The sequence below is a fragment of the Psychrobacillus sp. FSL K6-2365 genome, from assembly GCF_038003165.1.
In the GTDB taxonomy this organism is placed as follows: Bacteria; Bacillota; Bacilli; order Bacillales_A; family Planococcaceae; genus Psychrobacillus; species Psychrobacillus psychrodurans.
Genome location: NZ_JBBOOO010000001.1, coordinates 403,700 through 1,326,445, shown reverse-complemented (window position 1 = coordinate 1,326,445; position 922,746 = coordinate 403,700). Strand labels below are relative to the sequence as shown.

Sequence of the window (922,746 nt, the reverse complement as noted above, 5' to 3'; positions counted from 1 at the left end):
TATCCCTAGCAAAAAGCTGCGCTAAATTTAGATTGATTACTACACATTATTTTGATTGTAGTGAAAGGTGCGACTCCAGTGGGACCACCACTAGCTGAAAGCCCCGGAGGAATGCAGTGACGAAGAGATTGAAGCCGCGCCCGCGGAAAGCATCCAACTGAAACGGAAAACTGTAGTATTTTACTTGCTTTAAAGTCACATGAACCCCGTGTTCACCGGATATTTTTATATACTTATTCTAAAATAAAAGGCTGTCAGACAGGAATGTCTAACAGCCTTTGCTTATTGGTTATTCTTTATCCATCACGATTAGCAAATCACCAGTTGCAATTGCCTCTCCAGCAATAACATGAATCTCTTTTACAACTCCATTAAACGGGGCTTGTACGGTAGTTTCCATTTTCATAGCTTCCGTAATAAGGAGATGTTGACCTCTTTTCACTTTGCTGCCTGTAGAAATTGCCACCTTTAGAACAGTACCTGGCATAGTTGCCCCAATATGACCTTCTTTTGTCAAATCTGCCTTTGGTTTAGATAGATGGCTCACTTCTACATTCAAATCCTGAATAGAGATTTCACGTGGTTGACCGTTTAATTCGAAATAAATAATACGGTTTCCATCATGGGTTGGCTCGCTTATAGAAACAAGCTTGATAATTAAAGTTTTTCCTACCTCGATTTCCACTTCAATTTCTTCCCCTAATCTCAATCCGTATAAAAATGTTGGTGTATCTAATACCGAAACATCACCAAAGTTTTTATCCATTTCACTATATTCTTCAAAAACCTTAGGATATAGAGTGTAAGCAAGAATCTCTTGACTCGTAACAGGTCGTTCTAATTTATGGAATAATATTTCTTTTATTTCTTCAAAGTCCACCGGCTCGAGTAATTCACCTGGACGAACTGTTATCGGTTGGCGACTCTTTAGAATCACTTTTTGTAATTCTTGTGGGAAACCTCCGTAAGGCTGTCCGATATAGCCTTCAAAAAACTCTATAACAGAATCCGGAAAATCGATTGTCTTCCCTCTCGTAATGACAGAAACTTCATCTAAATTATTTTGTACCATGAATAAAGCCATATCCCCTACCACTTTAGAGGATGGGGTAACTTTCACCACATCACCAAATAATAGATTTACACGAGAATACATTTCCTTTACTTCTTCCCAGCGCTCTCCTAGTCCAACTGCTTTAGCTTGTTGTTGAAGATTACTATATTGTCCCCCTGGCATCTCATGTACATAGATTTCAGTATGAGGACTCATCATACCGCTCTCAAAATCTTGATAGTATTTGCGAACATCTTCCCAATAATAAGAGATTTTTTCAAATGCCTCAATATTTCCAATAACCTCTCTATTAGAGCCTTTTAGCGCATAACTTAAACTGCTTGCACTCGGTTGTGAAGTTAGACCAGCCATTGCACCTAATGCCGTATCCACTATGTCCACTCCTGCTTCTATAGCTTTTGCATACGTATATACTCCGTTACCACTAGTATCATGTGTATGAAGATGAATAGGGATATCAACTGTGCTTTTTAACTCACTTACTAAACGATAAGCAGCTTCTGGTTTTAAAAGTCCAGCCATATCTTTAATCGCTAAAATATGTGCCCCTGCGTTTTCTAATTCTTTTGCCATGTCTTTGTAGTATTGCACCGTATATTTGTCTCTAGAATCATCTAAAATGTCTCCAGTGTAACATAGTGCCGCTTCTGCAATTTTCCCTGATTGTCTAGTTGCATCTATAGCAACTTCCATCCCTTTTATCCAGTTTAGGCTATCAAAGATACGGAATACATCGATACCAGCTTCTGCAGACTTTTGTATAAACTCTTTTATCACATTATCCGGATAATTTTTGTAACCTACTGCATTTGCTCCACGGAATAACATTTGGAATAATACGTTTGGAATCATTTGTCTCATTTTTATCAAACGATCCCAAGGATTTTCTTTTAGGAAACGATATGCAACGTCAAAAGTTGCCCCTCCCCACATTTCGTAGGAGAATAAATCATGCATCCCTTGTGCAGATTCCTTTGCTATTCCAAACATATCGTGAGATCGAACTCGTGTTGCTAATAGTGATTGATGAGCATCACGGAAAGTAGTATCCGTTAACAATACACCTTGTTGTTGCTTAACCCAATTAATCACACCATCGGCACCATGTTCATCTAAAATTTGCTTTGTGCCGATTGGAGGAGCAGTACTCAGATCAAAACTTGGTGTTCTGATAGCACCAAAAATAGGTTTAGACTTTTTCTCGATACCTGGGAAACCATTAATCGTAACATTCCCTATATAATTTAATAATTTAGTTCCACGGTCTTTGCGATTTGGGAATAAAAATAATTCAGGAGTTGAATCGATGAAACTTGTATTAAACTGACCAGAAATAAAGCTTGGGTGTTTTACGACATTTTCCAAAAAAGGAATATTTGTTTTAATCCCTCGAATTCGGAACTCCTGCAAATTTCTGTCCATTTTAGCTGCTGCTTCTTTAAAGGACATTCCCCAAGTAGAAACCTTCACTAATAATGAGTCGTAATATGGTGATATTACAGCACCTTGGAACCCATTTCCTGCATCTAAGCGTACTCCAAATCCACCACCTGAGCGATAAACCATTAACTTACCTGTGTCTGGCATAAAGTTATTTAATGGATCCTCTGTTGTTACACGCGATTGAATAGCAAATCCAAATAACGGCATGTTTTCCTGGCTTGGAATTCCCATTTCCTCACTATTAAGCGCTGTGCCATCCGCTATTTTAATCTGTGCATGAACAATATCCACACCGGTGATCATTTCTGTAATCGTATGCTCCACTTGAATTCGAGGATTTACTTCTATAAAAAAGAATTCATCTTCCGTCACTAAAAATTCTACTGTTCCAGCATTTATGTAAGAAACATTTGTCATTAATTGGACAGCCGCTTTACAAATTTTGTCGCGCAATTCTGAATTTAAAGAATTTGAAGGTGCTATTTCCACAACTTTTTGATGTCTTCTTTGAATTGAACAATCGCGTTCATATAAATGAATTAAATTACCCTGAGTATCACCGAGAATTTGTACTTCAATATGTTTAGGCTGGAAAATACAGCGTTCAACATAGACTTCATCAGAGCCAAAAGCAGCTTTAGCCTCTGATTTAGCACGTTCATATGCACTTTCAAGCTCATCTTCAGATTGAACTACGCGCATTCCACGACCGCCGCCACCTAAAGATGCTTTAATCATTAAAGGATATCCGTGAGCTTTACCGAATGCCCGTACCTCTTCAACAGTATCTAAAGGTCCATCACTTCCTGGAATAACGGGTATACCTGCTAATACTGCTTGTTCACGAGCTTTCACTTTATCTCCAAACATATCTAAATGTCTAGAGGTAGGTCCGATAAAGATAATCCCTTCCTCTTCACATCTTTTCGCAAAATCTACATTTTCCGAAAGAAAGCCATACCCTGGATGGATTGCATCAGCTTTACTTTCTTTTGCAATACGAATTATATCTTCAATGTCTAAATATGCATCGATTGGTTTTTTACCTTCCCCGACTAAATAGGACTCATCAGATTTAAATCGGTGAAACGAACCACTATCCTCTCTTGAGTAGATAGCTACTGTTCGAAGATTTAACTCTGTACATGCTCGAAAAATACGTATTGCAATTTCCCCTCTATTTGCAACTACAATCTTTTTAATCTTTTTCATCCCATACACCCCTTATTGTCTATTTTTTTCATGCTTCACGAACATAGATACGTTCATCAATATCCCAAGTGCTGCCGATAAAATAATAATAGAAGTACCCCCATAACTTATAAATGGAAGTGGTACCCCGGTCAGCGGGATAATTCCAAGCATTCCTCCTAAGTTTATAAAAGTTTGAAAACCTATAATACTACCAATACCCGCAGCAATCATACGAGCTTGAGAATCCTTTGTAGATAAGGCAATGCTAATCGCTTTGAATACAATAAAGAACAGACCACATAAAACAATTAATACCCCAATTAGTCCAAGTTCTTCTGCTATGATAGCCATGATAAAATCAGTATGTGGTTCCGGTAAATATCCATATTTCTGATTGGAATTCCCTAAACCTAAGCCGGTTAAACCACCTGATCCAATGGCAATATAACCATTTACAATTTGATAGCCAAACCCTTGCTCGTAATCAAAGGGATTGAAAAATGCTTCTAATCTTCCTCTACGACGATCTGTCAACAATGCATCTTTCATCATATAGATGGCAAATAGACCCGCTACGATAACTATACCAATTAATCCGATTATTTTGGAAAATGATTTAAATTTAATTCCACTAGCTGCAATTACTGAAATAGCTACGAAACTAATAATCATTGTATTCCCAACGTCTGTCTCCATCATAATTGACACGAAAACAAAAAATAACACGATTAATGGTGGTCCCACGGATTCATTTAATTTATCTAATGTACCATTTTCTGATTTTTTTGCAAATATTCCAGCAAAATATAAAACTATTACTAGTTTTGCAATTTCGGAGGGTTGGATATTAAAACCTAAGTCGATCCAGCTCTGAGAACCACTTTCTCCACCAACTCCGATAATATGCACTAAAAATAAAAGAGTAAACATAACAAGAAGCATTAGTTGCATCATTACTTTATTTTTATAATGCTTATAAGGAAAAAAAGCAGTTATAAAAAATACTGGTATACAAAGCAGTAAATTTGATTTTTGCTTATTGAAAAAATGGTCAGGATCCCAACCGTAATTGAGTACTGCCCAGCCCATACTAGCGCTATAAATCATTACCAACCCAAATAAGCATAAAGCTAAGTAGACAAAAAATAATGGGTAGTCGAAATTTCTTGCATAACGTTTTAAATATGAAATCATGTATTATACCTCTATTTCTTTATATAGAAAAAAAACTCAAACAGTTAGTTTGTTTGAGTTTTATAATTATCTTTCTGTATGAATCTCATGTAAAACAGACAATTCTTTTTCAAGAGAAGCGATAATCTCTTTCCCTTCGCTTTTCTCTAAAAGGCCAAGTTTTACCGCAAAATCTATTTCACGTGATAATCCAAACATTTGTGTGTCTAAAACCTCTTCATAAAGAGGGCATTGAGGCATCGTTAAGTTATCCATCTGCACTTTTATAAGCTGTGCAATCTTTTCTGCATCTTTTTTCAAAAGCTCTAAAGCCTTATCTTGATACGAAATTTGTATATTAGTATCCATGAGGACGCCCCCATTTTTATAATTTCTAATTATTTATCTCCTAAAGTGTATCTTTTGAACAGAAAAATTGCAAGTGTTCTCTCATTTAACTTATAGAAATAGTTAAATATTCTTTAGAACTTTTCAATTTAAAGGTATACTAATTATGATTAGATAGTTTAGAGGAGGCAATTTTGTTGGAACTTATCATACCAGTTAAAGGTGCAGTTAAATTTAATATTACGTTAGACCCTACCGTTTGGATTTTCGATGATCGTAAAATCGATTTGGATGAGTTTTTTTCTGGTGAGTATGAGTACAAAGATGAACTAGAAGAGTATACTAAGGTCACATCAGCTCATTGGTCCCGTGAAATCATTGAAGGATCTACAAATCCACCAACTTTACAAACTGAGAAAAAATTTGACCGTACGAAAGCACTAACAAGTACTTTCGGAATTGATATGAAACCATTTATCCTAAATTCTGAGCCATTGCCAAATGCAACAAAAGTTGTGGTCGAAACGACAGAGGATGAACATATATTTTCTTTTGAAGATTTAGATACGTTATTATTAAAATTTAGCCATAAGGGGAAACCACTTCGTGAGGACGGCCCTGTCCATATATTAAAAAAAGATGGATCAAATATTAATACTCCGATAAAATCTGTCACAGCGTTTCGTGTAGAATAGGAGATGTATAGATGAAAGTACAATGTGCCATTTGCGATCGAATTGATGAACTTCCAAATGATTTACCACTGGCTAAGAAGCTGAGAAATCGCCCAATTCACACGTATATGTGTCCAGATTGTCATGACCGTATTGAAGAAAGAACTAACCGTCGTCTTGCAACCGGAAAGTTCATTTTTTACAAGAGTTCACGACTAATTGAAAACGAGTTTTAATATTAATTATACGAAAAGCTGGCTTTAAACACTCAGTCTTTTCAGGCCAAAACCTGTTTTTATTATTTCGGAAGTGCTTTAGGTAGCTGTTTTGTTATATTATTACCGAATTAATTTTTAGGGATGCTGGTTGGTTGTGATGTCAGTCACAATCAACCAGCATCCTTTTTTCGGTAATCTTATTTGACAACTAGAGAAAAGATGCTTTCTTATTCATAGATGAAGCTCTCGAAGATACAATTTCGGGAGCACTATCACAAACATTTTCTTATCATTTACGAATGATTTGAGCCTATTTTATCTTTACTTTCTCTCATCGATTGTTTACTTGCTTCAATCACTGGCTTACTTGCGGCCATATATTATTTACTTGCTCTTAGTCTATGTTTACTTGCCATCTAATACCTTTTACTTGCGAAGTGGATAATATATCCAATTTTTTTCCTTCAAAACCTTAATGTGTAGAATTGAAATACTTAGTTGTTTTCTACTCCGGGGTCGACTGCAATGGATAGTTCCTTTAGATTATCCTTCATCCCATAAATAATAGCTAATTACTTAATTGATTGTAGTGTAAGCCAGGAACTCCAGAGGGATTAGCGAAAAAGTCGAGACCCAGCAAAAGCTTTTATTTGAACAAAGGCAAGTAACTCAAATTTTTGTGTCGAAAATTCGATTATAGTGTCCTTCTGCGCCGAGGGAGCTTGGCCTCGCCTGCAGAAAACGTCCGCCTGAAACGAAAATCAGCGGTCAATGCTTTCACATATTTTGCTCATTTAAAAAAAAAAAGAAAAAGCTCAACTACATTTAAGTAGTCGAGCTTTGTTTTTTCTCAAGTCGTAAGCGTATTTTGTAAATAATTAAAATCAATGCTGCCACGATTAACCCTTCCACAACAGGAAGGAAAAACGCGAGGAACGTCAACATTAAGCATCCTAATAACAAGAATACGTAAATTACAACATTTTGACTAAAACGCAATTTCTTTGCAAATCCAAGCTTGTACACAAGCACAGAAAGCAAGAAAATTAAAACAAATAGCACATAACCAGCTATATCGAAATTTGGCATAACCTCATAAATATATCTCGCTATACTAGACATTCTACCAAATACGAATTGCTTTTCCTCCAAGGTTATTCACCCTTTCAGTTTCTATTCAAGTTCTGCATTTTTCTTTTTCTTCGTAACACGTTCACGTTCATTCTTCTCTAGAATTTGTTTACGTAGACGAATAGACTCAGGTGTAATTTCTAGATACTCATCATCACCTAAATACTCAATAGCTTCCTCAAGTGTCAAAATACGAGGTCTTTTAATAACATTAGTTTGGTCTTTATTAGCTGAACGAATGTTAGTTTTTTGTTTCATTTTCGTTATATTTACAGTGATATCAGCATCACGAGTATTTTCCCCAACGATCATACCTTCATAAATCTCAGTACCTGGTTCAAGGAATAATGTCCCGCGATCTTCCACTTGCATCATACCATAAGTTGTTGCTTTACCAGTTTCCATTGATACAAGAACACCTTGGTGACGTCCTCCAACACGACCGGAAACTACTGGTTGATAGCTATCAAACGTATGGTTAATGATACCGAAACCTTTAGTTAAGGACATGAATTCTGTTGTATATCCAATTAATCCACGAGCTGGCACCATAAAAATTAGACGAACTTGGCCATTACCATTGTTGACCATGTCAATCATTTCACCTTTACGTGTACCCATCGATTCAATAATAGAGCCTACAGCGTCTTCTGGCACATCAATTTGTACTCTTTCGATTGGCTCACATTTTTTACCGTCAATTTCACGTATAATAACTTTTGGTTTAGAAACCTGTAGCTCGTAACCTTCACGACGCATGTTTTCGATTAAAATCGACAAATGAAGCTCTCCACGACCAGAAACAGTCCATGCATCTGGAGATTCTGTATCTTCAACACGTAGTGAAACGTCTGTTTCTAGTTGAGAACGTAGGCGCTCTTCAATTTTACGTGAAGTAACCCATTTACCTTCGCGACCAGCAAAAGGTGAGTTATTTACTAAGAATGTCATTTGTAAAGTTGGCTCATCAATACGTAACGGAGTTAACGCATCAGGGTGATCTGTAGGGCATACTGTTTCACCAACATTAATTTGTTCCATACCTGACACCGCGATCAAATCTCCAGCTTTAGCTGACTGAATTTCTTCACGTTTTAAACCGAAGAAACCGAATAATTTTGTAACACGATAGTTCTTAACGGAACCGTCTAATTTCATTAATGAAATTTGTTGCCCAACCTCGATTGTCCCACGGAATACACGACCAATACCAATACGTCCAACATAGTCATTGTAGTCCAATAGTGCTACTTGGAATTGTAATGGCTCATCAGAGTTATCAATTGGTGCTGGAATCGCTGAGATAATCATTTCGAATAGACATTTCATATCTTCTTCTTGTTTAGAAGGATCATCATTTAAAGAAGCAGTCCCGTTTACACCTGAAGCATAAACAACTGGGAATTCTAGTTGATCTTCATCTGCACCTAATTCAATAAACAATTCTAAAACTTCATCTACTACCTCTAGTGGACGAGCTGAATCTTTATCTACTTTGTTTACTACTACGATTGGTGTTAATTTTTGTTCTAACGCTTTTTTCAATACAAAACGTGTTTGAGGCATACAGCCTTCATATGCATCGACAACAAGTAAAACGCCATCTACCATTTTTAAAATACGTTCTACTTCTCCACCGAAGTCAGCATGTCCAGGCGTATCAAGGATGTTAATACGCGTTCCATTATAATTGACCGCAGTGTTTTTTGCTAAAATTGTAATACCGCGTTCACGCTCTATATCATTCGAGTCCATGGCTCTTTCATCAACATGTTCATTTGTACGAAAAGTACCTGACTGTTTTAATAATTGGTCGACTAATGTCGTTTTCCCATGGTCAACGTGTGCTATAATTGCAATGTTTCTTAAATCTTGACGTATATTTGTCATATTTCCACTCCATATTCTTTTTTCGAGTCCATAACTGTGTTATTATATCACAAGTGAAACTAAAGTAATATTATTTTTTATCATTTATTTTGGAGGTAATTATTTTGGGTCATATTAAATGGATTTTCGTACTATATTCTTTAGGTGCAATTTTATCAATGGCACTTGTCGGAATTGCTATTGCACTGCGGAATATTCCACTTATTTTTGTATTCCTTATTTTATTGTTCGTCATTATGGGATTTGGTTTCAAAACAAAGAAAAAAATGCGCGACGCAGGCTTACTTTAAATGCCTATTCCTTTCCAGCAGGATTTAATCTGCTGGATTTTGTTTTATTTGAATATAATCTGTCAATAATTGTTCATGTAATCCTGGTTTGGATACGATAAAGCTATCAGCATCTAGTAAATCTAGATGCTCAAATGCTAAATTAGTAGCAATTGCCCCTACTTCTTTTGCTATGACCATTCCTCCGGCTATATCCCAAGGTGATAATCGCATAGATATATAAGCATCTAACTTTCCAGTCACTACATAAGATATTTCGATTGCTGCTGATCCAAGTGACCTAGTACCTCTGACGGTTTTAAGTAAGCTCACCATCCCTTCATGATGTACATATCTATTTGGCACTACCCATCTTGCATTTATACCAACAACTGCCTCCTCAACCGAAGAAGCACCTAACCTTGGCAAACGCAAATCATCCAGATATGCGCCACCGTTTAAGGACCCACTAAGTAATGTATCTTCCATAACATTATATATATATCCTAGGATTCCTACTCCATCCTTATATATTCCCAATGATATAGCAAAATTTTGTTTTTGATGAATGAAATTTGTTGTTCCATCTATTGGATCAAGTAACCATACAAAACCACTTAAATCCTTTATGTCATCTCCAAATCCTTCTTCTCCAAATATTCGGTGCTCTGCAAAATCTGCTTTAATATGCTTTATAAAAAATTTTTCTGTCTCTTTATCTATATTAGTGACTAGATCATTTGCCTCTGACTTCGATTCAATGATGAGTTCGGAAGTCAGAGAAGTTTTAATGTTATATGCCGCTTCCTTTATTAACGACTTTGCATATGTATCAAGCTTGTGTATATCCAATCGTTCCACCCCTTCTTAACACCTATACTTTTAGTATAAAGAAAAAAACACCGGCTGTCTTTTCATTAGCAGGTGTTTTTTAAGGTACTCCTATGATGGAAACATTAATCGAGAGCATTTAGTTCCTCCAAAAGCTGGTGAATTTCAGCTAATCGATTTTTAGAAGCACTTATCTCTTTTTCATTTTTATTTGTCATTGCGTCAAATAAGGTCGCTAACTCATAATCTAACTCCATTTTTAGTGTTTGAATTTTCTCTTTTTCCATGTCTTCCTTACGAATAATATGCACTACCTGTCTCATCACAACCACCCCTTCTTATTTTATATCGTAATATTCAGAAGATTCTTTATAATAAAATATGCTACCATATAAATAATGTCTACTGAAAAATACTACTTACAAGATTTTTACCCAAATTTCCTATAAAATAAACATAGAAGTTGAAAGGAGTTTACATATGAGCAAAACATTTTGGACAGTTGAAGATTTTGATGTCTTTCAAATAGATGGACTTGAAAACAGAATGGCTGGATTAATCGAAAAAATTAGACCGAAATTCGAGGAGTTAGGCGGTCATTATAGTCATTATTTTTCTACAATACTTGGACAAGAATATTATCCCCATGTAGCTAAGCATGCAAGACGTTCGGTTAATCCTCCAAAAGATAGTTGGGTCGCATTTGCACCTTATAAGAGAGGATATAAAGCTCTACCACACTTCCAAATAGGACTGTGGGGTAGCCACGCTTTCATCATATTAGCTGTTATTTATGAGGCACCCGATAAAGTAGCTATTGCTGAACGGTTATTAAAGAAAAAAGGATTATTTAACAAATTGCCCGCAGATTTTATTGTTTCTGGAGATCATATGAAGCCTGAAGCCTCTTTGCTAAAAAAAGAAAAGAAAGATGGCCTTGAACAACTACTGGTTCGTTTAAAAGATGTAAAAAAGGCAGAATTTTTAGTTGGCCGTCATATTAGTAGAGAAGAAGCTGTAAAACTTACTGAAGAAGAGTTCTTGGAACTTGCAGAAGAAACATTTGATCATTTATTGCCAATATATAAAACGATGGTCCACATGAAATAATATGCACCTCCTATACTTTTCAGTATAGGAGGTATTTTTTAACCCTTGATGATGGTGCCGTCTGATTGCTCCTTCATCTTTTTAATAATAGGAAAGCTTACATAACCACTTTCTTTTTCAAATTCACGAAAATACGTTTTTTCTTCCGCAATAGAAGGTACTATTTCTTTAAATCTTCGGTATCTTTTCATTAGTTCTTCACGTTTGATTCCATTTTCATATGCTTTTTCTATTGATTCAAAAAATTGTACTACATCCACGATTTCTTCTGTCGACCAATCCAATGAAAAAGGGTATGTGTATTCCATGTATTACTACCTCCTTCTATTTCCACTTATTTCGAATGTCCATTGCTTGCATTTCCATACGATCGAATAATTCTTGTACGGAAGGTATATCTTTGATGAATCCTACCGACTGGCCAGCCCAACCGAATCCCTTCTCTTCATCACCTTCGTAAATGAATCGCTTATTCGCTTCTCCACTAATGTAATCCTTAAGAGCATCATATGTTACATTTTCACTTTCAATACTTAAAATAGAATCTGTCCAACTACTTTTTATGGCCCTTGCAGGTGCACCAAGCGATTTTTTAATAATTACAGTGTCCATTTCTTCGCTCTTTATTAATGAATTTTTATAAGCAGATGAAGCATGCACACATTCTTTTGTGGCGATGAATCTAGTACCCATTTCAATACCTTCGGCTCCAAGTGCATGAGCAGCCATCCATCCTCTGCCATCTGCGATACCACCAGAAGCGATGACGGGTATCGACACAGCATCCACCACTTGAGGGATTAATACGATAGATCCGATATCATCTCTTCCAAGATGCCCTCCACCTTCATGCCCTACTACCATAACTGCATCCGCACCAAGTTGCTCGGCTTTTTGAGCTTGTCGTTTAGCAGCAACTAAGACTAGTTTTTTAATCGAAGTATTAGCGAGTTTTTCTAAAATAGGAGCTGGATTTCCCCCTGTCATCGATATTACTGGAACCTCTTCCTCAATAGCTACTTGCAACATATGCTCATAAGGTCTCCCAGTTTGGCCAATTGCAAAATTCACACCAAATGGTTTTTCAGTCAGCTTTCGTACTTTTAGTATTTCTTCTCGCAACTCTTGTGGCGTTTTTAAACTCATGGCAGTTACTTGTCCTAATCCTCCAGCGTTTGAAACAGCTGCACACAAATCAGAATACGCTAGATAAGCAAGTCCTCCTTGAACGATTGGAAGCTTTGTACTTAATAATTCTGTAACCCTTGTTTGAAAAGCCATTCTTCCCCCTCCTTATATTAATAGTCTAATGAAATTACTCTATTGATACAAATTACAATGATTTTGATAGTATTACAGCTATTGAAGTGCTATAATTTCTTTTGTTTTATAAATTCTAACTAGAGGTGGTATGAACGTTGTCACAATTAGAAACTCCATTATTCGATGCATTACTAAAGCATCGAAATCGTCATCCAATCCAGTTTCACATTCCTGGGCATAAAAAAGGGAAAGGGATGGACCCTGCATTTCGAGAGTTCGTTGGAGATAATGTACTTTCTATAGATTTGATCAATATTGCTCCTTTGGATGATTTACACTCACCTAAAGGTGTAATAAAAAAAGCACAACATTTGGCAGCAGAAGCATTTGGTGCTGATGAAACATTTTTCTCTGTACAAGGGACAAGTGGTGCAATAATGACTATGATACTTACTATTTGTGGACCTGGAGATAAGATTCTTGTTCCACGAAATGTTCATAAATCGATAATGTCGGCAATTGTATTTGCTGGTGCGATTCCAGTTTTTATCCATCCAGAAGTAGATAAAGAATTAGGAATCTCTCATGGTATATCAGTAGAATCGGTAGAAAAAGCATTAGATGCACATCCAGATGCAAAAGGATTACTAGTTATTAATCCTACCTATTTTGGTTTAGCTGCGGATCTTAAAAGAATCGTAGAGCTTTCGCATAAGAAAGGGATTCCTGTTGTAGTAGACGAGGCACATGGAGTTCATATTCATTTTCACGATTCACTTCCCGTTTCTGCAATGCAAGCTGGAGCTGATATGGCTGCAACATCTGTTCATAAATTAGGTGGATCCATGACTCAAAGTTCTATTCTCAATGTAAAAGAGGGCTTAGTATCTACTAAACGTGTGCAGTCTATTTTGTCTATGTTAACAACAACTTCTACGTCCTATCCATTACTTGCATCATTAGATACTGCAAGGCGACAACTAGCTATTCATGGCGAGGATTTAATAGGGGATGCTATCCGACTTGCAAAAGATACACGTAAACGAATTAATGCAATTCCCCATATTCGTTGTGTGGGGGAAGAAATATTACAAACATCTGCTACGTATGATATGGACCCAACAAAACTATTAATAAGTGTTAAAGACTTAGGTATGACAGGGTATGATGCGGAAATCTGGTTAAGAGAAAAAGCAAATATAGAAGTAGAGCTTTCAGACTTGTATAATATTCTATGTTTAATCACTCTTGGAGATACAAAAAAAGAAGTTAATTTACTTGTTAACGCTCTTTCAAGAATGGTGGCTGCCCACGAATCTGATGCAGTCGTCGTAGAACCATCTGTTACTCTGCCAGATATACCAGGACTGGCTATGTCACCTAGAGATGCTTTTTACGCAGCTACAGAATCTATTCCTCTAAAACACGCAAGTGGTCGTATCTCTGCAGAGTTCGTAATGGTTTATCCACCAGGTATTCCAATTTTTATTCCCGGGGAAATAATTACCCAAGGTAATATAGATTATATAACGATGAACATTGAAGCAGGGCTACCTGTCCAAGGTCCTGAAGACGATACACTTGAGATGATTCAAGTCATTAAAGAACATCAAGCAATATTTTAAAAATTTAATAGGAACTCATTTTGATGAGTTCCTCAGACTGTAGACAAACTCGAGAAATTTAGAGTTTATCTACAGTCTTTTTTCTTTTAAAATAGAATTAGTATTTTTCGTATTAGGGTTAGTTGATTTTCGTTTCGGCGGACGCTTTCCGCGGGCCCGGCTCAAGTCTCCTCGTCGCAAGCTCCTGCGGGGTCTCGAGACTCGGGCTGTTCCCGCAGGAGTCGCCGCCTACACTACAATCAACTACCTACTAAATAAACATTGAGGTGAATGGATATGATGACTAAAAATCAAAACGTTGAACGCGATCAAATAGAGATGATTACTATTGATGAACTTATACCACAAGAATCATCTTGTACGAAAGCTTGAAGCTACCATAGATTTTTCATTCATATATCCATTAGTTGAACCTCTGTGTTCTACCTTCGGTAGACCAAGTATTGACCCGGTTGTTCTATTTAAAATGACTTTTGTTCAGTACTTATTTGGAATTCTTTCAATGCGTCAAACCATAAAGGAAATTGAGACGAATGTGGCATATCGTTGGTTTTTAGGGTTTGGTTTCCATACAGAAGTATCACACTTTTCAACTTTCGGTAAAAACTATGTTCGCCGTTTCCAAGACTCAGATATCTTTGAACTGATTTTCTATCAAATTCTCAAGGAAATTGCTGATAAGGGATTGTTGAGTGCTGATCATGTTTTCATTGATTCTACTCACGTCTAAGCGTGTGCGAATAAACGCAAATTCGAAAAGAAAATCGTCCATAAAGAGACTCGTGCATATGAGGCAAAGTTACAAGAAGAATTAAATTTAGATCGTATCGACCACGGAAAAAAACCTTTTCCTCCAGAGAAATTTGAGAAAGAGGAAACGAAGGAAATCAAAGAAAGTACAACAGATTCAGAGAGTGGTTACTACGTAAAAGATGAACGAACAAAGCAGTTTGCTTACTCATTTCATGCTGCAGCTGATCGCTATGGATTTATTCTCGGAACGATTGTAACACCTGGTAATGTTCATGATAGTCATATGCTTCAACCGCTCGTCGAAAAGGTAATGAAAAAAGTGAAAAAGCCTCTTGCTGTTGCTGCGGATGCTGCGTATAAAACACCTGCGATTACGAAATTCTTGTTTGAAAATGATATTAAATCGGCACTTCCATATACACGTCCGAAAACAAAAGAAGGATTAATGCGTAAAAATGAATACGTGTATGATGAGTACTACGATTGCTATCTTTGTCCGCTAGGGCAAACTTTATCTTATGCAACAACTACTAAGGAAGGGAAACGTCAATATAAGTCTGATCCAACTCAGTGTGCAAAGTGTCTTTTATTAGCACAATGTACGAGTAGTAAAGACCAACGAAAGATAATAGAACGGCATATTTGGGCAGAGTATGTTGAGGAAGCGGACCACCTTCGTCATCAGAACGAAATCAAACAAATATATGCGAGACGTAAAGAAACGATTGAACGTGTCTTTGCCGATGCGAAAGAAAAGAATGGTATGCGATGGACAACCCTACGTGGGATTAAAAAATTGTCCATGCAGGCGATGCTAACTTTTACTGCCATGAATTTAAAGAAACTTGCCAATTGGACTTGGCAAAGTCCACAAATGGCATAAAAGAAGATACTCGGATAGTATTTTGCCTATCAAATTAGGCTTTAAATAACCAAAAATCAATAAAATTTGAAAAAAGCATTCAGAATGTGGCCATTCTGAATGCCTTTTGTCTACAATCTGAGGAACTCATTTTGATGAGTTCCTTTTTTATATTGCACAAAAATATTAAGCTATTTGGGATGATGTTTTTAAATTAGATTAATAGAGTAAATAACGGGCAAACAAATGACCCTAATATTGCACTTAAAGTCATAGAAACAGAGCCCATTGTTAATGTTTCCTCCCCATACTCCCCTAGTTTTGAAACACCAATACCGTGAGAGGCACTTCCCATTGATATCCCTCTACTTATCGCATTATCGATGCGAAAAACCCTCAAGATAGTGGGGCCAAGTATAGCTCCAACTAAGCCTGCAAAAATAACGAAAACAGCTGTTAATGTTGGGATACCTCCTATTGCCTCACTAATTGGAATAGCAACCGGAGAGGTAATCGATTTCGGTAATAATGACAATAGAACATGTTCATCAAATGACAATAGCTTAGATAAAATAGTAATACTGATTAAACCTGAAAACAAAGCAATCAATACACTCAGGAGTATTGGAACTTTATAGTTGTAAATTTTCTCTCGGTGAATATATAGGGGATAGGCCATACTGACAACAGCTGGTCCTAATAATTCATTTATCCACTTTCCCCCCGACATATATGTATCATAGGGTATTTTACTTACTAATAAAATTATCACAATCAGTACTGTTGTAGAAAAAATAGGGATCAATAGCGGGTATGTAAATCTCTTATAAACGATAGACATTACATAAAAAAGCACAATTGTTCCGATTACCATCATAATTGCAATCATTCAATCTGCTCCTTTTTTATTGACTTCCCTTCAACATACTGACAAAAAACTCCGGTTATTATGATGGTTATTATTGTACTAATGACAATTGATACAACCATTCCTAAACCAGCCCAAGATAAGAACTCTGGATAATCCATAATTCCAATAGTAGCTGGTATAAAAAATAGCGCCAAAAAGGTTAATAAAAAACCTGCTCCATCCTTTATAAGATCAACCGGTATTATTTTAAAATATAAACAACTAAAAAGTAAGAACAGTCCAATAATACTTCCAGGAAATTGAAGGGAGAGACTTTGTACAATCCAAGATCCGATAAGCGAAAAAAGATACAAAATAATTACCTGAAGCACAATCCGAATAATTTTAACCATATATGCACTTTAAAGAATCTACCATAAAGCTATCACCTCCGAAAAAATGGTATGTAAAAAAAATATATTCTTTATACCATGTCCTGTAGAAATACTAAGTTGATAATAGGATGTTTTTTATTACAGTAAGTTCAACTAATTGTAGTACTATTGAAGACTATCGATTTAATGATTTTCATTAAACAGAATACAAGATACAAAATTGTACACTCTCTTTAAAAACACCTTTGGAATATCCAAAGGTGTTTAAATTATTGTATTCCTTTAATTGTTTTTGGATCAATCAGATCATAACCTTTTGCACGCAGCCCCTCTACAATACCCTGCAAAGCCTCTGCAGTCCATTCACGATCATGCATTAATAAATTTGCGCCATCTGTTAAATATTCAGTGTTCACCATAATATCAGTCAAACTTTCAGCAGTACGATATTGTTTTTCCCAATCATATCCATATGTCCAATTCATTAAAAGCATACCTTCTTGTAGGACAAGAGATCTACTAAAGTCTGTATTAACTCCAAAAGGTGCACGGAAGAACTTAGGCTTTTCACCAATTACTGCTTCTACGGTTTCATTTACTTTTATAATTTCTTCCTTTTGTTGGTCCTCAGAACTCTCTTTTAAATTAGCATGGGTTTGTGTGTGATTTCCGATTGAAAAACCCATATCATAAATAGCTTTTAAATTGGCTTTTTCTTCATCTGTATCTATAAAATGTCCATTTACGAAAAAGATAGCAGGTGCATTTAACTCTTTCAAAGTTTTTGCCATTTCTACTGCATATTTTTCAGGAGCATCATCAATTGTAAGCAAAACCGCTTTTGGATTCGCAGCTCCAATTGGCTGGAATGTCCAGTTTGCCTCGTTTAATTCGTATAGCGATTCGGGTTCCTTAATAGCAACTTCCTCCTCTACTACCTCATCCTCATTCATTTCTTCTACAACAGGCTCCTGAGATACTGGGGTTGTCTCTTCCGTTTCCTTTCCTACTTCAAGCTTTTCATCTGCAATACCACAAGCAGAAAGTCCAAGTAACATAATTGCTGGTATTATCCAAGTTGTAAGTTTCAATATAATCACCCTGTCCCTTCCTCTTTATTTTAACAGGCAGAAGAGATAGTTAGTAGGGTATATTTCTATGCCTAAAGGCTAATCTTGCAATTAGTTCTTCAAAAATCGCAACGAGAGAATAGTTAATCCTTATTCGACCAGAACTAAGATCGCCCATAAGCACAAGTAAATTTAAGTACATCACTTCACAATCTTCACTTTCTTATAAACTACTGAAATATTAGTACTAACTCCGACTTTCTAAAAACTCTTGACGAAATGTAAAAAAAACAATAACAAATTCTTAATAATCATCACAGATACTCAAATATTTCTCGTAGCTTTTGAAGCATTAATAACTTATTTGTCAATTCTACAGATGACAAACTCTCATGATATTTATCAGAAACTTATTAATGAAATGCTTCCATTTCTTTTTTATAAAGCAACCCTTTTGCCCAATTCAATTGAAAATGTACGCTTGTCCTCTACATGTTGTTTTCTAGTTATATAGTCTTCCTTTTCAAGTTTTGCTAACTGTTGACTGACCGCACTTTTCGTAACGCCCATTTTTTCAGCCAGTTCTGTAGGTGAAGTAAATGGCCGTCTAATAATTAAATTTAACAATACATATTGTTGGTCATTTATTTTTAAAATAAAATAATCTTTTTCTCTTTTCTCGAGTATAATCCATAAGTCTTCAATCGTTTGATTGATCTAATTTGCTATATTTTTCACATCTTTGTAACTCACTTTTTTTCCGCCATTTTTTTGGATTTAAGTAGCTTTTAAATTTTGCAGCTACTTCTTTTCCAACAAGTAAAGCACCTATCCAAAACATAACTTCAGCTATTATTATGCTAATTGTTATGGTAACAGCTTTTACTTTAGTTGGAAGTGAAGTAAATGGCGTGATAATCGGAATTAGCCACATTGAAAGTGAGAGGATCAAAAGTCCTATTCCAAGTTTATACAAACTTGATTTTTCTTTTTTCATTTCTGTAGAAACTTTTTCTTTTTCCACTTATAAATCCCCTAGTTCTTTAGTTTACTTAACTAAATCATATGATAAAGGAAAATTGATTACAAAAATATTTGAAGATACATTTAAGAAAATACTTCTTCCAATTCTGTTTTGTTATGTAAATTGTAAAAATTTTGAGCGTTTTATATTTTCATTTGAATTCAATAAGAAAAGATCTGACTATCTCATGTATTGTAAAACCAATCTATATAGAATTGTCTTAAAATTTCTATTACCTCCGAAACTAGGAATGACACCAAAGTAAGTCGTCCATGGTTAAATAACTACATACTTTTCTAATGATAGTTTTCATTTAGAGTTTTCTACTTTTTGAGACCACAACTATAAAAATCGTAATCAAAATTAGGCTGTAAATAAAGATCCAGGCAAACTGAGCGTAAACCAATAAAGGGACAAAGGTAATCTTATCTCCCACACTCATAATTTCCAGGGAATAACGTAGTGGTGGTAGAAGCCAGGTTAGTATTTTTACTTTTAGAATATCTGCTTTCGCCACTGCAAGAGCCAAGGAAACAACCAATATACTAATAACACCCCACCAAGAATTTACATTGCTTTTTACAAGTTCCCTCGTGAAAAATAAGGACAGCGCAATCGAAAGAATGGCTAAACTAAAATGCGCCAAAAACCCGATGACAATATGGATGGTAAGGAGTCCAGGCTTAAAGACATGAAAAACGATAGGATACACCACTGCTACAATGCTTAGTATCAGACCGACAAATGCACAATTAATCACGAGAGCTAGATAATATCCACTTTTATTTTTTGCATGTAAGATAGTAAGTTGTTGTAGACCTTGATCCTCTGCATGCAAAATCGTGATTGTGACCCAACCCATAATAAAAAACAACACTAATGACGTAAATGAATAGCTATCTAATATAGGATTAGGTATGAAAGTATAATTGATGATGAGAATCATGATAAAAACTGATACGGGGGGAACGTATTTGTGTGTTCGTATATAATTAGCAAATTGGTAGTGTAACAAGCCCTTCATTATTGTATTTCGACCCCTTTTTTAAAACTGTCATAAAAATCATTTTCCCCTTCTAAAGGCGCTAAAAGCTGGATTGTGGCCCCTCGATCCAGAAATTCTCTTACAATTTTATTCGTTTGTTCTTTACTTACACTCAGTTCTATCAACCTATGTCCTGAGCTGGTTTCTTTCTCTTTCTCGATGGTTACTTTCTCTCTTAACAGATTGAGTGATACGGTGTTTGACAGTTCAAAGACTATCCTGTTCATGGGCTCATCTTGTATATGTTGATTTCTAGTATAGGTGATTTGGCATTGGTGGATGACTAGGATGCGGTCTACTACCTTTTCAAGCAACCTTGTCTCATGACAGGTTAAAATAACACTAATATCCCTTTCCTTTAATGAGATTAACAGTCTCTCGAATTCTATTTGTGCCTTTAAATCGAGACCAGAAAGCGGCTCATCCATAATCAGTAGATCAGTTTCTTCGAGCATTGCCTGCATAATAATTACCTTTTGTTTCATCCCCTTAGAAAAATGCTCTATTCGGGTGTTTTGGTTTTCTTCCATATGAAATATTTCCAACAAGCTGTTAATCTGTTTTTGCAGCCACTCTATCGGCAGACCTCTAATTTTCCCCATGTATGTCAGATACTCTCTCGGAGTAAATGGAATAACCACAGGAGTCACCTCTGGTACGTAACCAATGCGGACCGGCTCTCCATTTTGAAAAATGATTTGGCCACTATCTGGCTTCGTTAACCCTCCAATCATTTTCAATAACGTACTCTTTCCTGACCCGTTTTTTCCAACAATAGCCGTAATCTCCCTGGAAGGAATAGAAAGGGACACCCCCTCCAGTACTGAAATGTTTTTGAATTTCTTGGTTACATTCTTTAATTCTATGAAAACATCCACTTACACTCATCCTTTAACTCTAGTTAATAGTATTTGTACGTAAATCTATTTAGTAAGTTTCAATTAATTGCAATAAATTTACACTCATTTCTCTCCCCGCTAAACGCTTATAAAAAAGGTTCTTTGTCAAATAACGCTGGTGAACATTGAATTATATTAAGGCTGATTAGAATGTCAGAGAAACTGGCTTTCTAATCAGTCTTTTTTTATAGTGAATCGAATACCCTGTTTCTTTCCGTTCCAGATGGCGCTTTCCGCGGGCACGGATTCAGCCTCCTCGTCGCGAAAACCGCGCTCCTGTGGGGTCTTCAGCTCGCGCTGTTCCCGCAGGAGTCGACATCTTTTACTCCAAGAAACCTAAATTGTACTTTAAATCGGGTGAAAACTTATAACCTAAAAAGGCAGACTAGGCTACTTCTAAGTGTAGTTGTCTTAAATCAGATTCAACTGGCTTGAATTTAAAGTGATTTAGCATTCTAATATCATTAGTACTTGACAAGTGGGTTCCTTCCAAGATGATGGTTTTCGACGACTTTAATTCTACGGGGAGCTTCACTTGTTTTCTATTTAAAATAGTTAGTGCAGTTCCATCACCTTCACCAATAATCTGGTGAAGGTGATTTTTTTCACTAACGTTATAAATTATAGAACCAAAAAATAGACTTGTCGCAAAAGCGAACAAGTCTATTTTTAACCTAAATGGTAAATTATTTAGAAAGAATATGAATTGGATGACCCATAACGACTTCTGCCGCTTCCATAGCAATTTCACCTAATGTTGGGTGAGCATGAATAGTCATTGCAATATCTTCTACAGTCATTCCTGCTTCGATAGCTAAACCAAGTTCAGCAATCATATCTGAAGCTCCTTGACCAACGATTTGAGCTCCAAGTAATAAACCATCTTCTTTACGAGAAACTAGTTTAACGAAACCTTCAGTAGCATTCAATGCTAGTGCACGACCGTTAGCTCCGAATGGGAATTTTCCAGCAGCAACGTCATACCCTTGCTCTTTTGCTTGTGCTTCATTAAGACCAACAGTAGCCATCTCTGGATCAGTAAAGCAAACAGCAGGAATTGCTAAGTAATCCACAACAGATGTTTGACCAGCGATTGCTTCTGCAGCTACTTTCCCTTCGTAAGATGCTTTATGAGCAAGTTGAGGACCAGCAACAATGTCACCAATAGCATAGATATTAGAAATGTTTGTACGACACTGTTTGTCTACTTCTAATAATCCACGCTCAGCGAATTTAAGACCAATTTCTTCAAGACCCATCTCATCCGTATTAGGACGACGACCTACAGTAACTAAAACATAGTCAGCTTCGACTTTTTTCTCTTCTCCACCAACTTCATAAGTTACTACTACGCCATTATCCGACTCTTCTACACCTTTAGCAGATGCTTTAACTGCTATCTCAACGCCTTTTTTCTTCAATCCTTTTTTAACAATTGTTGTCATTTGTTTTTCGAAGCCAGCTAGAATATCATCGCCACCTTCAACAATTGTAACTTTTGAACCTAAGTTAGCAAAAGCAGAACCAAGTTCAGTACCGATATATCCACCACCAATTACAACTAAGTTCTCTGGAATCTCAGGTAGACTTAATGCACTAGTAGAGTTCAATACACGTTTAGAGTATTTAAAAGTTGGAATTTCCACAGGGCGTGACCCTGTTGCGATAATTGCATTTTTAAATGTATATGTTTGCGCCGATTTTTCATCCATTACGCGAACAGTGTTAGCATCAACGAAATACGCTTCACCCATAACTACTTCTACGTTGTTTCCTTTTAACAATCCAGAAACACCGCTAGTTAATTTTTTCACTACACTGTCTTTGAAAGCTTGTGATTTAGAAAAATCGATTTTTACATCTGTAGCTGTAATTCCCATATCATCAGCGTGTTTTGCTTGTTCAAAACGGTGACCAACAGAGATTAACGCTTTAGAAGGAATACATCCTACGTTTAAGCAAACTCCTCCGATATGTTCTTTTTCCACAACTACAACTTTTTGTCCTGTTTGTGCTGCGCGAATAGCTGCAACATATCCCCCAGGGCCTGAACCTATTACAAGTGTATCTGTTTCGATTGGGAAATCTCCTACTACCATTTTTTACGCCTCCATTAATAATAGTTCTGGACTGCTAAGCAAACGTTTCATATGATTCAAAGCGTGCTGTGCAGTCGCACCATCGATCATTCGATGGTCAAAGCTCAATGATAATGCTAACACAGGTGCAGCCACAATTTCACTATTTTTTATTACAGGTTTCTCCGAAATTCGACCAATTCCCAAAATAGCAACCTCTGGATGATTTATAACTGGAGTAAACCATTGTCCGCCCGCTGATCCAATATTAGTAATAGAACAAGATGCACCTTTCATTTCAGCTGCAGCAAGTTTACCATCACGTGCTTTTCCAGCAAGTGCATTAATTTCATCTGATATTGCAAAAACAGATTTACGATCCGCATTTTTGATAACTGGAACTAATAAACCTTTATCAGTATCTGCTGCGATACCAATATTGAAGTAATGTTTTTGGATAACCTCGTTTGTATCGTCATCATAAGATGTGTTTAACGCTGGGAATTCTCTTAGTGTACTTACAAGTGCTTTCACTACATATGGTAAATATGTTAACTTGATATTTTTTTCAGCTGCAATTTCTTTGAACTTTTTACGGTGTGCAACAAGTTCAGTTACATCTACTTCATCCATCAATGTAACATGTGGAGCAGTATGTTTGGAATGTACCATTGCTTTTGCTATTGCTTTACGCATTGGTGAAAGCTTTTCTCTAGTTTCAGGGAATTCTCCTTCAAATGAAACTGGAGCTGAAGTTTGAGCTGTTTGTTTAACTTCTGCATCCGTAGATGTCTCAGCTTTTTCTTCCACTGCTGAAGGCTGATCTCCGGATAAGTAGGCTTCAATATCTTCTTTTAAGACACGACCATTTTTACCTGAACCAGTCACTTCCGAAATGCTAACATCTTTTTCACGCGCAAACTTGCGAACAGAAGGCATAGCAATTACACGTGTATCGCCTTTTGGTTGCTCCTTAGGTGCTGTGTTAGTGTTTTCTGTAGAAGCTTCTTTTTTGTTCGGAGTCTCTACTTTTTCTTTGTCTACTACTTGACCATCTTCTGCAGTTGCTTGAACTTGTGCTTCAGTTTTTTCTTCTGCTTTGTCCTCATCACTATGATCGCCTTTAAATTTAAGGTCTTCATAACCAGGTGCATCAAGCTTAACTAGTATATCTCCAACAATAGATACTGTCCCTTCACTTACCAAAACTTCCGTAACTTTCCCTTTTACAGGAGAAGGAATCTCAACAACTGCCTTATCATTTTGTACTTCACATAAAATATCGTCTTCTTGTACCTCATCGCCTGCTTTTACAAACCACTTAACAATTTCACCTTCATGTATACCTTCACCTATATCTGGTAATCGAAATTCAAATGACAATGTATTCACCCTTTCTATAACAGATTTTGTATTAGAATGTTAAAACTTTTTTAGCTGTTTCTACTATATCCTTAGAACTTGGTAACCAAACCGTTTCTGCTTGAGAGAACGGGAAAACAGTATCAGGAGCAGTTACACGTAATACAGGTGCTTCTAAGCTTAAAATTGCACGTTCTGTAATTTCTGCTACAACGTTAGCTGCAATACCAGCTTGCTTTTGCGCTTCTTGAACAACCATTGCGCGACTTGTTTTTTCTACAGAAGCAATAATTGTTTCAATATCTAATGGCTGCACAGTACGTAAATCGATTACTTCTACAGAATGTCCTTCTTTTTCAAGTTCTTCTGCAGCTTTTAAGCTTTCATGTACCATCGCACCATATGCAATAATAGTTAAATCTGATCCTTCACGTTTTACATCAGCTTTCCCAAGAGGAATTGTATATTCTTCTTCAGGAACTTCGCCACGGAAAGAACGATATAATTTCATATGCTCCAAATAAATTACTGGATCATTATCGCGAATTGCTGAGATTAGCAATCCTTTTGCATCGTATGGAGTGGAAGGAATAACAACTTTCACACCAGGTGTCGAAGTCATAAGAAGTTCTAAGCTATCTGCGTGCATTTCCGGTGTATGTACACCACCACCGAATGGAGAACGGATAGTTACTGGTGCATTAAAAGCTCCTCCAGTACGGAAACGCATGCGAGCTAGCTGACCAGCTATAGAATCCATGACCTCAAAAACAAAGCCAAAAAATTGGATTTCTGGAACAGAACGGTACCCTTGTAGTGAAAGACCTACTGCAAGACCACCAATACCTGATTCTGCAAGAGGTGTATCAAACACACGATCTTCTCCAAATTCTTTTTGTAATCCTTCTGTTGCGCGGAAAACTCCACCGTTAACGCCTACGTCTTCACCGAAGACTAAAACGTTTTCATCATTTTTAAGCTCAGTACGGAGTGCGTCCGTAATTGCTTGAATCATCGTCATTTGTGCCATCGGTTACTTCGACTCCTTCTCTGTGTAGTAAGCTAATTGCTCATCTAAGTTATATGGATTTTCTTCATACATAATATTAATCAAATCAGTTACCTTTTGTTTAGGTGCTGCATCTGCTTTTTTAACTGCTTCTTTAATTTCTTCTTTAGCTTTTTCAATTACTTCTGCTTCTTTTTCTTCACTCCAAATACCTTTTGTTTCTAAGTATTTACGGAAACGAACTAATGGATCTTTCTTTTCCCACTCAGAATCAGTTTCTGAAGTACGATAACGAGTCGGATCATCTCCTGCCATCGTGTGAGGACCGTAACGGTAACACATAGTTTCAATTAGTGTTGGTCCTTCTCCATTAATTGCACGTTCTCTAGCGTCTTTTGTTACCGCATAAACAGCTAAAGGATCCATACCATCAACAAGTACACTAGGAATACCAGCAGCAATACCTTTTTGAGCTATTGTTTTTGCCGATGTTTGTAGTTCACGAGGTGTAGAAATCGCGTATTGATTGTTCTGTACGATAAACACTGCTGGTACTCGGAAAGCTCCAGCAAAGTTAATACCTTCATAGAAATCACCTTGCGATGATCCACCATCACCAGTATAAGTAATCGTAATCGCTTTTTTACCACGTTTTTGCATACCAAGCGCTACACCTGCTGCTTGAATAAATTGTGCACCAATAATGATTTGAGGTGGGAAAACATTTACACCTTCAGGAATTTGGTTCCCCATAAAATGCCCACGCGAGAATAGAAATGCTTGCCATAATGGTAAGCCATGCCAAACAATTTGAGGTACATCACGGTAACCTGGTAGAATAAAATCCTCTTTTTCAAGCGCATACTGAGATGCTAGTTGAGAAGCTTCTTGACCTGCCGTTGGAGCGTAAAAGCCTAAACGTCCTTGTCTGTTTAAAGAAATAGAACGCTGATCTAAAATACGTGTATAAACCATACGGCTCATCAACTCTACTAATTCCTCATCTGATAAGTTAGGATTTGCTTGTTCGTTCACAATTTCCCCGTCTTCATTTAAAATTTGAAACATTTCAAACTTATCTTCAATTTCATGAAGCGTTTTCATAGGGTCTAACTGCGCTTGTTTGTTTGCAGCCATTATTACATCTCTCCTTTTCTTCTGTATTAAAATTTTCATCTAAATATAGTAGTACAACAATATTTCATTATTAGTATACTCAAGAATAAATCTTGGGTCAATCATATGAAATAAACGAATTTAATTGTCGGAACATTGTAATATTAACAATCTGTATCACTCTCGAATTATGTCTGTACTATATCAGATTACTATAATTATATAAAAAAGCAGCTCTACGTAGAGCTGCTTTTTTATTTTGCATCTTTCTGTAACGAAGTTAACACTTCTTCTTTAACCTCATTTACCCTGATAGTTGCATCATTAAACTTCTGGACAGATTGTTGAACTAATTCGTTATGCAAATTTACTTCCTTAACTTGTTCTTGTATTGTAGTTACATCCGCAGATTCATCAACTAACATTTTGTATAATTCCTGCTGCATATTAGCCAGTTCATTATAGTTAGTCGTAACTTCTTCATACGCTTTAATACGCTCATTCAAAGAAGTCTCTATTTCTTTTAGACTTTCTTTTTCGGAAGCTTCTTTCGTTTCAGAAACAAGTGAACTTATTTGTTTGATACTTTCAGAAGTTGATTTTATTGAGACAGCTTCCTTTTCAACTAAAGCTAATCTAGTTTTTAATAGAGTTGCAGTATCTTCTACCATTGTCGTAAGTTCTTCTTTTTGATCTTTTGTCAGTTCCATCATCTGTTGAAAGTTTGCTTGTTCTTTTGACTCTGTATCCGCTAATTCTTCTTGTACATCTCTATAATCGGCTTCCAGATCATAAATTTCTGATAAGATGGTTGATAGCTTTTGTTCTGTCGAATCACCAAAATTACAGCCAGCAAGAAGTAATATAATGCTGCAGATGAGTATATATTTGCTTATTTTCATCAATGAACCCCCTATACCCATTCAACTATAATTGTAATAACTATTAATTTCAACTGACAAAAAGGCTGTTTTTGTTTAGTATATGGTCAAATTTCGCTATAATAGATATATGAACATTGAAAGGACGATTAAAATGATTTTAATGAATAATATTGTCAGAGATGGTCATCCATCTTTACGAAAAAAAACTGAGGAAATAACTTTCCCATTATCAGAAGAAGATTTAACTCTAGCAAATGAGCTATTGGAATATGTTATTAACAGTCAAGATGATGAAATGGTAGAGAAATATAAAATACGACCAGGAATTGGTATTGCAGCTCCACAGGTAAATGCTAACAAAAGAATGTTTGCTCTTCATTTAGAAGATGAAAACAATGAAGAGGTTAGTTTTGTGGCAGTAAATCCTAAAATAATTAGTCATTCTGTTGAAAAAACGTATATTTCTGCTGGAGAGGGTTGCTTGTCTGTTGATGAAGTAATTGAAGGATATGTCCCAAGATATGCGCGCATTACTGCAACAGGATTTTACCCAGACGGGACTCCTTTCAAAAAACGTTTAAAAGGACTAGCAGCTATAGCTTTTCAGCATGAACTAGATCATTTAAATGGCATCATGTTTTATGATCATATAAATAAAGAGAATCCATACGCTCCTATTCCGGATTCTGTTCCATATGAACGAAAATAAACCAATACATAAAACGCCAGTCCTATAAGTGTAGAACTGGCGTTTTTGTATTGAATTGGAGTTTCTAGTCGCGGTTTATATTTTTTATATTGCGATTCTTCACTCTGACCTTGCGATTTCCATTGATAAACTCATTTTTCCAAATCAATCAGTCTCGGCATGGCAGATAATGCACCAGATTTAGTTGCACAGATCCCACCTAATTTATTGCCAAACGAAACATACTTGACCCAGTCATCTATTGATGATGGGTACCCTTCCAAATAAATCTTAGAGAGAATACCTGCGACAAAAGCATCTCCAGCTCCGGTTGTATCTATGGGAATTACTTTTTCTACTGAAACATGCTCGACTTCCCCATTAATCACTGCATAGGTTCCTTCAGCACCGATCGTAATCAATACTGCGTCAATATTATAAGGCTTTAACTGTGCGATTCCATCTTCTATTGTTGTCGTATTAGTTAAAAAGAATAGTTCTTCCTCGGTTAACTTTAATATATTTACAAAATCAAAAAAAGAACAAATAGTTTCTTTACAAATCTCTTCACTCTTCCAACGTAACGGTCTAATATTAGCATCGAAGGAGATAAGAACATTCGATTTGTTCATACTCTCAACAATTTTTCTCGTGGTCATAAGAGCAGTTGGATGAAATAGAGTTCCTGAACAGAAATGAAATACTGATGTCTGATCAATTGCCTCGCTTTTAATAGAGGAAAAGTCCACTTGGATATCAGGTGTCTCATCTACATAACGTTCGAAATGACGTTCATTATTTTCCAACAGGTGAACATAAACTCCACTTACCTCTTTTTCCGGAACAATTTGTGAAAAAGATAAATCTACACCTTCAGCCATTAATTCATTTCTTACAAATTCAGAGGTTTCATTTTCCCCAGTAACGGTTATAAACGAGGAAGCTGCTCCGAGACGAGCAACACCTGCAGCAACATTAACAGTAGCTCCACCTAAAAACTTTGAAAATCGACTATTACTCTGGTCTTCTGCAATATAGTCGACAAATGCATCCCCAAATATGAGGACAAACTTCTTGGACATCAAACAAACTCCTTTAGATTAAACTTAATTTTTTCATTGCATTAGTTAGTCCGCTCTCTGATACATGATCCGTAACAAAAGTGGCGTGTTCTTTTAACTCTTCTACACAGTTCCCCATAGCGACACTTGTCCCAGCAAATTGAAGCATTTCAATATCATTTAAGCCGTCTCCAAATGCAACTGCATCTTCCGGTCCTCTTCCAATATGCTTTAGTAAAAGATCCATCCCTTTTGCTTTTGAAACACCCTTAGGAAGAACATCACAAGAAACACGATGCCACCGGACGAATTTCAAATTAGGAAAAGCTTCTTCATATTCTTTTTGCTCTTCAAAACTGCAAAAGATTAGTGCCTGATGAATATCATTGGTTAAAAAGAAATCTTCTGCATAACGTGGCAAGTCTACCTTCAATGTAAAAATACTATCAAATACATCGGGATGGTCTTTGAAGTTAGAAACCATCTCATCACTATCCATATAAACCAATGGTTGATTCCTAGCATTTGCAAAGTCCGTCAAACGCGTCAGCTCTTCCTTTGCAAGAATTCCTTTATGTAGCACCTTTCCTCTAAACTGAACAATTTGTCCATTATAGCAAACAAATGAATCTATTTTTAATCGATCTAATACAGTTTTAGCAGTAAAAGGGGAACGTCCAGTGGAAATAACAATTTCATGTCCGTTATCTCTGGCTTTTTGAAGGGCTTCTTCCACACCATTTGGAATATTTTTGTCGTGATCTAAAATAGTTCCATCAATATCAAAAAATAAAATTTTGTTTTTCATAATAATTTCTCCATTCTCAAATACAAATTATTTGACTTTTCCGTCTAAATCCTTTACACATCTATTCCTACAGTATATAATACTCTATAAGGAGTGAATAGCCATGTTGAAACGCCTGAAAAGGAAATTGTTGAGACGGCTCGGTGGAATGCTCAGAAACAAAACGATTGCATAAAAATGAAACTTCAATCTGTCGGGTGGCATCCCCGCTGATTGTTAGTTGAATCATTCGGGCGTTTACGGGTAGTTAATCTCTCAATTACGCTTCAGTCCATGGACAAAGCGCAAAAGGGGAAGTTATACTGCCCGTTAACGCGGGATAAATACTTTTGCCCTCTAAATTGGAGGGCTTTTCTTTATTTTAAATAAGTGTCGTGATAATATAAAGAGAATTGATTTATTTTGAACGTGAAAAAGGAGAGTATAAAATGATTTTTAAAGTTTATTATCAAGAGAATGCACTAGAAGTACCAGTTCGCGAAAACACACAATGTTTATATGTAGAGGCAGAAAATGAGCGCGAAGTTCGTGCACTTTTAATAGACCGCAAATACAATATCGAATTAATTCAGTTGCTTGAAGGTAATCATTTAGAGTACGAACAAGCAAGCGAGAATTACAAAGTAGAGAAGATTTAATATATGAAATTTGTAAAAAATGACCAAACTGCGGTTTTCGCCCTCGGCGGACTAGGCGAAATCGGCAAAAACACATATGGCGTTCAATTTCAAGATGAAATTATTTTAATCGATGCTGGTATTAAGTTTCCAGAGGATGACTTACTAGGCATAGATTATGTAATTCCTGATTACACTTATTTAGTGAAAAATGTCGATAAGATTAAAGGTTTATTTATTACACATGGTCATGAAGATCATATTGGTGGTATTCCTTATCTTTTAAAACAACTTAATGTACCAGTTTACGGAGGAAAGCTAGCGCTTGGTTTATTACGAAATAAATTAGAAGAGCACGGCTTACTACGTCAAACAAAAATGATTGTTATTCAAGAAGAAGATATTATTAAATTTAGAAAAACTTCAGTAAGTTTCTATCGTACAACACATAGTATTCCTGATGCTTTTGGGATTGTTGTCAAAACTCCACCAGGTAATATTGTACATACTGGTGACTTTAAGTTTGACTTTACACCTGTAGGTGAACCTGCGAACTTGACAAAAATGGCAGAAATTGGTCGCGATGGTGTTTTATGCTTACTATCGGATAGTACAAATGCCGAAATTCCGAACTTTACAATGTCTGAACGTAAAGTTGGAGAAAGCATGGATTCTATCTTCCGAAAAGTAGATGGTCGTATAATCTTCGCTACTTTTGCTTCTAATATTCATAGACTTCAACAAGTAACAGATGCAGCAGTTCTTCATGGTCGTAAAATTGCTGTATTTGGTCGAAGCATGGATAATGCTATGACAATCGGTCGTGAACTTGGCTATATTACTGCTCCAAAAGAAACTTTTGTGGATGCGAGTGCATTGAATCGATTACCGGCGAATGAAGTATTGATCCTTTGTACAGGTAGTCAAGGGGAACCGATGGCTGCATTATCACGTATTGCCAATGGTACACACCGACAAATTCAGATTCAACCTGGAGATACAGTAGTATTTTCTTCTTCTCCAATCCCAGGAAATAGAGCGAGTGTCAATCGTACGATTAACTTGCTATTCCGCGCAGGAGCTGAAGTAATCCACGGATCATTAAACAATATTCATACTTCCGGTCATGGTTCGCAAGAAGAGAATAAACTTATGCTTCGCCTTATGAAGCCAAAGTTCTTTATGCCGATCCACGGAGAATATCGTATGTTGAAAATTCATACTGAGTTAGCCGTAGACTGTGATGTAGATCCGGATAATACATTCATTATGGAAAACGGCGAAGTACTAGCCTTAAGTGCCAATGAAGCACATGTTGCTGGACGCATCCCTTCTGGTGATATATATATTGATGGAAGTGGTATTGGTGATATAGGTAATATTGTTCTACGTGATCGCCGTGTCTTGTCAGAAGAAGGATTAGTTATTGTTGTCGTAAGTGCTGATATGGAAAAGAAAAAAATTGTATCCGGTCCTGATATTATTTCTCGTGGATTCGTTTATATGCGTGAATCAGGAACAATGATCAATGAGGCTCAACAAATGTTGAACAAGCATTTACGATATACTATTCAAAGTAAAGATACAGAGTGGTCCGAATTGAAAAATGAAATTACGGATGTACTAAGTCCGTATTTATATGAGAAGACGAAACGACGTCCAATGATACTTCCAATCATTATGGAAGTGTAAAATAATCCCCTCAGAATCCATGGATTCTGAGGGGATTTTATTAAGAATATAAAAATGAGCGCTTACTCTCTTTAATTAAGATAGAAAAGTATATAAAAATGTCACATGAACTCTTGGTTGGTGCAAAACATGAGGTCGAAGCCATGTCCACAGAAAGTGTCCACTCTTCACCCAATCAACGACATAGCTCGGTTTCTGATCAGAGAGGACCGGGCGTTTTTAGCCCTGTTTTTCTTATGACAAAATATAAAGAGATTTCTTTTACTTTGCTTAGTTGTACAATCCCGTCTTCCTGAATATCATACAAAGATATCATTACTTTGGGGGACTCAATTATGAATTCTATCTTTGCTTATGTTTTTTTAGGTTTTTCCTTAGCAGCTCCAGTAGGACCAGTCAATGCTGCACAATTAAATACAGGTATTAAAAACGGTTTTTTCCACGCATGGATTTTTGGATTTGGGGCGTTATTAGCAGATATTTTGTATATGGTATTGGTCTATTTCGGTGTTGGTCAATTTATTGATTCTCCATATATCAAAATATTGCTTTGGTCTTTTGGCTGTTTTGTACTAACTTATACTGGAATAGAAAGTATATTCTCTCTACATAAAATAAAGTTAAACTTTCGCAAAGAGAAAAAGATTAGACTAAGACAAACATTATCGTCTGGATTCCTTCTATCTCTGTTAAATCCATTAACAATCCTTTTTTGGTTAGGTATATTTGGTTCTGTTCTAGCAGAAGCTTCTCAAAAACTTACGGAAAGTCAACTTTTTTTATACAGCTTTGCAATTATTGCAGGAATAATATTATGGGATACTTTTATGGCCTTCCTATCAAGTGGGGCACGTAAATTCCTATCTAATAAGTTTTTAATCATAATCTCCATCATATCATCTCTTTCAATGCTTGGTTTTGGGATATACTTTGGAATCCAAGCTTACCAGTTACTTTTTTAAGTCTCATCTTCTTTCCATCTCTTGCGTAAAAATAACACTATGATGGCAATAACTGATAGAAATCCTAGACTGATAAAAAAACCTGGTCTACTAGTTGTATGGAAGAGTGCACCACTAACAGCTGCTGATACAAGGATAATTCCTATTATTCTTTTTATCTTATCTGCTTTTGTTGCTTCAACTAGCCTTTGGTACATAGATAAGATAAACAGCCAATTATAAAGCAACATCAAGGCGGCGGCTGTAGTTATATACTGATAGACTTTTTCTGGTAATAATAAAGAAGTTACTATTGAAAGAATTAGACCTACTGAAGTTAGTGCTATTGCTGGTAACGGCATCTTAAATTTTTTTTTCGTTTGCTTGCTAAATATTGCAGGTGCATCACCCTCTTCAGATAAGGTTGTAAGAATAGTCGTAACTGAAAAAAGGGATGCAGACATAGTTGAAAAACCGGCAATGATAATTGCAGCTGTAAACACATGAGGGAAAAAGTCTAGGTTAAAACCAGATAAAGCTGTAACAAATGGACTCTTGTCTTCCTTAAACTTTGTATAAGGCATTAATAATAATGCCAAAGTAAGAGATGTAATATATATTATACCAAGTAAGCCTAGCATGACTTTACCAGACTTCGGAGCATCTTCTTTCTTTTTCAAATGAATTGCCATAACTCCCATTACTTCAATTCCACCATGGGCATAAAAAGCAAATAAAAGTGCACTCCAAAAGCCTAAAATTCCTTTCGGGAAAAAAACCTCTAAATTACTAGGAACATCTCCCTTTGGACTGCCGTCTAGTACCCCTGTTAATGCCAAAATGGCAATGACGATAAACATAAAAATAGCAGCAATTTTCATTACTGCGAAAACACTTTCCAATTTCCCAAACGCTTTTGCTCCAATAAATAGTACAAGTAATCCACAAATTGCGTAAATTAAAGCAAATATCCATAAAGCTACCTTCGGAAACCAAAGCTTAGTCAAAAGAGAAATTGCTGTCAATTGACTGCCAATGATTAAAATTTCAGAACACCAGTAAACCCACCCACTACTAAAGCCCGCCCATCGCCCATAAGCTTTTTAGCATATGTCCTAAATGATCCTTTTTGTGGATCATTTGCAGACATTTTAGCAAGTGCTTCGAACACTATATAAGTAGCACAGGCGGCCATAATAAAAGCCAATATTACGGAGGGGCCAGTCATTTGAATCGCTATGCTAGATGCTAAGAAAAATCCTGTCCCTATTATACATCCTACCCCAATAAGAGATAACTGCCACCAGGTTAGATGGGCCTCTTCTTTATTGTTAACTTGTTTTTTGGGCATGTTGCACCTCCTCGTAAACTTAGTCTTTCACGAGGAATTATAATTATGTGTCCAGATAACTGTAAAAGTATGGTTACTATTAGTTTAGATTTCTTTCCACTTAGCCATCCATGCAGCATAAAATAGTGCTGAACGACAGAGAATTTAAATGGTTAGAAGAGTCAATACTGGTTGTTCAATGAAAAGAGGCTATTCATGACCATAGTCACAAACAACCTCTTAAGAATACTGTTTTTTATGATAATACTTTTTTTTCAAAACGAATAATATCTACATCTGCTCCAATAATGATTAAAATATCATTAAGTATTAGTTTTTCATCCGCCTGTGGAGAAACAATGATATTTTTCCCACGTTTGACTGCCACAATATTGATACCATATCTTGCTCGGATATCTAAATCAATAAGCGATTTACTCGCTATTTTCTCATTCACGATTATTTCCATAATAGAATGTTCATCGGAAAGCTCCAAGTAATCCAACACATTATTGGACAAGATATTATTAGCAATACGAATACCCATATCTCTCTCAGGATGTACTACTTGGTCTGCACCGATTTTCCGTAGCACTTTTTCATGATAGTCATTTTGTGCTTTAGCAGTGATTTTTTTAACACCAATCTCTTTTAGCATTAAAGTAGTGAGAATACTCGATTGAATATCATCACCAATTGCAACTATAACATGCTCGAAGTTTCGGATTCCAAGTGATTTAAGCACAGCTTCATCTGTTGTATCAGCTACTACTGCTTGCGTAGCGATAGTCGCATACTCATCTACTCGCTCGGATGCTATATCAATTGCCATAACATCCGCTCCTTGATCAATAAGTTCTCTAACAATACTACCGCCGAATCTCCCTAAACCGACTACAACAAATTCTTTGTGCATTTTAATGCCCCCTACATATCTAATACAGTAAGTTTACCACATCCAATCAGTTTATAGATACGAAATCTATTAGTCATTATTTGTTCTCATTCATCAGCATAAGTAATCTTTTTTCTAACATCATCATACCTGTTTCTCCCGATTGTATATGACGTAATAATCCCTTTTTATCAAACAAATAAAAAGAAGGAACAATTCGATTTTGAAATTGTTTAGTTACAATCAGCTCGTGGTCAAGATAAATGTAATCTTCCATCTGTCCTTTTTTTATTGCCTCTTTTATACGCTTCTCCTGTAAGTCCTCTTTAGATCTTGGCATATGAATACCTACAAGTTGAAAAGTCTCCCCATATTTTCCTTTCCACTGTTTAATGTAATTATATGCTCCTCCACATAAAGAGCAGCTTACTGACCAAAAGTAAACGACAACAGGCTTTTCCCCTATTAACTTTTCATTGTTTATATGCCCATTTATCCATCTCGAATCAGTCGGAAATGATGGTATTTTGGTACGTAGCTTCACTGCAAATATCCCTTCTTTCTTTAAGCATTCATTTATTATATGCGTACACCAAAAATAGCGTTTATCCCGATTTACAAGCTGAAATACCGTTAACTCAATTTTGGGGAGAAAATCGAGAATAATAATTAAGAACAAACAGCTGCTAAGCTCAACGTAAAACATAGACGAAAAACTCTACGTCATGTGGCTTCATCTATGTGATTCACATCCCGTGTGCCTTAGTCCAACAGGATATGTGTCACTCGGGCATCGCCTCACGATGCGGTGTTATTTGTCTGAGTTCTAATTTCCATCAGAAAACCCCACTGTTAGAAGTTTCACTTTATCTAGCTTAAAAAAACTTTGAAATTCGTCAAATAAATTGTTAAAGTAAACTTTAAGTTGTGTTAAAATAAACTTTGTTTGAAAATAATGCTGTTTTATTTCCGAAGGAGCCTAAAAAATATGCAAATTGGGAAAAAAATAAAAAGGTTACGCTTAAAAAAAGGTCTTACTCAAGAAGAATTAGGCGAAAGAACAGACTTAAGCAAGGGATTTATCTCTCAATTAGAAAGAGATATAAACTCTCCTTCTATAGAAACACTATTTTCGATTTTAAATGTTCTTGGCTCCAAGCCAAAAGATTTTTTTGATGACGAGCAATCACGCACGAAAGTGGTATACCCAACAGAAGAACAGACCGTTTACTTGGACGAAGAAAAAAAGTACAAGCTCCACTGGCTGATTTCAGAATCAAATGAAAATGAAATGGAACCGGTGTTAATTTCACTGGATCCGGGTGGACAATTTAAACAATTTGAGCCTTCTCTTTCCGAGACTTTCATCTATGTTCTACAAGGTAAGGTGACCCTAACTTTAGGTAAGCAAACCTATATTGCATCTGCTGGTGAATCTCTTTATTTTGAAGCAGCTGACAATCATCTCCTACAAAATGCAGATGAGGAAATCGCTAAGGTAATCTACGTCGTAACTAATTCTTATTTGTAAGGAACTTATTTATATAACAATGGAGGTATATTATGTCTGATAATACTATTATTCGTTTTGAGAATGTGACAAAATCATATGACGCAGAAACGACCGTATTAAATAACATCAACTTAGAACTAGAGCGTGGGAAGTTTTACACATTGCTTGGTCCGTCTGGTTGTGGAAAAACAACTATTTTACGATTAATTGCTGGATTTATGCAGCCTACGAGTGGCAGTATTTACTTTAATGGAAAACTCATCAATAACGTGCCTGCTAATGAACGCCAAGTAAATACAGTATTCCAGGACTATGCTTTGTTTCCACATTTAAATGTATTTGAAAATGTCGCATTCGGTCTTCGAATTAAAAAACTGGGCAAAAAAGAAATTGAACAAAAAGTTATAGAAGCACTAAAATTCGTTAACTTAGTAGGTTACGAAAAAAGAGAAATAGCGGAAATGTCAGGTGGACAAAGACAACGTGTGGCAATTGCAAGGGCAATTGTAAATGATCCTGAAATTATTCTATTGGATGAGCCTCTTTCTGCATTGGATTTAAAATTACGCTCAGAAATGCAATATGAACTTCGTGAACTTCAGCAAAGACTTGGTAAAACATTTATATTTGTAACACATGACCAGGAAGAAGCATTGGCAATGTCTGATGAAATCTTCGTTTTAAATGAAGGTGAAATTGAGCAAAGTGGTACGCCAATGGATATTTACGATGAGCCGATTAATCGTTATGTGGCTGACTTTATCGGAGAGTCGAATATTGTTTCGGGTACAATGGTCGCCGATTTCCGCGTAAAAATTGGTGGGAATGAGTTTGAATGTGTGGACCAAGGACTTAATCCAAATGAAAAAGTCGATATCGTCATACGTCCAGAGGATTTAGAAATAACAGCTGTTGAAAAAGGGAAAATGAAGGTAAAAGTAGATACGCAATTATTCAGAGGAGTTCATTATGAACTTTCTACTTACGATGACGAAGGAAATGAGTGGCTTGTACACTCAACCAAAAAGGCAGACGTTGGAGAGTTTATAGGCTTAGATTTCGATCCGGAGGCTATTCACGTTATGCGTTTAAATGAAACAGAAGAAGAATTTGATAAACGTCTCGAGTCTTATGGAGAAGACGCATATGCAAACTAAAACCACAAAAACGTTTTATTTAATACCATATTATGTATGGATTGTATTATTTGTTGTTGCACCAATCGCGTTAATCGCCTATTACTCCTTCTTCGATTTAAGTGGAAATTTCACTTTAGACAATTACCTAAACTTTTTTACATCTGTTTACTTAAAACTAACCCTTAGTTCGTTTTGGTATGCTTTCTTAATAACATTTTTCACTTTAGTTATTGCTTATCCAACAGCCTATTTGCTCACAAAAACGAGACATAAGCAATTATGGCTACTGTTAATCATTATTCCTTCTTGGATCAATTTACTATTAAAAACATACGCATTTATCGGTATTTTTGGTTTATATGGTCCAGTGAACGCATTTTTAAATGTATTTGGATTTGGCGAAACACAAATTTTATTCACAGATTTTAGTTTCGTCTTTGTAGCGGTCTATATATTTATTCCATTTATGATTTTACCTATTTTTAACTCTCTGGATAAATTAAATCCATCCTTAATAGATGCCAGTCGAGATTTAGGAGCATCCAGTTGGACTACTTTTTCAAAAGTTATACTACCGTTAACAATTAATGGCGTTAAAGCAGGGATTCAAGCTGTATTCATCCCTTCCCTCTCATTGTTCATGATTACTCGCTTAATCGCGGGAAATAAAGTTATTACTTTAGGTACAGCTATTGAACAGCAATTTTTGGTTACACAAAACTGGGGAATGGGATCCACTATCGCAGTTTTCTTAATTATATTTATGGTAATTATTATGATCATTACTGGTCAACGTGATAAGGGGGCTAATTCAAATGGAAAAAACAAGTAATACAGCAAAATTTTACTTAGCCCTTGTGTTTATCGTATTATATACACCAATCCTCTATTTGATTTTTTATTCTTTTAATAGTGGTGGTAGCATGAATGGCTTTGAATCATTCACTTGGGAACATTACGCTGCTGTTTTTTCAGATACCCGTCTAATTATGATTCTTCTAAACACAGTAATTGTCGCATTACTTTCGGCGTTAATTGCAACTATTATTGGTGTTTTCGGTTCAATCGGTATTGTATTTATGAGAAATAAATCACTGCGGAAATCTATCCTTTCTTTAAATAATGTTCTAATCGTTAGTCCAGATGTTGTAATTGGGGCATCTTTCCTAATCCTCTTTACTGCTATTGGAGTAAAACTTGGATTTGCATCTGTATTAATCTCACATATTGCATTTAGTATTCCGATAGTAGTATTGATGGTATTACCTAAGCTACAAGAGATGAATAGCACGCTTATAGATGCAGCGGCAGATCTTGGAGCAACTAAACGTGATATTTTGACTCGTGTTATTATTCCTTTTATTAAACCTGGAATTTTCGCAGGATTTTTTATGGCTTTAACATATTCTTTAGACGATTTTGCAGTAACATTCTTTGTAACTGGAAATGGCTTTAGCACACTTTCTGTCGAAATTTATTCGATGGCTAGAACCGGTATTACTTTAACTATTAATGCATTATCTGGAATCGTCTTTATCGTGACACTTCTTCTCGTTGTTGGCTATTACTTTGTTAGCCAACGTGGGAAAAACCCTGTCGGAATGGGGGTTCGAAAATGAAAGAAATAATAAGAGCATCCATAGCTATTGTTGCTGTTTGTATCATTTTGTTTGGTGTTAACAAATATTTAAATCAAAGCTCGGGTAATGCAGGTAGTGATACATTGACAATCTTTAACTGGGGTGAATATATTGATCCCGATTTAATCACTCAATTTGAGGAGGAATCCGGCTACCGCGTTGTTTATGAAACTTTCGATTCCAACGAAGCAATGATGACGAAAATTGAACAAGGTGGAACTTCATATGATATCGCGGTACCATCCGAGTATGCGATTGATAAGATGAAAGAAAATGATTTATTGCTTGAAATTGATCATTCTAAAATTCCGAACTTAAGTAACATTGATCCATATTTTTTAGATTTAGCATTTGACCCAAAAAATAAATATTCCATCCCTTATTTTTGGGGTACAGTTGGAGTAGTATTCAATCCTACTCTACTAGATGGACAAACCTTTGAGAGTTGGGAAACGCTTTGGGATCCTTCCTTAAAAGGAGAAATTTTACTTGTAGATGGTGCACGAGAAATCATTGGAATGGGTTTAAACAGCCTAGGTTATTCCCTTAACTCCACGGATGAAAAAGAATTAAAGGAAGCTACAGCGAAACTAAAGGAATTGACCCCAAATGTAAAAGCAATCATCGGGGATGAAGTAACACCTTTAATGATAAACGAAGAAGCTTCAATAGCTATAACTTTCTCTGGCCAAGCAGCAGACATGATGTGGGAAAACGAAGATTTAAATTATGCAGTTCCTCAAGAGGGATCTAATTTATGGTTTGATAATATGGTTATTCCTAAAACAGCAGCCAATGTTGAAGGAGCTCATGAGTTTATCAACTTTATGTTAGATGCCGAGGTTTCTGCACAAAATGCAGATTATGTTGGATATTCGATACCAAACTCTGCAGCAGTTGAGCTAATGGATGAAGAAGTAACTTCTGATGAAAGATTTTATCCTCCAGAAGAGGCACGAGAAAACTTGGAAGTTTATAAAAACTTAGGTCTGGAAATGCTCGGTAAATATAACGAGCTATTTTTAGAATTTAAAATGAGTACTAACTAAATTGGAGAGCCGTCGCTAAGACGGCTCTTTTTATTGCGCATATAAAAATGTAGATGGACTTTAAAGAAAGAGTGATTGAATAATCCTAATGATTTCCCTTTCAGGTGGACTCATACAGTGGGCTTTTGGCGTTGTCCTCTTCGCTCGGAAAACCTAAGCTCCTGCGATTACACGTCGCAAAGACAATATCCAAACAAAGTTTGGCCAATGCCTTCGCTCGGGGGCTTCGAAAATCTTTTTTCGACGAGCTTGCGCAGGAGCAAGGGAAGCGGCTGAAGACGTGCCAATGGAAAGCGTCCACTCGGAACGGATCAACAGCATATATACCTTCCCAAAGAGGAACAGCCTCTTCTCACTCGGTTTTTCTTATGTCAAAAATCATATAATTCGTTACACGAAAGTTTTTATTCTTTGAGGAATATGGTAGAATCGATAGACGTGTAGAAAGTATTTACAGAAAGCAGGAATTTTATGACAAAGAAAACAAACAACTCTGCATTATATATATTAATGTTTAATATGTTTATAGCAATGTCTGGGATAGGATTAGTAATACCAGTAATGCCTCAATATCTAGAAACATTTGGAGTCGCTGGTCAGGCATTAGGCTTTATTATTGCTTCCTTTGCTTTTGGTCAGTTTTTATTTTCACCATTAGCTGGTGATCTATCTGATACATTAGGACGAAAAAAACTAATCATTGTGGGACTAATCATTTTCTCTGCCTCTCAATTATGGTTTGGACTAGCTACTCACGAATGGATGTTATACTCTGCACGGTTTATAAGTGGTATTGGAGGTGCTTTTTTAGTTCCAGCGACTATGGCATTTGTAGCAGATATAACCACTTTAGAAGAACGTGGAAAAGGAATGGGTTTTTTAGGGGCATCAATGTCTTTAGGATTTATGATTGGGCCAGCGCTAGGAGGATTTTTAGCAAAAGTCAGTTTAACATTCCCGTTTTATATGGCTTCTATTGCAGCTGTAATTGCAGCTGTTGTTTCAGTTATTATTCTACCTGATATTAAAAATGCTATTTCGGAGACTCCACCAGAGCCTAAAAAACGTGAAAATATATTAACACAAATGAAAAATTCATTGAAAACTCCTTACTTTATGATGTTAGTTATCATATTTGTTTTCACTTTCGGTATAGCAAATTTCCAAACGACATTTTCATTATATGTAGATCATAAGTATAATTACACTCCTCAAGATATAGCTGTTGTTTTAACTGTAGGTGGATTTATAGGTGTTATCGTACAAACCTTAGTAGTTGAGAAACTATTTAAACGTTTTGGTGAATTAAATGTTATCCTAGTCAATCTAGTAGTTGCTGCTATAGCTTTTCTACTGTTCTTCGTGGTAGATGGTTTTGCCCTTGTATTAGTTGTTGCATCGATATTTTCGACTGCTACTACACTCATTCGTCCAGCAGTTAATACTGTTATATCTAAATTGGCAGGGAATGAGCAAGGTTTTGCTGCAGGTATGAATAATGCTTATATGAGTTTAGGAAGTATGATTGGTCCAGCTCTTGCAGGAATGTTTTTTGATATTAATATTAATTACCCATTCATCGTAGGATCCGTTATTTTATTAGCTTCTTGGGCAATCACACTTGTGTGGATTAAAAGAAAGAAACCAGTAGTTTAATAGTAAAAGCAGACTATTGAATGCTATATACTGACTGTTTTTAAAGGGGGTAGTCGTGACTGATGTCAGGACTACCCCCCTCTTTTTTTCTTTAGGCATTACCAAGTGAAGATCCCATTTAATAAAAGTAGGACTCCTCGCGGTGATCTAATTTTCATTTACTTCAATGACTTCATTTAATTCGAACGGTTAATTTTATGCTACTTATCTTTTTTTCTTTTCTCTAACTAACTTTCCTACATTCGTTGTAGTAGTCGAATTTACTGGCTCTAACTTTTTCCTAGATCTTTTGAACGGAACAAATAATAGATTGAATCCGAATCTTCTAATCGTGATATCAATAAAGAACAATATGATAGCTACCAATAAAAGAAAGTGTTGGATAGATTGTTTCTCTGAGCTAGATAGTTCCATTTCACGGAATACTTCAGAAGGTTCCGTTAGTAGCTTTCCATTCGTTCTGTTAGTAATCATCTCTAGAGTTTCTGTACTCGGCTTTTGTATTTTGTATTCCTCACTATAAGGAATGGAAATACCTGCTTGATATACAGCATCTTGTTCATTTGAAATACGGAAGAACACAAGTCCGGGATCACTATCTACCGTTACTCTTGCTTTACCAGGCGCAAGTGCTTCGCTTGTAACTGAAAGCTCTTCTCCTTTTTCATTGACAGCAGCTACCTCCAAAAATGACGACTTGCCAGATGGATCTGTAACGGTAAATGATTCGTCTGCTGATTTTTGGATGGAGAAGGGCACCTCACTATAGGCTGGTAACAACCTTGATACAGCCGTATTCCAAAAGTCTCCCCAATTCTTCCATCTTGCAAAGTCACCGCTCCACTCACCTGTTGAATCCGATGTAAATGCTATAGTCCGACCGAGTCCATACATCCATTCAGCTAATACTGGATCCTCTTTTTCACTTTCAGCAATAATGGATGCTGTTTGTTTCGGTGTAGTTGCAATATAAGCATTCAATTGCGGCACTCCTTCTGAAAATAAGCTCGTCCATGCTGCGTCCCCATAAATAGTTGGGTAGAACGGATTATCTTCAATATAAGTCCTCGAAATCATTGCTGTCTCGGTGGACATTATCGCTGGAATGGTGGATTCATCCTGGACATCATAAAACGTTCCCCCTCCCATTTCTGCTAAACTTTCCAATAATGCCCTATCCGCATCTTGGCCAACAGCAACGGTGGAAACAGTTATTAACTCCTTTGTCCCATTCTCTATTAACGTTTGATAATCATTACTTGTAGCTGATTGTCCATCCGTCAATAATATAATATGCTTTCGCTGAAGTTTGAGAGGAGATAGTTTTTCGTATGCTGCAGCTAGACTCGTATAAATTTCTGTTCCCCCACCTGGCCCTACTGATAGTATACTTTCAACCGCAGACTCTTGATCATTTAATGGAGCGGCTTCAATAATTTCCCACGGTCGATCATCGAATGCGATAAAACCAAGTGTATCTCCTTCTCGAAGCATTTCCACAGAACGTGCCGCTGCTTCCTTCGCATATTCTAATTTTGTTCCACTCATACTACCAGATCGGTCCATCACGATGATTAACCCAAGTGAAGGAAGTTGCTGCTTTCCTTTTATCTCCATCTCAACGGGTAATAAACGTTCAATCGGACTCTTAAAATAGCCTCCTAAACCAAAGCTATTTTTCCCTCCAACCATCATAAAACCGACACCAAAATTTTTCACCGCCTGTTCAATTACTGTCATCTTTTGTTCACCAACGACGTGACCTGGTACATTATCAAATATAATCGCATCATATGCTAAATAATTCGATAGATCGAAAGGCAACACGCTAGCATCAATAACGTCTGTTGAAATTGCCTGTTGGTCAATCACAGCTGCGATATTAGAAGAATTACCATCATGAGTGACTACTAACAGTCGAGGAGAGCTCTCTACATTTGTAACACTTGTCAGCTTGTTATTCTCAATCAGCCCATCTTCTGCAAGAACTACTTGAGCTTCATATTTAAGTAGTCCTTCCCCCTTAGATGCATTTCGAAATGTATACGTATTAGTTCCTGGTTCTATTTTAATTTGTTCTCTTGTTATTAGCTGATCATTTTGATATAGAAGTAACTCAGCAGCTGAATCACTTGTCGCTTCTAGTGTGACATTCAGTTGTTGTTGCTCACCTTCAAATGCTACCGGCGGTGTCTCAAAAGAAGTAATTGCGACATCTTCCGACGACAATCTTGCCCTTTGAACAACGTCTATCGTGACATTTCCTCCAGCAATTTTCACAATTTCATCTTTGACAGAACCAACCGTTTCTAACCCATCCGTAAAGAGAACAATTCGTGTTGCCTTGTTAGGCTCTACAATGCCTGTTGAAAGCTGTAGGGCTTTTGCTAGATCAGTATTTCCTGCTTCTGCCATGGGGCTAAAAACAGGTAAATTTATTTCTTCATCGGTTAAGGCAATTTCTGTTTGAAAGTTCTCTGCAAACGTATATACACCTACTAAATGAGAAGACTTTTTAGATTGTAAGCTTTCGTCTATCCATTCTGTTATTTGCTGATCAGTCCCTTGTAAGGAAGCAGAACGATCTATCAAAAATAGAACCTGTTCTTCCTTAATAGGTAATAATAAATACGGATTAGTAATACCTAATATCAGACAGAGAATTGCTATAATTCTTATACAAAATACTATTTTCCCTTCTTTTTTTAATGACTTTTTATCTTTTTTCCAAGTCCAAATAAAATAAATACCAATAGGAATTAGTAGCAATAGCCACAGTGGTTGGTCAACTCGTAAATCCACGTCGTCTTTGCACCTCCCACTCTATAACGAATAATATTACTAATAAGATTAATAGATAAGGAACAAAGGAATGAGCTTGGTAGTCATCCTCCCCATTTGTCTGCTGGTTGTTTACTTTATATGAAGTTCCTTTATCAATCACTTTTTCTTCTTGTGGCAATATAACAGAAAGGTTTTTCACGATATCGTTCGAACGCAGTGCATATAAACCTGGTTCACTTGGTGCAAGGAATTTCCCACCATTTTCAATGGTATATTCATACTCATCACCCATCGTATAAATTTCCCACTCCTCTGTAGCTCCAAGTGATAGAGGCTTTCGCTCGTTTGGAGTGAATGTTCCTATGTAATCACTTCCCACTGAAAGATACTCCTTCACACTCCACATGAAAAGGGGGAACGTAGGACTTAATGGCCAATCCGTCATTTGAATATCTGCAAGGATAATAATATCTCCGGTTTCAGAGGTCTGGATAAAAGGATTGTCCCCAACAGTAGCAATAGTAGTATAACCGTCTACAGGAGGATATAATGAGCTTACATATATATCTGATAAATCAGCAAACGCAAACAAAGGAGAGTCGTTTGTCTTCACTATTCCATTTACTTCTTTTGGTGATACATCATTCCTCCCTATATACAAAGTCGGTTTCTCGTTTTCATCATCTATTCCAAATTGATTGGTAACAATTATACCTTTTTCCTTTAACAACTCTACTTGTTCTGAGGGTACACTGCTCACATTAATATCTAATGATTGGAAGGCAGTTCGTACTAGCGTATGAATGGAGCTGTCTATGAAAACATTAGTCAATTGATCTTGCATAAAAACGATCGTCTCATTATCTAATAGGTAAGAATCCTTGATGTCTATACTTGCTTTCAAATAACTTGAGGTACTAAGCTGTTCAAATGACAACGTAATTGTTTCCTTTGGTGGTAATATAACTTCTTCAGTCATTAATCTCTTCTCTTCATTTGATATTGTAAGCTCAGTTGTGAACTCCTTATTTGACTGATTCTCCAATTGAACTAGCGTAGAGATTCCATTTTTAGTTTCTGTTGCACCAAAACGTTTAATAGATACATTCGTAATATCTGTCGTTAAAGCTTCGACATTCCAGCTTACATTTTCATGCTGCAAAGGAAGTGATTGTCTGTCTAATTCATCAGTAAAAATATATACAGAGGTCGCTTTGTTTTGGAAAAAAGATTGGGCAAAATCCAATGATTTTGACATATTTTCTGCTTCATAGCTTATTTCTTGATTCTTAATTTCATTTACCATTTGATTTGTATTTGTTTCTTGACGTAATAGGACAGTTGGTTCATTTCCAGTTGTGATTAAAGTAAGTGGTTTGCCTGATAATTGCTCGACTAGTTCAAGCATTTTCTTTCTATGTTGTTCAAAAAGAGAAGTAGAATTATTCGCATTTACTTTCATTGTTGCAGAAGTATCTACGATAAATACAATCTGTTCTCCAGCAATAGCTTTCGTTTTCCAATATGGTTGAAGTAGTGCTAGAACAAGTAAAATCATTGCAACCATTTGTAGATAAAACAAAGCATTACGCTGCAGATGTTGCAAATAAGGAGAAGCTTTTGTTTCCTTCATTGCCTCCTGCCAAAATAAAGTAGAAGAAACAGATTGTTTTACATACTTTTTTCGGAAAAAATAATAAAGAAGTACAGCGATTGGGAAAATTGCTGTCCAAGCATATATTAATTGATTAATACCCAAACCTTATCACCTCATTGCACCCAATTTGCTCGTAGTAACTGATGAAACATCGTATGCGAAATGCCTTCATCTGCATTAACTTGAAGTAATTTAATACCAAACCTATGACAAAGTAGTTCTATTCGCTGTTGGTGCTCTTTTCTTTCCTGATGATATGCTTCTAGTACTCCAGAAGATATCGATACATTTACTTGTTCAGAAGTTTCAATATCCTCCAATTGCACATCTCCACCATAAGATGGATCTAACTCTTCACCAGTAACAACTTGTAAAACTCGAATATCGCCAGCAAATTTTGGTAGCTTTTGAAGGAATTTTTCCCATGACTCAATACTTTCCAGGCAATCCGTTACGACAAATAAAACTGTACTATCCTTTGGTAGAAATGGAAGTGCATGATCGGTAAAAGAAGAACTCATAGCTGGCTCGTCTATATCAGAAATAGTTTGGATGAAGGCTTTCCGGTAGGTTGCTCCCTTTCTTCTGAAAGGGGACTTCTTACCTTCACTAACAGCTGAAAAGGATAATCGATCGTCCCTCTGAAGTACAAGAATTCCCAAAGATGCTGCTAATTGTTTAGCAAAGTTCCATTTAATAGGTTGCCCCATTGACTTTGTAGTATCAAGTAAAATATGCACTCGCATTTCTTGTTCGTCTAAAAACCGTTTGATAAAATACTTATCTGTACGTGCATACACATTCCAATCTATTTGCCGTACATCATCACCAGGTGAGTATTCCCTAAAGTCTGAAAAGTCTAACGAAGCACCAAAACGTTGTGAGCGATGAGAACCTTTATGCTGACCTCTTAGTTTCGATTTAGTTGTTATCGATAATCTACTTAGTTTCCCAGCCCAATCCTTTGGAACTAATTGTTCATCAATCATATAGCTTGTCCTTGCTTAACAGTTTGTAGGATAAGGTCAATCAGTTCATCTGCTGTTTTCCCTTCTGCTTCCCCTTCATAATTAAGTAATAAACGATGTCTCAATACAGGCTTAGCAACTGTTTTAATATCTGCAATTGATACATGATAACGCCCAGCAACTAGCGCTCTGGCTTTAGCAAGCTTGATCAAACTTTGTAATCCGCGTGGACCACTTCCATATTGAACATACTGAGCAATTTCAGGAATGTTAGCTTCTTCGGGATGTGTCGCTGCAATGATATCCACTGCGTATTCCAACATATCATCTGCTATAAGTACTTCCTTTACCATCTGCTGGGCATGTACTATTTCCTCTGCATTCATTATTTTATTCAATAGAATCGTTTGCCCACCCGTCGTACGTTTAGTTATTTCCATTAATTCGGCTTTGGAAGGATACGATACAAGTATTTTACATAAGAAACGGTCCATTTGAGCTTCTGGTAATGGATAGGTTCCTTCCATTTCAATTGGATTTTGAGTAGCAAGAACGAAAAAAGGTCTATCCATTTGTTTGGTTTCCCCAAGCACGGTGACTGTTTTTTCTCCCATTGCTTCTAGAAGTGCACTTTGTGTTTTAGGTGTTGCTCGATTTATCTCATCTGCTAATACCATTTGGCTAAAAATTGGTCCTTTTTGAAAGGTAAATTGTTGTTTTCCATTTTCTAATCTTTCAATCATACTCGTACCAGTGATATCCGATGGCATTAAATCCGGAGTAAATTGAATACGAGAAAAGGATAAATCTAAAACTTCCGAAACTGTTCGTATGAGCATCGTTTTACCTAACCCAGGTAAACCTTCTAGTAAAGCATGCCCATCTGCTAACACACAGTAAATAGAAAACTCGACTGCCTCCTTTTGACCAACGATAAATTGACCTATTTCAGTTCGAACATCGCCTAAACGATTACTCATATTCATATAGTCTTCTGTTGTAAAAGTCATATTTCCCTCCGTTATTCATTATTTTCAACTGACGAAAAGTAATCTTGAACAATCCTTTGTAAATCTGATGGTAACTGCATACGTTCAGAGGTTTTTATATAGGACTCCGAGTATTCATTGACCACTTCTTCATATGGTCTTGCGGAGCCACGAGTTATGGGGGTATCGGCAGGTTGTTCACTAGCGGAATCTCCGTCTCCAAGTTCACCTGGATCGACTGATGTTTCTCCAGTTCCTCCAAGCCTTGAGGGAATAGAGAGTAAATCTCTACTTCCGGAACCTAAACCTGCACCAGACCCAGCTCCAGTACCTTGACCTTGTCCCTGCCCTTGTCCCTGGCCTTGACCCTGGCCTTGACCTTGACCTTGACCTTGACCTTGTCCTTGTCCTTGTCCTTGGCCTTGTCCTTGTCCTTGTCCTTGTCCTTGGCCTTGGCCTTGTCCTTGGCCTTGACCCTGGCCTTGACCTTGTCCTTGTCCTTGACCCTGGCCTTGACCCTGGCCTTGTCCTTGACCTTGGCCTTGACCTTGGCCTGTTTGATTAGTCCCCTGTTTAGCTTTAGTTTTACTGGAAGATTGACTATTTTTACTTCCTTTAGCGATCTCACTTGAACTGAACGGTAAAGATTTACCCATCTTACTTAACGTAGTTTGAGAATTAGATGCACTTTTAGCTAGTGAATTATTAGTATCTCTTAGAGATGCTAACTCTTTTTGCTCCTCGACTGTTAAAGAAGAGTCAGATGTACCTTCCATCTCAGCAAGCTCTTTCTTTTGCTCTAGCTTCTGTTCCTTAAGTGCTAATTCCTTTTGTTTTTTCACTACTTCACGTAGAGCTTCTTCTGCTGTATCTACTTCCTTTAGTTTTTCTTTCAGATTTTTTAGTTCTTTTTTTACTGGCTTTGACAACTCTTTTTTCTCAAGCTTACTAACCTCTTTCTTTAGTTCCTTAACAATCTTCTGCTCTTGTTCCAAATCCTTTGCCTCTAATTGTGTAGTAGCTGGGAATGCATACAAGAAGAGAACTGCCGCAAATGCCAAAACAAAACCCAAAATCCACTTTGGCTGAAAATACTTTTTGTCGCGTTTCCTAAATAGCTGGAATGCAACTTCACTGTTTTGTACCGCTTTATCTATTAACCCTTTGGAGAGCAAAGACTTTTCCTCGAGGAAAGCTAAAGCACTTACTAATAAATTATCTAGATAGAAGGAATCTAACTTTTGTACTGCTTCACTTTTTGTTGGTCTTTTCCAAAAAGCATACAAAAACGTTCCTATAAAAACAGAACTTCCAACAAGAATGGAAGTTCTTAAATAATACGGAAGGACAAACAAACGGGATACTAAAAGAATTAACGCAGTAGCACTAAAACCGTAAAATATAGCAGCTTGGAACATTCTAATATAATGCTCTGCTGCAAGGCTATTTTTAGCTTTAAGAATGTACCGGATTAACTTTTTTGGACTATTCATCTATCGTCCTCCTCATTTTGTCCGCTTCATATTTACTCGTAACTTTTTCACCGATATAAAAATAGCTAATGCTGTAATACAAATATAAAAGATTGCATATCCTGCCCAAATGGGAAAATCTACTTTAGTTGTATCCGTTATAAAAGTATCTGATCCTGGTGATACAAGCGTTAGCACTAACACAACTGGGTTAATACTCGCAAAGAAATGACCTACCGGTGAAGATGATAGAGAACCTGATACCATCGTATTCATTCCTGTTATAACTAAGTAAATAAAACCAGTTACCGCACTTAAGAAAATCATTGTCCCATATGTTGCTATCATTGAAACAATTGTTTTACGAATGATGGTCGAATACATAATTCCAATACTTCCGATGGCAAGCATCGTTAAAAAGAAATATAAGAAAATAATCCCTAGTTGACCTGGTGATACCCCACCAAATAAGAAAACCATACTATAAATCGGTAAGCCTGCTATTAATAGCAATAGTAAAAATGCAATGGATGAAGTTAATTTCCCAAAAATTATTTGAAATGAAGTCTGTGCTGTCGTTAATAATATGTTTAATGTTTGCTTTTCTCGCTCTGAGCTAATAGCACCTGCGGTTAACCCTGGAGTGATGAAAAGTATTAATCCTAATTGTATATACGTGAGCATTGTGAACATAAAAAAGCTTTCTTCTGGGCGGAAATATCCAGTACCTGAGAATTGAGTTGTTAGTAAAATAAATCCAAAAACAAAAATGCACATGGCGATTAAATAAAATAGAATTCCTATAAAACTTTTTGGGGAACGAAAGCGCAACTTTATTTCTTTTACCAATACTGGATTAGAAAACACCTGCTTCATATTATTTCGCTCCTTTCGTTATTTCCATAAAGACATCTTCAAGATCTGTTTCTGTCTCGGAAAAGGAAATAATTTTTATTGAATGATCCATCGCTTTTTTCAATAAATTGATTTGATCGTCCTCGGTACCTCTATAATTGAAGGTAACCGAATTTTTCTCTGTGTGTAATTCCACTGAAGATACAAAAGGATCCTCTTCAAAAAAGGTCGCAACATTTTCTAATAACCCCTTTGCCTTCACCGTAATATGTCTTTCTCCTGCAAGTTGTGCTTGGATGTCAGTGACAGAGCCGTGCGCGATAAGCCTTCCCCCGTCAATCACACCTATTTCATCACACATTTCAGCTAACTCTGGCAATATATGTGAGGAAATGAGTATCGTTTTCCCCATCCCTTTTAACTGCTTTAGTATATCTCTCATTTCTACACGCGCTCGCGGATCAAGTCCTGAAGCCGGTTCATCTAATATAAGAACCTTTGGATCATGTATTAGTGAACGGGCCAAACATAAGCGTTGCTTCATCCCTCGTGAAAGTAAATCGACATATTCATAACGTTTATGGGAAAGATTGACTAGCTCAAGCAACTGTGGTATTAGTACCTTTCGTTCCACTTCTGAAATTCCATAACTTGCTCCATAAAAATCTAAATATTCATTTGCTTTTAATTGATCATACACTCCAAAAAAGTCAGGCATATAACCAATTTGTTTGCGTACATCACTTGGATCTGTCCTTACACTTTTTCCGTTAACAAAAGCATCTCCAGAGGTCGGCTGAAGTAATGTTGCAAGTATTGAAAAAGTTGTGGACTTACCTGCTCCATTCGCACCTACGAAACCAAATACAGTACCTTCTTGTAGTGTTAAATTTATATCATTTAGTGCATAAAACGAACCGTATTTTTTTGTTAATCCTTTGATTTCTATCATTACTTCACCTCCCCCTTCACACGTACTTCTGGAAGTCGTGTATATGGATCCCCTTGCACCGATTTTTTGATTAGTTTGTAATGTATTATGCCTGTTTCATTGATATACGTATCAATATTTTCAGTTAAAGTAAATCGGCTTTCAGTGATTTCTTCAAAAGACTCTGTTTTTAAGTTCCAAATTTCAATTGTATGGGAATTGCGATCTGTATTTGCAATTTGTAGCTGTGTCCAATTGACCTTATCTACAGGTAGTGTTTCTGGTACTGTCCAAAATACATTGTATTCACCATCATCTAAATACCACTCGAGATTACTATTTTGAACTGGTTCCATATATTTACCATATTCTTCGGTATTTACATTGACTGTAAACATATTAGCAGGAAGCGTAAACTCTCCAGAGAAAATAGTAGTAGCCGTGAAAGGTTGAATAACTAAATGCAACGCGGAAAGCTCTACTTTATTGTCCTTCAATTCAATCGGAAGAATATTGTCCTCAGCAAAGCCCGTAATTGCTGGAGCTGAGTTAGAATTTTTAAACATAATACTCGATGAATATAGAGCTTGTTTTCGTTGGGTCAATAAATCCATTTGGTTGTTCGCAAAAGCTCCGTAATTTGTATTAACATATGGGTTAGAAATTGGCATTAGCATGACCGTGCCAAGATCCTTATCAACCTCTAGCTTTTCTCCAACAGCTAGATCACCTAATTTATACAATTTACTACCTGACCAAATTGCGACATCTTTTAAGCCAAAAGGAAAGTTATTTTGAACTGTTCCGAGAATCTTACTTGAATCGACTCTTAAATCTACCTCGAAATTACCAACATCTTGAACTTGTGTCTCCCCAAACAATGAAGATACAGACCAATAACCAACATCACGGAATGTAAGTTCACTATTCGTTGCATGTTTTTCCATAATTGCATTTTCATGCACATTAGCAGTTTGTCCCGTGAACGAATTTGTACCTCTTTGTGCAACCATCGTAGTGGAAACCGGTGCTTCAAAAGTAAAATCTCCACCTTTATTACTTAAAATCGATTCTGCGTAATATCCATGTAAGCTCTTATCTTCATTTACTTGAAGAAAGGAGGATTGCTGGACTTGAGGTCTTGCTATTCTATCCTTTGCACCATAGCCAAAAATCGCAAGTGAAGCGATTATCGCAGTAAGTGGAATGATTCCCCAAGCATATTCTCGTTTGTCTTTTCTCTTCAAAATAATATATAACAATGGAACTATAATAATCATATATACAATGACAATACCAATCATTAGTGGTGTAGATACCTTAAAGGAACTAAATAACGAGTTTGTTCCACCTAAGTTATATACAAGCTCATCTTGGGTATTATAACCGTACATACTTTGTGTATTTTTCACTTGTACTGACTGCAATATGCTGGACATTAAATCACTATAAACAGGATCAGCCGCCAAAGGAGCATCTCCAAGTGAAAAAGTGGTTTGAATGATTGTTCCGCTGCCGACGTGTTTGGTAGCAGCTAGTAATGTCCCATCTAGTTGTATCGATGGTGTCGATCCACTCGTCAAAGATGCATCATATATCTTCAAATCATTGGACAGTAAGTTATTCGCTGTTAATGCACTTGCTTGTTGAGCAGTGATACTTTGCGTTGTTGTATGTAAATTTAATGGTAAATACCCACTTATGCTTCCAAGCTCTGCTGCTACATTATCGGAGGCACCAACTACCATTATTCCACCATATGAGACATAATCGATAAGTGCTTGCTGTTGCTGTTCAGTTAAATCAGCAATTACGAACTCATCTATAATAATGTAATCTGCCATTTCCCAGGCAACTGCTTCTTCCGGTAACACAAAGTCACTCTGCTGCGCTACATGAATAATTTCATCGTTCATTTGATTTGGTTGCTTAAGCTGATTGAGAACTTTTAGACGATCTGCACTTTCCGTTAATGTTAAATAGTAAATGGTTGCTGGATCTTGAAAGCTTGTTTTGAACGTTTTATTTCCTTTGAAGGTGATGGACTTCCCTTTTTCCCATCCTCCCTCAAAAAAGTGAATCATTTGAACATTATTTCCTTGATACATATAATCTTCCGCTAACCCACTTGCTCCTACCTGAATTGTCTTTGTTTCTCCTGCTCCAATCTCAAACGGAATGGACTGTGCATTTCCTAAATTATAGGACTCAGCTAAGTCGAGGACGATGTCACCTGAAAATGCATCCCCTTTATTTTCCACTGTTAGTGATATTGGCAAGCCTTCGCCATATTTTGCTTTTCCATTAAATCCAGTCGTCACTTTTACATTCAGTTCAGGCGCTGCTAATGCTTCAATTGATGGCAATAAAATAAAATAAATCATAAATGCTGAAATAACCATCACAAACTTTTTTATATGCATCTTTTTCCCCCCTTTGTCTATATATGTATTAGTACGATAATGGCGTAGTTAGGTTCCTTCATTGAAAGTTTTTTGCGTGTTTTTTGACAATTTCGACAAAAGCACCAACCTGAGGTAGTTCAAATGCCGCATCATAACCAATAAGCCATGTATCTCTAGTCAATTCAAACTGCTCTTCATCATTTGTTAAAGGTATTTTGTTCACATTCTCATGTCCCGTTAATGTGATGGAAGGTAGAATTGCATACCCTATTCCATTTAGTGCCATTTGTTTACATGTTTCAATTTGATCGACGATAATTTGTCTTTTAGGATTAATTGCAAAATGCTTCTGCCACCATTGTTGAATTTCCTGATAATAGTTAGAATCACTTTTGAATTGGATAAAAGGTTTTTCCGTTGTCAACACTTCATCAATGGACGTCATCTCCTTGTCCACCAAATATAAAGTATCTCTAAACAAATGAATTTTGTTCCCCTTCCAATCAGATTGACCACGCACTATTCCAATCTGAGCCTCACCATCATATATTGATTTGACAATTTCTGAACTCCATCCAGTTAAAAGAGAAATCTTAGCTTCTGGATATGTTTGTACAAAGTCTTTCAATACTTTTGGTAACCAATTTTGCCCTACAATTGAAGCACATGCAATTTTCAAGGTACCATGTACTTTTGATGATAATGATTGAATCGTTTCAAATACTTCCTCTCTTTGCTGAAGTATCTGCTTAGCAAAATCAATGACGAGCTCCCCTTCTGGCGTTGCAGTTAAACCTTTTTGAGATCTCAAAAAAAGCTTTGCATTCCATTCTTTTTCAATTGTTTGGAGTCTTAGAGATAATGCTGGCTGAGATAGGAACAATCTTTCCGCAGCTTTTCGCATATTTTGTTCCTCTGCTAATGTTCTAATAATAAGAAAATCTGTTACCATAGTCCTTCCTCTTTTCAAATGGGATTGTAGTGACATTCATACGCATTCTAAAAGGATATGCACATAAATGATTTTATAAGGAAAACCGAGCAAAAGACGCCCGGATCTTTTAGGTCAATACCTGTTTCTATCGTTTTCGAAGAACTTTAAACAGCCTTTTTACTATATGATTCCCAAGTGAATTTTTAGGGATGCTGGTTGGTTGACGTCCGTCACAACCAACCAGCATCCCTTTTTTTCGGTAATCTTATGGCATTTGTCTGTCCGCCGCTCTTCTACAACTCTTAGAAACAGGTAAGTGCGTTTTTGTTAACTAGAGAAAAGCTACTTTCCTATTCAAAGACGAGACCCCGCAGGGAGCATTTCAAAGGAACAAAGGCTAAGAGCGCCACCTCGTGTGACAACGCCTTCGTGACCAACATGCTGTTGGCATGAGGAGGCTCGGCCTCTCCCGCGGAAAGCGTCCAGCTGAAACGGAAATCACAGTAGTATTATTCATTTTTAAAGTCTTATGAATCCAGTGTTCACGGCACATCTTTTTATACTTTCTTTTCTTTTGAAAAAAAGAAGGCCATCTTAGATTGGCCTTCCTTGCTAAAAAAATATCTAAAGTTTTATTGTGCTTGATATAGGTACTTCTTCATTTGCTTCAATATGACTCTTCTAGTTAAAATCCCTAAAAAGGTTCTCTCGTCGTCTACTACACAGATATAAGGATTATTTACTAATAAATCTAACCCTTTTTGAAATTTCTCATCTACATGAATGACAGCAATGTCTTTTTTCATAATATCGTCTACTTTTAAATCTGGTAAACGTTCATATTCAATATGTTCTAATCCTAAAATTTCGTCTGTAATTTGTTGAGAACTGATTAACCCTTGAAGTCTATATTTTACATCTAATACTGGAATAGAAGAATACCCAGTTTTTGTGAGTACAAGTAAAGCGTGTTCTGCGTTATTTCCTAATTGTACATGTGCAACCTTTTCTGCAGAAATAATGTACTCCAAAATCGGAATTTGTAAAAAATCTTTGCTGCTCACAGTTATCATTGCATCCTACTCCTTTGTTTGCTTTCATCATAAGAAAACACCCTATGTAACTATCATAGCATATTAAAGGAATAAAAAAACCATGAAATCGCTTACTTATATGTTAGAAAGGGTTTGGATTTAACCATTGACCACCGTCTAACGTTACAATTTCACCATTCATATAAGAAGCTTTGTCGGATAATATAAATGTCGCAAGTTCTGCAATTTCTTCTGGTTTTCCTAGGCGTCCAAGTGGAACAGATTTAAGTGTTCGTTTTGCTGCTTCTTCTGATTCCCACAGTTTTCCTGCTCCTCCAGTACGCTCAATTGGGCCTGGTGCGATTCCGTTTACTCGAATCCCATATTTACTCCCCCATTCAACTGCTAATGTTCTAGTTAATGACATAACACCAGCTTTTGCAGCAGCTGAATGGACTACTCCTGCCCCTGCTCCCCATGCATATGTGGCAAGCATATTTAAAATAGCCCCCTTACTCCCTTTGCTAATCCAGTATTTCCCAATAGCACTTGAACAATAAAAAGAACCATTTAGAACGATATCAATTACAGCTTTCCACCCGTTAGGTGAAAGTTTTTCTGCTTCTACTATAAAATTACCCGCCGCATTATTAACTAAACCATCAATTTGACCATATGTTTTATCTGCAAATTGAATCATTGCCTCTACATGCTCTGGATTTCGAACATCCATTTGAAAGTACGATATGGTATTACCATATGCTTCAATTTCTTTTTTAGCGCTCTCTAGTCTTTCTAAATCACGCCCGGTTATGACTACATTTGCACCTTCTGATACAAACTTCATAGCCATGTATTTTCCCATTCCGTTTGAACCGCCTGTAACAATTATCGTTTTCTGTTTTAACATAATCAAACACCCCTTTTAAATTGAATGAACATTCACTCAATATTTTATCATATATAATCAAATAAAACCGTAAATTCTTTGTCCAGTGAAAGATCACTTAAAGTTAATAACTGTTACTATTTTGTCCAAGGTTTTCTTGCGTACTTCTCCCTATGCTATTTCCCATTACTAGAGAAAGGAATACCAATAACGCAAAAAGCTTCCATCTGAAACAATAAACAGCATTGTCAATAAATAAATCATACTCTTCATAACACCTATCTCGCTCTTAAGACATAAAGCTTTATACTTTCATTCATTAAAAAAGCCGTAAATTCTTTAAGAATTTACGGCTTTTTAGGTTGCATATATGATTCATTGATATTTTCAATAGGAACAGGTTTACTGAACAAATAACCCTGAGCTTTTTGGCAATTAGCTGATTTAAGTATTTCTACTTGTCGATCCTTTTCCACGCCTTCTGCAATAACTTCCATGCCTAAGCTATGAGCAAGTTGGATAATTGTTGTAGCAATAGCTGCATTTTTATCATCTAATTCCATATCTTTTATAAATGATTGATCTATCTTAATAATATCTATAGGATATTTCTTTAAATAGCTTAAAGAAGAATACCCAGTTCCGAAATCATCAATCGAGATTACAACGCCTATATCCTTCAGTTCTTTTAAAGTAGTAAAAGTATCCTGCATATCGGTCATAGCACTCTCCGTGATTTCCACTTCTAATGAACTAGGTTTGATATCGTACTTCTGGATTTTCTCGTGTATCTTCACAGCAAAATTGTCTTGTACAAATTGTTTTGGTGATATATTTACTGCGATTCTAACTGGGCGGTACCCTTTTTCTTGCCAATATTTTAACTGTTTACAGACCTCTTCTAACACCCAATCTCCTATTTGCATGATCATTCCCGATTCTTCGGCAAGAGGTATAAAATTCAGTGGTGAAACATATCCAAACTTTCTATTGTTCCATCGAAGTAATGCTTCAAATGAATTTATTTCACCTGTTACTAGATTAACTTGTGGCTGATAATGTATAGAAAACTCTTCTTTCTCAATTGCTCTTCGTAAATGTGACTCCATTAAGGCATCATTTGGAAAGGCTAAATTCATTTGTTCTTGGTAATAACGATAATGTGCTCTCCCTCTATCTTTAGCTATATATAATGCCTGGTCTGCTTTTATAAGTAATTCATCCATCTTTTTTCCATCGTACGGAAACATAGAAATACCTATCGATGCTGTAACGAAATATTCTTGATGATCTAAGTATAGTGGCTTAGATAGTTCTATTAAAATATTTTCTGCAAACTCACTAGTCTCATCTCTTGTTTTCCCTATCACTATAAAAACAAATTCGTCCCCACTTTGACGATATAAATTATTCGATTTATCTATGTACAACCCAAGTCGATCTGCAATTTTTTTCAGTAACTCGTCTCCATAATTATAGCCAAGTGATTCATTTATCATTTTGAATCGATCTAAATCAATCCGTACTACTGATATTTCAGTACCCGGTTCTGCATTCACTAAAGTATCCCGCAAATGTTCTTTTAAAGCACGCCTGTTCCAAAGACCAGTAAGATGATCATGGTAAGCAAGATAATATAATTGTTCTTGTTCATCCGATTCTGTTGCTGTATCTCGAAGAACCAAATGCAATCCACTTACATTATTATTTATTTCTATCGGTAAGGCTTTTATATACATAGGTAAATAATGCCCATTATCATGACGTATTAAGCAATTTTGCATTTCAGTAGCATAGCCAGTGAGTGTTTGCTTCACCATCAATTGAAAATTTCTCATTGAGTTTTCCTCAATAAGCTGTTCAATTGGCTGTCCTACTAAGATTTTAGGATCATACCCTAAAATCTTTGAAGTTATAACGTTTAAGTCGAGAACGTTTCCATTCTCACAAACTGAAATTATGGGATCTAAATTATTGTTAAATAGGGACAGATATTTGTCTTTATATCTTTTTAATATACTTTTTTCTAGCTCATCCTTCGTCCTATCATACATTGTTACACCATAAACCATCTCTATTCCATTTTCTAACAACATAATAGCAACATCATACTTATACTGTAGTTTTTGTATGTTAAAAGGAATATTTTGATGGAACTTATATTTTTCATTGCTAACAAGTAGTGATTGTAGTTGATTTGACAATTCTTCTAATGAGCTTTGTTCAAATGGTCGTAAAATAGATGTAGCAGCATCATTTACATAAATAATAGCAAATCCATTTTGTCCATCTTTTTTAAGTAAAAATGTTGGGATATTGGGATCTTCCTTAATGACTTTGATTAAATAATCACTGATTGCTATGTTTTTATTTGTTGAATTATGCATATAGGCCTCCAATGATTACGATAAAAGAACTTAATATATATATAATTCTACTTCATTTTATCAGTTTATACACTACTTTCTTTAGAAATATTATCCAAATATATTTATTTTCTATATTTATTTGATTTGTGTACACAATTTGTAATGGAATTGGTATGATATAATTATGGAGCAGCTTTCGAAGGGGGATTATATGTCAGTTTTATTAGATGAAAAAAACATAGCAACAGCAATCTATACAGTAAACCGTCATGCGAAAACAGCAATAGATAACAAGCCTCTTTATGAATTAAAAAAGTTAACAATTGATAAACTATTAGCTGAAAACAAAGCAAAAAAAGTTGGTCTTCATTTCGTCCGAAACCCTAAACATAGTCAACAACAATCCTCAGTCTTGATCCAGTATGCCGACTATTACTTTCATATGATTCCGGTAAAAGAAGATTTTAAGAACCTCCCACATCTTGGACAATTAGACGATTCCTATCGAAACCCAATCCGAAAGATGAATTTAAAGATGGCTAAGCAGTTACTTACCGATTATATTGGTCCTCAACTTATTATGAAAAAGTCCTCAAAACAACCTGTTGTTTGTACTAAATCATACATGAAAGAGAACCGAAATAATCGTAAGATGAAATCCTATTTAGATAGGTAAGAAATTTTATAAACGAATAGAAAACTAGCAGGAAGAAACCACTCTTTCTGCTAGTTTTTTTATATAAAGTATATGGTTAATTATGCTAAGAACGAAGTATCCGTAGTACTTTGAAGAATGAATAATACTACTGATTTCCGTTTCAGATGGACGCTTTATGCGGCGCGAGCTGAAGGACCTGGACTGAGCATGAGCGAAGGAAGCGACTGAAGCCGTACCCATGGAAAGTGTCCGCACGTAGCGGAAATCAACGGCATTTCTACGTTTCTGTTTTTAAAGGACCAGACGTCTTTTTACTTGGTTTCTCTTATCCCGCTCTCCATTTCAAACTAGACACACTTATAATATAAATTTATCGATTTTAAGAACTAGTTCTGCTATTTCTGGTTTACTTATTTGGTCCTCTGCTCCGACTTGATCTCCTTTATGTCGAAGATCATCGGTAATTAAACTAGAGAATATTAGCACAGGTAACTTCGATAAGTTTTTATGCTCTTTTATCTTTTTAGTTAGTGCATGACCATCCATTTGAGGCATTTCTATATCTGTTACAACAATTTGTACATGCTCTGAAATGTCACTTGTTACTGATGTTAGTTGTTCTAAATAATTTATAGCATCTAACCCATTCTCAAAAAACTCCAAGTTTGCGTATCCAGCTTCCATCAGAGTGTCATGTAACAGTTTACGAAGTAATGGCGAATCCTCTGCTATGACAATTTTTTTGTCTGAACGCTCACGTTTTCCTAGCTTTTTCACAGACTCCACACTGATACCTGATTCTGGATTAATATCGACAATAATTTTTTCAAAATCTATTAATAGAATCATTTCTTCTAGTCTTTTAATAACCCCAATAACATGCGAAGAACCACCTTGATAAATATCGGATGGTTTTTCAATTTGATCCCATGAGATACGATGAATTTGAGTAACATTATCCACATGGAACACGACACGTTGTTTGTTGAACTCTGCTACGATAAACTTTTCTTGGTCACTTTTGTTTTGGACAGGAATTCCTAAAACTCTATTCATGCTTACTACAGGCAATACCTCACCACGAAGTTGCACAATACCCTCAACGTGTGGATGTGCATGTGGGATAAACGTTATTTCAATAGGTTGAATTATTTCCTTTACTTTGATTACATTTATACCAAATTTATTTTGTCCAACTTGAAATTCTACAATTTCTAATTCGTTCGTGCCACTTTCAAGTAATATTCCTTTATGGTCGTTCATGATGAATCGCCTACCTTCATAATATGTATTACAGCTATTATAACATGCGCTAGTAAATAATTACTATATTATAAATAGATATTGATTAAGGCTTGTGTACCATTTTCTGCGTAACCTTCATTTATTAAGTCCTCATACAATGATTTTGCTAGTGTCAAACCAGGTAATTGTAAATCCATCTTAGCTGCCTCTTCCAAAGCAATCTTCATGTCTTTCACAAAATGCTTTATATAAAAGCCTGGCTCATTGTTTCCTGCTATCATTCTCGGTGCTAAATTACTAAGTGACCATGAACCTGCTGCTCCTGTTGAAATGGAACATAAAACTTGATCTAAATCCAAGCCAGCTTTTCTTCCATAAGCTAATGCCTCACAAACACCTATCATGCCAGTAGCTATAGTTATTTGGTTACACATTTTAGTATGCTGCCCTGCACCAGCAGTCCCTTGGTATAAAATAGTTTCCCCAAAGAGATTTAATATTGGAAGTGCTTGGTCAAATGTCGACTTGTCTCCACCACACATAATAGAAAGCTTTCCTAACTGTGCACCAACATCTCCCCCAGATACAGGGGCATCTAGCGACAGCATCCCCTTTTCTTTTGCTTTTTCATCAATTTTCTTTGCTAAAGTTGGTGTAGAAGTTGTCATATCTATAACCACTAAATTAGTATTTTCTATTTGAAAAATACCATTGTCACCAAAATACACTTCTTCCACATCATGAGGATAACCGACCATTGTAAACAAGATTTCAACCGTTTGTGCAACTTCGCTTGGAGATAAGGCCATTTTTGCTCCTTCTTTTACAAGATCAGCTGCCTTATCTTTCGTTCTAGTATAAATTGTTACTTCATGTTTAGCGTTTAATAAATGCTTCACCAAGCTTTTCCCCATCACGCCAGTACCGATAAATCCAATCTTAAATTGTTTTGACATAGTTAGACCTCCGTTTATATTTTCTAATACATTTAGTGTACCAAAAAAAAGAGGACCACCCATATAACTTTTGGGTGATCCTTAAAAAGGGGGAAATGAGAATGTTGCTGTGTTCTTTATTATTATGCCCCGCTCAGACATTTTTAAACATCTTTTTTTAAAAAATATTTTGTTTTTATTTTTTCCAAGTTAGATAGGAAAAATTCAGCCTTCTCAGATTGAATTGCTCGACCGCCATATCTTACTTCCTCATAAACTTGGAAGAACTCATCTATCACTACCCACTCCATCCGTCCGAACCATTCACGTACAGTTTCACTTTTTGTTCGATCATATTCATACATGGAAGCCTCTATTTCAAATTCTTTATACTTCTCTCTTAATAGTGACGTATCCACTTGATACAGGGATAGCTGACCATTCAACCGTTTCCTTTCCTTATCCTCCTCTAACTCTTTATTTATATAATGAATAACACTAGAATCTGCCGATAAAGTATCAGGTTTATTTTTCAATAAAAATCGGATGAAAAATATAATTATAATAACTACTATCGCAATGAAGATTAGTTCAAATGGAAAGCCATTACCTATACTTTCCGAAACTATTTCGTTTGGCTCCATTTTCGTTTGCTCTTCTGACTGGATCCGTTCACTTTCTTTCGGTACTTTAATTTCTAAACGACTTAACAACTTGTCTAGATACTCTAACAAAGGCATAAATGGAATGATGGCGATACTCATAACCTTCCCGAACAGAACATCAAGTCCTTTTCTTATAAAAGGAAAAATAAAATAAAGCACAGTGGATAAGCTCACTATAGAAAACAATCCTAGGAGAAATCCACCTATTACCTGAGACATTGAAGCTGAATTTTGTTTATTAGTACTCACCCAAACGGCATACAATCTCATAGCGATAGGTAATATTATTCCTGAAATGACTACGCTATATAATGGAAAAATATAGTTCTCCACACCAATAATAAAACAGACAAAATGGACAGCTAAAAATATTAAAAAGAAATTCAAATTATAGTTACTTTCAACTGTTTGTTCATCCTGTATTTTGTTAAATCGTACTTGTATACGCCAAATAGAAAACCCAACACCTATAATAAATAACCAAAGGGGACAATTAAACAAAAATAATAATAGTAGAATAACAGTAGGAAGTATAAATGGAATAATTGGATTTGGTCCAATTCTACTCATTAATATTTGCGTGCAAATAGCTATGATAATTTGAAGTATGATCCATAAAAAAGGTAATTCGAAGGTTGTCTCATGATGAAAAATAACCAAAAGTAACGCAATGATCCATACATCTTGAATGTATTTTCCTATTGATTGTGCTTGAACATTTAGCTTGTTTTTATCCATGAGAGATGCCTCCTGCCTTTGCAGAAGACTTATATATTACATTCGTTCTCTGCTCCCACCGATGTAAAAACGGTGTAAACGTATCTTCTCTATTCGTAATCACATAGGTTGCAACTGGTAGCTCTTCATGTATATCTAAGTATGCTAGTAGTTTATCAAAAGGAACAAGACTATTAGCAATTGATAGGATGGAGAGTAATTCCATTGCTTGTATACGATGAGAATCTCCACTACCTAATGGGAGATACACAAAAGGTACTTTTCCTGATGCTCTAATATTTAACGCAAATGAAAATGGAATATCTTGCTTGTAGCAAGCATCAGCGTAGGAAGCAAGCCACTCTAATTTGTCTTCAAAATCAGAAAGAACATTATATTTTTCTCCTACATTGATAACAAACAAAACCGACACATTTGCAACACGTGTAAAAATCTTTGTCTGTAACTGCTGAGTCTTCGCACTAGCCTTCCAATGTATATGATGGAACTGGTCACCAGGTTCATATTCCCTTGTCCCAACAGGGAAGAAAGGATCATCGAACAAAGAGGAATTTAACGCTAATTCTCCTTGTTTCAATTTTGACGGCGCAAAGTCCTCATTTATATCGTATATAGTTGGAAAAACAATGGCATCTAAAAGTATATAAGGTTTGAATTCCAATAATATAGATCCTTCTGTTAATGGATGAGGAATTTCAACTTGGAGATGTTTAATACGAGCAAGGCCTCTACTCACCCCTTTAATAGGAACCTTTAATGAGACACTTTTATTATAACCAATGGAAAAAGGAATTTTAACTTCATGAAAATCACCCACTGCTGTATTAAATATTCTATCTGGCTCAATATTTTTCTGAAAAGAAATTATTAAATTAGCGTTCCAGATTGGAAGCCCTTTATTATTGAAATTTAATGTGAAGTGTGAGGAAGTATCTTTTATCAACCGTATTCTATTTTTATCATTCACAAAGTCAAACTTTTGGCCTACTCTATGAAAATATATTATTTGTATTAAAGCAATTAACAATAAAAATGAAATAACCGCAACAAAAATGAATTGTTTAAATAGAAAACTGAGTATTAAAGCAAAAACGAGAAGATCTAAATACATTTTAGTATTTCTCATACCGGAACCATGACGATTCCAATTCATCGTACATTAGCCTCAACAGGTACTTCCACCTCTTCAACTATTGTTTTCAAAATCTCTGCTAGATTGTGAATAAGCATTCCTTGCGAAGATAACTTCATCCGATGAAGACATACTGGTTCAATAATCTTTTTCACGTCATCTGGTGTCACGAAGGTTCTATTGTTAACAAAAGCATATGCCTTCGCAGCTTGTAGAACCGCCAAAGAAGCACGACTACTAAGCCCTAGTTCTATGTATGGGTGGTTTCTAGTATGATGTACAATTTGAATGATATACGTCATGATATCATCATGAACAGTTACTTCTTTCACTTGCTCTGTCCACTTTTCAATCTGATCCAAAGTAACGATTTTATTAATATTAACTTTTCCTGGAGAGTGACCAAATTGCTGCAGTATACTTTTTTCCTCTTCCTGAGAGGGGTAATCAATCGTTAATTTAAATAAAAATCGGTCTAATTGCGCTGCTGGCAAAGGAAAAGTACCTTGTTGCGATTCTACTGGGTTTTGAGTGGCAATAACCATAAACGGCTTTAAAAGTGGTATGGTTTCCCCGTCTATGGAAACTTGTTTTTCTTCCATTGCTTCCAACAAACTAGACTGGGTTCGTGGAGTTGCACGATTGATCTCATCTGCAAGTAATATATTACTCATTACTGGACCCATTCGAAGAACGAACTCTTGTTTTTGTGGATGAAAATAACTAATACCTGTAACATCTGAAGGCAATACATCCGGTGTAAATTGTAAACGTTTAAATTCACCATGAATTACTTCTGCAAATGCCTTTGCCATCATTGTTTTCCCGGAACCAGGAACACTTTCCAATAGGACATGACCTTGTACTAATAACCCCATAAGCATAAAGTCAATTTCTTCTTTTCTCCCAATAATGGCCTTATTCAGTTCTTGCTGTAATAATGATATACTAGTCAATTTACTCTCTCCCCCTTGTTATCGCTCTTTTTGGTCTTATCCTCATCCCTAACTTTATGTTGAAAGTCATTTAATAATTGATCTAATTCTTCACTTAACTTTATCGTATTATGATTTAAGACACCTTTTTCTAGGGCTGATCGAATCATTTTCTCTCTAGTATCCTCTATTTTTTTTAACCTTGTCTCTGACATACTGATCGCTCCCCTTAACAATGTAACTTCCCTCCAGTATACCTTTTGACGAGCATGACTAAACCAATAGATGTACGACAATTTATGACATTCTTAGCTTCTTGGAGTATTTAAATAGGTATATACTACCCGTCCCCCTTGTTCTGCATTACCAGAAAAATGTTTAAAATCTTCTCTATGGACTAATACTTCTCTAAAAGCTATAAATTCATTTTTTTCTACGACTATATTTTGAATATCCCCATTCTGTAGCATATTAAGTTTTTCTTCATATGATTCTTGCATATGGATCAATCCTTTCGTTGATTTTTTATATTTTTTTTAAGAAGTTTAGTGAAAATACTTTACGTAGTCCTTATTTTAAGGCAAACTGTATTATATTATGTTCTTAAGGGGATGGGACACTCTATGAAAATAGCTGAAGTTGGGAATATTATTGAATTCAAAGATGGTCTTCAAGGTATTGTAGAGAAAGTTAATGAGAACTCGGTGATCGTTAACTTAACTTATATGGAAAACTTTAACGAACTCGAAACAGAAGAGAAAACAGTTATCAATCATAAGCGTTATAAAATATTATATAGTAATGAAGATTAAACGTCATGCCGTTCCTCTCAAAAGAAGGACGGTTTTTTAAATATTAGAAGGATGTGTATTATGTTTCGTCAATCACCCATTTATCAACTTGTACTTTCATTAATTCTTGCTTATTTTCTATCATGGATCACTTTTTCAAACGAGAAGGTTTTTTGGTACTTTTATACTTTCTCAGTATTTTTTCTAATGGCAGCCTTCTTCTACTTTTCCAAAATAGAAGAAGACAACAATTCAATCCACTCAATTATCATTGGGTTTATGTTTGGAGCACTTTCCTATGCTGGCATGCTAGGAGCTTATCTTTTAATGGACATGGGTCCATCCTATTGGACAAACAGTATTGATAAATTTTTAAGCCATTATGGTCCATCAGCCATCTGGCATTACCTTTTGCTAATATTCATTATTGCTCCTGGAGAAGAGGTTTTTTGGAGAGGATTAATCCAACAACATTTGAAAAAATATATGCAACCTAAATTTGCCGTTATTTTGAGCTCCCTGCTTTTTGGGTTGTCGTTCATTTTCACTGGTTTTTGGATAGGTATATTAGGAGGATTTTTCGTCGGTGTCATCTTTGGTATACTATATGAGTGGAAAAGAAGTATCACTGCCATAGTTCTTGCACATATTACACTGCTAGTTTTATTGTTTTTAGTATTGCCTTTCACTTGAAACAAATAAAAACCCTTTTCGTCTATATAAGAAAGGCGCAAGCGCCTATATCAACCCCAACAAGCGCTTGAAGAATTGCATTTGGGGATAGACGCTGGAGCTAGACAAATGCTGACTAAAGGAAGCACTTGGTTATTTAAAAAAGGAGCTGAAAACGGATGAAAAAAATTTATACATTGTTTTCTATTTTAGTACTAACAGTTCTACTCACAGCATGTGGGACAAGCACAACAACTGAAGAACAGGATAATTCCAAAGAAACAGTAAGTGGCACTACCGAACAAACAACTTCCCCGGAAGAGACGGAAAATATTGAAACAGATACAGCACAATCCACTACTTCTCCTGAACAGACATTGGAAGGAAGCACTATAGAAAGTGATAGTCAAAATTATTCCATCACTGTTGTAGAAGGCTACGAGTTAACTGGTGAAGAACCTAACAAAGACTTGTTGTTTAATAAAAACAATGATTTACAGTCAATGCGTATTGAGACTTTCTCTGCAGATGAAATAACAATCGAGGAAATCCAAGAAAATTTAGTTTCAACTTTACAAGCATCGAATGAATCTGCAACTGTTACAAATCTTAAAGAAGAAAATCTAGTTCCTACTAATGATTCCATAGATAATACTTCCGCTCATCAGATTGAAACACCTGAAGGTAAGGTTACAGGTTTTGCATTTGAACGAGAAGGAATGATTGTTAAACTAACAATATTTGACACAACTGATTCACCATCACTAGAAACATTTGTACAGATGGCAGAAACAATTAAAGCAAAATAAGCTAATCTTAAGTACACTTTCAAACCAAAATCTATTTCTATCATTTTGGAAAGACTTTAGGCAGACTTGTTGCTATTCTATTGCCCAGTGATTTATAAGTATGTTGGTTGGTTGTGACGGGCGTCACAACTAACCAACATACTTTTTTTAGTATAATCCGTCGCTCTCCTATTCTTAGAGCCTTTGAGATAAGTGAGATATATAATCCATCACATCGACGCGTGAGCTACGGTGATAGATTATTGCTTCCCCCGCGGATCGCATTCACCTGTAATTATTCCTTCTTTTAAGGTCAATGAACCTTTTAATCACAGGATATTTTTATATACTTTGAATCAATTTCATAAAGAATATTATATAGTTAAATCCGAACAACGCTGATTTCCGCTCTAGGCGGGCGCTTTCCGCGGGCACGGCTTCAATCTCCTCGTCACTACGAAAACATATGCTCCTGCGGTTACTCGTCGCTAAGACATCGGTCAAACAAAGTTTGGCCTTTCCAGCGGGGCTTTCAGCTCGCGCTGTTCCCGCTGGAGTCGCCGCCTGCCACTCCAATCAACGAGATCGCTTTAAAAAAATGAATAATATATTACGATATTAAGTAAACATTCGTATTTTTAAATAAAACAAGTAATTATGAAAATGACTCACTTTCTCTAATAAAAAAACTTCGTCCCATACTGAGGGTCGAAGTTTTTTTGGTTAGTAAGATAAGTTTTTAATAGATAGACCTAATTTTTTTATGATTTCAATTACTTCCTGCTTTTCATCCTCAGTTAAAGCATCCATGAGGCCAACTAATTGTTCCTCATGACGTGGAAATAATTCATCCATAAACTTGGTACCATCTGCAGATATTTCAGCATATGTCACACGTCTATCAGTTGGACTTGATACTCTTTTAACATAGCCTCGTCCCTCTAGTTTATCAACGACATACGTGATTGACCCACTTGCCAATAAAATCTTATTACCAATTTGCTGAAGTGGTTGCTTACCTTTATGATATAAAAGCTCTAACACAGCAAATTCTGTTGGATTTAAACCATTTTCCTGGAAAAACTGATTGGTGCACTCATGAATTACTTTATGAGCACGTGACAATACTATAAATAGTTTTAGCGCACTGTTTGATTGTTCTGCTGTCATAATACGTCATCCTCACCTATATAAAATACATTACCCACTATTATATAGGTCCTTGGTTTGTATTGTCAAAAAGCTTTATAAACTATTTTGACATGGAAGGATGAAATCGAAAGTAGTTCCTTCCCCAACTAAACTTTTAATCTCTATATTTCCACCATGTTCTTCAATAACTTTGTAAACATGTGATAGCCCAAGACCTGTCCCAGTTGATTTTGTAGTAAAAAAAGGTTGGAAAATTTTATTGATATGTTCATCTTCAATCCCATGCCCTTGATCACTCACAGAAATACTAACAGAATTACCAAGCTTATATGAAATATTAACATGAATATTTCCACCATTAGGCATTGCTTCTATGCCATTTTTAATAGCATTTATAAATACCTGCTTCAACAATAAACTATCACCATAAACTCGACATTCTTTTTTAATCAGACTAGAAACATTAAGGTTAATTGATTTTAATAATGCTTGAGGAGCCATAAAATTCACAACTTCTAAGATTGTATCTTCTACATTTATGACAGTAAACTTGGATTTACTCGGTTTAGAGAGTTCTAAAAATTGAGTGAGGATTTCTTCCATTTTATTGATTTCGTCATTTATTACAGTTAAGTACCGCTTTGCATCTTCTGTTGCATTTTGATTTAATAATTGTGTAAACCCTTTTAATGATGTCATAGGATTTCGAATTTCATGTGCTATACCTGCTGCCAGTTGTCCTAATGTACGAAGAGATTCTGACTGATCCAGTCTTTTTTTCATATACATTTTTTCCGATTCATCAGTTATCTCAGCCAAATAATGCCCACTATCGTTTTGCTTGGAAATTACTATATGGACATATTTATATTCACCAACAAAAGTTTGTAATTCCCCATGAATCTCCGAATACCCTTCGTTTAGAAGCTTGTCTAAGAAGCTACTTTTTGCTTCAATGGGATTTTTAAACAAACTATACAGTTGATGTGCATTCATTCCAATTACTTCACTTTTATTCGTTTGTAAAATTTTTTCTGCATAAGAATTTACATCTAATATTATTCCTTTGTCGTTTATAAATATAAGTCCACTTGAAAAAAGCTGAAATATATGTTCAAACTTTTCCTTATACTCGTATTTTGTTAACAAGAAATACACCAGCCCTTTCTGAATTTACAAACTACATTCTTATGATGGATAACAAATATTTATTTATATATTCTGATTATTCCATAACCTTGGACAGATTGACATAATTCATATGACCTATATTGTCGACAGGATTATAGGCTGATACAATAGAAATGAGAAAAAAGGAGTTTATGAAAAATGAATATAATATTAACCACCTTGAATGCGAAGTTTATTCACACTAATTTAGCACTACGCTGTTTAAAAGCCTATGCAGAACCCGAGTATCACCCCTCAATAATAGAATACACAATAAAAGATCCAACTTTCAATATTGTTTCAGATCTTTATCAAAAGAAGCCTAATGTTGTTGGTTTTAGCTGTTATATTTGGAACATTGAAGAAACGATAAAAGTTATTAAAATGTTAAAAACTGTTGACCCATCGGTAGTTGTCGTTTTAGGGGGACCTGAAGTTTCCTATGATACAAATCTCTGGTTACGACAAATAAAAGAAATCGATTATATTGTCGTAGGAGAAGGAGAACAGTCATTTAAAGACTTACTAGATTTTTTATCTCAGAAACGGATGATAAATGAAGTTCCTGGTTTAGCTTATGTACAAGATGACAAATTTATACTTAATCCGCTACCACCAAAACTCGACTTAAGATTATCCCCCTCTCCCTACCGTTTTGACGAAGATATCCCCGATCTACCAAAACGAATAGTCTACGTGGAAACAAGTAGGGGCTGCCCATTTTCATGTCAATTTTGCTTATCTTCTATAGAAGTTGGCGTAAGATATTTTAATCGGGATAAAGTAAAAGAGGATATTCGTTTCTTGATGAACAATGGCTCTAAAATTATTAAATTTGTGGATCGAACATTCAATATTAGTAGAAGTTACGCCATGGAAATGTTTCAATTTTTAATAGATGAACACCAACCAGGAGTAGTTTTTCAATTTGAAATCACAGCAGATATTATGCGCCCTGAAGTTATTCAATTTCTAAACGAGAATGCTCCAGCGGGATTATTCCGGTTTGAAATAGGTGTACAATCTACAAACGATTTAACAAATGAACTTGTTCAACGTCGTCAAAACTTTGAAAAACTAAAACGAACTGTAACTATGGTTAAAAGTGGTGGGAAGATTGACCAACATTTAGATTTAATAGCCGGTCTTCCAGAAGAGGATTATTCTTCTTTTAGAAATACATTTAATGAAGTATTCGAGATGCGTCCTGAGGAACTTCAATTAGGATTTTTAAAATTACTTCGTGGAACTGGTCTACGCGTTGAAGCTGAAAAATATGGCTATGTCTATGTAGACCAAGCTCCATACGAAATATTCTCAAATAATGTATTAAACTTTGATGACATTTTACGCATTAAACAAGTGGAGGATGTTTTAGAGAAATATTGGAATGCACATCGAATGGATAGTACACTCGAATATTTATTCGAACATGTATTTGAAACACCTTTCGATTTTTTCCAACAGTTCGGTACATTCTGGGAAGAGAGGAACTGGTCAAAAATCGGCCATCAACTAGAGGACTTGTATACTAGACTTTATGCGTTCTTAGAAGGACTAGAGAATATTTCATTACCTACTATTCGAAGTGTAATGAAAATAGATTATTTATCTAAACAAAAGTTCCAACCTCGCAAGCCTTGGTGGAATAATGATCTCAATAAGGAAGAACAATCTAAAATGTATAAATTATTAGTAGAGGATCCGACTCTAGCCGGAGAATCATTTTCTACATTACAGTTGAATGAACGAGAATTATATAAACAAACATTTATCACACCAATTTCTATTAATGTAGATGCATTTATGCAAGGATTTATTGAGGAAAAAGAAGGTTATTTATTAACTACCTTTGGAAAGACAGAGACACCTCATTTATCTTTTGTTGATGGTATAACAGCATCACAAATTTAGTATTATTAAAATATTGCTCAAGAAAAGTGCAGGAAACTCATTAAGCTCAAAACCTGATTCTATATTTTCCGAAGTGCTTTGACGGATACTTTTTGTTATATTTTCGAAAAACTGGTCGTGACCTGCTGTCACGACCAGCCTTTATTTTTTCAGTAATCTTAACAGATGAAACATCACAACGTATCGAAGGGGCGGGGATGGTTCATCGCTCACCCTGCGGAACATGTCCACCAGAAACGAAAATTAGTAGCATTATTCATTTTTATAGGGTACTGCAAACACAGTGTTCCCAGGTCATTTATAAATACTTTCCTATTTCTTAAAATGAGGTGGGACAGAGCCAAAACAGCATTTTTCTCTGTGAGAAAAATGCTGTTTTTTTGCTGTGCATAAAATTGGTTTCCATTCCAGGGACGCTTTCCACGGGCGTGGCCTGAGCCTGTAGTCTCAGGCGTCACGCTATTCCCGTAGGAGTCGCCCCTCCATTCCAATAAATTTTATTAAATATCCATCATTTAATATAGCTTTCTCCTAATCCAATAAATTTCTACTTCTGTCCCAACCTCTTTAATATTATCCAATAATTACGCGTTCTTTTGGATAATGATATTTTGTTTTGTTATGCTTTCCTCCTAGTGTAAACAAGAAAGAAATTAAACCTACTCTTCCTATAAACATCAGAACCATTATAGTTATTTTCCCTATATTCGACAAATCCTCCGTAATACCAAGACTCATACCGCATGTTCCAAAAGCAGATGTTATTTCAAATATTAGAGAGGAAATTGGTACATCAGGCTCCGTAACGGAAAGTAACAATGTAGCTGTGAAAACCATGACTAAAGCCAGAATAATAACAGCATATGATCGATAGACATCTATTAAGTGTACTTCTCGATTAAATACTTGAATATTATCTTTTCCTCTTGAAAAATGGATTAGAAAAAGAAGCGCAATAGCAAAAGTTGTAGTACGAATTCCACCCCCGACAGAACTTGGTGAAGCCCCTATAAACATTAAAACACTCATTAAAAAATTGGTACCTTCACTAAATAGTGTAACATCCATAGTCGTCAAACCGGCTGATCGTGTAGATACTGAATGGAAAAATGCAGTAAAAAACTTCTCATGCCATGGCATATCCTTAAAGGAATTAAAAAGTTCTAATAAAAATATCATAACTGCTCCAAAAAGCAGAAGCGCTCCATATGTGATTGTCGTTAGCTTTGTAAATAAAGAAAAACGAAAGTTCTTGTTTTTGTTCGATAAAAATTCTTTTACTTCAATTAAAACAGGAAAACCTATTGCTCCAAATACGATCAATATACTTGTTATCGTTTGCACAAAATAATCATTATGGTATGCAAATAATGATTGCCCAGTAATGTCAAATCCTGCATTAGTTGTTGCGGACACAGATGTGAAAATTCCATGCATCGCTGCTTGTTTTAACGTATCAAAATACTGTGTAAAATATAAAGTTAATAATATCGCACCGATAATTTGAATAAGTAGAAGGATCTTAACTATTTCTTTAATCAGATGAACAACACCTGATAAATTGGATTGATTATGATCGACCATTATTAATTGTCTTTCACGTAGTCCAATCTTCTTACCTGCAATTAACCAAATAAATGTTCCTAATGACATAATCCCAATTCCGCCAAGTTGTAGAATAAGAATAAGCATAAAGTAGCCAAATACACTGTATGTATCTAAAATACTAACAGCAGTTAAACCAGTAACGGAAACAGCGCTTACTGCTGTGAACAAACTATCGATAAACGCTACTTCAACCCCTGGTTTATGTACACCTGGTAAACGTAGAAGAATAACAGAAATAGCAATTGCAATGAAATAATAAGTGACAATTACTTGAGCTGGTGTAAATTTTAATTTCTTTTTTATTTGTGGTTGCTTCATAATTTTATTTCCTTTCGGCATTCCAAGTAATCATTATCTCATTGTAAAAAAAAAAAGCGTAAAAAGATAGTTAAAACTAACTTTTTACACTCCCTAATTTAATTAGCCTCTTTTTTCTGTTTCGCAACACCTAGTAGGTAACCACCAATTGCTATCCCAAGTAATATAATCCAGAATGTCATCTTCCAAGGAGTAGAGTGAGGGAAATGCTCATCTAACACTCCAACATTCGGATGTGCTAATGTCATAACCGCAAGTTTAACCCCAACCCATCCTACTATTAAGAATGCCGCTGTTTCTAATGTAGGCATTTTTTCCAGTAACTGAACGAATTTATGTGCTGCAAATCGCATAATTATCAAACCGATAACTCCACCAATGAACATTACTGCAAACTGCCCACCATTTATACCACCGATTTCAAATTCTCCCCAATGTGGTAATGTTACCGCGATTGCAACTGCAGCTAACATAGAGTCTATTGCAAATGCTATATCTGCCAGCTCTACTTTTAATACAGTCATCCAGAATCCAGAGCCTTTTTTAGGTTCCATACCTTCCACGTCTAAATGTGGTCCTGGAGTTTTCCGCTGATCATAGATATGTTTGATCGAAATAAATAATAAGTATGCTGCTCCTATTGCTTGAACTTGCCAAATATTCACTAAGAAAGTGATCATAAATAACGCTAAAAATCTAAATACAAACGCACCTAATAATCCATAAAATAACGCTTTTTTCTGTTGATCTTTTGGTAAATGTTTCACCATTACCGCCATTACTACCGCATTGTCAGCAGCTAGTAACCCTTCTAAACCAACTAATACTAATATTACCCATCCGTACTCTAACAATAATGACGCGTCCATCAAAGTCCTCCTTTTTGCATATAAAAAGACCCCTGCCTTTAAAAAAGGCAAAGGTCTTGCTAAGCAAAATTTAAAAAAATTGCTATCATAACCGGTGGCAAAAACCACGTAATGACGACTATGAAATAGGTTTCCCTATAGCTACTCCCCTTTGACGTTAGTCAAGAGTCTATTTAATTATGTTATTAATTATAACATATTCCAAACTTTTGTAAACTAATTATTACTTTAAAGGAATATGATATGTTGAATCGTCTTTATGGGCATTATAAAATGTAATCATTGCTGGGATAGATAGTATAAAATCTGGGCAAGTTATTTTCCCTTTTTTTAAAATGGATTCGGCATTTGTCGTGTCAAATGTTGCGTTCCAAGTTAAATAATCTAACGTTTCTTTTTCTACCTGTAAAAATTTTCGCACTGGAAATAGGGCAACAAAGGATCTTGCTATTAATAATGGTAACCTTCCTCTTGGATACTTTCCAGTGATTTCTTTTACAAATGCTTTATAAACCACTTCTGCTGGATATGGTCTGGGATCGGTCAAATGTATGGTTTGTCCTAATGCTTCATCACTAAATGAACAATAGATGGATGCCTTTGTAATATAATCAATAGGTACAACATTAATAGATGCGCTTGATTTACCTAAGTATGGTAGGAAAGGAAGCTTCCTCAAGTTTGAAATCATGTTAACAAAGAAATACGGGCCATCAAACTTAATTGTTTCTCCGGTTTCTGAGTGTCCCCTTACAATACCTGGTCGAATAATTGTAACAGGTATTATTTCCTTTAACTTTTCAACAAGTAATTCTGCCTCATATTTTGTTTCCTCATAATAATTTTTAAAACCCTCTGGTCTAATTAATTCCGTTTCTAATAATTTGCCTTCTCGCAAACCTGCTATATATGCTGTACTAAAATAGATATATCGCTTTAGTTTGGAGAATTGTGTTACTAATTTATTAAACATTTCTGTACCATGAACATTCACTTTCCATGCAATTTCTTTCGATACAGCTAAATCATAAATAGCGGCAAGATGCCAAACATATTCAACTTCTTTTCTTAACTCTCTAAGAATATCTTGATGTATCCCCGCATTAGGAACTGTAATATCTCCCTCTACTATTTCTATAAAGGAAGTATATAATTGATCTTGATAAATTTCCCCAATCATACTTTCCGCTACTCCCTTTTGAGAAGGAAGAACTAGGACATAAATCTTCGTATAAACCTGTTGCTCGTGTAATTCTTTTATAATATTTTTTGCTAAAAAACCTGGAAATCCAGTTATTAATGCTTTCGTCATACGATACACCCCTTTTCTCATTATACGTAAAAAGAGCCTTCAAATGAAGACTCTTCCACTTTTTTTCTGAATATTATGATACTTTATTATATCTAGTTTCTTTATCAAAAAAACTATATATAACTGGAACTACGTATAGAGTAAGAAAAGTAGAACTTATTAATCCTCCAATAACAGTAACCGCCATAGGTTGATTAATCTCAGTACCTTCCCCAATTCCTAAAGCTAAAGGTACGAGTCCTAATATTGTCGTCAACGCAGTCATCAATATCGGTCGGACTCTATCGCGGACAGATGTAATAATTGCCTCGTATGAAGACATTCCATCTATTTTGCGTTGATTTATATAATCGACTAATACGATACCATTATTTACAACAATTCCAACCAATATTAAAACTCCAATTATGGCTGAAATACTGATTGGTAAATTAGTAGTAAAGAGTCCTATAAAGATACCTATGACTACAAGTGGTACAGTAAACATAACGACAAAAGGGTATTTGTATGATTCAAACTGTGCTGCCATAACAATAAATACTAATACCACTGCAAGTAATACTGCCAGTATCATATCATTCTTGGAGTTATCCAATAATTCTCGATCACCGCCATAAGATACTGCAATATCCTCTGAAAATTTCTGATCTTGTATAATCTCATCAACTAAATCAGACATTTCACCTAACGAATACATGGACTCATATTTTACTGAAAATGATACCGCACTAGCTTGGTCAACACTTCGAATTACGACAGGTCCTTCTGCTATTTCTACATTTGCCACATCCTGTAGGGCAATATACTGGCCCGATGGAGTTCGTAACTGCAATTGCTTTAATTGTTCCAAGTTACTTCGATATAACTCATCATATTTCACATAAACACCTAATACTTGGTCATTTTCATCAATAATTTGAGAAGTTAGTACCCCTCTTGTAATATTATTAACGGTCTGCGCAATTTGAGCTGGTGCTATTCCATACTCCGTAGCCTTGTCTCGAATGACATTAATCTGGATTTCTTCCATTTTTGTGCTTAAATCATTTGTAACTTCTACAACTCCCTCTAAGCTTTCCAAATCTTGTTGTAATTTGTTTACTGCTGTGTCCAACGTGGTCTTATTATTAGATGAAACAGTAAATGACACTACATTTGGAGAAGATCCAGAAGCAGTCTGCACATTGAAATTAATTTCTGCGGTACCTCCTACAGCTTTTACTACCTTTGGCTGTACTTCATCTACAAAGGTAAAAACAGAACGGTTTCTATCCTCTAATGCTTTTAATTTCACTGAAATTTCAGCTGTATTAGAGCTTGAACTCCCTCTCGACTGCCCTTCTTGACTGCCACCGACAAAACTCACATAAACCTCTATATCCTTCTCTTTTTGTAGGACATCTTCCACTTTATTTACAACATTATCTGTAGCCTTAAAAGAAGAGCCCTTTTCAAGAGTTGCGGAAATAGTTACAAATCCTTCATCAGTTGCTGGCAAAAACTCTGTTCCAACTCGGAATAAACCGATTCCTGAAACAACTAAAAGAATAACAGTGATTATTAATATCATTGCACGATGACCTAAAGTCCATTTAATCGAACGCTCAAAATTATTATATGCTTTTGACCTTCTTCTTTTAGCTTCAAGGTTTCCTTTAGGTTTTTTCAGTAATTTACTTGCCATCATTGGAATAACAGTAAGAGCTACTACCAATGACGCAAACAAACTAAATGAAATCGTAAGTGCAAATTCAGTAAATATTTGTCCAATTAAACCGGATAAAAACAGAACAGGCACAAAAACAGCTATAGTTGTTAAAGTAGAGGCAGTAATAGCACCCGCTACCTCCTTTGTGCCAATACTGGCGGCTTCTTTTGGTGTCTTTCCTAATCCTAAATGCCGCTCGATATTTTCAATAACTACAATGGAGTTATCTACAAGCATCCCAATACCAAGCGCGAGTGCACCTAACGTCATAATATTAAGTGAAAACCCAGCAAAATACATAAGAACAAAGGTTACAATTACTGAATATGGAATTGCTACACCTACAATAATCGGACTTCTAATGCCTTTTAGGAATAAAAACAAGATAATCATTGCCAATATTCCACCCGTTATTAGGGTGGTTCCAATATTACTAATAGCAATTTTCACATAATCCCCTTGATCAAAAAGTATATTTGCTTTTACATCCTGAAACTCATTTTTTTCCAGTTGCTTTTCTAATGCTTCTTGAAAAGCTGTGGAGACATTAGCTGTATTAGCACTAGATTCTTGGAAAACAGATAGTAAAACAGCAGGTTCATCATTTGCTCTAGTTTCGGAAAATTGATCTTGCTTCGTTAATTCGACAGCAGCTACGTCAGCAATAGTGACACTCGATCCATCCAATGGGTTAACTGTTACTACCAAACTTTGTATATCCTCGACAGATGTTAACGTACTAATTATCCTAGTAGTCAATGATTTATTCTCGTCTGTTTCAATGGGGTTACCTGGAAGTGAAATATTATTAGCTTGAATGACTTGTACAATATCCGTTTGTGTAAGTCCTTTGCTTTTTAATTTCTCTTGGTCCAATAAAATCTGCACTTCTTCAATCAAAGAACCAGATACATTAACACTAGCAACTCCTTCAGTTCTTAACAATTCTTTCTCTAATTGCTCCGCTATAAACTGAATATCTGTTTTAGAATCCTTCGTATTCAATGACAGTTGGATGACTGGAAATTGTGCAGGATCAAACTTCAAGAATCTTGGTTTATCTGCACCTTCAGGAAGAGGTGTAATATCAATACGTTGCATGACATCTAGCTGAATTGCATCCATATCCGTAGACCAATCGAATTCTAATAGGATGAAATTAGCTCCTTCTTGGGATGTACTATTAACAGATTCAATACCTGGTAAAGTGCTAAGTGAAGATTCTAAAGGCTTCGTAATTTTCTCGTCTACCTCAACAGGACTTGCCCCTTGATAATTCGTGACAACTACTGCGATTGGCGGATTTAAATCTGGTATTAAGGTAACAGGTATTTTTAAAAATGAAACCCCACCCAGAATAATGATTAAGAACATAATAACAGTTGTAAATACGGGTCTTTTTATGGAAAAGTCACTAATTTTCATTTTCAGGGGCCCACCTTCTTATTTGCTCTTTCTATCATATGCTCTACTCAAGAAGAGTTCAAATTTTTATCAAGTTTAAAGATAAGTCTAGATGATTTGACATAATCTATATATTTATTTTGTAATATTCTGCTCAGATATGCGCAATTCAACTTTACTATTAGATAAATATTCCATTTCACAAGTAAATCAACATCGAGTGCAAGTAATGCAACATTACCCACAAGTAAACCTATACAGGAGCGCAAGTATAGTCAAAATTATCGCAAGTAAATGGTATCGAAGATGGAGATATCTCCATCTAAATAGTCTCTATACGGATGTGGGCTTGCCGCACACTACGCATGAGCCTTCAGACATGATTGCTATTGCTCCTGCGTAAAGCTCTTCACAGCAAAAGCGGCTCGCTCATACAACCTTTTGAAGTCCCATTCTTCGCACTCATGCGGCTTGAAAGGCGCACATCCTAAAGATTGCTACAGCTAAGGAAATCACTATTAAATAAATTGTTTTCCTGTAAATATGCTTTTCAAAATCATCATTTTTGTAATAAGCGTTCTGCTAAATTTTCTTATAATAATCTTCTCACATTTCATTGAAGTGGAAGGTGGCGACTCCAGCGGGAATAGCGTGGTCAGGTGAGCCCCCGCAAGGAGCGCAGCGACCGAGGAGGCTCACGACCCGCCCGCGGAAAGCGTCCACTTGAAACGTAAATCATATTATTGCTACAACTTGAACTGTTCAATATGAAAAACTAGAACAAGTATGTATGCTCTTCAAATACTATAAGAATTAGAAAGAGGTCACCTTATAGGCAACCTCTTGGATATTAGAGTAAATTATAAAGTTTAATATGCTCGTATTTATCTTGGAACCAACGAGTGGCAAACTCATTTTCAAATAAGAAGACATAATTGTCATAACGATCTCTTACAAGCATTGAACGCGGACCTGTCATAGATTCCTTAACATCTTCCTCGTTCTCAATCCATCGTGCTACCTTCGAGCCGATTGGTTCCATTCGTACCTCCACATTATATTCGCTGCTCATACGATGCTCAAACACTTCAAATTGTAGTTGTCCAACAGCACCTAAAATAACTTCCTCTGTGTGAAGTGTTTTATAGTACTGGATGGCCCCTTCCTGCACAAGTTGTAAAATCCCTTTATGGAAATGCTTAGACTTCAGTACGTTTTTAGCAGTTACTTTAACAAATAGCTCCGGTGTAAATTGAGGTAGTTTTTCGTAAGTAAAAGCTTTTTTGCCACCAACAACCGTGTCTCCTATTTGATAATTCCCCACATCGTAAAGTCCGATAATATCACCTGCAACCGCCGTTTCAACTGTTTCACGATCATCAGCTAAAAATTGAGTCGATTGCGTCACTTTGAAGGTTTTTCCTGTCCGAGCCAAAGTAACGGTCATACCACGTTCAAATTTACCAGATACAATTCGTACAAAAGCAATTCGGTCGCGATGCGCTGGATTCATATTTGCTTGGATTTTGAAGATAAAACCAGAGAAATCCTCGTTTAACGGATTTACTTCTTCTTCATGTTCTGTCATGCGTGGCTGAGGAGTCGGTGCAAACTGTAAATAAGTCTCTAAAAATGTTTGAACCCCAAAATTAGTTAATGCACTGCCAAAAAATACTGGTGTTAAGTCACCAGCTAATATTTTTTTCTCATCAAAATCATTACCGGCTTCATTTAATAGCATAATATCTTCCAAAGCCTGAGTGTAGTATGAAGTTTCTTTCATCGAATGATCAACTGCAAGCTCTCCCTCATCATCTAAAGGAAGGAATCTCTCAGATTCTTCTGTACGGAATTGCTCAATTCGCCCGTTATAACGATCGTAGATGCCTAAAAACTCTTTCCCCATACCAATGGGCCAGTTCATTGCATAAGATTGAATGCCAAGAACCTCTTCTAGTTCTTCCATTAGTTCAAGTGGTTCTTTACCTTGACGATCAAGTTTGTTTATAAAAGTAAATATTGGAATTCCTCTCATACGACAAACTTTAAATAGTTTTAACGTTTGAGCTTCAATACCTTTTGCAGCATCGACAATCATAACTGCGCTATCAACTGCCATTAGTGTACGATACGTATCCTCACTGAAGTCCTGATGTCCAGGTGTATCTAATATATTTATACGACAATTATTATAGTCAAATTGCATAACAGATGATGTAACCGAAATTCCACGTTGCTTTTCGATTTCCATCCAGTCAGATGTTGCAAATTTCCCAGTTTTTTTCCCTTTTACAGTACCTGCATCACGAATTGCTCCGCCAAAGTAAAGTAGCTTTTCTGTAATAGTTGTTTTACCAGCATCTGGATGGGAAATAATTGCAAAAGTTCTTCTTTTCAATATTTCATCTTGTAATTTTATATCCATTCTGTTATATCTCCTTCTTATTCACTTACTAATCATATGGATTTAGGGAGCAAAAAACAAGTAAAAAAAAGCGCAAGCGCCTATTTTAGACTCGAAAATCGTTCATATGCCTTTAACCTGCATAAAACGACTCAAGCAAACTTAGACGCTGGAGCTAGATTAAAAAGAATTGGTATTACCCGATTCTTAATAAATTTGTGTGTTTACATAACTGTATAAAAGTTTAGCTGTATTTTCTAATGAATCAATATGTGTACGTTCATATGCGTGAGAGGCCTCTATACCAGGACCCAATAATGCGTGCTTCACGTCATACCCAGCTCTAATAGCAGCCGATGCATCTGACCCATAATAAGGATAAATGTCTAATTTATAATCAATATTTTCTTTTTTAGCCAACTCTACTAATTGACGGGTGAATTCATAATGGTATGGTCCTGAAGAATCTTTTGCACAAATAGATACTGTAAACTCATCCGACAATTGTCCATCTCCAATAGCACCCATATCAACAGCCAAATATTCTACTGTTTCTTCCGGTACATTAGAATTACCACCATAACCAATCTCTTCATTATTCGAAATATAGAAATGTGTTGTATGGGGTAAAGACACGTTTGTATTTTGAATTGTTTTGATTAATTGAAGTAGTAATGCTGTGCTTGCTTTGTCGTCTAGATGACGAGATTTAATAAAACCTGCCTCAGTTTCTTCAAATCGAGGGTCGAATGAAACAAAGTCACCCACCTCTACACCTAACTTGCGTGTATCTTCTGCAGTTAATACTTTTTCATCAATACGGACTTCAATATTTTGTTCATCACGAGGTAAACTACTAGCGTTTTTATATACATGTACAGTAGTTTGATGCATTAAAATAGTACCTCGAACCTTTTTACCATCTGCTGTATGAATGGTACAATATTCACCTTCAACAGCATTCCAATTAAAGCCACCAACCATAGTAAGCTTTAATCTACCGCTACCTTTAACTTCTTTTACCATAGCACCTAATGTATCTGTATGCGCAGTTAGAAGTCGATGCTTGGTTTCATCTTTTCCTTTTATGGTAGCGATTAACGCACCTTTATTTGTACGTATATAATCCACCTGGAGTTGTTTTAATATATTCTCCATAAAGTCCATAATCTCTTTAGTAAAACCAGACGGACTTGGAATTTCTACCAGCTGCTTTAATAATGAAACCGTATCTTTTACATGAAATGTAAATGTCATTTATTTATCCTCCTTCAATTCCTTACTATTATCTTACCAAAAATTATATACTTTTTAATACAAAACTTGGTACTTCATGTGCTTCTATTGGTCTTGAATAATAATATCCTTGTATAGTATGACAGTCATGATCCTTTAAAAACTCCACGACTTCTATGGTTTCTACTCCCTCTGCAACTACCTCAATTCCCAAACTATGACCTATTCTAATTATGGAGGATACAATTACTTCATCTCTGCCTAGGAATACTCTATCCATGAGACTACGGTCAATTTTTAAAGTATGAATCGGCAGCTCACTTAAGTATCGGAAATTAGAGAAACCTGAACCAAAATCATCCATTGCTAGCTTAATTCCAAGTATCTCTAGTTCGTTCAGTAGCTTCACGAGTCTATCCATATTTTTCATCAAAATGTTTTCTGTCATTTCTATTTCCAAATACTTCGGAGGTAATCCTGTTTTCTCTAAAATTGCATGCAGGTTTGATAGAAAATCATATTGCTCTAGCTCTACAGGACTTATATTAACGGAAATAGTTTGAAAGGGAACCCCTTGTTTAATCCACAAAACACCTTGTTTACATGCTTCTTCTAAAACGTATTTTCCAATTGAAATAATTAGACCTGTTTCTTCTGCGAAAGGTATAAAATCATTTGGAGGTATAATTTCTTTACCTTTTTTATTCCAACGGATCAAGGCTTCATAGCCATCAACAGTTTCCCTTTTCAAATTGACTTTAGGCTGATAGACAAGGTAAAACTCATTATTATCTATCCCTGATCTGATGTCACTTTCTAAACCTACCTTGTTAACATAGCCTTCCATATGTTTTAGATCGAATAGCACCGCATTACGTTTACCATACTCCTTGGAAATATTTAATGCTAAGTCGGCTGCTCGATGTATTTCCTTATAATTGGAACCGTGTAGTGGAAAACAAGCGATACCAATAGAACACGATATATGTATTTCCATACCTTCTATACAAAATGGTTCTTCAATCTTTTGGATTACTTCTTTTGCATTTTCTAGCGTTTTAATATCTTGTTGCTTTTTCCCTATCAGCACGACAAATTCATCGCCACCAATACGATATATTTCTCCTACATTTCTGTAGAATTTCATTAATCTTTCAGCAACTAACTTTAATAACGAGTCACCGGTAACATGACCTAAGGAATCATTAATGTTCTTAAATCGGTCCAAGTCAATATACACAAAACTAAATGGCAAGTGATTGTTAATCTTTTGTATAATATCTCTTTCTAAGGCAGCTGTATTATAAGTATTTGTCAAATGGTCTCGGTAAGCAAGCTCAGAGAGTTTGGTTCTTGCGGATTCGAGTTCTGTTATATCATTGCCAATTCCAATCCCGCCACTTATTATTCCATTTTGTTCAATAGGGGAGATTGTAATATGTACACATCTATTACCTAACCATTCCTTATAGGAGACTTCCTCACCATTATTTACTTTTTCAAGATAAAATAATAATCGGTCTGTCATCTCTTCTGAAAAATATGTATTTAAACGATGGATTGGAGTTATTATTTTTTTCTTAATAGAATCACTGTTAGGTTGAATAGTTTGAAGTCCTTTATTTACTAGATAGTCTGAAGCCACTTTCCCAGTTAATAATGAAAAACCATAGTTATTATCACTATCTTTTTCCACTTTGAACACTAAATTGTTAATGTGGTGCACTACTGTTTCAAAAGATGATAAAAGTCTTGACTGTAATAACATTTCCTTCTCTTTTTCGAGTGTAATATCAGTACGGATACTTAGAAAATAAGTTTCATTACCGTATGTTTCAACAGGTATAATATAAGTTTTTACCCAATATAATTCACCGTTCTTGCGTCTATTGCATATTTCCCCCGTCCAAGTGTTCCCTTTTAGAATAGTAGACCACATTTCTTTAAAGAAAGGTTCAGGATGAGTTTTCGAATTTATTATTCTATGTGTGTTTCCTATTAATTCTTCTTTTGAATACCCCGTAATATCGCTAAAGCGATCATTCACGAATAATATTTGTCCTGACTTATTTGTTACAGCAATAATCATTGTTTCATTTACTGCATAATCCATAAGTTCCATCTTAAAAAAGGCATCTTCTAGCTTTTCTTGAAGTGCTATATCGCTCGCCAATGACTCATTGAAAATTGCATTTTTAACTCTATATAATAGTTCATCGGTATTCGTATTAAATACAGACTTCATCTTGCTTCCCCCGCCTAAATATGATTAATTAGTATCAATATTACCTACAATATTAGTAAAATAGTCTCTATTTGTCAATGTAGTTATAATATTTAAATATGTATAATTTAAGTCCTTTTATTAAGAGTTAATCAGTTTTTAAGGCATTCCTAAAGCTTTTGAACTTTTAGATTCATACTTTGTTAGTTTTATACAAAAACCATCATAATTCATAGAATTATGATGGCTAAGTCTGCATTTATATTACTTTAGTAACCCTCTAACTAGCTTTACTTTATTTTTGTAAGGTGGGAAAACAATATTGATTGGTAAATTAGTGTTTTTCTTCACTATGGATTTTTGATGGGTAAATAGAGTAAAACTTGCTTCTCCATGATAAGATTGAACGCCTGAGTTTCCTACTCCACCAAATGGAAGATGGGCACTACCAGCATGTGTGATTGTATCATTTATACACCCTCCACCAAATGGAAGCTCTTGAAGAAAGAATGCCTGTGCTCTTTCGTTTTCGCTAAACATGTAAGCCGCCAAAGGTTTAGGTAATTGACGTATTCGATGAATTACGCTCCGCAAATCTTTGTAACCAATTATCGGTAACAATGGTCCAAATAATTCATCAGCCATAGAGGGACTATTAAAATCAACCCCATTTAACAACGTGGGTTCGATAAATAAATCATCTCGATCCGTTTTACCTCCAAAAATAATATGATCACTTTCCGCTTCTAAAATCTGCATAAGTCGATCAAAATGATTACCATTCACTATTCTTCCGAGGTCAGGACTTTGTTGCAAATCTTTTCCATAAAACTGAGTTATAGCTTTCTTCATTTGTTCGATAAACTTATCTTTTACATCTTCTTCGACTAATACATAATCGGGTGCTATGCATGTTTGGCCCGCATTAACGAATTTTCCCCAGACAATACGTTTAGCTGCAATAGCTAAGTTTGCTGTATGATCAACAATTGCTGGACTTTTTCCACCTAGTTCTAAAGCAATTGGAGTCAATCTTTCAGCAGCTGCTTTCATCACTATCTTTCCTACCTGGACGCTTCCCGTAAAGAAAATAAAATCAAAAGGAGCATGAATTAACAAAGAAGTTTCTTCCTTTTCACCCTCTACAACACGAATGTATCTAGGATCGAATGCTTCCGAAATAATTTTTTTCACTATTTTAGATGTATGTGGTGTAGCTTCAGATGGTTTAATAATAGCGCAATTACCTCCAACAATAGCTCCTATTAGCGGTTCCATAATAAGTTGGAATGGATAATTGAATGGTGCAATGATCAAAACAGTACCATAAGGATCATTTACGATAAAACTTTTAGAAGGCATTAAAGCAACTGGAGTTTTTACATACTTTGGTTCCATCCACCGCTCAATATTTTTAACCATATAAGAAATATTGTCATAAACTAATCCGATTTCTGTTACATATGATTCAAATTCACTTTTTCTTAAGTCTTTGTATAATGCATCTATAACTTCTTCTTCATACTTTTTAATCGTATTCTTGAGTATTTCCAACTGTTCTATTCGAAATGCAACTGGTCTAGTTATTCCAGTATAAAAATATGATTGATGCTCACATAACATATGATTTAGTTGTTGTTCTGTGAATTTCATTAATATTCACTCCTTTTAATCTTTTTCTTATGGGAATCATACTATTTATTTCTAATAGAAGAAAGAACAAACATTTATTTTGAAATACATGAAGAGTGTCTTTCGTGGAATACTATTTTCATGAAGTCTTTTATAACTTATTCGACTGCAACTATAAGTCTATAAGATTTCAGAATGCCTATGCTAAATGATTCATTATTTAATTAATCGGTTTATGAATGAAACTTAGCAGGGTATAGAATTGATATATAAAAACAAACAGTTTAAAGGGAGGAAATAACAATGACAGAAACAGAAACTTGGTGGGAGCCCATTTTCACCGGAGCTTTTGCATTAGGACTCAATAAAGAACGTATGAATGAAATTGAAGAAGAATCATTTTTATATTTTAAAGAAGAACTGGATGAAATGGAGACAACTAATTGAATAAATTCTATAGGATTTCAGCTTTTCCCTGCATATGATAAAAGGAAAAGCTGATTTTTCATTCTATATTTCTCCAAAGATATAAGGCAGCATAGCTATTATAAGGTGACCAAGAATCTAAGTGAGGTGCTATTTCACTTTTCATAGGCTTTCTGTCTAAATTCCATAGTTGCTTAAGTGAATTTTGGAGCCCTACATCTGCTAAAGGAAATAAATTCTCTCTTCCTAGACCAAATAACAAAAAACTTTCCGCAGTCCAAGGACCAATTCCTCTGTATTTTATCAGTTCTGAGAGGATGAAATCGTCTGATTGAGATACAAGTGCTTCTAGGTTCAAATTACCCTCAGCAATGGCTTTAGATATCCCAATCACATACTCAGCCTTTCTTGTACTAAATTGCATTTCGCGTAACGTCGAAACCTCAAGATTGGCAATAATCTCAGGAGCTGGATACAACCAGATACCCTCTTTACTACTACCAAATGTATGTACAAATCGCTCTGTTAATGTTTTTGCAAAAGAAAGATTTAGTTGTTGATGAATTATACTTTTAATAATATTCCCATACAACGAAAAGTCAGTAATAATTGGAGTGCCCTCAAATTTTAAAAATAACGAATGTAAATTCGTTCCTAAAAAGTGTTGGTGAATAGGCTCTAAACTTCTATTGAAATGAAATATGGACAGGACCCGTTCATATTGTTGATCTGTCTCTAATCCGTTTATCATAAATTTTGGTTCATGCAATGTTCCGATACTTTGAATTGTTATAATTGTTTCATCTATCGGGATTTTGACTGTTTGATTGGAGAGATCAACGCAGTTTAATGGATCTAAAGCTAGTCTACTTAATACATCCTCCATACTATATTTGAATGCTAATTCCAAGGCTTGTGCCATAATTTTATCCCCTTTCCGATTATATGTTAAACTGCTATGGGTGATATAAATGAAAAAGTCTATTTTATGTTTAGGACTACTTTTTTGCTCCCTGTATGGCTGTGATGAAAATGGAGTCAACCAAAATATAGGGAATACAGAACAAATTCCAGTAGAAGTTGTTGAGGTTATTGACGGTGATACTATTAAAGTTAAGTATAATGGAAACACAGAAAAAGTACGATACTTGTTAATAGACACTCCAGAAACAAACTATGACCCATTAAAAAAACAACCATTTGGTGAAGAAGCAACACAACGGAACAAGGAATTATTAAGTAGTGGAGATGTGACAATTGAGTTTGATGTAGGAAATCGAATAGACGACTACGGCAGATTGCTTGCGTATATTTATGTTGATGGTGAAAGCATTCAAGAAAAGTTACTGGAAGAGGGGCTAGCACGTGTGGCTTATATTTTCCCGCCGAACACTAAGTACTTAAATAATTTCGAGGAAGCTTCCGAAATAGCTAAAGAGAAAACTACTGGTATATGGGAGAGAAAAAATTACGTGACTGATCGAGGTTTCGATGCTTCTGTAATCACTAGTAACACCACTGAGCAAGAAATTGAAACATTTAGAAAATGTAACATCAAGGGTAATATTAATCGACAAGGCAAAAAAATTTATCATATACCTAGCGGTAAATATTATGTAGAAACAAATCCTGAAGAATGGTTCTGTACCGAGCAGGAAGCTATAAAAGCCGGGTTTAAAAAGTCTGGGGAGTAAAAAACAAACTGTGTAGCCTCTTAAGAGGCTGCACAGTTTTAGGTTCTAGCACCTTTTACTTTAGCTTCTGGTACTGTTTCTTCTGGTGGAATATCTGCAAAAGTTTCATTTTCCTCTTCTAAATCTCTTGTACGATGTGCTAATCGTGAAGCTGCACTTGAAGCGATGCTTGCTACTAAGTCATCTAGAAATGTGTGAACAGCTCCGCCGACTTTTGTGTCTAATTTCGAAATAAGTCCAATTTTATTTTTATCTAAATGACCAAACGTAGTTACTGCAATACTTCCATAAGTAAATACTGCTCCGAGCGCGATTGTTTCGTCTACCCCAAACAAACCTTCATCCGCTTCAACTATTTGTTGCAATGGTGCAGATAACATCTTTTTCTCAGCTAACTCGTCAAGTTCAATACCAACTAATATAGCATGTTGCATTTCTCTTTTTTTTAGCACGCTTTTTACGGATTCTACACAATGCTCCATAGTAAGCCCTTTGTTGTATGGAAACTGCATTTCGTATACAATTTTTGCAATTTCTTCAATTGTAACTCCACGTCTTTTTAACGCATCTTTTGTAGCCTGCTCCACTTCACGTGAATGAACTCTAGATGTCTGTCTATCCATTTTATTATCCCCTTTGTTGTTTCATCATTTCGTTTATTATACCTCTTTGCTAGTATATGATACAATTTCTGTACTACAACATGAATGACTTAGGAGGAACTTATGAATAAAGGTACGATACAAGATATTACACTTTTTAGCGAGTCTTTACAGGAAGAAATGCAACTACTTATTTATTTGCCAGCAAACTTTTCACCCCTATATAAATATTCTGTTCTCATCGCGTCCGATGGAAAAGACTATTTTCAGTTAGGTAGGATTTCTCGAATTGCAGATGAATTATATGAAGAAGAGGCAATTGAGAACTTAATCATTGTTGGAGTGCCTTATAAAAACGTAAAAGATCGTAGAGACAAATATCATCCAGACGGTTCTCAGCATGCCGCATATAAACGATTTTTAGCACAAGAATTAGTCCCATATATAGATGAAAAATATCCTACATATCAGGTTGGTATGGGAAGATCACTTATAGGAGACTCCTTAGCTGCGACTGTTTCACTTATGACAGCTTTAGCCTATCCAAATACGTTTGGAAGAGTAATAATGCACTCCCCATTAGTAAATGAAGAAGTTCTAGAAAAAGTGAAAAAACACGAGGACGTTCATGCATTTTCTCTTTACCATGTGATTGGAACCGAAGAAAAAGCGGTGAAAACAGGTGATGGTTTATTAACCGATTTCATCACTCCAAATAGAGAGTTAAACAATTTAATAAAAAATAAAGGGTTTTTGACCTTTTATGACGAATTAAGAGGAGACCATACTTGGAAGCTATGGCAACCAGATATTAAAAGATCACTGTTGCAAAATTTTAGCCTATAGAAAAATATTTGTTATAATAGTAATGTGATTTATGTAAAAATTCGAGGAGGTAATGAAAATGAAATACGGAATTGTTGCTTTTCCATCTAAAAAGGTACAGGACTTCGCCAACTCCTATAGAAAGCGTTATGACCCTCACTATGCTCTAATCACTCCACATATGACAGTTAAAGGAGTATTTGAAGCAGACGAAAATGAGATAAAGTCAATTGCTGAAAAGGTTTCAGAAGTGGTAAAAAATCATAAACCATTTACATTAAAAACAGAGAAGGTTAGTTCATTTGCCCCTGTTACCAATGCAATATACTTTAATGTGCAGCCAACAGCTGAACTAGTTAAACTTCATAATGACCTAAATGCAATTCAATATAATGATGAGGAAAGTTATTCGTTTGTTCCTCATATTACAATTGCTCAAAAATTGAGTGCAAGTGAACATGATGATATTCTTCCTCAGTTAAAAATGATTGGGGCAGAATTTGAAGAGGAAATTGACCGTCTTCATCTTTTATACCAACTAGAAGATGGATCATGGACAGTTTACGAAACATTTAGATTATCTGGAGCTGAGTAGGTATTGGTGTACGCAAAGAAAGTTGAAACTGAAAAAGAATATGAAGATGCAGTTAGAATTAGAAGAAAAGTTTTCGTAGAGGAACAGGATGTCCCACTTCACCTTGAACTCGATGAATATGATGCGAATGCTGTGCATTTTGTAGCATACGATGGTGACATCCCTTTTGGTGCAGGTCGAATAAGAGAAATTGAGCCAGGCATTGGAAAAGTCGAACGCGTCTGTATTCTTCCTGATTATCGTGGTAGAAAGTTAGGAAATCTAATGATGCAATGCATGGAGGACTACTCTATTTCCGCCGAAATTACCAAGTTAAAACTAAATGCGCAAAGTCAGGCTATTCTTTTTTATGAAAAAAGAAATTATACAATTACTTCACCTGAATTTTTAGAGGCTGGCATTCCTCACAGAGCAATGGAGAAACAAATTTAAATTAATTCTATTAAGTGGTATGATTTCATTGGAAATCATACCACTTTTTTAAGAAAAACCGGGTAAAAGACATATTTGAGCTTTTGTTAATATTTGATAAATACAAAAAATCGCCTATCAGTTTGAAACCGATAGGCGATTTTAGAATTACACATACAAGTTAACACTGTTTCCTTTGCCACTTATTTCAGCAATTATCGGAGATAGGTTTACTGGATTCGGATGAATAAAGCCTTTAAATAAAGGTTGGATTGATGGTCTTTCTAGTTCCGATAACTGCTGTTCCTCTTCTTCAAGAAGTTGCTCCTGCTTTTCTAAATGATCCTCAAAATCTGATTTAAATTTTACGTTTTGTACATCATCTATATAAGCAAAATTATAATCATTTGATATCATACGATTTGCATAAACCTGTGATTGAATCGGTTGCATTGGAAGAATGTATCCCATTAACTCCACCTCCACTTTATTGTCTTTACTTTCTATTACCCCATCCTCTTCTTGTATAAACCTAGTAATCTAAATATTTTATAATAATTTTTCAATATCTTTTAAACTTAAAGAACTTCCACTTTGTATAATAGAACGAGTTAGCTCATCTTCTAATTGTTGAGAAACAGGTTTATTTGCTAGCTTGCCAACTTTACGTACAATTTTACGGACCTGTTTTTCATCTGTAAAATCAGCATATGAGATGGCATTGGCAAGCGTAAATAGTTCATCCATTGATACACCAGTTTTATTTTCAATTGATTTAAAAAATGAATTTTGCATAGTTTTTCCCCCTCACATCTTTATTTTTTATTAATAAGGGAGAAAGCTTCTACCAACAATGATTAATAATATAAATAATACTACGATTAGTACAAATGTAGAACTCTTGTTACCTCCGTTCTCATATCCTCCTTGATACCCTGGATAACCTCCGCCACAGTAACCATACATACTCTTTCCCTCCTCTCCTCTTCAACTTATTGTATGCAAGAGGAGATTGGAAAAAAGGGCGATTCAACTAGTATGTTGTTTTCCGTTTTTGAAAAATGAATGCACCAATTACGCCAAACAAAATTGCAGCACTAATACCCGAGCTTGTGACTTCAAACATTCCGGTTAAAACACCTATCAAACCGTGCTTCTCTGCTTCTGCTAATGCACCATGTGTTAATGAGTTACCAAAGGAAGTTATTGGAACCGTAGCTCCCGCTCCAGCAAAGTCAATCAACGGCTCATATAGACCAAAACCATCTAAAATCGAACCTAGCACAACTAATGTACTTAATGTATGTGCAGGTGTTAGTTTAAATACATCCATGAAAATTTGTCCAATGACACATATTAATCCGCCAACTACAAATGCGGTTACTAATGAAGAAATCATCCTAACCCCTCTTTTCCATACGGCATTCAATGGCATGTGCAATACAAGGGATTGTTTCCCCTTGCTGAAATGTTAATGGAGACAATAGCGCCCCCGTTGCTACTAGTAAAACTCTTTTATAAAAACCTTTTTTTAACTGTTCGTATACTTGACCAAAGAACACTGTTGCCGAGCATCCTGCTCCACTGCCACCTGCATTGAAAAACTTATCCTTTCCATAGAACTGAGCTCCCGCGTCTTGAAGTACGACCCCAGTATTCTCATCCTGAAACATTTCTTTCAATATCGAAATTCCTATATTCCCTAAATCACCTGTCATAATAACATCGAAGTCTGCTATCTTACTGTTCGTATTAGTTAAATGCCGCTCAATTGTATCTCTAGCAGCAGATGCCATTGCAGCTCCCATATGTAATGGGTTAGTCTGATAACTGTCAACTACTTTGCCAATTGTTGCATGAGTCACAACTGGAGCATTTTTTATATCTTTTTCTAATAGCGAAAAACCTGCTCCTGTTACCGTCCATTGGGATGTTTTAGGTTTTTGAGTGCCATATTCAAGTGGATATCTAAACTGTCGCTCCACTGCTTGATGATGACTAGAAGCTCCAGCAAGTACTGTCCGCGCATTTCCTGACTCCAACAAAAGACAGCCGAGAATAACCGATTCCATCGAACTGGCACATGCAGAAAAAACACCAAGGAATGGTATGGCCAAATTTCGTGCCGCAAAATTTGTCGGTGATAGTTGATTGATAAGATCTCCTCCTATCAAAACATCTACCTTATCTACCTGGGTATGACTCTTTTTAGCTGCCCACTGACATGCTTTTTCAATCATTCTAGAATGTGCCTGCTCATTCGTTTCATCTTTTTCCGTCTCTAATGAAAGAACCTCATCAAAGGAGTCGGCATAAGTACTATCCTTTTCTACTGGTCCCACAACTATTCCCGTATTGGCTATGCAAACTTTAGCTGTAAACTGGAGAGTACCAAACGTATTTACCATGAGACTACACCTATATTCACTAATATGGTTTTAATAAGTGCGACAACAAAGGCAGAGAGCACACCGAATAATATAACAGAGCCTGCAAGCTTGAACATATTGCCTCCAACCCCTAATACATAACCTTCCGATTTATGTTCTATAGCGGCTGAGATAACTGCATTTCCAAATCCTGTAACTGGCACTGCTGATCCAGCCCCACCAATTTGAGCAATCTTTTTATACAATCCCGTTCCAGTTAAAACCATCGCGATAAATACTAAAGTAGCAACCGTTGGATTAGCAGCAGTTCCTTCTGTAAAAGGAAAGAATCGCATATAAAAAAAAGTGATTAGTTGTCCAATTGTACAAATTATTCCCCCTACTATGAATGCTTTAAGAATATTCATAAAATATGGCACTTTAGGGTTTTTTTCATCAATTATTTTTTGAAATTGTTTTTGGTCCATTATGTCTCTTCCTTTGATAATGATTTTATTTTTTCAATCGACTTTCTAAGTTCTTCCTCCTTCAACTTCTTATCAATAATGGATTCAACTTCCCATATTATTTTTTGATCTCCTGTGACAAGTACTTTTTTTTCTGGGAATTTTTTTTCAATTTGTTTTGATATTTTTTCTTCTATTTTCGTTTTATTAAAACGGTCAAAACGGTTTATATAAATTGCCACTAATATATCTTCCTCGTTTATCACACCTTTATACCCATGAATCGAATCCTGTTTTTGCATGATCGGTTTTAGTGAAGTTGAATTATCTGTAGGGAATAAGACTTTTTCCTTTTCGCCTGAACAAGCGCACAATAAGAAAACCAATAGAAAAACAATTACGCTTTTTTTCATAAGATTTACTTGCTCCTTTTTTGTGTTAGTATGCACGTCGCTTGTTGAAATATGTAAATGGGTTACGAGATATTTGCCCTTATCAAGATGAACTTCCTACATACGTTAGTAAGAGATGAAGAGGAGGTGAATTTAATGGGTTGTGGAAATTTAGGTGATGTAACTGACGTAACGCGATCTGGAAATTGTGTTTGTGATGTTGTCCGTGCGATTAAAGATATTCAAGATCAAGCGACTAACACAGATTGTCCTCCATGTCCGACAAATTGTTTTTTAGAACCGCTAGGAGGACTTGTAAGTCCTACTCGTCATCAAGCTGACACACGTGTATTTATGTTATTAACAAAGGATGGAGATCCTTTTAAAGCGTTCTACCGTGATAATGATAGATTTGATTGTGACTGTATTTCCGTTTACTTCCGTGTTGAAGATATCTTTGACGGTTGTTGTGCAACTTTAAGAGTATTAGAACCACTTGATAGAGAACGTCATGAAGTAGATTTATTGAACGACTGTGGCACAAAAATCGATTTAAGAAAACTATGTAAAGTTCGTAACTTTAGACTTACTGGTAGCTGTATTACTGTTGACTTGAATTGTTTCTGTGCAATTGAATGTATCGCCGATGTATTTTTAGATGTATGTGACTGATCGTTTCATCATTGTAGTGTCTATTCCGTTCGGGCCGAACCCGAGCGGTTTTTTTATAGCGAGGGTATAAATCTAGAGTTGAGCCAGAATATTACTATTTATTCTTAATCTACTCAATAAAATGTCTGCTTTTGAAGTACCTACAAATTTATCTTTTTTTATGGAAATAACAGATTGACCAGAAACAGTCCACTAAGCACCATTAGTAGATAATTAATTCATAATTCCAACAAAAAAAGCTATCCTATAATAGGATAGCTCACATTCAATTCAATATACTTCCTCGCCATACAATTCTTTCAATTTCCTCTACAGGATACGTCAATAATTCTTCTGCACCTACAAGTAAAATAACTGTATCTTCCTCAACTTTCTCAACCTCACCCTGCACCGATACTCCATCCTTTAGATGAAATATTAATGGACGGTAAACTTTTCGTTGAAATGGTTTTGCTAAAAACTTCAATTTATCTATAATTGCTAGTGTCTTTGTCGAGTAACTTTTTTGTATTTCATAAATCGATGTACTTTCATCTAGCAATTCATATGGTGCTTCAAATCGTTCTTTTGGTGGTAGATGAAAGACAGGAGGACCTTTTATAAAGATTAAAGGATCATTAAACGCGTTCATTAGCACATCCTTTTTCCTTTACTTTATGCAACTTTAAAAAATATGATACAAACTACAAGGATGAGATAAATAACGTGGCCAGTCCAAGGTATATTAAGATACTTACTACGTCATTGACCGTTGTGATAAATGGTCCTGATGCAACTGCTGGATCTATTTTCATACGATGAATTAATAAAGGTATAAAAGACCCTCCTAATGTAGCGATAAAAATAGATCCAAAAATAGATGAACCTACCAATATGCCAATTAGTAAATCATGTTTCCAAAAATATACTACACCGACTACTAATAAACCACAAATGAGACCGGTAATAAGCCCAGTACCTGCTTCTCTAAAAAGTAATTTAGTCTTGCTTTGTTCTTCAATATCACCAGTTGCGATACCACGAACAGCTACCGCTAGTGCTTGCGTACCACTATTACCAGCCATACCAGCTATTAATGGAATAAAAACAGCAAGTAATGCAACCTTATCTAGAGTTTGCTCAAAAATACTCATTAAATTAGCAGTAAACATTCCAAGGAACAATAAAATGATTAACCACGGCAATCTTTTTCTAGCAGCTTGTAGTGGTCCCTTATCGAAGGTATCCATGTTGGAAACCCCAGCAAGTTTAGAATAATCATCTGATGCTTCTTCTTCTAAAACATCTAAAATATCATCGACCGTTACAATCCCAAGTAAATGATTTTTAAAATCTACTACTGGAACAGCTAGAAAATCATAGTCTTTGATCATTCGAGCAACTTCCTCTTGATCAACACTTACTAAAACACTAACAACCCGATCATTCATTACATCTTTTATGAGCGTATCCTCATCTGCAATTATTAAGTCACGAAGAGAAATTACACCAGATAGTTTATGATCATCATCCACTACAAATAAATAATAGATTGTCTCTGCTTCTGGTGCAGCACTACGTAAAATAGTCATTGCAGAACGACATGTTGAATTCTCAGGAATTGCTACATATTCAGTCGTCATAATGGAACCAGCAGTATATTCTTCATAATGTAGGAGATCCTTAATTTCTTGTGCAGATTCTCTATCCATTATGTTTAAATAACTTGCAACTTGATCTTTACCTAATTCATTTAATACATCTACCGCATTATCTGTATACATAAAGGAAAGCATATCGGCAGCATAAGTAATATCCATTTCCTGCAAAAATAGATCATATTGTTCATCATCAAACTTTGTCGCTTCAAATAGCTCAGCTATTTCTTTAGGAGAAAGATAATGATAGATTTTCTTCCTTAAATCAGGCTCCACCTTTTCAAAAAATATAGATTGATCATATGGATGAAGTTGCATAAATTCTTCTCTAAAATTATCCATTGAATCATTTAATAAAAAATCAATTAAAACGGATTCTTCTAAAGGTTGTTGAGTCATTTCATCTTTCATCTTTCTCCCTCCTCTCAGCATTTGTCTCGCAGTATAAAGTCACCACATCCTGTGGCAACATCGGCACTAGTTCTTGTACCTTGTATGTCTTCCACTTCAAGTATTGGCTCAAGTAAAAAAGCATAAGTGGAAGATAATTGCCCATAAAAGCCCGAATGGTTCGACTTACTATCGGTGAAGGATGAACAATCCCCCCGGATTGATGTTTCACTTTGTCCTTACTTATTGTATGGAGTAAGCATTAAATAAGCAATAAAAATATTCCCTAGGAAATAATCAACAAAATGCCCTATAAATATGAATTCCCACCATTCCTCCTATAAATTAGGAAGAAATAGTGGGAATAAGCTCTTTCAGGTCTTCTGGGAAAGGAGCAATTAAATGAACTTTCTCTTTTGTAAAGGGATGAACCAAGGTCAGTTCTCTCGCATGAAGCGCTTGTCTATTTATTAACCTTAGATTGCCACCATATAAATCATCGCCTAGTAAGGGATGACCTATGGACATCATATGCACTCGAATCTGATGTGTCCGACCAGTATGTAACTGTAATCGCACATGCGTAAGCTTTTCTCCAATATTTTCAAATCGGGACAATACTTGAACAGAGGTTTTGGCTTGTTTACCTTCAGAATCGATAACTCTTTCAATAATGCTTCCATTCTTTCTACCAATGGGAGCATCTATAAGAAATTCATCTTGTTGAATATGGCCATGAACAATTGCCTCATATGTTCGTGAGATTTGTCCAGACTTTTGCATTTCACTTAATAAATGATGAGCATGTCGATGCTTTGCGACACAAATGATACCGGATGTGTCCTTATCCAGCCTAGTTACAATATGTACAGTAGAGGATAACCCACTCTCCTCCAAATATCCAGCTAGAAAATTCGCCATTGTACCAGTAGGATGCTCTCTAGACGGAATTGTACTAATCCCAGCAGCCTTTGTGAGAATGAGAAGATGATTATCCTCCATCAAAATAGGAAACCGTACTTGCTGTGGAATTAGTCCGTCACTTTTTTTCTCTGGTGGAAATGTAATCTGTACCATATCACCTGAATCTAATTTATGCCTTACCGTCTTCTCTACTCCATTAACGGTAATTTTACCACCCTCGTATTTAATACTAGTCAATGCTTTTTTTGAAATACCATATTTGCGAATTGCATCTCGAAGTAATTGTTGCGGTTCATCTATTCGAAATGTTAATTGGATTAATTCTTCCTTCATATTTCCAAATCACTATCAATAAAGGAGGAATGTACTCTGTGCCAAAATGGAAATGCTCTAAACCGAGCGAAGCGTACTTTTTCATCTGCTACTCGATACTTAATAGATAGAACATCTTTATGTAATAGCTGAAGATGATCCACCGTTACCATGAAATCTGGTCCTTTTACAGGTTTTAGTAAACATGAGTGATGTTTTGGCAAGACAAGCGATGAACCTACGGTACGAAACACTCTGTTATTAATAGATGCGATTTCAGCAAGTTGAATTGCCTCTAGGGAAGGATGAACAATGGCACCTCCAAGTGCTTTGTTATACGCTGTACTTCCCGATGGAGTAGACATACATAATCCATCTCCTCTAAAACGTTCAAAATGATCACCGTTCAACTCCACATCCATTACCAAAGTAACGTCTGGGGATTTTACAGTCGACTCATTTAACGCCAAATAGACTGAACTATCTTCACCATGTCTATAATTAATCGTCACCTCAAGTAATGGGTATTCTATTACTTCAAATTCTTTCTTCGCAATACTAATAACTAGCTTTTCAATTTCTTCTGGTTTCCAGTCCGCATAAAAACCTAGATGCCCAGTGTGTAGCCCCACAAACGCCACAGAGGTGGTTAAATGCTTGTATTTATGAAAGGCATGTAGTAATGTGCCATCGCCACCAATTGATAAGACAATATCTGGATTTTCTTCATCTATTACCAATCCAAAATCTACTAGATACGTTTTAGCGCTTTCCATTAATTCATTGGATAAATCATCATTTCGAGACAATATGAAAAACTTCATTCACGTGACCTCTCTTTCGTATCGGTTTCATGGAGACTTGGATGAGAAAGTTCCTTATTTTCACTAAAGTATTTTTGTGCTTCTTGGATTTCTCCTCGAATTAAAGACATTTCTTCATCTAATCGAAATGCCGCTTCAGCTGCATATTGAAGCCTCTTTTTTATTTCTTCTGGAAAGATTCCTTTATACTTATAATTCAAGGAATGCTCGATGGATGCCCAAAAATTCATTGCTAATGTTCGTATTTGAATTTCAGCAAGAATATTTATCTCCCCATGAATTGTTTGAACAGGATATTCAATAATTACATGGTAGGATCTATACCCACTTTGCTTTTTGTGAGAAATGTAATCGCGCTCCTCAATAATTCTTATATCATTTCTAGTACGCAGTAAACTTACGACTGTTTCTATATCATCTACAAATTGACACATCATTCGTAAGCCTGCAATATCTGGAATTTCCTGCGCCAACGTATCGGAAGGCTCAAATACTATTCCTTTTTCTAATGATTTATCATAAATACTAGCAAGTGGTTTGACACGACCTGTTACAAATTCTATCGGTGAATTTGTATTATCTCTCTCAAACTGAGCTCGCATTCCTTTTAATTTTACTTTTAACTCTGAAACTGCCTGCTTGTACGGCTCTAAAAAGCGATCCCACTGCCCCATAAGCTTGACCTCCACTTCCCTTGAACTAAGTACTATGCTTTTAAAATTTCGCTAAATGCTTCTTCCACAGCTCGGGAAAAATCAGCACCGTAATTGTCGTTACCTTCAATATTGAAAATAAGCATATTTAGTTCTTCTTTAAAGCCAAGTAGAGTCAGCTCTTTTTCACCGATTTGCAACGAAGGATCTTCTACTGCTTTTAAGGTATTTACGAGCAATGGCCAAACTTCCTGACCAAACTTTAAATAATGATACTCAGTCTCATCTTCTAATAGGTAGATAAAAGCATTTGAATCCGAATCAGTAATCATTTGACCAGCCGCTTTTATATTAGGATTATTAGGAAACACCTCTAGTGTAAATCGTATATCATTTTCTAATTGAATACCACTATGCACATTATAAGTAATAGGCAAAATAATCGTTCCTTTCTGTCCATTCTTCCACTATTTTAACATATTGAAACTAGTTGAAAAGCGCATATAATAGAAATAATAGGAAAGGTCGTGTATTATGCAAACCGAAAAAGAAATAGAATTTAAAAATTTATTAACAAAACAAGAATTTGAGCTATTTATATCGTATTTTCAGGTAGACGATAAGGACTTTCGTTCACAAACGAATTATTATTTTGATACGCAAGATAACTTTTTTAAGAACAATAGGATGGGTTTTCGCTTGCGTGTTTTAAGTAACCAAAATGAGCTTACACTTAAACGACCGATAGAAGAACATGTAATGGAAGAGAATACAGTACATATATCTGACCAAGAAAGAGATGCAATCATTACCAAAACCTCTTTTCCTTCTATTCCCTTTTTGGAGCAGTTTAATCTTGATTCTCCATTAATATGTATTGGAACCTTGCAAACAAATCGTGTCCAAGTACCTTTTGAAAATGGAATTCTTTTTTTAGATCATTCCATTTATAGTCAAACAGAGGATTTTGAGGTAGAATATGAGAGTAGTGATGTAAAATATGGAGAAAAAGTGTTTCTTGATTTGCTAGATTCACACAATATCCCCATTCGACACACTGACAAAAAAATTGCTCGCCTTGTGAAATATAACAACAAGTTGAAAGGTTGATCCCTTTGGATATTCAATCCCTAAAAGTTTTAATGGAGATAAATGCAATGCAATCACTAGGAAGTGTACAGAGTTCACAAAATAACACTTCCACTTCATCCATGTTCTCAGATATGTTAGGACAAGTGCTACAATCTAATACAGGAGATCAGTCAACTGAAGATTTAACTTCTTTACTATATAGTGGTGACTCCCCTGTATTTGTACCATCTAATATATATTCTGGGCAGAGTAGTTTAGCAGATGTCATTTCTTCTTATTCATCCACTTCTACAAATAATAGGACAGATTATGATGAAATAATTAAGAAAGCCGCAGCAACTTACAATGTTCCAGAAAAACTTATTTCATCCATCATTAAACAAGAGTCTAATTTTAACCCAGCAGCTACTAGTTCTGCTGGAGCTTCAGGGCTAATGCAATTAATGCCAGGTACCGCTAAGTATTTAGGTGTTACTAATACGTTAGATCCTGAACAAAACATAATGGGTGGAGCCAAATATATCAGCCAAATGCTCTCTCAATTTGACGGAAATATCGAAACGGCCCTAGCAGCATATAATGCAGGACCGGGAGCCGTAAAAAAATACGATGGTATCCCACCATATAAAGAAACACAAAATTACGTTCAAAAAGTAATGAATCACTTCCAAGCATAGCCCGAGTAACAACAACCTATTAAATTTAATAGGTTGTTTTTTTAAAAGATTAGAAAGTATATAAAAATGTCCTGCGATCAATGGGGTCGCGGAATTTTAAAAACGAAAAAAACTATAATTTCCGTTTCAACGCACTTCATGATTCGAAACTAGCGTAGAGATTTAGAAACAGGTGGACCCTTTCCGCGGGAGTTGCCACCTCTAAAAGATGAAAAAAGTAGTTCATGTTTTCTACTATCGGAAATAAAGTAAAATAGTAAGTTATTTGCCTGTAAAGAAAAGAAGTAGCTTAGGCAAACAAATGCCATTAGAGTGCCCCAAAAAGATGCTTTTGCTTTTCTTGTAGGTATACTCGTTTTTTTTATCTTAAAAAGCTATTTACTTGCGCTGGTAGGTGTATTACTTGCTCTGTCATAGGATTTACTTGCGTTACTTTTTAACATAATTGCGCTCATAACTTGCTTACTTGCTTTTAAGTACAATTTACTTGCGGAACGCGTAATTTATCCATTTTTTACTACATTCCATCTTTTGCTTTTCTATGAGATAATCTAATTGTTTGAGATATTTGGGTTTCGTTGATAGAATAAGTATAGTGCTAGAGCAAAGGAGTAAGAAAATGACACAGAAGCCAATACTTCCTTACGATGAAATCGGAGCAGAGAAATTACATCAGCTTGTCGATACGTTTTATGGCAATGTAGCAAAGCATCCGCTGCTTATACCGATTTTTCCAGACGATTTATCGGAAACAGCTAGAAAACAAAAACAATTTTTAACTCAATATTTAGGTGGACCTAATTTATATACAGAAGAACACGGACATCCGATGATGAAGATGCGCCATAATCCATTTCCTATTACGCCAAAACGCGCGCAAGCTTGGCTCTCCTGCATGAGAGATGCAATGGATAAAGTAGGTTTAGAAGGCAAGGTTCGCGATACATTTTATAGACGTCTAGAGCTTACAGCTAACCACATGGTCAATCAAATGAGTCATGAGGAGGAAGAAATGTGACAAGAATACAAATTCCGTCCGAGACGTTCACATCCCCATTAGTAAACAAGCCGCTTGAAATGTATGTGTTTTTGGACCCGTTATGTCCGACTTGTTGGGATATGCAACCTACCCTTCGGAAATTGCAAGTAGAGTATGGACAGTATTTTACTGTACGCACTGTTCTTAGTACTCAATTAAATAAGTTAAATATAATGTGTAACTTCCCAAGTTCCAATTTGGGTAATGATTCTTATAATATTTCCCAAATTGAACACTCTGTTTTTCCTTCAATAGCTGTGAAAGCTGCAGAATTTCAAGGAAAGAAAGCTGCTTTACGATTTTTCATAAAAATACAAGAGTATCTGTTTTTGAACACTAAAAACGTCACATCCTTTTCTGTATTACAGGAGATAGCAAAAGAAGTTAATCTTGATGTAGATGAATTTACTCGTGACTTTCTTTCCAATGAATGTGCTAGGTCCTTTCAAAGCGACCTATCCATTACATGTGAAATGGAAGTGGACTCTTTTCCAAGTATTGTATTCTTTAATGAAAATATCGAAGATGAAGGTATAAAAGTAGCTGGAAATTATCCTTATGAGATATATGTACAAATCCTGCAAGAAATGCTATATGAAAAGCCAGAAATTCAAGATCCTCCATCACTGGAAAAACTTTTTGATCGATTCCATTCTTTAACCACAAATGAAATTGCAAGCTATTATAATATTTCCGATCAATTAGCTGACCGTGAACTTAAAAAACTACTATTATTACAAAAAGTTGAAAGACTTCTCTTACCAAACACAACCGTGTTATGGCGATTAAAATAAATAAACAACAGCCTATCTGATTGAAAGATAGGCTGTTGTTTTATATTAGTCTCAATTTATATTACAAATAATTTATAACTCTCTAAAACTCGACCAATCTTATCATCTAAGCGATTAGCTCTGCTACCTCTTATAGGAAGTACTACACACTAATGAATTGTAGTGGAAGGTGACAACTCTAGCAGGATCAGTGAGACAAATGAAACATCACAACGTACCCGAAGTGGCGGTGATGGTTCATCGCTCACCCTGCGGAACGCGTCCACCTGAAACGGAAATCAGCTATACTATCCCTTTAATAAAGTCCCACGAACCCAGTGTTTACGGAACATTTTTATATTCTTTGCTACCTTTTATGAAAAACCGGACTAAAAGTAAAATGTACCTTCTAAGATAGACACTTTGAAAAAAGTCCTTCTTATAGGGTATATTTGTCTTCTACCAAAAGCTAGTCCAAAAAAAGAAAATTCGCTACGACTGTTTGATCCACATTATACAGATCTCTGGACATTCAATTTAAAGACCTCCGGCTAAGGACTTTTATTGTGCATAGTCGCCAGTATAGTTAACTAAAGAGCATGATTCTATTCCCTTTATGTTATCAATTGTTTTCATAAATGCAGTATTGTCGTCACGTAAGCTAATTTCTACAGTTAATTCCGTGAAGCTATTTCTGATTGACTTCGATTTAAGTTTTGTATCAAGTTTTCTTAATTGCACTCTTAGGTCATCAGTTGCCTCTTCTGTATGTCTGATAACCAATAAATAGGCTTGGTGTTTACTTTTCTTTTTAGAAAGCCATGCTAGCGTCAAGCCAAAAGCCAATGAACCTATCATTGCTAATGGATACATTTTGGCACCCGTTGCGATTCCTGCCGCTATTGCCCAAAACATGTATACGATATCTAATGGGTCTTTTACCGCAGTTCTAAATCGGACAATACTCAGTGCTCCGACCATCCCTAGTGATAAAATAATATTTGTACTTATCGTCATGATGATTAATGTTGTGATCATCGTCATTAATACGAAAGAAACATTGTAATTGTAACTGTAAACAACTCCACGAAAATATCTTTTATAGACAAAATAAATGAACATGCCAATTGCAAATGAACATGCTAACCCTAAAAATATATCAATATAGGAGACGCTTCGAAATGCTTCCAGATGAAGTACACTTTTTTTTATCACATCTTGAAAGTTAATTGTATCATTCATATTTATTCCCCTTAAAAGAACCTATTATTTAAAATGTTTTATATTCTCTTCTCTGCATATAACGTACTTAGATATAGCAGAGCGAACAAATCTTTCTGGTTGCACTAATTGACGTATATTATCTGGAAGGAATTGATCGAATTTGACTTCTAAAATCGTCTGCTCTGGTAAGAGAGGCTCTTCTAGCATCAAGTTTGGATCAAATAAATCAATCGTATTAACTCCTGCTGACATTTTTTTATCAAACGTAATACGTACATTTCCCAGTTCATATACATAAGCTTCCCGGACATAGTCTACAATTACGGTAGGAAGAAAATTTCGATACTTTAAAGCTGCATAAAACTCTTTTATTAAAGGCTGATCCTTACCAGATAAAACATCTATATTTCCTTTTAAAATAGCATCGTATTCAGCACGTGTCACTGGCGCTGATTCCTTCGAAATAAAATCTCCAAACTTACTTTTTCTCTCTAAACTAATTTTTTGATCGCTTCCATTATAAATTCGTATACGGTACTTTTCCCTATTAAACACACCATTGTTTTTATCATAGAGAGAGTGATTATGTATTCCGTCAAAATACAAGCTACGTATGCCATATCCTTCATGCGTTTGTGAATTCTTATCTATTGTTAGAACAGATGAAACCTTTTGTCGAAGTGAAAGGTAGTCAAATATATGCAAATAATATTTCAACTCATGTCTAAATCTTTTATCGTGTAAATTCATATTATTCCACCTTAAAATCCCTTATTCCAAAGTACTCATTTCCTTCCTCATCAATATGCATATCAAAGGATGTTTGTTCGTTTCCTTCACTGTCTACTACAGTGACTTTCCAGTAATATTGACCATTCTCCGGCTTTTTCATTTTAAATTCATTTTCGCGGAAATCTTTTTTTACTTCTAAGATTTCTGTGAATAATGGATCACGAGCGACAGTCACGGTGTAAAAAAGATCTTCTTGTTGAAGATCAAAAGAAATTTGCCAAGAGAATAATAACTCCGTATCCGTAACGACGACATCGTCTGTGTAAAATGGTTTCGGCTTTTCAATATCTTCATAAAACCTTTGTTTTGCTCTTTCAGGTGTATCTTTCAACAACTGTAAGTCCGCTTCAAAATTAGTATTCAAATCTGGTAGGTATTGAATATCTGGCTCCCTATACAGGAAAGGTTTTACTAAATCAGCATATTGATTTAACTGTGCTTCGACTGTTTTCGAATTGATTGTTTTAGATAGTTCCTCCACTTTGTCGATTAGTTGTTGAACATTTTTTTCATTTCGGAAATAACGATTATGCAACGTGTTTCCCCAAAAGTTACTTAAACCAGCTTGGTATGGCCTTATAGAATTCTCATTTCTCTGTAATTCCCATGCTCCATCATAATCCCATGGTAGGATGAACCATTTATCGGAGTTTAACGGTGAATATAGATAGAAGTTGTTGGCGTCTGTATCCATATTGTCCATTAGAATATTCGTTGCGGTCCATGTTAAAAAGTTATCCAAATCAAAATGCTTTTCCATTACTTCCTCAATCGGCATTGCCATATTGTTGACGTCATCCAACATTGAGATTAGCTTGTCATGCTCTTCTCTTCCCTTTATCTCTAGAATCGTTTCAAATATTTTTTTATCGTATGTTGGGTCTGTTTGCGATTTAATTTCATTTGGATATCTTTGAAACTCAAAAAAAGTGACTTTGTATAAGTTACCACTTGGATCTAACCAGTGATTTTTTAAAAACATTTCGTTCGGTTGTTCTACTTGGGTATACAAACCATAATCTTGAAATGCTTCAGTTTTCCCATCAGATAAGTCTTTCACATATAAATGTACAAATTGCGTTCGCAGGCTTGTCATATTAGACATATTCTCCATCAAATCAAAACTTAGCTTATTTCGAACTCGGCTTAAATCACCAATATGTTTATTTAGATTAATAGTCCGCTGATTTTGCCACAAACCAGCTGTATCAAACAACTTAATCTTGTATGACTTTTGAGCAGCATAACGGGAAGTGTTACCTCTTAGACTAATTTTCGCATTAGCATCCACAGCACCATTGCCAAACATACCTTCGTTTGACCCTTTACCATCCTCTGTACCTTCCGCAAAAATAATATCCATTTTTTCTTCACTATATCGGTCCGTTATACGATTTAAAGAATACCAATCTAGTTGTTCCTTATCATCAGGTAAAACTGTAATATATAATGACTTGATAGAACCATCTTCATCACGTTCATACAATCTTTTATCTTCCACTAATTTTTCATTGTTTTCTTCCTGTACTTCCGCCTTCTCCTCCACTTTTTCGGTATACTCTATGCTTTCTTTTGTCGGTGAACAACCAACCAAAATGAAGCTTGAGGTGACAATAATAGCTAGCGTCGTGACAATTTTAGAGAATGAGAAATATGTTTTTCTCTGTTTCTTATGTGTGCTTAATGGTTGCGAACAGAACGTATAGTAATCAATATTAGATAGGACGTATATTAATCTCCCAATTGTTAGTATTAAAACTATGAAAGACGCCACGAACATTCCAAGTCCGTTTATTCCTATCTTCATGCTGGTATAAGTTAAAATACCATTTAAACAAAAAAATAATGCACTAATAACTAACACGCCTTTCTGGTCATCAAAATACATTAGCGCATGTAGTATGACAAACATAATAATAAAGAAAAAATACGCAAGACATAATAAAATAAACAAATCTAATTGTTCCATCGAAAATCCGAATTTTGGTAGAAAAACAATACCAATTGCTATAGATAAAGCTGTAAAAAGAAGCTGTACTTCTACTAAAAAACCGATGCGATGCAACAATACATCTTGCATTTTTTTCTTTGCGATATTCATACTTTTATATGTGCCACCATCTATTACGTTTTTATAATAGTTTAAGAAACGTTCATAGAAATCTGTTTCTACTATTACGACAAACATGACAAGAGAAGGGACCACTGAAATATACGCATAAAAGACCGGTAAATCATAAAAGGGCATCAGTTTAAATTTCTCTGAAACTATTAAATGATCATCTGAGAAAAACCAGTAAACAAAGTTATGGACATATACGCCTGCATAGACAAACAAACCGCTAAAAAAGATAGTAGGATATTTTTGAAAGTAACGCATAAATGAAAAGTAGTTCCTTTGTTCATTTGGTGGGAATACTTGTTCAAAATGATACATTGCTGAACCTACAATAATTGCAAATCCAATATCCATTCCAACTAAAGAGATTGTTGTTGCGCTAAATGTTGTAAATTGGAATAAGATATAGCTTACAATAATAGTGGCCAATACCCCGATTGCAAAACCCCGGACGATCCGCTTATAATCTTTAAGTGCTGATAAATACACTCCTTGAATCCAAATAATGATTAGTTCTATAAAAAACAAATACGCAGCTATTTTATATCCTATACTTTCTTCCACTCCATATAGAAAAATACCAGTAATAATTCCTCCAATAGGCAAAATGGTAATCAACGCTCCATAAAAAGAGGAGATAATTTCTTCATATTTTTTTTGATAAATCATATCTGCGATGAATCTAGTTAAAACCATTGAAAGACCTGAAGTCAAAACGATTGAAAAAATGAAACAATACGTCATTGTGGAGATGAATAATTCATTTTCTATAAATCTACTGCCATTTGCTAACATCATATTTTGTTGGACAAACACTAAAATTATACATAAGATCATTGGACCAATCGTTGTCAAGGAAGAATATGCATAAGCTTTCATATTTTGAAGAATTCCTTCTTCTCTATATAATTTTCGTAGTTCAAAACCTATACCAGCCATTCTATTTACCCTCCTACCGATTGATACAAATTCCTGTAAGCTGCAATAAATTCGCTTCGTTTGTATTTATTTTTTACACGATTAAACCCGTTTACGCCCATTTTTTCTCTTAAGTTTGCATCCTGGCATAATTTGATGACGTAATTTGCAATCTCCTCATAGTGCATAACCGGTGCTATGAAACCAGCCTTACCAAAATCATCGTCCCCACTACCATTGATCAATTCTCTACAACCACCAACATTTGTACATACAAAAGGTTTGGAGCTTGCCAAGCCCTCTAAGATTGCTAATGGTTGTCCTTCACTAATACTTGTCAACATCAGAATATCCATTTGACCGACATATTCTTTCACCTGTACCATTCCAGTAAAAGTAACCTTACTTACACCTAAAGCATCCACCAATTGTATGCACTCTTCATAGTAAGCATCATCTTCATCGGCTGGCCCCATAATGAATAATTCAACATTTGGTACTTCTCTTTCCACTAGCGCAAAGCTTTGAATCATCGTTTTAATGTCCTTAATCGGCACCACTCGAACGATGGCTCCTATTCGGATGATCCCATCGTCAGGAGCTTTCAATAGATTACTATAATTTATGACATCCACACCATTTGGAATAATGAGGATTTTGTCTTCTGGACACCCTAATTCTATTTCTATTTCTTTATTTCTATTGAACAATGTTATTACTTTGTCAGAAGTCTCATAAATAGAATTGGATAATGTATAGAAGTAGTTGATCCATAAATCTTTGAAATATCCTTTGACCCAATCCGCCTTTATAATTTCTTCTTCTCTTTCGCGCGAATATATACCATGTTCCGTTAATAGGAGTGGCTTATCGTATAAACACTTTGCAAGTGCCCCTACTACTCCTGCATACCCAGTAGATACAGAATGATATATATCCGCTTTTGGAACTTCATGGCGAATGGTTAAAAATAGGGGTAAGATCATAGAATTTACTGTCCAGAATAGTTCTGTAAAAGGAACTTGACTGTATTCATTTTTCCCTAAATACTCCACTAGGTCAAAATAGTCTTTACTAGACAAAAATTCTCCGACATTTTCGAACTTATTACTTTTTATTAAATCAAATAGTTCTTTCCAATTAACCTCGTTACTCCCGTTCACAAGTGAAACGAGATTATTCCGTTCACTTGTAGATAGGTTATACCGTTTTCCCCATCGTTTCTCTTCGAATAAATATTCATCCAAAAAGATTTCTTTAACCTCTACTAAGTTCGGGGGCAATTCGTACCGGAATTTCCCTTTTTGTTTTGTTTCTGCTCCAATGGCATACACGATAAATTCATGTTCTTGCATTTCTGTGATTAGACTATGAATCCAGCTAGATACCCCACCTGTAACATAAGGATATGAGCCTTCTGCTATCAAACAGATTCTCATTCTAGTTCCCCCCCAATTCTATTTTGAATTTAGAGTCGTTCGCAGTTACTAAGTAAGTACTATCATCTATTTTCTTAACCGTACAATTGTGTAATCGTCCAATTTTTCTTTCTGATCTTAAGATATAGGATGTTTTTGATTTATAGTTAGATATCTTTCCTTCAATACTGTTTTCATTATTTTTCCAGCTTACTTGAGTATGAAGATTTGTAGCCATATCTAGCGATGCTTCCGTAGCAGGCAAAGCACGAACCCAAGGATATGTCTTATGCACACGGGACATGTATTTGTCGTATAGCTTATAGTTTTCTTCCCACCCCATATTATTACTTCTGTCACTGCTTATGACATCATCAGGGTGAACAAAGTGGGAAAACACACCAACTCCAGTCATCGTATTTGCTTCAGCCCAGCGATTATATTCTGTTTCAAAATAACCAGAGGTAACTCGAGGCATTTCAATAATCCCATCTTCTGCAATTTCAAATTCTTGAACATAAGCTAGTCCAGTTTCATCCTCTCCATACAATGAGGAAATCACCGTTAAGTCCGACCATGCCTTCTTCATCGCTTCCCTTCCTTCAGGAGAAAGAACATTAGAAGGTGGTACATAAGAAGTAACTGTATAACCAGGAAATGCGTCCTTCGTATAAATAAGAAGTTCCTCTATAGACTTAGACATATCCTCTTTTTTATCCCATTCTTTATATCCAAATTCGGCTGCAACATTTTTATCAAGTACGAGAGATTGATGGTTATATCCATGAAAACCCAGTTCTCCTCCACTTTTAATAAGCTCACGACCAAAGGAAATAAGGTAATGGCTATCTTTATCTTCTGTATTATTAAATGGGGGTTGCACTCGATCATTGTATGATTCGATAATCGCACCTGTATATCTCAGGTCGTGTTTTTTGGAAGTTTCCAGCATATTCGGCCACCATATTTCTTGGTAAAAAGAAGCAATGTCTCTTCTATATTCTTCGTAAATAACTGGGATAGTCCCTTTTGCTATCGGAGAAGGAAAATCATCGATGTAAAATACTTTCAAATTGAAAATAGAGTATATAAAGTTTGGTTCCAGTAAACTTAATGCCCCTGCAAAAAATCCGCGGTTTATCTTTTCTTGCAGCATTTCTCCGTTGAACGTCATAAAAGCTCCTTTTCCATATTCACTTTTCCATAATAGTGGTATGTTATTGGCACTTTCCGCTAATAACTCTGTTTCAACGTCTAGATCCACACTTATAGCAGAGTTATGGATAAAGTCCTCGTCTATAAAAAGTTCCTTTTCTCCTATTAGTACATTGGAAGTTAAATGCATTCCTTTAGCATCAACAATACTATCAAAAGAAGAGATACCAAATTTGCGATATAAAATTTGATAATCTGTCTCTATATCTAAGACGGACATAAAAAAGATATGTCCCCCTTCGAATACAAATTGCTCAATTTCCTCAGCCTTGCCAATATCTTTTAGCTTGTCCGTTGCCAGTATAACTACTTGGCAGTTCGATAAATTGACCATTTCTTGCGTTATATCCACTTCGTTTGATTTCTTTTTCATATATTGCAGTGAGTGGTACGCATTATCTTTCAACTTTGCGCTATATTCATCCGATGAATTATATAAAATACAGTAGTTTTCTCCACTTTTCTCTACGATATTGTCATGGGAAATGTCTGCTAGAATTTTATCTCTTTGTTCAACCAAGTTTTGATTTTGTTGAAACTTCAAGACGAATTGCGATCGTGAAATCTGTAATAACACACCAAACAGCAATATAAATAAAATAATGATGTATATTTTTTTAGAGAAGTTCCCTTTGTCTCTCATGTCCCATTCCCCCCGACCAATACCTAACAATAGTAAGTGCTCGATTGGAAAGCTTAATGGTCGATTTCTTCAGTTCATCCAATGTACCTTGCATTTTTATTGTAGATTTAGTTGTATAATATAATTTCAATAAACAAATATAAGGATCTTCCGAATTAGAATATTTACGTAAATACTCATAGCAAGTAGTTTCTGCGGCAGAATATTCATTCATTTCCATTTCAGTTTCTATTTTTTCTTGAAACGTTTCCTCGTTCTCGTTACCATTTCGAATAAGTTGACTTAACACATGTATATAAATATATTTATATTTTTTAATGGTCTGCTCATCTAGAAAGCCACTTTTCATATACGCCTTTAACACTAGTGCATATGCAAGTGATAAATGAGCATCTTCCTTATCTTGGTCAAACTTTACCGAAAGCTCTTGCATAGATATAGATAGTTTTCTCTTTATCTCCATCACCGCAGTAACAGCATAATGAGAAGTCTCCGTATCTTCATTCAGCACTGCAGTTTTTAATATGTCCATGTATTGCAATGTGTCTTCTTTTAATACATCAATCATTACTTTCCTTCTAGTAGAGTAGTTACTTACTACTAAAGCATCTTCAATTGGAACAATATCTAGTTCTCTTTCTTTATCTATTTTTTCTTGAATTGCTAGTATCTCTAATGATATGTCCTCGTCTTGTTGACTAATATAACTGCCAAATAATTCTCCTTTACTTTTTATGAATTTATTTGCAATTACAATTGGTAATGTCCACCCAATTACCGGTAAAAACGTTACAATCATCATTTTTAATAGCCACTCTTTAAAATTCTTGTTGGATATCAGTAATAGTAAAAACCCTGATAAAACGATATAAGTCATGTAAAAGTACATCATTTTATATCTCTCCCTCTACCAGTTTCAATCTTAACCCTTTTTTCTCAAATCGTGATAATACAGTTTGCCCGTCATGTTTGGTCGTGTTAGATAGAAGGACAAGTATATTATTGTGTTTACTATGACCGATATAATCCGTTTCTCTGAGTAGACTCGTGATTTCTCTAGAGTATTCGCTAATCGACTTCTCATCGTATACCCCCTCTAATAATAGGAAAGGAGTGTTGTGCTTTTCTTTCGCTTCTTTTTTGCTAATTAAGATTTCCTCGAATATGTTATTCTTCAAAATAGTAGTGTTAGGTACGTAGCGGTCCCTTTCCGTTGCTTCTATATAGCTAAATGCCCTTCCTAAAGCAGATTCCACTAATTCTGAAACTACTTTAAATAAATTTTCATGATAAAGAGAAAAACTCTCAAAGTCGAGATCATTTATCGTAATAATTGCTGCAATTCTATCACGATGATAAATAGGCGCTGCCATTAAAGGTATATTCGGATTAAGTTCTTTATTAACAAAAACTTTTCCATTACTTAAAATACCGCCGACGTATTTTGTCTCCTCCACTTTTATGGAATTGACTCGGTTTATTTCAGAATCATTAGAATGCGCTATTAATCTTAGGAATGTATTATTTTGATTTAAAATATAAATCGAGACATTTTTTACATTCATAATTGTTTGCACAACGTTAACCGTTTTAGTAAATACTTTTTCTGGCTCAAGACCGTCTAATTCTTTTAATATAGAATGGATTTTCCCAAAACTATCTCCACTTTTGAGCATACGTAATTGCAATTCTTCTTTTACTTCTCTCATTTCCGTATAAATTCCGTTTAAAAACTCATATCGGTTCTCTAATTCTTCCCTTTTCGCCTTCTGCTCCCTAAGCATATTGTTTTTTCGTTGAGTAGAGTAGCCTACTACCAATCCAACGAATAGAAATAACGCTAATTGAAAAAAGAATGAAGTATCATACAATAAGGAAACCATTTCCCTACCCTCCATTAATTTTTCAACAATAAGTAACCATACAGATAGTCCTACTGCAATAATTGATTGTCTATTTCCGTATATAACGCCGATCACCATAATGTAAAAAATTCCTATACCCATCATATCTAAAATACTTACCTGGTTCGTTAAGGTGAGCCAAGAAATAATTGAAAAAACTAACAAATTCTCAATATAGGGTTGAACTTTTTTATAGATAGTCGGAATTTTTTTCTTTGTTTGAACAGTAGTTACCGCGCTTTCTTTTTCACCTTGTTTCGTTTGAGCCCAGCTATACGTGCGTTCCAAACCTGCTTCCATGTCATACATTGGACTCCAATCAAGTGCGTCCATCACTTTTTGGTTACTTAAAACAGATTTATAAATATCTCCTTCTCTTGCTAATAAGTTATTTGTTCGTATATCCCCATGAATGTTCTTTAACTTATCAATTATGTTATTTATACTATTTTCCGTGTTTGTAGAAAGATTGTAGATTCCTGCTATAGTAGAATGAGAAGCTCTAAAAATAGCATCTGAGACATCTTCTACATAGATAAAATCTCTTGTCTGCTCCCCATCTCCATACAGATCTAGTGCTTGGTTATTAATAATTCTATCCAAGTAGATGGATATGACTCCTCCTTCTCCAACATTACTTTGTCTTGGTCCATATACATTAGAAAATCGAAAACAAACGCTCTCGAAGTCATGTAATTCTCTCCACTTTTGGCAGTACTCTTCTCCCATCCACTTACTAATTCCATAGGGGGAAATTGGTTTACTAATTTCTTCTTCTTTTAGTGGAAGATGATCATTAAAACCATAAACAGCAGCGGAGGAAGCAAAAATGAATTTTTTCACTTTATATCTTTGGGAAAGTGTTAAAATATTTACTAGTCCGACTACATTTGTTTCTATATCTTCTCGAGGATTTAATAACGAAATTGCGACACTTACCTGAGCGGCTAAATGAACAACTACATCAAATTGGTAAGACTTAAATATTTCCTCACATTTTGGATCTTTAACTGAAAGTATATAACCTTTGTGTTTAAATGTTATATTTTCTCTATTTCCTGTTGATAAATCATCGATTATGAAAACTTCATAACCTTCTTTGTAGTACCTGTCCGCCACATGAGAACCAATAAAACCATATCCACCAGTAATTAATACTCTCATCTCATAACCTTCCCATCATATATTACTAGATTCCAATTATTGATTATTTCATCGAATTTTCTTTAACTTGTTTATAATTATTTTTGTCAAGGAAGGTTGTTTTTCAAATGAATAAATATGATTACCTATAAATAAATTACTAATCTCTTCCTTATCATTTTGTTGTATTGTTTTGTTTTTATTTTTACTGTAAATTGTATTATTGATAAATTGATTCTTAGATGCATTCGCTTGAATTGTTATTTCACCAAAGCCTGCATTTAATTGATCATTAAAACTAAGAATATTATTAATTATGATATTTTTATAAGCTCCTCCGTTACTCTTACTTGACCCACCAATGATTATTCCAGCGCCATTGTTATTGTAAATAATATTATCTTTTACAGTTACATAGGCTGTATTTTTCCCATAATTTTCACTAGCAAGTTCTATTCCAAAATCATTGTTATAAATTAAATTCTTTTCAATCACAATATCTGTTGAGCCATCCGCATATATCCCCCCTGCAGAGTGGCTCCCATTATACGCAGGATTTTTACCAGAACTGTTGTTATATACTTTATTATTTGATATAGTTCCATTTCTTACTTGATCTACACAATTGGATATCGTACATGCTTCATAAAACCCTGCTACATCAATACCAATATTATTGTTGTGATGTATCGTATTTTCAGTAATAGTGAAACCATCCAAGTTTCCACTGAGTGTAAGTGCCTCACTATTCCCAAGAGTTAAATGGTGAATATCATTGTTTTTTATTACAATATTGGACATGGAGTAAGCTGAATTAGCGTAAAATAAAATACCATGTGCATTTCCTTTTGATGATTTATTCTGTATATGATGTACATTATTATTAACGAGTTGAATGTTGCTGCTACCTTCTTTAACGAGTACCCCTGCAGGATATCTATCGGAATTCGAAGTACTTAAATTTCTGATTTCAAAACCATCTATTAGAATGTAACTAGCATTTTCAATAAAAAATAATGCACGGTTTTCGCTTGTTAATACTAAATTTTTTCCATCTAGCACTGGTTGTTCTCCTGGAAATGCTTTGAAAGAGATAAATCCTTCCTCTTTAGAACCAGAGTTTGTAATGTGAATAAACTCTGAATATGTTCCCCCCCGAACATATACAGTTTCTCCATTGTTCAGTGTATCTGCTGCTTTTTGAATTGTTTTCCATGGTGCATCTATTGTCCCATCATTGGAATCATTTCCATTTTCAGATACATAAAAAGTGTCTTTTTCTAAACTTATTGCATTGGCTGGTATAGTAAATGCAATAAACGAATATGCACTAATTAGAACTAATATAATAGCCACATTTATAGCTAGATAGGAAAATATACTTCTTTTTATATCCATTTATTTTTTCCACCCTCAACATACATTACTTTTGTATTAATTTGGTTATCATAATTATAAATAAAAGCTCTTACATTTCTCTTAAATTTAATAAACAGCCATAGTTCATCTAATTTACAGGACTTCAGGCTTATTTTACTAAGAGCATTATACGAATAGCCTCTCTGCTTAATACCGGACTAGCCTCCTCTGTTCATCAATTCATCCTTTTCCCGTCATATTTTAAAATTACAACAATTCAATCTGTAGTTTTAAAATTGTATAGAAAAAAAAGAATTCATTTTGATTATGGTAATCAAAATGAATTCTTTTCTTACAGTAATTAAATTAGATAAAACAGAAAATGCCCATTTCCTCCTACCGAGGAAAGGGCATTTTCAATTACAAAGGGGATGGGAGAAATGTTCACGTTCAAACAAAGGGGTGTATGTTATCTTGTGATTTATTTCACACTCTTACTTTACCACGTCGGTTTATATAATACAATATATTAGCGCCGCTTTTCACAAATTCGCCATACATCATAGGACGTCCTACCTTTAAATTTTTGAATATGATTGGAACTCAACTTCGAACATAGTATTAATAACTCCAAATTAATAAAAGCCTAACTTAGCGTCAGGCTTTTATCATTTATTTCGTTAAAAGTAATTGTTCTAACTCATTTAGTTTTTCTTCAAATACGCGACATGCTTCCTCAATAGGATCGGCAGTATTCATATCTACTCCTGCTTTTTTCAATACTTCGATTGGGTAATCTGAACAACCTGCTTTTAGGAACTCATTAATATAACGGTCAACAGCCGGCTTACCTTCTGTTAGTATTTGATTGCTAAGGGCAGTTGCTGCACTTAAACCAGTTGCATATTGGTATACATAGTAGTTGTAATAGAAATGAGGAATTCTTGCCCATTCCAATCCAATTTGCTCATCGATAATAATTTCATCACCAAAGTACTTTTGATTTAACTTATAATATTCTTCTGTTAGCTTGTCAGCAGTTAAAGCTTCACCATTTTGATCTAACTGATGAATAATATGTTCAAATTCCGCAAACATGGTTTGACGGAAAACAGTTCCACGGAATCCTTCCAACCAATGATTTAACAGGTAAATACGTTTCTTAGGATCGTCAATTGTTTTCAATAGATAATCGTTCAATAATGCTTCATTGCAAGTAGAGGCAACCTCTGCCACAAAGATGGAATAATCTCCATAAACATAAGGCTGATTTGCTCTTGTATAATAACTATGAATACTATGTCCAAATTCATGTGCTAGCGTAAATAGGTTGTTTACGTTATTTTGCCAGTTCATTAGAATATACGGATTGGTACCATATGTCCCTGAAGAATAAGCTCCAGATCTTTTACCTTTCGTTTCCACTACATCAACCCAACGACTTTCAAGTCCCTTCTTGACGATAGAAACATACTCTTCACCTAGAGGTTCAAAGCTCTTAATCATCGCATCGCAAGCCTCTTCGTATGTGTATTCCATATTCAGTTCTTTTACTAATGGTGTATAAAGATCCCACATATGCAATTCATCTAAGCCTAACACTTTTTTACGTAGACTTACATATCGATGAAGTAAATGGACGTTTTTATTGATTGTATTAACTAAGTTATCATATACACTCTCGGGAATATGATTGTTAGACATCGCTGCCTCACGCGCTGAAGCATAGTTTCGAATTTTTGCGTTGACATTGTCTCCTTTAATATTCCCTGTTAGGGTAGAAGCGAATGTGTTACGGAATTTACCATACGTATCATACATTGCTTTAAATGCATCCTCACGCACACGTGGATCCTCACTTTCCAAGAAACGTGAATACCTGCCATGTGTTAGTTGTACTTCATTGCCATCTTCATCTTTAATAGATGGGAACTCTAAATCAGCATTATTTAATTTGCCGAATGTATCAGATGATGCCCCAGCTACCTCCGAGAATTGTGCAAGTAATGCTTCTTGTTCTTTTGGGAGAACATGTGGGCGTTCTTTATTGATTTCTTCAAGTAGTTGACTGTATATTTGTAAATCATTACTCTCTTCTAGATAATTTGCAATAACAGACTCATCTACTGAAAGAATTTCTGGCACTAAAAAGGATAACTCTGTTGAAACTTTTACATACAATGATTTAATCCTGCTGTCCATAGCCTGATAAGTGCTATTAGCTGTATCTTGGTCTGTACGCATATGTGCAAATGTATATAGTTTACGTAATCTCGAAGTAATTTCATCACGATAAGTCAACACTTCCAATAAAGCGTTTGCTCCTTTATCGATCGTCCCTTGATAGGAAGATGCTTTCTCCGACAATTTTGCAACCTCTTTGTATTCCCTTTCCCATTCATCATTAGAGGCAAAAATATCTTCTAATTTCCATGTTAAATTTTCTGCTACTTCATCACGGGTCAAGATTTTATTCTTTGTATCTGTAGTCAAGTTAGTATCCCCCTCATATTGTTTCGAATTTCGAATCACTTACTATTTTCTCAATTTTCTAATCAATTTGCAAGGAATTCACTGTATAACAACTGCGTCATCGATGAGTAATTTATTTTACTAGTATATATGACATTATCTGATGAAATAAGACAGCGTTGCAATAGATAGAGATAAGATTCTACCGCCTTTATATGTTGAGCTAAAGGTTTGGAAGTTAGTTTGTTTCTATAAAACAGAAATGATTCGCAATGTCGGGTATCTGCTTGCTGAAGTGATAAGTCGAGTTTATACAAATAGTCGATAAATTGAATTTGCCACTCGACAGCATGCTCTGAAAAAATAGATGCATGCTTTGTAGGTATACCTATAAACATAGGAAGGTTTTTAGGATGGATTCTCCATCTATAGCATATTTGTAGAAAAGGAGATTGTATTCCTTTTCTATTAAAAAAGAACAGATTGTCTATCTGTTTAGATCGATGATGCATATATACGTTGAAGTACTTTTGAAATTCCTCCCATGAGTTTCTTTTTATAATGGCGAATGGCCAAGACTGCTTTTCCAAAGAAAGTTTCTTTACTTTTACAATATAATTATTTGCCTTTATATGCATTAAATTTGAAATATAATGAAAGTTTTTAGATTGAGGACAATAGGTGATTATTATTTTCCCATTAGGGGTTGAGTAAAAAAACTGCTGTCGATATGCGGAGAGTTGCATAGTCCCTATTTCTTGAAGTGGGAATTCAGACATTGTAGGTGTTCTTAATATCCATATGGGGATTATTTGCTTAGCAATATAGCCTTCTGTTCGCTGCTGAATTGCATTAATTGGGATTTGGCTACACTGAAATTCTATTGCAAAAGGGTAAGGTTCACTTTGAACATATAGATCAGGTCTTTGATGAAGGGAAGGAAGATAGGCTTCTAGTTGAACTGGTGAAGAGTGCTTTTGAAAGAACTCATATAAATGTAATTTACCATTTAAATGGTCCTCGCTTTCCCCTTCTGAAAAAGCGGTAGTGCAAGAAATATTACGAATATGGGCAAAGTGCGGTATTTTTATTAAACCATTTTTTAATATGACTTGTTCATTACATTGTATACAAGAGAATTTCTTGCTTGTCTTCAATTTGTCTAAAAAAATTCTTGGATACTGTGCTGGTATGATAATTTCTCCATTTGCTGTTACTGCTGATAATATTAGTATCACCTCCATATATAAATATACAAATTTTCAGTCAATAATGCAACCTCCTTTAAAATGCCTTATAAGAAAATAGTAGATCATAAAGCATTTCGAAGTACTTTGAACAGAACCGTTGCTATACTATTACTCTTTTATTTTTTTGAAAGGCTTTGCTAGATTTTTATTGATTGAAAGGTAATGATACCAGAAGAATATGGCTAAGGGAGATCTTACTGTGAAGCGAGGAGACTGAGGCAACACCCGAATGAAGCATCCAGCTGAAACAGAAGTCAGGAGTATTATTCACTCTAAAGGTGTCGAGAACCCATTGGTTACTGGACACTTTCGTTCTAAAAAAAAACCTTCTATAAATAGAAGGTTTTAAAAATGCTTATTTAATTCATCTAGAACTCCGTTGGCAATTATCTGTTTTCCATACTCTTGAATAATATGAATAGTCGTTTTTGAATTATTTGCAAACTCTGAAACAACACTCAATATATTAAGTACTGATTCAAATTCTGTTATTTCAAAATCAAAAATGATATGCAAATAGTATTTTTCTTCATAAAAATACAAAGAGGTCTGTAAGTCTGCTTCATCTAACTTTTTGGCAAGACCAATTACATCCTCGAAGCTTTCAAAAACAAATGTATAATCCATTGGTATTTCTTCTAATTCATCCATATAACTTGAAAAATCATCAAATTCATGTGTGCCAATTGAACTTGATACCCCATTTTTAAATATTTTACTGGATATATCATCTACATCCGAATTGCTCCCTATACGCTCATCTTGTTTTGTTATTTCCGTTCTTGTGACAATCACTTCCAAACCCTTTTCCATCGCATGAACTTGAATCCATAAGGGACCATCTAATTCCTCAAAATGATCATCATCATGAACCTCATCCATCATTTCCCAAAAAAGCTGCTCGCTCTTATCCTTATTGAACCAGATTTCATCTCGGCTGAAGCCTCTTTCTTCAATGTCGATGTATGAAATGTATACTTTGAAAGTGTTATCATTGATACGCTCGATATCCATTTAACACATCTCCTTTCGCTTCTTACCGTCTCAATTGTGTAGTGTCTATTACTATTGTATGTCGTTTGTGAAAAAAAGAAAAGGATTCCTGCTTCACTTTTAAAATTATTAACCAAACTATATGCATTGTAGAAAATTTTCGCAATGAATGCAAGTAGAAGGAAAAAAGAAAAGCCAATTATTTTTCAAAACGAACTTTGAAAAACAATTAGCTTAGTATAATACTAGTTAACTAGACGCTGCGCTTCAAGTAATTGATAAGCACGTACTTTTCTAGGTAAGAATCTACGAATTTCATCTTCGTTGTAACCAACTTGTAGACGCTTTTCATCTAAAATAATTGGTCTACGTAACAATCCAGGATGTTCCTGAATTAATTCGTATAGACGTTGTAACGGAAGACTTTCTAAATCCACATTAAGCTTTTGAAATATTTTCGAACGTGTTGAAATAATTTCATCTGTTCCGTCTTCGGTCATTCTTAAGATTTCTTTTATTTCACTTATACTAAGTGGTTCAGAAAAAATATTACGTTCTTTATATGCTATCTCATGTTCCTCTAACCAAGCTTTTGCTTTTCTACAAGAAGTACAACTAGGTGAAGTGAATAAGGTTACCATCATTTTAAAAAAACACTTCCTTTCAAATGTCTGTGTTATATAAGGTAGATTATAATTAATTTAATGTAGTAATATACTTTCTAAGTATACACCACTTTTAATTCATTTTAAATACGTTTTACTGAAAATTTTACCTTGTAAAAATTACTGTCACAATTTCGTGTTACTTATTAAGAATTCCTTATATTTAATAAATCCAATTTAGGTACATATTAATTAATACCCATCATTTAAAGAACTTAAACATTTCTATTATAAAAAATAGCATTCTCAATTAGTGATACTTAATGAAAATATCTGTTATACTTAATAGTACGTTCAGAATGTAAAAAGGTTTCAAAAAAGAAAAAAAAGTAGGATTAAATTTCATCCTACTTCTTGAATCATTTTAGTTTTACCTTATCATTAAGGCGTATAATTTACCCCTTTAGAATATTTGTTGCCTGCATTCCATAACAAATACTCTTTTATACCAGCTTCACTTAACGCTTTAATCTGCGCCTCTACTTCATCTTTACCATATTGTTGATAATTACCTGCCCCCAAATAGGAAGCTGTAAAATCTTGTAGCCATGGTCTAGAAACTGGAGGATTTTCAAGCTCTGCTAGTTTTGCATTTTCAACTTTTGCATATTCCTGCACTAATCTATATGGTTCTAAATCTGGTTTAGCAATTCCGAAATAAGAAGTCCAATGACTTGGGTAAATCATAGAGGAAATAACATCTACATTTTCAGAAATTTTGTTGAAATTTTGACCAATTCCTGGGGCTTCTGGTAAAGTGGCTGAATAACCGAAAATATCAACTGATAATTGCGCACCATATGGTTTAAGCTTTTCTTTTGCATAAGCTACAAAATCTGTAACCGCTGAAACTCTACGTTGAACCAAATCTAATTCGGAAGTTTCATACTCCCCCATAGAGTATTTCAAAGTATTTTCTCTTTTTTCAAATCCTTCAGGAAAACGAACATAGTCAAATTGAATTTCTTTAAAGCCCATTTTAGCAGCTTCGATTGCAATTTCTACATTATAATCCCATACTTCTTTCATAAATGGATTAACGAATGCTTCACCCCGCCCATTTTTCCAAACTGATGAACCTTCTACAAATGACCATTCAGGTTTGCTCTCTGCAAGCTCAGTATCCTTGAAGATAACGACACGAGCAATAGGGTAGATTTCTTTTTCTTCCATTTTCTTCAACATTGTCTCTGGATCTTTTATGTATGGTTTACCTATATCGTATTTGGTCAGAGGGGAATCCTCTTTTGGAACGTATGTAAGATTACCGAAATCATCTTTAATGTCTATAACCATGGCATTAAGATCTGTAGTATCCATTAAATTCAATAAATCATTAAAACGTTCTCCTCCTGCGGAATGTCCGGTAACATATACGCCTCTTACAGCATCTGGATAATTGAACGTCAATCCAGAATCATAAACAAATAATTTAGAAGAGGAAATAAGAGATTCGTCTATTGCTTGAAAGCTATACTCCTTAGTTGAAAAATCTTTTGAAAACAAACTAGTTTCTGCGCTAACTGCTCCAGGCAATAATACGGTCATTGCAATCGATGCAGAGGCTATTATTCTTAGATGTTTTTTCATATATTTAAAAATCCCTTTCCTATAAGTCACTCTATTCTAACAAGTTGAATCTATGAAAGAAAGTGCCATTAGTCCAAAAGTAAGATAAATTACTAGAGTTTATTAAGTTTACTCTGTCTGTACCCATAAATACCTGTTTTAAACTTTTTCAGTATATAATTTTTTAGTCACATTTTAATAAATCATTATCCAGCGGGATAAGTTAGATAGTACCTAGAGCAGAGATTAATGTTTACGGTTCCACTATAAATTAGTTAGAGAAATCTTATATTTTCTTCAATAAATAACGACCATTCTGGGTGAATGGTCGTTATTTATTATACTTATCAATTTGAAATAGCTTGTAAAGTTGCAAACTCTTTTTCTGAACAATATACAAAATGCCCAGGTGTTACTTCTCGCATCGCTATCTCTTCTCCATCTTGATAATTATGAGAGGCAGGATCATATGATTTACGTACACGAGTACGCTCATAATTTGGATCAGGAAGTGGTATTGCTGACAACAATGATTGTGTGTATGGATGCATTGGATTATTGTATAGGTCCTCAGCAGGAGCTAGTTCTACTAGCTTTCCAAAATACATTACACCAATACGATCGGAAATGTATTTAACCATAGATAAATCATGTGCAATGAACAAATAAGTTAAGCCTTTTTCTTCTTGTAATTCTTTTAGTAAATTTACTACTTGCGCTTGAATAGAAACATCTAGTGCAGAGATTGGCTCATCAGCAATGATGAATTCTGGGTTAACTGCTAATGCTCTCGCAATACCTAGACGTTGACGTTGACCACCAGAAAATTCATGTGCATAACGATCTGCATGCTCACGATTCAGACCAACTGTTTCTAATAATTCAACCACACGTTCTTTGCGTTCTTTTGCATTTTTAACAAGTCCATGAATATCTAGACCTTCTGCAATAATATCCAGTACTTTCATACGAGGATTCAAAGATGCATACGGATCTTGGAAAATCATTTGCATTTTACGGTTAAATGACTTTAAATCTTTTTTTGATTTTTTATCATGTACATTTATACCATCATAAATTACTTGTCCATCTGTTGCATCGTAAAGACGGATAATTGTACGACCTGTTGTGGATTTACCACAACCAGATTCTCCAACTAGTCCAAGTGTTTCCCCTTTGTAAATATCAAAACTGATATCATCTACAGCGCGAACTTCATTAGGCTTACCTTGATTGAAATACTGCTTAAGATTTTTAATTTCTAGTAATTTTTCAGCCATCAGTAAGTACCTCCTTCCGTTCCTTCATAATAGCGACTGCCTGGAAACTTTTTCATACGTTCTACAATTGCTAGTGGTGGTTCTACTTCTGGTGCATCTGGATGTAACAACCATGTTGCTGCTGAATGCGTATCACTTACCTTAAAGAACGGCGGTGCTTCTTCTAAATCTATTTTTAATGCATAATCACTACGTAGAGCAAATGCATCGCCTTTTGGAGGATACAATAAATCAGGAGGAGTTCCCGGAATTGCATATAATTTTGCTTCTGCTGTATCCAGTGATGGCATCGAACTCAGTAAGCCCCAAGTATACGGATGCTGAGGGTTGTAGAATATTTCATCGACAGTTCCAATTTCTACAATTTTTCCCCCATACATTACTGCGACTCTATCTGCTACATTAGCAACAACCCCAAGGTCATGTGTAATGAAAATGATAGATGTATCTATTTTCTTTTGTAGATCCTTCATTAATTCTAAAATTTGTGCTTGTATTGTTACATCTAAAGCAGTTGTAGGCTCATCCGCTATAAGAATCTGTGGATTACATGCTAAAGCAATAGCGATTACAATACGTTGACGTTGCCCACCTGAGAATTGGTGAGGATATTGTTTAATACGAGCTTCTGGTTTAGGCATACCTACTAAGCGTAAAAGATCAATTGCCACTTTACGTGCTTCTGTTTTACTAACCTTCTGGTGCTTTAAAATTGGTTCCATGATTTGGTTACCAATTGTCATCGTTGGATTTAAAGAAGTCATTGGATCTTGGAAGATCATCGAAATATCTTTCCCTCGAATCTTTTGCATCTCTTTATCCGATAGCTTAGTCAAATCTTTTCCATTGAATAAAATTTGACCATTTTTAAATTCTGAACTTGATTCAGGCAATAAACGCATAATTGCCTTCGTTGTAACTGACTTACCAGAACCAGACTCTCCTACAATTGCAAGTGTTTCTCCTTTTTTCAAGTCGAAGTTAACACCACGGATGGCTTTAACTTCACCAGCAAATGTATGGAAGGAAAGCTCTAGGTCATTAACTTCTAATATCTTTTCCATTATGCTTTCCTCCTATTAGTCTTTCATTTTTGGATCAAGTGCGTCACGTAATCCATCACCAAGTAAGTTAAATGCAATCATTAGTAAACTAATAATAATAGCTGGGAACAGTAAAATATGTGGTTGGAATTGAATCAATTTGTAACCATCATTAATAAGAGTACCCAACGATGCAGCCGGTGGTTGCAGACCTAATCCAATGAAGCTTAAAAATGCTTCAAAGAAAATCGCACTTGGAATAGTAAACATTGTATTGATAATGATAATACCTAATATATTAGGTAGAATATGTTTGGTAATAATACGACCATTTGTTGCACCTAATGTACGGGATGCTAATACAAACTCTTGGTTTTTGAATTTTAATACTTGCCCGCGTACTATACGAGACATACCAATCCATCCGGTGATGGTGATCGCAATAATAATCGCTGTTATACCTGGCTCCATAAATGTCAGCATGAGGATAACAATTACAAGTGTAGGAATACCATATAGTATTTCTACTATACGTTGTAAAATGTCATCTACACGTCCACCGTAATAACCAGAAATACCACCGTACGCAACTCCAATTACCATATCTATTACAGCTGCCACAAAAGCGATAAATAAAGAGATTTGAGTACCTTCCCAAACACGTGAGAACATATCTCTACCTAAACCGTCCGTACCAAACCAATAGTACGTATCTACTTTTTTCATTTCATATAAGTCTACTTCGTTTCCTGCAAGAGTGCCAACGCCATCCATTATTCCAAGTTTTTCAATTCCTGGAACTTTTGGAGGTAAATTAGCGTGAGTAATAGTTTGTGTTTCCGCATCATGAGGACTAATCATTGGTCCAACAAAAGCCATGATGATAATGATAGCCAGAATGAACATACTAACTATCGCAGCTTTATTTTTGCGAATTCGTAGCCATGCATCTTGCCAGAAACTTAAACTCGGTTTTGTAATGCGCTCCGCTTGACTAGCGTCAATTTGAATTCTCTCAAAGGAATCAGCAGGTGGTTTTTGTAAGTCGTGTTTCATTAATCTTTACCTCCTGACAAACGAATACGTGGATCGATGATGCCATATAGTACATCTACTAAGAATATTACGACAATTAAGAACGCAGAGAAGAATAATGTTGTTCCCATAATGATAGAGAAGTCATTCGACATAATAGATTTAACAAATTGCTCTCCGATACCAGGTATTGCAAAGATTTGTTCAATAACAAGGGATCCTGTTAATAATCCTGCTGCTAATGGCCCTAGAACAGTAACTAACGGGATCAAAGCATTTCGGAAAGCATGCTTAAATGCTATTTCGAAACCATTGGCACCCTTAGATTTTGCTAGAGTAATATAATCCGAGCTTAAAACCTCAATCATTTCCGTTCTTATAAATCGAGACGCAGTTGCAAGTGGTCCCATTGCTAAAGCAATAGATGGGAGTACGCTGGACATCCAGCCATCCTTCCATAAACCGACAGGGAATAGTTGCCATTTAACAGCTAACCAATATTGAAGAAAAGTTGCAAAAACGAAAGATGGAATAGATATACCGATGATAGCCACAAATGTGCTACCATAATCCCAAATAGTATTTTGTCTTAATGCTGCAATCATACCTAATAGTATACCTATTGCCACACCAAGCACTAAACCTTGAGTTCCAAGTAACATAGATGGTCCTAAACGATCTACTATTAAATCTGTTACGCTAGCATTCTTAAATTGAAATGAGTTACCTAAGTCGCCTTGCGCCAAATTCAACATATATTTTGCATATTGTACTGGAATCGGTTGATCTAACCCATATTTCGCTTCAACTACCGCAAGTTGCGTAGGGGATAGTTTTGAAGCAGAGCTAATCGGGGATCCTGGAAGCGTCTTCATTAAAAAGAATGTTGCAGTCGCTATAAGGAAAAACGTTATAAACATATAAAAAACACGACGAGTAATATATTTTGCCATCTTTGCACCTCCTAGAAAAATAATTTTAGTTTAATATGCTACTAATATATATAAACAGAAAACACGGGTAATTGTCAAAATCAATTATTATTATTAAATATTTGGTGAATTCAGATTCATTTAAAAAGAGAGTACATGATCCATTAGGAACCATATACTCTCTAACTATGAGATTTTAAAACTTAATTTGCTTCTTTACCTTCTACATATGCCCATTTGTAGCTATAATCTCCACCGAAAGGATGAGTTATTATACCTTTAACATACGGTTTTTGTAGAATCATATTTCCGCGTTGGTAAATCGGTCCAACTGCAAAATCTTGGTCTACGATAATTTTTTCAGCTTTAGCCATTGCTTCCCAACGTGCTGGGAAATCTAGAGCTAACGAACCATTAATATCTTGTAATAATTGATCGTACTCTGGATTTGAGTATGACATTTGGTTGTTACCGCCGTCAGTTTCCCATAGGCTTAAGAATGTGAACGGATCTTGGTAATCTGGTCCCCATCCTGCAACTTGAATGTCATAATCTTGGTTTGTATCAAGATCTAAACGAACATTAAATGGAACTTCTTTAAGAGTAATAGTTAAACCTGGTAAGTTCCCTTCTAATTGAGCTTTGAAGTACTCATCCATTTTTTTAGAAAGTTCAGTGTCTCCACCAAGAATTTCTAAAGTAAGTTCAGTAACACCTAGTTCTTTTAAACCTTTGTCCCATGCAGCTTTTGCTTCGTCTACATTAAATACAGCCATGTCTCCATTAACTTCACGGAAATCATTTCCATCTTCATCGAATGCAAATTCACTTGGTACGAAAGAGTATGCTGCTTTAGAACCATTTGCTAATACTACAGCGGCCAAATCTTCTTTGTTAAACGCTTTAGAAATTGCTTCACGAATATTTACGTTAGCAAGTGGAGATTTTTCACCAAGACGTTCTTGGTTGTATTTGAAGTAGAAAGTTGTTGCTTCACCTTCTAATAATAGTTCTGGATCAGCAGCATATTGCATTGCATACTCACCATCTAGTGTAGTACGATCTTTTTCTCCATTTGTATATAGATTAACTCGAGTAGCAGTTTCTTTCACTACATCATAATTAATTTCAGTAAGTTTTACAGTTTCTTTATCCCAGTACTGCTCGTTTTTAAGCAGCTGCCAAGATAAACCTGTTCCGTCCCATTTTGCTAAAGTAAATGGTCCATTGTATAAAAGTGCATCAGAATTTTTCGCATAGTTTTCACCTTGCGCTGTAACGAATTCTTCATTTTGTGGTAAGAATGTTCCAAATGACATAAGTGATAAGAAGTAAGGAATTGGTTTTTCAAGCGTTACTTCTAATGTTTTTTCGTCAAGCGCTTTAACACCTAACTCAGTGTATTCAGCTTCTCCATTAGAAATAGCAGTAGCGTTTTTAATAACGCCAGACATCATGTATGGACCGTATTCAGATGCAGTATCTGGGTTCATAGCACGTTTCCATGCAAATTCAAAGTCATTTGCAGTTAACGGAGTACCGTCAGACCAGTTAGAGTCACGTAATGTGAATGTATAAACTAATCCATCTTCAGAAACTGTTGGTTCTCCATCAGAAAGTGCTGGTATAGCAACATTTTCTTGACTTAAACGGTATAAACCTTCGTTTACGTTGTTAAGTAGGTCAAAACCAACTGCATCAGTTACTAGAGCTGAGTCCATTGTTGGAATTTCAGCAGTTTGTATCAAGTTTAAAACTTGTTCCTCATCTGCTGCTACTTCTGGTTCTTCAGTTGTTGCATCTTTATCGTCTGTGTCTGTAGTTGTATCTTTAGCATCATCGTCGCCACCACAAGCAGCTAGGAATAGACCAACAACTAACAGTAGGCTTAAAAGCCATACTAGCTTGCTATTCTTCAAAAAAATAACCTCCTTAAATATTCAGAAAAATTCATTACAATATTTATTATACATTTTCTTTTGAGCTTGTACAGGTTTTTTTTAAATATTTTTACAATAGTGTAACAAAATCATTACATTGTCCTAACAATTGTGAATGTTTGGAAAAGAAATTGTTTATTTTTGTTAATTTAAATAATCAATTTTTTGCATATTTTCTGAGTCTATTTTATAATTTAAAATTGATAGAGGTGAAATATGAAAAAAAAATTGATATACTTTCTTGGCTGTCAGGTAATTATTTTTGCGCTAATGCTTTTAGTTTATAAAAATATTCAACTCGTCCCTTACATAAACATCTCCTTTTTTGTTGGTGGATCAATTACTTTTGTTGGTTTAATGACATATGTCGTATCAGGTGGCTTTTTTGACTTTTTTACTGAAAGTACACGTAAAGTCTTTACCCCTAAACATATGAAAAAAGAGGCAGAACAGATGCGGTTACCGTCTCAGATATTTTCTTTTCCACATAAGCCAATTATTGCATTAGGTCTCTCTAGCTTATTTTGTATGTGTATCGCTTTATTCATTTATTATAGTTACTAGGAGTACTTGATTTTTGAGTTTCTTCTATATATAATAATCAAAACAAAATAATGAGCTTTGAGGAAGAAAAGTACATTTACCTACGTATGCAAAGAGAGTCTGTGGTTGCTGTAAACAGATCATACTTTAAATGGAATGGGCTTCTGAGCAGTATATGTGAAAGTAAGTAGCATATACCGTCCCCTTCACGTTACGAAGAAGAGTGGCTAATTATTTTAGCAAGCTGGGTGGTACCACGGATTTAACATCATTCGTCCCTTTTATAGGGATGCATGATGTTTTTTTATTTTCTAAACAAAGAAAAGGAGATTCGAAAAATGAAGAAAATCTTTTCAGGCGTACAGCCAACTGGTATTATTACTCTCGGGAATTACATCGGTGCGTTTAGGCAGTTCACTGCATTACAGAATGATTTTGACTGCGTGTTTTGTATTGTAGATCAACATGCCATTACAATTGCACAGGACCCAAAAGAATTGAGCGATCATATCCGATCCTTAGCAGCGTTATATATTGCTGTCGGTATTGATCCGAAAAAGTCTACATTATTTATACAATCTGAAGTTCCTGCGCATGCACAGGCAGGATGGATTATGCAATGTATCTCTTATATAGGAGAATTAGAAAGAATGACTCAATTTAAAGATAAGTCTACTGGTAAAGATGCTGTTTCTGCTGCATTGTTAACTTATCCTCCATTAATGGCAGCAGATATACTTTTGTACCAAACAGATATCGTACCGGTTGGAGATGATCAAACCCAACATGTTGAATTGACACGTGACTTAGCTGAAAGGTTCAACAAACGTTACGGAGAGGTATTTACAATTCCTGAAATACAGTTACCTAAAAATGGGGCTCGTATCAAATCCTTACAAGACCCACTAAAGAAAATGAGTAAATCAGATCCAAATCAAAAAGCTACGATACGCCTTTTAGATAGTCCAAAGGAAATTGAAAAGAAAATTAAAAGCTCTGTTACAGATTCTGAAGGTATCGTTGCATTCGACCCTGTAAACAAACCCGGAGTTTCCAATCTATTAACCATTGAATCCGCTCTAACGGACATTTCAATTTCTACACTTGTACAGAAATATGAAGGAAAAGGATATGGAGACTTTAAAGCTTCAGTAGCTGGTGTTATAATCGATCATCTTACTCCTATTCAACAGAGATATGAGCAGTTGCTAAACTCTTCTGAACTAGATGAAATTCTAGACTTAGGAGCTACAAAAGCACAGTCTATTGCAAATGATACATTGACTAAGATGGAAGCCGCAATGGGCCTCGGAAGAAGACTACACCGGTAATAGATAGTAAGGCTAGGCATAAAAATAAAAAGTCTGTTGACTCTATCATGTACATTAGTACAGATCTCCATGAGTATCCTAGTGATAAGAAGTTTAAATAGAGTACTAAGTGAGAGCAGCTAATTACTGCTATTCCATAACTGATTAAAAATATTAATAGTCTTATTAGTATCACATCCTTATAAGACTATATGAAAAACCGCTGCTAAACTTTCATTTAGCAGCGGTTTTTTTATATACTATTTTACTGGAGTATCAGCAAGTAACTCGATCTCGTAAGGATCGATTTCTGTTTCATGACCGAAGTCATAGTTTTTCACACGATTATTAATTGGACGTAACTCGTAACGGAATTGTAATGGAATAACAGCAGAAACATCTGCCATATATTCTTGCCATTCACGGAACTTATCAGAACGGAACTTAGGATCAAGTGCGTCCTTAGAATCGATATCAGTTAATAGACCTTCTAAAGCATCTGATGAATAACGGCTGAAGTTATAAACTGCTGTTTTAGAGTATAGTCCAGCTGGAGATGGGTTTGTACCCGTACCCCATGCGCCCATAAAGACGTCAATTTCTGGATCATCTGCTTGGACTTTATCGTAGAATGTATTGAATTCGATTAGACGACCTGTAGCTAATTGTACATCTAAACCAACTTCACCCCAATTTTGTAAGTAATAAGAGATTACTTGTTCTTGAGTTTCATCACCAGCCATTGCAGCAAGTTTGATTGATAATTTTTCCCCTTTAGGGTTTTCACGAAGACCATCGCCATCTGTATCCTTATAACCAGCGTCGTCTAAAAGTTTAATAGCTTTTTCAGCGTCATAGTTATATCCTTCTAATGAACCATCATAGAAAGATTTGAAAACAGGTGGGATTAGAGAATTAGCACGTTCACGTAAATCGAAGTAGAATACTTCATTAACTTGCTCAACGTCTAAAGCATAACCCATTGCTTGACGTAATACTTTGTCACCCATTTTTGCTTCTGCTTCATTTGTAATTGCAAGACTTGCGTCATAATCATATTTACCAAGTTTGAATCCTAAATAAGAGTAGTATAATTCTTGACGACCAAGGAGTGTAATATTTTCAAGATCTTTTATATTTTCATATGCGCTCGTTGGGAATGAAAGCGCCATGTCGTACTCACCAGTCTCAATAGCTTTAGCAGCTGATGAACTTGGAACAGTCTTAACAATTACCCCATCAAGTTTTGATTGACCTTTCCAGTAGTGCTCATTGCGTACAAATTGTACAGACTCACCTGGAACGATTTTTTCGAATTTGAATGCCCCTAAAGTAACTGGGTTTTTACGTATTGCGTCATGTTCAAGTAGTTCTGCAACAGGAATATCTTTTAAAATATGACTTGGTTCAGCATAGCCCCATAGTCCATCTCCACCCGAGTAAATTGCAGGCGATACTTTGTTAAACGAAATTTCTAACGTAGTTTCATCCACTTTTTTCAAACCAGAAATTGTATCTGCTTTTCCATCATGGTATTCTACAGCACCAACGATATTTTGGAAATCAGAATCATAACGAACTCCAGCATAATCAGGGTGACCGATAATAAGGTATGGTTGGATTAAGTCTTCAACTTTAAGGGGTTCTCCATCGGACCATTTTACCCCTTCTCTAATTTTAATTGTTGCTTTATTATTATCTCCATCTACTGTTAATGAAGCAATACCAGTATCAGTTAAAAGGAAATCTCCATCAGTATCAAAAAGTGAGTTACTAGCAAATTGCATAATCTCATCATCATAAGCATCTTCATATAGTACATAAGCGAAAATACCTTGGAATGGAGAATCGTTTACTAATGCAACTTGTAAAGTTCCACCTTCAATAGCTTCTCCTTCATTATCCAATACTACTGGAAATAAATCATCTGAAGCAGGTTGTTCAGCATCTTCTTCTGCACCTTCTTCTGGATCTTCTTTAACTGCATCCTCTTCTGTTTTGTCCGGCTCATCAGCAGGTTTTGCTGAATCATCATCTGAATTACAAGCGGCAAGAACTAACATAAGAGTTAACAGCAGTGCCAATAGAGCTATAAGCTTTTTATTCATTCTTTTTCCTCCTTTTTTTATCTCTTTATATATATCAAACGCACTTGCGTCTAATAACAACTTTTAACCAAGACGTTGACGTGCATCAGCAGATCGTCGAATGGCCTGACCAACGTAATTGATCGCTAACATAAGTAATAAGATTAGTAATGCTGCCGGTAACCAGTTCCACCATGCATTTTCCATAATGAATGGATCGAACGCATAGCTTACAAGTGACCCCAAACTTGGTGTAGAGGGTGGTAAACCAAAACCTAAAAAAGATAGTCCAGTTTCTAATCCTACATTTCCTGCAAAGTTCAAGGTCATTTCTACGATTAATATAGAGCTTAAATTTGGCATCATTTCTTTGAAAATAATGACGAAATTATTTGTACCTAACGTTTTCGAAGCACTAATATAATCTCTCCTACTTTCAGTTAGTGCCTTGCTTCGAATAAGCCTCGCAGTACTAACCCATAAAAATACACTCATGATCAAAATAAACGTGAAAATAGTATATTTTGGAACCATAGTTACAAATACGATAATGATCATTAATGTCGGAATAGTGATGAAGAAATCGATAATGCGCATGAAGATATTATCAATCCATCCTCCAAAATAGCCTGTCACTAAACCAATTACAACACCTATAAAACCAGTTATGAGCGTAACTGCAATTGCAATTGTCAAAGAGTTTCGTGCACCTACTATTAATTGTCCAAGGATATCACGTCCACCTTTATCTGCTCCTAACCAGAATTTTTCTCCTGGTTCTGCTAGCTTGTCTCGTAAACTTATTCGCATCAATTGTGTTTGGTCTATTTGGGCGGCCCAATAATAGATTCCTCCAATCACAATAATTAACGATATAAGCGAGAACATAGCTAGTTTATCTTTCATAAACTCCCGCGCTATAACTTGAAAACCTGTCGTGGGAGAGCTTGCTTTCATCTCTTTGGTTGGTTCAATAGCTTCAGTATTTTTCATGTTCTGGACTCTCCTTATCCATTATTTTTGTTAGTCAATCCTAATTCGAGGGTCAACAATGCTCATGATGATATCGGATAATAGACTTCCTAATAATGTTAAGAATCCAAAAAGCATAACAAGTGCTGTAATTACACTATAATCACGCCCACTTATTGCCTCAATGAACAATTTACCCATACCTGGATACCCAAAAATGGTTTCAATAAAGATAGATCCGGTTAAAAGTCCAGTGATCGTGAAACCTAAGAATGCTGCAATCGGTAACAATGAGTTACGGAATATGTGACGTGAGTATACTTTGTTGATAGGAATACCTTTACTTCTTGCGGTACGAACATAATCCATCGTTTTCGAATCGATAATTTCCGTACGTAAATACTGAATGATTGCTGTAGTAGCAAGTAAAGCATAGGTAATGGCTGGTAATAATATATGGTAGAACTTACTCCATAAGTAGCCGAGCGTACCTGAGTCGTATTTGATATCTACCGTCCCACTTGTTGGGAACCAACCTAGTTCATAACCGAAGAAGAACAGATTGATCAACCCCAAAATGAATGTTGGTATTGCATATACGATAAAACTATAGAAAACAATCGATTTGTCTAGGAATGAATCGTGGTATCTACCAGATAATACACCTAAAGGAATAGCGATTAAATATAGTAAAAAGACACTAAGTAAAGATAACCATAATGTATGCATTGCACGGTCTCCGATTAAATTAGCTACCGGCACGTTAAATGTGTAACTTCGTCCGAAGTCTCCTTGGAATGCATTTCCAATCCAATTCACATATTGGACATACCATGGATCATAGAAACCAGCTTTAATCCGAAGCTCCTCGAGCCTAGCAGGATCAGTTTGTGGAGTGATTAGTCCAGTGAAAGGGTCACCAGGCATAAACTTTGCCATAATAAATATTAAAAGACTAAGTACAAATAATTGTGGAATCATGATAAGAATTCGTCTAATTATTGTTTTCCACATACTACATGCCCCCTTTATTCTGAGCATTTGTTGCTACTAGATGTGTTTCGGAAATAGTTTGTAAATCAAATACTCTTCCATTTTCATCATAATAATCATGATGATTCGCTAAATAGTCTACTTCTACCGCTCTTCGAATTTTCTTTCGCTCTTCGCGGTTTGTTGGATTTACCTCCGGAATTGCCGAAAGTAATCTCTTTGTATATATATGTTGAGGATTTGTATAAATGTCTTTCCTATTACCGGACTCTACAAAACGCCCTTTGTACATAATCGAGATATTATCACACATATGTTTGACTACTCCAAGATCGTGGGATATAAATAAGAAACTTAACCCAAACTCCTCTTGGATATCTTTTAAGAAGTTTAAAACCTGTGCTTGAACTGATAAGTCAAGTGCCGATACTGGTTCATCTGCAATAATAAGTTTAGGATTACTGGCAATCGCTCTAGCAATACCGATACGCTGCTTTTGTCCACCTGAAAATTCATGTGGATATTTAAGTCTTGCTTCCTCGTTCATACCTACAATTGCTAGTAATTCATTAATTCTTTTTCTTTCTTCACCAGGAGAAAGCTTTAAAAAGTTCCGAATAGGTTCTGCGATGATATCCTGTACTCGTTTACGGGGATTCAAACTAGAATGCGCATCTTGGAAAATCATTTGGATGTCTCGGTTATAAGCTGAATTTCTGCCTCTAGCTTTGTTTGTAACATTTTCACCTTCATAAATAATACTTCCAGATGTAATTTTCTCTAATCCTATAATAGATTTTCCTGTTGTAGATTTCCCACAGCCTGATTCACCTACTAATCCGTACGCTTTCCCTTTTTCAAATTCTAGACTTATTCCATCTACCGCGTACACATTGTCCACTATTGTATTGAAAAATCCTCCACGGATAGGGTAATGCACTTTTAAGTCCTTAATTTGCATGAAACTCATAGAGAATTACCTCCTTTTTCACTCTCAAAGTGAAAGTGTTGCCAGCATGTACATCTAACAAGATGACCTGGAGATACTTCATGCATAGTTGGATTTTCCTCATGTGCCTCTGCAGGAATCCACGGAATACGATCTGCGAATCTACATCCTACTCTCGGTAATTTTACTAATGATGGGACCATCCCTTGTATTACTTGGAGCTTTTCATTCTCACTATTCATTTGAGGGATAGAATTTAGTAGAGAACGTGTGTAAGGATGTCTAGGATTTGCAAATAACTCTTCCACAGGAGCCTCTTCAATAACCTGACCTGCATACATAACCGCAACACGGTCTGCTGTTTCTGCTACTACACCTAAATCATGTGTGATTAATATGATACCTGCTCCAGTTTCCTTTTGAAGCTCTTTCAACAGATCCAAAATCTGAGCTTGAATAGTAACATCAAGTGCAGTTGTTGGTTCATCAGCAATAATGATATTCGGTTTACAAGAAATAGCGATCGCAATAATAACACGTTGTCTCATCCCACCCGAAAGTTGGTGGGGAAATTGTCTAGAAATTCGCTCTGGGTTGGGTATTCCTACTTGTTTTAACAGCTCTAAAACTCGGTTATTTCGCTCTTGTTTTGACATTTTAGTATGATACACAAGTCCTTCTTCTATCTGCTCTCCAATTCTCATTAATGGGTTTAAAGCAGATAGCGGGTCTTGGAAAATCATTCCTATTTCTTCCCCACGAACTTCGTTTAACTTTTCCTCTTCCAATAGCGCAAGGTTTTTCCCCTTATAAAGAATTTCTCCTTGGACTCTTGTCTTGTTATGATCATACAATCCAATGATAGAAGTTGCTAAAGTAGATTTCCCACAACCTGATTCACCAACTACTGCAAGTATTTCATTTTTTCTTAAGGTGATGGATACACCATCAACCGCATCGTAATATGTATCTTTTATGCGAAAACCAGTATGTAGGTCTTGTATCATTAAAAGCTGATCTAAGTTGTTCACCTTATTACTCCTTTCAATCATCGCTTGTCTAAACTATTAATTTAGCTAGATATTTACTTATTAAATTTTTACATTTTTCTATTTATTTAATTCTTAAGATAAAGTCTATTACAGTTTTATTACAATCGCAATATTATTTTTTTATTATTTACTCAATTTTGTCTTTTTTGAATATTTAGTCATGCTATAAATCTAGTAAAATCAATACATTTGGATCTCTTTTAATAGTTAAAATTATTTTTTTGAGATATTAACCATTCGTCATGTTTCAACAAATTATATTAATAAGATGTTATTCTCCCCTCTAAAACACTAGTGTTCCAGCGCTTTAAAGCAATGAAATATCAATATATAAAAAAGCATTTCCAAATTTTACTTGGAAATGCTTTTTCAGAAGAATTTATATTTTTTTAAATAAAATACTTGCATTATGTCCACCAAAACCTAATGAATTACTCATAGCGAACTCAATATCCGCTTTTCTAGCGGCATTTGGCACATAATCTAAATCACATTCTGGATCTGGAGTTTCTAGATTCATCGTCGGTGGTAAAATTCCTTCTTTTAATGCTAAAACAGTGAAGATTGCTTCCACTCCACCAGCGGCTCCTAGAAGATGACCCGTCATTGACTTTGTAGAACTCATCGCAAGTTTATATGCATGTTCTCCAAAAACAGTTTTCACTGCCATTGTTTCAAAATGATCATTATAAGGAGTGCTCGTTCCATGTGCATTTATATAACCGACTTGCTCCGGTGTAATTGTGGCATCCTCTAATGCTTGTTTCATCGCACGTGCTGCACCTTCTCCACCCGGAGCTGGAGCAGTAATATGATGAGCATCACCTGTGGAACCATATCCGATAATTTCTGCATAAATTTTAGCACCACGAGCTACGGCATGTTCATATTCCTCTAAAATAATAATTCCTGCACCTTCTCCAATTACAAATCCATCACGATCGGCATCGAATGGACGAGAAGCTTTTTCGGGATTAGTATTTAACGTAAGTGCAGTATTCGATACAAATCCTGCTACCGACATGTGAGTAATTGGAGATTCTGCACCACCTGTAATCATTATGTCTGCATCTCCACGTTCAATCACCTTAAATGCATCCCCAATAGAATTGGTGCCGGATGCACAAGCAGTTACCGAGCATGAATTAATAGCTTTCGCGCCAAAATGAATTGACACTTGACCTGCTGCCATATCTGGAATCATCATTGGAACAAAAAATGGGCTAACTCGGCGTGCTCCTTTTTCTAAGAAAACACGAAATTGAGCCTCATAAGTTTCCATTCCACCAATCCCAGAGCCAATCCACACTCCTGTACGAAGACCCACTTCTTCTGTAATGGTAAGATTTGCGTCTTCCACCGCCATGATAGATGCAGCTAATGCATAATGGGTAAAACGATCCATTTTTCGTGCTTCTTTTCTTTCGATATACTTTTCAATATCAAAATCTTTCACTTCAGCTGCAACCTTAGCTGCAAATTGTGAAGCATCTAGCCTTGTTAGCATACCTACACCAGATTTACCTTCTTTTATACCCGACCACGTTGTTTCAATATCATTACCTAGTGGTGTAACAGCGCCTAAACCAGTTACTACTACCCTGCGTTTCGTCATGAATTATTCATCCTTCCAAATTGTAAGTTTATTTTCCCCATTTTAGTGCAATTGCGCCCCAAGTTAAACCGCCACCAAAACCAACCATTACAATGACGTCATCGTCTTTTACTTTACCATTTTTCACTTCTTCATCTAAAGATAGAGGTATGGAAGCCGAAGATGTATTACCATACTTATGAATCGTTTTAGACATTTTTTCAATAGGTAACCCTAGTCTTTCTCTAGAAGATTCCATTATACGGATATTAGCTTGATGTGGGATTAACATGTCAATTTCTTCTTTATTTAACCCAGCTTTTTCTATTACATTTACAGCAGATTCACCCATTTGTCTTACAGCAAATTTAAAAACTTCTCGTCCGTTCATTTGAAGATGCGGACCTTCTTGCGATAAATGCTTGCCTCCACTACCATCAGCACCAAGTTCGAAGGATAAAATACCACGACCTTCAGAAACTTTACCTATTATCGCAGCGCCAGCACCATCTCCAAACAAAACTGCTGTGTTTCTATCTTCCCAATTAGTAATTTTAGATAGTTTTTCTACTCCGACTACAAGGACGTGTGAGTAAGTATTAGACTCAACAAATTGCTTCGCTGTTACTATCCCATATATAAATCCTGCACATGCTGCCGACAAGTCCATTGCAGCGGCATTTGTTGCACCAAGTTGTTCTTGTAGCATAGTTGAAACACTTGGAAATGGTCGATCTGGAGTTACCGTTGCTACAATTATTAAGCCAATTTGATCTGCAGTAATTCCTGCATCTTTTATTGCCTCTTTTGCAGCTTTCACCGCCATATGAGAAGTGTTTTCTTCTGAGTCTGCAATTCTACGTTCTTCTATACCAGTCATCGTTCTTATCCATTCATCAGATGTATCCATTCTTTTCTCAAGGTCTTCATTTGTCAAAATATGTTCAGGTGCATATGTACCTAAACCAATTATTCCTGCATTCATGAATGTTCCTCTTTTCTTATAATCTATTATTAGTACCTGGTATTAATAATAACGAATTTATGTATATTTTTCAACAACAGAGTTTCTTTTACCAAATATTCTTTTGTAATATGCTATGCTATGGTATGATACATATATAAAATTAGCGCCTGAGGTGAAATTACATGCAATATATAATGACATTTGTCTGGTCAGTACTTTTAGTTTCTATGTTAAATTACGTAGTAAGTTCCGTTCAAAACGTTGAGTTTGTATTCATGAATGGTATTATCATGTCCATTCCAGTTGCAATTATGGTTTTAATCATTGCTGCAATCATTCCAAACGAACCAGTAGCTAAAGCACATCACTAAAAAACAGCCTTCCTTCTTGGGAGGCTGTTTTTATATTCCTAAAATTTCTGTGGATTTTGTAGGTCCCATTTTATATGAGAGCGATTATAAGCTATTCAAGAAAGAAACGCTCATATACACGAGAGGGATTGTCGGCTATACGAGAAAGCTTGGTGCTAAAGCATATTTTCTTTTCATCAAAAAACCATAGATAAACCACAATTTATTTATAGGTGAGTTATCTATGGTATATTTTCCAATTAGCTCTCAATCGATATTTTTAGTTTATCTTCTTCCATTTTAGCCACTATTTTGCTGCCGGGAAGGACGGTACCTCCAATTAGAAGTTTGGCCACTGCTGTTTCTAAATAACGTTGGATGTAACGCTTTAATGGTCTCGCTCCAAATGCAGCATCTGTTCCTTCTTCAACAATCCACTGTGTCACTGAGCTATCCACCTGTAACTCAATTTCTTGTTGCTGTAATCGTTTTTGAAGTTGTTTCACGTATTTTTCCGTAATTTGAATAAAGTGGTGAGTTGTCAATGTGTGGAACATAATGATGTCATCTAATCGATTTAATAATTCCGGTTTAAAATGCTCACGTAATGCACTCATAACAAGGTTTTCTTCTTGTTCAGAGACTTCCCCAGTTGTATTCGCTAAATATACTGAACCAATATTGGAAGTCAAAATAACAATGGTATTCGTAAAGTTAACAATTCTTCCTTGGCTATCTGTAATTCTTCCATCGTCCATCAATTGCAATAAAATATTAGCAACATCTGGATGCGCTTTTTCTATTTCATCTAGCAACACTACTGAGTATGGATTTCTTCGTACAGCTTCGGTTAATTGGCCACCTTCCTCATAACCTATATATCCTGGCGGTGCGCCAACTAAACGGGAAACACTATGTTTTTCCATGTATTCAGACATATCAATACGGATAAAGTGCTCCTCAGAATCAAACAAGTTAGCTGCTAGTGATTTAGCAAGTTCCGTTTTTCCAACACCAGTAGGTCCTAAGAATAGAAAAGAGCCAATTGGTTTATTTGGATCCTTAATACCCGCTCTTGCACGCCACACAGCTTCTGTAACTAATTGAACTGCTTGGTCTTGTCCCACTACGCGCTCTCCTAGTGTTTCTTTCAGCCTTAAAAGTTTTTCTCTTTCGCCCTCAACAAGTTTCGTAACAGGAATTCCCGTCCATCTGGATACGATTGAGGCAATTTCTTCTGCCGTTACTTCTTCGCGCAGTAACCGTGTTTCTGAATCTTCATTGATTTGATTTTCATATACTTGAAGTTCTTTTTCTAATGTAGGAATTTTCCCGTGACGAAGCTCAGCAGCTTTGTTTAAGTCGTATTGGTTTTCAGCTTCTTCTAATTCTCGACGATAGCGATCCAGTACTTCTCGTTTTTGCTGTATTACTTGAATGGCTTCTTTTTCTAATTGCCATTTATTTCGCATTTCACTAGTCGAAGCCTCTAGTTCTTTCAAATCTTTACGCAGTTGTTCTAGTCTTTTCTTACTTGCATCATCTTTTTCTTTCATTAATGCTTGTTCTTCAATTTGAAGCTGCATCATTTTTCTTGTAACTTCATCGAGCTCCTGTGGCATTGAATCGATTTCTGTTCGAATCATTGCACATGCCTCATCGACTAAGTCGATTGCTTTATCAGGTAAAAACCTTTCTGTAATATAGCGATTAGAAAGCTCGGCTGCTGCAACGATTGCTCGATCATGTATACGCACACCATGATGTAGCTCAAAGCGTTCTTTAAGTCCACGTAAAATAGATACTGTATCTTCTATTGAAGGTTCTCTTACCATTACTTGCTGAAAGCGTCTTTCTAAAGCTGGATCTTTTTCAATATACATTCGATATTCATCAAGTGTCGTAGCTCCAATACAATGTAGCTCACCTCGTGCTAGCATTGGTTTAAGCATATTCCCAGCATCCATTGCACCATCAGATTTTCCAGCACCAACTATTGTGTGAATTTCATCGATAAACAAAATAATTTGTCCTTCACTATCTTTCACTTGCTTTAATACCGCTTGAAGACGTTCTTCAAATTCCCCTCGATATTTTGCACCGGCGATTAAGGAACTCATATCAAGCTCAAAGATTTCCTTCTCTTTCAATCCTTCTGGTACATCTTTACGCACAATTCGCTGTGCCAAACCTTCTACAATAGCTGTTTTCCCTACCCCTGGTTCTCCAATTAGTACAGGATTATTTTTCGTTTTTCTTGAAAGGATACGAATAACATCTCTAATTTCTTGATCGCGACCAATAACAGGATCCATTTTCCCCTCTTTAACTGCAGTTACTAGATTTCTACCGTACGTTTCTAAAGGACTTTTTTCATCTTGTTGTTTCATTTGCATATGCAAACCTCTCCTTATGAAATTAGTTTGACCTTCTTTGACTATTATAAGTATAAGTCCTTAATAATAACTTTGTAAAGAAATATGGCTAATAGTATTTCTCTAATATATATTCTAAATATGCTATTATATAAGAAAGTGCACATGAAAACGAATGTGAATGAAGGAAAGGAAGTAATAATTATGAATGAACATAGCTCCAATTCACAGGGTATACATGCACTGTTCGAACAATTTGGAACCAACTTAAAAGTAGATAAGGATCGTCCTGTTTTCTTAGAAGGTGAAAGTGCAGAAGATGTCTACCTCATCAAAACAGGTACAGTACGCATTAGTAAGGATACTGAAAGCGGTAAGATGTTGACTTTACGAATTACAGGAAATAATACATTTATCGGAGAAACATCTATTTTCTGCGAAACTATTTATCATTCTGTCTCAGCTAATGCAATAGAAACAACTCAATTATTAGTATTACCACGCACAACGTTGGAAAAATATTTATCAGATTGTTCGTCTCTCATGATGGAATGGATTCAAGTAATGCAAATGCATAGTTTGAAAAACGAGACTCGCTTTAGAGACTTGTTGCTTCATGGGAAAAAGGGTGCGTTATTATCCACATTAATACGATTAACAAATACTTATGGGATCAAACGGGAGGATGGAAGCATTCTCATTGACTATGCTATGACCAATCAGGAGCTAGCCAACTTCTGTGCGACAAGTAGAGAGGTCGTAAACCGAATTTTAAATGATCTAAAGAAAAAAGATGTACTTTCTTTAGACAAGGGAATGATTACGATTCATGATTTACAGTTTTTACGAACGGAAGTAGAATGTGATAACTGCCCACTTCATATTTGTCGGATTGACTAGTATATGAAGCTGCTGAAATATTTCAGTGGCTTTTTTTATTGGTAAGTATTTTATTTGGTTGAGTTCGGAATGGGTTGGGTTTACTTCAAGTTGCTGTGGGAGGTAATCAGTTTAGATTTAGTTGAACTCCATATTAAAAGTCGAATCTTGGATGATTCGACTTTTAATATATACTGTATATTTTATTACCTTACCCCAAGAGCTATTTTAGCGTAGCGGGACATATTGTCTTTTGACCATGGTGGGTTGAAGACAATATTTACATCTGTATCTTTTACTTCAGGTAGTTCACCAAGTGCAGTTTTTACTTGATCGACAATCTGTGGACCCATTGGGCATCCGATGGATGTTAATGTCATTGTAACTTTTGCAATATCTTCATCTGCTAATTGTACATCATATACTAAACCTAAATTGACAATATCAATACCTAGTTCAGGGTCGATAACATTCTCAAGAGCGGCCATCATACTATCCTTCATATCTTGCTCTGTATCTTGACTCATTTTGAAAACCTCCTCTATTCTATTCCGGTTTAACAGGCGGAAATACTACCACCTCAACTTTTCAAAAGAAAATCAGAGGAAATGGTGATAATAAACAGCCTGTAATTCGCCGATTGGTTCGGACCAACAAGATGTTGGTCACTCAGGAATTGCCTGAGTTCTTTTTTCCATTACTTGGGATGAAAAAATTCCCAATAATAGAAGTTTCACTTTATATCTTAATCATAACAAACTCGTCAGTTTATGCCAAACTGTTTGCTAGCCACTGCATAGAAGTTAGCATTCCTTTTCGTGATACTGCATGTCCTGCGGATTTTTCATTCATTAGGACTATATTCTGTTTATCATATTGTTTTCTGAGAGCGGCAATGAATTGGGCAGTTGGTTCATATGGTACAACAGGATCCTTTTCTCCATGCCAGAAAAATAGTGGTGTTTCAATAAGGTTATCCGAATGAATTGATGCATCAAAATTCGATAAGGTGTCGAACATATTCTTCTTCTCTTCTGCATTTAATGGTACTTTGAATCCTTTTTGCTCTACCGAAGCAATTTGCGCTTTGGCAAGTTCTACATAACCAGGTGTTCCCATCATAATAGCAGCAGCATCAATCCAAGGATATGCCGTTAAACAACCTAAAGTAGTAATCCCACCCATAGAAGTTCCACCGATACCAATTTTTTGTCCGTTGAAATAGCCACGCTTTTCTAATTCATGCTTAATATGTCCAACTTCTTCAATGGAAGTTAAAACAATTTCCCAAAAACGTAAGCTGATTTCTACATCATCTAATTTCTCGTCTCGTTCTCCATGCAAATGTGCATCTGGTAGAATGACACGACAACCTTGTTGAACAAGCTGATATGCATAGTGTAGGTTATGCTCTTTTCCACTTTCAAATCCGTGTAAAAAGATGACAATTGAAGCATCTTTTTTTGTATCTTCTTTATAAATATGTAATAAAGGAATGTTTCCCCATGCCTCGGTTGTTACTATCATTTATATCCCACCTTTCTTCTATTATTATTCTACCAAAGTAATCTAGAGAGTACAAAGAGGCTGATTTTACATTTTGACGTTATTCGTTGAAAACGATACACTTTAACATAAGATAGAAGGGAGTTTTTTTAATGAAACAGCATTTAATCGTGTTAGATTTAGATGGAACTTTATTGACCGATGAAAAAGTAATTTCAGCAAAAACTAAAAACATACTTCAACAGGCAAAAAATGAGGGACATGAAGTTATGATTGCCACTGGTAGACCATATAGATCCAGTGAAATGTATTATAAAGAACTTGGTTTAAGTACACCAATTGTTAACTTTAATGGTGCATTTGTTCATCATCCTAGAAATTCTTCATGGAAAACTTTACATACTCCGATTGATTTAAAAGTTGTAAAGCAAGTAGTAGAGGCTGTAGAAAGTTATTCCATCAAAAATATGCTAGCTGAGGTACTTGATGATGTGTATTTACATTATCACGATGAAAAAATACTTTCTGCATTTTCATTAGGAAATCCACAGGTTACAACTGGAGACTTAAAGTCTCTTTTGAAAACTGACCCTACAAGTTTACTAATCCATGCCGAAGAAGATTCAGTTGATTTAGTTCGTCAGCATTTAAGAGATGTACATGCGGAAGTAATTGACCATCGTCGTTGGGGTGCCCCATGGGATGTCATTGAGATTGTAAAGCATGGTTTAAATAAAGCCGTTGGATTATCACATGTATCCGAGTATTTGAATATTCCACAAGAACGTATTATTGCATTTGGTGATGAAGATAATGATTTAGAAATGATTGAGTATGCTGGTGTTGGGGTAGCAATGGGAAATGCTATAAGTCCTCTTAAAACTATCGCCAACGAAGTTACTTTATCAAATAACGAAGATGGTATTGCAGAATTATTAATAGAAAGATTAAACTTAACTAAATAATAGAGATACAGGAGGATGGGAAATGAGAATATTTGCTGATAGCGCTACAGATTTACCAAGAGAATTTTTTGAAGATAACAACGTTCTATTAGCTCCACTTAGAGTTCATATTGATGAAGATGAGTATGAAGACATTATTGGTATTGATTCATCTGAAGTTTACGCAGCAATACGGGCAGGAAAGCATCCAAAAACTTCACAAGTTTCACCAGAATTATTTTTACGACTATTTGAGGATCTTGCTAAATCTGGAGAAGAAGGATTATATATAGCCTTTTCGTCGGCTCTATCCGGAACCTATAGTACGGCTATGATGATGCGCGAACAATTATTAGAAACGTACCCAGATCTGAAACTAACGATCATCGATTCACAATGTGCATCACTCGGATATGGTTTAGTATTAAAAGAAGCAGTTAAATTACGTGATGCAGGAATGGACAATGCTCAAATTATTGAAAAAGTACGTTTCCATGCAGAGCATATGGAGCATTTATTCACCGTAGAAGATTTAGATTACCTAGCACGCGGTGGGAGAGTTTCTAAAGCAAGTGCATTTGTTGGTGGATTACTTAATATTAAACCACTTCTTCATGTGGAGGACGGCAAGCTAGTCCCTCTAGAAAAAATTCGCGGACGCAAAAAAGTTTTGAAGCGAATGATTGATATGATGGACGAACGTGGTGATACGATTAGTGAACAGTCAATCGCCCTTTGCCATAGTGATGATGAACCTACAGCACTAGATTTAAAACAAATGATCGAGGATAGATTTCATCCGAAGAGTATTGAAATACATTCCATTGGTTCAACTGTAGGAGCACATGTCGGTCCCGGAACAATGGGTTTATTCTTTTTAAATAAATTATCATAAGAAATGCGAAAGCGCATATGGTTATTTATAAATTGAGGTCTATATTATATGTAGATCCTCTTTTTTTATTGAATGAATACTTTCTCATATGCTCCACATACTACCATTTACATGGATAATTTCTGTGAAAATGAAAGCAAGGAGTGAAATAATGGGTATCTTAAGTGGAAATCCTAAGGAAGAACCTCTGCATTATGGTGAAGTATTTGCTATTTGGACAAATTTAATAATGAATAACGGGCTAATTGCTGCATACCAGACCTTTTATAATCATGCTGGTGATGACGAGTTGAAAGGGTTAATTGAAGAGTGCGTTAAATCTATGGAAGAAGAAAATAAACAAATTGAGAAAATACTTAAGGTAAATGCTGTTGGATTACCACCCGCCCCTCCTGCTCGACCAGATGCTCGTCTTGAAGATATTCCGGTTGGAGCACGATTTAATGATCCAGAAATTGGCGCAGCATTGGCTAAAGATTCAGCAGCTGGTTTAGTAGCTTGTAGTAAAGTCATGGGTGAAAGTATACGTGAAGATATCGCTATGCTGTATGGCCAGTTCCATACTGCTAAAGTACAGATTGGTGCCAAAATACTTCGCTTAAACAAAAGTAAGGGCTGGTTAGTACCACCTCCTCTTCATCATTTCCCTGGTAAAGGATAGGAATATATGTATTGCTCGTTAGCTAAAAATTAGTTTGAGTTCCGAGTAATAATTCCAGTAGTGCTTTACTGCATAATTTACAAGAAATATATAAAGGCGGGTAATGATTTTTATCACCACCCGCCACTCTATTTTCAATAATCTTGGGTTGTCTAGTAGGACAATTCCGATTACCATCTGTTGCTCCCATTCATCAGCGTTTATGACAGAATGGTATTATCTATAATACTAACTTAAGCTACATACCTCTATCCTCTTGTTTTTTTCCACAAATATTGCTATATGAAAGCATAGAATAGTTTTTAAACTTGTGATTTATGGTGGAATGGACATTTGCCTTGAATCGGTACAATATCATCACCAATAAAGGATTGCTTCCATTCGTTATGCGTTGGGTCGCCGAAATGGCCGATATCTGGATGCTTAGGTAGCTGATCCCATGCTTCTACACGTTTACGAACTTTTTCACGTGACATAATACCACCTTTTTCAGTACCTTCTAATCCTTCAAATATTTTCCGTGGTTGAAATCCAAGAACCATCGCATTTCCTAGATGACGTGTCTTTCGCTTCTTATATGCTGGAGCATTTCCAAATACAAAAATCGGCTCTCCATTGAATCGGAAATCCCACAAATAGTGATCAGGGTCACGAGGACTGTCTTCTGGCCATTCTACTTCATCGACTTCATGTAAGTATTGAAGGATATCCCAAAATTGCTTTCGGTAATCTTCGATAGAACCTTCTGACTCAAAAGGTTCTACAAATACAAAAAGACCGTGTCTCTTGTAGTTTGGTAATTTAAATAAATCTAGAAATCCTTCTACCGCAGAAGGTAAATTACTCCAGTCGTCTTGATTGATAAAAGCGTAGCGGAGTTCACCTTTCAACTCACCATTCATTCCAAAAAAACATGGAAACGTTTTATCCGTTACCGTGTTATGAAAAGTTTCGTATTCTTTATAGAGCCAACTCGGTAAGTCTTTTCTAGAGTGAAAATCTTCTTTTGTCAATAAAGCTTGTTCCTTTGTAATCATACAATCTCCTCCACTATCTATATCTACATATTCTTATACCTAGCCTTTACCCCATGTTAAATTTTCTGAAACAACATTGTTCAAATGAAAATAAATTTCACAAATAGGTTATGAAATGAAAAATCAAGGGAATAGAAAAGGAATGAACCAAGAAAGTGGAGGTAGCCTAATGGTAAAAATATTCAAAGATCAATCTCAAATACAATGTCAAAGTGAATATGGTGAACTTCAAAAAGTCATCCTATGTGAACCTCAGTACATGGAAATTAAAGAAGTGATTAATGACGTTCAGAAAAAATATATAAATAGCAGTATTGATCGTTCACTTGCGATTTCACAGCATCAGATATTTGAACAAACTTTACGAAATGCGGGTGTGGAAGTGATTAAACTACCACCAAGTAAAGATCATCCAGAACAAGTCTTTACTAGAGATATTGGTTTTACTTTAGGTAATTGCTTGTTTATTTCCGAAATGGCAAATCCGATTCGCCAAGGTGAAGAAAAGGTATTAGCAGAGTGGATGAATGAACATGATATTTCTTATAAAAAACTCTCCACACATTCCATCGAAGGTGGCGATGTAATCGTTGACGGCCACCGTGTATTTGTTGGAATTAGCCATCGGACAAGTAAGAAAGCCATTCAAGATTTACAAGAAGAATTACCAGACTTTGAAATTTTCCCTATTCCTTTTAACCCAAAATATTTACATCTTGACTGTGTGTTCAATATCCTCTCTTCCAAGGATGCCTTGATTTACCCTGATGCAATCGATCCGGAAATCGTCGACAATTTGTCCAGTATGTATAATTTAATCGAGGTGAGTGAAAGTGAGCAGTTCTCAATGGGGACGAATGTATTGTCTATCGGGAATAATCGAGTACTTAGTTTACCATTAAATTCTGACGTCAATCATCAGCTTAGAAAGCACGGATATCAAGTAATTGAGGTTGATTTCTCGGAAATCATTAAATCAGGCGGATCATTCCGATGCTGTTCAATGCCAATTGTACGTCAATAATAAAGGATAACATTTTAATTCGGGAAGAATCCGCCCGAAGCAGAAATCATAGCGCTGCTAGTTCACGGAACATTTTTCTTTCTGCTTAATCTAAAAAAACTGTCCACCTTATTTTGTGTGGGGGACAGTTTTTTGCATTTATTTATTCTCTTCATCCATTCTTCTTTGCTTTCCTTTTTTCCAAACTATAATGAGAAATAACATAAACAATAAGTAAGCGATGATCATTGCTGCGATGTAGGCGCTATTTAGACCTTTATCTTCTTTAACTTGATACACTTCGGCTATTTCTCTATCCAGTACTAAACGATAGGAACCATCATCGGAAGCACGTACTGTATCCAACTCAAATAACCCACGTAGTTCTTTATTTTCGCCTATTTCCTCACTCGAAATGTCAATTCTTTTTGTCTCACTAGTGTTATTGATGACAACGATAAATGTTTCTTCATCAGAATATCGTTTGTACACAGCATACCCATCTTTATTTTCTAACAGTTCCATTTTACCTGTTCGCATCGTTTCTGATTTTGTACGAATGGATGCCATGTCTTTTAAATATTCAATTAGCTCTTCATCTACACGGAAATTCATGATTTGATGGCTATCTTGTGCATTTTGACCATTCATCGCTATTTCCGTTCCGTATGTCATATAAGGTACACCTGGTAAGGTAAGAATAGTGCCGATTGCCATTTTAATACGAGTAGGTGGGAACATATTCTCCAAGGCACTATGATACGTAATTCTTTCAGCCAACAAATGATCCACCATTAATAGATTATTTTCATTAGCTAAAGAAATAGTTTCTGAAGGTCGATCTGTATTTTTGAAAGTATCCCGGAAACCTAGCATTAGCTTTTCCGAATACTCTAAGTCAAAATTAGCTTCTGACTCCTCGAGAGCAATGACATACATTGGATCGCGAATTTCTTTTACTGCCGCAATTAAATCATTTATAAATGAAGTTGGTGCACCATCTAGCTCAGACAATTTAATACCATCAATTTTGTAGGCTTCTGCAAAATTTACAATTGTCTCAGTAAGAGCCTGTTGTACTTCAGGGTTAGTCAAGTCAAGAAGCATTTGACCATTTTCTTTTGATAGTATCCAATTACTTTTCTTGTTATCAGTAGCCCAAATATGGTTCTCACTATAATTATTTAGAGGAAATTCAACCATAATCTTTAAATCTTGTTCGTGCGACTTGTCTAATAGCTCGTTAAATTCTTCTGGTGTCCCGAATTGTTTTTCTAATTCATCGAAATTTAAAATTCGCTTTCCATCATAAGATTCTGTTGCAAAAACTGGACCTATGGAGATAGTAGTGAATCCCATATCTTTAATGTGCGCCATTTTTTCCATAACACCAAGAAAATCCCCACCAGCGAATGCATTTGGATCTTTTGGATTGACATTATAATCGTTTGTTCCTAATTTATTGAAGTATCGATCTACATATAGATCGTAAATACTTTCGTTATGTATAGAGTTATTCGTTTCTGCATTACTCACTTGAGATGTAGTTAAGCATAGGCTACTCATCAGCAATCCAGTTATAATCCATTTTGTTAACTTCAAGGTAAATCCTCCTTTGACGCATATACATATTATTTTAACAAAGCAATGTTTTAATCGCTATCGTTTAGCAATTAAAGCAATAAATATCTATAATATTTAGTCCAAACTGTGACAGGTTGCAAAGTAATCATAAATCTACTATTTAGAAGGTTACTTGCTTTATACGAGATTAAAATTGCTCTTAAATGTTTACAAATAGCCCATAAATCGTCAATAGAAGCTTATAAACTTCGGTATAGCCCTTAAATTCTCCCCTTCAGCCCAAAAGTGTAACGAAATATCCCATAACATCTAACATATAGCTCATAACACCACTATTCTTTTGGCATAACAAAAACCACCGATCATTTCGGTGGCTTTTGTGTTTTATGAAATTCTTGAAGGATATGTGATTGGAGTTCAACTTGAGAATCTGATTTGTTTTTTTGTAGATTGGCAATGACAAATGATGCGCCTACAAATGCAATCATAAGAACAATGAGTAATATTAGCAATGTTATTCCCACTTGCCACTCCTCCTCTCTTCTTACCTATCAAAATAGCATAATATCAATAAATTGAAAAGAAGCTTCCAATATGTGAAAGCTTCCCAAAACTTAAGCTAAGAAGTTGATACCCATTGGTAATTTGAAACCAAGGAAAAGTACGATAAAGAAGAAAACAAACATTAACACTAAGAAAGTTGTAAACGGTTTTCCTTTTGCCTTTTTCACTAAAGTCATTTCCATCATACCAATTACTAATATGCCTGCTAGGAATTTTAATCCGTAAAGCATTCCTTCACCGAAGTCCATACCTTTGATGAACAAAGCAACTCCAGTAATGATAATTAGGATGTAGAACAAACGTAAAATCATGTGAACTACTTTCGGTTTTGCAATCGCTAATGCTACAAAAAATAGGATTAGTGCGACTACCCAAGTGGTAATGTGTAAATGTGTTGATGCTAAGAAATCCATTTTTTCCACCTCAATTATACTTGTAGTTTACTACTATCCTATTTAGTGTACCATGTTACTCGAATTTGTTCACTAATGTACCTATTCCTTCAATAGAAATTTTGACTATATCTCCTGACTTTAGGAAGCGTGGTGGATTAAACCCTTTACCTACACCTGCAGGAGTTCCTGTTAATATAACATCTCCTGGTTCTAGGATAACCGACTTTGAAATTTCAGCAATAATTCGTTCAACCGAAAATACCATGTCAGAAGTTTTTCCGTTTTGACGAATTTCATCATTTACTTTAGTGACAACTGCAAGTTCCTGTGGATTTGGTAACTCATCCTTTGTTACTAGATATGGTCCCATAGGGCAAGACCCTTCAAGACTTTTGCCTAAGAAGTATTGCTGATGCTTCGTTTGTAGGTCACGCGCAGTTAAATCATTGGCAATTGTGTATCCAAAAATATAATCATAAGCTAACTTTTCCGGAATATTTTTTCCTTGTTTACCAATAACGATGGCTAGCTCTCCTTCGTAATCGTAGGAGTTTGTTACATCTGCATGTAGTGAAAGAGTTTGTTCATCAGCTGCAATGGAAGTTGGAGACTTCGTAAAGACAACAAAACTACTTGCAACGCCACCCATTTCTTTCGCATGATCAGCATAGTTTTTACCTACAGCCATAATATTTTTGGGAGTACGCGGAATTGGTGACAGCCATTCGATTTCAGCGAAAGAGCGTTTAAACTCATTTGGATTCTCTGCCTTCAATGCTGCTTCTACTAATTTACGAATTTGTTCGACAAAATCCATCCCTAAATGAACACCTTCTACGATTGTAGTAGGAAATTGGGGTAATACTTGGAGCGTCTCTTGAATTTGTAAAACATCCCATACTGCCTCTTCTTTTTTGACTTTAGGTCCGAAGTAAATTTTGTCATGTAAACGGTAGGATAACAGTTTCATCTTTTGGACACTCCTTTAATAGTTTTGAATCTATCTATTAGTCTATTACAAATTAGTTTCTTTTTCACCTATTTTAGATAAACTATTCGAATAAGTCAGTTTTCTCCACAATAACTCTACAGGACCTTGCTTAAATTTCATAAACCAAAATTCTGCAAACACTATTTGCAACGCGAAAATGCCTACCGCCATCCATGTACCAGTACTTATATCGATTTTTCCATATAACCCGAATCCGTAGGAATAAAAAATAGTCGTTGCAATAATCGATTGCATTAAATATATTGTCATGGACATCCTACCAGCCTTCGAAATTGGAGATAGTATTTTTGCACCGATTGGAATGGAACAAACCATGGCAATTACGCCTGCGTATGCAATTGCTTGTAGTGGTCCTCCAAAAGTATCTTGAACGCTCATAGTGAACAAGTTCGCTTCTGTTAAGTAAGGAAGCCATTTGATAGCTGTACCTGCTATTAAAGTTACTAACACCGTAATAATCCAAAACACCTTTAACTCTCTTGCCCTCTCAATAAGCTTCCACTTTGCTGCTGCTGCACCTAATAAAAGAAATGGAACGATTGTAAACAGCATGCTTATGATGATTAGACCATTTCCACTCATATATAACCAATCAGCTAATCGTTGAGAGAAAATATCGCCCCATGATCCTTGGCCGTATGCAACAATAGATGCTTCAATTGCCTGTATTCCAGTATAAATAACCATGGCATCTGGCTCTATTAGAGAGCCCAAGTAGACTAAACCATTTAGTAAACCATTTGGTATTAAGAATAAGAAAATACTTATGAGAAGCAACCAAATTGGCTTTAATCTAATGATGAGTATTAAAACAAATCCCGCTAATGCATAGGTTATCAAGATGTCTCCTGCCCATATAAGAAATGCATGAATACATCCAATTATTAGTAAAACAGACAATCGTCGTACTGCAAATTTGGAAAATGGACTACCATTTGCTTCAGACTTCATATACTGCATTGCCAAACCATATCCAAATAACATGGAGAATAATGGATACACACTTCCTTGTACAAAAATGTCAATCATTTTAAATGTCTCATAATCACTTGGGTTTTGATACCAAGTATATGGATTTATATAAATATATGGAGTATGAAAAAATAGCATATTCACGACAAATATCCCTAGTAAGGCGAACCCTCTCATTACATCTATCGAGATGATGCGCTCATTTACTCCTGTTGGTTTGATTAGCAAGCTTTTTCCCCCTAAAATGACACTGTTCTATTTATGTCAAACAAGTATAATACTTTCTCTTTAATCTCTACTTGTAAAATTGCTTCAATTGCCTGTGTATAAAGTGACAATTGAAGTTGATAACGTTTTTGCATTTCTTGCTGTAATAAAGACTCGTTATTAACTAAATGTTTAACTTTATCCGTTTTATAATCCAATAAAACCCAACGCCCATCATCCTCTAAAAATAAGCAATCGACGACTCCTTGGATAATTTGTTTGTCGCCATCATTATCCTCTAGTGCATACGTAAAAGGAAATTCTCTCATCACTTCTTTTGCATTTCGTAAACGTTTTGCTATTTCTGAGCTGAAGAAAGGTACCATTTTGTTTGGATTAATCGCAGCTTGTTCAGCTTTCGTTAAAATTTCCCTTTCAGCCAGTCTTTCTGCAAATAGCAGAACCTGCTCCTCATTTTTTTCTTCGTGAAGATCTACGTTTTGCATAAAAGCATGTACCGCAGTACCTGCTTCTGCCCCTGTCAATTTTGCTTCTTGCTGAAGGAAAAATGGACGCTTCGCAATCTTTTTCAGACTAGTAGGACTAGACATTTGAAAATAGTCATCATCTGATTGGTCCATTAGTTGCTGTATTCTTTTCATCTCACTTACCGTTTGCTTTGATCGTTTATGAGTAGTTATTTCATGCACGTATGGTGTATCAAAACGTTCCTGAATCTTCTTTAAATATATATTTTGTGTTGGATCAATCAACTGGTCCAATTTAACAGCCTCTTTTTCTTCCTCTTGTACAATATGCTTTAAATCATTTACACATTTAGCGACAATTCTCCAATTCGATTCACTATCCACTATATTCGCTTCATTTACATCCGATAACTGGCGGAAATTTGTATGTCTTGATAAGGCTGGACCAATCCAATCTAAATATCCTTTTGCTTTTGCACGCATATAGTCCGGCAGCATTTCATCACTTAATACGTTTTGGGCATCTTGCCATTTTGCCAATGTTTTTGCTAAATCTTTTATAGATCCAATGAGGTATAAATTCTCTTTTGCACGCGTCATGGCCACATATAAAACCCGCATTTCCTCCGCCTTCAACTCCATCTGCTTTTTTTCTTTCATAGATAAAAATGGCAATGAAGTAAATGAAATACGCTTTTCCGGATCAATTGCTTTAACAGCAAGACCAAACGATTGGTCAAACAAGTAGGACTCATTAAAATCCATTTGGTTAAAAGGTCTACCCATTCCAGCTAAAAAAACAACTGGAAATTCTAGCCCTTTGGATGAGTGAATAGTCATTAAACGAACAACATTCTCCTTTTCACCAATAGCTCGTGCAGCACCTAAATCATCCCCTCTTTTACGCATACGATCGATAAAACGTAAAAAACGGAACAGTCCTCGGAAGGAAGTTTTCTCATAATCGATTGCACGGTCATGAAGAATACGAAGGTTTGCTTGTCTTTGTTTACCATTTGGCATAGCACCTACTATTTCGTAGTAATGTGTATCCAAGTATATTTGCCATATTAAATCCGCAAGTGAACCTCTTCTACTTAAATCGCGCCAATCCTCATATTGAAGTAAGAACCTTTGTAGTTTCTCAGCAGTATCTGCAGACAGTCCCGGCCCTCCGGTAGATACAAAAGTTTTTAATGCATCGTAGAAAGGCTCTTTTGGAGCAGATAAACGGATAAGTGCGAGCTCTGACTCTGTTAGTCCTACAAATGGCGACCTGAGAACGGATGCAAGTGATATATCCTGATAGGGATTATCTATTGCACGAAGCGTATGAAGCATTATAAGAACTTCAATTGCTTCAAAATATCCCTTCGAAAGTTCGGCGTACAAAGGAATACCAGCTTCTTTAAATTGCTCTGTAACCTCTCCTGACCAAGTCATCGAGCGCATCAATATAACGATGTCACTGTACTCGACGGGACGATGAGCTTTTTTCCATGGATCATAGACAGTTTGTTTAGAGTGAATCATCTCGTTTATTTTTGAAATAATATAACGTGCTTCGGCTTGCGATTTTTTTAACTCTTCTTCAGCAATTGCTTCTATCGTTTCTTCCTCTTCCTCTAACGGTTCTGCACTGCCATCTTCTACTTCATATAATAGAGCAAGCTCAACAGGTGTTTCAGTTTCTTCATAGGGTGCTCCTGGCTTTAACGATGCTGCTTCATCATACACAATTTCTCCTACTGACTCACCCATAATTTGACTGAAAATATAGTTGGTTGCATGTAACACTTCCTTTCTACTGCGGAAGTTAGCATTTAAATCTATTTTGATGCCTGAATCAATCGGAAGATCATTGAATGCAAGATATTTCCCTAAAAATAGCATTGGTTCTGCTAAACGGAATCGATAGATGGACTGCTTCACGTCCCCTACCATGAACATATTCCCTGTATTTTCATCGCCACTTTTCACAAACTGTAAAATGGTTTCTTGTAGTAGATTAGTATCCTGATATTCATCTACTAGTACTTCTTTAAAACGAGACTTATATTCCTTCGCAATATCTGATGGTATAAGTTCACCATTTTCATCCTGCTCGGATAGAATATCTAATGCATAATGCTCCAAATCTGAAAAGTCGACGAGACCCTTTTCATTTTTAGCTGCAGTATACCTTTCTCCATAAACTATAGTCAGTTCTACTAGTTTTTGTAGCTGAGGTGCCATTAAACGCATTTCCTCCAAGAGCCGTTCTGGAGTTCGTGTAAAATAATTATCCTTTAAGTCATTAACAATTTTCTTCACTTTAGTCCGTTTGTCTGTCGCTTGATTTTTCATTCCTTCATCACAGGAATCTTTTTTTATGGCTGCTGCTCTTCCCCATTTAATGCCTTGGAAGTAATGAAAAACACTTTGCCACGAGCTATTCTTCATCAAAACTACTGCCTCTTGAATCATTTGCTGATCGATCATAGCAGTTTCTGCAAGAGGTGCCGGGCCATTTGGTTCATTTGCAAGTCTACGAATCTCCTCGGTTACAGCGATCGCTTCTTCTAAATGATGGATGATTGCAAGCTTCAATGGACCCATAAACGATAGTTCGTCTATAGTCATATCTACTGGAAGATTATAAGCTTCTGGAATTGCCAACAACCATTTTTGGGGCTCTGGATGAACGCGCGAATAGGAATATAGTTTTTCAATCATCACTTCAATTGATTGATCGTCACGATCGGAGGTGAAACTATCAGACAATCGGTACATCGCCTCCGGATTGTCAACATGATAAGCTTCTTCTAATACTTCTGCTAACATATCGTCACGCATGATTGCTGCTTCTGTTTCATTTGCAATACGGAAACCTGGGTCTATCGTTAGCATATATGCATATTGCCGTACAATGTTTAAACAAAATGAATGCAGTGTAGAAATTTGTGCTTTATTTAACAAACTTAGTTGTTTTCGTAAATGATTTGATGATGGATCGTTTGCTATAGCCTTTTCTAGCGCCTCTGCCATTCGGTGACGCATTTCTGCAGCGGAAGCATTGGTAAATGTAACAACTAATAACTCGTCAACATTGATAGGTTGTTCTTTCGCAATAACCTTTTGAATGAGGCGGTCGATGAGGACAGCTGTTTTTCCAGATCCTGCAGCTGCGGAAACGAGCACATCTGAACCCGTAGCCCAAATTGCCTTCCATTGTGCAGCTGTCCATGTTAGCTCTGCTGGCATATTAGGAATGTTCATTTGAACCCACCTCCTCTCGTATTTTTTCTGCTACTATTTCTGGTTGCTCCACTTTCAATACACGTACTTGTTGAGCTGGATCCCCGGGATCGAATTGGCAAACACTACGATAAGAGCAATAGTTACAAGGCATTTTATCTTTTATTCGATAAGGTAGAACGCGAGTATCCCCGGCATTCATGCCATTTCCTGCTTGCTCATGCTTTTTACGAACAAAGGACTGTAGTAATCTCATTTGCTCTGGCTCAACTACCTTGGAAGATGATTTCGACAAGTTTCCGTCTTTGTTCATACGTACTGGAATCACTTTCGAAAATCCTGAAATCTGCTCGTCCATTTCCATAATTACTTCTGGATCATCGAGTAGTAGACCATTCATTTTGTATGATTTATAAATCGCATCCTCTAATTCTGCATCTTCCATTTCTTTTTGGGACTGAATAAATGGATTATGCATATGCACATATAAGACTCCTGCTGGATCAGCATCCTCATGTAGCCATATATCCGCATTTTCAACAGCAACATCTAAATAAGTTAACATTTGAAGAGAAATACCATGATAAACCTCGTTCAAATCTATCCCTTTTTTAGATGATTTATAATCGACAATCCGTACAAACATATTGCCGTTAATATTAGCTGCATCCACTCGGTCGATTCGACCACGCAATTGCATTTTACGATTACGCTTCAGTGGAATTTCCAAGGCAGGCAGCGCCTCACCAGGACCGAAACCAGCTTCTATAGCGATTGGAACAAAGCTGGACCCTTTAGAATGCTGGCTTAAGGCGATCAATGTATTGGCAACGATTTGCTCCAATTTTCGTTGGATATATCGATATCGATTTGTACTTAATAATAATTGGTGTACAAAGACTGGTACAATATAATCGACTGCTTGTCTAGCAAGTTGGTAGCATTGTGGTCGAGTTAACTGAGACCACTGTAAATCTACACGCTTTGTTTCATCCGCAATCCATTTTAACGCCGCATGGAATAAGTCTCCCATTTGTGGTGCTTCTAATCTATATTCTGCACGTTCTTCTAGCTTCAGGCCATAAGATGCGTAGTGTGCAAACGGGCAGCTATAATATTTTTCTACACGAGATACACTGGAAATAATCGTTTCCCCATATAGAGCTTCAGTCATCTCTTCATTTAATTTCTCTGTTTTATTGCCATGTATTAAGGGCTTTGTAATTCTTTTTACTAGCTTCGACCAATAAGGATCCATTAAATAATACTGATAAACCGACTGCCACACTTCTGGTAATTCCCCTGTTTCTAGAGCACTTCGAAGCTGCATAATAACATAAGGCAAAGTAGGTCGTGGGTGACTAATAGAAGTCAGATCTAATTTATCTGTTAGCATATCGCTCGGATCGACTACAGCTACTTCAACAGGCAAATCACTTACCATTTGATGTAGCTTTTTAATATACATGGAAGGTAATAGTGCTTTCCCTTCGGTGTCTGCCATTGGATAAGATACGTATAAGAAATGTGAAGCTGTTACAAATGCTTTATAGATTAAATAATTTTCATCCATCAAGCGCACTTTCGACGTTGGTGCAAGTTCAAATCCAATTTGCATGAACCATTCACGCTCTGTATCAGTTAGTATCCCTTCATGATCCATCCGCTTTGGATAAGCTCCATCATTAACCCCTAGTACAAATGCCGCTTTAATATTCGTTAGACGAATAATATCAACATTACCAACAATCACTTGATCAATAGTAGGTGGAATGCTAGAAAAATCAAGCTGATCATATCCCTCATCTAAAATTTTGGCTACTTCTTCCAAGGACATTTCCTTCTCGCCAAACATCAATACAAATTGGTCGATTACATTTACCCACTCATTCCATACTTGCTCATGTTCGGAAGCGAGGAGTAATTGGCCGTTTTCCTCTTCAGTTTGCTTCAAGCTTTGCAGTTTTTCATATACGTTTAGTGCTTCTATAAATGTATAGATAGCTATTGCATAATCTTTTCCTGTTTTACTTTGTTTCAACTGATTTGACAGGGCTTTGATTGGTTCAACGATCAAATCTCTTATTGTATGGATATCTGCTTGAATACTTTTTTCTTCATCGGTTTGCACTTTGGAATAAAATTCTAAACCACGATATTTTTTATAGACCCAACGTCTTTCATCCCACCATCTATCTCCATAGATTCCGAATGCCAGCACAAAATTCTCTAAACGATCCGCACGCTCTCTCCACGTTTTTTTAGGGGCATCTAACGGAAAAAACAAATCCGTCTTCACCGCGCGAAACACTGGTTCATACTTCCAGTCTGTTCGAATTATTTCTAAAATGGTCCGACTAAGTTCGATTAGCGGGTGATGTAACATCGGTTTCTTTTTACTAATGAAAACTGGAATATCGTACTGCGGGAAAATAGTCTCGATCAACCCTTCATACGTATCTGCATCTCTATGCAAGATAGCCATTTCGTTATAACGAACACTTTTTTGTTGCATCAATTCTCGTATTTGCCTTGCTACTGCATGCATTTCCGCACGACGATTGGCAGCTTCTGTTATTCGAATATTCCCTTCTGAATTTGTTTGCAAGGGAGGAAGCTGATCCAGATTTGCCTCAATATGAGCAATTTCTTTTGACATAAAGCGTTTCTGTTCATGCAGATGTACTGCTTTTTCGATTTCAACTTGTTCGGTTTGTGCTATTTCTAATAACCTAGCACATGTATTTGCTGGTTGATAGAATAGCGATTGTTCATCTACAGCATCCTGCAATGATTCCATTGGAAGAGCAATTGTAATACGCTTTACCTGTTTCATTAATTCCGCGATAATCTCTAATTCTCTTGTTGTGAATGAAGTGAAACCATCGATGTATATATCTGTTTTTGCAAGGAGTGTAGAGTCTTTTATTTTGGTTGCTAGTAATGTTAAGTAACCTTCACCGTCAATATAGCTAACTCCTAGTTTTTGTTCCATCTTTTCAAGCATCAGCATTATATCGGAGGATTTATCTATAAGCGTTTTTGGGGCATTAACATTTTCTAAATTGTTTAGGGCATTTGTCATGGTAGAGTAATCCATGCAGTATCTACTAAACTCTTTAAGTAATACTTCGATTTGATCGGTGAATCCTCTTTTTGTTGCTGCTCGCTTAAATAGCGTAAATTCGTCTTTGTGATTTTCAAGCAGACTCCGAATAAGCATACGGTAACCAAAGCCACTTATTTCTTCTTTGGCAATTCCACCTGTTTCTTGAAGAACACGCCACGCTAATCGTTTAAATGTCGTTACCTGTGCTCGAATTAGTCCTGGAAGTCCCGATTCTGCTGCAAGGTCATACTCACTGGAAAATGACATTTGGTCGGGAACTATGTAGAATATTGGGTCTCCTATAGGAGCTCTTTGTAGTTCAGTGATTATTTCTTGGTGGATAAAGGTTGTTTTTCCATAGCCTGATCGGCCACTAACTATTCGTAGCGACAATATTTTCAATCTCCTTTCGGAAGAAATTTTCTTTTCGTTATATGTAAAATAATAATAGGCTGTGATTTTGTTTCAGGTTGACGCATTCCGCGGGCGTTGCCACAGTCTCTTCGCTGGAAAACATATGCTCATGTGGTTACTCGGCGCAAAGACATTGCCCAAACAAAGTTTGGCCAATGTCTTCGCTGCGGGATCTTCACCTAACGAAGTTACTCCATTCAATTAGAGAGTAGTTATAAACTATAAGATTGAGCAGAATAAATTTTATAATAACGATAATTGAAAAGGTTAAATAGAGAGAGACATCAAAACCTAAACTTTCACATGTTACTTGCGATGTCATGTTGATTACTTGCGTTTCTAAGGATTTTACTTGCTTTACTATATTAGTTACTTGCGCTTACTGTCTGTTTACTTGCTCTCGATGCTAATTTACTTGCGGAACGGGAAATTTTTCCAAAATTTGATATAGTAATAAAAAAAACCGAATAATCTCCTATCTCTATTGTACAAAACATACTACAGAGAGGGAAATTATTCGGTAGTGAATTGAGTCGTTGACTGCGAAATCGGCCAGTAACGTGCTTGCACCTCACCAACAATTTTTTCAGTATCTACAAAGTGAAAATATCGACTATCCATGCTAGAAATACGATTATCTCCTAAAACAAACAATTTATCAGGTGGAACCCGGTTACTTCCGGTCATTTCCTCTAATTCAAAATTTCCTGTGAAGTTATCATTTGGATTTTTATAAGCACTATACGATTCTAGAAAAGGCTCTTCTACTTTTTTATTGTTAATAAACAACTCATCGTTCTCATAGCTAATCTTATCACCTGGTAGACCAATGACACGCTTTACATAATCTTCACCCTGATCTCCATGGAAAATCACAATATCCATATGCTCGATTTTGGAAAGTTTTGTCACAATCACTTTATCTTTATTATGCAATGTTGGCATCATCGACTGACCCACTACCTCATAATTTGTCACAATGAACATTCTGACGAACATCACGATTAAGATACCTATTACTAATGCCATTAACCATTCCAGCATTTCTTTTTTTACATTATTCAAGACTTTCTCCTCTTTTGTTTTTTCTTTCGCCGCTGATTAAACGAAAATCAGCTTCTACTTTTTTATTTATTCTTTTTTCAATTGCTTTACCAACAAACCATAGAATAGCAATTAGCAAAATGACAATAGCTGTTCTAATAGGTTGAGTGATCAATGCCTTAATGTCTGAACCAATAAAACTGACAACAAAAATCATAATGAGTTTACCTAATGCCAGCGTCCAGAAATACGTATTTTTTTTCATATCTGAAAGTCCCGCAACAATATTGACTAAAGCAGAAGGTGTGAACGGGAAGCAAACGAGTAAAAAGAGTGGTCCAAATCCATTTCTCTCTACCCATTTTATAAGTTTTTGAATTCTCACATGCCTCGTTATAAAACCTAGGACACGAGCTCGTCCATATTTTCGAATCACTAAGAATACTGCATAGGAACCGGCAACTGATCCTATCCAGGATATAAGAAAACCAATCAGTAGACCATATGCATTGACGTTAGCAACTATAAAAACGACTAATGGTAAAAATGGAAGAAAGGCCTCCAAAAACGGCAAGAGGATACCAATTAGTGGTCCTAGTGCTCGATAATCATGTGTTAAATCTGTTAATGTCTCTATTGAAAACCAGTCCGGCATTTGGCTCTCCTCCAAATATGTATATTTATACTATTCCCAATATTACTGTACATAAAACTCACTTCTTATAGTATAATTTGTTGATTATGTATTCAGGTGGTGAACGTTTTGTGAATAATAGATCATTTCTTTCAGGATTAAAGGCTGGAATCAGTATTGCAATTGGTTATTTTCCAGTTGCCCTAACATTTGGCTTGCTTGCTAAAACGACTGGTCTTTCAATTTGGGAAGCCACAGCTATGAGTATCTTCGTTTATGCAGGAGCAGCGCAATATATGTCCCTCACACTCATTTCAAAAGGTGTTGACCCTATTTTAATCGTTTTAAATACGTTTGTCGTTAATATTCGTCACTTCTTAATGACGGCTGCACTGAACGAAAAGATGCAAGGTGAAAAAAGGTGGATCAAAGGTATTTATGCTTTTGGAATCACAGATGAAAGTTTTTCTGTACTAGCTACACAAAAGGATAAGAAAATAGCTACACCTTTTGCATTTGGGGTAGCATTAATAGCTTATAGTAGCTGGGTTGTTTTTACCGCAGTTGGTCATGTCATCGGCGCAAATCTCCCAGCGTTTTTACAAGCAGCTATGTCCATTGCTTTGTATGCCATGTTTGTCGGACTACTTGTACCCTCTATGAGAGGAAATAGAAAAGTAGTAATGCTTGCTCTTTTAGCAGCTATGATTAATGGGTTCTTTTACTGGACTCAGCTATTATCCACTGGTTGGTCCATATTAGTTGCTACACTGGCTTCTTCTATTTTTATTGAAATAATTTATGCAAAACGTGGAAAAAATTTACCGAAGGGGGTATAACAAATGGGTATGTGGTATTGGTGGACATTGCTTGGAATGGCTCTTGTTACATATATTCCGCGAGCGTTTCCTCTCACCTTTTTAGAGGGAAAAGAATTGCCTCCAGTCGTATCAGGTGTATTACGTAATATTCCTTTTGCGGTCTTAGGTGCTTTAATCTTTCCAGCTATTTTATATGTACAACAGGATAATCTATTATTTGGTTTAATAGGAACGGTTGTGGCATTTGGCTTAGCTTTTCTATTTTCAAATGTGATGGTTGTTGTACTTGGTACAATCGGAGTTTTAGCTGTATATAGTTTGATATTTTAATCGTACATAAAATTTATGCCTTTGATTTCCGCTCCGAGCGGACGCTTTCCGTGGGCACGGCTTCAGCCGCTTCCTTTGCTCCTGCGCAAGCTCGTCGCAAAAAAGATTTTCGCTACGCTAAGTCCAGCGTCTTCAGCTCGTGCTATTCCCACTGGAGTCGCCGCTCTGCGCTCCAATCAACTAGGTCCACTTTATATAAACGGATAAATGGATATAAAACCACATAAATATAGTTTTTTTATCTTATAAGAGTAATGATCAAGTTGACTCTTATAAATAAACTTACCTTCTTCTTTTATTATAAAATAGTATTCCTAATAGGGCAGACAGGTTTTATCCCTATAAAATTTTTATTGATGACTCTTAATATCTCAGCGATATACTTTGCTAATTCTTATAGTTTAGTACTACACATTATATTGATTGGAGTGTAAGGTGGCGACTCCAGCGGGATAGCTTGAGCTGAAGACCCCACAGGGAGCGTAGCGAACGAGGAGGCTAAAGCCAAGCCCGCGGAAAGCGTCCACCTGGAGCATAAATCAACTTTGTTTGACTTTTACCATTAATTACCACTTGTGAAATTGACTAATTTTAATATTTTAATCGCACATAATTTTTAGAACAAAAAATCCGCTCTCGTCAAAGAGGCGGATTTTTTTTATTTTTACTAGTTTTCATATGAGTACTATACCAGAAGCCGATTGTAAGTGATGCAGCGTCGATCATATAAATCCACCATCGATGTGTGTAGCCTGCATAGACTGATGCGGCGAATAATGCAACGGTTAATATTAACGCAACATAATGATTGAATGTTATGCGTGTAAATAATACAACGAGTGCTGCAGGAGCAAAAATAGCCAATATTATTTGAGTTGTGAGTGATAGTGATTCCATAGTTTCTCCTATCTAACTAAGATTAGACCTAGTCGATAATGATCATGTCTAAATAATATGTGCTGACGAAGACGTAATTCTCCATTTGAATCTAATACTTCAAGCCGACAATGCGCGGCATTTATTTGAACTGCTTCATATAATTCCTGTTCGTTTTCAACTTTTTGTCCGTTCACTTTTACAATACGTTCTCCTATTAATAGCCCCATTTTCTCTGCTGGAGAACCGGACAGGACACCCGCAATCATAACACCATTCGATTGTGGTGAGACAGCATAATTCCCTGTTTTTTCTTGTTGATACTTTATGATTGTTATAAGCAATCTTGCAATTACTCCAACTAGTAGAGCAATTGCACTAACTAATGGCTCAAAATAACCGAAAGCCGCGATTATTGTTATAACAATCCCTAATTGCCAAACAATTTTTCCGTATCCTGCGAAAAAATGAATGGGTAGAGAATGTTGAGATTTTTGTTGGAAGCCAATTACAAATGGAAATAAAACCAAAGAAAAGGTCGTTTCACCAAGCGAAAACTGCGGCCAATAAGGTAAATAAGTCGGAATGACATCTCCAGGAATTATAAGTAATATAGGCAATAGCCATAATCTTTTTACATGATAAACGATTGCTTCTACACCTCTAGCAGTCATCACTAGTTTTGGAGAAGCTTGTGAAGCACCATGTTTTTGAATAAGAACACCTTCAACAATAAGTAGAAGACCCGCTATTATAGCTATTGGAACAATCCCATTTTGTAAAATATCCAAACCAGAAATAGTCCATGAAAATAAGTCTAATGACCAGCCATATGTATACATGGCATAGATTGTTGCCGTACCTAATGCAATTGCGTATACCGCAGAACCAAACTGATACGTAAATAATAATATAAATAATATCATCCACGCGCTATATACCCATAGCCAAGAATTAGGAATAACTAATCCCACAACTACACTGACAACAGAAATAATTAACGCCCAAATTAATCCATCCAACAAGAATTTCTTAGTTTCTGTCCATCCCCATAGTAATCTTGTGCGAAACTGCCTTCTTTCTCTTTTTACTCGAACATATCCGATCAATATCGAGAAGAGAAGCGTAATATATACTGAAGGATGAATGAAAAAACGTCCAATTCCTTTAACCAATTCGATTAAAATTTCTTGCACCATACGCATCCCCCTCACTTGCAACTATACTTCCTATTATTGTAACAAACAGTGAGGGCTTTGCGTATAGGATTTTCGTAATTACTTTGTTATTTTATATCATGAAGTAAATAACTAATGCCCATTTGGAACTGCTTATCATTTTCTCTACTAGTTTTATAATCCAGAATAGTTTTTGTTAATGACTGAAAAAGGGCATCATCTATCTCATTGAATTTATCCAAGCTTCTCTCCTCTCGATATTTTTCAACTGCTGCTCCCGTATCTTCATCAAAGTATCCATCTTGGCGACTAATATTATAACCAAGTGCGCCTAATACTTGTTGAACATACTTTACCTCTTCCCCAAAGTCACCTACACGAAAATTACCTTGATAATATTTTGTATCCATTGTATATAATTCATCAGGTTCGACTTGTAAGTCTGCTTGAATGCCTTTATGATGAATCCACTCTTGTTTTGGAGTAAGCCATTTATGAGTAGAGATTTTAAGCTTTCCACCATTCTTCAGTGGACGTGTTTCCTGAACAGTCCCTTTACCAAAACTTGTTTCTCCGACAATCATCGCACGCTGGTTATCCTTCAATGCTCCAGCTAGCACTTCACTTGCGGAAGCACTTCCACCATTTTGTAATAGCACTACTGGAAGCTTGTTTAGATACTGATTATCCTGTGTTTCAGTATTAAGCATTTCCAAAACACCTTTTGCATCTTGCATATAGGCGAAAGTGGAGCCATTCGGCAATAAAGTACCTATAATAGTAGATACACTAAATAAATAGCCGCCAGGGTTCCCTCTTACATCAATTACAAGCCCATCTATCCCTCGTTCCACTAATGCCTTCGTTTGTTTCTCCCACTCTTCTCCAGTCTTCTCACCAAATAAAGTGATATTCACAATACCAATTGAATAGTCTTCTACTTCATAAATATCACTGGAAACCGTATGCATCGCAATCGTATCACGTTTCATATGTAATTCTACATGGCGATTCTCACTAGCTCGATACACCGTCATTTTCAAGTTAGATCCTTTTTTACCACTTAACAGCTGTATTAACTCTGCCATTGACTTGCCTTCTACTCTTTCTTCGTTCACACGAACAATTTCATCCTGAGATTTTAAGCCAGCTTTAAAAGCAGGCGAATCCTTTAAAGGTGCCACCACGACAAATTTCCCTGCCGAGAGCATAATCTCCGCTCCAATTCCAACTCTTTCTTCTGCAAGTGAAGCCTCTTGATTCGCAGCTTCTTCCTTAGTTAAATACGTACTATGTGGATCTTCTAACGCATCTGCCATTCCACGAATTGCACCTTCAACGAGCAGATTTTCATTTTTAGAGAATACCGCCTCTTTTTTTATTAATTTGAACGCTTCATCAATGACTTGACTATTACTCACACTTTTTTGTTCTGTAGCTGAAGGTTTCATCAACCACATATACCCGATACCTAAAATAACAACGACTAACAAACCATATAGAAAAAACCGACTTTTGCGCAAGTTCAACCTCCTACTTTTCCACTAATATATGTGTGAAAACAGGAGTTTAATACTTGCTCAAAAATCGGTTGTTATTTTAAATTACTTACATAGTCTGTCAGCATTTGCTCGTCCATCGGTCCAACAATCTTATTTTGAATGGTTCCCGTAGTATCTATCATATAAGTAGTTGGTATTGTAATCGCTTGATATGTTTCCCCAACTACACCTTCCTCATCTAGAGGTATAGGAAAGCTAAGTGCATAATCTTCTTGAAACGCTTTGACTTTGTCCAGACCAGTATCAGTACTTGTCAAATTGACCGCTAAAATTTCCACATTTTCTTTCTCTGCCTTATCTTCATAATAGTTTTGCATATGTGGCATCTCTGCTTTACAAGGAGGACACCAAGTTGCCCAAAAATTTAATACAACTTTCTTTCCTTTATAATCTGCGAGTGTGACTTCCTCGCCCGCTAGTGTAGTCAGAGTAAAATTAGGTGCTGCATTTCCTTTTCCTAAACCTTCGTTTGCAGCATTGTTCGCTAAATCTGTACCCATTTGCTCGCCCGCAAATGCTTCTTGTTCATCAATATTATCTCTTACAAAGGATATTGTTGCGATTGCTACTAATGCAGCTATAACTACTAGTCCAATAACTTTTTTCTTCATATTATACCTCCTACTGGTACGATAATATTTCACTGCCCTTATTATATGTTATCTGTTGCGTTAAATACGAATTAAATGAGCTCAAATGTGACTATGTAGTGACTTGAATCTTCCATATAGAAACCTTCTAAACTTACGTGCGCTGCCGCACACTACGCATGAGCCTTCAAGGATGGTCGCTTACGCTCCTTCATCCTTTTTGAAGTCTCATTCTTCGCGCTCATGCGGCTTGGAAGGCACACATCCTATTTTTCACCGATGAAATAGAATGGATTTCTAAAAGACGAATTGTCACATTAGTAGTAGAAAGATTTCCATCAATAAAAGGATAATTATTCCTTTTCGCAAGTAAATTTGGATTTAGAACAAGTAAACAATCCATATATGCAAGTATTATCTACATGACCGCAAGTATTCAAACTACCAAAGCAAGTAACTAATCATTAGGTAGAAATTTTATCGTTAAGAAACTTTCTATCCGGTTGTGTGCTTGCCGCACGCTACGCATGAGCCTTCAGGAATGGTCGCTTACGCTCCTTCATCCTTTTTGAAGTCTCATTCTTCGCGCTCATGCGGCTTGGAAGGCACACATCCTATTTTTCACCGATGAAATAGAGTTGAATTTCTAAAGGAACGAATTATCACATTAGTAGTATAAAGATTTCCATCAATAAAAGGATAATTATTCCTTTTCGCAAGTAAAACGCATTTAGAACAAGTAAACGATCCATATATCCAAGTATTATTCACATGGCCTCAAGTATTATTCATTCGAACGCAAGTATTCAACCTACCTAAGCAAGTAACTAATCATCAGGTATAAATTTTATCATTAAGAAAATTTCTATCCGGATGTGTGCTTGCCGCACGCTACGCATGAGCCTTCAGGGATGGTCGCTTACGCTCCTTCACCCTTTCTGAAGTCTCATTCTTCGCGCTCATGCGGCTTGGAAGGCACATATCCTATTTTCCGCCGATGAAATAGAGTTGAATTTCTAAAGGAACGAATTATCACATTAGTAGTATAAAAATTTCCATCAATAAAAGGATAATTATTCCTTTTCGCAAGTAAAACGCATTTAGAGCAAGTAAATTATCCATATATGCAAGTATTATTCATTCGAACGCAAGTATTCAACCTACAACCAAAGCAAGTAACTAATCATCAGGTATAAATTTTATCATTAAGAAAATTTCTATACGGATGTGTGCTTGCCGCACGCTACGCATGAGCCTTCAGGGATGGTCGCTTACGCTCCTTCATCCTTTTTGAAGTCTCATTCTTCGCGCTCACGCGGCTTGGAAGGCACACATCCTATTTTTCACTGATGATATAAAGTTGAATTTCTAAAGGAAAGAATTAATAAAAGATAACAAATAAATGGATAAAATCCCTATCACTTAAGTGAATCTACATCGAGTGCAAGTAAACAATCAATATACACAAGTATCTTGAAGTATAATGCAAGTATTATTCACATGAGAGCAAGTATCCAAATTACCAAAGCAAGTAACAGAGATTTCTCCATGTAATAGTAAAAATCCTAACTATACTAATGAGCACTGCTGTTCTCTCTTTTATCAACTTAATCTAATTATTGTTTTATAGTACTAATTTGGTTCAATTATAAAGTAATAGCTACTCACTTATTGATTGGAGTGTAACGTGGAGACTCCAGAGGGGATTGCGTGTCCAGGCGAGACTCCATAGGAGGCTCACGGACCGCCCGCGGAAAGCGTCCGCGTGAAACGGAAATCATAGTATTCCCTGTTTACCGTTATCTAGAACTTTTATGAGAATTGTAGTAGAAATACTCTATTAAATTCTAAGACTTTTTAATTCTAAAAAAACAACGCCTCTCCATGAATGGAGAAGCGTTGTTTAAATATTATAAGGAAATATATCTTAATGGGTTAACAGAGTTTTTCGCCATACCTTCCCAGTTTCCTAAATGAATTTCAAAATGCAAATGAGGTCCAGTAGAGTTACCAGTAGTACCAATTCCACCGATAATCTGTCCTTTCGACACAACTTGTCCTTTACTTACTTTAATACTGCTTAAATGCGCATATAGCGAAGTAAAAATTTGACCGTCAATGGAATGAGTTACCATAATTACATTTCCATATGTGCTGAGCGGAGAAGCATAAGAAACAACTCCATCTGCAGCCGATACTACTGGAGTACCAGTACTGTTTGCAATATCAATACCATAGTGAGTTTTTACTACACCATGTATCGGGTGTGTTCGACTACCATATCCAGAAGTGAAGCGTCCAGATGCAGGTCTAGTCCAAGAACCAGCAGAGACATTTGGAATGGCTGAAGAAGAACCGCCACTCGCTGCTTGCTGACGTTTTCTTTCTTCAGCTTCTTTACGTTTCTTTTCTTCAGCTGCTTTTCTTGCAATTTCTGCTATTCTTTTTTGTTCAGCAACAATTTTATTTTGCGTTTCTTGGCTTAAGTTTAGAATCTCATCATATTCTGTTTCTAATACTTCTTTTTCTTCATGTAATTTAGCCTGTTCTACTTCTAACTGATCTACTAAATTACCTTTTGAAGCCTTTTGATTGTCTAGAGATGCCTTTAAACTTACAAGCTCATTTTTACTATCTTCCTGTTGTTGTAGCTTTTTCTCTAGGCTTGCCTGTTGCTCTTCTAATTGTGCTTTATCATCTGCCTGTTCTTTTAAGATGGTACGGTCTGCATCCATCAACGTATTGACTGCAGAAAAGCGGTCAATAAAATCGATGAAACTATTTGCTCCTAGCAATACATCTAGGTAACTAACAGACCCTCCACTTACTTGAACTGCACGGATTCGCTCTTTTAATAGTTCATCACGCTCTTCAATTTTTCTTTCAAGCTCTTTAATTGAAGCATGTAATTTTTCAATCTCAGTTGTCGTTAATTTAATTTGGTTTAGCACTTCAGCAATCTGAGATTCCGTACTAATAATCTTAGTATCCAACTCTTTTATTTGAGCCAAAATTTGATCTATTTTTGATACGTTTTGGTCAATCTTGCCTTCTGTATCTTTAATATTTGAGTCAATACTATTTTTCTTTTGTTCTAATTGTTTTTGTTCGTTTTTTAAATCATCTAGAGTATTAGCTAAAGCACTTGGTGTTGTTATTAAAAGTGCACCTGTAGTAGCTATCGCCATAATTCTTAGCATCCATTTAGACTGTTTTCTCAACACTTCTTGCTCCCTTCAATTTACAAACTACACACGTAGAAACTTACGGACTGACATAAAACTTCCCCAAACACCTATGAGTACGCCCATTAATAAGATCAAGCCGTTTACTTGATAAATAAATGGCGAGAAATCTAGCAGTTCAAATAATTTTCCTTGTTTCAATTTTGGTGCTAGCAAGTTAGAAATATTATAGTAGAGTACTGTTACTAACGTGATAGGAACAATAGACCCTAAAATTCCAAGCCACATACCTTCTAAGATGAATGGAATACGTATAAACCAATTCGTTGCTCCAACCAATTTCATAATTTCAATATCTCTTCTTCTTGCAACGATAGTAATACGAATCGTGTTAGAAATTAGGAACATTGCTGTAAATAGCAATGCTAGAATTAGTACTAACCCAACGTTTCTACCCGTGTTCAAGAACGAGAATAAATTTTCTATCTTTCCTTCTCCATACTTCACCTCAAACGTATTATCGAGACGATCTAATTTCTTTGCGACTGCTTCGGTTTCTTGAGGATTTGTAGCTTTAGCATAAAATACATTATGTAATGGATTCTGTTGGTCATATAATCGTAAATCTTCTCCAAAATCTACTACTAATTTACTTAATTCATCACCTTTTGGAGAATATTTTACTTCTGCTACTCCAGCTGTCTCTTTAATCTCTTGCTCTAGTTTTGTTATAGAAGCTTCATCTGCTGTTAACTCAACATAGACTTTAATCTCTACGTCTTTCTCCAAATCATCTGCTATTTTGTTTAAGTTCATCATGATCATGACGAACACTCCAACAAGTAACAATGTAACTGTTACTGCACTTACGGAAGCAAATGTCATCCACCCGTTGCGACTGATGCTCTTTAAACTTTCTCTGAAGTGTCTTCCTAATGTTCTACCCTTCATAACCGTATTCTCCTCCGTATTCGTCTCGAGTGATTAATCCACCCTCAACTGCTATAACACGGTGTCTAATAGTATTAACAATTTCTCTATTATGAGTTGCCATAATAATCGTTGTTCCTCGAGCATTTATTTCTTCAAATATATTCATAATTTCCCATGAAGTTTCTGGATCTAAATTTCCTGTCGGTTCATCTGCAATTACTAGCTGTGGAGTATTCACAATTGAACGAGCAATCGACACACGTTGCTGTTCTCCTCCTGAAAGCTCTGTAGGGAACATTCTTGCTTTATGTTTCAAACCTACTAACTCTAATACATCCATAACTTTTTTGCGTATTACTTTTGGTGTTTCTTCAATAACTTCTAATGCAAACGCCACATTTTCATAAACATTCAAACGGGGTAATAACTTAAAGTCTTGGAATACTACACCAATTTGACGTCTTAAATATGGTACTTTACTGTTTTTGAGACTTGCTAAATTTGTACCATTGATCAAAATATCTCCAGAGGTCGGGCGTTCTTCTCTATACATCATTTTGATGAATGTCGATTTTCCTGCTCCACTTGGTCCTACTACATAGACAAAATCACCTTGTTCAATCTTTACATCAATACCGTTAGCGGCAACAATACCATTTGGGTATTTTTTGTAGACATTTATCATTTCTATCATTATAAACCACCTAATTAGATTCGTCATAAAATGCAACACGCCTATTATAACATTAGAAGAGCTTTTGTTTGTTACAAATAGATTTCAATTTGTAGGTAAATATAGGTAGTTTTTTTGAAAACAAACCTACGTTTTAGCCTAAAAAGTAAATTTCTCTTACCTACTTTATACCCTTCTTCAACATACATTCTACACCAATCGTGGAGATTCCTTCTTTTATAGCAATAAAAAAATCAGCTACTCAATAAGAGCAGCTGATTCCATATTTAGGTTTGATTTTCACTATAATTACTTCTTAGCAGCTAACCACTCTGCTACTGCTTGAGCGTCATCACCAGAAATAATTCCACCAGGCATAGCACCTCTACCGTTTTCAATAACGTTCAAAATTTCATCTTCTGATAAGCGTGAACCTACATTATTTAGAGCTGGGAAGTTACCTTGCCCTTCTAGATTTTGGCCATGACAGCTAATACATTTTGCACTAACTATCTTTTCTGCATCTACAGAGGCTGTTTCAGTTGTTGTACCTGAGTCTGTTGATTTATCCGTATCTTTATCGGCATTATCATCACCGCCACCACATGCTGCTAGTACTAACCCTGCTCCTAATATTAAAGCTAAAAGTTTCTTGTTCATGTTACTACCTCCCTAAATCGAATTTAGTTTGCATAAATATTATACCTTAGTTAAGATCTTTTGAAACCTTCTCCCAGTACCTCATAGGCGTCCGAAACTATGACAAAAGCAGCAGGGTCAATAGTTTTAATGACATGTTTCAACTTTGTGAACTCTGTCTGATATGCCACAACCATTAAAATTGGTCTTTCTATATTCGTGTACCCACCATAAGCTGGAAGTTTTGTTACACCGCGATCTATCTCGGTATATATAGCATCTCTAATTTCATCTTGTTTATTCGTAATAATATAAATCATTTTGGATTGACTAAACCCTAATTGAACAAGATCAATCGTTTTTGTCGTAACAAACAATGCTATTAGCGCATAAAGAGCCTTCTCAATGTCGAAAACGACTGCTGCACTAAGTACTATTAATCCATCTAATAAGAGGACACTTGTCCCAAGAGAAAATCCTGTATATTTTGTAATTATTTGAGCAGCTAAATCGGTTCCACCTGTTGACGCACCGCCTCTAAAAACTAGGCCTAAACCAAGGCCCACAGTAATTCCGCCAAATAACGCGCCAAGTAATGGATTCATCGTCCATGGTTCCCAATTAGCAGACACTAACACCACTGCTGGCAGCACTAATGTTCCAACTAAGGATTTAATACCAAATTTTGCTCCCAAAAAGATAAGTCCTGATATAAACAAAGGAATATTAAAAGCATATTGCACAAGTCCTGGCTCCCAACCAAAAACTCCTTTTAAAATTGTACTGATCCCACTAACTCCACCTGAAGCGATTTGGTTTGGTAATAAAAAGACGTTAAATGCTAAAGCAATAATAGCTGCGCCAACAATTACATAAACATAATCTTTTGAATTTTTTATGAGGGGATGTGGTTCTTTATATTGTCTACGATTATAATTAGTTTCCATTTCTTATCCTCTTTCACTTAAATACTTGTATTTGCCTGCACTAGTATAACAAGTGAGAAGTAATTTGTGAACTTCAACAAGATAGCGTGTTGACTAGGTAAAGTGAATGAAGTAGAGGATTTTGGATTATATATATGTTATCTCTCAACATTAGTAATTTATACATGAGCAATAATGTATCTCTACATGCTTTTAAGAGGAGCTATATTTTATTAATGCTCTGTGCTTCTTTGTAGGTTTGATCGATATATTTGGCATTTGCCTGTTGATCTTCGGTTATCTGAACAAGTGTTGCGTTGAACTCTTCTACAGTGGCTGTGCTTTCTTCTATAATTGCGGCGAACTCATTGGTACTAATATTAATGGATTCTGTATTATTTGAAATGACATCCACATCGTGTAAGAATTTAGCTAACTCGTTTTGTAAATTCTTCATTGTTTCATGAAGTATGTTAAATGACTTATTCGATTTATCAGCTGTTGCTACTTGAGCGTAAATCTGGTTCACTCCATTTTCTAGCTTATTAAGAGCTTCTTGATTGAATTTATTTAATTGATTCAAATTATCATCTATTTTTTCCAGTGATTGATCGGTTACTCCTGCAAGTTTTCGGATTTCTTCTGCAACGACAGCAAATCCTTTGCCTAGTTCTCCGGCTCTTGCAGCTTCTATTGAGGCGTTTAGGGCTAGAAGATTAGTTTGTGAAGTAATTTGGCGAATATCACTTGCAAAATTATTTGTTTCATTAATTTTTTCAGAAAGTCCGTTAAACGTTTTATTTAATTCTACAAAAAAGACTGTAAATTGATCAATTTCATATTTCATCTTCTCCATCACTGCAGAGCCATCCGAAGCATTCTGTTCTGCTAATTCTGCTTGTTTAACAATTTCATGCAAATGTCCGGCCATTTCTTTAACAGAATCAGAAGTTGCCTCTGTATTTTTTACAATTTCAACTACGTGGTCTGCTTGTTTTTGAGAACCAATACTAACTTCTCCAACAGCAACAAGCATTTCTGCCTGCGCATTATTGGTATTAAATGTATTAGTGCGAATTTGCTCTAAATTAGTCGTAATAACAGATACAGCGGTTTCTAATTTTTGATGTAAGGAAGCATCTTCAACTGACTTCACCTTAGCATCTTCTATTAGCTTTTCGACATTAGAGAATAACTTTTTACTTTGTCTTACTTGTAGGAAAATCCCAAGTGCCATAACGAACTGTATAAGAAAAATATTGACGATTCTACCTTCAAATATACCTGAGTTGTCCATTATTACATTATTAATCATAGCTATTACCGACAAAATATAACCGAATATAAAAATACTCTGTTTAGAATGCAAACTACTTAAAATTAGGATAAATAAAGCTAATACAATTGTGGCAACACTCACGACATTAAAAAAACTTATACTTAATGCTGTAATTGCTCCTGCGAGGATAACAAAATAGGGAAAAATAAGTGCAATAGCTGATGCTTTCCTTGCAAATAAATACATGATGACTGATATTATAAATGGAATTGCAAGTGATACAATAATCACGGTTTTCTCTTGAATAATAATTTGTACTAATAAAGCTAACCCAGAAGCCAATCCATAGGCTAAAAATAAAATGAAGTTTTTTCTCCTTAAATCTTCGTTTTTCAACTCATTAATATTCATTTCTACTTCCCCTATCCTTAATATTCTGAAAAATAAAAAAACCGATATTATATAATTATAACATCGGTGTTAAAAACGTCTATTAATTTATTTTTGAACGTAGGTAAGCGTGAATAAACGGATCAATTTCACCATCTACAACTGCATGAACATTACCACTTTCTTCATTTGTACGGTGATCTTTTACCATCGAATATGGATGGAATACGTAAGAACGTATTTGACTTCCCCAGCCGATTTCTTTTTGTTCTCCACGGATTTCTAGTAATTGCGCTTCTTGTTCTTCGATTTTCAGCTGATAAAGTTTAGATTTTAATAATTTCATCGCATGCTCACGGTTTTTAATCTGTGAACGCTCTGATTGACAAGTAACAACTGTATTTGTAGGTAAATGTGTAATACGAACTGCTGAGTCAGTCGTATTAATATGCTGACCACCAGCACCAGTTGCACGATACGTGTCAATTTTCAAATCTTCAGTACGAATATCAATTTCGATTTCATCTGTGAACTCAGGCATTACTTCACATGAAACAAACGAAGTATGACGACGTCCTGATGAGTCAAAAGGAGAAATACGAACAAGACGATGAACGCCTTTTTCCGCTTTTAAATAGCCATATGCATTATGCCCTTTGATGAGTAAAGTTACCGACTTAATACCAGCTTCATCTCCAGGTAAATAATCGATTGTTTCTACTTTAAAGCCACGTTTATCTGCCCATCGTTGGTACATACGTAACAATATAGATCCCCAGTCTTGAGACTCCGTACCACCAGCACCAGGGTGCAATTCTAAAATTGCATTATGTTTATCGTATTCCTCGCTAAGTAACATTTGCAATTCAAAATCACTAAGCTTGTTTGTAAAATCTTTTAATTCGTTACCAAGGTCTTCCTGCAGCTCTTCATCAGGCATTTCCTTTATTAATTCCAAAGTCATCTCTAAGTCTTCTTGAGTGGATTCAAGATTACGATACTCTTCTACAATAGCTTTTAATGAATTTGTCTCATTAATCACTTTTTGAGCTCCCTGTGCATCGTCCCAGAAATCAGGAAATGTCATCAGCTCTTCTAATTCTTGAATTCGGACCTCTTTGTTTTCTAAGTCAAAGAGACCCCCTAAAGTCTTTTAACTTGCCTGAAGTTCTATCTAACTCATTACGTACTGTTGCAATTTCTATCATTTGTTGTTCCTCCGACTTTCTTGATTTCATACCAATATTGTACTGTAGCATTAGCATGAGTGTTCGTGTTTATGCAGTGAGACTACTTTATGACTAATGCCATACTATATAAACTAAAATATGACATTAGCTGCATCCCTTTCCAATCTTAACGAAGACCCACATTATGTGGGTCTTTCAGAGGTTGTGACAGGATGTCACGAACTTAGACTGTATCGTTTAGCATAGACGCTTCACTTTACTTTATTATTGAACTGCTCCATGACAGTTTTTGAATTTTTCACCGCTTCCACATGGACATGGATCGTTACGTCCGACAGAAACTTGTTTGCGTACTGGTTTTTTCTTCACAGGACCGCTTTCTTCTTTCGGATTTACAGCTTGCCCTTTTGCTACTTCTTCGCGTTCTAGGTTATTGCGAATTTCAGCTTTCATCGCATATTTTGCAACGTCTTCCTGGATGGAATCGACCATAGCTTCGAACATAGCAAATCCTTCACTCTGATATTCACGAAGTGGGTCTGTTTGCCCGTATGCACGCAAGTGGATTCCTTGGCGAAGTTGATCCATTGCATCGATATGGTCGATCCATTTGGAGTCAATAGAACGAAGTAATACTACTTTTTCAAACTCACGCATACGTTCAGCAGTCATTTCTTCTTCTTTCGCATCGTAGAATCGAATTACTTCTTCTTTGATTTTTTCGATCATTTCTTCTGAAGATAAATTTTGTAGTACCGATTGTGTTATTACACCTTCAGGCAATAGGTTCGCTTGAATGTGATCTTCAATTCCTTTCAAACTCCAATCAGCCTTATTCTCAGAGCTTGTATGAGAAGAAACTAAACGCTCAATTGCACCGAATAACATTGACTCAACAAGTGCACGCATATTTTCTGTTTCTAATACTTCATTACGTTCTTTATAAATAATTTCACGTTGTTGACGTAGTACATCATCATATTGTAATAAACGCTTACGTGAATCGAAGTTATTTCCTTCTACCCGTTTTTGCGCTGATTCTACTGCACGGGATACCATCTTCGATTGAATTGGTTGAGTGTCATCCATACCTAGCTTCGACATCATAGCACGCATGTTATCAGAGCCAAACCTGCGCATTAATTCATCTTCCATTGATAAATAGAATTGAGTAACCCCAGGATCTCCTTGACGACCAGAACGTCCACGTAGTTGGTTATCTATACGACGAGATTCATGTCGTTCCGTCCCAATTACTGCTAAACCACCAACTTCAACTACTCCATCGCCTAGTTTAATATCTGTCCCCCGACCAGCCATATTTGTTGCAATCGTAACTGATCCTAGATGACCAGCAGTTGCAATAATTTCCGCTTCATGTTCATGATTTTTGGCATTTAATACATTATGCTTAATACCATGTTTGGTTAATAAATTAGAAATAATTTCAGAGGTTTCAATAGCAACTGTACCAATTAGAACTGGTTGACCGCTTTTATTGCGCTCTGCAATATCAGCAGCTGCTGCTTCGTATTTACCATTCATGGATGCATAGATTAAATCTGCGCGGTCATCCCTTGCAATTGGACGATTTGTTGGAATCGCAATAACATTCATGTTGTATATATTGCGGAACTCCTCTTCTTCCGTTTTTGCTGTACCAGTCATTCCCGACAGTTTATCGTACATACGGAAAAAGTTTTGGAAAGTAATAGTAGCCATTGTCATCGATTCGTTTTGGATTTCTAAGCCTTCTTTTGCTTCAATCGCTTGATGAAGACCATCACTATATCGACGACCTTTCATTAGACGACCAGTGAATGAATCGACTATTACAACATCGCCCTCTTGAACGACATAGTCGACATCCAAATGCATGGAAGCATGGGCTTTTAATGATTGATTGACAGCATGATTTAAACGAACATGAGTCAAATCAAACAAATTATCTATATTGAAAGCTTTTTCTACTTTTTCTACACCAGTATCAGTTAGTGTTACACCTTTTGTGGCTTCTTCATAAGAAAAATCTACTTCTTTTGTTAAAGTACGTACAAATGCATTTGCTTGTTTATATAGAAGTGCAGCTTTGTTGGCTTGTCCTGAAATGATTAAAGGTGTTCTCGCTTCATCTATTAAGATGGAGTCAACTTCATCGATTACTGCATAGTGAAGAGGACGTTGAACTTTATCTTCTTTATACAACACCATATTATCTCGTAAATAATCGAACCCAAGCTCATTGTTTGTCGAATATGTAACATCCGCCGCATAAGCTTCACGCTTTTCTTCTTTAGACAATGAATTTAAGTTCAATCCAACACTTAATCCTAGGAAATTATATAATTGTCCCATCTCAGCAGCATCACGGCTAGATAAGTATTCATTGACCGTCACCACATGCGCACCGAGACCAGTAATCGCATTTAAATAAATAGACATAGTTGAAGTTAGTGTTTTACCTTCCCCTGTTTTCATCTCCGCAATATTACCCTCGTGAAGAGCAGCCGCCCCCATAATTTGAACACGGAAAGGGAACATTCCAAGAACACGTTTAGATCCTTCGCGTGCTACTGCAAATGCCTCTGGCAATAAACTATCTAAGCTTTCTCCTTTTGAATGGCGACCACGGAACTCTTCTGTTTTCGCTCGTAACTCTTCATCAGACAATGCTTCCATTATACTTTCTAATGCTTCTACTTTATCCGCAATTTTCTCTAGGCGTTTTAGTTCACGTTTATTTAAATCGAACACTTTATTTAATACTCCAAGCATCTATTTTCACTTCCCATTTAGTCTTACTCTCCATTTTACCATTCGTTCTAAAGGCACGCAAATAAGCTACACTATTATTTTGAATGTACTTGGAGACTTATATGCATAATGCATAAGTAAAAAGTGATTCTGATTATTTAGGCCACCCATCATTTTACTCGCTATTATCCCATATAAACGATAAAAACTCTCCTCGTAATGAGGAGAGTTCGGTATTTAGATTTAGACGCTTAGTTTGTTTCGATTAAACCATATTTTCCATCGCTACGTTTATAAACAATATGTGTCCCATTAGATTCTGCATCTGTAAAGATGAAGAAATTATGACCAAGCATGTTCATTTGAAGTACTGCTTCTTCCTGATCCATCGGTTTTAGGTCAAACTGTTTAGTACGAACGATATTATACTCATCTTCTTCAGTATGATCTGTTACAGCATCTGGTGGATCAATTGTCGCAAAAAATGTTGCTACACCTTCACGTTCACGGAACTTACGATTTACTTTTGTTTTATATTTTCTAATTTGACGCTCTAATTTATCAACGATTAAATCGACAGCAGCGTACATGTCTGCATTGCGTTCTTCTGCTCGCAGTGTTAAATTTTTCATAGGAATTGTTACTTCTACCTTTGTTTGCTTGTCGTTATACACTTTTAAGTTAACGTTTGCAGTTGCTTGAATTTCTTCGTTGAAGTAACGGTCTACTTTCTCAATCTTCCCTTCAACGTATTCACGTATTGCAGGAGTCACCTCAATGTTTTCTCCACGAATGTTAAAGTTTAGCATGTAAACTCCTCCTTTAATTTAACTCTATATATATATTTCAACACCACCTTTAAAATATCCTTCTTATTTTAAAGTTTTTATTTATTTTTTGTCGAAACTTGTAATAATTTTCACTTACCTAAGTTCCATCTCTTTGCGTCTACGGTTTTTTAGCTCTCCAATAATCATTTTTTCACTCTCGCTATCCCCAACTAACTTTATGCCATATTCATGACCATCTGCTTTTCGGTGGGACCAAACAAATTCTCCTACCATTGAAATAGGATTTGTATCTAATGTGAAATGTAATTCAACATGATGTAATTGATCTATGGAAATAAATAATTCACTAAACATCTTCAAGCCATTTGGACTGATATCTATAATTTTGCAAATACCTTTGTTTGATAATTCCACTCCATTACTGCCTTCATTTTGTTTTATTAAACGAAATGTTGCATCGCAAGGTTCTTCAAATGTATAACGAAAATACTCGTTACGGTTATACTTCAAATTCCTTCCTCCTTCCGATGGATACTTATAATATATTTTTCATTATGCAGAATTAACAAGGAATTATCAAACGATAAGAAGATGTTGGGAATACAAAAAAAGTTCTACCGTAGATTATACGATAGAACAGATATGCATATGTTTTATTTGTTTACCGCTACTGTTACATCAGCAATTCGCTTAGCTCCCACGTAACGATCTCCCCAATAATATGGATCACTTAATTTATCGATTTTCACACCTTTTGAAGTGGATGAATGGATAAATTTGCCGTCTCCGATATAAATACCAACATGTGAGACGCCTCTACCAGAAGTATTGAAGAATACTAAGTCACCAGAAGATAAATCACTTTTATCTATTTTAGATCCTGAAGCGTACATTCCTGAAGAAGTTCTTGGAAGACTTACTCCTAAATCATTGTACACATAGCTTACAAATCCTGAACAATCAAATCCTGCTTTTGTTGTACCGCCACCACGATATTTTGTTCCAATTAAATCCTTAGCTGTTGCTACTAATTCAGATGAATTAACAGAACTTGCTGCTTCCGTATTTCCTGCGAATGTTGATATAACTAAGAGAACGGATAATGCTAATATAGCCATGACTTTTTGCGACATAGATTTTAAATTCATCGTGTTCCCCCAAGGTTTAAAGTTTTCTGATTATTTCTCTAAACTCATCTTACCACTCTTTAAACCTTTTTAATTTTACAGTTATGTAACAATTGTGTTACAAGAAAAACTGAGTGTTTTCAACGGATTACACAAAAAAAACCTAACAAGTATAGAAATAATTACTTGTTAGGACTAATTTATATGACAAATCTAGTGCTTGATTTCTCCAAAATAATTGCCTGTTCACTTACATTATTTATCAATTTAGAAAGCATTTCGATTGTCTGAACATTAGATAAAAGCATGTCCTCAGTGTGCTCCATTTGCGCTGTGTTAGATTCGATTGATTCTATTAATGCAAATATGAGTTTCTCAGAAGTATTCTTTTCTTCTTCAATCGTTAGAATAGAATCTTTCATATAATCATTTTGATTTTTGGAATCTCGTATATAGGAAACTATTTTATCCATTTTATGATGCAGCATCTCAAACGTTGCCGCGTTATTTTTTGATGTAGCCAATCCATCAGCAAAAACGCTTGCCATCTGAGTCCCTTGTTGAGTAATAGAATTAGATATCTGATGAATTGTGGAAGCTGTACCAGACACTTCATCTGCAAGTTTTTTTACTTCTTCCGCTACAACTGCGAATCCTTTACCATGTACACCCGACTTGGCAGCCTCTATTCCAGCGTTCAATGCCAATAAGTTAGTTTGCTTGGAAATCGTTTGGACGATTGTAGTCATTCGTGCTATTTCTTCAGTCCGATCTTGCAGTATTTTTCTCTCTGCATCAGCTTCTTTAAATAATGTTCGTAATTTTGCCGATTCACCAGCAGCATTTTTCAATGCCGATGCACTTTCATCAGCCATTTGTACAGCAATTGTGGAATACTCGGTCAGTTCAATTACTTTTTCTGTTACTTCGCCAAAAGTCTGGGAAAACTCCTCTAAAAAGGAACGGATACTTATAGAACTTTCCTTTTGCTTTAGCATACTTCCACTCGTTTCATGAATAGCTAATTTGACAATATTTGTGCTATCTACTGTATTAGTGGAGTATACTTTTAACTCTACGCTATTTCCACTCAATTTCTCTGCAGTATATTTAATAGTTTTTACGATATCTATAAGGTTACCTCGCATCTCATTCATCGCTTTTGATACTTCACCAATTTCATCGTTCGCTAAAACTTGTAATGGTTCGCTATTTAAATTTCCTTCAGATATATCTTTTGCAGATAAAACTACTTGTGCTAGCTGGGTTTTAATTTGTCTATTTGTTATTAAAACTAAAGCAAGTGATAGTAAACCTGCTATAAGAAAAGCAGTAACTACAATAACAATGGTATTTTTCTGACTTTTGGACATTTCCTCTATTGAAAGCTGTCTTTTGTCAGATTCATGTTGTCTAGTTTCTTCTAATATTAAAGTCAGGCTAGTGTATTTTTCATTGATAGACTGAAGTTGTCTCCGTTTTGCAACATTTTCTTTATTGACAACCGATTCCTTTAAATTATTCTCGTATGTAGTTTGAATTGATTGTAATGTTTCTAAAAAAGCCTTCCAATCTACATTAGGCATTTGCTTACTAGCTACATTTAGTTGACTTGCTAAACTCTCTTTTGTCAAATTATAATCTTGATCGAACTCTTCCAATGGATCTCCTGCGAAATTGGATATAGCAATGTATAAACTCGCAACCTCCGATCGCATAATATCTATACTTTCCACACTATGTGACGAAGTTTCCATATCGTCAGCTAAGTCTTGATTGTGAACTACTTGGATGATTAATAAAACAGCCATCACCCCGAATAAGATAAAGGAACTAAAAATCGCAATTAAATACTTCATTCGCAGTGGAATAACAGACCATTTTTTCATAGGTATTCCGACCTCCCCAGTTGAAATATAGCATAATCCATTAAAGAAATGATTGTGTTTTCTGAAACTTAACATGAACTTTACAAAGTTGATTTTTAAAACTTGATGTACGTTTAGAGCGATTTTCTGAAATACTTCAATATTTCTCACCATTCACAGGCAGTCTAATTCTGTCGAATCTATTCCGACTAGGGATGGTCACTTGTCGAATGTGCGCGCAAGAAACTACATAATAATCAATAAAGCTGGTCTAAGTCGAATTCAAGCAAATCGTGTCAGAGAGTTAGAACAAAAAGTAGCAGACAAAAGAGAAGAACCTATAGAGGAAGAAGAGAAAGATTAGAGCAAATAATTTCGATTGAATATATTGCGAAGCGGCTTTAATTTCGATAAATTATCACATTTCTCAAATAAACACATAGAGTTTAATAATCGGTGGCGGTATGCTGAAGATATTATAAATGAGGGAGAAGACATAAAATGACTCCGATAGCTCGGAGTCATTGTTTTATTTTAAAATTAATTTAATTTTATTTTGGGAAGGATCTTGCACAACAAACACACCATTTTCTTCCACAATATCTGAACCAATTTCTATGATATTAGTAATTGCAGCTTGTAGCTCTTCGTTTGTTGGAAAAACTACTGAGAATGTCTTTAGACCAACTACGTTCTCTGGTGTAGGAGGTGCGCCAACCCCAGCCCAAGTATTTAAACCAATATGGTGATGATATTTGCCTGATCCCATAAATAATGCTCCAGGATAATTAGGTGTCATAACATCAAAGCCTAATGCGTTATAAAATTTCTTTGTTGCATCCAGTTCAGAAACATGCAAATGAATATGTCCCATTACAGTTCCTTGAGGTAGCCCATTCCATTCTGTGTTTGCACCTTCCGCTAAGATACTTTGCGCATTAATTTGTAGTGTAGCCATCTCTACGTATTCATTCTCCCATTTCCAGTCAGAATCTGGACGATCACTGTAAATCTCAATTCCATTTCCGTCTGGATCATTCAAGTAAAGTGCTTCACTAACTAAGTGGTCTCCCGCTCCAATGCGAATATTACTCTCTGCAAAGTGTCTTAAAACTGCACCTAGATCTGCACGTGTCGGTAACAATAGAGCGAAGTGATATAACCCAGTTGTTTTTTGCTGTGTTGGCATTATACCCGAAGGTTGTTCAATAGAAAGCAGTGCATTCTTCCCATCAGCAGTAAGTAAAATTTTGTCGGCGTGTTGCTCAAGAACTTTAAAGCCTATAATATTTTCATAAAATTCTAGTGAACGTTGAAGATCCACTACTTTTAGTTCTACTAAATCTACAAATGTGTGCGGTTTATTATGGTATTTCATTTGAAATCCTCCAGTTAATTTGTTAGTTTTTTAGTTACTTTTCGTAAGTAATTATATTTTAGTTACCTAGTGAAGTCAAGTGATGAGTTTAGGTTAAGTCGATGGAAGAGTGAATCACTAGTTCATGGGGCAGAATCGCAAAATCTGCGCACCAAATTGCAAATTAACAGGATAGAATCGAAATATAGGGCATGCAAATCGCAAGTTCGGTCTAATGGGGATTGACTTTTGTTTTGCTGTCGAATATTTTAGTTATTCCCTATATGGATTTGGTTAATCTATAGTATTAAAACACCACTAGCTCAATGGCTAGTGGTGTTCGAGAGTCGTTATTTAGCTAAAGGCATATTCGTACATAGTTGCTGGCATTCGACTAGTTTAGTAACATCGATGTTGCCACCGCTGACGATTATGCCGACATTTTGGGAGGATTCTGGAATGCGGTTATTCAATACTGCCGCTACAGCTGCAGCTGAAGCACCTTCGATGAGCGTTTTTTCACGTTCAAGCGTGAAGAGAATGGCAGATGCTATTTCTTGTTCGCTCACGGTGATTACATCGTCCACGAGTGCTTGAATAATGTTCATAGTCAAATTGCCTGGTGTTTTCACGTTAATACCTTCAGCGATTGATTTTCCTAAAAATGGTAGCAGACCGTTTCCTTTATAAGCAAAGGCGATTGCAGAAGCGTTTCTGGATTGGACTCCGATAACTCGGATATCAGGACGGATGGATTTCACTGCAAGAAGGGTACCAGCTAGTAAGCCTCCTCCGCCTGCTGGCACAACAATCGTATCTAGCTCTGGACGCTGCTGAAGCATTTCCATCGCTACGGTTGCTTGCCCCTCGATAACTGCCATATCGTCAAAAGGATGGATGAATGTTGCTCCTGTTCGAAGTTGTTCCTCACGAGCAGCAATATACGCTTCATCAAAATTTTGACCGATTAGTTTGACTGTTGCTCCATACCCTTTCGTAGCATTTACTTTCGAAACGGGTGTTCCAAGCGGCATGAAAATCGTGACTGGCACATTTCGTGCTTTACCAGAGAAGGCGACACCTTGTGCGTGGTTACCAGCAGAGGCTGCGATTAATCCTTTGGCACACTCTGCTTCGCTTAGCTGCGTTACTTTATTCATAGCGCCTCTAATTTTAAATGACCCAGTTTTTTGCAGGTTTTCTAATTTCAAAAACACATTTTTCTCGGTAATTTTATTGAATGTGGTCGATTTTTTACACGGTGTGCGATGCGCAAACTCCGCTACTTTCTCAGATGCTAGATATAAACCTACAGTGTCGTATGAATTCCCAACAAAACCATCTCCTAATTAGCTATTTTTTTATCTTCGTAAGCTTTTATTTTATCTTCATATTGGAAGGTTAACGAAATTTCATCCCATCCATTTAGAAGCATTTTCTTTTGGTATGGATCAATGTCAAATGAATACACAATACCGTCCGCACCTGTTACCGTTTGCTCTTCTAAATTTACTACTACGTTATACACTTCTTTACTTAACAATGCTTCCACTTCATCCACCGATAACTTTATCGGTAAAATCCCGTTTTTCATGCAGTTATTATAGAAGATATCCGCAAAGCTTGGTGCAATGACTACTCGAAAGCCATAATCCAAAATAGACCATGGTGCATGCTCACGGGAGGAGCCACAACCAAAATTGTCATGTGCTATTAATATAGTAGAATCTTTATATCGTTCATCGTTTAATACGAAGTCTTTAATTGGCTCATCATTTGCATCGAATCGCCAGTGATAAAATAGGTATTTACCGAAACCAGTACGTTCAATGCGTTTTAGAAATTCTTTCGAAATTATTTGGTCAGTGTCTACATTTTTTTGATTCAAAGGTGTTATGACACTTATTATTTCATTGATATGCTCCATTGGTTTTCCTCCTTATGCATTTACTAGATCAATTTCGCCTTGGAGTAATTGCTTCCAGATCAAGAATTGAAGTTAACATAAATTGGTAGCATCCTTGCGACAACGGTTAACTGACCTGCATCACTCAGGCCCCACCTTGATCAATTTACTCCTTTAAAAAATCTGTGACATCCGCCGGAGACTTAAGCCAGCAGGGTGTTGGTCACACAGGCGTTGCTGCAGGACGCGGCGCGGCGATCTTAGCCAGAGTTCCTTTAATACAGTAAGGGTTAAACCCCTACTGTATCAAGTTGAAATTTGCGAATATCTACAATATGTCCTTCGATTGCTGCTGCTGCTGCCATTGCTGGACTCATCAGATGCGTTCTGGAACCAGCTCCTTGACGACCTTCAAAGTTGCGGTTAGAAGTAGAGGCGCAGTGTTCCCCTGCTGGCACTACATCTTCATTCATCGCAAGGCACATACTGCAGCCTGACTCACGCCATTCGAATCCTGCATCAAGGAATACTTGATGGATGCCTTCTTGCTCTGCTTGTTTTTTAACCGTTTGGGATCCCGGAACAACAATGGCTGTTACGTTTGGATGCACTTTACGACCAGCAATTACGTTGGCTGCTGTACGAAGATCACTTAAACGTGCATTTGTACAGGACCCGATAAATACATTCGAAATAGCTATATCCTCTAGAGGCATCCCCTGTTCTAGACCCATGTAAGCTAGTGCTTTTTCATGTGCTTGTTGATCACTTGTCTCCAAGAAATCAGATGTGAACGGAATATTTTGCGATACACCAGAACCCATAGAAGGATTCGTACCCCATGTTACAAATGGTTCAATTTCATCTGTAGAAATTTCTACAGTTTTATCGTAAATAGCACCCTCATCAGTTGCTAAAGCTAACCAACGAGCAGCTTCTTTCTCAAATGCTTCACCTGAAGGAACATGCTCACGACCTCTAAGGAATTCAACTGTTGTTTCATCTGGGCTAATCAAACCAGCTCGTGCTCCTGCTTCAATGGACATATTACAAATGGTCATGCGCTCTTCCATTGATAGCTTACGAATCGCTTCACCAGTATATTCCACGATGTAACCTGTTCCCATATCAATTCCAAACTTTGAAATAATCGCTAAAATAATATCTTTTGCAGCAACACCATACCCAAGGTCACCCGTTACTTTAATTTGCATCGTTTTTGGTTTAGCTTGCCATAGTGTTTGAGTAGAAAGAACATGCTCTACTTCACTAGTGCCTATACCAAAAGCAATTGCCCCGAATGCACCATGTGTAGATGTATGACTGTCTCCACAAACAATTGTTTTACCAGGCTGTGTTAAACCAAGCTCTGGTCCAATAATGTGCACAATCCCTTGGTCAGGATGATCCATATTGGCAAGTGGAACCCCAAATTCTTCACAGTTTTGTTGAAGAGTAGTGATTTGTTTACGAGCGATAACGTCTTTGATCTGTTCTCTATTCCGAGTAGGTACGTTATGATCCATTGTTGCATAGCATAGATCTGGCCGACGAACCTTACGTTTATTTAGTCGTAACCCTTCAAAAGCCTGCGGAGATGTCACCTCATGGAGTAAGTGTAAATCGATATAGAGAAGGTCTGGTTTACCTTCTTCCTCATACACAATATGTTCATCCCAAATTTTCTCAATAATCGTTTTTACCATTTAGTTCCTCTCCTTTTGGTTAGACATAAGAAAACATAATACTATCTGATACAAATTCTGAGTCTAATTCTTCTATAACCTTTAAGGTCCATTCCGTTGTAGACAGCACTCGTTTCCCTTTTATTTGAAGGTCACTTGTGAAATTACCGTCATTCAATACATTAAATACCGCCTCTTCAATAGCCGCTGCTTCCGTTTCCATTTGGAATGCTTCACGTAGCATCATTGCAGTTGAAAGAATTGTTGCTGCTGGGTTTGCTTTATTTTGCCCCGCAATATCAGGCGCAGAGCCATGGACTGGTTCATATAAACCAAAACCATCCTCACGCGTACTTGCTGACGGTAACATGCCTAAGGAACCGGTGATTACGGAAGCCTCATCACTTAAAATATCACCAAACATATTTTCCGTAACAATTACGTCAAATGAATCTGGCTTCGTGATCAACTTCATCGCAGTTGAGTCCACAAGCATATGCTCTACTTCTACATCAGGATAGCCTTGTTTTTTCTCTTCGACGATTTCACGCCATAATTTACTAGAATCTAATACATTTGCTTTATCTACAGATGCAAGCTTGCCACGACGGCTCCTTGCTAATTGGAAAGCAGTATCCACAATTCGTTCAATTTCACTGCGTGTATAAACTAAAGTGTCGACTGCGTAATCATTAGTTTTCTTACGTGGCTCTGCAAAATATAAACCACCTGTCAATTCACGTACAATTACTAGATCTACCGCCTCTGCAACTTCCTTTTTAAGAGGAGAGGCTTCAAGTAATGCGGGAATCGCTTTTACAGGACGAATATTCGCATACAATCCAAAATGCTTCCGAATAGCTAGCAGTCCTTTTTCCGGGCGTAAATGAGATGGATTTTGATCCCACTTTGGCCCACCTACTGCGCCTAAAAGGATGGCATCACTTTTACTGCATACGTTTATCGTTTCTTGTGGTAGGGGATTTTCACAAGCATCAATTGCTGCCCCACCGATCAATCCGTATTGCAAGTTAAACGTATGGTTAAAACGTTTTGCAATTGCTTGAAGCACCTTTACTGCTGCTTCTGTCACTTCTGGACCGATTCCATCTCCCGGTAATACCGTTATCGTTTTTTCCATCCCATTCACTCCCATTTTTAGATTTAAGTCAAATTCATATGAAAACACGAATATCTATGTGATCTTATCCAATTAGCTTAAGGATTTCGTTGATTGTAGCGCAAGGCGGCGACTCCAGCGGGAACAGCGCGAGCTGAAAGCACCGCAGGAACGCAGTGACGAGGAGATTGAAGCCGTGCCCGCGGAAAGCGTCCGCCTGGAGCGGGTATCAACTATTGTCCTACCGCGGCTTGCTCTTTTATTTGAACGTTTACTAATTGACGATTAATAGCATTGATGTATGCTCTAGCAGATGCTTTCAATACATCCTGAGAAGCATTTCGACCAGTTGTCGTTAAGCCGTTATATGTTAAATTAACAACTGCCTCTCCAAGTGCATCCCGCCCTTTGGAGACAGAAGATACACGATAGTCTAAAATACGAACCTCGCCTTTTACAAGTTTTTCAAGTGTATTGAAAATTGCTTCCACCGCACCTGATCCTGGACAAGTTTCCATTACACTTTCACCAGACGGAACTTTTACTGTAATCGTAGAGGTTGGAACATTGTTCTCATATTGAATGATGAGTTCCTCTAATTCATACACTTCCACTTCTCCACTTTTCACCTGCTGGTCAGTCAATAAAACAAATAAATCTTCTTCACTTATTTCTTTTTTACGATCCGCTAATTTCTTAAATGCTACAAATGCTGCATTTAGCTTCTCTTCACTTAATTGGAAGCCCATTTCCACTGCTCTGCTAAAGAATGCATGACGTCCTGAGTGTTTTCCAAGCACAAGCTCAGTTGCTACATCCCCAATCAAATCTGGTGTAATAATTTCATACGTTTCCGGATTTTTAAGCATGCCATCTTGGTGAATACCAGATTCATGGGCAAATGCATTTTTTCCGACAACCGCTTTATTTGGTTGAATAACAACACCTGTCAGCTGGCTAACTAGTTGACTAGTACGTTTCGTTTCTTTCAATAAAATCCCAGAATCGGCTTGGTAATAATTATTGCGGATATGTAATGCAACAGCTACTTCCTCCAGTGCCGCATTACCCGCACGTTCACCGATACCGTTAATAGTACCTTCTACTTGAGTCGCCCCATTTTCAATAGCTGCTAAAGTATTGGCAACAGCCATTCCTAAATCATCATGACAATGAGCGGATAATTTCACTTTTTCGATACCTGTCACGTTTTCACTTAAGTATTTGAATAAAGCACCGTATTCAATAGGAGTTGAATAGCCTACTGTATCTGGAATATTAATCGTTGTTGCGCCTGCTTTAATCACTTCATTCATAATCCGTACAAGGAAATCCTTGTCTGAGCGCGTTGCATCCTCTGCCGACCATTGTACAAGTGGAAAATATTTTTTCGCTAGCTTCACAGATTCAACAGCAATCTCAATTACTTGCTCAGGTGTTTTATTTAGCTTATATTGCATATGGATTGGGGAAGTTGCGATAAATGTATGCAGATGTGGTTGCACGCCACCTTTTAGCGCTTCCCAGGATGTCTCGATATCACTCTTAATCGAACGTGCCAAACCAGTAACAACTGAATTTTTCACTGTATCCGCAATTAGTTTAACTGCTTCGCAGTCCCCAGGTGATGAAGCAGGAAACCCTGCTTCAATAATGGAAACACCGTACTTTTCAAGCTGACGAGCAATTTCTAACTTCTCTTTTGTATTTAGATTAATACCAGCTGATTGTTCGCCATCACGTAGAGTTGTGTCAAAGAATTCAATTTTGCGCACTGGTCACCACTTCTTTCTTGACTTTTTTCCCTTCATTGATGAAAGGCATCATTTCGCGAAGTTTTGCTCCAACTACTTCGATTTGGTGCTCAGATTCTGCTTGTTTGATAGCATTATATTTTGGACGATCTGTTTCGTTTTCTTTAATCCATTCTCTTGCAAAAGTACCGTCTTGAATGTCTGTTAGGACGTCCTTCATACGATCTTTTACAGATGAGTCAATGATACGGGGACCTGACACGAAATCTCCCCACTCCGCAGTGTCTGAAATAGAAGAACGCATTGTAGCCATTCCTCCTTCATACATTAGGTCAACGATAAGTTTTAGTTCGTGTAATGTTTCAAAGTAAGCAAGCTCTGGTTGATAACCTGCTTCTACCAATGTTTCGAAACCAGCTTTTACGATAGCTGTTGTACTACCACAAAGTACTGCTTGCTCTCCAAATAGATCTGTCTCTGTTTCTTCTTTGAATGTTGTTTCTAAAACGCCTGCACGAGCAGCTCCGATGCCTTTAGCATAAGCAAGTGCTAGGTCTTTTGCCACGCCAGTTGCATCTTGATAAACTGCGAATAATCCAGGTACTCCTGCTCCTGCTTCGAATGTTCTACGTACTAGATGACCAGGACCTTTTGGTGCTACTAAGAATACATCCACATCTGATGGAGGAACGATTTGACCGAAATGTACATTGAAGCCATGCGCGAATACTAGTGTTTTGCCAGCTTTTAATGAAGGTTGAATTTCAGCTTCATAGACAGCTTTTTGTCTTTCATCTGGTAATAAAATCATGATAACATCCGCTTTTTCAGCCGCTTCTTTTACGGAATATACTTCTAGACCATCCTCTTTTGCTTGATCGAATGATTTACCTTCACGAATACCTACAACTACATCAAATCCTGAATCCTTTAAGTTTTGTGCGTGTGCATGACCTTGTGATCCGTACCCAATGATTGCGATTTTTTTGTCCTGTAAAAGTCCTTCGTTGATATCTCCGTTATAATACATTTTAGCCATTGTTATTTCCTCCTCGAATTTGGGTTTTTTATATTATTTTGACTCATTAATCACATCTGCTGATTTACGCGGTCCGTGAGCCCTCCCACTGGAGTCACCGCCTATAAATTTTCTAAATACCAAAACTAAAATATTCCAAAGTCATTATTTTAAAATAGATAACTTTGGTGCATTTACTTTCTGTGTCTCTCGAACAAAAGCAGTTACGCCTGTTCTTGTCAGCTCTTTTATGCCATAAGGCTTTAGCAAGTCAATAAATGCATCAATTTTCTCAGGGCTACCTGTGACTTGGAATGTGACAACATTTTTTCCAGTATCAATAATAGAAGCTCGGAAAGGTTCAATGATACTATTAATCTCTGCTCTTACAGCTGGTGGCGATACGACTTTCAAGAGTGCCAACTCTCTTACAACAATTTGTTTTTCAGTAATATCATTCACTTTTAGCACATCTACTTGTTTTTGCAGCTGTTTTAATAGTTGCTCAAGCTTTTGTTCGTCCTCCACATTTACGACAAATGTCATTTTGGATATTTCAGGATTTTCTGTATGCCCAACAGTGATGCTTTCTATATTGAACTGCCGCTTCATGAGTAGACCTGTAACACGATTGAGAACTCCGCTTTGATTGATCACGGTTACTGTTATGATTCGTTTCATTCTGGCTTCACTCCAATCATTTCATGTAACCCTTTACCTGGAGCAACCATTGGATAGACACTTTCTTTTTGTACTACTCGACAATCAATTAATACTGGCTCATCGGATTCTAGCGCTTCTTTTAATAGCACCTTCGCATCTTCAAACGTTTCAATTTTATAACCTTTAATATCATAGGCCTCCGCTAACTTCACGAAATCTGGTTGAACCGGAATAAGTGATTGCGAAAATCTTTCCCCATGGAATGTCTCTTGCCATTGGCGAACCATTCCAAGAGCTTGGTTGTTTAAAATAATAACTTTTACTGGAATTCTTAGCTCCTGTAAAAGTGATAGCTCCTGTAACGTCATTTGAAAACCTGCATCACCAACGATTGAAACTACTTTCGCGTTCGGTTTAGCTAGCTGTGCTCCAATTGCTGCTGGGAAACCAAAACCCATTGTTCCAAGTCCACCAGATGTTACCCAGTTATGCGGATGAGTGAATTTATAGTACTGCGCTGTCCACATTTGATGCTGCCCAACGTCTGTTGTGACAACAGCATCTCCGTTTGTATACTCATGGACTAGCTCTAAAACTTGCTGTGGAAGTAATCCACGTTCCTCACTCGCTTGATAATGAAATGGGTATTGCTCTTTGGAAATATTCAAGCTTTCTAGCCATGCCGCTGTGTTCCCGTTCGGTGAACCTTGCGCAAGTAATGCTTCTAAAACTTCTTTTGCATCCGCTACGATTGGAATTTCTGTAGGAACATTTTTACCGATTTCCGCTGGATCTATGTCTATATGAACTACTTTTGCGTTTGGTGCAAAGTAGTTTAAATTTCCTGTTAGACGGTCATCGAATCTTGCACCAACATTTATGAGTAAATCACAGGTTTGGATTGCCATATTAGCTGTATACGTTCCATGCATTCCCGCCATTCCTAGGAAAAGTGGATGATTTCCTTCGATACCACCTAACCCTAAAAGCGTGTTCGTTATCGGTATTTGATATTTTTCTGCAAATACAGCTAGTTCATCGGTTGCTTTTGCGAATAATACGCCTGCACCCGCAAGAATTAACGGCTGCTTTGCAGTAGAAATAGCTTGCGCTGCTTTTTGAATTTGTAAAAAATTTGGTTTTGTCGTTGGCTGGTATCCTGGAAGATTCACTTCCTGTGAGTTTTCCTCCAGCGTTACGAACAAACTCGTAGCCATATTCTTAGGTATATCTACGACAACTGGTCCTGGACGACCTGTAGAAGCAATATGAAAAGCTTCGTTAATGATTCTTGGAAAATCTGCTACATCTTTAACTTGGTAATTATGTTTGGTAATAGGCTGTGTTATACCGATAATATCTGCCTCTTGGAAAGCATCTGTACCAATCACGGTTGTAGCAACCTGCCCTGTAAACACAACCAGTGGAATTGAATCCATCATCGCATCGGCAATACCAGTTACTAAATTCGTTGCACCAGGTCCAGAAGTGGCAATCACTACTCCAACTTTTCCTGAAACTCTTGCATACCCTTCTGCTGCATGAATAGCTCCCTGTTCATGTCTGGCAAGAATGTGCTTAATCGGATTTTTGTACAATGCATCATAAATAGGTAAAACCGCTCCACCTGGATAACCGAATATTACTTCTACCTGATGCTTCTTTAACGTTTCAATAAAAACATCCGCACCATTCAATTGTCTAGGAGCCTTTGTGGTTATCGGCTCATCATAAACTTGCTCAGCTTCCTCAACGGTCAACTTCATCATTAATTCCTCCTTTTTATCAAATCGTCCAGTTTACTTAGAAAAGCTTTTCGACTTTGTGCTTTAAATTGCTGAAGTCTAATTTATAAAAAAGAAAAGAATTTCACCCCACACAAATAAACCTTCGTTTTTTGTATAGGGATGAAATTCTTTTCATGGTACCACCCTAGTTCGTAGCGCAACCGCTACCTCGCAGATAGCAGACAAACGCCCACCATCCATTTATAACGAGAGTAGCTAAACTACACCCGGAAGTATCTATTAGGTTTCCCATTCAACACTTCACTCCGAGGGGATGTCGCTAAAGGTTGTACTGTCGGTTCCCACCACACCGACTCTCTGTAAATACAAGATTCCTTTAACTTTTGCCTCATCAATGATTTAAATATTAGATTTAATCAAATTCGCCTTAGCTTATTTGCGTTCTCGAATAAGTTCGATAAAAATTCTTTAATGCAGAACTAAATTAATTCATCAAACCAATTATTTGCTTAACTAAATTAGATTTTCATTACTCCACCAGTGCTTGCTGATGTTACTAATTTTGAATATCTTGCTAAATAACCTTTTTTAATCTTTGGTTCAAATGGTTGTAAGTTTGCTTGTCTGGTAGCTAATTCCACATCGCTAACTTTCAAATCTATTGTTCTATTTGTTAAATCAATAGCGATCACATCATCATTTTGCACTAAAGCAATCGGACCCCCATCTGCAGCTTCAGGAGAAATATGTCCAATGGAAATTCCTCGAGATGCTCCGGAAAAACGACCGTCTGTTATAAGTGCTACCTGAGTTCCTAATCCACGTCCTTGAATGGCGGAGGTCGGAGCAAGCATTTCTGGCATCCCTGGTCCACCTTTTGGACCTTCATAGCGGATAACCACTACATGACCTGCCTGAACGATACCGTCATCAATAGCTTCTTGTGCAGCTTCCTGTGAATCAAATACAATTGCTTTACCAGTAAACTCTTTAATAGAAGGGTCCACTGCACCTACTTTAATAACTCCGCCTTCAGGAGCGATATTTCCGAATAATACGGATAAGCCACCTACAGGACTATATGGATTTTCTTTTCGGCGTATGACTTGATCATTCGTAATTTCTGCTTCTTTCACATTTTCATAGAGTGACTTACCAGTAATCGTTAGCCGATCTGGATGAACCGCTCCAGGAATTTCGCAAAGCTCTTTTATAATGGCACTAACCCCTCCTGCAAGATGAACATCATGCATGGAGTAATCAGATGCTGGCATAATTTTCGATAAATAAGGAATACGCTTAGCAACTTCGTTGATTTCTCTCACGTCGTATTCGATTTCAGCTTCATGTGCAATTGCCAATGTGTGAAGGACAGTGTTTGTAGAACCTCCCATTGCCATATCGAGTGCAAATGCATCATCGATTGTTTCTTTTGTTATCAAATCTCTTGGTTTTACATCTTCTTTAACCATACGTACAAGATGATGTGCCGCTTCTTTTATGAGGCGATGACGTTCATCCGATGTTGCAATAATCGTTCCATTACCCGGTGGTGTCATTCCTAACATTTCCATTAAAGAGTTCATGGAGTTAGCTGTGAACATCCCTGAACATGAACCACATGTTGGACATGCATTTTGTTCAATATCAAGTAGTTGTTCCGCTGTCATGCCACCTGATTTATAAGACCCTACCCCTTCAAACACAGATGTGAGTGAAAGCTGTTTCCCATCAGCTGAAGTACCAGCTTCCATCGGTCCACCTGAAACAAATACAGATGGGACATTCGTTCTTACCGCTGCCATAAGCATTCCCGGCGTAATTTTGTCACAATTTGGAATGTAGAACACTCCGTCGAACCAGTGCGCATTAATCACTGTTTCAGCTGAATCTGCAATAAGTTCACGGCTCGGAAGTGAATATCTCATCCCGATGTGACCCATTGCAATCCCATCGTCTACACCAATCGTGTTGAACTCAAATGGAATTCCTCCAGCTTCTCGAATTGCTTCTTTAACGACCTCTGCAAATTTGTTTAAATGCATATGTCCTGGAATAATATCAATATAGGAGTTACAAACACCGATAAACGGTTTATCTAAATCTTTCGTTTTGACCCCAGTAGCGTAAAGTAAACTTCTATGTGGGGCGCGATCGACGCCTTTTTTTATCATGTCACTTCTCAATTCAATCGCTCCTATACTTTCCGCTTATGTAGCGTTTAGCTTTGCAGCTCTGAATATTAAGTCATTGTGAATTTTCTCACAATATTTAATATATTGTTGATATCATATCGCCTTTGAAATGCCGCGTCAACACCCTTTTTTATAATTGTCAGTTATTTTTGAATATTCTTTTTGTTTGTAATCGCTTACATCTGCGATATATCGCATTTCGCAGGATTTAAAAATAATTGTGAATTTTTTAAAAAATGACGGGAGTATGGAAGATTTTATTGTTGTCGATGAGCGTGGACGAATGAATTATATTTTGAAGTTGATATTATATGGTGATCTTGTATCTGTAGATGGCGAATCGCAAGTTGTATGGAGCAAATCGCAAATCAAACGGGATGAATCGCAAGTTCGGCTTTGTGAATCGCAATTTGCGAGAGGATTTACGGGCAGCGGTTGGAGAATCGCAAGTTGCGAGAGGATTTACGGAATGCGGACGGAGAATCACAAGTTGTATAGGGTAAATCGCAAATCAAACGGGGCAAATCGCAAGTTCGGCTCTGCAAATCGCAAATAAGAAAAAACCCTTTCTCAACAAAGAGAAAGGGTTTTCAGTTACCATAAATTAGGTTTTGCAACCATGAACCATAGCATGATTAATAATAATAAAATATATTTCCACACGTTAGAGTTTAATTTTTTTATGAGTGTATCAAGATCAATCGTTCCTGCTTGGAATTCACGAATATTTGGCTTAAATGCTTTAGCCAGAAATAGTATGGAACTTGCCATAACTAGAATTGTCATAATAACCCATGATGTCGTCCACGGCCAATTTCCCTGCCAGACAAGTAGAATGCCTGAACCAACAAGCACATGACCAGCGTGTTTCACTAGACGAATCGCCGCTTGAAACACCTCTAAGGATGTATCTAACATTTCTTTATTTTTACCTTTCATCCTATTTAATAAAGGAAATAGAACAAAAAATGGCCCAATTGATAAAACTGCACTAATCACATGTATGAATATAATAAATGTATACATTTCTAAACAACTCCCTACTGCAAGTATACTTTATTTTCATCGAATCTTTTGTGACGAGTTCAAGAATATTAAAAGATAATTTAGACATAAATAGGGGTGCTCCCTAGTTTTAATATATATTCGATATGGTGTTCCCTAAAAAAGAATGAATGGTAAGAACAATTTGTGATTATCTTTTGCGTAAATTTGTAGGGATTTTTTTGGTAATGTTTTCATTTTGGCACAACGATTTATGGCATTTTCCCAACATACAAAGCCCTTCTCGCAACATTCCTCTTCCTTTATGCAAAAAACGACACCTATTGCTATTACAAATAGGTGTCGTTTCTTGTTTTATATTCTAAAATGACTTACTTCATTTTGTAGTTTCTCTGCTAAATCTGCTAAAGACTGTGCACTTGAAGAAATTTCTTCGTTTGCTGCTAGTTGTTGTTCGGTTGCAGCGCTTGTGTCGCTTGCTCCGTCCGCAGCGTGTGTTGCTAGTGTTTGAACTTGTTGGACACTGTCTGTTACGAAACTTGCTAGTTCTGAAATGTGACTTATTGCCGTTGTAACGGATTCTACTTTTTGGACTACATCATCTACACTTGTTTCAATTTGTTGGAAGACATTTAATGATTCTGTTGTTTTCGTTATACCTTCTTCAATTTTATCTCCCCCAGTAGTAATTGCTTTTACTGCGGACCCAGATGCTGATTGGATTAATTGTACCATTGATTCTATTTCAGAAGCAGAGTTTTTGGATTGCTCAGCTAATTTACGTACCTCTTCTGCAACTACTGCAAAGCCTTTTCCGTATTCTCCAGCACGAGCAGCTTCAATTGCCGCATTTAATGCAAGTAGATTCGTTTGATCTGAAATGTCTGTTATAAGTGATGTGATATTTTGAATTTCATTGGAATGTTTAGCCATGTTTTTCATAATTTCTGTTGTTTCATTGAAAGTCTCATGAATGGTATTCATTTGGCTAGCCACATTTGTTACTACAGAAGACCCTTGTGTTACGAGTGATCGTACACCATCCGTGGCTTTTAACATGTCTTCATTACTAGTAGCAATTTGGGAAACTCCTTCTTGTAAGTCTGTCATGGAATGCATAGAGGCATTCATTTGCCCTACTTGTTCTTCACTTGCGACCATTTGCGCTTCGGCAGATTTTGCAACCATTTGGGAGGAAGCTAAACTTTCTTCAGAGCTTGCTGATAGTTCTTCCGCATTTGCTGCTAGCTGCATCGAAGAATCGCGCACACCAGATACAATTCGTTGTAGATCATCCGACATTTTATTGAACGTTGATGCCATCTCGCCTACTTCATCCCTATTCTTAATAACAATAGGCTCAACCGTTAAATTCCCATCTGCTATTTCGGCAAGACCAATTGTTACTTTCTTAATAGGTCTAGCAATACTTCTACTGATGAAGTGGGATACAAGGATTCCAATTACCACACTAAGAATAGTAAGTAATAAAGTAATAATATTTGACATTGTCACATATGTATCCAATTCTTCTCTTGTTTGACTCGCACTTTTTTCCTCAATAGTTTTTAATTCAACTAATGCTTCACTAATTTCTAGGTTAAGCTGAGTAGATTGAGATGCTGCCTTTTGATACATACCGTTGACCTTTTTCAGCTCAATCATTTCAGTGTTTGCTTCAAATAACTGTGTGGATTGCTCCTGTAACTTTTCTACTATTTCTAATGCATCTTTATTATCAAGATCTTTAGATAAAGAAGTTATAATCTCCATAACTTGTTTATAATCCGCTTCTAGTTTCTCTACAGACGCTAGTTTACTAAACATTAGATATTCCAGCACGGACGTGGACATTTCCTTTTGAATTACTTCCACTTTTTCGACAAGAGACACACGTTCCAATTCTTCATCGATTAATGAATCATATCTAGTCGACACATCATTTGTTGTCCACATAGACATAACACTCGCTATTATTAATAAAACCAATACTGCTGAAAATCCACCCCATAATTTCTTAGAAATTGTTAACTTCATTATTATCCCCTTTTCTTCCAAACGATTTATATTATTTATTAAGCTATAAAAGACTCTAAAACTAACTGGTGATTTAGAGTCATTGAAAATTATAGTTTAAAATGACTTACTTCATTTTGTAGTTTCTCTGCTAAATCTGCTAAAGATTGTGCATTGGAAGATATTTCTTCGTTTGCAGCTAATTGTTGCTCAGTCGCAGCACTTGTATCACTAGCTCCATCCGCAGCCTGTGTAGCAAGTGTTTGTACTTTATCGGCACTCACTGTAACAGAATTAGCCATTTCCTGAATTTGGCCAATTGCAGTCGACACTAATTCTACTTTTTGAACTACAACCCCTACACTAGTTTCAATTTCATTGAATACATTTAGAGATTCTGTAGTTTTTGCAAGGCCTTGCTCTACCTTATCCCCACCAGTCGTTATTGCTTTAACGGCAGATCCAGAGGCAGTGTGAATTAACTGTACCATCGACTCAATTTCAGACGCAGAGTTTTTCGATTGCTCTGCAAGTTTGCGAACTTCTTCTGCTACAACAGCAAAGCCTTGACCGTATTCTCCAGCACGAGCTGCTTCAATTGCAGCATTTAATGCAAGAAGGTTCGTTTGTTCGGAAATATCGGTAATCAGTGATGTAATGTTTTGTATTTCGTCTGAGTGTTTAGCCATGTTTTTCATGATTTCAGTTGTTTCAGTGAACGTAGTATGAATTGTTTCCATTTGATCAGCTACTTCAGAGACAACAGAGGAACCTTTTGTTACTAGTATTTTCACGCCATCTGTCGCTTGTAGCATTTCATCATTACTATATGCGATTTCTGATACGCCTTGTTGGAGTGCTCCCATTGAACTCATGGATGACTCCATATGATTTACCTGTTGTTCACTTGCAATCATTTGCTCTTCAGCAGATTTCGCTACCATTTGAGAGGACGCAAGACTCTCTTCAGAGCTTGCAGAAAGTTCTTCTGCATTCGCCGCTAATTGCATAGAAGAATCGCGAACACTTGATACAATTTGTTGTAAATCGTTCGACATTTTGTTAAAGGTTGTCGCCATTACACCGACTTCATCTCTGTTTTTAATAATGATTGGCTCAATCGCTAAGTTGCCCTTTGCAATTTCCTCAAGACCAGCTGTAACCTTTTGAATTGGTTTAGAAATGGATCTACCTATAAAGTATGATATTAAAATACCCACGACAATAGCTAATACAGTTATTATATTTAGTGCTATCGTTGTTTTATCTTCATAATCCTCTAACTCTGCTCTTGTATCTGCCATATTGTCTTCTTGAATTTTTTTTATTTCAGCTAAAATACCGAGTACACCTGTATTAAGTTCAGAAGATTTTTCTGCATATTCTTCAAATGGTTTATTTGCAGTTTTTAGCTCAATAATCTTATTGTTGTTTTCAAACAACTTCTCCGTTTCTGTTTGAAGATCTTTCATCAACTTAACCGATTCTGCATCTGTAGATTTTTCAATCAAAGCTCTAGCTGCAGTCATACCTTTTTCTATCTCAGCATCAAACTTATCTACAGCATCCCTCTTACCGAACATAACAAACTCTAATACAGCTGTTGACATGTCTTTTTGTATAACTATAATTTCCTCTACTAGATTAATTTTAGTTATATCATCATCGAGTAAATCCTTATATCTATCTGTTAATTTTGTTGTTCCACTTTGAGTAAGAATACTAGTTATTACTAATAATACTAAAACCGCACAAAAACCAAACCACATTTTCCTTGAAATCGTTAACTTCATATATATCCCCTTTTTCCTATACAACTACATCATATAAATCCAAGTAACTATAATATTATACATAAATTAAGGGTATTTGGACATATACATTTTGAATCATTTCAGTAAAATATCCTATGCCGTATTAGTCGACATAGGATATAAAAACTTAAGCTATATTTTAAAGTGACTAACATTATTTTGTAACGCTTCTGCTAGATCTGCTAGTGCCTGCGCATTGGACGAAATTTCTTCATTTGCAGCAATTTGTTGCTCCGTTGCGGCGCTAGTATCATTAGCGCCATCTGCTGCAAGTGTTGCGAGTCGCTGAACTTCTATAGCTCCCTGAGAAACTGACTCTGCCATTGCCTGAATTTGTTCAATAGCTGCAGAAACAGATCCAACTTTATAACCAACCTCTCCTACTGAATCTTCAATATTTTGGAATACTGTTAAAGATTCCGTTGTTTTAGCGATGCCGGCTTCCACTTTCTTGCCGCCATCAATAATAGCATGTACAGCATTACCAGAAGCACTTTGAATCAGTTGAACCATTGAAGCTATTTCCGTCGCAGAGTTTTTAGATTGCTCTGCAAGTTTACGTACTTCATCCGCTACAACAGCAAAGCCTTTGCCATATTCACCAGCCCTAGCTGCTTCAATAGCTGCGTTTAAGGCAAGGAGATTGGTCTGCTCTGAAATATCCGTTATTAAAGCTGTGACGGTTTGTATATCATTGGAATGCTTCTCCATATTTTGCATGATAGTCGTCGTATCATTAAATGTAGAGTGAATTGTATCCATTTGTTTAGCAACTTCTGATACAACATCAGAACCTTTTTGGACTAGATTTTGTACATCATTTGCTGCATGTAACATTTCTTCGTTACTAACACTAATTTGACCGATCCCTTGGGATAGCTCTTTTAACGACTGGACCGAAATATCCATATGGTGTACTTGCTCATCACTCGATACCATTTGAGCTTCGGCAGATTTCGCAACCATTTGTGAGGATGCCAAACTTTCTTCAGAGCTCGCCGAAAGTTCCTCTGCATTAGCAGCAAGCTGCATAGAAGAATCCCGAACTCCAGAAACTATTTGGCGCAGGTCCTTAGACATCATATTGAAGGCTGTCGCCATTTCGCCTACTTCATCTTTATTTTTAATCACTATAGACTCTACGGTTAAGTTACCAGTTGCAATTTCAGTAAGACCTGCAGTAACACGTTTCACCGGTTTTGAAATACTTCTGCTGATGAAATACGCTAAAAGAATTCCTAGTATAACACCCAATATAGCTAGAGAACTGACAAATATTTTAGCTCCAAACTCATAACTAGTTAGCTCGTCTCTTGTTTTATCCATATCAGCCTGTAAAAACTGCTCAATTTCACCCAAAATGGATAGCGCATCTGTATTCAGCGTTTTCGATGTTCCAGTAAGTTTATTAACTGCTGATGTATCTTTATTTGTTTGTGCTGTTATTACGTCTACATTTATAGCGGCAAACATATCATTTTTTTTATCAAATTCTGTCATCATTTCTAACGCCTCAGGAGAAAACAAATTGTTTCGCAGCTCAGCAGTCAATTCAGTTGTTCTTTGCTGATGTACGTCGACGTTTTGTCTTGCTGCATCAGTATTAGATACTAAATAATCCAATACTGCACTAGCAGTGTCTTTTTGCGAAATCTCAATTTCTTTCACTAGATTCACTTTAAGCGCTCGATCATCTAGTAAAAATTGATATTTATTACTAGTTTCCATAATTGCCATAATTGATAAAACAGAAACGGCGATTAATAATACTAAAATAGCAACAAAACCAAGCCACATTTTCCTGCCAATGGTCCACTTCATATAAATCCCCCTATATCCCTATTTTACAGTTAATGAATTGAAACGATTGAATGAGACAAAATGCTCTTTCCAATAAGAGGATTCTAAACTCGCTACTTCTACACCTTTTGACCCCGCATGGATAAACTTATTTTCTCCAAGATAAACCCCCATATGAGAGATTCCCTGCTTATATGTATTTTCGAAAAACACCAAATCACCTACAACTGGGACCGCCACATTAGCAGTTTGTGTATAGTAACTCTCACTACTTTGCCTCGTAATATCTAACCCTGCTTGAGAATGAAGGAAATATATAAATCCGCTGCAATCAAATCCAGCAACTGTATTGCCAGCATATAAATATGGAATGCCTTCTAAATGTTTTGCAAAATCAACTATAAAAGAGTACATAGCTTGTCCTTCAGTCGATAAATTCATTGCTTGCACAGCAATCGGAGCAATAGTTAGTTGTTCATCTTTCACTTGAACTGGCGGAACTACTGTTTCCTGTTTTGGCTTAGTATTCTCTATTATTTTGGGGCTAGTAGAAACTACATTTGTTGTTTTAGATGCAACTGTTGGTTTTTTCACTACCAATTTCTGTTTAAGGTAAATATTATCTTTTTTTAGTTTATTCCACGCTCGAATGTCATTAACCGCTACTTTATTTATCTTAGCTATTTTTGTTAATGTGTCTCCTTTTTTAACTTCATATAAGGTATTGGCACTAGCAGATGATGCAAATGTCACTAATAAAACCGTTACTATCAGCACTTTCTTGAACATAAAGACCCTCCTTCTATTTAACTATTACCTTCATCATACCATTTCTATTAAACAATCACATTATAATTTTTAATTAATTGAGTCAATTTCATAGCGAAGTAATTAGTAGTAAAATCTAAAAAAAGTTGATTTCCACTCCAGGCGGACGCTTTCCGCGGGCACGGCTTCAATCTCCTCGTCACTATGTTCCTGCGGGGCTTTCAGCTCGCGCTGTTCCCGCTGGAGTCGCCACCTTACGCTCCAATCAGCGAAGTACACATAAAATAAGCGGATGGATAATTGAATATAATATCACTTTAATATTCTTGAAATTAGTAATTATGTAGTCGACCAATTTCCCAGGAAATATTAGCTCGTAAATAAGATGAAACTATGCGAAAATAAATACATGAATGAATACTCACTCATAAACGGCGAGGATGAGAACTAATGAATGAAATATGGCAATTAATTGAATCTACTATGAATGAAAACTCGGCACCATTTCAAAATGAAAATGTACGTTTTGAATTTAATTTAACAGGGGATAATCCAGGTGTGAAACAGCTAATCTTAGAAAATGGAACTGCGGAGGTTACAGATGATACTTCAACAAAAGCAGATTGCAAGTTAACATTGAGCTCGAAAGACTTTATGAAACTACTAGTGGGTGATTTGAATAGCACTACTGCATTTATGTTTGGGAAGTTGAAAGTCGATGGAAGTATTGGATTGGCTTTGAAGTTGGAGGGGTTGTTGAAGGAGTATCGGTTTTAAGAATAGTGAGAATTTAACTTTACATTACCGATTATAAATAACTAAAAGGCTTGTGAATAAGGAGGTCTCCCTTCTTACAAGCCTTTTAGTTATATCAACATCTTGTGTGACCATTAAACTTTGTACCATTGACGTACTTTTGTATCGTCTGCTCGTTATTTGCAAGATGATCATTTGTATATTCCATCCAAGGAATACTCTTCGCTCGTAAAACAAAATTAGATACAAATCTACCTGCCGGTTTGGATGGACGTTCTAATGGTAAATAAGCCTACAAAAAAACATGGTAAGGATTAGTTCCCTACCATGTTCACCTATTGTTTCGTATCGTAAAAAGTTCCGTCTCTCATTACATTACTATATGGTGTTACGTAACTTTTCATATTGCTTTTTTTGGATTTTGTTTCGAAAATATCCAACTGAATTTGCTTTGTAAATAAGGTAAGTTTTTCCTTAATACTGCTTTCCAAAGTTAAGAGCTCTTTACCTAAAACCTCTTCTTCTGCAGTAAATGGAGCAGTTATTTGGGATTGCATTTTTTCACGGACACCTAGACATTTTTCAATACTTGCTATTGTTTCGTCTCGTTCGGATTCATTCGTGTTCTGTGTTAGTTTCAGAAGTGTTTCGGTCACTTCATGCCAGACCTTCATTGCGGGGCGAATCATATTTCATTCACGTCGCCGTATTGTTTTTGACGATTAATCTGAATAACTTGCTTCCACGTATCACGAAATTCTGTAATAATAGTGGTTGCTTCCTCGAACATTTTAGCATCTTTATTTATGTTACCATCGATTAGTCGACTATTTACAAATTCATATAGGACAAGCATGTTTTGTGATACAGGGTATGATGTATCCAACGTCACCATCAATTCTGATATAATCGCCTGTGCTTTTTGAGAAGATGTATTTAATTCTTGCAAATTCTCGTTGTTTAGTGCATTTTTAGCCTGTTGGATGAATTTCAGGCAACCATTGTACAGCATAAGCGTTAGTTCACCAGGCGTCGACGTATTTATCGAGTTATTCTTATAAGCCGCATAGGGGTTATTTATAGCCATAAAATTATCTCCTTTTGTGTTACTAACTTATTAAGCTCCTCCGCCAAGAGCATTCATTAAGTTAGCCGATTGTGCATTTGCACGTTGAATTGCATTCTCCATAGCAGAAAACTGTTTCCAATAACGATTTTCTACCAATTTTAGACGTGTTTGGAACTTGTCCATTTGTTCATTGATCGCTTTCAAATTGCGGCCTAATGTAAATGAAGCTTCCGTAGAACCCGCTTTTCCAGCTCTTTTATTAATTACTGAATAACTACTATCAGCAATTTCTTTTAGTCGATATGCAAATCCTTGTTCGCCTGTCGTACTACCAGGAGTTGCTGCAGCTCCAGTTTGCGCAAACATTTTATGAACTTTAGCTGGATCAGCATTAATGGCAGCTTTTAACTTTTCCTCGTCGACAACAAGTTTACCATCCTCTTTCCAGGCGTTCGGACCGCCAGGTGTAGCAATTCCAATATCTTTCAGTGAACCTTGATCTTTAACAGAACCCATAAGTGCAGAACGCATGTTTGTTATCATACTTGAAATGGCAGAATCATTTCTAAGTAATCCCTTTTTTGCTTTCTCTTCCCATAATTCGACTTCTTTATCCGACATTGCTTCTTTTTCTTCTGATGAAAGTGGTTTAAAGTCGCGGTTTGGTTTTTCTCTGACTAAACTATTCAACTCATCTACAAGTTTATTATAATCATCAACAAACTTTACTATATTATCAAAAACGGCATCTGTGTCTGGCTTCGTACTAAAATTTATATCTGTATTATTTGCTGCTTTAAGTGTAAATTCGAACCCATTGACCTCGACCGTATTTTTTGAACTTTCCATTCTAAGACCATTTACAGTATATATCGCATTTTGGCCCTTATTTGCAGCATCAACCGTTTTACCTGCCAGTCCTAAATCGGCTGCGACATCACCTGTAACAACGATTTCACTACTGCCATCTCCATTCGCACCACCATTTTTAGTAGACAATGCAATTTGTCCTGACTTCGCATCGTAAAAAGCGTTTACTCCAGTTTGTTTCGTAATTTTATCCATTACGCTTTGAATCGTGTCGGTTGAAGCAATAGTCACATCTGTATCTTTCATTACTCCGTTTTCATCTATTGCATTGATTTTAAGCGAAGTTCCTGTAATTCCTAAATCCGCCATAGTAGTTGTTGCCGGTTTTCCAGCCCCTGCTGCTATTACATCACTCTGCATTGTTGAATTTTTTGCTAACTGTTCTATTTTAATCGTCCCGGAAAAATCACTCATTGAATTTTTGTTTTTTATCGTTACATCATTAGGCGCGGAACTCTCAGTAATTTTCGCATTAAACTTCGTTGAAAGAATCATATTATTAAATATATTCTTGCTAAACTCTTCCACTTTTCTATTTACGGCACGGTAACTATCTAATTGCCATTGCAATGTCTGTTTCTTTTGTGTAATTTTAGTAAGTGGGATTCGTTCCGCCTTCATTAAATCATTAATAAGAGTCTCCGTATCCATTCCAGATGCTATTCCACCAATTCTCATAATTAGTCACACCTTCCTTATATTTTGTGATTGACAAACAAACCATTGAACTCACGCATAGCAGCATGGGCGTCCATCAATTTTTTTGAAGGAATTTCTTTAATCACTTCATGCGTTTTAGGATCGACGATTGTAACGTAATACTCATTCAATTTTTCATGGAATTCAAACCGTAGTTCTGAATTTGAACCTTCCAAAAACTTATTCATACTTTCCGTCATTTCCTTTGCTTGATTCGCGGGTAACTGTTCCCCTTCCTCAGCCTTCTGCACAGCATTATTTACAATTTTTTGGAACTGTTCAACCATAACATCCTTGTCTGGTCCGCTCCGCTCCAATTGAGAACTTCCTTGAGTTGATACCCCATTCCCTTCAATACGACTTACCATTTCCCATACCTCCTTGTAATTGAAAGCACTCACATATAAATTATATCGGCAAGTTAAAAAAGAAGTTAAGGTAATTGGTAATAAAAAGAAGTAAACCTAAAAATTTAACAAATTTATAGTATACCTATCGGCAATTTAGTATTTATTTTAAGATAACTAGGAAACTAACTTCATAACATTTTCCAATAATTAAATTCTTCGCATCAACCACTCGCACCATAAAAAATCATCTTCCGTATCAATATCATGCGACCGATTATTTGGCATAATGAACACAACCGTATCGGATGTTAAAAAGGATTTACTTTGTTTTAGCCAGTTTACTTCAGCAACATATACCGCACCATTCAAAGCATAAACGTCTGGCAAATCTTGTCGTCTTTTTGTAAGACTATCTTGCTCGATAAGGGGCACCATTTTTTCCTCACTGTTCAATGTATACATCCAATAAGGTGAATTCATCGGTTCTTTCACACTTACACAGGCAGGTGATTTTGTTTCGATAAGATTTTCTAAACAACCATCAATGTCTTCCACTATACGCAAAGGGGAAGTTGGTTGAAGAAGAACTACATAGTCATACCCCTCTATTTCCCTCAATGCATGAAGAACAGGTTCAATTCCAGAAGTTGTATCTTTTGCTAAATGAACTGGCCGAACAAATGGAATATCACAACCGTAATCTTTTGCGGTTTCAATAATTTCATTGTCCTCCGATGACAATATTAGTCTATCTATATACATTGATTTTTTTGCTTCTTCAATTGTCCAAGCAATTAACGGCTTCCCCGCAAGATTTCTGATATTTTTCCGTGGAACTCCTTTAGATCCACCACGTGCTGGAATGATTGCAAGAACCTTTTTATTGTCAATCATTGAAAGTCTCCTTATAATCTCCTTTTGCCTTCTCATAGTCATCCAATCGACCTATATCTAACCAGTATTCTCGCAATGGAAATGCCGAAACTTTCTTTTGATCATTCATCAACTTCTTATATAACTCAGGCATATCGTAAAAATCACCATCTGGGACATGTTCTAGTACAGAAGGATCTAAAACATAAATACCAGCATTCACAAAGTTTTTATGAACCGGCTTCTCTATAATTGATAGCAATTTATGATTTTCTGTTTCAATGACTCCATATGGAATCTGGTATTCGTACTCACGAACACACATTGTTGCAGTGGAATTCGTTTCATAGTGAAAATCTAGTAGCTGTTCAAAATTAATCTTTGTTAATAAATCACCGTTCATCACAAAAAAAGGTTCCGATGGTTTTTCAGACAACAGCGACAATGCACCCGCTGTCCCCAATCTTTTGGTTTCTTCTATGTATTCGATATTCACACCAAGATGAGCACCGTCTTGAAAATAATCCATAATCATTTCTTTTTTATAGTTAACTGATAAGACAAAATTCGTAAAGCCATAGTTTTTAAAGCTCTCAATAATCGTCTCTACTATTGGTTTACTTCCAACGTTTAACATTGGTTTTGGTATTGTATCTGTTAGCGGGCGAAGTCTTGTCCCAAGTCCACCAACCATTAATACCACTTTATTAACTTTTTTAGTTGTTAACTCTAGCTCATCAGAAAACACTATACGTTGTAATAGATTATTATTTGATATGAGGGGCAACTGCTTTAGCTTTCTTTCTCTCATTCTCTTTTTATAGTAAACGGACTTTTTGCCCTCTTTTTCACAAATAGGTGAAGTATTCATCACTTCACTGATAGCGGTATCCAGTGAAAGTCCTTTTAAAATTCCACGCCTAATATCGCCATCTGTTACTGTTCCTAACAAAAACATATTATCGTCTACTACAGCAGCAAATTGCATTGTCGTTGCATCGATTAATCTCATTGCCTCTAAAATCGTTGTTTGAGGCTGAATAAGAACATTCTTCCAACTTTTCATCAGTTACACTTCCCTTGCTGGAACTCCATAGGCGGTTTTCCTGTTTCCAATATTTTTTACAACAACTGAACCTGCCCCGACTAGTGTTTCGTCACCAATCGTAATTCCTTGAATAATTGTTGTTCCTACACCGATAAGACTGCTCTCGCCAATTCTAACTCCACCTGATAGAGTTGTACCAGGGGCTAGATGGGTATGACTACCGATAATGCCATCATGGTCGATAATGGAGCCTGTATTGATGATTGTGTTATTTCCAATAGTTACATTAGTTTGAACAATAGCTCCTGCCATTATTTGAACTCCTTGTCCAATTTGTGCTGAAGGCGAGACAATGGCAGTCGTATGAATGACATTTGCAAAAAAATAACCTTTTTCACTAAATTGATCAAAGAACGATTTGCGTATAGGTGAAATATTAATCGTTCCTAGTCCTAATACTAGCTCTACCTCATCGGTGTGATAATTAATAATAACATCATCCGTACCCAAATATGGTAAATTGAAAAAGCTTTTTTTCTCGTTTGGTGCCGTATACCCTATTATTATTCTTTGTTGTGCAATTAATATCTCTACTAATACAGCTGCATGACCACCATTTCCAATTATGATTAATGGCTTATTCATCGATTAAGTCATCCACTCTATAAGAACGCTTTGCTGCTTTCCCAATTAAAGACCAATACGAAGTTGGAGGCATCCCATTTCCAGGACGTTTAATAGCTAAATGGCCTTCCGTAATTATTTCGCCAATTGCTATCTCTTCTTTAGCTACAATACTCTTTCTAGCCGCTTGCCGATTCTCAAGTTCAATTTTGGTTGGAATTTTATGCCCCGTTCCAAGAGATTGTTCAATTGTTCTAATCCCAACTACCATTTCTTTTAACTCTGTTGGTTCTAACGAAGCAAGATGATCTGGACCAGGTAAATTGCGATTTAATGTAAAGTGCTTCTCTATTACAACTGCACCTAATGTGACTGCCGCAAGGGTTACCGCGATACCTTCTGAGTGATCAGAAAAGCCGATTGGTAATCTTAATTCTTGTTTCATCTTTTGCATTGCTTTTAAATTTATAGTTTCCGTTGGTGCAGGATATTCCGTTGTGCAGTGTAAAACTGTCACATATTCATCTAAAAGAGACTTTGCTTCTCTCGTTTGATAAAATGTTCTAACTTGATTCAGATCAACTAATTGTTCTGGATATGCTAAACCATAAGCTATGAAAGACAATGCGTCATGAATATCATCCATTGTCGCCATTCCTGTTGATAGAATCATTGGTTTTTTCTTCGTAGCAATATAGTGAATAAAAGGACTATTCGTAAGCTCACCTGAAGGGATTTTAAAAGTCTTCATACCGATTTCATTTAACAAAAAATCGACACTTTCCATATCAAAAGGTGTCGACAAAAATTCAATCTGATTGGCATCACAGTAAATTTTAAGTTCAACAAATTCCTCATAAGTTAATTCTAGTTTTTTCAACATCTTGAATTGAGAAGTCGCTTCACCTAGATTAGTCACTTGATAATTAGCTTGTTGTGCAGAACGCGTTACTAAATTCTCTGCTTTAAATGTTTGAAACTTCACCGCATTCGCACCTGCTTGCTTTGCGACATTAACTAATTGTTTTGCCATTTCAAGTGAACCATTATGATTAACACCAGCTTCGGCAATTATATAAGTTTGATTGCTCATAAGTCATAAAACTCCTTTTGAATCGACTGAAGAGGAAACTTTTTAATTTGCTTTACAATCTTTTTGGATACTTCCCCATCTCCAAATATTTGTTCATATGAACCTTGAAATTTCATCGCTGTTTTAATCGCTTCATAAATAGAATTCTCATCAAGAGAAGCTTGTATAACTGAAGATGGACATTCTCTACCCAATTGGCGATTTCCACAATTAACCGTTGGAGTCCGTAAATAAGGTACTTCAATCAGCCCACTAGATGAGTTACCTATAACAATTTCTGCGTGTTTCACTGCACTTAAGTAACGTAACTGTCCTAACGATTCGAAAAGATATGCATTAGGGTTTTTCAAAACAAATTGCTTAATCTCTGCATTAATAACCCTTCCACCGTTATCTGCATTTGCTTTTGTGAAAATAAGATTAACATCCGGGTAGTGATTTAAAGCAGATAGCAGCGGATATATACCATTTGCATTACCATTTGTTTCAGGATGATAGGTAATTAAAAAGAACGGTTTACTGTCGTCAAGCTTTAGATCTGTACATAATTCAGCTTTAGAGAGCAATGGTATTTTTAAAATATTCTCGATACCAAGAGCTCCTAAATTCCATACACGTTTGGGATGTTCCCCTAATTGGATAACTCGCTTACGATGCGATTCCGTACTTACAAAATGCCAGCTTGCCATTTTAGTAATCGAATGACGGATGGAATCATCATATGCTCCAAAGGTCAATTCGCCTCCGTGCAAATGAACAATTGGCAACTGCATAATAAGTGCTGTTTGGGCAACAGCCAACATCTCAAATCGATCTCCAAGAATAATTAGTAAGTCTGGTTTTAGTCGTTCAAATGCATCTGCAAAACCAATTGTTGCAAGCCCTATCGACTTGGCTACTCCTACTGTAGTATCAGACGATAACAGTACTTCAACTTTTTCATCTAGCATAAATCCATCTTGCTCAATCTGTTTAAAAGTCAGGCCAAATTCTGGTGATAGATGCATTCCCGTTGCAATTATTTGTAGTTCTAGTGCTTCATCCTGTTGAATTTCCTTCATAAGCCAGTAAAGCAGTCCATATTCAGCTCTTGTGCCAGTGACAACACATATTTTTCGTCGCAAAGATCTCACTTCACTTTCAACGGTGTACTTGGAATGTTAATTAACGTATTTTTTAATTGTTTTGTTATATTCAAGTCAGCTTTTGGCATATGTTTGTATGGACTTAACTCATCCATCGGTGTCCAAATCGGTCGGGACATTACACCATGTTCATTCAAAAACTCCAAGACATCATCGCGATTAAAATGTTGTTCTAATATCAAAGATTGCAACCAATAGTTTCCTTTTGTATTAGTTGGTTCTTTAAATAAAGTTACTCCATCTATACACTTAACTAGCTTCTCATAAACCTGAGTAAGCTGTCTCTTTTGTTCGATAAAAGTTGGCACTTTTTGCAACTGTGCACAACCAAGCGCTGCATTAATGTTTGGCATTCTATAATTGAAACCAACCTCATCATGCTCATACTCCCAACGATGCGGAACTTTAGCAGTTGTGGTTATATGTTTGGCGTAGTCAGCGAGCTTGTCGTCATTTGTTAAAATGGCGCCACCTCCACCTGTAGTAATGATCTTATTGCCATTAAAGCTCAATGCACTAATACGACCAAATCCACCAGTATGTTTTCCTTTATAATATGAACCAAGTGATTCAGCCGCATCTTCTACAAGTACCAAGTTATAGCGTTCACAAAGTTCAATTAACGGATCAATATCGACTGAATGACCAAATGTATGCATAGGTACAACTGCACGAATTACTCTACCTGTTTGCTTATTCATTAATTGTCCATTCTTCATCTCACCGATATTTTTAATATGCTCTTCCAATATGAACGGATCTAGTCCTAGCGTTTCTTCGCTAACATCGACAAAATGTGGTATTGCTTGTAAGTACGATGTTGCATTTGCTGTTGCGATAAAAGTCAGTGAAGGCATGAATACCTCTTCGTTCGCTTGTACTCCTGCTACTTTCAATGCTATATGAAGGGCTGCTGTGCCATTGACTACTGCAACAGCTCTTTTTACACCAGTAAACTCAGCCAATTCCTTTTCAAAACGATCGACATACTTTCCGACTGATGAAACCCATCCTGATTGAATGCAATCGGTGACATAATCCAATTCTAATTCATTAAATTTTGGTTCATGAAGTGGAACAAATTCTTTTTGATATAGTTCCTTTATGGCAGTAGCAAATGTAATCCACTGTCGATTCATATATTATACACATCCGTTTTATATGATGCTAAATTTTTGGGACTTGTAAACCACTCAATAGTCTCTTCTAATCCCCTTCTTAAACCATCTTTTCCACCGTAGTTAGGTTTCCACCCCAGGATGTCTTTTGCTTTCTGATTATCTGCCCACAAACGCTCCACTTCGCTTTTATCAGGACGAATACGTTGCTCGTCCGTTTCAATCGTCAGACTTACATTCATTATATCCGCAATCATTTCTGCTGTTTCTCCAATAGAAACTTCGTAATTTGACCCTATATTAATAACTTCCCCGTTCGATTTGTCACTATTCATAACAGATATGAATCCATTTACAGTATCTCTCACAAAGTTAAAGTCACGAGTAGGACTAATTGCTCCAAGTTTTATGTTTGAGTTTCCTGCTGCTAGTTGTCCAATAATTGTCGGAATAACCGCACGTGCTGATTGACGTGGACCATATGTATTAAATGGACGAATAATTGAAACCGGTGTATCGAATGATTTGTAGAAGGATAAAGCCATCTGATCTGCTCCGATTTTAGAAGCGGAATAAGGAGATTGTCCCTGAAGAGGATGATTTTCATCAATCGGAACATACTGAGCCGTTCCATATACTTCACTTGTAGATGTATGGACAACTTTTTCGACATTCAACTCACGTGCTGCTTGCACAACATTTAACGTTCCTTTTATATTCGTATCAACATAGGTATCTGGTGAGTGATAAGAATATGGAATGGCAATCAAAGCAGCGAGATTAAGGACATGCGTACAGCCTTTCATAGCTTCTTTAACACCATAAGGATCACGAATATCTCCAGAGAATACGTCAAGATTTTTATTAATCTCATGAAAAGATTGATCTAACCACCCCCATGAATTAAATGAATTATAATAAACAAATGCACGAACATCGTACCCTTGTCGGATAAGTTCTTCAGTTAAATGCGACCCAATGAAACCATCCGCACCTGTAACTAATACCTTTTTCACAGTCAATTTAGGTCCCTCCTATTACTATTGATGTATTTTTTAATTCGGCTAAAGTACCTATATTTTAGACTTTAGTTCTAAATTACTGATTTTCACTTCATGATATAAAATACCTAAAATAAACTTCCATTTTGCCGATATTAGAATAGAAATATTATAGATTAGAAAGGAATGGATTACATGAAGTTTTTTAAAAGTTTAAAACTCTTTTTAATAGCTATCCTTATTATCGGCATAGCTATACCACTTTCAACAGAAGCTGCAACAGTTAATAGTGGCGATTTAATGAAAATTAACAAAACAGTAAGTAACAACACCCTCGTTAATGGGGAGACAACTGACGTAACACTTACTGTAAAAGGTACTCCACAAGATTCTACCTTTGTAAAACCTAATGATGTGGTTTTAATCATTGATAAGTCTGGGAGTATGCAAGCAGATAATAGACTGAATGCTGCAAAAGACGCAGCTAAAGAATTTATCGACTTGATGGATTTAACGAAGCATGAACTCGGAATAGTAGACTATAGTGATCGTGCATCTTCTTTTCCATTAACTACTGACAAAACTGCTGCAAAAGCATACGTTGATACAATTCAACTAGGTGGAGGAACAAACACAAGTGATGCGATTAGAACAGCAACAACAATGCTAGCAAATAAACGCGCTACAGCACAACCGACAATTGTCATTATGACAGATGGAGCTGCAAATAGTGCACCTGACGCTCTTACTGCCGCTAAAGCTGCTAAAGATGCTGGTATCACATTCTATTCAATCGCTTTATTGGGACCAAATGAAAATCCTAATACTAGTGCACCTAACAATTTATTGAAAGAAATGGCTTCATCATTTGATCATCACCATTTCGTACTAGGTTCCGTAGGACTATCGGATGTCTACAAAGCAATTGTTGAAGAAATTGGTCTTGCAAGTGCTTATAACGTAACAATCACTGATACGATTTCACCAGAATTCGAATTGGTTCCAGGTTCTTATGATCATCATATCCCTAAACCAACTGTTACAGGCAACAAGATTGAATGGTTCATCTCTGAATTGAAGACAAATGAACTAATTTTTACTTACCAAGTACGTGCGAAAGCTGATGCTACTGCTGGTAAATACGCTGTAGCACAAACATCTTCAACATTTGAAATTGGCGATGGTTCTACATATTCATTGAACACTACAAACCCAATTGTTGAAATTAAAAATCACGCACCAATTATTACAAGCATCATAGAAGATAAAGGTCTTACGACAGGTGGAGAAACAGTAACGATTACTGGTCAACATTTCCAACCTGGTGTAAAAGTTTATTTTGGCACTAAACTTGCAACAATCATATCTGAGAAGGATACGGAAATTGTTGTGACAACACCAACTGGCAGTCAAGGTTCAGTAGTTGTCAAAGTAGAAAACCCGGATAGACAAACAGCAACCGGTAATTTTCTTTACTATGCTTATCCAACAATTACATCTGTGACACCGGCTGAAGGTCCTCTAAAGGGTGGAAATTCAATTGCTATTAACGGAACAGATTTTCTATATGGTGCTACAGTCTATATAAACAATGTTGAAGCTAATACTTCATTCGTTAAAAATAGTACGCTGCGTGCAACTGTTCCTGCTGCTATACTAGAGGGTAGTGTAACGGTTAAAGTCGTTAACCCAGACCTGACAAGTGTAGAACTTGTGGATGGATACACATACCTGGCACCACCACCAAACCCAGCTGTTGAACTAATCAGTTTAAGTGCGATTTCCGGTAAAATTGATGGTGGAAATTCTATCCTATTAAACGGAAAGAACTTCGATCGTAATGTTAAAGCTTATTTTGGTAGTCAAGAAGCAGTCATTACATCATATGTATCATCTTTATCTATTCGAGTAACAGTACCTGCAGGAGCTACAGCTGGATTAGTTTCAGTAAAAGTAGTCAATCCAGATAATTCAACTGCTGAATTAGTAGATGCGTATGAGTATGTAACACCTCCACCGCTACCAGCACCTGAGATCGATGCACTATCAGAAAACACCGGTCAGACAGGACAAACAAAATTAATTTCAATTACTGGGAAAAACTTTGCTCCGTCAACAAAAGTATTCTTTGGAAACCAAGAAGTAGTTACAGCTTATCGAAGTAAAACTGCACTAAATGTTCGATACCCAGTTAGTGATGTTGCTGGAGCTGTTGATATACTCGTTCGTAACGAAGATGGGCAAGATGCTGTGCTTACAAACGGATTTACGTATATTGCATCTGCAGTGGTTCCGTCGCCAATCATTACGTCTCTATCTAGTAATGTAGGTTCAATCACTGGTAACGAAACTATTACAATTACAGGACAGAACTTCCAGCCTAGTGCGACTGTCTATTTCAATAATAAAGGAGCAAGAGTTCTATCTATCTCCGACACTGAAATTAAAGTGGTAACACCAGTTTCAACTGTAACAGGCTTAGTTTCAGTAAAAGTAGTGAACCCAGATCTACAGGAAGTCGTTCTCCTAGACTCTTTCCTATACGAAGGTTTGAAACCAACAATTACTTCCTTATCACAAGTCTCAGGTGCAGCAAAAGGTAATTATCTCGTTAATATAATCGGAACTAACTTTACTAGAGACATGACTATAACAGTTGACGGTAAAACTATTCCGTTCACTTTCTTCACAAATATTAAAGTACAAATTAGAATGCCGGCCGGCACACCTGGTGTAGTAGATATTATATTAAACAATAATGGTGCAACTGCTACTACACAATTCACTTATTACTAAGAGTATGCAGAAGAAAGTCCCTGTCAGATTAATTGACAGGGACTTTTTTCAATTATCACTTGAATATTTTAAATAGTATTCTTGTAACGAGATATGTTTCCAATGATGAATATATGCCCCGCCCTCCGTACAATTGTAAAGGGCAAGCTCTGTATGTGTTTCTTGATACTTTTCAAACCATTTTCGATAAATCGTAAAATTTCTTGCTGTATGTACTTCTGCAGTTTGATAATAGTTTATCACTTTTTTTGCACCTTGTACCTCTTTCACTTTCTGTTGTGCATGTGCCGCATTCGCATGACTTTTACCATCCGTAAATGCCAAATCTTGCCCAACTAAAGCAACTGACTTTCCGCCTAATCTGACCATTATATCTAATAAGGCGGTTGCGACAGATCCGCCCGTTTGAATTACTGGTTCGTATTTTTCAATTGCCCGTTTTTCTGCAGCAGCATAACCTTCTTGGTAAACAATACGTCGGGGTCCTTTATGCAATAGAATCGTTTCATGATAAGCCGTACTAAGATAAAACAATGGAGTTTCTGGTAATACAATTTCAGTCATTTGAGTAAAGGTCGCAGGATTTGGATCAATAATTGCAAAAAAATCAGGTATAATTTTAGCCTTTAATAATGGTTTTATAGCAGTTCCAACTGCTCCAATGACAAATTCATTTTGATCGCGAATTTTTTTTAGTAATGGCAGTTGCTTATCGAGTGATGGGCCAGCTGATACCAAAATCATCGGCTTCCCTGCATATTTACTGCTCAAATTCCCAATTCCTTGATCATCTAACATGCTATTCTTTTCAAAATTTGTCTTCAAATTTCCAACTTGATGTTGAAATGAGTTTTGTTGAAATTGAAGATCTTCCAAGGCTTCCTTAATACCTTTGTATTCATCTGGTATGATATCTAACCCACTTTTATGAATGAGTAAATTCCTAGAGTTGACGGATGTAAAAATTGTTTCCTTCTCCAAACTTGAAAGCCCGTTAAATCGCTTTAACACAACATTTTTATAACTAGAAAGGTCCCTATGGAAAATGCTGTTGTGAAACCATGAGAAATACGAATCATTAAATTCTATGACGACAATTTTCTGTCCTGGAATTGTCTCAGCTAGTTGTTGAATATGATAGCCTGCTCCTAACCCAACAACAATTATAGCCTCTATCTCATTAATCTCTCTCAACCCTTTTTTTAACCAAGCTTCTGCCTCGTTTAAAGGGTCATACTTACTATGAAAAATAATTTTTTTCCCATTAAACTCTACTTTAACCGTAGGAACGGTTCTTGTTTCAGCTATGGACAGCTTCATATTTATCCCTCCTGCTACTAGTATAATACAAATAAGATATGGCGTGAACGCGGAAAAATACTCTATTCATTTGAATTATGTCGATTTATGACGATATAATATAGAGAACAATTCACTACACAAACCTTTTGGAGGAACAATCAATGAAAATCCTATTGCAAGAAAAATCAATTGAATTTGCACAAACTCCCTCTATAGCAGAGATTATCGAAAATATGAATGAATTACTTCAAGATAACTTTTATTATAGTCACATAATTGTAGATGGAGAAGATATAGTAGAAGATCCCGAAATATTTCTCGAAAAAAATATTGGAGAGATTACTATGATTGAAATCATCGCGATAACTGCTAAGGATTTTATCAACAACCTTTTATTATCTTCCGAGGAGTACACCAAACGTGCGATTTCGCATATGACATTACTTACGGATAACTTTTACAACAATCCTTCTGCAACAAATTGGAGGGACCTCGGTGAGCTATTAGAAGGAATCGATTGGATGCTTTCTATGATTAAAACTATTGATCAATCAATTATGCGTCCCGCCAATTGGAATGAAGTACTAACAAAGACTGCTGCATTACAACAAGAATTCAAACAGTTCGAAGAAGCAATTGAAAATAATGATACGGTTCTTATTGCCGACATCCTAAAATATGAGATACAACCAACTTTCAAATCGTTTGCAGTTATTATTACAACGGCAATTGATTCCAAAGGAAAACGCCATGATCTCAGTTGATAACCGCATAATTCTTCGTAGAAAAAACCGTGAATTACTGGATCGATTATTACGATTAGAGAATCGGGAGAAAACTGGTAATGTCGTTGTGGAGTTAGCCAAGACAGGTGTACCTACTTTGAAATTAATGCTAGAAGATAGTGTTCAATATGTTCATAGCAAGTATAACCCCATAAATGAGTCAGAACGTTTCATCAGTCAATTTCACGTCGAAGAAGCTAATCATGTTTTATTCATAGGTGCTGGGCTTGGTTATCACATTCAAGCATTTATTTTGGCACATCCTGGTACAACATTTTCCATTTATGAGCCCAATGAGGAAGTACTACTCGAGTATTTAACCCATATCACATTTGATCACTTTGGAGAGCAAAACTTGTCCCTTACTTTCACTGGACATCATTCTGAAAACATAGCTTTTGTAGTTCAACAACTTATCGAACTGTCAAAAGGGAAGCTTAAAATTATTACATTACCTATATACGAAAAGGTCTATGGTGACAAAATTGTTAGGCTTACCGAGAAAATTGTTGATGCTCTCAAGCAAAGAAGCAATGCACTATCGGTAAATATTGCATTTCAAAAAAGGTGGATAATCAATGCTATTAATAACTTTTCAAGCGTTCTAAAAACACCTAATATTCTTCATGATATTAATAAAAGTATGTTTGCCGGAAAACCTGTTATTATTGTAGCAGCAGGCCCTTCGTTAAATGAAGAAATTGAAAATTTAAGGTACATAAAGGAAAATGGTTTAGCATATCTATTCTCCGTCGGGTCTGCCATTAACGCATTAATCGAGCATGGAATCTATCCGGATGCAGCTTGTACATATGATCCGCATGAGATGAACTATAAAGTCATACAAAAAATTAAGAATAAGAAGCTTAACACAATTCCATTAATTTTTGGAAGTACTGTTGGTTTCGAAACACTTGAAGATTATCCCGGTAAGCTACTTCATATGATTACTAGTCAAGATACGATTGCCCCGCTGCTATTGAAACATAGAACAGCCAATATTGACTTTATATATGACGCACCATCAATTTCCATAATCATGTTTCAAACTTTATGCAAACTAGGAGTTGGTCAAATCATTTTAGTCGGCCAAAACCTTGCATATATGTCGGACAAGTACTATGCAGAAGGGATAGATTCCACTAGTTTATCACAAGAAATACAAGAACAGTCATTAGCAAATGCAATTGTGGTGAAAGACGTACATGGAAAAGAAGGAAAAACAACAGAAGGTTATCAAAATATGCGAAAACAGTTTGAAATGTACATCGCTCGAAGTAAACATACTAATGTTATTAATACAACCAGGGGTGGAGCTGCTATTGAAGGAACAGTATACAAGCCATTGTCCGAATTATTGGAGCAACAATTAATAAAAAAAGTAGTTTGTCGGCAGTGGTTCGAGTCAGAAAATAACTACAATCATGATTATTTAAATTCCCAACTGAGAAGTCTGACAGCAAACCAACGAAAACTGAACAAAATGTTAAAATCTACAATAAGCACATTGGAGATTATTCAACAAAAAGTGATTTGCGAAGAATTCTCAACCATTGAGAATGAATACAACAAACTAAATATACAATTTGAGCGTATAACGCACAATCCATTTTATAGTAGCTTTATGGCTCCAATGTTCCGCGTTCAATATGAACAATTCACGGACAACATTTCTTCTCTTCAAAAAGAAACCAATATCGTTAAAAAGGCAGAAAAATTAGTTCGAGAATATCAATATATAGTGACTACACATTCCGAGTATTATGATTTAACCGTAGAACTCTTCGAAAAGATGAGAGAGCAAATATATTCATTACAAGAAATATAAATGTAAAAAAGGACATTCCACAAGTTAAGGATCAACTTGTGGAATATCCTTTTTTTAGCAAGAATCTTATATCTGAATAAAAATTCAAAAACACGTTCGATTGCCCGAAACGTGTTTTTGAACTAATCTATACGATTAACGTAGAAGTTGAAGAACGCCTTGTGGCTGTTGGTTAGCTTGTGCAAGCATCGCTTGTGAAGCTTGTGTTAAGATGTTGTTCTTCGTGAATGACATCATTTCTTTTGCCATATCAACGTCACGGATACGTGATTCCGCAGCTGTTAAGTTTTCAGAAGAAGTACCAAGGTTGTTAATAGTGTGCTCAAGACGGTTTTGAATAGCTCCAAGTGAAGAACGCTCTGTAGATACTTGCTCAATTGCTGCATTAATAGTATCAACCGCAGCAGTAGAAGTAGCATGATCTGTAGCAAGATCAATAGTACCTACACCTAAAGAACCTGAACCCATGTTTGAAATTGTGAATTGCATAGATTGACCAGAGTTTGCGCCAACTTGCAGATTAACGTTACCAATAGTACCATCTAGTAATTTTTTAGTGTTAAATTCAGTTGTTCCAGAAATACGATCAATTTCAGCAGTCAATGAAGTTACTTCCGCTTGCATTGCCTCACGGTCTGCAGTTGTATTTGTGTCGTTTGAAGATTGAACTGCAAGTTCACGCATACGTTGTAGGATAGAATGTGTTTCGTTCAATGCACCTTCAGCAGTTTGGATCATTGAGATACCATCTTGCGCATTTTTAGCAGCCATATCAAGACCACGGATTTGTCCACGCATTTTTTCAGAAATTGCAAGACCGGCAGCGTCATCGCCCGCACGGTTGATGCGAAGACCTGATGATAATTTTTCAATGTTTTTTGAAGCTGAACCGTTGTTAGTTGTAAGTTGACGGTGCGTGTTAAGTGCAGCAATGTTGTGATTAATTCTCATTATAAATTTCCTCCTTGAGTGTGTGTTTAGTTCACATCCATGTGAACTAGAATTTTTTTGTTTACAACTTTCAGGAATCGGCCGGTATTCCTTACTTGCTGCTTACAATATTAATATCGGATTTGCTTTATATATGTTTAGTTAATTTTTTAAAAAAGTTTACTATTATTTTGAGAGTTTGTTAAATAGGTCTTGGTTTAGTTCAGTTGATTCAGTATTTGTTTCGGAAACAGTAATAATTAGTTCGCCTCGCAAAATTTCCATAGACTTTGGTGCATCAATTCCTAAACGAACAGAGTCCCCTTTTACTTCTAGTACTCTTAGTTCGATGTCATCCCCAATTTTGATTGTTTCATTTATCTTTCGGGATAGAACAAGCATCGGTCACGCCTCCTCTTTATTTGGTACTGGTTTTGAACCAATTACGTGACGTACTGCAAATTTATTGTCATTGATGATCATTTGCTTCGCTATTTTTTTTGTTGTATGAAATATTATAGGAGCTTGTAAATTGATTGTTGACATTTCTAATGGATCTTTTAATGACAAAACTCCTAGAACAAAAATATCGTCCTCTTGTTTAATATCAAGTAATTCAATTGTCGGTTCATCGATATCAAAGGAATATTCATCCACTAATACATATGGATTTGCTACAATTAGTGCAATATCTCTTTTTTTAGTTGATTGCAATACTTGTAAAAGTGAGTTCCCTTCAATTGGAAGTAGAACAAATTCTTTTTCGTCTTCGAAACCTGGGACACCCTTTGGAAAACGCCAAAGTTGTTCTGAATTTAGTTTTATTTCACCAAAGAACTTTGTTTGGATTAGCATAAGATTCACTCCTTTATTTTTTACTTTCGGATTAATACTACCATTTAACATCAATTTGAATGGACGGCCATTGTTCCATTTGAGCTGTCAATTTACTTGGAGTGTACCGATAGACCGGTTTCTGAATTTTAACCTCATTAATCGGCTTTTGTGGCTCTACGTTAATATCGAGCGATCCTGGTTGGATCGACATTTGTAGCTTTAATGGATTTGGAATAAACTTGATGCCTAATGATTTCATATGGCGGCTTCCATTTTCAATGGCATGTTCTTTGATAACATTTTTTCCATTGCCAATATCCATCAGTTCTCTTCCCTGTTCCGCCCGGCGTGCAATCCCTTCCATACCTTCTTGAAAACCAAGTTCGGCAAACTCCTCAGTTCTTTTAAAAACGCTTTTCAAATCTAAATCGGCACGTACTTCTGTCGTATCAAGTAAAAGCTCGGGACTGGTCGTTGAGATTTCTAAAATGGCAGCAGGTTGTTGTTGCGTAAGGATTGCACGTGGTTGTTCTATTTCTTGTATTCCTGGTGTAGTTCGAAGACCTAGAACACCGCGAGTTGAAGTAATTTGAAGTTGTGGGATTTCCAATAATGTCACCTTCTAAAGAAAGACGTTTGGATTTATATCCAAACGCCTTCTTAAATTTTGATAATAATAAATCATTAATACTGAACTTTTAGCGTAGAAAATCAACTAGCGATGGTTGGATAATTCGAGATCCGACGGCCAATCCAGCACGATGAATCGATTCCTGAGTAATCAAGTCTGTAATAGCTTCTTCATATTCAACATCTTCGTTGTCAGACATTTGTTTCGTAACGATTAAATTTTGTGAAGAAAGACGATTTTCCATCATCTCGACACGATTTTGTCGAGCCCCTATATTTGATCGAGCTGTAAGTACTGTGTCCATGTTTTTATCTGTTAATTCAAGTAGTGCATCATAATTACCTTTTACTCCAGTGTTTTTTTCGGTTTCCAATGCATTCTGAAGTTGGTTCATCATATCATCAATTTCGTTAAATATTCCGATTCCGTTTGTATTTACATTTATTTCTACACCTGCATTAATCTCGATGTTGACATCTTCTGTAACTCCCGGATGGTTTGCATTTAAAAATCCGTTTGCATCATAGAGCGGAGGAATACCATTCGGATCGTACAAAGGAGATAACGTTTTTGTACCAGAATATATAAACTTATCTCCAACTTTCGCATTTCCTAAATCACGGATTTGTAATTTAATTTGCTCAATTTCTTTTGCGATTTTGTCGCGATCTTCCGGTGTTTTAGTATCGTTTTTTGCATCTATGATTAGCTCTCTAACACGTTGTAGCGCTTGCCCTACATTGTCTAGTCCATCATCCGATGAGTCTAGCCAGTTGTTTACTTCACCTAAGTTACGTTCAAACTGTTCAACTCTATTTAAATCGGATCTATATCCAATTCCCTTCATCGCAATTACAGGGTCCTGTGATGGACGAGATATCTTTTTACCGGTATTAAGTTGTTCTTGAAGCACTCCCATCTTTGAGTAACTGCTTGATAAATTACGAAGCATATTGCTCGATAGCATTGATTGCGTTACGCGCATATTGTATACCCCCTATTATAATCCTACTCGGCCCATTCCATTTATAATTTTATCTAAAGTTTCATCTACTACTGTAATCATACGAGCAGATGCATTGTATGCCTGCTGAAATATGATCATGTTCGTCATTTCTTCATCCAGTGATACAGAACTTACTGACGCTCGGTTATTAGCGATTGTAAGTTGCTTAACTGCTGTAGTTTCAGCAAGACGATTAGCTTGCTCACCATCTACCCCTAGCTTTCCGATTAAAGATTGATAGAAGGATTGAACAGTTGCATTGCCTAATCCCAATATTGAAGTTGTTTTAACTGCTGCGAGTAAAACGGCATTTTTTCCATTACCTTCTTGATCAGGTTCAGTAGAAGCAGACAGTTTACTAGGATCATCTTTTATGACTTTATTTACTGCAATGTTTCCAGCAGTAATTGCGCCACCATTCGGATTTACGAAGAAATCGAGACCTGTTTCGTTATCTGGTGGTAGACCATACCCAGCCCTATGTACTGCATTAAATGCATTTGCAAATTCTTGCGCCATTTTATCAAGTTGGGCAAGCATTTCTGGATATACGCCTTCTTTATTGGCTCCATACCCATATGAATTAATAAGGGAAAGCATTTTACCTTGGTTTGGTAATAGTTCCGTATGATTAATCGTTGCACCATTTGCCGGAACCCCGATAATCGTAAATCCTTGGAACGGATCTTTGGTATCTCCTACAGGAAGATTATGTTCAAATTGCGATGCTTCTTTGCCTTCGACAATTTTAATAGTATCGTTAGGTACTGGTTTACCTGTTCTAATACTTATCGTCATGTTGCCTTCTGCAATTGCAAGTGAATTACCCCCATTTTTGGCGTATTCTATTTTTATAGGGAAGTACTGAGATAATTCATCAACTAAGGTATCACGAGCATCATATAAGTCATTTGGCAAATATCCATTTGGCTCGACTTTAGCGATGTTCTCATTCAGTGCTGCGATTTGTTTTAGAATAGAATTTACATTTTTTGTTGTAACATCAATTTCGTTTTTTAAGTTACCTTGTACTTCTACAAGTTGTTTATAAATATAATTGAATGATTCCGCTGCTGTAACTCCACGCTCAGTAACCACTCTTCGTGTACCAGCATTTTCAGGTGATGTACTCAACTCTTCTAGTGATTTCCAAAATAAATCTAATGATTCATTTAGACCATAATCGGATGGTTCTGCCATGATATCTTCCATTTGTGTAATTGCTTTTGATTTGGTTTCCCAATAACCAAGTTCGTTCGTCTCTTGTCTATATTGACGATCGATAAATTGGTCACGAATTCGTTGGATAGAATGTGCCTCTACACCTGTTCCGATAAAGCCAGGAACTTTTGGTGCATTTAATCCAATCCCTGGATATGGAAGTGTTGGTTGCATATTAACACGTTGACGAGAATACCCGAGAGTGTTCGCATTTGAAATATTATGTCCAACTGTATAAAGAGCTGTTTGTTGTGTGAACATACCACGTTTACTAGTTTCTAATCCCATAAATGTAGAGCGCATGGGTTCGCCTCCTTAGACTTGTGAGTTGAAGTAGGTTTTGTCATTTGATGGACCTTTTACTTCAGTTTGTGAGTAGTTTATTTGGTCTGGCTTTGGACGCAACATATCGAGTGTCATGTTGACAAATTGCAGTGATTGATATGTTAACTGTTGATTTAAATCATTTTGTTTTTTTAATGTTTCTAATGTTAATAATAGATTATTGCGTGCTTTTATTAGTTGAGCTTTTTCTGTGTCTGTGGTGGTATTTTCTATGACAAGTGCAACAGTAGGGTTGTCAGTAGGAGCAATTCCTTTTGCTCGAAGGTAATCCGTTACCTCTAACTGACGCTGTTGTTCTAGTTGTGAAATGCCCGCTACATGCGCCTGCTCGTCCTTGAGCAGTTGGTTTAGACTGTCCATGTCACCAATTTTGATAGTTTCTGTTTTTTTGTATGCAACCTCTAGCAAACTTTTGTGAAGCATATCTAGTTTTGTTAAAGATTGCAAAATGTTATCGATGGACATGATTGTAAGCTCCTTTTACTAGATGCGGTAATAATTTAAGATGTTCGATGCTAATTTTTTCGCATCTACTTTGTATTTTCCTGCATCGATATCTGCTTTGATGGCTGCAACTCGTTCAGCTTGTTCTACTTCAATTGGAGATTTCGTTTGCATGCTTTTAGCAGCGGATGAAATTTCCAATTGATCCGCCGTTGTTTTAGTTGTCTGCTGTGCTTTTTCAGCTTGTTGTTGATTGCGTTTGTATGGATTTACTTGGTTTAAACCAACGTTTGTTATTTTCATCTAAGTTCATCCTCCCCTCTTCTTGCTTAGTGTCTATATAGTATTTCGGCATTAAATATGAAGTGTTTAGAGTAATTTGAACGATTTATAAGGAATAGGTCTTGTGAATTAAAGCTGTTAGTGGAATTGAAGGGTCTTTTGGTGGAACTAGTGCTTGGTTAAGTGATAAAGGTTTTTGATTGAGTTAAACTCGTGTGCATTTCGATGGAACTTGGGTAGCTTTTAGCGCCTTCATGCGTTGTGTGTTGAATTTGTATGCTTTTGGGGTAGTTATTTTATATTAAAGTTTTCACCTAAGTAAAAACTCCCACACAAAGTGAGAGTTTATTTTCTTTTGGTATCTGCATGGTAAGTTCCATGATCCTGGTTTGCTACTTTGTCTCTGAATTCTTTTGCTGCATCAAATTGACGGAGTCCTGATTTTAAATCTTCCGTACATGTTTTACAAAGTTTGCCTTGGTTCGTGATTTTTCCACAGCTATCACATGGATAACCTAAATTTGGGAACATTGCTGGTTGCAGACGGTTTTTGCGTACCCACTTGTGTAATAGTGATTCCTCAACGCCGGTTGCTTCTACAATTCGCTCGACTGTTGCTGCACGGTTTTCGCGCTTGCGGAGGAAGCGATATACTATTTCGTATAGTTTTTCTTCGTTCATTGCACAGTTGTTACATACTTCTCTCATTCCTGTATAGTTAAAAAACTCGCCGCATGAAGGACAATTTTTTAGTTCTCCCATGTTGTTACCTCCAGATAATATTCTTTTATCTTTTATCGGCAAGTTAGCCTTTTATTAAAGTGATTGCATCCACTCTTTTCGCCCCGGAGTCCTTTAAAATCTTCGCAGCCTGATGAATGGTAGCACCAGTTGTATAAATATCGTCGAATAAAATATAATTTGTTTCTTCTATGTTACTCATTGATTCGAACAATTTTGTGGTTATTAAGCGTTCCTTTTTTGTTTTCTTTCCTTGTGTTTCAGATTTTGTTTTAACGAGTAATTGTTGATAGGAAACTTGTGCTGCATTTAACAGCTCGTCAACTTGAGCAAATGTACGTAATACTAATTTTTCTGGATGCATGGGAATGGGGACGACAATGCCTTCTTTTCTCTGAAATACTTGTTGCAGACTCCCGGCAAAGACTTTAGCTAATGCTATGTCTTGTAGGAATTTGTATTGGTGCAGAAATTCTTTCATGGGTTCATTATAAGTGTATAAACAAAAGACTGAGTCGACTGCTCCTTCATAAGGTGTTCCTAGAAAATCGGTAAAATCTATGGTCGACTCTGATATATCAAACTTTTCGAAGCATCTAGTGCAAGTAGAAGAGTCCAATTGGTTTAAAAAGAGCTTAGACCACGTTGGGATAGATCGATAAGGGGGACCGCAAATTAAACAAGTCATGAACGATTCCATCCTTCTATCGCTTCTTGAGCTTTATCCATTTCTCTACTTATCCCATGGTGAAAGAAAGTGATGTCTCCGCCTGGATACTGCGCTGACCTACCTACTCGCCCACTTATTTGAATGAGTGCGCTGGAAGTGAAAATCGGTTGCTCTGCTCCCACTACGGCTACGTGTACATTTTCAATCGTTACACCACGTTCTAATATGGTCGTTGTTAGTAAACCAGGTATTTGCTTTTCTCTTAATTGCATAACTAGTTCCTTTCTATCTGGGTGTTCGGCGTGTACTCTTGGTAATTCTCTTGGGAAGTCTTCAAGCATTTCGATAGTAGGTAGGAAGATTAGAAAAGGTGTTTTGGTTTCTATTTTTTCATTTATCCACTTTTGTAGTTTGTGTGGAATTTTACCTGTCTTCAATTGTCTGGAGTAACCCCAGAGACTATCGAATTTAGGTACTGGAAGGTCGTGGCCGTGATACCTTCTTGTGAGAATGGATTGGTTAGTTGTTTTTAAAGATTTGGTAGGAGTGGCTGTTACATAGTGAATAGCTGCATGTTGTTTAGCCGCTTTAGTAACTGCTGCTTGGAGTGTTTCGTCCGCATAATAGGGAAAGGCGTCTGCCTCGTCGACAAATACGACGTCGAAGGCATGTTCAAATCGGTAAAGTTGATGGGTAGTGGCAAGCACTAATTCAGCAAAACCTGATTGGTCTGGTGCACCTCCGTAGAGTGCATGAATTGTTGTATTTGGGAAGACTTTCCGAAAGCGAGGGAATAACTCTAAAATAACATCCGTTCTTGGAGCAGCAACACAAACTCTTTTGCCTGCTTGTAAACTTGCATAAATGGCGGGAAATAGGAGCTCTGTTTTTCCTGCTCCACATATTGCGTTTAGTAGATGGGATTGGTTTTGTTCGACACTAGCAAGTAGTTCTTCACTTGCCTTTTGCTGAAGTGGGGTAAGTTCCCCGCTCCATGTAAACACATGAGCTTTCGCGCCGCGAGCATGCTGCTTGGCCCACTGGAGTAATTCTGAGCAGCTACTCACCCGTCCCATTCGGATACAGTGGCGGCAATAGGTACAAATTTTGTTACAGCGTGCACAGTTGAATGAGTGAAAAAAAGAATGGTTTGTGTTGTGGCATCTGTTGCAGACGCTCTTCTTTGATTGCCAAAAAAGGACAGATTCTGTTTTTGTGATGATGCCGGGCTTTAGGTGGATGTAGCCGGAGTTAATGTGGGCGTCGATGACTTCGCGGGGAAATGGGGTATGTTCGCGAAGCCATATGCGACCGGTGAGAAATTGCTGCAATTGTTCATTCATAGGCGTTCTCCTGTTTAGTTATTTTTATACCAACCGAGACCCATTGACCCTTCCCCAAGATGTGTACCAATTACGGGACCGAAATAGCTGATCGTGAATTCTACGTTTGGCATTGTTGCTTGGAGTTCGTTTTTCCATGCGATTGCTTCGTTTTCGTTGTTAGCATGGATGATCGTTGCTTTTATGTTGAATTTGTTTGAGTCAGCCTGGAGCATGTCCGAGATACGTTTCATCGCTTTTTTTCTCGTTCGGACTTTTTCGAACGGAACAATAACTTTGTTTTCGAAGTGCAGAATCGGTTTTACTTGAAGTACAGATCCAATGACGCGCTCGAAGCCGTTTAGTCTTCCTCCACGATGGAGATGGTCTAGATTGTCGACCATGAAGTATGCTCTCATTGTTTGTTTCATGCTGTCTAGTTCTGCAATGATTGCGTCAGGTGTAGCACCTTCTCTGGCCATTTCAGCGGCTTTAAGTACGTAGAAGCCTTGAACCATGCAAGAAATTTCTGTGTCGAATGTGCGTACGTCGATGTCGTTTACCATTTCTCCCGCTTGTTCTGCTCCAGCAAGTGTTCCGCTGATACCACTTGAGAGATGGATGGAGATCACCGCATCGTATTCTTTTGCCAACTGTTCATATGTTTCGATAAACTTTCCAAGTGCAGGCTGGGATGTCTTTGGTAGGGCTCCACCCTGACGGATTTTATCGTAGAATTCTGTGGTGTTAATGTCTATTTCTTCTTGGTAGGTGTCATTTCCGATGACAACGCTTAGCGGCACCATATGAATATTCAGTTGGTCACGAATTTCTTTCGGGATATATGCGGTGCTGTCGGTTACGATTGCTGTCTTCATTTTATAAATCACACTCCTAACTTTAAGTTTACTGAAGTTTTGTTAGAAATGAAAGGATAAAAAAGCCCAAAACATGATATTTGTCATATATGTTTTGGGGAAGTGTGATTATTCAGTTGATTCGCCTATATAGTAAACGCTGGAAACTAGCCATTCACTGTTTTCTTTGACGAACACAGTTACTTGGCGACCATTTTGGTCTAGCTTAGCGCCGGTGTCCATTTGCTCTAGTGATGTATGGATATTAGAGAATACTTGTGCTTGTGATTTGTCATATTTAATGATGGTGATATTTTCAGCCGTCCGAATCGTATCGAAGTCGTGGAAGGTTTCTTCGACTTTCACTTTTTCAGCATCGTAGTTGAAGCCTTCTGGATTTTTCGAAATTGTGTTCATATAGCGCTCAGTATCTTCTTCATTGAATGATTCCATATATTCAGTAAAGGAGTCAATTATAGCCGCTTTTTCTTTATCTGGTACATTCGTCGCTTCTTCAATATTTCCACCTGACAATTCGAACCCTACATTTGTTTCACTTTTGTCTTCCGCACCATGGTCTGTTGTGGCTTGAGTGTTCGTTGGAGCAATGTCTCCTGCGGAATTGGTGTTTTGGTTTTGGACTGTTTCATCATTGCTATTGCAAGCTGCCAAAGTTAGCGCAAAGGCTGCGAGTGTAATTGTTTGGATTATTTTCATTTATGTCTCCTCCTGCTGAAGGTTATTTTGTCATAATTAGGACGAAAACTCAATTAATATGTTCCTTTTATTAATAGGTAGAATATTCCGCTATTGGAATGTAAAATATAGGTAGAAAGGAGGTAAAGTATTGAATGGACATTTTGCTTTGTTAAACAGGTTGCGTGATGGATCTGGTATGGCTGATTTTATTCGGGAAGAGATTCGAAAACAGGAGGCTGGAGTGCGTGGTGAGGACCGACTTGTTGCTCGGCTGAAGGAGTTGCGTTTGCCAAGGGAGTTTCGGGTTTTTTCGGATGTTTGTTTGGTGCTTGATGATTGGAAAGTACAAATCGACTGTCTTGTTGTAACCGACCGGTGCTGCATCGTACTTGAGTCGAAAAACATAAGTGGACACTTGTATTTTAATGAAGAGCTTGATGAATTTTATAAAGAAGAAAATGGAGTAGAATGCCCCATTTCTAATCCATATTTCCAATTGATGCGACATGTTCGCTTTATGAAAGAATTTCTACGTAAGACCCATCCACTAATGAAAGTGACTGGTGCTGTCATCATGACTGCTAAGTCCCACCGCATTATGCAAAAGCCTACCCATTATCCCATTTATAAGTTAGAGAGCATGGTTGAGAGAGTGACTCAGATGTACAATAGTTCCGGTAGTGTTAGTTTTACTAGTGCTGATTTACTGGTTGTTGAGAAGTTGATTTTGGAGAATAGGTCTGCTTATGTCTATCCGCCACTTTGCGAACATTATCGGATTCCTCCGAGTGAAATACGGCCGGGGGTTGAGTGTCCGAGTTGTGGTGTGTTGGGGATGAGGCGTGTACATACTACATGGAAATGTATGGCATGCAGAAAAACTGATCGGTACGCACATATATCAGCGATAAGGGATTATTTTTGGATAATCGACGAAAAAATTACTAATAAAGAGTTTCGTAGATTTTGTATGATAGACTCTAAGTATGCTGCGTCGCGCATGTTGAATAGTATGGATTTGATAGCACAGGGGTCTGGTCCAAGTCGATACTTTGTAGAGAATCGAATGAAGTGATGGATTGATGAGTGACGATTCTGGAATGCGCAACGTTTGAGCGTGTTTGCGCAACTTCGGAGTGGGTTCTCGCAACATTGGTGGGCGTTTGCGCAACATTCACTTCGTTTTGCACAACTTTTATGGGATGCGCAACGTTCGAGGACGCTTGCGCAACTTCGGAGTGAGTTCTCGCAACATTGGTGGGCGTTTGCGCAACATTCACTTCGTTTTGCACAACTTTTATGGGATGCGCAACGTTCGAGGATGTTTGCGCAACTTCGGAGAGAGTTCTCGCAACATTGGTGGGCGTTTGCGCAACATTCACTTCGTTTTGCGCAACTTTTATGGGATGCTCTTTATGGGTGTTATTTCTTCAAGCAAAATCCCACTCCAAAAGCTGGAGTGGGATTTATTATGTGTGTTATCGAACTTCAACCCAACCGTTTTTGATGCCGGTTACTACGGCTTGAGTACGGTCGTTTACGTTCATTTTTTGAAGTATGCTTGATACGTGATTTTTCACGGTTTTTTCGGAGATGAATAGTGTTTCTCCGATTGTGCGGTTGCTTTGGCCATCTGTTAGTAATTGTAGTACTTCGCATTCACGTTTAGTTAGTAAATGGAATGGACGACGAATTTCTGTTTGATGGAAGTTCCCTTTGTTTTCACGTTCGCTTAGGCGACGGAATTCTGCAACTAGGTTACGTGTTACTTTTGGATGTAAGTATGACCCGCCTTTTGCTACTACTTTGATGGCTGAGACGATTGCATTGGCATCCATTTCTTTTAGCATGTATCCAAGTGCACCTGTTTTAAGCGCGTGTGATACATAAGACTCATCGTCATGGATAGATAGGATGATTACTTTAGCTTCTGGGTATTTTTCTAGTAATTCTCCTGTTGCTTCTACTCCATTTTTAGTAGGCATATTGATGTCCATTAGTACTACGTCTGGTTGATGCTTATCATAAAGGCCAAGAACGTCATTGCCGTCGTCACCCTCTGCTATTACTTCGAAAGAGTCTTCAAAATCTAAAATACGTTTTACTCCCTCGCGAAATAGTTGGTGATCATCTATGATTATTATTTTTGTCATGTTCATTTCCTCCTATAATTAAAACGCCGTATTTACTATTCCTCATTTAATGGAATGCTAAACAATATCGTAGTACCTTTGCCTGGAGATGAAATAATTTTCATCGTTCCCTCTAACAAATCCACTCGTTCTTTCATACCGATTAAACCAAAGGATTTTTCTTTAGCAACCTCCGGATCAAATCCAGCCCCATTATCTTTGACGATAATATTTATTTTTTGTTTCAACCATTCTACTTTCACCGTTGCTTCTGTAAATTTTCCATGTTTAGTTCCATTTGTTAAACACTCTTGGACTATGCGGAAAATGGCTACTTCAAAATTGGTTTCTAGTCGTTTCTCTTCTCCAAAAGTTTGGAAATCAATCTTTCCTTTTGGATTGTATTCTTCGATTGTTGTTATATACTTTCGAAGCGTTGGTATTAATCCTAAATCGTCTAATGCCATTGGTCGTAGGTCGTAAATGATACGACGTACTTCTGATAGGGCATTACGAACCATTGTTTTTAGGTCAATAATTTCTTTCATCGCTTCGTCTCCGCCACGCTGCTGATATGTAAGATTGATTAAATCTGTTCTTAGTAGTACATTCGCTAGCATTTGAGCGGGGCCATCGTGAATTTCCCTTGAAAGTCTTTTGCGTTCTTCTTCTTGTGCTTCGATAATTTTCAAGGTGAAATCTTGTTTAATTTTTGCATTTTCAAGTGCTGCACCTACATTTTTCAAATCGGATGTTAAGTAATTCATGACTATATTCACTTGATTGACTAGATGATCTGCACGTTCAATCATCTCTAACAAGCCCTGTAACCTGCGTTCTAATTCGTCTCTTCGAAGTCTTAGCTGTCGTTCTTCACTACGTTTGATAAGAAGATTTATTTGAATTTCATTTGCAGTTTCGTAGGCTTGGCGAACTTGTGGTTCATCGTATGAGTCAAAATTTTTAGAGACTTCTGCTAAGCGGTTTCTGGAAAGCTTCGATTTCGCTTCAAGCATGTCCCCTTCAATAATAACCGTCTCGATATTTCCACGAATAATTTCTAACTCTACTTTCATTTCTTCAAAGCTTTGTCGACTTTGTTCGCTTATAATGAATATATCCTTTTTCGAATGATCCATCACTTCGACCATTCGATCGAAAATAACATCTAACGATTGTAATTCACTATGCTTATTCGTCATCTGTTTTTTCTCCTTTATGTGCCCAAATGAGTCTTCATTCACTAATGATGACAAGTCCTATTATAGCACTAAGTGACTAAAAATAAATTAAAATTACTTTACAACTATGTTTCAATAGAATCAGGAGGAGAAATATATCTATGAGAAAAGATTACCATACTATTCAAGGCTACGGAGAAAGCGAGATCGTTATTCAAAAATCACGTTTTATTACATACGTGAATCGAGCTGAAACTGAAGAACAAGCACAAAAATTTATTAATAATATTAAAGAAAAGCATAAAAGTGCTAATCATAACTGCTCTGCATACATAATTGGGGAGCATGACAATATACAAAAGGCTAACGATGACGGCGAACCAAGTGGCACTGCGGGAGTCCCAATGCTTGAGGTGCTCAAAAAACAAGGACTCCAGGATACAGTTGTTGTCGTAACTCGTTATTTTGGAGGTATCAAACTCGGTGGCGGTGGACTTATCCGTGCATACGGGAAAGCAACTACGGAAGGAATCGATGTAGCAAAAGTGGTGGAACGTAAGCTGCATCACCTCATGAAAGTCTCTATCGACTATACTTGGCTAGGAAAAGTGGAAAATGAAGTACGTAATTCTGACTACCCCCTAAAAGAAATTATCTATGCAGATCAAGTCGAAGTCTTAGTATTTACAAAAGCAAATGAAGAAACAGACTTTATAAACTGGATCGCAGAAATTACTAATGGACAAGCGAAAATTGAGATTGTCGAAAAAGAGTTTTTGGAATTTACGGTGAATTGATTTATACTTTTACTATGAGGAGATGAATCTATGAAAAAACTATCTATTGTAGTATTATTACTTTTCGCTTTAATCTCAGTTCCAACGATCTCTCAAGCAGCAGATTGTCCTTCCATTGTTTCCTGGGATGGAGTACAACTAAAGTCCGGGCAAATCGGCCGAGTTTTGATACAAAAACCAACGACTGTTTATAAAAATATCAATGGAAAATTTGTGGCTTCTAGAGCTGTAAAACCTGGTGAGAATTACAGAGTATACGCCAACAAGTCGACATACTATCATCTTGGTGGCGGGTTATTTATTCTAGACAATAAAGATATTTTGTATCAGACACCATCTAAAAGTAAACTAAGTCAGTTAAACTGTGTGAAAACCACTCCAACTTCTCTTTCAATTGGAGATAACAAAACAACTGCAATAGCAAAACTAGATCCGCAAAAAGTAGCTGTTGTAAATGAATTTGGTGCGCCAACTTCCGTTTATCACGATAATTACAATGACTTTTATGCAATAAGCTATTTAAAAAATAAAGTAGCATCTATTTATACGAAAGATAAAAGTTATCAAGTAAGTGGGGTTTCAGTAACTAATACTATTGAACAGTTAGAAAATAAACTGGGCACAAACTATGAAACTACGGGAAATACTTATCCAATAGAAATTATTACTTATGATCTACCTAAATATGAAGCAAACTTTTTCATAGATGTGCATAATGATAATAAAATTTCTGCTATCTATTTAATTGACCACGAGATGATTGATAATAATCCTAATTTATATCCAAAAAAATCTACGACTTTAGAATCAAGCTATGAAACCCTTTTATTCGAATTAACGAATGCCGAACGTAAAGCGCAGGGAGTGACTGTTCTTCAAAACTCTTCGAAGGTTGCTAATGTTGCACGAGGTCATAGTGTAGACATGGGTTTAAATGATTATTTTAACCATGATAATTTAAAGGGTGAATCACCATTTGACCGTCTTTCGAACGGCAGCATACAATATAGAAATGCTGGAGAGAATATTGCAATGGGCTATACGAGTCCCTATTTTGCTCATGAAGCTTTGATGAATTCCTTAGGTCATCGTAAAAACATCATTAGCACGGCTTACACACAATTGGGTGTAGGTGTTTACTTTGCAAAATGGGTCTATGGCTCAATTCCATATTATACTGAGAACTTTATAAAACCTTGATAGATAAGTAGCAGCTCCGAATTGATATGAAATTCTGGGCTGTCTTTTTCATTAATTTAAACGTAGCAATTTAATAATTGAGCTTTTAGTAGTTTATTTCCGCTCCAGGCAGACGCTTTCCGTGGGCACGGCTTCAGCCGCTTCCTTCGCTTAGCTCAGTCCAGGGTCTTCAGCTCGCGCTGTTCCCACTGGAGTCGCCGCCCTACGCTACAATAAACTATGTCTACTTTTCAAAAACAGACAATTGAAATCATTATTAGCTAAATAAACAAGGTTTATATGGTAAAACGTCCAGATGAAATTAACGATAGTAATTAGAAAAATTTTAGCATCTAAGCGATTCTCTAAAAAGCTAATACAAAAAGGCAACCACAAATGCGGTTGCCTTTTTGCATTAGAACTTCTCGATTGTTGTTCCTTGGTAATAATGTTTCAGAATACGATCGTATGTCCAGCCAGCTTCAGCACGTGCTTTTGCACCATATTGACTCATGCCGATTCGGTGGCCATAGCCTTTTCCGTTAACTGTTACTGTTTGGATCCCTGTACTTGTTACTCCTGTTGTTGAGATAATGCCTTCGTTCGTTTGTACATTCACTGAACCATTTGGAACTGTTAGTACTCCCGAAGCTGTTTGAACTGACATTCCGTTAAGTGATGTCACCTCTGAAGAACCTTTAGCACCTTGGATAGCTAAGTTCGTTCCACCTGTTGGTTTAGTGAAGGAAATGTCAAACCAGCTTGATTTTAATGATGCATTTTTAGCGTCTAAAAATACGTTTCTCATAACAGATTCATTGCCAGAAATGGTTTTCTCTCCAGATGAAGTAATTGCAGTTACTGCGGTTACTTCCCCATTGGATCCACCTTTTGTTAGCTTGATATCTAGTAAAGTATCAGTTGATGCAAACCCGAACTTCTTTAAAATATTTGCCACTGGTATACTAACCGTCCAGTTTTTATAAGGTGATTGTTCAATAGAATCGTCTACAGATACAAAATGTGGAACCTGTGTACTATTCCATACCTCACCAATATTGGCGGTTTTACCACCACTTGTCGAGTAGAAATAGGCTTGAACAAGTTTGCCATTTGCTTTTACTACTAATCCATTAGTAGCTTCTACCGCAGCATTTGTATTTTTATGTTCTGATGAGTAACCTTTGTACATTTGGTCCTTCGTCGTACTGCTTAGAATACCAGCTTTACTTAATGTATAGCTTCTTGCAGCAACTGTCTGTGCTTTTAACGCTTCAATATGCCATGAGGCTGGCGATTCATTCGGAATTACACCTTTTAAGTAGTTTTCCAAATCGAGTCTATTAACGATTTGAACTGTTGCACCTGATTTAACAACATTAAAACTACCACGATATGAACTGCCATTTGATGCCTTTCCTATAGGTAATGAGGGTACATTTGCGACTCTTCCACTGGTAGCTGGAATCCAAGATGAAACACCTTGATCATCCGTAATAGAGTACCATGTTTCCCCACTGGCATTCGTAAATTCATCCACGAAGTTTGCCCCTTGGAAAGCTGTGTATGATTTAACAGTCTCATAATCAGCTGAAGCACCTTTTTTACCATCTACGCTTTTATTGAATACAACTATTTTTTCATTTCCAGTAATTGCATGTAAAGCATATCCATTTGCTGAATACATAGCTGCTCCTGTTTGATAGATGGATACTTCCCCATTTACCTGAGAAAATGTGACTGGTGTATCTGGTAAAGCATAAAACATTTCATTTGTCGTTAAGTTTTGGAGCTTGTAAACTCCTGATAGGTTAAGAGAAGTTGTAGAGGCGTTATGTACCTCAACTTGTACCTGTTTGGAATAAGTCTCTTGTTTATATGCCAAGGCGCTATTTGTTGAAACAAGGCTAAGCACTGCTACTGATAAGATGGCGATTACTTTTTTCTTCAATTATTTCACCTCAGTCAGCGTACTTAGCACCCAACCTTTAGTACCCTTAGGAGTTTGAACATTATACCAAGTTTCCCCATTTGCATTTTTAAATGATCCTAAATAGGATAATGTTGATCCTTTAGCTACTGTTTCAAGCGATTTATAGTTAGTAGTTGCCCCTTTGCGAACATTTGTAGCTTGTTTTGTTACAACCTTTGAAGGTATGAACTCACTTGGTTTTGTTGTAGAAACATCGTTTGAGAAGATCCAACCTTTTACAGTTGATGAAACTTCTACACGATACCATACTCCATCTGCCCCTTTATGCTGGCCGATAACAGTTAGTCCTTTGTTTGCTGCAATTGTTGATAGAACTTTATAGTTTCGCGTTGCTCCACTATGCACTTTTGCGCTTGTAGTTGTATAAACTACGGCTGGTGTTTCAGTTGAGGGTTCAGTTGTTGGCGGTGTTACTACAACATTGCCACCCTCTGCCACAGCTTTTTGTAATTGTTTAATAGTCGCATCTTGTGCTGCAAGTTGTTTTTCTAAAGATGTTACTTTTGTTTGTAGTGGGCTTAGTTGTGCTTGTACCCATTCAACGGATGCTAATAGTAAGTTTGAATTTGCTTTTGTTGAAGTTGGCGCATTGATCGTTAATAACAAACTTAGTCCTAGGACTGCACCAACCGTTGCTAATAATTTCTTTTTCATTGGTTTATCTTCCTTCCATTATTGATTGAAATAGTTTTCTAATCCTTTACGAATTCCAGCTGCCGCTTTTTTACGGAAAGAAGTAGAAGCCAATTGAGCTTCTTCCGTCGGGTTAGATATAAATGCCAGTTCCACTAGCACAGACGGAATTTTATTCATACGATTTACATAGAAGTTTTGTTGCTTAACTCCACGATTATAAGTTCCAACTGCTTTTACTAAATCAGCTTGAATACTCTTCGCAAGTGCCAAACTCTTTGGTCCATTAAAGTTAACTGTCGAATTATAATATGTTGTTGTTCCTTTTGAAGTAGAACTAAATGAATCTGCATGTATACTAATAAAAGCATCATAATCAGAACTATTTGAGATATTTGTACGCTCAACCAACTCCAAGAAAACATCACTATTACGTGTTAGCGTTACTGTTGCACCCGCAGCTTCAAGTTCAGCCTTAAGGAATTGAGCAGTTGCAAGATTGACGTCTTTTTCCTTTGTTCCATTTTTACCTACAGCTCCAGGATCCTTAGCACCATGACCAGCATCTATTACTATTTTCTTACCTGCTAAACCTTTTGGAACTACTTTAATCGTTAATTCGTTATTATAATCACGAATGGTGTATGTGTAATTAGGATCGAAAGTGATTAATAATACCGATGTACCACCGGAAACCTTCTCAACTTTCATACTCTTCACACCAGTAACCTTCGATTTAATCTCGTTAATATTTGAGAGATTACCATAAATACGAAGCACGTTTGTTGATGGTATTGAATAAGTAATGTCGAACTTGGTTGGTTTAGACCAAACCATATAATTTTGGCCATTTCTAACTTCTGTTCTACCGTTCGTCAATGAAACTGGTGAAATCGGCGCAACATCTGTAAGTACAGAGGCTTGAATCCAGCCCCGTTTTTCAGTTGGTGTTTCGATATTTACCCATCCGTTAAGTGTACGTAATACTCGTACCGGTGAACTTAAATAAATTGTATCTACTTTTTTCGCGTTAGCACTTGCTCCATTATATACTGTAGATGTCTTTGTCCCATATTTAATAGGGAGGTTTGCATTTACTTCGAAGTCTGGAATCCAACCTTGCTTTCCACTTGCCTGGATGTTTAACCAAGTTGTCCCATCGGTTGAAACTAATTTGCTCAATACAGTGAATTTTGTATTCTTTGGCAAGCCTACTAAAACCGCTGAGTTATAGTTGCTATTTGCATACAGTAATGCATTAGCACGTAGTATCGTCCCTGTTTCCCCATTACCTGGAGTGACTACTGGAGTCTCGTCGACTTTGTCTACTACTGAAACAACTGATTGATGTAACCATGCATCTCCATTAGTCGAAGTTACTTTATACCATTTTTCATTCTTACTATCTGTTGCATATTGTACTGAAACGAATTGATCATTTAACTTCGATTGAGTTACAACATCATAAGTGATTCCAGGACCTGAACGCATATTTGCTACGGAAACGGAAACCTTCAAATTTGTTTCCTCTACAACGATATTTTCTTCTGGTTTTGGCGTTTCAGTCGATGGATTTTCGGGTACAGTAGAAACACTTTCAAATGCGGAAGCGGGAATCCAGCCTTTTTTCCCAACAGCATAAGTTACTTGATACCATTTTTCTTTTGAAGCGTTTGTAAACTCTTGATGGATTGCTAGTTTTACTCCCATTTGAATCGTTGCCACAGTTTTATAGTTTTTAGTAGCTCCAGAATGAACTGTCGAGGTTTTACTTACAACTTTATTGGCAATGGAGTTATCTTCAAAAGCAGTTGCAAGAATCCAGCCTTTTTTCCCAGTGGCATATGTAACTTGAACCCATTTTTCATTGTAACCATTTGTAAATTCTTGATGAACTACTAATGTCGTACCCACTTTTGCTGTAGAAACAACTGTGTAGTTTTTTGTAGCGCCTTTATGAATTGTTGTTTGATTGATTACTTTCATCGATGTTGCTGTTTCACCAGCAGTACCGTTCAATACGAATAAGTCAGAAGATACCCAGCCTTTTTTTCCTTTGTATTCAACGTTGAACCATATTTCGTTAGAGGTATTTGTAAATGCCCCTAGTATTTTAAGTGAAGTGCCAACTGGAATAGTAGCTACTACTTTATATGCAGTTGTTGCTCCACTTCTCATTTTAGAAGCACTAGTTCCTATTTTTTGCGTTGTACCTACATATGAATCTCCAGATTTAGTCGTAGACGCTTTAACTGCTGCAGTAGCTGCTGTTAAAAAATCACTAATAATCCAACCTTCCGTCGAATTCAAGGAGACTTTGTACCATACTTCTCCTTTACTATTTTTCTCATTGGCAAGTACAGATACCATTTGACCGGCTTGTACAGATGTTATTTTATCGAATTCTGTACCAGCACCCTCTCTGACGTTGACATTATTTTCAGTAAGCAGCGCTTTGTTACCAACCAATTGTTGAATGTCGTCTAATATTGCAGAAGTTGAGGCTGCATATACGGATGGTGCTTCACTAGCAAGAAGGTTAAGCGGCAAAAGGACAGAAGTTGCTAAAACTGATGATGCGATTACTTTTTTCATTTGTTCCTCCTAGAACGTTTATTTCTTCCATTTTAAAACACAGAATTTCATAAAACAATCCAACGAATGTAATTAAAACCTATGTATTATAAATTTAACATATATCATAATTTTATGGCATAAGCTAAAAATACCCATTTGTATAACAATAAGGTTACAATTTTCGAGTATTCTTGTAATTAAATTGTAATAAGAGAATTTTGTTGTTATGGGGAAAATTGTAAGATTCTAAATTATACTGTCTAATTTGTGAAACGTGCCTTGGCTAATCAATAGAATAAATCTAAGGGCTTTGGACTGATGTTTTGCTATATTATTACCAAATGATTTTTTAGTGATATTGTTTGTGACTTCCCACAAACCAATATCACTTTTTTCGTTAATCTTATAGTGTTAGTCTGTCTTGCCCCCCTACAACTCTTAGAAACAGGTAAGTGCGTTTTCGGATAGCTTGTAAAAGATACTTTCCAATTTATAGAATAAGCGCACGAATATATAATTTCGTGCGCTATTTCGGTTATTTATTTAACATACATATCCTTATACTTATTGAATGGTTTGATCTTAATTTGTCTTTACTTGCTCTCACTTATTGTTTACTCACTCCCGTCTTTGAGTTACTTGCTATCGTAAAGGATTTACTTGCTCTAAGCCTATATTTACTTGCGGACTATTATCAATTACTTGCGGAAAGGATAACTTTACCAAATCACTTTGCTAATTCACAGCCTAAGTGTGTAAAATCGAATTACTAAAAGTTGTTTTCTACTCAATAGATCGACTGAATTGGATAGTATCTTTAGATAATCTTTCAAACTCATCGTGTTTTCATAATGGGCTTGATACTAATTTATGTACTAAATTGATTGTAGTGAAAGGTGGCGACTCCAGCGGGAACAGCGTTAGGCGAAGACATTGGTCAAACTGTTTGGGTAATGTCTTTGCGACGAGTAATCGTAGAGGCTTATGTTTTCCGAGTGAGGAGGCTGAGGCAACGCTGGCGAAAATCAGCCCTATTCGGATTAGGTACATATCCTGATATTTAATGAATAATTTTGATCTTAATTTATCTTTACTTGCTCTCACTTATTGTTTACTCACTCCCATCCGTGGCTTACTTGCTGTCGTAAAGGATTTACTTGCTCTAAGCCTATATTTACTTGCGGACTATTATCTTTTACTTGCGGAAAGGATAAATTTATCAAATAACTTTGCTAATTCACAGCCTAAATGTTTAAAATGGAATTACTAGAATTTGTTTTCTACTCAATATACCGACTAAATTGGATAGTATCGCTAGATGATCTTGCAAACTCATCGTGTTTTCCATAATAGCTTGATATTAATTTTTGAACAGTAACTACCTACTAGGCGAAGGCAACACTCGCGGAAAGTGTCCACCTGAAACGAAAATCAGCTGTCATGGTACATACAAAAAAAAGAGTAAGACGAAACGCCCCGTAGGACGCTCATCTTACTCTCCCAATGTTAAATTATTTACATTCTTCGTTTTATTTAGGTCACTTTGAGCATTTTGTCCAAAGTCATCTAGATTCAACTTCAGTTGCTGTTGAATTTCTTCAATAGATTCCTCTTCAGGTATGAAGTAATAGATCCCTCTAATTGTTGCATCATCTCCAGAGATTTGTAGCTGTTCAATTGGAGAAGATTTTAAGTTCTGATACATTTTTATCAGTCCTAAATATTGAGAGGTAGGTATATTTGTTTTCACATTATTTCCGACATCAGCAATCATATCATCGATTTTGGTAATATTACTTAGGCTTGTGCCTTTATTGATGATTTCTTGAATCACATCTTTTTGACGTAAGTTACGCCCCATATCCCCTTGAGGATCAGTTTTACGCATACGTACATAAGCAAGCGCTTCGTTTCCATTTAGATCCATTGTTCCTTCAGTGAACGTCTTCCATTTTAAACTGTCAGTTAACTGAGCTTTAAATGTAAATGGTACATCTACTTCAATACCGCCAACCGTATCAACAATATCCTCGAATCCTTGGAAGTCAGTAGAAACGTAATAGTCTATTTTTAAATCTAATAATTCTTCTACAGCATTGATCGTGTAGTTAATACCACCGTTTGCGTAAGAGTGATTTATTTTGTCTTCATACCCTAGATCAGGTATATATACTTTTGAATCTCGGGGTATACTAACCATTGAGATTTTTTCTGTTTTAGGATTGATGGTCGCTACAATAATAACGTCAGATCTACCGTAAGTAGCGCCTTCTTGGTTTTCGATACCAGCAAGTAAAAATGTGAAAGCTGAATCTTCCGCTATCGCACTTTCAAACTTACTTTTTGTTTCCTCTACTTTATCTCGTTCAAGTGGTTCATACATATTTGCTGTAGCGTTTTTTGTCTGTAAAGATAGGTTAGTAGCAAAAACTATCACACCAGACAATAAAAGCATCGAAATAACTAGAACTGTATATAAAATTTTTCTTCTCGTCTTCTTTTTTCGTTTTGTGTGACGTGAAGTAGCCATAATTCTTCCCTACTTTACTGTTAAAATATAATCTAACCAATTATACAAAAATTTTTGTCAAATGTATATCGAAAATACACTTACTTCTTCGTAAGGTTAGACAACAGGTCTTTGACAATGGATACCCAACTGTATTCATTCAATGCCAATTTCCGACCACATTCTTTCATTTCTGAACGAACTGTCTCGTCCATTTCTACAAATGAAAACATTGTTTCTACTATAGAATCGACATTTTCTGGCTTAGCAACAAGTCCAATATTATTTTTTGTCACGATTTCGGCACTTTCCCCTTTACCGCAATATAATACAGGAACTCCTGATGAAGCCGCAGGGAAAATTTTAGATGGACGTGCTCCTTCAAATAACTGTATATCTCGCAATGGGACAATACTTACATCCGTAACAGAAAATAATTTAGGCATTTCTATCAAAGGTAAATGACCTAAAAAAGAAATGTTGGTAAGGCCTAATTCTTCCGCTAATTGATGTAGCTTTTCTTCCTCGGGACCTGCCCCAGCAATTAAGAAAAAGGCATTTGGTACCATTTCTTGCATATTCTTTGCTGCATGCAAAATATACTCTAGACCTTGCGCATATCCTAGATTACCACCATAAGAAAAGACAAACTTGTTTTGTAGATTAAACTTTTCTACATATTCAGCATCTTTTTCTCGTGGTTGGAAGAAATTCGTATTTACTCCATTGGGAAGTACAAACACTTTATCTTCTGGCTGGGAGTGGTTAATGATATATGAACGAATACCGTCTGTTGCAGTAGCTATTTTCCATGAATGTTTATATAAAAATGACTCTAGAATTTCTGCAAGCTTTATGAAAAACTTATTTTTTACAAGTCCTAATTTCACTGCGGACTCTGGCCAAACATCAGCAACGTTAAAGACAAACTTTGCTCCTTTTAGTTTCGCACTTATCAAGCCCGTTAGTCCTAAAAATATTGGTGGTGAGTTAACTATAATAACATCTACTTTTCCAGATTTCAATAATCCATAAAATGAACTGAATGTAAATGAAAAATACGAAACTAAACGTTTATAAAAAGTCCCTTTTTTGGAAGGATATATCCAAGTACGATGGACAGGAATTCCATCCCACTTTTCAAATTCATATTTTTTCCCTTTATACTCCTCCGGAATAATTCCGTGTGGATGATGAGGAAAAGCCGTAACCACTTGAATATCATGGCCTTGAGCTAAAAGTTCCTTACTTACCTCATATACCCGAATTTGCGGGGCACCCGTTTCAGGTGGGAAATGTTGACACAAATATACAATACGCATTTAAATCACCGTTTTAATCTTTCAATTTATTCTTTAAATAGGCTATTAATGGCTCTTTTAAATCGTCACGTTTTAATGCAAAGTCAAAGGTCGCTTGTAAAAAACCTAATTTATCACCTACATCGTAACGTTTACCTTCAAACATATAAGAGTAGATAGATTCTTTAGCCAACAAGGAATCAATGGCATCCGTTAATTGGATTTCTCCTTTTGCATCTGGTTGCACTTTTTCCAGTTCTTCAAATATACCAGGTGTCAAAATATAACGACCAACAATTGCTTGGTTGGATGGTGCGTCCTGAATAGCAGGCTTTTCCACTAATCTTTTTACTGTATATAAATTATTATCTACTTCGCTATAGTCAACTATACCGTATTTATTTACATCTTCGGTCGGTACTTCATTGACACCTAAAATACTACTTTGAGTTGACTCATACATATTAATCATTTGTTTTAATGCAGGTACTTCTGCGTCTATAATATCATCGGGTAACAAAACAGCAAAAGGTTCGTTGCCAATAAATTTTTTCGTACAAAGAATTGCATGACCTAAACCAAGAGGCTCCTTCTGACGCATATAATGTATGTCCACCAGATTAGAAATGTTCTCCACTGTTTCTAACAACTCAGTTTTTCCAGTTTTCTTTAATAGTAGTTCTAATTCGATGGATTTATCGAAATGATCTTCCATCGATTTTTTATTGCGCCCAGTTACAATAATAATATCTTCTATGCCAGAAGCAATTGCCTCTTCAATAATGTATTGTAAGTTTGGTTTATCTACAATTGGCAGCATTTCTTTAGGTAATGCTTTCGTTGCAGGTAGAAAACGAGTCCCAAACCCTGCCGCAGGAATAACAGCCTTCTTAATCATATCCAATCACCTTTCTCTTTCTAACGATTATAGATACTTTTTATATAACTCTAACATGTAATGTGCGTTATCAACCCAACTATAGTGCTCTGCTACATGTGATACTCCAGCTTGTCCCATAGCCTCTCTTAAGTCACTATTTTTAGCAAGTTTTTTGAATGCGCTTGCTAATTGTTCCGGACTTTCTTTATCCGTTACAATGCCAGTTACACCGTCTACCACTACTTCTGGAAGACCGCCTACATTAGATACGACTACCGGAACACCACAGGCCATTCCTTCTACTGCTGCCACTCCAAAGCTTTCACTATTTTCTGTAGATGGGACCGCGAAAATAGACATCTTACGGATAACATTAGGGACCTCAGTATTCGGTACTTTTCCAGTAAAGGTTGTAACTGCATCAATACCTAAATCCTTAGTTAGTTGCTCATATTCTGCTCTTTGTGGGCCATCACCTGTAATAAGGAGTTCAGAGTTTGGAAATTCTTTATAGAATAATGCAAAGCCCTTCACTAAATCAGCTATCCCGTATTTATCTTCTAACGCTTTTACAGTTCCAATAATAATTTTGTCACTTGTTTGTTCTTTAGCTGCTTCCGGATAAAAAATATTAATATCTACACCAAAAGGAGTTACTTCTACAAAACGATTCGTATATAAATTTGTTTCTTTAGCCATCACATGACTTGTAGAGAAAATAGCGGTAGCTTTACTTAACGTGAACTCTATCAATTTTTTATTAAGTTTACTCTTTTTAGGGAAATCAAAAATATCTTTTCCCCATACTGAAACAAAATACTTTTTATAATTGACCATCGCACCTAACAAACCGTAGCTAGAAACAAAATGCGAATGAAGCACATCTGGTTGCCATTCTTTCAACATTTTTTTCAATGCTGGAGCTGCCGCTAAATAAGAAGCTTTGCCAGGTAATGACTTTGGCAATACAATAGTCGGAACCAGCTTTGCGTTGTCCTCTGAATAATGATCTTTAAACGTGTACACTTTCACATCGATTCCTTGAGATTGGTAGAATAACGCCCATTTTTGTGTATGAATCGATCTGCTTGGTGCTAATAACGCAATTTTCATTGGTTACCTCCTATTAGTGCATGCGCCGCTTGTTCGGCACGTTCATTCCATGCATGCTTTTGTAAGAAAGTTTGCTGTATATTTTGTTTGTATTCAGCAAACTTTGGTTGTATCGCTTGCATTCCTTCTACAAGACTCCCTGCATCATCACCTGTTAGAATCCCGTAAGGTCCTGATCCTATGAAGTCCTCTTGTGCAGAACAATTGGTAGCAATGATTGGTAGGCCTGCTGTTAAATATTCAACAAGCTTAATTGGCACTGCAAAGTCATTGTAAACAGAACGTTTTCGAGGAATAAATGCAAAATCTACTTCTTCGTATAGTTTTTGTAGTTCTGTCCCGCTGACATGTTTCACTTCAATATACGATTTGTTTAGCTTTTCCTTTTCTAAACTAGTTAAGTCGTTATATTCATCTTCGCGACAAACAATCACTAAATTTCCTAAAACATCGTCTTTGTTTAACAAAGCATAAGCATCTACCAGAGTAGGCAGTCCATAATCATCATTATTAATACCACCTACATAGATACCTTTGAACGGCTTTTTAATGTTGTCTGAATTAGTTTTAATATCTGCAAAACGTCCACCTGGTGGAAGAGCCATTTTGGAAGCATTTATATTCACGTATTTCCCCATAGCATCACTAGGTAAGAAAACAGTATGAACGTATTTCCCGTAAAATTTTTCTTCCATTTTATAAATAGATTGCATGATGAATTTTTTTATACCTCTTAAAGAATATAATTCATCAAACTTCCAGTATACATCTCTGTAAAATACTCCAGTCGGTACTTCATGTTTCTTAAGCATCTGAAATACTTGTTTATCTATTTTCCAATCTTTCGGAATATGTCCAGCATCCGTAAGCCATAATGGAATCGTTTGATTTTCTGAATAACAAAACAATGTGTGTTCTAGTTTTTTATCCTGTAAGAATTTATTCCAAAGTAGACGACGTTCATTTGTACTACCAGAAATAACGACTAATTCAACACCATGCTTTTGCGCATAAGCTTCAAATGCTTTTATCATTTCTACAGGACGAATAGCAGATCCACTTTTGGGATTCGTTGCTATCGTAAATGGATAATATATAAGAATATTTTTCATGCTTTCACCTTTTTCCTCTTCACCTTACTCATAAGGAATGTCCAAATAACGTGAAAATACTGCTCTAATATAAATAATCCGGCAAGAACGACTGTCATCATTATCCAAATTGGATTGAAGAAAAAGTCTGCTGCTCCACCAACAAGTGTTCTTGGGATATTAATGGTAAAGTAAACTGTTAAAGCAATAACGACTGGAGTTTTTGGTAGTCTTAAGAAAGCGATATATAACAGCTGGACAACTGCAGCTACATAAATAATACAAACTATAACTCCAACATATCCAAATGATCCAAAAGCTTCTCCAATGAAAATCGTATTCAATACGCCGCCTGTCCCTTTATCTACATTTTCAGGGAACACATTTTCCATGACCATTCTTGCTGTACGCACCTGTTCAATATCGAATATACCAGCGATAAACGAAGGTAATCCTTTCATCTCCAGTAAAGCGATAGAATGTGAGTACGTATCTAAATGTAAAAAGAAAGGAGATATTTGCGCTAGAATAATTCTTCCAATTGGACCAGAATTATAGGACAAAAAGCTCTCAACTTCTGTTACTCCTTGGATAGCTACATACATGATTACTAATAATACTGTCCCTGAAATAACAAAGGCACTGATTTTCTTCCAATTTAACTTTAGTGTTTGTGTGAATACACCTGCTAACAACAACATGATGACATAAAAGAAAACGGGTGATTTTGCCAAATCGTATGTAGTTATTACTAAAGATGACATAAACAACAAAAAGAATACGATCTTCCAATATAATGCTCTAGATTGTGTTGTATATATAAAAGCAATTATTGAAAGAACCGGAGTTAAGGCGATTGCAAATATATTTCGTATATATACATCAATTCCACTAATTCCTCGTGACGCATCAATACGCATCTTCGCCAGTTCAGATGTGTTTCCTTTTAACAATTCAAATAAAGGTACAGTAGAGGTCTTCAGCATTGTATAAGCTACTGCTAGCACAGATATAGCAGTAAGTGCACCAAAGGCTAATCTAAACAAGCGTCTATTCTTATCTACACTTGTACGAACGGGTTCGTGTAGGTAGCGGTCAAACTCTATTTCCGAATTAAAACCTAATATTCTTCCTACAACCAATTGCGTTAGTGGGAATAAAATCATTAATAACGTCAACAAAATAAATCCAATGATTCGATACTCCTCATGGTCCATTCGTTTAATCATATAATAATCATCAATCCCTAATGCTATCAATAATCCGCCAATATAACTGGAGATAAGGAAAGAATAATAATATATTATTGTAATCATATTTGGCTTTACAAGAGAAAGGCTTCCAGAGACCTTTTTAAAAAGGTATGTGGAAGCCACCACAGTAAAGAGCCATATGCTAAAAATTAACAATGCTCACACCTACTTTATATTCATCAATAACGCCCAGATTTGTATAGAAATCTGTGGCATCTGCTAGATTTTTCTTAATTTGAATCAATTTCATAAATGCAATTTTTCAGGTGGACGCTTTCCGCGGGCACGGCTTCAATCTCCTCGTCTCTACGAAAACATATGCTCCTGCGGTTACTCCTTGGCCAATCAAAGTACGACCAATGTCTTTCCTACGGGGCTTTCAGCTCGTGCTGTTCCCGCTGGAGTCGCCACCTTGCACTCCAATCAATAAACTCGACTTATTGAAACAGGAAATTATAAATTGACTAACTTACCAAGAATCCAAATATTAAGCTAAATATTCCTTCAGTAACGCTAACACTTTTTCGGAAGTTTTTCCATCTCCAAATACAGGTGTATAAGATGGTGTTACTTTTTTGTTTACTGCAGCTACTATTTTGTCCGTATCTGTACCAGTTAGAATATTTGCATCCTCTATTAATGTTTCTACCCATTCAGTTTGATCACGAACTGTTATACATGGGACTTCTGCGAAATATGCTTCTTTTTGAACGCCACCAGAATCTGTAACGATTTTTTTCGCATTAGTTTCTAACGAAAGCATATCTAAGTAACCAACTGGTTCGATTACATGTAAGTTTGGAATTTGGTCTAATTTAAATCCATAATCCTCTAACTTATGCTTCGTACGTGGATGAATTGGCCATACCTTTTTATCTGGGATTTGACTAAATGCATCTAATATAGATTTCATACGATCTACATCATCCGTATTTTCTGCACGATGGATCGTGATTAATAAATAATCTTTTGCAGTTAGTTTTTCACGTTCTAAAATAGTCGTTGATGAAGCTGCTAATTCTTTATTATACAATACTGCATCATACATTACGTCTCCTACATTATAAACGCCTTCCGATATATGTTCGTTTGTTAAATTTTGTATTGCTGTATCAGTTGGACATAGAAGTAATGTAGAAATATGATCTGTTAGTATGCGGTTTACTTCTTCTGGCATTTTCTTGTTAAAACTACGTAGCCCCGCTTCTATATGTACAATAGGTACATGAAGCTTTGCAGCTGCAAGTGCACCGGCAAGTGTTGAGTTAGTATCTCCATATACAAGTACAAAATCCGGAGTTTCAGTTAAAATTATTTCTTCAATTTTAGCTAACATTTCTCCAGTTTGTTTCCCGTGGTTTCCAGAACCAATTCCTAAATGATAATCTGGTTTTGGAATATTTAACTCTTCAAAAAAGATGTCGGACATATTTGCATCATAATGCTGTCCAGTATGAACTATTAGTTCTGTTACTTCTTCACGGATGACACGTGATACTGCAGCAGCTTTAATAAATTGGGGTCTTGCTCCTAAAATTGTAAGAACTTTCATTTTGTAATCTCCTTCATCATTTCAATCATGTCTTTTACGATAAATGAATTAATATTATATGGATGTTCATACTTCTTACCATTTCGTGTGAATTTTAACGATTTTACATATTGCTTATAAGTTGGGTAGATACCGAACCATTCCATTGGCTCATCAAAGTATTTTCGATAAAGGTTTTTCTTCCTATATAGCTTGCGCAAAATAGGATAGAGCATGCCATATTTATTTTTCAACGAATTTTCTGGACCTGGTTTTTGAGGCATTGAATAATAATCTGGATGCATTTTATGCAATGTATAATCGTATAAATATTTTTTATATTTTAAGTCTGCTGGAAGCTTACTGAAGAAATGGATTAACCGATCATCCCATAACGGAAGGGACCAGCCTTGACCAAAATACTCATAAACTCGAACAGAGTTAATGATGAACTTGGATTGTCTTTCTCTCCAGTTCCATTCATCTATTAGTGAAGACACTCGCTCATTAGTGTAATTGGAATACACTTCTATGTCTTCGATTAAACCTCTTCCTATATTCGTGTTTGCATAAGTTTTTTCTCCATTAAGTTCCCATAACCGGAAATGCTTGTTCATGATGAAGGTTTGAATTTCACTCACTTCAAATTCTTTATCAATAATCGATTCATAGGGTAAATGGCCACCCGCTAGGTAATCTAGGGAATGACCTGGTAGAAACACAGCATCCTTTAAATTTTCTTCTTGTACTAAAAGCTTGGTACTCGGGAAATCTTGTAAATGTGCAACAGAGACACCATTGCTAGAATACACAACATAGTCTTTCCAGTCCTCCGACTTGTACATGTCTTCCCACATTTTCTTGTCATAAGCAAAGTACTTCCACTTAAGCCCTAACTGATCAGCTATTTGCTTACTAACAGTAGATTCCCCATTACCTGGTCTTCCATATGTAAAAGCAGTAATATTATCTTTTAATCCTCGTTCCACCAGATTTAAAGCGATTAACCTAGAATCATAGCCACCACTAAGTGGGATAACTATTTGACGTCCTTGCAAACGTGTAGCTAAATCATCAAATAATTCATGGAAAACCTGCTCCAATTCTGCAGCAAATGTATCTATAGCAGCTGATTCTTTTTCCAAAACATATGTGTAATAATAAGTTTGTTTTGCATCCTTAGCTAGTTCCACATAAGAAACAGCTGGCACTTGAAGCCAGTCAGCAAAAAGTGTTTTATCTCTAAATACAAACCCCGTTACAAGAAACTCATCTTCTGCCTCTGGCACCATTTTCATGCCTTTATAAGGTGTGATATAGTCTTGAACAATCCAATTGGATACAGAGTCTTGGGAATAGAATAATGGGATAGATCGTTTCATATCCGTCACTAAAGTAGTATTATGTTCATTTGTGAAAACTAAAGCGTACTCCCCATTCCAAGTGGAATATTCCATCGAGGAAAGCTGAGCTGCACTAAATATGCTACCAAAGTTTTCATGGGTGACATATTGATTTTCATAGTAGAAATAACCTCTAAAAAACCCTTCGTACCCTTCGCCTGTAATAGGATAAAAATCTTTATGCCTAAGGTTAATCTTACAATTTCTCGCCATGCCATATCCCCCATTACTTTCTAAAATATTTATCCATTCTAACTACTAATACTAGTACTAAAAATACAATCCATACTCCAGCTATCAACCAGTCATTTAACTCTGTTAATTGAATATACACGATACTCAATGTGGCAGCTATTAACCAAAAAATTGTCCATGCCATCTTAAATCCAGAGAAAGGCACATAGTAAAGCTTCTGACTTTTACGGAACACGATGAACAGAGCCAAACAGTATGACAATACATAAGAAATAACAGTACCCCAAATCAAGAAAATTGGGACGAATATAAAATTCAATATAACTGAAACAACTGCCGCTATTCCAAATGCTATGGAAATATGTTTTGTCTGTTTAGAGTAAAATATCCCCGTAGAAACAATCATATAATAAAAACTTAAAAATGTTGCTATGGAAATTGGCGCTACGTATTGAAATGCTGTTCTAAAATCCTCGGGCATCACCAAAATTATCCATGGCATAAAAGTGGCTAATGCTAAAACTCCTAAACTACCTATCAATAAAAATGCTGCATATAAAGTAGAAAATAGTTTCGGACTACTTTCCTTATCTTTTAATGACATGGAAAAAGGTCTCCAAGCAAGTTGTATCCCACTAGTCAATAAAGTGATAAATGTAGCGAATTTAATAGCAGTACCATAGAGCCCAACATCACCAATAGTTCCAAACCCTCTAATGAAGTAGTTATTTGCATTAGCAATAATCCAAAACGCTAAAGAAGCAGGTACCAAAGGAGTTGCATAAACAAGTATTTTCTTTAGAATACTCCAATCAAACAAAGGTTTTAAATATATTCTTACTGGCTTTATTAATACTAAGACTATAATAGCTACACTTAATAATCGAGCCAATAGAATCCCTTCAAGTGACGTCCACACGAAAATCAAGAAAAGCAATGACACAACAGCGATTAAAAGCATTTTTGCAACAGTTGTTGCGACAACTCTTTTCGTATGAAAATCATATCTCAATATAGTTAATACGAGTGTGACTATAGTATCCAAACAAAGTGTTCCAAGTGCAATATAAAATAATTGAGATTGACCAGGAACTTCTAATAGTAATACAGAAAGCCACTCTCCACCGATTAAAAATACAACGAATAATAAAATAACTATGGATATCCTAAAGGTCATAACGGATCGAACATACTTTTCACGTGTCTCTTTGTCTTTATACTCAAAGTAGTAATAGGCCAGAGCCGAATCTGTGCCAAAAATCACTAAGAAAGTAAGCATCGACACATTTGTATCGACGAGTTGAAGCAAACCTACTAGCGATGTATCCACTAAATAATGAGCGTATAAAGGAAAGAGGATGAAAGCTATTAGTTTCGTCCCTACATTCATAAATGCGTAAAGGAGCGAATCCGCTCCTAAACGTTTTAACTGAGAGAACACTTAGAGAAGCTCCTCTTCAGGTACATTTTTTAAGAATTTTGCCGGGAATCCTTTGATCACCGTTTTTTCTTCTGTATCTTTTGTAACAATTGCTCCTGCTGCTACAAAAGTTTCTTCTGCAATTGTGATTCCTGGAAGAATTATAGATGCTCCACCTACACGTGCACCTTTTTTCACAATTGCTCCTTTGATTTTATCAAAACGAGCTTCAGTTCTACCCATAAAGTTATCATTCGTCGTAGTTACACATGGTGCGATAAAAACATGATCTTCTAAAGTAGAATGTGCTGTTATATATGAATTCGATTGAATTTTAGTACGTTCTCCGATGGTTACAAAGTTTTCTACCGTGACATTGCGTCCGATAATAACGAATGCACCAATCTTAACATCTTCACGTACGGTCGCTAAATCAGCGATTAATGTACTCTCACCGATAATAGCTCCTCTATAAATAATCGTATTTGCTCCAACTGTACATTCTTTTCCTAATTCAAGGGGTGGGATTACTTTCGTGATTTGCATCGTGCTTGTCTTAGCTGGTTTTGGCTGCTTACCAACAACAGCACCATCATCAATTGTTGTACCATCCCCGATAATCGTATTCGCATGAATCGTCACACGATTACCGATACGAACGTTATTGCCTATTTTGGCACCTTCTTCAATTACAGAAAAATGACCAACTGTTGTTTGTTCACCTAGTTCGGCAGTTTCATGTATAAAGTTCATATTCATGTCCCCCTTATAGTTTAATGTAACGGTTTGGAGTTTCGATTCCTTTGAATGCATTACGTGTATCAAAAATAACTTTCGATCTCTTCGCAATGTTTTCATAATCAAATCCAGTATGGTCAGTAGCTAGTACAACGATATCTGCATTATCAAGCATCTCATCAGTTAACTCTGAAGTATGAAGAACTTCACCATTTACACGATAAGATTCGACATGTGGATCTACTGTTTTGAAATCAGCACCATGATGTAATAATAACTCAACTAATTTTAGTGATGGAGATTCACGCATATCATCGATATCTTTTTTGTAAGCTACCCCTAAAAGAAGAACTTTAGCATTACGTAATGCTTTACCTTCATCATTTAAGATTTGCATAGCACGTGTAATAACGTAATCTGGCATAGAGTTATTAATTTCTCCTGCAAGTTCGATTAATCTAGTGTGGTAGTTATACTCACGAGCTTTCCAAGTTAAATAGAATGGATCGATTGGAATGCAGTGTCCGCCTAGACCAGGACCTGGATAGAATGCCATAAAACCATATGGTTTCGTTTTTGCTGCATCAATTACTTCCCAAACATCAATTCCCATTTTCTCACAAAGGATAGCCATTTCGTTCGCAAGAGCGATATTAATATGACGGAATGTATTTTCAAAGATTTTTTCCATTTCAGCGATAGCTGGGCTAGAAACTTTGTGTACATCACCTTCTAATACGCTACTATATAGTGCAGCTGCAACATTGGTACATTTTTCTGTAATACCACCAACTACTTTTGGTGTATTTTTTGTATTAAAGTCTTTATTACCTGGATCTATACGTTCTGGCGAATAAGCGATAAAGATGTCTTCACCTACAGTAAATCCTTGGTCTTCTAAAGCAGTACGAATAATTTCTTCTGTAGTACCTGGGTAAGTTGTTGACTCTAAAACAACTAATGTTCCTTTTTTCGCATATTTAGCAATTTCATTTACCGAACTCTCCACATATGAAGTATCTGGTTGTTGGTAAATATCAAGTGGTGTTGGTACACAAATAGCAACAGCATCCACTGCACTAATAGAACCATAATCAGATGAAGCTGTTAAATGACCAGAGTCTACCATCTCTTTCAAGTCGTTATCTACAACGTCACCAATATAGTTAATACCTTGATTTACTTGTTCTACTTTAGATTCTTGTACATCGAATCCGATAACTGTATATCCAGCTTTTGCTTTTTCTACTGAAAGGGGTAGTCCCACATAACCTAAACCTACAACACCGATAACTGCTGTATGATTTTCGATTTTCGCTAATAATTCTTCATAGTAATTTGACATATATGTCTCTCCTTTAAATTAACTGAATATAATACGTTTTCCTGTCTCTGATGATTCGATAATCGCCTCAATTAGACGGACAGGGTTATAACCATCAATTCCGCCAACTTCTGGTTCACGATCTTCATTGATAGCTGCAACCATATCTTCAATAATACAGTCATGTCCTTTTTTGCCCCAAGGATCATTTTGTATTTTCGTTTTCAATGCTTTTACTTCATCTTCTGAATAACCTTCTACATCCCATGTATCAATGAACACTGCATTTTTTCCGCTAACTTTCACGCTTGCAGATTCACCGAAAATGGATAGGGATTCTTCCAGGTTTTGTGGGTACACTGTAGTTGCAGCTTCCACCACTCCTAAAGCCCCGCTTTCAAACTCAATTAAAGCAGTAGCTACATCCTCTGTTTCGATGTCGCGGAAACGTGTTGCTACCATACCTTGAACTGATTTAACTGGGCCCATAAACCATAATAACAAGTCTAGATTATGTATGGCTTGATTCATTAGCACTCCACCATCGAATTGTTTCGTACCTCTCCATGGAGCTTGGTCGTAATACTCTTGCCCTCTATTCCAACGGACAGTTGCATTAGCGTGGCTCAGCTTTCCAAATTTACCTGCATCCATTAACTCACGAACTTCCATAATTGCTGGACGGTATCGATTCGGATGTACGATGGAAAGTTTAACTCCCGCTTCTTTTGCAATCTCCATCATTTCTTTTGCATCAGCCGAGTTAAGTGCCATTGGCTTTTCAGTCACTATATGTTTGTTATACTTTGCTACAACCTTTGTTAAAGTTGCATGTAAACCAGAAGGAACACAAATATTCACTACATCAATTTGTGGATTTTCAGTCAACATTTTTTCTAAATCTGTATATTTTAATACATTTTCATCATCTAACACTAATCTATCGGGATTTGTATCACAGATAGCAAAAAGGTTAGCCCCTTCTGCATTTTGAATAGCAGCTATATGTTTATCTGCGATGAAACCCATACCTACAATTGCAAATTGAATCATACTCTTTTACTCCCTCTAGCTTCTAATATATATTTCCATAAAGATAAAATAAGGATAGCAGCTAATATCCCAAGAATGAATCCTGCGATTGCTCCTTCTAAACCGTACGATTTTGTTTTTGCTACATAGGTAGTTGTTGCAAGTGCAGGCTTCTCAAAAGTTATAATGTCGTTTCTAACACGTTGCTCTGTAGCCAATGCATTTGTTAAGTCCATCTCTGCAGTGCTTAATAATGTTGAAAAGTTGTTTATTACCGTTACGTTGTCAGTATCAGTTATAACTTCTTTATAAGACTCAATAGCCGTTTTCAAGGTTGCAATTCGCTCTGCTTGAGCCTTTGCATAAGCCTCTGTTCCTTGAATTACCTTATCATATTGAACCATTAGTCCTTCTAGTAATTGATCATTGAATTGAGTCAATTCTTCTGTGACTTGTTCTTCATTTTCCCCATAAGTTTCTAACTTGATATAACTTCTTGTCGGTACAAATACTTCTGTTTTTCCAGTAAAGTGTTGCCCGTATTTTGTTTGGATATGTTCAGGATTTGTTAAAGCTTCTAATTTTACTGATCCAGTAAATACAGTGCTTTTCCCAACATAATCTCCGCCATTAGGAATTAGCATCGAACCAAGATATCCCAACAAAGCTACTATTACAGGAATAATGATAAACCATACTTTTTTCTTCCAAAAAAATTCTAATGAATCGTACAAACGATATGTTCTATTTTCAGCCATTTCACTTCTCCTTTAAATCTCTTTAACAGGCAGTTAGAGGGAAACGTAAATAACGTCTCCCTCTACTTTTATCCATTCATTATTTACTAGCAAAAAACTCAGCGATTTTCTCTACCACATATTGTTGTTGTTCTTCTTTTAACTCTGGGAACATTGGTAAAGAAAGTGCTTCATTTGCAGCTTTTTCAGCTTTAGGGAAATCACCTTTTTTATAACCTAGGTTTTCAAAAACTGGTTGAATATGCAATGGTAGTGGGTAATAAATCATTGTAGAAACTCCATTTTCATTTAAGAAGGCTTGTAATTCATCACGACGTTCAGTCAGAATCGTATATTGATGGAATACGTGATGGAATCCTTCAACGATAACAGGCGTTTTTACATGATCTGCTACTTTTTCGTTTAGTAAATTTGTGTAGAAGTCTGCATGTTTTCTACGTTGCTCACCCCAAGTATCTAAATGTGGAAATTTCACATTTAATACAGCTGCTTGCAATTCATCTAAGCGACTGTTGTAACCAAGTACATGGTGGTAATATTTCGGTTTACTTCCGTGCACACGAATTACACGACTTTTTTCTGCAATATCATCATTATTTGTAACGACCATACCTCCGTCACCATATGCACCAAGGTTTTTCGTAGGGAAGAAGCTATAAGTTGCTGCATCTCCAAGTTCACCAACTGTAAATTCACCTTGTTTAGCACCAATTGCCTGTGCAGCATCTTCTACAACAAATAGATTATGCTTGTCCGCGATTTTACGAATACTTACCATATCTGCCATTTGTCCATATAAATGAACTGGAATAATAGCTTTTGTTTTATCTGTAATATGTTTTTCAATCTCATTAGGATCTAAGTTAAAAGAAATTGGGTCAATATCTGCATATACCGGTGTTGCACCAGTTCTAGCAATCGCTCCACCAGTCGCAAAGAATGTAAATGGAGTTGTAATAACTTCATCTCCAGGTCCAACCCCCGCAGCTTGTAACGCTATATGAATTGCATCACTACCATTCCCACAACCAATACCATGAGCAACATGACTATACGCAGCAATGTCAGCCTCAAGCTTTTTAACATTACTACCAAGAATGAATTGTGAGCTACTCATAACACCATCTAAGGCTTCTAATACTTCACTTTTTAATGATGCATATTGTTCCGATAAATCTAACATAGGTACTTTCATTTTATCAACACCAACCTATCCATGAATTAAAATCTAATATAAGTTTTAAAGCAATATGTGAAAAGCACAATTATTAATCGCGCTTATACCCAACAACCTTTTGGAATACAGAAATAATAGGTCTGTATTCTTCACTAACGAGTCCAATCTTTTCAGCAATAATTTCAAACGCAATTAATATAAACAATAAGATAAATATCGCCCATCTTAATGTTAATGTTTCAAATGTAATTGCGGCTATACTAAATATTAAACCAAAACCATATATCACCAAAACAGTATCCCGGTGCGTTAACCCTAGGGCTAATAAACGGTGATGTAAATGTGACTTATCTGCAACGGATATAGGTTTCCTATTTACTACTCTTCTTATAATCGCGAATGATGTATCGAAAATTGGTACACCTAAAATCATAATTGGTACAACAAAGCTAAATAAAGTTACACTTTTGTATAAACCAAGTAATGAAAGTATCGAAATCGCATATCCTAAAAACATTGATCCTGTATCACCCATGAAAATTTTTGCTGGGTAGAAATTATGGAACAAAAATCCAAGTGTACTCCCCAATAATATTAGGGAAAGGGTAAGAATTAACATCTTATCTGCTGAGAAAGCTAGGAAAGCAATACTTGCAAACACTATTGAAGAGATACCTGCTGACAAACCATCCAATCCATCAATTAAATTGATGGCATTCGTAATAGCTAATATCCAAAACAATGTAACTACGTATGAGAAGATACCAAGTTCAAATACACCAATGAACGGAATATTTAATACATCAATCGTTAATCCACTACCCATTACTGCACAAGCCGCCAAAATCTGACCTAATAGTTTAATTTTAGCTGATATCTCATATTTATCATCTATTATTCCCAAAACGATTATGATCAATGCACCGACCATAATACCTGTAATTTTTGCTTCATACAATCCTGCCACAAAATAACCAGCAATTACTGCTATAAAAATAGCAAGACCTCCCAAACGAGGCATTACATTTTGATGTACTTTTCTTTCAGAGGGTTTATCAACCGCTCCTATTTTATGTGCTAGTTTAATAACAAGCGGGGTTACCGCTATTGCTGTCGCCATAGATATGATAAAAGCAAGAAGTAATTTTATATCCAAATATATCATCCTTGTTTTATTATTTTCAAAAATTAAAGTACAACATTCATTTAGACGTATACGCTATATGAAAGTTTCTTCAATTACTGATTATACTATAAAAATACGCTTATAACCAAATTTAGTATAAAGAAAGAAAAGACTGATTTTTCGTTTATAAATACATAGGAAATCAGTCTTAGTTTATGGAATTTATAATCCCCACCCTAATGACCTCTTTAATAACAAACCCCTTCTATTATAACAAGTTATATTTTCTAGTCAGTTACCAAGATAATAAAATTAATCCTAAGGTAATTCCTATAAGGATGTGCACGACCTTACGCTACGTATGGGCCTTTAAGGACCTGTCGCTAGCTCTCCTTCACCCTTTTTGAAGTCTCATTCTTCGCATTCTTGCGGCTTGGAAGTCGCACATCCTTGGAACCAGTGTTAATAAGTAATTCATTTTCTAAGAAACATAAACTAGAGGTGTTATGTGCATACGTATTGCGGTTTTGATCTAATTACTTCATTATGAAATCGACAAAAACTTGGAAATCGTGACGTCATCCTTAGAAGGCATCCACCTGAAATGTATAGACCTGATTGTTCAAAATACTTGGATATCCGAGTTGAAGTATATAATTTAATACTTTCTTAGAACAAAAAAATCCTGCAAAACTCACAGGATTTACATCATAGATTATCTACTAAAAAACAAAGGAGTGCGACAGTAGTCACACTCCTTTAACGAAAAGAATAGTTATATAGAACTCACATTTCAACTATTTCTTAAGAGAATTCAGGCCAATTAACTTGATACTGATCTCCATCAATTTTTTCTAGAGTTCTATATTTGAATGGTATTAACTCATCCAACTTAAACTCTTCTAACGCTCTTTCCAAGGGAAGTAATTGAAAACTTTCCTCTTCTTCAAGAATCAAATATGCTCCTACAACTTTACCGTTTTCTTCCGTATTAATACGAATAAAAGCTGGGAAGAACAGATCATTATTAGATTGAATGACAGAAGAAGCTAGTATTACATTTTTACCATCTTCGACAATGTTATCTTGTTCTATTTTATCAAATACCTTTAACGCCCACGCTTGACGCTTATAATACCCTATTATCTTTTGAACATTAGCTTCTACCGATGCGTTAAAATTCTTAGTTTCTTTTTCTTCCGAATCCATGTACTTCCCTCCACAATTAGCAAAAATCCATACAAATTACGTTATCACACATCAATGTAGTTCGCAACTTCTAATACTATTTCCTTACTTTTAATCTTTATAAATAGATTGAATGTCATCTATTATGATTTCACCATTCGTTTTGTTAGCATTTTCTGTTTCCATATAACGAACAGGTAATGCCATCTTCAATGGATATGTTAGTCCAGCTGGTACTTCTGTAGAAACAAATTGCCAATCTGTCCAGTTCACATTTTTACTAAAGTCTAATTGAACTGTTTTCCCAGAGGCATCAGTTATTTGAGAGCGTAACCAATGGCCTTTGCCATCTCCTTTTACCCACATACCTATTTTCTTAGCTGGTGTGCTGATTGTTAAACTTGTTTTTGCATCAACATATGCGCCTGATGTTCCAGTAGTACCTGTAAAATCATAAGCTAGTTTAAGAGCTTTTGATCCATCGCGATCATTCGTTACTGATTGCACAGAAACAGTTTTCACTCGATCACCTGAAGCTTCATAGTTGGAGATACCTTTATTGAAAGATTCTAAAATAGTTGGTGCCACATCTCCTACAACTACTGGAATAGTTGTAGACTTAGAACCGTATGTTACAGTAATCGTTCCAATACCATCTTTGTTTGGAGCAGTAAATTTACCATTGCTTATTGTTCCAATAGTAGTCGTCCACTTGAATGCAGCAGGTGCAGTAATTACTGCTTGTCCATTATTCATTCCACTCGCTGTAAGTTGTGCTGTTTTTGCTTTAGCTACCTGTAAAGAGTTTACACTTGTTTTTATACTATCCAATGTATTTGTAACTTTAATATTGATATTTGTTGTTTTTCCATCATAAGTCACAACTCCTGCGTATGTTCCTGGCCCAGCAGTAACTGTTTGTTTACCGTTTGAACTTTTTATAATAGAAGACGTTACTGTACCATTACCAGATACTGCCACAGGATTCATATACTGATCAATACCTTTTACAGGTACAGAAAGATTAGTATAAGTTGCTCCTTGGAAAAGGTTTAAAACATCGGACGCAGGTGCTATTGTTGCAAGTGCACTTGTCTTATATTTACTTATAAATAGTAGTGTATTAGATACAGAGCGTTCTCCACCATCTGAAGGCTTATTGGCTACTGATACTTTATTGGCACCTAGCTCTCTAGCAACTAGAGTAGATGATCCACCACCATCAAATGTCATTGCATATTGTGCACCTAAATCTTTCATGAGTTTAGCAGTATTTTGAAGAGATAAACCTTTACTTGCAGTACTACGACCATCTACTACAATCGTGAAAATACTACCGTCTTTTTTAATACCAACAGCAGTACGTGGTGCGACACCTGCAACTTTAATCGTTTGTAGTGTACCATTTTTCACTAAATGATAACGTCCACTTACGGATTCACGAACATCATTCCATTCAGCTGGAGTAAATGCAGTCGTAATTTCTATTTTGTCACCCACTTGTACTTTTTCTAAAAACTGACTAGCAAAATGGTGACCAGATAGTATAATTTCACCGCTATTTAGTTTTGCATTTCCAACGTTTGTAACATTCTCTGTTACTGTACCTACTAATTTTTCAGATCCATTTAATTTACCAGATTCTACTTTTACTCTAACTTCAGTCCCTAACTCATTAGTTCCAGTAGTTGCTGAAAAGTCTTTTGTGTAGATTACTAGGTGATTTGCGGCTCTTGATCTATTAACTGAATTGATAGCGTATGATTGTCCACCATTTACCGTTACATTCATCGCAACCTTTGGAGCACCGATAATTGCTTTACCATTTGACTTAATCCCTAAAACAGCTAAATCACTCAACGCAGTTTGAGGCGTTGACACGATAGAACCGTCCATCATCATTAAATCAATCGGTTGACCATACTTATCGAAATAATCTCCATTTACTCCACCTACAACATGATAGGAATCATTTTGTACCACACTATTTGCTTGTGATGAAGTAGTTTCAAATCCTTTAATTTGATCTTTTGCTAGTTCTGTTTTCAGCTCAATATTAGACGTAACTCCATCATATTCCAGCATGAATAGTTTCTGTGAACCATTTGAGGAATCGATATCAAAGAACTTTTTACGTACGCCAGGTGCTATCTGAGTAACAGATTGGCTAGAAACCTTACCTATTGTCAAAGAAGGTGTCTTTTCCACAGGAAATAGATTAGAAGCTGTATTCCCTGGTGCCGGTGATGTACCTTGTGCATTTGCTAGTTCTTTTAATTTTGCTTTTGATGGTGTTTTGTATTCTACATAACCAGCCATTTTAGTAATGTACATACCACCACCAAGACCGTATTGTCCACCGTATAAATTATCATAACGGTAAACACGATATTGTTCGCCAGGTTTTAATATTCTTTGAAATACCAAACCATCTGAAGTGCGTTTCCAAAGGTTAATTGGTTTTACAACTTTAATTTTACCTGCTTGTCCTGGAACCATTAAAATTCCATCCCAATAAACTTTAGTTGTTTGTGCTTCTACACGTTCTGTTTGGAATAATCCGCCCATGGCTACAGCAAAAATAATAAAAAGGTATAGCAATTTTTGTTTCATTAAGTTACATTCTCCTTCGCTTCGTTGAGTTTCTCTTACTGCTCAGTTTGTTTTATCGCACGATTTTGCTCAATTGTATATCTCCATAAATTACTTCCATCGTAGAAATATAAATTACCATTTAAGTCTTTTTCTAGGCCGTAAACACCTTTATCTTTCAACCACTCTACTTCTAATGTATCTTTTGTAACTTTAAATAGTTTTCCTTCTACACTTCCATAGATATAGCCGTCTACATTTTCAATAATTTGAGCATTACGGAATCTACCAGATATTAATGGTAATAACTCAACCGTTTTAATATCAGTCCATTCATCTGTATAGACAAATAACTTTCCATCCGCCATACCCCATACTTTATTATCTTTATCTACTATTAGACTAGTAATCATACTTGCACTAAATGGTAGATGGATATACTTTTTGTCCTCCGGGGTACTTCTATTAAAATAGAATAATCTTGCTCCCCTTGGATTTACTTGTTGATTTGCATGGATAGAAGTACCACCAAATATTTGCGTTCCTCTACTAACTAAAGAAACGATACTTTGGTTATAAATATAATTCTCGTAGATTTCCATTTTTTCTGTTTCAGTATCGTAGAATGCTAAAGCACCGCCACCAACACTAGTATCTGGTAAAGTACCAAAAACGATTTCTTTACCTTTATTATAAGGTGCAACAGCAGTTGTACGTTCTTGTCCATATTGGTTCATACGAATAACTTCTTTTGGATTCCCAGTAGCCCATTCTTGTTCACGATCATAAACTAGGAGTCTTGCAAGTGGATATGCCCCAATATATAGTTTGTTATTGATATCAAACATCGATTCAATTTGACTAATGTTACGGTACAATTCTTTGTTACCTGTTTGTACATCATAAACTCCGAGTCCACCAGACATATATCCATTAGCGAAAATTTTAGTACCATCTGAGCTAGAAGCAAGTGTGTACAATTCCACAGGTTGTTCTGGTAATTCAAATTGGTGATAAGTCATTTCACCTGTTTGAGGATTATATTCAAAAATCTGACCTAAATTATCAACCATACCAGAAAGAACAAATTCTTTTGGTTCTTCAATTGGCTCTTCTACTATTAAATCTTCGTCATTTGGAACTTCTTCCTTAACCTCTTCATCGATTGGTTCTACAATAACTGGAAGAGTCTCAACAATTTGAACATCTTTTACTAATTCATTTTTCACTTGTGGAGCAATAACATCTTCTACCGATGGGTCAGTTGGAGTTGCTTCCCCCTTAGAATCATCTCCACCTTCAGTGATTCCTTCTTTACCATTCTCTTCATCAACCATTGGAGATTCTTTTAAAATAAAGTCTAAATTAATAGCTTCCGTACCTTTCGGCAAATATACACCTAATTCTGTATGCTCTTTTGTTTCAAAATCATATTTTATTAGCTGTTGCGCTTTTGTATAATATAGCGCTTCTTCATTCGGCGAAATAGTTGAAACTGTTTTAGACTTCAATTCAAACTCATCGACAATTTTTAATGTTTTACGGTCAAATACTACCGCTAGATTCGACGGATGTAATCTTGCAACGATATAGTCTTCCGTTAGAACTAAATCCTGTGCATATTTTTCAGACATATATTTTGATGGTAAGAATGAAGTGAAATTTTTCGTATTAGGTTTTTTCACTAATAAGTCCATTGGAGAACCAATCGAAACATAAATTTCATCTTTCTCTTCATCTGCTACAATTGCTTTTACAAATTCTCTTCTTTTACGAATTTGACCAAACTCTTCTATTTCTTCTGTTTCTGTATCAAAGGCAACTAGACTTCCTCCGTACGCAGAACCAGCATATACTTTCTTCCCAGAAACGATTAAATCTTGGATTGACGTATCGCTTTTGTTTGAAAAAATAGCACCGTGTTTTTCAAATTCTTCTGTGTTTGGATCATAGCTATATAGAGTGCTAGATACAGAACCACCAACCCATAACTTCCCATTTTCATCTACATCAAGTCCCCATGCACTTTTTGAGTCTTCAAGAGTAAACGTATGTAAGATTTTTTTTGTTTCATAATTGACAACAACTAAAGCTGCGGGAGAACCATGCATGATGTAATAAATGAAATACTCTCCCTTTTCATTTGCTGCAATTTTAGAAGATACAGCTGATGACTTGTAAATCATGGAACCCAAATTCTCATAGCCTTCTAATACCACATCTTCTTGTGGTTGTTCAACTTCAATAGTATCTTCCAACCATTCCTCAGAATCACCATCTACTTCAATGACCTCTTCAACATTCTCTATTTGGTCTTCCGTGGCTTGTGATTCCTCTGCATAAACTGTCGAACTAATTGGTGCAACTAACATAAAGCAAATCATAGATGTGTAAATCTTTCTCATTTTATAACCCCTCTCCCTACTATTCTAACATTAACATCTATTGGTAACATTTAAAACTTATTGTTGTAATATAATTGAAATATTAGTACATTATCTTACAACTGCTCGCTTATACAATTCATGATATAATGGAGTTTGGAATTTAAAAGTAGGGAGAATGAATATTATGTTACATTCTATTAAAAAGATGATATCTGGTGAAACAATTGAATTAAAGCAGCTGAATAAAATTGTTTCTAAAATAAATGCCTTAGAAGAATCGTTTTCACTTAAAACTGATAAGGAGCTCCAAGCATATACAGAAATTTTCCGTGACCAATTAAATAACGGAATTTCTCCAGAAGAATTAATCATTGAAGCTTTTGCTGTCGTTCGAGAGGCGTCCAAACGAGTTCTTGGCTTACGTCATTATGATTCTCAGTTAATGGGTGGAGCCGTACTTACTCAGTCACAAATTGCTCAAATGCAGACTGGGGAAGGTAAAACGTTAGTAGTGACGTTGCCTGCATATGTGTTTGGCGCACACGGAAAAGGAACACATATTATTACAGCAAACGAATATTTGGCAACAAGAGACTTCCAACAAATGAAACCCTTGTTTGAATTTTTAGGTTTGACTGTCGGATTGAATATTTCCGGATTGGAAACCGATGAAAAACAAGAAGCATATAATTGTGATATTACATATGGAACGGGTACCGAATTCGGGTTTGATTACTTGCGTGATCATATGATTCAAGGTTCTGATCAGTTAGTTCAACGTCCACTATTTTATGCACTAATCGATGAAGTGGATAGCATATTGATAGATGAAGCAAGAACTCCTTTGATCATTGCTGGGAAATCAAATGCTAGCCTAAACTTATTCCCAATTATGCATATGGTAATTGAGTCCTTTGAGGATAAAGTGGAATATGATTATTATCCAGAAACCAAGCAAATCGTTTTATTAGACGAGGGTGCTGACCGTTTAGAAGAAGCGTTCGGAATTGACAATGTATATGACAGTGAACATCGGGAATTTATGCATATCGCTATGCAAAGTCTTCGTGCTAAAGTAGTAATGCGAAAAGACGTAGATTATATCGTAAAAGACGATAAAATTATGATTGTAGACCCTTATACAGGACGTGTAATGGAAGGTAGGACATTTAGTGATGGACTACATCAGGCGATCGAGGCGAAAGAAAAAGTTTCATTAAAAGAAGAAAATAACACGCAAGCATCGGTAATGATTCAGCATTACTTCCGTTTATACAAACATGTTTCCGGAATGACAGGAAGTGCTGTTCCTTCTAAAGATGAATTTTGGGAAACATACTATTTACGCGTTACAGAAATTCCTACAAACAAACCAAATCAGCGAAAAGATTTGGAGACACTTGTCTATTTAACAAGTGATGATAAAATAAAAAAAATTATAGAAGAAACAAAGAAATACCATGATATTGGTCGTCCAGTATTAATCGGAACTACTTCTATTCAACAATCTGAAAAGCTATCTATTGCTCTAAAAGAGTTGGATTTAAAACATTCTATATTGAATGCCAAAACAGAAGAAGATGAAGCAGAAATCATTTCTAATGCAGGGCAGTTGCATAAAATTATGCTTGCCACTAACATGGCTGGTCGTGGGACTGACATTATTCTTGGTGAAGGAGTACCCGAATTAGGGGGACTTCATATTATAGGCACTGAGCTACATAGCAGTGCTCGTATTGATATGCAGTTACGTGGCCGTGGAGGTCGCCAAGGAGATCCTGGCAGCACACAATTTATCATTTCTTTGGAAGATGAACTTTTCTACTATTATGACGAAGACGAATTTGAGAAATATAAAAATAAAGTAAAAACCGATCAAACTGGTTTGATACTTGCTCCAAACCCTTCTAAATTTGTTTATAATGTGCAAAAAGTTATTGAAGGCACTCATTTCTCTAGTCGCTCTCACTTATTGAAACTAGATGATATTAATAATGATCAGCAATCAGTTATGTATAATTATCGAGAGAAAGCGTTATATGTTGAAAATATGCAATCACTAATAATCGATGCTATGCATGAACGCAAGGAAAATCTTATCCAAGAACTTAATGAAATTAATTTGGATAATAGCGAACATGCAGCCATGTGGAATGAAATTATTGATGAGATTAAGATTCTATCAACATTAACTGCTGATACGGAAAACATCATGGATTCTACCGACAAGGAAAGTAAAATCGAATTAGATTCATCATTGAAAAAGGTGTATAGCCAAGCTATGGATATTGCGAGTACCGTTTCCCTTGAAGAAGACATATGGGAGAATATACAGTCCATATACTTAGAAGCATTAGACAGATCTTGGATAACACACTTAGATAATCTGCATCATTTAAGAGAAGGTATTAATATCCGTGGGTATGGTCAGGAAGACCCGTATAGACTATATGCATTTGATGCTCTTCACACATTCAATGAAATGTTACAGGCTTTCTTCCGAGATATAATCCGGTATTTCTTACAGCTTAATGCTACAAAAATAGAAGATTAAATATAGGTTATTGAATTTATATAGAGGTCCATAGAACGTCATGGACCTCCTTCAATACTAAAGGCTAACACGACAGAGTAAATTTCATCTCCGTAATGTTAGCCTTATTTAAATTCTCCTTTTTGTTACGCATTTCGATTTCTTACTTAAATCTAGCAACTAGCTCATGCATTTTCTCAGCTTCTTCGTGAAGTTCTAATGCCGACTTCATAATTGATTGGATAGCAATGTTTTGTTCATCGATAGAAGCGTTTACTTCCTCTGTAGATGCAGCTGATTCTCCTGCTACTATAGAAATATTTGTAATTGATTGTACAACTACTTCATTACTAATGACCATTTCTTCCATATCTTCATTCAAGCTATTTAGATTATTTTTTACTTGTTGAATAGACTGAGATAAATCTACGAATGATTGCTTTGTGTCATCAACCGACTTCATTTGTTCATTGGAAATCATAAGCGTTTCGTCCATTTGCTTCTGAGCAGATTTTGTATCTACTTCAATTTCGTTTAATAATTGTTTTACACTATTAGTGGCAGTTTGCGTTCCTTCTGAAAGTTTACGAACTTCTTCGGCAACTACCGCAAAGCCTTTCCCATGTTCTCCCGCTCTTGCCGCTTCGATACTTGCATTAAGTGCCAATAAATTAGTTTGAGCTGATATATCTGTAATCGTATGAACTATTTGAGAAATTTCACTCATTCTAGTTGTGAGCTGCATAAAATCTTCTTGTAGAATGCTAATAACTCTTTGGAAATTATCTGTATTAGTTGCTAAGTATTGAACACTTGATAGTCCATCATCCTGGAGCTTATTCATATGTGCAACATCATCTAGTACGACTGTATATTGCTTATTTGTTTTTTCAATGACGGAAGATAAGCTACTTACTTTATCGATTGCCACCTCAGCTTCCTCTGCTTGAATAACCGCTCCTTTAGAAATTTCAGTAATCGCCAAGTTTACTTCATCAGCAGATGCAGTTGTTTCCTCTGTTATTGCACTTAACATTTCAGATGAATTTTTCATTTGATCGGAGGATAGTCGTGTTTGACTAACCATTTCCTCTAAACTATTTTTCATTTCATTCACATTCTGCGCTAGTTTTCCTAGTTCATCCTTTGTCTCTATTGGTATCAAACTCCCACTTAGCTTTCCTTTTGCTATTTCTGATGTGAGAATCATAATCCTCTTAATATATGAGGTCATTTTACCCGCAAAAAACCAAAATAGTGCAATTCCTATAAGCAATGCACATACAATTGCAATCACGGATGTATTAAGTACTGCCATAGCTCCCTCATTGAAATCCATTTCATAAGTACCCGCAGCAATAACCCAGCCCCAGTTTGGATCTTCCATACTATATGTAATTTTTGGTTCTATTTTTTCTGGGTTATTAGGAAGTGGCCAATCATAAGAAACATAGCCTCCACCATCTTTAGCGACTTCAATTACTTCTCTTATAAAATATCTACCATCGTCTGTTTGATTGTCATATAAACTTTCCCCTTCTAAGCTCGGATGCACTAGTAATACTCCACTTTCATCCACTACGTAAAAGTAGAAGTTTTCTCCATACTTTGCCGGATTTTCTATGTTTCGTGTTCCATCTTCATTTAAGTTACCTAGAATTTTAGAGGCTGCTCTTTGTTGTGCCTCTTCTAATGTTATGTAACCACTTTCGTATTCTTTATTGAGTTCTTCTATCAAATCAAGAATTGCATATGTACCATTTTGCATCCCAAGTTTACCGATATTTTCTAACTCATTTTTAGACACATTGTAATTGATAATTCCTACAGCTAATAACGGTAAAAAAATTACAACTATAGCTAATAGAACTAATTTGTTTCTAACAGATCTCATTAGTGACACCCCTTTAGCCTCATTATAATAAGAATATTACGAAAAATATATAGAAAATTTAATAGATTCAGATATTTTATTCTTAATTTCGACATAAATAGAGAGAATTGCTGTTATTGAGCGTTTCTATTGTCATATCCCATAATAAAATAGGATTTTTTTATTCGTTTAATAAAATCAAATTCTATACATACTAGAAGAAGTTTAGATTAATAATCTGGATCGTGTATTCATATATTTACCAAAAGCCTTTGTAGTTAAAAGAAATGAGGACCATGAATGTCGAAGAAAATAATTTGGATTACTATTATTAGTTCATTACTTATAGGCGGAACAGTCTACGCTACTAGTATTTATAAAAATGTATCTACGACACTCGAGACTATCCACGAACCCGAAATCCGAAAAGTTTCTATCCTTCGAGAAACGGAGGTGGAGCTCGTAGAAAAAGAACCAATCTCGGTATTATTACTCGGTGTAGATGAACGAGAGGCCGATGTCGGTCGTTCAGACACAATTATCGTACTCACCGTTAATCCCTCCCTTGCTTCTATAAAAGTATTGAGTATTCCTAGAGATACATATACGGAGATCATTGGATTAGACAAAATGGATAAATTAAATCACGCGTATGCATTTGGCGGGATAGATATGGCTCTACATTCTGTCGAAAGTTTACTAGATATTCCGATTGATTATGTAGTACAAGTTAATATGGAAAGTTTTTTAGAAATTGTTGATAGCGTTGGCGGTGTGACAGTCGAGAACACATCCGCTTTTGAAGAAAACGGTTATTTATTTGAAAAAGGTCCGATTCATTTAGATGGGGATAAAGCACTTAACTATGTACGTATGCGAATGAATGATCCGCTAGGTGACTTTGGCAGACAAGCTCGTCAAAAGCAAGTTCTTCTGGCCGTTTTAAAGGAAGGAGCTTCTTTTAGCAGTCTGCTCCACTATAAGAATTTGTTGGCCACATTAGCGGAAAACATCCGTACCAATATGACCTTCGATCAAATGATGGATATACAAAAAGGCTATAAGGAGGCACTGACAAATGTTGAGTCTATTTCGCTGGATAGTGGAAGTGGCAAGCGAATGAATAATATTTGGTATTACGTGCCTGAAGAAGAAGAATTGAATGAAGTGACGATGATTTTGAAGAAACATTTAGAGATTGAATAGCAGGAAGTTGATTTGGTTGATTACTTGCGTTTGATAGATCGATACTTGCGGTCGTGCTTTGGTTACTTGCGAACGTGATATATATACTTGCGCACACGATTAAAATACTTGCGGTCAGTTGGCGTTTACTTGCGAAACGGGATAATTATCCATATTCAGTGACTTCAAAAGAGGCGGGGACAGAACCCCAAAACAGCATTTTTCTCTGTGAGAAAAATGTTGTTTTTTTGCTGTACCCAAAATTCCAAGGACGCTTTCCACGGGCGTGGCCTGAGCCTGTAGTCTCAGGCGTCACGCTATTCCCGTAGGAGTCGCCCCTCCATTTCAATCAATTTCATTAAATTTCCATTATTTAGTAAAGGTTTCTCCTTATCCAATAAAATTTCTACTTCTGTCCCAGTCTCCCTTTTTTATTCCCGTAAACCATATACAAGTCGGTATAACCTTTCTTAATTTACGTGGTCCCACTCCCCTGAGTATACGTACGTTAACATAAACTTAAAGTGCATTAAAAAGACACTAAACAACGTCTAGTGTCTTAGAAATTATTATTTATTTAATGAAAAGAGGAATTTTTCTAGTCTATTTAATCCTTCCTCTAGCACAGTCATGCTGTAGGCATATGATATACGTATATAGCCTTCTCCATATGTTGTAAATGCACTTCCGGGAACGACCGCGACTCCGCCCTCCTGTAATAGCTTAGTAGCAAAATCAAATGAATTCAATCCATACTTTTTTATCTCAGGGAAAATATAAAAGGCTCCATTTGGCTTTTCAACAGTTACCCCCATATCCGTTAAACGGCTATAGACAAAGTCACGTCTTTTTACATATTCAAAGTTCATTTCAGTCGGTGTATCCTTTGCATTTGTTAATGCCTCAATTGCCGCATGTTGAGCAGGTAGTGAAGCACAAATGGTGTTAAACGCATGTACCTTTACTACATGCTCCATCACACTTGCTGGACCCATCAAGAAGCCAATTCGCCAACCAGTCATCGAATGTGACTTGGATACCCCATGGATATAAAATAATTTATCGCGTATTTCCATATAGCTTGCAAAAGAATGATGCTTTCCAGAGAAAGTGTTTTCGCTATATATTTCATCAGTAAGCACAAATATATTTTTCTCTTTTATAACATCAACTAATCCATCCATCGTCTCTTTTGTTAGAACAACCCCAGTTGGATTAGAAGGGTTATTGAAAAACATTGCCTTTGTTTTATCCGTAATTAAGTTCGCAAGTCTTTCAGCAGAAGGCTGAAAATTAGTGTCGGTCGTATCTAAATACACTACCTTGGCTCCGCAAAGTTCAATAACAGGCACATACCCAGAATAAGTAGGAGCCGGTAGGATAACCTCGTCCCCTTCTTCTAATATTGTTCGAAATACTGCATCTATCGCTTCGCTAGCACCGTTTGTAATAACTATTTCATTTTGGATATCATACGAGAATCCATATTTATCAGAGAAAAAAGAGTTCACAGCATTTCTTAACTCCAGAAGTCCTGCATTATGCGAATATCCAGTTAGATTTTGTTCAATCGCTCGAATACCTGCTTCTTTTACAGATAGTGGTGTTGGGAAATCTGGTTGACCAATCGTCAAATTAATCGCATCTGGATAATGAACTAATTGATTGGAGAATTGTCGGGTTCCAGGGATTTTCAAGGATTGCGCTCGAGGGTTTATTCGTATACTCATCGTATTATCTCTTCCTTCTATTATTTTTCTAGTATGTTTATATGTAAGTATACTGTAAACAGTATCGGTTTATCATTATATTTTGAATTATTTAGAAAACGAAAATGAGATATTTAGAAAGAATGGAGCCTTTTAAAGACATACTCTGTTAATATTGTTCACGGTTAGTTTTGGACATTACAGGATGCTTGTAGCAGCAGTTTTCACTTTTTTCAAAAAATGGCCATGCAACATATACTAACGTTGCATGGCCTTTTAAATTATTATTGTGGCATTTGATCAGTTTCGTGACTAAATTGCCATTCGATGCCGAATTTGTCTCTTAGGGATCCATAACATTTACTCCAAAATGTTTCTTGGAGCTCCATGCTTACTCTACCGCCCTCTTTTAGTGCGTTAAATGCAGATCTAACCATATCTTCTTCTTTACTAACAAAAGCCAAACTGATATTATTTCCTTCCATAAAAGGTGATCCTGGAAATGTATCAGAGAACATTATATTGCTACCATTAATATTTAAGCGAGTGTGTAGAACTAAATCTTTTGCTTCTTCAGGCAGTACATAATCAGGGTTTTGTGGTGATTCCCCAAATGTCATAATTTCTGGTTTTTCTGTCTTAAATACTTCTGCATAAAACTCTGCAGCCTCTCGACAATTCCCGTTAAAAGTAAGATATACATCTATAGCCATTTAGAACACTCCTCTTTTCAAATAATGTTATTATTCAAATAATAAAATAACAACCTTATTGTAACATTGGACCGTCTATAATAACATAAATTTTTAGTAAACTTTATCTCCATTGAAAATAGAGTTTTTCACTATTACATAGTCTACATTACGTATCGATTCTAATTTGTTTCCACCAGAATAAGAAATAGAGGATTGTAAGTCTTGTTCCATTTCTCTTAAAGTATCTTCCAGTGGTCCTTTATACTCTACAAACATTTTCTTACCTTCAACATTTTTCTTTTCGCCTTTTTGGAATTCAGATGCAGAACCGAAATATTCTTTATACTGTTTGCCATCCTTCTCCACTGTAACACCTGGTGATTCTTCATGTCCTGCAAATAGAGATCCAATCATAACCATGGAAGCCCCGAAGCGAACGGATTTTGCAATATCACCGTGTGTACGAATTCCACCGTCAGCTATTATTGGCTTGCTAGCTGCTTTTGCACACCAGCGTAGTGCCGCAAGTTGCCAACCACCAGTTCCAAATCCAGTTTTAATTTTTGTAATACACACTTTCCCTGGACCGATACCAACTTTTGTTGCATCTGCTCCAGCATTTTCTAGCTCTCTCACTGCTTCTGGAGTACCTACGTTACCAGCGATGACAAAGCTTTCCGGTAAGTGTTTTTTTAGGTGTTTAATCATATCAATTACTGCGTTGGAATGACCATGTGCAATATCTATAGTAATGAATTCAGGTATAAGTTTCTCTTCTACCAACTGTTCAACAAAAGCGTACTCTTCCTCTTTGACTCCTACACTAATAGAGGCAATTAATCCACGTAACTGCATACTCTTGATAAACGCAATACGTTTTTGTGGTTCAAAGCGATGCATAATATAAAAATACCCTTTTTCAGCTAAATAATTTGCAATATTTTCATCTATAATTGTCTGCATATTAGCAGGTACTACTGGCAATTTAAATGTATGCCCTCCAAGTGTGACTGTAGTATCACATTCAGATCTACTATTTACCACACACTTTGCCGGAATTAATTGAATATCTTCATAATCGAATACGTTATCCATCATTTACACTCCCAAATACGAATATTTATTATCAATTGAACTGAAATGTTCGTCCATTTGGTAATTTACATCATATTTAGTAGTATGTCAATCTTTATGGTGTTCATGTGTCATATTTTAATGAATCTTTTCCTGATTTTTTAAATCTATATGCATTTCGAGTACTTTGATACGATCACTTAATTCTAAAACTGCCTGTATAATTTGATGCTGATCAGCCTTTGACATATATGTATAACGTTCCATCTGATCAACCGTTGCCTCTACCTTTTGTATACTTCGATTCATTACTTGAACTAGATATTCGACAGTCATATTTTATCTTCTCCTTTCATTCTTTTATTGTAACTATCCGTTAAGATATTTCAATTATCAGAATTAACAAATAAATACAACTATGGAATTTCTATAACTTTTTCAATCAAAGAATTCGTTTTTTAGCGATTTTTGATATACAAAATATTTTTCTGATGTTTCATGTCATATTTTATTTTTGAATAATATAATGATAGAAAGGATATGAGGAGGAGATTTTCTATTAACCCAAATCCAGTTGAACAAGAAGAAATGGATTATAGAAATGACTTAGATATACAAGCGTCCCTTCATATGATTTGGGAGGGAGCACCTGTTTCACCATTAGATACGGAGAAAGAGGCGTTAGATCCACAATAATTTCCCCTACAATTGTAGGGTTTTTTTGATTTGTTTTAGTGGCTAGAACATGATAAGTTGAATGATATTAGCTTTAACTAGAGGAGTAAAAAAATGATTATAAAAAAAATGAACTTGCGCCATTTAAAAATGACAATGAAGAATCCATTCGTCACTAGCTTTGGAAGTATGCAAGAAAAAGAGTTTTTCTTATTAGAAGTATTCGACGAAAATGGCAATTCTGGTTGGGGCGAATCTGCAGCTTTCCAAGCTCCATGGTATACAGAAGAAACAGTTCAGACCACCTTACATATGATTAGAGATTTTCTTATACCACTGTTATTGAATAAAGAAATCAATCACCCCGATGAAGTTAGTGAAATTTTTTCCCCAATCCGAAAAAATAATATGGCGAAGGCTACTGTTGAAGGGGCTATTTGGGATTTATATGCCAAACGTAACAAACAGTCTCTAGCGCAAGCCCTTGGCGGAGTTGCTAAAAAAATTGAAGTTGGTATTAGCATTGGCATCCAAACAAGTACGGAGAAGCTATTAGAAGTAGTACATCATTATATTGAAGAGGGCTACAAACGCATGAAAGTGAAAATTAAACCAGGGTATGATATCGAAGTGATTCAAAAGCTTAGAGATGCATTTCCTGTTGTCCCTCTAATGGCTGATGCGAATTCGGCTTATACTCTAGAAGATATAGAGCTATTAAAAAAATTAGACGACTATCATTTACTAATGATTGAACAGCCTTTGGCAAGTGATGATATTGTTGATCATGCTAAGTTACAAAAACAGTTGAATACCCCTATTTGCTTGGATGAAAGTATACTCTCTGTAGAAGATGTACGCAAGGCAATTGAGCTTGGTAGTACGAAAGTAATTAATATTAAAATTGCTCGTGTCGGAGGTCTAACTGAAGCTAAGAAAATTCATGATTATTGTATGGAAAAAGGTATTCCTGTTTGGTGTGGTGGAATGCTAGAGGCAGGTATCGGCCGTGCTCATAATATCGCTCTTACCACCCTGCCAAATTTCGCGCTACCAGGTGATACTGCAGGTTCTTCTCACTATTGGGAAGAGGATATCATTTCCCCGGAAATAGTAGTAGTGGATGGTTATATTGAAGTTCCAAAAGGATATGGCATCGGCTTCGAACCAAATATGGAGATAATTGAACGTTATATGTTAAATGAGATTGTATTCGAATAGTAATCTAATTCTTGTATGGCCAAGTAAGAAGAACCGGGCAAAAGACTCCCGGCCCTTTAAGAACATAAACATATATGCCATTGATTGTAGTGAAGGGCGGACGCATTCCATGGGCATGGGCACGGCCTCAGCCGCTTCCTTTGCTCCTACGCAAGCTCGTCGCAAAAAAGATTTTCGCTACGCTCCTTCCAGGATCTTTAGCTCGCGCTGCACCCACTGGAGTCGCTGCCTGAGCTTCAATCTTTGTAATTTAATTTATATTTTCCATACTAAAAAATCCTTTCGCTACTCTAATAGCGAAAGGATTTACTTCTATTACTTTTTCACGTCCACAATACGACCTTCTGTTTTATTGTTAACTGTTTTTAACGTTTTCAACTGTTCTTGAAGGTTTTCCCAGTCTGAAAGTCCAAGGTCTGTAACACGACCCTCTTTATAAATTTTTTCAAATACATCATAGCTATCGCCGCCTTTAGCTGTAAACGCATTTGTGGCTACTACATATTTTTCACCATCTTTAATATCCACAAACGACCCATCCGCTGCTTTGTATTTGATTGATACTACCCGTTCTCCAGCAGGTTTCGAAGAATCGAACTCTACTTTTGCACCAGCAACGTGTAAGAAACCACCATTCTCTTTTGGATAAGATTTAAAACTAATTTCAAATGCAGATTTTAGTTCTGCTCCAGTGATTTCCATTGTAGCTAATGTATTACCGAACGGAAGAACTGTAATTACCTCTCCAACAGTAATCGGACCTTGTCCAATTTCTGCTCGAATTCCTCCACCATTTTGTAATGCCATAATAACTTTGTTGTCGTATTGTTTTGCTTTTGAAAGCATACCATCAGTAATTATATTTCCAAGAGCAGTCTCATTTTTACGAACACTTGGCTTAGTATCATCACCATCTGTACGAGGTAATTGTAATTCTTCTTCTGCAACTACACCAATTTCTGTTTTATTGATTGCATCTATTTTATCCGAATATGTTTTTAATAAAGTAGCTGCTGTAGGATCTTCTACTTGATCTTTAATCTCAACAAGTTCTCCAGCATGTCCGACTACTTTACCGGCTTCATCAAAATCTACGTCTAGTGTCCCTAAGAATTCACTATATTGTGAAGCTTGTACGATAATAGTAGGATCTTTTTCCTTACCAGTACTATCTTTTTCTACTAGTACCGGTTTCTCTAACTTAGTATGGCTATGTCCACCAACTATTACATCAATGCCATTAACAGCAGCAGCTAGTAACAAATCATTGTCCACTGTTGGGTTGTCATCATATCCAATATGAGTAACTGCAACAACTTTATTGACACCTTGTTTCTCAAACTCATCGACCATTGTTTGAGCTGCTTTTATATAATCAGTAAAAGTTACATCTTTCGGACTAGATATATTAGCAGTTTCTGCAGTAGTTAGACCGAATAATCCAACCTTCTGGCCGTCTATTTCTTTAATAATACCACTATAAATTTGTCCATCTTTTGGTTCTGTTGATACATTTACATTAAATAGCCCTTTTAAATTAGTATCTTTTGAAAAATCAACATTCGAACTAACGAATGGGAAGTTAGATTTCTCAATAAATTCTTTTAATGCTTTATGTCCTTCTTCGCTACTACCTAAATCAAACTCATGATTACCAAATGTCATTACATCATAATCCATTAACTTCATTAATTCTAAATCTGCTTGCCCTTCAAATTCATTGAAATATAAAGTACCTGAGAAGACATCTCCAGCGTCGATAAGTAGAGCAGAAGGTTTTTCAGCTCTCACTTCTTTAATAGCCGTTAAACGTTTAGGTGCTTGTGTTGTACGTGCATGTGTATCGTTTACATGCATTAACGATAATGTAAAGTCTGCTTTTAATTGTTCACTAATATTTTCAACATATACAAGTAATTCTTTTATAATTGGTGAAGAATCACTTGGTAATTTTTCTATTAATAGATTGATAGATTCAAGTACTTTTAAAGCTTCTTGTTCTTTATTTGCAGCTATGTAAGCTTCGGCTTCCTTCGCTTTCATAAATATAGTAACTGGTACCATTAATTCATCACGTTTTTGATTTGCTGGTTCTTTATATTGTTCTAGTAATAGATCTCGAGGAGCTTTCCCAGTAAAACGATACAAAATAGCAGTACGAGTTTTTAACTGGACAGAAAGTTTATGATACGCTTTCTCTATTTTATCCCAATCTTTACTTGTTTCTGCTTGTTCAACTTCTTTCATAATTGGAGCTAAGTACTTGTCAGCATAATTATAAGCATCGATATAAGGAATAATGCCTTTAGTTACACGTTCGTGATATAGCTCATCTAAATTTTTTAGTAATAAATCTTTGTTTTTTACATTGGATTTAACAATTTCATTTCTAGCTTTTTGGTAGTTTGCTTTAGCAGTGTTCAAAGCGGGGTAAAGGTTCTTACTAGTCGCAAGTTTTCCAGCTTGCGCTGGGACTACATAGGAATAAGCTGAGTTTTTAATATCTTTCCTTGCATTGTCAACTACCTCTTGTAATGAGCTATTTGCAAATGATACGCTTGAAACAGAAAATAATGATGTTGCAATTACTGCAGCTACAGCTGATTTTTTCATCTTACTATTTCGCATGTCCTGCCTCCTAAAAATGATTTTGAATAAGTAATTATTGAAGTTAAGTAGAAATTACTCACTATCTCAAAGTTAACTTACTATTTTACAAATGGCAAGTTAATTTTCTGATAATTCCACAGGAGATTTTGTAATGATTTAAATGTATTAAATAAAAGTATCTTCACCTTCCTTTTGTTTGATAGAAATTTGTCGAACTATGGCTAAAGGAATACTATTTCCACTGTAAAATGTGTTATAATGAATCATCAAAACAGAGATAGGAGCATTACAATGTTAAAAGATTTTTTTATGGCTTTGTCTGAGAATCAAATACTAAATGGTGCGGCAAAAAAATATGGTTTAAAAATGGGTGCTCAGCATGTTGTGGCTGGAACAAACATTGAAGAAACAATAGAGAGTATTAAAAAGCTGAACGCAATGGGTATTTCTTGTACAGTCGATAATTTGGGGGAATTTGTCTTTGAAAAAGAAGAAGCATTAGCTGCTAAAGCACAAATTATCGCAGTAATCGAAGCAATCGAGGAACATCAAGTAGATGCACATATTTCTTTAAAACCATCACAGCTTGGTTTAGATATTGATTATGACTTCGCTTTAAATAATTTAAAAGAAATTGTACAAACTGCACATAAATATAATACATTCATCAATATTGACATGGAGTCTACCAAACATTTACAACCATCTTTTGATATTTTGGATGAGCTTTCAAAAGACTACGATAACGTTGGAACTGTTATTCAAGCATACTTCTACCGTGCAGTTGAGGACATTCAAAAGTATAAAAACTTCCGTCTACGTATCGTAAAAGGAGCTTACAAGGAGCCTGTTGAATACGCATACCAAACAAAAGAAGAAATTGACAAAAACTATATAGAATTAATAGAATGGCATCTATTAAATGGTAAATTCACTTCCATCGCTACTCATGATCATAATGTGATTAACCATATTAAACAGTTTATCAAAGATAATAATATTCCTTATGATAAATTCGAATTCCAAATGTTATACGGTTTCCGCACTGAGATGCAACAACAACTTGCAAAAGAAGGCTATAACTTCTGTACGTATGTACCATTTGGACAAGACTGGTACGGCTACTTCATGCGTCGACTAGCAGAGCGTCCTGCAAATATGAACCTTGTTGTAAAACAAGTTTTCAATAAGAACACGAATACAATGATAGGTCTAGCTGCTGGTGCATTTGCACTTGGGCGTATAACGAAACGTAATAAACGTAAATAATGATAAAGTTGTCTCCCAGTAGAAACTACTGGGAGACATTTTTTTGGCTAATAAAAAACCTGGGCATATAGACACCCGGCCTCTCAGAACATAAAACTAGATATGCCGTGTCCCTTTTACAAATTCAGAAAATTAGGAACAGTGCCAGTAAAATGGCACCATCTGTGGAAAGCGTCCGACATGTAACGGAAATCAGTAATATCATTCAATCTTTCACGTCTTATAAACACAGTGTACACGATATATAATATATATAAAAAAACACCTCACTCTACGGGGAATTGTAGAGTGAGGTGCATTTTCCCTTGTTATCGCTCAAGGATTATATTATTACGCCGTAAATATTATTACCTTCATTCGCTTCGTTTTATCGCTTTGATCGCCGTAAGATCGTTCCCCTATTATGCTTAGTTGCATGAACTTGTTTCCTTCAAACTCGTTCAACAACTTGAAATGCTATTCATTTGTTAATTTCATAATAAAGGAACAAAATGAGAAAACCGCTAGAGTTTTATTAGAATTTGATGAGAAAACTATTCCCAAGTCACAGAAAGTATTTTTCCAGAGATAGCATGTACCTGTATTGTTGCTTTCGTTTTCTTTTCTTTCGTGCTTTCTTTTGTTTCCTCTGTTTTCGTAGCTGTCATCACAATTAAGTAATATCCACCCTCATCTGTCTTTACAAAGGAATTACTATCTACTGTTCCTTTTTGTTGTTGCTGAGCAATCTTTAACGCTTCATCTGCAGTGATTAAAACTGTAACCGGTTTTTCAGTTACTTCTGTCTTTTTTTCATCTGTTTTCCCTACAGCAATATCACTAGTCTCAGTTTTCTGTTGTTCTTCCGTTTTCGAGCTTTCCGTTTTTACAGTCGTTTCACTTTTAGAAGTTTCTGATTTAGCCGAGTCTGTTTTTGGTGGCGCATTTGTTTTAGATGGTTCATTTTTTGCCGAATCTGCTTTGTTTGCATCTACTTTACTTGTATCTGATTTACTAACATCTGCCTTAGCTGTATCTGTGTTAGAAACCTCAGTTTTGGTTGTATTCTCTGTTTTTGTTTCTTTTTTAGCATCATCCATAGAAATCTCAACAGGTTTAGTCGTTTCAGATGCCAACACTTCTTTAATAGCATCTTTGATCACTTTTTTTATAGGTTTTTCTTCTGTTTTTACTACTTTATCAGCAGTTGTTTGTTTTGACTCTTTATTATCCGAAACATTAGGATTTTCCACAACTTTTACTTTCGCAGATGAGTCCTTAGATTTTTCAATAATAACTAATTTAGAAGTGCCATTAGATGAAATTATATTACTTTCAACTATTTCCCCTCTAGAAGAGGCTTTAGCATTTTTCGGACTTTCTTCAGGACCCATATCTAATACTTCATTAGCTTCTTGAGTTTTAACCGGTACTTCTTCAATAATGAACTCATCCGTGTGTTTCAAGGAACTCACATCACCAGTAGTGGCATTCATTTCGACCAAATACACTTGTCCACTTTTTGCAATTATCGCCTCATAAACATCTTTATCATCACTTTTCTTCACTTCAGCTACTTCTGCATCATACATTTGCTCGAGTTGGGTGCGTACGTTCTTTTCGGTCATAAGTAAAGAATCTGAGCCAATGTTGACTACGAATACTATTACTACGATACCGACTGTAGCGATACAAACGATAAAAGTTCTTTTCATTTTATTAAATTCCATTGACGCACTCCCCCCTCGTATTCATCATAAGTGACGAACATTAAAAATCCATGAGAATTTGATTAGAAGGAAGAAAAATATGGATGGTTGTACCAAATCCTACCGTGCTTTGAATTGTTAATTTCGCACAAAGGCGATCTGCTATATCTTTTGCAATAGCCATCCCAAGTCCAGTCCCACCTGTTTTTCGATTTCGTGCTTCATCTACCCGGTAAAAACGATCAAAAATTCGATCCAAGTCTTCTTTGGGAATACCATCCCCATAATCCATGATTGAGATAGTCGTTCCTTCCTCGCTTTCTGTAATTGTTGTCTTAATATCTTTTTCGCTATATTTACGCGCATTATCCAAAATGATAAATAGTAACTGTCTTAATTGCTCTATATCAGTATTTACATAGGATGGTCCATTAACCTTTAATAAAAAGTTTCGATCATATCCAGTTCGCATTGACTTTAAGGTTTCTTCCACTAAAACATTCACATCAATCAATTCAAAATTATGTTGTTGTTTTCCGTTACTTTTTGCCAGCACTAACATTTGCGACACCATTTCTTTCATTCTGCTCGTTTCTTTGATAATTGCCTGAACGGATTCTTCCGCAATTTCAGTATTACTGAAACCATGTCGAGACAATAGTTTAGCGTAACTTTCTATTACTGTTAATGGTGTTTTTAATTCGTGTGAGGCATCAGATACAAATTGCTCCTGCTTTTTAAAGTTTTGCTCCAGCTGCTCCATCATCTCATTAAAAGCAATCCCCATTTGAGCTATTTCGTCTTTTCCATTTGGACGAACCGCTATTTTTTCATATTTTCCTGAAATTCTACTATGAAACATTGTATTTATTAGTTTATTGATTGGCCTCGTAATTATTTTTCCTAATGTAACACTCGAGGCCATCATCAGTAACATCCCAGCTACTGTTACACCAAGTAAAATAAGACGAAGGAAATCTAAATTATTCCCCACATCTATTAATTGTTTCATCGTCTGAACTTCTACAACTTCTCCATTCGGCCAAATAACTGGTTTACTTATTGTCAAAACAGGAGTACCTTCAAGACTTCCAATTGAGTACCGTTCATCCTGTTCAAAATAAGGTTGATAAGTAGTTAGCTCTTCAACTGATTGAACTACTAATTGTAGTTCTCCTTTGCCATCTAAGATCCGTATTCCTCCACTAGGTGGTATATAGGTGCGCAAAATTGTGGCAGGGTCATCCTTTTCTTGCATTTTACTTAATGCAGTAATCATAGAGTCTACATCCGTGTTAAGTTGATTATATTCCGAATCATAGGCCATATCTTCAAATAAAAAATATACACCTATATTCATTAAACCTATGATTAAAAGCGTCAATAAGGTAGAAAATAGATGTATTTTAGTATTAAGCTTCATTCTTTTGCTCCTTCAGCACATATCCAACACCACGGACGGTTTGTATAAAAGAAAGTAATTCGTTTTCTTCTAACTTTTTCCGAACATAACGTATATAAACATCTACAACATTCGTATCCCCATAATAATCAAATCCCCAAACAGCATCTAGTAGCTGCTCTCGCGTCAACACTTGGTTAGGGTGCTTCATCATATATAGTAGTAAATCATATTCACGAGGCGTTAGATTGATAGATACTCCCGAATTAGTAATTTCACGTGTTTGTTCATTCAGAATAAGCGTCTGAAAAATATGCACATTTTCATCATGAACAGGAACTGGAATGGATGATTTAGTAAAACGAATTGCCGAACGCACGCGAGCTAACAATTCCTCAATTTCAAATGGTTTAGTTACATAATCATTCGCTCCAAGGTCCAATCCAGCTACTTTATCTTCTGTATTGTTTTTTGCGGTTAACAAGATTACTGGCGTTTCATCTTCTGTAGCACGAATTCTTCTTAATACATCCAAACCATTTAAACCAGGAAGCATTAAATCCAGTAAAACTAAGTCCCATTGCTGCTCTCGATATTTGATCAATCCGTCTGTTCCCGTATATGCAATATCCACTGTGTATCCTTCAAACTCAAGCTCTAATTGAAGAACACGTGCAATATTTTTTTCATCTTCTACAATTAACACCCTGTCCTTCATTGGAAACACTCCTTTTTCCCCTATTTTATCACACAATATAATGCAGTGCAGTTTCATAATAAGCCAAGAGCTGAACCTTTCCAGGTACGAGTAACGTTTGGAAAAGGTTGTGTAACTTTGTAGAGGTTTCTCGGAACATTTGCTACTGTAAAGGAAATTTCCCGATAGCTTTAGTATAGAGAATTGATAATTTATTTTGAGTACAATTATTGATGGAAAATTGAATTTTGATTAGTTATTTTAAGTAAGAATGAAATTGTTGTTTGTAATAATAAATTTTGACAATTGTAGTTTACTCTATTTTATATTATGGTGTTGTCAAATAGAGGAGGCGAAGTTTAAATGGGTAATATTCGAAAAGTATGGCAGCCAGAAATTTTTTATCATATTACTATGCGAGGAAATCGGATGCAAAATATCTTTATTAATAAAGAGGATTTCATGTTCTTTACACATACGCTATCTCAGGCTCATAAATTATATTCCTTTACAATAATTGCTTACTCTCTTATGAATAACCACTACCACCTACTTATACGTTCTCCTAAAGTTCCACTTTCAGATGTGCTAATTTTCATTAATCAACAGTACTCAAAATATTTCAAGCTTAAATATAAATACTGGGATCAGTTATATGAATCTAGATATTATACAAACATGATTTCTGATCCGAAAGAGTTATTAAAAATAAGTAAGTATATACATCAAAATCATCTTTACATAAAAAGAAACATTTCAAAGAGTATGGCAAACAACCAGTATAGCTCCTATCAGTTTTATATAAATGAAAAAAAGCAAAAGCCTTCTTACCTCGATATATATTTACTACCAAATTTGATTAAAAAATGTCCTGAATTAAGGACGGAAAATTATAAAATATACTGCGAGGATATTCAAATTGAGGAAGAAAAATCCTACCATCGCCAATATAGTTTGACATAGGTAGGATTTCTCCAAAAGGCCTGTTAAGCTATTGTTTCTTCAGATGGAACTAGTCCAATAACTTGTGCATTCATTTTACTTGCTTCGACGAAAGCATTAAAGATTGAACGAACAGTATCAACTTGTCCTTCCATCATTTCAGGATGCCATTGAACCGCTACAACAAATCTATTAGGCTCTTCCCATTCTATTCCTTCGATGATTCCATCAGGAGCAGTCATTGTCACCTTAAAACCTTTGCCTAGCTCTTTTACAGCTTGGTGATGGAAACTATTTATTCTCAGCTCATCATTTTGAAAAATATTATGTAATATTGAACCATTTTCAATTCGAACCGGATGAGATGCGTGATGTCTAATTGACTTTGGTACTGAGTGGTTGATCCCCTCCGGTTTTTGAGATGATAAATCCTGATATAGTTTGCCACCGGTTGCAACGGTAAGTAACTGCATGCCACGGCATATGCCAAGTACAGGAATGTTCATATCCAATAAAACTTTTCGAGCTAGCCTAATTTCATGCAAATCCCTTTTTGGTTCAATAGCTCCTAATCCAAATTTCGGATAATCTCCGTAAAAATATGGATCTATATCAGAACCTCCAGAAAATAATATCCCATCCAATTTTTGAAGAAGAGGAGTCAATGTTTCTAACTCTGTAGTGATAGGCAAAATAACTGGTACCCCTCCCGCTCTTTCAACTGCAACAATATAATCATCTGCAAGCAATTGCCATTCCTGATTTTTTGCACCGATTCCTGCAGCCAATCCGACTGTGTCATCTGATAAATAATTAGCGCATATACCAATTAGGGGCTTCATCGTAAAGCATCCTCCTCATAAACAAAATTAACGCCTCTCTGTGAAGAGAAGCGACTAAAAAACATTAATTTTCTAACTCAACAACCCAGCCAAATGGATCTTCGATAATGCCTCGTTGAATTCCAGTTAACGTATCATATAATTTTTGGGAAAGTTCTCCTGTTTCTCCGTTATTTACGTAGAATAACTCACCTTTCCAGCGTAATTCTCCGATTGGAGAAATAACAGCAGCAGTACCAGTTCCAAATGCTTCGTCCAGTTTACCGTTCAAATAAGCTTCACGTATTTCTTCCATTGAAACTTTACGTTCTGTAATTGGAACACCCCAGTACTTCAGCAATTCAATGATAGACTTTCTGGTAATCCCGTCCAGAATACTTCCGTTTAAGGCTGGAGTAACTACTTCTCCATCAATTTTGAAAAAGACATTCATACTTCCTACTTCTTCAATGTATTTTCTCTCTAATCCGTCTAACCAAAGAACTTGAGCATATCCTTCACGATCAGCTACTTCCTGAGCTTTTAAACTTGAAGCATAATTACCGGCTGTTTTTGCTGTTCCTGTTCCACCAGCAACTGCTCGAACATATTCACTTTCCACTAAGATTTTTACTGGATGAATGCCCTCTTTGTAATAAGATCCGACCGGCGACATAATGATGATGAAACTATATGTTTTAGAAGCTGATACACCAAGATGTGCTTCAGTTGCGATCATAAAAGGTCTAATATAAAGTGATGTTCCGGGTTCTGTAGGAATCCATTCTTTGTCTATCTCGATTAATTGTTTTAAAGCACCAATAGCTAATTCTTCTTCTATTTGTGGCATGCTTAAGCGGTCTGCCGAAATATTCATACGTTTCATGTTTTGCTCGGGGCGGAACAATCGAACAATTCCATCTTCCGAAAGATAAGCCTTCATTCCCTCAAAAACCGTTTGTCCATAATGTAATATAGAAGCAGATGGATCTAATGTAAGTGGCTGATAAGGGACGATACGATGATCATGCCAACCTGTTCCTTCTGTGTAATCAGCGATAAACATATGATCCGTAAATTTCGTTCCAAACACTAGCTGATTTGCTGGTGTTTTCTCGTTTTTCGCTCCATTTTTTGTAAAATTAATTTTTAGATTATTCATGGCATGTTTCCCCTATCAATAAAATTAGTAAATTGCAACAATTTTAAGTGTGCAATATATTATATGCAATTATACTACTTTTACGAAAATTAGAAATACCTTTTTAGAATTATTTTCAAAAAATTTAAAACTCTCTAATTTAAAATTAAACACAAATTGTTTAATAGTTATTTTTCAAGCAATTTTAAAAGGTAATAACTACATATAAAATCTAAGGTGATTTTTGGTAGTTTAATTATGATTCGTTAAACTTAGCAACGTTATTTAATCTTGAATTTAGAATCGATTCTATTGTTTCTTTTGTTCTCTCCTTCAGGTAATAAGATGCTCTACGCATAGATTTTTCAGCAGAAATTGTTTCATTTGTTATACTTACAAACTTGAAAAAGCGAGTAGATAGAGCTGGAGTACTTTCTAATTCAATAACTCCGGATATTAAAATAACTGGTACGTTATGTTTATTTGCAACTTTAGCAATACCAATAGGAGCCTTTCCAGAAAGCGTTTGAGAGTCTGATTTACCTTCACCTGTAATGATGAAATCAGCATCCTTGATACGCTCTTCAAAATTGATTGCTTCCATTACAACTTCAATACCTGGTTTCATATAAACTGGAAAAAATGCTAGAAAAGCACCACCTAGTCCACCAGCAGCACCCGCTCCTGGCAATTTATGTAGTGTAATTTGCGTGACTTCTTCTATTATATTAGCTAGATGTTCTAGATTTTTATCTAGCACCTCTAACATATTTGATGTCACTCCTTTTTGTGGACCAAAAACTTTTGTTGCACCGTTTAATCCTACGAAGGGATTATCCACGTCAGAAGCCAATATAAATTGGCAATCCTTTATTCTACCATCAAAGTCTGTTGGATCAATTTCATGTAAATCTCTTAAAAATTGAGGTTCAAGAGGAATTTCTTTTCCATATTTGTTTAAAAACTTCATCCCTAAAGCACGTAACATTCCTGTTCCACCATCATTCGTTGCACTACCCCCAAGCCCTATTATGAACTTCTTATATCCACGATTTAAAGCATGAAGTACAAGCTCTCCTGTACCAAATGTGGAGGCTTGTAAAGGATTTTTCTCCTCTTTTTGTAATAGCATAATTCCAGATGCTTTCGCCATTTCAATAACACAAGTTTCTCCATCACCAAGCACTCCATACTCCGCCTATATTAGACGACCTATAGGATCATGAACCTCGACATCAATAGTACTTCCTTGAGTTGCTATAATAAGTGCTTCGAGTGTCCCTTCTCCTCCATCTGCAACTGGAAGTAATACCGTTTCGATGTCCTGACTAATTTCTTTGATGGCTTTATTAATCTCATAAGTTGCTTCTAAAGCAGTTAAGGAACCCTTGAAGGAATCAGGACTAATAACAATTTTCATACTACCACCCTTTTAAAAAGTAATAATAAATTCAAACAAATGCAAGTATATGCATAAGAGATTTCGATTTCCATCCTTAATCATATAAGATTTAAAAAACCGTTTCAGCTATAAGCTAAAACGGTAGTATATTTTCAAATTATTTTTTTGCTACTGTTACGTTCGCTACTCTCTTAGCACCAACGTATTTTTTACCCCAATAATAAGGGTCATTTAATTTATCAACACGAACACCTTTAGATGTTGAAGCATGGATAAACTTACCGCTACCTATGTACATACCCACGTGAGATACGCCTCTACCAGAAGTATTGAAGAAAACCAAGTCTCCAACTGCCAGGTTTGCTTTTTTTACAGCTTTCCCACTGTTGTACATTCCCGCTGCTGTTCTTGCTAAATTAACCCCTTTGCTTTTGTAAACATATCCGATATAACCTGAACAATCAAAACCAGCCTTCGTTGTTCCACCATAACGATATTTAATTCCTACTAAACTTTTCGCACTCGATACTATTTCATTGGATGCTACAGTGCTTGCTGCTTCTGTATTTCCTGCAAATGTTCCCGCGGCTAAAACTACAGTTAAACTAAAGATTGTGATGATTTTTTTAAACAAAGAAGTCAAAACTTATGTTCCTCCAAAGATGTGTATTGAAAAATAGATTCAAAATGTTTTCTGAAAATTTCTCTATACACATATTAACACCTTTTAAACTTTATTAACTTTACAGTTGTGTAACAATAACATTACAGAGAATTATTCGTTCTAAAAGGTAATCTACTAATACATTAGGAATCTTATAATTTTATATTAGATCTTAAGTAACAAAGAAGCAGTTATAACAATATAAGCTAGAAGTAAAATAGTCACATATTTGTGTTAATTCTAATTATAATGGTATATCTTTTATATCTGTTTCTATGGTATAAATGTTATATAAGTTACATGGAAAGTTAGACAGGAGAGAGTTTAAAATGAAAAATACTTTAACAATGCATTTAGGGATGATTATTGTTGGAATCATTGCTTCTATGCTGTTAATCACTTCGGTTGCGACATACAATACTGCTTATGACGAACTATATAAGGCAGCTGGTATTGAAGCTTACGGGTGCGCAAACATTACTACTGGTTTGATTCAACCAGATGATGTTAAAAAGCTAATTGCTGGTGATACTTCCACCATTGACAAGGTTAGCGAGCAGCTAAATTGGACTACTGCTCATAAAGATATATTTGAAACCCAGTATATTATAGATTTAGATGGTAAACTACTCGCTGTGGATGATAATCTTAAAGAAGATGGCTTTAAAGCTGGAGATCAGTTTTATATAGATAAGGATGCTATTGCAATGTTAGTAGAAATGCAACATTCTACATATTCAGAAGCCTATGAATTTGCCGGCTTAGAAAGACTTTCTGGCTATGCCCCTATATTTGAAGATCATGATCCTTCTAAAGATATTATTGCTATTAGTGTTATTGATTTTGATGCATCTATTGTTACTGATCGTACTTGGGATGTTGTTAGTGGAGGAATACTTATTAGTTTGATTCCATTGATGTTAGCATCATTAATTACACTTTATTTAATTAGAAGAAAAACAAAGCCGCTTTCAGCACTTATTGCACATGCAGCTGAAATTGCAAAAGGTAATTTAACAGTCAAGGACACACATTTCACAAGTAAAGATGAAGTTGGAGATTTAAGTCGAACATTAAATACATTAGCTTCGAATCTACGAGATATTATAGGAACGATACAAAAAACGTCCGTTCAATTAACAGATAATGTCGAAAACAACTCTATTTCACTAAACGAAATGAGAGATGCCATACACCAAGTTTCAACTAATATGAGTGAAACTGTTGCATCAGTAAGCGACGGAACAATTACAGCCGAACGATCATCCAATATTTTACAGAACCTAGCACAAGGTTTACAAAATTCAAAGGATCGTGCAGATACAACAGTGATAAATTCTAAAACAACTATGAACACTGCCGAAGAGGGTCTAACTCGTGCAAGTGAAATTAGTCGTGACATGGATAAAATTAAATCTGCATCCATTGAAACTAGTGAAACAATCGGGCGATTAAATGAAGCAACTACAAAGATTCAACAAATTACTAGTTCTATCTCTGCAATTGCAGCACAAACTAATTTACTAGCACTAAACGCTTCAATTGAGGCCGCTCGCGCTGGTGAGCATGGAAAAGGATTTGCAGTTGTTGCGGAGGAAGTTAGAAAACTAGCTGAACAATCGAATACCGAAGTGGAGCAAGTCGAAACAATCATTAAAGATATTACCGAAAGTATTAAACTAGTAGTAGATTCTACAGAAGAAAGTACGAAGCTAATCGAAACAGGCTCTTCGACTGTTCTTCAAACATCTCAATCATTAAGTGATATTTCTACAGCGGTTGCAAAAACCGTTAAAGAAATATCCATGATTTCTGATATGACAACTACAGAAGCAGATAATTCGAAACAAGTCGTAGTGTTGATCAATCAACTTACTGAATCAATAAAAGAGATTGAACAAGTTACAACATCAATTTCAGCAGCAACTGAACAAACGACAGCTTCAATTGACGAAATTGCAAACCGTTCTAGTGAAACAAATGATATTGCACATCAATTAAATCAGATTGTAGGTAAATTTAAGCTTTAAAGTAAACAGTAAGAAAAACCAGGCAAAGGACATGCCCGGTCCTTTAAGAACAGAAACGTAACTACAGTTATTGACAGAAGTGGAATATGGCGACTCCAGCGAGAAAGTCGAGACCCCATAGGTAGCGTGGTCGCCCGCGGAAAGCGTCCACATGAAACGCAACTCACAGGATTATTCGTTCTTTAATGCCCCATGAATCCAGTGTTCACAGGACATCTTTATATATTTTCGAATCTTTTAAAAAGGAGCAACTCTCTAACTAGAGAATTGCTCCTTTTCTAAATTAGTGAATACCATGTGCTACCATTGCGTCCGCTACTTTAAGGAATCCTGCGATATTTGCTCCTATTACTAAATTACCTGGATGACCATAGCTTTCTGCAGCATTATAGCAGCTAGTGTATATGTTCTTCATGACTTGCTTTAATTTCTCATCTACTTCTTCAACTGTCCACGATAAGCGCATGCTATTTTGCGACATCTCCATTGCTGAAACAGCTACTCCTCCCGCATTTGCTGCTTTAGCTGGTGCAAATAAAACGCCACTTGCTTGGAAAGCAAGAATGGCATCTTCTGTGCAAGGCATATTAGCACCTTCCCCTATTGCCTTTACCCCGTTTTGGATTAATATAATCGCATCGTCTTTTGTCATTTCATTTTGTGTAGCACAAGGTAAAGCAATATCACATGCCACTGACCAAATGTCCATGCAGCCCTCATGATATACAGCATTTTTATGAACCTTTGTATACTCCTTAATTCTTTTACTATCAAACTCTTTTAATTGTTTGATAGTTTCTACATCGATACCATTAGGATCATAAATATATCCATTTGAATCACTACATGCCAACACCAACGCACCAAGTTCAATTGCCTTCTCCATTGCGTAGATTGCAACGTTTCCAGATCCAGAAACAACTACTTTTTTTCCTTCAAAGCTATCATTTGCTGTTTTCAACATTTCTTCAACAAAATAGACTGTGCCGTAACCTGTAGCCTCTTTACGCCCCAAGCTTCCTCCATGATTTGGATCTTTTCCTGTAAACACACCAGCCTCATAGCCGCCCCTTAAACGATTATACTGGCCGAACATATAACCTATTTCTCTCTTCCCAACTCCAATATCTCCAGCAGGTACATCCATATCAGGCCCAATATATTTACTTAACTCGGTTATAAAGCTTTGTGTAAATCGCATTATTTCACGTTCTGACTTTCCTTTCGGATTAAAATCAGAACCACCTTTACCTGCGCCAATCGGCTGCCCTGTCAACGCATTTTTAAAGGTCTGTTCGAAGGCCAAAAATTTCATAATGCTACTATTTACCGTCGGATGAAAACGAATTCCTCCTTTATAAGGCCCTAAGCTATTATTAAACTGTACTCGAAAACCACGATTGACCTGAACTTTTCCAGTGTCATCTTCCCATGCAACTCGAAATGTAATTACTCGGTCAGGCTCCGTAATCCGCTCTAGTATTCCATTATGTATATATTCAGGGTGCTTTAGAAATACAGGACGAAGTGAATCAAATATTTCACGTGTTGCCTGTAAAAACTCTTTTTCCCCTTGATTTCTGTCTTTTACTAACTGGAATACCTCATGTACATAATCATTTGCTTTGCTCTTATATTCTGTATTATTTCTTGTAGTTATTTCCATCCAATTACTCCTATCGTAAAAAATTATTAGTTTCATTATCTCCAAAATACTTTAACTATTCAACATATTTATAAACGAAAAATTATAAATATACAAAATAGTCTTTACTTATAATGTAAACAATCTTAAAATTTCATTAGATTACTATGACAGTAGTAGTTGAAAAAAAGGAAATTAGGTAATTATGAAATTGACTCATTCGACTACCTTTATCATTTTTTTAGTTCTTTCCTAGGTTTGCCTTCAAATTTTGCTTAAGTTCTTCCAGAGAAGCCTCGTTAGGGATAAAATACGATAATTCCTTATTTTCTATTTTACTGTAAATTCTTTCATCTTGTCCCTCCAAGGTTAACGGGACGATAGGAGAATCTTTAATTTCTTGGTATAGTTTTACAAATCCCAAGTAATCAGAGGTTGGCATACTTGTTCTAACATTTTCCCCAACGTTTTCTATTAAATCATCAAGTTTGGTTACACTGCTAAAACGTGTAGATTCGTTCAGTATTGCTTGAATAACTTGTTTTTGACGTAGATTGCGCCCTTTATCTCCCTCTGGATCTTTTTTACGCATTCGAACATATGCAAGAGCTTCATTTCCTTTTAGTAGCATAGGACCTTCCGTATAGGTTTTCCATTTGAGTGTATCTGCTAATTGGATATCCACTGTAAACGGCACATCCACTTCAATTCCCCCTAGCGTATCGACGATATCTTCAAATCCTTGAAAATTCGTAGTAACGTAATAATCAATTGGTATTTCTAACAACTTTTCAAGCGCATTTATCGTGAAATTTATTCCACCATATGAATAAGCATGGTTTACTTTGTCTTCTCTTTCTAATTCTTCGATATATAATCTTGTATCTCGAGGAATATTCACCATCGAAATTTTTTCCGCTTTCGGATTAACAGTAACTAATAATAGCATATCCGAACGCCCATACTTCGCCTCTTTCTCGTCATCCACGCCTGCTACTAATATGCTAAAAGGAGTGATTCGTAACTTCGTCTGCTCTTCTTCTTCTCTTTCTAAAGGTACATACATTTTAGAAGTTGCATTCTTTGTTTCCTGAGTAAGACTAATAGCAAAAGCGATAACTCCGACGAGCAAAAAGGAAGAAATAACAAGTGCTAATAGAACAATTTTCCTTTTTTTCTTTTGTTTTTGTTTAGACCTTCTTGAAATAGTCATTGTTCTCCTCACTTCATCGTTAGTTTGATTATTCACTCTAATTTAAATACTAACAATATATAATAAATTATAATAGAAATACATTATTATTTCCTTTATAAATGAATCAATTTCATAAAGAATATTTTATAGTTAAATCCGAACTACACTGATTTCCGCTCTAGGCGGACGCTTTCCGTGGACACAGCTTCAATCTCCTCGTCACTACGAAAACATATGCTCCTGCGGGGCTTTCAGCTCGCGCTGTTCCCGCTGAAGTCGCCGCCTGTCACTCCAATCAACGGGATCGCTTTTAAAAAAAACAAGAATATATTGCGATATTAAGTAAACATTCGTATTTTTAAATGAAACAAGTAATTATGTAATTGACTCAAATAACTAGGATTAATATATACAGGATAATATGTAATGACGTACGATTGACTGGATGGGATATTAATGCGGTTTACATTAATGAAGTAATAGAGGGTTTCCGTAAAAAAAAGACTCCCCTTTTTAGGAAGTCTCAATCGATATACTTAGTACAAACTTCTAATCAAAGCTTCCAACATTACAGGCATCTCTATAAATGCACTATCTACATGGAGTCGCTCAGTTTTTTGGTGAGCATCCTTACCAAATGGTCCAACATTCAAAACTGGACCTTTTAACTTCGCCATGTCGTTAAATGGAATACTATAGGTGTCTCCCCATACAGGTGTGTTGTTTTCAAAGGCAGTCCACCCCTTACCTTCATCTTCATAGTTCACATAACTTAAATCGCAAATTCCATTGAAATAATGGATTTGATCTATTTTATTGTTGAACGATAAGCTTGATTGCTTCATCAATTCCACTGCATTTTTAATCAATGGATCATTAGAAGTGTTAACTGCTGGGTAGTAAGGTGGTGTAAATAGGATTACTGTTGCTGGTGCTAACTCCTGACATTGGATCATCAAGTCATCTACAATACGGAGCGATTTTTCTCGGTCATCCGATTCCTCATTTGACAGCGTTTGTTCTTTAAGCTTTTCTACTTGTTCTGTTCCTAATTTTTTATTTGCGTATTCAAGTAACTCTTCATAACGGAAAACCTTTACTTTTCCTATGCCTGTTACCTGCTCCCGCTCACAAATTATAGAATAATCTTCGTTCAATGCTTGCATTGCATCTTCTGCAACTTGCTCGAACAAATCCATCACTTCAGATGCAGTACGTTTCAGTAAAAACACATTATATAATGCAACCGCACGGTAAGGTGTTTGCGTAGAATAAGACAGTTTCAGATCCTTCTGCTGCAATGAAACTGGTAGAGGCGTACTCTCCCCAAGATCCGTCTCGCGGAATAGATTATTCCACTCCATCCTCTGCGTTAAGAAGGATGCAATATAATTGGCAGTCATGCCTTTCATAGGTTCTCCCACATGTGTTTCTTTCCCGTAAAACAAAGCGGCTGGCATGATTTTACCAATCGTACCTGTATATATATATTCTGCAATGTCAGTGGGATTTTGAGAAAATGAAGGTTCACTATTTAAAAATAGCTTATAGCTTAATCCGAACTCCTCACGTATACGCACTAAATGTGTAACTGCAGCACGCATACCAGCAGAATTTACTTCTTCATCTGGAACAGTAGTTAAAATAAGATTAATTGGCCACTGCTCAACACTCGCTTTTTCAATTAACTGCATATGTAGCGCAAGCCCCATCTTCATATCCATCGTGCCGCGACCAAACAAATACTTCCCAGTTTCCAAATCAGTTCTAGCACCTTCAGGCAATTCTTCTGGATTCTCCATTAACTTTTTTGTTAACTCCTCTGGAAAATATGCAAGCGGCTCCAAAACACCATACTCTTCTGTTTGAACCGTATCAAAATGACTAATCAGCACTATTGTTTCAGTGGCTTCTGGATGCTTGTATAACGCAGTTACTACTTGTCTACCAAGTCCCGCATCATGCATTTGTAATAGACTTGGATGATTTTGAAAATAGCGTAGTTCCCCTAGCTTTTTCACTAATTTAGGGGCAAATGCCCGCTCTCCCTCTGTTAATGTAATACTATCCCAGCTAACCAATTCACATAACAAAGCCCTTAGTTTTTCAGGTGTATCCCATAATTTTCCCATGATGATTTATCTCCAATCCCCTTCTTTATTAACTATCTATTTAAAATATAGGGTCTTACCCTATAAACTGTCAATCTATTTCGAATTTTTTATTATTAATACTTATTATTCTTTAAATTTTATATCAATAAATCGCAACTTTATGACGTCACTATTTTCATTTCAGTAGTATATATAATAAATTAGCAATAGTAATTAATCGGTATTAAATACTTACTTGAGTCAATTTCATAATTACTTGTTTCATTTAAAAATACGAATGTTTAATTAATATCACAAAATATATTATTCGCTTTTTTTAAAAGCGATCCCGTTGATTGAAGTGGCAGGCGGCGACTCCAGCGGGAACAGCGCGAGCTGAAAGCCCCGCAGGAGCATATGTTTTCGTAGTGACGAGGAGATTGAAGTAGTGCCCGCGGAAATCAGGGTTATTCGGATTTAACTATTTAATATTCTTTATAAAATTGATTCACTTTTATAAAAAAAACAATTGTCCATGTCGGCAATTGTTTTCTTTGTACTTCTATGCATTATTTTAAGTTAGACCATTCTTTTTCTAACCAAGTTTTGAATTCGTCGCCTTTGTCACCTTCATACGTATCATATACATCGATACGCATTCTTTTTAACTTTGTTAAATATTCTTCAAAAGTATGATCCTTAGGTAAACTCTTCTTAACACGAACAAATACTTTGTTTGCTCCTTTTACTAATTCGAACTTTTTACGTTTCGGTAATTGTGCTTCTTCCCCAAAATCTAAAAGACTTTGGAAAGCAGCTTCTTGTACTTTGTAAACTGGATCATTTGCAAGGCGTGTTCTTAAAATGTCTTTCACTTGATTATGATTGTACATACCTAATTCAACTACTGCGTCATAGCGTGCCTTCCAGCTTGCAGTACGATTGGCAGCTTTCTTCAGTTCCTCATAATTCTCTGGTAACTCAGTTTTAATAGTTTTTTTACTCATATGATTCAAACTCCTTTATATTCTCTAATTCAGTATTTTCAGCATCCCTTCATTATATACTACTTAAGTAGTATCACCTAATTTATTTCTATAAGAAGGTCTTCCTCATTAAGTCTCATAAACTATATACCCAATAAAACTATTTTCTATCTATTAACCTTTATCAGGGCGAATGATATACTCCGTTAAAGGAGGGAGAATATTGCGTAATGCTGGTGAATTAAAAAAGTATAAATTTTACCTGAAGTTTAAAGGTGGTCATAATCTGATATTCGAAACGAATACAGATATCCGTACAGCTGAAAGGAACAAAGTGAATGGTGGGCTATTTGTAGATACCGAAAACAATTATACGATCAACCTAGCGCAATTGGAAAGTTTAAATGTCAAAATACTTCATTGAAAATACATAAGAATTACAATCTAACAGACTTCAAGCACATTTCGATTATTTGAAATTTGCTTGATGTTCTACTTTCATTTATTTAATCGTTGCTTTCTTAGCTTGCATCCTAACTAAAACTTCTAAAATCTCTGAAACAATGTCCAAATTTGTACTTTGTCTTCCTTCTAATAATTCCTTATTGTCCTGTCGAATCATCTTGAATGTCCAATTATTATTAGGAGATGTTAAAACATGCATACCTTCGATAACCCAATTGGCATCCTCTTTGAAAAATACCATTAGTCGATTATTATGTATCATACTTTTTAGCGCCGCATCCAATTGACTACTGATACGTTTCCAGTCTTCCCCTAAATTGATAGTTTCCAAGCTCTGCACATCTGTCACTGATCCGGCTTTCACCCAAGCATTGTATGCAGTTGGAGGAACAAAAATAGTTTCACTTACAGTGACAGAGTGCTTTGCTACACCTACTAGCATTCGAGGGTAAATGACATTATTCCAAACATGATCAGGAGCACCATGAACGTATAACGTATATTCACTTTCTTCGTTTTCTTTACATTCCACTACATGGTCTTTGCTAAAGTAAAAGTAACTTTTCTGATTTCCATCTTTCATAATCTCTACAACCATATTAGTACGCGACATGATCCATAAAGCATTACCGAAGTTTTCTTCTAATTTAATTTCCTTTTCGACTAAATCTATAAGATTAAGCTTATGAAGTTTTTTATAGGTCTTCTCCCATACTCTTTCTATTTCGTATTTTGTTAGGTGTTCGAAGGGATTAGAAAAGCCTATTAAAGTTTTCGTATTTAACGTTTGCATCATTACAAAAATATCCTGTACTGTAAATGTTGGAATCATTCTTTTCCCTTCTTTCTTTTTTTCTTATTCTTTTTCTGCTCCGTGTATCTGTCGCTTTTTGGCAATCCAAATTCAGGGAATCGATATTTTACTATATCTATATTTTTATTAATAAAGAAATATCGATGGATGTTAATCGATAAAAAGGCTGTCCAAAGAGATAAAAAAGATATTAAAACTATTATCAGAATATTGAATGCTGAATCTGAATAGATAAAAGATAAAATAATTTGACCGATTATGTAAGAACTACCACCAATAGTTGTCCATGCTACAGATATAGTTCTTTTTTGTTGTAATTTATAATATGTTCCACTGTATAGTGCCTTCCAGTTCAACCAATTGATTCCTCCCAGTAAGAGGATAAACAAAACTAAGTTAATGACAAAAGGAGTGCTTCCTTTCCATTCCATATTTACATATATTAATTTTAAAATTACTAAAAAATACACATAGGTATTCACTGCTCCGTATATACCAAAGAATAAATAATACGATTTTTCGTATTTATATGGATCAATCAGATAAACAATTGCCCATAATTGAATAATTGTGATTGGTATAATTGCAGCTAAAAAAAAAGGCAAAGAGAACGGCACTCCTAATATCGGTATTATTCCAACCACATATAACAGTAATAGGAAATACCCGACTATACCAATTCTGTTTTCCTGGGGTGATTCTAGATTTAAATACGATAATTTAATGTGGTCTAATTTAGTATTATTCATATTAATTTCCCGTCTCAGGACAGATTATTTTTTTATATTCTTATTCATATTCTTCTTTTTCTTTCCCGTTCCACGTCTCTCAAGTATTGGTAACCCAAACTCTGGAAACATTCTCTTTACTATTTCCATATTTTTTTTTATGAAAAAATATCGGTGTATATTAATTGAAAGAAATGCGGTAAATAAAGATAAAATGGACAGACAAACAATGATTAATATGCTTATTCCCGAGTCTGTATAGACAACAGATAATATTATTTGCCCTAATATATAGGAAGCCCCTGCTATTGATGCCCAACCTACTGGAATAGAACTCTTTTGTTGTAACTTATAATATGTCTCATTATAAATAGCCTTCCAGTTCATCCAATTCATACCACCAATTAATAAGATGAACAATATTACATTAAATAAAAATGGACTCAAGCTATCTATTTCAAGATTTATATACAATAATTTTTGTATACTAACGAAATAGACGTAAGTATTGACGACACCATATACCCCTAGAAATAAATAATAGGATTTTTCGTATTTATAAGGTGCTATTATATAAATAATTCCCCAAAATGTTATTAATACTGTTGGAATAATAGCGGAAAAGAAAAATATCTTATTAATGGTTCCCCTAAAAGGGGGTAGAATCTCAATTAAATAAAAATTACAAGAAAATTCCCTAATACACTTTGTTTATTAAATTTTGGTGAGTTAAATTTTAAATACGATGATACGATGAAAAAGTATTAGACATTCCATCTTTTTCTATTAGAATTCTCTCCTAACTAACTTCAGATAATATATGAATTATTTCTTCTTTTTCTTCCTTTTTGTATTTCTCTCCATCTCTGGCAATCCAAAGTCTGGATACACCTGTTTTACCAATTCCATATTCTTATTAATAAAATAATAGCGATGAATATAAACAGAAAAATAAGAAGTCAATAGAGCAAGTGAAGAAATAAGTACAATCAGAAGGGTACTCACTGCGTCGTCACTATAAATGAACGACAATATAAACTGACCAACTATATAACCTAATGCCCCAACCATTGTCCAAGACACATTAATACTCTTTTTTTTCTGCAACTTATCATACTTACCAGAGTAAAGAGCTTTAATATTTAATATGTTCACACCTACTATCAATGCTATAAATAACAAAAGCCATATAATAAAAGGTTTGATTCCCTCTACACCCATATTCACATAAAGTAATTTTACAACGACTAAGAAAAAAACATAGGTATTAACTACTCCATAAATACCGAAAAATAAATAATAGGATTTCTCATTTTTATAGGGATCAATTAAATAAACGATTGCCCAAATGGAGATTAGAACAATCGGAATAATGGCAGCAACAAGAAATGTAGAGGAAAAAGGTTCACCAATTATCGGCATTATTCCAGTGAAATATAAAAACATGGTGAAAAATACAATAATATTCTTTTTATTTACCTCAGGTGTTTGAAACTTTAAATAAGACAATGTTACCGCATCTATGTTTTGCTGTATTATTTCTCTCTCCTCCTATCAATCAAACCAGGAAGCAATCCCGTCGATCATTCCTTTTGTTCCTATTTTGATAGCATCTCCAATTGAATCAGAATTCCCATCACCATTTACATCCATAATTTTAGCCTCATTCAAAATAGTAGTCACCACTGCACCGAAAAATAAACCCGCCACAGCTCCAGCAACAACCCCTATCGGTCCGCCAGCTGCACCTACCATTGCTCCAGCTTGTGCTCCTGCCCAAGCTGATGCAGCCATAGAAGCTCCAGCTATTGCAACATCTCCTGTTACGTTACCAGCTATTTGACTAGCTGACTCATTATTTTCAATACCATGATAAATATCACCACCAGCTGTTGCAAATATACCGACATATCCTAACTTATTAGAAGACCATCGGAATGTCGATTTTACATTGGTCGCTCCGTCAACTCTTTTCCAAACTTTTTCATAATTAGTTGCATTTGCGCCAGTATATGTTTTTTTCTTTACACCAATTAAATCTGGACGAGTTATCTTAACAACTGGCGTGGGGACTCCTTTTCTCATTTTACTTTTGAGGGTTATACCAAAACCTTGAGAAGCCAATCTTATTTCCTTATACGCTACGTGCCCAGATGATGCAGATCCTAGTAAAGTAGCTGCTGCATTAATAGGTTTCTCTTGCCAATCGTTAATATTAACACCAACAGTGGTCATAATCCCTTCCCATAAATTCTTTTCTGTATAGGCAGGTGCTGATACTTCCACATTATTCTGTTCTACTCGGGGATCTGAAGCTAGCATATCTATTTGGTGCTGCAAATAGAATTGACCAATCGGTGTTGCATCCTGTACAGAATTCCAACTATCTGCCGGGAAGTTAACATCCGTTAATCCTTCTTCCATTAAATATTCAATATCTGTTAGCCATGCTTCCATATTTAACATGGCTGCCTCTATTAAAAGTAGCGCATTCGTTTGAGTCAAATCGAATTCATTTAGATCGGTAACCGTATTATCCCTAGATGTTCTTGCACTAGTTACGCCCTCCTGTACACCACTGTCATCTAAATGGGGCAGAGCAACGATATCAGAAACAGAATCCATAATGCTATTGGATTCATCTGTCAAACTAGTTGTTACTTGAGAAATTTCTGTTAAACCCTCTTCTACTTCTCCTTCCAAATACCCCTGGCGAATAAAGCCATTGGCATCTGGCTCTAATGCATCGAGTGCGGAATTCATGGTAGTAAGGGTTGTATTAAATAGAGAATTAAACGTCAAAAAGAAATGTAGAAAAGGTAAATGGCAATCATTATAGAACGATCTTATTGCATCTCCGCCCTCCCCTTTAAGCGTTTCCTCCATAGCTACTAAGCCTTGCACAGCGGTTTGGATTGCATTCATTTCTCCTTCAAGTCGAGAGACCATATTAATATTACGCCCTATACCATCGTGAAACGGATGTACGTCTAATATTTTCATTGGGCTGCCACACTTGTTCCATTGATGGTACACTGCATAGCCGCTGATATTTTTTGATCAGACTCTTCCATAAAGTCAATTGAAGCGGAGGTAGTTTGTATATTTTGGGTTGATAATGTTTGATATTTTACAAGTAATTGGTCCAATTTTATGGATAATTCGTTGAACTTTGTAACGACATCTAGAGTATTACCCGTAATAGGTGGCTCTGCTTTTGGATTCAGCAAATCGACTGCACTAGTCATTTCTCCAATTTGATTTTCCACATCTGCATATACGATTTTAACTTCCGTAGACATAATGGCTTTCCTCCTTGCAAGTTAGTTTGCTTTAGCTTGATTTTGACGTGCTTGCTCCGCTCTAAGATTTGCTATTATTTGTTCAATAGATGCAATTTCAGCAATCAATTCACTTATTTTCGCAGATATAGCACTAAACACATTAGAAAATTGACTTCCTGATATATCTACATAGCTGGTATGAATACCCGATTCTCGAATATCGTCAAACTTATCTGCATGGCTTCCCTGCCAAGTAGTGGCAGTAAGCTCTGGCTCTAAACATTTAGGTTCATTCGTATTAAATTCGGATTGTTTACCTTGCAAAGAAGACTGACATGCAGTTAATCTTTGCAGATCTTCCTTCTTTTTAGCTAATAAAGCAATATAATATCCAAGCATATACATTTCCTCCCTTTTTTCATTTGGCTGATTTAGTAGATTCAGAGGTATTAACTAATTTGGGTAAAAGGATAACAAATATTGCAATAATACCAATCCCTACTAATCCTAAAAATATAAAGGTCCTTATCTTTCCGCTAGAGGATTTCTTCTCTCCGATTTGGGTAACCGATAACTCTGCTTGTTTAGTATCTTTAGCAGAAAACAGCTTTAACTCTGAGGACTTTGCCGTTACGGTACTTTTTTCCCCACGTTCAGCCGTTAAAAACAAGTAAGAAGTATCTCCTCTGTTAGGGAGTTTATTTCTTCCATCAAAATATATATCCACTTGCTTTTTAGGAATTGTATTTTTCATTTCAGTTTTCTTCTTATCATGCAGATAATCGGTGTTTTTCTTAAATTCTAGTTTTTCATAAATCATAGGATCCAAGTCTTCTGCTTTTTTTGGTTCTTCCGCAAGGACGATAAAAGCATTTCCAACGAGCATTAAATATAATATTGGAAACAAAAGACGTAATTTAACTTTCATACGCTTCATCTGCCACAGATGCTTTTAATCTATTATTTTTATTCATAAAATATGTGGTCGTTAGCATCGCTATTGCGATTACCGCTGTTATTACTGCACCCCTTATAAAGCTGGTTTCAGGTTCATATTTGATAGACATATAAACGGTAGACAAAACATCTGGAATATTAATATCAGGTACAGCCAGTATTAATAGTGGAATAATGTATAAGCACATCAATGCCACACTAGCAAGCCAGCCAACTGATTGTCCGAATTCTAATGCTACACGAATTATTGCTGCGCCTGCTAGCAGTAATAAAATAGTAAAGATTGTCCATTCTAGTGCACGATGGTCATTTAAAATGTACATATAGATACTGTAGAAACTAATAATTAGACCAACAATTATGGACAATAAAGCTGTCATAGTAAGTTGAAGCCCAATTGAACCTTCTTTCATCTGATAAGAGAAATATCCGATTAACAAACTACTGATTAATAGAATGATAAACAAAATAACAGGTGGAACTTTCTCCATTTCATCAGAAACGACTGCTTCTCCTTTTACATCTAGCGGGTTCACAAAATGATTAAATGCATATCCGTTTTCCTGACCATCTACATATGTATTGGCAAGAAATTCTTGAATATCATTATCAAATTCAGACATGACAGCCACATTCGTATCCCATTTCCCACTAAATTCATTCGAGGTATCTTTTATATTGTCTGCTTTAACAGTTAAGTCGTTTGCATAATCTACTAAACTGCTTTGTTTTTGTGATAAGGACTGAATCATTCCACTTAACGTTACTAATTGGTTCGTCACATTTTGTTGACCAGCCATTACTTCCCCTTCAGAAGTAGTCGCCACTGGCTCACCTGAAGGAATCATATTTGCTGGATTTTGAATTTGCGCTAGTAAAACATTTGCTTGCTTGTCAATAGAATTTAATTCATTAATCAACGATGCATGTTGTTGTTCTGCAGTTTCTTTATATCCCGACATAATCGCAGCAAACGTTGTACTTAAGTCGGACATTCCTAGTTCGGTTTGAGGAATACTTTCCCCAACAGAAGTCCAACCCTCTAGCTCCAATTCGTTAATATCCACAACATTTTTCAGCAATGTTGTTAAAATTTCATCCTTCAACATAGCATCCTTATTAGCACTATCTCCTCCCTCATTGAGGGTGAATTCAAATTGTTCTAAAGTAGCGTAGTAGGATAACAAAGAACTTGTATCTGTTTTTGCTGCACCTTTTGCGAATAGCTCCTGCAGTCTAGCACGTTGATCGTCCGCCAAACTTGAATTAGCTAAAAGTGCCTCTTCTTTTTGTTTTATTTCCATACCTATACGAACCGTATCCGTTGGGTATGAATTGATAATTTGTTGAACTGATTCATACTCTCTGTAAATAGAGCCATAGTTTTCTAATAAATTCGCATATTCCGTAGAGGCATGTGAATAATCTGTAGTTCCTGTTTGTTTTGCACTAGCCCATGTTGCTTCTCTTTCAGCCAGTAGTGCTGGAATTGAACCCAATTCTGCTTGAAGCTTATCAATTTCACTTATAAAAGTGGAAGTTGGATCCGTTTCTGCTACTTTTGATTTTAAAGATGTCAGTCCAGATAAAATACTATCTACCTTCGCACGTTCTTGTTCAAGGCCAAGTAAATTAGTAGAAGCTTTCTCCACTGCTTTTTGTTCTAGCTGTTCTTTAATAGAAACAAACTGATTTGGCTCTGTACCTATGGAAGCTGCTGCAAGAACTGCATTACCACTTTTCCCTGCTTCAATACCTTTTTCTAGATTAGATAAAATGGTGTTATTATAACGATCGATCGCACTACCTTGCACTACTAGCAAGTCCGTAACTTGACGATCTACTTCATTTTTTCGAAGCTCCGATAATGCATTAAATTTTTCTTTATTGGTATCAATAATGCCATTCACTTTTTGAATTTCTTCATTTAATTGGTTATTACTATCCTCTAGCAGTTGTACAGACTGATTGAATTGCTCTGCTTGTGTTGCTGCTGCTGCGTGGATTTTAGCCAAACTATCATCTTGCACTTGCTGTAGTATTTGTCTTTGGGTATTCTGAAACTCCTTATATTGCTGTACATAGGTTATGAAATTGTTCATTTGTAATCCAAACGAATCGGCATTTTCAATACGACTAGTATGTGCATTATTTGCAGACCCGAGAGTTGTTTGCAATGATTCCATTTGATCCTTTTGTCTTAGCATTTGTTCAGCCAGTGTTTCTGATTCTGGCTTATAGTATGCTGACATAGCACTAAGAAATTCTGTTTCTTTTCCTAAAATACTTGTAAACTCTTTTTTAATATGATTCATTTCTTGTGCTATATAGCTCCAGTACAAAGTTGAAATTTTATCATTTACACGGTCTGTTGCTACTTCTATTTCATGCAAAACATGTTCCTTACGTAACCCTGTTTTCTGACGCTGCACTTGGTATGCAAACTCCGCTTTTTGGGGATTTTGTTCATCATACGACATAATATTTCCCGAGAAATTGGAGGGAATATAAACAATTGCATCGTACTGGTTTGATTTTAAACCGTTTTCTGCTGCCCCCCGCCCCATTACTTCCCATTCATAATCCGAGTCCTCCGCTAAAATGGATACTACTTCTACACCCATTTGAACTGTTTCTGCATCCTTCGTTAAACCCATATCTTCATTTACAATAGCTATGGTACGTTTATTTGAGTTATTCAAATCGAGAATATTAACACCCATTAGCTGGAAAAAAATAATGGGAACAGCTAATATTACTAGAATTCCAGCACCGTATTTTAATAGTCTGGTATTTATACTTGATTTCATTGTACTATCGTCCTCTCCAACTCACTTAAAGGAATCTTTACTTTTGTATCGTTCCCATTCAAAATATAATGTGCAAATCCAAGCGGAAGTTCCGCTTCTTTGCGCTCATACGCTACTGTAAACAAAGTTTGCTCCGACTTTTTCATGTACACGAGCGCCTGTCTTACAAGCTTCAACTCATTCGTGAAGGCATCATAACCTTTAGTGATTTCTGCATTATTACCAGACATAATGACATTGAAGCCTAAGTGAGCGTAACGCTTCATCAGTTTCGCTAATCTGTCCTGAAGGGTAATATCAGCTACTTGTAAGAATCTCGTATATCCATCGATGATGAAGTAAGAAAGCGTAATTTCTATAGGATCTCCTTGTTGAATATTTTCGAGGTAAGCCTGTTCGATTTCCGAATAATATTGCTCTGTTCGTGTAATCCATTCTGCCAGATTCTCTTTCGTTTCCAGATAGTCAATTGCATCATAATCAGCAAATTTTGATAATCCTCTATCAAACGAATCAAATATAGTAATGAATCCTGTTTTTTGTTCTAACAGTGTGTGAAGCATCCAAGTTATCGTATTAGTCTTCCCTCTTTGAACCTGTCCAACAAGTAAACAATGACGATTTTTCTTAAAGTCAATGGAGATTGGTAGAACAGTATTTTCATCCAATCCAATTGGAACGATTCCATCCTTTTTCTTACCATCAAAGTAGAAGGAGAAGTTTGTAGATGTAAGCTCTAGTGGGAGCATCGGAATAGGTTTCGGATAACTATCTTCCTGGTGCTTATTTCGTAAACTTTTAACTTTTGCTTTGATGGACTCTAATACTTCATAGTCATCTGATCCACTCGCTGGTAAATAAATTTGCGCAAAATGGGTATCCTCTTTTTTCAAAATTGCTCTACCCGGGAATGGCTCTAAATCGAATGGTACTCTGCCAACTACTGTAAATGACTCTGTCGTATCCATTAAATAATGAACGATCTTCGTTTTTAAGTTATTCATTAAGGACTGTCGAACCGATTGAACTCTTGTCGCTGCCACGAACAAATAAATTCCGAGTGATTGACCATCCCGACCAAATTGAATCAGTTGTGCTTCTAGCTCTTCCATTTCTTCACGGACAATATCATAATTATCAACTGCTATATACAGAAGAGGTAACGCCTGCGTTGATAACTTATTGTACATTTGGATGTTACTTACTTCTGATTTCTGGAAGGCAATTTTTCGCTTAGCAATCTCTTCTTTTATAAGCTTGACTAGCTTATCTCTTTTCAGCTCTTCATCGATTGTAAAATAATCTGCTGTATGAGGGAGCTGTCTAAGTGGTAATAGTGATCCATTTCCATAATCGAGCAAGTAAAAGTTTACTTCTTCCGGAGATAGGTTTTCTGCTAGCCCCAATATTGTTGAAAGTAATGTATATGACTTACCATAGCCCGAGGAACCGAATACTCCAAGATTTCCATCCTTTGTCCAGTTATATGCTACCGGTGACTGGCTTTGCTTATCTGGTTCATCGATCATTCCAATTGGGAATCCAGATTGACTAGTAGGAATATCTAGTTGCTTTTCAAGTCGTAAGGCTAACGGCTCTAACCAAGGACTTGCTACTTTTTGAATATTCATTTCAGCAGTTATTTCCGCAATTTTCCCTGTCACTGCCTCCATCTCCGTCATTCCACTTGAATTCTTCTTCACACTTGTAGCTATCCCAGAAAGTGGATACAATCCAAGATCAGTAACAATTGCTACATCCTCTTCTCCCTCTAACACCTCTTCCTTATAAGGGGCCCCGCTCCACGCTGACTGGAATAGTTCATACACTTCATTGTTTCCAACTTGTAAATAACCACGGCCAGTTACAGTAATAGAAGCGGCATCCCCATTCTTCAAAATTTCCTTACTATCCGATGCATCCTGTACCTTCAATGCAACTCGGAATCTCGCGTTACTCCAAATCTGTTCGTCTATAACTCCCCCTGGCTTTTGGGTAGCTAAAATAAGATGTACTCCTAAACTCCGACCGATGCGAGCTGTACTTACAAGTTCTCGTATAAATTCAGGTTCCTCACGTTTCAACTCGGCAAATTCATCGGAAATGAGAAATAAATGAGGAAGTGGTTCCATCGCCTTTCCTTCTTTATAAAGTGTCGTATAATCATCGATATGAGTAACGACGTATTGATCAAACAAACGCTGTCTTCGTTTTAGTTCACTATTTATAGAGGCAAGTGCACGCATACTAAAGTTTTTACTGCCTTCAATATTCGTAATCGTTCCCAACAAATGCGGAATATGCTTGAACGGCTGTGCCATTCCTCCACCTTTGTAGTCGATTAATAGAAAGGCTACTTCATGTGGATGATAATGAACTGCAAGTGATAATATATACGTCTGTAGAAATTCACTTTTCCCCGAACCCGTTGTACCAGCTAACAAACCGTGGGGCCCATGTGCCTTTTCATGTAAGTTCAATGCCACAAGCTCATTTTTCCCTTTAAAACCTATTGGCACAGCAAGTGATTTTGCTGACTCGTTCATTGTCCAATTTTGTACTATTGGGACGTGCTCAATTTCTTTAACACCGAACATCTCTAGAAAACTAACCGAGTTTGGAATAGAATTTTTTATTCCTATTTGATGATTCAATGTTCGAAGCATTCGTGTAAATCTCTCGTTCGTAGCAGGATCAAATTCATCTAAGTTGAATGGGATATCTACAGCCTTGCCAGCCTCAATGAGAATATCTCCCTCGTGTTCGTTGACGTATCGAATAAGAGTGTGAACGTTTTCGGTCATTCTTTCCTGTGCCGATTCCGCGAAAATAACGGATATTCCAAGGTCTTTTGTATTTTTGCTTTCTAAGTATTCCAAGATGACATGCTCAGCAAGCAATGAATAATTGGAAACGAAGAAAACTAAATGTGGCGCAAATATTGTTTTGCCCTTCTGATCATCTGTATCTCGCTCACGAATTATTTCATATAACGAAGACAATAATTGATCCCTAGTTTCCTCGTTATGTATCAACCCTCTTGCATGCATATTCGGAAGTTTAAAATGTGGTAACCATTTCATCCACTCAATTTCGGCATACTCATCATGATTGAAAATATAAATAAATCTTGTATCATGATAGCTTTGAGAAAATGCCATTTGACCAATTATTTGCTGAAGTTCTCGCTTAATCACTGATTCTTTTCCAGTTAACCCTAAGATACCTTCGGATAATTTAGTTGTTATTGGTGCAGCAGGAATTTCTTTATAGACCTTTTCCATTCGCTGAGCTTGTTTGAGCAAATCATCTATTTCTCTATTCGCTAAATCACCTGAAGAAAGTTTAATTTCATAGCTAGATTTCACGTTTCCTGTTCCTAATCTAAATTCTAAAAAGTCATGACTATCTAAAGTTCTCTCCCAGATTCTACTAGATAAATCACTGGTCATTTGTTTCATCTCTTCAAAACTCGGGAAATGATAGTCCAACACTTTCTTTTGTTTCTCGGAAAGCTCATAAAGTTCTTCTCTCATGTTCTCTAAATACGCTTTATAGACTCGAAGGCGTTTTTCCGCATTCCGCTTATGCTTCTTTTTGTCACGGAAATATTGAACAGTAGAGGTAACTAGTACTGTTAAAAACATAGTAATAGAAATAATAACGAAAATTCCCCTAGGGATAAAAATTGCTACTAGTGCCATCACTACAAGCATCACCAGTGGTGGTGCGATAATGAGCCATAATCCTCTTCCAGAATCATCTGTTTCTTGAGTCGGAAATGTTAATGAAATTTTGTCATCTGGAAGATCATAAATCATTCTAGGTGTACGACGATAATCAGGATACATATGCAGAATTTCAGATTCAGGAACATCTATAATAGAAAGTTTCGTTGCAAAAGGAACAGCAGCAGTCACCTCGAGCAGGTCTTTTTGGAGTAATTTCATTTCCATAAAAGCCCACTGAAGCACATCTCCATCAGCTAGAATTGTATTAGATTCTACTATCTTGCCATTTACATATAAAGGACAGCCAAAGTCTTTCTTTATAATCCATCCATCCTTTATTTTGTTTAACGAAAAATGCCCGGACTCAACTTTTGGAAAACTTGTTTTAAGTCTTTGAAATGTCGCAATTTCTAATTGGGTATCAAAGGAAACCTCATTATCAAAGTCTATATAGTATGTTTCCGAAGTTAGCGGAGTGGAGGAAATATACAAATGGAGCATTTTTTGTTTTTGTTCAATCGTAAGGCCCTCATCATCAGTAAGCCTTCCGAAAGGTTTATCTCCACTATAAACTGCTAGTCCAGCATCATCCCTTGTTAATGTAATAGGACCATTGACAAAGGGAAATGTCTGAATCGTAATATCATGTTCAATTGCTGGACCAATTGTGAAAGATGTAAAATCATTTTCAGGTACAGTTATTCGCTGATAATTTTCGGCGTAAAACAACCATAGTTGTTGCAATAGGTACACCTTCTTTCGAACCATTTTTGTAATTCATCTATCCGTATTTTCTTATTTCTACTTCGGTTGTTCTGTTTGTTGTTCTTCTGCTTGTTTTTGTTCGAGTTCTTGTTGCTCTTTTTGTTTTTGTTCAAGTTCTTGTTTTTCCTTTTGTTGTTGTTCAAATTCTTGTTGTTCTTTTTGTTTTTGTTCTAATTCTTGTTTTTCCTGTTCTTTTTTCTCTAGTTCTTGCTGCTCTTGTTCTTCCATTTCTTCCATTAACTTTTCATATTCCTCTACTTCTTGATCAATTTCATTAAGTAATTCTTGCATTTCTTCACCGGTTAAACCTTTATCTGCCTTCACTTCTTCTCTTCTTTTCAACAAACCATAGGTAATTAGCTCGCCATCCTCCATTGCTCTTGCGATATCAACAGCATTCTCTGCTTCTCCACGACCGAGATAAATCCAATATCTTAGATAATCTGCGTCGGTTTGTAATGTAATATTAGAAAGCACATTTTCTTTTTGTTCTTCATCCAAGCGTTCATTCGTAACAGATGAATAAGCAAGTTCGTAAAGAACGATATATGGCATAGACTTAACGCTATAAGGACTTAAAGTTGTAACTACTTGGCTGTAATTTTGACCGAGGAAGGATGCTTGACTATCGATGTATGCTTCGTTTTTTGGCTTTTCGTGTACAAAAAATATGATTGTAAATACAATTGCAGGAATAATAAGTACACCTAGCCCAACCGATAACCATTTGGTAACTTTCCATTTTTTTCGAGGAATCTTCACATTTTCTAGTTCTTTTACTTCTAAGTGCTCCATTTGCTGACTTATGAAGTCGAGTAATGAATCACTTTCTTTCATGGCCATAATGGTAGCGCCTGTTTCTTTGAGTTCGAGAATCTCCGAATACTTCAAATACTCTTCAAATGTGAAAGAGCCGTCTATTGCGGCTGCAACTACGGCTTTTGTTTCTAACCAGACGCGTTCATCATTTGCTTCAAAAGGCGGTAAACTGCCTAATACACCGTAATAAAGAAAAACAGGCTCCATTCCTCTGCTATACACAATATTTTCTGGGGACACGATTAAATTTAAACGAGGATATGAATGTGAGTTAACTTTTTCTACTAATTGGTATGCAAACATCCAACGAGACTTTTCATCCTCTTTTTGGATGTCATCAAATCGCCTAAAGGTCTCTGGGATATCAGCTTGAATAATAAGCTCGTTATCGGTAATCACTATATCTTTTTTAATTTTTGGATTAACTTCTTTTAGAAAAACAACTTCTTCTGTTCGCTTAAATCCCACTCTTTCTTTTTGAAAAACAAAAGTAGTTTTTAGGGGTTCTTCATTTATTTCTGCACCTATACGGTTTTTTAAGTATGTATGTGAATGATTGGCCATCTTTGTAGCTCCTTCAAATAATTTCAATTCGATCACCTGTCGTTATACCACAGTGGGCTAACGTCAAATGTCCAGGGAATATTTTATCTTTATTTACTACACGCACCCAATGGCCTTCGCGTGGAGTTTTAGATATAGAATTGGCCTGCCAGGCAATATCAATCATTTTTTTCATAGTATAATAATCAGAAAGTCTTAAATCTAAGACTTTTCCATCGTATTTAGAAAGATCTACTGTAATCTCTATATACACTCTCTCACCCCAATTAAGGAAAAAGCGCCTTCCTGGAGGAACGACGCTCTACTATTTGACATTCTAACGGTTGATTATCCGCGAATTTGACTAGCAACTTGTTGATCTGCATCTTGCAACGCTTGACCAGCACGGCTTAATTGAATTCCTACTTCACTTAATAATTCACGCATTTCATTGAAATGAGGTTTAAGTCTCTCATATTGCTCAGCGAAGGCTGCACTTGAAGAACCTTCCCACATTGATTGCAATTCACCAATCATGCCGTCTAGGCGACCAATTTGAGAAGCAACCTCCCCTGATTCATGGTTGTAGCGAGAAGCCATAGCATCTAACTCAGCTGGTGTTACGCGAATAATTCCTGACATTCCATACATCTCCCTTATCTTGAAATTTTGTGGCATTTATAAAATAACTGTGTAGTGCTTTTATAAGGACCCACAGGTACTTCCTACATTGGTAAAAATGGGTAATTGAAGTCAACTAACACCCAATACCCCAACCTCTTACTTTATAAACCTATTTCTATAAATTATTTTTATAAATTTATAAATAGTAAGATTCGTATAACACTATATGACGTAAATTCGTGTTATTAATTGAACCAACTTATTATGAAATTGAGTCTCTATAATAGGCTAAGAAACTGTTTAGAAAAGTTTTTAACTACTTAATATGGTGGAAGTACTAGAAAACTTTTCCTTTAATATAATAAATACCATTACATATTCTTATAGTCAAAAATCCTATAAAAATTAGTAAATTTCAATAGAACTATCAACTCATAGACTTTAGTCACTAAATTTTAACAATTAGATTTGCTTAATGTTTTTTTGTTTTCATTTTTTAATATTAGGTTTAAATAATCAAATTATTAATATTTGAAATAAAATGAATTACTTTTTCCTCATTTTTCACAGAATATACTGTGAAAATATCTCGGTACAAAGATACTCAAAACTATGCATTTCTATGTCATTACTTTCCATTTGAATATTTAAAGAAACATTACATCAAATTGGCATATTATTCGAAGTGTACTTCAAAATTATGGACATCTAACCTATTTTGAGTATTAAAAAAACCAGGCAAATAGAAACCCGGTCCTTATAAAACCTGTATCTAACGTTTTCGAAGTGCTTTGGACAGACTTATTGTTATATTATTACCGAATGTTTTTAGAGCAGCTGGTCGTGACTAACTTCACGACCAGCTGCTCTTTTCTCGGTAACCTTTGATAGTTGTCTGTCCGTCTCCCTACTACATCTTTTAGAAACAGGTTAGTGCATTTTTGTATGAACGCGAGACTTTCCGTTCCGAGCGGACGCTCTTCGGGGGGCGGCCCGGCTAGCCTTCACTTGCTACGCTCAGTCCGGGTGCTCTCCGCGGCTACATCCTCTTAAAGTCGCAGTTCTTCACTCATCTCCACACCAATTTTGTTACTTCAATATCTGATTATTTTTGGATTATTATTTATCTCTTCCTATATAATGCTCGTATTATGAATGTGGAGTTCGTGATTACTTGATAAATTTGTTATACAAATGATTGTTTTTGAATGAGTTTGAACGTTTTTGATTGATTATAACTATTACTTAGAGTATTATGGTTTTAACAGAAATATAACTATATTCTAGGAAGCGGGTGATGACTTGCTAACAAATGAAAGACATTCCTATATTTTAAAGAAGTTAGAAAAAAAACAAGCAGTAAAAATCCAAGATTTAGTGGATGAAACTGGTGCTTCCGAATCGACAATTCGAAGAGATTTGACTGAACTTGAAAGCCAGCAGAAGCTAGAACGCGTTTTTGGTGGTGCAATTCTGACGAGACACAATTTAATAGAACAAAGCGTAACCGATAAATCTACTCAGAATCTATCCGAAAAAATCCAAGTCGCCCAAGCAGCAGCGGAACTGATTAAAGAAGGAGACAGCGTCTTTTTGGATGCTGGTACCACGACTTTTCAAATGATTCCATTTCTGCAGAACAAAAACCTGGTAGTCGTAACGAATGGTCTGACACTTGTTGATACCTTGAATGAATATGGCATAACCACTTATTTGACCGGCGGATTATTTAAGTCGAAAACTAGTGCATTTGTCGGTTCTCAAACAGTACTGGCTATGAAAAATTATCGTTTTGACGTATGTTTTCTCGGGGTAAATGGTCTGCATGTAGAAAACGGTTATACGACACCAGATCCTGAAGAAGCTGCAGTCAAACAATTGGCAAGTTCTTTGTCCCGAAATACCTTTGTGCTCGCTGACCATTCTAAGATCAATAAAGTCAGCTTCGCTAAAATCATGGATTTGGAAAATGCCATGTTGATTATCGACAGTATGCCTGCAGAAATACTCGATGATTTCAGAAAAAAAACTTCAGTAAAGTTGGTGCACGAATGATTTATACTTGTACAATCACACCATCAATCGATTATACCGTTTACCTGCCTGCTTTCGAAAACGGTAAACTAAACCGTTCTGAAGAAGTGTATTATTATCCCGGGGGTAAAGGCATTAATGTTTCACGCGTATTAAACAGACTGGGTGTTGAAAGCCAAGCTCTAGGATTTACTGGCGGCTTTACAGGCAGCTATATAGAAGGTTTTCTACAAAAAGAAGGTGTAGCTACTGATTTTATTGAAACTTCACAAATAACCCGGATAAATATAAAAATCAAGTCTGAAAAAGAAACGGAATTAAACGGACCAGGTCCACAATTGACAGAACAACAATTGATGGTCCTTACAAATAAAGTAAAAGCCATGAAAAAAGGCGATTGGTTCATTCTTGCGGGCAGCCTTCCTGGCTCTATCCCCGATAGCTATTTTCTCGATTTAGCTAAGTTTTGCAGTGAGAATGGAGTGCGTTTTGTACTGGACACATCGGGTCCCGCACTAAAAAAACTGACAAATGTTCCATGTTTTTTAATCAAACCAAACCTCGATGAACTGGGCGAATTATTCAATACGAAAATCACAGATATAAAGGCTGCACACTTTTATGCCAAGAGGCTTTTAGAAAACGGTATTCGACATGTCATAGTGTCAATGGGCGGTGATGGGGCTTTGCTCGTTACCAAAAATCTGTCATTAAGTGCAAAAGCACCTATCGGTACCGTTATTAATACCGTAGGATCAGGCGATTCACTCGTTTCCGGATTTATCGCTTCCTATTCAAAAGACGAAAATCCTGAAAAAGCTTTTCGGTATGGTGTCGCAAGTGGTAGTGCCACCGCCTTCCGTTCCGATTTATGCGAACAACAAGGCGTAGAAGCATTACTTGAACAAGTAGAGATCACCCCAATCTGACGAAGGATGTGACAGAATGAAAATTATACAATTATTGACAGAGGAAACAATTATACTGAATTTAGATGCCACTTCAAAACAACAGGTTCTGGAAGAACTGGCCGGACAATTAGAACAAGCGGGAAAACTAGTGGACCGACAAGCATTCCTACAGGATATCCTAGTACGTGAAAGTCAGAGCACTACGGGTATTGGAGAGGGTATTGCTATTCCGCACGCCAAGTCATTAGCAGTGAAAACTCCAGCTATTGCATTCGGAAGATCTGAACATGGCCTCGACTATGAATCATTGGATGGCCAACCGGCACATTTATTTTTCATGATTGCAGCCACTGAAGGTGCAAATGATGATCACCTTGAAGCCTTATCAAGACTCGCAACATTTTTAATGGATGAAAAATTCCGTTCCCTTATCCTTGCAGCCAGTTCGAAGCAGGAAGTATTACAGGCAATTACAGATAAAGAGACGGAAGACGAAGGTCCAGAACAGGCATTTGCAGAAAAAGCTGAAACACGGACCGAATCATCCGCTAAAAAGATTCTGGCTGTTACAGCCTGTCCAACAGGAATTGCCCATACCTATATGGCGGCAGAAAAACTCAATGAACGTGCAAAAGAACTCGGTATTACGCTAAAAGTGGAAACGAACGGTTCGAGCGGCGTGAAAAACCGTCTGACCGATGAGGAAATTAAAGAAGCTGAAGCAATTATCGTAGCTGCGGATACAAAAGTCGATATGGCTCGCTTTGATGGCAAACCGGTCATCCAGACTGCTGTAGGTAAAGCGATATACGAAACAGACAATTTACTTAATCGTGCGGTGAATAATGATGCACCGGTCTATAAACATGACAGATCTAAAGATGAAGCATCCTCTAATGAAGGCAAGGGTGGATTTTATAAACATTTAATGAACGGTGTATCCAATATGTTACCGTTTGTAGTTGGTGGTGGTATTTTAATTGCCATTTCGTTTTTCTGGGGTATTAATGCCTCAAATCCCGAGAGTCCCGAATATAATGAATTTGCTGCTATGCTAAATACTATTGGTGGCGGCAATGCCTTCTTCCTTATGGTGCCTGTTCTAGCCGGATTTATCGCGATGAGTATTGCCGAACGTCCGGGATTTGCACCTGGGATGGTCGGTGGACTGATTGCAATTACCGTGACAGGCGTAGAAGGAGCAAGCGGTGGTTCTGGATTCCTTGGCGGACTTATTGCAGGGTTCCTTGCTGGTTATGTAACGCTGCTAGTCAAAAAAGCATTTTCTAGGCTTCCCAATTCACTTGAAGGTTTAAACCCGGTATTATTCTTTCCAGTATTTTCAATTGCTATTACCGGCATAATTATGATGCTAGTCAATCCAGAATTGACCAATGTTTATACAGGTATTTCAAGCTTCCTTGAAAGCCTCGGTGGAACTAACCTAGTGCTAGTCGGATTACTTCTCGGAGGCATGATGGCAATTGATATGGGCGGTCCTGTCAATAAAGCCGCCTATACATTTGGTATTGCTATGCTTGATGCACAGAACTTTAATTTCATTGCTACTGTCATGGCAGCAGGTATGGTGCCGCCACTCGGCGTAGCAATTTCTACAACGCTATTTAAAAATAAATTCACAAAACCTGAACGTGAAGCCGGCAAGACTGCTTATGTGCTCGGTGCTAGTTTTATCACAGAAGGTGTAATTCCGTTTGCAGCAGCTGACCCTGCACGCGTAATCCCGGCTTCTGTTGCCGGAGCTGCGGTCACCGGTGCATTGGTTATGCTGTTTGACATCGGTTTGCGGGCTCCTCACGGTGGAATCTTCGTTATCGGCCTAGTTGATGGAGGAGCGGCAAATATTCTAATGTATGCCATCGCTATTCTCGTAGGTTCCTTTATTACTGCTATAATCCTCGGATTACTGAAAAAGAAAATCGCAGTAGCTGCATGATGCAATACCCCTTAGCTTTCGGATTTCCCCGAAAGCTATTTTTATTTAGGCATATTTAGTTAATGGTTATACTTACACCGTTTCTAATAAAGCAACAAAGAAAAACAATTTATATCCATTAAAAGAAAATTAGTAGCAATACTCCTACGAAGAAACAATAATAGGTAAAATAAACAAGCTTCCCATTTTTCATAATTCCCATAAACCACTTCATTGCAAAATAGGTCATTAAAAGTGTTGCTATAAACGCCGCTAAATACGGAATTGCTAATTCTGCTTTATTCGGTTCATTTAAAAAATCAGAAAATCCTAATATAACCCCCCCGAGGCTAATAGGAATATACAACATAAATGAAAATCGAAGTGCAGTATCTTGTTTCATTCCAACAGCAATCGAAGAAATAATAGTTGCACCTGAACGACTAATCCCTGGTGTTAATGCAACAGCCTGCCCTAATCCTACAAGGAAAGCATCCTTAATTTTAATATCACCCTCGCCTTTATTACCTTTAATGTTGCGAATCAACCACAAGGCAATCCCAGTTACGAAGAGCATAACCGCAATCGTTGTCATGCTAACACTTTCAGCAATATAATCACTTAATAAAACCCCAAGAACACCCGCTGGAATTGTACCAATGATTATAAAGAAAACAAAACGATAGTCGTCCTTATAACTAGATTTTTTCGTTTTCAAATAAAGAATTGAATTTACCGCAAGTCTTACGATATCTTTTTTGTAAATGAAAAGTATGGCAAATAGTGAAGCTGTATTTGTTAATATAGCAAAAGTAAATCCTTGTTCACCTAGTCCCAAAATTTCACTAGCAATCATTACATGCCCACTAGACGACACGGGAATTGGTTCTGTAAAGCCTTGAACTAGTCCAATAATAATCATTTTGATTATTAATATAATATCTACTTCTCCCATTTTGGCCTCCCAATAAATCTTCATTTTTAGATCAATGCATTAAGATTTCATGTATTCATTTTTCAATGGATATCCACCTTTTTAAAGTAGACGATAGCGGAGATAAAACCAATGATAGATGTAATAAAAATAATGGTATAAGATATTTCCGCTGGGTATGTCGGTTGAAGAGTACCATTTGCGATATCTCCTGCTGCTGCCCATGGAAATAGCGCCCTATGTTCCGAATTTCCACTCATTACGTTAATCATGGTTATTACGATTGTTAGAATAATTGTTGGCACATAATTCTTCATCACAACTGCTACAAGTACGATAGGGGTAGATAGAATAAAAACAAGTATTCCCCCTGTAATAAATCTCCCTAGGTATTCAACTATCAATAAGGTACTTAGACCTTCGAACTGCCCTAATATCCCTAAAAGCAATGTTAATCCCCAAGAAACTAACGACAATAGCATAATCCACATAAATAAGATGACTAATTTACTCATTATATAGCTTATTCGTGACACTGGAATGGTTAAAAGATTTTTCAACGTGTCTTCCAAATATTCACGACCAAATAGATAAGCAGTAATCACTCCATATAAAGGAACTCCTATTATTAATACAGTATACAAATTAGTTTCATAAAAAATTTCATCAAATGTAATTAGTTGAGCTGGATTTTCAGTCTTCATATGGACATAGGATGCTACTACCACCATAAAGGGGGCTACCACTGATCCTAGAATACTAATTAAGAACATCTTAGAGCGTTTTAGCTTTAAAAGTTCTGTATATAAAAGATTAACCAATCGTGCCACCCCCAACTAAATTTGTAAAATAGTCTTCTAATTTGTCTTCGCTCATCGTAATGTTGAATACTTCAATATCGTTTTGTACAAATAATTTGTTCATTTTTCCCTGTTGTCCTAAGTAAGAATAAACGCGGATATTACCATCATCATGAGCTTCATAATCATAAATATTAAAGTGCTTCTCTAGGAGCATCACTGCTTTATTGTTGTTAGATACTTGAAACTCTATATATCTACGGTTTCTTTTTCTAAGATCATCAAATGTGACCTCTTCTAAGAGCTTCCCTCCATGAATAATCCCCATCGTATCTGCCAATTGCTCTATTTCTGATAAAATATGACTTGAAATTAATATGGTTATATTTCTTTCTTCAGCCAGAGATTTAATTAGGCGTCTCATTTCCTTAATACCAATAGGATCCAACCCGTTAGTAGGTTCATCTAATATTAAGACTTCTGGATAATGGACAAGAGCTCTTGCAATCCCCAATCTTTGCTTCATTCCTAAAGAATATTTCCCTACTAACTTTTTCGTTTCATCCTGAAGTCCAACAATTTCTAATGCTTCTTCAATTGCATTTTTCTTATAAATCCCCATGATTTTGGAATTAATTAGTAAGTTTTCTTTTGCTGTAAGGTTTTCGTAAAACCCAGGCACTTCAACCATGGAACCGATCCTTCTTAAAATCTCCTTTTGATTTTTAAACAAATTTTCTCCGAATATTTCGATTTCCCCATTGGTTGGTTTGATTAATCCTAATAACATTCTAATTGTTGTCGTTTTCCCTGCACCATTTCGTCCTAAAAAGCCATATATCTCCCCTTGCTTCACACTCATACTCAAATGATCTACTGATGTTTGGTTGCCATATACCTTCGTTAGATTAGTGGTTTTGATAATCGTACTCATTTTGTAACACCTTCTTTCTGTAATCCTAGTTACATTATAAGTAGGAATATTTAAACACTTCTTATCTATTTCTTAACTATTTCTTAAATGTGTTCGAGTTGTTTTGTCTAGGAATCGAAAAGCCAAACGTAGTTTTTTGCCATGGAATACTTTCAACCCATATTTCTCCTTGGTTTTTTTCTACTAGTGCTTTAGCGATAGCAAGTCCTAGCCCACTTCCCGCACTAATAAGAGTCCTAGATAGATCCCCTCTATACATTCTTTCGAATACAAATTCAAGGTTCTCTTTTGGTATACCTGGTCCTTGATCCCAGATAAGCAGTTGATACTCATTTGCTTTTTCTATAAGCTCTATCCCTAATATTTTCCCGACTTTTCCATGTTCCAATGAGTTTTGAATTATATTACGAATGACTCGCATAAGGCTTAGACGATCTGCTATGACATAGCATTTTGTTTCAGGGATACTAATATGTAGCTCTGTATGATCATTCTTCACTTTAGGTAAAAACTCAATTAACAATTCTCTAGCTATTTCAGCTAAATCCAGGGATTCTACTTTCAATGAGATTTCATCTGCATCAAGCTTTGCCATATCAAATATTTCATCGATCAATTGTTTTAAACTATCTGCTTTCTTAGAAACAATCATAAGGTACTCCTGTTTTTCTTTTTCTGAAGTTGCTATATCATCTTGGAGGGCATCAATATATCCAATAATTGAGGTAAGGGGAGTTCGAATATCATGAGAAATACTAGAGAGAAGGCTTCTTCTAGCAGTTTGGGATTTAATTGACTGGATTTGAACTTTTTCTAGTTGTTCAATTAGTTCATTAACAGAAAAAACTACTTCATCAAATAAGGAATTGTCCTGTGCTAATAATCTTGTCTTAAAGTTCCCTTTAATTGCACGTCTTAACTCTACTATCATATGTTTTAGTCTAGCTTTAGAGCGAAGCCTTAATATTAAATGAATGAACGTTACAGAAAATAGTAAAATGAATAATGTCCCTTTGAACAGTCCTATTAATTGATCATTGAGATCAATTAATAAGAGTCCAATAATCACTATAAATTGTAGGATAGTTAGCAGTAAATATTTGTCATTTTTCATATTTTTTCACCTATAAACTTATATCCAATACCCCATACTGTTTGAATAAATTGTGGGTTAGAGGGATCCATTTCTATTTTCTTTCTAAGTTTCCTAATATGAACCATCACTGTATTGTCATCTTCTATATAATTTTTGTCCCAAACATTGCGAAATAGTTGTGTTTTGGTAAATACTTGCTCTGGATGAGAAGCAAGAAACTTCAGTAGGTCAAACTCCTTTGCAGTTAAAGATATTTCTTCTCCAGCTACAGTAACTGTGTATTTTTTAAAATCAATGTTTAAACCTTTAAAACTAATGAGATTTTTGTCATGGGAATTGCCACTGATACCTAATATTAGATATCTCCTCATAAGAGCCTTAATTCTTGCGATCACTTCATTAATACTAAAAGGCTTTGTAATATAATCATCTGCTCCTATGCTTAAACCTAAAATTTTATCAACTTCGTGATCCTTTGCAGTGAGCATAAGTATCGGCACATTCGTTTGAATTCTTAGTCTTCTGCATACCTCTATACCATCAATTTTTGGCATCATTAAATCTAAGATGATTAAGTTATATGTATTTATATCAAATAAAGCAAGGGCTTCTTCTCCGTTTGCTGCTACATCTACTCTATACCATTCTCTTTCTAGATATTTTTTCAGCAAATCTCGAATATCTTTGTCATCGTCTGCTAACAGTACTCGAATATCTTCCATATTTTCACCTATTTCTTATATAATTTAATCAATTTCATAAAGAATTTTATATAGTTAAATCTGAACAAAGCTGATTTCCGCTCTAGGCGGACGCTTTCCGCGGGCATGGCTTCAATCTCTTCGTCGCTACGAAAACATATGCTCCTGCGGTTACTCGTCGCAAAGAAATCCACTTGATAATCAGAACAGCAAGAATTTAATTAAAAAATCAATAATAAAAGTCTTATTGTAATTTAAAAAGAAAAAAAGTTGCTGGGAACCACTATAAATCAGACAAACTAACGCTAATATTGCAAGTGACAAATTTATTATCGCACTTATTTTATTACTGTCCCATTATTCCAACATCATCTGGTGAACTCCTCTAAACATCCAAAAAGCTAGCAGTAATAACCACCCGAAGTTGTTGTTCAAAGAGTTTTTATCGAAGAAAAACTTTATAGTCCCCAAGATTAACACGATATAGATTACATTAAATATAACTCTGATTATCTTATTTTCCAATTTATCCTTTTCTGTCATTTGTCTCATAATTAATATAAATACCTCCTATGGTTCAACAACTATTGAATAAAAATTATAAATATGAATTCTTAAACCATTAATTATATCAATTCCCTATTAAATTCCTATTAAAATAATTTTGATTTATTAATAAATTAAGAAAAACTTATATATGTTGTTTCACAGAAAATAAATTGCACATAAATAAGCTCCTACGGGAATAGCGTGACGCCCGTGGAAAGCGTCCCTGGAATGGAAATCAATTTTGTGCACAGCAAAAAAACAGCATTTTTCTCACAGAGAAAAATGCTGTTTTGGGGTTCTGTTCCAGCCTCTTAGTTAGTTTCGTAATACAGTCTTTAGTACTTTCCCACTTGCATTTCGAGGTAAAACCTCTATAAATTCAACTTCAACTGGTAGTTTATATTTTGCCAATTTTTTCGAACATGTACTTAAAACCTCGTCTTGAGTTAATTGTTTTCCATCTTTTAAGACGACAAAAGCTTTAGGAACCTCTCCGTAAATACTATGTGGAACTCCAATTACTGCAGCTTCTAATACTTCAGGTATCTCATAAAGAACTTCTTCTACTTCAACTGGGAAGACATTTTCTCCACCGCGTATAATCATATCTTTCTTTCGATCCACAATATACAATAGTCCATCCTCGTCCATTCGGCCTAAATCACCGGTATATAACCATCCATTTCTAATTGCCTGACGTGTTGCTTCCTCGTTTTTCAAATACCCTTTCATTAACTGAGGGCCCTTCACAACAATTTCTCCTACTTGGCCAGAAGGGAGAGCTTTGCCATGTTCATTGACTACTTGAATCTCTGTTCCTGGAACTGGTTCTCCAACGGAACCTACTTTAACAAGTGCATAATGGTCCTTTAATGTCGTTGCAGCTGGGGAGTTTTCTGTTTGTCCATATATATTCTGGACTTTCACTTCTGGGAACATTATTTTTATTTTACGGATTAACTCAAACGGCATGGGAGACGCACCATACGTAAATAGTCTTAAATTAGATAACCTTAGCGTTTCCATTTTGGAGCTATTCAACAAAATACTATACATTGCTGGTACACCAAAGAAAACGGTGATTTTCTCTTGTTCCAATGTGTCCATCGTTTGTTCCGGAGAAAATCCCTCTTCAATAACAACAGTTCCACCAGCGTAAATAACTGGAATGCTAAACACATGACTTGCTGCACAATGAAAAAGAGGAGCTACTATTTGCATGCGATCCGTTGAATTTAGTTCAAGTGCCTCAACATATAGCTTCGCAGTTGCTCGAACATTAGCTGCCGATAGCATAACCCCTTTTGGCATACCTGTCGTACCAGATGTATAGAAGATAACAGTAGTAGTATTTTCATCTATTTTAATTTCATCAAATAATAAACTTTCATCATTTAATACGGTGAGTAGCGTATCTTCTTCTCCTAAACATAGAAGATTATCAAAACAATTCATTGTTTCTGGAATATCGTCTAATATTGTTTGTAAACGAGTATCATATATTAATGCCTTTGCTTCTGAGTGGCTAAATATATAGTTAACTTCTGCTGCAGTTAACTTTGTATTTATCGGTAATATCGTAAAACCACCTAGCTGACATGCATAATAACACGTCAAAAAATAATCTGAGTTTATCATATAAACTGCTATGATATCCTCTTGTTTATACCCTTTCGATTGAAAATATCCTGCAAGACGTTTAGCCTGTTCGAACATATCTTCGTAGCTTGTCTCCCTACCTTTAAAAGAAGTAATTATTTTCGTAGGTTGTTCTTTTGCTAAATATGCTAACCTCTCTGCTACTAACATTCTATTCCCCCTTTTATAGTCACTCTATTTTAATATTCATAAATTACTGAATATTAAAACTTTAATACTATTATACATAAATAGTAGAGAAATCATAACTAATTTCTGTGGTAATCAATAAGAGTGCGGATAGATATATGATCGGGCAAAAACGTTCTTTTCTCAGAAAAAAACTCCAGCGAGATTATTTCTCGCTGAAGCAATTTATTATTGTTCTTCTTTTCTTTTGTCAATCGGTGGTAAGTCCTCGAACGGGTGAAGATCATCCGTCGATGGAATATTATATCCTGTGCTAGGTGAATCTTCCTCATGTGCAGGATTTACTTCATTTACATTCGCTTCTCTAATAGAACTCATTTCATCCATATGAGGACTTGCTCCTTTTAAACTTTGCTCTGTTTTTGTAGGGTCTTGATAATTTTCTTTAAATGATTCTTTCATCGATTCCTTTTCTTGTTGATATTTCTCTTTAGATACTTCTGCATCATCTAAGCTTTTTTCCATTTTCGTTAAATACTTTGTAGCATGCTCTCGACCACCAAGTCCAAATGCAAGTCCGAATGCCAATGCCACTCCTCCAAGAATAAGGATGAATGCTGCGTTAATAATTGAAGCAGCAATACCTAATTGATCTAATGCCATGAAAAACGCAAATGCTAAAATAGCATATTTTGCTACATAACGAAGGAAGTGCGGTGTTCCTGATGAATGCGTCATCACGTTGCCAACTATTTTTTCTACTAAACTAGCTAACCAGAATCCTACAGCTAAAATAATTATTGCTGCAATTACAGAAGGCAAATAAGTAAAGATACCAGTCGCCAACGTTACCATAAAGTCTAATTCTAATAGTTGAAGTGCTTCCACTACAAATAGCAAGATAATAATAACTTGTACAATCGTCCCTAGTAATATAGCAAACGATGGTGCTCCTCCACTAACAGATTTGAATCCCATTTTTCCAAAAATTGAATTCACACCTAATTTTTCTAGTAGGGATACAACTACATCCTTAACCCATTTGGCAGCAACAATACCAACTAGTACAAGAACAATTGCTACGAAAATCTTCGGAAGCATGGTCATAACATCATTCAACATTGCAATTGCCGGGCCAGAAATACCTTCTAAATCTAGAATCTCTAGTGCTGTAATCGATACTGGAATCATTATTAAAACAAATGCAATAATACCAACAATTTTCGATAAACTAGTACCTTCAACGAAAGAAGATAGTTTCCATTTATCCGCCAGTCTATCTGCTCCAGCAGATTGTAATAACTTTTCTATTATGTTTCGAACTAGTTTCGCAACAAACAAACCAATTGCAAATACAATTCCAGCTGATATTAACTTCGGTATAAAGTTGAAAAAGCTTGCAAGCATCCCTTCAAATGGCCCACTTAATCCGTTAATTCCTAATGCATTCAATACAGCGGGAATAAATAACAAGAATATTAAATAATATGCAACTTTCGCTGTAGTTTCCGTCCACTTAGCTTGGTTTTCAGGTTTTGCGTCAATTCCTGCCTTCGCCGAGTATTTATTTAAGTTGAGTTTCGATCCAGCCATTTGAATACCTTTTTTCACAACAGTAGCCAAAACCCATGCAAATAATAATATCAAAGCAGCCTTCAATATGTTCAAGAAAGCTCCAGTCAATCCTGAATACATCGAAACAAATGGTGTTGCCATCGTATTCAAATTTAAAATATTAAAGAATAATACTAATGCTAAAATCAACACAATAACAAATACAACTTTACTAATAATCTTCTCTACGGTCCATTTGGACTTCGTGTTTCCTAAACGTTCATTTACCCGAAACTTTCTCAATAACTTGTGAGTAGCATTTTCCAATACTTTTGCGACGATAAATCCAATAACAAGTACAAGTATTGCTACGATTAACTCAGGTAAATATGATAATGTATCATTCCAATAATAGCGATCTAGCATACTTTTTCCTCCTTCTATTCAACCTTATTTATGTTGTTCACATAATTCAGTTACCCCTCAAGCAGAAAAATTAAACAGGTATACTAAAAAATCCAATCCCACAAGTGAAAGGATTGGATTAACTAAAATCAATTATTTTAAACTATCTATCGCATGTTTTACACTTCCATATGTATCAAAAGAAGTAAAATCAATTCCCGCTTTAACTACTGTCATCGATAAATTAGGACGAATTCCAGAGAATAACACATGAATCCCTAATAGTCCAAGCACATTGTGAATCGTGAATATATGCTGAGCTATTTCCGTATCTATTGCTAAAATACCACTAAAGTCGATAATCAGATGGTCAACCTTTAAACTAGGAATGCTAGGAACTACATAATTTAACAAATGTTGAACACGAGTATAATCAATAGCACCTATTAACGGTAAAACTGCTACCCCGTCTTGAATAGGTACAATTGGTGCAGATAGCTCATTAATTTCCCGCTGATGATCCTTCATTAATTTATCACGATACATTTCATACGCTTGAATAGTTTCTGACATACTTACATCCATTAAATAACAGAATCTATTATTTACTTTAACAACATCTTCTGTAGTTAACCCATGTTCCATTGAAATTTGAGATATTTTTTGCAAAAATAACAACCGATTAATTGCATAAGGTTTTATAACTGCAGAAAATTGATGAAACAACCTCGCTTCTGCTTCCCCGTTCTGCTTACTCCACTCTTTCAGTACTTCTTCAGCTGACTCTTTAGAATCTTGCAGGGATTCAGACAGCAATACCAAAAACTGTACGTTTTTTTGTATAGCATGTTCAAGCTCTTCCTGCGTTAATTTAATACTCAAGTTTTCCAGTGCTGTATCGGTAATATCCCGTATAATCGTCTCTGCATTATCCACTAAATAATTGCTTACTTTTTGTATAGGTTCCATTCCTTTGCTCTAATCCCCAATCTTTATAAAGTTGCTATTACCGTATCTAATGTCTTTTTAGTAATTTTCCAGTGCGATGCATTCCACACTGCTTCTCCATTTGCTATCACAAATGCTTGAGGAGATTGATGTTGAATTCCCAGATCCATAGCTATTTCATTGGATACAGAACGGTGCTCTATCACCTTCACCAAATAGCGGTCCATCTGTTTTTCAAACGAACTGAACTCTCCATACGCATGAGCACTTACGGGACAGGTTGTACTATGCTTGAACACTAGTACTGGTTTTTCACTTGACCGTTCCAAAACTTGCTTCCATTGGTCAACAGATGTAAGTTCCGTATAATTCTCCATTCAATCATACTCCTCCTTATTAGAACGATATGTTTCTTTACCCCATAATACTAATCATAATCATTTATAACTTCAATTAATAAATATACTAAAATGTTTAAGGCATCTATTTTGGGTTATATAATACAGTAGGTTTGAACACCTCGAAAGGAGCCAACTAGATGAAAACCACAAAATTTAAAGTACTAACTTCAACATTTCTAACTTCGGCATTACTTTTAGGAGCTTGTGGAGACAACAATGATGAAGTAGAAGAAAACGAACTCAATGAAACCGAAGTACAAAAACAAGAAGAAGAAACAGCAAAAGAGGACACAACTGTAGAAACTCCAGAAGAACCAAAAGAAGTAGCATTCCAGTCGTTTAATCTACACATTGATACTGCCGATGCAAAAGATGCGGTGGTTGCACAATATACCGCAGAACCAAAAGACTCTCTTTACACTAATGAAAGAGATTCTGCGAACATAGAGGGAGAAGAAGCTAATGAACTTCTTAAATCTGTTCTTGGTGAACTACAACTAAACAAAGATATGGCCGATGAAGATGTTATTCAAAGAGTCACACTTGCTTTTGGTGTGGAGGAATATACAAACTTGAAATTAGAGATTGCTTATGATGATGAAAAAGAAGTTAAAACCTATACAGATAATAAAAATAAAAAATAAATACATTTAACCAAGTTGGACTTTCTAACTTGGTTTTATTTTTATTACGCTATGAAAGGAGTCATCATCTTGAAAACGTCTAAAATACTTAGTACTATAATATTAACCACAGCACTAACTTTAGGAGCATGTGGTGGCAACAATAATGACGAAACAGAAGAGAATGTTCCTAATGGTACAATAGTTAATCCAGAAGAGGATAATCTAGTAGATGAGAATCCCAAAAATGAATATAGCTTCACTAACTTTGACCTTCACATCGATACACCTGATAATACAGATGGTATAGTGGCTCAATACAATGTCGAATCAAAGGAAGCAATATATAGTAATATGCATGCCGCTACCAGTTTACAAGGGGATGCTGCCTCTGCTGTGCTCCAACCAATTTTCTTAGAACTACAACCAATGGAAGTAATGAGTAATGAAGAAATAATCCAAAGAGTAGTATCGGCATTTGAAGTAGATGAGTACACGAAGTTTGATTTAGAAATCGGGTATACAGATGGAGAGACTAAAACCTATAACGACGAAAACCAATAAGAAAAACCGATTTTAAAGACGTTAGCCCCCTCTCAAAAGAAGCCTAGGCAGCGTTGTTCGGGTTTCACTATTTAATATACTTTTATGAAATTGATTCACTTTTTTATTTTTAAGAAAAACCGGGCAAAAAGACGCCCGATTCACTCTGAACAAGAACCAAGAAATGCTTTGTCTAATCATCTAATGGATTTACTTACATTTAAAAAGAACAAAGCCAGGTTAGAATTCCTATCTAACCTGGCTTTTGAATATAACAATTGATTAATCTTCTAATTTAGCACACAAAACTCCAAAAGCAGTTCCTAATAGCGCACCCGCCATTACTTCTACCGGTTGATGACCCAGAAGTTCTTTTAACTCTCCTTCGCGTTGAACATATTCAAAGCTAGGAAAATTACCGGATAGCGCCACAATATTATCTTCCAAGTCATTTACTAATTGAGCAATCTCACCTGTATGTCTACGAATTCCCTGTGCATCATACATCACTATTACACCGAAAACAACCGCTAGAGCAGTTTCCGTATGACGAGCACCTTTATTTGTTGCGACATAAGATGCCAAAGCCGCTACACCCGCTGAATGAGAGCTTGGCATTCCTCCTGTTGTAAATGCCTGCTTTAAATCCCAGTTACCCGTTAGCTTTTTATGCGTTAAAACCTTCAAGCCTTGTGCTAATCCAATTGCCGAAAGCGCAGTAATAATTCCTCTATTCATTTTCGTCATTTGTATTCTCCACCATTTCAAAATTATATATATTTCCTTATTTACGATACCCTTTTTCAGTACTAATAATCAAAAAGGTTTAACTTTTTCCTTCGATAGATACTGGCGAGAAAATATAATCACCTCTTACGACAGCTTCTCCAATTTTAACTGGAACCCTTTTAGAAAAAATTGGACCGTCCACAACGACCGTATGAAATTCTCCATTTTCCCCACAAGCATCAATCTCTAAAGCTTCTAGTTCTACTATTAATTCTTTCGAAAATTTTCTCCCAACAAACTCTGCTGGCATCATAGAAGTGTTAACAACTACAATCCAAGCCTCAAAACCTACGTCTAACAACTCCTCAATAATTCTTCGACGTGGCTCCTGCCACAATGGATGCACAGCAACAATACCCGATTTCTCACACGTCTTTTGTACCCATTCTAAGTGACCCTCAAGATCAATATCTCCAAATACACCATGTGTAATTCCTTGAACTCTGCACTGATCCATTGCATCTATAAATTGACTCTCATAGGAATTCCAACTTGCTTCTTTTATGAACAATGGCACCCCTAAACTTTCTGCTTGAGCCCTCACCACTTCAAGGGGAAGTGCATGAGATTTAGAAATTCCTCCATTCTCTTCAAACATTGTCAGTAACCTTTTTGGTTTCATCCCCATTTTCATTGAACGGTAATAAGCCATTGCAGAATCCTTCCCACCACTCCAAGAACATATAAATGGAATATCTTTCAATCTTGGCACATCCTCTCTTAACTAGTTTCATTGTAATCTATTTTTATAAATACAAGAATATATTCCTCCACTTCCATCACATACTAATAGAAAAACAGGAAAGAGGATTATATCACTTTGCAATCAATTTCTTCTACTTCACCTCGAAATAAACTGATTAATATGGGCTTTATCCTGTTACTACTTGCGACTTTCGATGCTCTTTTTACCGATTTTGGAATTCAAAATCATCTTATTACAGAATCCAATCCGATTATGAATACTATATATAATGTTAATGTTGCAGGCTTTTATTTTATAAAAATAGCTCTACCGGTTTTATTAATCGGAATTGTATCCAAGTTGGAATCGAAACCATTCATACTGATTTTATTAAATATAGCAATTTCCCTCTATGTAGGTGTGCTCATGCTTCATTTATTTTGGATTACTCTTGCTTTTATCGGGCTTTAACGGTCTGGTCGATTTACTACGTCCTAAACGTCTTATGATTGTCACCTTCATTAGTTAACCCAAGCAACAAAGAATAAGTGAGACTCGTTGAAGCCTGAATGTTTTATTTGAGGGATGAATTAAACATTGATAGAAGTTTCACTTTCTCGATATGTAAATCCAGCAACTAACTCGCTGCTGGATTCTTTTTAGCATTCCTTTCCTGCTGTTCCCAACGCTTCAATAATGGAAAAGGGTCGTATGCCCACTCTGTGCGACCGTTAAATTTATACATTCCGTAATGCAGATGTGGCGGGAATTTGCCCGAGGTTCCTTCACGACCGTATCCTGAGCTACCAACATAGCCAATGACCGTACCTGGTTCCAAAATATCGCCTTCTTTTAACTCCTTCGTATAACCCGACAAGTGGGCGTAATAATGATAGGTATTATTTACATCACGAATCCCAACACGCCAGCCGCCGTAATCATTCCAGCCCTTCGTTTCTACAATTCCATAAGTTGTTGACTTCACAGGTACACCATAGGAAGCGAACAAATCGGTTCCTTCATGCATACGACGACCGCCCCAACCGCGTCTGTCACCCCAAGTACTACGGTAACTGTAATTATGCTGAAGAGCCAGTGGAAATGCACGTCCATCAAGGTCTACCGTATTATAATGCTTATAAATTTTAGCATTTGTTATGATCTGTTTAACTGCTTCATCTCGAATGTAATACTCCTTTAAGGACTTTTCAAAATCTTCATCAGTTACTACACGTTCATTCAAGTAATTTGTTAGCGTAAACATCACATCTTCATCCTGTTTAAGATCAGCGAAACCATCATTATTCCCATCAAGACCTTTTCCATCAAAGAAAGTTATTGATATAAGATCGCGGTCATCTCTAATTGGATTCAATAAACCAACCCAAAAGTCAGTGGAAAATTGAAACGCCACAACACCATCTCGTTTCGGAAGATCACTTCGAACCTCTTGTAGATTACGTTCATATTGGTCAATTGCTGCCAAGTAATACCACGGTAGCATTTCACTCGAATACTTTATATAGTAATCCATGCGCATTTCCAAAATCTGCTCCCGCGTTGGTTCTTTCTCCGCTGCTGAAACACTAGTTGAGATCAAAAATGAAAGCACACATGCATAGAAACCTCGCCTCAGCCAGCTACTCAAAGCCAATACCTCCTTATTCATGATTCAAATAGCTTTCCCCAGAAAAAACAATTCATGAATTACATTTTTTAAGTAAAAAAGAGAATAATAAAAACGACTGCAATTAAACAGTCGTTTTAAAGCATTAGCTATCAGGTATCCAATGTTCCTAATATGTTTTAGGCTGACGCTTTACACAGCAGAGATTGATGAGCAATCACAGTAGCTTCATTTCCGTTTACATTCTCTTGGCCTCTGACAAACCCTGGAACTCGACAGAAAACCTGTAAAAACTTGTTCTCTGTCTAACCTTATTTCTTACACTCATTTATAAAAGCCTCAAATATCGCAAGCGAATTCACATCATTTTTACTTATTAAGCTCTCGGGATGCCACTGAACCCCCATAACAAATGTGTGCTTTGTACTTTCAAAAGATTCAATTACACCATCACTTGCAACACCACTGACGATAAAACCTTCTGGCATATTTCGAAGTGCTTGATGATGATAGCTATTCACCTTAAATTTATCCACTCCAACAATTTTACGTAACAAAGAACCTTCTGTCACTTCAACAAAATGAGAACCATGCCAATTTGGAGCCTGCTGATCATGCTGTAATAATGAACCATCTCTTTGTGAATAAATATCCTGATACATATCCCCACCCATCGCAATACTCATAATCTGGGCACCACGACATATCCCTAAAATTGGCTTATTCAATTTCAACATCTTGTGAATAAGTGCTACTTCAAACCGGTCTCGCTCCGGCACAATATTACCCAACCCAGGCAGTGGCTCTTCACCAAACAACGTGGGATCAATATCTCCACCACCAGTTAATAACAGTCCATCGATTGTACTTGCTATTTCCTCTATTCCATCCATCTCTAAATTCGGCAGCACAATTGGAACACCTCCGAACTGCGTGATTGCACGAACATTACTCAACGGAACTGATAGCAAATCTTCTTTAATGTTTGACGAAACACCAATAATAGCTCTCACTCAGATCACTCCCCCTGGTAAAACTTTCTGTTATTTAGAATATATGCTTTTTATAAAAACATATTTTAATTTATTGCACCAAACTAATTGTTGTGCCTAATTTACATCCGTTTTAGCTAATGCCTCACCTATTAGCCCAGGCAAGTACTCCTTCAAATCTTTAAATTCATAACCTAGAGACTTTGCTTTTTCATTGCTAATCAACCAAGTTTCTGAAATATTGTAAGGTGATCCGCTCTCTTCATCGGTCGTTGTAACAACATTCGCATGCTTCTCAACTTTTTCTTCAATATATTCAAGCAGTTCTCCCATTCTCACGTAACCATTGGAAGTCGCATTAATAGGACCTTCAAAATCAGATTGGCCAACCCATGCTAAGAAATCACCAGCCTCCTCCTCTGATATAAAATCCATAGCAGCCTCTAGGTTGACAAAATGCACATCCTCATGATCTCTTACTTTTCGAATATAGTAATTTAATCTCTCTGTATAATCATTAAGTCCAATTACAATTGGAAATCTTACTGCTACGACAGGAAAAGGTGAACGTCCAAAAAATGCTGTTTCAGCTTGTCTTTTTCCTTCACCGTAGGAAAAGTCTTCTTTTGAGCCTACATTTAAACTGTATTCAAATGGATTGAAATCCTCTTCAGTAAATCCTTTACCTGTGCTAACTGATTCATAGACAGATTTAGAAGATGTGAATACATACTTTTTCGTTTTCCCTTTAAAAACGTCTATTGCATCTATCGCTTCCTGGGAGGAGTAACATATTTGATCAAACACGATATCCCATTCGGTATCTACAAAATTCTTCTGCATATCGCTAACATCTAGGCGGTCGACCTTTATGCGACTTACTTTATCTTTAAAAGGATCCTGCACATTCCCTCGTGAAGCAATTGTTACATCAAACCCTTGCATCAATAATGATTCGACTAGCTGTACTCCAAAAAACCTTGTTCCGCCTAACACCAATGCTTTCCTCATATTTATAGCCCCCTTATTTGTACATCTTTCTTAACTATCCCACTTCTATTACTAAATCGTCAATTATATATTGCGAGTTTTCTATAAATTCTATTAACTTAAGAAATCTAAAACAATTATAAGTTCCAGGGAAAAATTCGTTTTATTATACTAACTAATACGGCTTATTATTATAAAAAACAACTTTCCTAACAAAAAAAAGCCACTCTTAAGAGTAGCTTTTTTGTTAAAAATAATTTCCGAATACACCATAGCCGAAATAGACGGTTAGTAGTGATAATACTGCAAATACGAGGTACTCAACTGTGCCACCAGTTCTGGTTGTGACGGGAAATCGAACGGTAATCTTTAGTGGGTATAGTAACTTGATACCGTTTTTCGTCGCCATATCTAATATGTAGTGACTCGCCATACCAATTAAAATTCCCAGGATGATTGAATCATTATCAATAAAAGTATTCAAAAGGACGGCCATTAATACTAAAAACAGTAAACTATGCGTGAAAGAACGGTGTCCAAAAATGGTATTGATCAAGCTTGATAATACCTTAAATTTACGACCAATTTTACTGCCCCCATGGCAAATATCAGGTATAATTGCTCCTACCACGCCAGCGCCGACTAATAGGACGGGCTCGTAGTTTGAAACTTGAGCAAAAGCAAGACTTGCTGCAAGACCGCCAATGATGTGTGTGTTTCCTGTCATGCTTTTTTCTCCTTCTTCTTGTAAGTCGACTATTATTTTATCCTATTTTTAGTAAGAAAGTTATCGGGCATATGTACTGTTAAAACAATCAAAAAAAGGACAGATAAAAAAGGATTGAGCTTGAAAAGAAATGGGTATATATAGAGAAAGGGAGTGATGATTATGGCAAACGGAAATAAAAGATCTATGTTAATAGGAGCAGCTACAGCACTTGCAGCAGTATATTTCACAAGTAAAAACAATAAAGCACAATTAAAAACTGCAGTAAAAAATTCTAAAACGAAGATTGACTCTATGGTATCTGCTAAAAAAACAAAACCAAGTCAAATGACAAAGACGGGCTTCTCAGATCCGAATGATCCAGATGACAATCGTATGGTTGAAGAGGGTGCCATGACAAGCGTTCAATATTATAATGAAAATGTACAAGATGCTAATTCAAAGGCAGAAGCAAAACAAGCTTTCCCGAAATCTCAACAGAAAAAATTAGCTAAAAAAGTAGAATCTTTACCAGAAGACAACAACGATTCACCAGCAAAACAAGAAAATGCAGCACATTTATAGAAATTATGAATATAGAGCAAAGTAAAAACACCATTGCCCCCACAGGCAATGGTGTTTTCAATATGTAGGTAGGAAATTAAATAAATAAAAAAGTAAACCTAATCCTCTACCAACTCAATTACAGCCTTAATCTCAATACCATTCAAAGCCTGTGTCGCTAAGCGATCTGCTTCTCCATTAATCTTTCTCGGCACAAGCTCATACTCAGCCTGAATACCGAAATCTTTTAATTTGGCTTCAATTCGGTCGGCCCACCCAGTTAAATCCCTCTCGATTACAGGCCATTCGCCGTTCAAATGATTGATCACTACCTGTGAATCACCTATAAATCGAACAGGCAAATGATGAACGCCTAGTAAATTCAATTCCTGTAATCCTAAATGCATTGCTGCATATTCTGCTTCATTATTCGACTCCAAACCTGTCGCGGCAGCATTTCGTCTTAATCGATATGCCTTTCCATTCTGCTCATAATAAATAACACAGCCAAGCCCAGAACTTTTCGTTTCGCGATCATATCCGCCATCGAAATACACTACCACATTATGCGGCTCCGTTTCAATACCCTTCAAATACCCCTTCAATTCCTTTACTGTCCATGAGCTATCGAAACGGTCAACAAAGGTCACCGTCTTTAATCTCCCAGTACGCTCTATATCTTCCACAAACAATAGCGCTTGAGCAGCAGGTACTTCCTCTGAAAAGAAATCCATCTCCGCTCCTCTCGGCGTTTTGTAAACCCACTCAATTCGCACCTTCATCAAGCATTCCTCCTTCGATAGGTATTAGTATTTCCATTGTATATCACATTATGACACTTCTACTGCAATCCAAAAAACCTTAATATAAAAATAGCGGTCGAAAATAGTTTTCGACCACTTAAGAAAATATCCATTTATGCATATCCTACATATTTCTTTCAATAAATCTAGTATATTAGAAATGCAAAAAGTATTTAATACATCAAATAATTAAGCAATAAGTACTCTTTATTAAAATAAACAATAAGTAATGATTGAGTATATTTCTTAATTATAGAATTGGATTTATTCTATCAATAGAAACTCTATGGAAATTGAAACAAGACTCCCAGTCTACTGTAAAAATTGTTTTTTATTTTGATTAATCGCTTGAATATAAAAAGGTAATTCTTGAAATTCGAAGAAAAACAGAGCTTGTTGATACACTTCTTTGATTTCAGCTATAGGAGCAGCTTTCTTTTCTAAGCATTGGCCTTTGTAATACAAGAACTGGCCATTTAAGAACATAAAAGAACTTTCCTTAGATTTTTGAATTCCTTGGTTTGCAGCTTCAAGTGCAGCATCATAGTCTTTAATGTCATATAAGGTTTTACATTTATTAAATAAAACAGTTATTAGAGTTCTATTTATTTTATAATCACTATAATTTTTGTGAATATGCTCTTTTAATATTTTATTAAAATGATATAGACATTTTTGACTTTCACCTTTTTCACCATAAACATTGGCGATAGTATTATTAACTTTAATTTGCAAAAATCTAAATTGTATTGTAGTTGGATTTGAGTAATTTAAAATAGCTTTTAAATTTTCTATACACTTTTCTGGTGAAATCATTTTCAAATAGTATTTTGCGGTACTTAAAATATAGTCGAGGTATAAGTTTAACCAGATGTTGTCGTTATCTATCTCATTACTATTAATTATTGAAATTACTCTTTTATAGTTATGTTCTTTTAAGTGGTACTCAATCTCACTTATTAATCCCTCACTTTCTAGAACATTTTTATGAAACAGCATTTCAATAAAATACTCTACTGGGACTTGGAGTTTTAAAGCTATCTTCAATAAAGTATCTATTGCTGGATATACTTCCCCAGCTTCAATTCGACTAATCGTCGATTGTGTACAAATATCTTTTGCGAGCTCCTTTTGGGATATTCCCAATTCTGCTCTAAGTTTACTTATTTCAAAGCCCAAATATTTCATTTCCAACAGAATCACCCCATATTATAAATAAAAAGGACGGTATAAAAATATGAAAAAATTATCTATTATTCTATTAATTGTATTAGCAGTAGCACTATACCCTAACGTAAATACTGAAACTGCAAAGTCATTCGGTAACCCTATCACTACTTTAGATCTTCCATACATTAATTAATCCCATAAAAGTCCAATAAAATTATTTTCCATATATAGTTTTATTGGACTTCTCTTATCAAAACCATTATATAAGGAGACTAACCAATGCAGCCTACAGCAAATCTTGATATATACTCTTCATTACATAAGAATAGCGCAGATACTAAAAATAATCATCAAAAAAATATCATTTCAGATCTTAATGACATTGAAGGAACTGATTGCAATCAAGCATTTGCATCCTCTCAGACTGCACTGGATTTGGACCTTATATATGCAATAGATAAAAACCAATTTGAATTGTATTATCAACCTAAAGTAGACACAAAGAAGGGTTTAATAATTGGAGCAGAGGCACTGATCAGATGGAATCACCCGAAATTAGGGTTAATCCTTCCTAAGGATTTTATTCCATTAGCAGAAAAAACGGGTTTTATTAATACAATTGGCAAATGGGTAAAAAAAACCGCTTGCGCGCAAAACAAAGCGTGGCAGGATGCTATGTTACCTGCTATTCCGGTTTCTATCAACTTATCGGCATCCCGATTTATGGAGAAAGATTTAGTCATCAGTATTCAGGAAACCCTGAAAGAAACTCAGCTTGAATCTCAATATTTAGAAATTGAAATTACAGAAACTTCTATTTTAAAAAACGAAGAAACGGTTTTCTCTCTATTAGATGAGCTAAAAAATATAGGAATCAAAATAGCACTTGACGATTTTGGAACTGGTTATTCTTCTTTATCCCATCTGCATCATTTTAATGGGAAAATCGATATATTAAAAATTGATCGTTCGTTTATACAGGATTTAAGTCTTTCAAAACAAGAGGATGCAAACTTTATTGTACATATGATCATTCAATTATCGAACCATTTAAAAATGGATGTAATCGCAGAAGGAGTTGAAACTATGGAGCAATTGCAGGTATTACAAGATTATAATTGCAACACTGTACAAGGATATCTATATTCTAAACCGTTGCCTGCAAATCAATTTGCCGAATTATTAAAAAATCAGAGCATAGTTCCTAGTCGTTAAAAAATCTACAAAGGGAAATCTTAATTTATTAATGGCCAACACAAATTTCTCATACCTTTGGAATCAACGAGTTTATAAATGTCTCTTCTTTCATCTCACAGTGTGCTTTAACACTCTAGTCTTCATTGAAATGGATTAACTTTATGAAAAGAATTCCTCTTTCACGAAACCTTACTCCAATGCCTAATAATCCAATTAACTATATGCAATTATTTATTTCACCCAAGACAGGTGGGGTGGAAAAATAATTGAAAACTACTATTAGAAGTAGCCCATTTTGGTGTATCCGCTGCTTCTATTTCTCTATGTAAACAAATATAAAACCATTCGATTCGATATTTTTATCGAATCGAATGGTTAATTGTAGTCTATTTTCAGAATTGTTCCCTACACAGGGACACTATTTATTCCCTTTCCCAGGTTTTACAACAGTTACGTCAAAAGTCAGCGTATGCTCACCATATGTTACAGTAACAGTTGTTTCGCCAGGTCCTTTACCTTTCACGACGCCAGATTTTACAGATGCTACATTATTTTTATCTACATTGTAAGATGCAAGTTTTGTAACGTCCTTTTCTGTCGATTTGTTATCAACAGTAGTTACTTCTTTAATGGTAACTTTAACTTCTTTACCAGGTCTTGTTTCGACCTGATTTTGATCAATAGTTAGTGTTACTACTGGATTGACAACATCAGGTGCTTTAACTGTAACATTTACAGTTACTTCATTTCCACCATATGAAATAGTGATCGTCGTCGATCCTTCTGCTTTCGCAGTGACTAATCCATTTGTTACTGTTGCGATGCTGTCGTCTGCTACAACGTATTTAGCTTCTGAAGTTACATCTTTCTCTGATGCATCACCATTAGCAAGTGTTGACGTTTCCGTAACCGCTAGTTGAGAAGTTTCACCTTTTATAATAGCTAGTTCTGTTGGGTTAACAGAAAGTGTTACTTCTGGATCCTGCGATTTTACCGTTACATTTACAGTTACATCATTTTCACCATATGACACAGTAATTGTAGTCGTGCCTTCTCCCACTGCAGTAACTAATCCATTTGTTACTGTTGCGATGCTGTCGTCTGTGACAACATAAGTAGCTTCTGAAGTTACATCTTCCTGAGTAGCATCACCTTCTACAGGTTTTGAAGTTTCTGTTACCGTAAGTTGTGCTGTTTTGCCAGATGTTAACACTAGCTCAGTTGGATCAACAGAAAGTGTTACTTCTTGAGCTTCTTTTTCGTAAATTAATGATTCGCCAACATTTCCTGCTGCGTCTTTAATAACTACTTTTACAGCTTCTGTTTCAGCTGTAACTGGGAATGAGAAGCTACCGTCTTGGTTCAAATCAAACTCAACTGCTGCCGATGCTTCACCGTTGACTGTAGCAATATATGAAGCATTTAACTTTTCATTTAAATTATAGTCTAGGCCATATAAATATAATTCTTCATTGTATTCGATATACTTGTCTGTAACTTGACCAGTCGCAACACCTTCTGCAACTGCTCCAGTAATTTCTGGTTTAGTAGTTTTCACGACAATTGGTCCAACATAATCTTGGACGGTTCCTGATGCAGCTACACCAGTGAAGTCAATTGTGTATAAACCATCTGGAATAGTTGTAGCTGGTTCACTGCTCCAAGGTTTATACTGCCCTGCAATATTCAGGTTATAGGACCCAGCACCAAGTGCCGAACCTGCGTGCAAATAACCAATATAACCGTCTCCATATTCTCCACCCTCTGGATTCATAATATCCCAAAGCTCGATATAGTTAGTAGTTACGTCCCCAGTTAATGTGAATGATAGAACAGCAGAATCTTTCACACCATCGCCATTAAATGACAAATCTGTTTCTGTAATCTTGTAATCTCTCAGTTCCGTCGCTTCAGCTCCACCAAAATCTGCAGCAAATGGCAATGAAATTTTAGAACCTTCACCTTGAACGTGAATGTAGCCAAGTATTTCATCCCCAGGTGTTGTAGTTGTTGCTGAAGCTGTTAAAGTTACATTTAAAACTTGCTCACCAGCTAAATTGAATGTAGGCTGATCAACCGTTACCTGTGCATCACCGAATGATTTTGTGACATCAACTGTAACATTATATTCGCCACCATTACCTTTAATATCTTTTACTTTAATTTGTTTTGTTACTTCAAGATTTTCTTCCAGTGATTGTGGACCGAAAGTAACTGTTCCTTTCAAATTATCCACAATAGCACCATTAGCATCTAATACAGCAGTATCTAATGCATAAGCAAGAATTTCTGGATGTGCTGCTGCATATGCGTTTACACGACCAGCACCTTGTGAGAATACATCATATTTTGCAGTGTTCAGTATTTTTGCCGTATTTGAAAGTGCTACTTTCACATCAAATGCATTCCAAGATGGATTAGCTTGTTTCACAAGTGCTACAATACCTGCAATATGCGGTGTAGCCATCGAAGTTCCTGTTTTACGATCAAACGCTTCATCGTAAACAACTTCAGGGAAATCTGCTTTGTACATAGGAATGGTAGACATTATATTTGTACCAGGTGCACTTACATCTGGTTTAATATCAAAGTTTGGAGTAGATGGTCCTCGTGAACTAGAATCATTCACATCGTCTCCAAGTGTTTTCGTGGAAGCAAAATTACCAAAACTAACCTTTCCTGTTCCCTCTGCCAATGCTGCACGAATTGCTTCTCCGTCAGTTTGAGACATATCAAAAGTCGGAAGGAAAGCAAATGAATCACCAAGGAAAGTGCCTGATGCATTCGGTGCATTTGAACCACCAGCAAAGTTATGAATAATAGTAACCACTGCCCCATTAGCCTTTGCATTTGCAATTTTATCGACAAATGCGATACTACCACGGGAGATCAAAGCTACTTTTCCTTCTACATCAATTCCTTCAAAATCTGCTACTTCTCCATTTCCAGGTACGGCAACTAAGTCAAACTCACCTTGAAGTTGTGTAGCTAAATCTTGTCCAAAAGTTGTACCCATCAACCCTAGTTGTTTTGTTAAGTTGTATCCACCAACTGTAACGTTAACTTCCCCGTTATACATTGTTTCGGGATTTGTAGTATTACCAACAGCAATCCCTAAACGAGCTGTAGCAGGGGTACCCATTGTTCCACGATTAGGACCCGAGTTACCAGTTGCAACTACTCCAATTGTTCCAGCAATCATTGCATTGTTAATAGCAAATGAACCTGCATCCGTTTCAGAGTTAGCTCCACCACCAAGTGATAGATTGATAACATCCATTTCTTCTAATACAGCTGTTTCAATTGCTTTGACGATACCAGAAGTAGAACCACTTCCATATGCGCCAAGTACACGGTAAGCGTATAGGTCCACTTTAGGTGCAATTCCTTTAATACCGTATTCATTCGCCCCGATTGCTGCGATTGTCCCCGCCACATGCGTGCCATGAGATGTATAGAAAGCACTACCGTTTGCATTAAATTCTGGTGTTCCCGCTGGACGTTCTACAGGAGAGGTTTCTGATGCATCATCATCTGCTCGAGTTCTCGTATAAGTGGATGAGTTCGGTATGAAATTCTTCCCGCCTTTATATATTCCAGCAAATTCAGGGTGATCCGCATCGATACCGGTATCCAGAACCGCTACTTTAATTCCTTGACCTTCAATTCCTTCGTCCCAAAGTTGTTCAATACCTAGGAATGATATACTTGTATTCATTTGAGCTTCTAATGTTTCATCTTTTTTAAGTTCTGATGATTTCGTGGTATTAATTTCTGATGCATGAACAGTAGTATCTGGTTCGATTAATGTAATCCCTTCAACCGTAAGTAGTTTAGGAATATCATCTGCTTTTACAGTTGCTGCAAATCCGTTTAATACAGTATCAAACGTGTATCCTTGCTTAATCTGAACCTTTTTAGCAGTGAGCTCTTTTTTTACTTTTGTTTGTTGCGCTTTTACATTGCCACGAACCTGATTTGCTCGAGCATTAGAGAATTTATTGCCTTTAACCTGGCTTATCCCTTGTTCTAGTGCCACTGGTTTTTCGGATAAATGTACTATTACTGCAACATCTTGATTGCCCGATACATTTTGTAAACTTTCGTGAAGGGTTGGACCATCTTTAGACAAGCTCAATTGCTCAGCAATAGCCGCCTTCAGTTGAATCGTACTTTCGCTTTGAGTATTCTGCTTGAACGGTTTCGTTTCTTCAGCACTTGCTTGCGAGAATGGAACCAATAAAGAAAGTACCATCATCAAAGCCAGAATACTACTAAAGAACTTCATAAACTTAAACTTCTTCAAATCTCATTTCCCCTTTGTCTTTAATTTCACACTTACCAATAAAGTGTGACACTACCAACTTATCACAAGTAAACTAATACGAATATCGAAATTTCTAAAAATTAAGAAAAATTGATAAATAGTATTAGTAAACTAAAAAAATGCGCAACTTTTGAACCTGATCAAAATACGCATTTTAGTAGTTTATACTTCTAATATATAGGGTGTATGAAAAATCATTACAACTATAAACCTACTTTTAAAACTATAGTTGAATTAGTATTGTAAAACTCACAATTGTTTGCTAAGAATCGTTTCCGAAGAGTTTAGACAGTCGTTTCGTTATCTTATTATCAATCTAACGTTATCGTCCTTCTATAACTCTTATAAACAGGAAAGTACGTTTCTGGATAACTGGAGAAAAGATGCTTTTCTAATCAACTAGAAGCGCCCGAAGATACAATTTCGATCGCTATAGTGAACACTATCTATTTTTCTTTATTTCCTCTAGTGTAAAAGAATATCAACTTTTCATCCTTCATTACAAATCCCTTAATCAACAGACGGTTTTATTACTATATTAACTTTGAGTACACGTTATATTGATTGCAGTGGAAGGCGGCGACTCCGAAGGGATCAGTGAGTCAAATGAACCTTCACAACGAACGCGGAGCAACGGTGAAGGTTCATCGCTCACCCCTCGGAAAGCCTCCGCCTGTAACGGAAATCAGCCGTATTAATCATTCTTTCCAGTCCCGTCAACCCTGTTTTCACGCTACATTTTTATATACTATCTTAACTTTGGACATAAACTCCAGTCCTCAACAGTGCTTGCTTTAAAGAACTAAAAGTAGAAATATTGCCAAAATCCACTCCTAACTGGATGGAAGCCTGTGCCACTTCAGGTCGAATACCAGATAGAGAAGTTTTGATGCCAAGCAATTGAAGTACATCTATTAAGTGAAACATTTCATTTGCTACCATTGTGTCCATAAACGTGACAGAAGAAATATCTATGAAAAGCTTATTGATACCAACTTCTACGCATTTATAGGGCACATCCTCCAATAAAGATCTCGCCCTAGTTGTATCAATCTCACCGATAACAGGCAATACTCCAACACCATCCAAGATTGGGATAATTGGAATACTTAATTCATTTATCAAATCTTGTTGAGCATTTAATCTATTGTTAGATAGTTCATAATACCTTGAAGAAAAGCTATGGATAAGCTGATCAAATGCTGTATTAAATAAGCGACTCCATTTTAGTATGTGGGTATTGTTTACTTCATCTAAGTGATCATTTGCAAAGTGCTCCACATATAACCATATCGTTTCACGAGTTTTATTTAGAGCCTGTATGACGTCATGAATAGGAGTATTATGTTCAATTCTACTTTTCGCTACTGTCTCTGCCCATAATAGAAGCTGTTCCTGAAAGCCATTCTCTTCCTCCAAAAAAGCATAGGCCACAGTCCTAATAGTCAAAGCATGCTGTTCCAACAATACTTGATCTATCTCTGGATTTGGATTATTAGAATAAAAAGAGCCATCAAAATCACTTTTTGCGATAAACCATTTACTCGTAATATTACCTGAGTTTTCAAGAATGTAATCATAAAGTTCTTGATCAATCGATGCCATTTTTTCCGCCAACTTTCTTTGAAATCTATTCTACTAATATTATAATTGTTTCGTTTGACTAAAAGAACAATTTTTCTTAGTATGTCCCTGTGTAAGAAACTATTCTGACATTTCTCGACAATTAAGTACTTAACGTGCCACCTGAATTGTGTAGAATTGTTTGATGCACAGGGGTCTTTTTACAAAACTCACAATACTCAGCATTTGTTTTCTCTAGGGGGTGTGGAAGATACTCCTTTAAAACATCACGTTTAAGAAACTTTGGAGCTTCTTTACTTTCTTCAAAGTAAAAGGGGTAAGAGCTATATGGGTACCACTCAAGGCGATTGACTAATGGTTGTTTGGTATTTATAGGGTTGCGGTGTATATATATACTAACAGCTAATAACCCTGAATACGATTTCACTTCTTTTGCAAAATATCTACTTTGATAAATTCGTCCGACATGATTATATCTTTTGGAATAGGATGAAGTATATCTTCGGTTGATGTGTGCCATGATTTTACTTAAAGATTCACTTTCTGTCTTCATCAACAAATGATAATGGTTGGTCATGAAACAGTAGGCTAGCAGATGAAAGGGATATTGATCGTGGGCATATTCGAAGATTCTCATGAGTTCTAACATATCTCGGTGTGAACCAAAAATAGGTAGTCGATTGTTTCCGCGCATGATGACATGATAATACGAATCCGGGTTCAAATTTCTTTTTCTTGTCAATTTTATACCTCGCTTTTCTTAGATTTATAAAGTTATGACTTGATAGGTTATTGTTTTAGGGAAGGTAATCTTCGAGGGAGTGAGATTGGGTGTCTTCATACAAGTGTAATGAAAGGTAATATAATTGTCTATAGTTTTCTGAATATTACACTGCACAGGGACATCAAAAATACCCCCTCCTGCTCACAGACAGGAGAGAGTATTAATTGTAGTTAATTATCAGAATTGTTTGCTACACAGGGCAGTCAAAGACTTTCTAATTTCATCCACTGAAAGTCCATTTGACTCCAGCAGCTCTTCATCCGTCCCGCACCCCAAAAACCTGTCTGGAACTCCAATTCTAACAACTTTCTTAGGTAATTCTTCAGATAAAATTTCCGAAACAATGCTACCTAGTCCACCACGTATATAATGTTCTTCCACTGTTACTACTAGTGGAACTTTTCTAGCAGCGTCTATTAACAGTTCTTTATCGAAGGGTTTTAGCGTTGGAAAGTGTAGATGGGCAATTGAAACACCTTCCATTTGTTTGATAACCTCGTTAACACGGAAGGTCGTGCTCCCGGTAGTGACTAATAAGATGTCTGTTCCTTCTGCTAGTGTTTTACCTTTTCCAATTTCAAAATCAGAATTAGGTAGAAAGGAAGGAATCGTTTCATCTCTAGTTAGCCTTAAATACATAGGTCCAGCCGTTTTATGCATAGCTTTCATAGCGGAGACCGTTTCACCGGGGTCGCTCGGGGCAATGACAGTCATATTTGGAATTGTTGTCATAATGGCTATATCATCTAGAGAGTGATGTGTTTTACCAGTGTTGCTCGTCAACAATCCGCTATAACTGCCAACTAGCTTTACATCAAAATTAGTCTGGGCAACACTGACTACAATTTGGTCTAATGCTCTTTTCGTTAAGAAAGTGGCAAAGCTACACACCCACGGCTGAAATCCTACTGAGGCTAGACCAGCTGCCACACCTACCATATTTTGTTCTGCAATCCCCATTTGTAAAAAGGAATCTACTGTTTCTTTCTCTATAGAATCTAGACGAGTCGAGTTTCCAAGATCCCCATCTAAAGCAAGGACTCTAGAATCTTCTTTTGCAAGTTTCGCCAATTGCTTTCCAAATTGGTCACGTACATTTATCGACATCTGCTTTAATCTTCCCCCTCTAGTTCAGTTAAAGCCATTTGATATTCCTCATCATTAGGGGCTTTTGAATGCCAGACATAATTATTTTCCATAAAACGAACACCTTTACCTTTTGTTGTGTTTGCAATAATCGCTTTAGGAAGACCATTCACGCTACCCTTCACTTCAGTCAGCACTGCTACTAAATCCTCCATGCTATGTCCGTCTACTTCCCATGTTTCAAAGCCAAAGCTATCAAACTTTCTTTTTCCATAACGCTCTGGGTCCATTCTTTCCTTACCATTTTTCCATCCATATTGCTGCAGACCGTTTTGATCCATAATAACAATCAGATTATCTAACTTATATTTTTCCGCGATATTTGCCGCTTCCCAAATTTGCCCCTCCTGAGATTCCCCATCTCCAATCAAACAATATACACGGAAATCCTTTTTCAGCCTCTTAGCACCAATAGCCATACCAACCGCCGCTGATAAACCTTGTCCCAAAGAGCCTGTAGACATATCCAACGCATCTAGTTTGGTCATATCCGGATGTGCCTGTAGTCGTGACTCGTACTGATCAAAGGTTTTCAATTCTTCTTCGGAAATGTATCCTCTCAAGGCAAGCGTAGCATAGAGTCCCAAAGCCGTATGACCTTTTGAAAGAACAAAACGATCCCTATCCTCCCATTTTGGACAAGAAGGATCGATAGATAATTGATGGAAAAATAGACTAACTAAAATATCCGCACATGATAGCGAACCACCAACATGTCCCTGTTTTTTATAATAAGCAGTGGATAAAATCCTTTTTCTGAGAACTGTAGCTGTAAGCTTTAATTGTTCAATCGATATCAATAAGTACCTCTCCTCATAAAATAAAACTTCAATCAGCTTAGGATGATTCATCCACCGCTGACTTAAAAAATGAACTCAGGCAAATAACGCCGTATCGTGCGGCAATGCCTGAGTTATTAAGATTCTGATGATCTAAGGCTCCCAGGAAGCAAGTCTCCTATATTATGCAAGTCGACGTGGAGATTTTCTTCTAGGTTCTAGGCGAGCAGTTATCTCATAATTAAACTTGTGACATAGTGCCATATCTTGAACTGGAAATATTACGACGCATAGGATGTACTAGTTAGTGGCGATATTGTAACAGGAAGCCGCAACATCAGCCTGCAAGTTAATGCGTGAAAAAATTAGGAATTCTCCCTTCCCCCAGAAGGTCACCTAGTAACTTTAACTAAATAGACTTGTAATGAATCCAATAATAATTCCTATTACACCAAAGTCCGAATCACCAAATGTTGTGTTAGCAAAACCGAGCTCTCCCAAAACGGGTAATAAAAATGCTGGCAAGAAGCTGATCAAAACACCATTTACAAAACCACCCGCAGCAGCACCAATTCGACCTCCAGTTGCATTACCAAATACTCCGGCACCTGCTCCTGTAAAGAAGTGAGGAACAAGACCTGGGATGATCAGGGGCAATGATAATACACCTAACAGCGCCATACTTATAAGGCCGCCTGCAAAACTAAAAAGGAAACCAATCATTACAGCAGTAGGAGCAAATGGGAAGACAATTGGTATATCTAGTGCAGGTTTTGCACCAGGGACAAGTTTATCTGCAATTCCTTTAAAAGCTGGAACGATTTCATTTAGAATCATACGTACACCGAGTAAAATAATACTCAAACCAGCAGCAAATGTGATACCTTGCATGATACTAAACATAATAAAATTTTGATCTCCGGAGAAACTAGATACTACATCTGAACCTGCTAAAACAGCTATTATAATGAAGATAGCTACCATTGTTAAAGCAGTAGATATTAATGAATCCTTCAGAAATGCCCATTTCTCAGAGATTTTAATATCCTCTGTGGACTTCGCTTTATTGCCAAACCATTTCCCTATTAAACCAGCAGAAATATAACCAAACGTTCCAAAGTGACCAATCGCAATATCGTCATTCCCAGTTACCTGTCTCATAAATGGTTGACCGAGCGCTGGCATTAAAACCATGAAAAAGCCAAGTAATATGGAGCCGACAATAACTAAAGTAGCTCCCTCCATGCCAGATGTTCCTAAAACGGCAGATAATAAAGCAGCCATAAAAAATGTATGATGCCCAGTTAAAAATATATATTTCCAAGGCGTAAAGCGTGCAAATAAAATATTCGCAACGAATCCAAATCCCATAATAAGTGCTGTTTCCGTCCCAAACATTTGTTGAGCAATAGCGACAACCGCTTCATTATTCGGAATCACACCTTGAATATTAAAGGCCTTTTCAATAATTCCGCCTAAAGAATCTAAAGAACCTACAATCACTCCAGCACCTGCGCCTAAAATAAGAAAACCTATAATACTTTTAAGCGTACCTGACATTACTTTTGTAGTAGCAGCACGCTGAGCAACGAGTCCGACAAATACTATTAAACCAACTAACACAGCAGGAATGCTTAAAATTTCATTCATTAAGAATTCAAAAAAAGCCATACTCGATCCCCCTTATGTGTTTAATACCGACTCCAATGCACCTCTTATTTCATTTGCATCCGCAATATTTTTCACACTAACAACCTTTACTTTTCCGCCCTCCAATTGTTTAGCAAATTCTTCATTAGTGAAGATAAAATCTGCGTAAATACTAGAAGCAGTAGTAAAATCTGCAGTTTCTACATCTGCTGTAATGCCTTTTTCCTTTAAAATTTTTTCGATTGTCATTTTTAACATCATGCTAGATCCAAAACCCATTCCGCATACTGCTAGTATTTTCATGGCTAATGCTCCTCTTTGTCATTGAATAGCTGTAGAATTTCGTCATTCTCTGTTGCATTTTTTAATCTTTCCAGCGTATCCGCTTCGGAAATCACCTCCGCTATTTTTTGTAAAATGTAAATATGTGATTCGCTATTTAAAGCGGCCAAGCCGATTAATACCTTAAACTCTCTGCCTGGTGCAAAAGCAACCTCTTCTTTTAAAACAACAATACTAATTCCTTCTTGGATAACCCCATCTTCCGGACGAGCATGGGGCATGGCAACACCAGGTGCTATTAAGATATATGGTCCAAGTTCTTGAATATTATTGATCATTGCATCTACATATGTGACTTCTACTTTTCCCGTTTTCACAAGTATTTCTCCGCAAATACGTATAGCAACTTGCCAGTCCTTCGCTGTAACATCTAGCAATATTCCTTTTTCTTCTAGTAGTCTACGATTCAATTTTTATCTCCTTTGTTGCTTTTCGTATTATATGCATGTTTGAGTTTGAACATGAGAGTGGCAACCTTATCTCTTAGATAGTAAAAGATCTTCTGCACTTTTTTACCCAAGTATGCGTAGACTAGAATTGTTTGCTACACAGGGACAGAAACATACCACTTTTTTGTCGAAAAAAATAGGAATTCCCAATTTTTTTGATTTTTTTATAGATAAAAGTCCCTCAAATATATTTATCTGCTATAATTATTATCAGATACATATGATGTAAAATAATGAAAAGCAGTTATTTGCTACCATATGTGGAATTGAAAGGAAGGTTTTGAATGAAGAAAAGTATATGGATTATTGCAATTATTTCTTTTTTTGTGTTGGCTGGAGGAGCATCTGCTTTTTTCCTAGTGAGCAAAACACCTAAGGAGCAATATTTTTATTCGGAGGTTAAGACAATTCAACATATTCAAGAACTTGTCGAAACACGCTATGAAAATGAAACAGAATGGGCAAAATACGGTACTACTAAAGTTATCGATAGCACATATGATTTATCAGGTGAATATCAAGATGATACTAATCCTGAAATAGAACAAGTGGTAAATAACTCTAATATTGCAATGCGAATTGCAAGTGATCCAAATAAGAAAGAGGTAGAAGCTGAGATCAATGCAACGATTCTCGGAGTGGATGTTGACCCTATTAAAGGCTATATTACAACGGAAGAAATTATTTTAGGGCTTCCTTTTTATGATCAATTACTTCAATTGAAGGATAAAGATTATGGAAACTTAATGCGCGCTATAGATCCAAGTTATGTAGGTAGTGAAAAACTTGGTCTAGAAAATTTCTTAGGTAAAGATAACGTTTTATCCGAGGAAAATATCGAATATTTAAAAGAAGAATACATGATGTATCTATATGAATCATTACCGGAGGAATCATTTACAACATCAAAAGAAAAAATTGATGTAAATGGGAAATCGATTAAAGCAGAAAAAGTATCTATGGTGCTTTCAGAAGCTGAAGTGAAGAAGATTTTAACAGATGTACTTAAAAAAGCACAAAAAGATCCAAAATTCAAAAAAATGGTTGAGGATTACTTGGAGAGTTCGTTTGAACAGTTTACGGCTACCGGTATGCCAAACGAAACATTTGAATTTGATGAAGTAATGGAAGATCTAATTAGCTCAGTAGATGAAATTGACCTACCTGATGGTATAAAATCTACTATTTGGCAAGATGCAGATTTAATCGTTAAAAGAGATATTAATATAGAAATAGCAGACCTAGGTAAATTAGAAATTGCTGGCACACAATTACTAGAAGACTCAGCACAAAACTGGAATTATACAATTAGTATGGATGATGAGCCACTACACTTTACAGGAGACCTTACCGCTACCAAAGATGGCACTTATAAGGATGAAATCTCCTTCTTAGATGATAACAAAGTTGGTCTAGTCTATAACGGTGAAGAAAAAGTATCAGGTGATGATAGAACATTCGAACGTAAATTTGCACTAGAGGATGATTACCAACCAATGGAGTTTTTATGGAGTGGAAATTCAAGCTATAACAAAGACTCTATGCAAGCAAAGCATGAATTCTCGATTGAGTTAGATAGCAGTTCAAGCGCTATTATAAATATTAGCGAAGAAAGTAAGATTATTAAAAAAGTGAATGTTCCATCAGATTCAGAGAAAATGGTGAATATCGGAACAATGGATGCCGAAGCACTACAACAATTAATGATGGAAGATATTTACCCTGAATTGGAACGCTGGGGAATGAACATAACAGAACAACTCGAACAGGAATTATATTAATAATACCTAATTAAAGGAAATGAGTGGATGCATCTTGATCGATTTGAAAAAGATTGCCTTCTTTACGACTCAATATGGAAAAAGTATTCAGAAGAAGTGGAAATCACTTCTTCTGCTTTTTCTTTTCCCTATTTTTCTGCTAGTTTCAACGCTTGGAATCGTTGCTTCGCTTTTTGTCCCGTCGGCTAAAGAACCTATTTCCATTGCTTTTGTGGATGAAGACCAAACAGAAGAAACGAAAATGTTACTGGAATTCATGACCCTTTCTTTAGATAAAGAAGAAGCCATTGAAATAATCTCTATGTCAAAAGAGACTGCAGATTATAAAATAGAGAACAATGAAATAAGTACATACATACTATTCCCTAAGGAGTTTACTAAAAAGCTGTATAAAGGAAAGTCTGTCTCCCTAACGATTGTAGGAAATCCTTCTCGAACAGTAGATAGCTTCATTGTAAAAGAATTAGCAGAAAGTATGACACGTTACATTTCCTCTGCTCAGGCTAATATTCTAACGGTCTATGATTATGCAAGTAATGCTTATATTCCAGAAGAAGAATTAGAAGGACTTATCTTTGAAACATTTATTGAATTTACTTTATATACATTAGGAAGCGGGCAAATATTAGACGAAGAAGTAATTACCAATATAACAACAACTTCCCCTACGAATTATTATGTAGTAGCTGGTTGGTTTATTGCATTTAGTATATGGCTATTCGGAAGCTATTCATTGTTAAGAAATGAGACACATGTCGCCTTGAGAATACGTTGGAAGTTACTTGGAGTTACATACTGGCATACGAATGTTTCACAAATAATTGTTGCACTCTTAGTAAGCATGTTATTTGCTACTGTTACTTTAATACCGATTGTTAAATACTTTGCGGTCGAGTTATTTATATTAGATTATTTCCGTCTATTTCTGTTTATTTTATTGTATGGATGGCTTTTATTAGTTAGTTTATCGTTAGTTGACCTATGGATTTCATCTAAAAGAGTAGGATTACTCCTTCAATTTTTCTTGATATTAATGTTGATTGTTTCAAGCGGAGCATTCATTCCTACTATTTATTTTCCTTTATTGTTGAAAAATCTACTTCCATTTTTCTTTTCTTTTGAAGTCTTCCGATGGATTGTAGATATTGTGTTAGTTGGACGAAACTACGCAGACTTTACCCTATTAGGAATTCAATCGTTCGTGGGATTGATACTGTTGTGGATCTCTACACAGTGGAAGGATAGGTGGAAATGATGAAAGGTATTTTAGCGATACAAGCGATGAGGCTGCGTAAGGAATGGAAGGTTTTATTAGCCTGGCTTATACTACCTCTTGTTTTGACCGTAATGACTTTCAGTGCGGTAAATAAATTTGGCGATGAATCAAAGGTACCAATTGGACTAGTAAAAGAAGATGAATCTGTCCTTTCTGATGCTTTAGTTCAACGTATTATGAATACAGATTATTTACAAGTTAATAGACTAGACCTTCAAAAAGCTAAAGATCTATTAGAAAAACATGAGCTCGATAGTGTTTTTGTCATTAAGGATGGATATGAGAAAGATATTGTAAGTAATCGTCGTTCTCAGCTCATTGAGGCATATTCATCCAATAGGTCTTTTGCTTACTTTGCTGTTGCAGAAACGATTAGCTCATATGTTCAAGAAGAAGCAACACGTACGAAAGCCGCTACGGAAATTAAAAAGTTATATGAAAAATATGGCTCCAGTGAAGAATGGAATATAGAAGAAATTTTCAAAACGAGTAAAGAAAAACAGGAAAAGAAACAGCTAATTACGACAAGCTTTTCCTTCCAATGGACACCAACCGAAACAGAAATTGAAAGTAGCTCCCTTCTATCTGTATGGGGAATATGGGCTTTTTTCCAAATCATTGCTACATTATTTATTTTTGATTGGATAGTGAAAGCAAATAGTATACAAATAAGGGTGCGATGGACATTTACTAAAATGTCGTTAAATAGCTATATATCCTGGAATTTATTGTTCTATACGGTTTTATTATTTTTTATGGATATAGTCACTCTATCTGTTCTTCACTTTCTAGATTTAGCAACTCCAAATGTACGATTAATCATTGCGCTACTTGGTTTCCGGATCACGATAAATATGCTAGCTGCTTTACTTGCTAGAAACTATACTAATAGTTTCTTCTATTATATTAGTGCCATTGCAATCTCCCTTATCCTTACAATATGTGGGGGGGCATTTATCCCAATAGATTCTATTATAAGAAGATGGCCATGGATAGAGTCTTTCAGTCCGGTTTATTCATTGTTACATGGTAGCATCGCTTATGCATTTTTAACATTCATTATTGTTATAACAATAGTTAAAGGAGGTAGTCAGCGTGTTGCAAGTAAATTCCCTACAAAAAAGCTATCATAAACAAAAAATATTAAACGATGTAAACCTTACAGTGAAACCTGGTGAAGTTGTCGGGTTAGTTGGAGAAAATGGAGCAGGTAAATCGACTCTATTGGAAATTTTAGCTACTGTGCTATCACAATCTAATGGCAGTATTATATTAGAGGATAAATCTTACTCAAAAGATATTAAAAACATCCGTAAGATTATAGGTTATGTCCCTCAAGAAATTTCTTTATGGGAGGAATTCACTGTAGCAGAAAACTTCCTGTTTTTTGAAAAGCTATCCTGGAAAAGAAGATCATTAGAAGAATGCCAACAGCTCTGCCTTGATATGCAACTAAACAAATGGGATGAACCAGTGGATTCATTATCGGGTGGAATGAAAAGAAAACTAAATCTAGCAATCAGTCTTATTCATGATCCCATTTTAATCCTTCTCGATGAGCCAACTGTAGGTATCGATATGAAATCTAAAGAAGAGATTGGAAATTATTTGGTGAACTTAGCAAAAAACGAAGGAAAAATGATAATCTATACCTCTCACGACATGAGCGAAATTACCTCTTTTTGTGATCGTATATACTGCTTAGGAAAAGATCCGTTCTACGCTGATTTACTAAAATCTAGAGGCATTGCTGTGGAAGAACTGGTATAAGAGGGAGTTCCTTGTCGGGGTTCCGGAGAGTGTCCCAAAAAGTGTCCCTGTGCAAGACACAACTTCAACACTATTCTGAATTGTTTTTCACACAGGGACGAAAATGAAAATCTCCTAATTGTTTGCTACACAGGGACACTTAATAAAAAAAGTAGCCAATTTAACATTTCGGCTACAACAAGATATTTGGTCCTAAGAAACTTATACTTTTCCAGTACGAAGAATTCTATTTCTTTTTGTAGATTTAAAATATTACTAGTTTTAAGATACGTTACTTAAAAAAACCTGATATTCATCTTTTTTTATCCTAAATAAGGGTTTTATTTATATTATTTTTCTTTTTCAAAGTCATCTAATATTTTCTTCCTTACATATTTTAAATGCTTATACATCTGAGTGAACGATTCATGAGGATCTCTTATTTTCAACGCTTCATATATAGCTAGGTGATGCTCGATTGTAATGGACGGCTCACGGTAAGTTATCAAGCTATCCGTTTTTTCATGTGTGATAAGAAGAGAATCAATCATCCCTTCAACTACAGGATTATTCGCACTTTGCGCGATAAGCCGATGAAATTCTTTATCTAATTTTCCATAATCACTATTTGGATTTTCTTGGATTCTGTCAATTGTTTCTTTTATTTTTTCAAGTTGATCATCGGATATTTTTTCAGCTGCAATTGTGACGAGTCCCAATTCTAGAGTCATACGTGCCTCAATAACGGCAGGGATATTATTAATAGACAATGCAAGCATTGCTTTGAACGGACTACTTCCCACTTTATCATTTACAAATGTACCACTCCGGGGTCTTCTTGTAATAATTTCTAACGTTTCTAAGGACCCTAGAGCCTCACGTAATACTGGACGACTTACATCAAGTTGTTCCATCAATGCCATCTCGGCTGGTAGTTTATCGCCAGGCTTCAACTGTCCACTCGTTATCATAAAAATAATTTGTTCCAGCACCTGCTGAGACAAAGTACTCCTACGTATGGTGTTCATTGTATACTCTTTCATCAAATCCCACCTTTCTTTAAATATTTTTGAGATTTTCTATATTACAATTATACACTATAATCCCAAAGGAATTTCACATTACTATGTAAAAAGAGAGTGAAGTCGTTATACCACTACAATCTCTCTTTTATCTATTTCTTCAAATTTTTTAACTTACCCCAGCTAAAGATGGTAGGAATGTTGAAAACCATGGAATATATGTTACTAGCAAAAGGACAATAAGAATGGCTACATAAAATTTGAGCAGGTGCGGCATTACTCTTTCCACTTTTACGTTTGAAACTTTAATACCAGCAAAAAGAATATTCCCTACAGGTGGTGTAATAGTTCCAATACAAAGATTAAATGTAAGCATTATACCGAAATGTAAAGGGGTCATTCCTAATGCTAAACACACAGGTAGTAGTATTGGTGTGAAAATTAAAATTGCCGGTGTAAGATCCATAAATGTACCGACAAACAACAATAATATATTTATAGCTAACAAAATGATAATTGGATTATCTGAAATACCTAGTATAACGGTTGCCATCATATCTGGGATTCCAGTAAACGACATAACCCAAGCCATAATATTAGATGCTCCAATTAAAAACATAATAATAGCAGACAACTTCGAACTTTCTACCAAAATAGCATAAAATTCTTTTAAGCTAATCGTTTTATAAAATATAGTAGATAAAAGCAAACTATAGACAACTGCAATTGCAGAGCCTTCTGTAGCAGTGAAGATTCCTCCAACAATGCCAAAAACGACAATAATGATTAGTAATAAACTTGGAATTGCTTCAAATGCAACCTTTAGGAATTCATTTAAGGATATTTGCTTTTTACCAACATACCCTTTCTTTTTCGCATAAAAGAATGCTACGATCATACAACTTATTCCCCATAAGACACCAGGAATTAGCCCCCCAAGAAAAAGAGCTGCCACTGAAGTGCCTCCACTTACCAAAGCATATGTGATTAAAGCAGTACTCGGTGGTATCAATAATCCAGTAGGAGCGGTTGCTATATTTATAGCAGCTGTAAAGTTCTCATCATAGCCTTCTTTTTTTTGAATAGGACCCATTATTGACCCCATTGCTGATACGGCTGCTGTTCCAGAACCAGATACAGATCCAAATAGCATATTTGCAACTACATTTGTTTGAGCAAGTGATCCTGGTATTCTACCAGTCATAGCGGTTGCTAAGTTAATCAGTCGAACGGCTATACCACCTTTATTCATAATATTCCCTGCAAGTATGAAGAAAGGAATGGCTAATAAAGTAAAAATATTAATACCTTGAAACATTTTCAAAGCCGATGAGGGAATAGCAGCAGAAAAACCTAATACTTGTGTAATCGCTAGTATCGAGGCAACAATGAGAGTAATTCCTATTGGAATACCGATAAGTAATAGAATAACAATTGTAAAGAAAATCAGTAAACCTGCTGTTACAGCTACACTCATAGTATCCCCTCCTTTTTGCTTTCTGTGAATCGTTGGATTAATTGGATGATATTAATGACGTTATAGACAACTATCAATACTCCACTTATTGGAAGCACAACATAAATCCATTCCATAGAAATATTTAACGTTGGTGATATTTGTATAGCGCCTACTCCAACAACCTGTGTACCTCCAAATAAAAAGACAATTACCGCAATAGTCATGATGAGTAACTCGGTAAAAATAGATAATGCAAACAGCTTTATCCCAGTAAACTTATCAGAAAATATAGATAATTTCATATGGTCTTTTTGACCAAATACTAACGCTGTTCCGAGCAAAGATACCCAAACAAAGGAATAACTCAACAAATCTTCAGACATCGTACTTGGACTACTAAATACATATCGTGTAATCACTTGATAAGTAGCTAGTAGCGTCATAAAAGACAATAAAGCGGCGCAAACACCTGATAATACCTTATCCATTATGTTCTTTACTATTTCCATTAAATACACCTTCTTTAGTTTTGGATTTGTTGAATCTTGTCATAAAGTGGTTGCAAATCTGGGTTAGAGATTAATAATTCCTCTTTAACTGGTTTTTGCATTTCTTCGAATAATCCTTTATCCACAGTGATGAATTCTACACCCATTTCCGTTGCTTCTTCTGTCACTTCAGTAATCCTTTTATCCCATGCTTCATTTGCAACTTGACTACTTAATTTAAATCCATCTTGGAAAACTTCTCTTTCCTCTGTCGAAAGCGAATCTAAAAAGTCTGTATTTGCAACAAGCATGTCAGTAAAAATCTGATGCTCTGTGCGAGAATAGTATTTTGCAACCTCCCCATGCTTCATATCAACTAGTGCCATCTCAGGATTAGTACCAGCGTCAATAACACGGTTCTGTAAAGCTGTATACACTTCCCCATAAGCCAGAACAACAGCTGCCGCATCAAATCCTTGGACGAGCTTCACGTTTGCTTCACTAGACTGAACACGAATCTTTAGTCCCTTTAAGTCTTCTGGAGTTTCAATTTTCTTTGAAGCATAAAAATTATTTACCCCATTGGAAAACCAAGCCACACCTTGGATTCCTTTGTCAGCTGTAGAATTATAAATTATATCTGTAAATTCTTCATCGTTCATCACTTTACGAAAGCTTGCTTCATCGTTAAATAAATAGGGTAAACCAAAAATCTTATACTCATTCGCAAAAGCTTCCAAATTACTTCCACTCGTAGCAACTAAATCTAGTGATCCCATTTGTAACAATTCGAGCGCCTCCGAATTTCCACCAATTACACCATTAGTAAACAGTTTAATCTCGAATTTATCTCCCATTTCTTCTTCTACATATTCTTTAAATGCGTTTAAACCAAGATATATTGCATGGTTCTCAGGTTGAACGGTTGCAACACTAATAATTCTTTTACTACTTACCGCTCCATTAGCTGACGCAGAACATCCAGCTAACAATATCATCAATGAAAGACCTAGTATAATAGCTGTAAATTTATTTTTCTTTTTCATTCAGCCACCCCATTCTTTATAGATTAGACATTTGGTTGTAAGCGCTTACTTAAAATGCAAAATATATTTCGCAAAAGGAGACTCTTGGTATTCTAACTAGCCTATTCCTAAGTAGCACACCAAGAGTTTTTGCTCAAAATTTATTAAACTAGCAATTCTCCATCTTTCATAATATCTTGCCCATCAATATTACAGGTAACTGTTTTAATAATCATATCTAAATGCAGTGGCGAATCGACATGCCCACCAAAGTTTAAATTCTTTCCAATACCAATATGGATATTCCCAAATGACCCTTCATCTGGTGCCATATGTCCACACAGGAAATTTTCTTTATTGAGTCCAAGTCCAAGCTCCGCAATATTATAAACAGTTGAATCGTTGAAGTCAGCTAGCATCTTACGTAATATATCTGCCTCATGTCCACCGGTTATCTCTGTAATATAGCCGTCCTTCACTGTGCATGTTATCGGTTCTTCGATTAAATTTAATAATGGGTGTGGTATACTTCCATCAAATACCAATACACCGTTTGCAGTTCCTTCAACTGGTCCTAGTGCAACTTCTGCATTCGGAGGAAATGAAGCAGAACCAGGCACGGTTGCCGTTCCATGATCCAGCACAGGTTCACGTCCTTCTATGCTACAAACCATATTAGTACCACCTGGAGCAGTGAGTGTAAATGTTTTGCCTTTATAAAATGGTGCAACTCGATTAACAACTCGTGTAACTTCATCGAAGTCTGCAGTTAGTCCACCTTTTTCGAACATATGAAGAGCATAATCTTGAAGTCCAATCCATCGTAGTCGTCCATTTTTACTTGTACTTAAGCGTGCTTTAGAATGATACAAGGAGTAAGTAGTGGCACCAAATGCAACATCACAATTATTTAATGCTGCAATAACAGCTTCTGTCGGTTCTGCACCATGTCCTTCAGTTGGAGGCATAACAATCATGGAAGTTTCAAAAAATTGTTTGGCATATTTATAAACAAATTCACCAATCTCTCTTTTATCATCATCCGTGATGACCAGAACTTTTTCCCCTTCTTTCAAGTGAGTAATACTCGTAAATAATTGTTTAATACCTAATGGTAGATCGTTCATATTTTTCATCTGTCAGACTCCTTTTGTAGTTATTTTGCGCGTTAATCAATTATTACACTTCAACAACAATTTCAACTTCTACAGGTGTTCCTTCTGGTAGTGAAGATGTTCCAATCGAAGCCCTACTATGTTTTCCTACATCTCCAAATATCTCAATTGCCAATGCAGAAACTTCATCCATCACTTTTGGTTGGTCAGTGAATTCAGGAGTGCTTGCCACATAACCTTTAATATTAACAATCCTTTTCATAGAATCCAAATTACCTATCATATTTTTAACTGTTGCTAAACAATTTACAAAGGCAATTTTACCTGCATCTTGTGCTTGCTCCATCGTAACTGTGTCGCCTACAATCCCTTTATATTTTAATACACCTTCTACTTTCGCTGCATTACCACTAACAAAGATTAAATTTCCAGTTCTTACTCCTGCTTCAAATATTCGCTTATTTGCTTGTGTTGGAAATTTATATCCTTTGCTTTCTAATTTCTCTTCGTAATTCACCCTTACACCTCCATCGTAACGATTTCACTTTATTTAATGAACACTGTTTTAATAGCCGTGTAAAACTCCTTTGCCGCTTGTCCTTGTTCACGAGAGTGAGAACTAGACTGTTTCATCCCACCAAATGGCGCTTGTAATTCTACTCCGGCACTCTCAGCGTTAATACGTACTAACCCTGCATCCATTTCATTTATAAATGAAAGCATATTACTTATTTTTGTTGTAAAAATAGAGGCGCTTAATCCATATTCTGAGTCATTTGCCAATTCTAGTGCCTCTTCAATCGTAACTACTTTCATAAGTGCAAGAACAGGTCCAAAAATCTCTTCTCGAGCAAGTGTCATAGTAGATGATACGTCTTCGAATACCGTCGGCTCAACGTAATACCCATTCAAGCCTTCCTTTTCTACTTTATCTCCTCCAAAGAGTAGTGTAGCCCCTTCTGATTTTCCTTTTGCAATAGCTGAGAGTACTGTGTTCAACTGACTTTCGCTTGAGGAAGGGCCCATCCATGTACCTTCTTCCATGCCATCTCCAATTGTAATATCTGCCACTTTTTGTAACAGCTTTTCTTTAAATTGTGCATAAACTTCTGATTGGACAATAACTCTGCTAGTAGCTGTACATTTTTGGCCTGAAGATCTTAATCCACCACTAATCGTTGCTTCGACTGCTAAATCTAGGTCTGCATCATTCGCAACAATTACAGGATTTTTCCCTCCCATTTCAAGTTGGTATTTAATACCTCTTGAAATTGCTATTTGTGCTAGCTGCTTGCCTACTGCGTTGGATCCTGTAAATGTAATGGCATCTATTTCAGTATGATTAGCCATTTCTGTTCCAATTAATGACCCAGAACCTGTCACCATGTTTAAAACTCCTGCTGGAATTCCTGCATCATGCAAACACGCTATCACTTTGGCACAAGTAACCGCTGTTTCGCTTGCTGGTTTAATAACAACCGTATTACCGTAAATAAGTGCTGGTGCCACCTTCCACAGCGGTATGGCTACTGGAAAGTTCCAAGGGGTAATAACGCCAACAACACCAAGTGGTACTCTAGTTGTGAACATAAGTGCTTCGCTATCAGTAGGAGGGATTACATCGCCAATTGGTCGCATTCCTTCTCCTGCATAATAACGTAAGATAGCTACCCCACGAGCAGTTTCTCCTTTTGCCTCTGCAAATGTCTTGCCCATTTCTTTTGTCATAGCGGTTGCTACTTCTTCTATTCGTTCTTCTAAAATAGTGGCAGCTTTTAGTAAATAATCTCCTCTTACATTTCCAGTAAGCTTACGCCATGCTTTTTGCGCTTTCCTTGCGGAAGTAGCAGCCTGATCAAAGTCATTGGCTGAAGATAGTTGGTAAAGACCAACTACTTCATCCTTATTTGCAGGATTTTTACTCTCGGCTGTTTCTCCTGTTTCCGAAGCAATCCATTCGCCATTTATATAATTCAAGTACGTATTTTCTTTAGCTATCGTTGTCATTTTAAAGAACCTCCTATTATATAACTCTTGTTGGAGCAGGATATTTTTCCAATGCATGGTCTATAATTTTCTTCAATTCTTCATAATGTTCTTTTTCAACTGTGGCAATTGGTGCCCTAACTTTCGTTGTCACTGGTAGACCAACAATTTGCATACCCGCCTTAATCAGAGAAACTGCATAGCCCTTTTTTTGTTTACGAATCCGATGAATAGGCAGAATAACGTCTTCATGTAACTCATGCGCAACTTCTTTATTTCCAGTTAAAAGTGCTTCGTAATACATAGCTGAAATATGTGGTATGTAGTTTGAAATTGCCGACGAATACGATGTGAAACCTAAGTTCACATAAGCAGCCATTGTTACTTCTGCTAATGGCATTCCATTAACCCACTCTAAACGATCACCTATTAAATGTGTAAATTCAGTATTAATCTCCATATTTCCTACTCCATCTTTAAACCCTACAAGTTGGGGAAGTTCACATAGTTTCTTAAGTGTCTTGGAATCTAGAATACAATTATCTCTTTGATAGACGATTGCATTCAACTCAGTGCTTTGGATAATCGTTCTTAAATAATCGTATATTCCATCCTGTGAGGGATCAATCAAGTATGGTGGTAATATTAAGTAACCTTCCACACCTAGCTCTTCGGAAATTTTTGCTTGTTCTAAGGCATTAGAGATGTTTCCCCCAACTCCTGTATAAAGTGGCACTTTCCCTTCCGTCCTATTCACAGCAACTTCCACCATACTTCTATATTCTTCATTACTGATTGCATGTAATTCACCTGCTCCACATGCAACAAATATAGAACTTAAACCACCCTCTATTAAAAATTCAATATTTTTCCCTAATGCCTCTAAATCTAGCTTCCCTTCTACATTCATTGGTGCAACCGGAAATCCTAGGATTCCTTTCGGTGCCTGTCTCCTTCTCGTCTTCATACAAATTCCACCCTTCTAATAATCTTAAGAATTATAATTTTCTATAAATTTTATTGTAAGACAATTATATTGTTATGTCAAACTCTTTTTTGAATAGTGAAATAATTCCAATGAACTCATTCTACTTTGTTACCAAAAATACCACTTCTCTATTACAGAGAAGTGGCTCTGGCTTTACTATTAAACGAAAACTTATTTTGTTGAAAAAATTCACTTAAACTAAATTATCTAACTATTATTGGAGTTAATAAGAAATCCAGTTTCTAGAAACTGTGAACAGTTATAGTAGTAACTACTACTTGGCCTTAGTTTCTTACCCCAATATTTTTTTCAATAGTCTCGAAAATAATTTTAAAATCACAAAAAGCTCGTTCATCAATTTCTTGATGAACGAGCTTGGTCTTATAATGAATAAATCTAAAGAAAAGCAAATTGTAACGTATTGTCAGAATAGTGTAGAATTGTTTCTTACACAGGGACGCTTAAATATGCTCCTTCTACAACAATCCATCACGTACCATTTGTAAAATATCACTATCAGCACTTAATATATCGTCTTTAGCACGAATAGAAATCTGCTCTGCTGCTGATTGTGCTTTTCGTATTTCCTCTTTTTCATCTACTGTTAGGATTACCTGGTTTTCCATCACGATGTTTCCATCAATGATAACCGTTTCAACCTCATCCCCACGTGCCGAATACACAAGGTTTGGAACAATATTGCGAATTGGTGTTGTTAACACAGGGAAAAATGTAGGTGAGGACAAGTCTAGCAAGATAACATCTGCTTTTTTGCCTGCTTGTAACGTACCAACTTGGTCATCAATTCCCATCACTTTAGCTGCTTCGATTGTTGCCATTCGAAGTGCCTGTGTGGCGTTAAATACTCTTGGATCTTTATATTTTACTTTGTTCAAAATGGCTGCCATTTTCATCTCATTGATCATATTGTTACAATTGTTACCCGGAGCTTGGTCAGATCCTAGACAAGCCGTTCCCCCTGCGTCTAAAAACTTCTGAACGGGTGGAACCATACCATCGATAATACCAATACTACCAGCACAGTATATTAACTTTGCTCCACTTTTTGCAACCACTTCTGTTTCTTCGTCCGTTGCCTCCGTTAAATGCACAGCTATAAGACGTTCGTTTAATAGGCCATGTTCCTCTAGAAATTCAATAGTTCGTTTACCATACCGTTTTTCGATTTGAAGTACTTCACGATCGCCCTGTGCAACATGCATATGCAGTTTTGTATCTAATCTTTCTGCATGCGCTTGAATTTCTTTCAATAGCTCCAAACTCATCATATCCGGACCATGTGGACCAAGGATCACTGTTATACGTCCATTTTCAGTATTATGATGTTCTTCATATAAATCTAGATTTCGTTGCAGCTTTTCTTGACCAATTGAAGGGTCAAATGGATATAACTCTCCTACTGGCAAATCTCCAATATCATCTGGTATCTCGTTTATTAATTCGGCAAGCCTTGCACGCGCTCCGATTTTTTTATAGTTTTGTACAAGTAAGTCCATTCGACCGTCGTAATCGCAGAAAGTGGTAGTACCTGCTTTCACTCCCTCGATAATATTAACCATGGAACCAACAACGCTTTCTTCTGGACGTAAGTGTTTTTGAAAGGGCCACAGACCTTTTTGCATCCAGTTTGACATATCTTGTGCCACTCCGCGGAAAATACTGATGCCCGTATGAATATGTGCATCTATCAATCCTGGCATGATTAACTTGTTAGTAGCATCAATCATCCGTTCTGCCTTATAATTAGATAGAATTTCTGTTGATTCCCCGACTGCTTCTATTATATTTCCTTTAATCGCTATTGCTCCATTTTCGATAAAACCAACACCTTTTCCTTCCATTGTTAGAACATGCCCATTATGAATAATCATATCTACTTTCAACATACATTATCATTTCCTTTCCTGCTATATTAAGAGATTACTTCCTTATTGATTAATACATTTGAATCTCTTCTTTTTACCCTACGATTCAATAAATACAACGCTACTAATAGAACAATAGCCGTTACTATCAATCCAACAAATACATTCTGTGTAAGTCCTGCGGAAAGAAAACCGATTCCTGAAGCAGTCGCAATAACTAAAGCATATGGCAATTGGGTTCGAACATGTTCAATATGATCAGCAGCCGCACCAGTTGACGACATGATGGTGGTATCGGAAATCGGTGAACAATGGTCTCCAAATAAGCCACCACTAATTACAGCACCAATCGCTAGAGCTAAATTGATATCCATCGAAGCAGCCATTGGAACAGCAATTGGAATCATAATTGCAAAGACACCCCAAGAACTTCCCGTTGCAAACGCTATCAATGCTCCGATGATAAAAATAACTATTGGAACTAGAAATGCTGGCAAGTAGTTTCCAACTAATTCTGTAATATACGTACCTAATCCCATCGTAGAAGCGATGGAACCAATCGACCATGCCATGACCAAAATAAGAGGCACAATCATCAACTTTAATATACCGTTGGTTAATTCATCAAAAAGATAAATTAATGATGTTCTGTATCTCAATTTTGCATAGATAATTCCACCAACTGCACCTGCTATAAATCCACAAATGATGGACAATACAATATTAGAATTTAAAAAAGCACCACGAAATCCATTTTCAGCAATATTCCCCGTCCAAAAAATAACGGCAAAAATAGTCCCCATTAATAACCCCATTGGGATCAAAAAGCTAAAAATGTCCGCTTTTGTATTGGATACCATCATCTCTTCTTCAACAGACTCATCTATCATCAGCTTATCGTCTTTTCCGTATAGTTCCCCAGTCTCTACCGCACGTATTTCAGCTTTATACATCGGTCCAATATCTAAATTTAAATTAACCACAAATAACACACCAATCATTGCAAATAGACCATATAAATTATAAGGTATCATTTGGATGAACAATGACCATGGATTATCACTTAAACCAAGCACAGCAATCTGCGTGGCAATAAGTCCAGTAATAAAAGGTCCATAACTACTTATTGGGGACATAGCAGCTAGTGGACTTCCCATTGAATCCAAAATATATGCCAATTTAACACGGGATACTTTTAACTTATCTGAAATAGGACGAGTAACCGTTCCTAAGATTAAAACTGGCTCTGTATAAGAAAATAGGAAAGAACTACCCCATATAAAGTTCTGCGCTTTCTTGCGCGTATTCACTTTTTTCGTAGCCACTTCGGCAAAAGCACGCGCACCACCTGTAACACGTAGAATATTTACAAACCCTCCTGCTAACGTAACTAGCAATAACATTCCCGCATTCCAAGGATCCGCAATCGAAGGTATGACAACATCGGTAATCGAATTTGTAAATCCAACGAATGGATTCCAACCGCTAATTATTGTAGAACCTAACCAAACACCAATGAATAAGGATAAAATTGTCTGTCTTGTCACGATAGCTATTACAATTGCAAGAATTGGTGGTAATAACGATAAAATCCCATACTCCATTTTCTCATCCCCTTTATGAAAATATCTAATTGATAACGCTTTGAATCAGCTTTTGGATATGATCTTTTGTAAGTAAAACTGCTTTCTCCACATCTCTTGCTTTTACCGCCTCTAATATCAGTTCATGTTCGACAAGATGATGTGCATCCCTTAACTTAGTAGCAATCTCTGGAAACTTCTCCTCGAGTCTTAACTCTTCATGTATTAATAGTTTTAACACAGAGTTAAGAAAGCGGTTACAAGAAAGTGTACATAACACTTGATGAAAATTAATCGGAAGTAGTTCAGAATTTTCCCCTATACTTACACAATGTTTATGTTGCTTAACCGATTCCTCTAAAAGTCCAATTTCCTCATCAGATGCATACTCAATAACTGATTTAATAACCTCTGACTCAATAATCACTCGTACATTTAGTAAATCAATGATGTCTTGTGCATTCTCAGGATCAGTTGCTTTTTTCATTTCGGCTTCAATCTTAAGTCTTTCTACATCACTTTGCATTCCTTCTAATTGGCGTTGTCCTTTTACAGTAAGAATTCTCCCTTGCGAAGAAACTAATTCTGTCCATCCCAGACCGTCTAATTCCTTTAACAATCTACCTACAGATGCCAAGCTGATCGAATCACCAAGGTTCTCCATCTTTTCTTTCATAATCCATGATCCAAGTGGCTTTTCTGAATCAGAAAGACATTGTAAAGCGATTAAGTAATGAAAATCTGCTTCATTAGAAAACAGCTCTTTACTCATCTTCATATTCACACCTCCTCCTCACTGATGAGTAGCTATTTGAATTATAATTTATCTTTCTAGCAAAAACAATCATTATTTTCTGAATTAATAGTTTTAATGATGTGTTTTCATAGATTGATGCGACTATTGTCAAATGAAATATCACATTGTTTGCGGTTCTTTAACGGAAAATTTTGTAGCTTCTCCATTCCATTATGTGTTCACCAAAATCTCATCAGGCATTTTTGACTACGTTAAGAAGCTTTTATTGATTGAAATCAGTTTTACTGAATTAAATCAAATTTCCTACAAGTATTAAGAAAAAAACAGGAAAGAAAAAAGCGTAATCCTAATAGGACTACGCTTTCTTCCTTCCCTAAATAGGGAATACACTCGGAAAATTTGTATGTTGCTTAGTTAAACCGTAACTGACAATTTTATCATTCATCTCGTCAGTGCAGTTATGTCGTCTAATAGGAAACCATTAGACTTTAATGTGCACTTCCACAAAAAACTTTTCTTTCACTTTCAGGTAAAACACGTTGGATAGAAACCTAAATATATCGGTTCCCGACGAGAGTACCTTTCGTCAGTAAAGCAAATTTTCCGCCAAGGCTGTGCAAATCATCCATTGAAGTCTCTTGTAAACTCATAGTTTACCAGTCCCTTCCTACGGTAGTTCCGCCTTGTACTATTTATATACCCCGCTAAAAAGTAATTAAACATCCATTATTTAATTTTTTCAAACTTTTTTATGTAAGTTTAGAAAGTTTTTTCATCCATCTCCTACAGTATTATAACTTTCTTTATCAATTCGTAATGTCTCCTGTTAAGTGTGTTTACTTTTCCCTCTTATAATAGGGCAGAATTTTCCCTCGTTAAGTCCTGAATTGTCTTAGATTTTACTCAGGAACGACTTTGTGTTTCTGAGCAAAATAATTCGACATGATAGCTCCAAGCGTCAAGTTGATGACCATATTCACTACTGCTGGGACGGCTGCAAGCGAACTCACATGCTCTAAAGCCAAAGTAGCTGCCAGTGCAGTATTGCAAATTCCAGTTTGAAATAAAATTGAACGTGCTGCTGCTTCCCCTACCTTAAGCACTTTCGCTAAGTAATAGCCACCAAACATCGGAATGGATACCTGAAGTAAAACTGCAAACCCAATAAGTGGCAGTAGATGTAAATTTTCCTCAAGGGAAGACTGTGCACTTGATATAACCGAAACAATAATTAAAAACAAGGCTAGCTGAGAGAGAATAGATGTATAAGGTTTCACCCTATTGACGCTATGGCTGAATTTCCATTGTAAAAAAACACCTAAAAATAAGGGAATAAAAACGATATAAATAATATTTAAAAAAATTGACCAAAACTCAATGGGAATAAGCTGACCTGCAAATAGTTGAGTTAAAGAAGGTGTTAGTACTGGAGATATTATGGTATCTAGAGTGGCCATCGTAATACTTAATGCTACATCTCCTCCTGCTATATAAGAGAATAAATTAGCTGATGTACCACTAGGAACTGTTCCAGAAAGAATAACCCCAATAGCTACTTCTGGATAGTCCCCAAAAAATAAGTAAGCCACTCCAATAGATACCCCAACCATTACAGTCCACTTTAGGATTATTCCAATAAGGGCATTTTTAGGGTGTTTAATCGCAGCGATAAGTTGTGTTGTAGCAAGTTGCATACCCATTAACAGGAAAATTGCGCCAAGACCAAATCCTGTCCAACCTCGAAACCCTCGAAAAGCATCTGGGAAAAAATATGCAATACAAGCTAGTGCCACAATCCAAACAGGCAAAAATCGTGAAATAAGCGAAGCAATAAATTTCAAAGAGTACACCACCTTAAACTAACGGTTTCTCCTAACAAACAGAGTATCGCTAATTCTATTATCATTACATTCAAAAAAAATTCATAAACTACCTTGGGCAAGTGCCTTTGTATTTTTCTTATTCCTAAAAAACCTGTGCTAAAAAAGCACAGGTTTTCATTTATACTTTTTTATAAAGGTAAGCCCCATTTTCGACTCGATCCAATTCAACAGTATCTCCAATCGATACATCGCCCATTAAGCGGCCAGTAACCTTAGCAGTTGTATTCATCAGCTGTACCAATACCACATTATATGGAGCAATTTCTGCAAACTCAATGGGTGGAACATGGATTTTTGTGAAACTATATATTGTTCCATGGTCAGAAATCTCTTGCTCTTGTATATCTGAGGTACCACAACTCGGACAGTATATACGCTTTACAACTGTGTCATGCCCGCAACAAGTATAAACTTTCATGTAATCACAACCTCTCCAAGATATGAACAGCTGAGTAAGAGCCTGTTCCACCTAAATTTTGTGCGAGTGCAATTCTTGCACCCTCTACCTGATTTGGGGCAGTGCCATTAAGCTGATGAACGAGCTGATAAATCTGAGAAAGCCCCGTCGCTCCAATTGGATGACCTCTAGATAACAACCCACCACTTGTATTAACTGGTTTCTTGCCTCCAGGTTTCGTATGTCCCGCCTCTACTGCTTTCCAACCCTCGAGTCTTTTGAAAAATCCTAGTTCCTCTATAGCAATGATTTCTGTCATGGAGAAACAATCATGAATTTCTATAACATCAATATCCTCAGGACCTAACCCTGCCTTTTCGTATGCACGTCTTCCCGATTCTCCAATTGCAGGAATAGATAGCAATTCTGCTGCATCCTGCATTTGTGTAGGACCTGATACAAGTGCAGAAGCTCGTACATGGATACTACTTGGTTTCCTAGAAATGACTATCGCTGCTGCCCCATCAGTCATAGGAGAACAGTCGAATAATCCTAAAGGCTCGGTAATTAGACGAGCATTCATAATTTCTTCGATGGATGTTGCTTTCTGGAATTGAGCAAGTGGATTATTAAGTGCATTTTCTCGATTTTTCAAAGCGACCATTGCTAAATGTTCTTTGGTTGCTCCAGTTTCATGGAAATATCTATGAGCAAGTACACCGAAAAACCCTGGGAATGTAAGTCCTGCGTGCTTTTCATTTGAATCGGTATCCATAGCAGCATTAATAGCCTGCGTTACATCTGGAGTATTTGCATGCTTCATTTTTTCTACGCCCGCTACTAAAACTGTATCGTATTCTCCACTCATTACCCCTAGTATTCCTTGACGTAGTGCGATACCACCTGATGCACAGGCACCCTCTACTTTTGCAGTAGGAATATAACCAAGGCCAAGGTCGTTTGCGACGATTGCACCTAATATCTCCTGATTACTCATGCTACCAGAAAGAAAATTCCCTACAAATACTGCGTCAATTTTAGGTCTACCTGCTGCTTCTAGTGCCTGACGACTTGCATCTAATAACAAACTTTTTAAGGTTCTGTCCGAATGATTTCCGAATTTCGTCATACCCACACCGTGTATATATGTTTTTGTCATCCTTACACTCCTACATGTTGTGACTTTAATTCACGTTTCAATATCTTTCCATATGAACTCTTAGGTAGCGCATCTACAATGTGTATTTCTTTTGGCTTTTTGAAACTTGCTAAATGATCCATACACAAGGCTAGCAATTCAGTTTCCTCGACTCCAACAGTACCATTTAAGACGACATAGGCAGCGATATTCTCTCCCCACTTTTCATCTTCCACACCAATTACGCATGTTTCTTTCACTCCTGGATGCAGATTTAAAACTTCTTCTACTTCACGAGGATAAATATTAACTCCACCCGATATAATAACGTCTTTCTTACGATCGACTATATGTAAAAATCCTAATGCATCTCTCCAACCCAAATCTCCTGTATACAGCCACCCATTTACAAGTGTTTCATCTGTTGCTTTTTTATTGTTCCAATAACCCTTCATGACTAATGAGCCTTTGCAAATAATTTCACCGACTTCTCCGTGTGCGACTTCCTCGTTTTCATCGTTAACAATTTTCATATCAACAAAGGGCCCGATTTTCCCGCATGACTCAAGTCTATTCGGGAGCTCATGGCGAGGCATCATTGTGATGCACATTGGAGCCTCCACCTGTCCATAGGTTTCCACAAAAATGGTTCCTGCTTTATCCAATGCTTCCTTAAGCTTAGTCGAAGCAATAGGAGAACCGGCCATATTAATGGATTTAAGAGTTTCTAGTTTTGTTGCATCAAACGCTGGATCCTGTATCATCAGATTCACCATCGTCGGCACCATGAAGATAATACTTACTTGATCTTCCTTTAAATGATTCAAAAATTGATCTGATTCAAATTTATCGTAGACAACTTGTGATAAACCATATAGCCAGGCAACATGACTTAGAAAATTACTACCATGTGTCAATGGGGCAACATGTCCAATGATATCCGAATAATCTACATTACAGACTTGCGATAATGATAGGGAACCAGCGATCATATTTCGATGACTCAACATTACACCCTTAGGACTACCAGTCGTACCTGATGTATACATAATGGCAAATATATCATCTTCATCTACCTGCTCCAAAAATACTTGTCCATAATGTTCTTTAATAACCTTTTCATACTTTTCCCCTATAGTTAGCTGTGGAAGATTTCCACTAAGTGTAGACAATAGCTCTTCTTCTCCGATAAGTAAGGAAACAGTTGCATCATTAATCATATAGTCCAATTCTTTGAAATGAAGACGGTAATTAAGCGGTACCTTTATAATTCCAGCATGTGCAAGTGCTACATCCAATTCAATATGCTCGGCTCGATTTTTCATTAATACCGCTACACGATCTCCTTTTTGGATACCCTTCGCATGAAAGTATGCAGATAAAGCTAATGTTCTTTCTTTAAATTCCTTATAGGTGAATGAACGATCTTTGTCCTTCACTGCAACCTTATCTGGATTGGCATCTGCAGCCTTTAAAGCCAACTTACTTATTGTCTCCATTTAAAAGTCCACCTTTCGAAAATTGAAATACTGGCATTCCCCAAATCTCATCTTCTCTTCGTTGCATTACTACGTCCTCTAACGGGAAAATAATATATTCAATCGTTACAGCTACTGGATTTTCATCTTCTAAGAAATGTCCTCCACTAATGACAGAATCGCAGTCTACAAATACACCATGCATGTGAATATCCGTTTTGCCCTGTTCATCGTATCCGACAAAACCTGTTGCAGATAATAATTCTACAGGGGAATGCGTACACTTTTTAGCTGAATATTTAATCCGACCTTGCGTTCCATCACGCTCAACCTGAACATAAGTAGCATATTGCAATGACCCAATACATTGAAAGTGAGCAGCCTTTACTCCATGCTCCTGACAAATCTCTTTAATACCTTTGAAAAGATCTATATCTTTTGTCAGACGCCCTACGATTCTCTGAGTTGTAGTGTCATAGACGGATTGAAGGGGAACCTTAACCAATACTGTAACCTCCATCCACTTTCAATACTTGAGAAGTTGAATAGCTAGCTGCTCTGGAGGAAAAATATAATACTGCCTCTGCAATATCGTCTGGTGTTCCCATTCGATCAATAACCTGGTCAGATGTATCGTAGGCAATTCCTGCAGTAATCCCTGTAGCTACAGCACCTGGTGCTACCGAATTACATGTAATACCGTACTTGCCTACTTCTTTTGCAATCCATTTCGTAAGAGCAATAACCCCTCCTTTAGAAGCAGAATATGCTGGACCAGAACGACCATTCTTTTCTCCACCGGAAACGACTCCGCCATTTATTCCAGAGATGGAGCTAATATTGACAATGCGTCCATAATTGGCGTCGCGCATATGTGGATAAACACATGCCTGACTAAACAAGAAAGTTGCTTTTAAATTGGTATCTAAATCACGATCCCACATGTCGACAGTCATATCTTCTAAATCGAGTCGACTACATGTACCTGCATTATTAACCAAAATATGTATTTCACCAAATTTTTCAATCGTCCTTGCAACGGTTGCTTGGACAAAATCTTTATCTCGAATATCTCCTAAGCACTCTAAGTAAACAGAATCCCCTAACTGAGCAATTGTTTTTTCACATGAATTCAAATCAACAAGAACTACATTTGCTCCTTCTTTAGCGAGCTGTATAGCAACAGCCTGACCGATCCCACTAGCTGCACCAGTGATAATAGCTACTTCTTTTGAAAATTTCATCCCTTATTTCCTCCTTTATTTTACATTCATTAGATCAGGTAAAAACGTTGATATGGCTGGAACAAATGTGATTAACATTAAAACGATAATAGCCGCCACTATAAATGGTAGTACCCCTCTTGATATACCAATAATATTCGTCTTAGATATACCTGCCGCTACATATAGGTTGAGTCCTACTGGTGGTGTAAAAAGACCGATTGCCAAATTGACTGTCATGAATACACCAAACACGGTTGGATCCATATCTATGAAAAGCATGATTGGCAGTAATATAGGAACGAATATATAATAAGCTGAAATTGCATCGATAAAAGCACCTGCGATTAAAAGCAATAAATTTATCAATAAAAGAATGACAACTGGATTACTCGAAATCGATAAAATCGTATCACTCATATCACGAGCAATTTGTTCTGTTGTAATTATGTAAGCAAATACCGATGCGGCACTAACGATAATCATTACGACTGCAGTTTGAAGAGAAGCGTCTACAAAAATACGATACATGCTCTTGAAAAGATTTTCTCTTAATACAAATAAGCCAACGATTAAGCCGTAGACTACCGCAACTACAGCGGCTTCCGTAGGAGTGAAAAATCCACCATATATTCCTCCCAAAATGATGAAAGGAATAAATAAGCCCGGCAATGCCCTAACAAATGCTTGCCATCTTTCTTTACCAGAAGCTTTTTGAACTACAGCCTCATCAGCATGAAAAATGCCTTTTTTCTCTTCCTTACGACGCACGTAGAATGCAGCAACAATGAATGCTAACCCCATAAGCAAGCCAGGAATTACTCCTGCTAAAAAAAGACGGTTTATCGTAATAGGAATCTGATCACCAGCCACTACAGCAAAAACGATGAATGCAATACTAGGTGGGATAATGATACCAATTGCCCCTGAGCTCGCAACCAATGCTCCAGCTGTTTCTTTGGTATAACCACTTTTAACCATTGCCGGTATGAGAATACCACCAATTGCTGCTACAGTTGCCGGACCAGATCCCGATATAGCTGCAAAGAAAACAGCCACTAACACAGTTACAAGAACAATGCCACCTTTTCTATGACCAACCATAGCCTGTGCAAATTCTATTAAACGTTTGGAAATCCCAACATGATCCATAATAACTCCAGCTAATATAAAGAATGGAATAGCCAGTAAGGTAAATTTCGCTACACTTGTGTACATAATATCCGTGACCGCTTCTAAACCGTACAACCCATTTGACGAAACTAATACGATTAATGATGAGATCCCAAGTGAAATCGCAATAGGTACACGAAGGAAAATCAGTACAAAGAATGCTCCAAATAACAGTAAGGCAATCATAGTTGCTCTCCTTCCTTAGATGTAGATGCCGGGTCCTTTAGCTGCCATTCCTGCCATCCAACTTGTAATGTGCGCACGATACATAAAATTGCCCCAATTGGAAGTGACAAAGTCATCACCCATGTTGGCCATCCGAGTGCAGGCGTTTTCTGCCCCATATCCATTTGGAATAAAATCGTCTGAATTCCATACCAGAACAGGACTCCAAATAGAACTAATCCACAAATTGTTGAAATGGCAATCATACTGCGTTTCAAAACTTTTCCACCTAGATCATATAAAAGTGTAAAGCCAAGGTGTGAGTAATTACGCACACCCATGGCAGTACCTACAAAAGTAAGAAGGACAAAGAGGTTAATAGTCAATTCCTCTGTAAAAGACAGAGATATCTGAGCAAAATTTCTAGAAATAATATTAGCAAAAGCAATAATTGTCATTGCTAGTAATGCTAAGACTAGAATAATTTCTTCTACTTTATTAAGGATTTTCATCCGACAACCTCCTTATCTCTTTTGGAAAGCTTCCAGTAATTCAGCACCCCATATATCTTTGTATTTATCGTATAGTGGTTGTACTTCTTCCTTAAATGCAGCAAGTTCTTCGTCAGTCGGCTCATAGAACTGCATACCACTAGCTTTTAATTCTTCAATTTGGGTTGCTTCTTTTTCACGTGCCTGCTCAACTTGATATGCTGCCGCTTCTTTCCCTAGTCGATCAAAAAGCTCTTTGTCCGAATCACTTAACGAATCGTACAGTTTCTTGTTCATCCCAAGCACTAGTGGATCATACGAATAGTTCCACATTGTCATGTAATCTTGTACTTCATTTAGCTTAGATGAATAAATAACGTCTATAGGATTTTCCTGACCATCAATCGTTCCTTGTTGTAATGCAGTAAATACCTCGGAGAAAGTCATCGTTACTGGGTCAGTACCAAGTTCACGGTATAAATCTGTATACATCGTAATTCCTGGTATACGAAGCTTCAGTCCTTTAATATCCTCCGGACCTTTTACTTCACGTACACTGTTAGTTAGTTGACGGAAACCGTTTTCCCCATATCCTAAAGCCTGTACTCCTTTTTCAGCTAATACTTTTTTCAGTTGATCTCCACCATCTCCGTTAAATACCGCATCTGCTTCGTCTAAATTGTTAAATAGAAATGGTGCTGAAGCGACACCGAAACGTTCATCCAAAATGGAGTAAATGATGGTTGAGTTGAAAGTTAAATCAATAGTTCCTTTTGAGAGTCCCTCTACTGCTTTACCGGAATCTCCTCCAGATAACTGTTCATTTGCAAATAGTTCTAAATTAATACGACCATCACTTTCTTCTGCTAGATCCTTTTTTAGCTTTTCTGCTGCTTCATACCAAGTAGATGACTCGGAAACTGTTACCGACATCTTTAAGTTATATTCCTTATCCTCCGCAGAAGATTCCTCTCCGCCACATGCTCCTAAAAGTAGAACTGCTGATAACCCGATTGTCGTAAAGATGGAACGTTTTAATTTTTTCATTTCCTTACACCCCTTTTTTATAATTGATCATTGATTCGTATATAAAATCAACGATATGTACAGCCTCCATTTGATCAGATAAACCTTCTTTTTCAATACCAACCTTCATTTGAAGTAAGCAGCCTGGATTGGAAGTCACTATTTTCATAGGTGCGACTTCTATCACCCCTTTCATCTTTTGGGTTAGAATTTTATTCGACATTTCAGGTTGCAATATATTATAAATTCCCGCGGAACCACAACAGCCTGCTGCATTTGGCATTTCCTGAAACTGATAACCAGGTGCTGCTTGTAGTAAGGCTCGTGGTTCTCTCCAAACTCCATTCACATTGCGTAAATGACAAGAGTCTTGATATGTAACAATTGCCGATGATTCATTTTTACTTTGTGGAAGCATTTCCACCATTCCTAATTTCACTAATAGAGATGAAATATCAATAATTTTTTTTGAAAATTTTGCTGCTTCTTCTGTACCGAGTAATTTCCCGTATTCACTTAGAAATGCTCCACAGCCTCCAGCATTTTGAACAATATAATCATAGTCATCATGATCGAATGCTCGTATATTTTTCTCCGCGTTACGCTTTGCTTTCGGCACCTCACCACTATGACCATGAAGTGCACCACAGCATTGTTGCCCAGAAGGTATCTCTACTTCCACATCTAACATATTTAAAAGTTCGATAGTTCTCTGATTAGTTTGTTGAAACATTGTATCCATGAGACAGCCTGTGAAAAATGCTACTTTTGTTGAAATAGCTGTTGTTTCCCTTTTAGGTTTTTTTAAAGAAATTTTAGGTAGGACTGCCTCCATCTCTTTAAGCTGGGTGGAGAAAAGATCCATAAATCCAATTTTACGAGCGACTTTTTGAATACCAGTTGCCTGATATAAAGCAATCAGCTTCACTGTACCTGTCATTAGCCTCTGATCTGCAAACAGCCCATCAAACGTTACTTTTCTAATTGCCTTTTCTTTAAGAGTGGTAGGTTTTGCATCTTTAATGGCATGTCTTGTCTCCTCTATTAACGTTCCATATTGCACTCCTGCTGGACAAGCTGGCTCACAAGCACGACAACCAAGACAGACATCAAAAGCTTCCTCCACTGACCCATCCCACTTCACAACACCATCTCTCACAGCCTTCATTAAAGCGATTCGACCGCGAGGAGAGTGTGTTTCATCTTGCCCAGTCGTAATATAAGTAGGGCAAGCTGGTAAACAGAAACCGCAACGCATACAGTCCATTAGCAAATCCTCTTGTACGTGCTCCTGAAAGCTTTTCTGCATCCGCTCCGCGAGTGCGCTAGCCATAATGCACCACCACCCTTGGTTTTGTAGATTTAGCAAACAACTTCCCAGGATTGCATACATTATTCGGGTCAATCGCTTGTTTAATAGACTTCATGAGCGTGATACCTTCTAACCCTATCTTCCATTCCAAGTAGGGAGATTTCATCTCTCCTACACCGTGTTCTCCAGTAATCGTTCCTCCTAGTGCAATTGCAGCTTCAAATATTTCAGTAAAGGCAGCATCTACCCTTTGCATTTCTTTTTCATCTCGTATATCTGTTAAACAGGTGGGATGTAGGTTGCCATCTCCCGCATGACCAAAGGTGTAAATCTCAACATGGTGCCTTTCTGCAATTCTTTGAATCTCACGAACCATCTCAGCTAGTTCAGAGCGGGGAACCGTAGCATCCTCTAAAATCGTAGTCGGTCGTTTCCGTGCAAGTGCTGACAGTGCACTTCGTCTTCCAGCTTTTAAACGAAGCGCTTCCTCCTTGGAATTTGCAATAGCAGAAGAGGTTGCCCCATTCTTCTTTGCAATTTCAATCATTTTGGCAACATCGGAACTAACTGTCTCTGTTGATCCATCCTGTTCCATTAATAACATCGCTTCTGCGTCGGTCGGCAAGCCAAGACCCATGAATAACTCCACTGCATCCATTGTGCCTCGGTCCATAAACTCAAGCGTAGCCGGTATAATTTTTGCAGCTATAATTTCCGAAACCGTAGAAGCAGCAGCTTCTAGTGAGTGGAAGTAGGCAATCCCTGTTTTCTGTGTCTGTGGTAGTGGTATTAGTTTTAGAGTTATTTCTGTTATAACTCCTAAAGTCCCCTCTGCTCCAACAAGTAATGAAGTCAAATCATAACCTGCTACATCCTTCGCCAATTTACCACCGGTTTTAATAATGTCCCCATTTGGTAACACAGCTTTCAGTCCCATGACGTAATCCTTCGTTACTCCATACTTGAGTCCTCGAAGACCGCCTGAATTTTCGCTAACATTCCCTCCGATGGTGGAAATTTTCATACTGCTCGGATCAGGAGGATAAAATAATCCTCGTTCTTCAACATAATTACAGAGATCCAGTGTTATAATGCCTGGTTGTACATTGATGCACAAATTAGCTTCATCAAAATCTATTATTTGGTTCATTCGATTAAAAAGAAGTACAATTCCTCCATTAGTAGGAACAGTACCAGCTGCTAAATTTGTACCGGAACCACGTGGCACGATTGGAACAAGATACTTCTGGCAGACAAGCATAATTTTTTGAATTTCTTCTGTAGAAGCGGGAGATACAACAGCATCCGGTAATGACTGGAAACCAGCAGCTGCATCATAGCTATAGCTTGTAAGATGTGCAGCAGATGTCTTTATATTTGCATCTCCTACTATTCCTCGAATTTCATCTATCCACAGCAACATTTATTCCCTCCTCTGCGATATCTTTGATAGCGCTTACAAGAATTCTACAAAACTACGAGTTGTTTTAAAATGTCCAATCATCCAATAATTCAGAATATACTGATGTTTATTTTTGTCCATTTGGACAAAGAAAAATCTTCGCTACTCTGATAATTAGAGCTAGTTACTTGTTTTACGGATTGAAAAAATTTTCGTCAGAGTCATAAAGGTAAACTACATAATTACCACAAAAAAACCATGAATCGAAATTCATGGTTTTTGCATCTGTATGAAGAATTTAATCTATCTTTGTCATGGAGATTAAATTCGTTTATAAAGTCTATAAGCAGTATAGATCTCAGCTAGATGTGCTCGATTAGACAATTGCATAGAAAGCATACTTTCAATTTTGGATAACCGATATTTCAAGGTATTCTTATGTATAAATAATTTATCTGCAATTTCCTGAAGACTTCCATTATCATTAAAATAACAGTCCAGAGTATCTAAGAGCTCCAAATCCTCTAAAATGGGCTTAATCGTTCTGCTCAAAAAAGTATGGATGCTTTCATCCGAAAGGTCATAGTATAAAAGTTCCAATTTAAGGTCTTCCTCAAAAACGATATTTTTCTGTCGGATAGAAATGTTAATAGCGGTCTGCGCCTGTAAAAATGAAGTTTTTAAGTCTCCTTGCTGACCTACTCCAATTGGTTGAAAATCTCCGTATATCTTCATTAACCGTATCTCCATCTTCTCAAAGGATGAAATCAGATGATTTTTCTCTACCTCTGGTATAAAAAAGATTAGTTGCCCTAACCCAGACCGGACGATCATTAAATCTGGATGAATGGTTTGGTTATTCTTCATACGCTCTACTATTTCTTTATCAATATACTGACTTCCCTGCAAGATAGCTATGCGGCAAAATTTTTCGATGGGAAACCCCAATAATTTCGCTTTTTTCTCCGTCTCTGTGTCAGACAGCTCCTTTAAAAAATAATCGGAGACAAAGTACTCCAGTTCCCTGACTGACCGTTCCCTTTGTTGACGAGACAAAAAATCAGTTATAAAAAGTTCTACTACCTTCCGAACAAGCTTTGCATACTTTTCCACTGTTTTAGGTGTACCTGTTATCCCAATAACGCCAATAGCCTTATCTTCAATAACAATCGGCATGACCATACCTGGCCGAACACCTCTTAACTCTTTACTCATTTCTTCCGTCATATGTAATTGTTTAAGACTTTTAATTGATATTGAAGCCCCTTCATGAAACGAATTCAACCTCTGAGGATCTGTACTAGCTATGATGAATCCCGTGCGATCTGTGACTAAAACACTTTGGTCAATAAGCATTGAGAGCTCCTCCACAATTTGCTGCCCTAAAACCTCTAAACTAAACATCTTCAACTCCCCTTTGCGATTAAACTACTTCGCCTATATATTGCATACTACATGAATAATATAATAACACATTTTTTCTTAATATTTATAATTGTTCGCCACACAGGGACACAAAAAAACACACCCTCCAGTTGAAGCCTAGAGAGTGTGCGTTCGAGGTGCCGCTGTGTAAGACGTAATTTCAATACTATTCCGAATTGTTTATTACACAGGGACCAAATTGTAGTTAACTTTCAGAATTGTTCCCTGCACAGGGACGCAATCCTTTCTATCAATTCGATAATTTGCTCCGTCTCCTCTATCGGTACTGGTGATACTCCAGTTTCAAAGAAATGCACGATTTGCTCGATTAGTCCTGCGTAGTAAGGCTTCTCTTCTTCCCATAATCGTAGGGAATGAACGCTTTCCTTTGAATGAAGGATTGCTCCAAAACGATTATGCCAGTCGTTTTCTCCTCTGATGATTACATGTTTTCCACTTGCAAATGTCATATGAATTTGTTCACAATCCGGATATGTTTCTATTTTTATGTGTTTAACTTTCATACCAAAAATTGTTACAACCATCTCTAGTAAGTGAATTCCATACCAAAAGTATCCTGGCATTTGTTGTTGGCGAGGTGTTGGTCCAAAAAAGTAGCCACTCTCGATTTCTGTACTATTAGCTGCTGCTATGACTGATTCTGAAAATCTTAAGGATGAGGAACTCATGACTGGAGTGTGATGAACTTTACTGAGATTAATCAATTCTTTCATTTCGTCGCTGCTCATAACAACTGGTTTATCAATAAAAACCGGTTTACTATAGCTAACTACTTTCTTAAACCAATCTAAGTGGTTTCTTCCATCAACTGTTCCAATAATTACTGCATCGACAACAGTCATTAGCTCTTCAACGTCTTCAACTGGTATTACTCCATATTTACTTGTGACTATTTTATAGTAATTAGGGAAACGCTCACGACTAATAGGTAAATCCTTAGAATACGTTGGGATAGCATGAGTTATTTTAGCTCCTGCAACATAATGTGAAGCCTGAGAATCATTTAATAACCTCGTGAAAATTTCACTATGTGATGTATCCAACCCTATTAAACCTATTTTCATATACTATTCTCCTCACTATTTAATAGTGTGAAAACCTGGCGTGGTCTACCTCTTCTCGACATTTTCTCTGTTCCAATCACCTCTATTAAAGAAGCATCCAACCATGATTGAACAATTCTATGAGCACTCCTTGGTGTAATACCCAAAACAGAAGCAAGCTCATGGGCCGTAAATTCATTTTTCTTTTTTCTTCGAATTAGAGCCATCGTCTTTTCTATGTTCGCTGCATTCATACCGACTGTCTCTGATTTTTGGATTAAGAGTTGATCTGTCACTGCAAGCGGATATTTCATAGGTGCCGCTATATCAATTGGTCCAAATACACTTCTATCTTCACTAACTATATAACAGCTATCTCCGCCGTTTTCTTGTGCTTGAATAAGTGCTACTCTCGAATGAGAGCCTGCCTCTAATGCAGAAAATCCAAATCCAATACCAATAGATAAGGTTACACCTATTTTCTTCTTCAATTCATCTACAATCGGCAATACTTTATACCCTTCTGTAACTCTTTCAAATATTCCACGGTTTGTGACAAACAAATATTCTGTGCTACTTAATGCAGTCAAATAACCGCTCATTTGCTCAGCAAAATGGAGTAACATTCGATATGTAGTATGATTTCTTTTTTGTATTTGCTGCTCTGTCATAAAATCATTTGCTATAGCAGTTGAGTTTTCTATAAAGATTCTTCCTATAATAATTTGCATTTCTTTTTGCTTTCGTTGATTAGTTCCTAATAGCATTCTTTCAATAGACACAATAATATCTTCTTCTGAAGGCTTCAGCCATTCATTTGTAATATTATTATTTGTCAATAATTCACTTACCAATTTCAAGCTTGTAATTACAACCGTAGAAGAAGATTTCCCCAAGTTTTCCATATGAAAATTTAGAATCTCGTCCACGTTTTCAAGAGAAACTAAGTTATTGTAGTTATCATAACTAAACGTTTCTTCTAAATTTTCTTTTACAATTTCAATATAGTCACTTTGAATTCCATCAAAACTTATATGAGTGAAATTCATTTTATTTTTCATTTTATAAAACGCTTGGTATAATCCCGCTCCTTTTAACGGTATATAAAATGCTGGAACTTCCATTGGCACCTCTTCTTTAGCGACCAAATATGGAATTCGTCCCGAATAAAATAGACAATCTACTTTTTCTCTTAGCTCCGCTGTGAATTCTTTTGCTCTATCTATTTCATCAGACAAACGGAAAATCGGTTGTATGGTAGGGAAAAGGTTAAAGCAGCGAACAAGTGTGTCATAAATCCAAGTCGGACCAATTACTCCTACCTTTATATAAGATTTCATATCCTCTTCCTTTCCAGTAGGAAAAGACACATGATTGCTAATGTGTCTTTTCCTACTTTTTATTGGTTTTTATCATTACGAAGAAACTCTTGTACAAATGCATCATCATTTAACTGCGGATAGGTTGCATAAACACGATCGATTTCGTTTGCCTGACCTGGACTTAAAGTTTCATGATCAGTTAAACACCAATTCCCCTGCAGAAGCCCTTGTCTACTAAGCACTTCATTAATTCCAGCAATACTTCCTTTAAATGCATTTTTTGAATCGAAGAATGCTGAGTTTGCATCTGTTACATCCTGCGCAATAGAAAACCAATGTTTATCTATGTCATTATCGAGTCTGGCCTGTTTTATTTTCTCAAATAGCTTTACAGCCTCATGCGTCCATACCGACCAATGTCCTAAAAGACCACCTACTATGCTTTTACTTTCCATTTTACCTTCTACTTCAAACTGGTATGCTGCAAATAAATCTAAAACAATATTATCGTCATTGCCAGTGTAGAGTGCAATTTCATCTTTTCTTGGAGACGCACAAACCGCTCGTATTACATCTAAGGTTAAATATCTATCAAAAGGAGCCATTTTAATACCGACCACATTATCGACACTAGCAAACTCCTCCCAGAATTCGTAGCTAAAAATTCGTCCTCCAACAGCTGGTTGTAAATAAAACCCAAACACAGGTAATTCATTTGCAACAACTTTTGTCCGTTCAATAAGATCATCTTCTGAATGCTGATGTAATCCACCATTACTTAGAAGCACCATATCGTAGCCTAGTGCTTTAGCTATTTTTGTCTCTTCTAATGCCTGCTCCGTACCTCCACAAACACCCGCTATTTTAAGAAACGGACGCTGCAGCTGTGCTTTTTCGACTTCTTCCATCGCTAAACGTAAAACAATTTCATATAGATTAAACTTAGGATCCCTAATTTCAAATTGAGTCGTATGAACACCAACTGCAATACCACCTACTCCAGCCTCTATATAGTATCTAGTCAATCTCCTTTGAGCATATTCATCTAATTGTTTATCACTTGTCAATGCTAATGGATGAGCAGGGATAAAGGCACCATCTTGTAAATGTTTTTGTAGTTCTTGTGATAAAGCCATTTAGAATTGCCCCTTCCGTTCCTGAAAGTGAGTTGGTTTATTAATCGTTTCTCCATCATTTGCTACCCAGTCTGCTGTCCATTCAATCATTTCTCTTATGGAGACTCTTGGATATCCAAATAACTTATGTGCCTTACTCGCATTATTTAGTAGAGCATTTTCCTTTTCTACTCCATCAAATATTGGAGTCTTCCCTAGCAATTTTCCAAACTCATTGGCAAGCCATCGAACTGTTAACGTTTCTGGACCCGTTACATTTAAAATGGTTGGAGGTGAGCTTGCTATTAATAACGATCTTATTGCATATTCATTTGCATCCCCCTGCCAAATGACATTCACATGACCCATCGATAAATCTAAAGGTACCCCGTTATTCACAGAGCGAGCAATTTCGAGTAAGACACCATATCTCATATCGATCGCATAGTTTAATCTGAATACGGTTAATGGCGTATTATCCTTATGAGAGAAATAAGTAAACACTCGTTCTCTCCCAAGGGAAGATTGACCATACTCGCCAACCGGAGCAACTTCATGAAATTCATCACAGCCACCTGAAGTCAAAGGCACTAATGGGTATACATTCCCAGTTGAGAAAGCGACAATGTTGGATCCTTTAAAGTACTCTGCTACTCTTCCAGGCAGGTATGTATTCATTGCCCAGGTAAAGTGTTCATTGCCAGTCGTACCAAATTTATTGCCCGCCATATATATGATATTTTTTTCTTTCGGAAGCAGTTTCAATTGTTCATCGTCTAATAAATCTGTGGAAATTGTTTCGATTCCTGCTTTTTCTAAATCTTCTTTCAATGTTCCATTGGAAAAGCGGGATACTCCGATTACCTTCTTATCTAAACCAGCTTTATCAATAGCTCTTTTCGCCATCATCGCTAAAGTAGGTCCCATCTTACCTCCAATGCCTAATATCAATATATTACCATCTATTTTTATCATATCTTCTACTAGTGCATCAGATGGTTCGGTCATTAAGTTTTCAAGTTCTTCAACTGTTTTCAAATGAATCCCTCCAATTTCTTATGAAAAAAAGATATTTTTTATATTATTGAAAGCTAAATAGATTAAAACTATTAGTCCAATAATCCCTAGGACATTGCTTAATAATTTATTTTTAAGTTCTCCCATAATATTTTTATCATTAGCTATTACTAAAATAGCAATTGCTATAAATGGCACAACAAATATCGTAATGGCTTGTGCAAAAACAATTAGATTCAATGGAGCAGAACCAAATACAATCCCAATGATAGAACCGAAGAGCATCACTAAAATAATGAGTAGCTTCACTTTTAAATTTGATAGGCTGCTACCTAGCCCCAGTCCGTCAGCTAGCAAAGATCCACCAATCGTTGCATTCCCCATCAGTGAAGAAAAGGATGCCCCAAACAATCCGAGCATAAAGACAATAGTAGACCAGCTACCAAAAAGTGGTTCTAACGCTAAGCCCATTTCACTTGCATCATTAACGATAAGTCCCTGAGGCTTCAAAATAGTTGCAGCTGTAATCATTATTAGAAAAGAAATAAAACCTAGAAGAAAAATTCCTAAAAAAGATTCCTTACGACCACTTGCAGCATCTGTAATTTTCCAACCTTTTTCTTTTACCAAATAGGATTGATAAACAGCTCCTACAATGGAAAAGCTTGTTGCAAATAGTGCTATGATTAATCCCATACTTCCTTCAGGTAACACTGGTATGAACCCTTTGAAAATATCTACTAATGATGGTTGAACTACTATGACAGTGATCAAAAATGCCAGTAACATAATAACTACTAAGACCAGCATCATTTTTTCAAGAATTTGATAAAACTGTTTTGCAAATAATAATCCAATAGATATGAGAGTAAAGATGATAATCCAAATGGTAGGATCCATATTTGTAACTGTCGATATAGCTATCCCTGTACCAATTGCATTACCTGCTTGGAATGATGCGGTAACCAAAAATGCACCAACCCCTATTAATACTCCAGCGAGCAATCCCCATTTTTTCTTAATTGTTTGAATGAAACTATGATCAGCTGCTAAACCAATCCGAGTACTCATTTCTGTAAATACCATCATTAAAATAATAGCTAAAATAATAGTCCAAACTAATTGTGTGCCATATATTGCCCCAATTTTAGAAGATAGCGTAACACTTCCTGGACCTAATACTAAGGCCGAAGTGATTAAAGCCGGTCCAAGATAATTAAATATATTCTTCTTTTTTGAGATTTTACTATCCTTTGCTAATTCTGTTTTCCCCTCCACAACCACACTAATTCCCCCTCTAACAAATTATTCAGAATACTCTATAATTATATTAACTTACCGACTAAATTTATGACATGACTTTAATAAGTCTTTAATTTGGGTGGAGGAATTCTCAAAAAGAAAAATGTAAGATCCATTTATTTTCTAAAAAGCGTCGGAATAAATAAGGTTACAACCTAGAGCTTATAACATGAGAATGATCTCTTTCTGACCTAGCGGGATGTGAATGCCCGTCATAGCGCTCTTTTCGCTCGTGGTTTAGTCCTATGCGAACGGGACGAAACCCTATACGCCCGAGCTGTACTTATTCGCCCGACATAGTGCTCTATACGCCCGTCATTTAGTCCTATGGGAACGGGGCAAAACCCTATACGCCCGAACAAAAAGCGTCAGTAGTTTTGCAAAGTTTTTTAGAAAAATGACCTGCTCGGTGCTGCACCCCAAAAGTTAGAGTAATAAATCTAACTTTTGGGGTGTTTTTATATGGCGAAATATAACCAAGGTTTTAAATTAAAGGTTGTTCAAGAGTATTTAAACGGGCACCTGGGATACTTACTCTTAGCGCAAAAATATGGTATTCCATCTTCAACGGCAATCAAACATTGGGTTAGGGCTTATAAAGCTTTTGGAGAAGAAGGCTTACAACGGAAAACCAAGCATGAAGAATATCCTGTTCAATTCAAATTAGATGTATTAAACTTTATGAAACAAACAGGTGCTTCTTACCAAGACACAGCGATTCGATTTAACATGAATCAGCCTAGTATAATCGCGACTTGGAATAGTAAGTTTTTAAAAGAAGGAGTAGAGGGCCTGACAAATGTGAAGGGAAGGCCATCTATGCCTAAAAAAACAAAAGATACGCCGACTAAAGTAGAAAAAGCAATGTCTCGTGAGGAACAGTTAGAACGTGAAAATGAACTGCTTCGTCTGGAGGTTGCGTATTTAAAAAAGTTGAAGGCTTTTCGAGAGAACCCGGATGCCTTCCTCGAAAAGCACAAGCAGAGATTGCCTTTGAACTTAAAGAAGAAGGATTCCGATTAAAAGACATCTTTAAACAAGTTGATATTCCCGAAGCAACTTATCATTATCATATCAAGCAAATGAAGCAGGAAGACCCAGATCAAGCTTGGAAAACGTTGATTATAGAAATATTTGAGCAACATGAAGGTCGATATGGGTATCGTCGAATTCATGCGGAATTAAAAGTACAAGGACATAAAATCAATCATAAAAAGGTGCAGCGAATCATGAATGCATTGAATTTAAAGTGTGTAAAATTCGTACGTAAATCTCGCTATAAATCGTACAAAGGGACTGTTGGCAAAGTAGCGAAGAATCGTTTAAACCGTCGTTTCAACACACCTTATGCCTTACAAAAACTGGTGACTGATGTAACAGAATTCAAGTGCACAAATAATGAGAAACTATATTTAAGCGCGATTATGGATTTATATAACAGTGAAATACTCGGTTTCAGTATGTCTAAACGACCTACACTGGAATTTGTGATGGATTCACTGAAACAAGCGCTCCCAATCATTCATGAACGTGCAGAATATCGTACAACCATTCATTCGGATCAAGGCTGGCACTACCAACATAATTCGTGGGTGAAAACCTTAAAGCAAAACAAGATTTTCCAAAGCATGTCTCGTAAAGCAACATGTGCGGACAATGCGGTAATGGAGAACTTCTTTGGCTTACTCAAACAAGAAATGTATTACGGGGAGGAATTGATGAACTACGAAGTGTTACAGAAGAAAATCGAGAAGTATATCGATTACTATAACAACGATCGAATTAAACAAAAACTGGCCGGCATGAGTCCGGTAAAATACCGAACTCATGCCAGCCAATTAGCTGCATAAATAAAACTCTAACTTTAAGGGGTCACTACCCTCGCATTAGCGAACAGGTCATTTTTATATTACTTCCATTCTCTTTCTGTATATCCTTTAGATTTGATTCCTTCGTTTGTTTCTTTAATAATCGCTTCGCCACCCTTTGCAAGGTACTCTTCAACTAGTGCATCCCAGTCAGATATTGATCTTTGACCAGCGATCATTTTCGATTGTTCGTTGATTAAGAATTGAAATAAATCTGTACCTTTTTCTTGGTTTGTTTGTGATAGAACACCATGAGAAGGATCGACATATAACTCGCTCGTTTCAAACATTTCTTGTAATGATGCAGTCATTTCTTTCAACTCTGGTAGTGTATAGCTATCCGCATACGTAATATTTGCATCCTCTGGAACCTGTTCTCTGTTATCCAAGAAATAGGTTGATGGTGCAAGCCCTTCAGAAGAGAACGTTGGAATTTGGACAGGTAATCCATTTTCCATATTATAACCAGTTCCTTCTTTACCTAAATAGAAGTCAAAGTCCGCATTTTGAGGATTTTTTTCCTCAGCCGGGAAATAAGTTTTCCCAAAGTCTACTAACTCTAATGCTCGATATAATTTCCCTTCGTCTTCTGCAAGATTAGCATTTAAAGCAAGAATACCTGAGTTACCTGAACCCATTGTGAATCCTTTCGATTTGTCTGGTGCTTCAAATGGAGGAATTGCTACTAGCTTCGCTTCTGGATTAATAGATAATAATCCATCGAAATACTCCTGTGACATCCCGGAGACACCGCCTACGAAAATTCCAGCTTTACCGGAGTAGAACTCATTATTAGTACTCGCCCAATCAAGAACGGCAAAGTCTTTTGTCATAGCGCCTTCTTTATACAAATTAGCAAAAAATTGAACTAAGTCTTTTCTTCCATCAGAAATGATACCTGGAATAAAATCTCCATCATCATTTTGGTGATACCAAGCATTGAAGTCCCAATATGTTCCCATGTTAAAGCTTGGGTTAATATTTTCTCCAATAGCTACTCCATACGTATCTGCCTTTCCATTCCCATCTGGATCTTCTTTTGTAAATGCAATAGCAACTTTCTCTAACTCTTCGTAGTTTGTTGGTACTTCCAATCCTAATTTATCGAGCCAATCCTTACGAATAATTGGTGTTACAGGATATGGATTGGAATAACGCGGAATTCCATATACCTTTCCGTCTACTTTAAAAGAATTGTAAATATAGTCTGGAATATTCCCTAATGTTTCGTAATGTGATAAATAGTCATCTAGGGGTAGAAATGCTCCATCTTCTGCCCATTGATAAAAACGCGTATCGCCAGCTTGGAATCCAACTAAATCTGGCATAGAACCTGATGCTACAATGGCAGAAGATTTTTCAACATAATCACCTTGAGGTATAATCTCTGGTTTATAATCTACGTTAAATCGCTCATTTATCATATCTAGACCAGGACTTTTTAATGGAGGTGGATCACCGAAACGGAATGTCATCCCCGTGATTGTATATTTCTCACTATGATCAAATGGATCAACCTGTTCATTTGGAGCTTTTTCTCCTGCAGTTTCATTATCTTTGTCAGTTGTATCTTTCTCATCTGTATTTTCATCCGTACAAGCTACTAACATAAAACTAAGGAAAAGAAGTAGAAAGCTAATCATTAGGTGCTTATTTTTCACATTAACCCCTCCATTTATCTTTTGTAAGGCTTCTTTAACAGCAGTACCGACAATTTTCTAAATACTATCCTTTTACAGATCCAAGCATCACTCCTTTTGCAAAATGTTTTTGTAAGAACGGATAAACAATAAGTATTGGTAAGGTTGCCAATAAAATAGCAGCCATCTGAACCGTTTCTGGAGGCGGTAATGCTTCTACCATTGCTGCATGACCACCTAACGCTGCATTTGGTTCATTTACAATGACAATTTGTCGCAAAATAACTTGTATCGGCCACTTCGAGGGGTCATTCAAGTAGAGAACTCCTGAGAAATAGCTATTCCAATGGCCCACTGCATAAAACAGACCAAATGCTGCCAACGCTGGCTTTGATAAAGGTAAGATCACTTTAGAAAAAATTTGGATATCATTGGCTCCATCAATAATAGCAGCCTCTGTTAGTTCCTCAGGGATCCCTTTAAAAAATTGAGTCATGATGATTAAATTAAATGGACTGATTGCCACAGGTATGATTAGTGCCCACAACGAATTCAATAAACCAGTTTCTTTTACAATAATATAAGTCGGAATCATTCCAGCTGAAAATAGAACAGTAAATAACACTAAAAACAAGATTAACCGTTGCCCAATAATATTTCTTGTTAAAGAGTAAGCCATCGTGGATGTAAAAACTAGATTAACAAATGTCCCTACCACAGTGATATAAACTGTCACCCATAGAGAACGAATAAATTGATCGGACCCTAAAATATACGTATAGGCATCTGTCACCCATTCCTTTGGCCATAAAAGGAAATCACTATTGAGGACATCGCTCACACTTGAAAATGAAACGGAAAAAATGTATAAAAAGGGAAATAGCATCGTAACAGCTATTAATAACAAGAGTATGTTATTAAAGATTTCCATTACCCTTTCGCCACCAGTAGCTTTAAACATAACCTTACCTCCTTACATAATAAGAAAAGCACAAGTGCCTATGTCACAGTCTAAGTTCGCGACATCGTGTCGCAACGACTGTATGACTCACATCGTGTGAGCCTCCGACTAACGCAGGAAGGATTTCGAGTAAAGGCATCCTTTGCCTTTACCGTAAACCTATAGCGAATCGAGGTGCTTTGCGCTAGAGCTAGACAGATAAAGATGAAATATGATTCATTAATATAAGCCATCTTCTCCAAATTTTTTCGCAAGTCTATTGGCAAGAACGACAAGTATTAAACCAATAATTCCTTTAAAAAGTCCTACAGCTGTAGCGAAACTAAAATTAGCCTGCTGAATCCCTTTAAAGTACACATAGGTGTCTAAGACATTTCCTGTTTCCATATTGAAAGGATTCAACATTAAAAAAATTTGCTCGAAACCACTATCCATTACATTACCTAAACGAAGGATTAATAAGATAACAATCGTACTCTTTAGTGCTGGTAAAGTTATATGCCACATCTGTCTCAAACGACTAGCTCCGTCTATTACAGCCGCCTCATATAAATGCGGACTAATTCCAGACAATGCCGCTAAAAAAAGAATTGTGCCCCAGCCCGATTCCTTCCAGATAACTTGGAAAATAACTATTGGCTTAAACAAAGCTGGATCAGTTAAAAATGGGATTGGATTGATTTCTAAAAAATTCACTAGAACATTGTTGATTAAGCCTTCACTTCTAAGAAAAATAACAGTTATCCCAACCACGACTACCCAGGATAAGAAATGAGGTAAATAAACAATAGATTGAAGAAATTTCTTATATACTTGATTTCTAATTTCATTAAGCATTAAGGCAAGTACAATAGAGATAGGGAAGGCAAAAAAGATTTGTAACATTGAGATTTGTAGTGTATTCCAAATAACTTGAATAACTTCAGCATCTTCAAAAATTAACTTAAAGTATTTTAATCCGACCCATGGACTATCTGCAAACCCTCGAAACGGGCTATAATCCTTAAATGCTAGAAGAATTCCTGCCATTGGTATATAGCGATATATAAGAAAATATAAAATTCCTGGTAAGATTAGTAGTAACAAATAGCGATCTCGCCATAATTTATTTTTTAATGACTTCTTTTTTCTGTTAGTCGGGATATTATTTGATACGGCTAATGTTGAATCCAACGTATCAATTTTTTTGTTTTTAGTTTCAATAACAAATCTCCCCTTTCTCCAAATACTTTATTGCCTATTAAACTCTTTCAATACATGTATATTACATGTATTTAATAATAATTTAAATTTTACAATAATTCAATATTTTTCTGAAATTATATTCTGTTATCTTCTGCCTTACTTTCATAAAAGTATATTAAATAGTGACTTTGAACCATTTTGATATACGCTAAGGCGGACACTTTCCGAGTGTACACCACCTTGCGCACCAATCAACAAGTTCAGCTTTCTTAACAACAGAATAAAAAATTGGGATACTTCTTAAGTATTAATCTATTAAAATGAATAATAGTTATGAAATTGACTCATGTGCCTTTTTATTTTTCTCTAAGTTCGTAAACATTTTGTTAGAAATCATCATTAACACTAGGCTTATAAGGCTACCTCCGAAAAACGGTAGTAATCCCGGAATTTTAATCATTAAATAATATGGAAAATAGAATCCTAAAACCATTAGGACAGAAAACAAGGGATTAGAAAGAACAATGAGTAAGCAGTTTCTAAAATACTGCTTTAAGGTCAGTTTATATTGAACATAAACTGGAAATGCATAAAGTAAAGCAACTATATAAATAGCACCAAGTATAAAAAAGAATAAAGAAACTATTAATGCCCAGATAGTAGGAATACCACGAAAAAACTGTAAATCCACGTACAATATTAATCCAAGTACCGCCCATGAATAGCCGTATTTATTAGACTTTAAGAATTCCCTTTTATATTCGTTTTTAAAATGAGCGAATACCTTAAGTTCATCACCTTCATCTTGTGCCCACTTTCTGAGTACAGAGAACATTGCTACGGTTGATGGAAAAAAACCTGCAATTCCAGCACCAATTACTATTCCTATCAACCAAAGAATATTTAAATATGCAAGCTTTAATGCCCAATCCATATAATGATATAATGAACCTCTCCATCCAGTAAGTTCCATGTAAACCACCTCTTTAAATGCATTTTTTATTGAAAATTCAGTTATTTAAATACAAATTTTCACTACTTTAAATGAATAGTTCGATTTCATATAATCCTTGCTCCAAATATAATTCAAGCATTTCCTGGGCAATTTGATAGTTTATCAAATGCTTTTCACTATTAACTAATAGAATTGTCGGTTGAGCAGTTTTCAGTGAAATCTGAGTATTCTTTTGAAGTTCAAGTTGTATTTTGGCTCCTATGTCGTTAAATTGAGCAGAGATATTCATTTCCTCAGACGATTGAAATATATAATCACTTTGTACTTTCAAACAGGTCCCATTTACTACAGAAAACTTACTTAGCTTGCGGTCATCGTTCTGAAATGAAATCCAGCTCTGTTCTCCTTGAAGACCAATTTCTCCATTAGAGGATGTTTGCCACACAAAATCTCTATTCTCATTAACAAGAATATGATCCGTAATGCCTTGACGAGCTATCTCTATATGAAATTGTGACTCTACTCTATTTACTGAATAAGCAAATTCGTTTTTTGAAGCTTCAGGAACAAGCATTGTTATTAAATATTGCAGCTGTTCTTTTTCCTGTGGCACTATCTGTAGATATGAGCCATACTCCTCTGCTCCCTTATGTTGTTCTACACTTATCTTTATATCTTTTGGATAGCAATTGTAAATGGAAGCAGAAACGTTGTTTCCAACGAATGTGATATGCGTTTCTGCTGTCTTCTCTCCTGGCAGCAAAGTTTTATCTCCTGCATATATTTGTGCTGTTGTATGGAAAAGAAAGCTAAGTACGCTAGCCTTATCCTCTTTAACAACTTTATCTATAACAAGATAATAGCTATTATCGATATGTACTATCTTTCGCTCCCATTGTGAAATACTCTTGTCATAAGCACCAGCTGCTTCTCCGCTAACAAAAGAATAGTATTCAGATGAATACCAGTCTACAAATTTACTTTTTCCTAATTGAGATTGTCCTTTATCGTTAACAAGCATACTGTTATGCCCTATTGTCCCAATCGTAAAATCTCTCCTTGGCCCTTCTACATAATCCTGATAACCTGGATTGGATATTAGCCATTCTCCTGCAACATGTAATATAAAATTGTTTTGATCAAAATGATTATGATTCTTTGCGGACTGGCTTGAATTGAAAGCTAATAGATGATCATGATCCTTCCACCCACTTCTTAATGAAGCCCAACCTATCGTAGAAAAAATATTGGCGCACCTATTTCCATAGTATTTTTCTGGATCTAAAGGCGCAGGTAAATTATTCGTATGAAACAACGTTTCCAAATGACTTCCAGAGAATTTATTTATATACCAGCTTGCAATACGATTTTGGTTTTTAGATGCAAGTATCGACATAAGATAAGAAATATCCAAGCTATAAAATGAATCTGAAAAGTTTACAAAGCTCACCTTTCCACCAGTCCCAAGTGAGTAGATGAATAGATCAGGAAGAAAACTAAAATATGAATGCTGGAGAAATTCATTATTTCCTGTTGAACGATGGTACGTATCTACTGCCATTAAAATATGCCTTGCAGCAACATTTAAATACAATAGCCCTTCAATGTCCGGATCCATTAGCCTACTATTTAAGTAATTGCTTATATAAATACAGGAGTTGAAGATGAATGGTTCCACTTCGTCCTTACAATCACTATCTAAGATGGCTAGGGATCCGATAAGCATCGCTACTTGCTTCGATGCAATAATATTATGACTATCATGATTATTAAAATCTATACGGAAAGGCTGTAAACCTTTTGTCAAAATAGCATGTTTAATCATATCTTTCTCGGTGCTGGATAAAGTATGTAAAATTGCATCATATCCAATAGCTGCACCTATTGTAAAATGCGCATTACTTAAATTACCTTCCGCACCTCGTAGCGGAAATTCAAACCATCTTGTAAACGAAGATAGTGCAAGGAGGTACTCCTTTACTTTTTCAGCAAACCTTTTATCCTTTGTTATTCCATAAGCAAAGGATAAAACACGGATTCTTTCTTCAATAGCTCGAGAATACATCGTCCAAAAAGGATAATCTATATATCCTGGAGGATCTCCAACAGGCTCTAATTGTATTAATGGCAAAGGAATAGTTAGTTGAACAGAGCAACTTGGATAGACGACCGTAAACTCTTTTTCGGCTATGTATGATTCTGCTAATTCCAGTATTTCATACCACAAATTGTTAAAATCAATGCTGCTTTCCAGTTTCTTATCTGCCACTCTTGTTTTCATTTCTTTTAGTTCCTCGTCATTAAATAAAATTCGAGGATGTGGCTTTAATCCCTTAAGATGTTGAGCAAATTTCATCACAAGTACACCCCTTGAATAACGTTTTAAACGTTATATGTTGCTTGTTTTAAATTAAGAAGCTCTTCTATTCGTTTACATGTATCCTCTGCTTTTTCCATATTGGCCCAGAAAAATTGCATCTCTCGTTCGATTAGTTCAAACTCCTCTATTGTCAGATCAAGATCCCTAATCGTCTTGGATGTTCCCATTACTTCTTTAAAAGCATTATATTGTTCCGGATGAACTCCTGGCTGCAGAAGATTATTATCCTCTGCAACTATGCGAAGCATCGGAATAGTACATCCATTTTGCTTGAGCAATGTTTGTGCTTCAGTACTTACCATAAAGCTAACAAGTGCTTGTGCTGCTTCTTTAATTTTGCTATTTGCACTAATACCTAAAGCACCACCCAAGAGTAGTGTTCCCGGCGTTTCATTTTGAGGAGGCGGTAAGACGTCCCATTTAATCTTATGATCTCTAAATTCATTCATAAAATAATAGGTAGTCAAAATCATTGCTGCCCCTTCTCGCATAAAAAGATTTTCTGCTAACTCATTACTTCCGTGAGAGAAGATAGGCGATACTTGATGCTTATACATTAAATCACCACAGTAATTCAGTGCTTCTATATTCTCTTTTCTGTTCATTACTGATTTAGAGCGGTCCTCTGCCATGAACAATCCTTTGTTTTGCAACAGAAACACCGGCCACCGATTTGTAGAAGATGAAAAACAAAAGCCATATTCTTTAATAATACTGTCACTTTGTAATCCCTTTGTTGTACGTGCTGATAACTCTAACAAGTCATCCCAGTTTTCCATTTTGAAGTTCTTTGAAATCCCTGCTTCTTCAAACATTCGTCGATTATAGCAGATCATCACTGGTGAAAATACAAATGGCGTAACAGGTACCGTCTGATTATATGTGAACATATCAAACACTTGCTTATAGCTATCCTTTTCTATGTCAACATGTTCTGGTAAGAATGGTTCTAGCATATCTAAAGAATTCGACTCCATTAACTCTCGAAAATGGTAATCAGATACGATAAATACATCAGGTCCATTATCATGCTTTAAGGATTGTGTCAGATTATATATATACTGACTATTAGGCAGTATTTGTAGATTTACTTTTGTGAACGGGTTGAGTTGCTCGAAACGTTTGATAATTTTTCGTATAATTTCGATCTCATAAGAATTTGAAAACCAACCAAGTGTAATAGTTTGTTTTTGTGTATCATTTGGAATAGTTACTCGATTACCTTTTCCAGGTATCTTCTCAATTAGACCTTCCTCTACGAGCTCTGCCAATGCCTTCCTAATGGAAACCCTGCTTAATTCATATACTTTACTTAATGTGTTTTCTGGAAGAATGAATTCACCAGGTTTTATCTTCCCTGAGATAATTTCTTCTTTTAATTCATGAATAAACTTGTTATAGCGATTTTCAAATACACTTTTGCGTTTTAGCAATTGTCACAACTCCCTACTAAATGATTGCTCTACTTTTAATTAGAATAGCATATTTTGCAATGTAAACTTGAAGGACTACTTTAGCTCAACCATTTATCTAGAAAAGTATAGGCGTTTTGGCGAATTTCAGATGGAAAGTCATGTCCAGAGTTCCCTATTAAAGATTGAAATTTCCCCTCTTGTTCCAGCCATTCATATAAGGAGTTAAGTTCAGAAAAGCCTTTTGCTGCCGGTTCCCAATGAGGAAATATGCTGTCATTTTGCCCCATCCACATGAATAAAGGCGTTGGAGCAACTAGAGCAGCAATTTCAGTGAACTCAAACGGGACGATACCTTCATTGATGTAATCACTAATCTTAGGTATATGACTGAACCAATCTCTTCTGCCCCAGCGATGTTTCTCAGGATCTTGAGCGAAAAGAGAAAATCCACAACTACAAACTACCGCTTTAACCCTACTGTCGACTCCTGCTAGAAAGAAGCTATTATACCCGCCTAACGAATGTCCAATTGCTCCAATTTTGGAGGTGTCTACTATACTTAGGTCCTCCAACAAGCTAATACCCTGCCTATGATCAACAATCATCTTAGCAACTGCTGACCAATTTGGGTGACTTTTATAAAATGCTGCTGTTTGAAATGGCTGTTCATTCTTTAATACTCGATCTCCTGCAGTTATCGTATCTGGAGCTAAAACAACATATCCTCTATTAACAAGCTCCAATCCGTATTGTCTATTTTTCCTACCTGTTGCTGTACTTATGTCTTCCTTTCCACTATCACTAGTTGGATGGAGAGCAAGAACTGCCCGAAATTGCTCGCGATTAGCTGAGTTCAATAAATGAAGTACATCACTTTTGGATGCAATGTTTTCTTCTCCTCTAACTTTAGGAACTAAAAGGTTCGCTGGTACCCAGTCCTTGTAAACCGTGGAATAACAGATGTTGATCAGGTAATAACCGGTATGAATTTCCCAGTAGTTTATCTTCATACTCGTTTTAACTAGTGGAGGAAGACCACCTATACAATCTAGCCAGTTCTGCATAATCGTAGATCTTTTCTCATGCCATTCTTTCATATCGCTTACATTATGCAACAATGGTGGAGGTCCATTTTTTTCGATTTCTTTTAATATATACATGGTCTTCATCCCTCCCCAATTTGGATACTGAATAAATGACTTCCACTCCCATAGTAAATTCGGCTATCCTTCTGAACAATACCACTGGTAGCGTCCATTGGTAGTGTATGAACTACCTTAGGTTCTACGTAATGTTTCCCTTGTATCTCTACACTGAGTAAAGTATGACTAAGAAGACAGTAGAGCGTGTTAGTTTGTAAATCATAAGTAAAGCAATTTCGAACAGTTTGGCCCCAGTTGGATAAATCTATTTGGAATAGTATCTGTTCCGTATATGGATCGCAAACGAAGTAAGTACTTTGATCGGTAAGACAGTGGGCACAGTCATACTTGTCAATAAATAGTTGAGTAATTTCACGTGCACCCTCTATCGGAACAAAACTATTTTTAACTTTTTTGGTCTCCCAATTTAATATATATAAACGAGCTTCTTTTTCTCGTGATTCTGCTCCACCAGGTGTCTCGATACTCGTTCCGCCAAGGATATCTCCGGAGCTCAATTCTCCAAGGCTAATCGTACTTTGATTTTCAACTAATGTTTCATGAGACAATAGATGGTTTTCTTCCGTTTCAATATGATAAATACCTAATGATCCGCCAATCATTCCATACCCAGGAAACCCTCCCCATACAATATGCTCATGATCCTTTAAAGCAATTGCACAGCGAGGTCTATGAATACTCTCTTCCTGTGCAACCAATTTTGGATTTACGCTCCTACTAAATTTCTTAGTCGTATCAAAAACTAATAATTTCCCTCCTGCGTATGCTGCGCCTATAAGTAAATTCCCATAGGAGGCATAGGCAGCAATATTTCCGCCTCCTCCTTTTTCAATAACCTCTCCACCAAAATTAGTCATTTTTTTCATGCAGCTATCAAAGCTAAAAAATTGTAGTGGGTGCATAGATGTACCATAAATATAATCATCTGGTCCGAGATAAATAGTAGACAATTTCGCTCCGTCCGAAGTATAACTAAAATGTATAGTTTTAGTTTGTGCTGTCTCTCTGTTAACTAGTTCAATAAGCCCCTTAGATAGGCTGTATCTCTCTATATGATAATTTCCATCCTGATACCTATGAATCCTTTGAAATCCTGTACCAGAATAAAAAGAGGGAGATACCTTTTCAACATTTATGGATTCGAAGTCTCCATTTGAAAACTTCATCCATTGTGGAGAACTAGTTTCTCCTATATGTCCATATACAAACCCGTCATCTCCTAAGTGAACATAGCCAGTGCCTTTTTGTCTTTGAGATTTTATTATAAGGTCTTTTTTCAAACCTCTTTCTAGATGAAAGGCTACTATATTTTTACTTTCCGTTCCAATTCCTATATATGCCCAACCTGATTGATCCACTGCCACACTCCCTGGATACTTTTCGCTATAGTCCACCCTGCCATAATCGATGATTTCTTTTGAGAGAGGCGAATAACAGAGTAAATGACAATGTGGATACGAGGTGAAATAGATATTACGCGCTCTATCTTCCGCAAAGCTAAATCCTACAATTTCTTCCCCGTTTTCAATCCTCTTGTAATAAATGAATTGCTCTAAAAAAGGGTCCAATACCATGAACATATTTGCAGCACCAGTGTAGAATAATCCATCGCTACTAAACGAGGAATAAGGATATTCATCGTTATTATCAGGAAAAAACACTTGTTTTATATGACCATTTTCAAGATTAACAATAACAACAAATCCTTTGGCAGCAATAACAAACCTGCAGTCACCCTTCTCATTTCTACATAATGCAGCTGTTCTTTCTTCCTCTGCGGAAACTGGAATTCCATGGTCTGTAAATAGGTTTTTATGCACTGTAACCCTCCTTCCAGAATTATTTACTAACTAAATCAATTTCATAAAAACATATTTAATAGTGAATTCCCAACAACGTTGATTTCTGCTCCAACGCGTTACGAAGCTAGCGCAGCGATGCAGAAACAGGCGAACGCTTTCCACTCCAATCAACGAAATAGACTTTATAAAAAAACGAACAAAAAATTATTATATAAAATCAATGTTTGCTTTTGTAATTAAATCAATTTCATAAAGAATATTATATAATTAAATCCGAACAACGCTGATTTCCGCTCTAGGCGGATGCTTTCCGTGGGCACGGCTTAATCTCCTCGTCACTACGAAAACATATGCTCCTGCGGTTACTCGTCGCAAAGACATTGGTCAAACAAAGCTCGACCAATTTCTTTCCTGCGGGGCTTTCAGCTCGCGCTGTTCCCGCTGGAGTCGCCGCCTGCCACTCCAATCAACGGAATCGCTTTTTATAAAAACGAATAATATATTGCGATATTAAGTAAACATTCGTATTTTTAATTGAAACAAGTAATTCTGATATTGCCTTAATAATCAAGTAATTATGAAATTGATTTGCTATAAAATGAAGCAACTTTATTAATCGCGACAATCATATCTTCTATGTCTTGATCTGTATAGAACTCACTTATATTTAATCGAATGGCCGTTTCTAAAATATTCTCTGCGTTTGGACAGCTTCCTACGGAGTAGTCATAGGTTCCTAGATTAAATGGATAATGGTTATTCAAATATGCCTGTTTCTTTTGAAATATTGGCTGCGCATATAACACCTTTGGAATATAACCCGGTTGGTTTGGAATTCCTTCTTCTGCTAAAGCTTCTGAAAATTCCTCTCTTGAGCACGTTAACTGTTCCAGATTCAGAGTGAGCATATAAAACCAATAGCTGCACCAGCCTTCGTTGGTAATTTTCATCGGATTGATTCCTTTAATAGTATCGATTCCTTGCTTTAATCTTTCCCCTAACTCATTGCGTCTTGTACAAATCCAGTTAAGCTTTTTCAATTGTGCAATTCCAACCGCACCCTGCAGCTCTGTCATTCGATAATTCGGAGCTAAATATTCTATATCCTTCATAACAGCATCTTCTTGTCTTCGATAATTTTTATCTGCAAATGCATGCGTTGTAAAATAATCAGATTCATTTCCTGAGTTTACAGTCACCATTCCACCGTCACCAGTAGAAATATGCTTAAAATCATTAGTACTAAAGCAGCCATAATCCCCTATGGTACCTGTTAATCGACCTTTGTAAGTCGTTAAATAACTTTGAGCACAATCCTCCACGACCTTGATGTTATATTTTTTGGCAAGTTCCATAATTGGGTCCATATCGCAAGGGTTACCTGCAAGATGAATAACAATTATTGCCTTCGTCTTTGCTGTTATTTTTTCTTCGATTGATGTAGCAGTCATTGTATAGCTATGAGGATCCAAATCAGCGAAGACTGGGATGGCATTTTGGTAGAGAATACCTACCACTGTACCTTGGTCTGTAATAGGACTTGTAATAACCTCATCTCCAGCAGTAACTCCAGCTGCTCCAAGTGCGACATGAAGTGCAGCAGTTCCAGAAGAAGTAGCAACACTGTATTTTACTTGATAAAGATTATTGAAATCCTGTAAAAACTGCTTTACTTTATGACCAAAATGATAAAATAATGTATTTTGCTCTAGTGCCTCCAGTAATTCCTTTGCCTCTTCTAACCCAAAGCGTTGCCCTGTACCAAATGGTGTCGTTTTCACCTTTTCTCCACCATTTAATGCTAATATATTTCCTTCCATTATTAGTCCCCCATATTAAGTTCTTTTCATTTGAACTTGTTTACAATTAACACCAAATCGTTGCACTATTACTTCATCATCTGCTGATGCATAATCCTCAGCTATTGGTATGAGAAGCATAAAATCATTTTCGCCATCCCGGCTAGTTACTTTAATGTCTCCTGAACTCCTAATTCCATTAATTGTAAGCCCACGACGTGAACGCTCCCAATCATTAATTTGCTTACTAGTCCAGAAGGTAAATCCTTGAGTTCTAGCAGTTGTTATTAATTGAACAATGGCCTCTCGCACTTTTGGCTGATGGTAAATATGGTATTGATGGAACAGAAAATGCGCTACACCATTAACCCGCTTCACTCCATCTAAAAATGGCTGAATGACACTTACATCTGATAATGTATTGTGATTTAGATCTTGTGTTAAAAACCCAATTTCTAAAACGTCATATAGTCTATTCTTTTCATCTGCCCAAGCAATTGGAAAATAAGGATGACATGTGCCAAATAAAAAACCAATATTCCCTTTTTTACTTGGACCTCTCGATTGATCCACTTGGATTCCATTGTTTTCACACCAAGTGTATAACTCTCCCCAGCCCTCAAAACGTGTATAGTGATTTTTATTAGATACAGTATCGTTTGTATTTGTCGTTTTTTCTAACCAGTCTAATTGTGTTTGAAAAGCTTCCGCTGACCAAACCCCTTCATCCTGCTCTAGTGCATTGTAATGAAGGGCAATTTCATGACCACCACTTTTTATTTGGTCATATATCGAGGAACTGTAGCCTGGTGCAATCATGCACCAGGTAGACTGAACATTTTCTGCTTTCAGCGTATCAAGTGTCATTTGAGCTGATTCATCCACATTTAAATCACTATCATGGGAAATCATCGCAACATGTTGTACGTTTGCTGGCCAATAGTCTAAGAAGGGAAGTGTTAAACCTTTTCCTAGCACTATTTTTAATAAATGTTCCATTAATACTTCTTTCCATAAGTCAGCATATGGGTGAGGGAAATAAGGCATTCCAGTTTCTGTAAATGCACGATCTTGAACCCAATCCAGTTCAAAGCCATCCTCTGCCTTTAAAATTTCCTCATCTAAATTCGCCGTACCATCCGGGGCTGGTATTCCATCCTCTATAACAGGCTTCGTTCCCTGTTGCAAACCAACGATCGTTTGAGGAATCGGTACTGACCAGCGTTCAAGTGTTCCAGAACCATACTTTATTTGCTGTAATGCAGATACTCCCTGCCATGTTTTTGCCTCATCAGCTACAGCACCAAATTCTGTTACGTCTAAATCAGTTTCATGCGTCCAAGGCTCGGCATCTAGGAAACGTAAAGGGGTATGTTGGTTTAAAAAGGCAGATAAATCTGCATAACCCTTTTGAGACGCAAGCTTGTTTGAAAAACCTAGTTTCTTTCGTATAGAGTCCAATCCCCCATAAGAAACGACAGTCCCACCAGCGTGTATATATTCTAATATTTTGCTGCACGCTTCTTCACTATCTCGGATGTGACTCACAATCAACACGTCAAATGAATTATACTTATCCGTTACATCTAGTTTTTCATATGGGATTCTAAAATGATCAAGAATTTCAAATATAAAATACTCGAAAAGGTTTTTCTTCTTAGACCACTCTAACTCCGCATCCATATCATCAAAAACAATACCCATTTTGGCCATTTTCATATTTCTATCACCCTTCGAAATATATTAATATACAAGTAAATTACATGTATATAAATTTATATAATTTTCATATTTATATTATTTTTATTGATATGATGTAATTAATAGTAAAACTATTTGTATTATATGAAACACCTGTATATAACATGTATTTAAAACAATTATATGTATAATTTTCTGAAAAATCAATGTTTTATTTAATTCTTTATATTTCATACTCCCTTTTTTAGACCAGTCCTCTCTTGCTATCTACTATTGCTTCTTTATATACAGTTCGTAGTTATTAATCCAGGGCTTTCAGAATTATTTATTCACAAAATCGCCCCTCAGCTCATATACGGGAGGGGGGGAATAATTATGATATATCAGAATTGTTTGGTACACAGGGACCCTTTATGATTAGTTCACATTAAAATCCCCCCTTCCGCTCTTGGGCAGAAGGGGGTGTTAGGTGATTGGCAGTATTAGAATTGTTTACTACACAGGGACATAAAAAAACACACCCTCCAGCAGAAACCTAGAGAGTGTGCGAATTGTAGTTAAATATCAGAATCGTTTGTTACACAGGGTCACTTTATGGAATACTTCCCAAAACCATCCGTACCTTCGCCAACATATTTAATGTTGCCATCTGCAGGGATTACTTTTTCTGCTTGTTTGGAAGATTCAAATACGATTGTTGCATTTGCAGGTAGTGCTGCAAATTTCCAGTTGCCGTCAGCTGATGGATCAATCGTTTTCTCAGCAAGAATATAATCAATAATTGTTTGACGGTTTTCATCTGGATAGATTTCAATTGCTGTTGCATTACGTACTCCTGGGAATGTTCCATTTGCACGGTAGTTGTTTGTTGCTACGATAAACTCTTGTTTTAAATCGATTGGCTTACCATCGAATTGTAAATTTGTAATACGAGATGATTTATCATTTACTAGATTTCCGTCTGCATCGTATTTGGCTGGTTTCGTCACATCAATTTCATATGTTACACCATCAATTACGTCATAATTGTAAGAGCGGAAGTCTGTATTAATAAGTTGTTGATCGCCAGTTTTTGTTGCATCGATTTGGTTGAATTGACCTGCAGACATTTCTAACCATTCTTTTACGTCCGCTCCATTAACTTTAACAATTGCTACTGTGTTGTCGTATAAATATAAATCAGCTACGTTCTTAATGGCTAACTCGCCTTTTGGAACATACGTGTAATATTCAGGGTCACTTCTTGTTCCTGCTTTGAATGGTGCACCAGCAGAAAGTACTGGAAGTTTTTCATTTTCTGTACCTTTTAGTTTTGCTTTTACGTACTCAGTTTGAGCATTTGTTACGATTTGGATAGATGGATCATCTTGTACTTGTGAAAAGTAGCTATGAATGTCAGCTGTTGTTGTTCCAACTGCTTGGCGTACGTATTTAATCGTTCCTTCATGTGCTTCTTTGACAGCGTTCACTATAGTTTTGTCTACATCCGTTGAATCTTTTGCAATTGTACGTACTTCTGCTTTGGAATTCGTTACAGCCCATTCGTTGCCCTTTTTCTCTAACGTTAAGTCAATTACACCTAAATGACTACCAAATTTACCTGGCATTACAACTGGAACACCGTTGATCGTACCTTTATCGATATTTACATTCGTTAAAGAAGCATCAACTTTACCAGGGAACACTTGGTGAGCATGTCCTGTAATAATTGCATCAACGCCTTCAACCTTCGTTAGTAGATATGTTACATCTTCTTCGCCAACCTCATGCTTTGTATCTCCAAGACCTGAGTGAGAAAGAACGACAACTACGTCAGCTCCAGCTTTTTTCATTTGAGGTATAACAGCTTCTACAGCTTGCACAGAATCTTGCACTTTTACTTTTCCTTCTAGATGAGATTTATCCCATTTCAGAATTTGTGGAGGAACAATTCCAGTTACTCCAACTTTGATCGTTGATTTGTCACCTTCTGCATCAACCACCTCTTGGTCAATTAACACATACGGTTTATATAATAACTTACCAGTTGCTGCGTCTTGAACATTCGCATTCACATAAGGGAAGTTTGCATCATCCATTACTTCATCTAAATAATCAAGACCGTAGTTAAATTCATGGTTACCAAAAGTTGCTCCGTCATAACCCAACAATTCCATTGCAGTTACAGATGGATGCTCTTCCCCATCTACTAATTTATCTATAGCTTGCTTGTATGAACCTAGTGGAGTTCCTTGAATAGCATCGCCGTTATCGAATAATAAAGAGTTGCTATTTTCAGTACGCGCTGTTTTAATAAGTGTTGCAGTTTTTGCAAGACCTAAACTATTAGACTCTGTATCTTTGTAGTAATCATAGTTCACAATATTCGTATGAATATCAGATGTACCTAAAATACGTAATGACACTGCATCTTTAGAGCCTGAATCCACTTCTGCTCCTGATGCTTTAATAACAGCTTCTAATTTTTTCAATAAATCTTCTACCATTGGATACGAACTAGCGGTTGGAAGTTTATCTAGTAAAGGTGCTATCGTATCGATTACCTTTTTAGCTTCGGTTTTATTGCCAGCTGCTAATAACTTTTCAGCTTGAACAACCTTCATATAAACAGTGACAGGAACCATCAACTGATCTCGTTTCGTATTTGCTGGTTCTTTATATTGGTCTAACAATAAATCTCTCGCAGCTTTACCACTAAAACGATAGAGAATTGTTGTACGACTCTTCAACTGAACAGATAGTTTATGATATAAAGTCTCAACCTTCGCCCAATCCTTTGCAGATTCAGCTTTTTTAATATCATTCATAATAGGAGTTAAGTATTTGTCTGCATAGTTATAAGCATCGATATAAGGAATGATTCCTTTTGTAACACGTTCATTATAAAGAGCGTTTAAATCTTTTAGTAAAACGGCTTTATTTTTCGCATTAGACTTCGTAATAGCAGCCTTTGCTTTCACATAATTATCTTTTGCTTTATTAAGTGCCGGATACAACTCTTTGCTTGTAGCAAGCTTGCCACTTTGGGCAGGAACTACATATGCATAAGCTGCATTCTTCATATCTTTTCTCGCTTGATCCACAACATCCTGCATTGAACTACTCGCAAAACTTACATTCGAACTTGCCAATAAAGATGTTGCTAATGCTGCAGCTACTACAGATTTTTTGAACGTATTCTTCTTCATCCTGTCACTCCCGTTTAATAGATTGTATTCTCCCAGCTTAATTTTCATAAGCCCCTTCCTTAAAGATAATGGAAAAAACAGCCTATTACAACAAGAATATTGTAATAATTTCGTAAATAATGACAAGTACAATGGACACACTTAAAATCCCTTCCATTATTAAATGGAACGAGATTTGTAAAAATCTTTATATAGTTCATATAAGAGAGCTGTCAAAGAAAAACTGGGTAAATAGACGCCCGATCCTTATATTTCAAAACTTGTATCTAACGTTTTCGAAGTACTCTGGAAAGACTCGTCCTTTAGGTCTTTTCTCGGTAATCTTATGGCATTTGTTTGTCCTTCTCCCTACTACAACTTTAAGAAGCATGTTAGTGCATTTTACTCAGGGTTCTCAGGAGATTTTTATATAATTTCATATCACTCAAAAAAAGCATCTGAAAAGTATCTTCAGACGCCACACGATTAAATATTTAGTTAGGAGACAATATTTTTGTACACTTCTATGCCAATTAACTAGCTTCAAGTTACATAAACAAAAGAAACCTTATACAATATGTTCCCTATGTACCTATTTTTTTCGATGGTACATACCATATATATTTAACGAGGTGTGTAGTCTTTGGTGTTGTTTTAACAATACATGCTTGGAAGCATTCACAGTGACAGAGATTCCATTAAAAAAATGGATGACTGACTTCCCTTTGCTTAACTCAACCACATAAAAAGGGTGATTAAATATCCAAACACACTCCAGATTCCTATAGGACATCGTTGGAAAAGCACCAAAATCATTTGGCTCTATGAGCAGTGGTGTCTTTACCGAATAATTCATTAACTTTTTCGTTGCTTTCAAACGTCCCTCCAATGTAGATGCATATCTATTACATGCACCTTCAAGTATGTTCAATGTACTCTCTTCTGAATAATAAGTTCCATGTGTCGTCACGATTCGCGTTTTCGCCTTATCTTTAAAAACAGGCTCAATTATTAATGTTTGGTTATCAATCATTCCAGAACTTTTTTTAATATCTTTCACCGTATATCCCCCTTTTTTGTCCCCTCCCTGTAAGTACATCCTATCAAATTACAATATAACATACTAGTCTAAATTTACTAAATATATGCAATATTTTAAAAATAATTCCTAATTACCCCTTCTAGTAAAGTGTTATTTAGAATTTGGTCCTATATTAGAAAAACATTTTCTATCCGTTTGGTATAAAGTAACTGAAAAAAGTACCGAGAAGTGTCGAACATCACTCTCCAGGTAAAAACTTTAAATCCTATTTTTCAATACTTACTCTCAATTTGGCAAGCATTCTTTCTCGTCTCTTTTTAATACCTGGTATTGTTATGCCAGCTCTCGTTGCAGCCTGTTGTAGCGAAATCCCTTCCACGAAAATCCACATCAATAGCTCTCTCTCTTTTGCATACAATGATTCAATTGCTATTCCCAAATCCTCCCGAAATAAGCTTGTTTCAAAAGATTGTTCAAGTAAAAATGCCAATTTTTCATCCTCCACAGGGTCGACTTGCTCTTCCTGGCGTTTTTCTCGTTTTAATTCATCCAGCATTCCACCGTAAATCGAGCGGTACGCATAAGGTGCAAAATCTCCCCTTTCCACATCGAACCTCACCCATGCCTTCCACAAAGCAATTCTACCTGCCTGTCTATATAACTCGTGATTTTTATATATGCTTAGCTTCCGAATGCAAGCAGAAATCATCGGCTCAAATTGCTCCAATACATATTCAAATTCCATCAACGCTAAGTTCCTTTTTGAGTCATGCACGATTCGTTTATTCCTAGGTAGCCTAAGAATAATTAACTTCTTATGCAAAATCTAATGACTATTTAAAAGATTGTAGCGGTGTAAACGTTATACTTTAGTCTATGGAACGGTATGTATTGTGAGGAAGAACAGTTAAAACTGATACAAAGTTTTAAGGATGTCTGGTTCCAGTCTAATTTTGAATTATTTTAAGAACACGATATATATTACCTACTATACGAGTAAAAAAGAGAACTATTAGTGTTTATAATAAACTCCCAATAGTTCTCTTTATAATGCTTGCAAACAAGGGTATGGCTTTTCGACATATAATAGGTAACAGTCTATTAGTTTGAAATTAACAACATTTTACTGTAAAATTAGTATATTGGAATTCTTTCTACTGGTTAATTTGTAAAGACTTAACCTTAGCAGAAACGGATTCTTTTTTTTCGCTATTTTATAAAAAAATCATAAGCATATATTTTTTCATTTATCAATTCATTAAAAATTTGACCCAATTAAATTAGGGTATATATAATATAAACTTTTTAGGAGGAGAACATGGATACAACGGAACCATACTACATTACAGAGTCTAAGTTAGCATGCATAAATGCCGGAATGGATCCGAATGAGATATCGAGACCGAAGAGGTTTTTAGATGAAGAGCAGTTTGCAGCAAAGAGAAAATTTTATAGTGAAATACTATCAGTTGTGCGTTTTTTCTCAAATAAGTTACTAGATTCCTTAAAAGGTACCCCCATACTTGTTGTAGTGTCAGATGCAACCGGTTACCTTTTGGAAATCGAAGGGGATGAAACCATCAAGTCTACCATTGAACAATTCGGAATCAAACCAGGTAGCCTGTTCGTTCAAGAAGATACAGGTACAAATGTTGTAAGTTTATCATTGCAGCAAAGACACCCAATTAGCTTGATTGGTGAACAACATTATCATACATTTCTTCATGAGATTGCTTGTTATGGAACAGCATTTCACTATACGGATGACAATAACTTGCTCGGTAGTGTGTCTATCATGATGCCTATCCAATTTCAAAATACACTTTTCTTAACGATGTTAGCTCAGGTGATTGATTCAATTGAAAGAGAACTATTATTAAGAAAACAAAATAAGAAGCTTAACATTATGAATCAGATTATGTTAAGTAGAACAAGAAATGGCATTGTTATTACGGATGAGAAAGGAATCACGACCGAGTTTAATAGTTTCGCCGAACAAATTTCGAATAACAGCAGAGAAGATGTTGTGGGTAGAAATATTCGTGAATCTCATTTAACGGGAGAATATTTTAAAAAGGTACTGGAACAAGGGGAAATAGTTAAAAATGAGGAAATAAAGTTTAAAGGTGACACAGGTGACCTCATTGTTTGTCTCTTTGACGCACAGCCAATTTATGAAGAAGACAAAATGATTGGTGCCTTTGGTCAGTTCAGAGACATCACTGATCGCTACTTGCTACAGGAAAAATATAATTATTTGGCTTATCATGATGATTTAACGAATCTATCGAACAGAAGACATATAAAAAAAGAGTTAGAGGCCATTATCCAGCAAATATACGATGGTCAGCAACGTACCTTAGCTGTTTTATTCATAGATTTGGATCGCTTTAAAATCATTAATGATAACTTTAGTCATTCTTATGGAGATAAATTCTTAATCGAGGTAAGCAAACGTTTAGGTGGTTCTCTCGGTGAGAACGATATACTTGCTCGAATGGGTGGCGATGAATTTGTCTTTCTACTGAAGGATTTTGTTGATATTGATTATGTCATGAAAAAAGCAGAAGAGATAATTCAACTGTTTCAGCAACCTTTTTATGTTAGTGGAAAAGAGTTACATACAACAGCTAGTATTGGGGTGGCAATTTATCCCGACTCTCCAATTTCAATGGAACAACTCATGGTCTACGCTGATAATGCGATGTATCAAGCAAAATCAGAGGGTAAAAATCGCTACGTCGTTCATTCATCAGAATTATTGGATGTAATGATGGACGAATATATGCTAGAGGTCGATTTAAGAAGAGCATTGGATAATGATGAATTTGTACTACATTATCAGCCCCAAATTAATAACGATACTGGTAAATTAGTTGGTTTTGAGGCATTGATACGCTGGCAGCACCCTACGCTTGGTCTAATACCTCCAGGAAAGTTTATAAAACTGGCAGAAGAAAATGGATTAATCACCCAAATTGGTGAGTGGGTCATCAATGAGGCCTGTTCTCAAAACAAAAAATGGCAAGATAATGGTATGACCCCAGTAAAAATGTCCGTTAATCTTTCCACACAACAATTTCTTACAAGAGATCTTTTAGCATTTATGGAAGAAATGTTGGAACGTACAGCCATTGATCCAGCTTATGTTGTCGTTGAAATTACCGAGTATATGGCAATGGAATACGAATACTCCATTCAAGTACTAGAACAGCTAAAAGCACTTGGTATTGGTATCAGTATTGATGATTTTGGAACAGGATATAGCTCGCTCAATTATCTTAAAAATTTCCCGATTGACTATATTAAGATTGACAAATCCTTCGTAAGTGAAATTATGAACAATGAGAAGGATTCAATCATTGTAAATGCAATCATTACATTAGCTCACAATCTTCGTAAGGAGGTAATTGCAGAAGGAGTGGAAACACAGGAACAGCTTGATTTCCTAAAAAGTCATCATTGTGATATTTCACAGGGTTATTACTTTAGTAAACCACTTCCTGCATATGAAATTGAGAAAATTTATCTAGAACAACATTGATCATAGGAGAGATGACAGCATGCAGACGACTTCTGCCGTATTAGTAGCGAATTTTAAACACTGGGGAATTCATCATATTTTTGGCATTCCGGGAAAGGCAGTATCACCTATATTATTCGAGATATTACACCATGATTTAGAATTTGTATTAAGTAAACATGAAGCAGCAGCAGGTTTTGAAGCTACCGGTTATGCCCTAATGAATCAGAAAATCGGGGTCGCAGTTGGTACTTCTGGACCTGGTGGTACTAACCTGATTACTGCAGCCGGTCAAGCAAAGGCCTCTAATCTACCACTATTAATTATCACAGGACATCCCTCGATGAAAGATACTGGTAAAGCAATGGGTCAGGACTCCAGTCTATTCGGAGCTGACCTTGTAGATATGTTCAGATCTGTTACAAAGTTTAGTGCAAGAGTAGAACGAGGCGATATGCTACAACCATTTCTTCAGCATGCGCTAGAAAAAGCTATGTCCGGTGTAAAAGGACCTGTGCATCTGTCTATTCCATTTGATATTTTGTTGGAACAGATTGAACCATTCCAACTAGATTTACCATTGTCTTATGAAATGATATCTCCTATAACAAACGAAGTAATCGATAGATTAAATCTGGCAAAACGTCCTCTTCTATTTTTAGGAAAAGGTGTTCATTCAAGTAAAGCCTATGATGAAGTACAGCATCTTGCGGAACATTGGAACATCCCTGTCATTACAACTCCAGGAGGAAAAGGAGTATTTCCTTCCAGTCATATACTTTCATTAGGAGCATTCGGATTGGGTGGTACAGACGAAGCGACCGCATACTTTCAGGAGAATGTTGACCTACTCCTTGTAATTGGTTCAAGATTAAGTGATATGTCCATTGCCGGATTATCTGAAGGGATGTATCCCGAGCACATCATACACTTCGACTATGATCCAACGTTTATCGGGAAATCGATTCCAGTTCCAACTACTCCAGTTCTTGGTGATATAAAAGGGAATCTGAAAGTTATCTTAAAGGATATACCTAAAACAGATAGTTCAGCATTTTTAGCGCCAATCGAGGTGATTCCACTTCAGCATAATAATCCAGGCGAGCGAATCTCTGCAGTCCAAGTATTAAGGGCAATGCGGTATGCACTTCCAGAGGATGCGATTATTTTTGGAGATGATGGCAGCCACTCTTTTTACGGTATTAAGTACTTTGACATTTATAAACCCGGAACTTTCTTTTTTGATGATATTTTTGGTGCAATGGGTAATGGTATTGGCTATTCCATAGGTGCTAAGCTAGCAGCCCCAGAAGAAACAATTGTGTGTTTAGTTGGGGATGGTTGCATGTTTATGCATGGTACGGAGCTTTCTACGGCATATAATTATAACTCCCCAGTCCTATTTATTGTTTTGAATAATGGACGATTGGATATGGTAGAAAAAGGAATGCAAAAAATGATTGGCTCATCTATTGGCGGTGTGTATGAAACTCCGCTCAATGTTACTAAATTTGCTGAGTCTATGGGATTAGAAGCATTTACATGTTATAACTCTACTGAATTAACCGATAGTATAAAAGAAGCGTTACATAAGATAGAAGTAACGAACAAACCGATAGTGATTGAAGTATTAGTAGATGAACATGAAATTCCACCAACTATGGGGAGGCAATAATATGGAAAATAACAAGCGTTACGAGGCCGGATTAGATGCAATGGAAGAATTATTTTCACAAGATGTCCGAAATGGTATGGAAGGAATCAAAAATATTTCACCTGACCTTTGGGAGATGATTGTGTCCTTTGGCTTTGGAGATCTCTACTCTAGAAATACGCTTTCCTACTCACAAAGAGAAATCATTACACTCACAACTCTTATCACCCAGGGTGCATTCGATCAGCTTAGAGTTCACTTGCAAGCAGCATTAAATGTAGGTCTGTCAAAAGAAGAAATTATTGAGATTATCATTCACTGTGCCGGATATGTTGGTTTTCCAAAAGCTGTTCATGCAATGGGAATTGCTGGGGAGATTTTCGAAGGGGCATAGGAGTAAACTGTCCCTGTGTAAGACACAATTAGCATTATTCAATTCGTTGCGCAGGGATTTTGCTTCACTTACATCAATAAGTACTATTAAATACATATTCAAAATGCCATAGTGCTAACCTCCCTGTTCTCTATCACATCAATTTAGTTCGATATGAGCCAGACACATAACACACAGAATTGTAGTCTATTATCAGAATAGTGTAGAATTGTTTCTTACACAGGGACAAATAATAACTCCACCCAAGATTATTTACTTGAGTGGAGTTATTTTTAAATCTTTGAGCTTTTTGAACTTTAACTTTTTTATAATGTCTATGCTAATCTTATTTAATACTGAATTGAAGTCAATTATCAGAATAGTGTAGAATTGTTTCCTACACAGGGACACATTGTACCCACTCTTTGGTTTCATTTTGAAGTCCAACCCAATCGTTTTCCTCAATGAACTTTTTCTTCACAAGAGAACTTCCTGCTCCAACTGCATCTGCTCCGACTTCAAAATAGCTTTTTACAGTCGATAAGTCTATCCCACCAGTACACATAACTGGTATGTGACTAAGGGGACCTTTCACATCTTTGATAAACTGAGGTCCTAACACAGAAGCTGGGAATAGTTTTACCATCTCAGCCCCTGCTTGAATCGCAGAGACCATCTCACTTGGTGTGAATACACCAGGTACAAAGAATATTTTCTGTTCTTGTGCATACTTGGCTACAGCTTCATCAAAATTCGGTGCAACGATGAACTCAGCTCCAGCTGCTATTGCATCTTTCGCTTTTTCCACTGTTAGTACAGTTCCCGCACCTATAGAAATATCGGAACTGTATTTGGTACGTGCTGCATTTATAATATCGGCTGCTCGTTCTGTATCCATTGTAATTTCAATAGAACGTATGCCACCTTCGAGTAAGGCATTTATAATGTAATCACTTTTTTCATAAGGAATCTTCCTTAAGACGGGGATGATCGGAACCTGCGTTAATTGTTCGATTTCCATCAAATCACGTTCCTTTCAAAGTTGTTTTTATACTATCTCTCAATCACATTTAATAGTCCTAACTTTGCCTGAACTTCTTCTAGATAGGGAAGCCCTTCGTTATCTCCTGAAACTTGAACGACCATAGATCCTATTGTATTAGCAAATTCTAAAGTTTTTTCAATCGGCCAGTTTTGAAGCACTCCATATAAAAAACCTGCATCAAAGCCATCTCCAGCCCCAACTGTATCCACTACTTTTACAACCTTCGGAGCTTTCGAGTGAAACCATTTTCCATCCAATAATACAGAAGCCCCGTTCTCCCCATCCTTCATCACTATTTTTTCACATGAGTAATGGCTAAGTTCTTGTATAATCTCTTCCGTCTTAGTAGTCTGGAAAATCAGTTCTAGCTCTTCCTTTCCTGCCAGTAAATAGTCGACATAAGGTAAAAAGGATATGATGGTTTCTCGTGCTTCTTCCTCTGTCCATAAACGAAGACGAATATTTGGATCGAAGGACACTTTAACGCCATTTTCTTTTGCTATTTGTATAGCTTTTAGAATGACATTCCGATTATTTTGATTGATGGCTGGATAAACACCTGTTACATGCAATATTTTCGAGCTTTTTATGTAACCTACAGGAAGAAGATCAGGTGTAATCGTTTCCGTAGGTGATTTATGACGATAGTAAAAGGTCTTCCCAGTCCCAGATTCTTGTACTTCTTTAAAGTTAAGTGAAGTCGGATAACCTTCCTCTAAAATCACTTCTCCTACATCTATCCCTTCACCTCGTACAGTATTAACGATATGTCTTCCAAATTCGTCTTTCCCTAGACGACTAATCCAACCTGTTTTCAAACCAAGACGAGCACAGCCGATAAGCACATTTAACTCCGCTCCACCAATTTTCCGTTCAAATTGATTGACGAAACGTAATGGGCCTTTTGAAACCGGATCGAAAGTGATTAAACCATCTCCGATAGAAATAATATCCATTTACAATCTTCCTCTCCCAAAAACAATCATCATCTACCCATCCAACCGCCATCAACGACTAAGACATGACCGTTGACATAATTGGAAGCAGATGAACTTAAGAATACAGCGGCTCCAGCGATATCTTCTGGTGCTCCCCATCTCCCCGCTGGAATTCGTTCCAATATAGATTTACTTCTTTCTTTATCATTGCGAAGTGCTTCTGTGTTGTTAGTTTCAATATATCCCGGAGCAATTGCATTAACTTGAATTCCTTTGGAAGCCCATTCGTTTGCAAGCGATTTGGTAAGTCCTGCAACTGCATGTTTACTCGCTGTATAGGCAGGAACATTAACTCCGCCTTGGAATGATAACAGAGACGCAATATTAATGATTTTCCCTTCACCCTTTTCAATCATTCTTCTGCCTATTTCTTGAGAAAGGATAAAAATAGAATTAATGTTAACATTCATGACTCTCATCCACTCTTGCTCATCATACTCAGCCGCTGGTTCACGGTAAATAACTCCTGCATTGTTGACTAAGATATCTACATGGTGGTCAGCTAGTAAAGGTTGTAGCTGTTCTCGAATTGTCTCAACTTTACTTAAATCTATTAAGATCGTTTCATATGTACCTCCAACCTCCTCGATTTTTGCCTTTGTTTCCGACAAGTTATCTTGATGTCCGAGTAAAAGTACATGGGCACCTGCTCTAGCTAGCCCTACTGAAATACCTTGCCCAATACCAGTGCGAGCACCAGTCACAAGAGCTGTCTTTCCCGTTAATGAAAAAATATTTTGATGATTAGTCATTACCATTCCAACTCCTTTATTATTATCTCCCTAGCCAACCGCCATCAACGGCAATTGTGAATCCGTGTAAATAATCTGAGGCATTTGATGATAAAAAAATTGCTGTCCCAGCGATATCCTCTGCTTTGCCCCATCGTCCTGCCGGTATGCGATCTAGTATTTGTTTATTACGTACTTCATCAGCAACGAGTGCTGTATTCATTTCGGTGTCCATATATCCTGGTGCAATGCAGTTAACATTGACGCCTAATCCTGCCCACTCATTTGCCAATGATTTAGTAAATTGCATAACCGCACCTTTACTTGCCGCATACGCTGGAACCGTTAAACCACCTTGGAAAGATAATAATGAGGCTAGGTTTATAATTTTACCTGATCCTTTTTCAATCATATGCTGTCCAACTTTTTGTGCTAGGAAGAATACTGCATTAGCATTGACATTCATAACGAAATCCCAATCCGCTTTGTCAAAGTCAACTGCTGGGGATCTACGCTGAACTCCTGCATTATTGATTAGAATATCAATTTTACCCATCTTCCCAATGATTTCTTCCACCAATTCATCAAACTTTTCTATTTGTTGAAGGTCAAATGATATTCCAATTGCTTTCACTCCAACTGCCCTAATACTCTCGAGATATTCTTCTTGGATATCCCTGGCAATGACAACGATATTTGCACCAGCCTGTGCAAGACCTAAAGAAATTGCTTTTCCTATTCCTTTATTTCCTCCAGTTACCACTGCTACTTTTCCTGATAAATCAAATAATGGATTCGTTGTTCTCATCTCCTACATGATCAAATTGATAAAGTACTTTAATCGCTTCAGAAGGTGTCACCAGTAAATCGAAGCCTTCTTTTGCTTTCTCTGGTGGAAACACATGTGTTATCAATTGTTCGAAGTCTAAATTATTCACTAAAATCTGCATCGCAAGGTCAACATCTGTAGGTGTATAGACGCGAACAAACCGAACAGTCAGCTCTTTGAACATCCCTTGAAGCAATTGAATTTCTGCTGGTTTTTTATAAGCCGCAACAATAACAATCTTTCCTTTTACTTTTACTATATCGGTCACTAAATCCAGTACGCTTGGATGTCCTGCACAATCGAATACTATATCTGCACCTAAATTAGACGTAAGTGCTCTCACTTCTCTTTGAATATCATCCTTGATTGGATTAAGTGTATGAAAACCTAACTCTTTTGCCATCTTCAGACGGTCATCGTTTGTTTCAATAACTGTAACTTGTGAAGCTCCGTAATGACATAACGTCAACGCAACACAAAGTCCAATCGTACCTGCTCCAAAAACCACTGCACGGTCTCCCGCTTGATACCCACCTTGTCGAATCGCATGTACAGCAACTGAAATTGGTTCAACCAATGCTCCAGTTTTTAAAGAAACTTCTTTCGGTAATGGCACAATACAATGATTAGGCACAGCTACATACTCAGCCATTCCACCATCTGAATCAATTCCTACCAATTTTAAGTCTTCACAAACGTGAGGATTTCCTGTATTACAAGGATGACATTTTCCACATGACAACAATGGATTGACCGTCACTTTTTCTCCAACTCCAATTGTCGGGTGCTCACTAGCGATGGTTCCTGAGAATTCATGCCCCATGATTAATGGTGATTTTGCACGTGGATGGGTTCCCGCAAATATATTTAGATCGGTTCCACAAATCCCCACGTGGGAAGTTTTTATCAATGAATAATTTTCCTTTAAATCTGGTTTGGGTACTTCCCTAAAAGAGACATCGTTAGGTCCCGTATAGACAATAGCTTTCAAATTACTTCCCCCACTTCGTTAGTAAACATAAATCGGCCATACCGATAACGAATTATCGAAATGACCGATTTACCTTGACTAATGATTTATCATTATCGGCCTTACTTCACTAATCCAAAAAGCTCAGGGATAAATAGTGAAATAGAAGGAATGTATGTAACAATTATCAATATAGCAACTGTTACTACAAAGAACGGTATCAATGGTTTAATGATACTTTCTATCTTCAAGTTTGCGACCTTAGCTCCAACAAATAACACTGGCCCTACTGGTGGTGTGATAGTTCCAATGGACAAGTTAAATATAAGCATAATTCCAAAATGAACTGGATCCACACCAAAGCTCACAGCAATCGGTAAGAAGATAGGTGTGAAAATTAATACAGCTGGAGTTGGATCCATAAACGTCCCAACAATTAACAAGACTAAGTTCATAATCAATAGAATAATATAAATGTTGTCTGTCAAAGCTAGTAATGTATCAGCTATTATGCCTGGTATATTAGTAAAAGCCATAACCCATGACATGATGGAAGATACGCCGATTAAAAAGATTACAATCGAAGTTGTTCGAGTAGAATCTAACAGAATCCTCGGTAAATCCTTTACCTTAATTGTTTTATAAACAAAGGAAAGTAATAACGAATACACAACTGCAATTGCAGAACCTTCTGTTGCAGTGAAAACGCCATAAATAATTCCACCAATTACGATAATGATTAAGAACAAACTTGGAATTGCATCCAGAAATACACGCAACGCTACTCGTAACGACACTCTTTCATCACTTTTATAACCACGTTTTTTAGCCATAAAGTAAGCAACAATCATGCAACCAAGACCCCACATGATTCCTGGAATATATCCAGCCATAAATAATGCAGCTATTGATGTACCACCACTTACCAAAGAGTAAACAATTAAAGTATTACTAGGTGGGATAAGCATACCAGTTGGTGCAGACGCTATGTTTACTGCAGCATTGAAATTTCTGTCATATCCTTCTTTTGCTTGCAAAGGGCCCATCGTACTACCTACAGCAGCTGCAGCTGCAACTGCTGAACCACTGATTGATCCAAACATCATATTGGCTACAATATTCGTATGCGCTAGAGAGCCAGGTAATCTACCACTTAATACTTTCGCACAATTTATAAGCCTTAACGCTATACCTCCGTTGTTCATGATGACACCAGCCAGTACAAAGAATGGTATTGCTAGTAACGTAAATGAATTGGTACCAGCAAACATTCTTTGAGCTGATGTCAAAAGAGAGTTGTTGAAATCCATAATAGAAATCATCGCTAAGACAGAAGCAATCCCCAAACTTACAGCAATTGGAGCACCGATGATCAATAAAAATGCTACACAGATTAATAGAATAAGCGCGGCTTGCAAAGCTACATCCATTTTACATTCCTCCTTGCAAGTCGCTCTTAGCTTTTGGTGTTGTTGACAGATCAATTTCTTCTAAAGATTTTTTCTTTGTTACAATCAAGTAAATACTATTTATACAATAGTAAACAATAAATATTCCGCTTAAAGGAATGGCTGCATATAAATAACCAACGGGAACATGTAGCGTAGCATTCATTTGATTCCAAGCAAGGCTAGTCGCACTATATCCGCCCATAATAAGAACTAATACAGCAAATACAATTACTACTAACTCGATAAATACTTCCACTCCCATTCTCATCTTGTCTGGAAACTTTTCACGGACAAAATCGATTGCCATATGACCATTTTCTCCAAAGACAAATGCAGAACCAAACAAAGTTAGCCATACAAAACAATATTTCGCCAATTCCTCTGAGAATACACTTGGGCTATTAAATACAAATCGGGTCACGACTTGCCATGTGACAAGTAACACTAGAAAACTAAATAGCGCTATACAAACAACCGCTAATATTTTGTCTAAAACTTTTTTTACTGTATTCATAAAATCACTCCGACCTATTTAGCAGCTTCTCTTACTTTGTCGTAAAGAGCTTTTGCACCTTCAGATGATAATTTCTCTTCTAGTAACGGTTGCACTGCATCTTGGAATACCTTGATATCTGGCTTATTGAACTCTGCACCATCTGTTTCAGCGTCCGTAATCGCTTTCTCTACTTCCGTATCCCAAAGATTAACAGCATTATCAACCGCTTTCGCAAATCCTTCTTCAAATATCTTTCTATGCTCTTCTGACATTCCTTTTAATAGATCATTATTTATTATTAAATAGTCGGGAATCATCAAATGCTGTGTATAAGAGTAGTATTTAGCAATCTCACTATGCTTTAAGTTCGCATAGATTAACTCATTGTTTTCTCCACCCTCAAGTACTCCTGATTGTAGAGCAGTATAAACTTCCCCTTGACCCATCGGTGTACCGACGCCACCCATTTTTTCCATCATTTTAATATTTGTATCACTGTCAATGATTCGAACTTTAAGTCCTTTTAAATCTTCTGGTGTTTCAATCGGCTTAACATTGTTGTATACATTACGGATACCTCCGTGGAATGCACCAACTACAGACATCCCTTGGTCTTCAACAGAACTATATAGATTCCCTATGATATCTGAATTGTTAAATACGGATAATTGATGATCTTTTGAATCGAATACATATGGTAGATTGAATACAACGAATTCATCGTTAAAGTTTTCCATTAAACTACCTGCTACAATGGACATCAAAATTGTTCCTGATTGAACAAGTTCAATTGTTTCTCGTTGGGCACCCAACAATTCATTTGGATACATTTTAATTTCATAAGCACCGTTTGTTTTTTCTTTTAACTCTTCTCCAAACTGCTCCATTGCTTTATATTGTGGATGAGTATCTGGTTGATTGAAAGCAACCTTCAACACTTGTGTTTTCTGTGATTCACCATTTACTGCCACAGTTTCGTCTTCACTACAACCAGTTAAAAATGCCGCCATCGTGAAAGCGATTCCAAAACCTACTATAGCTTTTAATCTTTTTTTCATTCTTTACACCCCTCATTTTCAAGTTATATTATTTATTGGATAATGCACTTGTTCCCCTTGTAAAAACCTAACCGCTTCTTCAGCAACTTTTCTTTTTAACTCCTTAGCTGACTCCTCGGAATACCATCCCATATGCGGTGTGCAATATAAATTCTCATGACTTAGCAGAGGTGAGTCCAAAGGAATCGGTTCAATCTCCGAAACATCCAGTGCAGCACCTGCTATCCATCCTTCTGTTAATGCCTTGTCTAGAGCATTTTCATTGATAATCCCACCACGAGATACATTTATTAAATAAGAAGAACGTTTCATCTTTTGTAATTCTTCTTCTCCTATTAAGTGGTACGCTGAGTCAAGTGGGCAATGGATAGACACAATATCGGATTCTTTTAATAGAGTTTCTAAATCTACAAATTGAACGAATTCAGGTGCACGGTTTATTCTTTCTTCCGTCATCTTGGGATCATAAGCTAAAACTTGACTATTTAGCGCATGCACGCGATTAGCGAAAGCAGTGCCTATTCGTCCGATCCCTATTATTCCCACCTTCTGCTCTGAATGGCGATAAACAGGAATACTCTTTTGGTAATCCCAAACTCCTTGTTTAACCAACGAACTCATTTGAGATACTTTACGGGTTAGCGTAAGTAGACAAGCCAGCGCGTGATCTGCTACTTCTTGTGTGCCATAGTCCGGTACATTACAAACCTGCACATCGTACTTAGTAGCAGCTTGGACGTCTACGTTGTTTACACCTACACCGTATCGGATGACGAGCTTTAAATTCGGACTATTTGCCAGAACATTCTCCGTAATTGGTGCGTATTGGTTGATCCAAACAGTGGCATCACGACATTGTTCAATCAAATCCTGTTCCGTCTTACATTGTTTCTTTTGGAACTTAATGGCGCTCTTACTTAGAATCTCTGTCTCAATTTCAATGTCGTAATGATCACAATCTGTAATAATCACAGCGTTATTAGCCACAATTCCACCTCAATTTTTATAAACTAAAAATGGTTATCTAATTTCTTTCATATCAACGAAATCCATATCGTCAAAATCCTGATTTTCCCCACACATTCCCCAAATGAATGTATAGTTGCTAGTACCGATTCCTGAATGAATAGACCAGCTTGGTGATAGAACTGCCTGTTCATTTGCCATTACAATGTGACGCGTTTCAGTAGGTTGCCCCATAAGATGAAAGACTCTCGTATCTTCTTGCATATTAAAATATAAATAGACTTCCATTCGTCTTTCATGAGTGTGACATGGCATAGTGTTCCAACCACTTCCCTCTTCCAAAACGGTCATCCCCATACTTAGTTGACAAGTTTCCAGTACGTCTGGATGGATGAATTGATAGATTGTCCGTTTATTCATCGATTTAATATCACCTAATGGTCGTGCAATAGCTTGGTCCTGGCTAACTTTTACTGTCGGATACTTTTTATGGGCAGGACATGAGTTTATGTAGAACTTAGCTGGATTGTTCGGGTCATTTGACTGAAAGATTACTTCTTTCGTCCCTCGACCAATATAAATACCTTCTTTACTATTAAGTTCCATTTTCTCTCCGTCTAACATAATAACGCCGTCTCCACCAATATTAATAACACCCATTTCACGTCTTTCTAAGAAATAAGATGCTGCAAGCTCTTTTTCAGCACTAATTGTAAGCGCTTTCTCTTTAGGCATAGCCCCACCGTAAATAATACGATCTACATGACTGTAAGTTAGTTCAATAGAGTCTTCCAAAAATACAGATTCCATTAAAAATTGATCTCTTAGCTTATCAGTTGTATAACCTTTTACATCTTCTGGATGATGCGAGTACATTATTTTCACTTCAAACACTCCTCTAAATAATATTGTTCCACCTAGTGGAACGCTATTCCATAATTAATCATAATATACTTTCAGAATACTTACAATACATATTTTATAAATATCTAAATTTTTTATCATTTACGGTCCTGTCATTTACAAATCATTTTTAATATCTTAAGATTGAAAAGAGAACGCTGCTTCAAGTAGATATAATTTAGGGGTGCAATTCATGACAAATGTACAATCGCTAGAAAGAGCATTAATGTTATTGAACACAATATCTGAGTATCCAGATGGAATACAGATTGCTCGTCTCTCAGAAAAAGTAGGGCTATCAAAAAGTACTATTCATCGTTTACTTTCTACGCTCCTAAATATGAATTATGTAGCTAAGGTAGAGGAAACCGATAAGTATAAATTAGGTTATCAAGTTGTTTATCTATCACGAAATATGATAAATAATTTAGATATCATTAACATTTCTAAGATTCACCTAGAGCAGCTCTCTAGTAATGTAAATGAAACAGTCCATCTATGTATTGAAGATAATGGAGAAGTACTTTATGTAGATAAAATTGAAAGTAATCAGACCATACGCATGTTTTCCCGCATCGGTCACAGATCTCCTATGTATTGTACTGGGGTAGGAAAAATACTACTGTCTGGAATGTCCGAGGATAAATACAATAAAATTGCTCAAAATACTATTTATACTTCTAAAACTGCTAAAACTATCCAATCTAAACAACAACTAGATGAAGAGATAAAACTTGTTAAAAAACATGGATATGCTTTAGACAATATAGAAAATGAAGAAGGAATTCGCTGTATTGCTGCACCCATTAGGGATTTCCAAGGTCGTATCATTGCAAGCTTCAGCATATCAGGACCAACCAGTAGAATGACGATGGAGCGCGTAAATGATGAACTGATTGATAAGGTTAAAGAAACAGCATTGAACATCTCCCAACAATATGGCTATCGTCCAGGAGTATAGTAATTTTTTTAGATATAAGCACTATGATATAAATTGAAATAGAATAGCTTAACACGCAAAAAGTGGCTGAAATATGATTTCAGCCACTTTTTAATTTTTCGCTTTATAATAAAAATGAGGAAAAAATTGTTTCCTACACAGGGGCACACAAAAATAAATAGAAGTCTTTCCATCGACAATAAGATGAAAGGACTTCTATTTAATGTATTGTTTTTCAGGACACATTCTATTGTATATCTACAACTTCCAATGCTGGCGGGTCGACTGGTGTCGTAATGATTGGTTTAGGAGTTACGAGCGCTAATTTTTTCTTTGAAGGTGTTTCGTATTTTACTTTCGTTGTGTTCTTTTGAACAAAACTGCCTCCACCAACACCGTATAACCCGTTATGTTGACCTTTGTAGCTGTACACCCGGTATTCATCGCCTTTTTTCAGTATACGAACAGTCGACAATGTACCATTACTTTCCACTTTTACGAGTGGGGTATCTGCTAGAATTGTTACTTTCCCGATTTGCCCTAACTTAAGCTCTGTTTTTCCCCACATTACTTTCGTTGCAGCTAGTGTGTCTGTTGGGATTGCCATAAAAAGTCCAAATATTAATAAAATTGATAGTGCTTTTTTTGTTAGCTTTATAATCATGAATATCTCCTCCAATTTTGGATAATTGATTTCAACTACTATTGTAATAGATATTTTATAATTATGTTACCAATTTCTAAAATAATCCAAAACGACATAGAACTTTAGTACATAAACTGGTAGTATGGTAGGGTGAAAGATTGTAAAAAAGGAGGAAGTTTAATTGGTACAAAGAAACCATTCAAACAAGAATATTATTATTAGTTTTCTTACGCTATTAATGATGTTGATACTACCAACATGGATAGCTGCTGCTCCAACTGATGAAGCTACAAACGTAAGTACTAACAAAACCTGGACTATCACTTTTAATAAGGCGGTAGATCCTACTAGCGTTAATCTCAACTCAGTTTATGTTTTGGATCAGTTTGATGTTAAAAAAAATGGTACAATTACCGTTTCACCAGATTGGAAGAGTGTAACAATTGCACCACCCGTGGAAGGTTATAATTTTTCCAAAACGTATACGTTACATATTACAAATAGCGTTAAAGATGAAAGTGGTAAACCTCTGTCATCAAACAAACAAAAGAAATTTACCATTGAAACTCCCGGTACATATGATATTGTGAATATCGCTTCCGATGGAACAACAAGTTTTGTTAATTCTTATGATTCATACGAAAATGCTTTAACTAACTTGAAATCTAGCCAAGGAATCCAATATAAGGATTCACTTGTTAAGATTCCAAGTGGAATGGTGATAACTAGAGCTCACGCCTCCAATGTATTAACGAATATATATTCGGACAAGCAGCTTACAAAACCAGTTACATATGTCATTTCAAATACGGAACTACCGTATATAAGTTCCACTGATACTTATGTGGAAGTTAATGTGGCCGGTAAAAACATGTTTATAAGTCAAGAAAATAGTAAATTAATTCCCCAGAATGCTTTAACAGGAAGATCCTATTATTCCGTTTCAAATAGTGAGCTAGTTCATTCGATTTATTCGACTAGTAGCAAAACCTACTCGTCTTATCAAATCGGAGCTGCTCCTGATTTCATGACAGCTGGTCAAAAATATTATAGTGTCGATGGTACACATTTTACAAACACATCGGGACAAGAAATCGGGACAAGCTATCCCTATTTCGAATACCTATCCGCAAGGAGTAAAACAACCTATACAACTGAAGAAATTGATGCGTATATAAGTGCTATGCTCCTAAAACTAGAAAGTGATTATCCAAATAATGTGCTATATCAACAAGCTTCTCAAAAAAGTAAGCTTATTGGGCTTGGTTCTTATCTTAAACAGATTGAAGAAACACAACATATCAATGCATTATTTATCCTAGCATTAGCACAGCATGAGAGTGCCTATGGATTAAGTAATAGAGCACAACAATACAATAACTTATTTGGGTTATATGTATCCGATAACAATCCACTTGCTAAGTATTTCCCAACAGTCGAATCCAATATTGATGAATTAATTAAGGCCTTTATAAATAAAAACTATCTTCCACCAAACGCTGGTTACGCAAACGGTGCTGTTTTTGGTAATAAAGCAATTGGTATCAATATGAAATATGCATCTGATCCATACTGGGGAGCAAAGGCAGCTGGTCATATGTATCGCATCGATCAAATGATGGGCGGTAAAGATTCAATTACAAAATACAAGCTTGGAATTACGAATACATCAGGTTTAAACGTTCGAACTGGACCTGGAACGGAATATACAGCTGCGTATAGATATACAAAAGCCGGAATGCCAATCACTATTTTAGATGATAATCTACCAGAAGCTGAGTGGATTAAAATTCTGTCGGATTCGGTGGATTATGAGGAACTATATATCCATCGTGACTATGTACTGGAAATTCCAGTTAAATAACATTGAGTCCACTCAAATAAATACTTGAGTGGTTTTTTAGTCCCTGTGTAGGAAACGACTCTGATTTCCTACACAGGGACTAAAAAATGCTAGTATCCATTTAGATACTAGCAAGGTTAATCTATAGAACTAATTTGAGATTCTTTTTCGTTTTAGTATTTTGGTAATAAAGAATATTATCTTTAATAAACATTACTTCAGAATGGATTGAGTTGATTTGCTTTTTTTCTTTTCCATTTAGCTTTACTTTATATAAATGGCCCCCATTAGAGTAGTTGCTATAATATATCCATTGGCCTTGAATAGCAAAGTATGGTGCTTTGTCTCCTAGAACTTTTGTTTTCTTTAACGTTTTTTTATCCATTTTATATAATAGATTGTCTTTGGAATCTGAATAATAGTACATTCCATCTTTTTCTACCATAGTATTCATATTATGAAAGTAATTGAATTTAGAGCTTGTAGCAACTGGATATGCAGTTTCATCCCATTGATGATCTACTTTTAGTTGCTTAGTATTTTTTAAAAAGTAATTATAATGAACACTTCCGGGCTTATTTGGGACCGGATCATCCCACGTGGTGTCGACATGATAATATTGACCATCTATTTTCACCATATTCCAAGAATGATTTCCGCCATTCGCAATCCCTGTTACTTGTATAGTTTGTACTCCTACCTTATTAAGTATCAATGCCATTGACTTTGTATAACCGTCGCAAACAGCGATTTTATTTATAAGGGCACCATAAGCTTCATAGGAATCATCGGAAACATTATTTTTTAAGAAGTTATCATAATCGTACGCAACAGATAATACGAGGTAATCGTGAATGCTCTTTACTTTTTCAAGGTCACTCATGCCCTTTCTGATATTTTCTTTTATTATTCTATCAACTTCCACGTTTACCTTTTTGTTTTTCTCTAAAATGACTTTTCTGTCAGCTTTGTATTTAAAGTTTATCGTTCCGTTTGAAGAAGCAGTTAGCCCATTGTAGTATGAGATAGAAGGATTATTTGCTACTGCCTGATTTACTATTTTTCCAATATCCTTATAACTAATTTTACTAGCATTAAATGTCGTATTTGTTTCAGCGTTTAGCAAACTTTTTATGATATTGTCATATGCCGTTTGTTCCTCGGACTTTGTGATAGTCATGGAAGAGGGTGCTGCTGCAAAAATATGCATTGGGGTAATACTTATTAGCAATACGATAGCAATAAGTAACTTAAATATGTGGTTCATCTTGACCCCTCCAGTTTTAAATTAATTATATTAAATATTACTATAACTATCATCCATAAATAGTTCTAAAATAATATTTATAAAATATAATTTCAAAGGAAAAAGCCCTAACATCTTTAATATATAACTAGTTATAAGGAATATATACCTAATCATAAATAAAAAAGAGAACTATTAGTGTTTGTCGTAAACATTTAATATTATGCTTTAAACGTTTTTCTTCTATTGAATGCTATCCAAAGACCAACTAGGATGGATGCAATACCACCAAATATTGTACCTATTGGGTAGGCTTCTCCTGTTTGAGGAAGATAGTTTCCTCCGCTAGTTTCATTTATCGTATTTGAATCATTTAGATTTCCAGCTTTTTCTGGCGTACTTGGTTCTCCAGTAACATTGGAGTTACCAGTATTATTTGGATTTCCTGAGTTGCCTGGGTTGCCTGGGTTGCCTGGGTTGCCTGGGTTGCCTGGGTTGCCTGGGTTGCCTGGGTTGCCTGGGTTGCCTGGGTTGCCTGGGTTGCCTGGGTTGCCTGGGTTACCCGGTTTACCTGGTCCGCCTGGTTCGCCTGGCTTACCTGGTTTTCCTGGTTCGCCTGGTTTTCCTGGTTCGCCTGGTTTTCCTGGTTCGCCTGGTTCGCCTGGTTTTCCTGGATTTTCTGGGTTACCTGGTTCGCCTGGTTTACCTGGTTCGCCTGGTTTACCTGGTTCGCCTGGGTTATCTGGATCTCCTGGTGTTCCCCCACCACCTGTTGAAATTCTAGCATTTGTTTTTTCAAGTGTAATGGTTTCTTCCTGTTTCTCAATAATTTCAAATGCTACCGGTGTTTTGTCTAACTTATATCCAGCTGGTGCTTTTGTTTCGATTAATTGATATTGTCCAACAGGTAAGTCTTTTAAACTAATCTCACCATTGTCGTCAGTTGTTAACTTCTCCACATCTATTCCAGTAACAATATCAAACAAAGGATTTCCGTCTTTATCTACATCGGTTGTGGCTTTCCTTAATTCGAATATTGCTCTTTTAAGCTTTAAGGATTTATTTGAATTATATTTTGTTAATAAAACGGAGCGATTTGTTTTACTATTTTCAACTGTTAGTTTTTGGATCGCTCCATTTACTCCTGTTTCCGAATCAAGTACAATTGTTTTTTCAACAGGTTCAAGAAGATAATCCTTATGCGCTTCTATCTCTACTAATTTGTACGTATCATATGGTAAATTAGTAAATGTTGCAATTCCATCCTTTGTTGTGGCTGTGTTTTTAATTGAACCATCTTCGTTAGAAAGCTCAAATTTAACGCCGTCTATAAGAATCGAATCATTAGAGGCATCCACTTTAGTGATAACAATTTCTCCTTGACCACGTTTGTTGGTAACAGGCACTTCTGTAAACGCGATTTGGTTATCAACTATTTTGAAATTATATTCTGTTGTGTCTAGTAAATAAAACTGCGGTGCTTTTGTTTCAATAAGGCGATAATCACCAGCTGCTAGATTCCCAACTTGAATTTCACCATGGTTATCAGTTGATAAGCCTGTAATTTCCTTACCGTTTATATCTATTGCGATTTCATAATTTCCCGATACTACATCTTTAAATAATAATTTAAATTCTGCACCTTCTAGTAGTGCCCCGCTATCGACGTCTGTTTTAATTAATTTAAAGGCATTAAGAATTTTATTATTCTTGATTGGTCCTATTTCTTTTGAAGTTGCATCAATCGTTATAGATATGCCTTTTGCATTTGCATTATCTATTAAGTAACCAACTGGTGCCTTTGTTTCCTTAAGAGTGTACATTCCGTATTTTACGTTTGTAAATTTAGCAATACCATCTGCATCTGTTATTACAGTATCAATTACAGTTTCTCCATCATAAAGTGTGAATTCTGCGCCCGATAAGAATTTAGTTGAATCATCTGCGTCAACTTTCTTTACTGTTAACTCACCTTGTTTGTAATTTGTCATCGATAATGAAGTTATTGTCATTTGATCTTTTTTAATTGTAAACTCAATTGGTGTTTTATCTAACCAATAGCTAGCATCTTTAGCTTTAGTTTCAATCAGTTGATAATCTCCAGGTTCAAGACCATCTACATAAATTTTCCCATCGTCTTTTGTAGTTAATGTTTTATGCTCATCAACTACTTTATAAACTCCGGCATCGTTAAAACGAAGTTCAAACTCAACACCCTCAAGAGCATTTCCATCTGAATCCGTTTTTACTAGTTCAAATGCTTGCTGAATTTTTTTGTTTTTAATCGTTAACTTTTCAACATAATTCTGCGTTTTCGGAGTACCATTATCTTTAATTGTAACTTTTTTTCTATTTTTATAATCTGACATCTCTAGATTATAACCGTCCGGTGCTTTTGTTTCGATTAAATAATAATCACCTTGTCCTACTTTTGTTTGGAATGTATAAACTCCGTCTATATCTGTGGTAACTCGCTCGATTAAAAACCCGTCAGTTGACGCACTCCAAAGTTCAAAAATAGCCCCTGATAATTTTTTCTCAGACTGATCATTATCAACCTTCGTAATTTCAAGTTGTCCTTTTACAGTAGATGCACCACCAGCAAATGTGAATGACTGGCTAAATTCTGCTGCATCATTTGAACCACTAGTAGTGTTCTTTGACTTGTAGGAAAGATCAACTTTATTTTCAACAGGTGTACCTGATGCACCTAAGAAATAGGTTTCATACTTCACAACATATGCTTTATTAATTTCTTTATTAAATGTAATTTTAAATGTTGAACCCTCTTCTTTAAAAGAAACATCAAAAAGCCCAGTTCCCGGTTCATGACAAGTTCCTTCTGACGGAGTAGAATTACTTCCACTAAAATTCATTTCACATATCTTGAAAGAATCCTCATAAACTAGTTGGTTTGGATTACCATCCGAGTCTTTGCCGATAGTATCTGTAATTACAGTATTACTTAACGTTGATTGACCCCAGTTTAGGTTTAATGTCCAATTTAACTTAGCTGAACTATTCTGTTGCTTAGCACTTTTAGAAATCAATTTTTGTGTATGTTCAACAGGTACATCTTTCGTCCATTTGCCGAAAGCCCCACCATTTAGTTGAGCATCATTTTGTACGATATCTTTTTGGTTATCTGGAGCATAATAATCATATTTATTTTGAGACTCATACACAATACGGTATGGCTCATTAATTTCTTTCATAAACGTGATTGTAAATGTATTTGCTAACAGGCCCGGTGTTAATGTGTAATCAGTATCTTTTACTAATTTTGTAGCTTCATCAATTGAACCATTGCCACCACCCGCTAAATTTAATGGATATACTTTAATTGAGTCACTATTTACTACTTGTGAATCTGATAATGTATCCGTAAATACAGCTGAAGTGATCTTGTCAAAGTTATAGTTAATTCCTACACTCCACTCAAACTTCTTATCTTCGTAGTTGTAGACGCCTGTTTTATATCCTTTATCTTTCTGCTGATTATTAATCTGGACAGTACTGCTGATATCCTTCACATAGTAAGTCTCTCCACCTGTTCCCCATTCTATATTACCAATATTTGTATACGTATCTAGATTTGTTGCACCTCTGACGTCATAGTCAGTTGTGTACGTAATAGTAATTGGTTTTGAGATTGGACCAGCGATGTTAAGTGTAAAACCACCTTTTTCATCTCCAAGTACATTCCCATCCTTAGGTGTAAGTATGTGTGTTACTGGTTGCCCATCCATCATTACCTTAAAAGTGGCAGGCACAATTTTCAGGTTATCGTTAAAAAATTCATCATCCAACACAATGTCATTCATCGTATATCCAGCGCTATTTAACAAAATTTCCCAATCTACTGTTTTGTTTTGATAATTGATATTTGAGTTGGTTTTAGTTAATACTTGCTGATCGTATGAAGCAGTCGCACCTTTTTTATCGGTTGATCGATCACTACGAACAATCTCATTAGTAATAGAAATATCTCCTGTCACTAGGTCTTTCGGTTGTGTCACGTATGTGATTGTAAACTCCTCTGTTGTAGGCTTCAAGAGAGTTAATACAAACCCAGTAGCTGAAGTTTCGACAGAGTAATCTGTATCAAGGGTAAGATTACTAACTTTAATATTACCAACGAACTCATGTTTATCAGCATTGGTTTTCCATGTATCTGTAATCTTTAAACCCGCTGCTAATGTTCTACGATTCTCATTTACCTTTATTGTCCAATTGGCATTTTCACCGCTTTTTTGTACGGACTTCGTTAAAGGAGCACCATAGTTGATTGGTATTGACTTTGGATCCGATGCCCCACCAAATTTGGCAGTATTCCCTAGCGTTTCCTGCTGTTCTTCTGAGTCACTTGGAATTGTTTTGTACTCGATTGTATAAGCAAACTTTCCCGTTAGATTTAATATGAAGTCATTTTTGTTAACAACTAACGGCGAAGGCGAAAACAGATTTGTAACATCAGTAGACGAAAGAACTGATCCATCAGTTCCTAAAGTTTTTTGCGTTACTTTGAGGGAAGCTGGATCATAAGTATGCTTTCCATTAAGAGTATCCTCGAATTCTATACCACTTCCAAGGTCATCCATTACCGTGTTTACGTCCACTGTCCAAGACACAAACTGACTGTTTGTCCCCCCATTATCTGCACTAACATTCTTAGTTACTTTTGTTCCGCTAATTGGTTGGAAGTTTAACTGGATTGTTTCATTAACACCTTGGTTCGGAAGAATAAGCTCTTGGTTAAGGTCTTTATTACTCGATTCGTATTTTGCTTGAACGCTGACGAAGCCGTTCGTTTCAATACCACCAGAACCTTCTTGACCTTGAAAACGAATTTCGTCATTAAAAGTAATGACTACATTTCCGCCAACAATATTATATACTCCGTATTTTTTTTTCGTATCATTATCAATTAAGTCTCCTGCCCCGCTTACAGCTTTCAACGGCGAAGGTAAAGAGTAAGTTAATAGAGAACCCTCTCCGTAATCATGCCCGTTATTCAGTGTAAAATCGATTTTCAATGAAAGTGTATCGCCCATTTTCGGACGATAATTTGGGTCCTTGAGATTTGTAGCTGAAGTAACCGTATGGATAACAGCAGGATCTACTAAAGGATTATTTGCTGTCGTAGAAATAGAGTTCAACTCTGTATTTTTTAGAGCTTCTTCCTCTTCAATATTTCCTTTCGCAGAACCTTCCTCATTTGTATCTGTTGTTTCTACTTCCTCATCTATTACCTCTGTCGAGGCGCTACTAGGAGCAGCTCCTTCTGGTACTTCTTCATCAGTTCCTTCTTTCGGAGCAACAGTTTCCACTCCTTCTACGCTAATTGATCCTGCAACATCCTCCAATTGGTTTGGTGCGATAGTTACGGTAATAAGCCCATCAACTGAAATTGTATAGGAGCCTATATTACCTGTTAAAGCACCAGAAATTGTTGCATCCAATTTAAGGTTACTTGGGTACGTGTATATAGCTTCTGTTTCGACGTTACCTGCAACAAAGATCCATGGAATACTTGCTTTACCAGTTTCGTCTACTGTGACTTCGCCAAATGTAAAGCTTTGACCGAGTGCTGAACTAGTATCATTATTTGCGCTTGTTGTAATTGGTCCTATAAAACTTTGCAAGACTAATAGAAATACTAGCGCTATAAAACTTATCTTCTTCATAGCTTCCCCCTGTTATCGTTTGTTTTTTAACTTTGCTTGAACGATTAACCGGTCGGTTGGATTTTTTTTGCCGAGTGGGGTGCAAGTTACTAATGTCAAGAGGGGTTCTTGTCCATCATCTAGGACTTCTATTTCTGTTCGATCTACAACAAAGGTGCGTACAATTTCAAATTCGTAGTTGCCTGACTCTGTTTGTATGTCCACACTATCGTGAAGTGTGAGCTCGTCTAATCGATTGAATTGTTTTCCATGGGTTGTAGAACGATGCCCTGCTAGCCCAATATTATGAATGCCTAATTGTTTGTTGGGTTCAATCAAGCCGATTCCTTTTGTTAAAGAATTTGGAGTTGCCCCTTCAAATATCATCATTTCCAAATCAATTTTGGGGATTCGAATGATCCCTCTTGAACCATCTAATAGTCCTAGCTCCTCATCATCAGGATTTGCTTTAACTTCTATTGGCGATACCGCCTCTTCATCGAAACTAGTATTATCCAGATTTTCAAAAGCCTCTATAAGCTGCTCCTGGTTCGTATCAAAAAACTTCTTCTCAATCTGCGGATAAAACAGTAGGAAGAAACCAAAAAGTAAAAAGCAAATACTGATGATTCTCCGCAATTTTACATCTCCTTTCACAATTAATACGTTCAATTCCTTTGTAGGTATCGCTAAGTTCTCCACATTATTGTTGGTGATTCTATCTTAAGATGTTTGAATTTTGTTCTCAGAAATACCCACTTAATAGTACCTGTTTAGCACTGAACAATTTCTGAACAAATATAAAAACACTTATTCCCTATGAATTGGAAATAAGTGTATAATTATTCGACAAAATACCCATATGATTTCTTTATTTTAATTGGTACTTCAATACTTAAGTCATCTCTTAATCTAGCTTCAATCATTTTATAAAATTCTTTCATCTTTTGACTATTCTCCATATTTTCATATAAAGCCAAAAGATTGTACATATACATTTCATTATAGCAATCGAGCTCAAGCATTTTTAGCAAACATTCTTCTTTTAGAAGGAAATCCACTTCACCAACAGAGATTATTTGTTCTAAATACAGCAGAACTGCCTGCCTTAAACGATGTTGAATAGGAGTGACCCATCTGAAATCTGATTCCTCCAAGAAATCACCTTGATATAAAACGAGAATTTGTTCCACCTCGGAAGATTCCATTTTATTATCTTTTAATAATCCTTCTAACACTGTACAGTCACTGTCTATCAACAAGCCTAATGAGTAGTGATCGTTATTAAACTGTACAGCATCTTCTAGACCTTGTTCTTTAAATGTCTTTCTAAGTTGGTACACCGTTGTATGAAGTAGCTTAGCAGCCTTTTCAGCATGTATATCAGCCCAAAGCTGTTCCATGACAATTGCTTTATGAACAGGGGCTCCATGATGCTGCCATAGAAATAGAAAAAGTTCTTTCACTTTCTTCGTGCGCCATTTAACGATATTTTGTTGACGGTCCAATAAATGAAAGCCACCGAAGGTTTTCATATAAAAGTTAGCTTCTTTAAAAGCTACCTTTTTTTTACTTTCTTTATATAGATCTAACTTTTCCTTCAGTCTCTCAATGGCTCTTTTAAGTCGTTTCTTATTTAGAGGTTTCAACAAATAATCAACAGCATTCACTTCAAATGCTTGTAGTGCATACTGAGCATGTGCGGTCACAAACATTATTTCTATATGACTGTATTTACTTCTAATAATTCCCGCTAGTTCGAGTCCATTTACTGCACCCATTTCCATGTCTAGAAAGATTACATCAACATCCATTACTTCTAGTTGTTCCAAAGCAAAATACGGGTTTGTAAACTTTCCAACTACCTCGACGCCACCCAATTCTTTTAGCATTATTTCATTGAAGTCTAAGGACATTTCTTCATCATCAATTAATAATATTTTCATTGTTATTTACCTCTGGCAATCGTATTGTTATTTTTGTTCCTTTCCCTTCTTCGCTTTCAAGATGTAAAGTTACACCTTTTATAAGTGATAGCTTCTTCAATGGATTGTTAAAACCGATTCTGTTATTTTTGCCTTCTAATAGTTCTTGTTGTTTTTCAAGGGGAATGCCAACACCGTTATCCTCAATCGTTATTTTGATGTTGGACAACTCTCGCTCAATTACCAGCTGTAAAGTCCCTCCATCTTGTTGTTTAGAAATACCATGCTGTATCGCATTTTCAACAAGCGGTTGTATAGTCATTGAAGGAATATATGTTTCAATTGTTTCGTCAATATCATATTGAATAGACAGTCTGTCGCCAAAACGCATTTGTTCAATTGCTAAATAGGATTGTACTAGTTCTACCTCATCTTCTAAGGTTACTAGTGAATGATGACCCTGAAAATCTAATTTTGCACGGAAGTAGATAGCTAGATGCTGCAGGGCATCTCGTGTTTTTTCTACATCGGTGTAGCTTAAACCAATGATCGTATTAAGAGTATTATATAAAAAATGGGGTTTTATTTGTGCATAATAGAAACTTAACTCATGATTTAAAGCATCTTGGGCAGATTTTTTCATCAATAATAATGATTCTACTCGAGCTTTTAACTCATCTAAATTTACTGGTTTTTGTAAAAAGTCATTCGCACCCATCTGGAAAGAAACGACTAGATCAGACAATTGTCCAGCGGCCGTTAATATTATAATAGGTAACTCAACGAGAGCATACTCCTCCCTTATAGCTTGAGATAATTCATATCCCGACATATTTGGCATCATTAGGTCCACAATGATTAGATCGATTGAACGTGTTTTTATGATATCCAATGCTTCTGTACCACTACTAGCAGCGATAACATTATATTTCAACGAGTGAATCATATTTATAAGAACTTTCAAATTTGCAGGTTCGTCGTCTACTACTAGAATGGTATAAGTTTTTGTTCCTGTCTCTTTATCAGATATGACTGTCGCAGCCTGAAGCTGTGTTACTTCTGTTGTTTCAGGGAAACTCATTTGCTCTGGCCACATTAAGCGTTCCTTCTCTTTTTGTTCCACTATCTGTTGTTCGCTCGCAAGAGGAACTGTAAAAGTAAAGCAGGAGCCCTCCCCAATTTCAGAGGAAACGGAAATACTTCCTCCTGAACTTTCTATAATATTTTTTGTGATACTTAGTCCTAACCCAAGACCTTTGGCATCTCCTGATCTACTGCTTTCAATTTGATAGAAGGAAGAGAATATCAATTCCAAGTGTTCTTTTTCTATCCCCTTGCCAGTATCTGTTACCGATACGTGCATATGAGTTCCTTTTACTTTCGCATCAATCGTAATGCTTCCTTGGTTCGTATATTTAATCGCATTATATATCAGATTAAAAAAGACTTGTTTAAGCTTTTGTTCATCTATGTAAATAAGCGGAAGATTCTTTAATGCATTATTTTCAAGACTTAACTGTTGCATCGGTGAGATTAAGTAACTCATTTCAGCAAGTACTTCTTCAACTATAGTAATGTTCACTGGACGTGCAACTGTACGAATATTTCCATTTTTAATGTTGGATACAAATAATAGATCCTCTACAATACTTGCCAATCGTTTACCAACATTATGTATTAAAATGACATTTTCCTGTTGTTGACGCTTTAAGGGACCATCGATTCCTTCCAATAAGGACTTAGACAGATTTATAATCCCATGTAAGGGCGTGCTTAGTTCGTGTGATGTCTTAACTAAAAATTCATCTTTTAGTCGATCATACAAAAGAAGCTCTTCGGAGAGTGCCTCCACTCTTTTAAAAGCATCTTGATAGCGATGACTCACCAGTAAGGACAAGCTAAATATCATGAGCAAACATAAAGCCGATAACAAACCTTTAACTTCGATTTCCAAAAGGAATTCTAGACCCAATACCAACCCATAACACATAAAGGTAGTCACAGTCAGTAACAAATACTCGGTATCCTCTTTCTTTTTAAAAAAAGCCCTCATCAAAACTATGAAAATATAAGCAAAGCATATAGCTAAAAGCAAAACAATTAAAACTTGTCTAATCTGCATTGGAAAATATTTAGTTGGTACAAAAATGGAATTATACATACTATATTTAAGTATTTGCATAAAGAGCAAACTGCTTAAGACAATGACTATTATTTTATTTACATATTGTTTAAACAAATGGTAAACAAACAACATGAAAAATAGCACGACTAAATGGATGATCAACAACTGTAATCTAGTCTGCTCTTTAGCATCAAACTCAGGAAATACTATAAAAAATAAATACTCGTTCAGCATGGAAGTATATAAACCAAGGGCGATACAAAATAATGCAAAGAACAATTCGTATATATACTTTTTCCGTTGTATAAATGTGAAAAAGTGAATTATCCCTAACAGCATATATCCTGAAATGATCATCATTTCTAGAAGCCTGTCCAATTCATGTTTGGCTATTATCGTTTCAGCCGTTCCAAACTTAAGGGGATGGATAATCCCACCGGTATAATAAGTTAAATTAGCAACTTGCACTACAATCTCCAGCTGTTCATTTACACTTTCGCCTATAACTATATATTTTCTATTATCATATATGAATTCTTCTTTACTCTTTGTAGGATTACCTGCTCCTCCTACTTCCTTCCCATTTATATAAACCTTGCTGGAGTTACGGATGGCGTACGCCTTTATCCCATAAGCCCCTTCCTCCGGCACATCTATAAGAAGTCGATACGTACCTATTCCATTTGGGCTTCCATCTTTTATACTGGTATTCCACTCTCCAGGCACTGTTATTTGCTCTCGTATTTCTTGGTAAATAGCAAAAACATCGTGATTAGGATTGGGAACGATTAATTGATCGGGATAAAATTCCCACTCCCCATTCAGCTCTATAACTGGATCATTTACCTCATCCCAATCCTCCAAAGTTAAAACTCCATTTTGTATTGGAGAGGTATGAGAATTTAATGATTGAAATGGCTTAACTACATATATCAATGTTATAAGAAAGATACTAATTGATAGAAGGATGGAAATCTTTCTTTTCACTAAATGACACCTCCATTTCCAAAATACACCTTATCTTACTGTACAATGAAAGCAATTATATTTACAATCATATTTTTCAGATACTTAAAAAAGGTCCCTGTGTAAGAGACAATTCTGAATTGTCTCTTACACAGGGAACAACAAAATAAGCCCACTCCTCAGTAATATCGAGAGGAGTGGGCTTTTGTATAACTTTCAGAATCGTTTGCTACACAGGGACCTTTTTATGCAGGCATCAGAATTGCTCCAGCATCTTGTGGCATCGATTCTAAAATCGGTACTGAAAGTTCAGGACTTGGTACTGTTGTTTCTGGATTTGGCGTCAAGGAATCAGGACTAGGGACCACAGTTTCAGAGCCTGGAATAATAGATTTGAAGCTTGCTTCTGAAACATTTACATTTACCGTTAATTCGTGTTTACCGTATTTAACGGAAATCGTAGTGCTTCCTGCTTTTTTCGCTCTGATTAAACCACTGTTCACTGAAACTATAGCTTTATCCCCTGGAGTATATTTTGCAGCTGCTGTTACATCTCTTTCAGTTGTTTGACCATCTGGAGTTGTTGTTACTTCTTTAATTGCCACGCGTATCTCTTTTCCAGCTTCTAACTCGATTTGTTTGTTATCTGCAACTAGTGTTACTTCTGGTGCTGCAACTGTTACATTTACAGTTAAATTGTTTTCACCATAGCTAATATTGATCGTTGTGGCTCCGGCATTTTTTGCTCTGATTAAACCATTCGTTACAGAGACCACTGAACTATCTGCTGCTTTATATTTTGCAGATGAAGTCACGTTTCTTTCAGATGTTTTGCCATCTGCTGTTATTGTAATTTCCTTAATAGTTAGTTGCGCTTCTTTTCCAGGTTCCAATTCAATTTGAGAAATGTCTGTAAATAAAGTTACTTCGGGTTTTGTAACCGTTACGTTTACAGTTATTTCATTTTTACCATATTTCGCAGTGATTGTTGTACTTCCTGCATTTTTTGCTCTTACTAATCCATTCGTTACAGTAGCCACTGCTTTATCTGCCACTGTATAGGTCGCAGCTGTTGTTACATTTCTTTCGGTTGTTTTTCCATCTGCTGTTGTTGTTACTTCTGTAATTTTTAGTTGGGATTCTTTTCCTGATTCCAAACTAATATCTGGTTTGTTGGCGGTAAGTGTTACTTCTGGTTCTGACACTGTGACATTAATAGTAACTTCATTTTTGCCATATTTAGCGATAATTGTTGTGCTACCTACGCCTTTTGCTGTTATTAAACCTTTATTGACTGTAGCTACTTTATTATTTCCAGATTTGTATGTTGCCAGACTTGTTATATCGGACTGTTTTGTTTTTCCATCTGCTGAAGTGATTACCTCTTTAATTGTTAGTTGTGCTTCTTTTCCTGGTTCTAAATTAATTTCTGTTTTATTTGCAATCAAAGTCACTACTGGCTCTGTAACTGTCACACTTATAGTTACTTCTTGTTTACCATACTTAGCAGTGATTGTAGTTTCCCCTGCTTTTATTGCTGTTACTAAACCATTGCTCGCAGTAGCAATTTTACCATTCGCTACTTTATACGTTGCAGCCTTTGTTACGTCTACTTGCTTTGTTTTTCCATCAGCTGTTGTTGTTACTTCCATGATTTTTAGCTGAGACTCTTTTCCTGGCTCCAAATCAATTTGTGTTTTATTCGCAGTTAGTGTCACTCCTGGTTCTGTTACCGTTGCATTTACTGTTAGCTCATTTTTTCCATATTTAACTGTAATAACTGTACTTCCTGCATTTTTAGCTGTTACTAATCCATTTTTCACTGAAACTACTTTATTGTCTGCTACTGAATACTTGGCAGCACTTGTTACGTCTGTCTTTTTCGTTTTTCCATCTGCTGTTGTTGTTACCTCTGTTATTTTCAGTTGCGCTTCTTTTCCTTTTTGCAAATCAACTTGTGTTTTGTTAACCGTTAAAGTTACCCCTGGTTCTGTTACCGTCACATTTACTGTTAGCTCATTTTTACCGTATTTAACAGTAATTGCTGTACTACCTGCATTTTTAGCTATTACTAAACCGTCTTTTACGCTAGCCACTTTATTATCAACGACTTTGTAAGTTGCAGCTTTTGTCACGTCTTTTCGTTTTGTTTTTCCATCTGCTGTTGTTGTTACTTCTGTAATTTTCAGTTGTGCTTCTTCTTTTGGTTCCAAATCAATTTGTGTTTTGTTAGCAGTTAAAGTTACTCCTGGTACAATAACTACTGGATCTTTTACAGTCACATTTACTGTCACTTCATTTTTACCATGAGTAATAGTAATTGTAGTAGAACCTTTTCCTACCGCAGTTACTAATCCATTTACAACTTTTGCAATACTTTCATCTGCTACAGAATACGTAGCTTCTGAAGTTACATCTTTATTGGTTGCATCACCTTCTACAGGTGTAGATGTTTCTGTTACAGTAAGTTGAGACGTTTCTCCAGCTGTTAAGTCTAGCTTAGTTGGATTAACAGAAAGTGATAGAACTGGTTCTGGTACTTCCGTTTCTTTTTTGTAAATTAATGCTTCGCCAACATTTCCTGCCGCATCATTAATAATTACTTTCACTGAATCTGTGTCAGCTGTTACTGGGAATGTAAAGCTACCGTCTTCATTCAAATTAAATGAAACCGCTGCTTTTGCTACTCCATTTTCAGTGGCAATATACGAAGCTTTTAATTTGTCATTTAAGTTGTATTCTAAACCGTATAAATATAATTCTTCATTGTAATCGATATATTTGTCTGTAATTTTCCCCGTCGCTATGCCTTCCGTTACTGCTCCAGTAACTACTGGTTTTGTAGTTTTTACTACAATCGGACCCACATAGTCTTGGACAACTCCTGAAGCTGCAAGTCCAGTGAAGTCAATTGTGTATAGGCCGTCTGGTATTGTTGTTGCAGGTGCAGTACCCCATGGTTTGTACTGTCCAGCAACGTTCAGGTTATATGATCCTTTTGCAAGTGAAGATCCTGAATGTAAGTAGCCGATGTAGCCGTCACCATATTCTCCACCTTCTGGATTCATGATGTCCCAAAGTTCAATATAATTTGTTGTTACGTCCCCAGTTAATGTAAACGAAAGAACTGCAGAATCTTGAACTCCGTCTCCATTAAATGATAAATCTGTTTTTGTGATCTGATAGTTTTTGATTTCAGTTGCTGTTACTCCACCAAAGTCAGCAGCAAATGGCAAGGAAACTTCTGAAGACCCACCGTTAATGTTGATATATCCCAGTATTTCAGAACCGTTTGGTGCAATTGCTTTAGACGCAGTCAATGTAACTTTTAACACTTGCTCTCCAGCAAGATTGAATGTCGGTTTGTCTATCGTCACTTTTGCATCACCAAAGGATTTTGTTACATCCACTGAGACGTTATAGTTTCCACCTTTACCAGCAATATCTTTCACTAAAATTTCTTTTGTTACTGATATATTACCTTCTTTAAGTGATTGTGGACCGAAAGTAACTGTCCCTTTCAAGTTTTCTACTACTGCTCCAGTACCATCTAACACTGCAGTATCTACTCCATAAGCAAGTATTTCTGGATGTGCTGCTGCATATGCATTCACACGCCCTGCACCTTGAGCAAATACATCATACTTCGTTGTATCCAAGATTTTAGCAGTATTAGAAAGGGCTACTTTCACATCGAAAGCATTCCAATCAGGATTTGCTTGTTTTACAAGAGCAGCAATACCTGCGATATGTGGTGTTGCCATTGAAGTTCCTGTTTTACGATCATATGCTTCACCGTAAACAGCATCAGGGAAATCTGTTTTGTACATTGGAATTGTGGACATAATATTTGTTCCAGGTGCACTTACATCTGGTTTAATATCAAAGTTTGGTGTAGAAGGTCCACGTGAACTGGAGTCATTTACCTCATCTCCAACAGTATTCGTAGAAGCGAATTTACCAAAGCTAACCTTTCCTGTTCCCCCTGCCAATGCAGCGCGGATTGCCTCGCCATCAGTCAAAGACATATCATAAGTTGGAAGGAAGGCAAAAGAATCCCCCAGGAATGTTCCAGAAGCATTTGGTGTATTCGATCCGGTTGCAGAGTTATGAATAATCGTAGCAACTGCTCCATTTGCCTTTGCATTCGCAATTTTATCGACAAACGCGATATTTCCACGAGCAATCAATGCCACTTTACCCTCCACATCAATTCCTTCAAAGTCTTTTACTTCCCCAAGGCCAGGTACTGCCACTAGGTCAAACTCACCTTGAAGTTGTGTAGCTAAATCCTTTCCAAAAGTTGTACCCATTAATTGTAGTTGTTTTGTTAAGTTGTAATCTCCAACCGTAACTTTTACTTCTCCATTGTGCATCGTTTCCGGATTTGTAGTGTTACCAACCCCAATCCCTAAACGTGCTGTAGCAGGAGTACCCATTGTGCCGCGGTTAGGACCATCATTACCTGTTGCGACAACTCCGATAGTACCAGCAATCATTGCATTATTTATAGCAAATGATCCTGCATCCGTTTCAGAGTTTGCTCCACCACCAAGTGAAAGGTTGATAATGTCCATTTTTTCAATAACAGCTGTATCTATTGCTTTCACAATGCCTGAAGTTGATCCACTGCCATATGCTCCAAGCACACGATAAGCATAAAGGTCTACTTTAGGTGCAATCCCTTTAATGCCATATTCGTTTGCTCCAATTGCTGCGATTGTACCAGCAACATGCGTGCCATGTGATGTATAGAACGAACTTCCATTTGCATTAAATTCAGGTGTTCCCGCTGGACGTTCTGAAGGTAATGTTTCAGATGCATCATTATCTGCACGTGTTTTTGTATAAGTCGATGAGTTTGGAATAAAGTTCTTTCCGCCTTTATAAATACCCGCGAACTCTGGATGATCAGCATCAATTCCTGTATCTAGTACCGCAACTTTAATGCCTTGTCCTTCGATTCCTTCACTCCAAAGCTTTTCAATACCTAAGAATGAAATACTTGTGTTCATCTTAGCATCTACTTTAGGATCTTTTTTAATCACTGACTTTGTTGGTTTTGTTTTTTGTGGTTCCTCTGACGCGTAAACAATTGTGTCTGGTTCCACTAATGTTACTCCTTGAACAGTAAGTAGTTTTGGAATGTCACTCGCTTTAACCGTTGCTGCGAAGCCATTCAACACTGTGTCAAAGGTATATCCTTGTTTAATAGCAATATTTTTTGTTGTTAATTCTTTTTTGACTAGTGTTTGTTGTGTTTTTACTTTTGTTCTCACTTGGCTTTCTTGTGTGGTCGAGAAAGCTTTTCCTTTTAATTCGCTTATTCCTTTTTCAAGAGCTACTGGTTTCTCAGATAAATGTATAATTACTGCAACCTCTTGGTTACCAGATTGGTCTTGTAAATCTTTGTGTAGCTTTGGCCCACCATCTATTAAATTTAATTGTTCCGCGACAGCTGATTTTAACTGCATCGTACTCTCGCTTGGTGTGTTCTGCTTGAATGGCTTTACACCTGAGTTTGCAGAAGCAGTCATTGCCGGACTAAGCATCGTAAAGATCATAGCTAGTACCATAAAAGCACTAAAAAATTTATTTAAAAACTTTTTCTTCAATAAAATTCCCCCTTTTCCCAACCTAATTTACTTTACGAAACTATAAGTTTGGCCCCTTACCACTAATGCTTTTTTATGAAAATCGCTTCCTTCCTATGAATAGTTACTTTTAAAGTAATTTTCATGATGTAATATCATTTCTACTATATGTGCTAGTCCTGGTGGCTATGACATGTCCCTATCAAAAAGGTCCCTGTGTAAGATACAATTCGGAATTGTATCTTACACAGGGACCAACTCAATTACTAACTATTAAAGACTTATCAAATATGTAATTATATTCGCTTGTGATTACCTCATTTGGATTAAACTTTTCTACAGAACCATTTAAAGTGGTAACCTTCGCTAATCCGTCTGGTGTGAATTGGTACATTTCCGTTCCTATTATGCGAGCACCAGTTTCGTAGAAAAGCTCCATCCAACCATCATGGTTAATATCGTAAAAGTATAGAATTGGCGCATTCTCTGCAGAAATTGTTAGCGACGTCATATCAAGATCATCAAACTCTACTATGATCTCTACATTGTTATTTGAGTAACTGCTACTTTCTTCTGGCCCACCTCTAAAGGAAATTGTTTCTAAGATTCCATCATTATTTACGTCGATTTTCTTAGTAATAAAAAAATCAAACATGCTGGGTGCTTGTAATGCAGTAATATAGGAAGGTTCATTAGAAAGAGTCTCCGAATTTGTTTTTACCGATTGATCTTCAGCCAAGTACTTTATGGACTCCACTTCACTGTTAAAAAACTTCCACTCTTCTTTTTGAGGTTTCAGTATATGGATGAATATGGACTCGTTATCTTGGAAGTTTTCTCCTTCTACAAGAGTTGTTATTTGAGTTACCCGGACTTTAACTTCTTGTTCTGAAATCGATAGAAATTCAAAATCCTTAAGTTCATATGCCAAGTCAAAGTTTTCAAATAGGTCACTTAACATTTTTTTGGTTTCAGCAAAAGTGGTTTGCTCCGCATGTGTATACACCATAGACATATACTCATCCATATTTTCGTTTTCAAGAGCCTGTATATTATCTTCAAGCACTTTCTTAATCTCAAATTCAATACTATAATCTGGCTCTGACCCTATTGTTTTGTTATTAGTTGGAACAAATCTGCCCATGTACATTACTATTAGTAAATACACTCCTATCAACACAATTGTTCCAAAAACGCCTTTCCAACCGGTATCACCTCGCAACTGAATTTCGTTCTTTAATAACTCCACATCACTAATATTACTTTCCGACATTTCTCGAGTTCTTTTTAATGCATGGAGACGGTAGTAATTATTACCGATAATTCCGACTGTGAAAGAAACAGCTAACCCTATCACAGTATTAAGAATGACCTCATCTATTCCTAATACTTTACCTAAGAGGTTAATTACTATAGAAATTCCTAGAATCGAGAATATTGGCTTATACATTTTCCTATAACCAAACCAAAAAAGTGGAAAGAAAAAGGCTACCCAGTTCCACGTATTCAAACCTTTTGACCATCTTCGTATGTAATAGTGTTGCTTTTTTTCACCTATAAATAATCTAAGTACTTGATTATCAATTTCAGGTTTACTTCTATTTCTTCTCTTGTTAGGAGTGGATTCTATGTCTTCTTTTATTAAAGATTTCTCTTTACCACACGTTGAGCAAAAACTTGCAACATCGTCTATTCTAGAACCACATGAAGCACAAAACAGTTATATTCCTCCTATTATTCTTTTACCCCTTCCATATAATATGCATTTGCATTTTCGGTATTCCACTAAAATAATTGAAAACGCCCCTGTGTAGCATACAATTCAGAATTGTATCTTACACAGGGACAATCATCTATTTTATCAGTTTACTGCTCCAAATTCATAAACAGCTATTGTTCCTGATACTTCATGTGTAGCTGCTAATAGTGCTTTGCCAGTTGGACTTTCTGAGGCTGGTATAAATTGTAATCCTTCTGGAGAAACGTCCCCTGCAAGCTTTGCAGTGAAGTCCCTGCTTGAAATTAGTGTTACAAACTTAGGTGCGTTTATGTCTGTTAAATCATAAACCATAATACCGCTGTAACGTTCTAAAGCGATAAATCCATAAGTTGTGCCATCAATTTCCCCTACTACAGCTGTTTCTGGCTCAGGTCCCTTATCATCGCTACGATTATCTACTTTAATGTCATCGCTATTAATATTGAAATATTTTGGTGTTTTCTCAGCAATAATTTTTTCAAATTCACTTCCGCTGTCATATACCTGCTCCATCGTTACTGCATCAAAGATGGAGAAACTACGACCACCATATCCATAGATTGCTTCATATGCTGTATTAGCTTTGTTTAAACCATTTTCCGTTGTAACTTTATATCCATCTAAAGTAGATAGATCAAATGCATCTAACTCTGCTTGTGTAAATCCTTTATAATTTGCTTCTGTTAAAGCAATTGGTAATGTAAGATCAGCTAACTCTGAAACTTCGCTATATCCTCCATCATCAGCATAATCACGAGAGTCACCTTCGTTTGGAGTAATGATGTATGTTTTACCAGCCACCGTAAATGTATCTATAGCGTCTGGCATATGGAAAGTTAGAATTGGTTGTTTGATAATATCCGCTTTTTTATCGTCTTTATTTGCATCCATTTCAAATCCTTCTACAGAATGGTCAATGACTCCAAGACCTCTTACATGAAGAATTGTATTCGTTTCAAGATCTACTGTCGCAATTGCATTATTTTCTTGTAAAGTTACATAGGCAGTTTTACTATCATCAGATACAGTTACGTATTCTGGTTCTAGTTGCTCTAAGATTGAAGCCCCTTTATAAGAAGTACGAACTTTTTCATCCAACATTGTCTCTGTAAAGTTAAGTGTTGTTGCAGTTAATGTTGCTACATCAATAACCGAAATAGAACCTTTTGGATCGATAGTTGTATCCTTGTTTGGTTCACCTTCGTTTGCAACAATTGCTTTTTTACCATTTGGAGTAAATGTCACCATATCCGGCAACGCCCCAACTTCCACATGCTTCACATATTTTCCGTCTTTTGTAGCAAATATGATATAACCCGGGTCTGTTTTTTCAGCATAAGCAGCAATTGCGATTAAATCTTCTGTAGGATGAGACGCAATACTTGTTATATTCTTAACTCCTGGGATTCCATAATCTTTAACAACTACACGCTTTGTAGAATCAAGTTGCTTAAACGTCCCAGACTTTACATCTGCAAAATTAAGGATATCAAATCCACCAACTGCTCCATTTGTAACAAATCCTTTCTTGGTCGCAACATCGTATGCTAAAATTTCAGTTCCTGTTTCACCTTGACCGCTGTCATAGCGCGCAATTTGAGAAACTGTAAATTCCTCTGGATTGGAGTTATAAAGCGGTGGCTCAGTTGTTGCTACTGGAGCTGGTGTTGTTCCAGGATCTTCAACGATTTCTGGTTCCGGATTTACAACTTGTCCTGCAACATCAACGATACGACCTTCAATTTTTGTTGGAATCGTTGATAAAGTTTTTAAATGGTCGGCAAAGTTTTCCCAATCTGAAAGACCTAGATCCTTTACTTTTCCTGCTTCATAAATTTCTTTGAAGACATCATAGCTATCTCCGCCTTGAGCTGTAAAGTAATTCGTTGCCATTGTGTATGTTTCTGTGTCTAATATTTTTGTGTAAGTACCATCTGCATTTTCATAAGAGATAGAAACGACACGTTCGCCTTTAAGTTTAGTAGAATCGAATTCTACTTTTGCTCCCGCAACATGCAGGAAACCACCGTTTTCAAGTGGGTATACACCTACACTCGTTTCAAATGCTTCTTTTAATTCCGCTCCTGTAATCTCCATTGTAGATAATGTATTACCAAAAGGAAGAACTGTAATTACTTCACCTACTGTAATTGGACCTGCATCAATACTAGCGCGAATTCCTCCACCATTTTGAAATGCCATTATTACTTTTGGATTAAGTGACTTAGCTTTTACCAACATACCATCAGCAATAAGATTACCTAGTATTGTTTCGTTTTTGCGTACACTTGGTTTAGTATTGTCTCCATTCGTTCGAGGATTTTCTAATACGACCTCTGCACTAACACCAATTTCTTCACCAGCAACCTCATCTACTTTTGGTTTATATGATTCTAGTAATTTTTTTGCTTCTGCATCTTCTGTGAATTTACTAACCTCAATTAGTTCTCCATTTTGAGTAACAACTTTTCCGTTTTTATCAAATTCCACATCAAGTGTACCTAATAAGTCTCCTTGGGAAGATGCCTGTACGATAATCGTTTTGTCCTTTGTTGCACCAGTTTCATTTTTATCCACAACTACTGGAGCTGCTAGTTTTGTATGACTGTGACCACCGATAATAACGTCAATGCCGTCTACTTGAGCAGCTAATGCTAAGTCATTATCAATTGCTGGGTTGTCATCGTATCCAATATGGGTAACTGCAACAATTTTGTTCACTCCCATATCTTCAAATGCTTTTACTGCTTTTTCAGCTTCTATAATATAGTCTGTAAAAGTCACTTGTCCCGGGCTAGAGAGACCTTTCGTTTCTTGTGTTGTTAGTCCAAAGAACCCTACCTTTTCGCCATTTACTTCTTTAACAATACCATTATAGATTTTTCCATTTTCAGGTGCGCTTGATGCTATGTCACTGAACAGACCTCGTAAATTTTCATCTTTCGAAAAATCTACATTTGCACTAACAAATGGGAATTGAGCGCCTTTTATAAAGTCAGCTAATGCTTTATGGCCTTCTTCTGAAGAACCAAGATCAAATTCATGATTACCAAAAGTCATTACATCATATTCTGCGAGATTCATAAATGCTAAATCGGCAAGACCTTTATATTGATTGAAATATAGAGTTCCTGAGAATACATCTCCTGCATCTACTAATACGGCATTAGGGTTTTCTGCTCTTTCTTTTTTAATAGCTGTAATACGTTTAGGTGCAGTCTCTACCTTTGCATGCGTATCATTTGTATGCAATAAAGTAAGTTTGAATTTTTTATCTGCACCTCCGCCCTTATTACCACCGTTATTTCCTCCACCAGTGTTCCCTCCACCTGGGGATGGATTAGTTGGCGTTGTTGGGGGTGGGGTTGGAGTAATGTCCATACCAGCTTTTTTAGATACTGTATTTATTTCTTCTAGTAACTCTTTCACCATTGGTAAAGTACTAGTTGATGGTACTCTTAGCTGTAAAGGTTTGATAGATTCTAATACCTTTTTAGCCTCTGCTTGTTTTCCTTCAGCTAGTAATTTATCAACTTGTTTCACTTTCATATAAATAGTTACAGGTACCATTAACTGACTACGCTTCATGTCAGCAGTTTGTTTATATTGGTCTAATAATAGATCCCGTGTAGCTTTTCCAGTAAAACGATACATAATTTCAGAACGGGTTTTTAGTTGGATAGATAATTTATGATACAGTTTTTCAACTTGTTCCCAGTCTTTTGTCTGTTCTGCTTTTTGAATATCTGTCATTATCGGATTTAAATATTTATCTGCATAATTATAAGCATCTATATAAGGGATTAATCCTTTCGTTATTCTTTCGTTATATAAATCATTTAAATCATTTAGTAGAGTACTTTTGTTTTTAGCATTAGATTTTGAGATTGCCTCTTTTGCTATTTGATAGTCTTTTTTAACCTTATTCAAGGTTGGATACAAATCCGCACTAGGGACAAGCTTTCCATTTTGAGAAGGTACTACATAAGAATAAGCAGCCTCTTTCATATCTTTTCTTGCTTGATCTACCATTTCTTGTAGCGAACTACTTGCGTAGCTAACATTTGTAGAAGTTAATAAAGTTGTTGCAAGAACAGCTGACATTATCGATTTTTTCAACGCATGGTTTTGCATAATTTCCCTCCTAAAATTAGTTGAAAAATACTATCTCTATCTAAAGCTCTCCATTATAAAAATAATAGAATAACAAAGTCGCCACTTAAATATAGGTCTAATAATTATTAACTTCAATCGCATAACTGTAAATAAATTGTAAATACTGTTTTACATGTGTTTACAAAAAGGTCCCTGTGTAAGATACAATTCAGAATTGTATCTTACACAGGGACCAAAGAGGCTAAATTCTCAGAAGTTAAATAGAAATGTCTTCTAACAGCTCGGTTGAAATTGTTTGTTACACAGGGAGCAAGCTAATAGGTTACTCTAAAAATGTAAAAAATTACCATCATGTACTTGATTATTTCCAAATCAGGTTTACCCATTCTGGATGATCAATGAACGGATTGCGGTTTCCTTGCCATTTTTGAATGACATTGTTGCGATTACGTTCAAATTCATCAACTGGGTCTTGCTCATGCCATTTTAGTAGGGTCGAAAGCTTTCCATGGTAGGGCGCACTTCCATTACCTAGCTTTTCGTTTAGTTCTAAATCTACTTTATCGCCTTGTTCATAACGTGTTGCCATGTAAAAAAGGATTCGTGCTACATCACCTTTGACACGATTTGGTGGCTCAAACGAGTTAGAAGCTCGTTTACATTCGTCACAATTATTTACCGGGTTGCCACCGTTATCAAAATCTAAGTTTCCTCTTGAACTATTCACTTGTACGTCTGTAGGTCTAAGATGATGGATATCGGTTCCTGGTCCTTTACTTGTACCGAAGTCTCCATGTGATTTAGCCCATGTGTGTTCTCTATTCCACTGTCCTACGTTTCCACCATTGGCAGTTTTAGAACGTGGTACTCCAGAGTAAAACAATATGACATTGTTTGTATTATTCGGGTCTTCATCCGTTTCTCGTAATGCTACCCATACTTGGTCATAAGAAAGCTCTGTATGGTCGTCAATTATTTCATGTAGTGCAGTTTTTAAAACTTGACCTTCTTTACCAATAGCATCTTTATAATAGACATCAGTAGGTGAGTTAGCTGAAGTTACAAGTACACTAAAACCTGTCGTTACACTCTTTTCTCCATCTGTAGCGGTAACTCCTACAATATGGCTTCCTTCTGCAAGTGCTAGTGTTAACATAGACCCTTCTATCGTTCCTAATGTGGAAGAAAAAGTTAGTACTTGGTTTTCTGGATCTGCGAAATGATCTGTTAACAAGATTGAAATAGACTCACCAGTTTTAACTGTTTGACTTGGAATATTGTTCTTTACTACTGGCGCTTGGTTTTCACCAGGTAAAGAAGGAACCACAATGGGTTCCCCTTTCGAATTTGTGAATTTAATATTTTTGCTATCTGCACCATTAATGAATTCAAATTCTTGAATATTCTCAGCGCCTCTAATTTCTTTTACGTTCGTACCATCAATAATTACTTTTTGAACATTAGTACCTTTGAAATCCATTATTGCGACAGCGTTTAGTGGTTTAATCGTTACAGTTTGCTCTGCAAAACCGTCTCCATAGAATTCTGCATAATCACTCGTAAAAAGAATGCCTTCTGTGATTTCTGATGCATCGTCAATTGTGATAGATACGCTAGGTTTACCAATAGTAAGTTTCTTTGTTTGAAGATTTTTGATATTGTATGTTTTTTCAGCTGTAATCGGTGTAACAGCATCATCTGCAAATATATCAATTTGTACCATTACTGGATCATGGTCACTTGCACGTCCTGCCATATCGGTAAAGTCTGCATTGATATGAAGGATATCGATTTTCGTTTTATTTTCTAAGTTCTTTGTGACTAAAATATGATCTAATACTTGAGAGTTCCCTTGATATAGGTATGTGTATCGATCTGACTTTTCCACCCTATTAATCATGTTCGTCATGTGTTCACCTTCATGAATTAAAAGTGCATCAGCAAATTGATAATCGTTAAAGTCACCCAAAGAAACAACATTTGCATCTGGGTTTTTCGTTTTAATATCTATAACAAAGTCAGAAACGATTGTTGCAATGTTTTTACGTTGTACTTCACTGTCATATTTTGGTGGTTGAATGGATCCGAATAATGGTGTATCACCACTTTTAGAGTTCCAATGATTCGCAATAACGATGACACTTTCACCTTTAAAGTCAAATTGTGCCGCTAAAGGTTTACGGCTACTATTAAATGCGCTATTTGTTGGATCAATACGACCAGGGTTAAGTGTTAGCTTGCCATTTTTGTAACCAACAGCATTAGTTGCATTTCCAGCAGAAATACCTTCTGTCAACTTTACTCGTTCTGGATTATATAGGAATCCAACACGAATATTTGCATTTGGTGCTCCGCCGTCTTGGTTGTTCACTGGGTCAATATTTACATATTTGTAGTTTGCTCCACCAGCAGTTTTAATCGCAGCAATAAGTCTTTCATAGCTTTGATCTGCCTTTGAATCTCCAGAGCTTTCTCCGTTATTGTCTTGTACTTCAGTTACACCAACAATATCAGGACTCTGCATATCGTTTGCAATTGCTCTTGCTAATTTACGTGCTTTGTCGTCTGAAGTGGATGTTTTATTATTCGAGAAGTTTTCTAAGTTATAAGATGCAATTGTTAACTTATCTTCTGCGTTCACAATTGTTGTTTTTTCTGGTGTTGCATTTCCTTTTGTATGGGCAGCTTTCATTTCATTTAAAGAGACATAAATTTTAAAGTTTTGGAACGAATAACCCACCACTCCAGTAATCGGCCCTTTGAACTTATCCCCAGTTGCTACTTCGAAATCCCGCCCAGGTCCATTTGGTTCTAAGCGGAATTGCACGCGGTTTGGATTTTGATTGTCCTTTTCATATAAAACTCCACCATGCAGGGAGTTCGTTGGAGCGCTTTCCAAAACAGTTATCAAATCACCATGCTCTTGAGGCGCTACCGCTTTCACATTTCCAACTTGCACGCGCATTCCTTCGATACTTTCCCAAAAATCGATTGCATCTACGGTTGGATTGAAAACTGCAAGATTGTCGCTATCAATTTTTGCTAGAGACATTTTCGTTTCATCAATTAAGATTGGAGCTGGTAAAGCTACGCCACTTGTAATAACTTCCACTTTTCCACCCTGGTCATTTCGAACATTAATTTGCGTTGTTTTTAAGTCTGTTGTTTGACGATCAGCATATCCGTCATATGCAAATTCACTTACTTTCCCAGTAACTGATACCAAATCTCCTACTTTAATCGGCCATGTGTTTGTGCCGCTGTAAAGTACAATGGCTTCAGAAGTATTTGGATTCGTATCCGCTAGCTCATCCGGTGTTTGGATATGATAGTAGGTTGCCCCATTTAACAAGAACGAGTAAGTTACAACTCCTTGAATGCCTTCTACTGTTTTATTGTCAAAAGAAGTGTGGTGTCCCGCTCCTTGGATATCATGAATTTGAAGACTATCCGTAATTGTATATTCGAATGCTTTTACTTCACTAAAAGTACCATCTTGAGTTTTGACGACTGCTTTAAGTGTTGAATTTTTTGTGATAGTAATTGGCGATTCATATTTTGCACCAAATTCAATTGGGTCTTTTCCATCCACTGTGTAAAAAATCTCCGAATTTGCCGTAGATGTGGATAATGTAACTGTTGTGCTTCCAACAAAAGTTCCACTTCCCGGGTTGGCTATAACAGGTTGTATGATGGAGCTATCTGCCACAATATCTGAAATAAAGCGTGGGATAATTTGATAAGCCGCATCAAACTGTTGAACGATACCAGTAATGGACTCATATGTTTTTCCCACACCTAAACCTAGTGAACCATTGTTTTCATCACGAACGATGAAGTCTGTCGTTCCATCTGTTGCAGTATAGTTATTATTAGCATCTACTGCTGTTAAAGTAATTTGTTTTGCTTGGACAAGAAGGGATTCATTGTTTTCATTCACTTCTGCTCCTGTTACAACTTTAAGAGTCGGAGCACCTACATTTTCAGCCTTCGCAACAATCGTTGTGTTGTCTAATTGAAGAAGTCCACGGAATTCTGCTAATTTTCCAGTAAGTGTTACTTCATCACCTACAGTTGTAGCTAAACTTGCAGGACGTATTGCTATACCACCTGTCGCATCTTGAACTGAAATTGAATTTTTCAAGTTTGCTGCTACAACTCCTTTAATAGTCACTGTTTGACCAAGAGCTGTAGTGCGTGCTTCTGCAATGGACAATAATTCAGATTCATTTATTACTGTATAAGTAAACTCAGAAATTGGACTGTTTACTAGACCCTCTTTTACCGCGATTGCCTTAATCGCCATGTCTTTGTCGATAACAATTGGAGCTTCATATTTTGTACTTGAACTGGTTGGATCAGATCTATCTGTCGTGTAGTAAATTGAAGCTCCTTCTGTTTTTGTTGATAATACTATCTCAGTATCTTTCGGAACACTTGAAGAAGGAGTTGATACCGTTACAGCTTCGACTTTGTTTTCAACAGGGGGCTCCCCACCACCATCCACAAAAGAAATTGCAGTTGGTGTTTTTAAACCTGCATGATTGCCAAAATATTTTTCTAGAGACCCAGAAATCTTTACTTCTTTCCCAATATTTCCAGGTATCGATTTAAGTCCAAATTCTCCTCGATAAGAAGTGGTTAATTGAACATAAAGCATTTTGGTTATATCAGTTTCATTTGCAGAGCTCGCAATCGCAAAATTATTGTCATCAGAAGCAGTCGGCGTCACAGATGTTTCGTTTTTCACATGACCAACAATATACCCTACGACTGAAAGGTTTTTCTTTCCATTAACATCAAATTGAGCAAGTGCCTCTTCTACTGTTAATACTTCTGCGGCTTGTACTGTTTGTGCATTAAAAGGAGTAACTAAACTGATCATCAAAAGAAATATTAACCCGATATTTATGGTTTTCATCTTATTCTGTCTCATTATTTGGCTCCTATCATATTTCTGTTTTTGATAATTACCTCAACTATTAACATCAAAGAATCATTTCACCTTTTACTATTAATCCATCAAAGTTCACGGTTTTCCCGCCTAATCCAGAAAAGAGTGCATCCCCTTCTACTCTAATATCGGAAAAAGAAATATTTCCACTTAGATTACCTGTGAAGATAAGGTCACCTTTTATAATGGCATTCCCAAGGAAGGTTACATCTGTAACTGAAACTGTCACGTCGCCATTGTATACTTTTGGTGCATCAGGTGTGCCAGAGAAGTCTTTTGCATCCACTGCTCCACCAGGGAATTCAGTATCAGGCTCTTGATCAGCTACATCTACTATTCTGCCTTCTACTTTCGGATTAACATTTACTAAACTGGCAATATGTTCACGTAAATTTTCCCAGTCAGAGAGACCTAAATCTGTCATTCTACCTTCTCCATACGCTTTAGCCGATACATTATAACCATCTCCACCTTTAGCAGTGAAAGCATTTGTTGCTATTGTGTAAAGTTCGTTATCTTTTATATCAACATAATTATTTTCTGCATTTTTATAAACAACTGAAACTACACGTTGTCCAACTGGTTTGGAAGAATCAAATTGAACTTTAGCTCCAGATACATGTAGGAATCCTCCGTTTTCTTTCGGAAATTCTTTCAAGCTGACTTCAAATGTTGCTTTTATCTCTGCACCTGTAAGTTTCATCGTTGCTAATGTATTTCCAAAAGGCAGGACGGTGATCACTTCACCAACTGTAATAGGTCCTTGATTTATAGCAGCTCGAATACCCCCGCCATTTTGGAAAGCCATAATCACATCTTTGTTGTATTCTCTTGCTTTTTTCAGCATGCCGTCCGCAATGAGATTCCCAAGGGCAGTTTCGTTGCTTCGAACACTTAAACCACCAGTACTAGAACGTGGATTATCTAAAGCATTTACTGCGATTGCTCCAGTCAGTTCATTTTTTAATGCACTAATTTTAGATGAATACTTTTCTAACAGCTCTTTTGCCTTACCATCCTCAGCTTGGTCGTTAACGCTAATTAATTGACCAGCGTGTTTTATTACTTTTCCGCTTTTGTCGAACTCGACATTTAATGTTCCTAAAAACTCACTATATTGATAAGCTTGTACAATAACCGTCGGATCTTTTGCTTTTCCTACTAAATCCTTATCTACCACAACTGGTTTATCTAATTTGGTATGACTATGACCTCCAACAATTACGTCAATACCCGCTACTTTTGCGGCTAACTGCAAGTCGTTGTCATAAGCAGGGTTATCATCATAACCAAGATGTGTTACAGCAATTACTTTGTTCACTCCTTGCTTTTCGAACTCGTTAACCATTTGTTGAGCAGCTTTCACATAATCTGTAAAACTCACTTTGCCTGGGCTTGAAATATCCTTTGTTTCAGCAGTCGTTAATCCAAACAATCCTATTTTCTGTCCATTTACCACTTTAATAATACCGCTATAAATTTGACTATTTTTCGGGTTATTTTGTATTTTTACATTAAATAATCCTTTTAAATGCTCGTCCTGTGAAAAATCAGTATTCGCACCTACAAATGGAAAATTAGCTTTCTTCACAAATTCTGCTAGTGCTTTATGTCCTTCAGCACTCGAGCCCAAATCGAACTCATGATTACCAAAAGTCATCAGATCATATTTCATCATATTCATGAATTCAACATCTGCTTGTCCCTTGAATTCATTGAAATACAATGTTCCTGAGAAGACATCTCCAGCATCCACTAATAATGCATTTGGATTTGCTTTCCTATATTCCTTTACAGCTGTAACACGTTTGGCCACATTATCTAATTGAGCATGTGTGTCATTTGTATGCATAATGGATAAGTTGAAGTTTGCCCCTGAATTTCCTCCTCCATTATTTCCTCCACCACCGTTTCCACCTCCGTTATTTCCACCACCTGTTGTTGGAGGAATAGTTGGCGTGGTAATTATGATAACTCCCGCTTTTTTACTTACTGTTTCTATTTGCACTAAAAGTTCTTTGATCATCGGCAAATTATTCGTAGTCGGCAATCTATAAAGTAACTGTTTAATAGATTCTAGTACTCTTCTTGCATCTTCTATTTTTCCTTCTGCTATTAGTGTGTCTGCTTCCCTTACTTTCATATAAACAGTTACCGCAACCATTAATTGATCACGCTTTAAGTTAGCAGGATCCTTGTATTGCTTTAACAATAAATCCCTAGCAGCTTTACCTGTAAAACGATATAAAATGGCAGTTCTACTTTTTAATTGGACAGATAATTGGTGATACAACTTTTCAATTTTAACCCAATCTCTTTCTACCTCAGCTTTCTTGATATCTTCCAAAATAGGTGTTAAATACTTGTCCGCATAATTATAGGCATCAATATATGGCACTATTCCTTTTGTAATACGTTCATTATATAAATCATCTAGTTCTTTGAGTAAAGTCCCCTTATTTTTAACATTTGATTTTAAAAGAGCACTTCTTGCTTTTTGATAGTTTAATTTTGCCAAATTCAATGTTGGATACAATTCTACACTTGTAGCAAGTTTTCCATTTTGAGATGGTACTACATAAGCATAAGATGCTTCCTTCATATCTTTCCTTGCCTGATCAACTAAGTCTTGCAAAGAATTATTAGCCAAACCGACACTAGTAGAAGTTAATAACGACATTGCAAGAACTGAAGCTACTACGGTCTTCTGTACTCTATTCTTTCTCATAAGTTCCCTCCTATATTCTTTAGCTGTTCGCTTATCCTATTTAATACAGGAGAAATTTATGAATATAGAATTTATTTTTAAAGATGAGATTAAATAGTGAAACTCGAACAACACTGATTTCTGCTTCAAGCGGACGCTTTCCCCAAGCAAGGTTCAACCTCATCTGCACCCACATTCTACTGATAATAGATGATTGTTACGAATAAAAAATTTATTAGATTCATATAATCAGAGAGAAGAACTCGCTAGAAATAAGTATCAAAGGAGGAAAATCACTGAATTGTATAAACTGTGGTCACGAACAGGTTACTGGGAAGTTTTGCAGTTTATGTGGAACTAAATTGGAGGAACTTCTTTTGAATGTCGACAGTGTTGCTTCCAGAACAACATCTGTAAAACCAAATGTCCATGTAGAAAATATTAAAAGAAAAACTAAAATATATAGCTCATATTTTATTCAACAACTAAAAAAACCTTCTCATGCATACAATCAAGGAGAAAGTGAGTTTACAAGTAGTCTTGTAAGTATTATTTTATTTACTGCACTTGTTACTATATCTCTGTTTTTATTTTCAAATAATTTGAATTGGAGCGATTCACCAAGCTTTTTATCCTTTTTTATGGAATCTTTTTTACTCACATTCTTTATCATAGGACTTGTGATATTTTCTTCTTTTCTCATTAGCAGTTTTTTTGGTCCACAGTATTCATTTAAAGTAATTATCAGTTTTTATGGGGGACAATTGTCTGCACCCATTGTCTTAGTAACTGTTTCCATATTTCTAATGCTTGTAAAATCATTTAGTTATGGAAATGCCGTTTTAACTATAAGCCTAGTTTTTAGTCTTTTTATACTGCCCCTCTATATAATTAGTTTTTTGCTTACAAAAAAACCTTCTGGTGTTGACCCCCTCTACGGATTTGTTCTCTATATTGCTACTTTTACAGTTTTAATGATACTTTTCGTCACTATTGTTGGGAATTCTAAAATGATTGAGTATTTTAATAATATTAACCATTTGTTTTAAATATTAGGTCAGTTCCTGTATTCAAAAACTGTTCTAATTTGTTTCTTGTTTATTACACAGGGACCATAAGCATTCAAAACACTTTCGATAAATGCACATGATTAGCATGTGCCTCCAATTGAAGGTGTTTTAATTGTGTGCTACACAGGGATAATAACATGTGTTCACAAAAAGTCCCTGTGTAAGATACAATTCAGAATTGTATCTTACACAGGGAAAATGAACATAAAATTCCCTTCTAGCCTAAGTTAGAAGGGAATTTTAATTAGTTTATTGAATTATTTTCCACAAAGGAAGTTGCTCCATTTCCTGAAATGCTTAATGTAAGCTGGTCCTGGTTCACAATTCCATTAGTCTTGGTAATCACGAATAATGAAGCTTTGTGATTGAATCCAATGTCTGTAGAAACGAATTCAACGATTTGAAGAGTATCTTCATCTATATACTTAATCTTCACTACCGCATTTTTTCCAAAACCATCATTTAATGTAATGGTACCGGATAGCCCTTTTTTAAATTCATGATCATAAGAAGGATTATGGAATGTAAATTCTAATGTGTCCAAAATAGATAAACCATCAGAACCCTTATCATTTAAATCTATTTGAGTTGAAGCAAATGCACCTTCGTTAATTGTTGTTGTAGCAGGGTTGTTTTCGTTCACTGCCCCTTCCCCGTTTATACCATCTTTGCCGGGAGTGTATTGATAAGCAAGAAATGAATTAGCTACTTCTTGTAGTAAGCTTACAGACCCAAGTGTCCAATATCCTTTATTATCAACAATTGTTGTTCCTACTAGTATGTCATTTCTATAAACTTTTACTCGATTGCCGGGTTGTGCTGTACCGCTTATATCGTAGGAGTACCCATCAAATGTTAAAGGTGAAGTTACAGGATTTTGGAATACTACTTCAGCATCTTCAGTAACATCTACTTGAATGTTCCAAGTAGAATGGTTATCTATCCGTGTTTCATAACTAACTTCTAATTTATCCCCTTTAGATAGAGCCTTTTCGAAAACTTCTTGTGAAACTAGTTCCCCATAGATAAAGAATAGATCATTAGCATCCCATTTATATTTATGGTCGCCAGTAAAAATGTAATTATCTTCAGTAGTGATCACTTCACTATCAATAGTCAACATATAAGGACCTTCGACATTTTGAAGCTGATAAAAATGTGTAATTCCTGCTTCTTTGATACTATTATTTCCATCTATTTTTTCTATTGTTGGTTGGACATATGTGACTGATGGAGTTTCGGCACTAAATCCATACGCAGCTGCTATTATAATTACTAGATTTCCATTTTGATCTGCAAAGCCAATCGTCTCTTGACCACTATCTACACTTTGACCGTTTATAGAAGTAATTACTGCTGAGGTAGAGTTAGATGCTGTCTTTTCATTTGCTTCTCCCAAGCTAACTTTAACTCCCCCAGTATAAGTACTACCATCAAAATTAGTTAGCTTAGCTGTATATACTTTGGAATTAGTCGTTTCCAGATATGTATTTTCCTTATCAGATAATGCAATACCTGTTGTATCAGGAACAGCCTCTGTCATAAAGTTCAATTGGTTTTGTTTCCAACTTACCGTGTAACTTTTATTAGCGTCTAAGTCAGATGTATTTAATATTACGGATTTTTTGTCCTTGGATAATTGAGCTGATTGAACAGTTTCTCCTGAAACTTTAAATTGACCTGCCACTAAACCTTCTAATGGTATATGGTAGGCTTTAGAGAAATTAACTGTTACGTTATTTTTACCATCAGATGTTATGAACAAAGGTTGTAAAGGTAAAGATCTTAATGTTTCATCATAGGCTTTCGTTAGGAATGTTCTAAAAGTAAAATTCGTACTTTTGTTAGCTATGTAAGAGTTGGCTTTGTCTAATTCTAAGGAAGCTTCTAACAATTTATTGTCTTTAATAAATTCACTCGCTTGGTCGAGATACATTTTAACCGTCACATCGTTTTTGACATCTTGAATTAGTTTTTCCATGGTTGGTTTGACTTGATTACGAATACCATCTCTAGTAGTTTGCCCATATACTCTATCTAATAATTTTACTTGTTTTCTGTATTCAGCTGTTGCTATATGGTATGCAGCTTCTACACTATTAAGATTTGCTGAATCTATCGCAACTTGCAAATTACTTGTTAACTTCGTAATTTTCTCACCAGAGGTTATAGCATCTATGTAAGCTTGTGCACGTTTCACATGAATTTTCGGCTCCACTAATTTAGCTTGAGCATTGAGTTGTTCAGATTTAGAAAACTTGATAGCAGCCTTTTCAGCAGCTGCAATAGTTTCTTTAGTGTTATTATATTGCTCATATGGTCGAGTTTTAAAATCTGCAGATCCTTCTTTGGAAATTGTCCATTTTAATATAGTGCCTGCATTTTGTGCATCTATAATTAATTGTTTTATGTTTGTTGATGCACTTACTTGTGGGGCGGCAATAATAGAAATAATAGTAGTAATTACTATTACAAGTTGCAACGATTTTTTCCTCATACTAATTTGCCTCCATACTAAGATTGTTTATACATCGGAATAATCTATATGATTGTATCATGTAAGTTTAATCAAACTTATTTCTTAATATTGGAAGTGATAGTAGGATAGTAGTCTTTCTATCAGCTAGTAACATTGTGTTATACTTATAGTTAATCACGTATAGCAGAAAGGAACTAAAAAATATGACAAATTCTCCTAAAACATATAAAACAGAAATCGATTTTTCTACAGACTGGGAAATACCCGCAGCTGAGAAGTATATTTTCCAGTACTTCCATCAACAATTAAGAAATTTAGAAGCAAATCAACTACATATCCATGGAGTAAAATTATATACTGTGGATTTAGGTGTTGTCGTAACAGCCATAATTAGACATTCTTTACCTAAAAAGTTACGTCTTGAACAAGTGGTTTTAGTTGTGAAAGATAAAGAAGGTAAAGAACTAGCAAAGAAACAATTTGACATGGAATTGTTTGGCGAGTTAGAAGCATGTACTGCAAGACCGTGGAATTTCCTATTCGATCCGGAAGATTTACTAGTGCCTTATGATGAAATATTAAACGAAATGGACTTTGAAATGGCATTTGAGTATTACGAGAAAGTTGTAAAAGACTTCGAATTACTCTTAGATGATAATTGGAAGAATGGACTTAATGAAGATCAACAAGGATATGTACACTCACTAGTATCTTCTCTAGAACCTATTAAGGAGAATGAAATTTCGGTTGTTGGATTCCATTTCCATGAGTCAGATGAAGCTGTCAATATTTATATCATCATTCGCAATGCGTTCTCTGAAACATTAACCATTGAAAATCTACCTATTCAACTATTTGATGCAGCGGGTGACATGGTGTGTAAACTAGGATTCCCAATCGGACAATTCGAAATTGCCTCTAAACAAGCACGTCCAATTAGCTTGTCTTTCTCTAAAGAAGTTTTTATGAAAGAGAGTCCAGATTTCAGTTCCTGGAAAATTGAAATGATTCCCCAAACTTTATAACAATGAATAAAGCCGTGAAAAGAGCCAATCTTTTACGGCTTTTATTGTTATGACTTTAAGATATGACCTATTATTTTCGAGTAGTGTTGTTTTATTAGCCTCTCCCCAAAAACATTAGTAAAAAGCTTTACTTTCATGTACTTTATTATTTCCAGATCAGGTTTGCCCATTCTGGATGATCAATGAACGGGTTGCGGTTTCCTTGCCATTTTTGAATGACGTTATTGCGATTGCGTTCGAATTCATCTACTGGGTCTTGCTCATGCCATTTTAGTAGGGTTGATAGCTTTCCGTGATATGCTGCACTTCCATTACCTAGCTTTTCGTTTAGTTCTAAATCTACTTTATCGCCTTGTTCATAACGTGTTGCCATGTAAAAAAGGATTCGTGCTACATCACCTTTGACACGATTTGGTGGCTCAAATGAGTTAGAAGCTCGTTTACATTCGTCAAAATTATTTATCGGACTGCCACCGTTATCAAAGTCTAAATTTCCTCTTGAACTATTCACTTGTACATCTGTAGGTCTAAGATGGTGGATATCGGTTCCTGGTCCTTTACTTGTGCCGAAATCTCCATGTGATTTAGCCCATGTGTGTTCTCGGTTCCACTGAATATTGGATCGTATAATAGGCATTCATAAAGGAAGCAAAGGTATCTATGGCACAAAAATACATCGAGTACTTTTAAAAGAAGGCTATTCTTGCAGTATAAAAAGAGTCCAACGTCTGATGAAACAAGCAGGCATCCAGTCAAACATTGTGAAGAAATACCGTCCAGCAAGCACACAGACACCAGTGGAAGAACGAGAAAATCTGTTGAAGCAAGATTTTACAACAACCACAATCAATGAAAAATGGCTTGCAGATATCATGTATATCCATACGCTTCGAGATGGCTGGTGTTATTTAGCGTCTGTCCTCGATTTGCATTCAAAGAAAATAGTAGGCTACAAGTTTTCCCGTAGGATGACCACAGAAATCGTGTTGGATGCTTTAATTAGTGCCGTCGATTCCCAAAATCCTTCACCGGGATTGATCATCCATACGGATCTAGGTACCCAATATACAAGTGAGGCATTTCAAGAACAGTTAAAAAAATATGAAATGATTGCATCATTCAGTTGTAAAGGATGCCCTTATGACAATGCATGCATCGAGTCTTTTCATGCCACACTCAAAAAAGAAGAGGTCTATCGGGAACGATATGAAGATTTTGAGAATGCGAGAATCTCCCTATTTCAATATATAGAAGGCTGGTATAATCGTAAACGAATTCATGGAAGCATCGGCTTTGTAACGCCAGAGACGTATGAAATAATGTGACGCGCAGCAGCCTGAGTCTTAAGGGTAAAAGCCAATCCCCCTCCACATTTTTCAGGCACAACATCCATTGGTTAATCTCTCCACATCCCAAGTAGATTGTCAAAGACTCTTTTCACTTTGACGATCTACTTGGGATGTGGAAAACTCCATGAATGGTGGTTGTGCAGAAAAAACTTAATCTTTTTGTGTCCAGAATCTTGACGTAGATCCACAACTTTCATTTATTTTCTAATTTATTACTATACGTATTTACTTAAATGGTTATACATACAATCTCTATTCCTTTTTATTCCTGTAAATTACTTAGCTATTATACCAATTTACACCAATATTTATTCGTATGTGTATTGATGTAGAAGGTTTCATGGATGGTGATAACATATGTTGAATAATGTATGCAAATAAAGAGCCCCTCAATCGACTTTTCGATTAAAGAGCTTTAAGTTTTACTATATTGGTAAGTAGAAAGCATATTGTAATAAAGGTTTTATAATTAATCGGAGTCGCAAGTTCCTATTATCGGAACAAAAAGTTCTTCCATTATGCTACTTTTTCACTTTTCCTGTAATTTCCTTTTAATATTGATATCTTTTATGAAACTACTATTTCCTTTAATTTTTTCTGAATTATTTAATATCGAATTCTCGCTAATAAGGAAACTGGCTCCTATAAATGTCCATAAAAAAATGTCCACTTTATAATCAAAAATATTTGGCTCTAACATTCCTTGAACTAATATGGCAATTAAACCGTAAAAAACACCACAAATATAGAAGTTATCTTTTTTATTTTCAAATAAAAACTTTAATACTAAAAATAATATTGAAAAGAAAATAAAAAAACCTAAAATTCCTGAAGTAGTAAGTATTTCTAAAAATATATTATGTGCCCTTACAGGCATATAAGAACCCATAAAATCAATAAATATATTCCCAATTCCAACACCAATTATTGGACTTTTTTTAAACTCATCGATAACTTCACTATATAGTGTTAATCTTTTGCTAGAAATATCATCAAGTTTTTGATAAAGACTGTTATCTCCCAGCGTTGGAGTTAAAGTTTCAGTTTCATCCTCTGACATACTCCCTTCAGATAATTTGCTAGGACTCTCTATCTTCGGAACATCTGAATAATATCCTGTAATCATTTGACCTTGGGAATCTGTATAAATACTTTGAAAAAAAACTACTGCCAGACAGAATGATATACCTACCATTAAGATTCTTTTAAAATCTTTTTCGAATAAATGAATAGCCAAAACTATAATAAAAGCTAGCATTGTTGAGCGAGATTGAAGACTCACTATAGATAAAATTAATAAGATTAACAGCGAGTTATCGATAAAGCCATTTCTCTTCCCAGAATTATACAATATAAAGAAAAATATTAATAAGAAAAATCCTAATCCATTACTATTCCCTAGTGCAATTTGAATTTGTGCTTTATACATAATTGCTTCTGTTCCATTAGATACAACCATAAAAACTGTGTATAATAGTTTTCCACATAAAACTAATATGCTCAATCTTATAAAGAGTAAAATCTTATGTTCTATATTGTTTACTTCTAAATTAATAAATATTAAATAAATTAAAACGGAAAGAATAAAACTAAAGTAATTACCCCAAAAACTTTCAATATCGAAATTAATTAAAGGCAACAGGAGGACAATTAATAAAAGTCCATACAATATTACTATTTTATTCACTATAAAACGTTTTTTTTTCATACTATCTATAATAAAAATAGAAAAAGATAAAAGATATAAAGATAAAATAACATAAATATTGGAATAAATTAAAGTCATTAATGGTATCGCAAGAAGTAAAAATACATTAATATTTTTTAAATCGAAATTGACAATTTGATTTCGCTTTTTATCTAATGCTAGACTAAGCATAATTTCCTCCTAAAAAATTCGTTTTAACTCAAGGATTCTAGATAGCACAAACGTGATGCAAAAAATGCCACAATTATTTGACAGTTGATATCTACCTTGTTAGATCTCATTAAAAATCCGTGAGTACTTCTTCACCTTAAAATTATTCAACTTTCTTTGTATCTATAATAATTTGTTTAATAACTTCCGCTGTACTCGATGGTAATGCCTCTTTAAATATATGCGATACTTGTTCAAACTCCAATACCATGTTTGAATTTCTAGTTACAAAATCATTTATTGCTACTTTATTATCCTCTAGTAGTTTTTCATCTTCTCTAACTAATAAGCAGTTAGGATACTTTTTTAATATTTTTAAATTAATATCCTTTTCCACTTTATAAAAATGTATTATAGGCTTTCCCGCTGACATATATTCAAAAATTTTACTAGACATTTGTATTCCTTTATTTTCGGAAATACTTATTAATATATTACTATTTCTTCTAATTCCTTCAACCTCATCTTTATTCTTTTTACCATGATTTATAATATTTTCAGGATATCTTCTAGAATATATATCTATCTCTTTAGCTCCATTACCAAAAACAAAAAAATTCATACAAACTTCATTATTCATCTGCACTACTTTTTCAAATACTTTTAATAAATAGGTAGGAACTACATAGTTTTTATATAGTCCACCAACATATGACACTTGAATTTTCCTATCATTAAAAAACTCAATGTTATCAAAATTATTTATGTTTTTTAATAAAAGGGGATGTTCTAAAGAAATATATTTTTCTAAGTAACTTCCAAAATACTTTACATAGTGATCATAAATAGAATTCATCATCATTAAATAGTTTGAACTCTGAGCTATTTCTTTTTCTAATTCTAGATGGTATTTGTATTTGATTTTCTTAATTATCTTTATTCTATTAAAATTATCATTTTCTGAAAATTGGTCAAAAATATATGGTATGACAGTACATTTGTCATTAATAATCTGTTTATAGCGTAAAGCAGCTACAATCGTTTCGTAGGGCATCGCTGCTGGAATAATTACATCAATATTTTGTAAACTTTCATTATTCACAAACTCATTATAAAATATTTTTATAATCTTATTTTCTAAAGAAAAACGAGAAAATAATCTTTTAAAGTTTCTTACTACCTTCATAAAAATATTTTCATTTTTAAGAAAAGACGCCTTCAACCTGATAACTATGTGATTATTATATGTTTCAGTACTTGTCTCTCCATCTATAGTTAGACATAATACAATAACATTAAATTCGTTTTCAAGTTCTAATACAACGTTCTCAACACAGTTACTTACTGCCGAATGTGTAGGGAAATATTCCCCTGTTATGAAAAGTAAATTTTTCTTCAACTATTAGTCACCTGTTTATATAATGATATAATCCTTTCTTTTTTATATATTATTAAAATCGTTAAGAATAACATATATAATAAAAAACCTATATACACATCTGGTTGACTTGCACAAATCAAAAAAACAAGTATTGAAATAATATCAAACAAGGAAAATATATTTTTTTGAATATCTAATTTTTTTTTCAGATATAATTCAGATAAAATTAATCTTAAGAACATTGATAATGCTATACAAACTACTACTATTAAAATAGATTTATATATAATAAAAGTTACAGATACTAATAGAAAACTAACTATGAAAACTTTTAAATTAGCATAGAGCATTTCAGTTTCTTCTCTTAATCTTTTATAATATGGATTTATTAGAAGTTGCATTTTGGATTGACTAAAAATAAATAAATAAATAAATGGCAAGTAAGTTAAAGCAGCTTGAAATTCAATTAGAAAGGTTTCTATAATAAATCGTATTGGAAAATAAATAATATACAGGAAAATAATTGCGAATGAACTTAATTTTGAAATTATTGAAAAAATTTCTTTATTTAAATCTTCACTTCTTCTACTAATAAAAGGGAATATAACAGTTCCTAATGCAGTAGAAAACACTAATATTAAATTTGTCGTAGTTATACTAAAGGAGTATACTGAAAATTCCTCAATACCCCTAGATCTTTCAATTAAAAACATGCTGTATCCTAAAATAAGCATACTTAAAAAATTTGATACCATTACTTTTATTCCTACTAAGATACTTTGTTTAAACTCTAAATATCCTTCATTAAACTTTACTTTTTTCCCTTTAAAAAGGTCTCTACAATAATACATCATTATAAAAAGAGCTATTGCTTTAGATACAGTATCAAATAGAATTATCATTTGAAAATTTCCAACATTTAATTTCCACATTATTAATATAGCTATAATGACAATTACCTTATCTATAATAAAGAGTATACTAAATTTTTTTAATTGATTTGTACTTTGTAAAATATAATTTAATACACCTGTTAATCCCACAATCGGAATATTTATTGCGACAAAGAAAAAAGCAAACAATTTATTGGGATTTGTTTCCAACAAAAAAATAACTCCTATTAAACTACCTATAAATAATTGAAAAAAAAAGAAAATTTGAATACTGCTTCTTAATAACGGTTTAGGAAGTTGATTATTATTCAAACTTCCATACTTTAACATAATTCCATCATTGAATCCAAATGATAGTATACCAAGATAGCCAACGTATAATAAGTATACTTGCCAGTAACCAAACTCTTCTATACCTAATATAAATGGAAGAATTAATACCTTTAATATTCCTAAAATTATAGATACTCCTTGAGAGGAGAGCGTATAAACCAAATTCTTCTTCATGCAGTATCCTATCCAAATATAATTTTTTTGTTTCACAAATTTATAGTGATATTGATAACAAAAAAACTAACCCTTCCCATTATTTTATTACAAATTCCTCTAATACCAGATACAAATGTACAAATGTTCTTTTTATAGTAGTGCTGTATAAAAACTCATCTAGATTTTATATCTATCTATTACTTCTTTAATAATTCTGCTTAGTTCCCTTGCATCATCACTTTTAAATAATTTTTTTTTGTCGTATTTCGCTAATATCTCCTCACAAAAAGGCTTTTTTGATGCAATTACCGGAGTTCCATGTTCTCTAGCTTCTAATAATGGTAATCCAAAAGTTTCTAAAGATGAGGGGAAAATTAAAATAGTTTTTGTATATAATAAAAATACTTGCTCTTTTGTTAATTCTCCAACAAATTCTATAGGTAAATTAAATTTCTTTACCTGTTTTTTTAAATTTAATGAATATTTATTTTCATCACCAGTTAATGTTAATATAATTTTAAATTTTAATAATTGATTTCTTTCTATTAATTTACAAGCATCAATTATTATCTGATGATTTTTGTATTTAAATGCACCTGCCGGATAAAAAAAAGTTCTATAAGATTTTTTATGGCCATCAAAAGAACTGATATTTTTTTCTTTAAATTCAGGTGGTTCAACTGAAATTTTATTTTTATTTATTTTTAATTTTGTAATACTTGCTTCTTTTATCCAACTACTTTGTACAATTATATAATCAGCTTTTTTCATCGATTTAAATATAAGTCTAGATATTATGTTTTGATATGCCCATAGCTTGGGCTCTTTTAAAAATTTGAATTTAACATCAGAAAATGGAATAGAATTATGCATGTACAAGGTTTGAGGTACGTTAGTTCGAGGTATTATATTGTTTTGATATGAAATGATTTTGTCAATCTTATACTTCTTCACTAACTGTGGGGCTATTAACATATCAAAATATAATCTATGGAACCAGCTTTTTTTTATCCACGGATAATTTAATACCCTAACTTTACTAGTATTTTGTAAGCTAGGCTTACCTAAAATAAAGTACCAACAATCTTCTTTAGAATCTTCAAGCGCATCAGAATAAATATTATTTAGAATAGATAATGCACCAAGTGATTCTGCAGGGACATTAAAAACCATAATATTCAATTTTTAATCATCCCTTTCCCCAAATTACTTTATTTACAATCTTTGTATAGCCTTGAATTATCTTTATCACTTTCACTGATACATTTCCATCTAAATAATCTGGTACATTTACTCCAAACTCTTTATCTTCATACATTCTTCGGCATAATTCTACGGCTTGCAGGACATCTTCCTTTTTAATTCCACCTAGTATTATTCCGCCTTTGTCTAAAGCCTCAGGTCTTTCTGTAGATGTGCGTAATGACACAGCGGGAAAATTTAGAATAGCTGCTTCTTCCGGAACTGTTCCACTATCCGACAAAACACAGTATGCGTTTTTTTGTAACTTAATATAATCAAAAAACCCAAACGGTTTTAAATTTTGTACTAATGGATGGAATTTAAACTGTCTTTTGTCAATAATTTTTTCACTACGTGGATGCGTAGAATATATTACAGGCATTTGATAAAGTTCTGCTATTTCATTAATAGCATTCATTAATGATAAAAAGTTTGTTTCTTCGTCAATATTCTCCTCACGATGCGCTGAAACTAGTATGTACGATTCCTCTTCTAATTTTAATTTTTCTAGCACTTTACTAGCTTCAATTTCTTTTGCGTATTTTGTCAGTACTTCTTTCATAGGAGAACCTGTAACATAAATATGTTCTTTGCGATACCCCTCAGAAATCAAATACCGTCGAGCGTGTTCTGTATAGGCTAAATTTATATCTGCAATATGATCTACAATCTTACGATTAATTTCTTCGGGTAAATTTTGATCAAAACATCTGTTACCTGCTTCCATATGAAAAATTGGTATCTTAAGTCTCTTAGCAGAAATAGCAGATAAAGCAGAATTTGTATCACCCAATATTAATATGGCCTCTGGTTTTTCATGTAACATAAGCTTATAAGAGTTTGCTATTATATTCCCCATTGTTTCACCTAAATTTTTACCAACAGAATTCAAATAGTAATCTGGTTCCCTTAACTGGAAATCTTCAAAAAAAACTTGGTTTAATGTGTAATCCCAGTTTTGTCCTGTATGTACAAAAGTATGATCAAAGTATTTATCCATTTTTTTAATAGTTTCACTTAACCGAATAATTTCTGGACGTGTTCCCACAATCGTCATTACTTTTAATTTTTTCAATATCTAATACTCCTTTGGTAAAATAGTGTTTATAATATTCTTTATGCAATTGGATCCAATTATACATTTCCTCTACCATCGTCTGATGAGAAGGAATTGAAAAACAAAAGTCACTTCTTGTATTCACTAAGGTTTTATTTATAACAAAATCAGAGTAAGGTACAATTTTATGCTTTTCATTTTTAAAAACTACATTAAATATTTTTAAGAGTTCGTACTTACTAATCGGTTCACTCGCTAAATGGTATAAACCAATTAAATTCTCTTGAATTGATTTTTCCATAGCTTTTGCCAACGTTAGAGTGGTTACACCATTCCACATAGCTTTATCAAATCCCTTAATACTACTACCATCTTGTCTCATAAACCAATTAAATAATCCTATACCATCTTTATTCATATCTGGTCCTATAATCGAATTACGAAATGTTAAATCTTTTTCGTTAACTACTTCTCCAAGTGCTTTTGTACGATCATAGAAAGTACTTCCATCTGGGAGTGAATTTTCATTATAGCCTCCAGTTTCACCTGAGAATACGCAATCCGTACTCATTTGTATCATTTTAGTTTCAGTGTTTTTAACAATGTCGCTGATTAAATGTGGTAAATAGCTATTAATTAATACAGCATTACTCGGATTATTTTCAGCGTTTGTATTTAATATGCCAATACAGTTTATTATAGCGTCATAATTTTCACTCTTGATATGATCTGTCAAATCTTTAATATTTTCCACGGACAATAATATATTTTTTCCAATTTTAAATGGTTTGCGAGTAACGGTAGTCACTTCATAACCCTTTTCCAAAAAATATAGTGAAATTGTGTGACCAGCCATACCATTTGCACCTAAAACCATTATTCTCATTTTATTTCCCCCAAACCTCTAGTTCGTTCTTTATGTAGTTTAATTCGAGAAGTTTAGCTTTGGTTTGCTGAAGATTTAATCGTTGTGTGTTATGTGAGTTGTATTCATCACCAACGGAAAGTTTTTCACTTCCCTCTACAAAATATTTGTCATAGTTTAAATCGCGTTTATCTGCTTTCACTCGATAATATTTTTCAAAATCTTGAGCAATAATATACTCTTCTTTGGTTAGTAATGTTTCAAATAGTTTTTCACCATGTCTCGTTCCAATAATATTAATTTCATTATTTGCATTAAATATTTCTTTAACTGCTTTTGCCAAGTCCTCGATAGTAGATGCTGGCGATTTTTGCACCATAATGTCACCTGCATTAGCATGTTGAAATGCAAAAATAACTAATTCGACTGCTTCTTCTAAACTCATTAGAAAACGAGTCATTTTAGGATCAGTGACAGTTAAAGGGTTGCCTGATTTGATTTGTTCCACAAATAATGGAATTACCGATCCCCGAGAAGCCATAACATTACCATATCTAGTACAACAGATAAGGGTTTTTTCGGGAGAAACCGTTTTGGCTTTAGCAACAACCACCTTTTCCATCATGGCTTTTGAAATACCCATAGCATTGATTGGATATGCCGCTTTATCTGTTGAGAGGCAAATTACTTTTTTCACTCCAAATTCAATAGAAGCATTTAATACATTTTCAGTTCCAATTACATTTGTCTTAACAGCCTCCATAGGAAAAAATTCACATGATGGAACCTGCTTGAGAGCGGCAGCATGAAAAACATAGTCTACTTCATTCATTGCATACTTAACACTAGCTAAATCTCTTACATCACCTATATAAAATTTTAATTTTTCATTATTATATAACTTACGCATATCATCTTGTTTCTTCTCATCGCGTGAAAAAATACGAATTTCTTTAATATCTGTATCTAAGAACCTATCCATTACAGCATTCCCAAAGGATCCAGTTCCTCCGGTTATTAGCAAGGTTTTATTTTTGAACATTTTAGACATCTCCATTTAACTTTTTAATATTTGAGATAAATTCCAGAAATATTTTTCTTTAGAATAATTTTCATCGTAATACTTCTTAGAATTCAGGTTTAATTCATCTTTATTATTTATATTTGTAAACTTTTCTATAACATTTGCTAGTTTTTTATAATCTTCAGCATTCACAGTAAATCCACAATTTGCATCTGCTATTACCTGTGCAGTCTCTCCATTAATGGAACCTAATATCGGCTTACCTGCAGCCATATATGACTGTACTTTATTAGGAAGTGTGTACGAGATTGATTTGTTATTTTTTAGGGTAATTAAGAATGCATCTGCCATTGCATAATAATATGGCATTCTTTCAATAGGATGACTTCCAAAAAATACTACGTTATTTAATTCTAAATTTCTTTTTATATTTTCGCACTTCGTTTTTGAAGAACCATCTCCTACAATGTGAAAGAAAATATCATTTCTATGTTTTAATTCATTCGCTGCAAAAAGAATAGTTTCTACACTTTGCATCTCACCAATGTTACCTGCAAAGAGAAGATTAGTATTTCCATCATTTTCCCTTGGAGGAATTGTTCCGAATAAGTCTTCAGCATAGACTGGCAAATGCTTCATTGGTTTATCAATTTTTAAATAATCATTGAAATAGTTTTCAAACATTTTTGAACTTAACCATATTTCATCTGCTTGATTATAGATTGCTTTACTTATTCGTTTAACAATTTTATAGACTATACCTTTTGTCTGTATCCCACCAGACACAATACTTTCTGGCCACAAATCATGAGCATAAATTATTAAAGACTTCTTAAATTTTTTCTTAGCTATAATACCAGGAATAGCCATAGATACTGGAGATAATTGATAAACGATAATCTTGTCATATTCTCCATTTAGCTTTAACACTCTTAAAGATGATGAAATTGCAAAACTAATATAATTTAAAAAGAGTGTCTTATTAGATTTCCCTCTTCCTATTAACCACGACCGATACACTTTGACACCGTTTATATCTTCATAGCGTATTGCCTTATACTCCTTTTTAACAACTCCATCAGGATAGTTAGGAAGACCCGTTAGAACTGTAACATCATGACCCTGTTTAACTAATTCAAAACTAATATCATTTACTCGAAAACGCTCTGGATAGAAATACTGACAGACGATTAAAATCTTCATTTACACCTTCCCTTTACTCTTTAAATACAGTTTTATTTCTTCATCTATTCCGTTTTCATAATCTATTGGATTGTATCCGAAATCTTTTGTCGCCTTATCATACGGAAAAGCTTTGTCTTCCTGCATTCGCAGGACTTGTTCTTCGGAAATTAGTGCTTTAGAAGTAATTTTATTATAAACTTTTGCTAAAAAAATTGAGAACCCAAGTGGTATAGATATTAGAACTGTTTTCTTATGTAGTTTAGAAGATACTATATTTATCAAAGTTTTATAGCTTATAGGCTCTTTCCCCGCTAAATTATAATTTTGATTCATAGTTGCTTCTTTATTCATTAAAACATCATAATATGCATTACCTAAGTCTTTCGCATGGACAGGTTGCATCAAGTTTTCTCCTTTTCCAAATAGAGGAAAGAATTTAAAACGGTATAAAAAATCTATTAATTTAATCATGTTTCTATCTGCTGAAGAGCCATAAATCATTGTTGGTCTTAAAACAGTTAAATTTATTTTATCTTTCATTTCTAACAAACTATCTTCTATTTTAATATATTCTTCAGAAGCACTTTTATATTTGGAATAACGTCCAGTTGTATGTACTAAAATAGCCCAATTAACATTATTCTTTATTGCGGATTCTAGTACTTTAGGTGAATACAAAATTGACGATATATGAATTACAGTTTCTACATTTTTCATTGAATCCGTTAAGAAATGAATATCATTTAAGTCACCATACAACTTTTCAATATTTAACCCAGATTGATCAATTAAAGTTGTATCACTGTCTTTACGGACCACACATTTTATTAATCCTTGATAGTTCTCCTTTATCAGACGTTTTAACAACCACTCTCCTGTATGGCCAGTTATACCCGTTATATATAACATTCATTATCACCTTCTTTTCTAATTACCTTCTTTTACGCCATCTGATTTTAATACACTAAAGATAGTTTTAGTAAATATTACTAAGTCTAAGTACAAGCTTTTTTTTAGTACATATTCACCATCGAGTTTTGCTTTCAATGAAATTGGTAATTCGTCCCTTCCACTTATCTGTGCAAGACCTGTTAACCCAGGATGAACTTCATTTGCATTGTACTTTTCTCTTTCATCTATCAAATCATACTGATTCCAAAGAGCTGGACGTGGTCCTACTATACTCATATCACCTTTAAAAATGTTTATCAATTGTGGTAATTCATCTAAGCTTGATTTCCTTAAAAATCTTCCTATTTGAGTTATATGAGATGTTGCATCTCCTAGTAAATGAGTAGGTGTATCACTAGGTGTTTCAATTTTCATCGTTCTAAACTTTAAAATGTAGAAATGGGACTTATTTTTTCCCACTCTTTTTTGTTTAAAAAAAACAGTTCCTTTCGAATCTGTTTTTATTAATAAGGCTATTAGCAGAAATATAGGAGATAGAACTACTATCCCTAACCCAGAAAGTAATATATCAATTGTTCTCTTATTATATTTGTACAAATAATTCACCCTTTTACCAACAAATCTCTTCCAGCATTAATAAGTCATTCTAGAACTATCAAACTCAACATTCTTCTTATTTGCTACTTCTAATAATGTTTTTTTTAATTCGTTCAGTGATAGTGTTGTAATTTTTTCCAGTAGGTACAGTAACTCATGATTAGTAATTGGTGTAGCCTTTCCAATATATATCTTAGGAAATACAACCTCGCTCTGCCTTTCGCTATCATTCATCAACTCTTCATATAATTTCTCTCCGGTTCTAATACCTGTCTCAATTATTTTAATATCCTCCACTGAATATCCGGAAAGTTTAATAAGATTAGTAGCAAGATCATAAATTTTCACAGGTTCCCCCATATCTAATACAAAAATCTCTCCACCATTTGCTAGGGTACCAGCTTGAATAACAAGTCTAGAGGCTTCTGGGATAGTCATAAAGTACCTGGTCATTCGCTTGTCTGTAATGGTAACCGGACCACCAGCTGCTATTTGTTTCTTAAATAACGGTACTACACTTCCTCTAGATCCAAGTACATTCCCAAAACGAACCGCTGCAAATTTGGTCTTACTATCTTTAGCAAGGTTTTGCACAATCATTTCTGCAAAACGTTTTGTAGCCCCCATCACGTTTGGTGGATTGACAGCTTTATCCGTCGAAATTAAAACAAAATGCCCAACTTCGAAAGTATCTGCTGCTTCTGCAACATTCTTTGTTCCAAATACATTATTCTTAACAGCTTCCATTGGATTAGTTTCCATTAATGGAACATGTTTATGTGCTGCTGCATGATATATCACATCTGGTTTGTATTGTTGAATAACTTCAAATATTCTATCCCGATCTTGAACATCAGCAATAATTGGAATAACTTCAGTTCCTTCTGAAACATTTTGTCGAAGTTCGTTAACAATATGATAGATGGAGTTTTCTCCATGTCCAAGCAGTATAAGTTGACTTGGATTAAAACAAGCAACTTGCCTGCAAATCTCGGAACCTATCGATCCACCAGCTCCTGTTACTAATATCTTTTTCCCAGTAAGCTTTTCACGTATCGCTCTCATATCAAGCTCTACCTCTTCACGACCAAGTAAATCCTCAATCTTCACTTCTCTCATTTCACTTACAGAAAGTTTGCCAGTCATCACAGCTTCAATACTTGGCATTATTCTTACTTTCGCCTTTGTTTTTGAACAATGTTCAAAAATTTCTTGTATATCTTTTTTGGTTAAAGAAGGAATTGCTATAATTATATGGTCTATAGCAAGGGATTGTACTATCTCGGGAATATCCTCTACAGTTCCTCTAACAGGAATATCTAACATTTTAAGTTTTTGTTTATTTGGATCATCGTCGACAAAAGCTATAGGAATAAGATCCGAATTTATTGATTGTCGCATCTGTTTTGCTAGAACTATTCCAGCTTGGCCTGCACCGACAATAATCGATCGATATTTTTGTTGGTGCCCGCTTTGCATTTTTTGCTCTCCAAAAACTCGAAGTGTAAATCGAGACCCTCCAATAGCAATAATATGTATCATCCACGTAACGGCCATTACTCGGAAATATATGTCTTTTTGTACTGCATACTGTATCAAACTTGCAGTACCAACAGAAATTGTCACTGAACACACAATGGTTAGCAATTCACTTACAGATGCAACACTCCAAATACGATCATATAAATGGAAATAATAAGCCGCAATGTGATGCGAAATAAGCAACGTAATTGCGCTTAGTATTAAAGTTGGTAGTGAATAAACCGTCAGTGTTGGATGTAATAAAAAATAACTAAAGAAAATAGCTGTCAGTACAATGATGGAATCTAATACTATAAATGCAGCAATTCTTTGTCTATACCCCATTATTTCCCTCCTACTTTTTTGTATTTAAAATACAATCTTTAACTGATTATTGAGCCAATGACCTTGCTTATTGCAATATAAATTAAAATATAGGAGAGTCACATAAATCAAGCGTTTTTTCGTTTAAGATATTACCTTGTGGGAATTACTATCTGTTATTGCATATATAATTGATATTGTTAATAATGGCACAATTGTTGCCCCAATTACAGTGTCGTTGAATATAGCTTGAATGAGAAATGCTCCCCAACCCAAAAAGAAAGCCAATATTATAGGGGAACCTTTGCTTTTTATTACATTCTTCAATAGCTTGAGCGTATAAGTTGAAAGTATTAGTATGAAACTAATTAAACCAAATAATCCGGTACCATACATAATTCCAAGATATAAGTTATGTGGCTTGTCAATTAAAGTATTTTCATCATATATTCCAGACCTCTTGTTAATATCATTCTGCGGAAAATGGTATGTCAAAGTATCTAGGCCATAACCTAAAATGGGCTTTTCTTTAATTAATTCTAAAACGTTTGACCAAATATACGTTCGTCCGGACCCAGCAGAATAATACCTTTCAGTTAATGTTGGTAATTCTAACTTAACATCTGCAGCTGAAACTTTGTAATTTTTAAAACTTAAATCTTCTAAAGTTCCCTCAAGTTCTACAAAAGGATTAGTTTTTATAAAGAAACCTAATGACTCGTCCCATACTTTTTGATTTTGTTTTGCAAGAACCCCTGTTGAAATGGTAGTTAGAATGATAAAAATTCCTAGCCATATAATCGATTCCTTTTTGTTTTTCTTCATAAAAATTATAATGATTACTAGTAACATCATTATGATTAAAGTGATAAATCCACTTGTTGAAATTGAAGCAAGTATAGTCAAAAATGCTGCTAAAGCAGTAAGAAGATTAACCACTTTAGATTTAACCGAACCATGAAATAGAGTTAAAGTTAAAAAGATAGTTGCCATAACTGCCGAGTACCCACTCATGTAATTCCATTGATTCAGAGTCCCTGTTAAAACTGCCCCCTCACTAAGGGTTATCCCATCCATTAAAAATAAAGTAAACAATTTTTCTATTCTTGAATTTTGCAAAATATTAATTCCATATAAATTAAGAATCGCTATAAACATATTTATCCAAATAAACGGGTATAAGGTGTATACCAACTTATTTAATGCATTTTTTGGGTAAGTTATATTTAATGCAACAATCATTAAAACTATATAGGAGATAAATGTAATAGCTCCATCATGGCGGTTATACATTCCCCAAAGGGCAATAGACTTGTACTCTGCAAAAACTACAGAAAGTGTTAGAGCAACAATAAAAGCAACAAGTGAAAACGTTAATACGTTTAGTTTTAGTTTGTAATTTAAAAAATATATTTTATAAAGCAATAATACTAAAGTAGCTATTGATATTATTAATAACAAAATAAGCTTAAAATAAGTAAAGAAATCTAATTGATAACCAGTACTCGTAATTCCTGAACCAGAAATTAATGGACTAACAAACAATTTTGCTTTTGCACCAATTAATATTGGAATTAGTGCCAATGCAGTTATAAAAGCCCAAAATATTATTCGATCAATTTTTTCTATAGAAGCTCTATCTTCTAGCTCATCTCTCTTAATTGATATTCTGCTTACATTCAATTTGCTCATGTTGTCGATCCTTTCTTATTACTTAAAGAATCTTTTAATTTGGTTACCTCTGCCTTAAAAGACTCATCAATCGGAAGTGTCAGCAATTGATTAATTACTGTAATTGCATCTTCATATTGTTCGTTATATGATAATACTAGGGCGTATTGATACATAAAATCTTCATTTTCAACTAAAAATGGGTTTAGATCCATACTTTTAGTATACATAGGTAGTGCCGCTTCATAATTACCGTTATTTAAATATGAAAAGGCAAGTCCATAAGAAATATTGAAATCCATATTGTATGTTTCATGTAATTTACTTAATGGTTCTATGATTGGCTCTGTCTCACCTTTTTGAAGATATGTATTTGTTTCCTGGTACAATAAGAAGTCTCTTTGTAATTTGTTATTTTGATTTTGAGCTTCATTTTGTATGAAAACTAGGGTAGCTGCAATCAACAATATAAAACCAGCAATGAAGTAATTAGTATAATCCCGTTTTTCTTTTGAAAAAAAATTTTTTTGATTAATCATTATTCCAATATCTCCTCAATACGACATATATCTTTAAAATTATACCATATAATATGTTTAGTTTCGACAGAATTCATAGAAGTGCAGAGAATCTACGGCCCTGTTTTATCTTCTTTTATTAGATTTAATATTCCATTTCCACAATTAAATTCTACAGAAATTTTTATTTTATGAGAAAAACTGGTCAAAGGAGATGTCCTGTCCTTTATCGTCAAAACCTTATCGTTTTTGAAGAGTTTTAGACAAATATTTTGCTATACCATGCTAAACTTTTAATGATATTGGTTGTGATCTTCTTTACAATCAATATTATTTTTTGGGTGATTTTATGGCGTTTGTCTGTCTGTCAACACATTCAACTCTTAGGTACAGGTTCGTTGTTTTTTAGATATCTAGAGAAAATAGGTTATCCAAAGCATAAAAGAAAATCTAGAAGATTATATCGTTAACTTTTTCAACTGCTTTTTAAGTAAAAATTACTATTTCTCTTAATTTTTACTACTATAAATGAATATTAACTTTCTTCTTCTTTCATTACTGAATAGTACTCAAATTCAACTGGCCCTTTTATTACTATATATTAACTTTGATTCCTATTATTCACTAAGATATAGATTATTGTAATCATATCATTGAGTACAACACATTATATTGTTAAAAGTAGTGGGTGTGCATAGGAAATGGAAATTAACAGTTCTAATTATTTAATCCAGTCTCATAAATCCAATGTATAAGGTACATTATCTATCCTTTCTCATCTAATAAGAAAAAACGTACAAAACACCCCGTTTAACCTTATTTACATATTCAATAATAACTTACATGGATGATTCTGCTTAGCATGAAATATTCGTAATATAATACCCTTTGAAGTAGTATCCTTTTAAAGAATATAGCATGAACGTAGAGTTAAGCTACATTTTTTCCTTACATTACAAAAAAAGACCCTTTAGAAACTAGCTCTAAAGGGTCTTATTTTCAAACTAATGATTAAATTAGTAGTTTACAATTTTGTCATCAGCTTCAGGAGTAAATTTAACGCCATATGCATTAGTTACACCTTTAACATCAATAACAGTTAATACACCACTTAATTTATTATCTCCGCCAGCAGCACCTTCAACATAACCGAAAGTTACATTAAATCCAGTTGTACCAGCAGTAAATTTAGTTAAGTTTGTATTGTTAGTGAATGTAGCTTTAGTTCCGTCTCCATCAACTACAGTAATAGTCGCATTGTTAGCTACTTTTGTAGAATCTACAACCCCATTAAATAAAGGTTTAGAATTGAATACTACAGTATCTCCCATTAGTACTGAATCATTTGATGTTGCTGTATTAGTAATAGCACCAATAGAGAAAGCACCTTCAGTAACATTTAAGAATTCACCAACATCAGTTGTTTCAACTGCTACGCCAACTGGTTTTTGAACAGCTTCAAATTTAGTAATAGTATTTTGATCTACGTTTGTTACATAGCTCCAAGTACCATTAGATGAAACAGTTGTTTTCCCTAAGAATACACGTGAAGTACCAACGATTTTGTATACATGAAGATCGTAACCAGCGTTACCTAAACCTTCTAAAGCAATAGTATCATCATCTGTACGGAATGAATCTGTTGAATTTTCTTTGCCAGTAACAAAGAATTTTTCACTGAATTCTAAGTCAGATACTACTTTATTAAATACAATACGTAGATCTGATGCAGTTGTTTTGTTATATGTGCCAGTAACTTTATCTCCAATATTTAAGAAAGTTTTAAAGCTATCTACAGTTAATGGTAGAGAACTTTCATTAAATAAAGTGTCACCAGTTTTAATCAAGTATTTTTTATTGTTTGCAACAAAATAGTTATTTGCAGCATCAACATAAGTTAATTCAGCATCTACTAATGAAGCTGAAGCAGGCACTTCATAGAAGTATAATGTTCCAGTCTTTTTAGATTCTTCAGCTTGACCATTAAACATTTTACGGAATTCTACTTTACCAGTTTGAGTAGTTGCTGCGTTTCCAGCAGATACTACAACACTTACTTGACCACTAGTATTTGGAGTTGCTGAATATACAGTGTATGCTACACCGTCGATAGTTTCAGATCCTACTGAAGAAGGTGTAGTACCTTGGATTGAAACAGCAGTTAAGTTTGCAGGTACTAGAACATTCACTGTTGATTGTGAAGGTTGACCATTTGTTTGTTTGAAACTTGCAACTAAAGGAACATTTTTCCCAAGTTCACTTCTTACAGCTGAACCATCTACAGCAACGTTAGAAATAACAGATGAAGCAGGAGTTGTGAAAGAAACTTTAGTACCTTTATAAGTTAAAGTATAAGTTTTTCCAGCTTCTTGTTTAGTAGTTGATAATGTTACTGTTTTACCGTCTTTAGCTAGAGAAGCACTTGTTACTGCTAATCCATTATCAAAAGTAAATTCTGAAGATTCGATAGCTGTAACAGCTTTGTTTAATTTCACTTCTACTGTATTATCATTTACACGAGTAGCTGAAAGTACTGTTAAAGGTAATGATGTTGCAACATCATCTACTGATTTTTGTAATGAAGTTTCCCATTTAAGAACGTTTGCATCAAGAATAGCTTGAGCATCAGCTAATTTTTTAGCAGCGTCAACTAATTTACCAGCTTTGATGTCAGCAGCTGCTGCTTTTGCTAACATACTAACAGTAACGTCATTTTTAACGTCAGCAACTAATTTCTCAATAGCTGGTTTAACTGCGTTACGGATGCCGTCACGAGTAGACTGACCATATACACGGTCAAGAAGTTTAGCTTGTTTACGGTACTCAGCAGTTGCTGTGTGGTAAGCCGCTTCAACTTTCTCGATGTCATTTGTTTTGATAGCAGCCTCAAGAGCAGCTGTTAATTCTTTAATTTTTTCACTTGAAGTGATTGCATCGATGTAAGCTTGTGCGCGTTTAACTTGTAATTTTGGTTCAACAAGTTTAGCTGCAATGCTTAATTTTTCAGATGCAGAAGCTTTTTTTGCTGCTGCTTCTGCTGCTGCGATTGCTTTTTTAGCAGCATTGTATTGATCGTATGGACGTGTTACGTAGTTAGCAGAACCTTCTACTGAGATAGCCCATTTTAATACTGTACCTGCATTTTGTGCGTCTGTTACTAATTGGTTTACATTTGTTGCTGCGTCAGCTTGTTGTGCTGGTGCTGCTGCAACGAATGCTGAAGCTGCTACTGCAGTTGAAGCTGCAATTTTGATAGCTTTTTTCTTCATAAACTTGTGATCTCCCTTCGCTTGTGTGGTGCAATTTTTTGTAGTGTGTAATGCCGGTCGCTGATCGCGTCCAATATCGTCACCCTAACTAATATATGAGTATACAAAACTCATATGCTAAAATCAACTAAAAATCCTAAAAGATTTCCAGTTTTTTTCGAAGATGACATTTTGGAAGCACCAAGGACACTATTACATATTCCATATTACAGTAATGTATCCAATAACGCTAGTTTTTTTTCTGAATAATTTTTACTATTTTTTAGGTTAATAGATTTCCTTTCTTTTATCAAAGTATATTCACATTAAAAACTTTTAAATTTTTTTTAGTTTTATTGAATTTATTGCGTGCATTTTATTTAATATGTGTTATGATGTACTGTATAGAAGGTTACTTATAGATGTGTAACGCCGTAAACTTGTTTGTACATTCATTAGTGTGCAGCCTTCTACTTCCTTCGTTTTATCGCTCAAGAAAAGAAGCATCTGAACATCGGATGCTTCTTTTCTTATTTTATCGGGGCTTTGATCTAATGATCAAAGCCTCTTTTTTATTTGTCTTGCAAATATTAGTCCTCCTATTAAACTGGCATTACCTACTAACGCTAGCGCTGTGATTGTCTTCTCTAAGTTTGCAAGTGCTAGATAATGTGTGGAATTATTGAAATTTTTAATATGTTTCGTTATATTTTCGGTAAAAGATGGGTTTGGTTCATGACTCCTCCACCGGTAATGATAAAATCAGATACACATGCCAGCACCATTTGATATATTCCTTTAGCTATTTAGCATGATTTTATCTCAGCATGTTTTTATCTCAGCATGTTTTTATCCACCTTTTCATTAGTAGAAAAGTATCGAGTGTTGAATAGAAGGAACTACAGTAGAATTGTTTAAACATTTTTGCCCATTAAAGTTAGGTTACAGAATCCAATGATGGTAATCTCGTTGTTAAAAATCTATTTATTTAGATATCTTTATCAATTAGAACGTATATAGTTTGTATTGGTCCATGAACTCCTACTACTAAATAACTTTCGATATCAGCCGAGTTGCTTGGACCGGTAATATAATTAATACAGGTCGGAAAAGGTTCTCCTTGTTTAATACGTTCACTTAAGGATCTCATGCTTTCCTGTAATCTTGGAATAATAGAATTTGTTGGGATTAGTACGATATGGATTTCCGGTAATAGGCTGACAGATCTTCCTTTGTTATGTTCGTTAAGCAGGACGACTGTGCCGGATTCAGCTAATGCATGATCACAATAGGAGAGTCCGATTGTTGCTTGTTCTGCATTTTGGATATTTTGGGAGCCGAGTGCTGGGTTCCAAGGTGTTGTATTGGCTTGGAGCCATTCATCTAAATCTGGGTTTCCTCTTTCTATAGAAGAAAGTACTTTTTCTGATGGTATATCTTTTGTTAGTTCAGTTAAGGTTTCGATAAGGTTTGTTTGTGTTGTTTCTATTATATCTGCTCGGATAAGCTTGGCAGATTCAATGAATACTTGTTTCAAAGAATTTGTTTTGAGTGCGCTATAAACACTTGAAATAGGTAGTTCTACTTTGTTTCTTTGTAGTTTAGTCACCCTTCGTTCCCTCCCGTTCTTTCATCCAGTCCCGGAAACGACTTTGTTTTGGTGTGGGGAAGTCCCGACTATTCGTCCATTCTTTTAAAAGACCAGGACCATTTGATATAGTTTGTTTGTTTTTTAGTAGCATTTTGAGACTAACTGCGGCCATTTTAGAGCCCCCTGTATAAACAGAGTTTGTAGATGCACCGAAACCAAACGCTTTCATCATAAGGCGTTCACTAATAGGTGCTTTCCCTTCTGTTTCTACTATGACTTGGCGATGTTTAAGTAGTAGGCTATGCAATGGAATTTTCACTGGACAAACATCTGTACATGCCCCACAAAGTGTTGATGCGTATGGTAGTTCTTTGTGATCCTCGTAGCCATCGAGTAGCGGAGTGAGTACCGCACCAACTGGCCCTGGATAGATAGAGCCATATGCATGACCGCCGATATGACGATATACCGGGCAAACATTTAAACATGCTCCGCAGCGAATGCACTGGAGAATTTCTTGAAAATCAGTACCTAGAATTTTGGAGCGACCATTGTCTACGATAACGATATGTAGCTCCTCTGGTCCATCGACTTCCTCTTGCTTTTTAGGTCCTGTGAGTAGCGTTACATAGCTTGTGATTCTTTGACCTACTGAGGCTCTTGTTAGTAAAGACACCATGACGTCTAAGTCTTCGAAAGTGGGTACTAGCCGCTCCATACCCATGACTGTTATTTGGGTTTTAGGAATAGTCGTGACTAAGCGAGCGTTTCCTTCATTTGTAACGAGGCAGATTGATCCGCTTTCTGCGACTCCAAAATTACAGCCTGTTATCCCTAAATCAGCTTCTAGGAATTTTTCTCGAAGTGTATAGCGTGCGTGCTTTGCAAGTTCTTCTGGATCCGCCGACCTTTTGTAATTTAGTTTTTCCACAAAAACGTCTCGGATTTGTTCTTTCTTTTTATGTAATGCGGGCACAACGATATGCGATGGCGGGTCATGATCATCGATTTGAAGTATATATTCTCCTAGGTCCGTTTCTACTACTTCACACCCTATCGACTCAAGTGCAGCATTTAGTCCAATTTCTTCTGTCACCATCGATTTAGATTTAACAATTTTTTTAGCGTTTTTTTGTTTTGCGATTTGTTTAATATAGTTCGTTGCCTCTGTGTCATCCTTTGCGAAGAATACATGACCACCACTTTTTGTTACTTGTTCACTGAATTGCTCTAAATAGTGCGCGAGGTTATTTACGGTATGCTGACGAATTTCTTGCCCTGCTTCGCGCCATTTTTCCCATTCTCCGAGTTGATCGGTTGCTAAGTCTCGTCTTGCTCCAAGTCCATCCTGTGCGCTAGAAACTGCTTTTCGCATAAAATCATTATTTAACTCGGAAGCTAGACGTTGTTTGAATGGACCAGATTTTATTTTGAGCGGCAATGTTATCCCTCCATTCCTCGGTTTAGTACTTCTGCGATATGCAATACTTCGATGGACTGTTGTTCTCTGGAAAGTCGCCCACCTATATTCATGAGACAGCCACAGTCCACCCCTATTAAATAGTCCGTATTAGCTTGTTTAATATGCTCCACCTTTTCTTTCACCATTTCAGCAGAGATATCTCCCATTTTGACGGAGAAGGTCCCACCAAAACCGCAACACTGACTTTGCCCAGTAAGTGGCTGGATCGTCAAGTTGTCTACATTATTCAATAGAAGCTTTGGCTCTTCTTTCGCTCCGAGTAGTCTTGTCATATGGCAGGATGTATGAAAGACAGCTGTTCCTGGGAGTGATGTTTCTATTTTGGTTACGCCTAGTACATGGACGATGAATTGGGTTAGTTCGTATGTTTTGGATGCGACTTGTTTGGCTATTGCGTGCCATTTAGGATCATCCTGGAAGACGTGTTCATATTCTTTAAGCATGAGTGCGCATGAGCCAGATGGGGTGACGATGTATTCGGCGTGTTGGAATGTTTCGAGTAAATGGATCATTGCTGGTTTTGCTTCGTGCACATAGCCACTATTGTATGCTGGCTGACCACAGCATATTTGGGCTGGCGGAAAGTCGATTTTACAACCTAGTTTTTCGAGTAGTTCTACGGTTGCGATGCCTACGTTTGGTTGGAATAGGTCGACTAGGCAGGTGGAGAATAGGGTGACATGTATAGTCATACGTGGTCTTCCTTTCTGAAAAAGCCGCTTCTTGCGGGAAGCGACTTTTTGGTTTATATTGAATGGTCCTTTTTGGATTATATTGAATGCTCCTTTTTGTTTAGACAGTAGCACTAATTAGTAATACTGTTGATTTTCGTTGCAGGCGGACGCTTTCCGCGGGCGAGGCCGAGTCTCCTCAGTCGCTATGCTCCCTGCGGGGTCTCGACTTTCTCGCTTATCCCGCTGGAGTCGCCACCTTCCACTACAATCAATAAAACGAGTAGTATTCTATTAAATAATGAAAAAGAGCATTTAGATAAAACACGATGAAATTACAATTCATATTAATGACAAATGAGTTAATCCCTCGAGATCCGCTTGAATTTATAATAGTTAAGGTCAGTCTAGTGTGTGTAATTATAATTAGCAAAGATCAATACAGAGTCAACTAAAAGTAATAAATGACCGTAATACTGTTTCACCAGTGGTATATCATCAACGAGTAAATGCTGCTGCTACTCCTCCGTCTACGGTTAGCATACAGCCGGTTGTTTTGGCTGATTTGCTAGAGGCGAAGTAGGCTATTGCTTCTGCGATGTCTCTTGGATAGATGTTTTCTTTTAGGACGGTTCGCTCTCTGTAGTGATTTTCTAGTTCGTCCGGTTCGATGCCGTATGCTGCTGCACGTTCTTCGCGCCATTTGGAGCCCCAGATGGCAGAGCCTTGTAGGACTGCGTCTGGTAATACTGAGTTGGCACGGATTCCGAAGTCGCCACCTTCTGCAGCTATGCAGCGTGCCAGGTGGACTTCTAGTGCTTTGACCGCGCTATATGCAGATGCGTTTTTGCCGGCATAGATAGAGTTTTTGGAGCCAATGAAAATCATGCTACCGCCTTTCCCCTGTGCTTTCATCACTTTAAATGCTTCTCTGGAGACGAGGAAGTATCCTGTTCCGAGAACATTCATATTTAGATTCCATTCTTTTAAGGTTGTTTCTTCGAATGGGCTGGATGTCGCAAGACCTGCATTGTTTACTAGGATGTCTACACCGCCATATGTTCGGTTCACTAATTGGAATGCTGAAATGATTTGATCTTCATCAGTTACATCCATTTTCACTGCTGTTGCTCTGCCTTCTCCGTTTGAAGCATTTATATCGGCAGCAACTTTTTCTGCTCCTTCTAGGTTTAAGTCGGCTAGGACAACATGTGCTCCTTGAGAAGCTAATAGACGGCATGTTTCACTACCGATTCCTCCTGCTCCTCCAGTGACGAACGCAACTTTTCGAGAGAACTCGGCTTCTTTGGGTGCAAGCGAAAGCTTATATAACTCCAATGGCCAGTATTCTATGGAAAAAGATTCTTCTGCAGAAAGAGATGTGAAACCACCTAGTGCATCTGAACCTTTCATGACAGAAATAGCTCGGTGGTATAGTGCACCACTCACAAGGGTAGATGCCTTGTCTTTTCCGGTGTTAATCATCCCGATTCCTGGGATAAGTATGACCCTAGGTGAAGGGTCAAACATGTTATCGTCTGAGGATGCATAAGCTTCAAAGTATTTTCGGTATTCTGCTTTGTACGTTTCAATACTTGTTTTAATCGTTTCTAGATTTCCATCCCAGTCTATGAAAAGTGGGACCCGTTTTGTGTGCACTAAATGATCTGGACATGCTGCTCCGACTTGGGAAAGTGAGGCAGCACGTTCGCTATTGACGAATTCCAGTACTTCGTCTGAGTCATCATACGTTACGATTTGACCTTGGTTTGTTGAAACGAGTCCTCTTATGTATGGAAGGATTTCGTTTAATGTCTGAAGTCTTTTTTCTTGTGCTACTGTTTCTGTAGATGGTCCACCGAATGCAGGATGTTGTTTTAATTTGTGATCGATATAGACTTTCGCTTCATTAATAATGTCGATTGTTTTATCATAGCTTTCTCGTGCTGTGTCTCCCCAAACGACTAGACCGTGTTTTTCCATTAGGACTAACTCAGCATTCGGATTGTTTTGTACACCTTCTGCAATCATTTTAGATAGGAGAAAACCAGGACGTATATAAGGTACCCATACGAAACGGTCTCCGAATATTTCCTTTGCTATTTCCCTGCCATTTGGTGCACAGCAAATACTGATGATGCTATCGGGATGTGTATGGTCTACATGTTTATATGGAAGAAACGCATGTAAAAGTGTCTCGATGGAGGCACGTGGATGCGATTTGTCGAGCATGCAATGACTTAAATAGTCAACCATTTCTTCATCAGTCATATCTTCCCGGTGCTGAAGTGGAAGAATATGCTCTAGTTGAAGTGCAGTGAAGTTGGACTCCTTCATTGTAGCGAGGTCAGAACCGCTCCCCTTTACCCACATTACTTCGACTTCGTTACCTCGAAAATCGGTTGCGATTGTTTTGAAGGAGGTATTTCCCCCTCCCCAGTTACAAACACGACGATCTGTTCCGATTAAGTTCGAGCGGTAAGTAAGTTCTTCTAATGTATTGGATTGTACAGATTTATCGGATGTGTTCCATAGGTTTTCTATCATATTTTTTCTCCCCTTTCAGGTGGTTTAGGTCGTGCATTATAGATGATTGCTCTGTGAAAAATGTGCTGAGCTGTTTGTACATATCAAATAATTGGTTGTAAATGTTCGCATTATCTTTGTTCGGTTTATAAATGATTGTTTCATTGGACGCCATATGTCGGATAGCTCTCGGATAGGAGTCGTATGCACCTGCTGCGACTGCTCCTAGGATAGCTGCTCCTAATGCTGGTGCTTGGTCGGTTTGTACAACAGTTATTTCTTTTTGCAGGATGTCTGCATAAATCTGCATAAGTAGGTTGTTTTTATTTGGTATACCACCTGTTGCGATTACTTGGTTAATAGGGATTTCGTGCTTTTCAAATAAATCGATGATGACCTTTGTACCGAAAGCAGTTGCTTCAAGTAATGCTCGATATACTTCAGCTGGTGTTGTAGAGAGTTTTTCTCCAACTAAGGCACCCGATAAAGTTGTGTCTACGTATGGAGTTCTGCAGCCGTTATGCCAATCGAGTGCCAGAAGACCACTTTGTCCGGGTTGAAGTGCCTTAGCTTCATCGGTAAGTGTTTCAAAATTCGTATGATAATTTTTTAGGAAGTGGGCAAATAAATCCCCCACTGCTGCCTGCCCGGCTTCGTATGCAAAGTAGCCTGGTAGTATACCATCTTCTACGACACCACTAATACCAGGGACTAACACTTCTTTCTCGCTAAGTAATAAGTGACAGGTTGACGTTCCCATGACCATGACGAGCGTGCCTGGTTCACTTACTCCGGCTCCGGGAAGTGCCGCATGAGCATCGATGATTCCTACAGCAACTGGAGTTCCTTCACGAAGTCCAACTTTTTTACTCATTTCTTTTGTTAATGTACCAGCGAGTGTGCCGGATGATTGAACGATTCCTTGTAGTTTTGTTTTGTATATATTGTTTAAGGCGGGACTGATTTTTTGTAATGTTTCATTGTCGATAAATCCTGTTTCTTTATGCCATGCTCCTTTGTAGCCTGCAGAACAGCTGTTTCGAATAAGATTTCCAGTTAGTTTTGAAACGACCCAATCCCCTGCTTCGAGGAATAGAGGAGTTTGGTTAAAAAGTGTTGGATCATCGTTTGCGATTTCTAACACTTTAGGAATCATCCATTCCGATGAGATGGTACCACCGTAACGCTTGATCCATTGTTCCTGCTGTAAAATATTGTTTAGGTGTTTTGCTTCGTCTTCTGCCTCGTGGTGCTTCCACAGTTTGACGTATGCATGTGGGTTATTTTCATGCTCTTTTGTTTGGCATAGCGGGTTTAGATTTTCGTCGACTGGTAGGATGGTGGATGATGTGAAGTCTAGTCCGATACCTACAATGTCGTTTAGATTTATTTCTTTTGTTACCACCGGGATTGATTTTATGAGCACGTCAAGGTAGTCTTGTGGCACTTGGAGTGCAGTTTCTTTGCCTAGAGTACGGTTATTTAAATGCCCAGTGATGACGCCATGGGGGTAGGACGTCACACTAGTAGCGACGATATCGCCGTTTTCGATGTTCACTAATATTACACGTCCTGATTCGGTTCCATAGTCAATGCCGATTGCATATTTCATGGTTTCACCTCTCTACTATCTTTCAAAAGTTAAATTCATAACCATTAAAAATAAATTCCGAAAACCCTTGATTTCCGTTGCAGGTGGACGCTTTCCGCGGGGGGAGCGATGAGCCATCACCGTCGCTACGCGCGCGATGTGATGTCTCATCTGTCTCCCTTATCCCGTCGGAGTCGCCACCTTCCACTCCAATCAATAACGTAGGTAGTACTTAACATGTTAATAAGAATTAAGAGATTCTATTAGACACGAAGAATATACAGTATTATCTAGAGAATCCACAGCAGACCCTTCGCGAGTTAGAAACTGATTATGAATAGCAACACTGTAGCTGCACCCTATTTACTTAACTTATTTATATAACGGGCCGAAGTTTTTGCATGCTTGGTAGTCGGCTACTTCTGGTTGGTCGGTGCCGAACATGTTCCATGCGCTTGGGCGGAAGATGCGTGAGGCTTCGACGTTGTGCATGTTTACGGGAATTCGTAAGATGGAAGCAAGTGTTATTAGGTCGTCTCCGATATGACCGTAGCTGAGAGCACAGTGGTTGGCTCCCCAGTTGTTCATGACAGAGTAAACATCAGTGAATGCACCTTCGCCGGTTAGGTTTGGAACAAACCAAGTCGTTGGCCATGTTGGATCTGTACGTAGGTCCAGTGTGTCATGCATGTCGTTTTCTAGTTCGACGGTGTGCCCTTCAGCAATTTGTAGCACTGGCCCAAGTCCTTTTACGTAGTTAATGCGGGCGATTGTTACTGGCATATCGCCTTTTGTTGTGAAATCACTTGAGTAGCCGCCGCCTCGGAAGTATTCTGTTGATGCCGGACGGAACTGAACGTTTTCTAGTGTTTCTTTTACTTCTTCGTCTGTAATATCCCAGAACGGTTTCATGACAGGTTTGCCATCTATTTGTTGGCGACCGGTTCCATCAAGTGCTGCAGAACCCGAGTTAAGTAAATGGATGATTCCGTTGGCAGCTTTTCCTGTGAGTTCTTTTCCGGTTACGCGTTTTACTGCATCTGGGCTCCAGTACGTGCGCACGTCTGCAAAAACTTGTGCGGTGTTTGTTAGTAAGTTGCCCATTGTCATTGTGACACCATTTAAGCTATCGTTTTCTGTTGCTAGAATGTATGGTGCGCGTTTGCCATTCCAATCAAAGGATGAGTTTAGGAAGGTTTCCATGAAGTCACCGTTCGGAAAGTAGTCCGTCCATTGACGCTGCCCTTGGAATCCAGCGATAAGTGCATTATGACCATTTGCTTCCTCTTCAAAGCCCATTTCTTTTAGTTTGTCACTGCCAATCATAAGGTCACGAGCGATGAGCGTCATTTTAATAGACCGTTCCCAGTCACTACGTTTTTCTTCATTTGTACGTTTGAATTCTTCTTTGTTTATGTCTTCACCTATCGTTAAGTTCTCGTCTGCCCATTGAAGTGCTTTTTCGTATTCTTCTTTGTCGTAAATTTCTAAATCCATCCGGCGAACAAATTCACTCATGTCGATGTACTCATTGCGCATGCCTAGGTATTCCTGAAAGAAGTCGTCTTTTACGATACTTCCTGCTATTCCCATGGAGACAGACCCCATAGCGAGATAGGATTTTCCTTTTAACATTGCTGCTGCAAGGCCAGCTTTTGCGAAACGGAGAAGTTTTTCTTGGACGTCTTTAGGGATAGTTGGATCTCCCGCATCTTGAACGTCATGCCCGTATATTCCGAATGCTGGTATCCCTTTTTGGTTGTACCCGGCAAGAGAGGCTGCTAGGTAAACTGCTCCCGGTCGTTCTGTTCCGTTGAAGCCCCATACTGCTTTCGGAAGATGCGGATCCATATCCATTGTTTCACTGCCGTAACACCAGCAAGGAGTTACAGTAAGTGAAACGCCGACTCCTTCTTTTTTAAACTTTTCGGCTGCTTGTGCTGCTTCAGCTACCCCACCTATACAAGTGTCTGCAATGACGCATTCTACTGATTCCCCGTTATAGTATTTCAGGTTTTCGGATAGGAATTTTGCTACGTTTTTTGCCATATTCATCGTCGTTTCTTCTAAGGATTCTCGTACTCCTCTTCTGCGACCATCAATTGTTGGACGTATTCCTATTTTCGGTAAAGCTCCGATATAACGTTCTTTTGTCATGAATAATTCCTCCATTACATATGTAGTAGTTGTTGAAATCGATCGATTGCTTCTTGCCATTCGGCATTGTGCTGTGGTTCATATTGTTTCATCTCGAAAGAGTTTGCGACAAGTTGTCGTCCATCTTCGATTGAGTGTAGTTCTCCAAGCGCTCGCAGTTGGGATAATCCGTTACCGATAGAGCTTGCTTCAGTTGGTCCAGTATGGACTATTTTGTTCGATGCATTTGCGATAAATTGGCATAGATTTGTATTTTGTGTCCCGCCTCCACCGATGTAAATGTCGGTTGTTTTCGTATTCGTGATTTTTTCTATTTGTTTGATTGTGTATGCGTATTTTATAGCAAGGCTTTCGATGAAACAGCGGATATGCTCACCGGGTGTGATTGGAACCTGCTGATTTGTTTTCATACAGTATTTCTTGATTGCCTGCAACATCGATACCGGATTAAAGAATAGGTCGTCATCCGGGTCGATGAATGTGTTGAATGATTTAGCTTGTTGCAGAGCATTTATTTCCTGTTCGTATGTGAAATGGATTCCTTGTTGCTTCCATTCTTCTCGACATTTTTGAAGAATCCAAAATCCCATGGCGTTTTTTTGAAATCGGTATTGCCCTTCGCTCGTTCCTTCGTTTGTGAAGCTTTGCTGAAATGCTTCTGCTGTTGTGATTGGTTCTTTTATTTCCTTTCCGATTAGCCCCCATGTTCCAATACTGATGAATAAGGCATTTGGTCGTTGGATTGGTAGTGCAGATAATGCGCAGGCTGTGTCATGTCCTGGTACAAGAGCCATTTGGATGGTAGGATGGTTCTTTATCGTAGCTACCATTTGATGCGGCATTTCGATTGGTGCGAATGGGAGTGTTTGATTGAAAAAAGTTTGTTGAATATTTTTGTCCCATTGTTTGTGTTTGTTAACTAGCTGTGATGTTGAGGCTATAGTGAATTCGTTCAGTTTGACGCCTGATAATGCGTGCATAAGTAGGTTGGGCATCATAAGTATGTCGGTAGTTTCAGTTAAGTATTGTGGGTATTGACTTTGGATCGCCATCAGTTGAAATAATGTGTTTATGGCAGAAATTTCGTTACCGGTTTGTTCAAATAATGTTTGGGGTGGTAATTGTTTTGTAGCTTGTTGGACATATTGGACGGAGTGCGTGTCTCGGTATGAAAATGGTTTGGAAACTAGCTGTCCGTTTTTGTTTAATAATCCAAAGTCTACTCCCCATGTGTCGATGCCTAGTGATTTGGCAGGTGACGTTACTTTGTTGAGACCTTGGTTTAGTTCTTTTATAAGATTGCTGTAGTCCCAATAATAATGATTGTTTTCATGGACTGGTTTGTTTTGGAACCTGTGTATTTCATTCATCGTGAGCGTTTGCCCAGTATATGTTTGGGCGACTAGGCGACCGCTAGATGCTCCGAGATCATAGGCAAGTACTGTTGTCATTGTGATTCCCTCCTATTCCTTTAGCAATTTCGAGCGATATCTTTCTGCTGAAAGGTTTCGAAGGTCCTCACATTCTTGTTCAGTCAAAACTCGTGGACCACCGAAAATGGAACTAATAGTGTATACTTTGGCGGATTCCTCCGTTAGTTGCATGAAAAAGTATGCTTCTTTCATCGTTTTCCCTAATGTTAGAACACCGTGATTACGCATAATTATGACATCTTTGTCAACGAGTTCTGCTACTTTTTCTGCAAGTAGATTGGTCGTCGGTATGACGTAATCGATGTAACCCACACTCTTGACCATCGCTGGAAAATCTGGAAATAAAGGCGGAATGTCTTTGCCAGCAGAGGAGACGCCTACCGAATAGGTCGGATGTGCATGAAGAACTGCTTGGATTTCCTCATTTTTTCGGAAGCATTCTAAATGCATGAGTACTTCGGATGATGGGCGAAGATTGCCTTCGATTTCTCCTGTTGTAATGTCTACTTTCACCCACTGATGAGGTTCTATTTCCTTGAGATCAAAGCCACTTGGAGAGATGTACATGTAACCCCCATCTCGCATGCTGAGGTTGCCGCCTGCTCCTACTACTAGGCCTTGGTCTACTAATTTATGTGCATATTTGTTTAGTTCTTCAATGACTTTAGACATTTGGTTACTTCCTTTCTGCTAGAGTGCTTTAGCGATGCGTTCTAATGTTTCTGTTTGTTGGAGCATTTGTGCATGTGTATATGTTGGTGATTCTTTGTTTTCGATAGCCTGGTGGAATGCTTTTATCTGCTCGATATAGGCATTTCCTGTTTCTTTGACGGTATGGGTTTCATTGTTTGAGTGGTAATGGATGATCCCATCGTAATTGTTTTGGTCAACTCTGAAAGCAAATGGGAGCTGCATCGTTCCTGTTGTGCCGATAATATCAATAGTTTGGGTCATTGGTCCGTAAAAGCTTGCATCAAACTGAGCAAGGATTCCGGATGGATAGCTAAGTTGGACAGCTATATGTGTATCGATTCCTTTTTTTGCTCTCCCCTGTAAAGCTTGGATGTTATTTGGAGTTTCTTCTATTAAATAGTTCAGTACATTTACCGGATAACATCCAATGTCATTTAGTACCCCTCCCCCAAGATTTGGATCGAGGCGAATGTCATCGTCCCAATTTTCCATCGTGAAATGGAAACGGGCACGAATCGTGAGTATTTCCCCAATTGTTCCTTCTGTTATCAATTGCTTTGCTTTTCCTATTTGCGGATGAAAACGATACATGAAAGCTTCCATTAGGAGTACATGATGCTTTTTGGCTGCTTGTTGAAGTTCTATTAAATCTTTTGTAGTGAGCACAATCGGCTTTTCACACAGGACATGTTTGTTTGCTTGGATTGCAGCAAGTGCCCATTGTTTGTGATATGCATTCGGAAGTGCTATGTACACTGCATCCACATCAGATGATTCGAGAAGCGCTTCGTATGACTGGAATGTGTTTGGAATATGGAATTGCTGAGCTAGGGATTCTGCTTTGCCACTACTACTTGCTATTGCAGTAACTTCATTGTTTGGTGTTTGTATGATCGCTGGAATAACTTGCTGTTTAGCAATGTTCGCAGCTCCTATAATTCCCCATCGCAATGTCTTCAATTTGTTAGCCTCCTTTCTTTTGTGTTGCAATTTGTTACTGATGCTATGTAAGCCACCAGTAACTTTTTGCAACAGGAATGCTGTGTTTTATTCGTAAATTGCGTTTTGCACTTCTTCTGATTCAATATTGTCTTTGTCGTACCAGATGAAGCCTGTGTCAATTGTTTTTTCAACTTCTTTTCCGTTCATCGCATCTACTGCAGCTTTTACTGTTTCGTAACCGATGCCGACTGGATTTTGTGTTACTGCTCCAGACATTAAGCCACTTGTAATTGCGTCAATTTGTTGTTTCCCCGAGTCAAAACCGACAACTACAAGTTCACCCGATTTGTTTAGTTCTTGTACAGCGTTTACAACACCTATTGCAGAGCCTTCATTGGAACCAAAAATCCCTTTTAAGTCGCTGTGTGCTTGAATCATCGCTTTTGCAAGGTCGGTAGATTTAAGATGATCTCCACCACCGTATTGGATGTCGACGATTTCTATATTTGGATATTTGGATTCAATTTGTTCTTTAAAGCCATCACGACGTTGTACTCCTGTTACAGAAGTTTGGTCATGTACAACTAGTGCAATTTTTCCTTCTTCGCCGATGAATTCAGCCATTTTGTCTGCCGCTAAAGCCGCTGCTGCTTTGTTATCCGTAGAAGCAGTTGCAAGAGGAATATCACTTTCTACTCCTGAGTCAAATGCAATAATAGGTATTTCACTTTTTTGAGCTTCTTCTAGTAACGGCGTTGCTGCTTGTGAGTCAAGTGCTGCAAAGCCTAGTGCATCTGGCTTTTTGTCCAGTGCCGCGCGGAGCATTTCTATTTGTTTATCCACTTGTGATTCACTTTCTGGTCCTTCAAAAGTAATTTCTACATCAAATTCCTCCGCTGCTTCTTCTGCCCCTTGTTTAACTGCTTGCCAGAATTGATGCTGGAATCCTTTGGAGACAATCGCTACGTATGGTTTATCGCCACTTGGTTCTGATGTTGTGCTAGAATCAGCTTCCTCTGCATTACATGCACCTAAAATCGTAGAAACAGCTAACATACTTCCTAAAATCCATGACCTTTTCTTCATTTATTTCTCCCCATTCCCTTTTATATTTAACGTCACTTGGACGATAGACCCTTTGTTATTCTTTGCGTCTTCTGAGAATATCCATATATACTGCTAGAATAATAACCATGCCGACTACGACCGTTTGCCATTCTTGCGGGATAGACATGATGCGTAGACCGTTTGTTAGAACGCTCATAATCAGTGCACCGATTACTGTCCCAACAATTGTTCCTTTCCCTCCACTAAGGGATGTTCCACCGATAACAACCGCTGCAATCGCTTCCAATTCATAGCCTTGACCTAATGCTGGCTGGGCTGAATTTAAACGAGAAGCCATGATAACTCCAGCAATTCCTGTAAATGCTCCTGCCAATGAATAAATAGTCACTTTCCAGAAATCCACATTCACACCTGAAAGTTTTGTCGCTTCTTCATTGCTTCCAATCGCGAAATTATAACGTCCTAAAATAGTTTTTGATAAAATGACCGCTCCAATAATTGCAGCGAGGAAAAATATTAGAACTGCATTTGGAATGTCCACTCCCGGAATTATTGAGCCAAGTGCAATCTTTGTGAATAAAGCATGGTCTGTGAAATAAATTGGTGCTGCCCCTGAAATAACTAGTGCCAGACCTTTTGCAATCATCATCATTGCAAGCGTGGCAATAAAAGGAGGAATCTTCATCTTGGTAATTGCAATCCCACAAAGGTAGCCACAGATTGCCCCTGTTGCAATACCTGCAAAAACACCGACAATCAATGGTAAACCTGCATTGACAATGACTACTCCGGAAATGACCGAGGATAAAGTCATTACTGTTCCTACTGAAAGGTCAATTCCTCCTGTAATAATGACAAATGTAGCACCAAGTGCAAGAATTCCAATTACTGCAGTTGATAATAAAATACCGATCATGTTGCTCCATTGTAGAAAGCTATCTGATGCAATTGAGAAAAAAATAACTAAAACTATTAAACTTCCAAATGCTAGAGTTTGTTGAATAGCACCTGGCGGTATGACTTTTTTCTTTACTGGCTCTTTTTCAATAATTGTATCCACGTTCATTTACTTCACCCCTATTATTAGTGGAGCTGTGTTGCATACTCCATTATTTTTTCTTGTGTCGCTTCTTCCGAGGAAAGTACCCCTGTGATTTTCCCCTCTGACATGACGACGATTCTATGACTCATTCGTAAAACTTCAGGTAATTCAGATGAGATCATGATGATTGATTTCCCACTTGCTGCAAGCTCATCTAGTAGTTTATAAATCTCTCCTTTTGCACCAACGTCAATTCCACGTGTTGGTTCATCGAAGATTAGAATGTCGCAATCCCTTTGGAGCCATTTTGCAATAACGACTTTTTGCTGATTGCCTCCAGAGAGGAGTCTAATCTCTTGATCTACAGATGGAGTTTTAATCTTTAGACTCTCGACGTATTTTGTAGCTGTTTTTTTGATTTTGGAATCGCTTACAAAAACTGAGTTCGTTTGGTAGTCTTTTATAGTTGCTAGTGCAATGTTCGATTTGACGTCCATGCTGACGAGTAAGCCGTATTGTTTTCGGTCTTCTGATAAGTAGCCGATTCCTTGTTTCACGGCGTCCGCTGGTGATTTTATTTTGACTTCCTTGCCATGTAGGTTGATCGTTCCATTTGTGGATGGATCAGCACCGAATAGTACTCTGGCTACTTCTGTCCGTCCTGCACCCATTAGCCCAGCAAATCCAAGTATCTCTCCTTTTTTTAAATCGAACGAAACATCTTTTAACAGGTTTTTCGTGGAGATATTACTTACCTTTAGTACTGTTTCTTTTTCTCCAGAAGCAATGTTTGGCTTCGATTCTATGTATACATGTCGGCCAACCATCAGTTGAATGACTTTGCTCATTTCCGTTTCTGATGTCTTTAGGGTGTCCACGTATGTTCCGTCTCTCATAACCGTGATTCTGTCAGAGATTCGCTTAAGTTCGTCCATTCGATGAGAGATATAAATGATTCCGACGCCTTTTTCTCTGATGCTAGTAATAATGTCAAAGAGTGTATCGATTTCGGTTTCTGTCAGCGCTGTGGTTGGTTCGTCCATGATGAGTATTTTCGAGTTGAATGAAAGTGCCTTTGCAATTTCTACCATTTGTTGCTTTGCTACGGTTAAATGACGCACTTTAGTTTTGGGGTCTAAGTCTAAGTTGAGTTTGTTGAAAAGTTCTGCTGTTTGCTTGTTCAACTGTTTGTCGTTTACAAGAAGGTTCATCGTTCCTTTTGGTTCACGTCCGATGAAAATATTTTCTGCAACTGTGAGGTCTTTCATCAAGTTGAGTTCTTGATGAATGATGGAAATACCAAGTTCTTGTGCTTGTTTTGGAGAATGAACTGTAATATCTTTCCCCTGAAGAGTGATTGTTCCTTCGTCTTTTGGATAGATACCTGTTAGGATTTTCATGAGTGTAGACTTTCCCGCACCATTTTCCCCAACGAGCGCTAGTACTTCCCCGTATTGGAGGTCGATTGTTACATCGGATAATGCTTTGACACCCGGGAACGATTTGCTGATATGTTCCATTCGTAAAAGAGGCTCCACTTTCATCCCGCCTTTTTGTTGTTTGATATTTGTTTATATTTGTTTTTCTTTGATTGTGTTGATTATAAAATAGATATTTAATAAAATCAAGTGGTTTTTTTATAATTCTGACTATTTAATTCGTAATTTGGTTATTACACGATGCGCAATGAGGACTCAACCCAATTGCGCATAGGAAATTTTTATGTTTTTTTCTTCGAAATACTTTAGATATGTTTTATTTGCTAGATCATCAATGATTATCGTATTAATAACCTCTTCTTTTTCGATGTGGGCAAATGCTTTTTTGTTGAGTTTTGTATGGTCCAGTAGGAGTATTTTTTGGTCTGCCATCTCTATCATTTTGCGTTTGACGATTGCTTGCTGCTCGTTGGAATCACTGATTCCCCAGTCTTTGTGTAGACCCTTGCAAGAGAAAAAGACTTTGTTTACGTGATAGCGTTCCAATGTGCTGACAGTAAGTGGCCCTACTAAAGATAAGGAAGTTGGGGAAAGGTTACCACCAGCTACTATAACTTGAATATGTGTTTGGTTGGCTAGTTCAGCGGCTACTCTAAGCGAGTTTGTAAGCACGGTTATTTTCTTATTGGGAAGTAATTTAGCTAGGTAGAAAGCGGTGGAACTAGCATCGAGGAATATGATATCGTCCTCTTGTATTAGAGTAACAGCTTGTTTTGCAACCGCCATTTTTTCTTGTTGGTTCATCACTTCACGTTGGAAATAAGGAATATCCCCTTCTTCCTCTTGTGTAGAAATGGCTCCACCATGCGTACGAGCTAGTTTATTCTCTGATTCTAGTTTCTCTAAATCACGGCGGATCGTCTCCTCCGTCACTTTTAGTAGTTTGCTCAGTTCAGATACACGGGCGGTTTTGTTTTCATTGACAATGTTGATGATTTTTTTATGTCTTTCCGGAACTAACATACGTGGATTCCTTCTTTCTTTATGTGATTACGCCCTTTTTAAGAATAATATTGGCATAGAGCGCTTGCTCGCTAGTCGCGATGATTGCGTAAGCTTGTTTGGCTTGTTCATAGAAGCGGAAACGTTCGAGTTTTGATGGTGTGACTGTTTGGTTATCTGTGGTTTGGAGGATTTCCTCGTATTTCTTCCATATCGGTGGTGCGGAGGTTTCTGGTCCATGCATCATATAAAAAACCGATGAATCCGCATATGCGTCGAGTGGCATGAGCGCTAGGATGGCTTCAAGTATTTCTGGAATATGGAGTCCGTCCAGTCTTATTAAATTTTGCGCGTGTGATGCAGCCGGGAAGTTACCATCTGCGATGACAATTTCATCTCCATGCCCCATTTCCATAAGAATTTTGAGGAGATTGGGCGAAATACAGTGAGGTATGTTTTTAAGCATGTGGTTTCTCCTTTGTTTGTTTTTGTTTTACTATATGATACCAAAGATTTTTAGGAATGGAAGTGTTTTTTTGTTTGGGGTTGATGAGATTGGGACTAAGTGTACTGGGAAGGTGTTTTATTCAAAATAAAAACCACTAGATTGCTCTAGTGGTTTAGGACTTTTGATAGGAAGTCTTGGGCACGCTGTGTGTCTGGGTTTGTGAAGAACTTAGATGGTGCAGCGCGTTCGACTATTTTGCCTTCTGCCATAAAGACGATTTCGTCGCAAATTTCTTTGGCGAAGCCCATTTCGTGTGTTACAACAACCATCGTCATGCCGTCTTTTGCTAGTTTGCGAATGGCATCAAGCACTTCGGTTACCATTTCAGGATCGAGTGCAGATGTTGGTTCATCAAATAGCATGACTTGCGGGTCCATTGCTAATGCTCGTGCAATTGCTACACGTTGTTGCTGACCACCGGAAAGTCTGTTTGGATAGGCATCGAATTTGTCAGCTAGGCCAAGTGAAGTTAGTAGCTCTTTCCCTCTTTTTTCAGCTTCTTCTTTGCTCAATCCTTTTACTTTTATAGGTGCCATTGTAACGTTTTCTAATGCGGTTAGGAATGGGAATAGGTTAAAGCTTTGGAATACGAAGCCGATGTTTGTGCGGGCTACGTTGATATCCGTTTTTTTGTCATGGATGGAGATTCCGTCCACTGTTATTTCCCCGTTATCTACCGGTTCCAATGCATTTATAGTTCGAATTAAGGTCGATTTCCCTGCTCCACTTGGGCCAATCAATGCGATAACATTCGATTTTGGTACTTCAAGCGAAACGTCGGTTAGGACGTGGTGGTCGCCGAAGCTTTTATTAACATTTTTAATAGTGATCATTTGGGTACACCCCTCCTTAACGTTATGCTTCGCTCTTCAGTAATCGTTTTTCGAAGTATCGAATGATTAGCGAAAGACTGAAAGTCATGATGAAATAGATTAGTGCAACGAATGTCCATACTTCTATGGAAGCAAACGATGTTGCCACTAAATTTTTTGCATTTAGAGTTAAGTCGGTTGCAGCTATAATTGATACAAGTGATGAATCCTTAATAAGCATGATGAATTGTGATGCAAGCGGAGGTAATACTCGTCTAAATGCTTGCGGCAAAATAATATGTGTCATTGCCTTTGTATGAGTCATTCCAAGTGAGCGCGCTGCTTCCATCTGCCCTTTCGGCACTGCTTGTATACCTGTGCGAACGATTTCCGCTATAAAGGCTCCAGCAAATATTGCAAGACCTACTATTGAACCCCAATAGGAACCTAATCTAAATACTTGACCCATTACGTAGAATATCCACATTAAAAGCACTAGTAGTGGTACTCCGCGAATTATTTCTACGTACGTAGATGAGATTAAATATATAATTTTGTTTTTAGATATACGTCCAAGTCCAAAGAGGATCCCTATTGGAATCGCAAAAAGAATTGCGATTACTGAAATTTCCAGTGTTTTAAGTGCTCCATCGATGAAGACGTCCATATTTCTTGGTATGACACTCCAGTCGTAGTTGTACATGCTGATTCCCCCTAGAGTGTTTTATTCGTCTACTACTTCATTTAACCAGTCAGAAGTTTCAAACCATTTGTTACGCGATGCTAGTTCTGCAGGGCTTCCAAGGTAGCTGTTTAAGAATGAGTTTACCCACTGGATTGTATCGAAGTCGTTTTTCTGAATCGCAATTCCAAGATTTTCTGTAGAAATTAGTTCTTCTAACTGATTAACTGAATCTCCGTTTTTTAATTTCCAAACTGCAATAGCTGGTTCATCGTATACTACTCCGTCCGCTTCCCCTTGCGCCATAGCTGCTGCTGCGGATGGAAATTCTTCAAAGTCTAGGATTTGAGCATTTTTGAAAACATCTTTAGCAAGTAGCGCACCAGTTGTACCGATCCCTACCGCAATTTTATTACCTTTTACGTCAAGGTCTTGCCAAGTTTTAGTAGCTTTATCATTTCCAGGTACCATAACAGCTTGACCTGTTTGGAAGTACGGATCTGAGAAACTTACCGCCAAAGCACGGTCACCACGAATTGTCATTCCTGCGAAAACCATATCTACCTCGCCTGTTCTAAGTGCAGGAACTAAACCATCAAAAGTAAATTGCTTGAATTCAACTTTAATATCTTCTCCTAACGCTGCAGCAAGTGCGTTTGCTGTGTCTACATCATATCCAACGAAATCGCCATTTGGGTCTTTCATATCAAATGGGAAATACCCTGGAGACATCCCGATAATTAGTTTTTTCTCTTTTAATACTTTTTGAATTGTAGAGTTTTCTGTTGAAACTCCACCACCTGAATCATTACTACATCCAGCAATGATTAACATGGTAATCATTAGTACTGCCACTAACCATTTCTTCATAAACTTAACCCCCGTTTTTTTATTCAGTTCCCCTTATGAAACTATTGAATTATTAGTAGTATAAATTATTATTATTCACGTGTCTACATAAAAAATAATTAGTTATAATATTTTTATTATTGATTCTATTATAATAAAGGTGCAAAATAGATTATGTATAGTTGTATTATATGCTTTTTAGTATAAGGTTAGTATTTTTTGATTTTAGTATTATAATGTTTTATTATTCTGTATAATGTATCTTTATTCATAAGGAGTGATTAAATTGGTTTTTCCTAAAAGTGAGGTTGGTAAACGAATTAGGTATTTGCGTAGATTTCAAGGGTTGACGTCCGATGAGTTGGCGAAAAAAGCAAGTGTGAGCCAGAGTATGATTTCTCAAATAGAGCGCGGACAAGTATCCCCCTCTTTGGAAACGTTATGGAAATTAAGCCATAGTTTGAAAGTTCCTGTGTTTTCGTTCTTTGAAGCGGAGGAAAATAATGCAGTTACTTTGACCCGCAAAGGTGAGGGTCATTTCATAAAACGTGTGCGACCTAATGTTGGATATGAGCTTTTGTCGCCAAGTTCAGGCAAGCAGATGAGCTTTTTTAAGATGACTGTTTCGCCAGGCGAGGACACTGATGATCCACTTATGTTCCATGGCGGCGAAGAATGCGGTCTGATGCTGGTTGGTAGCTTGAGGATTGAAATTGAGGGCGAGGTTTACCTTATCGATGAAGGGGATAGTATTTACTTTGATAGCTCGCTGCCGCATCGTTTTATGAACGATGGGGATACGGATGCGATTGCTGTTTGGACGATGACGCATGATTTTTAGGTTTTTGGGAGGTCCTTCGTGTGAGCGGAGGGCTTTTTTGGTTGGGTGCGGTTTGGGTTTGGTTGTGAGTGATTTTGATTTACTTGCGGAGTGGCTGGGGTTACTTGCGTTCGTGGTGGATTTACTTGCGGAGTCGGGAGTGGTACTTGCTCTTGATTGATGGTTGCTTGCTTTGGAGGGAGGTTTACTTGCGCTCTGGGGTTATATGGAAATTCTAATACTCATAGAATATTGAGTTTGGAAGAGGTTTATTAGAGATCTGAATTTTATTAAATATAAAAAGACCTTCTCTTAAGTACAGAAGATCTTTATTTTATAAATTCCATTTTATATTTAGCATCTTTGTATTTACCAGTTTTGATTAGGTTTGCATTTTTTAGGATTCTGTTTGCTTCGTACATATTATTTAGATTTAAAAATTGGCGACACTCTGTATTGGAGATGGAGTCCTTGTATATGAGAAAATATTCTTTTATGGTTTTTGTATGTGCATTAGTGCTGATATTTCTGCATTTAGGACATATCCAGTGACGGGCAACTTTTTTCATTCCGACAAGGTTACAGATAGTACATTCTACTCCTTTGATGATGTCGTCAGGATTAATTGCAAAGTGTTGTGCTAAAGGGAATGGTTTGTAATTGGTAGTTTTGTTTAGAATAAATTTTTTGAGGCTGTCAAGTACTTCTAAGGAAAGTGGAGAATCATGCGTTTTCAATTTTCTTAAATAGGATTTGATTTCGTTACGGAATAGTACGGTTGTTTCACTTGGAGGGGTTTTGATATAGCTACTAGAAAAAGGAAAAACAACTGCACCGTAGATAGGTATTGAAAATCCACCGGCCTTAAATATAACATTCAGCTGATAAATATACTCTTGGAGTTGAATCTCTGGACTGTCGAACGAGTTTCTTACTCCAGTTGATAATGTTCGGCTCAGCTGATATGGATGAGATTTAAATTCAATTTCTCCCTGGATGTTTTTAACTTCGAATATCATAGCATAATACTGTGTAATTATTAGGATATCCATTTGAAATAGTGACTCTCCGAATAGTGAAATGTTGTGGAAGGCAAAGAATTTGTATGGAAGTTTAACTTTTTGAAGAAAACTCATAACTGCTTCTTCCCCTATGTCTCCTGCAATATTGCGATTTAGGTCTTCTCGGAGAGTGAGATATTTGGGATGGTTTTTCTTCAGTCGTTTGTTTAACGAGATAAGTGCTTCCATATATAGCGTTTGTGCATATGGTTTTACTATCATTTTATCACCTCGAGGATAGATTAGCATATATAGTTTAAGTCTACTAGAGCTACTACAGAAATTGCATTTCAACGAGAATTTTGTGGTGAGAATTGAATTTTCTTTAAGAAATGGGATTAAGAACTGAATTGTTTCTCATATTACACAATAATATTTGTTGATTCTAGGAATATTATTGTATTATTTTGATGCTAAATTCGCAGTAGAGTTTATAGAATCGGTTTTTCACACTTAGACGAGATTACTTTTGGTTTAATGCAGTTGGCTTTTCGCATGGGCGAAAAGCTATCCTTTTTGCTTTTTACTTGCGGAGAGATGGGGGTTACTTGCTTTCGTGGTTGATTTACTTGCGGAGCCCGGTTAAATACTTGCTCATAATCATAGGTTACTTGCTCTCAGTGGAGGTTTACTTGCGGACTGGGACTATTTGGATTGTTTCAATGCACTTGGCTTTTCGCATGGGCGAAAAGCTTTCCTTTTTGGGTTTTACTTGCGGACAGATGGGGGTTACTTGCTTACGTGGTGGATTTACTTGCGGAGTTGGGTTGAGTACTTGCTTATGATCAGAGGTTACTTGCTTTCAGTAGAGGTTTACTTGCGCATTGGGATTATTTGGAGTGTTTTTAATGCAGTTGGCTTTTCGCATGAGCGAAAAGCTTCCTTTTTGGGTTTTACTTGCGGACAGATGGGGGTTACTTGCTTACGTAGTGGATTTACTTGTGGAGTTGAGCTGAGTACTTGCTTATGTTCCTAAGTTACTTGCTTTCAGTGGAGGTTTACTTGCGGACTAGGACTATTTGGATTGTTTCAATGCAGTTGGCTTTTCGCATGAGCGAAAAGCTTCCTTTTTGGGTTTTACTTGCGGACAGATGGGGGTTACTTGCTTACGTGGTGGATTTACTTGCGGAGTTGAGCTGAGTACTTGCTTATGTTCCTAAGTTACTTGCTTTCAGTGGAGGTTTACTTGCGGACTGGGACTATTTGGATTCTTTTCAATGCAATTGGCTTTTTGCATGGCCGAAAATCTTTCCTTTTTGGGTTTTACTTGCGGAGAGATGGGGGTTACTTGCTTTCGTGGTTGACTTACTTGCGGAGTCCGGTTAAATACTTGCTCATGAACATAGGTTACTTGCTTTCAGTGGAGGTTTACTTATGGACTGGGATTATTTGGATTTTTTCGATGCGGTCCGCTTTCGCATGGGAGAAATGCATTCTTTTTAAACTTGCGGATCGGAGTTATTTGAAAATTGTTGCTGTATACATTAAAGGACCTGCCGGGATGGCAGGTCCTTGGTTGTGAATAGCGGTTCGCTGAGCGCTTTAATTCAAGTGGTTATTAAGATAGGATGGTTTTTAAGATGTCGACGGCTTGGTCGATTTCTTCGGTTGTTACGGTTAGTGGCGGCAGGAGGCGGATTACGTTTGGTCCTGCCGCTACTAGTAGTAGACCTGCTTCGTCGGCTGCTGTTATGTAGGCTGCAACTTCTTCTTCGCAGACAATTCCGAGTAATAGGCCAGAGCCGACTAGCTGGTTGGTTGGTAATGCTTCGTTTAATTTCTCGATAAAATAAGCAGATTTTTTATTCACTTCTGCTATAAATTCTGGCATAAATACATTGTCTAGAACTGTTTGTGCGACGGCTACCGCTAGAGGATTTCCTCCGAAGGTGGTGCCGTGTGTGCCGGGACCCAATGTGTCGTGTAGTTCTGCTGTTCCGAGCATGGCTCCGATTGGGAAGCCGCCACCAAGTCCTTTGGCTAACGTCATGATGTCAGGTTTTAGGACTGTTTGCTCGTATGCATAGCGGGTACCAGTACGAGAGATACCTGTTTGGACTTCGTCTACTATGAGCAAGATTCCGTTAGATGCGCATATGTCGGTGATGGCATGAGCGAATTCAGGTGTTACTTGGTTAACGCCACCTTCCCCTTGTATTACTTCGAGCATGATCGCGCCAACTTCATCATCGATTACTGCTTTTAAGGCTGTTACGTCATTGAAGGGTACAGTACGAAAGGTTTCAAGTAATGGACCGAAGCCGTTGCGTACCTTGCCTTGGCCAGTGGCGGACATGGCGCCGAATGTGCGTCCGTGGAATGATTTTTCAAATGTGATGATGGTATGTTTCCCAGTATGTTTGCGCGCTAGCTTGATAGCTGCTTCGTTCGCCTCTGCTCCGCTGTTGCAAAAGAATGCGTGTGCGAAGTGTGTATCGTTTACAAGAGTTTCAGCAAGTTTTTCTTGTTCGGGACTTTCGAACAAGTTGGATACATGCCAGAGTTTTTCGCTTTGTTGTTGAATCGCTTGAACTATCGCAGGATGAGTATGACCAAGACTGAGCACGGCTATACCACTTGTGAAATCGAGATAGTCTTTTCCAGTGTCGTCGGTAACGATAGTGCCCTTTCCTTTCACAAGGTGAATAGGTCGGCGAGTATAGTTTTGGAATAAAGAGCTCATGCGTATACCTCCTGCTGCAAAATTGTTGTACCGGACAGTTGATCGCCCACAATTTGGACGGATGGAACGCCCTCCGCAAGACAGTCAAGTGCTGCTGTTACTTTTGGTATCATTCCTCCGTAAATATAACCAGAAATAATCCAGTCTGTAACTTTTTCAGAGGTAACTGTTTCTTGTATCTCACCATCTATTTTTATACCTGGAGTGTCGGTAACGAGTTGTAAGCTTTCCGCTTTTATTGCTAAAGCAATTTCGCTTGCTACAGTGTCGGCATTAATGTTAAGTGGTTCTCCATCTGCCGTGCAGCTAATACTTGAAATGACTGGAGTGATTCCGTTTTTCAGCAACGTTTCAATAAATGAGGTATTCACTTGCTGGACTTCTCCGACAAAACCGTACGTTGATTTGTCTAGTATCGTGCACTGTAATAATTGGTTATCGTAGCCGCTAAGGCCAATTGCTTGGATACCGCTTTTATTCAGCTGGTGAACTAGTGCTGGATTAACTTGACCAACTAAGGTAGATTGGACAATTCCAATTGCTTCAGCGGATGTCACACGTATTCCGTTAATAGATGTGGTCGAAATTCCGCTATTAGAAAGAGCTTTATTGATAGCTGGGCCTCCACCGTGGACAATTACGATTTGATGACCCGTTGCTTGAAGTTTTTTGAAATTGGCGAAGAAGTTTTCATTTAACCCATCGAGCATGCTACCACCAAGCTTGATGACGATGCTTTTAGGAGCGGTAAGTTGCGTTGATTTGGACGTAGTCATATGTCAAATCGCACCCCCATGCTGTTCCTTGACCATTGCCTTGATGTATATCGACGAAGATCTTGACTTCTGGTTGCTTCAAATAAATGATTAAATCATCTTCTGAGAATGGAACAGGCTCTCCATTTTCTACTACTTTTGTTGTGCCAAGTAGGATTGTAATAGCGTTTGGATCGATTGTTGCACCACTATAGCCGACTGCAGCGATGATTCTTCCCCAGTTCGCATCATTTCCGAAGATGGCAGTTTTTACAAGCGGAGAACCTACTACGGTTTTTGCTATATTACGGGCTTCTATGTCTGTAATGGCACCTTTTACTTCCACTTCAATTAATTTCGTTGCGCCTTCTCCGTCTTTGGCGATCATTTTAGCTAGATCCTGTGACACAGTGTGTAAGGTTTGCACAAAGTTTTCCCAATCTGGATGGTCTGGAGTTAATGGATTGTTTTGTGCCATTCCATTTGCCATTACGATAACCATATCATTTGTCGATGTATCGCCATCTACGGTAATTGCATTGAAAGTCACGTCGGTGATAGCTTTTAGTGCGTCCTGAAGATGGTTGGACTCAATATTCGCATCGGTTGTAATAAAACCGAGCATCGTTGCCATATTTGGTTCGATCATGCCAGAGCCTTTTGCCGTTCCTGCGATAATAACCTCTTTACCGTCAATGATTGTTTGATATGTTGCATTTTTTGTTACGGTATCTGTAGTCATAATTGCTAGAGAAAAGTCAATTGCGCCTTCTAGTTCATTTACTGGCTCTAATGCTTGGATACCTGTTGTTACTGGTTCCATTTTCATGAGCTCCCCTATTACTCCAGTGGATGCAACGCCGATAAGTGATTGATCGACTCCTAGTTTTTCTGCTGTGAGTTTTTGCATCATGTATGCGTCTGCCATACCTTGTTTTCCTGTACAGGCATTGGCATTCCCTGCATTAACAATGATTGCTTGCATTTTACCTATTTCATATACAACATCTTTTGTGATGAGTAATGGTGCAGCTTTGATGGCATTTGTTGTGAAAACTCCAGCTACACTTGCAGGCACGTCGCTAACAAGTAGTGCAAGATCTTTTTTCTTATGCTTTAAACCGCAATGGATTCCTGTTGCTTGGAAGCCCTTTGGTGAAGCGATGTTTTTGTAGGAGATGCTTTTCATCGTCATCGTGTTAATAGTCATCGGTTTTTCCTCCTCTGTCTAAATGAATAGTGGGACTTGCTGAAGACCTGTCGTTTGGTTGAGATTAAATTGCACATTCATATTTTGAATTGCCTGGCCGGCTGCTCCTTTTACGAGGTTGTCAATGACCGATACGATTGTTGCACGATTTGTACGCGGGTCGACTTTCAAGTGAATATCGCAGAAATTTGAGCCGTATACTTGATTGGTACCGAATTTGTTCGATTGTTCAATGATCCGGACAAATGGATGGTTGGCATATGTCTCTTTTAATGCGTTTATCAGTTGTTTCTCATTAACGTTTGACTTCAGAGATGCGTAACTTGTCGCTAGAATTCCTCTAGTCATTGGGACAAGATGGGTCGTGAAAGTTATGGGTGATGTTATACCTGCAAACATACTGATTGCCTGTTCGATTTCCGGTATATGTTGGTGTTGATGTATTTTGTATATAGCAGTGTTTTCATTTGTTTCGCTAAAGTGCGTCATTTGAGTCGGTTTGTTACCGGCTCCTGACACACCACTTTTTGCATCTATGATGAGATTCTCCCCGTCGATTAAGTTTTCTTTTAATAGGGGCAATAATGAAAGCAGTACTGCTGTCGGATAGCATCCTGGATTTGCGATTAGACTTGCTTGATTAATTGAGGCTTCGTTCCACTCTGTTAGACCATAAACACTTTTTTCAATTGCGTTTAAAGGAGCCGGTGGTTTTTGGTACCACTGCTCATAATCTATTGGGTTTTTCAAACGGAAATCACCAGACAAATCGATAAGTTTTGGTCCTCTTCCTATTAAAGAAGGCAATATGTCGGAAGATACCCCTGAGGGAGTACTCGCAAAAATAACATCGTATTCTGTTAGTCTATTATGTTCGATTGGTAGAAGCGCTTGGTCGTAAATATTCATTAAATGTGTATATTTATTCGAAAATTGTATCCCTTCTTCTGAAGAAGTGAATAAATCAATATACTGGGCTTCCGGATGATTATGCAATAGCCTTATCAATTCCAGACCACCATAACCCGTTGCTCCTATAATCCCTATTTTCATACCTATCACCTCAACAGTAAGATAATGACTAGTATAATACTGCATAATTATAAAGTCAATTGTATTTTTAGTTATTTACTGAATATTTATCTATGAATAAAAGAAAACAACTCCCCTTTACTTTTGCAAAGAGGAGTTGTAATTAGTTATTTGAATTTTTATTGTTACCATTGCCATTGTTTTTATTAGAACTGTTTCCGTTATTTGATTTGTTATTTGCTTTTTCTTCGTTCTTTTTCTTTTCTTGACCTGGAATATTGTTAGCATTATTTGTTGGTTTAGTTTCTTTTGTTGGTTGTGTTGTATTGTCTTTCGGTTTGTCTTTAGTTTCCTTATTGTTTACTGGTTTTTCAGTTGGTGGGATCTTTTGCTCTTTATTTGTTGCTGGTTTAGTTTGGTTTGGTGGTTTTTCTTCTTTTTTAATTTGTCCGGGAGATTTGGTTTTTTCTTCTTTAGGTTGAACGTTTTTTGGTTTTGGTTCAATAGGATTCTTTTGTGAAGAAGGTTTTTCTTTTTTCACTTCCTGGACCGCTTTTTCAATTTGTTTTTTGAGCTTCGGTTTATCTTCTTTTTCATAAACGGTGGTGACGGCAAGTTCTTTCTTGTCAGTACTTACTCGTTCTACTGCTTTTGCTAACACCAAGTCGATTGATTGACCTTCCCATTCTTTCATTGTACCTGTAGATGGGTGTAGGGACATGACATTACCTTCCTCGTCTATCCCAATCTCAATAGTCGAATCACCTTCCACATGTATGTAGGCATAGGCAGTAGTGGTCTTGGGAAACCATGATGCAACTAAAAAAATGAGGAGGACTGCTGCGATTAAAGCTGGCGCTATGAAAATTGGTTTCATAGGTCTTTTAGTTGTGGCCGAAGCAATTAAATGAAACTCTGCTTCTTCACCTATTTGAACGTCTGCAATAAGTGGAACTCCACGAAGAAATTCGCCATCTTCTGTAAGAAAAATGGTATAGGTCGCCTTCTTTTCGCAAACAACGCCTCTATAGTTGCGCATCATATGATTTCTCCTTTCACGTAGTCTTTTATATAAACGAAGTCACTGTTTAATAGAAGTACTACAGCAATGATGTATTTTCGTTGCCGTTCAAGTGTCTTTCTCGAGACTTCTACTAGTGCTTCTATTTCTTTCAAAGGTAGTTTTTTAGTTTTTATTAATAGTTCGTATAACTCTTCTGAGTCAGCAATAATTTGAGCAATTTGAAAGGCTGTTTTCCTGGCGTCCTTATGCTTTGGTGCTGATTTTGTCAGTTCTTCAAATGATAAGTTGAAGTTAGTTAATAGTTTGCTATATTTTATTAGTTCTTCCCGTCTTGACTCCGTAAATTGTTCTTCTGAATATGTAGTTACTGCAAGTTGCTTTAATAAAAAATGTTCATCCTCCGAATTATCTACACTGCCATCGAAGAGTACTTCTTTTTTATGTCGGACTTCTTCTTTTCGAATAAAGTCTGTGATTCGTCTTTTTATTACTAAGTGTGCAAAGGTTTGGAAAGACGCATTTTCAGTTGGATTATATGCATTTATCGCTTCATGACATCCATTTAAGGCAATACTGAATTCCTCATCCTGCTCATCAATAGTTCTTTTACATATGAAACTAGCTGTTTTTTTCAAAAAAAGGGTATGGGCAAGAAGGAGGTCGTTTAAAACCTCCTTATCACCTGCCTGAGCCTTCGTTATAAGCTCTTGCATATTTTGTTTTGGTTTTGTTTTGAATAGACCCTGCACAATTGACAAGAGCATACATACCCTCCGTTCCCATGTTTCCCTTAGCATACCATTATACTTTAGCTGAGTGGAGAATGAAAAGCGGTGCTATTTTTGTTTTTATATTTTCATAGATTATTAGACGAAATTAAAAGTATCTACACGATTTATTTCATCATTTAAAAATAGTGTTTTATTTGAAATGGATTTATTTTTGGTCTTAGTTCTTTTTGTTTTCGTGTTTTTCAGCTTTGTGTTCTTCCTTTAAAGCTTTCTTTTCTTCTTTATGCTCAGCTTGTAATGCTTTACGTTCTTCTTTTTGTTCTTGTTGTAGTGCTTTTCTTTCTTCTTTTTCAGCTTGTTTAGTTTCTTTTTTTGGTTGTTCTACTACAGGTTTTTCTTCAACCGGCTCTTCTTTAACAGGTTCTTCTATAGGAGTTTCAACAACAGGTTCCTCTGTTTTCGGCTGTTCCGTCACAGGGGGTTGCACTATAGGATCTTCCTGTTTTGGTTCTTCTTCTTTGATAGGTTCTGTTGTTTCTGCTTGTTTTGCTTCAAATTTTGCAATGGCACGTTCTGCATTACGTTTAATTGCCGCTTTAGCAGTCTCATTTCCGGCATTTTCATAAGCTTTGGATAGTGCTGCTAAGTTTCCAGCTGTGTATCCTTCTGGAATTTCAATATCCAATCCTACTGAATCGCCAGTTGTAACAACAGGTGTGACAGTGTCTGGTGTAGATGTTTTCGGTGCTTCAACAGTTTCAGTTTCTTTTTGGTTAAGTACTTCATTCAAATCTACCGTATCAAACAGATTTTCGTTTGCCCACGCATAACTTGCTCCAGTTACCGTCATTGTTGCTACTAGTAGTGCTGCTCCCGTTTTCTTGAATTTCATCTGCATTGTCTCATCACCTCGTATTGAATTTGCCCTTTTTGTTCGGACACTTAATTATTCGAAGGGCTTGTCTTTTTTATGGGGGTCGGATGGATAAATTTTATTTTTAGTTGCGAATGGCTGGTGGTTTACTTGCGGTTGGTGGGTGGTTACTTGCTTTCGTGAGGGGGTTACTTGCTCTCGTGATGTGGGTACTTGCTCTCGTGATGTGGGTACTTGCTCTCGTGATGTGGGTACTTGCTCTCGTAATGTGGGTACTTGCTCTCGTGATGTGCTTACTTGCGGAGTCGTGGCTTTTACTTGCGGAACGGGATATTTATCCAGATTATTGGCGGTGTACCCGCTATGAATATTTCTTCTGCTGGAATACTTGCGGTTGCTAGGTGAATACTTGCTTTGGATTACTTGATACTTGCTCTCGTGATGTGGGTACTTGCTCTTAGGCTCGGTTTACTTGCGGAGTCGTGGCTTTTACTTGCGGAACTGGATATTTATCCAGATTATTGGCGGTGTACCCGCTAGGAATATTTCTTCTGCTGGATTACTTGCGGTTGCTAGGTGAATACTTGCTTTGGATTACTGGATACTCGCTCTCGTGATGTGAATACTTGCTGTTTGGCTTGGTTTACTTGCGGAGTAGTGGATTTTACTTGCGAAACGGGATTTTTATCCATTTCCTAATCATAAAAACACCCCGTAAATGTTAGTTGGTGTCTAACATTTACGGGGCAGATCAGTTTAGAGTTCGTTTTGTGGAGTATTATATTTCATTTTTGTGGAGTACTTTCATGCCTTGAAGTAGTGTTTTGGCATCTGCATTTAAGTATTGATTAATTTCTTCATTCAGAAATAGTTCTGGGTTGTTGTTAACTACTAGTTTGAGTCCTGTAAGGTCAAATTTAGTAGCGTATGTGTTTATGGAATAGATTACGGTCATTTCATGACGGCTTAATGGTTTTTCGCCTGTATCTTTTTTCTGTTTGATGAGATCAAACATTGCTCTGGTGTTGCCACGTAAAAGCTGTCTATTTTTTGTTAATATATCTATATTTTCTTCAATATACTTTCTAGCTGATACTAAATCTAAGCTATCTATACATTTATTTAGTTGTTTTAATAGTTCTTGAAAGTCCATTTTATAGCTCGCCCCTTTTGCAAAGTAGCCTTTATGTAAGTATAGGCTATAGGGTTCCTTGTGTATATGGACACATTGCACCTAGAAGGGCATAAAATATAACCTTTCTACATGAGATCGGAACTTCACCTTGATACTATTGAATTACCATTTAAGCTCTCTAATAGGGTCAAAGTATTATCTTTTCAAGTTTGTTTTCGTTTTTTCCATAAATCTTCTACGGCTCCCGAACCTAGCATGACACCCGCTACGATTAAGACAAGTCCGAAGAAATGATTAAGGTGTAACACCTCTCCCAAAAATAACGCAGAAAGAATTAATGCAAACATAGGGTTTAAATTCATGAATATCGCTGCTTTTGTTGCACCAGCTTGTCCTACGGCATAATTGTATATAAGATGGCCAATTGCCGTACATACGATAGCGGATGCAAAGAAAATCCACCAAAAGGACGGTGTGGTTTCTGCAAATAGTTTAATTGCACCGGGCTCTTGAATGAGACTAATGATAAGTAGGATTACCGCACCGATTAATAGCATATAAGCTGTGAGTAATCTTGGGTCCAATGTTTTAGAAGCTTTACTTACCACCATAAAACTTAACACTTGAACAAATATCGCTAGGAATACATAGAAATCACCTAGATTTGCCCCCATAGTTTCACTTCCAACTAGGATGGATACTGCAATGCCAGCTAGACCAAACACTAGTCCTAACCACTGCAATTTTGAAGGGAAATATTTCAAAATAATCGCTGCTGATATTGCGGTCAGCATAGGTCCAGTTCCTAATATTAATCCGCCGTGGGTTGCACTTGTGATGGATAATCCCATATTTAAGAAATAGTGATGAGCTACTACATTGGTGAATGCTCCGAGTAAAATGTATTTCCATTCACTGGACGTTGGTTTACGCAGTAGTTTCATTTTCCATAAAATTGGCACTACTACTAAGCCCGCCGTTAGTATTCTAAATGCAGTCAGTGTTACGGGTGGGACTTCTTCCACCATAAACTTGAGTAATGGTACGTTAGCTCCCCAAGCGAACATGACAAATACGAGCATTACGTATATTTTCCAGTGTTTCATTTGAGGATCTCCTTGTTAGTATATATATTTTGTTTTATTGATTAATAAACTAAATGATACATAGGCAATTAGCGAGAGGACAACTGGAATTACCACTGTATGCATGTCAAATAGATTGCCGTATGCTTGGTTGTAAAAATGGAGTGCAATATAGGAAACGATTCCAGTAATCATCGATGCGATTGCTCCGTATTTATTGCCATATGACCAATACAAGCCTAGCACAATTGGCCAAATAAAGGCTGCCTCAAGTCCACCAAAAGCAAATAAGTTTAGGAAGATTAATAGTTCTGGTGGGTTCAATGCTAATAAAAAGACGATAGTACCTAAAAGTGTTGTTACTCCAAAACTTAGGTTTTTTACTCTTTTCTCGGTTGCATTTGGGTTTATATAGTTAATATATACGTCTTTTACAATAGAAGAACTCACTAGAATGAGTAGGGAATCTACCGTAGACATGATTGCAGCAAGTGGTGCAGCAAGTACTATCCCCGCAAGCCATGCAGGTAATACTTTCAGTGCAACAAGCGGAATCACTGTGTCTGCCACCTCAATCCCCGGCATTAGCGGGCGAGCAAAAATACCGATAAGATGCATATTCAGCATAATAAAACCAGTGACAAGCGTTCCAATTACTAGCGCGCGGTGCATCGACCGAGTATTTTTATAAGACATTGCACGGACTGCCATTTGTGGTAGTCCCACAACCCCTACTCCTACAAGTATCCAAAATGACGATACATAGGCGGCAGATAAATTCCCTTCATTACCGTATGGAGTCACCAAGTTTGGATTTTCGTTCAAAAGATCTTGCATAATATTCGGTACTCCTCCGCCGGCGATAATAACTGCGATCAGTAGCACGAGCGTCCCAATGACCATAACTCCACCTTGGACAGCATCCGTCACCGCCACTGCTCGGAAACCACCGATGACTACGTAAACAAGTACTGACACAGCGAAGATAAATAATGCTGTTGTATACTTCATGCCAGTTAGTGACTCGATTAAACGACCGCCACCAACCCACTGAGCTGTCATTGCGGAAAACAAAAAGATAATGATACTAGCAGCTGCAAGTAATACAACCGCTTTACTATTGCTGTAGCGCACTTTCAGAAAATCGATTAGTGTAATTGCATTATATTTTCGAGCTAGAATTGCGAACTTTTTCCCTAAAATAAGCAGGACAAAATAACTCGTCACTACTTGAGTCATCGCAAGTAATACCCAGCCAAAGCCCATTGTGTATGCAGTTCCTGGTCCCCCTAGGAAACTCGAGGCACTACCATATGTTGCAACCATTGTCATGGCCAACACAAATCCTCCAAGCTCACGCCCACCTAAAAAGTACTCCTGTAAAAAGCCACCTGACGACGATTCTAATTTCTTACTTGACCAAAAGCCAATGAAAAAAATAATCGCAAGAAAGAAAACCATTGGGATGATTACTTGTATATTCATCATTCATCCCCCTCTTCTTCTAACGAAACATCCTTCAACACAAATTTCACAAGTACAATAACGGTAATTGCCACAAGGATAAAACCAACAATACAGCTATAAAAAAACCAATCTGGAAAACCAAGAATATACGAATACTCCTCTACCGGCTTTGAACCAAGCCCATAAGCAAAGCCAAACCACCATATAAAATGCACAATCGCGAGCGCAACACCAATCAGTGCCTCCCGATGTGCAATCTTAAATCTAGGATCCATCTCTACCACTCCTACCGTTCATATTGATTCACTCTAGTATAACTAAGTTAAATTCAGTTGTTAATAGGGGCAGGTGAAAAGATGGAGGCTGGAGAGGATTTAGTCTTTTGTGTAAACACCAATTTCTTTTTTTACTTGCTCTCGATTGTTGTTTACTTGCGTTCAACGTATGTTTACTTGCTTTCGATATTAAATACTTGCGGATGGGCATTGATTACTTGCGCTCGTATCAAGTTTACTTGCGTTCAGGATAATTATTCCATAAAATTGCTCCCACCGAGATATGGAACTCTCTCATATAGCCGTGGCATTCTCATTTGGATTGATTCGCTCTCGTATAAACACCAATCTCATTGTTTACTTGCTTTCGATTGTTGTTTACTTGCGTTCACCGTATGTTTACTTGCGTTCAGGATAATTATTCCATAAAATTGCTCACACCGAGATGTGGAACTCCCACGTTTAGCTGTGGCATTCTTATTTGGATCAATTCGCTCTCCTACAAACACCAATCTCATTGTTTACTTGCTCTCGATTGTTGTTTACTTGCGTTCACCGTATGTTTACTTGCTTTCGATATTAAATACTTGTGGATGGACTCTAATTACTTGCGCTCGTATCAAGTTTACTTGCGTTCAGGATAATTATTCCATAAAATTGCTCACACCGAGATATGGAACTCTCTCGTATAGCAGTGGCGTTCCCATTTGGATCAATTCGCTTTCGTACAAACACCAATCTCATAGTTTACTTGCTCTCGATTGTTGTTTACTCTTGCGGAGGTACTCTGATTACTTGCGGTCGTATCAAGTTTACTTGCGTTCAGGATAATTATTCCATAAAATTGCTCACACTGAGATGTGAAACTCTCTCGTATAGCAGTGGCGTTCCCATTTGGATCAATTCGCTTTCGTACAAACACCAATTTCATTGTTTACTTGCTCTCGATTGTTGTTTACTTGCGTTCACCGTATGTTTACTTGCTTTCGATATTAAATACTTGCGGATGGGCATTGATTACTTGCGCTCGTATCAAGTTTACTTGCGTTCAGGATAATTATTCCATAAATTTGCTCACACCGAGATGTGGGACCCTACTTATAGAGGCTAGATTCTCTTGTATTAACGTAAATCTCTCTCATACAACGAATTTAAAACCGGAAAGCGTAAATGCTTTCCGGTTCGTTGTTAATTGCAGTATTTATTTATATGTTAAGTATTTTACGTAGTCTTTCCAGCTGACAGATTTTATACTGTTCCAGGTCGGAAGGTCTATTGGGAATGGTAGGAATACTTCAGCGCCGTCTGTTTTTAGGTCTGCATTGAGGACGACAGTACCATTGCTTAGTCCTTCAGATAGGATGGCATGTTGTTTTAGATCGAATGGGACAGTAACAGGAGTACGGGCTATTTTTCCGTCACTTGTGAGTGTGTATACTTCTGCTACTTTTTTGGAACGGTTTAGTAGCCAATTCGATTTTATTTGTACTGCATTTTCTGCATGGTTCGTTACGATTACTGAGTTAAGATTTGCCGCAAAAGGCAAGGTTTCCAGTTGTTCTGCTAGCTGAACACGAACTTCGTAAACAGGTTCGTCAATTTTATGTTCAAATTGTTCGTATGCTGTGAGCCATTTGGATGCGTTTGCGGGTACTTGTGTTTTGCTCGATACGCTTCCTTCTACTACTCCTTCACGGTGGGTTGAGTAGTTTTTCACTAATTGACCTTCTTGAATGTCGTGCCATTCCGACTCTTTTACGTAAGTGATGACGGATTTTTCATTTGCATATAAGTGTATGAAATATTTTCCGTTGCGTTCTTCGATAGTCGAAACAGTACCACTTATTGGGCTTAACAAAGAAAGTTGGGATGAATCTTGTGCTAGCTGTGCATCGACGATTTGAAGTTTACGTTCTACTTCAGCCAGTTTTTGCTTTGCTTCAGCTATACCATGAGCAAAGTTACCGTCTTGGGTTACATTGACGTCGACTTGAACATTTACATCCACGATCTCATCTGCCGTTCCTCCAGTTGCTTGACCATCTCCTGAGGAACTTGAATCTGCTCGAGAACGCTCTGATTCCAGATCACTAATAATGGTATGCAGCTCTGACTGCTCCTGCATAAATGCCTGCTGCTCTGTTTCCCATAATAAACGTTGGTCTTCAGCAGAATCAGTCCGCAGTGTGGCAAGGTCAGTACCTTCCTCCACAGGGTCCCCCTCCATGACAACGAAATCATCAATAGCTTCAACATCTATCGTAACAGTTACCTCATTTGTAGGAACTACTATAGCTTCTTTTTCTAGTTCTTGTGCATACGTATTTTCATGCACAACGTTATATTCACTAACGTAAAATGTTCGACTGATTTGGCTTTTATCGGAATAGATTAGGATTGCATTCGCGCCGATAAAGGTAGTGACAACTATGGATATACCAATAGTTAACCATTTATTCATTTGGTTTGCCCTCCTTCAATCCATAATTCAATTGGGAGTACTTCAAAGCCCGCTGTGATTAAGGCCAAAATCACTTGAATTCCTAGTAATAGTAGAAATAGATTACGAGTGGACATCGCAGTAAAAGCTCGTAAAAAGTGAAACTGAATAGCGATTATTAACCCTGTAATTAGGGATAATTCGTTAAAGAAATAATTGACATACGATTGTTCTATAAATGTTGCTGCTAGTGGACCAAATGAAAGGACCGAATAGTCCGTTGCATAGCCTACAACAGCATATAAGAAATAGTTAATTGCTTTTTCCATTAATAGAAATGCTACGACGAATAATTGTAGTATAGCTACTTTTGATAATTCCACTTGTGTAATTTTATGTAAGATAAACGCAATTACAAAGAAATGAAAGCCCATGTATAGTAAAGACCAAAAGATAGTTCCTATTAAAGATATAATTCTAGCAATCGTAAAAGTATCTTCGTAGCCGTTGACAAAAAGAGCCGTTAGTTCTTCCGTATGTAATCCCCAAATGTCTCGTAGGGCAAATAATAGGATTCCAAAGATTGCTACGAACCATACGCGACTCTGAAATCCTCGCATCGTTGCATCTTCTTTTAACGATACAATGAGATCATTTCTATTAAAAAGGTATTTCCAAAATCGAAATTCAAAAAACATTCCAGTGTTCCCCCTCTTATGGTTGAACAGTTACTTCCACATAAGCACCATTTTTCATCATGATTCCTGCATTCGTTTGGAAAGTCGGATGGATGAGTAGTAGATAGGCTGCCCCTTTTTCTAGCGGTGCTGTTGGTGTGACAACGAACTGTTTCGATGATTTTAGTTCAATTGTGACAGGAACGGTATTGGTAGTTCCTAGTTTTACTAATTCCACTTTTTGCGTTGCATTTTGTACTACATTGCTGGAAAAAGTAATGGTAAATTGTTTCGTTGTCGGTACATTATGTAATGCGGACATCTTTTTATAGTTTTTATTTACTTCTATTAATGCATCTCTATGTGCTTTTACTAATTCGTGTCCAACTTCAGTTACAAAGTGCGGATTTACTCCAGTTTTGTGAATAATAGTGTCCTTTGGTCCTGTGAAATTCGCTATCGTCAGCTTTAATATAGATCCGTCAGAAAGACTAAAAAATGATTGCATCGAACCTTTTCCATAAGTCTTCTGCCCGTATAGAGATGCTGAGTTTTGGTCTAATAGCGCTGCTGCAGTCATTTCGGACGCACTCGCACTATATCCGTTTACTAGTACTTTTGTATTCGCAGGAAATAACGAGGATTGCTTCGTCGATTTAGTTAAAGTAGACTCACTAGTTGTAATTATTTTGAATGCATCAGGACTGTTAGGAAATAGTCCAATAAGTTCTTCTGCTGTATGTACATATCCTCCGCCATTATTGCGCAAGTCTAGTATAAAAGAAGTCGCACCCAGCTTTTGTAGATCAACTTTTGCCTTTTGAACAAGGACTGTTCCATTATCTGAAAATGAATTCATCCCTATATACCCAATATTGCCTGCTAAGAGTTCTTTTGTTACGACAGGAATCGTAAATTTCTTACGTATTAAGTTATACATTTCTTTCGTATTATTGCTTTTCAAAACCTGTAGCTGGACTGTGGTTCCTTCTTTACCCGTAATGATCGAGGAAGCTTGTTGAATTGCCATACCTGTTGTAGATATACCATCGATTGAAAGAATAATATCACCAGGTGATATACCAGCTTGCTGTGCTGCTCCTCCTTCAAATGTGCTGACAATTTGAATTCCAGTTACATGTTCTTCAATCGTCACACCAATTCCAGTCGTTGTGTTATTAATAGAGTTCGTGTACGCCTCAAATTCTTCTCTCGTAAAATAGGTAGAGTATGGATCTAACTTCTCCATTATATCATCAATAGAATCTATTTCTTCTATACTAGAGGGTATTTCTTCTTTATAGTGCACTCTAACTAAATTTTTTACTTCATCTAGCGGTGTCGCTAATGAAGAAATCGGCGCTGAGATCAATCCGATAATGATTACCGCTAGGACAGTAAACCTCTTCATCCCATTTCCCCCTTTTATGTATCTATAAACCTATCTTAACTGAAACTTACTAAAACTGCATAAATTTCTATACAATTAATAAAACAACCGTCAATAACAACGGTTGCCTCACCTGATTATTTGAGTAGTTGCAGAACACCTTGTGCTTGTTGCATATGCAAGCTTAGAACATATTGACTGGCTTGCATTAATATATTAGCTTTAGTGAGCGCCATTATTTCTTTTGCAATATCTACATCTCTAATTCTAGATTCTGCTGCAGTCAGATTTTCTTCCATATTAACTGCATTATTGTAGGCGTGTTCCATTCGATTTGCATAAGCTCCCATTTTAGAGCGTTCATTCGATACTTTTTGAATTGCTTTATCTAGTTCTCCCATCGCCTTATCTGCATCATCTCTCGTGGAAATGGACAAATCCTGTATACCAATACTGGTGGACCCCATATTGCCAAATGACAATTCGATATATTGTCCGGTATTTGCACCAGCCTGAATTTTAAGAGAGGTTTGAGATCCATCTAATAACGGCTTTGTATTAAACTCAGTATCTTTTGAAATTCTTGTTACTTCTTTTTTTAGTTCTTCGAATTCTAATGCTAATTGATCTCGATCTTTGTCGGTTAACGTATCATTTGCGGATTGAACACTTAGTTCTCTCATCCTTTGTAAAATAGAATGAGTTTCATTTAGAGCACCCTCTGCAGTTTGGACAAGGGAAATCCCGTCCTGGATATTCCTTGCTGCTTGTCCCAGTCCGCGAATTTGGGCACGCATTTTTTCTGAGATAGCTAGACCTGCAGGATCATCACCTGCTCGGTTGATACGGTATCCAGAAGAAATGCGTTCCATCGACTTATTTACCTGTGCCCATTGAGAGTTCATGTTCCGTAAAATAGATAGTCCAGTAGCATTCCAATTTCCAAGCATTATATCAGCTCCTTTTTGGTCCAGTTATCTCGTATAAAAACGGTCATTTCTATTTAATTAACCACGTTCTTTGGCAACAATACGTCCTCTTTATAGCAAGACTCTCACTTCAAAGGTTGAGTTTGCGATCAACTCCCCGTAAAATCCAAACTTATTCATACTAACACGATGTTGGTCACTCGAGTATTGCCACACGATGCGATGCTATTTGCCAAAGTTCAAATTAAGAAAAATCTGACTGTTGCTTCCCTTTATTCATTATATCGTCTTTATTGAAAATTCTTTTAGCTTTCTAGAACTCTACGAAATAAATTGCCTGATAACGATTAATTCTTTACGGATTTGGGAAGAATAAACGTAACTTTTGAGATAGCTTTACGACAAATATAATAATCGAGTTATTTCCCGGGAAATTGACAGGAAAGGAGCTTTTGTAAATGAAAATCGACAAGTTTGGATTAAATTGGGGGGACATTTTGTTTGGGGTACTTGGATCAAGTGGTTTTGTGTTGTTCCTTTACTTCTTCTCATCTCTTTAAATTGGAATGCACATAAAAACACCTATCGAAATATTCCTATTCGCTAGGTGTTTTCTAATTGATAATGTTATACAATGTAACAGCCCCCATTAGTGTTCTTTATACATTAGCAGTGTGTTGAATAATGACTCATCTCTAGTTGTCAAAGCAAAGTCAATCATGCGCTCTACGTTTTGTTGTACTAGTAATTGGATGATTTCCTCGGTTCCTTCAATTGAGACTTCCTGTGAATCGACTTGGTTTGCTTCTTCTAAAATTGTTTGTAAATGTGTATGAATATCTGACACAAGCAGTAATTGATAAAGTGGCAATCTAATAAACCTGTTCCCCTTTTGAAATACGAATACTTCCGACAAATTCTCCACCTGTAACGTTTGTGCATTTAAAATAATTTCTTTGCCCTCCACTGGTATAAAATGAAATAACTCATCATCTTTCCTTATGGAAAAATACTGATAGGCAAATACCATCTTAATGCTGTTCCCTTCAAACTTCGTATAAAATGGTTTCATTAGTTGTACTAGTATCATATTCTCCTCTCCTTTAATAGAATTTTCTGATTACTCTTAGTTTATCACATTTTCTAATTTTCGTGTAGTTAATGGCATTAAAAATATAATTAGCAAGCAAAATATGATTTAATTGTTTTCCCCGTCTAGATACTTCCCCCCTATCACTATTTGCTTGCTAAACAGAAGAGTCTTCCACATTGGCATCGAGTTCTTTCTCATAAAAAAAGGAATGCAATATGCATCCGCTTTTGAAACATAATTTTATTTCACTAGAGTTCTTGGTCTATTCTTTCCTTTTGCTATTGTAAAATAGCCAAAGGATTGCTCGTTGTATTCGAAGATAAACGTTTGAAATACTTTTTCAAGTACTTTTGTTTGGTTTGACTGCTCTTCATGTTCTAAATAAAAAGATAATAGGTTAGCTTCACAATCGAGTAGTAAATCATAAACAGTGAAATCTTCCGCAACAATTTGATCAATATGTGTCATTTCTTTTTCACGATATCCACTAAAATACTCAATATACTTTTTCTTAACACCAATGACTTTTATTTTTTCCTTATTTCCCCTCGAATGATTATCCTGAAACTCAAATAAAGACGGTATGTAAAATTGTATTCTTTTGATAGCTATCACTCCCATTTATATTGTATTTATTCCTATATTTCTCATTTATGTTATTCGATGTATATATCTTATACTATATTTGCTTGTGCTTTTTACGAATATCTCCAATTTAGCGATTTTCATTCATTGCGCTCCTAATTTCGCTATCGTAGCATTGTATATGGGGGGATGAATATGGCATTTGGAGAGCAGTTGCGTGCTTATCGTGAAAAGCTAGACATAACACAAATGGAAGCTGCGAAAATTCTAGGCATTGATCACTCAGCATTATCAAAATATGAAAAAGGTGATCTTGGTATTTCCATTGAGTTATTAATGAAGATAAAAGACAAATATAATATCCCAGATGATCAATTTTTATATATGCTCCAAGATAAACGCTATAAAAGCAATGATCCTATTTTGGAGGCTAAGGAGAGTAAAACAAGATACATAGAAACTTTTCAAGAAGAGTATGTGAAGGAAATAATTCACTTAAAAGAATATCGGGATTTTACCATGGATATTGTTAATTTTGCCAAAAATGACAAAGACCGAAGAAAATACATTTTAAATCGACTGAATAAAGATTGAAGCTTTTACTTACATCATGATAAGTAAAGGCTTTTTCTATTATTACTATCCTTTTAGTCAAATTGTTTTAGGTTCGGCTTTTAATCAGCAAGCTTTATACGTATAATGGAAGGAAAGCCTTTTTTCTTAGGAGAGATCCGTTTGAACCCTACTTCTTATCAAAAACTTGCAACCCATTATAATAAACAGATTCACCAGTCTATGGATACGATTGCGAAGAAGCTACATCCTGCTTTATTGGACGATGAGGAGCTTGTCCGTCGTGCCGCTTTTTTTGTGCGTAACGGTGCTGTTTCTATTACTAATTATTTACCCCAGGAACATCGGGTCGATTTTACGATACGCGATGTTACAAATATTGAAGTGAACTATCATATCTCAAAAGATAACTTTCACTGCCCATGTCCTATACATAAGCCGTGTAGACATATTGTGGCAGCTGTTTTTTATTTGTATCAACAAAATGATTCTTTGTCTACTTGGATTTCTGAATGGCGTTCGCAGGCAGACCAGGTCCAATTGTCTTTGCTAAAAGATGAACGTAGTCCAAGAAGTTGGGATATTATTGTTGAAAACTTTTTCCGTAAATTTATTGCTAATTACCCACCTACTAGTTTTTATTTACTTGAATTTGCTATTCATGATTTGAAATCTCAAATTCGGAAGTCTCGTCCATTTGAACGCGAGTGGCAACCTATTTTTGACGTGTATGTGGAACTTTCTATACTCATCAAGTCCTGGCCATATATTGAACCTCTTGCTCAGTCGAATATGCAAAATCGAGTCCTTCATTTTTTAAACGAATACCTTGCGGAGCTGAATGATCATTTAAACCAACTATCATCGAAGCCTCGTATGTTCGCAGCAGATCCATTTTACGAAGAAATAATGGTTCGAGTTCATCATTTTTACTTCGATATGGAAAACCTTGTACACTATCGAAAGCAAGTATATCTTTCCTTTTGGGATGCGCTCGTAACAGACAAGAATACAAGAATGAAGGAAGTAAAATATTTAGAGGCACTGGAGACTATAGAAGATGATATGCCATTAAATATGGTGCTACCATACTTTTACTTAACCTTGTCCATGACCGATGAGCTATTGTTAGCTGCGGAAAAAATGGAAGGAAACCAGCTACTTGAGTGGGTAGAAGTATGTGAAAAGGCACTTCAGACTGGCAAAAAAGAATTAGGTACTAACCTAGCTCGAAAACTACTACCTCATGTTTCTTATTACTTAAACGAGGTAATACTAAACCCATCTCGTGTTATGCTCATTCGTCGATTAGAGCTATTATTTGAGATGGTTCAATTACAGCCTACGGAGTTAGAAAAAGTATATCAATCATTTGGTCTGTATGGCCTACAGTCTTATTCGAACCTACTCATTAAGGAAAAGCGTTACTACGATTGGATGGCTCTCCATCAATCGGCTAATTCCTCAATAGAATATGCGGAAACATGTGGACTATCTATTATTAAAGAAGAGGCTCCAGATGTTTTACTTCCACTTTACCATGACTATGCAATGCGTTTCATTCAAGAAAAAAATCGCTATAGCTACAAACAAGCTGTTCGAATCTGGAAAAAAATGAAACAAGTTGCTAAGAAATCGAATGACACTGACTATTGGAATGCTTACGTCGAAAATGTTCGCGAAAAGTATCGCCGTCTTCGTGCACTGCAACAAGAAATAGAGAAAGGAAACCTACCATTATGACTCAGCCTTTATCTATTACAAAAGAATTTTCTTTAAATATTCATCCGTTAGAAAACGGACAGTTTCGATTAGTTTCGATAAATATACCTGCAGAGAAGTGGGTGCCATCCTTATATTTAAATCACCGAGAAAGCTTTTTCGGTCTCAATGCTCAAATTGAGGATAATGCACTTATCGCTTCTCCTGTTGAATTAGTTGAACTTTTTTCTAGAAAAATGAATCCATTCACATTATTTGACGGTGTCAATGAAGATTCAAATAAATGGTTAGAAACATTTAAAGATACAGCAAAAGTTTGGGCAACTCCTGATTTATGGAATTTCATAAACGTAGAAGGAAATGACCTAAAAGTTACTGCTCCAATAGATGATAATGGGCAAATGCTTCTTGTTAATGCTGTTAAACAAAAGCTGTTCCAAGCTGGGCTATCTATGGAAGACATAGAACCTCTTATACCGTTTTTCCAACAAGGTGGCTGGCCAATCAAATCTCAGGCTACTCATCCAAGCTTATTAGTCGCACTAAGATTGTCAGAACCAGAAGCTATGGAAGATACATGGTTGTTAGAAACGGTAGTTCGAGGAAAAAAAAGCAGTGTATACTGGACACCAGCATACCGAAAGAAATCATTATCCATTAGTAAAGCTCTTCCAGATAAATGGGTTGAATTTAGTGATTTTATAGAGGAAACACAGTCGAAAATGTTTTCTCTTATTTCTTCAATTGATCAAGGGAATCCAAAAACATTCTATTCTTCTACATTAACTGATGAAGAAGTGAGGATGTTTCTTCGTGATGACTTAGTGAAACTACAAGCACTCGGATTTGAGATTGTTCTTCCCGCTTGGCTGAAGGCGGTAAAGGATACAAAAATGCGTGTTAAAACAGTCGCTAAAACAGCCAACTCATATAAAACTACTGCGGGGCTTAATGAAATATTACAATTTAACTGGAGTTTTTCTTTGAACGGACAGGAAATTTCAGCCGATGAGTTTCAACAGATGGTCAATGAAAATCGTTCCTTTATACAGGCTGGCAATGAATGGTTCCGTATCGATTCCGCTTGGATGCATGAAGTTCGAGAGCTTATAAGAAAATCAGAGGATGAGAATTGGACTGTGAAAGAATTGCTGTTCCGCGAAATTCCTGAAGAACTTGCACTTGCGCTTGATGAGGAAGAAGAAACTGATGTGGATCCGTTATTTGAATTTGAGATGCAGAAATCATTGCAAACGATTATGACACAGCTCTCGGAGAAAAAAGGTTTCCCTTCCGTGGAGATTTCTCCTAATTTGTTGACGACTTTACGCCCTTACCAGCAACAAGGATTAGAATGGCTCGTCTTCATGAGAAATGAAAAGTTTGGAGCTTGCCTTGCAGATGATATGGGACTAGGAAAAACAGTACAGTTGATATCTTACTTACTGCATGTCCATGAAAATACTGAGCAGCCAACACCTTCGCTGATAATTTGTCCTACTTCCGTGTTAGGAAACTGGCAAAAAGAAATAGCAAAGTTTGCACCTTCACTTAAAGTGCAGACACACTACGGTTCTTCTCGAACAAAAGAAATTGATATGACATGTGATGTTGTACTCACTACTTTTGGAACTGCTATGCAAGATGTTGATTCGCTTTCTGAAATCGTATGGACTAGTATTACGCTGGATGAAGCACAGAACATTAAAAATATGCATACAAAGCAATCACGTGCTATTCGAAGGTTAGCAGGTGCGCATCATATTGCGCTAACTGGTACACCTGTGGAAAATAGATTATCAGAGCTATGGTCTATATTTGACTTTATTCATAAAGGCTATTTAGGTTCGTTCCGTAAATTCCAAGAAAATTATATAGCACTTATTGAACGAGATAATTCTGACGCAACGAAACATAAATTAAGACTTAAAATTCAGCCTTTCCTATTAAGAAGAACGAAGCAAGATCCTGAGCTTCAGCTTAACTTACCAGAAAAATTGGAACAACGAGAGTACTGTGCACTTACTACAGAGCAGGCAGCTTTGTATGAATCACTTATACAAGAAACTGTTAGTAAGCTTGACACACTGACTGGTTTTGAGAAGAAGGGTCTCATTCTGAAAATGCTAAGCAAGCTGAAGCAGCTTTGTAACCACCCTGCTCTCTATTTAAAAGAGCCCTTTGATGATGCCGAGGATATGCTTGAACGTTCCGAGAAGCTAGCTCAAATTGTTACACTTGCTGGAGAAATTGCAGCACGTGGTGAGCAATGTCTAATCTTTACTCAGTATATCGGGATGGGACATTTACTACAGCATTGTTTAACAGAGTTATATGAAATAGATGCCCCATTTTTGACTGGTAGCATGCCTAAAAATCAACGGGATCATTTGGTGGAAGCATTCCAAGCAAATGAGTTTCCCGTATTCCTATTATCTTTAAAGGCTGGTGGAACTGGCCTAAACTTAACTGCGGCAAGCCATGTGCTCCATGCCGACCGGTGGTGGAATCCTGCAGTAGAAAACCAAGCAACCGATCGTGCATATCGTATCGGACAAACAAACTTTGTTCATGTCCATAAGTTCATTACGATCGGAACGATTGAAGAAAAGATTGATAAACTCTTAGTTGAAAAACAATCGCTATCGGAAGAGTTAATACATTCAAGTCAGTGGATCACTGAAATGTCGGATAATGACATAAAAGAGTTGCTTACACTGTCTCTCTAATAGTTTTATTAAAACCCTGACCAAGAAAATTTTCGGTCAGGGTTAACTCTTTTGATAATCATTGAATAAGATTGCGGCCTTATCAATCATTAAACTGGTAGTTGGTTTGGTGGTGTTACTGGAAATTCAAAATCACTCTCATTATTCTTATTTGTCTGTTGTACTGATAGTTCTTCATCTCGTTTCTTTGTTGCTAAAAATCGGATGTCCTCCACAACTATTTCTGTAACGAATACCCTCTCTCCCTCTGCCTTCTCATACGATCTTGTATTAAGCCTACCTGTTATCCCTACAAGAGACCCTTTACCACAATACTTGACGGTTGTTTCAGCGAGCTTCCCCCAAATCGTACATAACACAAAGTCCGCTTCATCACTTTTATAGCTTTTATTCACCGCAACTACGAAACTAGTTTGCGTCCTCCCTTCTAGCAAATGCTTTAGTTGTGGAGATTTCGTCATACGTCCGATTATCGAAACAGTGTTCAATCTGTCACCTCCTTTTCTAAAGTTAGCCCTATCATACTGGCAGTTTAAATTGTTGGCAAAAGCTCACAATTCAATTTTAAAGTCCTTTTAAAGTACAAAATAGATTTCTTGAAATCTACTTTCTTATAAATTACTTCTATAACAGCTTTTCTAATTTTTCAATTTGCTATTTTTGTAGTTTAGCCTATTATTTTTTCCACCTAAGTCACTATGTTATAATGGATACTAATTAATGCTTTTCCAAAGGGGATTTGTGCATGAAAACATTCAAAATGATATCAGTCAGTATTATTTCGGAAAATGAAGAAGTTCCAATAACAATAGAGGATGGCATCGTGATTAACCAGGAAAATTCTAGCCGTTCCTGGATATTAGAACTATTCACTGATCAAAAATACGAAAACTATTTTAATGAATTAAAAACTTCTAATAAGGTATATGATGTTAAAGTTATTATCTCTTATCCAGAAAACGAACCTGCTCATTTTGAAGTGGTAACCTATTCTGTTAAACAAATTGGCAATCACCTTTCCGTTTTGCTTAGGGGTACATTGAAACGAGTTAGAAGAAAATACGCTGAATCATTGCTATCAGAACTAATCGAGGAAGGATTAACTGGCGAAGATTTACTTTCTAAATTTGAAAATGATATGAAAACTCGCCCTGCCTTGAAGAAAGATCAATAAAATCATCAATAAAAAAGGGTTCTTTGTCAAATAACGTTGGTGAACAATTTTAAATGTTGAATTGATGATCATTGAATTAAATTAAGGCTGATTAGAATGTCAGATAAACTGGCTTTCTAAAACAATCTTTTTTTATAGTGAATCGAATTCCCTGTTTCTTTCCGTTCCAGATGGCGCTTTCCGCGGGCACGGCTTCAGCCTCCTCGTCGCGAAAACCGCGCTCCTGTGGGGTCTTCAGCACGCGCTGTTCCCACAGGAGTCGCCATCTTTCACTCCAAGAAACCTAAAGTGTACTTTTAAATTGAGTGAAAGCTTATAACCTAAAAAGGCAGACTAAGCTACTTCGAAGTGTGGTTGTCTTAAATCAGATTCAACTGGCTTGAATTTTAAAGTGATTTAATTTTGAGTCTTGAAATGAGCATTCTAATATCATTAGTAATTGACAAGTGGGTTCCCTCCAAGATGATTGTTTTCGACGACTTTAGTTCTACGGGGAGCTTCACTTGTTTTCTATTTAAAATAGTTAGTGAAGTTTCATCACCAACATTATAAATTATAGAACGAAAAAAGATGCTGACCCTAATTTTTAGGAGCCAGCATCTTTTTCAATTACTATAAATTATTGTCTTTATCGTTTGTCATTTCGTCATCATCGTGTTCAGTGCTTGGTTCCTTAATCCATTTACCGTCTGCATTTGGTACATTTCCATCTCCTGTACCTGATCCAGCACCGCCAGTACCATTCCCACCATCAACATTATCATTGATACCTGGTTGACCTTCAATTGAACCGTTATTCATTCCGTTATTGTTTGTTCCATCGTTCATGGTTCCATTGTCTAAGGTCCCATTCCCACCATCATTCATTCCGTTATCTGTGGTTGGCGATTGTGTATTTACATCGTTTCGCACATCCTCCATTGGAGTTTCATTGTTGTCAGGGATGGCATCATCTGTATTATTACACCCAACTAATAAAAAAGAGCATAAAGCTACAGCAGGAACGGCTTTTTTCCACATAAAAAAATTCCTCCTTTCTTAGATATCGTCATCACTTTTTTGTGACTTACGATAGGTTATCCAAGAAAAAAGGAACTATCCTATGGCATTTATGCCTGTTTTTGCAAGATATAATATAGAGTATAAGTTGAAAAAAATGTGAAAAACTACTATTAGTCGTTATTGACTATTGGACCTAAGGCAAATAATATATCTGCCTCACAAACTAATTCTCCATCTACTGTTGCGATTCCGTGGCCTTTTCCCATAGCTCCGCGAAGTTTTGTCAATTCAACTTCTAGTTTTAATTGGTCTCCTGGCTTCACTTGTCGTTTAAAACGACAATTATCAATTCCAGTAAAGAAAGCAAGTCTTCCTTTATTTTCTGGAATTTGAAGAACAGCCACTGCTCCTACCTGAGCAAGAGCCTCTACAATCAGTACTCCTGGCATTACTGGATATCCTGGAAAATGACCATTGAAGAAATCTTCGTTAATCGTTACATTTTTTAATCCTACCGCACGCTTTCCTTCTTCAATTTCTAGAATTTTATCTATCATAAGAAATGGATAACGGTGAGGTAAAATTGCTTGAACTTGCTCTGTTGTTAACATGGAATCATCCTCCAAAAGATCATTATTATTTGCCATCTTTAATATCAATCATATGCTGGTAAGTATCCCATTTTAATGCGTCCATTGGTTCACCATCACCTAGTACGCCATAGCCAATCATTAGGCCTGCCATAGCTGCTCCAGCAATAAATAGAATTACCAGTAGTATACGCAACCATATTGGGAACATGCGGATCTGGACCCATTTGGTTGTTCCAGTTGATGTTGCTTGTTCATGTACCTTTTCTTGTTCCTTTTCTTGTTCCTTTTCTAATCTTCGCTGTTGTCTAGCAGAAATTTTACTTTCTTCTGTCATAAACACAACTCCTTACACAAATAATTATCTAATGCCATTAATAAGTCCCAGCATTTGGTCCGCAATTGTAATGGAACGGGCATTGAACTGATAAGAACGTTGCGCTGTCATAAGATCCGTCATCTCTTTAGATGTATCCACATTTGACAACTCTAACATACGATTTGCCATAGCTATTTCTCCACGATCTGCACCTAAAAGATCTGTCATAATATCTTCTGCATTTAAACCTAATTCTTCTAGGTTATCAGGCATGGCAATATATGTTGCAGATAAATGCTCCATTGTATTCGGCTTTTGAAGTACAGAAACTGCTAATTCACGTTGTTGTGTAGTACCATCTGGATAAGTTGCTGTAAGAATTCCTGTTTCATTTACAGAGAAATCCGTAACACCATCAGGAATAGTAATTACTTGTCCATCTGAATTTGCGACTGGATAACCATCACCGTTCACTAACATAAGCTCTCCATTTTCCATTGGTGATACATAAAAGGCACCTTGCCGAGTATAGGCTGTCTGCTGACCATCTACGCCATCTGGCATAAGCACGTTAAAATATTGCTTTGGCTCTTGAAAAGCAAAGTCTAAATCGCGGTCTGTAGATTGGAGACTACCTTGCTTCCAGTTCATTTGTGTTTGTGCAAGTGCTGCACCAACGCCATAACGAATTCCTGTAGGAGAATCTCGTTCTACTCTATCTAATTTATCATTATTAAATTGTTGGTATAATAATTCTTGGAATTTAGCATCTTTAGCTTTGTAGCCATGTGTACCAGTATTGGAAAGATTATTCCCTATAATATCGATTTGGCTTTGTAGTTGCGACATTGTATTTGTCGCTGTAATCATCGTGCGTAGCATTTAAGCCTACCTCTTTTCGTTGTTAAAGATTGAAATAGCTATATTTAATTCACACGGCCCACTTCGTTAACAGCTTTCTCCATACTTCTATCGTATGCTTGCAGTACTTTTTGGTTTGCTTCAAATGCACGATAAGCCGTTAACATATCTGTCATTGTTCTAGCAGTGTCCACATTTGAACCTTCGATATATCCCTGTTGCATCGAAAAAGTAACATTATCTAAACCATAAGCAGATGGTAAGTCAGTTCCGTCTACTGTTTGGAATAAACCGTTATCCTGCTTTACGAGTGTATTAGGTTGCGTAGAAAATGATACACCAATTCGAGTTACTAAAGCATTGTCAACAAAAATCTGACCACTTGAGTCTACTTGGAAATCATCATTTTGTAGCTGAATCGTTTGTCCCTCGGAATCCAATACATACAGACCTTGGGGATTAGTTAAATATCCTTCACCGTCTAACGTAAAATTTGCATTTCGGGTATATGCTTCCCCTTCAGTGGGATGCTGCAAACGATAAAATACTGCTCCTGTTTGCCCAGTTTCTTCATCAACTGGTAATGAACCATCGATTAATGCAATATCTGTATTTAAATCTGTTTGCAGGAGTTGTCCTTGGGTCATTAATGCCATTGTTTCTTGCATGTATACACCCGTACTAATTGCACCAACTTCAGAAATATATTTCCCGGTAATAGGATCTTTTGTAGGAATTTGAGTAGGTCCTAGTCTGGACATTAGCATATCTGGGAACGAGCGAATCGTAGATTGATCTGCCTTGAATCCCGGTGTGTTTGCATTAGCCATATTGTTTGTTAAAAGTTCTGTTCTACGCTGTTGTGCAATCATTCCTGATGCAACTGTATTAAATCCGCGAAACATAAGAGAGCCTCCACTTCGGTTTAATGCAAACTTAGTATACGGGTATTATTTTTGCACTCCGTAGACATTTCGCATTTATCTTCTTGATATTTTGTCAATATTATCTAACATAATCCCAGTTCCTATTGCGACACAATCCATTGGGTTTTCAGCTACAAATACCGGTACTTTTAACTCTTCCATCAATAAATGATCCATACCATGTAAAAGTGCTCCACCCCCTGTTATAATAACTCCGCGATCAATAATATCTGCGGACAACTCAGGTGGTGTCTTTTCTAACACATTCTTTGCAGCCTGTACAATACCCGTAACGGATTCTTTCAAGGCTTTTTCTATTTCATCAGATTTAATAGTTATCGTTCTAGGAAGGCCTGTCACCATATCACGTCCACGAATGTCCATCTCCTCGTGACGACTATCAGGAAAAACGGTTCCTATTGAAATTTTAATATTTTCAGCAGTACGTTCCCCGATTAAAAGCTTGTACTCTTTTTTAATGTACTGAAGAATGTCATTATCAAAAACATCTCCTGCAATTTTAATCGATTCACTTGTTACGATATCGCCCATGGAAAGTACTGCAACATCTGTTGTACCCCCACCGATATCAACAACCATGTTACCACTCGGTTGGAAAATATCCATCCCTGCTCCGATTGCGGCTACTTTTGGCTCTTCTTCTAGATAGACTTTTTTCCCACCAGATTTCTCAGCTGCTTCGCGTATTGCTTTTTGCTCTACACTAGTAATATTTGTAGGACAGCAGATTAAAATGCGAGGTTTTGATAAAAATCCTTTAACATTTAATTTATTGATAAAATGCTTTAGCATTGCTTCCGTCACGTCAAAATCAGCAATAACACCATCTTTTAGTGGTCGAATTGCTATGATATTTCCTGGAGTTCTCCCGACCATTTTTCTAGCTTCTTCACCAACCGCAAGTAGCTTTTTTGTACTTCTATCTATAGCAACGACAGAGGGTTCGTTTAAAACTATCCCTTTTCCTTTTACATGTATCAAAACATTTGCTGTACCTAAATCAATTCCAATATCCTTTGCAAACATTACTGTTGTTTCTCCTTCCCAGCTAAACACATTATGTATATTAATCGATACGTCTCTAACTTTATATTTTATCATAGTTTTAATTGAAATACACTTTATTTAGCAATAATATTTGAGAAAAAATGGTATGTAATTCGTGTCTAAACTACTAGTAATTGTGCAACTAAATATATACACAAGATTTAAGTTTCTAAGAATAAGTACTTTCTGAAACTAATGTACTTCTCAGATATAAGGAACTCTTACTAACCTAGAGTTCCATTCTATCTCCCTGGAGTTGACCTCTGTAAAACTAGAATGTTCGCGAACTGACAGACCACATTCCTGCTAAAGAATATGAGCAAAGCACCGATATATTTAATTAATACTGGATTTAGCGAACAACAAAAAAGTAATACCTTACGAAGAGGAGATAAAAAATGAATAAAATTCAACAGATGCTCGCAGAAGATAACCAAAAGAAAAACACCTTAATGTTTATAGTCTTTACAATTTCTTTATCATTAGCATTAATAAAATCATTATTTTCAGATGAACAAAATACTATTTTTTTATATGCTACAGAGGTTATTTTGTTTGCTGTGGCCTATTTTTTGCTCAGAAAATATAAAAAAGGAGCTTACCTTTTTCCATATATCGCTGTAATCATGGCCAACCTATTTTCCGGTGTTGCCGTTTTTATTACAGGTGGAGGCATCACACTCGTCATTATTACCTTTTTCCTAACAATTTTCGCAGCCATTCACTTTAATAAAAAAGTCTTTACGATTGGATTTACATTAGGACTTATTATAATAGTTTTGACTGTATACACAGGAATCAATGATATTGAGGTACTACAAACAAACTTTGGCGCAATGATGCTTCTATACATTTTATCAGGATTAATGCTAAGTGTGCTTATCCATTTAAACAACAAGCAGGAGAAAAAAATTGAACAACTCATCCTTGAGTCCGAACAAATTGCGGTAGAACAAAGAAATCAAAAAGAGCTAATTCAAGAGAATCTGAGCAATATACTAAAAGAAGTGGCCTTCTCGAATGAAAGAATTCAAAATAACCTAATAGCCCAAAATGATATGAGTACTAGCCTGAATGAAGTTTCAGTAGCGAGTCATCAACAGAGTGAGCAGATTGCTAATATTTCAGGTAATGCTAGCGAGACTTATCAGGTTATGCATCAACTACAAAAACGTCTGGACGATCTCTTATCAGAAGCAGAGAAGACACAATCGATAACTACCAATGGTGAGAAAAAGGTAATCTCCTTCAGTAATGAAACCGGCGACATTTATACCTTTGTTGATGATTTAAATAAGACGTTACTCGAATTGACGATTAATATTAAAGAGACCAATTCTTACTCAGACAAAATAAAGGAAATTTCTGAACAAACAAACCTTCTAGCCTTGAATGCATCAATTGAAGCAGCAAGAGCAGGTGATGCAGGAAAAGGTTTCTCTGTTGTGGCAGAAGAAATCAGAAAGCTTGCGGAATCTACTAAGCAGACGGCGGACAGTATTACCGTAAACCTTCAAAAGGTGAATAATGATAACAATGCCTCTCTGAAAAAAATGGAAGTAAGTCAACAAAGCTTTAGGTCGGTAATGGACTCTTCAGAGGAAATTGTAACGTACTTTAAACAGTTAAAAGACGTGTTCGATTCCTTAAAAACAAATTTACAAGCTTCTAAGAGCATTGCTAATACTGTCTTAGAAAAAAGCCAATCGGTGGAAAAGTCCACAATTGACCTAGCAGCTATACTTGAAGAAACAAGTGCAAGCCTTGAGGAAATGAGTGCAACAGTAGAATCGGTCACATGTGATAATGAAAAAATTGCTGTTTCAATGAATACAACTACATTTAATGCCAAAGGACTTTTAGCTGAAACTTCAGAAACCAAATAATTTCAACAAAAGCATAGATGAAAATTTCATCTATGCTTTTATATTAGAAAAATATATTCCACCTCCTCGCTTAACATTTCAAAGTTCATAACTCTATCAATATTAAGTAGCTGCCTTTAAAGCTAACAAATTGGTTTGAGTTGCTGCTCAGTGATAACTTCAAGAATTTTATCAATTTCCTGCGGGGCGAGCGCTATCCCATTTACAACTTCCCTTAAGCATAAACAGTTTGATTGGATAAGTTAATTCGTTAAACGGCTGTTCGTATAGTTGAGCCATCCTCTTCCCTTCGTTTCGACTGCTGTTGCTGAAAACTCTTTGGTGATGTCTCTGTTGGTTGAATATGACAGATGAGCTATCTTGTCGGTACCTATGCGATAGCTATTGTCCTCTCTAACGAAAGCATTCCACCCTGGAACAGAGATCAATATTTCCGATTCACTATTTAATTATTATTTATGAAAATGACTCAGTTTAATAAACAATAAGAAAAAGCCGTGATCAATTACTAATCACGACCTCTTCTATCTTCTTTTTTCGTTTTCCACTTTCTTTTCGTCGCTTCTCCACCTCGTAAATGCCTGACCGATTTATGATACGCTAAAATTTCTTTTACTTCTTTTGCCAGTAGCGGATCTACTAAGTGGAGTCTTTCCGTCAAATCCTTGTGCACAGTGCTTTTGGAATGACCGGTTGTGCTTGCGATAGCACGGACAGTTTTCTTGGTCTCAATGACCATCTCACCTAAACGTATGCATCTATGACGAATCGTTTCGTGCACTAACTCTTCCTTTCGTTAGTAAAGGAACACTTTCCATCAATTTATGCATACGTCTTAGCTATTATGAATTAAAATGCTAGTAAGGTCTCTGGATTTACTAAAACACCATCTTGTAGTACTTCAAACTGTAGATGAACACCAGCAGTCGGGTTCCATTCATTTTCTGTTGCCGTTGCAAGCGAATCACCTTGTTCTACAACGTCTCCAGCTTTTACTAGAATACCAGTGACAGAGCGATATTTGGTTACCATACCATTTGCATGTGACAAGACGATTTCATCACCAACAAATGGATCTAAATTGACTTCCTCTACTTTTCCACTCATTGCCGCAACTACTTCAAATGGCTCACTATTCATAGATAGAGATACGCCAGTATTCATCACATAACTATGATCGAATACGAGTATTGACTTTTCACGAGTCGACTCATCTGCTTCCATATCGTAATAATGCTGTACGATTTCAACACTATCTAGCAGAGTCTCTTTAAAAGGGTATTTCATCGATTCTGCTTGGGCATTGGTTTCAATCGTTACTGAATCGGGGTCTTTACTTGCATCTGTCCATTCTGAATCCTTGACAGAATCATCACTGACATACACATTGTAGCCCCAAATCATACCTACAAAAGCTACCGAAAATCCGGCATAAATTAGTGGCCAAAACCATGGCTTTTTCGGGTTATTGTTCTTCTTCTGAGAAGTATTGTTCTTTTGTTCTTCTCTCATTTTCATCACCTCTATTTGCATTGTTTGCAAATCAAGGAGATTTTAAACATGGTGAGAATTTTTTTATTTCTGTACCTTTATAGTAATGAAGTAAAATGTCCGCAGCCAGTACAGATTCGTTGGCGAGTACCTCTGCACCATACTGACTCATCCCTACCCCATGGCCATATCCTACTGTATCTACTACTACTTTATCAGATTGAAACGTTATGGTGAAATCAGTAGAGGGTAGACCTAAAAGTGTTCGAACTTCTCGGCCTGTCCACGATTTTCCATTCATTTCAACCGATTCAACTCGGTTCGTATCTGTCTTTACTACTTTGATAGTTTTAGGTATGTTTGAATTCCATTTCATATTAAATGCTTTCGACCATTCCCCATGTGTGAATTCAAACTGCTTCGTTCTATTTGGAGCATACATTTCCTCCGATTTACTTGGCACAGATACTAAGTAAGGAATCACATTCCCACTATAATTTTCCGCACTTTCCGTTTGACCGTTGCTTGAAGAAAAGAACATCGCTGTGATTAGTTGATCTTTGTAGACGATAATTTCCCCTTCTGTCGCGTCAATCACCTTTTTAAGTTTGTCCTCATATTGAGCGAAGGTATCCCCCCACTTCTTTTTCCGATCTTCCTCACCAACATAAACCTGCTTTAATACTGTTTTATCTATTGGTTTTTGACCGTAATTCGTATCTCTTAATACATATGTCCTTGCTGCTATAGATTGTGCCTTCAATGCCTCTTCATGAAACGTAACCGGCATTTCAGCTGCCACCACTCCAAGAACATAAGTTTCTAGTGGTATCTTCTCCTTAACCCCTTTCACTTCGATTAGTATTGGACAAGCAATTTCGAGTTCCGATGTTGGCGCTGGTACCGTTTCTTCTTGTGTTGTTTTTTCTTTTATTAATAAAAACGGTAAAAACAAGAGGGCTATGCATAAGATTATAAAGAGTATGTTTTGTTTCATAGAGATACTATATGCTCGTTTGGACGGGCTGATGATTTTATTTAAGAGATAAACTATTTATAAGGTAGTACACAGAGAGATAAAAAACGATGGCTAATTTTTAGTGTGAGGAACGTTTACTTGCTTACGTATGTGCTTTACTTGCGCTCCATAGTAACATACTTGCTGTTAGTTATAAGTTACTTGCTCTCGTCTTTCGTTTACTTGCTTTCAACCCTGATTTACTTGCGAAAAGGAAAATTTACCCATTCAGAATGCCAATTTGAAGTTAATCTTTGGATCTCTGAACATCGCCCATCTATTTGAAATATATATATAGTGAGATTACATCTTTCTTTGTGCTTAGTTTACTTGCGTTAATCGGACTTTTGCTCTACTTTCTAAGTTACTTGCTCTTATAGACCATTTACTTGCTGAGCGGCGAATTTCACCAAAAATTTCAATTTGTGGAAAATGAAAAAAGCACTACACATGTATACATGCGTAGTGCTTTACATATAGTATTAAACCAATTGCACTTTTTTCTCAGCAGTTTCGCTACCGATGCGTTCGATATCGGCGCCTAAAGCTGCCAATTTTTTATCAAAATCGACATATCCTCTATCTAGGTGATAAAGCTCTGTAACGCGTGTGATTCCTTCTGCGACTAAACCGGCTATGATAAGTGCTGCAGCTGCTCTAAGGTCGGTTGCTGCAACTTCTGCACCTTGTAAATCGGATGGGGACTCCATAATGACCGAACGTCCTTCGATTTTCATGTTACCATTCATTCTGCGGAATTCTTCCACATGCATGAAGCGATTTTCGAAAACTGTTTCCGTTATGATGCCTGTTCCGTGAGCAGTCATCATCAATGCCATCATCTGGGATTGCATGTCTGTTGGGAAACCTGGATGCGGCATCGTTTTAATGTCCACAGATTTTAGATTTCCTTCAGAGCGAACACGAAGACCTTGTTCCTCTTCCGTAATTTCAATGCCCATTTCTTGCATTTTAGATATAAGTGCTGTCATGTGTTCAGGTACTGCATTTTCAATGAGTACATTACCTTTTGTTATTGCTGCAGCAACCATGAATGTTCCAGCTTCGATACGATCTGGTATGATATGGTGTTCTGTGCCGTGTAGTTCTTCCACACCTTCAATACGAATAGTGTCGGTACCTGCACCTTTTACCACTCCACCCATTTCGTTGATAAAGTTGGCTAAATCGACAATTTCAGGTTCTTTTGCTGCATTTTCAATAATTGTTGTACCATCTGCTAATGCTGCAGCAGTCATAATGTTCTCTGTTGCGCCTACGCTTGGAACGTCTAAATAAATTTTGGCACCTTTAAGTCGTCCATTTGTAGTTGCCTCAACAAATCCATGTCCAAAGGATATTACTGCACCCATTGCTTCGAAACCTTTTAAATGCTGATCGATAGGACGTGAGCCTATTGCACAACCTCCAGGAAGTGCTACTCGAGCAAATCCATTTCTCGCTAAAATAGGACCCATAACAAGTATAGATGCACGCATTTTACGCACATACTCAAATTGGGCTTCACTTGATAATTTCTTTTGTGAATCAATGATAACTTCATTCTTTTCTGGATTATAACTGACTTCTGTATTTAAACTTTTCAATACTTCATTTATTGTCAAAACATCTGCAAGTGTTGGTACATCTTTAATAACGTTTTTGCCTTTAGTCGCAAGTAGAGCTGCAGCTAATACAGGTAGGACTGCATTTTTTGCACCTTCTACTCGTACTTTCCCATTTAACGTTTGGCCACCTTTAACAACGATTTTGTCCACTACTTTCCCTCCGCGTTCATTATCCATTTGCTTTATATAAAAGAATATGTATGATGTCAATTTTAGGTATTCAAAACAATATTCATCATACAATGTAATTCGACTATATACAAGCATCTAAAACACTATTTTTGACCTTTTCCATAATTTTTCTTGTTCTATTATACGTATTACCCAGTCTTTTCGTGTAGATAATTTTAAAATACCCCTAGCATATGCGGGTAAACCTGTTTAAATAAAAAATTTCCCAGGAAATATGTGAAGATTCTACATGCTCATACAAACTTTTCCATAATTTGCATGAGCATATAGGATCTTTTCACTCGAATAAGAATGGCAATTGGTTTGACCAGCTCGTTAAATTCAAGAAAAAGTTTGCAACTACTGAGCCAATCATAATACTAGTTAAAATATAAAATAGTTGAGCTTGAAATACACGATTTTTTTTTATTATTTTGTCCATCATTAGTGCCTGTAACGCATAGAAAGATATTCCAATAAAAAAGATATTGGCAAGTATAGCAATTAATGCTTGTTCACTATTTAATAATCCCATGATAATCCTCCTATTTTAGGCAATAGTAAAAAAAGCAGACAGAATTTTATTCTGCCCGCTTCATTTAAATCAAATTCGCCTAGGCATTTAGCTAAGATTTATGTAAGGAAATTAACCTATGTCATATACATTTCCATAGGCTAATTAACCTTCATCGAGCCACTTTCGTGCTAACACGATAAATTGCCTTTCAAATTCTGTCGCTTCGCCAGAGGCATTAAGATTATCCTACAAAAAGAAATAAGCTTAAATATTACCCTCATGAACGTTGATACGATTCATCGCACGTTTCAAGGCAAGCTCAGCGCGGTTGAAGTCAACCGAGTCTGATTTACCTTGAAGACGTTCTTCAGCACGTTTCATCGCTTCTTTAGCACGAGCTAAATCGATACTTGAAGCAACCTCAGCTGATGTTGCTAAGATCGATACCTTTTCAGGTCGAACTTCCACAAAACCACTGCTTACTGCTACGTACTCTGTTTTTGCCTCTTTTTTCAATTTTATTGCACCTGCTACAAGTGGTGCAACCATTGGAATATGGCCAGGTAAAATACCGATTTCACCAGATGCTGTTTTCGCGATAATCATGTCTACTTCAGAATCGTATACCGGGCCGTCGGGAGTGACAATATTGACTGTAAGTGTCTTCATATTTTTACCTCCTGGTCCGATTTATTATACTTCTACGCCCATGCTTTTCGCTTTTTCTACAACTTCTTCAATGCGTCCAACTAAACGGAATGCATCTTCTGGTAAATGGTCATATTTTCCATCAAGAATTTGTTTGAATCCTTCTACAGTTTCTTTAACTGGAACGTATGAACCTTTTTGACCTGTAAATTGTTCTGCAACATGGAAGTTTTGAGATAGGTAGAACTGAATACGACGAGCACGGTTAACTACTAGCTTGTCTTCATCTCCTAATTCATCCATACCTAAGATTGCGATAATATCTTGAAGCTCTCTGTAGCGTTGTAATGTATATTGCACTTGACGTGCTACATCATAATGCTCTTGACCTACGATTTCCGGAGAAAGCGCACGTGAAGAAGAAGCTAAAGGATCAACCGCTGGATAAATACCCATCTCAGATAATTTACGTTCTAAGTTTGTAGTCGCATCTAAGTGAGCGAATGTTGTTGCTGGAGCTGGATCCGTATAGTCATCGGCTGGTACATAAATCGCTTGGATAGATGTAACTGAACCAGTGTTTGTTGACGTGATACGCTCTTGTAATTGACCCATTTCAGTTGCAAGTGTTGGTTGGTAACCAGCAGCTGAAGGCATACGACCTAAAAGTGCTGAAACCTCAGAACCTGCTTGCGTGAAACGGAAGATATTGTCGATGAATAGAAGTACGTCTGCACCTTGCTCATCACGGAAATATTCTGCCATTGTAAGACCAGTTAAAGCAACACGCATACGTGCGCCAGGTGGCTCATTCATTTGACCGAATACCATTGCTGTTTTCTTAATAACGCCTGAATCACTCATCTCATGGAATAAGTCATTTCCTTCACGCGTACGCTCTCCAACACCAGCGAATACAGAAATACCGCCATGCTCTTGAGCAATGTTATTAATAAGTTCTTGAATAAGAACTGTTTTACCTACACCGGCACCACCGAATAGACCGATTTTACCACCTTTAATATAAGGAGCTAATAGATCTACTACTTTAATACCTGTTTCAAGAATTTCAACTTCTGTAGATAGGTTTTCAAATGTTGGAGCTTGACGGTGAATTGGATCACGACGTTCTCCAACTGGTACTTCTTCCCCTAAGTCAATAACTTCACCAAGTACGTTGAAAACACGTCCTAAAGTTACATCACCAACTGGAACAGAAATTGCTGTACCAGCATCAAATACCTCTGTACCACGCTTAAGGCCGTCCGTAGATGACATTGCAATAGTACGAACTGAGTCATCTCCTAAGTGTAACGCTACTTCTAATGTTAAAGTTGTAGGCGCTTCGTTTGGACGTTCAATCGCTACAGTTAGTGCATTATAGATAGCTGGTAAATGGCCGTTGTCAAACTTAACGTCAACAACTGGACCCATTACTTGTAGTACTTGTCCTTTGTTCACTACTGTTCCCTCCTGTCTTACTTTCTATCTAGAACTATTCTAATGCCGCTGCGCCGCCGACAATTTCCGTAATTTCTTGCGTAATTGCTGCTTGACGTGCTCGGTTGTATACTAATGTTAAATTGCTGATCAAATCAGCTGCATTGTCTGTCGCGGATTTCATCGCAGACATACGAGAAGCATGCTCACTGGCTTTACCATCGAGTAATGCACCGAAAATCAGGCTTTCCGCATACTGTGGAAGTAATACTTCTAGAATTGCTTCAGGTGAAGGCTCAAATTCATAAGAAGCAGTTGTGCCTGTTTCTACTGCAATATCCGTAAGTGGCAGTACCTTTTTCTCCGTTACTTCACTGGAGATAGCACTGACAAAGTGGTTATAGTACATATAAAGTTCATCATATGTACCATCCGTGAACATACCAACAGCTTTGTGCGCAACTTCTTTGATATCAGCAAAAGCAGGTTGGTCTGGTAAGCCGACTACTTCCCCAATTACGTTAGAACCACGCTTTAGGAAGAAATCACGTCCCATACGCCCAATTGCAAAGATTACATACTCTTCTTTCGAAGAATGTCTTTCAGCTATTGCATTAGCTACGGCACGAATAACATTACTGTTATATGCGCCAGCCAAACCACGATCAGCAGTGATGACAAGATATGCAGTCTTTTTAACAGGACGAGAAGTTAACATTGGATGTCCACTATCACTAGTACCTGATGCAATTGCACCAACTACTTCTTGAATTTTAGACATGTAGGGAACGTATGCTTTCGCATTTTCCTCCGCACGGTTCAATTTAGAAGCAGAAACCATTTGCATAGCTTTTGTTATCTGACTTGTTTTCTTTGTTGACGTAATTTTACTTTTAATGTCGCGTAATGATGCCACTGGTATTTCACCACCTTATTGTTTTTTTCACTTAGACAAAGGAATTATTCAGATATAGCGAAAGTTTTTTTGAATGCAGAAATTGCATTGCTCAAATCTTCATCTGAAGGAAGGTCTTTAGTCGTGCGAATATGATCTAAAACATTTGTGTGGTTTGAATCTAACCAGCTTCCAAGTTCTGCTTCAAAACGAGTAATATCTTTCACTGGAATATCGTCTAAATGGCCACGTGTTAGAGCATATAAAATCATTACTTGTTTTTCCACTTTAATCGGGCTGTTCAAGTCTTGTTTTAATACTTCTACTGTACGCACACCACGGTTAAGTTTAGCTTGTGTTGCAGCGTCAAGATCTGATCCAAATTGAGAGAATGCTTCAAGCTCACGGTATGCAGCTAAGTCAAGACGTAGTGTACCCGCAACTTTTTTCATTGCTTTAATTTGTGCTGATCCACCTACACGAGATACGGATAATCCGGCATTAATCGCTGGACGTACACCCGAGAAGAATAAATCAGATTGTAAGAAGATTTGACCATCTGTAATTGAAATTACGTTTGTTGGAATGTAAGCAGAGATATCTCCAGCTTGTGTTTCAACGAATGGTAATGCAGTGATTGAACCTGCACCAAGTGTTTCATTTAACTTCGCAGCGCGCTCAAGTAAACGGCTGTGTAAGTAGAATACATCCCCTGGATATGCTTCACGGCCTGGAGGACGACGTAGAAGTAATGAAAGTTCACGGTATGCAGCTGCTTGTTTAGATAAATCATCATAAACGATCAATACATGCTTACCATCGAACATAAATTCTTCTGCCATTGTTACACCAGCGTAAGGAGCTAGGTAAAGTAATGGAGCTGGTTGTGATGCAGATGCAGTTACAACGATTGTGTAATCTAAAGCACCTTTTTTACGAAGTGTTTCTACTACATTACGTACAGTCGATTCTTTTTGACCAATAGCAACGTAGATACAAATCATATCTTGGTCTGCTTGGTTAAGGATAGTATCGATTGCAACTGATGTTTTACCAGTTTGACGGTCACCGATGATTAACTCACGTTGGCCACGTCCGATTGGTACAAGTGCATCAATCGCTTTAATACCTGTTTGAAGTGGCTCATGTACAGACTTACGTGCCATAACCCCTTGTGCAGGACTTTCGATTGGACGAGATTTTGTAGTTGCTATAGGACCTAGTCCATCAACTGGTTGGCCAAGTGGATTGACAACGCGGCCAATCAATTCTTTACCAACTGGAACTTCCATAATACGGCCTGTTCGACGTACTTCATCGCCTTCTTTGATGTCCGAGTATGGTCCAAGGATAACGATACCAACGTTGTTGGCTTCCAAGTTTTGCGCCATACCTAAAACACCAGTTGAGAATTCTAAAAGCTCTCCAGCCATGACATTGTCGAGGCCATGAGCACGCGCGATACCGTCACCAATCGTGATTACCGTACCAACGTCGCTAACTTTCATCTCAGATTCGTAATTCTCAATCTGCTGCTTAATCAAGACACTGATTTCTTCAGCTTTGATGCTCATGTATGTCACCTCTCATAATTCATAATATTAACCGATCAAGTTACGTTTTAAGCGATCTAATTTAGTACTTAGAGTGCTATCGTAAATGCGGTTTCCGATTTGAACACGCATTCCACCTATAATTGATGGATCTACAATGTTTTGGATATTTAAAGATTGTTTGCCTACGTTTTTAGCAAATGCAGATGATACGTTTGCACGTTCTTCTTCTGTAAGTGCACGTGTAGTATATACTTTCGCTTCAGCGATACCTTGTGCTTCATTCGAAAGAATCATAAATTCAGAAATAATGTCGGATACTTCTGCTAATCTCTTCTTATCAATTAGCACTAAAAGTGTATTGATAACAATAGGGTTCGCATTAGCAAAAATTTGACGTACCAACTCTTTTTTCTTGTCTAGAGATAACTTTGGAGAAGTGAATAAAGTTTTCACATCTTTGTTACCATTCCAAACAACTTTAAGTTCACGTAAATCATTTTCGACTGCTTGTACTTCATTCTTTTTTGTTGCTAACTCGAACAAAGAGATTGCATAACGCTTAGCTACAGTTGAATTACTCAATTAACCTCGCCTGCCTTCGCAATCGTTGCCTCGATTAGCGCACGATTATCTTCTTCCGAAACTTCTTTTTCAAGAACTTTCGACGCTGCAAGTACTGAAAGTGAAACGACTTCTTCACGTACTGCTGCAATCGCTCTTTCTTTTTCTGTATCAATTTCACGGATAGCAGATTCTTTCAAACGGATAGCTTCAGTACGAGCAGTTGTGATAATTTCCTCACGAGATGCATCGCCTTGCTTTTTCGCATTTTCTACAATCGCTAAAGCTTCCGTACGTGCTTCTTTAAGTAAGTCACGTTGTTCTTCCAGTAAACGCTGTGATTCTTGGCGACTATTTTCAGCTGCTGCGATTTCACTTGCGATTAACTCTTCACGTTGAGTCATAATCCCCATAAGTGGACCCCAAGCTACTTTCTTTAATAGAGCCATAAGTAAGATGAAGAAGAATAATGTTGCTAAAATATCCCAAGTATTCAATCCATCATGGCCACTAGCACCAAGTACAAGGTAATCAAAAGACACGATTGTTTCACTCCTTTCAAACGCTAATAAGAGATATTGCTTCTATTATTTAAATAGTGATCATTGTTTTCTAGTTCATATGTTTTGTTACTCATAAAGAGAATGGCGGATTAGGACCCGCCATTAAGACTTGCTTGTAGTTATTATTTGTTTAATACGATGAACGCGATAACTACTCCGATAATTGGAATCGCCTCAACTAATGCTACCCCGATGAACATAACTGTTTGTAAAGCTCCACGTGCTTCTGGTTGACGAGCGATACCTTCTACTGTTTTTGAAACGATTAAACCGTTACCAATACCTGCACCAAGTGCTCCTAAACCTACTGCTATAGCTGCTGCTAAAAGACCAACTGAACCTACCATTGTGTAATTTCCTCCTTGGAATGTTGTTTTTATTTTTTCTGCTTAAGAATCTAAACAGTTATATTAATGGTCTGCTGACACTTTATGTGACATATAAACCATTGTTAACATAACGAAAATGAACGCTTGGATTCCGCCTATAAATAGAGAGAAACCTTGCCATGCCATTGCTGGGATAATTGCCCCAACAAAGCCGAAAGCCCCATAACCTGTTGCTAAACCTGCGATTAGTCCTAAAAGAACTTCACCTGCATAGATATTACCGTAAAGACGAAGACCGAGTGTCAACGTATTTGCGAATTCCTCGATAATTTTTAATGGGAATAAAAACGGCATTGGCTTTAAGTATGTATCTACTGCGTAGCCCTTCATACCTTTCATCTTTATTCCATAATAGTGCGTTAAAATGATAACCATTACTGCTAGCGTCATCGTAACTGTTGGATCTGCCGTTGGGGATTTCCACCATAGAATTCCATCATATGAAATGGAGAATGGAAGCCCTAATACGTTCGCTACTGCGATAAACATAAGAAACGTTATTCCAAGAACATGGAAACGTCCGCCAGTTTGCCAGTCAAAGTTACTTTTAATGATCCCTTTCACGAAGTCCATTATCCACTCCATGAAGTTTTGCATACCAGTGGGCTTCATCTTTAAGTTTCTAGTTGATAAAAAGGCGATCAAAAATACTATCAGTGAAGTCACTGCTAACATTAAAATGTTGGACCAGTTCCCTGTCATCCCTAGAAACTCAAATGTGGGATTTGCATGTTCCACGATTAATTCACCTCTCTTTCACATTCTCATTGCTGATTTTTTACTAGAAACATAATACGTTCTACAACAAGTAAAACATAGGGAATCATTAATCCGATAACTGTACTGATGAGATGGAAATACTCCGGAAGGGCAAGTGCAATTGCTACAGCGGCAACACCCGAAGCGAATCGTAATGTTGTGCCTAAACCTGCTCGTCCTTTTCCACTTTCAAGCACACGATCAAATTTCTCCATTCTACGGACTAGAATCCAGAAATTATACAAACCAAATAAAGAACCAAGTGCCAAGCCTGCAAAAATTGTCGAATAAGGTGTTAAACCCCAACCTAGCGCACAAACTGCAAGCAAAAAGAACATATACTTCTTTTGCTTCGTAAATATACTTTGCATTTCTAGCATTGATCTTTAATCTCCTGAATCATATTTTCGAATGGTAGCAATTACTGTCAACTTGTAACTGTAAAGTTAACAAGAAAACATATTACTAGTATTACTGGAGTGGTTCTATTATCCCTTTCATTCACATCTCAGTGAATGAGTTAGAACCGATAAGCTGTGAGAGAATCGCAGAATACAATGCTTTCCCTTTAAATAGGACGTCTAAGTACGACGTAAAAAGAATCCTCACAGTTTTTCCTTATTAAGTAAAAACTGTGAATCTAGTAGAAAGTTAATCTGACGAGTGTTTCAAGCATGAAACCCCTATCATGATTATCCTTTGTAAGCATACAATAGGGGCAAAATGATGTCAATTGCTTAGTGAGAAAAACTTAGAATAGTAAATCTTCCCGACATTTTATTGACAAATTTAAAAATTTCACTACAATTGGATAATTTTTGAAAACAATATTATTTTGTACCAAACAAACGGTCACCGGCATCCCCTAATCCAGGAACAATATATCCGTGATCATTTAGTTTTTCATCTAGAGCTGCGATATAAATATCTACGTCTGGATGTGCTTTTTGAAGAGCTTCCACTCCTTCAGGTGCTGCGATTAAACACATAAACTTGATGCTAGTCGCCCCACGTGTTTTAAGAGAGTTAACTGCTTCGATTGCTGAACCTCCTGTAGCAAGCATAGGATCAACTAAAATGAAATCACGTTCTGCTACATCTGCAGGAAGCTTCACATAATATTCCACCGGTTTTAGTGTTTCTGGATCGCGGTAAAGACCAATATGTCCTACTTTTGCGGCAGGAATTAACTTAAGAATTCCATCGACCATTCCTATTCCAGCACGTAATATAGGAACTATCCCTAATTTTTTCCCTGCAAGCACTTTAGATTTTGTAAGTTGAACTGGAGTTTCTACTTCTGTTTCCTCCAATGGCATTTCTCGCGTAATTTCAAACGCCATGAGTGTAGCAACCTCATCCACTAATTCACGAAACTCTTTTGTACCTGTTTTTACATCGCGAATATATGTAAGTTTGTGTTGGATAAGAGGGTGATCAAATACAAATACTTTTGGCATACAGCAGCATCTCCTTCGATTTTATTTAAATTCTATTAATTATACCAAAAAACGTGAGATACAAACAGTAATCCCACGTTTTTAATATTGCGTCTATTTTCTCCAAGTCTAGAGGTTTGTAAACCACCATTGAGAGTAAGTTAAAGGTCTTAGTAATATTTTCTTCATAAACTATGCGCTGCTCAAATCCTAGTGCCTATCTTCTAATGGAAATATCTATCTAAAAATATGAGTATTTTATTTGTAGATAGAGGATAATGGTGGATTGGAAAGGGTTCTCAAGTAAATTTCTATTGAGAGAAAGTTACCAACACGGCACGAAAATAAATTATTATCTCGCAGTAAAATTTCTTCTTATTAACACTTCCTAATCGGGTATCCGCTGCCAAAAATCTAGTCACGGTAGGATTAAAGAGCTCAGAGAATAGAGTTACTTTTGTAATAAATTTCCGTTTCGCAAGTAAAACCTCTTCGAGAGCAAGTATTTGAATAAGGAAAGCAAGTACCAGCTAGAGGTGAGCAAGTATACTTCTATTGAGAGCAAGTAAACAACTCAACACCGCAAGTAAATGGTTATTTTGCAATAAAATATCCTATTGGCACTTCCTAATCGTTTTGTGCTGACGCAAATCTAGTCTCTGTAGGATTTAAGAGCTCAGAGAGTAGAGTTACTTTTGTAATAAATTTCCGTTTCGCAAGTAATACTTCTTCGAGAGCAAGTATTTGAATAAGGAAAGCAAGTACCTGGTAGGGGAGGGCAAGTAAACTCCTAATGAGCGCAAGTAAACAACTCGACACCGCAAGTAAATGGTTCTGTTGCATAGTCACGGTAGGATTAAAGAGCTCAGAGAATAGAGTTACTTTTGTAATAAATTTCCGTTTCGCAAGTAAAACCTCTTCGAGAGCAAGTATTTGAATAAGGAAAGCAAGTACCTGGTAGAGAAGAGCAAGTAACCCCCTGATCTAAGCAAGTAAACAACACGACATCGCAAGTAAATGATTATGTTGCTATAAAATCTCTCCTTTTAGATTGAGACTTTCTATAATTGATAAGGAAATTCGTACGAAAAATGAATAATTGTCGATTACGAGGTTTCTTCAGTTATTCTGGTGCCTTACCTGATTGTACAGGTGGTTCTCCCCTAGATTCTTCATAACGTTTACCGGCAATATCAGTACACAAAAAAAGCCAGCTACTGTAGTGAAGTAGCCGGCTTTAATACTATTTATTTATTCGTATAATGGGAAGTTGCTTGTTAATGTGGCAACTCTTTCTTTTGCTTCTTTTAGGACTTCTGCATCCTCAGTATTTTTTAATAGTTTTGCAATGATAGATGCGATTTCTTTCATTTCTGCTTCTTTAAATCCACGAGATGTAACAGCTGGTGTACCGATGCGAACACCTGAGGTGATGAACGGACTTGCTGTATCAAATGGAATTGTGTTTTTATTGACTGTAATTCCGACCTCATCAAGTACATGTTCTGCTACTTTACCAGTTAGCTCAAGAGCAGATACGTCTAGTAGCATAACATGGTTGTCTGTACCACCAGAAACGATACGGATTCCTTCTGCAGTTAGACTGTCTGCTAACGCTTTAGCATTAGCAATTACTTGTGCTTGGTAATCTTTAAACTCTGGTTTTTGAGCTTCACCAAACGCCACAGCTTTAGCTGCAATTACGTGCATTAATGGGCCACCTTGAATTCCTGGAAAAATCGTTTTATCAATTTTTTTCGCGAACTCTTCTGTAGTTAAGATCAATCCACCGCGTGGTCCACGTAATGTTTTATGTGTTGTAGATGTTACGAAATGCGCATGTGGTACTGGGTTAGGATGAAGACCAGCAGCTACTAAACCTGCGATATGAGCCATATCTACAAATAGGTAGGCACCAACTTCATCTGAGATTTCACGGAATTTTGCGAAGTCAATAGTACGAGAATATGCACTTGCTCCAGCAACGATCATTTTCGGCTTATGCTCTAACGCAATAGCACGAACTTCTTCGTAATCGATTAGTTCCGTTTCTTTGTTAACACCGTACTCGATAAAGTTATATTGAATACCACTAAAATTGACTGGAGAACCATGTGTTAAATGCCCACCATGAGACAAATTCATCCCTAGGATTGTGTCGCCCGGCTGTAGTGCAGTCATGTAAACTGCCATATTAGCTTGAGAACCTGAATGTGGTTGCACATTGGCGTGTTCAGCACCGAAAATTTCTTTCAATCGATCGCGTGCAATATTTTCTACTACATCGACATGCTCACAGCCACCATAGTAACGTTTACCAGGGTAACCTTCTGCATATTTATTGGTCAGTACAGAGCCTTGAGCTTCCATTACAGCCTCTGATACGAAGTTTTCTGATGCTATTAACTCAATATTCGATTGTTGACGCTTTTTCTCTGCTAACATTGCCTCATATACTGCTGGATCTTGTGATAAAATTTTCTCCACTATTCGTTCCTCCTCCAAATTCATCCGTAAAATGCACGCTCTCCGCCAATTAGCTTAGGACGTGTTTTCGCAATCGATACGATTGCTTCCCCAATTTTTTTTATGGACAAGCGAATTGGTACAGCAACTGGCTGAAGCTGCATACCAATCAAGGTTTGTCCTATATCAATGCCTGCATGTGCACTTACATGCTCGACTACAACAGGGTCATTAAAATGTGTGTATGCAAATGCAGACATAGAGCCACCTGCACGAACTACTGGAATAACTGATACTTCTGGTAATCTATATAGTAATTGAGTTTTTCTTTCCATTGTTATGGCGCGATTAATATGTTCGCAGCCTTGAAAAGCCAAATGGATATTGTTGCGGTTTGCAAATTCTTGTAAAGGGGTGAATAAAACCTCGGCAACTTCTAAACCGCCTGCAGTTCCAATTTTTTCACCAATAATTTCTGAAGTCGAACATCCAACTACAAACAAATTATTTTCATGAAACACTATTTGCTGCTCCACTTCTAAAAGAAGCTGTTCGATTTGTTCTACCCACAAACTTTTTGCTTCCATAAGGAATCCCTTCTTCTATGCGTTTTCTATTTCTGTAATTTTTTCTACTCGACGTAAATGACGTCCACCTTCAAAATCCTGTGCAAGCCAAGTTGAAACTATTTCTCTTGCAAGCCCTGCTCCAATTACACGCTCACCCATTGCAATAATGTTAGAATCGTTATGATTTCTAGTAGCCTTTGCAGAAAATACATCATGAACTAATGCACAACGGATACCTTTTACCTTGTTTGCAGCAATAGACATACCTATACCAGTACCACAGATTAAAATACCACGATCGAAACTACCATTTGCCACACCTTCTGCTACTGGCATTGCAAAGTCTGGAAAATCAACAGAATCATTACTTTTTGGTCCAAAATCTTCATATGATAATCCTAATTCTTCAAGAAGCTGCATAATTTCCTGACGAAGATTATTTCCGCCATGATCGGAAGAAATTGCAATTTTCAACTCGTTCCCTCTTTTCTGTTATCCCGGTTTAACAGTCTGTAGAATCCCCACAAATTTTTCAAAAGAAAATTAAAAGAAACAGGTGAAGGATAAACAGCCTGTAAATCCAGATTGATTTAACTAACCATCAATGGAAGATGAAGAAAAATCCACTGTTGGAAGTTTCACTTTATTACTCCTTAACATCATACCATTTTTCTATATAAAAAAACACAACTCACACAAAGTGAGTTGCATTATTTCCGCTAAATTTGACTAGTTTCCGAAAATTTTAAAGAAAAAATTTAATAGAACAAATAATAATCACTAAAAACCGAACATTATTTTATTTATACAAGATTAAGTTCGTGTTTAATTTCTAGCTTTAAATTCCATTCAGAATTAGTTTGTTTTCCGATCAAATTGAGATATTACTTTAAATAACTCTTCCGATTGTTGCTTTAACCCGAATGATACGGATTCAATTTGCTCAATGGAACGAGCTTGTTCATCCGTAGCACTGCGAACCTCTTCTGCTCCTGCGGATGTTTCTTGGGCAATAGCAGCTACTTCTTGTGACTGGCGCGCCGTACTTTCTATATTTGTTAATTGTTTCTCCACTAGAGAGGAAATTTCAACCACCGATTCCGCCATCTCATGAATCTTTGCAGACATTCCTTCAATTGCTTCATTTGTTTCGGAAACACGTTTAGCTTCCCCAACAGCAAAGCTTACTTGGTCCGTCATCTGATGAACGACTGTTTGTACATCTGTTTGTATTGCTAATATCAATTCAGAAATACCTTGTACTGCTTTAGCACTTTCATCTGCTAATTTACGAACTTCCTCAGCAACGACAGCAAATCCTTTACCGTGTTCTCCAGCACGTGCTGCTTCAATAGATGCATTTAGTGCAAGCAAATTCGTTTGTGCCGCAATATCTCCAACCAACTGAATAATACTTTCTACTTTCCCTGCATTCTCTTCTAATTGATGAACATTTCCAAGTGCAGCCTCATTACCAGAAGCAATTTTTTGAATCCCGTTTACTAACGATTGAATAACATCCGTAGTTTGAGATAAACCTGTTATCATTTCTTTAGATTGTTCAGAAGATTTTTCTGCACGAAGATTTACCTCTGAAGCTAATACTCGTACGTCTTCTACTGATTCAGCTGTTTCTTGAACTGCTACTGCCGACTGCTCAGCGCCTTCTGAAATTTGCGCTATCGTATGTGCGATTGCTTCTGCTTGCTCTGAAGCCGCGGATGATTCTACTGAAAGCTGTTGTACTGTTTTATTTGTTTTGTCAAAGTTATCTTCTATACTTTGCACCATTTCTCTTAAATTCACTAACATAGACTGAAATGCGATAGCTACCGACTGTATCTCATCTTTCGATTTCGGTACCTCGACATCAACACCAATTTTTCCTTCTGAGGCTAATATTGCGACTTTTTCTAAGTTGAATAAAGGCTTGATAAGAAGACCGCTGAAGAAATAAGCTAGAATACCAGACCATAAAATTCCAAGTGCATATGTCGCAATTTCAAATCCCCAAGAATTCGTTGCTCCATCAAACAATAACGGTTGTATAAAGCGGATAAATAAAGCACTTGTTGTATACGTAATTAATGCCAAAATAGCTACAAATAGCACAATCTTCTTTTGAAGACCAAAACTGTGCTTTTTCTTTTTTTCGTTCATCCCATTTCCCCCTGTAGTTTTTTCACTAGTTCATCTGTTAATACTTGTAGTTCTCGCAAAGTATTTTCATATGTAAACAAATCTCCCCCATATGGATCTGATACATCCTTGACATCATCAGGGGTTACAAACTCTTTGTACATATACACTTTTGAAATTGCATGAGGGAAACCTAAAATAATTGCGTGTTTGTGAGAGGCAGTCATTGTTAGGATAAGGTCTGCCCAGTCTACTAGCGTCTCATCTACCGCAGATGAAGTATGCGTAAATGGAATCATTTCCTTTTCTAATACTAATTGGCTGTTCCGAGATATATGCGCGCCTTGCGTAGCATAGATGCCAGCAGAGCGAACCCCCATACCATCGATGTTTTGAGACTTTAATAACGCCTCGGCAATTGGACTCCGACATGTGTTACCTGTACAAACAAACAGAATATTCATAGATCTATTTCCTCATCTCTAGTATATATTAATTAGTCCTATAATTGTTTTAAAAATTGTTAAATATTTCGTAACGTGAGAATACCCATCAACAAAATAAGCACTCCTGCAAGTCTTAAAATAAGCGCTCGGTTCATAAATGTATGTTTAAATATAACCTTTTGCGCTATAAATACGGCAATATAGGAAAAAAATCCGGCACTTAATATAAATACAAACTTTTCTAATTTAAGCATACCAAACGAAACACTTACTGAAAAGGTATCTAAACTCGCAAATACCGCAAGTAAGTAAGGAGACAGAAGTGGTACCTGTTTTGGAGATTGAGCTAAAATCATTTGTAATCCTACTAGCGATAAAAGAATACCTGATAAGTAAGGACTTGCATACGCCAAATAGTTCTGTACGACCACACCTGCATAATATCCGATTAACGGAAAAAGCATATGTAATGATGCCACCCATGCAGCCAGTGTAAAAATTTGCTTACGATATACGACCAATGAAAATAAAATAAGTACGTCTACAGACATTAAGGCGCCTGCTAAAATTTCACGCCACAAAAAAATCTCCCCCGTCTATTTGCATATTTAAATGTATGCAAGTAGACGAGCGAGAATACGATATTAGATATGAAACCATTTACCATTTGCTGCTTTTTCCAGACGATTCATAATTGCCATTCCGACTCCTTCTTTAGAGAGAACCGGCACTAGAATAATATCAACATCTGTTTCATCACAATTCCTTAAAGCCTGATACAGTAAGTGTCCTGCATCACCCAGTTGATTTTCTTTACCTAATGAAAAGAAGTAGTCTCCTTTTATCTGACTAAATAAATCACTGGCAATTATCGCTACTTTTTTCTGTTCACTATGTATTTTTTTTACTGCTTGTTGGACTTTCGTTATAGAATTTTCTATTAAATAGACCGGAGAATCAGGTGCATAATGTGCATATTTCATACCTGGTGCCCGAGGTGCGTCCTCATGATCTGTTGATTTTGCTACACTGACTTGCCCAATCACTTTTTCTAACATTTCTTTCGTCACTCCACCTGGACGAAGAATTGTAGGTGTATCACTCACAAAATCTATTACAGTAGATTCTAATCCTATGCCTGTTGTTCCACCGTCTAAAATAAGGGGTATCTTTCCAGCTAAATCATGGAATACATGCTCCGCTTTTGTGGGACTTGGTTTTCCACTTTTATTAGCACTAGGAGCAGCAACAGGTTGCTTTAATTGCTTTAATAATTCTAAGGCCACAATATGTTCTGGCATTCTAACGCCTACTGTTTGTAGACCTGCCGTCACATTTTTCGCCAAAGTATCTGGTTTCAGTGGCAGGATCAGTGTTAATGGACCTGGCCAAAACATATCCATACATACTTCTGCAAGTTTTGGTATATCGTGAGTAAATGCACTTATCTCCTCTTTGGAACCAATGTGGACGATGAGTGGATTATCTTGCGGTCTGCCTTTAGCTTCAAATATTTTAGCTACAGCTTCTTCACTTGTGGCAATCGCACCCAATCCATATACAGTTTCAGTTGGAAAAGCTACTACTTCCCCTCTTGTTAATAAATCCACAGCCTGTGTATAACTCGACTTATTTGTTGATAAATTATCCACAATTGTAATTGTAGTTATCATGTTAGTTTTGCTCCTTCCCTCTGTACTTATCCACAAAATGTTGATAACTTTCAGAAAATTGTTAGTAACTATGTGGAAAACTTCTTTTTTAGCCATTCCCATACCCAGAATTTAGGTTTTTCTTCTTTCACTTCATCTTTATAGCATACCTTTGGAAAAAGTGCGCACCACCAATTATCCCCTCTTGCATTACCAATAGAAATAACAATCGATTCTGTCATCACTTGGGAAGAGATTCCTTCCTGCCAAACTTTCGGTGGAAAACTTGCCAACCCTTTAGTAATTGTAATATTAGTGTTTAAAGAGCTTGATAGTTTCTCAATAGCTTGTTCTAAGTCGCTATACGTTTTTTGTGGATTATTTTCGTAGTTTAATAAAATTGGTTCTATGTGGTGTTTCACGTCATTTTTCACTTGTTGGTCTTCGATTGTATTGCTATTTGCTATTAGTCGGAAACGAATACCTTCTACTTCTTCTCCTTGTTGAAACAGTAAAAACAAACAAAATTGAATTAGTAATAGCATCCATACGAAGAAAATCGCTGCATCTATTTGTTTTCCAATGCTTGGTGCTTTTTTAATCTCGTAATCTGGTAACATATAACATTCCTCCTTAGGAACATTGTTACCAGTAGATTCATATTTTATTCAGCGATTAAGTGAAATCTTAAAAAAATTATTACTAATTACCGAAATCCCCAAAAAAGTTGATTCTCACTCTAACGCACTTTCATATTTTGAAGCAAGTTTAACAATTCGGAACAGGCGGACGCCTTCCTACTGGGCTTTTAATTCGAGCACTTATCGCTTCGCTATCGATGCAAAAAAAATATTTGCTGTTCCCGCTGGAGTCGTCACCTTGCGTTCCAATCAACAATAGAATCATTGAGGGCAAATTTAAGAAATGTTCGCTTTAATTATGAGTTTGACTTTATTGTACAAAAAACAAAGCGATTTTTTTGATTAATATCCTGTACGATTTCCACATCTGCTAACGGGAAGGCATTTTGAAGCATTTTTTGGACAGCTGGACCTTGGGCATAGCCAATTTCAAAACCTATGAAACTTGGAGCATTCATTATTTCAGGAAGCTTTTCTGTCATTTTTCTATATAACTGTAGACCATCCTCTGCAGCAAATAGAGCAAGATGTGGTTCATAATCTATCACAGTGTCCGACAAGCTTTCAGCTTCATGTGATCCGATATATGGAGGGTTAGATAGTATAATATCCCATTTTTGATCTGCTATAGGTGCTATTAAATCCCCTTGCTTAAATTCTACTTTCGCCTTTAGGCGTTCAGCATTCTTTTTAGCAACGACCAAAGCTTCAGTGGAAATGTCTGTTGCAGTCACCTCAGCACTTGAAATTTCCTTCTTGACTGTTAAAGCTATAGTACCACTGCCAGTTCCAATATCAGCAATTTTTAATGTTTTATGTTCCTCAAATAACCTAGCGACTCTTTTTTTGACTTCTTCAATCAGTTCTTCTGTCTCTGGTCTTGGAATCAACACATGCTCATTAACTAGAAAATCACGACCATAAAAAGTCTCTTGTCCAGTGATATATTGGAAGGGACGACCAGTTGCGTGTTCTTCTATATAAGCCCAGAAGGTTTGATAGGCTTCTGGAGTTATTTCATCGTATATAGTCATCATTAACTCGGAGTAGTTCTTCTGCAAGACATGCTGCAATAAGTAGCGAGCAACTTCTTTTTCACGTTTATTTTCCTCTAAAAAAGAAGAAGCCCGTGTTAGGGCCTCAAAATTTGTTTTACACATTTGTATCGTTCATTCTCTCTAATTTCTCTGCTTGATCTTCCATTATTAATGCATCGATCACTTCATCCATCTTACCTTCTAGGACCTGATCGAGTTTTTGCAAGGTCAATCCTATGCGGTGATCCGTTACACGATTTTGTGGATAGTTATACGTACGAATACGTTCAGAACGGTCACCAGTTCCTACTGCTGATTTACGTACTGCATCATATTCCGCTTGCGCTTCTTGACGGAATTTATCCGCTACGCGGGCACGCAGAATTTTCATTGCTTTTTCTCTATTTTTGATCTGCGATTTTTCATCTTGCATGGAAACGGTAATTCCTGTAGGTAAATGCGTCATACGAACCGCAGACATTGTTGTATTTACTGATTGTCCCCCAGCACCTGATGAAGCGAATGTATCTACACGAACGTCCTTCTCATGAATATCCACGTCTACTTCCTCTGCTTCAGGTAGTACTGCAACAGTAGCTGTAGAAGTATGAATACGACCGCCAGATTCTGTTTCTGGCACACGTTGTACTCGGTGTGCACCATTTTCATATTTCATTTTTGAGAACGCATTTTTTCCATTAATCATAAAAATGATCTCTTTGAAACCGCCAAGACCAGTTGGATTAGATTCCATAATATCTATTTTCCAACCCTGAGTTTCTGCATATCTGCTATACATGCGGAACAAATTCCCTGCAAATAACGCAGCTTCATCTCCACCAGCAGCCCCTCGAATCTCCATAATAACGTTTTTATCATCATTTGGATCCTTTGGAATCAACAACAGTCTTAGTCGCTCTTCCAATACTTCGATTTGGTCTTCTAATTCACCCACTTCTTCTTTTACCATATCTCGCATATCTGCATCTAGCTTTTCCTCAAGCATTTGCTTCGAGTCTTTATATTGGCTTTTAACTTCTTTGTATTCACGATATGCATCTACAGTGTCTTGCAAATCCGATTGTTCTTTTGAATATTCTCTTAGCTTATTAAGATCATTGACCACTTCTGGATCACTAAGCAATTCATTTAAATTATTGTAACGATCTTCTACCGATTGTAATCGATCAAACATCGAGCTCACCTCGTTCGTTTAAGTCTATATCATTCCTATTATAAAGAAAAAGTAACTTTCTCGCTACTTTTTCTGTAAAGGTTGGTTGGAAGTCTTCCTATTTTTAAGGAAAACTGGGCAAAAAAGACACTTAATCCTCTAAAAACAGAGACGTAGATATGCCGTTGATTGTAGCAAAGGGTAGAAGCTTTCCGTGGGCACGGCTTCAGCCGCTTCGCTCAGTCCAGGGTCTTCAGATCGCGCTATTCCCACTAGAGTCGCCGCCCTGCGCTCCAATCCCCTAGGTCCACTTTAATCAGATAATTGGATATAAAACCACCTAAATATACAAGTTTTATCTTAAAATAAGTAATAATGAAATGAACTCTGTTAAAAGATAATCTACTTGCTTCTTCCATAATAAAATAGTATACCTAATCGGACAGACGGTTTTATCACTAGATTAACTTTAATTGCTCTTCTTATCAAAGCGATAAGCTATGCTATATCTTCGAGTATAGTACTACGCATTATCTTGATTGTAGTGGACGGCGGCGACTCCAGCGGGATGAGTGAGACAGATGAGAGATCACAAAAACGCAAAGCGACGGTGATAACTCATCGCTCCCCCCGCGGAGGCCAACAGGAAGTTGGTCACGAAGGCGTTGTGGCCCACAGGATGTGGGTTATGCAATCGTTGCTGCAGGACGCAGCGAACTTAGATTGCCTTCCTTTTGAGAGGTGGCGCTCTTAGCCTTCGTTCCTTTGTAACCGACTGAAACGGAAATCAGTAGTATTATTTAAATCTTTAAGAATTCATACATTCTTTTAAAAATCCACTTCACAGAAAAAAGTGAAGTGGATTTACCGTATCTTAAAGTGGTGGATTACCGTGACATTTTCTGCATACCGGATAGTAGGAGTCGTTGCCGCCTATATGGATTTGTTCGCCAGTGTAAACTGGTTTGCCGTGGTCGTCTACCCGTAGGTTCATGATTGCTTTTTTGTGACAGAACCAGCATATAGTTTTCATTTCTTCAATTTTGTCTGCGTAAATAAGCATGTAACGGCTACCTTCGAAAAGTTCATTTTGGAAGTCATTTTTCAGTCCGAAGCCCATTACCGGAATGTCTAATTCATCGACTATTTTGGTTAGTTGTAGAACATGTTCCTTTGTTAAAAACTGCACCTCGTCAATTAAAACGCAGTATGGCTTTGTGGATTCTGCCTGAACTAATTCAAGTAGGTTCGTTTCATCATAAATAGCTGTTGCTTTCCTTTTCAATCCAATTCTACTAGACACATGACCGACTTCGTCACGAGTATCTATTCCTGGTGTGAATATTAAAACAGGCTTGTTTTGTTCCTCGTAATTATGAGCAACTTTTAAAATTTCGATTGATTTACCACTATTCATTGCTCCATGTTTATAAAATAATTGCGCCATGATTTATCTCCTTGTGTACTATGTATTTCTTCTATTCATTTATAACATACACTTACTGTTATCGGAAATCATATTAGCCTTAAAACAAAAATACCTGTAAAGCATGAAGCCCTACAGGTATTTCGGTATTAGTTTTCTTGGTTTTCTTCTTTAATGCCGTATTTTTTGTTGAAGCGATCCACACGGCCATCAGCTGCTGCGAATTTTTGACGCCCAGTGTAGAATGGGTGACATTCGTTACAGAACTCGACTTTAATGTCATTTTTTACAGAACCAGTTGTGAATGTGTTACCACATGAACATGATACTGTTGCTTCTTTGTAATCGGGATGAATTCCTGCTTTCATCTCTATCTCTCCTCTCGCCCTGAACCATCTGGAACAGAGTTGGTTATGATACTGATACCTTACACGATCCGATTGATGTCAATCGCATATGTAGCAGAAAATTGTGATGTTACGATAAATATAATATCATCTTTGGATATTAAATGCAATTGTTTAGTTTAGAGTGTTACTTTTCCACTGCGATGTGCTTTCATTTCTACAGCTAATTGTTCAAAAAATCCTTCGTTTGTTTTTGATTGGCGAAGTTTTCTTAAGAAACGTTCTGCGAAGTCAGATGAATCGGAGAATGTCTTACGAATTGCCCAAAGTTTGTCCAGTTGTTCTTTGGGAATTAGTAACTCTTCTTTTCTTGTTCCGGATCGACGAATATCGATTGCTGGGAAAATACGACGTTCTGCAAGGCTTCTATCTAAATGAAGTTCTAAGTTACCCGTCCCTTTAAATTCCTCATAAATAACTTCGTCCATACGAGATCCAGTATCAACTAATGCAGTAGCAAGAATTGTTAAGCTTCCACCTTCTTCAATATTGCGTGCTGCTCCAAAGAATCTTTTTGGACGATGGAATGCTGCTGGATCAATACCACCTGACAGTGTACGACCACTTGGCGGAATAACTAAGTTGTACGCACGAGCTAAACGTGTGATGGAGTCCATCAAAATAATCACATCGCGTTTATGTTCAACTAGTCGCATTGCTCTTTCAAGTACGAGCTCTGCCACTTTTACGTGATTTTCTGGAACTTCATCGAATGTAGAGCTTACTACATCAGCTTTAACGGAACGCTCAATATCAGTTACTTCTTCTGGACGCTCATCTATTAATAAAACAATTAGCTCTGCATTTGGATGATTCGTTGTAATTGCGTTGGCAATTTCCTTAATAAGTAATGTTTTACCAGCTTTCGGTGGTGCCACAATCAATCCACGTTGCCCATAACCAACAGGAGCTACCAGATCCATGATGCGAGTCGATAGTTTATCAGGAACTGTTTCCAATACGATATGACGATCTGGATATAAAGGTGTTAACCCTGGAAAATGTACTCTTTCCTTCGCTACCTCTGGATCTTCCCCGTTTACTAATTCTACATGCAGCAGTCCATAATAGCGTTCACTTTCTTTTGGCGGTCGCACTTTACCCGTTACTTTATCCCCGTTTCGCAGATCAAATCTTCTAATTTGAGAAGCAGAGATATAGATGTCTTCTGAACTAGGTGAATAGTTAATCGGACGTAAGAAACCGAAACCCTCTTGTTGAATAATCTCTAGTACGCCTTCCATGAAGAAAAATCCTTCTTGTTCAGCACGAGACTTTAGAATTGCAAAAATAAGTTCTTTTTTTGAAAGTTTACTATATGCGGCTACTTTAAATTTTCGCGCAAGTGCATATAGTTCTTTCAGAGTCATGTTTTCTAACTCATTAATTGTTGTTTGTGTCATATGGAATGCACCACTCTTTATTATATTTTATTGTTTAACTCAATTTGATAATAGTATTGTAAATTATGAAATTCGAATAAGGTTGATCCCCGCTTCAACGCACTTTCATGTTTCGAAGCTAGTGTATCATTGCAGAAACAGGCAGACGGCTTTTCCGTGGGCACGGCTTCAATCACCTCGGACCAACAGGATGTTGGTTACAAAGGAGTCTCCACACGTGACATACTTTGCCTTTTGTTTCTCTTAAACGTTCCTGCTGGGCTTTCAGTTCCTCCTGTACTCACTGGAGAAGCTATCTTAAGCTCCAATCAACAAAATCGAATTTTATAAAAACGAAAAAACAATTATATTATCACGTAAATACTCGTGTTTTTTAATTGAATTAAGTAATTATGAAATTGACTCGTTTTCTAATAATTGAGATGTTGAAGAAAGAAGTTTTATAAGAGGTTACCCGACGTCCTTGGATTGGTCACAGGGTAAAACATAAGGAAAGATTCTTATTTTACATATTTAGACAGTATATACTTATTAATAATTATCTGTCCAGCTTCAGTCTTGCGTACAAAGGAAAAGAACACCTTTATTGAATACTTCTAGCGCTTTTCGAGTGGTCACAGGATGTGCTTCAAACGTTCGGCGCGACACGATGTTGCGAACTTAGTCTGTACTCCTATGTAGGCGCTTACGCTTACTCGCTACCAAGCTCCAGACTTTAAGAAAAGACCTAGGGCGTCTTTTCTTAAAGTCTTCCAGTGTTTTTCACTGCTGAGCGGCATCTGACGCTTTTCTTATAGAACTAAATTTGGTTTTTTATTTAAGCTGTGACGACCTTCAACAAATCGAACTGTACCTGATTTAGCACGCATAACGATAGAATGTGTTGAACTGAAGGCACCTTTGAATTGTACTCCACGAAGAAGTTCTCCATCGGTAACACCTGTTGCCGCAAAAATGGCGTCATCACCTTTAACTAAGTCTTCCATACGTAAAACTTTATTTACGTCAAGACCCATCTTGATGCAACGCGCTAGCTCTGCCTCGTCTTGTGGTACAAGTTTCCCTTGAATTTCTCCACCTAAACATTTTAATCCGACAGCAGATATAACTCCCTCTGGAGCCCCACCCATTCCGAATAAAATATCTACACCTGTATCATCGAATGCTGTATTAATAGCCCCGGCAACATCACCATCTGTAATTAGCTTTATACGTGCTCCAGCTGCTCTAATTTCATCAATGATTTTTTGGTGACGAGGACGGCCTAGAATAGTAGCCACAACATCTTCAATGTTTTTATTTTTTGCACGAGCAACTGCTTTTAGATTATCTAAAACTGATGCGTTAATATCAACTAAACCTACAGATTCAGGCCCTACAGCAAGTTTATCCATATACATATCTGGAGCATGAAGTAAGTTTCCACGATCGGCAACTGCAAGTACCGCAAGTGCATTCCAACCGCCTGACGCTACGATATTTGTACCTTCTAAAGGATCAACTGCGATGTCTACATGAGGACCATCACTTCCAAGACCAAGTTTTTCACCGATATATAACATCGGCGCTTCGTCCATCTCTCCTTCTCCGATTACAACTACGCCTTCCATGGGAATTGTGTCAAAAACTGTACGCATTGCAGTTGTTGCTGCATCATCCGCTTCATTTTTTAACCCTCTACCCATCCAACGTGCAGATGCGATTGCTGCTGCTTCTGTTACTCGAACCAATTCCATTGATAAACTACGTTCCATAATAATATAAGCCTCCAGTTTTGCGATATCCGAATTCCGAACTGTATTTCTTCCTGTACCATTGTAGCATATTTGTCAAATTTAATAAGTGACAATTATCAATAAAATGCATCTATATCACACGAATACAAGAAATCTAACCTTCGACATTGACAATTGCTTTTTCGTTCCAGCATACACAACAATTACGGCTAATTAAAAAGTCACAAGCAAATATATGTGTAACTATTTAGTGCATCCTATATATGTGAATCAAATTATCGATAGAATATTAATCGGTATTTACTTCAATTTCTTTTATTTCTACCCGTCTAATATCTGCACCTAGTCCTTGAAGCTTATCGACTAATGAGCTATACCCACGTTCTATATGAAAAATATCTTGAATTTCAGTTTCCCCATCGGCGATTAACCCCGCAAGAACAAGCGCTGCGCCAGCACGAAGATCACTTGCACGAACGGTAGCAGCTTCTAAGCTTACTGGGCCTGTAATGATTGCTGTTCTTCCATCCACACGACCATTAGCATTCATCCGACGCAGTTCATCGATTTGTTTAAATCGAGCAGAATAAATAGTATCTGTGATTACAGAAGTACCTGTTGCTTGGGTCATCAATACAGAAAAGGGTTGTTGTAAATCAGTCGGGAAACCTGGATATACCAATGTTTTTACGTCGACAGGTAACATTTCTTCCACTTTTGGGATTACAATCTTTTCTTCGTATTCTTCCACCTTCACACCCATTTCGCGAAGCTTGGCAGTTAACGCCTCCACGTGAAAAGGAATCACATTGTCAATGGTCACGCCGTCTCCAGCGACTGCTGCCATTATCATAAATGTGCCGGCTTCAATACGATCGGGAATAATCGTGTGCTTTGTACCATGTAATTCTTCTACACCGTCAATCCGGATAACATTAGTCCCAGCACCCTTGATATTCGCACCCATATTAGATAGTAAAGTTGCTACATCAATAATTTCTGGTTCTTTTGCTGCATTTTCAATAATCGTACGACCTTTTGCTTTAACAGCTGCCAGCATAATATTAATGGTAGCACCTACACTTACAACATCTAAATAGATTTTTGCGCCAACTAAATTTTGCGCACGTAGATAAATAGCTCCATGTTCATTTGACACCGATGCGCCCAATGCTTCGAAGCCTTTAATATGTTGATCTATAGGTCTTGGTCCTAGGTGACAACCGCCAGGTAACCCTATTGCTGCTTTGTTGAATCTTCCAAGCATGGCACCCATCAAATAGTAAGACGCACGAAGTTTCTTAATGTTACCATTCGGAAGAGGCATATCCCCCACATTTGTCGGATCAATCGTCATTGTTCCATTCTCAAATGTTACTTTAGCTCCTACTTCTTCTAAAATTTCTTTTAACGTCCAAACGTCTAAAATTTCTGGTAAACCTTCAATAGTTACAGGGGAATTTGCCAATAAAGAAGCAGGTATAAGTGCTACTGCACTATTTTTTGCACCACTTACTTTAATGGTTCCTTGAAGGCGTTGTCCCCCTTTTATTTTATAAACTTCCATACAGTTCTCCTTCGTCTTGTTACTCGCTTTTACGATTGTTCCAATCCGCTAGAAATCCTTCAATTCCTTTGTCTGTCAAAGGATGATTGAATAGTTGTTTTAGTACCTTTATAGGTGTTGTTGAAATATGTGCACCGTTTAAAGCAGCATCCGTAATATGTTGTGGATGTCTAATTGAAGCTGCAATAATTTCAGTATCGATATTATGAATATCAAAAATCTGTGCAATTTTTGCGATCAATTCCATCCCATCATGACCGATATCGTCTAAACGTCCTAAAAATGGTGATACATAAGTTGCCCCGGCACGTGCAGCAAGCAGTGCTTGGTTAGCACTGAAAATAAGTGTTACATTCGTTTTAATACCTTCAGAACGGAATACAGAACAAGCTTTAAGACCTTCTGGAGTCATCGGTAGTTTTACAGTAATGTTCGGTGCAATGGCAGCAAGTTCTCTACCTTCTTTAATCATACCTTCAGCATCTAGAGCTATTACTTCCGCACTCACTGAACCATCTACTAACGCGGTAATTTCACGAAGGCGATCGTGGAATGAGATATTTTCTTTTGCTACTAGCGATGGATTCGTCGTTACTCCTGATAGAATACCCCATGCGTGTGCTTCTTTTATTTCGTCAAAGTTGGCTGTGTCGATAAAAAATTTCATATGAATAATATCCTCCTCATGATGGAAAAACAGGAGAAGGTTCTTTTGAACACTTCTCCCCTGTAGCTATTTTTCTTACTTATTATTAGGCTTTGTTTGAGCTTCCAAATTCACGCATTTTGCCAATTACTGTTGCTTTAATAGCATCACGTGCAGGTGTCAAATATTTACGTGGATCATATTGCTCTGCATCAGAAGCTAAAAAGTCACGAATCGCTTTAGTTGCAGCAATTTGGTTTTCTGTATTTACATTGATTTTCGCAGTTCCAAGTGAAATAGAACGTGTTATATCATGTGTTGGTATACCTGTTCCACCGTGTAAAACAAGTGGAAGATCAGCAAGTTTTGAAATTTCTTCCATTTCTTTGAAACCTAAGTTTGGTTCTCCTTTATATGGTCCATGAACAGAACCTAAAGCGGGAGCTAAACAGTCGATTGCTGTACGTTTTACAAGCTCTACACATTCTGCAGGATCAGCGTAAATAACTCCATCCGCAATAACGTCATCTTCTTGTCCTCCAACTGTTCCCAGTTCAGCTTCCACAGAAACATTGCGCGCATGTGCATATTCTACAACTTTAGTTGTAATTTCAACGTTTTCTTCAAACGGATGATGAGAAGCGTCAATCATTACAGATGTGAACCCAGCATCAATTGCTTCTTTACATTTTTCAAAGCTAGAACCATGATCTAAATGAATAGCCACTGGTACGGAAATTTTATAAGACTCGATTAGTCCTTTTACCATATATACGACTGCAACGAAGCCACCCATATATTTTGCAGCACCTTCAGATACACCTAGTATTACTGGTGATTTTTCTTCCTCAGCTGCTAACAGGATTGCTTGTGTGAACTCTAAATTGTTAATGTTAAATTGCCCTACAGCGTATCCTTCTCTTTTCCCTTTTTCCAGCATTTCTTTCATCGAAACTAAAGCCATTGAAATGGACCTCCTCTATTTGCTTTTGCACTCCAAAATTATCTTTATTTCTATTTGACTTACTGCGGACACCAGTAGACTGAAGTAGGAATTTCCCTGTGTAAAACAAGCAACAGCAGTCCTATGTAGTAACTAAATGGTATCTTCTACTTTCTTCCTACATCATAACAAAAACAGGCGATGTTTTCCACTGCCTGCTGTTCCAACTTATTTCAGGAGATTATTAACAGAATCTCTTAGTTCAAAAACATCAAATGGCTTAGTGAAATAAAGAGAGGCTCCTAATCTCTGTGCTTGTTCTATGAAATTCAACTCTCCGTATGCGGTCATCATCATGACGGGGAGATCGCTCCATTGTTCTTTGATTAATTTTAGAATTTGAATTCCATCCATACCTGGGATTTTCATATCTAGTAAAACTCCATCAATTTTGTGCTCATTTATAAGTTCTAAAGCTTCATACCCATTTGCTGCTAAACTGACTTCATATCCTTCTTGTGTAAACACTTCTTTCAACAATAATCGTATTCCTAACTGATCATCCACTATTAAGATATGTTTCATGACATGCAAACCCTTTCTTTATTAATCCCATATTGTATTATACGATATCGGCTAGTGCTTTCCCTCTTTTTTTTAAAAAAATTTCCATTTCTTTCTGTTCTAATACCCACTAAAAGTTATAGCATACGGAATGACAAACTTTGTTTTATAATAAATGAGAGGTGAATTACGATGAAAATGTTAACAACGCAACTTTCTGGATTAATGCAAAGAATCTCTAGTTCAGAGGAAGAAAATATTGAGGAAACTGCTCGTCTACTTGCACAAGCCGCTGCTAGAGAGGGAACAGTTTTTTTCGCTACTTTTGGGGAAATGAAAAGTATTTCGATTAATGCACAACTTTCAGCAGAGCCTTTTCCATCAATGCAAACCTGGTTACCCGAAATCGAATTAACTAGCACTGACCGTGTTTGGATTCTTACTCGTTCCTGTTATGACGAAGAAGCTTTAGCATTAGCTAAAAAATTGAGTGAGAAATGTATTCCTTTTGGTGCATTAGCAGCAGAACCAGAAGGCCATGATAATATGCTAGCTGATCTTGCGTATACATATATTTCAACAAAACTCACAAAAGGACTCCTTCCCACCGAAGATGGAACCCGTATTGTGCTCCCGCATGCTTTAAGTGGTTTATTCGTATACGAAGCAGTGAAGATGAAGTTAAACGAGATGTTAATAGGTGAATAGTTCACAAAAAATGCCTAAAGAATTTTTTCTTTAGGCGTTTTTTGTATAATTTTCTATTTTGCAAGTATTTGCTACTTCAGCGCTAGTTTTGTTAAGTCAAACGCAAGTAAGCAAGTTCTTGGAGCAAGTATTTTCTCGTTGAAAGCAAGTATACAATAGTTGTAAGCAAGTAAAGCTTTTGACTATTGTGGAATTGTATATTGTTTAATTTATTTTTAGAAATATTCAAAGCGCATGAGGAAGAAGAATGAGACTATTAAAATGGGATGAAGATGCGCATGTCAAGCTAGTGATTGCGCACATTCAGGTTTAAATAATTACATGAGAAAATCATATACATTATCATTTACTTGCGGTGTCGTTTCGTTTACTTGCTTTCATAAGAGATTTACTTGCTGTCCTACGTTAGATACTTGCTTTCCTTCTTCATTTACTTGCTCTTGATGAAGATTTACTTGCGGAATGGAAATTTCATACAATCAAACTCAATTATTATGGAGGCTAATGCGTACTTGCGGCAGCACACATTCGTCCAGAATCTACAGAATCTGTTGAGTAAGTAAAAAAAGAGGATTACTCATTAACATGAGTAATCCTCTTTTATAATCTATATTGGCACTTCTGCTTTTCGTAGCTAAACGGCGCCCTCCACATTGCTAGATTGGCCAGTTACAGCGCCTAGCACCTCGAGTCGTTTCAGAATACCCTATAAAGTCAAAGGACGCCTTTACCGTTATTCTTCCAACGCTTGCTCCTGCGCAAAGTTCGTCGCAGAAGAACGTTGTCGGGGCTGACATAGGCGCTTCCGCTTTTCTACTTTGTCCAGTTCCAGACTCCAGCTGCTCGATCGCTTCAGACTTTTAGTTAAGGCAAAATACGCCTTTCCTTTCAAGTCCTCCAGCGCTTTTCGCAGCTAAACGGCGTCTTTCACATTTCTAGATTGGCCAGCTATAGCGCCTAGCACCTCGAGTCGTTTCAGAATACCGGATAAAGGCAAAGGCCGCCTTTACCGTTATTCTTCCAACGCTTATCGGTGCTGACATAGGCGCTTACGTTTTTCTACTCACCAACTGATGCTTTGATGAAGTCGCGGAATAGTGGTTGTGGACGTTGTGGACGCGACACAAATTCCGGGTGGAACTGAGAAGCTACGAAGAATGGGTGATCTGGTAGCTCGATGATTTCGATTAGGCGACCATCTGGGCTTGTACCAGAGAACACAAATCCTGCTGCTTCGAATTGCTCACGGTACTCGTTGTTGAACTCGTAACGATGACGATGACGTTCGTATACAAGTTCTTCTCCGTATGCTTGATGAGCTTTTGAACCTGGCGTTAATTTACATGGATATAATCCTAAACGAAGTGTTCCTCCAAGGTCCTCTACATCTTTTTGTTCTGGCAATAAATCGATAATAGAATGCGGAGTTGTTGGATCTAACTCTGTAGAATGTGCTCCTTGAAGTTCAAGAATAGAACGTGCAAATTCAACTGTTGCCAATTGCATACCTAAACAAATACCTAAGAATGGCACATTGTTTTCGCGCGCAAATTTAGTAGCAGCAATCTTTCCTTCTACTCCACGGTCTCCGAATCCACCAGGGACAAGAATTCCGTCTACATCGCCAAGGATTCCCCCAACATTTGCTTCATTCACTTCTTCAGCATTTACCCATTTCACTTCAACGTCTGCATCAAATTTGTAGCCAGCATGTTTCATTGCTTCTACTACTGAAATGTATGCATCTTGAAGCTCTACGTATTTACCAACTAAACCAATACGAACTTTTTTCGACAATGATTTTACTTGGTCTACTAAGCCGATCCAATCTGTCATATCTGCTTCAGGTGTTTGAAGTTTGAAATGATCCACTACAATTTGATCTAAATGTTGTGCCTGTAAATTTAATGGGATTTCATATAAAGAATCCGCATCAATACATTCAATTACTTCTTCTGGTTTAATATCACAGAAAAGCCCGATTTTATCTTTCATATCTTGAGGAACTGGCATTTCCGAACGAAGTACAATTACGTTTGGTTGAATACCTAGACTACGCAATTCTTTAACACTATGTTGTGTCGGTTTTGTTTTCATTTCTCCTGCAGCTTTGATGAATGGCACTAAAGTACAATGAATATACATTACATTATCGCTACCAACGTCACGTTTCATTTGACGGATAGTTTCTAGGAATGGAAGAGATTCGATATCTCCTACTGTTCCACCGATTTCAGTAATAACGATATCTGCATGCGTTTCTTTTGCAGCTAAGAATAAACGCTCTTTGATTTCATTTGTAATATGTGGAATTACTTGAACTGTTCCACCATTATAATCTCCACGACGCTCTTTTCTTAATACAGATGAGTACACTTTACCTGTTGTAATATTAGAGTATTTGTTCAAGTTGATGTCGATAAAACGCTCGTAGTGACCTAAATCTAAATCTGTTTCTGCTCCATCATCTGTTACGAAAACCTCTCCGTGTTGATATGGACTCATTGTTCCAGGATCTAAGTTGATGTAAGGATCGAATTTTTGGATCGTTACGTTTAGTCCTCTATTTTTTAATAAACGACCAAGTGAAGCAGCCGTGATCCCTTTGCCAAGTGAAGATACAACCCCACCAGTAACAAAAATAAATTTAGTCATTATGTGTTCCTCCTAATGTAATATCTAGTCCTCCACCACAACCGATGAGAACATTGTCTTATTTAGTATGCGTTAAACATTCAAATAAATAAGAGTGTAGCAATAACAAAAAAACGCTCCGCCTGCTTCTTTGCAGGGGAGCGCATATGCACATGAGTAATGTCTCTTCAAAAAGAGCCCAATAAAATCTTATAGCGTTTAAGAAAATAAGTCAAGAATTATTCTTCGTCTTCTTCGTCTAATTCCTCATCGATTTCAAACTCATCATCGTCTTCATCGATTAAGTCTTCTTCAATCACTTCATCAATGTCTTCTTCTACAAATTCGATAACTGGTTCGTCGTCATCGTCATCGTCCTCATCGTCATCTTCTACAAACTCGTCGAATTCTTCTTCGAATACGATTTCGTCCTCATCTAAATCTTCTAAATCATCATCTACTACCTTATCTTTCTTTTTACGAACTTTTACGGTAGGCGCTGATTCTTCTTCAATTTGTTCTACTGGATACCATTCTCTAAGGCCCCATTGGTTTTCAGCAATTGCCAAAAAGCGCCCATCAATATTCATATCTGTATAGAATTGAGGTTTGCGAGAAGCCATTTCCTCATCAGTAAGCCCATTATAATGTTGAATGTCATCAAATAATTCTTTTAATGTTAATGAGTTTTTTTTATCTTCTAAAATCGCAAATGCTAGATCGATTAACGATTCTTCTTGTAGTTGTGTTGTTGTCATTTCACGAAATTTCAAATCGTGCACGTCCTTTCTATGTTCGTTTGCATACTTTTCATTATATACACACAAGTATGTTATATGCTACATTCATTTATTCTTTTTGAAAAGAGAAATTTTACTTCCTACAACAGTAAACAAATAAAACGATATTAAAAGCAATGGAATTGAGGCTAGTTGTTTGTTATATAGAAAAATAGTAAGTAGTAAGAGAATTATAATGACCAAAATGTGAACAGGTTTTTTCATCCAACTTCTCCTTTACTACATACTAGGTATATTATACAAAAAAATAGGAAAAAAGTGTTCCGATAATCATCGGAACACTAAACTTTATTTTTCTGTAACCAATCTTTTACATATTTCGACGATATTGTCCGCCAACTTCATACAAAGCATGCGTGATTTGACCAAGACTTGCCTTTTGAACAGTTGTCATTAACTCTTCAAAAATGTTACCGCCAGTAACAGCAACTTGCTTCAAGCGAGCAAGAGCTTCTTCTGCCTCAGCTTCATTTTTTTGTTGGAAATTTCGAAGATTGCTTATTTGTGTTTCTTTTTCTTCTTTTGTTGCGCGGGCTATTTCCATATTATTAATATCCTCTTCGGAAGCAGGATTAGGATTTAAATAAGTATTTACCCCGATAATAGGCAGCTCGCCAGTATGTTTTTTCATCTCGTAGTGCATAGATTCTTCTTGAATCTTTCCTCTTTGGTATTGCGTTTCCATTGCACCAAGTACACCACCACGGTCATTAATACGATCGAATTCAGATAGAACAGCTTCTTCTACTAGGTCTGTCATTTCTTCTACAATGAAAGCACCTTGTAGAGGATTTTCATTTTTCGAAAGTCCATGCTCCTTTGTAATAATCATCTGAATCGCCATTGCACGACGGACTGATTCTTCTGTAGGAGTTGTAATTGCCTCATCATAAGCATTCGTATGAAGCGAATTACAGTTATCTTGAAGTGCCATCAATGCTTGTAACGTCGTACGAATGTCGTTAAAGTCAATTTCTTGAGCGTGTAAGCTTCTACCAGATGTTTGTACATGGTATTTCAGCTTTTGACTGCGTTCATTTGCGCCATATTTGTCACGCATTACAACTGCCCAAATACGACGAGCAACGCGTCCAATAACAGTATACTCTGGATCCAATCCATTCGAGAAGAAGAACGATAAGTTAGGTGCAAAGTCATCTATATGCATGCCGCGGCTTAAATAGTACTCTACATAAGTAAAGCCATTCGACAGCGTGAATGCCAGTTGCGAAATTGGGTTTGCCCCTGCTTCTGCAATATGATACCCCGAAATAGACACTGAATAATAATTACGAACCTTTTGGTCAATAAAATATTGTTGAATATCCCCCATCATTCGAAGTGCAAATTCCGTTGAGAAAATACATGTATTTTGACCTTGATCCTCTTTCAATATATCTGCTTGAACAGTTCCTCGAACAACCTGTAATGTAGTAGTCTTAACCTGTGTAAACTCATCTACAGTAAGTGTACGTCCCAGTTCTTCTTCCTTTAGACGTACTTGCTGATCAATCGCTGTATTCATGAACATCGCTAGAATAATTGGAGCTGGACCATTTATCGTCATTGAAACAGATGTAGAAGGTGCACATAAGTCAAAGCCATCATATAACTTCTTCATATCCTCTAATGTACAAATACTAACACCAGACTCTCCAACTTTTCCGTATATATCCGGACGATGATCAGGATCTTCTCCATATAGTGTCACCGAGTCAAATGCAGTCGATAAGCGTTTCGCATCGTCATCCTTCGATAAATAATGGAAACGACGATTTGTTCGTTCAGGTGTTCCTTCTCCTGCAAATTGACGTTTCGGGTCTTCTCCTTCTCGTTTAAACGGAAAAACACCTGCCGTATAAGGAAATGAACCTGGTACATTTTCTTTATATACCCAGCGTAAAATTTCTCCAAAGTCTACGAATTGAGGAAGTACTATTTTTGGAATTTTTATTCCTGATAAGCTTTCTGTACGAAGAATTGTACGAATCTCTTTATCTCGAATCTTTGTGATAAATTCGTCCCCAGTATAAGCTTCTTTTAAAGTAGCCCAGTTTTCTAGAATACGTTTAGATTCTGCAGTCAGTTCATCCCGAACACCTGTAGCTAATGATTCGAGAGATTGGACTAGTACGTCGTCTGAAGCTTTTTCCTTCACTTGCTCGATTGCACCTTCAAGCTGGAAAAGTCTTCTTGCAAAGCCAACCTGTTCTTCAGACTTGCGATGATATCCTCGGACAGCATCCGTAATTTCACGTAAGTAATAGCGGCGATCATTCGGTATGATAACGTTCTGCTTTTGTGTTTTCACAAATTGGTCGTAAGATGTCTCCCAGGCAGATCCTGTCTTTTCATTTAACGTAGCAACAAGTGCTGCAAATAATGAATTTGTTCCTTTATCATTAAACTGACTTGCAATGGTTCCATAAACAGGCATCGTATCTAGATCATCATGCCAAAGCTCTCGACTACGTTGATATTGCTTTTGCACTTGGCGAAGTGCATCTTCTGACCCTTTACGCTCAAATTTATTGATAACGATTAAATCAGCATAGTCAATCATGTCTATTTTCTCTAATTGAGAAGGTGCTCCGAACTCGCTGGTCATTACATACATCGATACATCCGATACATTTGTAATTTCCGCATCCCCTTGTCCGATTCCACTAGTTTCTACAATAATCATGTCATATCCAGCAACTCTTACAACGTCTAATACATCAGCAAGTGCTCCTGATAATTCTGTACGAGAGCCTCTAGTAGCTAGACTTCTCATAAATACACGCTTGTTGAATATTGCATTCATACGAATTCGGTCTCCCAATAGGGCACCACCTGTTTTTTGCTTTGTTGGATCAATAGATAGAACAGCAATTTTTTTATCTGGAAGCTCTTGTAGGAAACGGCGAATTAATTCATCAGTGAGCGAACTTTTTCCCGCTCCACCAGTACCTGTAATACCAAGTACTGGAGTACCTTTGGATAATTGCTTTGCTTGCTTTAGCATTTCAACCGCTTCTTCATTATGCGTTTGATGTGCCTCTTCTGCTACAGTGATTAAATGGGCAAGTACCTCTGGATTCTCCGTAGTAACGTTTGCAATTTCTTCTTTTACCCCTTTTGGTTCTGTTGCTACATCACATTCCATTAGGATTTGATTGATCATTCCTTGTAATCCTAATTTACGGCCATCCTCTGGTGAGAAAATGCCGGAAATACCATATTCTTGTAGTTCTTTTATTTCTTTCGGAATAATTACTCCGCCGCCCCCGCCAAAAATACGGATATGTGGCGCACCACGCTCGACGAGTAAGTCTTTCATATATTTAAAATACTCAACATGCCCTCCTTGATAGGAAGATATGGCGATTCCTTGTACATCCTCTTGAATTGCAGCATTTACTACTTCCTCTACAGAGCGGTTGTGTCCTAGATGAATAACCTCTGCTCCGCTAGCCTGTAAAATGCGACGCATTATATTAATGGATGCATCATGTCCATCAAAAAGACTGGATGCTGTAACGAATCGCACATGATTTTTTGGACGATATACTTCTACAGTAGACATGCTGATATTCCCCCTTGTTTGTATGTGAACGTGTTTGTTTTATTTCATCCCATGAAGTAATAATTCGATTTGTAGCTCTGTGAATTGGTCAATCGTATATTCCTTGCGCAGTGCCCATCTTCTGAATGCCCACATTTGTCCTTGAACGACTAATGTATGTGCGTAAAGATGTGCCTGTGCGTCTGTTAATTCAAGTTCCCGTGCTTGAATACAGCCAATAATTATTTTATGGAATATTTCGACCATTTCTAATTCTTTCGCTAGTACATATTCCAGCGCACCTTTTGGGAGTGACTTAGATTCTTGATACATAACTACGAACTCGTCTGACATATCATCGATTACGCCATAGTAGTGACGGATAGCTGTTTTTAAGTCTTCTGCAGTACCATTTTCTAAAGTAATTTGCGACAATCTGTTGTGCACTTCATTGTAAATACTGTCACAAACCAGATAGAGAACGTCTTCCTTTGTACGAATATATTCATACAAAGTCCCTATACTAAAGCCAGCCTCTTTAGCTATTTCTCTTGTAGTTGCGCGGTGAAACCCTTTTTCTTTGAATAAAGTAACAGCTGCACGAATCATTTGCTCTCTTCTTTTTTCAATAAGATTCTCATCTTTCACCGATGTCTTTACTTCATGTTTCTTTTCCATAGACATCGATTACTTAGTTAACATACGAGAAATTACTAATCTTTGAATTTCTTGTGTTCCTTCGTAAATTTGCGTAATTTTTGCATCGCGCATATAACGTTCTACCGGATAATCTTTCGTATAACCGTATCCGCCAAATACTTGAACAGCTTCAGTTGTTACCTTCATCGCAGTATCACCAGCCATCAGTTTAGCCATTGCCGACTCTTTGCCATATGGTAGACCATTTGACTCTAACCAAGCAGCTTGATATGTAAGTAAACGAGATGCTTCTATTGATGTTGCCATATCTGCAAGCTTGAAAGATACCCCTTGGTTTGCAACGATCGGTTTACCAAATTGAACACGTTCTTTCGCGTAATTTACCGATGCATCTAGTGCACCTTGTGCAATTCCTACAGCCTGTGCAGCAATGCCATTACGTCCGCCATCTAATGTTTTCATAGCGATAATGAACCCTTGCCCCTCTTCACCAAGAAGATTTTCTTTAGGAATGCGGCAATTATCGAAAATAATTTCAGTTGTTGGAGACGAACGAATTCCTAATTTTTTCTCTTTTTTACCAACAGAGAATCCTGGGAAATCTGCTTCTACGATAAATGCACTAGTTCCTTTATGCTTGGATTCAGGATCTGTTACTGCAAAGACAACGTATATGTCAGCAATTCCACCATTCGTAATAAATATTTTAGAGCCATTTAATACATAATGGTCGCCATCTAATTTTGCAGTAGTTTTCATACCGCCTGCATCTGAACCAGAACCTGCTTCAGTTAAACCATACCCACCAATTTTTGAACCTTCAGCCATTGGACGAAGATACTTTTGTTTTTGCTCTTCATTGCCATATTTGAAAATCGGCCAACCTGCAAGCGATGTATGTGCAGATAAAGTTACGCCTGTAGACGCACAAACACGTGAAAGCTCTTCTACAGCGATACAATATGCAAGATAATCGGAACCGATTCCACCGTACTCTTCAGGCCAAGGAATTCCTGTTAAACCTAACTCAGCCATTTTGTCGAAAATCTCACGGTCAAAACGTTCCTCTTCGTCTCGTTCTGCAGCTGTTGGCGCTACTTCATTTTCTGCAAAGTCTCTTACCATTTTACGAATCATTTCATGTTCTTCCGATAGTTGAAAATTCATTGTATATCCCGCCTTTTTTGGTTTAAGTTTGGTTGTTTTTTGGAGCAACTTGATGGGTCTCTCGGATTCTTATGTTCTTCCGATAATCTCTATTTTATAATAGAATTGCTTTTCAAATTGTTAATGAGTTAAGTGCTTCGCGATTACGATGCGTTGAATTTCACTTGTGCCCTCGTAAATTTCGGTGATTTTTGCGTCACGGAAATAACGTTCTACTGGGTAATCCTCTGTATAACCATAACCACCAAATACTTGAACTGCTTCAATCGCAACGTCTACTGCTGTTTTGGAAGCAAATAGTTTTGCCATCGATGCTTCTTTGCCGCAAGGAAGTCCTTGTTCACGAAGGCTAGCTGCGCGGTAGACTAGTAATCTTGCTGCTTCCACTGCAGTTCCCATGTCAGCAAGCTTGAACCCTACCCCTTGATTCGCTGCGATTGGTTTACCGAACTGCACACGCTCTTTTGCGTATCCAACAGCGGCTTCGAAAGCGGCTTCTGCAATTCCTAGTGCTTGTGTTGCAATTCCAATACGCCCGGTGTTTAGGTTGGCCATCGCTATTTTAAAGCCTTCACCTTCTTCACCAAGTCTATTTTCAACTGGTATTTTCATATCTTCAAATGTTAGCTGGACAGTTCTAGATCCATGGAGACCCATTTTTTGTTCATCTTTTCCAACGATGAATCCCGGTGTATCCTTCTCGACTATAAATGCCGTAATACCTCTTGAACCAAGTGATGAATCAGTCGATGCAAAAACAATATTTACATCTGCTTCTCCCCCATTTGTAATAAATACTTTAGAGCCGTTTAATACATAGTAGTCATCTTTTTTGACAGCTTTTGTTTTCAAAGCGCCTGCATCAGATCCCGCAGATGGCTCCGTCAAGCAAAACGCGCCTAAATATTCACCAGTCGCAAGCTTCGGAATGTATTTCTCTTTTTGTTGTTCATTACCAAAATATAATATTGGATTTGTTCCAACTGAAGTATGAACGGAAAGTATTACCCCTATTACCGCACTCACTTTTGAAAGTTCGTTAATTGCAATTACATAGCTTGTAAAATCCATTTCAGAGCCACCATATTGTTCTGGAACGGTGATGCCCATCAAGCCTAGTTCTCCCATTTTTTTCAAAATATCTCGAGGGAACTCTCCCTGCTCCATTTGTTCAATAAAAGGTTCAATTTCTGTTTTAGCAAAATCCCTGACCATGTTGCGCATCATTAGTTGTTCTTCAGTAAATTTTAATTCCATCTTAAATGCCCCTTTTATTCGTAGATATAAAAACCTCTACCTGTTTTCTTTCCTAGCCATCCGGCTTTCACATATTTACGTAACAACGGACATGGACGATATTTACTGTCGCCAAATCCTTCATGTAAGATTTCCATAATGTAGAGGCAAGTGTCTAGACCTATAAAGTCCGCTAGTTGTAGGGGTCCCATTGGGTGATTCATCCCCATTTTCATCACATCATCAATAGCTTCTTTCGTTGCAACACCCTCATATAGTGTGTAGATTGCTTCGTTGATCATTGGCATTAAAATGCGGTTAGATACAAATCCAGGAAAGTCATTTACTTCTACTGGAACTTTGTTTAGTTTCTTCGTCATTTCTTCAATAGCTGTATATACTTCATCCGATGTAGCGAGTCCACGAATGATTTCCACTAGCTTCATTACCGGAACAGGATTCATGAAATGCATCCCAATTACTTGCTCTGGACGATTCGTTGCAGCAGCAATTTCTGTAATCGGTAAAGAGGACGTATTTGTAGCCAAAATTGTATGAGCCGGTGTAATTTCGTCTAGTTGTTTGAAAATAGACTGTTTGATTTCCATATTTTCGACCGCAGCTTCAATCACTAGGTCAACATCGTTAGCATCTTCTATAGATAGTGACATTGTAATTTTATTTAGAACTGATTGTTTTTCATCTTCCGTCATTCGACCTTTTTCAACATTGCGAGAAAGATTTTTAGTAATTGTATGGATACCACGATCGTAGAATTGTTGTTCACGATCATTCAGTTTTACGTCAAATCCTGCTTGAGCACATACTTGAGCAATTCCAGATCCCATCTGACCTGCTCCTATTACCAATACTTTTTGGATATTCATGCTTTATTGCCTCCTGTTTTTGGAACTTCGATCATGATGGCATCTCCTTGACCGCCACCGGAACAAATTGCTGCGATACCGATACCACCGCCACGTCGCTTTAATTCATATGCAAGAGTTAATATGATTCGTGCACCAGATGCTCCTATTGGATGACCAAGTGCAACTGCTCCACCATTTACATTTACTTTTTCTTCGTCTAAACCAGCTAACTGGTTACTCACTAATGCAACAGCTGCAAATGCTTCGTTTATTTCAAATAGATCGATATCCTCTAATGTTTTACCTGTTTTCTCTAGGATTCTATTAATTACTAATCCAGGTGTTTGAGGGAATTTTTCAGGTTCAATTGCTACTTCTGCATGCCCAAGAACATACGCTAGTGCTTCTTTTCCAAGTGACAGCGCTTTTTCTTCGCTAGTTAATACGATTGCACAAGCACCATCATTAATACCGGGTGCATTACCTGCAGTGATTGTTCCTTCTTTTCCGAATGCTGGCTTTAGATTAGCAAGGGATTCTAATGATGTATTACGACGTGGTGATTCGTCTTCTTTTACAACGATTGGTTCACCTTTGCGCTGCGAAATTTCGACTGGAACAATTTCTTTTTCTAAAACCCCATTATCCATAGCTTTCAATGCAAGATCATGGCTTCTAAACGACCAAGCATCTTGTTTTTCACGAGATAGTTCAAACGCTTCTGCTGTCGAATTTCCGTATGTCCCCATATGAACATTTTTAGGATGGAATGAACATGACAGACCATCATAAACCATACCGTCGACCATAGTCGCATCCCCCATGCGCAAGCCGAATCTACCTTTTGGTAAATAGTAAGGTGCATTGGACATCGATTCCATGCCCCCTGCTACAATTATTTCCTCGTCACCAAGTCTGATCAATTGATCTGCAAGTGTGACACTTCGCATTCCAGAGGCGCATACTTTATTGATTGTTTCTGTTTTTACTGACCAGGGAATTCCTGCTTTAGTTGCTGCTTGTCGAGAAGGTATTTGCCCTTGGCCTGCTTGTAGAACAGTCCCCATTATTACTTCATCCACTTGCTCAGGGTTAATGCCTGTACGATTTAGTGCCTCTTTAATTGCTACTCCGCCAAGATCTGAGGCAGTTAAAGCACTCAATGCTCCTCCAAACTTACCAAAAGCCGTACGTGCTCCATCCAAAATAACTGTTTTTGTCATGTAGATCCCCCTTTTCGTTGTATGCGCTTTCAACTTTGTAAAAAATAAAAAACGACTGAACGCTCGCTCGATTTCGTTAGTAAGAAAAAAGGGAGTAAAATTTACTCCCTTGCTATTTAATAATAGTTTACGAAACTATAAGACTATTTGCAATATACTATTGAACGATAGGCTCTAAATCTTCCTCTTCCACAGGTGGAATGAATTCTCCAAATACCGATTTCTCCAGAAGTTCAGCAATATCATATGTGCCAACTGTTTCTTCAACTTCCTTCGCTTTCGTTCCATCTGATAACATTGTTAAGCAATAAGGACATCCAGAAGATATAATTGTTGGATTTACTTCTAATGCTTGTTCTGTACGAGCTACGTTCACACGGTTTCCAACATGTTCTTCCATCCACATCAGTCCGCCACCAGCTCCACAGCACATACCCGTTTCGCGATTGCGATCCATCTCGACTAACTTAACGCCAGGGATTGCTTTTAATACCTCACGAGGTGCATCGTATACATCATTGTAGCGTCCTAAGTAACATGAATCATGGAAAGTAATGGTTTCTTCCACTGCGTATTGCGGTTTCAAGCGACCTTCTTGCACTAAATCATATAGCATTTCTGTATGATGGAGCACTTCTCCGTTCCATCCAAAATCACCATATTCATTTTTAAAGATATTATATGCATGTGGGTCGATCGTGACAATCTTCGTTACCCCTGCTTTTTCAAATTCTGAAATATTTGATCCTGCAAGCTCTTGGAATAGAAACTCGTTCCCTAAGCGACGTGGTGTATCCCCAGAGTTCTTTTCTTTATTACCAAGAATAGCAAATTTCACTCCTGCTTCGTTCATCAAATGTGCGAAAGATAATGCAATTTTTTGCGAACGGTTATCAAATGATCCCATCGAACCAACCCAGAATAGGTATTCAAATTCTTCTCCCGCTTTTGAAACTTCTTTCACTGTTGGAATATGGATATCTGGACGAGCATCTCTCCAGTTTTCTTTCTCTTTACGATTAAGTCCCCATGGATTTCCTTGGCGCTCGATATTCGTCATTGCGCGTTGTGCATCAGGATTTACTTTTCCTTCTGTCATTACTAGGTATCGGCGAAGGTCGATAATTTTATCTACATGCTCGTTCATAACCGGACATTGGTCTTCACAGTTACGACAAGTTGTACAAGCCCAAATTTCTTCTTCAGTAATGACATCTCCAATTAGAGATGGGCTATAAATATCTTCAATTACTGCACCTTCTGCTCCAGCAGCCATCGCAAGCTGATTGCCTTTTGTTCCTTGGAAAGCTAGTGCTGGTACCCAAGGTTTTTTCTTCGTTTCTACTGCTCCAGTAAATGTTAAGTGATCACGCAGCTTCACGATTAAGTCCATTGGAGATAGCATTTTCCCTGTTCCAGTTGCGGGACACATATTCGTACAGCGTCCACATTCCACACAAGCGTATAAGTCAATCATTTGTGCTTGTGTAAAGTCTTGAATACGACCAACCCCGAACGAAGGCATTTCTTCTTCAGCTTCTGGGTCTTCGTTTTCCTCTTCTTCAAAATTGATCGGACGTAATCTACCAACTTTGTCTAAACGGTGGAAGTATACATTTGCTGGTCCTGTAATTAAATGGAAATGCTTTGATTGTGGTACATACACTAAGAATGACAGTAGGAATAATAAATGTACCCACCACATGATATAAAATACCGTTATTGCAGCAGCTTCAGGTAACCAGCCAAAAATAAACGCCATAGAAGATGCAACTGGCTCTGACCAAGTTGCTTCGTGACCATGCCAAATCATTGCCATACCGTTACCAACTAAAACGGAAACCATCAATCCGCCGATGAAAATTAGCACCAAGCCACTTTTCCACCCGCGCTTTAAGCGAACTAACTTTTCAATATAACGACGGTAAAATGCCCAAACGACAGCAACTAAAATTACTAATGTAACAATTTCTTCAAAAAACGTAAACGCTGGATACAATGGTCCAAGCGGTAAATGTGAACCAGGTGCTAAGCCTTTCCAAATAAAATCAATAGCACTTAGTTGTACAAGTAAGAAACCATAGAAGAACATAACGTGAATTGCTCCACTCTTTTTATCTTTTAATAGTTTCTTTTGACCAAAAACATACACCCAAATTTTGCGAAGTCTTTCCTTCACATTATCTTCAAATTCGACTTTCTTCCCTAGTTTGATGTACGTATATCTTGTTTTCAACAAATATGCGAACAATCCTAAAGCATACAAAACTACTGCGATAAACAGTACCCAGTTTGCGATTAACAATGGATTCATCTTATTTCTCCCCCTCTGAGTTGTAAAATGATTTTATGAATAGAATAATACATTAGATTCTTTAACTAATATATAAGTAATTCCATATTAAAACTGAATGAGCATTCAGTCAACAGTTATTTATTCGGATTGATGCGAATTTTGTATTTTTTTCTGTAAATTGGATGTTTACTGAAGTAAAAAATTTATCGTGTAGGAATACGTTCTATACGAAAGTAATGCCAACTTAAACGAGAGATTCCCACTTTCCAAGATCAAAATTATGGAATAATTATCCTTAAAGCAAGTAAATTCAATACAAGCGCAAGTAATCATAATCAATCCGTAAGTATTTCTATATTGAAAGCTAGTAAAGCAACGGAGAACGCAAGTAAATGACTGGCGAGAGCAAGTAAATTATTAAATATCCTCCTTATACGAAAGAGGGAGCATATTTCTCCAAAACAAAAAGCCATCTCCTTATGAGATAGCCTCAAAATAATCGCCAAAATGAAGTTTTGCTTCTTTTTCTTTAATAATATCAATTCCAAGTAACACAGTTGTAGCTGGTCCTGCAGATTTTTCTACATCCCAATCAACTAAACAGTCTTTCAGCCCAAGTCGTTCACATTCGCCTTTTATTCCGGTAGATCCTACTGGCCACACCTGATGCACTAGCCCTCGACTTATTGCTTCACTAATTTTTTTCAAGTCAGCGATTTTATCGCCATCGCTAATGACTTCTTCACCGACACTTGGCTTGCCATAAACATACCAGCGAATTTCATTAGAGTTTTCAATTTGTTGCTCACCTAGTATTGTCACAGCGATTGCTGACTGTAGCGTTTCCACATTCGTCTCACTGCTGCCGGTAATTTCCGGGCACTTTACACCGACTTCGTTAAATAGCTTTTCTATTCCGACGACATATTTGCCCCAGCTTTGATTTCCTGAGAAGTTATGAACTACTATGGATACTGGAGTTGCACCAGCTGCCCATTGTTCTAGTAATGCGACTCTTGCTGCGAAATAGGAAACGATTTCGTCTGGTGTTGAAACTATGTCAGCCTTTTTTTCGCCGATGCCTGCGGAGTTATCCGTCGTCAAAACGAAGCCATTTGGCAATAAAATAGCATTACGCATGAGTTTTCATCCGTTTCATTACTCGCTCCACCACTGGTGAGACAATCATAGCAATTGAAGCATTTAGTATAGTCGCAAGTGTGATACCTGGAAGTGCCGCCGCAAAGAATGCCGGTGAAATGATCCAGTAAAACGGAAGGGTTGCTAGCACACTATTTGCAAAAATAAAGAATATCCATTTCCATGCATGATGCCCTGCTTTGTGTAACTTAGTGTATACGAATAAAATGACGAACATTTCTGCAGCAATGATTAAATGCAATGGACCTAACGGAAACCCTGCAAATAAAGAGGAAGATAAATGACCAATTAACGATGCTGCTCCCGCATAAATTGGAGGCAGAAAGGATACTGATATAAGTGCAGGTACTGTATCCATGGCTGCACTTCCGATGCCAACTGGAACCTTAATAAATGCCCCGATTGCACATAGTGCTGAAAACATAGCTGCAAGTGTTAGTAATCGAAGTTTCATATATTGTTACTCCTTTTCTTTCTTCTCGCTTCCTACGTTTTTAAATACTTTTGCACTTCGTACGTATTCAACGTCCGATACGTTTTCTCTCACATTTGCCACGCGAGCTGCTGCAAATAAATAATCGGACAAACGGTTTAAGTAGCGTTGTACTACTGTTGGTACATCCTCTTGTGTTTTCGTTAACGTCACTGTAAAACGCTCTGCACGTCTAGTAATTGTGCGAGCTATATGAAGTGTTGCAGCAGCGGGAGTTCCGCCTGGTAGGATGAATCTCTCCAAAACTGGACCTTCTTCTACTAGTACATCGATTCTTTTTTCCATTGCATCGATTGCTTCGTCCGTCATTTTATATACACGACGATTTGAAACATTTGCAAGGTCTCCACCACAGTCAAATAGCTCATGCTGTATCGTTTCTAAATCTTCTAAGATATCCGCAAATTTTGCTGGATCTAGCTCTGTTACTGCTTTTCCAATAAATGAATTCACTTCATCAATTGTTCCGTAAGCTTCCACTCGGATATCGTCTTTGTCCGTTCTTCCCCCGATCAAACCTGTTTGTCCTTTGTCTCCAGTTTTAGTGTAAATTTTCAATTTGCTCATCTCCCTTTAATGTTTGTGAAATACCGTACCAAATTCGTGTTACACGTGATGCCTTTGTAAAAAGCTGCTGATAAAATCGACCAACATCATCCCGAAGTTTGCGCATACTTGCATCCATCGGTACAATTCCTCGTCCGATTTCCGTTGCTATGACTATTACTTCCGCTTGTTTATCCCATATTTCCAATTTTCCGATTAACTTTTTGCCTTTTGATTCTAGCAGATTTTCAACTCCAAGAATAACAACCACTTCTACATCTGGTAATAAAACAAGCACATCTAATTCTGCATCTATCCACTGGGCTTTACGGCCTTGTATCATATTCTCTACATACGCTCGTTTTCCATTAAATGCTCCACCGAAAATGACATGCATCGTTCCCCCTCCAATACAGCTTTTTTATCCCGCCAATGCAATGTAAACATAATCCCGTGAGGTACTTCCCAATCCCAAAAACTCTTTTCTATATTTGCAAACCTGGTCAGTATAAAACGAATAGGCCCACCATGCGTAACGATTATCGGGTGCTCTACCTTTTCGACTGTTTCTAATAAGGCTTCTAGCACCCGTTTTTCCATTGCTTGCATTGACTCTCCATTTGGTGGGGCTATTTGCCTCGGATCATCAAGCCAATTTCTGTATTGAGCTTCATCTTTTAATTCATTATATGTTTTTTGTTCCCAATCACCAAAGGAGCATTCTCGAAAATTTGAATTCTCAATATAAGGAACTTCACTAAAAATTTTCGCTGCTGTTTGCTTGCAACGCATTAAGTCGCTGCCAATTATTTGATTAGTTTCAAATGAAATTTTTTTCGTTTTCATTCCAGTAATGATTGGTTCGTCAGTCCAGCCGATATACTTTTTGTCTCGATTTCCTTGCGTTGGAAAATGTCTTACGAGAACAATAGCAAAAGGGTTAGCCATAGCACCACCTCCGAAATTTCCACGCTTGCACCAAGTAAATCACCAGTAACTCCACCGAAGTTTTTCAATACCCAACTGCGGAACAAACAAATAAATGCAAATAACACAGCGGCTATAGTGACAGCAACCACCCAATTGGTCATCCATCCTAAAACTACTAGGCCAATAAAAAAGTGACATGCTGTTGTAATTGTAACGACATTGGCATTCATTTTTCCCTTGAAATAATAAGCCAGTCCACTCGTTTTAGCACTGTTCGTTACTGAAAATAGGATTCCAAGTAGAGCTCTAGAGAAAAATGGGATAAGCATAACGAAAATCCAGTGAAAGGATTCTGTCGATAATACTTCAGATATAATAATTACTTTACCAATAACTAAGAACACAACCGCCATTACACCAAAAGCACCCACTCGCGGATCCTCTAGTATTTCGAATCGCTTCAATCGATCTTTGTAGGAAAAGAATGCATCCGATGTGTCGATATATCCGTCCATATGAAGTCCTCCAGATAGTACAACCCCTAGAAGTACAATACTAAACCCTGTCATTATTGGACTCCATTCAAAGTAGAGGACTAAACAAGCAATTGCTCCAATGCCTGCCCCTATCCAAGGAAAAATACTGTACATCCCTGTAATTGCTCGTTTTTCCATCGGCAGGTTTTTATTTACTGGAATGACCGTAAAAAATTGAAGTGCCAACAAAATGCTCCTCATTTTCCCACCACATCATTCTTTAATAGGCTTAATACTTTCTCCCATTGTACATGCTTTTTAAAATGGTATGCCCATTCATTAATTTGTTCATCTGATGCCATTTGCCCTCTTTTTTCTTCGCCGTCTTCTTCCTCAAACTCATTTGCAAAATAAGGGATGACTCCTAAAACATCGATACCTGTGTACGTTTCGATGAAATCGATTCCGTCCCCAAACAGAGAAACGTCTCCTTGAAACTTGTTGATAATTATTCCTTTTACACGTGCTCTTTGTACTTCTGGAAGTAGTGCAAGCGTACCGACAATGGATGCAAACACGCCGCCATACTCAATATTGGCTACTAATATTACCGGCACATCTGCCAGATCAGCAACACGCATATTTACTAGTTCACGATCACGTAAATTTACTTCAACAGGACTGCCAGCACCTTCTAATATCAAATACTCATAGGATTCAGACAGCAAATTCAAACTATTTTTAATGAGTTCTTGCCCTTTTTCAAAAAATTGTTCCCTGTAGCGCATGCCACTCATTCTATCCAACTTTCTTCCTAAAACAATTATATCCGACTCCAAGTTCCTCGCTGGCTTTAATAATATGGGATTCATTTCGGCTAAATAAGAGATTTTTGCAGCTCTTGCTTGCAAAGATTGCGAGACACTTATTTCCAACCCATCTTCTGTATGGATGCTTAAGCTTGACATATTTTGCGATTTAAAGGGGGCTACTTGCTTTCCTTCATTAGCAAGTAGTCGACAAATAGCTGTACAAACCAAACTTTTCCCTACACTAGAAGCAGTACCTTGGACCATTAAGCCCTTCATTTATAACCCTCATTTCCACTGATGACTGACGCCATATTCCATTTCGAAGGCATGATCTGCCTTCGAAACAAGCTTTTGATGGATTTGCCCAATCCACGCTTGATATTGAGCTGTAAATTCATACTTTGATACAGGTTCATCGAGTACTTCATTTGAAACAATTACAACTATCTTTGTTTTTTTTAATAGCTGGTCTATTGTCTCGTATAGCTGCTGCTCTACTTTCTCAATTTGCCCTTCATACAGTTCATTAGCTAGCCAGGTCGTGACACAATCCCATAGGATGCCATCATCTTTTTGGATTTTGGGAATGATTTGTTCGAGATTACGCGGTTGCTCAATCGTCACCCACTCGACTGGGTAGCTTTTACGGTCAACTTGATGTCTTTTTATACGCTCTTTCATTTCTTTATCCACTGCAACGCCAGAAGCTATATACACATTTCGGTTTGCCCGCTTATCCATTAGGTAATATTCAGCGAAGCTGCTTTTTCCACTACGTACACCGCCCGTTATGAAGACAAGTTTTCCACGAACCATGCGGTCATCTCCTTTTGCAAATGCTCCATTTGAGAAATTTCTTTCATGCCCACCCGAAACCATTTTCCATCTAGCCCTTTGAAATTTTCTGTATGGCGGAGGACGCATCCTTTGGCTAATAAACTTTCGAAAAACTCTTTAGAACGTGAAGAATCTGGTAGTTGAAAACAGAGAAAGTTAGTCGCTGATGGTAACACAATACAGTTCCATTTCACTAGAAACACCGTCATTTGTTCACGCATTTCTTTTGCGAAAGCGATTGCTCGCATTCGATAATCTTCCTCTAGCAAACACTCTGCTCCAATTGTCGCCGCAATCGCATTACTATTCCAGTGTGGCATTCTCGAGCGTATATCGTTTACGATGGATTTATTAGCTAAAGCGTATCCAAGTCGAATACCAGGGATTGCATACATTTTCGTCATTGAGCGTACGACAATAACATTTGGAAATTCCTTTAAATACGGGATAAAAGATTCTTTTTCATCTATAAAATCTAGAAATGCTTCGTCTAATATAACTTCACATTTATATCTCATCGCATATTTTGCTATTTGAATAATTTCTTCCAGTGGGATTAAATAACCGGTCGGATTATTAGGTCTACAAATGTAGATTACTTCCGCAAACTCTACTTCATCGAGCACTTCTTCCAAAGGTACTTTCCCAGTCGCAATTATCTCTTTTATGTATACATTGTAAGGTGCAAGTGTTGCTTCATATTCGGAAAAAGTCGGATGAATCAATACTGCACGTTTATTTTCATACCGTTTTGCAAGGCTAGCAAATATTTCCGCCGCCCCATTTCCAACAACCGTATTTTCAACCGAAATACCGTGATATTTTGCAGCTGCCGATAAAAATGGTTCTCCCTGTGGATCCGGGTATTTTGTGATTAGCTGTGCATAGGTTGACCATTTTTCATTCACAAACGTCGGTACTCCTAATGGATTCACATTTTCACTATAGTCAATAACCGTTTCGGGCATTTCGATTCCGAGTCGCTCATATACTTGATGAGCATTTGCACCGTGATTAGGTAATGCCAAATAAAACCCCTCCAATGACCATCATCCACAGCCAAAATAGAACTACAGCAGTATTCATATGAGAGATGGTGCTTAATATATGGTTTGGCGACAATGGAACCTCTCCAATTCCCATGAGTGCTCGGTTGGAAACGATTCCTTTATATGTATTGATGCCTCCAAGTTGAATGCCTAGCTGATAAGCAGTCGCTGCTTCTAAATAGCCACTATTTGGACTTGGATGTTTTTTCGAATCCTGCCACCAGCCTCTCATCCGTTTGCTAAAAGGCATTCCACTCTCTTTTTTGCCCCACAGCATGATAATATAGCCAGTTAATCGGCTTGGTATATAGTTCGCTATGTCATCCAGCTTTGCGGCTGCAAATCCGAAGTCCTCGTATTTTTCATTTTTATAACCGACCATTGAATCGAGCGTATTTATCGCTTTATATAACCAAAGGCCTGGTGCACCAGCAAACACAAATGCATAAAAAAGTGGCGCAGTTATTCCGTCACTAATATTTTCTGATACTGTTTCTACGACTCCACGTGTAACTTCTTGTTCATCTAACTTTTCTGTATCACGACCGACAATCCACGAAAGCTTTTGTCTTGCGGACGGTAAATCTTTTGCTACTAACGGTTTATATACATCTAATGCTGCCACTTTTAAACTTTTCTGTGCAAGCCCAGATGCGATTAGTATACTTTCTACCGCAATCCCCACCCATATATGTACGGAGTATGAACCTATTAGTAAAGCTAGTGTGACAGAGAATGTTAAACCAACGACTATAAAAACAAGTAAAAACCCTTTCGCCTTGCGTGCTCTACCTTTATTCAACCAAGCTGTTAGTTTCGAAATAAGCGTTCCAATCAATTTAACTGGATGTGGCCAACTCGGTGGATCGCCAATTATTCTATCCAGTATTAAGCCTATCGCTATTGCAATTATATGTGGACCCATGCCTACTCCCAACCTTTTGCTTTTTTGTAGACTTGAATAGCTTCCACTGTGCATTCATACACACCGAGTCCTATTTTTTTCCCTATTTCCGTGATTGGTCCTGCATATGGAATATGTGTCCCTTTTTGGGTCGCTGCTATTAGTACACTATCCGTAGATGTTCCGGTAGCAATCGTTCCAGTACGAGGGTCCTTTACCTGTTCAAAAGCGAGTGCTTTCGTTTTTGATTCGGTAGCTGTAATAACTGATTGAATAAAAGCTTCGTCTGAAAGTTCTCCATTCACAATTATCCATGTATTAATGGTACCAATTGCTGGAAGCATCTCTACTTCATGTGTTCTAGAGACGTCCACTGCATTCCCTACTCCTGCAGTAACCATAATGACGATGCTTCCAAAAGGTGTGTCATATTCTTTAATGACAGCATCCGTAGTCTTTACTGCGGTCATCATTCCTACTGTATCTGCTTCAGAAAAACCGTTGTCCGCTAAGTATTCAAGCATTTCTTCTTTTACATTATCGCAAGCATAGCTAGCGTCCACTCTTCTATTGACGAAGTTTTTGTACCAGCCACTTCCTGCATTAATCACTGCGGATGACCATGTTTTGAGTTGCGTTTCAGCTTGAAAAATAACCAATTCTGCCGTAACTTGAAAGTTCTCTGCTGTGATAAGCTCATCATTCTGCTTTTCATTTACATCCGGAAGAATTGTAATTTGAGGCTTCGGACGTTCAGGGTGAGGATTTGTACTAATACGGGCTTGATACACCGATTCAATTTGATCTTTCTTCACTACTTCCTGAGGTGCGCCTATTACTTGTACCTCCCCGTGATCCATTAATAGCAGACGATCACAGTATAGAGATGCGAGATTTATATCATGAAATACACTAATAATAGTGATTCCTTTTTCAATCGCCTGTGTTTTAATCGTATCAAGTAATTGTTTTTGATGTGCAATGTCTAGATGATTGGTCGGTTCGTCCAGTAGGAGTAAAGGTGCTTGTTGAGCAAGTGCTTGGGCAACAAATACACGTTGTTGTTCCCCACCAGATAATAGGTCTAGCATTTGATGCTCGTATCTTTCCATCGCTGTTAGCTGCATCGCTTCAATAACCGCCGTTTCATCTCCATCCGACCATGAAGAAAACAATCCACTTTGATGGGGATATCGGCCAAGTGCGATCGTGTCTCTCACAGAATGAGAAAAAGCATGACTATGTAATTGTGGTAAAACCGCCATTTTTTTCGCAAGCTCTTTCGATGAATGAGACCTTAACGATTTCCCTTCAATCAAAACTTCTCCGGCCGCCATATGTAAAATACCGCTTATTACTTTTAGTAGTGTAGATTTTCCGCTTCCATTTGGTCCAAGAATTCCAAGCATTTCACCTTTTCCAACTTCAAATGAGACGTTTTTAACGATTAATTTGTGATCATATCCACCCGATACATTTCTCACTTGTAACATATTAAATGCCTCCTTTTTTCCGTTGTCTAAAGAAAATAAATGCAAAAACTGGTGCCCCAATAAATGCAGTTATCACGCCAATCGGTAGTTCAGTTGGAGAAATAATCGTACGAGACACTAAATCACAGATGATTAATAATGCTGCTCCATTTATGAAGCTAAGTGGTAACACGTGACGGTTATCGGAACCAAATAATAGCCTTGTCATATGCGGAACGACAAGCCCTACGAATCCAATCGTTCCAGATACAGCGACCGCTGTTCCTGTCAGCATGGAGCCGCCAATTAAAATCATCATTTTCCGCTTTTTCACATTGACCCCTAAATGCTGTGCACGTTCTTCTCCAAATAACATTGCATTTAACTCTCTTCTGTTTAACCACAATAAAATCGTGCCAATAACTACAAACGGCAATGCCATTTGAACAAAACTCCATCCGCGCATTGATACACTTCCGAGTAGCCATCCAATAATTTGTCTCAATTCTTCTCCTGTCAATGCAATCATTAACGAAATTACAGAACCTAAAAAAGAACTAAAAATAATTCCAGTCAAAATAATTGTTTCCATTTTCATCGAACGATCGACTAGCTTGGCAAATGTAATAACAAGTAGCATCGTAACTAGAGCCCCAATCATACTGAAAACAGGCAATGTGAATATTCCTAGAAACGGCACCGAAATACCGAAAAAGAGCGTAGCCACGGCGCCAACTGAGGCACCGGACGACACTCCTAACGTATAAGGATCGGCAAGCGGATTTTTTAATAACCCTTGAAATGCAGCACCTGCAATGGCTAGTGATGCACCTACTAGTCCTGCAAGCACCACACGTGGCATGCGAATTTTCCAAACGATATTGGTCGCGATTGCATCTGCTCCCGTATCCCATAATGTGCTGATCGGTACCTTTACGGATCCGACCGATACACCTAGCCAAATTGCTACAAAAAGAGCTATTATGGACAAGATGTAGCCGATCAAGGCTTTACTCACTAAAAGCCTCTGGATAAATTGCTTTCGCTACTTCTTCTAATCCCTCTGCAAGACGTGGACCTGTACGACTTGTTAGGTTTTCATCTACTTGTATAACTTCATTGTTTTTCACTGCTGTAATAGAATCGAACCCGTCACGAGCTTTCACGCTATCCACAATTCCTTCTACATAGCTATACATTACAATAATTACGTCCGGATTACGGTTAACAATTTCTTCTGGTTCTATTTTAAACCAGCCTTCTTGATCCGCTGCAATATTCTCAGCATTCACCATATCTAAGATTTCTTGCATGAACGTTTCTTTACCAGGTGTATAAATTTCCGGAACATCTGAAGTTTCAACGAATACAGTTTTCTTCGTTTCTACTTTTGCTACTTTCTCTTTAACTTCTGCTACTTTTGCTTTCATATCTTCTACAATTTGTTGTGCTTCCTCAGATTTACCAGTAGCACGACCAATTTCCTCAATTGTTGTATATGTTTCATTGAAGTCCGTTGCATTTTTCACTACGTATACTTTTACTCCAGCGTCGCGAATTTGTTGAAATCCAGCTTCACCTACACCCAAGGCAGATTCATGAGCAAATACAATATCCGGATTCATCGCTAAGATCTTTTCCACGTTGAATTCCATACCACCGATTTTCTCTTTTTCAAGCGCTTCTTCTGGGTAGTTATCGTAATCATTAACTCCAACAATTTCATCATTTAATCCAAGTGCAAATAAAATTTCTGTATTACTTGGTTGCATAGAAACGATTGTTTTTGGTGCTTCCTCTAATGTAATTTCAGTACCGACTGCATCGGTCATTGTAATTGGGAAAGTTGTTTCATCTACTACTGTTTCTTGTTGCGTACTTCCTGTATTTTCTTCAGGTTTAACTTCTTCTTGTCCGCATCCTACTAGCAATAGAACTGCTAAAGCGGATGTCATCCATAACTGCCATAATTTCTTCATTTTACATTCCTCCTATTTAAGCCAATAAAAAATCTCCCATCCTATTGATGAGAGATAGATAGGTATAAATCTGCACGAAAACACAATGAGCCAGACCTACACCAAACCTATCCTCGTAGGTAACGGGCGTAAAGCATATAGGCAGGTTTTCTGACTTATGATGTGTTGCATCACTTACAGTGGCGGGACCGTGCTGGACTTTAACCAGCTTCCCTTTTAACTCTAGCAATCCGTAACTAGAGCACCTCTATGCATTTATTTATTGATGTTGCTTTGTCTTCATTATACCTTATTTTTTATGACTGTCGACTTCAACTTTGAGGATAGAGTGGTTCGACCTTTGGGATGGAGTTGAGCTCTCTTGTATATTGAGAGATTGCTCTCGTAAAGCGTGTATTCTCTTTCGTATATATATCATTCTCGTGAAGTATAGATTCCCTTTCGTATAGCTGGGCTGGGGATATCTCTCATACAGTTGCTCCCCGCTATTGTGTAAGGGATGAACTTGCATTTACTTGCTCTCGTTTGTTGTTTTCTTGGTGTTACTGGACCTTTACTTGCGTTCAGGATAGAAATACTTGCGAACGGGTTATGAATACTTGCTCTTGAGAGGCATTTACTTGCGGTTAGGAAGTTAATTCCAATTTTTCAACTTGATATTTTGGAGATTGCTCTGATATAGGAGAGGAATTAACGTTTACTTGCTCTGTTTTGTTGTTTTCTTGTTGTCACTGGACCTTTACTTGCGTTCAGGATAGAAATACTTGCGAACGGGTTATCCTTACTTGCTCTTGAGAGGCATTTACTTGCGGTTAGGAAGTTAATTCCAACCTTTCAACTTAATAATTTGGAGATTGCTCTGATATAAGAGAGGAATTAACGTTTACTTGCTCTCGTTTGTCGTTTACTTGGTGTCACCGGTCCTTTACTTGCGTTCAGGATAGAAATACTTGTGAATAGGCTAGGCATACTTGCTCTTGAGATGCATTTACTTGCGGTTAGGAAGTTAATTCCAATTTTTCAACTTGATATTTTGGAGATTGCTCTGATATAGGAGAGGAATTAACGTTTACTTGCTTTCGTTTGTCGTTTACTTGGTGTCACTGTACCCTTACTTATGTTCTAGATAGAAATACTTGCGAACGGGTAATGTTTACTTGCTCTCGAGATGCATTTACTTGCGTTCAGGAAGTTAATTCCAATTTTTCAACTTGATATTTTGGAGATTGCTCTGATATAGGAGAGGAATTAACTTTTACTTGCTCTCGTTTGTCGTTTACTTGCTGTCACCGGTCCTTTACTTGCGTTCAGGATAGAAATACTTGCGAACGGGTTATGTTTACTTGCTCTTGAGAGGCATTTACTTGCGGTTAGGAAGTTAATTCCAATTTCCAACTTAATATTTTGGAGATTGCTCTGATATAAGAGAGGAATTAACGTTTACTTGCTCTGTTTTGTTGTTTTCTTGTTGTCACTGGACCTTTACTTGCGTTCAGGATAGAAATACTTGTGAATAGGCTAGGCATACTTGCTCTTGAGATGCATTTACTTGCGGTTAGGAAGTTAATTCCAATTTTTCAACTTGAGAATTTGGAGATTGCTCTGATATAAGAGAGGAATTAACGTTTACTTGCTTTCGTTTGTCGTTTACTTGGTGTCACTGTACCCTTACTTATGTTCTAGATAGAAATACTTGCGAACGGGTTATGTTTACTTGCTCTTGAGATGCATTTACTTGCGGTTAGGATTATTTCCCCAAATTCTTGATGATCGTATACTACATAAAATTAGAAAAACCCTCGAACAAGGTCGAGGGTTTAGGATTACATTTGTTCAGGTGCAGATACACCAAGTAGGCGCAATGCATTTGAGATTGTTTGACGTGCTGCTGTTACAAGTGCAAGGCGAGCTTCTGATTGCGTCACGTTATCCGCATTCAGTACTTTATCCGCATTATAGAAGCTATGGAATGTCGTAGCTAATTCTTGGATATAAATTGCAATTCGGTGAGGTGCACGAAGTTTTGCAGCATCTGCAACTATTTGTGGGAAGTCACCAATTTTCTTCAGTAGATCTAATTCTTTTTCACTTTGCAATAATTCAAGTGAATCAGTCGACACTTTCATGCCTTGCGTTTCTGCTGATCGTAAAATTGAACAAATACGTGCATGTGCATATTGAGCGTAGAACACTGGGTTTTCATTAGATTGAGAAACAGCTAAGTCTAAGTCGAAGTCCATATGTGAATCGCCTGATCGCATACCGAAGAAATAACGTACTGCGTCAAGACCTACTTCTTCCACAAGCTCACGCATTGTAACAGCTTTCCCAGTACGTTTACTCATTTTCATTTTTTCGCCGTCTTTATATAGTTGAACCATTTGTATAATTGATACTTCAAGTTTTTCACGCTCATACCCAAGCGCCTCAATTGCTGCTTTCATACGTGGTATATAACCGTGATGGTCTGCTCCCCATATATTGATCAATTGATCGAATCCACGAACTAATTTATCTTCGTGGTATGCAATATCGGGCAATAAATATGTGAAAGAGCCATCACTTTTGATAAGTACACGGTCCTTGTCGTCTCCAAATGTAGTAGAACGGAACCAAGTTGCTCCGTCTTCTTCAAAAATATGACCGTTCGCACGTAATTTATCTAAAGCTACTTCAATTTTACGGTTCTCATATAAAGATGTTTCCGAGAACCAGTTATCAAAACCAACACGGAAATCAGCTAAGTCTTTTTGAAGTTTTGCAAGCTCTACTTTTAACCCATGTGCACGAAATGCTTTGTAGCGATCTTCATCCGACATGGATACAAATTTTTCGCCATGTTCTGCAACAAGAGCAGCTGCGATGTCGATAATATCCTGCCCGTGGTAGCCACCTTCAGGCATTTCTTTATCTAATCCTAAAGCTTGGAAATAACGAGCTTCAATCGAAATAGCTAGGTTATGAATTTGGTTTCCGGCATCGTTAATATAATATTCGCGAGCAACGTCAAATCCAGCAAAATCAAGCACATTACATAAAGAATCTCCTACAGAAGCTCCACGGGCATGCCCTAAATGTAAGTCACCAGTTGGATTAGCAGATACGAATTCCACTTGAATTTTTTCTCCCGCACCTGAAGTTGAACGGCCAAAGTTTTCTTTTTCTGTGAGGGCAGCCTTTACTACATCTTGTAAGTAATCTTTACGAACCGTGATATTCATGAATCCAGGACCAGCGATGTCAATCTTCTCCATCATTGTTCCCGACATATCAAGATTTTCCACGATTGCGTCCGCCACTTGACGAGGATTCTTTTTCGCAAGTTTTGTTAGCTGCATTGCAATATTTGTTGCGTAATCCCCATTCGCTTTATCTCTTGGTGTTTCAAGTTGGATTGCAGGAATTTGCTCTTCCGTTACAAGTTCTGCTTTTATAATTGCTTGTTGTAATGCGTCTTTAATAGATTGTTGTAGCTGTTCTACTGCGTTCATTTATTCCGCCTCCGTATAAATTAGTTCTAATGTATATGTACCAGCAACTTCTTCATTTATGATTAGCTCATATTCCACTTGAAAATGGCCATCATCAAAATGTAAATGCTTTGTATTTGTTGTAATTATAAGTGTTCCATATTGAGTATCGTAGCTACCCGTTTGCAGTTCTCCCCGTTCAAATGGCAAACGCATCTTAACTCCACCACTTCGTAGTATCAACGCGGTCTGTCCACCTAACTTCACAGTCGTTCGAGTTATCTTTTGATCTTGCATTTCTTCGTAAACTAGATAATATTGTTTACCTTTAAGTGTTAAAGTGCCTTTTATTTCTATATTGATTGTTTCTTCTTGTACATTCGGATGACGAATCGTAGAAACTAGTCGTATATTTACTGTCTTTTGTAATGGAGTAGACATGCCTATCATCCTTTGTAGAAGTTTTATTTATGATTTCCTAAAAGCGATTATTGACCGCAACAGGAAGACAATTCACAATATCATATATTTTTTACTATAACCTTCATATTATATCTTAATATTAAGGAATGTGACAACTAATCACTGAAAAAGTAATATACTATTCATACTCGAAAGGTTATAATGGACCGAGATATTTTAAGAAGGTGACCTTTGTGCTTATTGACTTTGTTATTAATTTTTGTATTTTGTTTACTTTTGCAATTCTTACCTATATTCCATTTCAAAATAAATTAAATGTTTATATACCATCTTATAATTACGCCAGATTTATACTTGGGATATTAAGCGGATTTACTGGTTGTCTATTAATGTTAACCTCTGTTAGCATTTCTGATTTCTTTATTGTGGATGGGAGAATGGCGGTTATTGCATTATCTGGTGTCTTAGGAGGGCCATTTGCACCTATTATAAGTGGAACAATAATCGGGATCTTCCGCTTATTCATGTACGGATTTTCCACGAATGCACTGATTGCTGGTAGCAGCACTATCGTAATAGGACTAGTTATTGGACTTTGGAGTTGGAAGAAAACGATGACCTTTCAAAACGTCCCTTACTTTTTTGGATATTCCATCTTGCAAACTTCTATTGTTTTAGGTTTCTTAGGCAATTGGAAATTTGAAACGTGGTTGGCCATTATAAGCTTTATAGTATTTTCAGTCTTGTCGTTTTCCATTATTTTTGTAATTCTTAAACTGCTTAGCTCTCTTTTTGAAAAGATAAAACATATTGAAGAGATGTCTGTAACAGACTATCTCACTGGCTTAAATAATAACCGGAAATTTCAAGAATGTACTCAACAGCTTATAGAAAATAATGAAGTATTTTCACTACTATTATTAGATATTGACTATTTCAAAAAGGTAAATGATACATACGGACATCCTGTTGGAGATGAAGTATTGAAAGAATTAGCACTCCGAATAAAAGATACAAGCAAACCATTCGGAGGTATTGTTTCTCGAAATGGAGGAGAAGAATTTTCAGTCATACTTCCAAATACTACAGATGATAAGAGCCTAGAAATTGCAGATCTCATTAGATTATCAATTGAGAAAAACTTGTTCCTAATCTCAACAGGAGAAAAACTGAGTATAACTATTTCAGGCGGTATTAGTACTTTCCCAGAAGATGCTGTAACAACTCATGAATTGTATAAGCTTGCCGATGAAGCCCTTTATTTGGCTAAAACAACTGGAAGAAATAAAGTAGTACATATCAATTAGAATTAATATGGAATGAAATTTTCAATTGAAACCACAAGTATATTGTTCACTAAAGTGAAACTTATGCTTGTGGTTTTATTTTCCCTAATCAAGTGATACTGTTGGAGAGAAATAGTTATGGCAGAATCCAGACTCATATTTAATCAATAAAAAAAACGTGATGCCCTAATGACATCACGTTTATTATGTTTTCTATTTAACCCATCCTAAGATCATTTCGCGCAGAAGCTTCGAAGCAGTATTTACGGTCTGTTCCGAAGGATCATAATTCGGTGCTACTTCTACTAGGTCAAAGCCTACAACGTTTACACCAGAATTTGCAATTGCGTGAATAGAAGCCAATAGCTCACGGCTTGTGATTCCTCCGCAGTCTACTGTTCCTGTTCCAGGTGCGTGCGCTGGGTCAAGGACGTCGATATCGATTGTTACATAGACAGGACGCCCCTCTAATGTTGGTAGCACTTTTTTCAAAGGCTCTAATACTTCGAACTTATGAATTTGCATGCCGTTTTCTTTCGCCCAATCGAACTCTTCTTTCATACCAGAGCGAATTCCGAATGAGTAGACGTTTTTTGGACCGATGTATTCGGCGATTTTACGGATTGGTGTGGAGTGAGAAAGCGGTTCACCTTCGTATTCTTCACGTAGATCTGTATGCGCGTCCATATGAATAATCGCAAGATTGTCATAGTTGTCTGCCACTGTTTTCATGACAGGCCATGACACTAAATGTTCGCCTCCCATGCCTACAGGGATTTTCCCGTTTAGCAATAGTTGACGAATAAAATCCGATATTAAATCTAAGCTCTTTTCTGCATTACCGAATGGTAGTGGAATATCCCCTGCATCAAAATAGTTCACGTCATCTAGCTCTCGGTCAAGATATGGGCTATATTCCTCTAAGCCGATTGATGCTTCACGGATTCGCCCAGGGCCAAAACGCGAGCCAGGACGATAGCTTACTGTCCAATCCATTGGCATACCGTAGATAACTGCCTGTGCTTCATCATAATTTTGTTTGCTTTTTATAAATACATTACCTGAGTATGCTTCTTCGAATCGCATGGGCTTACTCTCCTGCAAGGTCTTTCACAAATTTTGGTAGTACAAATGCCGCTTTGTGAAGCTCTTTTGTATAGTATTTTGTTTCGATATCAAAAAATTGCTCATCTGGCACTTGTAATGGATCATACTTCTTAGATCCGATTGTAAAGCACCATAATCCACTTGGATATGTTGGAATATTCGCCAAATACATATTTGTAATTGGGAAAATTTCTTTCACATCTTTTTGAACTTGGCGGATTAAATCTGCCTTGAACCAAGGGTTGTCCGATTGCGCAACGAATAAACCGTCTTCTTTTAACGCTTTAGAAATTCCAGCGTAGAAGCCTTTTGTAAAAAGGTTTACTGCAGGTCCAACTGGCTCTGTAGAATCTACCATAATTACATCATATTCATTTTCAGACTCAGCTATATGCATGAAACCATCGCCTACTTGAACATCTACACGAGGATTATCTAATTCACATGCAATTTCCGGTAAGTATACTTTTGAGTACTCAATTACTTTTCCATCTATATCAACAAGCGTTGCTTTCTTCACTTTAGGATGCTTCATAATTTCACGAATTACTCCACCGTCTCCACCACCAACTACTAACACATTTTCAGGGTTAGGATGTGTGAATAAAGGAACATGTGCAACCATTTCATGGTATACAAATTCGTCTTTTTGAGAGGTCATTACCATGCCATCTAAAAAGAGCATATTTCCCCATTCTTCAGTTTCTGCCATTTCTAACAATTGAAAATCTGTCTGCTCGGTATGAAGAGTGCGTTTCACCTTCATTGTGATGCCAAAATTCTCGGTTTGCTTCTCTGTAAACCAAAATCCAGCCATTTATCTATCTCCGTTTCTATAATGGGTTTTGTTATTTATTAAAAAAATAAATACATTGAAAGTATAGTGCTTTTTGACAAAAGTGCAATAGTTTTTTGTTTTTCCGTTTAATTTGAATCTATTGTTCTCATACTAATGAAAACATCAATTAGAACGGAGTTGATTTCATGGGGCGTATTCAATACAGAAAAAAGGTCATACGAACTAAAAGATGGAAAAGGCTGTTACTTTTAAGTATTGCCTCTATTTGTGCACTTTTTAGCGCATTCATCACGCTCCGAATATATGCTCAAATCGTTGGTGCCCCTATGATTCAAGTGCCAATTTCTTCTGTCTTCTTAGACAGTCAAGGGAATGTTATCGGTGATCGTTTTAAGGAGCAACGCAGATATTGGATTTCATTGGATGAAATGTCCCCTTTTCTACCACAAGCTACTGTAGCAGTTGAAGATCAGGAGTTTTATGAGCACCACGGGTTTGATTATTCTCGAATTGCTTCTGCTATTTTAAAGGATATAAAAGCCGGTAAAAAGGTGGAAGGTGCCAGTACAATTACGCAGCAATACGCTCGGAATTTATTTCTAACCCATGAAAAAACTTGGACCAGAAAAATAAATGAAGCATTATATGCGTACCGACTAGAAATTTTCTACGATAAGGATGAACTGTTAGAAGGATATCTGAATACGGTGTACTTCGGCCATGGTATGTATGGCGTCGAGGCAGCAAGCAGATTCTATTTCGGAAAGAGCGCCAAATCTTTAACTCTAGCTGAATCCGCACTTTTAGTCGGAATTCCGAAAGGTCCTACCTATTATTCACCTTTAGTAAATGAAGAAAAAGCAGTCACTCGCCAGCAGCTCATCTTGACATTGATGGAAAACCAGCAAAAGATTACTACTGAGCAAAAGGAACGTGCGTATAACGAAAATTTCGTATTAAAGGCAGAGGACTCTTTAGTTAAACAGAAAACCGCTCCTTATTTTTTAGAGGAAGTGTGGAAAGAGGCTACAGATATTGCCTTAGAAAAAGGTCGCCGTATTGAGGAAGGTGGCTGGACGATTGAAACTACGTTAAACAAACAGCATCAACAAGTAGCAGAACAAATGATTGAAAAGTGGATGCCAGAAGGAGAATTACAAGTAGGATTCGTCAGTATGGAACCAGATACTGGTTTTGTGACAGCAATGGTAGGTGGACGAGATTTCGCGGATAGCCCATTTAACCGTGTTACGCAGGCTAAGAGACAGCCCGGTTCTACCGTAAAAGCATTATTATTTGCAGCAGCTTTGGAAAATGGATTCTCCCCCCTTACTTATATGAAAAGTGAACGTACTATTTTCACATATGATAATGGCCGCCAAGAATATGAACCGAAAAATGTGAACGGTGAGTTTGCAGGTCACCCTATTTCTCTGGCACAAGCTCTCGCTATTTCTGATAATATTTATGCAGTTAAAACGTTAGAAGAAATTGGATATAAACCTTTTCAACAATTAACGGAAAGATTTAATTTGGATATGACTGTCAAGGATACTCCTGCTACAGCGCTGGGGACAACGGAAGTTTCCTTACTAGAAATGACAAAAGTTTATAACACCATATCCGCTGGAGGAATCCAGAAAAAACCTACTTATATTACGAAAATAACAGATAAAAGCGGAAACGTTATTTATGATATAAAGGAAAATGATATAAAAGGGAAAAAGGTATTAACCGAACAAGATTCATTTATATTATCTCATTTACTCACAGGCATGTTCGATCCTGTTTTCAATGACTATTCTCCTGCAACAGGTATTAGTATTCGAGCAAAACAAACGAGACCTTATGCTGCAAAATCTGGAACTACAAACACCGATCAATATTTGATAGGCTACTCTCCACAGTTAACAACCGGTGTATGGAATGGGTACGATCAAGGTAAACAAGTGAGCGATGCAGAAGCGAAACAAGTAACAAAACAAGTATGGATTGAATTTATGGAGGCTGTTCATCAAGGACTCCCAGTCGAGCCCTTCGTTGCTCCAGACGGTGTGCAAGGTGTCATTGTCGATATAGAGACAGGTGGAATCGCTACATCTGACTGTGAAAAACAGCGATTAGTATATTTAAAGGAAAAAGATGTGCCAACTAAGCTTTGCACCGATCCAAAATTGAAGCAGCAAACTTTCGAGGATAAATCTGAAGACTCTCCTCCTTGGTCTATCTTCCCATTTAATTTATTTGAATAAGGGATAAAATGGAAAAACGGTCGAACTAGATTAAAAACCCGTAGTATTTCAAAACATTATCGGCTGATTTGGATATCAATAAAAATAAAATAAAAAGCATTCTACTACCTATTTATAGGTAATAGAATGCTTTTTCTTAGCTTGGCTTTCTGTAAAAAAATGCGTTTATAGGATTGGGTTGTCCATTCACACAAACAATTTACATATTTGAGTCCACTAAGTGTCCTAGCATTACATGGAAGTAAGCTTTAACTAAATTGTACTTTCTTTTTGCTTTTAATTCAACCACCTAAACAGACTATTTGATTAGTTGGCTTAGACAGATAGATCTTGGTGTAGCTTTTCTTCGCTTCTTTCCCACATTTCTTTGTTATGATTCTGTAAGAATTCACGTAAAATAACTTTGGAGCGGTCATCCATAAAATCTACCAAAATTTGACGTTTCATTGATTTGTCCATACGATTTACATGATCTGCTAAGATTTTATAGCCACGACGTTTTTCACGGTTGATAACCATTTCACAGGCACTAACCCCAGCAAAATAAGGTCCTTCTGGATTATAATCTATTGTCACCCAGACAAGCCAATACGGTTTTCCTCCAGCGGAGTCTTCTCTGTTTGTCGTAAATTTAATGCCTCGCTCGGTGTCACTTCTGGCATGCATTGCTCCAATTTCGACTCTCGCAACGTCTTCTTCTATATCAATAATGACTGGTGATACATTCTCTAATGAAAGAGAACCTACACCAAATCCCTTATGTCCATCGGTCGGATCATTTTTAATAATCGTGAAGCCAATTTTTTGTTTTGGTTTTTCTTCGTTAGTCATTCGATAGTCCCCTCCGTTCTGGTATGATACTAGTATACAGAAAATTTCACTTAAGGAGGAAATGAAATGCCATATGTAACAGTAAAAATGCTAGAAGGACGTACGGACGAGCAAAAAAGAGCATTAGTTGAGAAGGTAACTGCAGCTGTTTCCGAGACAGTTAATGCACCTGTAGAGAATATTACTGTATTCATCGAAGAAATGCCGAAAAATCATTATGGAACTGCTGGTAAGTTGTTCAGCGATAGATAAGAAGATTGGAAACGAGCCTTTTTTGAAGGGTTCGTTTTTTTATTCCATTCATGTTGCCATTCGGAAGGTTACTTGCTCTCTCCTGTCGTATACTTGCGCTCAATAGTGATTTACTTGCTCTCTTTATTAGTTACTTGTGCTACTTCTCAGTTTACTTGCTCTTAAGTAACTTTTACTTGCGGAAAGGATAATTTTTACATAAGAAAAACCGGGAAAAAAAAACGCCCGGTCCTTTAAGTTCAAAACCTGTTTCTAACGTTTTCGAAGTGCTTTGGACAGACGTTTTGCTGTATGATTACCGAGTGAATTTTTAGTGATATTGGTAATCTTATGGCGTTTGCCTGTCCGTCGCCCTCCTACAACGCTAAGAAACAGATTAGTGCATTTTTGGATAACTAGAGATAAGATACTTTCCTATTCATAGAGGAAGCTCACGAAGATGCAATTTCGTGAGCTTCTTCGCTTCTTTATGAGGCAAATACTTACTACTTCTCTTTATTTCCACTGGTAAAAAGAAAGTCTGATCCCTTCATCCATCATGAAATAATAGCATTTCTAATTCAACAGTGATTACAAATGGTTTTTCCCTACATTAACTTGGACTAATCTTATTATCTAAGCGATATGCTTTGCCAAATTTAATAATGGGGACTACTCACATAGTTGATTGTAGTGCAAAGTGGCGACTCCAGTGGGAAAAGCGTTAGGCGAAGACCCCGCAGCGAAGACATTGGCCAAACTTTGTTTGGGTAATGTCTTTGCGACGAGTAACCGCAGGAGCATTTGTTTTCCAGCGAGGAGGCTGAGGCAACGCCCACGGAGGCCAACAGGAGGTTGGTCACGAAGGCGTTGCCACACGAGGTGGTGCTTTTAGCCTTCGTTCCTTTGTAACCACCTGAAACGGAAATCAGCAGGATTATTCTCTCTTAAAAGTGTCGAGAACCCAGTGTTCACTGGACATTTTTATATACTTTCTTATCTTTTAAGAAAAACCGGGGAGAAAGACGACCGGTTCTTAAAATATAAACCCGTCTCTAGTGTTTGTGTAGGGCTTTGAATAGACTTGTTGCTATTTTATTACCGAGTGAATCTTTAGATGCGCAAACCAGGTGTTCAAAGTACATTTTTCTTACCTATCAAAAAAAGCCATCCTACTGGATAGCTCGTTCATTCATGAGATTCATGACAAATGTAAATGCCTCGTCGATCTCTTCTTTTGTGAAGTTAAGTTTACCTTTTACAACATGAAGTTTTTCGATTTGTTCCTCTTTTGGTAGATAATCGAAATACAATAATGTCGATACTAGTTCTAGGAAACGAGAACTTTTATCTTTCATTTGGTTAATGCATTCTACTAAATCTCGTGTTGCTTCAGGAACTTGTGCCATTTGAGTGAAATGTTCGCCTGCATCGGTCATTTGGTATTTATATTGTACGTATGAGCCTTTATCTTGTCGTTCTTCTTGTAAAAACCCCATATTACATAATTCTTCAATTCGTAAGGTAAGCTCTTCTGAATAAGGGCCATAAAAATGGAATTCGTATTTTTCCTTGTATGGATATTGAAGTTTTTTTGCGATATAAATCATTTTTTGCAGTTTTTTTCTTCCTGTTATGCCGTTAGCTGCTCCGATAAATTGCACAATTTTTGCATGTTCTTCTATCAAAATTAGACCCCTCCTTTACTTTCGTACATTAAGTCAATAAATCGAGTATTTGCTTTTTCAGCCCTTTTTTCTTTCCATCCTTAGTTAAAATATCTTCTGGGAAATACAATTTATGGTCCGTTCTTCTTTTTCCGGAGATTGCCTCCACTATTTCTGATTCGCGTGATAGTTCTCGAATTTCTCCATTTGGTTTTAACAAGTGAATTGGTATACGCTCACCTTCTTCCCCAGGACGATAAAAGTCATACGGTAAGTCTGAAGAGGAATCGAAAACTAAGTAATACTCTGGGTCTATACCCGCTTTTTTGAATAACAACTCCAACTCTTTCATTTTCATATAATCTTTTGCCAAATCAAATTCAATATATTGGAATAATTTTCTATTAACAAAACGATTACTTAAGTCTGATAGAATTGGATCTTTCTCTGTCATCCAGAGCTGAAAGTAGGTCAATAAAACCCCTTCATCTAAAGCTAGATACTCGTTCAAAGTATATGTACCATCAAAGAAACCTCTAAAATGAGTCGGTTGTTGTTCAAAATCATATCCCATTTCACTTAATGCTTTTGCTCGATGCAAGATTTTCGTCAAGATTACCTCAGCACTGCGGGAAACTGGATGAAAATATACTTGCCAATACATTTGATATCTACTCATTATATAGTCTTCAACTGCATGCATTCCACTAGATTTGATGACCACTTGATCTTCTCTTGGACGCATCACACGCAAAATTCTTTCCATATCGAAGTGTCCATAGCTTACTCCAGTAAAATACGCATCTCTTTGTAAATAATCCATGCGATCAGCATCAATTTGACTGGATATTAAACTAACTACCTGCTTGTTTGAGTATGTTTTACCGATAACGTCGGCAACTCTTTGTGGAAAATCTTCACTCACTCTTTTTAATATCTCATTTACATCCGTATCGCCAAGTATTATTTGTTGTGTGAAATATTCATGGTCTAATCCAAACACATTTTCAAACGCATGAGAAAACGGACCATGTCCTAAATCATGGAGAAGAGCGGCACATAGCACTACTAGCCTTTCAGAATCGTCCCATTCCGGTCGGCCACTAAAACTATCATCTACAATTCTTCGTACAATTTCGTACACACCTAACGAGTGATTGAAACGGCTATGTTCGGCACCATGAAAAACTAGATACGTAGTTCCAAGCTGTTTAATGCGGCGAAGTCGTTGAAATTCCTTTGCTCCGATAACATCCCAGATAACCTGATCGCGAACATGGATATAGCGGTGAACTGGATCTTTAAACACTTTTTCTTCTGCTAGCTTTTGTGTCGCATAGCTCATTTTTCCACCTCCGTAATGCTAGTTATAACTTTGTATCCATTATAAAGAAAAAAGCCGCATATTGAAAGGCGGCAAAAGGTCTTATTAATCTGCTATTTTGGCACGTACTTTTTCCATTAATTCGTCTTCAGTTAGCGCTGCAACTGGACGGTTATTGATAAATGCGAATGTTTTTTTACGTCCGGGACCGCAGTATGACTGACATTCGTTCACTTCAATTTCCGCCTCGGGATCAATTGCTTTTAATTTTGGAATCAATGTTTTTAAATTGACGGCCTGACACTCATCGCAAACTCGAAAATGATTTGCCATAGTCCACAACCCCTTTCATTCAACGGAGGCATTCACATAATTTAGTATTTTTTTTACACCAACTGAATTATTTAAAAAAGTAATAGTCTACAGGTCATTGTATCTTAAAGTTTATATTGCTATCAAGTGTATATTACGTGAATAAAAGAGCGATAAGTTGACCATTATGTTAATAGAACAACGAAACTATGAACATGGTAGGAGGAAGAACATGGTAAAAATTAGACAGGACGCATGGATGACAGAAAATGATGAGATGCTAGCAGAGATGGTATTACGTCACGTTCGAGAAGGTAGCACTCAACTAAATGCATTTGAAGAAGCTGGTGATGAATTAAATAGAACTGCAGCCGCTTGCGGATTTCGCTGGAATGCAGTCGTCCGCCATCAATACGAAAGTGAATTAAAGGAAGCTAAAAAAGAAAGAAAAGAAAAGCTACGTATATTAGGAAAGGATTATAGACGAAGAGGAAACGGAATTTATCTAGCTAAACCTCAAGAAGATGGCGATCGTGCACAATCTATTCCAGTATCTGCATTATCAATTGATATTATTATCGCGTATCTTGTACGATTGCAACACAGTGATTCAGATATTTCTAGATACCGTCACCTTTCAACTATTTCAAATGAAAAGATTCGTAAATTAGAAAGTGAACTTGCAAAACTTGAAAAAGAGAACGCAGCTATTAAACAAGATTACGAGCAATTTGTACAAATCATGAACCGAGCTAGACGTCTTGTAACATTAAACGAAGAGGAAATCCCAGCAGTACCCGTTTTTCAAATGGAGAAGAACGGTAACCTAGTATCTAAAGAACCACCAATCGTTTAGAAGATTGGTGGTTTTGTCTGTAAAAGATCTCAAAACTTGATTAGAAATAGAGTCATATATTAAGTACAGCAATGACCACCACTTTCTTTTCCATGGGCTTTGGCTTCAGCATGCGAGGGTCATCTGCTCAAGCTATTCCCACAAAGTTCTTCGTGGAGGTCCTTTTCTTATGTTTCAATTTAAAATATCTATTTTTTTCTTATAGTTTGATGAAAAGACATCTAAGAAAATATATTATCATTTTTCTAGCATTTTCTTATTCCTGTCTACCACTCGTTGCATGTAAAAGAGGTACAATTCCATTTCATCTGGTGTGACGGACTGGTTGATAACAACACTCGATAATTGTTGGAGCATCTGCTGGATACGAATGACGATATCCTCTACTTTGAACGATGTACCAAGCAGTTCATTCATCGATGCCATCACTCCTGGTTTAATATCGGGATATGTAAACTTTGTGTTTTCTCCTTGTAAGCCGATTTCGTAAAATTTACGAATTAGTTCTGCTCGTTCACTTCCACTACCTTCAATACATAGATACACTTGCACTGCGATTCCCTGACGAAGTCTACGCTGAGAAATTCCAGCAAACTTTTTACCATTTATACTTAAATCATATGAACCTGGACAATACGATCCAATAATCTCATAAGCTTCTATTTTCCCACCTGCCTCGGGGAATAAAAGCTCTACAAATGCAAGCATCACTTCATAGCCAGTAGGTATATCAATTGCCTGTTTCGCTTCCGGCAAAATAATAGATACATTAAGTACACCTTCATCTAAGACAACAGCTAGTCCGCCCGAATTACGAACGATTGGGGAATATCCCTGTGTGCGAAGAAAATCCTGTGCATCTTCCACGAACGGTAGTCGGTGATCTTGTATACCTAACACAACAGTTTGGGAATGGACCCACGTACGAACGGTTGCAGGTGACTGCTCTTGTCCTACTAGATGACAAAGTAAATCATCCGATGCGAACGATTCGAGTGCTGATCTACTCTTACCGCTAAGTGATTGATCCCAAAATCGCCACTTTTCTTGTTGCAATAAATCTTCTATTTCTGACATGTAACTTCTCCTCAAATAAGTGCTTGTGCAGCTGTAATATAAGCTAGTTTATATACATCATCTGCAGAACATCCTCGTGATAAATCATTTACTGGTGCATTCAATCCCTGTAAAATAGGCCCAATTGCTTCAAATCCACCTAAACGCTGTGCAATTTTATAACCAATATTCCCTGCCTCTAATGAAGGAAATACAAATACCGTTGCATCCCCTTTTACTACTGCATCTGGAGCTTTTTTTGCTGCTATTGCTGGAACAATACTCGCGTCGAATTGTAGCTCTCCCTCTATTATAATACCTGGATCCATCTGTTTTGCTAATTCAGTAGCTCCCACTACCTTTTCTGTTTCCACCGATTGGGCAGAGCCTTTTGTAGAAAAAGATAACATTGCGACTTTTGGTTTTATTCCAAAGGCTGCAGCTGTTTTAGCACTTTCAACTGCTATTTCCGCTAAGTCTTCACTAGTTGGTGCAATAGTAATTGCACAATCAGCGAATACATATCGAACATCATCTTTCACCATGATGAACGCTCCACTTGTTTTCGAGATTCCTGGCTTTGTTTTAATAATCTGTAATGCAGGGCGTACTGTTTCAGCAGTTGTATGTGCTGCTCCACTAACCAATCCATTTGCTTGCTCCATATAAACTAACATTGTTCCAAAATAATTGACGTCTTTTAAAATTTCACGCGCTTGTTCTTCTGTCACTTTACCTTTACGACGTTCTACGAATGCAGAGACAAGCTTGTCCATTTCTTCATAATTTTGGGGATTAATAACGGTTAGAACAGAAGGGATCTCTTCTTTATTTCCAATAATAATGGGATGAATGATACCTTCTTCCTGCAATTTCAGAGCTGCCGTAATAATTCGCTCATCATTTCCCTCAGGTAATATAATAGATAAATTGGCATCCCTTAATTTTTCTTTTATTTCTTGAAAAAAATCCGCCATTTTTTCTCCTCCTACGCTCATTTTTGTTACTTCAAGCATACACGAGTTTGTCACAGATTGTCATGTCAAAGCCGTGTCATTAGAAGAAAAGTTCGAATGTATATGATACACTGAATATGCGATTATTTAACTTAAAGGAGTGTCATAAATAATGAATGAAGCAGCAATTACATTAGATGGTTGGTACGTATTACATGATTTCCGCCAAATGGACTGGGCATCTTGGAAACAAGTAGATCCTGAACTACGCAAACAAGCTACAGAAGAGTTCGTAGCATTTTTGGATGAAATGCAACTTGCTGATGATGCAAAAACGGGAGCTCATGCTTTTTACACAATTGTTGGGCAAAAAGCAGATTTTATGTTAATGACATTACGTCCAACAATGGATGAGCTTCAAGAATTGGAAGCAAGATTTAACAAATTGACAATAGCGGACTTCACAATTCCTGCTTATTCATACGTTTCAGTAGTAGAATTGTCTAATTACCTAGCAGGTGAATCTAACGAAGATCCATATCAAAATCCACATGTACGCGCACGTTTATACCCAGAGCTTCAACGTTCTCAATATATTTGCTTCTATCCAATGGACAAGCGCCGTGATGGAGATGACAACTGGTATATGCTACCAATGCAAGAGCGTAAAGATTTAATGCGAAGCCATGGTTTAATCGGTCGCAGCTACGCAGGAAAAGTGAAACAAATAATTTCTGGTTCAGTTGGCTTTGACGATTTTGAATGGGGCGTAACACTATTCTCAGACGATGTTCTTCAATTTAAAAAGTTAATATACGAAATGCGTTTTGATGAAGTAAGTGCTCGTTATGCAGAATTCGGATCATTCTTCACAGGTACTATTCTTGCCGGTGAAAAGCGCTCTACATTCTTTAATATTTAGTAGGAAAAGGCTGCAGCTATGCAGTCTTTTTTTAGATTAGAAAGTATATAAAGATGTCCTGTGAATACTGGATTCGTAGGGGTTGCGGCTGAAGGCGTGCACAAAGAAAGCGTCCGCTCTTCGCTACAATCAACGGCAAATCTAGGTTTCTGTTGAGAGAGGAACGGGCTTCTTTTTTTCATTTTCTTCACAATCTACTTCCAATATTCCCCTATCCGCAAGTAAACGTTGAGTCAGAGCAAGTAATTCAAGCACTAGAGCAAGTAAAAAGGTATTGAAAGCAAGTAAGCAAGCTTTTGCCATATACTCAAACAAAGTAAACTCCTTTTATCGGAATATAGTTGTGTTTGTGGCCCTCTAAGTCTTGTGTAATCCCCTATAGTTTCAAAAATCCATTAAACGGAAAAACGCTCGCTATTTTTAGACAATCTTTGTTCATCATTTTCTAGCTGGATGCATAGTGTATGGGTAGGAGGTGATGCAATGGCAGTCGTCAAATCCAACACGAAGCAAATGGAATTACTTGCACGGCTGATGCGAGCAGAAGCGGAAGGTGAAGGCGAGCTCGGCATGCTTATGGTTGGAAACGTAGGAGTAAATAGAGTTCGTGCTGCCTGCCTAGATTTCAAAAATATACGTACGCTAGAGGAAATGGTTTTTCAAAGCCCCGGAGGATTTGAGGCAACACAGAAATCGTACTTCTATCAACGTGCACGTGAGCAAGATAAAAGGCTTGCCCAAAGAGTTATTAATGGTGAACGTTTTCATCCTGCAACCCGTTCTTTGTGGTTTTTTGAACCGCCTGGTGAATGCCCAGCTCAGTGGTATAACCAATGGAATACTGGCCGTTTCAAATCGCATTGCTTTTACTCTCCTTCTACCGCAGATTGTCCTGAAATTTAATTCAGAAAGGATGTATGAATGGTTCAATATTATTGGCACCCTGGAGGTTTTCCCCAACAGCAACAGCAGATGCAACAACCGATGACCCCACCTAGCGTACAATTACCTGCAGCTACTAGACAACAGGAAGAATCTTATATTGAAAATATTTTAAGAGCGAACAGAGGCAAGTTAGGTACATTCTATTTTACGTTCGAGAACAACCGAGAAAGAAATAATTTAGTAATTACCGGCTATGTGGAAGCAGCTGGTCGAGATCATGTCATTATTAGTGATCCAAATGGTAAACGATACTTAATGCTTATGATTTACTTAGACTATGTAACATTTGATGAAGAGATTAATTATTTCACATGATGCCTAGAGCTTATTCGTATTTGCGAATAAGCTTTTTTATGATTGAGTGCTCCACAATTCTAGATGAAACTCGCACCACCTAAGCTTTTTCTCAAAATAAAAAAGCCGAACCCACGTGAGATTCGACTTTCCAACTAGTTTGCGTATTTCACTGCAGCTACTATGAGCATAATCCATCCTGCTAAAAATGCTACTCCACCAATTGGCGTTATTGCACCTAAAACACTAATTCCCGTTAAACTCAAAACATATAAGCTACCAGAGAAAATAACAATTCCTGCAAGTATTAAATACCCTGCAGTATTCAAAGTAGAGAGTGGGCCAAGCACTTTACTGCTCATCAATATACCTATAGCTATTAAAGCTAACGAATGGAACATCTGATACTGAACTGCTGTATCCCATGTCGCCAAATATTTGTCGGCCACCTTGCCTTCTAATAGATGAGCTCCAAATGCTCCAAGAGCAACAGATAAAAATCCATTAATAGCACCTGCTATAATAAAAAATTGCACAAATTTCTCCTTCTTTCTCTTAGAAATCGAATAGGGAATCCCCATTTGCATCTTCTTCTTTTAAAGCGACTGGTTGTGTAGGTAGAATAGCTGAAGACGTCTGTACACTTCTAGTAATAGGAGCTTGTGACGGAATTTGACCTTCTAAACCAGCATCACATAGCGCCTTGATTGCCACAAGCGATTCTCTGACAGATTGTTCAGTTCCATTATTTTTTGCGTACTTTAGATGTTTATCTATTTGCATTAAAAGTTGCTCATTAGAAATCATCGTCTATGACCCTCCACTTGCTTTGGTTCAAATTTCAAGCATTCCATACCCGAAGAACGCTTAACTATTACAGAGGGAAGTTCCTTTGTTTTAAATCCATATGCTTTACATCCACGAGGATTTCGCGCATCCCATGTCGTAAAAAAGTGTCGACATTTGAAACAATTTACAGGCAATGTCCTCCCCCACTTTCCACTGACTATCGTAGCATATTTATAGGCAAAAATCGATGGGTTGCTCACCCCATGCTGCTAATTGGACATTAATCCTGGAATATGGCTTACTCCCAAAAAATCCTCGATGCGCACTTAGCGGGCTAGGATGTGGTGCTGTTATAATCATATGTTTCTCGGTATCTATTAGTTTTATTTTGGACTGTGCGGGCTTGCCCCATAAAACGAAAATAATAGGCTTTTGACGATCAGAAAGCTTTTGAATGACAGCATCTGTATACGTTTCCCAGCCCATACCTTTATGTGAATTCGCTGCTCCAGTTCGAACAGTTAACACTGTGTTTAATAGCAGAACACCTTGCTTCGCCCACTTCTCTAAATATCCATTAGTTGGAAAAGGGCAGCCTAAATCATCCTCTAGTTCCTTCAGCATATTCCTTAAGCTCGGCGGTATGCGGACACCTGGCTTCACTGAAAAACTCATTCCATGGGCTTGGCCATTCCCATGGTACGGATCTTGACCCAAAATCACTACCTTAACGTTATCATAGGCTGTAATCTTAAATGCACTGCCAATTTCGTTACGTGCAGGAAAAATTGTTTGAGTAGCATATTCCTTATCTAAAAATAACTGTAGCTTTTTATAATAAGGCTTCTCCTGTTCCTCTCTTAACACATCTTTCCAACTAGGCATGTCCATGTCACTCCTTAAAATCCACTTCTACTTCATAATCTACTAACTGGAACATTTCTTTCACCGACTTAGCAGCATTGTCTTCTGCTAATTGTAAAATCCCCTGTCCAGTTGTTTCTTCAATCATCATCTCTTTTGCAGTCTCTGCAAGTTCATATGCTTCCTCGATATCCGCTTTTTCGCGGAATAACCCTTCATATGAGAATACTTCAACCTGGTCAAATAAAATCTCTGGTCCACCTAAAAATTCTGGATGTGGCAATGTTAACTTGGCCGTCTTATTCTCATCATTTACTACTATATCTGATTCGGTTACCTGTGAAAAATCGACGCCAGCTTTGACAGTTCCTGGTACAACTACAAGGAGCTGTCTTTTCGTTCCAGGTAAATCAATCCCAATCTCTTTTCCAAATACTGCATTATCTTGTCTTTCAATAATTACTTTGGTATATGCCTGTGCTGTAGACAACTCATTCAAAGCTTGTACTTGTTCGACGAATGATCCTTTACTTTCGGTGAACGTACTTCCTTTAATAGCCCAAAAGGCTGCAAATGGAAGTGCCGCTACTAATAAGAGAATGAGAAGCCCAATGAGTAGAAAGGACTTCGAGCCAAATTTATATAAAACACGGGGCATCTTCCAAAAGTTAATACCTTTACGGGAAGGACTTTCCGCAATAGTTGCAGCTGTCTCATCTTGCGCTTTTAACTCCTTCAAAAGCTTTTCCATTTCACGAATCTTGTCCTCTTTTCGCATACCATCCCTCTTTTCCTCTGTTTCTATTATGTTTACAATAGCGAAAAGTTTCGCTATTAACAACTAATCTACCATGATACGATGAATAAAAGGAGATTTTTCATATGGCAGATTTTCACTATCGAGAGAAGTTAAAACAAATTGAAAAAGCAGCAAGTAAGAATATGTTGTCAGAAGGCGCTAAAAACATTGGAATGGGATGTTTTGTTTTTGTATTCATCCTAGTAATAGCATTTTTAATTTTTTTATCTGTTTCATTATGGATAAATGATATTATTGTCGGTTCTCTATTAACAGGTATTGTAGTTCTCGTCTGTCTATTTGTTTTATATAAGCTTTGGACAGCTCCCAAGATTCCATAATGTAAATATCCGACAAAATCTGATACAATAAAATAATTATAAGCAGTATAGAAAAAGGAGAAAAGTCCAATGTCTATCAAAAAAACACTTACAATAGCTGGTTCCGATACTTCTGGTGGAGCCGGAATTCAAGCAGATTTAAAAACTTTCCAAGAACACGGTACATACGGCATGAACGTTTTAACAGTTGTTGCTACTATGGATCCCGATAACGGTTGGAGCCACGGAGTATTTTCATTGCCAGTAGACGAGATTAAACGCCAAGCAAAAACCGCATTGTCTACAAACGTTGATGCTATTAAAACTGGAATGTTAAGTACAGAAGATATTATAGAAACTGCAGGGAACATTATAGAAGAAGCAGGAGTTCAAAGTGTAGTTATTGACCCTGTAATGGTATGTAAAGGCGAGGATGAAGTACTAAACCCTGGAACAGTGGATGCAATGATTACGTTCTTACTTCCACGCGCATTAGTAGTTACTCCTAACCTATTTGAAGCTGGACAACTGTCCGGAATTGGAGCTTTGAAAACAATCGAGGATATGAAAGCAGCTGCCGAAAAAATTCACGCACTTGGTGCTAAAAATGTAGTCATCAAAGGAGGAAAACAGTTAAAACATGAAAAAGCTGTTGATCTATTCTTCGATGGTCAAACCCATACACTTTTAGAAACAGAAAAAACTGAGACTACTTATAATCACGGTGCTGGTTGTACGTTTGCCGCAGCAATAACTGCAAACTTAGCTAATGGCTTATCTGTTGCCGATTCAGTTTTTGAAGCGAAGGAATTTGTTTCGGCAGCCATCGCTCATGGGTGGAAGTTGAATCAATACGTTGGTCCAGTCCTACATGGTGCTAAAGGTAAATTTGGTGCACCAGAAGTAACTACCACAACTGTTTAATACGCTGTTATTAACTCGTAAGGTCATCTATGACTTACGAGTTTTTTTATGTTAAATTCAATCATTCGCTTCATATAGTTTTTTTCATTATACTAGTAGCAGACAGTATGTTAGGAGGCAATATGAATGGAAATTGTTCAAGTAGATCGCTTGCAAGAGCTTTTAAATAACTTTGCAAACGAAGATGTATATATACATTTAGAAACGACTAATGGTGCATATGCTGCCCATTTTAACGAGAATGTTTTTAATGCAGGAGCATTTATTCGAAATGTAATGATTCGTTATGAACTTGGAAAAATAGCTGGAGAAGCTCCACATCGTATAGGTTTGAAGCTACCTCATGGTTGGGTTTATGCGCAAGGAATTACCCATTTCGAGCTAGATGAACACGGTCGATTACTGATGGCCGGTCATGACCAAAGTGGAAAATTAGCGGTTGCATTACAAATTAGTAAAACACCATTTACTTATTAAGGAGGACAAATAAATGACATTACCAATGGAACGACATGTACTAGTTGTATTCCCTCACCCAGATGATGAAGCATTTGGAGTATCAGGTACAATTGCTACTTATATTAATCAAGGAATTCCGGTTACATACGCTTGCTTAACCCTAGGAGAAATGGGAAGAAATTTAGGAAACCCTCCGTTTGCCACACGTGAAACATTGCCTCAGATACGTAAAGAAGAATTACTTGCATCAGCTAAGGCAATGGGTTTGACAGACCTTCGTATGATGGGATTACGTGATAAAACGATAGAGTTTGAAGACGATGAAAAAATGGTCGAGATGATGCAAAATCTAATATCTGATACGAACCCTTCACTTATTATTACATTTTATCCTAATTATGCAGTACATCCCGATCATGATGCGACCGGACGTGCAATGGTTCGTGCGGTACGACGTATGCCAGAAGAGCAACGACCGACGATTTATGCACTAGCATTCTCTAATGATTCTAAGGAAGTTCTAGGAGAACCAGATATTGTTCATAATATAAAAGAAGCAGCAGTCCAAAAAATGGGCTCTATGCGTGCCCATATTTCACAAACTGCATGGATGTTAGAGGAAATGGATAAACGTCTAGCAGATGGGGAAACCGAAGCAGAGAACTGGCTAAACTTTGAACGTTTTTACACCTATGATTTCTCCAAAGATTTCGAATAAAAAAACTTTTCGATAACTATAGACTTATCTCTGTATTTGAATTATTATTTGTAAGCGTCATCATTACACTACATGAATAAATATTCAAATATAGAAAGTTGGTCTGTTTCATGAAAAAGTTTTCCTTATCCACATGGCTATTGTTCTTACTCCCGTCTATAGCGGGTGTTATACTTTTTATGATTCCTCTACCATTTGATGGTGGATTTAAAATACCGATAGCTTGGCTTGCGAGTATTCTTTCAACAGTACTTGAGCCTGTTGTACAATGGCTTGCTTTGATAACACTTTTAATCGCTGCAGTTGGTTCGACAATTTTTCTATTCAAACCTAAAGAAGAAACCTTTATCAATAACTTGTTTAAAGTAACTCCTTTTTGGACAGTAACACGGATTGTTGGAGCAGTGTTTTCCATCTTAATCATTTGGGAAATTGGCCCAGAAGCAATTTGGAGTGAAAATACAGGTGGAATGTTATTAAGTCCAACTGGATTAGTGTCCTTCTTATTTACCATTTTCTTATTCGCAGGATTGTTGCTACCTCTTCTATTAAACTTCGGATTACTGGAGTTCTTTGGTACTATGATGGTGAGAATTATGCGTCCGTTATTTAAATTACCTGGCCGTTCCGCAGTTGACGCTCTTACGTCATGGGTTGGAGATGGTACAATCGGTGTTTTGCTTACGAGTAGACAGTATGAAGAAGGCTATTACACGAAGAAAGAAGCAGCAATTATTGGTTCTACCTTCTCTGTAGTTTCAATTACGTTCTGTATTGTTGTATTAGATCAAGTAGGTTTGGGTAAATACTTCCTTCCGTATTATTTAACTGTTCTACTTTGTGGTATAGTTCTTGCGTTTATCATGCCAAGAATTTATCCACTTGCTGGAAAAGAGGACGTACATATTGATGGACGTCCACTTGACTTAGAAGCAGAAAAGTTCCCTGAAAATTATAATGCTGTTACACATGGTTTAGAAAATGCATTAAATACAGCCAATAAAAACCGCTCGATTAGTAAGTTTTTCGTTGATGGTATAAAAAACGTGGTGGATATGTATATCGGGGTTGCACCTGTGGTGCTTGCATTCGGTACAATTGCATTAATGCTTGCAGAATATACTTCGGTATTTGCTATTTTAGGCAAACCATTTGAACCTTTGCTTATGCTTTTCGGAATTCCAGAAGCAGCTGCAGCAGCTCAAACTATGGTTGTTGGTTTTGCAGATATGTTCCTACCATCAATACTTGGTGCGTCTATTGAATCGGAAATGACTCGTTTCTTTATCGCTACAATGTCCGTAACACAATTGATCTATATGTCAGAAGTAGGCGGATTGTTATTAGGCTCGAAAATTCCGGTTAATATTAAAGATTTAATCGTTATTTTCTTACTACGTACGCTTATTGCATTCCCAATCATTGCTGTAGTAGCACATATATTGTTTTAAATAAAAACAGCGAACCTTATAGAAGGTCCGCTGTTTTTTTTGTTGCTAGTTTAGTTAACATATCCTTTGTCATTGCATCTAAATCGTATTTAAACGAAAAGCCCCACTCTTCCTTCGCAGCTGTTGCATCAATCGAATCTGGCCAGCTGTTTGCTATTGCTTGACGAATTGGATCCACCTCATAGTTCATGGCGAATGTAGGTATTTCTTTTCTTATTGATGCTGCAATTCCCTCAGGTTCAAAGCTCATTGCTGTTACATTGAACGCATTACGGTGTATTAGTTTGCTTCCGTCTGCTTCCATTAAGTCTACAATCGCCTGTAATGCATCAGGCATATACATCATATCCATATATGTTCCAGCTGCAATATATGATGTATATACTCCATCTTGTATTGCTTTATAGTAGATATCCACTGCATAATCAGTTGTTCCGCCACCTGGTAAAGTTTCATTGGAAATTAGCCCTGGGAAACGTACTCCACGTGTATCTAAGCCAAACTTGTTAAAATAGTAATCACATAGTAGTTCACCAGATACTTTGTTCACACCATACATGGTTGTTGGACGCTGTAATGTATCCTGTGGAGTATTCCTCTTAGGTGTAGATGGACCAAATGCTCCTATAGAGCTTGGAGTAAAGAACTGTAAGCCTAGCTCTCTTGAGGCTTCTAATGCATTCACTAACCCACCCATGTTCAAATTCCAGGCAAGTAAAGGTTTTGCCTCCGCTGTTGCTGATAATAGAGCTGCCATATGAATCATCGTATCAGCTTTAAAATCCTTTGCGAGCTGATGCATTTTTTCTCCGTCTGTCACATCCAAAATTTCAAAAGGACCACTTTCCGATACAGGGGAAGCTATATGTCTAATATCTGTTGCTAATACATTTTCCGAGCCATATTCTTTTCGCAATTTGGTTATTAACTCTGAACCAATTTGACCTAAAGCTCCAGTAACCATAATTTTTTTCATGAAAATTCTCCCTTTCAAAAACAAATGTATTTTTGAGAAGTACATTATTATCCTTCAAACCATTGATATGACTAGTCTTTCATGAGAATTATTATACAATGTTCATTCACTAAATACAATACCTCAGTTTAGGGAGTTTTGTTATAATAAAATAAAGGAGAGAATGATATGAGACTATTACCACTTATATACATATTTATTTTCGGAGTTGTACTAACTGTAGCTTTGCTATTTTTAAACCTACCATTTTGGTTAATTTATATAGTAATTATAGTTGTATACGTTGTATTACTTGTTTTACCTCAAATGTATACGATTTATAAATCTAACAATCTGAAAAAGATTAAGCGCTTTTTGGAGAAAAATAAACAGAAGCCTCTATTTGCATACCCACTTGCGGTAAAGAACGGCGATCGTGAAGAAATAATCTCTTCCATTCAACTTATTTTATCGAAGTACAAACAACCATATATGCAAGAGGTATATAAAACAAATTTAGCTTTATTTGAAAATAATGTATCACTGTTTGAACAACGCGCTAAACAAATAAGTAAAGAACCACTTCATACATACTACATTGCATATGCCGAAGCTCGGAAAGGGAATTTTGAAGAAGCTCATTCTTTAAAGGGGAAGTTGCCAGTTGGTTGGATGCCCTATGCAATAGATGCAATTATCGCTCTGGAAAAAAGAGATTTGAGCGGTTTTCGTATAGCCACTGAGCAGTGTATTCACTTGGCTAGTGGAATTCAGAAGTTTAATCTTTTTTATTCGTTTGAATGGATGGAAAAAGAGTATGCAAACTAAACAAAAAAACGCTGAAAACTATCAGCGTTTTTTCACTATTTTTTTCTATAATTAAGTTCTTCTGTGTGCTACCGACTATATGGAATAGGTACAAATCTTCATAAGCACCATCGAGAAAAATTGTTATTAAAATATGTTCCATTCCATTCTCCAAAGTTGCAATAACCTGGAATTCTACTTTTCGATGAACCTCACTTCGTTCAACCTTCATCTTCGTAATTAATGGTAACTTACTCAATAAACCTGCCCCCCCACAGTGAATGATTCAAAGAAAGCTAAGAGCACCACCTCTTGTGGCAACATCCTGTTGACCTGAGGTGGCTAGACCTTCCCGCGTAACGTGTCACTTGAAACGGAAATCGTGTTCACAGGTATATTTATAATAGTCTTCCACAAAAAAGTAGCTATCAAGTTTTTACTTGATAGCTACTTATTATTATTATTATTATTATTTAATTACCCCAAGTTCTTTACCAACTTTTTCATAAACAGCGATGGCTTCATCTAGCATTTCTTTTGTATGGGCTGCAGTCGGCATGTTGCGGACGCGGCCAGTTCCTTTTGGTACAGTTGGGAAGACAATAGATTTTGCGTAAACGCCTTCTTCGAATAGTCGTTTTGAGAATACCTGAGTTAATTTTTCGTCCCCGATGATACAAGGAGTTATCGGTGTTTCAGATGCACCGATGTCAAAGCCTAGTTTCGATAAACCAGCTTTTAGGTAGTCACCGTTTTCCCAAAGTTTATCGTGTAATTCTGTAGAATCAATGATCATTTGAACTGCTGACGTTATGGCGGCTACATCACCAGGTGGTAGCGCTGTGGAGAATAAAAATGGACGCGAACGAACCTTTAACCAGTCGATTAAATCCTTTTTACCTGCAACGTATCCTCCTACGACACCTATTGCTTTGGAAAGGGTACCAATTTGGAAGTCAATTTCTTTTTCTAAACCAAAATGTTTAACAGTTCCTTTTCCTTTACCAGTCACACCTGAACCATGAGCATCGTCTACATAAGTAATTAGATCAAATTCTTTTGCAATTGCTACGATTTCTGGAAGCTTTGCAATATCTCCATCCATGGAGAAAACACCATCCGTAATAACCATTACTTTGTTGTATTGCCCAGATTCAGTTGCAGCCTTCGCTTTTGCACGTAAATCATCCATATCAGAGTGATTAAACGGTATTATTTTCGCACGTGATAGACGGCAACCATCAATAATAGATGCATGGTTTAGTTGGTCTGATAGTATTGCATCGTTTTTATCCATCACAGCAGAAATCGCTGCCATATTACAGTTGAAGCCTGATTGATACGAAATTGCAGCTTCTGTTCCTTTGAATTCAGCTAGCTTTTGCTCTAACTTCACATGAAGATCCAGCGTCCCGTTGATCGTACGAACTGCTCCTGCCCCAACTCCATACTTGTCCACTGCTTCTTTGGCAATTTGTTTAAGTTCTGGATTTGTTGCAAGACCTAAATAGTTATTAGAAGATAGGTTAATGAGCTCAGAACCTTTTACACTGATTTTCGCTCCGTTTGGACCTTCTACAGGGTCGATTTCGTTATATAAACCTTGGCTTTTTAAATCATTTAAGTTTTCGGATATAAAATTATTTAATACATGAGACATGTTCCTCATCCTTTCGCGGGTAATATTCTACTCTATCTTACCACGCTAACAGGATTGAGGAAAATAAAGCTGACACTAAAAGCCCCACAGACATTTGTCATGGGGCTTCGCATTTGCTACATCCTGTTAAAATCTCTATATTTACCTTATCGTTTCAAGCATTTTTTCCTGCAACTCACTCCATTTATCTTCTTCAATGGCTGAATCATAAAGCATCTTGATCATTTTCGATTCTCCAGCATATGTGCATAGATAATCTTGAGCAAGTTCCATTTCGTTTGAATAACGATTTCTCACTTCTAATATTTTATCCTCATTTAGCTTTGTTTGATCGATATGTGGGAAGAAATCTATAATTTCGTCTCCATCTCGCTCTGGTTCGTATATATGAGGGCTTGTAGCATCTACCACACATAACTGGAGTTGCGGAAGTACTACCCCGTCTACACTATTAGCATCAAGGCCACACCAAATATACCGAACATCTAAACCATGTAATTTAGCCTCTTCCCCAAACTTCTTCATGAAAGAAGATTTCCCACTACCTGGTAACCCTTTTATATACAATCTGGTTTTTAAATTTTTTGAGATTGACTCTAGTGTATCCTTTGCCCCAAGCGGAGTTAGCGATCCCATTAAACGATGTGTTACCTTCGGATTCTTTTGGAGTTGAATATTACCGATATTATTCTTTGTACAATCTTCAAGCAGTGCTGTAATCCCATCCCAGCTGATAGCTACCTGGATAAGCTGTTCCCATTCATCGTGTATCTTTTTTGCACGGGACAATGCTTGAAGCCCTTTTGTTAACCATACATCATTACTAATCTGTTTTTCTTTTACTATTGGACCAATGTCGCGGAGTTTCCTATCATTATAGGCTTCATAATACGGCACCCATTCATGCCCAGCCCCATAATAAGTGGGATCTACGGTGTCAGCTTGTAAGTAAAGGGTTTTAGTTTCATTAATATATAACCCCTCCAACAGGTCTTCATGCATTGGATCATAAAACCACTCCATATTTTTACCTCGGCGTACGGCATTATAGCCTATTTCCTTAAATATATCCGTCAATCGATAGGTAGTGGGTCCTTTAAAGAAATATACTTTGTTCGCTTCTTGAATAATTTCTTTGTAAAAGCTTTTTACACCTTGTCCAGTATATGACCTTCCCATATAATGAGTAATTATTCCGTTCATAGCTTCATCCTCCCTATCATTCCTTCAAGAAATACTATATGCACTGCCCGGGTGAAATATGAAAAAGAGTGCGGAAAATCAGGATTGATTTTCCACACTCTTCTTCATATACGGCAATGTATAACCGCAAATCTTAAATAATAGTTTTTGAGATAATGGCAATGAATAGTGAACAATCTGCCCTAGCAGTAAAGCAATAATAATAGTACCGATTCCCACGGGACCACCAAGTGCCCAGCCCGCAAGTGCAACAATTATTTCAATACCAGTTCGCACCTTTTTAATACTCCAGCCCGTTTTCGCCATAAGTAGGAGCATAAGAGAGTCGCGTGGACCTGCTCCTACGTTCGGAGACACATAAACCCCAACACCTACTGCCGTTATAGCAATTCCAATAACAAATATAATCAGTTGACCTATGTAACTTGTAATCTCAGGCAATAGCCAGTTAAACACATCAATAAAGGACCCTATAAAAAGAATATTTAACCATGTTCCAAGCTGTGGAAATTTCTTTGTTCCAATCATCGTGATTAACACAATGATAATACCTGTCAAAATTGCCCAGGTGCCAATAGTTAAACCAAGATGATTATATAAACCAACATGAAATACATCCCATGGTCCAATTCCAAATTGCTGTCCTTTAATGGTCATCGAAATTCCCAAAGCCATCGTTGTGACTCCGGCAACAAAAAATATCCAACGCCAAACTAATTGCTTCATTTTATTTCACCTACTTCCCGTTTCTGAAAACTACATATAAAGTCTCCAGTATATAGTAGGTCAATTATAACGATGTTTTAAAGAAACGATTACATTTTAATTATTGTTGCAATTCGTCCATTCGTGAGTTGAAGTAAATCTTTGACGCTTAGTTTTATCTGAAGACCGATTTTCCCACCACTAACAAGTATAAAATCAAGGCTCTCTGCGCTTGTGTCTATCCATGTTGGAAATAGTTTCTTCATACCAATCGGGGAGCATCCACCTCTAATATACCCAGTGGTCGGTAACAATTCTTTTAACGACAAAAGCTCTACTTTTTTCTCACCGACTGCTTGAGCTACTTCTTTTAAATTCAACTCCTTATGTACAGGAATAATACAAACAAAATGCTTATTAGTTCCAGCAGTAACAAGTAATGTTTTATACACAACAAAAACGGGATAGCCTATTTTATCCGCTACAGTTACCCCGTCTACTTGATCTCCAGTGAGCTCGTATTCAATTAATTCGAACGTAATTTTCTGTTGCTCTAATTTCCGAACTGCATTTGTTTTTTGTTTTTTGCTCATGTTCGAATGCTCCTTCTTAAGCTATAAGGAAGAAACTTGGCTGTTGGTCAGTGAAACCATACTTTTTCATGTGTACTTGAAGTGAGTATTTCGCAATAGCTTGTTCTTTAAATCTTCTCTTCTGCAGATTCTCCAAATTTTCTCTCGGTATTTTAGGAGATTGAAAGTCGGATTGAACAGAACGATTGGATACCGCTGCCTCATTTTCTCTTTGCCTCTTAGCTTCAACCTCAACCTGTCTAGTGGCTTCTTGGTTTAATGAGATTTGTGATTGGACTGTCTGAATTTTCGCAGTAGCACTAGCTGCCACTCGCAACTCATTTGGAGACGGTTCATCAGAAGCAAGAGCTGCACTTCGAACTTCTTCCAATAGTTCAATCGTTTTCTCGGGTGTTGGTCCACCAATTGTTTGTACAGGCATAGAAGGGCCTTTAATATCTAGCATACTTTTATTTTTTTCAAGTTGCTGAAATTCTTTAACAGCTGCACTTACTTCAGGAGAATCATTTTCTTTTTCCTTATTCCCAAGTAATAATTCCTCTAACTCATCTAAGGCTGGATTTTTTTTAGGCTGATAAAACTCAGCGTTTTTGCGATAAGTTTGTCCTACATCTTTTCGTTGAAAAGCACGCTTTCGTTGCTCTATCTCTGCTATTGTATTGGAAGTGCCATTACCAGTTGCTCTTACTAACGTCATCTTTTCCACCTCTTTCCATATAATTGTCCTTCTTAACATTTTACCACTTTCGCAAAATATTCAATCTTACTTTTGTCATAGAATGGATATGCACAAAGACTCAAATATTTTTTTGGTAAAATTTGCCGACTTTAGGTCTTTAGTTCTATAAAAATAAGCCTCCGAAGTCGCTCTTTCGGAGGCTTATTCTAATATATTTAGATTTCTCGTTCGAATTAGATAGGAATAATTTGTTCCATATAATCCTTAATCATTTCTTCACTCATTTCCCCTGTGATGACTTTCTCTATTTTACCATTTGGGTTGATAAGTAAGGTGGTTGGTAAAGGATTAATTTTGTAAGTTTCCATCACACTTTTTTTGTCATCGATTAGTACTGGAAAAGTTAATCCTTTACGATCTATAAATTTTTGAACCGCAAAATCAGACTCTCCTATATTTACCGCCAATATTTCTAGTCCCTGGTCTTTATATACTTGATAATGTTTATCCATAAGTGGAAATTCTCGTTCGCATGGTTTACACCAGGTTCCCCAAAAATTTAGGAAGACTCCTTTACCTTTATAATCGGATAGTTGATGTTTTTCTCCATTCATATCCACAAGGGCAAAATCTGGAGCATCATCCCCTACCTGTATTAACGCGGTTTTCTCCTTCGTTAAATTTGTATAAATAGTAAAAACAATCGCCACTACCATTAAAGCTAAAATAATTGTACGCATATAGAAGCGCTTTTTCTTTTTATCCATCGTTATGGCTACCCCTTCTTTAATGACTTAATTGCGTTTCCACAGCACTAGCATCATTCCTGTTATAAATGTAAATGCAATGAATGCCAAAAATGGAATTGTTACAAAACCAAACCAATTGATATATTGTCCTGAACATGGAACTCCGTTTGTACATGCACTGAACTCACTTAAAGAAGGAATTTTTTGCAGTGCATAATGATAACTTGATACTAGCATCCCAATCACTGACAGCGGAAGAATATACTTATAAATCTTTCCGTCATTCTGGTAAAAAGCGATACCTAAGAAAATGACAAGTGGATACATCAAAATTCGCTGATACCAGCAGAGCGTACATGGTATAAATCCCATCCGTTCACTAAAAAATAAGCTACCTAACATCGCTATAATTGACGTTATCCATGCTAAGAGAAGTGGTTTATTTACCATCTTTTGACTCATCTACCATTTCCACAAAATCATCCATGGTTTGTCCAGTAAATTCTTTACCACCAATATAAATTGTTGGCGTCGAATTGACACCCAGATTATTTGCTGTACTCATATCTTTATCCCAGGCATCCTTTGCTTTTCCTTCACTGAAGGCAAGCCTCACTTTTTCAACCTCTTCCTGAGTTGCAACTTCTGCTAAAACCGCACTCAAAAACTCATCTGACATTAAATTCTCTTGACCTGACTCGTTCGTTTGATTTTCGAATAGAAGATGATGGAACTCCCAGAATTTCTCGTTACCTAGTTCTTGATAAACCGATTCCGCAAATTGTGCTGACGTAGTCGAATCTGCAGCGATAAACGAATAATTCATAAAGTAAAATTTTGCTTTACCTGTTTCTACTAATTCCTCGTTAATCATCGGCAGGAGTGTGCTATTAAATTCTCCACAGTGCGGACATTTATAATCACCAAATTCAACTATCTCAACTGGTGCAGACTCTTCTCCTAGAAATGGTTGCCCCTCGTAATCTATTACTACTGAGTCTTCTTTAGCATTCGTTAACATGACTATAGCAATCAGGCATACTGCCAAAACACCGATGAACCAAAATATTTTCTTAGACAAATAAAACACTCCTCTTTTTGAATTAAAACTACATTATGTAGTGTAAAGTGATAAAAATTTACGCAAGAGCGTAAATAAAAAATGCACATATCAAAACAAATATGGCTAATGACAAAAATGCTTTTTTTAATGGAACCTGCCACCGAACATCCTTTAATGGATCTAATATATACTCAATCCGGTAATTTACAGATGTATCCGCAAATGATGCATATGCAAATGACATTTTTTCTTGCTTGCCAACTTTCAACATCTTCAATAATGCACTACCTAAGTTCACAGATGTCTCCTGTTTATTAATAGCAAATTCATCTGCTAATACTTCCTTAATAATTCTATACTGATGATTGAACCACTTTAGAATCGGGATGTATCCAATTGTGGATCCACAAAGTGAAAGTATAAATATTTTTAAAGGATCACGATTGTTCTTATGATATATCTCGTGAGAAATGACAGCTTTTAACTCATCATCCGTTAGTATGCTTATCAATCCTGTTGATATAACAATTTGGGGCTTTACGAATCCCATGGTTATAGCTATTGGCGCAGGATTCGATACGATAATGATATCTTTTTCCCCGCTACTATGTGTTTGGTTCATATTGTTCGTGAGCAAATTATCTTTATATCGTTCAAAATGTCTTTTCAATCGTGAAGAATAGAAAAATTGAGAACTTATTTGCCAAATGGTGAGCAACAGCGTATAGATTACGAGTGCATCAAGTGCATATTCAAGTGAAGACAGTCCGATTCCCTTCAACCAGCTATGACAAACTACCACAATATTAAATTTGACGTTCCAACCAGCCAACATAGACAGGACATATAAAGCCATTTGAATAAAAATCGTTCCTGAGATGGCAAGTGACAAGAAAAATATAAATGAAGATTGACGTTTAGACATACACTACATATCCTTTTTCAATTCTTTAATTTTTTGCTCGAGCTTAGCAACTAAATCATCATCTACATCTTCTAGCGCGTCTAACATATGACTGACAACGACATTCCCGAACTCATCCATTAATTCATTTGTCATTTCTTTTGACTGCTGACTCAAAAATTCAACTCTTGACTGAACAGGCTTATAAAGAGATGACCTACCTTCTGCCCGCTTTTCAAGAATTCCTTTTTCAACTAAGCGGTTCATAACCGTCATCACTGTATTAAAGTTAGTCATCTTTTCCTTATCTAAAACTTGCTGAACATCCTTTATCGTCATTTCTACGTCATTCCAGAGAATATCCATAATTTTAGCTTCTAGAGGGCCAAAAAAGCGGTTTAATCCACTTTCATTAATTTTAAACTTTCTAATCAACATCAATTTATCACCTCACATTACTCATTGTAGTGCAAATGTTTCTCGAATGGAAGTATTTTATTCAAGAAATACTGTTGTTCCAAGTTAACTAGAGCCGAACGCAGTCTGGTAAGCCTGTCGATTACTCCGATTATTCACTGCTCCCAATTGCTATTGAATAAATTTCACCTGAAATGTTCATACTTCCAAAAAAGAAGAAGGTGAACACTTTGACTAAATTTGAATTAACCTTAAATGATTTTTATGTTGAAACTCTGAATGACATTGTTAGACAATTCAACGAACTTGTACCTGAGCATTCTTCATATTCTTATTCAGCGCAAGATGTAATTGAATTACTACTTGTTCGTGAACATGTGAATAGCGAATTAAAACTCATTAGACCTTGAAAAAGGTCTTCTTATATATTGAGATGTTCTTTAATCGATTTATGATGTCTTTTTCAGCTTTTCAAAGCCACTAAATTTAAATAACTCTGTTATGGTTCATTATAAAAATAGAACTACCAAAAGGAGAAAGTACCTATGGAATTAGTTGTTCATGAAATTAAACGTTTAGTAGAAGATTATTACAAATGCCCTAACTTCCTAATTAAAGAGCAAATCCTTATTGATATTGAACTCTTGAAAGGTGCATTACTACTTTTAAAAATCGACTTTGAATTAGATACTCCGTTAAAACATACTTGATAATACAACATCTTTTTCTAAACAAGAAGATGTGTAATTTTAATAATTAGCCTGAATATCTTCATAAATCAGACATTTACATATTTATGCTTTGCAAAAAGGAACATACTAATACTTTAAAAAATAATAGAGGGATATGAAATATGGACTTTAATTTAATATGGAAATCAATTCTAATTATTGTTGTTGGTATACTGCTAATACGTTTTTCTGGAAGAAGATCGATTTCTCAAATGACAATATCACAAACTGTTATTATGATTTCAATCGGGACACTCTTAATACAACCCATTGCAAATAAAAGTGTTTGGACTACTTTTTTTCTTGCAGCCATTCTCGTAATAACTTTAATAGTTATCGAATTTATCCAGACAAAATGGGACTTTACAGAGACATTTTTCACAGGCAAGTCAAAAATCATTATTGAAAATGGAAAACTAAAAGAGAAAAATTTATATAAGATGCGACTCACTGTTGACAAGCTTGAAATGAGATTACGACAAAACGGAATAGAAAAAATTTCTGATGTACAGTGGGCAACTCTAGAACCCAGTGGTCAATTAGGATATTCTCTAGTCGAAAAAAAGAAGTTTGCAACAAAGGAAGATATCGAAAAAATTCAAAACACTTTAGACACTGTTTTAATTCAATTTAACCAAATTAACATTCAAAAAAGTCCACAAACAAACAATACAGCTCCTAATATTTTTTCTGAAATAAAAAATGGACATCCCCAACACATAGATGAGCATCTTCAATAAATCATTTAAATTTTACTGTAGCTGCGCTTAATAGGTTTTATCAATTTCCACTGCCAACATCGTTTTTGGTGAACTTTATGTCTTAAAATTGTTTTTTCTACAAATATTTTTAGAATATTTCCACAACTTATCCACAATGTTGATAACTTATTAAGTTGGATTTTTGCTTTCATAGCAGTCTGCACTTTCTTCCTCAATCTTCAATACTTCTTCAACTCATCTAGTTCAATCAATCATCCGATATATAAGAATGCCAATAATGGAATCTTGGCGAATGCATTAAGTTCCCAAGTTCCTCCGTCATCTTCAAGTAATCCATTAAGAATACTGCATAAAGCAAAATAAGAATCTAAAAATGGATTGGTCAAATAATGACACAATCCATTTTTAGATTCTAGCTAATCAAATTTCATCCCTTTTAATAAATCTGCAAAAGCATTATTAATCGGCTCTTCTTCTTTATCTTGTTGTTTCAAATACTTCTGAACAGATTTTTTATCTACTTTACCGCCACCCTCTTTTTTACGGCGCGCTTCAAAAGCAGATAATTTCTCTCGATGACCACATTTACATACGAAAATTTGACCTTCTCCTTCCCCACGAAGTTCTAATTTCTTTTTACACTGTGGGCATCGAGCGTTGGTAACACGGGCTACATTTTTACGATGTCCACATTCGCGATCCTGACATACAAGCATTTTGCCTTTTTTACCGTTTACTTCAAGCATTAGTTTTCCGCAATCTGGGCAAGATTTCGTGGATATGTTATCGTGCTTGTATTTTTTATCGCTACCTTTAATCTCCGATACGATTTCTTTTGTGTAGTTTTTCATTTCCGATATAAATACTTCTTTTTTCAGTTTGCCATTAGCAATAGCTTCAAGCTTTTGCTCCCACTTAGCTGTAAGTGTAGGAGATTTTAATTCTTCCGGGACTAAATCGAGCAGCTGTTTTCCTTTTGAAGTTAGGTATATATCCTTTCCTTTTTTCTCCATTAAAAATGAATTAAATAACTTTTCGATAATGTCTGCACGTGTTGCGACAGTACCCAATCCACCAGTGGATTTCAATGTTTCAGCAAGGTTTTTATTTTGTGTTTCCATAAACTTCGACGGATTTTCCATTGCCGATAGTAATGTTGCTTCGTTAAAACGAGCAGGTGGCTTTGTTTGTCCTGAAATCTGCGCAATTAATGTTACGTTTAAAGTATTCCCTTTTTCTATACGAGGTAGAATTTGTTCTTTTAAGTCTTCCGAAGTATCATCGTCTTCGAATCGATTTTCATATACTTCTTTCCAACCACTTGATAAAATAGTTTTCCCACTAGCAACGAATTTTTCATCACTGATTTTTGCACGAAGAGTTAATTGCTCGTATTCAAATGCCGGGAATAATACTGCTAAGAAGCGTTTTACTACTAAATCGTAAATTTTGCGTTCTTTATCATTAAAAGCTGAGAAATTTACATAGCCTTCTGTTGGAATAATCGCATGATGATCACTGACTTTGCTATCATCGACAAACGTTTTCGAAGCTTTTATAGGTCTCTTTAAAATCTTATTGGTTAGCAAGCGATATTCCCCTATACCACAAGCTTTAAGACGTTCAGCAAGCGTTCCAACAATATCCGTCGAGATGAAACGTGAATCTGTTCTTGGATATGTTAATACTTTGTGCTGTTCATACAGCTTTTGCATTATATTTAATGTATCTTTTGCAGAAAAACCAAAGATTTTATTGGCATCACGCTGAAGTTCCGTTAGATCATATAGACCAGGTGAATATGTTTTCTTTGGTTTCCTTTCAATTTCCGTCACCGTCGCATTAGCATTGCCTAGTTTTTTTACAATCGCATCAATTTTTTCTTTATCGAAGCTCCGGCTATTTCCTTGAGCATCTTGCCAAGTAAGCTTTAACTTATCAATAGTTTGCGCTTCTATTCCGTAATAAGTTTGTGCTTTGAAGTGCTTAATCTCCTCTTCCCGCTTAGCAATAATAGCAACGACTGGAGTTTGTACTCTTCCACAGTTTAGCTGCGCATTGAATTTTGTAGTTAATGCACGACTTGCATTTAACCCAATATACCAATCTGCCTCGGAGCGAGCTACAGCTGAAGCGTATAGGTTTTCATATGCTTTACCAGGTTTTAAGTTAGTAAATCCATCTTTAATCGCTTTATCCGTTACAGATGATATCCATAGTCGTCTAATTGGTTTATTTACTTTTGCTTTTGCAATAATCCATCTCGCCACTAATTCACCCTCACGACCGGCGTCAGTTGCTATAATAATCTCATTAACGTCTCCACGAGTAAGTTGAGATTTCACTGCATTGAATTGCTTTCCTGATTGTTTTATAACTGTAAGTTTAAGGTGATCGGGTAGCATAGGTAAATCTTCTAAATTCCACGATTTATATTTCACATCATAACTCTCAGGATCTGCCAAGGTTACAAGATGCCCTAAAGCCCAAGTAACAATATAGTCTTTGCCTTCTAAATAGCCATTTCCTTTTTTATCGCATTTAAGTACACGTGCAATATCACGTGCAACAGATGGTTTCTCTGCTAACACTAAACGTTTTGCCATTAATAACATCCTTTCATAAATCCCTACCCTAAATATATCACACGTTTTATATTGGTTCAGTTTTGTCCTAAAAAACATTACAACCTTATTTTAATATGCTACAAGGGTAATATAGTTTTATCTACACATCAAATTACTACTACGATTTAGTGTGTGTTTTCTATCATACGAATAATAGATTACTTAACTTGCCACTATTTTTTGTTTATTTTTATACTCAATTCACTATAAATTATTCTAGAAACTCCAATACCGGTCACATTTACATCATTTCGTCGCTACAACATTACTTTTTTCTCACAAATTATATTCAACAAATGATATTATTGACATAATAATAAAGAATGAAAGAGGTGAAATAGTTGGATGCATATAATACTTTTACACAAACAATATTAAATACTTCTGAGGATTTAATCCTCGTTTTGGACGAAACAGGCAAGATATTAAATAAGAATAATGCGTGGAATATGATTAAGCATGTAAATGAATATACCCTCCTTATTACAGAAAACTTTAACTTCACCGATTTATTGGAGTCAACCTATAACTACGATCAACTAGATTCTATCCAACAGGTACTACGTGGTGAAATAGATGAATTTCGAAAAGAATTTACAAGCCTTATAGAAAGTAACCACTATAGTTACTTATTCCATACATATAAATTGAATCTTTCTTCGAATAGAATAGGTGCAATTATTATATATTCATTATCGAAAAAGCATCTGGTAGTTAATTCAGAGACGACTAATATTTTAGAAAGCATGACAGATGCTTTCTTTTCTGTAGATAAACATTGGAATGTTACCTATATAAACGAATACGGAAAAACATTATTAAGCAAAGTGCATACAAGCTTTAACTATTGTAATTCCGAAAGTCCATCTTTAATAGAAACAGAATTTTACCCTTTCCTTCAACAGGTTATGTTAGAGAAAAAAACTAGGCAACAGGAAATTTATATCCCTTCTATCCCAACTTGGTTCGAGGTAAAAGCCTACCCAATGGCTGAAGGAGGATTGTCCGTATTTTTTCATCATATAGCGGAAAGAAAAAATATAGAAAAGGATTTAAGAAGTCTTGCTTATTATGACTTTTTAACGAACTTGCCTAATCGAAGAATGACTTACGATATACTCAAGCACAAAATAAAAAAGAATCAGTCTTTTTCCTTTTTTTACATAGATTTAGATGGTTTCAAATTAATAAATGATATGTATGGTCATGCACGAGGGGATGCACTTCTTGTAGAAATTGCCAAGTTTTTTAACCAAAGTATGGAGATCGATAAAGTAGTTGCACGTGTCGGCGGGGATGAGTTTGTTATATTTACAGATGAAGTAAATAAGGAACAGCTAAGCGTTATAGCTAATAAACTGATTCAAGATTTCCAACAAACTTCCGAATCCAAATCAGTGCCCTCTATTCCACTAAGCCTTAGTATTGGAATTTCCAGGTATCCTATGGATGCACCTGACACTGATTTACTGTTTCGTTACGCTAATATTGCTATGTACGATTCAAAGAAACGAAATGTTAATAACTTCAGTTTCTTTGAACACTCTATGATTGAGGAATTAGAAAGAAAGGTAAATATTGAAAATGAATTACACGGGGACTTAAGTGAAACATCGCTTCATTTTGTTGTACAACCTCAGTTCAATTCTATAACTAATGAAGTAATTGGAATAGAGGTGCTCACTCGTTGGACTCATCCAAAATATGGATATATTACTCCTCCAGAGTTTATTGAAATTGCCGATAATAGTGGAAGAATAGAGGAATTAACAAAGTATTTAATCAGCGAGGTATTTGCCAAAGTTTCTAGTTGGATTCAAGATTATGGATTTGATAAGTCTGTAGCTATCAATATCACCCCTAAGCTACTTGGAAATAGGCAGTTTTTTAATGATTTAATCCATTTTATCCAGTACTATAGAGTTCCACCCCAAATGGTAGATATTGAAATTACAGAAAATGCAAACTTAGAAACTGATCAAAATATATTAGAAAATATTGCATTTTGTAGAAAGCATGGAATTCGCTTATCACTAGATGATTTCGGGACAGGATATTCAAAGCTAGCAGATCTTGTAGATTTTCAAATAGATAAATTGAAAATCGATAAGTATTTTGTGGACAAGATTGGAAAAGAAACAAATGCAGAGCTCATTCTACATACATTTATGAATCTTGCCAAAGGATTAAAATGCGATGTTCTCGCTGAAGGTGTAGAATCAAAAGAACAGGTAGACTATTTGAATACTCTTGGTCTAACATACTTCCAGGGATATTATTTCTCAAAACCTATTTCTTTCGATGAATTTGAACAGAACTACCTAAAAGACAAATAATTATAGACAGGTGAAGGAAAAGTGTATTATCTTCACCTGTTTTTTTATGCATATTTATCGAATAACACTAAAGTAATTTTATGGAATGGAAAAGACTTAACACTATTCATTTCCATTGTAGTGGAACACTTTCCTCTGACGATGCCAAGTCTCCTAAGGTCAATATGGTAATGATCACAAAAATCCACCTTTACTTATATCGTATTAAACGATACAATCGGTTTATACGATATAAATGGAGGTTGCTATGGAATTAAACAAATATTTTACGGATATTTATTATTATTTACATCCTAAACATCAACAAATCATTTCTCACCAAAGTGTTCGTATACTGCAAATTATTCAAAAGGAAGAATTAGTTACAGTCAGTGATATAGCTAATGCTTTAAATATTTCTCATAATACTGCATCTGAACATGTGAAAAAGCTTGAATACAACGGTTGGGTTATAAAAGAACGACTGAAAGAAGACCAACGAAAAGTCTATTTACAATTAACGACAGTAGGATTAGAGGTAGTAAAGCAAAATACAGAATTAGACGAAACAAAATTACAACAATCATTATTTAAATTATCGAGTGAGGAACAAACTTTGGTGTTAAAAGCTTTCCGCATATTGAGTGAGGTAGTCAAATAATGTGGTGGATGAAAATCATTAGCTCAGCTTTTATCATTGCTTGTGTTACAGAGCTTGCAAGAAGGTTTCCATTATATGGTGGAATTATCGCTGCCCTTCCCCTTATTAGTTTAATGAGTATTTTTTGGCTAACTTTTCAAGGGGAAACAAGCAGAGAAATTCAAACCTTTACACTAGGTGTACTTGTTGGATTGCCTGCTACAATTGTTATGCTACTTGCAGTTTATATGATGTTAAAGAACTCATTTCCTTTTGTATTGGCGATAATAGTGGGCATCCTATCTTGGGGAGTTTTTCTCGGGATACAAAAATTAGTTCTTGCACAATTTAATATACAACTATAAATACAAAAACCTCCTGTCAAATGAATTGATAGGAGGTTTTGATATAATGGTGAGTGAAATAATAAGGTTTTATCGCTTCTATTTTATTTGAATGGAAGCAGAGCCGTCTAAGTAATTGGGATATGCAATGAAATCTAGTCTAATAGGGTTAATTATATCTTTTTCATCTAAAGTATTTATAGAAAATTGTTCTTTATCGTTGCCATGATTACTTTGTCCAGGTATATCAACTATTTCACCTTTTGCATTTTCTCCTTGAGAAAATAAGGTATACATATAATTCTCTCTAATCGGATAATATTTAAGTTCGATTGTATTGTCGCCAATGTTTAATACTTCTATTTTTCTATGTGAAGGCTGCTCCAGTATTTCCTTCTTTGCAAAATCTACTAGCAAGTAGCTTTCTTCTTTAGGGAGTGCTTGCACTTTATCGAACTTTAAATATAGCTCTTTCGGCTCCTTAAAATAATTACTTTGTAAGAAGTACGTATTTTCTTTGTTTTGATTTTCACCACGACCAGATATCCCATTACGAATAGAACTCCATATTTCACCGTTTTCATCTTCTATCCGCATATCCTCAAACTGCAATATTTTCATTTTGTTTTGTTTGTTAAATTCTAATGTAACAGCTACTCTTAATGGATATATCTTTATTTTTTTTACTTTTATTTGTTGACCTTCTATCTCAACGGTTTCATTTAATGTATATATTTTCCCGGGCTTAATTTCTTTTTTGAGTGTAAAAGGTACATTGAAAGGCGTTGTTTTGTTATTTTGCTCTACATCAAACTGAATTTCGAAATTATTACTTGTAAATTGTTCTGTCTCTCCAAAAACAAAACTAAATTTGTCCACTATTCTATTTGCTGTTTCTTGGTCTGGTAGATCATAACCAACAGATGCTATTAGTTCGTGTCCATCGTTAAATACCTTAACTACTTGGTAATCCATGCCTTCAAGTGAATGGGGAGCTTCTAATGTATAAAAGACTTCTGCACCTGTTTCATCAATAATAATTCCATCGACAGTAAGGGTCATATTATCCTTAATTTGGCTTTTACCGATTGGTTCATAATAATCATTTTCAACGATTGCTTTCATGCCTTTATCTAGCTGAACGAGATGCACTAACCTATCCATGCCTGGTATTGTAGAAATAGCACTTGCAAATGCAGGTGATACACGAATGGATGCCACGAAGGTTAGTAGTAGAATTGCAACAACTGAAAAAGCCCATAACGTCTTTTTACGCTTTTGCTTTTTGTTTTTCGCTTGGAGTACCCCTTGCTGAATAGCATCATTTACGAGTTGTTCAGGTACTTCAACTTTTTCTAACCTATTTTTAGTTTCTTCAAGCATTTGTTCTTCCTTTTCAAACATGGTCCGCATCTCCTTTCTCCGATAGAAAACATTTTAATGACTTGAGTGCTTTGTGAAGCCTTGACTTAACAGTGCCTTCTGGAATTTTCTCTAGTTCTGCAATTTCTTTTATTTTCGTATTTTGAAAGTACTTTAGAAATATTAACTGCTGTTCAACACTAGACAAGGATTCTATTGCTTCGTTCATCTCTAGGTGAGTCGCATCTTCAAACCCTATCTTCTGTAGCACCTCGCTTGAACTATATCTTTTACGCTTTTTCAACTGGTCCTGACAGTAATTCATCATGATACGAACTAGCCATGTTTTCACGTAGCTTGGTTCTTTAACTGTATGTATTTTTTGATATGCTCGAAAAGTTACTTCCTGCATCGCTTCAAGTGCATCATGTTCATTTTTTAAAAATGCAAAAGCCGTACGATATAATGTATCTTTATATAATTGCATTAACTTTAAGAAAGCCTGGTCATCCCCTTTAATGGCTTTTTTAGCAATTTCTGATTCTACCACTCGGTCACCCCCTTGTTCTGATATACATTAGACATTGCAAAGTCGAAAAAGTTCATATAAATCTTAAATTTATTTTCTTATGAATGGTTATGAATGTGATTATTAAAATGGATATGATAATAAATTGTGGTTACTTGCGCTCACAAGCTGGTTACTTGCTTTCAGCTCATTTTAACTTGCTCACCAGATAGATTTACTTGCGCTATTTTATATTTACTTGCTCTCCCGTTGCTATTACTTGCCCTTAGGATATTTTTTCCATAAGCAGGTCACTTTCTCATACTCTTTCAGCTATTAAGCATTTGTTACTCCATATAAAAAAAGATGTCTCGATTTACCGAGACATTATACATTAGACATTGCAAAGTCTAAAAAGTTCATATAAATCATAAATTTATTTTCCTATGAATGGTTATAAATGTGATTATTAAAATGGATATGATAATAAATTGTGGTTACTTGCGCTCACAAGCTGGTTACTTGCTTTCAGCTCTTTTTATCTTGATCACCAGATAGATTTACTTGCGCTATTTTCTATTTACTTGCTCGCCCGTTGCTATTACTTGCCCTTAGGATATTTATTCCATAAGCAGGTCACTTTCTCATACTCTTTCAGCTATTAAGCATTTGTTACTCCATATAAAAAAAGATGTCTCGATTTACCGAGACATCTTAGTTTAACTTAGTGTGCATCTATTGTTTCTTTGCAGAGGTTTTTGCTCATTTCGGCGTATTGGACAAATACGCGAGCTAGCTCTCTTAAACGATCATGTACATCACTATCAATAATGACATTATTTTCATCGAAATGGCTTTTATGAGTATACACATAATTAGGTGTAACTAGGCATCTAAAATAATCTAATATCGGTTTCAGCTGATTTTCAATTACAAGATGATGCTGATATGTTCCTCCATTTGCCACGATTGATACTGGTTTATAGCGCATTGACTTTGGATGTAGGAAATCGAATGTGTTTTTTAGTACACCTGGTATGGACCCCTGGAAAATAGGTGAAGCAATTATAAAACCATCCGCTTGGTCAAATTTACTTACAAGCAGTTTCATATCATCGTTGTAGTTTTCAAATGGACGTCCATCTACAAATTGATGCTCGTAATTTGAAAGGCTAATAATCTCTAATTTGTACTCTTTATTAATTTCTTCTATATAGTCTTTCACTTGATCTAAGATGACACCTGTTTTCGTGCCAATTATCGTTCCGTCTACGAGTAGAATTTTCACAATACAGAACCTCCTTATTCACCCTTATTGTATCAAAAAAAGGCGATATTTTTGCAAAAAGAGACTGTATTTATTAAAGTTCATCCTTTTGACGGAGAGGTATTATATTATATGTGTCGGAGGTGTCAAGCTCACGACAAGGTCACCTGGACTTGCACTGAGCTCCATTTTGGTCGTAAAGAACTTTAAGGTGCCATCTGCTCGAAGGATATAGAGCAGAGTCGAGTCTTTAGCGCGAGCATCAAGGTATTGGTTGTAATCATACTGCTCTGTAATATTAGTCTTACGAATGACAAAACCTTTTAGCACAAGTTCCGTTAAATCATAAATATTCGCGGAGCTATTGAATAGTATTTTACCTCCAATAGATGGATGGTACTCACTTTCTGAAACATTGCTAGAAGCAGTTTGATATAGTGCATCTCGTCCCAACTCCACTACAAAGTTTGAGCAGATCAATGCATTATAAGCATCCATTTCTGTAGCGGCAATCATTTTAGGAAAAGGAGCCAAATCTAAGGAATACTCTGTTTGCTCGGACAATATATCCCCTGCATAAGTTGGTACTCCTAGTTTCCTTGCATATCTTAGTTGTTCCCATGAATTATCCACTACTAGTACATCCATTTTCTCGTTAAGCAATGAAAGAGCGAGCTCTGCAGTAAAAGCATTTCCACCAACAATTAGTACACCTGGTTTTTCTGTGGCAACAAGCTTGAGTTTTTTAGCAACCCATCCAATGGAAAATCCGTGGAAAATTACGGTTGCAAATACGAGTGCAAAAGTTAAGGCTGTAAGCATTTCTGCATCCTCATACCCGCTTTCTTGTAACACAGTAGCAAAATATCCGGAAACAGTGAGTGCTACTATCCCACGAGGTGCAATCCAACCGATTAATATTTTTTCATTGTTCATTAGGTCAGTCCCAATGGTCGATAACCATATTGATAAAGGGCGAACGATAAACAACATGGCTAATACAAATAGTACGATTTGCGGATTGAAAATTTCCAATAAGATACTCGGGTCTAAGGACGCTGTTAACATTACAAAAATACTAGAAACAAGTAACACAGATATGTTTTCTTTGAAATGTCTCATATCGTTGATGGATGCAATATGCATATTTGCCATCGTAATCCCCATCGCAGTTACAGCAAGTAAACCTGTTTCATGCATTATTACATCTGAGAAAACAAAAACTAATAGCACAACAGCAAATACGACAGGCGCTTTTAAATACTCTGGAATCTGACCTTTTTCAAACATTTTCCCTAATACCCAGCCGAATAACCAACCTAATCCCCCGGCAAAAATAGAACCTGTAAAGAAAAGTAAAAACGATGTGAATGACTCATCGCCATTTATAAACTTAATAGCTTCAAATGCAAATACAGCTAGTAATGCACCAAACGGATCTACTACAATTCCTTCCCATTTTAGAATTGCGGCTGTTCTGGATTTCAACTTTGCTTGTCTAAGTAATGGCAAAATAACCGTTGGACCAGTCACGATAAATAGCCCACCGATAACAAATGCAACAGCAACTGATAGCCCAGCAATATAATGCGCAGCAAGAGAGCCTGCGATCCAGGCTATGAAAGCTCCAAGCGTTACAATACGGGTAAGTGGCTTGCTAAAGCTTCGTACTTCACGGAAATCTAAATTTAAACTTCCTTCAAATAAAATAATAGCTACTGCTAAAGAAATAAGAGGGCTAAACAATTCCCCCAAGCTCTCTTGAGGGTTGACCAAACCCAAAATAGGTCCTATTAATAGTCCTACGATTGACATTAATACAATTGCAGGCATTCTTATCCGCCATGCTAACCACTGCGAAAATATTCCTACTACTACAACAAACATCAAAACAAATAACATCGAGTCAAACATAGCTTCTCCCCTTACTTATTGACTTTTTCCGGATCTACAAAAATATCTTCTCGCTTTTCCCAATTGAATAATTCTTCTCGTGAAATCGGCTGTTCCTCTATATCATCTAAGGGTTTAGCGTTTAAAATATCTAATGGTCTATAGATTGTTACATCATTCTTAGTATTATGTATTGAGTAATGGTACATAGCAAAAGCCAATTGTTTCCCTTCAATGGACCGCATTCTTCTTAAAGGTCCTATTAATATAGGGTTTAAAAGTTGAAAAATACCTTCAGATAGTCGCTCTGCTAGGCGAAACTCGCCTCGGTCACCTGTTAGCAAGGATGGTTTATAAATGAAAAGATGTGGTAGCTCCATTTCCATTAACGCCTCCTCCATCCTACCCTTCACCTGACTATAGAAGAAAGGGGACTTTTTATTGGACCCAACCGCTGAGATAACATGAAAATTTGGAATCCCACGTTTTTTGGCTAAAGAAGCAATTCGTAATGGGTATTCTAAATCTACTTTCTCAAAGTTCTTTTTTGATTTAGCTTTTTTCATTGTAGTGCCCAGACAGCAAAATAGGTCATCCGCAATATCTAAATCATTTTCCCCTAATTTATCAAAATCCTTTACTTGAATGTCTAGTTTGGCATGTTTATAAGAAAAATCTCTTCTGACGATGACTGAAACCGCAGCATACTCTTCACTTTCACATAGTTGTTTTACTAAAAACTGTCCAGTAAAACCCGTAGCACCTACTACTATAGCTACCCTTTTAGCCATTTTACTCTCCCCCTTGTCATAAGCACCTGTCCATTTCCATACACTAAAGAGATAACCTTTGGAAAGGAAGATGTAATTTGAAACTAGCTTATTTATTGAATACATTACCACACCGTGGACTTTATCCTGCAGATCGTGCAGTAGCATTACTTTCTACTTTAAAACCAACTAACTTTGAAATTTTTGTGCCTAGCTCTAATACAAGCCTCATTCAATATTTAAAAAAACTACAGATTAAACCTCTTTTGTATAGAAATAATTCTCACCTGATAGAGGAAATGAGAGCTTTTAATCCAACTTGCATTATGCATGATGGGGGAAATTCGGAAAAAGATCTTATTCGCCGTTTAAAAGTGTTGGATAGTACACTTATACACTTGGACGACCATGGAGATGGTGGGGCTTTAGCTGATTTGGTTATTCAAGCGTTGTATGAAAATCCTAAGGACGTAACGAAAGAGTGCTATGTATTTGGTCCGATTGGATATATTCCAACCAAACAAATTGTCTATAAAAATAATAACACGATACAGGATCCCCCGCATATAATCGTATCTTTCCCTCATGAAGATCCCGAAAATTTAACTTACCGAACTTTAAGGCATCTTGTACAGCTTCATATTCCACTTCAGATTAGCGTGTTAGTGGATGAGCATTACAAGCATGACATACTTGAACTAAAACGTTTTGCACTTACTCGTAAATCGATACAAATTATTTCTACATCGGAACCTGATACATTCATTTCTAATAGTGATATTGTTATAACTTCTGGATCATATATGCCATTCCTAGTGGCACAATTTCAAATACCTTGCATTGTTCTTTGTGCTCATGAAGAAGAAGTTAACTACGCATTCCCACAGGAAGGACATGGCTTCGCAAATCTAGGACTTGGTAGGAAGATAAAACAATCTTATCTACAAAACGCAGTAATGGAAATTATCTTACATGATAATAGAAGAAATGCCTATATACAAAAACAGAAACGATTTGATTTTAGTAATAACTTAGTAGAATTGGTAAAACTAATTGAACAAACAATTGCAAGTTCAAAAGAGGAACAAGAAATAGTACGCTAAGTCCATTTTTATGCTACAATAAATGCAAAATGCTGAAGGTGATCGATGATGACAAAATCACAGCTACAATCAGAAATTGCAGAGCTAAAATTGGACTATATTAACTTGCAAGGTGATATGGAAAAATTAGAATCAAATGGCCATCCTACTCAAGTTGAAAATGCTGAACGTAGACTAGCAAAAATGGAAGAAAAACTTGCAGAACTAAACAAACAGCTCGCGGACTTATCATAAGCCGCAGAGCTTTCTTTTTGGAGGAAACAAAAACATGAGCTTATTAGTAGAAAATTTAGGACATACATTCGGTGATCGTACGTTATTCAAGGAAGTTTCATTTCGCTTAGTCGAAGGTGAGCATGTAGGACTTGTAGGTGCAAACGGTGTTGGTAAATCAACATTGATGAATATTTTAACAGGAGAAATCATTCATGACGAAGGTCGAGTAGAATGGTTACCAAACACACATTATGGATATTTAGATCAGCATACACGTCTACAATCTGGACGCTCTATGTTTGATACGCTTCGTGATGCATTTTTACCTCTTTATAAAAAAGAAGAAGAGTTAAATGTAATAATCGGTAAAATGGGCGATGCAACACCTGATGAGCTAGAAGTATTATTAGAGCAAATGGCAGAAATTCAAGATGCTTTAGATGCTGGCGATTTTTATTCATTAGATATGAAGGTAGAGGAAGTTGCTCGCGGTCTTGGATTGGATGCTATTGGACTGGACCGTCCAGTAGAAGCACTTTCTGGCGGTCAGCGTACTAAGGTTTTACTTGCAAAGCTATTATTAGAAAAGCCTAGAGTATTGCTGCTTGATGAGCCTACCAACTATTTAGACGAAGAGCATGTAAACTGGCTTTCCAACTATTTGAAAAACTATCCGCACGCATTCTTATTGATTTCCCATGATACAGAGTTCATGAATGGAATTGTCGATGTTATCTTTCACTTGGAATTTTCTAAACTTACACGATACACTGCATCGTATGAAAAGTTCTTAGAACTTGCCGAGCTGAATAAAAGACAACATATCGATGCTTATGAGAAGCAGCAGGATTTTATAAAGAAACAAGAAGATTTTATCGCCAAAAATAAAGCACGATACTCCACAACAGGACGAGCAAAATCTCGTCAAAAACAGTTGGATCGAATTGAACGAATTGACCGCCCTGAAACGGCAGCCAAACCAGAATTTAGCTTCAAGGAATCTCGTAGCCCTAGTCGCTACGTTGTAGAAGCTGAGCACTTGGAAATCGGTTACGATTCAGCGTTACTACCACCATTGACGTTTACAATTGAACGTGGTGAAAAAATTGCACTTGTTGGAATGAACGGAATCGGGAAATCGACCTTACTAAAAACTATTCTCGGCAAAATACCGCCTGTAAATGGGACAGTAACACGTGGTGATTTCTTAACACCTTGTTATTTCGAACAGGAAGTAAAACCTGGAAACATTACACCAATCGAAGCTATCTGGGAAACCTATCCAAGTATGGGCCAAGCCCAAGTGCGTGGTGCATTAGCTCGTACTGGCCTTAAGAGCGAACATATCTCCCGTCCCCTCTCTAGTTTAAGTGGTGGAGAGCAAGCAAAAGTTCGTCTGTGTAAGCTTATGATGGAAGAAACAAACTGGTTAATTTTCGATGAGCCCACAAATCATCTGGATATACATGCAAAAGAAGAATTGAAACGCGCAATGAAAGAATTCAAAGGTACAATTGTGCTAGTTAGCCATGAACCTGAGTTTTATGAAGACCTTGTAACGAAAGTATGGAACGTGGAAGAGTGGTTCTCTACTGGGAAAGAAGTTATTAAAGAATAATAAATACTCGAAGACCCTAAGTGTGTTTACACTAAGGGTCTTTTCCGCTTATTGAGTATCTATAGTATTTACTTCTATATGAAAAAGAGCCTCCCATCAAAATGGAGGCTCTTTACTCTTATGCTAGCACTAATGAATCTTTTGCAATTTCATCATTCATTATTAATTCTTTCAAACGTTGTTTGGCACGGAACAATCTAGACTTTACTGTACCAATTGACACTTTCATAACCTCTGCAATTTCGATTAGTGAAAATTGATGTACATAAAAATACATTACTGTTTTCTGATATATACCATCCAATTCACTGACCTTGGATCGAATCATTTCACCAACGTCTTCTTTCTCTAATTGCTCTTCAACAGTTAAAACATCTGATGCGATTAAGTCCAGCAAAGAAATATCTAATTGCTCTGGCTGATTTGCTACGTATTTGCTGCGTCTTACTTGTTTGCGGTATCTATCACGAAATGTATTCATACAAATAGTCGTTAACCATGCTTTTACATGATCCACTTCTTTCATATAAGATTCGTATCGCACTACTTTAACCCAAACTTCTTGCATTAAGTCTTCAGCTTCTATTTGATTTTTAGTTAATTTCAAAGATAAATAATATATGTAACGGTTATATTCCTCATAAATTTCTTCTAATTGAACCTGCATGTTATTTTTCCTCCGCTCGGCTTTTCTTGTTAACTCTATAATGCCAAACTTAAACCTTACCCTCCATCGTATTCTCTTTCAGAAAAATTACAAAGGTGTAAGCCAAAATTTAGGAGGAAAAGAAATTAACTATGCACTATTACTTGTTTTATTAGTGTTTTCTTGTTCCACTTGTTTCTTACATACTTACATCATACTCACCTACAGGAAAGAAAAAGGCTGAAGGCAAACTAGAATGCCCATCTTTTTAAAACTAAAGACTGAGCTGTAAGAAAGGCTTAGATTTTTAAAAGTTCCCCTTATCCACCCTCACGAAATGTAAATCAGTACGCGGTAGTTAATTGTTTTCGTTATTTGTACTCATGTGACAGTGCTGGGTATAACTTGTATTAAGAGGAATTGAACCTCGAGGTTACCCCGAAACCTCTGCCCGTTGTCCAACTTGACCCGTTGGCGGGTTTGCACTCGCCTTTACATTTCGCTACCAACTTTCGACTATTCAATTACATTTGTAAGCCAGTTAATTTCTTGAATTTTAGTATCCAACATGCGATGTTTCTGGGATAATTCATCCACATATTTCTGAGTTTCTTTCACATTGATTGTCGTGACAAATTTAATCTCTGTTCTAGAGTATCTATCCTGCTGCATCGCAGCCGCCTCCAATAAAGCACTGTATACTTTTCTTTCTTGACCAAGAAGATCACGTTCCGTTAAAGCGTCTGCAAGAGAATGATGATCATCAAAAGCAGTCTGTAAATTTGTTCGATTAATATTTTTAATTAGTTGTTTTAGATCACTAAATATTTGATTCAGTTCTTTTTTCAATTCATAGGGATCCTCGTTCGGAGATTCCCCTTCTTGTATTTTAGCATTTTGAAGTAGTCGATTTCTCAGCTGTTCAATACGCTTTTGATAATCGGATCTTACTATTAAAGCTTCTCCTAATTTCATGCTTATCCCCCCTGTCTAAATCTATTCGCTCTATGTCGGAGTAAGTCCTCTTTTTAATTTGTAAAAAATAGAGCCTTACTTCGAACTACACACAAAAAAACAAGAGGAGTTTAATCCTCTTGTTTTTCGACCTCTGTTTCAGTTGCTTCTTCTCTTTTAGTGATAGTCAATTTAACAATACGGCTGCGATCCATTTCGTTGATCTCGACCATTAAATCATCATAGGCGAATTGCTCATGCTCTTCGGGTACATGCCCTAATTGATCTAAGACAAAGCCACCTATCGTTTCGTTTTCATTGACTATCGAAATATTGAATAACGAATTGACTTCTTCAATTTCCATTCTTCCTGCGCAGACTAAACGGTTTTCCGTCATCTCATGGACAAGAATTTCTTCGTCATCATCCGTTTCATCTTCTATTTCCTGTCCAATCATTTCTTCTATTAAATCTTCATGGGTAACGATTCCTAGAGTTCCACCATATTCATCTAATACAACAGCCATATGTTTTTTATGGGTCAGCATTAGTTTAAATACTTTTTCTACACTCAAGCTTTGTACAACAAATACTGGATCTTTATCGATAAACGTTTCCAGTCTTTTAGAAGTATCCATTGACCATTCGATAAACTTTTTCGAATAGAACATACCAACAATGGTATCTAAGCTATCGTCATAAACTGGATATCTTGTATAATGATGCTCCAGAATAGTATCTCGAACCTCTTCATATGTAGCTTCAATTGGGATACCTACTACCTCTGTTCTGTGTGTAGACAAAACATCGGAGACATCCTTATTTGGAAAATCTAGCATTCCTTTTATACGTTCTGATTCTTCATCTTCAAAAGTTCCATCCGTTGAAGCTAGATCAACCATGGAAAGTAACTCTTCTTTGCTAATCGTTGTTTCTGTTATAGCACCTTTTGAACCAATTCGAATAAATAAATTCGTGATTTCAGCTATAAACGCTGTAATCGGACGTAAAATGATGACAAGTAAACGTATTAGTGGAGAAACTACATACACAACCTTATCCGAAAACGTTGCAGCAATTGTTTTTGGAAGTACTTCACAAAAAATAATAATAAATACTGTTAAAATACTAATAGACCAACCAATATGCCATTCAAAATGTTCCGCAATCAATATTAAAATTACAGCCATACTTATATTAGCTATTGTATTTCCTACTAAAATAGTGATAATCATTCGGTCCGGCTTTGAGAGAAGAGCAAGTAGTTTCTCCGATTTTTTATCTCCCTGTTCCACCCTTAGCTGGACCTTCGTCCTATTAACTGTCATTAACGCTGTTTCACTACCTGATAGAAAAAGGGATACAAGTACTGAAATAGCAAAAAGTACAAATTCTATGTACAAAATCGTTGCCTCCTGTGAGTATTAATACGTTCATATGTTTTCTTATTACTATATCATATTGTGATTTTAGTTGTCACAAAACTAATACCAACCATTACTAAATACACCTAGTACATACAAAACTTATGCTATACTATTTCTATTCACGAAATTTTTTGAAAAGAGGGATTGTAATGAGTCATTTAACTACACTAGACCATTATTTCACAGAGAAAAGAGAAGAACACTTAGAAGAACTAAAACAGTTTTTACGTATCCCTAGTATTTCTTCATTATCCGAACATAAAGAAGATATGCAAAAGGGTGCACAGTGGCTCGCAGATTCTTTAACTAAATCAGGTTTGGACAATGTGGTAGTCGATAAAACTAGCGGCCATCCCGTTGTCTATGCCGATTGGTTACACGCTGAAGGTAAACCTACCATGCTTATATATGGACATTATGATGTTCAGCCAGTAGATCCCCTGAATCTTTGGGATAGCGAACCGTTTGAGCCCCAAGTACGAGACAATAAACTATATGCTCGTGGATCAAGCGATGATAAAGGACAAGTATTTATGCATGTAAAAGCTATAGAAGCACTTCTTCAAACAAATAAAACCTTACCTGTAAATGTTAAGTTTTTAATTGAAGGAGAAGAAGAAGTTGGTAGCCCCAACCTAGAAGAATATATTAATAATAATAAAGAAAAGCTTGCAGCTGACGTTATCGTAATTTCGGATACGGGTATGCAGGGTCCTGGACAGCCAGCAGTTTGCTACGGTTTGCGTGGGCTATGCGGTGTACAAATCGATGTAAAAGGTGCAAAAGGTGATCTTCATTCAGGTCTGTATGGTGGGGGAGTTCAAAACTCGATTCATGCATTAATTTCTATTTTGGAATCTTTCCGCGATGCTGAAGGTACAATTGAAGTAGAAGGTTTCTATGACAATGTCCGTGCTTTATCTACCGAAGAAAAAGAAGCTTATGCTTCCCTTGGCTTCGATGAAGACGAATTGAAGGCTGAAGTTGGTGTCGATGAATTATTCGGTGAAAAAGGCTACACTCACTTAGAGCGCGTCTGGGCACGCCCTACTTTAGAGATCAATGGTGTCTTCGGAGGTTTCTCTGGTGAAGGTATTAAAACAGTACTTCCAAGTGAAGCAGGTGCAAAAATTACTTGTCGACTAGTACCTGATCAAGATCCAGACGAAATTGTTGCTAAACTAAAAGCACATATTGAAAAGAACAAACCTGTTGGAGTAACTGTTACATTAACGGAATTCGATAAAGGTAAGCCGTTCATCACTCCTTTTGACCACCCTGCTATTCAAGCGGCTGGACGCAGTTACGAAAAAGTGTATAACGTTCCTACAGCATATACTCGGGGCGGAGGTTCTATTCCAATTGTTGCTGCATTTGACGAAATTCTTGGACTTCCAGTCGTATTAATGGGCTTTGGCTTGTCTTCAGAAAATTTCCATGCACCTAACGAACATTTCCATTTAGAAAACTTTGACCAAGGCCTACGTGTAATTGGGGACTACTATTTTGAACTAGCTGAGCTTTCGAAAGAAGATTTAAAGAAATAACTGTTTAAGACACATGGATTATCTAATCCATGTGCCTTTTTAACATAGGAGGATAGTATGGATACAGGAGTTAGTTTCATCTCACGCAAGCTAATTGCGACTTTTGTTACAACAATACTTGTTGCTATGGTTATGAGCCTTCTTAATATAGATATGACTATTTATGAGCAAGGTAATCATTTTGTAGGCTGGACTTTCTTTTTCTCTTTGTACGTCGGGGCAGTAATTTTAGTATACGGAAATATTATTTCAGTTGGAGTAGAATTATTACAAAAAAAATATTTTATTCTTCACAGATGGCTATATGTAGGGATACTTGGGGTTTTTGGAGCATTATTCGGCATTGCTTATAAGGAAATGACCTTAGCTATTGCTGGTTTTTCAAGCGCAATCTTCTTCGCTCTTATAGATTTATGGTTGATAAAAAATAGTTATAAAACAAAGCAATTATTCTTCCTAATTCTCTCTCCTTTTCTTATCTTATTCTCTCTGTGGCTGTATTTACAAGTCATGTCCCCTCCTCTCCCCCCATTTACACAGGAAGAGGCAGTTACGTATGCAACTTCGGGTGAAGGTACGATGATTAGTGATTTCCCGAAAAAAGTGGGAACATGGACCGGAATCGTTGATAACTATGAGGTAAAAAGGGAAACAAGTGTAACTTCCATTAGTAATGAGGAATATGTAGTAACCTTTTCAGAAGAATGGAAAAGAGGATACATCTCAGGTAGATATTTTACTTCTTATATTGTAGATCGAAATTCTATGACAATTAAAGAATCAGAAGGTAATCATCCTCCATATTATGCAAAGCACCCAGCAAATAGTTATTCCCACTGAGAAGAATAAAAGTTGGTGTGTGATTTTTTTAAAAACGAATAGTTGTAAAAAGTATTAGATAAATAAACGAATATATAGAAAAAAAGACGGAAGCAATTAGCGCTAGCATAAGAAAAGCTTATCATCTAAGCGATATGCTTTGCCAAATACCTAGTAGAGCGATACTCCCTCTATTGATAAAAGTGACATGTGGCGACTCCAGCGGAATATGCTTCACTACATTTTTATATGCTTTCTTTAAAAAAGCGAGTAAGAGACTAATGCCTCTCACCCGCTACTCTTTTAGTTAATCTTTTTTCTCAAATATCGTTACTAGGTCTTCTATACCTTTGCGATCTTTTGGTTTGGGCATTTCATCAAAGTATCCAACTTGAAGCATGCTTATTATGCGTTCACCTGGTTGAATTCCAAGGGCTTTACGAAACAATGGATTGTCTAAGTATCCTGGAGTTTTCCAGCAAGATCCAATACCTCGGTCCCAAGCTAATAACTGTATATTTTGTACAAGCATACTTGCTGCGGCATAATCTTCTAAACGTTCTTTTTGACGAGCATCCTCAGGAACAACGACAAATACATATCCTCCAGGAGTCGTAAATTTCTTCATTTGTTTTTCTAAATCCTCTTCCGAAAGCTCTTTCCATTTAGGAACTGCAAATTCTTTTAATACACTATATAAATCATCTAATTCTTTTCCACACGCCACGATAAATCTCCATGGTTGTCTTAATTGATGGTTCGGTGCCCATACCGCATCTTCCATAATAGATAATAGTTCTTCTCTATCTACAGGCTGTCCATTAAATAATTTAATAGATCTTCTTTGAATTATCGCATCGCGTACTGTTAGTGATTGCACCATTTAATATTCCAATCTCCCTTTTTACTATTTGAGTTATTTTCTCCATCATACCAATTTAGTCGTCTATAAGAAAGTGACTTGATTTTTTTCCGTTATACTTGGATGCATTTAGAGTGTTATTCGATATTTTTTTCCTTGTCTGTGGTGTAAAATAAAATTTAAGATTCTAAGGTCCTCCTCCTTTACTTTACATACATACCTGAGGTGATATTATGCTTTACTATTGGTTGTTCAGCTATATTTTTGGTAACTTTCTTTCTGCTTGGTGGATTGGTAAATGGAAAAAAATTGATTTAAGGAAAGAACGAAGTGGTAATTTGGGTGCAAGAAATGCTGGGGCTGTACTTGGGAAATCCGCATTTCTCCTTACATTTTTGGGTGATGCTTTAAAAGGTGTTCTTGTAATATATATTGGTTTCTATTTTCAGTACTCTTTGCAATTTATTGCCATTGGTGGCGTAGCAGTAATTTTGGGACATCTGTTTCCATTTTGGTTAAAGGGTAAGGGTGGTAAAGGAATTGCCACGTTTATCGGTGTATCGATAGTAATAGAGCCACTATTGTTTGGTATGCTTGTCATTTGTTTTATCATTTTGATAGCGTTGCTTAGGAGTGCGACCCTAAGTATGACCATATCATTTAGTGTATACGTTATTTTGTCTTGGATAATACCTACATTTGCTTCCCTGTGGCCGCTCTCTATTGCAATTCTCATTATTCTAGTTCGTCACCGGTTCGATATCCTGGAATCATGGGATAAAAGATGGTGGAAAAAGACAATTTAATGTTATTGTTTTTATAATATTTTACTGATACAATGCACATATATTAAAGACTAGTACGATGTAATTACTATCTTTTAAATAATAAATAAGTTAGGATGTTCGAAAATGACTTTGAAAGAAATCGCGTGGTTAGTCGATAGCAGTGCATATATGAGCAATACATTAAAAAACCACCCAGATGTATACACTATCCCACTTAATATTCATTTTGGTTTAGAACAATTTGTAGATGGCATAGATCTAACACCCGAGCAACTGTATGATCGTATACGTAATGGAACAGAATCAATTAAAACCTCTCAGCCTTCTGCTGGTGAATTTTCAGTGTTGTATGAAAAGCTGAGTAAAGAATATGATTCTATCATAGCAATACACGTCTCTAAAAGTCTGAGTGGTACACTATCTTCGTCAATTAGTGGAGCTCAGGTTGCACAAGTCCAAGTAGAATTTATCGACTCACTTTCCTTATCAGCAGGTATTACAGGATTAGTTGAAAAAGGCTTGCAGTTACAAGAAGAGGGTCTATACTATGAGGACATTGCAGCTAAGTTACGAGAAATGACTTCGAAGTTTCGTAATTATATCTTAATAGGTAACTTAACTCAGCTGTATAAAGGCGGAAGGTTGAGCAGTGCTCAATTCTATTTAGGAAGCCTACTGAAAATAAAACCAATTATTCAAATTACCCCTCAAGGAGAGCTTAAGGAATTAGATAAAGTTCGATCTCATAAAAAGGCGCTCCAGTATCTTATTAATAAGGCGGTTGTAGCTGCAGACAAGGATGGTCTAAAGCATGTGTATATAATGCATGCAAACGCGGAGCAACAGGCAATTGACTTAAAAGAAGCAATTTTACAACAAGCACCGCATTTACAGTTCACTATCGGTGAAATAAGCACATCCCTTGCAGTACATGCCGGTGAGGATACAGTTGCCTTACTTTGGTATTTGTAATACCTATCAAAATTTCATTAATTTTTCAAGTCTAGTAAACAGACATTAAAAATTTCGCAATTAAGGACAATTTTTTATGGCATGTTCATCGTATTTACCGCTTGGTTTGTAGCTACATCTAGCTTCACGCGACCATCGTTTTGAGTAGCAGGACCTTTTCTTGTTTCAACAAAGCTTTTTCGGAAGAAATAATCATAAGCAACTCCGAAAACTATGAATAACAAGGAAATTCCTAAAATTATTGAGATGAGCAAAATTTTCAGCTCCTTTCAATCTATTGTTTGCAGTTATTATACTATAATTTGATTGAATTTTCAAATAATTATTATAATAAATACTTTTTAAAAGCTTGCTGGATTAATTTAATACACAACTAATCAAAACCCTTACTAAAATAACCTAAAAAAGACTTCCGAAGCGTTACTATCGGAAGTCTTTTTAATTTTAATCATCCCTATGATTCCTAATTTGTCATAAATCATCCTTAAAATTTATCTTTTATGTGGAAGAATATATACTTCGTTCTTGGTGTATGCGCATAAGAATCCTCGTAGCTCCAGTAACGATTACGGCTATTATTCGTATGTGCATTAACATAGGGAACTCCATCTTGGACACTTGTTACAATGGTAGAGTGATCGTACCTACCATCGCCTTGGAAATCATAAAAAATAAGATCACCTGGGATTAACTGATCAGGTGAATTAACTTGAGTTGCTTGAAGCCCCTTTGTCGATCCAGCCAAGTACCAGCGCAATGAATGAGGAGTGCTCCAGCTCAGACTCCATGTTTCATTACTTAACCACCACCCGCGCTCCCGATTTGGTTGCCCTCTCATAGGGGCCCCCCCAGCAAACAAGCATTGTGAAATGTAATTTGTACAGTCAACATCGAACATCGGAAATCTTGGGTTATAGCTATTCCACCACTTTTGTGCATAGGCTACTGCTGCCTCACGATTGTAAGTTGCCATTTTTCATCCTCCCTCTATTTTGTTTATATGATTAAACAGAAAATATATGCTAGTATGGAATTAATGAACTAATTTATTTTTTTGACAAATTACTTTAAGAAAGGAAGATGGCCAGTGAAACAGCATGCAGAAAAAGAAATTTCAGAGCCCACTTTACTTTGCGATAAAAAAGGTAATTTGAACCCAAAAGCAATTGGATACGCAAAGAAACCCATAATTGAAAGCAATTTAAAAGGTCACTATATGCGAAAGAAAAAGTGGAATTACTGGTGTGTCTTTGGGGATGATATTCTTTTTTCTGCAACTATCAGCCATCTAGATTACGCAGCAGTTTGCTTTGTCTATTTCCTTAACTATGAAACGCAACGATACGTAGAAAAAACAGTTACGATTCCTTTGGGAAACAAACTAAAAATGCCATCTAATATTTTGGAAAGTATTCAACTTCATTCTAAAGAAATGACTATCCAATTATTATATATACAAAACGAAACTCATATGACGGTAACAATCCCTGATTTTGATGGTGATTTACTACATGCTGATTTGCATATATCTCACCCTGCTGAGGACGAATCTTTAAATGTAGTAATTCCTTGGAGTCGGACCCAATTTCAATTTACTGGGAAGCACCATACACTCCCAACGTCCGGCTTTGTAAAGATTGGTGATTCACGTTACAGCTTCCAGCCAGAGGATAATTTTGCAGTACTCGATTATGGTAGAGGAATTTGGCCAAGAGAAGCTGTATGGAACTGGGGATTTGCTTCTCAACGAGTTGGTTCTAAGAGAATCGGATTAAATTTTGGCGGGAAATGGACGGATGGTACAGGGATGACCGAAAATGCTATCATCATTGACGGTATAATGACCAAAATTCATGAAGATTTATTGTTTACATATGATACAAATGATTTTATGAAACCATGGAAGGTCAATACAAAGTTTTCTGATGAAGTGAATATGACATTCACTCCTTTTTTCCACCGCATTGCTAAAACTGATTTAAAACTTATCTTCTCCGAAGTTCATCAGATGATAGGCTATTTTAACGGCAAAATTCAACTAGAAAATGGACCTACACTTGAAGTAAAACAATTACTAGGATGTATTGAAGAACACAAAGCTAAATGGTAATTTCAGAAAAAACGGACAAATAAACGCCCGGTCTTTAAAGTTCAAAACCTGTTTCAATTGTTTTTGAGGGCTTTGGACTGAGGTTTTACTATATAATTATCGAGTGAATTTTTAGTTCTATTGGTTGCGACATACGTCACAGCCAATAGAACTTTTTTTCGATAATCTTATGGAAAAGATAATATCTTATTCATAGAGCAGCCCTCGAAGATGTAATTTCGTTTGCTACCACGCTTCTTTACCGGGCAAACACTTACTATTTATCTTTACTTCCAATAGTGTAAATTCTTTAAATACTATGAGCACTAGGTGTATGGCTAGATACTCCATATTCTTAGCTTTTGAGAAAAGCATTTTGTTTTTACTTGCTCTCATCTATTATTTACTTGCTTCCATCTGTAGATACTTGCGCTCGTAAGGATTTACTTGCTCTATTTCTATATTTACTTGCGGTCAATTACCTTTTACTTTCGAAAAGGATAATATTCCCAAATCATTTTAGTAATTCACAATCTAAATGTGCAGACTCTAATTACTATCTATATAAAAAAGTTGTTTCCAAGTATAGATCACTTAGAAACAACTATTTGGTGGGTAGGTTAACTTAAATGCATAATTTTTATACGAGTTGCTTTATTAGTTTTTTATTTCGTTCTTTAAATACTTCATTATGTGAAGATACCATCGCATATTTATTAGCATCTGGTTGAATATATTGCTTAGCCTGATTGACCGCATTTGCAGCATCTTGGAAGGTTCCAGCTATTAAATTTACTTTGCCTGGATATTGAATAATATCACCTGCTGCATAAATACCATCGATGGATGATTCACATGAACTTGTGCCCTTTACATAAAAATCATCTGCGATTTCAATTGGTACTCCACTACTTTTAAGTAGTTCTGCTTCTCGATCATAGCCGTGGTTTATAATAACCTCATCAATTTCTACTTGTGTTGTTTCTCCCGTTTCATTGTCAAATATAGCAACTCGTTCTATCATATCATGGTTTGCATTAGCAATTAGCTTGGTAATCTTTGTATTGAAAAAGCAGGTTACAGAGCTTTCTAATAATTGTGTTACCTGTGCTTCGTGACCATTTAATGTATCTTTACGATATGTTACATATACCTTTTTCGCAATCGGCTCTAGTTCATTAGCCCAGTCAATGGCTGCATTACCTCCGCCTGAGATAATAACTGTTTTATCCTTAAAACGTTGAATTGATTTGACCGTATAGTTTAAGTTGCTGACCTCGAAACGCTCAGCGCCTTCGATTTCTAACTTAGTTGGTTTTAAAATTCCACTTCCTACTGCAATGATAATAGTTTTTGAGTAATGTTTTACGCCTGAAGCAGCATGCAATACAAAAATACCATCTTCATTGCGAGTAATGGAATCTACTTTCTCATTAACTACAACTTCAGGGTCAAATGTTAGTCCTTGTTGAACTAATTGATCGATTAAACGCTCTCCTGAAATCGGAGTCTGCCCCCCTACGTCCCAAATCATTTTCTCAGGGTACACATGTATCTTTCCTCCTAATTGAGGTTGAAATTCTATAATTTTCGTTTTCATTTCCCTTAAACCACTATAAAAAGCCGAATATAGGCCCGCTGGACCTCCACCAATAATCGTCACGTCAAATACATTATGCATTTTCAGTCTCCCACCCTAAAAAATATTTTGTTGACATCAGTTAAATTATTAAATATAGTTGCTAATATGATAATGATAATCGTTATCATTAAAATAAGCAAGAATTAGTTTGGAGGTATTCAAATGGTTCGTTTATATACGGACGATTTATCCATTGGCTACGGTGAGCAACTCATCGTAAAGGATTTGTCGGTACAAATCCCAAATCAGAAAATTACTACGATAATAGGACCGAACGGTTGTGGCAAGTCCACTCTTCTTAAAGCGATTACACGAATCATTTCTCATCATTCTGGTGCAGTTGTATTAGATGGTAAAAACGTTGCGAAAGAAAATACTAAAATCCTTGCAAAGAAAATGGCCATTTTACCTCAAACACCTGAGAGTGCAAGCGGCCTCACTGTAGGAGAATTAGTATCGTATGGGCGCTTTCCTTACCAAACTGGTTTTGGAAGACTTTCCAAAAAGGATTACGAGGTAATAGATTGGGCACTCCAAGTGACCAACACTAGCTCATTTAAGTATTTACCAGTGGATTCTCTTTCCGGTGGTCAACGTCAGCGTGTTTGGATAGCGATGGCCCTTGCACAAGAAACAGAGATTATATTTCTTGATGAACCTACCACTTATTTAGATATGGCACACCAATTAGAAGTTCTTGAGCTCCTGCAACGTCTAAATCAGCAAGAGAAACGAACTATTGTAATGGTCTTACACGATTTGAATCAAGCAGCACGTTTTGCAGATTATGTCGTCGCTTTAAAGTCTGGTCAAATTGTGAAAGCTGGCTCTTGTGAAGAAGTAATTACGAAAGAAGTATTGCGTGATGTCTTTAATATAGATGCCGAAATCGGAATAGATCCCCGTACAAGCAAACCAATGTGTATAACATATGATTTACTAAAAGGAGAATAGACAGATGAAGAAGTTACTATTGCCGTTTACAATTTTACTAGTTCTTATCCTAGGTGCATGCAACAGTGAGACTACCGATACAAAAGCAAGTGAAACGAAAGATGAACCTACTACCATTACATACGAGTCCGAAACTGGTCCGGTAGAAGTTCCAGCAGATCCAAAACGAGTTGTTGTTCTTGCTACTTATGCAGGAAACGTAGCTGCACTAAATGTAAATTTAGTTGGAGTAGATTCGTGGTCAAAATCTAACCCAGGATACGATTCTTACTTAGCAGATGTCGAAGAAGTTTCGGAAGAGAACTTAGAAAAAATTATTGAATTAGACCCAGATTTAATCATCGGTTCCTCTACCACTCAAAACTTGGATAAAATTAAAGAAATTGCACCGACAGTAACATTCACTTATGGAAAAGTAGATTATTTGACACAGCATTTAGAAATAGGAAAATTGCTTAACAAAGAAAAAGAAGCACAAGCATGGATTGACGATTTCAAAGAACGTTCAGCAGTAGCTGGAAAAGAAATTAAAGCAAAAATTGGTGAGGATGCAACTGTTTCTGTTATTGAAAACTTTGACAAACAATTATATGTGTTTGGAGATAATTGGGGACGTGGTACAGAAGTTATCTATCAAGCAATGGGACTGAATATGCCTGAAAAAGTAAAAGAAATGGCTTTAGAGGCCGGATATTATGCTTTGTCTTTAGAGGTTCTTCCTGAATATGCAGGTGACTATGTCATATTTAGTAAAGTAGCAGATCAAGATAACTCATTCCAAGAGACAGACGTTTTTAAAAATATTCCCGCTGTTCAAAATGGACAACTGTTTGAAGCAAATGCAGAAGAGTTTTACTTTAATGATCCAATATCGTTAGATTATCAATTGGAGTTCTTTAAAGACAGCTTTTTAAAACAGTAAGTAATAATAGTGGAGGAATTCTTATGGGATTCCTCCACTATTTTTGTAGAAAGGATAATATAATGAAAACCTCTATTCATTTCAGTTTAAAATTTGTTATTGGACTTATTTTGTTGATAGCAATGTTCTCCATTTCAATGGTTTATGGTGCGGCTTCTACATCCATACAGGATGTATGGCAAGCATTATTTACTCATATAAAAAGCGATTCTATCAATATTTTAAGAGAGCTAAGACTTCCTAGAGAAGTTGCCGCTATGTTGGTTGGTGCCGCCTTAGCTGTGTCTGGTGCGATTATGCAAGGTGTTACCCGTAATCCACTTGCTGACCCTGGATTATTAGGTTTAACTTCTGGAGCAAACGCAGCACTTGCTATTAGCCTTGCGTTAATTCCGGGGATAAACTACTTTGGAATTACTATTGCATGTTTTATCGGTGCAGCAGTTGGTGCAGTAATGGTATTTGGTATTGGAGCAGTGAAAAAAGGCGGCTTTTCTCCATTACGAATAGTTCTTGCAGGTGCTGCGGTCTCCGCCTTTTTGTATGCGATTGCTGATGGCGTAGGTATCTATTTTGAAATTTCCAAAGACGTCTCTATGTGGACAGCCGGAGGATTAATAGGAACCTCCTGGAGTCAACTCCAGATGATTACTCCTTTTATCGGGATAGGAATCGTTGTGGCTCTTTTATTATCTAGACAGTTAACTATTTTAAGTTTAAACGAAGAAGTTGCCGTTGGACTTGGACAAAAAACTATTCAAACAAAAACGATTTTATTTGTAGTAGTTATATTTCTTGCCGGCGCTTCAGTCGCACTTGTTGGAAATATGGCATTTGTAGGTTTGATGGTCCCTCATATTGTTCGAGCAATAGTTGGAACAGATTATCGACTAATAATTCCAATGTCTATTATTGCAGGAGCTATCCTGATGCTACTTGCTGATACAATTGGAAGAACTATTAATATTCCATATGAGACACCAGTTGCTGCAATCATAGCTATTATGGGATTACCTTTCTTTTTAGTGGTCGTTCGTAAAGGAGGGCGAGTTTTTCAATGATTCATCGCCAGCTAGTAAAAAAGCAACGTATACTTTTTATCGTCTTACTATCCTTAATCATTATTACTGCTTTTATTAGTGCAGGAATTGGATATTCCACTCTTTCCTTTAATCGTCTTTTACCAACTTTTTTAGGGCAAGGAACATTTAAAGAGGAATTTGTTTTGTTCTCAGTTCGTTTACCTAGAATTATTATTACTATTCTTGCTGGTATGGCATTAGCGTTATCCGGTGCTATTTTGCAAAGTATTACACGCAATGATTTAGCAGATCCCGGTATTATTGGGATTAACGCTGGAGCAGGAGTGGCAGTTTCAATTTTCTTCTTATTTATACCGATTCAACCTGGTTCTTTTATATACCTACTACCACTAGTGGCATTTGTTGGTGCTTTAATTACTGCATTTTTTATCTATATCCTTTCGTACAACCGTGGAACGGGTTTGCAGCCAGTTCGATTAATATTAGTAGGTGTTGGATTCTCAATGGCTCTTTCAGGCTTGATGATTGTCTTTATCTCATCAGCTGATCGTCAAAAGGTAGATTTCATCGCTAATTGGATGGCAGGAAATATTTGGGGAGCAGACTGGCCATTTATCTTGGCTCTTTTACCTTGGTTAATTGTTCTTATCCCGTTTACGTTATATAAAGCAAATAAGTTAAATCTACTCAATTTAAATGAACCCGTTGCGATTGGTGTAGGGGTTGCAATTGAGAAGCAGCGAATTATTCTTTTATTAGCCGCTGTTGCTCTTGCAGCATCTGCTGTATCTGTAACTGGGGGAATTGCTTTTATAGGCTTAATGGCTCCTCATATTGCTAAATCTTTAGTAGGGCCGCGTCATCAATTATTCATACCTATTTCTATCCTAATCGGTGGTTGGCTTTTACTTTTTGCTGATACAATCGGTCGCAACCTTATCGAACCAAATGGAATCCCTGCTGGAGTAGTAGTGGCTTTAATAGGTGCTCCTTACTTTATGTATTTATTGATGAAGAAGTAAAGATAGTTTACTGCTTTAGAGATATGCGCTGCAGCCCAATACGCATGGGTTTTCAGTATGTGTCGTTGAGTTCCTAAGTAAATATATAGTTGTTGCTGATTTTTTAAGTCAAAATAAAAATGGACTACGCTTTTGTCCGTAGTCCATTTCCTTATGATTGAAGGTATTTCCACATTCTCTCTGGATAATCTGTGAAAATGGCATCTACTCCAACTTGTTTTAGCAAATCAGTATATTTCTCTTCATTTACAGTAAAAACACGAACATTTTTGCCGCTCGCAATCGCCTCCACACCCATCGGTCTAAGGACTGTTGGGAAAAATGCATGCAGTGCATCTGCTCCTACTTTTTCTGCATATATGTGCGGCTCTATCATCACTTCCATAAAGAGGACAGCTGTTTCTATTGAGGGAGCCAATTGTTTAAAGTTTCTTACCATCTCATGGTTAAATGAAGATATAACGACACGTGCTTCTAACCGATAATCATTTAACATTTGCAGTACCGCCTGTTCCATACCTTCATATGGAAATACATCAGATTTTAACTCTATATTAAGGTGATGATGTGTATCTTTAAATACATATAACACTTCTCTTAGCGTTGGGATTGTTTCTTGTTTAAACTTAGGGGAATACCAAGAACCAAAGTCAAATTTTTTCAATTCAGCTAACGTCAAATCTTTAATAAAACCTGATCCATTCGATGTGCGATTGATGGTTTCATCATGTATAACAACCAATTCATGATCTTTCGTCATATGAACATCAAATTCCACACCATGAACAGGTAATTTTGCCGCTGCTTTAAAAGCAGCAATTGTATTTTCTGGATGCGTACCTGAAGAACCTCTATGGGCATAAATTTTCATAAAGCCTACCTCCTTGTACTATTATTAACTATATTATACCTCTTTACTTTCTATATAAGAAAGCACAGTCCAGCAGGTTTTTATTCCTCTTCTAAAATATCTTGTAAAAATTTTTCTCTATTTTGTAAAAAGTATTTGGTTATTTGAAAATGGTCTGTTTCCTCATATTCTATCTCTTTGATTTCCTCTTGGTCAAAACTAAGAATGTTTGCATTGGGGTAGCCTAATAGAATTGGTGAGTGTGTGGCGATAATGAATTGACTATCATCTTCTTGAACTAAATCATGTAGAATTCTTAGAAACGCTAGTTGTCGCGCTGGCGATAAAGCCGCCTCTGGCTCATCCAGCAAATAAATACCTCTGCCTCTAAACCTATTAGAAAAAAGGGAGAAAAATGCCTCTCCATGTGATTGATGATGCAAGGATTTTCCACCGTACGGTCCTGTTCCCATTGTATCGATATGAGAAGCGAAATTATAAAATGATTCCGCACGAAGAAAAAAACCATTTGCTACTTTTGGAAGCCATGACAGCCTGATATAATCTCCTAGTGCTGATTCTGATGCGTCTACGTCATAATAGTTATTCCTTCCCCCTCCTGCTGTATTAAATTCGCATTTATCTGCAATTGCTTCTAACAAAGTAGATTTTCCCGATCCATTTTCTCCAACGAAAAAAGTAACATTATTGTGTAAATCTAGTTGATATAGATTTCTAATAGAAGGAATGGAGAATGGATACTGACTATACGATGGAATGAGATCCCGTTGAAGTGCAATTCTTTTTAAGGACATTTTATCACCTACAATTTCATTATTATTTGGGCTCTATTATACATTACTAAAATTTCAATCTAAATGCTTAGTACAGTTATAGATAGAACAATTCCAGACACCCTGTTTAATATTTAGAATAGTTATTGAGGTATTATCTAATTGTGTTTTTTGGAACCGCTCAGGTAGCAGCCTTTGCAAAGTAAGTCCTATTAATGCTCCTTGGCTAACTACCAATACTCGTTTGTCACTATATGTATTAGCTAGTTCTGCTATAAATTCATATCCTCTATCAGATACATCGTCGAACTTTTCCATTCCTAGGTCTAATTCTCTCCAGTTACTTCCCCACTTTTTCAATCTTTCTTCTTCAGTTGTACCTTCAATTTCTCCGCAATTTATTTCTCGTATTCTTTTATCAAATACATTGATAGATAGATTTAGTTTAGCAGCGATTATTTGTCCTGTTTCTTTAGCACGTGCTAAATCACTGGTCACAATAACATCCCACCCCTCTTCTAATACAAATCTATTTGCTAATGCACTCGCCTGTTGCTTTCCCAGATTATTTAAGGGAATATCTGATATACCTTGTGATCTACCGAGTACATTCCAATCCGTAATACCATGCCTTACAAGTCCTATAGTAGTTAAAATTCTTTATCTCCTTTTATTGGTTTCGCAGTAGAACTTTTTCCGCTAACATAATATTTTCTTTTAGGTAACTGGTATATCTGCGTCCTCTTGAATTTGATGTGTCGTCATCCAAAAGACATCATTTACTTCATCTATACATTTAGCATAGGGCTCGCCAGATTGATACTCACAAAGAAAAACAATATCTAGCCAGTATCCGTTTCAAATAAAGAATTATTAACATACCTAAGATTTGAAACCTCTACGTCTACCTCTTCTGTAATTTCTCTTTTTAGAGCTTCTTCTAATTTGATGTTATCAAGTCTTTTTCTACCTTACCTCCAACAAGGGATAATCCTCCTGCGTGCTCTTCTTTTTCACTCCTTCTTATTAATAACCACTTATCATCTTTGTAAATTGCCTCTTCAACTTTAACTATAAACATTTACTTCCCTCCTTGTTTTTATATTCTATAGAACAAATACCTTCTCCTTTATTTGTTGCACTTATCTTGATGAAACAAAAAAACAGCGAACAAATCAACACACAATTTGCTCGCTGTTCTCTTATAGGTTAACTCTTTTTGTAGAAATGGGTGTTACTCTCTGTGGTAAATCCTACTTTTTTATAAATGGAAAGAGCCTGATCATTGTCTGTTTCTACATCCAAATAGACGGACGCTTTTCCCATAAGATTGGCTTCGCACTTAGCCCAGTTTAATAAGTTGGTTGCCACACCTTTACCGCGTGCATTTTCATGGACAGCGAGACCTGTGACCCATAGCTTGTCACCGTCTTCAACTAGAGTAAACGTCCCTACTAATTCGTCACATAATTTAGCAATCATCAATTGGCGATTTGGTGTTTGCGTATTAAAGTCGATTAATGCTTTAGCTTCTTCTTCATTGTCGCCAAATGCATTTACTAATACCCGAACCACTTCTGACTCCTCATTAGTATATCGCGAAACTTCCACTTTACTATCTAATTCTTCTATTACTGCTTCAGCTGCCATCGTTCTCTCTTGAAAATCAAAAGTATAACCAAATTTGTGAAGAAGCTCCTGACCTGCTACAGAGCTGTCTGGAATTAGAGCGAAATCCGTAGCAGCTCCTCTTATTTCTAGATTCCTACCTAATTCTTTTACTAGTCGTTCTCCTGTACCCAATCTTCGAGCACTAGGTAGAACAACACCACTCCATTCAAAATCTAGTGTTGCTATTCGATCTATCGAGGTTAAAACTCCGACTAATCGGTCGCTATCGTCATCATAAGCTATTAAGCAAAAACCTTTTGTGTAAAAATCAGATAGCTCTACCACACTTAGTAGTGTTGTATAATCCACCTGATCAGCTGTTTCTGCTTCAGCTATTAATTGCTTTATTTCTTCCATTGTCTCCTGGTCTAACGGAAAGGACACAGCCATTACAGATATATTCATTTATTTCTCCTTAAATCTTTGAATTCGTTAACATACTATAATATCTACCTCGTTTTTGCAATAGCTCTTCCTGTGGACCGGACTCCACTAGTCTTCCAGCTTCCATCACGAATATTAAATCAGCCTGTCGTATAGTATTTAATCGGTGTGCTATGACAAAACTTGTTCTACCTTCCATCAGTCGTTCAAGAGCCTCTTGAATTTTCATTTCTGTTACTGTATCGATGCTAGATGTTGCTTCATCTAACAACAGTATCGCTGGATCTGCAACAAGTGCTCGAGCAATGGATAATAACTGCTTTTGTCCTTGACTGATTTCCCCACCATCAGCCGATAAAATAGTATCGTATCCATTTGGCAATTTCATGATGAAGTCATGGGCATTAGCCTCTTTTGCTGCGTGGAGCACCTCTTCATCTGTCGCATTTAATTTACCGTATCGAATATTTTCTCTTACCGTCATTTCGAACAAAAATGGATCCTGTAGAACAAATGCTGTTTGGCTTCGTAGCGTATGTCGGGGCAACTTTTCAATAGGAATACCATCAACTAATATACTTCCACTATTAACTTCATAAAAACGGGCAAGTAACTGCATAATAGTAGTTTTTCCTGCTCCTGTTGCGCCAACTAATGCAGCAGTTTTTCCTGACTCCACATGGAAGGATACTTCGGAAATCGTCGGAGACTTATCTTCTTTGTTGTAATAAAATGTGACATTTTCAAAAGTCACATTCCCCTGTAGCTGATAATCTCCATTGTCTATAGCATCATCCTCTTCAATAGGCTCCTCCATAATAGCAAAAACACGTTCTGCACCTGCAATTGCAGAAAGCACCGTATTAAATTGGTTAGCTAAATCATTCAGTGGCCGTGTAAACTGTCTTGCATACTCCGAGAAAATAACAATTTCTCCAATTGTCACAAAGCCATGATATGCCAATACTCCACCCGCAGCTGCAACAAGCGTAAAGCTAGTATTATTCAAAAAGTTCATCACTTTTGGAATAAAACCTGAATACGTTAACGCCCAAAATCCTGTTTGTCTTAACCGTTCACTTTTGACAGCAAACTCTTCTTGCATTCGTCCTTCTTGCGAAAAGGCTTTAACAATTCGTTGACCAGAAATCGTTTCTTCAATCATTCCGTTCAATTCACCAACAGCTTTTTGCTGCTCCTTGAACAATTTAGACGTCCTTTTCGTAATCCATCGCATAGCAAAATACATGAAAGGCACAATAATAAGCGTCACTAAAGTCATCAGCGGACTCAGTAAAAGCATAACGACTGTTGTCCCGACTAAAGTTAAAATACTTGAAAACACTTGGATAAGGGATGAGTTTAAAGTTTGGCTAACGTTTTCAATATCATTGGTCATACGACTCATTAACTCTCCGTGCTGGCGTTTATCAAAAAAGGACACTGGGAGCTTCTGTAAATGCTCAAATAATCCTGTACGGAGTCTATAAATTGTTTGTTGAGAAATACCAATCATCCAATAACTTTGCAAATAAGTAGCGAGAGAGAAAAACAAGTAAACGATGAGTAATACTCCAATAATTTTGGAAAGACCGACAAAGATATTTTGAGAAATATGTTCATCTACAATTACTCCTATTAAATATGGTCCAACTAATGCTAAAGCAGAGCTAGCAACTACCATCAATAGAACGACTATTAACAAAAATCGCTGTTCATCGACCAACTTCCATATTTGCTTTAATACTCCCTTCCAATCGGAAGCTTTATCGATTTTCTTTTTATGATTTCTTTTTAAATCTTCTTTAGTAATAATAGGCTCATAACCAAAAGGTTTACGAATGAAGTTCATTAGGCTCTCCCCCCTCTGCTTGCGATTCAGCTATTGCTTTATAGAGAGAAGAGTCCTTCAGCAATTCATCATGCGTGCCATAGGCAGATACTTGACCTTCTTCTAATAATAAAATGTAATCTGCACCCTTTGCAGTTCGGATTTTCTGTGTGATAACAAGCATTGTTGCATTTTCTTCCTCCAAAGCTTCCCATAATGCGTTTTCTGTCGAGACATCTAATGCACTGGTGCTATCATCCAGTAATAATATTTCTGGTTTTCTAACGAGTGCACGCGCAATGGAAAGTCTCTGCTTTTGACCACCAGATAAATTGACTCCCTTTTGACCAACTCTTGTATTGTATTGGTCCGGGAATTGTTCAATTGAATCATGTATTTGCGCTTGATTGGCAGCTTCTCTTAATAACTCTTCCGTAGCAGCCTGATCCCCCCAGCCAAGGTTTTCCTCTATACTTCCAGTAAAAAGAATAGATTGTTGAGGAACGAGTCCAATTATTTTCCTTAACTCTTTTAAGGGCCATTCTTTAACATCGATTCCATCTATTAATATAGTTCCTTCTGTTGCATCGAAAAACCTTGGTATTAGATTGAGAAGAGTCGATTTACCAGAACCAGTTGCTCCCATAATCGCCAGCTTGGATCCAGGTTTAACCTTAAAGGAAACGTCTCTTAATACGGGTATATCAGTCGTAGGATAATGAAATGACACATGCTGAAACTCAATTTCACCTATTCTTGGAGTTGCTTCTTCAGAGTCAGTATTAATAACTTCAATCCCTTCTTCTACAAGGAGGACTTCTTCCATACGTTCAGAGGATGCTTTCGCTCTAGAGAAGAAAATAATAATGAAAGCAAACATTGAAAAGGCTCCTGTCATACGCATCGCATAGTTAATAATTGCTACTAACTCACCTAGTCCCACATTTCCTGTTCTAATTTCTTTAGCACCAAACCAAAGTACCGCTAACAAGCTAGCATTCATAATAAAAAGCAAAACAGGTAATATTAACTCCATGATTCGGAAAGCTTTTACATTATCCATTTTCAGATTTGCAGCCACAGTTGCAAAACGACTTGATTCAAAATTACCACGTAAATACGCTTTTATTAAACGTACCGCCTGTAAATTTTCTTGTATCTTTCTTGTGACCTGGTCCACCCTTTTTTGAACTTCCCCAAATAGTTTTAAACCATTCCGGCTCATAATATAAAGAAATACTACTAAAAAAGGAGCGCCTATTACTAGAAACATAGCTAAATATGGGTTCACTATAAAGGACATAATAATACTACCAACAACAAGCAAGGGTGCACGGAGCATAATACGTAATCCCATAAAAATAAGATTTTGTGTAATCGTCACATCAGTAGTTAAACGAGTGATTAAACTCGCTGTTGGAAACTTTAAAAAAGTGGCCATTGTAAAAGCCTGCACCTTCCTAAATAATGCTTGACGTATATCGAACCCATAACTTTGTACTATATGAGAGGCGATAAATGTGTTAATAATTCCTGCTACAAATGCCAATAAGGAAATTCCAAGCATGATACTACCCCAAAGAATAATTGCTTGTTGGTCCCCTGCCAGAATTCCATCATCAATAATGACCGCGATGAGCAATGGTTGAACTAGCTCAACGGAAAGCTCTATTAACATGAACAATAAAGCGACGATAACTAACATTTTATATGGAGATAAATAAGAAAAAATTGTCCTCAAAATTGAAACACCCCTAGATTCTTCGACACTCGAATTAATTCTTGTAAAATCTATTATGCCACAAACTCTTCTGAAGACATAGAAAAAGATGACTTAATATTTTGAAAGTCATCCTTTTCTTTTACTTATCCATTTAATTTCTCCTGCTACAGAAAGCCACGTGACAAATAGAAGCATTATAACTACCCCAATATATTGCCATGCCCCCAGTATTTGATTGAACCAGAATACCGATATAATCATCGCAGTTAACGGCTCAATACTGGACAGTATGCTTGTTTCCACTGCTGTTATGTATTTCATACTCGACAAAAATAATATAAATGCAATGGTTCCTATCAATATAATTATTATTACAATTATACTTATAGGATATGCTGCAATATAGACCCACTCATCCGTTTTCCATATTTGGGTCACGAACGCCAGTACTACCCCACCTATTAACATTCCCCAACCGACAACAACAAGGACACCCCATTCTTTCATCAGCCGAGCTGGATACACTGTATAGATAGAAAATGCTATACCCACAGCCAAGCCCCAAAGTAACACTTCCCTACTTATTAACAATATGCTCACATTTGCATTCGTTAATAATAAAAATAAACCGATTAATGTACCGATAATACCTATAACCTGATACTTTGGTGGAAATATTTTGTTCTTCCATGATAAAAATAAAATAATATAAACTGGTCCCAAAAATTGAAGTAATGTAGCGATTGATGCATTACTCGCTTCAATTGCTGCAACAAATGTATATTGTACACCCAACATTCCTAGTACACCGAAAACTACTAATTGTTTAAGCCAACTAATATCTTTCCAGATAAGAAACACTCGCTGACCAGTTATTAATAGAAACAACAATATACATATTCCAGCTGTTATTAAGCGAACCGTTAAGAAAAATGAAACGGATAAGCTTGTATTATTTAAAACCCATTCCATCATTGGTCCTGATGCACCCCATAGAATAGATCCAAGAACAATTAATAGTATACCTTTGGACCTTGCAAATGCACTTTCTTCCATTTTTTATCACCACTTTCAAAGGTACTTTTTACCCACCTATTTATATATCAATGAATATATGGTATTATACTAATGACCAATTTTTAGAAACTATATATAATAATATTAGACTATTTAAGGGGGCTTGAATATGTTTCTCAAAGAAGAATCTATAAACTTAAGTAACACTGTTTTTAGTCACTTGCCAACACCTAGTTTCATGACAAATAACGAAGGTAAGATTGTCTGGTGGAGTCAAGAGGTGGAAAAACAATTTGGCTACACTATCGACGATTTACAGGACACGGATATACCACTTTTTACAGACTATACATTAGGGCATTTCACCGCAAATTGGGAAACGATTTTACATACAGAAGATCCCTTTGAGGTAAGTCCAGTAATCCTTTATGCTAAAGATAAAACAGCTATAAATACTTCCATTGTTGCAAAATCCTTCGCTTGGAACGATATGCGTTTCGTATTATTTCAGATTAAATCAGATACAAATAACATAATGGAATTATCTTCTTTCCATGAGCTTCAACTCATAAAAAAAGGATTATCCGATTCTTTCATGCTGCTATATATAGATCATGAAGGACTAATCATGCATGCAAATGATAAATTTTTGAAAAAAAGTGCATGGACTCCTAAGCGAATTATCGGAAAATCTTTTTGGCAGTTACTCCCCGATACTCCTGAGCATATAGCAATTGGTAATCAAATTATTACTAAGCTTCGAGACGGAAAAGTATTTCAAGGAGCCGTTGAGAAAATCACAAAAGATGGAACTGCTTATTGGGTTAATTTGTTAGGTATTCCAGTATCCAATACTCAGAATAATACTCCATACTTTTTATTATTGGAAGAGGAAATTACTGAAAAGAAATTAATGCAAACAAAACTAGAACAAATTGCATATGTAGACACTGAAACAGGTTTGTTAAGCAGACATCGCTTAGAAGAAGTAGTGAATGAATATATCGATGAAAAAAAATCATTTTCCTTTGTTTTCATTAGCATCGATCAATTTTATACATTAAAAGAAATTTTTAATGATCAAACAGAAACAAAAATGTTAAATGAGTTTACTAAACGGTTGAAAATCTATTTTGAGGATTCTATTATTGCAAGATCCGGTAGAGATGATTTCGCTATAGTCACCCCATTGAGTGATTGGTACATTCAAGGGTTTACAAATTATTTAAAGCAAAATCCAATTTACTTAGATAGCAAAATTATTCAAATTACTGTAAGCGGTGCCATTACTAGATATCCAGAGGATCAGCAATCTTATCTCCATTTATTAAAAGCTACTACTAATACGATTCAAAAAGTAAAACTAGAGGGTGGCAGTATGATTACTACCCTTTCCAAATCTGACCACTCAAAACTTTCTCGCAAGGTACAAATTGAGAGACGATTATTAGAAGCTTTGAATCGTAATGATTTACATGTCATGTTCTTGCCTCAAAAAGATGTGAAAACTGGTGCTATAACGTCCGTGGAGTCATTAGTAAGATGGGAAGATAGTGTACTAGGTACTGTATCTCCTGAAGAACTTATTCCAATTGCAGAAGAGACAGGACTGATAAATGAAATTGGTCAGTTTATGCTTGAAAAGTCTTGTGAACAAGCTGCTATTTGGCAACGAAAAGGAATACCTATCAAAGTTAGCTTCAACTCTTCTATTCGTGAGTTTAGAGACAAAAATATGGTGAAGACCATTCGAAAAGTGCTAGAAAAGTATAATTGTTCTCCAGAGCTAATCCAAATAGAGTTCACCGAGAAATTTGCACTCGAAGCGGAGGCAGAAAAAGCAATCGTTAAACAAATCCAAAAGCTACAGCAAGATGGCATTGTTTTTGTGTTAGATGATTTCGGAACAGGTTACGCCTCTTTACGCTATTTGCAAATGCTTCCAATAGGTAAATTGAAGATAGATAAATCATTCATATCTTCTGTTACTCAACATGAAAAACTTGAGAAACTTGTTCAAGGTTTAGTGCAATTTGGACAATCACTGGATCTTCAAGTAGTCGCTGAAGGCGTAGAAACTGCGGAACAGTTTGAGTTACTTAAACGTGTAGGGTGCGATGCGGTTCAAGGCTATTACGTGAGCCTACCAATTTCCGCTGAAGAAGTAGAGGAAATGCTGTAAAAATACGTAATGTTTATGGAGGCTGTCCCTATGGGCAGCCTCTTTTTCAAAGAAAATATACAAAAGTGTCCTGCGATACTAGTTTTTGATTATTTTAAAAAATTGTAATGGCGCTATAATTTGCGCTTCAAACGAACACTTCCCGCGGGATTGGCTTCAGCCTCCTCGTCGCTGCGAAAACATATACTCCTACATTTACTCCTCGCAGAGACATTTAAAGACACTATCACAGCCGACTTAGTGAATAGAAAACACTATTAGTAATACGATTACACATATGTATACCAAAAATAAAACAATAAAGTCATTTAAATCTAAAGGTTACACAACAATAGCGCCCTTATGTAGAACAGAGAGTATCTATTGGTAATTCATCCATCATACATTCCTATCCTAAATGCTTAAGTAAACTTGTTCTGTACCAACTGATTCAATAGAATAAGAGCTTCTGACGGTCTTTCATTACGCTGAGTCGTTCGAAGAACAGGTCGTCATTTACTTTGTTTCCTTCAAACAACTTTGAGGAGGCTCCCACGCTGACTTGTGATACTCACAAGTTCTTTATCAAAGACATGCTTGATGAAATAAGCTGACACAATCTGCACTGTCAGGTATTGTTTTTTTTCCAAAATAAGTTATTCTATAGATAGCTTAGCAATAAGCAAGTTCCTGACACGAAGGGAGATGTTTTTAATGGCAACTACTTATATGGTGGTTTGGTCTTAAAACTGAATAGTAGGCATACGCAAAAAAACGGGAAAACGCCCGTATTATTTGGCATGCCTTCCAAAGTAACCTTTCGTGAATATTGCTGTTTGCGAGATACGATGAAGATCGTATCTTTTTTGCGTCCTGATGCCGCGCGACAGTAGCTTCTTTAGAGGCTGCTTGTCCGTGGCATTTTTGCGTCCAAAAAACAATATTAAAGGAGCTAACAAAAACCATGATTGATTTAAAAACCTATGGCTACAAAGAAATAGAAGCAATTCCCTACGGATTATTGCCCGGCAGGGTGATGGAACTTCAGCGCAAGCGCTTCACTGTAGTGACCGAGCACGGTGAAGTAACGGCAATACTCAAAGGAACGTTCTATCACAGCGCGGAAACACGTGTAGACTTTCCGTGTGTCGGTGACTTTGTCTTGCTGCACTACAACGAAAACGGAGATTCTCTCATCGTTACTGTTCTGCCCCGACGCTCTAAATTCTCTCGTGCGGATTACTCAGGGCATGCTGCAGGCTATGCTAAAACCATAAGGGAACAGGTCGTTGCAACCAACTTTGACTATGTATTCATTCTCACTTCTCTGAATTGGGATTTCAGTGTCTCCCGTATCGTACGGTACCTGACACAAGTCAGGCAGAGCGGTGGCCAGCCGGTCGTCATTCTGACCAAGGCTGATCTCGTGGAAGACTACAATTTCGCGCTGACAGAAGTTACACAAAGCATCCCTGATGTTCCTGTTCACGCAATCTGCAGTCATACAGGTGCAGGTCTTAATGAACTCACTCCCTACTTGATGCATGGTAAAACAATCATCTTTCTCGGCATGTCCGGCGTCGGTAAATCCTCTCTGCTCAATGCGTTGATGGAACAGGACGTAATGAAGGTTCAGGTAATCCGAGAGGATGACAGCCGAGGGCGACATACAACAACTCACCGTCAGCTGTTCATGCTCCCCTCCGGTACTATGATCATCGATACGCCGGGTATGCGTGAGCTTGGGCTATTTGATGCTGATGAAGGTATACGCGCAAGCTTTACCGATGTGGAGGAATGGTTCCAACAATGCCGATATAAGAATTGCCGTCATCAGACCGAGCCAGGCTGTGCCGTTCTTGCCGCACTTGCTGATGGTTCGTTGCCACTTGAACGGTGGAAGCAATATGTTGCCCAGCAGCATGAGAACAAGTATGTCCAAGGCAAAAAGAGCTACCCCATCGACAAGAGGGCTCGAAATAAAAGAATAGATACGCAGAGTAAACGAAGAGATACGGGGGATGGAAGAAATGATTATTAAATTCGAAACGCTGATCTATGCATTAAGCAGACAGTTCAAGAAGGATATCACTTATGCCGACTGCCAAACCACGCAACTACAGGGCGGAACGGTGGGAAATGTGTACCTAACAAAGGGGTTCGCCGAAACCGCGGATGGTGAAAAATTGCCATACCGTATCGTGCTAAAAATCCAGAAGAAATGGGAGCGTTACGGCGATCCAAGTTCATGGCGACGGGAATATGATCTATATGCGTCCGACTTGGGAGCGACGTTCTCGGATGCCTTCCGCTGGCCGACATGTTATCACGCCGAGATTAATGCCGATGAAAATGAATTTCAACTGTGGCTGGAATATATCGATGGCGTAACCGGTTTAGACTTGACCGGTGACATGTATGAACAGGCTGCGCTGGAGTTAGGACGCTATCAAGGTAAACTGTATATGGAGCAGCCCGCTGTATTGCAGAGACTGAACAACCTAAGCCATACAGATCTCATGAAAAATACGTATCTGCATTACCGGTCATGGCCGGTCGTTTACAATTATATACGCTCGGAAGACTGCGAATTGCCGCAGCACTTACGGCAAATGCTCATCGACATCGATAAGCACGCAGACGAGATACTAGCCCGCATAGAGAGACTGCCCCTCGTGCTTTGCCACAGGGACTTCTGGGTGACCAACCTGATCTATGCCGACGGGAAAATCGCGCTCATTGATTGGGACACCTCCGGGTGGGGTTACTTGGGAGAGGATCTAGCAAGCCTGATTGCGGATGAATCGGATATCAATCACATGGTCGAATACTACCACCGGTGCGTCCCTGCGTATTATAAAGGATTTTCGGAGTATGTGGATGTATCCCATATAACTGATAATTGCATCTATGAGATGATCCTTCTCGTATTCGGGTACAGGCTTGTGGAGTCGTACCTCCACACAGAGGATGATGACGAGAAGACAAAGCACATCCTTACGCTCCAAAATATCTATGAAATGAAGACCACCCCTGTGCAGGGTTGACTTCTAAAAAAGAAACTCCAAAAACCCTTTAATTTATTGGGTTTGGGAGTTTCTTTCATTATTTCATTCGCTCGTGGCCGGCGACTTGCTTGTGATGTCGTAGACTCCGCAGAATATTCCAGTCGATAAATCAACAGAGGAATTGACAAACGTTTGCGGCATCACTCTGCTGCCACATGTGTCGAGTAACTCAATATCATGGCAAGTTTGATGAATGGATGCTTTATATATAGTACTTGCCGTTGCCTGAAGTGTAGGCGCCGACTCCTGCGGGACCAGCGCGAGCTGAAGACCCCACAGGAGCGTGCTTTTCGCGACGAGGAGGCTGAAGCCGTGCCCGTGGAAAGCGTGCGCCGAAACGGAAAGCAACAGTTTAAGTTGCTGCCATTTAAACAAAATGGCCCGATTGTTGAATAACATGACTTACATTTTTCAACAACTTTATTATCTTGAAACTACAAAGAAAAATTCTCTTTGTTCACGGTTTTGTTTTTAGTTTAACAATTGCTTTTGTCCAAAGCTGAGTAATTATTTCCGCAAATACTAAGCCCATTGCAATGGACCCCGAAATTAGTAAGGCTAGAGAAGCATATTCGAGAGCTAATGGATAATTCTTCTCCACAACACTTCTCATGGCATTATAGGCAGTGCCTCCAGGAACTAGCGGAATGATCCCTGCAACACTAAATATAATCATCGGCATTTTAAATTTTTTAGACATTATATGTGATACGAATGCAACGGTAAAAGCTCCCGCAAATGAAGCGCTAACCTGATCCTGATTCATTTGGTTAACATACATATAAACAATCCAACCTGTCGTTCCCACTATTCCACAGTAAAACAATGACTTTTTAGGTGCATTAAATACTATACCGAAGGCAGCGGCAGCGATAAAACTTAAAATACCTTGAGCTACATATATCAATACGAATCCTCCCTACAGTGATAGTACTAGCGCGACACCTGCTCCAATTGCAAACGCTGTTAGAAAGGCTTCCGCTCCCTTTGATAGACCTGACACGAAACTACCTGCCATTAAATCTCGAACCGCATTTGTGATTAGTAGACCAGGAACAAGTGGCATAACCGAACCAATAATAATTTTATCTAATTCACTACCTAAGCCACTAGCAACAGATATGGTTGCTATGACTGTTACGATGAATGCTGCAAAAAACTCTGCGAAAAATTTTACTCTCGTCCTTACCTCTAAACGATCTGATACCGCATAACCTATACCTCCAGCAATTAGGGCAGTTGGTACATCGAGTAATTTCCCTGAGAACAATAAGAGAAACGCACCTGAAGCAATCGCTGCTGCAACTATTTGAATCCAAAAAGGATAGGTTTCATGTTCATCCTCAATCTGTTTGAGCTCACTATATGCCTCTTCAATCGTAATGTCCCCAAAAGCTAATTTTCTAGATATATTATTTACAGAGGCTATCTTCCCCAAATCAGTTGTTCTTGCATTTATTCGTACTAATCTTGTTGGAAGGTTTTTATTTCCACTAAAAATGATTCCAGTTGGAGTGACAAAACTTTGAGATTGGGTAAGTTCCTGTGAAATAGCCATGCGGTCCATCGTATCTTCTGCTCGATACGTTTCAGCACCACTTTCCATCATTAAACGCCCCGCAAGTAAACAGCTTTCCACTACCAATTCATAATCCGCAGCCAATGAGAAACACCTTCTTTCTTCCATTTAAGCTAATCTTATAGAACCAACTGTGAAAAAACAAATACTGATGTAAGTTTCACTTTCATACCATAATAAAGTAGGTTTTAAACTGATTATGAAATTGACTTAATAAAAAAATAAAGAAAGTGACTATAGTAGCCACTTTCAGTACTTTACTAATCCAGTTTGTTTATAAGTATTCATATTATAGCTTTTAATTTCTTTCATCGCAATTGTATAAATTGTGTCTCCTGCATAAACAATTCGTTGGATTGAACTTTCCCAATCCTCATACATTTGACCTGAAACTTCTGGACGAAGTAAGTCTCCCTTTCGTTCAATGCCATTTTCTGGTGTTATTTCATAGATTAATGCTCCATCCTGTTTGAAATTAGAATACTCCTGTCCTGAAAGTTTTTCGTAGATAGAAACAGGGAATCCATATAAGTTATTCTTCTGATGTTCAAAAAGCGCATGATGATCATATTGTATTGGCGAATATGTGCCCTGATCACCTATCACTTCTGTATCTTTTTCTTTTGGATTTGCTAAGTCACTTACATCAAACAAGGAAATTTTCATACCTTCTGTCACGATTAGTGGCTCTTTTCCACCACTTTGTGTATCTATTCTTGTTTCATAGCCGAATCCAATAAGATGGTTTTCATCCAATGGATGCAAATAGTTACTAAAGCCTGGAATCTTTAATTCGCCTAACACTTTCGGTGAAGTAGGAGTAGCAACATCTATTACGAATAGGGGGTCTGTTTCTTTGAAAGTAACCATATAAGCTTTATCACCCATGAATCTTGCAGAATAAATTCTTTCATCCTTTGCAAGGCCAGTGAGTGAGCCAACCAAGTTCATTCCTTCATTTAATATAAATAAGTTGTTTTCAGATACTTCCTTTTCATCCCCATTATTACCCTTAGTTGTTACTGCGCGGAAGTAACCATTGTACTCATCCATGGAAAATTGGTTTAGGATATGCCCCTTTAACCGACTAGAGGCTACAAATTGTATCGTTGTCTTATCTAGCGTAAATTTGAATACTTCCGTATCCATAGAGCCTGGATTCCAAAGCATTTTATTGTTAGTAGCATCATCTTCATAAATACTTGTTGTTAAAAATAGATTATCCTTCGACATATACAACTGCTCACTTCCACCCAGATATCCTTTTGTTATTACTTCATTTTTCTTAGGATTAGAGATGTCTAATGCTGTGATTATACTGTAAGTCGCTTCTTTAGAATTTGGTAAGATGGAGAGATCCTTGTAAGGTAAAGGCTGCACAGTATCTCCTTTTTCAGAATCATAGATGTACGGACGCAACTCTGTATTTTTTTGTTCTTCCATTATCCAAAAATTTGGGTAGACATTTGTTACATAATAGAGTGTACCATCGGTTAGCCTAGTTCCGGACATATGCCCTTCCGTACCGACCTCTCTTTGTAATATCGGGGCGGATGGATTGGAAATATCATAAAACAACGCTGTCGTCATTGAATCCATTGGCATAGACATACGTGCTATATCTTCGGTACTTTGTTCATATGGTAATGCCTGAATAGAATTCTTTTGAGCCAAAACAATTAGCGTTTCATCGGTTAGGAATAGCTTCATTGGATAATAATCGCTCTCTAAACGAATTTTAGTTTCCTCTTTCATTTTCTTTGGATCTTCTATATTGACGATAGCAATGTTATTTTCCGTTATTGAGAATATATGAGTACCGTTTGTTTTTACTATATCTGCTTCATCTACTCCCTCAACCTGATTGTTCGTTGAAGAATAATCACTGCTACTCTTCGCATCCGAAGATTCTTCGGTTGCCGAATCCTCCATTACTGCAATTTCTTCACGTGGGATATTTTGGAACTTACTTACCATTTTAAAATGGGCTTTTAGCTCCTCTTGCGATTGAACGGTTGGTAGCTCTTTATATATTCGAAAAGGAAAATCAGTTTTTGTTATTCCAAGTTTATCTTTCACATGCAAAGTATATGAGCCCTCATCCAAGCCATCAATTTCTAAAGACTTGCCATTTGAAGTGAGTGAATATTTTGCATCCACCTTCTTACCTTGCTGGTCCTCCACATACACATCTCCAGTTTTCAATGCATCTTTACCAAGAGCGGAAGAAAAAGATGCTTTAAAAACCTGGCCAGATAATACAACTGATTGAGCTGTCACCGATAATTTGGTGAAATAAAATAAACTAGCTAAACTTACAACCAACCCTATAGCAGCTATTGAAACAATCTTCCTTTTCAATATGGATCACCCTTCCTTTTTTCTTTGTTAACTCATTAGACATTTTAAAAATGAATTAGTTACACCTGCAGAAAGAAAATTCTGAAAGTAGGTAACTAAAAAGATCTTCATCTTAATAACATTCGAAAATATACCTCTCTATGTACAGCTACTTTAATTTTCACCTAATTAGGTATGGAGCATACTTGAGGTAATCAAGGATTTAGATGTTCCCGGCCATGCTCAATCATTTGCAAAGCAAAACGCAAGAATGTTATCCACGAGTGGTAAACAACATTCTTGCGTTTTTAGTTGACGATTGTTTCGCTTGAAAGCGACTTATCCGATTATCTAATAATTATTCATCAAATGGCCATGTCGGTAGCATATTACTGAGTGCTTTATCTTCTCGGTAACCGAGAACATATTCTGCTTGCATAATCGTATGAATCTCTCGCGTTCCTTCATATATAACTGGGGCTTTTGAGTTTCTCAAGTATCTTGCTACTGGGTATTCATCTGAATATCCATAGGCACCATAAACTTGTACCGCATCATCTGCAGCTTTATTGGCAAAATCACATGCTTGCCATTTTGCTAGCGATGTTTCTCTTGTATTTCGGACACCTTTGTTTTTTAGTTCGCCTACACGGTATACAAGGAGACGGCTCATTTGGAGTCCAGCTTCCATTTTGGCAATCATTTGTTGAACAAGCTGATGGCGGCCAATCTCTTTACCAAATGTTTGACGCTCTCTGCTATATTTTACGCTTGCTTCCAGGCAGGCTAGCGATAACCCAACTGCTCCTGCTGCTACAGTGAATCGACCATTATCCAAGGCAGACATGGCAATTTTGAACCCTTCTCCTTCTTTTCCGAGAAGATTCCCCTTTGGCACGCGCATATTATCAAAAAATATTTCTCCTGTATTTCCTGACTTAATGCCATATTTACCTTTAATGGCTTTAGATGAAAAGCCATCTAGCGTACGTTCCACGATAAATGCACTGATTCCATGATGCTTCTTGGATTTATCCGTATAAGCAAATACGATGAAATGATCGGCCACATCGCATAGTGAGATCCATGTTTTCTGACCATTTAAAATATAGTCGTCACCATCTTGCACTGCTACTGTAGACATTGAAGCTACATCCGAACCAGCACCTGGTTCTGTTAAGCCAAATGCTCCAATCTTTTCACCAGTAGCCTGTGGTATTAAATATTTTTGCTTCTGTTCTTCTGATCCCCACTGCATTAAAGTCATAGAGTTTAAACCAGTATGAACCGAAACAGCTGTCCGAAAAGCCGTATCACCGCGCTCCAATTCCTCACAAACTATAGCAAGTGAATTATAATCCATTCCACTTCCACCATACTTTTCAGGTATACATACACCCATCAAACCAAGATCTGCAAGTCTTTTCCATATGGCAGGATCAAATGCGCCATCTGTTTCCCATTTTGCAATATGAGGAATTATTTCATTATCTACAAATTGACGAACCGTTTTGCGCAACAGCACTTGTTCTTCTGAGAAGTCAAAGTTCATATTTACTCACCTCTAGTAATGGATTCTCTTATTTCTACGCCTCTTGCTGCCATTTCTCGGATATATAATTCTCCAGGAACGATTAGCTCAGGAGGATATACTCCTCGATTTTTAACAACTCCATTTCCAATCATTTGTGCAACAACTGAAATAGTATTGGCTGTTGCTCGAGCCATTGCGGTTTCACCTGAAAGGGAATCTTTTTTAGTCGCCATTTCGTACGTGAAATTGGTAAGGGTTCCATCTTTTAAACCTTCAACAATTACTCGCAGCAATACTGCATCCTCTTTATCCCCAAGTAATAACTGTGGGGTTAGGACTTCCTTCAATACATCTCGTGCTCTTACCATATTGCCGTTTACATTGACGACTGTTTTTTTGTTCGTTAACCCTAAATCTACTAGCAGTTTGAATTTGTCTGCATGCCCCTTGTATCGAATTGTCTTATATTCAAGCGTATCTACATTCGGAAATGATTTTGCTAAAGTTGAAGTGCCACCAGCTGTATGGAATGCCTCTAGTTCACCATAGTCCTCAAAGGTAATCGGTTCTACTTCTGTAAGAGATGGAACTTCCTGAAGTTTTCCTTCTCTTATAACGTGTGAAGCATCTGTATAATGATCGAAAACTCCTTCCAATGAGAAGACGATATTGTAGCCAAAGATACCCTCAGGTTCAACTGGAATTCCTCCGACATACAATCGAATAGTATTTACCTCATCGAGTTTGGAAGCACCATATCCAGCCAAAATATTGATCATTCCTGGAGCAACACCTAAATCAGGTATTAGCGTAATTCCTTTTGCTTTTGCCTTTTCATGAAGTATTAAGACGTTATCTGTCGCCCCTCCAATATGCCCACCTAAATCGATAGAATGTACCCCTACTTCTACAGCAAGCTTAGCTATTTTTTCATTGAACGTATAAAATAATGCGTTTATTACTACATCCGCTTCCTTCATTATTTTTCGTATACTATCGTCCTCGTTTGCATCAAGTCTTAATACTTCAATTTTGGAATTTTGCAATCTTTCCTTAAACATTTTTGCCTGTCCCACATCTAAATCACATAATAAAACCTTTTCCACATTCGGGCTTAATACTAAATCACGAGCTGCTTCCTTTCCCATTAACCCTGCACCTAATACAGCAACTATCATGTAATCATCCCCCTATTACTTGAGTGTCTATTTGTGCACGCTGTAATTTCCCACTGTAATCTATATATATGCTCTTCCATTCTGTATACACATCTAATGCTGCTACCCCTGAGTCCCGATGGCCATTCCCAGTCCCTTTTGTTCCTCCAAAAGGCAAGTGGATTTCTGCTCCAGTTGTTCCTGCGTTAACGTAAACTATCCCAGTATCCAAATCACGCTGTGCATGGAATACTTTATTGACATCTCTTGAATAGATGGAGCTGGATAGTCCAAACTTCACTCCATTATTTACTTTAATTGCTTCCTCTAGTGAATTCACTTCTATCAAGGAAACTACTGGACCAAATATTTCCTCCTGCGCTATTCGCATATTCGGTGTCACGTTAGTAAAAAGAGTAGGAGCATAATAATTCCCCTTTGCTAGCTCTGCCTCATTTAAAATTGTTCCTCCCGTTAAGAGAGTCGCCCCTTCCTCTTGTCCTATTTTTGTATAGGAATGGATTTTCTCCAGAGCATTTTTATTAATAACTGGGCCGATTTTGACCGTTTCATCTAATCCATCGCCAATCGTTAGTTTTTCCATTTGTTTGAGAAGCATTTTCTCTAAGTCTTCTCTTACATCTTTATGCACAATAACTCTGCTACATGCCGTACATCTTTGTCCTGCAGTTCCAAAGGCACTCCATAAAATACCTTCCACTGCTAATGAAAGATCTGCATCCTCCATGACGATTACTGCATTTTTCCCACCCATTTCGAGGGAAACTTTTTTTAGGTGACGACCACCGAGCTCAGCGACTTTACTCCCCGTTTCTGTAGAACCAGTAAATGAAATAACTTTCACTTCCGGATGCTCAATCATTGCAGTACCTACTTGAGAACCTGATCCAAAAACAACATTAGCAACTCCAGGTGGTAAACCAGCTTCCTCAAAGATTTTAGCCATTTCATATGCCATCATAGGAGTTTCCGTTGCCGGTTTCCAAATGAATGCATTTCCAGCAACAATAGCAGGGAATGATTTCCAAGTAGCAATGGCAACCGGAAAGTTCCAAGGAGTAATGAGTCCCACTACCCCAATAGGTGCTCGGACACTCATCGCAAACTTGTCTGCAAGTTCAGATGGAGTAGTCTCACCAAACAAACGACGACCTTCTCCAGCCATATATAATGCCATATCAATACCTTCTTGTACTTCTCCACGTCCCTCTTCAATCACTTTTCCCATTTCTTTTGTTAATACTTGAGCTAGATGCTCTTTCTTTTCTTTCATTATTCTACCAATCTCATATAAATAATCTGCACGTTTCGGCGCAGGAACGAGTGCCCATTTTTTTTGAGCTTTCACTGCGGCTTCCACTGCAATATTCACATCTTCCATTGTAGATAGCTTAACCTCTGCAAGTTGTTCCCCATTCGCAGGATTAAACACTGGGGTATACTCCGTTCTACCAACATCCTGCCATTTCCCATCAATAAAATTTGTTAACTTCATTCTATTCCCTCTTTTCACTTTAAAATGTAAACGTTTCCATTAATAATACATTCGATAATTATTTGTAAATACCTTTAATAATTTTGAATTTTTAGAATGAAACTTTTTACCTTTCATATCGTATAATTGGGTAATAACAATTTGGGAGGAGCAAGATTATGAATAACCATGAAATAGACTACAAACTATATGGAGACGATATGCAATTTGTAGAAATTGAATTGGATCCAAAAGAAACTGTTGTTGCAGAAGCAGGCAGCTTAATGATGATGGAAGACGGTATTTCAATGGAAACTATTTTCGGCGATGGCTCATCAGGATCGGGTGGTAGCAGTGGCGGACTTATGGGTAAATTAATGGGTGCAGGTAAACGTATGCTTACTGGAGAGAGTTTATTCATGACAACATTCACCAATACTGGTAGTGGCAAAAAACATGTCTACTTCGCATCACCTTACCCTGGAAAGATTATTCCTATGGACTTAAGCCAATACCGCGGAAAAATTATTTGTCAAAAGGATGCATTTCTAGCAGCAGCTAAAGGGGTTACGATTGGCATTGAATTTCAACGTAAGCTAGGTGCAGGTTTCTTTGGTGGTGAAGGTTTCATTATGCAAAAACTTGAGGGTGATGGCCTAGCTTTCGTGCATGCAGGGGGAACTATTCATAGAAAATCACTACAGCAAGGAGAGGTTTTACGAGTAGATACTGGATGTCTCGTAGCAATGACTGCGGATGTAGATTACAATATCGAAATGGTCAAGGGAGTTAAAACAGCCTTATTTGGTGGAGAAGGATTATTCTTCGCTACCCTTCGTGGTCCTGGTACCGTTTGGATCCAATCACTTCCATTTAGCAGATTAGCTAGTAAAGTATTTGCTGCTGCCCCTCAAACACCAGGTGGTGGTTCAAAAGGTGAAGGCAGTATAGCAGGAGGATTATTTGACCTACTGGGTGGAAAATAGAAACAGACATTGAACAATGTCTGCTGATGTTTTAGTTATAGTGAAAAGAAAAAACGCTTAGACAAAATATGTCTGAGCGTTTTTGTTAGTTATTTTGTACTTACAACAGCTTCTGCTTGAGCTTTGCCATCCTGAGATTCATGTAATTTTACCATTGCAAAACGGGCAATAGGTTGAATTACTAAGCTTTCTGCAATAAGTACGATTGCGAAGTTACGCGGCCAATTCGTTAACCAGTTGCTGAAGATTTCCATTCTAAAGCCATTTCCTACAATATCACCAATAAGTGTCATAGCTGCAGACATCCCTAATACGGTAAAAAGAATTCGGAATAAAATTTTGGAGTTGAAGCTATCCGTAGGCTTAGTGAATTTTTTAACTAAAGCTTCTGCAATACGCCCAAAAATAGTTGGTTCAATGATCATAACAATAACCCAAATAATCGGTAGCGCTTTTAAGATGGTTAAAGCAACTTCTCCGTTAAATTCTCCAAAAGAGAGAATGATATTTAAGGAGGTCATGAATATAACCGTAAGTGTTGAGATAATTGTGCCGAATAATAGGCCTTCCTTTGCATTTCTTGGTAGTCTGTTTTCTTGATGCATTTTTTTCTTCCTCTCAAAGTTTAGTAAAGACCTTCGCTTTAAATTCCATTTTTATAGCTTCTCCAACAAGTTCGGTAATAGTTCTGCAATTGTTTTTAAAGGATTCGTAGATTGTTTCGTTAAACAAAGCATCATGGCCCCTTCAATCGAAGCAGTCAACAATAACGATACAGAGGCAGCTGTTTCATCCGAAAAGCCATCGGATAATAGCTTAGCACAGTAGATGCGTTCAATATTTTCATATAACTCACTGCACGCTTTGCGAACTGGTTCACTCATTGTTGCCATTTCACTAACAATACTGCTAAATGTATAGCCAGTAATAGTACCTCTTTTTTCAAAGCTATTTATTAAAGTATCAATCGTTGAAATTATGGCGTCCTTAGTTGTAAGATGCTTACTAAAAATAGCTTCAATATCTGTGGTTATGTCTTCTTTTAGAGCGTGTAAACAAGTTATCAAGAGTTCTTCTTTGCCATCTGGAAAGTGGTGGTAAAGGGCACCCTTTGAAACATTACTAGCTTTTAAAATTTCATTGAGTCCTACAGTTTTGTAACCTTTTTCCTGAAAAAGAATTGTAGCAGTTTCAATCAAGAGTGATTTAGTATCCATAGCTATTTTTCCTCCTAACATACCAACGGGTCTGTTTGTAATTATAACAAATTTTAAGCTACATTCTAATATTTTGTCTATTTAATAAAAGACCAGCATAATGGCCTATCTCTGCAATGAATCTGCAGATTGTTTATGCCCCTCCTCTATACCCTTCATATAATATGTAAAGGGACTTTTCTTCTTGGTGTTCCTACATTATAGGATGGGAGGTGTGGATGTTGGATTCTTCTACAGGATTATGGGTTGGTTTGTTAGGTATAGTCTTAGGGGTACTTGGTTTCTTTTATGCTCCCCTTTGGCTAGGTGCAGGTGCAGTTCTATTAGGGCTCGTAGCTTTAGCTTATTCTCACAAGTTAGTTGTGGGATGGATATCTTTAATACTCGGAGTAATTGTTTTAATACTGACATTTATGTCATAACTTGAAACAAAAAAACGTATTGTATTAATAGCCACTAAGTGTTAAGATTATTTAAATTTAAAATTTTGATAATTTCATATATTTTTTCTTATCCAGAGAGACGGAGGGATTGGCCCTTAGATGTCTCAGCAACCAGCCACGCTTAGGTATGGTGCTAATTCCAATAGACGTATGACGTCTTGAAGATAAGAAGACAAACTTCGATATTTACTTGAGGGTTCTCTTCTTATTAGAGAATCCTCTTTTTTATTTTAATTGTAAAGGATGAATACTTATGACAAAAAACAGTATTGATACACAGTTAGTTCAATTGGGAAATCATAGTGATGAAAAAACCGGGGCGGTAAATCCCCCTATTTATCTCTCCACAGCTTACAAACACAATGGGATTGGGCAGTCTACAGGATACGACTACACACGAACTAAGAACCCGACACGAGCTATTTTAGAGGAAGGAATTGCAAAATTAGAAGGTGGAGATGCTGGCTTTGCCTGTAGTTCTGGTATGGCTGCAATACAATTGGTTTTATCCCTTTTTCGGTCAGGAGATGAGTTAATTGCTCCTGATGATTTGTATGGTGGTACATACCGATTATTCAACCAGTACGCAGATTCATATAATATCCGTACTACTTATACAAAATTTGAATCAGCTGAAGAAGTAAAAGCATTAATAACAGAAAATACAAAAGCCTTATTTATCGAAACACCCACTAACCCTTTAATGCAGAAAATCGACATACAGCTATTTGCGGATATAGCAGAAGAGCATAATCTATTGTTAATCGTAGACAATACATTCTTAACCCCTTATTTACAGCGACCTATTGAATTGGGTGCCCATATTGTCATCCATAGTGGCACAAAATATATTGGGGGACATAACGATGTACTTGCAGGATTGGTGGTAACAAAAGGTACTGATCTAAGTGAACAACTGCAAGTCAACCATAATGCTGCAGGCGCTGTCCTTTCTCCTTTCGATTCTTGGTTGTTAATAAGAGGATTAAAAACACTTCATCTACGTATGAAGCAGCATGATTTAAATGCAAAAAGAATTACTGAATTTTTAAAGAAGGAATCTGCTGTTAAGGATGTGTTATATCCAGGAGTTGGCGGAATGTTATCCTTCCGTTTACAAAAAAGCGAATGGGTGGCTCCTTTCCTAAAGAATTTGAGACTGATTGTATTTGCTGAAAGTCTTGGTGGTGTAGAGAGCTTTATCACGTATCCTACTACACAAACACATGCCGATATACCTGAAGAGGAACGGAATGCACGAGGAGTTGATAATAGTCTCCTTCGTTTTTCGGTTGGGATTGAAGAAGTAGAAGATTTAATCGCAGATTTAAAACAAGTATTAAATACATTAGAAAGCGAGGTCATAATTAATGAGTGATTACAAAGAGTCGTTGGAGACTAGTATAATTGTTGCCTCTACACGCGGAGATTCGGAGATAAAAACTGGATCTGTAAATGTTCCTATCTATTTATCCTCCACTTTCCATCAAGAAAGCTTTGATGATTTTGGACCTTATGACTATAGTCGATCGGGAAATCCTACAAGAGACGCACTCGAAAAAACGATTGCTGAATTAGAGGGGGGGACTAGAGGATTGGCATTTGCATCAGGAATTGCGGCAATTTCTTCTGCATTTATGCTTTTGTCTTCAGGCGATCATATCGTTATTACAGAAGACGTATACGGTGGAACCTTTCGTTTTGTTACAGAAGTATTGCCTCGTTTTGGTATTGAGCACAGTTTTGCAGATTTTACGAATGTGGAAGCAATTGCAAGTGCAATGCAATCAAATACAAAACTGATTTACATCGAGACCCCTTCGAATCCATGCTTAGGTATTACTGATATTACCGCTGTCGTGGAGCTTGCAAAATCCAATGCTTGTTTAACCTTCTTAGACAATACATTTATGACACCGTTATATCAGCGTCCATTAGATTTAGGAATTGATATCGTCTTACATAGTGCAACAAAATTTTTATCTGGGCATAGCGATATTATTGCAGGACTTGCGGTTATAAAAGACGAGGAGTTAGGTAAGCGTTTAGCATTTATCCAAAACTCATTTGGTGCTATTTTAGGTGCGCAAGATTCATTTTCTCTCATTCAAGGTATCAAAACATTAAATGTCCGTTTTGAAAAATCCGCTCAGTCTGCCCAAAAAATTGCAAACTATCTAAATCGGCATGATTTGGTGGAGAATGTCTTTTTCCCTGGACTTTCCACTCATCCAGGATACGAAACGCATAACAAGCAATCGAGTAGTGCTGGTGCTGTCCTTTCCTTCTGTTTACCGAATAAATCCACCGCTAAGGCATTTGTTGAAAACGTTAAAATTCCTGTATTTGCGGTAAGTTTAGGCGGAGTAGAATCCATTCTCTCCCATCCAGCTCAAATGTCTCACGCCGCGATGCCCAAGTCGGAACGAGATAAACGCGGAATAACAGATGGATTACTACGTTTTTCAGTCGGATTAGAGAATGTTAATGATTTAATAGCTGATTTTGAACAAGCGCTAGAAATTGCTTCAAAACAATATGAGAAAGTAGGAATACACATTTAAACATTGGCATATGGAATATTTTAATCTTATAAAGTATAGATCAATGAACTCACTAAATTAAGACAATTATAGCTTTTATCTTGCTTTACTTGTACCTCCCTAAACAAAAGAATATTAAACCTACTTAGATATACCCTTCGTGTTTTAGACATTCTGTGCTGGGTAAATAGATTGTAGAGGTTATATAATATGAAGGAGGTATTTAAAATGGGAAATCAACAGTACGAACATGCAACAGATGAGGTAGTAGAAGAAAGTGGAGCCTATACATGTGAGGCCGGAATTACTAAAAGATTAAATAAGGGCGATAAATTCCCTTCTTGTCCAGAATCGGAAGTAGCAACTTATTGGAAACACGCAGAAGGACATCATCACAATTCTGGTGAACCAGTAACTGAATCTGGCACATATATAGATGAGGATGGCGATGAAATGGAATTAGAAGAAGGAGCTACATTCCCTAATTGTCCAAAAGCAGGAACACCTACACAATGGAGACATGCCGGGAACTAAGCACACATACTTGAGATGAATCTAATAAAGCGTGACACATTGAAATAATCATCCAATGTGTCACGCTTTATTTTTGATGTAATCTACTTTTGTCAAACAAACCTTATAAACCTAGGTTCTTAGAAATAATCACTTTCATTATTTCATTTGTCCCGGCGTAAATAGAAGCTACTGGAATGTCCCGATATCTTCTTGCAATCTTATACTCTTCCATATAACCATATCCACCATGCAATTGCATGCATTCAATCGAAATTTCTCTTGCAGTTTCGGTAAGCCAATATTTGGCCATCGATACTTTAGTAACTACTTCTTTACCTGCAATATGCTCCTCAATTAATGACTCCAAAAATGATTTTCCAAGCTCAATTTTTGTTGCCATTTCGGCTATTTTAAATTGGGTATTTTGAAAGGATGATATGGGCCTTCCAAAAGCTTTACGAGACTTTATATACTCCATTGTCATTTCTAGCATATCCTCTGAAGCAATTTGGGCGGAAATTGCTACTACTAATCTTTCTTGTTGTAGTTTCTCCATCAAATAACTGAAGCCTTTTCCCTCTTCTCCGATTAAATTAGAAATAGGAATACGACAATCCTCGAAGTATAGCTCTGCAGTGTCCTGAGCATGTAATCCTACCTTTTCTAACTTACGGCCTCTGTTAAATCCTAAAGTCCCCTCTTCCACAATAACTAAACTAATACCTTGGTGTCTTGGTTCTGCTGTAGGATTAGTTTTCACTACTACTAAAAACAAGTTACCATTAACTCCATTAGTTATAAATGTCTTTTGCCCATTTAAAACGTAAACATCTCCATCGCGAATTGCTGTTGTTTGTATATTAGCCAAATCTGAACCTGCTCCCGGCTCTGTCATAGCAATTCCAGTGATATAATCTGAAGTTATACACCCTGGCAGCCATCGTTGCTTTTGCTCTTGCGTGCCAAAAGACTCTATATAAGGAACGACGATATCATTATGCAATCCAACACCTACAAGACTTGAACCGATTCTTTCTAATTCCTCTGAAATAATTACACCAAAACTAAAATCTAAACCGAGACCACCATATTCTTCCTCGACCTGTGGACATAAATACCCCATCTCGGCTAGTTTCCGCCAAAAACTCTTTGGAATTAGGCGTTCCTTTTCCCATGAATCATAATTAGGGGCAGCTTCTTTTTGAAGAAAATTTTGTAAAGATTTTCGAAATATCACATGCTCATCTGTCTCAAATCTATATCTTCCCACTGCTAGACCTCCTATTCAATTCTTTCAATAATTGTGGCATTTGCCATACCCATACCCTCGCAAATAGCAAGAAGACCATAGCGCCCACCAATCCGTTCTAGTCTGTGAAGCATTGTTACTAATAGCTTTGTTCCTGTAGCTCCTAACGGATGACCTAAAGCTATTGCTCCTCCATCTGGATTTAACTTTTCCGGATTAGCACCTGTATCTTTAAGCCATACTAATGGTACCTGCGCAAATGCTTCATTGACTTCATATGTGTCCATATCTTCAATTGTAAGACCAGCTTTTAAAAGCACTTTTTTCGTTGCTTCTATTGGACCAGTTAACATTAACGTTGGGTCAGATCCCGTCACACTGCGAGCTACTATACGGGCTTTTGGTTTTAGTCCTAGCTCATCTGCCTTTTTACGAGACATCAATAGAACTGCAGAAGCTCCGTCACTCATTTGACTGGCGTTTCCAGCAGTAATCACTCCATTTTCATCAAAGACAGGTTTTAACCCACTCAGTACTTCAACAGTAGATCCTTCACGGGGGCCTTCATCGATTGCAAAGCTTTTTAACGAGCCATTTGCTTGCTGCACTTCTACTGGTACAATTTCTTTATCAAAATGACCTTTTTCTATTGCATCCAAAGCTTTTGCATGACTTTCAGAAGAATACTTATCTAGTTCCTCACGTGTTAAACTCCATTTCTGTACCATTCGCTCTGACGATAGTCCTTGATTGATAATTTCATATTTTTCTCTCAGTTTTGTACTTACCTTTGTATTTCCTACATTTGAAAACATGGGCTCACGCGTCATGCTTTCTACTCCTCCAGCTATGACTATATCCATATCCCCAGAGGCAATTGCTTGCGCAGCAAAATGCACCGCTTGCTGACTTGAACCACATTGGCGATCGATAGTAACCCCTGGTACATGTATCGGAAAATCTGCAATCAATGCTGCAGTTCGGGCAATATTCGCACTTTGTTCTCCTATCTGTGTGACACAACCTAGAATAACATCATCTATATCTGCTTTATCTACACCAGCTCGATTCACTAACTCGTCTAAAACAACCGCTGCAAGTTCGTCTGCTCGATACTCTGCAAGAGCCCCTTTTCTTCTTCCAATTGCTGTTCGTACCCCTTCTACTATTACAACCTCTATCATGTTCATCTCCACCCTTCGTTTTTCTTTTTGGTCGCTACTCGTACCAGCCTCTCGAGTCGCTTCAGAATTTCGGTAAAGGCAAAGAACGCCTTTTCTCGAAACCCTTCCAGCGCTTTTCGAGGCTAGATGGTGCCCTCCGCTTTTCTTTCTGTCCAGCTCCGGGCACCAGCCTCTCGAGTCGCTTCAGTATTTCGGTAAAGGCAAAGAACGCCTTTTCCGAAACCCTTCCAGCGCTTTTCGAGGCTTGCATAGGCGTTTCCGCTTTTCTACCTGTCTAGCTCCGGGCACCAGCCTCTCGAGTCGCTTCAGAATTTCGGTAAAGGCAAAGGACGCCTTTTCTCGAAACCCTTCCAGCGCTTTTCGAGGCTAGATGGTGCCCTCCGCTTTTCTTTCTGTCCAGCTCCGGGCACCAGCCTCTCGAGTCGCTTCAGAATTTCGGTAAAGGCAAAGGACGCCTTTTCTCGAAACCCTTCCAGCACTTTTCGAGGCTAGATGGTGCCCTCCGCTTTTCTTTCTACCTCGGTTGCATTCGAATTGCTCCGTCTAAGCGAATTACTTCTCCGTTGATATATTCGTTTTCAATTATAAAAGCTACTAATGAAGCAAATTCTTCTGGACGACCTAATCGCTTTGGAAATTCCACGATGGATTCTAACTTTTCTATCACCTTTTCATCTAAGCCTGCTGCCATTGGTGTACGGAACAATCCTGGAGCTATTGCATTTATGCGTATTCCAAAAGAAGAAAGATCTCTTGCAATTGGTAGAGTCATTCCTACTATTCCAGCCTTACTGGCACTATAAGCTGCCTGCCCCATTTGTCCCTCAAATGCTGCAACTGACGCTGTATTAATAATGATGCCTCTCTCACTGGATTCGGTTGACATATCATTTTTTGTCATAGCCACAGCTGCTAATCTCAACGTATTAAACGTTCCTATTAAGTTTACATCTATTACTTTTTTGAAATTTTCCAACGGCATTGCTCCAGATTTCCCAACTGTTTTTTGTGGAGGAGCTATACCTGCACAATTTACACAAATATGTAATGCTCCAAGTTTTTCTACTGTTTGCTGAATTGCTTTATTGACAGAGTTTTCATCTGTCACATTAACTATTTGGTAGGCTACATTTTCTCCGAATTCCTGAATTGCCTTTTTTGCTAATTCTTCATTTACATCAAAAATTACTACCCTTGCCCCTTTTTGTATTAAATGTGCAACAGTTGCAAGCCCCAACCCAGATGCTCCACCTGTTACAACTGCCACTTTGTTATTAATATCCATTGCTTCACCCCATGTCATACTTTTGTTTTCTAAAAATTTATAATATTTAATTTTAATTATAACGCAAAAACTCCAAGGGAAAAGTAAATTTCCCTTGGACTCAATTTCTTTTATATTGTTGCTTTATACATTTATATTAGCGAAGTTTTTTTAAAGCCCCACTCCATGCAAGTATTTGGTCAAGCATTGTATTTGTATTTCCTTCATGATACTCAGCAGGCTTAAATACACTCATATTTTCAAAATCTGTCATTAGTGAGAATGTTACCGCATTACGAACAACTGCAACCTGTAATTCCCCTAAGATCAAACGCATATTCTCATGTGCACGCACTCCACCTAAACTACCATATCCTACAAAACCAGCTGCCTTATTGTTTAACTCAGGATTTAAGTAGTCTAATGCATTTTTTAGTGCACCACCTACTGCGTGATTATACTCTGGAGTCACGAAAATATAGCCGTCATATTTAGCCATACTCTCAGACCAACTTTTGATAGCAAAATTTGCTTCTTCTTTTTGTTCTGAAGGAATCTCTTGCCCAAGAAGAGGTAATTTATAATTTATCAAATCAACTAATTCATATTCTGCATCATTTCTCTTTGTAGCAAAATTATACATCCAGTGTGAAACAGCATCCGCATTACGTCCTTTTCTTACACTTCCAACTACAATCCCAATTTTTAATTTTTCCACTGACATTATTGTTCCTCCTTCTATCACTTTATCAAAGGTTTAAAGATTTTATAATCTGCCACTACCTTCTCTATCATTTCCATTTGTCAGATTTCTACACACAGGTTGACATTATCTATACAATTAATATGTTATATTGATTTAAATAGTTGGAACAATGAATTACAGAATGAAGGTGCTAAAGTGGAACTGGTTTTAATTATTTTGCCGGTTTTTATTATTTTTTTTATTGGGTTTGTTGGACAAAAGTTAATTGGTTTCGATATTAAATCTATCTCAACCGTAGCGCTTTACTTAATGTCTCCATTTTTAGCTTTCCGGACATTTTATACAAATGCATTAACGATGGAATATTTTTATATCGTTTTATTTTGTCTTATTCTAGCCTTTATTTTACTTATAATCACTTGGGTTGTTGGAACCTTTATGAAGACTACACGCTCAGAACTCTCTGCAATGATTTTAGGTGGAATGTTTATGAATAGTGGAAATTATGGAGCTCCGGTAGTGTTGTTTGCCTTAGGGGCTACCGGATTTGATTATGCTGTAATGATTATGGTTCTACATGGCTTATTCATTAATACATTTGGGATATTTTTTGCATCTCTTGGTGGCGGGGAGAAGGCTACATGGAAGCAGTCCTTGCACCGTGTTATTAGGATGCCTGTCGTGTATGCTGCTGCAATTGGGATTCTTTTACAAGAATCGCAAGTGACTGTGCCACAAGCGGTAATCAACGGAGTTGGACTTGTTGCAGATGCTTCGATACCAACTGTAATGCTCGTTCTCGGAATGCAATTAGCTGTTATTTCGCGTAAAAAGGTTGCCTATCGATATGTTGCTGCCGTTTCTGTTATTCGGATAATTGTATCTCCCCTTCTAGCCGTTGGAATTTTATATTTCTTACCGGTTAATGATCCAGTCAAACAGGTTGCGATTATTTTAGCCGCTATGCCAACAGCAGCTAATACAACGATGTTAGCATTGCAATTTAATACTGAACCGGATCTTGTTTCGTTTACAACTCTAGTGACAACACTTGTCAGTATCTTCTCAATTCCTTTAGTTCTATTTTTCTTAGGTATTTCCTAAAATAATAAAAGATAAATACTAGGCTAACTCTTATTAGTTTTCATCAACTTTATATTACCCTCATGAATTAGACAAGTTCTTACTTCATAGGATGGGGAGAAGGAGTGATGACATTTGGAACGTCCAAGTTATAGAGGAAGTTATAAGCCTTTTGTTTCACCACGGGATCCCTGCCCTCCGATTACCGTGAAGTATTTTGTGCTACCTCCGCAAATCTTCACAAATTTCCAGCAGCCCGGTCTACCACAAAATTCTCCCGAGGAGGCACTAATGCAAGGTTCGCTCTGGCCCAAGTTTGTGGATGGATTCTTCAGGGAGGAAGGAATTTCATGAGTGCTTTTGATGAAAGAATGAATCTATTAAAAAAAGTACAACAAATGGATTTTGTTGTTGTCGAATGGACTTTATACACCGACACACATCCAGATGATGAAGATGCTTTAGAACAATGGAGAGAAGCGATTAAAGATGCTGCGGCTGTACGCAAACAATACGAAAATAAATTTGGACCTTTATCTCTTAAATCTATTCCCTCTAGACAGGCACTAGAAGTAGGTTGGCGTTGGAACCAAGATCCTTGGCCATGGCAATTATGAGAAAGGAGAAATCAGATGTGGGTTTATGAAAAAAAGTTGCTTTATCCTGTCGAAGTAACCACCTGTAATCCAATGCTAGCAAAATATCTTATGGAGCAATACGGAGGCGCTGACGGTGAGCTGGCAGCTGCACTCAGATATATGAACCAGCGTTATACCGTTCCGGATAAAGTAATCGGACTACTTACGGATATTTCCACTGAGGAATTCTCACATCTCGAAATGCTTGCGACGATGATTTATAAATTGACTAAGGATGCTACCCCTGAGCAATTAGAAAAAGCAGGTTTAGGTGCACATTTTGTAAATCATGGACATTCATTATTTTATGAGAATGCAGGAGGTGTTCCATTTACAGCTACTTATATTCAGTCTAAAGGAGAACCAAATGTCTTTTTAGACATAATTATTATTCTAATAGTTTTCATTAAGAGTAAGCCGCTTTTCCTTCATTATGGTTAGTGGCTTATTCTTATTTAAAATGTGCCTGTCATCACTTTAAAGAAAACAATCCAAATAAAAGCTAATACGATTAAATTAGCAAGTGTCTGCTCGTGATCTGTTTTATTCTCTTCCCAATTCTTCTTCTTTGGCAATCAAAACCCCTTTCGTTTATAAGAATCCATTCATCGCTTCGAGAGTATAAGCATCCTTTTCTTTTTTCACAATTGTTTCCTCTTCTATTACTTGTTGAACGATCCGCCCACCACCAGACTCTTTTCTTTTACGATCATCTTCTATCAACTCTTTCACATAATCACTAAAATTGATTGGTTTTCCAGTCAAAGGGTTTATCCTTGTTGCATGATCATGATTTTTTTTATCCCTTTCGTTCTCTAAATTAAAACTAACTGATTTGTTTTTTCTTTTACTCATTTCTTCCGAATGCTCCCTCCGCTAGTGCGTAAAAACCTATTGCATTCGCGAAAACAGGTTGGAAAGATTTCACCCCATTTCCGCGAGAAAGTCCAGGCACCAATATTTCTGCATTGGGGTAATGTTCGACAAGATGAGGTATAATTCCTTCTGCAATTCCTCCACAAATATAGACTTTATCTTGCTTATTCCACTTCAACTTAGTTGTGTTACGGATGATTCCTCGAGCAATAGTGTTCAAATCTCCTTTGTTTTTGACTGTCTCCATTCCAAAATTAAAAGTATCACTGGCATTATTGACATGCCTCTTATCCTTGATGGTTGCTGCATTCACCGTTCCACTTCCTATATCGATAATTCGGAAAGTCCCCATTTTTCCTATATTCCAAAATGCTGCACTCCCTTCTGGAGCTACTCCCACTTCTTCTATATAAAGAGTACGAACTTTACCATTTACTTTTATCTCATGTGTTCCTTTTAGCATTAATGAAATAGCCATCTTTTCATTAGGCTTATGACGTTTAATTGGCTGACCTGTAACTATAGCTATCTTTTCAAAATGAGGGCAGTAACGTTCTAAATATCGATGAATAGCAAGGAGTACGCGTATCTTTGTATCTTCATGTGCTTTACTATCCCCATACATCGTCCCATTGCCAAATTCATCCTCTACTTCAGCAATGGATCCAGCGAAGCCTTTTCTTCCTTCTATTTCAAATTCCATATCATCTGAGCCGAATGTCTCCTCTACATCCCTTTCAAACCATTCACAAATATTTGTTTTAAATGAATCTACTCCAAACGGCCCTGCTACCTTCCCACGATGGTTTCCTGCATCAATACCTAGGATCAATCTTTCCATTCAATTTCTCCTCTCGTATTTTATTACTGTTGTAATACATTTATAGGTTAATTAATCGCAAGTTATGACAATTGTAATAAATTAATTTATCAGGTTATGAACCTACCTCCCTCCTCATATAATGCTAGTATCCTTAGGAATCAAAATAAGTCTAGGAATCATTCCTAAAGAAAACCGTCTAATAAAGGAGGAGTGGAAGTGAGAAGAGAAGGGGAGACAGAAAGAAAAGTAAGAAGCGATAAGAAAGTGGATGTAAAACCTACAATGTCTTTAGAATTAAAAGAATTGCTCTATCACTTCGCATACCTGAGTAACGAACCAGTTAAAGACGTAGCGGGAAGGCTATGCTCACTAGGTGCGATGTCTGAAGAGGTAATCATGAGCATTAGGCATTGGTTTAGAAGAGACTATCACCGCCCAAATACCATTACCGTAGGTTATTTAGAAAGACCTCGACTCAAAATAATCATGAAAGGAGAAACAGGTAAAGTCACGATTAAGTTTCCCCAAAATGACTACGATATTCTTTGCAAGCTTGCTCACGCTTTAGATTTAACTCCTACCTCCACAGCCACACTACTTATTAAAATGACGTTAACTAATCGTGAATTTATGGAGATGTATGTACAAAGATATCTACGAAACTTAAATAATAAGAAAATATTAGAAGTAAATCGCCTATTGAAACTATGAAAATAGGAAAGGATGAACCTTTGGAAAACGATATTATTAGTTTAGTAGGGATGACTTGTACAGGAGGAGCCCTAATCATTTGGGCAAAAGAAACATTTGGTATAAAGTCTGAAGATGATGAGAAAAAAGAAAATGTATTTGACTATCTTGGGAGTTTATATGCTTTTGCAAGTAACCTTTTAAATAGGGAAAGAGAAGACATAGAAGAGGAAGAAACAGAACAACCATGGAAGACATACGCTAGACAACCAGATGTCAATAAAATCAAACCAGGTAAATATGAAATTAATATATAAGGAGGAAAGTGATTGCTTTTATTCGCACAGGTAGTTGTATTTGGAATGACTACGTTTTGGGCTTATCAAGTAGGCAATTGGTTTGGTTTTCAAAAAGGAACAAATAACGTCTTGGGAGAAATGAAAGATCTATTCGAAAGATTAAAACTTAATTGATGTTAGTTGGAATATTTGGTTTTGTTTTGGTTCAAGGGATTGCCATGGGGATAGGGTATAAACGCGGAAAAATTGAGGGCATACAGTCATCTGGTGAACACTTATATAAGGCAGGAAATGAAAAATTTCTTAAGCACATGGCAGATTTACGAAAAAACAACCACCTTCCATGATTTTATGGTTGGTGGTTTTTAGCTTCTTCCGCTCTATTTATGACTTCGCATAACTTACCTAATGCTAGAAGTTCTTCTCTATTCATTCGTGACATCTCATCAAGTGCACCTAGTACTAACTCCGGAGGATGTTCATCCAGTAATTTATTAAATAGTTCTTCCGTTCTATCCAATACTTTCACAACCTTTAATCCATTATAGTTACGTCTACTATTTCATCAAGCTTTAATGATAACAAATAAAAAGGATCTTGCAATTCGATTTCTCGCTTCTGCAAATTCACACTTTCTACTGTTCCTCTATTGTATATAAACTCTCCATTTTTCCATCTTTTAATTTTCGTATCAGCTTTACTTTTAATGGCCGCATCCAAAGTATGTTGAATGGCATCATAATCCCATTCGTCTAATTCTGGTCTAGGTTCTTTTTTAATATCCTGGTTATATTCTTTCAACATCGCTACATGTTCGGTTAACATCATGCCTTGCCATTTCATCATACCGCGATCTCTAATCAAACGTACCACTCCTATTCTTTATGCCCACCAACCATTTTCGACCTTTTAACTGCAGTTCCTGCAGGAGTATAAGACACTGCTCTTAATAATGCAGCGGATCCATATCGATTTCGAATGTCGTCCATAGCAGTCGCAAGTTTTCTGTTCTTCCAGTTTTTCTTTTCAAATAAACTTAACTGCATGGAGTGTTCATCTTCCAATTTTGTTATGGAAATTGATATGTGTCTTACAGGATTTTTATTGTAATTTTCTTTTAATAAATCTAAGCAAACGTTATAAATTTTCATGGTATCGTTTGTAGCATCATGTATTGTTCTAGCTCGCTGAAATCCTCCACCAAATGCATTTTTACTATAACCAATTCCTAATGAAATAGTTCTAGCTGCTTGGAGAGTATCTCTAGCCCTTTTCGCAACGTCCTCACACATTTCAAGAATGACTGCTTTTACTTCTTCAATTTCATTGTAGTCTCGCATGAGGATTTGACTTTTGCCAAAACTGACTTGTCTTTCAACTGGAGGTGAGCTCATATCAGATAAATCAATTCCGTGTGCATGATGAAATAATTGATTTCCCATAACACCAAATTTATCTTCTAATACCTCTAAAGGAGTTCTAGCTAATTGTCCGATACTGAATATGCCCATATTGTTTAATGTTTTTTCAGTACCTCTACCAATTCCCCACATTTCTGTTAGCGGAGTCACTGGCCATAATTTAGTTTGAACATCATCATATGTCCATTTAGCAAAACCTGTTTTCTTCGCATCAAGATCTAGCGCGAGTTTTGCCATTAACATATTCGGTCCCATGCCTGCTGTTGAATGTAGTTGTAAGGTTTCTAATATTTCTTTTTGAATTTCTTTAACGGTATTTTCTGGAGATCCCCAAAGCTTTTCAGTACCAGTTAAATCGATAAAACTCTCATCTACGCTGTATACATGAACTGCTTCTGGCGGAACATATTTGTGAAGGATATTAGTAACAGCCATACTCATTTCAAGGAAATATTGCATTTTCGGTTCAAATAAACGGATATCAGGATGACTAGGTATTTCATGTAATCTTGTGGATGCAGTCTTGACACCAAATCGTTTCTTCATAGGTGGAGATGCTGCCAATACAACAGCACCTTTTTGTTCGAAATTACCCACAATTGCAATTGGAACAGTTCTAACATCTAAATCATGAAGAACGGCTATGCAAGATGCATAAAAGCTCATCATATCGATACAAGCGATTGAACGGTTAGGTAATACGCTATAATCAATCATCTGATTATCTGCAATGTTCTTGGCAAAGTATTGATAAAATCGATATATCCTTTATTTCGTAAACGTTCAAGATGACCATGTGTGGTTGATACAGATTTTAGTCCAACTGCTGTAGTGATTTCCCTCATAGAAGGAGCATAGTTATGTTCATTTAAAAAGTGTTTGATGAAATCATAGATATCTCTTTGACGTTTATTCATTAGATAACATCCCTTTCTATTTGAATTACAGGAGCACATGCTAGTACGTTATCGAACAGAAAAGTTCTTTTTGCATTTCTTTTAAAGCAATAAGCTTGAAATGAATCACCGTGAATTTTAATGACTTTCACCCTTCTTTTACTTATATCACCTGACTTTGAAAGATACATCATTTCAATAATTTGACCACGACTCGAATACTTCTTCAATAAAACACGCACAAGCGTTCGCCTCCTTTTTGTTTATTATACGAACGTTCGTTTGATTTTACAACTAGAAATTTTTGGGCAAACAAAAAAAGCACCTCAAATGAGGTGCTTTAAGGCGCTATACAGTTGCCAGTAATTCAGATTCTACTTCTTCTTTGAAACGTTTAGCAATTATTGAATTTATCTGTCTTGTGCTGTTTGTGAAAGTAAGATATTTTTTTATTTCATCAAAATTAAAATCTTCAAGTAGTTCAATAAACGCGCTATTAATAAAAGAAGTGTTCAATGCTTGTATTCCTTCAAAGGAAACACTTACTTGTTCTTTACGCATTAAAGAGTCCCTAACTAAATCAAAAATTACTTCACCATCTTTATTATATGATGTGGTTTTTACAATATCGGTAATTTTAATAACTTTTACCATGCAAATTCCTCCTCTACTATATCAAACAAATTTTCTGCTTTAGAAATATCGATTTGAATTTCAATATGAGTTCCCGGATAGTAATGACTTGCTGATAAATATTCTTGTACCAGAACTCCGTCTTCTTGTCTACACTCTAGTATACCTTTATTAGCAAAAATGTAAACACAGCCTCCTGCGTTCATTACTATATTGTAAATTAGCGTATCTAATCCTGCGCCACGATTTTTGGGTGTTGATTTTGTTGTAAATTTACTTTTAACTGCATTGCGCATGGCTTCTTCATCTGTAAAATTACTATATTCTTGGTTACTTTTAATATGCTCAATTATCCCAATTCCAATATCCGCAATGGAAATCGTCAAAGTGTTATTTCTCGGATAGTGTTGCGCAAAAACGCAACTACTATCTTTTTCGGCATGGTCTCTTACATTGTTAAATATTTCTTCAATGCATACTTTAAAGGTTGCTAATTCTTCAGGTGATTTATTTACTGATTGAGCTATCCAAGGAATAAAGGAAGTTGAAAGCCATTGTGGAAAATTATTCATTTTTACATCTTGTAAAGGAACTGTTGTTGATCGTAAGGCAGACCTTGTATATATTTTTTTCTTTAGGTACATTTCAAAAAAACCACAATCGTCCAAAAATCTTTGAGGCTCATTTCTATTTTTCCAAATATGAACATCTTCTGGATTCGAAAACGAAAAATCGACTGGAATATCCTTAGATAACAGCCACTGTACTAAATTATTTAAAAAAGTTACGCCCATTGGTTCAATAAAGACACGACACTTATGAAACTCAAATATGTATTTTTTATGAATCGGCTGACCTTGATCAGAAACTACCTGATTTAATAATGTTGTCATACTACTCCGATTTAATCTGGACGGAAGAACTATATTCATTATGTACTCCTTTTAAACTACGTTATTTCCTTAAATATAACACTCAAAATAAATAAAGAAACGCTTTCGACAAAACTCGACAAATAAAAAAACCCCACTCAAATGAGCAGGGCTTGATATTATTTACTATTTAATTTATCAAGCATAGCTTTAGATGGTGTTTCGTAAAGAATGTGAGATGGCATTTTAGTCACCCATTCGCCAGCACCTAAATAGTATTGTCCCCCGTGTTCATCCCTATAATTATATACTCTGTACTCTCCGCCTTTTTCAAGTGTTCTAGTATGAATTATTTTCCTACTTTCATGAGGTGAAACTTCCCAAACATTTATATCTTGTAAAACAGTAATTTTTCCTTTTTGACCAGGCTTAAGTTCTGTTTTACCCCACATGATTTTATCTGTGGAGGACACACTTTCAACTGCTTTAAGTGGTGTAAAAACAGGTCTATGTCCAGCCTTCAATTGAGCTATTGTTAAACCTTTGTTGTATTGCAAATGGGGATAGTCTCTGAAACTTTTCCAATCTCCACCCCATTCAAAGCCCATTGATTTAGCGATAGCTGCAACACGTTTCCATTTGTCATTGACCGTCCACAATGATTTATTCCCATCATCACTGACTAAAAAATAATCGATTGCTAGTCCATAATTGTGGATGGATGTTCCTGGTGGCGCATTAGATACGATACTCCCTTTTGAACCGTAAACTTTACCCTTCCATATATAACTCGGTCTACCTTGGCCATAAATATAGGCTTGGTCTTCATTCGAACGAAATCCAGATGATATTTGTACAAAAATACCCTCTTTGTAACAGCGCTTTATCAATTCTATAGTATATTCCTTCAAAGTAGGATGAACAGCACCTAGACGATTAATGGACCGTGTTGTTAATGTTTCTAATGAAACTACCATTATTACCACTTCCTCGGTTCGTCATATTTTAACCCTTGCTTACTATCGCTTAATCCATCGGTTAATGGATCAATGATAATACCCATCAAAGCCAAAATCATCAATACAGTTTCTCCGATATTTGTTAGTTGTTCACTAATAACTGTAATATCCATCGAGAATATAGCTGCAACTTGATTCGCTAATACCACTAGTAATGCAACAAGCGCTAACCAAAATTGTTTGTGTTTAAAACGTGCTTTCCAGTTGATTTTCATTGAGTGTTTTCCTCCTTGGTATCTTCCTTTTTTAATATTTCATTTTGTAAAATCTCATTTTCCTTAAGCAAAGTGATTTTATCCAATCGTGCCATCTCTGGATGTCTTTCTACACTCATCTCTTTTCCGCTAGGTGCTTTGTGGAGTTTTTCTAAAGCGTTATAAAGAATTGGTGGTATAGGTAAGCCGATTTGAGCGGTATTCTCCAATATTGAGATACACTCATTAACAATAAAAAAACTCGTAACCCCTAGAATTACAAGTCCCTTACTGTCTTGTCCTGCAGACAATGCTACATATTCAACTGCACCAGCCATTCCTATCAATACAAAAATCGCAACTTTTTTTATGATTCCAGACATACCCACTGTACTGTTCCAACTCTTGGTCATAAAAGACCTCATGACACCTGTCGCCATATCCAATAACATTAAAAAAACGAGGACAACTACTGCCTCATTTACTATCTGTAGCATATACATACCGAAGCTTGCTATTAATGCTCCAATTGATTTAACCCCTGTTATCTGCAAACGTGTCACCTGCTTTCTCTCCTTCCATCATCCTCAGTCCCCCTTTAGATATATGGATAAATTAAAAGAGCACCCTATTGGATGCTCTTCAGTGTTGATTATTTACTTTCTTCTTTTAAAATTAATAAAACATCTAATATCTTGGTATATTGAGATATTTTTGAGTTTTCTTGAGAAATCCCTTTACGAATTTCAATAAGGTCATTGCGCACCAAATCTATTGTAGCTTGGTTTGCATCTTTCGACATACCAATTGACAATCTTTCTGAAACTTGATTAAGTACCTCTAAACGCCTTACAGCATAACCTTCATCTTCTTTCAGTTTATCTAATTTAGATTGCCATTGTTTCATTACATCCTCGCAATTAGCTATTTCATTATCTATAGCTTCTATAGACACTGCAACTTCTGACATTTTATCCCTCCTTTCTTTTGTCCATAATTCGACAGGAGAGGAAAGGATTCCTCCTATAATATTAAATATTCTTAGAACGCAATATATTCCGAGTATCCAATTTAAATTTCTTTTTCTTCAACATTAAAAGTGTTAAGGGATCCACAATCTGGACAATAAAGCGATACTCTTAATGGTAAAAAGTATCCTTTCTTCTCAACTCGTTCTTCTACTTTTCGTACTGATGTTTTCCCTTTAGGAAGTACTACAGCTTCAATACGATTACTCCATTTTTGTGGGACAAGATAGTACCAATCGAACTCTTTATTGCAACTTTCACACTCATGTTTATCTTCTATTAACAATAAAATCCACTCCTTTATATATACAATACTATATAGAGATAAAAGAAGCCTTCAAAGTCATAAAAATAACGTTGGCTGATTCTATTTTCATTTAGTGATTGGATTTCCATACCCATCTAAACCAAGTGTCTCTAAATCGGCTAGCACAGGTTCTTTCAAATGGTCTGGTACATCCTCAATCGTTCTTCGTTTCCCTGCGATTAGCCCACTAAAAATTGCTACCATAAACATAATATTACCTCCAATTATTTTCATTAGTATTTTAATTGCTATATTCTGTATCCAGTACATATTGAACACCCTCGCGATCTTGTTCTGGTACATCTTCAATAGTCCTTCGTGGTGGTTCAGTTGCAATTAAAGCGGCAAAGATACGATGTATAGGTTTTATTTCAGGCATTTAAAAACCTCCCATCGACAGGAGGTAGAGTTCTGCTATTGCTTCTTTGTTGTTTAAGTCTTCCGCTTTCAAGCGTTCCACTTCTTCACTAAGCGGTTTTCTAAATATCTGTGGTGCTTCTGGTTCGTTAGGATCTGGATAACTAAATTCTAATTCTTTAGTATTAGGATTCACTCTTACACCATTAGATTCAGCAAAATCTTGTGAAAATTCTCCGTAATTTAATTCAATGTAATCAAACGTTTCTCTATTTCGTTCACTCAATGATATATAAGATTCAATATCTTGATCAACTGTCGGTACTCTCAATATTCCTTCATGTTCACCTTTATCAACAAGTATGTTGCCAGTTGCTTTGTCAAAATAAATCCTTCTTCCTAAGTTCAATTAATTCACCCCTATATTTTTAATGCAAAGTATCTGTATGTTCCACCTTGTACGGATACAGGCATTACAAACCCTGTAGCGTCCACAGATGCTATGCCCATAAGTTTAATGCCCCTCAATCCACTAACGTTAATATTAGCAGTCGAATTTGTGCCATAAGCCAGTAAAGGATGATAAATAGTAGTATAAATACCATCTGAAATGTTATAAAGAACTACTAAAGTAGGTTTGAAGTTTAATACATTTACTACTACTGTTCCCAATTGCACATTATTACCACTACCATCTGTATAATTATTAGAAGTATTAGCTACAACCGTCCCTGTTGCCGCCATAAATGCGCCTAACTGTTCCGCGGTTAGCGTACCTGTGATACCTATTTCTGGTATAACAACCCCTGCCCTAATATTAGACGAAATAAGGTTTGTTAATATCTGATGTACTTTTGATGCCGTGTCATAATATCCAGACTTCGGAGGTAAAACATCGTACTCAAATCTATCAGCGTAAATACCACCGTTTGATGGTATGCCATTTGCACCTGGACTTATACCAGAGTAGTTAGGAATAGTACCAGTTTTCAAACCTTCTTCTGTCCCTATCGTTTTCCCAGCTATTACATCCGCTGCTGTAGCCGTTCCATACTCACCCCCTTCACCCTGTAAGATAAAAGACGTTCCATTGAAACGAACTGTATAAATGCTATTTGTCTTTAAGTTTCCACTCGATAAAGGGTTTCCATTAGATTTAAGAATAGGTATAGGACCTAAACCATTCACATTTAGCGAAACGGCTCCAGTGTTTTCAGTCTTATTAGTGAATGAGATACCTAATCCTTTTGCGTAAGCTACAACTGGGGTTATTGCAATTATTTTAGCGTTTGCAGTACCTGTATCGTCTGCGTAATAAACATGTGACGAGGGTTCGGCCAAATGCGTCGCAAGAGCATCCCGCAAAACTTTTAAATCCTGCTCACTTGCTCCCGAACTAATGGCATCTTGCAAAGTTTTTAGCACTCCGTCAATAGTGTCCATATTGGCATTTGGAACATCTACATTATAAAATTCTTCTTGTCCTGGTTTAATCAAACTAAAATTTGTAGTATTCGTTGGCATTACGTTAACACCTCATTTCTTAATTGCTCATGTGTATATGCTGATAATTGACCGTGTGTGTAATTAGCTAGCTTGATATGTTGGTTGTAGCGAAGCTCAACAGTTAACAACATATTTTGAGGGGTGATTCTTTCTAACATTTGCTCTACCGCTTCAAACATTCCTTTTACAGTAAGCTCAATTTTAATTTTCAACGTTTTATCTGCAGCATTGATTATTAGCTCATATCCATTTTCACCTAGTAATGTATTTAGTAGATTACGTAGCACAGGGCGAGAGTAAGGAACTTGTTCATTAAACCTTGTTAAAAGTCTAAAACGTCTTGTTTCCAGTGATTCCGTTGCCATTGTTACTATGTGAAGCATGTCCTCATTACGCTTGATACCACGCTCTGTAGCACTTAATAAGAACTGATCTAACAAAGCGTTTTCAATCTCTTGCCAAAGGGATTCCAGAAGTGGATTTTCTACTTTAGCAATCTCTATCATTTCTTTGATCTCATGAAAAATTGGAGGTAAGTAACTTAACACATCCACTTCTCTAGCCAATTACAACACCTCTTTTAGGTATTGATTCTTTATCTATAGCAACATTCGATGTGCCACCATTTAAGACAGTATCGGCAATATCAATGACTCCTGCCACGCCCAATAAACGGATTTCAATTTGAGATATGCGAACGATCAGACCAGCATGATCTTCTTCATAGGTACTAGCTTTAGCCCATTCTTCTGCTAATTCTCTAAAATAGTCATCAATTACGGTATGGACATTTGCTTCAATGTCAGCCCACGACCAACCGTTTTGATAGGTAATGTTTAATGTTATATCAATTGGCGTTTCGTCTACTCCAAAAACAGAAACGATGTGATCAATAGGAGCAATACCAATTCCTTCTCCCTGTGCTTCTAAGGGATCCACTGCGAACTGCACGTCATCCACTAAAGTTTGTGTTGGTTGTTCAAATTGGGAATTGATAATCACCAATTTAACAGTCCCTCCACCATTCCAAGCACGATAGACACGTACACCACCGACACCAGGCAGGCTGTTTACTTTGTCTTTATAATCCTTCCGGTTCCCTCCAAATGCTTCAGAATCGAATGAATCGAAGTAACGAGCTCTAAATACTTCAGTATCTTCTTCATCTTCACCTGGTACCAAAACCTCAACTAGCTCAGCAGTTGTCAGTCCGTCTATATAATCAATGGGAATAAGTGTACCAAGGTATTGATTTCCAATATCTCCTACCGTTTCGCATTCTAGAACAAATTCTAAATCAGCGATTTTGTCGATTACAACGTAATTTAAATTATCAAGTGAAAACCTAGCTCCGATATCCACATTGATATTAAATATCCCTCGTAATCTAGCTTTAGTGGCAACCAATGGTTTTAAACCACGTTCTGCAGCACGCTTGATTAAATTTGGTCTAGAAGCGGTATCAGCAAAAGCCTCATTACTATTTGCAATGATTGTTTGTAACATTTGAATGATTTCTATACTGTTTATGGCAAATGCATTGAATAAAATGGATCCTTCGCGTGTATCTAGTGAACTATCTGCTTGATCTAATTTTTCTTCCACTAATTCTTCATATGTTGTATCAAGCTGCAGCATTTACCATCACCTCTTTCTCCGCCTCAATTTCTCCATAAATAGAGTGGACGGTAAAAGTAGCAAGTACTTTCCCTTTGTTTACTACGAAATTAAAAGTATCCACGCTATCAATACGATCATCTTGAACTAACGCTTCTGTTACTCTTCTTTTTATTTCTGGAAGTACAAACGGAATATGCTTACCAAACAGGTCACTCAATTCCACCCCGTAGTTCCATGAATAGATGATGTAGTCGTAGCGTTCAATATTCAGTATTAAAAAAATCGCCTGTTTCAAGGCTTCGATTTCATCGATAAACCCAACAATGCGATTCTTAGCAGTATTTAAATTAAACGTTTTACTAGGTAGTTCGGTAACTTCTTCAAAGTCCATTGTTAATCCGTCATTCACTTCTGGAATCATTAACTCACCTCTTTATCCCAAACAATGTACTTTTGACCACCTTGCATTTTGACTAACATTACTTTCTCACCTATTTTAAGTGCATTGTGTACAGTAAACTTCTTTTTTCCTTTATATTCATGGGTATGTGTATCAGGACCATTGCCTTCCTCTGTTACATGTTCCACCGTCATTTCAATTTCATAATCTTTCACATTCCTGGTTAAGACTAATTGGGCTATAGTTAAAAGTTTCTTTTGCTCTACTAATATCTTTAATGGAGCAATACTAATAACCTCACCAAACTGTATAGCTGTTGGATCTGAAGCTTCAATTGCATCTTTAGCAGCTTTCTTAAACATTTTTAAGATATCATCCATGTTACGCAACGAAATCACCGCCAATAAACTGTATATCCATGACATGCTCATTTTCATAAAATGTATGTTTCACGTTTTCTACGAGCATGTAATTCATCACCTTGATATCTCCTAGATTTAAGTTAACAGGGACCAAGTTACCTCCACGCACATATATATTCCCAAATGCTTTACTAACGCTAAGACTACGTGTTTTGCGATTATACATAGATAATAGGGTATCTGCTTTTAATTTTCCGTTAGTTGTTTCTTTAATAGTTTCGAAGAACTGAAGCATTCCCCACTCATTAATATGATTACTATCCTGTGCGATAAATATTTCACGTTTACCTGTCTTTTCGTTCTCATAAGCAAGTTTTATCTTGTTATATGTGTTCGAATCAATAGAAGATGAGTAATCATAATTTTCTCCTGTTTCTTCGTCAATAATGACATCTAACTTCATCTTGGAAACATTTCTAAGAGTCAACTTCCCAAAATTATCGTACAAGATATACATTTCCTTTTTGTTATCCATGGTCAGATCTAAAGCGTTTTGAAACATATCAAACAATGTCTTGTTATCTTCTACTCTAGATGCAATTTTATAAGAAGTATCCTCGATGGTACCGACATTTAACCTGAAATCAGCGGCAACCATTTTAATAAACTGAGATGCCGTTTTGTTTGTGTAAACATAAGTATCTTTATTCTTCAAATAGCGTAATTGATCATACGCTGTTACGTTTATCAAACCATCTTTTGCACGCTTTTTTGTGAAGATAAAACCGTAGAAAACATTCTGTCCGTCTTTACTAAAACGGACCGCATTTCCTTCTTGAAAAGTTAACGGATCATCATTAACTACTTTGAAAGTTAATTTACCAGGAACACCTTTTCTTGCTGTTTCCCATACAATACCTTCTTCTACGGACGGTTCCATCAACCTTGCACCACTCTGAATAATCAACTCAACACTCAAAGTTTAATCACCTGCCCAGGGTAAATGAGGTCTGGATTCTTTATGCCATTTTTAGCGGCTAACTCATCTGTCATCGTCTTAGTCACTTTTCCGTAATACTTCTTACAGATAGCCCATAACGTATCACGACTTACTACCTTATGTGTTTTCGGAGTCGTCTTATTGGAAGCTCTAGGTTTTGTTGTTTTAGCAATAGATTTACTACCTGCTACTTTAGGTTTTTTTAACTCAAGCACCTTAGTACCATATTCACGATATTGTTTAAGATTTAGAGATACGACAATATCAAAACCATTTTCAGCATCTTCTTGAATTGGATAATCTTCTAAAGATACTTTCAAATTCGTATCAAAGAGTAAATCCCCATTTGGTTTCATTCTGGAAACGATAAATTGAAATGGTTTTTTAGATAACTTAAGGTTTTCTAGCTTCTCTAAATAGTAAGTTGCAGGTTGAAAGCCATCTGGATATACGGCAAATGGATATTTTGAATTGGGTAGTAACAGTTCAAATGAAATATCTGTTAGCCCTGGTTTCTTTAATATGTTTACCTCACTCTCATTTATAAGAGTGATTGTTTTATTGTTATTGTTTATTTGTGTTTCCATACTAGATGGGGCAATAGGGAACTGCACACCATCTAAGAAAAAACTATATGCCATTCCCTACACCCCTTCCGCTACTGTAACCAAAGTTTCTTCAAGTTTTTCACCAAAGTGATCAATGATGCCGTCCAGATCCATATCATTATTAATGTTATTGTGGTTAGTCATATCCACTTTCACTTCTGCAGTCGTGAATCGGTTGATAATTTCTCGTTCCGCTGCATCTCTAAGGTATTTCAAATCTTCCTCAGATGCTTCCATTGATTTGGCCATCTTAGCGGTATTGCCTGCAGTGTCTTTACCACTGTCTTTAAGAGGATTCATAGAACCTTGTAAGCCTGCTAAAACATCTTGAAGTGGATCTACTGATATGGAAATATCTTTATCATTACCTAAGGAAAGATTTGATCCCCAGTCATACCCTGTATCCCATGCTCCACCAAATGACTTCATATCCATTTTAGGTGCTTCCCAATAGTCTGCAGGAGTATCGCCAAGCCAATCATTCATCTTAGAACGCATGTTACTATAATCACCGGTAATAGATGTAGTATGACTTAGTTCACCAATACTCCCGATATCAATTCCTGGAATTTGATCTAATGCATCTAGTACCTTGTTTATTGCCTTTATTGCGGTGTTGGCACCATCCACGAACATATTAGCTAAGTTAGTGGCAGCACTATCAAACCCTTCTGTCATAGCCATTGCCATGTCTAACGCTACGTTGGCAACATTTACAAATGCTCGTTTCACGTTATACTCAAAATTCCCAATAAACAAGTTCACAATGAACTCAACAAGAGCTGAAAAGAGATTCCATATAAAAGCAATTTGGTTGTAAATATATGCCCCTAACATTGCAATTGCTCCAGCAATAATACCCGTGGCGCTAACTGAAGTTCCTGCGAAATGATTAACAGCCCCAACAGCAGCATAAAAAAGACCAATTAACAGTACAATGCCAGCGATTATTAACCCTATTGGGTTTGCCATCATAGCTTGGTTCCAATACCACTGGGCTATAGCAACCGCTATTGTTGCAGCTTTTACTAATGTTAAATAAGTAACAAATGTTAAAAAGGCACCGCTCACACCTAGGATAATTGGACCTAGAATTGACCAATGATCATACATGAATCCACCAATAGCCATAACTTGACTGATTGTCCAAGTAGCGACTGCCGATAGGACATATAAAGAATCAACGATACTTGATATTGTATTTTGAAACTTTTCATTATTAGCTATTTCATTTAGTTTTTGTAAAACAGGCTGAAACGCCCAAAGAGCTTGATTTTTAAAGCTAGTCCAAATCTCAGAAAATAGTATAGGCAAATTCTCAAATGCCGCATTCGTTTCTTCTGCCGCAGAGAACATTGCATTTTTAACAATGTCAGCGGTAATCATTCCATCCGAAGCCATTTCTCGTATTTTTCCTATAGGGACATCTAAATAGTCAGCAATACTTTGGATAATATTTGGAGCACTTTCAAACACTGCATTTAATTCCTCGCCTCGTAATACACCCGAACCAAGACCTTGTGTTAATTGCAGTAATGCAGAACTCATTTCTTCTGTTGTAGCCCCTGCTATTTTGAACTTTTTATTCAATTGCTCAGCAAAAGCTACCATTTCCGCGGTACTACTGAAAGCATCTCCTGCATTCGCACCTACTCTAGCCACAATGTTTGCTGTATCCATATAGGAGGCTCTTGCTCTTTCTGCAGAATCAAAAATCATTCGCTCAAGTTCAACGGTAGTTTGTCGTTGGTCATTAATTAAGTCTAAACGGGCAGAAGTTTGAGCTAGAGCATCTGAAATACCAAGTACATTGCCTGCTGCCTGAATACTAAGGTAGGTTGCTAAAATGCCACCTAATTTACCTAAAAGTCCATCTGCTGCATTCGTACCTTGAGTTATTTCTTGGTTGAAATCTTCTTGCGCTGCATCCGCCTGTCTAATTTCTTGTTCGATTTCATTAAATGCTAATTCAGCTTGATTTAATTCGCGTCTTGCTGCTTGTATACTGGCTGTATCTATTGCATTACTTGAGGCGCTTTGTAAAGATTCAAAACTGCTTAATACTATATTCATTGCACTATTCATTGATTGAAACGCTCTAGACATCCCGTCCGTAATTTGTATAGATGTACGAATAGTTGCCATTAATCTCACCGCCTTTTTGGAACACAAAAAAGAGCACGAAAAATCGCACTCTAAAGATTATTTTTTATATTCGGTTATTTAAGCTATACGCTAACTCTATATTCGCCGCTCACATGTTTGTATAGCTTTGTTTTACAATGAGGACATTTAGCAGTTTTTGTAATCAACTTTAATTTATTTTCACAAGTCGGGCATTCGAAAGGTTTAGAAGCAGCCATTTTAAAAGGGACTATGATAAAAGCACCTAGCAATAATATAAAAAATATTCCTATTATCACAAATAATATTATTGATAACACGTCTTCACTCCTCGATTAAATATATGCAATAAGCATACACCAAAGAACGCAAATATTTCCACCTATTTCTTTCTTCGTCCTTTTCTACTAACTTCTTTTTGTTCTTTCTTTTCAGCTTCCATCTTAATTTGCACACAAGCTATCACCATTGCTTTTTCATACTTTGGTAAAGCTTCGTACTCTGATGGCCATTTATGAAACTTGTGGAGGCAATAATAAGCGATATTCGCGTCATAATCGCCTCCATCTATTAGTTTTTTGCTTCTTCTACTGCATCCTCAAGGGGAATATTAAAGCCATTTACTTCTTGTACTTTGTTTGCATAATCTGCATATTCTCCAGGGGTTAGCATTATTTTCAATAATTGTTCTGCCCCCATAACATTATACGAATCTTGAACTTCTTTATCATTCAGATTTGGGTAAATAGTACATTTTACTGCAAGCTTTGTAACGTAAGCATTGAAATCAGTTTCCGGAACATACATATTCCGTTTACCTGGCACCGGAACACGCTTAGTGCACGTTTTTCTCAATAGCTCATCCTCATCTGATGTAATAGAAGCGATTTCCCACTCAATTGGCTTACCATCTTCGTTAACAAACCGTTTAGAAGCTATATATTTTATATTCTCTACCTTAATTGCGTTTTGCGCTAAAAATGCTGTTAAGTTACTCATATTATTTTTTCCCCTCTACTAAATAATTTGTTGTTTTTTCTATGGAAACTAGTTCATTTACATCAAGTTGTATTTTGTATTCTTGATTCCCTGTTAAATCCATTACATCACTTGCTAGTGTTTCTGCATTTTCAATAAAAAAGTTACCAATTTCCATATATAAGTTTTTGTAATGTTCATTTGGAGTAATACCAACTGGAACAACAGTACTTAAAATATTACTAACTTCTATTTTTGCCATCGTAGACACTCCTCATAAAAAAGGTAAAGCTCACCGAAGTGAGCCTTTAATTATTGCATGCCTGCTAACAGACCAAACTTCTCTGGAATCTCGAAGTCGTCGAATGTTCCATCGATTGGCTCATCCAGATACTCACCATCTGCATCGAATTTAGCTAGCACTCCGCCATCTAAGTTACAGTCTTTATGAATAACTGTTTGACGACCAACACTTGAAGTTGGATCTTCATTCGTAACTTGGATATCAAAATAAATATCCTCGCCTGTTTCTTTAAAACGATAAAGTAAATCACGGAAAATCGATTGATTGTAATGGGCAGTACCACTGAAAGTACCTTCCCATCCTGTAGACTTATTACCTTTACCTGTTTTACCTAAGATAGGCACTTTTGTTTTTGTTTTATCGATTGTGGATTCAAAATCGATAATCTGCATGAAATTGTAGCGATTACCTTCAACAGTAATGAAACATTCAGCGAGTGCAGCACTTACAGAATCCTTTGCATTCATGGTCTGAGCAAAGTGTTGTAGATTTAATTTAAGCAATGTTTTTTCTTTAGGCATCATTTTCTCTCCTTTCTTAGGCAACCGTTACAGTCATATATAGTTGAGCCATTGCATTAACTGGAGTCACTAAATCAGATACAACAACTGATTTTTTTGTTTCTCCTTTTTCTACAGTCACATCATCTGGTTTGAAATCCTCAATTGCACGTAAACGTTGCAATTCTTGATGATGCGAAGTAATGTCATTCCAAAGTGAAATTTGACCAGCTCTATCATTCGGCATCTGACCAAGGTATTTCGTATTGAACAATACGGCTATATCATTTGCAATTTGATCAAGAACACGAATGGTTTGATTGCTACTGAAATCTGAATTTTTGTCTTCAGTGAATGTAGTAAAGGTATTGATATCATCCAGTACACGAACCTCATCGCCAACCTTATGGAAGACAAACTCGCCATCATCGATAGCAGCTTCCAGTTGTGGCTGACTAAACTTAGTATCAATAGTGAATTCACCATCGTATTTTTTATTGGTATTTGATTTGTTAATCGCACATCCAGCTGTAGCGCCAGTTGCCCAATAAACTGCAGAAGCAATATTCTCAGCATCTGTTACATCGTTTTTAACGCTAATTACACCTTCGTGATCCACAGAAGGCTTTTTGTGCAGTACTAGTTGAAATTTAACACCAACTTGGTCACGTAGGCGTTTAGTGAATTCAGAGTATAGGCTTTTGACTACATCTACTGTAGACAAACAACCTAATGCATTAAATGAATAGGGTTCTAATGCATCTAATGCTTCTTGATGTTCAGCTCCCTCTACAGGATCACCATTTGATCCAAGAGTAAAAGGGATGCCTGCTGATTCAGCGATTATCACATTCTCTTTCCACATTACATAATCGGTATCGACTAAATTATCTGTGTTAGGCAGAACCGTTTGTGAATCAACTAAACTAGTTCCCAGATAAGTTAATACGTCCATTTTTGTAGGATCATCCACATTAACGGTTACGACTGTTTTAAGGTCGTTACCTCGAACACCTTTGTACTTTGCAGAACCGAGAGTATTCGATGCAGCTACACCATTTTTTATCAGCTTGTAGAAATAAGCGGTATGAATGTTTTTAAATAAATCACGAATACCACGTAACTTTTCATCCGTATAATCATATCCAAAAATAGTACGTGAATTCTTTTGTAAATCAGCTTGTGTGACGGTAAATACTTCACCGTCTACACCCCAATCCAGTTCAACTGGAAGAGCGACATAGCCACGGTCACCGAGATTAACAGTGGCACGGGCAGCACTGATGAAGTTCATGTATACGCCATTTAACTTTTTATTTTGCGTTAGAAAAATACCTCCACCTAAAGCCATTATTTCTTCACCTTACCTTTCAAAAAAATATTTAATTGTTGATCAACTTCACTAAACGTATATACCTGCCCATCCTTCAATAATGCGTTTAAGACATCTCGTTGGAATGCATATTTCTTACTGGATATGAGTTGTTGTTTAGAGAACTTGAAAGTAGCTATCTCTTTTGACTGTTGCTCTGCTAAATCGAATGTAGACTCTTCTGCTGATTGTTTGATTGGCTTTGTTCTAGCCATGTCGTATCACCTCTTTAAACCATTATTTAGTTGTAAGTCTTCCATTTTGTCTAATGGATCCGTAACCTTATAAACATGGAAATTATAATTAACAAAAAAGTGAAGCACTCCATCAATAACTTCACCTTTCATTTTGGTTCCACGAAGTAAATCACCATTCAATAACTTGATATACTCCATTTCACTCATGAGTTTATTTGCCTTACTATAGGCATCCATATAACCAGGTCCAAAATAGTGAATATCAAAAGGTAATGTTTCGTGATACCTATTACCAACTACTTGATTAAACTCTGGTTGTAACAAAAGAATAAAAAAAGAAGGCTCTTTAAAGCCTTGCTCCATTGATTCTGTATAGATTTCATATGCTTCACCAAATGTCTCGTATAGCTTTATAGAGATAGCGGTTATTACGTCATTAATTTCCATCAAAAACACCGCCTAGGAATTTCATTAATTTCTTTTCAAGAATTTTAGGTGCTTGTGTATCTAATTCCTGTTCTGAAATGGTTAGCATGAAACGACCATTTACCCATCCAGCGTGATTAGCTGTCCTGTGTCCAAATTCAACATAGGCATTTTGTTATCGTAAAGGCTTTTTATCCTCTACTTCCGGGAGTTTCCTCTCATTACGGAACGTCAATTCGTCCCCGGTTCGGCGTACATCATAACAAAAAAGACATCACATTTGATGTCCTGATTGTTCCGAGCACTCATGGAAGGATTATATTTATTCACCTTCTACGCTCTACGGTGCTTACTAGCCTTTCGCAATCTAGTAAGTTACCTCGGTATTGGCATATCTTATTTATAAAGCTCTGACTCTCTTTTTCCGGCTCTCCATCTACTTTTTAAAGTATTAAGATTAATCCCTGTTATTTCTGATAACTCTCTCAAAGTTATTATTTTACCGTTATAATTTAATTCTCTTGATTCTCCAACATCTTGTAAAGGTAAGAAAAGTTTTTCACCTCTAATGCCCCTTCGATATCTAGCGATTAATGCTCTATACGAAATACTTGATTTTTCAGCAACTTCGATCATAGTCATTTTTTTCCCAAGATATTCAACTTCAATATTTGATCTCCGGTTTCTTGCTTGCACTTTTGAAGTGCTCCATCTACAGTTAGTCGGTTCATAATTCCCATTGTTATCGATTCTGTCAATCGTTAGATAGTTTTTATATCCATTTGCAAGAGCCCAATCAATGAAATTGTCAGGCACTAACCATTCATCACATATTTTAATTCCTCTAGCTCCATAATCTTCATATGACCTCAAATTAGAGTTATAGCAGCGATCTTTCATCTTTTGCCATATTCCGTATAATCTTGTTCCACTCATTTTATGTCGATGATTTTTAATAAGGTTTATTTGATCTTGTTCGTTCTTCAAACATCCGCATGAAGTGACCTTTCCGGACGTTAACGAATCTGTTCTAATTTCATTTGTTTTACCACATTCACAAATGCACTCCCAGTACTTCCTAAAACGCTTGCCGCTTTTTACATCTCGAGAGAATTTCATAACAGTTAATTTGCCGAAAGTTTGACCAGTCAAATCTTTAAATTCTGCCATATTGTTCACCTCTAGTATTTGATGATTTAATCATATCTGAAATACTAAATGATGTCCAATCTCTACATAATAACAAATAAGATTTAGCTTTTACCGATTTTGCTCGGTTTTATATGCCCCATTATGTTAAGGCATAGTTCACAGGATTGATAATCTCTATTTCATATGTGCTACCCACTTTAGTTACTATAAGGGATTCCGCATAAGCTTTAACATTTTTATTACTGCTGCTTGATTCAGCTTCTGCATGTGTTGTAACTGTCCAGCCTCTACGTAACACACCATCATCTACAGGCGTCCTTCTAATTACTTTTCCAAGTAATCGTGCAGCTAATTCTTTAGCAGCTTCTTCGCAAAACTTATCGAAGTCACCACTTTGTAATTTTTCCATCTTCTTTTGCAGTCTTTTTAATTGTCGAAAGTCAGTACTGCCCCACCTAGCCATTATGCGTACTCCTTAAAGAGCTCTAACATAACTTCTTGGTGGTCCATAAATATGCCTGGCTCTCCACTTCTACTGAATTCAGATGTTCGATTATATTGAGTAACAACAATTTTAGAACCAGCCTTCACAATAATCTCAGGAGCAATGAAAAGCTTGGTGGATAGAGCAATAGTTGCGGCTGCAGTAGTTTGATTAGCAGATGCAATCTTTTCATACGATAACTTACACTTTTGATTTTCAAGCACCATTACTTCTTTAGTAGTTGTTTGATGAGTAATAGGATCTTTTACTTTTTGCATTTCATAAATCGTACAAACTCCCTTATATAACGACTCTATAGCACGTCTTCTAGCATTCACCATGTCAACACCCTATACGCGATAAAATCATATGCATCGTGTCTTAGATAGTTGATGAACGCATTAAAACTAGCTTCTGGAGTTAGGTTATCCTTATCGATTGCAAAGGTAGTTGTCGTATCTCCATCTTGTATTGTTTTTGCAACAAGACCGAAGTCGAGACCATCAATAGTTAACTGGCCCATACTCTTTTTCATCAACAAAAACTCCCCTACAACCATATCAACAGCGATATGGTGCAGAGGAACAGGAATGAAACTTAAGTTAGTTTGTGTTTTTATATGATTAGTTACTTTATCAATAGAGAATTTCAACATATACTCATCTGGATTATCTGGTACACTCGACACCGTAATGCCAAGTGATTTTATTCGTTCTTTTACTGCTTCAAGCATTTAATCACGCCCTATTCAGCTTTTTGAGCATCCTCAATCTTCTTGATGATACCTTCTTCTGTCGAAGCTTTACCAATATCAATTTTGTGTTCTTCCGCATAAGCTTTTAACTCATCCAAGGTTTTACCTTCGAATTCACTAGGAGTATTATCTACTGCAACTTCACCAATGACCTTCACTATGTTTTCATTAACATGCTCATCTTCCATTTCAAAAGATGCACCAGGGGCATGAGTAACACCGTTATAGCGCACTGGAACTTTCAATACTTGTACTTGTTTCATTATGATTTCCTCCTCTTAAGCCATTGGTTGCGCTTGGAATACGTTATTTGCTTCAGGGAATGAAGGAATTGCAGTTGTTGCAGCTTTCGCATAAGTTGTTACTGGATCTAGTTTTTCTTCATAAACCATACCAATTACATTTCCGACATTAGTTACTTCTTCATTGCCTTGACGTAGTAAACGACTTTCTTCAGGAGTAGGTCCATGTAATGTCTCTCCTAACGTACTAGAGCCGAACATAACGAATTTATTTTCAGGGAAGTAACGCTGTGTTGTATACGTTCCATTAGCATTTTGCACACGATACTTTGCATCATAAACTGCTATAGATGGCAATTGATGAGACGTTAAGAAACTATTTAGATCACCCATTGTCGCTACGCGTCCGCTATCCTTGCCGAATAGATATCCAATTACTTTAGAATTACGTAATATCTGACTTGCAATCTTTTGAGAAGTTAAAGCACGCGTAGGCTTCTCATCTAATGCAGATGCCCAACGCTCTAAATCTCCAATTATGTTCTCCGTTCCAGTACCCCAAATATCGGCACCTGCAAGAGCTTCTTTGTTTGCATCAGGCACGTGATAATCTACTTCTAGAGTACCTCCACCATCAATTGCAAGTGTTAATTCACCATTAGCAAGAGCTTGCATACGCATAATTTCAACCTCTGCACGAACATCCCCTACCGCACGATCAATTAAGTTAAACACTCGACCGACTAATATTTTTTGTTCTTGTGGAGTGCGCGGGAATTGTAAGGCAATTAGATCTTTCTCTTTGATTTGGTATTTCTTTTTGATATATGCAGCTTCAAGCGCTTTATCGTTGAAATCTAAAGATCCAATTTCAGCTTCTGTATCAAATGCATGGATTTTAGCTGCAACTGGTAAGTTACTAGCCCCTACTAGGTATTCGAATTCTAATGTGTCATGTTTTACTTCAGGGAAAAGTGTTTCTCCTAAATATGGAGTTAACACACGTTCTTTCAAGTAGTTTAATACTGTTTTCTGATTAAATAGTTCTAAAATGTCTGGCATGTTGGTTTTCCACCTCTCAATTTATAAGTTAATTATTTGAATGTAATTTTTGTTAAAGCAGTTTTTGCTTCTACTGAAGGAGCAACAGGTAAACGTGCTTCAAGGATATAACCCTCTTCAATCAATGCACCTGGTTGTGGTCCGTGCGTTACGTCCACATCGTTGTATAGAATACCTTTAGCAGTTGCATCATTTAACGGTAAAACTGTACCTGCTTTCACGACTTTCTTTCCGTCAACAGCAGTAACTCCTACGTCACTAACGAGAGTAGTGAAGGATTGTACTTTTGAAGATGCTAAAAAGTTAACACGGTTATAGTTTCTTGTTTCGCTTACATATGGCATTTAGATGCCCTCCTTTTATTTTATTGACCCCACGGATTTAAAGCTTTTTCTGCAGGGGCTCCTTTGGAATTAGCTTCTTTAGCAAAGTTACTACCGATATCTTGAGGATTATCCTTATCTAGATTGCTACTAGCAGGATCCCACCCTTTATATTTCTGTTCCTTCTTTTCTGGAACAAACAAAAAAGGCTTTGATTCTTGCAGTGTTTTTAACTGCTCATCAAGACCTTTAGTAACTTTACCTTCTGTATCCAATTCAATTGTTGTTTTATCGATTTGTGAAATAGCGATATCTGCATCGTGTACCTTCCCGGTGAGCGCAAGTTTGATAGCGCTGGAAAGTTGAGTATCTTTTAATTTGGATTCATACTCTTGTTTTGCTGTTGCATTTTCACCTTGCAATTTTTCGATTTGTGCCTGTAATCCAGCTGCATCCACTTTCTTTAGTTCCTCTAGTTGTTTATCTCGAGAAGCTATATCCGTTTCAAGCTGTTTCTTGGCATTGTTCACTTCATCAAAACGAGACTTAGGTATCGTCGTACCATAACCTTCGATTACCTTATCGGCTTGCTCTGGTGTTAAACCTAATGCTATTAATGCTTCTTTATTCACGTTTTCTCATCCTTTCAAATTACGCTTTTTTTCGTGGGTATCGTCCACGGATTTGTCTTGTTCTTTTACGTCTGCAATACCAAAAAGACGGGGTGTTTTTAGGATTATTTATTCTTCAGATAAACTCTGTTGATAGAACACTTTCTATATTTTTAGCAATACTATCGATATCAGCTTCTTTATTTACGGTGATGTTAACAGTGTTTTGTCTTGGTGAACTCTTCTTCTGTTCTAGTTCAAGGCTAGCTAGAATGAAACTTTTGGATGCTTCATCAGACAATAATGATTTGGCTTCTTCAATAGTGCATCCGCATCTACTTACAACCGTCCAGATTAAGTTTCCATCTACAACTGGTTCGGTGTGTTTTTTCAGTAATATCGCTTTTAATCTTTTCTGTACATTTATTATTACAACGGCTTCTGCACTTTTGTTTTCTTTGAATAGGTTTTCTCTAATTGTAGAAAGTGCATCTATTTCTGCCTTCAAATTTTCTTCTTCGATAAGTTGAGCTATATCTATTACAGGCATGCTTATAACCCCCTATTTGTTTCTAGCAATGGAAGCATTCGCCCACATTACTGCAGTTTCTAAATTAGTTATAGCAACCGACTTCTCACGACTGTTTGGGCAAGTTTCCTCAATCAGATAGGCTAGCTCTTTTGCCTTCTCGCGAATAGCAGTATACTTTTCAGGTTGACCTACTTTTGGTGAATGGTATTTGAAGTTGTTTTCAATTTCTGGATTTGGCATGTTTATTCTCCCTTCTTTTCTGTTTCTAATATGCTATCAACTAATTTCTTAATTACGTTTGTTCCTAATAATTCCATTTCATTAGGTGTTGTATTCCTTGCAATATTATTTGATATCTCATCTAATTTCTTTACGGTTTCTTCACCTAATAAACCGATACATGCCTCTAAGCCAACTGTTGTTGCAATCATAGAAACTACTATGACTTGTTCTGTCTTGGTTAGTTCCATTTACTAGTCGCTCCACAATCATATTTGCTATTTAACCGATAGCTCGAAGATACTGGACCACCTATCCTTTCCTGCGAGGGCGCATGAATGTATGAGTAAACCAATGTGAATTATTGACGGAGTATTTAGGTATCAGCTGAATAATAGCCTCCGCTTTGTTGAATTGATCCTGATTATGAAATAATGGTGTGTTTATTGTTCCACGACTTGCAACTACAATAGCCTTAACTACCAATGCAATGCACCCCACAGCAAATAAAAATAATATAAACCACGCTAAGTAAATCATTCTCTCACCACCTTCAAGGCATAATAAAAAGCCGTACTGGACGACTTAGCAGATTTACCTCTTTTTAAGTTTCTTTTCTTGCTCATGATTCCACTTTCCAATAACTACATGACTTAAATACATTTTAAATAAGTCCTCATCTGTAATTGTAATTGGTGCATTTCCCTTTTGCTTCAAAACCTCTTCTTTGAATTCATCGAAATCCATGAAGCTTCATTCCTTCCAATTTTCATTCTTTTTGGTTAGTGTCCATTCGTTATGCTCAATAAAATAATCGTCACCGAATTGATCCCACATAGTTTTTAAGCGACTTTCACGTTCAAGGATAACTTCACCATCCCCAAAGTTTGCTTGTATTATTTGGATCATTCTCTCTTTAGTTAAACCCTTCATAGGTTTCACCGCCTACTAGACATAATAAAAAGCACTCAACCGTTTTGCTTGGTTAGGTGCTTTATTCGATAACAACTATTGATTTTATCTCATTTTCTCCAATTGAGATTTCTTCTTGACCATCAGGAATAAAGTCAAGTTCATCAAAATCGTTTTCTGTGTCCTCTTGATCGGTGTAATCTCGGACAAATCCTGTCATGATATCACCGTCAGTAAATACTACTCTAACTTTCTTTTGTGTATATTTCCAAAGCTCCATAAAATCACTCCTTATCTACTAAAGTCGGGACTATGTGGGTACCTGTTTTGCCATAATGTAATTTAAAGGCATTAGTAGGAGTTTCTACTCCTGTATCCTGATTTACATGAATTCCAATAACAGAATTATTCACTATTGTTTCTTTTTTATCCCATGAACCGTTTTTCATTAATCTTATATTACCAGTACCCGCTAGACTTTTCACTAAATCATTTGCTTCTTCAAACGAAACAGTTAAATAACTCGGTTTTTGCTTTCCTTTAACTTTATTCCTTTCAATGTATTCATCGTACCTCTTATGTTTTGGATTATGATTATCGTAACGATTTTTATTATGATCTAACTTGTAAATACCATTTCTTATATCATTTCTAATTTCTTCTTTTACTTTTTCTTGCTTCTCTTTTTCTATACGTGCTGCTAGTTCTTTTGGTTTCACTACACTCTCATTATACCATTCTTTGTAAGTCATATTCGCCGGGACGTGATATGTCTTGCCATCATCTCCTCGAGCAATACGTTGGCTATTATCATCTTCAAAATATGGTGCAGTTGTTGTTCTACATCTTGGATGAAATGGATTAGCAGTAACACCAGGTTCGAAATCACTTAACTTAAATACTTTCCCGTCCATAGACTGACAAACATCACTTGTTCTACCGTCTAGTGTTGCGATGATCTCATACTGTTCTACATCCAATGACTTAAATGCATCCTTTTGAGCAGAGGCACTAAAAAACGCTGATTCCGTCATGACAAGACGAGTAGCGTTTGAACGAGATGTATTCATTTTGTTTTGAATAACTGAAATCATCCTTTGTGGTGATTCACCACGAACTATGGACTGAATCAATTCTGTGTGTAGTGTATCTAACAATAAGTTTTTATCTCGCCATATCTTGCCACTAAATGTTGTTCCATCAGCAGTCCATGGCTTACTAATGACTTTCGATAGTTGCACCTCATCAAGTGCTTGCAAAGTAAAACCAACTTCAAAGCCTTTTTGTATTTCGAATGCTGCATGATAATACTGATCTTGGTATGTCTCTTTTATGAGTCGCTCAAAACCTTCAATTTGCTCTCCATACAGTCTTTCAACATGTTGCTGAAGTTGTAGTTGTAAACTTTCTAAACGGCTTATATGGACACGAGAAGAAGCATTTTCAAGTTGCTTCATCCACTTCTGATTGAGTGCATTTTCCTTACCATACTTGATGTAATCCTCTACGGACCACTGCAGCTCTTTCAATTCGTTAGTTCTTAATAATTGTTTTGCTTCACCCAATGATATTTCATTATTCGTTGCAAAACGTTGATACCAACGAGCTATATCTTTTTCAATTTCTTTCATCGTTTGGATATAGGCCTTCTCTAAATCCTTGTTATATGAGGCGCTTTTGTTATATTGCATATCCTCTAGCAGTTCAAATCGCTTTTGCCAATAACTACGTGGTTGTGCCATCTACGCCACCTTGTTTCTCTTTAAAAGTTGTTTCGTAGTTATCGTATTGATCCATTTGTTCTTTTTGCTCTTGTTTTAAACGTTTCAATTCAAGCTGTACATCACTTACATATGGGTGTTGTGCAATCCGCGTTTCTAGTGGTAAATAAGCTGACTTATCCAATACCTCCACAACTTCCATTTCGTTTATTAAAATATCTCGGTTAAATATCACATTCACTTCTTCATTTTCATAATCACCTTGATTTGTATTAGCTAAATGCATATTGACAAACCAAAGTAACTCTTCAAATGATGCCTGGAACTCTGTTTCGATTCCATTAGCATCGAGATCAATGTCACTGTACATAGACTGGATATTCATTTGATTAGGATTGTTGGCCATACGCTCATCTTTTGCATCATAACCACGTCCATTTTCAATAAGAGCCTTTTTAAAGAGTGAAAGGATTGCTTTATAGTTATCGGAGTTGACTTCAATTTGTAATGACTCCACGCCACCCTTTGAACCATCCGAGCTACGGACTTTAACGGCTCCATACTGTGCAAGGTTTCGTCTAAACTCCCCTAAGTTCTGTCCATCATAGTTATGCAGTATAAGAATTGTAGAACGTGCATCTTCCTGCATATTGTTCTCGAAGTCACTCAACATGGTGTTAATTCCATCTTGTAAGGACTTCACACGTTTCAGCAGCGGTATTTCTTTAATGTTGAATTTGAAAGGTATTAACGGTACTCTCTGCCAGTTCAATTGAATTTCCTTACCATCTTCATCTTCGATGGTTAAATATGAAATAGGAGGCTTCTCAACATCCTCAACCAATCGACCATTAAACCACACGTAGCATTTAACACCGTTAGAGGTATACACTTCTACTTTCTCATACAAAACTTCTTTATCACCCTCATATCCTGACTCTGTATACATGCGAACAGCTGAATCGAGTATAGTATGTTCTGCATCTTTCCAAAAAGGTAATATTTCGCTATTAGGAAAGCGCTTGAAGGTAAATTCACCTTGTTCGTTATAGTATGGATAGAGCCACGCTATACCTCCATTCAATGCATCTAATCCCATATTCCTTAATGTACGATGAAACCGTTTATTGAATATCTTTTGCAATAATTTTAGATAGGTATCGTTCTCGGTTTCTAATGTGAGCGGCTTACCCAGTTGATAGTTAACTTTTTGATCTACTAATTTAGCATATTGGTTATCCAATATTCTATTGTTTGGTAGGTTTTCAGCTTTCACTAAGCGCCCACCTACCCCTATTACTTTTCGTTCGTGTGTTAAGATATCATGTTCACCTTCGTAATACAGTTCGCCTTTAATCATCCATTCACGCTTTTGAGAGGTCTTGAATTTAGTGATCTCTCTTTCAAGCAACGTTAAATTGTTAATGATTGCTTGAGCACCAGTAGCAATTATGTTATTAAGTTCTTCTGTATCTGTTCCAGAACCTTGAAACGGGAAATACTCCATGCATTATCACCTCTCTTAATCAAAACTAAATACATCACCAATGCCAATCTTTTCAGCTATTCCTGTAGTAGCATCTGGTGCATCATCATGTTTGTTCTTACCTTCTTTTTGGTACTTGCTCATTGCCTCATAATACTCTGGCCATCTATCTTTCCAGTTGGAAGGGAAGTAGATGTGATCCATCACCCAGGTTGCATTTGATAATATACGAGCCTGTTTGTTTTTCGATTGATGGAATGGCTCTATATGAGTGCGATTAGAATTATGATTGGTTACTAATAGCCTTTCAACAGCTCTCGCATATCCTCTACCACCATTATTCGACTCGACATCTGACCAACCAACATTACCTTCAAAAAGCATCTTGGCGTGTTTCGGTTCAGTGACTTCCATACCATCTTTCGTATATAAAATATCAAGCACATAGGCTTCATTACTAAACGTGACACCATAGTTGATAGAACAAAGATAATCAGCGCCTGTATCTGCCGTATCTGTGTAGTTCTTTATCTCTTTAAACTGTGGTAGATCGCCATCATAAGTCTTGAATTTGCTATACAAACGACCTTTAACGTCAATAGGCTCTTGTTGATAGTTAGCTGAAGCGATATCAATACCCATTGCTCGAACTTTCATATCATAACTATCTTTAGATAGAACAGCAGGACACAACATGGAGCCATCTTCTTGCAATGCTTTCATCAGTACTTGACGAACTTTCTTTTTCTCACCCTTAAAATGTTCTAGCGCCATACCAGCTAAGTCATTACTAGCCCATCTGGTCATAATTAGAATGATTTTACCGCCTTCTTCTAGACGAGAGAGCATTGTATTCGTAAACCAATCCCAATGCTTTTCAAGTGTAAGGGCGTTATATGCCTCTAAAGAGTTTTTAATTAAGTCATCAATGATTAATACTGAAGCACCAAAACCCGTTGCCGTACCTGTTGGAGATGTTGCAAGGTAGTTGTTATATCCACCCTCTAAACTCCATAAGTTCATAGCTGCATCACCTTGTTTAATGTGCACGTTAGGAAAGATATCTTTATAGATAATACGGTCCTTATCAGCCTTTTCTTCGGATATACCGTTACGTACACCCTTTGAAAACATTGTGGATAAGGTTTCGTTGTAAGAGCCTGTCATTATCTTTTCATCTTGGTTCTGTCCGAATATCCATTGAGCTAACATAACTGCCGTTCTACTCTTTCCGTGTCTGGGTGGAACGTTAATAATCAGCACATCATCATCTGATTCATAAAACTCTTGCATATCATTACATAGATCCATGAGATATTGACGATCAGTAGCATAGAAGTCTGGAGCTAACAAATGACAAAAATAAAAGAACTCACGGTTAGCAAGTTCTATCTTGGCCATCTGTTTAATTTTATCTAGGTCTGTCATTTGTCTATCAGCTTCCTTAACTCTTCTGTTGTTAACCCCTTCAAAGGGTTATTAATCTCCATAGAGCCACTATGTTCAATGTTTTGCTTATCTCTCCACTTATCTGGTTTACGATTCTTTAACCAGAAGATTTGAGCGGTTGTATCTGGCGCAACATCTTTTATCTTTTCCTCAACAAGTACACTCTTATATTTAGATACTTGTAGTTCTGCAAGCTTTATTTCTTCAAAAGTTGCCTCTGGATTTTCCATCTTATATCGATTCACTGTTACTTTTTTTAAGGCATAATGTTCTTCCTCAGACATTTCTACTTGAGCATACTTTCTTTCGCTATATTCATAGCCTAGAGCACGTTTTAGCATGGCATTTTCAACTTCAAAGTCTATAACTTCCTTGCCTCTTTTTAAGGTGTCACTTATGTCACTATACTTCGTTATCCATTCTTGTAACGTTTTTCGAGTGACTCCTATGTTATGTGCGATTTGCTCGTTAGTCAGTCCATCACGTGCCCATCCTTCTAAACGAATTAATCCTTCTGGTGTAAGCCATTCAAGATACTTACCTCTAGCTCCTCCTTTATTTTTTTTCACATCGTATCACCCCATTATGCTATTTGCTTTTTAGAATTCAAATCTGTTATCTTTCAAAACTTGATAAAGAACTATTGCCACTCGATTAATCAAATCTTCATCTTGTTCCTCTATCCCAGCTTCAAAAAATACTCCGTGTAATAGTTCATGAACAAATACCTGTTCTTTTCTGTCGTTCGCAATAGAGCTATCTATTTTAATAATTCCGTGCGTATAAAGTATTTGTCCTAGAATGTCGTTATCTCTTTGGAAATGATCAATTTCTGCAACTCCATATTCAATGCCAGCAATTCTTACTTTTTTAGGTATTATGATGACCACTCCTTTAGATTTAAATTTCTGTAATGATTTTTATACTTTCAAAACTACATACCATATCTAGCCCTACTGATAGCTAACGTCTGCACACTACACTCTATAAACCGTTAAAGTAGTTGCTACCTATTAGCCCACGATTGTTTTATGACTGTGTGATATGTAGTCTTCAAAGCATAATAAAAAAGCACCCACAATGAGCGTGAGCGCCTTATATAAATATATATAGTTTATGTACTACCTACACACCTAACCTTGTATATAGTAGTACTTAATATAAGATTATCATGCATTTTTCAATATGTCTGTTCGTTTTTTGTTCGTTTTTGAAGAAACTTGTCTAACATACCCATGAGTCAATCCTAATTCATCTGCAATTTCTTGATATGTCATACCTTCTAGAACTCTTAGACGAGCAATTTTGTATTGTACACCTTCCAGACCTTCAATGCTTAATCGCATCTCCTCTTCCATTTCTTTATAAAATTCAAGGAGCTTTAGTACATCATACTTTTTGTTATAAATGTCCTGGGTATTATCCATTGCAGCTAACATCCCAAACTTTGCTGAACCTCGACCGCCGAATGCTAATTTACCGAACCAAAAGGTCATTTCCACTTCAATAATTTCTAATTCGCGTTCTAAGATATCTATTTTCCTCACAACATCTTTATAGCAATCTATGACTTCCATTCACTTCACTCCTATAGATCAAAATGGCAGATCATCATCCTGCACTTCAACAGGACCATTATTATTTGCAAATGGATCTTCATCCACTCTTGTGTAATTTGATTGCGTTTGAGGTTGCCCAGCAGAAGCATTGTTTTGTGTAGCCTGTCCATTCCTAGGTTCTAAGTATTGAACGCTATCTGCAACAACGTCAGTCGTATATACGCGTTTACCATCTTGCCCTTCATAATTGCCTGTTTGAATTCGACCTTCAACTCCACAAAGACTTCCTTTACTTAAATAGTTAGCTGCGTTCTCTGCTTGTTTTCTCCAGACTAAACAGTTTATGAAATCAGCTTCTTTTTCACCTTGTTGATTGGTGAATGTACGATTGACCGCTAATGTGAAACGAGCCATTGCCACTCCTGAAGGAGTATATTTAAGGTCCACATCTTTAGTGAGCCTTCCGACTAAAACGACGCGGTTAATCATCGGTTAACCCCCTCGTGTAGTTCTAGTAATGCAAAATATGTTTGATTTTTTGTATGGTCTAGCAACTCGTAAAGTTCCCTTGGATGATAACCATAGTCCTCTACAAAGTTTGCAAATAAAGAAATTAACAATTGATGATGAGGATTTTGTGTATTTAGTTTTGTTTCGACCGGCATTTACCTCACTTCGCTTTCTGTTTCAAATTCTGATGGCTTCTCATATGTGATGGATGCTGCACAACATATTGTTGTCCATTACACTTAATCAGTGTCGCAACACCCTTCTTTTCTTTGATAATTTCTACAGGCACCAAATTAGAAGTGATCATCTTCAAAAACTGTGATTCTTGTATGCTCGTAAAATCTTCATTGATTGTCATTTAGTTCGCTCCCTGAATATTTTCAAGTAATAAAGTACAATATTTGTAATACAAAGGTGGTGATTTCATGCCAATTTTTAATGATCAAGTAATTGAATTGCTCATGTTAGTCATTGAATTAATACTTAGATCAATGCAATAAAAATTGCAACAACCAATGCTAGTACAGATTGGTTGGGCCACATAATATAAATAAGTTATTAAAATAATCCATACATAAATCACACATTGTGACGTCTTTTATTTCGAACTGTTCAGCAGTCCTCTTCTATAAAACCTAGAATTTTCAAATCGTATTCATCGGCATGATTAAGTAAATCTACTTTTGAAATACCCGACTCCTTTAATAATTGATCACTATTAATACTATATTTCTTCATCATTGCGGCAGCATAAGCCACCCCTCGAACAAATCCAATGACTTTATCTGAATCCATGTTCTTCCCTCCTTTACTGCACAATTTGTGTCTTCTACGCACTTTCTACGAAATATGAATCAATTCCTACTGTAAAAGAACCTTGTAAATATCATCTACTCTCTCATCTTTATCATCGTTACCCGGCACTTTTTTGGCGGCATTTAAAAATTCATTAACTGCCACATCAGAAAACCTTGGCTGTTCGCAAGGTGGAGTGTGTTCGAAATCGTTACAGTGATCAATGATGTCGCAGAGGTCACATTTCATATCCAATTCCCCTATTTTCATAACTTTCACTCCTTCGCTATATATGTCGTACTTTAAATTAATTAGAATGTCGTAAATTCCATGTTTTAATTAATTCTTCACGACTTTCATAAAGATAAGTACCAATTGTTTCACCCCAATGACTTGCAATTGGACAACCTTCATTTTCATCGGCAACATGGCTTATTTTAAAGGAAAGCCCAGACCAAGGGTGTTGTTCATAGTCCTCGTGTCTGTCATTTCCCTCATCATCACTGATAGCTATCTTTGCTACTCCACCGCAAAATGGACATGGTTTAAGATTTTCTGTATTACTCATTCTTTTCACTCTCCCTTCTTGCACATTTTGGTCGTACTGTGACGTTATACAGTTACTTTTTCATAAGCAATTTCACACATAATTCCGCATTCTTCCATGACTTCATCTTCAATTCTTCCCCTGTTTGGTTCTAACTCATCAAGAAATACACCCTTAATGCATGAATGTCCTATTTCTCGCTCAATCTTTGCACGTTCTGCAAACACTTCCGGGAAATCCCTACGTATTTTGTTCCAGTAGCCCATTCCACCTTTAACGCATCCAATGCAATTGTTGTTTCTGTATCCCATTTCATACATGACTGGACGTTGTATTGCTAATCGTTGTAGCATGCCGTGTACTTCTTCTTTGCTTAAATTTTCATCAAGTAACGGAAAAATATGTTCATACTCGGGCATGGCTTCTTTTAGCCTTTCTGCACGGTGCTGTTCGGTTGAATCATATCCCCATACATACAACATTTCACCATCTTGTTGTTTTTCCCAATCTTGTCGAACCTTCTTCTTTAATTCTTGGGTACATCTTGCTCCTGAAGGACCATTTACATATCTAGTCTGACGAATGACTTCTTCAACTGACTTAAATTTTTCACTTTGAATAATGGTGATTTCCTTACCCAAAGCCTTTTCACAATCATGTAAAAATCGTAAAGTGTCTGGGTGCTGGTCATTAATATGAATATAGAAAATTTCATCTAAAGTGTCTTTTCTTAAGTAGCAAGCAATAAAGCTACTTACACCGCCGCTAAACCAACACACTTCTTTTTTAGTCATTTCCTCACCCTTTCTTACTTCACTAACTCTAATGCGACTTACCACTAAGTTTTTTTGGAATTCTCACACAACTTATCCACACTGTTGATAACTTAGTTAAAAGACATTTCAGCTTTCAGAGCAGCCTTAGTTTTTTTCCTCAATCTTCTAGCTTTCTTCAACTCGTCTAATTCAATCCATCCTCCATCTATTTGCGAGAATGCCAATAATGTAAGTTTGTGAGGAAACTTCTTTTCAAATAATTTTCGTTTAATCGCAAAGTCTGTTGTTTCGAATCCTTTTACGTCTATTGTTTCAATAGATCCATCCAGATGATGAATTTCAAAATCCGCGACATATTCAATTTTCCGATGGAGCTTACCACATTTCTTAAAACTCTCCTGGAGTTCATACCTAGGTTGTAACCGAAAGAACAATATCTTTGACTGTTCCTGCTGCAACTTTAATTCTTCGTAATACCTTGCTTCCGCTTTTGAATCAAATACATGCCCATCTAGCTCTATCTTTTTACTGTTATACTTTGTTTTAGTCTCAGCCATATTGCCACTCCTTATATAATTAAAGGGGCATAAAGCCCCTCACAATTAGTCGATGATATAAACTTTTTCATTTCCAATTTCATCTGCTAATGCTTCTTCCAAATAAGTCGCAATGTTGGCCATCGCATTTAATTCCCAAGCCCCACCATCAGCTTCAAACAATCCAACACGACCACCTTCTTTAAGTCGTAATACGAATTCCGATTCTGGTTGTGATACCTCGGCGAATGTACGGAATGGTTTTAGCGTTACTGGATTAGGGATATTTATATTTTCTACTGTTGCTACCCCTGTTTTTGCAGTTACACGTTGGCTTATGCCATCGTCTACCGTAGTTACTCCGCTATCCTCTACTATTGAGCTAATAACTTTTAAAACAGTTGATTTATGCTCATTTTGAACAAAGCAAGCCTGCAGCATGATTTGGAACTCTTCACGGTCAATGAAACGCTCAAATGTGATTGTTGGCAGTAAAGCACCTGCTTTAACATATGTTCTACGGTCATTTACATCGTTCAAGGCATCAAATACATATACTTCAGTTGGAGATTTAACGTGGATCATTACTTTACGATCGTGATCAAAATTTGATTTCACGTAATCAACAAGACCTGAAAGGCTACGTACATTGATTGCGCTAACCTCTTGCTCTTTGTCCAAACGGTATAACTGATTTGTAGAATAAACCTTCCCAGCAGCTTCGATTGTTTCCGGACGTTTTAACTCCAATAAATACGATACGAATTCTTTTAACATTATAATTTCCTCTTTTCGGTTTTTAGTTTTTGTTTGATAGATTGCTAGAATTTATTTGAATTGAACTACTTTTTTGTTGATAGGCTCTTCTGCTGGAAGTGGTTTCCCTTTGTCATCCAAAACTTCTCCATTGTCACTCATATAGGATTGCCCAGGTATTCCACTCTTAAGTTCTGCACCTGTGATTTTCCCATCTGGTGTGTAATCAATAATTAATTCAGTCTCAACACCCATTGCAGGAACTAGTGTTGATTTAGTATCGACAATCACATTTGCAAGGTTACGTTTTTCGTTTGCTTTTAAGGTGATGCTTACATTCACTTTTCTAGCTTTCTTATGGTCCGTGTTTGGATCCGCTATATTATCAAGAGCCTTTTGTATCTCGATATTTACCTTTTCAGATAGAGCTCCGCTTGCGAATGTGTTTAAATCAATGATTTGTTTCATGAATGTTTCCTCCTAATTTTTTCTAATGGAATACCATTTTTATTAACACTGGGCTTTTCCTTACGCCAACCTTCATCTCTCAAACTAGCTATCTCTTGTTTAGATAAGTGTCCACAAATAATAAAATTACGGCGGTCGATAGTTTTGAATAGTGTTGTGATTAGCAATGTGAATCACATCCTAGTAGCCAGTGGCTTGACGTTCAAGGTTTATCTCATTCTTCTTGAAATATGCTTCCTCAATTTCTTCTTCAGTAAAGCCAAGTGCATCACCTAAAGTAGAGAAAGCTGTAAATACATCCATGTAGTCCTGTTCATTCCAACACATATCAAACACTGCAACCTTACGAAATGTATTTCTAAATTCATCAGTAGGGAAAGTTCTCTTTGTCCGAGAACCAATATTAAAGTTGACTTCATTCGCGTAGCGATCTTGGATGTTTAGTTCCAACCCAATCGATAAGATGAAATGTAAGCAGTCCACATATTCTTCTAGGAGTGGATTCTTCACTCTGAAAGCATTGAAGCCATTAGGGACATTGTTATTTACTCCTCTTGGATCCAATAAGGATTTTATAACTCTCCCAAGGCCGTCAATCCATGTGAATAATTTTGTTCTTGGTTCCTGGTCATTACTCCACTTCTTAAAGCCTCGATATTCGTTAGCACATTCACCTAGTTCAACTTGTAGAGCAAGTACTTTCCAATCTAAGTTTTCTTGTACTTTCAACTCAGGATGTTGCTCTAAAATCCGTTCATCTAAAAGTCTTTGAGTCTCAAATAACTTTGCTAGATTCATCAGCTAAAAGCCTCCGCTCTATCGTCTGCTTGCTCAACGAATCCAATATGTTGTTTCATAAGCCAAACATTTATCTGTTCAGTGTGTTTCAATTTATCTAACATATCTCTCAGTCTAGTGATTTCTGAAGACTGATTGCGATAATCAACCTCAAGCTTTCTGTATTCATCCTGATACGCGATTAGCTCCTGCCTAGACTCTCTTTCTAACTTTTGTGCATTGCTGAATTGCTCCATCAATTGGCTATTGCGTTCTATTTGAGCTTGTAGAGCAACATTATTTTTCTCAAATGCAGCAGTATCTTCTTTCAAACGATCAGCTTGAAGCTTGTAGCTTTCAATATCACTCTCTAGCGCCTTTATTTGTCTTAGAGCTATATTTAGTTCCGCTTGATAATCAATGGCTGTAGTCGCGACCGTAGCCTCCTTTTCTTGTACTTTTTTAACTAAAGCTCCGGCACCTTTTGGAATACTCATACCGATTACTCCATTCGCTTTCTTCCATGCGTTTAATTGATTAGCATTCATGCCGTAATCCTTCATGATGGTTTTATCATTCACGTATGCAGCCTTCAGCTCTTTAAATTTCTCAACCGTTAATTCTGTTTTAATTTTTGGCTTTTTCTTAACTTCTGCTAATTTTCCACGACTCTCATTAGAACTGGTCAACATAGCTTCATACTTCTCCACTTCTTTACTTTCAAAGAACTGAACCATCTTGTCCTCGTTTTGCCACAACTCATTTACGTTGGGTACTTTATTTGCTAAAGCCATCAAGCGAATACGATAACCTTTAACTTTTGTTCTGTATTCATTCAGCTTTTTTCGTTCAGCTGGCTTCATATTTACCACCCCTTAAACATTGCTGATAATAAGTGTTCGCTATACGGAGTCAATCTAAAATCTGGTTGATTTGTTCGCTTTGTGTGTCTCAGCACTTTTTTGTAATCCTCAAAGCCTCTTGATTTCGATACAACAAATACAATTTGATGAGGTTGTTTTAAGGTGTTATCACATGACTCAATCACGTTGACAATTCTAAAATCTTTGTGGATCACTTCTATTGGCTTGGATGCTGTATTGACATAGTCTTCTCGACAACTCATTCGGCTACCTCCAGTAAGTGAGGATGTTCGAATATGTTACCGATGATTTCAACTTCCATCGTGATTAATGCCCCTGGTTTGATCATGAATGTTTTGCCTTTTCCATCTCGCAATCTATATCCGAGATTAGAAGAACTCTGCCACCACTCGATAACCGAATTTTTATAAAATAATTTTCCCTCAAATGAATATCCGATTGGAGTATGTTTCGAGCATTTACATTTCAAGATGTTACCCTCATATATCTCCACACCGTTTTTATCTTTCAACCCAGTGAATTGAAGGAATTTTAAGTAATCGTGGGTGATAAATGCACTCATTAACATACCTGCATTGGAATCATTCCAATTTGTATATTGATTAGTTCTAGTGTTATAAAAATCAAACTTAACCTCTTTCATGGCTCAACCTCCCATCAATTCTCGTTGTAACCGTTCACGCTCAACTGTTATACCTGGATCTTCATCAACTGGAGTAGATACTGGTTCCTCTTTTTTACCAAACCACTCAGGGACTTTTTCTTCTCTGAATGACTTACCGAAGTTAGTTGGTTGCTGTTGCTTACGTTGTAAATCCATAGCGATAACGTCATCTACACTTTTAATTTTTTTTATAAACCAATCTTTTAATATGGACTCAACATAGTTCCATTTCAAAACACTGTTTTCAATCGCTATTTTCATAGCATGGATAATCAACTCTTCTGATAGGTCATCAATCCATGCATTTACTTTGTCACCTACATAAGGTGTAATTATTCCGAATCCATTTTCTTCATAAAATTGAAAAGGGGAAATTTTGATGATAACTTCTTCACTATTTTTTCCATGTTCCTTTTCGTTATCATTTTCTTTTTCTTTTTCCTTTTCTCTTTTCTCTTTTCTCTTTTCTCTTATATCCATACTGTCTACATACTCTATTGGTACTGCATTGTTATTGTATGGATACTGTATCGATACTTTATTAAAGTCAGTGTTTTCAATGCTTTCACGATACCTATCAATAAATGGTAAAAACTTAACCCCCTTCAACTCATCTTCAACCCTTTTGACCACTTTCGGACTATTGTTCCAATTATGTTTACTCCAGTTGAGCAACATGACTTCTTTTGTCGGCTCGTTATAGATGATTTTTTCGTAATCCATGAATCGATTTAACAACTTTTCTACCGTCTCGCGGTTATAACCGGTTTCGGTTTCTATGATTCGTTTAGGAAGTTCATAGATTCCGATTTGATTCGCTTTACTGTTGGTCATAAGATAGACGTAAAAATATTTCTCTTCTGGAGTAAGATCTAAAACGAAAGCATCTTGCCAAAAGCTAACTTGGACACTTCGATACTTACTCATAACAGGTCTCCTTTCTTATGGAATATGAATCAATTTACCTGTCACTTTTGCAACTTCATTTCTGATTAATTCCTCATTGCTATTGGTATCCGAAAGATGTAGTAACCAAATTTCTTGGAGCTTGGATAGATCATTAGCTTTTAGGAATTGAATCACATTTTCCATACTGAAATGTGACTTCATTACACGCTTTCTCATTGATGGATGGATACGGCCGGTCTGTTCATTAACATCCAGTACCGATTGACAATAGTTACACTCAATCATTAGATGAGTAAGCCCTTGGAACTTGTATTTGATGTAATAGGTATCTGTAGCAAATAAGAGCTTGTCCCCTGCTTGATTAACTAATAAGAATCCGAACGGCTCAGCTACATCGTGCTGCACATCAAATGGCAATATGGTCCATGTACCAATAACGAATTGTTTATTGTTCTCTACTGTCATAATTCGATGATGATTAATACTAATTGCTTCGCTCGTCCCCTTGGACATGTAACATCGAATCCCTGCGCCTAATACTCCACTTAACCCGGCACAATGATCTTTGTGTTCATGCGTTACTAAACAAGCAACTATATCAGTAGTTTGAAAGTTTAATTTTCGTTGTATCTGTTTGAATGAAATACCGCACTCGATTAAGATGGGAGTTACCCCATCCGTCACGTAGTAGGCATTACCTGTGCTTCCTGTTGCTAAAGTTTGAATTTCAATCATTACCAAGCAGGCTCTTTAACTTCAGTTTTCTTTGGTTCTTCTTGCACTGATTTATTTACTGTTAATGGCTCTTCCTTTGTAATATGCATATCAATAATTGGCTTATCCGGTTTTATGTCCAATTCCTCTTTATTTGCATTCTTTTTGATTTCAGCCTCTGGGTTGATTTCTTTTCTTTCGTTTTCAAATTCATTTTCTGTAGTACGATTAATAGCACCGATAAATAAATCGCTATCATCTGAAGTATTAATGAAGGCTTTAGCAGCTCGATTAATGACTGTACGCTTCGCCATTTCTTGTGGATACTTGTCCTGTACTGATGTCATAGAGGACTGCGACCAAGATGTTTTTATTTCTGCGTTAGTCATAACAGTTAAGAACTGAACACCATCTTCGCGCTCGATAATGCAATAAGCTCCTTCGATATCTTCTTTTTTGCCAGTCGCCGCCTTCCAGTCAACTGTATGTGCTTTAAAAGCCAACTGCCCACGTTCGTTATATTCAACTTCGAACGTTTCACCTTTCCAAATGACATTTGCCCATACGTCTTTTACTCCAGATAATCTTTTAAGTACCGCTTGTGTTCCGTGGTATGAGCGTACAAATTGCATCTTATCGCCGTATACAATGAAATAACCTTGATTTTTTGCGACACTTAATGCTTGGATCGCCATGTCTTGCAAAGAAAAAGCAACACTTTCTGTTGTTGCACTATCAATCACTGCTGTTTTCTTTTTAAAGTCCACTTCAGTTAATTTGAAATAAGCTGCTTGTACTGCGTTCACGATTGAGTAATTACCTGGTATATTTATCTGATTGTCCTCTACCATCTTTTGAACCTTTTTAGCTACTTGTGTCACTATTGCATTTTGTTTATTCGATTCAACTGGTTGATTGTTTTGCTCTTGTATTTGATTAGTCATTATTATTTACCTCCAAATAAAGTGTGTGTTTTTCTCTAACTGTGGAATGATATTCCTCAGTGATGGATGCTACAAATACAGTGGGTTCATTTTTGTTATGTTGATTTTTTCTGAACTGATCGAGAGCACCTTTTCCATCTTTAGCAACAACCAATGCTTCTGTAACAACTTCTTTTATTTCTCGAACAATAAATTCTGCCAATTATATTCCCTCCACTCTCAACGTTTTGTCTTCCTCTGAAACTACTAAGCTGATAATCTGTGCATCTATGGCATTTAGCTTTGTAACTGCCTCAGCATTGTCCACGAATATAGGAGCAACTATTCCAAAATGATTAGAAAGTGTTTCAATAATATCTAGGCCAACATTTATCCGCATTGCGTTATTTAATGAACTGTATGGAACTCCGTTGTAAGTCGTCTCACAGACTTCATTCAATCCACCGTTAATTTGGTTATCAAACAATTTAAAGCGAGCCAGTTTGAATTTAGAGTTGATTTTTTCTGTTAAAAGCTCAATTTTTCTGCGGATAAATTCTTCCGTAAGGAATACCTGGTGCTCTAACTTCTGATACTCTTTTGTAAGAGCTTCCTCTTTATCCTCGTATTCCTTAATACGAGCTTCTAAGTTGTCAACGTTTGCAAATTTAGCAATTTCTGCATTAATCTCACGCTTCTTAGCTTCCAGTTGCAAATTAGCATTTTTGATATCTTCTGTAGCTTGTACAGACTGATTTTTAATTAATGCAATTTCTTGTTCTAAGGCTTGTCTAAGGTTCATAAACTTGATGTATTCAGGAGATTCAGAAACATCTTTTACGTTCATTTCTAGGGATTTTAATTGCCCTTCAAGTTTTTCTATTACTACTTGTTTTTCATCCAACTTCTCATTGTTTTTTTCGATTTGAGTATCGTACTGACGTATCTCTTCTATGATCGTTTCTCGTCTTGCTTTAATTTCTTGACCACGCTTATCGATAGATTCTAAAGCTTTTGATTTACGAAGATTGTAGTCTTCAGTTGCTTTGTTTCTAGCAGCCTTAACTTGATCACTCGGTAACTCTTGACCGCAAGTAGGGCATTCACAATCTATATGATTAAAATCAGGCGGTGTTTGCCAACCATTCCAATCAGCAAGAAGCATATTTCGTTCTTCACTTAATAGGTCATCTTCTCGTTTAACACGGCGAATAGCAGCATCTTTGTCGTCATAATCCCTTTTCAATATTTGAACATTTCCTTGCTCTTCTTGTAATCGAGCTTTCAACTTATATATTTGATCTCTTGTATCCGATTCAAATGCACGTTTAACAGTTTCTAGGTCGTTCTCGACCTTCTTTAGTTCCAGCTCTTTCGACTGCAAAGCTTGTCCATTCTGAATATTGTTGATCAGTGTTTTATTAGCATCAATTTGTGTTTCAATATCAGCTAATTCACCACGTACAGCCTCTACATCTATAGAACCTTCTGGGAATGATTTATTTACTTCATCAATACGAACTGGAATCATTCTTAAATCTTCGTTAATGATTTTTCTGCGTTCAGCAACTACCTTCCTATGATCTTCTAACGAGCGTCCTTTTAGGATTAGTTCAAGGCCTTTTAATTGGTTGTCAGAAGCAAATACATCTTCATCCGAAATATCCCCACAAATATCGATAAGCAGTTTTCTACGGTCCTGCCATTTAATCTGTTCATTGAAATACGTTGGGCTTGTAATAAGTTTGAATAGCTCTTCTTCAACAATCCCTGCTACAAAATCCACGTATTCTTTTTTCTTTTTTGGTACTTCATCGATGTAATACTTAGTTTTGTGCCCACTAAATTCTTTGTTAGCAGCACCACGCTTTTGCACCCAGTCTTCAAAGTGAACTTTCTTTAAAGTTACTTCTGTTCCATCGATAACAAATATCGCTTCTACAATGTGATTTAAGTTATGGACTTCTTCACCAGCTGCATCAAGAGCCTTAATTTCAAAATCCTTTTTGTTTTGTGAGTCCTTATCGAATAAAAGCCATAAGAAGGCGTCGAACATGGTTGTCTTTCCTGTAGCGTTATCCCCAAAAACACTAACGCTTTCTCCGTTTGTAACTAATGAGAAATTCTTTACTCCCTTGAAGTTTTCAAGGTTCATTGATAGCAGTTTTACGTTTTTCATCGTTTTCCTCCTTTGACATTTAAGAGGGTCCTCGTATACACTGTAGGTAGATTATTGTGTAAGGACCTAAACTCGTTGCTCGAACAACGGGTTTTAATTTTGTTCATTTTCTTCCTTCTCAAATTCTGCAAAGCGTAAAGCTTCTTGAATAACATCTACTTTAGATTCCTGAATCATATAGGCTTGTTTTGCAGTAACCATATCCTCTACTGTGTCTGAAGTTGCTACGTCATGAGCTAGTTGATCCAGTATTTCTTGTTCATCCGAAAACCACTGTGATAGTTTAATTAGTAATTTTTCCATCCTTTTCATCTCCCTCAAATTAATTAGTTGGTGCATATACTTCTTTGGCTTGTCCAGTAAGACGATGTGCTAGAGTCCACATTTCCGATTGCTTCTTAACTAGTAACCAATCACTAGATTGCAAGCCGATTGAATCCAAATATTTACGTTGTGCGAGCGTTAGCTTCTTGCCGTTTTTCATATATCGAATCCTCCAATTCTTTAATTTTGCGATCATATAGCTCCTTCTTTTTCCCCAGTTTCTTAATCTGGTTGTTTATTGAAGTTGATTGTTCGATGCTTAAACTGGTTATAAATGCGCTTTTTACACAGAGGTCAATAATTTTCATTTGAATTTGATGCCGCTTAACTTTGAACCTGTTAAGTTTTTTTGTTTTGCTCTCAGCCAATTAGTTCACCTCGAAATCCGTAATGGAAACACGGTATTTAATAGCCAGTTCTTTCACGATCGCCAGATATATTTCTGTTAATCTAGCATCCTCTGAAATTGCATCCAACTTAGAAACTTTATTGACCGTTGATTTTGGAACTCCATTTAATGCCATCACTTTTTGCTTATTGGTTACTCGGATACTTAATTTGCATTTGGCTCTTTCTTCAAGCATTTTGTAGCTTTCGTTTCGAATATCTTGATACATTTGAAACCCACCATTATTTTTGGCGATACGATTTAGAATGTTCGTGACTTTCTTGCGCCATTCAACAACTGTTAAGCCGATAATTTCCGTAATGTTTTGTTGTTCCGTTTCAATTTTTCCGATTCGGTTGTCCTGCTCATTCAATCTTTGTTCTTGTTCTACTAATTGTTTGATTTGCATTTGCATGATTTCTAATGGACTTAACGGTTTCTTTTCTTTTGCTAGCTTGTAATACTCGTCCACTAATTTTTCGTAGGCATCCCAAGCTTCATCAGTGTTTAAGGATTTTGCATGAAGCCATGCGCCTTTTTCTGTCCAAAGGTATAAAACTTGAGCATTTTTTGAACCATCGTCAATTTGTACATGGTTTAAAAAATCGTGTTTCTCAGTTCCTGTCAAAGAAAAGTAATGTTTACCTTCTTTATAACGATCAATATTACGAGTGAAGTTTTTACTGATTTGTTGTTTTTCTGCACCATAACTTGCTGCTAATTGACTTGTAGTTAATACGCGTTGACCGCTTTGTTCAATTGTTTGTAACTGCTTCATTTTTTCTCCAGTCCTTTCGTTTGTGTTTTAACAAATGCTTGATGGATTAACATGTAGCGTTCAACAGATGGTTTGGACAACCAATCTTTTGCAGTTGTTTTCATTTCTTTCACCTCACTTTTCTTTAAATATTTTGGAAGCTTGTCCTCTTTGGCAACTCTTATTGAGCCACCTTATTAATAAGTATGTGTTCTTTTCCAGTAGCCAAGTTCGCCCATAAAAGCTTGCATTGTTCCGAAATCACTTCAACTTTAGAAGGATCAATTTGCTTTCTCTCTCCATCTATTAATATGAAATGATTAAATTTGTATTTTGATTTTTCCACATCACCAACCCCCTCATTAAAATGTATGCAATCAAGCAAGTGGGACTACCCTAATTAATTACTAGATATTTATTTGTTAATTCTAGTTACCAAGGGTAGTTGTTCCACTTAGGAACCACCATTGAACTAATCAAACACATTGTGTTGCCAATATGGAAACATTAAGGGTAAAAAAAATGCTGATTTGTTCAAGCGGAATCTCTAACTTATTAGAAATGAGAGCAAAATCCTCTACAGTAACCGTAATTTTACCGTTTTCTTTTTTAGAATAAGCGCCTTTAGTGATTCCTAGTGCATCTGCCATATCTTGAACTGTTAAACCTTTAGCAACTCGTTCAGCTTTTAGGCGGTTGTAATTAAATTCCATTTTATTCCCTCCCTTCTCGTTAAACTCATACTACTTTAGTGTTTCCAATATGTCAACAAAATTCCCTATAAAACTATAAAAATATTATTAAATTAGCTATTGTTTCCCCATAGGAAACATGTTATATTTAATTAGGGAGTTGAGAAACAGTGAGAAATTCAATGGAAATGGGAAGTTATATCGAAAGTGTACTAAATAGAATAGGTATGAAGCCAATAGAGTTGGCTAACAGAATCGGTGTAGATCGAAGTACTGTAACTAGGTACTTAAAAGGCACAAGAAAAATATCTATGGAAGATGTACCTAAAATAGCTAACGCTATTGGTATTAATCCAGTGGAACTCTTAATGGATGAAAACGATAAAAAACCAACCAATGTAATTGATATTTCTCAAAGAACTGTTAAAATTCCGGTACTTGGAGAAATCGCATGTGGTGATCCAATACTTGCTGAAGAAAACTACGAAGATTATCGCGATGAATTAGCTGAAAGTCTACCTGCAGGTGAACTAGTTTACTTAAAAGCTAAGGGTGATAGTATGTCACCTACAATACCGAGCGGATCATTCGTATTAGTTAGAGCTCAATCAGACGTGGAAAACGGAGAAATTGCTGCAGTATTGGTGAATGGTAATACAGAAGCTACTTTGAAAAGAGTAAAAAAACAAGGTGACGTTATTATTCTTATGCCCGACAATTCTTCGCACCAACCATATATAGTAGATAAAAATAACCCAGCTAAGATTATTGGAAAAGCAATCAGATTTACACAAGATCTTTAATCAATAGCGCTAGTAATTTACAAGAGCAACATCCGGTTTTGGAATGTTAGCTCTTTTATTATAGGGAGTGAAAAATATGAGAGTAGCCGCTTATATCCGCGTCAGTACTGATGAGCAAGTAGAAAGAGGTAACTCGTTAAATGAGCAAAAAGAAAGACTGGAAGCCTATTGTAAAGCTATGGGATGGCCAACCCCTATATTGTATTCGGACGATGGATATTCGGCAGGAACTACAAAACGTCCGTTTTTAGAAAAACTGTTTAAAGATATCGGTGAAAGTAAAATTGATGTGCTTTTAACAACAAAGCTCGACCGACTAACTAGATCCTTGCTTGATTTATTACAGTTGATAAAATTCATGGATAGTCATAAATGTAACTACGTTTCAGCAACTGAAAACTTTGATACGACTACTGCTGCAGGGAGAATGGTGTTACAGCTACTCGGTGTTTTTGCTGAGTTTGAACGAGGTCGAACAAGTGAACGTGTTCAAGATAATATGATATCTCTAGCCAAAAATACAGATTTAGCCCTCTCGCGCCCTTGTTTTGGTTATGATGTTGTAAATCGTCGGTATGAGATAAACAAAAAAGAAGTAAATCTGGTTAAGTTTATGTTTGATTTAGCAGAAAGCGGTCAAGGTACAAGGTCGATAGCTAAAGAGCTAAATGCCAAAAATGCTTTAACTAAACAGGGGAAATTATGGGATTCAACTAACGTCCGAAGAATATTAACTAATGAAACTGTAACTGGTACGAGGGTAACTAATAAAAGAAAAAAGGTCGACGGCAAAACAGTAATGCGACCAAAAGAAGAATGGATAGTTAAAAAAGACAACCATCCAGCTATAATTGATTTTGATAGATTTGAAAGAATACAAGGCATCCTAGATTCTCGTAAAAGAAACAAGAAGCACGCTGAAAGTGAAACTTATCTCTTAACAGGGGTTTTAAAATGCGGTCACTGTGGAAAAAACATGAAAGGTTCCACAGCACGAATCCAACGAGGTGAAAAGAGTTACACCTATCATCGCTATATTTGTGCATCGTACACATTAAACTACAGTTGCAAACATCACTTTGCCCATCGTGATGAAATTGAAAGTGAAGTAGTAAAAATGATTAAACAGATTGCCAAGACTTCATCTGCAGAATTAAAAATCAAAGTTACTTCAAAAACAAAAGCCGATGAACTAAAGGAAACAGAAATATTATTAGACCGACTAAATAATCAGATGCAACGTCAAATAGAAGCTCACTCAAAAGGTTTAATCGAGGATGAAGATTTAAAAATTTCCACTGATAGGGTAAAAGAAGAAAGACGATTACTTAGAGCTAAGATCGAAATGCTGAAATCGGTCACAGTGGATTCCGATACAGTTAAGAAGAACGTACAAGAATTGTTGGAGGATATAACTAGCTTAGATCGTTTAAAAGCAAAAGCTGGTATCGTTAAATTAATTGATAGCATGGAACTCATTGATGAAAACATCGATATAATTTGGCGTGCTTAAGTTATGTCTAATAATACAATAGGTGATCCCATAGCCGATTTATATGAGGATATTGCTGCAGAGGAAAAAGCACGAGCTACCTATCAATGGTTAATCGATATTTCAGATGATCCCGGTATCAATGATGCTTTACGGTTCTTAAGAGAACGAGAGAATATTCATTCACTTCGTTTCCGTGAGGCTGTTGAATTGCTTAAAGATGAAAGAGACCGAAAGAAGATTTTCTAAAAAAACGCATGGTACTTTGGAATAATTCCAAAAGACCATGCGTTTATCTTATTTTTTATCTTTTTCAAATAGAACAATCAATGCAGGTAATAGAATTCCACGAATTAAGAATGTATCCAAGATAATTCCCACCGCTACGATAAATCCAAAAACAAATAGCAGTTGGATTGGCTGCGTCATCAGTACAGCGAATGTTGCAGCAAGTAAGATACCAGCAGAAGAAATAACTCCACCTGTATGAGATACTGCAATTTGAACTGCTTCTTTAACAGAATGTTTTTCACGTTCCTCTAAATATCTAGATATAAGAATAATATTATAATCGATTCCTAGTGCTACTAAGAACACAAACGAATATAGTGGAACACGATTACTAATCGTATCAATATCGAAGAATAAATTAGTTAAGAACATACCTAGACCTAGTGCAGCCAAGAAGGATAATAGAATAGTACCCATCATGTATATTGGCATTTTAATAGATTTCGTTAATACAATTAATAAGATAAGGATTAATATTGTTTCCAGAACAACAATGAGAATCAGATCTCGACTATTTACTGACCGATCATCCACTTGTGTAGCTGTTTCGCCTGCAAAGTATAGATCACCCTCTGCATTGCTATTTTTAACAATACTTTTCTTATCTTCTATCATTTTTTCAAGAGCATTCATCGACTCCGTTGAATACGGACTTTCCTTGAATGTTAATTGGAATTGCGCCGCAAGGCCATCATCTGAAATTCCTGTAGCTCTAACAGTACTAACTAAATCTTGCAGTAGCAACTGTTCGACTATGCTTGCTTGCATTTCCTCCGTAATTTTACTTCCAGATTCAAACAAGACATTTGTAGGAGCTAAATCACCTTTTGCAAATTCATTTTCAATAATTTCATAACCTTCACGAGAAGGCATATCATCCGGGAAAGACTTCATGGTATCGAATTCATAATTCAAATTAAATAAATTCAATGCGGAAACAACTAAAATCACTAATATAGAAACAGCAGCAATTTTAGGTTTATTGACAACAATTTCTGCAATTTTGCTCCATAAAGAGTTGGCTTTTACTTCTTTTTCACCATACTTTGGAACACGTGGCCAAAATGATTTTCGACCGAAAAGTGTGAATAGTGCTGGGATTAATGTAACAGAAGCGAACATAATGACAAGCATAGTTGTACCAAAAATTGGTGCGAAATTTCGATAATCTCCAAATGATGCAAAGAATAGTACTAGCATCGCAGCTAAAACTGTACCACCTGCAAAGAATACAGGAATTCCAGTCTCACGCATTGCATACTTCATAGCATCAAATTTAGTTTCATAATTCTTTAATTCTTCTCTATATCGAGAAAAAACAAACAATGAATAATCAATCGTTGCGGCAAATAATAGAATCGACATTATCGATAACGATTGAGTGGCTAAATCCAAACCATTGGCACCAATCATACCAAGTATCTGATTTACGACTTGATACACAATCCCAGCTGCCAATAGTGGAATTAATGCTAATAATGGAGAACGGTAAATGACAATTAGCAGAATCAGAATAATCCCTACGGTCGATAAAATTAAAACAAGATCAGCACGTTCAAATAGATTCGTTGTATCTACAGCTATTCCAGCTGGTCCTGTCATATAAACGGTTGAGCCGGTTTCCTCAGTTACAATTTCACTCACCTTATCCAAGCTTTCTTCTAAATCAGAAGTTTCCAAAGAAGTGATAAAACTTATAGGAATAACAGAGGTTTTCTTATCTTCTGAGAAAAAACCTTCCAGCGCTTGGGGTGGTAAACTACTCAAAGGAATCATTTCCTTCAAACCGTTTATATTTGCCGATGCCACTTTATCTAAAGCTGCTCCAAGCATTTCAATATCTATTACTTCCTTCGACTGAAGCACTAGAATTCCAGGCAAACTTTCTGCATCTTTAAAATGCTCATCAATATTTTCCTGGGCTATAATCGACTGGGCATCCTCAGGTAACGAGGCTACACTAGAAACTTTATAATCGCTTGAACTTGGAGCAAATATTGTCAGAACTGTAGTTAGAGCTATCCAAATACTTAACGTAATCCACATACCTTTGCGAGTTGTAACAAAATCAGTTACCTTGCCTAGTATCTTTTTCACTAAGTCCACTTCCTCTATTTTATTAATGACACAAGTGTCACTTTGACTAAAAAAACACACCTGTCATTTACATTATGTGTAAAAGTGACCTGTATGTCAATTATTCTCTCTGAAACATCCCTTCACTTAAAATTTCTCTAATAGAAGCTACCCATTCGTCCTGAGGAATTCCAAAATGATTGGGAATAGCAATAGTTTGAAATGTCATCCCCAGAATTATAGCATCAGATAGATGACTCTTAATAACTCGCTCCTTCTTTCCCTGCTCGATTAAACTTTGAAATTGTTTATACATATCAGTGTGGTATGTATTTAATTGTGTCTGATTGGATGAAACTCGATTGGAAGACTTTTTAGGAATTTGGTTAATAATCTCCAATATTTGATGAATCTCACTATGTTGAAAAATAAAATCTATAACTAAATAAAACTGCGTTTGGAAATCTCCACTTTTATCTAGTTCATTAAAACCTTTAAGAAATACATTCATTTCGTACATTAGAAACTCTGAAATCAACTCATCTTTGTTCTCATAATATTTATATATACTTCCACGAGAAACCTCCATTATGGAGGCTAACTTGCTAAATGTAAAGGCATCATAGCCTTCCTCAATTAGCAATGACTTCGTTGCTTTAAATAACTCGTCATCTGTAAATTTACGTTCACGTGCCACTTCTCTCACCTCACTACACCAATAGTATAGTACATAGATGAAAAAAGTTAAACAACACCGTCAATTCACCATTAATCATATTAAATAGATAAATCAACTGGATGCATAATACACGGAGTCGAAGTTCATTTTCGCATTTGGCCAGCATGTTTAATTGCAGAAAACTCAACCGATTTATCTACTAGTTTACTCATTCCAATCAACCCCTCAATAAAACTTCTAATGCTATAGTTGCATATAATTGATCTACGCTAACTGTATATCTGTTTTACTGCTAAAAGCGCCACCAATGCTTTTAGCAAAGGTGACGCTTTCCAAATATTAATGATTAGCAATTGTTGTAGCAATTCTATCTATTACGGGAATTGTGCTAGATTTATTTTTTTCTGTTAACACTGTAATTATAAGTGTCTCACCACTTCTAGTTTTTGCGTATCCAGCGAGGGATTTTATATTTTTTAGACTGCCTGTTTTTGCAGTTATATTACCTTTAGCGGGAGCTGTTTTTAATCTATTTTTTAGAGTACCGCCAACGAGTCGGTCTGATGAACCTGCTACAGGTAGACTCTTATTAAATGTCGAGTACCACGGTTCTGAACGAACTAAATATAAGAGCTCAGAAAGCTGTCTAGAGCTAATTTTATTGGAATATGACATTCCAGAGGCATCCTCGAATTTCCATTTCGTAGCGTCCAGACCAATAGACAATACGTATTCCTGCATAACAAGAAGACCTGCTTTCCAGCTTCCTTCATCATGTACTACTTTTCCCATTTCCTTCGCTAAAACTTCTGCAATAGTGTTGTTACTGAGTTTCATAAATGGAATCATGAGATCCTTTAATTTCATCGATTTTCTAGACGCTAGAGCTTTTACATTTGCCGGTGTCTTCCCTTGCACAACCTTAGAGCCTGCAGAAAATGTGATGCCTTTTTCGGCTAACGACTTTTTAAATATATCTAGCGTATAGGCTGTTGGATCGGTGACTGAAATCCATTCTTTTTTACCCGAAGTTCCTAATGGAGAATTCCCACTAATAATAACTTTATTAGTACCTACTTTCCGCGTTATTTTCAGGGTGTTTTTATATCCTTTAGGTACGGTTTTTGAGTTATTAACTACTTGTAAAACAGCTGTAGCAGGTGCCAATGTAATATTTGTTGCTCTACCATTCTTGCCTGGTCTTGCTGTTACAATAACTGATCCAGCATCATAATCTCCGTTTGGTGAAAGTGTTAACGCCGAGATAGGTGCAGCATAATAGAATGGCTCGTCCTCAGCTAAAATACCAGCAGAAAGACGATCATTGTCGTACCAAGTATCATCTCCTACTAAATTCCCACTAACCTTTTTGATGCCTTGTTTTGCCAATGTTGTAGCAAAACTATCCAAATGTTTTTTTAGTAAAGTCGGATCACCTTGGCCTTTTAAATAGAGATTCCCGTTTAATGTACCTTTTTTCACTTTACCTTCAGTTAAAACGGACGTAGAGAAACGATAATTCTCGCCAAGTGTTTCCAATGCAGCTGCACCCGTTAATAATTTCATTGTAGAAGCGGGAGTAATCGACTTGTCTGCATAATGTTCATATACGATTTCTCCAGTATTAGCCTTTCTTACTGTGACACTTGTAGACGCACTTTTCATGCGGTCATCCGCCATGATGCTGTTGATATTTCTTTTTAGACTACTATACGAAGTAGCTGCCGCCTCAACGGTATTTTGTTCACCTGTAGAAATAAAAACAGAACTACTAATCATCACGATTGAAACGACAGAAACTAATAATTTCCTCCAAATCCTCACAATATTCCTCCTAACTCGTCATTTAAGTTACTGTTAGTTTAACATGAAATTGTCAGATAATAAGGGTCTTTTTTAAACCTCACAAGAAAGGAGACCATTTACCTACTAGACATTACTTCAAATTATATTTATAATTACTTTAACTACTTTGCAAAGCAAGGTAGTATTCTTTAAAATCACTACTTTGCTTTACAAGATAGCAAAAAGGAGACGACCTATGTCTATTAGAAGTCAACTGCTTAAAGGGATTCTTGATGGCTGTGTGCTTGCCGTTATCGAAAAAGAGCCAGTATACGGTTATGAATTATCCAAAAAGCTGCAAAAAGTTGGTTTAGAGGATGTGAGCGAAGGAACTATTTATCCTGTTTTATTAAGACTTCAAAAAAACAAGCTAATTTTAGGTGAAATAAGGCCTTCAGAATCTGGACCTAATCGTAAATATTATTCATTAACTTCTGCAGGAAAAGTAACCCTTGAAACAATTTCCTTAGAATGGAATCAGCTATCAGTACCTATTAATGCATTATTATCGAAAGGGGATGAGACGATTGAAAGCTAGTGAGTTAATAGAACAAAATAACCAAAAAAGAGCGTTACTGACAGAAGGAAATGAGAAATATTACACAAATTTACTACTCTATATCCGAACCAAGTTAACCTTATCTGAGCAACAATCAGAGGAAGTCTTGATGGAAATGTTAGACCATCTTATAGAAGGTCAACAAGAGGGGAAAACTGCGAAAGAAATCTTTGGAAATGACCCTAAGGGTTACGCAGATGAGATTGTAAGTCAATTGCCTCGTGAAAATAAACGTAATAGCTTCATATTTATGGGTGAAATAGCTGTAAATATTATTGGTTGGTTTTTAATAATGCGAAGTATAATTATCCCCATAATAGGAGGGGAAGCTTCGGAAAAAGTGTATGTCATATCCTCTCTACTGCTCATCATTTTAATAATGATTATGACAGCATTAGGAGTGAAAATGATTTTTGGATTGATAAGTCAATCGTCCTTTGATGACAAAGCTACAGACAAAAAAATGATGTTTAAGGCTGGTTTATACGGGGCAGGCGGATTTTTAATTATTGCTATAATTAGTTTTTTTGTAAAGGAAGTCGGTCCATCCTTCACATTGCCATGGCAAATCTCTTTTGGTATAGGTTCCCTACTATTATTAGTTTCATGGCTAATTAAAAAGTCTAGAATCTAGATAATATAGACAGATGGAGAAATTATTAGCCGCTCCATCTGTTCATAATTTTCATTCATTTACTTAAAAATTGGTGACAATGCATTAGTTTTGTCTATATAAATAAAGGCATCATATCTGCTCCCTAATCTAGAAGGAACATAATTTCCATAAGCTTCAAGCTCTGGATTATATACAACTCCTATAGCCCGATGCCCAATCCAATTATTATTAAAAAATATTCGATTCTCCTCGTCAAAAATCAGAATTTTATTTGTAGCTTCTATACTATTCAGCATATCTTCCCATGAACCCAATCTTGCAGGTGGCACGATCATTTTTTTAGGAGTAGTCCCCCACTCATCTGCAGCAATAACCTCTCCACTATGGGTACCAAATCCGACTGAAAACACATTTTCTTTCTTGTTCTGTAGACGAAGAATCTCTCCAACGTTTGTTAGACCTTCTTCTTTCATATCCGTTGCGGATGCATCTCCAATATGGGTGTTATGTGCCCAAATTATTATTTTCGCGTCTTTTCCATGATAGTCCATTATTTCATTAATCGCTTCGACCATATGTTCATCACGAACATTCCATGAAAGTTCATCACTCCGTACCATAGCTCGGTAGTATTCTTCCGCATTATGAGCAACTAAAGCATTTATCTTTAAATTTAAATCTGCTTCCTGACTATTCTCATATTGCTTTTCATTTTTACGAATGGAAGAAACTAACTTCGCGACCTCATCCACACAAGCATCTGAAATGTGTATGGATGAAAAAGCATAGGTTTCAGGATGACGATTAAAGGGCTCAAAACAGCTAATTGCTTTCTTTGCAAAGGCCATATCTGTTCCTTCCGGATTCGTTTTACGCAAATAGCTTACCACCTCATCAAGAGACTCCCATAAACTATACACATCAACTCCATAAAATCCTATTTTCCTTTTATCTTCTACTTGCTTATTATGTTTTTCTAACCATTTAACCAATTCTGATATCTCTTCATTTGCCCACATCCATGTCGGCCAACGTTCGAACGCATTTAGTACCTTTTGTTTATTTTCCTCTGTATCATAACCTTTTATAAATCTATTTACTCGCTGAGTGGATGGCCAATCCCCTTCTACTGCAATTAGATTAAATCCTTTTTCTACTATTAGGCGCTTCGATAACTCCGCTCGTACTTTATAAAATTCCGATGTCCCGTGACTAGCTTCCCCTAAAAGAACAATTTTGGCATCTCCAATAGCTTCTAATAGTGGAGTCAAATCCTCTGAAGTATTAAATGGTAGTGCAAACTTTTTTATAGCTTCTGTTACAGATTTTATCGTAAACACTCCTTTTCTTTAAAAGTTTGCGTTTCACTAGGACTCTTTATACCGTTTTAATATGTGGAACTGTAAAGCTTATTGCCTAAGGTAAAAAAAGACTAAGGAGTTGCACATATATTTGTTTTTTTATGATCTTCTTGTGTTTTACTTACTAAATGATTTTCCGCAATTGCTTAGCGTTCATTTAACGAGACTCCAGCGGAATAGCGTTATCCTAAGATCCCATAGAAGCATAACTAGTAGGATACTTGCCCATGTCATAGGTTAGATTATGATGTAGCATATGAATAAAAATATGGTATAATAGGAAAAATTAGAAAGCAATGAAGAGAAGAGTAGGTATTCGAATTTCTTAACAGAGAGCCCTATTAGCTGCGAATGGGTAAGATTGAAGTTACCGAAACAAGCCTCTGAGCTTCACGTAGGACTTGTATAGTACAAGGTATTATGTGACAGTAGCTCCTGTTATCGAGCTAGGGTATAAGCATGGATACATGCCGTACTTGAAAAGGCCACTAATGGTGACATTAGGGCAAACTAGGGTGGCACCACGACATATTAATCTCGTCCCTAAGACAATAGTCTTGGGGGTGGGATTTTTTTTATTGTTCAAAAAAAATATGTCGGAGGTTTTAGCATGGATTCACTTAATTTGAAATTTCCTATTATATATTTGTTTACAGTGGGTATTGCCAATATTGGAGGATGGATATACTTATTAGCGATCAACTTAATGGTACTAGAGGAAACAGGATCGGCATTAGCAGTTTCAGCACTATACATTATTAAACCAATCACTCAATTATTAGTTGGACCTTGGGCAGGTAGTGTCATTGACCGAGTTTCTACAAAGCATATGATGGTGACTTTAGATGTGATTAGAGCAATGTTAATATTATTTATCCCTTTTTCTGATTCCATTCTAATCATTTATATACTAGTTTTTTTCATCCAAATGGCTGGTGCAATATTTGAGCCTGCATCCTTTACGTATATGACACTATTGTTACCTGAAAATATACGAAATCGTTTTAACGCAATTCTAAGTTTTGTTCATTCGGGTGCATTTGTGACTGGTCCATTAATTGCAGGTGTTTTATTTATGATCGGTTCTCTTAAAGAAGCATTATTTGTAAATGTCGTTATTTTTCTAGTTTCCGCTGCTATTACACTTTTCCTCCCAAAGAAAATGTCTTCAGCTACTATTGAAAATTCAAAAATAACTTGGATGAACATCAGAGATGATTGGCATCTAGTTGTACATTTCAGTAAGAAGGCAATCCCTTTTTTCGTCATATATATGATGTTTCAAACAGTAATGTTAATGACTGCTGCATTAGATTCCATGGAAGTGACATTTGCCAAGAAAGTTCTTCATTTATCCGATACTGCTTACGGATCGCTTGTCACTATTGCTGGAATTGGATTCTTAATGGGAGCTGTCTTCACCAACATATTAGTAAGATTCGCTCCAGCTAAATTATTGATGGGCCTTGGAACACTTTTAGTCTCTGTCGGATATGTGATTTACAGTTTCTCTTCAACCTACTTATTAGCTAGTATCGGATTTTTTGTCCTATCATTTTTTCTTTCTATCTCGAACACTGGATATATGACGTACATTCAATCCAATATCCCTACCGAAATGATGGGTAGAATATCTAGCCTATATGAGATGCTATCGAGTTCTATACAAATTGTAGTAATTCTTTTTTTAGGATTGGCCACCCATTGGTTTTCTGTAAAAGAGGTAGTCATTAGTGGCTCTATTCTAATGTTTTGTGTAGCGTTCTACTTAACCTTACTTTCTGCCAACCAAATGAAAAAGAAATTAGTCAAATAGAATGCATCTTTATTGGTCTTTACAAAACTCAAATGAATACCTTGATAAGAAGAGTTTAAAAGTTTTTTGTAACCTCAAACAATGGTACGATTGGATAATAAATGTGAGAAGGACCAGGTGACGTTAACAAATGAAAAATACAATTCAACATCTTACAAAAAGACAATGGATTATTTGGGGCGGCTTGCTGTTAATTATAGTTTTCGTCATATTTAATAAAGATATTGTCGTGTCTTTATTGCACGGAGATATAAATGAGGTCCAACTATTTTTAGAAAGAAATATTGGCTATGCGCTATTCTTTATGGGGCTAGTCATGCTTATACAAAATTCATTTACTATATTCCCGCTTATTCTAGTGATTACGATAAATATCTCTTTATTTGGATTCATAAACGGCTTTTTATGGAGTTGGTTCACGAGTGTAATTGCTTCTATCATCGTATTATACGGTGTGCGCTATGTTTTCCAAGAAATTATTATCGAAAAATTCAATATAAGTTTGATTGAAAAGGTTGATGCTAATGGTTTTGCTTATGTACTTCAGGGAAGACTCTTCCCTTTTATCCCTACTAGTCTGATCAATATCTTATCTGGACTTAGTACGATACGAATCGTACCTTTTACTATTGCTACTGCAATTGGAAATTTCCTTTATTTCTTCGTCCTAGCATTAATTCCTGCTGGAATATTATCATCTGATGTAGATGAGTATGTCATCTTCGGCATTATTTTTGCGACTATTCTTATTTATTATTTAGTGAAATACGTTAAACACAAAAAGAAATCTACGGAAAAAGTGGAGTCGTTAGATTAAGGCACTAGGAGTGATTATTTTTGAAGATAGCAATTATAACCGATATTCACGGGAATGAAATTGCGTTAAAAGCAGTATTGAACGAAATAGATGCTGGGAGAGATGTGCAGGAAATTTGGTGTCTTGGAGATATGATTGCTATGGGACCAGATACAAATGAGGTTCTAGATATTCTATTTGAACGTCCAGACGTTCGAATGATTACGGGTAACCATGACGAGGCAATACTATCCCTTGTTTTAGGCGATGGACACCCCGATAGCTATATGCATACTCGCGAGCACCATGAATGGATTGCTAAACGTCTATCAGACCTAAATGTTCAAAGGCTTCAACAACTACCAAGAACTTTAGTAAAAGAAATTAACGGCAACCGTCTATTTGGAATTCACTACCATATAGAAACACATATGCGTGATGCTCATATTAGAAAAGAGCCCTTTTTTTCCATTTTAGAACCAACGCTAGAAAATATGGAAACGATGTTCGGTGATTATCCGGCAGACATCATTTGCTTTGGACATAACCATCCAGAGCATCTATTTCAAACTGAGTATAAAATTTACTTAAATCCAGGTTCTCTAGGTGTATCTAAAGGTAATACTGCACCATATGCAATAGTAGATTTAAGTTCTATTACACCAGAGGTTAAAATTCATCACGTAGCCTATGATAAACAGGCCTTTTTACAAACGTTCGATACATTCCAGGTGCCACAAAGAGAAATAATGTTTAAGCTTTTTTATACAAAGGAATAATTTATAAGGAAATTTCACCCTAATAGATATAAATCTGAAGAGATTTTTTAGTCGTATGAATTACTTACTTTGAAAATAATTTAATCACATTTGTTTGCGAAATATATAATCTTTACAAATTATGTATCTCTAATTTATTGGAAAGCTATTATAATTATAATTCTTATCCAAATCACCTTTACCTCCATTTTACTAACATTAATAACCTAATTGACCTTTAGAATACTTAGTCCCTAAAGGTTATATTATATTTACTATTCTTTTATTAACTTCTCTATTTAGAGATTTGATGAATCTTATTAATATTATTATAATAGAAATAAATTTAAAATTTTTCCATAAATGGAGGGGATTTTATGATAAAAACAATTTTAGTGGATGATGAAGACCTTTCACTTTTCACCCTAGAAAAAAAATTACAGGAATTCCCTAACATACATATTATTAAAACATACAATTCACAAGAGCATATTCTATCTGACCTAAAAACAAATCATGTGGATGTTGCATTTTTAGATATTGAAATGGCGGACTTAAATGGATTAGACTTAGCCGAGGCTATCCTATCAATTCAGCCATCTATACAGATTGTCTTCGTAACTGCCCATTCGGAGTACGCAATACAAGCATTTGAATTAAACTCGATTGATTACTTATTAAAACCAATTACTACAAAACGTCTTCTTAAAACCATTAATAGATTAACTAAAACTGTAGAAGTATCTAGAAATCATGAAGATAGAACTGACGTTATCTCTACTTCTGTACCTTACATTAAGTGCTTTAATGAATTGCAAGTATTCCGTAATGGTCAGCTAATTCATTTTAAAACCGCCAAAGTTAAGGAATTATTTGGGTTCTTTCTTACAAATATTAATACATATATAAATCGTGATATTTTAATAGAAAACTTATGGCCAGGACAAGATTATAAAAAGTCTAAAATTCACCTGCATACATGCTTATCTTATTTACGCAAAACTTTAGATGAGCTTGGATACTCTAACTGTATTACATTCTCCAACCAAAGTTACTTTTTCACATTGGAACCAATTTACTGTGATGCAATAGAATTGAAAAAAAACCTCCAAAGCCTGGATAAACTTGATGTTACAAATATTCAAATTGCTGAAAATGCAGTCAATTTATATACAGGTGAATATATGGAATTGAATAGGTACGACTGGGCTTTTGTAGAAGCACAGGCATATCAAAATCAAATGCTGATTTTTTTAGATAAAATAATTGATTACTATCAGCTTAATGATGACTCAAAAACCCTATTTTATTTGCAAACTTACCTTAGGTTAAATCCATACTCAAATGAAAAAGTTAAGCAAAAAATCAATTTATTAATAAAAATGGAAAATCGATTCGAAGCAATTAAAACGTATCACGAGTATGAACAATTATTATTGAAAGACTTAGAAATAGAACTAGATGATTCATTTGTTGAGTTATTTAATGTTCTTATATCAACAGCTGAACGTTCCTAGACAGAGTTCCAAACGTTGTGAACATCAAAATGTACTATAAATAATGGTTGCACAGCATAGCAATATAGAGATGTATACTTCAAGTATATTACGAAAAATCGCCTTTACCGTCCTCTTCTGTTTCTTATTGAAGCTATTAGGGGACTTCTGCTTTTATTGTCATTGTTCCAATGTGGGATTAGATATGTCTTATCTTTTTGGAGTAACAAATTCTCTCTTAGATTTATTCTGTTTCTTTTGTTCATACATCAATCTATCTGCATGATGGATTAACGATTCTTCGTAAAGCCCGCAGTCTGGATAAACACTATCCCCTAAGCTTATATAGACTGAAATAGGACTATTATCCATATAAAAATCAGCTGTAAATTGATGTTGAATAGAATCGCAAATATCTTGCATTTTTCCCACTTCGTCAACAATAATTAAAAATTCATCCCCACTTTTGCGAAATATAACCGCACTATTGCCCACAGCCTCCACTAATCTTGATGCACATTCCTTTAAAAGCTGATCGCCCACTACATGACCATATTGATCATTTATGTGCTTAAAATTATCAATATCCAAAAATAATAATCCAAATTTTGAACTTTGTTGTTTACTCTTTTCTATATGATAAGAGATGCATTCGCTAAATTTTCTACGATTAGGAAGACCAGTTAGATCATCTGTGTAGGCTAAACTTCTCCACTTTTCTTCTTCGTTGGAGCTATTGACAGGAAGTATTATTAAAAGATAATTCCTTGCTTTATCCCCCTCATCACTAAATTCCAAAATATCAACAATAGAATCTATTGGTTGGTTAAATTTATCTATTAGTCTCAAATTACCCGACCAATACTTATCCTTCTCGAGATTTTCATAAATGTTTTTTAAACCTTTGTTTGAGGACTCACTAATTACCATATCAATAGTTAAAGTCTCTATATCATCCAACGAATAGTTAAAAACACTTAAAAATTTCTCATTAGCTTTTACAATATTTCCACTAGAATTTACTAGTGCAACTATGAATGTTTTCAATACAGATAAAGAAATGTTGAATACTTCTTTACTTACTAAATTATCATTATTTTTCTTGCGTTTACTTTGTTGGTAATCCATATTATCCCTCTTCTTCGATTTATTAATTTGTATATTCAAGTTTGAAATATTAAAAATCACTTCTTTTATTGTAATAGATTACTCTTACAATTCTCTTAAATTACTAAATTAATGAACCTTTTGAATGCCAATGAAAAGGAAGTTAACATAGGTATATTATACTACTGAACAAATATTTTCGAGATTTTCAGTTCATTTTAAAGTATTTATACCTAGTTTAATTATATTAGAGCCGTCATTAATAACACTCTATAGACAAAAGGATATCCACCAGGATATCCTTTTTACTCATTTATAAAATTCTGTCGGGATTGCACCGATATTTCTACGGTGATACAGTAAAGGCTCTTTAGCTGCATTTTGAATCTGCAGTACCTCACCAATCATAATTGTATGATCGCCCGCTTCAACTTTGTTAAATACTTTACATTCTAATGTTGCTAAGGAATTAGAGAGCACCGGCAAATTCAATTCTGATTTATACCATTCACACTCAGCAAACCTATCCTCCACTTTACTAGCGAATAAATTACAAATATCTCCCTGATCTGCTGCTAGTATATTTACTGTAAACTTATCTACTTTTAAAAACTCTTCGTATGAGTATACTCTTTTATCAATAGACCATAATATTAATAATGGTTCCAACGATACAGAAGCGAAGGAATTAACGGTTAACCCCATAGGTTTACCGTCGCTGTTATAAGCTGTAACTACAGTGACTCCAGTAGGATAATTCCCCATTGCCGCTTTAAAGCTGGCTACTTGATCTAATTTATTTTCCATCTAAATAACATCCATTCTCTTTTTCTTTTAAGCATATCAAAACCACACATTTCTTTCACATATTTGGATTCATTCGAACCGATTTTGTTTAAAGTCGCTACTACCGGGTAAATATAAACTAGAACACATTACAAACAAAATGGAGGAATTATTCATGACAGTCAAACTAACAGTTGAAAATGCAGTTCAAGCTAAACAAGAAATTGAAAAACTTGAGACCCAAGGATACGTTCGAGACAATATTCATATTTTCGCCCATTTTAAAGAACGAGCAGACGATATCAATGATGCGCTCGACACTTCCGATGTGGGCATGAAAGAACAAGGCTTTTTACAATCTATGAAAAACATGTTCACCTCACGTGGAGATGAGCTTCGTAACAAAATGGAAGCAGCTGGCATCTCTAAACAAGAGGCAGAAGCAGCTGAAAAAGAACTTGATGAGGGCAAATTAGTAATCATTGCGCACAACTAATTAATAGAAGTACAACCCATTCCTTCATAGGAATGGGATTTTTAATTTCTAAGAAAACTATCCTGTCCTTTTCAGCATGAATATGCAAATGTGGTTCAAATATATTCTCTGAAATCCCTACGCTTCGAATTTTTCCTCCAACATTTACTTTCTCATTTTGGATTAATGTTACACTAACTTTTTTCTTATAGGCTAAGTAAATAATTACAGTCGTATTTTCACATCATAAAGTCACATAATTACCGGTCGGTTTTCTGCATTAGCATCTGGTGTTCTAAGATCTAGTAATTCATTTTAAAATTCTTACACCTCTCCTTTGGAAATAGATCATTTGGGGTCATTTTTTTGTGCTAGATAAGCCTGGTGATAATTCTTTTGCGCTTGATTTCCTCCTTGCCCAATATAGTAGGTACCATCTTAAAGGGAAAAGTGATTCAATCGCCACATCAACAGTTGAAATATAATACCAAACAAAGGTATAAGTAATGTATATACAGCAAGTGTAAATTTTTGATCGTTACTATATATTTTATTCTAAAAGGTGAAGTACGTACTTTGAACAGCAAAGCTATAATGAGAAGTGCTAATAAAAGAATACGGAGATAGTCCTCGACCCAACTCCAATTGACCGATTGAAATATCCAAGCAACCATCGCAATAGTCGTAAGTGAATCGAATAACCATTCCAACTTACTTTTTAAAAGAATCAGTATACCAACTGAGAAAATAAGTGTAATAAACATTTACATCGTCTCCTTAAAAAATCTCTCCTTTTGCCCATCATTAGTTATCTACTGGTGATAGCGCCGTCCCGTAATACCAATTGAATAGAAACCCGATTAATCATTGTTCTTAGTTAAACAACAGATGCACTATCTCACGCATTTACAGGAGGAATGAATACATTAACTGGATAATCAATTTACTTTTATTGATAAAGACCTTTATCAATAAATAAGAGCCGCAATAATGCAGCTCTCTTCAACTAAATTATTAACATTTTAAATCTGTCTTTTCAATATTACGGATTGCAAAGTAAGCGATACTAATGCCAATTATGGCTAGTGATATTGGAATTATAATAATATCGTTTAATGAAAAATTGCCGCTATTCGAAGAAACAATCATGACAATGAGAATGGAAGAAATAATTGTAGTTGATGCAGAGTACTTTTTCATTCCGAAATATAATGGAATGAGGCACATTCCTGATGCTGCAATCGCGTTCATCAGCATGGAAGGCGTATGCTGTGTGACCATAGTGATTGATAATGTGCCAGGTATCAGATCAAAATAGTTTGTGACAGAAGAGAACACTATTGTTAAGAATACATTCGAAAGGATAATGGAGCAGAATGTGAAAAGGATTACGATTGCAAGCTTTGCCGTAATTAGTTTTTTTCTATTAATAGGATATAAAAATAATGTGGTAATTGTTTTATTCTTAAACTCACCAATAATGAGCTTAGAAATTAAGCTTGCAGCAAAAATAATAAAGGTTGCCCTTACAATCGTATCAATTATGGTTATGGCTTCTGTATAATTGGTTAAAAATAGGTCACCTTCCACCTTCGCGATGAACAGCATGGCTACCAACAATCCTGCTATAATGATATTGGCAATTATTGCTCCCTTTATATATGAAAATAATTTATACTTTTTCATTTCTAAACGCATTAAATTAGGCACTCATCTCACCTCCGTTAATTAACTTTAAGAAGTAATCCTCTAACGAATTTTTTTTCATGCTAATTTCCTTTATCTCCACGTTTTGCTCCATCAATGCCCTTGAAATAGTGTTCTGTGTGATTTTCGATTCATAGATACGGATACAATGATCCTCTACTAGTTTGTAATTGACGATGGCTAATTTGTCCTCTAAAATAAAAGCTGCTTTTTTTCCATCGTCGACAATCATTTCGATGTAATCTATTTGACTAAGTTTTACATCAGACATTGCAAGCTCACTAATTAATCTGCCGTTGTGAATAACACCAATTGTATCTGCAATTTGCTCCATTTCACCTAAAATATGGCTAGAAATAAGAATGGTAATGCCATATTCTTTGCATAACATTTTCAATAAATCACGAATTTCCTTAATACCACTCGGATCTAACCCATTAATGGGCTCGTCTAGAATAAGTAATTCGGGTTTAGTAATAATTGCACGTGCAATGCCCAATCGTTGTTTCATCCCAAGTGAGAAATCTTCTACAGGCTTCCCCTCCGTATGTGACAAATTAACTAGATCAAGTACTTGGTCGATTTCCTTTTTGTCGTAATAGCCCATGTATTCACAATGGAGATCCAATATTTCATTAGCAGTTAAATTTTCATGGAAAATAGGATATTCAATAATAGTGCCCATTCTTTTTAAAACTTCATATGATTTATGCGTTAATGTTTCTCCAAAAATTTCGATGTAGCCATTAGTTGGTTTTATTAAATTTGTAATTAATTTCATGATTGTTGTTTTCCCTGCACCATTGGAACCTAAAAAACCATATATTTCACCTTTTTTTACATGCATGCTCACTTCGGAAACAACTTCTTTTCCCCCATATACTTTTGTGAGCCGATTTGTTCGAATTAGATATGTCATATGAATTTCCTCCCTCATTTGTTACTTACCTTAGTATAAGAAATGAAGTTCTCTTTTTTCTTACCTGTTTCTTAAGAATTTCTTACGCAAAAAATATGTATTTATATACCTGTGTCAATCTCACAATTAATCGAAAAAAGAAGAATATTTACAAAATATCTTCATACAGACTGTAGACAAACTCAATTTTTGGTGCATAGAGTTGTATACTAAAATCGGCAAGGACCACCACTTCGCTTTCCGTGGGCTTGGCTTCAGCCTCCTCGTCACTGCGAAAACATATGCTCCTGCGGTTACTCGTCGCAAAGACATTGGTCAAACAAGTAGAGGTTTATTCCATATATGTTATTCTTTTTAAGGACACGCTAAAGACAGTCTTTTCATAGGGGATACTTGATAAATGAATAGAACCTCCTAACACTTCAACTAGTCGCTTTGTAATTGTCAGCCCAAGACCACTGCCTTGAAACGACTTATTCCTAGAATCTTCGAGGGTGTACATTCTTTCAAAGACATGATCTCTATGATGTTCATCAATGCCTTTCCCCCGGTCCCAAATATCAATAGAAATAGTCTTATCATCATATCCGATAGCTAAGCCTATTACCTTTCCCTCGGCACCGTAAGTAATGGCGTTAGATAGTAAATTGTTCAAAATTCTGTCCAGTGCTTCTTCGTTTCCAAGGGCAAAAACTGTTGATTCCGGGATGTCGATTTGCATGTCAATTCCCATTGTCGTCACGATATCATAAAAAGATAAAATATTTTTCCGACAGATTTCATTCACATTTATCCTTGTAATGGGATAATTCGAATCGCCAGCTTCAATTTTTGCCAAATCAAAGAATTGATGAATTAGTTGAAGGACTTCAAGTGATTTTGAATGAACACCTGAGAGCAAACGTTGCTGTTCTTGTTCATTGATTGCAGTGTTAAGTTGAAGCATTTCCGTATACCCCAAAACAACAGTCAATGGTGTTTTTATATCATGAGAAATATTTGCCAACATTTTCTTAGTCGAGTTTTCTATTTTACGATGGGTAGCAATAATTTTTTGATTATGGTCCAATAACCTATTAATCTCATTGAATAATAGCTGTAATTCCTTATTGGTAGTCATATTTAAAATTTTTTCTCCCGATTGCTCAGCGATGATGGATTGTAATTTTTGAGAAGTATAATAAATGGAAGCATTGTGCTCTTTTTTTTCACGGTACCGGAAAGAAATAACGATGAGTAATAGCAATATAATAATAGAAAGAAATAGTACCATTTTAATCCCCCTCAAACTTATAGCCAATACCCCAAAGTGTTTTAATATAATGTGGATTGGATGGATCGTCTTCAATTTTTTCACGAAGACGTCTTATATGTACATTTAGTATATTTTCATCACCATAATATTCATCGTTCCAAATCATTTGATAGATTTGCTGTTTCGTAAAGACACGCTGACGATTTGTAGCAAACAATTTCAAAATGGCGAACTCCTTTGAAGTAAGCTTTATAGTTTGCTGGTTTTTCATGACAGAAAAGTTCATAAGGTCAATCGTAAGATCACCGATTATCAACATATCTTGCTTGTTATCTGAATGATTCGAGTAAATTGTTGCTCTCCTAATTGCAGATTTCACTCGTGCTGACAGTTCCAACATTGAAAACGGCTTAGCAATATAATCATCTGCTCCTAATCCCAGTCCTATTGCTTTATCCACATCACTATCTTTTGCTGACATAATTAAAATCGGCAGTGCACTTTTCTCTCTAATTAATTTTAATACTTCTAAACCATCCAGCTTTGGCATCATAATATCTAATATCATTAAATCAAATGAAGTAGTACTCTTACACTTATTCAGTGCTTCGACTCCATTTGAAGCAGATGTAACGCTAAAGCCTTCGGTGATTAAATATTTCTCTACCATTTCGCTAATTGATACATCGTCTTCAACAAGTAGAATATGCTTTGACATTGTTATGCACCCTCTTTTTATTTTCCTAATACTATCTAATTATCATAACGAATTCATGAAATGAAATATAGTAATAGATGTAAGCCTATTCTAGTACATCTATTTCTATCGGTATCCATACACTAAAAAGACAACAAGTAAAATATTGTGGCATGAAATACAAAAATGCACATAAACAGATTAAAAATCTGGATTTATGTGCATTTCAAAATGAGAAGAAACTAATAGTTCCGCTTCTCTAGATTGTAGGAAATACAATGTATTGACCTAGTATAGTTTTTACTATATTTAAAAGATATGTATCAATTCAATAGTTGAGCCTGTTCAACACCACAAAGTTCATTTAAGGAATCTTTCTTTTGATGGTCATAGTAATAAGGACTTCAATTCCATTAGAAAACCTTCTGAATTTATGCGATAATAAAAGATCGAATGTTTCTATTATATCCGAAAAGAGGTGTCCTCATGAAACCGGTCATCCTAGCCGAAAAACCTAGTCAGGCAAAAGCATATGCAGATGCTTTTAAAGTAAAACGTCACGAAGGCTATTTAGAGATCCACCCTTGTTCTATTTTTCCAGAGGGTGCCTATATTACATGGGGAATTGGGCACCTAGTTGAATTAAAAGAGCCCAAAGCATACGATCCAAAATGGAATAAATGGTCTTTAACTAGTTTACCCATTTTGCCAGAGAAGTACGAATTTCAGATTGCTAAAGGGAAATTTAAACAGTTTTCTGTTGTAAAAAAATTACTCAAGTCTACTGATACTGTTATTAACGGATGTGATGTGGACCGCGAAGGATCGAATATCTTTTATAGTATATACAATCAAAGCGGAGCCCGCGGTCAAACGATTAAACGTTTATGGATTAATTCTTTAGAGGTTGATGAGGTTCTGAAAGGTTTCAGTAATTTACAGGATAATCGTAAGGATCTTTTATTATACGACGAAGCCAAGGCTCGTCAAATTAGTGATTGGCTCGTAGGTATGAATGGTTCCAGATTATATTCTCTTTTATTGCAAGGACAAGGTATTAAGGAAGTATTTCCTATAGGACGGGTACAATCACCAACTATATTTTTGATTTATCAACGTCATCTAGAAATTGAACAATTTGTTTCAGAACCCTTTTATGAGATAGAAGCTACCTTTCAAGCGGAACAAGGGAAATACAAAGGAAAAGCAAAAGCAAAGGAATCCAAAAGAGAAAAGATTCAAGAGCTCCTTTCCGGGCATCTTATCCAGCCGAACTCTCCTGGTGTCATTACTTCTATAGAAAAAATCGATAAACGAACACCGCCTCCTCAGCTCCATTCTTTATCGACATTACAAGCAACTGCCAATCGTTTATGGAAAACGAGTCCAGCAGATGTGCTAAAAACAATGCAGGGACTATATGAAAAAAAACTAGTTTCATATCCGAGAACTGATGCAAGACATATTACACCAAATGAGTTTTCCTATATAGCATCTCAGGTTTCATCCTATCAACAGATTATTGGTCACACTTTTGAAGTTGCTTCATTCGCCCCTAAAAAAAGGTATGTCGATAGCTCAAAGGTACAGGAACATTATGCTATAATACCAACGAAGAAGCTCCCAACCCCTGCTAAATTGGGTGGACTCTCGAGTCTTGAGAGAAATCTTTATGAAGAAATCATTCGTACTACTTTAGCGATGTTTCATACTGACTACTTATATACAGAGACGAAGGTTATAACAGATGTGAATGGACTAGCCTTTTTTACTACTGGAAAAACGGAACGAGATCAAGGCTGGAAGGCTTTGTTTGCCCGCTCCACTAGCGATAGAGAAGAACAACCTCTTCCTCCATTACAGGAACAGGAAAAGGTCGAGAGCGATATTGGTATTAAAGAAGGTAAAACAATGCCTCCGAAGCCATATACAGAAGGCCAACTCATTGCCATGATGAAAACCTGTGGAAAGCTTGTGGAAGACAAACTAGAAACGGAGATTTTAAAAGAAGTGGAGGGTCTTGGAACCGAAGCAACCCGAAGCGGAATTATCGAAACTATTAAACGTCACGGTTATATAAGTGTCACGAAAAATATTGTTTCCATAACAGATAAAGGACGAGTCCTCTGTCAGGCAATTGACGGTAATCTTCTCGCTAGTCCATCGATGACAGCTAAATGGGAGACCTATTTACGAAAAATCGGTAATGGAGAAGGTTCAATGGATCGCTTTTTAGGAAGTATTGCTAAGTTTATCCATAGTTTAATGCAAGAAGTACCAAATCAATTAAAAACAAAACAAATTGATATAAAGCTAGCGCCTCGTGCATCAAAATATGATTCCAAGTTTAAGAGAGACCCAATTGTAATATGTCCAAAATGTCAAAAAGGGTCTATCATAGCACATAAAAGTTTCTATGGTTGCACTGAATATAAAAATGGTTGTACTCAGACATTTAATGGATTCTTTTTAAAGAAAAAAGTAACCCCTAGCCAAATAAAAATGCTTTGTACAAAGGGTAAAACAAATATTATCAAAGGTTTTGAAGCCGAAAACGGTCAAAAATTTGATGCCTACTTAGCATTTGTTGAAGGTAAAATTAAATTGGAGTTTTAATAACAACAGTATGCTCACTTCTCTTTCTTTGGCCGTTGCCAGATGAAATAAGAAATTGAAATAGCAAAATCAATTCCGAGAATGAATAACCAGAGTTCCAATGTGCCGGATAATACTTTTGTTCTTGTAGTGTCATCTATGAAATAGATCATCGCAACAATAATTACAGCACCGATAACAAAAGCAAGAAGATGCAAAATAGATCCTTTCATAGAGTGATAGGCATAATCCATACCAGTTTTCCGGATGGGTCTCGTGCCTTGTTTTTTCACATAATAAAGAAACCGTTCGTCCGTCCATCGAATCATACTTTTACCAAATGCAATCGATACTCCAAGGTAAATTGCTGAAAGTGCATGAAATCGATTGGCTATTGCACCGTTATATAAATCTACAGCTGTAACGATGAGAAGAACAAGATCGATAACAGGCGTCAGTGCCAGAAAGAATAAGCCTAGTTTTTCACGTTTAAACATATAGCGGATTAAAAGGCCTAGTAAGATAACAACCCAAAATCCAATTTCACAGACAACTATTGTCCAAGCAACAAGATTCATCTAAACACCTCCCTTATAATATAATGTTGTTATTTAAAATTCATAACACAATATTGAATTCCCAAATGATATCTTTATTCAAAATAAGGCTGATCTCCATGGTGAAGATCAGCCTTCATTTTATTCAAAAGGATATGCATGAACTACCGTTCCATTTCGCCCTGTTGTAGTTACAGCCTGTGACAAAGAATTTAAAATAGCCTCTTCTGTTACCTCTGCCACTCCTTGGAATAAATCATTCATAATTGAGTGGTCATCTCGTAATTGCCGCCTTACCTCCACACTTTCTTGTGAATTATGCTGTATTTGATGAGCAGTGGAAAATGCGATGACTATATCGCCACTTCCATTACTAAAATGACTACCTGTTCTACCTAGGCCTATCCCGCATCGTTTAGCAAGTCGCGTAAGCTGTCTATTACTTAAGGGAGCATCTGTTGCCAATACAATCATGATGGACCCGTCTGCTAGCTTAGGAAAATTAGGCACATCTCTCATTTGATTTACTTGATATTGAGTAGCCTGAAATTCTTCTTTTCTTCCGAAATTACTCAGCACCATACAACCGATAGTATATACCGAATCATTATCTTCAATAATACGTGATGAAGAACCGATGCCACCTTTATATCCAAAGCAAATCATACCTTTACCTGCACCAACTGCCCCCTCTGGTGAAACATCAGCCGAAGCACTTTGAATACACTCAATCGCATGTTTTGGCTCAACAGGGAGTTTACGAATAGAATTTAACCGGCTGTCATTGCATTCTCCTACCACTATATTAAGAGTCCCCGTAGAATCCCCTATTTCAGGATTGTTTTCTAGCATGTACTCCAGTGTCCCTTGAGTAACTGCTGGAATGCCAAATGTATTCGTTAGCATAATGGGTGATTCAATTAGCCCTAGCTCATTCACTTGTACAAGTCCGGTTGTTTTACCAAAACCGTTTAAAATGTAACTTGCCCCAACTACTTTCTGTTGAAATAAATTACCTCCATGCGGTAAAATAGCGGTCACTCCGGTACAAGCATAATCTTCTCCTCCAAGTGAGCTATCTAATGTAATATGTCCTACTTTCACACCTTCTACATCTGTTATGCAGTTTTTTTTACCAACAGGTAATCTACCAATCTTTATACCACGCTGTCTAATCTTTTTAGGATCCACTTTTACTACCCCTTTACTTTAGAAACCTCTTTCCACCTATGAAGGAAAGATCCATCACAAAAATCTTGTTTTTCTCCATATAATCGAAGAACATCCTTAATCTCTTCTGCTAAGTATTTTTCATTACGATTGTTCATGAGACTTGGATAACCTGACCCTCTTTGTAGATAGTCTGAGCTGCCTACCATGTACCATCTTTCCTCTTCTAACAAATCCCCATTCACATATATTGCATGAATCTTTTTCCCGTCATGTTCTATTTGAAGTCCCGAAGCATGAAGGCTCCCTACAAATCTCCCTCTAAATCCCGGACCTCTCCCATCTGCTAAGCATATTTGTGCATCTAATGACTGCTCCAATGCTTCCTTTAAATACTTCCCTTGCATCTCAAAAGAAGTTGGATTTAATGGAGAAGGACATATCTCGATTAGCTTTTTTTGTGTCATTTCATGAAATATTCCCGCATTACAAATACCACTATTGATAAGGCCAATTTCTGTTCCCAGCATATCCTTCAGCCCGTCAGCTATTAAATTAGAAATTGGATTTTCTTCCACAACGTCATGCCACAAAGGATGTTCTATTGTATACAAAGGTTTACTTAATGCTTCTATAGCTCTTTCTTTACTATATCTTAAAATAGATTCTATCTGTTCACTCTCTTTTATATCCTTTGTAGAAATAGTCTCTGAATGGACAAGATGTACTTTACCATCTAGTATATCTAACTCCATAATGCCTATATGTTCCCCGTAATTACCTGCGCTATTCATAATTGTTTGATCTATAATCTTTGCCTGCTCAAATAACTTATGATCATGTGCAGAAATAATAATGTCAATCTCTTTAATCTCTTTAGCAAGAGATTCATCTGCAAAGGTGCCAATATGACTTAACAAAATGCAAATATCATACTTATCTTTGTTTTTATATATCTCTTCTTTTATAGCTCTTGAGTAGTCAGTCATATGAATGCCTAGCCCGTCATTAAATACTCCCATATCAGGGGAAGACCCTGTAATAAGGACCCGTACCCCATTTTTTTCTAAAATAACGCTTGGCTTTACCCCATTAATAGATGAACAATCTTTTTTTAATAAATTATTGCTAATAAACGGAATCGGACTGCTACTTGCCATAAGTTCTAGTGTGTCAATTCCATTGAACATTTCATTGTTTCCAATTGTTATTGCATCGTAACCAGCGGCAGCTAATAACTCTATAGCAGCCATACCTCTTGTGCCTTGGAGCTCAATGCTTTTAAAATCAGCAAAATCCCCTCCGTCTAAAATAATCGTGTCTTCATCTTTCTGTTGGTTAATCAAAGTAACTATTTTTTTGTAGTTTTCAAAATTACTATGTATGTCATTTGTATGCAATATTTTAAGTCTCATAGACGCCTCCGTTTATGTATTTAACTTGACAATTATACCATATTCAAATTTTTCTAATTAATCTACTTTGATAAAACTAGATTATTTTGAAAGGTTTAGGGAATGGAATAACAAATAGAACAAGGAGGCTGTAAAATGGAATTGCTACAAGTAAATGGTCGTATAAATAAAAAAAAATTAGCACTTAGTATTCTTATACCAGTGATTGGAGGCTCAATTACTGGTTGGATTGCTAATAAAAATGCACAGGAGAAATACAAAAAACTAAAACAGCCATCATTCTCACCCCCTGGCGCTGTCTTTCCTATCGTTTGGACCACACTCTACACGACAATGGGAATTGCTAAATACCGTGTAGATCAAAAAAAGAAGGACTCTCCAGTTGCTGTTCCCTTGTATGACCTACAATTGGGTTTGAATTTTTTATGGTCCTTTCTATTTTTCCGATGGGGATTACGTGGAACTGCGCTTGTAGAAATTACCCTTATGCTAGCATGCATTACATTAACGGCATACGAATTTCAACAAGTAGATAAAACAGCCGGAGCACTAATGGTTCCATATGTTGGATGGGTTGCTTTTGCATTGGGCCTTAATTATGCCGTTTGGAAATTGAATAAATGAGTGCTTAAGACAGGCTATTTCATTTCTCCGATTTCCGCTGGAGTCACCGTCTGCTGCTCCAACGGGAACGACTTTTTTTAAAAAAGAACAATAAATTTCGATATTAATTAAATGTTTGTTTTTAAAATAAAACATGTAATTATTTATGAAATTGACTCCATTAATTTTGGTAAAACAATTTATAAGCTACAGGAGTGGAATTCAGCTAACATTCGGGTTTCCAATCCTTTTCTCCATCTTAAAATTTGGGTTGAAGCTCCTTTTAAATATTACTAAGGGAATCCTTGCTATGTTGTTTTCTTTTTTCATATGAACTTGCTTTGAAAGAATTACAAATGAGAAAAATTAATGTATTATATGATTATTAATCGCAAGCATACTTTTAGGAGGAGAGCCCAATTTATCTTCAACATAATATCGGTAAAAAAGTTAAGGAAGCTAGGTTAAGCAAGAATTTTACTCAACAAGATCTAGCTGAAAGATGCAATCTTACAAAAAGTCATATTTCAAAAATAGAAAATGGACAAGCTGCACCCGCTGTAGCGACTCTATCAAAAATAGCACATGAGTTGGATACTCCTTTGTCATGGTTTTTGGAATCCAATATTCAAAATAAATTATCAATAGTTAAAAGCAATGAAAAAAAATTAAAAATCGGAAATAAAGAGATTGGATATACTTACGAGGCACTTGCCAATCGTCCCCGTTTCAGTAAAGTAGAGCCAGTTATAGTAACCGTCCTACCTGAAGCTGAGTATGTAGAACCATTTACTCATGTGGAAGACGAGTTTATTTATATTCTTAACGGATCTATCAATCTTTATTATGATGGTGAGCTGCATTATTTAGAACAAGGTGATAGCGCCTATTTCGAAGGAAATATACCACATATTTTTCTTTCAGCAGATAAGAACAAAGAAGCAACAGTGTTGACTTTTTTTATACAAAATAATCCCCTTTAATTCGTATCATATCGAAGGAACCAACCGTATTTTTCTCCTTCTCTGCCATTCCTAATCTTCATTAATAATTATTAAGCTAATATTTAAAGAGATTTCATTTTCTGAATAGATTTTAAATTTGGTATTTACAAGTAATAATTATTAATGTATTTTTGTGTAATAGTATTCAACTAGGTTGAATGCTATTACACAAAAATAAGGGGTGTATATTATGTCAAATACAAGAGTTCCAGGATTTTATCGTTTATCACCTAAAGAAAGATTTGATATTGTAACAGAGGGACGCAACCTAACAGATGATCAATTAAAGTATTTATCTGGGGAGTATCCACTTTCGATGGATTTAGCAGATTCAATGATAGAAAACGTTATTGGTCAGATTGGAATTCCACTAGGGATTGCAACCAATTTTAAAATTAACGGAAAAGATATGTTTATTCCTATGGCAACAGAAGAACCTTCTGTTGTAGCAGCCGCTAGTAATGCAGCAAAAGCAAGCTATGAACACGGTGGTTTTTTCACATCAATAAGCGGAACCATCATGCGTGGACAAATTCAAGTTTTAAATGTAGCAGATCCATATGCTGCAAAAGCTAAGATTTTTGAGCATAAAGAAGAAATTTTAGCTTATTGTAATGAGAAAGATCCAACATTAGTTTCATTAGGCGGAGGAGCTAAGGATTTAGAGGTTCATATCATTCCAACAAACTCTCAAATAATGTTAGTTATTCATCTAATTGTTGATACAAAAGATGCAATGGGTGCAAATGCTGTAAATACGATGGCAGAAGCAGTTTCCCCTACTATCGAGACAATTACTGGTGGTAAAGTTGTATTAAAAATTATATCTAATTTAGCTGACCGTAGATTAGTTCGTGCAAGAGCTACTTTTTCTACAGATGCATTTGGTGGCAAAGAGGTTGTCGATAACATTGTAAGCGCTTTCGAATTTGCCGATTATGATCCTTATCGAGCTACTACACACAACAAGGGTATAATGAATGGAATTTCTGCTGTAGTTTTAGCAACTGGGAACGATACTCGTGCTGTAGAGGCAGGAGCACATGCCTATGCATCTATATCTGGTCAATATAAGTCTTTAACAAAATGGGAAATAAATGCAGATGGTAATTTATCAGGTTCTATTGAGCTACCGATGGCTGTTGGAATTGTTGGTGGAGCAACGAAAACACATCCTGTTGCACAAGGCGCTCTTAAAATTATGGGAGTAAATTCTGCTGAGGAGCTTGCAGGTTGTATAGCAGCGGCAGGATTGGCGCAGAATGCGGCTGCCTTAAGGGCCTTATCAGCTGAAGGTATCCAAAGAGGCCACATGTCATTACATGCCAGAAACTTAGCAGTAATGGCAGGAGCAAAAAAGGAAGATATAGATAGAATCGTCGCACAAGCAGTCAAAGAGAAAGACCTTAGGTATGACCGTATCTTAGAAATAACTAAAGCAATTCGAAGAGGTGAATAGGATGGTAAATAACAAGAAATCATCAGCTACTAGTTTGAATGAGAACAAAAAAACGTATTTAGAAATACTTGGAGATACCATCCTACCAAATCAATTGCTTCTAGCGGTTTTATTAAGCGTAGGAATTAGTTTAGGAGGGTATAATATTGGTCTTTGGTTGCTTCCTGCTATCGCAAGTGAAAGTATGGTTGCTTCATACTCATTGTTAATCGGAATTTTAGGAAGTGTTATCTCTTTAGTTCTTTGTTCCATTCTATTTAAACCAAAAAGAATATTAGTTGAAGAGGAAACCTCGTCTGAAAGCATGAGACAAGTTTTCGAAGATTTACAACTGGATCCTCAAGAAGAATTAGAACTAATCGAGAATGACCCTATTACTAAAAAAGAACTGGAAGAACTAGGAGTTTTAAATAGTTTTCGGGCACTTGGAGAGGAGCAAAAGAAATGAGTTTACTAGTCACAGCTATTTTATTTGCATTACTTGGTGCTATTGTCTTTTCTTTAATAGGATTAATATCTGGTACTGATGAGACTGCAATTATGGTCCCTCTTACTTTGTTAGTAATTCTATTAGGTGCTCCTCCTGCTGCTGTATTTTCATTTTTCATGGCAGCTGTTCTAGCAAAACATCTTACACATGCAGTTCCAACTGCATTAATGGGTATTCCCGGGGATACTACTGCTGTACCATTAATAGATCATGCAACTACTTTAAGAAGAATGGGTATGCCCCATATTGCCCTGAGAAAGATGATTTCTGGTGGGATTATAGGCGCATTTATCGCCCTACCAACCGCTGTTCTGTTAGGTCAATTTTTAGGACAATTTGCCGACTTTTTCAAGTCATCAACAGGAATAATTTTTACACTTGCTGCAATTTTAATCGCCTTTTTCTCTAAAGGTAAATGGGTGAGTGTTTTAATGATTATTCCATTTGCATTCTTTATTAAAAGTTTAGATTTGATGAGTTTTAGTATATTAGATAAGCATTTATCAATCAGTTTTTTCTTAGGAATTGCAATAGGTCCGATTTTCTGTGATCTTCTATTTGCCACTTCCTCTAGTGCTAAAAAGACAATTGAAAGAGATAAGCCTAAAGAATATCATCTAGCACCAGAAACTAAATCATGGAAGGGATACTTCCCGAATCCCTTGAAGATTTTAACTGGTCGACAACAAATATTCACTTCTATTACTACGTTTATATCTTCTCTTACTTTTGTTTTTAGTCCTGTAGGTATGACATCTCTTATGGGTGAAATTGTCGGTTCCCGTACAAAAGGTGCTTATAAGAAGTCTACAACTAGTTTAGCAGTAATGAACGGGGTAACAGAGTCAACATATATTGCAGAGGTAATCATTCCATTAATAGCGTTTGGAATTCCACTAAGTCCTGTCGCTCTAGGTCCTGGTTCGCCATTATTTAATGCACCACCTGTTTTCACCGTAGATCCTATTAATAATCTGCATACCTATTTAACTTCATGGGAGTTTTTCCTTTACGGAGCAATAGGTCTTATTGTAGCTTCATTGATCGCTTACCCTTTCTCTATGAACTATGCAAGAAAAGCTTCTGTTCTCGTAATGAAACTTGTAAGTCAAGAAGCTATTGTTGCAATGTTCATCGGGCTTGCTTGTCTACTGGCTTACCATGAAGCACAACTTGTTGGTGTTGTACTTACATTCACAGTAGCAGCAGTTGGTGGTCTTTTAAATCGAATTCTTGGAATCGGGGCTGGTGTGCAATTTATGATTTTCTACGCTTCAACTTGGATTATGATGACCCTATTTGGAATTTAAGAAAGGAGTTTTTAATATGGTCGTACCTAGTTTTCCCGAAAAAGTATACATTAGAGAAGTAGGCCCACGTGATGGATTACAAAATGAGTCTAAATTTATTCAAACAGACGATAAAATTCAATGGATAGACCACTTATCTAATACAGGATTAAACTATATAGAAGTAACTTCTTTTGTAAATCCTACATGGATACCCGCACTTTCGGATGCAGATTATGTAACAAAACATATAAAGAAAAACCCCGATGTTACTTATGCCGCACTTATTCCAAATATAAAAGGATTATCCCGAGCATTGGAGAGTAGTATTGATGAGGTAGCTGTTTTCATATCTGCGAGTGAGTCTCATAATAAGAATAATATTAATAAAACAATTTCAGAAACTGAAATTGTTTTATCCGAGGTCGTTAAAGAAAGTATCTCTAATAAAAAAACAGTTCGAGGGTATATTTCAACTGTTTTTGGTTGCCCTTTTGAAGGACATATTGAAATTGATCAGGTAATTCGATTAGCAGATTCGTTGTTTGAAATGGGCATAAATGAATTATCATTAGGTGATACCATTGGAATAGCTAACCCATCTCAAGTAAAAAAAGTATTAGAGAAAGTTCTCAAACGATATTCTCCCGAAAGTATCGCTATGCATTTTCATAATACCCGTGGAACTGCTTTAGCAAATGTATTAGCTTCATTAGAAATGGGTATTTCTAAATTTGATAGCTCTTTAGGTGGGTTGGGTGGATGTCCATACGCTCCAGGAGCATCTGGTAATTTGGCAACGGATGACTTAAATTACATGCTTACAAATATGGGTATTGTAACAAACATAAATCCCGTCGAACTCAATAGAGCAGCACTTTTTATACAAGAAAAACTACAAAAACCTTTAGATAGTTATAGCGTAAAATACTATGAATCTCAACATTAGTTATTAAGTAATCAACTAACAAAATGAAAATACCAAGTATCAGCAGGCTGATACTTGGTATTTTTATTTGGATTGAAAGCCTTTTACTTTATCAACAGCTTCTAAAAGCTTTTCAGTAACTACTTCTGATTCATCGATATGATTCATCAGCACATCATTAGTTTCATCGAACAATGCAGTTGTCTTTTGGAATTTGTGTATAACATCTTCATTCGAAACTTTTTGATGCTTAATGAAATTTAATAGTTCATTTACCTCCCCTTGAACATTTGTAATAATGTTCAATAAGGAGTTTATTTGCTCGGATGTTTGAGAACTAGTTTTTATGCCTTCACTTACTAAGTTCATGTTGTTTATATTGTCTTCGTACGCTTTTGAAATTTGTTCTTGTATTTTTTGAGTTAGATCTGCAATGTCTGCGGTGCTCTCCTTCGTGCTTTCAGCAAGTTTCCGGACTTCATCGGCAACAACCGAAAATCCTTTTCCATGCTCTCCCGCTCTCGCAGCTTCAATCGATGCATTTAAGGCAAGTAAATTTGTTTGACTAGAAATATCGCTAATCACTTTTACAATTTCTTCAATCTGTTTTGACCGTTCACTTAATTGATTCATACTTGCAGATGTTTTTCTAGATTGTTCCCCCAAGGTATCGATAAGATTTTCTACAGCGTGTACAGCTTCCCTACTATCTACGGATAATGTAACCATCTCATCTGATGAGGCGATTAGTGACTCTCCTTTGACCAGCGCTTCCTCTGAAATCTTATTTGAGTTTATCGTGCTTTCTTCAACTCGTTTAAACTCTTTTAAGATTTCTCCAACCATTTCCCCTAAAATAGAGTGTTGATTGTTTACAATGTCATGTTGACCGATAGTAGATACTAATTCTTTATGTAAATCATTCAAGAAAATTTGAAACTCATTATCTTTTTTATCTAGCCTTGAGTTTAAATCATCTATCTTTTGTTTGAATTGTTCAATATCTTCTTTTTTCGATTTAAATGCTGTTAACATTTTGCTTCACTCCAAATTTTAAGATTACTTAAAAAATACGATATATATATCTATCATACTACTAATGTAGGATAAAACAATTATTATTTCTGAATCTTTAGATTCAATTAAAAATAGATATATTTTCATAACAAATAATTTTTACCACTTACTTCTCACCTATTTTTATCGGAATATTTAAACTTTTACAACATTTACACAATCCTGTCATTTTCTTTTGCTATAATCTATTCGAAATATAAAATTCATAAGGAGTGGATAGAGTGTCAAAAGAGAGTATTTGGAACCATGCTTATAATAAGGTTATTGTTTCCTTCATATTGGTAGTTTCCATGTTCGTCCCATTTATAATTGAAACTAATGTTCAGGCTGCTGAACCAATTAGCGTGTCAGAAGCAATTACAAACAACACGGGTACAGCAACCGTACAGGGTTACATTGTTGGAACTGCTAACTCGGGATCTTCCTACGATCAAGAAGCCCCCTTTACAGTAGCTACAAATATTGGACTAGCAGATTCACCAAATGAGACAAATCCATCCAATATTTTACCGGTACAATTACCATCTGGTACAATTCGAACTACACTAAACTTAAAGGATAACGCACAAAATTTTAAAGCAGAAATAACGGTGACAGGCTCACTTGAGGCATACTTCTCTGTTCCCGGTCTAAAAAGTCCGACCGCATATACTATAATTTCTGATGGTGAAACTCCTCCCGAAACTCCTGAAGCAGAGAACATGGAAAACATTGCTGCTGCTCGAGCAGTTGAGGATGCAAACAAATTGATAAAAGTTACAGGAACTGTAACAACTGGGACAGGCTTTTGGGGTGGAAAAGCCTTTTACCTTCAAGATACTTCCGCTGGAATCTATGCGTTTACCTCTTCAGCTAATGTTAATCCCGGTGATGTTGTTGAACTAGAAGGTAAAGTTAGTCCATATAGCGGTGAATTACAGATTCAACCTACCAAAATAACAAAAATCTCCTCTGGCAATGAACTACCTGCCCAGCAAATCATTACACCAGCTGGAGTAAATGATGAAACACAGGGTGAAAGAATTCTATTAAAAAATGTTGAAATTACTAATTTAACTAAAACAAATGACTATGGAACATTCGAATTTACTGCAACACATGAAAACGGAGAGTCCGTTATAATTCGAAATGACAATCGTAATGGTCTAGATTATGATACATTCACGCAGCGTTATAAAGAAGGTGACATAGTTCAAGTTACAGGTATTTCTTCAATCTTCAACACGACCTACCAAGTTAAAACACTTGGTCTAGAGAGCTTTGATTTAGTAAATAAACCAGCTGTATACACAGATATTTTCCCTGGTACGGTATCAGAGGGAACACAAATTTCATTAATGTCACCAATTGAAGGTGTAGCAATATATTACACAATAGACGGCTCTACCCCAACTACAGATAGCACGTTATATACTGAACCAATTACCTTATTAGCTGACACAACGATTAAAGCAATCGCTGTAAGTGAAACTACCTCGGACGTATTTACTTTTACGTACAATATATTAAAAACAAACAATCTAACTATACGAGATATTCAAGGACAAGGTCACTTCTCTGACTACGATGGTACAACAGTTCAAAATATTACTGGCGTTGTTACTCATCTGTATAATTCAGCAAACTTTGTAATTCAAGATATTAATGCTGATGATGACAACACAACATCAGAAGCAATCATAGTCAACAAGGCTTCCAATGGTTTTGCAATTGGAGATTTAGTTACAGTAGCTGGAACCGTGGAAGAATGGTATTACGAGGGCTACTCAGATATGAAAGCAAATGATCTTCCCATTACTAGAATACGTGCCACTTCTGCTACTAAAACTGGAATAGCAGAATTACCTGCACCTTTAGTGATTGGAGAAGATATTTTCCCACCGACGGAAATCATTGATAATGATGATTTAACAACATTCAATCCATTAGAAGATGGAATAGATTTTTGGGAATCTATCGAATTAATGCGTTTGGCTGTACCAAATGCAAAAGTTATTGGACCTCAAGAATATGGTGAAATACCTGTAATTTCAGGGAATTCAACGAATACACAGTTCAATGTACTTGGAGGCGTAAATATTTCTGCTAATGACTATAATCCTGAAAGAATATTAGTATTAACAGGTAATGAAGCATATGATGCAAAATCTGGCGATTATTATACAGGAGATATCGTTGGTGTTATGGGATATGGTTTTGGTAACTTCAAGTTATGGACAGAGGAGGATAACCTTCCTCCAATCACTCGTATTGAAAAACCAACTGTAGTAACCGATATCGAACCTTCAAAAGATAAATTAACAGTAGCAGCATATAATGTTGAAAATTTCTCAACAAACACAAATAACACGCCAGATGAAAAAGTTGAGAAAATCGCAAAATCATTCGTGGAAAATATGAAATCTCCCGATATTATCACTCTTGTAGAAGTACAAGATAATGATGGACCGACTGCCTCTGGAAATACAGATGCATCAGCAAGCTATGAACGTTTAATCGCAGCAATTGAGGCTGCTGGTGGACCAACTTACGCTTGGACTGATATTGCACCCGAGTATGATCAAGATGGGGGACAACCAGGAGGAAACATTCGTGTTGGTTACCTTTATAACCCTGATCGTGTAACACTTACAGAAGGAACAAAAGGCAGTTCAACTGATAAAGTTGCCTGGGACAAAGTTGGTAATCTTACCCTGAACCCTGGTAGAGTTCTTGACTTACCCCAAAAGAACACACGTAAGCCATTAGCTGCACAATTCGAGTTCCAAGGAGAGAAAGTAGTCGTAATCGGTGCTCATTTAAATTCTAAAGGTGGGGATCAGCCTTTATTCGGTAAAAACCAACCTCCATTCCTTGGGTCAGAAGCAGAAAGAGTTGAACTAGCTACGATGATTAATAACTTCATCCAGGAAGGTTTAGAAAAGGATCCAGATTTAAATGTAATCGTTGCTGGAGATATGAATGATTTTGAATTCACACCGACTCTTGCTGCACTTAAAGGTGGAATTTTAACAAATATGGTAGAAAAAGTACCGGCAGATGAGCGTTTTTCTTATTACTACCAAGGGAACAACCAGGTACTTGACCATATTTTAGTAACAAATAATTTAGCCAATAAAACAACTGTCGATATGATTCATATCAATGCTAACTATATGGATATTCACGGTCGCGCTTCAGACCATGATCCTATTCTTATTCAACTAGATTTGAACGAACCAGATACTAAAACTCTTGACGCAAACAAAACAGCCATTGAGTTAGAAAAAGGTAAGCAGTCCAACATCAAACTTATTGAAACAACTACCAAACAGGATGGTACTACAACAACAAAGGATGTTACTTCCGAAGCTACTTATAGTGGCTTTAATAGTAAAGTTATTTCTGTAGACAAAGGGGTTATAACTGCCAAAGCCGCTGGGTTAACTAGTATCAAGGCAGCATACGGCGGTAACTCTGTATCTATTAGTGTAACTGTCCAGTCTGTTAAAGATGGCGAAGCCGTTATTACAGAAGATGAAGTAGACACTTCTAAGAAGGTAATTATTGTGGATGGTTCAGTAATGCATAATGCGGGAGATGTGAATATTCGTTTTACAGAAGCTGCTACTACTAAGATTAATGCAGCAAACAAAGATGTGGTTATCAAACTTATCAACGGGACATTCTTGATAACCGCTAAAAACTTTGATGTTCTTGCAGTAAGTGGACAATTCACCTTATATCTGGATTATCATATTCCACCGGGATTATTAAAGGAAAAAAACAAACACAAGATTAAAGACAATTTAAAACTAAAAGATATGGCTTTCTATGATAACAATAGGAAAACTATAACAAAAGGATTTTCTGATTACTTTACCATCACTACAGAAGGTAAAAAAGTTACAAAGGAAGTCGCATACTACGATCAAAAATCAAAGAAGTGGAAGTTTAAAAAGATTAAGTAATAATGAAGAAAAGAGACTGGGACAGAACCCCAAAACAGCATTTTTCTCTGTGAGAAAAATGCTGTTTTTTTGCTGTGCACAAAATTGGTTTCCATTCCAGGGACACTTTCCACGGGCGTGGCCTGAGCCTGTAGTCTCAGGCGTCACGCTATTCCCGTAGGAGTCGCCCCTCCATTCCAATCAATTTTATTAAATATCCATCATTTAATATAGCTTTCTCCTAATCCAATAAATTTCTACTTCTGTCCCAACCTCTTTCTATTTCACTAATGATTTCCCTCTACGTATCTGTTTTATTAACATTCTATTTATTAATACGCATATATTCTACAACCTTCTTATCGATAAACCCCCTGTCTTGAACTCTTTCATCAAAATTTTCAATGAGATGATAAGATTGGATAGCATCTAATAAATCATCTTTTTCTGTAAGATCTCGATCTAAAAAGCCATTTTCATATAACATGTTTTGAATCTCATCCGCTAACACACCATCAATAGAGACAATATCCTCTGGAGCTGTTCCTGAAAAATATAGTTGATGAAGTTTCAATAGTCTTCCTAATTCTTTAACTGGGTCGGTATGGTCATCCACTCTAAGGTCGATGTAACGATCAGTATACTCACCGTAACTTCCATTTTCTTTTACTACTAACAAAGCTGCAGATTGTTTCCCCCTGCTGTCTCCCCCTGCAATATCTCCAGCATATAACGCTGCCAATAATCGTTCTTCAAGTGGCCCATCCTGTTGTAAGAAAACTGATTTCATTGCATCCACTGTTTCCTGATTAACCAAGATATTTCCTTGAATCGCAAAGTTTTCTCCAGAGTGTCCTCCTGCCCATTCGAAACAGTCTTCACCCGTAAATGTAACACTGCGACCGACAGCATCTACAATTCCAACTTGTCGAGCACCTGACTTTTCATCATTTACAACTAATTCTTTAAGAACTTCTTCCGGTGACATACCACTTTGTAGCATGTCCAAGCCATCTATCCCATAATTTAAATTTGCCCACGACTGAGTTGCTATTGCTCCTACGCCAGCCTTGGCAAATGGTACGACTGCTCCAACACACAAAAACTTGGACGCAACAGCTATACCTAATTCCTTTGTATGTGGATCGAAACCAACGATAGAAAATGTCATATGTACTCTCCTTTCAGTTAATATATTTACATTTTAACTTTTTATTCTGATAATTAAAAGAAGATCCCGTCATTTTTGGATGAATGGGATCTTGAACTTTTACTGTATTTTTTTATTTACATATTTCCCATGACTAGGTAAGGCAATCGAGTCAAATTCAGTCACTAGTAGATGCAAATTACTTGTAAGTAAGTCTCCTGTCATAGGTAAGCCATGTCCTGTAATCGCGACTTTTGGTTTTAGATCGACAAGTTTATTCACCGATTCCCTAGCCGCTTCCCAATCAGGAGTAAGATATCTTGGCGGACCACTTATTTCCTGCTCCTGTGTGAACACTTTATATAAGTATTCTTGCTTTACAGTAACAAATGCATCTCCAACTATTAATACCCCATCCTCTTTTCTAAATAATGAAATATGGCCAGGTGTGTGACCAGGTGTATGAATCCATTGAAAATCAGACATAAAAGGAACTGCTCCATCTGCAGGCAATACCTCTATGTAATTACCCAAATTTATGGGATCAACAGGAAATATAAAAGACATTTTGGCAACTGATCCACCTTCTACGGTTGGATCAGGCTTAGGATAGCTTTCTTTGCCAGTTAAAAATGGCAATTCCGCCTCATGAGCATATACTGGAATTTCCCACTTTTTTACTAACTCAATTATTGCTCCAACATGATCAAAATGGCCATGAGTTAATATAATGGCTTTGGGTTTCTTATTTACTCCAAAACGCTCTTCAACTACTGAAATAATTTCTTCTGCTGAGTAAGGCATACCTGCATCTACCAACACAAAGTCATTTGAATTAGGACTGCCTACTAAACAAATATTGACGATTTGTATAGTATGACAAAAAATGTCTGGAAGAATCTCCAAGCCTATTCCGCTTCCTACTGAAGTTGCTGGTATATATTTATAATCGTCACCGTAAGATATTGAATTGTCCAAGATGATTCACCCTTTCCTTAACTATTAATAGGATTTCACCGGGATAACTTATTTATACAATTTCTCAGTTATTAAAAAGAAATGCGGTATTATCATTTAATGATCGTAACTATTGTTCATTAATCCCTTTTTTTATCAAAATGGATATCGAACTAACCTTAAAAAATCTTGCTCTCCAACGATTTCAATTGGAAGTCCTTGTTGAATCATGCCTTCTACCTTTTGCATTTTAGAGCTTTTGATGCCTTGTAGGTACTTGGCTAAATCATTATCCCCTACGACTAAGTAATTTGTTTGATGATCCACTGTTCCCTTACAAACCGCCCCACAATTCACTGCAAGTTGCGCTGCTTTCGATCTAGTCATCGCAAGCATTCTTCCCGTGAAAACAATTTGGGCTCCATAAAACGGATGTTTGGAATTTAGCTCTGTACTTTCAGGTTTCAAATATTCAATAGTCAAATCTGCTTTACCATTACGTTGAGAAGATGGTTGTTTCTTAGTTTGAATCGATGGATTTATTTTTACATTATGTAGTTTTGCCAGTTGTTGAACTGTATTTGTTTTGGTTTTCTGCATCGCTTCTATCGTAATAATAGCAGCTGCACGGGCATCCTCTAAAGCATCATGATGTCTTAAGCTAATACCTAAATAATTCGCTACCGTTGATAACTTATGATTGTAAAGTTGTGGCCAAACTTTTTTGGCAATTCGATAAGAGCACCCATACTCAAAATTTGGTGAGGGTTCATGAAATTGACGTAAGGATTCCTGTAATACACCCATATCAAAACTAGCATTATGTGCAACGACAACTTGATCTTTAATTAGATTTTTCATATCTGGCCAGAATTCTTCGAAGGTTGGTGCACCATGTACCATATATTCAGTAATTCCATGAATTTTTGTATTATAATAATGAAATTCACTTAAAGGATTTATTAAGGAATGTATTTCTTTATATATTTTCCCGTTCTTAACTTGTACAATCCCTACTGAACAAACACTTGAACGTAGGCTATTAGCTGTTTCAAAATCGATAGCTATAAAGTCCATTATAAGTCACCTCATGTTGTTGGATTGAATCTCATTATCTCATAATAGAATGCAAAGAAGAACCTCTCCAAAAAGAGAGGTTCTGCAGACTGTAGACAAACTCAATTTTGGGTGCATAGAGTTGTATACTAAAATCGGCAAGGACCACCACTTCGCTTTCCGTGGGCTTGGCTTCAGCCTCCTCGTCACTGCGAAAACATATGCTCCTGCGGTTACTCGTCGCAAAGACATTGGTCAAACAGAGTTCGACCAATGTCTTTCCTGCGGGGTCTTCTGCTCAAGCTGTTCCCACAGGAGTCTTCGTGGTGGTCCTTGCCTTATAAACAACTCCTTAAAGGTTTCCACTATATATACTTTTATTTAGATTAAGCAACCTCTTTAAAGATATTTATTATTACGCATAGCAGTTTATAACAATACTTTTGTCGTCAAGCTGAAGAACCTCTCCAAAAAGAGAGGTTCTATAGTTAGGTGTGATTTAGTATAGTCGATTAGTTGGAGGGATATCATCCAGTTTTCTTTGATAGTCCAACTTTTCTTCATACTGATCATGAGAAAGTCTTTCTTCTTCCTCATTTACTGTGTCACTACCATATGCTGCAGGACCTAGATTCGGATCAGCTCCTGGAGAGTGCGTGCCATATGATTTCCCTTCATTCGTAACAGTTTCATCAACAATCGGTCGAGAATCTCTAACTACTCTATCTTCTTGCATAGAGTGGCCTATATGATCCTCTTCTCTAGCTAAGTGTGGATCCGTCGCAAAGGTCTCTCCACGTGCGAAGCGATCCTGAGGTTCATCAAAGCGACTATCTGTTTCATTTACAAATTCATTATTAGATGGTTTAAATCCTTGCTCTTTGGCATAATCACTAATCGGGTCTTCGTTTTCCATAAAACGATTTTGTACTACCTCTGTACCTACTGTATCCGTATACTCTTGCTCAAATTCATTTTCATGGGTACCGTACATTGGCTCGTCGTTTAGCGTGAGAACATCTGTATATAGGACGATACTTCCTCCCGCTACTTCTCCCGCATACCTTGTTCTTTCCTCTTCACTTAAATCTAACTTTCGTAATCCTTCTGCTACTGCATTTTCTCCAGTAAACCAAGATTTGAACTTATCTATAAATGTACCAGCCTCATGGGTAGACACTTCTGAATGACGACTAAGTGCATTTAAATGTACATTTTCAGTTGAAATGACATGTATATCGCTTTCTGCATAACCCTGATTTTGTAGGCCTTCCAATTTTTCATACATTTCTTCTTCCGTACGAGCAATTTCAATTCGTCTATTCGATTCAATGTTCATGGTATTGCCTCCTCAAAATTAGTCTTATTCTGTATGTACCCCCCTTAATATAGAAACTAAACACAATGTGACCATTGTTAATCACTTTGTAATGAAACAGTAATTATATTAGAATCATTTATATATTTATAGATTCTAAGGAAAACCAAGTAAAAAACGCCTGAACCAAAGTACTTTGGATAGGCTTGTTGATGGATTTTTACCGATTGACTATTTGGAGATACTGTCTGTCGCTCAGCTTTTAGAAACAGGTTAGTGCTTTATCGGAACTAGGGAAAGGATGCTTTTCTATTTATAAAGGAAGCCCCCGAAGATATAATTTCGGGGGCTCAGTTTCCTGCTACTTTTTGTCATATGCTTTTTAACTAGTTGAGGAGATTTAATAAGTAATGCCTTTTTATTTTGCATGATCATATATCGTTCAATGTACCAGGAACACTGAATTTTATTTGTGCTCTCAAGAAGTATTTACATCCTTATCTCATGAATGATTCAACTCTATTTTAGCTTTATTTGCTCCGATCTATTATTTACTTGCTCCCAACTGCAGCTTACTTGCGGTCGTATAGAATTTACTTGCTCGAAGCCAATATTTACTTGCGGACTATTACCGTTTACTTGTGTAGTAGATAACATTACCAAATAACTTTACTAATTCTCTACCTAAATGTGTAGATCGAATGACTAAAAGTTGCTTTCTACTCAGTGTCTTTAGATACCCCTACATTTATTAGAAATCTTAATTGATTGAAGCGGAAATTATAGCAGATTATTGTTTGTTTAATTCTCAAGAACCCCTCTATCCAGAGAAACTTATATAAGGTATAAAAAACCTCAAGAAACAACTTTCATTGTCTCTCAAGGTTTTTTATCTTCTATTTTCTATCATTAAATTCTTGTGTGTCTCCGTCAGAGAACTCTACTTCTAACTCGAACTCTGTATACTCCTCTACTCCAAATGCTTGAGTAACTTTTTCAATCACTTCTTCCTTGCTCATATCTTTAGTTAGAGCAATTTCCTTAAAAATAGGCTCTAACTCTGTGTAAGCATCGTTTCCAGAGAGATTTTTGGATTCTAATTGGTTAACGTATTCAGCCTCTGTTTCTGATATATCAATATCAAAAGAAGCGTCAATTGCATCCTTTTGATCTGCCGTATCTACATCCAATTCAAATGACTGAAAACCAAATTCACTTTGAGCAGTCTCTTTATCGGGTGCTTCGCTCACTTCTTCCTTATCTCCACAAGCTCCTAATAATAGGAAAGATGAGATAACAGCACTTCCTATTAGTGGATATTTCCTTAATTTCATTTCGAAAATCCTCCTGTCTTCTATAACAATTAAATTATCACCAATGTTTAGCGAAAATAAACAACTAAAAAGCACTTATCCTGGATAACGCTCTTCACTAGCAGAAGTAGACTTAGTATTTCGCTTATCTTTTTCATCTTTCACTTTTTCATTTAATTCTTCTACTGGGATAGGATCAACCGTCTTCATATCTTCATCTTTATCAAAAATACTTTCCTTCTCTGTATTTAATAAATCAGGATTGTCCATAATACGACCCGAAATATCTTGTTTTTCTTTATCCTTTGAATGCTTTTTCATAGTTACCACTCCCTTAGTATGTTTTAAATTGTTTATCCTTTTTTTCGATTACTAAACATTGGCCAAATGTTTGTTTAACATCAATAAATGCGGGAAAACAATTCATAACAAAAAAATTAGGAGGAAACTATTATGAATAAAAATAAAATGGCACTAACTGCACTAGGTCTTGGAGCTGCATTTTTAATGAGAAATAAGGGATCAAGGGATAAACTAGCAAAGCAATTTGGTAGCTTTAAAAATTCTCCTATTCGTGGAACGAAAGCAGATAAAACATACAGTAACTCATCAAAAGGCAAAGGGATTTTAAGTGGAATGTTTAATTAGTACTTGCCTTAAATTCCATTATTAATAGTTAAAGGTCACCGCTTATAAAAATAATAAGTGGTGACCTTTTATACATAAACTATTTTCCTTTGTAATACTCCGTTATTTCATTGTAGTACTTATTTAGAGAGGAAGTGGAAACCTCAAAAGTCTCTGCAATTTCTTTTATAGTCATATTAAAAGGTTCAAACAACCCATTTTCTTGACCAAATCGAATGGCTCCAGCAGCAATTGCCACTTCCTTGCGTGCATTTGGTTGTTGCTCCACTAAATAATCTTCTACAATTTCTATAAACTTACCATATTCACGATTATTTTTCTCTAAGAAATCTATCGCTACTTGTAATACTCCGACTTCAAAGTGTGTATACTCTCCACCCTCATAGCCATTTTCTCCAAGCAATTTCCATAAGGTTGCTCCCGTATCCTTTAAAAAGGCCGAAGCTGATAGAGTATCTTGCTTTTCAAATTGTTTTTCTATTTTATCAAAGACTTCTTGATGATCAACTGGGAAGAAAACTAAACTTGAAATAGCTAAATAATGATTTTCTTTGTTAGTGCCATCTGGCAAGATAAAACAGTATACATGGACTCCTACTGGCACTGGCTTATCACTTTCTCGTCTAAGCATAATGCTCTCTTTGGTGAGTATATGAGAAACCGTCATATAGTTCTCATCCACCTCTGCTACTTTACCAACAAACACCACCGGATTATCCCATTGGCTCAAAACATTTAGTGTAGATGGACGCACCATCTTCTTCTTTTGCTTTTCTATATAGCCTAACCATATCTGCTGTTTATAATGGAAAAAGAACTCATCCATTACGATGGCTTCAATCATTTCTAAATCTAAATAGTCGCCAATCGTTTTGCTCCAAGCACGCACAAGGTTCGCATATTCTTCCATATCCTTACGCTCTGGATAGTGGTCATAAAAAGATTGCAATAATCGTTCCAATTCCTCCGTTTGTACCTCTTCTATAGAATCAGTCTGCCTTGACTCGCAGCACTTTTTGTATTTTTTTCCACTACCACATGGACAAGGATCATTTCGACCTACCATACTTAACACTTCCTTCTCTTTTGGTAAGTGCTTATTTTAACATGAAAGTAGGAAGAATTTAAGATTAAGTAAAAAATAGTAACATGACGGCAAATAAATATATTTAAACACTATTAAATAAGCAAATAATTTACCGTTTTATGGATGTATAACCATCAATATTATCTAGTATTTAACAATATAATAACATATTCTTATTAAGGCTTATAAAATACTATTTTATAAGACTTACATTTTAGGAGAATACATATGAAAAAATTATTATCTTATGGATTGATAGCTGGAATTATTAGCGCAAATATATTCATACCTATTACAAATACTGAGGCAGCTTCTATTTCAAAAGCAGAATCTCTAGTTAAAGTAGCGGAGGAACATGCAGGTGCATTGAAATGGCAAATTTCGTATGAATTGACTAAGGACATTAAATACCCTGATATGAAAATTTTCAACTTAACTAAAAATGCTTATTTAAATGCAAAAAGCGAATTAGAAAAAGTAAACGTTAAGGATAAGGTGAAGTTAGAAAAACGATTAGAAGATAATGCTGGTATTCATTATAAAAGAGCAATGGGATATATCGATGCGATTACTTCTGGAAAGAAAATAGTAGAAAAGGCAAATGAATTTAATGCTCTATATTCTAAAAATCCAACATCTGATGTAACGGAGAAAAGTTACCATAACTTATCTAGTGAAATACGAAAACAAGCAATTTTACTTTACCGTGTTTACGGAAAGTCTACTAGAGATGCCATTTTAACTCAGTTTAAAACTCCGGGTGAAAAAGCTCTTCAATCATCTAAAAACGTAATTACAGCGAAAATGCATATAGACAAGTTAGATCAATTAATCATGGAAAAATCCAACCAAAAATTAGTGGAAGAACAGGTTAATACGTTTTTTGACTCACTAGATACTATCAAAGATGATGCAATTATAGAAGATCTATATGAAGCATATTATCAAAGTATTCGCAAAGATGAGAACTTCCTTAAGCAAGAAAACGAAATTAAGGAGTTTTTCCAAAAGGCTGATGAATATGCAAATGCTGAAAATCTAGAGGCAACTATCGGTTTATACAGTGAAGAATTCCCTGGCTATGCTACGCTGTTAGAAACAATAGAAGCAACATTTAAAGACTTCGATGTTCGATTCGAAACACTTAATTTTGACGTTCAATATATTCTGAATAACAGCGCTTTAGTTATACAACATCAAAAATCCACAATTGATGACAAAAATACAATTGAAACCACTATAGCCTATCTTTTAGAAAAAAATGAAGCTGGTGAATGGAAATTCTTTGATGTATTAGAAGAGTCTGATGAATCAGATCTTCCAGAAGTAGAATAATACTTATTATTGCAGTAATTCTCGGTCTACTATCGAGGATTACTGCATTTTTTATACTTTATAACAAAACAATCATAAATTCAGACCCTATCTATATATAGTCAATTACTTTATTACACATCCACTTTTCTTTCCACATCCAGAATCTAGAAATAATCTGTCAAAAAGCATCACGCAAACTTAGCTTTGCGAAAAAAAGTCCATTTTTTAGCGTTAAATCACTATAAATTAAGTAAATATTCCAAAACGGAAGATATCGACTACAAATTAGGGTATACTTAACATAGGAGTCTGTAAATGTTGAGGAGGTATGGAATATGTCAGTCGCTAGTGAAGCGTCTCAAGTGAACTTAGATTTTCTTATTAATGATTTAGGTCTCAAGCAAGTGTCGAATACAGCCTTGTTCCGCAAAGGGAATATTTTAGTTCTTTCGCCATCAGTTCAAAACAAATCGAATACGTTCGAGTTAGGTGAATCCCTAATGAAAAAATTCAATCCTGAAACAGATGAAGGTTACCTATTAATTCGTATAAAAGAAAAATTTTTAATGGCTAAGCTGCACCCTTTTCAACGCAAAATGATGACAAAAGATACGGAAAAGAGTACAAAAAGTAAACCATCCTTTTGGAAATTCAATGTAATAGAGTCCATCATTCCACGTATAGAAAACAGTGGTGATCGAGAGTTAACCTACAAAATTCAAGCCCCTACTAAAAAACAGCTTACCACCTTTTTTAATAAAAAGTAAAAATGCTCAAGTACGTGGAATGTTTATGCCATGTACTTGAGCATTTTTTTAGATAATAGATGATATGAATATTGAGTTCATCGGACTGGCAAGTATGAGCCATCGTGGATAAATTAAGTAGCTCCTTCAACCTCTTACACATCTTACATATAATTCAGCTTATCCCGTTTAAATGAGTTGAAATTAGCCATATTAAGTTTGAACGAATAAAGGGAAGGAGATTTATATGGGGAGAGACAATAAGCAAGGAAGAAGTAACAACAAAGATTCACTACCTCAAACGCCAAAAAATCTAAAAATCAAACCAGGCGACATCCGAGAAGAATTTGCCAAAGAATTTGAAGAACTAGAAAAAGCTACTCCTAAAGCAAAAAAAAAATAAGCTTCATGAATAAGCCCGCTCTTATCAACTGAGTGGGTTTTCATGAAGCTTTTAATCTAAGAGCTACTAAACTCCTAAAGTTTCTTTTACATATTGCTTAACTTGCTCCGATGTCTGCATAGACAGGGCTTTATCCGCAAGCTGTTTCATCTCCATTTGCGTCAGCTGATTGATCTGATTTCTCGCTTTTAGCATTGAAGGAGCACTCATAGAGAACTCATCTAACCCTAAACCTATTAATAATGGAATAGCTATAGAATCTCCTGCCATTTCTCCACACATTCCTGCCCACTTTCCATTGGCATGTGCAGCATCGATTACCATTTTAACTAATCGTAAAATAGCTGGATGATAAGGCTGATATAAATAGGCAACCGATTCGTTCATTCTATCTGCCGCCATTGTATATTGGATTAGATCATTTGTTCCAACACTGAAAAAGTCCACTTCTTTTGCGAATTGATCAGCTAATACAGCGGTCGAAGGAATTTCTACCATAATACCGACTTCTATATGATCTGATACTAGTGTGCCTTCCTGCTGAAGCTTTTCTTTTTCTTCTAAAAGTAATTGTTTTGCCTCTCTGAATTCCTCTAGAGTTGCAATCATTGGGAACATTATTTTAAGATTCCCAAAGTTACTTGCGCGTAGTAAAGCGCGAAGTTGAGTTCTGAATATTGTTTGTTCCTCTAAGCATAGTCGAATTGCTCTGAAGCCAAGGAATGGATTCATTTCTTCTGGAAGATTTAAATATGGAAGCTGCTTGTCTCCTCCAATATCCAATGTACGAACAACTACAGGTTTATCATCCATCTGTTCAAGCACTTGCTTATATGCTTGGAACTGCTCTTCCTCTGTTGGTAAAGAATCTCGTTCCATATACAGAAACTCTGTACGATATAGCCCGACTCCTTCTCCACCGTTTTCAAGAACACTTTCTATGTCCTTTGGAGTTCCGATGTTTGCTGCTACTTCCACATGTATTCCATCTAATGTGATCGTTTGCTTATTTTTTAGCAACAATAGTTCTTGTTTCTCTACTTCTTGCTGATTTCTTTTCGTGACATAGCTCTCAATAACATCCTTGGAAGGGTTTATAATTACTTCACCATTATCTCCGTCCACAACGATAAAATCACCTTGTTTAATAGCAGATGTAGCATTTTTTGTACCAACAACCGCAGGAATTTCTAATGAACGGGCCATAATAGCAGAATGTGACGTGCGTCCACCCATATCCGTTGTAAATCCTTTAGCGAATGCTCTATTCAATTGAGCCGTATCTGAGGGTGCTAAATCTTTGGAGATGATTATAACTTCTTCATCTATCAACCCAATATTCGGTACTTCCACGCCAAGAAGTCTTGCTATTACTCGCTTCGTTACATCTCGAATATCAGCTGCCCGCTCACGCATATACTCGTTATCAAGCTGTTCAAACATGACAACTAATGTATCTGCAGTTTCTTGCAAAGCAGCCTCTGCATTTACTGCTTCGTCATTTATTTTGCCTTCTACGGTGCCTATTAATTCAGGGTCACTAAGAACAAGTAAATGTGCATCAAAAATCGCAGCGTTTTCCGCGCCTAAGTCAATTTCAGCACGGTCACGAATCTTTTGCAGTTCTAACTTAGCAGCGTTTACTGCCTCATGGAATCGAGTAACCTCTTCTTCCTTATTAGAAACTGTACTTTTTGAAATAGTTAAATCTGGTTCTATCATCAAAAAAGCTTTACCAATGGCTATACCACTGGAAGCTGCAATTCCTATTAAATTTTCTGTCATCACTCAATTATCCCTTCAGATTTAAGAAAGCTTTCGATTGACTCCAACGCTTCTTGTTGGTCAGTTCCCTCAGCAAATATAGAAATACTAGCTCCTTGCCCTACACCTAGAGACATAACACCAAGAATTGATTTTAGGTTAACTTTTTTCCCTTTATACTCCATGGAAATGTCTGAAACGAATTTTGATGCAATTTGTACAAGTCCCGTCGCCGGTCTTGCGTGAATTCCTGATTCTGCTACAACTGTGTAAGTGTGGTTTGTCATAATAATCTTCTCCCTTGAATTGGTTTTATTTTATTTTGCTTATAGCCATTCTATCATATTGCTCATGAATCAGCTCAAATAGATCTGTACCAGGCTTTAAACTAGTCGTTTCTTCTATTGCAAATTGAATTCCTTTTTGTTCAATCATAGTTTGTATTTCATTTGCTTCTGAATCCTCTTTGAAGTCATAATGTAAAGCTGCTGCTATCCCTTTTACTAAGTATAAAGGATTCTCGTTGAACATTTCTACATATTTGGTCGCCGGACGGACAAGTCGATCATTGTTTTTAAGCTTACGCATAGGTGAACGCCCAACTCTCGTTGTATCATCTGAAATATATGGGTTAGCAAAACGATTTATGATTTTTTGTACATATTCAGCATGCTCTTTTTCATTAAAAGAGTAGGTTGTAGTAAGGTATCTTCCTGTTTCCTGCAATACTCGCTCTATCATTTCTCTTATTTCCATATTCTCAAGGGCTTCATGCATATTGCGAATTCCAGCTAAATAACCAAAGTAAGCAACAACAGCATGCCCCGTGTTAACAGTGAACAATTTACGTTCAATAAACGGCTCCAAATTCTGTACAAATGTAACTCCTTGAATTGGTGGATTGGTTCCCTTTATCTCTGATTCATCCACTACCCACTCATAAAATGGCTCAACTACTACTGCTAATTTATCGGCATTAGTTTGATTTGGGACAATTCGATCTACTGCCGCATTTGGAAAGCTGAAATGCGTGTTGAATTGGATTTTTTCATCCATTGTTAGCTCTTCTAATACTTTTTCCTTTAGGAATGTACTGCCACCAATCATATTTTCACAAGCAATAATAGTTAAAGGCTTTTTCGATTGTGTCAGCCGTTTTTTCAATCCCTTTGCTATTAATCCTGATATTAAAGGAAGTATATTAGCTCCTACTGCAGCAGTTACAATATCCGCATTCGCTACCGCATTAATGACAGATTCAGGATTCTTTATACTATTAATTGCATGAACATTCTCAACGAGGAACTCTTTCTGAGATTCCTCAGCAAACTTAACAGTATATTGCTTCTTCTCGTTCAATAAATTAACAATTTCTTCATTGACATCGACAAAACAGGTCTTATATCCAGACTGATGCAACAATAAACCGATAAATCCCCTTCCGATATTTCCAGCTCCAAAATGAACAGCATTCATATTAGTTCACTCCTTCAAAAAAGGCAAGTACGTCCTTTGGTGAAGTTGCATTAACTATCTTTTCTACATTTTCTACTTCAGAAACAGTAATTGCAATATTAGAAAGAATGTCCAAGTGATCATCACCCTTGCCAGCAATACCAAAAATTAGTTTTACTATATTTCCATCTCCAAAATCTACACCGGCTGGAACTTGAATAATAGTGATACCTGATTCTTTCACTTCTTTTTTGGCATCATCTGTCCCATGTGGAATTGCAACAAAGTTTCCCATAAACGTAGATGTCATCTCTTCTCTTTCTAACATTTTTTCTATATAACCAGACTCCACATAACCTTTATCTACTAACATTTGACCCGCTAAACGGATTGCCTCTTCCTTTGTAGCTAATTGTTGACTTAGTAAAATATTTTCTGCTGCTAAAATTGGTAATGCCATTGTAAAACGCCTCCATTAATTTATATTTTCTCTAATAAATGCTTCAAATTCTTCTGCTAAAAATGCTTGAATTTGAGATTCATCTCCTGTTTCAAATAATTGGGTATTTTGTTCATTTTGAATTATTAAGGTACTGATTAAACTCAGCACTTCTAAACCTGCCTTTAGAAATGCTTCAGGTGAAAGTAATACAAGTAGTGTATCCACTTTCATGTCGTTTCCATCCATTCCTTTTGTACGGATGGCCTGTTTAAGTTTGTGAATAGTAAACGATGGTTCTTGAACATATTCGTTACGTGTATGATATAACGCAAGTTTTGTCCCCGGAATACCAATACCACCAATTTTCTCTCTTTCCAATAAAGCTTCTATAACTTTTTCCTTTTCTTCAATGATTTTTCTATCCTCCAACAACACACAAATCTCTTGCATATATTGCTTAACTGTATTTTGTTCTTTTAGTAGACTAAGTTGAAAATTCGTTAAAACCTTTAGCATTACTCCTGTGAACTGATTTAATTTTTCTATTTTTTTCGTTAATATTTCTACAGTTGGATGACTTTCCTTTACTAGTGTTTGAGGTTTCTGCATAAGCATTTTCCTTCTTGCATACAGTTGCACTTGGTTAATCTCTTCGGTTGTTAAAAAAGGGTTAACCATAATATATTCCCTGTGAAAATCCTGCAGGTAAATGGTTGAGATAATAAGGTCCCTATCAGTGATAGTGGTGGTCAACTTATTTAATTCGAATACGGAAATATTCGACACCTCTGATATCTCTTCAATTTCCCGCAATAATCTTGATGCCAGTAATTTAGAAGTTCCAATTCCACTTGAACAAATAATATATGCCTTTAGATCTCCCTTACCTAGTACCCCAATTAAGGCAGATCCAAAATGCATAACCAAATATCCAATTTCTTCATCTGGGATTAATAGCTTTGGAAAAACTTTTCGTGCAGCAGCCTTTACTTGCTCAAACAACTCTTTATAATTCGTTTGAATTTCCTCTAGTAAAGGGTTCACTATACCCATATTTTGCTCTACCCGATAAATCGCAGGTTTTAAATGGGTAACTAATCCTTCAAGAAGGGATTCATTATTTGATAAACGAAAGCTAGTTTGCTTCTCCATTTCCTGAATTAACTTTTTCGCCTTTCTATATAATTCTAAATTGGATGATTCAACTAATACCCCTTCTTGTTGACGAAGTTTAGATCCTTGAAGATGCATCGTTATATAACCGACTTCTGCTTCTGGTATATCAACTTGGAAACGGTCCATTAACATATTAATAATTTTTTTTGCAATCGGGTATTCTGGTTCAAGCGCTATTTGCTTTAAATATGCTTCATCAATAGTAATATTTTCACCTTGTAAAATACGTTCAATAGCCAAGGCAAGATGAACTATTAACCCCACATAAGCACTATCTGTCATTGATAAAGAGAAGTCTGGATATATATCCTTCATAGCCTCTTCAATCATCCCTAACTTTTCTCTATCTACAAGGTGCATTAGCCTTTCCGAAATTGGATCTTCATACTTGCTCGTTTTTTGATGAATCTTTTCTTTAATTAAGGAAAAAAGTCCCTCTTCCTTTAAGGTTTTAGATATTGCGTAACTGATAGCTCTACGCTTTGCATTTTCCGTTCCTGAAAGTTCTACTCCATAACCTCTTTTTTTCAATATCGAAAGCTGGACAGGCTGTAGCTGTTCCTCAAGCTTCATCAAATCTGCACTGACGGTTGAAATCGAAACTCCCAAATCTTTGGAAAGGGAATAGAGTTTGACCGGTTCAGCTGATTCATACAAAATACATAGTATCAATGTTAGCCTTTCCTCTAATGTATATTCCCTTTGTCTGAACTGTTTAAGCTGTTGAACTAATTCTTGCTTTCTTTGTTCATTCCCTATGATTTGAACACCAACTCCTGATTTCCTAATCAGTTCAAGCTCGTAGGAATCTAAAATGCTCTGAACATTATTTAAATCTCGCTGTATTGTTCGTGAACTCACGTCAATTTTTTTAGATAATTCTTTAATCGTTATTTCTTCCTGCTCTACAATTAGTGCTTCAATAATCATCTTTTCTCTGCTCGAAATAAGCATGGTCAACACCTCATTCCTAACGATCCTAAATCATTGGCAAAACTCAGCCTATTAAAATAGGCCGAGTTTCGGATGTGTTTTTATTTTTTTAGTTGTTCAATAAGCTCATCATATTTCGGGCTATTCAAGAAATTCTCTACGGAAATATGATAGGCACTTGGCGATTGTTCCTTAGCACGACTCGTCAAATCCTTATGAGTTACGATTACTTCTGCGTCTGATGGGAGATTGCTAATAGCTGTATTCGTTACAGATACATCGAGACCCTCTTTTTTCATTTTGTTTCTTAAAATAGAAGCTCCCATCGCACTTGACCCCATCCCCGCGTCGCAAGCAAAGATAATATGTTTTACATTAGCAAGAGAAGTTTCCTGAACTAAGTCAGCTGTTGTAGTTGGCTGGATAAATTCTGCGACTCTACTTTCTTTCCCTTTAAGTGAAGAAGTTTTTTCTGTTGCTTTAACTAAATCATCTTCCGCTATACCTTTAGACGTTTTAAGAATAAGAGAAGCAATCAGGAAGGATACTGCAGTAGCGACTACTACAGCCAATATTACTCCTATATGACTTCCTTTTGGAGTTAACGCTAGTATTGAAAATATACTTCCTGGTGAAGGAGCTGCCACTAGACCTGCATTGAATAATTGCAGTGTAAAGATACCAGAAGCTCCACCGGCAATAGCGGCTACAAGTAAGAATGGCTTCATCAAAATATAAGGGAAGTAAATTTCATGAATTCCACCTAGGAAGTGTATAATTGCTGCTCCAGGTGCAGTTTGTTTAGCTGCTCCTTTCCCAAAGAAGATGAATGCAAGTAAAATACCAAGACCTGGTCCTGGGTTTGACTCCAATAAGAACAGAATCGACTTACCTGCATCTGCAGCTTGCTCTATTCCCAAAGGTCCTAATATTCCATGATTAATAGCGTTATTTAAGAATAATACTTTGGCTGGTTCTATGAAAATACTTGCAAGTGGTAATAGACCTGCATCAAATATGAATTGAACTCCTGCTGCAAGGAAATCTGTTAATGCATTAACAGCTGGACCTATTAATTTGTAAGCAACTAATGTTAGTAAACCACCAATAATTCCTGCTGAAAAGTTATTCACTAGCATTTCAAAGCCAGCTTTTATTTTACCTTCTACTAGCTTATCAAATTGCTTAATAGCCCAACCACCTAGAGGTCCTACAATCATCGCCCCAAGGAACATCGGGATATCCGCTCCAACGATTACCCCCATCGTTACGGTAGCACCAACTACTCCACCTCGAATACCATGGACAAGTCTACCACCAGTAAAACCAATTAGGATTGGCAGTAAATAGTTGATCATTGGCCCGACTAGCTCTGCAAATTCTGCATTTGGCAACCATCCAGTTTCTATAAATAATGCTGTAATAAGACCCCATGCTATGAACGCACCGATATTTGGCATAATCATGCCACTTAAAAAGCTACCAAATCGCTGTACTTTAACTTTGAACCCAGATTGTTCTTGTTGTTCTGTACTCATTTTCTCTGTCCCCCTATTTAAATTATTAAGTTATTGTTGTTTACCATATTAAAGCGTTTACATTTAGTATTCAACAAAATGTAAACGCTATCATGTCTTCTTTATTCACGCCAAAATTGAACTTGATTGTTATCATAATTCCGTATCTAACGAATTTACTTTAGATTCCCTGTACTGATAATAGAAGTTTCTACTTTAACATCTACCTGTAGTTTGCTAATAATATCATTTGTTTTCTCTTTATCCCATTTACCATGATAATGTTTCCGGAATTCTTCCGCTAAACCAATGGGATCTACTTCTAATTCTTTTAACTTATCTAGAAATTCTTCGACCTGTTTGGAGGTATGTTTGTCAATATCCTCTTCCAATTCACTTATTTTTTCCAAGCTTTCTAGTTCACCAACTCTATACCCCACATAATCTACAAGAGTTCCTTCCATTTTTAAAGTAATAGATAACTTTGGTGCTTCCATACTTTTATTACTTTTCATCTTTACCTTATTACTGATTAAATCCAATACAAGCTTATCTTCTTCTCCATCTCCAAGGTCTAAAGCTAGCGGTGCTAGGTTTTTTCTCCCCTGTAGTGCTTGTATGATAAGTGCTTCATCATGCGGTATACTTTCTATCATTTCTTTCCCCTTAAAACAGCAACCTCTTCGATTTTAATTATCCCATTTTTTTTATCAACTATCGGAACAATAGAATCATGAACTGTACTCGTTTGGGTATATATAAAGTCATGAATATTCGTATTCGGATTGAAGGCAGTATTAATACTAGGTTGCAATAGATCATTAATATATAAATTGACATTTGGTTTGTCAGGATAATCGGCTTTTAACACTTCTTCTCCATTTTCCTTTACTATTGCAATAAGCACCTTGTTGCCAACTGATGAATCCCTATATAAATGTCGTATCACTTTCCTCATTCTTCCATGCTTTGCAAATTCCTCGTTAAAAAGTACTACTCTTAATTGATTTAAAACAATTTTTTTATCCGATTGCATTTCGATTTCAACGATCCCTTTAGAAATCATATCTGTAGTCACCGAGAAGAGTTGCGTATTCTCTTTAGCCTCCGGTGAAAATTGTGGTATTGCAACGGTTAATTTCATCATTTCTTCATCAATATAGTCAAATGAGAGTGTACTAACCATTCCAATATCTTCTAAAGGCACTTTCAGCTCTTTATCGGAGCAACCGGTTAACAATATCGTTAAAACGAATAGTATGATACTCTTCTTCATTTTGATTTCACCTGCTTTTTTCTTACTAATTGTATTAGGCATAAAAAAATCGGCCATAGGATTACTATATATTCTATATAAATACTTGCATCAAAAAGCTTCTGTTGAAATTCACGGTTAACTGGGAGCATTATAACCCCAAAAATTGCCGCTGCAATAAAGTATACATGGTATCTACTTTTTTTGGATCTAATGGAATCCAATCCCTTTCTTGCGCTCCACAAGTATACCGATGCCGTCGTTAGTATTAAAGAAACCCAAAACGTAATACCCATGATATCGATTCGTTCTACAAAAGAGAACTCACCTGCTTTAAATAGGTGCAGTACCGAGAATTCAACATGCTCTAACTGCCATTCTGAGTAATACATCACACTCACCAATGTTGTAATAAATACTAAGGAAATTGTAATCCATATTCCAATCATGGCATGTTTAAATGCCTTTTTTTGATCAATTATATATGGAAAATAAAACATAATTAATTCATAGCCAAGAATTGATAAATAGCCTTGCTGCATAGCTTTGAAAAACTCCTTTGAAGTAAAGTTAAACAAAGGAAATATATGACTTAGATCACCTTTTTCAATGCCCCATCTTAAAAAGTACACCATCGGCATTGCTAAAAAAAAGGTTAACGTGCAGAATCGTGCAATTGTTTTAATACCACCGTTCACAATATAAGTAAGAAGTAGAAGCACTAATATTATGGTTACAGTAGTAGTTTGTTCAGGTAACGCAGTGCTTTGTATCAGATTCATATAATTACTAACGACAGCAGAAATCAACAAGGTAAAATGGAGAACTATTAAGACATTAATACCCTTACCCATCCACTTTCCTAATAGTATTTCATTGATACGAAACAAGTTATCCCCTTTATACTGAGAACAAATCCAAACCATAGGCCATATAGTTATAGTTGCTATGATTCCAAAATAGATTGGCATTAGGACCTGACTATAGCCTAAAACACTTAATCTTTGAGGAGCGGAGAGAAGCCCAGTTCCAACCATTGTATTTTGCACTAAAAAAATTACGTGGTATACGCCTAGGACTTTTAAGTTCTTTGGACTCAAGTTCTCCCTCCTCCGTTTAAAATATTATTTCTTGGGCGATTTGGAAATCCCCGATTTCTTAGTCAAATACTTAGTCGGAAATCTAATGATGCCATTCAATAAATCCGTTGCCTTTCTAGGAATAACAGGACTCATATAAGGCTTTCCTAGGGAGTCAATTCTTAGTAGATGGACCATTAACCAAGTAAAAGCAATCATTTGCCCAAACAAGCCAAACAATCCGGCAGAAATAATGAAAATATATCGTACAAACCTGCTAGTATTACTAACTAAGAAGATAGGTGGTAAAAAGGAAAGTAATGCGGATGTAGCAACAAGTACAACCAAGATATTACTAATCAGTCCCGCCTCAACAGCTGCAGTTCCAATTACAATACCTCCTACGATACCTATTGTTTGCCCTACTTTAGCCGGCATTCGAGATCCTGCTTCCCTTAGTACTTCAATAATGAGTTCGATAAATAACACTTCAAATAGGGGTGGAAACGGCACCTTAGCTCTAGATTCCTGTAGGTTTAGTAGAAGCTCATAAGGGAGAATTTCTGGATGAAATGTCAAAGCTGATACGTACAATGGAGTGATTGTGATTGTTAAAAAGAACCCAAAAAATCGAAGCATTCTTAGTAAGGAAGCCGTTGTCCAGCGATTATAATAATCCTCTACAGACATGAACATTTCCAAAAAAGTGACTGGGCAAATCATTACAGCAGAACTATTTTCCATAAAAACGACAATTCTTCCATCATGCAAATAGCCACTTACTGTATCTGGACGCACCGTTAAATAGTACTGCGGAAAAGGAGATAGAGGATTATCCTCTATAAGTTGTTTGAGAATTGTGACATCCGTATAAGCCGGGTGATCTAACTTTTCAATTCTTTCTTTCAAAACTTCTAGGTTATCTTTGTTTACAATGCCATCCATATAAACTACGGAAATTTTTGTATCCGTTTCAGTTCCTATTGTAAATGTTTCATTTTTCAGCATCGGACTTTTAATACGTCTCTTTACTAAAGAGATATTCGTTTCCAACGATTCTGTAAAAGCATCCTGCGGACCTATTACGGTAGATTCTACCTCTGTGTTTGTGATAGAACGGGTTGGTGCGCTGTATGTATCAATACTAAGTAATTGAAAGGTCTTGTGAAAAAACAAAATGGTTTGTCCAGTGATCACCTTTTTAGTTATCTCTTGTATATCCGTATCCTCAATAGAATCTGAAACCTGATGTATCTGATGGATATAGTTTGTGAGAGGAATGAAAACCATCGTTTGTATCGTCATCTTTTCTACTAATGAATTAGAATATATAACTGTAACTACACCTTCATCTGTAGCAATTTTTTTAAACATAATATCATCTATCTCAGATGTCTGTTTTCTAATATTTTCCAGTCTTTCTGTAACTTGGTCCTTTAGTTCATTTGTTGGTTCTTCGTGCTCTATTTTTGTCGTTTTCTTTTGGGATGTACCACTTAAAGTGGCACGCACTAACCTCCCTATTTTCACAAGAACCACTCTCCTACTTAAAGATTTCCTTAGTTTGCCACCCCTTTCATTAATTATGTATTTTAAACAGTAGAAAATGATAGAATGAAACTATTTTGATGAATGGACGTATTAGTAAAAAGAGGTGATTTAATGATGTTAGATTCACAAGAATGGTTACATACTGAGTTAATAAAAGTAGAAGCTTGGGAGAAAGATCAGGGTGACCTATGGTTTTGGGAGAAAATCGGTAGATTGCCTTTTAAAATAATGGATAAATGGACTCCAAAATTTATTCAATCAAAAATGGGATCGTTAATCGATGAGCTTGGACAATATGTCCAAACAGGTGGCAGCTATTTAAGTTCAACATCGAAGATCAGATCATATTATCCAACCATGGGAATTGAAAATATAGAAGAAGTCAACCGATTACCCATTGCTACTATGGACAATGCAGTAACAGGAATAGCGAAAAATAGAAAAAACCTAGCTACCGTTCAAGGTGCCGGGACAGGTATTGGAGGTATCTTTACATTATCCATTGATATCCCTTTCCTATTAGGTCTACAGCTGAAAACGTTACAGGATATTGCCATTTGTTATGGTTATGATCCGAATGACAAAAAGGAAAGATTATTTATTATCAAATCTCTTCAATTTATTTCCTCAGATATTGTCGGAAAACAAGCTATTTTATCTCAGCTATCTAAGTTTGACAAACAAGATGAAGAGACAAAGCGAGAGGTATTATCGGAGATACAGGGCTGGCGTGAAGTGGTATTGTCTTATAGAGACCAGTTTGGCTGGAAAAAGCTATTTCAAATGATTCCAATTGCAGGTCTTGTTTTTGGGGCTTTTATTAACCGTTCAGCAATCCATGATATTGCTGAGGCTGGAATGATGCTTTATCGTAAAAGAAGAATTATAGAGAGATTAAACGAAGAAAGTAGTGATCTTATGCTAGATACTTTTAAAATCAGCAGTAAAAGAGACCTAACTTAACATCAGAAAGGTCTCCGAAATACAGAGAAGGACTTTAGAGTTCTACAACTTGAGGTTCTTCTCCTTTTGTATTCATCACTCGGATTTTTGTAGGCGTAACTTTTAAGATTAACAAATCTGGATCTTCAGGACCTTCAAACCAACCTTTTAGCGCTTTGTTCCATACTTTTTCTTTCATTGCTTCATCATCTGATTCGATGACAGTCCCCTCAATTTCTAAAAAGCTGTCGCCAAACCCATGCCCATCATAGCCTAATAGTATATGTGTATTGGGATTTTGCTTAAGTTCTTCCGCTTTATGTGTTTTTTTACTTGTTGCTGTATACAGAGTAAGGTTATCGTTAAAAAAAGTCATATATCGGGAATGTGGTTTATTCTGTTGTACTGTCGCCATGGTACCAACCATATTTTTCTCTAAAATTTTTAGTGCTTCTTCTTTTGCATTATTTGCCATGAATGATCCTCTCCTTCGATTGTATCCTCTTTCTTATTATTCCTTTGTCTGCTCGAATTAAACATTTTACTTACCACGTTTTTAAAAATTGAGTGGCACGATTTCTACCCTTTTCTAGTAATTCGTGTTTTATTTCATCGCTCAAATCAAACTGTGTTGCCTCGTAATCCTCCACTGGAATAAAAATTATGTTCTTTTCAATTTTCCGTGAAATATATCTTTCGTCGTGGGCATTTTTCATTGTTGAGAATAGTGCTTCAAATAAATTTAATCCATTTTTTATTTTGCGAGGTTCCCTGTCTTCTGATTTGCTACTTAGTTTTAAGCCTAGTATCGGTCTCTCTTTGTTACCATTGTCAAAAATCCACATAGGAAAATTACTTAACACACCACCATCGACAATAATCGTATCAGATGAAGTAACTTTTAATTTAACGGGTTCAAAGAAAAATGGGATTCCGCAGCTCATACGGAGAGCTCGCGCTATCGGAAAACTAGATGCTGATATCCCATAACGCTCTAAATCATCAGGAATTACCATTATTTTACCGTTCGTAAGGTCTGAAGCTACTAACTTTAGTGAACCTTGCTCGATGTCTGAAAAGGTATATACTCCTTTCAAAGCAAGCTTTTCTAGAAACCAGTTTTCGAGTGCCTTTCCTTGATATAATCCTAGCCGCCAATATAGATTTATCCATTTCATTAATGGAAATGGCAGAATTGTATTCCGAGGATCTAAAAGCGCTAATGTATCTAGTTCGTTCAATAATTCTTCTATTTCTTTACTAGTAAAACCAGCCGCAATGAAACTAGCAAGAATCGCTCCTGCACTAGTGCCAGCTACTCGCTTGAATTTATATCCTTTTTCCTCTAATACTTGATGGGCACCAACCAATGCAAAGCCCTTAAGTCCACCTCCTGAAAAAACTCCATCTATTAACAAATGAACATCCCCTTTTTTCTAGCTGTTGTTACACTGTAAGAAACAAAGGGGAAAAATAGAACTCCAAAAGTTGATTTTGTTTTCGTAGTAAAATTAAAGAATGATATATTTTATAAAAATAAAAAAACCCATATACAAAACAATTCTATCGTTTTGTATATGGGTTTATTAAAACTTCAATTCTTTTAACATTCGTTCTTATTTTTATTGCGATTGGCATTGGTTTTATTTTCGTTATTATTTTTTTTCTGAGCATTATTGTTTTGTACGTAGACATCTAAATCATCTGGACTGACATCATATCCGAATCCATATTCTTCACGGTCTAATGAGTTACTCTTGTTACTGTTATTTTTCTTCGACATGAAATTTCACCTCCATGAAGAATAACTTGTGTAAGTTATTAGGTTTTATTCATCAATTATTTAAGCTTAACTTGAAGTAATTGAAACACTTCTTCTAATTTATCTTTTGGTATGGAATTGTATTGATCTCCAATACTCACCTCAAAACTATAAGTAGATTGGTTTGTCACTTTGAGATAACTAGTCAAACCTACTCCAGTTTTGTAGTAAACTTCTTTAAGTACTGCTTCTAACTGCTCCTTTGGTCGAGTTATGTGTACATGGAACATGTTAGATACGGGAACAGTAGGTTTAGTTTGGATGGAAGGGCATGAATTAAATAGCATCGCTAACTCTATTGCATTTTCATAGTATAGCTCCATTTTTGATATTCTCTTATCAAAGTAATAACTAGAGCTTAAGATATACGGATACAGACTTATTAAATCTCCACCATGACGACGCTTCCAGACTTTCGATTGTTGTGTAAACTCTTTGTCTCCTGCAAGAATAGCTCCGGCTAGTCCTCCAATTCCTTTATAAAACGAAATATACACACTATCAAAAAGACCACAAATTTCAGCTGCAGATTTCTGATAATACGGAAGAATTTCAAAAAGTCTTGCTCCGTCTAAATGCAATCGAATCCCGTTTGCTTTACAATACTCGGAGATTTCTACAATAGTTTTGTAGTCAGGGAGCTGTCCCCCAATTTCTCGCTGAGGCAGTTCTAATAATAGACAGGCTATATCTTGATCTAAATTCAGGACATCCTCTAATCCTATTAAGCCTGCTTCATCACCAAGTAAAACTGTATCAATATGATGCAATTCCTTTAAACCATCTTCTTCATGTATTTCTAAATGGCTTAGTGGATGGTACGCTACTTTCTTAACCCCTTTTTCGTCGCACCAAATTCGTAAGGCTATTTGTTGAGCCATTGTACCACTTGGGAAGAATACGGCAGACTCTTTTCCTAAATACGTAGCCATTTTCTCTTGAAAAGACTCAATGATTTGTCCTTTTCCGTATATATCGCTTTCTTGCTGTCCATCTACCTGTTCAAAGACTTCTTTTATAACTTGCATATTTCTTTTTCCATTTCCAGCTACTTGATACTGAGTTTGTTTAAACGCTTCCACTAAAGAAATACTTTCAGTCATATTCTCTGCCTCCTGATATTTAGGAATTATCTATTTATTTTAACACTCCAAGAGGCAAATTATTGGTATTATTTATTCTTGCGTTCTATAGCTGCATCTATATAGGCTTTAAAAATACGCTTTGAAGGCTCGTCACCATCAATAGCAAATTCTTCTGGGTGCCATTGAAAGCCAAATACGAAACTATGGTCCTTACTTTCTAGACATTCAATGATTCCATCTGCTGCTTTTGCAATTATTTCTAAACCTCTGCCTACTTTATTGACTGCTTGGTGATGAAATGAATTTACTTTAAATTCTTCTTCCTGCAGAAAATCGTAAAGTCGGTTATCCTTTTTCAGTTTTACAGGATGCGATCTATGCGTTCGAATTGCCTTTTGTAAATGTTGCATTACTGGTTCTTCCCGCTGTGAATGAATGGATTGGTAAAGCGATCCGCCCTGTACAATATTTAACATATGTAAACCACGACATACCCCAATATAAGGTTTATCTAAATCCAACATTTTTTGAATAAGCTTATATTCCATTTCGTCTAATTGGGGTGTAATCTGCTTTAAGTGCACATGAGGAACTTCGTTGTAATAACCTGGATCAATATCCTCTCCTCCTGTAACAAAAAGTCCATCTAACCGTATACTCAATTCATCTATGTCTTCCTCTGGTACTAGAGGGATTAATATTGGAATTCCGCCGGCTTGTATAATCGCATTTGCATAAACTGGCGGCATAAAATAACATCCATCCTCAAGAACTTCTGTTGTGATCCCTATTATTGGTTTCATTTATTTTCTCTCTCTTCTCTTTTCATAAGTATATTCTTTCTATATATACCCACTTATAAATTTCCAGAAACGTAACGGACTATTCGGACAAATGAAGAGTTTTACGTTTGTTTTTATGTATCTAGGGAATAAATGTAACAATCAAGTTAAAGGAGGAATTCATAATGGCAGATAAATATGAAGAACTAGACAAAAAAGTTCTAGGTCAAACACAGCAACAGCAACCAGGTATCGAAGAGGAAATGACTCCACAGCCTATTTTTGATGACCAAAATTATAAAGGATCAGGCAAATTAACTGGAAAAGTTGCCTTAGTTACAGGTGGAGATAGTGGAATAGGACGCGCAGTTTCTGTTGCATTTGCTAAGGAAGGTGCAAATGTTGCTATTGTCTATTTAGATGAAAATGAGCAACAAGATGCAGAAAAAACTACAACGCTTATAGAAAAGTATGGTGGAAAAGCATTAGCAATCAAAACCGATTTGAGCGATGATGAAAACTGTCAACAAGCAGTGGAGCAAGTGATTCAGGAATTTGGGCAACTGAATGTGTTAGTTAATAATGCTGGTAAGCAGTTCCCAACACAGGATTTTCTAGCAATCTCACCAGACCAATTGCAAGAAACCTTCTCAACTAATATTTTTTCCATGTTTTACTTATCCCAAGCTGCACTTCCACATATGAAAAAAGGCGATACTATCATCAATACTTCTTCTATCACAGCCTACAATGGTTCACCTGAGCTAATCGATTACTCTGCCACAAAAGGAGCAATAACCACCTTCACGCGTTCCTTGGCATTGAACTTAATCGAAAAAGGTATTAGGGTAAACGCAGTGGCACCTGGTCCTATTTGGACGCCACTTATACCCGCTACATTTGATAAAGAGAAAGTGAAACAGCATGGTGCAAATACGCCAATCGGTCGTCGTGGACAGCCTGCGGAAAATGCACCATCTTATGTATTTTTAGCATCCACTGATTCCAGTTATATGACCGGCCAAACGATTCATGTAGATGGTGGAGATTTTGTAGGGTCTTAATTAGGAATTTTAAATTCAGCGCTGATATTAGCTGTTGATTGTAAAATAAAGAATATGCTCAGAGTTTTTTCTCTGAGCATATTCTTCTTTATTTTACACATCTATAATTACAGTTCATTTATTTCCAAATATTTTTTTACCTTGAAGCCCTGATATTATTTAAATTTATTAATACTCTAATAATATCTTAAAGAAAGAAGGGATGATTAATATGTCAGGAAATGATGGTGTTAGTGGATACGGTTATGGTTCTGGTTTTACTCTGATTGTCGTGTTATTTATTTTGCTTATTATTGTGGGAGCTGCTTTTGTTGATGGTTACGGTGGCGGTTACTAATTCGAATAGTTGCAAATCGCAAATTAGTTGCTTCAAATCGCTAGATGCACCTATTAAACCGCAAGTAGAGGACTTCAAATCGCTATTTCCACTTGGATAATCGCAAGATGTTTAACTAAATCAACTATAATTGTATATGCAAAAGACGAGATTCTATAAAGGAAGAATCTCGTTTTTTATTGCAAATTATATTAAATTAAAAATCAAAGTTATCTGGATCTGGCCCTACTCGGTGATTTTTATTCAATTGATTAATTTGATCCATGTCCTCTTTTGTTAACTCAAAATCAAACACCTCTGTATTTTCTATAATGCGATGTTCTATCGTAGATTTTGGAATTGTAATAACATCGTTTTGGAGGTCCCAGCGCACAATAACTTGAGCTACAGTCTTTCCATGCCTAGATGCTATTTCTTGAAGTTCTTCATTATCAAGCAACTGTCCCGCCATTAATGGAGACCACGCCTCTAATTGAATGTTTTGTTCCTTACAGAATTTTTGTAACTCTTTTTGTATCAAACGCGGATGATACTCCACTTGGTTTACCATAGGATTAATTTCAGCATCCATCATTAACTCCTCTAGGTGGTGGATTTGAAAATTACTTACACCAATCGCTTTTACACGCCCCTCCTTGTAAAGTGTTTCTAGAGCTTTCCATGCTTCTTTAAATTTGCCTTCTACCGGCCAATGAATTAAGTATAAATCTAAATATTCTAGACCAAGTTTTGCCAAGCTTTCTTCATAGGCAGCAATCGTTTCTTCATAACCCAACTCGGAGTTCCATACTTTCGAGGTTATAAAAAGCTCCTCTCTAGCAACATTTCCTTCTTCTATACCTTTTCGGATTCCTTGTCCCACTCCGACTTCATTTCCATAAATGGCTGCTGTATCGAAGCTACGGTATCCATGTTTAATAGCAATTTTCACTGCGTCTATTAATTCTTGTCCATCCTCAACTCTAAATACCCCGAGTCCTAACAAAGGCATTTCTACACCATTGTGTAATGTTTTTGTAGATTTTAAATTTTTCATTTTTAATTCCTCCAATATTAATTATTGTGTTGGTCTTTTCTCTCTAGCATTCGACTAATACCGGTTAAGATAGCTGCAAGCATAACCATTATCGCTCCAATCCAAGCAGTGTGGATGAGGCCGAGAGAAGCAGCAACAAATCCTCCTAAATAAGATCCAACCGCAATACCAGCGTTAAAAGCAGCTATATTCATTGCAGAAGCAACGTCAACTGCACTTGGTACAAATCGCTCTGCTAGCATTACTACATATACTTGCAGTCCTGGAACATTCATAAATGCAAATAACCCCATTAAAATGATGGTTATTAACCCTGCTACTTTAAAAGGAGCTGTAAATGTTAATAGAAACAGTACAATTGCTTGTATTATAAACATATAAAAGAGTGAGCAAATCGGGTTTTTATCCGAAAGCTTCCCGCCAATCATATTTCCAATTGCAATTGCAATCCCATAAATAAGTAAAATTACTGCGATAGTTCCTTGTTTGAATCCCGTTACAGACTGTAGTAATGGTGATAAATACGTGAACACGACAAATGTCCCTCCATAACCAAGTGCTGTAATTATTAAAACCAATAATAATCTACCATTTGTAACAAGCTTTACTTGATCTTTTAACGAGGTCCGTGTGCCTTTCCGTAAATCAGATGGAATAAGTATGCTATTTGCTATAAATCCTACTATTCCTATAACGACAATTGCCACAAAGGCGAAACGCCAACCGAACTGTTGCCCAAGGAAAGTACCAAAAGGGACACCTGTAATAGTTGCCACGGTTAATCCTGTAAACATTATAGAAATTGCACTTGCTCTTTTATCTTCTGGCACTAAGTCAGCAGCTATTGTCGAACCGATGGACATAAAAACACCATGTGAAAATGCAGAAATGATACGTGCAATTAAAAGCACTGTTACACTAGTTGCTCCAGCAGCAATTCCATTACCTATAATAAAAACTATCATTATCCATAGTAGTAAGGATTTACGTGGCATCCTAGAAGTAAGTGATGTTAATACTGGTGCACCTATTGTTACACCTAGCGCATATAAGGAAACGGTTAGTCCAGCTGTAGTTAGTGATATATCCAAATCGTTTGATATTAGCGGTAACAATCCAACACTAACAAATTCTGTCGTTCCTATTGCAAATGCGCTTACTGCTAATGCTAGTAATGCAAAATTACTTCTTTTTTTATCTGAAGTCATTATTTCTCGACCTTTCTTTCGAATTCTGTATAAATATAGTCCATGAGACCAAAACATATTGTAATTCTGCCGGCAAATGTTATTATGGTTCATAGTCACCCAAAAGAAAAGTACGCACTTTAAAGTAATATAGGCACCATAAAGTTATATAGATACTTTTTAGTACCTATAAAAGGAGAAATAGTATGAAACAAAAGAAGTATAATATATCTGTAGAAGCAACATTGGAAGTTATTGGTGGTAAGTGGAAATGTGTCATATTATGTCATTTAACACACGGAAAAAAGCGAACGAGTGAATTGAAACGACTTATGCCTGACATCACTCAGAAAATGTTGACACAACAACTAAGAGAATTAGAGGAAGATGGTGTTATAAACAGAATTGTCTATAACCAAGTACCACCCAAAGTAGAATATGAACTGAGCGAATATGGTTCAAGCCTTGAAAGTATATTAAGTGCGCTCTGTACATGGGGAGAAGTGCATATTACAAAAGTGTATGGAGATAAATTTTCTGTATTAGAGAATAGCATCTTGAACGAAAACTTGAAATAAAAATGCAAAGCACTCTTCTCTAACGTGAATATTGCGTCCAAGTAGAGAATCCCTTAGGAGAATCACAGACCCTTTGCAGAAAGTAGCCTTCTGATTCGAAAATTCTTTTTATAAAAACGAGATTCTCTATATAGAGAATCTCGTTTTTATCTTACATATTCATTTTAGATACTTTTTTTCCATCAAATGTATATAAAACCTGTTTTCCGTCGACTACAGTTTCCATATGAATTGTTCGCCCCCATAATTGGTGAATATATGGGAGAACATTTTCCAAATAGTGAGGATCTAGTTCTGTACCTTCATACCCATGATGTAAATACAACTCTCCAAGCCTCATATAGTCCCCATTTTCTACTACAATATAAGGAAAGCTTCCATTCACTCGCATCGACACGAGCTGATCACGGACATTTTCATAATCCTTATCAGTTATTTCATAGTTGCCATTCTTTTTCTCAAATAAATATAAATCTTCCTTTTTCACTAAGTCCTTTGTTAAGTAATTACGAATAAAAGATATATCTGATTCTATTTCTCTTACTTCAAACATTTTTTCTCTGCCAGAATTAGGTTCTATTCCTAACTCCTTCATTTCCTTTGTTGGATTATTATATCTCATTTCTATATCCTCGAAAATTTTCACACCTAAATAATATGGATTAATGCCAGTTTTGGAAGGTTGAACGACATTCGCATTCAATTTGGCAAATTCGATTGTTTCATCACTCGTTAAATCCATTTCTCTTAGTATTCGTTGGTGCCAATAGGAAGCCCAGCCTTCGTTCATAATTTTTGTTTCCAATTGTGGCCAAAAGTAGAGCATTTCCTCTCGCATCATTGTTAAAATATCTCGTTGCCACTCCTCTAACTCACTGCTGTATTCCTCTATAAAAAGGAGTAGGTCTTTTTCGGGTTTTGGAGGAAATTTTTTTCTATAAGGAAGAACCAATCTTGTTTTATTTTCTCTACGATCCAAATTCCATAAATCATCATAATCTGTTTTTTTTACGACCTCTTCTTCTCCCTCATCCTCATAAACTGGTAATTTAGGTCTCATAATGGATGGGTCGATGTGCTCTTGGATAGCTAATACCGCATCTAAAAAGCTCTCAACCTCTTCTTTTCCATAAAGCATTTCATATGCTGCAATTCGTTCGGCGGTCGCTGTCATACTTTCCACCATATCTCTTCGTGTATTAGAGAAACGAACATTATGTTTGAAGAAGTCACAATGAGCGAGTACATGTGCAATAATAAGCTTATTTTGTATGAGACTATTTGTGTCCAATAAAAATGCATAGCAAGGATCTGAATTAATTACTAATTCATAAATTTGGCTTAGTCCAAAATCATATTGCATTTTCATCTTATGAAATTGTTTTCCAAAACTCCAATGGGCAAAACGTGTAGGCATGCCGTACGCACCGAATGTATAAATGATATCCGCGGGGCATATTTCGTACCTCATCGGATACGTATCGAGGCCGAATGCTGTGGCAATTTCGGTAATTTCCCCAATGGCATGTTGTAGTTTTCTCTCCATTACTTGACTCCCTTTTGAAAAATACTCTTCAGTGCTTCATAAACGTCTTGATTTTCTTTCAATACATAGTACCTAAACTTTGGATTTTCAATTTTTTTATAGGTGTTCATTAATGTGGAATATCTGCTATGGGCGTTTACCTCACCGTAGCCAAAAATACTGGATACTGCCATTAGTTCGTTCACAAGTTGAATACACTTGGCATTATCACTCGTCATATTTTCACCATCCGAAAAATGGACAGGATATATATTATAACGAGAGGGACTATACTTCTCTTGAATAAGCTCTAGTGCTTTCATGTATGCCGAGGAGCAAATCGTACCTCCACTTTCTCCTTTTGAAAAAAACGCTTCTTCCGTTACAACCTTTGCTTCTGTATGGTGGGCAATAAATTCAATTTCCACCGTTTCATACTGGGAGCGTAAAAACCTTGTCATCCAGAAGAAAAAGCTTCTTGCACAATACTTTTCAAAGTTCCCCATCGATCCACTTGTATCCATCATCGCTAAAACTACCGCTTTCGACTCTGGTTTTACTACTTCATCCCATGTTTTAAAGCGCAAGTCATCTTGGTGAATAGGCATTATCTCTGCCTTCCCTTTCATTGCATTTCGCTTAATAGCGGTCATGATAGTTCGCTTTTTATCAATATTGCCCATTAGACCTTTTTTTCGTATATCATTGAACGTAATATGTTCGGTTGTAATTTCTGCCTGTTCCTTTTCTTCTAAATTAGGGAGCTCCATTTGGTTGAAAAGCTCTGTCTCTATTTCTCCAATAGATATCTCTGCTTCATAGTAATCCTGACCTGCTTGATCACCAGCTTGTTTCCCTTGCCCTGCTTTTCCTTGTTCATCTCCTGAACCTTTTGCAATAACATCTCCTACTTGACTATCCCCATCACCTTGCCCAACATGCTTTGATGAATCATAGTTATACCTAATTTTATATTCATCTAGTGAGCGAATCGGGATTTTAATGACTTCTCGTCCATTAGACATAATGATATTTTCTTCACTGATTAAATCGGGCAAGTTGTTTTGAATCGCTTCCTTTACTTTCTCCATATGCCGCTGTTGGTCTTGGTGTCCCTTTCGATGCAAAGACCAGTTTTCCTGAGAAACGACAAATTGTTTTGCTTCTTTATTCTCCATTTTTCTCAACACCTACCTATTTTTTATCATATGCCCGTTTGTCATTCTTATTGCAGATGTAAACGAAAAATAAACTGATAAGAAAAAAGGCATCCAAATACCGAATAATCGGTTAAACTGTACCCTTTGTAAAGGACATTTTGAAAAAGGTTAGGCAACTTGTTGAAGCTGCTGTCTGTATTTTGCAGGCGGCAGCTTTTTTAAATTCCATTGGCCTCTATAATAATTGTAATATATCATATAACACTTCACTTCTTGTTTTACTTCTTCTAATGTTTCGCATTCTTTTATATTTGTTTCATCTTTAAAATGCCCAAAGAATGATTCTTGTGGAGCATTGTCCCAACAGTTTCCACGGCGTGACATTGACTGTCCAAGATTCATCTTTTTCACTAATTTTTGATAGGTCGGATTTGTGTAATGAAATCCCTGATCCGAATGAATAAAGGCATCATTTCGAATATGTGAATGACGACGTCTTAATTGGTGAAGTGTATCTAATGCGATGTCTAATGTAATTTTATCTGAGACTTCATACGCTAAAATTTCATTCGTCTCTGCGTCTTTAATCGTGGATAAATAAGCACGCTTTCCGCTTCTGTAGTTTAAATATGTGATATCCGTTAATAACACTTTTCCAGCCAACCCTTGTTTAAAGTTGCGCTGCAATTCGTTCGGGCATGTGCGATGTTCTTTTGTTGCTTTCGCCATGCGGCGATAGGGATTCGCTTTTCGAATTGGACAAACAATCTCAAATTTCTTCATAATGCGGCGAATACGTTTTAAGTTATATGTAATCTGGTACTGGTTTTGGAGTGTCATTTTAATTTGGCGTGCTCCTTTTTTGCGTCCTCGGAAATGATACGCCTTTAAAATGATGTTTTTCACCACCTCGTCCGAACCGCCTCTAATTGCACGTTTTTGAATGGATTTTTCATCAAAGTAATTGTAGAAACCTGATCGAGATACATCCATTACCTCGCAAAGATAACTTACCATACGCTTTAACTCATACTTTTTAATAATCTGGTTAATGAGTTCGAATTTTAATTCTGGCGCAATTTTTATTTCTTCTTCACCATCTGCCTTTCGAGTAAATCGAGCTTTTTTAGGAGTTCGTTCTCTGCCTCAAGTAATCGAGTCTTCGCTTCTAATCGTGCATACTTTTCCTCGAGACTTAGTTCTCGTTCAAGTGGGCGACCAGAACTATATTTCCGAGAATCTTCTAACCCAGTAATTCCTTGGTTTTGGTATGCTGTTTTCCATCGAGCTGCCGCTTTATGAATGCGTGTCATCCCTATCATTTCGATATCAAATCCTGCATCTTCAAAAATTTCACGCGGAAACTTCCCAAATTCATTTTCAGTAATAAATAATCGTTTAAATTCATCTGTGTACGTAATCGCTTTATTGCTTACAGCTTTTACATATGGATTCTTTTTTAGTTCTTTTTGTTGGTTAGGTGTTAAATAATTTTTAGTCATAATTTATCGCTCCGAATACTGTTTTTTTCATTATAAACAAAAAGACCCTATAAGATGACCTTTTTTAAAGTGTCTATCTTATAGGGTACAGTTTAGGTTTTGGAATTGCCTTTTTTAAAAGAAAAAGAATAGTTGGGCAAAAGACATGCCTGGTCCTTTAAGAACAGAAACGTAGATATGCCGTTGATTGTAGCGAAGGGCGGACGCTTTCCGTGGGCACGGCTTCAGTCGCTTCGCTTGCTCCTGCGCAAAGCTCGTCGCAAAAAAGATTTTCTCTACCTCTCAGTACAGAGTCTTCCGCTCGCGCTGTTCCCGCTGGAGTCGCCGCCTGCCACTCCAATCAACAGGATTGCTTTTAAAAAAACGAATAATATATTCGATATTAAGTAAACATTAGTATTTTTAAATGAAACAAGTAATTATGAAATCGACTCAAATATACATGTTCTATCTTCAAATAAGTAAAAATGAAATGGGCTCAGATAAAAGAAAATCCACTTTCTTCTTTCATTGTAAAATAGTATACCTAATCGGGCAGACGGGTCTATCCTTAAATAACTTTGACTAATATTATCGTCTTAGCGTTTGGCTTTGCTAACTCATAATGTTTAGTACTACACATATATTGATATTCGTTACAGTTAGCGACTCCGGCGGGATGAGTGAGACAGTTGAGTATCACAGCGACGCACTAGAGACGGTGATGGCTCATCGCTCACCCCTCGGAAAGCGTCCACCTGAAACGGAAATCAGTAGTATCACTAAAAAGATTCTATTCTCCAAAAAACTATTATTCCTTATTAGTTTCCTCTTTGTTATTTATCCTTCATCTGCGTCTATCGATTAAGTAAACTACCAACATATTTCAATAGCTCATTGGCTGACGTAGAGTTGTATCCATGTTCGTCTATTAATCTTGCCACAACTTCATTTACTTTTTTCAGATGCGCTTCATCTGGTGTCTTCGCTGAAGTCGTTATTTTCACGACATCCTTTAAATCTGCAAATAATTTCTTTTGGATGGCTTCACGTAGGCGCTCATGCGAATTATATTCAAAACGTTTTCCTTTTCTTGCGTATGCCGATAATCGGATGAGTATTTCTTCACGGAATGCTTTTTTCGCATTTTCAGAAATGCCAATTTGTTCCTCAATGGAGCGCATCAGTTTCTCATCTGGGTTCATCTCTTCACCAGTCAATGGATCTCTCATTTTGTTTTTATTGCAAAATGCCTCGACGTTATCCAAATAATTATTCATCAATGTAATTGCGGACTCTTCATATGAGTAGACAAATGCTTTTTGTACTTCTTTCTTTGCAATTTCATCGTATTCTTTGCGAGCAATTGCTATATAATTCATGTATTTTTCTTTGTCTTCATCTGAGATGGATGCATGCTGATCAAGCCCCTCTTTTAAAGAACGTAACACGTCTAGTGCATTAATCGAGGGAACTTCCTTTCGAATTATCGCAGAGGAAATACGGTTGATCACATAACGTGGATCAATTCCATTCATTCCTTCATTTTGGGACTCTTTCTTCAATTCCTCCACATCGATGTCATTAAAGCCTTCCACATTTTCGCCATCATATAGTCGCATTTTTTTGACGAGATCTATTCCTGATTTTTTGGGTATCTCAAGTCGCGTTAGTACGGAGAAAAATGCAGCTGCCCTTAATGCATGTGGAGCAATATGCACATGTGTCATATCACTTTCCCTAATCATCTTTTCATAAATGCGTTCTTCCTGACTTACCTTTAGATTATAAGGAATTGGCATAACAATAATACGAGAATGTAATGCTTCATTCTTTTTATTGGCTATAAATGACCGGTATTCTGTTTCATTGGTATGGGCTACGATCAATTCATCCGCACTGATTAATGCAAAGCGTCCAGCCTTAAAGTTTCCTTCCTGTGTTAATGATAGTAAATGCCAAAGAAATTTTTCATCCAGTTTCAACATTTCTTGGAACTCCATCATTCCACGATTTGCCTTATTCAACTCTCCATCAAAACGGTAAGCACGAGGATCTGATTCTGAGCCATATTCCGCTATTGTAGAGAAGTCTATAGAACCCGTTAAGTCAGCGATATCTTGAGATTTAGGATCGGAAGGTGTGAACGTCCCAATACCTACTCGTTTGTCTTCTGAAAAGAAAATACGCTCCACTATTACATCCTCGACTCGACCGCCGTACTCTTTCTCAAGCCTCATCGAGTTTAAAGGTGACAAACTACCTTCAATACGAATTCCATATTCAGCAAAGAAATCTTCCCGTAAATGCTGGGGGATTAAATGCAGTGGATCTTCATGCATTGGACAACCTTTTATAGCGTATACCGCACCTTCGTCTGTACGAGAATATTGTTCAAATCCTCGTTTAAGTAGTGTTACAATAGTCGACTTCCCTCCACTTACTGGCCCCATCAATAACAAAATTCGTTTTCGTACATCTAATCTTCTGGCTGCAGGATGGAAATATTCTTCTACTAATCGCTCTAATGATTCTTCTAACCCGAAAATCTCATTTTCAAAAAAAGTATATTGTTTTTTGTTATCTTGCTCAGTAAGTCCAGCATTTTTTATCATGCTATAAACCCGTGCGTGTGCCGTTTGGGCAACCTCTGGACGTTCCTTCACAATCGCTAAAAATTCTTCAAACGTACCTTCCCACTTGAGCTGGTTCTCTTCTTCTCGATAATTTCTTACTTTGTTTAAAATGTCCATGTTTCCCTCCATTCATGGGAGTTATTTATACATAGTATGAAGTTTTAGAAATTATGATACCTTTTTCTTTACACGAATAAAGCATCCCTTGAGAAATCCAGAGATGCTTTCATTATTATTTGTTCGCTATTTTATTGTATGTGTGGACTGTTAGAATATAATATCCGATATATATGACTATAAAGGCAGCCATTGCTGTCACGATTGGAACTATTACATTTGCTCCAATAAGATCGGATATAAAGTTACTTATAAAATTTAATATTACACTACTATGAACGATGCCAACCGTTAGTGGCAATCCAAATATAAATAGAGTTTGCATATGAATGGTGTTACGAACCGCTCTTTTATTTACACCTATTTTCCGTAGGATTTCATAGCTTGTTTTTGTTTCATTGGCTTCTGTTAACTGTTTAAAATATATAATACTTCCTGTTGCAGCTAAAAATACAAGCCCAAGAAAACCAAAAATGAATAGAGTTAGCGCATTACCTTCTTTTCCTTCCTTATATTCAGTATAAAATGATGGATACACCTGAAAATCTTCCTTACCAACCAATTGATTGATTTTCTCAGAGGTTACCGCTGTCGATTTTTCCCCTTCTACTTCATATACCTTATATAATTTAGGCTTGATATCGTTTGCGATTTCCGTAAAAAATTCGTCACTCACAATGATATAAAAATCTGGATAATCAAAGGGCAGCACACTACCTTCTAGCATGTCTACAAATGTAAGCTCATGCATTTCGTCTGATAGGTGCAATTGTTCACCTTTAAAAAGAGAGGAATTATACTCAGTTAGCCTTGGTTTAATGGCTATAGCCTCATCTTCTGATAAGGACACGAACTCACCTGTCTGTAACGCTTTTACCACTTCATTATATGCTTTCTCAGGAAGCAACTTCATGGCGGTAGCTTCGTAGCTAAATGTAAAAGTCAGTTGTCCTTCTACCTCCACAATAGGAAGTTCCACTTTAGCAGTTATCGGATGTTCTTTATCAGCCTGTATAAGACCTTCTATTTGATCGTCGAACTCATCTCCTTTTGACTGGTGGGAATAGCTAAAAGGTACCATTTCAAAGGAATTCTTTTCATTCCCATAGTATCCACTATAAGCTGCTCCAAAGAGACTGATTGTCACTGCACTTAATAATGCAATCATTGTAAATGTACGTGCATTGCCTTGAATTCGATGTAATAATTGAGATGTACCTATTAAGTTCGTCCCTTTGTAGTAACGTCCCTTATTTCGTTTGTACAATTTTAAAAGAGAGATAACAACGGAACTGAAAAACAAATGTGTTCCAATCACCATAGAGACTAACGCTATTCCATAATTGGCAAATATGTATCCTTCCGTTAATTTTTCCGGGAAGGATCTTAAAATAAGCCAGTAACTAACCACTAACAATAATAGTCCAAGAACTGTAGAGCCAATTGATACTTTTGGTGTCAGCTCTCCTTTTTTCGCCGCATGAAACAGCTCGACCAATTTAAAACGATAGATCAACCGATATCCTTGAATAGAAGTGATGATAATAATTATCAAAAACACTAAAATTGTTTGACCAACCGCTTCTATGGATATCCCAAACTCAATCTCTGCACTAGATCCCATCAGTTTGACTAAAATCATAGTAAATAGCTTAGAGAGCAGTGTTCCGAATATGATTCCAACAACTAAAGCCAACATACCCATTAGAAAATTTTCATAAAAAAGCATTTTTCCGATTGTTTTCTTTTTTAACCCTAGCAAGGAGTATAACCCAACTTCTCTTTTGCGATTTCGTGTAAAAAAGGAATTCGAATAGAGAATAAATACAGCGACAAACAATAATAGCAACAGAGAGGATGCCATAAATAAAAAGTTCATCGTATTTGATAATAAGATACTTTGTTGTATTTTTTCATTGTATTGGAGGGATACAAAAGTAAAATAAATGATTATACTAAAAACCATTGATAGGAAGTAAACCGAGTAATTACTGAAGTTCCCTTGAATATTTTTCTTCGCCAAATCAAATAATGTCATTTGTACCGCCTCCAAGTGCGGATAGCACATCTAACACTTTTTGAAAAAATTCTTTTCGTGATGACTTCCCTTTTACAAGCTCTGTAAATAACTTACCGTCTTTAATAAATATTACACGCCCACAATAACTTGCCGCATAGGCATCATGAGTAACCATTAGAATTGTTGCTTGTTCCTGCTCGCTTAATTCCTTCAAGCTTTCCAGTAAATCAGTTGCTGACTTGGAATCCAATGCACCTGTTGGTTCATCTGCTAACAATAAGCTTGGTTTCGTAACAATGGCACGAGAAGCAGCGGTTCTCTGTTTTTGTCCCCCTGAAATTTGATATGGATACTTATCTAAAATTGCGGTAATTCCAAACTTTTCCGCTACCGCTTCAACCCGTTCTTCCAGTTTGATAACATCTATTTTTGCTAATGCTAACGGAAGTAAAATATTCTCTTTAACCGTTAACGTGTCTAGCAAATTGTAATCCTGAAAGATGAATCCTAATTTATCTCTTCTAAAGTTGGATAATTGCTCCTCATTCATATTTAAAATACTAAATCCATCAATTGTAATTTCTCCAGAAGTTGGTTCATCAATTGTAGCTAGCACATTTAATAGCGTGGATTTACCTGCTCCTGAGGGACCCATGACTCCAACAAATTCACCTTCCTGTACAGTTATATCTATTTCATCTAAAGCAGTAAATAGATTTCCTCTTGCTCCATATGTTTTTTTTATGTTTCTTGCTTTTACTATCTGTTTCAATATTCCGCTCTCCCCTCCGTACTTTCAACATCTGTTTCTGATTTCATTTTATAATAAGCTACTATAATGCAAACTTACAGTATCCATAGGCTATCTTACAATTTCGTCATGACGATACTATTTACTTTTACTTTTCGTTACTATTAAATCAATATTAAATTACGGAGGTACTACTATGAAATTAATGATAGTGGAAGACGAAGTAACAATACGAAATCTATTAGGAGAAACGATTGAAAAATGGGGACACACTATAGTAAAGGTAGAAACGTTCGATAATATTTTACAGTTATTTATATCTGAAAGTCCTCACTTGGTTTTATTAGACATTAATTTGCCTACGTATGACGGCTACTTTTGGTGCAATAAAATAAGAGAAGTTTCAAAGGTGCCAATTATCTTCATTTCGTCTCGAACTAGTCCAATGGATATGATCATGGCGATGAACATGGGGGGAGATGATTTCATCCAGAAGCCGTTTGATACGGATGTACTTTCTGCTAAAATTAACGCACTCCTTCGCCGAACGTACTCCTATTTGGATTCGCAACAGAGTGTATTGGAACATGGTGGGGTAGTATTAAACCTTGACGATTGGGATGTTTCATACGATACGGCTAAAACTTCTCTGACAAAAACAGAATTTACTATATTGAAAATGCTTATTCAGCACAAAGGGGCAATTGTCAGTCGCCATAAACTGATGCGAAGTCTATGGAAAGACGAAAATTTTGTAGACGATAATACGTTAACCGTGAATATTAATCGACTTCGAAAAAAACTAATGGAGCTTGGAAAAGATGACTTTATAACAACTAAAAAAGGGGAAGGATATATCATCCAATGAGCGTTTCAGAATATGTGAGGGATAAACGATACTTTTTACTTTTTTATACATGCCTAATGTTGTTTATATCAATGGTTATGTTGTTTAGTGAAAATGATCAATATAATTTAAGCAATGTTCTTTATATTAATATTAGCTGTGTCATTTTTGTTTGCCTGTATATAACGATTGGTTATTTCTATCGTAAAGCGTTTTTCAAGGGGCTAGTAGAAACGATTGAAAATGCAGAAGAACAGTTTGCCATCCTATTCCCTGAAGTGCAAACCAATCAGCAAAAACGTTTCCTAGAATTATTGAAAAAAATTCATCAAGACAATAGAAACCAATTACAGCATCTAAACGACGAAAAAAAGGATCAACAGGAGTTTATCCTATCGTGGATACATGAAGTAAAGCTACCGATAGCGGCAAGTCGTTTGTTAATGGAAAATAGCGAGAACAAGACAAAGGACTATCTTATCGATAAATTCGAGGATGATTTAGACAAAATTGATAATTACGTTGAACAAGCACTTTACTATTCCCGTATCGATTCGTTCTCTACGGATTATTTCATTACAGAAGTAACGGCAAACCAAATTATAAAGAGTAGCGTAAAAAAATACTCCAAGCTGTTTATCAATAAAGAAATTCAGTTCCAAATGGATGATTCTACTCAATTTGTTCAAAGTGATAGTAAATGGCTTGGTTTTGTTATCGATCAAATTATTGCAAACTCCATAAAATATACAGAACGTGGCGGTAAAGTTGCTGTTCAATTTGAAGAAGACGATAGGGAAAAAAGAATAAGTATACTAGATTCAGGTATAGGCATTGCGACTGAAGATTTAAGTCGTGTGTTTCAAAAAGGTTTTACAGGTTTAACTGGAAGGAATCAGCTTAAATCTACAGGAATCGGACTCTACTTAGCAAAACAATTAACACGAAAGTTAGGTCATACACTGTCCATTCAATCAGAAGAAGGAAAATATACAAAAGTAACAATTCATTTCCCTAAAATTAGGAACTATAGGGATTTATAAATTCCTTGGTATTGTTCAGCTTTGGTAGATTCGCTTTCCATCGTACATCCTTAGACAGTCAGGAAACAGCACCAGTTAATAAATGTAAAAATACTCCTTCCGCAGGTAAATTAACATCAAGAGCTAATAGAGGAAATTTACTACCCGAAAAAGTTACACAGATGTTAATAAACATAAAAAAAACCGGTAAAAGACATGCACGGTACTTTAAGAATAGAAACATAGATATGCCGTTGAGTATAGCGAAGAGTGGACGCTTTCCGTGGGCACTGCCTCGCCCGCGGAAAGCGTCCACATGAAACGGAAATAACAGGATTATTCGTTCTTTAAAACCCTACGATCCAGTGTTTACAAAACATCTTTTTATACTTTCCTATCTCTTAAGAAAAAACAGGTAAAAGACATGCCCTTTTCTTTAAGTAACCGCTACTTTTTCTCGGAATCTAGGAATCCTCAATAGCAGAACTCCATGATTACTATCCTCTTACTTTTCTTCTCTTTATAATCCAAGCTACCACAACTATAATAACTCCTAAAAGTACTAGAACTGGTAAATTACCGATAACAAACACTATAATTCCCGAGCCTACCGATAACAGTGAATTTGTACTTGTAATAAATTGCTTTTTCGTTTTTTCCCATGTGTTCAAGTCTTTGTTTTCTATTTCTGGAATAATGACACGCTTTTCATGCATAGTTAGTTCAATAGTGGAAAAGGATGTTTGGTTTTCTAAATAGTTTATTTTCCCCACTAGTACTTCTATTTCCTCTTGAATCTTTGCCAAATCAGTGGAAATTTTAAGTAGGTCCTCTGTTTTCTGAGCATCTTTCATAAATGCCAGTAAGCGCTCCTCCACTGCACGTTTAGATTTCACTCGAGAGCTTAGATCTACATATTGCTCTGTTACATCCTGTCCAGTTACATTTTTTTCTAGAACTTTGGAAGCTTCTGCCTCTGCTTCAGACAAAAATGTTTCAAAATGCTTTTCAGGAATTCGCACAACCATTTTCCCACTACTTGTTTCATCAGATTCCAAATACACATTGGACTCTACAATATAGCCATCATACTTCTTCACCTTTTGTTCCATATTATGCTGGGCTTTTTCTAATTCTTTTACATTTGTGCTTATTCTAGCCTGATGAATAATCATTCGAGTGCTAGGTGCCTCTATATCCTCTGTTGCACTCTCTTGTTGCACTTCCGCTTCTACACTTTCTTCTTCCGACTTAAATTCTGCCGAGTCAGAAGCTCTATCTTCCGAACTCATCTTAGCTGACTCTTCGTCTCCACTACAGGCTGCTAATAACACGAAAAAGCTTATGGTGATTAAGAATAACCACGATTTTCTCAAAATAATTGCCCCCTTATATATATCTGAATAATCAGACGTCTAATAATAGAAAGAGTTTCATTTCACCTAAACAGTACTCTAGCATGCTAATAAAGCACCCCGTTAGCAGATGAGAAATTTTTACTTTTTTCACAAAAAACCTTAAATATTTTAAAAATTTAGATAGAATAGAGGTAGAAATCGAGGAGGTATTTAAATGGGAAAAGCTAACGATAAGGTTATCCGATATAGAGGAACCAAATTAAATACGAAAGGTTGGCTGCAGGAAGCGGCACTTCGCATGCTTATGAACAATTTAGATGCGGAGGTAGCAGAGCATCCTGACGACTTAGTTGTTTACGGTGGTATTGGAAAGGCAGCTCGTAACTGGGAATCATTTGATGCAATAGTTCGCTCCTTAAAAGAACTTGAAAATGATGAAACATTGCTTGTCCAATCAGGAAAACCTGTGGCAGTATTTAAATCTCACATCGATGCACCACGTGTCTTGATAGCAAATTCAAATCTAGTGCCTGCCTATGCTACATGGGAACATTTTCATGAACTCGATAAAAAGGGATTGATGATGTATGGGCAAATGACTGCCGGCAGTTGGATTTACATTGGCTCTCAAGGAATTGTTCAAGGTACCTATGAAACGTTTGCTGAACTTGCTAAACAGCATTTCAATGGAACGTTAAAGAATACGATTACACTTACCGCGGGGTTAGGTGGTATGGGGGCAGCGCAACCATTAGCAGTTACGATGAATGGTGGAGTATGTATTGCTATAGAAGTGGATGAAACGAGAATAGATAGACGCATCGAAACACGCTATACAGATTTGAAAGCGCATACATTAGATGACGCAATTCAACTAGCAGAAGAAGCAAAGCTAGCTGGGAAACCTCTATCCATAGGGCTTGTTGGAAATGCTGCGGATATTTTACCTGAAATGATTGCTCGTGGTTTTACACCAGATGTATTGACCGATCAAACTTCTGCCCATGATCCATTAAACGGCTACATCCCTTCTCAAACGTCCCTAGAGGAAGCAATACTCTTACGCCAAGAAAATCCTAGCGAATATATAAAGCGCTCTAAGACCTCTATGACCGTGCATGTGCGTGCTATGGTCGAGTTAATGGATAAAGGTTCCATAACATTCGATTATGGCAATAATATACGCCAAGTGGCCAAGGATGAAGGGTTCGATCGTGCGTTTGACTTCCCTGGATTTGTCCCTGCTTATATCCGTCCACAGTTTTGTGAAGGCAAAGGTCCCTTCAGATGGGTCGCATTGTCTGGAGATCCTGAAGACATATATAAAACGGATGAAGTAATTTTACGCGAATTTAGCTATAACACACATCTATGCAATTGGATTAAAATGGCTCGTGAAAAAATCCAATTCCAAGGACTTCCTTCCAGAATATGCTGGTTAGGTTATGGTGAACGAGCACGCTTTGGGAAAATTATCAATGATATGGTTGCCTCTGGTGAATTAAGTGCTCCCATCGTCATTGGACGAGATCATCTAGATTCAGGATCAGTGGCATCTCCTAATCGCGAAACAGAGGCGATGAAAGATGGCTCAGATGCAGTGGCAGATTGGCCAATTTTAAATGCTATGATAAATGCTGTTGGTGGTGCAACATGGGTTTCCGTACACCACGGAGGCGGGGTCGGAATGGGATATTCCATTCATGCTGGTATGGTCATAGTGGCTGATGGAACAAAAGAAGCCGAAGCAAGATTAGAACGAGTCCTCACTTCAGATCCAGGTATGGGAATTGTTCGTCATTTTGACGCTGGATATGAGCTGGCAGAAAAGACAGCTCGTGCTAAAGGCGTCAATATTCCAATGATGGAAAAGGAGGACTAAAGCATATGAGTAATCCTGTATGGATTAAACATGCATCACAATTAGTTACCTTGGCTACCGAGCATAAAGGTCCACGAACGAAAGAAGCCATGAGTAAGCTGTCTATCATTGAAGATGGAAGTATATGGATAGAAAATGAATTGATTCAAGCTATAGGTACAACAGAGGAGTTGCAAAGAAAGTATGCAACTCGTATAGATGAAGCGGAAATCATTGATGCGTTTGGAAAACTCGTCACACCAGGACTTGTTGATCCTCATACGCATGTCGCATACGGTGGAAGTCGTGAGCGTGAATTTGAAATGCGTCTAGAAGGCGCCACTTATATGGATATTATGAACGCAGGCGGAGGTATCCATGCGACTTGTAGGATGACACGAGAAGCAACTGAGGATGATATCTTCGCCCAAACAAAGAAAAGACTAGACTCTTTTTTAGCTCATGGCGTTACTACTATAGAAGGAAAAAGTGGATATGGTTTAAATGTTGAAACGGAGATAAAACAACTTCGTGTTATGCAGCGATTGCAGACAGAACATTTAATAGATATTGTTCCAACTTTTATGGGGGCACATGCTGTTCCCGCTGAATTTAAAGGTAAAGAAGATGAATACGTTGATTTGATAGTGAATGATATGCTGCCCAGAGTAGCCGGTGAAAAGCTCGCTAAGTTTAATGATGTCTTCTGTGAAGTAGGCGTCTTTACCCCTGAGCAATCAAAGCGAATTTTAGAGGCTGGGAAGGCTCTTGGATTGGCACCTAAAATTCATGCAGATGAAATTGAACCTTATGGAGGAGCCGAGCTTGCGGCGGAAGTGGGAGCTATTTCTGCAGAGCATTTATTGAAAGCATCAGATAGCGGTATTGCTGCAATGGCCAAGCAAGGAGTTATCGCATGCCTATTGCCTGCAACAGCTTTGTATTTGCGAGAGAATCCTGCGAGGGGTCGCGAAATGATCGATGCGGGTGTGCCAGTTGCGATTTCAACCGATTGCAATCCTGGTTCCTCACCCACGACTTCCATGCCGCTTGTGATGAATCTAGCCTGTATTTCGATGAGACTTACTCCCGCTGAGAGCTTATGTGCGGCAACATACAATGCTGCCTGTGCTATTCAAATGGAGGATAAAGTCGGCTCTTTAGAAATAGGTAAACAAGCAGATATTGTACTCTGGAACGTTCCAAATTACCAGCAATTACAGTATTTGTTTGGAGTAAATCATGTGAATAGTGTGTGGAAAAAAGGAGTAAAGGTGGTAGGTTAATTTTTTTGCTTACCTGCATTAATACAACTTAGAAAGAATGTGAAAAATCTTGATTAACCTAAAAGGAAACGGACTTACCCTAGAACATATGCGAGCAATTTTATATCAGAATGAACAAATCAAAATAGATGATTGCGCTAAGGAAAATGTTGTAAAAAGTCGCAAGGTCGTTGAACAGATTGTTGAAGCTGGTCACACCGTCTATGGCATCAACACTGGTTTTGGAAAATTTAGTGATGTGAGTATAAACGAATCTGATGTTCACGCCTTGCAATTACACCTTATTCGTTCCCATGCATGTGGCATTGGGGAACCTTTTGAGGAAGTTGTGTCACGCGCAATGGTAGTACTTCGTTTAAACGCATTACTTAAAGGCTTCTCTGGTATTCGTTTAGAGGTATTAGAGAGATTAACATACATGGTAAACAACCGTATTCATCCTGTAATTCCTCAGCAGGGTTCTCTTGGAGCTTCCGGTGACTTAGCTCCCCTTTCTCACCTTGCTTTAGTTTTGATAGGAGAAGGGTTTGTTTGGGACGGTGACAATCAAATTCCATCTCATAAAGTTTGGGAGAAGCATAATATAAGCCCCATTGTGTTAGAAGCCAAAGAAGGTCTTGCGCTGATAAATGGAACGCAAGCGATGACCGCTCAAGGAGTAATCAACTGGCTTGAATCTGAAACACTTGCCTATCAATGTGAATGGATTGCTGCCATGACAATGGAAGCTCTATATGGTATTACCGATGCTTTCCATCCAGCTATTCATGAAGCAAGAGGCTATCCTGAACAGGTGAAAGTTGCGAAAAGAATGCTCCAATGGCTTGAGGGTAGTCAACTAGTAACCAAACAAGGTGAAAAACGCGTTCAAGATGCTTACTCTATTAGATGTATACCGCAAATTCATGGAGCTAGCTGGCAGGTCCTGAGTTATGTAAAGGAAAAACTTGAAATTGAGATGAATGCAGCTACTGATAATCCGTTAATTTTAGAAGATGGAAAAGAGATTATCTCAGGGGGGAACTTTCATGGTCAACCAATTGCATTTGCCATGGATTTCTTAAAGGTTGCAATTGCTGAACTTGCAAATGTATCTGAACGACGAATCGAACGATTAGTTAATCCACATTTAAACGAAGGATTACCTCCCTTTTTAAGCCCAGAACCTGGATTACAATCGGGGGCAATGATTTTACAGTATGCAGCAGCAAGCCTTGTTTCTGAAAATAAGACCTTGGCCCACCCTGCATCAGTTGACTCTATCCCTTCTTCTGCAAACCAGGAAGACCATGTAAGCATGGGAACAATTGGAGCAAGACATGCCAATCAAATCATTCAAAATAGCCGTAAAGTCATCGCAATCGAAGCAATTTGTGCTGTGCAAGGAGTTGAATATAGAGGAAATATCCACATGTCTCCTCTTTTAAAGAACAAGTGGGAAGAAATAAGAGGGATTGTTCCTTCAATTACAGAAGATCGTGTTTTTAGTATTGATATAGAAAAAACGCACACATATTTAAAAAAGGAAACTGCTCTTAAGTTTCAAGCGTTCGAAAACAATAGAGATAAGTTTTGACCTTAAAAGGACCGGGCTTTTGCCCGGTTTTTCTTATGGCTATTTTACCAAGTTTAAGTTTTTGGGAGTCAAGTTGGAGGTATCTTTTTGAACTACCCTTTTGTTACAAATATATTAATAACATAACGAGCATATGTCATCTCCTAGAAGATGTTTACAACAGAATGCATCTGGGGTAAGTACTTACTAATACACAAGAAATAATTAGAAAATGGAGGAAATTAACATGATTAAAAATACTGTTGCAGGACAAAAATGGTGGAAGGTAGGTGCAGCTGCATTCCTATCAGTAGGTTTATTAGCAGGGTGCGGGGATGGAGAAAACGAGTCTGATGTAGATGATAATATGGAAGAGGATGTAGAGCAAGAGCTTGAAGAGGAAGATAAAGACGGAGAGTAAACTTTAACCTTAGGAGGTAATAAGTATGGCTATCAATTCAATCACAGGACAAAAATGGTGGAAAATCGGTACCGCAGCATTTCTAACAGTAGGATTATTAGCAGCTTGCGGGGACGATAACAATGATGATGACAATCTGGATGATAATCCCGTAGAAGAAGATGTGGATGTAAATATTGAAGACGATGAAAATGTTGAAGATAATGACGTCGAAAAAGATGATGTCGAAGATAAAGAATAACATGGATTAAGATCTTGAATATTATAATCATAAAAAGTCATGCCCCCACTATTATTGTGGAGGCTATGGCTTTTTATTTACATGGACAAGTTCCTTTCCCATTTAATTTGTTGCATTTTTTACACTTTTTATTAGATATACTATTCACTTCCTTTTACTGATTTACACCAAAATATGTTGTCATTGGATTGTCCTATTACACTCAATTTTCGACAAATGCAGTTAATAACTTCTGTGGATAACTTTATGCACAGTTTAGATTACGCTATATCTAAATTAGTGTGAATAAAATAACCGTAATCCACATTTTATCCACCGAATGTTGTGGATAAATATTTAGATATTAACAAGTTTCTCCTGGCTACATCCAAAACGGATTTTAAATTAGGGTTAATTTAGACAAAACTCAAAACAATTCTATTTTTTTCATAGAAAATGTGTTTTAGAACCTTTTTTATATTGAATTTTAAGGAAATGTTTCGACATAATTCGATTTTTTAATAAATGTGGATAACTTTATACACATAATTCACACTGATATATAAGAGCTTTTAACATCTATGAACAACTTATTAACATATTATCCACTTATACCTGTGGATATCAGAACAGTTGTTCTTGAATTCAATATTTGTTAAATTAGTCTTATGAAAGATATCTAAAATTCTTATCTAATTGACGACTTATTAAACGCCAGTTTTGAACCTTTTAGTAGTTATACCAACTTACTCAGAAGCAGATACATATTGTTCCATTTTAATTAATAAAAACGGAGGTGCTAGGTTTTATGAGTAAAATGTCTGACGATCTTTTAATCGAGTCTTATTTAGAAGCAAAGAAATTAAAATTAAGTCCAGAATTTTTAGAGCTATTAGAAACCGAAATTGCTCGCCGGTGCTTATCCATTAACGCAAGTTATTAGAAATTACTACTGACTTATGTATTGCAAAATTCATTAGCCACTACAAGCTTTGGGAATCTCCTCGGTTTTTTAAAGAACAGAAAAAGCCGGTGGAATTTTCCACCGACCAAATAATTTTAGCTAAATTGATTTCCGTTCATTTGTGATTGGGCTTGAGCTACTAAACGCTTTGTAATTTCTCCGCCAACGGAACCGTTAGCACGCGCTGAAGCTTCTCCTCCAAGTTGAACACCGAATTCTTGTGCGATTTCATATTTCATTTGGTCAAGGGCTTGTTTTACGCCTGGTACTAGAAGTTGATTTGAATTACTGTTTGGCATGTTGTTCACCTCCTTGTAAGCTTATATTGTGTTTTTTTTTATCATTTATACTAGTTAATAAAACAAGAAATTTTGGTAATATCTTTCAAGTGTTGTTGATTACTTTTCAAGTATTTGATGAATCACTTCATTCGCTTTACTATTGTTTAAATTTTTGTAAATACAGCTTGCTGGTGAATCCCTTAGTGTCTCGGTAAATGCATTCGCCATTTCGGCCTCTCCTGCTACATGAAACTCCCTCCACCCTCGTTTTTTCTTTAATTGTTCAATTGTTGTTCTCATCCCTTTATAAAAAGTACTTGCATTGGATCTATATTTTGTGTCTAATACAGCTGTTTTGCTATCTGCTGTTGCGCGTCTTCCTCGACTATCCAATTTAACTTTTTCATTCCAGGTTTCGGATACCGGATCAAATTTAAATGTTACATCGTCCCTAACAAATCCTAATGCCGTGTCTAAAATTCGAACTTCTCCAAAGCTAGGCATGATTATACCCGCTTCTGGATATGCTTTATACATATACTCCAGTTGTTCTGTAACAGGGTGGTTTTCCCAATAGAAATTAGTTTTTACAGGTACTTGCACATAATGAACAGACCATAAATCATCATTTGCACTGGCAAAAATAACTGCCCCTTTACGTAACTCCAATGAATTTTTTTCCATTTCATTTTTTATTTTATCCTTTACATGATTAAATGCTTTTAATTCCTTTTCATCACCAGAAGCTTCTATATACTCTCCGATACGCTTCAAACCACTTTTTAGATGAATCCCCCAAGCACCATTTAGTTGCTCTGGATCAGCCGGATTTGTATTCAAATAAATACTCAAAACACTTCGATCTACACTTACGTAAGATTTTAATGCTTCAATGTCTTTATTTATCGTCATAATACCTTCCTCCTTCGTCTAACTCTTCGTAGTATCACCTTCCATCAAAGGATTACACAGAAAAAATAATGATTAAATTTTGTTAATTTGAAGAAGTATAAGGAGGAAACAAAAATCGAATGCTTGTATTAAAAATGGATAAAATAAAAAGATTGAGCATAAGATATGCCCAACCCCTTCCCTATCATAAATTATGTGACTTAATAAAACCAAACGACTCCCATGGTTCTATGCGTTCTAATAGAAAATGTTCATCCGGGACCACTTTCCCTACAATATTTGAACATCCAGAATTCGGCATAGCTTTTAGAGCTACCTGCAACTCACCTTTGTAACGGACATCCAAGTCGTTGTCAATCGTTACATCTCCTGTCATAATATCAGCTGTATTATGGGCTGGAAAGAAATCATTTTTATACTTTACTCTAGATTGCGTACTACGAATCACATATTCAGAAACGTCACCACGATTAAAATGTAATTCATTAAAAATCACTTTTTCTTCCAAACTTGTTGTTTGTGGAGACGTTACTACTGTCAGCTCTAGTTTACTGCGATTCAAACTACCTAATATTTTTAGTTCTTCCTCGGAAGCATACATATTTCCAATGATTAAGTCATCAATTAAACCAGTATGCCATAAATCTTTTGCCTGAACAGCAATTGGCAGATGACGATGTTCTTCTAATGTTGGTAAACCATGGAGTGTTACTTCCCAAGGACCAAACTTTGCATATTCAGAAGAAATCATTGCCGCTGTCCGAATATGATTATCTTTATATAACTTTGAAGATTCCAAGAAATGCTTTCTCGAAAGCCCAGTATACTTTCTTGGATAAAAATTATGGCAACCGATGATATTTTCCCTGTTCGGCTTGTACGACAATATATTTTCTACATATTTCGTACCATTACTAATATTAAGCTCTACTTTCAAATTGGAAGCGTCCAGTGACATGAACGCCTCCTCTTGACCTGAGAAACCCATATCTAAGCGTAAAGAATCTAAATAATAATGTTCCTTTAAATAGCCAATATCTCTATAAGTTAGACCTAATTCTTCAAACACTTGCGGTGCAATATCCGCTGAAATATCAAAGCCAAGTTGTTGTGCAAATTGATTGATTTGTTGAAGTTTTTCTCTTTCCTCATTATTTTTCATAGACATTAAACAAGTAAAGATTCGATCAAAGCCATTCTTGTGCGCTAACACAATGTAACTTTGCATTTCTTCTATTGTACTATGTTGAGGATATATCGAAATTCCTAATCTTCTCATTTTGAATACCTCCGCTTACCACCTATATTCCTTATTTGGATGCAGCTGCTTTATTTTCTTGAGCTTTTGTTGTACGATTTGCCATAGCTACGAATGGTAAATAGATACAAACTGAAATAATGATTAGAAGTAAACTTAGTACTGCTCCTGCCCAAGACTGTGTAACTAAGAACCCATTAATTATCGGTGGTGTTGTCCAAGGTGCTGCAATTGTTGCTGCTGGAACCATACCCCACTTTGTCGCGAAATAAGCAATCGATACATTAACCATCGGTGTCAATATAAATGGGATAAACAGTACAGGATTTAATACAATTGGTAAACCGAACAATAATGGTTCATTAATATTGAAAAGTCCCGGTCCTGTGGATATTTTTCCTACAGTATTATACTGTTTGTTCTTCCTCGCAATTATGAAAATTGCGATAATTAATGCTATAGTAGTTCCTGATCCGCCCATATTAACAAAAGCATCAAAGAACGGTTTATTGATAATATATGGTGCTACTTCTCCTGCTGTAATTGCTGCAACATTCGCATCAATTGCTGGTAGGTTAATAGACTGCATAAATGGTTCGATAATGTTAGCACCATGTACGCCAAGTGTCCATAAGAATACCGGGATGAATGCTAAGATTAAGGCCGCAATCCATGTATTTGTTAAGCCCATAAATGGTTCTTGGATTGCTGTATAAAAGGAGCCAATAATATCTGGAATATCAAATCCTGCTGAAATGATAGTGCGGACTAATGCAAATAACGATACTGTAATAATAGCTGGCAATAAAGCTGCAAATGATCTTGAAACTGCTGGTGGTACAGTTTCTGGCATCTTAATTATTAGTTTACTATTCCCTGATAAACGGGAAAACAACTCAGAAGATAGTAATGCTATAATTATGGCTACAAACAAACCACCCGTTCCGGTTGATAAACCGGATAAACCACCCTCACCGAAAGTACCAAATGTCATATAACTTGATAAACCAATACCCCCTGCTGAGAGACCATCTTTGTTATAGCTTTTTGCTAATTGATAAGCAACACAGAAGGCTAATAAAATGGAAATAATACCAAATGTTGCTCCCCACATATTACCTCCCCATTGTGTCCAGGTGCCATGATCCCAAATGGAATCAAGTGCATTTTGATACATTTTAACAGGTAAGTTGTTAATCAATACAGCAAATGAACCAATAATAGTAAGTGGCATGATGGCAATAAAACCATCACGAATTGCTACTAAATGACGCTGACTACCAATTCGCGATGCAACCGGCACAAAATATTTCTCTAAAAAACTGAACATTCAACACACTCCCCTTTGTTCTTTTATATATTTAACATCATTGCTGACGTTATTCCCCCAATACTCTCTCATATAACTCTATTATTTCTACGGCTAAATCACGAAAGGTAATAGAATTCATCAAGTGATCTTGCGCATGTATAAGCATCATAGTTACTTCCACCTTCTCACCTCTAGCTTCTTGTGTTAATAAAGCTGTTTGAGAATGATGTGCTTTCACCAGTGATTCATTTGCTGTTTCAACCTTATCTTTAGCAGCTAAAAATTCCCCTTTTTTAGCAAGTTGAATAGCTTCCATACAATCACTCTTTGTATTTCCACTATGTAATATTAACCCCATAATTGATTGCATTAAAACCGATTCTTCCATTTGATACACCCCTTATCCCATTAACTCTAGTGCTTGTTTCAATACATTTGCACCGTTCATCATTCCATAGTCCATCATATTAATAACTTCAATAGGAATATTTTTCTCTTTGTATTTTGATTGATATGTTCCTTTTAAATAACGTACCTGTGGACCAAGTAACATAACATCCACATTTTTGTTTGCTAGAGTTTTATCCACTTCACTCTCTGCTATAGCAAAAATTTCTGCTTCTAAGTTTTGTTCATTTGCAGATTTTTGCATTTTTGACACTAATAAACTAGTGCTCATCCCTGCCACGCAAACTAACATAATGTTTTTCATCATTAGCACTCCCCTATCAATGTAATCGCTTTCTTTAAATGAGAATATCATTTATCGGTATATACCACAACTACTTTTTACATAACTATTTTCCATATAATTCATAAAATATAATTGGACTACCTTACAAATACTTGAAATTTCTGATTATTTTACAGGGTGGTATAGTCCACAAAAAAAATCAAAAAAAATTAATTTAAGCCTGTTTTTTGTTAAAAATACTCATAAAATGTCGGAGGATCATAATTAATTGCATTCTTCCATTTTTCTTCCGTTTCTTCATCTATTGAATGTTTTGCAAACAATAAAGTTTCTCTTATAGATAAATAACCTACAATCATTGCTGAAAATATAGTGATTGGTAAAGATAAGATATGTTTCTTATCTATTAAACTTTCCTCAATTATGCCGATTTCTCCATTTTTATTTATATGAAATAATTTCTCGTTCCAAGGAGCGAAAGTATCTTGGATGTACAGATATAAAGAATCATTTAGCTTACTCCACGAATATTTCTTAAGGAACGCGAATACATCGACAATTCTTACCATGACATCCTGTGAAACTTCTTTTTTGAATTGTGGCTGTTCAAAATAAAATCCAAAATGACTAGCAGTTGAAGTATCACCCTCAATTGTATGAACACTACTTTTATGAGATGTTATAAAGCGCCACATTGCCTGTTCAGCTTGCATATCCTTTGTCACAAAGTCTTGAATAGTAAATGTTAAGTTTTTTATCCTATAGCGGATATAGCCCAATATTGTTTCTCCATCAAAATAAGCTGCAAAATGGCAGTCAGGCTCTCTTCTGGCAATACGTTTCCACCAAGAAGCATCTCTTTGCATACCTCCATTGTTTTTTAGTGCCTGTTCGTTATGAAATTGTTGAACCTCGAGAAAAGTAGCTTCATCTATCCATTCAAAACTGAAACGTTTCATTTTATCTATTCTATTACCATACTGTGGGAATGATTCTGCCGGAATCGAATAATGCAACTTATCAAAAAACAACTCCCAACCAAAATGGCGATAGAACGAGACGGAAAATGGAGCTAACACAGATATATATTGATGGTTTTTGCGCATTTCTTCTAGGGATCTTATCATTAGATTCTTCGTGATTCCTTGATTTCTGTATTCTGGGTAAGTAGATACAAAACCTATCCCACCCATTTCATAGCTTACACCTTGTACCGTCATATTCAATGGGAGTACTAGTAATTGGCCCACTAGCTTTTGGTGGTCATAGGCACCAATCGTCGTACTATTTTCCATCCAGTACTGAAAATCATCACGACGTGTTCCCTCATATTTGCTTGGAAAACTATAATCCCTTAATTGATGTACTTGTTCATAATCTGTTGCAGGTACTAATTGAATTTTCATATGGCCTTTCACTCCTTACAAACTAAATGTAGTAGGAAGCTAGAATCAATCCCATTAATCTCTAGATTTCTACTCCAATTCCATTTGAAATCATTGTTTCAGTTAACTTTATAATTGTTTCTTCTTCATCCATCCCTTCAGCCGAGATTGTCACAACTGAACCTGGTGCGATACCTTGCGCCATTACCCCCATAATTGATTTCAAGTTCACCGATTTATCATTATAGGAAAGTAGTACATTTGAGGAAAAGGCTGTTGCTGCAGAAACTAACAGTGTCGATGGTCTAGCATGTAATCCCTCGGGTGTAGTAATTTTAAATGTTTTTTCCATTCTTAAAACCTCCAGTATTATTATTCAAACTTAATGTGACTTCCTAAATTTAGCGAAAACTGTAAAAACTGTGATTGATCTTTTGAAACGTTAGCACTTTCAAGACTGGTAATACACCATGAACCTACCACTGTAGATGAGGGTCCATATTGCATACTGTCACCTCTGGATTTCACTTATGAACTTGTATCGATCCGCACGATATGTGCTACGTACCAATTCAAATGGAACACCATCTGCCAAAAAACTAGTCCTTTTAATAATGAGCACGGCAGAGGAATTATTTATTTGAAGATATTTACTATCCTCTTTTGTAACAATTGCTGCCTCCATTTGTTGAATTGCATTTCCAATTTTCTGACGGTAATTCCCTTCTATTAAGGCATAGAGCGATCCCATAATTTTCTTTTCATCAAGTTCAGGGAATACTTTTACTGGTATATAGGTTCTTTCAATAGCCATGGGTTTACGATCAGCATATCGGATACGAACAACATAGAAGACCAATTCTTCCTGCTCTAATTGCAAGTCCCTCGCAATATCAACTGATGGTATAACCTTTTCGAAATGTATTAATTTACTACTTGGTTGCATACCTCTAGCTTTCATATCCTCTGTAAAACTAGTTAACCCATTTAAAGGCTGTTCTAACTTTGGATTAGCAACATATGTGCCTCTCCCTTTTTCTCTGTAGAGCAAGCCGCTATTCACTAAGTTTGTAACAGATTGCCTAACAGTCATGCGACTCACACCTAATTGTTCTGATAATTCTCGCTCCGAAGGTATACTCTCGCCTATTTTAAACTCTTCCATATAAATACGTTTTTTTAATAATTCCTCTATTTGAACATAGATTGGCACATGGGAACTTTTATCTATCAATCTTCTCACCTCCTTCTATTACAGTTAATCCACGCGAAAAGATACATATTCAAAGTATGGTTTCTTACGCTCGGTATAGTTGTCTATACCAATTATAAATCTCTTTAACATAAAATAAAAGGGTTTATTTTTAATATTCTCACTATTTTGATAGACAAAAATATAAAGAGATAAAATATTTAGCTCTCTATTTTACCTCTTTATATTATGCGCCATTAGATTTCTAAACAATAAATCCAATAATACCTTCTTTTCAAAGCGCTTTTGACAGTCTTATTTTAGTTCAAGAAAACTGAATGATGGAAAAGTAGCGATTCCTTTGTTAAAAGCTAATTCAGTAACTCCAGCTAAAACTTCTATATGACAATATTCACCTCTTTTCTTTATTGACTAAATAATCCATCATTCCCATAGCACTTACTTCTAAATCTAATTCAATTATTCTAAATACATCATGATTTTCTGAAATACCTTGATTCTTCAGGTGTTCTTTTACTAATATTTCGAGCCTATTTGCTAGCTCACGATATCCCTTTGCCTCTGCATACACAGCCTCTGCTTCTGTCATAAAAATATTTAACCACATCGAAACTTGAGAAAGTGCTTCTGAGGGAGAGTTAGTTACTCCAAAATGTCCATAATAAATATATTGAAGATTCATTTCTGCAAAATGATCTATTGCTCTTTGCATTGCAGCTGGATTAAATTGGTTTGGTGAAGTAGATGGTAAAAAGAAAGCAACACCATCTGGTATGAGTTGTTCATAGCGAACACCAACCGTATCACCCGTAAACATTCCATTACTAATCGGATCATAAATACTAAAATGATGATTAGCATGACCAGGAGTATCAAAAAATTTTAATATACAAGTTGCTCCTATCTTCAATAAATCCCCATCATTTTTTATAATCATTCGCTCATGAGGTATCGGAATGATGGGATCAAATAATTCCTTAAACTTATTTCCGTAAACAGCCTTCGCTCCAGCTATCAATCTTTCTGGTTCCGCCAGATGCCTTATCCCTTTTGGGTGAACAACAATCCTGGCATTTGGGCAATCCTTTAATAGAAGTCCCGCTCCTCCCGCATGATCCAAATGTATATGAGTAACTATTATGTATTTAACTTGGTCTAATGAAAAACCTAATGATTCCATACCACTTTTTACATGTTTTACCGACGGGCTTGGTCCAGTTTCTATTATTGTAAGTTCTTGTTCATCGATGACATACGTTCCGGTGCGTTCTGACTCTCCCATATCAAATCCATCGATTAAATAAATTCTTTCATTTAACTTTTTCGGATACTTATTTGCCATTTCAATATTCCCTCCATATATATTTAGAAAATTTCGTAAATAAACCCCCTTATTATTTTACCATTTATCTGATAAATTACTAAGCAACTACAATAATTAATAGATATATGTATCGGACACGCGAAAGAGCCTCATGCATAAAAACCTACTGCCTTAAATAGCGGCGGTAGGTTTATCGTTTAAAATATAGAACTAACTACTGCAAAGTATTTAGTCTCTCTCTGTTTTGGTCCAACTGTTCCTGTAGTGTACTTATAGGCTCCATCTTCCCTCTACTTTCTAGTGCCATTGCAACAGATCGATTGGCACGTTCAATCATATCCTCTGCATTTTGGATGGACTGTTCTGTAGGATTTGTTAAAGCTTGACCAACAGCGAGCGTGACATTATCCACAGAATTGTGTAATCGTGCAAGAACATTATCTTCTTTCCAACTCATTTGTGTGTGATCCATATTAAAGTCCTCCTTATCTTTTGCTAGCATTAATATGGCAACTTCACCCTATATTTATTCATTCGTAAATTAACATCGGAGTTACATGAATACTCATATTCTTGTTGTATTAGGAAACACTATCTATTGAAAGGTTTAAATTATAAGGAGGAAATATTATGCCAAAAACCAGACGTGGTCCTAATGATCGTTCGAATAGTGAAGAAAGACTAAAGAAAACAATTAGACATATGGAAGCCGCTGAAATAGCTATGGAATATGCTTCTGAAAAAGACGTTGCTGCCATTAAAAAGAAAAATGAACAGCGTGCAGAAAGCGTAGAAGGTTTGGAGAAAGAAATGAAGGCAGCTGAAAAATCCGGATTAAAAGGATACCTATAATCATTTCTAGCTAGCCCAGTATGAAAAATACTAGGCTAGCTATTTCGATTATACAATTGAAACCTATTTTAAGTTATTCCGTAAAGTATTTGAGGTGAGTTAATGAAAAACTTTATTGGAAAAATACTTATAGGATTAAGTATTGTTATTGCTTATGTTAATTTGCAAAGTTTGCCTGAGAATATCCTAACTTACATACTAATTATAATTTTAGTCAGCTTTCCGCTTTACATAATAGGACACCGATTACGAAGAACTTTAATAATTTTCAAAGAGAAGGTAATAATATGGTCTTTCGCTTATGCATTTGTTGCATTGCTCATACCACTTCTATTTTTTAGCTACACACAATATGAACAATTAAAAACTGATACTTTTAACGAGCACTTCATTTTATTTGAGTCGACTTCCTCGGTTAATGGAGGAGGTATTTCTCTTGGTTTTATGCTCTCTCTGATCTTATTTGTTTCTATACGCATATTCAGTTCGGATATACGTCGGAAATGGATACCTAACTTATTAATCTTAATTACTCTTACTGCATATAGCACCTCTTTGTATGTTCTCTGGGAAGATTATAGAGGAATTCATGCAGACGGAGGTTTGATCACCAACAAATGGAATGGTGTTGAAGAATCTATCCCTTGGGAGAACGTCAGTCGAATTTATATAGATCCTTATGTTCACTATGCCTCCTTAGGCAATACAAGTGATGAAACACATATTTCTTGGGCAATGGTTATAGAATCTTATTCAAATAAAGACGTGCTCTATAGGTTTCAAAATTTGTCGGAAAATGACCTTTACATAGGTAATCAAATAAAAGAAATCGCAAAGGATAATAATATCCCATTCATAGTAAATAGTATGACGGGGGATGAACGCAAATGGTATGAGTTCGAATTGGACTTAGAAAAACTGCCTAAAACAGATTTCCATGAATTCTTTCAATATAAATAAAGTAAAGCCTTTAATAATGGTAATTACGGCTTAGTTCGCACAAAAAAACACGCTTTTTCTATTGAATACATAAATTGTAGAGATAGGAAAGGGAGGACTGCTTAGTCATGATTAACATGGAACCAATTAATATTGATGGACATACGTTTTTATCGATTTCTGTAGAGTTACCTAAAACGAACTTACTAGTTGTCACTAATGACAAAGGGTATATAATGTGCGGTGCTTTAGACGTCGCACTATTAAATGAAAAATTAAAGGATAGAAAGGTAGTTGCTGGAAGGGCCGTTGGAGTAAAAACAATTTCTCAGCTTCTGGATGCCCCGCTTGAATCCATCACCTACGAAGCGGAAGAACTCGGTATTACTCAAGGTATGATCGGAAGAGATGCCCTACTAAAAATGGTTTAACACAAAAAGCAATCATTAACTAAGGCCACAGCACATAGTTGTACTGTGGCCTTTTAGCTTGCCCGTTTTTCCCCTAGATTTCCATTATCTCCGTACACTTCACAATTACGTTACCAATTTACTTTAATTTGTTCACATCTTCATGAACGTTTTGTGAAGTTGCTTTTTTTCATTTTGTTTTTTCAATTCATGGGAATAAGATAGAGGCATACAGAGACAACATCTGTTTGCTATGCGTTTATATAAAGTGAAACTTCAATCAGTGAGGGTTTTCTTTATCCCCCACTGATTGTTAGTTGAACCATTCGGGCATTTACGGGCAGTTTTCTCCCACTTATGCTTTGTTACTAGACCAATACTTGAAGTGGGAGTATTAGTGCCCGTTAATGCGGGATAAATATTCTGGGAAGGGGTAGAACTATGAAATTAAAAATGAAATGGATTCTTTTAACGATGGTTATCACTATTTCCACCGTGTTAACCGGTTGTGAACCATTACTAGTTTTAGATCCGAAAGGGCCACAAGCCAAAACACAGGCTGACGATATTATGTTATCTATTTGGCTTATGTTAGGTATAGTTATTGTCGTTTTAGCTATTTTAGTGTTCGTCTTATTAAAATACCGCGCTTCTAATCAACCGAAAGATTACGAGCCACCACATATTGAAGGAAGTCCGATTGTTGAAGCAATTTGTATTGGTATTCCTATTATTATTGTTATCTTCCTATCTATCGTTTCTGTCAAAAGTAACTATGAGGTCGAAGCAACTCCAGCAGGCTATGAAGATCAAGAGCCTTTAGTTATTTATGCTTCCTCATCTAACTGGAAATGGCATTTTAGTTATCCGGAAGAAAATATTGAAACTGTTAACTATCTATACATCCCTGCGGACCGCGCAATTGAGTTTAAATTATATTCGTATGGACCCATTACTAGTTTCTGGATTCCCCAGCTAGGCGGGCAAAAATACGCGATGTCAGATATGGTCACAACTTTGCACTTAGCAGCCGATGCACCTGGAGAGTTTAGTGGTAGAAATGCTAACTTCAGTGGAGCTGGATTTGCAGAAAACACTTTTGAAGTTACGGCTATGACACCTGCTGATTACTTAGATTGGGTAGAAGAGGTACATGAAACTGCTCCAGCTCTTACAGAAGATAAATTCGAGGAACTATTAGAGCCAGGACATCTTGGACGCTCTACCTATACAGGAACTCACTTAGAATTCGCTCCAGCACCAGAACATGACCATGGTTCTACAGATAACAATACGAATGAATCAGAACATGAACAGCATAACGAACACGAATCTCATGATTCTGATGAACATTCAGAACATACTAATCATTAAAAGGTACCATAAATTCTCGAAAGGAGTGACAAAGCATGGATTTCTTTGATCGTTTTGCAGTACCACATCCAAGCTTTTTAATATATGCATCCATGGTTGGTATCGGGCTAACAATGCTCGCTATAGTTGTAGGAATTACCTACTTTAAGAAATGGGGTTACCTATGGCGTGAATGGATAACGACTGTTGACCATAAACGAATTGGTATTATGTATTTGCTATCAGCGTTACTAATGCTTTTCCGTGGTGGCGTAGATGCAGTTATGATGCGTTATCAACTTTCAATGCCTGAAAATACATTTCTAGATTCACAACATTACAATGAAGTCTTCTCCACACACGGAGTAGTTATGATATTGTTTATGGCTATGCCATTCATTATATTTTTCTTTAACTACCTTGTACCACTACAAATTGGAGCACGGGACGTTGCATTTCCACGTCTAAATGCACTAAGTTTTTGGTTATTCTTTATGGGTATGGGGTTATTCAACATCTCATTCATAGTAGGTGGGTCACCTGATGCAGGTTGGACTTCTTACTTCCCACTAGCAGGGAATGAATTTAGTACGTCTGTTGGGACGAACTATTACATGATTGCTATTCAAATAGCTGGTATCGGTACATTAATGACTGGTATTAACTTTATAACAACTATTTTAAAAATGAGAGCACCAGGCATGAAGCTTATGAAAATGCCAATGTTCACATGGTCTGCTTTTATCGCAAATGTAATCATTGTTTTTGCTTTCCCAGTATTAACAGTATTACTAGCAATGGGAACCATGGACAGATTATTTGGAACCAACTTCTTTACTACCGATAACGGTGGTATGGATATGCTTTGGGCTAACCTGTTTTGGGTTTGGGGACATCCTGAAGTATATATTTTAATATTACCTGCATTTGGTCTATACAGTGAGATTATCTCAACGTTTGCTCGACGTAATCTTTATGGTTATAAGTCAATGGTTGCTTCAATGGTAGTTATTTCTCTACTTTCATTTTTCGTCTGGGCTCACCATTTCTTTACAATGGGTCAAGGTCCACTTGCTAATAGTATATTCTCTATTACAACTATGGCGATTGCTGTACCAACCGGCGTTAAAATATTTAACTGGTTATTCACCTTATGGAAAGGGAAAATCGAATTTACTACTCCAATGCTCTATTCGATGCTCTTTATTCCACTGTTTACCTTAGGTGGAGTTACCGGTGTAATGCTAGCGATGTCAGCAGCTGACTACCAATATCATAATACGATGTTCTTAGTTGCTCACTTCCATAACGTAATTATTCCTGGAGTAGTTTATGCTATGCTTGCTGGTCTAACGTTCTATTGGCCAAAAATCTTTGGCTTTATGTTAAATGAAAAACTTGGTAAATGGACAGCATGGTTGCTTTCAGTCGGCTTTGTATTAGCCTTCATACCAATGTATATTACTGGTTTAGATGGTCAGGCACGTCGTATGTATACGTACTCTGAATCTACTGGGTTTAGTGCTATGAATATGGTTTCATTTATCGGTGCTGCAATTATGGCAATTGCTTTTATTCTTCTTGTTTATAACATTTACTATAGTATTCGTTATTCTCCAAGAAATATTGGTAGTGACCCATGGGATGCACGTTCACTTGAATGGGCTACACACACACCAGTACCAGAATATAACTTTGCGATTACACCACAGGTTGAATCTACACAACCATTCTGGGACTCAAAGAAAAATGGACATGAGTTATTTAAAGGTGACATAGAAAAAATTCATATGCCAAATAACAGTGGTTTACCATTTATCATGAGTTGTATTTTCTTTGTGTTTGGATTTGCCATGATTTTTAGCATATGGCCACTAGCAATCATCACATTAATCGGTATTCTAGGTTGTTTAGCTTACCGTTCATTTGAGAAAGACCATGGAAGATATATTTCTGTCGAAGAAATTAAAGAAACAGAAACAAGATTGCGAGGTGCTAAAAAATGAAGGTAGATAACTCGCTTCCACTAGAATATAGTACGGAAGAAAATAACCTGAAGATCCTAGGTTTTTGGATTTTCATAGGTGCAGAAATTATGCTTTTCGCAACACTTTTCACTGCATATTTCACATTAGAGAATCGTACTGGCAACGGACCAACTGGTGCTGACATTTTTGAAATAGCCCCAGTGCTTGTGGAAACCATTTTACTTTTAGCAAGTAGCTTTACAATTGGGCTTGCTATTCATGCCATGCGATTGAATAAGAAAAAGGCAACAATGGGATTCTTTATCGTCACACTGATTTTAGGAGCAGCATTCTTAGGCTTCGAAATCTACGAATTCACACATTATGTACATGTTGGTGCAGGACTACAAACTAGTGCATTTACAGCTGCTTTGCTGACGACCTTAGGAACGCATGGTTTGCATGTGACATTAGGATTTTTCTGGGGATTATTTATCCTTATTCAGATTAAAAAACGCGGGTTGACCCCGGAAACAGCAAATAAATCATTTATTTTCTCACTTTATTGGCATTTCCTAGACATTATTTGGATTTTCATCTTCAGCTTCATCTACTTGAAAGGAATGATGTAATATGAAAGAATTATTCCCTATTAAACAAGTAATGGGCTTTGCATTTTCGTTAATCCTAACAGTCATAGCGCTTTTAGTTTATTTTACAGATATGTCCTACACAGTAGGAATGACAGTACTTCTAATAACTGCTTTTGTTCAAGCGGGACTACAAGTAGTTGTCTTTATGCATGCTGGAGAGACTAAAGATAAAGGTTCTATTTATCTCAATATCTACTACGCTCTACTCATTGCTTTAATTACCATTTTCGGTACGCTACTTGTATTAGTTTGGGATATGTAAAAACAGACATAAAAAGGAGGAACGTGACTATAGATTAGTCATGATCCTCCCTTTTTTATATTATAGCTATTTATAATACAAAAAAGAGAGCGTTATTAAGCGCTCTCTTTTTTGTATTTATTAGAGTTTAAAATCATTTCTTCTGAAGCCACTAATATCATTCCAATCAGGAATATAAATACTGCTCCCATCACTACACCTATTCCAACGCCTATAACTGTGCTCAACTCACTAATTAATGCTCCGTATAAAAAGATAGCAATTCCTATTGTTAATAAAGTAGCCCCGACCATTTTGGTAGCGTGCAACATTTTTACGTATGATTCCATATTGTAACACCCCTTCATACTTATATTATTCACTACGTTCACAAAGTTGTCAATTATTATTGTCTTTTCTGTGAACTAAAATAGTAAATTTATAAATAAAAAAGCAATATATATCAAAAAAATTATTTAGTTAACGTATAAACTAATACATGAGGTGAGCATATGTATAGCAAGATGGTGATGGATGTTGTGAATGTACTAGAAGAACATTTAATGGATGAATGGAAATTAGAAGATTATGCAATGAAAATCGGTTATTCAAAATTTCATTCGACGCGTGCTTTTAAAAAAGAAACAGGTATGACTATTGGTGAATATATAAGAAAGCGAAGACTCGCAATGGCTGCCCAATTTTTACTACATTCCGATTTAAGTATCATTCAAATTTCAGTGGAGCTTCATTTCCAATCACAAGAAGCATTTACGAGATCATTTAAAGATTCATACAAAATGCCACCTGGTAAATATAGGACAATGATGCGTACATTACAAAAAACGGAGGATGGACAAATGGCAGTATCAAACGAAATAAAGGGATGGGTTTTAAGTGGTTCTAATCCAGAAGGTTATGAAATGAGGACGGACAGCCACGTGTTCCATTCAGGTACAAAATCGGGTTATTTAGCTTCAAGATTACCTATTGCTGAAGGACAATTTGGCACAATGATGCAAAGTTTTTCCGCTAAACAGTGGCAAGGAAAACGTATTAAACTTTCTTGCTTTATAAAGACAGAAGAAGTTATAAAATGTGGTGCATGGTGTCGAATAGATAATCATGTCGGGGATATGCTGCAATTCGATAATATGGATAATCGGGCTATCCACGGCACAACGGATTGGAATTATTATGCGATTGTATTAGATGTGCCAGAGGAAAGTGCCTCGATTCATTTTGGAATTTTACTCATTGGCTCAGGTAAAGTTTGGACAGATAGCTTTAAATTTGAAGGAGTAAGTCTTGATATTCCTTCTACCAATATGCTGTCGGCTGAAGAAGATTTACCCTTAGAACCTGAAAACTTAGGTTTTGATGAACTATGACTTTACTTTTTTGATTTATTTATAACGATTTATACATGTTTCTTACAAAAACAGCCCCTTCCAAACACTCTGGAACGGTGCTGTTTCTATATTTCTGAAAAATCACAGTTACTTTTAGTAAGGTAAACCTTATCAAATTCGCTTAAAAAGTTTTAAGTATTATAGCCTCTATTATTTGGTGGAATTATCCTCACCAATGATGGAAACATTCTGCCTATCAGAGATAAATTTCCGTCCATCCCATTTCAGTACTGTTTGAACATACCCTAATCCATCTGCATGATATCTTCCTGCAATTTGTTGAAAAGCCATCAGTTCATAAGTACCGTCCCGAGCAAAGTCAATAGGATACAAGCCACCGACAGGATCAACCCAGCCTTTTATCGGTTCTTTTAGAATTCCATCTTCATCATAAATTTCCGATAAATATTCTTTTCCTTTATATGTTAAGTCCAATTTATATTGCTTACTTGGATAAGAGCTAACTACATTGACTTGGTAGTAATTATCATAATCTACTTCATATTTGGAGGTTTCATTGAACTCTTCCACGTCAAAGATTTGTTGTATATTTCCATTAGTATAGGAAAAGACAAATGCATAAATTGTCCCTCCACTCCCTCCAGTATCTATAACAACTAAAATGTCATCCACTTGGTCACCAGTAAAGTCACCAAGAAAAATGGTCGGATTATATCCAGCACTTTGTTTCAGATAAATTCTCTCTAACGTATTTTCATGTTGATACAAAACATTTAAAGAGATGTTTTGCCAAAACGGACTCCCTTCAGTCTTCTCCCCAGTTAGGTAAACTGTGTCTAAAAAGCCATCCCCTGTCAAATCACCTCTGGAATACACAATAATCTCATCATTTTTATGATTATTATTTTGCATGATCTCTAACACTTGTCGCCTCATATTTAACAAAAATTCCAAAGATGGATACGGTTCACTGAAAGCCAAAGCCTTATTAATAGAAATCATAAACTGCTCTAAATCCCCTGCCTTCTTTTGCGCTTCAGCTAAATAATACCAATAGTAGGAGAAATCATTGGATTGTAGCAGTCTTTCATAATAATCCTCAACTCTCTTAAAGTAATACGGATATACATCCTTCGCTAAAACTAGCTTATTTTCTTCAAAACGATATACATCTACTTTGTATGCCTCTCCTGTATCATGGACCCAAATCGCGAGTTCGTATTGACCATCAGGACCGTATAGTCCAGGCATGTCTTCCACTTCCAATTTACTATAAGCTATATTGGAAGTAGGTAATCGAATAATTTCACCGTCCACCCATTGCAACAAATCCAACTTGGACCATTCGCTACCTATCTGCCAGCCAACAATAAGTGTATTCACCCAATTAGTTGTAATTGGTACCGCCATTAGACTTGAAATTCCATATCCGTTTCCTTTTATATGTATTAAAGGCAGCCACTGGTTATGGATATTTTTTAGTATAACTAGGAAATTTTGATCTTTATATTTGTATGCTCCGATTAATTCATTTTTCTGATCACCATCAATATCCGCTAATAACACTGCTGGATTATTAGGAAGTCCTGACAATTCCAGGATTGTTGCAGTTGGAGGCAGAAAATTTAATAGCACATTTACATACTCATTCAAGTTTACACTCCTTTTACACCATCATATGCTTCAATAAAGTGAAACTTCCATAAGTGATGTTTAGGTTTTTGGCCATATAAAAAAATGCCAAAGAGGATATTTTCCTCTTTGGCATTTTTACTATAATTCTATTCTTCTAAATCCTTTATTGGTGCTTCATCTTTTACTTCCGTCTCATCTTCTTTAGGTTGTTCCGTTGGTGCTGGAACATTGACAAACAGTTTACCTTCAGCCTTTTGACGTGTTTCATTTCCAAATTCATCTACCACTTTGACCTCGATAACTGCTCCATTTGCAACAGTATCAGCAGGTACTGTCCAGTAACCAACGTAATGACCTGCACCCTGTTCCATCATAGGTAGCTCAGTTGCATTGTTTACTTGTCCTACATTAGTTAGTGGCATATGGATGACAAATGAAGTTTTTAATCCTGGATTACTATCAAATTCAATTTTAACACTTCTTCCTGTTGCCAAATAAAGATCATTTTCTGGCTTCAGATTAGTAATTTCCGGAGCGTTGTAATCTGCTGTAACAGTGACTGTTTTCGATTCACTATTACCAGCTTTATCACGAGCCTCCACTACGATTTTATTGATGCCTTCATCTAGAAGAATTCGTTTAGAGTATTTACCGTCTGATACTGTTGCAGCTTGACCATTAACATGAACGAAATCTATATTTTCATCTGTAATAGTACCTTGAACAGTTACAGTTTCACGATTTATTTTTTCTCCGTCTACTGGGTTATCGATAGTTAGTTCTGGCTTAACAGTATCCAAAACTACTGTAACTGGTTCAGATTGCCCTGTTACTCGGTCATCCAATACGGAAACTGCTACAAACTCATTGGATCCTTCTGTTAATTCAGTTGCAATTGAGAACTTCCCGTCCTCTCCGACTACTACTGAACCCGCATCTTCTCCATTTTGTTTTAATTCAATTGTAGTTGTAGGTGAAGCAGTTCCTTCTACATTAAACTGCTTTTCATTTGTTATTAAACCAGCTTCTGGTGAAGTTATAACCGGACCCGATACTTCATAGCTAACACGAGCACGAATCATATAATTCCCTTCTGCTGCAGGAGATGGTGACCATGCTCCGGATACACCTTGATAACTTCTTTCTGCATTTACTCCGTTTTCATCAGTTGCAAGTCCAGGTGAATTAGGATTTGCTACGGTTTGACGATATACCATATAGAAGTCACCATTCACTGTAATATTGTGTTCCGTAAGATCAACTACAGTCCACTCGCCATTACGAAGCGCTGTTGCATCAATAGGACCAGCTAGTTTTTTACCAGGTGTTCCATCTGCACCCTTAGCATCCCAAACCTCTACAGCAAACTCCGTACCACCTGGAATTGGCCATTCTGTATCCCAGAAACGGAAAACTCCATCTGTAACAATTCCATTCTCTTTGCCTTCAGGAAGTGACATTTTCACAGCCCAAGCGTTGCCTGCTGCATTGAATGCCCGTGCATTTTCCGCTGTTCCATCATCATATCCAATTTCTCCACCTGGATATGTGTAGAAAGGTTCTAATGCAATATTTTGTGTAGTCGCATCCGAACCGATTGTGATCGACACTTCTTGACTATGATAACCTCGAGCGATTATTTTAAGAGTGTATTCTCCCTCATATGCAGTCAATGAGTAATTACCAGATGCATCCGTTAATACAGGCGTTACATTTGCATCCTCGACCAGGATAATGGTTGCTCCTTCAATCCCCTCTCCCGTCGATTGATCAGTAATTACACCACTTACCATATTTTCTGCCATTTCCATTAACGTAAAATTAGCAGTTGTAACACCATCTGCTTCAATAGTTACAGATTTTTCTTCCGACTCAAATCCGTAAGCTTCTGCTTTAGTAGTAAAAGTACCCGCACCATGAGTAAGTGAATACGAACCATCTGCTGGGTTCGAATAAACCGAGCGGCCAGATTCTAATACGCTTACCTGAGCACCTAATGGTAAAAGTGTTGGATTAACAATTGTATCTACCACTGGAGGTGCTTCTTTAACAGACATTACAGGTCTAATTGTTTTAGGGTCTATTGCTTCTTTAAATGACTTTTTGTCTGTTTCTTTATTATTGTCTTTGTTTGCTTTGCTACCACTATTTCCAGCTTTACTGCCGTTATTACTTTGTTTTGCACTATTTCCTTTAGATACTTTCCCAGTTTGAGAAACGTCTGCTAAATTAACGTCATCAAGATACCAGCCATTTTTCACAACACTTCCATCTGAGAAAGCATTGAATCCGATATATATACGTTGACCTGCATATGCCGATAGATCAACTTCTGCTTCAATCCAGCCAGCAGATGTACCTTGAACCGTCAATAATTGTGTCCATTCTACCTGATCAGTAGAAATGAAAACATTTCCATAATCATACGCTCTTCCTGCTGAAGATTGTTCGAATTCATGCCATTGCTTGAATTGGAGGTATGAATTCCCTTCTGGCAAGTCTACTGGAGGCATAACAAGCGTAGCATTCATAGAGCTTTCATAAGGTCCATCTAAATTGGTAGCATAGACTTTTTCTCCAGACGCTGCATTTTCTGGACCCGCAGTTGGAGTACCCCATTCCCAGCTATTTTTCTCTCCGAAAGAAGTCCATCCAATAGGAGTTGCTTCAAAATCTTCTGAATAACCAACTGTGATTCCTGGATTCACTTGAATCTCGTATTCTTCGCTTACTACTTCATTATTCCCAAAGTCATTTATCGTCCATTTGTAAGTAAAAGATTCCCCTGTTATTAATTCTCCAGGTACTACTACAGTATATTCACCATCCGTATAATCTCCAGATGTGCGCCCAGCTTCAATTGATTGCCATGCACCATCTGCATCTTTATAGTTTAAGCCAACTGATGAAACACTGATGTTATCAGTAACGGAGATTGTTAGAGGTAAATCCATTCCTTCATACGTCTCATTAGGAGCAGTATGTTCAAATACTGGAGCCTCTGTATCATCACCTTGCTGTGAAACTTGTCCTTTTAACGTTCCAAGACCTGTAATAATAGACGCCACTGCTTCATATGCATCTACTAAACCATGACCATATCCGTGATTCGGAACCGTTGTATACTCCGAATCTGTCAAAGGATTTGCAGTGTTTAGGAGAATCTCTTCCATCTCATTTACAGTTAGGTCAGCATCCACTTGTCTCAGCAATGCTGCTACACCTGCTACAGCTGGTCCTGCCATCGATGTACCATTCCAACCACCTTCATAGATTCCTCCAGGTACAGATGAACGGATATTCACACCAGGTGCAGATATATCCGGCTTAGTTTCTGCATACGGGGATGGTCCACGTAACGAGAAATTCGCTACAGTGTTATTAATATCCGTCGCTCCTGTTGCAAAAGATTCTGGATAATTAGCTGGTGCTGCTACAGAACCTGCTCCACCAGGATTTGTAAGGGTAGTATTCCCTGCAGAGAATTCTGGGAAGATCTCTGCTGCACGCCAGTTTACTACAACATCACGGTACCACTCATCAAGTCCTGCTCCGCCACCCCATGAGTTATTCACTACATCAGGTGCCATATCAACTCGTGCATTACCTTCTGCATCAGTTGGAGCTAAAATCCATTCAGCTGCTTCGAGTAAGTCAGTATCTGACCCCCCGCTTGCGGTAAATGCTTTAACAGCAATATATTTAGCTCCTGGTGCTACCCCGACTTGGTTCGCGCCATTAGGTTCACTACCAACCATTGTTCCCGTTACATGTGTTCCATGTCCTTGGTCATCATATGGTGTAGCCTGCCCTGCTGTTGCATCAAACCAGTTATAGTCATGAGAAACTGCGCCACTCGCCTTATTATAGCCACGGTACTTTTCTTTTAAAGCAGGATGATCCCATTGAACACCTGTATCAATACTTGCTACTACTGTTCCTGCTCCGTCAATTCCCATCTCCCACACTTCTGGAGCTTTGACCCGTTCCACGTTCCATTCTACATTTGCAGTTTCTGCTTTGGGTACAACTGCATTCTCTGTTTTTGTAGTAAATAATTGACGGGTTTCATTTGGTAAAATTTTTTCTACCTCTGGGAATGTAGTCAATTTTTCAGCAACCTCTTTCGTCGCTGTAACAGACATACCGTTTACTATATAGTAGGATTCAATATCTTTTGCATTGCCTTTATCAACTTCTTGCTCTAGAAAATCTGTAACGGTTTGCTGAGACTCCAAGGAAGTGGATTTCAGTTCCGATACAACAGCAGATCGTTGGATTAGCTTAGCATTGTGAGAAGATAAGTTTGCCTTTTCAGCATTCTTTCTTGCATTCTCCGCTACTTGTAAAGAATCTGCTTTTTCCTTGAATTTTATTAGAAATGTAACTTTATCATCGCTTTTGAAGCTTTCCAGTAACCGACTATTTAGCTTGTCCTTTGCTGAAATAGAACTAGAGCTTGAATCTCTGAATGATTGGTGAAGTTTGTTTGCTGTTTCCGCACTAACTACGTTTGGCGCAACAAGTGAAAATGTCATAAGTACGCTAGCTACAACACTAAGAACTTTAGTTTGACTTTTTTTCTTCCTCAATTTCATTCCTCCCTAAATTTTTCAAAGATTTTTTACCAATAAAACTTACAAAAGGCCATAAAAAAACACCTTATCCTCCTTCCCAAAAAATTTTGGTAAATAGAATCAATGGTGACAATCTAAATCTCTCTAGGTGTATCTATAACAATAGACGAAGTTCATATAAAATTCTGTCGAAATCTGTCGACAATTATCCGAATATTCAAAAATAATAAATATAAACTATTTTTAACATTTTTTTAATAGGTTAATAGTCTCTACTCGCAGAATTATATTATTAGAAAAGTTTCAAAAGAACCGTTGGTACTACTAAGAAATATACAAATGATACTTTTTTGTTTATTAATAGACGTTTTTTGTACTTTTAGAATAAATAAACAATTATCCCTACTTCCAATTTATGTGAGTAGCCCACGAAATTTACCGATATTTTAAAGTAGTCCTTACTAACTAATAAATATATACTTAAAAATGAAGTTAAACCAGTATTTTTCAACGTTTTTCATTAAAAAACTCATTATTTTGCTTCATTTAAAATAGGAAGTACATTTTCACTATTAACCTAACCTTTTACCATAACTTTAGAATTAGTTTCTAAATTAGTTAGTTTCCAATTTGTTGAATGGAACAAAGTTGTCTTCTACTATATATCATAGCTAAAAAGTTAAAGGATTTTATTCTATGAAGTTTATTGGTATGGTTAAAAGAGATTAAATTGGAGGAATTATGGAATGCAAACTTTACAATTTGAATCTTCGTGGGAAAAAACTATTGCTATCAAAGATAGAGAGCTAATAACAGAAATTTTTCAAGATAGTAATATGATAGATGGACAAATTATTCGGTTGGTACCCATTTGGGAAGCTCTGAATTATAAAGGAGAGATATTAGTTACTGTCTTGATTCATAACTTTGCAGATATTGAGCAAATTTTTCAGAAACAAAAAATTGCATATATAGAAAAGGAAACAATTATTGCAGAACACACTTTTACTGTTCCTAAGTTAATTATTAAACCTAAAACCAGTATGCCTTGGACATTTATCTTCCCTGTCGAAAGTTTGAGAATGAAAGAAATCAATGGGAATGGAAATTTAGAATTGCAAACAACTTCTTAAATAGTAAAATGCCTAACGAATATGATATTTCGTTAGGCATTTTATATTGTTTTTACTTTTTTGTTACCAGGTTATTATGCAGTTTTCATTAATTCCTTATCTTTTCTACCATGCATTAAATAGTATAGAGGAATACAAAGTATAATTACTACAACCATTGCTACAAATATTGTACGGTATCCCGTCTCGGGTACGATAAAGCCTAAAACGTATGGGCCTATGCCTAAACCCAAATCGAATAGTATAAAATAGGTTGCAGTAGCTAAACCGAAACGATGTGGCTCTGTTACTTTAACTGCGATCGTTTGTGCAACTGAATTAAAGTTACCATAACCAAACCCTATAAATGCTGCTGCAAGAAGTAACATCCAACCTGCCGAAGCTTGGCTAAAGAAAAACATCCCGATAGCAAATATAACTATGCATGGGTAGACAATAACGTTTGCACCTCTAGAATCCATTATTTTACCTGTAAATGGACGAGAGAAAATAATAACAACAGCATAGACTAAAAAGAAATAACTAGCTGCACTAACTAGATTAATAGACTCCGCATAAAAAGACAAAAAGGTCATAACGCCTGAATAACTAAAACCGATGATCAATGCAATAAAAGAAATAGGCACTGCTTTCGGTTCGATAAATTGAGATAAAATTGAGCTTTTTACTTCTGTTTGTTCTGGTTGTTTAATTGGAGCTAATTTTAGTTTTACAGCTGCTAAGAATAGCATACATATGAGCGACAAAAATAGGTTCATCACAAACATGATCGTGAAGCCACTGTCCATATTCATCAGTAGAATCCCTATAAAGGGACCAACAGCTGTTGCTAATATAGCACTTAAACTAAAATAGCCAATCCCCTCTCCTTTACGCGCACTTGGCAATATATGAGCCACAATAGTACCCGTTGCAGTACCAATAATTCCTACTGCAATCCCTTGCGCTAATCTGTTGATTAACAGCAGTGGAATACTGTTCGCCAAGAAGTAAAGTGCCGATGTAATGGCAAAGAAAGTTAAACCTAGCCACAATACTTTAATCGGCCCTTTTTGTCCGATAAAACGTCCAGCACCAAGTCTACCCAACAATGAGCCAATAATAAAAATACTTGATACTAAGCCCGCCGTACTAGTAGAGGCTCCAAATTCCGTTGTTGCATAAGATGCGATTGTTACCAATAATAAAAAATATACTAATGTTGCTAAAAAATTTATAGTTGAAACGATTGTAAATTCCTTCGTCCAAAGTTTTTCTTTGTTCATAAACTACCACTACTTCCTAATATTTTGTTGCAATTTTTCTAAAACCTTTTCCACAATCTCACATTCTTCTTTAGTAATGCCTTCTAAAAGCGAAGATTGGAAAGTATGAACCGCTTCTTTTAATTGTTGATATTTAGCTATACCGTTCTCCGTTAAATGCATTACTTTTTTTCGTTTATCTGTTCCGTAAACTACGTATATTAATTGTTGATCAATAAGCTTCTGCGCAAGTGCTGTGACAGAAGGCTTCTCAACACTCCAATACAGGGCAATTTCTGAATTTGTCGCAGGACCAACTTCATAAATGTATCTTATTAATCCCCACTGGGCTTCTGACATTTGAAAAGGACTCAACACTTCCTGAAGACCATTCGCATAAGGTCGTTGAAGAATTTTAAATTTAGCAAACATCGAATTCATATAAACCCCTCCTTTATTATCATGAAAATTAGTTAGTTAACCTAATTAATTAAATAACACTTATTTGAATTTGTAAAGTAATTTACAATTCATTCTTTTTACAGAGTGAATGCATATAAAAACACCCTTACCAATTTGGCAAGAGTGCTGTAACAAGCTTTAATTAAACTCACTATTTAGGTCTTTCAATTGAAAAAATATCACCAATGGTTGCATAACTAGATCCTGCTAGGCGGCTGATAGCATTTAATCCCTTTGGATCAATCCTCCCATTTTCATAAATTGCTTCATCTATATGAAATCGAACTACTTCTCCAATGAATAAATCACTTCCTGGCTCTTCTCCACCTAAAGGAATTGCTTGTATTAGTCTACATTCCATTCGTACTTTCGCTTCCTTTACACCTGGTACAGAAATATATTCACTCGGTACGAGCGTTAGGTTCGCCAATTCGATTTCACTTACCGCTGCTGGTAATGATGCTGCTGTTTCATTAATTTTAGCTACATTCTCATCATCCACAATATGGACAACAAATTGTTGGTTGCCATAAATATTGCGAGCAGTATCTTTCACTCTTCCTCCTGGCCTTTGGATAGCAAGTGACACCATTGGCGGATTGGATGAAACAATATTGAAATAGCTAAACGGGGCCCCATTAACAATCTCATCTTCAGACTGTGTTGTAACAAAAGCAATGGGTCTAGGAATAATAGAACCAATTAAAAGTTTATAGTTATCTCTCTCACTATTTTGTTTTGGGTCAATAGAAATCATTTCTTCTTCCCCTTCCTTAGTCGATTGGACGAACTTGAATTGGAATAAGCGAGCTTACTAATCGCTCACGGTGTTGCTCAAATTGTGCTGGTAACATCAATTGAGTCCCCATCGTTTCCAGCGATTCATCATGTGCAAACCCTGGAGGATCTGTTGCAATTTCAAACAAAATCTCTCCGGATTCACGGAAATACAATGCGTTAAAATAGTTACGATCCTTTAACTCTGTTACATGTTTACCACTATTCATGGTATGTTGTTGCCATTCAACATGATCTGCATCATCTTGTGCACGCCATGCGATATGATGAACGGTACCAACACCCATCGAACCGCTTACACCTGTTACCATTTTTAAATCTATAATGTTGCCGATATCTGCTGAAGCTTTAAAGCGTGTATAATCACCTTCAGTTCCAACTAATTCAAGCCCCATTACATCAGTTAATGTTTTAGCCGTTTCTTCAGGTCTGCTTGAGTAAAGTGTTGCACCACCAAAGCCTTTAATCGCAACTTCTGGTGTTACTCCACCAAAATTCCAGTTATTTTGTTCACCTTCTGCACGTTCGACAAGTTCTAGGTGTAAGCCATGCGGATCATCAAACTGAATCACTCGTTCTCCAAAACGCTCTGCTTTTTTAAACGGAATTGCATTCGTTGCCAAACGGTTTACCCAAAAGTTAAATGATCCTGTAGGTACTACATATGTTGTAACTCCAACTTGACCGTCTCCAATTTGTCCCTGATAAGCATTTACCCAAGGGAAAAAAGTAATAATTGTACCAGGTTTCCCCCCACCATCTCCAAAGTACAAGTGATATGTTCCTGGATCATCGAAATTCACAGTTTGTTTGACTAAACGTAAACCTAATACCCCTGCATAAAAATCAATATTTTCTTGTGGATGACCAACGATAGCTGTAATATGGTGAATTCCCGCAGTATGTTTTTTCATCATTATTTCCTCCTATTTGATAAATTTCTCAAATTCATCGACTGGCTATGGTGACCACCTGTAAGCTTTAAATCTTCACAAATTGGTTTTAAATCACTTTCTGTCATTTTCACTTCTTTTAAAAGTTACTTGCAGATGTCTATTTCCCCTACCTTCACTCAATCGGTTCTAATTTCTCCTCGATTTCCGCGCGCTTAACTTCCAAAAATGGAGGTAGGTCTAACTCTTTACCTAGTGATTCAATGGTAGAGTCCACTGTAAAGCCCGGTCCTTCTGTCGCCAACTCAAATAAAATGCCATTTTCTTCTCTAAAATATAAACTCTCAAAATAGTAACGGTCTGTAATTTTCATCACCTCAAAACCAAAGTCTCGAATACGCTGGTGCCACTCTCTTAGCTCCTTGCCATCTTTTACACGGATAGCTATATGATGTACACTGCCTTTTCCAGGTTTTTCTTTAGGACCGTCTTGCTCCACAATGACAATTTCACCAAAAGCCTGCCCTTTCACAGATTGATAAATAGCTTTGTTTCCCATATGCGATGCAAGTACATACCCAAATAGGTTTTCTAATGTATTCGCTAGGCTATCAAGCGATTGCACAGTCATTTCTACAGCACCAATTCCAAGAATACGATGTTCCTCTAAAACAACTGAATCACCCCAAGACCGCCAAAATGCTGGTACCTCATCGCCACTATTATTTAAAAGGACTAGTCGTAAGCCTTCGCAATCCTCAAAATGAAGTGCATCACGTCCTGCATACATAGTTAGCTCCCCATGCTTCACATCGAGTACTTCAAATCTTTTCTTCCAATATAGTAAGCTGTCATACGACGGCACTAGTAACCCGATTTGTGTTATAGCGTTCGTCCCTCTCTTTGTGCTTCCCACCATTGGGATTTCAAAAAAGGATAGTTCTGTCCCAGCACTTCCAGTTAAATCCCCATAAAACAGATGATACATGCTCGGATCATCTTGATTGACCGTTTTTTTCACTCTACGAAGTCCGAGGACATTTTGGTAAAACTGATTGTTTTGTTGTCCTTTTTTCGTAATCATAGAAATATGATGATGTCCTGCTATATTGTTCATTATCGTTCCTCCCTTTCTTTATAAATTCTGAACAAAACCTTCAATCTACTTGATAGTATTTTGCTCAAAATTTATTTATAAAAAAACAAAATGTGCATGTGCTAATGCACATTTTGTGAATTATAGAAATTTAAATACTTACACCTCGGCGTAATACTTCCAAATTTTTATCAAGCTCGAGGCCTTAAATCAACAGGATGTTAAACGGTTAGGGATTGCCGCAGGACGCGGCATCCTTCTGCTCTTGCACAACTTTCGCAAAAAAATTTGCTGCATTAAGTTAAAATTATTTACGTATAGTATTTAATGCAGTTGTCCACGGAATCACTTGGTCTAACATTTGGTTCACTGAATCTGCTTGTACTGCAGCTGGTTTGAAATCTGTACCGTTTTCAAAGTCAGTAAATAGGGATAATGCTGGGTGTACACGGACATGCGCTACTAATAACTCACTTAAAATACCACGTAAATGTTCTGTTGCACGCGCTCCACCTACAGAACCATAAGATACGATACCTGCCGCTTTGTTGTTCCACTCTTCACGTAAGTAATCTAATGCATTTTTTAGTGCACCGGTTATAGAGTGATTGTATTCTTGAACGATGAATACGAATCCGTCTTGTTTAGAAATGATTTCTGACCACGCTGCTGCACCTGATGCATCGCCGCCAGCTTCACCTAAAAGTGGTAATTTATATTCTGCGATATCGATAATAGTGTAGTTTGCATCCCCACGTTTATCTGCTAATTCTTTTACCCATGCTCCTACTTGTGGACTTACACGTCCTTCACGTGTTGATCCTAAAATAATGCCTATATTTGACTTTGTCATTGTTTTTTCCTCCTCTTGTTGTTGTCCTTGTGTTCCAAATAATTTATTTAATAAACCCATTTTTTCTTTTTTCACCTCCTTACAATTACCTGTAATCGTTAATACAAGTACAATCCTTTTTTACAATTAAGTCTTGAATCCGAGGTATTTAGTTAAAAAAATTCATACCCTCTTTGCATGATGTTCAATTTCCGAGTAATTCAGTCGTTTAATTCTCTTCAATATTACCTTTAATTAATATATCTTTAATTCGAGATAATAATATCATATAAGAAATCTCAATGTCAACATATTAAATCCTAATACATTTAACACTCAGCAGCTTCTTAAAGTAAACAGTCCCTTTAGTACAACAAGAACATAGGGTTACCTTAGCTCCACAATAATTTTTCTAATGCACCAATTAGGAATAATAATATTCTAACAATTCATTTAATTTCATTCAATAAAAAAGCCCCGTTAAATTAATTAGCGGGGCTATAGAATCATTTACTATTTAATTTTGCTAACATCGCTTTGGATGGTGTTTCATACTTAATATACCCGTCCATCTTAGTAACCCACATACCGCTGCCAACATTATATTGACCACCATGATCTTCCCGATATCGGTAAACTCGATATTCTTCACCGGGATTCAGTACACGAACCATTTGAAGTCGTCCATTTTCATGTGGGTTATCTTGCCACAGGTTAATACGCTTTAAGATAGTTACTTTACCTATTTGACCTTTTACTAACTCTGTTTTACCCCACATAATTTTATCATCTGGAACACTCTCAAGTGCTTTTAACGGTAAAAATACAGGTCTATGACCAGCTCTCAACTGAGCAATTGTTAATCCTGTGGTGTATTGCAAATGAGGATAGTCTTCAAAACTCTTCCAATCTCCACCCCATTCAAAGCCCATTGATTTAGCGATAGCTGCAACACGCCTCCATTTATCGTTGACCGTCCACAATGATTTATTACCATCATCACTAACTAAAAAATAATCGATAGCTAGCCCATAATTGTGGACGGACGTTCCCGGCATTGCGTTCGAAACGATACTTCCTTTTGAACCATACTTTTTGCCATTCCAAATATAATTCGGTCTACCTTGACCATAAATATAGGCTTGTTCCTCATTTGAACGGAATCCAGATGATATTTGGATTTTAATACCTTCATTGTAACAACGCTTAATTAATTCAATAGTATATTCCTTCAATGAAGGATGAACAGCTCCAATGCGATTGACAGACCGATCTATTAATATATCTACTGATACTACCATAATCTCACCTCATTTCTTCTTTGGTTTATTATAATTTAATGCTTGTTCACTATCAGATAATCCCTTTGTCGTTGGATTTGCAACTACTCACCCAGCAAGCAAAACTAACATAAATGCATCCACATAGTTATTATATTCAGCCAAATCTATTAGACATGAGTTATTAACTTATCAATCCTACAAAACCAAATAAAGTCTCCCAAAATGGATAGTTTTGCTAACGAAGTTGATATTCATAAACGGTAGTTAATCGTAATACTGCAAAAAACACTGCTATTGCTCCACCGACAACAACAATAAAAGAATTGACGCTCGCTCGTCTTTTCCATTTGGTACCGCCTTTAATTTCCTTACGCCTTCTTTCAAATTATAATATCACGGCCATCTATTAGCCGTTTGTCTCTTATTTGGTGTATCAGAACGTCTTTATTAAATACATCTTTCCAAATATCCACTTATTAGCCTCCACAACGTCATTCCACATCTCAATATTTCTCTGTTTAATAAAATATAAAAAAAAAAAAACGCTCCAATTGGAACGCTCTTACGTTGTAACTATTAATTTCCCCTTACGCATTACATGTTTCTAAAATTTATTACTAAGCACTTATTACGATCCAACAACTTTAAATGTTTCATAGCTATGATTTTCATTACAAATGAATTACAAATTCCATATATTGCATACTTTAAGTTCTCTTAATGAGATAATCATTATACAACAATAAAATTGTTGAAGTCGTAACTAGGAGTTGTACCATGTTCGTTATCACACGAAATATAAATGGAGCAACAGAGGTTTTAAAATCTTCAAATAGCCAATTGGATAAAACTTTTTCGGATAAAGATGTAGCATTGAAGTTTGTGAAACAGTTAAACCAAAATATAATTCCATCTAAGCATTGGAGTGTTTCCAAACAATTAATAAATAGTTGAGCGCAAGTGGGTTAAAGCCTACTTGTTTTTTTATACAAAAACCAATTCGCTAAGGTCATGAACAATGAAAACACTACTATTGTAAAAGTGAATCTTTAAAAAAAAATAATCGTCATTCACCACGAAAGTGCTTTAAAGTAAAACTGTTTCAATCGTTTTCGAAGAGTTTTGGACTGACATTTCGCAATATTTTTACCGATTGAATTTTTAATTTTCTGATAACTGTAGATGAGTTAATTTCCTTTTGATAGAGTAAGCTCGCGAAGATACAATTTCGTTCACTATTTCACTTCTTTATTTAACAAACACTTATTATCCCCATTTATTTCCACTAGTATAATAGAAAGTCTGCTTTTTGCCTTTATCATTGGCAAAACTTATTTGTAATTCAAAAGCGATTACAAATTATTTATCACCCTCTAAAATTCAACCAATCTTATCATCTAAGCGATAAGCTATGCTACCTCTTATAGGAAGTACTACACTCTCATTGTAGTGGAAGGTGGCGACTCCAGCAGGATCAGTGAGACAGATGAAACATCACAACGCACCCGAAGGGACGGTGCTGGTTCATCGCTCACCCTGCGGAACGCGTCCACCTGAAACGGAAATCAGCTATACTTTCCCTATAATATAGTCCCACGAGCTCAGTGTTTACGCTACATTTTTATATTTCCAAAAAACACCCTTACCATTCCTGGCAAGGGTGCTCTATAAATGTTGCTATAATAGACTTTTTAAGTAAGCCGCCTTTGCCGTACATTCATTAGAAAGTTTTAAACCACCACTCCTCAAAGTGGGTGTTCGCAGAAACTATCCTGCATGTCCTTATTGTCTAAAAGAGAATAAGGCGTGTCATTCCAGCTCTATATAAAACTCCCTGTTACAGCTTAAAGGTTAAAACTTAATATCCATACGTACAATGCAGCTTATGTTTATATATTAAACCCTTCTCACAAACATTTCAATGGAAATGATTTCATTTTAAAATTAGGTATAATAGATAATACAGAAATGCTTGGATGGGGGATGTGATGAAGTGGATTTGAATAAAAAACAATCAGACGATGATTTTGAAGAAATAAGTGATGAAGAATTACAGCTACTAGTTCTTGAAGCACAACGGGAGGCACTTGAAAAAGAAGCGTTAGAAAAAACAAGACCAAAACTAAAGCGACCTTTTCCAAGGTGGATATTTTGGATAATTGCTTTCGCCTTATTCGTCAATACATTTGCGATGATTTTTCAAATTTACTCCATTCCAGCCATTGAATTTATCAAGACCTCCGCTAGGTTATCAACACAGGAAGATATCGCTAATTATAAAGAGGCTGTTGTTGTTGTTTTAACGGATGATAGTAAAGGAACTGGATTTTCTATTTCAAGTGAAGGAAAGGTTATTACCAATTATCATGTAGTGGAGGACAACGACAACGTAATAGTTGGTTTTCCAGAAGCAGGACGCTTTACCGCGGATGTTATAGAGATTTACCCAGATATTGATCTTGCAATTTTGCAAGTGGATGAAAAGGACTTGCCTTATTTAGAGCTTTCGGAAAACCCGTCTTATGAGTTCGGCGATCACATCACCTTTATCGGAAATCCATTAAAATTTACTAGCATTGCGAATGAGGGATCATTAATTGATTTTCATCAATTAAGTGATTGGGATGTCCCAGTCATGATGATGGAAGCTCCCGTATATAGAGGAAATAGTGGAAGTCCTGTTATAGACGATAAAGGAGAAGTAATCGGTGTTGTATTTGCCACTTTAGATCATGATGAGCATGGAAAAGTTGGACTGTTTGTACCGATTGAGGAAAACTTCAATGCGCAAAAATAACAAAATCTACTTCAATTGAAGCAGACTTTGTTATTTCTTGGAATCAACGAATTTTGTTACACTACATAATAAGCATTTAGACTTCACTTTATGTGGTAACACCTTATGTTGCAAATACTCCATTATGATTCATATACCATAAATAAAAAGATTCAGCTGGCACAGGTTTGCTTAAATAGTAACCTTGTGCTGTATCACAATTTATTGCTTGCAGATTATCCCACACTTCCTTACTTTCTATACCCTCCGCCACTACTTGAAGTCCTAAGTTATGGGCCAGATTGATAACCGTATTGACGATTATTTCATCACTTTTACTATCTAACATGTCTATTACAAAGGATTTATCCACTTTTATTTCATTGACTGGAAGCTTTTTTAAGTAGGCTAAAGAAGAATAGCCTGTACCAAAGTCATCTATTGAGAGGTTTATACCCATTGAGGATAAGTTTTGTAATATTCCTCTCGCTCTAGCTGGATTACTCATAATAAAACTTTCCGTTATTTCCAAAGTAAGTGTCTTAGGGTTCATATTGTATTTATTCATTAAAATTTGTATGTCATCTGAAAGTTGCATATCTTGAAGATTTGAAGCGGATAGGTTAACCGAAATCTGTAATTCTAATCCATCTTCTAACCACTTTTTACTTTGCTGCAATGCTTTTTCGAGAACCATGATTGTCAGCTTTTTCATTAGGCCATTTTGTTCTGCTATAGGTATGAACCGATCTGGCGGTATAAATCCATAGGTAGGATGAATCCACCTCAATAGCACTTCGACACCGGTCACTTTTTTTGTTTTCATATCGACCTGTGGTTGATAGTGAAGCTCTAGCCTATCATTTTCTATTGCTTCTTTGAGACTTCCTACTAAACTAAGCTCTTCTATTGTATGCGTGTCTAGTTCAGATGAAAAGATACAGTAGCCACTATCCTTTTTCTTGGCGGTATACATCGAGATATCTGCTTTTTTCATTAGGGTTTGCACATTATCCCCATGGTCTGGATAAAAGACAATTCCTTGACTCAAACTAATAGAAAGAACATGATCGTCTAGTATGAAAGGTTGTTCCATAGTGTGTATTACTTTCTTAGCTATATCTATCGTCTGTTCTTTCGTTGCTGTCGGTAAATAAAGCGCAAATTCATCCCCGCCTAAACGAGCTACAGTATCTTTTACATTTACAATTTCAACCAGTCTATTTCCAACTTGTTGAAGTAACAAATCTCCAAAGTGATGACCAAGTGTATCATTTATTACTTTGAAGTGATTCAAGTCAATCAATATTAGAGAGAAATTGCTATGATCATTTTTCGCTGCTTTAACTCCTTGTTCCAATCGATCATATAACAAATTGCGATTAGGAAGAGAAGTTAGTGAGTCATGCAAAGCTTGATGAGCTAAAGCATTCATTTGAGTTTTAAGTTCACTAATATCTCTAATAGTACATGCATATATACTATGATTATCAATAGTTGCATTCCCTAATTGAACCTCCACAGGAAAGTTACTAGAATCACTCCGAACACCCGTAACTTCTAATCTTTTTCCAAATTCATGTCCAAATTCTATCGCCAAGGTTGCTGCAGGAATAATTTGCATAATCTTTTGCCCAATTAAATCTACCTCTTCGTACCCAAACATCTGCTTAGTAGCGGGATTGACTGTTAAAATTTCAAATGATTCATTGTATGTAATCATCGCGTCTATAGAGGTATTTTTGATAATCCCATTCAAAGCCTCAGACTTCTTTAATTTGAGCGTAGTTTCTATTAGATCTTGATTGGCTTTTTCTAAGCTCTGTGTTTTTTCAAGCAATAGTTCCGTATATTCTTCTAGTCCTTTTTTGTTTCGGTGAATAGCAGTAAAACTTTCAATTTTAGATTTAAGGACATCCGGTTCAAATGGTTTGAATACATAATCTATCGCTCCAACGGAATACCCGGTATAAACATTTTCTGGGGCTTTACTAATCGCTGTAATAAAAATAATCGGAGTATCCTTTGTCTTCGGTCTAGATTTAATAATTTTTGCTGTCTCGAAACCATTTAATCCAGGCATTTGTACATCTAACAAAATTACAGCAAAATCATCCTTTAATAAGCATTTTAGCGCCTCTTCTCCCGAATATGCTCTAATTAGATTGTAATCTAGGTCGCCTAATACAGCTTCCAGAGCAAGCAAATTTTCTGGACGATCATCTACTAATAACACATTTACTTTTTCGATGTACTTCTCCATATTGCACATCCTCACTTTAGTTTTTTTCATTAATCTATCTTTTTATATAGTTTGTTTTCTGCATCTATTTCCTCGTAACATGCCATATAAGGAGAAAACCTTATAGATTCTTTGCTACCTAAGCCTAGGACGCCAAACCTACTTAGACTTTCTTGAAATAATCCATGGACCTGATTTTGTAGCTGTTTATCAAAATAGATTAATACGTTCCTACATATAATTACGTTAAATTCATTAAAGGAACTATCTGTTACAAGATTATGCCTAGCAAAAACAATATTTTCACTTAAGAAAGGTTTAAATTTAACTCCGTATTGATCAGCAGTATAGTATTCCGAAAAGGCATGTAATCCCCCAGCTTTTTGATAATTGCTTGTGTACTGTTTCATTTTTTCAAAAGAAAAAATTCCCTTTTCGGCCTTTTCTAACACATCCATATTCATATCGGTTGCATAAATTTTACTTTTTTTATAAAGGCCTTCTTCATACAAAAGGATAGCCATTGAATATGCCTCTTCACCCGTGGAGCAGCCCGCATGCCAGATCCTTATAAATGGATAGGAATGCAAAAGTGGAACTACACGTTTACGAAACGATGAATAAAATTCTGGATCTCTGAACATTTCAGTGACATTTATAGAAAAATCTTTGAGTAGTTTTCTCATCATCTCAGGTTCGTATAGTACCCTTTGTTGAAGATAAGAAATAGAGGTTAATCCTTCTAATTCCATACGATATTTAATTCTTCTATTAATAGAAGGATAAGAGTAACCCCGAAAATCATGACCATAACGTTGGAATATACCTTCTAAAAGTAAAGTTATTTCTATTTTTTCTGTCCTAGAGTTACTTTCTAAACACTCTTGAGGTAAGTCACTCTTTGACTTCATTTCTTAACCTCCTTATGTGTATAGCCAAACTCTCATCAATGATAAAAGCTGATCGTTGACTATTGGCTTCGAAATATAGTCGGAAGCTCCTACTGAAATACACTTCTCTCGATCTTCTTGCATTGCTTTAGCGGTTAACGCTATGATTGGTAGATCTTCGAATTGTTCCATTTCTCGTATCTTTGTTATGGCTTCGAAGCCATCCATTTCAGGCATCATAATATCCATCAACACTAGGTCGATATCAGTATTTATACTTAATGTACTCAGAGCTTCCCGACCGTTTTCAGCAAAAAGCACACTCATCTCATATTCTTCTAAAATACTAGATAGAGCAAAGACATTCCGAACATCATCATCCACTATTAAGATTTTTTTACCACTAAAGAACAGTTTATTTGAATTAACGGGAGTAGTCGGTCTAAGTAAAAATTCATCTATATTACTATTACCTCTATACTCTTGTGAAATGAATCGAGAAATTTCGTTAAGCAGACGTTCAGATGAGTTTATTCCTTTGACAATTATTATCTCTGTAAAATGCTTTAGTTCCATTTCTTCTCTTACCGTCAATTCCTTCCCTGTATAAATAATAACTGGGGTATTAATCCATTCGCCATGTTCTTTTATATGCTTTAGTAATTGAATCCCCGTCATATCCTCTAATCCAAGATCCAATATAATACAGTCATAATGTTTTACATGTAACGCATTTAAAGTTTCTTTTCCCGAAGTAACAGCTGTTAGCGTAATATTAGAGTAATTTGAAGAAATAAGCTCTTTTATACTCTCTCGCTGGATAATACTATCTTCGACAATTAATAATTGACTTCCTACATCAGAAAGTTCTCTGTCATCGTAAACTGCGACCTCTTCTATAGTACTCGCTACTTCCTTTTCAACTACCTCAACTCTCTGATTCAAATCAGTTGGTATGAATAGCTTAAATGTACTTCCTCTTCCTTCAGTGCTGTCGACAACAATCTTCCCGTTCAATAAAGAAGCATGCTCTCTACTTATTGATAGTCCAAGCCCAGTTCCTCCGTATTTCCTACTAGTAGTTCCATCAGCTTGTTGAAAAGCCTCAAAAATAATTGATTGTTTATTTTTAGGAATTCCAATTCCTGTATCTGTTACAGAAAAGGAAATATAATCTGTTTCTTCTTCCATATTTAAATCTAAGCTATCTTCTGCAACATGCGATACCTGCAGTGTAACGCTACCACTATCCGTAAATTTAATAGCATTTGCGATTAGGTTTTTTAGTATTTGCTGAAGTATTTTTTCATCTGTGTAAAGAATCTCCTCCTCCAGGACATCTTTTACTACGTGAAACGTAAGACCCTTTTCGTATGCAATAGCATTAAAGTTTCTTTCGACATAATCAGTAATATCTTGGATTTTCACTTCATTGACATGGATATCTAACTTTCCTGATTCAATTTTAGACAAATCGAGAATATCGTTGATGAGATCTAACAGATCGCAGCCAGCTGAGTTTATCGTATGCGCATATTCAACTTGCTTAGCAGATAAGTTACGAGAATTGTTATCTGCCAATAACTTCGATAAAATGAGTAGGCTATTTAAAGGTGTCCTCAATTCATGCGACATATTAGCTAAAAATTCTGACTTATATTTAGAAGTTAACTCTAATTGTGTCGCCTTCTCCTCTAACTCAGTCTTCGCTCTTTCTACCTCCCTGTTTTTTACCTCGTATTTTTGATTATGTTCTTCAAGTAAGATTGCTTTTTCTTCTAGTTCACTATTAGTTTGCTCTAATTCTCTTGCCTGCTGTTGAAGCATTAGCTCGGATTGTATTAATGCTGTTGTCTGAGTTTCCAATTCTTCATTAAAACGCTTCAATTCCTCATGTTGGGTAGATAACTCTTCCGACTGTGTTTGTAGTTCTTCTGTCATTGTTTGTGATTCCTGAAGTAATTCCATCATTTTGTGTCGACCTGCAATATTGTCAATTATGATACCTGAATAGTCCGCCAGCTCTTCTAATAACTTCCGTTCAATACTACTAAACTTTTGGAAGGAAGCAATTTCATAAACAGCTCTAACCTTGTCCTCAAATACTATTGGTATGATGAGAATTTGCTTGGGAATAGCTTGCCCGACTCCAGAAGCGATATGAGTATAGTTTGTTGGTATATCTACAAGGCTGATCGTCTCTTTAGACAATGCACTCTGACCTATCAAACCTTCTCCTAACCTAATAGTGCTATTTTTATCGTCTAGTTGCTTATATGCATAAGCACCAGTCAGACTAAATAAGGTCTCTCCATCATTTTCTTCATTTAAATAAAAGACACCATATTTACCACCAACTATTGGAGTAATTTCTTGCATAAAGGTGTGAGAAAATGAGATTAAGTCTTTTGAGCTTTGGAGATAAGTAGTTAAATTAGCGAGGTTTTTCATCATCCAGGCTTGCTCTTCATTTCTAGTACTTATTTCAAGTGCTTTTTTCACTTGATTTTCAAGCGCATCTGCCATGGTGTTAAACGAAATAGACAGTTGTCCTAGTTCATCATTGCTTATATTATCTATACGGCTAGACAACTTAGATTGTCCTGACGAAAAGTCACCCATAACACTTGAAATATGATTGATTCCTTTGACAATACCTCTCGTAATAATGATAGAAATAATAATGCCAACTGCAATTCCTATTAGAGCGAGAATAGTTAAAATCATTGAGTTTTTCTGGTAGTCAGAATCCGCTTTAACAAGTGCTGCATCCATGTCAATTTCATAGTAATTAACAAGGTTGAACAGTGAATTGAAGTACTCCTCTTGTATCAACTTTCCCTCAGTTCTAACAAGCTCAGATGCTTCCTGTTTGCTACCAGCTTGTACCAAAGTAATTTCCTTTTCCACAAAATCGTTAAAATTTATTTGTTTTTGCTTAATTTCTAATAAAAGTTTTTCTCCCTCTTCTGTATTGACTAATCTTTCAAGCTCCTCAATCGCCATACTCCCTCTATCCCCTGCTACACGGATATTATTTATTTCACTTTTAATTTCGCTTTCGGATTCATTTAATATGAGATAAGAAATTCCTTTTGCTTTATTATTGAATTCATAACGTATGTCAGATATAAGACCAATTTTTTTATATTCATCATTAACTATATCGTTCATTTTATTGAACGTTTCCATTACTGATCTAATCCCAATACCTGCAACAAGACTTAATATAAGTATTAACGCCAGGAATCCTAAGGTTAATTTTTTCTTGATATTCATATCCTAGTCTCCTAATAATCAAATTTATAGATTTTTCAAACTTTTATTTCGTACTACTAATTTACTTGAAGAACACTCAAAAAAATAGTACTAATCTACCTAAATTCCATACTCTATATTTTTAAATTAGATCGAATATCCATAACGTTTTGCCTATAAATCGCTAAAATAATGATATTATCGCAACACCTTTTGAAAATCGAAAAGCCGATAAAAAAAGTCTATTTCGCAACTAAGCGAAACAGACTTTGATTAATATTCATATTTGATATTATTAAATTCTTCCAACAGGACAACCCATTACCTTTTCTTACTCTTTTAAATATTTCTCCCGCCAAACAACTCGTTCTCTTTCATTCAACTCATTTTCTAGTGTTTCATCCCATTGGTCAAGAAATGTATTCCATACCCGGGCGTATAGAAGATCCTCTGATTTATTGTGCAAAATAAACTCAAAGCAGGGAACATCATCCACATATAATTCAGAGCTGGATACAATTTCAGAAACTACTGTTTGAAGGTCTCCATCCACAGTTTCCATCCAATTTGTTTGGAGGGCGTCTATTAGTACCGCATCTTCCCACTTTAACCTCACCTTTTCCTCAGAAGCATAACGATATAGGTTCAGTGTTTCCTCGCCGTCCAGTGCTGGTTTTATTTCACCTTGCAAAAAGCTACAATGACTTGGGCTATAAAGTAAATTTTGACTTCGGGCATCTAGTTCTTCTTCAAATATTCCTTCTTCCAGTTGATTGCACCCTTTTTCGGTCAGCGTAAGTATTTGGTTTTTTATTTCGATTAAACGAGTTCTCTTCATAATATTGATCAAGTCTTCCATAAATAGCTGCTCTACAAGCAATAATTCACTGATTTGTTTACCACTTGTTAATTCTGCTTTTTGGCATGTTATCAACATCATTTTCATGAGAACATCCATTTTAATACGCTTTACAGGTTTGTATTCCACTTCAATTGTATGAAGTGGAATCGTCCATGCAGCGGACGAAACTATCTTAGCTTGTACATTTTGTTGTAATTCTTTTTTTAGACGTTTTTCTAAATCAATCATTTTAATTTACTCCTATAGCTAAAAACGTTATTTATTACCGTCTTTCTGAAAGTTAATCAGTCCATTATTCCCTTTTACAATTTGAAGCAAGCGTTCATACATTTCTCTAGAGGTTCTTTGTTTTGCTCGTTTTGTGAACATATGGGAGCTTCCTACTAAGATAAGTAGCTCTCTTGCTCGTGATAATGCAACGTTTAAGCGGCGGTAATCATTGGCAAATCCAATATCTCCACTCTTTTCTTGATTGTTTCTTACCATACTTAAGAGAATGACATCCATTTCCATCCCCTGAAACTTGTCTACAGTTCCAGTTCTGAAGGTCAAATGTGATAAGTTTGCTTGTTGCCCTATAAGACGGTCAATTCGTTTAACCTGTTCTCCATAAAAACTAATGACCCCAATACTTTTACGTTCATCTGGATCCATTCTTCCTTCTTTTTTTGCATTAGCTGTAGCATCATTCAAATCGATTAGTACATCACGGATAGCATCTAACTCTGCTTGGTTGAATCTACTTTTGCCATCCTTCATACGTTCTTCAAAATATGGTTTTTCGCTTGGCATATCTAGCCATAGCAAATGGTCTTTTCTTTTCACATATCTGGACTCAAGTAGATGATCACGAGCAGTATCTGAATCGGCCAACCCGCATTGTAGTCGATAATTTTCTTCCTCATAAAATGGAGTGATAGTCTCCATTATACTTTCATGCATTCTATATTGAATTGCTAGCATCGTCTTGCTCGTCTTTGGTAAATTTTTGAATAAACGTTCGAATAATGATTCCTTCAAAAGCTTTTTCAACTCGTCTTTTTCTTCTAGATTATCACTTTCTTCTAGTATTGCCTGAAGTGTTTCATCTAGAGTGTCTTCACCGACTAGTGGAGGAAGCTGATGATGGTCACCTACTAAGATAATCTTCTTACCTTTTAACATTGGCAGAAGCAACTCAGGTGGTGTTGCTTTAGAAACCTCATCAATAATAACAACATCGAAAACAGGATAGTTTTCCATAAACTCTTTACGAGCTGATGCAACACATGTTGTTCCGATTACATTAGCATGTCGAACATATAGCTTACGAATTTCATCTAAATCGTGGTCATTTGCTTCTTTCAATAATAAGTACCACTCATTTTGAACTGCTTGGGTGATCGGAAGATGATCCTTCTCAAGTTGAAGTTTTACCATTTCCCCTTTAGTTCCTTTTATCGCTTCCACCGTATTTTCGAGTGCTTGCTCTGGATTTTGAAGCAATATTTCATCTAAAGCTTTTAGTATGCGCTCTTGCTCTAAACCATCTGCATTCACTTGTTTAGTTTTTAGTTCATTGTCTTGGAGAACTGCTTCTTTCTCTTCTAGTTCCTTGGTTACCTTTTGAAGATGACTCTTTTTCATTTCCAGTTGTTCCATATAGCTTGTTACGGTTTCTTCCGTTTTTTTCAATGCTACAATAGAGCTTTCCATCTCCAATTTCTTGTCTTTTAGTTCTGCTGAGGTAGAAAGTAGTTTGGTTGTATCAATTTCTGTCTCTATCTGCTTCACTGTTTTTTGTAGAAAGTCTAATTGATTCTTTTCATTTATAGCCTTATTAGCTAATTCAGTTTTCAGATGTTGCAGTGACATCATCTCTCTATTGGTATCACTGAGGACTTGAGACTTAATCGATTGAAATTTAGTTATGGAACTATTTTTTGCCATTTGAACGGTTGATTTCTGTTTTATAACAAATTTTTCTCTTACATATAATCCTTCAAGTAAAATAGCTAACTTTTCGGTAGTAAGTTCATCATCAGCTGTCATTATATGTTTCATCCGATTCATAAACTGATGAATTTCTTTCACTGTGTATTCAGAATCAAATAGAATGCCACTTCTCCCCATATTATTTTTAACATTTTCAAAAGGAAACTTATATTTCTGAAGAAGCTTTTCTACATAATCTATTGCTGCGAATAAGCGAGAGTTTAGCTCTTGCCAATCAGTGAAAGCTAATATCTTACCAATTAGCTCGTCTAATTCAGTCATCTGAAACTGCAGCTGAGAAGAACATTCTATTTCATATTCATTCATTTTACTTTTCAGTTGATCAACCTTGCGAATAGAATCAATATCACTCTTTAACATTTCTAAATGATTTAGCTTGACCAGTACCTCTTGATATTTTTCTCTATATGTCTCCACATTTATTTCTGTTTGCTGCAGGGAATCTATAGTTTCTTTATATAGTATATAATTTTGAATATCCTTTATCTTTACCATAAATTGATCTATCTCTGAGTTTAGCTCTTCCCTTGTAGGATTAGTTTGGATAAATCGATCCATTGTTTCTAATTCATGAGCTAAAGCTTCCGACTTTACTCGTACGTCGTAAAGACTTATTTCTAGCTCCTCACGATCTTTTTTTAATAAAACTATTTGCTTTTTTAACTGTTTAATTTCTTCTAATCTAACTTCGTGTTCCACTTTTGCTTCCGCTTTTTGTTCAATAGCTTTTTTTATTAATATTTGTTCTTTACTAAGTTCTTCAATTCGACACTCACATCCAGCTATTTGTTCAAGAAGCTGACCTTCCCTTAAAGAATGCTCGTCCAATTCATTCTTTAATGAAATTAACGTTTGCTCTTTCCAGTACAGTCCGACATTTTCTTCAATAAACCTTTTGCCTTCCTCTTCAATACTTTCTGTCCTACCGAATCGTAAAATACGAATTTCTTTGTTTGAAAGTAATCTACTAAGGGCATTGTCTACTGCTAAATTAGACTGGGATGCTACAAGTGTACGTAAGCCAGCCTTCGCATTTTGCTGACATATTTCAGAAATCACCGTCGTTTTCCCAGTTCCTGGTGGGCCTTGAATTACATATAAATCTTCAGCCGACATGGCACCAACAACCGCTTCTTGTTGAAATTCGTTTAGCTGGTTATGGAATTCTAATTCTCGACGTTTTGCATTCACGCGAATGGTTGGTCGATCTTCAAATAAGATCTTTTCAAGATTTGGATTTGCTGCGAGTCCATTTTGTAAATCTTCGAAACCCTTTCGAAGTCGTCTAATTTGGCTTAGGGATGCGAAATTACTAAAAACTGCCTCTTTCGATTTGGGATTCCACTGATTTTTCCTTGCTAATTCTCTAAACTTTGGTTTAATCTCTACTTCAATTGTTTGTTTTGCCCGATCTACTTTCAAAATATCTCCTACGTCATTTTGAAATCCCTTTAACGTCACACTGAGGCCTCTTAGGTTTTTCCATTCGTTGGCATTCATCGTGCAGCCATGCAATGTCATACGACTAAAATCCGCATTGAAAGCAAGTTTTGAATAAGGACTTGCTATATCTGCAATATCGGCATTACGTTCTTGAATCTTCAAGTAACCTTCCCAGCTAGAAATCCGTTTTTTTACATACTCTGAACGCTCTTCTGCAACAGGAAGATCTTGAATTTTGGTGTGCAACACAAGTGGCATTCCTGCTCCATTATTTCTAGTAGTAACAAAATCCAAATCAACCGCAAGACGACGATTAGTACGTACAGGAACTTTAGGACCTCTAACATGTAAACCCGTTGCGAGTAAACCATCCTTTTGCAGGATGCACTCCATCACGACTACTCGACTATCTACTTTTTCCGCTAACTTAACGTTCGTTATATTATCAAAATATATGGAAAGTGATGTATTTCCATGATTATTTACTGGGCGTTTTTCAATGTATACCTCAAAAGAATTTTGTATGTTAAAAAAGGCATGTTCATCAGTTGACCATTCCTGAATTCCTTTGCGTGCCTTATTTGTAATCATTAAATTACAGCGCATCGTTTTAACTAAGGTTGCTGATTGGCTCATGAACAACCCTCCTTCTTTATTGTAGTGATTACGTAATTTGTCCAACTTGTCTATGTTATCATTTTTACCTTAGAAATTGCATAATCCAACTTATCTAAATTCTAAAAAGCACTACTTAAATATCATTTCAATAGTTTCTTTAGGTATATTTATGTATTTTTTGTGAATTTTTATTGTTATCTCTTTTAATGTTTATTATGATAGAATTACAGTTTTTGGCTGAAAATTCTAAATACTGAATATATTTTAGGAGGAACATGAATGGCTAATAATATCGAAAGCTCTGTTAACTCAGTAAGTTCCCTAGAAAAAAGGAAACAGAATTCGTCAAAAAGTTCTAATCTCAGACCTTCTCCAACTGTTGGTATGACAAATTATTCTGCAATAGCAGAGAGTGAAGAATTCAAAGCATTAAAAAAGAAAAAGAATAAATTTATTTTACCTATTACAATATTTTTCTTACTAAGTTATATTTTGCTACCTATTTTGACTTCTTATACGACTATTTTAAATAATAATGCTTTTGGTGATATTGCTTGGGTTTGGATTTATGCCTTTGCACTTTTTGTGATGACCTGGGTGTTATGCATGATTTATGTACGCAGAGCTAATGAATTTGATAAAGATGCTGAGAAGATTTTTGACAAAGAAAAGGCCGGTGATTATGAATGAATGCAATAGGATTATCTTTTTTTGTAGCAATAGTAGGACTAACTTTATTCGTTACATACATTGCCTCCAAACGGACAAACTCAGCTAGTGAATTCTATACTGCGGGCGGAGGATTATCTGGTTGGCAAAATGGGATCGCGATTGCCGGAGATTACTTATCTGCCGCTTCTTTCCTAGGTATCGCTGGAGCAATAGCACTTTTTGGTTTTGACGGTTTCTTTTATAGCATTGGTTATTTAGTCGCTTACTTGGTTGTGTTATATATTGTAGCTGAACCACTACGAAATCTCGGGAAATATACACTCGCTGACATGATTACTGCCCGATTTGATCAAAAGAAAATTCGCGCAGCTGCTGCAATAAGTACGTTAACAATTGTTTTATTTTATATGATTGCACAGCTAGTAGGTGCAGGCGCACTTATTCAATTATTATTAGGGATCGACTACTGGATTGCCGTTCTTTTAGTCGGTGTTATGATGACTATTTATGTACTTTGGGGCGGAATGGCTGCAACTAGTTGGGTACAAATTATAAAGGCTGCTTTGTTGATGATAGGGACTGTACTTATTTCTATTTTAGTATTGTGGAAATTCAATTTTAATATTTTAGGAATGTTTACAGAAATGAAATCTGTAACCGCTAATGGTGAAGCATACTTACATCCTGGTGTGAAATATACAAATGGCTTAGATACGATATCTATGATGATTGCATTAGTACTTGGAACTGCTGGTCTACCACATATATTGATGCGATTCTTTACTGTAAAAGATGCAAAAACTGCACGTAGCTCTGTTGTTTACGCTACTTGGATTGTAGGTATCTTCTATGTATTAACTATTTTCTTAGGTTTTGGCGCTGCTGCTTTTGTTGGTTCTGATGCAATTATAGCTGCTAATCCTGCTGGAAATATGGCTGCTCCTCTACTTGCTCAGGCTTTAGGTGGCGACATACTAATGTCATTTGTCTCAGCTGTTGCATTTGCTACAATTTTAGCTGTTGTAGCAGGTCTTGTTTTATCAGGAGCATCCGCTTTCGCACATGACTTATATGGACAAATTATCAAAAAAGGAAAAGTAACAGAAAAAGAACAAATGAATGCCGCACGTCTTGCTTCTGTTGGTGTTTCTGTATTCTCTATTTTGTTAGCACTTGGCGCACAAACAATGAACGTGGCATTCTTAGTTTCCCTTGCATTTTGTATAGCGGCAAGTGCAAACCTTCCTGTAATCATTTACACAATTTACTGGAAAAACTTTAATACAACCGGCGCCTTGACTGCTATCATCACTGGTCTGATTTCTGCTCTTGTTCTAGTTGCCCTAAGCCCTAATCTTTGGGCTGCAGACGGCTCCATGGCCTTCACCGGGGAAGCTCTCTTCCCACTTACTAACCCTGCCTTAGTCTCGGTTCCTCTTGGATTTTTAGGTGGTTGGATCGGCACACTAGTAGGAGCCCGTGCAGATCAACGAAAATATGCGGAAGTAGATGTAAAAGCAAACATTGGGTTAAAGTAATATTTAAGAAAAATCGGGCTTAAAAGATGTCCAGCACCCTTCAAGTTTCAAAGCCTGTTTTTAAAGTTGCCAAAGTGCTTCGGATAACTTGTTGCTATATAATGATTTTTTGGAGAGGTTGGTCGTGGCTTAGGTCACGACCAACCTCTCTTTTCTTATGACATTTATCTGTCCATCTAAGGAAGCCCCCGTAGATACAATTACAGGGCTCAAACGCTACTCTATACGGTAGATACCAGCTATTTTTATGTCGGATACTTTTTTACTAGTTGAAGACCCTTTTTGCAATCAAGGTACTATAAATACTGATTTTATGCACTCAAGTAGCATGAACATCCTTAAACTTAATGAATGATTTGATCTCACTTTACCTTTACTTGCTCTCACCAATTCTTTACTTGCTTCCAACTGTGTCTTACTTGCGGTCGTAGATGATTTACTTGCTCTAAGACTACATTTACTTGCGGTCTACTCCCCTTTACTTGCGGAATGGATAATTTTACTAATTCACAGCCTGGATGTGTAAAATCGAATTACAAATCGTTGCTCTCTACAAAGCCAAGTCCGGGGAAAGCGTCCGCCTGAAGCTGAAATCATATATCAAGAACCCTATGATCACGAGACATTTTTATATACCTTTTTAACAAAGAAAACCGATTCCTTTGAGGAATCGGTTTTCTTCATTCAAATTTACTGGGCTTGGTCGGGAAATACTCTTTCTACTGTATCTGTAAATTCATCAAAAAAGCCTTCAACTGGTTCATCTGCTCTAATTCTGTCACCGTAGTCTCTAAACTGTTGGCTAAAATCAGGGTTTGCAGAAACATATACATTGTTGAAATCAGCATTTTCTGCTTTTGCTGCATCGGAAATTTTAGTTTTTATTTCTTCCGTTTCTTCCGTACCTTCACTTAGCTCTACTGCTACGTATGCATTATTATCAGTAACTAGTACACTTGCTGACTCTACTTCCTCTAACTCTGTTATTACATCGGCTACTTCATCCGCTACTTCTACATTTTGGTCCTCTGTGTTGTTTGTAGTACCTTCATCACCTGTACCACCATTTGTAGCATCATCATTAGTAGTACCTGCATCTGTTCCATTAGCACCTTCATTTGCAGTGTCCGTGTTTTCTGTTGCATTATCCGTACCATTGTCTTTTGCCTCATCGTTATTATTATTTCCGCAAGCGGTCAATATACCGATTAGAAGCATCATAAATACTATTTTCAGTAGTTTATTCATTTACCTTTCCTCCTTATGATTTGCTATACAAATAGCTTGGTCTATTTCAAGTGAAATATGCGTAAGTTCATAAAAATGGAATCAATCTCTGATATAATTTATTTAATTAAAAATGGATAAGGGGAGATTATCAAAAATGAGTATGGATATTATAAAGCAGCTTGAGGCATCATACGATGAAATGGTCAGCATCCGACGCTATTTACATATGCATCCCGAAGTATCATTTCAGGAAACCGAAACAGCAAAATATATACAAAATTTCTATACACATTTAGAAATACCTTTCCAAGCTAACGTTGGCGGTAATGGGGTAGTCGCTCGAATAAAAGGTGCATTTCCAGGTAAAACCGTTGCGCTTCGAGCAGACTTTGACGCTCTCCCAATCCAAGACGAAAAAGACGTTTCCTACAAATCGACTTTTCCAGGAGTTATGCATGCATGTGGTCATGATGGACATACTGCCGCATTACTCATACTTGCCCGTACAATCAATGAATTCAAAGACCAACTCGCAGGTGAATATGTATTTATCCATCAGCATGCAGAAGAATATGCTCCCGGTGGCGCTAAACCGATGATTGAGGCTGGTTGTCTAGATGGAGTAGATGTAATTTTCGGTACACATTTATGGTCCCAAACTCCTTTAGGCACTATCGAATATAAGAGCGGACCCATTATGGCTGCAGCCGATCGTTTTTCTATCACAGTCCAAGGTAAAGGTGGACACGGGGCAAATCCACATGACACAAAAGATTCTATTGTAATAGCTTCTCAATTAGTTGTAAACTTGCAGCAATTAGTGGCAAGACGTGTAAACCCTACTGAATCTGCAGTACTTTCTGTCGGTTCTTTTATAGCGGATAACGCCTTTAACATTATTGCGGACACTGTGAAAATGACTGGTACCGTTCGAACATTTAAACCAGATGTTAGAGATTTGATGGAAAATGAACTAAAACGCGTTATAGAAGGCACATGCTATACAGCGGATTGTTCTTATTCTTTCCTATACGAAAGAGGCTATCCCCCAGTAATTAATCATAAAGAGGAGACAGAGTATATTGCAGACATTGCTAGAGCTGTTCCAGGAGTTAATAAAATCAATGAATCCGAATTATTGATGATCGGGGAGGATTTTGGTTATTATTTAGAAGAAATCCCTGGTACGTTCTTCTTTACCGGTGCTATGCCTGAAGGGGATGTATTCCCTCACCATAGTCCTATGTTCGATTTTGATGAACGCGCAATGCTAATAGCTGCCAAAACGTTGGGTATGGCCGCGATTAACTTTCAAGGTAAATAATATTATAGTCAAATTAAACAACTCAATTGCCAGTAATCCCAAGGAGTAGAGAACCGTGATTAATTTTGCGGTACTCTACTCTTTTTCATTATCACGGCTAAATATTGCTTATCATACTTAACAATTGACTACTTACTTTCTAACACCAAGCACTTGCGTATAGGATACTCAAAACCCTATCTCCCTCTACTTGTGGGATATAGGAATTTGTTGTACGATTAGTTGTTTGCATTAACAATAATTATTACTGTTAGAAAGTTTGGTGGAAGAAAATGAATACAAAAGCATTAACACTTGCATTATTCACCGTCGCTATTTGGGGTTCCTCTTTTGCAGCGATTAGCGCAAGTTTACAGGGTGGCTATTCTGCAGGGCATTTAATATTAGTTAGATTTCTGATTGCTTCTATTATATTTCTTGTTATCGCAATTTGGCCTGGAGTCAAATTTCAGTTACCTCAAAAGGAAGATATATTTAAAATTGTAATTCTCGGTTTTATCGGGATTAATATATACCATCTTTGCATCACGTTTGGACAACTGTCGATATCAGCCGGAACGGCTGGTATGCTGATTGGTTCAGCGCCTATCTTCACGACTATTATCGCTATTATTGTATTGAAGGAACGACTTGGTAAAATCGGTTGGTTCGGATTAGCTTTTGGATTTGTCGGTATTATTTTAATAGCTATAGGGACAGGCGGAAGCACTTTTGGTATTTCGCCAGGCGTATTTTTAGTTCTGATTGCAGCTTTTTCAACCGCAATCTTTTTCGTTTACCAGAAGCCTTTGTACAAAAAGTATAGTGCCATTGAATTGACGGCTTATTTTACCTGGGTAGGTACTATACCTTTTTTGTTCTTTGCACCTGGACTGTTCGAAGAAATTCAGCACGCGACTATAGAGGCTAATTTATCTGCAGTTTATATAGGAGTATTCCCAACTGCAATCGCGTATTTAACTTGGGCTATGGCATTGTCCTATAGTGAAGCAAGCTCTGTTTCCAATTCCCTGTATTTAGAACCGGTCGTTGCGATTATCGTGACGTGGATTTGGTTGCAGGGACTCCCTACAGCTCTTTCTATTGTAGGAGGATTCGTGGCAATCGCTAGCGTCATTATTGTTAATTTGTACGGCAAGAAAAATCAGCTAAAGCTTTCACAACAAGCTACCATCAATACTTATGATAAAATAGATATACTTTAATTGAAAGGAAGTACGATACATGAAATCTCCTTTTACATTTAACCATACAGCACCCATCAACACTTCAAAAAAACAACCTGCTATATTTTTACTACATGGTATGGGCAGTAATGAAGCAGATCTACCTCAGCTAGTGAGAGATTTCGAGAACACCCATCATATTTTTAGTTTACGTGGGCCAATAGTACAGAAACCTGGCTATTCATTTTTCGAAATTGAAGAAATCGGAAAACCAATTAGAGATATATTCGACAAAATCGTGACGCATATTCAGGCATTCATTCGAGAGGCAATTGTCGAGTACAACTTAAATCCTGATAACATTACGATACTAGGGTTTAGTCAAGGTGCTATCCTTGCCCAAACGGTGGCGCTGACAATGGGAAATGAAATTAGTAAAGTAGTTGCTTTAAGTGGATATATACCTGAGTTTGTAAAAACAGAATATAGCAAGCGAGACGTTAATCATTTATCCATCTTTATCTCACATGGCAATTATGACTATGTGATTCCTTCACAGTGGGGGATTGAAAGTAATGACTATTTTGAAGCAATGGGAGCAAAAGTAACTTTTAAATCATATAATGATGGTCATGGAGTTACACCAGAAAATCATCAAGACTTAGTAGAATTTTTAAATAAAAACTAATTATTTTCGAAGCCGAGAGTATAAGAAACATATTTCTCCGCTTCGATTTTTATTATGCACCAACCTGAAAATATTCACTAGGTGTTTGCTATTCAACTTAATAGCAAAAGCTGAAAAATTCTGATAAAATTATAATATCCTTTGCATAAGAATGCGTTGTTTTTTATGAAACTTATTGCATCGTATCCTCGTATAAATGGTATGACTAAAATTTGGAGGTAAAAGAATGGGCATTAATTTAGTTAAGGGTCAAAAAATTGATTTAACTAAGGGTAGATCTTCCCTTTCAAGTGTTATGGTAGGACTAGGATGGGACCCTGTGGAAAAGAAAAAAAGCGGTGGTTTTTTAGGTGGATTACTAGGTGGAGGCAGTGGTGGCGGAGCAGCTATCGATTGTGACGCATCAGTACTTTTATTAGATGAAAAGGGCAAATTAGTATCTAAGCAGCACGTTATTTATTTTGGAAATAAAACAAGTCAAGATGGTAGCGTTGTCCACTCTGGAGATAATTTAACTGGAGACGGCGATGGAGACGACGAAGTGATCAACGTGAATCTGAGTGCTATTTCGCCATCTGTACATAGATTGGTGTTTATAGTAAACATTTATCAAGCAAAACAAAGAAAACAAGACTTTGGACTAATTCAAAATGCATTTATCCGTCTAGTGGATAATGGTACAAAAGAAGAATTAGTTCATTATAATTTAAGTGAAAGCTATGCTGGTAAAACATCTCTTATTCCCGGAGAGCTGTACCGCAACGGATCAGATTGGAAATTCTCAGCAGTAGGAGAAGGTACATCAGATTTAGATATCGGTTCAATTGCAAACAAATACTTATAAGGAGTGGTTAAAAGTGGGCATTAACTTATCAAAAGGACAAAAGGTAGACTTAACAAAAACGAATCCTGGTTTAGTAAACGTAACAGTAGGCTTAGGCTGGGATACAAATAAATACGACGGAGGAAAAGACTTCGACTTAGACTCCTCTGTATTTCTATTAGGCAGCAACAGTAAATGTTCTTCAGAAGGTGACTTCGTATTCTATAACAACACTACTGGTGGTAACGGATCTGTTGTCCATACAGGAGATAATCGTACGGGTGATGGAGACGGAGATGACGAGTCAGTAAACGTGAATCTATCTACTGTTCCTACATCTATTGAAAAAATTGCTTTTTGTATCACTATTCATGATGCCGAAGACAGAGGTCAAAACTTTGGTCAAGTAAGCAATTCATACGTGCGTATTTTAAATGCAGATACACAAGAAGAATTGATTCGCTATGATCTTGGTGAAGATTTCTCCATTGAAACTGCAGTCGTTGTTGGTGAACTATATCGCCATAATAACGAATGGAAATTCAATGCAATCGGAAGTGGATACCAAGGCGGTCTTGGAGCATTAGTTTCAGATTTCGGCTTGAATTAATAACTTCTCTCAAAAAGCAAGGGCTTGCTTCCTTGCTTTTTGTTTTAGGTTTTAGTATCTGAAGAATGCCGAGGTATTTGGGTATACCTAATAACTCCCCTTCTTCATTCTTAGGAGTGGAAAATATGAGACAATTCAGAGGGGTTAGTGAGAAAGAGATACGTCAATTCTTTCATATACCACCTAGCGACTTTTCCAAAAATTTGGAGAGAAAAAAATTAGGGATGGCTATGGGAGCAGCTTTATACTTACCAGGTTCAATGCCCAATTTCACCGATAAACTATCAAAAAATAATTTAAAGAATTTAACAAGTGCTATCATTTGTTTAGAGGATGCTGTCTCCGATTCGGAACTTTTAGAAGCAGAACTAAACGTTGTAAATGAATTAAAATTAATTGAACAAAATGATCAAAATAGCTTAATAGATATAAATAATATTCCTCTCTTATTTATCAGAATAAGAACCGTCCAACACCTAGAAAAGGTTGCTACTTTATTAGGAAGTGCTATTCAATATATTACCGGATTCGTTTTTCCAAAGTGCACCTCCTATAATGCAAAAAGCTTTTTTTTATGTTTAGAAAGTATTAATCTTCAGTATTCTACTCATTTATATGGGTTACCTATTTTAGAAACTAAAGAAATTATTTATACAGAAACTAGAGAGCAAGAACTTTCTAAGCTTTATACAGTTTTAAAGCAGTTTGAAGACCTTGTACTCACTATACGAGTTGGTGCTACGGATTTCACCAGCCTTTTCAGTCAAAGACGTCCTGGGAATAGAACAATCTATGAACTGCTACTAATCACCAATTGTTTCACCGATATATTAAACAAATTTAATCGTAAAGAAGATAACTTCATCGTTTCTGGACCTGTTTATGAGTACTTTGAAACTCTAGATTCCTTTCGTCTCTTCACGGATGTAAATAGTATAGAGTCCATACTGTGGAATGAGGTTCAACTCGACCTTTTAAATGGTTTCTACGGAAAGACCTGTATACACCCTTCTCAAATCGATATCGTAAATAGTGGATATATAGTGCCTAAGGAGTTATTTGAAGATGCATGTTTAATCATTGAAAATAAGGCTGAAACAAATGGAGTTTTGCGGAGTTCTGCTAAAAACAAAATGAATGAGGTTAAACCTCACTACAGCTGGGCTATGAAGATTATTGCTCAAGCAGAAATATATGGGGTGTTAAAAGAAAATGTTACATCACTCGACTTCCTTCAATACATCAAAAACCTATAATTTACATGGAGATTTAAAGCTAGTAATAGACATTAAAGATAATCCTTATAATTTCTCGCCGGAAGCACTTTTCCAAATGGCTGTGAGAATTAATAAAAAACGCCAATTTTTATTCGTAAGTCGACTTCTTGGTAAGCATTTAGCAGTGGATCCAGCTATTTCACTAGGTACTGGAACTATTCTAGCTTCAATGCTTATGAAGAATGAAAGCTTAGATACTCACCCATTAGTAAATGAACTCGTTCAGATGATCAATTCAGGAATACCCAATCGAAAACTAAGTCTGGACTCTTTAAGCTATAAGTCCAACTTACCAAGTAAGACCGTATTCATTGGATTTGCGGAAACAGCAACCGGCCTAGGTCATGCAGTATTTCATCACTTTCAAGACGCTTATTATATTCATACAACTAGAGAAGAAATTCTACATATGGAACCTTCCTTCTATTTTGAAGAAGAGCATTCACACGCAACCTCTCACAGAGTCTATGCACCTGAGCAAACACTAAAGGATGCGGACACGATTGTGTTAATAGATGATGAAATAACGACAGGTCTTACACTCTCCAATTTAATCGTTGCATTAAATAAATCTTTTCCAGGTAAAAAATATAAAATTCTCTCTATATTAGACTGGAGAACTAAAGCACATCAACATGATTTTAATGAACTAATGAATACACATCAGATTTCTGCTGAAATTATTACGATTATGGGTGGCCAATTCACTCTACTAAATCAGGCATCAATCGAAGAAAAGGACACTCCTATTCTAAGCGGTATGCAACCATTTTCAGTTTTCGTTGACGAAAAATCAGCTCTAGAAATTACCTCTAAGCATCGGAGTGAGCATGGAATCTATTGTAACTTCACAGGGAGATTTGGTTTATCAAGCAATCTTCACGAAGAAATGGATGCTTGGATAGAAAGTTTTATAAATAAGCTTCCTAATTTAAATAAGAGCAAATCCACTCTAGTTATAGGCATTGGAGAAAACATTTATCTCCCGCTTAGATTTGCACTTGCCTTTGGAAATAATACAAAAGTACAAACTACCACAAGAAGTCCTATCTTAGCAAAAACAGAAGAATTATATCCTATCCAGCATAAATGTAAATTTATGTTACCTGATTCCAAAGGTATTAACCAATATTTATACAACCTCTCAGAAATTGATGCCGAACAAATCATTGTTATTTCTGAGTCTGTTCAAGAACCTGCCACCTGGTTTCCACTTCTTTCCTACTTGGAGACGTTAGCGCCGGTTTCGTGGGTATCTCTTACTCACCCAGTTAGAGGTGAAAACAATGACTATTAATACAGATGGATTGGTAAAATCAAGCTACTCTAAGGAAGACATCACTTTCTTACTTAAGGATTTATCGGGTGTTCAGATTGAGTCTTCTGTAGAATCTAGAGAACAACTATTTCAAACAGGCAGTCACTACTCCGAAACTTTGCCCATTGAAAATCGACCAACCTCTGAGTATACGGAGTTATATCAACAGGCTATGCAGGATTCGGCTGATCATATCGCACAATTAGTAGGGGTATTATGTAGAAGGGTAAGACGATATGCAGGTACTGATGACGTCGTGATCGTTTCACTCGCAAGAGCAGGAAGCCCAATCGGGATATTAATGAAGCGATACGCAGAAAAATTTATGAAACTTAAATGGCCACACTTTAGTATATCTATACTAAGAGGAAAAGGAATCGATGAGAAGGCTGTCCGAACTATTAGAGAGCAATATCCGAAAAGCCATATTCAATTCGTTGATGGGTGGACTGGAAAAGGTGCTATACAAAACGAGTTAACTAAGTCCATTCAAAAGTTAAATGCAGCATACAACCTTAACTTAAATGATGACCTCGCCGTTTTAACCGATCCAGGCGAATGTGCCACATTATTTGCAACAAGAGAAGACTTTCTTATTCCGAACGCTTGCTTGAACTCAACGGTCTCAGGATTAGTTAGTCGAACTGTATTGAATAATGCCTTTCAAGATGTAGATGATTACCACGGAGCTAAGTATTACGTTGATCTTGAGGAAATGGATGTATCCAACGAATTTATCGAAAATATATCCAGTCGATTCCAAGAACAGGAACCAATCATAACAGAACTTATAAAAAATTTTCCAATCACAAACATACGGACTTGGAAAGGCATGCAGGAAGTGGAGTCCATTGCCAGTAAGTTCTATAAGAATGCTGATATTAGTAAAGTAAAGCCAAGTGTTGGAGAAACGACTAGAGTACTGTTAAGGAGAAAGCCTTTTAAAATATTTCTTAGTGATGATAAACACCCATCCCTACGTCATATCCTCCTCTTATGTAAGGAAAAAAATATTCCAACTGAAATTGTACCAGGGCTCTTTTACCTTGCCATCGGGTTGATAGAATCGGAGGATCTAATATGACAATTCTATTTGCTAGTGATTTAGATCGAACACTTATATATAGTAAAAATTCAAGAGGACAAGAAGTTAGCACTGAGGATTTTGTAGCTGTAGAATGGGTCGATGAAAAACCAACTGCATTTATGACCAATAAAGGTCTACAGTTGTTTCAACATATAGCCTCCTCTACAACCTTTTTGCCCGTAACAACTAGAACAGCTGAACAATACAATCGAATTACAGGTTTATATCATACAGTAGAAAAACCAAAATATGCAGTTGTATCAAATGGTGCCGTTATTTTGGAGGACGGCGAACCGCTTGCGGAATGGTCGGATAAAGTAATCGCACAAATGCAGCAGAATCGTACTTCCATAGATCATGTACTACCTCAGCTGAATGCATATATAAAAAACAAATTTGTCCTTAACGTTATGCAAGCAGAATCATGGTTTGTATATCTAATTATTGATGAACATGCATTTTCAGTCGAGGATTTTGAAAACCTTTCTCAAATCTTTTATCAGCAAGGCTTCTCTCTTTCCCACCAAGGGCGAAAGATATATATCATGCCTACTTGCATAAACAAATCGGCTGCACTCCAATTTGTAGCAGAGCGAATTGCTGCAAATACGGTCATAGCCGCTGGGGATTCCATGCTCGACTTCGATATGGTTTTAAGTGCCACTCATGGTTTTATCCCTTCCCATGGTGAAGCAAATCATAAAGGCGGATATCTTCCTCCTCACGTATCTATTACAACCCAAACAGGTGTACTAGCAGGAGAAGAAATATTAAAAAAGGTGAACGATTATTTGTTATAATATGTATGAATAGGAGGGAAAGCCCATGGTTAATTTAAATCCCATCAGGATGAAGTCGTGGGATTCATCTAATATCGGATTATGGTTGAAAGATTCTTTAGGAGATCCTTCTCAAGTAACATTAGACGGAGAGAACTTAAAATATCCTCAATTAGTTTGCCAGTATATTGGCATGTCCTTAGATGAAGATGAATATTTCTCAATTCTGCATACACAAGTTAATGAATCCTCTGGAAAGCTAAGCATACTGACTGGTGTACTTAACAAAGAAATTTCTGCCGAGAAATTACGAGCACTCAACCAACTCTTTGATATGCATAGGAAAGAAAAAGGACTTTCTCCAAATCGAATGGTTGCCTTTCTTGATGGATACTCATTATTGCCAAATTTGAAAGATCTGGGTCTAAATAGACGAATTAGAACTGTCCTAATAGATTTACTAAAGAAGTTACAAAACAGCTACACAGAAGGCACACTTCATCATGAATTTCGCCGTATTACTACTGATCTTGTAAAGTGGATTTTCAATCATGTAGAACCAGTATTAGAGAAAATAAATTTCGAACAAGGTCTTCCTGCATTTCTTTGGTACGGCAGTGCAACTCCTAGCGAAAAATGGTTTCTTACATACTTAGCTGACTTCGGTCTCCATGTAGTTATTTTCAATCCAAGTGATGAATCATGGCCCAAAAGCCTACTGGCAATCGCGGATGACCTTACTTTCCGTTTCCCTAAGGTTTCTCAAGATATAAAACCGCTTCCAGATGAGATGCCAAAAATTGCAGGTACTGTAGCATTTAAAGCAACCCAAGAAATCAACGAGCTTTTACATCATGAAGATTCAGGACTTTATAAACCTTTTCAATTTAAAGCGTATTCCATTAACTCAATCCGTTTGAAAACTACAGAAGATGAAGCTTTCTTGATTTCTAAAGAAAGAGCAATGATTCGTCCTCACTTCCAGGTTAGCAATCGACAGGTAACAATTCCTGTAGTTTTCGCAAAACTGTTAGGTATAGACAAAAATAGAAAACGTTTTTGGAATAACATTCATTCATTAACAGAGCGAGATGACACACAAGTAATTCGCCAATTCCCTTTCACGAAGGAGCAAAAAACGAATCAGCTATTCCATTACCGAGATGCATTAAAAGCAGATGGTATGCTAGATCCCGAAAAAATGAAAGCTGCAAATTGGTGGACATATGATAAACTCCCTTTAGGCACGCAAACTGTTATCGGGGAGACAATCGCCAAACACGTAAGCGAACCAATACTTATTCGCCAGTCCAATGAAACATTAGAGGATCTCCAACTATACGCTTTTGCACAATCCATGGTTTTACCTGATTTTGTTATTCGTCTTTTACAAACATTTGATTACCCTCAATTTGTTCCAACAATATTTATTTATAACGAGGAGAATGGGCCTGAACTTTCAAGAACAGATGCCAACGCCTTATGTATGATGCATCATTTAGGTTTAGATATTGTTATCGTGAATCCTAAAGGGCATCTTGATATTGAAAAATGGGTACAAGAAGGCACCTTCGATATACACTGGATGGACGATAGAAGTTTCAATGATCCATTTAAAGAACCAAGTGTAGTTCAGAAGATTTTCAAGAAATTTCTATAGAAATGGGGAGAAAACGTGGAATTACAAAAATTAGAAATTGAACAGCAAGAACAAATGATGGAGGAAAGTAACGATTTAAAAGCACAGCTGAAACGTGACCCACAAGTATTACAGCTAGTAGCAAAAATTGACCCAAAAAACCAAGTTGGTTTATTAGAATTTGGTCGTGAGCCAGCAGATGAAATCTCCAAGTTTACAGGACAAATTTTAAGCACGATCAAATCCAGTAGTATGGAAGAATCCAGTGAACTATTAAAACAGCTCGGTAAGATTATGGATAAATTTGACAAAAAAGACTTTGTTGAAAAACCCTCTTTCTTCGGTAAAATCTTTAAACAAGGTGAGAAATTAATCGAAAAGCTATTCAATAAATATCAAACAATGGGTGGCGAAATCGATAAGGTATTTGTTGAGATAACAAAGTATGAAACTGAGATGAAAAAATCTACAGTTACATTAGAAGATTTGTACGACAAAAACTTCAACTACTTTATGGAATTAGAAAAGTATATTGTGGCTGGTGAATTGAAGGTCAATCAGTTAAGACAACTCGTGCCTAACCTACAGCAAAAAGCTGAAAATGGTGATCAACTAGTACTGATGGAATTGAATTCATTGCAAAATGCGATTGAGCTACTAGATCAACGTATTTATGATCTTGAAATGGCTAAACAGGTATCTTATCAATCAGCACCACAAATCAGAATGCTTCAACGAGGCAACACAAAGTTAATCGGTAAGATAAATTCAGCATTTGTAACAACTATCCCTATTTTTAAAACAGGACTTATCAATGCAATTTCCGCTAAAAGACAAAATCTTGTTGCACAATCGATGAGCGAGCTAGATCGTAGAACAAACGAAATGTTACTCCGTAATGCCAATGATATATCCAAGCAAAGTGTGGATATCGCTAGAATGTCAGGGCAACCTAGTATTAAAATTGAAACAATCGAACAAACATGGGATACGATTATGCGCGGGATGAACGAAACAAAAGCTATTGAAGAAGAAAATCGTAAAATGAGAGAACAAGGTCGTCTTCGTTTGGAAGAATTGCAAAAGAAATATGAGGATGGGCAAAGAAAGTAATTTAAAAATGGATTAGGGGGAAATAAAATGTCAGTTATTAACCTATCAAAAGGACAAAAAATTGATTTAACGAAAACGAATCCAGGATTAAAAAATGTCTTAGTTGGACTGGGCTGGGATACAAACAGATATAGTGGCGGAGAAGACTTTGATTTAGATGCTTCAGCTTTTATTGTAGATGGTAATGGGAAAGCCTTTAATGAAAAGAGCTTTATCTTTTATAATAATCTACAAAGCGAAGAAGGTTCAGTCATCCACACAGGAGATAACCGCACTGGAGATGGAGACGGTGATGACGAGCAGCTTCTAGTTAAGTTACCAATTGTACCCAACGCTGTTCAAAAAGTTGTTTTTACTGTAACCATTCACGATGCAGACCAAAGAAAACAAAACTTCGGTCAAGTTTCAAACGCTTTTATACGAATAGTAAACGAAGATACAAATGAAGAGATTGTTCGCTACGACTTAGGGGAAGACTTCTCAATAGAAACTGCACTGGTTGTTGGAGAAATATACCGCCACAATAATGAGTGGAAATTCAATGCAATCGGAAGCGGATTCCAAGGCGGTCTGGCATCACTAATTACAGAATTTGGATTGAGTTAAAGGAGATTGATTGACAGACAAACTTGATAAGATTACCTAAAAAAGTGATATTAGTTGTGATGTCCTTCACAACCAATATCATTAAAAAACACACGGTAATCATAGAGCAAAACATCTGTCTAAAAGCCTTCGAATACAATAGAATTAGGTTTTGACCTTAAAGGATCGGGCGTCTTTTTGCCCGGTTCTTTTTAATTAATATGCACTACGATGAAGTAAATTGTCCGCCGTTTACATGGAGCGTCTGTCCAGTCACAAAACGTGAATCATCTGAAGCAAGATACACAAACGTCGGAGCTACCTCAAAAGGTTGACCTTGACGTTGCATTGGATTGCCCGCTTGCGTAACTTCGTCCGCTGAAAAACTTGCAGGTATTAGTGGTGTCCATATCCTTCCTGGTGCTATAGCATTTACCCGAATACCTTTACTAACTAAACTATTGGCAAGTGCCCGTGTAAAACCGATAATAGCACCTTTTGTTGCAGTATAATCAATTAGTTGTTCATTGCCATCAAATGCAACGACGGAAGAGGTATTAATAATAGTACTTCCCGGATTTAAGTGTGGTAACGCTGCACGCGTTGTATAAAAATGTGAATAGATATTTACTTTAAAAGTATCGTCGAATTGCTCATCAGTAATGTCAAGTAAACTCAGCTGCTGAAATTGAATCCCAACGTGATTACAAAGGATATCAAGCTTCTTATATTCTTGGATGGTTGCTTCTACTATGTCAACACACTGATTTTTTTCTCGTAAATCTCCAGGTAATAATATACAACGTTGTCCAAGTTCTTCTATTCTTTTCTTTGTACGATTTGCATCTTCGTGTTCATCTAAATAAGAAATTGCAACATTTGCTCCTTCTTTCGCAAAAGCAATAGCGGTTGCAGCCCCTATTCCACTATCACCACCTGTAATGAGCGCAACTTTCCCTTTTAGTTTGTTACTTCCTTCATAATTAGGGTTTTCAATAATTGGATGCGGATTCATTAACCCCTCAACACCTGGTTGTCTTAGTTGACGTTGCTCTGGCACAGTAATTGGTACATCTTCATATCTTGTGATTTTCCCGTAATTAGGATACATTGGATAGATTTGATTTGTTTCATTTTTATGGGATATAGTAATCCTCCTAAATGTAATAATCCAATTATCTTATGTCCCACTTACAGTTAAGGTGAATATATACGTATGATCTTAAGTGAGGATTGAAGGACGTTACCATTGCAGGTAGCGCAGAATAGATTAGTAAGAAGTAATCTACTAAGGAGGCTACACCGTGCAAAGTTCAGTACCCAATAGAGAAGTAGAAGTACTACTGATCAATTATTCAGAGGATCAGGTTAAGGTATTATATAACTCCAATTCTAGTCCATTTCTGCTACCCAAAATTGGAATCCGTCCTCCCTTTTTCTATAATCCTAGATATGAACAGTATTATCCTATTATCTAGCATCGTGGTATCATTATTAACTTTTTGGTAGGCTGGTCATAACCGACGTTACATCCAGCCTCAATTTTTTCATCACATTATTCTTTGGGTATTCTTTAGAACTATTCCGCTACGGGGGATACTTGGCATACTAACCAAGCTATAGCTCAAATCTTGTTCCGGAAGCTGATAAGCTAAATGATTAACTAAAAAATTGAGCGATACTTCCATTATTTCAATGGTCACAAATTCTCCCGCACAACGGTGTCCCATCATATAATCTCCTCCACCTTGAGGTATGAAATCGAAAGGGCTTTTATCCCATCCGGTAAACCTATCTGGATTAAATATATCCGGGTTATCCCACAATTCTGCATCATGATTTGTTCCATACAAATCAAGTAACGTTAACGTCCCTTCTTTAAAAACATAGCCTTCCCAAGTAAAATCTTTCCTTACTTTTGCTGCTGCCATTGGAAAGAAAGGATAAAAACGTCTCACTTCTTGAACAAACATTTGAAAATACTTCGCATCTGCAGTCTCGAGCTTTGCTTTTTGCTCAGGATAATGGTGAATTGAGAGTGCAGTAAAATTAACATAAATAGCAATTGCAACAATTGGTCTTAAAATATTTACTACTTCAACAGCTGCTACTTTTTCCTCTAGCCATTTCCCTTCCAAGTCTTTGTGCAAAGAGATTTCTCGTAGCGCAGTACCTTCTGGTGGAGTAAGATGCCCCTCTCGAACTTGATTAACTAAACCTACTACCCATTGTTCTAACTGCTTACGGGCATACCTCCCTTTCCAATGCTGTGGACCAAGGGCGGTTGGTGATTCAAATAAGGCAGCCAACTGCTCCGCTTTTTCTTTTAGTTCCTCCTCCTTAACCGGAACTCCACTCCATTCACATGCGATTCTACACATGATTTCTTTTGCTTCATCATACAAAACGATCTGCTCCATCTGCTCCCACTTCATTGCAGCTATTTGCCATTGCATTTTCGTAATTTCATGTAAAACTTGTAGGCGACTCTTCGTCATCAACGACATAAACATCGACTTACGATGGCGATGTGCCTCATCATCTAATGTTTGGACCCCTTCCTCTCCAAATAATGTCTTTTGCAAACGTTTAGGAGCTACCCCTTTTCGCATAAATTTCTCTTCATCATAAAACAATTCTGCTGCTTTTTTTCCACTCATACAGATTGCACTCTGCCCTAATAAGCGAGTTTCAAATATGTTAGAGGCGAAGCTTTTCTTTCTATTTGGAATGTACATATATCCTTCTCTTAACAAACTCAGACTGTGATCTAGCCCTTCTTCACGAGGAATATTATTAGTCATGCTCATACACCCTTTCCTACTAAAACTTTCCTCATCATCTTTTCCCTATTGCATCTTATTGAAACTTGGTAAAACAAATAGTAGAAAACAAGCAATTCAAAAAGCAGTCAAAATCGAGTAGAGGGAAAATAATTTAATTATTTTCGCCCCTCTCACACCACCGTACATACGGTTCCGTATACGGCGGTTCAATTTATATTACAGTGTGTACTTTTAGATAATGTTCTAAAGCAGATGGAAGTCCTCTTTGCTTAAGTCTTTTGTTTGAGATTGCTCTATGAACAACTTTTGAAAGTCCGATGTACCGATAACCTTTTCGACAGTAAGTTAATCCTTTCGCTTCTTCCTCTGGAATTCCTAATTGGACAAGCGATTTGATTTGTTTCTTCGGTACCTTCCATTGCTTCCAGACGATAACTCTGATTCTGGACCGAAGCTTCTTATCTATCAAGGTCATCGCTTTTTTCATTTTTGAAATTCTAAAGTAATTAACCCATCCAAGTATGACTTGTTTTAGTTTTAAAATTCGGAAGTCCAGCCGGACGCTCCAATTTCGTTTGGTTAATTTTCTAAGCTTTCTTTGAAATTTTTGTATGGACAGTGAATGAGGTTTAACTTGATATTTGTTATTTAGAAAATCGTAGTAATACCCAAATCCCAAGAATTTTAAGTCTTTTGGACGGGAGATTTTACTCTTTTCTACGTTGACTATCAGTCCTAATTTCTTTTCTATAAATCTCACGAGTGATTCCTTCACTCTATTTGCGGCTTTTTCACTCTTCACAAAGATTAAGGCGTCATCAGCGTATCTCACGAAGTGGAGTCCTCTACTTTCTAGTTCCTTATCCAATTCGTTTAACATAATATTACTCAACAACGGGCTTAGGTTTCCTCCTTGCGGAGTTCCAACTGGTGTTTCTTCATATTTTCCATTCACCATAACCCCACTGGCAAGATATTTTCTTATAAGAGAAATGACATCTCCGTCGTCTATTGTATTAGAAATGATTCGCATGAGTTTATCGTGGTGGACTGTATCGAAAAATCTTTCCAGGTCAATATCCACAACCCAATCATGTCCATCATTCAGAAATTCCAAGCTCTTTATAATTGCCATTTCACAACTTCTTTTCGGTCTAAAGCCGTAACTGAATTCGCTGAACTGCTTTTCGAATATCGGACTGAGTACTTGATGAACCGCTTGTTGAACTACCCTATCCACTACTGTTGGTATTCCCAGTTTGCGCATCTTTCCATTTTCTTTTGGGATTTCCACTCGTAAGGCAGCTTGTGGTTGGTATTTTCTAGTTCTGATGCGCTGACGTATCTCATCCTTGTTCTCTTTCAGATATTGTTTCAGCTCATCAACAGTTATTCCATCGACACCACTTGCCCCCTTATTTCTATAGACACGCAAGTAGGCATCATTCATGTTTTGATTACTAAGGATCTTTTCTAAAAGTTCCACACTCGTTTCTCCTTTCCTCTCACGTAGTAAATGATATCTCCGTTTTGGTTATCCTCTGAGTTACGCTCATACTTTTACCATTAACACATTCGGAGTTCGTCACTTACGCATTCGTGGCGTTGAAACACTATAAATTGTTCAGCCCTTCATGACCTTAGGTCATTACTATGGCTTCTGCTGACTTCTTGCGACTAACCTTTTTCGACTGTAAATATGTACATCCGCAAGACCTCCCAGGGTAAGACAGCTATCTTTCCTCTTTTACTCGCCTGATTTACCCTACAAAGTTACGCACATCTTTTGGACTTTAACTTGTTTAGGAGCCTTATCCCTTTGTAGAGCCTTTGTATCAGATTTCTGTTCGTCGAGCCAAGATTTTATTCCACGCTTCCTCTAGCCCTTATCTCACGATAAGCACCTTGCGCTTCCTTAGTGGTTGGTCGATGTGTACCCCCACAGTGGACTTTCACCACCTAGATAGTTGCCATGCCTAACACACTAAGAAAAACCGGGCAAAAGACGCCCGGTACTTTAAGAACAGAAATATGGATATGCCGTTAATTGCAGTGAAGGACGGACGCTTTCCGTGGGCACGGCTTCAGCCGTTTCCTTCGCTTCGTCCAGGGTCTTCAGCTCGCGCTGTTCCCACTTGAGTCGCCGCCCTGCGCTCCAAATCAACCATGTACTCTTGAAGCAATCATAGATGATGTTATCACTACATAAAATTAGACCACTCTTACCATCTAAACGATAGGCTATGCCCTACCCTTATAATGGAATACTACACACTTGTTGATGGAAGAGGAATGTGGCGACCCCTGTGGGATAAGCGAGAAAGTCGATACTCTTCAGGTAGCGTACAAGGAAGCTCGGCATCGCCCGTGGAAAGCCTCCACATGAAACGAAAATCACAGGATTATTCGTTCTTTAAAGCCCTACGAATCGACATATTTATATATTTTCCTATCTCTTAAAATAAAACCCCATCCAATCAAAATGGATGGGGTTTACTCACTATATTATATTTAAATTTAAATGAACATACCTGCAATAGATGCACTTAAAAGTGAAGCTAACGCCCCTGCTGCTACTGCACGAAAACCTAAACGAGCAATATCTGAACGACGACTCGGTGCCATTGAACCAAGACCTCCAAGTAAAATAGCCATAGAGCTTAAATTGGCAAATCCACATAACGCAAAACTAACCACAATGACAGTTTTAGGCGATAAATTTGCAATCTCAGGTGCAAATGAAGAATAAGCAACAAATTCATTCAATACAAGTTTTTGCCCGATATATGAACCTGCTTGTACTGCTTCTGCCCATGGAACACCAATTGCAAATGCTAATGGAGAGAAAACAAATCCTAAAACACCTTCAAGTGAGAGATCACCGTATCCGAACCACCCACCTATACCTCCAAGTAAACCATTAAGCAACGCAATAATTCCGATGAAAGCTAACAGCATCGCACCGACGTTCAGTGCAAGCTGTAGCCCTTCACTAGCTCCTTTTGCAGCTGCATCAACAACGTTTGCCGAACTTTCATCCTTTTCCATGACAAAATCAGTTTCATCTACCTCTTCTGTTTCAGGAATCATTATTTTTGCTAAGATCAAGCCTGCTGGTGCTGCCATAAAGCTAGCAGCTAACAAGTATTCTAGCGGAACACCTAATAATGCATACCCTACAAGCACAGAACCTGCTACAGACGCCAATCCTCCGGTCATAACAGCGAAAAGTTCAGATTTAGTCATTTTTGCTATAAAAGGTCGAATAACTAGTGGAGCTTCTGTTTGTCCCACAAAAATATTTGCTGCAGCAGAAATGGATTCCGCTTTTGAAGTTCCTAAAATTTTAGAAAGAACTCCTCCAATAATTTTAATAAAGAACTGCATAACTCCTAAATAATATAGAATAGAAATAAGTGAAGAGAAGAAAATGATAATTGTCAACACTTGAAAAGCAAAAACTACCCCAGATTGATTTGCCACTAAGGGTCCAAATAGGAAAGAAATTCCTTCGTTTGCGTAGGAGATTAAGTTTTGTACTCCATTCGAAAACTTAACCAGAACTTCACGTCCTGTTTCCCACTTCAGCACCACAAAAGCAAATAAGATCTGTATCGTCAACCCTGCTAGGATTGTTCTTAATTTAATCGATTTTTTGGCACTTGAGAAAAGAAAAGCAATACCTAAAACGACTAGAATACCGCAGATTCCCCATAACACATTCATCATTGTTCCTTCTTTCTATACAGTAGTAAACACTACTTTTAATATCCGGGTTGATTGATGTCTGACGACAGACGACTCAATCGCATATTACCAAATAGAATAATCGATGTAAAATGAAAGGCTATTCAAACTTTTCAAGTATAAATTATTATTGTTGGTTTACCCTATTTCCTCTAAAATAATATTATTTTTTTCAGATTCCTCTTTAAACCTAACCCTTCTCTTACTCCATGGGTCATTTATTATTGATATAATAGAGCTACTAATGGATTCGAAAGGTGTGAATAACTTGTCTAAGGAATCGATTTTAATCGTAGAAGATGAAGAAAAAATAGTAAGGCTACTTGAAATTGAATTGGACTATGAAGGCTATGAAACCGGCAAGGCTTTGGATGGGATTGAGGCTTTTGACATGTTCCTTTCACAAAAATGGGATTTGATCTTACTAGATATAATGCTTCCAGGTATGAGTGGAATTGAATTACTACGACGCATTAGAGGAAAAAATTCTGTGGTTCCAATTATCTTATTGACTGCCAAGGATTCTATTGAAGACAAAGTATCTGGTCTAGACCTTGGCGCAAGTGATTACATAACAAAGCCTTTCAGAATGGAAGAATTGCTTGCTAGAATTCGTGCAGTGCTAAGAATGAGCCAAATCACTATTCCTACAAGTCCAATAGATGACGAGTGGATTCAGTTTAGTGACTTACGAATTAATGAAAAAACAAGAGATGTTTTTAGAAGTGATTTAGAAGTCAGTTTGACTCCAAAGGAATATGATTTACTTTTATATTTACTGAAAAACAAGCGACAAGTATTGGATCGCGGACAGATTCTTGAATCGGTATGGGGCTACGACTACTATGGGGATACAAAGATCGTCGATGTATATATCAGATACCTTCGTAAAAAAATCGATGCAGATCATGAGACTGCACTCATACATACAGTGAGAGGCGTAGGATATGTCCTGAAGGATGCCACATGAAACTACGTAATAAAATAAATCTATATACGTCGGTATTATTTATCGTGCTGTTGATAATCATGAATTCTTCTATCTATTTTGTATTTAGTCATTTAATGAAAGAAAATGAACTAGAGCGTACACAAGCAGAGGTCGAAAAGGTGGTCACCGATATCAAAATAGCGGCTGACAGTATAGCGCCTAGTGAGTTATTACGTGCTAACGTACCGGTGGACGGCATGATTCAATTATTGAAAGAGGACTTAACTACTGACAATAAAATCACCTCCCTATCTGAGGGAAAACTAAGTTCACGGGACAATAACTTTTACGACGGAGAGTTTAGTGAGTTGTTAACATATGAGGGAACATCATATGTTTTTGTATCGTTCCCCATGGTGTGGCTTGACGGATCTGTTGTGAATTTACAGATGACCACTAGTATTGAACCTACTAACGATATGATTCATTTATTAGGAATCGTTTTAATATTTGTAACTTTAATTGCAGTCTTACCAACCCTAATTTCTAGTCGAATTTTAAGCAATTTAATCATCCAACCAATTCGTACAATGATTAATACAATGAAAGATATACAAAAAAACGGTCAATTTAAACAATTAGAGCTAAAGGATACTACCGAGGGAGAACTAGTAGAAATGGGAGAAACGTTCAATCATATGATATCGCTGCTTCAAAAAAACTATGAAAAGCAGGAACAATTTGTCTCCAATGCATCACATGAGCTTCGAACTCCTTTAACAATTATTGAAAATTATGCAGATTTAATGAAGCGACGAGGTTTAGAACGGCCAGACTTATTTGAGGAATCCATTGATGCCATCCACTCTGAGGCTATTCGAATGCGAGAAATGACAGAGCAGCTATTGTCCATTGCAAGACAGGAAAAATGGATTCTCCAAATGGAGCAGATTAACATTTGCCAGCTTGTCCAGGAAATAGCGAACACCTTTCAAACAACTTATCACCGCGATTTATTTGTCGAAGGGAGCAAGCAGATAATTGGTTATGCTGACATTCAAAAGCTGAAGCAATTACTCTTCATCTTTTTAGATAATGCGCGTAAGTATAGTGATGGCCCAATTACTATTCACGTTGGACAGACAGAAAAAGAGACCACTATCCAAATCAAGGATAGAGGAATTGGCATACCTAAAGAGGATCTACCGAAAGTTTTTAATCGTTTTTACCGAGTTGATCAAGCAAGAAGTAGGAAGCAAGGTGGTTCCGGCCTCGGACTAACTATGGCAAAAGATATTGCAGATGCACTCGGTGCACGAATTGAACTAAGTAGTAAAGAAAACCAAGGCACAGTCGTGACGCTTTTTATGCAAAAAGAAAAATAGACTTTCTCCCCGAATTCTAACTTTCGAGTTGTACACTATTGGCAACAGACAGAATCATGAGGTGACGCATACGATGAAGATAAATAAATCCAGTTGGATAATTGGAGGAACCATATTAGTAGTTTTGTTAGTATTCGGTGTGCTTTGGCTATCTCTTTTTTCTACTAAGACTCTCACAGAAAAGGAATTGAAAGAAACTGCGCTAGCAAAATATCCAGGTGAAATTATCCACGTTTCGAAATCCGATAACGAGTATCAGATTGAAATTCAAATGGAGAATGGTGTTTACATTGTTAGGATGGATACAAAAAAAGGAGATATACTTTCACTAGAACAAATGACGACTGAAGAGGTAGCACCTCCCTTTAATAAACTGACTAAGGATCAAATAAAAAAAGAAATTGCTACACTAGGTGAGTTAAAATCCATTCATTTTATAAATAATACAGATACCCCATACTACGAAGCAATTGTTCAGAAGGAAAATGAGGAAATCACGCTAAAAATAGACCCGTATAACGGTTCCATAATAGAGTCAACTCATGCTCCAACAGAAGAACCCGTAACAACAGAAAGCACAATCCTCACTGAGCAGGAGGCACTCATTATTGCAGCAGAACATTTAAAAGGCGTTGCAGATGATGATGTAGAACTTCATCACCCTTCTGGTCAAACACCATACTACTTGGTGGAGGTTGAGATTGAAAATGGAGAAAACGATCGTGAAGCAGTTGTCCAAGTTGATGCATACACTGGTACAGTGAAATCGGTAGATTGGGAGGATTAAAAGAAGCCCTAAATAAGGTTGGTCGCGGCAACTACCGCTACCAACCTTTCTTTTTGAAAAATTGTTCTGCCGCATACTCTTTTATCTCTACGTGCTTGTGCAGAAGCACTTCATTGTGATGTTTCGATGTTTACTTACGTTCACTTTTATTTACTTGAGGTCTATCTATATACTGCTTGTGTAACCCTTACTTGCGAATCAGGAATTTTTTCCAATCTTCCTACGAGTGTAAATTTATTTTCTATCCAAATTTTAACCTTCCCCTCCCCATCCTTTCTTTTTGGTTGTTTATAGTAGTACATGTAAAGCAAACAAAACTTAGGAGGAGAAATAAATGAAAAAAATAGTAATTGGTTCATTAGCAGCTGCACTTGTGATTAGCGGAGGACTTACGATTAATGCTCTAGCAGATGACGACAACCTTAAAATAAGTAAATCGCAAAACGAAAAATTGATCGGTATGGAAAAGGCTAAAGAAGTGGCACTTACGCAAGTAGATGGAATAATTGAAAGTGTAGAATTGGAACAAAGAAACGGAAAGACATTTTATGATGTAGATATCGATGCAGAAAAATCTAAAGAATACGAAGTACGCGTCGAAGCTTACACAGCAAAAGTCTTAAATATAAGAGAAGATGACGATGACCAAGACGACGATGATGATCAAGTGCCTACTAATGCTAAGCTTATAACAGAAGCTAAAGCAATTGAAATTGCTCAGAAACAAATTAAAGGAACACTTTCAGAAATCAAATTAGATTCGGATGATGGTCAGTTTGAATATGAAATTGAGCTTCGCACAGCCAAGGGCAAAGCAGAGTTTACAGTCGATGCAACCACAGGGAAGATCCTCGAATCTGAGCTAGACGACGATGATGACGACGATCGTTATGACGATTAAAATATAATACTAATCGCTTGATGTGCACGCATCAAGCGATTTTTTTGATTACTAGAATACATGGGAATATTAGAACTGGTATTAATGGGTATGGTAGAGTTAGAACAGGTATTTCAGCTATATTGCGATCCATATCGGCTAATCACACTAAGTATAATCTTGAAAGGATGATTCGATGAAAAAGCATTATTTCGTAAATGGTGAATGGAAATCTTCAAATAAATATACAGAACTACTTTCTCCCCATACAAAAGAAGCTATAGCACAGATTCCACAAGCTACTCTTGAAGATGTTGAAACAGCAATTGACATTGCGTATGAAACAAGAAAACAAATGGCAGCTTTAACTGCATACGAAAGAGCAGCCATTTTAGAACAAATTGCACAATTATTTATGGATAATCGTCAGAAAGCTGCGGAAATCATTTCTTTAGAAGCCGCTAAACCTATTAAATATGCATTAGGTGAAATTGATCGTACGATTGAAACCTATAAATTCGCTGCAGAGGAGGCTAAACGATTAACTGGAGAGATGATTCCAATGGACGCAGCAAAAAACGGGGCAAACCGTTTTGGCTATACAATTGAAGAACCAATTGGAGTAATTGGGGCGATTACACCATTTAATTTCCCACAAAACTTAGTAGCACACAAAGTTGGTCCTGCAATTGCTGCTGGCAACACAATCGTTTTGAAACCAGCCTCACAAACTCCCCTTTCTGCACTCTTTTTAGCGGAATTAATCGATCAAACAGCACTGCCAAAAGGTGTATTCAATGTAGTGACGGGTAGCGGAAAAACCATTGGAGATGCACTAGTCAAAAACGACAAAGTAAAAATGATAACATTTACTGGTAGTCCTGCAGTTGGAAAAGGTATTCGAGATAAAGCAGGATTGAAGAAAGTAGCTCTAGAACTTGGTTCTAACTCAGGCTTAATTATCGACAAAAATGTAGATTTAGCTCAAATTGTTCCAAAATGCGTAATGGGTGCATTTTCTAACCAAGGTCAGGTATGTATCTCTTTACAGCGCACATATGTAATGGATGAAATATACGATGAGTTTCTGGAGCAATTTTCCACACTAACAAACCAGCTCGTAATTGGAAGCCCAGATGATGAATCAACAGATATTTCGGCTATGATTCATCCCGACGAACAAGCACGTGCGCTAAGCTGGGTACAAGAAGCAGTCGAACAAGGCTCTAAGATTATCTCTGGTGGCACAATAGAAAATGGTGTTTTCTTACCTACTATTTTAGCAAATGTTTCCTCAACCTCTAAAGTTTCTTGCCAGGAGGTTTTTGCACCAATCGTTGTAGTTAACCGTATTTCTTCTATTCAAGAAGGCATTTCCGCTATCAACAATTCCGATTTTGGTTTACAGGCTGGCATTTTCACAAATGATATACAAACAGCATTTAAAGCTTCGAAGGAATTACAAGTTGGAGGTGTCATGATTAATGATATTCCTACCTATCGTATTGACCAAATGCCATACGGAGGTGTGAAAGAAAGCGGTACCGGTAAAGAAGGTGTTAAATATGCAATTCATGAAATGACAGAGACAAAGCTGGTTGTTTGGAATCAGCAATAACCTAAGATAAAAATTCGAGTAATAAATAATAATGTTTTAAGAACAGAAACATAGATATTGTTGATTTCGGCTCTGGGCGGACGCTTTCCGTGGGCACGGCTTCAGCCGCTTCCTTTGCTCCTGCGCAAGCTCGTCGCAAAAAAGATTTTCGCTACGCTCCAATCAACCATGCGCCTGAAGTAAACGGATAATTGAAGTCAATAATGTTGAACTGTACGCTATTAAGAAATTTTACTGTCCGCATTTATCATCGGATGACAGCATTTCAACTTCAACAGTTATCTTAGATGGTGTTTGCACTAAATTTGTACCACTTTTCTAAGCGATAGGCTTTTTCCAATCTTATAACAGAAGACTACACACTTGTTGATGGAAGTGGAACCCCACCGGTAGCGTAGAGTACGAGAAGGCTCTGCCTCGCCCGCGGAAAGCGTCCCCAGAAAAAAATCACAGGACTATTCGTTCTTTAAAACTCTACGAATCCAGTGTTCACAGAACATTTTATACCCTATCTTTTAAAAGAGGAGCCAAACTATGGCTCCTCTTTTTCTTTCCCCTCTAAATTTCTGAATTATTAATGTAAACAAAACCTATTAAATATCTCGGGTTTTGAATCGATAGTAGTATAGTACAACAATATTTATTATGTTAGGAGTGGCTTTATGAAAAATAGTATTGTGATTGGGTTATTATTCATGTTTTTATTGGTCATAAGTGGATGTGCTGAGAAGGACACGACTTCTGAATCCCATCAGCTAAAAGTCGGTATTATGCTTTCCGACGCTGGACTTGGAGATCAATCATTCTCTGATTTAGGATTCCAAGGTTTAGAAAAAGCACGTGACGAGTTAAATATTTCATTTGATTACCGTGAAATTGATGATACAGATACATATGCAAAAGGCTTAGAAGAGCTAGTGAAATCCGGTAACGACTTAATAATCGGACTAGGGTTTGCCATCCAAGAGGATCTCGAAACTATTGCAAAAAAATATCCAGAAGAATCATTTTTACTGATAGATGCTCAATCGGAGCTACCCAACGTATACAATGTAACATTTAAAGAAGAGGAAGCATCGTTTTTATTAGGAGCAATCGCGGGCATGAAAACAAAAAGTAATGTCATAGGATTTGTTGGAGGCGAGGATGTTCCTCTCATTCATAAATTTGAAAAAGGTTTTACGGCTGGAGTGAAGTCTGAAAATCCGAATGCTGTTATTTTGTCTAAATACGCAGGTGAATTTGGTAACGATAAATTAGGTGAAAGCATTGCAGCGGAAATGATTTCAGCTAAAGCTGACTTTATATATCCAGCTGCTGGATTTACAGGAGTAGGCGTTATAAATGAATCACAGCGCTCAGGTACTTATTCATTTGGAGTAGATAGCGACCAGTTTTATTTGGCTGAGAAAGCAGTGGTCTCCTCTATGCTAAAACAAGTGGACGTCGCTATTTTTAATACCGTTCAAGAACTTGTAGAAACCAATAAAATTCCCCAAAAAGATCAACTATTAGGAATAAAAGAAAATGGCGTAAGTATAGCACCAATTCGTGTAATCGATCTATCTACTGCTGAGCAAAATCGATTAGCAAAACTACAAGAAGATATCGCAAGTGGTTCCATTAAAATACTACATTAGAAATTAGGTGACTTGAATAATGAAGCTTAAACAGAAGATATTAATGATATCAATTATTCCTTTGCTACTATCTGCTTGCATCATCGCCTATAACATAATTCAACTAACGGCGTTAAAATCCTCTACGGAAGAAATTGTGGAAGCTTTAGTTAAAGTAGAAGAGTTAAATAGTTCAGCAAAAAGTTTACAAAAATCATTAAGTGTATATTCCCTTAACATATCAGAAAGCAATAAAAATGATATTGAGGTAGATTTAGCATCAACAAAATCTATAAACGATCAGCTAACTCCTTCCTTAACAACAACCGATCAGAAACAACTGAATACTAGCATAGCTAAAAAGTACGAAGAAATATTAAATTATTCCAATCAAGCAATTTCAGAGCAAAACCTTGCAGAGATAAAACGACAATCCACACGTACCAAAGGATTAATCAATGATGTGATTCGATTAAAACGAAATATTACTGCTGAATATTCGATTATGCAAAGTAATTTGCAAAACAAGATTGATGGAATTATTTACATTTCGATTATTTTAATTGTCCTCTTACTAGTTGGTAGTATTACATTGGTGATTTTCTTTACAAACAGGATTGTTCGACCAATACGCGACATTACCAAAAATGCTGAGGAAATTGCAAATGGAAACCTTGCTGTAGATATTGTACAGGTAAAAACCCGTGATGAAGTGGCTACATTACAGAAATCCTTTGAACAAATGACGCTGAATTTAAGAGAAGTCATTACCCATGTCTCTGATAGCTCCAATCAAGTAGCAGCTTCCGCTGAAGAGTTAATGGCAAGTGCAGACGAGACCATGAAGGGTACCGAACTAATCTCTACTTCAATTCAACAGGTTTCAGAAGGAGCAGAACACCAAACAAATATGGCAAAAGAATCAGCTCGCTCTGCTGAAGAAAGCTCAAATGCAATAACTCTAATTGCAGAAAAAGCAAAAGACACAATGGAAATAACGATTGCAACAAATGAGAAAACCATGCAAGGATCTGCATTCGTTCAAGATACTGTAGCACAGATGAAATTAATAAATGATGCAGTATTAGAAACAGATCAAGCACTTGTTACGCTCAATGAGCGTTCTAAAGAGATTGTTCACATATTAAAACTAATAACGGACATTGCCGAACAAACTAATCTGCTTGCCTTAAATGCGGCGATCGAAGCTGCACGTGCTGGTGAAGCAGGTAAAGGCTTTGCAGTAGTTGCAGATGAAGTTAGAAAACTGTCGGAACAAACTAGAAAATCGGTCTCTGACATATCCGATATTGCTACCGAAATTGAAAAGGATACGAAGCAAACGGTAACATCTATTAATGGTGTTAAGGAAAAAGTTGATTCTGGGCTTACAATCGCGCATCATACAGAAGAAACTTTCCAGGATATCCTGACATCTGTAGGGCAAGTAAAAGAACAAGTTGGAGATATATCGTCCATAACAAATAACATTCATAACATTGTAAGAGACGTTGCAACACAAGCTAATAATATGTCTACAGTAGCAAGCGACACATTTGATAGTTCATCTTCTGTTGCTGCAGCTTCCGAAGAACAACTTGCATCAATGGAAGAAGTGTCTGCTGCGGCTGTCTCTTTAGCAAACCTTGCTGAGGATTTACAAGTAAGAGTATCTAAATTTAATATTTAATAAAATTATCCCTGTGTATAAATTTCATACACAGGGATTTTTTTAGCTGTGGTTAATGGACCTTTAAAAGCAGTCGCCCAGTTTAAGAAAATGTCCGTTATTTTAATATTGGTACTTTACAGTAACGGTTGCAGTTATAGAAATCTCCCCTTGCTCAATCGGTGTTCCCGCCTGTGAACTAGCCATAGATAACGTTTTATAACGCTCTGGTCCACTTTGTTGCTGCTCCTCCACGATGGAAATTGGTTGTGGATGTAGTGTGAGCTTCATCGTTTGCGCAATGGTTTGAGCTTTAACTTGCGCATCATGTAGAGACCGCTGAAGTGCCTGTTGATAAACAAGCTCTGGATTATCTAGTCCAAATTGAATTGACGATATACTATTGGCACCATTCGCCACCGCAGTATCGATTACTATACCAGCTTTTCCAACATCGTCTATTTTAACCGTAATAGCATTCGTCACCTCATATCCTCTAAATAACTGTTTTCCTTCTATATAATCATATTGAGGAAAAACATTAAAAGCCGCTGTTTGTATATTTTCCCTCGGGATATTTAAAGCCAACAAAGACTGAATAACGCGGCTCATGATTTCCGCATTTTCAGCCTGTGTTTGTTGTACCTCTTCCCCTTCTGTCCTTACTTCTACTTGAAGTTGAACATAGTTTGGTGTGACCTCTACCACCCCACTACCAGTTACCGTAATGACTCGCACCATAGGAACCGATAGTGTTGGAATACCTGAATACAACATGGAATTACCACCTTTTTTATATGTTTATTTTAACAACAACTTTATTCATCACAAATAACAATAACGTTCATAAAATAAGGCATAATGACTTTCAGTGTAAAAGGAGTATGAAGAAGTGAAAGAATCGAAGGTCCATTTAGTTTCCGCTGCCCTGGGAAAGAATAATAACCAAAATCATTTTTACAACAATCCCCATTTAGAGTTTCTAGAAGAACAAACATCCGTAAATAAGCATCTTATGAACTGTGTTTCTCAGCTGGACCAATCCTGCAAAACAATTTTAAATGATATACGTGATCAAAACATAATCCTTAACAAGTTAAATAATAATCATAGATATGATTATGGAAATATTAAAAAGATACTGCTTAATTTTGCACAAACCTCAAAAGAATCCAAGTCCCAATTACAAAAAGTAGGGCAAACACTTCAAGTAATCCATGTTCATTTGGATAACCAATCTGAATTTAACGAGGTAACTAATAAACGAACAGAAAATTTAGAGAGAGCGTTAACCAAATTACAAGGAAGTGTAAATAGACAACGAAATTTCCTTAATAACTTTGCCATTAAACAAAACAGTTCTCTCGACAACATTAATGCTCAATTAGGCCAACATGGAAAACAATTTGATACGCAAAGGGAAATAATACAAAATGTAATAGAAGAACAAAATCGCTTTTTTACTATCGTATCGAAAAACTTAAAAGAACAGAACCTCTTGTACAAAATATATTCCGATAAACAAGATGAGTTAATACAAAATAACACCATTTTTTCCAATGGCGTCCTATCTAAGATTGATCACCAGGAAGAAATATTTAATCTATTAAACGAACAATTTAACAGACAAAAAGAAATTTTAATTGAGTTGTCAGAAACTCAAAATAATCAGTTTGACTTAATCTTAAATCAGTTTAAAGAACAAAACCATTTCAATAACTGTCTGAGTGAAAAACAGGAACTTTCCGAGGAAATGGATGAATTAATATTTGAGGAAATCAAACTTCAAATAACACAGCAGGATGACATATACAATTACTTACAAGATAGCCTTAATAGACAGCAAGGTTTTTTGCTTCAACTATCCGATAATCAAAATCGGCAACTTAAAAAAGTAACCGATAGCTTAGGGAACATAAAAGAGACTGAAGTAAGACATAACGACACATTAACTGAAGTAAAAGCGTCTATCGAAAAAATATTATATGCTAAAGGAAATATAGGTAGACATCTATCCAAGCTCCCCCCAGACTCCCCCATCAAACAAGTTATTTTAAGTGGTGTAGCAATTCCCGTAGAAAAACTAGTTTTAGTCAATCAAAATACGGGAATTGCTTTTTTTGCAAGTGGTACTCAAACTATCTCCATCGATATCGAAAAAATAGAAGGCATTCATTGGGAATAAGAGTATATAAAAAGTTGGTTATGACTTCAGTCATGATCAACTTTTTTATTATTCTGATTCTAACATTATTTGAAATTGGAGACTCATTACTTTATAAACTTCTTTTACTTGCAAATCTCAGTGTATAACCCTCTCTACAAATTTGTTTTCCACTATTAGGATATTAACTTAGTCTCTGAGATTCAAAATTAATATATTATAGTATCTCCTCCAGTACGAGGAGAATTTTAAAGGAGGTGTATAAACATGAACCAAAGAAGAGAAGAAGGTATTTGTGGTTTATTAGCAACGCTCTCTCCAAATCAACGTGTAAACGAAATCGTAGTGGATGGTTTCAGTGAGTCCGTATTTCGTTTTATAAACTTTGAAGAAGATACGCATCTTGCATATTTTAGAGAAGAATTGGGCGGATTAGTAGTTGCTGATTGTCGTCGTATTTCCTTGATAGACTTCCCTGCATAATGAGTAGTGAATTTACTTTCTAATTTATACCTTCGTAACTTAATAGATCAACGCTTGAAGTTATGTATTAACGAAAGTAAGAGAGACCAAGCGAATATATTCGCTTGGTCTCTACATTTATTCATACGGATTAATTTAAAATTTTAACTTTCACTGTTTTATGTCCCCAATTGATCGCTGCTTGTTTAGACGGGATGAAAATATCTATTTTATTTCCTTTAATACTACCGCCAGTATCACCAGCAATTGCTTCTCCATAGCCTTCTACCCATACTCGAGAACCTAATGGAATTACATTTGGATCAACAGATATAACTTTTTGATTTGGATTTGCCTTTAAGTTAATACCAGTAGCTGTAATCCCCGAACAACCTGCGCATGACGCTGTATAAGCTGTTGAAGTCATCGTTAACTCTTTCTCAACAGAAGCAGTTGCTTTTGCCTCCGAAGTTGGAGCGTTTGAAGTAGCTGAAGTCGTCGTAGCTGCACTTACTTTAGGCTGTATAACATTCGATCCTTCCAACACTAATTTATCTCCAGGTATGATTAAATCACTAGTTAGCTGATTACTAGTCATTAATTGTTTTATAGTCATATTATGTTTTTTTGCAATACTAGATAATGTATCTCCTAAAACAACAACGTAAGTTTCTAGAGCTTCCTCTACTTTTAATTGTTGAGATGGAAATATAATAGTTGAATTAAGATTGTTCCATTGCTGTAAGTCCTGTACACTTACATTCTCTGCTTGAGAAATAGACCAAAGTGTATCTCCTTTTTCTACCGTATGAACACTTGATGCAGACGCTTGTCCTGCCGCTCCTACTGATAGTGTTGCAATTGCGGTTAGTGCAATAATGTGTTTTTTCATAAAATGAATTTCCTCCTTTTCACTAACGAGATTCATCATACCACCTACATATGACAGAACCATTGCAATATCATTAGAAGAAAATATCATTTAAGTGACAAAATTCGACACGTTGCAACATTTGTAATATTACTTTTTTAGTAACTTATTATGCCATTTCGATAAGATTAGTAAAGCGATTAAACAACCTGTGAAGGCTAACGCCATATCCCATTGAGCATCCCATTGATCTCCTTGCATACCTACAAAGTCTTTAGCAGCTTTGCCACCTTTCGAAATTTTGGTACTTAACCACTCAATAATTTCGTATAATGCTGCAATGGATAAGATGATGCTTGTCGTGATTCCAAACAACCAAGCTCCGTTTGATAATGGTGTAAGGCGTAGTAATAACTCTCTTACTACAATTGCGGAGAAACCTTTAAAAAAGTGGCCCATACGATCATAATGATTCCGTTTTAAATCAAACTCCTCCTTGATCCAATTGAACAAAGGAACCTCAGAATATGTATAATGACCTCCTATAAATGTAAGAATACACAAAAAGACTATGATAAAGTATGACAATGTTGTAAATCGGAAATTCCTATAGGTTAAGGTCAGTATGATAATAATAACCAATCCTGGGCTTACTTCCGCTAGCCAATCTAGATAATCTAATGGGTTGATAGCTGACCATATTAATACGAGGATAACAATAATAAGTAAGTTAATATGTATTTTAGAGCTTGCTTGATATCCCAAACTTCCTTCCTCCTTTCATCATATAGAATGTCCAAAATAGCTTTTAATGATTCATATACGTTTCAGACCCTCAAAAACGGGGAAACGGATGCTAAGGAGGCGTTACTATGCCATGGAATAAAAGCGATTATCCTGATTCAATGAAAAACTTAGATGCAGATGTAAGGGAGAAAGCCATTGAAATTGCCAATGCATTGTTAGAAGATGATTATGAGGAGGGACGAGCGATTTCTATCGCTACTTCTCAGGCAAGAAAAGCAATACATGGTGATGGAGAGGAACGTGTCACATACGAAGTTATTTCTCGTGAAACTGACTGGGTCCTCATGAAAGCAGACGGTAAACGTGCCATAATAGTAGAGGAAACGAAAGAAGAACTACTTCAAAAAGCAAAACCATATGTAAATGAACAAAACGGAATATTAACGATTTATGAGGAAGATGGCTCTATACAGGATACTTTATACGATTAATGAAAGCACAGATACTTTTCTGTGTTTTTTTTAAAGATAAGAAACTATAGAATGATCAGTTAAGACTTAAGGTACTTAAGAAGGAAATGAGGCTGATGATTGCCATTTCAGTTGAATTTTTCACTGAATGACATAATGTTGGGTTCTTAGACTTTTATTTAAAAAATGCCTCACCTTTACGGTGGGGCTTTTATTGAATGAGAAAATATTAACATATTTGACTTTCTCCTTATCCCGCTGGAGTCGCCACCTTTCACTCAATTAAGCAAGTAGTATCCAACAAGAAAAGTTTGTATAGCCTATCGCATGGCTAAGCTAAAGGTAATTGATCCATTACTTTGGTACAATAAACTTATTTAAATGAGGTGGGAATTTTATGAGAGATTATACACAGATTTTTCTAGGGACAGCTTTTACGAGCAAATCCCCAACAGAAGTACAAATATTAAAAAATAATCTTTTCTTTGTGAATGCAGATGGAATGATTGATAAAATTATTGCTCCGGAACATTCAGAATATCAAAATTTAGTCAGTTCCTATAAAGGAAAAGAAAATTTCCATCAGTTAGAGGATCATCAATATTTCTTGCCTGGATTTGTCGATTTACACGTCCATGCACCACAATGGGCGCAGGCAGGAACAGCGCTAGATATCCCACTAAATGATTGGTTAAATACATATACATTTCCAATTGAATCTAGGTTCGCGGATTTAGATTTCGCCAATAAAGTTTACAACGATGTTGTCAGTACCCTTCTAGCGAATGGAACAACGACGGTTCTTTATTTTGCAACAGTGCATAAAGAGGCAAGTATATTACTCGCACAAATATGCGCAGAAAAAGGCCAACGTGGACTCGTTGGAAAAGTAGTTATGGATAATCCCGAAGAAAATCCAGACTTCTATCGAGATACTGATACAAATACTGCTTTAGCCGATACAGAAGAATTTATACTAGCCGTTAAAGAATTAGGTGAGACTTCTAAGCAAGGAGTATATCCAGTTGTAACTCCTCGTTTTATACCAAGTTGTACTGATGAGGCATTACAAGGATTGGGAAATCTTGCAGCTAAATATAATACGCACATACAGTCTCACTGTAGTGAAAGTGATTGGGAGCATAAATACGTTCAGGATCGGTTTCAGAAAAATGATGCGTTCGCTTTAAATGATTTTGGTCTGTTAAGTGATAAATCCGTAATGGCACACTGTAATTTCATAAGTGACGAGGATGCTGATTTATTTGTTGAAACAGGAACTGCAATAGCTCATTGCCCTATTTCCAATGCCTACTTTGCCAATAGTGTCATCCCAATCGCACACTTCCATTCAAAGGGTGTAGAAATCGGGTTAGGGACAGATATATCAGGAGGTTTTTCTCCGAGTCTTTACGATAATATAAAACAATCGGTAATCTCCTCTAGAATGCTAGAGGATGGAGTGAATACAAAACTTCCGGCAGATGAACGTGGAGTTCCTGGGTTACGTGTCACAGTCAACGAAGCCTTCTACCTCGCTACTGTAGGTGGAGGTGACAGTCTTAGCCTACCTATTGGTCGTTTAGCTGAAAATTATATTTGGGATGTACAAGTAATCGACACAACTAATCTCCCTCTTTATGATTCTAATCATGACTTACAGGATGCTTTTCAAAAAATGATGTATCTTATACGACCTGAAAATATACGAGAAGTTTGGGTTCAAGGAGAAAGAGTCCACTCTCGAGGTTAATAATGAATAACTTCTGAAGTTTTTGAAATCAAAAACTCAGAAAATTTCCATATACTTTAGTAAGTCAGTTACTGGTAACCCGCTGATAGGCAGCTAGCTCTAAATAGATTAGTATTAACCGTCTACTTCTGCCGCTTTATTTTTCTCATGAAGCTCACGCAAATAACATGAAACCCATCTTGAATAAAAACTCAAGATGGGTTTTTAGAGTGGCCTATTTTAAATAAAATAGGCCTCCATTTATAATTTCTATCTTTATTCTTGCTTCATACTGTTGTTGTAATGCTGTTTTCTCCATTTCGTAGCTCTCGGGTTTTTCTTCTACACCTTCATAGAAAAATTCTAATACTCGTATATCACGTTGCCACCTTTTTTCCGCTTGTGCTGCCCATGAATGATCATCATTCTGAATGAAGTTTTCAACTACTCCATCTAGCCGTTCTAAACCACGAATTGGTTTTATAACGAAAGGTAATAGAAAAGCATTAGGTGGCATTTCGGGAGCGATATTTGTCTCGCTTAAAGAAGCATGAAAGTCCGTTATGATACTGCCATTCATTAGATTAAGACCAAGTGAATGAAGCATTTCTTTCGTTTGGTTACTGTAATATGAAACTTTATAATTCACCACTAGCCACGGAGTTAAAATTGGACGTTTGTTCGATTCCTCCACTTGTTCAAACATTTGGATAAAAGTACCCATTTCATGCGTTACTTGAAAAAGTTGGCCAAGTCGTGGTGATCCGAAATGTACCAATTCTCCTTTAATGTTCTCTTTTAATTTTGTTTGGTCAGTTATTAATGTGAGCTGTGACGGACAAGGTACACCGCCAATGCTTTCAACGTATTGCCAATAATAGGGTCTATTCATTATTCGTTTATCCATATCAATCGTTAGCTGAACGGTAAGATAATGATCCGTATCATTCACAAACTGACAATTATTTTCAGTGAAAAAAGTTCGCAAATAATGTTGAACCTGTTGCGGATACATATATATCCTCCTTTACATGTCCCAATTTAAATCGTTTTCTTGAAAGCGGACAATATATCATCTAAATCACCTACAACCTTTTCAAAAACATCAATTTTTTTGTAGAGCAGCTGCAAAATATCTATTTCAATGGTGTTATCAATTGCCAAATTGTATATATGAACATCATGTTCTTGGCCAAGCCGGTGCACACGTCCTATACGTTGTTCTAACTTCATCGGGTTCCACGGTAAATCGTAATTGATCACATGATGACAAAATTGAAGGTTAATACCTTCCCCACCAGATTCGGTAGCTATCAATACTTGGGCGTGTTCTTTGAATAAATGCTTCATATAATCTCGTTTATTTTTATTGAATTTCCCATTAAAAAGCACACTTGTAATACCTTTTGTATGCAAATACCACTGTAAGTAAGCTTGACTTGCTTTATATTCTGTAAAAATGATTACTTTATCCTTTGCTTGTGAAATTATTTCATATGCTCTTTCTGCTTTTGAGTTTGTCTCTAATGCCATCAATCTTTGCATAACATTTTCAACAGAAGCATTTTCCTCGGGATTTGAACAATTTTGCCGCATTTTATTTAATGTAAGAAATGTAGCTTCCTTACTACTACACATTTCCTTTTGAAGTGTAATCATCGAAAATGCACCTGAAAATATAGGAGAGATATTTTTGAGGTTCACTATCATTTCATACACTTCTTTTTCTTCGTCAGAAAACTGTATCGGAATAATATTAACTTGGCGATTCGTCCATTCTATCCCTGTATCTTGTCTACGGTTTCGAACCATCACCTGGTTTACTAATTCTTTCAAGTAATCATCATGCTCTAAGTCATGTTTACTAGCAGAAAATGCCGACTGAAATGCCTCGTAGTTTCCAAGATGCCCAGGTTTTAATAGAGAAATGAGATTAAATAGTTCAAACACATCATTTTGAACAGGCGTAGCAGTTAACAGTAAGCAAAACTTTTTCTTTAAACTCTGCACAAATTCGTAAATTTTGGTTTTGTGATTTTTTAACTTATGCGCCTCATCAATAATAATCATGTCATAATCCTGTGCAAAGATGAGCTCTCTATGAGGACTTTTTTTCGCCGTATCCATACTTAAAACAACAACTTCACAATGTTCTAGTGGAGTATTTTTCTTATAAGGCACAGCTGGTATATAAAATTTATAATGCAGCTCTTCCACCCATTGATTGATAAGAGAGGCCGGAGCCAATATTAAAGCCTTCTTTACCAATCCACGAACAAGATATTCTTTCAATATCAAACCTGCTTCAATTGTTTTACCAAGTCCCACCTCATCAGCCAAAATTGCTTTTCCATTCATCCTTTCAATAACCGTTTCAGCAACATTCAATTGATGTTCGAGTGGTTTCAAATTAGTCAAATACTTAGGAGATTGAAGGCCAGTAAACTCAGTGATTAAATTATTTTTTACAATTTCATAGCTCATATTATAAAGAGTCCAATTATCCCATGGCTCAATATTTTCCAAACGTTTGATCAAACCCTCTGCCCATTCCGATGACTTTTCTATAATCATTTTCATCACCTCATATTACTTTTCCTTAGGTTGTCCCAAAAATAGAAGTGTATGTTTAAGTTTGTGAAATAAAGAGAAAGTCGATTAGCAATAATTCTAGCTTAGTTAGATTTTCCTGATTTGAAATCACAGAGAATCTCACAAAGACTGCTGTTTTAAAACTAATTATTTTTTTCACAAAAAAAAGATTGCCTTTCTTGTCGATAATGATATATAATATAAAAGTCGCAAATGATTTGAATTATATCAAATCTATTATTTAACCTCGGAGGAATACCCAAGTCCGGCTGAAGGGATCGGTCTTGAAAACCGACAGGCGGGTCATACCGCGCGGGGGTTCGAATCCCTCTTCCTCCTCCATTTTTATTTTTTTGTTGGTAGTTATAAATTTCTTATTGTCGCGGGTGGAGCAAATCGTCAAACTAAGATGACGATTAACACCGATGCAGGCGAAGCCGAAGCAGGTGTCCTACTTTTTTTGAGCGCAGTATCATGGTGTTTGTAAGTATTTTAACGTCGCGGGGTGGAGCAGTGGTAGCTCGTCGGGCTCATAACCCGAAGGTCGCAGGTTCAAATCCTGTCCCCGCAACCAAATGGTCCCGTGGTGTAGCGGTTAACATGCCTGCCTGTCACGCAGGAGATCGCCGGTTCGATCCCGGTCGGGACCGCCATTTATTATTTTGTGAGATTTAGGATAAGCAAGCTGACAAAGAGATTCGCAGCTTAGCACAAATCGATTAGAAGTTTGGAATAAGCAAACAGGTCGAGGAAACAAATGAGTGAAAGAAGAAACGTACTAAAGTACGTGACTGACTGAACGAATGAAGTTGACGAAGAGATGTGCAGCTTAGTGCAAACTGAATTGGCTCAGTAGCTCAGTCGGTAGAGCAAAGGACTGAAAATCCTTGTGTCGGCGGTTCGATTCCGTCCTGAGCCACCATATATGCGGGTGTAGTTTAGTGGTAAAACCTCAGCCTTCCAAGCTGATGATGAGAGTTCGATTCTCTTCACCCGCTTCATAATGTTAAAAGACCTATTGATCAAAAATCAATAGGTCTTTTTTTGATTATTTCTTTCGATTTTCTGCTTCGTCTAGAATTTCTCTTCGGAAACCTTCAATACTTTCTTTTCGACGTTCGTTTTTCTCTTTAATGGCTTCCCTATTGTTTCCAATGGTGTGTTCCATTGTTTCTTCAGCAGCTTCCATATTATCGATTGTGTTTTTTACCATTTTTTTTAATTTTTTTGCATTATCTGAACGATCATCTGGGTTTGGTTTATTATTATGAGTCACTTCAATTCCTCCTCTTATTTTTTGTCATACACATTTTATCGTCTCCTATCTTTTTAAAATTATTCGGTCGTACTTAATTTCTTTCATTCTCTGGAATAATTTTTTTTAGTTGGGACAAGATAGAAGGAGAAAATGATGAAGGGCGGTAATGACTATTACTACAGAATGGTTTGACAGAGTAACAGAGGAGCTACAGGATCACTTGAATTCGATTTGTGAAGAGTATGACCAAGTCGGTCATATGAATATTAACCGTGCTTCTAAACATCCAAGAATTGAATTTTTTGTTAGTACAGAAGACGAGGAACGAGACTATTTTTGTACCATTCTGTTTGATCCTTATAATGAAGAGTTCTATGTAGAAAGCTTTGATGTTGAACTTCTACAGCCTACCAGAATAATATTGGATGATATTACTGATATTGTAGAAGCTGTTCACGAAAGTTTTCACGAGTTTCTTACGGACGATAGTGATAGTGAATTGTATTATTTGGACGATAATGATGATGACGACTTTGAAGATGACACTGACGAAATCACTGTCGAGGAAATTGATGTGGAATGGGAAACCCCTGAAGTCACTGCATTTCTAATAGATGATGAAATGGAAGTAACTTATCAGTTCGGTGTAGACAGCGCTAATGGTGATGGTGTTCTCCGTAGAGTGAGTCGTATTTGGACAGATGATGAAGAACTTGAAGACGAAAGTACATTTACTTTTAAAAAAGATGAAGCCAGCACTATTATAGCTATGATCGCTAGTCATATGGATAGAATGGTCGGTTATGATGAAATTATAGACCTTTAATTTTATTACACCCCAATTGGGCAGTTGCCATTTGTGGGTGTTTTTTTATATTCAAAATCTAATCAACAATAGGAGATATTCTGATAAAATGAGAGTAATAAGAAATGGAATGGAGAACATACCTTGAAAACCTTTAAGAAAATGTATATTGAAATTACTAGCGTTTGTAATCTTGCTTGCAGCTTCTGTCCACCGACAAGTAGAGCAAAAAATATCCTCAAACTAGATGCATTTAATAAAACATTAGATGAGATTCGACCACATACAAAATATATTTACCTCCATGTAAAAGGTGAGCCACTTTTACATCCACGGGTGGATCAATTATTGGATGCTAGTCATGCCAAGGGTTTTAAAGTTAATATTACAACTAATGGTACCCTTATCAATAAAAATAGACATAAACTATTGGGCAAACCAGCACTTCGTCAAATCAATTTCTCTTTACATAGTTTCGATGGACATGAAGGATCAGAAAATCGCGAGAAATATTTAGGAGATATTCTGGATTTTGTCCGAGAAGCCAAGGAACACAATGTTATTATTTCCTACCGATTATGGAACTTACAGAGGGATCAAGTTTCAGAAGTTGCACAACGGAGAAATCGAGAAACATTGGAAATACTTGAAAAAGAATATAATCTAGATTTTAAAATTGAAGAAAAAGTACAACCTGGTAAAGGGATCAAAATCGCTCATAATGTCTATTTGAACCAGGATCATGAGTTTCAATGGCCGAGTTTACTTGCACCAGAGGATGATGGAAAAGGCTTTTGCCATGCTCTTCGCAACCAAGCGGCTATTCTCGTAGATGGAACCGTAGTACCATGTTGTCTAGATGGTGAAGGCGTTATTAACTTAGGTAATATCCATAATAATTCTTTCTCAGACATTATTGAGAGTGAACGGGCAAATAATTTGTATGATGGATTTACAAGAAGAGAAGCAGTCGAAGAAATGTGCAGAAAATGTGGATATAGACAGAGGTTTGGAGTTTGAAGCACTTCTAATGGAAACTAAGTGGTGCAAATGGTAATATTAAATTTTCGAGAGGAGAGATAAATATGGAATTTATTACACTTAGCAATGGTTTGAAAATCCCTCAAATTGGTTTTGGGGTGTGGCAAGTTGACAACGAAACAGAAGCTCCCGCTGCTGTAGAAGAAGCTTTACGAGTCGGTTATCGTCATATTGATACTGCTGCTACTTATGGAAATGAAGAAGGAGTCGCAAAAGGAATTACTGCTTCTGGTGTTGCACGTGAGGACATCTTCCTAACTTCAAAAATCTGGAACGATGATATTCGTGCCGGCCGTACAAAAGAAGCATTCCAAGAATCTCTTAACCGCCTAAAAACTGATTATTTGGATTTATGTTTAATCCATTGGCCAGTTGATGGTATTGTAGAAGCGTGGCGTGCACTTATTGAGCTGTACAATGAAGGAAAGATAAAAGCAATCGGCGTATCCAATTTTAAAGAACATCACTTGGAACAATTAGAAGCAGCTGGATTGATGACTCCTATGGTCAATCAGATTGAGCTACACCCGCAATTACCACAGCACGACTATGTGAATTATTTATCCAAAAAAGGTATTCATGTAGAGGCTTGGAGCCCACTAATGCAAGGAAAGTTCTTGGATTTTGATTTATTCAACCAGTTAGCTGAAAAGTACGGGAAGTCTCCATCACAAATAGTACTTCGCTGGCATTTACAGTTAGATAGAGTTGCTTTGCCAAAATCGATTACCCCTACTCGCATTAAAGAAAATTTTGATGTCTTTGACTTCGAGTTATCCTCTGAGGATATGGAAGCAATTGCCACTTTAGCTACTAACGTTCGCATGGGTCCTGACCCGGATGAAATTCAATTTTAATAGAAAAAAATGCCGGAAGAAGTGTCTATATACTTCTCTCGGCATTTTTATTATCATTCAATCATGGTAACCCCAAAAGAATAAGTAGTTGTTGATTTATACTCTTTTCCTGCTTGTAGGATGGACGAAGGAAAATGAGGATGATGGATGGAATCAGGTGGACCTTGTGTTTCTAAGCATATACCTAAATAATCCCTTAGTTGTTCTCCTCTCATTATTTCAGAGTTGCCCAAGTTATTGCCTGTATAGAGAACAACGGCAGATTCTGTCGTTTCTACTACCAGTTGCCGACCACTTGCCTCATCCGTTAATACCATTACATTTGATTCGTTTTCTTTCAATAAAAATGGATGATCATAACCGTTGCCTACTAATACATTTTGGGGATGAACAGAAGTTGCTCCATCAGCAATTTTACGACTCTCTCGAAAATCGAATACAGAATTCTCTACTGGAACTAAATTTCCAGTTGGAATAAACTCCTCATTCAACTCCAAATAAGCAGGACTATCAATCATTAGTTCATGATCTAATACATCCCTTTTCAGATTTCCACTAAGATTAAAATACGAATGGTTCGTTACATTTAATAATGTGTCCTTATCGGAAATACCCGAGTATGTAATAGATAACGTATCTTCATCATGTAGAATTGTATAAGCTACTTTCATCTCCAGGTTTCCGGGGTAACCCTCTTCTCGATCTCGGCTTAAATAAGTAAACTCGATTGTTGTTTCGTGGTCACCTTCCAGTATAGTAGAATTCCATAATACATGACTGAATCCTTTAGGACCTCCATGTAAATGGTTGTTATTCTCATTCATAGGAATATTGTAGGCATCCTCTCCTAAACGGAAGGAACCTCCCTTAATACGACCAGCAACTCTACCTACAACCGCTCCTAAATACTTGGCATTTCGACCGTATTCCTCTAATGTATCGTATCCTAATACTACATTTTCATATTTCCCCCTTCGATCAGATGCTAAAATTTCCGTAATTACGCAACCATAATTCATGCAGGATACTTCAAAACCGTTTTTATTTCTTACTGTAAATAATGTAACGGGTCGATCATCTATAAATCCAAATAGCTTCTCTTGCACTAACACTCACCAATTCAACCCTCTCTTATGTTACTTTATCACTGCGAGTTCTCCAGTTTGAATAGATTGATAACAAGCTTCTATTACTCGCATATTATTAATAGTAGAAATCCCTGTAATTTCTGGATCACCATTTGTTTGTATGACATCTGAAAAATGCTCAACTTCAAGTCGGTATAAATCCCCGTATACACTCTCTTCACGAACCATATTTGCTACTTGTGTAATAACTTTTCCTACTCCTCCATTGTTATCTGGTCGGAAGGCAAAAGGTACTTTGATCGTGCCTTTTGTACCTATTACTTCATACTCATTCCTACCAGTCATATCAAAGCTACAGTCAAATATAGCCCGCACGTTTCTACCCATGTTTAAATATCCAAATGTACTCGTATCTACACCTGTTTCAGGGTCTAATTCCGCAAAACATTGCACAGAAACCGGTTCTGAATCTAACAAATAGCGAATTACATGAATGCTATAACAACCAACGTCATAAAGAGCCCCACCACCCATCGCTTTGTCCATTCTAAATTTATCAACACGGGATTGTAAGTAAAAGGAATGACTCGATTTGATAAGCTTTATATCCCCAATTTCGCCTGAGGAAATAATTTCTTTCACTCGCTGATGCTGTGGGTGTAACTGATACATGAAGGCTTCCATGAACTTAACGTTGTTTTCACGACATACTTCTACCATTTCTTCAGCTTCTCGGGCTGTTAGCGCCACTGGCTTTTCGCAGAGTATGTGCTTTCCTTGCTTAGCCGCTTTAAATACCCATTCCTTATGTAAATGATTAGGAAGTGGAATGTAAACAGCTTCTATTTCTGAATCGTTTAGAAGCTCTTCATAGCTTTCATAGGCTTTAGTAATACCTAATTTAGAGGCTACTGGATGCACTTGACTTCCACGACTCGAAATTGCTACTAGCTCTGCATTACTTGCTCTGGAAATTGCAGGTATTAGTTGTTGTTGTGCGATATTTGCCGTACTTAATACTCCCCAACGAATGTTCTTCATCCAATCATCCACCTTTACTTTTAAAATTCAATAACTCGTTTCATTCACACAGAAAGTTACTAATAATCTCCTTTAATTTCCCTGTGGACTTCTTCTTTATAAAATTTAGCTAGTTTCAGCATTTCTTCTGCTGTATATGAACTTACATTCACCGCTTGCAAGTTATCCTTTACTTGAGCAACTGTTTTAAAGCCTGGTATGACACATGAAATTTCATCATGCTCCAATATCCACTTCAATGCAGCGCGGGTCATATTATCTCTACCTTCCGCGATCCATTTTAGCTTTCCTGCTAATTCCACACCTTTTTCTAATCCTAGTCCCGCAAAGGTTTCACCAACATTAAACGCTTCTCCACTTTGGTTAAAGTTACGATGATCGTCTGATTCAAACTTGCTATCTACATTAAATTTTCCAGTCAGCAGTCCACTAGCAAGTGGAACTCGCGCAAGAATCCCAACACCTTTTTCCTTTGCTTTAGGGAATAACTCATCCAACGGCTTTTGTCGGAAGATGTTGAAAATTACTTGAAGGCTACGAACATTAGGCTGCTCCAAACATAGTAATCCTTCCTCAACTGTTTCTACACTGACACCGTAATAGCGAATTTTCCCTTGCTCCTTTAAACGATCAAGTACATCAAATACTTGACCCTCCTTTAAAATTTCTAGAGGTGGACAGTGAATTTGAAACAAATCAATTTGCTCTCTCCCAAGTCGTCTTAAGCTATCCTCACAGTATTTAGTTACACTTCCCATGGAATATGTATGAGGATCATGCACATCAGCTGCTCTACAAAATTTCGTAGCAATATGGATATCTGCATGCTTTCCTTGTGTTGCTTTAGCTAAAAGCTCTTCGCTATGCCCATCACCATATACATCCGCAGTATCGAAAAAGTTTACCCCGTTACCAATTGCATAATCTAGTGCTTTTAACGATTCCTCGTCATTTGTTTTTCCCCATGCTCCACCTATTGCCCAAGTACCAAAGCTTAGCTCACTTACCTGTAAATCCGTACTACCAATTTGACGATAATTCATCTTACTACTCCTCCCTTTTGTAAATAAGAGCCTCAACTATATAGTTGAGACTCTTCATCATCCTTACTTACGGAATTCCAAAAGTACTTTATTTAGACTCTTCGTTTGACTGTAGACTTCTTGATAAATAGGAAATAACTTCTTATACTTTTCTACATTTGCTTCAATAGGATTAAACTGTTTATCTTCCTTTAAAAACTCATCTGCACAACCTTTTAATGAATCAAACCATTGACATCCATAAGCCGCCAGCATCGCTGCTCCCATTCCTGGTCCCTGTTCGCTAGTTAATCGAACAATTTTTGCATCGAAAATGTCTGCTTGCATTTGAAGCCAATCATCATTTTGTGCACCGCCGCCAATAGATACAATTGTATCTATCAACTTTCCATTTTTCCGAAAAATTTCAATAGATTCATGCAAGGAGAATGTTATTCCCTCTAAAACAGCACGAACAAAGTCTTTACGCTGATGCGAACTATCCATTCCGATGAAACTAGCACGAATAATTGCATCTGCATGCGGGGTTCTCTCACCTACTAGATAAGGGGTAAACAGCAACCCATGTGACCCTATCGGAACATTCCCTACCTCAGATAATAATTCCTGGAACGACTCTTCACTTGCAAAAACCTCTTTAAACCAAGTCAAACTATGACCTGCGGCAAGTGTTACACCCATTGTGTAAAAGGATTCTGATGCTGCGTGATTAAAATAATGAACCTTCCCCTCAAAATCCTTATC

At 36.5% G+C, this 922,746-nt stretch carries 843 protein-coding genes, 5 tRNA genes, 1 other RNA gene, 11 pseudogenes, 2 riboswitches and 3 other annotated features (1 of these 865 running past the window's edge); of the genes and pseudogenes, 215 read left to right on the top strand and 645 right to left on the bottom strand.

What is annotated here, in order from left to right:
- Positions 1-289 precede the first annotated feature (289 nt).
- The 3 genes from pyc to MKY29_RS06270 all read right to left on the bottom strand — a co-directional run bounded on the left by pyc (position 290) and on the right by MKY29_RS06270 (position 5,254).
- The gene (pyc, locus tag MKY29_RS06280; RefSeq protein WP_340879328.1) at positions 290-3,730 is read right to left on the bottom strand and encodes a pyruvate carboxylase; all 3,441 of its coding nucleotides are present in this window, start codon (positions 3,728-3,730) and stop codon (positions 290-292) included.
- Between the two features lie 12 nt (positions 3,731-3,742).
- Complete coding sequence (locus MKY29_RS06275; RefSeq protein ID WP_093494371.1) at positions 3,743-4,906, bottom strand: FtsW/RodA/SpoVE family cell cycle protein; 1,164 nt, start codon at positions 4,904-4,906, stop codon at positions 3,743-3,745.
- A gap of 66 nt (positions 4,907-4,972) precedes the next feature.
- Complete coding sequence (locus MKY29_RS06270; protein ID WP_093494370.1) at positions 4,973-5,254, bottom strand: YlaN family protein; 282 nt, start codon at positions 5,252-5,254, stop codon at positions 4,973-4,975.
- Between the two features lie 176 nt (positions 5,255-5,430).
- Here MKY29_RS06270 and MKY29_RS06265 point away from each other — a divergent pair, with 176 nt between their 5' ends.
- The gene (locus tag MKY29_RS06265) at positions 5,431-5,928 is read left to right on the top strand and encodes a hypothetical protein (protein WP_090562961.1); all 498 of its coding nucleotides are present in this window, start codon (positions 5,431-5,433) and stop codon (positions 5,926-5,928) included.
- 11 nt (positions 5,929-5,939) lie between these two features.
- Positions 5,940-6,143 carry a YlaI family protein gene (locus MKY29_RS06260; protein WP_093494369.1) on the top strand — a complete coding sequence of 68 codons (204 nt, stop codon included), beginning with the start codon at positions 5,940-5,942 and terminating at the stop codon, positions 6,141-6,143.
- An 807-nt stretch (positions 6,144-6,950) separates the two neighbouring features.
- On the opposite strand, the gene MKY29_RS06255 is transcribed toward MKY29_RS06260, so the two are convergent.
- Both MKY29_RS06255 and typA read right to left on the bottom strand, forming a co-directional pair.
- Positions 6,951-7,277 (bottom strand): YlaH-like family protein, encoded by a 327-nt coding sequence (locus MKY29_RS06255; protein WP_241596089.1) that lies wholly within the window; start codon positions 7,275-7,277, stop codon positions 6,951-6,953.
- 21 nt (positions 7,278-7,298) lie between these two features.
- A complete protein-coding gene (gene typA, locus MKY29_RS06250) occupies positions 7,299-9,146 on the bottom strand; it encodes a translational GTPase TypA (protein ID WP_090562966.1) in 1,848 nt (615 codons plus the stop codon).
- 104 nt (positions 9,147-9,250) lie between these two features.
- Between typA and MKY29_RS06245 the strand changes: the two genes are divergently transcribed.
- A complete protein-coding gene (locus MKY29_RS06245) occupies positions 9,251-9,436 on the top strand; it encodes a YlaF family protein (RefSeq protein ID WP_090562968.1) in 186 nt (61 codons plus the stop codon).
- A 24-nt stretch (positions 9,437-9,460) separates the two neighbouring features.
- Here MKY29_RS06245 and MKY29_RS06240 read toward each other — a convergent pair whose 3' ends face one another.
- Both MKY29_RS06240 and MKY29_RS06235 read right to left on the bottom strand, forming a co-directional pair.
- Positions 9,461-10,267, bottom strand: coding sequence for an inositol monophosphatase family protein (locus MKY29_RS06240; protein ID WP_340879326.1), 807 nt, complete (start codon positions 10,265-10,267; stop codon positions 9,461-9,463).
- A gap of 104 nt (positions 10,268-10,371) precedes the next feature.
- Complete coding sequence (locus MKY29_RS06235; protein WP_090562975.1) at positions 10,372-10,569, bottom strand: hypothetical protein; 198 nt, start codon at positions 10,567-10,569, stop codon at positions 10,372-10,374.
- 157 nt (positions 10,570-10,726) lie between these two features.
- Between MKY29_RS06235 and MKY29_RS06230 the strand changes: the two genes are divergently transcribed.
- Positions 10,727-11,356, top strand: a complete 630-nt coding sequence (locus MKY29_RS06230) for a YktB family protein (RefSeq protein WP_340879325.1) — start codon at positions 10,727-10,729, stop codon at positions 11,354-11,356.
- A gap of 38 nt (positions 11,357-11,394) precedes the next feature.
- On the opposite strand, the gene MKY29_RS06225 is transcribed toward MKY29_RS06230, so the two are convergent.
- Entirely contained in the window at positions 11,395-11,664 is a 270-nt protein-coding gene (locus MKY29_RS06225) for a UPF0223 family protein (protein ID WP_093494366.1), read from the bottom strand.
- Positions 11,665-11,680: 16 nt separating this feature from the next.
- Positions 11,681-12,637, bottom strand: coding sequence for an NAD(P)H-dependent flavin oxidoreductase (locus MKY29_RS06220; protein ID WP_340879324.1), 957 nt, complete (start codon positions 12,635-12,637; stop codon positions 11,681-11,683).
- Between the two features lie 137 nt (positions 12,638-12,774).
- Here MKY29_RS06220 and MKY29_RS06215 point away from each other — a divergent pair, with 137 nt between their 5' ends.
- Positions 12,775-14,244, top strand: coding sequence for an aminotransferase class I/II-fold pyridoxal phosphate-dependent enzyme (locus tag MKY29_RS06215; protein WP_093494364.1), 1,470 nt, complete (start codon positions 12,775-12,777; stop codon positions 14,242-14,244).
- A 276-nt stretch (positions 14,245-14,520) separates the two neighbouring features.
- Positions 14,521-15,880: pseudogene (locus MKY29_RS06210) on the top strand (IS1182 family transposase).
- Positions 15,881-16,073: 193 nt separating this feature from the next.
- On the opposite strand, the gene MKY29_RS06205 reads toward MKY29_RS06210, so the two are convergent.
- The 12 genes and pseudogenes from MKY29_RS06205 to MKY29_RS06150 all read right to left on the bottom strand — a co-directional run bounded on the left by MKY29_RS06205 (position 16,074) and on the right by MKY29_RS06150 (position 27,609).
- Complete coding sequence (locus MKY29_RS06205; protein ID WP_340879323.1) at positions 16,074-16,748, bottom strand: LrgB family protein; 675 nt, start codon at positions 16,746-16,748, stop codon at positions 16,074-16,076.
- On the bottom strand, positions 16,745-17,122 hold the full coding sequence (locus MKY29_RS06200) for a CidA/LrgA family holin-like protein (RefSeq protein WP_090562993.1): 378 nt from the start codon (positions 17,120-17,122) through the stop codon (positions 16,745-16,747). The genes MKY29_RS06205 and MKY29_RS06200 overlap by 4 nt, the downstream gene beginning before the upstream one ends.
- Positions 17,123-17,373: 251 nt before the next feature.
- Positions 17,374-18,195: a polysaccharide deacetylase family protein gene (locus tag MKY29_RS06195; protein ID WP_445677890.1), complete on the bottom strand. Its 822-nt coding sequence runs from the start codon at positions 18,193-18,195 to the stop codon at positions 17,374-17,376.
- 293 nt (positions 18,196-18,488) lie between these two features.
- A pseudogene (locus MKY29_RS06190) lies at positions 18,489-18,891 on the bottom strand (MarR family transcriptional regulator).
- Complete coding sequence (locus MKY29_RS06185) at positions 18,875-19,198, bottom strand: transporter suffix domain-containing protein (protein WP_340879321.1); 324 nt, start codon at positions 19,196-19,198, stop codon at positions 18,875-18,877. The pseudogene MKY29_RS06190 and the gene MKY29_RS06185 overlap by 17 nt, the downstream one beginning before the upstream one ends.
- Positions 19,199-19,511: 313 nt before the next feature.
- A complete protein-coding gene (locus tag MKY29_RS06180; protein WP_340879320.1) occupies positions 19,512-20,144 on the bottom strand; it encodes an ABC transporter permease in 633 nt (210 codons plus the stop codon).
- Positions 20,145-20,221: 77 nt separating this feature from the next.
- Positions 20,222-21,121: an ABC transporter ATP-binding protein gene (locus MKY29_RS06175; protein WP_340879319.1), complete on the bottom strand. Its 900-nt coding sequence runs from the start codon at positions 21,119-21,121 to the stop codon at positions 20,222-20,224.
- 707 nt (positions 21,122-21,828) lie between these two features.
- Positions 21,829-23,241 (bottom strand): dihydrolipoyl dehydrogenase, encoded by a 1,413-nt coding sequence (gene lpdA, locus MKY29_RS06170; RefSeq protein WP_090563005.1) that lies wholly within the window; start codon positions 23,239-23,241, stop codon positions 21,829-21,831.
- A gap of 3 nt (positions 23,242-23,244) precedes the next feature.
- Positions 23,245-24,603: a dihydrolipoamide acetyltransferase family protein gene (locus tag MKY29_RS06165; protein ID WP_340879317.1), complete on the bottom strand. Its 1,359-nt coding sequence runs from the start codon at positions 24,601-24,603 to the stop codon at positions 23,245-23,247.
- A gap of 31 nt (positions 24,604-24,634) precedes the next feature.
- A complete protein-coding gene (locus tag MKY29_RS06160) occupies positions 24,635-25,612 on the bottom strand; it encodes an alpha-ketoacid dehydrogenase subunit beta (protein WP_090563011.1) in 978 nt (325 codons plus the stop codon).
- 3 nt (positions 25,613-25,615) lie between these two features.
- On the bottom strand, positions 25,616-26,728 hold the full coding sequence (pdhA, locus tag MKY29_RS06155; protein ID WP_269921400.1) for a pyruvate dehydrogenase (acetyl-transferring) E1 component subunit alpha: 1,113 nt from the start codon (positions 26,726-26,728) through the stop codon (positions 25,616-25,618).
- A gap of 233 nt (positions 26,729-26,961) precedes the next feature.
- On the bottom strand, positions 26,962-27,609 hold the full coding sequence (locus MKY29_RS06150) for a YkyA family protein (protein ID WP_340879316.1): 648 nt from the start codon (positions 27,607-27,609) through the stop codon (positions 26,962-26,964).
- A 133-nt stretch (positions 27,610-27,742) separates the two neighbouring features.
- Here MKY29_RS06150 and def point away from each other — a divergent pair, with 133 nt between their 5' ends.
- Entirely contained in the window at positions 27,743-28,300 is a 558-nt protein-coding gene (def, locus tag MKY29_RS06145; protein WP_090563020.1) for a peptide deformylase, read from the top strand.
- 131 nt (positions 28,301-28,431) lie between these two features.
- Here def and MKY29_RS06140 read toward each other — a convergent pair whose 3' ends face one another.
- Both MKY29_RS06140 and MKY29_RS06135 read right to left on the bottom strand, forming a co-directional pair.
- Positions 28,432-29,361, bottom strand: a complete 930-nt coding sequence (locus tag MKY29_RS06140; RefSeq protein ID WP_093494355.1) for a carbohydrate kinase family protein — start codon at positions 29,359-29,361, stop codon at positions 28,432-28,434.
- Positions 29,362-29,374: 13 nt separating this feature from the next.
- Complete coding sequence (locus MKY29_RS06135) at positions 29,375-30,148, bottom strand: Cof-type HAD-IIB family hydrolase (protein ID WP_241596137.1); 774 nt, start codon at positions 30,146-30,148, stop codon at positions 29,375-29,377.
- A 428-nt stretch (positions 30,149-30,576) separates the two neighbouring features.
- Here MKY29_RS06135 and MKY29_RS06130 point away from each other — a divergent pair, with 428 nt between their 5' ends.
- From MKY29_RS06130 to MKY29_RS06120, 3 genes are all read left to right on the top strand, one after another.
- Entirely contained in the window at positions 30,577-30,786 is a 210-nt protein-coding gene (locus MKY29_RS06130) for a DNA-dependent RNA polymerase subunit epsilon (protein ID WP_090563028.1), read from the top strand.
- A 3-nt stretch (positions 30,787-30,789) separates the two neighbouring features.
- Positions 30,790-32,457, top strand: coding sequence for a ribonuclease J1 (rnjA, locus tag MKY29_RS06125; protein ID WP_093494353.1), 1,668 nt, complete (start codon positions 30,790-30,792; stop codon positions 32,455-32,457).
- A 335-nt stretch (positions 32,458-32,792) separates the two neighbouring features.
- Complete coding sequence (locus MKY29_RS06120) at positions 32,793-33,419, top strand: LysE family transporter (RefSeq protein ID WP_340879315.1); 627 nt, start codon at positions 32,793-32,795, stop codon at positions 33,417-33,419.
- On the opposite strand, the pseudogene MKY29_RS06115 reads toward MKY29_RS06120, so the two are convergent.
- The 3 genes and pseudogenes from MKY29_RS06115 to MKY29_RS06105 form a co-directional block, all read right to left on the bottom strand.
- Positions 33,416-34,749: pseudogene (locus MKY29_RS06115) on the bottom strand (amino acid permease). The gene MKY29_RS06120 and the pseudogene MKY29_RS06115 overlap by 4 nt on opposite strands.
- A 235-nt stretch (positions 34,750-34,984) precedes the next feature.
- A complete protein-coding gene (locus tag MKY29_RS06110; RefSeq protein ID WP_093494350.1) occupies positions 34,985-35,644 on the bottom strand; it encodes a potassium channel family protein in 660 nt (219 codons plus the stop codon).
- Between the two features lie 76 nt (positions 35,645-35,720).
- Positions 35,721-36,329 carry a TlpA family protein disulfide reductase gene (locus tag MKY29_RS06105; protein ID WP_093494349.1) on the bottom strand — a complete coding sequence of 203 codons (609 nt, stop codon included), beginning with the start codon at positions 36,327-36,329 and terminating at the stop codon, positions 35,721-35,723.
- Positions 36,330-36,611: 282 nt separating this feature from the next.
- Between MKY29_RS06105 and MKY29_RS06100 the strand changes: the two genes are divergently transcribed.
- From MKY29_RS06100 to MKY29_RS06075, 6 genes are all read left to right on the top strand, one after another.
- Positions 36,612-37,154, top strand: a complete 543-nt coding sequence (locus tag MKY29_RS06100; protein WP_241596143.1) for a helix-turn-helix domain-containing protein — start codon at positions 36,612-36,614, stop codon at positions 37,152-37,154.
- A 32-nt stretch (positions 37,155-37,186) separates the two neighbouring features.
- On the top strand, positions 37,187-38,293 hold the full coding sequence (locus MKY29_RS06095) for an ABC transporter ATP-binding protein (RefSeq protein WP_340879314.1): 1,107 nt from the start codon (positions 37,187-37,189) through the stop codon (positions 38,291-38,293).
- Entirely contained in the window at positions 38,283-39,107 is an 825-nt protein-coding gene (locus tag MKY29_RS06090) for an ABC transporter permease (RefSeq protein ID WP_090563053.1), read from the top strand. The genes MKY29_RS06095 and MKY29_RS06090 overlap by 11 nt, the downstream gene beginning before the upstream one ends.
- Positions 39,091-39,894 carry an ABC transporter permease gene (locus MKY29_RS06085; protein ID WP_340879313.1) on the top strand — a complete coding sequence of 268 codons (804 nt, stop codon included), beginning with the start codon at positions 39,091-39,093 and terminating at the stop codon, positions 39,892-39,894. The genes MKY29_RS06090 and MKY29_RS06085 overlap by 17 nt, the downstream gene beginning before the upstream one ends.
- A complete protein-coding gene (locus MKY29_RS06080; RefSeq protein WP_340879312.1) occupies positions 39,891-40,964 on the top strand; it encodes an ABC transporter substrate-binding protein in 1,074 nt (357 codons plus the stop codon). The genes MKY29_RS06085 and MKY29_RS06080 overlap by 4 nt, the downstream gene beginning before the upstream one ends.
- A gap of 471 nt (positions 40,965-41,435) precedes the next feature.
- Positions 41,436-42,620: an MFS transporter gene (locus MKY29_RS06075; protein WP_093494345.1), complete on the top strand. Its 1,185-nt coding sequence runs from the start codon at positions 41,436-41,438 to the stop codon at positions 42,618-42,620.
- A 204-nt stretch (positions 42,621-42,824) separates the two neighbouring features.
- On the opposite strand, the gene MKY29_RS06070 is transcribed toward MKY29_RS06075, so the two are convergent.
- The 12 genes from MKY29_RS06070 to MKY29_RS06015 all read right to left on the bottom strand — a co-directional run bounded on the left by MKY29_RS06070 (position 42,825) and on the right by MKY29_RS06015 (position 59,925).
- Positions 42,825-45,422 (bottom strand): VWA domain-containing protein, encoded by a 2,598-nt coding sequence (locus MKY29_RS06070; RefSeq protein ID WP_340879311.1) that lies wholly within the window; start codon positions 45,420-45,422, stop codon positions 42,825-42,827.
- Entirely contained in the window at positions 45,406-47,163 is a 1,758-nt protein-coding gene (locus MKY29_RS06065; protein WP_340879310.1) for a vWA domain-containing protein, read from the bottom strand. The genes MKY29_RS06070 and MKY29_RS06065 overlap by 17 nt, the downstream gene beginning before the upstream one ends.
- 11 nt (positions 47,164-47,174) lie before the next feature.
- Positions 47,175-48,050 carry a DUF58 domain-containing protein gene (locus tag MKY29_RS06060; protein ID WP_340879309.1) on the bottom strand — a complete coding sequence of 292 codons (876 nt, stop codon included), beginning with the start codon at positions 48,048-48,050 and terminating at the stop codon, positions 47,175-47,177.
- The gene (locus tag MKY29_RS06055) at positions 48,047-49,039 is read right to left on the bottom strand and encodes an AAA family ATPase (RefSeq protein WP_093494341.1); all 993 of its coding nucleotides are present in this window, start codon (positions 49,037-49,039) and stop codon (positions 48,047-48,049) included. Before MKY29_RS06055 ends, MKY29_RS06060 begins: the two co-directional genes overlap by 4 nt.
- A gap of 11 nt (positions 49,040-49,050) precedes the next feature.
- A complete protein-coding gene (locus MKY29_RS06050) occupies positions 49,051-50,511 on the bottom strand; it encodes a hypothetical protein (RefSeq protein ID WP_340879308.1) in 1,461 nt (486 codons plus the stop codon).
- A 12-nt stretch (positions 50,512-50,523) separates the two neighbouring features.
- Positions 50,524-51,366 (bottom strand): ABC transporter permease, encoded by an 843-nt coding sequence (locus MKY29_RS06045; protein WP_093494339.1) that lies wholly within the window; start codon positions 51,364-51,366, stop codon positions 50,524-50,526.
- Between the two features lies 1 nt (position 51,367).
- Positions 51,368-52,297 (bottom strand): ABC transporter ATP-binding protein, encoded by a 930-nt coding sequence (locus tag MKY29_RS06040; RefSeq protein WP_093494338.1) that lies wholly within the window; start codon positions 52,295-52,297, stop codon positions 51,368-51,370.
- Positions 52,297-54,699, bottom strand: a complete 2,403-nt coding sequence (locus MKY29_RS06035; protein ID WP_340879306.1) for a hypothetical protein — start codon at positions 54,697-54,699, stop codon at positions 52,297-52,299. Before MKY29_RS06035 ends, MKY29_RS06040 begins: the two co-directional genes overlap by 1 nt.
- Positions 54,700-54,757: 58 nt before the next feature.
- Positions 54,758-55,633: a LysR family transcriptional regulator gene (locus tag MKY29_RS06030; RefSeq protein WP_093494336.1), complete on the bottom strand. Its 876-nt coding sequence runs from the start codon at positions 55,631-55,633 to the stop codon at positions 54,758-54,760.
- 614 nt (positions 55,634-56,247) lie between these two features.
- The gene (gene cbpB, locus MKY29_RS06025; protein ID WP_090563081.1) at positions 56,248-56,688 is read right to left on the bottom strand and encodes a cyclic-di-AMP-binding protein CbpB; all 441 of its coding nucleotides are present in this window, start codon (positions 56,686-56,688) and stop codon (positions 56,248-56,250) included.
- Positions 56,689-56,791: 103 nt separating this feature from the next.
- Entirely contained in the window at positions 56,792-57,559 is a 768-nt protein-coding gene (gene fadH, locus MKY29_RS06020) for a 2,4-dienoyl-CoA reductase (protein WP_241596160.1), read from the bottom strand.
- 326 nt (positions 57,560-57,885) lie between these two features.
- Positions 57,886-59,925, bottom strand: coding sequence for a sensor domain-containing protein (locus MKY29_RS06015; protein ID WP_340879305.1), 2,040 nt, complete (start codon positions 59,923-59,925; stop codon positions 57,886-57,888).
- 193 nt (positions 59,926-60,118) lie between these two features.
- Between MKY29_RS06015 and MKY29_RS06010 the strand changes: the two genes are divergently transcribed.
- Positions 60,119-60,583 (top strand): YkyB family protein, encoded by a 465-nt coding sequence (locus MKY29_RS06010; protein WP_093494333.1) that lies wholly within the window; start codon positions 60,119-60,121, stop codon positions 60,581-60,583.
- A 339-nt stretch (positions 60,584-60,922) separates the two neighbouring features.
- Here MKY29_RS06010 and MKY29_RS06005 read toward each other — a convergent pair whose 3' ends face one another.
- The 7 genes from MKY29_RS06005 to MKY29_RS05975 all read right to left on the bottom strand — a co-directional run bounded on the left by MKY29_RS06005 (position 60,923) and on the right by MKY29_RS05975 (position 66,715).
- Positions 60,923-61,828: a chemotaxis protein gene (locus MKY29_RS06005; protein WP_093494332.1), complete on the bottom strand. Its 906-nt coding sequence runs from the start codon at positions 61,826-61,828 to the stop codon at positions 60,923-60,925.
- 68 nt (positions 61,829-61,896) lie between these two features.
- Positions 61,897-62,766 (bottom strand): NAD(P)-dependent oxidoreductase, encoded by an 870-nt coding sequence (locus MKY29_RS06000; protein ID WP_340879304.1) that lies wholly within the window; start codon positions 62,764-62,766, stop codon positions 61,897-61,899.
- Positions 62,767-62,909: 143 nt separating this feature from the next.
- A complete protein-coding gene (locus MKY29_RS05995; protein ID WP_340879303.1) occupies positions 62,910-64,148 on the bottom strand; it encodes a hypothetical protein in 1,239 nt (412 codons plus the stop codon).
- Positions 64,141-65,301 carry a DUF58 domain-containing protein gene (locus MKY29_RS05990; RefSeq protein WP_093494329.1) on the bottom strand — a complete coding sequence of 387 codons (1,161 nt, stop codon included), beginning with the start codon at positions 65,299-65,301 and terminating at the stop codon, positions 64,141-64,143. Before MKY29_RS05990 ends, MKY29_RS05995 begins: the two co-directional genes overlap by 8 nt.
- Positions 65,298-66,236 carry an AAA family ATPase gene (locus tag MKY29_RS05985; protein ID WP_093494328.1) on the bottom strand — a complete coding sequence of 313 codons (939 nt, stop codon included), beginning with the start codon at positions 66,234-66,236 and terminating at the stop codon, positions 65,298-65,300. Before MKY29_RS05985 ends, MKY29_RS05990 begins: the two co-directional genes overlap by 4 nt.
- Entirely contained in the window at positions 66,233-66,430 is a 198-nt protein-coding gene (locus MKY29_RS05980) for an aspartyl-phosphate phosphatase Spo0E family protein (protein WP_093494565.1), read from the bottom strand. The genes MKY29_RS05985 and MKY29_RS05980 overlap by 4 nt, the downstream gene beginning before the upstream one ends.
- 93 nt (positions 66,431-66,523) lie before the next feature.
- Entirely contained in the window at positions 66,524-66,715 is a 192-nt protein-coding gene (locus tag MKY29_RS05975; RefSeq protein ID WP_090563099.1) for an abortive phage infection protein, read from the bottom strand.
- A 123-nt stretch (positions 66,716-66,838) separates the two neighbouring features.
- Here MKY29_RS05975 and MKY29_RS05970 point away from each other — a divergent pair, with 123 nt between their 5' ends.
- The 3 genes from MKY29_RS05970 to MKY29_RS05960 all read left to right on the top strand — a co-directional run bounded on the left by MKY29_RS05970 (position 66,839) and on the right by MKY29_RS05960 (position 68,487).
- Positions 66,839-67,027, top strand: a complete 189-nt coding sequence (locus MKY29_RS05970) for a YkvS family protein (protein ID WP_090563100.1) — start codon at positions 66,839-66,841, stop codon at positions 67,025-67,027.
- A 60-nt stretch (positions 67,028-67,087) separates the two neighbouring features.
- Positions 67,088-67,699: a CPBP family intramembrane glutamic endopeptidase gene (locus tag MKY29_RS05965; protein ID WP_093494327.1), complete on the top strand. Its 612-nt coding sequence runs from the start codon at positions 67,088-67,090 to the stop codon at positions 67,697-67,699.
- A 158-nt stretch (positions 67,700-67,857) separates the two neighbouring features.
- Positions 67,858-68,487, top strand: coding sequence for a hypothetical protein (locus tag MKY29_RS05960; protein WP_093494326.1), 630 nt, complete (start codon positions 67,858-67,860; stop codon positions 68,485-68,487).
- A gap of 702 nt (positions 68,488-69,189) precedes the next feature.
- Here the strand turns inward: MKY29_RS05960 and MKY29_RS05955 are convergent.
- Both MKY29_RS05955 and MKY29_RS05950 read right to left on the bottom strand, forming a co-directional pair.
- A complete protein-coding gene (locus tag MKY29_RS05955) occupies positions 69,190-69,636 on the bottom strand; it encodes a MarR family winged helix-turn-helix transcriptional regulator (RefSeq protein ID WP_093494325.1) in 447 nt (148 codons plus the stop codon).
- 75 nt (positions 69,637-69,711) lie between these two features.
- Positions 69,712-70,767, bottom strand: a complete 1,056-nt coding sequence (locus MKY29_RS05950; protein WP_093494324.1) for an ATP-binding protein — start codon at positions 70,765-70,767, stop codon at positions 69,712-69,714.
- A 180-nt stretch (positions 70,768-70,947) separates the two neighbouring features.
- On the opposite strand from MKY29_RS05950, the gene MKY29_RS05945 reads away from it, so the two are divergent.
- Entirely contained in the window at positions 70,948-72,702 is a 1,755-nt protein-coding gene (locus tag MKY29_RS05945; RefSeq protein WP_093494323.1) for a B12-binding domain-containing radical SAM protein, read from the top strand.
- A gap of 573 nt (positions 72,703-73,275) precedes the next feature.
- Here MKY29_RS05945 and MKY29_RS05940 read toward each other — a convergent pair.
- From MKY29_RS05940 to MKY29_RS05905, 8 genes are all read right to left on the bottom strand, one after another.
- Positions 73,276-74,628: a TrkH family potassium uptake protein gene (locus tag MKY29_RS05940; protein ID WP_340879302.1), complete on the bottom strand. Its 1,353-nt coding sequence runs from the start codon at positions 74,626-74,628 to the stop codon at positions 73,276-73,278.
- Between the two features lie 98 nt (positions 74,629-74,726).
- Positions 74,727-75,497 carry a TerC family protein gene (locus MKY29_RS05935; RefSeq protein ID WP_093494320.1) on the bottom strand — a complete coding sequence of 257 codons (771 nt, stop codon included), beginning with the start codon at positions 75,495-75,497 and terminating at the stop codon, positions 74,727-74,729.
- A gap of 223 nt (positions 75,498-75,720) precedes the next feature.
- Positions 75,721-76,809, bottom strand: coding sequence for an SDR family oxidoreductase (locus MKY29_RS05930; protein WP_093494319.1), 1,089 nt, complete (start codon positions 76,807-76,809; stop codon positions 75,721-75,723).
- 73 nt (positions 76,810-76,882) lie between these two features.
- Complete coding sequence (locus MKY29_RS05925) at positions 76,883-79,942, bottom strand: efflux RND transporter permease subunit (RefSeq protein WP_340879301.1); 3,060 nt, start codon at positions 79,940-79,942, stop codon at positions 76,883-76,885.
- 829 nt (positions 79,943-80,771) lie between these two features.
- On the bottom strand, positions 80,772-82,346 hold the full coding sequence (locus MKY29_RS05920; protein WP_090563121.1) for a peptide chain release factor 3: 1,575 nt from the start codon (positions 82,344-82,346) through the stop codon (positions 80,772-80,774).
- A gap of 186 nt (positions 82,347-82,532) precedes the next feature.
- A complete protein-coding gene (locus MKY29_RS05915; protein ID WP_093494317.1) occupies positions 82,533-83,582 on the bottom strand; it encodes a M42 family metallopeptidase in 1,050 nt (349 codons plus the stop codon).
- Between the two features lie 43 nt (positions 83,583-83,625).
- Positions 83,626-85,806 (bottom strand): sensor domain-containing protein, encoded by a 2,181-nt coding sequence (locus MKY29_RS05910; RefSeq protein ID WP_340879300.1) that lies wholly within the window; start codon positions 85,804-85,806, stop codon positions 83,626-83,628.
- Positions 85,807-86,049: 243 nt separating this feature from the next.
- The gene (locus MKY29_RS05905) at positions 86,050-87,438 is read right to left on the bottom strand and encodes an aldehyde dehydrogenase (protein ID WP_340879299.1); all 1,389 of its coding nucleotides are present in this window, start codon (positions 87,436-87,438) and stop codon (positions 86,050-86,052) included.
- A 282-nt stretch (positions 87,439-87,720) separates the two neighbouring features.
- Here MKY29_RS05905 and MKY29_RS05900 point away from each other — a divergent pair, with 282 nt between their 5' ends.
- A complete protein-coding gene (locus tag MKY29_RS05900; RefSeq protein ID WP_340879298.1) occupies positions 87,721-87,864 on the top strand; it encodes a hypothetical protein in 144 nt (47 codons plus the stop codon).
- Between the two features lie 58 nt (positions 87,865-87,922).
- On the opposite strand, the gene MKY29_RS05895 is transcribed toward MKY29_RS05900, so the two are convergent.
- Positions 87,923-88,765, bottom strand: a complete 843-nt coding sequence (locus MKY29_RS05895) for a DNA-3-methyladenine glycosylase family protein (RefSeq protein WP_340879297.1) — start codon at positions 88,763-88,765, stop codon at positions 87,923-87,925.
- Positions 88,766-88,814: 49 nt separating this feature from the next.
- Between MKY29_RS05895 and MKY29_RS05890 the strand changes: the two genes are divergently transcribed.
- On the top strand, positions 88,815-89,537 hold the full coding sequence (locus MKY29_RS05890; protein ID WP_093494313.1) for a thermonuclease family protein: 723 nt from the start codon (positions 88,815-88,817) through the stop codon (positions 89,535-89,537).
- Positions 89,538-89,575: 38 nt separating this feature from the next.
- Here MKY29_RS05890 and MKY29_RS05885 read toward each other — a convergent pair whose 3' ends face one another.
- A complete protein-coding gene (locus tag MKY29_RS05885; RefSeq protein WP_093494312.1) occupies positions 89,576-90,160 on the bottom strand; it encodes a phosphatidylglycerophosphatase A family protein in 585 nt (194 codons plus the stop codon).
- A 102-nt stretch (positions 90,161-90,262) separates the two neighbouring features.
- Between MKY29_RS05885 and MKY29_RS05880 the strand changes: the two genes are divergently transcribed.
- From MKY29_RS05880 to MKY29_RS05870, 3 genes are read left to right on the top strand one after another with little or no spacing between them, the layout of a single operon-like run.
- On the top strand, positions 90,263-90,985 hold the full coding sequence (locus MKY29_RS05880; protein ID WP_093494311.1) for an alpha/beta hydrolase: 723 nt from the start codon (positions 90,263-90,265) through the stop codon (positions 90,983-90,985).
- 58 nt (positions 90,986-91,043) lie between these two features.
- The gene (locus MKY29_RS05875) at positions 91,044-91,559 is read left to right on the top strand and encodes a YjcG family protein (protein ID WP_093494310.1); all 516 of its coding nucleotides are present in this window, start codon (positions 91,044-91,046) and stop codon (positions 91,557-91,559) included.
- Between the two features lie 3 nt (positions 91,560-91,562).
- On the top strand, positions 91,563-91,991 hold the full coding sequence (locus tag MKY29_RS05870; RefSeq protein WP_093494309.1) for a GNAT family N-acetyltransferase: 429 nt from the start codon (positions 91,563-91,565) through the stop codon (positions 91,989-91,991).
- Between the two features lie 147 nt (positions 91,992-92,138).
- Here MKY29_RS05870 and MKY29_RS05865 read toward each other — a convergent pair whose 3' ends face one another.
- From MKY29_RS05865 to MKY29_RS05835, 7 genes are all read right to left on the bottom strand, one after another.
- Positions 92,139-92,441: a hypothetical protein gene (locus tag MKY29_RS05865; RefSeq protein WP_093494308.1), complete on the bottom strand. Its 303-nt coding sequence runs from the start codon at positions 92,439-92,441 to the stop codon at positions 92,139-92,141.
- 78 nt (positions 92,442-92,519) lie between these two features.
- Positions 92,520-92,765 carry a stage VI sporulation protein F gene (locus tag MKY29_RS05860; protein ID WP_090563152.1) on the bottom strand — a complete coding sequence of 82 codons (246 nt, stop codon included), beginning with the start codon at positions 92,763-92,765 and terminating at the stop codon, positions 92,520-92,522.
- A gap of 30 nt (positions 92,766-92,795) precedes the next feature.
- Positions 92,796-92,936 (bottom strand): YjcZ family sporulation protein, encoded by a 141-nt coding sequence (locus MKY29_RS05855; protein ID WP_090563154.1) that lies wholly within the window; start codon positions 92,934-92,936, stop codon positions 92,796-92,798.
- Positions 92,937-93,003: 67 nt separating this feature from the next.
- Positions 93,004-93,369 (bottom strand): stage V sporulation protein AE, encoded by a 366-nt coding sequence (spoVAE, locus tag MKY29_RS05850; RefSeq protein ID WP_093494307.1) that lies wholly within the window; start codon positions 93,367-93,369, stop codon positions 93,004-93,006.
- Position 93,370: 1 nt separating this feature from the next.
- Positions 93,371-94,378, bottom strand: a complete 1,008-nt coding sequence (locus MKY29_RS05845) for a stage V sporulation protein AD (RefSeq protein WP_093494306.1) — start codon at positions 94,376-94,378, stop codon at positions 93,371-93,373.
- Positions 94,372-94,827 carry a stage V sporulation protein AC gene (gene spoVAC, locus MKY29_RS05840; protein ID WP_241596210.1) on the bottom strand — a complete coding sequence of 152 codons (456 nt, stop codon included), beginning with the start codon at positions 94,825-94,827 and terminating at the stop codon, positions 94,372-94,374. Before spoVAC ends, MKY29_RS05845 begins: the two co-directional genes overlap by 7 nt.
- Positions 94,827-95,219 (bottom strand): hypothetical protein, encoded by a 393-nt coding sequence (locus tag MKY29_RS05835; protein WP_241596213.1) that lies wholly within the window; start codon positions 95,217-95,219, stop codon positions 94,827-94,829. Before MKY29_RS05835 ends, spoVAC begins: the two co-directional genes overlap by 1 nt.
- Before the next feature lie 135 nt (positions 95,220-95,354).
- Here MKY29_RS05835 and MKY29_RS05830 point away from each other — a divergent pair, with 135 nt between their 5' ends.
- Positions 95,355-95,870 (top strand): CotY/CotZ family spore coat protein, encoded by a 516-nt coding sequence (locus MKY29_RS05830; protein WP_093494303.1) that lies wholly within the window; start codon positions 95,355-95,357, stop codon positions 95,868-95,870.
- A gap of 265 nt (positions 95,871-96,135) precedes the next feature.
- Here the strand turns inward: MKY29_RS05830 and MKY29_RS05825 are convergent, their stop codons facing one another.
- The 6 genes from MKY29_RS05825 to MKY29_RS05800 form a co-directional block, all read right to left on the bottom strand.
- Complete coding sequence (locus MKY29_RS05825; protein WP_093494302.1) at positions 96,136-96,501, bottom strand: hypothetical protein; 366 nt, start codon at positions 96,499-96,501, stop codon at positions 96,136-96,138.
- A 52-nt stretch (positions 96,502-96,553) separates the two neighbouring features.
- Positions 96,554-97,906: a magnesium transporter gene (gene mgtE / locus MKY29_RS05820; RefSeq protein WP_418939771.1), complete on the bottom strand. Its 1,353-nt coding sequence runs from the start codon at positions 97,904-97,906 to the stop codon at positions 96,554-96,556.
- Between the two features lie 336 nt (positions 97,907-98,242).
- Entirely contained in the window at positions 98,243-99,154 is a 912-nt protein-coding gene (locus MKY29_RS05815; RefSeq protein ID WP_093494300.1) for an RluA family pseudouridine synthase, read from the bottom strand.
- The gene (locus MKY29_RS05810; RefSeq protein ID WP_090563176.1) at positions 99,151-99,957 is read right to left on the bottom strand and encodes an NAD kinase; all 807 of its coding nucleotides are present in this window, start codon (positions 99,955-99,957) and stop codon (positions 99,151-99,153) included. Before MKY29_RS05810 ends, MKY29_RS05815 begins: the two co-directional genes overlap by 4 nt.
- Positions 99,954-100,631 carry a GTP pyrophosphokinase gene (locus MKY29_RS05805; protein ID WP_093494299.1) on the bottom strand — a complete coding sequence of 226 codons (678 nt, stop codon included), beginning with the start codon at positions 100,629-100,631 and terminating at the stop codon, positions 99,954-99,956. Before MKY29_RS05805 ends, MKY29_RS05810 begins: the two co-directional genes overlap by 4 nt.
- A 32-nt stretch (positions 100,632-100,663) precedes the next feature.
- Positions 100,664-101,047 (bottom strand): UPF0738 family protein, encoded by a 384-nt coding sequence (locus MKY29_RS05800; protein ID WP_093494298.1) that lies wholly within the window; start codon positions 101,045-101,047, stop codon positions 100,664-100,666.
- A gap of 97 nt (positions 101,048-101,144) precedes the next feature.
- On the opposite strand from MKY29_RS05800, the gene MKY29_RS05795 reads away from it, so the two are divergent.
- The 4 genes from MKY29_RS05795 to MKY29_RS05780 all read left to right on the top strand — a co-directional run bounded on the left by MKY29_RS05795 (position 101,145) and on the right by MKY29_RS05780 (position 104,212).
- Complete coding sequence (locus tag MKY29_RS05795; RefSeq protein WP_340879295.1) at positions 101,145-101,720, top strand: CYTH domain-containing protein; 576 nt, start codon at positions 101,145-101,147, stop codon at positions 101,718-101,720.
- A 5-nt stretch (positions 101,721-101,725) separates the two neighbouring features.
- Positions 101,726-102,379: a lytic transglycosylase domain-containing protein gene (locus tag MKY29_RS05790; RefSeq protein ID WP_093494296.1), complete on the top strand. Its 654-nt coding sequence runs from the start codon at positions 101,726-101,728 to the stop codon at positions 102,377-102,379.
- 619 nt (positions 102,380-102,998) lie between these two features.
- The gene (locus MKY29_RS05785) at positions 102,999-103,397 is read left to right on the top strand and encodes a globin domain-containing protein (protein WP_090563181.1); all 399 of its coding nucleotides are present in this window, start codon (positions 102,999-103,001) and stop codon (positions 103,395-103,397) included.
- The gene (locus MKY29_RS05780; protein WP_241596219.1) at positions 103,394-104,212 is read left to right on the top strand and encodes a ClpXP adapter SpxH family protein; all 819 of its coding nucleotides are present in this window, start codon (positions 103,394-103,396) and stop codon (positions 104,210-104,212) included. The genes MKY29_RS05785 and MKY29_RS05780 overlap by 4 nt, the downstream gene beginning before the upstream one ends.
- 540 nt (positions 104,213-104,752) lie before the next feature.
- Here the strand turns inward: MKY29_RS05780 and MKY29_RS05775 are convergent.
- The 18 genes from MKY29_RS05775 to MKY29_RS05690 all read right to left on the bottom strand — a co-directional run bounded on the left by MKY29_RS05775 (position 104,753) and on the right by MKY29_RS05690 (position 130,084).
- A complete protein-coding gene (locus MKY29_RS05775; RefSeq protein ID WP_241596222.1) occupies positions 104,753-105,433 on the bottom strand; it encodes a DUF4956 domain-containing protein in 681 nt (226 codons plus the stop codon).
- 24 nt (positions 105,434-105,457) lie between these two features.
- Entirely contained in the window at positions 105,458-106,165 is a 708-nt protein-coding gene (locus tag MKY29_RS05770; RefSeq protein WP_093494293.1) for a polyphosphate polymerase domain-containing protein, read from the bottom strand.
- A gap of 1 nt (position 106,166) precedes the next feature.
- Positions 106,167-109,265 carry an exopolysaccharide Pel transporter PelG gene (gene pelG / locus MKY29_RS05765; protein ID WP_340879294.1) on the bottom strand — a complete coding sequence of 1,033 codons (3,099 nt, stop codon included), beginning with the start codon at positions 109,263-109,265 and terminating at the stop codon, positions 106,167-106,169.
- A gap of 5 nt (positions 109,266-109,270) precedes the next feature.
- On the bottom strand, positions 109,271-110,683 hold the full coding sequence (pelF, locus tag MKY29_RS05760; protein ID WP_340879293.1) for a GT4 family glycosyltransferase PelF: 1,413 nt from the start codon (positions 110,681-110,683) through the stop codon (positions 109,271-109,273).
- 1 nt (position 110,684) lies between these two features.
- A complete protein-coding gene (locus MKY29_RS05755) occupies positions 110,685-112,520 on the bottom strand; it encodes a DUF2194 domain-containing protein (RefSeq protein ID WP_340879292.1) in 1,836 nt (611 codons plus the stop codon).
- Positions 112,495-113,412: a hypothetical protein gene (locus MKY29_RS05750; protein ID WP_340879291.1), complete on the bottom strand. Its 918-nt coding sequence runs from the start codon at positions 113,410-113,412 to the stop codon at positions 112,495-112,497. The genes MKY29_RS05755 and MKY29_RS05750 overlap by 26 nt, the downstream gene beginning before the upstream one ends.
- Before the next feature lies 1 nt (position 113,413).
- A complete protein-coding gene (locus MKY29_RS05745; RefSeq protein ID WP_340879290.1) occupies positions 113,414-115,588 on the bottom strand; it encodes an NAD-dependent epimerase/dehydratase family protein in 2,175 nt (724 codons plus the stop codon).
- A gap of 48 nt (positions 115,589-115,636) precedes the next feature.
- Positions 115,637-116,965, bottom strand: a complete 1,329-nt coding sequence (locus tag MKY29_RS05740) for a right-handed parallel beta-helix repeat-containing protein (protein ID WP_340879289.1) — start codon at positions 116,963-116,965, stop codon at positions 115,637-115,639.
- Positions 116,966-117,598: 633 nt separating this feature from the next.
- A complete protein-coding gene (gene pepF, locus MKY29_RS05735) occupies positions 117,599-119,419 on the bottom strand; it encodes an oligoendopeptidase F (RefSeq protein ID WP_340879288.1) in 1,821 nt (606 codons plus the stop codon).
- A 62-nt stretch (positions 119,420-119,481) separates the two neighbouring features.
- Positions 119,482-120,642: a competence protein CoiA gene (locus MKY29_RS05730; protein ID WP_340879287.1), complete on the bottom strand. Its 1,161-nt coding sequence runs from the start codon at positions 120,640-120,642 to the stop codon at positions 119,482-119,484.
- Positions 120,643-120,993: 351 nt separating this feature from the next.
- Complete coding sequence (gene mecA, locus MKY29_RS05725; RefSeq protein ID WP_241596251.1) at positions 120,994-121,662, bottom strand: adaptor protein MecA; 669 nt, start codon at positions 121,660-121,662, stop codon at positions 120,994-120,996.
- Positions 121,663-121,886: 224 nt separating this feature from the next.
- Positions 121,887-122,282, bottom strand: coding sequence for a transcriptional regulator SpxA (spxA, locus tag MKY29_RS05720; RefSeq protein WP_175453953.1), 396 nt, complete (start codon positions 122,280-122,282; stop codon positions 121,887-121,889).
- Positions 122,283-122,687: 405 nt separating this feature from the next.
- Positions 122,688-123,896 carry a putative glycoside hydrolase gene (locus tag MKY29_RS05715; protein WP_090563213.1) on the bottom strand — a complete coding sequence of 403 codons (1,209 nt, stop codon included), beginning with the start codon at positions 123,894-123,896 and terminating at the stop codon, positions 122,688-122,690.
- 326 nt (positions 123,897-124,222) lie between these two features.
- Positions 124,223-125,155 (bottom strand): ABC transporter ATP-binding protein, encoded by a 933-nt coding sequence (locus MKY29_RS05710; protein WP_241596256.1) that lies wholly within the window; start codon positions 125,153-125,155, stop codon positions 124,223-124,225.
- A complete protein-coding gene (locus MKY29_RS05705; protein WP_241596259.1) occupies positions 125,155-126,219 on the bottom strand; it encodes an ABC transporter ATP-binding protein in 1,065 nt (354 codons plus the stop codon). The genes MKY29_RS05710 and MKY29_RS05705 overlap by 1 nt, the downstream gene beginning before the upstream one ends.
- A 15-nt stretch (positions 126,220-126,234) precedes the next feature.
- Entirely contained in the window at positions 126,235-127,254 is a 1,020-nt protein-coding gene (gene opp3C / locus MKY29_RS05700) for an oligopeptide ABC transporter permease (protein WP_241596262.1), read from the bottom strand.
- Positions 127,254-128,186 carry an oligopeptide ABC transporter permease gene (gene opp3b / locus MKY29_RS05695; RefSeq protein ID WP_241596265.1) on the bottom strand — a complete coding sequence of 311 codons (933 nt, stop codon included), beginning with the start codon at positions 128,184-128,186 and terminating at the stop codon, positions 127,254-127,256. Before opp3b ends, opp3C begins: the two co-directional genes overlap by 1 nt.
- Positions 128,187-128,368: 182 nt before the next feature.
- Complete coding sequence (locus tag MKY29_RS05690) at positions 128,369-130,084, bottom strand: peptide ABC transporter substrate-binding protein (RefSeq protein WP_241596268.1); 1,716 nt, start codon at positions 130,082-130,084, stop codon at positions 128,369-128,371.
- Between the two features lie 237 nt (positions 130,085-130,321).
- Between MKY29_RS05690 and MKY29_RS05685 the strand changes: the two genes are divergently transcribed.
- The gene (locus tag MKY29_RS05685) at positions 130,322-130,669 is read left to right on the top strand and encodes a DUF3899 domain-containing protein (RefSeq protein ID WP_340879286.1); all 348 of its coding nucleotides are present in this window, start codon (positions 130,322-130,324) and stop codon (positions 130,667-130,669) included.
- Between the two features lie 48 nt (positions 130,670-130,717).
- Positions 130,718-130,931, top strand: a binding site (T-box leader).
- Positions 130,932-130,986: 55 nt separating this feature from the next.
- Positions 130,987-131,979, top strand: coding sequence for a tryptophan--tRNA ligase (trpS, locus tag MKY29_RS05680; RefSeq protein WP_340879285.1), 993 nt, complete (start codon positions 130,987-130,989; stop codon positions 131,977-131,979).
- A 239-nt stretch (positions 131,980-132,218) separates the two neighbouring features.
- Here trpS and MKY29_RS05675 read toward each other — a convergent pair whose 3' ends face one another.
- The 7 genes from MKY29_RS05675 to MKY29_RS05645 all read right to left on the bottom strand — a co-directional run bounded on the left by MKY29_RS05675 (position 132,219) and on the right by MKY29_RS05645 (position 140,590).
- Entirely contained in the window at positions 132,219-134,066 is a 1,848-nt protein-coding gene (locus MKY29_RS05675) for an oligopeptide ABC transporter substrate-binding protein (RefSeq protein WP_340879284.1), read from the bottom strand.
- Between the two features lie 63 nt (positions 134,067-134,129).
- Positions 134,130-135,038 (bottom strand): ABC transporter permease, encoded by a 909-nt coding sequence (locus tag MKY29_RS05670; protein ID WP_340879283.1) that lies wholly within the window; start codon positions 135,036-135,038, stop codon positions 134,130-134,132.
- Between the two features lie 30 nt (positions 135,039-135,068).
- Positions 135,069-136,031 carry an oligopeptide ABC transporter permease gene (gene opp4B / locus MKY29_RS05665; RefSeq protein WP_241596281.1) on the bottom strand — a complete coding sequence of 321 codons (963 nt, stop codon included), beginning with the start codon at positions 136,029-136,031 and terminating at the stop codon, positions 135,069-135,071.
- A gap of 1 nt (position 136,032) precedes the next feature.
- Positions 136,033-136,980 carry an ATP-binding cassette domain-containing protein gene (locus MKY29_RS05660; RefSeq protein WP_340879282.1) on the bottom strand — a complete coding sequence of 316 codons (948 nt, stop codon included), beginning with the start codon at positions 136,978-136,980 and terminating at the stop codon, positions 136,033-136,035.
- On the bottom strand, positions 136,977-137,966 hold the full coding sequence (locus MKY29_RS05655) for an ABC transporter ATP-binding protein (protein ID WP_241596358.1): 990 nt from the start codon (positions 137,964-137,966) through the stop codon (positions 136,977-136,979). The genes MKY29_RS05660 and MKY29_RS05655 overlap by 4 nt, the downstream gene beginning before the upstream one ends.
- Positions 137,967-138,390: 424 nt before the next feature.
- Positions 138,391-139,626, bottom strand: coding sequence for a beta-ketoacyl-ACP synthase II (fabF, locus tag MKY29_RS05650; protein WP_340879281.1), 1,236 nt, complete (start codon positions 139,624-139,626; stop codon positions 138,391-138,393).
- 28 nt (positions 139,627-139,654) lie between these two features.
- Positions 139,655-140,590 carry a beta-ketoacyl-ACP synthase III gene (locus tag MKY29_RS05645; protein ID WP_090563233.1) on the bottom strand — a complete coding sequence of 312 codons (936 nt, stop codon included), beginning with the start codon at positions 140,588-140,590 and terminating at the stop codon, positions 139,655-139,657.
- Positions 140,591-140,754: 164 nt separating this feature from the next.
- On the opposite strand from MKY29_RS05645, the gene MKY29_RS05640 reads away from it, so the two are divergent.
- Positions 140,755-140,943 carry a YjzD family protein gene (locus MKY29_RS05640; RefSeq protein ID WP_090563235.1) on the top strand — a complete coding sequence of 63 codons (189 nt, stop codon included), beginning with the start codon at positions 140,755-140,757 and terminating at the stop codon, positions 140,941-140,943.
- A 239-nt stretch (positions 140,944-141,182) separates the two neighbouring features.
- Here the strand turns inward: MKY29_RS05640 and MKY29_RS05635 are convergent, their stop codons facing one another.
- Positions 141,183-143,318: an ATP-dependent Clp protease ATP-binding subunit gene (locus MKY29_RS05635; protein ID WP_340879280.1), complete on the bottom strand. Its 2,136-nt coding sequence runs from the start codon at positions 143,316-143,318 to the stop codon at positions 141,183-141,185.
- Positions 143,319-143,501: 183 nt separating this feature from the next.
- Between MKY29_RS05635 and MKY29_RS05630 the strand changes: the two genes are divergently transcribed.
- Positions 143,502-144,197 carry a Crp/Fnr family transcriptional regulator gene (locus MKY29_RS05630; RefSeq protein ID WP_090563589.1) on the top strand — a complete coding sequence of 232 codons (696 nt, stop codon included), beginning with the start codon at positions 143,502-143,504 and terminating at the stop codon, positions 144,195-144,197.
- A 185-nt stretch (positions 144,198-144,382) separates the two neighbouring features.
- Here MKY29_RS05630 and MKY29_RS05625 read toward each other — a convergent pair whose 3' ends face one another.
- Together MKY29_RS05625 and MKY29_RS05620 are read right to left on the bottom strand one after the other, a co-directional pair.
- On the bottom strand, positions 144,383-144,703 hold the full coding sequence (locus MKY29_RS05625) for a metal-sulfur cluster assembly factor (protein ID WP_090563238.1): 321 nt from the start codon (positions 144,701-144,703) through the stop codon (positions 144,383-144,385).
- 241 nt (positions 144,704-144,944) lie between these two features.
- Positions 144,945-145,703, bottom strand: a complete 759-nt coding sequence (locus MKY29_RS05620) for a prolyl oligopeptidase family serine peptidase (RefSeq protein WP_340879279.1) — start codon at positions 145,701-145,703, stop codon at positions 144,945-144,947.
- A gap of 131 nt (positions 145,704-145,834) precedes the next feature.
- On the opposite strand from MKY29_RS05620, the gene MKY29_RS05615 reads away from it, so the two are divergent.
- The 3 genes from MKY29_RS05615 to MKY29_RS05605 all read left to right on the top strand — a co-directional run bounded on the left by MKY29_RS05615 (position 145,835) and on the right by MKY29_RS05605 (position 148,182).
- Positions 145,835-146,647 (top strand): Cof-type HAD-IIB family hydrolase, encoded by an 813-nt coding sequence (locus MKY29_RS05615; RefSeq protein ID WP_340879278.1) that lies wholly within the window; start codon positions 145,835-145,837, stop codon positions 146,645-146,647.
- A 22-nt stretch (positions 146,648-146,669) separates the two neighbouring features.
- Positions 146,670-147,521, top strand: a complete 852-nt coding sequence (locus MKY29_RS05610; protein WP_093494269.1) for a DegV family protein — start codon at positions 146,670-146,672, stop codon at positions 147,519-147,521.
- Between the two features lie 151 nt (positions 147,522-147,672).
- On the top strand, positions 147,673-148,182 hold the full coding sequence (locus MKY29_RS05605) for a DUF3231 family protein (protein ID WP_093494268.1): 510 nt from the start codon (positions 147,673-147,675) through the stop codon (positions 148,180-148,182).
- Positions 148,183-148,484: 302 nt separating this feature from the next.
- On the opposite strand, the gene MKY29_RS05600 is transcribed toward MKY29_RS05605, so the two are convergent.
- A complete protein-coding gene (locus MKY29_RS05600) occupies positions 148,485-149,219 on the bottom strand; it encodes a YqcI/YcgG family protein (RefSeq protein ID WP_340879277.1) in 735 nt (244 codons plus the stop codon).
- Between the two features lie 169 nt (positions 149,220-149,388).
- Between MKY29_RS05600 and MKY29_RS05595 the strand changes: the two genes are divergently transcribed.
- The gene (locus MKY29_RS05595) at positions 149,389-150,243 is read left to right on the top strand and encodes a dimethylarginine dimethylaminohydrolase family protein (protein ID WP_093494564.1); all 855 of its coding nucleotides are present in this window, start codon (positions 149,389-149,391) and stop codon (positions 150,241-150,243) included.
- A gap of 138 nt (positions 150,244-150,381) precedes the next feature.
- Here the strand turns inward: MKY29_RS05595 and MKY29_RS05590 are convergent, their stop codons facing one another.
- The 9 genes from MKY29_RS05590 to MKY29_RS05550 all read right to left on the bottom strand — a co-directional run bounded on the left by MKY29_RS05590 (position 150,382) and on the right by MKY29_RS05550 (position 163,903).
- A complete protein-coding gene (locus MKY29_RS05590) occupies positions 150,382-151,824 on the bottom strand; it encodes an alpha-amylase family glycosyl hydrolase (protein ID WP_340879276.1) in 1,443 nt (480 codons plus the stop codon).
- A gap of 344 nt (positions 151,825-152,168) precedes the next feature.
- The gene (locus MKY29_RS05585; RefSeq protein WP_269920459.1) at positions 152,169-152,330 is read right to left on the bottom strand and encodes a hypothetical protein; all 162 of its coding nucleotides are present in this window, start codon (positions 152,328-152,330) and stop codon (positions 152,169-152,171) included.
- A 90-nt stretch (positions 152,331-152,420) separates the two neighbouring features.
- Complete coding sequence (locus MKY29_RS05580) at positions 152,421-152,783, bottom strand: YisL family protein (RefSeq protein ID WP_090563264.1); 363 nt, start codon at positions 152,781-152,783, stop codon at positions 152,421-152,423.
- 55 nt (positions 152,784-152,838) lie between these two features.
- Complete coding sequence (locus tag MKY29_RS05575; RefSeq protein WP_093494264.1) at positions 152,839-153,735, bottom strand: fumarylacetoacetate hydrolase family protein; 897 nt, start codon at positions 153,733-153,735, stop codon at positions 152,839-152,841.
- A 45-nt stretch (positions 153,736-153,780) separates the two neighbouring features.
- Entirely contained in the window at positions 153,781-154,977 is a 1,197-nt protein-coding gene (locus MKY29_RS05570; RefSeq protein ID WP_340879275.1) for a DUF418 domain-containing protein, read from the bottom strand.
- 11 nt (positions 154,978-154,988) lie between these two features.
- The gene (gene addA, locus MKY29_RS05565; protein ID WP_340879274.1) at positions 154,989-158,702 is read right to left on the bottom strand and encodes a helicase-exonuclease AddAB subunit AddA; all 3,714 of its coding nucleotides are present in this window, start codon (positions 158,700-158,702) and stop codon (positions 154,989-154,991) included.
- Positions 158,689-162,183 (bottom strand): helicase-exonuclease AddAB subunit AddB, encoded by a 3,495-nt coding sequence (gene addB, locus MKY29_RS05560; protein WP_340879273.1) that lies wholly within the window; start codon positions 162,181-162,183, stop codon positions 158,689-158,691. The genes addA and addB overlap by 14 nt, the downstream gene beginning before the upstream one ends.
- Positions 162,184-162,717: 534 nt before the next feature.
- The gene (gene lepB / locus MKY29_RS05555; RefSeq protein ID WP_269915648.1) at positions 162,718-163,269 is read right to left on the bottom strand and encodes a signal peptidase I; all 552 of its coding nucleotides are present in this window, start codon (positions 163,267-163,269) and stop codon (positions 162,718-162,720) included.
- Complete coding sequence (locus MKY29_RS05550) at positions 163,262-163,903, bottom strand: TVP38/TMEM64 family protein (RefSeq protein WP_093494260.1); 642 nt, start codon at positions 163,901-163,903, stop codon at positions 163,262-163,264. The genes lepB and MKY29_RS05550 overlap by 8 nt, the downstream gene beginning before the upstream one ends.
- Before the next feature lie 86 nt (positions 163,904-163,989).
- On the opposite strand from MKY29_RS05550, the gene MKY29_RS05545 reads away from it, so the two are divergent.
- Together MKY29_RS05545 and MKY29_RS05540 are read left to right on the top strand one after the other, a co-directional pair.
- Complete coding sequence (locus MKY29_RS05545; protein ID WP_445677868.1) at positions 163,990-164,721, top strand: AzlC family ABC transporter permease; 732 nt, start codon at positions 163,990-163,992, stop codon at positions 164,719-164,721.
- A 3-nt stretch (positions 164,722-164,724) separates the two neighbouring features.
- On the top strand, positions 164,725-165,033 hold the full coding sequence (locus MKY29_RS05540; protein WP_093494258.1) for an AzlD domain-containing protein: 309 nt from the start codon (positions 164,725-164,727) through the stop codon (positions 165,031-165,033).
- 639 nt (positions 165,034-165,672) lie between these two features.
- Here the strand turns inward: MKY29_RS05540 and MKY29_RS05535 are convergent.
- The 16 genes from MKY29_RS05535 to MKY29_RS05460 all read right to left on the bottom strand — a co-directional run bounded on the left by MKY29_RS05535 (position 165,673) and on the right by MKY29_RS05460 (position 185,015).
- Positions 165,673-165,930 (bottom strand): CsbA family protein, encoded by a 258-nt coding sequence (locus MKY29_RS05535; protein WP_090563280.1) that lies wholly within the window; start codon positions 165,928-165,930, stop codon positions 165,673-165,675.
- A gap of 8 nt (positions 165,931-165,938) precedes the next feature.
- Positions 165,939-167,108 carry a PDZ domain-containing protein gene (locus MKY29_RS05530; RefSeq protein ID WP_340879271.1) on the bottom strand — a complete coding sequence of 390 codons (1,170 nt, stop codon included), beginning with the start codon at positions 167,106-167,108 and terminating at the stop codon, positions 165,939-165,941.
- Positions 167,109-167,194: 86 nt separating this feature from the next.
- Entirely contained in the window at positions 167,195-168,610 is a 1,416-nt protein-coding gene (locus MKY29_RS05525) for a S41 family peptidase (protein ID WP_090563284.1), read from the bottom strand.
- A 71-nt stretch (positions 168,611-168,681) separates the two neighbouring features.
- Entirely contained in the window at positions 168,682-169,260 is a 579-nt protein-coding gene (locus MKY29_RS05520; protein WP_340879270.1) for a redoxin domain-containing protein, read from the bottom strand.
- A 1,889-nt stretch (positions 169,261-171,149) separates the two neighbouring features.
- On the bottom strand, positions 171,150-172,463 hold the full coding sequence (locus MKY29_RS05515; protein WP_241595634.1) for a murein hydrolase activator EnvC family protein: 1,314 nt from the start codon (positions 172,461-172,463) through the stop codon (positions 171,150-171,152).
- A 24-nt stretch (positions 172,464-172,487) separates the two neighbouring features.
- Positions 172,488-173,375 carry a permease-like cell division protein FtsX gene (ftsX, locus tag MKY29_RS05510; RefSeq protein ID WP_093494255.1) on the bottom strand — a complete coding sequence of 296 codons (888 nt, stop codon included), beginning with the start codon at positions 173,373-173,375 and terminating at the stop codon, positions 172,488-172,490.
- Positions 173,365-174,051 carry a cell division ATP-binding protein FtsE gene (gene ftsE / locus MKY29_RS05505; protein WP_090563293.1) on the bottom strand — a complete coding sequence of 229 codons (687 nt, stop codon included), beginning with the start codon at positions 174,049-174,051 and terminating at the stop codon, positions 173,365-173,367. The genes ftsX and ftsE overlap by 11 nt, the downstream gene beginning before the upstream one ends.
- A gap of 288 nt (positions 174,052-174,339) precedes the next feature.
- Positions 174,340-174,690 carry a cytochrome c551 gene (gene cccB, locus MKY29_RS05500; RefSeq protein WP_093494254.1) on the bottom strand — a complete coding sequence of 117 codons (351 nt, stop codon included), beginning with the start codon at positions 174,688-174,690 and terminating at the stop codon, positions 174,340-174,342.
- 50 nt (positions 174,691-174,740) lie between these two features.
- A complete protein-coding gene (locus tag MKY29_RS05495) occupies positions 174,741-175,616 on the bottom strand; it encodes a YitT family protein (RefSeq protein ID WP_090563299.1) in 876 nt (291 codons plus the stop codon).
- Between the two features lie 202 nt (positions 175,617-175,818).
- Positions 175,819-177,285: a methyl-accepting chemotaxis protein gene (locus MKY29_RS05490; RefSeq protein WP_276517557.1), complete on the bottom strand. Its 1,467-nt coding sequence runs from the start codon at positions 177,283-177,285 to the stop codon at positions 175,819-175,821.
- A gap of 82 nt (positions 177,286-177,367) precedes the next feature.
- A protein-coding gene (gene prfB, locus MKY29_RS05485) for a peptide chain release factor 2 (RefSeq protein ID WP_420877773.1) occupies positions 177,368-178,472 on the bottom strand; the annotation gives its coding sequence in 2 pieces (ribosomal slippage) (positions 177,368-178,405 and positions 178,407-178,472; 1,104 coding nt in all).
- Positions 178,473-178,718: 246 nt separating this feature from the next.
- A complete protein-coding gene (gene secA / locus MKY29_RS05480; protein WP_340879269.1) occupies positions 178,719-181,229 on the bottom strand; it encodes a preprotein translocase subunit SecA in 2,511 nt (836 codons plus the stop codon).
- Between the two features lie 230 nt (positions 181,230-181,459).
- Positions 181,460-182,017, bottom strand: a complete 558-nt coding sequence (hpf, locus tag MKY29_RS05475) for a ribosome hibernation-promoting factor, HPF/YfiA family (RefSeq protein WP_090563306.1) — start codon at positions 182,015-182,017, stop codon at positions 181,460-181,462.
- A gap of 114 nt (positions 182,018-182,131) precedes the next feature.
- A complete protein-coding gene (locus MKY29_RS05470; RefSeq protein WP_340879268.1) occupies positions 182,132-182,509 on the bottom strand; it encodes a PilZ domain-containing protein in 378 nt (125 codons plus the stop codon).
- Between the two features lie 143 nt (positions 182,510-182,652).
- Positions 182,653-183,147 carry a C40 family peptidase gene (locus MKY29_RS05465; RefSeq protein WP_093494249.1) on the bottom strand — a complete coding sequence of 165 codons (495 nt, stop codon included), beginning with the start codon at positions 183,145-183,147 and terminating at the stop codon, positions 182,653-182,655.
- 179 nt (positions 183,148-183,326) lie between these two features.
- Entirely contained in the window at positions 183,327-185,015 is a 1,689-nt protein-coding gene (locus MKY29_RS05460; RefSeq protein WP_340879267.1) for a methyl-accepting chemotaxis protein, read from the bottom strand.
- A 202-nt stretch (positions 185,016-185,217) separates the two neighbouring features.
- Here MKY29_RS05460 and MKY29_RS05455 point away from each other — a divergent pair, with 202 nt between their 5' ends.
- Positions 185,218-185,358, top strand: a complete 141-nt coding sequence (locus tag MKY29_RS05455) for a hypothetical protein (protein WP_340879266.1) — start codon at positions 185,218-185,220, stop codon at positions 185,356-185,358.
- 165 nt (positions 185,359-185,523) lie between these two features.
- On the opposite strand, the gene MKY29_RS05450 is transcribed toward MKY29_RS05455, so the two are convergent.
- The 15 genes and pseudogenes from MKY29_RS05450 to MKY29_RS05380 form a co-directional block, all read right to left on the bottom strand.
- Positions 185,524-186,372 (bottom strand): VOC family protein, encoded by an 849-nt coding sequence (locus MKY29_RS05450; RefSeq protein WP_269920476.1) that lies wholly within the window; start codon positions 186,370-186,372, stop codon positions 185,524-185,526.
- 329 nt (positions 186,373-186,701) lie between these two features.
- Positions 186,702-187,613, bottom strand: a pseudogene (locus MKY29_RS05445) (threonine/serine dehydratase); the annotation flags it as partial.
- A gap of 83 nt (positions 187,614-187,696) precedes the next feature.
- Entirely contained in the window at positions 187,697-188,278 is a 582-nt protein-coding gene (gene leuD, locus MKY29_RS05440) for a 3-isopropylmalate dehydratase small subunit (protein WP_340879265.1), read from the bottom strand.
- 269 nt (positions 188,279-188,547) lie between these two features.
- On the bottom strand, positions 188,548-189,963 hold the full coding sequence (gene leuC, locus MKY29_RS05435) for a 3-isopropylmalate dehydratase large subunit (protein ID WP_340879264.1): 1,416 nt from the start codon (positions 189,961-189,963) through the stop codon (positions 188,548-188,550).
- A 19-nt stretch (positions 189,964-189,982) separates the two neighbouring features.
- Positions 189,983-191,083: a 3-isopropylmalate dehydrogenase gene (gene leuB, locus MKY29_RS05430; RefSeq protein ID WP_090563324.1), complete on the bottom strand. Its 1,101-nt coding sequence runs from the start codon at positions 191,081-191,083 to the stop codon at positions 189,983-189,985.
- Between the two features lie 212 nt (positions 191,084-191,295).
- A complete protein-coding gene (locus MKY29_RS05425) occupies positions 191,296-192,837 on the bottom strand; it encodes a 2-isopropylmalate synthase (protein WP_340879263.1) in 1,542 nt (513 codons plus the stop codon).
- Entirely contained in the window at positions 192,824-193,855 is a 1,032-nt protein-coding gene (gene ilvC / locus MKY29_RS05420) for a ketol-acid reductoisomerase (RefSeq protein ID WP_269920480.1), read from the bottom strand. Before ilvC ends, MKY29_RS05425 begins: the two co-directional genes overlap by 14 nt.
- 144 nt (positions 193,856-193,999) lie before the next feature.
- On the bottom strand, positions 194,000-194,515 hold the full coding sequence (gene ilvN, locus MKY29_RS05415; RefSeq protein ID WP_340879262.1) for an acetolactate synthase small subunit: 516 nt from the start codon (positions 194,513-194,515) through the stop codon (positions 194,000-194,002).
- Positions 194,512-196,266 carry an acetolactate synthase large subunit gene (gene ilvB, locus MKY29_RS05410; RefSeq protein ID WP_445677867.1) on the bottom strand — a complete coding sequence of 585 codons (1,755 nt, stop codon included), beginning with the start codon at positions 196,264-196,266 and terminating at the stop codon, positions 194,512-194,514. Before ilvB ends, ilvN begins: the two co-directional genes overlap by 4 nt.
- Positions 196,267-196,397: 131 nt before the next feature.
- Positions 196,398-196,649: a binding site (T-box leader), on the bottom strand.
- 114 nt (positions 196,650-196,763) lie between these two features.
- Positions 196,764-198,431 (bottom strand): dihydroxy-acid dehydratase, encoded by a 1,668-nt coding sequence (gene ilvD, locus MKY29_RS05405; RefSeq protein WP_090563332.1) that lies wholly within the window; start codon positions 198,429-198,431, stop codon positions 196,764-196,766.
- Between the two features lie 603 nt (positions 198,432-199,034).
- Entirely contained in the window at positions 199,035-199,466 is a 432-nt protein-coding gene (locus MKY29_RS05400) for a hypothetical protein (protein WP_090563334.1), read from the bottom strand.
- Between the two features lie 333 nt (positions 199,467-199,799).
- A complete protein-coding gene (locus tag MKY29_RS05395; RefSeq protein ID WP_340879260.1) occupies positions 199,800-201,482 on the bottom strand; it encodes a methyl-accepting chemotaxis protein in 1,683 nt (560 codons plus the stop codon).
- An 89-nt stretch (positions 201,483-201,571) separates the two neighbouring features.
- The gene (locus tag MKY29_RS05390; protein ID WP_340879259.1) at positions 201,572-203,254 is read right to left on the bottom strand and encodes a methyl-accepting chemotaxis protein; all 1,683 of its coding nucleotides are present in this window, start codon (positions 203,252-203,254) and stop codon (positions 201,572-201,574) included.
- Between the two features lie 153 nt (positions 203,255-203,407).
- Positions 203,408-205,096, bottom strand: coding sequence for a methyl-accepting chemotaxis protein (locus tag MKY29_RS05385; protein ID WP_340879258.1), 1,689 nt, complete (start codon positions 205,094-205,096; stop codon positions 203,408-203,410).
- Positions 205,097-205,114: 18 nt separating this feature from the next.
- A complete protein-coding gene (locus MKY29_RS05380; RefSeq protein WP_340879257.1) occupies positions 205,115-205,864 on the bottom strand; it encodes a C40 family peptidase in 750 nt (249 codons plus the stop codon).
- Positions 205,865-206,293: 429 nt separating this feature from the next.
- On the opposite strand from MKY29_RS05380, the gene MKY29_RS05375 reads away from it, so the two are divergent.
- Complete coding sequence (locus MKY29_RS05375; RefSeq protein ID WP_340879256.1) at positions 206,294-206,620, top strand: SCP2 sterol-binding domain-containing protein; 327 nt, start codon at positions 206,294-206,296, stop codon at positions 206,618-206,620.
- Between the two features lie 314 nt (positions 206,621-206,934).
- Here MKY29_RS05375 and MKY29_RS05370 read toward each other — a convergent pair whose 3' ends face one another.
- From MKY29_RS05370 to MKY29_RS05320, 11 genes are all read right to left on the bottom strand, one after another.
- The gene (locus tag MKY29_RS05370; RefSeq protein ID WP_340879255.1) at positions 206,935-207,273 is read right to left on the bottom strand and encodes a hypothetical protein; all 339 of its coding nucleotides are present in this window, start codon (positions 207,271-207,273) and stop codon (positions 206,935-206,937) included.
- Positions 207,274-207,284: 11 nt separating this feature from the next.
- Positions 207,285-207,686 carry a flagellar export chaperone FliS gene (gene fliS, locus MKY29_RS05365; protein ID WP_340879254.1) on the bottom strand — a complete coding sequence of 134 codons (402 nt, stop codon included), beginning with the start codon at positions 207,684-207,686 and terminating at the stop codon, positions 207,285-207,287.
- A 30-nt stretch (positions 207,687-207,716) separates the two neighbouring features.
- The gene (gene fliD / locus MKY29_RS05360) at positions 207,717-209,216 is read right to left on the bottom strand and encodes a flagellar filament capping protein FliD (RefSeq protein WP_340879253.1); all 1,500 of its coding nucleotides are present in this window, start codon (positions 209,214-209,216) and stop codon (positions 207,717-207,719) included.
- A gap of 17 nt (positions 209,217-209,233) precedes the next feature.
- The gene (locus tag MKY29_RS05355) at positions 209,234-209,605 is read right to left on the bottom strand and encodes a flagellar protein FlaG (RefSeq protein WP_340879252.1); all 372 of its coding nucleotides are present in this window, start codon (positions 209,603-209,605) and stop codon (positions 209,234-209,236) included.
- 189 nt (positions 209,606-209,794) lie between these two features.
- Positions 209,795-210,481, bottom strand: a complete 687-nt coding sequence (locus MKY29_RS05350) for an acylneuraminate cytidylyltransferase family protein (protein WP_340879251.1) — start codon at positions 210,479-210,481, stop codon at positions 209,795-209,797.
- Positions 210,474-211,526: a nucleotidyltransferase family protein gene (locus MKY29_RS05345; RefSeq protein WP_340879250.1), complete on the bottom strand. Its 1,053-nt coding sequence runs from the start codon at positions 211,524-211,526 to the stop codon at positions 210,474-210,476. Before MKY29_RS05345 ends, MKY29_RS05350 begins: the two co-directional genes overlap by 8 nt.
- 3 nt (positions 211,527-211,529) lie before the next feature.
- Positions 211,530-212,153, bottom strand: a complete 624-nt coding sequence (locus MKY29_RS05340) for an acetyltransferase (RefSeq protein WP_340879249.1) — start codon at positions 212,151-212,153, stop codon at positions 211,530-211,532.
- Positions 212,146-213,225, bottom strand: a complete 1,080-nt coding sequence (neuB, locus tag MKY29_RS05335; protein WP_340879248.1) for an N-acetylneuraminate synthase — start codon at positions 213,223-213,225, stop codon at positions 212,146-212,148. The genes MKY29_RS05340 and neuB overlap by 8 nt, the downstream gene beginning before the upstream one ends.
- On the bottom strand, positions 213,222-214,349 hold the full coding sequence (gene neuC / locus MKY29_RS05330) for a UDP-N-acetylglucosamine 2-epimerase (RefSeq protein ID WP_340879247.1): 1,128 nt from the start codon (positions 214,347-214,349) through the stop codon (positions 213,222-213,224). The genes neuB and neuC overlap by 4 nt, the downstream gene beginning before the upstream one ends.
- 5 nt (positions 214,350-214,354) lie before the next feature.
- The gene (locus tag MKY29_RS05325) at positions 214,355-215,509 is read right to left on the bottom strand and encodes a LegC family aminotransferase (RefSeq protein WP_340879246.1); all 1,155 of its coding nucleotides are present in this window, start codon (positions 215,507-215,509) and stop codon (positions 214,355-214,357) included.
- Positions 215,506-216,510: an NAD-dependent 4,6-dehydratase LegB gene (locus MKY29_RS05320; protein ID WP_340879245.1), complete on the bottom strand. Its 1,005-nt coding sequence runs from the start codon at positions 216,508-216,510 to the stop codon at positions 215,506-215,508. Before MKY29_RS05320 ends, MKY29_RS05325 begins: the two co-directional genes overlap by 4 nt.
- Positions 216,511-216,684: 174 nt before the next feature.
- Here MKY29_RS05320 and MKY29_RS05315 point away from each other — a divergent pair, with 174 nt between their 5' ends.
- A complete protein-coding gene (locus tag MKY29_RS05315; protein WP_340879244.1) occupies positions 216,685-219,285 on the top strand; it encodes an IPT/TIG domain-containing protein in 2,601 nt (866 codons plus the stop codon).
- Between the two features lie 48 nt (positions 219,286-219,333).
- On the opposite strand, the gene MKY29_RS05310 is transcribed toward MKY29_RS05315, so the two are convergent.
- Positions 219,334-220,605, bottom strand: coding sequence for a motility associated factor glycosyltransferase family protein (locus tag MKY29_RS05310; protein ID WP_340879243.1), 1,272 nt, complete (start codon positions 220,603-220,605; stop codon positions 219,334-219,336).
- 143 nt (positions 220,606-220,748) lie between these two features.
- Here MKY29_RS05310 and MKY29_RS05305 point away from each other — a divergent pair, with 143 nt between their 5' ends.
- Entirely contained in the window at positions 220,749-221,351 is a 603-nt protein-coding gene (locus tag MKY29_RS05305) for a hypothetical protein (RefSeq protein ID WP_340879242.1), read from the top strand.
- On the top strand, positions 221,266-223,200 hold the full coding sequence (locus tag MKY29_RS05300) for a motility associated factor glycosyltransferase family protein (RefSeq protein ID WP_340879240.1): 1,935 nt from the start codon (positions 221,266-221,268) through the stop codon (positions 223,198-223,200). The genes MKY29_RS05305 and MKY29_RS05300 overlap by 86 nt, the downstream gene beginning before the upstream one ends.
- Before the next feature lie 135 nt (positions 223,201-223,335).
- Here MKY29_RS05300 and MKY29_RS05295 read toward each other — a convergent pair whose 3' ends face one another.
- The 13 genes from MKY29_RS05295 to MKY29_RS05235 all read right to left on the bottom strand — a co-directional run bounded on the left by MKY29_RS05295 (position 223,336) and on the right by MKY29_RS05235 (position 233,203).
- Positions 223,336-224,151, bottom strand: a complete 816-nt coding sequence (locus MKY29_RS05295) for a flagellin N-terminal helical domain-containing protein (RefSeq protein WP_340879239.1) — start codon at positions 224,149-224,151, stop codon at positions 223,336-223,338.
- Between the two features lie 165 nt (positions 224,152-224,316).
- A complete protein-coding gene (gene csrA, locus MKY29_RS05290; protein WP_340879238.1) occupies positions 224,317-224,532 on the bottom strand; it encodes a carbon storage regulator CsrA in 216 nt (71 codons plus the stop codon).
- A gap of 3 nt (positions 224,533-224,535) precedes the next feature.
- A complete protein-coding gene (gene fliW, locus MKY29_RS05285) occupies positions 224,536-224,985 on the bottom strand; it encodes a flagellar assembly protein FliW (RefSeq protein ID WP_340879237.1) in 450 nt (149 codons plus the stop codon).
- A 37-nt stretch (positions 224,986-225,022) separates the two neighbouring features.
- Complete coding sequence (locus MKY29_RS05280) at positions 225,023-225,577, bottom strand: DUF6470 family protein (RefSeq protein ID WP_340879236.1); 555 nt, start codon at positions 225,575-225,577, stop codon at positions 225,023-225,025.
- Positions 225,578-225,665: 88 nt separating this feature from the next.
- Positions 225,666-226,583, bottom strand: a complete 918-nt coding sequence (gene flgL / locus MKY29_RS05275) for a flagellar hook-associated protein FlgL (protein WP_340879235.1) — start codon at positions 226,581-226,583, stop codon at positions 225,666-225,668.
- 15 nt (positions 226,584-226,598) lie between these two features.
- The gene (gene flgK, locus MKY29_RS05270; RefSeq protein ID WP_340879234.1) at positions 226,599-228,128 is read right to left on the bottom strand and encodes a flagellar hook-associated protein FlgK; all 1,530 of its coding nucleotides are present in this window, start codon (positions 228,126-228,128) and stop codon (positions 226,599-226,601) included.
- Positions 228,129-228,140: 12 nt separating this feature from the next.
- Entirely contained in the window at positions 228,141-228,635 is a 495-nt protein-coding gene (locus MKY29_RS05265) for a flagellar protein FlgN (RefSeq protein WP_340879233.1), read from the bottom strand.
- A gap of 18 nt (positions 228,636-228,653) precedes the next feature.
- A complete protein-coding gene (gene flgM / locus MKY29_RS05260) occupies positions 228,654-228,917 on the bottom strand; it encodes a flagellar biosynthesis anti-sigma factor FlgM (protein ID WP_340879232.1) in 264 nt (87 codons plus the stop codon).
- 324 nt (positions 228,918-229,241) lie between these two features.
- Positions 229,242-229,658, bottom strand: a complete 417-nt coding sequence (locus MKY29_RS05255) for a TIGR03826 family flagellar region protein (protein ID WP_340879231.1) — start codon at positions 229,656-229,658, stop codon at positions 229,242-229,244.
- 43 nt (positions 229,659-229,701) lie between these two features.
- Positions 229,702-230,325: a ComF family protein gene (locus tag MKY29_RS05250; RefSeq protein WP_340879230.1), complete on the bottom strand. Its 624-nt coding sequence runs from the start codon at positions 230,323-230,325 to the stop codon at positions 229,702-229,704.
- Positions 230,322-231,311 carry a DEAD/DEAH box helicase gene (locus MKY29_RS05245; protein WP_340879229.1) on the bottom strand — a complete coding sequence of 330 codons (990 nt, stop codon included), beginning with the start codon at positions 231,309-231,311 and terminating at the stop codon, positions 230,322-230,324. The genes MKY29_RS05250 and MKY29_RS05245 overlap by 4 nt, the downstream gene beginning before the upstream one ends.
- A gap of 353 nt (positions 231,312-231,664) precedes the next feature.
- Complete coding sequence (locus MKY29_RS05240; protein WP_340879228.1) at positions 231,665-232,507, bottom strand: DegV family protein; 843 nt, start codon at positions 232,505-232,507, stop codon at positions 231,665-231,667.
- 108 nt (positions 232,508-232,615) lie between these two features.
- On the bottom strand, positions 232,616-233,203 hold the full coding sequence (locus tag MKY29_RS05235; protein WP_093494191.1) for a hypothetical protein: 588 nt from the start codon (positions 233,201-233,203) through the stop codon (positions 232,616-232,618).
- Between the two features lie 130 nt (positions 233,204-233,333).
- Between MKY29_RS05235 and MKY29_RS05230 the strand changes: the two genes are divergently transcribed.
- Positions 233,334-234,260: a nuclease-related domain-containing protein gene (locus MKY29_RS05230; protein ID WP_340879227.1), complete on the top strand. Its 927-nt coding sequence runs from the start codon at positions 233,334-233,336 to the stop codon at positions 234,258-234,260.
- Positions 234,261-234,663: 403 nt separating this feature from the next.
- On the opposite strand, the gene MKY29_RS05225 is transcribed toward MKY29_RS05230, so the two are convergent.
- Both MKY29_RS05225 and MKY29_RS05220 read right to left on the bottom strand, forming a co-directional pair.
- On the bottom strand, positions 234,664-235,338 hold the full coding sequence (locus MKY29_RS05225) for a response regulator transcription factor (RefSeq protein ID WP_090563421.1): 675 nt from the start codon (positions 235,336-235,338) through the stop codon (positions 234,664-234,666).
- Between the two features lie 35 nt (positions 235,339-235,373).
- Positions 235,374-236,519 (bottom strand): sensor histidine kinase, encoded by a 1,146-nt coding sequence (locus MKY29_RS05220; RefSeq protein WP_340879226.1) that lies wholly within the window; start codon positions 236,517-236,519, stop codon positions 235,374-235,376.
- Between the two features lie 140 nt (positions 236,520-236,659).
- Between MKY29_RS05220 and MKY29_RS05215 the strand changes: the two genes are divergently transcribed.
- Complete coding sequence (locus MKY29_RS05215; protein WP_340879225.1) at positions 236,660-237,295, top strand: YigZ family protein; 636 nt, start codon at positions 236,660-236,662, stop codon at positions 237,293-237,295.
- 30 nt (positions 237,296-237,325) lie between these two features.
- Positions 237,326-238,495, top strand: coding sequence for a CAP domain-containing protein (locus MKY29_RS05210; protein ID WP_340879224.1), 1,170 nt, complete (start codon positions 237,326-237,328; stop codon positions 238,493-238,495).
- 394 nt (positions 238,496-238,889) lie between these two features.
- Here MKY29_RS05210 and MKY29_RS05205 read toward each other — a convergent pair whose 3' ends face one another.
- The 21 genes from MKY29_RS05205 to MKY29_RS05105 form a co-directional block, all read right to left on the bottom strand.
- Entirely contained in the window at positions 238,890-240,425 is a 1,536-nt protein-coding gene (locus MKY29_RS05205) for a SpoIID/LytB domain-containing protein (protein ID WP_340879223.1), read from the bottom strand.
- A complete protein-coding gene (locus MKY29_RS05200) occupies positions 240,426-241,121 on the bottom strand; it encodes an SH3 domain-containing protein (protein ID WP_340879222.1) in 696 nt (231 codons plus the stop codon).
- Between the two features lie 18 nt (positions 241,122-241,139).
- Positions 241,140-243,695, bottom strand: a complete 2,556-nt coding sequence (locus tag MKY29_RS05195; RefSeq protein ID WP_340879221.1) for an SH3 domain-containing protein — start codon at positions 243,693-243,695, stop codon at positions 241,140-241,142.
- A 1,474-nt stretch (positions 243,696-245,169) separates the two neighbouring features.
- Complete coding sequence (locus tag MKY29_RS05190; RefSeq protein ID WP_090563435.1) at positions 245,170-246,207, bottom strand: LCP family protein; 1,038 nt, start codon at positions 246,205-246,207, stop codon at positions 245,170-245,172.
- 80 nt (positions 246,208-246,287) lie between these two features.
- Entirely contained in the window at positions 246,288-247,508 is a 1,221-nt protein-coding gene (locus MKY29_RS05185) for a glycosyltransferase family 4 protein (RefSeq protein ID WP_340879220.1), read from the bottom strand.
- 13 nt (positions 247,509-247,521) lie between these two features.
- Positions 247,522-248,385: a UTP--glucose-1-phosphate uridylyltransferase GalU gene (galU, locus tag MKY29_RS05180; protein WP_090563440.1), complete on the bottom strand. Its 864-nt coding sequence runs from the start codon at positions 248,383-248,385 to the stop codon at positions 247,522-247,524.
- Positions 248,386-248,412: 27 nt separating this feature from the next.
- Positions 248,413-249,480: a glycosyltransferase gene (locus MKY29_RS05175; RefSeq protein WP_340879219.1), complete on the bottom strand. Its 1,068-nt coding sequence runs from the start codon at positions 249,478-249,480 to the stop codon at positions 248,413-248,415.
- Entirely contained in the window at positions 249,477-250,592 is a 1,116-nt protein-coding gene (locus MKY29_RS05170) for a glycosyltransferase (protein WP_340879218.1), read from the bottom strand. The genes MKY29_RS05175 and MKY29_RS05170 overlap by 4 nt, the downstream gene beginning before the upstream one ends.
- The gene (locus MKY29_RS05165; RefSeq protein WP_241595474.1) at positions 250,589-251,887 is read right to left on the bottom strand and encodes an oligosaccharide repeat unit polymerase; all 1,299 of its coding nucleotides are present in this window, start codon (positions 251,885-251,887) and stop codon (positions 250,589-250,591) included. The genes MKY29_RS05170 and MKY29_RS05165 overlap by 4 nt, the downstream gene beginning before the upstream one ends.
- Positions 251,888-252,311: 424 nt before the next feature.
- Complete coding sequence (wecB, locus tag MKY29_RS05160) at positions 252,312-253,376, bottom strand: non-hydrolyzing UDP-N-acetylglucosamine 2-epimerase (RefSeq protein ID WP_340879217.1); 1,065 nt, start codon at positions 253,374-253,376, stop codon at positions 252,312-252,314.
- Entirely contained in the window at positions 253,373-254,971 is a 1,599-nt protein-coding gene (locus MKY29_RS05155) for an asparagine synthase C-terminal domain-containing protein (protein ID WP_340879216.1), read from the bottom strand. The genes wecB (MKY29_RS05160) and MKY29_RS05155 overlap by 4 nt, the downstream gene beginning before the upstream one ends.
- Before the next feature lie 13 nt (positions 254,972-254,984).
- A complete protein-coding gene (locus MKY29_RS05150) occupies positions 254,985-256,394 on the bottom strand; it encodes a lipopolysaccharide biosynthesis protein (protein WP_340879215.1) in 1,410 nt (469 codons plus the stop codon).
- The gene (locus MKY29_RS05145; RefSeq protein WP_090563455.1) at positions 256,395-257,126 is read right to left on the bottom strand and encodes an acyltransferase; all 732 of its coding nucleotides are present in this window, start codon (positions 257,124-257,126) and stop codon (positions 256,395-256,397) included. It lies immediately after the preceding gene.
- A gap of 13 nt (positions 257,127-257,139) precedes the next feature.
- Positions 257,140-258,456, bottom strand: a complete 1,317-nt coding sequence (locus MKY29_RS05140; RefSeq protein ID WP_093496601.1) for a nucleotide sugar dehydrogenase — start codon at positions 258,454-258,456, stop codon at positions 257,140-257,142.
- 18 nt (positions 258,457-258,474) lie between these two features.
- The gene (locus MKY29_RS05135; RefSeq protein WP_340879214.1) at positions 258,475-259,488 is read right to left on the bottom strand and encodes a Gfo/Idh/MocA family protein; all 1,014 of its coding nucleotides are present in this window, start codon (positions 259,486-259,488) and stop codon (positions 258,475-258,477) included.
- Complete coding sequence (locus MKY29_RS05130) at positions 259,485-260,225, bottom strand: hypothetical protein (protein ID WP_340879213.1); 741 nt, start codon at positions 260,223-260,225, stop codon at positions 259,485-259,487. Before MKY29_RS05130 ends, MKY29_RS05135 begins: the two co-directional genes overlap by 4 nt.
- A gap of 79 nt (positions 260,226-260,304) precedes the next feature.
- Positions 260,305-261,420, bottom strand: a complete 1,116-nt coding sequence (locus MKY29_RS05125; RefSeq protein WP_269920558.1) for a DegT/DnrJ/EryC1/StrS family aminotransferase — start codon at positions 261,418-261,420, stop codon at positions 260,305-260,307.
- 73 nt (positions 261,421-261,493) lie between these two features.
- Entirely contained in the window at positions 261,494-262,558 is a 1,065-nt protein-coding gene (locus tag MKY29_RS05120; RefSeq protein WP_090563465.1) for a glycosyltransferase family 4 protein, read from the bottom strand.
- Positions 262,559-263,332: 774 nt separating this feature from the next.
- Complete coding sequence (locus MKY29_RS05115; protein WP_340879212.1) at positions 263,333-263,737, bottom strand: hypothetical protein; 405 nt, start codon at positions 263,735-263,737, stop codon at positions 263,333-263,335.
- Positions 263,738-263,827: 90 nt separating this feature from the next.
- Positions 263,828-266,329, bottom strand: coding sequence for a phosphodiester glycosidase family protein (locus tag MKY29_RS05110; protein WP_340879211.1), 2,502 nt, complete (start codon positions 266,327-266,329; stop codon positions 263,828-263,830).
- A 35-nt stretch (positions 266,330-266,364) separates the two neighbouring features.
- On the bottom strand, positions 266,365-268,713 hold the full coding sequence (locus MKY29_RS05105; protein ID WP_340879210.1) for a hypothetical protein: 2,349 nt from the start codon (positions 268,711-268,713) through the stop codon (positions 266,365-266,367).
- 166 nt (positions 268,714-268,879) lie between these two features.
- Between MKY29_RS05105 and secA (MKY29_RS05100) the strand changes: the two genes are divergently transcribed.
- Positions 268,880-271,249, top strand: coding sequence for a preprotein translocase subunit SecA (gene secA, locus MKY29_RS05100; RefSeq protein WP_340879209.1), 2,370 nt, complete (start codon positions 268,880-268,882; stop codon positions 271,247-271,249).
- A 142-nt stretch (positions 271,250-271,391) separates the two neighbouring features.
- Here the strand turns inward: secA (MKY29_RS05100) and MKY29_RS05095 are convergent, their stop codons facing one another.
- On the bottom strand, positions 271,392-273,122 hold the full coding sequence (locus MKY29_RS05095; protein WP_340879208.1) for a methyl-accepting chemotaxis protein: 1,731 nt from the start codon (positions 273,120-273,122) through the stop codon (positions 271,392-271,394).
- Positions 273,123-273,401: 279 nt separating this feature from the next.
- Here MKY29_RS05095 and MKY29_RS05090 point away from each other — a divergent pair, with 279 nt between their 5' ends.
- On the top strand, positions 273,402-274,307 hold the full coding sequence (locus MKY29_RS05090) for an LCP family glycopolymer transferase (protein WP_340879207.1): 906 nt from the start codon (positions 273,402-273,404) through the stop codon (positions 274,305-274,307).
- A 548-nt stretch (positions 274,308-274,855) separates the two neighbouring features.
- Here the strand turns inward: MKY29_RS05090 and MKY29_RS05085 are convergent.
- From MKY29_RS05085 to MKY29_RS05070, 4 genes are all read right to left on the bottom strand, one after another.
- Positions 274,856-276,016, bottom strand: a complete 1,161-nt coding sequence (locus MKY29_RS05085; protein WP_093496610.1) for an aminotransferase class I/II-fold pyridoxal phosphate-dependent enzyme — start codon at positions 276,014-276,016, stop codon at positions 274,856-274,858.
- A 263-nt stretch (positions 276,017-276,279) separates the two neighbouring features.
- Positions 276,280-276,708, bottom strand: a complete 429-nt coding sequence (locus MKY29_RS05080) for a VOC family protein (protein ID WP_340879206.1) — start codon at positions 276,706-276,708, stop codon at positions 276,280-276,282.
- 93 nt (positions 276,709-276,801) lie between these two features.
- Positions 276,802-277,785: a GMP reductase gene (gene guaC / locus MKY29_RS05075; protein WP_340879205.1), complete on the bottom strand. Its 984-nt coding sequence runs from the start codon at positions 277,783-277,785 to the stop codon at positions 276,802-276,804.
- Positions 277,786-277,902: 117 nt separating this feature from the next.
- On the bottom strand, positions 277,903-278,100 hold the full coding sequence (locus tag MKY29_RS05070; protein ID WP_093496613.1) for a hypothetical protein: 198 nt from the start codon (positions 278,098-278,100) through the stop codon (positions 277,903-277,905).
- Between the two features lie 204 nt (positions 278,101-278,304).
- Between MKY29_RS05070 and MKY29_RS05065 the strand changes: the two genes are divergently transcribed.
- Both MKY29_RS05065 and menC read left to right on the top strand, forming a co-directional pair.
- A complete protein-coding gene (locus tag MKY29_RS05065; RefSeq protein WP_269915875.1) occupies positions 278,305-278,460 on the top strand; it encodes a hypothetical protein in 156 nt (51 codons plus the stop codon).
- A gap of 93 nt (positions 278,461-278,553) precedes the next feature.
- Positions 278,554-279,660: an o-succinylbenzoate synthase gene (gene menC, locus MKY29_RS05060; RefSeq protein WP_340879204.1), complete on the top strand. Its 1,107-nt coding sequence runs from the start codon at positions 278,554-278,556 to the stop codon at positions 279,658-279,660.
- 315 nt (positions 279,661-279,975) lie between these two features.
- Here the strand turns inward: menC and MKY29_RS05055 are convergent, their stop codons facing one another.
- The gene (locus MKY29_RS05055; RefSeq protein WP_340879203.1) at positions 279,976-282,288 is read right to left on the bottom strand and encodes a 5'-nucleotidase C-terminal domain-containing protein; all 2,313 of its coding nucleotides are present in this window, start codon (positions 282,286-282,288) and stop codon (positions 279,976-279,978) included.
- 273 nt (positions 282,289-282,561) lie between these two features.
- Here MKY29_RS05055 and MKY29_RS05050 point away from each other — a divergent pair, with 273 nt between their 5' ends.
- The gene (locus MKY29_RS05050) at positions 282,562-283,539 is read left to right on the top strand and encodes a proline dehydrogenase family protein (protein WP_340879202.1); all 978 of its coding nucleotides are present in this window, start codon (positions 282,562-282,564) and stop codon (positions 283,537-283,539) included.
- Between the two features lie 533 nt (positions 283,540-284,072).
- Here the strand turns inward: MKY29_RS05050 and MKY29_RS05045 are convergent.
- From MKY29_RS05045 to MKY29_RS05035, 3 genes are read right to left on the bottom strand one after another with little or no spacing between them, the layout of a single operon-like run.
- Entirely contained in the window at positions 284,073-285,248 is a 1,176-nt protein-coding gene (locus MKY29_RS05045; protein ID WP_340879201.1) for a PepSY domain-containing protein, read from the bottom strand.
- 40 nt (positions 285,249-285,288) lie between these two features.
- The gene (locus MKY29_RS05040) at positions 285,289-286,650 is read right to left on the bottom strand and encodes a sensor histidine kinase (protein WP_340879200.1); all 1,362 of its coding nucleotides are present in this window, start codon (positions 286,648-286,650) and stop codon (positions 285,289-285,291) included.
- Positions 286,640-287,347, bottom strand: coding sequence for a response regulator transcription factor (locus MKY29_RS05035; protein WP_340880811.1), 708 nt, complete (start codon positions 287,345-287,347; stop codon positions 286,640-286,642). Before MKY29_RS05035 ends, MKY29_RS05040 begins: the two co-directional genes overlap by 11 nt.
- Before the next feature lie 342 nt (positions 287,348-287,689).
- On the opposite strand from MKY29_RS05035, the gene MKY29_RS05030 reads away from it, so the two are divergent.
- Positions 287,690-288,289, top strand: a complete 600-nt coding sequence (locus MKY29_RS05030) for a transposase (RefSeq protein WP_340879199.1) — start codon at positions 287,690-287,692, stop codon at positions 288,287-288,289.
- Positions 288,290-288,312: 23 nt separating this feature from the next.
- Here the strand turns inward: MKY29_RS05030 and MKY29_RS05025 are convergent, their stop codons facing one another.
- The 4 genes and pseudogenes from MKY29_RS05025 to MKY29_RS05010 all read right to left on the bottom strand — a co-directional run bounded on the left by MKY29_RS05025 (position 288,313) and on the right by MKY29_RS05010 (position 292,275).
- Complete coding sequence (locus MKY29_RS05025) at positions 288,313-289,110, bottom strand: gamma-glutamyl-gamma-aminobutyrate hydrolase family protein (RefSeq protein WP_340879198.1); 798 nt, start codon at positions 289,108-289,110, stop codon at positions 288,313-288,315.
- Between the two features lie 64 nt (positions 289,111-289,174).
- Positions 289,175-290,251: a branched-chain amino acid aminotransferase gene (locus MKY29_RS05020; RefSeq protein ID WP_340879197.1), complete on the bottom strand. Its 1,077-nt coding sequence runs from the start codon at positions 290,249-290,251 to the stop codon at positions 289,175-289,177.
- Positions 290,252-290,486: 235 nt separating this feature from the next.
- Positions 290,487-291,650: pseudogene (locus MKY29_RS05015) on the bottom strand (glycerate kinase).
- A gap of 139 nt (positions 291,651-291,789) precedes the next feature.
- On the bottom strand, positions 291,790-292,275 hold the full coding sequence (locus tag MKY29_RS05010; RefSeq protein WP_269915903.1) for a C40 family peptidase: 486 nt from the start codon (positions 292,273-292,275) through the stop codon (positions 291,790-291,792).
- A gap of 350 nt (positions 292,276-292,625) precedes the next feature.
- On the opposite strand from MKY29_RS05010, the gene MKY29_RS05005 reads away from it, so the two are divergent.
- Complete coding sequence (locus MKY29_RS05005; protein ID WP_340879196.1) at positions 292,626-294,326, top strand: methyl-accepting chemotaxis protein; 1,701 nt, start codon at positions 292,626-292,628, stop codon at positions 294,324-294,326.
- A 283-nt stretch (positions 294,327-294,609) separates the two neighbouring features.
- Here the strand turns inward: MKY29_RS05005 and gdhA are convergent, their stop codons facing one another.
- The 4 genes from gdhA to MKY29_RS04985 form a co-directional block, all read right to left on the bottom strand.
- Positions 294,610-295,992, bottom strand: coding sequence for an NADP-specific glutamate dehydrogenase (gene gdhA / locus MKY29_RS05000; protein ID WP_340879195.1), 1,383 nt, complete (start codon positions 295,990-295,992; stop codon positions 294,610-294,612).
- 220 nt (positions 295,993-296,212) lie between these two features.
- Positions 296,213-297,184 (bottom strand): LCP family protein, encoded by a 972-nt coding sequence (locus MKY29_RS04995; RefSeq protein WP_340879194.1) that lies wholly within the window; start codon positions 297,182-297,184, stop codon positions 296,213-296,215.
- 518 nt (positions 297,185-297,702) lie between these two features.
- Complete coding sequence (locus MKY29_RS04990) at positions 297,703-299,298, bottom strand: M20/M25/M40 family metallo-hydrolase (protein WP_340879193.1); 1,596 nt, start codon at positions 299,296-299,298, stop codon at positions 297,703-297,705.
- Between the two features lie 530 nt (positions 299,299-299,828).
- Positions 299,829-300,266, bottom strand: coding sequence for a HEAT repeat domain-containing protein (locus tag MKY29_RS04985; RefSeq protein WP_090565236.1), 438 nt, complete (start codon positions 300,264-300,266; stop codon positions 299,829-299,831).
- 202 nt (positions 300,267-300,468) lie between these two features.
- On the opposite strand from MKY29_RS04985, the gene MKY29_RS04980 reads away from it, so the two are divergent.
- Positions 300,469-300,669: a hypothetical protein gene (locus MKY29_RS04980; RefSeq protein WP_090565238.1), complete on the top strand. Its 201-nt coding sequence runs from the start codon at positions 300,469-300,471 to the stop codon at positions 300,667-300,669.
- A gap of 78 nt (positions 300,670-300,747) precedes the next feature.
- On the opposite strand, the gene MKY29_RS04975 is transcribed toward MKY29_RS04980, so the two are convergent.
- The 13 genes from MKY29_RS04975 to MKY29_RS04915 form a co-directional block, all read right to left on the bottom strand.
- Positions 300,748-301,542, bottom strand: coding sequence for a hypothetical protein (locus tag MKY29_RS04975; protein ID WP_340879191.1), 795 nt, complete (start codon positions 301,540-301,542; stop codon positions 300,748-300,750).
- Positions 301,539-302,273, bottom strand: coding sequence for a hypothetical protein (locus MKY29_RS04970; RefSeq protein ID WP_340879190.1), 735 nt, complete (start codon positions 302,271-302,273; stop codon positions 301,539-301,541). Before MKY29_RS04970 ends, MKY29_RS04975 begins: the two co-directional genes overlap by 4 nt.
- A 24-nt stretch (positions 302,274-302,297) precedes the next feature.
- A complete protein-coding gene (locus MKY29_RS04965; RefSeq protein WP_340879189.1) occupies positions 302,298-302,699 on the bottom strand; it encodes a hypothetical protein in 402 nt (133 codons plus the stop codon).
- A 378-nt stretch (positions 302,700-303,077) separates the two neighbouring features.
- Complete coding sequence (locus tag MKY29_RS04960) at positions 303,078-303,761, bottom strand: hypothetical protein (RefSeq protein WP_340879188.1); 684 nt, start codon at positions 303,759-303,761, stop codon at positions 303,078-303,080.
- Positions 303,762-303,806: 45 nt separating this feature from the next.
- The gene (locus MKY29_RS04955; protein ID WP_340879187.1) at positions 303,807-305,255 is read right to left on the bottom strand and encodes a ribonuclease YeeF family protein; all 1,449 of its coding nucleotides are present in this window, start codon (positions 305,253-305,255) and stop codon (positions 303,807-303,809) included.
- The gene (locus MKY29_RS04950; RefSeq protein WP_090565249.1) at positions 305,252-305,554 is read right to left on the bottom strand and encodes a YwqI/YxiC family protein; all 303 of its coding nucleotides are present in this window, start codon (positions 305,552-305,554) and stop codon (positions 305,252-305,254) included. The genes MKY29_RS04955 and MKY29_RS04950 overlap by 4 nt, the downstream gene beginning before the upstream one ends.
- A gap of 21 nt (positions 305,555-305,575) precedes the next feature.
- Complete coding sequence (locus MKY29_RS04945) at positions 305,576-305,935, bottom strand: YwqH-like family protein (protein WP_340879186.1); 360 nt, start codon at positions 305,933-305,935, stop codon at positions 305,576-305,578.
- A gap of 19 nt (positions 305,936-305,954) precedes the next feature.
- Positions 305,955-306,464, bottom strand: a complete 510-nt coding sequence (locus MKY29_RS04940; RefSeq protein ID WP_340879185.1) for a type VII secretion EssA family protein — start codon at positions 306,462-306,464, stop codon at positions 305,955-305,957.
- On the bottom strand, positions 306,454-309,303 hold the full coding sequence (gene esaA, locus MKY29_RS04935) for a type VII secretion protein EsaA (protein ID WP_340879184.1): 2,850 nt from the start codon (positions 309,301-309,303) through the stop codon (positions 306,454-306,456). Before esaA ends, MKY29_RS04940 begins: the two co-directional genes overlap by 11 nt.
- Positions 309,300-313,778 carry a type VII secretion protein EssC gene (gene essC / locus MKY29_RS04930; RefSeq protein ID WP_340880810.1) on the bottom strand — a complete coding sequence of 1,493 codons (4,479 nt, stop codon included), beginning with the start codon at positions 313,776-313,778 and terminating at the stop codon, positions 309,300-309,302. The genes esaA and essC overlap by 4 nt, the downstream gene beginning before the upstream one ends.
- A 57-nt stretch (positions 313,779-313,835) precedes the next feature.
- Positions 313,836-315,209: a type VII secretion protein EssB gene (essB, locus tag MKY29_RS04925; RefSeq protein ID WP_340879183.1), complete on the bottom strand. Its 1,374-nt coding sequence runs from the start codon at positions 315,207-315,209 to the stop codon at positions 313,836-313,838.
- A complete protein-coding gene (locus MKY29_RS04920; protein ID WP_093494092.1) occupies positions 315,196-315,435 on the bottom strand; it encodes an EsaB/YukD family protein in 240 nt (79 codons plus the stop codon). The genes essB and MKY29_RS04920 overlap by 14 nt, the downstream gene beginning before the upstream one ends.
- Positions 315,436-315,509: 74 nt before the next feature.
- Positions 315,510-315,803, bottom strand: a complete 294-nt coding sequence (locus tag MKY29_RS04915) for a WXG100 family type VII secretion target (RefSeq protein WP_090565261.1) — start codon at positions 315,801-315,803, stop codon at positions 315,510-315,512.
- Between the two features lie 1,284 nt (positions 315,804-317,087).
- Between MKY29_RS04915 and MKY29_RS04910 the strand changes: the two genes are divergently transcribed.
- From MKY29_RS04910 to MKY29_RS04900, 3 genes are read left to right on the top strand one after another with little or no spacing between them, the layout of a single operon-like run.
- On the top strand, positions 317,088-317,840 hold the full coding sequence (locus tag MKY29_RS04910) for a DeoR/GlpR family DNA-binding transcription regulator (RefSeq protein ID WP_340879182.1): 753 nt from the start codon (positions 317,088-317,090) through the stop codon (positions 317,838-317,840).
- On the top strand, positions 317,837-318,748 hold the full coding sequence (gene pfkB, locus MKY29_RS04905; RefSeq protein WP_340879181.1) for a 1-phosphofructokinase: 912 nt from the start codon (positions 317,837-317,839) through the stop codon (positions 318,746-318,748). Before MKY29_RS04910 ends, pfkB begins: the two co-directional genes overlap by 4 nt.
- Before the next feature lie 16 nt (positions 318,749-318,764).
- A complete protein-coding gene (locus tag MKY29_RS04900) occupies positions 318,765-320,687 on the top strand; it encodes a PTS fructose transporter subunit IIABC (protein ID WP_340879180.1) in 1,923 nt (640 codons plus the stop codon).
- Positions 320,688-320,805: 118 nt separating this feature from the next.
- Here MKY29_RS04900 and MKY29_RS04895 read toward each other — a convergent pair whose 3' ends face one another.
- The 9 genes from MKY29_RS04895 to ytxJ all read right to left on the bottom strand — a co-directional run bounded on the left by MKY29_RS04895 (position 320,806) and on the right by ytxJ (position 330,752).
- Positions 320,806-321,621, bottom strand: a complete 816-nt coding sequence (locus tag MKY29_RS04895; RefSeq protein ID WP_340879179.1) for an undecaprenyl-diphosphate phosphatase — start codon at positions 321,619-321,621, stop codon at positions 320,806-320,808.
- Between the two features lie 62 nt (positions 321,622-321,683).
- Positions 321,684-322,421, bottom strand: a complete 738-nt coding sequence (locus MKY29_RS04890) for an ABC transporter permease (RefSeq protein ID WP_340879178.1) — start codon at positions 322,419-322,421, stop codon at positions 321,684-321,686.
- Complete coding sequence (locus MKY29_RS04885) at positions 322,414-323,334, bottom strand: ABC transporter ATP-binding protein (protein WP_340879177.1); 921 nt, start codon at positions 323,332-323,334, stop codon at positions 322,414-322,416. The genes MKY29_RS04890 and MKY29_RS04885 overlap by 8 nt, the downstream gene beginning before the upstream one ends.
- Before the next feature lie 76 nt (positions 323,335-323,410).
- Positions 323,411-324,448, bottom strand: a complete 1,038-nt coding sequence (locus tag MKY29_RS04880) for a sensor histidine kinase (RefSeq protein ID WP_340879176.1) — start codon at positions 324,446-324,448, stop codon at positions 323,411-323,413.
- On the bottom strand, positions 324,445-325,152 hold the full coding sequence (locus tag MKY29_RS04875) for a response regulator transcription factor (protein ID WP_340879175.1): 708 nt from the start codon (positions 325,150-325,152) through the stop codon (positions 324,445-324,447). Before MKY29_RS04875 ends, MKY29_RS04880 begins: the two co-directional genes overlap by 4 nt.
- Positions 325,153-325,995: 843 nt before the next feature.
- Positions 325,996-327,489 carry a class I adenylate-forming enzyme family protein gene (locus tag MKY29_RS04870; protein WP_340879174.1) on the bottom strand — a complete coding sequence of 498 codons (1,494 nt, stop codon included), beginning with the start codon at positions 327,487-327,489 and terminating at the stop codon, positions 325,996-325,998.
- Between the two features lie 207 nt (positions 327,490-327,696).
- The gene (locus tag MKY29_RS04865) at positions 327,697-329,448 is read right to left on the bottom strand and encodes a mechanosensitive ion channel (protein WP_340879173.1); all 1,752 of its coding nucleotides are present in this window, start codon (positions 329,446-329,448) and stop codon (positions 327,697-327,699) included.
- A gap of 132 nt (positions 329,449-329,580) precedes the next feature.
- Complete coding sequence (locus tag MKY29_RS04860; protein WP_340879172.1) at positions 329,581-330,396, bottom strand: STAS domain-containing protein; 816 nt, start codon at positions 330,394-330,396, stop codon at positions 329,581-329,583.
- Positions 330,397-330,419: 23 nt separating this feature from the next.
- The gene (gene ytxJ / locus MKY29_RS04855) at positions 330,420-330,752 is read right to left on the bottom strand and encodes a bacillithiol system redox-active protein YtxJ (protein ID WP_340879171.1); all 333 of its coding nucleotides are present in this window, start codon (positions 330,750-330,752) and stop codon (positions 330,420-330,422) included.
- A gap of 161 nt (positions 330,753-330,913) precedes the next feature.
- Here ytxJ and MKY29_RS04850 point away from each other — a divergent pair, with 161 nt between their 5' ends.
- Entirely contained in the window at positions 330,914-331,420 is a 507-nt protein-coding gene (locus MKY29_RS04850) for a YusW family protein (RefSeq protein ID WP_340879169.1), read from the top strand.
- Between the two features lie 69 nt (positions 331,421-331,489).
- Positions 331,490-331,963, top strand: a complete 474-nt coding sequence (locus MKY29_RS04845) for a YusW family protein (protein ID WP_340879168.1) — start codon at positions 331,490-331,492, stop codon at positions 331,961-331,963.
- A 261-nt stretch (positions 331,964-332,224) separates the two neighbouring features.
- On the opposite strand, the gene MKY29_RS04840 is transcribed toward MKY29_RS04845, so the two are convergent.
- Both MKY29_RS04840 and MKY29_RS04835 read right to left on the bottom strand, forming a co-directional pair.
- Positions 332,225-332,689 (bottom strand): divergent PAP2 family protein, encoded by a 465-nt coding sequence (locus MKY29_RS04840; protein WP_090565297.1) that lies wholly within the window; start codon positions 332,687-332,689, stop codon positions 332,225-332,227.
- 79 nt (positions 332,690-332,768) lie between these two features.
- The gene (locus MKY29_RS04835; protein WP_340879167.1) at positions 332,769-333,434 is read right to left on the bottom strand and encodes a Dph6-related ATP pyrophosphatase; all 666 of its coding nucleotides are present in this window, start codon (positions 333,432-333,434) and stop codon (positions 332,769-332,771) included.
- Between the two features lie 117 nt (positions 333,435-333,551).
- On the opposite strand from MKY29_RS04835, the gene MKY29_RS04830 reads away from it, so the two are divergent.
- Positions 333,552-333,887, top strand: coding sequence for a DUF5658 family protein (locus tag MKY29_RS04830; protein ID WP_340879166.1), 336 nt, complete (start codon positions 333,552-333,554; stop codon positions 333,885-333,887).
- A gap of 166 nt (positions 333,888-334,053) precedes the next feature.
- Here the strand turns inward: MKY29_RS04830 and MKY29_RS04825 are convergent, their stop codons facing one another.
- The 4 genes from MKY29_RS04825 to MKY29_RS04810 all read right to left on the bottom strand — a co-directional run bounded on the left by MKY29_RS04825 (position 334,054) and on the right by MKY29_RS04810 (position 337,752).
- A complete protein-coding gene (locus MKY29_RS04825; RefSeq protein WP_445677866.1) occupies positions 334,054-335,085 on the bottom strand; it encodes a M23 family metallopeptidase in 1,032 nt (343 codons plus the stop codon).
- A gap of 269 nt (positions 335,086-335,354) precedes the next feature.
- Positions 335,355-336,056, bottom strand: a complete 702-nt coding sequence (locus tag MKY29_RS04820) for a gamma-glutamyl-gamma-aminobutyrate hydrolase family protein (RefSeq protein ID WP_340879164.1) — start codon at positions 336,054-336,056, stop codon at positions 335,355-335,357.
- 96 nt (positions 336,057-336,152) lie between these two features.
- Positions 336,153-337,046 carry an NAD-dependent epimerase/dehydratase family protein gene (locus MKY29_RS04815; protein ID WP_340879163.1) on the bottom strand — a complete coding sequence of 298 codons (894 nt, stop codon included), beginning with the start codon at positions 337,044-337,046 and terminating at the stop codon, positions 336,153-336,155.
- 226 nt (positions 337,047-337,272) lie between these two features.
- The gene (locus MKY29_RS04810) at positions 337,273-337,752 is read right to left on the bottom strand and encodes a metal-dependent hydrolase (RefSeq protein ID WP_090565308.1); all 480 of its coding nucleotides are present in this window, start codon (positions 337,750-337,752) and stop codon (positions 337,273-337,275) included.
- A gap of 162 nt (positions 337,753-337,914) precedes the next feature.
- On the opposite strand from MKY29_RS04810, the gene MKY29_RS04805 reads away from it, so the two are divergent.
- Positions 337,915-338,316: a hypothetical protein gene (locus MKY29_RS04805; RefSeq protein ID WP_340879162.1), complete on the top strand. Its 402-nt coding sequence runs from the start codon at positions 337,915-337,917 to the stop codon at positions 338,314-338,316.
- 98 nt (positions 338,317-338,414) lie between these two features.
- Here the strand turns inward: MKY29_RS04805 and MKY29_RS04800 are convergent, their stop codons facing one another.
- Both MKY29_RS04800 and MKY29_RS04795 read right to left on the bottom strand, forming a co-directional pair.
- A complete protein-coding gene (locus MKY29_RS04800) occupies positions 338,415-339,077 on the bottom strand; it encodes a ribonuclease H family protein (protein WP_340879161.1) in 663 nt (220 codons plus the stop codon).
- 333 nt (positions 339,078-339,410) lie between these two features.
- Positions 339,411-340,286, bottom strand: a complete 876-nt coding sequence (locus MKY29_RS04795; RefSeq protein ID WP_340880809.1) for a helix-turn-helix domain-containing protein — start codon at positions 340,284-340,286, stop codon at positions 339,411-339,413.
- A gap of 49 nt (positions 340,287-340,335) precedes the next feature.
- On the opposite strand from MKY29_RS04795, the gene MKY29_RS04790 reads away from it, so the two are divergent.
- Together MKY29_RS04790 and MKY29_RS04785 are read left to right on the top strand one after the other, a co-directional pair.
- Entirely contained in the window at positions 340,336-340,461 is a 126-nt protein-coding gene (locus tag MKY29_RS04790; RefSeq protein ID WP_340879160.1) for a hypothetical protein, read from the top strand.
- Between the two features lie 86 nt (positions 340,462-340,547).
- On the top strand, positions 340,548-341,483 hold the full coding sequence (locus tag MKY29_RS04785) for a putative bifunctional diguanylate cyclase/phosphodiesterase (protein ID WP_340879159.1): 936 nt from the start codon (positions 340,548-340,550) through the stop codon (positions 341,481-341,483).
- Positions 341,484-341,883: 400 nt separating this feature from the next.
- Here MKY29_RS04785 and MKY29_RS04780 read toward each other — a convergent pair whose 3' ends face one another.
- The 8 genes from MKY29_RS04780 to MKY29_RS04745 all read right to left on the bottom strand — a co-directional run bounded on the left by MKY29_RS04780 (position 341,884) and on the right by MKY29_RS04745 (position 352,487).
- Positions 341,884-345,771 (bottom strand): S8 family serine peptidase, encoded by a 3,888-nt coding sequence (locus MKY29_RS04780; RefSeq protein WP_340879158.1) that lies wholly within the window; start codon positions 345,769-345,771, stop codon positions 341,884-341,886.
- A 774-nt stretch (positions 345,772-346,545) separates the two neighbouring features.
- Positions 346,546-347,397 (bottom strand): STAS domain-containing protein, encoded by an 852-nt coding sequence (locus tag MKY29_RS04775; protein ID WP_093494040.1) that lies wholly within the window; start codon positions 347,395-347,397, stop codon positions 346,546-346,548.
- A 121-nt stretch (positions 347,398-347,518) separates the two neighbouring features.
- Complete coding sequence (locus MKY29_RS04770) at positions 347,519-348,118, bottom strand: transposase (RefSeq protein ID WP_340879157.1); 600 nt, start codon at positions 348,116-348,118, stop codon at positions 347,519-347,521.
- Positions 348,119-348,337: 219 nt separating this feature from the next.
- Complete coding sequence (locus tag MKY29_RS04765) at positions 348,338-349,267, bottom strand: transketolase family protein (protein WP_340879156.1); 930 nt, start codon at positions 349,265-349,267, stop codon at positions 348,338-348,340.
- 5 nt (positions 349,268-349,272) lie between these two features.
- A complete protein-coding gene (locus tag MKY29_RS04760) occupies positions 349,273-350,157 on the bottom strand; it encodes a transketolase (protein WP_340879155.1) in 885 nt (294 codons plus the stop codon).
- Between the two features lie 333 nt (positions 350,158-350,490).
- Positions 350,491-351,756 carry a PTS ascorbate transporter subunit IIC gene (locus tag MKY29_RS04755; protein ID WP_340879154.1) on the bottom strand — a complete coding sequence of 422 codons (1,266 nt, stop codon included), beginning with the start codon at positions 351,754-351,756 and terminating at the stop codon, positions 350,491-350,493.
- 12 nt (positions 351,757-351,768) lie between these two features.
- Positions 351,769-352,038, bottom strand: a complete 270-nt coding sequence (locus MKY29_RS04750; RefSeq protein WP_090565328.1) for a PTS sugar transporter subunit IIB — start codon at positions 352,036-352,038, stop codon at positions 351,769-351,771.
- Positions 352,039-352,040: 2 nt separating this feature from the next.
- Positions 352,041-352,487 (bottom strand): PTS sugar transporter subunit IIA, encoded by a 447-nt coding sequence (locus MKY29_RS04745; protein WP_340879153.1) that lies wholly within the window; start codon positions 352,485-352,487, stop codon positions 352,041-352,043.
- 323 nt (positions 352,488-352,810) lie between these two features.
- On the opposite strand from MKY29_RS04745, the gene MKY29_RS04740 reads away from it, so the two are divergent.
- From MKY29_RS04740 to MKY29_RS04725, 4 genes are read left to right on the top strand one after another with little or no spacing between them, the layout of a single operon-like run.
- Positions 352,811-354,307, top strand: a complete 1,497-nt coding sequence (locus tag MKY29_RS04740) for a DUF6583 family protein (protein WP_340879152.1) — start codon at positions 352,811-352,813, stop codon at positions 354,305-354,307.
- Between the two features lie 19 nt (positions 354,308-354,326).
- Positions 354,327-355,562, top strand: a complete 1,236-nt coding sequence (locus MKY29_RS04735; RefSeq protein ID WP_340879151.1) for an ABC transporter permease — start codon at positions 354,327-354,329, stop codon at positions 355,560-355,562.
- Positions 355,559-356,716 carry an ABC transporter permease gene (locus tag MKY29_RS04730; protein ID WP_340879150.1) on the top strand — a complete coding sequence of 386 codons (1,158 nt, stop codon included), beginning with the start codon at positions 355,559-355,561 and terminating at the stop codon, positions 356,714-356,716. The genes MKY29_RS04735 and MKY29_RS04730 overlap by 4 nt, the downstream gene beginning before the upstream one ends.
- Complete coding sequence (locus MKY29_RS04725) at positions 356,679-357,353, top strand: ABC transporter ATP-binding protein (RefSeq protein WP_340879149.1); 675 nt, start codon at positions 356,679-356,681, stop codon at positions 357,351-357,353. Before MKY29_RS04730 ends, MKY29_RS04725 begins: the two co-directional genes overlap by 38 nt.
- A 329-nt stretch (positions 357,354-357,682) precedes the next feature.
- Here the strand turns inward: MKY29_RS04725 and MKY29_RS04720 are convergent, their stop codons facing one another.
- The 28 genes from MKY29_RS04720 to MKY29_RS04585 form a co-directional block, all read right to left on the bottom strand.
- Complete coding sequence (locus MKY29_RS04720; protein ID WP_340879148.1) at positions 357,683-358,375, bottom strand: FadR/GntR family transcriptional regulator; 693 nt, start codon at positions 358,373-358,375, stop codon at positions 357,683-357,685.
- 148 nt (positions 358,376-358,523) lie between these two features.
- Positions 358,524-359,831, bottom strand: coding sequence for a TRAP transporter large permease (locus tag MKY29_RS04715; protein WP_340879147.1), 1,308 nt, complete (start codon positions 359,829-359,831; stop codon positions 358,524-358,526).
- The gene (locus MKY29_RS04710; protein ID WP_340879146.1) at positions 359,828-360,322 is read right to left on the bottom strand and encodes a TRAP transporter small permease; all 495 of its coding nucleotides are present in this window, start codon (positions 360,320-360,322) and stop codon (positions 359,828-359,830) included. The genes MKY29_RS04715 and MKY29_RS04710 overlap by 4 nt, the downstream gene beginning before the upstream one ends.
- A gap of 14 nt (positions 360,323-360,336) precedes the next feature.
- Positions 360,337-361,347: a TRAP transporter substrate-binding protein gene (locus MKY29_RS04705; protein ID WP_340879145.1), complete on the bottom strand. Its 1,011-nt coding sequence runs from the start codon at positions 361,345-361,347 to the stop codon at positions 360,337-360,339.
- A 143-nt stretch (positions 361,348-361,490) separates the two neighbouring features.
- Positions 361,491-362,462, bottom strand: coding sequence for an aminopeptidase (locus MKY29_RS04700; protein WP_340879144.1), 972 nt, complete (start codon positions 362,460-362,462; stop codon positions 361,491-361,493).
- 43 nt (positions 362,463-362,505) lie between these two features.
- Complete coding sequence (locus MKY29_RS04695) at positions 362,506-362,958, bottom strand: RidA family protein (protein ID WP_340879143.1); 453 nt, start codon at positions 362,956-362,958, stop codon at positions 362,506-362,508.
- Between the two features lie 29 nt (positions 362,959-362,987).
- Positions 362,988-364,448 (bottom strand): alpha-ketoglutaric semialdehyde dehydrogenase GucD, encoded by a 1,461-nt coding sequence (gucD, locus tag MKY29_RS04690; protein ID WP_340879142.1) that lies wholly within the window; start codon positions 364,446-364,448, stop codon positions 362,988-362,990.
- A gap of 16 nt (positions 364,449-364,464) precedes the next feature.
- The gene (gene kdgD / locus MKY29_RS04685) at positions 364,465-365,394 is read right to left on the bottom strand and encodes a 5-dehydro-4-deoxyglucarate dehydratase (RefSeq protein ID WP_090565354.1); all 930 of its coding nucleotides are present in this window, start codon (positions 365,392-365,394) and stop codon (positions 364,465-364,467) included.
- A 497-nt stretch (positions 365,395-365,891) separates the two neighbouring features.
- Positions 365,892-367,322 carry an amidohydrolase family protein gene (locus MKY29_RS04680; RefSeq protein WP_340879141.1) on the bottom strand — a complete coding sequence of 477 codons (1,431 nt, stop codon included), beginning with the start codon at positions 367,320-367,322 and terminating at the stop codon, positions 365,892-365,894.
- Positions 367,323-367,348: 26 nt separating this feature from the next.
- Positions 367,349-368,905 (bottom strand): Na+/H+ antiporter NhaC family protein, encoded by a 1,557-nt coding sequence (locus MKY29_RS04675; RefSeq protein WP_340879140.1) that lies wholly within the window; start codon positions 368,903-368,905, stop codon positions 367,349-367,351.
- 25 nt (positions 368,906-368,930) lie between these two features.
- Complete coding sequence (locus MKY29_RS04670; RefSeq protein WP_093494008.1) at positions 368,931-369,662, bottom strand: FCD domain-containing protein; 732 nt, start codon at positions 369,660-369,662, stop codon at positions 368,931-368,933.
- Between the two features lie 878 nt (positions 369,663-370,540).
- Entirely contained in the window at positions 370,541-371,491 is a 951-nt protein-coding gene (locus MKY29_RS04665) for a bile acid:sodium symporter family protein (protein ID WP_340880807.1), read from the bottom strand.
- A gap of 151 nt (positions 371,492-371,642) precedes the next feature.
- A complete protein-coding gene (locus tag MKY29_RS04660) occupies positions 371,643-371,942 on the bottom strand; it encodes a Zn-ribbon domain-containing OB-fold protein (protein WP_340879139.1) in 300 nt (99 codons plus the stop codon).
- Positions 371,943-371,946: 4 nt separating this feature from the next.
- On the bottom strand, positions 371,947-373,080 hold the full coding sequence (locus tag MKY29_RS04655) for a thiolase C-terminal domain-containing protein (RefSeq protein WP_340879138.1): 1,134 nt from the start codon (positions 373,078-373,080) through the stop codon (positions 371,947-371,949).
- Between the two features lie 2 nt (positions 373,081-373,082).
- Positions 373,083-374,558, bottom strand: coding sequence for a class I adenylate-forming enzyme family protein (locus MKY29_RS04650; protein ID WP_340879137.1), 1,476 nt, complete (start codon positions 374,556-374,558; stop codon positions 373,083-373,085).
- Positions 374,542-375,042 carry a PPC domain-containing DNA-binding protein gene (locus MKY29_RS04645; RefSeq protein ID WP_340879136.1) on the bottom strand — a complete coding sequence of 167 codons (501 nt, stop codon included), beginning with the start codon at positions 375,040-375,042 and terminating at the stop codon, positions 374,542-374,544. The genes MKY29_RS04650 and MKY29_RS04645 overlap by 17 nt, the downstream gene beginning before the upstream one ends.
- A complete protein-coding gene (locus tag MKY29_RS04640) occupies positions 375,035-375,781 on the bottom strand; it encodes an SDR family NAD(P)-dependent oxidoreductase (protein WP_090565370.1) in 747 nt (248 codons plus the stop codon). Before MKY29_RS04640 ends, MKY29_RS04645 begins: the two co-directional genes overlap by 8 nt.
- Before the next feature lie 15 nt (positions 375,782-375,796).
- Positions 375,797-377,119 carry a TRAP transporter large permease gene (locus MKY29_RS04635; protein ID WP_340879135.1) on the bottom strand — a complete coding sequence of 441 codons (1,323 nt, stop codon included), beginning with the start codon at positions 377,117-377,119 and terminating at the stop codon, positions 375,797-375,799.
- Positions 377,116-377,610, bottom strand: a complete 495-nt coding sequence (locus MKY29_RS04630; protein WP_340879134.1) for a TRAP transporter small permease — start codon at positions 377,608-377,610, stop codon at positions 377,116-377,118. Before MKY29_RS04630 ends, MKY29_RS04635 begins: the two co-directional genes overlap by 4 nt.
- Positions 377,611-377,622: 12 nt before the next feature.
- Entirely contained in the window at positions 377,623-378,636 is a 1,014-nt protein-coding gene (locus MKY29_RS04625) for a DctP family TRAP transporter solute-binding subunit (protein ID WP_340879133.1), read from the bottom strand.
- Between the two features lie 4 nt (positions 378,637-378,640).
- Positions 378,641-379,948 (bottom strand): (Fe-S)-binding protein, encoded by a 1,308-nt coding sequence (locus MKY29_RS04620; protein WP_340879132.1) that lies wholly within the window; start codon positions 379,946-379,948, stop codon positions 378,641-378,643.
- Positions 379,941-381,350: an FAD-linked oxidase C-terminal domain-containing protein gene (locus tag MKY29_RS04615; protein ID WP_340879131.1), complete on the bottom strand. Its 1,410-nt coding sequence runs from the start codon at positions 381,348-381,350 to the stop codon at positions 379,941-379,943. Before MKY29_RS04615 ends, MKY29_RS04620 begins: the two co-directional genes overlap by 8 nt.
- Before the next feature lie 300 nt (positions 381,351-381,650).
- On the bottom strand, positions 381,651-382,733 hold the full coding sequence (locus MKY29_RS04610) for a CdaR family transcriptional regulator (RefSeq protein WP_340879130.1): 1,083 nt from the start codon (positions 382,731-382,733) through the stop codon (positions 381,651-381,653).
- Between the two features lie 233 nt (positions 382,734-382,966).
- A complete protein-coding gene (locus MKY29_RS04605; RefSeq protein WP_340879129.1) occupies positions 382,967-383,839 on the bottom strand; it encodes a Gfo/Idh/MocA family oxidoreductase in 873 nt (290 codons plus the stop codon).
- Positions 383,836-385,158 (bottom strand): hypothetical protein, encoded by a 1,323-nt coding sequence (locus MKY29_RS04600; protein WP_340879128.1) that lies wholly within the window; start codon positions 385,156-385,158, stop codon positions 383,836-383,838. The genes MKY29_RS04605 and MKY29_RS04600 overlap by 4 nt, the downstream gene beginning before the upstream one ends.
- Before the next feature lie 59 nt (positions 385,159-385,217).
- Positions 385,218-386,276, bottom strand: coding sequence for a dihydrodipicolinate synthase family protein (locus MKY29_RS04595; protein ID WP_340879127.1), 1,059 nt, complete (start codon positions 386,274-386,276; stop codon positions 385,218-385,220).
- Positions 386,277-387,293, bottom strand: a complete 1,017-nt coding sequence (locus MKY29_RS04590) for an NAD-dependent epimerase/dehydratase family protein (RefSeq protein WP_340879126.1) — start codon at positions 387,291-387,293, stop codon at positions 386,277-386,279. It lies immediately after the preceding gene.
- An 18-nt stretch (positions 387,294-387,311) separates the two neighbouring features.
- Positions 387,312-388,556 (bottom strand): Nramp family divalent metal transporter, encoded by a 1,245-nt coding sequence (locus MKY29_RS04585; RefSeq protein ID WP_340879125.1) that lies wholly within the window; start codon positions 388,554-388,556, stop codon positions 387,312-387,314.
- 480 nt (positions 388,557-389,036) lie between these two features.
- On the opposite strand from MKY29_RS04585, the gene MKY29_RS04580 reads away from it, so the two are divergent.
- Complete coding sequence (locus MKY29_RS04580) at positions 389,037-389,597, top strand: helix-turn-helix domain-containing protein (protein WP_241600786.1); 561 nt, start codon at positions 389,037-389,039, stop codon at positions 389,595-389,597.
- Positions 389,558-390,424: pseudogene (locus tag MKY29_RS04575) on the top strand (IS3 family transposase); the annotation flags it as partial. The gene MKY29_RS04580 and the pseudogene MKY29_RS04575, both read left to right, overlap by 40 nt.
- A 59-nt stretch (positions 390,425-390,483) precedes the next feature.
- Here MKY29_RS04575 and MKY29_RS04570 read toward each other — a convergent pair.
- The 13 genes from MKY29_RS04570 to MKY29_RS04510 all read right to left on the bottom strand — a co-directional run bounded on the left by MKY29_RS04570 (position 390,484) and on the right by MKY29_RS04510 (position 410,397).
- Positions 390,484-392,103, bottom strand: a complete 1,620-nt coding sequence (locus MKY29_RS04570; protein WP_340879124.1) for an extracellular solute-binding protein — start codon at positions 392,101-392,103, stop codon at positions 390,484-390,486.
- A 64-nt stretch (positions 392,104-392,167) separates the two neighbouring features.
- Positions 392,168-393,043 (bottom strand): carbohydrate ABC transporter permease, encoded by an 876-nt coding sequence (locus MKY29_RS04565; protein WP_269920637.1) that lies wholly within the window; start codon positions 393,041-393,043, stop codon positions 392,168-392,170.
- A gap of 219 nt (positions 393,044-393,262) precedes the next feature.
- On the bottom strand, positions 393,263-394,216 hold the full coding sequence (locus MKY29_RS04560; protein ID WP_340879123.1) for an ABC transporter permease: 954 nt from the start codon (positions 394,214-394,216) through the stop codon (positions 393,263-393,265).
- Between the two features lie 343 nt (positions 394,217-394,559).
- A complete protein-coding gene (locus MKY29_RS04555) occupies positions 394,560-395,201 on the bottom strand; it encodes a YesL family protein (protein ID WP_340879122.1) in 642 nt (213 codons plus the stop codon).
- Between the two features lie 67 nt (positions 395,202-395,268).
- Positions 395,269-397,539, bottom strand: coding sequence for a heparinase II/III domain-containing protein (locus MKY29_RS04550; protein WP_340879121.1), 2,271 nt, complete (start codon positions 397,537-397,539; stop codon positions 395,269-395,271).
- Positions 397,540-397,565: 26 nt separating this feature from the next.
- Entirely contained in the window at positions 397,566-398,996 is a 1,431-nt protein-coding gene (locus MKY29_RS04545) for an extracellular solute-binding protein (RefSeq protein ID WP_090565400.1), read from the bottom strand.
- Between the two features lie 80 nt (positions 398,997-399,076).
- On the bottom strand, positions 399,077-400,138 hold the full coding sequence (locus MKY29_RS04540) for an alpha/beta hydrolase family protein (RefSeq protein ID WP_340879120.1): 1,062 nt from the start codon (positions 400,136-400,138) through the stop codon (positions 399,077-399,079).
- Positions 400,139-400,143: 5 nt separating this feature from the next.
- The gene (locus MKY29_RS04535) at positions 400,144-401,961 is read right to left on the bottom strand and encodes a hypothetical protein (protein ID WP_340879119.1); all 1,818 of its coding nucleotides are present in this window, start codon (positions 401,959-401,961) and stop codon (positions 400,144-400,146) included.
- 557 nt (positions 401,962-402,518) lie between these two features.
- Positions 402,519-403,763, bottom strand: a complete 1,245-nt coding sequence (locus MKY29_RS04530; RefSeq protein ID WP_340879118.1) for a DegT/DnrJ/EryC1/StrS family aminotransferase — start codon at positions 403,761-403,763, stop codon at positions 402,519-402,521.
- A 15-nt stretch (positions 403,764-403,778) separates the two neighbouring features.
- On the bottom strand, positions 403,779-405,461 hold the full coding sequence (locus tag MKY29_RS04525; protein WP_340879117.1) for a hypothetical protein: 1,683 nt from the start codon (positions 405,459-405,461) through the stop codon (positions 403,779-403,781).
- 569 nt (positions 405,462-406,030) lie between these two features.
- A complete protein-coding gene (locus MKY29_RS04520; protein ID WP_340879116.1) occupies positions 406,031-408,679 on the bottom strand; it encodes a bifunctional 2',3'-cyclic-nucleotide 2'-phosphodiesterase/3'-nucleotidase in 2,649 nt (882 codons plus the stop codon).
- A gap of 523 nt (positions 408,680-409,202) precedes the next feature.
- The gene (locus MKY29_RS04515; RefSeq protein WP_340879115.1) at positions 409,203-409,670 is read right to left on the bottom strand and encodes a competence protein ComK; all 468 of its coding nucleotides are present in this window, start codon (positions 409,668-409,670) and stop codon (positions 409,203-409,205) included.
- A gap of 247 nt (positions 409,671-409,917) precedes the next feature.
- Complete coding sequence (locus MKY29_RS04510) at positions 409,918-410,397, bottom strand: sigma-70 family RNA polymerase sigma factor (protein ID WP_340879114.1); 480 nt, start codon at positions 410,395-410,397, stop codon at positions 409,918-409,920.
- 573 nt (positions 410,398-410,970) lie between these two features.
- Between MKY29_RS04510 and MKY29_RS04505 the strand changes: the two genes are divergently transcribed.
- The 3 genes from MKY29_RS04505 to MKY29_RS04495 are packed head-to-tail and all read left to right on the top strand — an operon-like array spanning position 410,971 to position 415,223.
- Entirely contained in the window at positions 410,971-413,196 is a 2,226-nt protein-coding gene (locus MKY29_RS04505; protein ID WP_340879113.1) for an EAL domain-containing protein, read from the top strand.
- Positions 413,197-413,215: 19 nt separating this feature from the next.
- Positions 413,216-414,850, top strand: a complete 1,635-nt coding sequence (locus MKY29_RS04500; RefSeq protein WP_340879112.1) for a thiamine pyrophosphate-binding protein — start codon at positions 413,216-413,218, stop codon at positions 414,848-414,850.
- 1 nt (position 414,851) lies between these two features.
- Positions 414,852-415,223: a carboxymuconolactone decarboxylase family protein gene (locus MKY29_RS04495; RefSeq protein ID WP_340879111.1), complete on the top strand. Its 372-nt coding sequence runs from the start codon at positions 414,852-414,854 to the stop codon at positions 415,221-415,223.
- Positions 415,224-415,599: 376 nt separating this feature from the next.
- Here MKY29_RS04495 and MKY29_RS04490 read toward each other — a convergent pair whose 3' ends face one another.
- The 10 genes from MKY29_RS04490 to kduI all read right to left on the bottom strand — a co-directional run bounded on the left by MKY29_RS04490 (position 415,600) and on the right by kduI (position 424,631).
- Positions 415,600-416,223, bottom strand: coding sequence for a bifunctional 4-hydroxy-2-oxoglutarate aldolase/2-dehydro-3-deoxy-phosphogluconate aldolase (locus tag MKY29_RS04490; RefSeq protein WP_340879110.1), 624 nt, complete (start codon positions 416,221-416,223; stop codon positions 415,600-415,602).
- A 32-nt stretch (positions 416,224-416,255) separates the two neighbouring features.
- Positions 416,256-417,203: a sugar kinase gene (locus MKY29_RS04485; protein ID WP_340879109.1), complete on the bottom strand. Its 948-nt coding sequence runs from the start codon at positions 417,201-417,203 to the stop codon at positions 416,256-416,258.
- 29 nt (positions 417,204-417,232) lie between these two features.
- On the bottom strand, positions 417,233-417,997 hold the full coding sequence (gene kduD, locus MKY29_RS04480; protein ID WP_241595293.1) for a 2-dehydro-3-deoxy-D-gluconate 5-dehydrogenase KduD: 765 nt from the start codon (positions 417,995-417,997) through the stop codon (positions 417,233-417,235).
- 22 nt (positions 417,998-418,019) lie between these two features.
- On the bottom strand, positions 418,020-418,784 hold the full coding sequence (gene kduD, locus MKY29_RS04475; protein ID WP_340879108.1) for a 2-dehydro-3-deoxy-D-gluconate 5-dehydrogenase KduD: 765 nt from the start codon (positions 418,782-418,784) through the stop codon (positions 418,020-418,022).
- Positions 418,759-419,796: a zinc-dependent alcohol dehydrogenase gene (locus tag MKY29_RS04470; RefSeq protein WP_340879107.1), complete on the bottom strand. Its 1,038-nt coding sequence runs from the start codon at positions 419,794-419,796 to the stop codon at positions 418,759-418,761. The genes kduD (MKY29_RS04475) and MKY29_RS04470 overlap by 26 nt, the downstream gene beginning before the upstream one ends.
- A 101-nt stretch (positions 419,797-419,897) precedes the next feature.
- Positions 419,898-421,205: a TRAP transporter large permease gene (locus MKY29_RS04465; RefSeq protein ID WP_093493950.1), complete on the bottom strand. Its 1,308-nt coding sequence runs from the start codon at positions 421,203-421,205 to the stop codon at positions 419,898-419,900.
- A 1-nt stretch (position 421,206) separates the two neighbouring features.
- Positions 421,207-421,740: a TRAP transporter small permease gene (locus MKY29_RS04460; protein WP_093493949.1), complete on the bottom strand. Its 534-nt coding sequence runs from the start codon at positions 421,738-421,740 to the stop codon at positions 421,207-421,209.
- A 14-nt stretch (positions 421,741-421,754) separates the two neighbouring features.
- Complete coding sequence (locus MKY29_RS04455) at positions 421,755-422,780, bottom strand: TRAP transporter substrate-binding protein (protein WP_340879106.1); 1,026 nt, start codon at positions 422,778-422,780, stop codon at positions 421,755-421,757.
- An 18-nt stretch (positions 422,781-422,798) separates the two neighbouring features.
- The gene (locus tag MKY29_RS04450; protein WP_340879105.1) at positions 422,799-423,767 is read right to left on the bottom strand and encodes a C-terminal binding protein; all 969 of its coding nucleotides are present in this window, start codon (positions 423,765-423,767) and stop codon (positions 422,799-422,801) included.
- Positions 423,768-423,800: 33 nt separating this feature from the next.
- Complete coding sequence (kduI, locus tag MKY29_RS04445) at positions 423,801-424,631, bottom strand: 5-dehydro-4-deoxy-D-glucuronate isomerase (RefSeq protein WP_340879103.1); 831 nt, start codon at positions 424,629-424,631, stop codon at positions 423,801-423,803.
- Positions 424,632-424,842: 211 nt separating this feature from the next.
- Between kduI and MKY29_RS04440 the strand changes: the two genes are divergently transcribed.
- On the top strand, positions 424,843-425,610 hold the full coding sequence (locus tag MKY29_RS04440) for an IclR family transcriptional regulator (protein WP_093493947.1): 768 nt from the start codon (positions 424,843-424,845) through the stop codon (positions 425,608-425,610).
- Between the two features lie 226 nt (positions 425,611-425,836).
- Here the strand turns inward: MKY29_RS04440 and MKY29_RS04435 are convergent, their stop codons facing one another.
- Complete coding sequence (locus MKY29_RS04435; protein ID WP_340879101.1) at positions 425,837-426,253, bottom strand: hypothetical protein; 417 nt, start codon at positions 426,251-426,253, stop codon at positions 425,837-425,839.
- 163 nt (positions 426,254-426,416) lie between these two features.
- Here MKY29_RS04435 and MKY29_RS04430 point away from each other — a divergent pair, with 163 nt between their 5' ends.
- Complete coding sequence (locus MKY29_RS04430; RefSeq protein WP_340879100.1) at positions 426,417-428,099, top strand: Ig-like domain-containing protein; 1,683 nt, start codon at positions 426,417-426,419, stop codon at positions 428,097-428,099.
- A 121-nt stretch (positions 428,100-428,220) separates the two neighbouring features.
- Here MKY29_RS04430 and MKY29_RS04425 read toward each other — a convergent pair whose 3' ends face one another.
- The 7 genes from MKY29_RS04425 to MKY29_RS04395 form a co-directional block, all read right to left on the bottom strand.
- Positions 428,221-429,345, bottom strand: a complete 1,125-nt coding sequence (locus MKY29_RS04425; protein WP_340879099.1) for a DUF5050 domain-containing protein — start codon at positions 429,343-429,345, stop codon at positions 428,221-428,223.
- Positions 429,346-429,545: 200 nt separating this feature from the next.
- Entirely contained in the window at positions 429,546-435,011 is a 5,466-nt protein-coding gene (locus tag MKY29_RS04420; RefSeq protein ID WP_340879098.1) for a SpaA isopeptide-forming pilin-related protein, read from the bottom strand.
- A 12-nt stretch (positions 435,012-435,023) separates the two neighbouring features.
- Entirely contained in the window at positions 435,024-435,629 is a 606-nt protein-coding gene (locus tag MKY29_RS04415; protein ID WP_340879097.1) for a class D sortase, read from the bottom strand.
- Between the two features lie 203 nt (positions 435,630-435,832).
- Complete coding sequence (locus MKY29_RS04410; protein WP_340879096.1) at positions 435,833-436,936, bottom strand: response regulator; 1,104 nt, start codon at positions 436,934-436,936, stop codon at positions 435,833-435,835.
- Positions 436,917-440,027, bottom strand: a complete 3,111-nt coding sequence (locus tag MKY29_RS04405; RefSeq protein ID WP_340879095.1) for an ATP-binding protein — start codon at positions 440,025-440,027, stop codon at positions 436,917-436,919. Before MKY29_RS04405 ends, MKY29_RS04410 begins: the two co-directional genes overlap by 20 nt.
- A 224-nt stretch (positions 440,028-440,251) precedes the next feature.
- Entirely contained in the window at positions 440,252-445,621 is a 5,370-nt protein-coding gene (locus MKY29_RS04400) for a S8 family serine peptidase (RefSeq protein WP_340879094.1), read from the bottom strand.
- A gap of 238 nt (positions 445,622-445,859) precedes the next feature.
- Positions 445,860-447,110 (bottom strand): DUF2628 domain-containing protein, encoded by a 1,251-nt coding sequence (locus tag MKY29_RS04395; RefSeq protein ID WP_445677865.1) that lies wholly within the window; start codon positions 447,108-447,110, stop codon positions 445,860-445,862.
- 118 nt (positions 447,111-447,228) lie between these two features.
- On the opposite strand from MKY29_RS04395, the gene MKY29_RS04390 reads away from it, so the two are divergent.
- Complete coding sequence (locus MKY29_RS04390; RefSeq protein ID WP_340879093.1) at positions 447,229-447,414, top strand: hypothetical protein; 186 nt, start codon at positions 447,229-447,231, stop codon at positions 447,412-447,414.
- A 47-nt stretch (positions 447,415-447,461) separates the two neighbouring features.
- Here the strand turns inward: MKY29_RS04390 and MKY29_RS04385 are convergent, their stop codons facing one another.
- The 3 genes from MKY29_RS04385 to MKY29_RS04375 all read right to left on the bottom strand — a co-directional run bounded on the left by MKY29_RS04385 (position 447,462) and on the right by MKY29_RS04375 (position 459,157).
- The gene (locus tag MKY29_RS04385; RefSeq protein ID WP_340879092.1) at positions 447,462-451,493 is read right to left on the bottom strand and encodes a choice-of-anchor I family protein; all 4,032 of its coding nucleotides are present in this window, start codon (positions 451,491-451,493) and stop codon (positions 447,462-447,464) included.
- Positions 451,494-451,836: 343 nt separating this feature from the next.
- Positions 451,837-456,411, bottom strand: a complete 4,575-nt coding sequence (locus tag MKY29_RS04380; RefSeq protein WP_340879091.1) for an endonuclease — start codon at positions 456,409-456,411, stop codon at positions 451,837-451,839.
- Between the two features lie 52 nt (positions 456,412-456,463).
- Complete coding sequence (locus MKY29_RS04375; RefSeq protein ID WP_340879090.1) at positions 456,464-459,157, bottom strand: 5'-nucleotidase C-terminal domain-containing protein; 2,694 nt, start codon at positions 459,155-459,157, stop codon at positions 456,464-456,466.
- 356 nt (positions 459,158-459,513) lie between these two features.
- Between MKY29_RS04375 and MKY29_RS04370 the strand changes: the two genes are divergently transcribed.
- The gene (locus MKY29_RS04370; RefSeq protein ID WP_340879089.1) at positions 459,514-460,185 is read left to right on the top strand and encodes a hypothetical protein; all 672 of its coding nucleotides are present in this window, start codon (positions 459,514-459,516) and stop codon (positions 460,183-460,185) included.
- Positions 460,186-460,450: 265 nt separating this feature from the next.
- Here the strand turns inward: MKY29_RS04370 and MKY29_RS04365 are convergent, their stop codons facing one another.
- The gene (locus MKY29_RS04365) at positions 460,451-462,703 is read right to left on the bottom strand and encodes a hypothetical protein (protein ID WP_340879088.1); all 2,253 of its coding nucleotides are present in this window, start codon (positions 462,701-462,703) and stop codon (positions 460,451-460,453) included.
- A 185-nt stretch (positions 462,704-462,888) separates the two neighbouring features.
- On the opposite strand from MKY29_RS04365, the gene MKY29_RS04360 reads away from it, so the two are divergent.
- Positions 462,889-463,710: an SLAP domain-containing protein gene (locus tag MKY29_RS04360; protein WP_340879087.1), complete on the top strand. Its 822-nt coding sequence runs from the start codon at positions 462,889-462,891 to the stop codon at positions 463,708-463,710.
- 145 nt (positions 463,711-463,855) lie between these two features.
- Here MKY29_RS04360 and MKY29_RS04355 read toward each other — a convergent pair whose 3' ends face one another.
- Positions 463,856-464,347, bottom strand: a complete 492-nt coding sequence (locus tag MKY29_RS04355; RefSeq protein ID WP_445677864.1) for an endonuclease I family protein — start codon at positions 464,345-464,347, stop codon at positions 463,856-463,858.
- On the opposite strand from MKY29_RS04355, the pseudogene MKY29_RS04350 reads away from it, so the two are divergent.
- A pseudogene (locus MKY29_RS04350) lies at positions 464,334-465,035 on the top strand (IS3 family transposase); the annotation flags it as partial. The gene MKY29_RS04355 and the pseudogene MKY29_RS04350 overlap by 14 nt on opposite strands.
- Positions 465,036-465,588: 553 nt before the next feature.
- Here MKY29_RS04350 and MKY29_RS04345 read toward each other — a convergent pair.
- From MKY29_RS04345 to MKY29_RS04195, 31 genes are all read right to left on the bottom strand, one after another.
- Positions 465,589-466,938, bottom strand: a complete 1,350-nt coding sequence (locus tag MKY29_RS04345) for an O-antigen ligase family protein (protein WP_340879086.1) — start codon at positions 466,936-466,938, stop codon at positions 465,589-465,591.
- 142 nt (positions 466,939-467,080) lie between these two features.
- A complete protein-coding gene (locus MKY29_RS04340; RefSeq protein WP_340879085.1) occupies positions 467,081-468,316 on the bottom strand; it encodes a glycosyltransferase in 1,236 nt (411 codons plus the stop codon).
- Complete coding sequence (locus tag MKY29_RS04335) at positions 468,313-469,734, bottom strand: oligosaccharide flippase family protein (protein WP_340879084.1); 1,422 nt, start codon at positions 469,732-469,734, stop codon at positions 468,313-468,315. The genes MKY29_RS04340 and MKY29_RS04335 overlap by 4 nt, the downstream gene beginning before the upstream one ends.
- A 123-nt stretch (positions 469,735-469,857) precedes the next feature.
- A complete protein-coding gene (locus MKY29_RS04330; RefSeq protein WP_340879083.1) occupies positions 469,858-470,853 on the bottom strand; it encodes a glycosyltransferase in 996 nt (331 codons plus the stop codon).
- Between the two features lie 16 nt (positions 470,854-470,869).
- Positions 470,870-471,997, bottom strand: coding sequence for a non-hydrolyzing UDP-N-acetylglucosamine 2-epimerase (wecB, locus tag MKY29_RS04325; RefSeq protein WP_340879082.1), 1,128 nt, complete (start codon positions 471,995-471,997; stop codon positions 470,870-470,872).
- Positions 471,936-472,865, bottom strand: coding sequence for an SDR family oxidoreductase (locus MKY29_RS04320; RefSeq protein ID WP_340879081.1), 930 nt, complete (start codon positions 472,863-472,865; stop codon positions 471,936-471,938). The genes wecB (MKY29_RS04325) and MKY29_RS04320 overlap by 62 nt, the downstream gene beginning before the upstream one ends.
- A 1-nt stretch (position 472,866) precedes the next feature.
- Positions 472,867-473,886, bottom strand: a complete 1,020-nt coding sequence (locus tag MKY29_RS04315) for a nucleoside-diphosphate sugar epimerase/dehydratase (protein ID WP_340879080.1) — start codon at positions 473,884-473,886, stop codon at positions 472,867-472,869.
- Between the two features lie 15 nt (positions 473,887-473,901).
- A complete protein-coding gene (locus MKY29_RS04310) occupies positions 473,902-475,071 on the bottom strand; it encodes a glycosyltransferase family 4 protein (protein ID WP_340879079.1) in 1,170 nt (389 codons plus the stop codon).
- Positions 475,072-475,962, bottom strand: coding sequence for an NAD-dependent epimerase/dehydratase family protein (locus MKY29_RS04305; protein ID WP_340879078.1), 891 nt, complete (start codon positions 475,960-475,962; stop codon positions 475,072-475,074). It lies immediately after the preceding gene.
- 18 nt (positions 475,963-475,980) lie between these two features.
- Complete coding sequence (locus MKY29_RS04300; RefSeq protein ID WP_340879077.1) at positions 475,981-476,562, bottom strand: sugar transferase; 582 nt, start codon at positions 476,560-476,562, stop codon at positions 475,981-475,983.
- 36 nt (positions 476,563-476,598) lie between these two features.
- Entirely contained in the window at positions 476,599-478,428 is a 1,830-nt protein-coding gene (locus MKY29_RS04295; RefSeq protein ID WP_340879076.1) for a polysaccharide biosynthesis protein, read from the bottom strand.
- A 123-nt stretch (positions 478,429-478,551) separates the two neighbouring features.
- Complete coding sequence (locus MKY29_RS04290; RefSeq protein ID WP_340879075.1) at positions 478,552-480,099, bottom strand: O-antigen ligase family protein; 1,548 nt, start codon at positions 480,097-480,099, stop codon at positions 478,552-478,554.
- Positions 480,096-480,617, bottom strand: a complete 522-nt coding sequence (locus MKY29_RS04285) for a tetratricopeptide repeat protein (RefSeq protein ID WP_340879074.1) — start codon at positions 480,615-480,617, stop codon at positions 480,096-480,098. Before MKY29_RS04285 ends, MKY29_RS04290 begins: the two co-directional genes overlap by 4 nt.
- A gap of 995 nt (positions 480,618-481,612) precedes the next feature.
- Positions 481,613-483,865, bottom strand: coding sequence for a hypothetical protein (locus tag MKY29_RS04280; protein ID WP_340879073.1), 2,253 nt, complete (start codon positions 483,863-483,865; stop codon positions 481,613-481,615).
- Positions 483,866-484,832: 967 nt separating this feature from the next.
- On the bottom strand, positions 484,833-485,453 hold the full coding sequence (locus MKY29_RS04275) for a LutC/YkgG family protein (protein WP_340879072.1): 621 nt from the start codon (positions 485,451-485,453) through the stop codon (positions 484,833-484,835).
- Positions 485,446-486,876 (bottom strand): LutB/LldF family L-lactate oxidation iron-sulfur protein, encoded by a 1,431-nt coding sequence (locus MKY29_RS04270; protein WP_340879071.1) that lies wholly within the window; start codon positions 486,874-486,876, stop codon positions 485,446-485,448. The genes MKY29_RS04275 and MKY29_RS04270 overlap by 8 nt, the downstream gene beginning before the upstream one ends.
- 2 nt (positions 486,877-486,878) lie before the next feature.
- Entirely contained in the window at positions 486,879-487,610 is a 732-nt protein-coding gene (locus MKY29_RS04265; protein ID WP_445677863.1) for a (Fe-S)-binding protein, read from the bottom strand.
- A 477-nt stretch (positions 487,611-488,087) separates the two neighbouring features.
- Entirely contained in the window at positions 488,088-490,136 is a 2,049-nt protein-coding gene (locus MKY29_RS04260) for a bifunctional aldolase/short-chain dehydrogenase (protein WP_340879070.1), read from the bottom strand.
- A complete protein-coding gene (locus MKY29_RS04255) occupies positions 490,105-491,727 on the bottom strand; it encodes a ribulokinase (RefSeq protein WP_340879069.1) in 1,623 nt (540 codons plus the stop codon). Before MKY29_RS04255 ends, MKY29_RS04260 begins: the two co-directional genes overlap by 32 nt.
- A gap of 351 nt (positions 491,728-492,078) precedes the next feature.
- Complete coding sequence (locus MKY29_RS04250) at positions 492,079-493,863, bottom strand: L-fucose isomerase (protein ID WP_340879068.1); 1,785 nt, start codon at positions 493,861-493,863, stop codon at positions 492,079-492,081.
- A 14-nt stretch (positions 493,864-493,877) separates the two neighbouring features.
- A complete protein-coding gene (locus MKY29_RS04245; RefSeq protein WP_340879067.1) occupies positions 493,878-495,314 on the bottom strand; it encodes a rhamnulokinase in 1,437 nt (478 codons plus the stop codon).
- A gap of 12 nt (positions 495,315-495,326) precedes the next feature.
- Positions 495,327-495,968, bottom strand: coding sequence for a class II aldolase/adducin family protein (locus MKY29_RS04240; protein ID WP_090565517.1), 642 nt, complete (start codon positions 495,966-495,968; stop codon positions 495,327-495,329).
- A gap of 18 nt (positions 495,969-495,986) precedes the next feature.
- Positions 495,987-496,949, bottom strand: coding sequence for a Gfo/Idh/MocA family protein (locus tag MKY29_RS04235; RefSeq protein ID WP_340879066.1), 963 nt, complete (start codon positions 496,947-496,949; stop codon positions 495,987-495,989).
- 87 nt (positions 496,950-497,036) lie between these two features.
- Positions 497,037-498,017, bottom strand: a complete 981-nt coding sequence (locus MKY29_RS04230; protein ID WP_090565521.1) for an ABC transporter substrate-binding protein — start codon at positions 498,015-498,017, stop codon at positions 497,037-497,039.
- A 55-nt stretch (positions 498,018-498,072) separates the two neighbouring features.
- Positions 498,073-499,065, bottom strand: coding sequence for an ABC transporter permease (locus MKY29_RS04225; protein WP_090565523.1), 993 nt, complete (start codon positions 499,063-499,065; stop codon positions 498,073-498,075).
- Positions 499,066-499,082: 17 nt separating this feature from the next.
- Positions 499,083-500,561 carry a sugar ABC transporter ATP-binding protein gene (locus tag MKY29_RS04220; RefSeq protein ID WP_340879065.1) on the bottom strand — a complete coding sequence of 493 codons (1,479 nt, stop codon included), beginning with the start codon at positions 500,559-500,561 and terminating at the stop codon, positions 499,083-499,085.
- A 174-nt stretch (positions 500,562-500,735) separates the two neighbouring features.
- Complete coding sequence (locus tag MKY29_RS04215) at positions 500,736-501,503, bottom strand: DeoR/GlpR family DNA-binding transcription regulator (RefSeq protein ID WP_090565527.1); 768 nt, start codon at positions 501,501-501,503, stop codon at positions 500,736-500,738.
- Between the two features lie 19 nt (positions 501,504-501,522).
- Positions 501,523-501,948 (bottom strand): RbsD/FucU family protein, encoded by a 426-nt coding sequence (locus MKY29_RS04210; RefSeq protein ID WP_340879064.1) that lies wholly within the window; start codon positions 501,946-501,948, stop codon positions 501,523-501,525.
- A gap of 146 nt (positions 501,949-502,094) precedes the next feature.
- A complete protein-coding gene (locus MKY29_RS04205; protein ID WP_093493904.1) occupies positions 502,095-502,823 on the bottom strand; it encodes an amino acid ABC transporter ATP-binding protein in 729 nt (242 codons plus the stop codon).
- Between the two features lie 22 nt (positions 502,824-502,845).
- On the bottom strand, positions 502,846-503,505 hold the full coding sequence (locus MKY29_RS04200) for an amino acid ABC transporter permease (protein WP_340879063.1): 660 nt from the start codon (positions 503,503-503,505) through the stop codon (positions 502,846-502,848).
- 21 nt (positions 503,506-503,526) lie between these two features.
- Complete coding sequence (locus MKY29_RS04195) at positions 503,527-504,354, bottom strand: transporter substrate-binding domain-containing protein (protein ID WP_340879062.1); 828 nt, start codon at positions 504,352-504,354, stop codon at positions 503,527-503,529.
- A 256-nt stretch (positions 504,355-504,610) separates the two neighbouring features.
- On the opposite strand from MKY29_RS04195, the gene MKY29_RS04190 reads away from it, so the two are divergent.
- Positions 504,611-505,174, top strand: a complete 564-nt coding sequence (locus tag MKY29_RS04190; protein ID WP_340879061.1) for a cupin domain-containing protein — start codon at positions 504,611-504,613, stop codon at positions 505,172-505,174.
- Between the two features lie 308 nt (positions 505,175-505,482).
- On the opposite strand, the gene MKY29_RS04185 is transcribed toward MKY29_RS04190, so the two are convergent.
- The 19 genes from MKY29_RS04185 to MKY29_RS04095 form a co-directional block, all read right to left on the bottom strand.
- The gene (locus MKY29_RS04185) at positions 505,483-506,436 is read right to left on the bottom strand and encodes a nuclease-related domain-containing protein (RefSeq protein ID WP_340879059.1); all 954 of its coding nucleotides are present in this window, start codon (positions 506,434-506,436) and stop codon (positions 505,483-505,485) included.
- Between the two features lie 1,336 nt (positions 506,437-507,772).
- On the bottom strand, positions 507,773-508,897 hold the full coding sequence (locus MKY29_RS04180) for an acetylornithine transaminase (protein WP_340879058.1): 1,125 nt from the start codon (positions 508,895-508,897) through the stop codon (positions 507,773-507,775).
- Positions 508,894-509,673: an acetylglutamate kinase gene (argB, locus tag MKY29_RS04175; RefSeq protein ID WP_340879057.1), complete on the bottom strand. Its 780-nt coding sequence runs from the start codon at positions 509,671-509,673 to the stop codon at positions 508,894-508,896. Before argB ends, MKY29_RS04180 begins: the two co-directional genes overlap by 4 nt.
- The gene (gene argJ, locus MKY29_RS04170; protein WP_340879056.1) at positions 509,636-510,862 is read right to left on the bottom strand and encodes a bifunctional glutamate N-acetyltransferase/amino-acid acetyltransferase ArgJ; all 1,227 of its coding nucleotides are present in this window, start codon (positions 510,860-510,862) and stop codon (positions 509,636-509,638) included. The genes argB and argJ overlap by 38 nt, the downstream gene beginning before the upstream one ends.
- A gap of 18 nt (positions 510,863-510,880) precedes the next feature.
- Complete coding sequence (argC, locus tag MKY29_RS04165) at positions 510,881-511,915, bottom strand: N-acetyl-gamma-glutamyl-phosphate reductase (protein WP_340879055.1); 1,035 nt, start codon at positions 511,913-511,915, stop codon at positions 510,881-510,883.
- Between the two features lie 142 nt (positions 511,916-512,057).
- Complete coding sequence (locus tag MKY29_RS04160; protein WP_340879054.1) at positions 512,058-512,933, bottom strand: anti-sigma factor domain-containing protein; 876 nt, start codon at positions 512,931-512,933, stop codon at positions 512,058-512,060.
- Complete coding sequence (sigI, locus tag MKY29_RS04155; RefSeq protein ID WP_340879053.1) at positions 512,933-513,682, bottom strand: RNA polymerase sigma-I factor; 750 nt, start codon at positions 513,680-513,682, stop codon at positions 512,933-512,935. The genes MKY29_RS04160 and sigI overlap by 1 nt, the downstream gene beginning before the upstream one ends.
- Before the next feature lie 184 nt (positions 513,683-513,866).
- Complete coding sequence (locus MKY29_RS04150; RefSeq protein WP_340879052.1) at positions 513,867-514,541, bottom strand: hypothetical protein; 675 nt, start codon at positions 514,539-514,541, stop codon at positions 513,867-513,869.
- 760 nt (positions 514,542-515,301) lie between these two features.
- Positions 515,302-515,676, bottom strand: a complete 375-nt coding sequence (locus MKY29_RS04145) for a hypothetical protein (protein ID WP_090565561.1) — start codon at positions 515,674-515,676, stop codon at positions 515,302-515,304.
- A 185-nt stretch (positions 515,677-515,861) separates the two neighbouring features.
- Positions 515,862-516,764 carry a DMT family transporter gene (locus MKY29_RS04140; RefSeq protein WP_340879051.1) on the bottom strand — a complete coding sequence of 301 codons (903 nt, stop codon included), beginning with the start codon at positions 516,762-516,764 and terminating at the stop codon, positions 515,862-515,864.
- Between the two features lie 15 nt (positions 516,765-516,779).
- The gene (gene panF / locus MKY29_RS04135; protein ID WP_093493880.1) at positions 516,780-518,228 is read right to left on the bottom strand and encodes a sodium/pantothenate symporter; all 1,449 of its coding nucleotides are present in this window, start codon (positions 518,226-518,228) and stop codon (positions 516,780-516,782) included.
- Positions 518,228-518,485 carry a YhdT family protein gene (locus tag MKY29_RS04130; RefSeq protein ID WP_093493878.1) on the bottom strand — a complete coding sequence of 86 codons (258 nt, stop codon included), beginning with the start codon at positions 518,483-518,485 and terminating at the stop codon, positions 518,228-518,230. The genes panF and MKY29_RS04130 overlap by 1 nt, the downstream gene beginning before the upstream one ends.
- A gap of 712 nt (positions 518,486-519,197) precedes the next feature.
- Entirely contained in the window at positions 519,198-519,416 is a 219-nt protein-coding gene (locus MKY29_RS04125) for a hypothetical protein (RefSeq protein ID WP_340879050.1), read from the bottom strand.
- A 270-nt stretch (positions 519,417-519,686) separates the two neighbouring features.
- On the bottom strand, positions 519,687-520,946 hold the full coding sequence (locus MKY29_RS04120) for an efflux RND transporter periplasmic adaptor subunit (RefSeq protein WP_340879048.1): 1,260 nt from the start codon (positions 520,944-520,946) through the stop codon (positions 519,687-519,689).
- Positions 520,943-521,623, bottom strand: a complete 681-nt coding sequence (locus tag MKY29_RS04115) for a hypothetical protein (protein WP_340879047.1) — start codon at positions 521,621-521,623, stop codon at positions 520,943-520,945. Before MKY29_RS04115 ends, MKY29_RS04120 begins: the two co-directional genes overlap by 4 nt.
- 16 nt (positions 521,624-521,639) lie before the next feature.
- Positions 521,640-523,013 (bottom strand): S41 family peptidase, encoded by a 1,374-nt coding sequence (locus MKY29_RS04110; protein ID WP_340879046.1) that lies wholly within the window; start codon positions 523,011-523,013, stop codon positions 521,640-521,642.
- 116 nt (positions 523,014-523,129) lie between these two features.
- Entirely contained in the window at positions 523,130-523,942 is an 813-nt protein-coding gene (locus MKY29_RS04105) for a flagellin N-terminal helical domain-containing protein (protein ID WP_340879045.1), read from the bottom strand.
- 628 nt (positions 523,943-524,570) lie between these two features.
- Positions 524,571-525,011 (bottom strand): transcriptional regulator, encoded by a 441-nt coding sequence (locus MKY29_RS04100; protein ID WP_093493867.1) that lies wholly within the window; start codon positions 525,009-525,011, stop codon positions 524,571-524,573.
- Between the two features lie 243 nt (positions 525,012-525,254).
- A complete protein-coding gene (locus tag MKY29_RS04095; protein ID WP_340879044.1) occupies positions 525,255-525,635 on the bottom strand; it encodes a hypothetical protein in 381 nt (126 codons plus the stop codon).
- A gap of 159 nt (positions 525,636-525,794) precedes the next feature.
- Between MKY29_RS04095 and MKY29_RS04090 the strand changes: the two genes are divergently transcribed.
- From MKY29_RS04090 to MKY29_RS04080, 3 genes are all read left to right on the top strand, one after another.
- The gene (locus MKY29_RS04090) at positions 525,795-526,193 is read left to right on the top strand and encodes a helix-turn-helix domain-containing protein (protein ID WP_241595169.1); all 399 of its coding nucleotides are present in this window, start codon (positions 525,795-525,797) and stop codon (positions 526,191-526,193) included.
- Positions 526,194-526,334: 141 nt separating this feature from the next.
- The gene (locus MKY29_RS04085) at positions 526,335-527,915 is read left to right on the top strand and encodes a hypothetical protein (RefSeq protein WP_241595167.1); all 1,581 of its coding nucleotides are present in this window, start codon (positions 526,335-526,337) and stop codon (positions 527,913-527,915) included.
- The gene (locus MKY29_RS04080) at positions 527,912-530,623 is read left to right on the top strand and encodes a DEAD/DEAH box helicase (protein WP_340879043.1); all 2,712 of its coding nucleotides are present in this window, start codon (positions 527,912-527,914) and stop codon (positions 530,621-530,623) included. Before MKY29_RS04085 ends, MKY29_RS04080 begins: the two co-directional genes overlap by 4 nt.
- Before the next feature lie 89 nt (positions 530,624-530,712).
- Here MKY29_RS04080 and MKY29_RS04075 read toward each other — a convergent pair whose 3' ends face one another.
- Positions 530,713-531,111 carry a single-stranded DNA-binding protein gene (locus tag MKY29_RS04075; RefSeq protein WP_241595163.1) on the bottom strand — a complete coding sequence of 133 codons (399 nt, stop codon included), beginning with the start codon at positions 531,109-531,111 and terminating at the stop codon, positions 530,713-530,715.
- Between the two features lie 257 nt (positions 531,112-531,368).
- Between MKY29_RS04075 and MKY29_RS04070 the strand changes: the two genes are divergently transcribed.
- Positions 531,369-531,797 (top strand): YwpF family protein, encoded by a 429-nt coding sequence (locus MKY29_RS04070; protein ID WP_093493856.1) that lies wholly within the window; start codon positions 531,369-531,371, stop codon positions 531,795-531,797.
- Positions 531,798-532,409: 612 nt separating this feature from the next.
- Here MKY29_RS04070 and MKY29_RS04065 read toward each other — a convergent pair.
- From MKY29_RS04065 to MKY29_RS04040, 6 genes are all read right to left on the bottom strand, one after another.
- Positions 532,410-532,817, bottom strand: coding sequence for a hypothetical protein (locus tag MKY29_RS04065; protein ID WP_093493854.1), 408 nt, complete (start codon positions 532,815-532,817; stop codon positions 532,410-532,412).
- A gap of 152 nt (positions 532,818-532,969) precedes the next feature.
- Positions 532,970-533,410 (bottom strand): 3-hydroxyacyl-ACP dehydratase FabZ, encoded by a 441-nt coding sequence (gene fabZ / locus MKY29_RS04060; RefSeq protein WP_090565592.1) that lies wholly within the window; start codon positions 533,408-533,410, stop codon positions 532,970-532,972.
- 25 nt (positions 533,411-533,435) lie between these two features.
- Entirely contained in the window at positions 533,436-533,726 is a 291-nt protein-coding gene (locus MKY29_RS04055; protein WP_090565594.1) for a DNA-directed RNA polymerase subunit beta, read from the bottom strand.
- Between the two features lie 24 nt (positions 533,727-533,750).
- Positions 533,751-534,590 (bottom strand): flagellar hook-basal body protein, encoded by an 840-nt coding sequence (locus MKY29_RS04050; protein ID WP_340879042.1) that lies wholly within the window; start codon positions 534,588-534,590, stop codon positions 533,751-533,753.
- Between the two features lie 44 nt (positions 534,591-534,634).
- Positions 534,635-535,474: a flagellar hook-basal body protein gene (locus MKY29_RS04045; RefSeq protein ID WP_093493849.1), complete on the bottom strand. Its 840-nt coding sequence runs from the start codon at positions 535,472-535,474 to the stop codon at positions 534,635-534,637.
- Between the two features lie 75 nt (positions 535,475-535,549).
- The gene (locus MKY29_RS04040) at positions 535,550-536,542 is read right to left on the bottom strand and encodes a rod shape-determining protein (RefSeq protein ID WP_093493847.1); all 993 of its coding nucleotides are present in this window, start codon (positions 536,540-536,542) and stop codon (positions 535,550-535,552) included.
- A gap of 419 nt (positions 536,543-536,961) precedes the next feature.
- On the opposite strand from MKY29_RS04040, the gene MKY29_RS04035 reads away from it, so the two are divergent.
- Positions 536,962-538,449 carry a methyl-accepting chemotaxis protein gene (locus tag MKY29_RS04035; protein ID WP_093493845.1) on the top strand — a complete coding sequence of 496 codons (1,488 nt, stop codon included), beginning with the start codon at positions 536,962-536,964 and terminating at the stop codon, positions 538,447-538,449.
- Positions 538,450-538,957: 508 nt separating this feature from the next.
- On the opposite strand, the gene MKY29_RS04030 is transcribed toward MKY29_RS04035, so the two are convergent.
- The 33 genes from MKY29_RS04030 to MKY29_RS03870 form a co-directional block, all read right to left on the bottom strand.
- Positions 538,958-539,230 (bottom strand): sporulation transcriptional regulator SpoIIID, encoded by a 273-nt coding sequence (locus MKY29_RS04030; protein ID WP_090565602.1) that lies wholly within the window; start codon positions 539,228-539,230, stop codon positions 538,958-538,960.
- A 68-nt stretch (positions 539,231-539,298) separates the two neighbouring features.
- Positions 539,299-539,961, bottom strand: coding sequence for a M23 family metallopeptidase (locus MKY29_RS04025; RefSeq protein WP_090565604.1), 663 nt, complete (start codon positions 539,959-539,961; stop codon positions 539,299-539,301).
- A 31-nt stretch (positions 539,962-539,992) separates the two neighbouring features.
- Positions 539,993-540,937 (bottom strand): stage II sporulation protein D, encoded by a 945-nt coding sequence (gene spoIID / locus MKY29_RS04020; RefSeq protein ID WP_340879041.1) that lies wholly within the window; start codon positions 540,935-540,937, stop codon positions 539,993-539,995.
- Between the two features lie 503 nt (positions 540,938-541,440).
- Entirely contained in the window at positions 541,441-542,736 is a 1,296-nt protein-coding gene (gene murA / locus MKY29_RS04015) for a UDP-N-acetylglucosamine 1-carboxyvinyltransferase (protein ID WP_269920739.1), read from the bottom strand.
- Positions 542,737-543,055: 319 nt separating this feature from the next.
- Positions 543,056-543,292 carry a DUF1146 family protein gene (locus tag MKY29_RS04010; RefSeq protein ID WP_093493842.1) on the bottom strand — a complete coding sequence of 79 codons (237 nt, stop codon included), beginning with the start codon at positions 543,290-543,292 and terminating at the stop codon, positions 543,056-543,058.
- A 246-nt stretch (positions 543,293-543,538) separates the two neighbouring features.
- Positions 543,539-543,943, bottom strand: a complete 405-nt coding sequence (locus tag MKY29_RS04005) for a F0F1 ATP synthase subunit epsilon (RefSeq protein ID WP_093493840.1) — start codon at positions 543,941-543,943, stop codon at positions 543,539-543,541.
- A 24-nt stretch (positions 543,944-543,967) separates the two neighbouring features.
- A complete protein-coding gene (atpD, locus tag MKY29_RS04000; RefSeq protein ID WP_090565613.1) occupies positions 543,968-545,383 on the bottom strand; it encodes a F0F1 ATP synthase subunit beta in 1,416 nt (471 codons plus the stop codon).
- A 34-nt stretch (positions 545,384-545,417) separates the two neighbouring features.
- Positions 545,418-546,278 carry a F0F1 ATP synthase subunit gamma gene (locus tag MKY29_RS03995; protein WP_090565615.1) on the bottom strand — a complete coding sequence of 287 codons (861 nt, stop codon included), beginning with the start codon at positions 546,276-546,278 and terminating at the stop codon, positions 545,418-545,420.
- Positions 546,279-546,322: 44 nt separating this feature from the next.
- Positions 546,323-547,831 carry a F0F1 ATP synthase subunit alpha gene (atpA, locus tag MKY29_RS03990; protein ID WP_093493838.1) on the bottom strand — a complete coding sequence of 503 codons (1,509 nt, stop codon included), beginning with the start codon at positions 547,829-547,831 and terminating at the stop codon, positions 546,323-546,325.
- A 27-nt stretch (positions 547,832-547,858) separates the two neighbouring features.
- The gene (locus MKY29_RS03985) at positions 547,859-548,395 is read right to left on the bottom strand and encodes a F0F1 ATP synthase subunit delta (RefSeq protein ID WP_090565619.1); all 537 of its coding nucleotides are present in this window, start codon (positions 548,393-548,395) and stop codon (positions 547,859-547,861) included.
- The gene (gene atpF, locus MKY29_RS03980) at positions 548,392-548,916 is read right to left on the bottom strand and encodes a F0F1 ATP synthase subunit B (protein ID WP_090565621.1); all 525 of its coding nucleotides are present in this window, start codon (positions 548,914-548,916) and stop codon (positions 548,392-548,394) included. The genes MKY29_RS03985 and atpF overlap by 4 nt, the downstream gene beginning before the upstream one ends.
- Positions 548,917-549,059: 143 nt before the next feature.
- Positions 549,060-549,284 carry a F0F1 ATP synthase subunit C gene (gene atpE / locus MKY29_RS03975; RefSeq protein ID WP_090565623.1) on the bottom strand — a complete coding sequence of 75 codons (225 nt, stop codon included), beginning with the start codon at positions 549,282-549,284 and terminating at the stop codon, positions 549,060-549,062.
- A gap of 63 nt (positions 549,285-549,347) precedes the next feature.
- Positions 549,348-550,064 (bottom strand): F0F1 ATP synthase subunit A, encoded by a 717-nt coding sequence (atpB, locus tag MKY29_RS03970; protein ID WP_340879040.1) that lies wholly within the window; start codon positions 550,062-550,064, stop codon positions 549,348-549,350.
- A 26-nt stretch (positions 550,065-550,090) separates the two neighbouring features.
- Positions 550,091-550,465, bottom strand: coding sequence for an ATP synthase subunit I (locus tag MKY29_RS03965; RefSeq protein ID WP_093493835.1), 375 nt, complete (start codon positions 550,463-550,465; stop codon positions 550,091-550,093).
- A gap of 450 nt (positions 550,466-550,915) precedes the next feature.
- Positions 550,916-551,545 (bottom strand): uracil phosphoribosyltransferase, encoded by a 630-nt coding sequence (gene upp / locus MKY29_RS03960; RefSeq protein ID WP_090565628.1) that lies wholly within the window; start codon positions 551,543-551,545, stop codon positions 550,916-550,918.
- A gap of 1,230 nt (positions 551,546-552,775) precedes the next feature.
- On the bottom strand, positions 552,776-554,035 hold the full coding sequence (gene glyA / locus MKY29_RS03955; RefSeq protein ID WP_340879039.1) for a serine hydroxymethyltransferase: 1,260 nt from the start codon (positions 554,033-554,035) through the stop codon (positions 552,776-552,778).
- On the bottom strand, positions 554,032-554,577 hold the full coding sequence (locus tag MKY29_RS03950; RefSeq protein ID WP_340879038.1) for a TIGR01440 family protein: 546 nt from the start codon (positions 554,575-554,577) through the stop codon (positions 554,032-554,034). Before MKY29_RS03950 ends, glyA begins: the two co-directional genes overlap by 4 nt.
- A 15-nt stretch (positions 554,578-554,592) precedes the next feature.
- Positions 554,593-555,033, bottom strand: coding sequence for a ribose 5-phosphate isomerase B (gene rpiB, locus MKY29_RS03945; protein ID WP_090565634.1), 441 nt, complete (start codon positions 555,031-555,033; stop codon positions 554,593-554,595).
- A gap of 381 nt (positions 555,034-555,414) precedes the next feature.
- On the bottom strand, positions 555,415-556,719 hold the full coding sequence (locus MKY29_RS03940; RefSeq protein WP_090565635.1) for a methyl-accepting chemotaxis protein: 1,305 nt from the start codon (positions 556,717-556,719) through the stop codon (positions 555,415-555,417).
- Positions 556,716-557,162, bottom strand: a complete 447-nt coding sequence (locus MKY29_RS03935; protein WP_093493827.1) for a low molecular weight protein arginine phosphatase — start codon at positions 557,160-557,162, stop codon at positions 556,716-556,718. The genes MKY29_RS03940 and MKY29_RS03935 overlap by 4 nt, the downstream gene beginning before the upstream one ends.
- A 59-nt stretch (positions 557,163-557,221) precedes the next feature.
- Positions 557,222-557,725 (bottom strand): manganese efflux pump, encoded by a 504-nt coding sequence (locus MKY29_RS03930; RefSeq protein ID WP_090565639.1) that lies wholly within the window; start codon positions 557,723-557,725, stop codon positions 557,222-557,224.
- A 63-nt stretch (positions 557,726-557,788) separates the two neighbouring features.
- Positions 557,789-558,817 (bottom strand): L-threonylcarbamoyladenylate synthase, encoded by a 1,029-nt coding sequence (locus MKY29_RS03925; protein WP_340879037.1) that lies wholly within the window; start codon positions 558,815-558,817, stop codon positions 557,789-557,791.
- A 68-nt stretch (positions 558,818-558,885) separates the two neighbouring features.
- Positions 558,886-559,416 (bottom strand): stage II sporulation protein R, encoded by a 531-nt coding sequence (locus MKY29_RS03920; protein ID WP_340879036.1) that lies wholly within the window; start codon positions 559,414-559,416, stop codon positions 558,886-558,888.
- Positions 559,417-559,733: 317 nt separating this feature from the next.
- Positions 559,734-560,597, bottom strand: coding sequence for a peptide chain release factor N(5)-glutamine methyltransferase (gene prmC / locus MKY29_RS03915; protein WP_241595139.1), 864 nt, complete (start codon positions 560,595-560,597; stop codon positions 559,734-559,736).
- Positions 560,590-561,669: a peptide chain release factor 1 gene (gene prfA, locus MKY29_RS03910; RefSeq protein WP_090565648.1), complete on the bottom strand. Its 1,080-nt coding sequence runs from the start codon at positions 561,667-561,669 to the stop codon at positions 560,590-560,592. The genes prmC and prfA overlap by 8 nt, the downstream gene beginning before the upstream one ends.
- 853 nt (positions 561,670-562,522) lie before the next feature.
- Positions 562,523-563,095: a thymidine kinase gene (locus tag MKY29_RS03905; RefSeq protein ID WP_241595137.1), complete on the bottom strand. Its 573-nt coding sequence runs from the start codon at positions 563,093-563,095 to the stop codon at positions 562,523-562,525.
- A gap of 128 nt (positions 563,096-563,223) precedes the next feature.
- A complete protein-coding gene (gene rpmE, locus MKY29_RS03900; protein ID WP_090565653.1) occupies positions 563,224-563,442 on the bottom strand; it encodes a 50S ribosomal protein L31 in 219 nt (72 codons plus the stop codon).
- 158 nt (positions 563,443-563,600) lie between these two features.
- Positions 563,601-564,884, bottom strand: a complete 1,284-nt coding sequence (gene rho, locus MKY29_RS03895; RefSeq protein ID WP_090565655.1) for a transcription termination factor Rho — start codon at positions 564,882-564,884, stop codon at positions 563,601-563,603.
- A 791-nt stretch (positions 564,885-565,675) separates the two neighbouring features.
- On the bottom strand, positions 565,676-566,638 hold the full coding sequence (gene glpX / locus MKY29_RS03890; RefSeq protein WP_090565657.1) for a class II fructose-bisphosphatase: 963 nt from the start codon (positions 566,636-566,638) through the stop codon (positions 565,676-565,678).
- A 271-nt stretch (positions 566,639-566,909) separates the two neighbouring features.
- Complete coding sequence (locus tag MKY29_RS03885) at positions 566,910-568,187, bottom strand: UDP-N-acetylglucosamine 1-carboxyvinyltransferase (RefSeq protein WP_340879035.1); 1,278 nt, start codon at positions 568,185-568,187, stop codon at positions 566,910-566,912.
- 19 nt (positions 568,188-568,206) lie between these two features.
- Positions 568,207-568,854: a fructose-6-phosphate aldolase gene (gene fsa, locus MKY29_RS03880; protein ID WP_090565661.1), complete on the bottom strand. Its 648-nt coding sequence runs from the start codon at positions 568,852-568,854 to the stop codon at positions 568,207-568,209.
- A gap of 85 nt (positions 568,855-568,939) precedes the next feature.
- Complete coding sequence (locus MKY29_RS03875; RefSeq protein ID WP_241595135.1) at positions 568,940-569,797, bottom strand: class II fructose-bisphosphate aldolase; 858 nt, start codon at positions 569,795-569,797, stop codon at positions 568,940-568,942.
- Between the two features lie 207 nt (positions 569,798-570,004).
- The gene (locus MKY29_RS03870) at positions 570,005-570,361 is read right to left on the bottom strand and encodes a response regulator (RefSeq protein WP_090565666.1); all 357 of its coding nucleotides are present in this window, start codon (positions 570,359-570,361) and stop codon (positions 570,005-570,007) included.
- Positions 570,362-570,532: 171 nt separating this feature from the next.
- Here MKY29_RS03870 and MKY29_RS03865 point away from each other — a divergent pair, with 171 nt between their 5' ends.
- Positions 570,533-571,048 (top strand): DUF2529 family protein, encoded by a 516-nt coding sequence (locus tag MKY29_RS03865; RefSeq protein ID WP_340879034.1) that lies wholly within the window; start codon positions 570,533-570,535, stop codon positions 571,046-571,048.
- 1,059 nt (positions 571,049-572,107) lie between these two features.
- Here MKY29_RS03865 and MKY29_RS03860 read toward each other — a convergent pair.
- From MKY29_RS03860 to MKY29_RS03745, 24 genes are all read right to left on the bottom strand, one after another.
- Positions 572,108-573,703 carry a CTP synthase gene (locus MKY29_RS03860; protein ID WP_090565671.1) on the bottom strand — a complete coding sequence of 532 codons (1,596 nt, stop codon included), beginning with the start codon at positions 573,701-573,703 and terminating at the stop codon, positions 572,108-572,110.
- Positions 573,704-573,921: 218 nt separating this feature from the next.
- Complete coding sequence (gene rpoE / locus MKY29_RS03855; RefSeq protein ID WP_241595131.1) at positions 573,922-574,455, bottom strand: DNA-directed RNA polymerase subunit delta; 534 nt, start codon at positions 574,453-574,455, stop codon at positions 573,922-573,924.
- 337 nt (positions 574,456-574,792) lie between these two features.
- Positions 574,793-578,050, bottom strand: coding sequence for a fused isobutyryl-CoA mutase/GTPase IcmF (gene icmF / locus MKY29_RS03850; protein ID WP_241595129.1), 3,258 nt, complete (start codon positions 578,048-578,050; stop codon positions 574,793-574,795).
- Positions 578,051-578,089: 39 nt separating this feature from the next.
- The gene (locus MKY29_RS03845) at positions 578,090-578,707 is read right to left on the bottom strand and encodes a TetR/AcrR family transcriptional regulator (RefSeq protein ID WP_093493806.1); all 618 of its coding nucleotides are present in this window, start codon (positions 578,705-578,707) and stop codon (positions 578,090-578,092) included.
- 9 nt (positions 578,708-578,716) lie between these two features.
- A complete protein-coding gene (locus MKY29_RS03840; RefSeq protein ID WP_090565677.1) occupies positions 578,717-579,856 on the bottom strand; it encodes an acyl-CoA dehydrogenase in 1,140 nt (379 codons plus the stop codon).
- Positions 579,857-579,976: 120 nt separating this feature from the next.
- Positions 579,977-581,113 carry an acyl-CoA dehydrogenase gene (locus tag MKY29_RS03835; RefSeq protein ID WP_090565679.1) on the bottom strand — a complete coding sequence of 379 codons (1,137 nt, stop codon included), beginning with the start codon at positions 581,111-581,113 and terminating at the stop codon, positions 579,977-579,979.
- Between the two features lie 14 nt (positions 581,114-581,127).
- Positions 581,128-581,979: a 3-hydroxybutyryl-CoA dehydrogenase gene (locus tag MKY29_RS03830; RefSeq protein ID WP_241595127.1), complete on the bottom strand. Its 852-nt coding sequence runs from the start codon at positions 581,977-581,979 to the stop codon at positions 581,128-581,130.
- On the bottom strand, positions 581,976-583,184 hold the full coding sequence (locus MKY29_RS03825; RefSeq protein ID WP_241595125.1) for an acetyl-CoA C-acetyltransferase: 1,209 nt from the start codon (positions 583,182-583,184) through the stop codon (positions 581,976-581,978). Before MKY29_RS03825 ends, MKY29_RS03830 begins: the two co-directional genes overlap by 4 nt.
- 157 nt (positions 583,185-583,341) lie before the next feature.
- Positions 583,342-585,498, bottom strand: coding sequence for a (Fe-S)-binding protein (locus MKY29_RS03820; RefSeq protein ID WP_090565685.1), 2,157 nt, complete (start codon positions 585,496-585,498; stop codon positions 583,342-583,344).
- Between the two features lie 459 nt (positions 585,499-585,957).
- Complete coding sequence (locus tag MKY29_RS03815) at positions 585,958-586,620, bottom strand: hypothetical protein (protein ID WP_241595123.1); 663 nt, start codon at positions 586,618-586,620, stop codon at positions 585,958-585,960.
- Positions 586,613-587,095, bottom strand: coding sequence for an ECF transporter S component (locus MKY29_RS03810; RefSeq protein ID WP_241595121.1), 483 nt, complete (start codon positions 587,093-587,095; stop codon positions 586,613-586,615). The genes MKY29_RS03815 and MKY29_RS03810 overlap by 8 nt, the downstream gene beginning before the upstream one ends.
- Before the next feature lie 6 nt (positions 587,096-587,101).
- Positions 587,102-587,692 (bottom strand): cob(I)yrinic acid a,c-diamide adenosyltransferase, encoded by a 591-nt coding sequence (locus MKY29_RS03805; RefSeq protein WP_241595119.1) that lies wholly within the window; start codon positions 587,690-587,692, stop codon positions 587,102-587,104.
- A complete protein-coding gene (locus MKY29_RS03800) occupies positions 587,676-588,077 on the bottom strand; it encodes a bifunctional adenosylcobinamide kinase/adenosylcobinamide-phosphate guanylyltransferase (RefSeq protein ID WP_090565693.1) in 402 nt (133 codons plus the stop codon). The genes MKY29_RS03805 and MKY29_RS03800 overlap by 17 nt, the downstream gene beginning before the upstream one ends.
- On the bottom strand, positions 588,029-588,628 hold the full coding sequence (locus MKY29_RS03795) for a histidine phosphatase family protein (protein ID WP_241595117.1): 600 nt from the start codon (positions 588,626-588,628) through the stop codon (positions 588,029-588,031). Before MKY29_RS03795 ends, MKY29_RS03800 begins: the two co-directional genes overlap by 49 nt.
- Positions 588,598-589,332: an adenosylcobinamide-GDP ribazoletransferase gene (cobS, locus tag MKY29_RS03790; protein ID WP_340879032.1), complete on the bottom strand. Its 735-nt coding sequence runs from the start codon at positions 589,330-589,332 to the stop codon at positions 588,598-588,600. Before cobS ends, MKY29_RS03795 begins: the two co-directional genes overlap by 31 nt.
- Positions 589,333-589,343: 11 nt before the next feature.
- Positions 589,344-590,174, bottom strand: coding sequence for a cobyric acid synthase (locus tag MKY29_RS03785; RefSeq protein ID WP_340879031.1), 831 nt, complete (start codon positions 590,172-590,174; stop codon positions 589,344-589,346).
- A gap of 9 nt (positions 590,175-590,183) precedes the next feature.
- Complete coding sequence (locus MKY29_RS03780; protein WP_340879030.1) at positions 590,184-590,714, bottom strand: bifunctional adenosylcobinamide kinase/adenosylcobinamide-phosphate guanylyltransferase; 531 nt, start codon at positions 590,712-590,714, stop codon at positions 590,184-590,186.
- Positions 590,687-591,763, bottom strand: coding sequence for a pyridoxal phosphate-dependent aminotransferase (locus MKY29_RS03775; protein ID WP_340879029.1), 1,077 nt, complete (start codon positions 591,761-591,763; stop codon positions 590,687-590,689). Before MKY29_RS03775 ends, MKY29_RS03780 begins: the two co-directional genes overlap by 28 nt.
- Positions 591,750-592,709, bottom strand: a complete 960-nt coding sequence (cbiB, locus tag MKY29_RS03770; protein ID WP_340879028.1) for an adenosylcobinamide-phosphate synthase CbiB — start codon at positions 592,707-592,709, stop codon at positions 591,750-591,752. Before cbiB ends, MKY29_RS03775 begins: the two co-directional genes overlap by 14 nt.
- 2 nt (positions 592,710-592,711) lie before the next feature.
- Entirely contained in the window at positions 592,712-594,181 is a 1,470-nt protein-coding gene (locus MKY29_RS03765; RefSeq protein ID WP_090565707.1) for an adenosylcobinamide amidohydrolase, read from the bottom strand.
- 1 nt (position 594,182) lies between these two features.
- Complete coding sequence (locus MKY29_RS03760) at positions 594,183-595,166, bottom strand: FecCD family ABC transporter permease (RefSeq protein ID WP_427138899.1); 984 nt, start codon at positions 595,164-595,166, stop codon at positions 594,183-594,185.
- Positions 595,167-595,170: 4 nt separating this feature from the next.
- On the bottom strand, positions 595,171-596,139 hold the full coding sequence (locus tag MKY29_RS03755; protein WP_340879027.1) for an ABC transporter substrate-binding protein: 969 nt from the start codon (positions 596,137-596,139) through the stop codon (positions 595,171-595,173).
- 123 nt (positions 596,140-596,262) lie between these two features.
- A riboswitch (cobalamin riboswitch) is annotated at positions 596,263-596,403 on the bottom strand.
- 1,559 nt (positions 596,404-597,962) lie between these two features.
- Positions 597,963-599,630: an arginine--tRNA ligase gene (gene argS, locus MKY29_RS03750; RefSeq protein ID WP_093493772.1), complete on the bottom strand. Its 1,668-nt coding sequence runs from the start codon at positions 599,628-599,630 to the stop codon at positions 597,963-597,965.
- A complete protein-coding gene (locus tag MKY29_RS03745; RefSeq protein ID WP_241595106.1) occupies positions 599,631-600,050 on the bottom strand; it encodes a DUF1934 domain-containing protein in 420 nt (139 codons plus the stop codon). It lies immediately after the preceding gene.
- 215 nt (positions 600,051-600,265) lie between these two features.
- Here MKY29_RS03745 and MKY29_RS03740 point away from each other — a divergent pair, with 215 nt between their 5' ends.
- Complete coding sequence (locus MKY29_RS03740; protein ID WP_340879026.1) at positions 600,266-601,339, top strand: diguanylate cyclase; 1,074 nt, start codon at positions 600,266-600,268, stop codon at positions 601,337-601,339.
- A gap of 192 nt (positions 601,340-601,531) precedes the next feature.
- Here the strand turns inward: MKY29_RS03740 and speB are convergent, their stop codons facing one another.
- Positions 601,532-602,404: an agmatinase gene (speB, locus tag MKY29_RS03735; protein ID WP_093493765.1), complete on the bottom strand. Its 873-nt coding sequence runs from the start codon at positions 602,402-602,404 to the stop codon at positions 601,532-601,534.
- 4 nt (positions 602,405-602,408) lie between these two features.
- Positions 602,409-603,242, bottom strand: a complete 834-nt coding sequence (gene speE, locus MKY29_RS03730) for a spermidine synthase (protein WP_093493763.1) — start codon at positions 603,240-603,242, stop codon at positions 602,409-602,411.
- 167 nt (positions 603,243-603,409) lie between these two features.
- Between speE and MKY29_RS03725 the strand changes: the two genes are divergently transcribed.
- Positions 603,410-605,476 (top strand): transglycosylase domain-containing protein, encoded by a 2,067-nt coding sequence (locus MKY29_RS03725; protein WP_093493761.1) that lies wholly within the window; start codon positions 603,410-603,412, stop codon positions 605,474-605,476.
- 315 nt (positions 605,477-605,791) lie between these two features.
- Here the strand turns inward: MKY29_RS03725 and MKY29_RS03720 are convergent, their stop codons facing one another.
- Positions 605,792-606,307, bottom strand: coding sequence for a YwhD family protein (locus MKY29_RS03720; RefSeq protein WP_340879025.1), 516 nt, complete (start codon positions 606,305-606,307; stop codon positions 605,792-605,794).
- Between the two features lie 66 nt (positions 606,308-606,373).
- On the opposite strand from MKY29_RS03720, the gene MKY29_RS03715 reads away from it, so the two are divergent.
- Positions 606,374-606,559: a 2-hydroxymuconate tautomerase gene (locus MKY29_RS03715; RefSeq protein ID WP_093493757.1), complete on the top strand. Its 186-nt coding sequence runs from the start codon at positions 606,374-606,376 to the stop codon at positions 606,557-606,559.
- Positions 606,560-607,710: 1,151 nt separating this feature from the next.
- Here the strand turns inward: MKY29_RS03715 and MKY29_RS03710 are convergent.
- From MKY29_RS03710 to MKY29_RS03700, 3 genes are all read right to left on the bottom strand, one after another.
- A complete protein-coding gene (locus MKY29_RS03710; RefSeq protein ID WP_090564536.1) occupies positions 607,711-608,226 on the bottom strand; it encodes a YwgA family protein in 516 nt (171 codons plus the stop codon).
- Between the two features lie 28 nt (positions 608,227-608,254).
- Positions 608,255-609,550, bottom strand: coding sequence for an HD domain-containing protein (locus tag MKY29_RS03705; RefSeq protein WP_340879024.1), 1,296 nt, complete (start codon positions 609,548-609,550; stop codon positions 608,255-608,257).
- Positions 609,551-609,634: 84 nt separating this feature from the next.
- Complete coding sequence (locus MKY29_RS03700) at positions 609,635-609,862, bottom strand: DUF1450 domain-containing protein (RefSeq protein WP_090564542.1); 228 nt, start codon at positions 609,860-609,862, stop codon at positions 609,635-609,637.
- A gap of 211 nt (positions 609,863-610,073) precedes the next feature.
- Here MKY29_RS03700 and MKY29_RS03695 point away from each other — a divergent pair, with 211 nt between their 5' ends.
- Positions 610,074-610,697, top strand: coding sequence for an RsfA family transcriptional regulator (locus MKY29_RS03695; RefSeq protein WP_090564544.1), 624 nt, complete (start codon positions 610,074-610,076; stop codon positions 610,695-610,697).
- Positions 610,698-610,934: 237 nt separating this feature from the next.
- Here the strand turns inward: MKY29_RS03695 and MKY29_RS03690 are convergent, their stop codons facing one another.
- Both MKY29_RS03690 and pta read right to left on the bottom strand, forming a co-directional pair.
- A complete protein-coding gene (locus MKY29_RS03690; protein WP_340879023.1) occupies positions 610,935-611,774 on the bottom strand; it encodes a lipoate--protein ligase family protein in 840 nt (279 codons plus the stop codon).
- Positions 611,775-611,785: 11 nt separating this feature from the next.
- Positions 611,786-612,730, bottom strand: coding sequence for a phosphate acetyltransferase (gene pta / locus MKY29_RS03685; RefSeq protein ID WP_340879022.1), 945 nt, complete (start codon positions 612,728-612,730; stop codon positions 611,786-611,788).
- Between the two features lie 151 nt (positions 612,731-612,881).
- On the opposite strand from pta, the gene hemQ reads away from it, so the two are divergent.
- Positions 612,882-613,631 (top strand): hydrogen peroxide-dependent heme synthase, encoded by a 750-nt coding sequence (gene hemQ / locus MKY29_RS03680; protein WP_090564550.1) that lies wholly within the window; start codon positions 612,882-612,884, stop codon positions 613,629-613,631.
- A gap of 141 nt (positions 613,632-613,772) precedes the next feature.
- Here the strand turns inward: hemQ and MKY29_RS03675 are convergent, their stop codons facing one another.
- The gene (locus MKY29_RS03675; RefSeq protein ID WP_340879021.1) at positions 613,773-613,934 is read right to left on the bottom strand and encodes a hypothetical protein; all 162 of its coding nucleotides are present in this window, start codon (positions 613,932-613,934) and stop codon (positions 613,773-613,775) included.
- 180 nt (positions 613,935-614,114) lie between these two features.
- Between MKY29_RS03675 and MKY29_RS03670 the strand changes: the two genes are divergently transcribed.
- Both MKY29_RS03670 and gerQ read left to right on the top strand, forming a co-directional pair.
- Positions 614,115-614,534, top strand: a complete 420-nt coding sequence (locus tag MKY29_RS03670) for a cell wall hydrolase (protein ID WP_093493752.1) — start codon at positions 614,115-614,117, stop codon at positions 614,532-614,534.
- An 18-nt stretch (positions 614,535-614,552) separates the two neighbouring features.
- The gene (gene gerQ / locus MKY29_RS03665; RefSeq protein WP_090564554.1) at positions 614,553-614,891 is read left to right on the top strand and encodes a spore coat protein GerQ; all 339 of its coding nucleotides are present in this window, start codon (positions 614,553-614,555) and stop codon (positions 614,889-614,891) included.
- A 134-nt stretch (positions 614,892-615,025) separates the two neighbouring features.
- Here gerQ and MKY29_RS03660 read toward each other — a convergent pair whose 3' ends face one another.
- From MKY29_RS03660 to MKY29_RS03640, 5 genes are read right to left on the bottom strand one after another with little or no spacing between them, the layout of a single operon-like run.
- Complete coding sequence (locus MKY29_RS03660) at positions 615,026-615,406, bottom strand: DUF423 domain-containing protein (RefSeq protein ID WP_093493750.1); 381 nt, start codon at positions 615,404-615,406, stop codon at positions 615,026-615,028.
- A 19-nt stretch (positions 615,407-615,425) separates the two neighbouring features.
- Entirely contained in the window at positions 615,426-615,677 is a 252-nt protein-coding gene (locus tag MKY29_RS03655; RefSeq protein WP_093493748.1) for a YwdI family protein, read from the bottom strand.
- The gene (locus MKY29_RS03650; protein WP_340879020.1) at positions 615,674-615,853 is read right to left on the bottom strand and encodes a uracil-DNA glycosylase; all 180 of its coding nucleotides are present in this window, start codon (positions 615,851-615,853) and stop codon (positions 615,674-615,676) included. The genes MKY29_RS03655 and MKY29_RS03650 overlap by 4 nt, the downstream gene beginning before the upstream one ends.
- 37 nt (positions 615,854-615,890) lie before the next feature.
- A complete protein-coding gene (locus MKY29_RS03645) occupies positions 615,891-616,544 on the bottom strand; it encodes a uracil-DNA glycosylase (RefSeq protein ID WP_241595097.1) in 654 nt (217 codons plus the stop codon).
- Between the two features lie 7 nt (positions 616,545-616,551).
- On the bottom strand, positions 616,552-617,301 hold the full coding sequence (locus tag MKY29_RS03640) for a DUF4230 domain-containing protein (protein WP_093493745.1): 750 nt from the start codon (positions 617,299-617,301) through the stop codon (positions 616,552-616,554).
- Between the two features lie 104 nt (positions 617,302-617,405).
- Between MKY29_RS03640 and MKY29_RS03635 the strand changes: the two genes are divergently transcribed.
- The 5 genes from MKY29_RS03635 to MKY29_RS03615 all read left to right on the top strand — a co-directional run bounded on the left by MKY29_RS03635 (position 617,406) and on the right by MKY29_RS03615 (position 621,194).
- On the top strand, positions 617,406-617,663 hold the full coding sequence (locus MKY29_RS03635) for a hypothetical protein (protein ID WP_093493743.1): 258 nt from the start codon (positions 617,406-617,408) through the stop codon (positions 617,661-617,663).
- A gap of 69 nt (positions 617,664-617,732) precedes the next feature.
- Entirely contained in the window at positions 617,733-618,566 is an 834-nt protein-coding gene (gene thiD, locus MKY29_RS03630) for a bifunctional hydroxymethylpyrimidine kinase/phosphomethylpyrimidine kinase (RefSeq protein ID WP_090564568.1), read from the top strand.
- Positions 618,567-618,692: 126 nt separating this feature from the next.
- Positions 618,693-619,043, top strand: coding sequence for a YojF family protein (locus MKY29_RS03625; RefSeq protein ID WP_093493740.1), 351 nt, complete (start codon positions 618,693-618,695; stop codon positions 619,041-619,043).
- A 13-nt stretch (positions 619,044-619,056) separates the two neighbouring features.
- The gene (gene bshB2, locus MKY29_RS03620) at positions 619,057-619,743 is read left to right on the top strand and encodes a bacillithiol biosynthesis deacetylase BshB2 (protein ID WP_093493738.1); all 687 of its coding nucleotides are present in this window, start codon (positions 619,057-619,059) and stop codon (positions 619,741-619,743) included.
- A gap of 110 nt (positions 619,744-619,853) precedes the next feature.
- The gene (locus MKY29_RS03615; RefSeq protein ID WP_241595095.1) at positions 619,854-621,194 is read left to right on the top strand and encodes a YjiH family protein; all 1,341 of its coding nucleotides are present in this window, start codon (positions 619,854-619,856) and stop codon (positions 621,192-621,194) included.
- Positions 621,195-621,210: 16 nt separating this feature from the next.
- On the opposite strand, the gene MKY29_RS03610 is transcribed toward MKY29_RS03615, so the two are convergent.
- The gene (locus MKY29_RS03610; protein ID WP_093493734.1) at positions 621,211-622,170 is read right to left on the bottom strand and encodes an L-threonine 3-dehydrogenase; all 960 of its coding nucleotides are present in this window, start codon (positions 622,168-622,170) and stop codon (positions 621,211-621,213) included.
- A 168-nt stretch (positions 622,171-622,338) separates the two neighbouring features.
- Here MKY29_RS03610 and MKY29_RS03605 point away from each other — a divergent pair, with 168 nt between their 5' ends.
- Complete coding sequence (locus MKY29_RS03605) at positions 622,339-622,977, top strand: hypothetical protein (protein WP_093493733.1); 639 nt, start codon at positions 622,339-622,341, stop codon at positions 622,975-622,977.
- On the opposite strand, the gene MKY29_RS03600 is transcribed toward MKY29_RS03605, so the two are convergent.
- The 11 genes from MKY29_RS03600 to MKY29_RS03550 form a co-directional block, all read right to left on the bottom strand.
- Positions 622,928-623,215 (bottom strand): hypothetical protein, encoded by a 288-nt coding sequence (locus MKY29_RS03600; protein WP_093493731.1) that lies wholly within the window; start codon positions 623,213-623,215, stop codon positions 622,928-622,930. The two genes, MKY29_RS03605 and MKY29_RS03600, sit on opposite strands and share 50 nt — an antisense overlap.
- Before the next feature lie 210 nt (positions 623,216-623,425).
- Positions 623,426-624,616, bottom strand: a complete 1,191-nt coding sequence (locus MKY29_RS03595) for a glycine C-acetyltransferase (RefSeq protein WP_241595093.1) — start codon at positions 624,614-624,616, stop codon at positions 623,426-623,428.
- 141 nt (positions 624,617-624,757) lie between these two features.
- Positions 624,758-625,819 carry a hypothetical protein gene (locus tag MKY29_RS03590; RefSeq protein ID WP_093493726.1) on the bottom strand — a complete coding sequence of 354 codons (1,062 nt, stop codon included), beginning with the start codon at positions 625,817-625,819 and terminating at the stop codon, positions 624,758-624,760.
- A 78-nt stretch (positions 625,820-625,897) separates the two neighbouring features.
- Entirely contained in the window at positions 625,898-626,545 is a 648-nt protein-coding gene (locus MKY29_RS03585) for a YczE/YyaS/YitT family protein (RefSeq protein ID WP_093493724.1), read from the bottom strand.
- Positions 626,546-626,634: 89 nt separating this feature from the next.
- Positions 626,635-627,117 carry a Cys-tRNA(Pro) deacylase gene (gene ybaK, locus MKY29_RS03580; protein WP_090564586.1) on the bottom strand — a complete coding sequence of 161 codons (483 nt, stop codon included), beginning with the start codon at positions 627,115-627,117 and terminating at the stop codon, positions 626,635-626,637.
- A gap of 16 nt (positions 627,118-627,133) precedes the next feature.
- Positions 627,134-627,814: a hypothetical protein gene (locus tag MKY29_RS03575; RefSeq protein ID WP_241595091.1), complete on the bottom strand. Its 681-nt coding sequence runs from the start codon at positions 627,812-627,814 to the stop codon at positions 627,134-627,136.
- Positions 627,815-628,029: 215 nt separating this feature from the next.
- Entirely contained in the window at positions 628,030-628,563 is a 534-nt protein-coding gene (gene resA / locus MKY29_RS03570) for a thiol-disulfide oxidoreductase ResA (RefSeq protein ID WP_340879018.1), read from the bottom strand.
- A gap of 27 nt (positions 628,564-628,590) precedes the next feature.
- Entirely contained in the window at positions 628,591-628,995 is a 405-nt protein-coding gene (locus MKY29_RS03565) for a disulfide oxidoreductase (RefSeq protein WP_090564593.1), read from the bottom strand.
- The gene (locus MKY29_RS03560) at positions 628,985-629,635 is read right to left on the bottom strand and encodes a DsbA family protein (RefSeq protein WP_241595086.1); all 651 of its coding nucleotides are present in this window, start codon (positions 629,633-629,635) and stop codon (positions 628,985-628,987) included. Before MKY29_RS03560 ends, MKY29_RS03565 begins: the two co-directional genes overlap by 11 nt.
- A 49-nt stretch (positions 629,636-629,684) precedes the next feature.
- Positions 629,685-630,533 (bottom strand): M56 family metallopeptidase, encoded by an 849-nt coding sequence (locus MKY29_RS03555; RefSeq protein ID WP_340879017.1) that lies wholly within the window; start codon positions 630,531-630,533, stop codon positions 629,685-629,687.
- Positions 630,534-630,536: 3 nt separating this feature from the next.
- Positions 630,537-630,950: a BlaI/MecI/CopY family transcriptional regulator gene (locus tag MKY29_RS03550; RefSeq protein ID WP_090564599.1), complete on the bottom strand. Its 414-nt coding sequence runs from the start codon at positions 630,948-630,950 to the stop codon at positions 630,537-630,539.
- Between the two features lie 173 nt (positions 630,951-631,123).
- On the opposite strand from MKY29_RS03550, the gene MKY29_RS03545 reads away from it, so the two are divergent.
- From MKY29_RS03545 to MKY29_RS03535, 3 genes are all read left to right on the top strand, one after another.
- On the top strand, positions 631,124-631,339 hold the full coding sequence (locus MKY29_RS03545) for a hypothetical protein (protein WP_340879016.1): 216 nt from the start codon (positions 631,124-631,126) through the stop codon (positions 631,337-631,339).
- A gap of 135 nt (positions 631,340-631,474) precedes the next feature.
- Entirely contained in the window at positions 631,475-631,639 is a 165-nt protein-coding gene (locus MKY29_RS03540; RefSeq protein ID WP_241595083.1) for a hypothetical protein, read from the top strand.
- Positions 631,640-631,782: 143 nt separating this feature from the next.
- On the top strand, positions 631,783-632,400 hold the full coding sequence (locus MKY29_RS03535; protein WP_241595081.1) for a DUF421 domain-containing protein: 618 nt from the start codon (positions 631,783-631,785) through the stop codon (positions 632,398-632,400).
- Positions 632,401-632,633: 233 nt separating this feature from the next.
- On the opposite strand, the gene MKY29_RS03530 is transcribed toward MKY29_RS03535, so the two are convergent.
- Both MKY29_RS03530 and MKY29_RS03525 read right to left on the bottom strand, forming a co-directional pair.
- A complete protein-coding gene (locus MKY29_RS03530) occupies positions 632,634-632,768 on the bottom strand; it encodes a hypothetical protein (protein WP_269915609.1) in 135 nt (44 codons plus the stop codon).
- Positions 632,769-632,798: 30 nt separating this feature from the next.
- Positions 632,799-634,988, bottom strand: coding sequence for a DNA topoisomerase III (locus MKY29_RS03525; RefSeq protein WP_340879015.1), 2,190 nt, complete (start codon positions 634,986-634,988; stop codon positions 632,799-632,801).
- A 362-nt stretch (positions 634,989-635,350) separates the two neighbouring features.
- Between MKY29_RS03525 and MKY29_RS03520 the strand changes: the two genes are divergently transcribed.
- From MKY29_RS03520 to MKY29_RS03510, 3 genes are all read left to right on the top strand, one after another.
- Positions 635,351-637,345 carry a sensor domain-containing protein gene (locus tag MKY29_RS03520; RefSeq protein WP_093493713.1) on the top strand — a complete coding sequence of 665 codons (1,995 nt, stop codon included), beginning with the start codon at positions 635,351-635,353 and terminating at the stop codon, positions 637,343-637,345.
- Between the two features lie 247 nt (positions 637,346-637,592).
- Positions 637,593-637,985, top strand: coding sequence for a MarR family transcriptional regulator (locus MKY29_RS03515; protein WP_241595077.1), 393 nt, complete (start codon positions 637,593-637,595; stop codon positions 637,983-637,985).
- Positions 637,985-638,329 (top strand): DUF3147 family protein, encoded by a 345-nt coding sequence (locus MKY29_RS03510; RefSeq protein WP_241595075.1) that lies wholly within the window; start codon positions 637,985-637,987, stop codon positions 638,327-638,329. The genes MKY29_RS03515 and MKY29_RS03510 overlap by 1 nt, the downstream gene beginning before the upstream one ends.
- A gap of 78 nt (positions 638,330-638,407) precedes the next feature.
- Here MKY29_RS03510 and MKY29_RS03505 read toward each other — a convergent pair whose 3' ends face one another.
- The 5 genes from MKY29_RS03505 to MKY29_RS03485 form a co-directional block, all read right to left on the bottom strand.
- On the bottom strand, positions 638,408-639,712 hold the full coding sequence (locus MKY29_RS03505; RefSeq protein ID WP_241595073.1) for a DUF4179 domain-containing protein: 1,305 nt from the start codon (positions 639,710-639,712) through the stop codon (positions 638,408-638,410).
- Positions 639,705-640,220, bottom strand: a complete 516-nt coding sequence (locus MKY29_RS03500; RefSeq protein ID WP_090564613.1) for a sigma-70 family RNA polymerase sigma factor — start codon at positions 640,218-640,220, stop codon at positions 639,705-639,707. The genes MKY29_RS03505 and MKY29_RS03500 overlap by 8 nt, the downstream gene beginning before the upstream one ends.
- A gap of 682 nt (positions 640,221-640,902) precedes the next feature.
- Positions 640,903-641,466 (bottom strand): NADPH-dependent FMN reductase, encoded by a 564-nt coding sequence (locus tag MKY29_RS03495; protein WP_093493704.1) that lies wholly within the window; start codon positions 641,464-641,466, stop codon positions 640,903-640,905.
- 102 nt (positions 641,467-641,568) lie between these two features.
- Positions 641,569-643,359, bottom strand: a complete 1,791-nt coding sequence (locus MKY29_RS03490) for a cation:proton antiporter (RefSeq protein ID WP_093493702.1) — start codon at positions 643,357-643,359, stop codon at positions 641,569-641,571.
- Positions 643,360-643,370: 11 nt separating this feature from the next.
- Positions 643,371-644,129 carry an NAD(P)H-binding protein gene (locus tag MKY29_RS03485; RefSeq protein WP_340879014.1) on the bottom strand — a complete coding sequence of 253 codons (759 nt, stop codon included), beginning with the start codon at positions 644,127-644,129 and terminating at the stop codon, positions 643,371-643,373.
- Positions 644,130-644,206: 77 nt separating this feature from the next.
- On the opposite strand from MKY29_RS03485, the gene MKY29_RS03480 reads away from it, so the two are divergent.
- The 3 genes from MKY29_RS03480 to MKY29_RS03470 are packed head-to-tail and all read left to right on the top strand — an operon-like array spanning position 644,207 to position 647,045.
- Positions 644,207-645,211, top strand: coding sequence for a hypothetical protein (locus MKY29_RS03480; protein ID WP_340879013.1), 1,005 nt, complete (start codon positions 644,207-644,209; stop codon positions 645,209-645,211).
- Between the two features lie 45 nt (positions 645,212-645,256).
- The gene (locus MKY29_RS03475; RefSeq protein WP_241595070.1) at positions 645,257-645,445 is read left to right on the top strand and encodes an SE1832 family protein; all 189 of its coding nucleotides are present in this window, start codon (positions 645,257-645,259) and stop codon (positions 645,443-645,445) included.
- A gap of 34 nt (positions 645,446-645,479) precedes the next feature.
- A complete protein-coding gene (locus MKY29_RS03470) occupies positions 645,480-647,045 on the top strand; it encodes an ABC-F family ATP-binding cassette domain-containing protein (protein ID WP_241595066.1) in 1,566 nt (521 codons plus the stop codon).
- Between the two features lie 118 nt (positions 647,046-647,163).
- Here MKY29_RS03470 and MKY29_RS03465 read toward each other — a convergent pair whose 3' ends face one another.
- The 3 genes from MKY29_RS03465 to MKY29_RS03455 form a co-directional block, all read right to left on the bottom strand.
- A complete protein-coding gene (locus MKY29_RS03465; protein WP_090564627.1) occupies positions 647,164-647,712 on the bottom strand; it encodes an RNA polymerase sigma factor in 549 nt (182 codons plus the stop codon).
- A 495-nt stretch (positions 647,713-648,207) separates the two neighbouring features.
- Positions 648,208-648,666 (bottom strand): DIP1984 family protein, encoded by a 459-nt coding sequence (locus MKY29_RS03460; RefSeq protein ID WP_093493695.1) that lies wholly within the window; start codon positions 648,664-648,666, stop codon positions 648,208-648,210.
- A 110-nt stretch (positions 648,667-648,776) separates the two neighbouring features.
- Entirely contained in the window at positions 648,777-650,048 is a 1,272-nt protein-coding gene (locus MKY29_RS03455) for a hemolysin family protein (protein WP_245402331.1), read from the bottom strand.
- Between the two features lie 173 nt (positions 650,049-650,221).
- Here MKY29_RS03455 and MKY29_RS03450 point away from each other — a divergent pair, with 173 nt between their 5' ends.
- Positions 650,222-651,619, top strand: coding sequence for a dipeptidase (locus MKY29_RS03450; RefSeq protein WP_093493693.1), 1,398 nt, complete (start codon positions 650,222-650,224; stop codon positions 651,617-651,619).
- 57 nt (positions 651,620-651,676) lie between these two features.
- Positions 651,677-652,459 carry a hypothetical protein gene (locus tag MKY29_RS03445; protein WP_093493691.1) on the top strand — a complete coding sequence of 261 codons (783 nt, stop codon included), beginning with the start codon at positions 651,677-651,679 and terminating at the stop codon, positions 652,457-652,459.
- Between the two features lie 286 nt (positions 652,460-652,745).
- On the opposite strand, the gene MKY29_RS03440 is transcribed toward MKY29_RS03445, so the two are convergent.
- Positions 652,746-653,321, bottom strand: coding sequence for a nitroreductase family protein (locus MKY29_RS03440; protein WP_090564635.1), 576 nt, complete (start codon positions 653,319-653,321; stop codon positions 652,746-652,748).
- Positions 653,322-653,533: 212 nt separating this feature from the next.
- On the opposite strand from MKY29_RS03440, the gene MKY29_RS03435 reads away from it, so the two are divergent.
- Positions 653,534-654,106: a glycerol-3-phosphate acyltransferase gene (locus MKY29_RS03435; RefSeq protein WP_093493689.1), complete on the top strand. Its 573-nt coding sequence runs from the start codon at positions 653,534-653,536 to the stop codon at positions 654,104-654,106.
- 105 nt (positions 654,107-654,211) lie between these two features.
- The gene (locus tag MKY29_RS03430; protein WP_241595061.1) at positions 654,212-655,060 is read left to right on the top strand and encodes a DegV family protein; all 849 of its coding nucleotides are present in this window, start codon (positions 654,212-654,214) and stop codon (positions 655,058-655,060) included.
- A gap of 74 nt (positions 655,061-655,134) precedes the next feature.
- Here the strand turns inward: MKY29_RS03430 and MKY29_RS03425 are convergent, their stop codons facing one another.
- Together MKY29_RS03425 and MKY29_RS03420 are read right to left on the bottom strand one after the other, a co-directional pair.
- Positions 655,135-655,314: a hypothetical protein gene (locus tag MKY29_RS03425; protein ID WP_090564641.1), complete on the bottom strand. Its 180-nt coding sequence runs from the start codon at positions 655,312-655,314 to the stop codon at positions 655,135-655,137.
- Between the two features lie 230 nt (positions 655,315-655,544).
- Complete coding sequence (locus tag MKY29_RS03420) at positions 655,545-656,033, bottom strand: amidase domain-containing protein (protein WP_090564643.1); 489 nt, start codon at positions 656,031-656,033, stop codon at positions 655,545-655,547.
- Positions 656,034-656,147: 114 nt separating this feature from the next.
- Between MKY29_RS03420 and MKY29_RS03415 the strand changes: the two genes are divergently transcribed.
- On the top strand, positions 656,148-657,170 hold the full coding sequence (locus tag MKY29_RS03415) for a DUF2804 domain-containing protein (RefSeq protein WP_340880802.1): 1,023 nt from the start codon (positions 656,148-656,150) through the stop codon (positions 657,168-657,170).
- Between the two features lie 619 nt (positions 657,171-657,789).
- Here the strand turns inward: MKY29_RS03415 and MKY29_RS03410 are convergent.
- Positions 657,790-658,830 (bottom strand): NAD(P)/FAD-dependent oxidoreductase, encoded by a 1,041-nt coding sequence (locus MKY29_RS03410; RefSeq protein ID WP_093493682.1) that lies wholly within the window; start codon positions 658,828-658,830, stop codon positions 657,790-657,792.
- Between the two features lie 123 nt (positions 658,831-658,953).
- Here MKY29_RS03410 and MKY29_RS03405 point away from each other — a divergent pair, with 123 nt between their 5' ends.
- The 4 genes from MKY29_RS03405 to MKY29_RS03390 all read left to right on the top strand — a co-directional run bounded on the left by MKY29_RS03405 (position 658,954) and on the right by MKY29_RS03390 (position 662,732).
- On the top strand, positions 658,954-659,745 hold the full coding sequence (locus MKY29_RS03405; protein WP_093493680.1) for an ABC transporter ATP-binding protein: 792 nt from the start codon (positions 658,954-658,956) through the stop codon (positions 659,743-659,745).
- A 4-nt stretch (positions 659,746-659,749) separates the two neighbouring features.
- The gene (locus tag MKY29_RS03400) at positions 659,750-660,667 is read left to right on the top strand and encodes an iron-hydroxamate ABC transporter substrate-binding protein (RefSeq protein WP_090564652.1); all 918 of its coding nucleotides are present in this window, start codon (positions 659,750-659,752) and stop codon (positions 660,665-660,667) included.
- 62 nt (positions 660,668-660,729) lie between these two features.
- Positions 660,730-661,728: a FecCD family ABC transporter permease gene (locus tag MKY29_RS03395; protein WP_340879012.1), complete on the top strand. Its 999-nt coding sequence runs from the start codon at positions 660,730-660,732 to the stop codon at positions 661,726-661,728.
- A complete protein-coding gene (locus MKY29_RS03390; protein ID WP_090564655.1) occupies positions 661,725-662,732 on the top strand; it encodes a FecCD family ABC transporter permease in 1,008 nt (335 codons plus the stop codon). The genes MKY29_RS03395 and MKY29_RS03390 overlap by 4 nt, the downstream gene beginning before the upstream one ends.
- A gap of 151 nt (positions 662,733-662,883) precedes the next feature.
- Here MKY29_RS03390 and MKY29_RS03385 read toward each other — a convergent pair whose 3' ends face one another.
- From MKY29_RS03385 to MKY29_RS03350, 8 genes and pseudogenes are all read right to left on the bottom strand, one after another.
- Positions 662,884-663,603 (bottom strand): glycerophosphodiester phosphodiesterase, encoded by a 720-nt coding sequence (locus MKY29_RS03385; RefSeq protein ID WP_093493675.1) that lies wholly within the window; start codon positions 663,601-663,603, stop codon positions 662,884-662,886.
- Positions 663,604-663,683: 80 nt separating this feature from the next.
- Positions 663,684-664,397, bottom strand: a complete 714-nt coding sequence (locus tag MKY29_RS03380; protein ID WP_340879011.1) for an AAA family ATPase — start codon at positions 664,395-664,397, stop codon at positions 663,684-663,686.
- A 54-nt stretch (positions 664,398-664,451) separates the two neighbouring features.
- Positions 664,452-665,021: a histidine phosphatase family protein gene (locus tag MKY29_RS03375; protein WP_340880800.1), complete on the bottom strand. Its 570-nt coding sequence runs from the start codon at positions 665,019-665,021 to the stop codon at positions 664,452-664,454.
- A gap of 25 nt (positions 665,022-665,046) precedes the next feature.
- A pseudogene (locus MKY29_RS03370) lies at positions 665,047-665,457 on the bottom strand (NUDIX hydrolase).
- Positions 665,458-665,585: 128 nt separating this feature from the next.
- On the bottom strand, positions 665,586-666,452 hold the full coding sequence (locus tag MKY29_RS03365; RefSeq protein ID WP_340879010.1) for a GNAT family N-acetyltransferase: 867 nt from the start codon (positions 666,450-666,452) through the stop codon (positions 665,586-665,588).
- Positions 666,453-666,462: 10 nt separating this feature from the next.
- On the bottom strand, positions 666,463-668,283 hold the full coding sequence (locus MKY29_RS03360; protein ID WP_340879009.1) for an ABC transporter ATP-binding protein: 1,821 nt from the start codon (positions 668,281-668,283) through the stop codon (positions 666,463-666,465).
- Complete coding sequence (locus tag MKY29_RS03355) at positions 668,267-670,003, bottom strand: ABC transporter ATP-binding protein (RefSeq protein ID WP_340879008.1); 1,737 nt, start codon at positions 670,001-670,003, stop codon at positions 668,267-668,269. The genes MKY29_RS03360 and MKY29_RS03355 overlap by 17 nt, the downstream gene beginning before the upstream one ends.
- 108 nt (positions 670,004-670,111) lie before the next feature.
- Positions 670,112-671,041, bottom strand: coding sequence for a DMT family transporter (locus MKY29_RS03350; RefSeq protein WP_340879007.1), 930 nt, complete (start codon positions 671,039-671,041; stop codon positions 670,112-670,114).
- A 130-nt stretch (positions 671,042-671,171) separates the two neighbouring features.
- On the opposite strand from MKY29_RS03350, the gene MKY29_RS03345 reads away from it, so the two are divergent.
- The 3 genes from MKY29_RS03345 to MKY29_RS03335 all read left to right on the top strand — a co-directional run bounded on the left by MKY29_RS03345 (position 671,172) and on the right by MKY29_RS03335 (position 676,210).
- Positions 671,172-673,184, top strand: a complete 2,013-nt coding sequence (locus MKY29_RS03345) for an EAL domain-containing protein (protein WP_340879006.1) — start codon at positions 671,172-671,174, stop codon at positions 673,182-673,184.
- 943 nt (positions 673,185-674,127) lie between these two features.
- Entirely contained in the window at positions 674,128-675,204 is a 1,077-nt protein-coding gene (gene rsgA, locus MKY29_RS03340) for a ribosome small subunit-dependent GTPase A (RefSeq protein ID WP_139219668.1), read from the top strand.
- Entirely contained in the window at positions 675,194-676,210 is a 1,017-nt protein-coding gene (locus MKY29_RS03335) for an aminoglycoside phosphotransferase family protein (RefSeq protein ID WP_093494147.1), read from the top strand. The genes rsgA and MKY29_RS03335 overlap by 11 nt, the downstream gene beginning before the upstream one ends.
- Positions 676,211-676,688: 478 nt before the next feature.
- On the opposite strand, the gene MKY29_RS03330 is transcribed toward MKY29_RS03335, so the two are convergent.
- From MKY29_RS03330 to MKY29_RS03305, 6 genes are all read right to left on the bottom strand, one after another.
- Positions 676,689-677,138, bottom strand: a complete 450-nt coding sequence (locus tag MKY29_RS03330; RefSeq protein ID WP_090564672.1) for a threonine/serine exporter family protein — start codon at positions 677,136-677,138, stop codon at positions 676,689-676,691.
- Between the two features lie 12 nt (positions 677,139-677,150).
- The gene (locus MKY29_RS03325; protein WP_276517630.1) at positions 677,151-677,894 is read right to left on the bottom strand and encodes a threonine/serine exporter family protein; all 744 of its coding nucleotides are present in this window, start codon (positions 677,892-677,894) and stop codon (positions 677,151-677,153) included.
- A gap of 165 nt (positions 677,895-678,059) precedes the next feature.
- Positions 678,060-680,171 (bottom strand): beta-propeller domain-containing protein, encoded by a 2,112-nt coding sequence (locus MKY29_RS03320; protein WP_340879005.1) that lies wholly within the window; start codon positions 680,169-680,171, stop codon positions 678,060-678,062.
- Positions 680,172-680,508: 337 nt separating this feature from the next.
- Entirely contained in the window at positions 680,509-681,702 is a 1,194-nt protein-coding gene (locus MKY29_RS03315) for an acyl-CoA dehydrogenase family protein (RefSeq protein ID WP_093493658.1), read from the bottom strand.
- Between the two features lie 2 nt (positions 681,703-681,704).
- On the bottom strand, positions 681,705-682,862 hold the full coding sequence (locus MKY29_RS03310; protein ID WP_093493656.1) for a saccharopine dehydrogenase family protein: 1,158 nt from the start codon (positions 682,860-682,862) through the stop codon (positions 681,705-681,707).
- Positions 682,863-682,866: 4 nt separating this feature from the next.
- Entirely contained in the window at positions 682,867-684,357 is a 1,491-nt protein-coding gene (locus tag MKY29_RS03305) for an aldehyde dehydrogenase family protein (protein WP_340879004.1), read from the bottom strand.
- 158 nt (positions 684,358-684,515) lie between these two features.
- Here MKY29_RS03305 and MKY29_RS03300 point away from each other — a divergent pair, with 158 nt between their 5' ends.
- Positions 684,516-685,322, top strand: coding sequence for a TIGR00266 family protein (locus tag MKY29_RS03300; RefSeq protein ID WP_090564685.1), 807 nt, complete (start codon positions 684,516-684,518; stop codon positions 685,320-685,322).
- Between the two features lie 89 nt (positions 685,323-685,411).
- Here the strand turns inward: MKY29_RS03300 and MKY29_RS03295 are convergent, their stop codons facing one another.
- The gene (locus tag MKY29_RS03295) at positions 685,412-685,927 is read right to left on the bottom strand and encodes a DUF2798 domain-containing protein (protein WP_340879003.1); all 516 of its coding nucleotides are present in this window, start codon (positions 685,925-685,927) and stop codon (positions 685,412-685,414) included.
- 51 nt (positions 685,928-685,978) lie between these two features.
- A complete protein-coding gene (locus tag MKY29_RS03290) occupies positions 685,979-686,539 on the bottom strand; it encodes a TetR/AcrR family transcriptional regulator (protein WP_093493652.1) in 561 nt (186 codons plus the stop codon).
- A gap of 221 nt (positions 686,540-686,760) precedes the next feature.
- Here MKY29_RS03290 and MKY29_RS03285 point away from each other — a divergent pair, with 221 nt between their 5' ends.
- The 4 genes from MKY29_RS03285 (at position 686,761) to MKY29_RS03270 (ending at position 690,059) form a co-directional block, all read left to right on the top strand.
- Positions 686,761-686,961, top strand: a complete 201-nt coding sequence (locus tag MKY29_RS03285) for a C4-dicarboxylate ABC transporter (protein ID WP_139219667.1) — start codon at positions 686,761-686,763, stop codon at positions 686,959-686,961.
- 85 nt (positions 686,962-687,046) lie between these two features.
- A riboswitch (SAM riboswitch) is annotated at positions 687,047-687,153 on the top strand.
- Between the two features lie 82 nt (positions 687,154-687,235).
- Positions 687,236-688,360, top strand: a complete 1,125-nt coding sequence (locus MKY29_RS03280; RefSeq protein WP_340879002.1) for a methionine biosynthesis PLP-dependent protein — start codon at positions 687,236-687,238, stop codon at positions 688,358-688,360.
- On the top strand, positions 688,353-689,546 hold the full coding sequence (metC, locus tag MKY29_RS03275) for a cystathionine beta-lyase (protein ID WP_340879001.1): 1,194 nt from the start codon (positions 688,353-688,355) through the stop codon (positions 689,544-689,546). Before MKY29_RS03280 ends, metC begins: the two co-directional genes overlap by 8 nt.
- A 207-nt stretch (positions 689,547-689,753) precedes the next feature.
- Positions 689,754-690,059, top strand: coding sequence for a hypothetical protein (locus MKY29_RS03270; RefSeq protein ID WP_090564696.1), 306 nt, complete (start codon positions 689,754-689,756; stop codon positions 690,057-690,059).
- A gap of 103 nt (positions 690,060-690,162) precedes the next feature.
- Here MKY29_RS03270 and MKY29_RS03265 read toward each other — a convergent pair whose 3' ends face one another.
- The 4 genes from MKY29_RS03265 to MKY29_RS03250 form a co-directional block, all read right to left on the bottom strand.
- On the bottom strand, positions 690,163-691,311 hold the full coding sequence (locus MKY29_RS03265; protein WP_340879000.1) for an acyl-CoA dehydrogenase family protein: 1,149 nt from the start codon (positions 691,309-691,311) through the stop codon (positions 690,163-690,165).
- A gap of 11 nt (positions 691,312-691,322) precedes the next feature.
- Positions 691,323-692,474: a thiolase family protein gene (locus MKY29_RS03260; protein ID WP_241600463.1), complete on the bottom strand. Its 1,152-nt coding sequence runs from the start codon at positions 692,472-692,474 to the stop codon at positions 691,323-691,325.
- Between the two features lie 514 nt (positions 692,475-692,988).
- Positions 692,989-693,759, bottom strand: coding sequence for a 3-hydroxyacyl-CoA dehydrogenase (locus MKY29_RS03255; protein ID WP_093493642.1), 771 nt, complete (start codon positions 693,757-693,759; stop codon positions 692,989-692,991).
- 136 nt (positions 693,760-693,895) lie between these two features.
- Positions 693,896-694,462, bottom strand: a complete 567-nt coding sequence (locus MKY29_RS03250; protein WP_093493640.1) for an NADPH-dependent FMN reductase — start codon at positions 694,460-694,462, stop codon at positions 693,896-693,898.
- A gap of 99 nt (positions 694,463-694,561) precedes the next feature.
- Between MKY29_RS03250 and MKY29_RS03245 the strand changes: the two genes are divergently transcribed.
- The 4 genes and pseudogenes from MKY29_RS03245 to MKY29_RS03230 form a co-directional block, all read left to right on the top strand.
- The gene (locus MKY29_RS03245; protein ID WP_340878999.1) at positions 694,562-695,548 is read left to right on the top strand and encodes an AEC family transporter; all 987 of its coding nucleotides are present in this window, start codon (positions 694,562-694,564) and stop codon (positions 695,546-695,548) included.
- Between the two features lie 114 nt (positions 695,549-695,662).
- Complete coding sequence (locus MKY29_RS03240) at positions 695,663-695,881, top strand: spore coat associated protein CotJA (RefSeq protein WP_093493636.1); 219 nt, start codon at positions 695,663-695,665, stop codon at positions 695,879-695,881.
- A complete protein-coding gene (locus MKY29_RS03235; protein WP_090564712.1) occupies positions 695,878-696,144 on the top strand; it encodes a spore coat protein CotJB in 267 nt (88 codons plus the stop codon). Before MKY29_RS03240 ends, MKY29_RS03235 begins: the two co-directional genes overlap by 4 nt.
- A 15-nt stretch (positions 696,145-696,159) precedes the next feature.
- A pseudogene (locus MKY29_RS03230) lies at positions 696,160-696,531 on the top strand (manganese catalase family protein); the annotation flags it as partial.
- Positions 696,532-696,756: 225 nt separating this feature from the next.
- Here MKY29_RS03230 and MKY29_RS03225 read toward each other — a convergent pair.
- Positions 696,757-697,020, bottom strand: a complete 264-nt coding sequence (locus tag MKY29_RS03225) for a hypothetical protein (RefSeq protein ID WP_340878998.1) — start codon at positions 697,018-697,020, stop codon at positions 696,757-696,759.
- Positions 697,013-697,882, bottom strand: a complete 870-nt coding sequence (locus MKY29_RS03220; RefSeq protein WP_340878997.1) for a ParM/StbA family protein — start codon at positions 697,880-697,882, stop codon at positions 697,013-697,015. Before MKY29_RS03220 ends, MKY29_RS03225 begins: the two co-directional genes overlap by 8 nt.
- Before the next feature lie 198 nt (positions 697,883-698,080).
- Here MKY29_RS03220 and MKY29_RS03215 point away from each other — a divergent pair, with 198 nt between their 5' ends.
- From MKY29_RS03215 to MKY29_RS03200, 4 genes are read left to right on the top strand one after another with little or no spacing between them, the layout of a single operon-like run.
- On the top strand, positions 698,081-698,575 hold the full coding sequence (locus MKY29_RS03215) for a hypothetical protein (protein WP_340878996.1): 495 nt from the start codon (positions 698,081-698,083) through the stop codon (positions 698,573-698,575).
- On the top strand, positions 698,572-698,871 hold the full coding sequence (locus MKY29_RS03210; RefSeq protein ID WP_340878995.1) for a hypothetical protein: 300 nt from the start codon (positions 698,572-698,574) through the stop codon (positions 698,869-698,871). Before MKY29_RS03215 ends, MKY29_RS03210 begins: the two co-directional genes overlap by 4 nt.
- Before the next feature lie 12 nt (positions 698,872-698,883).
- Entirely contained in the window at positions 698,884-699,027 is a 144-nt protein-coding gene (locus MKY29_RS03205) for a hypothetical protein (RefSeq protein WP_340878994.1), read from the top strand.
- Positions 699,027-699,200 (top strand): hypothetical protein, encoded by a 174-nt coding sequence (locus MKY29_RS03200; protein ID WP_340878993.1) that lies wholly within the window; start codon positions 699,027-699,029, stop codon positions 699,198-699,200. Before MKY29_RS03205 ends, MKY29_RS03200 begins: the two co-directional genes overlap by 1 nt.
- 2 nt (positions 699,201-699,202) lie before the next feature.
- Here the strand turns inward: MKY29_RS03200 and MKY29_RS03195 are convergent, their stop codons facing one another.
- The 75 genes from MKY29_RS03195 to MKY29_RS02830 all read right to left on the bottom strand — a co-directional run bounded on the left by MKY29_RS03195 (position 699,203) and on the right by MKY29_RS02830 (position 743,103).
- A complete protein-coding gene (locus MKY29_RS03195; protein ID WP_241600448.1) occupies positions 699,203-699,373 on the bottom strand; it encodes a hypothetical protein in 171 nt (56 codons plus the stop codon).
- A 14-nt stretch (positions 699,374-699,387) separates the two neighbouring features.
- The gene (locus tag MKY29_RS03190) at positions 699,388-699,717 is read right to left on the bottom strand and encodes a YolD-like family protein (RefSeq protein ID WP_340844844.1); all 330 of its coding nucleotides are present in this window, start codon (positions 699,715-699,717) and stop codon (positions 699,388-699,390) included.
- An 11-nt stretch (positions 699,718-699,728) separates the two neighbouring features.
- Positions 699,729-700,991: a Y-family DNA polymerase gene (locus tag MKY29_RS03185; protein WP_340878992.1), complete on the bottom strand. Its 1,263-nt coding sequence runs from the start codon at positions 700,989-700,991 to the stop codon at positions 699,729-699,731.
- On the bottom strand, positions 700,988-701,191 hold the full coding sequence (locus tag MKY29_RS03180; RefSeq protein WP_340878991.1) for a LexA family protein: 204 nt from the start codon (positions 701,189-701,191) through the stop codon (positions 700,988-700,990). Before MKY29_RS03180 ends, MKY29_RS03185 begins: the two co-directional genes overlap by 4 nt.
- Positions 701,191-701,412 (bottom strand): transcriptional regulator, encoded by a 222-nt coding sequence (locus MKY29_RS03175; RefSeq protein WP_340878990.1) that lies wholly within the window; start codon positions 701,410-701,412, stop codon positions 701,191-701,193. Before MKY29_RS03175 ends, MKY29_RS03180 begins: the two co-directional genes overlap by 1 nt.
- A 106-nt stretch (positions 701,413-701,518) precedes the next feature.
- The gene (locus MKY29_RS03170; RefSeq protein WP_340878989.1) at positions 701,519-701,824 is read right to left on the bottom strand and encodes an STAS-like domain-containing protein; all 306 of its coding nucleotides are present in this window, start codon (positions 701,822-701,824) and stop codon (positions 701,519-701,521) included.
- Positions 701,818-702,696: an ATP-binding protein gene (locus MKY29_RS03165; RefSeq protein ID WP_340878988.1), complete on the bottom strand. Its 879-nt coding sequence runs from the start codon at positions 702,694-702,696 to the stop codon at positions 701,818-701,820. The genes MKY29_RS03170 and MKY29_RS03165 overlap by 7 nt, the downstream gene beginning before the upstream one ends.
- Positions 702,697-702,854: 158 nt before the next feature.
- The gene (locus MKY29_RS03160) at positions 702,855-703,652 is read right to left on the bottom strand and encodes a M15 family metallopeptidase (RefSeq protein WP_340878987.1); all 798 of its coding nucleotides are present in this window, start codon (positions 703,650-703,652) and stop codon (positions 702,855-702,857) included.
- 2 nt (positions 703,653-703,654) lie between these two features.
- Positions 703,655-703,909, bottom strand: a complete 255-nt coding sequence (locus MKY29_RS03155) for a phage holin (RefSeq protein WP_340878986.1) — start codon at positions 703,907-703,909, stop codon at positions 703,655-703,657.
- Complete coding sequence (locus tag MKY29_RS03150) at positions 703,906-704,451, bottom strand: phage holin family protein (RefSeq protein WP_340878985.1); 546 nt, start codon at positions 704,449-704,451, stop codon at positions 703,906-703,908. The genes MKY29_RS03155 and MKY29_RS03150 overlap by 4 nt, the downstream gene beginning before the upstream one ends.
- 89 nt (positions 704,452-704,540) lie before the next feature.
- Complete coding sequence (locus MKY29_RS03145) at positions 704,541-704,858, bottom strand: hypothetical protein (protein WP_340878984.1); 318 nt, start codon at positions 704,856-704,858, stop codon at positions 704,541-704,543.
- A gap of 101 nt (positions 704,859-704,959) precedes the next feature.
- Positions 704,960-705,202: a hypothetical protein gene (locus MKY29_RS03140; protein ID WP_340878983.1), complete on the bottom strand. Its 243-nt coding sequence runs from the start codon at positions 705,200-705,202 to the stop codon at positions 704,960-704,962.
- An 87-nt stretch (positions 705,203-705,289) separates the two neighbouring features.
- Positions 705,290-705,433 (bottom strand): CD1375 family protein, encoded by a 144-nt coding sequence (locus MKY29_RS03135; RefSeq protein ID WP_340878982.1) that lies wholly within the window; start codon positions 705,431-705,433, stop codon positions 705,290-705,292.
- Positions 705,434-705,464: 31 nt separating this feature from the next.
- Positions 705,465-705,602, bottom strand: a complete 138-nt coding sequence (locus MKY29_RS03130) for a hypothetical protein (RefSeq protein ID WP_340878981.1) — start codon at positions 705,600-705,602, stop codon at positions 705,465-705,467.
- The gene (locus MKY29_RS03125) at positions 705,603-705,989 is read right to left on the bottom strand and encodes a hypothetical protein (protein WP_340878980.1); all 387 of its coding nucleotides are present in this window, start codon (positions 705,987-705,989) and stop codon (positions 705,603-705,605) included.
- An 11-nt stretch (positions 705,990-706,000) separates the two neighbouring features.
- On the bottom strand, positions 706,001-707,104 hold the full coding sequence (locus tag MKY29_RS03120) for a hypothetical protein (protein ID WP_340878979.1): 1,104 nt from the start codon (positions 707,102-707,104) through the stop codon (positions 706,001-706,003).
- Positions 707,104-707,652, bottom strand: coding sequence for a putative phage tail protein (locus MKY29_RS03115; RefSeq protein WP_340878978.1), 549 nt, complete (start codon positions 707,650-707,652; stop codon positions 707,104-707,106). The genes MKY29_RS03120 and MKY29_RS03115 overlap by 1 nt, the downstream gene beginning before the upstream one ends.
- Positions 707,645-708,724: a baseplate J/gp47 family protein gene (locus tag MKY29_RS03110; protein WP_340878977.1), complete on the bottom strand. Its 1,080-nt coding sequence runs from the start codon at positions 708,722-708,724 to the stop codon at positions 707,645-707,647. Before MKY29_RS03110 ends, MKY29_RS03115 begins: the two co-directional genes overlap by 8 nt.
- Complete coding sequence (locus MKY29_RS03105; protein ID WP_340878976.1) at positions 708,711-709,127, bottom strand: DUF2634 domain-containing protein; 417 nt, start codon at positions 709,125-709,127, stop codon at positions 708,711-708,713. Before MKY29_RS03105 ends, MKY29_RS03110 begins: the two co-directional genes overlap by 14 nt.
- Positions 709,127-709,468: a DUF2577 domain-containing protein gene (locus tag MKY29_RS03100; RefSeq protein WP_340878975.1), complete on the bottom strand. Its 342-nt coding sequence runs from the start codon at positions 709,466-709,468 to the stop codon at positions 709,127-709,129. The genes MKY29_RS03105 and MKY29_RS03100 overlap by 1 nt, the downstream gene beginning before the upstream one ends.
- 19 nt (positions 709,469-709,487) lie before the next feature.
- Complete coding sequence (locus tag MKY29_RS03095; RefSeq protein WP_340878974.1) at positions 709,488-710,447, bottom strand: XkdQ/YqbQ family protein; 960 nt, start codon at positions 710,445-710,447, stop codon at positions 709,488-709,490.
- Positions 710,444-711,109: a LysM peptidoglycan-binding domain-containing protein gene (locus tag MKY29_RS03090; protein WP_340878973.1), complete on the bottom strand. Its 666-nt coding sequence runs from the start codon at positions 711,107-711,109 to the stop codon at positions 710,444-710,446. The genes MKY29_RS03095 and MKY29_RS03090 overlap by 4 nt, the downstream gene beginning before the upstream one ends.
- Before the next feature lie 3 nt (positions 711,110-711,112).
- A complete protein-coding gene (locus MKY29_RS03085) occupies positions 711,113-713,221 on the bottom strand; it encodes a tape measure protein (RefSeq protein ID WP_340878972.1) in 2,109 nt (702 codons plus the stop codon).
- An 83-nt stretch (positions 713,222-713,304) separates the two neighbouring features.
- Complete coding sequence (locus MKY29_RS21995; protein WP_445677862.1) at positions 713,305-713,520, bottom strand: DUF2614 family zinc ribbon-containing protein; 216 nt, start codon at positions 713,518-713,520, stop codon at positions 713,305-713,307.
- Between the two features lie 250 nt (positions 713,521-713,770).
- Entirely contained in the window at positions 713,771-714,199 is a 429-nt protein-coding gene (locus MKY29_RS03080) for a phage tail assembly chaperone (RefSeq protein WP_340878971.1), read from the bottom strand.
- Position 714,200: 1 nt separating this feature from the next.
- Complete coding sequence (locus MKY29_RS03075; RefSeq protein WP_340878970.1) at positions 714,201-714,440, bottom strand: hypothetical protein; 240 nt, start codon at positions 714,438-714,440, stop codon at positions 714,201-714,203.
- Positions 714,441-714,490: 50 nt separating this feature from the next.
- Positions 714,491-715,003 carry a phage tail tube protein gene (locus tag MKY29_RS03070; protein WP_340878969.1) on the bottom strand — a complete coding sequence of 171 codons (513 nt, stop codon included), beginning with the start codon at positions 715,001-715,003 and terminating at the stop codon, positions 714,491-714,493.
- Positions 715,004-715,019: 16 nt separating this feature from the next.
- Positions 715,020-716,333, bottom strand: coding sequence for a phage tail sheath family protein (locus MKY29_RS03065; RefSeq protein ID WP_340878967.1), 1,314 nt, complete (start codon positions 716,331-716,333; stop codon positions 715,020-715,022).
- Positions 716,333-716,569 (bottom strand): hypothetical protein, encoded by a 237-nt coding sequence (locus MKY29_RS03060; protein WP_340878966.1) that lies wholly within the window; start codon positions 716,567-716,569, stop codon positions 716,333-716,335. Before MKY29_RS03060 ends, MKY29_RS03065 begins: the two co-directional genes overlap by 1 nt.
- A gap of 6 nt (positions 716,570-716,575) precedes the next feature.
- Positions 716,576-716,998, bottom strand: a complete 423-nt coding sequence (locus tag MKY29_RS03055; RefSeq protein ID WP_340878965.1) for a phage tail terminator family protein — start codon at positions 716,996-716,998, stop codon at positions 716,576-716,578.
- Between the two features lie 375 nt (positions 716,999-717,373).
- Positions 717,374-718,147 (bottom strand): hypothetical protein, encoded by a 774-nt coding sequence (locus MKY29_RS03050; protein ID WP_340878964.1) that lies wholly within the window; start codon positions 718,145-718,147, stop codon positions 717,374-717,376.
- 121 nt (positions 718,148-718,268) lie between these two features.
- A complete protein-coding gene (locus MKY29_RS03045) occupies positions 718,269-718,592 on the bottom strand; it encodes an HK97 gp10 family phage protein (RefSeq protein ID WP_340878963.1) in 324 nt (107 codons plus the stop codon).
- Positions 718,592-718,951: a hypothetical protein gene (locus MKY29_RS03040; RefSeq protein WP_340878962.1), complete on the bottom strand. Its 360-nt coding sequence runs from the start codon at positions 718,949-718,951 to the stop codon at positions 718,592-718,594. Before MKY29_RS03040 ends, MKY29_RS03045 begins: the two co-directional genes overlap by 1 nt.
- A complete protein-coding gene (locus MKY29_RS03035; protein WP_340878961.1) occupies positions 718,948-719,346 on the bottom strand; it encodes a hypothetical protein in 399 nt (132 codons plus the stop codon). The genes MKY29_RS03040 and MKY29_RS03035 overlap by 4 nt, the downstream gene beginning before the upstream one ends.
- 11 nt (positions 719,347-719,357) lie before the next feature.
- Positions 719,358-719,630, bottom strand: a complete 273-nt coding sequence (locus MKY29_RS03030) for a hypothetical protein (protein WP_340878960.1) — start codon at positions 719,628-719,630, stop codon at positions 719,358-719,360.
- Between the two features lie 15 nt (positions 719,631-719,645).
- Positions 719,646-720,671: a major capsid protein gene (locus MKY29_RS03025; protein WP_340878959.1), complete on the bottom strand. Its 1,026-nt coding sequence runs from the start codon at positions 720,669-720,671 to the stop codon at positions 719,646-719,648.
- A 32-nt stretch (positions 720,672-720,703) separates the two neighbouring features.
- Positions 720,704-721,015 (bottom strand): hypothetical protein, encoded by a 312-nt coding sequence (locus tag MKY29_RS03020; protein ID WP_340878958.1) that lies wholly within the window; start codon positions 721,013-721,015, stop codon positions 720,704-720,706.
- 20 nt (positions 721,016-721,035) lie between these two features.
- Positions 721,036-721,626: a phage scaffolding protein gene (locus tag MKY29_RS03015; RefSeq protein ID WP_340878957.1), complete on the bottom strand. Its 591-nt coding sequence runs from the start codon at positions 721,624-721,626 to the stop codon at positions 721,036-721,038.
- Positions 721,627-721,741: 115 nt separating this feature from the next.
- Positions 721,742-722,155: a hypothetical protein gene (locus MKY29_RS03010; RefSeq protein WP_340878956.1), complete on the bottom strand. Its 414-nt coding sequence runs from the start codon at positions 722,153-722,155 to the stop codon at positions 721,742-721,744.
- Between the two features lie 12 nt (positions 722,156-722,167).
- On the bottom strand, positions 722,168-722,377 hold the full coding sequence (locus MKY29_RS03005; RefSeq protein WP_340878955.1) for an Acb2/Tad1 domain-containing protein: 210 nt from the start codon (positions 722,375-722,377) through the stop codon (positions 722,168-722,170).
- Between the two features lie 2 nt (positions 722,378-722,379).
- The gene (locus tag MKY29_RS03000; protein WP_340878954.1) at positions 722,380-722,607 is read right to left on the bottom strand and encodes a hypothetical protein; all 228 of its coding nucleotides are present in this window, start codon (positions 722,605-722,607) and stop codon (positions 722,380-722,382) included.
- A gap of 61 nt (positions 722,608-722,668) precedes the next feature.
- A complete protein-coding gene (locus MKY29_RS02995; RefSeq protein WP_340878953.1) occupies positions 722,669-722,896 on the bottom strand; it encodes a hypothetical protein in 228 nt (75 codons plus the stop codon).
- A 54-nt stretch (positions 722,897-722,950) separates the two neighbouring features.
- Positions 722,951-723,103, bottom strand: a complete 153-nt coding sequence (locus tag MKY29_RS02990; RefSeq protein ID WP_340878952.1) for a hypothetical protein — start codon at positions 723,101-723,103, stop codon at positions 722,951-722,953.
- A gap of 6 nt (positions 723,104-723,109) precedes the next feature.
- Positions 723,110-723,289 carry a hypothetical protein gene (locus tag MKY29_RS02985; protein ID WP_340878951.1) on the bottom strand — a complete coding sequence of 60 codons (180 nt, stop codon included), beginning with the start codon at positions 723,287-723,289 and terminating at the stop codon, positions 723,110-723,112.
- A gap of 61 nt (positions 723,290-723,350) precedes the next feature.
- Complete coding sequence (locus MKY29_RS02980) at positions 723,351-723,548, bottom strand: hypothetical protein (RefSeq protein WP_340878950.1); 198 nt, start codon at positions 723,546-723,548, stop codon at positions 723,351-723,353.
- Positions 723,549-723,552: 4 nt separating this feature from the next.
- On the bottom strand, positions 723,553-725,010 hold the full coding sequence (locus tag MKY29_RS02975; protein ID WP_340878949.1) for a minor capsid protein: 1,458 nt from the start codon (positions 725,008-725,010) through the stop codon (positions 723,553-723,555).
- On the bottom strand, positions 724,994-726,496 hold the full coding sequence (locus MKY29_RS02970) for a phage portal protein (RefSeq protein ID WP_340878948.1): 1,503 nt from the start codon (positions 726,494-726,496) through the stop codon (positions 724,994-724,996). Before MKY29_RS02970 ends, MKY29_RS02975 begins: the two co-directional genes overlap by 17 nt.
- A gap of 15 nt (positions 726,497-726,511) precedes the next feature.
- Complete coding sequence (terL, locus tag MKY29_RS02965) at positions 726,512-727,876, bottom strand: phage terminase large subunit (RefSeq protein WP_340878947.1); 1,365 nt, start codon at positions 727,874-727,876, stop codon at positions 726,512-726,514.
- 23 nt (positions 727,877-727,899) lie between these two features.
- Complete coding sequence (locus MKY29_RS02960) at positions 727,900-728,493, bottom strand: helix-turn-helix domain-containing protein (protein WP_340878946.1); 594 nt, start codon at positions 728,491-728,493, stop codon at positions 727,900-727,902.
- 30 nt (positions 728,494-728,523) lie between these two features.
- Positions 728,524-728,814 carry an ImmA/IrrE family metallo-endopeptidase gene (locus tag MKY29_RS02955; protein ID WP_340878945.1) on the bottom strand — a complete coding sequence of 97 codons (291 nt, stop codon included), beginning with the start codon at positions 728,812-728,814 and terminating at the stop codon, positions 728,524-728,526.
- Positions 728,815-729,093: 279 nt separating this feature from the next.
- The gene (locus MKY29_RS02950; protein WP_340878944.1) at positions 729,094-729,501 is read right to left on the bottom strand and encodes a sigma factor-like helix-turn-helix DNA-binding protein; all 408 of its coding nucleotides are present in this window, start codon (positions 729,499-729,501) and stop codon (positions 729,094-729,096) included.
- 18 nt (positions 729,502-729,519) lie between these two features.
- Positions 729,520-729,972 carry a single-stranded DNA-binding protein gene (gene ssb / locus MKY29_RS02945; protein ID WP_340878943.1) on the bottom strand — a complete coding sequence of 151 codons (453 nt, stop codon included), beginning with the start codon at positions 729,970-729,972 and terminating at the stop codon, positions 729,520-729,522.
- Entirely contained in the window at positions 729,969-730,148 is a 180-nt protein-coding gene (locus MKY29_RS02940; RefSeq protein ID WP_340878942.1) for a hypothetical protein, read from the bottom strand. Before MKY29_RS02940 ends, ssb begins: the two co-directional genes overlap by 4 nt.
- Positions 730,149-730,153: 5 nt before the next feature.
- Complete coding sequence (locus MKY29_RS02935) at positions 730,154-730,351, bottom strand: hypothetical protein (protein ID WP_340878941.1); 198 nt, start codon at positions 730,349-730,351, stop codon at positions 730,154-730,156.
- A gap of 254 nt (positions 730,352-730,605) precedes the next feature.
- Positions 730,606-730,788, bottom strand: a complete 183-nt coding sequence (locus MKY29_RS02930) for a hypothetical protein (RefSeq protein WP_340878940.1) — start codon at positions 730,786-730,788, stop codon at positions 730,606-730,608.
- 66 nt (positions 730,789-730,854) lie between these two features.
- Positions 730,855-731,058, bottom strand: coding sequence for a hypothetical protein (locus MKY29_RS02925; protein ID WP_340878939.1), 204 nt, complete (start codon positions 731,056-731,058; stop codon positions 730,855-730,857).
- Between the two features lie 37 nt (positions 731,059-731,095).
- Positions 731,096-731,356 carry a Lar family restriction alleviation protein gene (locus tag MKY29_RS02920; RefSeq protein ID WP_340878938.1) on the bottom strand — a complete coding sequence of 87 codons (261 nt, stop codon included), beginning with the start codon at positions 731,354-731,356 and terminating at the stop codon, positions 731,096-731,098.
- Positions 731,357-731,400: 44 nt separating this feature from the next.
- A complete protein-coding gene (locus MKY29_RS02915) occupies positions 731,401-732,129 on the bottom strand; it encodes a phosphoadenosine phosphosulfate reductase domain-containing protein (RefSeq protein WP_340878937.1) in 729 nt (242 codons plus the stop codon).
- A 92-nt stretch (positions 732,130-732,221) separates the two neighbouring features.
- Positions 732,222-732,668: a DUF1064 domain-containing protein gene (locus tag MKY29_RS02910; RefSeq protein WP_340878936.1), complete on the bottom strand. Its 447-nt coding sequence runs from the start codon at positions 732,666-732,668 to the stop codon at positions 732,222-732,224.
- A gap of 45 nt (positions 732,669-732,713) precedes the next feature.
- The gene (locus MKY29_RS02905; protein WP_340878935.1) at positions 732,714-733,424 is read right to left on the bottom strand and encodes a hypothetical protein; all 711 of its coding nucleotides are present in this window, start codon (positions 733,422-733,424) and stop codon (positions 732,714-732,716) included.
- 51 nt (positions 733,425-733,475) lie between these two features.
- Entirely contained in the window at positions 733,476-733,871 is a 396-nt protein-coding gene (locus MKY29_RS02900) for a replication terminator protein (protein ID WP_340878934.1), read from the bottom strand.
- Positions 733,872-734,051: 180 nt separating this feature from the next.
- Positions 734,052-734,669, bottom strand: coding sequence for a dUTP diphosphatase (locus MKY29_RS02895; RefSeq protein ID WP_340878933.1), 618 nt, complete (start codon positions 734,667-734,669; stop codon positions 734,052-734,054).
- A complete protein-coding gene (locus MKY29_RS02890; RefSeq protein WP_340878932.1) occupies positions 734,669-735,511 on the bottom strand; it encodes a hypothetical protein in 843 nt (280 codons plus the stop codon). The genes MKY29_RS02895 and MKY29_RS02890 overlap by 1 nt, the downstream gene beginning before the upstream one ends.
- Positions 735,512-735,513: 2 nt before the next feature.
- The gene (locus MKY29_RS02885) at positions 735,514-735,774 is read right to left on the bottom strand and encodes a hypothetical protein (protein ID WP_340878931.1); all 261 of its coding nucleotides are present in this window, start codon (positions 735,772-735,774) and stop codon (positions 735,514-735,516) included.
- A complete protein-coding gene (locus MKY29_RS02880; RefSeq protein ID WP_340878930.1) occupies positions 735,771-736,175 on the bottom strand; it encodes a YopX family protein in 405 nt (134 codons plus the stop codon). The genes MKY29_RS02885 and MKY29_RS02880 overlap by 4 nt, the downstream gene beginning before the upstream one ends.
- A 3-nt stretch (positions 736,176-736,178) precedes the next feature.
- Complete coding sequence (locus tag MKY29_RS02875; RefSeq protein WP_340878929.1) at positions 736,179-737,123, bottom strand: DnaD domain-containing protein; 945 nt, start codon at positions 737,121-737,123, stop codon at positions 736,179-736,181.
- A 15-nt stretch (positions 737,124-737,138) separates the two neighbouring features.
- Positions 737,139-737,840, bottom strand: a complete 702-nt coding sequence (locus tag MKY29_RS02870; RefSeq protein ID WP_340878928.1) for an MBL fold metallo-hydrolase — start codon at positions 737,838-737,840, stop codon at positions 737,139-737,141.
- Complete coding sequence (locus MKY29_RS02865) at positions 737,840-738,763, bottom strand: RecT family recombinase (protein WP_340878927.1); 924 nt, start codon at positions 738,761-738,763, stop codon at positions 737,840-737,842. Before MKY29_RS02865 ends, MKY29_RS02870 begins: the two co-directional genes overlap by 1 nt.
- The gene (locus MKY29_RS02860) at positions 738,756-738,965 is read right to left on the bottom strand and encodes a hypothetical protein (protein WP_340878926.1); all 210 of its coding nucleotides are present in this window, start codon (positions 738,963-738,965) and stop codon (positions 738,756-738,758) included. Before MKY29_RS02860 ends, MKY29_RS02865 begins: the two co-directional genes overlap by 8 nt.
- Entirely contained in the window at positions 738,966-740,921 is a 1,956-nt protein-coding gene (locus MKY29_RS02855; protein WP_340878925.1) for an AAA family ATPase, read from the bottom strand.
- 93 nt (positions 740,922-741,014) lie between these two features.
- Positions 741,015-741,224, bottom strand: coding sequence for a hypothetical protein (locus MKY29_RS02850; protein WP_340878924.1), 210 nt, complete (start codon positions 741,222-741,224; stop codon positions 741,015-741,017).
- A gap of 19 nt (positions 741,225-741,243) precedes the next feature.
- Entirely contained in the window at positions 741,244-741,405 is a 162-nt protein-coding gene (locus MKY29_RS02845) for a DUF6906 family protein (protein ID WP_241596505.1), read from the bottom strand.
- Positions 741,406-741,613: 208 nt separating this feature from the next.
- On the bottom strand, positions 741,614-742,411 hold the full coding sequence (locus MKY29_RS02840) for an ORF6N domain-containing protein (protein ID WP_340878923.1): 798 nt from the start codon (positions 742,409-742,411) through the stop codon (positions 741,614-741,616).
- Positions 742,412-742,571: 160 nt separating this feature from the next.
- Positions 742,572-742,736: a hypothetical protein gene (locus tag MKY29_RS02835; protein ID WP_340878922.1), complete on the bottom strand. Its 165-nt coding sequence runs from the start codon at positions 742,734-742,736 to the stop codon at positions 742,572-742,574.
- 130 nt (positions 742,737-742,866) lie between these two features.
- The gene (locus MKY29_RS02830; protein ID WP_340878921.1) at positions 742,867-743,103 is read right to left on the bottom strand and encodes a helix-turn-helix domain-containing protein; all 237 of its coding nucleotides are present in this window, start codon (positions 743,101-743,103) and stop codon (positions 742,867-742,869) included.
- Between the two features lie 149 nt (positions 743,104-743,252).
- Here MKY29_RS02830 and MKY29_RS02825 point away from each other — a divergent pair, with 149 nt between their 5' ends.
- From MKY29_RS02825 to MKY29_RS02815, 3 genes and pseudogenes are all read left to right on the top strand, one after another.
- Positions 743,253-743,885, top strand: coding sequence for a LexA family protein (locus MKY29_RS02825; protein ID WP_340878920.1), 633 nt, complete (start codon positions 743,253-743,255; stop codon positions 743,883-743,885).
- A gap of 76 nt (positions 743,886-743,961) precedes the next feature.
- Positions 743,962-745,398: a recombinase family protein gene (locus tag MKY29_RS02820; RefSeq protein WP_340878919.1), complete on the top strand. Its 1,437-nt coding sequence runs from the start codon at positions 743,962-743,964 to the stop codon at positions 745,396-745,398.
- Between the two features lie 21 nt (positions 745,399-745,419).
- Positions 745,420-745,626, top strand: a pseudogene (locus MKY29_RS02815) (manganese catalase family protein); the annotation flags it as partial.
- Between the two features lie 48 nt (positions 745,627-745,674).
- Here the strand turns inward: MKY29_RS02815 and MKY29_RS02810 are convergent.
- From MKY29_RS02810 to dacB, 3 genes are all read right to left on the bottom strand, one after another.
- The gene (locus MKY29_RS02810) at positions 745,675-747,765 is read right to left on the bottom strand and encodes an MMPL family transporter (protein WP_445677861.1); all 2,091 of its coding nucleotides are present in this window, start codon (positions 747,763-747,765) and stop codon (positions 745,675-745,677) included.
- Between the two features lie 100 nt (positions 747,766-747,865).
- Positions 747,866-748,441: a TetR/AcrR family transcriptional regulator gene (locus tag MKY29_RS02805; protein WP_340878918.1), complete on the bottom strand. Its 576-nt coding sequence runs from the start codon at positions 748,439-748,441 to the stop codon at positions 747,866-747,868.
- 321 nt (positions 748,442-748,762) lie between these two features.
- Positions 748,763-750,247: a D-alanyl-D-alanine carboxypeptidase/D-alanyl-D-alanine endopeptidase gene (gene dacB / locus MKY29_RS02800; protein ID WP_340878917.1), complete on the bottom strand. Its 1,485-nt coding sequence runs from the start codon at positions 750,245-750,247 to the stop codon at positions 748,763-748,765.
- A gap of 217 nt (positions 750,248-750,464) precedes the next feature.
- Between dacB and MKY29_RS02795 the strand changes: the two genes are divergently transcribed.
- Entirely contained in the window at positions 750,465-750,806 is a 342-nt protein-coding gene (locus tag MKY29_RS02795; protein WP_340878916.1) for a PadR family transcriptional regulator, read from the top strand.
- On the top strand, positions 750,796-751,461 hold the full coding sequence (locus tag MKY29_RS02790) for a DUF1129 family protein (RefSeq protein WP_340878915.1): 666 nt from the start codon (positions 750,796-750,798) through the stop codon (positions 751,459-751,461). Before MKY29_RS02795 ends, MKY29_RS02790 begins: the two co-directional genes overlap by 11 nt.
- A 59-nt stretch (positions 751,462-751,520) precedes the next feature.
- On the opposite strand, the gene MKY29_RS02785 is transcribed toward MKY29_RS02790, so the two are convergent.
- Complete coding sequence (locus MKY29_RS02785; protein ID WP_340880797.1) at positions 751,521-752,774, bottom strand: erythromycin esterase family protein; 1,254 nt, start codon at positions 752,772-752,774, stop codon at positions 751,521-751,523.
- 317 nt (positions 752,775-753,091) lie between these two features.
- Positions 753,092-753,352: a binding site (T-box leader), on the top strand.
- 62 nt (positions 753,353-753,414) lie between these two features.
- Here MKY29_RS02785 and MKY29_RS02780 point away from each other — a divergent pair.
- The 4 genes from MKY29_RS02780 (at position 753,415) to MKY29_RS02765 (ending at position 757,691) form a co-directional block, all read left to right on the top strand.
- Entirely contained in the window at positions 753,415-754,620 is a 1,206-nt protein-coding gene (locus MKY29_RS02780) for an MFS transporter (protein WP_340878914.1), read from the top strand.
- Between the two features lie 130 nt (positions 754,621-754,750).
- Positions 754,751-755,437 carry a TVP38/TMEM64 family protein gene (locus MKY29_RS02775; RefSeq protein WP_340878913.1) on the top strand — a complete coding sequence of 229 codons (687 nt, stop codon included), beginning with the start codon at positions 754,751-754,753 and terminating at the stop codon, positions 755,435-755,437.
- Between the two features lie 20 nt (positions 755,438-755,457).
- Positions 755,458-756,195, top strand: a complete 738-nt coding sequence (locus MKY29_RS02770) for a metallophosphoesterase family protein (protein WP_340878912.1) — start codon at positions 755,458-755,460, stop codon at positions 756,193-756,195.
- Between the two features lie 356 nt (positions 756,196-756,551).
- Positions 756,552-757,691, top strand: coding sequence for a response regulator (locus tag MKY29_RS02765; RefSeq protein WP_241597298.1), 1,140 nt, complete (start codon positions 756,552-756,554; stop codon positions 757,689-757,691).
- Positions 757,692-757,880: 189 nt separating this feature from the next.
- On the opposite strand, the gene MKY29_RS02760 is transcribed toward MKY29_RS02765, so the two are convergent.
- The gene (locus tag MKY29_RS02760) at positions 757,881-758,798 is read right to left on the bottom strand and encodes a sensor domain-containing diguanylate cyclase (protein WP_340878911.1); all 918 of its coding nucleotides are present in this window, start codon (positions 758,796-758,798) and stop codon (positions 757,881-757,883) included.
- A 288-nt stretch (positions 758,799-759,086) separates the two neighbouring features.
- Positions 759,087-759,584 (bottom strand): flavin reductase family protein, encoded by a 498-nt coding sequence (locus tag MKY29_RS02755; protein ID WP_340878910.1) that lies wholly within the window; start codon positions 759,582-759,584, stop codon positions 759,087-759,089.
- Between the two features lie 154 nt (positions 759,585-759,738).
- On the opposite strand from MKY29_RS02755, the gene MKY29_RS02750 reads away from it, so the two are divergent.
- Positions 759,739-760,059: a general stress protein gene (locus MKY29_RS02750; RefSeq protein WP_090564743.1), complete on the top strand. Its 321-nt coding sequence runs from the start codon at positions 759,739-759,741 to the stop codon at positions 760,057-760,059.
- Positions 760,060-761,052: 993 nt separating this feature from the next.
- Here MKY29_RS02750 and MKY29_RS02745 read toward each other — a convergent pair.
- The 4 genes from MKY29_RS02745 to MKY29_RS02730 form a co-directional block, all read right to left on the bottom strand.
- A complete protein-coding gene (locus MKY29_RS02745; RefSeq protein WP_093493606.1) occupies positions 761,053-761,748 on the bottom strand; it encodes an ABC transporter permease in 696 nt (231 codons plus the stop codon).
- Positions 761,741-762,664 (bottom strand): ABC transporter ATP-binding protein, encoded by a 924-nt coding sequence (locus MKY29_RS02740; protein WP_340878909.1) that lies wholly within the window; start codon positions 762,662-762,664, stop codon positions 761,741-761,743. The genes MKY29_RS02745 and MKY29_RS02740 overlap by 8 nt, the downstream gene beginning before the upstream one ends.
- Before the next feature lie 331 nt (positions 762,665-762,995).
- Positions 762,996-763,937 (bottom strand): sensor histidine kinase, encoded by a 942-nt coding sequence (locus MKY29_RS02735; protein ID WP_340878908.1) that lies wholly within the window; start codon positions 763,935-763,937, stop codon positions 762,996-762,998.
- Position 763,938: 1 nt separating this feature from the next.
- Positions 763,939-764,637, bottom strand: a complete 699-nt coding sequence (locus tag MKY29_RS02730) for a response regulator transcription factor (RefSeq protein ID WP_340878907.1) — start codon at positions 764,635-764,637, stop codon at positions 763,939-763,941.
- 465 nt (positions 764,638-765,102) lie between these two features.
- On the opposite strand from MKY29_RS02730, the gene topB reads away from it, so the two are divergent.
- Entirely contained in the window at positions 765,103-767,232 is a 2,130-nt protein-coding gene (gene topB, locus MKY29_RS02725; RefSeq protein WP_340878906.1) for a type IA DNA topoisomerase, read from the top strand.
- A gap of 14 nt (positions 767,233-767,246) precedes the next feature.
- On the opposite strand, the gene MKY29_RS02720 is transcribed toward topB, so the two are convergent.
- The 3 genes from MKY29_RS02720 to MKY29_RS02710 all read right to left on the bottom strand — a co-directional run bounded on the left by MKY29_RS02720 (position 767,247) and on the right by MKY29_RS02710 (position 770,353).
- Complete coding sequence (locus tag MKY29_RS02720) at positions 767,247-767,789, bottom strand: hypothetical protein (protein WP_340878905.1); 543 nt, start codon at positions 767,787-767,789, stop codon at positions 767,247-767,249.
- A 120-nt stretch (positions 767,790-767,909) separates the two neighbouring features.
- A complete protein-coding gene (locus MKY29_RS02715) occupies positions 767,910-768,959 on the bottom strand; it encodes a DmpA family aminopeptidase (protein ID WP_093493595.1) in 1,050 nt (349 codons plus the stop codon).
- A 5-nt stretch (positions 768,960-768,964) separates the two neighbouring features.
- Positions 768,965-770,353: a bifunctional metallophosphatase/5'-nucleotidase gene (locus MKY29_RS02710; RefSeq protein WP_340878904.1), complete on the bottom strand. Its 1,389-nt coding sequence runs from the start codon at positions 770,351-770,353 to the stop codon at positions 768,965-768,967.
- A gap of 135 nt (positions 770,354-770,488) precedes the next feature.
- Here MKY29_RS02710 and MKY29_RS02705 point away from each other — a divergent pair, with 135 nt between their 5' ends.
- The 6 genes from MKY29_RS02705 to MKY29_RS02680 all read left to right on the top strand — a co-directional run bounded on the left by MKY29_RS02705 (position 770,489) and on the right by MKY29_RS02680 (position 776,147).
- The gene (locus MKY29_RS02705; protein WP_093493592.1) at positions 770,489-770,977 is read left to right on the top strand and encodes a TspO/MBR family protein; all 489 of its coding nucleotides are present in this window, start codon (positions 770,489-770,491) and stop codon (positions 770,975-770,977) included.
- 398 nt (positions 770,978-771,375) lie between these two features.
- Positions 771,376-771,939, top strand: a complete 564-nt coding sequence (locus MKY29_RS02700; protein ID WP_340880795.1) for a helix-turn-helix domain-containing protein — start codon at positions 771,376-771,378, stop codon at positions 771,937-771,939.
- 211 nt (positions 771,940-772,150) lie between these two features.
- Positions 772,151-773,419 (top strand): hydroxymethylglutaryl-CoA reductase, degradative, encoded by a 1,269-nt coding sequence (locus tag MKY29_RS02695; RefSeq protein WP_093493589.1) that lies wholly within the window; start codon positions 772,151-772,153, stop codon positions 773,417-773,419.
- A 1-nt stretch (position 773,420) separates the two neighbouring features.
- Positions 773,421-773,867: a hypothetical protein gene (locus MKY29_RS02690; protein ID WP_093493588.1), complete on the top strand. Its 447-nt coding sequence runs from the start codon at positions 773,421-773,423 to the stop codon at positions 773,865-773,867.
- The gene (locus tag MKY29_RS02685) at positions 773,864-775,219 is read left to right on the top strand and encodes a tripartite tricarboxylate transporter permease (RefSeq protein WP_090564772.1); all 1,356 of its coding nucleotides are present in this window, start codon (positions 773,864-773,866) and stop codon (positions 775,217-775,219) included. Before MKY29_RS02690 ends, MKY29_RS02685 begins: the two co-directional genes overlap by 4 nt.
- Positions 775,220-775,235: 16 nt before the next feature.
- Positions 775,236-776,147: a hydroxymethylglutaryl-CoA lyase gene (locus MKY29_RS02680; RefSeq protein ID WP_241597323.1), complete on the top strand. Its 912-nt coding sequence runs from the start codon at positions 775,236-775,238 to the stop codon at positions 776,145-776,147.
- A 63-nt stretch (positions 776,148-776,210) separates the two neighbouring features.
- On the opposite strand, the gene MKY29_RS02675 is transcribed toward MKY29_RS02680, so the two are convergent.
- A complete protein-coding gene (locus MKY29_RS02675) occupies positions 776,211-777,161 on the bottom strand; it encodes a methyl-accepting chemotaxis protein (protein ID WP_340878903.1) in 951 nt (316 codons plus the stop codon).
- A 263-nt stretch (positions 777,162-777,424) separates the two neighbouring features.
- Between MKY29_RS02675 and MKY29_RS02670 the strand changes: the two genes are divergently transcribed.
- Entirely contained in the window at positions 777,425-781,153 is a 3,729-nt protein-coding gene (locus tag MKY29_RS02670; protein ID WP_340878902.1) for a DUF6359 domain-containing protein, read from the top strand.
- A gap of 304 nt (positions 781,154-781,457) precedes the next feature.
- Here MKY29_RS02670 and MKY29_RS02665 read toward each other — a convergent pair whose 3' ends face one another.
- From MKY29_RS02665 to MKY29_RS02640, 6 genes are all read right to left on the bottom strand, one after another.
- Positions 781,458-782,303 (bottom strand): DUF1028 domain-containing protein, encoded by an 846-nt coding sequence (locus MKY29_RS02665; protein WP_340878901.1) that lies wholly within the window; start codon positions 782,301-782,303, stop codon positions 781,458-781,460.
- A 99-nt stretch (positions 782,304-782,402) separates the two neighbouring features.
- Positions 782,403-783,260: an MBL fold metallo-hydrolase gene (locus tag MKY29_RS02660; RefSeq protein WP_340878900.1), complete on the bottom strand. Its 858-nt coding sequence runs from the start codon at positions 783,258-783,260 to the stop codon at positions 782,403-782,405.
- Between the two features lie 135 nt (positions 783,261-783,395).
- Positions 783,396-784,316: an exonuclease domain-containing protein gene (locus MKY29_RS02655; RefSeq protein WP_090564783.1), complete on the bottom strand. Its 921-nt coding sequence runs from the start codon at positions 784,314-784,316 to the stop codon at positions 783,396-783,398.
- A 478-nt stretch (positions 784,317-784,794) separates the two neighbouring features.
- On the bottom strand, positions 784,795-785,634 hold the full coding sequence (locus MKY29_RS02650) for a general stress protein (protein ID WP_340878899.1): 840 nt from the start codon (positions 785,632-785,634) through the stop codon (positions 784,795-784,797).
- Positions 785,635-786,509: 875 nt separating this feature from the next.
- Positions 786,510-786,947: a YusW family protein gene (locus MKY29_RS02645; RefSeq protein ID WP_090564787.1), complete on the bottom strand. Its 438-nt coding sequence runs from the start codon at positions 786,945-786,947 to the stop codon at positions 786,510-786,512.
- Between the two features lie 75 nt (positions 786,948-787,022).
- Positions 787,023-787,247 (bottom strand): hypothetical protein, encoded by a 225-nt coding sequence (locus MKY29_RS02640; RefSeq protein ID WP_090564790.1) that lies wholly within the window; start codon positions 787,245-787,247, stop codon positions 787,023-787,025.
- A gap of 132 nt (positions 787,248-787,379) precedes the next feature.
- On the opposite strand from MKY29_RS02640, the gene MKY29_RS02635 reads away from it, so the two are divergent.
- Entirely contained in the window at positions 787,380-787,574 is a 195-nt protein-coding gene (locus MKY29_RS02635) for a hypothetical protein (RefSeq protein ID WP_090564792.1), read from the top strand.
- A 79-nt stretch (positions 787,575-787,653) separates the two neighbouring features.
- Here the strand turns inward: MKY29_RS02635 and MKY29_RS02630 are convergent, their stop codons facing one another.
- Positions 787,654-788,640, bottom strand: a complete 987-nt coding sequence (locus MKY29_RS02630; protein ID WP_241597336.1) for a YecA family protein — start codon at positions 788,638-788,640, stop codon at positions 787,654-787,656.
- A gap of 249 nt (positions 788,641-788,889) precedes the next feature.
- Here MKY29_RS02630 and MKY29_RS02625 point away from each other — a divergent pair, with 249 nt between their 5' ends.
- The 3 genes from MKY29_RS02625 to MKY29_RS02615 all read left to right on the top strand — a co-directional run bounded on the left by MKY29_RS02625 (position 788,890) and on the right by MKY29_RS02615 (position 791,127).
- Complete coding sequence (locus MKY29_RS02625) at positions 788,890-789,996, top strand: hypothetical protein (RefSeq protein WP_340878898.1); 1,107 nt, start codon at positions 788,890-788,892, stop codon at positions 789,994-789,996.
- A gap of 317 nt (positions 789,997-790,313) precedes the next feature.
- Complete coding sequence (locus tag MKY29_RS02620) at positions 790,314-790,745, top strand: hypothetical protein (protein WP_090564797.1); 432 nt, start codon at positions 790,314-790,316, stop codon at positions 790,743-790,745.
- A gap of 226 nt (positions 790,746-790,971) precedes the next feature.
- On the top strand, positions 790,972-791,127 hold the full coding sequence (locus MKY29_RS02615) for a YfhD family protein (RefSeq protein ID WP_139219666.1): 156 nt from the start codon (positions 790,972-790,974) through the stop codon (positions 791,125-791,127).
- A gap of 66 nt (positions 791,128-791,193) precedes the next feature.
- Here MKY29_RS02615 and ptsP read toward each other — a convergent pair whose 3' ends face one another.
- The 10 genes from ptsP to MKY29_RS02565 form a co-directional block, all read right to left on the bottom strand.
- The gene (gene ptsP, locus MKY29_RS02610) at positions 791,194-792,912 is read right to left on the bottom strand and encodes a phosphoenolpyruvate--protein phosphotransferase (protein ID WP_340878897.1); all 1,719 of its coding nucleotides are present in this window, start codon (positions 792,910-792,912) and stop codon (positions 791,194-791,196) included.
- Entirely contained in the window at positions 792,912-793,178 is a 267-nt protein-coding gene (locus tag MKY29_RS02605; RefSeq protein ID WP_090564801.1) for a phosphocarrier protein HPr, read from the bottom strand. Before MKY29_RS02605 ends, ptsP begins: the two co-directional genes overlap by 1 nt.
- Before the next feature lie 25 nt (positions 793,179-793,203).
- Complete coding sequence (locus MKY29_RS02600) at positions 793,204-794,367, bottom strand: mannitol-1-phosphate 5-dehydrogenase (protein WP_093493564.1); 1,164 nt, start codon at positions 794,365-794,367, stop codon at positions 793,204-793,206.
- 1 nt (position 794,368) lies between these two features.
- Positions 794,369-794,806 (bottom strand): PTS sugar transporter subunit IIA, encoded by a 438-nt coding sequence (locus MKY29_RS02595; protein WP_093493562.1) that lies wholly within the window; start codon positions 794,804-794,806, stop codon positions 794,369-794,371.
- A gap of 15 nt (positions 794,807-794,821) precedes the next feature.
- Complete coding sequence (locus MKY29_RS02590; protein ID WP_340878896.1) at positions 794,822-796,927, bottom strand: BglG family transcription antiterminator; 2,106 nt, start codon at positions 796,925-796,927, stop codon at positions 794,822-794,824.
- Between the two features lie 71 nt (positions 796,928-796,998).
- Positions 796,999-798,435 carry a PTS mannitol transporter subunit IICB gene (locus MKY29_RS02585; RefSeq protein WP_340878895.1) on the bottom strand — a complete coding sequence of 479 codons (1,437 nt, stop codon included), beginning with the start codon at positions 798,433-798,435 and terminating at the stop codon, positions 796,999-797,001.
- Positions 798,436-798,590: 155 nt separating this feature from the next.
- Positions 798,591-799,070, bottom strand: coding sequence for a Ger(x)C family spore germination C-terminal domain-containing protein (locus MKY29_RS02580; protein ID WP_340878894.1), 480 nt, complete (start codon positions 799,068-799,070; stop codon positions 798,591-798,593).
- Complete coding sequence (locus tag MKY29_RS02575) at positions 799,067-799,690, bottom strand: Ger(x)C family spore germination protein (RefSeq protein WP_340878893.1); 624 nt, start codon at positions 799,688-799,690, stop codon at positions 799,067-799,069. The genes MKY29_RS02580 and MKY29_RS02575 overlap by 4 nt, the downstream gene beginning before the upstream one ends.
- Complete coding sequence (locus tag MKY29_RS02570; RefSeq protein WP_340878892.1) at positions 799,687-800,769, bottom strand: GerAB/ArcD/ProY family transporter; 1,083 nt, start codon at positions 800,767-800,769, stop codon at positions 799,687-799,689. Before MKY29_RS02570 ends, MKY29_RS02575 begins: the two co-directional genes overlap by 4 nt.
- Before the next feature lie 24 nt (positions 800,770-800,793).
- On the bottom strand, positions 800,794-802,278 hold the full coding sequence (locus tag MKY29_RS02565; RefSeq protein WP_241597358.1) for a spore germination protein: 1,485 nt from the start codon (positions 802,276-802,278) through the stop codon (positions 800,794-800,796).
- Positions 802,279-802,410: 132 nt separating this feature from the next.
- On the opposite strand from MKY29_RS02565, the gene MKY29_RS02560 reads away from it, so the two are divergent.
- The gene (locus MKY29_RS02560) at positions 802,411-803,262 is read left to right on the top strand and encodes an EcsC family protein (RefSeq protein WP_241597361.1); all 852 of its coding nucleotides are present in this window, start codon (positions 802,411-802,413) and stop codon (positions 803,260-803,262) included.
- 34 nt (positions 803,263-803,296) lie between these two features.
- On the opposite strand, the gene MKY29_RS02555 is transcribed toward MKY29_RS02560, so the two are convergent.
- The 5 genes from MKY29_RS02555 to MKY29_RS02535 form a co-directional block, all read right to left on the bottom strand.
- Complete coding sequence (locus MKY29_RS02555; protein WP_093493554.1) at positions 803,297-803,716, bottom strand: pyridoxamine 5'-phosphate oxidase family protein; 420 nt, start codon at positions 803,714-803,716, stop codon at positions 803,297-803,299.
- 70 nt (positions 803,717-803,786) lie between these two features.
- Positions 803,787-804,659, bottom strand: a complete 873-nt coding sequence (locus MKY29_RS02550; RefSeq protein ID WP_090564817.1) for a patatin-like phospholipase family protein — start codon at positions 804,657-804,659, stop codon at positions 803,787-803,789.
- Between the two features lie 185 nt (positions 804,660-804,844).
- On the bottom strand, positions 804,845-805,024 hold the full coding sequence (locus MKY29_RS02545) for a hypothetical protein (protein WP_093493552.1): 180 nt from the start codon (positions 805,022-805,024) through the stop codon (positions 804,845-804,847).
- 56 nt (positions 805,025-805,080) lie between these two features.
- Positions 805,081-806,166 (bottom strand): threonine aldolase family protein, encoded by a 1,086-nt coding sequence (locus MKY29_RS02540; RefSeq protein ID WP_340878891.1) that lies wholly within the window; start codon positions 806,164-806,166, stop codon positions 805,081-805,083.
- 68 nt (positions 806,167-806,234) lie between these two features.
- Positions 806,235-806,951, bottom strand: coding sequence for a gamma-glutamyl-gamma-aminobutyrate hydrolase family protein (locus MKY29_RS02535; protein WP_090564823.1), 717 nt, complete (start codon positions 806,949-806,951; stop codon positions 806,235-806,237).
- 164 nt (positions 806,952-807,115) lie between these two features.
- Here MKY29_RS02535 and MKY29_RS02530 point away from each other — a divergent pair, with 164 nt between their 5' ends.
- Together MKY29_RS02530 and MKY29_RS02525 are read left to right on the top strand one after the other, a co-directional pair.
- Positions 807,116-807,994, top strand: a complete 879-nt coding sequence (locus MKY29_RS02530; protein ID WP_245402384.1) for an SDR family oxidoreductase — start codon at positions 807,116-807,118, stop codon at positions 807,992-807,994.
- Between the two features lie 211 nt (positions 807,995-808,205).
- Complete coding sequence (locus tag MKY29_RS02525; RefSeq protein WP_093493546.1) at positions 808,206-808,331, top strand: YjcZ family sporulation protein; 126 nt, start codon at positions 808,206-808,208, stop codon at positions 808,329-808,331.
- Positions 808,332-808,527: 196 nt separating this feature from the next.
- Here the strand turns inward: MKY29_RS02525 and MKY29_RS02520 are convergent, their stop codons facing one another.
- Together MKY29_RS02520 and MKY29_RS02515 are read right to left on the bottom strand one after the other, a co-directional pair.
- Positions 808,528-809,367, bottom strand: coding sequence for an aldo/keto reductase (locus MKY29_RS02520; protein ID WP_340878890.1), 840 nt, complete (start codon positions 809,365-809,367; stop codon positions 808,528-808,530).
- A gap of 17 nt (positions 809,368-809,384) precedes the next feature.
- Complete coding sequence (locus tag MKY29_RS02515; protein ID WP_340878889.1) at positions 809,385-810,575, bottom strand: MFS transporter; 1,191 nt, start codon at positions 810,573-810,575, stop codon at positions 809,385-809,387.
- 185 nt (positions 810,576-810,760) lie between these two features.
- Between MKY29_RS02515 and MKY29_RS02510 the strand changes: the two genes are divergently transcribed.
- Complete coding sequence (locus tag MKY29_RS02510; RefSeq protein WP_090564834.1) at positions 810,761-811,132, top strand: winged helix-turn-helix transcriptional regulator; 372 nt, start codon at positions 810,761-810,763, stop codon at positions 811,130-811,132.
- Between the two features lie 151 nt (positions 811,133-811,283).
- Here MKY29_RS02510 and MKY29_RS02505 read toward each other — a convergent pair whose 3' ends face one another.
- From MKY29_RS02505 to MKY29_RS02495, 3 genes are all read right to left on the bottom strand, one after another.
- Positions 811,284-812,678 (bottom strand): SpoVR family protein, encoded by a 1,395-nt coding sequence (locus MKY29_RS02505; protein ID WP_090564836.1) that lies wholly within the window; start codon positions 812,676-812,678, stop codon positions 811,284-811,286.
- Complete coding sequence (gene yhbH, locus MKY29_RS02500) at positions 812,678-813,835, bottom strand: sporulation protein YhbH (RefSeq protein ID WP_340878888.1); 1,158 nt, start codon at positions 813,833-813,835, stop codon at positions 812,678-812,680. The genes MKY29_RS02505 and yhbH overlap by 1 nt, the downstream gene beginning before the upstream one ends.
- A gap of 150 nt (positions 813,836-813,985) precedes the next feature.
- Positions 813,986-815,319, bottom strand: a protein-coding gene (locus MKY29_RS02495; protein WP_340878887.1) for an IS3 family transposase whose coding sequence is annotated in 2 segments (ribosomal slippage) — positions 813,986-814,932 and positions 814,932-815,319 — 1,335 coding nt in all. Because the reading frame shifts where the segments join, the coding sequence is not laid out codon by codon here.
- 132 nt (positions 815,320-815,451) lie between these two features.
- Between MKY29_RS02495 and MKY29_RS02490 the strand changes: the two genes are divergently transcribed.
- On the top strand, positions 815,452-815,709 hold the full coding sequence (locus tag MKY29_RS02490) for a hypothetical protein (protein WP_340878886.1): 258 nt from the start codon (positions 815,452-815,454) through the stop codon (positions 815,707-815,709).
- A gap of 446 nt (positions 815,710-816,155) precedes the next feature.
- Here MKY29_RS02490 and MKY29_RS02485 read toward each other — a convergent pair whose 3' ends face one another.
- The 3 genes from MKY29_RS02485 to MKY29_RS02475 form a co-directional block, all read right to left on the bottom strand.
- Complete coding sequence (locus MKY29_RS02485; RefSeq protein WP_090564841.1) at positions 816,156-818,051, bottom strand: PrkA family serine protein kinase; 1,896 nt, start codon at positions 818,049-818,051, stop codon at positions 816,156-816,158.
- A 115-nt stretch (positions 818,052-818,166) separates the two neighbouring features.
- Positions 818,167-820,089, bottom strand: coding sequence for an ABC transporter permease (locus tag MKY29_RS02480; RefSeq protein ID WP_340878885.1), 1,923 nt, complete (start codon positions 820,087-820,089; stop codon positions 818,167-818,169).
- A complete protein-coding gene (locus tag MKY29_RS02475; RefSeq protein ID WP_340878884.1) occupies positions 820,076-820,843 on the bottom strand; it encodes an ABC transporter ATP-binding protein in 768 nt (255 codons plus the stop codon). Before MKY29_RS02475 ends, MKY29_RS02480 begins: the two co-directional genes overlap by 14 nt.
- A 175-nt stretch (positions 820,844-821,018) precedes the next feature.
- On the opposite strand from MKY29_RS02475, the gene MKY29_RS02470 reads away from it, so the two are divergent.
- Together MKY29_RS02470 and MKY29_RS02465 are read left to right on the top strand one after the other, a co-directional pair.
- On the top strand, positions 821,019-821,690 hold the full coding sequence (locus MKY29_RS02470; RefSeq protein WP_090564847.1) for a response regulator transcription factor: 672 nt from the start codon (positions 821,019-821,021) through the stop codon (positions 821,688-821,690).
- Positions 821,687-822,712, top strand: a complete 1,026-nt coding sequence (locus tag MKY29_RS02465) for a sensor histidine kinase (RefSeq protein ID WP_340878883.1) — start codon at positions 821,687-821,689, stop codon at positions 822,710-822,712. The genes MKY29_RS02470 and MKY29_RS02465 overlap by 4 nt, the downstream gene beginning before the upstream one ends.
- A gap of 476 nt (positions 822,713-823,188) precedes the next feature.
- On the opposite strand, the gene MKY29_RS02460 is transcribed toward MKY29_RS02465, so the two are convergent.
- Positions 823,189-824,067, bottom strand: coding sequence for a DUF4349 domain-containing protein (locus MKY29_RS02460; protein WP_340878882.1), 879 nt, complete (start codon positions 824,065-824,067; stop codon positions 823,189-823,191).
- Between the two features lie 196 nt (positions 824,068-824,263).
- Here MKY29_RS02460 and hutU point away from each other — a divergent pair, with 196 nt between their 5' ends.
- From hutU to MKY29_RS02430, 6 genes are all read left to right on the top strand, one after another.
- Positions 824,264-825,931, top strand: coding sequence for a urocanate hydratase (hutU, locus tag MKY29_RS02455; RefSeq protein ID WP_340878881.1), 1,668 nt, complete (start codon positions 824,264-824,266; stop codon positions 825,929-825,931).
- A gap of 5 nt (positions 825,932-825,936) precedes the next feature.
- Positions 825,937-827,196, top strand: a complete 1,260-nt coding sequence (gene hutI / locus MKY29_RS02450; RefSeq protein ID WP_340878880.1) for an imidazolonepropionase — start codon at positions 825,937-825,939, stop codon at positions 827,194-827,196.
- Between the two features lie 49 nt (positions 827,197-827,245).
- Positions 827,246-828,772 carry a histidine ammonia-lyase gene (hutH, locus tag MKY29_RS02445; protein ID WP_090564858.1) on the top strand — a complete coding sequence of 509 codons (1,527 nt, stop codon included), beginning with the start codon at positions 827,246-827,248 and terminating at the stop codon, positions 828,770-828,772.
- Between the two features lie 226 nt (positions 828,773-828,998).
- Positions 828,999-829,172, top strand: coding sequence for a hypothetical protein (locus MKY29_RS02440; protein ID WP_340878879.1), 174 nt, complete (start codon positions 828,999-829,001; stop codon positions 829,170-829,172).
- Positions 829,173-829,197: 25 nt separating this feature from the next.
- Positions 829,198-829,413 (top strand): hypothetical protein, encoded by a 216-nt coding sequence (locus MKY29_RS02435; RefSeq protein WP_090564861.1) that lies wholly within the window; start codon positions 829,198-829,200, stop codon positions 829,411-829,413.
- Positions 829,414-830,200: 787 nt separating this feature from the next.
- Positions 830,201-830,335: a sporulation histidine kinase inhibitor Sda gene (locus MKY29_RS02430; protein WP_090564863.1), complete on the top strand. Its 135-nt coding sequence runs from the start codon at positions 830,201-830,203 to the stop codon at positions 830,333-830,335.
- A gap of 116 nt (positions 830,336-830,451) precedes the next feature.
- On the opposite strand, the gene MKY29_RS02425 is transcribed toward MKY29_RS02430, so the two are convergent.
- The 11 genes from MKY29_RS02425 to MKY29_RS02375 form a co-directional block, all read right to left on the bottom strand.
- The gene (locus MKY29_RS02425; protein ID WP_090564865.1) at positions 830,452-830,655 is read right to left on the bottom strand and encodes an alpha/beta-type small acid-soluble spore protein; all 204 of its coding nucleotides are present in this window, start codon (positions 830,653-830,655) and stop codon (positions 830,452-830,454) included.
- A 99-nt stretch (positions 830,656-830,754) separates the two neighbouring features.
- Entirely contained in the window at positions 830,755-831,549 is a 795-nt protein-coding gene (locus MKY29_RS02420; protein ID WP_090564867.1) for a VLRF1 family aeRF1-type release factor, read from the bottom strand.
- Positions 831,550-831,733: 184 nt separating this feature from the next.
- Positions 831,734-832,828 carry a DUF871 domain-containing protein gene (locus MKY29_RS02415; RefSeq protein WP_340878878.1) on the bottom strand — a complete coding sequence of 365 codons (1,095 nt, stop codon included), beginning with the start codon at positions 832,826-832,828 and terminating at the stop codon, positions 831,734-831,736.
- A gap of 31 nt (positions 832,829-832,859) precedes the next feature.
- Positions 832,860-834,137: a PTS sugar transporter subunit IIC gene (locus MKY29_RS02410; RefSeq protein ID WP_340878877.1), complete on the bottom strand. Its 1,278-nt coding sequence runs from the start codon at positions 834,135-834,137 to the stop codon at positions 832,860-832,862.
- Between the two features lie 49 nt (positions 834,138-834,186).
- A complete protein-coding gene (locus MKY29_RS02405; protein WP_093493514.1) occupies positions 834,187-834,507 on the bottom strand; it encodes a PTS lactose/cellobiose transporter subunit IIA in 321 nt (106 codons plus the stop codon).
- A 12-nt stretch (positions 834,508-834,519) separates the two neighbouring features.
- Positions 834,520-834,831, bottom strand: coding sequence for a PTS sugar transporter subunit IIB (locus tag MKY29_RS02400; protein WP_093494135.1), 312 nt, complete (start codon positions 834,829-834,831; stop codon positions 834,520-834,522).
- 212 nt (positions 834,832-835,043) lie between these two features.
- Positions 835,044-836,219, bottom strand: coding sequence for a GNAT family N-acetyltransferase (locus MKY29_RS02395; RefSeq protein ID WP_093493512.1), 1,176 nt, complete (start codon positions 836,217-836,219; stop codon positions 835,044-835,046).
- A 61-nt stretch (positions 836,220-836,280) separates the two neighbouring features.
- Positions 836,281-836,550, bottom strand: coding sequence for an HPr family phosphocarrier protein (locus MKY29_RS02390; protein ID WP_093493510.1), 270 nt, complete (start codon positions 836,548-836,550; stop codon positions 836,281-836,283).
- A 159-nt stretch (positions 836,551-836,709) separates the two neighbouring features.
- Positions 836,710-837,432: a GntR family transcriptional regulator gene (locus tag MKY29_RS02385; protein ID WP_093493508.1), complete on the bottom strand. Its 723-nt coding sequence runs from the start codon at positions 837,430-837,432 to the stop codon at positions 836,710-836,712.
- 370 nt (positions 837,433-837,802) lie between these two features.
- Positions 837,803-838,753 carry an MBL fold metallo-hydrolase gene (locus tag MKY29_RS02380; RefSeq protein ID WP_093493506.1) on the bottom strand — a complete coding sequence of 317 codons (951 nt, stop codon included), beginning with the start codon at positions 838,751-838,753 and terminating at the stop codon, positions 837,803-837,805.
- A gap of 196 nt (positions 838,754-838,949) precedes the next feature.
- Positions 838,950-839,207 (bottom strand): hypothetical protein, encoded by a 258-nt coding sequence (locus tag MKY29_RS02375; RefSeq protein WP_090564883.1) that lies wholly within the window; start codon positions 839,205-839,207, stop codon positions 838,950-838,952.
- A gap of 158 nt (positions 839,208-839,365) precedes the next feature.
- Between MKY29_RS02375 and MKY29_RS02370 the strand changes: the two genes are divergently transcribed.
- The 7 genes from MKY29_RS02370 to qoxD all read left to right on the top strand — a co-directional run bounded on the left by MKY29_RS02370 (position 839,366) and on the right by qoxD (position 845,171).
- Entirely contained in the window at positions 839,366-839,587 is a 222-nt protein-coding gene (locus MKY29_RS02370) for a small, acid-soluble spore protein tlp (protein WP_090564885.1), read from the top strand.
- 102 nt (positions 839,588-839,689) lie between these two features.
- Positions 839,690-840,547 carry a hypothetical protein gene (locus MKY29_RS02365; RefSeq protein WP_340878876.1) on the top strand — a complete coding sequence of 286 codons (858 nt, stop codon included), beginning with the start codon at positions 839,690-839,692 and terminating at the stop codon, positions 840,545-840,547.
- A 107-nt stretch (positions 840,548-840,654) separates the two neighbouring features.
- Complete coding sequence (locus MKY29_RS02360) at positions 840,655-840,957, top strand: YunC family protein (protein ID WP_090564889.1); 303 nt, start codon at positions 840,655-840,657, stop codon at positions 840,955-840,957.
- 420 nt (positions 840,958-841,377) lie between these two features.
- Positions 841,378-842,310 carry a cytochrome aa3 quinol oxidase subunit II gene (gene qoxA, locus MKY29_RS02355; protein WP_090564891.1) on the top strand — a complete coding sequence of 311 codons (933 nt, stop codon included), beginning with the start codon at positions 841,378-841,380 and terminating at the stop codon, positions 842,308-842,310.
- 35 nt (positions 842,311-842,345) lie between these two features.
- Positions 842,346-844,295, top strand: a complete 1,950-nt coding sequence (gene qoxB, locus MKY29_RS02350; RefSeq protein WP_340878875.1) for a cytochrome aa3 quinol oxidase subunit I — start codon at positions 842,346-842,348, stop codon at positions 844,293-844,295.
- Entirely contained in the window at positions 844,292-844,888 is a 597-nt protein-coding gene (gene qoxC, locus MKY29_RS02345; protein WP_090564895.1) for a cytochrome aa3 quinol oxidase subunit III, read from the top strand. Before qoxB ends, qoxC begins: the two co-directional genes overlap by 4 nt.
- Position 844,889: 1 nt before the next feature.
- Positions 844,890-845,171 carry a cytochrome aa3 quinol oxidase subunit IV gene (gene qoxD / locus MKY29_RS02340; RefSeq protein ID WP_093493500.1) on the top strand — a complete coding sequence of 94 codons (282 nt, stop codon included), beginning with the start codon at positions 844,890-844,892 and terminating at the stop codon, positions 845,169-845,171.
- A 95-nt stretch (positions 845,172-845,266) separates the two neighbouring features.
- On the opposite strand, the gene MKY29_RS02335 is transcribed toward qoxD, so the two are convergent.
- On the bottom strand, positions 845,267-845,500 hold the full coding sequence (locus MKY29_RS02335) for a hypothetical protein (protein ID WP_241597422.1): 234 nt from the start codon (positions 845,498-845,500) through the stop codon (positions 845,267-845,269).
- Between the two features lie 162 nt (positions 845,501-845,662).
- On the opposite strand from MKY29_RS02335, the gene MKY29_RS02330 reads away from it, so the two are divergent.
- Positions 845,663-846,541: a helix-turn-helix transcriptional regulator gene (locus MKY29_RS02330; RefSeq protein ID WP_241597424.1), complete on the top strand. Its 879-nt coding sequence runs from the start codon at positions 845,663-845,665 to the stop codon at positions 846,539-846,541.
- 171 nt (positions 846,542-846,712) lie between these two features.
- On the opposite strand, the gene MKY29_RS02325 is transcribed toward MKY29_RS02330, so the two are convergent.
- Both MKY29_RS02325 and MKY29_RS02320 read right to left on the bottom strand, forming a co-directional pair.
- Complete coding sequence (locus MKY29_RS02325; RefSeq protein ID WP_340878874.1) at positions 846,713-848,176, bottom strand: hypothetical protein; 1,464 nt, start codon at positions 848,174-848,176, stop codon at positions 846,713-846,715.
- A gap of 128 nt (positions 848,177-848,304) precedes the next feature.
- Positions 848,305-852,756, bottom strand: a complete 4,452-nt coding sequence (locus tag MKY29_RS02320) for a S8 family serine peptidase (RefSeq protein ID WP_340878873.1) — start codon at positions 852,754-852,756, stop codon at positions 848,305-848,307.
- Positions 852,757-853,481: 725 nt separating this feature from the next.
- Here MKY29_RS02320 and MKY29_RS02315 point away from each other — a divergent pair.
- On the top strand, positions 853,482-853,868 hold the full coding sequence (locus tag MKY29_RS02315) for an SLAP domain-containing protein (RefSeq protein ID WP_241597430.1): 387 nt from the start codon (positions 853,482-853,484) through the stop codon (positions 853,866-853,868).
- 74 nt (positions 853,869-853,942) lie between these two features.
- Here the strand turns inward: MKY29_RS02315 and MKY29_RS02310 are convergent, their stop codons facing one another.
- From MKY29_RS02310 to MKY29_RS21990, 8 genes and pseudogenes are all read right to left on the bottom strand, one after another.
- Complete coding sequence (locus tag MKY29_RS02310) at positions 853,943-855,133, bottom strand: MFS transporter (RefSeq protein ID WP_241597433.1); 1,191 nt, start codon at positions 855,131-855,133, stop codon at positions 853,943-853,945.
- Between the two features lie 9 nt (positions 855,134-855,142).
- Positions 855,143-855,553, bottom strand: a complete 411-nt coding sequence (locus MKY29_RS02305; RefSeq protein ID WP_090564913.1) for a MarR family winged helix-turn-helix transcriptional regulator — start codon at positions 855,551-855,553, stop codon at positions 855,143-855,145.
- Positions 855,554-855,725: 172 nt separating this feature from the next.
- Entirely contained in the window at positions 855,726-856,331 is a 606-nt protein-coding gene (locus MKY29_RS02300) for a flavin reductase family protein (protein WP_093493488.1), read from the bottom strand.
- 16 nt (positions 856,332-856,347) lie between these two features.
- Positions 856,348-857,286, bottom strand: a complete 939-nt coding sequence (locus MKY29_RS02295) for a ring-cleaving dioxygenase (protein WP_340878872.1) — start codon at positions 857,284-857,286, stop codon at positions 856,348-856,350.
- Positions 857,287-857,440: 154 nt separating this feature from the next.
- Positions 857,441-858,382 (bottom strand): ring-cleaving dioxygenase, encoded by a 942-nt coding sequence (locus MKY29_RS02290; RefSeq protein ID WP_093493484.1) that lies wholly within the window; start codon positions 858,380-858,382, stop codon positions 857,441-857,443.
- 286 nt (positions 858,383-858,668) lie between these two features.
- Positions 858,669-859,274 carry an NADPH-dependent FMN reductase gene (locus tag MKY29_RS02285; RefSeq protein WP_090564920.1) on the bottom strand — a complete coding sequence of 202 codons (606 nt, stop codon included), beginning with the start codon at positions 859,272-859,274 and terminating at the stop codon, positions 858,669-858,671.
- Positions 859,275-859,699: 425 nt separating this feature from the next.
- The gene (locus MKY29_RS02280; protein ID WP_093493480.1) at positions 859,700-860,494 is read right to left on the bottom strand and encodes a M15 family metallopeptidase; all 795 of its coding nucleotides are present in this window, start codon (positions 860,492-860,494) and stop codon (positions 859,700-859,702) included.
- Positions 860,495-860,503: 9 nt separating this feature from the next.
- Positions 860,504-860,575: pseudogene (locus MKY29_RS21990) on the bottom strand (phage holin); the annotation flags it as partial.
- Between the two features lie 678 nt (positions 860,576-861,253).
- Between MKY29_RS21990 and MKY29_RS02275 the strand changes: the two are divergent.
- Positions 861,254-861,430 (top strand): hypothetical protein, encoded by a 177-nt coding sequence (locus MKY29_RS02275; protein WP_340878871.1) that lies wholly within the window; start codon positions 861,254-861,256, stop codon positions 861,428-861,430.
- Positions 861,431-862,169: 739 nt separating this feature from the next.
- On the opposite strand, the gene ssrS is transcribed toward MKY29_RS02275, so the two are convergent.
- A non-coding RNA gene (gene ssrS / locus MKY29_RS02270) (6S RNA) lies at positions 862,170-862,364 on the bottom strand.
- Positions 862,365-862,469: 105 nt separating this feature from the next.
- Between ssrS and MKY29_RS02265 the strand changes: the two genes are divergently transcribed.
- The gene (locus tag MKY29_RS02265) at positions 862,470-863,273 is read left to right on the top strand and encodes a S1C family serine protease (RefSeq protein WP_340878870.1); all 804 of its coding nucleotides are present in this window, start codon (positions 862,470-862,472) and stop codon (positions 863,271-863,273) included.
- 103 nt (positions 863,274-863,376) lie between these two features.
- Here MKY29_RS02265 and MKY29_RS02260 read toward each other — a convergent pair whose 3' ends face one another.
- From MKY29_RS02260 to MKY29_RS02240, 5 genes are all read right to left on the bottom strand, one after another.
- On the bottom strand, positions 863,377-865,515 hold the full coding sequence (locus MKY29_RS02260; protein WP_340878869.1) for a two-component system response regulator: 2,139 nt from the start codon (positions 865,513-865,515) through the stop codon (positions 863,377-863,379).
- Between the two features lie 29 nt (positions 865,516-865,544).
- Positions 865,545-866,405, bottom strand: a complete 861-nt coding sequence (locus MKY29_RS02255) for a CheR family methyltransferase (RefSeq protein ID WP_340878868.1) — start codon at positions 866,403-866,405, stop codon at positions 865,545-865,547.
- A gap of 12 nt (positions 866,406-866,417) precedes the next feature.
- Positions 866,418-869,663 (bottom strand): response regulator, encoded by a 3,246-nt coding sequence (locus MKY29_RS02250; protein WP_340878867.1) that lies wholly within the window; start codon positions 869,661-869,663, stop codon positions 866,418-866,420.
- Positions 869,664-869,973: 310 nt separating this feature from the next.
- Positions 869,974-870,732: a hypothetical protein gene (locus tag MKY29_RS02245; RefSeq protein ID WP_340878866.1), complete on the bottom strand. Its 759-nt coding sequence runs from the start codon at positions 870,730-870,732 to the stop codon at positions 869,974-869,976.
- 27 nt (positions 870,733-870,759) lie between these two features.
- Positions 870,760-874,578 (bottom strand): DEAD/DEAH box helicase, encoded by a 3,819-nt coding sequence (locus tag MKY29_RS02240; protein ID WP_340878865.1) that lies wholly within the window; start codon positions 874,576-874,578, stop codon positions 870,760-870,762.
- 261 nt (positions 874,579-874,839) lie between these two features.
- Between MKY29_RS02240 and MKY29_RS02235 the strand changes: the two genes are divergently transcribed.
- Both MKY29_RS02235 and MKY29_RS02230 read left to right on the top strand, forming a co-directional pair.
- A complete protein-coding gene (locus tag MKY29_RS02235; RefSeq protein WP_241597459.1) occupies positions 874,840-875,250 on the top strand; it encodes a DUF485 domain-containing protein in 411 nt (136 codons plus the stop codon).
- Positions 875,247-876,770 carry a solute symporter family protein gene (locus MKY29_RS02230; protein ID WP_090564934.1) on the top strand — a complete coding sequence of 508 codons (1,524 nt, stop codon included), beginning with the start codon at positions 875,247-875,249 and terminating at the stop codon, positions 876,768-876,770. Before MKY29_RS02235 ends, MKY29_RS02230 begins: the two co-directional genes overlap by 4 nt.
- A 690-nt stretch (positions 876,771-877,460) precedes the next feature.
- Here MKY29_RS02230 and MKY29_RS02225 read toward each other — a convergent pair.
- Positions 877,461-878,018 carry a YhcN/YlaJ family sporulation lipoprotein gene (locus MKY29_RS02225; RefSeq protein ID WP_090564935.1) on the bottom strand — a complete coding sequence of 186 codons (558 nt, stop codon included), beginning with the start codon at positions 878,016-878,018 and terminating at the stop codon, positions 877,461-877,463.
- Between the two features lie 136 nt (positions 878,019-878,154).
- On the opposite strand from MKY29_RS02225, the gene MKY29_RS02220 reads away from it, so the two are divergent.
- The 12 genes from MKY29_RS02220 to MKY29_RS02165 all read left to right on the top strand — a co-directional run bounded on the left by MKY29_RS02220 (position 878,155) and on the right by MKY29_RS02165 (position 890,430).
- Positions 878,155-879,324, top strand: a complete 1,170-nt coding sequence (locus MKY29_RS02220) for a M20 family metallopeptidase (protein WP_241597462.1) — start codon at positions 878,155-878,157, stop codon at positions 879,322-879,324.
- Positions 879,325-879,596: 272 nt separating this feature from the next.
- Positions 879,597-880,529 carry a DMT family transporter gene (locus MKY29_RS02215; protein ID WP_241597465.1) on the top strand — a complete coding sequence of 311 codons (933 nt, stop codon included), beginning with the start codon at positions 879,597-879,599 and terminating at the stop codon, positions 880,527-880,529.
- A gap of 19 nt (positions 880,530-880,548) precedes the next feature.
- Entirely contained in the window at positions 880,549-881,178 is a 630-nt protein-coding gene (locus MKY29_RS02210; protein WP_093493462.1) for an alpha/beta hydrolase, read from the top strand.
- A 226-nt stretch (positions 881,179-881,404) separates the two neighbouring features.
- On the top strand, positions 881,405-882,022 hold the full coding sequence (locus MKY29_RS02205) for a TerD family protein (RefSeq protein ID WP_241597468.1): 618 nt from the start codon (positions 881,405-881,407) through the stop codon (positions 882,020-882,022).
- 13 nt (positions 882,023-882,035) lie between these two features.
- On the top strand, positions 882,036-882,611 hold the full coding sequence (locus tag MKY29_RS02200; protein WP_241597470.1) for a TerD family protein: 576 nt from the start codon (positions 882,036-882,038) through the stop codon (positions 882,609-882,611).
- A 125-nt stretch (positions 882,612-882,736) separates the two neighbouring features.
- A complete protein-coding gene (locus MKY29_RS02195; RefSeq protein WP_241597472.1) occupies positions 882,737-883,867 on the top strand; it encodes an HpcH/HpaI aldolase/citrate lyase family protein in 1,131 nt (376 codons plus the stop codon).
- Entirely contained in the window at positions 883,824-885,185 is a 1,362-nt protein-coding gene (locus MKY29_RS02190; protein WP_241597474.1) for a phosphoribosyltransferase domain-containing protein, read from the top strand. Before MKY29_RS02195 ends, MKY29_RS02190 begins: the two co-directional genes overlap by 44 nt.
- Positions 885,175-886,290, top strand: a complete 1,116-nt coding sequence (locus tag MKY29_RS02185; RefSeq protein ID WP_340878863.1) for a cysteine protease StiP family protein — start codon at positions 885,175-885,177, stop codon at positions 886,288-886,290. The genes MKY29_RS02190 and MKY29_RS02185 overlap by 11 nt, the downstream gene beginning before the upstream one ends.
- Positions 886,287-887,093, top strand: a complete 807-nt coding sequence (locus tag MKY29_RS02180) for an HAD family hydrolase (RefSeq protein ID WP_340878862.1) — start codon at positions 886,287-886,289, stop codon at positions 887,091-887,093. The genes MKY29_RS02185 and MKY29_RS02180 overlap by 4 nt, the downstream gene beginning before the upstream one ends.
- Before the next feature lie 25 nt (positions 887,094-887,118).
- A complete protein-coding gene (locus tag MKY29_RS02175; RefSeq protein ID WP_340878861.1) occupies positions 887,119-888,732 on the top strand; it encodes a YceG family protein in 1,614 nt (537 codons plus the stop codon).
- A 54-nt stretch (positions 888,733-888,786) separates the two neighbouring features.
- On the top strand, positions 888,787-889,824 hold the full coding sequence (locus tag MKY29_RS02170) for a toxic anion resistance protein (RefSeq protein ID WP_090565178.1): 1,038 nt from the start codon (positions 888,787-888,789) through the stop codon (positions 889,822-889,824).
- A 27-nt stretch (positions 889,825-889,851) separates the two neighbouring features.
- Positions 889,852-890,430, top strand: coding sequence for a TerD family protein (locus MKY29_RS02165; RefSeq protein ID WP_090564951.1), 579 nt, complete (start codon positions 889,852-889,854; stop codon positions 890,428-890,430).
- Positions 890,431-890,635: 205 nt separating this feature from the next.
- Here the strand turns inward: MKY29_RS02165 and MKY29_RS02160 are convergent, their stop codons facing one another.
- Positions 890,636-891,520, bottom strand: a complete 885-nt coding sequence (locus MKY29_RS02160; RefSeq protein WP_340878860.1) for an SDR family oxidoreductase — start codon at positions 891,518-891,520, stop codon at positions 890,636-890,638.
- Positions 891,521-891,713: 193 nt separating this feature from the next.
- On the opposite strand from MKY29_RS02160, the gene MKY29_RS02155 reads away from it, so the two are divergent.
- A complete protein-coding gene (locus MKY29_RS02155; RefSeq protein WP_340878859.1) occupies positions 891,714-891,887 on the top strand; it encodes a hypothetical protein in 174 nt (57 codons plus the stop codon).
- Between the two features lie 72 nt (positions 891,888-891,959).
- Here the strand turns inward: MKY29_RS02155 and MKY29_RS02150 are convergent, their stop codons facing one another.
- The 3 genes from MKY29_RS02150 to MKY29_RS02140 all read right to left on the bottom strand — a co-directional run bounded on the left by MKY29_RS02150 (position 891,960) and on the right by MKY29_RS02140 (position 896,921).
- The gene (locus MKY29_RS02150; RefSeq protein WP_340878858.1) at positions 891,960-893,219 is read right to left on the bottom strand and encodes a cytochrome P450; all 1,260 of its coding nucleotides are present in this window, start codon (positions 893,217-893,219) and stop codon (positions 891,960-891,962) included.
- 187 nt (positions 893,220-893,406) lie between these two features.
- The gene (gene ltrA / locus MKY29_RS02145) at positions 893,407-894,681 is read right to left on the bottom strand and encodes a group II intron reverse transcriptase/maturase (RefSeq protein WP_340878857.1); all 1,275 of its coding nucleotides are present in this window, start codon (positions 894,679-894,681) and stop codon (positions 893,407-893,409) included.
- A gap of 1,031 nt (positions 894,682-895,712) precedes the next feature.
- Entirely contained in the window at positions 895,713-896,921 is a 1,209-nt protein-coding gene (locus MKY29_RS02140; RefSeq protein ID WP_090564956.1) for a NupC/NupG family nucleoside CNT transporter, read from the bottom strand.
- Between the two features lie 289 nt (positions 896,922-897,210).
- On the opposite strand from MKY29_RS02140, the gene MKY29_RS02135 reads away from it, so the two are divergent.
- The 7 genes from MKY29_RS02135 to MKY29_RS02105 all read left to right on the top strand — a co-directional run bounded on the left by MKY29_RS02135 (position 897,211) and on the right by MKY29_RS02105 (position 905,852).
- Positions 897,211-897,912 carry a response regulator transcription factor gene (locus MKY29_RS02135; protein WP_340878856.1) on the top strand — a complete coding sequence of 234 codons (702 nt, stop codon included), beginning with the start codon at positions 897,211-897,213 and terminating at the stop codon, positions 897,910-897,912.
- Complete coding sequence (locus tag MKY29_RS02130) at positions 897,909-899,258, top strand: sensor histidine kinase (protein ID WP_340878855.1); 1,350 nt, start codon at positions 897,909-897,911, stop codon at positions 899,256-899,258. The genes MKY29_RS02135 and MKY29_RS02130 overlap by 4 nt, the downstream gene beginning before the upstream one ends.
- A 73-nt stretch (positions 899,259-899,331) precedes the next feature.
- Positions 899,332-900,045: a PepSY domain-containing protein gene (locus MKY29_RS02125; protein ID WP_340878854.1), complete on the top strand. Its 714-nt coding sequence runs from the start codon at positions 899,332-899,334 to the stop codon at positions 900,043-900,045.
- Positions 900,046-900,379: 334 nt separating this feature from the next.
- Positions 900,380-900,946 (top strand): PepSY domain-containing protein, encoded by a 567-nt coding sequence (locus tag MKY29_RS02120; RefSeq protein ID WP_340878853.1) that lies wholly within the window; start codon positions 900,380-900,382, stop codon positions 900,944-900,946.
- A gap of 175 nt (positions 900,947-901,121) precedes the next feature.
- On the top strand, positions 901,122-902,543 hold the full coding sequence (locus MKY29_RS02115; RefSeq protein ID WP_340878852.1) for an aldehyde dehydrogenase family protein: 1,422 nt from the start codon (positions 901,122-901,124) through the stop codon (positions 902,541-902,543).
- Between the two features lie 662 nt (positions 902,544-903,205).
- Positions 903,206-904,183 (top strand): BMP family lipoprotein, encoded by a 978-nt coding sequence (locus MKY29_RS02110; RefSeq protein ID WP_340878851.1) that lies wholly within the window; start codon positions 903,206-903,208, stop codon positions 904,181-904,183.
- Positions 904,184-904,202: 19 nt separating this feature from the next.
- On the top strand, positions 904,203-905,852 hold the full coding sequence (locus MKY29_RS02105) for a methyl-accepting chemotaxis protein (protein WP_340878850.1): 1,650 nt from the start codon (positions 904,203-904,205) through the stop codon (positions 905,850-905,852).
- 102 nt (positions 905,853-905,954) lie between these two features.
- Here MKY29_RS02105 and MKY29_RS02100 read toward each other — a convergent pair whose 3' ends face one another.
- Positions 905,955-906,608, bottom strand: coding sequence for an SIMPL domain-containing protein (locus MKY29_RS02100; protein WP_340878849.1), 654 nt, complete (start codon positions 906,606-906,608; stop codon positions 905,955-905,957).
- 115 nt (positions 906,609-906,723) lie between these two features.
- On the opposite strand from MKY29_RS02100, the gene MKY29_RS02095 reads away from it, so the two are divergent.
- Both MKY29_RS02095 and MKY29_RS02090 read left to right on the top strand, forming a co-directional pair.
- Positions 906,724-908,016: a hypothetical protein gene (locus MKY29_RS02095; RefSeq protein WP_340878848.1), complete on the top strand. Its 1,293-nt coding sequence runs from the start codon at positions 906,724-906,726 to the stop codon at positions 908,014-908,016.
- A gap of 246 nt (positions 908,017-908,262) precedes the next feature.
- Positions 908,263-908,478, top strand: coding sequence for a hypothetical protein (locus MKY29_RS02090; protein WP_090564979.1), 216 nt, complete (start codon positions 908,263-908,265; stop codon positions 908,476-908,478).
- A gap of 130 nt (positions 908,479-908,608) precedes the next feature.
- Here MKY29_RS02090 and MKY29_RS02085 read toward each other — a convergent pair whose 3' ends face one another.
- Positions 908,609-909,349: a LysM peptidoglycan-binding domain-containing protein gene (locus MKY29_RS02085; RefSeq protein ID WP_340878847.1), complete on the bottom strand. Its 741-nt coding sequence runs from the start codon at positions 909,347-909,349 to the stop codon at positions 908,609-908,611.
- A gap of 129 nt (positions 909,350-909,478) precedes the next feature.
- On the bottom strand, positions 909,479-910,093 hold the full coding sequence (locus tag MKY29_RS02080) for a DUF2238 domain-containing protein (protein WP_340878846.1): 615 nt from the start codon (positions 910,091-910,093) through the stop codon (positions 909,479-909,481).
- 107 nt (positions 910,094-910,200) lie between these two features.
- Between MKY29_RS02080 and MKY29_RS02075 the strand changes: the two genes are divergently transcribed.
- Both MKY29_RS02075 and guaD read left to right on the top strand, forming a co-directional pair.
- A complete protein-coding gene (locus tag MKY29_RS02075; RefSeq protein ID WP_090564984.1) occupies positions 910,201-910,566 on the top strand; it encodes a DUF2188 domain-containing protein in 366 nt (121 codons plus the stop codon).
- Positions 910,567-910,942: 376 nt separating this feature from the next.
- Entirely contained in the window at positions 910,943-912,298 is a 1,356-nt protein-coding gene (gene guaD / locus MKY29_RS02070; protein WP_340878845.1) for a guanine deaminase, read from the top strand.
- Between the two features lie 214 nt (positions 912,299-912,512).
- Here guaD and MKY29_RS02065 read toward each other — a convergent pair whose 3' ends face one another.
- Both MKY29_RS02065 and MKY29_RS02060 read right to left on the bottom strand, forming a co-directional pair.
- Positions 912,513-913,292 carry a YqhG family protein gene (locus MKY29_RS02065; RefSeq protein ID WP_340878844.1) on the bottom strand — a complete coding sequence of 260 codons (780 nt, stop codon included), beginning with the start codon at positions 913,290-913,292 and terminating at the stop codon, positions 912,513-912,515.
- Positions 913,293-913,318: 26 nt separating this feature from the next.
- Positions 913,319-914,857: a DEAD/DEAH box helicase gene (locus MKY29_RS02060; RefSeq protein ID WP_445677860.1), complete on the bottom strand. Its 1,539-nt coding sequence runs from the start codon at positions 914,855-914,857 to the stop codon at positions 913,319-913,321.
- A gap of 261 nt (positions 914,858-915,118) precedes the next feature.
- Here MKY29_RS02060 and MKY29_RS02055 point away from each other — a divergent pair.
- From MKY29_RS02055 to MKY29_RS02035, 5 genes are all read left to right on the top strand, one after another.
- A tRNA-Ser gene (locus MKY29_RS02055) sits at positions 915,119-915,211 on the top strand.
- Positions 915,212-915,368: 157 nt separating this feature from the next.
- Positions 915,369-915,443, top strand: a tRNA-Met gene (locus MKY29_RS02050).
- A gap of 3 nt (positions 915,444-915,446) precedes the next feature.
- A tRNA-Asp gene (locus MKY29_RS02045) sits at positions 915,447-915,522 on the top strand.
- A gap of 193 nt (positions 915,523-915,715) precedes the next feature.
- Positions 915,716-915,791: transfer RNA gene (locus tag MKY29_RS02040), tRNA-Phe, on the top strand.
- A gap of 5 nt (positions 915,792-915,796) precedes the next feature.
- A tRNA-Gly gene (locus MKY29_RS02035) sits at positions 915,797-915,867 on the top strand.
- Between the two features lie 50 nt (positions 915,868-915,917).
- Here MKY29_RS02035 and tlp read toward each other — a convergent pair.
- Positions 915,918-916,145, bottom strand: a complete 228-nt coding sequence (gene tlp / locus MKY29_RS02030; protein WP_340878842.1) for a small acid-soluble spore protein Tlp — start codon at positions 916,143-916,145, stop codon at positions 915,918-915,920.
- Between the two features lie 154 nt (positions 916,146-916,299).
- Between tlp and MKY29_RS02025 the strand changes: the two genes are divergently transcribed.
- From MKY29_RS02025 to MKY29_RS02015, 3 genes are all read left to right on the top strand, one after another.
- Entirely contained in the window at positions 916,300-916,953 is a 654-nt protein-coding gene (locus MKY29_RS02025; RefSeq protein WP_269922213.1) for a hypothetical protein, read from the top strand.
- 123 nt (positions 916,954-917,076) lie between these two features.
- A complete protein-coding gene (locus MKY29_RS02020; protein WP_090564995.1) occupies positions 917,077-917,952 on the top strand; it encodes a radical SAM/SPASM domain-containing protein in 876 nt (291 codons plus the stop codon).
- A 65-nt stretch (positions 917,953-918,017) separates the two neighbouring features.
- Complete coding sequence (locus MKY29_RS02015; protein ID WP_340878841.1) at positions 918,018-918,830, top strand: aldo/keto reductase; 813 nt, start codon at positions 918,018-918,020, stop codon at positions 918,828-918,830.
- A gap of 53 nt (positions 918,831-918,883) precedes the next feature.
- Here MKY29_RS02015 and MKY29_RS02010 read toward each other — a convergent pair whose 3' ends face one another.
- The 4 genes from MKY29_RS02010 to xylB all read right to left on the bottom strand — a co-directional run.
- Entirely contained in the window at positions 918,884-919,942 is a 1,059-nt protein-coding gene (locus MKY29_RS02010; protein ID WP_340878840.1) for an aldose epimerase family protein, read from the bottom strand.
- 24 nt (positions 919,943-919,966) lie between these two features.
- On the bottom strand, positions 919,967-920,959 hold the full coding sequence (locus MKY29_RS02005; protein ID WP_340878839.1) for a Gfo/Idh/MocA family protein: 993 nt from the start codon (positions 920,957-920,959) through the stop codon (positions 919,967-919,969).
- 59 nt (positions 920,960-921,018) lie between these two features.
- On the bottom strand, positions 921,019-922,002 hold the full coding sequence (locus tag MKY29_RS02000; RefSeq protein WP_340878838.1) for an aldo/keto reductase: 984 nt from the start codon (positions 922,000-922,002) through the stop codon (positions 921,019-921,021).
- 63 nt (positions 922,003-922,065) lie between these two features.
- Positions 922,066-922,746: the final stretch of a xylulokinase gene (xylB, locus tag MKY29_RS01995; protein ID WP_340878837.1), read on the bottom strand. Its footprint extends 819 nt past the window's final position; the window shows 681 of its 1,500 coding nt (coding positions 820-1,500); the start codon falls outside the window, past its right edge; its stop codon occupies positions 922,066-922,068.

Coding starts and splice junctions, on each gene's coding strand:
- MKY29_RS05155 (WP_340879216.1), bottom strand. CDS start 254,971: ATGGCGAGAAATTGTAAGATTAACCTTAGGCATAAAGATTTTTATCCT.
- MKY29_RS02710 (WP_340878904.1), bottom strand. CDS start 770,353: ATGAGACTTAAAATATTGCATACAAATGACATACATAGTAATTTTGAA.
- MKY29_RS04600 (WP_340879128.1), bottom strand. CDS start 385,158: ATGAAATCTTATATAAAGGTAGGAGTAATTGGTCCGACTTGGATTTAT.
- MKY29_RS05605 (WP_093494268.1), top strand. CDS start 147,673: ATGGGTATCTTAAGTGGAAATCCTAAGGAAGAACCTCTGCATTATGGT.
- MKY29_RS03470 (WP_241595066.1), top strand. CDS start 645,480: ATGAGCTTATTAGTAGAAAATTTAGGACATACATTCGGTGATCGTACG.
- MKY29_RS05845 (WP_093494306.1), bottom strand. CDS start 94,378: ATGGTAAATACGTTTGGTACTCTCCAGTTTACAGCTAAAGTTTGCATA.
- MKY29_RS05970 (WP_090563100.1), top strand. CDS start 66,839: ATGAAAATAGCTGAAGTTGGGAATATTATTGAATTCAAAGATGGTCTT.
- MKY29_RS03170 (WP_340878989.1), bottom strand. CDS start 701,824: ATGGTAAAAGTTATTAAAATTACCGATATTGTAAAAACCACATCATAT.
- fabF (WP_340879281.1), bottom strand. CDS start 139,626: ATGACGAAACGCAGGGTAGTAGTAACTGGTTTAGGCGCTGTTACACCA.
- MKY29_RS02595 (WP_093493562.1), bottom strand. CDS start 794,806: ATGGCATTACCAATTTTAGCAGCAGAAAATATTTTACTAAGTCAACAA.
- MKY29_RS02360 (WP_090564889.1), top strand. CDS start 840,655: ATGATTAACATGGAACCAATTAATATTGATGGACATACGTTTTTATCG.
- MKY29_RS05030 (WP_340879199.1), top strand. CDS start 287,690: ATGGGTAATATTCGAAAAGTATGGCAGCCAGAAATTTTTTATCATATT.
- MKY29_RS06120 (WP_340879315.1), top strand. CDS start 32,793: ATGAATTCTATCTTTGCTTATGTTTTTTTAGGTTTTTCCTTAGCAGCT.
- MKY29_RS05190 (WP_090563435.1), bottom strand. CDS start 246,207: ATGGCTACTTCACGTCACACAAAACGAAAAAAGAAGACGAGAAGAAAA.
- MKY29_RS04070 (WP_093493856.1), top strand. CDS start 531,369: ATGAAAACATTCAAAATGATATCAGTCAGTATTATTTCGGAAAATGAA.
- MKY29_RS06005 (WP_093494332.1), bottom strand. CDS start 61,828: ATGAACGACCATAAAGGAATATTACTTGAAAGTGGCACGAACGAATTA.
- gerQ (WP_090564554.1), top strand. CDS start 614,553: ATGGTTCAATATTATTGGCACCCTGGAGGTTTTCCCCAACAGCAACAG.
- MKY29_RS04530 (WP_340879118.1), bottom strand. CDS start 403,763: ATGGAAGGAAATATATTAGCATTAAATGGTGGAGAAAAGGTGAAAACG.
- MKY29_RS02430 (WP_090564863.1), top strand. CDS start 830,201: ATGAGTAAAATGTCTGACGATCTTTTAATCGAGTCTTATTTAGAAGCA.
- MKY29_RS02255 (WP_340878868.1), bottom strand. CDS start 866,405: ATGAAGTCAAAGAGTGACTTACCTCAAGAGTGTTTAGAAAGTAACTCT.
- MKY29_RS04100 (WP_093493867.1), bottom strand. CDS start 525,011: ATGATACTAGTACAACTAATGAAACCATTTTATACGAAGTTTGAAGGG.
- MKY29_RS03590 (WP_093493726.1), bottom strand. CDS start 625,819: ATGAACGGAATAATTACTCATTATATGGGAAGGTCATATACTGGACAA.
- MKY29_RS02645 (WP_090564787.1), bottom strand. CDS start 786,947: ATGAAATTAAGGAAATATCCACTAATAGGAAGTGCTGTTATCTCATCT.
- MKY29_RS02910 (WP_340878936.1), bottom strand. CDS start 732,668: ATGGCTGAGACTAAAACAAAGTATAACAGTAAAAAGATAGAGCTAGAT.
- esaA (WP_340879184.1), bottom strand. CDS start 309,303: ATGAAATCAAGTATAAATACCAGACTATTAAAATACGGTGCTGGAATT.
- MKY29_RS03345 (WP_340879006.1), top strand. CDS start 671,172: ATGTTTCTCAAAGAAGAATCTATAAACTTAAGTAACACTGTTTTTAGT.
- MKY29_RS06150 (WP_340879316.1), bottom strand. CDS start 27,609: ATGAAAATAAGCAAATATATACTCATCTGCAGCATTATATTACTTCTT.
- MKY29_RS02760 (WP_340878911.1), bottom strand. CDS start 758,798: ATGGATTACCAACAAAGTAAACGCAAGAAAAATAATGATAATTTAGTA.
- MKY29_RS02575 (WP_340878893.1), bottom strand. CDS start 799,690: ATGAAGAAGAGTATCATACTATTCGTTTTAACGATATTGTTAACCGGT.
- MKY29_RS03400 (WP_090564652.1), top strand. CDS start 659,750: ATGAAGAAGTTACTATTGCCGTTTACAATTTTACTAGTTCTTATCCTA.
- MKY29_RS05600 (WP_340879277.1), bottom strand. CDS start 149,219: ATGATTACAAAGGAACAAGCTTTATTGACAAAAGAAGATTTTCACTCT.
- leuC (WP_340879264.1), bottom strand. CDS start 189,963: ATGGTAAAAACGATTATTGAGAAAATTTGGGATGAACATATTGTGTAT.
- kduD (WP_340879108.1), bottom strand. CDS start 418,784: ATGAGAACAACGAATCCATTATTTGATTTATCAGGAAAAGTAGCAGTG.
- MKY29_RS04040 (WP_093493847.1), bottom strand. CDS start 536,542: ATGTTTGCAAAGGATATTGGAATTGATTTAGGTACAGCAAATGTTTTG.
- MKY29_RS04150 (WP_340879052.1), bottom strand. CDS start 514,541: ATGAAATTCAAGAAAACGGGAGCAGCACTACTAGTAGCAACAATGACG.
- MKY29_RS03575 (WP_241595091.1), bottom strand. CDS start 627,814: ATGACGTTAGTAAGAGCAACTGGTAATGGCACTTCCAATACAATAGCA.
- guaD (WP_340878845.1), top strand. CDS start 910,943: ATGAGAGATTATACACAGATTTTTCTAGGGACAGCTTTTACGAGCAAA.
- MKY29_RS03405 (WP_093493680.1), top strand. CDS start 658,954: ATGGTTCGTTTATATACGGACGATTTATCCATTGGCTACGGTGAGCAA.
- MKY29_RS03940 (WP_090565635.1), bottom strand. CDS start 556,719: ATGAACGAAAAAAAGAAAAAGCACAGTTTTGGTCTTCAAAAGAAGATT.
- MKY29_RS02940 (WP_340878942.1), bottom strand. CDS start 730,148: ATGCCGGTCGAAACAAAACTAAATACACAAAATCCTCATCATCAATTG.
- secA (WP_340879209.1), top strand. CDS start 268,880: ATGTTACATTCTATTAAAAAGATGATATCTGGTGAAACAATTGAATTA.
- MKY29_RS06015 (WP_340879305.1), bottom strand. CDS start 59,925: ATGCATAATTCAACAAATAAAAACATAGCAATCAGTGATTATTTAATC.
- MKY29_RS02615 (WP_139219666.1), top strand. CDS start 790,972: ATGGGGAGAGACAATAAGCAAGGAAGAAGTAACAACAAAGATTCACTA.
- MKY29_RS02915 (WP_340878937.1), bottom strand. CDS start 732,129: ATGACTAAAAAAGAAGTGTGTTGGTTTAGCGGCGGTGTAAGTAGCTTT.
- MKY29_RS02435 (WP_090564861.1), top strand. CDS start 829,198: ATGGCTATCAATTCAATCACAGGACAAAAATGGTGGAAAATCGGTACC.
- MKY29_RS05340 (WP_340879249.1), bottom strand. CDS start 212,153: ATGAATAAGCCATTAATCATAATTGGAAATGGTGGTCATGCAGCTGTA.
- MKY29_RS06200 (WP_090562993.1), bottom strand. CDS start 17,122: ATGGTTAAAATTATTCGGATTGTGCTTCAGGTAATTATTTTGTATCTT.
- MKY29_RS05065 (WP_269915875.1), top strand. CDS start 278,305: ATGAGGAGGAGATTTTCTATTAACCCAAATCCAGTTGAACAAGAAGAA.
- MKY29_RS05300 (WP_340879240.1), top strand. CDS start 221,266: ATGAGATACAACCAACTTTCAAATCGTTTGCAGTTATTATTACAACGG.
- MKY29_RS02905 (WP_340878935.1), bottom strand. CDS start 733,424: ATGTTAAAAGAATTCGTATCGTATTTATTGGAGTTAAAACGTCCGGAA.
- MKY29_RS04875 (WP_340879175.1), bottom strand. CDS start 325,152: ATGGAAGATATTCGAGTACTGTTAGCAGACGATGACAAAGATATTCGA.
- MKY29_RS04285 (WP_340879074.1), bottom strand. CDS start 480,617: ATGATTAATCAAAAAAATTTTTTTTCAAAAGAAAAACGGGATTATACT.
- MKY29_RS05305 (WP_340879242.1), top strand. CDS start 220,749: ATGAAAATCCTATTGCAAGAAAAATCAATTGAATTTGCACAAACTCCC.
- MKY29_RS02655 (WP_090564783.1), bottom strand. CDS start 784,316: ATGGACTTTATAGCTATCGATTTTGAAACAGCTAATAGCCTACGTTCA.
- MKY29_RS04615 (WP_340879131.1), bottom strand. CDS start 381,350: ATGTTGCTGTGGATAGATGAAATTCGAGGAATAGTAGGAGATGCAAAT.
- MKY29_RS05890 (WP_093494313.1), top strand. CDS start 88,815: ATGAAAAAGTCTATTTTATGTTTAGGACTACTTTTTTGCTCCCTGTAT.
- MKY29_RS03905 (WP_241595137.1), bottom strand. CDS start 563,095: ATGGCGCAATTATTTTATAAACATGGAGCAATGAATAGTGGTAAATCA.
- MKY29_RS02735 (WP_340878908.1), bottom strand. CDS start 763,937: ATGGTACTATTTCTTTCTATTATTATATTGCTATTACTCATCGTTATT.
- MKY29_RS02105 (WP_340878850.1), top strand. CDS start 904,203: ATGAAGCTTAAACAGAAGATATTAATGATATCAATTATTCCTTTGCTA.
- qoxB (WP_340878875.1), top strand. CDS start 842,346: ATGGATTTCTTTGATCGTTTTGCAGTACCACATCCAAGCTTTTTAATA.
- MKY29_RS05255 (WP_340879231.1), bottom strand. CDS start 229,658: ATGGGAGAACTAAAAAATTGTCCTTCATGCGGCGAGTTTTTTAACTAT.
- MKY29_RS03935 (WP_093493827.1), bottom strand. CDS start 557,162: ATGAATATTCTGTTTGTTTGTACAGGTAACACATGTCGGAGTCCAATT.
- MKY29_RS02895 (WP_340878933.1), bottom strand. CDS start 734,669: ATGAATCTAGCAAAGTTATTTGAGACTCAAAGACTTTTAGATGAACGG.
- MKY29_RS02505 (WP_090564836.1), bottom strand. CDS start 812,678: ATGGAGAGAAAACTACAACATGCCATTGGGGAAATTACCGAAATTGCC.
- MKY29_RS02075 (WP_090564984.1), top strand. CDS start 910,201: ATGCCATGGAATAAAAGCGATTATCCTGATTCAATGAAAAACTTAGAT.
- MKY29_RS02690 (WP_093493588.1), top strand. CDS start 773,421: ATGGTAAATAACAAGAAATCATCAGCTACTAGTTTGAATGAGAACAAA.
- MKY29_RS05345 (WP_340879250.1), bottom strand. CDS start 211,526: ATGAAAAGTTGGAAGAATGTTCTTATTCAGCCTCAAACAACGATTTTA.
- MKY29_RS02740 (WP_340878909.1), bottom strand. CDS start 762,664: ATGACATATCTAATTCGAACAAATCGGCTCACAAAAGTATATGGGGGA.
- MKY29_RS04140 (WP_340879051.1), bottom strand. CDS start 516,764: ATGAAACACTGGAAAATATACGTAATGCTCGTATTTGTCATGTTCGCT.
- MKY29_RS03185 (WP_340878992.1), bottom strand. CDS start 700,991: ATGATTGATTATAGCGTATTACCTAACCGTTCAATCGCTTGTATCGAT.
- MKY29_RS03490 (WP_093493702.1), bottom strand. CDS start 643,359: ATGTTTGACTCGATGTTATTTGTTTTGATGTTTGTTGTAGTAGTAGGA.
- MKY29_RS02930 (WP_340878940.1), bottom strand. CDS start 730,788: ATGGATTCAGATAAAGTCATTGGATTTGTTCGAGGGGTGGCTTATGCT.
- MKY29_RS05755 (WP_340879292.1), bottom strand. CDS start 112,520: ATGAGAGACAAAGGGAACTTCTCTAAAAAAATATACATCATTATTTTA.
- topB (WP_340878906.1), top strand. CDS start 765,103: ATGAAACCGGTCATCCTAGCCGAAAAACCTAGTCAGGCAAAAGCATAT.
- MKY29_RS03055 (WP_340878965.1), bottom strand. CDS start 716,998: ATGGAAATTAATGACGTAATAACCGCTATCTCTATAAAGCTATACGAG.
- MKY29_RS03435 (WP_093493689.1), top strand. CDS start 653,534: ATGCTTTACTATTGGTTGTTCAGCTATATTTTTGGTAACTTTCTTTCT.
- MKY29_RS03085 (WP_340878972.1), bottom strand. CDS start 713,221: ATGGCAACTATTCGTACATCTATACAAATTACGGACGGGATGTCTAGA.
- MKY29_RS02750 (WP_090564743.1), top strand. CDS start 759,739: ATGACAGTCAAACTAACAGTTGAAAATGCAGTTCAAGCTAAACAAGAA.
- MKY29_RS05115 (WP_340879212.1), bottom strand. CDS start 263,737: ATGGATTCGGAAGAAAAAGAAACTAAGAATTTTAACGCATCGGTAGAA.
- MKY29_RS03450 (WP_093493693.1), top strand. CDS start 650,222: ATGAGTCATTTAACTACACTAGACCATTATTTCACAGAGAAAAGAGAA.
- MKY29_RS03510 (WP_241595075.1), top strand. CDS start 637,985: ATGTGGTGGATGAAAATCATTAGCTCAGCTTTTATCATTGCTTGTGTT.
- MKY29_RS05540 (WP_093494258.1), top strand. CDS start 164,725: ATGGGTATGTGGTATTGGTGGACATTGCTTGGAATGGCTCTTGTTACA.
- MKY29_RS02780 (WP_340878914.1), top strand. CDS start 753,415: ATGGATTCACTTAATTTGAAATTTCCTATTATATATTTGTTTACAGTG.
- flgM (WP_340879232.1), bottom strand. CDS start 228,917: ATGAAAATAACAAACGTTGGTTTAAACCAAGTAAATCCATACAAACGC.
- MKY29_RS02875 (WP_340878929.1), bottom strand. CDS start 737,123: ATGAGTAAGTATCGAAGTGTCCAAGTTAGCTTTTGGCAAGATGCTTTC.
- MKY29_RS03395 (WP_340879012.1), top strand. CDS start 660,730: ATGAAAACCTCTATTCATTTCAGTTTAAAATTTGTTATTGGACTTATT.
- metC (WP_340879001.1), top strand. CDS start 688,353: ATGAGTGATTACAAAGAGTCGTTGGAGACTAGTATAATTGTTGCCTCT.
- MKY29_RS05050 (WP_340879202.1), top strand. CDS start 282,562: ATGTTAAAAGATTTTTTTATGGCTTTGTCTGAGAATCAAATACTAAAT.
- ptsP (WP_340878897.1), bottom strand. CDS start 792,912: ATGACAGAAAATTTAATAGGAATTGCAGCTTCCAGTGGTATAGCCATT.
- MKY29_RS04280 (WP_340879073.1), bottom strand. CDS start 483,865: ATGAAGAAAAAAGCTATCAAAATTGCAGCTTCAACTGCAGTAGCAGCT.
- MKY29_RS04045 (WP_093493849.1), bottom strand. CDS start 535,474: ATGTTTCGCGGATTTAATACAGTTGCATCAGGAATGATTGCACAACAG.
- MKY29_RS04495 (WP_340879111.1), top strand. CDS start 414,852: ATGGAAAATAACAAGCGTTACGAGGCCGGATTAGATGCAATGGAAGAA.
- MKY29_RS02015 (WP_340878841.1), top strand. CDS start 918,018: ATGGAATTTATTACACTTAGCAATGGTTTGAAAATCCCTCAAATTGGT.
- gucD (WP_340879142.1), bottom strand. CDS start 364,448: ATGACAACGATAGCTAAAGAAAATACGTACTTGAATTATATAAATGGC.
- MKY29_RS02580 (WP_340878894.1), bottom strand. CDS start 799,070: ATGATAGAAAGTATACCGCATGATGAAGCACTTATCATACAAGCACTA.
- MKY29_RS05395 (WP_340879260.1), bottom strand. CDS start 201,482: ATGAAGTTAACAATTTCTAAGAAATTATGGGGTGGATTTTCAGCAGTA.
- MKY29_RS06045 (WP_093494339.1), bottom strand. CDS start 51,366: ATGAAGCAGGTGTTTTCTAATCCAGTATTGGTAAAAGAAATAAAGTTG.
- MKY29_RS02410 (WP_340878877.1), bottom strand. CDS start 834,137: ATGTTCAGTTTTTTAGAGAAATATTTTGTGCCGGTTGCATCGCGAATT.
- MKY29_RS03310 (WP_093493656.1), bottom strand. CDS start 682,862: ATGATAGTTGCTGTATTAGGTGCAGGGTTAATGGGAAAGGAAGCAGCT.
- MKY29_RS05855 (WP_090563154.1), bottom strand. CDS start 92,936: ATGTATGGTTACTGTGGCGGAGGTTATCCAGGGTATCAAGGAGGATAT.
- MKY29_RS04065 (WP_093493854.1), bottom strand. CDS start 532,817: ATGTGGAAAAAAGCCGTTCCTGCTGTAGCTTTATGCTCTTTTTTATTA.
- MKY29_RS05370 (WP_340879255.1), bottom strand. CDS start 207,273: ATGAAGGTCTGGCATGAAGTGACCGAAACACTTCTGAAACTAACACAG.
- MKY29_RS03315 (WP_093493658.1), bottom strand. CDS start 681,702: ATGAACTTTGACTTCTCAGAAGAACAAGTGCTGTTGCGCAAAACGGTT.
- MKY29_RS04760 (WP_340879155.1), bottom strand. CDS start 350,157: ATGAATCATCCTAAGCTGATTGAAGTTTTATTTTATGAGGAGAGGTAC.
- MKY29_RS04630 (WP_340879134.1), bottom strand. CDS start 377,610: ATGAAAATCCTTAATAAAGTAGAAGAAATTATTCTAGTCTTAGCATTA.
- argC (WP_340879055.1), bottom strand. CDS start 511,915: ATGAAAATAGGGATTATAGGAGCAACGGGTTATGGTGGTCTGGAATTG.
- MKY29_RS04975 (WP_340879191.1), bottom strand. CDS start 301,542: ATGATTCCAACATTTACAGTACAGGATATTTTTGTAATGATGCAAACG.
- MKY29_RS05165 (WP_241595474.1), bottom strand. CDS start 251,887: ATGATTACAATAATATATTATTATTCTTTCCTTATCTCCAGTTATATT.
- MKY29_RS03605 (WP_093493733.1), top strand. CDS start 622,339: ATGAGACTATTACCACTTATATACATATTTATTTTCGGAGTTGTACTA.
- opp4B (WP_241596281.1), bottom strand. CDS start 136,031: ATGTGGAAAACAATAATTAGACGAATTCTTATCATGATTCCACAATTA.
- MKY29_RS05685 (WP_340879286.1), top strand. CDS start 130,322: ATGAAAAAAAAATTGATATACTTTCTTGGCTGTCAGGTAATTATTTTT.
- MKY29_RS04010 (WP_093493842.1), bottom strand. CDS start 543,292: ATGGGATTATTAAATAGTGAACAAGCATTAATTGCTATACTTGCCAAT.
- MKY29_RS03385 (WP_093493675.1), bottom strand. CDS start 663,603: ATGAAAATTTATGCCCATAGAGGTTCTTCAGGTACGCATCCAGAAAAT.
- argJ (WP_340879056.1), bottom strand. CDS start 510,862: ATGACTATTAACACGATGACGATGAAAAGCATCTCCTACAAAAACATC.
- MKY29_RS06205 (WP_340879323.1), bottom strand. CDS start 16,748: ATGATTGCAATTATGATGGTAATCGGAACAATTGTGCTTTTTTATGTA.
- MKY29_RS05975 (WP_090563099.1), bottom strand. CDS start 66,715: ATGCAAGAATCATATGAAGAAAAACTTAATATGCTACAGAATGGGGAT.
- MKY29_RS04805 (WP_340879162.1), top strand. CDS start 337,915: ATGGCAAACGGAAATAAAAGATCTATGTTAATAGGAGCAGCTACAGCA.
- MKY29_RS04210 (WP_340879064.1), bottom strand. CDS start 501,948: ATGCTTAAAAACATACCTCACTGTATTTCGCCCAATCTCCTCAAAATT.
- MKY29_RS03380 (WP_340879011.1), bottom strand. CDS start 664,397: ATGTCCTTAAAAAGAATTGCACTTCAACGGGATCTCATTCCATCGTAT.
- MKY29_RS03225 (WP_340878998.1), bottom strand. CDS start 697,020: ATGAGTAAAAGAAAAAACAAATCAGTTAGTTTTAATTTAGAGAACGAA.
- MKY29_RS04005 (WP_093493840.1), bottom strand. CDS start 543,943: ATGAAGACACTTACAGTCAATATTGTCACTCCCGACGGCCCGGTATAC.
- MKY29_RS04145 (WP_090565561.1), bottom strand. CDS start 515,676: ATGGACTTTCAAGAACTATTAAAACAACTAAATAAATGTATAGATAGC.
- MKY29_RS06035 (WP_340879306.1), bottom strand. CDS start 54,699: ATGCATATAAAAAAGTTTGTGATGGTTATTTCAGCATTTATGATTTAT.
- MKY29_RS03160 (WP_340878987.1), bottom strand. CDS start 703,652: ATGGTAGTTTCATTAGAAACATTAACAACACGGTCCATTAATCGTCTA.
- MKY29_RS05675 (WP_340879284.1), bottom strand. CDS start 134,066: ATGAATAAAAAGCTTATAGCTCTATTGGCACTGCTGTTAACTCTTATG.
- MKY29_RS05640 (WP_090563235.1), top strand. CDS start 140,755: ATGCAATATATAATGACATTTGTCTGGTCAGTACTTTTAGTTTCTATG.
- MKY29_RS04880 (WP_340879176.1), bottom strand. CDS start 324,448: ATGAAAAATGACAAATATTTACTGCTAACTATCCTACAATTTATAGTG.
- MKY29_RS05380 (WP_340879257.1), bottom strand. CDS start 205,864: ATGTTCAAGAAAGTGCTGATAGTAACGGTTTTATTAGTGACATTTGCA.
- terL (WP_340878947.1), bottom strand. CDS start 727,876: ATGGCCAAGATAGAACTTGCTAACCGTGAGTTCTTTTATTTTTGTCAT.
- MKY29_RS05645 (WP_090563233.1), bottom strand. CDS start 140,590: ATGAATGCAGGAATAATTGGTTTAGGTACATATGCACCTGAACATATT.
- MKY29_RS03645 (WP_241595097.1), bottom strand. CDS start 616,544: ATGCCTAGTTGGAAAGATGTGTTAAGAGAGGAACAGGAGAAGCCTTAT.
- MKY29_RS05140 (WP_093496601.1), bottom strand. CDS start 258,456: ATGTCAAATTACTATGAAGAATTATTAGCGAAAATCGAAAATCATACA.
- MKY29_RS04485 (WP_340879109.1), bottom strand. CDS start 417,203: ATGGATATTATTTCTATCGGAGATGGTTTAATCACTTTCGATCCGGTT.
- MKY29_RS06220 (WP_340879324.1), bottom strand. CDS start 12,637: ATGGCTTTTCAAACAAGGGTTACAGAATTATTAAGTACAAAGCTTCCA.
- MKY29_RS04675 (WP_340879140.1), bottom strand. CDS start 368,905: ATGGAGTATGGGATTTTATCGTTATTACCACCAATTCTTGCAATTGTA.
- MKY29_RS03360 (WP_340879009.1), bottom strand. CDS start 668,283: ATGAACTTCATTCGTAAACCTTTTGGTTATGAGCCTATTATTACTAAA.
- argB (WP_340879057.1), bottom strand. CDS start 509,673: ATGACTACGTCCAAATCAACGCAACTTACCGCTCCTAAAAGCATCGTC.
- MKY29_RS05940 (WP_340879302.1), bottom strand. CDS start 74,628: ATGAAGCAACCACAAATAAAAAAGAAATTAAAATTTACACCAGCTCAA.
- MKY29_RS05210 (WP_340879224.1), top strand. CDS start 237,326: ATGAAAAAACTATCTATTGTAGTATTATTACTTTTCGCTTTAATCTCA.
- MKY29_RS04090 (WP_241595169.1), top strand. CDS start 525,795: ATGGCATTTGGAGAGCAGTTGCGTGCTTATCGTGAAAAGCTAGACATA.
- MKY29_RS03180 (WP_340878991.1), bottom strand. CDS start 701,191: ATGAATAAACGTCAAAGAGATATCTATGATTTCATCAAACACTTTTTA.
- MKY29_RS03255 (WP_093493642.1), bottom strand. CDS start 693,759: ATGGATATTAATAACAAAGTGGCAGTTGTAACAGGTGGAGCATCTGGG.
- hutI (WP_340878880.1), top strand. CDS start 825,937: ATGAGTAATCCTGTATGGATTAAACATGCATCACAATTAGTTACCTTG.
- ftsX (WP_093494255.1), bottom strand. CDS start 173,375: ATGAAGGGTAGAACATTAGGAAGACACTTCAGAGAAAGTTTAAAGAGC.
- MKY29_RS04850 (WP_340879169.1), top strand. CDS start 330,914: ATGAAAACCACAAAATTTAAAGTACTAACTTCAACATTTCTAACTTCG.
- MKY29_RS02125 (WP_340878854.1), top strand. CDS start 899,332: ATGAAGATAAATAAATCCAGTTGGATAATTGGAGGAACCATATTAGTA.
- MKY29_RS04185 (WP_340879059.1), bottom strand. CDS start 506,436: ATGATAGTAAAACCATATGCACAAACGCTATATATGGAAGCACTTATC.
- MKY29_RS04200 (WP_340879063.1), bottom strand. CDS start 503,505: ATGTACAACTACGACTGGAGTGTCATACCAAGAAATATGGACGTCTTC.
- MKY29_RS02820 (WP_340878919.1), top strand. CDS start 743,962: ATGAGAGTAGCCGCTTATATCCGCGTCAGTACTGATGAGCAAGTAGAA.
- MKY29_RS02865 (WP_340878927.1), bottom strand. CDS start 738,763: ATGACTAATCAAATACAAGAGCAAAACAATCAACCAGTTGAATCGAAT.
- MKY29_RS04380 (WP_340879091.1), bottom strand. CDS start 456,411: ATGAGACAGAATAAGATGAAAACCATAAATATCGGGTTAATATTTCTT.
- ilvB (WP_445677867.1), bottom strand. CDS start 196,266: ATGATGAAGTTGACCGTTGAGGAAGCTGAGCAAGTTTATGATGAGCCG.
- MKY29_RS05965 (WP_093494327.1), top strand. CDS start 67,088: ATGTTTCGTCAATCACCCATTTATCAACTTGTACTTTCATTAATTCTT.
- MKY29_RS05770 (WP_093494293.1), bottom strand. CDS start 106,165: ATGAATTTACACGATAAAAGATTTAGACATGAGTTGAAATATTATTTG.
- MKY29_RS03440 (WP_090564635.1), bottom strand. CDS start 653,321: ATGGTGCAATCACTAACAGTACGCGATGCGATAATTCAAAGAAGATCT.
- MKY29_RS05195 (WP_340879221.1), bottom strand. CDS start 243,695: ATGAAAAAAGTAATCGCATCATCAGTTTTAGCAACTTCTGTCCTTTTG.
- MKY29_RS02515 (WP_340878889.1), bottom strand. CDS start 810,575: ATGACTTCAGATAAAAAAAGAAGTAATTTTGCATTACTAGCATTAGCA.
- MKY29_RS03410 (WP_093493682.1), bottom strand. CDS start 658,830: ATGCATAATGTATTTGACGTGACGATTATTGGTGGAGGTCCAGCGGGC.
- glyA (WP_340879039.1), bottom strand. CDS start 554,035: ATGAATTTGGAGGAGGAACGAATAGTGGAGAAAATTTTATCACAAGAT.
- MKY29_RS05200 (WP_340879222.1), bottom strand. CDS start 241,121: ATGAAAAAGAAATTATTAGCAACGGTTGGTGCAGTCCTAGGACTAAGT.
- MKY29_RS02880 (WP_340878930.1), bottom strand. CDS start 736,175: ATGAAAGAGGTTAAGTTTGATTTTTATAACACTAGAACTAATCAATAT.
- MKY29_RS04680 (WP_340879141.1), bottom strand. CDS start 367,322: ATGTTGAAAGTAGATATGATTATTCATAATGGGCATGTTCTAACAATG.
- MKY29_RS02290 (WP_093493484.1), bottom strand. CDS start 858,382: ATGAACAATATAGCAGGACATCATCATATTTCTATGATTACGAAAAAA.
- MKY29_RS03430 (WP_241595061.1), top strand. CDS start 654,212: ATGACTTTGAAAGAAATCGCGTGGTTAGTCGATAGCAGTGCATATATG.
- MKY29_RS04815 (WP_340879163.1), bottom strand. CDS start 337,046: ATGAGGAAAGCATTGGTGTTAGGCGGAACAAGGTTTTTTGGAGTACAG.
- speB (WP_093493765.1), bottom strand. CDS start 602,404: ATGCGATTCGAAGAAGCATACTCAGGTAATGTATTTATAAAAAGCAAA.
- MKY29_RS03290 (WP_093493652.1), bottom strand. CDS start 686,539: ATGGATACTAAATCACTCTTGATTGAAACTGCTACAATTCTTTTTCAG.
- guaC (WP_340879205.1), bottom strand. CDS start 277,785: ATGGATAACGTATTCGATTATGAAGATATTCAATTAATTCCGGCAAAG.
- MKY29_RS05250 (WP_340879230.1), bottom strand. CDS start 230,325: ATGACTTGTTTAATTTGCGGTCCCCCTTATCGATCTATCCCAACGTGG.
- MKY29_RS02705 (WP_093493592.1), top strand. CDS start 770,489: ATGGAATTGCTACAAGTAAATGGTCGTATAAATAAAAAAAAATTAGCA.
- MKY29_RS04435 (WP_340879101.1), bottom strand. CDS start 426,253: ATGATTATAAAGCTAACAAAAAAAGCACTATCAATTTTATTAATATTT.
- MKY29_RS02795 (WP_340878916.1), top strand. CDS start 750,465: ATGTCTATTAGAAGTCAACTGCTTAAAGGGATTCTTGATGGCTGTGTG.
- MKY29_RS05615 (WP_340879278.1), top strand. CDS start 145,835: ATGAAACAGCATTTAATCGTGTTAGATTTAGATGGAACTTTATTGACC.
- MKY29_RS06135 (WP_241596137.1), bottom strand. CDS start 30,148: ATGAAAAACAAAATTTTATTTTTTGATATTGATGGAACTATTTTAGAT.
- MKY29_RS02005 (WP_340878839.1), bottom strand. CDS start 920,959: ATGAAGAACATTCGTTGGGGAGTATTAAGTACGGCAAATATCGCACAA.
- rnjA (WP_093494353.1), top strand. CDS start 30,790: ATGAAATTTGTAAAAAATGACCAAACTGCGGTTTTCGCCCTCGGCGGA.
- MKY29_RS04970 (WP_340879190.1), bottom strand. CDS start 302,273: ATGAATAATACTAAATTAGACCACATTAAATTATCGTATTTAAATCTA.
- MKY29_RS03965 (WP_093493835.1), bottom strand. CDS start 550,465: ATGCTAGAAATGCAAAGTATATTTACGAAGCAAAAGAAGTATATGTTC.
- MKY29_RS02855 (WP_340878925.1), bottom strand. CDS start 740,921: ATGAAAAACGTAAAACTGCTATCAATGAACCTTGAAAACTTCAAGGGA.
- rpmE (WP_090565653.1), bottom strand. CDS start 563,442: ATGAAAGCAGGAATTCATCCCGATTACAAAGAAGCAACAGTATCATGT.
- MKY29_RS02535 (WP_090564823.1), bottom strand. CDS start 806,951: ATGAAACCAATAATAGGGATCACAACAGAAGTTCTTGAGGATGGATGT.
- MKY29_RS05815 (WP_093494300.1), bottom strand. CDS start 99,154: ATGAAGGAAGAATTAATCCAATTAACATTTCGAATAGATGAACCGCAA.
- MKY29_RS04215 (WP_090565527.1), bottom strand. CDS start 501,503: ATGTTAGTTCCGGAAAGACATAAAAAAATCATCAACATTGTCAATGAA.
- MKY29_RS03305 (WP_340879004.1), bottom strand. CDS start 684,357: ATGAAGTTAACAAATTTTATTGATGGGAAATGGCAGGATGTTGGTAGA.
- MKY29_RS04995 (WP_340879194.1), bottom strand. CDS start 297,184: ATGACTATTTCAAGAAGGTCTAAACAAAAACAAAAGAAAAAAAGGAAA.
- MKY29_RS04660 (WP_340879139.1), bottom strand. CDS start 371,942: ATGAAAGTTTATACTTGTTGCGGGCATGACACAGTTGTAAAGCGTATA.
- spoVAC (WP_241596210.1), bottom strand. CDS start 94,827: ATGGACCAAAAACAATTTCAAAAAATAATTGATGAAAAAAACCCTAAA.
- MKY29_RS02520 (WP_340878890.1), bottom strand. CDS start 809,367: ATGAAAAATTTAAAATCTACAAAAACATTACACAATGGTGTAGAAATG.
- MKY29_RS04375 (WP_340879090.1), bottom strand. CDS start 459,157: ATGAGAAAGAATAGAGTACAGAAGACCGTAGTAGCTTCAGTTCTTGCA.
- MKY29_RS02730 (WP_340878907.1), bottom strand. CDS start 764,637: ATGTCAAAGCATATTCTACTTGTTGAAGACGATGTATCAATTAGCGAA.
- MKY29_RS04440 (WP_093493947.1), top strand. CDS start 424,843: ATGACAAATGTACAATCGCTAGAAAGAGCATTAATGTTATTGAACACA.
- MKY29_RS05575 (WP_093494264.1), bottom strand. CDS start 153,735: ATGAAACTGTTATCCTACCGTTTACATGACAAAATTTACTTCGGACCT.
- MKY29_RS05880 (WP_093494311.1), top strand. CDS start 90,263: ATGAATAAAGGTACGATACAAGATATTACACTTTTTAGCGAGTCTTTA.
- MKY29_RS02540 (WP_340878891.1), bottom strand. CDS start 806,166: ATGACTGAAAGTATTTCTTTAGTGGAAGCGTTTAAACAAACTCAGTAT.
- MKY29_RS05900 (WP_340879298.1), top strand. CDS start 87,721: ATGACAGAAACAGAAACTTGGTGGGAGCCCATTTTCACCGGAGCTTTT.
- MKY29_RS05080 (WP_340879206.1), bottom strand. CDS start 276,708: ATGGCTATAGATGTATATCTTACTTTTAACGGGAATTGTCGAGAGGCT.
- MKY29_RS02285 (WP_090564920.1), bottom strand. CDS start 859,274: ATGGGTTTATTAAATAAATTATTTGGAACACAAGGACAACAACAAGAG.
- MKY29_RS02600 (WP_093493564.1), bottom strand. CDS start 794,367: ATGAATGCTGTTCATTTTGGAGCTGGAAATATCGGAAGGGGATTTATC.
- MKY29_RS02465 (WP_340878883.1), top strand. CDS start 821,687: ATGAGCGTTTCAGAATATGTGAGGGATAAACGATACTTTTTACTTTTT.
- MKY29_RS03720 (WP_340879025.1), bottom strand. CDS start 606,307: ATGACTAACGAAGAAAAACCAAAACAAAAAATTGGCTTCACGATTATT.
- MKY29_RS04410 (WP_340879096.1), bottom strand. CDS start 436,936: ATGAAAATATTATTAATTGATGATGAAGAAATGTCCTTAGACTTCAAT.
- MKY29_RS05025 (WP_340879198.1), bottom strand. CDS start 289,110: ATGAAGCCCCTAATTGGTATATGCGCTAATTATTTATCAGATGACACA.
- MKY29_RS03010 (WP_340878956.1), bottom strand. CDS start 722,155: ATGCCTGTAATAGATATAGCTCAACTTATCGAAGAAGAAAATTTGAAG.
- MKY29_RS02220 (WP_241597462.1), top strand. CDS start 878,155: ATGAGTATGGATATTATAAAGCAGCTTGAGGCATCATACGATGAAATG.
- MKY29_RS04455 (WP_340879106.1), bottom strand. CDS start 422,780: ATGAAAAAAAGATTAAAAGCTATAGTAGGTTTTGGAATCGCTTTCACG.
- MKY29_RS04715 (WP_340879147.1), bottom strand. CDS start 359,831: ATGAGTGTAGCTGTAACAGCAGGTTTACTGATTTTCTTTACAATTGTT.
- MKY29_RS02295 (WP_340878872.1), bottom strand. CDS start 857,286: ATGAAAAAACATACTGCGGGAATTCACCATATTACAGCTATCGTTGGT.
- MKY29_RS04465 (WP_093493950.1), bottom strand. CDS start 421,205: ATGGATGTAGCTTTGCAAGCCGCGCTTATTCTATTAATCTGTGTAGCA.
- MKY29_RS02000 (WP_340878838.1), bottom strand. CDS start 922,002: ATGAATTATCGTCAAATTGGTAGTACGGATTTACAGGTAAGTGAGCTA.
- MKY29_RS02545 (WP_093493552.1), bottom strand. CDS start 805,024: ATGTCGAAGAAAAATAACAGTAACAAGAGTAACTCATTAGACCGTGAA.
- MKY29_RS06060 (WP_340879309.1), bottom strand. CDS start 48,050: ATGATTGATGAACAATTAGTTCCAAAGGATTGGGCTGGGAAACTAAGT.
- MKY29_RS04295 (WP_340879076.1), bottom strand. CDS start 478,428: ATGGGGTATAGACAAAGAATTGCTGCATTTATAGTATTAGATTCCATC.
- MKY29_RS05385 (WP_340879258.1), bottom strand. CDS start 205,096: ATGAAGTGGACCATTGGCAGGAAAATGTGGCTTGGTTTTGTTGCTATT.
- MKY29_RS03800 (WP_090565693.1), bottom strand. CDS start 588,077: ATGCATGTCATTTTCGGTGGAGCATTTAATGGAAAACGAGCGTATGTA.
- MKY29_RS02280 (WP_093493480.1), bottom strand. CDS start 860,494: ATGGTAGTATCAGTAGATATATTAATAGATCGGTCTGTCAATCGCATT.
- MKY29_RS03780 (WP_340879030.1), bottom strand. CDS start 590,714: ATGGTTCGTGGAAAACTTGTCTTCATAACGGGCGGTGTACGTAGTGGA.
- MKY29_RS02415 (WP_340878878.1), bottom strand. CDS start 832,828: ATGAGAAGATTAGGAATTTCGATATATCCTCAACATAGTACAATAGAA.
- MKY29_RS02620 (WP_090564797.1), top strand. CDS start 790,314: ATGTCAGTCGCTAGTGAAGCGTCTCAAGTGAACTTAGATTTTCTTATT.
- MKY29_RS04635 (WP_340879135.1), bottom strand. CDS start 377,119: ATGATTGCCTTACTGTTATTTGGAGCATTCTTTGTACTGATTTTCCTT.
- MKY29_RS04655 (WP_340879138.1), bottom strand. CDS start 373,080: ATGACAAAAACATATATACACGGTGTGGGTATGACGAAATTCGGAAAT.
- MKY29_RS02370 (WP_090564885.1), top strand. CDS start 839,366: ATGCCAAAAACCAGACGTGGTCCTAATGATCGTTCGAATAGTGAAGAA.
- MKY29_RS03525 (WP_340879015.1), bottom strand. CDS start 634,988: ATGGCAAAACGTTTAGTGTTAGCAGAGAAACCATCTGTTGCACGTGAT.
- gdhA (WP_340879195.1), bottom strand. CDS start 295,992: ATGGAAATAACTACAAGAAATAATACAGAATATAAGAGCAAAGCAAAT.
- MKY29_RS04490 (WP_340879110.1), bottom strand. CDS start 416,223: ATGGAAATCGAACAATTAACGCAGGTTCCGATCATCCCCGTCTTAAGG.
- MKY29_RS06105 (WP_093494349.1), bottom strand. CDS start 36,329: ATGTTTTACGTTGAGCTTAGCAGCTGTTTGTTCTTAATTATTATTCTC.
- MKY29_RS02525 (WP_093493546.1), top strand. CDS start 808,206: ATGTCAGGAAATGATGGTGTTAGTGGATACGGTTATGGTTCTGGTTTT.
- MKY29_RS03815 (WP_241595123.1), bottom strand. CDS start 586,620: ATGCGTAATGCTATTTTATTGCCAAATGGCTTCGTTTTGACGACGGAT.
- MKY29_RS02555 (WP_093493554.1), bottom strand. CDS start 803,716: ATGGCAAATAATGCAAAAGAAGAAGCACTAAAAATTTTAGAGAAAAAT.
- qoxC (WP_090564895.1), top strand. CDS start 844,292: ATGAAGGTAGATAACTCGCTTCCACTAGAATATAGTACGGAAGAAAAT.
- hutU (WP_340878881.1), top strand. CDS start 824,264: ATGGGAAAAGCTAACGATAAGGTTATCCGATATAGAGGAACCAAATTA.
- MKY29_RS02890 (WP_340878932.1), bottom strand. CDS start 735,511: ATGAAGCCAGCTGAACGAAAAAAGCTGAATGAATACAGAACAAAAGTT.
- MKY29_RS02225 (WP_090564935.1), bottom strand. CDS start 878,018: ATGAATAAACTACTGAAAATAGTATTTATGATGCTTCTAATCGGTATA.
- MKY29_RS03270 (WP_090564696.1), top strand. CDS start 689,754: ATGGGAAATCAACAGTACGAACATGCAACAGATGAGGTAGTAGAAGAA.
- MKY29_RS02170 (WP_090565178.1), top strand. CDS start 888,787: ATGATGGAGGAAAGTAACGATTTAAAAGCACAGCTGAAACGTGACCCA.
- MKY29_RS05785 (WP_090563181.1), top strand. CDS start 102,999: ATGACACAGAAGCCAATACTTCCTTACGATGAAATCGGAGCAGAGAAA.
- MKY29_RS05035 (WP_340880811.1), bottom strand. CDS start 287,347: ATGAAGGACAGGGTGTTAATTGTAGAAGATGAAAAAAATATTGCACGT.
- MKY29_RS02180 (WP_340878862.1), top strand. CDS start 886,287: ATGACAATTCTATTTGCTAGTGATTTAGATCGAACACTTATATATAGT.
- MKY29_RS04900 (WP_340879180.1), top strand. CDS start 318,765: ATGAAAATTATACAATTATTGACAGAGGAAACAATTATACTGAATTTA.
- MKY29_RS04230 (WP_090565521.1), bottom strand. CDS start 498,017: ATGAAGAAAAGGTCATGGATTTTAGGAAGTATGTTAGCTGTTTCTACG.
- MKY29_RS04055 (WP_090565594.1), bottom strand. CDS start 533,726: ATGACAGAAGAAAGTAAAATTTCTGCTAGACAACAGCGAAGATTAGAA.
- MKY29_RS03025 (WP_340878959.1), bottom strand. CDS start 720,671: ATGCCAGACATTTTAGAACTATTTAATCAGAAAACAGTATTAAACTAC.
- pdhA (WP_269921400.1), bottom strand. CDS start 26,728: ATGGCTGCAAACAAACAAGCGCAGTTAGACCCTATGAAAACGCTTCAT.
- MKY29_RS03260 (WP_241600463.1), bottom strand. CDS start 692,474: ATGATAGAGGTTGTAATAGTAGAAGGGGTACGAACAGCAATTGGAAGA.
- addA (WP_340879274.1), bottom strand. CDS start 158,702: ATGAACATTCCTAATATGCCAGCAGAGCTAACATGGACAGCTGCACAA.
- MKY29_RS05005 (WP_340879196.1), top strand. CDS start 292,626: ATGAAAAATACTTTAACAATGCATTTAGGGATGATTATTGTTGGAATC.
- MKY29_RS02260 (WP_340878869.1), bottom strand. CDS start 865,515: ATGGAGAAGTACATCGAAAAAGTAAATGTGTTATTAGTAGATGATCGT.
- MKY29_RS04120 (WP_340879048.1), bottom strand. CDS start 520,946: ATGAATAAATGGTTAACTATTGGTATATCCATAGTTGTCACTACCTTT.
- MKY29_RS02560 (WP_241597361.1), top strand. CDS start 802,411: ATGATGTTAGATTCACAAGAATGGTTACATACTGAGTTAATAAAAGTA.
- MKY29_RS05655 (WP_241596358.1), bottom strand. CDS start 137,966: ATGATACAAGACCTACATACTGGTTTTCGCATAAAAGATACATATTAC.
- MKY29_RS02830 (WP_340878921.1), bottom strand. CDS start 743,103: ATGGAATTTAATTACAACCGCCTAAAAGCTGAACGAGTTGCTAAAGGT.
- MKY29_RS04775 (WP_093494040.1), bottom strand. CDS start 347,397: ATGGCATCGATTGATCAAGAACTTTATGATTACATTCTTGAAAACTCA.
- MKY29_RS03020 (WP_340878958.1), bottom strand. CDS start 721,015: ATGCCATATGTAAGCGAAACAAGAAACTATAACCGTGTTAACTTTTTA.
- MKY29_RS05630 (WP_090563589.1), top strand. CDS start 143,502: ATGAATGAACATAGCTCCAATTCACAGGGTATACATGCACTGTTCGAA.
- MKY29_RS03165 (WP_340878988.1), bottom strand. CDS start 702,696: ATGACAACATTATTAAATCAGGTAGTTTCTGATCAAGGTCAGCCGATT.
- MKY29_RS04940 (WP_340879185.1), bottom strand. CDS start 306,464: ATGAAAGTTAAATTACGTCTTTTGTTTCCAATATTATATTTAATGCTC.
- MKY29_RS05460 (WP_340879267.1), bottom strand. CDS start 185,015: ATGAAAAAATGGTCTGTTATTCCACTGCGAATGAAGTATTTAATTGCG.
- MKY29_RS04525 (WP_340879117.1), bottom strand. CDS start 405,461: ATGAAAATGGCCAAAATGGGTATTGTTTTTGATGATATGGATGCGGAG.
- MKY29_RS04540 (WP_340879120.1), bottom strand. CDS start 400,138: ATGTATATATTAAAAGAAATCGAAAAAAATGGACCTCCACCATTGTTG.
- MKY29_RS02275 (WP_340878871.1), top strand. CDS start 861,254: ATGTTCGTTATCACACGAAATATAAATGGAGCAACAGAGGTTTTAAAA.
- MKY29_RS02395 (WP_093493512.1), bottom strand. CDS start 836,219: ATGAAAATTCAATTAGTACCTGCAACAGATTATGAACAAGTACATCAA.
- thiD (WP_090564568.1), top strand. CDS start 617,733: ATGTCTATCAAAAAAACACTTACAATAGCTGGTTCCGATACTTCTGGT.
- MKY29_RS02405 (WP_093493514.1), bottom strand. CDS start 834,507: ATGGAAGAATCGGTTTTAATGCAATCAATTATGGGGTTAATATTACAT.
- MKY29_RS04125 (WP_340879050.1), bottom strand. CDS start 519,416: ATGAAATTGGTGTTTGTACGAAAGCGAATTGATCCAAATGGGAACGCC.
- MKY29_RS04520 (WP_340879116.1), bottom strand. CDS start 408,679: ATGAAAATTAAGCTGGGAGAATACAATCTATTAAACGGGAGTGACAGG.
- lpdA (WP_090563005.1), bottom strand. CDS start 23,241: ATGGTAGTAGGAGATTTCCCAATCGAAACAGATACACTTGTAATAGGT.
- MKY29_RS04035 (WP_093493845.1), top strand. CDS start 536,962: ATGAATAAAATTCAACAGATGCTCGCAGAAGATAACCAAAAGAAAAAC.
- MKY29_RS03005 (WP_340878955.1), bottom strand. CDS start 722,377: ATGCCAAATCCAGAAATTGAAAACAACTTCAAATACCATTCACCAAAA.
- MKY29_RS02935 (WP_340878941.1), bottom strand. CDS start 730,351: ATGACAATCAATGAAGATTTTACGAGCATACAAGAATCACAGTTTTTG.
- ytxJ (WP_340879171.1), bottom strand. CDS start 330,752: ATGGAGAATTATACGGAACTTACATCTGTTGACCAATGGAAGCAAGTT.
- MKY29_RS03765 (WP_090565707.1), bottom strand. CDS start 594,181: ATGTTACAAGTGAGAAATGTATCGGGTGGATATGATCACAAATTAATC.
- MKY29_RS04505 (WP_340879113.1), top strand. CDS start 410,971: ATGGATACAACGGAACCATACTACATTACAGAGTCTAAGTTAGCATGC.
- MKY29_RS04550 (WP_340879121.1), bottom strand. CDS start 397,539: ATGAAATTTGCTCAACATCTTAAGGGATTAAAGCCACATCCTCGAATT.
- MKY29_RS03065 (WP_340878967.1), bottom strand. CDS start 716,333: ATGGCTTTAGGTGGAGGTATTTTTCTAACGCAAAATAAAAAGTTAAAT.
- MKY29_RS04750 (WP_090565328.1), bottom strand. CDS start 352,038: ATGAAAATACTAGCAGTATGCGGAATGGGTTTTGGATCTAGCATGATG.
- MKY29_RS02485 (WP_090564841.1), bottom strand. CDS start 818,051: ATGGACATTTTAAACAAAGTAAGAAATTATCGAGAAGAAGAGAACCAG.
- MKY29_RS03045 (WP_340878963.1), bottom strand. CDS start 718,592: ATGGCTAGGTGGGGCAGTACTGACTTTCGACAATTAAAAAGACTGCAA.
- MKY29_RS03035 (WP_340878961.1), bottom strand. CDS start 719,346: ATGCTTGAAGCAGTAAAAGAACGAATAAAATCACTTGGCATTACGGTG.
- MKY29_RS02870 (WP_340878928.1), bottom strand. CDS start 737,840: ATGATTGAAATTCAAACTTTAGCAACAGGAAGCACAGGTAATGCCTAC.
- MKY29_RS06055 (WP_093494341.1), bottom strand. CDS start 49,039: ATGACTTTTACAACAGAAGACTATATGAATATGAGTAATCGTTTAGGC.
- MKY29_RS02305 (WP_090564913.1), bottom strand. CDS start 855,553: ATGAATTCGATGTTTGCTAAATTTAAAATTCTTCAACGACCTTATGCG.
- MKY29_RS05295 (WP_340879239.1), bottom strand. CDS start 224,151: ATGAGAATTAATCACAACATTGCTGCACTTAACACGCACCGTCAACTT.
- MKY29_RS04790 (WP_340879160.1), top strand. CDS start 340,336: ATGAAAAAATTATCTATTATTCTATTAATTGTATTAGCAGTAGCACTA.
- MKY29_RS05170 (WP_340879218.1), bottom strand. CDS start 250,592: ATGAAAAATATTCTTATATATTATCCATTTACGATAGCAACGAATCCC.
- MKY29_RS03745 (WP_241595106.1), bottom strand. CDS start 600,050: ATGTCTACTCCATTACAAAAGACAGTAAATATACGACTAGTTTCTACG.
- speE (WP_093493763.1), bottom strand. CDS start 603,242: ATGGCTGGATTTTGGTTTACAGAGAAGCAAACCGAGAATTTTGGCATC.
- MKY29_RS05805 (WP_093494299.1), bottom strand. CDS start 100,631: ATGGGGCAGTGGGATCGCTTTTTAGAGCCGTACAAGCAGGCAGTTTCA.
- MKY29_RS06010 (WP_093494333.1), top strand. CDS start 60,119: ATGTCAGTTTTATTAGATGAAAAAAACATAGCAACAGCAATCTATACA.
- MKY29_RS02100 (WP_340878849.1), bottom strand. CDS start 906,608: ATGTTGTATTCAGGTATTCCAACACTATCGGTTCCTATGGTGCGAGTC.
- MKY29_RS03460 (WP_093493695.1), bottom strand. CDS start 648,666: ATGAAATTAGGAGAAGCTTTAATAGTAAGATCCGATTATCAAAAGCGT.
- atpA (WP_093493838.1), bottom strand. CDS start 547,831: ATGAGCATCAAAGCTGAAGAAATCAGTGTCTTGATTAAGCAGCAGATT.
- MKY29_RS06270 (WP_093494370.1), bottom strand. CDS start 5,254: ATGGATACTAATATACAAATTTCGTATCAAGATAAGGCTTTAGAGCTT.
- MKY29_RS05045 (WP_340879201.1), bottom strand. CDS start 285,248: ATGGAATTTAATAAAATGAAAAGAACTTTTATCGTTTGTATCGCTACA.
- MKY29_RS04320 (WP_340879081.1), bottom strand. CDS start 472,865: ATGAGAATAATGGTTTTAGGTGCAAATGGTATGGCTGGTCACACAATT.
- cccB (WP_093494254.1), bottom strand. CDS start 174,690: ATGAACAAGAAACTTTTAGCTTTAATATTAGGAGCAGGGTTAGTACTA.
- yhbH (WP_340878888.1), bottom strand. CDS start 813,835: ATGGAGAATAAAGAAGCAAAACAATTTGTCGTTTCTCAGGAAAACTGG.
- MKY29_RS06040 (WP_093494338.1), bottom strand. CDS start 52,297: ATGATAGAAATCAAAGGATTAACAAAAAAATACGGTTCGTTTTATGCA.
- MKY29_RS04205 (WP_093493904.1), bottom strand. CDS start 502,823: ATGATCACTATTAAAAATGTTAATAAAAGCTTCGGCGACCACCACGTC.
- MKY29_RS04110 (WP_340879046.1), bottom strand. CDS start 523,013: ATGAAGAGGTTTACTGTCCTAGCGGTAATCATTATCGGATTGATCTCA.
- MKY29_RS04555 (WP_340879122.1), bottom strand. CDS start 395,201: ATGGAACTTACTGGATGGAGAGGTTCATTATATCATTATATGGATTGG.
- MKY29_RS04385 (WP_340879092.1), bottom strand. CDS start 451,493: ATGCAAAACCATGCGTTGAAAAAATCGATAATGTCAGCTGTTCTTGCA.
- MKY29_RS03080 (WP_340878971.1), bottom strand. CDS start 714,199: ATGAGTAACTTAACAGCATTTTTAGCGCAAAACGCAATTAAGGTAGAG.
- MKY29_RS04330 (WP_340879083.1), bottom strand. CDS start 470,853: ATGGTTTTTAATGTCCCTGCAGAATCACTTGGTGCATTATCTATTCTA.
- MKY29_RS03845 (WP_093493806.1), bottom strand. CDS start 578,707: ATGGAAAAGAAACATGAAGTAAAGACATCGGTGAAAGATGAGAATCTT.
- MKY29_RS02230 (WP_090564934.1), top strand. CDS start 875,247: ATGAATGCAATAGGATTATCTTTTTTTGTAGCAATAGTAGGACTAACT.
- rho (WP_090565655.1), bottom strand. CDS start 564,884: ATGACACAAACAACAATTAATGAGTTAGAAAACATGACTCTGAAAGAA.
- MKY29_RS02665 (WP_340878901.1), bottom strand. CDS start 782,303: ATGACATTTTCTATCGTTGGTTTCGATCCACATACAAAGGAATTAGGT.
- MKY29_RS02755 (WP_340878910.1), bottom strand. CDS start 759,584: ATGGAAAATAAATTAGATCAAGTAGCCAGCTTTAAAGCGGCAATGGGG.
- MKY29_RS05750 (WP_340879291.1), bottom strand. CDS start 113,412: ATGATGTACTTTTACATGACTTATATCGTTTTATCAGGGTTTTTACTA.
- MKY29_RS03820 (WP_090565685.1), bottom strand. CDS start 585,498: ATGAATCCATTGTTAATCGCAAACTGGGTACTGTTTATCGCAGTAGTT.
- MKY29_RS06075 (WP_093494345.1), top strand. CDS start 41,436: ATGACAAAGAAAACAAACAACTCTGCATTATATATATTAATGTTTAAT.
- ftsE (WP_090563293.1), bottom strand. CDS start 174,051: ATGATAGAAATGATAAATGTCTACAAAAAATACCCAAATGGTATTGTT.
- MKY29_RS04885 (WP_340879177.1), bottom strand. CDS start 323,334: ATGAGTACGATTATCAAAACCACTAATCTAACGAAGGTATATGGCAAC.
- MKY29_RS04740 (WP_340879152.1), top strand. CDS start 352,811: ATGAAGAAAAGTATATGGATTATTGCAATTATTTCTTTTTTTGTGTTG.
- MKY29_RS03535 (WP_241595081.1), top strand. CDS start 631,783: ATGGACTTTAATTTAATATGGAAATCAATTCTAATTATTGTTGTTGGT.
- MKY29_RS05795 (WP_340879295.1), top strand. CDS start 101,145: ATGCAAACCGAAAAAGAAATAGAATTTAAAAATTTATTAACAAAACAA.
- wecB (WP_340879217.1), bottom strand. CDS start 253,376: ATGAAAGTTCTTACAATTTTAGGAGCAAGACCCCAATTTATTAAAGCT.
- MKY29_RS02440 (WP_340878879.1), top strand. CDS start 828,999: ATGATTAAAAATACTGTTGCAGGACAAAAATGGTGGAAGGTAGGTGCA.
- MKY29_RS02630 (WP_241597336.1), bottom strand. CDS start 788,640: ATGGTAGGTCGAAATGATCCTTGTCCATGTGGTAGTGGAAAAAAATAC.
- MKY29_RS05990 (WP_093494329.1), bottom strand. CDS start 65,301: ATGAATTGGAATCGTCATGGTTCCGGTATGAGAAATACTAAAATGTAT.
- MKY29_RS02335 (WP_241597422.1), bottom strand. CDS start 845,500: ATGGAATCATACGTAAAAATGTTGCACGCTACCAAAATGGTCGGGGCT.
- MKY29_RS06030 (WP_093494336.1), bottom strand. CDS start 55,633: ATGGTAACAGATTTTCTTATTATTAGAACATTAGCAGAGGAACAAAAT.
- MKY29_RS04180 (WP_340879058.1), bottom strand. CDS start 508,897: ATGAGCTCTTTATTCCAAAACTATACTCGCCGACCTATTCACCTTGTG.
- MKY29_RS02990 (WP_340878952.1), bottom strand. CDS start 723,103: ATGGATTTCGATGAATTCAAAGAAGAGGTTTTGAAGCAAAAGGGAAAT.
- MKY29_RS03690 (WP_340879023.1), bottom strand. CDS start 611,774: ATGTCAGAAATAGAAGATTTATTGCAACAAGAAAAGTGGCGATTTTGG.
- MKY29_RS04825 (WP_445677866.1), bottom strand. CDS start 335,085: ATGAATAAGGAGGTATTGGCTTTGAGTAGCTGGCTGAGGCGAGGTTTC.
- MKY29_RS04345 (WP_340879086.1), bottom strand. CDS start 466,938: ATGCTTAGTCTAGCATTAGATAAAAAGCGAAATCAAATTGTCAATTTC.
- MKY29_RS04620 (WP_340879132.1), bottom strand. CDS start 379,948: ATGGCTAGCGCACTCGCGGAGCGGATGCAGAAAAGCTTTCAGGAGCAC.
- MKY29_RS05860 (WP_090563152.1), bottom strand. CDS start 92,765: ATGCAAAATTCATTTTTTAAATCAATTGAAAATAAAACTGGTGTATCA.
- MKY29_RS03920 (WP_340879036.1), bottom strand. CDS start 559,416: ATGTTACCAGATTACGAGATTAAAAAAGCACCAAGCATTGGAAAACAA.
- cbiB (WP_340879028.1), bottom strand. CDS start 592,709: ATGGGTCCACATATAATTGCAATAGCGATAGGCTTAATACTGGATAGA.
- MKY29_RS04810 (WP_090565308.1), bottom strand. CDS start 337,752: ATGACAGGAAACACACACATCATTGGCGGTCTTGCAGCAAGTCTTGCT.
- MKY29_RS05545 (WP_445677868.1), top strand. CDS start 163,990: ATGTATTCAGGTGGTGAACGTTTTGTGAATAATAGATCATTTCTTTCA.
- MKY29_RS05390 (WP_340879259.1), bottom strand. CDS start 203,254: ATGAAGTTAACGATTTCAAGGAAAATGTGGTTTGGTTTTTGTGCGGTT.
- MKY29_RS06100 (WP_241596143.1), top strand. CDS start 36,612: ATGCAAATTGGGAAAAAAATAAAAAGGTTACGCTTAAAAAAAGGTCTT.
- MKY29_RS02585 (WP_340878895.1), bottom strand. CDS start 798,435: ATGAGTACAGAACAACAAGAACAATCTGGGTTCAAAGTTAAAGTACAG.
- MKY29_RS03145 (WP_340878984.1), bottom strand. CDS start 704,858: ATGTCAGAAGTTGCAGTGTCTATAGAAGCTATAGATAATGAAATAGCT.
- MKY29_RS04420 (WP_340879098.1), bottom strand. CDS start 435,011: ATGAAGAAGATAAGTTTTATAGCGCTAGTATTTCTATTAGTCTTGCAA.
- MKY29_RS03110 (WP_340878977.1), bottom strand. CDS start 708,724: ATGCTGCAGCTTGATACAACATATGAAGAATTAGTGGAAGAAAAATTA.
- flgK (WP_340879234.1), bottom strand. CDS start 228,128: ATGCGCTCTACATTTATGGGATTAGAAACTAGTAAACGTGGTATGTTC.
- MKY29_RS03925 (WP_340879037.1), bottom strand. CDS start 558,817: ATGATAACTACAATTACAATTGTGGATAATTTATCAACAAATAAGTCG.
- MKY29_RS05225 (WP_090563421.1), bottom strand. CDS start 235,338: ATGACAAAAATAATAATCATAGATGATCACCAACTATTTCGCGAGGGA.
- MKY29_RS04225 (WP_090565523.1), bottom strand. CDS start 499,065: ATGAACGTGGATACAATTATTGAAAAAGAGCCAGTAAAGAAAAAAGTC.
- MKY29_RS02625 (WP_340878898.1), top strand. CDS start 788,890: ATGAAAAAATTATTATCTTATGGATTGATAGCTGGAATTATTAGCGCA.
- MKY29_RS04945 (WP_340879186.1), bottom strand. CDS start 305,935: ATGCTTGGATATTATATTGCTTTATTAGCTAAAAAGAAGGAAGATCTG.
- MKY29_RS05710 (WP_241596256.1), bottom strand. CDS start 125,155: ATGGCTGAAAAATTACTAGAAATTAAAAATCTTAAGCAGTATTTCAAT.
- MKY29_RS02240 (WP_340878865.1), bottom strand. CDS start 874,578: ATGAGCCAATCAGCAACCTTAGTTAAAACGATGCGCTGTAATTTAATG.
- MKY29_RS03555 (WP_340879017.1), bottom strand. CDS start 630,533: ATGTCTAAACGTCAATCTTCATTTATATTTTTCTTGTCACTTGCCATC.
- MKY29_RS04080 (WP_340879043.1), top strand. CDS start 527,912: ATGACTCAGCCTTTATCTATTACAAAAGAATTTTCTTTAAATATTCAT.
- MKY29_RS02060 (WP_445677860.1), bottom strand. CDS start 914,857: ATGAAAATGATTATAGAAAAGTCATCGGAATGGGCAGAGGGTTTGATC.
- MKY29_RS03835 (WP_090565679.1), bottom strand. CDS start 581,113: ATGGAATTAAAATTTACTGAAGAACAACTAATGATGCGCAACATGGTC.
- MKY29_RS06000 (WP_340879304.1), bottom strand. CDS start 62,766: ATGTCAAAACAATTTAAGATTGGATTTATCGGTACTGGCGTGATGGGG.
- MKY29_RS05810 (WP_090563176.1), bottom strand. CDS start 99,957: ATGAAGTTTTTCATATTGTCTCGAAATGATGATTTATCCAATGAATTA.
- glpX (WP_090565657.1), bottom strand. CDS start 566,638: ATGGAACGTAGTTTATCAATGGAATTGGTTCGAGTAACAGAAGCAGCA.
- MKY29_RS05625 (WP_090563238.1), bottom strand. CDS start 144,703: ATGAGTCAAGATACAGAGCAAGATATGAAGGATAGTATGATGGCCGCT.
- MKY29_RS05215 (WP_340879225.1), top strand. CDS start 236,660: ATGAGAAAAGATTACCATACTATTCAAGGCTACGGAGAAAGCGAGATC.
- MKY29_RS05580 (WP_090563264.1), bottom strand. CDS start 152,783: ATGGATTTCTTAGCATCAACACATTTACACATTACCACTTGGGTAGTC.
- MKY29_RS03795 (WP_241595117.1), bottom strand. CDS start 588,628: ATGGCTAACCCTTTTGCTATTGTTCTCGTAAGACATTTTCCAACGCAA.
- MKY29_RS02250 (WP_340878867.1), bottom strand. CDS start 869,663: ATGAATATCAAGAAAAAATTAACCTTAGGATTCCTGGCGTTAATACTT.
- MKY29_RS02920 (WP_340878938.1), bottom strand. CDS start 731,356: ATGAGTAATACAGAAAATCTTAAACCATGTCCATTTTGCGGTGGAGTA.
- MKY29_RS02380 (WP_093493506.1), bottom strand. CDS start 838,753: ATGGCAAATAAGTATCCGAAAAAGTTAAATGAAAGAATTTATTTAATC.
- trpS (WP_340879285.1), top strand. CDS start 130,987: ATGAAGAAAATCTTTTCAGGCGTACAGCCAACTGGTATTATTACTCTC.
- hpf (WP_090563306.1), bottom strand. CDS start 182,017: ATGCTAAACTTTAACATTCGTGGAGAAAACATTGAGGTGACTCCTGCA.
- MKY29_RS04160 (WP_340879054.1), bottom strand. CDS start 512,933: ATGCGCAACTATAGAGGCGTTGTTTGCGAAAAGAAGGCGACCTATACC.
- sigI (WP_340879053.1), bottom strand. CDS start 513,682: ATGCTCTTGTCAATTGTGCAGGGTCTATTCAAAACAAAACCAAAACAA.
- MKY29_RS05980 (WP_093494565.1), bottom strand. CDS start 66,430: ATGTCAGAGACAAGGTTAAAAAAAATAGAGGATACTAGAGAGAAAATG.
- MKY29_RS04650 (WP_340879137.1), bottom strand. CDS start 374,558: ATGGAGACAATAAGTAAGTTGGCTTTAAAGGCTGCAGATGCCAATCCA.
- MKY29_RS05315 (WP_340879244.1), top strand. CDS start 216,685: ATGAAGTTTTTTAAAAGTTTAAAACTCTTTTTAATAGCTATCCTTATT.
- MKY29_RS04915 (WP_090565261.1), bottom strand. CDS start 315,803: ATGTCAGGAATTATTCGCGTAACACCAGCTGAGTTAGATGCTATGGCT.
- MKY29_RS06090 (WP_090563053.1), top strand. CDS start 38,283: ATGCAAACTAAAACCACAAAAACGTTTTATTTAATACCATATTATGTA.
- leuD (WP_340879265.1), bottom strand. CDS start 188,278: ATGGAGCATATCAATGAAATAATAAGTGTCATAACACCTTTGAATCAA.
- MKY29_RS05495 (WP_090563299.1), bottom strand. CDS start 175,616: ATGGAAACTAATTATAATCGTAGACAATATAAAGAACCACATCCCCTC.
- MKY29_RS03105 (WP_340878976.1), bottom strand. CDS start 709,127: ATGATTCCAGAAGTGAATGACGGATTAACAATGGACTTTGAAGAAGTT.
- MKY29_RS03700 (WP_090564542.1), bottom strand. CDS start 609,862: ATGGCAAATCATTTTCGAGTTTGCGATGAGTGTCAGGCCGTCAATTTA.
- MKY29_RS05130 (WP_340879213.1), bottom strand. CDS start 260,225: ATGGCTGAAAATAGAACATATCGTTTGTACGATTCATTAGAATTTTTT.
- MKY29_RS03540 (WP_241595083.1), top strand. CDS start 631,475: ATGGAATTAGTTGTTCATGAAATTAAACGTTTAGTAGAAGATTATTAC.
- MKY29_RS03655 (WP_093493748.1), bottom strand. CDS start 615,677: ATGATTTCTAATGAGCAACTTTTAATGCAAATAGATAAACATCTAAAG.
- icmF (WP_241595129.1), bottom strand. CDS start 578,050: ATGTCTACTGTAGAAGTATATCGTCCAAAAAATCATGTGCGATTCGTT.
- spoIID (WP_340879041.1), bottom strand. CDS start 540,937: ATGAAACAAAACATACTCTTTATAATCTTATGCATAGCCCTCTTGTTT.
- MKY29_RS04735 (WP_340879151.1), top strand. CDS start 354,327: ATGAGTGGATGCATCTTGATCGATTTGAAAAAGATTGCCTTCTTTACG.
- MKY29_RS02425 (WP_090564865.1), bottom strand. CDS start 830,655: ATGCCAAACAGTAATTCAAATCAACTTCTAGTACCAGGCGTAAAACAA.
- MKY29_RS05745 (WP_340879290.1), bottom strand. CDS start 115,588: ATGAGAGTATTAATTACTGGTGGATATGGTTTTATTGGTTCTCATGTG.
- pta (WP_340879022.1), bottom strand. CDS start 612,730: ATGGCGGATTTTTTTCAAGAAATAAAAGAAAAATTAAGGGATGCCAAT.
- MKY29_RS02695 (WP_093493589.1), top strand. CDS start 772,151: ATGTCAAATACAAGAGTTCCAGGATTTTATCGTTTATCACCTAAAGAA.
- MKY29_RS05040 (WP_340879200.1), bottom strand. CDS start 286,650: ATGAAGCTTAATACTAAAATACATCTATTTTCTACCTTATTGACGCTT.
- MKY29_RS04595 (WP_340879127.1), bottom strand. CDS start 386,276: ATGGCTTTATCACAAGAACTACAAAAACATTTACAAGATGGTGCCTTT.
- MKY29_RS03705 (WP_340879024.1), bottom strand. CDS start 609,550: ATGAGCTATGCGACACAAAAGCTAGCAGAAGAAAAAGTGTTTAAAGAT.
- ssb (WP_340878943.1), bottom strand. CDS start 729,972: ATGATTAACCGCGTCGTTTTAGTCGGAAGGCTCACTAAAGATGTGGAC.
- MKY29_RS03825 (WP_241595125.1), bottom strand. CDS start 583,184: ATGACAAAAACAGTTATTTTGGATGGAGCACGTACGGCTTTTGGTAAG.
- MKY29_RS03485 (WP_340879014.1), bottom strand. CDS start 644,129: ATGGCTAAAAGGGTAGCTATAGTAGTAGGTGCTACGGGTTTTACTGGA.
- MKY29_RS03350 (WP_340879007.1), bottom strand. CDS start 671,041: ATGGAAGAAAGTGCATTTGCAAGGTCCAAAGGTATACTATTAATTGTT.
- MKY29_RS03075 (WP_340878970.1), bottom strand. CDS start 714,440: ATGGCAAAAATAGAAGTTAGTAATATTTTAAGTACTGTTGTTCCAGTT.
- MKY29_RS03445 (WP_093493691.1), top strand. CDS start 651,677: ATGGATACAGGAGTTAGTTTCATCTCACGCAAGCTAATTGCGACTTTT.
- MKY29_RS02900 (WP_340878934.1), bottom strand. CDS start 733,871: ATGAAACAAATCATTGATTTAAACACATTCGCAAGCGGAGCTCTATCT.
- MKY29_RS03615 (WP_241595095.1), top strand. CDS start 619,854: ATGAAAAAGTTTTCCTTATCCACATGGCTATTGTTCTTACTCCCGTCT.
- MKY29_RS04315 (WP_340879080.1), bottom strand. CDS start 473,886: ATGTTCAAAAATAAAACCTTGCTAATAACCGGAGGAACTGGATCCTTT.
- MKY29_RS02190 (WP_241597474.1), top strand. CDS start 883,824: ATGTTACATCACTCGACTTCCTTCAATACATCAAAAACCTATAATTTA.
- MKY29_RS05240 (WP_340879228.1), bottom strand. CDS start 232,507: ATGAAGACAGCAATCGTAACCGACAGCACCGCATATATCCCGAAAGAA.
- MKY29_RS04255 (WP_340879069.1), bottom strand. CDS start 491,727: ATGAAATATGCAATCGGCATTGACTATGGAACCGAATCAGGACGTGTA.
- MKY29_RS04625 (WP_340879133.1), bottom strand. CDS start 378,636: ATGAAAAAATTAAAACGTTCCATCTTTACGACAATCGGGTTATCAGCA.
- MKY29_RS03860 (WP_090565671.1), bottom strand. CDS start 573,703: ATGACTAAATTTATTTTTGTTACTGGTGGGGTTGTATCTTCACTTGGC.
- MKY29_RS05145 (WP_090563455.1), bottom strand. CDS start 257,126: ATGAACTTTATACATGAAACTGCCGAACTAGGTGAACAAACAACAGTT.
- MKY29_RS04785 (WP_340879159.1), top strand. CDS start 340,548: ATGCAGCCTACAGCAAATCTTGATATATACTCTTCATTACATAAGAAT.
- fsa (WP_090565661.1), bottom strand. CDS start 568,854: ATGAAATTTTTTATCGACACAGCCAACTTTGACGAAATAAAAGAAGCA.
- MKY29_RS02975 (WP_340878949.1), bottom strand. CDS start 725,010: ATGGCACAACCACGTAGTTATTGGCAAAAGCGATTTGAACTGCTAGAG.
- secA (WP_340879269.1), bottom strand. CDS start 181,229: ATGCTTGGAGTATTAAATAAAGTGTTCGATTTAAATAAACGTGAACTA.
- MKY29_RS03640 (WP_093493745.1), bottom strand. CDS start 617,301: ATGCGAAAAGAGGACAAGATTCGTGAAATGGAAAAGCTTTTGAAGGAG.
- MKY29_RS05090 (WP_340879207.1), top strand. CDS start 273,402: ATGTCGAAGAAAATAATTTGGATTACTATTATTAGTTCATTACTTATA.
- neuB (WP_340879248.1), bottom strand. CDS start 213,225: ATGAGCAATCAAACTTATATAATTGCCGAAGCTGGTGTTAATCATAAT.
- MKY29_RS03505 (WP_241595073.1), bottom strand. CDS start 639,712: ATGTTTGAAAAGGAAGAACAAATGCTTGAAGAAACTAAAAATAGGTTA.
- MKY29_RS03885 (WP_340879035.1), bottom strand. CDS start 568,187: ATGGAAGTTTATAAAATAAAAGGGGGACAACGCCTTCAAGGAACCATT.
- MKY29_RS02165 (WP_090564951.1), top strand. CDS start 889,852: ATGTCAGTTATTAACCTATCAAAAGGACAAAAAATTGATTTAACGAAA.
- MKY29_RS04860 (WP_340879172.1), bottom strand. CDS start 330,396: ATGGAACCTATACAAAAAGTAAGCAATTATTTAGTGGATAATGCAGAG.
- MKY29_RS05185 (WP_340879220.1), bottom strand. CDS start 247,508: ATGCGTATTGTATATTTGTGTCAACATTTCCCACCTGAAACGGGTGCC.
- MKY29_RS02320 (WP_340878873.1), bottom strand. CDS start 852,756: ATGAAATTGAGGAAGAAAAAAAGTCAAACTAAAGTTCTTAGTGTTGTA.
- MKY29_RS03030 (WP_340878960.1), bottom strand. CDS start 719,630: ATGAAACAAGTACAAGTATTGAAAGTTCCAGTGCGCTATAACGGTGTT.
- MKY29_RS04425 (WP_340879099.1), bottom strand. CDS start 429,345: ATGAACCACATATTTAAGTTACTTATTGCTATCGTATTGCTAATAAGT.
- MKY29_RS04985 (WP_090565236.1), bottom strand. CDS start 300,266: ATGAGTAAAAAAACTATTAAAACTGAGTTACCAGAGAATTATGAGGAA.
- MKY29_RS06140 (WP_093494355.1), bottom strand. CDS start 29,361: ATGTCCAAGAAGTTTGTCCTCATATTTGGGGATGCATTTGTCGACTAT.
- MKY29_RS05325 (WP_340879246.1), bottom strand. CDS start 215,509: ATGAATCGACAGTGGATTACATTTGCTACTGCCATAAAGGAACTATAT.
- MKY29_RS02675 (WP_340878903.1), bottom strand. CDS start 777,161: ATGTTAACAGCATTTAAATCGAAAAAAGAAGATATTGAACAATTCAAA.
- MKY29_RS03280 (WP_340879002.1), top strand. CDS start 687,236: ATGACAAAAAACAGTATTGATACACAGTTAGTTCAATTGGGAAATCAT.
- MKY29_RS04250 (WP_340879068.1), bottom strand. CDS start 493,863: ATGACAAAAGAACGTTATATCGGAGCTTTACCGAAAATAGGAATACGT.
- qoxD (WP_093493500.1), top strand. CDS start 844,890: ATGAAAGAATTATTCCCTATTAAACAAGTAATGGGCTTTGCATTTTCG.
- MKY29_RS02530 (WP_245402384.1), top strand. CDS start 807,116: ATGGCAGATAAATATGAAGAACTAGACAAAAAAGTTCTAGGTCAAACA.
- MKY29_RS05070 (WP_093496613.1), bottom strand. CDS start 278,100: ATGACTGTCGAATATCTAGTTCAAGTAATGAATCGAAGTATACAAAAG.
- MKY29_RS03715 (WP_093493757.1), top strand. CDS start 606,374: ATGCCATATGTAACAGTAAAAATGCTAGAAGGACGTACGGACGAGCAA.
- MKY29_RS05955 (WP_093494325.1), bottom strand. CDS start 69,636: ATGACAGCAGAACAATCAAACAGTGCGCTAAAACTATTTATAGTATTG.
- MKY29_RS05925 (WP_340879301.1), bottom strand. CDS start 79,942: ATGAAAATTAGTGACTTTTCCATAAAAAGACCCGTATTTACAACTGTT.
- MKY29_RS03300 (WP_090564685.1), top strand. CDS start 684,516: ATGAATAACCATGAAATAGACTACAAACTATATGGAGACGATATGCAA.
- MKY29_RS05220 (WP_340879226.1), bottom strand. CDS start 236,519: ATGACGAATAAGCATAGTGAATTACAATCGTTAGATGTTATTTTCGAT.
- MKY29_RS05020 (WP_340879197.1), bottom strand. CDS start 290,251: ATGAATAATCTAAAAATTAATTTTACAAAAAATGGAGCGAAAAACGAG.
- MKY29_RS03100 (WP_340878975.1), bottom strand. CDS start 709,468: ATGTTTAAGAAAGCTGCTAAAGATGCAATTGAAGCTTCAGATCCAACA.
- MKY29_RS03635 (WP_093493743.1), top strand. CDS start 617,406: ATGGCAGATTTTCACTATCGAGAGAAGTTAAAACAAATTGAAAAAGCA.
- MKY29_RS04305 (WP_340879078.1), bottom strand. CDS start 475,962: ATGTTATATATAACGGGTATAACTGGCCATACAGGAGAGTGGTTGTTA.
- MKY29_RS05905 (WP_340879299.1), bottom strand. CDS start 87,438: ATGAAATTCACAGAACAACAACTAAATCATATGTTATGTGAGCATCAA.
- typA (WP_090562966.1), bottom strand. CDS start 9,146: ATGACAAATATACGTCAAGATTTAAGAAACATTGCAATTATAGCACAC.
- MKY29_RS03335 (WP_093494147.1), top strand. CDS start 675,194: ATGATTATTAAATTCGAAACGCTGATCTATGCATTAAGCAGACAGTTC.
- MKY29_RS05310 (WP_340879243.1), bottom strand. CDS start 220,605: ATGAAGCTGTCCATAGCTGAAACAAGAACCGTTCCTACGGTTAAAGTA.
- MKY29_RS05530 (WP_340879271.1), bottom strand. CDS start 167,108: ATGGTGCAAGAAATTTTAATCGAATTGGTTAAAGGAATTGGACGTTTT.
- MKY29_RS05895 (WP_340879297.1), bottom strand. CDS start 88,765: ATGGCACAAGCCTTGGAATTAGCATTCAAATATAGTATGGAGGATGTA.
- atpE (WP_090565623.1), bottom strand. CDS start 549,284: ATGGTAGGTTCAGTTGGTCTTTTAGCAGCAGCTATAGCAGTAGGTTTA.
- menC (WP_340879204.1), top strand. CDS start 278,554: ATGATTATAAAAAAAATGAACTTGCGCCATTTAAAAATGACAATGAAG.
- MKY29_RS04025 (WP_090565604.1), bottom strand. CDS start 539,961: ATGAGAGAAGAACAAAAGAACAATACTTCTCAGAAGAAGAACAATAAC.
- MKY29_RS03610 (WP_093493734.1), bottom strand. CDS start 622,170: ATGAAAAAAATTATGGTTACTGGAGCTTTAGGTCAAATTGGTTCAGAG.
- MKY29_RS03295 (WP_340879003.1), bottom strand. CDS start 685,927: ATGCATCAAGAAAACAGACTACCAAGAAATGCAAAGGAAGGCCTATTA.
- MKY29_RS02845 (WP_241596505.1), bottom strand. CDS start 741,405: ATGAAAAACGGCAAGAAGCTAACGCTCGCACAACGTAAATATTTGGAT.
- MKY29_RS04700 (WP_340879144.1), bottom strand. CDS start 362,462: ATGAAAAATATGAACGATCTACCATTAGGTATTAAACAATTATTTACG.
- rsgA (WP_139219668.1), top strand. CDS start 674,128: ATGATTGATTTAAAAACCTATGGCTACAAAGAAATAGAAGCAATTCCC.
- MKY29_RS04870 (WP_340879174.1), bottom strand. CDS start 327,489: ATGTTAGTAGCAGAGAGGTTAGCATATTTAGCAAAAGAACAACCTACG.
- ilvN (WP_340879262.1), bottom strand. CDS start 194,515: ATGAAACGAATCATAACAGTAACCGTGATCAATCAAAGCGGAGTTCTC.
- MKY29_RS05775 (WP_241596222.1), bottom strand. CDS start 105,433: ATGAATGATACAATTAACTTTCAAGATGTGATAAAAAAAAGTGTACTT.
- MKY29_RS05960 (WP_093494326.1), top strand. CDS start 67,858: ATGAAAAAAATTTATACATTGTTTTCTATTTTAGTACTAACAGTTCTA.
- MKY29_RS03060 (WP_340878966.1), bottom strand. CDS start 716,569: ATGGCTAGAACAAAGCCAATCAAACAATCAGCAGAAGAGTCTACATTC.
- MKY29_RS03695 (WP_090564544.1), top strand. CDS start 610,074: ATGGTAAAAATTAGACAGGACGCATGGATGACAGAAAATGATGAGATG.
- MKY29_RS04260 (WP_340879070.1), bottom strand. CDS start 490,136: ATGATAGAAAACCTATGGAACACATCCGATAAATCTGTACAATCCAAT.
- MKY29_RS03235 (WP_090564712.1), top strand. CDS start 695,878: ATGAGTGCTTTTGATGAAAGAATGAATCTATTAAAAAAAGTACAACAA.
- MKY29_RS05910 (WP_340879300.1), bottom strand. CDS start 85,806: ATGAAGTCTGTATTTAATACGAATACCGATGAACTATTATATAGAGTT.
- MKY29_RS04950 (WP_090565249.1), bottom strand. CDS start 305,554: ATGTCTACGGAAGTTAAAATCGTATATGCAGATGTGGAAAATCAAATT.
- MKY29_RS06260 (WP_093494369.1), top strand. CDS start 5,940: ATGAAAGTACAATGTGCCATTTGCGATCGAATTGATGAACTTCCAAAT.
- MKY29_RS02120 (WP_340878853.1), top strand. CDS start 900,380: ATGAAAAAAATAGTAATTGGTTCATTAGCAGCTGCACTTGTGATTAGC.
- MKY29_RS03465 (WP_090564627.1), bottom strand. CDS start 647,712: ATGCAGGTTCAATTAGAAGAAATTTATGAGGAATATAACCGTTACATA.
- MKY29_RS05865 (WP_093494308.1), bottom strand. CDS start 92,441: ATGGGATACATTCTTCCAATGCAACCGATTCAATCACAGGTTTATGCA.
- MKY29_RS03625 (WP_093493740.1), top strand. CDS start 618,693: ATGGAAATTGTTCAAGTAGATCGCTTGCAAGAGCTTTTAAATAACTTT.
- fliD (WP_340879253.1), bottom strand. CDS start 209,216: ATGAGAATTGGTGGAATAGCATCTGGAATGGATACGGAGACTCTTATT.
- MKY29_RS05635 (WP_340879280.1), bottom strand. CDS start 143,318: ATGCAAATGAAACAACAAGATGAAAAAAGTCCTTTAGAAACGTACGGT.
- MKY29_RS02840 (WP_340878923.1), bottom strand. CDS start 742,411: ATGAAGCAGTTACAAACAATTGAACAAAGCGGTCAACGCGTATTAACT.
- panF (WP_093493880.1), bottom strand. CDS start 518,228: ATGAATATACAAGTAATCATCCCAATGGTTTTCTTTCTTGCGATTATT.
- MKY29_RS02315 (WP_241597430.1), top strand. CDS start 853,482: ATGCAAACTTTACAATTTGAATCTTCGTGGGAAAAAACTATTGCTATC.
- MKY29_RS05740 (WP_340879289.1), bottom strand. CDS start 116,965: ATGGATATAAAAAGAAGTATATTTTCCTATCTAGCTATAAATGTGGCT.
- MKY29_RS02085 (WP_340878847.1), bottom strand. CDS start 909,349: ATGAAAAAACACATTATTGCACTAACCGCAATTGCAACACTATCAGTA.
- MKY29_RS05265 (WP_340879233.1), bottom strand. CDS start 228,635: ATGTCCATCGATAACATTTTGCAATCTTTAACAAAACTAGATATGCTT.
- MKY29_RS02140 (WP_090564956.1), bottom strand. CDS start 896,921: ATGAATGTGTTATGGGGAATCTGCGGTATTCTAGTCGTTTTAGGTATT.
- def (WP_090563020.1), top strand. CDS start 27,743: ATGATTTTAATGAATAATATTGTCAGAGATGGTCATCCATCTTTACGA.
- opp3b (WP_241596265.1), bottom strand. CDS start 128,186: ATGGCAAAATATATTACTCGTCGTGTTTTTTATATGTTTATAACGTTT.
- MKY29_RS04840 (WP_090565297.1), bottom strand. CDS start 332,689: ATGACGAAAATGAATAGAGGAATTATTACTGCGCTTTCGGCAATTGGA.
- MKY29_RS03135 (WP_340878982.1), bottom strand. CDS start 705,433: ATGTTTATGGTAGCAATTTTTAGTGGGCTAATCGCAGGGAAACGAAGA.
- MKY29_RS04720 (WP_340879148.1), bottom strand. CDS start 358,375: ATGAAAGAGTATACAATGAACACCATACGTAGGAGTACTTTGTCTCAG.
- MKY29_RS05730 (WP_340879287.1), bottom strand. CDS start 120,642: ATGGAGGTGATACTAATATTATCAGCAGTAACAGCAAATGGAGAAATT.
- MKY29_RS05995 (WP_340879303.1), bottom strand. CDS start 64,148: ATGGATAAAAACAAGCTAAATGTTCAAGCACAATCAATAGGAAAATAC.
- fliW (WP_340879237.1), bottom strand. CDS start 224,985: ATGCTAATCCAAACAAAGTTCTTTGGTGAAATAAAACTAAATTCAGAA.
- upp (WP_090565628.1), bottom strand. CDS start 551,545: ATGCCAAAAGTATTTGTATTTGATCACCCTCTTATCCAACACAAACTT.
- MKY29_RS05535 (WP_090563280.1), bottom strand. CDS start 165,930: ATGGAATCACTATCACTCACAACTCAAATAATATTGGCTATTTTTGCT.
- MKY29_RS03875 (WP_241595135.1), bottom strand. CDS start 569,797: ATGGCTTTAGTTTCGATGAAAGAAATGCTGGAAAAAGGGAAAAGAGAA.
- hemQ (WP_090564550.1), top strand. CDS start 612,882: ATGAATGAAGCAGCAATTACATTAGATGGTTGGTACGTATTACATGAT.
- MKY29_RS05055 (WP_340879203.1), bottom strand. CDS start 282,288: ATGCGAAATAGTAAGATGAAAAAATCAGCTGTAGCTGCAGTAATTGCA.
- MKY29_RS04130 (WP_093493878.1), bottom strand. CDS start 518,485: ATGGATCCTAGATTTAAGATTGCACATCGGGAGGCACTGATTGGTGTT.
- fabZ (WP_090565592.1), bottom strand. CDS start 533,410: ATGTTAACAACAGAGCAAGTTCAAGCAATTTTACCTCACCGTTATCCA.
- MKY29_RS04895 (WP_340879179.1), bottom strand. CDS start 321,621: ATGGGAGAAGTAGATATTATATTAATAATCAAAATGATTATTATTGGA.
- MKY29_RS05520 (WP_340879270.1), bottom strand. CDS start 169,260: ATGAAGAAAAAAGTTATTGGACTAGTAGTTATAGCTGCATTAGTAGCA.
- MKY29_RS05135 (WP_340879214.1), bottom strand. CDS start 259,488: ATGATTCAATTTGCAATTGTAGGTATGGGTTTCATCGCAGATAAACAT.
- MKY29_RS05085 (WP_093496610.1), bottom strand. CDS start 276,016: ATGAGTATACGAATAAACCCTCGAGCGCAATCCTTGAAAATCCCTGGA.
- MKY29_RS04955 (WP_340879187.1), bottom strand. CDS start 305,255: ATGAAAATATTAGACGTACATCCGTTTCACGATGGTATAGGGCGTAAT.
- MKY29_RS02970 (WP_340878948.1), bottom strand. CDS start 726,496: ATGGAGTATTTCCCGTTTCAAGGTTCTGGAACAGATACAGAAGAACTT.
- MKY29_RS02310 (WP_241597433.1), bottom strand. CDS start 855,133: ATGAACAAAGAAAAACTTTGGACGAAGGAATTTACAATCGTTTCAACT.
- MKY29_RS02775 (WP_340878913.1), top strand. CDS start 754,751: ATGAAAAATACAATTCAACATCTTACAAAAAGACAATGGATTATTTGG.
- MKY29_RS04105 (WP_340879045.1), bottom strand. CDS start 523,942: ATGCTTGGAAATTGGAATGCTACTGGACTATCTATTTTACGGAACATG.
- MKY29_RS04460 (WP_093493949.1), bottom strand. CDS start 421,740: ATGAATACAGTAAAAAAAGTTTTAGACAAAATATTAGCGGTTGTTTGT.
- MKY29_RS06095 (WP_340879314.1), top strand. CDS start 37,187: ATGTCTGATAATACTATTATTCGTTTTGAGAATGTGACAAAATCATAT.
- MKY29_RS02205 (WP_241597468.1), top strand. CDS start 881,405: ATGGGCATTAATTTAGTTAAGGGTCAAAAAATTGATTTAACTAAGGGT.
- MKY29_RS06160 (WP_090563011.1), bottom strand. CDS start 25,612: ATGGCACAAATGACGATGATTCAAGCAATTACGGACGCACTCCGTACT.
- galU (WP_090563440.1), bottom strand. CDS start 248,385: ATGATTAAGAAGGCTGTTATTCCTGCGGCAGGGTTTGGGACTCGTTTT.
- MKY29_RS03070 (WP_340878969.1), bottom strand. CDS start 715,003: ATGCCTAAAGAAAAAACATTGCTTAAATTAAATCTACAACACTTTGCT.
- MKY29_RS03550 (WP_090564599.1), bottom strand. CDS start 630,950: ATGTTGATTAGAAAGTTTAAAATTAATGAAAGTGGATTAAACCGCTTT.
- MKY29_RS02185 (WP_340878863.1), top strand. CDS start 885,175: ATGACTATTAATACAGATGGATTGGTAAAATCAAGCTACTCTAAGGAA.
- MKY29_RS03250 (WP_093493640.1), bottom strand. CDS start 694,462: ATGTCAGTGGAAAAATTAAAAATTGGGATTGTAGTTGGAAGTGTAAGA.
- kduD (WP_241595293.1), bottom strand. CDS start 417,997: ATGACTAATCATCAAAATATTTTTTCATTAACGGGAAAGACAGCTCTT.
- spoVAE (WP_093494307.1), bottom strand. CDS start 93,369: ATGATTTCTTCATTAGTAACCGCATTTGTAGTTGGCGGATTAATATGT.
- MKY29_RS06110 (WP_093494350.1), bottom strand. CDS start 35,644: ATGCACAAAGAATTTGTTGTAGTCGGTTTAGGGAGATTCGGCGGTAGT.
- MKY29_RS02300 (WP_093493488.1), bottom strand. CDS start 856,331: ATGATTTCTATTGACCCAAAACAAAATAGTGAGAGAGATAACTATAAA.
- MKY29_RS05610 (WP_093494269.1), top strand. CDS start 146,670: ATGAGAATATTTGCTGATAGCGCTACAGATTTACCAAGAGAATTTTTT.
- MKY29_RS04765 (WP_340879156.1), bottom strand. CDS start 349,267: ATGTCGATAAATGTACGTGACCAATTTGGAAAGCAATTGGCGAAACTT.
- fadH (WP_241596160.1), bottom strand. CDS start 57,559: ATGTTAAAACAGAAAACGATAATTGTTACAGGCGGTTCAAACGGAATG.
- MKY29_RS03595 (WP_241595093.1), bottom strand. CDS start 624,616: ATGTCTCATGTATTAAATAATTTTATATCCGAAAACTTAAATGATTTA.
- MKY29_RS02330 (WP_241597424.1), top strand. CDS start 845,663: ATGTATAGCAAGATGGTGATGGATGTTGTGAATGTACTAGAAGAACAT.
- MKY29_RS02175 (WP_340878861.1), top strand. CDS start 887,119: ATGGTTAATTTAAATCCCATCAGGATGAAGTCGTGGGATTCATCTAAT.
- MKY29_RS02765 (WP_241597298.1), top strand. CDS start 756,552: ATGATAAAAACAATTTTAGTGGATGATGAAGACCTTTCACTTTTCACC.
- MKY29_RS05375 (WP_340879256.1), top strand. CDS start 206,294: ATGAATGAAATATGGCAATTAATTGAATCTACTATGAATGAAAACTCG.
- MKY29_RS02090 (WP_090564979.1), top strand. CDS start 908,263: ATGAACCAAAGAAGAGAAGAAGGTATTTGTGGTTTATTAGCAACGCTC.
- MKY29_RS04095 (WP_340879044.1), bottom strand. CDS start 525,635: ATGGGAGTGATAGCTATCAAAAGAATACAATTTTACATACCGTCTTTA.
- MKY29_RS04605 (WP_340879129.1), bottom strand. CDS start 383,839: ATGAAAATAGGTTTAATAGGGTTGGATACATCACATAGTGAAATTTTC.
- fliS (WP_340879254.1), bottom strand. CDS start 207,686: ATGGCTATAAATAACCCCTATGCGGCTTATAAGAATAACTCGATAAAT.
- qoxA (WP_090564891.1), top strand. CDS start 841,378: ATGAAATTAAAAATGAAATGGATTCTTTTAACGATGGTTATCACTATT.
- MKY29_RS02980 (WP_340878950.1), bottom strand. CDS start 723,548: ATGGAGCTTTGGAAATATACACAAAAGAAAGTTAGAGTAGTATTTACT.
- csrA (WP_340879238.1), bottom strand. CDS start 224,532: ATGCTTGTTCTATCCCGAAAGATAAATGAAACAATCAAAATTGGGGAT.
- MKY29_RS06180 (WP_340879320.1), bottom strand. CDS start 20,144: ATGATTCTCATCATCAATTATACTTTCATACCTAATCCTATATTAGAT.
- MKY29_RS05670 (WP_340879283.1), bottom strand. CDS start 135,038: ATGAAAAATACTGAAGCTATTGAACCAACCAAAGAGATGAAAGCAAGC.
- MKY29_RS02245 (WP_340878866.1), bottom strand. CDS start 870,732: ATGATTGATTTAGAAAAACGTCTAAAAAAAGAATTACAACAAAATGTA.
- MKY29_RS02985 (WP_340878951.1), bottom strand. CDS start 723,289: ATGAAGGGTTTAACTAAAGAGAGAATGATCCAAATAATACAAGCAAAC.
- MKY29_RS02605 (WP_090564801.1), bottom strand. CDS start 793,178: ATGACAAACCACACTTACACAGTTGTAGCAGAATCAGGAATTCACGCA.
- MKY29_RS03785 (WP_340879031.1), bottom strand. CDS start 590,174: ATGAAGGGCTTAATGGTCCAAGGTACTGCTTCTAGTGTAGGGAAAAGT.
- MKY29_RS04390 (WP_340879093.1), top strand. CDS start 447,229: ATGTCTTCTTTTATTAAAGATTTCTCTTTACCACACGTTGAGCAAAAA.
- MKY29_RS02850 (WP_340878924.1), bottom strand. CDS start 741,224: ATGGAAAAATTACTAATTAAACTATCACAGTGGTTTTCGGATGAACAA.
- MKY29_RS03870 (WP_090565666.1), bottom strand. CDS start 570,361: ATGAAACATATCTTAATAGTGGATGATCAGTTAGGAATACGATTATTG.
- MKY29_RS05660 (WP_340879282.1), bottom strand. CDS start 136,980: ATGAGTTTCATGCAAATTAAGGACTTAAAAGTGCATTACCCTATCCGT.
- spxA (WP_175453953.1), bottom strand. CDS start 122,282: ATGGTAACCTTATTCACTTCACCTAGTTGTACTTCTTGTAGAAAAGCA.
- MKY29_RS05945 (WP_093494323.1), top strand. CDS start 70,948: ATGAATATAATATTAACCACCTTGAATGCGAAGTTTATTCACACTAAT.
- MKY29_RS04705 (WP_340879145.1), bottom strand. CDS start 361,347: ATGAAAAAGAAAAATAAATTTACAGCTATTATACTAGGTCTTTCATTG.
- MKY29_RS05175 (WP_340879219.1), bottom strand. CDS start 249,480: ATGAAAATTGCGTTATTAGCACCAAGCAGATCGATTCATACACAAAAA.
- bshB2 (WP_093493738.1), top strand. CDS start 619,057: ATGACATTACCAATGGAACGACATGTACTAGTTGTATTCCCTCACCCA.
- MKY29_RS04220 (WP_340879065.1), bottom strand. CDS start 500,561: ATGGAACATATCAGCAAATCGTTCCCGGGTGTCAAAGCATTATCCGAT.
- MKY29_RS02720 (WP_340878905.1), bottom strand. CDS start 767,789: ATGAATCTTGTTGCTTGGACAATAGTTGTCTGTGAAATTGGATTTTGG.
- MKY29_RS06225 (WP_093494366.1), bottom strand. CDS start 11,664: ATGGAATACACATACCCTTTTTCATTGGATTGGTCGACAGAAGAAATC.
- MKY29_RS03000 (WP_340878954.1), bottom strand. CDS start 722,607: ATGGAACTAACCAAGACAGAACAAGTCATAGTAGTTTCTATGATTGCA.
- MKY29_RS02480 (WP_340878885.1), bottom strand. CDS start 820,089: ATGACATTATTTGATTTGGCGAAGAAAAATATTCAAGGGAACTTCAGT.
- opp3C (WP_241596262.1), bottom strand. CDS start 127,254: ATGAAACACGACTTACAAAAACCACCTGCTGATTCCTTTGAGAGAATT.
- MKY29_RS03220 (WP_340878997.1), bottom strand. CDS start 697,882: ATGGAAAGATTGATCCTAGGTATTGATGCAGGAAACCATCGTGGGAAG.
- MKY29_RS05125 (WP_269920558.1), bottom strand. CDS start 261,420: ATGAAAGTACCTATGTTAGATTTATCGGAACAATATGCATCATTAAAA.
- MKY29_RS02510 (WP_090564834.1), top strand. CDS start 810,761: ATGAAACAAAAGAAGTATAATATATCTGTAGAAGCAACATTGGAAGTT.
- MKY29_RS03565 (WP_090564593.1), bottom strand. CDS start 628,995: ATGGTAAATAAACCACTTCTCTTAGCATGGATAACGTCAATTATAGCG.
- MKY29_RS02685 (WP_090564772.1), top strand. CDS start 773,864: ATGAGTTTACTAGTCACAGCTATTTTATTTGCATTACTTGGTGCTATT.
- MKY29_RS04990 (WP_340879193.1), bottom strand. CDS start 299,298: ATGGGAAAATTATGGGATACACCTGAAAAACTAAGGGCTTTGTTATGT.
- MKY29_RS03390 (WP_090564655.1), top strand. CDS start 661,725: ATGATTCATCGCCAGCTAGTAAAAAAGCAACGTATACTTTTTATCGTC.
- MKY29_RS05620 (WP_340879279.1), bottom strand. CDS start 145,703: ATGATAGTAACAACCGAGGCATGGGGAAACATTCCTTTATTACATATT.
- MKY29_RS04290 (WP_340879075.1), bottom strand. CDS start 480,099: ATGAGCAAATTGAATGTAAGCAGAATATCAATTAAGAGAGATGAGCTA.
- MKY29_RS03210 (WP_340878995.1), top strand. CDS start 698,572: ATGAAAATAGGAAAGGATGAACCTTTGGAAAACGATATTATTAGTTTA.
- MKY29_RS02400 (WP_093494135.1), bottom strand. CDS start 834,831: ATGAAAAACATTATGTTAGTTTGCGTGGCAGGGATGAGCACTAGTTTA.
- MKY29_RS04050 (WP_340879042.1), bottom strand. CDS start 534,590: ATGCTACGCACGATGATTACAGCGACAAATACAATGTCGCAACTACAA.
- MKY29_RS04580 (WP_241600786.1), top strand. CDS start 389,037: ATGGCGAAATATAACCAAGGTTTTAAATTAAAGGTTGTTCAAGAGTAT.
- pyc (WP_340879328.1), bottom strand. CDS start 3,730: ATGAAAAAGATTAAAAAGATTGTAGTTGCAAATAGAGGGGAAATTGCA.
- MKY29_RS05105 (WP_340879210.1), bottom strand. CDS start 268,713: ATGAGAAAGATTTACACATCTATGATTTGCTTTATGTTAGTTGCACCA.
- MKY29_RS03585 (WP_093493724.1), bottom strand. CDS start 626,545: ATGAAGCAATTAGTTTGGCGTTGGATATTTTTTGTTGCCGGAGTCACA.
- MKY29_RS02635 (WP_090564792.1), top strand. CDS start 787,380: ATGAATAAAAATAAAATGGCACTAACTGCACTAGGTCTTGGAGCTGCA.
- MKY29_RS03545 (WP_340879016.1), top strand. CDS start 631,124: ATGTTCATACTTCCAAAAAAGAAGAAGGTGAACACTTTGACTAAATTT.
- MKY29_RS06235 (WP_090562975.1), bottom strand. CDS start 10,569: ATGAGACAGGTAGTGCATATTATTCGTAAGGAAGACATGGAAAAAGAG.
- leuB (WP_090563324.1), bottom strand. CDS start 191,083: ATGGAAAAAACGATAACGGTATTACCGGGAGATGGAATCGGTCCAGAA.
- MKY29_RS06085 (WP_340879313.1), top strand. CDS start 39,091: ATGGAAAAAACAAGTAATACAGCAAAATTTTACTTAGCCCTTGTGTTT.
- pelG (WP_340879294.1), bottom strand. CDS start 109,265: ATGGCTGGTATAGGTTTTGAACTACGAAAATTATATAGAGAAGAAGGA.
- mgtE (WP_418939771.1), bottom strand. CDS start 97,906: ATGACTCAACAACCTTTAGAAGAATCCGTTTTAATTGATTTTTTATTA.
- MKY29_RS02215 (WP_241597465.1), top strand. CDS start 879,597: ATGAATACAAAAGCATTAACACTTGCATTATTCACCGTCGCTATTTGG.
- MKY29_RS02365 (WP_340878876.1), top strand. CDS start 839,690: ATGAAAAACTTTATTGGAAAAATACTTATAGGATTAAGTATTGTTATT.
- MKY29_RS04670 (WP_093494008.1), bottom strand. CDS start 369,662: ATGAAGATGAGTAAAGAGCTGTTTTCTAATGAAGCAGATTTTCATTAC.
- MKY29_RS05915 (WP_093494317.1), bottom strand. CDS start 83,582: ATGACATTTACATTTCATGTAAAAGATACGGTTTCATTATTAAAGCAG.
- MKY29_RS02115 (WP_340878852.1), top strand. CDS start 901,122: ATGAAAAAGCATTATTTCGTAAATGGTGAATGGAAATCTTCAAATAAA.
- MKY29_RS05830 (WP_093494303.1), top strand. CDS start 95,355: ATGGGTTGTGGAAATTTAGGTGATGTAACTGACGTAACGCGATCTGGA.
- MKY29_RS05825 (WP_093494302.1), bottom strand. CDS start 96,501: ATGAACGCGTTTAATGATCCTTTAATCTTTATAAAAGGTCCTCCTGTC.
- MKY29_RS03755 (WP_340879027.1), bottom strand. CDS start 596,139: ATGAAGAAATTATGGCAGTTATGGATGACATCCGCTTTAGCAGTTCTA.
- MKY29_RS05715 (WP_090563213.1), bottom strand. CDS start 123,896: ATGAAAAAACATCTAAGAATAATAGCCTCTGCATCGATTGCAATGACC.
- pfkB (WP_340879181.1), top strand. CDS start 317,837: ATGATTTATACTTGTACAATCACACCATCAATCGATTATACCGTTTAC.
- MKY29_RS05930 (WP_093494319.1), bottom strand. CDS start 76,809: ATGACGAAAGCATTAATAACTGGATTTCCAGGTTTTTTAGCAAAAAAT.
- MKY29_RS05465 (WP_093494249.1), bottom strand. CDS start 183,147: ATGAATTTAAAATCTATGTCGCAAAAAGTCATGGCTATATTAGCATTA.
- MKY29_RS02150 (WP_340878858.1), bottom strand. CDS start 893,219: ATGAGCATGACTAATAATATTCCTCGTGAAGAAGGGCTAGATCACAGT.
- MKY29_RS02065 (WP_340878844.1), bottom strand. CDS start 913,292: ATGTATCCGCAACAGGTTCAACATTATTTGCGAACTTTTTTCACTGAA.
- MKY29_RS02390 (WP_093493510.1), bottom strand. CDS start 836,550: ATGGAAAAAACATTTAAAATTACTACACCCGAGGGATTACATGCTAGA.
- MKY29_RS04640 (WP_090565370.1), bottom strand. CDS start 375,781: ATGAAATTTTCAAAAGAAGTAGCTATTATCACTGGTGCAGCTAGTGGG.
- ybaK (WP_090564586.1), bottom strand. CDS start 627,117: ATGAGCAAAAAACAAAAAACAAATGCAGTTCGGAAATTAGAGCAACAG.
- MKY29_RS04265 (WP_445677863.1), bottom strand. CDS start 487,610: ATGACTATACATGTCACCCTATTCTCCACCTGCCTAGTCGACCTATTC.
- MKY29_RS03670 (WP_093493752.1), top strand. CDS start 614,115: ATGGCAGTCGTCAAATCCAACACGAAGCAAATGGAATTACTTGCACGG.
- MKY29_RS04565 (WP_269920637.1), bottom strand. CDS start 393,043: ATGTTTAAAGCTACTGGTGGCGAAAGGGTAATGGAAATCTTTAATAAC.
- mecA (WP_241596251.1), bottom strand. CDS start 121,662: ATGGATATCGAGCGTATCAATGATAACACTTTCAAAGTATACATTTCA.
- MKY29_RS05885 (WP_093494312.1), bottom strand. CDS start 90,160: ATGGATAGACAGACATCTAGAGTTCATTCACGTGAAGTGGAGCAGGCT.
- MKY29_RS05835 (WP_241596213.1), bottom strand. CDS start 95,219: ATGAAAAAAAGCGTAATTGTTTTTCTATTGGTTTTCTTATTGTGCGCT.
- flgL (WP_340879235.1), bottom strand. CDS start 226,583: ATGCGCGTAACGCAATCAATGCTATCGAGCAATATGCTTCGTAATTTA.
- MKY29_RS06050 (WP_340879308.1), bottom strand. CDS start 50,511: ATGAATAGTCCAAAAAAGTTAATCCGGTACATTCTTAAAGCTAAAAAT.
- MKY29_RS05235 (WP_093494191.1), bottom strand. CDS start 233,203: ATGAAAATAATCCAAACAATTACACTCGCAGCCTTTGCGCTAACTTTG.
- MKY29_RS05550 (WP_093494260.1), bottom strand. CDS start 163,903: ATGCCGGACTGGTTTTCAATAGAGACATTAACAGATTTAACACATGAT.
- MKY29_RS03515 (WP_241595077.1), top strand. CDS start 637,593: ATGGAATTAAACAAATATTTTACGGATATTTATTATTATTTACATCCT.
- MKY29_RS04240 (WP_090565517.1), bottom strand. CDS start 495,968: ATGTCTAAAGTCATTGAAGAACTAAACAAATATGCACATAAATTAGTA.
- MKY29_RS02650 (WP_340878899.1), bottom strand. CDS start 785,634: ATGAACATTGAATCGAATAGACGAATTGAAATTGCTCGTACGGAAGAA.
- MKY29_RS05450 (WP_269920476.1), bottom strand. CDS start 186,372: ATGAAATACCATAATAAACCGCACACATTTGTAGATTTAGTAGAACTA.
- MKY29_RS03725 (WP_093493761.1), top strand. CDS start 603,410: ATGGGGCGTATTCAATACAGAAAAAAGGTCATACGAACTAAAAGATGG.
- MKY29_RS04115 (WP_340879047.1), bottom strand. CDS start 521,623: ATGTTTTTTGAATTTCGATTTTGGAAATACCTTTTTAATAGAAATGAT.
- MKY29_RS05490 (WP_276517557.1), bottom strand. CDS start 177,285: ATGAATATTAATGAGTTGAAAAACGAAGATTTAAGGAGAAAAAACTTC.
- MKY29_RS03475 (WP_241595070.1), top strand. CDS start 645,257: ATGATGACAAAATCACAGCTACAATCAGAAATTGCAGAGCTAAAATTG.
- MKY29_RS04245 (WP_340879067.1), bottom strand. CDS start 495,314: ATGACAACAGTACTTGCCTATGATCTCGGAGCATCTAGCGGTCGCCTA.
- MKY29_RS06080 (WP_340879312.1), top strand. CDS start 39,891: ATGAAAGAAATAATAAGAGCATCCATAGCTATTGTTGCTGTTTGTATC.
- MKY29_RS03830 (WP_241595127.1), bottom strand. CDS start 581,979: ATGAATATCCAAAAAGTATTGGTAATAGGAGCAGGTCAGATGGGATCT.
- MKY29_RS04795 (WP_340880809.1), bottom strand. CDS start 340,286: ATGAAATATTTGGGCTTTGAAATAAGTAAACTTAGAGCAGAATTGGGA.
- MKY29_RS04800 (WP_340879161.1), bottom strand. CDS start 339,077: ATGAAGGTGCGAATTGAGTGGGTTTACAAAACGCCGAGAGGAGCGGAG.
- MKY29_RS05350 (WP_340879251.1), bottom strand. CDS start 210,481: ATGATTGACAATAAAAAGGTTCTTGCAATCATTCCAGCACGTGGTGGA.
- MKY29_RS03365 (WP_340879010.1), bottom strand. CDS start 666,452: ATGAATATATCTGTAATGGCTGTGTCCTTTCCGTTAGACCAGGAGACA.
- MKY29_RS02885 (WP_340878931.1), bottom strand. CDS start 735,774: ATGAGTTGTCGAGAAGACTATGTCAATACAGCATCCAAGCCAATAGAA.
- MKY29_RS02925 (WP_340878939.1), bottom strand. CDS start 731,058: ATGAAAATAGGGGAATTGGATATGAAATGTGACCTCTGCGACATCATT.
- MKY29_RS05595 (WP_093494564.1), top strand. CDS start 149,389: ATGGTAAAAATATTCAAAGATCAATCTCAAATACAATGTCAAAGTGAA.
- MKY29_RS03420 (WP_090564643.1), bottom strand. CDS start 656,033: ATGGCAACTTACAATCGTGAGGCAGCAGTAGCCTATGCACAAAAGTGG.
- MKY29_RS02375 (WP_090564883.1), bottom strand. CDS start 839,207: ATGGATCACACACAAATGAGTTGGAAAGAAGATAATGTTCTTGCACGA.
- MKY29_RS05095 (WP_340879208.1), bottom strand. CDS start 273,122: ATGAGATCTGTTAGAAACAAATTAGTTCTATTAGCTATAGTTGTAATT.
- MKY29_RS02995 (WP_340878953.1), bottom strand. CDS start 722,896: ATGATTTACTTAGCGTGGTTTATATTATTTTTATTTGCTGTGGGGTGC.
- resA (WP_340879018.1), bottom strand. CDS start 628,563: ATGGATAAAAAGAAAAAGCGCTTCTATATGCGTACAATTATTTTAGCT.
- MKY29_RS04500 (WP_340879112.1), top strand. CDS start 413,216: ATGCAGACGACTTCTGCCGTATTAGTAGCGAATTTTAAACACTGGGGA.
- MKY29_RS04730 (WP_340879150.1), top strand. CDS start 355,559: ATGATGAAAGGTATTTTAGCGATACAAGCGATGAGGCTGCGTAAGGAA.
- MKY29_RS05705 (WP_241596259.1), bottom strand. CDS start 126,219: ATGGAAAAGATATTAGAAGTTAATGACCTAGAGCTTTCCTTCCATACA.
- MKY29_RS02235 (WP_241597459.1), top strand. CDS start 874,840: ATGGCTAATAATATCGAAAGCTCTGTTAACTCAGTAAGTTCCCTAGAA.
- MKY29_RS04510 (WP_340879114.1), bottom strand. CDS start 410,397: ATGGAATTTGAATATGTATTGGAGCAATTTGAGCCGATGATTTCTGCT.
- MKY29_RS03120 (WP_340878979.1), bottom strand. CDS start 707,104: ATGCCAACGAATACTACAAATTTTAGTTTGATTAAACCAGGACAAGAA.
- MKY29_RS04710 (WP_340879146.1), bottom strand. CDS start 360,322: ATGGAAATAGTAAAGAACATAATGGATAAGGTATTATCAGGTGTTTGC.
- MKY29_RS02130 (WP_340878855.1), top strand. CDS start 897,909: ATGAAACTACGTAATAAAATAAATCTATATACGTCGGTATTATTTATC.
- MKY29_RS04755 (WP_340879154.1), bottom strand. CDS start 351,756: ATGGCTTTTTTTGAATTCTTAATGAATGAAATTTTAAGCATTCCTGCT.
- MKY29_RS02195 (WP_241597472.1), top strand. CDS start 882,737: ATGAGACAATTCAGAGGGGTTAGTGAGAAAGAGATACGTCAATTCTTT.
- pelF (WP_340879293.1), bottom strand. CDS start 110,683: ATGAGAATCTGTTTGATAGCAGAAGGCTCATATCCTTATGTTACAGGT.
- MKY29_RS05400 (WP_090563334.1), bottom strand. CDS start 199,466: ATGTATACATTTATTATATTCATACATGTGATTAGTGCAGTTTTATCA.
- MKY29_RS03200 (WP_340878993.1), top strand. CDS start 699,027: ATGTTAGTTGGAATATTTGGTTTTGTTTTGGTTCAAGGGATTGCCATG.
- MKY29_RS02110 (WP_340878851.1), top strand. CDS start 903,206: ATGAAAAATAGTATTGTGATTGGGTTATTATTCATGTTTTTATTGGTC.
- MKY29_RS04360 (WP_340879087.1), top strand. CDS start 462,889: ATGACAAATTCTCCTAAAACATATAAAACAGAAATCGATTTTTCTACA.
- prfA (WP_090565648.1), bottom strand. CDS start 561,669: ATGTTTGATCGATTACAATCGGTAGAAGATCGTTACAATAATTTAAAT.
- MKY29_RS02420 (WP_090564867.1), bottom strand. CDS start 831,549: ATGACGATAAATAAAGACATTGAAGCATTAAAATCTTACGTAAGTGTA.
- MKY29_RS03675 (WP_340879021.1), bottom strand. CDS start 613,934: ATGGCAAAAGCTTGCTTACTTGCTTTCAATACCTTTTTACTTGCTCTA.
- MKY29_RS04310 (WP_340879079.1), bottom strand. CDS start 475,071: ATGAAGATTTTAATCGTCTGTCAGTATTTCTATCCAGAGCGTTTTCGA.
- MKY29_RS04365 (WP_340879088.1), bottom strand. CDS start 462,703: ATGAGGAAAAAATCGTTGCAACTTGTAATAGTAATTACTACTATTATT.
- kdgD (WP_090565354.1), bottom strand. CDS start 365,394: ATGAAGACGAGAAGGAGACAGGCACCGAAAGGAATCCTAGGATTTCCG.
- MKY29_RS04610 (WP_340879130.1), bottom strand. CDS start 382,733: ATGTTTAGTTTAGAGGTTTTAGGGCAGCAAATTGTGGAGGAGCTCTCA.
- MKY29_RS03090 (WP_340878973.1), bottom strand. CDS start 711,109: ATGGCATATAGTTTTTTCTTAGATGGTGTGCAGTTCCCTATTGCCCCA.
- MKY29_RS04195 (WP_340879062.1), bottom strand. CDS start 504,354: ATGAAGAAATGGTTAGTGGCAGTACTAATGATTACCATGTTAATCATT.
- ilvC (WP_269920480.1), bottom strand. CDS start 193,855: ATGGCTAAAATGTATTATAACGGAGATATCAACGAAGGACTTTTACAG.
- MKY29_RS03155 (WP_340878986.1), bottom strand. CDS start 703,909: ATGAAAATCAACTGGAAAGCACGTTTTAAACACAAACAATTTTGGTTA.
- MKY29_RS06275 (WP_093494371.1), bottom strand. CDS start 4,906: ATGATTTCATATTTAAAACGTTATGCAAGAAATTTCGACTACCCATTA.
- MKY29_RS02210 (WP_093493462.1), top strand. CDS start 880,549: ATGAAATCTCCTTTTACATTTAACCATACAGCACCCATCAACACTTCA.
- MKY29_RS02160 (WP_340878860.1), bottom strand. CDS start 891,520: ATGTATCCTAATTACGGGAAAATCACAAGATATGAAGATGTACCAATT.
- MKY29_RS02950 (WP_340878944.1), bottom strand. CDS start 729,501: ATGGAAGTCATAGATTGCTATAAAGATGTTGTGAGGAAAATAGATATC.
- MKY29_RS02640 (WP_090564790.1), bottom strand. CDS start 787,247: ATGAAAAAGCATTCAAAGGATAAAGAAAAACAAGATATTTCGGGTCGT.
- prmC (WP_241595139.1), bottom strand. CDS start 560,597: ATGTGTAAAACAAATTTTGAGGCCCTAACACGGGCTTCTTCTTTTTTA.
- MKY29_RS03810 (WP_241595121.1), bottom strand. CDS start 587,095: ATGAAACTTCGATTACTAACACTTGCAGCTATGTTTTCAGCACTATGT.
- MKY29_RS03950 (WP_340879038.1), bottom strand. CDS start 554,577: ATGGAAGCAAAAAGTTTGTGGGTAGAACAAATCGAACAGCTTCTTTTA.
- MKY29_RS02470 (WP_090564847.1), top strand. CDS start 821,019: ATGAAATTAATGATAGTGGAAGACGAAGTAACAATACGAAATCTATTA.
- cbpB (WP_090563081.1), bottom strand. CDS start 56,688: ATGATAACTGTGAGCAGCAAAGATTTTTTACAAATTCCGATTTTGGAG.
- MKY29_RS03050 (WP_340878964.1), bottom strand. CDS start 718,147: ATGGCAGAATTTAAAGATTTGACTGGTCAAACTTTCGGCAAATTAACT.
- MKY29_RS02680 (WP_241597323.1), top strand. CDS start 775,236: ATGGTCGTACCTAGTTTTCCCGAAAAAGTATACATTAGAGAAGTAGGC.
- MKY29_RS03840 (WP_090565677.1), bottom strand. CDS start 579,856: ATGAATTTTCAACTATCGGAAGAACATGAAATGATTCGTAAAATGGTA.
- MKY29_RS04865 (WP_340879173.1), bottom strand. CDS start 329,448: ATGCTAGATCGCTATTATTGGAATGATACATTATCATATTTACCTGAG.
- MKY29_RS04355 (WP_445677864.1), bottom strand. CDS start 464,347: ATGCCTATTATACGATCCAATATTCAGTGGAACCGAGAACACACATGG.
- MKY29_RS05875 (WP_093494310.1), top strand. CDS start 91,044: ATGAAATACGGAATTGTTGCTTTTCCATCTAAAAAGGTACAGGACTTC.
- MKY29_RS05110 (WP_340879211.1), bottom strand. CDS start 266,329: ATGAAACAAAAATTGCTATACCTTTTTATTATTTTTGCTGTAGCCATG.
- MKY29_RS05920 (WP_090563121.1), bottom strand. CDS start 82,346: ATGGATATAAAATTACAAGATGAAATATTGAAAAGAAGAACTTTTGCA.
- MKY29_RS03865 (WP_340879034.1), top strand. CDS start 570,533: ATGAAAATGTTAACAACGCAACTTTCTGGATTAATGCAAAGAATCTCT.
- argS (WP_093493772.1), bottom strand. CDS start 599,630: ATGAACGCAGTAGAACAGCTACAACAATCTATTAAAGACGCATTACAA.
- MKY29_RS06230 (WP_340879325.1), top strand. CDS start 10,727: ATGAGCAAAACATTTTGGACAGTTGAAGATTTTGATGTCTTTCAAATA.
- MKY29_RS06130 (WP_090563028.1), top strand. CDS start 30,577: ATGATTTTTAAAGTTTATTATCAAGAGAATGCACTAGAAGTACCAGTT.
- MKY29_RS05935 (WP_093494320.1), bottom strand. CDS start 75,497: ATGGACGCGTCATTATTGTTAGAGTACGGATGGGTAATATTAGTATTA.
- MKY29_RS03130 (WP_340878981.1), bottom strand. CDS start 705,602: ATGCCTGAAATAAAACCTATACATCGTATCTTTGCCGCTTTAATTGCA.
- MKY29_RS05355 (WP_340879252.1), bottom strand. CDS start 209,605: ATGGTAAGTCGTATTGAAGGGAATGGGGTATCAACTCAAGGAAGTTCT.